The sequence below is a fragment of the Pantoea trifolii genome (assembly GCF_024506435.1).
Taxonomy (GTDB): Bacteria; Pseudomonadota; Gammaproteobacteria; order Enterobacterales; family Enterobacteriaceae; genus Pantoea; species Pantoea trifolii.
Genome location: NZ_JANIET010000002.1, coordinates 56,890 through 776,027, shown reverse-complemented (window position 1 = coordinate 776,027; position 719,138 = coordinate 56,890). Strand labels below are relative to the sequence as shown.

General features: G+C 54.1%; 647 protein-coding genes, 9 pseudogenes and 2 riboswitches. Of the genes and pseudogenes, 326 read left to right on the top strand and 330 right to left on the bottom strand.

Annotated elements, in window-relative coordinates:
• Together fusA and NQH49_RS22910 are read left to right on the top strand one after the other, a co-directional pair.
• On the top strand, window positions 1-1,486 hold a 1,486-nt coding region (gene fusA / locus NQH49_RS22915; RefSeq protein ID WP_256699422.1), incomplete at its 5' end, for an elongation factor G.
• Window positions 1,487-1,654: 168 nt separating this feature from the next.
• Complete coding sequence (locus tag NQH49_RS22910; RefSeq protein WP_256699032.1) at window positions 1,655-2,248, top strand: LuxR C-terminal-related transcriptional regulator; 594 nt, start codon at window positions 1,655-1,657, stop codon at window positions 2,246-2,248.
• Window positions 2,249-2,339: 91 nt separating this feature from the next.
• On the opposite strand, the gene NQH49_RS22905 is transcribed toward NQH49_RS22910, so the two are convergent.
• The 4 genes from NQH49_RS22905 to NQH49_RS22890 form a co-directional block, all read right to left on the bottom strand.
• Window positions 2,340-3,506, bottom strand: a complete 1,167-nt coding sequence (locus tag NQH49_RS22905; RefSeq protein WP_256699031.1) for a CblD like pilus biogenesis initiator family protein — start codon at window positions 3,504-3,506, stop codon at window positions 2,340-2,342.
• 9 nt (window positions 3,507-3,515) lie between these two features.
• A complete protein-coding gene (locus NQH49_RS22900) occupies window positions 3,516-6,254 on the bottom strand; it encodes a TcfC E-set like domain-containing protein (protein ID WP_256699030.1) in 2,739 nt (912 codons plus the stop codon).
• 77 nt (window positions 6,255-6,331) lie between these two features.
• On the bottom strand, window positions 6,332-6,835 hold the full coding sequence (locus tag NQH49_RS22895; protein ID WP_256699029.1) for a CS1 type fimbrial major subunit: 504 nt from the start codon (window positions 6,833-6,835) through the stop codon (window positions 6,332-6,334).
• A gap of 102 nt (window positions 6,836-6,937) precedes the next feature.
• Window positions 6,938-7,735, bottom strand: coding sequence for a fimbrial protein (locus tag NQH49_RS22890; protein ID WP_256699027.1), 798 nt, complete (start codon window positions 7,733-7,735; stop codon window positions 6,938-6,940).
• Window positions 7,736-8,325: 590 nt separating this feature from the next.
• On the opposite strand from NQH49_RS22890, the gene NQH49_RS22885 reads away from it, so the two are divergent.
• The 8 genes from NQH49_RS22885 to NQH49_RS22850 all read left to right on the top strand — a co-directional run bounded on the left by NQH49_RS22885 (window position 8,326) and on the right by NQH49_RS22850 (window position 18,045).
• Window positions 8,326-9,096 carry a hypothetical protein gene (locus tag NQH49_RS22885; RefSeq protein WP_256699026.1) on the top strand — a complete coding sequence of 257 codons (771 nt, stop codon included), beginning with the start codon at window positions 8,326-8,328 and terminating at the stop codon, window positions 9,094-9,096.
• A gap of 159 nt (window positions 9,097-9,255) precedes the next feature.
• Entirely contained in the window at window positions 9,256-10,869 is a 1,614-nt protein-coding gene (locus NQH49_RS22880; RefSeq protein ID WP_256699025.1) for an ABC transporter substrate-binding protein, read from the top strand.
• Window positions 10,870-11,079: 210 nt separating this feature from the next.
• On the top strand, window positions 11,080-11,604 hold the full coding sequence (locus tag NQH49_RS22875) for a GNAT family N-acetyltransferase (RefSeq protein WP_256699024.1): 525 nt from the start codon (window positions 11,080-11,082) through the stop codon (window positions 11,602-11,604).
• A gap of 36 nt (window positions 11,605-11,640) precedes the next feature.
• Window positions 11,641-13,254, top strand: a complete 1,614-nt coding sequence (locus NQH49_RS22870) for an ABC transporter substrate-binding protein (protein ID WP_256699023.1) — start codon at window positions 11,641-11,643, stop codon at window positions 13,252-13,254.
• A 13-nt stretch (window positions 13,255-13,267) separates the two neighbouring features.
• A complete protein-coding gene (locus tag NQH49_RS22865) occupies window positions 13,268-14,260 on the top strand; it encodes an ABC transporter permease (protein ID WP_256699022.1) in 993 nt (330 codons plus the stop codon).
• A complete protein-coding gene (locus tag NQH49_RS22860) occupies window positions 14,257-15,090 on the top strand; it encodes an ABC transporter permease (RefSeq protein WP_154190070.1) in 834 nt (277 codons plus the stop codon). The genes NQH49_RS22865 and NQH49_RS22860 overlap by 4 nt, the downstream gene beginning before the upstream one ends.
• Window positions 15,087-16,694 carry a dipeptide ABC transporter ATP-binding protein gene (locus NQH49_RS22855; RefSeq protein ID WP_256699021.1) on the top strand — a complete coding sequence of 536 codons (1,608 nt, stop codon included), beginning with the start codon at window positions 15,087-15,089 and terminating at the stop codon, window positions 16,692-16,694. The genes NQH49_RS22860 and NQH49_RS22855 overlap by 4 nt, the downstream gene beginning before the upstream one ends.
• A 10-nt stretch (window positions 16,695-16,704) precedes the next feature.
• Window positions 16,705-18,045, top strand: coding sequence for an LLM class flavin-dependent oxidoreductase (locus tag NQH49_RS22850; RefSeq protein WP_256699020.1), 1,341 nt, complete (start codon window positions 16,705-16,707; stop codon window positions 18,043-18,045).
• 35 nt (window positions 18,046-18,080) lie between these two features.
• Here NQH49_RS22850 and NQH49_RS22845 read toward each other — a convergent pair whose 3' ends face one another.
• The gene (locus NQH49_RS22845; protein WP_372340047.1) at window positions 18,081-18,866 is read right to left on the bottom strand and encodes a phosphate/phosphite/phosphonate ABC transporter substrate-binding protein; all 786 of its coding nucleotides are present in this window, start codon (window positions 18,864-18,866) and stop codon (window positions 18,081-18,083) included.
• A complete protein-coding gene (locus NQH49_RS22840) occupies window positions 18,763-19,830 on the bottom strand; it encodes a fatty acid desaturase (RefSeq protein WP_256699018.1) in 1,068 nt (355 codons plus the stop codon). The genes NQH49_RS22845 and NQH49_RS22840 overlap by 104 nt, the downstream gene beginning before the upstream one ends.
• A 204-nt stretch (window positions 19,831-20,034) precedes the next feature.
• Between NQH49_RS22840 and NQH49_RS22835 the strand changes: the two genes are divergently transcribed.
• Entirely contained in the window at window positions 20,035-21,057 is a 1,023-nt protein-coding gene (locus NQH49_RS22835) for an LLM class flavin-dependent oxidoreductase (RefSeq protein WP_008104762.1), read from the top strand.
• Window positions 21,058-21,129: 72 nt separating this feature from the next.
• Here the strand turns inward: NQH49_RS22835 and NQH49_RS22830 are convergent, their stop codons facing one another.
• The 6 genes from NQH49_RS22830 to NQH49_RS22805 all read right to left on the bottom strand — a co-directional run bounded on the left by NQH49_RS22830 (window position 21,130) and on the right by NQH49_RS22805 (window position 25,946).
• The gene (locus NQH49_RS22830) at window positions 21,130-22,401 is read right to left on the bottom strand and encodes an alanine racemase (RefSeq protein ID WP_256699017.1); all 1,272 of its coding nucleotides are present in this window, start codon (window positions 22,399-22,401) and stop codon (window positions 21,130-21,132) included.
• Window positions 22,402-22,412: 11 nt separating this feature from the next.
• Window positions 22,413-23,150, bottom strand: a complete 738-nt coding sequence (locus NQH49_RS22825) for an amino acid ABC transporter ATP-binding protein (RefSeq protein ID WP_256699016.1) — start codon at window positions 23,148-23,150, stop codon at window positions 22,413-22,415.
• A complete protein-coding gene (locus tag NQH49_RS22820; RefSeq protein WP_008109156.1) occupies window positions 23,147-23,791 on the bottom strand; it encodes an amino acid ABC transporter permease in 645 nt (214 codons plus the stop codon). Before NQH49_RS22820 ends, NQH49_RS22825 begins: the two co-directional genes overlap by 4 nt.
• Complete coding sequence (locus NQH49_RS22815; RefSeq protein ID WP_008109154.1) at window positions 23,788-24,525, bottom strand: amino acid ABC transporter permease; 738 nt, start codon at window positions 24,523-24,525, stop codon at window positions 23,788-23,790. Before NQH49_RS22815 ends, NQH49_RS22820 begins: the two co-directional genes overlap by 4 nt.
• Before the next feature lie 50 nt (window positions 24,526-24,575).
• Complete coding sequence (locus NQH49_RS22810; protein WP_256699014.1) at window positions 24,576-25,412, bottom strand: ABC transporter substrate-binding protein; 837 nt, start codon at window positions 25,410-25,412, stop codon at window positions 24,576-24,578.
• Between the two features lie 141 nt (window positions 25,413-25,553).
• A complete protein-coding gene (locus NQH49_RS22805; RefSeq protein ID WP_256699012.1) occupies window positions 25,554-25,946 on the bottom strand; it encodes a RidA family protein in 393 nt (130 codons plus the stop codon).
• 391 nt (window positions 25,947-26,337) lie between these two features.
• Here NQH49_RS22805 and NQH49_RS22800 point away from each other — a divergent pair, with 391 nt between their 5' ends.
• The 3 genes from NQH49_RS22800 (at window position 26,338) to zigA (ending at window position 29,692) form a co-directional block, all read left to right on the top strand.
• A complete protein-coding gene (locus NQH49_RS22800; RefSeq protein ID WP_256699011.1) occupies window positions 26,338-27,090 on the top strand; it encodes an IclR family transcriptional regulator in 753 nt (250 codons plus the stop codon).
• A 116-nt stretch (window positions 27,091-27,206) separates the two neighbouring features.
• On the top strand, window positions 27,207-28,313 hold the full coding sequence (locus NQH49_RS22795) for an ABC transporter substrate-binding protein (protein ID WP_256699010.1): 1,107 nt from the start codon (window positions 27,207-27,209) through the stop codon (window positions 28,311-28,313).
• A 158-nt stretch (window positions 28,314-28,471) separates the two neighbouring features.
• The gene (gene zigA, locus NQH49_RS22790) at window positions 28,472-29,692 is read left to right on the top strand and encodes a zinc metallochaperone GTPase ZigA (protein WP_256699009.1); all 1,221 of its coding nucleotides are present in this window, start codon (window positions 28,472-28,474) and stop codon (window positions 29,690-29,692) included.
• Window positions 29,693-29,726: 34 nt separating this feature from the next.
• Here the strand turns inward: zigA and NQH49_RS22785 are convergent, their stop codons facing one another.
• Window positions 29,727-30,395, bottom strand: a complete 669-nt coding sequence (locus tag NQH49_RS22785) for an O-methyltransferase (RefSeq protein ID WP_256699008.1) — start codon at window positions 30,393-30,395, stop codon at window positions 29,727-29,729.
• A 91-nt stretch (window positions 30,396-30,486) separates the two neighbouring features.
• Between NQH49_RS22785 and NQH49_RS22780 the strand changes: the two genes are divergently transcribed.
• Both NQH49_RS22780 and NQH49_RS22775 read left to right on the top strand, forming a co-directional pair.
• Window positions 30,487-31,125, top strand: a complete 639-nt coding sequence (locus NQH49_RS22780; protein ID WP_256699007.1) for a TetR/AcrR family transcriptional regulator — start codon at window positions 30,487-30,489, stop codon at window positions 31,123-31,125.
• A gap of 122 nt (window positions 31,126-31,247) precedes the next feature.
• On the top strand, window positions 31,248-32,069 hold the full coding sequence (locus tag NQH49_RS22775; RefSeq protein WP_256699006.1) for a Cof-type HAD-IIB family hydrolase: 822 nt from the start codon (window positions 31,248-31,250) through the stop codon (window positions 32,067-32,069).
• Between the two features lie 60 nt (window positions 32,070-32,129).
• On the opposite strand, the gene NQH49_RS22770 is transcribed toward NQH49_RS22775, so the two are convergent.
• Window positions 32,130-33,017 carry an SDR family oxidoreductase gene (locus tag NQH49_RS22770; protein ID WP_256699005.1) on the bottom strand — a complete coding sequence of 296 codons (888 nt, stop codon included), beginning with the start codon at window positions 33,015-33,017 and terminating at the stop codon, window positions 32,130-32,132.
• A gap of 103 nt (window positions 33,018-33,120) precedes the next feature.
• Here NQH49_RS22770 and NQH49_RS22765 point away from each other — a divergent pair, with 103 nt between their 5' ends.
• The gene (locus tag NQH49_RS22765; RefSeq protein WP_256699004.1) at window positions 33,121-33,945 is read left to right on the top strand and encodes a helix-turn-helix transcriptional regulator; all 825 of its coding nucleotides are present in this window, start codon (window positions 33,121-33,123) and stop codon (window positions 33,943-33,945) included.
• On the opposite strand, the gene NQH49_RS22760 is transcribed toward NQH49_RS22765, so the two are convergent.
• On the bottom strand, window positions 33,887-34,318 hold the full coding sequence (locus tag NQH49_RS22760; RefSeq protein ID WP_256699002.1) for a winged helix-turn-helix transcriptional regulator: 432 nt from the start codon (window positions 34,316-34,318) through the stop codon (window positions 33,887-33,889). The genes NQH49_RS22765 and NQH49_RS22760 overlap by 59 nt on opposite strands.
• 111 nt (window positions 34,319-34,429) lie before the next feature.
• On the opposite strand from NQH49_RS22760, the gene NQH49_RS22755 reads away from it, so the two are divergent.
• A complete protein-coding gene (locus NQH49_RS22755; protein ID WP_256699001.1) occupies window positions 34,430-35,479 on the top strand; it encodes an NAD(P)-dependent alcohol dehydrogenase in 1,050 nt (349 codons plus the stop codon).
• Window positions 35,480-35,781: 302 nt separating this feature from the next.
• Here the strand turns inward: NQH49_RS22755 and NQH49_RS22750 are convergent, their stop codons facing one another.
• Window positions 35,782-36,222, bottom strand: coding sequence for an ester cyclase (locus tag NQH49_RS22750; RefSeq protein ID WP_256699000.1), 441 nt, complete (start codon window positions 36,220-36,222; stop codon window positions 35,782-35,784).
• A 110-nt stretch (window positions 36,223-36,332) separates the two neighbouring features.
• Between NQH49_RS22750 and NQH49_RS22745 the strand changes: the two genes are divergently transcribed.
• From NQH49_RS22745 to NQH49_RS22735, 3 genes are all read left to right on the top strand, one after another.
• A complete protein-coding gene (locus tag NQH49_RS22745) occupies window positions 36,333-37,250 on the top strand; it encodes a LysR family transcriptional regulator (protein WP_256698999.1) in 918 nt (305 codons plus the stop codon).
• Window positions 37,251-37,400: 150 nt separating this feature from the next.
• Window positions 37,401-39,236, top strand: coding sequence for a methyl-accepting chemotaxis protein (locus tag NQH49_RS22740; RefSeq protein WP_256698998.1), 1,836 nt, complete (start codon window positions 37,401-37,403; stop codon window positions 39,234-39,236).
• Between the two features lie 172 nt (window positions 39,237-39,408).
• The gene (locus NQH49_RS22735; protein WP_256698997.1) at window positions 39,409-40,485 is read left to right on the top strand and encodes a diguanylate cyclase; all 1,077 of its coding nucleotides are present in this window, start codon (window positions 39,409-39,411) and stop codon (window positions 40,483-40,485) included.
• A gap of 1 nt (window position 40,486) precedes the next feature.
• Here the strand turns inward: NQH49_RS22735 and NQH49_RS22730 are convergent, their stop codons facing one another.
• Window positions 40,487-40,948 (bottom strand): OsmC family protein, encoded by a 462-nt coding sequence (locus tag NQH49_RS22730; protein ID WP_154156670.1) that lies wholly within the window; start codon window positions 40,946-40,948, stop codon window positions 40,487-40,489.
• Between the two features lie 175 nt (window positions 40,949-41,123).
• On the opposite strand from NQH49_RS22730, the gene NQH49_RS22725 reads away from it, so the two are divergent.
• Window positions 41,124-41,663 carry a GNAT family N-acetyltransferase gene (locus NQH49_RS22725; protein ID WP_256698996.1) on the top strand — a complete coding sequence of 180 codons (540 nt, stop codon included), beginning with the start codon at window positions 41,124-41,126 and terminating at the stop codon, window positions 41,661-41,663.
• Here the strand turns inward: NQH49_RS22725 and NQH49_RS22720 are convergent.
• The 6 genes from NQH49_RS22720 to NQH49_RS22695 form a co-directional block, all read right to left on the bottom strand.
• On the bottom strand, window positions 41,653-42,732 hold the full coding sequence (locus tag NQH49_RS22720; RefSeq protein WP_256699159.1) for a mechanosensitive ion channel family protein: 1,080 nt from the start codon (window positions 42,730-42,732) through the stop codon (window positions 41,653-41,655). The genes NQH49_RS22725 and NQH49_RS22720 overlap by 11 nt on opposite strands.
• A 248-nt stretch (window positions 42,733-42,980) precedes the next feature.
• Window positions 42,981-43,850 (bottom strand): ATP-grasp fold amidoligase family protein, encoded by an 870-nt coding sequence (locus NQH49_RS22715; RefSeq protein WP_256698995.1) that lies wholly within the window; start codon window positions 43,848-43,850, stop codon window positions 42,981-42,983.
• 5 nt (window positions 43,851-43,855) lie between these two features.
• Window positions 43,856-45,091 carry an oligosaccharide flippase family protein gene (locus NQH49_RS22710; protein WP_256698994.1) on the bottom strand — a complete coding sequence of 412 codons (1,236 nt, stop codon included), beginning with the start codon at window positions 45,089-45,091 and terminating at the stop codon, window positions 43,856-43,858.
• A gap of 416 nt (window positions 45,092-45,507) precedes the next feature.
• Window positions 45,508-48,741 (bottom strand): AIDA repeat-containing protein, encoded by a 3,234-nt coding sequence (locus NQH49_RS22705; protein WP_256698993.1) that lies wholly within the window; start codon window positions 48,739-48,741, stop codon window positions 45,508-45,510.
• 63 nt (window positions 48,742-48,804) lie between these two features.
• Complete coding sequence (locus tag NQH49_RS22700; protein WP_256699158.1) at window positions 48,805-49,953, bottom strand: autotransporter strand-loop-strand O-heptosyltransferase; 1,149 nt, start codon at window positions 49,951-49,953, stop codon at window positions 48,805-48,807.
• A 532-nt stretch (window positions 49,954-50,485) separates the two neighbouring features.
• Window positions 50,486-51,058, bottom strand: coding sequence for a TetR/AcrR family transcriptional regulator (locus tag NQH49_RS22695; protein WP_256698992.1), 573 nt, complete (start codon window positions 51,056-51,058; stop codon window positions 50,486-50,488).
• 59 nt (window positions 51,059-51,117) lie between these two features.
• Between NQH49_RS22695 and NQH49_RS22690 the strand changes: the two genes are divergently transcribed.
• The gene (locus NQH49_RS22690; protein WP_256698991.1) at window positions 51,118-52,011 is read left to right on the top strand and encodes an ABC transporter six-transmembrane domain-containing protein; all 894 of its coding nucleotides are present in this window, start codon (window positions 51,118-51,120) and stop codon (window positions 52,009-52,011) included.
• 72 nt (window positions 52,012-52,083) lie between these two features.
• On the opposite strand, the gene NQH49_RS22685 is transcribed toward NQH49_RS22690, so the two are convergent.
• Window positions 52,084-52,836 (bottom strand): FadR/GntR family transcriptional regulator, encoded by a 753-nt coding sequence (locus NQH49_RS22685; RefSeq protein ID WP_256698990.1) that lies wholly within the window; start codon window positions 52,834-52,836, stop codon window positions 52,084-52,086.
• Between the two features lie 195 nt (window positions 52,837-53,031).
• On the opposite strand from NQH49_RS22685, the gene NQH49_RS22680 reads away from it, so the two are divergent.
• The 10 genes from NQH49_RS22680 to NQH49_RS22635 all read left to right on the top strand — a co-directional run bounded on the left by NQH49_RS22680 (window position 53,032) and on the right by NQH49_RS22635 (window position 61,860).
• Window positions 53,032-53,772: an SDR family oxidoreductase gene (locus NQH49_RS22680; RefSeq protein WP_256698989.1), complete on the top strand. Its 741-nt coding sequence runs from the start codon at window positions 53,032-53,034 to the stop codon at window positions 53,770-53,772.
• A gap of 13 nt (window positions 53,773-53,785) precedes the next feature.
• A complete protein-coding gene (locus NQH49_RS22675) occupies window positions 53,786-54,631 on the top strand; it encodes a fumarylacetoacetate hydrolase family protein (RefSeq protein ID WP_256698987.1) in 846 nt (281 codons plus the stop codon).
• On the top strand, window positions 54,631-55,917 hold the full coding sequence (locus tag NQH49_RS22670) for an L-fuconate dehydratase (RefSeq protein ID WP_256698986.1): 1,287 nt from the start codon (window positions 54,631-54,633) through the stop codon (window positions 55,915-55,917). The genes NQH49_RS22675 and NQH49_RS22670 overlap by 1 nt, the downstream gene beginning before the upstream one ends.
• 1 nt (window position 55,918) lies before the next feature.
• Window positions 55,919-56,773 (top strand): amidohydrolase family protein, encoded by an 855-nt coding sequence (locus NQH49_RS22665; RefSeq protein WP_256698984.1) that lies wholly within the window; start codon window positions 55,919-55,921, stop codon window positions 56,771-56,773.
• Complete coding sequence (locus NQH49_RS22660) at window positions 56,751-57,527, top strand: L-fucose dehydrogenase (protein WP_256698983.1); 777 nt, start codon at window positions 56,751-56,753, stop codon at window positions 57,525-57,527. Before NQH49_RS22665 ends, NQH49_RS22660 begins: the two co-directional genes overlap by 23 nt.
• Complete coding sequence (locus tag NQH49_RS22655) at window positions 57,524-57,874, top strand: L-rhamnose mutarotase (RefSeq protein ID WP_256698982.1); 351 nt, start codon at window positions 57,524-57,526, stop codon at window positions 57,872-57,874. The genes NQH49_RS22660 and NQH49_RS22655 overlap by 4 nt, the downstream gene beginning before the upstream one ends.
• A gap of 36 nt (window positions 57,875-57,910) precedes the next feature.
• Window positions 57,911-59,137 carry an L-fucose:H+ symporter permease gene (gene fucP, locus NQH49_RS22650; RefSeq protein WP_256698981.1) on the top strand — a complete coding sequence of 409 codons (1,227 nt, stop codon included), beginning with the start codon at window positions 57,911-57,913 and terminating at the stop codon, window positions 59,135-59,137.
• A 91-nt stretch (window positions 59,138-59,228) separates the two neighbouring features.
• Window positions 59,229-59,417, top strand: coding sequence for a YjfB family protein (locus NQH49_RS22645; RefSeq protein ID WP_008110591.1), 189 nt, complete (start codon window positions 59,229-59,231; stop codon window positions 59,415-59,417).
• 325 nt (window positions 59,418-59,742) lie between these two features.
• On the top strand, window positions 59,743-61,038 hold the full coding sequence (gene tcuC / locus NQH49_RS22640) for an MFS transporter (protein WP_256698980.1): 1,296 nt from the start codon (window positions 59,743-59,745) through the stop codon (window positions 61,036-61,038).
• Window positions 61,039-61,053: 15 nt separating this feature from the next.
• Entirely contained in the window at window positions 61,054-61,860 is an 807-nt protein-coding gene (locus NQH49_RS22635; protein WP_256698979.1) for a substrate-binding domain-containing protein, read from the top strand.
• On the opposite strand, the gene NQH49_RS22630 is transcribed toward NQH49_RS22635, so the two are convergent.
• The gene (locus NQH49_RS22630) at window positions 61,823-62,734 is read right to left on the bottom strand and encodes an L-proline-binding transcription factor PsrA (RefSeq protein ID WP_256698978.1); all 912 of its coding nucleotides are present in this window, start codon (window positions 62,732-62,734) and stop codon (window positions 61,823-61,825) included. The two genes, NQH49_RS22635 and NQH49_RS22630, sit on opposite strands and share 38 nt — an antisense overlap.
• A gap of 373 nt (window positions 62,735-63,107) precedes the next feature.
• On the opposite strand from NQH49_RS22630, the gene NQH49_RS22625 reads away from it, so the two are divergent.
• The 6 genes from NQH49_RS22625 (at window position 63,108) to NQH49_RS22600 (ending at window position 70,244) form a co-directional block, all read left to right on the top strand.
• Window positions 63,108-63,632, top strand: a complete 525-nt coding sequence (locus NQH49_RS22625; protein ID WP_256698977.1) for a phenolic acid decarboxylase — start codon at window positions 63,108-63,110, stop codon at window positions 63,630-63,632.
• A gap of 416 nt (window positions 63,633-64,048) precedes the next feature.
• A complete protein-coding gene (locus NQH49_RS22620) occupies window positions 64,049-64,663 on the top strand; it encodes a TetR/AcrR family transcriptional regulator (protein ID WP_256698976.1) in 615 nt (204 codons plus the stop codon).
• Window positions 64,664-64,736: 73 nt separating this feature from the next.
• Complete coding sequence (locus NQH49_RS22615; RefSeq protein ID WP_256698975.1) at window positions 64,737-65,837, top strand: efflux RND transporter periplasmic adaptor subunit; 1,101 nt, start codon at window positions 64,737-64,739, stop codon at window positions 65,835-65,837.
• The gene (locus NQH49_RS22610; RefSeq protein ID WP_256698973.1) at window positions 65,834-68,884 is read left to right on the top strand and encodes an efflux RND transporter permease subunit; all 3,051 of its coding nucleotides are present in this window, start codon (window positions 65,834-65,836) and stop codon (window positions 68,882-68,884) included. The genes NQH49_RS22615 and NQH49_RS22610 overlap by 4 nt, the downstream gene beginning before the upstream one ends.
• Before the next feature lie 758 nt (window positions 68,885-69,642).
• Entirely contained in the window at window positions 69,643-69,927 is a 285-nt protein-coding gene (locus NQH49_RS22605) for a hypothetical protein (protein WP_256698972.1), read from the top strand.
• A gap of 65 nt (window positions 69,928-69,992) precedes the next feature.
• The gene (locus NQH49_RS22600; protein ID WP_256698970.1) at window positions 69,993-70,244 is read left to right on the top strand and encodes a biofilm development regulator YmgB/AriR family protein; all 252 of its coding nucleotides are present in this window, start codon (window positions 69,993-69,995) and stop codon (window positions 70,242-70,244) included.
• Between the two features lie 115 nt (window positions 70,245-70,359).
• On the opposite strand, the gene NQH49_RS22595 is transcribed toward NQH49_RS22600, so the two are convergent.
• The 7 genes from NQH49_RS22595 to NQH49_RS22565 all read right to left on the bottom strand — a co-directional run bounded on the left by NQH49_RS22595 (window position 70,360) and on the right by NQH49_RS22565 (window position 76,011).
• Window positions 70,360-70,644: a biofilm development regulator YmgB/AriR family protein gene (locus NQH49_RS22595; protein WP_256698968.1), complete on the bottom strand. Its 285-nt coding sequence runs from the start codon at window positions 70,642-70,644 to the stop codon at window positions 70,360-70,362.
• 250 nt (window positions 70,645-70,894) lie between these two features.
• Window positions 70,895-71,137: a regulatory protein YcgZ gene (ycgZ, locus tag NQH49_RS22590; protein WP_179452499.1), complete on the bottom strand. Its 243-nt coding sequence runs from the start codon at window positions 71,135-71,137 to the stop codon at window positions 70,895-70,897.
• Window positions 71,138-71,472: 335 nt separating this feature from the next.
• Window positions 71,473-71,742 carry a hypothetical protein gene (locus tag NQH49_RS22585; protein ID WP_256698966.1) on the bottom strand — a complete coding sequence of 90 codons (270 nt, stop codon included), beginning with the start codon at window positions 71,740-71,742 and terminating at the stop codon, window positions 71,473-71,475.
• A gap of 425 nt (window positions 71,743-72,167) precedes the next feature.
• Window positions 72,168-72,428 (bottom strand): hypothetical protein, encoded by a 261-nt coding sequence (locus NQH49_RS22580; protein ID WP_256698965.1) that lies wholly within the window; start codon window positions 72,426-72,428, stop codon window positions 72,168-72,170.
• A 394-nt stretch (window positions 72,429-72,822) separates the two neighbouring features.
• Complete coding sequence (locus NQH49_RS22575; RefSeq protein ID WP_256698963.1) at window positions 72,823-73,446, bottom strand: dTMP kinase; 624 nt, start codon at window positions 73,444-73,446, stop codon at window positions 72,823-72,825.
• A 189-nt stretch (window positions 73,447-73,635) separates the two neighbouring features.
• A complete protein-coding gene (cspE, locus tag NQH49_RS22570; protein WP_007885867.1) occupies window positions 73,636-73,848 on the bottom strand; it encodes a transcription antiterminator/RNA stability regulator CspE in 213 nt (70 codons plus the stop codon).
• 261 nt (window positions 73,849-74,109) lie between these two features.
• Window positions 74,110-76,011: an acyltransferase family protein gene (locus NQH49_RS22565; RefSeq protein ID WP_256698962.1), complete on the bottom strand. Its 1,902-nt coding sequence runs from the start codon at window positions 76,009-76,011 to the stop codon at window positions 74,110-74,112.
• Window positions 76,012-76,771: 760 nt separating this feature from the next.
• Here NQH49_RS22565 and pagP point away from each other — a divergent pair.
• Window positions 76,772-77,329: a lipid IV(A) palmitoyltransferase PagP gene (gene pagP / locus NQH49_RS22560; RefSeq protein ID WP_372340049.1), complete on the top strand. Its 558-nt coding sequence runs from the start codon at window positions 76,772-76,774 to the stop codon at window positions 77,327-77,329.
• Window positions 77,319-78,836: an alpha/beta hydrolase gene (locus NQH49_RS22555; RefSeq protein WP_256698960.1), complete on the top strand. Its 1,518-nt coding sequence runs from the start codon at window positions 77,319-77,321 to the stop codon at window positions 78,834-78,836. Before pagP ends, NQH49_RS22555 begins: the two co-directional genes overlap by 11 nt.
• On the opposite strand, the gene NQH49_RS22550 is transcribed toward NQH49_RS22555, so the two are convergent.
• From NQH49_RS22550 to NQH49_RS22540, 3 genes are read right to left on the bottom strand one after another with little or no spacing between them, the layout of a single operon-like run.
• Complete coding sequence (locus NQH49_RS22550; protein ID WP_256698959.1) at window positions 78,823-79,788, bottom strand: acyltransferase; 966 nt, start codon at window positions 79,786-79,788, stop codon at window positions 78,823-78,825. The genes NQH49_RS22555 and NQH49_RS22550 overlap by 14 nt on opposite strands.
• The gene (locus NQH49_RS22545) at window positions 79,785-82,847 is read right to left on the bottom strand and encodes an efflux RND transporter permease subunit (RefSeq protein ID WP_256698958.1); all 3,063 of its coding nucleotides are present in this window, start codon (window positions 82,845-82,847) and stop codon (window positions 79,785-79,787) included. Before NQH49_RS22545 ends, NQH49_RS22550 begins: the two co-directional genes overlap by 4 nt.
• Complete coding sequence (locus NQH49_RS22540; RefSeq protein WP_256698957.1) at window positions 82,847-83,932, bottom strand: efflux RND transporter periplasmic adaptor subunit; 1,086 nt, start codon at window positions 83,930-83,932, stop codon at window positions 82,847-82,849. Before NQH49_RS22540 ends, NQH49_RS22545 begins: the two co-directional genes overlap by 1 nt.
• A 760-nt stretch (window positions 83,933-84,692) precedes the next feature.
• Between NQH49_RS22540 and NQH49_RS22535 the strand changes: the two genes are divergently transcribed.
• Together NQH49_RS22535 and NQH49_RS22530 are read left to right on the top strand one after the other, a co-directional pair.
• Entirely contained in the window at window positions 84,693-87,380 is a 2,688-nt protein-coding gene (locus NQH49_RS22535; RefSeq protein WP_256698956.1) for a cation-transporting P-type ATPase, read from the top strand.
• Between the two features lie 117 nt (window positions 87,381-87,497).
• The gene (locus tag NQH49_RS22530) at window positions 87,498-88,538 is read left to right on the top strand and encodes an AI-2E family transporter (protein ID WP_256699156.1); all 1,041 of its coding nucleotides are present in this window, start codon (window positions 87,498-87,500) and stop codon (window positions 88,536-88,538) included.
• A gap of 69 nt (window positions 88,539-88,607) precedes the next feature.
• Here NQH49_RS22530 and NQH49_RS22525 read toward each other — a convergent pair whose 3' ends face one another.
• Both NQH49_RS22525 and NQH49_RS22520 read right to left on the bottom strand, forming a co-directional pair.
• Entirely contained in the window at window positions 88,608-91,652 is a 3,045-nt protein-coding gene (locus NQH49_RS22525; RefSeq protein WP_256698955.1) for an efflux RND transporter permease subunit, read from the bottom strand.
• Window positions 91,652-92,740 (bottom strand): efflux RND transporter periplasmic adaptor subunit, encoded by a 1,089-nt coding sequence (locus NQH49_RS22520; protein ID WP_256698954.1) that lies wholly within the window; start codon window positions 92,738-92,740, stop codon window positions 91,652-91,654. The genes NQH49_RS22525 and NQH49_RS22520 overlap by 1 nt, the downstream gene beginning before the upstream one ends.
• Window positions 92,741-93,247: 507 nt before the next feature.
• On the opposite strand from NQH49_RS22520, the gene NQH49_RS22515 reads away from it, so the two are divergent.
• The gene (locus NQH49_RS22515) at window positions 93,248-95,947 is read left to right on the top strand and encodes a cation-transporting P-type ATPase (protein WP_256698953.1); all 2,700 of its coding nucleotides are present in this window, start codon (window positions 93,248-93,250) and stop codon (window positions 95,945-95,947) included.
• Window positions 95,948-95,983: 36 nt separating this feature from the next.
• On the opposite strand, the gene NQH49_RS22510 is transcribed toward NQH49_RS22515, so the two are convergent.
• The 4 genes from NQH49_RS22510 to NQH49_RS22495 form a co-directional block, all read right to left on the bottom strand.
• Window positions 95,984-99,049: an efflux RND transporter permease subunit gene (locus tag NQH49_RS22510; protein ID WP_256698951.1), complete on the bottom strand. Its 3,066-nt coding sequence runs from the start codon at window positions 99,047-99,049 to the stop codon at window positions 95,984-95,986.
• Window positions 99,046-100,191 (bottom strand): efflux RND transporter periplasmic adaptor subunit, encoded by a 1,146-nt coding sequence (locus NQH49_RS22505; protein WP_256698950.1) that lies wholly within the window; start codon window positions 100,189-100,191, stop codon window positions 99,046-99,048. The genes NQH49_RS22510 and NQH49_RS22505 overlap by 4 nt, the downstream gene beginning before the upstream one ends.
• A 79-nt stretch (window positions 100,192-100,270) precedes the next feature.
• Window positions 100,271-101,464, bottom strand: a complete 1,194-nt coding sequence (locus tag NQH49_RS22500; protein ID WP_256698948.1) for a sensor histidine kinase — start codon at window positions 101,462-101,464, stop codon at window positions 100,271-100,273.
• Window positions 101,461-102,156, bottom strand: coding sequence for a response regulator transcription factor (locus NQH49_RS22495; protein ID WP_256698946.1), 696 nt, complete (start codon window positions 102,154-102,156; stop codon window positions 101,461-101,463). The genes NQH49_RS22500 and NQH49_RS22495 overlap by 4 nt, the downstream gene beginning before the upstream one ends.
• A 124-nt stretch (window positions 102,157-102,280) precedes the next feature.
• Here NQH49_RS22495 and NQH49_RS22490 point away from each other — a divergent pair, with 124 nt between their 5' ends.
• The 4 genes from NQH49_RS22490 (at window position 102,281) to NQH49_RS22475 (ending at window position 106,806) form a co-directional block, all read left to right on the top strand.
• A complete protein-coding gene (locus NQH49_RS22490) occupies window positions 102,281-103,066 on the top strand; it encodes a MipA/OmpV family protein (RefSeq protein ID WP_256698945.1) in 786 nt (261 codons plus the stop codon).
• A gap of 541 nt (window positions 103,067-103,607) precedes the next feature.
• Complete coding sequence (locus NQH49_RS22485; protein WP_256698944.1) at window positions 103,608-104,903, top strand: MFS transporter; 1,296 nt, start codon at window positions 103,608-103,610, stop codon at window positions 104,901-104,903.
• Window positions 104,904-104,913: 10 nt separating this feature from the next.
• Window positions 104,914-105,912 (top strand): 4-hydroxythreonine-4-phosphate dehydrogenase PdxA, encoded by a 999-nt coding sequence (locus NQH49_RS22480; protein ID WP_256698943.1) that lies wholly within the window; start codon window positions 104,914-104,916, stop codon window positions 105,910-105,912.
• Between the two features lie 45 nt (window positions 105,913-105,957).
• Entirely contained in the window at window positions 105,958-106,806 is an 849-nt protein-coding gene (locus NQH49_RS22475) for a sugar phosphate isomerase/epimerase family protein (RefSeq protein ID WP_256698942.1), read from the top strand.
• Between the two features lie 75 nt (window positions 106,807-106,881).
• On the opposite strand, the gene NQH49_RS22470 is transcribed toward NQH49_RS22475, so the two are convergent.
• From NQH49_RS22470 to NQH49_RS22460, 3 genes are all read right to left on the bottom strand, one after another.
• Entirely contained in the window at window positions 106,882-107,112 is a 231-nt protein-coding gene (locus NQH49_RS22470) for a YgdI/YgdR family lipoprotein (RefSeq protein WP_179452518.1), read from the bottom strand.
• A gap of 27 nt (window positions 107,113-107,139) precedes the next feature.
• Window positions 107,140-107,373 (bottom strand): YgdI/YgdR family lipoprotein, encoded by a 234-nt coding sequence (locus NQH49_RS22465; RefSeq protein WP_256699154.1) that lies wholly within the window; start codon window positions 107,371-107,373, stop codon window positions 107,140-107,142.
• 129 nt (window positions 107,374-107,502) lie between these two features.
• Window positions 107,503-108,273, bottom strand: a complete 771-nt coding sequence (locus NQH49_RS22460) for a GntR family transcriptional regulator (RefSeq protein ID WP_256698941.1) — start codon at window positions 108,271-108,273, stop codon at window positions 107,503-107,505.
• Window positions 108,274-108,352: 79 nt separating this feature from the next.
• Between NQH49_RS22460 and NQH49_RS22455 the strand changes: the two genes are divergently transcribed.
• From NQH49_RS22455 to ddpX, 8 genes are read left to right on the top strand one after another with little or no spacing between them, the layout of a single operon-like run.
• The gene (locus NQH49_RS22455) at window positions 108,353-109,633 is read left to right on the top strand and encodes a M20 family metallopeptidase (RefSeq protein ID WP_256698939.1); all 1,281 of its coding nucleotides are present in this window, start codon (window positions 108,353-108,355) and stop codon (window positions 109,631-109,633) included.
• Between the two features lie 21 nt (window positions 109,634-109,654).
• The gene (locus NQH49_RS22450) at window positions 109,655-111,253 is read left to right on the top strand and encodes an ABC transporter substrate-binding protein (RefSeq protein ID WP_256698937.1); all 1,599 of its coding nucleotides are present in this window, start codon (window positions 109,655-109,657) and stop codon (window positions 111,251-111,253) included.
• 9 nt (window positions 111,254-111,262) lie between these two features.
• Window positions 111,263-112,210 (top strand): ABC transporter permease, encoded by a 948-nt coding sequence (locus NQH49_RS22445; RefSeq protein WP_007885920.1) that lies wholly within the window; start codon window positions 111,263-111,265, stop codon window positions 112,208-112,210.
• Entirely contained in the window at window positions 112,203-113,030 is an 828-nt protein-coding gene (locus NQH49_RS22440) for an ABC transporter permease (RefSeq protein WP_256698935.1), read from the top strand. Before NQH49_RS22445 ends, NQH49_RS22440 begins: the two co-directional genes overlap by 8 nt.
• Window positions 113,030-114,667, top strand: coding sequence for a dipeptide ABC transporter ATP-binding protein (locus NQH49_RS22435; RefSeq protein ID WP_256698934.1), 1,638 nt, complete (start codon window positions 113,030-113,032; stop codon window positions 114,665-114,667). Before NQH49_RS22440 ends, NQH49_RS22435 begins: the two co-directional genes overlap by 1 nt.
• A gap of 10 nt (window positions 114,668-114,677) precedes the next feature.
• A complete protein-coding gene (locus NQH49_RS22430; RefSeq protein ID WP_256698933.1) occupies window positions 114,678-115,904 on the top strand; it encodes a M20 family metallopeptidase in 1,227 nt (408 codons plus the stop codon).
• Window positions 115,904-117,016 (top strand): M24 family metallopeptidase, encoded by a 1,113-nt coding sequence (locus NQH49_RS22425; RefSeq protein ID WP_256698932.1) that lies wholly within the window; start codon window positions 115,904-115,906, stop codon window positions 117,014-117,016. The genes NQH49_RS22430 and NQH49_RS22425 overlap by 1 nt, the downstream gene beginning before the upstream one ends.
• A 15-nt stretch (window positions 117,017-117,031) precedes the next feature.
• Window positions 117,032-117,592 (top strand): D-alanyl-D-alanine dipeptidase, encoded by a 561-nt coding sequence (ddpX, locus tag NQH49_RS22420; protein WP_256698930.1) that lies wholly within the window; start codon window positions 117,032-117,034, stop codon window positions 117,590-117,592.
• A 185-nt stretch (window positions 117,593-117,777) separates the two neighbouring features.
• On the opposite strand, the gene NQH49_RS22415 is transcribed toward ddpX, so the two are convergent.
• Complete coding sequence (locus tag NQH49_RS22415; RefSeq protein ID WP_154190633.1) at window positions 117,778-118,044, bottom strand: DksA/TraR family C4-type zinc finger protein; 267 nt, start codon at window positions 118,042-118,044, stop codon at window positions 117,778-117,780.
• Between the two features lie 112 nt (window positions 118,045-118,156).
• Window positions 118,157-118,284, top strand: a riboswitch (TPP riboswitch).
• A 99-nt stretch (window positions 118,285-118,383) separates the two neighbouring features.
• Here NQH49_RS22415 and NQH49_RS22410 point away from each other — a divergent pair.
• The 6 genes from NQH49_RS22410 (at window position 118,384) to NQH49_RS22385 (ending at window position 124,003) form a co-directional block, all read left to right on the top strand.
• Window positions 118,384-119,466 (top strand): LuxE/PaaK family acyltransferase, encoded by a 1,083-nt coding sequence (locus tag NQH49_RS22410; RefSeq protein ID WP_256698929.1) that lies wholly within the window; start codon window positions 118,384-118,386, stop codon window positions 119,464-119,466.
• Window positions 119,463-120,911 (top strand): acyl-CoA reductase, encoded by a 1,449-nt coding sequence (locus NQH49_RS22405; protein WP_256698928.1) that lies wholly within the window; start codon window positions 119,463-119,465, stop codon window positions 120,909-120,911. The genes NQH49_RS22410 and NQH49_RS22405 overlap by 4 nt, the downstream gene beginning before the upstream one ends.
• Window positions 120,912-121,010: 99 nt before the next feature.
• On the top strand, window positions 121,011-121,778 hold the full coding sequence (locus NQH49_RS22400) for a 3-oxoacyl-ACP reductase (RefSeq protein WP_256698927.1): 768 nt from the start codon (window positions 121,011-121,013) through the stop codon (window positions 121,776-121,778).
• 278 nt (window positions 121,779-122,056) lie between these two features.
• Window positions 122,057-122,755, top strand: a complete 699-nt coding sequence (locus NQH49_RS22395; RefSeq protein ID WP_256698925.1) for a hypothetical protein — start codon at window positions 122,057-122,059, stop codon at window positions 122,753-122,755.
• 197 nt (window positions 122,756-122,952) lie between these two features.
• Entirely contained in the window at window positions 122,953-123,432 is a 480-nt protein-coding gene (locus tag NQH49_RS22390) for an Hcp family type VI secretion system effector (protein ID WP_256698924.1), read from the top strand.
• A 40-nt stretch (window positions 123,433-123,472) separates the two neighbouring features.
• Window positions 123,473-124,003: an O-acetyl-ADP-ribose deacetylase gene (locus NQH49_RS22385; RefSeq protein WP_256698923.1), complete on the top strand. Its 531-nt coding sequence runs from the start codon at window positions 123,473-123,475 to the stop codon at window positions 124,001-124,003.
• An 84-nt stretch (window positions 124,004-124,087) separates the two neighbouring features.
• On the opposite strand, the gene malG is transcribed toward NQH49_RS22385, so the two are convergent.
• The 3 genes from malG to malE are packed head-to-tail and all read right to left on the bottom strand — an operon-like array spanning window position 124,088 to window position 127,759.
• Window positions 124,088-124,978 carry a maltose ABC transporter permease MalG gene (malG, locus tag NQH49_RS22380; RefSeq protein WP_061719673.1) on the bottom strand — a complete coding sequence of 297 codons (891 nt, stop codon included), beginning with the start codon at window positions 124,976-124,978 and terminating at the stop codon, window positions 124,088-124,090.
• Between the two features lie 9 nt (window positions 124,979-124,987).
• Window positions 124,988-126,508, bottom strand: a complete 1,521-nt coding sequence (gene malF, locus NQH49_RS22375; RefSeq protein WP_256698922.1) for a maltose ABC transporter permease MalF — start codon at window positions 126,506-126,508, stop codon at window positions 124,988-124,990.
• Between the two features lie 60 nt (window positions 126,509-126,568).
• Entirely contained in the window at window positions 126,569-127,759 is a 1,191-nt protein-coding gene (gene malE, locus NQH49_RS22370; protein ID WP_256698921.1) for a maltose/maltodextrin ABC transporter substrate-binding protein MalE, read from the bottom strand.
• A 363-nt stretch (window positions 127,760-128,122) separates the two neighbouring features.
• On the opposite strand from malE, the gene malK reads away from it, so the two are divergent.
• The 3 genes from malK to malM all read left to right on the top strand — a co-directional run bounded on the left by malK (window position 128,123) and on the right by malM (window position 131,596).
• A complete protein-coding gene (malK, locus tag NQH49_RS22365) occupies window positions 128,123-129,232 on the top strand; it encodes a maltose/maltodextrin ABC transporter ATP-binding protein MalK (RefSeq protein ID WP_061719670.1) in 1,110 nt (369 codons plus the stop codon).
• A 41-nt stretch (window positions 129,233-129,273) separates the two neighbouring features.
• Entirely contained in the window at window positions 129,274-130,575 is a 1,302-nt protein-coding gene (locus tag NQH49_RS22360; RefSeq protein WP_256698920.1) for a maltoporin, read from the top strand.
• Between the two features lie 97 nt (window positions 130,576-130,672).
• Entirely contained in the window at window positions 130,673-131,596 is a 924-nt protein-coding gene (gene malM, locus NQH49_RS22355) for a maltose operon protein MalM (RefSeq protein WP_256698919.1), read from the top strand.
• A gap of 368 nt (window positions 131,597-131,964) precedes the next feature.
• On the opposite strand, the gene malQ is transcribed toward malM, so the two are convergent.
• Together malQ and malP are read right to left on the bottom strand one after the other, a co-directional pair.
• Window positions 131,965-134,007, bottom strand: coding sequence for a 4-alpha-glucanotransferase (malQ, locus tag NQH49_RS22350; RefSeq protein ID WP_256698918.1), 2,043 nt, complete (start codon window positions 134,005-134,007; stop codon window positions 131,965-131,967).
• Complete coding sequence (gene malP, locus NQH49_RS22345) at window positions 134,004-136,397, bottom strand: maltodextrin phosphorylase (protein WP_256698917.1); 2,394 nt, start codon at window positions 136,395-136,397, stop codon at window positions 134,004-134,006. Before malP ends, malQ begins: the two co-directional genes overlap by 4 nt.
• A 274-nt stretch (window positions 136,398-136,671) precedes the next feature.
• On the opposite strand from malP, the gene malT reads away from it, so the two are divergent.
• On the top strand, window positions 136,672-139,374 hold the full coding sequence (gene malT / locus NQH49_RS22340) for an HTH-type transcriptional regulator MalT (RefSeq protein WP_256698915.1): 2,703 nt from the start codon (window positions 136,672-136,674) through the stop codon (window positions 139,372-139,374).
• Window positions 139,375-139,453: 79 nt separating this feature from the next.
• On the opposite strand, the gene NQH49_RS22335 is transcribed toward malT, so the two are convergent.
• Both NQH49_RS22335 and eptB read right to left on the bottom strand, forming a co-directional pair.
• Window positions 139,454-139,987 (bottom strand): GNAT family N-acetyltransferase, encoded by a 534-nt coding sequence (locus NQH49_RS22335; RefSeq protein WP_256698914.1) that lies wholly within the window; start codon window positions 139,985-139,987, stop codon window positions 139,454-139,456.
• 24 nt (window positions 139,988-140,011) lie between these two features.
• Window positions 140,012-141,679 carry a kdo(2)-lipid A phosphoethanolamine 7''-transferase gene (gene eptB / locus NQH49_RS22330; RefSeq protein WP_256698913.1) on the bottom strand — a complete coding sequence of 556 codons (1,668 nt, stop codon included), beginning with the start codon at window positions 141,677-141,679 and terminating at the stop codon, window positions 140,012-140,014.
• Between the two features lie 453 nt (window positions 141,680-142,132).
• Here eptB and NQH49_RS22325 point away from each other — a divergent pair, with 453 nt between their 5' ends.
• The 5 genes from NQH49_RS22325 to NQH49_RS22305 all read left to right on the top strand — a co-directional run bounded on the left by NQH49_RS22325 (window position 142,133) and on the right by NQH49_RS22305 (window position 155,597).
• On the top strand, window positions 142,133-143,797 hold the full coding sequence (locus NQH49_RS22325) for a ShlB/FhaC/HecB family hemolysin secretion/activation protein (protein ID WP_256698912.1): 1,665 nt from the start codon (window positions 142,133-142,135) through the stop codon (window positions 143,795-143,797).
• Between the two features lie 12 nt (window positions 143,798-143,809).
• Window positions 143,810-154,432, top strand: coding sequence for a hemagglutinin repeat-containing protein (locus NQH49_RS22320; RefSeq protein WP_256698911.1), 10,623 nt, complete (start codon window positions 143,810-143,812; stop codon window positions 154,430-154,432).
• 3 nt (window positions 154,433-154,435) lie between these two features.
• Entirely contained in the window at window positions 154,436-154,672 is a 237-nt protein-coding gene (locus tag NQH49_RS22315; protein WP_256698910.1) for a hypothetical protein, read from the top strand.
• 26 nt (window positions 154,673-154,698) lie between these two features.
• Window positions 154,699-155,103 (top strand): hypothetical protein, encoded by a 405-nt coding sequence (locus NQH49_RS22310; protein ID WP_256698909.1) that lies wholly within the window; start codon window positions 154,699-154,701, stop codon window positions 155,101-155,103.
• Window positions 155,104-155,222: 119 nt separating this feature from the next.
• Window positions 155,223-155,597, top strand: coding sequence for a hypothetical protein (locus NQH49_RS22305; RefSeq protein WP_256698900.1), 375 nt, complete (start codon window positions 155,223-155,225; stop codon window positions 155,595-155,597).
• A 127-nt stretch (window positions 155,598-155,724) separates the two neighbouring features.
• On the opposite strand, the pseudogene NQH49_RS22300 reads toward NQH49_RS22305, so the two are convergent.
• Window positions 155,725-156,324, bottom strand: a pseudogene (locus NQH49_RS22300) (tyrosine-type recombinase/integrase); the annotation flags it as partial.
• On the opposite strand from NQH49_RS22300, the pseudogene NQH49_RS22295 reads away from it, so the two are divergent.
• The 8 genes and pseudogenes from NQH49_RS22295 to NQH49_RS22260 form a co-directional block, all read left to right on the top strand.
• Window positions 156,315-160,142: pseudogene (locus NQH49_RS22295) on the top strand (hemagglutinin repeat-containing protein); the annotation flags it as partial. The pseudogenes NQH49_RS22300 and NQH49_RS22295 overlap by 10 nt on opposite strands.
• A gap of 561 nt (window positions 160,143-160,703) precedes the next feature.
• Window positions 160,704-160,988 carry a hypothetical protein gene (locus NQH49_RS22290; RefSeq protein ID WP_256698908.1) on the top strand — a complete coding sequence of 95 codons (285 nt, stop codon included), beginning with the start codon at window positions 160,704-160,706 and terminating at the stop codon, window positions 160,986-160,988.
• 326 nt (window positions 160,989-161,314) lie between these two features.
• Window positions 161,315-161,518, top strand: coding sequence for a DUF4926 domain-containing protein (locus tag NQH49_RS22285; protein WP_256698907.1), 204 nt, complete (start codon window positions 161,315-161,317; stop codon window positions 161,516-161,518).
• A gap of 92 nt (window positions 161,519-161,610) precedes the next feature.
• A complete protein-coding gene (locus tag NQH49_RS22280) occupies window positions 161,611-161,991 on the top strand; it encodes an Imm63 family immunity protein (RefSeq protein WP_256698906.1) in 381 nt (126 codons plus the stop codon).
• Window positions 161,992-162,049: 58 nt separating this feature from the next.
• The gene (locus tag NQH49_RS22275; protein ID WP_256698905.1) at window positions 162,050-162,367 is read left to right on the top strand and encodes a hypothetical protein; all 318 of its coding nucleotides are present in this window, start codon (window positions 162,050-162,052) and stop codon (window positions 162,365-162,367) included.
• Entirely contained in the window at window positions 162,364-162,825 is a 462-nt protein-coding gene (locus NQH49_RS22270; RefSeq protein ID WP_256698903.1) for a DUF6392 family protein, read from the top strand. The genes NQH49_RS22275 and NQH49_RS22270 overlap by 4 nt, the downstream gene beginning before the upstream one ends.
• A gap of 532 nt (window positions 162,826-163,357) precedes the next feature.
• The gene (locus tag NQH49_RS22265) at window positions 163,358-163,756 is read left to right on the top strand and encodes a hypothetical protein (RefSeq protein ID WP_256698901.1); all 399 of its coding nucleotides are present in this window, start codon (window positions 163,358-163,360) and stop codon (window positions 163,754-163,756) included.
• A 119-nt stretch (window positions 163,757-163,875) separates the two neighbouring features.
• A complete protein-coding gene (locus tag NQH49_RS22260; RefSeq protein ID WP_256698900.1) occupies window positions 163,876-164,250 on the top strand; it encodes a hypothetical protein in 375 nt (124 codons plus the stop codon).
• Between the two features lie 126 nt (window positions 164,251-164,376).
• Here the strand turns inward: NQH49_RS22260 and NQH49_RS22255 are convergent, their stop codons facing one another.
• Window positions 164,377-164,730, bottom strand: coding sequence for a site-specific integrase (locus NQH49_RS22255; protein ID WP_256698899.1), 354 nt, complete (start codon window positions 164,728-164,730; stop codon window positions 164,377-164,379).
• Window positions 164,731-164,739: 9 nt separating this feature from the next.
• Between NQH49_RS22255 and NQH49_RS23550 the strand changes: the two genes are divergently transcribed.
• The 7 genes and pseudogenes from NQH49_RS23550 (at window position 164,740) to NQH49_RS22225 (ending at window position 167,763) form a co-directional block, all read left to right on the top strand.
• A complete protein-coding gene (locus NQH49_RS23550) occupies window positions 164,740-164,898 on the top strand; it encodes a hypothetical protein (RefSeq protein WP_372340048.1) in 159 nt (52 codons plus the stop codon).
• Window positions 164,899-164,900: 2 nt separating this feature from the next.
• Window positions 164,901-165,251 (top strand): hypothetical protein, encoded by a 351-nt coding sequence (locus NQH49_RS22250; RefSeq protein ID WP_154156727.1) that lies wholly within the window; start codon window positions 164,901-164,903, stop codon window positions 165,249-165,251.
• 381 nt (window positions 165,252-165,632) lie between these two features.
• Window positions 165,633-166,094 (top strand): GNAT family N-acetyltransferase, encoded by a 462-nt coding sequence (locus NQH49_RS22245; RefSeq protein ID WP_256698898.1) that lies wholly within the window; start codon window positions 165,633-165,635, stop codon window positions 166,092-166,094.
• 150 nt (window positions 166,095-166,244) lie between these two features.
• Complete coding sequence (locus tag NQH49_RS22240) at window positions 166,245-166,553, top strand: hypothetical protein (protein ID WP_256698896.1); 309 nt, start codon at window positions 166,245-166,247, stop codon at window positions 166,551-166,553.
• Complete coding sequence (locus NQH49_RS22235; protein ID WP_256698895.1) at window positions 166,554-166,937, top strand: hypothetical protein; 384 nt, start codon at window positions 166,554-166,556, stop codon at window positions 166,935-166,937.
• 203 nt (window positions 166,938-167,140) lie between these two features.
• Window positions 167,141-167,380 (top strand): annotated as a pseudogene (locus NQH49_RS22230) (hypothetical protein); the annotation flags it as partial.
• Complete coding sequence (locus NQH49_RS22225; protein WP_256698892.1) at window positions 167,377-167,763, top strand: contact-dependent growth inhibition system immunity protein; 387 nt, start codon at window positions 167,377-167,379, stop codon at window positions 167,761-167,763. The pseudogene NQH49_RS22230 and the gene NQH49_RS22225, both read left to right, overlap by 4 nt.
• Before the next feature lie 265 nt (window positions 167,764-168,028).
• Here NQH49_RS22225 and NQH49_RS22220 read toward each other — a convergent pair whose 3' ends face one another.
• Window positions 168,029-168,949: a LysR family transcriptional regulator gene (locus tag NQH49_RS22220; RefSeq protein ID WP_256698891.1), complete on the bottom strand. Its 921-nt coding sequence runs from the start codon at window positions 168,947-168,949 to the stop codon at window positions 168,029-168,031.
• Window positions 168,950-169,060: 111 nt separating this feature from the next.
• Here NQH49_RS22220 and NQH49_RS22215 point away from each other — a divergent pair, with 111 nt between their 5' ends.
• From NQH49_RS22215 to NQH49_RS22190, 6 genes are all read left to right on the top strand, one after another.
• A complete protein-coding gene (locus tag NQH49_RS22215; RefSeq protein WP_256698890.1) occupies window positions 169,061-170,203 on the top strand; it encodes a M20 family metallopeptidase in 1,143 nt (380 codons plus the stop codon).
• The gene (locus tag NQH49_RS22210) at window positions 170,190-171,590 is read left to right on the top strand and encodes a YfcC family protein (RefSeq protein WP_256698889.1); all 1,401 of its coding nucleotides are present in this window, start codon (window positions 170,190-170,192) and stop codon (window positions 171,588-171,590) included. Before NQH49_RS22215 ends, NQH49_RS22210 begins: the two co-directional genes overlap by 14 nt.
• Before the next feature lie 302 nt (window positions 171,591-171,892).
• The gene (locus NQH49_RS22205) at window positions 171,893-176,458 is read left to right on the top strand and encodes an autotransporter outer membrane beta-barrel domain-containing protein (RefSeq protein WP_256698888.1); all 4,566 of its coding nucleotides are present in this window, start codon (window positions 171,893-171,895) and stop codon (window positions 176,456-176,458) included.
• 135 nt (window positions 176,459-176,593) lie between these two features.
• Window positions 176,594-177,187 carry an NAD(P)H-dependent oxidoreductase gene (locus tag NQH49_RS22200; RefSeq protein ID WP_256698886.1) on the top strand — a complete coding sequence of 198 codons (594 nt, stop codon included), beginning with the start codon at window positions 176,594-176,596 and terminating at the stop codon, window positions 177,185-177,187.
• Window positions 177,184-177,759, top strand: coding sequence for a TetR/AcrR family transcriptional regulator (locus NQH49_RS22195; RefSeq protein WP_256698885.1), 576 nt, complete (start codon window positions 177,184-177,186; stop codon window positions 177,757-177,759). Before NQH49_RS22200 ends, NQH49_RS22195 begins: the two co-directional genes overlap by 4 nt.
• Window positions 177,760-177,776: 17 nt before the next feature.
• Window positions 177,777-178,325 carry a pyridoxamine 5'-phosphate oxidase family protein gene (locus NQH49_RS22190; protein ID WP_256698883.1) on the top strand — a complete coding sequence of 183 codons (549 nt, stop codon included), beginning with the start codon at window positions 177,777-177,779 and terminating at the stop codon, window positions 178,323-178,325.
• Here NQH49_RS22190 and NQH49_RS22185 read toward each other — a convergent pair whose 3' ends face one another.
• Window positions 178,326-179,792 carry an MFS transporter gene (locus NQH49_RS22185; RefSeq protein WP_256698882.1) on the bottom strand — a complete coding sequence of 489 codons (1,467 nt, stop codon included), beginning with the start codon at window positions 179,790-179,792 and terminating at the stop codon, window positions 178,326-178,328. It lies immediately after the preceding gene.
• A gap of 116 nt (window positions 179,793-179,908) precedes the next feature.
• Here NQH49_RS22185 and NQH49_RS22180 point away from each other — a divergent pair, with 116 nt between their 5' ends.
• Window positions 179,909-180,913 (top strand): helix-turn-helix domain-containing protein, encoded by a 1,005-nt coding sequence (locus tag NQH49_RS22180; protein WP_256698881.1) that lies wholly within the window; start codon window positions 179,909-179,911, stop codon window positions 180,911-180,913.
• A gap of 57 nt (window positions 180,914-180,970) precedes the next feature.
• On the opposite strand, the gene uraH is transcribed toward NQH49_RS22180, so the two are convergent.
• Together uraH and NQH49_RS22170 are read right to left on the bottom strand one after the other, a co-directional pair.
• On the bottom strand, window positions 180,971-181,393 hold the full coding sequence (gene uraH / locus NQH49_RS22175; protein ID WP_110867159.1) for a hydroxyisourate hydrolase: 423 nt from the start codon (window positions 181,391-181,393) through the stop codon (window positions 180,971-180,973).
• Between the two features lie 548 nt (window positions 181,394-181,941).
• Window positions 181,942-182,145, bottom strand: a complete 204-nt coding sequence (locus tag NQH49_RS22170; protein WP_256698879.1) for a con-10 family general stress protein — start codon at window positions 182,143-182,145, stop codon at window positions 181,942-181,944.
• Window positions 182,146-182,569: 424 nt separating this feature from the next.
• Here NQH49_RS22170 and NQH49_RS22165 point away from each other — a divergent pair, with 424 nt between their 5' ends.
• Both NQH49_RS22165 and NQH49_RS22160 read left to right on the top strand, forming a co-directional pair.
• Window positions 182,570-183,064, top strand: a complete 495-nt coding sequence (locus NQH49_RS22165; protein ID WP_256698878.1) for a DUF892 family protein — start codon at window positions 182,570-182,572, stop codon at window positions 183,062-183,064.
• A gap of 420 nt (window positions 183,065-183,484) precedes the next feature.
• Window positions 183,485-185,050, top strand: a complete 1,566-nt coding sequence (locus NQH49_RS22160) for a methyl-accepting chemotaxis protein (RefSeq protein ID WP_256698876.1) — start codon at window positions 183,485-183,487, stop codon at window positions 185,048-185,050.
• Window positions 185,051-185,096: 46 nt separating this feature from the next.
• Here NQH49_RS22160 and map read toward each other — a convergent pair whose 3' ends face one another.
• The 3 genes from map to NQH49_RS22145 all read right to left on the bottom strand — a co-directional run bounded on the left by map (window position 185,097) and on the right by NQH49_RS22145 (window position 186,418).
• Window positions 185,097-185,879, bottom strand: a complete 783-nt coding sequence (gene map, locus NQH49_RS22155; protein ID WP_256698875.1) for a type I methionyl aminopeptidase — start codon at window positions 185,877-185,879, stop codon at window positions 185,097-185,099.
• Window positions 185,879-186,121 carry a ParD-like family protein gene (locus NQH49_RS22150; protein ID WP_008106304.1) on the bottom strand — a complete coding sequence of 81 codons (243 nt, stop codon included), beginning with the start codon at window positions 186,119-186,121 and terminating at the stop codon, window positions 185,879-185,881. The genes map and NQH49_RS22150 overlap by 1 nt, the downstream gene beginning before the upstream one ends.
• A gap of 111 nt (window positions 186,122-186,232) precedes the next feature.
• The gene (locus NQH49_RS22145) at window positions 186,233-186,418 is read right to left on the bottom strand and encodes a con-10 family general stress protein (protein WP_176972698.1); all 186 of its coding nucleotides are present in this window, start codon (window positions 186,416-186,418) and stop codon (window positions 186,233-186,235) included.
• A 246-nt stretch (window positions 186,419-186,664) separates the two neighbouring features.
• Here NQH49_RS22145 and NQH49_RS22140 point away from each other — a divergent pair, with 246 nt between their 5' ends.
• From NQH49_RS22140 to NQH49_RS22125, 4 genes are all read left to right on the top strand, one after another.
• The gene (locus NQH49_RS22140) at window positions 186,665-188,113 is read left to right on the top strand and encodes a sugar porter family MFS transporter (protein WP_256698874.1); all 1,449 of its coding nucleotides are present in this window, start codon (window positions 186,665-186,667) and stop codon (window positions 188,111-188,113) included.
• A gap of 64 nt (window positions 188,114-188,177) precedes the next feature.
• Window positions 188,178-188,882, top strand: a complete 705-nt coding sequence (locus NQH49_RS22135) for a YoaK family protein (protein WP_256699421.1) — start codon at window positions 188,178-188,180, stop codon at window positions 188,880-188,882.
• Between the two features lie 263 nt (window positions 188,883-189,145).
• Entirely contained in the window at window positions 189,146-191,014 is a 1,869-nt protein-coding gene (gene bglF / locus NQH49_RS22130; protein WP_256698873.1) for a PTS beta-glucoside transporter subunit IIABC, read from the top strand.
• Between the two features lie 15 nt (window positions 191,015-191,029).
• The gene (locus NQH49_RS22125) at window positions 191,030-192,424 is read left to right on the top strand and encodes a glycoside hydrolase family 1 protein (RefSeq protein ID WP_256698872.1); all 1,395 of its coding nucleotides are present in this window, start codon (window positions 191,030-191,032) and stop codon (window positions 192,422-192,424) included.
• 39 nt (window positions 192,425-192,463) lie between these two features.
• Here NQH49_RS22125 and licT read toward each other — a convergent pair whose 3' ends face one another.
• Window positions 192,464-193,327, bottom strand: coding sequence for a BglG family transcription antiterminator LicT (gene licT, locus NQH49_RS22120; protein ID WP_256698871.1), 864 nt, complete (start codon window positions 193,325-193,327; stop codon window positions 192,464-192,466).
• A gap of 303 nt (window positions 193,328-193,630) precedes the next feature.
• On the opposite strand from licT, the gene fliD reads away from it, so the two are divergent.
• Entirely contained in the window at window positions 193,631-195,043 is a 1,413-nt protein-coding gene (gene fliD / locus NQH49_RS22115) for a flagellar filament capping protein FliD (protein ID WP_256698870.1), read from the top strand.
• A 62-nt stretch (window positions 195,044-195,105) separates the two neighbouring features.
• On the opposite strand, the gene yajD is transcribed toward fliD, so the two are convergent.
• Entirely contained in the window at window positions 195,106-195,453 is a 348-nt protein-coding gene (yajD, locus tag NQH49_RS22110) for an HNH nuclease YajD (RefSeq protein ID WP_034460453.1), read from the bottom strand.
• A 209-nt stretch (window positions 195,454-195,662) separates the two neighbouring features.
• Between yajD and NQH49_RS22105 the strand changes: the two genes are divergently transcribed.
• Window positions 195,663-197,129: a glucosyltransferase domain-containing protein gene (locus NQH49_RS22105; RefSeq protein WP_256698869.1), complete on the top strand. Its 1,467-nt coding sequence runs from the start codon at window positions 195,663-195,665 to the stop codon at window positions 197,127-197,129.
• A 71-nt stretch (window positions 197,130-197,200) separates the two neighbouring features.
• Here NQH49_RS22105 and NQH49_RS22100 read toward each other — a convergent pair whose 3' ends face one another.
• Together NQH49_RS22100 and NQH49_RS22095 are read right to left on the bottom strand one after the other, a co-directional pair.
• Window positions 197,201-198,232 carry a methionine synthase gene (locus NQH49_RS22100; RefSeq protein WP_256698868.1) on the bottom strand — a complete coding sequence of 344 codons (1,032 nt, stop codon included), beginning with the start codon at window positions 198,230-198,232 and terminating at the stop codon, window positions 197,201-197,203.
• Window positions 198,233-198,261: 29 nt separating this feature from the next.
• Window positions 198,262-199,245 carry a DUF1852 domain-containing protein gene (locus NQH49_RS22095; RefSeq protein WP_256698867.1) on the bottom strand — a complete coding sequence of 328 codons (984 nt, stop codon included), beginning with the start codon at window positions 199,243-199,245 and terminating at the stop codon, window positions 198,262-198,264.
• Window positions 199,246-199,551: 306 nt separating this feature from the next.
• Between NQH49_RS22095 and NQH49_RS22090 the strand changes: the two genes are divergently transcribed.
• Window positions 199,552-200,091 carry a DUF2058 domain-containing protein gene (locus NQH49_RS22090; protein ID WP_256699151.1) on the top strand — a complete coding sequence of 180 codons (540 nt, stop codon included), beginning with the start codon at window positions 199,552-199,554 and terminating at the stop codon, window positions 200,089-200,091.
• Between the two features lie 20 nt (window positions 200,092-200,111).
• Here the strand turns inward: NQH49_RS22090 and NQH49_RS22085 are convergent, their stop codons facing one another.
• Complete coding sequence (locus NQH49_RS22085) at window positions 200,112-200,795, bottom strand: RluA family pseudouridine synthase (RefSeq protein WP_256698866.1); 684 nt, start codon at window positions 200,793-200,795, stop codon at window positions 200,112-200,114.
• Between the two features lie 189 nt (window positions 200,796-200,984).
• Here NQH49_RS22085 and NQH49_RS22080 point away from each other — a divergent pair, with 189 nt between their 5' ends.
• Window positions 200,985-201,467, top strand: a complete 483-nt coding sequence (locus tag NQH49_RS22080) for a cold-shock protein (protein WP_256698865.1) — start codon at window positions 200,985-200,987, stop codon at window positions 201,465-201,467.
• An 82-nt stretch (window positions 201,468-201,549) separates the two neighbouring features.
• Here the strand turns inward: NQH49_RS22080 and NQH49_RS22075 are convergent, their stop codons facing one another.
• From NQH49_RS22075 to NQH49_RS22040, 8 genes are all read right to left on the bottom strand, one after another.
• Window positions 201,550-203,193 carry a methyl-accepting chemotaxis protein gene (locus NQH49_RS22075; RefSeq protein WP_256698863.1) on the bottom strand — a complete coding sequence of 548 codons (1,644 nt, stop codon included), beginning with the start codon at window positions 203,191-203,193 and terminating at the stop codon, window positions 201,550-201,552.
• A 218-nt stretch (window positions 203,194-203,411) separates the two neighbouring features.
• Window positions 203,412-205,484 (bottom strand): glycogen debranching protein GlgX, encoded by a 2,073-nt coding sequence (gene glgX, locus NQH49_RS22070; protein ID WP_256698862.1) that lies wholly within the window; start codon window positions 205,482-205,484, stop codon window positions 203,412-203,414.
• Window positions 205,485-205,519: 35 nt separating this feature from the next.
• On the bottom strand, window positions 205,520-208,006 hold the full coding sequence (treY, locus tag NQH49_RS22065; RefSeq protein ID WP_256698861.1) for a malto-oligosyltrehalose synthase: 2,487 nt from the start codon (window positions 208,004-208,006) through the stop codon (window positions 205,520-205,522).
• Window positions 208,003-209,787 carry a malto-oligosyltrehalose trehalohydrolase gene (gene treZ / locus NQH49_RS22060; protein WP_256698860.1) on the bottom strand — a complete coding sequence of 595 codons (1,785 nt, stop codon included), beginning with the start codon at window positions 209,785-209,787 and terminating at the stop codon, window positions 208,003-208,005. Before treZ ends, treY begins: the two co-directional genes overlap by 4 nt.
• Window positions 209,788-210,101: 314 nt before the next feature.
• A complete protein-coding gene (locus NQH49_RS22055) occupies window positions 210,102-210,905 on the bottom strand; it encodes an acyltransferase (protein ID WP_256698859.1) in 804 nt (267 codons plus the stop codon).
• 126 nt (window positions 210,906-211,031) lie between these two features.
• Window positions 211,032-212,471, bottom strand: a complete 1,440-nt coding sequence (gene proP / locus NQH49_RS22050) for a glycine betaine/L-proline transporter ProP (protein ID WP_256698858.1) — start codon at window positions 212,469-212,471, stop codon at window positions 211,032-211,034.
• A gap of 216 nt (window positions 212,472-212,687) precedes the next feature.
• A complete protein-coding gene (locus NQH49_RS22045) occupies window positions 212,688-213,578 on the bottom strand; it encodes an oxidoreductase (protein WP_256698857.1) in 891 nt (296 codons plus the stop codon).
• A gap of 58 nt (window positions 213,579-213,636) precedes the next feature.
• Window positions 213,637-214,401, bottom strand: coding sequence for a DeoR/GlpR family DNA-binding transcription regulator (locus NQH49_RS22040; protein ID WP_372340046.1), 765 nt, complete (start codon window positions 214,399-214,401; stop codon window positions 213,637-213,639).
• 114 nt (window positions 214,402-214,515) lie between these two features.
• Here NQH49_RS22040 and NQH49_RS22035 point away from each other — a divergent pair, with 114 nt between their 5' ends.
• Window positions 214,516-214,875, top strand: a complete 360-nt coding sequence (locus NQH49_RS22035; RefSeq protein WP_256698855.1) for an NUDIX hydrolase — start codon at window positions 214,516-214,518, stop codon at window positions 214,873-214,875.
• Window positions 214,876-214,958: 83 nt separating this feature from the next.
• Here NQH49_RS22035 and NQH49_RS22030 read toward each other — a convergent pair whose 3' ends face one another.
• Complete coding sequence (locus NQH49_RS22030) at window positions 214,959-215,705, bottom strand: SDR family NAD(P)-dependent oxidoreductase (protein ID WP_008110186.1); 747 nt, start codon at window positions 215,703-215,705, stop codon at window positions 214,959-214,961.
• A gap of 147 nt (window positions 215,706-215,852) precedes the next feature.
• Here NQH49_RS22030 and NQH49_RS22025 point away from each other — a divergent pair, with 147 nt between their 5' ends.
• On the top strand, window positions 215,853-216,764 hold the full coding sequence (locus tag NQH49_RS22025; protein WP_256698854.1) for a LysR family transcriptional regulator: 912 nt from the start codon (window positions 215,853-215,855) through the stop codon (window positions 216,762-216,764).
• Window positions 216,765-216,794: 30 nt separating this feature from the next.
• Here NQH49_RS22025 and NQH49_RS22020 read toward each other — a convergent pair whose 3' ends face one another.
• The 4 genes from NQH49_RS22020 to NQH49_RS22005 form a co-directional block, all read right to left on the bottom strand.
• The gene (locus tag NQH49_RS22020) at window positions 216,795-217,691 is read right to left on the bottom strand and encodes an SDR family oxidoreductase (RefSeq protein WP_256698853.1); all 897 of its coding nucleotides are present in this window, start codon (window positions 217,689-217,691) and stop codon (window positions 216,795-216,797) included.
• Window positions 217,692-217,940: 249 nt separating this feature from the next.
• Window positions 217,941-218,093, bottom strand: coding sequence for a con-10 family general stress protein (locus NQH49_RS22015; RefSeq protein WP_101761338.1), 153 nt, complete (start codon window positions 218,091-218,093; stop codon window positions 217,941-217,943).
• 117 nt (window positions 218,094-218,210) lie between these two features.
• Entirely contained in the window at window positions 218,211-219,323 is a 1,113-nt protein-coding gene (locus tag NQH49_RS22010; protein WP_256698852.1) for an ABC transporter substrate-binding protein, read from the bottom strand.
• Window positions 219,324-219,360: 37 nt separating this feature from the next.
• Complete coding sequence (locus NQH49_RS22005; RefSeq protein WP_256698851.1) at window positions 219,361-221,490, bottom strand: TonB-dependent siderophore receptor; 2,130 nt, start codon at window positions 221,488-221,490, stop codon at window positions 219,361-219,363.
• 196 nt (window positions 221,491-221,686) lie between these two features.
• Here NQH49_RS22005 and NQH49_RS22000 point away from each other — a divergent pair, with 196 nt between their 5' ends.
• Entirely contained in the window at window positions 221,687-222,574 is an 888-nt protein-coding gene (locus NQH49_RS22000; RefSeq protein ID WP_256698850.1) for a MurR/RpiR family transcriptional regulator, read from the top strand.
• Between the two features lie 2 nt (window positions 222,575-222,576).
• Here the strand turns inward: NQH49_RS22000 and NQH49_RS21995 are convergent, their stop codons facing one another.
• The gene (locus tag NQH49_RS21995; RefSeq protein ID WP_256698849.1) at window positions 222,577-223,494 is read right to left on the bottom strand and encodes a DMT family transporter; all 918 of its coding nucleotides are present in this window, start codon (window positions 223,492-223,494) and stop codon (window positions 222,577-222,579) included.
• Between the two features lie 168 nt (window positions 223,495-223,662).
• On the opposite strand from NQH49_RS21995, the gene NQH49_RS21990 reads away from it, so the two are divergent.
• Window positions 223,663-224,577: an alpha/beta fold hydrolase gene (locus tag NQH49_RS21990; RefSeq protein WP_256698848.1), complete on the top strand. Its 915-nt coding sequence runs from the start codon at window positions 223,663-223,665 to the stop codon at window positions 224,575-224,577.
• Window positions 224,578-224,617: 40 nt separating this feature from the next.
• Here the strand turns inward: NQH49_RS21990 and NQH49_RS21985 are convergent, their stop codons facing one another.
• Entirely contained in the window at window positions 224,618-226,789 is a 2,172-nt protein-coding gene (locus NQH49_RS21985; RefSeq protein WP_256699149.1) for a TonB-dependent siderophore receptor, read from the bottom strand.
• A 532-nt stretch (window positions 226,790-227,321) separates the two neighbouring features.
• Between NQH49_RS21985 and NQH49_RS21980 the strand changes: the two genes are divergently transcribed.
• The 6 genes from NQH49_RS21980 (at window position 227,322) to NQH49_RS21955 (ending at window position 232,937) form a co-directional block, all read left to right on the top strand.
• A complete protein-coding gene (locus tag NQH49_RS21980) occupies window positions 227,322-228,218 on the top strand; it encodes an ABC transporter substrate-binding protein (protein WP_256698847.1) in 897 nt (298 codons plus the stop codon).
• Entirely contained in the window at window positions 228,215-229,138 is a 924-nt protein-coding gene (locus NQH49_RS21975; protein WP_256698846.1) for an amino acid ABC transporter permease, read from the top strand. Before NQH49_RS21980 ends, NQH49_RS21975 begins: the two co-directional genes overlap by 4 nt.
• Complete coding sequence (locus tag NQH49_RS21970; RefSeq protein ID WP_256698845.1) at window positions 229,131-229,892, top strand: amino acid ABC transporter ATP-binding protein; 762 nt, start codon at window positions 229,131-229,133, stop codon at window positions 229,890-229,892. Before NQH49_RS21975 ends, NQH49_RS21970 begins: the two co-directional genes overlap by 8 nt.
• Window positions 229,893-229,926: 34 nt before the next feature.
• A complete protein-coding gene (locus NQH49_RS21965; RefSeq protein ID WP_256698844.1) occupies window positions 229,927-232,212 on the top strand; it encodes a molybdopterin-dependent oxidoreductase in 2,286 nt (761 codons plus the stop codon).
• A gap of 87 nt (window positions 232,213-232,299) precedes the next feature.
• On the top strand, window positions 232,300-232,572 hold the full coding sequence (locus NQH49_RS21960; protein WP_110867195.1) for an AbrB/MazE/SpoVT family DNA-binding domain-containing protein: 273 nt from the start codon (window positions 232,300-232,302) through the stop codon (window positions 232,570-232,572).
• Window positions 232,572-232,937 carry a type II toxin-antitoxin system PemK/MazF family toxin gene (locus NQH49_RS21955; protein WP_256698843.1) on the top strand — a complete coding sequence of 122 codons (366 nt, stop codon included), beginning with the start codon at window positions 232,572-232,574 and terminating at the stop codon, window positions 232,935-232,937. Before NQH49_RS21960 ends, NQH49_RS21955 begins: the two co-directional genes overlap by 1 nt.
• Before the next feature lie 80 nt (window positions 232,938-233,017).
• On the opposite strand, the gene NQH49_RS21950 is transcribed toward NQH49_RS21955, so the two are convergent.
• Window positions 233,018-236,728 carry an FAD-dependent oxidoreductase gene (locus NQH49_RS21950; RefSeq protein ID WP_256698842.1) on the bottom strand — a complete coding sequence of 1,237 codons (3,711 nt, stop codon included), beginning with the start codon at window positions 236,726-236,728 and terminating at the stop codon, window positions 233,018-233,020.
• A gap of 328 nt (window positions 236,729-237,056) precedes the next feature.
• On the opposite strand from NQH49_RS21950, the gene NQH49_RS21945 reads away from it, so the two are divergent.
• Together NQH49_RS21945 and NQH49_RS21940 are read left to right on the top strand one after the other, a co-directional pair.
• Window positions 237,057-237,182, top strand: a complete 126-nt coding sequence (locus NQH49_RS21945; protein WP_008103156.1) for a hypothetical protein — start codon at window positions 237,057-237,059, stop codon at window positions 237,180-237,182.
• Window positions 237,183-237,296: 114 nt separating this feature from the next.
• Window positions 237,297-237,521 (top strand): hypothetical protein, encoded by a 225-nt coding sequence (locus NQH49_RS21940; protein WP_008103158.1) that lies wholly within the window; start codon window positions 237,297-237,299, stop codon window positions 237,519-237,521.
• On the opposite strand, the gene NQH49_RS21935 is transcribed toward NQH49_RS21940, so the two are convergent.
• From NQH49_RS21935 to NQH49_RS21925, 3 genes are read right to left on the bottom strand one after another with little or no spacing between them, the layout of a single operon-like run.
• Window positions 237,518-238,831 carry an MmgE/PrpD family protein gene (locus NQH49_RS21935; protein WP_256698841.1) on the bottom strand — a complete coding sequence of 438 codons (1,314 nt, stop codon included), beginning with the start codon at window positions 238,829-238,831 and terminating at the stop codon, window positions 237,518-237,520. The genes NQH49_RS21940 and NQH49_RS21935 overlap by 4 nt on opposite strands.
• The gene (locus NQH49_RS21930; protein WP_256698840.1) at window positions 238,831-239,973 is read right to left on the bottom strand and encodes an amidohydrolase; all 1,143 of its coding nucleotides are present in this window, start codon (window positions 239,971-239,973) and stop codon (window positions 238,831-238,833) included. The genes NQH49_RS21935 and NQH49_RS21930 overlap by 1 nt, the downstream gene beginning before the upstream one ends.
• The gene (locus NQH49_RS21925) at window positions 239,970-240,515 is read right to left on the bottom strand and encodes a GNAT family N-acetyltransferase (RefSeq protein ID WP_061719596.1); all 546 of its coding nucleotides are present in this window, start codon (window positions 240,513-240,515) and stop codon (window positions 239,970-239,972) included. Before NQH49_RS21925 ends, NQH49_RS21930 begins: the two co-directional genes overlap by 4 nt.
• Window positions 240,516-240,802: 287 nt before the next feature.
• On the opposite strand from NQH49_RS21925, the gene NQH49_RS21920 reads away from it, so the two are divergent.
• The 4 genes from NQH49_RS21920 (at window position 240,803) to NQH49_RS21905 (ending at window position 245,423) form a co-directional block, all read left to right on the top strand.
• Complete coding sequence (locus NQH49_RS21920; RefSeq protein WP_256698839.1) at window positions 240,803-241,873, top strand: iron-containing alcohol dehydrogenase family protein; 1,071 nt, start codon at window positions 240,803-240,805, stop codon at window positions 241,871-241,873.
• Between the two features lie 32 nt (window positions 241,874-241,905).
• On the top strand, window positions 241,906-243,207 hold the full coding sequence (locus NQH49_RS21915) for an LLM class flavin-dependent oxidoreductase (RefSeq protein WP_256698838.1): 1,302 nt from the start codon (window positions 241,906-241,908) through the stop codon (window positions 243,205-243,207).
• An 18-nt stretch (window positions 243,208-243,225) separates the two neighbouring features.
• Window positions 243,226-244,425, top strand: a complete 1,200-nt coding sequence (locus NQH49_RS21910) for an aminotransferase class I/II-fold pyridoxal phosphate-dependent enzyme (RefSeq protein ID WP_256698837.1) — start codon at window positions 243,226-243,228, stop codon at window positions 244,423-244,425.
• Between the two features lie 137 nt (window positions 244,426-244,562).
• The gene (locus NQH49_RS21905; protein WP_256698836.1) at window positions 244,563-245,423 is read left to right on the top strand and encodes a 5'-methylthioadenosine/S-adenosylhomocysteine nucleosidase; all 861 of its coding nucleotides are present in this window, start codon (window positions 244,563-244,565) and stop codon (window positions 245,421-245,423) included.
• A gap of 66 nt (window positions 245,424-245,489) precedes the next feature.
• Here the strand turns inward: NQH49_RS21905 and NQH49_RS21900 are convergent, their stop codons facing one another.
• Window positions 245,490-245,891: an H-NS family histone-like protein gene (locus NQH49_RS21900; RefSeq protein ID WP_256698835.1), complete on the bottom strand. Its 402-nt coding sequence runs from the start codon at window positions 245,889-245,891 to the stop codon at window positions 245,490-245,492.
• Window positions 245,892-246,430: 539 nt separating this feature from the next.
• On the opposite strand from NQH49_RS21900, the gene fhuE (NQH49_RS21895) reads away from it, so the two are divergent.
• On the top strand, window positions 246,431-248,629 hold the full coding sequence (fhuE, locus tag NQH49_RS21895) for a ferric-rhodotorulic acid/ferric-coprogen receptor FhuE (RefSeq protein ID WP_256698834.1): 2,199 nt from the start codon (window positions 246,431-246,433) through the stop codon (window positions 248,627-248,629).
• 104 nt (window positions 248,630-248,733) lie between these two features.
• Here the strand turns inward: fhuE (NQH49_RS21895) and NQH49_RS21890 are convergent, their stop codons facing one another.
• Window positions 248,734-249,882, bottom strand: coding sequence for an acyl-CoA dehydrogenase family protein (locus NQH49_RS21890; RefSeq protein ID WP_256698833.1), 1,149 nt, complete (start codon window positions 249,880-249,882; stop codon window positions 248,734-248,736).
• Between the two features lie 200 nt (window positions 249,883-250,082).
• On the opposite strand from NQH49_RS21890, the gene NQH49_RS21885 reads away from it, so the two are divergent.
• Window positions 250,083-251,141 carry an ABC transporter substrate-binding protein gene (locus NQH49_RS21885; protein WP_256698832.1) on the top strand — a complete coding sequence of 353 codons (1,059 nt, stop codon included), beginning with the start codon at window positions 250,083-250,085 and terminating at the stop codon, window positions 251,139-251,141.
• Between the two features lie 40 nt (window positions 251,142-251,181).
• Here the strand turns inward: NQH49_RS21885 and NQH49_RS21880 are convergent, their stop codons facing one another.
• Genes NQH49_RS21880 through NQH49_RS21870 form a run of 3 tightly spaced genes read right to left on the bottom strand, consistent with a single transcriptional unit; the run spans window position 251,182 to window position 254,372 of the window.
• The gene (locus tag NQH49_RS21880) at window positions 251,182-252,231 is read right to left on the bottom strand and encodes a PLP-dependent cysteine synthase family protein (protein ID WP_256698831.1); all 1,050 of its coding nucleotides are present in this window, start codon (window positions 252,229-252,231) and stop codon (window positions 251,182-251,184) included.
• Window positions 252,232-252,280: 49 nt separating this feature from the next.
• Complete coding sequence (locus tag NQH49_RS21875) at window positions 252,281-253,288, bottom strand: ABC transporter permease (RefSeq protein ID WP_256698830.1); 1,008 nt, start codon at window positions 253,286-253,288, stop codon at window positions 252,281-252,283.
• Window positions 253,289-253,298: 10 nt separating this feature from the next.
• A complete protein-coding gene (locus NQH49_RS21870) occupies window positions 253,299-254,372 on the bottom strand; it encodes an ABC transporter substrate-binding protein (RefSeq protein WP_256698829.1) in 1,074 nt (357 codons plus the stop codon).
• A gap of 194 nt (window positions 254,373-254,566) precedes the next feature.
• Between NQH49_RS21870 and NQH49_RS21865 the strand changes: the two genes are divergently transcribed.
• Window positions 254,567-255,343 carry an ABC transporter ATP-binding protein gene (locus NQH49_RS21865; RefSeq protein ID WP_256698828.1) on the top strand — a complete coding sequence of 259 codons (777 nt, stop codon included), beginning with the start codon at window positions 254,567-254,569 and terminating at the stop codon, window positions 255,341-255,343.
• Between the two features lie 39 nt (window positions 255,344-255,382).
• Here NQH49_RS21865 and eptA read toward each other — a convergent pair whose 3' ends face one another.
• Window positions 255,383-257,020 carry a phosphoethanolamine transferase EptA gene (eptA, locus tag NQH49_RS21860; RefSeq protein WP_256698827.1) on the bottom strand — a complete coding sequence of 546 codons (1,638 nt, stop codon included), beginning with the start codon at window positions 257,018-257,020 and terminating at the stop codon, window positions 255,383-255,385.
• 328 nt (window positions 257,021-257,348) lie between these two features.
• Between eptA and fetA the strand changes: the two genes are divergently transcribed.
• Window positions 257,349-258,017 carry an iron efflux ABC transporter ATP-binding subunit FetA gene (gene fetA / locus NQH49_RS21855; protein ID WP_256698826.1) on the top strand — a complete coding sequence of 223 codons (669 nt, stop codon included), beginning with the start codon at window positions 257,349-257,351 and terminating at the stop codon, window positions 258,015-258,017.
• On the top strand, window positions 258,004-258,765 hold the full coding sequence (gene fetB, locus NQH49_RS21850) for an iron efflux ABC transporter permease subunit FetB (protein WP_256698825.1): 762 nt from the start codon (window positions 258,004-258,006) through the stop codon (window positions 258,763-258,765). The genes fetA and fetB overlap by 14 nt, the downstream gene beginning before the upstream one ends.
• Before the next feature lies 1 nt (window position 258,766).
• Here the strand turns inward: fetB and NQH49_RS21845 are convergent, their stop codons facing one another.
• Window positions 258,767-259,666 (bottom strand): LysR family transcriptional regulator, encoded by a 900-nt coding sequence (locus tag NQH49_RS21845; RefSeq protein ID WP_256698824.1) that lies wholly within the window; start codon window positions 259,664-259,666, stop codon window positions 258,767-258,769.
• Window positions 259,667-259,830: 164 nt separating this feature from the next.
• Between NQH49_RS21845 and NQH49_RS21840 the strand changes: the two genes are divergently transcribed.
• On the top strand, window positions 259,831-260,337 hold the full coding sequence (locus NQH49_RS21840) for an SRPBCC family protein (protein WP_256699148.1): 507 nt from the start codon (window positions 259,831-259,833) through the stop codon (window positions 260,335-260,337).
• A 145-nt stretch (window positions 260,338-260,482) separates the two neighbouring features.
• Here NQH49_RS21840 and NQH49_RS21835 read toward each other — a convergent pair whose 3' ends face one another.
• Genes NQH49_RS21835 through NQH49_RS21825 form a run of 3 tightly spaced genes read right to left on the bottom strand, consistent with a single transcriptional unit; the run spans window position 260,483 to window position 262,235 of the window.
• Entirely contained in the window at window positions 260,483-260,791 is a 309-nt protein-coding gene (locus NQH49_RS21835) for a YciI family protein (RefSeq protein ID WP_256698823.1), read from the bottom strand.
• A gap of 3 nt (window positions 260,792-260,794) precedes the next feature.
• The gene (locus NQH49_RS21830; protein WP_256698822.1) at window positions 260,795-261,430 is read right to left on the bottom strand and encodes an FMN-dependent NADH-azoreductase; all 636 of its coding nucleotides are present in this window, start codon (window positions 261,428-261,430) and stop codon (window positions 260,795-260,797) included.
• 25 nt (window positions 261,431-261,455) lie between these two features.
• Window positions 261,456-262,235, bottom strand: a complete 780-nt coding sequence (locus NQH49_RS21825; protein WP_256698821.1) for an alpha/beta hydrolase — start codon at window positions 262,233-262,235, stop codon at window positions 261,456-261,458.
• Window positions 262,236-262,355: 120 nt separating this feature from the next.
• On the opposite strand from NQH49_RS21825, the gene NQH49_RS21820 reads away from it, so the two are divergent.
• The gene (locus tag NQH49_RS21820; RefSeq protein ID WP_256698820.1) at window positions 262,356-263,369 is read left to right on the top strand and encodes a GlxA family transcriptional regulator; all 1,014 of its coding nucleotides are present in this window, start codon (window positions 262,356-262,358) and stop codon (window positions 263,367-263,369) included.
• A 996-nt stretch (window positions 263,370-264,365) separates the two neighbouring features.
• On the opposite strand, the gene NQH49_RS21815 is transcribed toward NQH49_RS21820, so the two are convergent.
• The 4 genes from NQH49_RS21815 to NQH49_RS21800 all read right to left on the bottom strand — a co-directional run bounded on the left by NQH49_RS21815 (window position 264,366) and on the right by NQH49_RS21800 (window position 268,288).
• Complete coding sequence (locus NQH49_RS21815) at window positions 264,366-265,388, bottom strand: NADP-dependent oxidoreductase (protein ID WP_256698819.1); 1,023 nt, start codon at window positions 265,386-265,388, stop codon at window positions 264,366-264,368.
• Window positions 265,389-266,207, bottom strand: a complete 819-nt coding sequence (locus NQH49_RS21810) for an oxidoreductase (RefSeq protein WP_256699147.1) — start codon at window positions 266,205-266,207, stop codon at window positions 265,389-265,391.
• A gap of 132 nt (window positions 266,208-266,339) precedes the next feature.
• A complete protein-coding gene (locus tag NQH49_RS21805; protein ID WP_256698818.1) occupies window positions 266,340-267,122 on the bottom strand; it encodes an SDR family NAD(P)-dependent oxidoreductase in 783 nt (260 codons plus the stop codon).
• Between the two features lie 74 nt (window positions 267,123-267,196).
• The gene (locus NQH49_RS21800; RefSeq protein WP_256698817.1) at window positions 267,197-268,288 is read right to left on the bottom strand and encodes an alkene reductase; all 1,092 of its coding nucleotides are present in this window, start codon (window positions 268,286-268,288) and stop codon (window positions 267,197-267,199) included.
• A gap of 133 nt (window positions 268,289-268,421) precedes the next feature.
• On the opposite strand from NQH49_RS21800, the gene NQH49_RS21795 reads away from it, so the two are divergent.
• On the top strand, window positions 268,422-268,970 hold the full coding sequence (locus tag NQH49_RS21795; protein WP_256698816.1) for a TetR/AcrR family transcriptional regulator: 549 nt from the start codon (window positions 268,422-268,424) through the stop codon (window positions 268,968-268,970).
• Window positions 268,971-269,193: 223 nt separating this feature from the next.
• Complete coding sequence (locus tag NQH49_RS21790) at window positions 269,194-269,796, top strand: LysE family translocator (RefSeq protein WP_256698815.1); 603 nt, start codon at window positions 269,194-269,196, stop codon at window positions 269,794-269,796.
• Window positions 269,797-269,978: 182 nt separating this feature from the next.
• On the opposite strand, the gene NQH49_RS21785 is transcribed toward NQH49_RS21790, so the two are convergent.
• Window positions 269,979-271,181, bottom strand: a complete 1,203-nt coding sequence (locus NQH49_RS21785; protein WP_256698814.1) for an MFS transporter — start codon at window positions 271,179-271,181, stop codon at window positions 269,979-269,981.
• Window positions 271,182-271,245: 64 nt separating this feature from the next.
• Between NQH49_RS21785 and NQH49_RS21780 the strand changes: the two genes are divergently transcribed.
• From NQH49_RS21780 to NQH49_RS21770, 3 genes are all read left to right on the top strand, one after another.
• The gene (locus NQH49_RS21780) at window positions 271,246-272,280 is read left to right on the top strand and encodes an AraC family transcriptional regulator (protein ID WP_256698813.1); all 1,035 of its coding nucleotides are present in this window, start codon (window positions 271,246-271,248) and stop codon (window positions 272,278-272,280) included.
• A 164-nt stretch (window positions 272,281-272,444) separates the two neighbouring features.
• Window positions 272,445-273,698 (top strand): sensor domain-containing diguanylate cyclase, encoded by a 1,254-nt coding sequence (locus NQH49_RS21775; protein WP_256698812.1) that lies wholly within the window; start codon window positions 272,445-272,447, stop codon window positions 273,696-273,698.
• 470 nt (window positions 273,699-274,168) lie between these two features.
• Window positions 274,169-275,713, top strand: a complete 1,545-nt coding sequence (locus tag NQH49_RS21770) for a methyl-accepting chemotaxis protein (RefSeq protein WP_256698811.1) — start codon at window positions 274,169-274,171, stop codon at window positions 275,711-275,713.
• Between the two features lie 168 nt (window positions 275,714-275,881).
• Here the strand turns inward: NQH49_RS21770 and NQH49_RS21765 are convergent, their stop codons facing one another.
• The 13 genes from NQH49_RS21765 to NQH49_RS21705 all read right to left on the bottom strand — a co-directional run bounded on the left by NQH49_RS21765 (window position 275,882) and on the right by NQH49_RS21705 (window position 289,225).
• A complete protein-coding gene (locus NQH49_RS21765) occupies window positions 275,882-276,421 on the bottom strand; it encodes a GNAT family N-acetyltransferase (protein ID WP_256698810.1) in 540 nt (179 codons plus the stop codon).
• Between the two features lie 73 nt (window positions 276,422-276,494).
• Window positions 276,495-277,343, bottom strand: coding sequence for a VOC family protein (locus NQH49_RS21760; protein ID WP_256698809.1), 849 nt, complete (start codon window positions 277,341-277,343; stop codon window positions 276,495-276,497).
• 23 nt (window positions 277,344-277,366) lie between these two features.
• A complete protein-coding gene (locus NQH49_RS21755; protein ID WP_256698808.1) occupies window positions 277,367-278,518 on the bottom strand; it encodes an amidohydrolase in 1,152 nt (383 codons plus the stop codon).
• 2 nt (window positions 278,519-278,520) lie between these two features.
• Window positions 278,521-279,618 (bottom strand): alkylhydroperoxidase domain protein, encoded by a 1,098-nt coding sequence (locus tag NQH49_RS21750; protein WP_256698807.1) that lies wholly within the window; start codon window positions 279,616-279,618, stop codon window positions 278,521-278,523.
• A 91-nt stretch (window positions 279,619-279,709) separates the two neighbouring features.
• Window positions 279,710-280,699, bottom strand: coding sequence for a putative FMN-dependent luciferase-like monooxygenase (locus tag NQH49_RS21745; protein WP_256698806.1), 990 nt, complete (start codon window positions 280,697-280,699; stop codon window positions 279,710-279,712).
• Entirely contained in the window at window positions 280,696-282,306 is a 1,611-nt protein-coding gene (locus tag NQH49_RS21740) for a dipeptide ABC transporter ATP-binding protein (RefSeq protein ID WP_256698805.1), read from the bottom strand. Before NQH49_RS21740 ends, NQH49_RS21745 begins: the two co-directional genes overlap by 4 nt.
• Entirely contained in the window at window positions 282,303-283,151 is an 849-nt protein-coding gene (locus NQH49_RS21735; protein ID WP_256698804.1) for an ABC transporter permease, read from the bottom strand. The genes NQH49_RS21740 and NQH49_RS21735 overlap by 4 nt, the downstream gene beginning before the upstream one ends.
• Window positions 283,148-284,092: an ABC transporter permease gene (locus tag NQH49_RS21730; protein ID WP_256699146.1), complete on the bottom strand. Its 945-nt coding sequence runs from the start codon at window positions 284,090-284,092 to the stop codon at window positions 283,148-283,150. Before NQH49_RS21730 ends, NQH49_RS21735 begins: the two co-directional genes overlap by 4 nt.
• Window positions 284,093-284,104: 12 nt before the next feature.
• Window positions 284,105-285,727, bottom strand: a complete 1,623-nt coding sequence (locus NQH49_RS21725) for a TIGR04028 family ABC transporter substrate-binding protein (protein ID WP_256698803.1) — start codon at window positions 285,725-285,727, stop codon at window positions 284,105-284,107.
• A complete protein-coding gene (locus NQH49_RS21720; RefSeq protein WP_256698802.1) occupies window positions 285,720-285,920 on the bottom strand; it encodes a hypothetical protein in 201 nt (66 codons plus the stop codon). The genes NQH49_RS21725 and NQH49_RS21720 overlap by 8 nt, the downstream gene beginning before the upstream one ends.
• A gap of 473 nt (window positions 285,921-286,393) precedes the next feature.
• Window positions 286,394-287,680 carry a TRAP transporter large permease gene (locus NQH49_RS21715; protein WP_256698801.1) on the bottom strand — a complete coding sequence of 429 codons (1,287 nt, stop codon included), beginning with the start codon at window positions 287,678-287,680 and terminating at the stop codon, window positions 286,394-286,396.
• 12 nt (window positions 287,681-287,692) lie between these two features.
• Window positions 287,693-288,199, bottom strand: a complete 507-nt coding sequence (locus NQH49_RS21710) for a TRAP transporter small permease (RefSeq protein ID WP_256698800.1) — start codon at window positions 288,197-288,199, stop codon at window positions 287,693-287,695.
• Between the two features lie 48 nt (window positions 288,200-288,247).
• Window positions 288,248-289,225, bottom strand: a complete 978-nt coding sequence (locus NQH49_RS21705; protein WP_256698799.1) for a TRAP transporter substrate-binding protein — start codon at window positions 289,223-289,225, stop codon at window positions 288,248-288,250.
• A 370-nt stretch (window positions 289,226-289,595) separates the two neighbouring features.
• On the opposite strand from NQH49_RS21705, the gene NQH49_RS21700 reads away from it, so the two are divergent.
• From NQH49_RS21700 to NQH49_RS21660, 9 genes are all read left to right on the top strand, one after another.
• Window positions 289,596-290,591, top strand: coding sequence for an MsnO8 family LLM class oxidoreductase (locus NQH49_RS21700; RefSeq protein WP_256698798.1), 996 nt, complete (start codon window positions 289,596-289,598; stop codon window positions 290,589-290,591).
• A gap of 22 nt (window positions 290,592-290,613) precedes the next feature.
• Complete coding sequence (locus tag NQH49_RS21695; RefSeq protein WP_256698797.1) at window positions 290,614-291,771, top strand: amidohydrolase; 1,158 nt, start codon at window positions 290,614-290,616, stop codon at window positions 291,769-291,771.
• An 82-nt stretch (window positions 291,772-291,853) separates the two neighbouring features.
• Window positions 291,854-293,167, top strand: coding sequence for an LLM class flavin-dependent oxidoreductase (locus NQH49_RS21690; protein WP_256698796.1), 1,314 nt, complete (start codon window positions 291,854-291,856; stop codon window positions 293,165-293,167).
• Window positions 293,168-293,185: 18 nt separating this feature from the next.
• Window positions 293,186-294,118 carry an ABC transporter substrate-binding protein gene (locus NQH49_RS21685; protein WP_256698795.1) on the top strand — a complete coding sequence of 311 codons (933 nt, stop codon included), beginning with the start codon at window positions 293,186-293,188 and terminating at the stop codon, window positions 294,116-294,118.
• A gap of 9 nt (window positions 294,119-294,127) precedes the next feature.
• Window positions 294,128-294,640, top strand: a complete 513-nt coding sequence (locus tag NQH49_RS21680; protein ID WP_256698794.1) for a GNAT family N-acetyltransferase — start codon at window positions 294,128-294,130, stop codon at window positions 294,638-294,640.
• Between the two features lie 9 nt (window positions 294,641-294,649).
• Entirely contained in the window at window positions 294,650-295,576 is a 927-nt protein-coding gene (locus NQH49_RS21675; protein WP_256698793.1) for an amino acid ABC transporter permease, read from the top strand.
• A complete protein-coding gene (locus tag NQH49_RS21670; RefSeq protein ID WP_256698792.1) occupies window positions 295,560-296,354 on the top strand; it encodes an amino acid ABC transporter ATP-binding protein in 795 nt (264 codons plus the stop codon). Before NQH49_RS21675 ends, NQH49_RS21670 begins: the two co-directional genes overlap by 17 nt.
• Window positions 296,354-297,259 (top strand): ABC transporter substrate-binding protein, encoded by a 906-nt coding sequence (locus tag NQH49_RS21665; protein ID WP_256698791.1) that lies wholly within the window; start codon window positions 296,354-296,356, stop codon window positions 297,257-297,259. The genes NQH49_RS21670 and NQH49_RS21665 overlap by 1 nt, the downstream gene beginning before the upstream one ends.
• Before the next feature lie 245 nt (window positions 297,260-297,504).
• The gene (locus tag NQH49_RS21660) at window positions 297,505-297,735 is read left to right on the top strand and encodes a hypothetical protein (RefSeq protein WP_256698790.1); all 231 of its coding nucleotides are present in this window, start codon (window positions 297,505-297,507) and stop codon (window positions 297,733-297,735) included.
• A 50-nt stretch (window positions 297,736-297,785) separates the two neighbouring features.
• On the opposite strand, the gene NQH49_RS21655 is transcribed toward NQH49_RS21660, so the two are convergent.
• Window positions 297,786-299,147: a putative bifunctional diguanylate cyclase/phosphodiesterase gene (locus NQH49_RS21655; RefSeq protein WP_256698789.1), complete on the bottom strand. Its 1,362-nt coding sequence runs from the start codon at window positions 299,145-299,147 to the stop codon at window positions 297,786-297,788.
• A 199-nt stretch (window positions 299,148-299,346) separates the two neighbouring features.
• Between NQH49_RS21655 and NQH49_RS21650 the strand changes: the two genes are divergently transcribed.
• The 3 genes from NQH49_RS21650 to NQH49_RS21640 all read left to right on the top strand — a co-directional run bounded on the left by NQH49_RS21650 (window position 299,347) and on the right by NQH49_RS21640 (window position 301,116).
• Window positions 299,347-299,907 (top strand): non-canonical purine NTP pyrophosphatase, encoded by a 561-nt coding sequence (locus NQH49_RS21650; RefSeq protein ID WP_008108796.1) that lies wholly within the window; start codon window positions 299,347-299,349, stop codon window positions 299,905-299,907.
• Complete coding sequence (locus NQH49_RS21645) at window positions 299,904-300,698, top strand: SIR2 family protein (protein WP_008108794.1); 795 nt, start codon at window positions 299,904-299,906, stop codon at window positions 300,696-300,698. The genes NQH49_RS21650 and NQH49_RS21645 overlap by 4 nt, the downstream gene beginning before the upstream one ends.
• Window positions 300,699-300,771: 73 nt before the next feature.
• Window positions 300,772-301,116, top strand: coding sequence for a YebG family protein (locus NQH49_RS21640; RefSeq protein WP_256698788.1), 345 nt, complete (start codon window positions 300,772-300,774; stop codon window positions 301,114-301,116).
• A 50-nt stretch (window positions 301,117-301,166) separates the two neighbouring features.
• On the opposite strand, the gene NQH49_RS21635 is transcribed toward NQH49_RS21640, so the two are convergent.
• Window positions 301,167-302,273 (bottom strand): Fic family protein, encoded by a 1,107-nt coding sequence (locus tag NQH49_RS21635; protein WP_407947119.1) that lies wholly within the window; start codon window positions 302,271-302,273, stop codon window positions 301,167-301,169.
• Between the two features lie 264 nt (window positions 302,274-302,537).
• Here NQH49_RS21635 and NQH49_RS21630 point away from each other — a divergent pair, with 264 nt between their 5' ends.
• Entirely contained in the window at window positions 302,538-304,478 is a 1,941-nt protein-coding gene (locus NQH49_RS21630) for a methyl-accepting chemotaxis protein (protein ID WP_256698786.1), read from the top strand.
• An 11-nt stretch (window positions 304,479-304,489) separates the two neighbouring features.
• Here NQH49_RS21630 and NQH49_RS21625 read toward each other — a convergent pair whose 3' ends face one another.
• Both NQH49_RS21625 and NQH49_RS21620 read right to left on the bottom strand, forming a co-directional pair.
• Window positions 304,490-305,707 (bottom strand): MFS transporter, encoded by a 1,218-nt coding sequence (locus tag NQH49_RS21625; protein WP_256698785.1) that lies wholly within the window; start codon window positions 305,705-305,707, stop codon window positions 304,490-304,492.
• A gap of 79 nt (window positions 305,708-305,786) precedes the next feature.
• Window positions 305,787-306,785, bottom strand: a complete 999-nt coding sequence (locus tag NQH49_RS21620) for a GlxA family transcriptional regulator (protein ID WP_256698784.1) — start codon at window positions 306,783-306,785, stop codon at window positions 305,787-305,789.
• Window positions 306,786-306,893: 108 nt separating this feature from the next.
• Here NQH49_RS21620 and NQH49_RS21615 point away from each other — a divergent pair, with 108 nt between their 5' ends.
• On the top strand, window positions 306,894-307,730 hold the full coding sequence (locus NQH49_RS21615; RefSeq protein ID WP_256698783.1) for an alpha/beta fold hydrolase: 837 nt from the start codon (window positions 306,894-306,896) through the stop codon (window positions 307,728-307,730).
• A gap of 82 nt (window positions 307,731-307,812) precedes the next feature.
• Here NQH49_RS21615 and NQH49_RS21610 read toward each other — a convergent pair whose 3' ends face one another.
• Complete coding sequence (locus NQH49_RS21610; RefSeq protein WP_256698782.1) at window positions 307,813-309,021, bottom strand: MFS transporter; 1,209 nt, start codon at window positions 309,019-309,021, stop codon at window positions 307,813-307,815.
• 137 nt (window positions 309,022-309,158) lie between these two features.
• Here NQH49_RS21610 and NQH49_RS21605 point away from each other — a divergent pair, with 137 nt between their 5' ends.
• A complete protein-coding gene (locus NQH49_RS21605; protein ID WP_256698781.1) occupies window positions 309,159-309,782 on the top strand; it encodes a TetR/AcrR family transcriptional regulator in 624 nt (207 codons plus the stop codon).
• Window positions 309,783-309,790: 8 nt separating this feature from the next.
• On the opposite strand, the gene NQH49_RS21600 is transcribed toward NQH49_RS21605, so the two are convergent.
• Together NQH49_RS21600 and NQH49_RS21595 are read right to left on the bottom strand one after the other, a co-directional pair.
• Entirely contained in the window at window positions 309,791-310,906 is a 1,116-nt protein-coding gene (locus NQH49_RS21600; protein ID WP_256699145.1) for a metallophosphoesterase, read from the bottom strand.
• A gap of 88 nt (window positions 310,907-310,994) precedes the next feature.
• Window positions 310,995-311,351 carry a MerR family transcriptional regulator gene (locus tag NQH49_RS21595; RefSeq protein ID WP_110866970.1) on the bottom strand — a complete coding sequence of 119 codons (357 nt, stop codon included), beginning with the start codon at window positions 311,349-311,351 and terminating at the stop codon, window positions 310,995-310,997.
• 86 nt (window positions 311,352-311,437) lie between these two features.
• On the opposite strand from NQH49_RS21595, the gene NQH49_RS21590 reads away from it, so the two are divergent.
• Entirely contained in the window at window positions 311,438-312,322 is an 885-nt protein-coding gene (locus tag NQH49_RS21590; RefSeq protein ID WP_372340045.1) for an alpha/beta fold hydrolase, read from the top strand.
• Window positions 312,323-312,378: 56 nt separating this feature from the next.
• Entirely contained in the window at window positions 312,379-312,732 is a 354-nt protein-coding gene (locus tag NQH49_RS21585; RefSeq protein ID WP_256698780.1) for an MmcQ/YjbR family DNA-binding protein, read from the top strand.
• 16 nt (window positions 312,733-312,748) lie between these two features.
• On the opposite strand, the gene cybB is transcribed toward NQH49_RS21585, so the two are convergent.
• Together cybB and NQH49_RS21575 are read right to left on the bottom strand one after the other, a co-directional pair.
• A complete protein-coding gene (cybB, locus tag NQH49_RS21580) occupies window positions 312,749-313,288 on the bottom strand; it encodes a cytochrome b561 (RefSeq protein ID WP_256698779.1) in 540 nt (179 codons plus the stop codon).
• 92 nt (window positions 313,289-313,380) lie between these two features.
• Complete coding sequence (locus NQH49_RS21575) at window positions 313,381-313,875, bottom strand: MarR family winged helix-turn-helix transcriptional regulator (protein WP_256698778.1); 495 nt, start codon at window positions 313,873-313,875, stop codon at window positions 313,381-313,383.
• Between the two features lie 219 nt (window positions 313,876-314,094).
• Between NQH49_RS21575 and NQH49_RS21570 the strand changes: the two genes are divergently transcribed.
• A complete protein-coding gene (locus tag NQH49_RS21570; protein WP_256698777.1) occupies window positions 314,095-315,246 on the top strand; it encodes an MFS transporter in 1,152 nt (383 codons plus the stop codon).
• Between the two features lie 69 nt (window positions 315,247-315,315).
• Complete coding sequence (locus NQH49_RS21565; protein ID WP_256698776.1) at window positions 315,316-315,738, top strand: nucleotide triphosphate diphosphatase NUDT15; 423 nt, start codon at window positions 315,316-315,318, stop codon at window positions 315,736-315,738.
• On the opposite strand, the gene NQH49_RS21560 is transcribed toward NQH49_RS21565, so the two are convergent.
• The 3 genes from NQH49_RS21560 to NQH49_RS21550 are packed head-to-tail and all read right to left on the bottom strand — an operon-like array spanning window position 315,725 to window position 317,309.
• Window positions 315,725-316,096, bottom strand: coding sequence for a RidA family protein (locus NQH49_RS21560; protein ID WP_101761424.1), 372 nt, complete (start codon window positions 316,094-316,096; stop codon window positions 315,725-315,727). The genes NQH49_RS21565 and NQH49_RS21560 overlap by 14 nt on opposite strands.
• Before the next feature lie 10 nt (window positions 316,097-316,106).
• Entirely contained in the window at window positions 316,107-316,571 is a 465-nt protein-coding gene (locus NQH49_RS21555; RefSeq protein WP_256698775.1) for a GNAT family N-acetyltransferase, read from the bottom strand.
• A gap of 42 nt (window positions 316,572-316,613) precedes the next feature.
• Window positions 316,614-317,309 (bottom strand): B3/B4 domain-containing protein, encoded by a 696-nt coding sequence (locus tag NQH49_RS21550; protein WP_256698774.1) that lies wholly within the window; start codon window positions 317,307-317,309, stop codon window positions 316,614-316,616.
• Between the two features lie 43 nt (window positions 317,310-317,352).
• Here NQH49_RS21550 and NQH49_RS21545 point away from each other — a divergent pair, with 43 nt between their 5' ends.
• The 3 genes from NQH49_RS21545 to NQH49_RS21535 all read left to right on the top strand — a co-directional run bounded on the left by NQH49_RS21545 (window position 317,353) and on the right by NQH49_RS21535 (window position 319,487).
• Window positions 317,353-317,955: a helix-turn-helix domain-containing protein gene (locus NQH49_RS21545; protein WP_256698773.1), complete on the top strand. Its 603-nt coding sequence runs from the start codon at window positions 317,353-317,355 to the stop codon at window positions 317,953-317,955.
• A gap of 56 nt (window positions 317,956-318,011) precedes the next feature.
• The gene (locus NQH49_RS21540; protein ID WP_256698772.1) at window positions 318,012-318,146 is read left to right on the top strand and encodes a hypothetical protein; all 135 of its coding nucleotides are present in this window, start codon (window positions 318,012-318,014) and stop codon (window positions 318,144-318,146) included.
• Window positions 318,147-318,380: 234 nt separating this feature from the next.
• Complete coding sequence (locus NQH49_RS21535) at window positions 318,381-319,487, top strand: acyltransferase family protein (RefSeq protein ID WP_256698771.1); 1,107 nt, start codon at window positions 318,381-318,383, stop codon at window positions 319,485-319,487.
• Window positions 319,488-319,533: 46 nt separating this feature from the next.
• Here NQH49_RS21535 and NQH49_RS21530 read toward each other — a convergent pair whose 3' ends face one another.
• From NQH49_RS21530 to NQH49_RS21495, 8 genes are all read right to left on the bottom strand, one after another.
• On the bottom strand, window positions 319,534-319,680 hold the full coding sequence (locus NQH49_RS21530; RefSeq protein ID WP_256698770.1) for a hypothetical protein: 147 nt from the start codon (window positions 319,678-319,680) through the stop codon (window positions 319,534-319,536).
• Between the two features lie 73 nt (window positions 319,681-319,753).
• Window positions 319,754-320,590 (bottom strand): metal ABC transporter permease, encoded by an 837-nt coding sequence (locus tag NQH49_RS21525; protein ID WP_256698769.1) that lies wholly within the window; start codon window positions 320,588-320,590, stop codon window positions 319,754-319,756.
• Window positions 320,583-321,446, bottom strand: a complete 864-nt coding sequence (gene sitC, locus NQH49_RS21520) for an iron/manganese ABC transporter permease subunit SitC (RefSeq protein WP_256698768.1) — start codon at window positions 321,444-321,446, stop codon at window positions 320,583-320,585. The genes NQH49_RS21525 and sitC overlap by 8 nt, the downstream gene beginning before the upstream one ends.
• Complete coding sequence (locus NQH49_RS21515) at window positions 321,430-322,236, bottom strand: manganese/iron ABC transporter ATP-binding protein (protein ID WP_179452669.1); 807 nt, start codon at window positions 322,234-322,236, stop codon at window positions 321,430-321,432. Before NQH49_RS21515 ends, sitC begins: the two co-directional genes overlap by 17 nt.
• The gene (locus tag NQH49_RS21510) at window positions 322,233-323,135 is read right to left on the bottom strand and encodes a metal ABC transporter substrate-binding protein (protein WP_256698767.1); all 903 of its coding nucleotides are present in this window, start codon (window positions 323,133-323,135) and stop codon (window positions 322,233-322,235) included. Before NQH49_RS21510 ends, NQH49_RS21515 begins: the two co-directional genes overlap by 4 nt.
• 176 nt (window positions 323,136-323,311) lie before the next feature.
• Window positions 323,312-323,668 (bottom strand): cupin domain-containing protein, encoded by a 357-nt coding sequence (locus NQH49_RS21505; RefSeq protein WP_176972152.1) that lies wholly within the window; start codon window positions 323,666-323,668, stop codon window positions 323,312-323,314.
• Window positions 323,669-323,682: 14 nt separating this feature from the next.
• Window positions 323,683-324,486 carry an amino acid ABC transporter ATP-binding protein gene (locus NQH49_RS21500; protein ID WP_256698766.1) on the bottom strand — a complete coding sequence of 268 codons (804 nt, stop codon included), beginning with the start codon at window positions 324,484-324,486 and terminating at the stop codon, window positions 323,683-323,685.
• A gap of 1 nt (window position 324,487) precedes the next feature.
• Window positions 324,488-325,138, bottom strand: coding sequence for an amino acid ABC transporter permease (locus NQH49_RS21495; protein ID WP_008108724.1), 651 nt, complete (start codon window positions 325,136-325,138; stop codon window positions 324,488-324,490).
• A gap of 264 nt (window positions 325,139-325,402) precedes the next feature.
• On the opposite strand from NQH49_RS21495, the gene NQH49_RS21490 reads away from it, so the two are divergent.
• The 3 genes from NQH49_RS21490 to NQH49_RS21480 all read left to right on the top strand — a co-directional run bounded on the left by NQH49_RS21490 (window position 325,403) and on the right by NQH49_RS21480 (window position 328,250).
• Window positions 325,403-326,152, top strand: a complete 750-nt coding sequence (locus NQH49_RS21490; RefSeq protein WP_256698765.1) for an ABC transporter substrate-binding protein — start codon at window positions 325,403-325,405, stop codon at window positions 326,150-326,152.
• Window positions 326,153-326,280: 128 nt separating this feature from the next.
• Window positions 326,281-326,886, top strand: coding sequence for a cupin domain-containing protein (locus tag NQH49_RS21485; RefSeq protein ID WP_256698764.1), 606 nt, complete (start codon window positions 326,281-326,283; stop codon window positions 326,884-326,886).
• A gap of 35 nt (window positions 326,887-326,921) precedes the next feature.
• A complete protein-coding gene (locus NQH49_RS21480; protein WP_256698763.1) occupies window positions 326,922-328,250 on the top strand; it encodes an NAD(P)/FAD-dependent oxidoreductase in 1,329 nt (442 codons plus the stop codon).
• 94 nt (window positions 328,251-328,344) lie between these two features.
• On the opposite strand, the gene NQH49_RS21475 is transcribed toward NQH49_RS21480, so the two are convergent.
• A complete protein-coding gene (locus NQH49_RS21475) occupies window positions 328,345-329,631 on the bottom strand; it encodes a methyl-accepting chemotaxis protein (RefSeq protein WP_256698762.1) in 1,287 nt (428 codons plus the stop codon).
• 450 nt (window positions 329,632-330,081) lie between these two features.
• On the opposite strand from NQH49_RS21475, the gene NQH49_RS21470 reads away from it, so the two are divergent.
• Together NQH49_RS21470 and NQH49_RS21465 are read left to right on the top strand one after the other, a co-directional pair.
• Window positions 330,082-332,061, top strand: a complete 1,980-nt coding sequence (locus tag NQH49_RS21470) for an autotransporter outer membrane beta-barrel domain-containing protein (protein ID WP_256699143.1) — start codon at window positions 330,082-330,084, stop codon at window positions 332,059-332,061.
• 319 nt (window positions 332,062-332,380) lie between these two features.
• Entirely contained in the window at window positions 332,381-334,237 is a 1,857-nt protein-coding gene (locus NQH49_RS21465) for a putative phage tail protein (RefSeq protein ID WP_256698761.1), read from the top strand.
• A 55-nt stretch (window positions 334,238-334,292) separates the two neighbouring features.
• On the opposite strand, the gene NQH49_RS21460 is transcribed toward NQH49_RS21465, so the two are convergent.
• The 8 genes from NQH49_RS21460 to NQH49_RS21425 all read right to left on the bottom strand — a co-directional run bounded on the left by NQH49_RS21460 (window position 334,293) and on the right by NQH49_RS21425 (window position 341,860).
• A complete protein-coding gene (locus NQH49_RS21460) occupies window positions 334,293-335,681 on the bottom strand; it encodes an FAD-binding oxidoreductase (protein ID WP_256698760.1) in 1,389 nt (462 codons plus the stop codon).
• An 89-nt stretch (window positions 335,682-335,770) separates the two neighbouring features.
• A complete protein-coding gene (locus NQH49_RS21455) occupies window positions 335,771-336,571 on the bottom strand; it encodes an ABC transporter permease (protein ID WP_101761439.1) in 801 nt (266 codons plus the stop codon).
• Window positions 336,568-337,401 (bottom strand): ABC transporter ATP-binding protein, encoded by an 834-nt coding sequence (locus NQH49_RS21450; RefSeq protein ID WP_008110747.1) that lies wholly within the window; start codon window positions 337,399-337,401, stop codon window positions 336,568-336,570. Before NQH49_RS21450 ends, NQH49_RS21455 begins: the two co-directional genes overlap by 4 nt.
• Window positions 337,398-338,369, bottom strand: a complete 972-nt coding sequence (locus tag NQH49_RS21445; RefSeq protein ID WP_256698759.1) for an ABC transporter substrate-binding protein — start codon at window positions 338,367-338,369, stop codon at window positions 337,398-337,400. Before NQH49_RS21445 ends, NQH49_RS21450 begins: the two co-directional genes overlap by 4 nt.
• Before the next feature lie 9 nt (window positions 338,370-338,378).
• A complete protein-coding gene (locus NQH49_RS21440; RefSeq protein WP_256698758.1) occupies window positions 338,379-339,257 on the bottom strand; it encodes a creatininase family protein in 879 nt (292 codons plus the stop codon).
• 14 nt (window positions 339,258-339,271) lie between these two features.
• A complete protein-coding gene (locus tag NQH49_RS21435) occupies window positions 339,272-339,727 on the bottom strand; it encodes a RidA family protein (RefSeq protein ID WP_256699141.1) in 456 nt (151 codons plus the stop codon).
• Window positions 339,717-340,916, bottom strand: coding sequence for an amidohydrolase family protein (locus NQH49_RS21430; protein ID WP_256698757.1), 1,200 nt, complete (start codon window positions 340,914-340,916; stop codon window positions 339,717-339,719). The genes NQH49_RS21435 and NQH49_RS21430 overlap by 11 nt, the downstream gene beginning before the upstream one ends.
• Window positions 340,913-341,860: a PDR/VanB family oxidoreductase gene (locus NQH49_RS21425; RefSeq protein WP_256698756.1), complete on the bottom strand. Its 948-nt coding sequence runs from the start codon at window positions 341,858-341,860 to the stop codon at window positions 340,913-340,915. The genes NQH49_RS21430 and NQH49_RS21425 overlap by 4 nt, the downstream gene beginning before the upstream one ends.
• Before the next feature lie 144 nt (window positions 341,861-342,004).
• Here NQH49_RS21425 and NQH49_RS21420 point away from each other — a divergent pair, with 144 nt between their 5' ends.
• Window positions 342,005-342,925 carry a LysR family transcriptional regulator gene (locus NQH49_RS21420; protein ID WP_256698755.1) on the top strand — a complete coding sequence of 307 codons (921 nt, stop codon included), beginning with the start codon at window positions 342,005-342,007 and terminating at the stop codon, window positions 342,923-342,925.
• A gap of 333 nt (window positions 342,926-343,258) precedes the next feature.
• Here NQH49_RS21420 and NQH49_RS21415 read toward each other — a convergent pair whose 3' ends face one another.
• Window positions 343,259-344,593: a glycoside hydrolase family 10-like protein gene (locus NQH49_RS21415; protein WP_256699139.1), complete on the bottom strand. Its 1,335-nt coding sequence runs from the start codon at window positions 344,591-344,593 to the stop codon at window positions 343,259-343,261.
• A gap of 185 nt (window positions 344,594-344,778) precedes the next feature.
• Between NQH49_RS21415 and NQH49_RS21410 the strand changes: the two genes are divergently transcribed.
• Window positions 344,779-345,105: a hypothetical protein gene (locus tag NQH49_RS21410; RefSeq protein ID WP_256698754.1), complete on the top strand. Its 327-nt coding sequence runs from the start codon at window positions 344,779-344,781 to the stop codon at window positions 345,103-345,105.
• Between the two features lie 32 nt (window positions 345,106-345,137).
• Here the strand turns inward: NQH49_RS21410 and gabP are convergent, their stop codons facing one another.
• Window positions 345,138-346,532: a GABA permease gene (gene gabP, locus NQH49_RS21405; RefSeq protein WP_256698753.1), complete on the bottom strand. Its 1,395-nt coding sequence runs from the start codon at window positions 346,530-346,532 to the stop codon at window positions 345,138-345,140.
• A 94-nt stretch (window positions 346,533-346,626) separates the two neighbouring features.
• On the bottom strand, window positions 346,627-347,889 hold the full coding sequence (gene gabT, locus NQH49_RS21400; RefSeq protein WP_256698752.1) for a 4-aminobutyrate--2-oxoglutarate transaminase: 1,263 nt from the start codon (window positions 347,887-347,889) through the stop codon (window positions 346,627-346,629).
• Between the two features lie 109 nt (window positions 347,890-347,998).
• Here gabT and pdxR point away from each other — a divergent pair, with 109 nt between their 5' ends.
• Window positions 347,999-349,483 (top strand): MocR-like pyridoxine biosynthesis transcription factor PdxR, encoded by a 1,485-nt coding sequence (pdxR, locus tag NQH49_RS21395; protein WP_256698751.1) that lies wholly within the window; start codon window positions 347,999-348,001, stop codon window positions 349,481-349,483.
• Between the two features lie 80 nt (window positions 349,484-349,563).
• On the opposite strand, the gene NQH49_RS21390 is transcribed toward pdxR, so the two are convergent.
• On the bottom strand, window positions 349,564-350,427 hold the full coding sequence (locus NQH49_RS21390) for an aldo/keto reductase family oxidoreductase (protein WP_256698750.1): 864 nt from the start codon (window positions 350,425-350,427) through the stop codon (window positions 349,564-349,566).
• Window positions 350,428-350,524: 97 nt separating this feature from the next.
• On the opposite strand from NQH49_RS21390, the gene NQH49_RS21385 reads away from it, so the two are divergent.
• On the top strand, window positions 350,525-351,496 hold the full coding sequence (locus tag NQH49_RS21385; RefSeq protein WP_256698749.1) for a LysR family transcriptional regulator: 972 nt from the start codon (window positions 350,525-350,527) through the stop codon (window positions 351,494-351,496).
• Between the two features lie 88 nt (window positions 351,497-351,584).
• On the opposite strand, the gene NQH49_RS21380 is transcribed toward NQH49_RS21385, so the two are convergent.
• From NQH49_RS21380 to NQH49_RS21365, 4 genes are all read right to left on the bottom strand, one after another.
• Complete coding sequence (locus tag NQH49_RS21380; protein ID WP_256698748.1) at window positions 351,585-353,051, bottom strand: pyridoxal phosphate-dependent decarboxylase family protein; 1,467 nt, start codon at window positions 353,049-353,051, stop codon at window positions 351,585-351,587.
• 12 nt (window positions 353,052-353,063) lie between these two features.
• Window positions 353,064-354,449 (bottom strand): diaminobutyrate--2-oxoglutarate transaminase, encoded by a 1,386-nt coding sequence (locus tag NQH49_RS21375; protein WP_036649212.1) that lies wholly within the window; start codon window positions 354,447-354,449, stop codon window positions 353,064-353,066.
• Between the two features lie 206 nt (window positions 354,450-354,655).
• Window positions 354,656-355,423, bottom strand: coding sequence for a prepilin peptidase (locus tag NQH49_RS21370; RefSeq protein WP_256698747.1), 768 nt, complete (start codon window positions 355,421-355,423; stop codon window positions 354,656-354,658).
• 138 nt (window positions 355,424-355,561) lie between these two features.
• Window positions 355,562-355,771: a hypothetical protein gene (locus tag NQH49_RS21365; protein ID WP_256698746.1), complete on the bottom strand. Its 210-nt coding sequence runs from the start codon at window positions 355,769-355,771 to the stop codon at window positions 355,562-355,564.
• A 402-nt stretch (window positions 355,772-356,173) separates the two neighbouring features.
• Between NQH49_RS21365 and arnB the strand changes: the two genes are divergently transcribed.
• The 7 genes from arnB to arnF are packed head-to-tail and all read left to right on the top strand — an operon-like array spanning window position 356,174 to window position 363,514.
• Window positions 356,174-357,310, top strand: a complete 1,137-nt coding sequence (arnB, locus tag NQH49_RS21360) for a UDP-4-amino-4-deoxy-L-arabinose aminotransferase (RefSeq protein ID WP_256698745.1) — start codon at window positions 356,174-356,176, stop codon at window positions 357,308-357,310.
• A gap of 1 nt (window position 357,311) precedes the next feature.
• Window positions 357,312-358,298 (top strand): undecaprenyl-phosphate 4-deoxy-4-formamido-L-arabinose transferase, encoded by a 987-nt coding sequence (gene arnC, locus NQH49_RS21355; protein WP_256698744.1) that lies wholly within the window; start codon window positions 357,312-357,314, stop codon window positions 358,296-358,298.
• On the top strand, window positions 358,295-360,274 hold the full coding sequence (gene arnA, locus NQH49_RS21350) for a bifunctional UDP-4-amino-4-deoxy-L-arabinose formyltransferase/UDP-glucuronic acid oxidase ArnA (RefSeq protein ID WP_256698743.1): 1,980 nt from the start codon (window positions 358,295-358,297) through the stop codon (window positions 360,272-360,274). Before arnC ends, arnA begins: the two co-directional genes overlap by 4 nt.
• Window positions 360,271-361,155 (top strand): 4-deoxy-4-formamido-L-arabinose-phosphoundecaprenol deformylase, encoded by an 885-nt coding sequence (gene arnD / locus NQH49_RS21345; RefSeq protein ID WP_256698742.1) that lies wholly within the window; start codon window positions 360,271-360,273, stop codon window positions 361,153-361,155. The genes arnA and arnD overlap by 4 nt, the downstream gene beginning before the upstream one ends.
• Window positions 361,156-361,173: 18 nt before the next feature.
• Window positions 361,174-362,835 (top strand): lipid IV(A) 4-amino-4-deoxy-L-arabinosyltransferase, encoded by a 1,662-nt coding sequence (arnT, locus tag NQH49_RS21340; RefSeq protein ID WP_256698741.1) that lies wholly within the window; start codon window positions 361,174-361,176, stop codon window positions 362,833-362,835.
• A complete protein-coding gene (arnE, locus tag NQH49_RS21335; RefSeq protein ID WP_256698740.1) occupies window positions 362,832-363,152 on the top strand; it encodes a 4-amino-4-deoxy-L-arabinose-phosphoundecaprenol flippase subunit ArnE in 321 nt (106 codons plus the stop codon). Before arnT ends, arnE begins: the two co-directional genes overlap by 4 nt.
• On the top strand, window positions 363,149-363,514 hold the full coding sequence (arnF, locus tag NQH49_RS21330; protein ID WP_256698739.1) for a 4-amino-4-deoxy-L-arabinose-phosphoundecaprenol flippase subunit ArnF: 366 nt from the start codon (window positions 363,149-363,151) through the stop codon (window positions 363,512-363,514). The genes arnE and arnF overlap by 4 nt, the downstream gene beginning before the upstream one ends.
• Before the next feature lie 31 nt (window positions 363,515-363,545).
• Here the strand turns inward: arnF and NQH49_RS21325 are convergent, their stop codons facing one another.
• The gene (locus NQH49_RS21325) at window positions 363,546-363,785 is read right to left on the bottom strand and encodes an alpha-hydroxy-acid oxidizing protein (protein WP_256698738.1); all 240 of its coding nucleotides are present in this window, start codon (window positions 363,783-363,785) and stop codon (window positions 363,546-363,548) included.
• A gap of 211 nt (window positions 363,786-363,996) precedes the next feature.
• Between NQH49_RS21325 and NQH49_RS21320 the strand changes: the two genes are divergently transcribed.
• The 4 genes from NQH49_RS21320 to NQH49_RS21305 all read left to right on the top strand — a co-directional run bounded on the left by NQH49_RS21320 (window position 363,997) and on the right by NQH49_RS21305 (window position 368,855).
• Window positions 363,997-365,433 (top strand): sugar porter family MFS transporter, encoded by a 1,437-nt coding sequence (locus NQH49_RS21320; RefSeq protein ID WP_256698737.1) that lies wholly within the window; start codon window positions 363,997-363,999, stop codon window positions 365,431-365,433.
• Window positions 365,434-365,564: 131 nt separating this feature from the next.
• The gene (locus NQH49_RS21315) at window positions 365,565-366,386 is read left to right on the top strand and encodes a TIM barrel protein (protein ID WP_256698736.1); all 822 of its coding nucleotides are present in this window, start codon (window positions 365,565-365,567) and stop codon (window positions 366,384-366,386) included.
• 10 nt (window positions 366,387-366,396) lie between these two features.
• Entirely contained in the window at window positions 366,397-367,407 is a 1,011-nt protein-coding gene (locus tag NQH49_RS21310) for a bifunctional inositol 2-dehydrogenase/D-chiro-inositol 1-dehydrogenase (RefSeq protein ID WP_256698735.1), read from the top strand.
• Between the two features lie 227 nt (window positions 367,408-367,634).
• On the top strand, window positions 367,635-368,855 hold the full coding sequence (locus NQH49_RS21305) for an aromatic amino acid transporter (protein ID WP_256698734.1): 1,221 nt from the start codon (window positions 367,635-367,637) through the stop codon (window positions 368,853-368,855).
• 39 nt (window positions 368,856-368,894) lie between these two features.
• Here NQH49_RS21305 and otnK read toward each other — a convergent pair whose 3' ends face one another.
• Entirely contained in the window at window positions 368,895-370,175 is a 1,281-nt protein-coding gene (gene otnK / locus NQH49_RS21300) for a 3-oxo-tetronate kinase (protein WP_256698733.1), read from the bottom strand.
• A complete protein-coding gene (locus tag NQH49_RS21295; protein ID WP_331482749.1) occupies window positions 370,169-370,834 on the bottom strand; it encodes an aspartate/glutamate racemase family protein in 666 nt (221 codons plus the stop codon). Before NQH49_RS21295 ends, otnK begins: the two co-directional genes overlap by 7 nt.
• Window positions 370,835-371,039: 205 nt before the next feature.
• Here NQH49_RS21295 and NQH49_RS21290 point away from each other — a divergent pair, with 205 nt between their 5' ends.
• Window positions 371,040-372,287 (top strand): alpha-hydroxy acid oxidase, encoded by a 1,248-nt coding sequence (locus NQH49_RS21290; protein WP_256698731.1) that lies wholly within the window; start codon window positions 371,040-371,042, stop codon window positions 372,285-372,287.
• A gap of 2 nt (window positions 372,288-372,289) precedes the next feature.
• Window positions 372,290-372,979, top strand: a complete 690-nt coding sequence (locus NQH49_RS21285; RefSeq protein WP_256698730.1) for a molybdate ABC transporter substrate-binding protein — start codon at window positions 372,290-372,292, stop codon at window positions 372,977-372,979.
• Here the strand turns inward: NQH49_RS21285 and NQH49_RS21280 are convergent.
• Window positions 372,976-374,010, bottom strand: coding sequence for a LacI family DNA-binding transcriptional regulator (locus NQH49_RS21280; protein WP_256698729.1), 1,035 nt, complete (start codon window positions 374,008-374,010; stop codon window positions 372,976-372,978). The genes NQH49_RS21285 and NQH49_RS21280 overlap by 4 nt on opposite strands.
• A gap of 263 nt (window positions 374,011-374,273) precedes the next feature.
• Between NQH49_RS21280 and NQH49_RS21275 the strand changes: the two genes are divergently transcribed.
• The 7 genes from NQH49_RS21275 to NQH49_RS21245 all read left to right on the top strand — a co-directional run bounded on the left by NQH49_RS21275 (window position 374,274) and on the right by NQH49_RS21245 (window position 381,849).
• Entirely contained in the window at window positions 374,274-375,581 is a 1,308-nt protein-coding gene (locus NQH49_RS21275) for an MFS transporter (protein WP_256698728.1), read from the top strand.
• A 13-nt stretch (window positions 375,582-375,594) separates the two neighbouring features.
• Complete coding sequence (gene otnC, locus NQH49_RS21270) at window positions 375,595-376,233, top strand: 3-oxo-tetronate 4-phosphate decarboxylase (RefSeq protein WP_256698727.1); 639 nt, start codon at window positions 375,595-375,597, stop codon at window positions 376,231-376,233.
• A 35-nt stretch (window positions 376,234-376,268) separates the two neighbouring features.
• Window positions 376,269-377,417, top strand: a complete 1,149-nt coding sequence (locus tag NQH49_RS21265) for a lactonase family protein (protein WP_256698726.1) — start codon at window positions 376,269-376,271, stop codon at window positions 377,415-377,417.
• A 42-nt stretch (window positions 377,418-377,459) separates the two neighbouring features.
• A complete protein-coding gene (locus NQH49_RS21260; protein ID WP_256698725.1) occupies window positions 377,460-378,167 on the top strand; it encodes a hypothetical protein in 708 nt (235 codons plus the stop codon).
• A gap of 115 nt (window positions 378,168-378,282) precedes the next feature.
• Window positions 378,283-379,692, top strand: coding sequence for a c-type cytochrome (locus NQH49_RS21255; protein ID WP_256698724.1), 1,410 nt, complete (start codon window positions 378,283-378,285; stop codon window positions 379,690-379,692).
• Window positions 379,682-380,200, top strand: coding sequence for a sugar dehydrogenase complex small subunit (locus NQH49_RS21250; RefSeq protein ID WP_256698723.1), 519 nt, complete (start codon window positions 379,682-379,684; stop codon window positions 380,198-380,200). The genes NQH49_RS21255 and NQH49_RS21250 overlap by 11 nt, the downstream gene beginning before the upstream one ends.
• Window positions 380,197-381,849, top strand: coding sequence for a GMC family oxidoreductase (locus NQH49_RS21245; RefSeq protein WP_256698722.1), 1,653 nt, complete (start codon window positions 380,197-380,199; stop codon window positions 381,847-381,849). The genes NQH49_RS21250 and NQH49_RS21245 overlap by 4 nt, the downstream gene beginning before the upstream one ends.
• A gap of 72 nt (window positions 381,850-381,921) precedes the next feature.
• Here NQH49_RS21245 and NQH49_RS21240 read toward each other — a convergent pair whose 3' ends face one another.
• Together NQH49_RS21240 and NQH49_RS21235 are read right to left on the bottom strand one after the other, a co-directional pair.
• Complete coding sequence (locus tag NQH49_RS21240; protein ID WP_256698721.1) at window positions 381,922-383,025, bottom strand: NADH:flavin oxidoreductase/NADH oxidase; 1,104 nt, start codon at window positions 383,023-383,025, stop codon at window positions 381,922-381,924.
• A gap of 140 nt (window positions 383,026-383,165) precedes the next feature.
• A complete protein-coding gene (locus NQH49_RS21235; protein WP_256698720.1) occupies window positions 383,166-384,005 on the bottom strand; it encodes a glycosyltransferase family 17 protein in 840 nt (279 codons plus the stop codon).
• Window positions 384,006-384,364: 359 nt separating this feature from the next.
• On the opposite strand from NQH49_RS21235, the gene NQH49_RS23545 reads away from it, so the two are divergent.
• Window positions 384,365-384,574, top strand: a complete 210-nt coding sequence (locus NQH49_RS23545; RefSeq protein WP_372340044.1) for a hypothetical protein — start codon at window positions 384,365-384,367, stop codon at window positions 384,572-384,574.
• Here NQH49_RS23545 and NQH49_RS21225 read toward each other — a convergent pair.
• Window positions 384,552-385,475, bottom strand: coding sequence for a substrate-binding domain-containing protein (locus NQH49_RS21225; protein WP_256698719.1), 924 nt, complete (start codon window positions 385,473-385,475; stop codon window positions 384,552-384,554). The genes NQH49_RS23545 and NQH49_RS21225 overlap by 23 nt on opposite strands.
• A 310-nt stretch (window positions 385,476-385,785) precedes the next feature.
• On the opposite strand from NQH49_RS21225, the gene NQH49_RS21220 reads away from it, so the two are divergent.
• The gene (locus NQH49_RS21220; protein ID WP_256698718.1) at window positions 385,786-386,790 is read left to right on the top strand and encodes a LacI family DNA-binding transcriptional regulator; all 1,005 of its coding nucleotides are present in this window, start codon (window positions 385,786-385,788) and stop codon (window positions 386,788-386,790) included.
• A gap of 22 nt (window positions 386,791-386,812) precedes the next feature.
• Here the strand turns inward: NQH49_RS21220 and NQH49_RS21215 are convergent, their stop codons facing one another.
• Entirely contained in the window at window positions 386,813-387,805 is a 993-nt protein-coding gene (locus tag NQH49_RS21215) for a sugar phosphate isomerase/epimerase family protein (RefSeq protein WP_179452610.1), read from the bottom strand.
• A 229-nt stretch (window positions 387,806-388,034) separates the two neighbouring features.
• Window positions 388,035-388,223: pseudogene (locus NQH49_RS23540) on the bottom strand (LuxR C-terminal-related transcriptional regulator); the annotation flags it as partial.
• Window positions 388,224-388,437: 214 nt separating this feature from the next.
• Between NQH49_RS23540 and NQH49_RS21210 the strand changes: the two are divergent.
• The 8 genes from NQH49_RS21210 (at window position 388,438) to NQH49_RS21175 (ending at window position 394,563) form a co-directional block, all read left to right on the top strand.
• Window positions 388,438-388,863 (top strand): polysaccharide deacetylase family protein, encoded by a 426-nt coding sequence (locus NQH49_RS21210; protein ID WP_256698717.1) that lies wholly within the window; start codon window positions 388,438-388,440, stop codon window positions 388,861-388,863.
• A gap of 42 nt (window positions 388,864-388,905) precedes the next feature.
• Window positions 388,906-390,048 carry an amidohydrolase gene (locus NQH49_RS21205; protein WP_256698716.1) on the top strand — a complete coding sequence of 381 codons (1,143 nt, stop codon included), beginning with the start codon at window positions 388,906-388,908 and terminating at the stop codon, window positions 390,046-390,048.
• A 46-nt stretch (window positions 390,049-390,094) separates the two neighbouring features.
• Window positions 390,095-391,615 (top strand): chlorohydrolase family protein, encoded by a 1,521-nt coding sequence (locus NQH49_RS21200; protein WP_256698715.1) that lies wholly within the window; start codon window positions 390,095-390,097, stop codon window positions 391,613-391,615.
• Window positions 391,578-392,030, top strand: a complete 453-nt coding sequence (locus tag NQH49_RS21195) for an amidohydrolase family protein (RefSeq protein ID WP_256698714.1) — start codon at window positions 391,578-391,580, stop codon at window positions 392,028-392,030. The genes NQH49_RS21200 and NQH49_RS21195 overlap by 38 nt, the downstream gene beginning before the upstream one ends.
• A gap of 39 nt (window positions 392,031-392,069) precedes the next feature.
• Entirely contained in the window at window positions 392,070-392,801 is a 732-nt protein-coding gene (locus NQH49_RS21190) for an amidohydrolase family protein (protein ID WP_256698713.1), read from the top strand.
• Between the two features lie 46 nt (window positions 392,802-392,847).
• Window positions 392,848-393,546 (top strand): GntR family transcriptional regulator, encoded by a 699-nt coding sequence (locus NQH49_RS21185; RefSeq protein WP_256699138.1) that lies wholly within the window; start codon window positions 392,848-392,850, stop codon window positions 393,544-393,546.
• The gene (locus NQH49_RS21180) at window positions 393,546-394,049 is read left to right on the top strand and encodes a GNAT family N-acetyltransferase (protein ID WP_256698712.1); all 504 of its coding nucleotides are present in this window, start codon (window positions 393,546-393,548) and stop codon (window positions 394,047-394,049) included. Before NQH49_RS21185 ends, NQH49_RS21180 begins: the two co-directional genes overlap by 1 nt.
• Before the next feature lie 70 nt (window positions 394,050-394,119).
• Window positions 394,120-394,563 (top strand): VOC family protein, encoded by a 444-nt coding sequence (locus tag NQH49_RS21175; RefSeq protein WP_008106184.1) that lies wholly within the window; start codon window positions 394,120-394,122, stop codon window positions 394,561-394,563.
• Between the two features lie 142 nt (window positions 394,564-394,705).
• Here NQH49_RS21175 and NQH49_RS21170 read toward each other — a convergent pair whose 3' ends face one another.
• Genes NQH49_RS21170 through NQH49_RS21160 form a run of 3 tightly spaced genes read right to left on the bottom strand, consistent with a single transcriptional unit; the run spans window position 394,706 to window position 396,959 of the window.
• Window positions 394,706-395,149 carry an NUDIX hydrolase gene (locus NQH49_RS21170; protein ID WP_256698711.1) on the bottom strand — a complete coding sequence of 148 codons (444 nt, stop codon included), beginning with the start codon at window positions 395,147-395,149 and terminating at the stop codon, window positions 394,706-394,708.
• Between the two features lie 38 nt (window positions 395,150-395,187).
• A complete protein-coding gene (locus NQH49_RS21165; protein WP_256698710.1) occupies window positions 395,188-395,583 on the bottom strand; it encodes a DUF4440 domain-containing protein in 396 nt (131 codons plus the stop codon).
• Window positions 395,580-396,959, bottom strand: a complete 1,380-nt coding sequence (locus NQH49_RS21160; protein ID WP_256698709.1) for an MFS transporter — start codon at window positions 396,957-396,959, stop codon at window positions 395,580-395,582. The genes NQH49_RS21165 and NQH49_RS21160 overlap by 4 nt, the downstream gene beginning before the upstream one ends.
• 125 nt (window positions 396,960-397,084) lie before the next feature.
• Between NQH49_RS21160 and NQH49_RS21155 the strand changes: the two genes are divergently transcribed.
• Window positions 397,085-397,990, top strand: a complete 906-nt coding sequence (locus tag NQH49_RS21155; RefSeq protein WP_256698708.1) for a LysR family transcriptional regulator — start codon at window positions 397,085-397,087, stop codon at window positions 397,988-397,990.
• 28 nt (window positions 397,991-398,018) lie between these two features.
• Here NQH49_RS21155 and NQH49_RS21150 read toward each other — a convergent pair whose 3' ends face one another.
• The gene (locus NQH49_RS21150) at window positions 398,019-398,282 is read right to left on the bottom strand and encodes a DUF2798 domain-containing protein (protein ID WP_256698707.1); all 264 of its coding nucleotides are present in this window, start codon (window positions 398,280-398,282) and stop codon (window positions 398,019-398,021) included.
• Between the two features lie 128 nt (window positions 398,283-398,410).
• Here NQH49_RS21150 and NQH49_RS21145 point away from each other — a divergent pair, with 128 nt between their 5' ends.
• The 5 genes from NQH49_RS21145 to NQH49_RS21125 all read left to right on the top strand — a co-directional run bounded on the left by NQH49_RS21145 (window position 398,411) and on the right by NQH49_RS21125 (window position 404,228).
• Window positions 398,411-399,316: a LysR family transcriptional regulator gene (locus NQH49_RS21145; protein WP_256698706.1), complete on the top strand. Its 906-nt coding sequence runs from the start codon at window positions 398,411-398,413 to the stop codon at window positions 399,314-399,316.
• Window positions 399,317-399,589: 273 nt separating this feature from the next.
• Complete coding sequence (paoA, locus tag NQH49_RS21140; RefSeq protein ID WP_256698705.1) at window positions 399,590-400,138, top strand: aldehyde dehydrogenase iron-sulfur subunit PaoA; 549 nt, start codon at window positions 399,590-399,592, stop codon at window positions 400,136-400,138.
• Window positions 400,135-401,085, top strand: a complete 951-nt coding sequence (locus NQH49_RS21135; RefSeq protein WP_256698704.1) for an FAD binding domain-containing protein — start codon at window positions 400,135-400,137, stop codon at window positions 401,083-401,085. The genes paoA and NQH49_RS21135 overlap by 4 nt, the downstream gene beginning before the upstream one ends.
• A gap of 3 nt (window positions 401,086-401,088) precedes the next feature.
• Window positions 401,089-403,287 (top strand): aldehyde oxidoreductase molybdenum-binding subunit PaoC, encoded by a 2,199-nt coding sequence (gene paoC, locus NQH49_RS21130; protein ID WP_256698703.1) that lies wholly within the window; start codon window positions 401,089-401,091, stop codon window positions 403,285-403,287.
• 17 nt (window positions 403,288-403,304) lie between these two features.
• Complete coding sequence (locus NQH49_RS21125; protein WP_256698702.1) at window positions 403,305-404,228, top strand: XdhC family protein; 924 nt, start codon at window positions 403,305-403,307, stop codon at window positions 404,226-404,228.
• Here the strand turns inward: NQH49_RS21125 and NQH49_RS21120 are convergent.
• Complete coding sequence (locus tag NQH49_RS21120) at window positions 404,215-404,790, bottom strand: nucleotidyltransferase family protein (RefSeq protein ID WP_256698701.1); 576 nt, start codon at window positions 404,788-404,790, stop codon at window positions 404,215-404,217. The genes NQH49_RS21125 and NQH49_RS21120 overlap by 14 nt on opposite strands.
• A gap of 111 nt (window positions 404,791-404,901) precedes the next feature.
• Between NQH49_RS21120 and NQH49_RS21115 the strand changes: the two genes are divergently transcribed.
• Entirely contained in the window at window positions 404,902-405,123 is a 222-nt protein-coding gene (locus NQH49_RS21115) for a hypothetical protein (protein ID WP_008106155.1), read from the top strand.
• Between the two features lie 60 nt (window positions 405,124-405,183).
• On the opposite strand, the gene NQH49_RS21110 is transcribed toward NQH49_RS21115, so the two are convergent.
• The 9 genes from NQH49_RS21110 to NQH49_RS21070 form a co-directional block, all read right to left on the bottom strand.
• Window positions 405,184-405,324, bottom strand: coding sequence for a hypothetical protein (locus NQH49_RS21110; RefSeq protein ID WP_256698700.1), 141 nt, complete (start codon window positions 405,322-405,324; stop codon window positions 405,184-405,186).
• Between the two features lie 226 nt (window positions 405,325-405,550).
• A complete protein-coding gene (locus NQH49_RS21105; RefSeq protein ID WP_256698699.1) occupies window positions 405,551-406,015 on the bottom strand; it encodes a nucleoside deaminase in 465 nt (154 codons plus the stop codon).
• A 244-nt stretch (window positions 406,016-406,259) separates the two neighbouring features.
• Window positions 406,260-406,592, bottom strand: a complete 333-nt coding sequence (locus tag NQH49_RS21100; RefSeq protein WP_256698698.1) for a hypothetical protein — start codon at window positions 406,590-406,592, stop codon at window positions 406,260-406,262.
• Between the two features lie 132 nt (window positions 406,593-406,724).
• Entirely contained in the window at window positions 406,725-407,057 is a 333-nt protein-coding gene (locus NQH49_RS21095; protein ID WP_256698697.1) for a hypothetical protein, read from the bottom strand.
• Between the two features lie 160 nt (window positions 407,058-407,217).
• Window positions 407,218-407,478, bottom strand: coding sequence for a biofilm/acid-resistance regulator YmgB/AriR (locus NQH49_RS21090; protein ID WP_256698696.1), 261 nt, complete (start codon window positions 407,476-407,478; stop codon window positions 407,218-407,220).
• Between the two features lie 443 nt (window positions 407,479-407,921).
• Window positions 407,922-409,271 carry a PTS cellobiose transporter subunit IIC gene (gene celB, locus NQH49_RS21085; RefSeq protein WP_179453037.1) on the bottom strand — a complete coding sequence of 450 codons (1,350 nt, stop codon included), beginning with the start codon at window positions 409,269-409,271 and terminating at the stop codon, window positions 407,922-407,924.
• A 31-nt stretch (window positions 409,272-409,302) separates the two neighbouring features.
• Window positions 409,303-410,616 carry a 6-phospho-beta-glucosidase gene (locus NQH49_RS21080; RefSeq protein WP_256698695.1) on the bottom strand — a complete coding sequence of 438 codons (1,314 nt, stop codon included), beginning with the start codon at window positions 410,614-410,616 and terminating at the stop codon, window positions 409,303-409,305.
• Window positions 410,609-410,950, bottom strand: coding sequence for a PTS lactose/cellobiose transporter subunit IIA (locus NQH49_RS21075; protein WP_256698694.1), 342 nt, complete (start codon window positions 410,948-410,950; stop codon window positions 410,609-410,611). The genes NQH49_RS21080 and NQH49_RS21075 overlap by 8 nt, the downstream gene beginning before the upstream one ends.
• Before the next feature lie 58 nt (window positions 410,951-411,008).
• Entirely contained in the window at window positions 411,009-411,317 is a 309-nt protein-coding gene (locus NQH49_RS21070; protein WP_061719412.1) for a PTS sugar transporter subunit IIB, read from the bottom strand.
• Between the two features lie 288 nt (window positions 411,318-411,605).
• On the opposite strand from NQH49_RS21070, the gene NQH49_RS21065 reads away from it, so the two are divergent.
• Together NQH49_RS21065 and NQH49_RS21060 are read left to right on the top strand one after the other, a co-directional pair.
• The gene (locus NQH49_RS21065; protein ID WP_256698693.1) at window positions 411,606-412,553 is read left to right on the top strand and encodes a MurR/RpiR family transcriptional regulator; all 948 of its coding nucleotides are present in this window, start codon (window positions 411,606-411,608) and stop codon (window positions 412,551-412,553) included.
• A gap of 104 nt (window positions 412,554-412,657) precedes the next feature.
• The gene (locus NQH49_RS21060; RefSeq protein ID WP_256698692.1) at window positions 412,658-412,858 is read left to right on the top strand and encodes a hypothetical protein; all 201 of its coding nucleotides are present in this window, start codon (window positions 412,658-412,660) and stop codon (window positions 412,856-412,858) included.
• A 183-nt stretch (window positions 412,859-413,041) separates the two neighbouring features.
• Here NQH49_RS21060 and NQH49_RS21055 read toward each other — a convergent pair whose 3' ends face one another.
• The gene (locus NQH49_RS21055; protein WP_008106109.1) at window positions 413,042-413,182 is read right to left on the bottom strand and encodes a hypothetical protein; all 141 of its coding nucleotides are present in this window, start codon (window positions 413,180-413,182) and stop codon (window positions 413,042-413,044) included.
• A 71-nt stretch (window positions 413,183-413,253) separates the two neighbouring features.
• Window positions 413,254-414,387, bottom strand: a complete 1,134-nt coding sequence (blaPSZ, locus tag NQH49_RS21050; RefSeq protein ID WP_256699136.1) for a PSZ family class C beta-lactamase — start codon at window positions 414,385-414,387, stop codon at window positions 413,254-413,256.
• Between the two features lie 116 nt (window positions 414,388-414,503).
• Here blaPSZ and ampR point away from each other — a divergent pair, with 116 nt between their 5' ends.
• Entirely contained in the window at window positions 414,504-415,382 is an 879-nt protein-coding gene (gene ampR, locus NQH49_RS21045; protein ID WP_256698691.1) for a LysR family transcriptional regulator AmpR, read from the top strand.
• 27 nt (window positions 415,383-415,409) lie between these two features.
• Here the strand turns inward: ampR and clcA are convergent, their stop codons facing one another.
• Window positions 415,410-416,798 carry a H(+)/Cl(-) exchange transporter ClcA gene (gene clcA / locus NQH49_RS21040; protein WP_256698690.1) on the bottom strand — a complete coding sequence of 463 codons (1,389 nt, stop codon included), beginning with the start codon at window positions 416,796-416,798 and terminating at the stop codon, window positions 415,410-415,412.
• A 152-nt stretch (window positions 416,799-416,950) separates the two neighbouring features.
• Window positions 416,951-417,427: a YciE/YciF ferroxidase family protein gene (locus NQH49_RS21035; RefSeq protein ID WP_061719259.1), complete on the bottom strand. Its 477-nt coding sequence runs from the start codon at window positions 417,425-417,427 to the stop codon at window positions 416,951-416,953.
• 195 nt (window positions 417,428-417,622) lie between these two features.
• Between NQH49_RS21035 and NQH49_RS21030 the strand changes: the two genes are divergently transcribed.
• Entirely contained in the window at window positions 417,623-417,895 is a 273-nt protein-coding gene (locus NQH49_RS21030) for a hypothetical protein (protein ID WP_256698689.1), read from the top strand.
• A 16-nt stretch (window positions 417,896-417,911) separates the two neighbouring features.
• Here the strand turns inward: NQH49_RS21030 and NQH49_RS21025 are convergent, their stop codons facing one another.
• Together NQH49_RS21025 and NQH49_RS21020 are read right to left on the bottom strand one after the other, a co-directional pair.
• Entirely contained in the window at window positions 417,912-418,157 is a 246-nt protein-coding gene (locus NQH49_RS21025) for a hypothetical protein (RefSeq protein WP_256698688.1), read from the bottom strand.
• A 4-nt stretch (window positions 418,158-418,161) separates the two neighbouring features.
• Window positions 418,162-418,323 (bottom strand): YnfU family zinc-binding protein, encoded by a 162-nt coding sequence (locus tag NQH49_RS21020; protein WP_008102026.1) that lies wholly within the window; start codon window positions 418,321-418,323, stop codon window positions 418,162-418,164.
• 270 nt (window positions 418,324-418,593) lie between these two features.
• Between NQH49_RS21020 and NQH49_RS21015 the strand changes: the two genes are divergently transcribed.
• From NQH49_RS21015 to NQH49_RS20995, 5 genes are all read left to right on the top strand, one after another.
• On the top strand, window positions 418,594-427,191 hold the full coding sequence (locus NQH49_RS21015) for a glycoside hydrolase family 94 protein (protein ID WP_256698687.1): 8,598 nt from the start codon (window positions 418,594-418,596) through the stop codon (window positions 427,189-427,191).
• 106 nt (window positions 427,192-427,297) lie between these two features.
• Entirely contained in the window at window positions 427,298-428,668 is a 1,371-nt protein-coding gene (locus NQH49_RS21010; RefSeq protein WP_256698686.1) for an amidohydrolase, read from the top strand.
• 149 nt (window positions 428,669-428,817) lie between these two features.
• Entirely contained in the window at window positions 428,818-429,528 is a 711-nt protein-coding gene (locus tag NQH49_RS21005; RefSeq protein ID WP_256698685.1) for an SDR family oxidoreductase, read from the top strand.
• A 139-nt stretch (window positions 429,529-429,667) separates the two neighbouring features.
• Window positions 429,668-430,111: a hypothetical protein gene (locus NQH49_RS21000; RefSeq protein ID WP_256698684.1), complete on the top strand. Its 444-nt coding sequence runs from the start codon at window positions 429,668-429,670 to the stop codon at window positions 430,109-430,111.
• A 5-nt stretch (window positions 430,112-430,116) separates the two neighbouring features.
• Window positions 430,117-430,662: an RNA polymerase sigma factor gene (locus NQH49_RS20995; RefSeq protein WP_256698683.1), complete on the top strand. Its 546-nt coding sequence runs from the start codon at window positions 430,117-430,119 to the stop codon at window positions 430,660-430,662.
• A gap of 28 nt (window positions 430,663-430,690) precedes the next feature.
• Here NQH49_RS20995 and NQH49_RS20990 read toward each other — a convergent pair whose 3' ends face one another.
• Window positions 430,691-431,602: an MBL fold metallo-hydrolase gene (locus NQH49_RS20990; protein WP_256698682.1), complete on the bottom strand. Its 912-nt coding sequence runs from the start codon at window positions 431,600-431,602 to the stop codon at window positions 430,691-430,693.
• Window positions 431,603-431,844: 242 nt separating this feature from the next.
• On the opposite strand from NQH49_RS20990, the gene NQH49_RS20985 reads away from it, so the two are divergent.
• From NQH49_RS20985 to NQH49_RS20965, 5 genes are all read left to right on the top strand, one after another.
• On the top strand, window positions 431,845-432,174 hold the full coding sequence (locus NQH49_RS20985; RefSeq protein WP_256698681.1) for a gamma-glutamylcyclotransferase family protein: 330 nt from the start codon (window positions 431,845-431,847) through the stop codon (window positions 432,172-432,174).
• 194 nt (window positions 432,175-432,368) lie between these two features.
• The gene (locus tag NQH49_RS20980) at window positions 432,369-433,163 is read left to right on the top strand and encodes an MBL fold metallo-hydrolase (RefSeq protein WP_256699134.1); all 795 of its coding nucleotides are present in this window, start codon (window positions 432,369-432,371) and stop codon (window positions 433,161-433,163) included.
• A 91-nt stretch (window positions 433,164-433,254) separates the two neighbouring features.
• Window positions 433,255-434,055: a MetQ/NlpA family ABC transporter substrate-binding protein gene (locus tag NQH49_RS20975; protein ID WP_256698680.1), complete on the top strand. Its 801-nt coding sequence runs from the start codon at window positions 433,255-433,257 to the stop codon at window positions 434,053-434,055.
• Between the two features lie 303 nt (window positions 434,056-434,358).
• A complete protein-coding gene (gene kup / locus NQH49_RS20970; protein WP_256699420.1) occupies window positions 434,359-436,227 on the top strand; it encodes a low affinity potassium transporter Kup in 1,869 nt (622 codons plus the stop codon).
• 315 nt (window positions 436,228-436,542) lie between these two features.
• Window positions 436,543-436,848 carry a YdgH/BhsA/McbA family protein gene (locus tag NQH49_RS20965; protein WP_256698678.1) on the top strand — a complete coding sequence of 102 codons (306 nt, stop codon included), beginning with the start codon at window positions 436,543-436,545 and terminating at the stop codon, window positions 436,846-436,848.
• An 18-nt stretch (window positions 436,849-436,866) separates the two neighbouring features.
• Here the strand turns inward: NQH49_RS20965 and NQH49_RS20960 are convergent, their stop codons facing one another.
• From NQH49_RS20960 to leuC, 4 genes are read right to left on the bottom strand one after another with little or no spacing between them, the layout of a single operon-like run.
• Window positions 436,867-437,829: a LysR substrate-binding domain-containing protein gene (locus tag NQH49_RS20960; RefSeq protein ID WP_256698677.1), complete on the bottom strand. Its 963-nt coding sequence runs from the start codon at window positions 437,827-437,829 to the stop codon at window positions 436,867-436,869.
• Between the two features lie 31 nt (window positions 437,830-437,860).
• Window positions 437,861-438,775, bottom strand: coding sequence for an alpha/beta fold hydrolase (locus NQH49_RS20955; protein ID WP_256698676.1), 915 nt, complete (start codon window positions 438,773-438,775; stop codon window positions 437,861-437,863).
• On the bottom strand, window positions 438,772-439,407 hold the full coding sequence (gene leuD, locus NQH49_RS20950) for a 3-isopropylmalate dehydratase small subunit (protein ID WP_256698675.1): 636 nt from the start codon (window positions 439,405-439,407) through the stop codon (window positions 438,772-438,774). The genes NQH49_RS20955 and leuD overlap by 4 nt, the downstream gene beginning before the upstream one ends.
• A gap of 1 nt (window position 439,408) precedes the next feature.
• The gene (gene leuC / locus NQH49_RS20945) at window positions 439,409-440,830 is read right to left on the bottom strand and encodes a 3-isopropylmalate dehydratase large subunit (protein WP_256698674.1); all 1,422 of its coding nucleotides are present in this window, start codon (window positions 440,828-440,830) and stop codon (window positions 439,409-439,411) included.
• 361 nt (window positions 440,831-441,191) lie between these two features.
• Between leuC and mqo the strand changes: the two genes are divergently transcribed.
• Window positions 441,192-442,838 carry a malate dehydrogenase (quinone) gene (mqo, locus tag NQH49_RS20940; RefSeq protein WP_256698673.1) on the top strand — a complete coding sequence of 549 codons (1,647 nt, stop codon included), beginning with the start codon at window positions 441,192-441,194 and terminating at the stop codon, window positions 442,836-442,838.
• 171 nt (window positions 442,839-443,009) lie between these two features.
• Here mqo and NQH49_RS20935 read toward each other — a convergent pair whose 3' ends face one another.
• From NQH49_RS20935 to NQH49_RS20910, 6 genes are all read right to left on the bottom strand, one after another.
• Window positions 443,010-444,146 (bottom strand): alpha-hydroxy acid oxidase, encoded by a 1,137-nt coding sequence (locus NQH49_RS20935; protein WP_256698672.1) that lies wholly within the window; start codon window positions 444,144-444,146, stop codon window positions 443,010-443,012.
• A gap of 112 nt (window positions 444,147-444,258) precedes the next feature.
• Window positions 444,259-445,509 carry a flavin-containing monooxygenase gene (locus NQH49_RS20930; RefSeq protein WP_256698671.1) on the bottom strand — a complete coding sequence of 417 codons (1,251 nt, stop codon included), beginning with the start codon at window positions 445,507-445,509 and terminating at the stop codon, window positions 444,259-444,261.
• A gap of 126 nt (window positions 445,510-445,635) precedes the next feature.
• Window positions 445,636-446,454, bottom strand: coding sequence for an ABC transporter permease (locus NQH49_RS20925; RefSeq protein ID WP_256698670.1), 819 nt, complete (start codon window positions 446,452-446,454; stop codon window positions 445,636-445,638).
• Window position 446,455: 1 nt separating this feature from the next.
• Entirely contained in the window at window positions 446,456-447,310 is an 855-nt protein-coding gene (locus NQH49_RS20920) for an ABC transporter permease (RefSeq protein ID WP_256698669.1), read from the bottom strand.
• Window positions 447,311-447,373: 63 nt separating this feature from the next.
• Window positions 447,374-448,405, bottom strand: coding sequence for a polyamine ABC transporter substrate-binding protein (locus NQH49_RS20915; RefSeq protein ID WP_008106832.1), 1,032 nt, complete (start codon window positions 448,403-448,405; stop codon window positions 447,374-447,376).
• A complete protein-coding gene (locus tag NQH49_RS20910; protein ID WP_256698668.1) occupies window positions 448,395-448,694 on the bottom strand; it encodes a hypothetical protein in 300 nt (99 codons plus the stop codon). The genes NQH49_RS20915 and NQH49_RS20910 overlap by 11 nt, the downstream gene beginning before the upstream one ends.
• 79 nt (window positions 448,695-448,773) lie before the next feature.
• Here NQH49_RS20910 and NQH49_RS20905 point away from each other — a divergent pair, with 79 nt between their 5' ends.
• The gene (locus NQH49_RS20905) at window positions 448,774-449,736 is read left to right on the top strand and encodes a LysR family transcriptional regulator (RefSeq protein WP_008106834.1); all 963 of its coding nucleotides are present in this window, start codon (window positions 448,774-448,776) and stop codon (window positions 449,734-449,736) included.
• Between the two features lie 32 nt (window positions 449,737-449,768).
• Here NQH49_RS20905 and NQH49_RS20900 read toward each other — a convergent pair whose 3' ends face one another.
• From NQH49_RS20900 to NQH49_RS20865, 8 genes are all read right to left on the bottom strand, one after another.
• Window positions 449,769-450,698 (bottom strand): 2-hydroxyacid dehydrogenase, encoded by a 930-nt coding sequence (locus tag NQH49_RS20900; protein ID WP_256698667.1) that lies wholly within the window; start codon window positions 450,696-450,698, stop codon window positions 449,769-449,771.
• Window positions 450,695-451,144, bottom strand: a complete 450-nt coding sequence (locus tag NQH49_RS20895) for a type II 3-dehydroquinate dehydratase (RefSeq protein WP_154157044.1) — start codon at window positions 451,142-451,144, stop codon at window positions 450,695-450,697. The genes NQH49_RS20900 and NQH49_RS20895 overlap by 4 nt, the downstream gene beginning before the upstream one ends.
• 112 nt (window positions 451,145-451,256) lie before the next feature.
• Window positions 451,257-451,868, bottom strand: a complete 612-nt coding sequence (locus tag NQH49_RS20890) for a glutathione S-transferase (RefSeq protein ID WP_256698666.1) — start codon at window positions 451,866-451,868, stop codon at window positions 451,257-451,259.
• A complete protein-coding gene (locus NQH49_RS20885; RefSeq protein ID WP_256698665.1) occupies window positions 451,865-452,863 on the bottom strand; it encodes an NAD(P)H-quinone oxidoreductase in 999 nt (332 codons plus the stop codon). Before NQH49_RS20885 ends, NQH49_RS20890 begins: the two co-directional genes overlap by 4 nt.
• An 18-nt stretch (window positions 452,864-452,881) precedes the next feature.
• Window positions 452,882-454,030 (bottom strand): ABC transporter ATP-binding protein, encoded by a 1,149-nt coding sequence (locus NQH49_RS20880; protein WP_256698664.1) that lies wholly within the window; start codon window positions 454,028-454,030, stop codon window positions 452,882-452,884.
• Window positions 454,031-454,070: 40 nt separating this feature from the next.
• Window positions 454,071-455,216: an acetylornithine deacetylase gene (gene argE / locus NQH49_RS20875; protein ID WP_256698663.1), complete on the bottom strand. Its 1,146-nt coding sequence runs from the start codon at window positions 455,214-455,216 to the stop codon at window positions 454,071-454,073.
• Between the two features lie 8 nt (window positions 455,217-455,224).
• Window positions 455,225-455,899, bottom strand: coding sequence for a DUF1028 domain-containing protein (locus tag NQH49_RS20870; protein WP_256698662.1), 675 nt, complete (start codon window positions 455,897-455,899; stop codon window positions 455,225-455,227).
• Between the two features lie 13 nt (window positions 455,900-455,912).
• Entirely contained in the window at window positions 455,913-456,338 is a 426-nt protein-coding gene (locus tag NQH49_RS20865) for a RidA family protein (RefSeq protein ID WP_256698661.1), read from the bottom strand.
• Between the two features lie 231 nt (window positions 456,339-456,569).
• Here NQH49_RS20865 and NQH49_RS20860 point away from each other — a divergent pair, with 231 nt between their 5' ends.
• The gene (locus NQH49_RS20860) at window positions 456,570-456,959 is read left to right on the top strand and encodes an acyl-CoA thioesterase (protein ID WP_061719234.1); all 390 of its coding nucleotides are present in this window, start codon (window positions 456,570-456,572) and stop codon (window positions 456,957-456,959) included.
• Between the two features lie 45 nt (window positions 456,960-457,004).
• On the opposite strand, the gene NQH49_RS20855 is transcribed toward NQH49_RS20860, so the two are convergent.
• The 7 genes from NQH49_RS20855 to NQH49_RS20825 all read right to left on the bottom strand — a co-directional run bounded on the left by NQH49_RS20855 (window position 457,005) and on the right by NQH49_RS20825 (window position 463,978).
• Complete coding sequence (locus NQH49_RS20855; RefSeq protein WP_256699132.1) at window positions 457,005-457,865, bottom strand: ketose-bisphosphate aldolase; 861 nt, start codon at window positions 457,863-457,865, stop codon at window positions 457,005-457,007.
• A complete protein-coding gene (locus NQH49_RS20850; RefSeq protein WP_256698660.1) occupies window positions 457,828-459,279 on the bottom strand; it encodes a PTS fructose transporter subunit IIC in 1,452 nt (483 codons plus the stop codon). The genes NQH49_RS20855 and NQH49_RS20850 overlap by 38 nt, the downstream gene beginning before the upstream one ends.
• 21 nt (window positions 459,280-459,300) lie before the next feature.
• Complete coding sequence (locus tag NQH49_RS20845; protein ID WP_256698659.1) at window positions 459,301-459,774, bottom strand: PTS sugar transporter subunit IIA; 474 nt, start codon at window positions 459,772-459,774, stop codon at window positions 459,301-459,303.
• Window positions 459,764-461,146, bottom strand: a complete 1,383-nt coding sequence (locus NQH49_RS20840) for a BglG family transcription antiterminator (protein ID WP_256699419.1) — start codon at window positions 461,144-461,146, stop codon at window positions 459,764-459,766. The genes NQH49_RS20845 and NQH49_RS20840 overlap by 11 nt, the downstream gene beginning before the upstream one ends.
• Window positions 461,109-461,282 carry an HTH domain-containing protein gene (locus NQH49_RS20835; protein ID WP_256699418.1) on the bottom strand — a complete coding sequence of 58 codons (174 nt, stop codon included), beginning with the start codon at window positions 461,280-461,282 and terminating at the stop codon, window positions 461,109-461,111. The genes NQH49_RS20840 and NQH49_RS20835 overlap by 38 nt, the downstream gene beginning before the upstream one ends.
• A gap of 403 nt (window positions 461,283-461,685) precedes the next feature.
• The gene (locus tag NQH49_RS20830; RefSeq protein ID WP_256698657.1) at window positions 461,686-462,756 is read right to left on the bottom strand and encodes an acyltransferase family protein; all 1,071 of its coding nucleotides are present in this window, start codon (window positions 462,754-462,756) and stop codon (window positions 461,686-461,688) included.
• Window positions 462,757-462,958: 202 nt separating this feature from the next.
• Window positions 462,959-463,978, bottom strand: coding sequence for a LacI family DNA-binding transcriptional regulator (locus tag NQH49_RS20825; RefSeq protein WP_256698656.1), 1,020 nt, complete (start codon window positions 463,976-463,978; stop codon window positions 462,959-462,961).
• 250 nt (window positions 463,979-464,228) lie between these two features.
• On the opposite strand from NQH49_RS20825, the gene ascF reads away from it, so the two are divergent.
• Both ascF and NQH49_RS20815 read left to right on the top strand, forming a co-directional pair.
• Window positions 464,229-465,680 carry a PTS cellobiose/arbutin/salicin transporter subunit IIBC gene (gene ascF / locus NQH49_RS20820; RefSeq protein WP_256698655.1) on the top strand — a complete coding sequence of 484 codons (1,452 nt, stop codon included), beginning with the start codon at window positions 464,229-464,231 and terminating at the stop codon, window positions 465,678-465,680.
• A gap of 11 nt (window positions 465,681-465,691) precedes the next feature.
• Window positions 465,692-467,128 (top strand): 6-phospho-beta-glucosidase, encoded by a 1,437-nt coding sequence (locus tag NQH49_RS20815; protein ID WP_256698654.1) that lies wholly within the window; start codon window positions 465,692-465,694, stop codon window positions 467,126-467,128.
• Between the two features lie 546 nt (window positions 467,129-467,674).
• Here NQH49_RS20815 and NQH49_RS20810 read toward each other — a convergent pair.
• The gene (locus NQH49_RS20810) at window positions 467,675-469,723 is read right to left on the bottom strand and encodes an FUSC family protein (protein WP_256698653.1); all 2,049 of its coding nucleotides are present in this window, start codon (window positions 469,721-469,723) and stop codon (window positions 467,675-467,677) included.
• Between the two features lie 361 nt (window positions 469,724-470,084).
• On the opposite strand from NQH49_RS20810, the gene NQH49_RS20805 reads away from it, so the two are divergent.
• The 3 genes from NQH49_RS20805 to NQH49_RS20795 are packed head-to-tail and all read left to right on the top strand — an operon-like array spanning window position 470,085 to window position 472,442.
• Window positions 470,085-470,756: a regulatory sequestration protein YfiR gene (locus NQH49_RS20805; RefSeq protein WP_256698652.1), complete on the top strand. Its 672-nt coding sequence runs from the start codon at window positions 470,085-470,087 to the stop codon at window positions 470,754-470,756.
• A 1-nt stretch (window position 470,757) separates the two neighbouring features.
• Window positions 470,758-471,972 carry a diguanylate cyclase DgcN/YfiN gene (locus tag NQH49_RS20800; RefSeq protein WP_256698651.1) on the top strand — a complete coding sequence of 405 codons (1,215 nt, stop codon included), beginning with the start codon at window positions 470,758-470,760 and terminating at the stop codon, window positions 471,970-471,972.
• A complete protein-coding gene (locus NQH49_RS20795) occupies window positions 471,969-472,442 on the top strand; it encodes an outer membrane lipoprotein YfiB (RefSeq protein WP_256698650.1) in 474 nt (157 codons plus the stop codon). Before NQH49_RS20800 ends, NQH49_RS20795 begins: the two co-directional genes overlap by 4 nt.
• Here the strand turns inward: NQH49_RS20795 and uvsE are convergent.
• Both uvsE and NQH49_RS20785 read right to left on the bottom strand, forming a co-directional pair.
• Window positions 472,429-473,403, bottom strand: a complete 975-nt coding sequence (uvsE, locus tag NQH49_RS20790; RefSeq protein WP_256698649.1) for a UV DNA damage repair endonuclease UvsE — start codon at window positions 473,401-473,403, stop codon at window positions 472,429-472,431. The genes NQH49_RS20795 and uvsE overlap by 14 nt on opposite strands.
• Before the next feature lie 127 nt (window positions 473,404-473,530).
• Window positions 473,531-475,561 carry a choline transporter gene (locus NQH49_RS20785; protein WP_256698648.1) on the bottom strand — a complete coding sequence of 677 codons (2,031 nt, stop codon included), beginning with the start codon at window positions 475,559-475,561 and terminating at the stop codon, window positions 473,531-473,533.
• A gap of 255 nt (window positions 475,562-475,816) precedes the next feature.
• On the opposite strand from NQH49_RS20785, the gene betI reads away from it, so the two are divergent.
• The 4 genes from betI to NQH49_RS20765 all read left to right on the top strand — a co-directional run bounded on the left by betI (window position 475,817) and on the right by NQH49_RS20765 (window position 480,762).
• The gene (betI, locus tag NQH49_RS20780) at window positions 475,817-476,410 is read left to right on the top strand and encodes a transcriptional regulator BetI (protein WP_256698647.1); all 594 of its coding nucleotides are present in this window, start codon (window positions 475,817-475,819) and stop codon (window positions 476,408-476,410) included.
• Window positions 476,411-476,423: 13 nt separating this feature from the next.
• A complete protein-coding gene (gene betB / locus NQH49_RS20775; protein ID WP_256698646.1) occupies window positions 476,424-477,896 on the top strand; it encodes a betaine-aldehyde dehydrogenase in 1,473 nt (490 codons plus the stop codon).
• 28 nt (window positions 477,897-477,924) lie between these two features.
• On the top strand, window positions 477,925-479,604 hold the full coding sequence (gene betA, locus NQH49_RS20770; RefSeq protein WP_256698645.1) for a choline dehydrogenase: 1,680 nt from the start codon (window positions 477,925-477,927) through the stop codon (window positions 479,602-479,604).
• A 255-nt stretch (window positions 479,605-479,859) separates the two neighbouring features.
• The gene (locus NQH49_RS20765) at window positions 479,860-480,762 is read left to right on the top strand and encodes an alpha/beta hydrolase (protein ID WP_256698644.1); all 903 of its coding nucleotides are present in this window, start codon (window positions 479,860-479,862) and stop codon (window positions 480,760-480,762) included.
• On the opposite strand, the gene biuH is transcribed toward NQH49_RS20765, so the two are convergent.
• The 4 genes from biuH to NQH49_RS20745 all read right to left on the bottom strand — a co-directional run bounded on the left by biuH (window position 480,759) and on the right by NQH49_RS20745 (window position 485,309).
• Entirely contained in the window at window positions 480,759-481,466 is a 708-nt protein-coding gene (gene biuH / locus NQH49_RS20760) for a biuret amidohydrolase (protein ID WP_256698643.1), read from the bottom strand. The two genes, NQH49_RS20765 and biuH, sit on opposite strands and share 4 nt — an antisense overlap.
• Window positions 481,459-482,769: a purine-cytosine permease family protein gene (locus NQH49_RS20755; protein WP_256698642.1), complete on the bottom strand. Its 1,311-nt coding sequence runs from the start codon at window positions 482,767-482,769 to the stop codon at window positions 481,459-481,461. The genes biuH and NQH49_RS20755 overlap by 8 nt, the downstream gene beginning before the upstream one ends.
• Window positions 482,762-484,210, bottom strand: coding sequence for an amidase (locus NQH49_RS20750; RefSeq protein WP_256698641.1), 1,449 nt, complete (start codon window positions 484,208-484,210; stop codon window positions 482,762-482,764). The genes NQH49_RS20755 and NQH49_RS20750 overlap by 8 nt, the downstream gene beginning before the upstream one ends.
• Before the next feature lie 199 nt (window positions 484,211-484,409).
• Window positions 484,410-485,309 carry a LysR family transcriptional regulator gene (locus tag NQH49_RS20745; RefSeq protein ID WP_256698640.1) on the bottom strand — a complete coding sequence of 300 codons (900 nt, stop codon included), beginning with the start codon at window positions 485,307-485,309 and terminating at the stop codon, window positions 484,410-484,412.
• 97 nt (window positions 485,310-485,406) lie between these two features.
• Here NQH49_RS20745 and NQH49_RS20740 point away from each other — a divergent pair, with 97 nt between their 5' ends.
• On the top strand, window positions 485,407-486,459 hold the full coding sequence (locus NQH49_RS20740) for an SDR family oxidoreductase (RefSeq protein WP_256699131.1): 1,053 nt from the start codon (window positions 485,407-485,409) through the stop codon (window positions 486,457-486,459).
• Window positions 486,460-486,498: 39 nt separating this feature from the next.
• On the opposite strand, the gene NQH49_RS20735 is transcribed toward NQH49_RS20740, so the two are convergent.
• Complete coding sequence (locus NQH49_RS20735) at window positions 486,499-486,834, bottom strand: DMT family transporter (protein WP_256698639.1); 336 nt, start codon at window positions 486,832-486,834, stop codon at window positions 486,499-486,501.
• Between the two features lie 100 nt (window positions 486,835-486,934).
• On the opposite strand from NQH49_RS20735, the gene NQH49_RS20730 reads away from it, so the two are divergent.
• Window positions 486,935-488,005: an ABC transporter substrate-binding protein gene (locus NQH49_RS20730; RefSeq protein ID WP_293793634.1), complete on the top strand. Its 1,071-nt coding sequence runs from the start codon at window positions 486,935-486,937 to the stop codon at window positions 488,003-488,005.
• Window positions 487,974-488,312, top strand: a pseudogene (locus NQH49_RS20725) (substrate-binding domain-containing protein); the annotation flags it as partial. The gene NQH49_RS20730 and the pseudogene NQH49_RS20725, both read left to right, overlap by 32 nt.
• Before the next feature lie 72 nt (window positions 488,313-488,384).
• Here the strand turns inward: NQH49_RS20725 and NQH49_RS20720 are convergent.
• Together NQH49_RS20720 and NQH49_RS20715 are read right to left on the bottom strand one after the other, a co-directional pair.
• Window positions 488,385-489,710, bottom strand: coding sequence for an HdeD family acid-resistance protein (locus NQH49_RS20720; protein WP_256698638.1), 1,326 nt, complete (start codon window positions 489,708-489,710; stop codon window positions 488,385-488,387).
• Between the two features lie 168 nt (window positions 489,711-489,878).
• The gene (locus NQH49_RS20715; protein ID WP_256698637.1) at window positions 489,879-490,667 is read right to left on the bottom strand and encodes a sulfite exporter TauE/SafE family protein; all 789 of its coding nucleotides are present in this window, start codon (window positions 490,665-490,667) and stop codon (window positions 489,879-489,881) included.
• 117 nt (window positions 490,668-490,784) lie between these two features.
• On the opposite strand from NQH49_RS20715, the gene NQH49_RS20710 reads away from it, so the two are divergent.
• On the top strand, window positions 490,785-491,549 hold the full coding sequence (locus NQH49_RS20710) for an AraC family transcriptional regulator (RefSeq protein WP_256698636.1): 765 nt from the start codon (window positions 490,785-490,787) through the stop codon (window positions 491,547-491,549).
• A 121-nt stretch (window positions 491,550-491,670) separates the two neighbouring features.
• Here NQH49_RS20710 and NQH49_RS20705 read toward each other — a convergent pair whose 3' ends face one another.
• Window positions 491,671-492,549 carry a LysR family transcriptional regulator gene (locus NQH49_RS20705; RefSeq protein WP_256698635.1) on the bottom strand — a complete coding sequence of 293 codons (879 nt, stop codon included), beginning with the start codon at window positions 492,547-492,549 and terminating at the stop codon, window positions 491,671-491,673.
• A gap of 121 nt (window positions 492,550-492,670) precedes the next feature.
• Between NQH49_RS20705 and NQH49_RS20700 the strand changes: the two genes are divergently transcribed.
• Both NQH49_RS20700 and yddG read left to right on the top strand, forming a co-directional pair.
• Window positions 492,671-493,522, top strand: a complete 852-nt coding sequence (locus NQH49_RS20700; RefSeq protein ID WP_256698634.1) for a Vmh family MBL fold metallo-hydrolase — start codon at window positions 492,671-492,673, stop codon at window positions 493,520-493,522.
• A gap of 129 nt (window positions 493,523-493,651) precedes the next feature.
• On the top strand, window positions 493,652-494,539 hold the full coding sequence (gene yddG, locus NQH49_RS20695) for an aromatic amino acid DMT transporter YddG (protein ID WP_256698633.1): 888 nt from the start codon (window positions 493,652-493,654) through the stop codon (window positions 494,537-494,539).
• Between the two features lie 159 nt (window positions 494,540-494,698).
• Here yddG and NQH49_RS20690 read toward each other — a convergent pair whose 3' ends face one another.
• Window positions 494,699-495,901 (bottom strand): FAD-dependent oxidoreductase, encoded by a 1,203-nt coding sequence (locus tag NQH49_RS20690; protein ID WP_256698632.1) that lies wholly within the window; start codon window positions 495,899-495,901, stop codon window positions 494,699-494,701.
• Between the two features lie 54 nt (window positions 495,902-495,955).
• Window positions 495,956-496,891 carry an AraC family transcriptional regulator gene (locus tag NQH49_RS20685; RefSeq protein ID WP_256698631.1) on the bottom strand — a complete coding sequence of 312 codons (936 nt, stop codon included), beginning with the start codon at window positions 496,889-496,891 and terminating at the stop codon, window positions 495,956-495,958.
• A gap of 111 nt (window positions 496,892-497,002) precedes the next feature.
• Between NQH49_RS20685 and NQH49_RS20680 the strand changes: the two genes are divergently transcribed.
• The 4 genes from NQH49_RS20680 to NQH49_RS20665 all read left to right on the top strand — a co-directional run bounded on the left by NQH49_RS20680 (window position 497,003) and on the right by NQH49_RS20665 (window position 499,609).
• Window positions 497,003-497,836, top strand: coding sequence for an oxidoreductase (locus NQH49_RS20680; protein WP_256698630.1), 834 nt, complete (start codon window positions 497,003-497,005; stop codon window positions 497,834-497,836).
• A 285-nt stretch (window positions 497,837-498,121) separates the two neighbouring features.
• On the top strand, window positions 498,122-498,373 hold the full coding sequence (gene ycgZ / locus NQH49_RS20675; RefSeq protein WP_256698629.1) for a regulatory protein YcgZ: 252 nt from the start codon (window positions 498,122-498,124) through the stop codon (window positions 498,371-498,373).
• A 117-nt stretch (window positions 498,374-498,490) separates the two neighbouring features.
• The gene (locus NQH49_RS20670) at window positions 498,491-498,781 is read left to right on the top strand and encodes a hypothetical protein (protein WP_256698628.1); all 291 of its coding nucleotides are present in this window, start codon (window positions 498,491-498,493) and stop codon (window positions 498,779-498,781) included.
• Between the two features lie 288 nt (window positions 498,782-499,069).
• Window positions 499,070-499,609: a cysteine hydrolase family protein gene (locus NQH49_RS20665; RefSeq protein WP_256698627.1), complete on the top strand. Its 540-nt coding sequence runs from the start codon at window positions 499,070-499,072 to the stop codon at window positions 499,607-499,609.
• 44 nt (window positions 499,610-499,653) lie between these two features.
• On the opposite strand, the gene NQH49_RS20660 is transcribed toward NQH49_RS20665, so the two are convergent.
• Entirely contained in the window at window positions 499,654-500,517 is an 864-nt protein-coding gene (locus NQH49_RS20660; protein WP_256698626.1) for a substrate-binding domain-containing protein, read from the bottom strand.
• 205 nt (window positions 500,518-500,722) lie between these two features.
• A complete protein-coding gene (locus tag NQH49_RS20655; protein ID WP_256698625.1) occupies window positions 500,723-501,076 on the bottom strand; it encodes a DUF1428 domain-containing protein in 354 nt (117 codons plus the stop codon).
• A 178-nt stretch (window positions 501,077-501,254) separates the two neighbouring features.
• Here NQH49_RS20655 and NQH49_RS20650 point away from each other — a divergent pair, with 178 nt between their 5' ends.
• Complete coding sequence (locus NQH49_RS20650; protein ID WP_256699129.1) at window positions 501,255-501,941, top strand: RipA family octameric membrane protein; 687 nt, start codon at window positions 501,255-501,257, stop codon at window positions 501,939-501,941.
• A gap of 40 nt (window positions 501,942-501,981) precedes the next feature.
• Here the strand turns inward: NQH49_RS20650 and NQH49_RS20645 are convergent, their stop codons facing one another.
• The 5 genes from NQH49_RS20645 to NQH49_RS20625 form a co-directional block, all read right to left on the bottom strand.
• Window positions 501,982-503,415 (bottom strand): 6-phospho-beta-glucosidase, encoded by a 1,434-nt coding sequence (locus tag NQH49_RS20645; RefSeq protein WP_256698624.1) that lies wholly within the window; start codon window positions 503,413-503,415, stop codon window positions 501,982-501,984.
• 16 nt (window positions 503,416-503,431) lie between these two features.
• Window positions 503,432-504,940, bottom strand: a complete 1,509-nt coding sequence (locus NQH49_RS20640) for a PTS transporter subunit EIIC (RefSeq protein WP_256698623.1) — start codon at window positions 504,938-504,940, stop codon at window positions 503,432-503,434.
• 117 nt (window positions 504,941-505,057) lie between these two features.
• Window positions 505,058-505,816 (bottom strand): MurR/RpiR family transcriptional regulator, encoded by a 759-nt coding sequence (locus NQH49_RS20635; RefSeq protein WP_256698622.1) that lies wholly within the window; start codon window positions 505,814-505,816, stop codon window positions 505,058-505,060.
• A gap of 158 nt (window positions 505,817-505,974) precedes the next feature.
• Complete coding sequence (locus tag NQH49_RS20630) at window positions 505,975-506,457, bottom strand: glutathione peroxidase (protein ID WP_256698621.1); 483 nt, start codon at window positions 506,455-506,457, stop codon at window positions 505,975-505,977.
• 63 nt (window positions 506,458-506,520) lie between these two features.
• Window positions 506,521-507,534: a LacI family DNA-binding transcriptional regulator gene (locus NQH49_RS20625; RefSeq protein ID WP_256698620.1), complete on the bottom strand. Its 1,014-nt coding sequence runs from the start codon at window positions 507,532-507,534 to the stop codon at window positions 506,521-506,523.
• 114 nt (window positions 507,535-507,648) lie between these two features.
• On the opposite strand from NQH49_RS20625, the gene NQH49_RS20620 reads away from it, so the two are divergent.
• Both NQH49_RS20620 and NQH49_RS20615 read left to right on the top strand, forming a co-directional pair.
• On the top strand, window positions 507,649-508,479 hold the full coding sequence (locus NQH49_RS20620; RefSeq protein WP_256698619.1) for an SDR family oxidoreductase: 831 nt from the start codon (window positions 507,649-507,651) through the stop codon (window positions 508,477-508,479).
• Between the two features lie 9 nt (window positions 508,480-508,488).
• Complete coding sequence (locus tag NQH49_RS20615; protein WP_256698618.1) at window positions 508,489-509,631, top strand: phytanoyl-CoA dioxygenase family protein; 1,143 nt, start codon at window positions 508,489-508,491, stop codon at window positions 509,629-509,631.
• Between the two features lie 158 nt (window positions 509,632-509,789).
• Here NQH49_RS20615 and NQH49_RS20610 read toward each other — a convergent pair whose 3' ends face one another.
• Window positions 509,790-511,004, bottom strand: a complete 1,215-nt coding sequence (locus tag NQH49_RS20610) for an MFS transporter (protein ID WP_256698617.1) — start codon at window positions 511,002-511,004, stop codon at window positions 509,790-509,792.
• An 84-nt stretch (window positions 511,005-511,088) separates the two neighbouring features.
• Entirely contained in the window at window positions 511,089-512,225 is a 1,137-nt protein-coding gene (locus NQH49_RS20605) for an alpha/beta hydrolase (RefSeq protein WP_256698616.1), read from the bottom strand.
• A 172-nt stretch (window positions 512,226-512,397) separates the two neighbouring features.
• On the opposite strand from NQH49_RS20605, the gene NQH49_RS20600 reads away from it, so the two are divergent.
• Window positions 512,398-513,282 carry a LysR family transcriptional regulator gene (locus NQH49_RS20600; protein WP_256698615.1) on the top strand — a complete coding sequence of 295 codons (885 nt, stop codon included), beginning with the start codon at window positions 512,398-512,400 and terminating at the stop codon, window positions 513,280-513,282.
• 64 nt (window positions 513,283-513,346) lie between these two features.
• Here NQH49_RS20600 and NQH49_RS20595 read toward each other — a convergent pair whose 3' ends face one another.
• Entirely contained in the window at window positions 513,347-513,478 is a 132-nt protein-coding gene (locus NQH49_RS20595; RefSeq protein ID WP_256698614.1) for an ATP-binding protein, read from the bottom strand.
• A 294-nt stretch (window positions 513,479-513,772) separates the two neighbouring features.
• On the opposite strand from NQH49_RS20595, the gene NQH49_RS20590 reads away from it, so the two are divergent.
• Together NQH49_RS20590 and NQH49_RS20585 are read left to right on the top strand one after the other, a co-directional pair.
• A complete protein-coding gene (locus NQH49_RS20590; RefSeq protein ID WP_256698613.1) occupies window positions 513,773-514,948 on the top strand; it encodes a glycosyltransferase family 4 protein in 1,176 nt (391 codons plus the stop codon).
• A gap of 209 nt (window positions 514,949-515,157) precedes the next feature.
• Complete coding sequence (locus NQH49_RS20585; RefSeq protein WP_256698612.1) at window positions 515,158-516,063, top strand: alpha/beta fold hydrolase; 906 nt, start codon at window positions 515,158-515,160, stop codon at window positions 516,061-516,063.
• 44 nt (window positions 516,064-516,107) lie between these two features.
• On the opposite strand, the gene NQH49_RS20580 is transcribed toward NQH49_RS20585, so the two are convergent.
• The gene (locus NQH49_RS20580) at window positions 516,108-517,310 is read right to left on the bottom strand and encodes an MFS transporter (protein ID WP_256698611.1); all 1,203 of its coding nucleotides are present in this window, start codon (window positions 517,308-517,310) and stop codon (window positions 516,108-516,110) included.
• 64 nt (window positions 517,311-517,374) lie between these two features.
• Here NQH49_RS20580 and NQH49_RS20575 point away from each other — a divergent pair, with 64 nt between their 5' ends.
• The gene (locus NQH49_RS20575) at window positions 517,375-518,397 is read left to right on the top strand and encodes an AraC family transcriptional regulator (protein WP_256698610.1); all 1,023 of its coding nucleotides are present in this window, start codon (window positions 517,375-517,377) and stop codon (window positions 518,395-518,397) included.
• Window positions 518,398-518,639: 242 nt separating this feature from the next.
• Window positions 518,640-519,080 (top strand): GNAT family N-acetyltransferase, encoded by a 441-nt coding sequence (locus NQH49_RS20570; RefSeq protein WP_256698609.1) that lies wholly within the window; start codon window positions 518,640-518,642, stop codon window positions 519,078-519,080.
• A 133-nt stretch (window positions 519,081-519,213) separates the two neighbouring features.
• On the opposite strand, the gene NQH49_RS20565 is transcribed toward NQH49_RS20570, so the two are convergent.
• The gene (locus NQH49_RS20565; protein WP_256698608.1) at window positions 519,214-519,588 is read right to left on the bottom strand and encodes a VOC family protein; all 375 of its coding nucleotides are present in this window, start codon (window positions 519,586-519,588) and stop codon (window positions 519,214-519,216) included.
• 355 nt (window positions 519,589-519,943) lie between these two features.
• Here NQH49_RS20565 and NQH49_RS20560 point away from each other — a divergent pair.
• Window positions 519,944-520,126: pseudogene (locus NQH49_RS20560) on the top strand (cupin domain-containing protein); the annotation flags it as partial.
• A 4-nt stretch (window positions 520,127-520,130) separates the two neighbouring features.
• On the opposite strand, the gene NQH49_RS20555 reads toward NQH49_RS20560, so the two are convergent.
• Window positions 520,131-521,299 (bottom strand): IS3 family transposase gene (locus NQH49_RS20555; RefSeq protein WP_192415075.1). Its coding sequence is split into 2 segments (ribosomal slippage): window positions 520,131-521,050 and window positions 521,050-521,299, totalling 1,170 coding nucleotides; the frame shifts between segments, so codons are not numbered across the junction.
• Between the two features lie 73 nt (window positions 521,300-521,372).
• Here NQH49_RS20555 and NQH49_RS20550 point away from each other — a divergent pair.
• A pseudogene (locus NQH49_RS20550) lies at window positions 521,373-521,543 on the top strand (cupin domain-containing protein); the annotation flags it as partial.
• Between the two features lie 289 nt (window positions 521,544-521,832).
• The gene (locus NQH49_RS20545; protein ID WP_008102115.1) at window positions 521,833-522,048 is read left to right on the top strand and encodes a YdgH/BhsA/McbA-like domain containing protein; all 216 of its coding nucleotides are present in this window, start codon (window positions 521,833-521,835) and stop codon (window positions 522,046-522,048) included.
• 105 nt (window positions 522,049-522,153) lie between these two features.
• On the opposite strand, the gene NQH49_RS20540 is transcribed toward NQH49_RS20545, so the two are convergent.
• Window positions 522,154-522,510, bottom strand: a complete 357-nt coding sequence (locus tag NQH49_RS20540; RefSeq protein ID WP_256698607.1) for a nuclear transport factor 2 family protein — start codon at window positions 522,508-522,510, stop codon at window positions 522,154-522,156.
• Between the two features lie 146 nt (window positions 522,511-522,656).
• Here NQH49_RS20540 and NQH49_RS20535 point away from each other — a divergent pair, with 146 nt between their 5' ends.
• The 3 genes from NQH49_RS20535 to NQH49_RS20525 all read left to right on the top strand — a co-directional run bounded on the left by NQH49_RS20535 (window position 522,657) and on the right by NQH49_RS20525 (window position 524,714).
• A complete protein-coding gene (locus tag NQH49_RS20535; protein ID WP_256698606.1) occupies window positions 522,657-522,968 on the top strand; it encodes a hypothetical protein in 312 nt (103 codons plus the stop codon).
• A gap of 192 nt (window positions 522,969-523,160) precedes the next feature.
• A complete protein-coding gene (locus tag NQH49_RS20530) occupies window positions 523,161-524,321 on the top strand; it encodes an IS30 family transposase (RefSeq protein ID WP_256698605.1) in 1,161 nt (386 codons plus the stop codon).
• A 93-nt stretch (window positions 524,322-524,414) separates the two neighbouring features.
• On the top strand, window positions 524,415-524,714 hold the full coding sequence (locus NQH49_RS20525; RefSeq protein WP_256698604.1) for a DUF6678 family protein: 300 nt from the start codon (window positions 524,415-524,417) through the stop codon (window positions 524,712-524,714).
• Between the two features lie 448 nt (window positions 524,715-525,162).
• Here NQH49_RS20525 and NQH49_RS20520 read toward each other — a convergent pair whose 3' ends face one another.
• Together NQH49_RS20520 and NQH49_RS23535 are read right to left on the bottom strand one after the other, a co-directional pair.
• Window positions 525,163-525,540 (bottom strand): hypothetical protein, encoded by a 378-nt coding sequence (locus tag NQH49_RS20520; RefSeq protein ID WP_256698603.1) that lies wholly within the window; start codon window positions 525,538-525,540, stop codon window positions 525,163-525,165.
• A 49-nt stretch (window positions 525,541-525,589) separates the two neighbouring features.
• Window positions 525,590-525,771, bottom strand: a pseudogene (locus NQH49_RS23535) (IS110 family transposase); the annotation flags it as partial.
• Window positions 525,772-526,361: 590 nt separating this feature from the next.
• On the opposite strand from NQH49_RS23535, the gene NQH49_RS20515 reads away from it, so the two are divergent.
• The 3 genes and pseudogenes from NQH49_RS20515 to NQH49_RS20505 all read left to right on the top strand — a co-directional run bounded on the left by NQH49_RS20515 (window position 526,362) and on the right by NQH49_RS20505 (window position 528,605).
• On the top strand, window positions 526,362-526,895 hold the full coding sequence (locus NQH49_RS20515; RefSeq protein ID WP_256698602.1) for a P-loop NTPase family protein: 534 nt from the start codon (window positions 526,362-526,364) through the stop codon (window positions 526,893-526,895).
• A gap of 239 nt (window positions 526,896-527,134) precedes the next feature.
• Window positions 527,135-527,344, top strand: a pseudogene (locus NQH49_RS23485) (DUF6434 domain-containing protein).
• Window positions 527,345-527,469: 125 nt separating this feature from the next.
• Window positions 527,470-528,605, top strand: a protein-coding gene (locus tag NQH49_RS20505; RefSeq protein WP_256698600.1) for an IS3 family transposase whose coding sequence is annotated in 2 segments (ribosomal slippage) — window positions 527,470-527,725 and window positions 527,725-528,605 — 1,137 coding nt in all. Because the reading frame shifts where the segments join, the coding sequence is not laid out codon by codon here.
• Window positions 528,606-528,972: 367 nt separating this feature from the next.
• Here the strand turns inward: NQH49_RS20505 and NQH49_RS20500 are convergent.
• Window positions 528,973-529,593, bottom strand: a complete 621-nt coding sequence (locus NQH49_RS20500; protein ID WP_256698599.1) for a TetR/AcrR family transcriptional regulator — start codon at window positions 529,591-529,593, stop codon at window positions 528,973-528,975.
• Between the two features lie 139 nt (window positions 529,594-529,732).
• Between NQH49_RS20500 and NQH49_RS20495 the strand changes: the two genes are divergently transcribed.
• Window positions 529,733-530,662: an NmrA/HSCARG family protein gene (locus tag NQH49_RS20495; RefSeq protein ID WP_256698598.1), complete on the top strand. Its 930-nt coding sequence runs from the start codon at window positions 529,733-529,735 to the stop codon at window positions 530,660-530,662.
• A 120-nt stretch (window positions 530,663-530,782) separates the two neighbouring features.
• Here the strand turns inward: NQH49_RS20495 and NQH49_RS20490 are convergent, their stop codons facing one another.
• A complete protein-coding gene (locus NQH49_RS20490; RefSeq protein WP_256698597.1) occupies window positions 530,783-531,943 on the bottom strand; it encodes an IS30 family transposase in 1,161 nt (386 codons plus the stop codon).
• A gap of 525 nt (window positions 531,944-532,468) precedes the next feature.
• Between NQH49_RS20490 and NQH49_RS20485 the strand changes: the two genes are divergently transcribed.
• Complete coding sequence (locus NQH49_RS20485) at window positions 532,469-534,169, top strand: ATP-binding cassette domain-containing protein (protein WP_256698596.1); 1,701 nt, start codon at window positions 532,469-532,471, stop codon at window positions 534,167-534,169.
• A 26-nt stretch (window positions 534,170-534,195) separates the two neighbouring features.
• Here NQH49_RS20485 and NQH49_RS20480 read toward each other — a convergent pair whose 3' ends face one another.
• From NQH49_RS20480 to NQH49_RS20470, 3 genes are read right to left on the bottom strand one after another with little or no spacing between them, the layout of a single operon-like run.
• Window positions 534,196-534,987 (bottom strand): anti-sigma factor family protein, encoded by a 792-nt coding sequence (locus NQH49_RS20480; protein WP_256698595.1) that lies wholly within the window; start codon window positions 534,985-534,987, stop codon window positions 534,196-534,198.
• Entirely contained in the window at window positions 534,984-535,508 is a 525-nt protein-coding gene (locus NQH49_RS20475; protein WP_256699128.1) for a sigma-70 family RNA polymerase sigma factor, read from the bottom strand. Before NQH49_RS20475 ends, NQH49_RS20480 begins: the two co-directional genes overlap by 4 nt.
• A 19-nt stretch (window positions 535,509-535,527) precedes the next feature.
• Window positions 535,528-536,064 (bottom strand): tetratricopeptide repeat protein, encoded by a 537-nt coding sequence (locus NQH49_RS20470; RefSeq protein ID WP_256698594.1) that lies wholly within the window; start codon window positions 536,062-536,064, stop codon window positions 535,528-535,530.
• A gap of 207 nt (window positions 536,065-536,271) precedes the next feature.
• On the opposite strand from NQH49_RS20470, the gene NQH49_RS20465 reads away from it, so the two are divergent.
• Window positions 536,272-537,447, top strand: a complete 1,176-nt coding sequence (locus NQH49_RS20465) for an efflux RND transporter periplasmic adaptor subunit (RefSeq protein WP_256698593.1) — start codon at window positions 536,272-536,274, stop codon at window positions 537,445-537,447.
• Window positions 537,444-539,381: a MacB family efflux pump subunit gene (locus tag NQH49_RS20460; RefSeq protein WP_256698592.1), complete on the top strand. Its 1,938-nt coding sequence runs from the start codon at window positions 537,444-537,446 to the stop codon at window positions 539,379-539,381. The genes NQH49_RS20465 and NQH49_RS20460 overlap by 4 nt, the downstream gene beginning before the upstream one ends.
• A gap of 57 nt (window positions 539,382-539,438) precedes the next feature.
• Here NQH49_RS20460 and NQH49_RS20455 read toward each other — a convergent pair whose 3' ends face one another.
• Window positions 539,439-540,266, bottom strand: coding sequence for a MurR/RpiR family transcriptional regulator (locus NQH49_RS20455; RefSeq protein WP_256698591.1), 828 nt, complete (start codon window positions 540,264-540,266; stop codon window positions 539,439-539,441).
• A 154-nt stretch (window positions 540,267-540,420) separates the two neighbouring features.
• On the opposite strand from NQH49_RS20455, the gene NQH49_RS20450 reads away from it, so the two are divergent.
• Together NQH49_RS20450 and NQH49_RS20445 are read left to right on the top strand one after the other, a co-directional pair.
• Window positions 540,421-541,980, top strand: a complete 1,560-nt coding sequence (locus tag NQH49_RS20450; protein WP_256698590.1) for a PTS transporter subunit EIIC — start codon at window positions 540,421-540,423, stop codon at window positions 541,978-541,980.
• On the top strand, window positions 541,977-542,666 hold the full coding sequence (locus NQH49_RS20445) for an N-acetylmannosamine-6-phosphate 2-epimerase (RefSeq protein WP_256698589.1): 690 nt from the start codon (window positions 541,977-541,979) through the stop codon (window positions 542,664-542,666). Before NQH49_RS20450 ends, NQH49_RS20445 begins: the two co-directional genes overlap by 4 nt.
• A gap of 208 nt (window positions 542,667-542,874) precedes the next feature.
• Here NQH49_RS20445 and NQH49_RS20440 read toward each other — a convergent pair whose 3' ends face one another.
• The 5 genes from NQH49_RS20440 to NQH49_RS20420 all read right to left on the bottom strand — a co-directional run bounded on the left by NQH49_RS20440 (window position 542,875) and on the right by NQH49_RS20420 (window position 546,177).
• Window positions 542,875-543,186 (bottom strand): cupin domain-containing protein, encoded by a 312-nt coding sequence (locus NQH49_RS20440; RefSeq protein WP_256698588.1) that lies wholly within the window; start codon window positions 543,184-543,186, stop codon window positions 542,875-542,877.
• A 142-nt stretch (window positions 543,187-543,328) separates the two neighbouring features.
• Window positions 543,329-543,544 (bottom strand): YdgH/BhsA/McbA-like domain containing protein, encoded by a 216-nt coding sequence (locus NQH49_RS20435; protein ID WP_007890153.1) that lies wholly within the window; start codon window positions 543,542-543,544, stop codon window positions 543,329-543,331.
• Between the two features lie 195 nt (window positions 543,545-543,739).
• Window positions 543,740-543,955 (bottom strand): YdgH/BhsA/McbA-like domain containing protein, encoded by a 216-nt coding sequence (locus NQH49_RS20430; RefSeq protein WP_007890154.1) that lies wholly within the window; start codon window positions 543,953-543,955, stop codon window positions 543,740-543,742.
• 121 nt (window positions 543,956-544,076) lie between these two features.
• Entirely contained in the window at window positions 544,077-544,970 is an 894-nt protein-coding gene (locus NQH49_RS20425) for a dihydrodipicolinate synthase family protein (RefSeq protein WP_256698587.1), read from the bottom strand.
• 118 nt (window positions 544,971-545,088) lie between these two features.
• Window positions 545,089-546,177 (bottom strand): YncE family protein, encoded by a 1,089-nt coding sequence (locus NQH49_RS20420; RefSeq protein ID WP_256698586.1) that lies wholly within the window; start codon window positions 546,175-546,177, stop codon window positions 545,089-545,091.
• A gap of 450 nt (window positions 546,178-546,627) precedes the next feature.
• Between NQH49_RS20420 and fhuE (NQH49_RS20415) the strand changes: the two genes are divergently transcribed.
• Entirely contained in the window at window positions 546,628-548,781 is a 2,154-nt protein-coding gene (gene fhuE, locus NQH49_RS20415; protein WP_256698585.1) for a ferric-rhodotorulic acid/ferric-coprogen receptor FhuE, read from the top strand.
• 62 nt (window positions 548,782-548,843) lie between these two features.
• Here the strand turns inward: fhuE (NQH49_RS20415) and NQH49_RS20410 are convergent, their stop codons facing one another.
• Complete coding sequence (locus tag NQH49_RS20410) at window positions 548,844-549,395, bottom strand: C40 family peptidase (RefSeq protein ID WP_256698584.1); 552 nt, start codon at window positions 549,393-549,395, stop codon at window positions 548,844-548,846.
• 239 nt (window positions 549,396-549,634) lie between these two features.
• Window positions 549,635-550,612, bottom strand: a complete 978-nt coding sequence (locus NQH49_RS20405) for an isopenicillin N synthase family dioxygenase (RefSeq protein ID WP_256698583.1) — start codon at window positions 550,610-550,612, stop codon at window positions 549,635-549,637.
• Between the two features lie 507 nt (window positions 550,613-551,119).
• On the opposite strand from NQH49_RS20405, the gene NQH49_RS20400 reads away from it, so the two are divergent.
• The gene (locus NQH49_RS20400; protein ID WP_256698582.1) at window positions 551,120-552,088 is read left to right on the top strand and encodes an ABC transporter substrate-binding protein; all 969 of its coding nucleotides are present in this window, start codon (window positions 551,120-551,122) and stop codon (window positions 552,086-552,088) included.
• A 7-nt stretch (window positions 552,089-552,095) separates the two neighbouring features.
• A complete protein-coding gene (locus tag NQH49_RS20395) occupies window positions 552,096-553,514 on the top strand; it encodes an amidohydrolase family protein (RefSeq protein WP_256698581.1) in 1,419 nt (472 codons plus the stop codon).
• Between the two features lie 5 nt (window positions 553,515-553,519).
• On the opposite strand, the gene NQH49_RS20390 is transcribed toward NQH49_RS20395, so the two are convergent.
• Window positions 553,520-555,040 carry an MDR family MFS transporter gene (locus NQH49_RS20390; protein ID WP_256698580.1) on the bottom strand — a complete coding sequence of 507 codons (1,521 nt, stop codon included), beginning with the start codon at window positions 555,038-555,040 and terminating at the stop codon, window positions 553,520-553,522.
• Between the two features lie 79 nt (window positions 555,041-555,119).
• Between NQH49_RS20390 and NQH49_RS20385 the strand changes: the two genes are divergently transcribed.
• The 8 genes from NQH49_RS20385 to yahO all read left to right on the top strand — a co-directional run bounded on the left by NQH49_RS20385 (window position 555,120) and on the right by yahO (window position 560,952).
• Entirely contained in the window at window positions 555,120-555,785 is a 666-nt protein-coding gene (locus NQH49_RS20385; RefSeq protein WP_256698579.1) for a TetR/AcrR family transcriptional regulator, read from the top strand.
• Window positions 555,786-555,934: 149 nt separating this feature from the next.
• A complete protein-coding gene (gene hipB, locus NQH49_RS20380) occupies window positions 555,935-556,177 on the top strand; it encodes a type II toxin-antitoxin system antitoxin HipB (protein WP_256698578.1) in 243 nt (80 codons plus the stop codon).
• 20 nt (window positions 556,178-556,197) lie between these two features.
• Window positions 556,198-557,484, top strand: coding sequence for a type II toxin-antitoxin system HipA family toxin (locus NQH49_RS20375; RefSeq protein ID WP_256699126.1), 1,287 nt, complete (start codon window positions 556,198-556,200; stop codon window positions 557,482-557,484).
• A gap of 93 nt (window positions 557,485-557,577) precedes the next feature.
• Window positions 557,578-558,144: a peroxiredoxin gene (locus NQH49_RS20370; RefSeq protein WP_256698577.1), complete on the top strand. Its 567-nt coding sequence runs from the start codon at window positions 557,578-557,580 to the stop codon at window positions 558,142-558,144.
• A 15-nt stretch (window positions 558,145-558,159) separates the two neighbouring features.
• A complete protein-coding gene (locus NQH49_RS20365) occupies window positions 558,160-559,389 on the top strand; it encodes a protein-disulfide reductase DsbD family protein (RefSeq protein ID WP_256698576.1) in 1,230 nt (409 codons plus the stop codon).
• Between the two features lie 17 nt (window positions 559,390-559,406).
• A complete protein-coding gene (locus tag NQH49_RS20360; protein WP_256698575.1) occupies window positions 559,407-559,964 on the top strand; it encodes a sigma-70 family RNA polymerase sigma factor in 558 nt (185 codons plus the stop codon).
• A complete protein-coding gene (locus NQH49_RS20355; RefSeq protein ID WP_256698574.1) occupies window positions 559,951-560,583 on the top strand; it encodes an NrsF family protein in 633 nt (210 codons plus the stop codon). The genes NQH49_RS20360 and NQH49_RS20355 overlap by 14 nt, the downstream gene beginning before the upstream one ends.
• A 99-nt stretch (window positions 560,584-560,682) precedes the next feature.
• Window positions 560,683-560,952, top strand: coding sequence for a DUF1471 family periplasmic protein YahO (gene yahO, locus NQH49_RS20350; RefSeq protein WP_256698573.1), 270 nt, complete (start codon window positions 560,683-560,685; stop codon window positions 560,950-560,952).
• Window positions 560,953-561,107: 155 nt separating this feature from the next.
• Here the strand turns inward: yahO and NQH49_RS20345 are convergent, their stop codons facing one another.
• The 3 genes from NQH49_RS20345 to NQH49_RS20335 form a co-directional block, all read right to left on the bottom strand.
• Window positions 561,108-562,244, bottom strand: a complete 1,137-nt coding sequence (locus NQH49_RS20345; RefSeq protein ID WP_256698572.1) for an HlyD family secretion protein — start codon at window positions 562,242-562,244, stop codon at window positions 561,108-561,110.
• Between the two features lie 3 nt (window positions 562,245-562,247).
• On the bottom strand, window positions 562,248-562,562 hold the full coding sequence (locus NQH49_RS20340; RefSeq protein ID WP_222183561.1) for a DUF3302 domain-containing protein: 315 nt from the start codon (window positions 562,560-562,562) through the stop codon (window positions 562,248-562,250).
• A 471-nt stretch (window positions 562,563-563,033) separates the two neighbouring features.
• On the bottom strand, window positions 563,034-564,101 hold the full coding sequence (locus NQH49_RS20335; protein WP_256698571.1) for an SDR family oxidoreductase: 1,068 nt from the start codon (window positions 564,099-564,101) through the stop codon (window positions 563,034-563,036).
• Window positions 564,102-564,201: 100 nt separating this feature from the next.
• Between NQH49_RS20335 and NQH49_RS20330 the strand changes: the two genes are divergently transcribed.
• A complete protein-coding gene (locus tag NQH49_RS20330) occupies window positions 564,202-565,104 on the top strand; it encodes a LysR family transcriptional regulator (protein WP_256698570.1) in 903 nt (300 codons plus the stop codon).
• Window positions 565,105-565,158: 54 nt separating this feature from the next.
• On the opposite strand, the gene NQH49_RS20325 is transcribed toward NQH49_RS20330, so the two are convergent.
• The 7 genes from NQH49_RS20325 to NQH49_RS20295 form a co-directional block, all read right to left on the bottom strand.
• The gene (locus NQH49_RS20325) at window positions 565,159-565,809 is read right to left on the bottom strand and encodes a methionine ABC transporter permease (RefSeq protein WP_256698569.1); all 651 of its coding nucleotides are present in this window, start codon (window positions 565,807-565,809) and stop codon (window positions 565,159-565,161) included.
• The gene (locus NQH49_RS20320; RefSeq protein WP_256698568.1) at window positions 565,793-566,893 is read right to left on the bottom strand and encodes a methionine ABC transporter ATP-binding protein; all 1,101 of its coding nucleotides are present in this window, start codon (window positions 566,891-566,893) and stop codon (window positions 565,793-565,795) included. The genes NQH49_RS20325 and NQH49_RS20320 overlap by 17 nt, the downstream gene beginning before the upstream one ends.
• Window positions 566,894-566,895: 2 nt before the next feature.
• Window positions 566,896-567,702, bottom strand: a complete 807-nt coding sequence (locus NQH49_RS20315) for a MetQ/NlpA family ABC transporter substrate-binding protein (protein WP_179452337.1) — start codon at window positions 567,700-567,702, stop codon at window positions 566,896-566,898.
• 20 nt (window positions 567,703-567,722) lie between these two features.
• Window positions 567,723-569,084, bottom strand: a complete 1,362-nt coding sequence (locus NQH49_RS20310; RefSeq protein ID WP_256698567.1) for an LLM class flavin-dependent oxidoreductase — start codon at window positions 569,082-569,084, stop codon at window positions 567,723-567,725.
• Window positions 569,081-570,283: an SfnB family sulfur acquisition oxidoreductase gene (locus NQH49_RS20305; protein WP_256698566.1), complete on the bottom strand. Its 1,203-nt coding sequence runs from the start codon at window positions 570,281-570,283 to the stop codon at window positions 569,081-569,083. Before NQH49_RS20305 ends, NQH49_RS20310 begins: the two co-directional genes overlap by 4 nt.
• Before the next feature lie 9 nt (window positions 570,284-570,292).
• Window positions 570,293-571,498 carry an SfnB family sulfur acquisition oxidoreductase gene (locus NQH49_RS20300; RefSeq protein ID WP_256698565.1) on the bottom strand — a complete coding sequence of 402 codons (1,206 nt, stop codon included), beginning with the start codon at window positions 571,496-571,498 and terminating at the stop codon, window positions 570,293-570,295.
• Window positions 571,499-571,863: 365 nt separating this feature from the next.
• Complete coding sequence (locus NQH49_RS20295; RefSeq protein WP_256698564.1) at window positions 571,864-573,288, bottom strand: hypothetical protein; 1,425 nt, start codon at window positions 573,286-573,288, stop codon at window positions 571,864-571,866.
• A 276-nt stretch (window positions 573,289-573,564) separates the two neighbouring features.
• On the opposite strand from NQH49_RS20295, the gene NQH49_RS20290 reads away from it, so the two are divergent.
• Together NQH49_RS20290 and NQH49_RS20285 are read left to right on the top strand one after the other, a co-directional pair.
• Window positions 573,565-574,959 (top strand): amidase, encoded by a 1,395-nt coding sequence (locus NQH49_RS20290; RefSeq protein WP_256698563.1) that lies wholly within the window; start codon window positions 573,565-573,567, stop codon window positions 574,957-574,959.
• A 117-nt stretch (window positions 574,960-575,076) separates the two neighbouring features.
• Window positions 575,077-576,024 (top strand): helix-turn-helix domain-containing protein, encoded by a 948-nt coding sequence (locus NQH49_RS20285; RefSeq protein WP_256698562.1) that lies wholly within the window; start codon window positions 575,077-575,079, stop codon window positions 576,022-576,024.
• Here the strand turns inward: NQH49_RS20285 and NQH49_RS20280 are convergent.
• The 7 genes from NQH49_RS20280 to NQH49_RS20250 all read right to left on the bottom strand — a co-directional run bounded on the left by NQH49_RS20280 (window position 576,013) and on the right by NQH49_RS20250 (window position 582,827).
• Window positions 576,013-576,591 (bottom strand): ANTAR domain-containing response regulator, encoded by a 579-nt coding sequence (locus NQH49_RS20280; protein WP_256698561.1) that lies wholly within the window; start codon window positions 576,589-576,591, stop codon window positions 576,013-576,015. The genes NQH49_RS20285 and NQH49_RS20280 overlap by 12 nt on opposite strands.
• Window positions 576,592-576,809: 218 nt before the next feature.
• Window positions 576,810-577,514, bottom strand: a complete 705-nt coding sequence (locus tag NQH49_RS20275; protein ID WP_256698560.1) for an ABC transporter ATP-binding protein — start codon at window positions 577,512-577,514, stop codon at window positions 576,810-576,812.
• On the bottom strand, window positions 577,507-578,238 hold the full coding sequence (locus tag NQH49_RS20270; protein ID WP_256698559.1) for an ATP-binding cassette domain-containing protein: 732 nt from the start codon (window positions 578,236-578,238) through the stop codon (window positions 577,507-577,509). Before NQH49_RS20270 ends, NQH49_RS20275 begins: the two co-directional genes overlap by 8 nt.
• The gene (locus tag NQH49_RS20265; RefSeq protein ID WP_256698558.1) at window positions 578,235-579,266 is read right to left on the bottom strand and encodes a branched-chain amino acid ABC transporter permease; all 1,032 of its coding nucleotides are present in this window, start codon (window positions 579,264-579,266) and stop codon (window positions 578,235-578,237) included. Before NQH49_RS20265 ends, NQH49_RS20270 begins: the two co-directional genes overlap by 4 nt.
• On the bottom strand, window positions 579,266-580,135 hold the full coding sequence (locus NQH49_RS20260) for a branched-chain amino acid ABC transporter permease (protein WP_256698557.1): 870 nt from the start codon (window positions 580,133-580,135) through the stop codon (window positions 579,266-579,268). Before NQH49_RS20260 ends, NQH49_RS20265 begins: the two co-directional genes overlap by 1 nt.
• A gap of 11 nt (window positions 580,136-580,146) precedes the next feature.
• A complete protein-coding gene (locus NQH49_RS20255; protein ID WP_256698556.1) occupies window positions 580,147-581,388 on the bottom strand; it encodes an urea ABC transporter substrate-binding protein in 1,242 nt (413 codons plus the stop codon).
• A gap of 326 nt (window positions 581,389-581,714) precedes the next feature.
• Window positions 581,715-582,827 carry a lactonase family protein gene (locus NQH49_RS20250; RefSeq protein WP_256698555.1) on the bottom strand — a complete coding sequence of 371 codons (1,113 nt, stop codon included), beginning with the start codon at window positions 582,825-582,827 and terminating at the stop codon, window positions 581,715-581,717.
• Between the two features lie 389 nt (window positions 582,828-583,216).
• Between NQH49_RS20250 and NQH49_RS20245 the strand changes: the two genes are divergently transcribed.
• Window positions 583,217-583,855 (top strand): LysE family translocator, encoded by a 639-nt coding sequence (locus NQH49_RS20245; RefSeq protein ID WP_256698554.1) that lies wholly within the window; start codon window positions 583,217-583,219, stop codon window positions 583,853-583,855.
• Between the two features lie 34 nt (window positions 583,856-583,889).
• Here the strand turns inward: NQH49_RS20245 and NQH49_RS20240 are convergent, their stop codons facing one another.
• The 4 genes from NQH49_RS20240 to NQH49_RS20225 all read right to left on the bottom strand — a co-directional run bounded on the left by NQH49_RS20240 (window position 583,890) and on the right by NQH49_RS20225 (window position 589,140).
• The gene (locus tag NQH49_RS20240) at window positions 583,890-584,690 is read right to left on the bottom strand and encodes an inositol monophosphatase family protein (protein ID WP_256698553.1); all 801 of its coding nucleotides are present in this window, start codon (window positions 584,688-584,690) and stop codon (window positions 583,890-583,892) included.
• Between the two features lie 14 nt (window positions 584,691-584,704).
• Window positions 584,705-585,766: an ABC transporter ATP-binding protein gene (locus tag NQH49_RS20235; RefSeq protein ID WP_008109395.1), complete on the bottom strand. Its 1,062-nt coding sequence runs from the start codon at window positions 585,764-585,766 to the stop codon at window positions 584,705-584,707.
• The gene (locus NQH49_RS20230; RefSeq protein WP_256698552.1) at window positions 585,763-587,985 is read right to left on the bottom strand and encodes an ABC transporter permease; all 2,223 of its coding nucleotides are present in this window, start codon (window positions 587,983-587,985) and stop codon (window positions 585,763-585,765) included. The genes NQH49_RS20235 and NQH49_RS20230 overlap by 4 nt, the downstream gene beginning before the upstream one ends.
• Before the next feature lie 126 nt (window positions 587,986-588,111).
• Window positions 588,112-589,140, bottom strand: coding sequence for an ABC transporter substrate-binding protein (locus NQH49_RS20225; protein WP_256698551.1), 1,029 nt, complete (start codon window positions 589,138-589,140; stop codon window positions 588,112-588,114).
• Between the two features lie 217 nt (window positions 589,141-589,357).
• Here NQH49_RS20225 and NQH49_RS20220 point away from each other — a divergent pair, with 217 nt between their 5' ends.
• A complete protein-coding gene (locus tag NQH49_RS20220) occupies window positions 589,358-590,392 on the top strand; it encodes a LacI family DNA-binding transcriptional regulator (RefSeq protein ID WP_256698550.1) in 1,035 nt (344 codons plus the stop codon).
• On the opposite strand, the gene NQH49_RS20215 is transcribed toward NQH49_RS20220, so the two are convergent.
• On the bottom strand, window positions 590,350-591,285 hold the full coding sequence (locus NQH49_RS20215; protein WP_256698549.1) for a LysR family transcriptional regulator: 936 nt from the start codon (window positions 591,283-591,285) through the stop codon (window positions 590,350-590,352). The genes NQH49_RS20220 and NQH49_RS20215 overlap by 43 nt on opposite strands.
• A gap of 132 nt (window positions 591,286-591,417) precedes the next feature.
• Here NQH49_RS20215 and NQH49_RS20210 point away from each other — a divergent pair, with 132 nt between their 5' ends.
• From NQH49_RS20210 to NQH49_RS20195, 4 genes are all read left to right on the top strand, one after another.
• On the top strand, window positions 591,418-592,098 hold the full coding sequence (locus NQH49_RS20210; RefSeq protein WP_256698548.1) for an SDR family NAD(P)-dependent oxidoreductase: 681 nt from the start codon (window positions 591,418-591,420) through the stop codon (window positions 592,096-592,098).
• 83 nt (window positions 592,099-592,181) lie between these two features.
• Window positions 592,182-593,545 (top strand): IS3 family transposase gene (locus NQH49_RS20205; protein ID WP_256696421.1). Its coding sequence is split into 2 segments (ribosomal slippage): window positions 592,182-592,677 and window positions 592,677-593,545, totalling 1,365 coding nucleotides; the frame shifts between segments, so codons are not numbered across the junction.
• Window positions 593,546-593,903: 358 nt separating this feature from the next.
• Window positions 593,904-594,725, top strand: coding sequence for an MBL fold metallo-hydrolase (locus NQH49_RS20200; protein ID WP_256698547.1), 822 nt, complete (start codon window positions 593,904-593,906; stop codon window positions 594,723-594,725).
• A 4-nt stretch (window positions 594,726-594,729) separates the two neighbouring features.
• Entirely contained in the window at window positions 594,730-596,055 is a 1,326-nt protein-coding gene (locus NQH49_RS20195; RefSeq protein WP_256698546.1) for an amidase, read from the top strand.
• Window positions 596,056-596,170: 115 nt separating this feature from the next.
• On the opposite strand, the gene NQH49_RS20190 is transcribed toward NQH49_RS20195, so the two are convergent.
• From NQH49_RS20190 to NQH49_RS20175, 4 genes are read right to left on the bottom strand one after another with little or no spacing between them, the layout of a single operon-like run.
• Window positions 596,171-596,578: a DUF2000 family protein gene (locus NQH49_RS20190; RefSeq protein ID WP_061719118.1), complete on the bottom strand. Its 408-nt coding sequence runs from the start codon at window positions 596,576-596,578 to the stop codon at window positions 596,171-596,173.
• A gap of 34 nt (window positions 596,579-596,612) precedes the next feature.
• Window positions 596,613-597,470 (bottom strand): AraC family transcriptional regulator, encoded by an 858-nt coding sequence (locus tag NQH49_RS20185; RefSeq protein WP_256698545.1) that lies wholly within the window; start codon window positions 597,468-597,470, stop codon window positions 596,613-596,615.
• A gap of 21 nt (window positions 597,471-597,491) precedes the next feature.
• The gene (locus tag NQH49_RS20180) at window positions 597,492-598,790 is read right to left on the bottom strand and encodes an SLC13 family permease (protein ID WP_256698544.1); all 1,299 of its coding nucleotides are present in this window, start codon (window positions 598,788-598,790) and stop codon (window positions 597,492-597,494) included.
• A 58-nt stretch (window positions 598,791-598,848) separates the two neighbouring features.
• The gene (locus NQH49_RS20175) at window positions 598,849-599,748 is read right to left on the bottom strand and encodes a LysR substrate-binding domain-containing protein (RefSeq protein ID WP_256698543.1); all 900 of its coding nucleotides are present in this window, start codon (window positions 599,746-599,748) and stop codon (window positions 598,849-598,851) included.
• Window positions 599,749-599,847: 99 nt separating this feature from the next.
• On the opposite strand from NQH49_RS20175, the gene NQH49_RS20170 reads away from it, so the two are divergent.
• Window positions 599,848-600,618 (top strand): 2OG-Fe(II) oxygenase, encoded by a 771-nt coding sequence (locus tag NQH49_RS20170; protein ID WP_256698542.1) that lies wholly within the window; start codon window positions 599,848-599,850, stop codon window positions 600,616-600,618.
• Here the strand turns inward: NQH49_RS20170 and NQH49_RS20165 are convergent.
• Together NQH49_RS20165 and NQH49_RS20160 are read right to left on the bottom strand one after the other, a co-directional pair.
• On the bottom strand, window positions 600,613-601,686 hold the full coding sequence (locus tag NQH49_RS20165; RefSeq protein ID WP_256698541.1) for a DUF2817 domain-containing protein: 1,074 nt from the start codon (window positions 601,684-601,686) through the stop codon (window positions 600,613-600,615). The genes NQH49_RS20170 and NQH49_RS20165 overlap by 6 nt on opposite strands.
• 82 nt (window positions 601,687-601,768) lie before the next feature.
• The gene (locus NQH49_RS20160; RefSeq protein ID WP_256698540.1) at window positions 601,769-602,539 is read right to left on the bottom strand and encodes a transporter substrate-binding domain-containing protein; all 771 of its coding nucleotides are present in this window, start codon (window positions 602,537-602,539) and stop codon (window positions 601,769-601,771) included.
• A gap of 259 nt (window positions 602,540-602,798) precedes the next feature.
• On the opposite strand from NQH49_RS20160, the gene NQH49_RS20155 reads away from it, so the two are divergent.
• From NQH49_RS20155 to NQH49_RS20145, 3 genes are read left to right on the top strand one after another with little or no spacing between them, the layout of a single operon-like run.
• Entirely contained in the window at window positions 602,799-603,560 is a 762-nt protein-coding gene (locus NQH49_RS20155; protein WP_256698539.1) for an alpha/beta hydrolase, read from the top strand.
• Between the two features lie 23 nt (window positions 603,561-603,583).
• A complete protein-coding gene (locus tag NQH49_RS20150) occupies window positions 603,584-604,258 on the top strand; it encodes a heavy metal response regulator transcription factor (protein ID WP_256698538.1) in 675 nt (224 codons plus the stop codon).
• On the top strand, window positions 604,255-605,634 hold the full coding sequence (locus NQH49_RS20145) for a heavy metal sensor histidine kinase (RefSeq protein WP_256698537.1): 1,380 nt from the start codon (window positions 604,255-604,257) through the stop codon (window positions 605,632-605,634). Before NQH49_RS20150 ends, NQH49_RS20145 begins: the two co-directional genes overlap by 4 nt.
• A 46-nt stretch (window positions 605,635-605,680) precedes the next feature.
• On the opposite strand, the gene nfsB is transcribed toward NQH49_RS20145, so the two are convergent.
• Both nfsB and NQH49_RS20135 read right to left on the bottom strand, forming a co-directional pair.
• On the bottom strand, window positions 605,681-606,334 hold the full coding sequence (gene nfsB, locus NQH49_RS20140; protein ID WP_256698536.1) for an oxygen-insensitive NAD(P)H nitroreductase: 654 nt from the start codon (window positions 606,332-606,334) through the stop codon (window positions 605,681-605,683).
• 28 nt (window positions 606,335-606,362) lie between these two features.
• Window positions 606,363-607,364, bottom strand: a complete 1,002-nt coding sequence (locus NQH49_RS20135; RefSeq protein WP_256698535.1) for a zinc-binding alcohol dehydrogenase family protein — start codon at window positions 607,362-607,364, stop codon at window positions 606,363-606,365.
• A 142-nt stretch (window positions 607,365-607,506) separates the two neighbouring features.
• Between NQH49_RS20135 and NQH49_RS20130 the strand changes: the two genes are divergently transcribed.
• Entirely contained in the window at window positions 607,507-608,415 is a 909-nt protein-coding gene (locus NQH49_RS20130) for a LysR family transcriptional regulator (RefSeq protein ID WP_256698534.1), read from the top strand.
• A gap of 74 nt (window positions 608,416-608,489) precedes the next feature.
• Here NQH49_RS20130 and NQH49_RS20125 read toward each other — a convergent pair whose 3' ends face one another.
• The 11 genes from NQH49_RS20125 to NQH49_RS20075 form a co-directional block, all read right to left on the bottom strand.
• Window positions 608,490-609,110, bottom strand: coding sequence for a TetR/AcrR family transcriptional regulator (locus NQH49_RS20125; RefSeq protein WP_154156549.1), 621 nt, complete (start codon window positions 609,108-609,110; stop codon window positions 608,490-608,492).
• A 30-nt stretch (window positions 609,111-609,140) separates the two neighbouring features.
• Window positions 609,141-610,292, bottom strand: a complete 1,152-nt coding sequence (locus NQH49_RS20120) for a pyridoxal phosphate-dependent aminotransferase (RefSeq protein WP_256698533.1) — start codon at window positions 610,290-610,292, stop codon at window positions 609,141-609,143.
• A gap of 11 nt (window positions 610,293-610,303) precedes the next feature.
• Window positions 610,304-611,110, bottom strand: a complete 807-nt coding sequence (locus NQH49_RS20115) for an SDR family oxidoreductase (protein ID WP_256698532.1) — start codon at window positions 611,108-611,110, stop codon at window positions 610,304-610,306.
• Between the two features lie 3 nt (window positions 611,111-611,113).
• Window positions 611,114-612,796 carry a hydantoinase B/oxoprolinase family protein gene (locus NQH49_RS20110; RefSeq protein WP_256698531.1) on the bottom strand — a complete coding sequence of 561 codons (1,683 nt, stop codon included), beginning with the start codon at window positions 612,794-612,796 and terminating at the stop codon, window positions 611,114-611,116.
• On the bottom strand, window positions 612,796-614,883 hold the full coding sequence (locus tag NQH49_RS20105; protein WP_256698530.1) for a hydantoinase/oxoprolinase family protein: 2,088 nt from the start codon (window positions 614,881-614,883) through the stop codon (window positions 612,796-612,798). Before NQH49_RS20105 ends, NQH49_RS20110 begins: the two co-directional genes overlap by 1 nt.
• 42 nt (window positions 614,884-614,925) lie before the next feature.
• Window positions 614,926-616,266 carry an MFS transporter gene (locus NQH49_RS20100; RefSeq protein ID WP_256698529.1) on the bottom strand — a complete coding sequence of 447 codons (1,341 nt, stop codon included), beginning with the start codon at window positions 616,264-616,266 and terminating at the stop codon, window positions 614,926-614,928.
• 55 nt (window positions 616,267-616,321) lie between these two features.
• A complete protein-coding gene (locus NQH49_RS20095; protein WP_256698528.1) occupies window positions 616,322-616,954 on the bottom strand; it encodes an RraA family protein in 633 nt (210 codons plus the stop codon).
• A 506-nt stretch (window positions 616,955-617,460) separates the two neighbouring features.
• A complete protein-coding gene (locus NQH49_RS20090) occupies window positions 617,461-618,234 on the bottom strand; it encodes an FCD domain-containing protein (protein ID WP_061719402.1) in 774 nt (257 codons plus the stop codon).
• 78 nt (window positions 618,235-618,312) lie between these two features.
• Window positions 618,313-618,630, bottom strand: coding sequence for a PTS sugar transporter subunit IIB (locus NQH49_RS20085; protein WP_008110135.1), 318 nt, complete (start codon window positions 618,628-618,630; stop codon window positions 618,313-618,315).
• 9 nt (window positions 618,631-618,639) lie between these two features.
• Window positions 618,640-620,067: a glycoside hydrolase family 1 protein gene (locus tag NQH49_RS20080; protein WP_256698527.1), complete on the bottom strand. Its 1,428-nt coding sequence runs from the start codon at window positions 620,065-620,067 to the stop codon at window positions 618,640-618,642.
• 9 nt (window positions 620,068-620,076) lie between these two features.
• A complete protein-coding gene (locus NQH49_RS20075) occupies window positions 620,077-621,411 on the bottom strand; it encodes a PTS sugar transporter subunit IIC (protein ID WP_256698526.1) in 1,335 nt (444 codons plus the stop codon).
• 168 nt (window positions 621,412-621,579) lie between these two features.
• Here NQH49_RS20075 and NQH49_RS20070 point away from each other — a divergent pair, with 168 nt between their 5' ends.
• Together NQH49_RS20070 and NQH49_RS20065 are read left to right on the top strand one after the other, a co-directional pair.
• On the top strand, window positions 621,580-621,891 hold the full coding sequence (locus tag NQH49_RS20070; protein ID WP_256698525.1) for a PTS lactose/cellobiose transporter subunit IIA: 312 nt from the start codon (window positions 621,580-621,582) through the stop codon (window positions 621,889-621,891).
• A 93-nt stretch (window positions 621,892-621,984) separates the two neighbouring features.
• Window positions 621,985-622,614, top strand: coding sequence for a LysE family translocator (locus tag NQH49_RS20065; RefSeq protein WP_256698524.1), 630 nt, complete (start codon window positions 621,985-621,987; stop codon window positions 622,612-622,614).
• A 69-nt stretch (window positions 622,615-622,683) separates the two neighbouring features.
• On the opposite strand, the gene NQH49_RS20060 is transcribed toward NQH49_RS20065, so the two are convergent.
• Together NQH49_RS20060 and NQH49_RS20055 are read right to left on the bottom strand one after the other, a co-directional pair.
• Window positions 622,684-623,169: a hypothetical protein gene (locus NQH49_RS20060; protein ID WP_256698523.1), complete on the bottom strand. Its 486-nt coding sequence runs from the start codon at window positions 623,167-623,169 to the stop codon at window positions 622,684-622,686.
• A gap of 172 nt (window positions 623,170-623,341) precedes the next feature.
• Complete coding sequence (locus NQH49_RS20055) at window positions 623,342-625,528, bottom strand: TonB-dependent siderophore receptor (RefSeq protein ID WP_256698522.1); 2,187 nt, start codon at window positions 625,526-625,528, stop codon at window positions 623,342-623,344.
• A 278-nt stretch (window positions 625,529-625,806) separates the two neighbouring features.
• On the opposite strand from NQH49_RS20055, the gene fes reads away from it, so the two are divergent.
• The 4 genes from fes to entS all read left to right on the top strand — a co-directional run bounded on the left by fes (window position 625,807) and on the right by entS (window position 637,158).
• Window positions 625,807-627,165 carry an enterochelin esterase gene (gene fes / locus NQH49_RS20050; protein WP_256698521.1) on the top strand — a complete coding sequence of 453 codons (1,359 nt, stop codon included), beginning with the start codon at window positions 625,807-625,809 and terminating at the stop codon, window positions 627,163-627,165.
• Complete coding sequence (locus NQH49_RS20045; protein WP_256698520.1) at window positions 627,158-627,379, top strand: MbtH family protein; 222 nt, start codon at window positions 627,158-627,160, stop codon at window positions 627,377-627,379. The genes fes and NQH49_RS20045 overlap by 8 nt, the downstream gene beginning before the upstream one ends.
• 50 nt (window positions 627,380-627,429) lie before the next feature.
• Window positions 627,430-635,832 (top strand): non-ribosomal peptide synthetase, encoded by an 8,403-nt coding sequence (locus NQH49_RS20040; RefSeq protein ID WP_256698519.1) that lies wholly within the window; start codon window positions 627,430-627,432, stop codon window positions 635,830-635,832.
• A gap of 63 nt (window positions 635,833-635,895) precedes the next feature.
• A complete protein-coding gene (gene entS, locus NQH49_RS20035; protein ID WP_256698518.1) occupies window positions 635,896-637,158 on the top strand; it encodes an enterobactin transporter EntS in 1,263 nt (420 codons plus the stop codon).
• Here the strand turns inward: entS and fepB are convergent.
• The 8 genes from fepB to NQH49_RS19995 form a co-directional block, all read right to left on the bottom strand.
• Window positions 637,155-638,105: a Fe2+-enterobactin ABC transporter substrate-binding protein gene (fepB, locus tag NQH49_RS20030; RefSeq protein WP_256698517.1), complete on the bottom strand. Its 951-nt coding sequence runs from the start codon at window positions 638,103-638,105 to the stop codon at window positions 637,155-637,157. The genes entS and fepB overlap by 4 nt on opposite strands.
• A gap of 191 nt (window positions 638,106-638,296) precedes the next feature.
• Window positions 638,297-639,226 carry an ABC transporter substrate-binding protein gene (locus NQH49_RS20025; protein WP_256698516.1) on the bottom strand — a complete coding sequence of 310 codons (930 nt, stop codon included), beginning with the start codon at window positions 639,224-639,226 and terminating at the stop codon, window positions 638,297-638,299.
• Window positions 639,227-639,235: 9 nt separating this feature from the next.
• Complete coding sequence (locus tag NQH49_RS20020) at window positions 639,236-639,970, bottom strand: ABC transporter permease (RefSeq protein WP_256698515.1); 735 nt, start codon at window positions 639,968-639,970, stop codon at window positions 639,236-639,238.
• Window positions 639,954-640,670, bottom strand: coding sequence for an ABC transporter ATP-binding protein (locus tag NQH49_RS20015; RefSeq protein WP_256698514.1), 717 nt, complete (start codon window positions 640,668-640,670; stop codon window positions 639,954-639,956). Before NQH49_RS20015 ends, NQH49_RS20020 begins: the two co-directional genes overlap by 17 nt.
• The gene (locus tag NQH49_RS20010) at window positions 640,667-641,632 is read right to left on the bottom strand and encodes a HesA/MoeB/ThiF family protein (protein ID WP_256698513.1); all 966 of its coding nucleotides are present in this window, start codon (window positions 641,630-641,632) and stop codon (window positions 640,667-640,669) included. The genes NQH49_RS20015 and NQH49_RS20010 overlap by 4 nt, the downstream gene beginning before the upstream one ends.
• Before the next feature lie 11 nt (window positions 641,633-641,643).
• Window positions 641,644-642,402, bottom strand: a complete 759-nt coding sequence (locus tag NQH49_RS20005) for a thiazole synthase (protein WP_008110718.1) — start codon at window positions 642,400-642,402, stop codon at window positions 641,644-641,646.
• A 3-nt stretch (window positions 642,403-642,405) separates the two neighbouring features.
• Complete coding sequence (gene thiS, locus NQH49_RS20000) at window positions 642,406-642,603, bottom strand: sulfur carrier protein ThiS (protein ID WP_256698512.1); 198 nt, start codon at window positions 642,601-642,603, stop codon at window positions 642,406-642,408.
• The gene (locus NQH49_RS19995) at window positions 642,587-643,531 is read right to left on the bottom strand and encodes an FAD-dependent oxidoreductase (protein ID WP_256698511.1); all 945 of its coding nucleotides are present in this window, start codon (window positions 643,529-643,531) and stop codon (window positions 642,587-642,589) included. Before NQH49_RS19995 ends, thiS begins: the two co-directional genes overlap by 17 nt.
• Before the next feature lie 129 nt (window positions 643,532-643,660).
• Window positions 643,661-643,780: riboswitch (TPP riboswitch) on the bottom strand.
• Between the two features lie 175 nt (window positions 643,781-643,955).
• Between NQH49_RS19995 and NQH49_RS19990 the strand changes: the two genes are divergently transcribed.
• Window positions 643,956-644,393, top strand: a complete 438-nt coding sequence (locus NQH49_RS19990; protein WP_061719087.1) for a 6,7-dimethyl-8-ribityllumazine synthase — start codon at window positions 643,956-643,958, stop codon at window positions 644,391-644,393.
• A 94-nt stretch (window positions 644,394-644,487) separates the two neighbouring features.
• Here the strand turns inward: NQH49_RS19990 and NQH49_RS19985 are convergent, their stop codons facing one another.
• Both NQH49_RS19985 and NQH49_RS19980 read right to left on the bottom strand, forming a co-directional pair.
• Window positions 644,488-645,801 carry an MFS transporter gene (locus tag NQH49_RS19985; protein WP_256698510.1) on the bottom strand — a complete coding sequence of 438 codons (1,314 nt, stop codon included), beginning with the start codon at window positions 645,799-645,801 and terminating at the stop codon, window positions 644,488-644,490.
• Between the two features lie 187 nt (window positions 645,802-645,988).
• Window positions 645,989-646,714 carry a pirin family protein gene (locus tag NQH49_RS19980; protein WP_256698509.1) on the bottom strand — a complete coding sequence of 242 codons (726 nt, stop codon included), beginning with the start codon at window positions 646,712-646,714 and terminating at the stop codon, window positions 645,989-645,991.
• A gap of 123 nt (window positions 646,715-646,837) precedes the next feature.
• Between NQH49_RS19980 and NQH49_RS19975 the strand changes: the two genes are divergently transcribed.
• Window positions 646,838-647,713, top strand: a complete 876-nt coding sequence (locus tag NQH49_RS19975; RefSeq protein WP_256698508.1) for a LysR family transcriptional regulator — start codon at window positions 646,838-646,840, stop codon at window positions 647,711-647,713.
• 35 nt (window positions 647,714-647,748) lie between these two features.
• On the opposite strand, the gene NQH49_RS19970 is transcribed toward NQH49_RS19975, so the two are convergent.
• The 5 genes from NQH49_RS19970 to NQH49_RS19950 all read right to left on the bottom strand — a co-directional run bounded on the left by NQH49_RS19970 (window position 647,749) and on the right by NQH49_RS19950 (window position 653,447).
• Window positions 647,749-648,981: an MFS transporter gene (locus NQH49_RS19970; protein WP_256698507.1), complete on the bottom strand. Its 1,233-nt coding sequence runs from the start codon at window positions 648,979-648,981 to the stop codon at window positions 647,749-647,751.
• A gap of 184 nt (window positions 648,982-649,165) precedes the next feature.
• Complete coding sequence (locus NQH49_RS19965; protein WP_256698506.1) at window positions 649,166-650,110, bottom strand: ROK family protein; 945 nt, start codon at window positions 650,108-650,110, stop codon at window positions 649,166-649,168.
• Window positions 650,107-650,973, bottom strand: a complete 867-nt coding sequence (locus NQH49_RS19960; RefSeq protein ID WP_256698505.1) for an ABC transporter permease — start codon at window positions 650,971-650,973, stop codon at window positions 650,107-650,109. Before NQH49_RS19960 ends, NQH49_RS19965 begins: the two co-directional genes overlap by 4 nt.
• The gene (locus tag NQH49_RS19955) at window positions 650,973-651,893 is read right to left on the bottom strand and encodes an ABC transporter permease (RefSeq protein WP_256698504.1); all 921 of its coding nucleotides are present in this window, start codon (window positions 651,891-651,893) and stop codon (window positions 650,973-650,975) included. Before NQH49_RS19955 ends, NQH49_RS19960 begins: the two co-directional genes overlap by 1 nt.
• Window positions 651,894-651,911: 18 nt before the next feature.
• Complete coding sequence (locus tag NQH49_RS19950; RefSeq protein WP_256698503.1) at window positions 651,912-653,447, bottom strand: ABC transporter substrate-binding protein; 1,536 nt, start codon at window positions 653,445-653,447, stop codon at window positions 651,912-651,914.
• A 201-nt stretch (window positions 653,448-653,648) separates the two neighbouring features.
• Here NQH49_RS19950 and NQH49_RS19945 point away from each other — a divergent pair, with 201 nt between their 5' ends.
• The 3 genes from NQH49_RS19945 to NQH49_RS19935 are packed head-to-tail and all read left to right on the top strand — an operon-like array spanning window position 653,649 to window position 658,035.
• Window positions 653,649-654,782, top strand: coding sequence for an ROK family transcriptional regulator (locus tag NQH49_RS19945; protein ID WP_256698502.1), 1,134 nt, complete (start codon window positions 653,649-653,651; stop codon window positions 654,780-654,782).
• An 11-nt stretch (window positions 654,783-654,793) separates the two neighbouring features.
• Window positions 654,794-656,236 (top strand): M81 family metallopeptidase, encoded by a 1,443-nt coding sequence (locus tag NQH49_RS19940; protein ID WP_256698501.1) that lies wholly within the window; start codon window positions 654,794-654,796, stop codon window positions 656,234-656,236.
• Between the two features lie 2 nt (window positions 656,237-656,238).
• Window positions 656,239-658,035 (top strand): ABC transporter ATP-binding protein, encoded by a 1,797-nt coding sequence (locus NQH49_RS19935; protein ID WP_372340043.1) that lies wholly within the window; start codon window positions 656,239-656,241, stop codon window positions 658,033-658,035.
• 69 nt (window positions 658,036-658,104) lie between these two features.
• On the opposite strand, the gene NQH49_RS19930 is transcribed toward NQH49_RS19935, so the two are convergent.
• Together NQH49_RS19930 and NQH49_RS19925 are read right to left on the bottom strand one after the other, a co-directional pair.
• Window positions 658,105-658,485: a tautomerase family protein gene (locus NQH49_RS19930; protein WP_256698499.1), complete on the bottom strand. Its 381-nt coding sequence runs from the start codon at window positions 658,483-658,485 to the stop codon at window positions 658,105-658,107.
• The gene (locus NQH49_RS19925) at window positions 658,485-658,793 is read right to left on the bottom strand and encodes a carboxymuconolactone decarboxylase family protein (protein WP_256698498.1); all 309 of its coding nucleotides are present in this window, start codon (window positions 658,791-658,793) and stop codon (window positions 658,485-658,487) included. Before NQH49_RS19925 ends, NQH49_RS19930 begins: the two co-directional genes overlap by 1 nt.
• A gap of 99 nt (window positions 658,794-658,892) precedes the next feature.
• Between NQH49_RS19925 and NQH49_RS19920 the strand changes: the two genes are divergently transcribed.
• The gene (locus NQH49_RS19920; protein WP_256698497.1) at window positions 658,893-659,792 is read left to right on the top strand and encodes a LysR substrate-binding domain-containing protein; all 900 of its coding nucleotides are present in this window, start codon (window positions 658,893-658,895) and stop codon (window positions 659,790-659,792) included.
• 109 nt (window positions 659,793-659,901) lie between these two features.
• On the opposite strand, the gene NQH49_RS19915 is transcribed toward NQH49_RS19920, so the two are convergent.
• Window positions 659,902-660,114, bottom strand: a complete 213-nt coding sequence (locus NQH49_RS19915) for a hypothetical protein (protein WP_256698496.1) — start codon at window positions 660,112-660,114, stop codon at window positions 659,902-659,904.
• Window positions 660,115-660,480: 366 nt separating this feature from the next.
• Here NQH49_RS19915 and NQH49_RS19910 point away from each other — a divergent pair, with 366 nt between their 5' ends.
• Window positions 660,481-660,771 carry a hypothetical protein gene (locus tag NQH49_RS19910; RefSeq protein ID WP_256698495.1) on the top strand — a complete coding sequence of 97 codons (291 nt, stop codon included), beginning with the start codon at window positions 660,481-660,483 and terminating at the stop codon, window positions 660,769-660,771.
• Window positions 660,772-660,846: 75 nt separating this feature from the next.
• Here the strand turns inward: NQH49_RS19910 and NQH49_RS19905 are convergent, their stop codons facing one another.
• Complete coding sequence (locus NQH49_RS19905; protein WP_256698494.1) at window positions 660,847-662,121, bottom strand: Glu/Leu/Phe/Val family dehydrogenase; 1,275 nt, start codon at window positions 662,119-662,121, stop codon at window positions 660,847-660,849.
• 493 nt (window positions 662,122-662,614) lie between these two features.
• Here NQH49_RS19905 and NQH49_RS19900 point away from each other — a divergent pair, with 493 nt between their 5' ends.
• A complete protein-coding gene (locus NQH49_RS19900; RefSeq protein WP_372340042.1) occupies window positions 662,615-664,042 on the top strand; it encodes an amino acid permease in 1,428 nt (475 codons plus the stop codon).
• Between the two features lie 8 nt (window positions 664,043-664,050).
• Here NQH49_RS19900 and NQH49_RS19895 read toward each other — a convergent pair whose 3' ends face one another.
• From NQH49_RS19895 to NQH49_RS19875, 5 genes are all read right to left on the bottom strand, one after another.
• Window positions 664,051-665,220 (bottom strand): ROK family transcriptional regulator, encoded by a 1,170-nt coding sequence (locus NQH49_RS19895; RefSeq protein WP_256698493.1) that lies wholly within the window; start codon window positions 665,218-665,220, stop codon window positions 664,051-664,053.
• Window positions 665,221-665,370: 150 nt separating this feature from the next.
• The gene (locus tag NQH49_RS19890; RefSeq protein ID WP_256698492.1) at window positions 665,371-665,595 is read right to left on the bottom strand and encodes a tautomerase family protein; all 225 of its coding nucleotides are present in this window, start codon (window positions 665,593-665,595) and stop codon (window positions 665,371-665,373) included.
• A 20-nt stretch (window positions 665,596-665,615) separates the two neighbouring features.
• Entirely contained in the window at window positions 665,616-666,548 is a 933-nt protein-coding gene (locus NQH49_RS19885; RefSeq protein WP_256699124.1) for a pseudouridine-5'-phosphate glycosidase, read from the bottom strand.
• Window positions 666,541-670,434 (bottom strand): amino acid adenylation domain-containing protein, encoded by a 3,894-nt coding sequence (locus NQH49_RS19880; protein WP_256698491.1) that lies wholly within the window; start codon window positions 670,432-670,434, stop codon window positions 666,541-666,543. Before NQH49_RS19880 ends, NQH49_RS19885 begins: the two co-directional genes overlap by 8 nt.
• Window positions 670,435-670,594: 160 nt before the next feature.
• The gene (locus NQH49_RS19875) at window positions 670,595-671,080 is read right to left on the bottom strand and encodes a MarR family winged helix-turn-helix transcriptional regulator (RefSeq protein WP_256698490.1); all 486 of its coding nucleotides are present in this window, start codon (window positions 671,078-671,080) and stop codon (window positions 670,595-670,597) included.
• A gap of 151 nt (window positions 671,081-671,231) precedes the next feature.
• Here NQH49_RS19875 and upp point away from each other — a divergent pair, with 151 nt between their 5' ends.
• From upp to NQH49_RS19835, 8 genes are all read left to right on the top strand, one after another.
• Entirely contained in the window at window positions 671,232-671,897 is a 666-nt protein-coding gene (upp, locus tag NQH49_RS19870) for a uracil phosphoribosyltransferase (protein WP_256698489.1), read from the top strand.
• Window positions 671,890-672,795: an EamA family transporter gene (locus NQH49_RS19865; protein WP_256698488.1), complete on the top strand. Its 906-nt coding sequence runs from the start codon at window positions 671,890-671,892 to the stop codon at window positions 672,793-672,795. Before upp ends, NQH49_RS19865 begins: the two co-directional genes overlap by 8 nt.
• 34 nt (window positions 672,796-672,829) lie before the next feature.
• A complete protein-coding gene (locus NQH49_RS19860; RefSeq protein ID WP_256698487.1) occupies window positions 672,830-673,531 on the top strand; it encodes an HAD family hydrolase in 702 nt (233 codons plus the stop codon).
• A gap of 664 nt (window positions 673,532-674,195) precedes the next feature.
• On the top strand, window positions 674,196-675,443 hold the full coding sequence (locus NQH49_RS19855; protein ID WP_256698486.1) for an extracellular solute-binding protein: 1,248 nt from the start codon (window positions 674,196-674,198) through the stop codon (window positions 675,441-675,443).
• A gap of 9 nt (window positions 675,444-675,452) precedes the next feature.
• Window positions 675,453-676,361 (top strand): carbohydrate ABC transporter permease, encoded by a 909-nt coding sequence (locus NQH49_RS19850; RefSeq protein WP_256698485.1) that lies wholly within the window; start codon window positions 675,453-675,455, stop codon window positions 676,359-676,361.
• Window positions 676,351-677,190, top strand: a complete 840-nt coding sequence (locus tag NQH49_RS19845) for a carbohydrate ABC transporter permease (RefSeq protein WP_008108069.1) — start codon at window positions 676,351-676,353, stop codon at window positions 677,188-677,190. Before NQH49_RS19850 ends, NQH49_RS19845 begins: the two co-directional genes overlap by 11 nt.
• Window positions 677,190-678,134, top strand: a complete 945-nt coding sequence (locus NQH49_RS19840; protein WP_256699123.1) for a carbohydrate kinase family protein — start codon at window positions 677,190-677,192, stop codon at window positions 678,132-678,134. The genes NQH49_RS19845 and NQH49_RS19840 overlap by 1 nt, the downstream gene beginning before the upstream one ends.
• Window positions 678,135-678,137: 3 nt before the next feature.
• Window positions 678,138-679,223 (top strand): ABC transporter ATP-binding protein, encoded by a 1,086-nt coding sequence (locus NQH49_RS19835; RefSeq protein WP_256698484.1) that lies wholly within the window; start codon window positions 678,138-678,140, stop codon window positions 679,221-679,223.
• Between the two features lie 370 nt (window positions 679,224-679,593).
• Here NQH49_RS19835 and bamA read toward each other — a convergent pair whose 3' ends face one another.
• Complete coding sequence (bamA, locus tag NQH49_RS19830) at window positions 679,594-682,026, bottom strand: outer membrane protein assembly factor BamA (RefSeq protein WP_256698483.1); 2,433 nt, start codon at window positions 682,024-682,026, stop codon at window positions 679,594-679,596.
• Window positions 682,027-682,241: 215 nt separating this feature from the next.
• Window positions 682,242-683,651, bottom strand: a complete 1,410-nt coding sequence (locus tag NQH49_RS19825) for an MFS transporter (RefSeq protein ID WP_210080063.1) — start codon at window positions 683,649-683,651, stop codon at window positions 682,242-682,244.
• 115 nt (window positions 683,652-683,766) lie between these two features.
• Between NQH49_RS19825 and NQH49_RS19820 the strand changes: the two genes are divergently transcribed.
• Window positions 683,767-684,621, top strand: coding sequence for a helix-turn-helix transcriptional regulator (locus NQH49_RS19820; protein ID WP_256698482.1), 855 nt, complete (start codon window positions 683,767-683,769; stop codon window positions 684,619-684,621).
• A gap of 4 nt (window positions 684,622-684,625) precedes the next feature.
• Here NQH49_RS19820 and NQH49_RS19815 read toward each other — a convergent pair whose 3' ends face one another.
• A complete protein-coding gene (locus tag NQH49_RS19815) occupies window positions 684,626-685,609 on the bottom strand; it encodes a glycosyltransferase family 32 protein (protein ID WP_256698481.1) in 984 nt (327 codons plus the stop codon).
• Window positions 685,610-685,944: 335 nt separating this feature from the next.
• On the opposite strand from NQH49_RS19815, the gene NQH49_RS19810 reads away from it, so the two are divergent.
• Window positions 685,945-686,652 (top strand): phage antirepressor KilAC domain-containing protein, encoded by a 708-nt coding sequence (locus NQH49_RS19810; protein WP_256699423.1) that lies wholly within the window; start codon window positions 685,945-685,947, stop codon window positions 686,650-686,652.
• Between the two features lie 38 nt (window positions 686,653-686,690).
• Here the strand turns inward: NQH49_RS19810 and NQH49_RS19805 are convergent, their stop codons facing one another.
• Window positions 686,691-687,182, bottom strand: a complete 492-nt coding sequence (locus tag NQH49_RS19805; RefSeq protein WP_256699121.1) for a GNAT family N-acetyltransferase — start codon at window positions 687,180-687,182, stop codon at window positions 686,691-686,693.
• 287 nt (window positions 687,183-687,469) lie between these two features.
• On the opposite strand from NQH49_RS19805, the gene NQH49_RS19800 reads away from it, so the two are divergent.
• Complete coding sequence (locus NQH49_RS19800; protein ID WP_256699119.1) at window positions 687,470-688,897, top strand: alpha,alpha-trehalose-phosphate synthase (UDP-forming); 1,428 nt, start codon at window positions 687,470-687,472, stop codon at window positions 688,895-688,897.
• 46 nt (window positions 688,898-688,943) lie between these two features.
• Here the strand turns inward: NQH49_RS19800 and NQH49_RS19795 are convergent, their stop codons facing one another.
• Window positions 688,944-689,795, bottom strand: a complete 852-nt coding sequence (locus NQH49_RS19795; protein ID WP_256699168.1) for a DMT family transporter — start codon at window positions 689,793-689,795, stop codon at window positions 688,944-688,946.
• Window positions 689,796-689,938: 143 nt separating this feature from the next.
• Between NQH49_RS19795 and NQH49_RS19790 the strand changes: the two genes are divergently transcribed.
• The gene (locus NQH49_RS19790) at window positions 689,939-691,273 is read left to right on the top strand and encodes an aminotransferase-like domain-containing protein (protein WP_256699118.1); all 1,335 of its coding nucleotides are present in this window, start codon (window positions 689,939-689,941) and stop codon (window positions 691,271-691,273) included.
• A gap of 18 nt (window positions 691,274-691,291) precedes the next feature.
• Here the strand turns inward: NQH49_RS19790 and NQH49_RS19785 are convergent, their stop codons facing one another.
• Together NQH49_RS19785 and NQH49_RS19780 are read right to left on the bottom strand one after the other, a co-directional pair.
• Entirely contained in the window at window positions 691,292-692,473 is a 1,182-nt protein-coding gene (locus tag NQH49_RS19785) for an NAD(P)/FAD-dependent oxidoreductase (RefSeq protein ID WP_256699117.1), read from the bottom strand.
• A 118-nt stretch (window positions 692,474-692,591) separates the two neighbouring features.
• Complete coding sequence (locus tag NQH49_RS19780; RefSeq protein WP_256699116.1) at window positions 692,592-693,533, bottom strand: 2-hydroxyacid dehydrogenase; 942 nt, start codon at window positions 693,531-693,533, stop codon at window positions 692,592-692,594.
• A gap of 231 nt (window positions 693,534-693,764) precedes the next feature.
• Here NQH49_RS19780 and NQH49_RS19775 point away from each other — a divergent pair, with 231 nt between their 5' ends.
• From NQH49_RS19775 to crtB, 5 genes are read left to right on the top strand one after another with little or no spacing between them, the layout of a single operon-like run.
• The gene (locus NQH49_RS19775; RefSeq protein WP_256699114.1) at window positions 693,765-694,670 is read left to right on the top strand and encodes a polyprenyl synthetase family protein; all 906 of its coding nucleotides are present in this window, start codon (window positions 693,765-693,767) and stop codon (window positions 694,668-694,670) included.
• Between the two features lie 14 nt (window positions 694,671-694,684).
• Window positions 694,685-695,962 carry a glycosyltransferase gene (locus NQH49_RS19770; protein ID WP_256699113.1) on the top strand — a complete coding sequence of 426 codons (1,278 nt, stop codon included), beginning with the start codon at window positions 694,685-694,687 and terminating at the stop codon, window positions 695,960-695,962.
• Window positions 695,962-697,128 carry a lycopene beta-cyclase CrtY gene (crtY, locus tag NQH49_RS19765; protein WP_256699112.1) on the top strand — a complete coding sequence of 389 codons (1,167 nt, stop codon included), beginning with the start codon at window positions 695,962-695,964 and terminating at the stop codon, window positions 697,126-697,128. Before NQH49_RS19770 ends, crtY begins: the two co-directional genes overlap by 1 nt.
• Window positions 697,125-698,606, top strand: coding sequence for a phytoene desaturase (locus NQH49_RS19760; protein WP_154190851.1), 1,482 nt, complete (start codon window positions 697,125-697,127; stop codon window positions 698,604-698,606). The genes crtY and NQH49_RS19760 overlap by 4 nt, the downstream gene beginning before the upstream one ends.
• Window positions 698,603-699,532, top strand: coding sequence for a 15-cis-phytoene synthase CrtB (crtB, locus tag NQH49_RS19755; RefSeq protein ID WP_256699111.1), 930 nt, complete (start codon window positions 698,603-698,605; stop codon window positions 699,530-699,532). The genes NQH49_RS19760 and crtB overlap by 4 nt, the downstream gene beginning before the upstream one ends.
• On the opposite strand, the gene NQH49_RS19750 is transcribed toward crtB, so the two are convergent.
• Window positions 699,471-700,004, bottom strand: a complete 534-nt coding sequence (locus NQH49_RS19750; RefSeq protein ID WP_008108032.1) for a sterol desaturase family protein — start codon at window positions 700,002-700,004, stop codon at window positions 699,471-699,473. The two genes, crtB and NQH49_RS19750, sit on opposite strands and share 62 nt — an antisense overlap.
• A 229-nt stretch (window positions 700,005-700,233) precedes the next feature.
• On the opposite strand from NQH49_RS19750, the gene NQH49_RS19745 reads away from it, so the two are divergent.
• The gene (locus tag NQH49_RS19745; protein ID WP_256699110.1) at window positions 700,234-701,424 is read left to right on the top strand and encodes an MFS transporter; all 1,191 of its coding nucleotides are present in this window, start codon (window positions 700,234-700,236) and stop codon (window positions 701,422-701,424) included.
• Here the strand turns inward: NQH49_RS19745 and NQH49_RS19740 are convergent.
• The 3 genes from NQH49_RS19740 to NQH49_RS19730 all read right to left on the bottom strand — a co-directional run bounded on the left by NQH49_RS19740 (window position 701,417) and on the right by NQH49_RS19730 (window position 703,986).
• Window positions 701,417-701,761 (bottom strand): ArsR/SmtB family transcription factor, encoded by a 345-nt coding sequence (locus NQH49_RS19740; RefSeq protein WP_256699109.1) that lies wholly within the window; start codon window positions 701,759-701,761, stop codon window positions 701,417-701,419. The two genes, NQH49_RS19745 and NQH49_RS19740, sit on opposite strands and share 8 nt — an antisense overlap.
• A 96-nt stretch (window positions 701,762-701,857) precedes the next feature.
• Complete coding sequence (locus NQH49_RS19735; protein ID WP_256699108.1) at window positions 701,858-702,799, bottom strand: sugar phosphate isomerase/epimerase family protein; 942 nt, start codon at window positions 702,797-702,799, stop codon at window positions 701,858-701,860.
• Between the two features lie 8 nt (window positions 702,800-702,807).
• On the bottom strand, window positions 702,808-703,986 hold the full coding sequence (locus tag NQH49_RS19730; RefSeq protein WP_008108027.1) for a Gfo/Idh/MocA family protein: 1,179 nt from the start codon (window positions 703,984-703,986) through the stop codon (window positions 702,808-702,810).
• A gap of 405 nt (window positions 703,987-704,391) precedes the next feature.
• Here NQH49_RS19730 and NQH49_RS19725 point away from each other — a divergent pair, with 405 nt between their 5' ends.
• From NQH49_RS19725 to NQH49_RS19695, 7 genes are all read left to right on the top strand, one after another.
• Window positions 704,392-705,405 carry a LacI family DNA-binding transcriptional regulator gene (locus tag NQH49_RS19725; protein ID WP_256699107.1) on the top strand — a complete coding sequence of 338 codons (1,014 nt, stop codon included), beginning with the start codon at window positions 704,392-704,394 and terminating at the stop codon, window positions 705,403-705,405.
• 17 nt (window positions 705,406-705,422) lie between these two features.
• A complete protein-coding gene (locus NQH49_RS19720) occupies window positions 705,423-706,247 on the top strand; it encodes a sugar phosphate isomerase/epimerase family protein (RefSeq protein WP_256699105.1) in 825 nt (274 codons plus the stop codon).
• A 207-nt stretch (window positions 706,248-706,454) separates the two neighbouring features.
• Window positions 706,455-707,183 (top strand): gluconate 2-dehydrogenase subunit 3 family protein, encoded by a 729-nt coding sequence (locus NQH49_RS19715; protein WP_256699104.1) that lies wholly within the window; start codon window positions 706,455-706,457, stop codon window positions 707,181-707,183.
• An 18-nt stretch (window positions 707,184-707,201) separates the two neighbouring features.
• A complete protein-coding gene (locus NQH49_RS19710; RefSeq protein WP_256699103.1) occupies window positions 707,202-708,971 on the top strand; it encodes a GMC family oxidoreductase in 1,770 nt (589 codons plus the stop codon).
• A gap of 2 nt (window positions 708,972-708,973) precedes the next feature.
• Complete coding sequence (locus tag NQH49_RS19705; protein ID WP_256699102.1) at window positions 708,974-710,287, top strand: cytochrome c; 1,314 nt, start codon at window positions 708,974-708,976, stop codon at window positions 710,285-710,287.
• A 171-nt stretch (window positions 710,288-710,458) separates the two neighbouring features.
• Entirely contained in the window at window positions 710,459-710,779 is a 321-nt protein-coding gene (locus tag NQH49_RS19700; RefSeq protein WP_256699101.1) for a type II toxin-antitoxin system RelE/ParE family toxin, read from the top strand.
• Window positions 710,769-711,047 (top strand): helix-turn-helix domain-containing protein, encoded by a 279-nt coding sequence (locus NQH49_RS19695; protein WP_256699100.1) that lies wholly within the window; start codon window positions 710,769-710,771, stop codon window positions 711,045-711,047. The genes NQH49_RS19700 and NQH49_RS19695 overlap by 11 nt, the downstream gene beginning before the upstream one ends.
• Window positions 711,048-711,103: 56 nt before the next feature.
• On the opposite strand, the gene NQH49_RS19690 is transcribed toward NQH49_RS19695, so the two are convergent.
• Together NQH49_RS19690 and NQH49_RS19685 are read right to left on the bottom strand one after the other, a co-directional pair.
• Window positions 711,104-711,568, bottom strand: coding sequence for a heme-degrading domain-containing protein (locus NQH49_RS19690; RefSeq protein ID WP_256699099.1), 465 nt, complete (start codon window positions 711,566-711,568; stop codon window positions 711,104-711,106).
• 92 nt (window positions 711,569-711,660) lie between these two features.
• On the bottom strand, window positions 711,661-712,674 hold the full coding sequence (locus NQH49_RS19685) for a LacI family DNA-binding transcriptional regulator (protein WP_256699097.1): 1,014 nt from the start codon (window positions 712,672-712,674) through the stop codon (window positions 711,661-711,663).
• Window positions 712,675-712,871: 197 nt separating this feature from the next.
• Here NQH49_RS19685 and NQH49_RS19680 point away from each other — a divergent pair, with 197 nt between their 5' ends.
• Window positions 712,872-714,068 carry an L-talarate/galactarate dehydratase gene (locus NQH49_RS19680; RefSeq protein WP_256699167.1) on the top strand — a complete coding sequence of 399 codons (1,197 nt, stop codon included), beginning with the start codon at window positions 712,872-712,874 and terminating at the stop codon, window positions 714,066-714,068.
• On the opposite strand, the gene NQH49_RS19675 is transcribed toward NQH49_RS19680, so the two are convergent.
• Entirely contained in the window at window positions 714,065-714,415 is a 351-nt protein-coding gene (locus tag NQH49_RS19675; RefSeq protein ID WP_256699095.1) for a cupin domain-containing protein, read from the bottom strand. The two genes, NQH49_RS19680 and NQH49_RS19675, sit on opposite strands and share 4 nt — an antisense overlap.
• 145 nt (window positions 714,416-714,560) lie before the next feature.
• Here NQH49_RS19675 and glsB point away from each other — a divergent pair, with 145 nt between their 5' ends.
• From glsB to NQH49_RS19660, 3 genes are all read left to right on the top strand, one after another.
• On the top strand, window positions 714,561-715,484 hold the full coding sequence (gene glsB, locus NQH49_RS19670; protein WP_175501710.1) for a glutaminase B: 924 nt from the start codon (window positions 714,561-714,563) through the stop codon (window positions 715,482-715,484).
• Between the two features lie 219 nt (window positions 715,485-715,703).
• Window positions 715,704-716,120, top strand: a complete 417-nt coding sequence (locus NQH49_RS19665) for a DUF2946 domain-containing protein (RefSeq protein ID WP_256699094.1) — start codon at window positions 715,704-715,706, stop codon at window positions 716,118-716,120.
• A 73-nt stretch (window positions 716,121-716,193) separates the two neighbouring features.
• Window positions 716,194-717,924 carry a DUF2534 family protein gene (locus NQH49_RS19660; RefSeq protein ID WP_256699093.1) on the top strand — a complete coding sequence of 577 codons (1,731 nt, stop codon included), beginning with the start codon at window positions 716,194-716,196 and terminating at the stop codon, window positions 717,922-717,924.
• A gap of 50 nt (window positions 717,925-717,974) precedes the next feature.
• Here NQH49_RS19660 and ahr read toward each other — a convergent pair whose 3' ends face one another.
• Window positions 717,975-718,991 carry an NADPH-dependent aldehyde reductase Ahr gene (gene ahr, locus NQH49_RS19655; RefSeq protein WP_256699091.1) on the bottom strand — a complete coding sequence of 339 codons (1,017 nt, stop codon included), beginning with the start codon at window positions 718,989-718,991 and terminating at the stop codon, window positions 717,975-717,977.
• Between the last annotated feature and the right edge of the window lie 147 nt (window positions 718,992-719,138).

Genomic DNA, 719,138 nt, shown 5'->3' with positions numbered 1-719,138 from the left:
TGCGCCAATTCCTGCTGAGCTACAGGCACTTGCCGCCGAGTGGCGCGAGAACATGGTGGCAGCAGCGGCCGAAGCCAGCGAAGCGCTGATGGATCGCTATCTGGAGCAGGGCGATCTCAGTGAAGACGAGGTGATTGCCGGATTGCGTCAGCGCACGTTGCTCGGTGAAATCCAGCCGATGCTGTGCGGCAGCGCGTTCAAAAACAAAGGCGTGCAGCGCATGCTCGACGCGGTGATTGAACTGATGCCTTCGCCGCTCGACGTACCGGCGGTGAGCGGCGTCAATGAGCAGGGCGAACACGACGAACGTCATGCGGATGACAGCGAGCCGTTCTCGGCGCTGGCGTTCAAACTGATGAGCGATCCCTACGTCGGACAGCTGACTTTCGTGCGCGTCTATTCCGGCGTGCTGCGCAAAGGCGATAGCGTGTGGAATGCGGTGAAAGGGCGCAAGGAGCGCATCGGTCGCATCGTACAGATGCAGGCCAATGACCGTATCGAGATCGAAGAGATTCGTGCCGGTGATATCGCCGCCTGCGTGGGTTTGAAAGAGGTCACCACCGGCGAAACGCTTTGTGATCCTAATGCGGTGATCACGCTGGAGCGCATGGAGTTTCCCGATCCGGTAATTTCGCTGTCGATTGAGCCGAAAACCAAGAGCGATCAGGAGAAAATGGGCCTGGCGCTGCAGCGGCTGGCGGCCGAAGATCCGTCATTCCGTCTGCACACCGATGAGGAATCGGGCCAGACGATCATTTCCGGCATGGGCGAGCTACATTTGGAGATTATCGTGGATCGCATGAAGCGCGAGTTTGGCGTGGAAGCCAACATCGGTCGGCCGCAGGTTACCTATCGCGAAACTATCCGCAAAACGGTGCGCGAAGTGGAAGGCAAGTTTGTGCGCCAGTCGGGCGGTAAAGGTCAGTACGGTCATGTGGTGCTGACGCTGGAACCGCAGCAGGCGGGTGGCGGATTTGCCTTTGAAGACGCCACCAAAGGCGGCGTGGTACCGCGCGAGTTCATTCCTTCGGTGGAGAAGGGGATTCGTGAAGCGCTGAACAGCGGCGTGCTGGCCGGTTATCCGGTGGTGGATATCAAAGCCACGCTGACGTTTGGTTCGTACCACGATGTTGATTCATCGGAAATGGCATTCCGTATGGCGGCGATCTTTGGCTTTAAAGCCGCCGCGAAACGGGCCGATCCGGTGATCCTCGAACCGCTGATGCAGGTGGAAGTGGAAACGCCGGAAGAGTATGCCGGTGGCGTGATGGGCGATTTGTCGGCGCGGCGCGGTACGCTGCAAGGCATGGATGAACGCTTTGGTGCGCGCATTATTCGCGCCGAAGTGCCGCTGTCCGAGATGTTTGGCTACGCCACCACGCTGCGATCGATGTCGCAAGGCCGCGCCACCTACAGCATGGAGTTTGCACATTACGCGGAAGCTCCACGCAACGTGGCTGAAAGCATCATCGCCGCACGCGCCTAAGCTTTAGTGTGAAATCAGACCGGGCACAGGGGTAACACTTTGTGCCCGGCCTACTTATAAATCGACCGGTCGATAGCGTGAATTATTTAGCACCAAAAATGGACAGTTAATTTCCGCCAGGAAGCCGATAGTATTCGCAGAATCAGGGATATTTATCGGAAATTAATCATGGATGTCATTTATCTGGATCAGTCTTGCTATCACCAGCAGGGCTTAATTGCGCTGCTGGAACATTCAAGTATCACTTGCTGTAATACGCTTCGAGAAATGAAGACGCTGATGCGTGACAGGGAAAAAACCGCCACTCTTTCACCAATCATTATTTTTGATCTGCCAGAAAACTTCCGCACGGCGCTGGCTCAGATAGATTATCTGACCAGAATGAAAATCACCTTAAATGCGACGCTGATTTTCTTTTCAGATTCAGTAAAAAACAAAATTAATTACAGCACTCATGCCATCACAGCCGATTGTTTTATCGATAAAAGATCTCCAATCGGCACCATCAGTACCCAGCTGGCGATGATGCTGTGCCAGCATAAAAACGGCCAGCTGCTGGCTGCTCCCGCCATCAATGATCATTTAACCCGTAAAGAATTTAACTTCCTGCGTTGTTTATTCACGTACGAATCGATTGAAGGCGTGGCGAAGATAACCGGTATAAATAAAAAAACGCTCTATAGCCATCAGAATAAAATCGTTAAAAAACTTAATCTGAAAAACAGCCTGCATCTCTATCAGCGTTTCACCAATAATTTTTAAATCACCCCGTAGGGTCGCCATTCATGGCGACCTTATTCCCATACATGCCCATACTACAAAACATCGGATAATGTCATCACCGCCCGCGCCATTATTGCGTCGTCGGGGTATAAATAATCCTCAGCGTGCCCTGATAACGGCCCGCTGTTTTTGACGACAGGATGAAGGCTGGCGTAATAAGCTGCATCGGCGCGGGAACGCACAGCACCGAATTACTCTGGCCCGGCAACACCACCCGCCGCAACACACCTCTGTTGGTGCCACTCCAGATAATCTCACTGCCGTTCTCAACCACCTGACGCGCTTTGGTCAGCGGGTTGATTACTTCAATCGCATAATCGAGGCGATTTTGCGCCAGAGTTTTATCCGCGCCTGTGCGATATAGCGAAAACAACCCCGTTCCCCGGCCGGGCGCGGCTGCACCTTCGTCCTGAAACAACAGGCTAACCCGGTTGCTGTCAGAATTATTGCCGTCGTACAGGCACATATCCAGCGAACGACTGCCGCTGACGGTGGTGGTGGCGCGCGCGCCGGGGAAGGTTTTTAAACCAAGGTCAACGCTGGCGGCCGCATTGCCAAACTCCGGCAGATAGATTTGCTGATTACCGTAGTCGGTCACCTTGAAGGTCATGTTGGCGATCCAGTCACCCATTTTCGTCACATTGGTACATCCCACATTCACGTTCTGCGAATTTCCGGTGCAGGATGTGACTGGCCACTGCATCAGCGACATTTTCAACGTCGCGCTCCAGGTGCCCGCCGACGGGAATTTACTCAGCTCGGAGGAGGGAAGATAGGCCGAATAATCTGTGCCATCGCCACGCGGCGTGACGGCACCGCCAAAGGCATTCATCGGCACCAGATTGGTCGCCACCACCACATTATTCAGCGATCGCCTTTTGGTGAGATAGACATTCAGTACCAACGTCTGTTTGGTGCTACTTTCGGTGAACAACAGCGGCACGGGATAGGGTGACGGAGACGCTTCCAGCCAAACAGGTAATGTCAGGCAGGCACCATATTGATTGCTGGTGCGCGACTGGCAAACCAGCGTGTTGCGGCCCCATTTTGGCGCGTCATTGGTATCGTAACCGCCATTTTCATTGGTCCAGATCGGCAATTGCGCCGGCACTGACATACGGTCAAATGTTACGGCAACGCTGGTATTGCGCCCAGAAGGCGTCAGCATGGCGGCCTGCACCTGCATGGCCGCCAACATCCCTAATAGCGTCAGCGCGCTAAGCAATTTACTTTTCATCCAAACTTCCTATTGTTGTTGCGACGCAGAAGGCGCAGTACGTGCCAGCGGAACCTCATCTGCCTGGCGGGTGACAATCAGCATTTTTGCTCGTTGCTGCACATCCTGCGGCAATGAAGCCAGTTCGATAGGTTTGCAGTCGCTGTCGCCGACGTAACGCACCACGTCATGGATGCTTTTCACCTTAATTTCACAGCGGTACATCTGCATGCCGCGCACCATGTAAAGATTTTTTATGCGGTGATCGGTCTCAGCGCTGAATCCGCCCTGGCCTAAACCGGACCAGCTGGCGACATTCAGCGGCGTGGCGCCTTCCAGTGGACGCTGTGGATTGATCATCAGCCTGCCGAGCCAGGTGTAGCGCGAAACAATGTTCACCTTGCTGACCAGCATGCGACCCGGCGCGATGAACAGCGTGCGTCGTCCGGCACCTTGAGTAATTTCGCTGCGCATCCCGTCTTTGGATTCGATAGAATCATTGATGCTGATCGCGCTCTGGGTGTAAGCCGGAACGCTGAAAAGTGTGCGGCCGGTGCCATGCAGGCTGGCGCTGCCTGCGCCATCAACCGAGACATCTACCCGGGTATCGCGACTGTCATCGCTGCTCGCCACATGCAGACCGACCGCCGCACCGGGCAGGCCGTTGCCCCATTTGCCCCAATAGAGGCCGGAACGCGCTACCGCCAATGAGGAGTTGTAGCTGCCGCTGCTGCTGAAGCGCTGAGTGGATGAACCGGACGACGCAGAGCTGAATGCCAGGCTGCCGCTGCCGTATTCGCCCGCAGTTTTGCCGTAAACGGAAGCATTCAGAGTATTTTCCTGATTACCGTTGAGGTTCACGCCGATCTCCTGCTGATTCTGCGCATCGAAATACCAGTTTTGCGCCACGTTATAGCCAACCTGATCCTTGTTGTGGCGATCGGTTTGGTAGGTCATGCCGAGCGAACTGTAGCTCGAACGTGAATCAATGGTTGGCGTGCTGACGCGCGAGAGTGAGACGGAGAGGAAGCCACCGTTATCGCGCTGAGTTCCGCTGCTGCTGGTGCGGGTAAAGAGGTTGGCGCTGGTATTAATATTGAGTCCGTTGACGCTGAAGCCGCGCCCCAGGCCAGCCTGCCAGGTGGTGGTCTGCGTTTTACTGTAGATGTTGCGGCGCGCCCACTGCGGCACGACGCCGTTATCATCCCACTGCACCGGAAGCACATTGCGGCCCTCGTTCTTGCTGGCACTGTAACCGGCATTCAGATACCAGCTTTTCACCGGCACGCTGAACATTAGGCTGCTGCTCTGGTAGCACCCGCTAAAACCGTATTGCCCACCGTTGTTGCTGTAGCAATCCTGCGCATACAGGGCGCTGCGGTAGAAACTGAGGGAGAATCCGTCGTTATAAGCGACCTGCTGGATATTGCCGCGCGAACCTTCGCTGCCTTTCAGGTAGCTAAAGCGGGTGGTGAGGATGCCGTCGAGCAGCGGATTATCAAATCCGTGGCTCCAGTCGAGTGCGCTTTCAATAAAGCGGTTGCGGTTGGTCACGGCGACACCGCCGGTCAGCGCAGCGTCTTGCATCACAGGCACTTTGATGCCCGCCTGCATCACACGGCGATCGGCACCCGATGGCGACGCAGCGCCGTTGCCCTGCATCTCGCGATCGGGAATGGAGCCGCCTTGCACAAACCATTCAATGTTCTGGCTGGTGGCATTACCGGTGCGGCTAAAAGGAACCTGTTGGGTACGCGACAACTGATTATCTTCATAGATACGTAGCGTCACGCTGTAGCTACCATTGGGAAAGGCGCTGGTATCAAGATTTTGCGTGCCGGCATTCAGGTAAAAGGTGCCAAGCAGTTGCTGCCCGCGATAAGCATCAATACGCGACGGGCGCGTAATAAAGACAGTGACCGGCGTGCCTTGCGCCGCCTGTGCGCGGTTCATCCAGGCGAGCGTCGAACCGACGCGCGCACCTTCGATGGTGCTGAGCGGCAGTTGGCTTAAGGTAATGTTGCCGCCGGCGTTGCTGAAGATATCGCGCGAATCCATGCGTCCGGCCTGCACATAATAGCGTTTGCCGAGATCGCGGCGCAGAAACACGTTGTTAAAACGCACTTCCTGATGACTTTGCTGCCGGTATTTTTGCGCCAGATAGTCCCAGTCGATACCGGCATAGCTGTTTTCAGTAAATCCTAGCGCGCCCGCCCCCTGCAGCGATAACGTCTGGTCATCGCGGTTGGTGACGAAGTTAATATTCTGCTGATGAATAAACGCCGCTTCCGTTTCGGCGGTCTGCTGGTAATAGGGCGATGAATTGTCAGCCGCAAGCGGCACAAATTCCGGGCCGAGAAACAGCGCCACTCTGGCATTATTTTCGTCATAGATCAGCGCGAGGGAATCGGTCTCCAGATAGTCACAGCCCGCTGCGCCGCCGTTGCTGCTGCATGCCTTATTACCGTTGCGTGCCAAAGGTTCACTGATGAGATGGTCTAAGCGCTTTTCCTGCTGCGGATCCTTTTGATAATGCTGCATCACCGCCCGCGCAACCTGATGCGGTTTCAAGAACCTGACGCTATCCAGCGAAACAGAAGCTTCAAACAAGCCGAGCGATTGCCCGTAAACAGAAAGGTTGACCCACAGCGTCTGGCCGGTGACCAGCGATTCGAAACCAGGCGGAACCTGCGTGGCCGCCCGGGGTGCAAGAGAGGGGATCAGGGTAATGAAAGAGGCGATTAAAACGACGCGAATATTGACCTTCATTACAGCATCCTGCTGAAAAAGAATAATAAGGGGGGCGAGCGGCCCCCCGAAATAATTGATCAGTCAATGCCGACAAATTAGCTCTGCGTGGTGGCCTGAGTAATCAACAGGCTAATCACGCCGGAATAGGTGCCGGTTGCCAGCACGCCTTGCGTGGTCTGCGAGATTTTCAGTGGCAATACTGACGAACCATTGGCGGTGCCCGCCGGGAACAGCGAGGCGTAAGTCAGCGCCGTGTTGGTGGTGGTGATCGGTTTTAAATCCGCGCCCAGCGTGACGGTCAAAGGTACCGCTGTACCGGTAACGGTATTGTTAAGCTGCGCAGCGCTCACCAGCGCAACGTTAATATTGGCGGTTTGCGAGTTTGACCAGATTTTGGTGTCCAGTGAATAGGTAGACAAACCACGGCCCGGAATATATTGCATATTAATGGTACCCGGTAATGCGGTTCCGTCCGCCTGGGTCATATCGACCGTTGAATCGACATTCGCATTCACCGTAATATCTTTCTGCACCGCCTGTGCATTAAATACAGCCGTTAACGCAGCAGCGATGACAAGTGGTTTGATTAATTTTTGCATTTGTAGCTCCGTGAAAATCCTTGTACTGGCCGTAAATGACCGTCTCGTGGGTAGTAAACTGCTTTATAACAAACAGGTTGTTATTCCTTTAATAGGTGCTGATCATTGTCCGATGACGTACTCGGCTAGATTCCGCGTGTTGAGATCAACATATTTAATTCTGACTTCCTGAGCAGCGCTTAATTCTGCCGAACGCCAGGCTTTGAAGCGCAGTGTTTCATCCGGATAAACCGTGGCGTGTTCTTTTTTCCACTGGCAGCTGCTGCTGATATGTTGTTTTGAGCAAACCGCCACCTCACGAATCACTACGCGTACCGTACCTGAATTCTTGACTTCGCCCGATGCGGATGCTGTAAGCGATAACCTGGCATTGCGCGGCGGAATATGGACCAGCACGCCCCAGACTAAATTGATGCCGACCTGATTACTGATGTTATTATTTGGCAGCGATTTATCTTTCAATTCATCTGGGGCAGCCACGGCCTCAAAATAGACGCGCCAGGCGGTCTCTTTTTCCGGCAGTTGTAATGAAATCAGCCGAATGATGCGTTGAGAACCGGAAGCGAGCGCGAACTTATCCGGTGTGGCGATAAGCGAGCGCGAAACGGCATCTTCAACCAATATCTCTTTTTCAAACGGTGTTGCAGGACGCTCAATTCGCTTGATGCTGACGCGAATAAACTGCGCTTCACCGCTCTGTGATAATGTCTGCACCTGCGCCGCACCCTGATTATTCAGGCTGACTTCCATTGGATAGACACTCATATTTGCCGATGCTGATGGCATAGCAATAAAACCCATGAGGATCAGAGGGTAAGCGAGTTTTTTTAGCAGATGATTATTGGATGAAATACCCAATGAAAAGCCGTGATGCAGCATTTTTTGCGGTGAATCGTCCATGATAAATCCTTATGAAATCCATTAAAACCCTGTCGGATATTCCCTGTGAAAATCGGCATGGCTATAAGCCAGCATGGATTAATCAAGCGGAATAACCGTGCGTTAAGAAAGTTCTCATAAGGGCTTTGTTAAGTCACTGTCCATTTTTGTGGTTAATTTTTTTAAGCTGTGCTGCAAAGTGAATACTTGCCAAAATATCGCAGCCTAACTTAATGAAATAGTTATAAAAACAAAGGTTAATTTATAGGCCTAGAAATGGTCTTATCAGGCCAAAATAAAATCAGGCTTTACAAAAAATAGCGCATTGATGGTAAGATCGTACTCGGAAGGGCAAAAAGACCCTTGTTAATCTTAAAATGTTAACCTCAGAAATAATGCCTCCCAAAAGCATCATTAACCGCTTCTCAACAGGCCTTAAAATAACGCATGAGAAGGTAGGTGGTTTTTGAAATATTTATCATTGATAACCAGGCACACAACACAGCAATATGAAAAGCAAACAGCAACTCACAGCATTAATTTATCATCGCGCAGCAGAGATTAAGTCAAATAAAAACATCTCGTTAGTTATGCAGAAGCATTACAAGCTGTTGTTTAGACTGTATCTGACTAAGCCGCTCTATTTTAAAGTCATTTTTAAAGCCAATCGCTTTATTATTGGCTCGGCCATCATGGCGTACGCCTTCACTTCAGCAAACCCAACGCTGCGTGATGTAAAAGACTTTTGTAAGAAAACCGGCCTGATTAGCGACAACACTATTGACTCCTTTCTGCTGTTTATTCGGGTAGGCGGGCGTATGGAAGTTAAAAAGGACGCGCTGGATAAACGCAAGTTAACCTACACGGTGACCAGCAAAGCGCTGGATGAAACCCGCGCCTTAATTAATACCATGATGATCCCGTATGGCATGTTGTATGGAGATTTCGACGTTTCGGCATGCCTGAAAATGGAAAACTTCCATGCCGAATACTTCCAAAAATACGCTGAAATTACCCTCAAGCATGTCTACTTATTCGATATGGTGCCAGAGAGTAAAGCCTTCATTTTCAGGGATGCCGGGCATATGCTGCTGATGGATCTTTACATCGAAAGTTTGCAACAAAAAACCACCGTTATTGAGTACAACTACCTGAAAGCGTCACTGAAATGTGGGGTATCGCGTTCGCACATCAAACGCTGCCTGCAGGACGCCGAAGCGGCGGGATTGCTGACGCTGGATAAAGCCAGCAATACACTCATTTTGCATCTCTCCTTTATGCAAATGGCGCTGGATTATTTTGCGGTCTATATGGCCATGGTTGAGTACGGGTTACGCGGGTTATCCGGCGTGCCTCCGCTACCGGCAAGCCTGTCACGATAATCTGTTTTTTCGCTTATTCGTGAATTGCCAAATTCAACAAATCGATTGCCACTATTGTCGTTTTACATTTATTTGTCCGGGTTTTAATAATTCAGCGGGAATTAATACAGGCCAGATTAAGGTCATACATAATATTTACCTGCAATCACCAAGGACAATATGAAATTAACTTCAATAGCTTTGGCATTAGGTTTTAGCCTCCTGGGAAACGCGTTTAATGCTGTAGCCGCCGATCAACCGGTTAGCGGTGGCAGCTTAACGGTGGGTGTTGAAACCGAACCGACCACTTTTAACCCGCAGCTAAATGGTCAGGACAAAGCGGAAATCACGCTGCGTAACTTTTGGGAATCGCTGCTGGCGCGCCGTCCGGACGGCAGCTTTGTGCCGTGGCTGGCGCAGAGTTATGAAGCCAGCCAGGATGGCAAAGTGATTCGCTTTAATCTGCGTCAGGACGTCACCTTCTCCAACGGCGAGAAATTCGATGCCAACGCGGTAGCTGATAACTTCCGTCAAACTCAGGTCGCGCAATATTGCGCCGGCACCAGTTTGTGCCTGATGGGTTCGCACATCGAGAAGATTGAAACGCCGGACGATCACACCGTGGTGATCACCCTGAAAGAGGTTTATTCACCGTTCCTGTCCTTCGCAGCGGGCTTACAGATTCTGGCACCGGCCAGCTGGAAATCACCGCAGCTGAAATCGGGCGGCAAAGATCTGGCGGGCACCGGGCCGTTTATTCTCGAAAGCTATGAGAAAGGCCAGCAGGTGACCTACGTTAAAAACCCGAAATACAACTGGGCACCGGCAACCGCGAAGCATCAGGGACCGGCATATCTCGATCGCGTGACCTATCGCTTCCTGCCGGAATCGTCGGTACGCACCGGCGCGCTGCTGTCTGGTCAGGTTGATGCCATTGAAGGCATTTCCGGTAACGATGCCGGTGAGTTCAAAGACAATCCCGACTTTACCTATCAGCATGCGCTGAATACCGGTACGCCATATTCGCTGTTCCTCAACGTGGAATATGGCCCGACGCAGGATGTGAAAGTGCGCCAGGCGTTACTGCAAGGACTGGATATCGATCCGCTGCTGAAGTCGGTGTATCGCGGCGAGCGTACCCGCGCGTGGGGCATCACTTCGCCCATCGATCCGCTTTACAACAAAGAGCTGGAGGGCAAATACGGCAACAATCCTGATGCGGCCAACAAGCTGCTGGATGAAGCCGGCTGGAAAACCCGTGATGGCGAAGGTTTCCGCACTAAAGAGGGCCAGCGTCTGCGCATTGAGTTGATTCAGGCGCAGGCGACGGTGCGCGATCAGCGCGATGTGCTGCTGCAGGCAATTCAGGCGCAGGCGCGTCAGCGTCTTGGCGTCGATCTCAAGCTGAACTACGTTGATTCTGGTACTTATGCCGATGTGCGTAAAAGCGGCAAGTTTGGCACCATCGCCAACTCCAACACGCCAACCGATGGCGTGGATATCGAAAACCACTATCGTCCGATCGCTCAGGGCGGCGCAATTAACTACAGCCGCGTCAACGATGAGAAGATCAATGGCTTGCTGGATAAAGCCGCCAGCACGCTGGATCTTAAGCAGCGCCGCGATTTCTACAGCCAACTGCAGCAGATCGCGCTACCGCAGCTGGCGCTGGCAGTGCCGCTGTATGAACCGGAAGATCAGTTAGCCACCGCCAGCTACGTGCATGGCTACGGCTTCCGCAGCTATAAGCAGATGCCAGAAAGCGTTTACGATGTGTGGGTAACTAAACAGTAGGGGCGCCATTTATGGCGACCTGTCTTTCACATTTGCACCCAACGGTCGCCATTATGGCGACCCTACGCGCTGGTTATTTCCGTGGGCATTATTGCCTCGCAATAAAATACCATTTCCCATATTCAACAAATCGATTGCCGTTATTCTCGGTTTACTTTAATCCGCCGGATTTTAATACTTCCGGCAGGATTGAATAAGGAAACGGTCACCATGAGTCAGCTAATTGAAGTTGCCAGACCCGACGATGCGGAAGAAATATTTGCGTTATTACAGCGTGCCTACGCCGCGTTGGTGGCGCTGGATGTGCATTTCACCATTTCACAGGGCAACGTCGAGCAGGTGCGCCGCGTCATCGAGCAGGAAACCGTGCTGGTGCTGCGCAAATGGAAACGCGCGGTAGCGACCGTCACGGTGCGTTTTCCGTGGCAGCAGGATGAAAATGCACCTTCATCGCTCCCGTTTATCCACTGGTTTGCTGTCGATCCTGATTACAAAGGGCAGGGTTTTGGCCGCGACATCATCACCTACGCTGAAGAAACTCTGCTGAAAGAGACGTTGAAAGCGCCGGGCGTCTATCTCGCCACCGCCATCAAGCATCCATGGCTGAGCGAGCTCTATCTGCGCCGCGGTTATCAACCGTTTCATCACCGGACCAATCCATTAGGCGAAGCGCTGGTGTTTCTGAAAAAGGAATTCAATCCGCCAGCCGATCAACCCATCGCCAAAATCGCCTGAACAACTAAAAAAGCACCTGCAACCACCAAGGATCTTATGAAAGCGAATTCAATCACTCTCGCGCTGGGTGCCATCTGCCTGCTGGGAAGCGCATCACTTTTCGCCGCTGAGCAACCGCGCAGCGGTGGCAGCTTAACCTTTGGCGTCGAAACTGAACCTGTACCGTTTAACCCGCAGCTGAATGGGCAATCCAAGGCGGAAGTGACGTTGCGTAACGTGTGGGAATCGCTGCTGGCGCGCCGTACCGACGGCAGTTTCGTACCCTGGCTGGCAGAAAGTTATGAGGTCAGCCCGGACGGCAAAGCGTATCGCTTTAGCCTGCGTCGCGATGTCACCTTCTCCAACGGCGAGAAGCTGGATGCCAACGCGGTGGCGGATAATTTCCGCCATGTGCAGGATGCGAAGTATTGCGCCGGTAGCAGCATCTGTGCCTTGGGCGCGCGCATTGCCAGCGTGGCGACGCCGGACGATCACACCGTTACCATCACGCTGAAGCAGGGCTATTCGCCGTTCCTGTCGTTCGCCGCCAAATTGCAGATTCTGGCCCCGGCCAGCTGGAACTCACCGCAGCTGAAAGCCGGTGGCAAAGAGATCGCGGGCACCGGGCCATTTATTATCGAAAGCTACGAGAAAGGCCAGCAGGTGACATTCGTACGCAATCCCAATTACAACTGGGCACCCGCCACCGCTAAGCATCAAGGCCCGGCATATCTCGAACGCGTCACCTATCGCTTCCTGCCGGAATCCTCGGTGCGCACCGGCGCGCTGCTGTCCGGTCAGTTGGACGCGATTGAAGGCATCTCTGGCAATGACGCGGGTGAATTCAAAGACAACCCCGATTTTACCTATCAGCATGCGCTGAATACCGGCACGCCGTATTCGCTGTTCCTCAACGTGGAATACGGGCCGACGCAGGATGTGAAAGTGCGTCAGGCATTACTGCAAGGGCTGGACATCGATCCGCTACTCAAGTCGGTGTATCGCGGTGAACGTACCCGCGCGTGGGGTATTACCTCGCCTGTCGATCCGCTCTACAACAACGATCTCGAAGGGCAGTACGGTAACAATCCCGCCGCCGCCAATCAGCTGCTGGATGAAGCGGGCTGGCAAACGCGCGACAGCGACGGTTTTCGTATTAAAGACGGCCAGCGTTTGAGCATTGAGGTGATTCAGGCGCAGGCAACGGTGCGCGATCAGCGCGATGTGCTGTTGCAGGCGGTTCAGGCGCAGGCGCGTCAGCGTCTCGGCGTGGACCTCAAACTGCGCTACGTCGATTCCGGCACCTACACCGACGTGCGTAACACCGGCCATTTTGGCTCGATTGCTAACTCGAACACTGAAACCGACGGCATCGATATTGAAAACCACTATCGCCCGGTGAAAGCCGGCGGGCCGATTAACTACAGCCGCGTCAACAGCGCGCAAATCAACGGATGGCTCGACCAGGCGGCAGCGACGCTGGATATCAATCAGCGCCGTAAATTCTACAGCCAGCTGCAGCAATACGCGCTGCCACAGCAGGCGCTGGCGATCCCGCTGTATGAACCCGAAGACCAGATCGCCACCGCCAGCTACGTGCACGGTGCCGGTTTCCGCAGTTTTAAACAGATGCCGGAGAACGCGTACGACATCTGGCTCAGCGACCACTAATCAGGAGGCGAAGATGAGTCTGGAAAGCATTGTTACCCGCACGCCACGCGCGCGTCGGCCATCGGTGTGGCGCAGCGACCTGACGCGCCGCATCGTCAGCCGTCTGCTGGGCGGCGTACTGGTGCTGTGGGCGGCGGTATCGCTGGCCTTTCTCGGCGTGCATCTGGCGCCGGGCGATATCGTCAGCCTGCTGATCGGTGAGCAGCTGCGCACACCCGCTATTGAGGCAGCGATTCGCGCTGAATGGGGCCTGAACGAACCGCTGTGGTGGCAATATCTGCACTATATGTGGCGCGTGCTGCACGGCGATTTTGGCCGTTCTTACATGCTCAACACCGAAGTCAGCCATCTGCTGGCCACGCAGCTGTGGCCCACCATCAAACTGACGCTGGCGGCGCTGCTGGTCAGCATCATCTTTGCGCTGGTGATTGCCGTCGGCACCGCGCATCGTCGCATTGGTCGCCGCGTGGCTAACAGCGTGGAACTGCTGCTGGCGTCCACGCCCTCTTTCTGGATGGGCATCGTGCTGCTGTTTATTTTCAGCTTCACGCTGCGCTGGTTCCCGGTGGCGGGCGATCGCTCGCTGTCGTCGCTGGTGCTACCGGCGCTAGCGCTTGGTCTGGCGCAGGGCGCGGTGATCGCGCAACTGCTGCGCCGTGAACTGGAGCGCGCGCTGGATGCGCCATTCACCCTGACGTTGCGCGCGTGGGGCGTGGGGGAAACCACTATTCGTCTGCGCCACGCGTTGCGTCATGCGGCGTTGCCAGCGGTGACTTTGACCGGTTGGCTGGTGGGCGGATTGCTGAGTGGCGCGGTGATCACCGAACAGGTATTTGGTCGTCCCGGCCTCGGCAAACTCACCGTCGATGCGGTGTTGGCGCAGGATCTGCCGGTGGTGCTGGCGGTGGCGATTCTCTCGGCGCTGATCTACGTGGTGATGAGCACCCTGGTTGACATCCTGTCGCTGTGGATTGATCCGCGTCTGCGCGGGGAGAGCAAATCATGATTGCCGCGCTGCAACGTCTTCCGGTTGCGCTGCCTGCTGCGGTGTGGGCGGCGATTCTGTTTCTCATTGTATTGGCTATCGCGGTGATCGCCCCGCAGTGGCTGGCGCACAGCGATCCGCTGCTGGCCGATCCGGTTAACGCGCAGCTTCCGCCGTCGGCGCAGCACTGGCTGGGCACCGATCAGCTGGGACGCGATCTGCTGACGCGCGTGATCTACGGCAGCCGCTATTCGCTTTTGATCAGCGTGGCGGCGATGGCGCTGGCGGTGGTGTTTGGCACCTTGCTGGGATTGGTGGCGGCGCTAGCGCGTGGCGTGGTGGATGAGCTGCTGAGCCGCGCGGTAGATGTGATTTCCGCCTTTCCCGATCTGCTGCTGGCGCTAATGCTGATCGCCTTTACCGGGCCCGGCACTAACAACCTGATTATCGCGCTCGGCGTCGCGTCGGTGCCGCGTTTTGCCCGCGTGGTGCGGGCACAAACTTACAGCGTGATGACCTCCGGCTACGTTGAGCAGGCGCGCACCTTTGGCCTGTCGCGTTTCACGCTGATTACGCGCCACATCCTTCCGCACGCCATTGCGCAGGTGCCGGCGCTGGCCACGCTGGGGCTCGGCACCGCGATTATCGGCACCGCCGGATTGAGTTTCCTCGGCATGGGGCCGCAGCCGCCGACCGCCGAATGGGGCCTGATGCTGGCGGAAGGACGCAACTATCTGCGTAACGCGTGGTGGATCGCCGTGTGGCCGGGCGTGTTTATTACGCTGACGGTGATTGCGGTGAATACGCTCGGGCGTTACTGGCAGGCACGTTTTGAAGGACGATCTGCATGAGCCAGCCATTTATTGATATCCAGAATCTCTCAATCCGTTTCGGGCCGCAGCAGGTGGTGAAAAACCTCAACCTGCAAGTCGCGGCGGGCGAATCGGTGGCGCTGGTCGGGGAATCCGGTTCCGGCAAAACCCTGACCGCGCGCAGCCTGCTTGGTCTGCTGCCGGAAGGCGCGGTGTTAACCGCCGACCGCTTCACCCTCGACGGCCGCGATATGCGCCACGCCAGCCGCAGCGACTGGCGCGCGCTGCGCGGTCGTCGCATTGGCTATGTGTTACAGGACGCGCTGGTGTCGCTCGATCCGCTGCGCCGCATTGGTCAGCAGCTAAGTGATGCCTTAAGCGCCGCCGGTCATCGCGGCCATTTGCAGGACAAAAGCATTGAATTGCTGAAGGCGGCGGGCATTCACGATGCCGAAAGCCGCCTCGAACGTTATCCGCATCAACTTTCGGGCGGCCAGCGTCAGCGTGCGTTGATTGCTACCGCGCTGGCCGGCACGCCAACTTTATTGATTGCCGATGAACCGACCACCGCGCTGGACATGACGGTGCAGCGCCAGATCCTGCAACTGCTGGCGCAGCGCCGCCGCGACGGCCACGGTCTGCTGCTGATCAGCCACGATTTGGCGGTGGTAGCGGAACTGGCGGATCGCGTGCTGGTGATGCGCGATGGCGAAGTGGTGGAGCAGGGCAACAGCGGCCCGTTGCTCAATCGTCCGCAGCACGCCTGGACGCAGCGCCTGCTGCGCGCGGTGCCAACGCCCGCCACGCGCGGTTTGCGCCTCAGCGCCGCAGAACCGACGCCGCTGCCGCCGCGTCCGACACGCAGCAGCGCGCCGCTGCTGGAAGGGATCGGCCTGCATAAAGCTTACGGCGATCGTCTGGTGCTCAACGACATCAACTTTAGGCTGCACGCCGGGGAAACGCTTGGCGTGGTCGGCGAATCCGGCTCCGGTAAAACCTCGCTGGTGAAAGTGGTGATGGGCTTAACCGAACCGGACAGCGGCACGCTGCTGCTGGAAGGCGAGCGCTGGGATCGTCTGCCGGAGAAAGCACGTCGCGCCCGACGTGCGCGGCTACAGCTGATCGCGCAGGACCCGTTCAGCTCATTTGATCCGCGCTACACGGTGGAAAAAATTATCGGCGAAAGCCTCGATAGCGCCGGAATTTACGGCGATGCACGGCGTCAGCGCGTGCGCCAGCTGCTCGATGAAGTGCAGCTTGGTGACCGCTTCCTGCAGCGTTATCCGCAACAGCTTTCCGGCGGTCAGCGCCAGCGCGTGGCAATTGCGCGCGCCTTTGCGCCGAATCCGGCGCTGCTGGTGGCCGATGAACCGGTCAGCGCGCTCGACGTGTCGGTGCAGGCGCAGGTGCTGGATCTGCTGACCGATATGCAGGCCGAACACGGCACCGCGCTGCTGTTTATCTCTCACGATCTCGGCGTGATACAGCATCTGGCGGATCGCGTGCTGGTGATGCAGAACGGGCAAGTGGTGGAGAGCGGGGCGCTGCAGCAGGTGTTCGCCGCGCCGCAGCATCCGTGGACGCAAAAGCTGTTACAGGCGCTGCCGGTCATTCCCGACTGGCAGCCCGCGAACGCATACTAAGGAGAGCAGAATGAGTCAGACACAACGCCAGCTGCGGCTGGGCGCGATTATTCAGGGCGTATCCGGCAACATGTCGGCATGGCGTCATCCCGATGCGGTGGCGGATGCCAGCATTAACATCGATTACGTGCTGGATTTGGCGCGTAAAGCCGAGCAGGCGAAGATCGATTTTCTGTTTGTCGCCGACGGTTTGTACATCACGCCGCAGTCGATTCCGCACTTTCTTAACCGCTTTGAGCCGATCACCTTGCTGTCGGCGCTGTCGCTGGTGACTAAAAAAATCGGTCTGGTCGCCACGCTTTCAACCTCCTACAGCGAGCCGTTTACCGTGGCGCGCCAGTTCGCCAGCCTCGACCATCTGAGCGGCGGTCGCGTTGGCTGGAACGTGGTGACCTCGCCGCTGGAAGGCTCGGCAAAAAATTTCTCGCGCAGCACGCATCCCGAGCATGACGAGCGCTATCGCGTCGCCAGCGAATATTTGCAGGTGGTGAAAGGGCTGTGGGATTCGTGGGAAGGCGATGCCTTTGTGCGCAATAAACAGAGCGGGGAATTCTTCGCCGCCGACAAGCTGCATACGCTGAATCATCAAGGACAGTACTTCTCGGTGCAGGGACCGCTCAACGTCGGCCGCTCGCCGCAGGGACGTCCGATTGTGTTCCAGGCGGGCGCTTCAGAAGCGGGCAAAGCCTTCGCCGCCGAAGCCGCCGATGCCATTTACACGCGCCAGGAAACGCTGGAGCAGGCGCGTGAGTTCCGTGAAGATGTGCGTCGCCGGCTGGTGGCGCGCGGGCGCGATGCCGATGATATTCGTGTGTTCCAGGGCATCAGCGTGATTATTGGTGAAACCGAGGAAGACGCCGAGCGCCGCTATCAGCAAACCGCAGAACTGGTGACCATCGATAAAGCGCTGGAGTATCTTGGCCGCTACTTCGAGCATCATGATTTCAGTCAGTACACGCTGGATGCCCCTTTCCCGGATATTGGCGAACTCGGCAGCAACAGCTTCCGCAGCACCACCGACAAGATCAAACAGAACGCCCGCGAACGGGGCTTAACGCTACGTCAGGCGGCGCTGGAAGAAGCCACGCCGCGCCCGAGTTTCCTGGGTACGGCGGAGCAGGTAGCGGAAGGGCTGGCAAACTGGTTCCTGCAGGGCGCAACCGACGGTTTTATCGTGCGCGGCGGCACGCCAACCGCATTTGATGATTTCGTGGCGCAGGTGATTCCGCTGTTGCAGGCGCGGGGTATTTATCGCAAAGAGTATGAAGGCGAGACGCTGCGCGAGAACCTGGGATTGGACGAGCCGGCAAACCAGTTCGCGGTGCAGCGTAGTCGTGAGCAGGTAGCGTAATGTTGGCAAGGTCGCCATAAATGGCGACCATACGATTATAATGCCGTCACGCCGAGCGCGGCGGCGCGATCCTTCCACTCCCGCACTTCGTCATAAAACTCCCGATCGCTCACGCTGAACCCGCTGATCAAACTCTCCGCCAGCAGATCCTGATAACGCTTATCGCGGGTTAGCTCGCTCAACGCACTGCGCAGTTTCTCAAGGGTTTTCGCATCGGTTTTGGCCGAGGTAATCAGCGGCAGCGCGGCGCACAGCGGCGTTTCGCCGATGATCTCCAGCCCGGTCAACTCCTCCGGATAATTGCGGCGCAGCAGCGCCCAGGTGATGCAATCAATCGCCGCGATATCCGCATCGCCGGCCCGCAACGCCGTCAGCGACTGACGATGGCTGCCGCTAAAACGGGTGTTGCTGAAGAATTTCCCGTTCTGCGCCAGCGGGGCAATCACGTAGCGCAGCGCGTTGAAGCCGGAGTGCGAATCGTTGCTGTTGCACACCGCGCGCCGACCACAGAAATCGCTGAGCGTCAGGTTCTCATCTTCGCGGCGTGCCACCAGCCAACTGCGATAGCGCATGCCGTCGCAGCCCTGCGCGCTGGAGTGAAAGGTGCCGACCAGCTGCACATCGGGTAGCAGTTCCACCAGCGGATAACCGCAGGTTTGGCTCAGCAGCAATTGCTCATCGCGCCAGTGCGGCAGTAAATCCTGCGGCCAGCTAACCTCAGCCTGCACGCCGCGTTGTTGCAGCAGCGTCGTTAGCGCTGAGGTCAGGCCGAGAGTCGCCTGATGGTTGATGTCGTACATCGGTAACGAAAGAGTGGGCATTCTGTGCATCCTTTTGCGTACCCGGATGGGCATTAACCTCGACCGATTTGCGCCAGAAGCGAGTTATCCACTCGCCATAACCGGCGACGCGAAAACCGTGATTACGCTGATGATAGCTATCGCGATAGAGCAAATAGACTTTGCGTAATCCGTACCACGGCAAACCGGGCAGATCGTGATGTACAGAATGATAGTTGAGATTGAGGAATAGCAAGCGCCACGGCAGCGCGGCTTCATTATTGACCGAGCGCGCCAGCGGTTCTTCTTCGGCGCGATGCTCGTAGAACGATCGCACTTTGGTCAGCATCAGCGCCGGATAACTCACCGCCAGCACGAACCACAGCGGCGAGAAACCGTGCAGCGTCATCCAGTAAAACAGCCCGCTCAGCAAGCTGAGATGAATGATCCACATCGCCATCGCCGGTGTATCGCGTTGGATAAAGGCATGCAGCAAGGTTTTGAGAGTGGCGACCATATCCAGCAGGGGACCGATCAGCAAGCGGCCAGGAAAGGTGTTGCGCAGATGGATCACCTGCTGCTGCCACGGCTTGAGTTGCGCCCAGCGCTGCGGTGAAAGGTAGTAGGTTTCCGGATCTTCATCGGGATCGGTCAGCGTGTGATTGCGATGATGCGCCAGATGCGAATCGCGATATAAACCATATGGATACCACACCGCCAGCGGCAGCGTACCGAACAGCTGATTGAAACGGGGAAAACGCGTCGGGTGGCCGTGAATCATCTCGTGCTGCAGCGACATATACCAGGTGGTAAAAAGGATCAGCAGCAGCGTGCTCAAGGTTAATCCCAGCGTTTGCCAATAGACAACGCTGGCGAACCAGCCGCCGTACACCGCCACCATCAATAGCCACGTCGGCAATTCGCTGCGCCACAGCCAGCTGCGTGCCAGTTGATGCACCACCTCGCGCTGTTGCGCGCTGAGATAGGCGGATGTCCCTTTACTCATGGAGAAGCCGAACCTGTGAACAGTGATTAGGCCTCTGACGATGATTGAACACCGTGATGAACACAAAGAATCTCTTTTTCTTACTTATGCAAAAAAGTTGATGAAGCGCGCGAAATCTATTGGCTATCAGTCACCTCGTCTGTGGCGTAACCTTGCTGCATTGAAAACGTTTGAGCCTGCGTGGCTCACGAGGAGAATTTCAGCATGAAAAAAATTGGCTTCTTATCCTTTGGTCACTGGACCCCATCATCACAATCTGCCACCCGTTCGGCGCAGGACGTCCTGCTGCAATCAATTGATTTAGCGGTCGCGGCCGAAGAGTTGGGTGCCGATGGTGCCTACTTCCGCGTGCACCACTTTGCGCGTCAGTTGAGCTCGCCGTTCCCGCTCCTGGCGGCGGTGGGTGCGCGTACCAAAAAGATCGAAATTGGTACCGGCGTGATCGATATGCGTTACGAAAACCCGTTGTACATGGCGGAAGATGCCGGCGCGGCGGATCTGATTTCTAACGGTCGTCTGCAGCTCGGCCTGAGCCGTGGCTCACCAGAGCAAGTGATCGAAGGTTATCGCTACTTTGGTTTTGATCCGCAGAACGGCGAAAGCGATGCCGATATGGGCCGTCGTCATACCGAGGAATTGCTGGAAGTGCTTCGCGGTGAAGGTTTCGCGAAACCGAATCCGCAGCCGATGTTCCCGAATCCGCCGGGCTTGCTGCGTCTGGAGCCGTTCTCGGCTGGATTGCGTGAGCGTATCTGGTGGGGTTCTGGTTCCAACGCAACATCCATCTGGGCAGCGCAGCAGGGCATGAACCTGCAAAGCTCTACCCTGAAAGATGATGAAACCGGCGAGCCGTTCCACGTGCAGCAGGCGAAGCAGATTCGTGCCTATCGTCAGGCATGGGAAGCCGCGGGCCATCAGCGTACGCCGCGTGTTTCGGTGAGCCGCAGCATCTTTGCGCTGACCAACGACACCGACCGCGCCTACTTTGGTCGCAGTGGCCAGGATCAGGATTCGGTGGGTTTCCTCGACGAGAAAACCCGCGCCATCTTTGGTCGCAGCTACGCCGCCGAGCCGGATCAGTTGATCAAACAGCTGGCGCAGGACGAAGGGATTGCTGAAGCGGATACGCTGCTGCTGACCATCCCGAACCAGTTAGGCGTGGATTACTGTGCGCACGTGATTGAGAGCATTTTGACCCACGTTGCACCGGAGTTGGGTTGGCGTTAAGTATAAGGTGCGCAGCAATGCGCACCGTTTGTCATGGGGTCGCCATTCATGGCGACCTGGTTCAAAAACCCATCAAAACGCTGTTTCCAGTGAATCTGTGACGCAATAATCATCATCCACCAGCGGCAGATAGCGCCATTTATCAAAGGCAGTACAGGGATGCGAAATACCGCAGCCGACCCAATCGCCTACCTGCAGTGGCTCATCCTCCGGCAATAACAAATAAGCGTGCTGATCGTTCACATCATTTATACGCAGATGCGTTGCGGTGCGCGGGGCGCTGCCATCGGCGTTGCGGATCCACAACGGATTCGGCAGATCCTGATCGAAGGGGACATCGCGACGACCGAAATCCACGAACGCCAGGCCCGGTTGCGGGCGCGATAATACGCGGCCCCAAATCTCCAGCGCGGCGGCAAAATGATGTGTCGCACCCGGCTGAGCAAAGGGCGCGATGCGCGCATACAATCCGTTGTCGTGCGCCATATAAGCACCGGAACGGATCAGCGGCGTCATTGGCAGCGGCAGTTTTGCTGCGGTAAAGCAGGCTGTCACCACATCAAACCACGCACCGCCACCGGCGCTGAGGATAATGTGATCGCTGCTGAACAGCTGCTTTTCTGCCAGCAATTCAGCGGTAGCGATCATCATCTGGCAGTAATCTTTTACGCGTTGAATGCCGCTTTCATCACGGTTTGCACCCAGCGCACCTTCATAACCGGCCACGCCCACCAGCTTCAGCGCAGGGCAGGCGGCGATCGCTTCGGCAATCGCTACTGCGTCCTGCTGAGAACGACAGCCGGTGCGGCCACCGCTGACTGACATCTCCAGCAGCACCGAAATCTGGCTATCGCCGAGGTTCTGCGCCAACAGCTTCACGCCTTGCAGCGAATCGACATAACACAGGAAGCCGTGATCGGGATGTTGCTGTTGCCACTGCGCAATCCAGCGAATGCCCGCCGGATCGACCAGCTGATTGGCGAGAAACACATTGCGGATGCCGAACTGGCGCAGCGCACGTACTTGTGCGGGCGTGGCGGCACCCAAACCCCACGCGCCGCCTTCAGTAATTGCGCGGCGCAGAATGGCGGGCGACATCGAGGTTTTCCCGTGCGCGGCGAGCATCACGCCGTTTTCACGGCAGAAGTCCGCCAGCTGGCGCAGGTTATTCTCCAGCGCCGACTGTTTCATGATCATCAGCGGCGAAAACACCTGATCGCTGCTGAGTACTGCGGTGCCGACAGCCAGCGGCGCATCACCTGCACCCGCGACCGATTTAAAACGTGGTGCGGTTTGCTGCGCATCCAGTAATCCATCCGCCTGCAGCGGAAAGCGAATCGACATAGATCCTCCTGTTAATGCTCAAGTACGCGTGATAAGAACTGCTGAGTGCGCGGGTTCTGCGGGTTGACGAAGATTTGCTCGGGCGAACCTTGTTCGGCAATTACGCCCTGATCCATAAACACCACGCGGTCAGCGGTTTTGTGCGCAAAGCCCATCTCATGCGTCACCACCACCATGGTCATGCCTTCACGCGCCAGGCTGCGCATCACTTCCATCACTTCGCCCACCAATTCGGGATCCAGCGCTGAGGTGGCTTCATCGAAGAACATGATTTTCGGTTCTACCGCCAGCGCACGGGCAATCGCCACCCGCTGCTGCTGACCACCGGAAAGCTGCGCCGGATAGTGATGCGCGCGCTCGGCGAGTCCGACACGCGTCAGTGCCGCCATGCCGCGTTTAGTGGCTTCGGCCTCCGACAGCTTTTGCGCTTTGATCAGCGCCAGCGTCACGTTGCCGAGCGCGGTTTTGTGCGGGAACAGGTTGAACTGCTGAAATACCATGCCAACGTGGCCGCAAATTTCACTGGCGCGTTTGCGTTGATGCAGCGGCACGTCGTTGACCCACACTTCTCCGCCGTCGGCCACTTCCAGCCCGCTCATGATGCGCAATACAGTACTTTTGCCGGAGCCGGACGCGCCAATCAGCACCAGCACTTCCCCCGGTGAAACATCAAGGCTGATCTCTTTCAGCACCTGAGTTGCGCCAAACGATTTGGTTATCCGGCTTAAGGTAATGGCGGATTTGCTCATGAGATTTGGCTCCTGGTTTGATGATGTTGAACCCAACGGGAAAGCGGGAAGCAGACAGCGAAGTAGAGCAGGGCGACCAGGCCGTAAACAATGACCGGTTGACCGATGCGGTCGACAATTGCCTGGCCCTGATGCATCAGTTCGGACATGCCGATCATGCTGACGATCGAGGTATCTTTGATCAGGGAAAGATACTGGCCCGCCAGCGGCGGCAGCACGATGCCGCGCGTTTGCGGCAGGATCACGCTCATAAAAGTCTGGCGTTTGGACAGGCCCAAAATCCATGATACTTCCCACTGGCCTTTCGGCACCGCTTCGATACCGGCGCGGAACACCTCGGCGATATACGCGCCCTGATAGATGCTCAGACCCAGAATACCGGCGGCAAACAGGTTGATGTCATAGCCGAAATAGGCCACGCCGAAGTAAATGAACATCAGCGTGATCAGCACCGGCGTGCCGCGGAACAACTCGGTGTAGATCACCGCAATCTGCTTCAGAACCGGCAAGCGGCTGGTGCGCAACACCGCCGCCAGCAAGCCCAGCAGCGTACTGCCAATAATCGCAGCCACCGACAGCAGCAGCGTGATACCGAGCCCTTTCAGCAGAATCGGTAACGAACTGATGATTAACTCGTTCATAGCGCGTTCTCCCGTTTCACTGGATTAGTCAGCCATTTTCTTGCCCACCACCAGGCGGACTTTTTTATCGGGGTCACCAGCGGCGGGTGGAACATGCGCCGTCCTGCAATCGTGCCCAGCCAGGAGAACAGGTTGCTCAGCACCAGATACACCAAGGCCACCACGCTAAAGGTCTGGATATACAGCAGCGTACGCGCGTTGATCACCGTGGCGGTGCCGGTTAACTCAGGCAGCGCAATCGCTGACAGCAAAGAAGTGCCGAGCAGCAGTTGAATCAGGTTGTTGATAATGGCGGGCCACACCGCGCGCGCCGCTTGCGGCAGCACCACGGTGAGAAACACCTGACGACGCGGAATGCCAAGCACCCATGCGGCTTCAAGCTGGCCTTTCGGCACCGATTGAATCCCCGCGCGGAAGGTTTCGGACAGGTACGCACCAACGTTAATCCCCAGCGCCAGCACACCCGCCGTAAAGGCGCTCATGGTGATGCCGAGCGACGGCAGACCAAAGAAGATGATGAAGATCTGCAGCAGCACCGGCGTGTTGCGAATGAACTCAACGTAGCAGTGACTGATCCAGCGCAGCGGGGCCAGCGGCGATGCTTTCGCCAGCGCCGAGAGCAAACCGAGCGCCACCGCCAGCGCAAACGCCAGCAACGTCACCTGCAAGGTGAGCCACGCGGCGTCAAGAAAAGTGTCGGCGTAGCGCCACAGGGTTAGCCATTGATAACTCATGGTTCTGCTCCTTCGGGCGGCGCAGCATCTGCTGCCGCGCCGCGTGGGGATCAATATTGCGGATTCAGCGGGTAACGCGGTTTGTTGCCGAACCATTTCTGATACAGCTGGGCGTTTTCGCCGGAGGCGTTAATTTCAAACAGGAATTCGTTGAGGTAGTTGATCCAGGCCTGATCGCCCTGTTTCACGCCGAAGGCGTTGTATTCCAGCGGCACCAGCGCTTCGTTGGTCACGGTTAACGTTGGGTCAAGCTTGGCCTGATAGGCGAGGAAGTTGTTATCCTCGATCATCGCATCGGCCTGGCCCTGTTTCACCGCGAGGATGGCCGCTTGCGATGAGTCGTACTCCTGGATTTTTACGTCGATGCCCAGATTGCGCACTTCATCGCCGTTAGTAGAGCCTTTCACCGTGGCGATGGTTTTGCCGCCCATATCGTGTGCGGACTGAATGCCGCTATTTTTACGCACCAGCATCGCTTCACTCGCCACCACATACGGGTTGGTGAAGCCGATCTCTTTGGCGCGTTCCAGATTGCGGGTGAAGTTACAGAACACCACATCCACTTTATTGGTTTGCAGGTTAGGAATGCGGTTGGCGCTGGTGGTGTTGACCATTTCCAGCTTCACGCCCATCTCTTTGGCCAGCGCTTTGGCGAGATCAACATCGTAGCCATCCGGGTTACCGTCTTTATCGTAAAACCCAAACGGCGCAAAGCTCAGGCAGTCACCGACGCGCAGCGTGCCGCGTTGCAATACAGTTTGCAGCGCTGACTGCGGCGCGGCACCCGCCTCTTTTTTCTCTTCGGTTGGCGTACAGCCCGCCAGCGTCAGTAATACCAGCGCGCCGGCTAGCGCGTTGAGACTCACTTTTAGCGATGTTGTCTTCATTGTTATGCTCTCTTTAGAAATTTTGACGAGACGGTGTAATACCGTTATTTCACAGCAAAATAGAAAGGCATCAATTAATAACAGGCTGTCCTGGTGTGGGCGGAGAAAGTAAAATTCGCCAGCCTGTTTTAACCGTAATGTTTATTTACGATCGGCGCGGAAGCATTTCATATCGACTTCGACTTTGCAGTCGACCACTAAATCCTGCACGCTACAAATACGTGCCGGAGGATTTCCGCTGAATATCTCACTGAATACTTTATTAAATGAACTGAAATAACGCGCGTCGGTTAATACCGCCGTGACATGCACCACATCTTCCACGCTATAACCGGCTTCGCGCATGATGGTGAGACAGTTTTCGAACGCCAGCTGCGTCTGTTCAATGATACCGCCTTCCACCACTTCGCCGTCGCGCATCGGCGTCTGGCCGGAGATGTAGAGCCAGCCATCGGCTTCCACCGCGCGGGCAAACGGCAGTTTCTGCCCGCCGGTACCGGTTCCGCCTTCGACGCCATAACGTTTAATCGTCATCCGTTCCTGCTCCTGTTGCAGCGAAAAGCTGCTTACTATGTTGTCTGATATACCAGACTTCTATCTGCAATACTGGATAGGGCAAGATTTGCACAGGAATTTTTCTTTTGCAATATGTGCAGCGCTATTTAATTTTTTGTGATGTCGTCCGGATCGCAAAATAAATTTAAGTTGAGTGCTTATTTAAATTGGAGTGTGATCGCTATCGTAGTTTTATAAAAGTTCAGTGAGCGTAATGCGCCATAATGAGGCACCAAAATTGATCGGGTTAATAAATGGCGGGCGATTAATATTTATTTAATCCGGGATGGGTAAAAGTTGGTGCGCGGTGTATCATGCCTCTCTTTCATTGCCTATGCCTTTTATAGCTATGCCACCAAGGAGTGAGTTTATGCCGGATGAAAAAACCTCGCGGGCGCGCGGCGTTGACCGGGTTATTGATATCTTTCGGCAGTTGCACAGCGCACGCCAACCGATGTCGATGCGCGCGTTGATTGATGCAACCGGCGCACCGCGTTCCAGCATCTATGAATTAGTCAGCCTGTTGAGTGAAGCTGGTTTGGTGGAATCGGATGCCGAAGGCGCGGTGTTCTTTGGCCGTGAGATGCACTATTACGGTGCGGATTATATGGCGCACAACGATCTGATCCGTCGGGCGCATCAGCTGATGGTGGAGATTGTGGCGCGCCACGGCGAAACCGTGCAGCTCTGTATGCTGGAAGGCAATAAATACACCGTGGTGCTCTCTGAGAGTAATGCGCATCCGTTCAAAATCACCTCCGATATCGGCGTGCGTGTGCCAATTACCTGGACCGCGACCGGCCGCTTGCTGCTGAGTAACTGGTCGGATAGTGCGATTCTGGATCTGATCCCGGAAGAGGATTATCGCCTCGCCAGCGGGCAGATTCTCGATAAGCAGGCATTTCTTGATGAAATTCATCACGCCGGAAAACTCGGTTATTGCATGACGGAAGGCTTATCTGAAAGCTTTACCTGCTGCATGGCGGCGCCGATCCGTTCGCGCAGCGGTCAGGCCGTGGCGGCAATCTGCTTTATGGTTAGTCGCGATACGCCGCAGGAACGCCGTCAGATGTTGCTGCAGGAACTCATTACCTCCGGACAAAAACTGTCTGATTTCACCTGACAGCGCTCTCGTAAAACTCTGTTACACCTGATTCAAGTGGCGTTTATTCTCGCCATTTAAGGTTGTGTTAAGGTAATTGATAATAATAACTATTCTTTTTACCACGGAGTTATGGGATGAAAACGCGCCTGCTTTTGGCAATGGGATTACTGGCTTCAACGGCGGCTGCCGCCTCCACTTATCCGCTGACCATCACCGACATGGACGGCAACACGCAAACCATCAGTAAAGAGCCACAGCACATCATTCTGCAGGATGGCCGCGACATTTTGACGCTGGCGCTGCTGGATCGCGACGACCCGTTTAAGCGTGTGGTGGCGTGGAATAATCTGCCGAAAAAGCAGGACACGCAAACCTGGGATGTGCTGAAAGGGCGCTGGCCGGAAGCGACGAAAATCGTCGATATGGGCTTTAGCGATCAGGGCCAGGTCAATCTCGAAAGCGTGCTGGCGCAAAAACCGGATTTGATGATTGCGCAATTGCGCGCCAAACCGGCGTTGCAACAATCAGGCGTGCTCACGACCCTGAATAATCTACATATTCCGGTGGTGTTCGTGGATTACGAACTGCATCCGGCGCAGAACACTGCACCAAGTGTTACGCTGCTCGGCAAAGTGCTGAACCGCGAAACCCAGGCCAAGGCTTACACTGATTTTTATCAGCAGAAATTCGCGCGCATCACCCAAGGTGTTGCAGAAGTGAAAAATAAGCCGACAGTGTTTATCGAACCGATCGCCGGGAATAGCGACAACTGCTGCTTCACGCACAGCCACAATGGTTGGGGCGGATTGGTGGAAGCGGTGGGCGGAAAAAATATCGGCTCTGAACTGCTGCCGGGCAACGCCGGATTTGTTGCGCTGGAAAAAATCATCGCCATGAAACCGGATGTTTACATCATGACCGGTTCGAAGCGTCCGAACGCCAATGTGCTGCCATTTGGTTATGGCGTGCAGCCGCAGGAAGTGAAAGCCACCTTCCAGACGCTGTTGAAACGCACTGGCCTGGCGCAGATTGAGCCAGTGAAGCAAGGCCGCGTATACGGCGTTTATCACCACTTCTACAACCATCCGTACAACATCATCGGCATGGAAATCCTGGCGAAAGATCTCTATCCGCAACAGTTTGCCGATCTGAAGCCGAACGCAGATTTCCGCACCATCGTTAAAAACTTCACCACGTTACCGGATAACGCGATCGATTTAAGTTACCCGAACAACCAGTAACAACGGATTTTCTGTTACGCCCTAAGGTCGCCATTTATGGCGACCGATCCGCTCCATCAACATTCCTCAATGACAACGTTAATTGTTATGTTATAACATAACCAACACTATGCGTATGCCCATACGCCTTGTGAACGTTGTCATTCAGAGGAGTTGCTATGTCAGCATTAACCCAAAGCCATCATGATTTTAAAAAACTTCCCGTCACCGTGCTTTCTGGCTTTCTCGGCGCCGGTAAAACCACGCTGCTCAATCATATTCTTAATAACCGCGAAGGCCGTCGCGTGGCGGTGATCGTCAATGATATGTCGGAAGTGAATATCGATGCCGCGCTGGTGCGCGAGGGCGGGGCAGAGCTGTCGCGCACCGACGAAAAGCTGGTGGAAATGAGTAACGGCTGCATTTGCTGCACGCTGCGTGAAGATTTGCTGCTGGAGGTGAATCGCTTGGCAAAGGATGGCCGTTTCGATAACCTGGTGATCGAATCGACCGGCATTTCTGAACCGCTGCCGGTGGCGGAGACTTTCACTTTCGCCGATGAAGACGGGCAAAGTCTGTCTGAAGTCGCCTCGCTCGATACCATGGTGACGGTGGTCGATGGCTTTAACTTCCTGCGCGACTATGAATCGAACGAAAGCATTCAGTCGCGCGGAGAATCGTTGGGCGCTGAGGATGAGCGCACGGTGGTGGATTTGCTGGTCGATCAAATCGAGTTCTGCGATGTTATGATCCTCAACAAAACCGACCTGATTAACGAAACGGAAAAAGCGCGATTAATGGCGATTCTGACGTCGCTCAATCCGCGCGCCAACATCATCACCTCTGAATTCGGCAAAGTCGGGCTGGATCAGGTGCTCAATACCGGTTTGTTTAATTTTGATGCCGCCGCACAGGCGCCCGGCTGGCTGCAGGAGTTGCGGGGTGAACACACGCCAGAAACGGAAGAATATGGCATTCGTAACTTCGTGTTCCGCGCACGTCGCCCGTTCCATCCGATGCGATTTTTCCAGCTGATTGAAAACGAGATGCGCGGCGTGGTGCGTTCTAAAGGCTACTTCTGGCTCGCCAGCCGTCCGCGCCATGCCGGTTCATGGTCGCAGGCGGGCGGCGTGTCACGCCAGGGTTTAGCCGGGATGTGGTGGGCCAGCGTGCCCAAAGATCGCTGGCCGGAAGATGCGGAAAACCTTGGCTACATTTTAGAGAATTGGGTTGACGGTAGCGGCGACGCGCGTCAGGAACTGGTGTTTATCGGTATCGACATGGATGAAGCCGCGCTGCGTAACACACTGGAACAGGCGCTGTTAACCGATGAGGAGATGGCGCTCGGTCCCGATAATTGGGCAAAATTCCCCGATCCCTTCCAGCCATGGTTTAATTAATTCGTAGGGTCGCCATTCATGGCGACCTCCTCAATTACGCTGCTCCCAACCACATCGAAACCTCAACCCCATCATTAAACGGCAGTGACATAAACCCTCGGCTGTCGTGCACTAACGCCAGATATTCCGGGCTGAAGTCGGCATCGTCGGCAACAATTAGCGCGCCAGGACGCAAAAACGGCTGCACCAGCGTCACAATCTCTGGGTAAATCGCTTTTGCGCCGTCGAGCACCAGCATATCGATGGTGGCTGGTAAATCGCGGCTTAGTGTCTGCAACGCATCGCCAACGCGCACCTCAATCAAATCGCTGACGCCGGCATCGGCGAAATGGTTACGGGCTAACGCCACTTTCCCCGGCTCAAATTCGCAGGTGATGATGTTGCCGCCGCCGTTATCGCGCACCGCTGCTGCCAGATGCAGCGTGGAAATGCCGAACGAGGTACCAAACTCAACAATGGTTTTGGCATGGCTGCTGCGCGCCAGCATATACAGCAACTTGCCGGTTTCACGCGAGACCGCCAGCGGGACTTCCTTCAAATGTCCGTAAAGTTCCAGATAATCGGTTTTACTTTGCAGCAGGCGATGTTGTTCGGCGTCAGACATCGTTCTGAACGCATCGTTGGTTGGATGCGCCATATTATCGGCCAGCTCAAACAGGTAATTCAGCAGCGGCGCCAGTGGCGCAGAAGTTAAGGTGTTCATGTTGTTCTCCGGGCATACCGAGTGGATTTTGCTGTGCCAACAGAATACGATGAATTATTCGCATTTCTCTATTCGTGTTCAGAGGATGATGATGGCTGAGCCACGTAACACTAAGATTTCAGAGAGAAAAAGGCCCAAGCAGGCGCGCTCCAGCGAGCTGGTTTCCGCAATATTGCAAGCGGCTACTCAGGTTTTAGAGCTGGAAGGCGCCGCCCGTTTCACCACGGCGCGGGTGGCGGAACGCGCCGGCGTAAGTATTGGATCGCTGTATCAATATTTTCCCAATAAGGCGGCTATTCTTTTCAGATTGCAAAGCGAGGAATGGCAGCGCACCGGCAATTTGTTAGGCGCGATTCTGCGTAATACCGCCAACACACCGCGTCAGCGACTGCACGATCTCACGCTGGCGTTTTTACATTCCGAATGTGAAGAAGCGGCGATGCGCACCGCGCTGAATGACGCCGCACCTCTGTATCGTGATGCGCCGGAAGTGCAGGAAGCGCGCGCGGCAGGTGAAAACGTCATTGGTGATTTTCTGTGTGAAGTATTACCGCAGTCAGAGGAGAGCGAACGGGCGCGCGCCGCAGATTTATTGAACAGTACGCTGGGCAATGTTGGGAAACACTTTTCCGAATCGCCGCGCACGCCAGCGCAGATTCAGTCTTACGCGCAAGAGATGGCGGAGATGTTTTGTGCCTGGATCAGGGAAAAAGGCGCCAATTTACAGTAAAAGATGGACTGGAAATCTCTGAAAGCGGTTAACAAACTCATTATTCACATTCTCAATAATCCACACCGCGAGTAAGCTTAACAAAACCTTTATAGAGCCGAATGAGCAAACGGGAGAGCAAAATGGCAGTGAAGATGATTGCGGTGGATATGGATGGCACTTTTCTCGATGACAACAAACAGTACAACACGCAGCGCTTTGCGCGTCAGTATGCGTTGTTGAAAGAGAAGGGCATTCGTTTCGTGGTCGCCAGCGGCAATCAGTATTATCAGTTGCTGCGCTACTTTCCTGATATCAAAGATGAGATCGCTTTTGTCGCGGAAAACGGCGCCTGGGTTTCTGACAGCAATGAAGAGATCTTCTGTGGTGAACTGGCGCAGGAACGTGTGCATCAAATCCTCGATATTCTCGCTAAAGAACCGGACATCAGCACCGTAGTCTGTGGCCGCAACGGCGCGTACGTGCACACGTCAATGTCCGACGAAGTGATTGCCATGCTGGCGAATCACTACCATCGTCTGGAAAAGCGCGACAATCTCTACGACATCGACGATACCATCTTTAAGTTCTCGCTGAACCTGGCGCACGAAGGCGTTGATGCCTTGATGGAGCGTTTGCACGCGGAGCTGGGCGCGATTGAAAACATCATGCATCCGGTTTCCAGCGGTTTTGGTTTTGTTGATTTGATCATTCCCGGCTGCCACAAAGCGCACGGCATCGCGCTGCTGCAGGAAAAATGGGGCATCGATGATTGTGAAGTGGTGGCGGTAGGTGACAGCGCCAACGACATCGAAATGCTGCGTCAGGCGTGTTACAGCTTCTCAATGGCGAACGCCGCAGCGCCGGTCAGCGCGGTGTCGCGTTACAGAACTGAAAGCAACAATGACGAAGGCGCACTTAACGTAATTGCCCGCATTCTGGCGCGTGAAGTGCCGTTTGGTTGATGAATTTCCAGGTGCGCATAAATGCGCACCTGACTTCGTAGGCGCCATTCATGGCGACCATTAATTAAAATATCCCGCCTCACGCATATCCTGCAGTAATCCCGGCCCACGCGGCTGCCAGTTAAACTTCTCACGCGTCCACGCGCTGGAGGACGGATTATCGGTAGAGGCGAAGAACGCCATCCAGCCTAACCACGCTTTGGCTTCTTCCAGCGTCAGGCTTTTCACCGGCAGCGCTAATCCGGCGCCGATAGTTTCGGCGATCTGACGGAACGGTACACCTTCCTCTTGCACCGCATGCAGGATCGCACCCGGCTCAGCCTGCTCGGCCGCCAGGCAAAACAGTTCAGCTGCATCATCGCGATGTACCGCAGGCCAGCGATTCTCGCCATCGCCGACATATACCGCCGCACCTTTCTCCTTCGCCATATTGATGATCATCGGAATAAATCCGTGATCGCCTGCGCCATGCACGGTTGGCGGTAAGCGCACCAGCGCCACGCGCACGCCGCTGTCAGCCAACGCCAGCGCGGCGACGTTAGAGTTGGAGCGGGGATGTGCGCCCGCTGCCGGTCTGATTTGTTCGGTGGCGAGACGTCCTGGCGACACTAACGCGGTGCCGGTGGTGACAATTAGCGGGCGATCTGAACCTACCAATACGTCACCCATCGCCAGAATCGCACGCTGGTCGACCTCGGCGGCATGATCCATGTGGCTGAAATCGTGAATATAACCGGCATGGATCACGCCGTCGCTCTGTTCAACGGCCTTGCGCAGCCCGACGAGATCTTCAAGATCGCCGCGAATCACCTGCACACCTTGCTGCTGCAGTTTTTCGGCGGACGCCTCGCTACGCGCAAGACCTTGCACCTGATAACCGCGTGCCTGCAATTTTTTCACAATGGCGGAACCGATAAAGCCGCTCGCCCCGGTCACAAAAATTCGCATATTGGTGCTCCACTTTTTCAAAGTTGAAGCACTATCATAAAAGTCTGCGACGCGGCGAAAAGTCGTGAGCTTATACAGGTATACGCACTAACAGGATAAAGGCATGACTCAGCAAGATGACAACGTGCTCGGCAACTATCTGCGTGAACGCCGCCAGCGGCTGGATGCGGCGAAACTCGGTTACACCTTGCTGCGCCGCCGCACGCCGGGCCTGCGCCGGGAAGAAGTGGCGGTACGCGCGTGTGTCAGCACCACGTGGTATACGTGGCTGGAGCAGGGCAGAGGCGGCGCGCCCTCAGAAGAAGTGCTGGAACGTCTAGCTCGCGCATTGGAGCTGAGCGCCGCCGAGCGCGATCACCTGTTTTTGCTGGCGCAAAATCGTCTGCCGGGCGTGACATGGCAAGCGGGCGTGGATGTTTCGCCATCGCTACAGCGCGTACTCGACAGCATGGAGAACACGCCAGCGCTGGTGAAAACCGCAGAGTGGCAAGTGGTGGCATGGAACCGTGCGGCGACCAAAGTGTTTGTCGATTACGCCGAGCTGCCGCCTGCCCAGCGCAATATCCTGCTGATGATGTTCCGTAATGAGGAGATGAAAAAGCGTCTGCCGGACTGGCATAAAGTGACACGCGGCATGGTGGCCAACTTCCGCGCGGATGTGGCGCGAACCGGCGCCAGCGAGCATGTGCGCGCGCTGGTGGATGAGCTGTGCGAGATGAGCGACACCTTCCGCCAGCTGTGGCAATCGCAGGAAGTGAGTCAGCATGGCGAAGGCATCAAACAGCTGTGGCTGCCCGACGAAGGTGTGCTGGAGCTGGAATACAGCACCTTCGCGGTTGAAGGCAAACCGGGTTTAAGTCTGGTGGTGTTTAATCCGCGTCAGCAGCACGATCGGGATTGTGTAGCGCGGCTGATGGCGCGTCCGTAGCGGCGCGATAGTGGGCTTCCATCTCATCCAGCGCCGCCTGATTCTCCAGCCCCCATTGATACATCTGCTCAATCGGTGCCGCGAACGTCATCCCGAGCGGCGTTAAGCGGTAATCGACTTTCGGCGGCACCACATCATAAACGTGACGGGCAATCAGGCCGCGCTGCTCCAGCTCTTTCAGCGTTTGAAACAGCATCTTCTTCGAAATTCCCTGCAGGCTGCGCTGCAACTCGCCAGTGCGTGCGCGATGGTTCGGCCAGTGATACAGCGCGTGCAGAACCATGCTGCTCCATTTCACCGAAAACAGATCCATCAGCCGGCGCGGCGGCGAATCCGCATAAAAAAACAGCTTTCCGTCAACCATCGCGGGCATCGTTTTCGCCTCCTGTATGGTTACCAAAAGGTAACTACTATCAATTTTGCACCATGTTCACTATAGTCTGCCGCCTTCAGCTAGCCAAAGCCAGCTCATTTCGGAGGCACTATGAAAATCAATGCATTAGTCGCACACGACGCGGCCAAACCGCTCTCTTCCAGTCAGATTGCACTGCGCCCTCTGCAGCAGCAGGATGTCAAAATTGAAATTCTGTACTGCGGCGTGTGCCATTCGGATCTGCATATGGCACGTAACGAATGGGCGGTCAGCCGCTATCCGCTGGTACCGGGACATGAAATCGTCGGACGCGTGGTGGAAACCGGCGCGGACGTAACAAATTTCAAAGCGGGTGATGTCGTGGGTGTGGGCGTGATGGTCGATTCCTGCCGCGAATGCCATTTCTGCCAGCAGAAAGAAGAGCAATATTGTGAATCTGGCTTTGTTGCAACTTACAACGGCATCGATAAATACACCGGCGACAGCACGTGGGGCGGCTACGCACAGAACGTCGTGGTCGATCAGCACTTCGTGGTGTCCGTACCCCAAACTTTGCCGTTAGCGGGTGTTGCGCCGCTGTTGTGTGCGGGCGTCACGGTGTGGTCGCCGCTGCGTCACTTTAACGTGAAAGCGGGAGATAAAGTCGGCGTGGTCGGCTTGGGCGGATTAGGTCATATGGCGGTTAAACTGGCGAGTGCAATGGGCGCGGAAGTCACGCTGTTCACCACTTCCCCGGCCAAAGGTGAAGATGCGCTGCGCTTAGGTGCGTCGCGCGTGGTGGTTTCACGCGATGCGGCGCAGATGGCGGCCGCGCAAACTTCATTGGATTTCATTGTAGACTGCGTCTCAGCACCGCACGATCTCGATCCTTACCTTGCCACGCTGAAAACCAACGGTCGCTTAGTGCTTGTCGGTATTCCCGAGCAGCCGCACCAGTCTCCTAACGTCACACCGATGGTGAATCGCCGTTTGAGCATTAGCGGTTCATCGATTGGCAGCATTCAGGAAACCCAGGAGATGCTGGATTTCTGCGGTAAGCACAATATCACTGCCGATATCGAACTGATCGCCGGTGAAGCGATCGAAACCGCGTTCGCTCGTATGTTAAAAGGCGAAGTGAAGTACCGCTTCGTTATCGATATGCAAGCGACGCGCTGGTAAACGTTATTCGCCTGCACATGGTTGCAGGCGATTTCACCCTGAAATCGCCTGAGCCTGGCGCGATAAGATGCTGATGACGCTGAACTTTACCCGTCATTGTGGATAGAAATTCGCCGGTGCCCTAATGTTACGTGATATAGTTACAACATACTGTAATGATTTCTCCCGTAAATTCTGGCCTCGCTGCTGTGGTTTGGTTAATCAGGCACTAAGTTGGTTATAGCTACCTGCAATCACAGTTAAAACTCTACCTATTAACAAGGCCAGATTAGGAGCAAATTCAGTACGGAGAAGTCATCGTATTAAGCCGGTGGAAACTGACCCAACTGCTGGAACATCGCGAGCCAATCTTCCATATGCCAGGTTGTGGTAACGCGCTCACCATCCAGTAGATGAAATTCATGAAGACGCACGCTAATGCCACGTCCGGTTGGCGCAATGCCCATAAACTCGCCGAGATGCGTGCCTGTGATCTCGGCGCGCACCGCAATCTTCCCTGGCTCTTGCACCATATCGTGCACGATGATGTTGATATCAGGAAACGCCTTAATAAAACTAGCCAGAAGCGGCTTGAAACCTTCGGGTCCCGGACCTTGCCCCGGACTTAAAGGAATATCATTCCAGTCTTGGGTTACGGCTAAATCCAGTAAATCCGGTTTTTTATCACTAAAGGCGCGGTATAGCATTTCTACCGCCTTACGCTCTACTTTAAGACGGTGATTGAGTTCAGTTGTGACATTCATATTGGATCCCTTGCATCATGATTAACGGTGCATCTCACCGACTTGAGCAGTATTCCTGAATCTGTCACTATCAATCAAACAAATGGCCAATATACCGCATTATATAAAATATGAATTTTGATGGGTTCGACCTCAACCTGCTGGTGGCGTTTAATGCGTTGATGCTGGAGCGTAATGTCACTAAAGCCGCCGCCATTGTGGGTGTAAGCCAACCGGCGATGAGTGCAGCTTTATCTCGCTTACGGCGCGTATTTAACGATCCGCTGTTTATTCGTAGTGCCGAAGGCTTACTGCCGACAGCCAAAGCACAAGAGATAGCCGTGCCGGTTGCTGAAGCGTTAGGGCAGGTGAAAAACCTAATGAATCCAACTCAGATTTTCGATCCTGCCACAAAAGCGCGCAGCTTTACCTTGGGATTGACGGAATATCCACTTCACGTACTTTTGCCTTCTTTAACGCAGAAACTGGCTTTATTAGCGCCGAATTGCAGTATTCATGTGCGCTATTTTACCGATCGTGATGAAACCGTAGCCTTATTAGATGCCGGGAAAATTGATATTGCGATTGGCGTGCCACCGACCAAGGCTGAAAACCGGATACTTTCTCATCCGCTATTAACCGATGATTTTGTCACTATGATTGGACGCCACCATGACGTCGCAGAAAAGGGAATCGACCTAAAATCTTTTGTCGCAATGCGTCATATTCTGGTGTCGCCGGAAGGCAATCATTATGGATTGGTGGATCAAAAGTTGCGAGAACACAACCTGGTACGCGATATCGGCTTGACGTTACCCACAATGTTTTCTGTACCGGCGTTGTTACCTGGCACCGATTATATCGCCACCGTGCTAAGTCGTGTGGCAACTCTCACAGCAAATCAGACGCTTATCAACGTATTTACGCCACCCATTGAACTACCATCCATAACCTTCCATCTATTGTGGCATCGTCGCAATCAGCAAAATCCGGCTCATCAATGGTTGCGACAAGTGATCAACGATGTTGCTGCCACTTGTCAAACCTGACAATTTTATCGTGCACATCACGACAACATTTCCAGCGGCGCGTCACATCCTGCAATCACTTTTTGCACAATCCTGAATAAACATTTCCCGTACCGCTCCGATAACTCCCTTACAAACTTTACAAAAACAACAATCGCAGGAGCAGGGAACATGGGGCTGGTATCCCGATTACGTAATGTGCGCATCACGCGTAAACTGTCGGCAGGATTCGGCATCGTGCTGTTGTTAGTGGCACTGGCAACCGGATTGAGTGTGCAGCGCTTCAACGCTATCCATGACATCTATCAGAAAACGAATCTGATTTATGACATCAACATCGAAGTGTTCCAGGCCAAAATTAACCGCCTCAAATATCTGTATGGCGATGACAAATCCGGCCAGGTGATGGCGAACTACGTCACGCATGCGCAGCAGCTCACCGGGGAAGCGAAACAGCTTTCATGGTCGGATGGCGCCAGAGCGCGGGTGGATGAGTTGGGTATACACCTCGCCAGCTTCCAGAACAGCATTCGCGCCATGACGCAAGCCACGCAGCAACTCAGTAGCCTACGCTCACAGCTGGATTCCTTAAGCCAGCAAGACATGACCTCGCGCTACACTCAACTGATTCGCACCCCCGTTACCAATCCTGAACTCACCAACCAAATTTACGAGCAGCTGTTCGCCATTAGCAACGTGCGTGAAGAAGCCTGGGCGCTGCGTTTTAACGTTAGTGATGCGCTGCGTAAAACGTTGGAGAACCATTTTCAGCAGGCGGATCAGGGCATGAAAGCGCTCCTGGCGCAGTTGCCCCCGGAACAGCAGGGCGAATTTACCGCGTTGTGGCAGGACACCGAGAAATTCAAAAGCCTCAGCCTGCAAGCGGCGGATGCCTACGGTCAGCTGCGTACGGCGGAAGATACTGTCAAAGGGGCGGGCGATAAAAGCAGTGCGGCGATCAAACAGATCATCACCATCGTCAAAGCGCGCAACGATGAACTGGCGAACGGATCGGCGGCGATTTCACTGCTGATTGGTGGTCTGGCGATTCTGTTCGGCGTGCTGGTGGCGTGGTACATCATTCGTCAAATTACGCGTCCGGTATTCCATAACCTGGAATTGGCGGAGCGCATCGCCAATGGCGATCTCAGTTCGCAATTTGCCACCGATCGCCATGATGAACTCGGCAAGCTGACGTCGGCGATGGGACGCATGAACGAACGGCTGCGCAGCATGATTGGCGATGTGCTGAGCAGCGTCAGCAGCGTGTCGCAGGCGGCCAGCGCGATTAACCAGGGTAACCTCGATTTATCCTCACGCACCGAGCAACAAGCGGCGGCGGTGGTGGAAACCGCTGCCAGCATGGAGCAGCTCACTGCCACAGTGAAAAACAACGCCGCCAATGCGCGTCAGGCGAGTCAGATTGCGGCGGAAGCGTCACATAACGCCAACAAAGGCGGCATCGCGGTGCGTGATGTGGTGAACACCATGGGCGAAATTTCAGACAGCTCGAAAAAGATCGCCGATATCACCGCCGTCATTAATAGCATCGCCTTCCAGACCAATATCCTCGCGCTGAACGCGGCGGTGGAAGCGGCACGAGCCGGTGAGCAGGGACGTGGTTTCGCCGTGGTTGCCAGCGAAGTGCGCAATCTGGCACAGCGCAGTGCCGGTGCGGCCAAAGACATCGAGCAGTTGATCAGTGAATCGGTGGGACGTATTAGCAATGGCCATCAGCAGGTGGCGCGCGCCGGTGAAACCATGGATCAGATCCTCGGCAGCATCGCGCGCGTAAATGAAATTATGGAAGAGATTTCAGCAGCGTCGGATGAACAGAGCCGCGGCATCGAGCAAATTGCCCGTGCGGTGGGCGAGTTGGATACCACCACGCAGCAGAACGCCACGCTGGTCAGCGCCTCCTCGCATTCAGCGAATTCGCTGGAAGAGCAGGCGATGATGCTGGAGCGATTAGTGGCGCAGTTCCGCTTGCAGGGTACTGCACATTAGAAAACACAGTGGAAGTCGATCAACATCGGCTTCCATTTTCTCACTTTTCATCAGGGTGCGACATTTTTTGTGCGATTGCAGAAGCGCAAGGTAAATATTCTTAAAATATTCCACTCCACGGATAACGTTTCCCGTTAAAATGCAATTCTTGTCGTCCTGATACTTCCCGTGCATGAACTACTACTCACCTGACGATAGTCACCTGAAGCGGCGTTCCCAACGCTTCGTCCGTCGCATGTTTATCATGCGTCAGCTCGGCACGATTTTATGTTTTTTCCCAATCCTCTCAGTACTGATGGAGATGGATCGTGATCTGGCGTTTAGCGCCCTGTTATTTGTGAATGCGTTTCTCTGGCCGTGGTTGGCGTATCGCCGCGCATTGCGGGCCGAAGATTCCACCACCACCGAACGGCATAATTTAACCCTCGACGCCGCCTTCGGTGGTATTTGGGTGGCGCTAATGGCGCTGAGCCCGCTGCCTTCATTTGTCATCATGGCGGTGTTGGCCTCGGATCGTTATGCCGCTGGCGGTGCCGCGCAGTTAATTGCAGCGATGCAGGCATTTATTTGCGGCTTTGTCATGGTATGGCTGATGGATGGCGCAGGCGTAAACCTGACATTCAGTACGCAAACCGTCTGGCTGACCTTGCCGCTCGCGACCTGTTACATGCTGGTACTCAGCGTCACGTCGTACAATCTCACCTGGCAACTGCGCAAACGTAATCGTGAACTGGAACGTATAGCACTGATGGATCCCGGCCTGGAAATTCCCAATCGTCGCCTGTTTGAGCGTCGGCTGGAGAGCGAATTTCTCAGCACGCGTCGCGGCGATAGCACCGGTTATTTGCTGCTGATGGATCTCGATTATTTCAAAACAGTAAATGATACGTGGGGCCATGAGGCGGGGGATTTCCTGCTGGCAGAAATCTCCGCACTGCTGCGTAATCATGTGGGATTGCAGGATATTCCGGCACGTTTTGGCGGCGATGAGCTGGGCCTGATTGTGCATCGTGCCAGCGACGAATCGGTAGTGGCGCTGGCCCAACGATTGCAGGAAAAGATCGCGCAGGTGCGCTTACCGGCGTCGGCGGAGTTTCGTTGCTCGGTGAGTATTGGTATTGCATCGGCAGCGCATGCAGAATCCATTCGTCACTGGCTGCGGCATGCCGATGAAGCGCTGTATGAGGTGAAACGCGCCGGACGCAACGGCGTGCGCTTGTGGCAACCGTCGCTGGCCGGCGCGGCCTGAATCACACGAACTCGGGTTCGCAGTTCACCGGAAAGTTAAGCGAGTTAGCAATAAAGCAGGCTTCGTGAGCCTGATGATGCAATTCACGCGCGCGGTCCGCGTCCGCCGGATCGCGCAGCGCAATACGCGGTTTCAACGTGATATTGGTAAACCGGCCGCGCGTACCTTCAATCATTGTCCCTTCCGCCGCATCTTCATAGGCTTCGACCACTATGCCTGCGTCAGAACAGAGATGCAGATACCACAATTTGTGGCAAGCCGAGGCCGATGCCAGCAGTAACTCTTCCGGATTCCAGCGCGCCGCATCACCGCGAAACGCCGGATCGGCGCTCAGCGCTACAGTCTCTTTGCCAGCGGCAATCAGTTCCGCGTTGCGGTCATAAGCGGTATAAGATGCGGTGCCTTTACCACGGTTGCCGGTCCAGCGCACTGTGACCTGATAATGGTGCTCCTTTGCTGCCATATCTGATGCTCCTTATGAATAAACGTAACTTCAGCAGACTATCACGGAGCGCCGCTCCAATGTCTGCGGTCGGTGATATCGATTTCATGTAAGGAAATGGTCCGTGCAATGCGTTTACAGCGGAGGCTATCAGGTAAACTTAGGGAATTGGATAACGTTTTAGGGTGAATTAATAATGTTAGAGACAGACCGTTTAATCCTCCGACAATGGCAGGAAAAGGATTTACTACCCTTTGCCGAACTTAACGCCGATCCTGAGGTAATGAAGTATTTCCCAAAAGCATTGAGTCGCCGGGAAAGCGACAACGTCGTTTTAAGATTCAGAGCAATGATAGTTTTAAACCAAGGTTGGGGTTTCTGGGCCGTTGAGATGAAAGCCACCGGCGAATTTGTCGGGAGCGTGGGGTTAGCACATCAACCCGATCGCTTCGACTTTTCGCCCTGCACCGAAATTGGCTGGCGTATCAATAAAAATTTCTGGGGGCAGGGAATTGCCCAGGAAGCTGCCGAAGCATCACTAGATTATGCTTTTAATGTTTTGCATCTTCGTGAGATCGTTTCGTTCACCAGCATTCATAACACGCCATCTGAGAATTTGATGAAGCGATTGGGAATGCAGAAACAAGCAACATTTCTCCATCCCGCATTACCTGCTGAGCATGATCTTGCTGAGCATGTGCTGTATAAGATTTGTCACAACAGCCTCAGTGACTAGCTTCTCGAATCCCCGTCTCACTCAATGTCGCCCGCACATGAGGAAGACTCTGCGGATAATTTTGTTGAATAAACTCAATCATCTTTTCCCGCACATAACAGCGTAAATCCCAGGCGGTGGGGGAGTTTTGTGCCGTCATCAACATACGTATCGTCATGGTTTTGTCCGTCGTATCCGTAACCTGGAGCACCTGAGTTTGTTGATCCCAAAGTTTGGTTTCACTAAGGACTTTTTCAAAATGCTTGCGCAGAGGATCTAATGGCATGGAATAATCGAGGTAGAGAAAAACCGAGCCTAATATTTGGGCGTTATTGCGCGTCCAGTTCTGGAAGGCATTTTCGGTAAAGTAGGTAATGGGCAGAACCAGACGGCGCAGGTCCCAGATACGCACCACCACATACGTCAGGTTGATCTCTTCAATCCAGCCCCATTCATTTTCCACTACCACGGCATCATCAATTTTTATGGGTTGCGTAAAGGCAATCTGAATACCGGCAAACAAGTTAACCAGCGACTTCTGCAGCGCAAAGCCAATGATAATACCGGCAACGCCAGCACCGGCGAGAATGGTGGTGCCGAATTTTCGCACGCCAGGGAAACTAAGGAGAATCAGTGAAAGACACAACGTCACCAGTACGACGATTGCGACTTTTTTCACATACATTATCTGCGTGCGGATTTTTCGCGCGCGAAGGTTATTTGAGAGATTAATATCATAGCGAATGAACAGCATATCCTGCGCCACGTTAATCAATCGAATTATCACAGAGCAGAAGGATAGAATAATAAATATATTAATGGTGGTCGTGATAAAGCTCAGGGAGCCAGGCTGGATATTAACAGAATTAAGCCCTGTACTGATTAACAGCAAAGGTATAAACAGAAACATCGAACCACGCAGATGCTTTTCCAGTGATTTGAATAGTTTTCTGTCACGATTCTGCCAGTAGCGAATAAACCTGAGCAGGATAAATCGCGCCAGAAAACCCACTGCGAGTGAGAGCGTGACAAGTAACACAGCAGGCACCCAAGTTGGCGCACCCGATAACTCATCAAATAATAATGGCATTACTTTCCCTTTTATTAAGCCAACAACCAAGGTTGTCAGATAAGTTAAAAATTCAGTAACCATTCTTTAATCGGTTATCTGCAGATTATTTCTTTACGCTTATCAGTATAGACGCTGTGGCAGGCTTGGTTGTCAGGTGGGCATCGGTCGCCATTTATGGCGACCCTACGATGGATTGGCGGGGATTTTGTAGGGTGCGCATTCATGCGCACCTATTGTGAAAACTGGCAAATCAGTCACTTTCAACGCTATAACTTTAGCTGACTGCCCAAAATAGCATCGGCTTCCTGCAACGTAACATCGAGCCCGGCAGACGGTGTGAAGGTCAATTCACCAAAAATAACGTTACCATTGAGAAGGTAAAAATCAGCGCGGACAAATTTAAAATCCGATGCCAGTTTAACCGCATATTCTTTCATTTCAGGGAAACCTTCGGGCATTTCCGGATAACTGTTGGCATTGATTAATTCAACAGTATCTTCAAAGGGAAGCGGGTTCCAGTTCATGTCAAAATAATAGAACTTAGGTTTGCCGTTTTCTCGCTCCATGCAAACCATCACCGCATAAGGTTTTCCATTGAAACAGTAAAATTTGTAATCCTCTGGAAAACCTCCGCGCTCATTCTCAATATATTTTTCGCATAATATTTTTCGGTCTATTTTCTTATACTGCGGTTCAATGAAATGGGATGAGAAATCCTGCTTCAACCACTTATTGAGTTGCTTGTTGGTTTTATCAATGTCCAGTGAAGCTTTGTTGTCACAAATGATGTTATAGCCTGCGCCATGGTTACACTTGAGGGCAAACTTATCGGGTAATGCGCGGTAGTCAATGTCCTGCGGATCATCATACACGCCATAGAGTTGGTTAAGTATTTCACCACACCCTTTCGCTGTAACATACTCCCGCACCTTATACTTATCTGCGCACAACGTATAAATGTCACCTTTTAATTCATTAAATTTAAGCCACTGAATTTTTTCATTGAAATTGATTGGGTTGGTTAAGTTCAGCTTTTTCTTGAACTTAATGTAGTAGTGAGTTTTTGCGCAAAATTCTGGGTACATGTGAGCGCTGATTTTTAATGCGGATTTGACTGTGTGTTTTATCATTTTCATTAAAATTATCTCAGTTTGAAAATGTTAAGATGCATTTTGATGATTGTTTTATTTCTGAAAAAGTAATTGAGTAAAGTGCAAGACAAAATCTCAACGATCAAAAAACAGTATGCAGCCCCATTAATCCCGTAAGAATTAATCATTAGCCAGGATAGCGGTATGGTTAAGACACAGCATAAAAACATCTTTTTAGCCAAGTAACTGTATCCGGACTCTTTTATCATATAGCGATAACAAATTGTGCCTAATGCAGAGAACATCGTGCCAATGATAATAATGGGAATGATATTTACCGAATCCATATACTTATCGCCATACAATAAATGGATAAAGTAAGCACCAAAAATATAGAATCCACCTAAGGCAATAAGCGAAAACAGGATGACAATGCGATTGATTTTAATCAGCAGCATTTCAACGGTGATTTGATCTTTTTCGCTGTAGATCTTTGAGAAGAAGCTTGTTATTAATGCCAGCACGATAAATGACCAGGCACCTCCTATGGTTAACGCGACGCTATAAACGCCCAGGTTTGAGTAAGAGAGAATTTTTGCCAGAAAAATACTCGATATCTGCGTGTAGATGTCCGCAGATAGACTCGACAGAATCAGCGCTCCTCCGGTAAACAGCATATGCCGGTTATACACACCGGCGCCCTTACGATTGTTGTGTACTTTTGTGGTGTAGTTAAAATAGAGGAGACGCAAGATGTAAGGTATCAGCGGGATGAGAATAATCGGCAGGGTGAAGCAGTACACTGGCAGTTTAAAGTGTGAAATATAGAACCGAATCACCAGAGCAACAGATAAGCCAATCACATTAGTGATGGTGTTGATTTTTGATTTTAACTGGGTGTTATTGTAGATGGAAAAGAAGTCCATCACGATATAGTACGTAGCAATACCGTTGGCCACACCAAATAAAAACACAATGATGTCGGTGAAAAAATAGAGATAGATCAACACTGAGCTTGATGACAGCAGGAAGAAAATACGCCGTTGATTTTGCGTGTGCATCGCTAACGCAATTCCTGACTTAGTATTTTCACTCATGCGCTTAAACAGGATGTTCTGACCACCAAACCACGACAGCGTTTGCACAAATATAAATAGAGAAGTCGAAATGTTGATCTTACCAAAGTCTTCAGGGCCAATGTATTTTGCCATCAGTGCATTGATATAGATAAGCCCGATGATATTGACCGACTTTTCTAACATGATCCATATTGAGTTAGAGTACATTGCTCGTTTCTCATATCTATAGCAGTATTGATGATGTTCAACGCGTGTAATGAATCATCCCAATATGAAACTTTTTTGCTATATGCGTTAATGTTATGTTTTATTGCAGCATGGTCATATATAAGCCACACTCAATGTCATATTATTTATTTATACTTGATTAATTTGGTTGACAGTGTGGCTGATGAAATTGAATTAGTGAAGGGTTTTTTGATTAATCAGATTAATGACGTGCTTTCTCAAATAATGAGTCCATTATTTAATGCTATTCGACTATGGATAATGTGACGATGATCGTTTTTAATAGCGCCAATACTTCCTGATGAAGCCTGCAGACGATATTTACTAATATGGTGGAACTGCGGAGTATATAAACAAGAAGCGCCGGGCAGCTATGCCCGGCACTGTATTGCCGCTTAGCGGAATGAATAGCCCAGATTGACCAGACCGTAGAAGCCGCCAGACTCTCCACCGTGAAGCGCTTCGGAATATCCACCTTGTACGCCGAGCTTAACATTCTCACGTATTTGCGCGTTTACGCCACCGTTCAGGCCGATACTGGTGCCTGAAAGGTCAGTGCGGAATGAAGCCGTTGAATCTGAAACGCCCTGCACAGAGGCTGATACGTTGCTATGGCCACCAAAAGACTGTGTCAGTGAAGGTGTGACCCACCAGAGCACTTTCGCCGGGCTGTTCAGAGGAGCACCGATCCTCAATCCCGCCTGAACGGACTGGCGGCGACTGTCAGACCAGTCCAGTGATGCGGCATCGTCCTGTGCATTATCCAGTGAAATGCCCTGGATGGTGTATTGCAGTTGTGGCTCAAGCGACAGGGTAGGAGTCAGCATGAACGCCTGTCCAGCCTGTGCCGAAGCAAGCCAACCGGTGCCTGATGTCGACAACCGCGTGCCGTCATTGGAGGCCGTGGAAATGCTGTGATGGCTTACCTGCAACAGGCCATCCAAACGCAATCCTTCAAGGCTCTGACCTGAAAGATAGGCGCCACCCGTGTAGACGGTATCACGATCGGTGCCCGCTTCACTTTTCCCACCATCACGCCAGACGTCACTGCGCATCAACCCGGTTGCACCGTAAATACCGGCACGCCAGTCGGCAGTGGATCCCGAGAACTGCCAGAGGTCGCCGCCAATTTGCAGGAAGCTATAAGCGCCGCTGCTTTCCGGAACCCCGCCGCCAGTCAGGCTGCCATTATTGTCGTGACGCAACTGACCTGCCACCACGCGGCCCCACATACGGCTGTCCTGGGCATAATGGAAACGTGTATCGGCGGTGCCTGCAACCAGGCGGTCATAATCGAACGAAAGAGCAGGAAGTGCAGCATAGCTCCACATGCCATCACGGTAGTTGACTGTGTTACTGACCGGCGTACCTGTTCCGCTGTCCTGATCCGGTGTGCCCGGCGTTGCAGGCGTGGCAGGTGTTGAGGTACTGATTTGCTGGGAGGTCAGATACCAACTCTGATCGGCATTACGGTAAAGACTGTAGGAATAGGCGCCTGCTACCAGCGGCTGGTTAAGACTGAAGGCTCCTGAATCTGTTGTTGCACCGTTAATCGCACTGACCAGGTTGATCCCGTTTCCAGTGGTTTGTGCACCAAGTCCGCCGCGGTTTAGCACTCGCAGACTTGTGCTGCCCGTCGCCTGACCGCCATCAATGATCAATTTATCGGTAGGTGAACTGCTGTTGCCTGCAACGGTATTCAGGGTAATGGTCCCCCCATTGCCAACAAGATTGGTCACGGTGAGCGTGCGAGGAGTGAACGTACCCTGAGGTGCGGCAAAAACAATGCTGCCGGCATTGGTCAGCGTGTCAACCAACGAGTCGCCCGTAATATTCCAGGTACTGCTGCTGTCGATGTTGACATCGGTCGGGTCGATGATACCCGTCAGGCTGGCACTGTTCACCAGAGATAGTGATGTGCCGGAGATCGCCACTATGTCAGTGGTGGCCTGCAAACCATCCATAATCAGCGAACCGGCATTCAGATTCACCTGCGACTGAGCAAGGGTGCCACCGAGCGTCAGCGTGCCGCTTCCGTTCTTAGTCAACTGACCGGTACCAGACAGATTAGTATCCAGGGACATGTCGCTGGCTGTATCGTAAGCTGTCGTACCGTTGTTCACAAAATGATTGTCGGCAAGTGTCAGAATTCCTCCATCAGCTATATTCAGCAGTCCGCCAGCCTGAACGGTGGTATCTGTCGCGGTTCCTCCACTGTTGACCGACAAAGAACCGCCGCTATTAATCATCGCCTGTTTTGCGACGCCGCCGTCAAACACGGAAAGTGCGCCACCGGAGTTAACCGTCGTTGAAATAGCGGTACCGTAAACCTGCTGCTCACCACCGGCATTGGCAGTTGTACCATTGGCCGTGCCTCCAGCCATTACGCGTTGCACACCACCATTATTTACCACACTGCCGGAAGCGCTGCCGTTCACGTACTCGGCGCCGCCCTGATTAATAATGGTACTCTCTGAAGAATCCGTGGCGTCTACGGTTAATGAGCCGTTGTTCTCAAGCAGCACGTTTTTAGCATGGCCTGAGATGATCGAAAATTCGCCCAGCGCGTTTGTGCCGCTTAATGTAGCACCGGTGAAAGTATTGAGACGGCCGCCGGCATTAATGACCAGATCTGTCGCGTTAGCACCCTCGAAAGCATAAAGGGTGCCACCTGAATTAATGGTTGCCTGTGAGGCTGACCCACCAGTAAAAATTTGCATGTAAGCAGCGTCTTTAACGGTGGTGAGGCTTGCGCTGCCGCCACTGTAAACATACTCAGCACCGCCCGAGTTCACCTGAGTGGAGGTGGCGGTGCCGTAGATGCCCTGAGAAGCATTTGCTTCAATAATTGTACCGGTGGAGGAACCGCCGCTACTGACGTACTGGACCCCGCCTGACTTCACTGTGGTATCGATTGCCGAGCCGCTGACCCGCTGCGTCCCGCCTGCAATGACCGCTGACACCGCATTGGCTCCGGAGTAAATAGTCTGGTTCCCCCAAGCATCAATGAGCGCAGATTCACTTGTTCCACTGATAACGTACTCAAGACCACCGGATGTCACGTGGGTCGACTGTGTTGTCCCGCCAAGAACCAGAAGGGAGCCACCGTTATTAACGGTAGTCGATGTCACGTTGCCATAAACTTCCTGCTGTGCACGGCTATTAACAGTGGAGCCCGAAACATGCGCACCAACATAAATGATTTCAGAACCACCATTCAGGATGGTACCGGTGGCGCTGCCGCCGCTGTTTACGTACTGTCTGCCTGAAGAGTTGACAATAGTAGAAACTGCGCTGCCTCCGCTGGAAACAACAATGTTGGAAAGGTTTACGCCGTTACCTACGTTACTGCTGGTCACCAACCCGCCGTTGTTCACGTTCAGGTTTCCACCGCTGATCACCGAGATATTGTTGGCAATGTCTCCGTTATTCAGCGTTAAGCTACCCGAGCTCACTGTCGTGCCATCATAGGTCGTAGCGGCGGCAGTACCTGCCATTCCCATCAGGAGGAGTGTGCCGACGATGCGCTTCACGGCCATCGGTGGTCGCCCACCGCATCCAGCACGTTCTGACGCAACAACCCACGCCTGGCGCGTAGCGCTCCAGACAATTCTGTAAGCCTTATTCATGTCCCTGCCTCTTATAAGTTTTGTTCCCTGCGAGTAAATGTCGATTACGCATGGGTGGTTTAGTTACGTTTTTTGATTTCCACGGATTTGCGCGTCGAGACGGTCAATCACGCCATTTACTTGTCTACCGGTGATAAGCCGGGTGCACTCGAACTGTCGATCAGTTCCCTTGTGACGGGGACACCAGAAGTAGTCCTGGTGATCGAATTTTTCATGCATGCTGTCCCAGCATCCGCTGCAGCCATGGCTGCTGAACACCCGCCAGGGGGTGAAGAACTCAGCGCCTGGCAGCGTGAAGCCGCTGATCAGCACCACGGGAATCTGCGACGCCCAGGCAAGCCATGAGAGGCCGCTGGATAGGCCAATAAAGAAGCTCGCGTGTGTCAGCAGATCCACTCGGTCCTGCAGCGGAAGGTTGCCGGTGAAGTCTTCCGCACCGTAAGGGATGTGATTCCAGACAAAACCGTGGCCTGTCGTTGGGTCGCGATCAATGCAAAGGACGCGGTAGCCCAGCGTTTTAAGGTGTGTTACCACCTCGGCCCAGCCGCGGCCGTTGTTCCAGAATTTGGCCTGGCAGGTTGACTGCACACCAATACAGACGTAGGGCTCGGCGATCGTTCGCGGGGCGCTGAGATTAAGCCGAGGCGCTTCTTCCCGATGGTCGACGCCCAGAATGTGCCCGGCGATACGGTGAAAACCGGTCTGACGAAAATCGAGTGGTTGATGGGTATCGTTCCCGCCAAAAAATAAACCGATGCGGTAAGTGGCATAAGGCGCGCACGCCGCTTCTGCAGGAGTCGAAAAACGAATGTCGGGGTACTGGCCTTCCAGTAGTGTGATGATGTTGGGCGCCATACTGCACTCAAGTCTGCATCCATGTTGAGTGCGAAAGCGTTCGGCGTAATGGAACCACCCTAGCAGGTCACCCAGTGTGCCGACTGGAAATGAAATCAACACATGCTGATCCCTGAGCGAAAGCACTTCATCAAGCAGAGGTGAGGTCTCATCACCACGCCAGACCCGAATGCGAAAGCGGATGTAATACTTTTTAGCAGACGTTACCCAGCCTGCGCTGGATTCGCAGTGGAACAGAATATTGCCTGAATCCTCATCTATGAGCGCAACGCGCCAGCGGCCTTCCGGCAGCAAGACACGGGCACCATCGTTAAAGTCGTAACGAATGCCTGCCGGTCCCTCCCGGCTTGGAAGCATGGGTGCACTAACGAAAGGATATTGTGTCGTCTCCTGAACCTTTGAAAGTGCGTTATGGGCAGCGACCTGCAGAGGGGGATTTTGAGTCATGGCTCAGCCTCTGATTAAAATTGAGCGCACGGAGCGCACGGAGCGCACGGAGCGCACGGAGCGCACGGAGCGCATCGAGTGCAGGCCACAAGCCGGAGATGAGATGGTCTGATTCATAGATAACCCGCCCTGGGAAATAAGAATTTTCTTATTGGTGTTGTTCTTGAGGGTGGTTATCGGAACTGTTTAGTAATTATTTAGAGTGAAAAAAAACTAATCATCTGCACCTTTGTTTCGGGCATTGAAGCAGGCCTGCAATGATTTCTGTGCGCCAATGGAAAATGGTTTTTTGTTAACGGGAGTGATAACAATTTGAAAATTAGAGGGGTTAAAAAAACACACGTAGATGAGATGTTCAGAGAAGCTCAAGGACAATATAGGATCACTTTTGGCAGGCTAATAAGTATGCATCTGACCTGCCAATCCACTCACCTAAAACCCCTTAAAGCGTCAGTCGAATAAACGCCTGAATATCCTCAACAGCTTCACGATGTTTGGCCGGACTAGGACTGATCATCAGGCTGTCGGCATAGCCGTTAAGCATGGCGCCGAGCTGGCGTGTAAAACGTGCGCTTTTAACAGGCCGGTAAATACCTTGAGCAATCCCTTCCTCAACGATGGTGGTGATGAAATGGGTCCACTTATTAATAAACAACTCTGCTAGATCAGCAAAGGCTTTATCGCGCCCCGCCATCTGCCAGAGTGAGCCGTAAAGCTGCCAGACGGCGTCCGGGGCATCCGGCAAATAGTTTTCAATGGCAGTATTGAGTTTGTCAGCAGGTAGCGTTGATTCAATGGATCGCGAAAAGTCATCCAGCTCGTTCTGCAAATACCTTGTCAGAGCTTCGATGCATAGCGTGTGCCAGTCGCTGAAATAATAATAAATATGGCTACGGGAGATTGAGAGCCTTTCGGTGAGTTCGCGCGTTGAAACGTTCTCGATACCTTTCTCTATGAATAGCGCGGCAGCGCCCTCCAATATGCGCGCTTTTAACGCTTCCTTGGTTTCTTTCATATTGCGGCTCCGTTGACTTTGAGCAGTTGCTCAAATTAATATTAACAGAAATTGATCCTATGCAAACGCATGAAATTATTGAACCGGTCAACGTTACCGGCAGCGCGGTTAATACCCTTAAAAACATTGGACGCCGTCATTACAGAAAGCTTTTCTTTACCTTATTGCTGGTTATCGCCGAAAACGTGACCTATCTGCTTTATCCATTGCTGGCCGGTTTTGCCATCAATGCTATCGTCGCAGGTAAGGCATGGCATGCCGTATTTTATGCCCTGATGGTTTTTACCATGTGGGTGATTGGTGCCGCCAGGCGCAGCCTTGATACGCGCACTTTCGCGCGAATTTATGCTGAACTGGCGGTGCCGGTTATCGTGGCCCAGCGTCGGGAAAATCACAGTCATTCAACCATCGCCGCCCGTGTTGCGCTTTCAAGGGAGTTCGTCGACTTCTTTGAAAAACATCTGCCAGTGTTGATTACTTCCCTGGCTTCTATCACCGGGGCGGCGTTAATGTTGCTGGCGATTGAATTCTGGTCGGGCATCGCCTGCCTGGCCGTTTTAGTGTTCTTTTCGTTTTTTCTGCCTGGTTACACCAATAAAAATGAGGCCCTATTTTTCCGGCTTAATGGTCGACTTGAAAAAGAAGTGGGCTTTGTCAGCAGTGCGCCGGTGGCCTCTTTGAGCAGACATTATCGGGTGTTGGCGGGGCTGCGTATCCGCCTGTCCGATCGCGAAGCGATGGGATATCTTTCGATTGGCGCGGTCACCGCTGTATTATTTGCCATGACCATTTTCGCCATGGCTTTACGCGGTGGGACCGATGCCGGCCATATTTATTCCGTCATGACTTATCTCTGGATGTTCGCGATGAGCCTTGATGATGGGCCCCAACTGCTGGAGAAATATTCCCAGCTGAAAGATATAGGGAAAAGGGTGAAGACTGATCCTATCTGAAGCCGCTGAAGGACGGCAACCGCTCGATCCCGTAGGGTCGCCATTTATGGCGACCAGGCGCGCATAGTCCTTTCACTCCTGCACACGCTCAAAGGTCGCAATTACCCGATCAATATGCTTCTTCATCGCATTTCTCGCTGCTTTGGCATCACGTTTCTCCAGCGCGGAAAGAATCGCCATATGCTCGGATTCTGAAACAAACGGCATATCACTAGGCGTGTAGTGCGCCTGCAACATACGGAACATGCTGCCATAGCGATGGCCGAGCAGGTGGCCGATGATAAATCCATAGGCAGGATTGCCGCTCGCCTGGGCAATGCGGATATGGAACAGGCGGTCGCCGGGATGGGTGCGCGATTGCGCGCGGTTATCCTCGCAGTTTTGTTGATAAGCCGCGCGGATCAGCGCCAGTTCCTGCTCGCTGGCATGCACCGCAGCAAGCGCAGCGGCCTCTGGCTCAATCAGACGGCGGGCTTGCAGCAGCGAGAAGGGTGGCAGCTCGGTGGAGAAATCCAGGTTGATACCCAGTTCATCATCCGGCTCATTCCACTGATCGCGTCCGGCCTGCATCATCACCGGCTCCTGCGTACTGGAACGCGCTTTCACGATCACGCCATTGCCGACCTTCACATCCACCAGACCAATCACCTCGAGCGCGATCAGCGCTTCACGCACCGATGCACGACTGACCTGCAGCTGCTCAGCCAACTCACGCTCCGCTGGCAGGCGGCTGCCGGGTGGAAATTCGTTATTGTCGATAAGCGCAATCAATTGGTCTGCTATTTGTCTGTAAAGTCTAGGGTTTTCCATCTTTTTGATCGGCATTGCGCTGCTCCCTGTCTAAATAAATTAAGTGATCAGTTGCACAAATAATCGTCAGGATACTTGTCAATGTTACGTAATTGTCAATAAAACGTAATGCGTAAGCGAAAAAGTAGCCAGCGATATTTTGCTCTCCCGCTGGGAAGAAATCACCTTTCAATGGCCTGACCATTAGATCTTTGGACCAGAGGAAATGCAATGAATTTACATGGAAAACGCGTGCTGATTACCGCTGCCGGACAAGGCATTGGTTTGGCCAGCGCGCGCTACTTTGCTCAGCAAGGCGCAGATGTGATTGCCAGCGATATCAACATTGCCGCGCTGCATGATTTGCCCGGCATTCGCGCCTATCAGCTGGACGTCACCGATCGCCAGGCGATCAGCGCAGCGGCGCAGGAACTCGGTACGCTGGATGTGCTGTTCAACTGCGCCGGCGTGGTTCACAGCGGCAGCCTGCTGGAATGCAGCGAACAGGAGTGGCAGTTAGCGCTCGACCTCAACGTCACGGCGATGTTTCGCATGATTCAGGCGTTTCTGCCCACGATGCTGCAACAGCAGCATGGGTCGATCATCAACATGTCATCGGTGGCATCAAGTGTGAAAGGCGTGGTCAATCGCTTCGCCTACAGCGCCACCAAAGCGGCAGTAATTGGCCTGACGCGTTCGGTGGCAGCGGATTACATTGGTAATGGCATCCGCTGTAACGCCATTTGCCCCGGCACCATCGATTCACCCTCACTGCGTCAGCGCATTGCCGCGCAGGCGCAGGCGGAAGGGCGCAGCGAAACTGAGGTTTATAACGCCTTTGTCGCACGTCAGCCGATTGGCCGTATCGGCACCACAGAAGAGATCGCATATCTGGCGGCCTATCTGGCTTCCGATGCCAGCGCTTATACCACCGGCACCGCACAGATTATTGATGGCGGCTGGAGCAACTAACAGGAGTGGAAGAATGAAATTATTACGTGTCGGCGAACCGGGCAAAGAGCGTCCGGCAATGCTGGATGAGCAGGGCGAACTACGCGATTTGTCGCATTTCATCGATGATTTTGCGGGCGATGCGCTGCTGCCGTCCGCGCTGGAAAGACTGCGCCAGCTACCGCTCAGCGAACTGCCGAAAATCAGCTGTCAGCCGCGCATTGGTGCCTGCGTCGGACAGATTGGCAAGTTCATCTGTATCGGCCTGAACTACGCCGATCACGCCGCCGAAACCGGCGCCGCCATCCCGCAGGAGCCAGTGGTGTTTGGCAAATGGACCAGCGCGATAGTCGGGCCAAATGATGCGGTGCGCATTCCGCGCGGCTCGATGAAAACCGACTGGGAAGTGGAACTGGGCGTGGTGATCGGCAAAGGCGGCAGCTACATCGCCGAAGAGGATGCGCTGTCGCATGTCGCGGGCTACTGCGTGGTTAACGACGTCTCGGAGCGTGAATATCAGATCGAACGCGGTGGCACCTGGGACAAAGGCAAAGGCTGCGACACCTTTGGCCCGATCGGTCCCTGGCTGGTGACCGCCGATGAGATTGCCGATCCGCAGCAGCTCGATCTGTGGCTGGAGGTTGACGGCAAGCGCTATCAAAACGGTAACACGCGCACCATGATCTTTTCGGTCGCGCACATCATCAGCTACCTCAGCCGTTTTATGAGTTTGCAGCCAGGCGACATCATCTCAACCGGCACGCCGCCGGGCGTCGGCATGGGGCAGAAACCGCCGGTCTACTTGCGTGCAGGGCAAGTTATCCGATTGGGCATCGCCGGGCTGGGCGAGCAGCGTCAAATCACCGAGGGCAGCGAATAATGACCAAACTTACGGCACTGCGCGTGGAAGATATCCGTTTTCCCACGTCCCAACATCTCGACGGTTCGGATGCGATGAATCCCGACCCGGATTATTCCGCCGCTTACGTGATCATCGAGACCGATAACGCCGCAATCAGCGGTCACGGTTTGACCTTCACCATTGGGCGCGGCAATGAAATTTGCTGTGCGGCAATACGTGCGCTTGAGCACCTGATCGTCGGCCGTCAACTGGAGTCGATTGTCGCCGATATGGGGCAATTCTGGCGTGATATCACCGGCGACAGCCAGCTGCGCTGGATCGGCCCGGATAAAGGCGCAATTCATCTGGCGACCGGCGCGGTGGTCAACGCGGTATGGGATTTATGGGCGAAATCAGAAGAGAAGCCGCTGTGGCGGCTGGTGGCCGATATGTCGCCGCAGGAACTGGTGCGCTGCATCGATTTCCGTTATCTCACCGACTGCATCACGCCGGAAGAAGCCCTAGCATTGCTGACGGCGCAGCAGGCGGGCAAAGCGGAGCGCATCCGCCAGCTCGAGCAGCACGGATATCCTTGCTATACCACGTCGGCGGGCTGGCTTGGCTACGATGACGAGAAACTGCGCCGTCTTTGCCAGCAGGCAGTCGATGCCGGGTTCTCCCACATCAAGCTGAAAGTGGGGCGCGACCTCGAGGATGATATTCGCCGCGTGCGCATTGCGCGCGAAGTGTTGGGGCCGGATCGTCAACTGATGATCGATGCTAACCAGGTTTGGGAAGTGAATGATGCGGTGGAGTGGGTACAACAGCTGGCGTTCGCGCGTCCGTGGTTTATCGAAGAACCTACCAGCCCGGACGATATCGAAGGACATCGCAAAATTCGTCAGGGCGTTGCGCCGGTTAAGGTCGCTACCGGGGAAATGTGCCAGAACCGCATCATCTTTAAGCAGCTGATTATGCGTGAGGCGATTGATGTTGTGCAGATCGATGCCTGTCGTCTCGGCGGCGTGAACGAAGTGTTGGCGGTGATGCTGATGGCGGCGAAATACCAGCTGCCGGTGTGCCCGCATGCGGGCGGCGTTGGGCTGTGCGAATACGTTCAGCATCTGTCGATGATCGACTTTGTTTGTATTGCCGGCAGCCATGAAGGCCGGGTCATCGAGTACGTCGATCATCTGCACGAACATTTCCTTAATCCGTGCGAAATCCGCGGCGCGGCTTATATGCCGCCCACCGCGCCTGGCTTCTCAATCGAAATGTATCCCGCTTCGCGCGAGCAATATCGCTATCGCGCGCAGGGAGGCTGACGTGCGAATTGACGCTCATCAGCATTTCTGGCGTTACGACGCGGCGGACTTTCCGTGGATCACGGATTCCATGACGCGTCTGCAACAGGATTATCTGCCGGACGATCTCGCACCGCTGCTGACGCAACATGAGTTGCAGGGTTCGATTGCGGTACAGGCGCGGCAGTGTGTAGCGGAGACGCAGCAGCTGTTGCAATGGGCGCAGCAGCAACCGGCAACGCAGGTGATTGGCTGGATCGACGTCACCGCAGCGGATCTGGCTGAGCAGTTGACGGCATTGCAGCATCCGTTGCTGCGCGGTTTTCGTCATCAGGTGCAGGATGAACAGGATCCCGCCGCATGGTTGCGGCAACCGCGCGTGGCAACCGGCATCACGCAGATTCAGCGGCGAGATTACGTGTGGGAAATGCTGGTGACCTGGCGACATCTGGCCGATGCCACGCGCTTTGCCGCGCAGCACGATCGCCACTGGCTGGTGCTCGATCACCTGGGAAAACCGGATATTGCGCGCGGCGCGCAGGCATGGGGCGAGCAGGTTGCAGAACTGACCGCGATGCCGCACGTGGTGTGCAAATTATCCGGATTGGTCACTGAAGCACCGCACGGTCAGTGGAGCAGCGCGCAGCTGCGGCCCTTTATCGATGAGGCGCTGGCGCGTTTTGGTCCGCATCGCCTGATATTTGGTTCAGACTGGCCAGTTTGCCTGCTGGCAGCGGAATATCATGCGGTGGCGCAGTTAGTTGACGACGCGCTAGCGGAGCTGTCTGCCGATGAACAGGCCGCCATTTGGGGCAACACCGCCGCGCAGGTTTACAGCCTGACAGGAGAGAAGAATGAATCTGTTTTTGCAGGATAAAGTGATTATCGTCACCGGCGGCGGATCGGGCATTGGTGCCGCCATCTCACGTCTGCTGGCGGAAGAGGGCGCGATTCCCGTCATCGTCAGTAACGCACAACCAGATGAGATGTGGCTGGCTGCGCTGCGCGAATTGCAGCCACAAAGCGAAGTGCTGCTCGCCGATCTCTGCGACGAGCATAACTGCCAGCAAGCGGTGGAAGCCGTGCAGCAGCAGTTTGGCCGCATCGACGGGCTAGTAAATAATGCTGGCGTCAATGATGGCGTTGGGCTGGAAGCCGGGCGCAGCGCCTTTGTGGCCTCGCTGGAAAAGAACCTCATCCACTATTACCAGATGACGCATTTCTGCCAGCAGGCGCTGGAAAACAGCCGCGGATCGATCGTCAATATTGCGTCCAAAACCGCGCTGAGCGGGCAGGGCGGCACCAGCGGCTACTGCGCGGCGAAAGGAGCGATTCTGTCACTGACACGCGAATGGGCAGTATCACTGCGAAACAGCGGCGTGCGGGTCAACGCCGTAGTGCCCGCTGAAGTGATGACGCCGCTGTACGAACGCTGGATCGGCACCTTCGCCGATCCGCAATCCGAACTGGAGAAAATCACCCAGCGTATTCCGCTCGGCCAACGCATGACCACGCCGCAAGAGATCGCTAACACGGTGGTGTTTTTGCTGTCGTCGCGCGCTTCGCACACCACCGGCGAATGGCTAAGCGTCGATGGCGGCTATCTGCATCTCGATCGGGCGCTGTTATGAGTGGCGCATCCAGGCGTTATTGTCTGGCGCTGGATCTGGTGGACGATGCAGAGAAGATCGCCGAGTACCAGCGCCTGCATCAGCGCATCTGGCCGGAAGTGGCGCAGCATTTGCGCCAGCACGGCATCGAAAATATGGAGATTTACCGTCTTGGCACCCGACTTTTTATGCTGATGGAGGTGAACGATCGCTTTAACACGCAGGATTTTGCTCAGGCTTCTGAGCAGGATCCGCATATTCAGCGCTGGGAAGCGCTGATGTGGCAGTGCCAACAGCCAACGCCCTGGACGCCTGAAGGGGAAAAATGGGTGGCGATGGCGCGAATATTCTCTTTGCAGGACCAATAACAACACTTACCGACTGTACCCTACGAGGATAAAACCATGTCTACACAACGCGTCGAGACGCCTGAAAATATGGGCGTCAGGGGAACTATTAGCCTGCGCTGGGCGTTCATGCTAATTACCACCCTGTTTTTTATGTGGGGCGTGTCATACGGCCTGCTGGATGTGTTGAATAAACACTTTCAGGAAACGTTAAACGTCACCAAAGCCCAATCGGGATTATTACAGGCGGCTTATTTTGGTGCCTATTTTATTGTCGCGCTGCCGGCCGGTTATTTTATGCAGCGTCACGGTTATAAAGCCGGAATATTGGCGGGATTATCATTGTATGCGATTGGCGCGCTGCTGTTTGTGCCGGCGGCGATGGTCAATAACTTCTCGGTATTCCTGTTTGCGCTGTTCGTGCTGGCGTGCGGACTGGGCTGTCTTGAAACCGCCGCGAACCCGTTTGCTACGGTGTTGGGCGATCCCAACGGCGCTGAGCGTCGTCTCAATCTGGCGCAATCCTTTAATGGGTTAGGACAGTTTGTTGGACCTATGATTGGCGGCTCGCTGTTCTTCACGCACGCCAGCGCTAATGCAGCGCAAGAGAGCGTCAAAATCACCTATGTGGTGATTGCCTGTGTGGTTATCGCCATCGCGCTGTTATTTAAACGCACCGCGTTGCCTGATATTCGTGAATCCGCCAGCCAACATATTCAGCAGCCCGGCGCGACTTTATGGCAACAAAAACATTTTGTCGGCGGCGTAATTGCGCAGTTCTTTTATGTTGCCGCGCAGGTTGGCGTGGGCGCCTTCTTTATTAACTACGCCACCGAACACTGGCACGGTGTGACCAACCAAAGCGCGGCTTATATGCTTTCGGTTGCGATGATCTGCTTTATGCTCGGACGTTTCTTCTCAACCTGGTTATTGGGTCGGGTCAAACCGGCTGCAATGCTGGCGGCTTACGCGCTCATCAACATCGTGCTGTGCGCGATTGTGATGCTGGGCGCAGGCGATGTTTCCGTGGTTGCATTGATCGCCATCTTCTTCTTTATGTCCACCATGTTCCCAACCATCTTTGCCATGGGCGTTAAAAATCTTGGAGAATCCACCAAACAGGCTAGCTCGTTTATGATCATGGCGATTGTCGGCGGCGCGATCATGCCCTATTTCATGGGCCTGCTCTCTGACCACGTCGGTACCGCCGTGGCATACAGTTTGCCGCTGCTGTGCTTTGTGGTGGTGCTGGCCTATGCGTTGAGGCAGCGCAATCATGCGTGAGGGATGCCACATATAAAGTATTTCGCCAAATTGCCGATAACTGTTTCTGGCTTTTTAGCTACTCAATATTCGTAGTAATCAGGAGAGCATGATGGATGTATCACAAATTACATCACTGGCTACCGGCCTTGATAACATGGAACTGGCGAATAAAATCAGCACGCTGGTGCTGAAGAAGACGCTGGATAATCAGCAAACGATGGCGGCAGGTATTCTGGATTCAATTCCTCAGTTGCCGGCAAATCCGGCAATTGGGCGCAATATTAATACCACTGCCTGAAGTCAGCATTAACGGTTTTATGGAGTGATGTCGGTCTGGCATCACTCTACCCATCATTCCTCATTGCCCACTGCTCTATTTTTACTGCGCGCTCGTTATGAACCTTGTCACAAAATCGATATAACGTTTTTAGGCTTCAATGAACACCGTGTTGAACGGAGAAGCTGTTAATACACCGTTACAGCTTGTTAATGAAATTTTAAGCTCTAATTAATGCGTCAAACGCATCAACTCATGAGTTTATTGCGCTTATTAAGTTTGTTTCGCTCATCCAGTCTGCAGAAGCAGGCGCTGCAAAAGCGCCAATGACAAACTGGAGATAAACATGCATTCCTCTAACCTACCCATGACCACTCGAACCCGATGCAGCGCGATACTGCGGGTGACTTCAGGCAATTTTCTGGAACAATTCGACTTCTTTCTGTTCGGGTTTTATGCCACTTACATCGCCCATACTTTTTTTCCGGCCAGCAGTGAATTTGCTTCGCTGATGATGACCTTCGCGGTGTTTGGCGCGGGATTTTTAATGCGTCCGGTCGGTGCAATCGTGCTGGGCGCGTACATTGATAAAGTTGGCAGACGTAAAGGGCTCATTGTGACCTTGTCGATCATGGCGGCGGGGACTTTCCTGATTGTTCTGATTCCGTCCTATCAAACGATTGGGCTCTGGGCACCGTTACTGGTGCTATGCGGTCGTTTATTACAAGGCTTCTCAGCGGGCGCAGAGTTAGGCGGCGTATCCGTTTATCTGGCAGAGATTGCCACGCCAGGCCGTAAGGGCTTTTATACCAGCTGGCAATCTGGCAGCCAGCAAGTGGCCATTATGGTTGCAGCGGCCATGGGCTTCGCACTGAATGAGGTAATGGAAGAAAGCACCCTGCGCGAGTGGGGATGGCGTCTGCCTTTCCTGTTTGGCTGCCTGATTGTTCCTTTCATCTTTGTCTTGCGCCGTAAACTGGAAGAGACCGAAGAGTTCACCGCCCGTCGCAGTCATCTGGCAATGCGTGACGTGTTTAAAACGCTGTTAGCAAACTGGCAGGTTGTTGTCGCCGGTATGTTGATGGTCGCCATGACCACCACTGCGTTTTATCTGATCACCGTATATGCACCTACTTTTGGTAAAAAGGTGCTGATGCTGAGCGCTTCTGACAGCCTGCTGGTGACTCTGCTGGTTGCGATATCAAACTTTTTCTGGCTACCGGTTGGCGGTGCCCTGTCAGACCGTTTTGGCCGCAAGCCCGTTCTGGTGACCATGGCGATGCTGGCGCTGATCACTGCCTATCCGGCGCTTAGCCTGCTTGCTGAAGCGCCCAGCTTTTCCATGATGCTGACAGTGCTGTTATGGCTGTCCTTCCTTTACGGACTTTACAACGGCGCCATGATCCCAGCGTTAACCGAGATTATGCCGGTGGAAGTGCGGGTTGCGGGGTTCTCTCTGGCCTACAGTCTGGCAACCGCTATTTTTGGCGGATTCACGCCGGTTATTTCAACCGCATTGATTGAGTACACCGGCGATAAGGCCTCGCCCGGCTACTGGATGAGCTTTGCTGCCGTATGTGCACTGCTCGCAACCTTTTATTTATACCGTCGCAGCGCGTTATCACTTCAAACCGCGGGTTAGCTCAGGAATGACATCATGCAAAAAATACATCGTTCACTTGTCTCCACGCTGTTATTTATTTCCGTTAGTTTTTCAGTGTCAGCCAAAGACGTCACCGTCATGATTTCGGGTGGATTCAAAGCGGCGCTGGAAAAACTGGCCCCACAATTTGAAGCCAAAAGCGGCAACAAGATTATTTTGATATCCGGCCCCTCAATGGGGAAGACGCCTCAGGCTATTCCGGCGCGCCTGGCGCGCGGTGAGAATGCGGATGTGGTGATTATGGTGGGTGATGCGTTGAACAATCTGGAAAAGGATAACTGGCTTCAGCCGGGTTCGCGCGTGGAATTAGCCGACTCTTCAATTGGTATGGTGGTCAAACAAGGTGAGCCAAAACCGGTTATCAAAACGGATGCAGATCTGCGCAATACTCTCTTGCAAGCCCAATCTATTGCTTATTCTGACAGTGCCAGCGGCCGCTATGTCAGCAGTCATCTATTTAAAAAACTGGGCATTGAAGACAAGGTGGAATCAAAAGCGCATATGATAGAGCGCATTCCGGTCGCGTCCGAAGTGGCTAAAGGCCACTATGCTATCGGTTTCCAGCAAGTGAGTGAATTGCTGCCTGTGCCGGGCGTCGCCTTTATTGGTGAACTGCCTGAAGATGTGCAATACGTTACCCGTTTTGCCGGTGCGGTGACCGCCAAAGCAAAAAACGGGCAGGAGGGCAAAGCGTTACTGAACTTCCTCTCTTCGGCAGAGGCGCAAAATACCCTTCGCGCTACCGGGTTGCGATCTGTGACGACTAAACTGCCGGTAAAACAACATGATACTGTTCAGTAATCAACTTCTCTAACTCAGCTGCCACATAGGACTGCATACGGCCACTGCGCCTGATCAAGCCAACCGTACGCTTTACCACCGGCTCAGTCAGTGCAACCTGTGTTAACACTGAATGCTCTGACATCGGCATCGACATAGCGGGCACGGCAGCAATGCCGATACCCGCTTCAACCATACCCAGCATGGTGGTCACATGACGGGTTTCGCAGATACTGGGGCGCTCAGGAATGATGTGTTCCAGCAGCTTATCTAGCAGATTGCGGTTCCCGGAGGTCTTATCCAGCTCAATATAATCCTGCTGATAAAACTCTCGCCAGGTCAGGTTTTTTTTACTGGCTAGTGGATGATCACGCCTGCAGGCCGCTACGTAGGCATCGCCCGTCAAGGGTAGAAATTCGATATTAGCTTGCAGATCTCTCGCAAAACAGATGCCGAAGTCTGCCTGACCACTGGCTACCGCTTCAATGACATTACCTGCGCTGCTATCAATAATTTTCACGCGTACTCGTGGATAGCGTGTCTGGAAACGGCGGATGACACCGGGCATGAAATAGTAAGCTGCCGAGGGTACCGTAGCAACGGTGACCAGTCCCAACCGATCCTGACTGACCTTATCGATATCCGCTAATACCATTTCCACATTCGCCAGTAACTGATCTGAACGTTCAGCAAAAGTCTGACCATAAAGTGTTAGCGTGACACGCCGGGTGGTTCTGTCGAATAGCTTGATACCTAACGCCGATTCCAGCTTTTCAATTCTGCGGCTTAATGCTGATTGAGAAAGGCAGATGGACTCTGCCGCAAGCCGAAAATTACTGTATTCAACCAGTGCACGGAAGGCATAAAGATCGTTGAGATCAAAGTTTACAGGCATGTTAGCGGACAATCCTTAGAAGCCAGCAGTGATTCAAAAAAGAAATGATAACCACATAATCGATAACGACAACCTCGTGAACGCTCTGCCGCACTCAAGAGACTCGCATAGCTATGTTTTAAGCAGGATCACCTTATGATTTGGCCAGAATATTCTAGCAGACGATAATATCACTTTAGTGAACCGAAGAGGTATGTAACAGCCTATCCTACCGCAACATTGCACTGCATATTTCTAAGTGTAATAAGCACATTATAAGTAAATAATTAAATTGTAATAAATCAACTCATATGAAATTCTCATTTTTCTTGCAAGAAGAATATGAGCGTCTACTCTCTTATTACTCCCTTTAGCAACATAATATGAGGTGGTCATGGAATCGGGAACGTTAAACGATATATCCAAAGATTTGTCTGCGTTTGTAGGTACACACTTTGTATATACCTATGATAATGGATGGAAATACGAATGGTATGCAAGAAACGATCATACCTGTGATTACCGTATACATCAGGGACTCGTCGGTGGAAGATGGGTAACCAATCAGGAGATGAATGCGGTACAGTTCGCGCCTGGAATCTATAAAGTGGACTGGCATGAACCAACCGGAACCTGTGTGAGCTTACTGTTTGATATTGAAAGAAAAGTTATTCATGGAACCATCTTTTTTCCACAGTGGATCGCGGGGGAAGGTCAGCATCCTGAAAAAACGATCTGTTATCAGAATGAATTTATTGAAGATATGCATCGTTTTCGTGACGAGGGTCCAGCATATCCCTATGTTGTGATACCCGAATTTGCGCGGGTCACGTATATGAAAAATGAAGGAGCAGACAATAATAGTGTTATTAATATGCCACCTGGGCAACTCCCGGACGATTTCTTCGACGGTAAATGAGTAATAAAGCGCCATGGAAGGCGTTAATGTTAATATTGAAACTCCGCCTCCCCATACAGCGATATTATTTTTAATGTCGCCAAATGATTTTGAAAATAAGATGGCTATGCAGGGCGGGAAACCTAAAACAAAAACGTAAATAATCAGCTCCCCTAAACGCAATAATCCATTCAAAAGCAGGTTAAACGCGGTTTACCCCTTCAAAGAAATGATGCTGGATCAGAATCTGACGAGCCCGGTCCGTATCCGCAAGCGGTGTGCCCCGCAGGGCGAAAGGAATCATTGAAAGCGATTATCCATAGATTCCGCTAAGGTTTTGATGAAATCAATCTGGGCTTGAAGCGATCTGAAATTGTGACCAAAATAATCACTGGTCACTCATCGTTTTACATCAGCTCACCGAGCAAAGTTGAAATATGACAGAGAAAAAAAATGCCGCCGCCATCCGTGGGCCATCCGATCACACCATCCGCGATCAGATTGTGGCTGCTGCAATGGAATACTTTAGCCATTACGGCTTTGAGAAAACCACCGTATCCGACCTCGCACGATCCATAGGCTTCTCCAAAGCCTATATTTATAAGTTTTTCGGTTCTAAGCAGGAGATTGGTGAAGTCATCTGCGCCAGTTGCCTTGCAGATATTACTGAACGGCTAAACGCTGCGCTGGAGAAATCGCCTTCGGCTACGGAAAAAATAAGGCAATTGTTTCAGACGCTTGCTGTGGCGGGCTGTGAACTGTTTTTCCGCGAGCGTCGACTGTATGACATTGCCGCCGCCTCATCACGTGAGCACTGGCCTGCTGCGGTGCAATATGAAGCTGCACTGCGTGAAAGGGTGCTCGCCATCCTGCTTGAAGGACGCACGGCGGGGGAATTTGAGCGGAAAACACCGCTAGATGAAACCGCGATGGCCGTATATTTGGTACTCAGACCTCTTGCCGATCCATTACAGCTGCAAATCTCACTGGATACTGCCGGAGAAGATGCAAATCAATTAGCTGCATTGGTGCTGAGAAGTCTCACACCGTAGTTTGTGACCATTGACATAATTGGTCACTAGTCAGAGAATGGCGTTCTCATACTTTTCTTGAGTAAGGTAACCCATGCTCCGGCATCTTCCGTTGTTGTCAGTCGTCTGTCTGCTGCCGGTCATTCTGACTGGCTGCGGCGAACCTTCATCAGCCGCTGACGATCCGCGCTCGCGGCCGCCACTTATCAGAACGGCTAAAGTCGAGCCTGCTGCGGGGCAATCGCGCGCTTTTACCGGCATCGTGGCAGCACGTTTTCAGAGCGACCTGGGTTTTCGCGTGTCGGGTAAGGTACTTGAGCGGCTAATCGATAAGGGGCAAAGCGTTAAACGCGGCCAAGTGCTGTTGAGGCTCGATCCCGCCGATCTCGCGTTGCAGGTCCGTGCAGCAGAGGCAGCGGTAACCGCTGCTCAGGCAAGGGCGCGCCAGACCAGTGATGATGAGAAACGTTATCGAGGATTGGTGGGTTCTGGCGCGGTCTCTGCATCGTCTTACAGTCAAATTCGTGCAGCTGCAGATGCCGCGCGTGCCGAGCTGAGTGCGGCGCAGGCGCAGGCTCGCGTGGCGTTAAATGCCTCGCAATATGCCGTACTGAGCGCTGATGCAGATGGCGTGGTGGTCGATACGCTGGCCGATGCAGGCCAGGTGGTTAGCGCCGGCCAGACTGTGGTGCGCCTCGCCCGCGCCGGTCAGCGTGAAGCGATGGTTAGTCTGCCTGAGACGCTGCGGCCGCAGGTTGGATCATCCGCCACGGCGATCCTCTACGGCAGTGGGATCGAGAACGATGCCAGGCTGCGCGAATTGTCTGACTCGGCTGATGCGGCAACACGTACCTACGAAGCACGCTATGTGCTGAGCGGTGCCGCCGCCGGTGCTCCGCTGGGTTCAACCGTTACTTTGCGTATCCCGGAGTCTGCGGCGGCGCAAGAATCATGGTCAGTACCGCTCAGTGCGGTGTGGGATGCGGGACGCGGTGCTGGCGTCTGGCTGGTGGAGGGTAAGCCCGCCAAAGTCAGCTGGCGTGCCGTGACGCTACTCGGCATCAGCGACGACAGTGCGCGCGTGTCAGGTCAGCTGCAGAGTGGGGAACAGGTGGCTGCGCTAGGTGTGCATCTGCTGCATGAAGGCGAAGTCGTGCGCACCGCAATGCCTGGGTCGCAAGGAGCCACGCCATGAGTCGCAACCGCTTTAATCTGTCGGCGCTAGCAGTGCGAGAACGATCAGTAACGCTGTTCCTGATCATTCTTGTTACGGTCGCAGGCGTAATGGCCTTCCTCGGATTAGGACGCGCGGAAGATCCCCCGTTCACCGTCAAGCAGCTGACGGTCATCACCGCCTGGCCCGGCGCCACCGCGCAGGAGATGCAGGATCAAGTGGCCGAGCCGCTGGAGAAGCGGCTGCAGGAGCTGAAGTGGTACGACCGTACCGAGACCTATACCCGTCCCGGAATGGCCTACACCATGCTGTCCCTTCAGGACAGCACGCCGCCATCTGAAGTGCAGGAGCAGTTTTACCAGGCGCGCAAAAAAATCAGCGATGAGGCCCGCAACCTGCCGGCGGGTGTGATCGGGCCGATGGTGAACGATGAATTCTCGGATGTGGTTTTTGCCCTTTATGCATTGAAAGCAAAGGATGAACCGCAGCGATATCTGGCCCGCGATGCCGAAAAACTCCGCCAGCAGCTGCTGCACGTTGCGGGTGTAAAAAAAGTGACCATTACTGGTGAACAGGCAGAACGTATTTATGTCTCCTTTTCCAGCGATCGCCTCGCTACGCTGGGCATCACACCGGAACAGATATTTAACGCCCTGAACGGGCAGAATGCCCTGGCACCTGCCGGCTCGATACAAACGCGCGGGCCCGAGGTGTTTATCCGCCTTGACGGCGCGCTGGATACGCTCGAAAAAATCCGCAATACGCCGGTCGTCTCCGGTAACCACACGCTGCGGCTTGTCGACGTGGCCAAGGTCGAACGTGGCTATGTCGATCCGCCCGATTTCCTCATCCGTAATGAGGGTGAACCCGCGCTGATGCTGAGCGTGGTGATGAGAGAAGGCTGGAACGGACTTGAGCTGGGTAAGGCGCTGGAAAAAGAGGTCCGTGACATAAATAGCGACATGCCGCTGGGCATGACGCTTACCAACGTTTCCGATCAGGCGGTTAACATCCGTTCGGCTGTCGATGAGTTCATGGTGAAGTTCTTCGTGGCTCTGCTGGTGGTGATGGTGGTGTGTTTTGTGAGCATGGGCTGGCGCGTGGGTATCGTGGTTGCTGCCGCGGTTCCGCTGACGCTTGCCGTGGTGTTTGTGGTGATGGCCGCCACGGGAAAAAACTTTGACCGCATCACGCTGGGTTCACTCATCCTCGCACTGGGCTTACTGGTTGATGACGCCATCATTGCGATAGAGATGATGGTGGTGAAGATGGAAGAGGGCTATGACCGCATCAAAGCATCGGCTTACGCCTGGAGCCATACGGCCGCGCCGATGCTCGCCGGCACGCTGGTTACCGCGATTGGCTTCATGCCCAACGGCTTCGCACAATCCACCGCAGGTGAATACACCAGCAATATGTTCTGGATCGTGGGGATTGCCCTGATTGCCTCGTGGGGGGTGGCCGTGCTGTTTACGCCTTATCTGGGCGTGAAAATGCTGCCGGATATCAAGCCGGTGGCGGGTGGTCACGCGGCAATCTACAACACTCGCCACTACAATCGCTTCAGACGGCTGCTGACCAAAGTCATCGCGCAGAAGTGGTGGGTGGCAGGCGCGGTGATTGGCTGCTTTGTGCTGGCGATCATGGGCATGGGGCTGGTGAAAAAACAGTTCTTCCCAACATCCGATCGTCCTGAGGTGCTGGTTGAAGTGCAAATGCCTTACGGCACCTCCATAGGGCAGACTAGCCTGACCACGGCGCGGATTGAGCAATGGCTAAAAAAGCAAAAAGAAACCCGCACGGTAACCGCCTATATCGGGCAGGGCGCACCGCGTTTCTATCTGGCGATGGCGCCGGAGCTGCCGGATCCCTCATTTGCCAAAATCGTGGTGCTGACCAATGGCGAGCACGACCGCGATGCACTAAAACAGCGTCTGCGAGAAGCGGCGGCTGATGGGCTCGCGCCAGAAGCGCAGGTGCGCGTCACGCAGCTGGTTTTTGGTCCCTATTCGCCTTTTCCGGTCGCTTACCGGGTGATGGGGCCCGATCCAGACGTGCTGCGTCAGCTGGCCGCGAAGGTGAAAGTGCTGATGCAGACCAGCGCGATGATGCGCACCGTCAACACCGACTGGGGTTCACGTGTGCCGGTAATGCATTTCAGGCTGGATCAAGATCGACTGCAGGCCATGGGGCTGACGCCTGCTGGTGCGGCTCGTCAGCTGCAGTTCCTGCTGAGCGGTGCACCTATTACGGCGATTCGTGAAGATATCCGCTCAGTGGAAGTGACCGGCCGGGCAGCAGGAGAGGTGCGCCTCGATCCCGCGCGCCTTGACGCTTTGACGCTGGCCGGATCTGATGGCCAGCGCATTCCGCTATCCCAATTGGGTGAGACTGAAATCCGCATGGAAGATCCGTTGCTACGTCGCCGCGATAGGACGCCAACGATAACCGTGCGCGGCGATATTGCCGACGGATTGCAGCCACCGGATGTCTCTACCGCGTTGAGCCGGGAACTCCAGCCATTCATCGCATCATTGCCGCCGGGATACCGCATTGAACAGGCGGGCTCGATTGAGGAGTCGGGTAAAGCAACCCAAGCGATGCTCCCGTTGTTCCCGATCATGATTGCCCTGACGCTGCTAATCATCATCCTGCAGGTGCGTTCCATGGCAGCGATGGTGATGGTGTTTTTGACCGCACCGCTGGGGCTGGTTGGCGTTGTGCCCATGCTGCTGCTGTTCCAGCAGCCCTTCGGCATCAATGCGCTGGTCGGGCTGATCGCGCTGTCAGGAATTCTTATGCGCAACACGCTGATTCTGATCGGACAAATACATCAGAATCAGCGGGAAGGCCACGATCCCTTCACGGCTATCGTCGAGGCAACGGTGCAGCGTGCCCGGCCAGTTCTCCTGACAGCGCTAGCAGCGATTCTGGCATTTATTCCACTCACGCACTCTGTGTTCTGGGGCACGTTGGCTTACACGCTCATTGGTGGGACGTTGGGTGGCACCATCATGACGCTGGTGTTTTTACCGGCGATGTATGCCATCTGGTTCCGTATCAGGTAGGGTAGGACTGTAAAAAAAGCCCCGCCCGGAGCGGGGTAGGAAAAATGAACAAGGGGAAAGGCTCTCGCACGCTCAGCGTGCTGTGTGTGACGTCGTACAAAGTACGAAGCGAAAAAAGAGTAGTCACTGTATTTTACTGTTGCAAGTCAGGTCCACGCATAAAATGAAAGCGTCGGTAAAACCGTATCAATTAACCTTTTATCTTCGCGAGAAAAGCCGTAATGGTATCCACCAACTGAACAGCTGATTTCACTAAGACATCAATCATTGAATGGTACTTCCCGCAACGCCAATTAAAATGGTTTTTTTCAGTACTCAATTCCATAAATAACCGAAGCGGTTTCATTTTATAAAGATGTAATTTAAATGACTGTAATAGGTGAAAAATAAAAAAATATAACCCGTGCATTTTTTTAATTCTTCTATAAATTGACCCAGCGGTACTCTCCGCACGTAACGAATGATGCTTTGCATCGCCTCTGAAAGCGTTAGGGATTTCCACTTTCAGAGGTCATTTTTTCCTGCCATTAAAAAACGTTTTATTTACTTAACCTATCTCTTGAAAATTATTCATAAATTAATGCTAATAAAACTGTACAACTTACCAATCCTTGTATAACTTTATCTCATGGCGAGCTGGTTAAATTATGAACACGTGAGGTTTCTTTGCAACAAAACCTAGGTACATCCTATTCAGTGATCGTTAATGCTGAGTATTTCAGTCACGCCTCGCACTCCTATCAGCAGTAAAGGTTGATATGAAAAATCACGGTGAGGAAAAGCTGTGTGACCTGCTCATTGGGGAGGCAGTGTTAGCTTTGCTGCAGGAAAAAGCGGGAATTTCGCGACGAGCGCTCCTTGCGAAGCTTCAGTTCATGCTTGAAGCTGAACAGGATGAAGAACGGGCGCATGCGACAAAACTTGCTATACAGGACGTTATGAGTGAAATCGCAGAAAGTGACTCTCCTAAGGTTGGAGACAGAGAACAAATGGCGAATTTCGATATAGACAAATACGGTAATGACGACTCGACCCGACATTAACGCTGGTACAAGGCTTAAAGGCGTGGAAGAGAAACAAAAAATGCGTACCTCAGTAAGGACATTTTATGCAGCAGAATACAATCGAGTCAGACCTTCAAACCTATTTACAAAGCACTGGTGACCAGTATTCACAGGAAAAAGAAGTTATTGGTATCATTGTGAAGTCTTTGATCGCAGAGAGTGGAAGAGTGACGAATAAGGCTATTATTTTGAGCCTGATAGCGGAGCTGGAAAGCGCCACCGACATCGAGCAACTTGATGTGCTACGCAACTGCCTTGAAATTGTTGTGGGCCATACGCCTAATGAAGACGACTAATAAAGACTCTCTATCCTATACGCCTTTCAGCGGGGAGTGCTGTATTTATTCCCCGCTTCCCTGACCACTTCGTCCATGATGACAATATTGAAACCTCAATTCCCTGAGGCTTCACTCACCAATAGAAAAATGCCCAACGTTCTTCTTCATCAGGTGTAAAGCCCACCACAACTTTTAACGCGTTGAGTAACGCGTCAAGTTGCAGAAGATCAGTGGTACTTTCAATTTCCGAGATGAGGTGCAAAATGAGCGCGCTATTGGTGACACTCTTACCCTGGCTCACTAACTTTTGTACCGCAGAATCAATCAGGGCCGTCTCCGCAGAATGTTTATCACCTGCTTTCTGGAGATGGTAATTAATGTCTATTTCGCGGGACGTTTGCTGTGTGCTTTGTTGCATTTTCTCTCCTTGTTATCAGATATCTCTGCGGCTACGTTTAAAGGATTTTTTACGCTATTAAGCTTTAGATCCTGGCAAGGCCGGGCTCAACATTTCTGTGCCAATCACCCAGGCAAAACACATCCAGAACTAAATTTAGCGCATATTTCTGTTATGGCACGTCTTAAAATCGATGTAATCAACTGATGATCGGTTTTAATCCAAAATACGTTGACATGTTCATGTCAAGATCACTCCATAACACATAAAATTAGCGATCAAAAAGCATGCCGATCAAAGTCTGATAGTGGCGCTCTTCCTCCAATGTGGCAGCGACTTCGAGACGTCTTAACAGCTTAGTGCAGATAGCCTTACGATTGAGATTCTTACCAGCACGCAGAATTTCGACAACAATTTGCCCCAGCGTTTCTTGCTGAGTTGGAGCGGTCGCCTTGCTGAAATAATGTGCAATATCGCTGGCCGTATCGGGAAATTTTGAGACACTCTGACGCATGCGAACCTCATAGTAGATTGCTTTGTAGTTGATTCAGTCTGAACCTAAAGTTAGACAATATTTTCAAAATTGTACAGGTTTTACTAACTTGTACAGCTTTAATTTTTTAGTGAAAGAACTCTATTGATTGTATTCAAATGGTTATGTTTGATTTTGGGACAAACGATTGAACTTTGATAGTTCAGAACAAAGGAGAAGGGATATAGCAAATAGGAGAGTGATTGATTGGTGGGTAACAACACTAAAAAAGGGGAGCCGCTAAATTCAGTCAGTTATCAACAAACTACGGAGCGCCCTTAGGCGCATCCTTCAACAGAATCAGCGTTGGACACTGATTAGCTTTCTCTCCGTGTAATGCCCAAGTGCCTGGATGCCGAAAGCCAGCGTAGCTCTTCGCGATTTCGAGGAGACGTTTCTGCATATGCTTTTAGCCAACGTCTGGCGTCGGCTATCTGTGCCAGCCTGCTATCGCTGGCATCGCCTTCGGCCATGGTGCCCAGTTCAATAATGAGAGAATTAATGTTGATTTCTTTGTGACTCACAGCAAGATTAATCACTGCCTCGCCAATAATGATGTGGCCTTGTTCTTCATCATGAAATAACACTGCGTTTCCTCCAATATTTTCGGTTACCGATGATATTAGTGTAGTAAAAAAATGGATTAAGGTCCTCGAGATCGGCCAAAGACTTCTAATTATCAAGTAGAAAATGTGAGAGTAGCTACCCAACTGGCTGATAATTATCTTAAATAAAGATAAATGTAAACACATTGCTTAGTTATAAAGAAAAGTCTCAAATTGTAGATGATCTAAATGAAATCGTTTTCAAGAAAGCGCATGCTTTAATTAATGAAGATTTTGGTATGTGAACCAGAAATGGGAAATGAATATTGCCAAATAAAAGAGCGTTGATTAATAGTGTGGAGAGTGTCGTCCCTGACATTTTCTCCGGCCGGTACACGTTTAAACGCGACCGTTGAGGTCATCCTCGTCTTCGTCTTCCGGCCAGAGCCGGACTACGTCCTTAAGCGTCAGTTCGTTTCGTCGTTCAAGCCTGCAAGCGTCTGCAGGTAAGGCACGTTGCGGACAGCGCGATCGGGCTCTTCAAAACTCTTCAGCCAGCTTACGGCTTCAGAAATATCAGACAATCTTGCATTGCTGCCGCCTGCATTTGCCATATGGTCCAGTTCGTCAATCAACGATTGCAAGCTGACAACTCTCTGGCCTAAGGCGATGCTCAGTGCCGCTTCGCCAATAATGACGTAGCCTTTCCCGTCGTGTTGAAAAGACATATAACATCCTCCATTTCACGTTTATGACAACCTCAATGCAAACTGTAGGCGCTATATAGGATTTAGCTAAAGGTTAATTCCTAAAAGCCATGGGATTTTAAATTTTTTTTATATTTCTAAGGTGACTATTCATTGCCGTTATTAGCCGCTTAAGCGGGTGTCATTATTTATTCCGTCTGGATCAAGAGGGGGGACGGTTCTCAGTAAATTCTAATTATTGTGATTGACATAGTGAAATAATGATTAGGCATCATAAGATGAATCACATCCTTAAATGAAACGTAATTTATGAACGGCAGTTCTCTGATGAAAAGCTCAATGAATTATTAGATTAGCTTGCAGATAATCATTGAAAGGTTTAACGGGATGTGGCAGAAAATTTGTCTAACAGCACTCAAGCCAATGGGCATCCGAGCACGCTGTAAATCTCGGTAATAACCTGCTTCGTTGCGTGTTCAATTGTTCCTTCATTACGGCATAAAACCCAGCCGTGTTCTGCAACGGTCTGCTCGAACGCCTGGGTGCAAGCGACATGATCGTCCAGCTTATGAATCACGGTACTGCTTAACCCACGCGATCTCGCTGCAGCCCTTGCCCATGAAATATCGGGGGCAGTAACAACCCCAACATGCAGGTCCGGCGCTCGCACGTTTCGGTCAATGTTTAGCTGTAAAATCTCTGCAAAGGGAACCATCCGGCGAAACGCGGCTTCCGACGGGTACCATCGATCCATTAAAATTAGGCTGTCCGGTGGCTGTTTAGTCAGCACATGCTGGGAAATCCATGCACGGCTATCAGCAAAGCGCGCGCAAACTTCCAACTCTAAAGCCAGCGAAGGATTTCTGGCGAGCCGGTTCACAAGGGCCATTGTTTCTTTTCTGTAAGGATCGCTGTTTTTCTCGCTAAGTCGGATTACCTTGATGTTTTCTGCCCTGAGTACTTTCGCAATGGCTTCTAAAAGCGTGGTTTTACCGACGCCCTTGGGTCCATCAAGTGAAACAAATAACGGACGACTCATAGTCGAACTGACGGTTGATATAACGTTTGTTTAAAACTCAAATCTGGCAAAAGCATCTTATTTCCTTCTGATTTAAATTTTAGACAACAAAAAACCCGCACTAAGCGGGTTTTTTATTATCAGCGGTTCTTATCTGCTCAGACTATTGTCTTCATCGCTATTGTAAGCGTCGCGGATAATGAGCGCGGCTTACAGCGGAGTAACGTTGCCCGCTGCAGGGCCTTTGGCGCCATTTTCAATGGTGAAGGAAACTTGCTGACCTTCATCAAGCGTTTTGTAGTTGTCGCTCTGGATAGCAGAGAAATGGACGAATACATCCTTGCTGCCATCGTTTGGAGTGATAAAGCCAAAACCTTTATCAGAGTTAAACCATTTTACTAAACCAGTCATTTTGTTAGACATAGATAATTCCTTATTTGATGAGCCACTCAATTGCGGCGAATTTGGCCTGAAGTGAAAGATTTACTTATTGGGCACTTAGGAGGAGGCTCTCGAAGAAGGATATCTGTGGATAACACTTGAACTGAGGACTGCTTTACTAAAACTGCTTTCATAAGGTCTGTGTTCCAAACCGGTGATGCATTAAGACATAGCGATAATAATTTAGCAACGAATAAGTTTAATTATTTTAACCGTTTAAAGGCCTGGATGGCTGAACGGCTGCTAAATCCTGTCGATCATTTTCCACATGCCACCAAACACGCCATTCAGATTTTTATTCCCCACTTCGGAAAGATGATTATCGTCGCGATACAGCGGCACATCATCTTTGGAACCGTAGCAGAAGCTGTTGTCGCAGAATCCCTGGGTCGCATCAAGCAGGGCGACATTTGGCGATTGAGCCGCGATGTTGTTGAGCATCGCCAACGTCTCCTGATTGTGAGATTGATACTCGGCGCGCGTCTGCTGAACAGCCAATGCTTTGCCGCGCATGGCATCGCGCGACATGCGATAGATCACGTCGTAACCAAACTCGGGAACCGGCGTCATGATAAACACCCGACGATGCGTGGCGAGCCGTTTCACCGCCGCACCGAAATGCTGCTGATAGGCAGCAATTGAGCTGCCGTCATTGATGAATGAGTATTTAGGCGTATTGCTGCCGCTGCCATAATCGCCATGTAGATAGAAGGATAAGCGGTTAATAATCAGCACCGACGCATGGGGATATTTCCGTTCGATATCCGCGATGGCATTCTTCACAAAACCACCGCAATCGGGGCTAGCACTGCGATGGATATCCGGAACAGATGGGCATCCGGATTGCGCGATAAACACCACTGAATCCTCCGGTCTGGCGCTGCCGACAATCGAAGAGAGCATCGCGGCGGCGTGGCTGTCGCCTAATACCACCAGATTAACCTGGCTGGCATTGCCGAAGACGCATTGCGGAGACGTGGTGCCACTGAACACAAAACAGTTTTCGCCACGTACAAATCGCTCCAGTGAATACTGTTTGATGCTGGCGACCACTTGCGGCGCGCGCGAGGGAAATCCTGCCTTTGCCACGATCAGCACACCCAGCAGCAGCACCAACGCGGTTTGTCCCAGCGTCACGTAGGTTTTGCCACTCAGCCAGCCGTGTTTGTTTTCTACCAGCACATATGACGCCCAACCGGTGGCGAGTGACAGCAGAATCAGCATCGCCTGGCTAACTAGCGTGATCGGCCAATCGGCCAGATGCCAAAACACCCACAGCGGCCAGTGCCACAGATAGATCGAATACGAGGTTTTACCGATGTGCTGCACAATTCGGTTGTTGAACCAGATGCTGTTTTGCACGTTGGCATGGATGATCATCGCGGTCAGTAACACTGGAATCAGCGTCATGATGCCCGGCCAGGCCGAGCTTTCATCAAACAACAGCGCACAGACAATCAGCCCAATAATGCCCAGCAGCGGAACCGCGCGTTGACCGCTGAGCGCGGATTTCGGCGCCAGATAGACCAATCCGCCTGCCAGCATCTCCCATGCACGGGTTGGCAGCAGATAATAGGTCGCAGTGAGATGGAAGTTGGTCGCTACCATCACGAGCACCAGTCCGAATGAAAGCAGCGCGGCGATGCCCATCGCCCAGGCAAACTGCTGGCGTAGAAAACGTGCCGTGAACATCAGCGCCAGCGGTAACAGCAAATAGAACTGCCACTCAACGCTTAATGACCAGGTATGCAGCAACCATTTATACACCGAGCCGGTTTCGAAATAGCCGCCCTGTTTGAAATAGACCACATTCGAAATAAAACTCAGGCTAGATACGGCATGCTCCGCCATTTTCTTATATTCATCCGGCGGCATCAGGAAATAGCCCACCAGCATTAATATCAGGCACAGCACCATCAACGGCGGGATAATGCGGCGGCAGCGCGCAGCATAAAATCCCAATAAAGAGAAGTTCTGCTTATTTAAACGCGTCAGAATAATCCCCGTCATTAAATATCCGGAGATGACAAAGAACACATCCACACCGAGGAAACCCCCGCTGACGCTGGAAAACCCAAAGTGATAGAGGATAACCAGCATCACAGCATAGGCGCGTAGACCATTAATATCGGTGCGAAAATTCATAAGGCGTTATCCACGCAGAAGAATATAAGAAACAATGTAAGGATTGTGAAAATTTGAATCAACAGATGTGAAAGCCATCACTTTCGGTTGGTTGATATCGGGATGGAACTATCAGCTAGCTCATTAATCTTATTTTTGAATTAGCCGAATAACTATTTCAGCGGCTTATCAACACACTCTTATTTAAATAGCTGATTTTTAAAATCAGAAAACACACTGAATATTCAGAATAGGCCGCAAGCTTCTGTTTCTAAAGACGCAGAAATATACTGGCTCAGCCGTTGCCAATGGTAATGCCGCTCAGTTAAGCATTAATTTGCATACGTATGCAGGTGCGCATGAATGCGCACCCTACGAAAAGCGCGCCAGTCCTTTGTAGGGTCGCCATTTATGGTGACCGATAGGCGCTTAACTGATGAGCTTAGGCGATTAAGTGGATACCGTTCTGATAAAAAACGAAGAACTCCATACCGGGCTTCTTAGTCTCATCCGAAATGTTTAAAAAACGCATTTTATCGACATATGCGTTTAACGTGTCGATGGCGTAAACATGTTGAGGCCATATGTCGATAAAAGTCGATTTTATCGACATATCCCTTTCACGTGCTTTTGGTTGAAAACGCGATCACAGCTAATCCAGGTCATTTCCTATAGCAATAACAAGCAACTATAATCTAACCGGTTAAGTGGCTTGATCTGCTTTAGAGCACATCAGCTTTTCCACTCCTTTTCGTGGCGGTGAATTTCAGAGGCATACATGATGCGAACTCTTCAGGCGGCCTGGTTGCTCTCTCTGGCCCTGTTTGTCTGTCCGGCCACAGCGGCCAACTCAATCAGCGATGGCTGGGAGTGGCTAAAGCAGGACGTTTCACAAACCTGGCAGGAACCGCAGTATTACGATCTCTATCTGCCTTTCATCAGCTGGCATGCCCGCTTCGCCTACGATAAAGAGAAAACCGATAACTACAATGAAACGCCGTGGGGCGGCGGGTTTGGCGTCTCTCGCATTAACGAAGACGGCAACTGGAGCGCACTCTATGCCATGGCGTTTAAAGATTCGCATAACAAATGGCAACCTATTGTCGGATACGGCTGGGAGAAAGGCTGGTATCTGGATCAAGCGCAAGATTTTCGTCTTGGACTTGGGTTAACCGCCGGGATTACCGCGCGCGATGACTTCGCCAATTACGTGCCGCTGCCGATTGTTTTGCCGCTGTTCTCCGCCGGTTATAAACGTTTCAACGTGCAGTTCACCTACATTCCTGGCACGTACAACAATGGTAACGTGCTGTTCGCCTGGGTACGCTATGCCTTCTGATTCCGCCAACGCGTTGCACAAAGACCGCATCAGCAAAGTCCTTAAGCGCATCGCTTTGGGTTTGCTGGTTTTGCTGGTGATGTTCCTGGTGATCCGTGGTTACCAATCCGAGCAGGGACCGCCACTGCATCGCTGGCATACGTGGTCGGCGGATGAAATGTCGGTGGATGAGATCGATCGTGCCAGCTTCGCGGATTATCTGACGCGTGAAGCGGCGATTTTCCACGACATGAAAATCAACGTGACCGATCAACTCGGTGACGATGAGAAAACGGCACTCAATCGCTTCAACACACAAAGCCCGGTTTATCCGGCGCGATTCGACACCGACTGGAACCGTTCTTACATCCTTGAACCAGAGGGCGAAGTGAAAGGCGCGGTGGTGCTGCTGCATGGATTAACCGATTCGCCCTACAGCATGCGCTATCTGGCGCAGGCGTATCAGCAGAAGGGTTTTGTGGCGGTGGTGCCGCGCCTGCCGGGACATGGCACGGCGCCCGGTTCGCTTACCAAAGTTGACTGGCAAATGTGGATGGCGGCAACCCGCCTGGCGGTGCGGGAAGCGACGCGCCTGGCGGGCAGCAACGTGCCTTTGCATCTGGTTGGATACTCGAACGGCGGTGCGCTGGCGGTGAAATACAGCCTTGATACGCTGCAGAATAACGCGCTGCGGAAGCCGCAACAGTTGGTATTGCTGTCGCCGATGATTGGCGTCACCGCTTATGCACGCTTTGCCGGATTAGCCGGCTGGCCCGCCATCATTCCTGGCTTTGCCAAAGCGGCGTGGCTGAGTATCATCCCGGAATACAATCCCTTTAAATACAACTCGTTTCCGGTGCGCGCGGCGCGTCAATCGTGGTTGCTGACTCAGGCGATGCAGGATCAGCTGCTGCATGTGATTCGCGGCGGCAATATGACGGCGTTTCCGCCAGTGCTGACTTTCCAGTCGGTGCTGGATTCCACCGTCAGCACCCGCGCGGTGGTCAATGCGTTCTACCGCTATTTACCGGACAACGGCAGTGAACTGGTGATGTTCGATGTAAACCAGGCCGCGAACTTACGCGCGCTGTTTAGGCCAGCGCTCTATTCGGCGGTCAATGATTTGTTGCCGCCTGCGCCGCGCCGCTATGCCTCAACGGTGATCACTAACGCGTCACCGACCACCTATCAAACCGTGGCGCGCATGACGCCAGCGGATCAGACACAAGAGATCGTGCGTTCAATGCATGAAGCCTGGCCGCAGGATACCTATTCGTTATCGCATATTGCCGTGCCGTTCCCGCTCAGCGACTCGCTGTATGGTCGCGAGCCGACGGAGAAGAATCGCTATGGCATTAGCTTCGGTACCATCTCGCTGCGCGGTGAAACCGCCAGCCTGATCGTTGGGCTGGATACGCTAATGCGCAACACCTCTAATCCGTTTTTTGATTACATGATGCTGAAAATAAAAGAGCGCATTGATTGCAGCAGTCAGCCCAATCTGCCGGCGTGCTTTAAAGCATTATGACTTTTTTCAGCCAGCCGCTGGCGAGGATCAGTTTGGAGAGCAGCACCGAAGCAGCGAAGGTCACGGCAATCAGCGTCAGTTTGGTGGCCAGCGAGGTGATCGGAATCAGCGCGGTGAGCAGATGGAAAACCGAGTAGTGCAGGATATAAACGCCGGTCATGGTTTTACTGATGGCCGCCAGAATGGTCTCTTTGACTATCGCATTGCGTCGAAAGCGCACCTGGCTGGCGGCGATCACCAGCACCACCACCAGCAGATAGATCTGCGAGCCGGTGAGAATAAAGGCATTGCGATCGGCTTTGAATAGCGCAAAAAAGAAGTGCTGCTCATAAAACCAGGTAAACAGGTAGATAAAGGGCAGGGCGATCACCGCGCCGCGCGCCACCTTTTTACGCTCCATCCAGTCATTAATCAGCGGATCGCACAGCAACTGACCGGTTAAATAAAACAGCAGCCAGGTCCAGAGCCGATACTGCGGCTCAAGCCGGAACAGCGGATCCTCCGGATGCAGTACCGCCAGCAAATCGTAGCCATACGAAAAGGCTAACAGCGCAAACACCAGCCCAATGAACGCGCGCCGATGCTGGCTGAGCCACAGCATCAGCGGGTGAAAGCTGTAGATAATAATGAACGAAAAGACGAACCATGGCTGAATCAGGTAGCCGCGCTGATAGGGTTCCCACAGGTAATAAACCGTCATCCAGAACAGAAACACAATCACCAGATTGCGGATCTTGCCCATCTGCCAGTTAACATCCTGCTCGGAACGGGCATCCATAATCCCGGCGACGACAAAAAACAGCGGCGTGGCGATGGTGGAGATAAAGGTCAGAAACGCCAGAATCCAGTGATAATCGTAATCGTAGCGATCCCAGGTGTTGTACACGGTAAAAAACGTCACCGCCGTCATACATCCCAGCGTTTTAATCACGTTGAGGCCGGTCACATTCATGATGCGCTAGCTACCTGTTGACGATGGAAGCAGGCATAAATCACCGGCAGCACCAGCAGCGTCAGCACCGTAGCAAAGCCTAGGCCAAACATGATCACCACCGCCATGCTCTGGAAGAACACATCGCGCAGCAGCGGCGCCAGCCCGAGCACGGTGGTAAAGGCGGTGAGCAGAATTGGGCGCAGACGCGAAGTGGCGGCGTAGATGATCGCTTCAGCCTGCGGCTTTAACAGTTTCTGCTGTTCGATCTCTTCGACCAGCACAATGCCATTACGAATCAGCATGCCGCTCAGACTAAGCAGGCCGATTAGCGCCATAAAGCCGAACGGAATCCCGGTGATCAAAAAGCCCGGCGTCACGCCAATCAGCGCCAGCGGCACCGTCAGCCAGATGGCGACAGCGTTTTTCAGCGAGCTAAACATCAGCACGGTGATCACGAACATCACTAAATAGCCCAGCGGCAGCGAGGTAAACACGCCTTGCTGCGCTTCACTGGAGCTCTCCGCATCGCCGCCCCACTCAATGCTGTAGCCGTGCGGCAGCGGGATTTGCTCAATCTGCGGCTTCACGCGCGCCACAATATCCCCCGAAGTATCGTTGCTGAGCGGATTCGGGTCGGTTTGCACGGTGAGCACCCGGCTGCGATCGCGGCGCAGAATCAGCGGATCTTCCCATTGCAGCGTAAAGCCGCTTACCACGTTGCTGAGCGGGATGTACTGTTGCTGGCTCTGGCTCCACACCAACACGTTATTGAGATGATTAGCGTCCTGCCGTTCACTGGCCGGTGGCCGCACGATCACCGGCAGCAGGTCAGCGCCTTCACGGTACAGCCCGACGCGGCTGCCGGTAAAATTCATCTCCAGCGCGTTATCCACGTCTTGTTTATCGACGCCCAGCTCGCGGCCCAGCGCCAGATTGAACTGCGGACGAATAACCTTGCTGCGGTTTTGCCAGTCATTGCGCACGGTGTCAGTGGCGGGATCGGCGGTGAGGATGTCGCCAACCTGGCTGGCGATCAGGCGCATTCTGTCGGGATCGGGACCTTTAATCCGCACCTCAATTGCGCTGCCGCCCGAAGGACCAAACATCACCCGTTTGGTGCTGGAGTTGACCTGCGGATACTGGCGCGCAATATAGGCATCAATGCGGTGTGACAGCGCAGCGATATTGCGCTGATCGTCCATGCGCACCATGATCTGCGCGTAATTGCTGTACTGGCGTTGCCCGTTGTAGGTGAGGATAAAGCGCATGCTGCCCTGGCCGATGGTGGTGACGGTGGACACCACGCCTTTTTGACTGGTGATCGATTTTTCAATGTCGCTGGCCATCTGCTCGGTGGCGTTGATGTCGGTGCCGTACGGCAGCCAGAGATCGACGAAGAAGATCGGCGTATTGGCCGAAGGGAAAAAGTTTTGCCGTACCGATCCAAAGCCCCAAATCGCCAGCGCCAGCAGCACCGCCATCAGCGCAAGCGTGACAGTTTTTTGCCTGAGCAGCACCTTGAGCATGCGCTGATAGAGACGATAAAAACCGCCGTTGTAAGGCGAAACCTCGGCTGCCGCTTTGGTCGGTGCCTGCGCTTTGAACAGCCACCATTTGATCAGCACCGGCGTGATGGTCAGCGCCGAGAACCAGCTCAGCAGCAGGGAAATCAGCAGCACCTGGAACAGGGATTTACAGTACTCGCCGGTGGAATCCTGCGATAGACCAATCGGCGCAAACGCCAGGATGGCGATAATCGTCGCGCCCAGCAGCGGGAAGGCGGTGCGGCGAATGACAAAGTTGATGGTTGTCATTAGCGGTGAATTTTGCTGACGCGCGATCAGTACGCCTTCGACAATAACAATCGCATTATCCACTAGCATGCTCAGCGCAATAATCAGCGCACCCAGCGAGATGCGCTGCAACTCAATGCCGCACAGATACATGATCAGCAGCGTGCCCAGCACATTGAGCGCCAGCGACAGCGCGATGATAATGCCGCTGCGCACGCCCATAAAAATCAGCAATACGCCAACCACAATCGCCAGCGCCATCAGGAAGTTAGCAATAAAGCCGTTAACCGAATGCGCCACTTCCGCTGCCTGATCGTAAAACACATTGATCTGGATGCCCGCCGGTTTTTCTGCCGACATCTGCTGCAGTTTGGCCTCCAGCGCGCGCCCGACATCAATGACATTCACGCCGGGAACAAACGAAATTCCCATGGTGACCGCCGGACGTCCGCTGGCGAGGTAAATGCTGGAAGGCGATTCGCTCAGCCCGCGCGATAGCGAGGCGATATCGCGCAATCGGGTGGTGGCGTGATCGCCCGGCGGGCTGACCAGCAAGTCGCTCAACTCCTCGATGTTCTGAAACTCGCCGGTTGGATGCAGACGGATCGATTCCGTGCCGGCTTTGATGTCGCCCGCATTGGAGACCACGTTGAGCCGACTTAGCACGCTGGCGAGCTGCGGCAGCGTAATGCCACGCGCGGCCATCATCGTTAAGGAGACATCGATATTAATTTGCTGCGGGATCACGCCGCCCAGCGCCACTTTACCGACGCCCGGCACCAGCACCAGTTCACGACGCAGCTGTTCGGCGTATTGCACCAGTTCCGGGTTGCTGAAGTTGTCGCCAGAGATAGCGAAGAAGAAACCAAACACATCGCCAAAATCATCGTTAACGAACGGCGCGGCCACGCCGGGAGGAAAGAAACGCGCCGCATCGCCGACTCTGCGCCGCAGTTCATCCCAGATTTGCGGCAACTGGTTTGAGTGGTAACGCGAGTCAATGTTCACTGTAATCTGCGACAGTCCGTTGGAGGAGATGGAGCTGACATTGTCCAGATAAGGCAACTGCTGCAGCGCATTTTCCAGTGGTAAAGTGACTTCCTCTTCCACCTGCTGGGCAGACGCGCCGGGATAGTGGGTGACAACCACCGCCGTTTTAATGGTAAACGCCGGATCTTCGAGACGACCAATATTGAGCAGAGCAAAAATACCGCCGACGCCCAATAACAGAATCGCCAGCCAGACGCGGACCGGATTATCGATAAACTGCCGGGAAATATCCATCACAGCCCCCGCTCACGCGTCCAGATGCGAACCGGTTGTTGAGCATGCAGCTCATTGACGCCAGCAGCGACCACGCGCTCACCGGCATGCAGCCCGGCGGTGATCACCACGCCGCGATCGGTCACTTCACCCACGCTGACTTTACGATCCTCTAACGTCAGCTGATCGCCACTGCCTTGCACCACCCAGACGTGCGGCTCATTGCGCTGGCTGTTATCGGGATTGAACACCGCTTCCACCGGCACCACCAGCGATTCGCGGTTCACGTTGGCGGGCAGATTGGCGAGGTTAATCGTCACCGTGCCACTGACGCCGCCCACTGCGGGAAAATCGTCCGGACGCGGCATGGTTAAAATGATCTGCCAGGTCAGCGAGTTGGTGTTACTGCTGTTGGTGTGCTCTTTGTAATCGGCCTGGAATTCGCGGTCCGGCAGCGAGTTGATGCGCACCACCGGGCGATAGCTCAGATTGCGCATATCCAGCGTGGTAAACAGGTTTTCCGGCACGCTGAACACCACGTCGAGCAGATCGTTGCGGGTCAACGTGGCGATGGTCTGTCCGGCGGCGACCACCTGATGATTGCGAACGTTGACGGCGGCGGCCACGCCAGTGAACGGCGCAGTCAGCGTCATTTGGCTGAGCTCTTCACGGGCAATCTGTAGTGCAGCATTCGCCGCATCGCGGTTGGCACGCTGCACATCCATTTCTGCCTTTGAAATCGCCTGACGACCGGATAGCGTTTGGAAGCGGTCAAATTGCCGTTGGGCGAGAGTGGCGGCGGTTTGTCGTTCATTGACGCGCTGCTGTGCTTCACGCGCCGTTAACCTGGCGATGAGCTGGCCCTGCTCAATGCGATTGCCCTGACGAATATCCAGCGATTCAATTTGTCCAGCACGTTTAAACGACAAATCGGTGGAGTCGCCGGACTCAATGCGTGCCGGGAAGATGCGTTGTTGAGATTCGCCGGAAGCCATAACCTCAACGACTTTAACCATGCGCGGCGGTGGCGTGACTTCCTGTGTTTTTTGATCGCAACCAGTTGTTATCAATATAACAATGGCAACCAGCGTAATATAACGAGTCACTGTTTTATCCTCAGCAACAACGAATCCATTGTTGGCATTATTTGAGTGGATAATTTAATTACCAAGCATAGAAACAACCGCATAAGTGAATAGTCCTACGGCGGAGCAGGTAACGATTGCAATGACAACATAAAGACTCAGACGGAGCAGGCTATAACCATACATCGTTGCCTCCATTAACCATGACCACAGAAAAACTGCGCCATCGCCCTAAAAGGTGAGAAGTATTAACGGGATGTTTTTGTTATCGATGAGCATAGACGCAGATGTCAAAAAAAGTAAAGGCAGATAGCTTGTAATATTTTTGACGAAATAAACAGTATTTAAATTCGTTAAATATCTAATAAAAAGATTTAAAAACCACGAAAGCAGGATAAAACACTTGCTTAAAATAACCTCATTATTTGCTTAAAAACAGCCAGCCTTATGAATTATCACACTATATTTTTATTATTCTCCGCGATCGGATTAGTCTGATGAGATAAATGGCTTCCGCCTCGCGACTTTTATTGAGAAATGAATGTGTTGAATATCCCTGTGCTACGTTTATAGCGTTCATTTTCCAAAAGACTTTCAATTTCGTATAGAAAATACGGCTGCTCCACTGCCGCTGAGCAGCGATTAATTACATATATTTCAATCTGAAACGGACCGCTTCACTCGACGGGTAAGTCAGGTCTGATCTTTTCGTTCAATGGCGACTTGTTAATCACGGGATATCACCGCCTTGATTTCCGAAACAGGATTTGAGGAGAAAGCGATGAATACTGCTAAACCGGAAAGTACCTATTATCAACTTTCTGTCGATGAAACGCTGGCCAGTACGCAAAGTTCCAGCGAGGGAATCAGTAGTGCTGAAGCGGCGGCGCGCTTAACACAGTACGGGGAAAATGCTCTGCCACAGAAACCCGGCAAGCCGGTTTGGCTGCGTTTTCTCGCCCACTTTAACGATGTTCTCATCTATGTTCTGCTCGCCGCCGCACTGCTGACTGCCGTAATGGGACACTGGGTCGATACGCTGGTGATCCTTGGTGTCGCGGTGGTGAATGCCCTGATTGGACATATTCAGGAGAGCAACGCGGAAAAATCCCTGCAAAGTATTCGCAATATGCTCTCCAGCGAAACCGTGGTGATCCGCGCCGGCAATCACGAAACGCTGCCCACCACCGCGCTGGTGCCGGGTGATGTGGTGGTGATCCGCGCCGGCGACCGCATTCCGGCGGATCTGCGCGTGATTGAGGCGCATAACCTGCGCGTTGAAGAAGCGATTCTGACCGGCGAATCCACCGTGGTGGAGAAGGGCACGGACGCGCTGACCGGCGAGCTGCCGCTCGGCGACCGCACCAATCTGCTGTTCTCCGGTACCACCGTCAGTTCGGGCGGCGGAAAAGGGCTGGTGATCGCCACCGGCGGCGCCACGGAACTTGGCCACATCAACCAGATGATGTCCGACATCGAAAAGCACCGCACACCGCTATTGGTGCAAATGGATAAACTCGGTAAAGCGATTTTCCTGATCATCCTGGCAATGATGGCCGCGCTGTTTGTCTTCAGCTTGCTGTTCCGCGACATGCCGGTTTCCGAGCTGATGCTGTCACTGATCAGCCTCGCGGTGGCATCGGTTCCTGAAGGATTACCGGCGATTATTTCGATCATTCTGTCGCTTGGCGTGCAAACCATGGCGAAGCAGCAGGCGATCATTCGCAAGCTGCCGACCGTGGAAACGCTGGGCGCGATGACGGTGATCTGCTCGGATAAAACCGGCACGCTGACCATGAATGAAATGACGGTGAAGGCGATTATCACCGCCGATCAGATCTACCGCGTTGATGGCGTCAGCTATGAACCGGTGGGCGCCATCCATAAAGCCGATGACACCGTGCCGGTGAAAGTGGCACAGGGTTCGATACTGGAGCGCTATCTGCGCACCATCGATCTGTGTAACGACAGCCAGCTGATCAAAGATGAAAGCGGCCTGTGGAAAATCACCGGCGGCCCGACCGAAGGCGCGCTCAAAGTGCTGGCCGCCAAAGGACATCTGCCTTCAGTTACCACCGAACTGCGCAATAAAATCCCCTTCGATTCGCAATACAAATACATGTCGACGCACTATCTGATCGGCGATGAAGAGTGCGTATTGTTGACCGGCGCGCCGGACGTGCTGTTCAGGCATTGTCAGCAGCAGCAAACCGAAGCCGGGCTGCAACCGATCGATCTGGCGTGGTGGGAAGCCAAAATTGAAGAGTATGCGCGCGAGGGATTACGCATGGTGGCGGCGGCCTGGAAACCGGCCACGCCAGGGCAAAGTGAACTGACGCATCAGGATCTGCAGCAGGGTATGATTCTGCTCGGCATCGCTGGGATGATGGATCCGCCACGACCCGAAGCCATCACCGCGATTGGCGACTGCCTGCAAGCCGGGATTCGCGTCAAGATGATCACCGGCGACCATCCGCAAACGGCGATGAGTATTGGGCAGATGCTGGGGATCGGTAACGCCAGTACCGCCATTACCGGACGCGAATTGGAAGTAATGGACGATCACCAACTCGGCGAGGCGGCGCAGGCGTACGACATCTTTGCCCGCACCAGCCCGGAAGATAAGTTCCGCCTGGTGCAGGCGCTACAGAGCAAGAAAGAGGTGGTTGGGATGACCGGCGATGGCGTTAACGATGCGCCTGCGCTGAAGCAGGCCGATGTCGGTATCGCCATGGGGATTAAAGGCACCGAAGTGACCAAAGAAGCCGCCGATATGGTGTTAACCGACGACAACTTTGCCACCATTGCCAGCGCGGTGCGTGAAGGGCGGCGTGTCTATGACAACCTGAAAAAGACCATTTTGTTCATCATGCCAACCAACCTCGCGCAGGGCTTGCTGATCATCATTGCCCTGCTGGCCGGTAACTTAATTCCGCTGACGCCGGTATTGATTCTGTGGATGAACATGGCGACCTCCGCCACGCTCTCTTTTGGCCTGGCATTTGAAGCGGGTGAACCCAACATCATGCGTCGTCCGCCACGCGATCCCAAATTGCATGTGATGGATGGTTTCGCCATCTGGCGCGTGATTTTTGTTGGTTCGATGATTGCCATCAGCGCCTTCGTGCTGGAAGCCTGGCTGCAACCGCGCGGCTATTCGCCGGAATTTATCCGTACCGTGTTATTACAAACGCTGGTGACAGCGCAGTGGTTCTATATGTTGAACTGCCGTGTTTCCGACGGTTTCTCACTCAGCAAAGGCTTGCTGATGAATAAAGGCATCTGGATTGTGAGCGGCGTGCTGCTGGTTCTGCAATTGCTGATTATTTACGCGCCCTTTATGCAACTGCTGTTTGGCACCACCGCGCTACCGTTACGCTACTGGATTATTACTCTGATAATTGGCTTCGTGATGTTTTTAATTGTCGAAATTGAAAAACCATTAACGCGGAGATTCAGAATCAATTAATTGCGCGTGACATTCAGGCCGGAGCAATCACGGCCTGAATGTTTTTGACCTCAAACAAGGCCCAGCACACAGGTTTTTCTCTATAATACATTGTGTATAGGATGAAGGATCTTAATGATGGGATTGAACGAGTTTCCTTTATGGTCAAGACTTTTGCGCGTACTGTTAATTCTCGCCACGCTGACCATAATTCTGACCGGTATTTATTTGGCATCAGCGTTAATTAATCAGGTGATGCTGTCGCTGTTTCTGGCGATAATGCTCGACCCATTAATCAGTCGGCTGGAAACAAAACGCGTGCCGCGTTTACTCTCATCCTTGCTGGTGATTGTGCTGCTGTTACTGGTGATTGTGTTCACCATCATCAAGCTCACGGTATTAACCCCCGATTTAATTCAGCTCAGCCGCCAGGCACCCCAGCTACTGGCCGAACGCTTCGACCCGGTGACGCAGACGTTTAGTCATCTGGGCATTGTTTTGACGCCCAACGACATGCTGGCGTTTGTCGATGCGGGTGCGGTGGTGCGCTTTGTAACTGGTTTCCTCACGCAAATACCGAGCATTCTTTCCTGGTGGCTGATGGTATTTCTGATGCTGTTTTTCATGCTGTATGAAATGAAAAATTTGAAAACCCTGTTACGCAAGCAGGCTGAAGGGAAATATCAGCGCTATTACGTGGCGCTTGAAGAGGGCGTGCAAAGCGTTATCGTTTATGCCCAGGTAAAAACCCTGACCAGTATTGTCGGCGGCATTATTGTTTGGGCAGGCGCACATCTTCTTGGCCTGAAGTTCGCCTTTTTCTGGGGCGTATTGATGTTTGTCTTCAACTATATTCCGGTGCTGGGTTCATTTATGGCGGCCATCCCGCCCGTGCTGCAAAGTTATATGTTGTACGATATCCAAACTGCATTGGTGGTCGCGCTGTTCTTTGTGGCACTGAATTTAATCCTGAGTTCAGTGATTGAACCGCTATTATTGGGCAAACGATTAAATATGGCGCTTACCACACAGCTGTTGGCATTTCTTGTCTGGCAATCGCTGTTGGGCATCATCGGCGCAATTCTGGCGATTCCGCTGACGTTTATGTTGAAAAAGATATTGCTGGCGAGTGCAGGAAACGAAAAGCAGGGAGAGCATATTTCAAAAAGGTCGCCATAAATGGCGACCCTACGAACACCGATCTCGCTTTTGTAGGGTCGCCATTTATGGCGACCTCAACCCCAAGCATCAAACCTTCTTATCCGGATAAAAACTCTGATACAGCACTGGCAACACCAGCAGCGTTAGCACCGTAGCGAATCCCAGACCGAAAATAATCACTACCGCCATGCTCTGGAAAAACACATCGCGCAGCAGCGGTAACAGGCCGAGCACGGTGGTGAAGGCGGTGAGCAGAATCGGGCGCAGACGCGAGGTTGCGGCATCGAGAATCGCTTGCTGCAACGGCTGATGCCGCGCCAGCTGGCGCGTCTCCTCAACCAGCACGATGCCGTTACGAATCAACATGCCCGACAAACTCAGCAAACCGATCAACGCCATAAAACCAAAAGGAATGCCGGTGAGCAGGAAGCCGCAGGTGACGCCAATCAACGCCAGCGGCACGGTAATCCAGATCGCCAGCGCATCACGCAGCGAATTAAACATCAGCACGGTAATCACAAACATCGCGAGGAAACCTAACGGCAGCGATCCGAGCAGGCCGCTTTGGGCATCACGGGAACTCTCCAGCTCGCCGCCCCATTCCAGATGATAGCCAGCGGGCAAGCTCAACTGATCGATGGCCGGCTGCACGCGCGCCACAATCTCTGCGGCGGTGCGGCCGCTGGCGGGATCGGGATCGGTTTGCACCGTTAAGACGCGCATGCGGTCGCGACGCATAATCAGCGGGTCTTCCCATTCCAGCTGGAAATCACTCACCAGATTGGCCAGCGGCACATAGCGCTGCTGCGCCTGACTCCATACCTGAATATTGCCAAGATGATCGATATTCTGCCGCTCATGTTCTGAGGTTTGCAGCATGATCGGCATCATGCGTGAGCCTTCGCGCAGTAAGCCAACGCTATCGCCACTGAAGTTGATACGCAGCGCCCGGTCGATATCGCGCTTGTCCACGCCCAGCTCCTGACCGCGCAGCGGCGAATACTGCGGACGGATCACTTTACTGCGCGCCTGCCAGTCATTACGCGGGGGAAATGCGCTGCCTTCGGCGAGGAAAATGTCGTCTATCTGGCTGGCAATCTGCCGCAGCATAATGGGATCGGGGCCGGTGACGCGTAACGCAATCGCGCTGTCGCTGGCACTGCCGAAATTGATGCGTTTGATGCGCTCCGTTACGTGAGGGAAATGATCGCGGATGTGCTGCTCGGTCTGCTGCGCCAGCGTTTCCAGCTGCTTCGCGTCCTGCACGCGCACCATAATCTGTCCGTAATTACTATACTGACGTGTCGCATCGTAGGTCAGCGTAAACCGCATTGCGCCCTGACCGATGGTGGTCACGGTGCTGGTGACGCCTGGCTGCTGGTTGATCCAGCCTTCAATTTCGCGCGCGGTTTGCGCGGTGTAATGGATATCGGTGCCATACGGCAGCCACAGATCGGTAAATAAAATCGGCGTATTGGAGGCAGGGAAGAAGTTCTGCTTCACGTAACCGAAGCCATAGATCGAGGCGGCCAGACACGCGACCATCAGCACCAACGTGGTAATGCGGAAGCGCATCAGCGTGGTGAGCACACGGCGATACAGGCGGAACAGTACGCCCTGATACGGCTGCGTGGTATCCTTGCTGATCGCCTGACGACCATCCATCCACTGCACGAATACCGGCGTCAGCGTCAGCGCGGTGATCCAGCTGAGCAACAGAGAAATCAGCAGCACCTGGAACAGCGATTGACAGTATTCGCCGGTGGAATCCTGCGATAACCCAATCGGTGCGAAGGCAATGATGGCGATCACCGTAGCGCCGAGCAGCGGCAGCGCGCTGCGTTTTACCATCTGCATCATCGCCTGTTGCAGCGGCTTACCGCGCTGACGATCGACTTTAATGCCTTCCACCACCACGATGGCGTTATCCACTAGCATGCTGAGTGAGATAATCAGCGCACCCAGCGATACGCGCTGCAGCTCGAGCTTGAACAGATACATGATCAACAGCGTGCCCAGCACATTGAGCGCCAGCGAGGCGGCGATCACCATGCCGCTGCGGACACCCATAAACAGCAGCAGCGTGCCCACCACAATCGCCAATGCCATCAGGAAGTTATTGATGAAGCCATCCACCGACTGCTTCACTTCCTGCGCCTGGTTATAAAACACATTCAGATCGATGCCGAGCGGTTTGGCCTGCTGATGCTGCTGGATTTTGGCGCTTAACGCCTCGCCGACGTCGATGACGTTGACGCCAGGCGCAAAGGAAACGCCCATCGCCAGCGCGGCGTTGCCGTTCGCTTGATAGAGATTGCCCGGCTGGTCGGTCACGCCATAGCTGAGCGTGGCGATATCGCGCAGCAACACTTGCTGGCTGCTGCCGGGCGCAGAGATGGGTAGCGCGCCGATTTCGTCCAGCGACTGAAATTCGCCGGTGGGATGGAAACGGATGGCTTCATTACCGAGGCGAATCTGGCCCGCATCGGAAACGGCATTAACGCTATTGAGCAGGGCGGCCACGCGCTGCGGCGTCACACCCAGTGCCGCCATCTTCTGGCTGGAGAGCGTGATATTCACCTGCTCCTGCTCGATACCGGCAATCGCCACTTTCGCCACGCCGGGCACCAGATTCAGTTCACGCCGCAGCTGATCGGCGTAGGTACGCAGCTCGCTATTGGTGAAGTGCTCGCCCGACAGGGTAAAGAAGTAGCCGTACACATCGCCGAAGTCGTCATTCACCAGCGGTGCGCTGACGCCGGGCGGAAACTGGCGTGTGGCATCGTCAACGCGGCGACGCAGTTCATCCCACACCTGAGGCAAGTCATCGGCGCGATAGTGGCTGTGAATCGTAACGGTGATCTGCGACAAGCCGTTGCTGGAAATCGAACTGACGTTGTCGAGCGATGGCAAACGCTGCAAGGCGTTCTCCAGCGGCAGCGTGACTTCCTCTTCCACCTGCTGCGCCGATGCGCCGGGATAGTGCGTCACGATCACCGCCGATTTGATGGTGAAAAGCGGATCTTCCAGGCGGCCAATATTGAGTAGCGCAAAAATACCGCCCACGCCGAGCAGCAGGATCACCAGCCAGCTGCGAATCGGATATTTGAGAAACTGTTCCAGCAGTCGCATTACAGACCTCGCTCGCGTGTCCACAGGCGCACCGCCTGACCATCACGCAGATCGCTGACGCCCGCCACCACAATGCGATCGCCCACTTTCAAGCCGGAGAGAATTTCGATGCCCTGCGCGTTGAGTTTTCCCACCACCACCGGCTGCTGCTGAACGTTAAGCGCATCGCCTTCACCGCTCACCAGCCACACGTAAGGCTGATTCGGCAGGCTGTGATCCGGGTTAAACACCGCGTTGGCGGGCACGCGCAGCAGTGGCGTGCCACCGGAAGTGGGCAGATTATGCATTTGCACTTTCACCGTGCCGCTTAAGCCGCTGACCTGCGGTAAATCCGTCGGGCGCGGCATGGTCAGCACCACTTGCCAGGTTAGCGTGGCGGCATCAGCTTCTGCGCGATGCTCTTTATATGCTGCGCGAAACGTCCGGCCCGGCAGCGCATTCAGGCTGATCTCTGGCTGATAACTTACGTTCTGCACGTCGAGGCTGGTGAACAGGTTTTCCGGCACGCTAAAAATCACATCCAGCACATCGTTGCGGCTGATCACCGCCACCGTTTGTCCGGCGGCGACCACCTGATGATTTTGCGATGCCACGCTGGTGATGATGCCGTCAAAGGGGGCGCGCAAAGTGTGATAATCCAGCTCCTCTTTGGCGATGTTGAGCGCCACGGCGGCGGAGTCGCGATTCGCCTTTTGCACATCCCTATCCGCCTGCGAAACCGCACTGCGCGTGGCCAGCGCACTGAAGCGTTGATACTGGCGATCTGCCAGCAGGAATCTGTTCTGCTGATCGTTGACCCGCAGCTGCGCATCGGTATCGATCAGTCGGCCAATCACCTCGCCAGCCTTAACATGGCTGCCTTCACGTACCTGCAACTGTGCCAGTCGGCCGGTACGCTTAAAGGCCAGTTCGGTGTAGTCGCCCGCTGAAATACGCGCCGGGAATATCCTGACTTTTTCTGTGGTATTTTCCGTCAGCGTTAGCGCTTTAATTACGCGCGGTGCGCTGATTTCATCACCGCTTTTATTGTCACAACCGATCAAAACCAAACAAATTAGAAGTGCGCCCAGCACTGGCCAATTATTCATGCCCCAGCCTCAATAAGAGAGAAAGGGCGGGAATATGCCATTGTCTGAAGGAGGGAATAATGACCCTCAGCAAAATAAGGGCCATTAGAGGAAATGAATTTTGTGTGTTTAACCTTGGTTTAATTTAGCTGTGCATGGCGAAATCAATTATGCCACCATGCGCGAAACCACATGGTAAGAGAGTAAGCCGATGGCGGTAGCTGAGGATACCGCAATGATAATAAAGGAAATAATCATCGGTATTGTCAGGTTATGTATTTTATTCATAATAATTCTCCCTATGAATAATAGATTCCGTGATGAAACTAAAATTAATATGCGTTACGCACTCTTTCTATTTTCGTTTAAATAATAACGCTGCGAAATCAGTGCTATCACTATTAGCATCACATTTCTGAATCGATAAAAACATGACCACGGTCAGTATGCTTCGGGAAAATATAATTAAAATGTGTTTTTTATTTTCGTACGCTTTTTTATTTTCAATTCATTAGCACGGGGTTAATTATGACTGTTATTCCTATTCAGCCAAAACGTCCGGAGGCATCCGCGCGGCCCTATTATCAGCAGGATAACGCTGCGGTATTTAACGCAATAAACAGCTCACCAGCGGGGTTGAGCACCAACGATGCCCAGCAACGACTCGACGCCAACGGGCCGAACGTGCTGCCGCAGAAAGCGGAAAAATCACTGCTGATGCGTTTTCTGGCGCATTTCAAAGATGTGCTGATCTATATCCTGCTGGCTGCGGCGGTGATCACGGCGGTAATGGGCCACTGGGTGGATACCTTTGTGATTCTCGGCGTGGCGGTGATCAACGCGATGATCGGCTTCATTCAGGAGAGCAACGCCGAAAAGTCGCTTAAAAGCATCCAGAACATGATGTCGAGCGATGCCATGGTGCTGCGCGACGGCCAGCAGATCACCGTCGCCACGCAGGATCTGGTGGTGGGCGATGTGGTGATGCTGCGTCCTGGCGATAAGATCCCGGCGGATTTGCGTCTGTGCGAGGTGCATAACCTGCGCGTCGAAGAGGCAATCCTGACCGGCGAATCAACGGTGGTGTCAAAAAACACCGTGGCGCTTGAGGGCGAAAAAGCGCTCGGCGATCGCCTGAATCTGGCCTATTCCGGCACCACCGTCAGTTCAGGTACCGCGCTGGGCGTGGTGATCGCCACCGGCGGCGACACCGAGCTGGGTCACATCAATGCGATGATCTCCTCGATTGAGGAGGCGAAAACCCCGCTGCTGGTGCAGATCGACAAGCTCGGTAAAGCCATCTTCGCCATCATTATGCTGATGATGATTGCGCTGTTCGTGTTTGGTTATCTGCTGCGCGACATCGCGGTGACGGAGCTGCTGCTGTCGGTGATCAGCCTGGCGGTGGCGGCGGTGCCGGAAGGTTTACCGGCGATTATCTCGATCATTCTGTCGCTCGGCGTGCAGTCGATGGCGCGTAATCACGCCATCATTCGTAAGTTGCCGACCGTAGAAACGCTCGGTGCCATGACGGTGATCTGCTCGGATAAAACCGGCACGCTGACCATGAACGAGATGACGGTGAAAGCGGTGGTGCTGGCAAACAGCCAGTGGCGCATCAGTGGCAACAGTTATGAACCCAAAGGTGAGTTCACCCTTAAAGCCGGCCAGCAGAGCGATGCGCTGATGCAGGGCTTCTTGCAGGTGGTGGATATCTGTAACGAAAGCCAGCTGCGTCAGGATGCCAACGGCAACTGGGGCATTGTTGGTGGCCCAACCGAAGGGGCGCTGAAAGTGCTGGCGGCCAAGGCGGGCATTCAGAGTGACAAGGTGCAGATTCTGAGCAAGTTGCCGTTTGATTCTGCCTACAAATACATGGCGGTGAGCTGCCTGATTGATGGCAAACCGTGCCTGCTGATGACCGGTGCGCCCGATGTGTTGCTGTCGCTGTGTCAACAGCAGCAGGGTGCTACCGATGCGGAAGTGATTGATCGCGAGTATTGGGAAGCGGCGATCACCACCTACGCCAGCGAAGGGTTGCGCACCGTTGCCGCCGCGTGGCGCTGGCTGCCGGAAGCGCAGCACCACATCGATCATGAGGATTTACGCAACGGCATGAAGATGCTGGGCCTGGCTTGCATGATGGATCCGCCGCGTCCGGAAGCCATCACCGCGATTCGCGACTGTCAGCAGGCAGGGATTCGCGTGAAGATGATTACCGGCGATCACCCGGAAACCGCCATGGCGATTGGCCAGATGCTGGGCATCGGTAACAGCGATTCTGCGATTACCGGCTATCAGCTGGAGCACATGAATGATGCCGAGTTGGGCGTGGCGGCGCGTGAGTACGACATCTTTGCCCGTACCAGCCCCGAGCATAAGCTGCGTCTGGTGAAAGCGCTGGAGAGCAGCGGTGAGATCGTCGGTATGACCGGTGATGGCGTTAATGATGCGCCTGCACTGAAGCAGGCTAATGTCGGTATCGCGATGGGCATCAAAGGCACCGAAGTGACCAAAGAGGCGGCGGATATGATCCTCGCCGATGACAACTTCGCCACCATCGCGGCAGCGGTGAAAGAGGGCCGACGCGTCTACGATAACCTGAAGAAAACCATTCTGTTTATCATGCCGACCAACCTCGCGCAGGGATTGCTGATCATCATTGCGATTCTGATGGGCAACCTGCTGCCGCTAACGCCGGTGCAGATTCTGTGGATGAACATGGCGACCTCGGCGACGCTGTCATTTGGTCTGGCATTCGAACCGGCAGAGCGCAACATCATGCGCCGACCGCCGCGTAACGCACGCAGTCCGGTGATGGATGGTTACGCCATCTGGCGCGTGATTTTCGTCGGCCTGCTGATTTCGATTAGCGCCTTCGTGCTGGAAGCCTGGCTTCAGCCGCGCGGCTATACGCCGGAGTTCATCCGCACCGTGCTGCTGCAGATGCTGGTCACCGCGCAGTGGGTTTACATGCTGAACTGCCGCAACAGTAACGGATTCTCGCTGGATGCCGGCTTGCTGAAAAACCGTGGAATCTGGCTGGTCACCGTGGTGCTTATCGCGCTGCAGGCGATGATTATCTATGTACCATTGATGAACACGCTGTTTGGCACCGCGCCGCTGCCGTTTAAATACTGGCTGATTTCACTGGCGGTGAGTGTTGGGATCTTTGTGCTGGTGGAGATAGAGAAGCGCCTGACACGCGGCTGGCGTCTGGCACGTTAAGTCATGTTGGCTGGCGTAATGCCAGCCAACACTTTGTCATTTAGCTGAAGACGCTGATTCACGCTGCATCACCAGACTGAGCGCTGCGGGCAACACCGTCAGCGTCATCAGCGTTCCCACCAGCAACCCACCAATGATGGCGTAGGCCATCGGCCCCCAAAATACCTGATGAGAAATTGGAATCATGCCTAAAATCGCGGCGCAGGCGGTGAGAATAATCGGGCGGGCACGATGCTCTGCCGCTTTGCTTAACGCATCGTTGCGTGACATGCCAACGCGCAGATTGCTATCGGCTTCCATGATCAGGATTACCGCGTTGCGGATGATCATGCCAGCTAACGCAATCATCCCGAGCAGAGCGACAAATCCCATCGGCGTACCGCTGGGCAGCATCGCCAGAACAATGCCGGGAAGCCCAAAGGGCGCCATCGCCAAAGCCAGCAACATGCGCGATATTCGTTGCAGCTGCACCATCAGCAGAATCAGCATGACAAACAACGTCACCGGCAATACGGCAAACACCGAACCGTTACCTTTATCGGATTCGGCAACCGTGCCCTCTTCATCAAGCGTGTAACCCGGCGCTAATCCGGCGCGCAGCTGCTGAACAGCCGTACTGAGCTGCGCGGATGTGGCTTCCGCCTGCATGCCTGCCGCTACATCCGTTTGTACCACCACATAGGGAAAACCCTGTCGACGCCACATCACCGGATCCTGCAATCCCCACTGCAGCGTCGCCACCTGGCCGATGGCGATTTTTGTGCCTGCTGCGGTGGTCAGTTTGAGCGCAGCGAGGCTACTCAAATCCAGCCGGTCAGCATCGTCGGCGCGCAACACCACATCAACCAGCCGATTATGATCTCTCACGGTCGTCACGCTTTGACCGGACCACACGCGGTTCAGCAGCTGCGCGATATCCTGTGAAGAGACGCCAGCCGCACGGGCTGCAGTCTGGTTCACCACAAAAGTGATGACGCGTTCCGGCTCGCCCGCCGTCATGTTTACACTGCGCGTCGCGCGTGATTGCCCGAGGATGCCGGCCAGCTTTTCTGCATACTGTTTCACCACATCGTAATGCGGCCCGCTGATGCGATAGCGTATCGGCCAACCGACCGGTGGCCCCAGTTCCAGCGGCGATACGCGCGTCACCACATCGCTGAATTCACCTGCCAGCAGACGGTCGAGTTCGGCTTTGAGCCGATCTCTCGCCGTCAGATTTTTGGCCACCACCACCAACTGTGCAATGTTTTCATCATCGTTGAGCACGTCCATCGGCAGATAAAAACGCACGGCGCCGCTGCCGCTGTAGGAGGTGAAGTGGTCAATATTCGCGTTGCCGCTGAGTTTCGCTTCGAGCTGTTCCACCACACTTAGCGTGCGCGCCTGCGATGCGTTCGCGGGCAGCGTGAGGCTGACCAGCAGCTCCGGGCGATCGGAGGCGGGGAAAAACTCGCCCTGCATATGGCTCATGCCCCAGATGGCGACCATCAACGAAGCACCCGCCAGACCGAGCGTGAAACTTCGATGGCGCAGGACCTGTGAAATCAGATGGCGATAAAAACGCAGCAATAAACCGGGTTTAGCGTGCGATTTAACTGGCCTCGATGACAGGATCCAACTGCCGGTCAACGGAGAGAACAGCACCGCGACAACCCAGGAACTGAGCAGCGAGATCAGTACCACTACAAACAGCGAGTAGCAATATTCTCCCGCGCCGGATGCGGCGAAGCCGACGGGAATGAAACCGGCAATCATCACCAGCGTGCCGGTGAGCATCGGAAATGCGGTAGTTTCAAAGGCCACCGTGGCGGCGCGCCAGCGGGAATCACCGGCTTCCAGTCGGGCGACCATGGTTTCCACCGCGATCATCGCGTCATCAACCAACAAGCCCAGCGCAATGATCAGCGCGCCAAGGGAAATACGTTGCAGCCCAATGCCCGCCAGCATCATGCCGGTAAACGTCATCGCCAGCACTAATGGAATTGCCGCTGCCACCACTAAACCGGCGCGCAGTCCAAGCGACACGAAAGAGACGGCTAGCACGATAACGATAGCTTCACCGAGCACCCGCACAAATCCACTGACCGCATTGCTGACCACCCGCGACTGATCGGCCACTTTTGTAACCTCAATGCCGTGCGGCAATTGGCGGGCAATTTGCGACATCTTAGCCGTTAACGCGTTACCAAAGTCCAGCATATTGCCGGTCGGTGCCATGGAGATCGCCAGCCCAATCGCGGGCTTACCGTTGACGCGATAAAGCGGCGTTGGCGGTTCGGCAGGCACACGCGACAGCGTGACGATATCGGTCAGGGGAATGTAACGATCGTTGAGATGCAGCGTCACGTCGCGCAGGCTTTGTTCCGAGTTGAAGGCACCGCTGACGCGCAGCGCGATGTTATCGCTGTCGGTGCGAATGACGCCGGCGGGTGATAAGGCATTCTGTGCCTGCAAGGCATCGGTGATCTGTTGCAGGCTCAGGCCCATACCCGCGAGTTTGCGCGGTGAAAAGCTGGCAACAATCTGCTCCTCCTGCACACCGAGCAACGCAATTTTGCCGATATCCGGCACGCTCATCAGCCGATCGCGAATCGATTCGACGCGATCGCGCAATTCACGTGCACTGAATCCTTCAGCGGTAAAACCGTAAATCGTGCCAAAGGTATCATCAAAATCGTCATTGACCGCCGGGCCCGCAACGCCCGCAGGCAGCGTGCTGCTGACATCCTGCATTCTCTTGCGCACCTGATACCAGATGTCCTGCACTTTGGCGGGCGGCGTGCTATCGCGCAGATTCACAAAGATAACGGTTTTGCCGGGATGCGTTTCGCTCTGCACGTAATCCAGATAGGGCACTTCCTGCAGCTTTTTCTCCAGCGGCTCAGTCAGCAGTTGCACCGTATCGTTGAGATCGGCGCCGGGCCACTGCGCGGAGACCACGGCGGTTTTAATGGTAAAGGCGGGATCTTCATTGCGCGGCAGCGCCTGATAGCTGAGCATGCCAGCGCCAAGGATCATCAGCATCAGAAAAGCCATCAGCTGTTGATGAGTTAGCGCCCAGGCGGAAAGGTTGAATTTAGCGCGAGCTGAATGTTCACTCATGGGTGCTCATCTCCCAGCGAAACCGCTTCGCCATCGCGCAATGTGCTCACGCCTGCCGTGACCACGCTTTCGCCCGCCGTGAGACCACTCGCGATATAGACTTCGCTGGCGGTGAAGCGGGAAATCACCACTATGCGGCGCGCTACCTTGCCGCGCTGCGCATCCAGCACAAACACCGCCGGTTTGCCTGCCAAGCGGGTTAGAACGGATGCAGGAAGGATGAAGGTGCGCGGATCGCTTTCTGGCAGCGCAACGCTGACGCTTGCGCCCAGCAGCATCGCTGGCGGCGGGTCGTCCAACGTTAATCGAACCCGCCAGGTGCGCGTCTGTGGATCAGCCTGCGGGCTGATATCGCGCAGATGCGCCTGTGCGATAATCGCCGGTGAAGCGAGCAGGGATACATAAAAGGCGTCGCCAGGGAGCGAGGAAAATGCCGCCGGGAAAGGTACATCCATCACCACATCTCGCTGTGTACCGCTTGCCAGCGACATCACCGTTTGACCGGCGCTAACTACCTGTCCGGCAGATGCGCTGACGGCGGTGATCACACCGCTGAAAGGGGCCGTTAGCTGCGTCCAGCGCAGATTTTCTTTCGCGTTGTTAAGTGCGGCTTCGCTTCTCTGCAGACGCGCAGCGGCGGATTGCCAATCGGATTGCGCGCTGTCTAACTGCGCCCGCGCAATCGCACCGGAAGGCATCAACTGTTTCATGCGATGCAGATTCAGCGCCGCGACGCGTTCCGTTGCCCGTGCGCTGTCGGTGTCAGCCATCGCACTCTGTAACGCGTTTTGGGTCGTGCTGCTTTCTAACGTGGCCAGCACCTGGCCCGCGTTGACGTGGTCGCCCACTTCGGCAGATCGCGCCAGAATCCGCCCATCCAACCTGAAACCCAGCGATGTTTCATCGTGCGCATGAATATCACCGGTCATCTGCACCTGCCGCCCTTGCGTGGCAGGCTTCACGGTGATCAATTTTACCGGTCTTGGAGGCGCGGGTGGTAAGGGATCGCGTGGCCCGCAGGCAGTCAGCGACAAGGCGATGACCACCATGCAGGGCAACAATGGCAGCAACGCGATCAGGCGTTGTGCACCAATAAGATGATCGGCGGCCTGTTTGACCAGGCCGGTGAAAGAGTCTGTCATGGCGCCTCTCCGTACAAGGATTTGGCGCCATTAAAACGGCTTACTGTCGAGATTCTTTGTACGGCGAGTCAAGATCCTGTCAAGAGCGCGACAACGGCTCCGCACTGACGTTAGGCAAAAAAATTGCCAGGCTAAGGCCACCCTCTTTGGGGAGTTTGGCGCTAATACTGCCGCCGTGCGCCACGCAGATGGCACGGGCGATCGACAGGCCAAGTCCGCTGCCGCCGGAGTGTCGCGCGCGTGAGGATTCGCCGCGCGTGAAGCGTTCGAACATCTCTGGCAGAAACGCCGGTGTGACGCCGGGGCCATCATCCCTGAATTCAATACTGCAGCCTCCCGGTACCGCCCGTGCGATAATCTGCAACTGGCCCGCAGGTTTGCCATAGCGCAAGGCGTTTTCAATCAACACGCTAAAAACCTGACCCAACCGGAAGGGATCGGCGCGGCAGGTGAGCGTGCTGTCTGCTACCACGCTGATGATCATGCCGCTGGCTTCGGCTTGCGGTCGCACCCAGGCCACGCGCTCGCGTGCCAGTTCTCCCGGATTGATCACATGCAGATCCAGCTTGAGTTGTCCGGCGTCGGCCAGTGACAGCAGGTGGAGCTCATCAATGAGTCGGCTCATGTGACGCAACTGTTTCATGACCATTTCCAGCTGCTGCGGTTCAGGCTGAAACACACCATCCAGCAGACCTTGCATTCGACCAATGGCGGCCGTCAGCGGCGAGCGTAGTTCGTGTGCCAGCGCCACGTGCGAGGCGCGCAGCTCACGATCGTAGAGCGCCAGTTGCTGGCTCATGCGATTAAAGTCGTGCGCGAAGTGCAGCAGCTCCGCCGGGGCGCTTTTTACCATGGTGGCGGATGAGCCAAACTGCCCTTCGGATACCCGATCAGCGGTTTTTTTCAGGTGGCTGAATTGCAGCGCCAGCGGACGGGCGTAGCGCAGAACGGTGAAAGCAACAAACGGCGTAATGATGAAAATCAGGATGATCACCATCAGCCAGTCAGCGGCACCGACCGAAGGATCCGAGTAGCGCACACCCCAGCGTTCATCAACGATCTCGTGGAAGCGCGGCAGATTAGATTGCGGATGCGCGCGCAGCGTCAGAAATTCCTGGCGCATGTCCGGCGGCATATGGTGGATGATCCACAGGTTTTGCAGCGCAAAGCGCAGGAACATAATCCCGGCGACGGCAATAACCGTGACGATGGCCAGCGTCAAAATACGCACGCAGATCCAGCGCCACAGCGTTTGAGGAGGTGACTTTTTCATGGCTGTCTGAACCTGTAACCCACGCCGCGCACGTTGAGTAATATCTCTGACAACCCGGCGTTTTCGAGCTTCTTACGCAGGTTGTAGACGTGGGTATCGATCACCCTTTCCAGCGCCTCGCTTTCAGGCATACAGGTTTCGATCAGATATTGACGGCTAAGCGCGCGCACTGGCGCTCGCATCAGCGTCACCAACAGAGAAAATTCGGTTGGCGTGAGGTCAATGCGGATTGGATGCTGCTCTGGCTGCACGACAACGGCGGTCATCGCCGCAGTATTAACCTCCAGCGCTTGCCAGCGCAGCACTTCATCCTCGGCAACTGCCGCACGGCTGCGGCGCAGCACGGCCTGCACGCGCGCAACCACTTCACCCGGATGATAGGGTTTCACCACGTAGTCATCCGCGCCCAAGCGCAGCGCGCCGATTCTGTCGGGCGTGTCCGTCATCGCGGTAATCATAATCACTGGCGTGTCAGCGCGGCGTCGCACGGCAGCCAGCACCTCGGTGCCGTTCATGCCGGGTAACATGATGTCGAGCAGAATGAGATCGGGTTTCCACTTCTCTACGCGCTCAAGTCCGCTGAGCCCATTGCCGGCAATCTCCACGGCGTATCCTTCGCGCAGCAGATAGGCTTCCAGCACGTCTGCCGCGTCTGCATCATCCTCAATAACCAATACTCGTCTGTTGTTCATGGCTCACCTTGACAGTTTCTTCATAAATCCCTGGCACTTAATTGACATTGCTTCGGGATACTCCGACCTGTGACGCAACGCCCGGGCAAGGGGCTAAAAACAGATGGGTAACTGAGGTGACACGATGATAACCAGAAAAAAGGCGCTGTACAGTGGCTGTTTGTTACTGGTCAGTTTCAGTGCCAGCACGCGCGCCGATGACAGCGCAGCGCAGGATGGCGTGATGATGGGCGTGGGCGCGCAGACCACGCCGAAATACAGCGGCGCAGATAAGCAACGCTGGCAGGTGGTGCCGATGGTGCAGGCCCGAAAGGGCGCATTTTTCATCGATTCGCAAAAGGGTGTTGGCTACGATTTGCAAAGTGACAGCGCCCTATATCTGGAGCAGACATTGGGGTATGGCCTGGGCAGGGCGGACAAGGATTCCAACTGGCGCGATGGTTCTGACAAGCTGCGTGGCATGGGCACAATCAATGCCACGCTCAACACCGGAATTGCTGCCGGTTGGGCGATCTCGCCGTGGTTAATTTTTGAAGCGAAAGCCGTGCTGCCGCTGACAGCCAGCCAGGGCGTAAATTATCGCACTTCGGTTACGTTGATTCCGCTACAAAGCCAGGAGGATAACCTTTCCTTGCAGACCTCCGCGCTGTTTGGAGATGCGCGCTACATGCAAACCTGGTACGGCGTCAACGCGCGTCAAAGCGACAAAAGTGGCTATACGATTTACTCACCTGCAGCAGGATTTTATGGGGTAGAAACCGACCTGACATGGAGTCATCAGTTTACGCAGCAATGGGGCGGCGCACTGAGCACGGGTTACACGTGGCTGGACGATCACGCGGCGGACAGTCCCATTGTATTCAGGCAGAACCAACTGACCGCAACAGCGGCGGTGACGTATACATTCTAGGGACTCTACGCGTTGAATCCTGGCAAAAGCGTACTGACATTGCTGATGGTTATTAGCGTTTGCGCTATGGTGCATCTGGCTGTCTATCTTATCTACATCGCTTAAGAAAGTGTTTAGACGAAAAGCGACACGCACTGTAGCGGCACATTAATTTGTCTATTTATCCAGGTGCGCATGAATGCGCACCCTACAAAAACCTCGCCAAAAAACGGTAGGGTCGCCATTTATGGCGACCAATAAACCACCTTCACTCCGCATTATTCACTGCGCATATGTACGCATCAGGAACAGATCATAACGCTTATCCCATGAGCTTTTGTTTATGGCTTAGTGATTGATTGTGCATATGTTCATCGTCAGCTGGCAATGCTGAGATGACGATCACACCTTGAACGCTGAAAACTACTTAGCAGGCTTATTGTGATGGTGCTCACAATGAGCAGGCGAAAAATAAGCGATAAAATATAACAAATGAACAACAAGCGTTCATTTGAGCAAGGTGCAGCCTACAACCTCTGACCTAAACCCAAAAGGTTCATCCATGAAAAAACGATACAGTACGAAAGTACTGGCGCTTTTCTGCGCCCTGTCATTTCTGATGTATGTCGATCGCGTAAACCTTTCAACTGCGGCGGGGCTGATAAAGCAGGATCTTGGCCTCAATAACACCGATCTGGGCCTGATTTTTTCTGCCTTCGCTTACACCTACTTAGTGTTTCAGATTATCGGTGGCTGGTTTGTTGACCGCTTCGGCGCACGCAAAACCATTATCATCTGCGGCAGTATCTGGGTGGTCGCGACCATCTGTACCGGTTTTGCTGGTGGTTTCGCTTCGCTGTTCCTGTCACGCATGCTGCTTGGCGTAGGCGAAGGGGCGGCATTGCCGTCACAAGCACGCGCCATGACATTCTGGTTCTCCAGCGAGAAGCGTGGCTTTGTACAAGGTATCACCCACTCATTTTCACGCTTTGGTAATGCTGTTACGCCATCGCTGGTGGCGCTGTTAGTACTGATGCACTCCTGGCGCTTCTCATTTATCGCATTGGGCGTTATCACCGCCGTATGGCTCGGTTTCTGGATTGCAGGCTTCCGCGATAACCCGCATCACATTGCCGATATGAGTGAAGAAGAACGCAAGATTTTGCCAAAACTTGACGCCTACATGACGGACAAAGTGAAAGCCCCCACGCCATGGAAAGCGCTGCTCAAACGTATTGGACCAACCATGGGCGTCTATTTTTGCTACGGCTGGACCGGCTGGCTGTTCTTCACCTGGCTTCCGACTTTCTTTATGAACGGTCGCGGCATGGACCTGAAATCGTCCGCACTCTTCACCTCAGCAGTGTTTCTCTCGGGTGTGGTGGGGAATACCGTCGGCGGCATCGTGAGTGACAAAATCCTGAAACGCACCGGCAATGTAGTGGCGGCGCGACGTAACGTCATTATCTTTAGCTTTCTGAGCGCCGGTTTGCTGCTTATTCCGGTGATCAGCTCCACCAACATGACGGTCATTACCGCCTGTCTCGGTCTGGCTTTCTTCTGCCTGGAACTGACCATTGGGCCTATCTGGGCAGTGCCAATGGAGATCACGCCTAAGTTCGTTGGCGTCGCCAGTGGCCTGGTGAATTCCGGCTCAGCGGTGGCGGGCATCATTTCGCCGATTCTGTTTGGCATCATCATTGATAGAACCGGCAACTGGAGCTTGCCATTTTATGGCTCGGTTGTGCTGCTGATGGTCGGCATCGTGCTTACCTTCTTTATGCGCCCGGACATTCCGTTGTCTGAAGACTCCCCTTCTCGCGGTGAAGTACAGCCCGCAAATAATGCTTATCACTGAGGAAATCCTGATGAAAAAACCTTCTGTTGCACTGGTGCTGGGCGATCCAGCAGGTATTGGTCCAGAGCTGGTGGCCAAAGTTTTGTCGCAGCCGGCGCTACGTGAGTTGGCTAACGTGATTATCATTGCCGACCGCCAGGAGCTGGAAAAAGGCATGACTATTGCCGGTCAGCGTTTCGACTATGACGAAATCGCTGATACCGCAAATATCAGGTTCACGTCAGGTAAACCGTTGCTGCTCAATCATGACTGGTCTTCACGCACGCCTTTTGATTATGGCAATGCAAGCGAGCAGAGCGGCGTGTATATCCTGGAAACGCTGGCGCGTGCGGTCGAATTGACCCAGCAGGGCATTACGCAAGGCGTCTGTTTTGCGCCGCTGAATAAGCAAGCGATGCATATGGGAGGGCTGCAGCATCGCGATGAATTGCACTGGTTCGCCGAACTGCTGAAGTGGGATAGTTTCTGCTGTGAGGTGAATGTGGTGGATGACCTCTGGGCTGGACGCGCCACTTCGCATATTCCCTTCCGCGATATTGTGAAGAACCTCAGCGTTGGAGGCGTAGTCGATACCATTGCGCTGATGGATCGCACGCTGCGTCAGGCGGGCATCGCTAAGCCGAAAATTGCCGTGCAGGCCCTGAATCCACATGGTGGTGAGAATGGTCTGTTTGGTGATGAGGAACAAACCATCATTAAACCGGCGATGGCAAAAGCCAAAGATCAAGGTATTGATGTCTATGGCCCTTATCCAGCCGATACCACCTACAAAGCCGTAGAGACACAGCATCTGGATGCTGTGGTTTCGATGTACCACGATCAGTTCGCCACCGCGTTAAAAATGCTTGGCTTCGAACGCGGTATTACCGTACAGGGCGGGCTGCCGATTCCGATTGCGACCGCCAATCACGGCACCGCATACAACTTATATGGGCAAAATCTTGCAACGCCATCGGCGTTTGAGAACGCTTTCCGCTTGCTGGTGCGTATGGCAGCCGGCGCGATTTGATTCACAGTAATCGTTCGATGTCCGATTATCAGGAGAATCTTCGCTATGCCAAATTCGCTTAAACTCGGTGTTAACACCTCGATTTTCGATGGGCACGACATGGATGTCGCCTTCGGAATAATTAGCCGGTTAGGCTATGAGTACGTTGAGGTCGCTTATAACCAAGGTTATGTCGGTGACCTGGATGACAGCCTGTTTAGCCCGGCCAATGCGCAACGCATACGGACACTGCTGGATAAGCATCAGCTGAAAACGTTAGCGCTCGGTTGCACCTTTAATCTGGCGCGACCCGAAGCGGTTGCGTATCTGCAAACACGCATCGGTTTTGCTCAGGCGATAGGCGTTAAGCTGCTCAACGCCTGTACGGCAAAGCGTGAGGATTATGCGGCGCTGGTGAGTAATTTACGTCAGATCGCGCCATATCTTGAGCATGCTGGTTGTTGTTTACTGATCGAGAATGGCGGCGACCATAATTATGATGCTTTTGCGCTGGCAGCCGAGGGTGAAGAGTTGCTGCGAGAGGTGGGCAGTGCAGCTGTAGCGTTTAATGGCGATGCCGGCAATATGGTGTCGTTGCGACCTCAGGCGGATGCGATACAACAAATAATGCAACTGTTGCCGCAGATGCGTCATTGCCACATTAAAGATGTGTATAAACAGGGCGCAGAGTTTCACTTTCCGCCTATCGGACAGGGCATCTTAGATTATCAGCCGCTCATCAAGTCACTGGCTGCGCAAGATATTCCTTGTACGCTGGAAATTCCACTGCGTATGCATCGACTGGCTGACAGCACGCCGGTACGCAGTGATACGCCAGTGGGACTGGAACGAATTGTTGAAGTGCTGAGGGAGAGTAAAAAGTATATCGATGGATTGCAGAGCGACTTCGGTTGAAGCAAGTGCATCAGGTCATTACAAACGCCCGCTATGGCGAAAATCCACTATAGCGGGCGGCTTCAGGCAGAAAAGTTATTTCTTAGGAACTTCAGAGATCTCTTTTACGTCACTTTTATTGATTTGCTGCTTAACACCATTGGCATCGACGTAACCCAGCAGGCCGGTTTCGGCATCCTGTGGTTTGCCATCGGTCACGATGGTACGTCCATCATTGGTGTGGATGGCGTACGAGGTCCGTGTACAGCCGGTCAGAGCAGACAGGGCAATAAGCGCAGTAACAGAAAGCAAAATTGATTTTTTCATTAGTCTCTCCAGGCTAGTTAAAGGATATTAATTATCCAGTTCGCTCATGTTGGTAATCTTGTCGCGATTGATCTGCTCAGTTTTACCGCTTTGCGCATCCTTGTAAGAAACAAGGCCTGTGTCGCTGTCGATTTGCGGCTTACCCGACGTCACGATAGTGCGTCCGTCGGTGGTTTTAATCGCCTGATTAGAAGAGCAAGCGGTTAATGTCATTGCCATAATAGTGCCAAGAAATGCCGTTGCCAGTACTGTTTTATTCATCATGATGAGTTCCTTTCAGTGGAATACGTTTAACTACCTTCAAAGCGTAGAACATTTTCCCGAAACTTCCAGAAACCTGGCGCATCTGCGCTGTTTAACCTGACTCAAACGGCGGTTCATGCCGCGCGATCAGCGAATCTCATTCACATACATAAAGTGTTCGGTGCTAAAGCGGTGGTGCGCCAGAATCACCGGAAGGGCACTTTGATCAAACGACACTTCATCAATCACCATCACGGCGTACGGCAAACTCAATTCCAGCAACGCCGCATCCTCTTCATTCGCCAGCGCGGCGGTGATTTGCTCGCGCACCGCAGCGACGCGCAGATCGTAGCGTTCAAACAGATAGCGATAGAGCAGCGGCGGCAACTGATCGGCGGGAGGAAAATCGACCAACCGCGCCGACGGCAACACCAGCGTTTCATGCATCGCGGCGATGCCCTTCACACGACGCACACGCTTCAGGCGGATCACCTTATCACCCTGAGCAATTTGCAGTTTCTCTGCCTCGTCGGCGCTGGCATGACTGAGCTGATAATCGAGTAAACGGGTATCGGATTGCAGCAATCCGCCGGTTTTATCGTGCAGCCGGAAATACTGGAAAAAATGGCTGAGGTTGTGCAGCGGCGCCCAGCCGGTCACCACGGTGCCGGTTTTGCGACGGCGCATCAGCATGCCTTCCGTGGTCAGCGCGGCCAGTGCTTTTCGCACCGTGCCAACCGACACACCAAACTTCGCCGCCAGGCTATTTTCACTCGGCAAAATCGTGCCTGCGGGCAGTTCGCCTTGCAGGATCGATTCGCTGATATGGCGCTTGACCACTTCATAGAGCGGCGCACCTTCACCTTCGCTGAGCCTGGCGAAAGGTTGAGCATCGTTCGCGTCATAGTTTTTTTGCATGTTTCCGATTACCGATTGACCGCCGTGGTTGAATTGCATTATCTATAAACTATATAGAAATACAACAGACGATAATCCTATGATGAAAAATTCACGCTTTAACAGTGCATTAGCGATGATTGCTAATGACGGCGCGCAAATGACCGATGACCTCAAACAGATGCTTGAGGTCGATACCTGCTTCCCGCCGGGCAACGGTTATGGCGCTTTTGCTGACGTGATGACGCATCTGTTGCAGTCGCTGGATTTCCGCTTTGCGCGCGTCTCGGTGCCGGAACATTTGTGGCAGGCCCCGGACGGCAGCGCGTACGGTGAACGCGTTAATCTGCTGGCATCCCTTGATGCCGGTGCGGCTGAAAACTGCAATCTCTATTTCCATACCGATACCGTGCCCGCCGGTGATGGCTGGCGTTTTCCGGCGCTGACGCTGACTGCAGCGGAAGGCAAGCTGTTTGGGCGCGGCGCGGCAGACATGAAAGGCACCATTGTTGCGGCGATGGCGGCGGTACGCGCGGCGCAGGCGGCGGCGATTCCGCTGCGATTTAACCCGGTGTTTCTACTGTGTAGCGATGAAGAGGGCGGCTTGTATCCGGGTATCCGCTACCTGGCGGAACAACAGCTTTTCTCCGGTCATCTGCTCAGCTTCAACGGCGGGGCGGTGCCGCGCATCTGGGCCGGCTGCTTTGGCAGCATCGATCTCAAAGTGATTATCACCGGACGTTCGGCGCACTCCGGCGATCCGGTTAACGGCATCAATGCTATCGAAACGGCGCTGCCGCTGATGAACGCGCTTTACCAGCTGAAGCTCGAGGTGGAACAACGCACCTCGGCGATGCCTTCTCCGCCGCATTATCAGGGCAAACCGCTGACGTCACTGTTAACGCTGGCTGCCGCGCAGGGCGGCAGCAAAGGCTCGACCATCCCGGAACGTTTTGAGCTGCTGATTAATCGCCGTTACGCGCCGGAGGAGCGCTTTGACGCGGTGTGGCAAGAGCTGACGCACTGCGTGGAAAACGCGATGCGCGACAGCCCCGCGCTCGACGTCATGCTGCAAATGATTGGTCATCTGGCGCCAGTCGCTAATCCTGACGGCACGCACTGGCCGCGCTGGCAGGCGGCGCTGAGCCAGGGATTTGGTTTCCAACCCAGCGAGTTCAAACCCTGGGGATCGTCCACCAGTTCCGATATGGGCTGGGTCCAGCAAGCCGGGATTCAGGAGATTTTACTCGGCGGCCTCGCCCGTCCCGACAATCGCATTCATGCCGCCGATGAGTACACCACGCTGGCAGATTTGATCGCACTTTCGCAGTCCATTCTGGCGTATCTCGCCGATGATTTTCAGCCAACCCAGGGTAATTAACTATTTAACGAGGAAGAGAAGATGTGCGCAATGAAAGGGTTAAACCGCAGACAGTTTATCGCCAGTTCTACCGCTCTGACGGGCGCAGCGATGCTGCCCTGGTCGTTCTCGGCCCATGCCGCGCAGGTGATGAGCGCTACGCCGGGCGGCACCGCGCGTAAAGGCGGCGTGCTGCGCATCAGCGTTGACCAGGCCGTCAGCGTGCTCAATCCGCATCAGGTTCGCGTCAACCCGGAATATCTGGTGGCGGAACTGCTGTACAGCGGCTTAACGCGTCTGACGCAGGAGATGAAAGCCGAAGCCGATTTGGCGCAATCCTGGCAGGCGAGCGCCGATCTCAAGCAGTGGACATTTACCCTGCGCCCGAACCTGAAGTTCAGCGACGGTTCCGCGTTAACCTCAGCGGATGTGGTCGCCAGCCTGCAGGCGCTGCTCGATCCAAAAAATGCCTCACCGGCGCTGCATAACATTGGGCCGATTAAAGCCGTCAGCACGCCAGACACCAATACGGTATTGATTGAAACCGATGCGCCTTACGCCGATTTGCCGGTGATGCTGGCTTATCCGGACGCAAAAATTATCCCGGCCAGCATCGCGCAAGGCCAGTTTGACAAGTTGAGTAAAGCCTCGTTCGGCGCCGGGCCTTTCCAACTGGTGTCCTATGATCCAGAACGCAAAATTGTGGTGAAGCGCAATCCGCATTACTACGATCCGGCGCGTCCTTATCTGGATGGCGTGGAAGTGGTGGTTTATCCCGATGGCATCGCGGAAAGTTCTGCGCTGATCGCCGGTGACACCGATTTGATGCTGAGCGCGCAGTCGAGCGAGTTCGCGCGCCTGTCCAAATCTTCCGGTGTGCTGCCGCTGCGCGTGGCCTCCGGCCAGTTCCTTAATGTGAACATGGGCTGCGATCAAAAACCTTTCAACGATGTGCGAGTGCGTCAGGCGCTGGCGCTGTGTGTTGATCGTCAGGCGTCAGTGGATTTCGTGGCGGATGGCCTGGGTTCACCGGGCAATGACACGCCGATCAACGGCGCGTATCCATTCTTCGCCAACCTGGCGAAAAAAGCGGTGGATTACAGCAAAGCCAAGGCGCTGCTGGCGGATGCCGGTTATCCCAACGGTCTGGATTTAACGCTTATCGCCTCCGACAAACCGGCCACCCGCACCCAGCTAGGCATCGCGCTGCGCGAGATGGCGAAACAGGGCGGTTTCCGCATCAACGTGCAGACCATGGCGCACAGCACCTATCTCGATCAGGTGTGGAAGAAAGGCAATTTCTACGTCGGCTTCTACAACATGCAGCCGACGCCAGACGCAGTGTTTTCTCTGCTCTACACCTCAACCGCATCCTGGAATGAAACGCGCTGGAACAACGCGGAGTTTGATAAAGCGGTCGGTGCAGCGCGTGAAACCCGCGATGAAGCCCAGCGCGCCACGCTGTATGGCAAAGCGCAGCAACTGATGCATGACGAAGTGCCGTCGGTGATCCCAACCTTCTTCGATCTGCTTGCTGCCAGCCGCGATTATGTCGGCGGATATCACCTGCATCCGCGTGGTGCGGTGTTCCGTCTTGACCATATCTGGTTGACCGACAAAGCGCCGAAGCGCGCAGTGTAAGGAGCGAACGTGACAGCAAGTTATCTGCTCAAACGCCTTCTGCTGATGGTTTACACCTTGTTAGTGGTGTCGCTGCTGGTCTTTGGCATCACTCAACTGTTACCGGCCGATGCGGCTGTCACCTTGCTGGGACAAAACGCCACGCCGGAAGCATTGGCGGCGGTGCGTGAACGTCTGGGGCTGGATGCCCCGGCGTGGTTGCAATACTGGCATTGGCTGACGCAGGCACTGCAAGGCAACTTTGGCGTATCAATGCGCAATGGCCTCGAAGTGGCACCTACACTGCTAACGGCGTTATCGCGTTCGCTGCTATTGGCGGTGTGCGCCTTAATTCTGATGCTGATTATCGCCATTCCCCTCGGTATCTGGGCGGCGGTGCGTCGCGGCAAAACCGCCGATGTGCTGGTGAGCGTTATCTCCTATATCGGCATCTCGTTCCCGGAATTCGTCACCGCCACGCTGGTCTTGCTGCTGTTTGCCGATGTCTGGCAGATTTTGCCCGCCACCGGCTATGTGCCGCTCAGTGAGAACTTCGTCAGCGGCATTCAGCACCTGATTCTGCCGTCGGTCACCGTGGCGCTGATTCTGGTGGCGCACGTCTCGCGCATGGTGCGCTCAGAAATGGTCGATGTGCTGCATACCGATTACATCCGCGCCGCGTGGCTGAAAGGTTTATCGCGTCGTCGCATTCTCTGGCGACATGCGCTGCGAAACGGCTTGTTGCCGACCATCACCATTGTGGCGCTGGATGTTGGTTATCTGCTGGGCGGCATTGTGGTGGTGGAGGAGATTTTCGCCATTCCCGGCATTGGCCGCGAACTGATTGTCGCCGTGCAGGCGCGCGATCTGCCCACTATTCAGGCTGGCGTGATGATCCTCGCCGCAACCTATTCAGTGGTGAACTTCCTGGCTGATTTGGCCTACGTCACTCTCGATAAGCGGATCTCCTATGCCTGATATTTTGAAACGTTTGCTGCGTTCACCGCAGGGCGCCGCTGGCGTGCTGATTATCTTGCTGGCGCTGCTGATGGTGGTAGGCGGCGCGCACGTTGCGCCTTTTGATCCTGAATCGATTTCCATCCTGATGCGATACAAGCCGCCCAGCGCGGAACACTGGTTTGGTACCGATCAAATGGGCCGCGACATCTTCAGCCGCGTGATGGTGGGTGCGCGCTCAACCATTTTACTGTCGCTGCTGGCTACCGCGCTGGCGATGGTGATCGGTTCGGTGCTCGGCACTGCCAGCGCCTATCTGGGCGGCAAATTTGATGAGTTCATGATGCGCACCATGGATGCGATGATGGCGATTCCCAGCCTGCTGTTTGCGTTGCTGATTGTCAGCACGCTCGGGCAGAGCAGCATGAACGCGGTGCTGGCGATCACCATCGCCTTTGTGCCGGGCATGGTGCGCATCTCGCGCAGCGTGGCGTTAGCCGCCCGTCAGCAGGATTACATCAACGCTGCCATCGCGCGCGGCGAAGCCGGGCACTACATCATCCTGCGCGAAATGCTGCCGAATATTCTGGCGCCGATCATCGTTGAAGCCACCATTCGCGTTGCCTTCGCCATCATGCTGTTTGCCACCCTGAGTTTCCTGGGTTTAGGCGCACAGCCGCCAGAGCCGGAGTGGGGATTGATGGTCTCAGAAGCGCGCGCTTACTTCTTCAATGCGCCGTGGATGATGATGATTCCGGGCCTCGCCATCGCGCTGGTCGCCATTGGTTTTAATTTACTGGGTGACGGGCTGCGTGATGTGCTCAACCCAAGGAGCCACTGATGAGTGACAAGCTTGCACCGGTGCTGTCGGTGGAAAATTACAGCCTCGATTACGCGTTAGCCAAAGGACATGCGCTGCCGGTATTACGCGACATCAACCTGCAAGTGATGCCCGGCGAAGTACTCGGGCTGGTGGGCGAATCAGGCTCCGGTAAAACCACGCTCGGCTGGGCGATTATGCGCTGGCTGGCGGGTAACGCGCGTGAGCTGCAAGGCGATATCCGCCTGAACGGCGACAGCCTGCTGACCTTGCCAGCGGCCAAACTGACGGCACTGCGCGGGGCCAAACTCGGGATGATTTTTCAGGATCCCAGCGCCTCGCTCAATCCCACGCTGACGTTGGGTGAGCAGGTCACCGAAGTACTACGCCGCCATCGCGGTTTGTCCGCGCGCGAAGCGCAGGAGCTGGGCGAATCGCTGCTGCACGACGTTGAACTCAAAAATCCGGCGCGCATGATGCGCCGCTATCCGCATCAGGTTTCGGGGGGCGAGAAGCAGCGCATCCTGATCGCCACCGCGTTTGCCTGCCAGCCGGACTGCATGATTTTTGATGAGCCAACCACCGCGCTGGATGTAATCAGCTCGGCGCAAATCCTCGATCTCTACGAGCGATTGCGCGAAGAGACCGGCGTCGCGTCGTTGTATATCTCGCACGATCTGGCGTTAGTCGCCAAAGTCGCCAATCGCGTCTGTGTGCTGGAACAAGGGCGCATTGTCGAACAGGCCGACACGCGTAGCATGTTTAACGCGCCGCAAAATGCCTACACGCGCAAGCTGATTGAGGCGGTGCCTAATCCGCAACATCGGCTGGTGCAGGACGCGCCGGGCAATCAACCGTTACTCGGTTTGAAGCAGTTGACCATCGACTATGGCAAACAAGGTTTGCTCGACCGCCTGCTGAAGCGCGAAGCCAATACCACGCGCGCCGCCAATGCGGTTTCGCTCACTGTGCATCAGGGAGAAATTCTCGGCGTGGTCGGCGAATCGGGTTCCGGTAAATCCTCGCTGGGTAAAGCTATCACTGGACTGGTGCCGTTCAGTGGCGAGCTGGATTTTTGCGGCTACGCGCTGCATGGCCGTGCGCAGATGGATAAAGAGTATCGCCGCCGCGTGCAGATGATTTTTCAGCATCCCGATGCTTCGTTGAATCCGCGTATGACCATCGGCGAGATCATCGCGCGACCGCTGCGCTTGTACGGTTTGCCGCCGGGCGAAACCGAAGCGCAGGCGGTGGCGCGCCTGCTGCAGGAAGTGCGTTTGCCGGCGGAGTTTGCGCAGCGTTATCCGCATGCGCTGTCGGGCGGTCAGAAGCAGCGCGTCGCCATTGCCCGCGCCTTTGCTAATCCGCCGGATCTGGTGATTTGCGACGAGATCACCGCCGCGCTCGACGTCTCGGTGCAGGCCACCATCATCGAGCTGCTGCTGGAGCTGCGCCGCCGCTACGGCACCGCCTATCTGTTTATTACCCACGATCTGAACCTGATTCGCCAGATCGCCCATCGCGTGGCGGTGATGTATCGCGGTGACGTGGTGGAAGTGCTGCCCGGCGACAACATGACGGCGCTGGCGCAGCATCCTTATACCCGTGCATTGCTTGATGCGGTGCATATTCCCGACTTATCCAAGTCCGTTGCATGACGAGAAACACATGAATCCTGAACAGTTAATTCATCATATCGATCGCGACTTTTGCCTCTCTTTCCTGGCAAAAATGGTGCAGCACAAAAGCTACAGCGCCACCGATGGTGAGCGTGAACTGGCGAAATACATGGCCGCGCAGATGGCGCAGCTGGGCCTGGAAACCGAACTGCAAAACGTGCCTGGCGATCGACTGAACGCAATTGGACGACTAGCAGGCAGCGGCGGCGGCAAAAGCCTGCTGTTTAACGGACATCTGGATACCAATCCGGTCACCGAAGGCTGGACCGTCGATCCCTGGGAAGGAAAAATTGACGAGCAGTTCATCTACGGTATCGGCGTGTCGAACATGAAAGCGGGGGATGCCGCCTACTTTTGCGCCTTGAAAACCCTGATTGATGCCGGTGTGAAGCTGAAAGGCGATGTGATTCTGACCTACGTGGTGGGCGAGTTGCAGGGCGGCATTGGCACGCTGGCGGCGATTGAGCAAGGTGTGCGCGCCGACTACTTCATCAACGCCGAACCCACCGACCTGCAAGCGCTCACCATGCACGCCGGTTCGCTGATGTTTACCATCGAGCTCACCGGCGATACGCGCCATTTGTCAAAACGTGAAGAGGCGGTGGATGCGATCAGCGCCGCCGTCGAGCTGATTCCACAGATTAACGGCATGACCTTTAGCGGTGCCAAAACCGCTGAACATCGCAAGATTAACCGTGGTCATATCGGCACCGTGCATGGCGCGTTAGGCCGCGATCTGGAAGAGTGGCGACCGCCGCAGGTGGCTGACTTTGTGCGCTTAAAAGGCTCGGCACGCTTCGCGCCGGGGCAAACGGTGGAAGGCGTGCTCGCCGATCTGCAGGCATTGCTGAACACCTTGTGCCAGCGCCATCCGGGCCTGAAAGCTGAGCTTTACGATGATGGCATCCGCGATAAACCCACCATGTTGCCGTTCGAAGTGTCACCGGAATCGGCCATCGTTAAAGCGGTGAATCGCGGCTGGAAAACCGTGCGCGGAACCGAGCAGCCGACCGGCGTGATCACGCCTCCGGCATTCTTTGGCACTGACGCGGCGCATCTCTATCAGCATGCGGGCATGGAAGGGATCGTCTGTGGGCCGGGCGGCAAATACAACACCATGCCGGATGAACGGGTTGAAATCAGTGAATTCCTCGATATGGTGCGCATCTATTTGCTGGCCATTCTGGAGATTTGCCAGCCGGTTGAGGCCGCGTAATGCACGCCGAAGCGCTGATGCGTCTGCGCGCCGCCATGCAGCAGAACACGGTCGATATCATGCTGGTGGATCACGGTGAGCTGCTGGCGTGGCTCACCGGCTTTACCGTCTCCGAAACCTTGTATCGCGCCTGTCTGGTGCCGCTCAACGGCGAACCCTGGATGGTGCTGCGCCAACTGGATGAGGCGCCATGCCGCACGCAATCGCCGACGCTGGACGTGGAAAGCTATCGCGATGATCAGGATGCCTGGCACACGGTGGCGCAAAGCCTGATCCGTCGCGGATATCAACAGGCGCGCATCGGCGCGGACTTTTACTCTTACGGCATGACGGTACACAGCTGGCAGCAGCTTTCGCGCTATCTACCAGACGTGACGTGGCATGATTTAACCGGCTTGAGCGACCGGCTGCGTAGCGTCAAATTCCCGGCGGAAATCGCCGCGTTGCGTCAGGCTGCTGCCATCGCGGATGCCACAATGATGGCGATTGGCGCGGAAGTGGAGGGCGGCTGGCGCGTGCGCGATGTCGCCGCGCTGGCCGCCGGACAGTTTTTACAGCTTGGCGCGGATACCGGCGAAACCGGACCGATAGTGATCGCCAGCGGTGATAATGGTTTTCTGCATGCTAGTGGCCACGAGCAGCGGCTGGAAAAAGGCGATGTGCTGCATGTCGAGCTGATACCAAAAGTGAAACATTACAGCGCGCGCCTGATGCGGCCTTATATCGTCGGAGAGATTTCGGCGCAGCGTGCCGAAGTGGCAGCACAGCTGATCGCGATTCAGGATCAGCAATTTACCGCCATGAAACCGGGCATGACGGCGCACGACGTGGATGCCATCGTGCGCGATGCGGTTTTGAGTAGAGGATTGCGCGCGGATTATCCCAATATCACCGGTTATGCGCTGGGGCTTTATACACGCACGCCACGACCCAGTGATTTTTCCTGCAGTTTCTACCCTAACGCGCAGTGGCTGCTGGAAGAGAATATGGTGTTCCACATGTATATTTCGGCGCAAGGTTTGGCGTTCAGCGAAACGGTGCGCGTTACGCCCGCTGGTGCAGAGCGGCTGACAAATTTACCGCGTCAGTTATTATCATTGCCGGACCAGTAATGAGCAGGATGTATTATGACGCAGGACGTTGAACTGATTGATTTAGCCGTAACCTTTCCCGCTTTACGTTTCGATCTGAAATATGCCACGGCGGATAACATCGCGGGCTATGCCATTTACCAGGAGGCCAAAGCGCTGCTGCATCCGGCAGCCGCCGACGCACTGGCAAAAAGCATTGAGATCGCCCGGCTGGCGGGATTCAGTTTGTTGGTATTCGATGCCTATCGGCCGCAGCAAGCGCAGTGGCACTTGTGGGATGCCTGTCCGGATAAAGATTATGTGGTGCCGCCCGCGCAGGGTTCGAATCACAGTCGCGGCGTCGCAATTGACCTGACGTTACTTGATGCACAAGGCCAGCCGCTGGATATGGGCACCGCCTTTGATGCGATGGAAGCAGAATCACATCCGTATCATCCGAATGTCCCCGCCGAAGCGCAACGTAATCGCCTGCTGCTGAACGCGATTATGTTTGGCGGCGGCTTTGTCGCCATGCCAACGGAATGGTGGCACTTCGAACTTCCTGACGCGAAAAATTATCCGTTACTTGATGAGCGATTTGGCTGCTTTGCGCGTTAAATTATTTCATTTGGCCGATGGTACAAAACCCTGATTAATATTCAGCTGTAATCATGGGGTTTATCCTTCCTTAATATACGAAAAAACCGGCCTGAACCGGTTTTTTCACCCTAACGGCCAGCGAACTGAATCGCTGCGTACAGGGTTGAGTTGTGCGGCTATCTTATCAGCATAAATTTAAAAAACTACCGCAACTGACTATCCTTGCTTCCGCGGCGGTTATAACCGCTGGTCGCCGCCTGTTTTTTATCGATCTTGCTCTGGCAATTTACGCAGTAACGCACGCCAGCCAATGCTGCGCGACGCGCTTCCGGGATCGGTTCGCCGCACTCGTCGCAAAACTCGGCGCTTTCACCGTGGCCGAGATTCTCGCGCGCGCGGGCCACCGCGTCATCAACCGTGGCATCAATTTGTTTGTGCACTGCACCGTCTTCTGACCAACCGCCAGCCATACTTCACCTCCACAAATACTGATGCCCAAAGTATAAGACATGGCGTGATGAATGCCGGACAGGCCAGAATTTAACAAGGTTGACACATCATCGCGCGCCATCCTAGACTGCGGCTTGTTCCAAGGGGTGCTCTGTTAAGGGGCTGAGATTCTACCGGCTGGCGTGTATGCGCTGGCAACGTAGTGACCCTCCGAACCTGATCCGGCTAATACCGGCGTAGGGATGCGGAACCGCAGGGCTATATTGCGCCCTGATTCCCTCTTTGTGCTTTGTAGCGGACAGTTCGCGCTCTTCAGGCGTTGCCTGAGAGTCTCTGCGCAATCGCAAAGGTGGCGACACATGAACGAAACACACATCATCCAGGCTTTGCTGACATTCCTGCAGCATGAAGAGGCTTCAGACGACGATTTCAATCAGCTGGCCCTCGAAATCTTCGCTTATCAGTTCGCACACAACCCACCTTATCGCCGCTTCGCCATCCAGCGCGGACGCACGCCGCTGACGGTGAAAAGCTGGCGCAACATTCCCGCTATCCCAATTAACGCCTTCAAAGATCTGACGCTCAGCTGCCGTCCCACTGACCAGATTGCCGAGATCTTCATGACCAGCGGCACCACCGGCACGGTAAAAGGGCGCAGCTACCATCCGACGCTGGAGGTGTGGAAAAAATCGATGCTGCTTAACTTCCGCCGTCGCTTTATGGCGGGCCGCGAACGCATGCGCATGGGCATTTTGTTCCCGGATACCGCGGCGATGCCGAACTCCTCGCTGGCGACTTACCTTGACCTGGCAATGAAGGAGTGTGGCACGCCAGACAGTGAAGTAATGGTGGGCGAGCATGGCCTCGAAACAGATCGTCTGTTCAGTGCACTGGAGCAGGCCGAAGCAAGCGGCGAACCTTACGCGCTGCTGGGCGCCAGCTACAGCTTCGTGCCTCTGCTGGATGAAATGCAGCGCCAGCAACGCCGCTTCGCGCTGCCTGCCGGCAGTCGCATTCTCGATACCGGCGGTTTCAAAGGCCAGTCGCGCGAGATTGGCGAAGAGGATTTCTACGCTTCGCTCTCTCACGCCTTCGGCATTCCGCGTTCCCACTGCATCAACATGTACGGTATGACGGAAATCAGCACGCAGTTTTACGATGCGGGCAATGAACGCTGCCCGCCGGTGAAATCCGGGCCGCACTGGATCCGCACGCGCGTGGTCAATCCGCTTACCGGTGATGATGTGCCGGACGGCGAGATTGGCGTGCTAGTGCATCACGATCTGGCACATTTCAACTCGGTTTCCGCCTTGTTAACCGAAGATGCGGGCGTGATCGTGCCCGGCGGATTCCATCTGCTGGGACGCGCGACCGGCGCTGATGCCAAAGGCTGTTCGCTGACCATGGCAGCGTTTCTCGCCAGCGCGCAGGCACAGTTGTGAAGGAAGTTGCCGGACATCTGCCGGGCCTTTCCGCCGACGAAGTGCAGTGGCATACGCTGAGTTTCAATCATCGTGGCGCAAGCCTCGAGGTTAGCGTTCCGCAACTTGATGACGCGCAGATCACGGCGCTCGCAGCGCGCATCCGCAGCAACGCCCGCGCTTATCTCCACCAGCTGAGCGTTGCGCAGATCATCGCCATCATTGATGAAGCGGTGGCGCGACTGCTCGATCGCCATCATCCACTGCGTATCAAAGCCGAAAAGCTGCTGCCCATCGTCACCGGTTACGATGCCGACATGGTGCGGCTTGGCCTCACCGGCTACCTGAAAACCTTTCGTCAGCCGCAGCTGAAGCGCTTTCTGGCGGAGGGTTTCACCGATCCGCAGATGCTCGACGATTTCCAGCCACGCCCCAAAGGCGGCTTTGCACGCGCGTTTGGCCCGCAATTGTTGATGCATATCTGGGCGGGCAACGTGCCGGGTTTGCCGCTGTGGAGTTTGATTTGCGGCCTGCTGGTCAAGGCGGGCACCATCGGCAAACTGCCGGGCAATGAGCCGCTGATGGCAAGCTGGTTCACGCAGTTGCTGGCGGAAATCGATCCAAAACTCGGCGAGTGCATCGCGGTGGTGTGGTGGAAAGGCGGCGATGCGCAAACCGAGCCAACCTGGCTGCGCCAGCCCGATACACTGGTGGCTTATGGCAGCAACCCAACGCTGGCGGCGATCCAACAACGTTTGCCGGTTACCACGCGCTTTCTGCCGCACGGACACAAAATCAGTTTCGGAATGGTGGCGCGTTCGGCGTTAAATACTCGGCAGGGCGCGGAGCTGGCGCGCCGTGTGGCCTATGACGTGATGCGTTACGACCAGGCGGGTTGCTACTCGCCGCAGATGCTGTTTGTCGAGCGCGGCGGCAAGGTGTCGCCGGATGAGTTCGCCAGCTATATCGCCCATGAACTCGCCGTGCTGGCGCACAAACATCCGCGCCGTCCGCTGGCTAATGATGAGACGAACAGCATTGCCGCGTGGCGTAATGGCGAGGAGATCCGTGCGCTGGGCGGAGATCGTACGCTTTATGGCGAGGCGGCAGACAGTTGGGCGGTGGTGAGTGTTGATCTTGCAGAACCTTTATCGCCTGCTGCGCTGGGCCGCACCTTGAAAGTGGTGTCCGTGGATGCGCTGGAGGAAGTGGTCGATTTGGTGGCGCAGCAGCGGCATTTTCTGCAAACCGCAGGCGTGGCGGCCGCGCCGAATGAGTTGTTCCGCATCTCCGCTCTTCTTGGGCAAGTGGGTGTTACCCGCATCGCCGCGTTCGGCAACATGACCTCGCCGGAAGCGGGCTGGCATCACGACGGGCGTTTTAGTTTGCTCGATCTGGTGACCATCACGGAGATCGAGCAGGGCGCAGAAGCGGCGGCAGAAGGGTTTGCGCCTTATGCGGACTGACGCGGTCGCCATGAATGGCGACCCTACGACGCACCGGTTTTGTAGGGTGCGCATTAATGCGCACCTGGTTGAAACGTACCTTAATCCAAAGGATTAACAATGAAATTCTCCAACCAAACCGTTCTGGTAACCGGTGCAAGTCGCGGCATTGGTGCGGCAATCGCTAAAGCCTTCGCCGCTGAAGGCGCATTCGTGGTGGTGAACTATTTGCGCAATGAAGCTGCTGCAGCGGGCGTAGTTGCAGAGTGCCGCGCATTAGGCGGCGACGCATTGGCGATTGCCGCAGATGTCACCTGTGTGCAGCAGGTCAACGCGATGATGGAGCAGATCGTCAACGCCACCGGCCGCCTCGATGCGGTGATCAACAATGCTTTCGCACCATACGTTTTCGACACCGAAAATCGTTCACGCTTTTGGGAAACGCCATGGTCGGGCTATCAGTCGCAGTTCGATGGCGCGGTAAAAGCCGCGTATAACGTCTGCCAGGCGGCGCTGCCTTTAATGCGTGCGCGCGTGCGCGGCAGTATCGTCAATCTGACCAGCGATTTGGTAGCGCGTCCTTCGGTGCCGTATCACGATTACATCACCGCTAAAGCCGCATTGACCGGCTTTAGCCGCACGCTTGCGACGGAGCTTGGCCCGCTGGGGATTAGTGTTAACTGCGTCGCGCCTGGTTTGGTGTATCCCACCGATGCCAGCCAGTCTACACGCGAAGAGGTGCGCGATTTCCTCACCGCGCAAACGCCGCTGCGGCGCATTGCGCGCCCGGAAGATGTCACCGGCCCGGTGCTGTTCCTCGCCTCCGACTGGAGCGAATTTGTCACCGGGCAAACGTTATATGTCGATGGCGGATTAGTAATGAATTAACCCGGACGGTCACCATTTATGGCGACCGTATCGCATTAATAAGCTTAAGACAAATGATATATATCTGTACGCAACTACGTATTAAATAGTAGATATTTCACACGCTAACGCCTCTAAGTATTTTCTTTACTGAAACGAGTAAAACACACAATTAAGTGCGAATTTACACATCCTTATTTTTATGAATAAGGATCACATCTGGTCAAAATTTATCTTCACGGAGTAATATCATTACCCTATAGTTTTCATGGTTAACGGAATTAACTACAGGGATATATATGTACCACAGTGATGCGGTCATAAAGCAGCTTCAGGCGCAAAGGATTCTGGCAGAAAAGCTCGATAACGCCGTTTCCGGCGTTATTGATGCAGTTTCCGATCAGGTTAGTAAGATCAATAAAGGCGCGACCAGGCTTTCATTTTATGCATCGTGTTTTACTGATGAATATTATGATGTCTGTAAAAAACAGGCGATCGAAGATAATCGATTCCTGATGGGGGTAGCGCAGTTAGTTAAAGAGCGAAATATTGTTTTTTCGTTGCTAAAAATATACTTAGATTATCAATTGCAAAACAGAAATTTCCGGCAGATTGAAGTAATAAAAATGCATCTAATGCGGGCCAACATTCATATCGCTGCAAGTACACTCACTTCATCTTCATTTAGTCTGGGTGCGACTCTTGCAGTTGTAGCTGGACTTAATATTACATTACCTATTGGAAGAAATATTGGACGAGTCGTTGGGGTTGCGGCTGGAGGCTTGGGAATATATGGTGTAGTTCAGAATGCAGCAGACAGCGCGAAGCGCCTGCAGTTAATGCATCCGCATTATTATCATGCATTATATGTTCGTGAGCTTGAAATGATGTATTTCCTTGTTGAAAATTCAATAATGCGTGCAGGCGCACTTAAAAACGAATGGCTATCAGATTATGAGATCGCTGAAGTTTTAATGAAATTAATGGGCAAGGTATGAAGAGATTTTTAAAACAGTGGTTAATAACTGAAGGAAAGTTTTTGTTATGTATCTATGGCCCGATTATTACTACTTTAATATTTGGAGTGTTAAAGGTAATTTATTACCCAGATAGTGGAATGTTGAGCGTGGGAATATTTTATCTATGCGCTCTGACATTTTTTATTTATAAGTTTCGTTAATTTAAAGGATTAAATATGTCAACTCCAGCACATATCTGGTTAGAAGATGAAAGTGGTTCTCCGATTGTGGGTTCGTGCATGATGCCGACCCGCCTCGGTTCGATTGAACTGAACACGGTGATGCATAACATCACAATCCCGGTGGATCCGCACACAGGAAGGCTGACAGCCACGAGGATTCATGCACCGATATCCGTTCAAAAGGAGTTTGATAGAACAACACCGGTACTGTTTCGTGCATTGTGCCAGGCCCGTACGCTGAAATCAGCGACCATCAAGATGTACCGAATTAACGAAGCGGGCATTGAGGTTGAGTATTTCAATATTCTGTTGGAAAACGTCAAAATCTCCAGCATCTCTCCGGCCCTGTTGCCAAACGGCCAGACCAGCACGCATCTGGAAAATATTGAGCTACGATATGAAACGATCACATGGAAATACGTGGACGGCAATATTGTGTTTAAGGACGGATGGAATGAGAGGATGATTGCTTAACTTCTGGCTAAGACTGCTGACGCTGAGGATTATAAGTAACATGAACAAAATCGCCTTGCTCAAAGAAGATATAACCAAAGTTCCAGCTGATGCCATTGTTAACGCCGCCAACACATCCTTGCTGGGCGGCGGCGGAGTTGATGGCGCCATCCATCGTGCGGGTGGGCCAGCAATTTTGGCTGAGTGTCAGAAAATCAGGAATCGACAAGGTGGCTGTAAAGTCGGAGATGCAGTGATCACCACGGCGGGTAATTTGCCAGCAAAATACGTCATTCACACCGTTGGCCCACATTGGCATGACGGAAGACATGACGAAGAAACGCTGTTGAAAAATGCCTACCTGAGCTGTTTTAAACTGGTCGAAAAATATGGCATTCATACCGTTTCGTTTCCCAATATCAGCACCGGCATATACAGATTTCCGAAAGTGCTGGCGGCTGAAATCGCATTGGGTGTGATTAACCAATGTTTACGTGATAACCCAAATATCGAGCAAGTCAATTTAGTCTGCTTTGATCAGGAAAATTACGATCTGTATTTAAAAATAATGGATGAACAGCGTGCTAATTAACGCTCACCCCATAAAAAAAGCGGCCCGAAGGCCGCCAAAACCCTCAACTGCAGTGAACATTGAGGAAGGAGGATAATAAACGGGTTACCCTTTCACGCCGCCTGCCGTCAAGCCGCTGACCAGCCAACGCTGTGCCAGCAGGAACACCAGCGTAATTGGAATCGCAGAGAGCACCGCCGCCGCGGCAAAGTCGCCCCACAGATAGTTTTGCGGGTTCAAATATTGCTGCATGCCGACCGCCAGCGTGTAGCTATTTACATCGCGCAAAAGCAGCGACGCGACCGGCACTTCAGTAACCGCAGCGATAAACGCCAGAATAAATACCACCGCCAGAATCGGCACCGAGAGCGGCAGCAGCACCAGCCGGAACGCCTGCCACGGCGTAGCACCATCCAGTGCGGCGGCCTCTTCCAGTGAACCGTCGATGGTTTCGAAATAGCCTTTAATAGTCCAGACGTGCAGGGCAATGCCGCCGAGATAAGCAAAGATCACACCGCCATGCGTATTCAGGCCGATAAACGGCAGATATTGTCCCAGACGATCAAACAGCGCATACAGTGCCACCAGCGACAGCACGGCCGGGAACATCTGGAAAATCAGCATGCCTTTTAACAGCGTGGCGCGCCCGGCAAAACGCATACGTGCAAAGGCATATGCGCAGGTAGTGGAAAGCGCCACAATGCCAATCGCGCTGATGGCGGCGATTTTCACCGAGTTCCACAGCCAGAGCAGCACCGGGAAGGGCGGCGGCGTCACGCGGCCATCGGCGTGCTCCACGCTGAAACCTAACGCCAGCTGCCAGTGTTCCCAGGAAATCTGCTCCGGGATCAGCGAGCCGGTGGCGAAGTTACCGGCGCGCAGTGAGATGGCGAAGACCATCAGCAGCGGAAACAGGATTCCCGCAATAAATATCAGCAGCAGCAGATGCGTCATCAACAGACGCAGCTTTTGCGATTTGGGTTGCACCATAGCCATAACGCCTCCTTAATCGAATTTCATCCGCACGGCTTTAAGATTGATCACCGCCAGCGCGCCCACCAGCAGGAAGATCAGCGTGGCAATCGCCGCCGCCAGACCAAAGTCCTGCCCGCCGCCACCTTCAAACGCAATGCGCCAGGTGTAATTGACCAGCAAATCGGTGTAACCGGCTGGCGTGGTGGTGCCGATTCGATCCGGTCCGCCGTTGGTCAGCAGCTGTACCAGCACAAAGTTATTAAAGTTAAAGGCAAAACTGGCGATCATCAGCGGCATCAGCGGCTTCAACAGCAGCGGCAGGGTAATCAGGAAGAAGTTCTGCAGCGGCCCGGCACCGTCCATCGCCGAGGCTTCATAGAGATCGTCCGGAATCGCTTTCAGCAGCCCCATGCAGAGAATCATCATGTAGGGATAACCGAGCCAGGTATTCACAATAATCAGCATGGTGCGCGCCAGCGTTGGATCGCTGAACCACGCGGGCTGGAAGCCAAACAGCGCTTGCAGCATCACGTTGATTTCACCGAAGCTCTGGTTGAACAAGCCTTTGAAGATCAGTATCGAGATAAAGGCGGGCACGGCGTAAGGCAAAATCAGCATCACGCGATACACCGCTTTGCCTTTCAGCGCGTCCCACTGCACCAGACACGCCAGCACCATGCCGACCGCCACGGTGAGAATCACCGTTATGAAGGAAAACAGCAGCGTCCAGCCAAAGATCGCCAGAAACGGCTTTTGAATCCCTTCATCGGTAAACACGCGAATGAAATTCTTCCAGCCGGTATTCACCGTGAAGCCCGGGCTCAGCGCTTCGCCGCTGCTGTTCTGATAGAAACCACTCTCACGATTAGCCTGATATAGCGCGCCGCTTTGCTGATTTTTCAGATCGCCGTTGGCTTGCAGCACATACAACGGGCGCGTGCCGGAGAACTGGCGCAGCGAACTCATCACCACCTGGCGGCCATCCGGCAGTTCGGCCTGAATCTGGTTCAGCGCCTGACGATTAGTAGTGACGATGCGCAACGTGGCGCGTTCGCCCGGCGGTGGCGGGGCGCTGGTCAGTTTCAGCTTTTGCGCTCCGCCAAAAGCAAACGCAGGCGAAACGAAGGTTTGCCCGTTGGCCGCTTCGGTCAGTACCAGCTGCCAGCGATCGCCCGCCGGAATCAATGAGAAGTTCAGCGCCGAACCGTCCTGATATTGACGGCTCAGCAACACCTGTTGCGCGCGTTCCAGCGTCAGCTGATTGGTGCTGCTGTAGTTGGTAAAGGCAATCGCCACGGTGCAGGCGAGGGGAAACAGCACGAACAGCGCCATCCCCGCGAGGCCGGGATAGACATAGCGCCAGGCATAGGCGCGACGATTGGCATAAATCCAGATGCCGACGGCGCTGATAATCAGCGTCACCAGCGCAAACAGATATTCACCTTTTGCATACATCAGCACGAGCAGATAGCCGACCAGCAGACAGCAGATACCGAGAAAAAGAGCCTTCAGCACGGCGCTGAACCGTGCTGTTTTCGGTTTTCCTGACATGATGCGGTTTTCCTTAACAGCCAGTAACGAGCCGGATTGCGCCGGCTCTGGTAGAGAGGATTACTTGTTGAGTCGTGCCTGCGCATCTTTCAGCGCCGCATCAACGCTTTGACGTCCGCTCAGCGCATTCAGCGTGGCGGTGCGCATCGCGTACCAGAAGGCGGCCATCTGCGGGATGTTCGGCATGATGTCGCCGTTACGCGCGTTGGTCATGGTGGCGGCGATACGCTCATCCTTCTCCAGCGTCTGCTGGAACGACTTCAGCGCCACCGCGCCGAGCGGTTTGTCTTTGTTGACCGCATCAAGACCAGAATCGGTCAGCAGGTAGTTTTCCAGGAACTCTTTGGCCAGCTCTTTGTTCGGGCTGGCGGCATTGATGCCGGCACTCAGCACGCCGACGAAGGTTTTGGAGTTTTTGCCGTTCAGCGTTGGCAGCAGCGTGACGCCGTAATTGATTTTGCTCTTGTCGATGTTGCTCCACGCCCATGGCCCGTTGATGGTCATGGCGGTTTGCCCCTTGTTAAAGGCGGCTTCGGCGATGGAGTAATCGGTATCGGCATTCAGCGTTTTGGCCTTCACCTGATCAACGAGGAATTTCATGCCCGCTTTGGCGCCCGCGTTATCCACGCCGGTATCTTTCACGTCGTAGCGGCCATCGTTGAGCTTAAAGGCATAAGCGCCGCCCGCCGCTTGCAGCGGCCAGGTGAAATACGGCTCCTGCAGATTAAACATCATGGCGCTCTTGCCCTGCGCGCGCATTTTCTTATCAATGGCGGCGATCTCTTCCCAGGTTTTTGGCGGCTCAGGCAGCAAATCTTTGTTGTAGATGAGCGATAAGGATTCCACCGAGATCGGATAACCGATCAGCTTGCCGTTGAAGCGCACCGCGTCCCAGGTGAACGGGAAGATTTTCTCCTGGAAGCGCGCATCCGGCGAAATCTCCGCTAACAAGCCTGACTGCGCGTAACCGCCGAAACGATCGTGTGCCCAGAAGATGATGTCCGGGCCATCGCCGGTGGCGGCAACCTGCGGATACTTCTCTTCCATTTTGTCCGGATGCTCAACCGTCACTTTGATGCCGGTTTCCTGCTCAAACTTTTTACCCACTTCAGCCAGGCCATTGTAGCCCTTGTCGCCGTTGATCCAGATGACCAGCTTTCCCTCTTCAATCTTTGCAACGGCAGAAGCTGAAAACAGCACGGCCGTGAGGGCGGAAAGGGCAAGAATGCGTGCACCGGTTTTCATTGTCATAACTCCATCCTGTTAGCGGAAACGGAAATCGTTTTACCTGCCACATTGTGAGTATCTGCCGCCGCTTCTCATCCTCCCTGCTTCTACGCCTGCCTGACGCCTGATGTGATCTGTGTTGCAAAACCACCCGGTTATCACGGACTGGCGCACACAATCGTCGCTCTGCTCTGCGTCATAGCTCACAAAAATGGTTGCCTGCCGCGTTTTATCAGACGCGTCTGCACGATCTCCTCCTCCCGTCTCCTCCCCCACGCTGACGCGCTGCGGTGGAGGATGTCAGCGGTTATCTCCTTGCTCATAGTGGTCGCCGGGGTCTGTCCGCCGATTTGCGGACAAGGAATAGCAAGCTGAGAGGAAAGCATCATGTCGAGCGTTACGTTGCGCAGTGTCTCCAAGGTATGGGGCGAAACTGAGGTGTCGAAAAACATCAGCCTTGAGATCGCCGAAGGAGAGTTCGTGGTTTTTGTCGGACCTTCAGGCTGCGGCAAATCGACGCTGCTGCGCATGATTGCCGGACTGGAAACCATCACCAGCGGCGATCTGTTTATTGGCGACAAACGCATGAATGAGGTGCCGCCCGCCGAGCGCGGCATCGGCATGGTGTTTCAGTCCTACGCGCTGTATCCCCATCTTTCGGTGGCCGAGAACATGTCGTTCGGCCTGAAACTGGCGGGCACGCGCAAAGCGGAGATCCAGCAGCGCGTCAATCAGGTAGCGGAAGTGCTGCAGCTGGCACATCTGCTGGAGCGCCGTCCGAAAGCGCTGTCGGGCGGGCAGCGTCAGCGCGTAGCGATTGGCCGTACGCTGGTGGCGGAACCGCGCGTGTTTTTACTCGATGAGCCGCTTTCCAACCTCGATGCGGCGTTGCGTGTGCAGATGCGTATTGAGATTTCACGTCTGCATAAGCGCTTGAAGCGCACCATGATTTACGTCACCCACGATCAGACCGAAGCGATGACGCTAGCGGACAAGATCGTGGTGCTGGATGGCGGCCACGTTGCCCAGGTCGGCAAGCCACTCGAGCTGTATCACTATCCCGCCAATCGTTTCGTCGCCGGTTTTATCGGCTCACCGCGCATGAATTTCTTACCGGTAAAAGTCACCGCCACCGCCATCGATCAGGTGCAGGTGCGCCTACCCAACACCCAACTGGTGTGGCTACCGGTCGACAGCGCCGGTGTGCAGGTGGGCAGCAACATGTCGTTAGGCATTCGTCCCGAGCATCTGCTCTCCAGCGATATCGCTGACGTCACCCTCGAGGGCGAGGTGACGGTGGTCGAGCAGCTGGGACACGAAACGCAAATTCATATCCAGATTCCCGCTATTCGTCAAAGCCTGGTTTATCGCCAGGAGGACGTCGTGCTGGTAGAAGAGGGCGCCCTGATGGGCATCGGCCTGCCGCCGGAGCGTTGCCATCTTTTCCGTGAAGATGGCAGCGCCTGTCGCAGGCTGCATCAGGAACCCGGTGTTTAGCCCTGCAAAACAATAAAAGCAATGACCTCAGGAGATAGAAAATGTTAACTCTGCGCAAACTCCCTATCGCGGTTGCTATCGCGGCAGGTACGCTCGCTGCCCCGTCGATGGCAGTCGATTTTACCGGCTATGCCCGTTCCGGCATCGGCTGGACCGGCAGCGGCGGGGAACAGCAATGTTTTCAGGCCACCGGCGCACAAAGTAAATACCGTCTGGGCAACGAATGTGAAACCTACGCTGAGCTGAAGCTGGGCCAGGAAGTGTGGAAAGAGGGCGATAAGAGCTTCTATTTCGATACCAACGTCGCCTATTCGGTTTCCCAGCAGAATGACTGGGAAGCGACCTCCCCGGCGTTCCGTGAAGCCAACGTGAAGGGCAAAAACCTGATCGACGCGCTACCGGGTTCCACCATCTGGGCCGGTAAGCGTTTCTACCAGCGTCATGACGTACATATGATCGACTTCTACTACTGGGATATATCCGGTCCTGGTGCTGGTCTGGAAGATGTCGATCTCGGCTTCGGCAAACTCTCTTTTGCCGCCACGCGCTCCTCGGAAGCCGGCGGTTCTTACACCTTCTCCAGCGATCAGATTCGTGATTACGCCACCAGCACCGCCAACGACGTGTTTGATGTGCGTTTAGCGGGCCTCGAAACCAACCCGAACGGCGTGCTGGAACTGGGCGTTGATTATGGCCGCGCCAACGCGCGTGACGGTTATCGCCTCGAAGATAACGCCTCCAAAGATGGCTGGATGTTCACCGCCGAACATACGCAGAGCATGATGAAGGGCTACAACAAGTTCGTGCTGCAGTACGCCACCGATGCGTTGACCTCACAAGGCAAAGGCTTGCCGCAGGGCACCAACATCAACAACAGCGGCAGCATGTATCGCGTACTCGATCACGGTGCAATCAACCTCGCCGATCGCTGGGATTTGATGTACGTCGCCATGTACCAGAACACCGATCTGGATAACAACCGTGGTACCGAGTGGTACACCGTGGGCGTGCGCCCAATGTACAAATGGACGCCGATCATGAGCACGCTGCTTGAAGTGGGCTACGACAACGTGAAATCGCAGCAGGTGAGCGAGCGCAACGGCCAGTACAAAGTGACGCTGGCACAACAGTGGCAGGCGGGCGACAGCATCTGGTCGCGTCCGGCGCTGCGTCTGTTCGCGACCTACGCCAAGTGGGATGAGAAATGGGGCTACAGCAAAGACAGCTCAGGGGATTTGACCTCCTTTGCCTCTAACGACAGCAGCGGCAACGGCATTCTGACCAACAGCCGTGGCAACAACGATGAAGTGACATTCGGGGCGCAGATGGAGATTTGGTGGTAATGCTCCCGCTTGTGGCTTAACTGAGACCCTCTCTTTTCGGCGCGGCGCGCCATTGCCTGGTTCGCGCCGCCGCCTGACAGTTTTTTGAGGTTATACAATGAGAATGAAAAAAACGGTTTTTGCGCTCTGCCTGAGCGCCGCGTTGCTCGCCGGTCAAAGTTTACCGGCGCTTGCGGATGTCAATCTGGTGCCACAGGATCTCTCTGCCGCACCCACTTTCCCCGCCGCCAGCCTGCAAACGCTGAGCTGGTTGCCGGTAGATACCTCCCGCACGCAGGTCACCGCGCTGAGTGAAAACCATGCCAACCTGAACGCCGCGGGCGTGACGGGTTCGGTGGCGGCCTATAGCTTGCCAGCTAATATCGGTGAACTCACCATTACGCTGAGCAGTGAAGTAAAACAAAATCAGGTATTTGCGCCGAATGTGCTGGTGCTGGATGAGAACATGCGTCCAGCAGCCTGGTTCCCGGCGCGCTTTTTCACCTATCAGCAGTCGGGCGTGATGGCGGCGGATCGGCTGGAGGGTGTAATGAAACTGACGCCGGCGCTGGGTCAGCAAAAGATCTATCTGCTGGTGTTCACTACCGAGAAGGATTTGACCGAAACCACCACCTTACTCGATCCAGCTAAAGCCTACGCACGCGGCACCGGCAATGCGGTGCCGGATATTCCCGACCCAATTGCCCAGCACAGCCGCGATGGCACGTTGAAACTCAAAGTGAAAACCAGCTCAGGTTCATCAGTTCTGGTTGGGCCGCTGTTTGGATCATCCGGTCCTGCGCCGGTAACCGTCGGTAATACGCAGCCGGTTGCGCCTGCGACTTATCGTGCTGCCCCGGTTTCGGATGCAAAACCTAAACCGATCATGACGGATACCGAAGGTTACTTTAATCAGAACATCCGTGAAGCGGTTGAGAAGGGCAATATCGATAAGGCGTTGAAGCTGCTGGATGAGGCCGAGCGTTTAGGTTCCACCTCCGCCAGACACGTGTTTATCAGCAGTGTTAAAGGCAAGGGGTAAACCGCCCCGGCAGTGCTGATTTGTCCCATCTGGTGCGCTTCGGCGCACCTTTTTTATTGGTGTGGGCACGAGCGTATCTGTTTCGTCACGGGCCGTCCTCGCGCCGCTAGCGCGGTGCCTTCGGCTTTCACGTTGTGCCGACGGACCGTTCGGGGATCGGCCTTCCTAGCCGGCCCCGAACTGCCTCACGCATCCATGCGTGAGTCTCCTGGCCCAACGTAAAAGCCTCAGCGCTGCGGATAGCCCTTATGCCGAAGCAGATACGCCAGTGCCGGGAGCAATGTGCCCATTTAACTACACGCACTTAAGCTTATCTGCCGGACCGAAAGTGACCCCGGCCTGCAACCATGCAAGGCAACCAATAGCGACTAAGCATTACGCCTCCGTTGATCGATATCCGCCAGCAACGCATTAATCTGCGGATCTTCAAACATCTCCTCCAGCGAGGCGCTGAGTTTGCGGCGCCAGTTGGGATATTGGCTGGTGGTGCCGGGGATATTCACCGGTGAAGCCATATTCAGCCACTCTTCGGGTTGCAAGCCCAGCAGCGCGCTGTTGCTGTCCGCCAGATAACGCTGCATCGCGGCACTTAACGCCCGATCCATCACCTGCGGTTCGGCCTGTTCGGGCAAGCAATTGCTGCGTTGCAGGCTCTTAAACAGCGCGCGTCGTGCAGCCAAACGCGACTTGTTCAGCCCGGCAAGAATCTGCTTATCGGGATACAGCCTCAACTCGCTGCCCAGCCGTAAATCGTCGCTTTGCCACCAGCCGCGCAGGGTTGGCATATCGTGGGTGGTGGCGACCGCCATCGCCTGACGTGGCCAGCGGGCAGGGGCGCGGAAGGCCACTTTGGACGTCTGCTCAAAATAGAGCACTTTGTAGGAGTAGACGCCCGCCTGCTGCAGCTTGCCGATAATCTTCTCCGGCACCGTCCCCAAATCCTCGCCAATCACCATGCAGTGATAACGCTGACTCTCCAGCGCCAGAATCGCCAGCAGATCGTCGATGGGATAATGAACATAAGCACCTTCCGCCGCGCTTTCGCCCTGCGGGATCCACCACAATCGCAACAGCGCCATCACGTGATCGATACGCAATGCGCCGCAGTCGTGCATGTTGGCGCGCAGCAGATCAATCCACGGCTGGTAGGCGCGCGCCTGCATAATTTGTGGATCCATCGGCGGCAATCCCCAGTTCTGGCCCAGCGGGCCGAGAATGTCCGGCGGCGCGCCGACGCTGGCCTGTAAGCAGTAAAGCTCGCGATCGCTCCAGGTTTCCGCGCCGCCCTGCGCCACGCCCACCGCCAAATCGCGATATAAGCCAATCGGCATCGCCTGCTGCTGGCACACCGCCCAGCAGTCAGCGAGCTGGCGCGCGGCCAGCCATTGCAGCCACAGATAAAAGCGCACTTCATAGGTGTGTTCGATGCGGAATGCGCGCACCGCTGCGCTGTCGGGCGACTGCAATGCCGCAGGCCAGGTTGTCCAGTCGTAGCGCTGAGGATCCTCAGCGATCTGCGCGGCGTGCAGGGCATCGAAAACGCCCTGATGCAGCAAACTTTCACCGCCTTGCTGCATGAAATGTTCAAAGGCGATAACCAGATCATCGTCCGCGCCGCGCTTTCTGAACTGCTGCCAGGCGAGGCGCAACGCCTCGAGTTTCAATCGGGTAACCGCTGAGTAATCGACCCACTCAGCATCCCGCGCCGCCTGTAACGCCAGCTGCGTGCTGGCGGCTTGCCACCAGCGCTGCGCATCGTCGCTCAGCGTAAAATCCTCAACGGCGGCGACGTCGATATACAGCATATTGAGCCAGCGCCGCGACGACGGGCTGTACGGACTGGCGCTTTCCGGCGTCGCCGGGAACAGCGCATGCAGCGGGTTCAGCCCAATGCATGCACCGCCGCGTTGCGCGACCTCGACCAGCATCTGCTTTAAGTCGCTGAAGTCGCCGATTCCCCAGTTGGATGCCGATCGCAGCGTATAAAGCTGAATGCAGGCGCCCCACAACGATTGCCCTTGCTGGATGGCTGGCGGCTCGTAACAGCGAACCGGCGCGACAATAATCCGGCAGTGAAACACTTGCTGATGCGCGGTAAAGCTAAGCTGGTGATAACCCAAAGACAGCGCGGGTAAAACGATCGGCTGGTTGGCGATACCGTGCCCGTACCAGCTTTCGCCCTGTTCCGCGATCAGCTGCCACTTGCCTGCTATGCCGGGCGCAGGCAGCACAATCTCCGCGTGTTCTCCCTGCACGATCAGCACCGGCGGCAGCGGCGAAGCGTGCGGTTTCGCGGGATGCATCGCCGCCAGCAAACGCTGGCGGGTAACGGCAGAGACCGATTGCAGCTGACCGTGAGCGTCGATGTATTCGCTGGCGATTTCGGCGGTTGGTGTGATAGTGCTGTTCATCGTGCGGCCTGCCAGATGCGTTGCTGATAGTCGCGGATGGCGCGGTCGGCGCTGAACATGCCGCAGCGCGCGGTATTGAGAATGGCGGCGCGCGTCCAGCCGTGTTGATCGGCCCACAAGGTTTCAGCCTGCGCCTGCGCGTTGAGGTAGTGACGAAAATCGGCCAGCACCAGATAAGGATCGCCACCTTTAGCGCTCAGGCTGTGCAGCAGCGGCTCGAACGCGGTGACGTCGCCGTCGCTAAAGGTGCCGTCTTCTAACGCTTTCAATACCCGATCCAGCTGCGCATCTTTTTTGCGCCATGCGTCAGGCGAGTAGCCTTCCGCTTTCAACGCGCTGACCTGATCGACGGTGTGACCAAAGATAAAGATATTATCGGACCCGACCTGCTCGGCGATCTCCACATTAGCGCCATCCAGCGTGCCGATGGTTAAGGCACCGTTCAGCGCCAACTTCATGTTGCCGGTGCCGGATGCCTCTTTGCCGGCGGTAGAAATCTGCTCGGACAGATCCGCTGCCGGAATCAGCCGTTCGGCAACCGAAACGTTGTAATCAGGCACAAACACCACTTTCAGGCGATCGCCAATGCGCGGATCGTTGTTGATGGTGGCTGCGACTTTATTAATCGCGTAGATGATGTTCTTGGCCAGCACATATCCCGGCGCGGCCTTGGCACCAAACAGCACCACGCGCGGCGTCAGGTTGGCCTGCGGATCGCTCACCAGCGTTTGCCACAGCGCGATAATGTGCAGCAGCGCCAGATGCTGACGCTTGTACTCGTGCAGACGCTTAATCTGCACATCAAACATCGCCTCAGGATTCACCTTGATGCCGGTGCGTTCAGCGATCCATTGCGTCAGCGCCACCTTGTTCTGCTGTTTGATGGCGCGATACTGCGCCTGGAATGCGGCGTGATCGGCGTAGGTTTCTAACGCTTTCAGCTGATCGAGATCGGTAAGCCACGGCTGATCGAGAGTTTTAGTGATCAACACCGCCAACGCCGGATTGCACTGATTAATCCAGCGGCGCGGCGTGATGCCGTTGGTGACGTTATGGAATTTCTCCGGCCACAGCGCGTGATATTCCGGGAACAGATCTTTCACCACCAGCTGCGAGTGCAGCGCTGCCACACCGTTCACCGCAAAGCCGCTGGTGACGCAGAGATTGGCCATACGCAGCTGATTATTGTGTACCAGCGCCAGTTTCGCCCAGGTCGCGTCATCGCCCGGCCAGTGCGCTTCAACCTGCTTCTTCAGCTGCGCATTGAGTTGGGTGATAATCAGCATATGGCGCGGCAGCAGCGCGCGCACCATGCGCACATCCCAGCACTCCAGCGCTTCAGGCATTAAAGTGTGATTGGTATAGGCAAAGGTGCGCTGGGTGATGTGCCACGCCTCGTCCCAGCTTAGCGCGTGTTCATCCAGCAGCAGACGCATCAGCTCGGGGATCGCCAGCGTGGGATGGGTATCGTTAAGCTGAATCACCTCATAATCCGGCAAGCTGGCAATGCTGCGCCCGGCGCGCTGGTGACGGCGCAGAATGTCCGCCAGTGAACAGGCGCATTGGAAATATTGCTGCATCAGGCGCAGCTTTTTGCCGTTGTCGTGATGGTCGTTGGGGTAGAGCACTTTAGTGAGTTTTTCGGCCTCAATGCCCGGCTGCTCGGCGCGCAGGAAATCCCCGTTATTGAAGCGCTGCAGATTAAACGGCTGCGCATGTTTCGCCTGCCACAGACGCAGCGGTTGAGTAACACCATTCTGATAACCCACCACCGGCAGATCCCAGGCTTCGCCGAGAATTTGCACCGCCGGTTCCCAGCGCACAACGCTATTCTGCGTGATGACTTTGCCGCCGAGATGCACCGGCACGGTTAGCGCCGCGTTGTGGTTAAACCACGGATAGCTATCGCGCTGCCAGTTATCTGGCATCTCCTGCTGTGCGCCATCAACGAAGTGTTGGCGGAAAAGACCATATTGATAATTGAGTCCGTAGCCGGTAGCGGGTTGTCCAACCGTCGCCATTGAATCGAGAAAACAGGCGGCGAGCCGACCCAAACCACCGTTGCCCAGCGCTGGATCAGTTTCACACGCTTCCACGTCGCTTAGCGTGATATTCCACTCGGCCAGCGCCGCGTTGACCTCATCATACCAGCCAAGGTTGAGCAGATTGTTACCGGTCAGACGACCAATCAAAAACTCCATCGAGATGTAGTTAACGTGGCGCAGCGGCGTGGCGGATGGTGGCGCAGGCATCTCCGCCAACATGTCGGCGAGTGCGCCACTCAGCGCCTGCCACCATTGATTCGGCGTCATCTCTTGCGCATCGTGCAGACCAAAACGTCGCCATTGGCGGGTTAGCGCGTGTTTAAAACGGGTGCAATCAAATTTCATAATCAGTCCTGTAGGGGCGGAGGTGAATGTGCTTCATTCTGCGCGTCAGCCATTACGCGCTCCTCCTCCTGCACCAAATTCAGCGGGGAGGATGAGCGGGGAGGAGAGGCTGAGGGAAATCTTAAAGTGTGACAGGAATGTGATAACCGTCGCTTTTGTTAAGACTGCTTAATGGGTTCGCTTGCATTAGTTAAATGAATGTCTGAACGTATGTGACTATTAATTACGAAGCGTAAAATAATGATGCGCCACGTTTAGGGAGAAGCGTTTACCGATGTTAATACCCTCCAAACTTAGCCGACCTGTCCGCCTGGAGAACACCGTTGCGCGCGAGCGCCTGATGCAAAAATTGGGCGCGGCGGGCAATTACCGGTTGGTATTGGTGACCAGTCCGGCGGGATACGGCAAAACCACGCTGATCTCACAATGGGCGGCGGGGAAAGCCAATCTGGGCTGGTATTCACTGGATGAGGGCGACAATCAACCTGAACGCTTCGTCGATTACTTAATTGCCGCCCTGCAGCAGGCCACACAGGGCGGCTGCGCCTCCAGCGAAGCACTTGCGCAGAAACGGCAGTACATCAATCTGAATGCGCTGTTCACCCAGTTGTTCAGTGAGCTGGCGGCGTTGCAGCAACCGATTTGGCTGATCATTGATGATTACCATCACATCACCAATCCCGCGATTCATGACGCTATGCGCTTCTTTCTCCGTAACCAGCCGGAAAATGTGACGCTGATTTTGCTGTCGCGTAATTTGCCGCAGCTCGGCATTGCCAACCTGCGCGTGCGTGAACAGCTGATTGAATTGGGCAGCCAGCAACTGGCGTTTACCCATCACGAAGCCAAACAGTTTTTTGATTGCCGCCTGACGACCCCGCTGGAATCGGAAGAGAGCGGGCGTTTGTGTGATGACGTGGCGGGTTGGGCGACGGCATTACAACTGATCGCGCTCTCGACGCGTCAAGGCGCCAGTTCCGCCCAGGATTCCGCGCGCCGCCTTTCCGGCATTAACGCCAGCCATCTGGCGGATTATCTGGTTGAGGAAGTGCTGAATAACGTCGACAGCGCCACGCGACAGTTCTTGCTGAAAAGCGCGCTGCTGCGATCGATGAACGACACGCTGATTGCCTGCGTAACCGGTGAAGAGCAAGGGCAGATGCGGCTGGAAGAGATTGAGCGTCAGGGCCTGTTTTTGCAGCGCATGGATAACTCGGGCGAGTGGTTTAGCTATCATCCGCTGTTTGGCAGTTTCTTGCGTCAGCGCTGTCAGTGGGAACTGGCGGCGGAACTGCCGGCGCTGCATCGCGCGGCGGCTGAAAGCTGGATGCGCCTCGGTTTTCCTGGCGAAGCGATCCATCATGCGCTGGCCGCCGGTGATGCGCTAATGCTGCGCGACGTGCTGCTGCAATATGCCTGGACGCTGTTTAATCAGAGTGAGCTCACGCTGCTGGAAAATTCACTCAAGGCGCTGCCGTGGGAGATTCTGCTGGAAAATCCAAAACTGCTGCTGTTGCAGGCGTGGTTGATGCAGAGCCAGCACCGTTTTTCTGAAGTGAGCAGTTTGCTGACGCGCTTTGAGCACTCCTGCAGCCAAGAGATTGATGATGTGCTGCGCGGCGAATTTAACGCGCTGCTGGCGCAGGTTTCAATCAACGACGGTAACGCCGAGGAAGCCGAGCGGCTGGCGATGCTGGCGCTCGACGCGCTGCCGGAAAGCCGTCAATACAGCTGCATTGTGGCCACTTCGGTATTGGGCGAAGTGATGCATTGCAAAGGCGAGCTCAGCAGTTCGCTGAAGCTGATGCGTCAGACCGAGCAGATGGCGCGTCGCGAAGAAGCGTGGAATTACGCACTGTGGAGCCTAATCCAGCAGAGTGAAATTCTGTTCGCGCAGGGATTTTTACAGTCCGCTTATGAGATGCAGGATCGGGCGTTTGTATTGGTCAAAGAGCAGCATCTGACACAGTTCCCGATGCATGAATTCCTGCTGCGCATTCGCGCGCAACTGTTATGGGCGTGGGGCCGACTCGACGAAGCGGAACAGGCGGCGCGTGAAGGGATAAAAGTGCTGAAAGGTTATCAGCCACAGCAGCAGATTCAGTGCCTGGGTTTGCTGGTGCAGTGTTCACTGGCGCGCGGCAATCTCGATAACGCGCGTAGTCACCTGAGTCGGCTGGAAAATCTGCTTAACAACGGATCGCTGCACAGCGACTGGATCGCCAATGCCGATAAGGTGCGGGTGATTTTCTGGCAGATGACCGGCGACAGCCAAAGCGCCAGCAGCTGGATGCGCCAGACGGCGAAACCGGAGTTCGCCAATAATCATTTCCTGCAAGGGCAGTGGCGCAACGTGGCGCGCGCGCAGATTTTACTGGGAAATATGAGCCAGGCCGAAGTGGTGCTGGATGAGTTGAATGACAATGCCCGCGCGCTCAACCTGATGAGCGACATGAATCGCAATCTACTGCTGTTAAATCAGATTTACTGGCAAACCCAGCGTAAAGCAGAAGCACAGCAGGCGCTGACCGAAGCGCTGAAACTGGCGCGCAGCACCGGTTTCGTCAGCCATTTTGTGATTGAAGGCGAGGCGATGGCGCAGCAATTGCGCCAGCTGATTCAGCTCAACACGCTGGATGAACTCGATAACCATCGCGCCAGACGCATCCTCAGCGAGATTAATAAATATCATCGCCATAAGTTTGCCCATTTTGACGAAGGCTTTGTTAGCCGCCTGATTAATCATCCCGATGTGCCGGAGCTGATCCGCACCAGCCCGCTGACCCAACGCGAATGGCAGGTTTTGGGGCTGATCTATTCGGGATACAGCAACGATCAGATCGCTGGCGAGCTGGATGTTGCGGCCACCACTATCAAAACGCATATTCGCAATCTGTACCAAAAACTCGGCGTGACGCATCGCGCGGAAGCGATGAATCAGGCGCAGTCGATGCTGCGGATGATGGGGTATGTGTAGTGGATCGGTCGCCATTTATGGCGACCGTGACGAGCATTAAGATATAAACGGGCGGACCTACGTTGATTTGGCTGATTTTTTATGCGAGCCACTCTTCGCGAGTTAACTCCCATAATTCGTAATCGAGAACACCCGCGACATACTCTTTTTTCCCGGTTTCTATCAGACGCATGCCAGATTTACGTGAGATCATCACCGAGCCGGTGTTCACCGCCGCTTTTGGCACACGTAAAACTTCGCGGCCCAGCGTTTTAAACCAGAAGTCGTTCACGGCGTTGCAGGCTTCACTCATGAATCCGCGATGCTGCCACTCAGGTACCAGCCAGAATCCGCGGTTATCATTCTCTCCATCGCGCAGTTCAATCAACCCAATTAATTCCTCAGGTTTCTCCTGACGTCTGATACTCCAGCACCAGCATCGACCTTCCTTGACAGCGGGCAACACCACATTATCGACATAATCCTGCGCGGCACCTTCAGGATAAGGCCAAGGCACATTGGCATTGAGATAACGCACGATCTCCCAGCGCGGGAAAACGATTTGCATCGCCTGCCCATCGCGACTTTCCAGCGGATTAAGAATTAATCGTTCCGTTTTGATTTCTGGCGTCATATGTCCTCCCTTTGAAACGTCACCTTACTTCTGAATAGTAGAATGATCGCACCAGTTTCGCAGTGAATTAATTCCACCATCCGGTGAGGTAAAGCCAGCGCAGCCTAATATTGAGTCAAATAACTTCTCGTGGAATACCGGCGTTTTGTCATTCTGCAGTTGCTGAAGTTTGGCAAATGACGCTTTGTTATTACTGTCACTTAAAAACTTATCCGATGCCCAAACCATAATCGGCACCGTGCGTTGCGCCATCGGTGCATGATCGCGTGGTGTGCCGTGGAAATGCAGATTATCGGAGATCGATTCCCCATGATCTGAGGCATAAAACACGATGGCATTTTTATCTTTCAGGCTATCGAAAGTCTGTTTGAGAAAATAATCGGTATACAAAAGGCTATTGTCGTAGGAATTGATCATCTCCTGCGTGCTACAAGCATCATCAATGCCCTGACACTCCGGGGTATAACGGGCAAACGCGCGTGGATAGCGTTCGGTATACATATAATGAGAGCCTTTGGTGTGAAGAATCACAATATGTTTACCCTGTGGATGGCGCTGAATTGAGTCCTGCAATTCATTAATCAACGCCATATCATCCACCGGCTTACCGACATTACGCTTCTCCGCCTGAATAGATTCACGCATTGAATAACTGTCGGCCATAACTTTGTTATAGAACCAGGCTTCGCTCTGCATGGAATAGAGATCTTCCGAGAAACCTTGCTTCTTCATCACCGTGAAGACATTCATCTCTTTCAGCGTGCGCTGCGGGGCTTCTGAGGCGCCACCTTCTCTGACAAACATACAGCGCAGCGAGAGCTTGGTGGAGGTATCGCAGGAATAGCCCTGCAAGTGAACGAGGTTTTTTTCGTGATCGAGATAAGGCGTGTTGGCGCGATCGTAACCGTATAAACCCATATGATCGCGGCGGGCACTTTCACCAATCACAAACACGATGTACAAGTTATCCGCATTTTTTGGTGGAATGTATTTAAAGTGTTCTGCGGGATCGTAAAGATTACGGTTATCTTCAGCCTGGCTGAACGAACTATAAGCCAGCAAGCCAACGCCCGATAACCAGTTAGACGGTGAATAGGTCCCCGCAACAATGCCGCCGTAGCTGGCCATCATGCGATTATTTTTCTTATCCTGTTCATCCTGCACCTTGCCCATTAGCGTTAGCGGCAACCAGCAACCTAATGCGGCAATAACAATGGCGATAGTTTTATAAGACCAGTAACGCTTTTTACTGATATTTGTAACGGAATTACCGCGCATTCCGCGCCAGATTAGCCAAAGTGGAATGACGTTGATGATCACCATCCACAGCATAAAGTGCCAACCCACCGACTCCTTAGAAAGGTCTAATGAATCGGTGGCTAATACGGCGGCGATAATTCCATAACCAATATCAATATTAAAGAAAATCATGTAATAACTGGCCGCGCTGGAGAATAGCACCAGCATGGTCATTAATACGCGTGATAGATATTTCCCGGTTAATGAGGTTAACAACGTCAACAGCATTACCAGACAAAATGCAGCGATGATCTCCGTCACTAATGACAGGGTGTTATCAAACTGCAGTTGCGTATAGCGACGGATGAAAATCGGAATATTAAGAAGTACGCCGATATAGAGCGAAATAAACACCGGTATATAAAACTGCTTAACCCAACCCTTTTTAAACATGTATTCCCCGTTATTATAATGAACAACTCAATCACTTGCCTGTAAATTGACAACCCTAGGTAAGATGATGGATTTGGGGATCAGTTCAACCATTGCTGGGCCTAAAGTATGTTATAATGTAACAACCAAAGGTAGGCGCTTATGCCTCGATTAGGGCTCGCAACCACCACTTTCCCCGCAGGCTGCTAATCAATGCAGTGAAGATCCTCATTCTGTATATGCATTTTCCTCATCAATTCATTCAACATGCATGACCATGAAAGTAAACATTATCGGTTAAAATGATGGAATGACTGACTATTTGCGTTAAGGGGAAACTTCATGATTTATAAAATTGAATAAACAGGAAATTAAAGTTTTTATAAGGAGCCAGGAACTTTCTGATTGTTAAGGTGATATTCTTCACAAAAGTGCTTACACAAAACTTACAATCAATTTCCCTTAAGTCTTATTATGATGGCAAAAACATGGATGTCTCTGGCGCTGAGCGTCGGAATGCTCACAACTTCTGCATTTGCGGCACCGTTAAATCCCGGCGACCGTGATTATATTCAGAACCAACAACAGCAACGTTTGCAAAATGACCAGCAGCAGCGTGATGCATTGTGGAGTGCTACCGCGCCGCAGAGCACGCCAGCAGCGGATTCCGGTCAGGCCGGCCCCTGCTTCCCGGTGCAGCATATCGCTATTCGCAACGCCACGCTAATTTCTGCCGGCCAGCAGCAATCGCTGGCCGCACCATATATTCATCGCTGCCTGAACTTAACCGAAATTAATTCGCTGGTGCATGCCATTTCTGACTGGTATATGCAGCGCGGTTATATCACCAGCCGGGCATTTTTAATTGAACAGGATTTATCGCAGGGCGAGTTAATTATTCCGGTGCTGGAAGGGAAACTGGACGCCATTCGTCTCGACGGCCAGCATCCGCGTTCATTACAGATGGCGTTTCCCGGTCTGGAAGGAAAGGTGCTTAACCTGCGTGATATTGAGCAGGGCATGGAGCAGATTAACCGCGTGCGCACCACGCCGGTGCAGATTGAAATACAGCCGTCGCCTAAAACCGGTTATTCGGTGGTTAACCTTACGGCTACGCCGGAATTCCCGCTCAGCGCATCGCTGGGGTTTGATAACAGCGGACAGAAAAGCACCGGCGTTGGTCAGCTCAACGCCTCGCTGACGGGAAACAATCTGCTGGGACTGGCTGACCGCTGGTTTATCAGCGGCGGACGCAGCAGCGCCTTCAGCGACTGGCGTGATGCACAAAACCTGCAGGCGGGCGTCAGCGTGCCTTACGGTTACGGCCTGCTCGACTACAGCTACAGCTGGAGCAACTATCACAGCAGCTTCGTTAACAACGGCTTTACCTGGCTGAGCAACGGCGACAACGTGTCGCACCGGCTAAACGGTTCGTGGGTGCTGTTCCGCAACGGCGATATCAAAACCGGCGTTCAGCTCGGCCTGAATCACTACTCCAGCCACAACTATCTCAACAATACTTTGTTGCAGAGTAGCAGCCGAAAGATCACCAGCGCGCAGCTGGGACTTAACCACACGCAGAAAATCCTTGGTGGCGTCGCCACGCTCAACCCGACGTTCAGCCGCGGCATGCCGTGGTTCGATGCTGAAGATGACGCGGGAAAAACCGGCGATCTGCCCAAAGCACAGTTCCGCAAGTGGAGCATCAGCGGCAGCTTCCAGCGCCCGCTGGCCGACAAACTGTGGCTGCTCAGCAGCATTTACGGTCAGTGGTCGCCGGATCGGCTGTACGGCAGTGAACGCCTGACGCTGGGTGGCGAAAGCTCGGTGCGCGGTTTTAAGGAGCAGTATCTCTCCGGTGATGCCGGTGGCTATCTGCGCAACGAACTGAGTTACAGCCTGTTCACGCTGCCGGTTCTGGGCGACGTCAGCGCGCTGGCCGCCATCGACGGCGGCTGGTTAAAGAGCGACGCGCAGAACCGCGAGTCCACCGGCACCTTGTGGGGCAGCGCGCTAGGTCTCAGCACGCGTGGCCGCAACTTCTACACCCAGTACACCGTCGGCATTCCGCTTAGCTATCCCGGCCATCTCCAGCCGGATCACGTCAGCATTTACGCCCGCGTCGGGCTTGTTTTCTAAGAGGCAAAGATTATGGACGATCGTCAACCCGTTTCCCTCGCCCGTCGCGCGCTGAGTTACCTGATTTGCTATCTGGTGGCGGCACAGCCGATGCTGCCTGTTGTCGCCGCGCAAATTACGCCGGTAACGGCGGGCACAAAAATGGATGCCGCCGGCAACGGCGTGCCGGTGGTGAATATCACCACGCCCAACGGCGCCGGGATTTCGCATAACCAGTACCAGCAGTACAACGTAGGCAAAGAAGGTTTAATCCTCAATAACGCCACCGGTCAGCTTACCCAGACGCAGCTTGGCGGCCTGATCCAGAACAACCCTAATCTGAAAGCCGGGCATGAAGCGCAGGCGATCATCAACGAAGTGGTTGGCGCCAACCGTTCGCAGTTGCAGGGCTACACCGAAGTGGCGGGTAAAGCCGCTAACGTGATGGTGGCCAACCCGTACGGCATCACCTGTAACGGCTGCGGCTTTATCAACACACCGAACGTCACGCTGACCACCGGTAAACCGCAGCTGGATGCCAGAGGCAATCTGGCTGCGCTGGAGGTGACGAAAGGATCGGTGATCGTCGAAGGTCAGGGACTGGACGGAAGCAGCGCCGATGCAGTATCGATCGTCGCGCGCGCAACGGAGATCAACGCCGGGATCCATGCGAAAGATCTGTCTGTTACGGTCGGGGCAAACCGCGTGGGTACGGATGGTTCCGTCACGCCGATTGCCGGTGAAGGTGCGGCGCCGTCGGTAGCGGTCGATACCGGCACGCTTGGCGGCATGTATGCCAATCGCATTCATCTGGTATCGAGCGAGAAAGGTGTTGGGGTTAACCTCGGTAACCTGGTGGCGAAGCAGGGGGATATTCAGCTGGATGCCAGCGGCAAACTGACGCTCAACAACAGCCTGAGCAGCGGGGCGCTAACGGCGAATGCTGAATCAGTGACGCTTGGTGGGGAAAACAAAGCGTCCGGACAGGTCGTGCTCAGTGCACAGCAGTATGCAACGCTCAATAAAGGCACGCTGGTCAGCGACGCCGGAGTCAGCGTTACGGCGAAAGGAAATCTCACCACCAATGGCACCAGCATCACGGCAGGACATGATATTCAGCTTAATGGCACAACCGTTGTCACGGACAGCAATGCCGTCGCGAAAGCCGGTAACGATATCCGATTGCAGGCGCAGGATCGGCTCAGCAACAGCGGCCAGCTGACGGCGGGAAAAAATCTCAACATCTCGGCCAAACAACTCGATAATCGCGGCATGCTGGCCGGTAACACCACCGGCATCACCACAAGTAGCCTGCAGAATGGTAAGGGCGCGGCCATCTCCGGCGCAGAGAGTCTAAGCCTCAGCAGCGACAGCCTGCTGAATCAGGGCGTATTGTCCGCGCCGGTGCTCTCACTCAGCAGCGTGCAAACCGACAACAGCGGGCTGATTCAGGGCAGCAAAGCGCTGACCTACAGCGGCAACCGCCTGAACAATCTGGCGGGCGGCACCCTGAGTTCGGACAACAGTTTTGCACTCAATCTGCCGCAGCTGATTAACAGCGGGCTCATCACCAGCAAGGCAGGGCTGACGCTGAGTGGAGACGCGCTGACCAACAGCGGCGAAATCAACGCTGCCAGCCTGTTTGCCTCAAACGCGCAGCTGAATAATCAGCAGGGCGGCCTGCTGCTCGCGGATAACAACCTCAGTCTTCAAAACGCTGCGCTGACCAATGACGGTCAAATCGCCGCAGCGACAACCACTGTTGATGCCAGTACGCTGAACAACAGCGGCACGTTGCAGGGCAAACAATCGCTGCAGGCCAGCGGCAAGGCGATAACCAGCAGCGGTACGTTACTGAGTGACGGCAAATTAACTATCGCAGCAGACTCGCTCACTAACCGTGGCCTGTTGCAGGGACAGCAGCTGGCGGTGACGGCGGGCAGCTGGCATAACAGCGGCAATGCGTTAAGTGCGGGTGATGGCGTACTTAACGCCGCAGCGCTTGATAACAGTGGCAAAATTCTTGGTCAGCAGAACCTACAGCTTAAAACAGATTCGGTTGATAACAGCGGCTGGCTGCTGGCGCAGGCACTCAGGCTTCAGGGAGATTTAGTTAACAGCGGGCTGATTCAGGGCAGTGATGCACTGACCGTGACGGGCGATAAGCTCACAAATCAGGCCGGTGGTCAGATGCTCAGTGGCGGGGCCCTGACGGCGCAGGCTGACAGCCTGGATAACCACGGCAGCATTCAGGCCGACACGCTCGATATGCGGCTGCAAAGCTGGCAGAACGCCGGTAGTGCACAGGCGACCAGGCAGTTCCTTGGCACGCTGAGCGGCAGGCTGGATAACAGCGGCACACTGCTGAGCCAGAACGATTTTGCCCTCATCAGCAACGACATCATTAACAGCGGTACGCTGGCGGCTAACCGACTCAGCATCAGGGCACCTCAGCTGATCAACGCCGGACTGCTGCAGGGTAACAGCTCGCTATTACTGAACAGCGCGGATATCACCAACGCCGCCAGCGGTCAGCTTATCAGCGGCGGTTCGCTGACGCTTTCCCCGGTACAGCTGACCAATGCGGGCCTGCTACAGGTGGCTGATGACTTCAGCCTTAACGGCCGCAACCTCACCAATAGCGGCCGCATCACCGCCACCAATCTGAATGCAGACCTGAGCGGCACGCTGAACAACAGTGGTTCGATTGCGGCACAGCAGTTGAACGTTTCAGGTGATGTGCTGAAGAATCAAAGCCTGCTGCAGGGTTACAACGGACTTAACGCGAATTTCAGGCAGTTCAGCAACCTGAGCGCGGGGCAGCTACTGAGCAACGGTATTCTTGCACTTGAGGGCGCAACCGCTGATAACGCCGGCGTGTGGCAGGGAAACAGCATTGACTATCAGTTTGGCTCGCTGACCAACAGTGGCACGGTTTACGGTATTGACTCACTTAAAGGTCAGTCTGACGGGCTGCTGGATAACCGTGGCAGCCTGACGGCGGGCGGTAACGCCAGCCTGACGGCGGGTAACCTGCAAAACAGCGGTAAGGTGCTGGCCGATCGTCTGGTGTTACGCGGCAGCAGCCTCAGCAACGGTGGCTTATGGCAGGGAACATCCTCGCTGGATGCGCAGTCGGGCGGCGCTTTAATTCAGCTCGCTGGAGGAAAAACGCTGACCGGCGGTGGCCTGCTGCTGAACGCAACTGAGCTCAACACGGCGGGCACAATCCAGGGTAACAACGCGCAAATTATCGCAGGCCGCTGGCAGAATCAGGGCTCGCTGCTGGGCACCGCAGACGTCTCTGCGGACGTTGCGGGTGAGCTGCGCAACAGCGGTGAAATCCTGTCGCAGGGCACGGCACAGGTCAGCGCGCAGAACCTGAACAATAGCGGCTCGCTGCTGGCGGATAAAGCGATGACGCTGAGTGGCGGCGCGCTGAATAACAGCGGCAGCGTGCAGGGCGAAACGCTCGCAATTACCCCGGCCAGCGTGACTAATCAGGGCAGTCTGATTGGCCTGCAATCGCTGACTATCGGTCCGGCGCAGACCCGTGGTTTCCGCATGCTGGCGGTACAGTCGCAGCCCGCACGTGAATTAATCAACAATGCTGGCGGTCAGCTACTGACGCAGGGCGCGCTGAACATTAGCGGTGATGACATCACCAACAACGGCAGCTGGCAGGGACAGCAAATCCTGCTGAACGCCACCCGCCTTGCCAACAACGGCGCTATCCAGAGCGCGGGCGATCTGACGCTCAATATCAGCGATGCACTGACGTCCACCTCTGGCAGCAAAATCACGGCGAACGGCAACGCCGCGCTCAACGCACTCAGCCTCACTAATCAGGGGCAGTGGATTGCCGGAAACCTGACGCTGAAAGGCACGACGCTGACCAACGGTGGAGAAATCTCCGGCGTTAACGGACTGACGGCAGTGCTCGGCGGCACGCTGACGCAGCAGCAAAACGGTGCGCTGTTATCGGGTGGCAAACTGGATCTTCAGGCGGCGACGGTTAGCAATGATGGCCGCATTCAGGGTGGTGATCTGACGATCACCACTGGAACACTGACTAACAACGGGCGGTTGCAGGGTGATAAGAGCCTGTTGCTGACCACCCGTGGCCGCATCACCAACAACAATAGCGGGACGCTGATAAGCCAGAGCGGTCTGACGCTGACCACGCCTGAGTTGTATAACTACGGCCTGATTCAGGGGGCAACTAACCGCATCACCGCCAGCAGCAGCGCGACTAATAGCGGAAAAATGCTGTCTGCGGGCGAGCTCACGCTCACCACGCCTCAACTCGTCAATAGCGGCTGGTTGCAGGCAGCGCATCTGACGCTGAATGCTGCCACCGCCAGCAACAGCGGCACCTTGCTGGCCGATCAGCAGGGAACCTTCACCGGCTCGCAACTGCTGAATCAGGGAACTGCGCAGGGTGGCTCGCTGGCGGTTAATTATGGCCAGCTCAATAACAGCGGCACGCTGCTGGGTGTCAATCAGCTGAACGTTAAGGCCAGCCAGGTCACGCAACAGGCAGCGGGTAAACTGTTCAGCGGCGGCAATCTGCTGCTGGAGAGCAGCGGTTTTGATCAGCTGGGACAGGTGGTAGCGCTGGGCGATGCCACGCTGAAACTGATCAACAGTTTTACCGCACGCAATACGCTGGCTGCAGGTAATCGCCTGACTATCAGCAGTAACGGAGCGATTGAGAACCAGGGCACGTTACAGGGGCAGGCGCTGACGTTGAGTGCAGGCGGCGACCTGACGAACAACGGCCAGCTCACCACCGGAACCGGCGACAGCAGCCTGAGCGGTAACCGCATCAATATGAACAGCGCTGGCACGCTGCAGGGCGGCGGCAATGTTGCACTGATCAGCCGCAGCGACGTAGTACTTAATGGCTTTACCGGCACGCGCGGCAACTTCACCATTTCCTCGCCAGGCAGCATTGTGAATACGGCGCTGCTGTATGCCGGGCAGAATCTCTACCTGTACGCTAACAGCATTCAAAATCAGCGTGGCGATATGTTGGCAGGCAATAGCCTGTGGATGCAACGCGACGCGGCGGGGAATGCTAATGGTGAGGTGATCAATACCTCGGGAACCATTGAGTCGCAGAATGGTGATATCACCGTCAGAACTGGAAGCCTGCTAAATCAGCGCGATGGTCTGAGAGTTGAAGAAAAGAACCAACCTGTATCTGGTTTAGCAACAGGTATTGGCGGTCCATCTATAACTTACCGGCTCGACCAGCTGAAAATTTCTGATTTAGGCTATTACATTATTTCCGTCAGGACGGGCGGCAGCTTTGGTAAGGGGAATGGTTCAATTGACGATTATTCATACCTGGCTCCTAATGCGCAAGGTGCCGTTCAACGCTATCTCACAGAAACTACAACACTTAACGCCCAAGCTGATGGCAATGCTGGTCGCATAGCTGCAGGGCGAAATCTTGATGTCTCTGCCATCCAACTCAACAACCTTGCCAGCACGCTACTGGCGGGTAATTCCATGTCGCTTCAGGGAAATACCCTGAATAACCAGTCCTGGTTTAACGGTGTAAGCAACACTTATTTGACTTACACCTACAACGGCAGAATTGGGAACAACAAACTTAAAAGCGATCGCGACCTGGACGCTTTTCCTACTAATGCTCAATCAGCTACTGTGACCTATCTCTTAACTTCGACACCTGAAACTGAAACGATTTATAGCGGAGATGCATTACGTTCCGTAATTCAGGCTGGCGGCAACGTCAATGCCAGCTTCAACGGTGATATCAGCAATACCAGCTCAACACCCAATGCCGGCTGGGTTGGAACAATAATCCATGCGCCGGCATTAAATAACTTAGCTGCTGTTAGTCAGGTGAATGCACAGCAGCGTCAGCAACTCGCTGCCACAAGCAGCATAGCCATAAACTCCCCGGAGTGGCGCGACCAGCTGCAAAATGCCCTGCAGCAGGTCAACGGTGGCACGTCGCTGCAAAATGCACAGCCTGAAACCGTTGGGCTCTCAAATCACAATGGCAAACAACAGGGCAACGCGAACCTTGGTAAGGCCGCTGAACTGGCGTCAGGCAGCGCAGTAAAACCATCGGCTCTGGGCAGCTATGGTGCTTCAGCGGTGGATACCAGCGCCTATCCGCTCCCCACCAGTGACAATGGCTACTTCGTCCCGGGCGACAGCAGCAGTCCCTATCTCATCACCGTAAACCCGAAATTAAACGGTCTGGGGCATCTGGACGCCAGCCTGTTTGGCGATCTCAATCAGTTGCTGGGTAAACAGCCTGGCAGCGCACCACAGGAAAGCCGTCAGCAGTATACCGACGTAAATACTTTCCTTGGCTCGTCCTATCTGCTGGACAGGCTGAATCTCAAGCCTGACAACGATTACCGCTTCCTAGGCGATGCGGCATTTGATACGCGTTACGTCAGCAACATCGTTCTTAATCAGACCGGCAGCCGCTATCTGAACGGCGTGGGCTCCGATCTGGACCAGATGCGTTATCTGATGGATAACGCCGCCGCGTCACAGCAGGCTTTAGGCCTGCAGTTTGGCGTATCGCTTACTGCGGATCAGGTTGCTTCGCTGGATAAGAGCATCATCTGGTGGGAAGCCACCTCGGTGAATGGTCAGACGGTGATGGTGCCGAAAGTGTACCTGTCCGAAAAAGATGCGGCGATGAACAATGGCAGCGTGATTGCCGGGAACAATGTGACGCTCTCCGGCGGGAACATCACCAATAGCGCAAGCACTATCGTGGCGCAGAACGCTGTCAGCGCCGACAGCCAGAACAATATCGACAACCTTAAAGCCGGGCTGATTAAAGCCGGAGGCGAGCTGAATCTCAGTGCGCTGAATAGCATTAACAACGTCAGCTCGACAATCAGCGGTAAAAAGGTGGCGCTGGAAAGTGTCAACGGCGACATCAATAACATCACCGCAAGTTCGCAATGGACGATCGGCGGCAACGGACCAGTACAGGCGAGCAAAACGCTGCTTGGCCAGACGGCGGCGATTACGTCGCTGGATGCGCTCAGCCTGAAGTCCGGCAACGATATCAACATCACCGGTGCCTCACTGAACGCAGGTGGCGATTTGCTGCTCAGTGCCTGGCACGACCTCAGCCTCAACAGCATCGAGACCAGCGAAAGCCGTAAAACCGGTAACAAGGAAACGCATAGCTCCGGTGCCGAGCGCACAACACTTTCCAGCGGCGGCAACCTGACTCTGGTAGCCGGGCAGGATGTTACCAGCCAGGCGGCAGCGCTGGCAGCCGAGGGCGATATTAGTCTGCAGGCGGGACGCGATATCAATCTGAATGCAGTTGAAAGCCGCTCCGGAGACAGTGAACGGGGCAGTAAAAAAACGGTTATCAACGAAGCAGTGCGTCAGCAGGGCACTGAAATTGCAAGTGGCGGCAGTACAACCCTGATTGCCGGTCACGACATTATCAGCCATGCAAGTGATGTAACGGCTCAACAGGATATTACGTTGCACGCCGGGAATAACGTGGATCTGGGCACTGCGACTGAGAGCGATTATTACTACAAAGAAGAAACCAAAACCAAAAAAGGTCTATTAAGCAAAAAGACGACGCACACCATTCAGGAAGACAGCGCAACCAATGAAAAAGGCACGTTGCTGAGTGGGAATAATGTCTCCATTTCTGCCGGAAATGATTTGCTGGTTACCGGTTCGCAGGTGGTCGGTGATGGCAAAGTCGCTTTGAGTGCAGGCAATAATGTTGAAATAGCTGCCGCAACCAACACGGATTCAACCTGGCGTTTCTCGGAAACCAAAAAAAGCGGTTTGATGGGTACCGGTGGGCTAGGAATTAGTATTGGTAGTAGCAAAACGCTGCATGAGATTAAGGACAAAGGCACGACGCAGAGCCAAAGCATCAGCACGGTGGGCAGCACTGCTGGTGATGTGTCGATTACAGCAGGTAAGCAGCTACTGGTAAACGGAGCCGACCTGATTGCCGGTTCAAACATGGCACTGCAAGGCGATAGCGTGACGATCACGCCAGGCCATGATTTACGTTCGCGTGATGAACGATTCGAGCAACGTACTAGCGGGCTGACTCTGGCGCTTTCAGGGGCAGTGGCTGAAGCCGTGAACAGTACTATAGAAACTGTGCAATATGTGAAAAATGAAAGCGATGACAGGCTTCTTGCACTACAGGCAACCAAATCAGTACTTTCTGGTGTGCAGACCGGTCAGGCCAGTCAGCTTGCTCAGGCTAATGGCGATCCAAATAACGGCATTGGCATCAGTCTGTCGCTGACCACGCAACAATCCAAATCACAACAACACCAAAAATCAGACACCGTCAGCGGCTCGAGTATCAATGCCGGTAATAATTTGAGTATTGATGCAACGGGTAAAGGAAACGGCATCAACAGTGGAGACCTGTTAATTGCAGGCAGTCAGCTGAAAGCCGGCGGCGATACCTCTCTGCATGCTGCAAATGACATCACACTCGCCGCGACTGCCAACACGCAGCAAACCACTGGAAAGAACAGCAGTAGCGGTGGCGGTATAGGTATCAGCTTTGGCGTAGGGTCGGGAAGTGCGGGTCTCAGTATTTTTGCCAGCGTCAATGGCGCCAAAGGTCATGAAAAAGGCAACGGTACAGTCTGGACTGAGACCACGCTGGATAGTGGAGGTGAAGTATCCATTTCCAGCGGCCGCGATACCACGCTAAGCGGTGCGCAGGTGAATGGTAACAGTGTCACAGCTGATATTGGACGTGATTTGACGATAGCCAGCCTGCAGGATAGCGACAACTATGACTCGAAGCAGGTGAGCTTTGGTGCGGGAGGTAGTTTCACTTTCGGCTCCATGACGGGCTCAGGTTACATCAATGCCAGCCAGGACAAGATGCACAGCAATTACGACAGTGTTCTTGAGCAGAGCGGCATTTATGCCGGAAAAGGTGGCTTCGACATTACGGTTGGCAACCACACGCAACTTAATGGCGCGGTCATTGCCAGCCAGGCTGATGCCGACAAAAACCGTCTTGATACCGGCACGCTCGGGTTTACTGATATTCATAATGAGGCAGATTACAAAACACAGCATCAAGGGATTGGCATCAGCTCAGGCGCAAGTATGGGTGGGCAGTTTGTCGGTAATATGGCAAACACCATGTTGGCCGGCGCAGGAGGAAAGGGGCATGCTGAGGGCACCACACAGTCTGCAGTAGCTGACGGTACAATAGTTATTCGCGACACGGCAAACCAGCAGCAGGATGTGAGAGACCTTAGCCGCGACACTGAAAATGCCAATGACAGTATCGGTCAAATATTTAACAAAGAAAAAGAACAAAAACGACTTCAAACCGCACAGTTGATTGGCGAAATTGGAGCGCAGGCAGTCGACATAGCTGCGACTCAAGGCAAAATTATGGCGATTAATGCTGGTCGCGCGGAACTTGAAGCAAAAGGTATCAGTGCACCAGATGCTTATGCCACTCCAGAAGAACGGGCGGCGTATGACAAGTTATTGACCAACACTTCGTCTTATAAAACGACTCAGGCCCAGTGGGGAACCGGTAGTGCAATTCAGCAAGGCATTCAGGCCGCCACTGCGGCGATTCAGGGTCTGGCTGGCGGCAATATTGCTCAAGCGCTGTCTGGAGCAGCAGCACCCTATCTGGCTGAAATTATCAAAAAGACGGCACCTAATGAATCAAGCCGTATTATTGCCCACGCAGTCTTAGGGGCAGTGGTGGCTCAGGCCAGTGGTAATAGTGGCATGGCAGGTGCAGCTGGTGCCGCAGCAACAGCGCTTATCGGAGAAAGCCTGAAGAAATCTCTTTATGGTGATATACCGGTAAGTCAGTTGAACGAAGAGCAGAAACAAACGCTGGTTGCCCTAGGTAGCCTGGCAGCAGGTCTGACTGGCGGATTAGCAGGTGGCGATAGTGCTGGCTCGATGACCGGTGCACAAGCCGGAAAGAATGAGATCAGCAATAATATGGCAGGCGCAGGCATGTTGTCACAAATGCTGGCGCATGAAACGCTGAACTCTGCGGCGATGGCTGAAGCAGGAAAAGGTGGAGCCAATGAACAAGCAGCGTTAGCCCTAACTAACAAAGTGAAAGAAGGTTTAGACGAAACTTGCCGTAAGAGCGATGTATGCGTCCTCCTTGCTGTGATGTCTGCGCAAAATCAATCCGACTCAAACGACAGCCAGAAGCCAAATATTGGTAAAGATCTGTCCAATGAACAGAAAAATGAAATGGGTGGTACAGGATCTGGAACACCGGATGGCTGGGGCCCTGAGGATGAAGATAGCGCTCGAAACGAACAATTAAGTAGTAATTTTGACGAGAAATTCAATAAAAATGACCTTTTATCATCAGCAAGCGAACCAATTAATGATCAAGGGTTATCTGCTGCTGCACGTGCATGGGAAAAACATGCTGGAAGGCTTGGAGGATCTTTTGACCCCCTAAAAGGTAATGTTTCTCAGAAAAATGAAGCTGCAAAACAATTTGTAAATGAAGTGTTAGGTAACACCAATACCGTCAGAACAGATTTATCCCGAGGTGGTGTAGAATTTCGATTACCTGATGGAAAAGGAGTTCGTTATAATGCTGATGGCTCATTTTCTGGTTTTCTAGATCCAAAAAGGTAAAAAATGAATAATTATTTTGAAGTTGTTTTTTTTAGTGATTCTAAATACGAGAAACTCACTGCAGAAATTTCGTATGCAGGACAAATTCTTTGTCAAATTAATCAAGATAAAGGACCAAAAAATCTTGAAGTTGAATTTTTTCATGATAGTAGAATCATACATGAGGAAGAACCAGTCAAATTCCCTTTAGACGAGTTTGTAGCTCTGATGATTAAAACTAAAGATGACCTGATAACTTAACATGTTATAAAAAATGACATAATGATATGAAAATGAATGAAAATTTGAATCAAGTCACGTTGGAAGGCATAGATCTTAAGAATAGGTTCCTTGTGTCTATAGGATATTCCGGAGGAATCTTGGAGATACAACTTTCACCAAGCGAAGACGGAGGAACAGATGATGTAAAAATATCATTTGATTGGATCTATTCCTTCCGATTGACAGATGAAGGGGATTTACTTAAGTTACAAAATGATTTGTGTGGTAAATTAACTTTAGGAATATACACCTTGAATGACTCTGGTTATCTACGTTGGTTTAACGAACAAAGCTTCGAAATTCATAATGATGAGAAGCTAAACCACTATCTTATTGTTACAAGCACAGAGATAGTAGAAGTAATATCAATCGTGGATCCAAGTTATAAAGCAATGACTGAAGACCTTTAAACTGGATAACCAGTAAGAAATTGAAAATAAAGGATTTAAAATTAAAAATTGCAGATAAACAACTAAAAATGAAATTCTCGAAATTCATCAAGGATTCATCTTTTTGAAGACTGTTGACCATGAAAAAGAAAACTGATGAGTTCATAAGTTTTGTGATCGATAGAAATGAGTTTTTAAAGAATGACGTCAAGAAATGCCTTGAGTATTGGATGCCAGACGCACCAGCTCCGATCTTGTTGTTTTCATTAGTTGGTAAATCAATTGTTAAACATTTAAGTTTTTTTAATGAAAATGAGAAACTATCTCTTTTCCAGCACATTGAATTGGGTATGACTTCTGATAATGAGGAGCTAGCAATAGCAGTTGCTACGGGACTTGTTGAGGCATTAGTCACAGCGTCTGATGCAAATGAATCTGTTTGGAAAGAGATTGAGTATTACCTTCAGGTCGAGTCGAAGAAACATGCATTAGCATGGAAAAATTTTGGCCAGTAATTAGTGATATAAACTCCTCCATAGATTGATATGGATCTCAAGGAGTGGACATCATCATATAAGGCAGGATGACTACGCGCTTCGCGGTTAAGACGTGTAGTGCTAAAAGAATTCAGCACTAAAGCTTTTAACTTTGAGCGTAATTATCCATGAAGTCGACCATGGCGCCGGAATGAGCATCAACATGTCTGATATATCGCATTACCGTCTCTGGCTTCTTCCATGTACCCTCCTGCATAATCTGCGCAGTGCTGTATTTTTTCGAGGCCATATCGATAGCTGCTCCCACGCGAGTGCTGTGCCCCGACCATCCACGATAGCGATTTTTATTCGGCAGCGCGTCATGACCGGGGCCCGCTTCACGCCATGCTCGGGCAAAAATGTCCTCCAGCGCGCGGGTAGACAAAGGCTTTAGCGATACGGCTGTCGCGCAATTAGTACGGTGAACAGGACCGAAGATAAATGCATCCGGTTTGTGAATCAGCCCTGATTTATTTAGCCACTCCGTAAGTCTTTGCGAAGACAGATCGCCCAGCGCTTTTATCAGGCCACCGGTCATCACAATCGTTTTGGTCCAGGCCACATCAAGAATGATTCGGCCATCTTGTGCGCGAGAGAGATCCCGCACGCGCAGACGTCCAAGTTCGCTGACACGCAGCAACGTGGCATATGCCATATGCAGAAATGCCAAATCGCGGCGCTGCTGCATCTTGTTGTAGCCTGACCAGCAGCAGTCCCTATCTCATCACCGTTAACCCGAAATTAAACGGTCTGGGGCAGCTGGACGCCAGCCTGTTTGGCGATCTCAATCAGTTGCTGGGTAAACAGCCTGGCAGCGCACCACAGGAAAGCCGTCAGCAGTATACCGACGTGAACACTTTCCTCGGCTCGTCCTATCTGCTGGACAGGCTGAACCTCAAGCCTGACAACGATTACCGCTTCCTAGGCGATGCGGCATTTGATACGCGTTACGTCAGCAACACCGTTCTTAACCAGACCGGCAGCCGCTATCTGAACGGCGTGGGCTCCGATCTGGACCAGATGCGTTATCTGATGGATAACGCCGCCGCGTCACAGCAGGCTTTAGGCCTGCAGTTTGGCGTATCGCTTACTGCGGATCAGGTTGCTTCGCTGGATAAGAGCATCATCTGGTGGGAAGCCACCTCGGTGAATGGTCAGACGGTGATGGTGCCGAAAGTGTACCTGTCCGAAAAAGATGCGGCGATGAACAACGGCAGCGTGATTGCCGGGAACAACGTGACGCTTTCTGGCGGTAACATCACCAACAGCGCCAGCAGCATTGTGGCGCAGAACGCTGTCAACGCCGACAGCCAGAACAATATCGACAACCTTAAAGCCGGTCTGATTAAAGCCGGAGGCGAGCTGAATCTCACTGCGCTGAATAGCATTAACAACGTCAGCTCGACAATCAGCGGTAAAAAGGTGGCACTGGAAAGCGTCAACGGTGACATCAACAACACCACCGCAAGTTCACAGTGGACGATCGGCGGCAACGGGCCAGTGCAGGCAAGCAAAACACTGCTTGGCCAGACGGCGGCGATTACGTCGCTGGATGCGCTCAGCCTGAAGTCCGGCAACGATATCAACATCACCGGTGCCTCACTGAACTCAGGTGGCGATTTGCTGCTCAATGCCTGGCACGACCTCAGTCTCAACAGCATCGAAACCAGCGAAAGCCGTAAAACAGGTAACAAGGAAACGCATAGCTCCGGTGCCGAGCGCACGACCGTTTCCAGCGGCGGCAACCTGACGTTAAAAGCCGGGCAGGATATCACCAGCCAGGCGGCAGCGCTGGCAGCCGAAGGCGATATTGGTCTGCAGGCGGGGCGTGATATCAATCTGAATGCAGTTGAGAGCCGCTCCGGAGACAGTGAACGAGGCAGTAAAAAAACGGTTATCAACGAAACCGTGCGCCAGCAGGGCACTGAAATTGTCAGTGGCGGCAGCACGACGATGCTTGCCGGAAATGACATCACCACTCAGGCCGCAAGCATCACCGCAAACAAAGATATTGGATTACAGGCCGGCCACGACGTAAATATCACCACGGCGACGGAAAGTGATTATGCCTACAAGGAAGAAACTAAAACAAAAAAAGGCCTGTTCAGCAAGAAAACGACTCACACCATCAGCGAAGACAGCTCAACCACTGGAAAAGCTTCTCAGATAAATGGCGACCAGATTTCAATCGTCGCAGGTAATGATCTGACCCTAAAAGGCTCCACCGTTGTCGGTGAAAACAATGTTGGTCTTAAAGCTGGCAACGATCTCACTATTGCAGCGGCAACCGATACACAAAGCAGCTATCGGCTGAGTGAAACCAAGAAGAGCGGCATGTTCAGCGGTGGCGGAATTGGGGTCACTTTTGGCAGCGCATCCTCGAAACAGCAGCTTAAGCAGGACGGTACGACAGAAAGTCAGAGCGCCAGTACCGTTGGCAGCACGGGTGGCAACGTTACGCTGGTTGCGGGTCAGGACGCGCACGTAGCGGGATCGGATGTGATTGCTAAGCAGGACATAAGCCTGGTCGGCGGCTCGGTCACTATCGATCCGGGCAACGACACGTTAACGCGCCGTCAGAGCTTTGAGCAGAAACAAAGTGGTCTGACCTTAAGGCTAACCAGCCCGATTACTGACGCGTTACTGAGTTTGGGGTCACAGGCTAAAGAGGCCGGACAGGCAGGAGACGAACGTCTTAAAGCGCTTAACGCGGTAAAAATGCTGGAGAGTGGCTGGGCAATGTCAGGAGCGGCAGGACAGTCTGCGGCAGCCCTAGCTAAGGGTGATTTAAATAATGCCGGCATTAAGATTGAGCTGAGCGTCGGTGCCAGCAAAAGCAAGTCTTCTTCAGAATACAACGCCAATACGATTAGCGGCAGTTCGCTTAACGGCGGTGGTAATGTCACTGTGGTTGCCACGGGTGCAAACGGTGCCAGTGGTGACCTGAATTTGACCGGCAGCGGTATCACTGGAGGTAACGTCACTCTTGCCGCAGCGCATGACCTCAACCTGATCGCCGCCAGCAACAATAGCGATCAGAAGAGTAGCAATAAGTCATCTGGCTGGAGTGCGGGCGTACATATTGCTATTGGTCAGGAAACCGGTATTGGAGTGCAGGCCAGCGGGTTCATGGCCAGCGGCTCGGAGAATGGCAACACAACGTCTTACGTTAATAGCCGCGTCAACGCGAAAGATAATCTGACGTTGAGCAGTGGGAACAATACGCTACTCTCCGGAGCCCAGGCGCTGGGTAACCGTATCACCGTTGATGCAGGTAACAACCTCACACTGACCAGCCTGCAGGATATCGACAACTACCAAAGTAAGCAGCAGAGCGCCAGCGGTGGTTTCAGTTTCACCTTTGGCAGTATGACTGGCTCGGCTGGGCTGAGTATTAGCAAGAGCAAAGTTAAGAGTGAATACGCAAGCGTCGGGGATCAGAGCGGTTTGTTTGCGGGTGACGGTGGCTATGACATTTACGTTGGCAATCATACACAGCTAAATGGTGCTGTAATCGCCTCAACCGCCCAAGCGGCAGACAATCACCTGTCTACCGGCACACTGGGCTGGGGAAGCATAGATAATCATGCTTCTTACAGCGCCAGCAGTGCGGCAATGGGTATCAGTGGAGGATATAACAGCAACAATAAACCGGGAGAGCAATTTGCAGGCTCCGCGCTGCCAGCAGTAGTGAATTTGAATGGAAGTGCATCCGGCACAACACAATCTGCGATCTCAGCTGGCACCATTACGGTTCGAGATGAACGGAACCAGAAGCAGGATGTAGCGGATCTGAGCCGCGATACCGATAACGCGAACGGCAGTATTGGTAAGATTTTCGATAAGGAAAAAGTCGAAAACCAGATGGCTTTTGCACAAGGCGTACAGGAACTGGCGGGCAAGGTTGTCAGTGATGTCAAAGCCTACAAGCTGGATGAAGCTGCAAAAGAGACCTCAGACCGCCTCCTGAAGGAACATCCTGAATACGCCAGCTTATCTAATGAAGATTTCAACACATTGGTTCGAAACGATTCTGGATATAAGGACGTGGCGGATAAGTGGGGTACTGGTGGAACTTATTCGATGGTGGCCAGTGCAGTCGCGGGTGCGCTTGGCGGCTTAAGTGCCAACAACATGGGCGCGGCAGCCAGCGGCGCGATGGCACCATATATTGCTAATGCTATAAAGAAAGCCACCACATCATACAACGCTGACGGCACAGAAAAGACTAATCTGGTAGCAAACACCATGGCGCACGCCGTAGCGGGTGCCGTGCTGGCTCAGATGTCCGGCAGCAGTGCAGCAGCGGGTGCGGCAGGTGCAGCAGGTGGTGAGCTGACAGCGCGCGCGATTGTGAAAGTAATGTATCCGGACACCGACATCAGCAGCCTGACAGAAAATCAGAAGCAAATTGTCAGTAGCCTGAGCCAGCTTGCTGCAGGCCTTGCGGGCGGTATTGCGGCGGATTCGTCCATGGGGATTGGAGCTGGAGCGGGTGCCGGGAAGAATGCGGTGGAGAACAATATGTTTGGGCCTATTCCTGCTCCAGTCCCAGTCCCCGTCCCTGGGGCACCCGTAGGGCCTGGTGACAAAGTGAAACAGATTGCGGATAAGAATATTGCTTCAGGGCTCAAGGAAGGGCTTAATAATGTGACTGACTTGCTGGATAAGACAACAGCGTGCTCATTTGGCCGAGCCTGCTCGACAGATGATTCAGAAGAGGCTGATGGCCCGAGAGCTGGCGCTAATCTGACAGATGCTGAGAAGAATGAATATGGCGGCGTGGGATCTGGAACTCCTGGTGGATGGGAACCAGAGGATGAACAACAGGGCCGCGATAAAAATCTAAATGCTTCAGATCAGAGATCGATTAAATCACTTGAAGAACAAATTCGTATTCATGAAGATAAGCTTGAAGCATACAAAAATAACCCAGACTCTTTCGATAACAAAGGTTACCTTAAGAACGCACCAAATGAACAAGTGAGGTAAAGTATTATTGATGGTCGTATTCGTCATCTTGAGCAGGAGATAAAAACGTTCCATAAGAACATAAGTGAAATTAAAAATGGTAAGGAGTAAATTATGGAAGTTAATTTGGATGTAATTGAAAAAGCAATAACTAGAATTTTCTCAGACTTGAGGAGTCGAGGTGTTGATAGTTTTAAAGTAGATGCTGATTTTTACTGGAGTATTCCTAGTGAGAAAATCTATGACCCTTATACCTTACCAACAGAACTTGATATTGGTCAGTTAGAGGAAGATTACGATATTCTTGTTCAGATGAGCAATAAAGATCTTCTGATTGGTCATAATTTGAAAAATGTAGCCGTATTATTAAGGTATCTGTCAGAGAAATACCCTGCCTGACATGAGGTGCAGGCCAAATTAACCGAGTTTTAGTGTTTAAAGAAAGGCCCAAAAGTAAAAAGTTGCAATCATCATTAATGATCTAGACTGGTAACTACGGGCTTGAAGATAATTAATTGTGGTGCTTAATCACCTCTTTATTATATTATTAGCAATAAATACATTTTCCATTATCAAGAATGGCGGTGATGAAAAAAGAATTATTTAGTCAAGACGATGTAGATTCAGGCCTGAATGTAGTGGTCGTTTCATATTTTGATCGTATGTACGAAGATAATAAGTTTTTAAAAGGAAAGTGATTATTATCTAAGAGCTGGGTTTTATTTATGTTATTAAATGAGTTGATACATGCGAAATTTGACATTATCACTCTAATCATTGACATGCCGGAAAATAACCTAAAAAATGGTATGAAAGGAACAATAATAGATACTTATAGTCAACCATACGAGGCTTATGAAGTTGAATTTTGCGAGGGCGAAGGAAGAACAGTAGCGCAACTCGCACTAACATTAGATCAGTTCGAATAATTTCGTCGGAAGATGGCGGGTAGATATGGCGATGTAGGTATTAGTTAAATATCATTATATGATACTTGGGCGATCTGAAGGAGATTAAGTAAATGGAAGATATAAGAGTAATCCAGAATGAAGTTTTCCGGTTAGGTTCTAAAGTCAACGCTTCTCATAATTCATTGATTATTCTGACAAAGCCTTCAGATTACGGAAAGCCATACCTTCACATATCTGAGGATCGCTATGAATATATTTATTCGGAGAGAGGCTTTGAATTCTCAAGAAAATCTACCAAGGATTTAGATGAGTTGTTTTACTGGATTATCTATCCCGTAGTTCATCAAATGGCCGTGGAGTATGAATTATTACATCGAGTTGATGAGCATGAAGATTGCAGGAAAATAATTTTCCCCAAACTGCTAAAATACCTAGGAAAAATAAACCCACTTTGGGCTGAAATGGCTAAAAAAGAGTTACCTCCAATTTAGTTGAGAATAGCTCTCTGAGCCAGAAACAACAGGCTCAGAAGGATAAAGAAATCGCTGAATGCCAGAACATGGCCTGCAAAGCGGTGGGCTCTTGCCAAATGGACGTCCTTTGACTGATGCAGAATCAAAGAATTTGTATCAAAATGCGACGGCTGTGGAAGTACTCCAAGATGTTCACAGAGCTGGGCCTACATATGGCGGGAAAAACACAGCAGCTCAAGTTGAGCAAGATGCTTTAGATTTATGTGGAGCAGTCTGTCATGATACTGATGCCCTGAAGAACAATATGGTTGAATGTGGCTATAATTCAAAGCAAGTTGATGACGCTATTAAACAAATTATTAAGAGAAACCGTCAGTCAGGGGTTATAAAATGATAAGTGTGTGGGATGCTGGTATTTCAGCAATCAATAATGGGGAAAAATCTTCCGAATTTTTAGCATTTTGTAAGTTGCTGGGTGAAAGTACAGTATTGACATCTGACCCTGTTGAATATAATGAATCTATTGGTAAGGAAAAATACTATAAATTTTTAAAATCTGGAGCCGAGGCAGGATTTAGAAATGAAAAGCTAAATCACATTCATTTTTATCTTGAAAATGATGAAGGCTATTCAGCCTTTGATTACGAGTTATGTCACAACCTTAATAAATCATCTGTCGAAAAAAATGTGATGGAGTTTTTCGGTTTACCTGATGCATCCGGAGGAGGTAAATTAGATCTGTTGATTGGCTACGTGAATAAATGGATTAAATACAAAAATAGCGAGCAATCAATTAACTTTCAGTTTAATAAAAATGGCTTTTTATCAAGGGTTACGATTATTAATTTATAGTGTCCAATGGTAAAGCCCATCGGCTCCAGCAAGTGCCCGTTGATAGCCAGCTGTGGCGTAGGGTTAGGGCTGCCCCCATTGTGGCGATTAAAAGGGCGCTTGATATTTTACGAAAATACAACATCTACTAAAACTCAAGGCGAAATGGTAGAAGCTAAAATAGTAGTGCTGTAATAAGAGAGGAACAGTTTAATCCCTATAATTGGAAGAGAGTCAAACAACCGTAGATTTGACCGGAAATTATGATGGATTCCCTGATTTTGGTGAGTATGATTCGTTGATCAGAAAGAAACGATAGGTACACAAATCTTTAAAAGAGCCTCTCACAGACGCTTGTATGCGTTGTGAGGTTCAGTGCGCCGGTCTGTCCCTTTCAAACTGCCGTTATTCGGCGCAGCGCCCGGCTGCTGACGCGCAGCTATCTTGAAGGCTGTGAATGTGGTAGTTACTTAGGGAGCTGACCGAGTATGATTAAGACTAAAAAGGACCAGATGAATAGTCGTGTTAATTAATATTGCTAAGTGGTATGAAAATGAGTGAGAACTTGAATCAAGTCACGTTGGAAGGCATAGATCTTAAGAATAGGTTCCTTGTGTCTATAGGATATTCCGGAGGAATCTTGGAGATACAACTTTCACCAAGCGAAGACGGAGGAACAGATGATGTAAAAATATCATTTGATTGGATCTATTCCTTCCGATTGACGGATGAAGGGGATTTACTTAAGTTACAAAATGATTTGTGTGGTAAATTAACTTTAGGAATATACACCTTGAATGACTCTGGTTATCTACGTTGGTTTAACGAACAAAGCTTCGAAATTCATAATGATGAGAAGCTAAACCACTATCTTATTGTCACAAGCACAGAGATAGTAGAAGTAATATCAATCGTGGATCCAAGTTATAAAGCAATGACTGAAGACCTTTAAACTGGATAACCAGTAAGAAATTGAAAATAAAGGATTTAAAATTAAAAATTGCAGATAAACAACTAAAAATGAAATTCTCGAAATTCATTAAGGATTCATCTTTTTGAAGACTGTTGACCATGAAAAAGAAAACTGATGAGTTCATAAGTTTTGTGATCGATAGAAATGAGTTTTTAAAGAATGACGTCAAGAAATGCCTTGAGTATTGGATGCCAGACGCACCAGCTCCGATCTTGTTGTTTTCATTAGTTGGTAAATCAATTGTTAAACATTTAAGTTTTTTTAATGAAAATGAGAAACTATCTCTTTTCCAGCACATTGAATTGGGTATGACTTCTGATAATGAGGAGCTAGCAATAGCAGTTGCTACGGGACTTGTTGAGGCATTAGTCACAGCGTCTGATGCAAATGAATCTGTTTGGAAAGAGATTGAGTATTACCTTCAGGTTGAGTCGAAGAAACATGCATTAGCATGGAAAAATTTTGGCCAGTAATTAGTAACATAAACTCCTCCTTAGATTGATATGGATCTTGAGGAGTGGACTTCACTATGTAAGGCAGGATGACTACGCGCTTCGCGGTTAAGACGTGTAGTGCTAAAGAATTCAGCACTAAAGCTTTTAGCTTTGAGCGTATTTATCCATGAAGTCGACCATGGCGCCGGCATGAGCATCAACATGCCTGATATATCGCATTACCGTCTCTGGCTTCTTCCTGGTACCCTCCTGCATAATCTGCGCGGTACTGTATTTTTTTGTGGCCATATCGACTGCGGCGCCTACGCGAGTGCTGTGCCCCGAGCATCCACGATAGCGATTTTTATTCGGCAGTGCGTCATGACCGGGGCCCACTTCACGCCATGCTCGGGCAAAAATGTCCTCCAGCGCGCGGGTAGACAAAGGCTTTAGCGATACGGCTGTCGCGCAATTTGTTTGATAAACGGGACCGAAAATAAATGCATCCGATTCGACCATCAACCCTGAATTCTAACAGCTCAAAAGCAAATCCTCGATCACTTAGGAAAAGCAGACATAGTTCCTGTAGATTTTAGTGTATTAACATCGTCTAACCAGAAAGTGTTTATGGACTACATAAAAACGTTGCCAAAAAATCAACAAGATAAATTAATTATTATGAGGTAATCATGGGCTCTTTTTTCGATATAGGATGCAAGCCATATAACAACAACTATGGTGAAAGAGGGCTAACAGTAGGGCTTAACAGAACAGCTTCGAATGCTTTAGAAGCATTGTTCGACGATGCATTACAGGAGTGTCATCCTGACATACATGAAAAGATAATGATGTTTTTGCCCTTAGATCAGATAAGTTTTAGTGAGTTAAGTAAAGAAGAGTTCAATATGGCAGTAAAAACTATTAGACAATGTCTTTTTGCTCGAAAAGAACCCAATGAAGTTCAGCTATATCAACAAGACATCTGGAATACAGAAATTCTGCCTCTAATGATGCAGGATGAGCGCTATCAACCTGATTAAAATGTAGAATTTCGGCCGAATCCTTGATGTTACCTTTTTAACCAGTTAGTTAAGTATTATTAACTGCGGCGCAGCTATCACCGGGATAAACTCCGAATAGGTTGTATCCAGAAAACCATTTTCGTGAACAGGACGTTTAAAATGACACTTTGTGGCATAACTAATGACGGGTTAGCCTTCATTTTATCGGCAGACGAAAAAGTATTTTCCTCCCGTTTTGAGCCGTCGCGCACCACCAACTGGACGATTGTGCATCATATCGTTATATAACTGGCACGGTTTGTTACAGAGAAGACAGGCGCGACGAATTGGATAAACATCGATCGCCCAACGTTTCCCAATCAGTGTAAAAAATTCACCGCCCTGGAGGTTTTAATCAAGATGACTAACAGGAACATCAAAATCCAGCAATCCGCTCCCCACTCTGCAGAGTCCCAATTACTGGTAGAGAAGTTATCAGCCGAACTCGCCTTCATAACCGGCGACAACGGCAAAAGTCATTTCAACGCCCAGGAACTCAACAATGAGTGTTGTTTGTGGGTGCTAGCCAGAAATGAAGCCGGCAATGCCGTGGGTTGCGGGGCGTTGCGGTCGCTTGGGAACAATACCGCCGAAGTAAAACGCATGTACTCCGATCGTAGTGTGCCGGGCGTTGGCGCAGCGCTATTGGAGTATCTGGAAACGCGGGCCAAAAGTATGGGATACCGCGAAATTCGGCTATCGACCCGCGTTATCAATAGCCGTGCCGTGGCGTTTTATTACCGTTCCGGCTACGCGCAAATCCAGAACTACGAACCTTACATCGGCAGAAACGAATCGATCTGTTTTGCTAAAACGCTGTGAGTTTGACAGCCTAATAATGGTAAGTTGCCACTAGTCGTATAACGATTACGGAGGTTGTCGCTATGCGTGCTCTGATCGTTACTGCTCATCCGGACCAACATTTACACACGCACCACATCGTCTCTCAGGTGGGACAAGGAATTGCTGCTGGTGGCCACTGTCACCAACGGTGCAAAAGCGATCCACCCTAACGGTCAAAAAGTGTGGGTACATGGCAATGCTACAGAACACATGGCAGAATATGCGGCATCTAAAGCCGAAACTTATACGCCAGAGGCGGTAAGGCTTGCCAGCCAGACAGAACTTCGCAGTTTTCAAGCTGCATTAGATACCGCGACAAAGAACGGTATGTCATATGGGCGTATAACAGTCGATGGTTGGCAACTGGAAATCAAACCTCCGCGCGCTGCTGGTGAGTTGCCAACAGTCATTCATGCTCGTTATCTAGGGGCAAATTAAATGGATATCGAAATAAAAAGTCCGATCATTATCACATTGGACGTAATAGAACTTGATGAACATATTCCATCATTGAAGTTTAACTTGGCGATTCAAGTAGATAAATATAATTATAGCTTGAGTGTCAGCTCCCATGTATGGCTTGAATGTCAATGCTTTGATGAATTTGTCGACAAATTATTGAATGATGATATAGCCCATCTTAAAGATATGAATGGATGTTTTGAGTTGATTGTTAATCCAATTTTAGGATGGCTTGAATGTTCATATGCTAAAGAAGATCTGCATGGGTATATCACAGTATCAAAAGGCAGAGAACGATTAACGGACGATGCGAAATCTGCAATGTATGCAGCGTTTAATGATTATCCTAAATGGTGGTGACGATTAGATCAGCTCTAAGCTATTACAGCTGAAATTAGTAACCCCAGCTTTGGCCAGGCTGACTACCTTTAATCCCTAAACAGGCCCATTTCGCACCACTGTAACAGTATTATACCAATAGCGCCGGGGAATAGACGAGTAAGACGATGATTGGGCAGACTCTACAACTGACCCACCCTATCACCGACGCGCTGCTGAGTCTGAATACTCCGAAAGATCATGTTATATCCGGCACGCTTAAGGACATGGATGGAAATCCTGTACCTAAAGAAAGCGGAGGTTATTGGGATCATATGCAGGAAATACAAAATATTCTTAGGGGACTAAGAAATCATGCTGAAGGGCTGAAAAACGTAAATAATCCAGAGGCACAAGCTGCATATGGCAGGGCAACTGATGCCATCAACAAAATTGAATCAGCGCTGAAAGGGTATGGAATATGATTACCTTCCGCAAATTGGTGGGAAATATTAATACAACGAAAGATCCAGGACATCAGTCTTCTCTTGAGGCATGGTTCGAGAGTGTTCTTGATGTCCCGGTCGAAGGCATGGCAGTAGGGGATCTCTGCCGTGCTGTGCGACAAAAGATATGTGTTGATCAGCTGATGCCAGGAATATTAGCTGTTCTGAAGGAAGATCCCCTGACTGGTGATTTTTATGATGGCGAACTGATAGCAGCGCTGGCGACAATAAAAGGGAATGAGTTGCAGGATCATAAAGAGACGTTTATCAAAATAAAGCATCTTATAAACGGACTAGATCCTCAGGATATAAACGATGATCTAAAGAATGATATTTTAAAGATAAATCAGACAGGTGTATAAAATAATCCCGCCCTTATCGATGTTTTTACGAGTCTGCAAATAATTCTGTGTAATTGCCCGTCTCCGTGATGCCGGGAACATATCAAAAACAGGCAATTACACAATTTAAATTACAGGCTCCCAAATGATCAACTCGTTATTGATGTGTTTATTTCTGATTATTTGGATTTCTTTACTCAAGAATCTAAAATGTTCGTTCAGGAACATCATGCCTGGTTCAAAGCACCGCAAGCCATTATTAGATTTGTAATCAAATAAGCAGCGACTAAACCGCTCCCGCCGTACCTTCAAAAAACGCCACCAGCAATTGCCATAAATGCTGCGCGGCGGGCGTGAAGCGGTGATCGGCGCTGCGTAATAAGTGGCATTGGCTTTCGCGGGCGATGCGATGCTGAATCGGCACGGCGACTAAGTTCTTAGCGATGAGGTCGTCTTCAACCACTTTGGCGGTCATAAACGCGATGCCCATGCCGGCCTGGCTCAAGGCGATGGCGCTGGAAAACAGATTACAACTGTAAGCCGGGCTGAATATAAATCCTTCCTGACTGAACATGGCATTCATATAACTTTGAATGCCAAAATTTTTGTCCATACCAATCAACGAATAATTAACCAGTTCGGCCACTTCAATTTGCAGGAAATGCGCGATGGGGTGTTGGTTGTGCACTACCGCACAGATTGGTCCGCGGTGAAAACTCAAACACTTCAGGCCGGGAGGGCCAATCGGGCCAAAACCCACCGCCATATCAACGTCGCCTTTGGCAATCAACGACACGGTGGTTTGCATATCGCCCGACAGGATATCGATAAACACGTCGGGATAAGTTCGCGAAAATGGCTGCAATACATGCCTGACGACTTCATCCACCATGCCTTGACCGACGCGCAATTTGATCGAGCCGCCGCGTTTATGGCGCAGATCTTTTAACTGGCGATCCAACTGGCTGCGGCGCTGATGGGTGTGCGCGTAATCTTCAGCCAATAACTTGCCGGCTTCGGTCAGTACCACATTGCGGCCACGTCGCTCTAACAGCGGCAACTGCATCTCCCGCGCCAGTTGCGATAACTGACGGCTGATGGCGGCGGGATCAACATCTAAGGCTTCCGCCGCCCGACGAATACCGCCGTAATTGCCCACTTCATACAGATACCTTATGGATTTTTCGGGATAGAGCAGCATCGCCATAGGTTTTTCCTATCTGTTGATCTCAGGTCAACAATAATAGCCTTTTATCTCCATTTTTTAAGCGCATTTTTATCTCCATACTCGAAGATTCACTATGCGAGGGCAGTACAAATGAAAACTATAAAAAATTACCTGCAACAACATGCCGATGAAATTCTTTTGGATATCAGGGAATTGGTCGCAGCGGAATCACCATCAATGAACAAAGCCGCCGTGGATCGTTGTGGCGAAGTTTTACAAGCGCTGTTTGCCAAACGTTTGGGCGTGGTAGCAGAGATTGATGAGCAGCCGCACTACGGCAATCACTTGAAGTTCACGCTGGGAAGCGGTGACGAGCAAACCGTGTTACTCGGGCATTTCGATACCGTCTGGGATGAAGGCGAGTTGGTGATGCGTGAAGAAGAGGGCAAGCTTTACGGTCCTGGCGTGCTGGATATGAAGGCCGGTCTGGTGCAAGCCATCTGGGCGGTTCGCGCGTTGCAACAGCACGATTTACTGGCAGGCAAACGCATCGTGTTTCTCTGCGGCAGCGATGAGGAAGTGGGAAGCCCAAGCTCCAGCGCCTGGTTATCGCAGCACGCTTTGGGATCGGCGCAAGTGCTGGTGGTTGAGCCTGCGGTAGCGGGATCGGGCGCACTGAAAACAGCGCGCAAAGGTACCGGACAATATGAAATCACCCTCAACGGATTAGCGGCGCACGCCGGGAACAATCCCGAAGAGGGCATCAGCGCGGTACAAGAAATGGCGCATCAGATCATGTTCTTGCACAGTTTAAACGCGCCGGAGCGCGGCACCACCGTCAATGTGGGAATTGCGCGTGGCGGCAACCGCATCAATGTGGTGGCGGATAAAGCGGTGTTAGGCATTGATACGCGCGTTACCAGCGAAGCAGAAGCCGAGCGCATTCACGCCGAGATCAGCCAGATCACACCACATTTAGCCGGCATTACGTTGAACATTAGCGGCGCACAATCACGTCCGCCGATGCGTCAAACACCGGAATCGTTGCTGCTGATGGAGCGTGCGCAGCAGGTTGCCTTACAGCTTGGTTTCGAGGTGGAAGGCAAGGCGGTTGGCGGTGGCAGCGACGGCAATTTCACTGCCGCGTTGGGCATTCCAACTTTAGATGGTTTAGGCGCAACCGGCGCAGGTATTCATGCGCGCCATGAACATATCATCATTGCCGATATTGCTCCGCGCGCGGCGCTGGTGGCGGGTTTGATCCTCGGAGGTGATGCGCATGTCTCAGGTTAATGTGGAGAAAAATACGCTGCGCCAACCGCCAGCAGCGAAAACCGAGCAAAGTCCTTATCTGCTGCTGTTTATTATTTTGGTGCTGGCGGCAGTGGCGACCTGGATTATTCCGGCGGGGAAGTTTGATCATGAAACCCGCAATGGCATTACTTTCGCCATCAAGGGAAGCTTGCATGAAGTTGCGCGTTCGGGCGTTTATCCCGGCGAAATCTTTATGGCGATTGTGCAAGGTGTCATCAAAGCCGCGCCGATCATTTTCCTGATTCTGTTTACCGGCGGGTTATTAGCGGTGATCGAATCGACGGGTGCTATTGCTACGGCGCTTAATTCTCTGTCGCGCAGTACCAAAATTAGCGATACGCGTATTATCATTATTTTTGGTGTGATATTCGCCATTCTCGGCACCACTGGCGTGGTGCAAAACTCGGTAGTAGCGTTTGTGCCGATCGGTTTACTGGTGGCGCGATCGTTGGGTTTATCGCCAATGATTGGTATGGCGCTGGTGTATTTAACCTGCGCGGCGGGTTTTAACGTTGCGGTATTAGGTCCAGCCACCACCGGATTAACCCAACATCTGGCGCAGTTACCGCTGTTTTCCGGCATGTTGTTGCGCGGTATTACCTGTTTATTGTTCGTGTTAACGGTGATGACCTATTTGATTATCTCGGTGAAACGCGCGCGGAATAATGGTGAAGTGCGAATAGAACAAACTGCGCAATATGACGACTCACTGGCGATTACCGGTCGACATAAACTGATTCTGATGACCTGCGCCGCAACGCTGATTGTATTTATGATTGGCACGGTGCAATTGCATTGGGCCACCAATGAAATGTCGGCGATGTTTATTATTCTGTCGATTATGGTCGGCATGATGGGTCGCATGTCGGGTTCTGCCATTGCTAACACCTTCCTTACGGGTTGCTCGCAATTGGTCAAAGGCGGCTTCATTGTAGGTATGGCTGGCGCGATTTCCGTGGTGCTGCAACAGGGCAATATTCTTGATCCGATTGTTGGCTTCCTGTCTGATTTACTGGCGCCGGTTCATCCCGCCATTGCGGCGGTGGGCATGTTCATCAGCGCGGCGTTGATGCATTTCGGTATTTCATCCGGTTCCGGTGAATCCGCTTTGCTGATCCCGATCTTCTCGCCGCTCGGCGATAACCTCGGTTTAACCCGTCAGGTGACGGTGCAAACGGTGTTGCTGGGTGAAGGTATCGTCAACTCCATCAGCCCAACGTCTGGGGTGTTAATGGCCGCCTTGGCCACCGCCAATATCTCTTTCGGCAAATGGATTAAATTCGTTGCGCCGGTGGTGGCGATTTGGTTTGCCATTTGTGTCGTCACCTTATTAATTGGTGTGGCGATCAACTGGGGACCATTCTAATAAATCGTAAGAAGTCACTTAATGGTGGCTTCTTATTTTTATATTGTTGTTAACACGATCAACATCCTTTCCGCTATTTTAGTCCCACGAATAATTGTATTCAATCCCCGGCCTTTTCTTAAAGTTATCTAATCATCGCTATTTGGCTTAAGTCGCGCTGGAACTCTCTCGCGTAAAGTGATGATATTGCCGCGTCGCAGAATTCCCTTACGTTCAATTACACAAATTAATAGTGGCCAAACCCATTGCTGGCGATGTCTTTACGCATCGCGGCAGCGTTGCACGCTTCTCTGGAGTGAACGATGATGTTTCGATTGCATCCGCTGTTTATTAGCCTTATTGCCGCTTACGGGGTATTTAATCCGGCTTCGCCAGTTTGGGCGGCGACGCTTCAGCCTTTTACGCCGGAATTAAATGACAACCGCGCCGGGGTATTTTGTATTTGTAATGGCTCGACCCAAACATTAAGTGGCAATCAGCGGTTTGCGCCCGGTCAGGACGGCGGTGGCACAATATCCATCGGACAATTGCTCAGCAGCGGCAGAATAATTTCGTATTCCTGGCAAGATTCAGGTCGCGTCGATCTGGGCGCGCAGAATGATGTGATTAACGTGCCGGACGCTTATGGCAGCGGCAGTAATAGCGTGCAGGTATATAATTCTGCGGCGATTAGTGCCATTGAAACTACGACCTTGCCGAATTTTTATAACGTTAATAATGGGCAATATATTAACGCGCGCGTGGCGCAGGTCAGCAATGGCACCATCAATGTTGATATCGGGCAAAAGGGCGCAGCAACCACCGCCAGCACCAACGGCTGGTCGATGGCGGCAAAACAGAGCGAATTGTTTACTGCCAGCGGCAGCGGCACCATGAACTGGAACTCCGCTAATCGCATCTCCTTTTTTGGTTCCTACACGCCCTATACCTATCAACTGGGGCAATGGTTCGACAATGTGGTCTCGTGGCGCGGCGCGTTTAGCGTCACCACGCTGGATAACGCCACCACTTCATTCAACGTGTCCAACGTCAGCAGTTTGCAGAGCTACAACAATTGGCTGATTGAGCAATTGCAAAACGGCAACCTGGCCGCCGATAGCTACAGCAGCGAGTTCAATAAAGCGCTCTCCTTACGCAGCGATGTCATCGCCTATGTGATCGATGCCGACGAATACTACGACGAAGTGACGCAGCCGATTGGCGAACGCATTGTGTTAAGCGCCGATGGCCCCAATGCCAGGGCAACCATTGGCAGCAGCGGCATTCTGGAGGTGGTAAACGCCAACAGCGCGGCGATGCGTGCCAGCAATGGCGCGACGGCGGTGATTGACGGCAAACTGGCCAGCGTTGGCAGCAACGCACTGGAACTGTTAAACGGCAGCAACGGCATTAACAACGGCGTCATCAACAGCGGCTTTTTCAATAATGCCGATGGCAGCGGCGTTGATGCCTCGACGGTTGGCGCGGGCGGCACCGGCGTGTATGCCAGCGGTGGCAGCCGCTTCACCAATAATGGCGTGATCAATGCCGCGATTAACAGCACCGGCATCCGGCTTGAGGATGCCAGCGGTGAGAATAACGGCACCATTAATGTTAAAGGCAAGGGCGCGACGGGCGTTGCCGTTTCTGGCAGCCAGGCCAATTTTGCTCAGAACGGCAGAATCAATCTGTATGGCGAAAACGCGATTGGCGTTGATGTTCGCGATGACGCCAGATTAACCATCAGTGATGCCAGTTCACTGCATTTCTATGCGCCGAATCAAACCGGTTATCAAGCCACCAACTATGCGCACATCGATAGCAACGGCGGCAGTTATGATGTCTCCACGCCAGGTTCGGCGCTGTATCGCCTGAGTGACGGCGTGATCTTCAATCCGGTGGTGGCTGCCGATGTGACGTTGAGCGGTGCCAACACTCGCGGCATTGTCGCGTCAGGTGCCGGTTCACGACTTTACGGCACCACCTTGTACGGCACCGACAGCTATCACGTTAATGGCGAAGGGGCGATTGCGGTTCAGAGCTCGGAGGGTGCAGATGTGACCATCACCAACCCGATTGAGCTGAACGGCAACAATACCATTGCGGGCACCGGGCAAGGCGGATTCTTCGCCAACGTGGCGCCGATCACCGGCAACGGAACCAACGCCACTGCCTTTGATATCCGCGACGGCGTGATCTATCAGTCAACACCGCGCGGTACCATCAATCTCACCGGCCCTAACAGCATCGGCGTGCGTATTCGCGGCGGCGGAAATATCTTTGATGGATCCAGCACCAACATAGCGTCGGGCGTCGCGCTGGATACCGCTGAAGGTAATACCGTTTATTGGACCGATCACAGCGGATTGAGTGCGGGCGGCATCGCCGCGGTGCGCGTTGGCAATAACGGCGGGCTGACGATAAATGGCGATACTGCCGGGCCGAATTTTTACTACAGTACCATCAACGCCAATACGGGTGCAGACACTATCTTGCTGGATAAAGGCGCAGCGTCGTTAACCGCCAGTAACATCGGACTTTACAACTCCGGCGGCGGCACTGTGCTGAACAACCGCGCGGAAACCAGCAATATTTCGCTGCAAGATGTCGGGATGAACACCGATGGCGGCACGTTAATTCGCTCCGCGACCTCATTCGATCCCAACGGTTATATGCTGGGTACGGTGAGTGGCGCAGGCGCAACGGGCTATGTGTTCAGCAAAGAAGATGGTTCCACCACCAGCAACGATTTAGTTATTCCGCAGGGTTACAGCTTCTTTGTCTATGGCCCGGCAACCGGCGTGCGCGCCAACACCACCGGGCGGGTGATCGCCAACGGTAACATCATCGTTAACAGTTCCGATGGCGGTTCGGCGATTGTCACCAGCACCGCCAGCGAGGTGATCAACCGTGGCACCATCGTTTCGCTCAGCCTGGTGTCGCCAATTATCGATCTGCGTGGCGGCAACTCCGTATTTATCAATGAAGGCAACGTCACCGCCCCTTACCCGGAAACGGTAGTGGTCGCGGGTGGCGCTACGAATGATCAGATTGCATTGGTCGATGGCAACGTGGTGGGCGATGTGAACACCGGCAACGGCACCGACGTGGTCGAACTCACCGGCGGAACCATTGACGGCAGCGTGACGATGGGAACCGGTGCTAACAATGTGGCGACGATTGCTAACGTCAGCCTGGCAAACACCCGCCACATTACCACCGCAGGCGGCACCGGCAGCACGCTGAACTTTAGCGAGATCAACGCGCGCGGAGGTTCGTTCAACAACGATGATCTGGCGCGCGGCGTCAACCTCGGTGCGGGTTGGAGCACCATCAACTTCTACAACACGCAATTTACCCTTACCGACAATCTCAAGCTGGCGCACAGCACCATCAACGTGGATAGCGGCTCAACGCTGTTGGTTGGCGATCAGGTCAATCCGGTGTTGTCGGGCGAAACCGATGATTCGCTGGTGGTGAATAACGCCGGTACGTTGGATCTCACCAACGGCGGCGGCGCGGCGAGCAACACCTTGACCATCAACGGCGATTTGGCGTCGGCGGATGGCAAGCTGGCATTGCGTACGCAGGGCGCGCAAAGCGACACGTTACGCGTTAACGGCAACGTTACCGGCACGACCTTTATCAATGATGCGCTGAGTGCTGCCACGCTGGCGGATAGCAATCGAGATGGCGTGATCTCCGCCAATGAAGGCGTTTCTCTGGTACAGGTTGCTGGTAGCGCCCGCGCCAATAGCTTTGCGCTGCAACGGGGTTATGTCGCCGCAGGGCCGTGGCAATACGGGCTTTACAGCTTTGCTCCCGAGAATGGCAATACAACCTGGGATTATCGTCTGGCCAATAACTACGTTTGTGAAGAGGGTTCCGTTTGCCAGCCGCAGACAGCAGCCAGCGGTGCGGTGCGCCCAGCGCTGATTCCACAGCTTCCTTCGTACATTTCGGCGCCGGTCGGATTGGCTTATTACACCCTGGCAACCATGGGTGATTTGCATCAACGGCTGGGCGAATTGCGGCAGAATCCAGACAGATCAGCGGAAATGTTCATCCGTTATTCCGGCTCCAACCAGAAGTACAAAACTAACCTTGATACGGCGCATTACGGTTACGACTTTGACCTCGATTACAGCGCGGTGCAGTTCGGCGGCAATCTGCTGCGGTTGGACGGCGAGCAAGACAGCCTGCGCGGCGGCCTGGCTTACACGCGCGGCAATGCACGCATCCGACCGAATGCCGCTGATGGTTACAGTTCAACCGATTTCGACAGCGACAGCCTGGCGATTTACGGCACCTGGCAGCGCGCAAGTGGCTTCTATCTGGATGGCGCGTTTTCACTCGATTGGCATCGTGGCGACACCGATATCGCTCGACAGAAAGAGGTGGCGAAGTTGAAAGGCAAAGGCTGGACCGCATCGCTGGAGAGTGGTTATCCGTTCCAACTGGCTAACGGCATTCGTCTTGAGCCGCAAGCGCAACTGCTGCATCTGCATTTGAAGATGGATGACTTCACCGACGACGATCAAACCAAAGTCTCTTACGACGATTATGACCAAACCATTGGCCGCGTCGGCGCGCGTCTGGCGCGTACCTGGCAGGACAGCGGCAGCGGGCAATATACGCCGTATCTGCGCACTAACTACTATCGCGGCTGGGGCGGCACAGCGAAAGTGAATGTCGGTGCCAGCAACAGCGACGTCAGCGAAAGTTTCAACAGCGGCAAGTTCGGCCAGATGTGGGATGCCGGCATCGGCGGCAATGCGGCTTTCACCAATAATGTCTCGCTGTATGCCGAAGCCAATTATCGCAAAGAGATCGACGGCAACGGCGTGCAAGGCTGGAATTACAACGCGGGCGTACGCTGGGTGTTTTGATAAAACGGTTACCCTCACAAGCCTGCCGGTTTAGTTGACGGCAGGCTTTTTTCACGTGATGCGAGCGCGGTAAAGTTGACAACCTACCAATGGTAAGTTACTATTAGTAGATTATTCATGACGGAGGTTGTCGCTATGCATGCTCTGATTGTTACTGCTCATCCAGATCCCAACTCCTATACTCATCACCTTGTTTCGCAGGTAGCGCATGGTATTGCTGCGAGTGGCCACAGCTATGAAATTGCCGATCTGGCGGCGGAGCAGTTTGATCCGCGCTTCAATCAGGCCGATGTTGATCAGTTCAAAAGTGTCGCGCCGTCGCCTGCCGACGTTGTGGCTGAACAGCAGCGGCTGGACCGTGCGGATGCGCTGGTGCTGGTTTATCCCATCTATTGGTGGTCGTTCCCGGCGCAGCTGAAAGGCTGGATCGATCGCGTTTTCACTCAAGGTTGGGCGTACGATGATGATGGCCAAACCGTGGTGAAAAAGCTCGGCCATTTGCAGGTGCATTTGCTGGCGCTGGGCGCGGCAAGCCAGCGCACCTATGTGCGTCGCGGCTATTTCAGCAGCATGCGCACGCTGATCGATGAGGGAATTTTTGGCTACTGCGGCGCGCCGGTGGTGACCAGCGAATTGCTGCTGCCAACCGATGAACATTATCCCGACGCGCATTACACGCTGGCCCACCAACTTGGGCAGCGACTTTTTCACGTGAAGGAATCGGCATGAAGCAACCCACTCGCCAGCGCCTGTCGCATCAGGCACGTCGTCAGCAGCTGATCAGCGCGGCGTGGAATCTGGTGCGCGAGCAGGGCAGCGATGCGCTGACGTTAGGACGCGTGGCGGAAGAGGCGGGCGTCAGTAAACCGGTGGTCTACGATCACTTTGGTACGCGTCACGGATTGCTCGCGGCGCTGTATGAAGATTTCGACCTGCGTCAGAACGCGATTATCGAGGCGGCAATGAATGCTGCCGGTGCCAGCCTTGTTGAGCGCGCTAACGTGGTGGCGTCGAGTTACGTTGATTGCGTGTTGACGCAGGGACGTGAAATCCCCGATGTGCTGTCAGCACTTGATAGCTCGCCGGAGCTGGCGGAAGTGAAGCGCAAGTACCAGCTCGATTTTATTGAAAAATTCCGTGGCTGGTTTGCCGAGGCAACGTTGCCGCAAGCCAGCATGTGGGGAATGTTAGGCGCTGCCGATGCGATTTCTAATGCGGTGGTAGGTGGCGATATCAGCCAGCAGCAAGGATTAGCGGAACTTCAGGCGCTGATTCTGGCGCTGGTGGAGCGTCACCAGTAACCGAACAGGAGCAACAGATGTCATTGTGCGAGATTGATACCGCTTGCTGGCAACAACTGGAAACCGGCGCACGCGAGCCTGATTCCGGGTTTCACTTCTTAACGCTCGCATCCGTTGATCTACAAGGCAAGCCGCAGGCAAGAACGCTGGTGCTGCGCGCCGTTGACCGTGAAAAACGCACGCTGGAATTCCACACCGATATGCGCAGCCCGAAATGGCAGGCGCTGGCGGTGAATCCAGAGGTTACGGTTTTGGGTTACAGCGCGAAAACCCAGCTGCGGTTGCAGGGCACGGTCGAGCTGCACGCCGCATACAGCGCACTAGCTGCAGCGGCGTGGCAACGATTATCGCACCGGACGCAGCAAACCTATGCTGGCGCTGCGCCGGGAAGTGACATTGACAACCAATCCAACGATGTCAGTAACGCCGAGGATAATTTCGGCGTCTTGATCATCCAAATTACCCAACTGGATTGGTGCCTGCTGGCGCGCGAAAACAATCAAAGAGCGTTACTGAGTTACCGCTCAGACGGAGCGCTCACCAACAGCAAATGGGTTAATCCGTAGCTAAGGCGTACATTGTTCCTGCGCCTTGCGACGGAGGTTAAACAGCAGATAACTCGCCAGCGCCAATCCCCACACGCCTGCCGCGCCATACAACAGCACGCCGGAAAATCCGTCGGTTAGCACCTGCGCGGCAATAGCGTGGGTCAGTGAAACCTCGCCGCCGCCGGCGATGTGCTCGGCCAGCGCATACACACTACTTTGTCCCGGCATAAGGCGTTGCAGACTTGCCGCGATGCCCGCCACCAGCAAGCTGCCCATTAGCGCGATATTGATGGCAAGCGTAATCAGGCGCGCGCTGATATCGATGCCAGACGCCATGCCAACGCGATTTCCCGGCACCGATGCGGTTGTGGTGTTGGTGACGGGCGTGTTGGTCAACCCAAGCGCGATACCCGAGAGCAGTGCGCCCGGCAGTAAACTCATCTGCTGCGCGACGGCGAACTTCATTAGCATAAAGCCCGCGCCGATGGTGAATAATCCCAGCGGGATCATGCGCGCCGCGCCAAAGCGCACCACCAACTTCTCGCCAAGCGGCGGCATCAGTAAGGTCGGCAAGGTGTAAGCTAGTAGCGCCAAACCGGTTGCCATGCTGCTGTAGCCAAGCCCGCTCTGATAATAGACCGGCAGATAAATCATCAGCGGCCAGAAGCTGAAGTTCATGCCAATCGAGCCCATCAGCGCACCGGAAAAGGCGCGGATGCGGAACACCGAGAAATCAAACATCGGGTGTGAATGACGCTTCTCAACCCAGACAAACAGCAGCGCGCTGAGCAGCGTAACCAGCAAAATAAGCTGTGCTGCCAGGCTGCTCCAGCCGAGGCTGCTGCCCTGCGTGATGAGGTAGGTTGCGCCGACCACGCTGAGTGATAAGGTGATCAGGCCGCCGAGATCGAGCTTTTTGGCTTCAGAATCACGTGATTCCACCACATTTTTCAGCGCGAGGATCAGCGTCAGCAGGGCGATAAAGCCGTGCACCAAAAACACCCATTGCCAGCTAAACCAGGCGACCAGCATGCCGCCGATGATTGGCCCGAATCCCAGCCCAAAGCCAAAGGTAATGCCCCACGCGGCGAACGCTCGACTGCGCGCTTTTCCCTGTGGAAACTGGAATGACAAAATGGCGATCAGGCAGGTTAACATCGCGCCACCGCTTAATCCTTGCAGCAAACGTCCGACGATCAGCCACCATGCATTGCCCGCCAGCCCGCACATCACCGACGTCACGCCGAAGGCGATAATGCTGATGATGAAAATACGTTTGCGTCCATAAGTGTCTGCCAGCGTGCCGGTTGCCATTAACACGGCGGTGCAAGCCAGCGTGTAGGCGTTCATGATCCACTGCAGTTCGCGAAAACTGGTGTGCATCTCTTTTTCCAGCACTGGCAAAATCACCGGTACGCTGGATATCTCCAGGCCCGACATCAGTGCGGCCAGACAAACCGCCATCAGCGCCAACATGTTTTTCATACTCATTCCCTGCGATACGTTAAGAGCGTGCCAGCATGAAAGATTGGCGTGACAGTGGAAATCCGCCCGCATGCCATATATCGTCAAGATCGTGCCAAATTCTCCGGTGACCCTTAATGCAAATGATTGCTCCGTTACATGCCCGTTCGCCTGCACCGTTTAACCGCCGCATGGTTTTGCTGGCGTATGAATGCCTGTGTACCTTTGAATTCGGCACGGCAGTTGAGGCTTTTGGGCGCGTCGATGACGCGTTCGGCCAGCCTTTATATGATTTGAGCGTGGCGTCGGTGGAGGAGGGCGTATTCGGCGCGCAAGGCGGCGTGCGTTTGGTGGTCGACGGCGGACTTGAGCTGCTGGACGAGGCGGGCACCATCGTGATTCCCGGCTGGCGCAGCGTGCATGAACCGGCATCGGATGCGCTTATCGCTGCATTACAAAAAGTACACCGCAACGGCACGCGTATCGTTTCGATCTGCGCAGGCAGTTTCGTGTTGGGCGCTGCCGGTTTGCTGGATGGTAAACGCGCTACCGCACACTGGAACAGCACCGAAATACTGGCGCAGCGCTTCCCTCAGGTGCAGGTTGAACACGGCATGATTTATGTCGATGAGGGCAGCATTATTACGTCAGCGGGCGGCGCAGCGGGCGTGGATTTGTGTCTGCATCTGATTCGTCGCGATTATGGCATTGAAGTGGCAAACCGCACCGCGCGCCGTATGGTGACGCCGCCGCTACGTGAAGGGAATCAGGCGCAGCTGATCCAGCAGCCGGTGCCGCAGCGTGCGGCAAAAAATCTCTCGCCGCTGCTTGATGATTTACGCAATCACCTCAATACGCCGCTGGTGATTGATCAGCTCGCCAGGCAAGCCGGCATGAGCCGCCGCACATTTTTACGCCGCTTCCATGACGCCACCGGCACCACGCCGGGAGAGTGGATGTTGAGCGTGCGGCTGGAAAAAGCCTGCGCACTGCTGGAGAGCGGCAAGCTGAGCATTGACCAGGTTGCCGAGCAGGCGGGATTTGGATCGCCGGAAACCTTGCGGCATCACTTCAGACAGCGCTTGAATACCACGCCAACGCATTGGCGCAAGGCATTCAATGAAAGGGGGATGGCGCTTTAATTAAGCCAGGTGCGCCGAAAACCTGTAGGGTCGCCATTCATGGCGACCGTTTTGAACTTAATTTCCGCGATAAGTCGAATAACCAAACGGACTCAACAGCAGCGGAATATGGTAGTGCTCTCCGTTGCTTTCCATATTGAACTCCACCGGAATCTCCGGGAAGAAGGTCTTCTGATTGTTCATTTTGTAATAGTCACCGGTTTTGAACACCACGCGATAGCTGCCTGCGCTGGCGGTTTTATCTTCCGGGAACAGCGCGCTGATTCTGCCGTTGCTGTCGGTTTTGCCGCTGGCTAATTTCACCCAGTTATTATTTTGTTTCTGATCGAGTTCAACCTCAATACCCGCTGTTGGTGAGCCTGTCTGCAGGTTCAATACATGTACGCTGAGAGGATTTTTTGGTGCGGCGGGTTGTGCAGCTCCTGCTGACAGGCTGGTCGCAATCAGGATGGCACTGGCTGAGGTAAAAAGAGTCTTCATTAAGATATCCATATTTAGCAGGTGAATGTGCTGCAATCCTAGGTTCTGCGACAACAAAATAAAAATCGATACGACTAAATGTGAAATTTCTGAGATCAAAAAATGAGTTAAGTGCGTGCTGTCATCGAAGGAGCGCATTCATGCGCACCTGGTCACCATAAATGGCGACCTCCGGAACGATTGTGTGTTTCGGTTTCCTGTTTTACCGCTTCGATAACCTCTTCATGATTATTCTTAGTGACCTGTAAGAATAATCCTTCGAAAGTTGTACCAGCCTTTAGACAGTGTACAAATATAACGTTTAGTCCGTGATTTATTATTAGCCTGCAAATGTAATTTATTGGCTAATAAGCGAAGGGTAAAACCATGATAAGCGAAGCGGTAAATAAGTTGAGATTGATCAAGAAACAATCAAATATCCGTTTTTTTGCAAAAAATAACTCTCCTGAGATCGATGCAGCTGTAATTAAGCGAAGCGTAAATACAGTATCAGGAGAGTGTTGTGCAGAAGTGAATACCGTTAAAGGTTTATTCTTTTAAGAAGACTGTTATTTGCGTCGGCTGATCTTGCCTCCTTTTCTTCCTGCTTCAATGGCACGCTCCGGGTCATTCTTGAAGTTGCCGCCGCTCGCCTGACCACCCTTGCGTCCAGCCTCAGCTGCACGTTCCTTATTCTCTGCGAAGTTGCCTGCACCACCACGACGTTGCGTCTTTTTTTCTTCCTCATCGGGTTGCTGCTTAGCGTCCGTCATTGGTTCTCCTCTCTGTTAAATACCAATTTGATGCAAAATAAATGTAGTGCCATTTTTACCAGTTTCAAGCCTGGGTTTATCTTAAGTCTTAATTCTAAGAGGCTTGCTTGTGTAACTTCCAGCTAAATTTTTGATTGTCTCTAAATGTAACTATCATTAGTTATGATCTTGAGTTTTTTAAAGTCAAAAAGAAAGCTTCTTTGAGTCGTTAATAAGCGAAGCGGTAAGAGACTTTACTTGTAAAGTAAATCGCAATTCCTTTATGCAATACTTGCAGCTTCCCACTTGCTTGCTAGGTTTAATTAATCTCCTTATTTAGCCTAATTAACGCTTCGCTTATTTTATTTATTCACGCTAAATGAGCTGATGTCATACCCATCAGGCAGCTAACTGTCGATGTTCTTCTCACTACCGGAGCAAATTAATGACCAAGGAATTTGTGTATCTGGACTGGTTACGCGATGCGCACGCCATGGAAAAACACGCAGAGTCTTTGCTGCAGGCCGCGACGCTAAGGCTGGAGGATTTTCCCCTTTTGCAGGCGCGCATGAAGCAATACACGCAGCAAACCTGTGAACAGCAACAACAGGTGAAGGAGGTTTTGAAGCGCTATGATAGCAACTGGTCGGCGCTCAAAGAGGCGTTGGGACGCATGTCGGCGGTGGGGCAAGCCGCCAGTGATATGTTGCGTGATGAAGAGGGCGTGCGTATTGCAGTGAGCAGCTATGTGTTCTGTAACTATAAAGTAGCCACCTACACCGCATTGCTGGCCGCAGCGCAGCAGGCGGCGGACAGTAAAGGCATAAAGACTTTCCAGCTTATCCTGCAAGATGAAATCCAAATGGCGGATTGGCTACTGCATCAGTTGCCGGATGTAGCGAATGAAGCGATTTTGCAGAGCGCGGAAGCGGCAGTTTGACGAATGAGTGCGGACGGTCAGCAGCCTGTATCTGCTGACCACGTCATTTTGCATTTATGCGTATATATTGAAGATAAATGATCATTTTTCTTTGAGTCAAATTGCGGTAACTGGGAAAAATAAGAACATTTATTCACTATCCGTAAGGTCTGCGAAATCCTTTCTTGTAAATTAAGCAAAAAAATCAGCCTGGTGATTTTATGTATATCGCCATCATTAAATAAAACTGATCAATGAAATCGTTTTCAAATCAATAACTATCTGCACATAGCCAGTTTGATGTACCTGCGTCTCTAATGTTAATGAAATAGCTGACGATAACAGTAGGGATGCTGCCGATTAATTTTCGGAGCCTCTTCCATTTTTAAAACAACACCATTGTCTTCACACCTTTTCAATCAAAATCATTGAGGTTTCTAAATGGACGTAGTTCAAAGATTTTCGCGTAATGTAAAGTTGCGAACCAAACTTACCATATCCTCTGTGCTGAATATTGCGATGCTAATGTTGGTGGCGTTGCTCGGATTAAATTCGCTGTTCTTAGCGGAAACCGGCGTCAATGGCATGATGAAGGATGATTATCCGACCATCGCATTGGGCAACCAGTTGATTGATGAAATCAACGTGACGGTGCAGCAGCAAGCACTGCTGCTAAGTCCCATTGATGCGCAGCGCAGAGCGACCATTCAAAGCAATCTTCAGGAAGCATCGAAAAAGATCAGCGAAACCTATAAGCAATTAGGTGCGCTGGCAACGGATGAAGAATCTATTGCTTTTCTTAAGCGCGTTGAATTGAAGCGGGCTGACTTTCTGAAGGAGCGAAATGCTTTCTTCGCGTTAGTGAATAGTGATGTGACAAAAGCGGTGGATTTCTATTTTTCTACCCTTGCCACGGCGCAAAGAGATTATATCAATGAGGTTGAGGGTTTCATTAATCTGCAAGAGCAGCAAATGAATGGCTCTTACAATAATTTTATGGCGTCATACAGTAAGACCAAAATCTCCATGCTGATTATTTTTGTGGTGGCTATTTTGGTTTCTGCATTAATTGGCTGGATTATTATCCGTTCCATTACTGTGCCTTTGAAAAAAGTTATTGCGTTTCTAGGCCGCGTAGCGGATGGCGATCTCAGCTCCGATTTTTATGAACAGCGCAAAGATGAAATGGGGCAGTTAATTAATGCCATTCAGCAGATGCAGGAGAAAATGTCAGAGATTGTCAGCCATATTCGCATTAGCGCTGAACAGATATCTGGCGGCGCCAGCGAAATCATGTCGGGCACCAACGACCTTGCCGCCCGCACGGAAGAGCAGGCTAGCTCGGTGGAACAAACGGCGGCCTCGGTGGAGGAATTCAGCGCCACCATCAGCAACACGCGAAATAATACCCACGTTGCCGCCGATCTCTCCGCCAAAGCGGAAAGCACGGTGGGACGCAATGCCAGCATGATGGATAACGTTGCGACCAAAATGGCCGAGATCAACGATTCTGCCAGCCGCATGGCGGACATCATTAACCTGATCGATTCAATTGCTTTCCAGACCAATATTCTGGCGTTGAATGCTGCGGTGGAAGCCGCACGCGCCGGTGAACACGGTCGTGGTTTTGCCGTGGTGGCGCAAGAAGTGCGCGCGCTGGCACAGAAAACCGCCACCTCGTCGCATGAGATCCGCAATTTAATTGAGGAGTCCTCCACGCGCATTGCCGATGGTCGCGATATGGTGACGGATGCCAATAAGCTGATGAACGGCATGATGTCGAATGTCGCCGAGATGAAAGAGCTGCTGGTGCAGATTAATCAGGCCAGCACCGAGCAGGCCGACGGCATCAGCCAGATCAACACTGCGATTAGCCAGATTGATATCACCACACAGCAGAATGCGTCGCTGGTGGAGCAATCGCTGGCGGCATCGGCAATGCTGAGTGAGCAGGCGGCAAATATGGTGAATAGTGTGAGTGTGTTTACGCTGCGTCAAACCGCTTAAGGCGATGTGGATCCAGAACGTTCTTCACGTTCTGGATCTCCTATCATTAGATAGCCTGATATGCGCCGGTACCTTCTGGCCACGGCGTCAGCAAATCAAATCCGGTTTCGGTCACTGCGATGGTATGTTCCCACTGCGCCGACAGCGAGCGGTCCTTTGTGACTACCGTCCAGCCATCGGATAGCACGCTGGTGCCGGCTTTGCCCGCGTTGATCATCGGTTCGATGGTGAAAATCATACCCGCTTGCAATTCCAATCCCTCACCCGGCGTGCCGTAATGCAGAATCTGCGGATCGCCGTGATACACCTCGCCAACGCCGTGACCGCAATACTCACGCACTACCGAGAAACCGGCTTTTTCCGCCACTTGCTGAATTGCCGCGCCGATATCGCCTAATGTCGCGCCCGGTTTCACCACGTTGATACCCGCAACCATCGATTCGTAGGTGATATCCACTAAACGTTTGGCACGCACCGAAGGCTGACCGACGTAATACATGCGGCTGGTATCGCCGTACCAGCCATCTTTGATAATGCCGACATCAATATTAACGATGTCACCATCCCTGAGCTTTTTCTCGCCCGGAATGCCGTGACACACCACGTGGTTTACTGAGGTACAGGTCGTTTTGCTGTAGCCGTGATAACCGATATTCGCTGGGATCACTTTCAGCACGTTTACCACGTAATCATGACAAATCGCGTCCAGTTCATCGGTGGTAACGCCCGGTTTGACGTATGGCGTGATGATCTCCAGCACTTTAGCGGCGGCATGTCCGGCGGCACGCGCCAGTTCGATCTCTTCAGCGGTATGCAGTTTGATGCTCATTACGCGATTCCCTGCGAGGTGAATAAAGGATGGTCAAGCAGTTGCGCTAAATCCGCGCCGCTGTCGCGTTCAACGCGCATCAGCAAGCGCGTCAATTCCTGATGATTGAGTGACGGGTAAATCTCGGCCAGCATGCCGATCTTCATCCAGTGTTCTGCCTGCGCATTGATGGATCGGCTCATCGCCGTGCTGGCGATGCGCAGATTCTCATGCATCAGGTCGGAGATTTTTACGATGCCCATGATAAGCCTATATATGAAATGTATGCGATATGTATATAGGCTACCGTTTTGGGAGGTGATATGCAAAAGAGAAGTAAAGCCAATCCATGGCATGAAAAATCCTAAGGCGCCTTACTCAGACTTTGTTGGAGGACGACGGCTAATCTTGCCTCCTTTCCGTCCCGCTTCAACGGCTCTTTCAGGATCGTTTCTGAAATTGCCTCCACTGGCTTTGCCTCCCGCTCTGCCAGCTTCTTTCGCACGTTCTGGATCGTTGGCAAAATTCCCTGCGCCGCCTCTGTAGCTCTGTTTGTTCATAGGAAGACCTCTTATCAATGTTCCGTTAGATTTGAGGACTAGCTAGTCACGCTGAAATAGTAGTACGCCGTTGTGCGAAAGCCAGAGCGGCAATGACGATCATTGAAAGAGATCATGAAATAAATGTTTGAATGTTTGTCGATTTAACCGTGACCTCCGTCACATTTTACAATTCCTGACTATACTTCTGCCTTTTGGGTTTCAACCTTTGCGCTAGAGGGCGCGTTAAATATGCAGGGAACAGGAATGGACACATCGCAGCAAAACAGTGACGACGATTCAGCGCTAAGCAATCTCACCGTCAAACAGCGCATCTTCTTTGTGGTACTGGTGGCGACCATGGGCGCGTTGGCCTTTGGTTATGACACCGGGATTATCTCCGGTGCCTTGCCGTTTATGACTTTACCACCTGATCAGGGCGGTCTTGACCTCACACCGTTCACCGAAGGTTTAGTCACTTCATCCCTGATCTTCGGTGCCGCACTGGGTGCTTTTCTCAGTGGCTATTTCTCCGACCGCTTTGGTCGTCGTATCACGCTGCGTTCTCTGGCACTGATCTTTGTGCTGGGCGCGATTGGTACCGCGTTAGCGCCGAACCTGCACGTGATGGTGGCGATGCGTTTTCTGCTGGGGATTGCGGTAGGTGGTGGTTCCTCAACCGTGCCGGTGTTTATTGCCGAAATCGCCGGACCCAAACGTCGTGCGCCGCTGGTGAGCCGCAACGAGCTGATGATTGTTTCCGGTCAGCTGCTGGCGTATGTGGTCAGCGCGGTGATGAGTTTCACGCTTAACGATCCGCATCTATGGCGCTACATGCTGGCGATGGCAATGATTCCCGGCGCCTTGCTGTTTATCGGCACCTTCTTTGTGCCGGCCTCGCCGCATTGGATGGTGGCGGAAGGGCGCATCAAAGAAGCGAGTCGTATCCTGCACAAACTGCGTGAAACACCGCGTGAAGTAAAAAAGGAGATGACAGAGATGCGCCAGCACGCCAAGGCGGCGCGTCAGGGGCCTTCGGCACGTGAACTGCTGCAAGAGAAATGGATTCTTCGCTTGTTGCTGGTGGGCGCGGGGCTGGGCATTGTTATCCAGTTCACCGGCGTGAACGCCTTTATGTACTACACACCTGTGATCCTGAAAACCACCGGCATGGGCACCAACGCGTCGATTGCGGCGACCATCGGTAACGGCATTGTCTCGGTGCTGGCAACCATGGTGGGCATCAAAGCGGTGGGACGTTTTGGACGTCGCACCATGCTGATGACTGGTTTGGCGGTAGTAATAGCCATGCAACTGGTGCTCGGCTGCGTGCTGCTGCTGATGCCACAAGACATGACGCAAAGTATCTTCGCGCTGGCGGCGATTTTGATGTTCCTGTTCTTTATGCAGATGTGCATTTCGCCGGTGTATTGGCTGCTGATGTCCGAGCTGTTCCCGATGAAAGTGCGTGGCGTGCTGACCGGCGCTGCGGTTTCATTCCAGTGGATCTGTAACGCGGCGGTGGCGTTTGCTTTCCCGCCTCTGCTGTCCGCCACCGGCAATGGCGCATTCTTTATCTTTGCGGCCATCAACGTCGGCTCGCTGATCTTTGTGATCACCATGCTGCCTGAGACCAAAGGCAAATCGCTCGAGCAGATCGAAAACGAAATGCGTGAGCGGTTTAGCGAGCAGGAGCAGGATCAACAGACCGCCTGACGGCGCTTGAGAATTACTGGTTACGGGAGGAAGATACGCCTCTTTCCCCGGGCCAGGATTTCCCATGCTGATCACCGCCGAGAACACGCGCACCTTTAATACCGACATTCGCCTGGCCTGCACGCTGGCCGCCGTTGCGGGCGCACTCAACACCGCAGCGTTTGAAACCGTCGGTTTCTTCTCGGCAAACATGACCGGCAATGTCTCCTCACTTTCCGACCATCTGGCCAAAGCCAATCTGCACGTCGGCCTGTTTTTTCTGCTCATCGTATTGCTGTTTATTGCCGGATCGTCGGTCTCAACGCTGATTATCAACTCCGGCAGACGGCGCCAGATTCGCGGCATCTACGCCATTAATATCCTGATTGAAGGCATCGCGTTGCTGGTGCTGGGTGTGATTGAAAGCGGGTTCCGCTTTAGCGGATCCGGCGTGCTGCTGGTGCTTAGCCTGAGTTTTTTGATGGGATTGCAAAACGCGGTGGTGACGCGCATCTCCAACGCGCGTGTACGTACCACGCACGTTTCCGGCACCGCGACCGATATCGGTATTGAGCTGGCAATGCTGTTTGATGTGCTGCGCCGCAAAGAATCTCCTAAGGATGCGCCACTCTATATTGAGCGGCTAAAGCTGCATTTTTACACCGTGCTGGCGTTTTTGGGCGGTGGCGTGCTGGGGATTTTGCTGCTGCAGTGGATGAGTTATCTGCTGCTGATGGTGATTGGTGCGCTGCTTAGCGTGCTGGCGTTAACGGCACTCAAACGCCTCTAATCGGTGACCCGCTTCACACTTCTCAACGTTGTTCGCTAATACTGCTTGCCACTTTTTCCGCGCTGTAAGCATGATAGCGCCCGTTAAGGATTGTTACTGTTCGGCAGGCAAAACCTGAGACGCGCCCTTTTTCAGTTGAAGAGGGCGCGTCTCAGGTTTTTTTTTGCGCGAAAAACACGCCAATCCTTTGTAGGGTCGCCATTTATGGTGACCGATAGACGCTTAACTGGCGAGCATTAGGGCATTGTTCAGGAGAAAGAGTGATGCAATATCAGGAACTGGCGGATGACATCGTTAGCGGTGTTGGCGGCAAAGAGAACATCATCAGTGTGATGCACTGCGCCACGCGTTTGCGCTTCAAGCTGAAAAACAGTCAAAAAGCGCAGACCGCCGCGTTAAAGGACAATCCCGGCGTGATCATGGTGGTTGAGAGCGGTGGCCAATATCAGGTGGTGATTGGCAATCAGGTGGCGGAAGTGTATCGCGAACTCACCGCGCGCCATGCGCTGGATAATCAGAGCGAGGACGTAGATAACGCTGTACCGCAAGGCCTGTTTGCACGCTTTATCGATCTGGTGTCCGGCATCTTTACCCCGTTTATCGGCGTGATGATCGCTACCGGCATCATCAAAGGGTTGCTGGCGTTAGCGCTGGTGCTCGGCGTGATGAGCGCCGACAGCGGCAGTTACAAAGTGCTGTTTGTTGCCAGCGATGGATTGTTCTACTTCCTGCCCATTTTGCTCGGTTACAGCGCCGGTAAAAAATTCGGCGGTAATCCATTTGTCAGCATGGCGATTGCCGCTGCACTGGTGCATCCGATGATTCTTGAGGTGCTGCAACAGCAGCAGCAGGGCAATGCACTGACCTTCATCGGCATCCCGCTCGAGGTGCTGAACTACAGCTCATCAGTGATTCCGATTATCTTCGCGGCCTGGGTTTCCAGCCTGATTGAACGTTGGGTGCATCCGCGCTCGCCTGTCGCGGTGCGTAACTTCACTACGCCGTTGTGCTGCTTGTTGATCACTGTGCCGCTGACGTTCCTGGCGATTGGTCCGGCGGCGACCTGGCTGAGCCGCATGCTGGCCGAAGGCTATCTGTGGATTTACAGCCTGAGCCCAATGATTGCGGGCGCGGTGATGGGCGCGATTTGGCAAGTGTGCGTGATTTTCGGTCTGCACTGGGGATTGGTGCCGATCATGCTGAACAATCTCGCCAACTTTGGTCACGACACGCTGCTGCCATTGCTGATGCCAGCGGTGTTGGGTCAGGCGGGCGCGACGCTGGGCATCTTCCTGCGAACCCGCGAAGCGAAACTCAAAGCGATGGCGGGATCGGCGTTTACCGCCAGCATCTTCGGCATCACCGAACCGGCGGTGTATGGCGTGACGCTGCCGCGTCGACGTCCGTTTATCTTCGGTTGCGTCGGTGGTGCCTTGGGCGCGGCAATCCTCGGCTTCTGGCACACCACCATTTACTCTTTTGGTTTCCCGAGCGTGTTCACCTTTATTCAGGTGGTGCCGAACAGCGGCATTGATGCCAGCGTACTGGCGGCGTTTGCCGGTGCGGCGGTGGCACTGATTTTCGCCTGCGTCAGCACCTATCTGTTCGGTCTGACCGAGCCTGCAGCCGACGTGGTTGCGCCGCCCGCGCCGGTTTCGTCGCCCAGCAATCTGACGCGCCGCGAAAGTGTGGTCAGTCCGATAGCGGGAGACGTCATTCCGCTGGAACAAGTTAAAGATGAAACCTTTGCCAGCGGTTTGCTCGGCAAAGGGGCAGCGATTATCCCGCAGCAGGGCCGCGTGGTTTCGCCGATCGATGGCGTGGTGTCGTCAATGTTCCGTACCGGCCATGCGATTGGCCTGACATCGGCGCAGGGCGCGGAAGTGCTGATCCACGTTGGCCTCGATACCGTGAAGCTCGATGGACAATATTTTTCGTCTAAAGTCGCCAACGATCAGCCGGTCAAAGTGGGCGATCTGCTGCTGGAGTTCGATCTCGATGCGATTAAAGCCGCAGGATTTGACCTCACCACGCCGGTGCTGGTGAGTAATAGCGATGATTTTGTGGATGTGTTAACCCTGAGCCGCACGGCTGTGAGCGAAGGCGCTCCGTTGTTGGCCGTGCTGAAATAATTGAGGAGCAAACAGATGACTAAACGTTTCCCGGACGGATTTTTATGGGGCGGCGCCGTGGCCGCCAACCAGGTTGAAGGCGCGTATCAGGAAGGCGGCAAAGGTTTATCGACCTCCGACCTGCAACCCAAAGGCATTTTCGGTGCGCGCGTCGAGCGCAGCGGTGATGATTTTGGCATCAAAGATACCGCCATCGATTTCTATAACCGCTTCCCGGAGGACATCAAACTGTTCGCCGAAATGGGCTTTACCGTGCTGCGTACCTCAATTGCCTGGACGCGCATCTTCCCGCAGGGTGATGAAGCGGAACCTAACGAAGCGGGATTAGCCTATTACGATCGCCTGTTCGATGAGATGGCCAAATACAACATCACGCCGCTGGTGACGCTGTCGCATTATGAAATGCCGTATGGCTTGATCAAAAAGTACGGCGGCTGGGGCAATCGCATCACCATCGATTGCTTTGAACGCTATGCGCGCGCGGTGTTCACCCGCTTCCAGCACAAGGTGAAACTGTGGCTGACTTTTAATGAAATCAACATGTCGCTGCACGCGCCGTTTACCGGCGTGGGTCTGGCGGAAGAGAGCGATCAGCAGGCGATCTATCAGGCGATTCATCATCAGCTGGTGGCGAGCGGTCGCGCGGTGAAAGCCTGCCACGAAATCGTTCAGGACGGCAAAATCGGCAACATGCTGCTCGGCGCGCTGCTCTATCCGCTGAGCTGCCGTCCGGCAGACGTGTTGGAAACCTTGCAGCAGAACCGCGAATGGCTCTTCTTTGGCGATGTGCAGGTGCGCGGCGCGTATCCGGCCTATATGAAACGCTTCTTTGCCGATCGCGGCATCAGCATCGCAATGACCGAAGAAGATAAGCGCGACCTGCAAAACACTGTCGATTACATCTCCTTCAGCTACTACATGACCGGTTGCGTCACCACCAATGAAGAAGAGAACCAGAAAGCGCGCGGCAACATTCTTTCGATGGTGCCGAACCCGCATCTGCCGAGCTCCGATTGGGGTTGGCAGATCGATCCTGAAGGGCTGCGCATTCTGCTTAACATCCTGTATGACCGCTATCAGAAGCCGCTGTTTATCGTGGAAAACGGGCTTGGCGCCAAAGATGTGGTGGAAGAGGATGGGCAAATTAACGACGATTACCGTATTCAATATCTCAACGATCATCTGGTGCAGGTGCGTGAAGCGATTGAAGATGGCGTGGAGGTATTGGGTTATACCTGCTGGGGACCGATCGATTTGGTCAGCGCATCAAAAGCCGAGTTCTCCAAACGTTACGGCTTTATCTACGTGGATCGCGATGATGCGGGCAACGGTACGCTGGCGCGTTCACGCAAGAAAAGCTTCTTCTGGTATCAGGACGTGATTCGCAGCCATGGCGAAGCGTTGAAGTAAGTGGGTTGATTGAAGGGTGCGCAATCATGCGCACCTGGTTTACGCCTCGTCCGCATCATCCTGTAACGCCAGCGTCTCTTTGCGTACCCGCTCAATGTGAATGGTGAGGAACATGCGCTCCTCGCTGGAGAGCTCATACAGATATTTCTGCTGAATATGCTTATCGATCTTCTCTGCACATTGATAGGCGAGCGGATATTTGTCGCGCACCACATCATGCAGCGATTCATCCTCGCTCCACACGCCGCGTTTGCCCAACATGCGCTGTGCAAAGAACTTCAGGTGGTTGACGAAGCGGTTGTAACTCAAGCTCTCGGTGCGGTAATCCAGCTGAAGGCGATACTTCACGATATGCAGGATCTCTTGCATAAATTGCGTGATGTGCGATACATCGGCGAAATCGCTGCCGAGCTGCGCATTCACCAGATGCAGGGCGATAAATCCGGCCTCATCTTCGGGTAACTCCACGCCAAGCCGTTTGTGAATCAGCGCCAGCGCTTCGATACCGAGGGAAAACTCTTTCGGATAGAGCGTTTTGATTTCCCACTTCAATACGTTACGAATCGGGATGCCTTGCTGGTGGCGCTCAATCGCAAAATGGCAGTGATCGCACAGCGCGATAGAGAGACTTTCATGCAGCGGCTGACCCAGCTGCTGACGCGCATTGGCAATGATCAGTTCGCTGGTGGTGATCACCTCAAGCGGAATATCCGACAGCAATTCGCTGAGCCGGCCTGTCAAGGTATCACTTTGCAGCGCAAACACTTTTTCGATCTGCTGCGCATCCAGTTCGTCGCCGACGCGCTTCTGAAACGCCAAACCACGTCCCATCACAACCTGTTCTTTGCCGTTGTCGCCCAGCACTACCGCGACATTGTTGTTGAGGATTTTCGCGATTTTCATTTTTATCTGCCCTGAAAATAAAAAACCTGACCCACCGGGAGGACGGCGTGTCAGGTTTTGCCTGCGCTGAACGCAGTAACAATCTCGCAAGATCATAATCGGCTGTGCTTATCCGACAAGCACAGCGACAGTTAAATGTGAAATGCATCATATTTCCAGTGCGATTAATCAACAGTGATCGGGCGCTAACGACGTGGCTTTTTATGTTTGTAAGGATAACGTAAGGAAATGATCAGATTTTTATAAAGTTTGCGTTAAGGCTGCCGATAGTACCGTAACGTTAAATTAACAGGAGTTGCGTTCATGACTGGGATTTCAACATTAGGCGTCGGTTCAGGACTGGGTTTAAGCACCATCCTCGACAAACTGACTGCGGCAGAAAAGCAATCGCTGGCACCGATTTCCAAACAACAATCGGCGGCGACCGCCAAGTTGTCCGCCTACGGTACGCTCAAAACCGCGATTCAGACTTTCCAGACGGCTAACAACAAATTAAACGATGCCGCCCTGTATACCTCGACGACCACAGCATCCAGTTCAACAGCGTTTAGCGCCGATTCCAACGGCAATGCGTTGGCGGGCAAATACACCATAAGCGTGCAGAAACTGGCGCAATCGCAAACGCTAACCAGCGATGCCAAAACCGATATCAAAGCGGCGATTGGTAGCGATGCTGATTCCCGAACCCTGAAATTTGTCACCGCCGAAGGTAAAGAGAAGAGCATCACGCTGACCAAAGATCAGACCTCGCTTTCTGCCATTCGTGACACCATCAACAAGTCCGACGTTGGCGTCACCGCTAGCCTGATTAAGGTCTCGGCCACTGAATACCGCTTGTCACTGACTTCCTCTGCATCTGGCACCGGCAATGCAGTGAAATCGCTGAGCGTGACCGGCGATGATACCTTGCACGACTTTATCGGCTTTGATGCGACGAATGCTGTCAGCAGCGGCATGACGCAGAGCGTCGAGGCGCAGAACGCCAAGCTGACTGTTAATAATGTGGCGATTGAGAGCAGCAGCAACGTGATCACCGACGCGGTGGAAGGCATCACGCTGAAGCTTAACGATGAAACCAGCGGTAATCAGACGCTGACGGTGAGCAGCGATACCAACAAGGCGAAAACCGCCATTACTGATTGGGTAAATGCCTATAACTCGCTGCAGGATACGATGGCGAGTTTGACCAAATACACGCCGGTGGATGCGGGTAAAGATCCGGACGGGAAGAATGGGGCGCTGATTGGCGACGGCACGCTGCGCAACATTCAGGTGCAGATGAAGAGCATTCTGGCGAACACTTCCGGTTCCAGCGTTTACAAAACGTTATCGCAGGCGGGCATTACCACTGATCCCACCAATGGGCAACTTAAGTTGGATGCGACCAAACTGACCACCAGTTTGCAGGTGAAGCCAGAAGCGATTCGCGACATGTTTGTTGGCGATAGCAAGAAAACCGGCGTTTCGACCGTACTGAACAACACTTTCACCACGTTCCTCAGCAGCAAAGGCGTATTGCAGGGCGCAACGGATACCATCAGCAAGAAGCTGAATACATTGACCGATCAGTACAATACCGCCAGTAAACGTATCGATGACACTATTGCGCGCTATAAAAAGCAGTTCACCAATCTGGATAAAATGGTTAGCGTGCTGAATAACACCAGCAACTATCTCACCGAGCAGTTCAGTAATAGCACTAAGACTAATAAGTAAGGAATGATCTGTCGCCATCGTAGGGTCGCCATTTATGGCGACCTCTATTTCAAACAAAAACCTTACTTTTTCTTATTCAACATCGACTTCAAATCGGCAAAAGGATTATAGGTGGCTTCACCCACATCTTTTTGCGCATCTTCTCCTGCCACAACCGTTGTACCGTACTGATCCGCTTCGGTGTATTTCGAATGTTCATGGTCGTGACAATACAGGCACAACAACTCCCAGTTACTGCCATCTTCCGGATTATTGGTGTGATCGTGATCGATGTGATGAACGGTTAATTCGCGCAGATTGGAATAGACAAATTCGCGCGAGCAGCGGCCGCATACCCACGGATAGATTTTTAATGCTTTTTCACGATAGCCGCTTTCCAGCCGCGTGTAGTTTTTAGGGATCAGAGCCATTGCCGACGTTGCCTGTGAGAAAGAGATAAAGTGCCATGTTATCCGCACAGCCCTTGCCTGCCAATGATGTTTATCATCCCTGAGCATCCCTTCTAAAAAACCGCCTACACTTGCTTGTATCTACGCGGAAATAAAAGTCCGCCCGCCCCGATCGATGGAAATTCGCTAATAAAATGATGCCCGTAAATGATCCTCCGTCGGCAAGCCGGATGCAGCGTATCGCGTTGACCATGATGATGGGAATGCTCGCGACGATTCCTGTCTGGACCCACAAAATTTATTATCGGGATGACCTTTACCGGATCCTGGATGGGGATAGATCGACATGGCTGAGCAATGGAAGACCGGGCACCTGGTTATTACAGGCTTTGATCTCTTTTGGTAATACGCTCAGCGATGTTTCTCCGCTTAATTTACTGCTCGGATTGCTGGCGCTGAGTGTTGCGGCTGTGCTCTTCACTGAAAAGCTTAAAATTCCTCTGATTGGCTGCTGGTCATTTGTACCGCCAATTTTTATCGTGCTTAATCCCTTTCTGGCGCAGGGAATGCTGTATACCTTTGACAGTTTCACCATTCTTTTGTCATTCGCTGGCGCCATGCTGGCAAGCCTGGTGAACCGATCCAAGCCGTTTCAGGCGGTTATGTACACGGCGCTAATATTACTGCTGATTCAGACGCTCTATCAGCCAGGACTTAATGTCTATATTGCTTGCGTAGCGTTACTGGTTATTTCTCGGTTAAATAATGATCAATCAACATGGGCGTGGCTGGCTGGGAAAATAGTGGCGCTGGGCATTGCCATTGTGGTCTATAAACTGGCGATGAATTATCTGCTGCCGGTAAAGATCGACTGGTACAGCATGAAACACAGCAAGCTATTATTACCCAATTCAGAGTCTTTGCCAGTCATCATCGAGACGATTAAAACCTTCAGTCGCCTCTTTATTAGCGCTTATCCGCGCGGCATGATGATATTTTTATTGCTGCCTTTGTTGATGCTGCTTTCAGGCCTTATTGTGATGGCACTCAATTTAAAACAGCAGCGTAAATTCACGATAAGCGCAGCCATCTTGATGCTAAGTGCGGGATTAATTGTCATTATGGCGATTCCCGGTCTTTCTTTGGCATTAGCCACTCCCTTATTTGCACCACGCATGTTGGGCGCCAGCAGCATTACCTGCCTGTTCTGTTTCTACGTATCCGTGCACGCTTTACCTGCTATAAGAAACTGGCTGGCAGGATTCAGTGTTATCTTGCTGTTTTATCATCTGGTGGTGATGTTAATAAGTTTCAACACGGTGGTGAACGACCAACGTTACCAAATGGATGTAATGAATCAGATTAAAATCACGCTGTCGATTCCTGGCGCACAATCGATTGATTCCCTCGCTTTTGTTGGTCAGCTGAATGATGCTCCGGAAGTACAAACCAATATTCGTAACTACCCCATCATCGATCATATTCGGATGAAAATGCTGGGTGAGTCTGAGGGGTGGATTTGGCTGGCTTTGATTAAAAACGCTGGCTTGAGGTTGAAAGCGTTGAAAGCAACGGAAGAGATGAGAGTGATTAAACCACGCCAGTATCTTTCGCAAGGACCGGATTTTGACGCTTTTCAGGAGGGGCAAACGATGGTAATTGATTTCAGAAAGTCGGGCGGGCAGGTTAATCACTGATTCAGCTGCTCGGTCCGGGAATGATTGTCATATCCCGGACCGAGTTTTATATATGGTGCTATTTGGCGGCGTTATTTATTCATCAGCTCTTTACGTACGATCTCCGCACCGGCGCTTAACGCATCCAGTTTGCCTCTTGCCACGCCGCGCGGCAAAGGAATCATGCCGCAGTTGGTGCAAGGATAAAGCTTATCGGCGTCGACAAACTGCAGCGCTTTACGCAGCGTCGCGGCAACTTCTTCAGGCGTTTCAATGGTATTGCTTGCCACGTCGATGGCGCCAACCATCACTTTTTTGCCGCGAATCAGTTCCATCAATTCCATCGGCACATGTGAGTTTTGACATTCCAGTGAGATGATATCGATATTCGACTTTTGCAGCTTAGGGAAGATCTCTTCGTATTGACGCCACTCGGTGCCCAGCGTCTTTTTCCAGTCGGTATTGGCTTTGATGCCATAACCGTAGCAAATATGCACCGCGGTTTCACATTTCAGACCTTCGATGGCTCTTTCCAGGGTAGCGATACCCCAGTCATTCACTTCGTCAAAGAAGACGTTAAATGCAGGCTCATCAAACTGAATAATATCGACGCCCACCGCTTCTAACTCTTTGGCTTCTTCATTGAGAATTTTAGCGAATTCCCATGCCAGTTTTTCACGGCTTTTATAGTGGTTATCATAAAGCGTGTCGATCATGGTCATTGGACCCGGCAGCGCCCATTTAATGGGACGATCAGTTTGCTGACGCAAAAACTTAGCATCTTCAACAAACACGGATTTTTGACGGCTTACCGGGCCAACCACGGTCGGAACACTGGCATCATAACGATCGCGGATTTTTACGATCTCGCGCTTCTCAAAATCCACGCCGTTAAGGTGTTCAATAAAGGTGGTAACAAAGTGCTGACGCGTTTGCTCGCCATCACTGACGATATCAATGCCTGCTTGCTGTTGATCTTCCAGACACAAACGCAGCGCATCTTGCTTACCGTCGGTTAATTCCTGATCTTGTAATTTCCACGGCGACCACAATGTTTCGGGCTGAGCCAACCATGATGGTTTCGGCAAACTACCAGCAGTGGAAGTCGGTAATAATTTTTTCATAGCAGGTGACCTTCTATTTTTATGGGTGATCAAAGAACGGGAGTAGCAAACCATTGCTCAAGAATAGTTTGGTAAGGCTTAATAAAGCGCTCTTCCGTGAACTTCCCTTGTTCAACTGCCAAATGGCTACGTTCTTCTCGATCATAAACAATTCGCGTTAAAGAATAATCCTGATGATTTAAGCTTGGCTGATATTGATTACCGGCGGCCGAATTAGCATTGTAAATCTCAGGGCGGTAAATCTTCTGGAACGTCTCCATGGTGCTGATAGTACCGATCAGCTCAAGATTGGTGTAATCACGGAGTAAATCACCATGGAAATAGAAAGCCAATGGCGCAGCACTGTTTGCCGGCATGAAATAGCGCGCCCGCAGACCCATTTTTCCGAAATATTCATCCGTCAGTGAGAGTTCATCCTGCTGATATTCAATGCCCAATACCGGATGTACATTGCCGGTGCGGTAATAGGTATTTTTACTTGAAACGCTCAGGCAGATAACCGGTGCTTTATTGAAGTTAGCTTTGTAGGCATCTGAGTTAACGAAATTCTTGAAAATATTGCCATGCAGATCGCCAAAGTTATCAGGTGTACGGAATTCAGTGTGGCTCTTGTTATGCTCTGACAACACGACGCTGAAGTCATAATCACGTACGTAGGAAGAGAAGTTATTGCCCACAATCCCTTCGATGCGCTCATTGGTTTTTTTATCAACGATATTCGTTTTCAAAATTTCAATGACTGGGAAGGTATTGCCATTGCCTTCAGCACCTAGATTCAGCTCAGCCGTAATAATCTCCAGCTCAACCGCATAACGATCGCTTTTTGGGTTGTCCCAATGCGCCAGAGAATTAAAGCGGTTATCAATCATCACCAGCGCGTTGCGCAGATTCTCCTGACGCTTCTCACCGCGCGCCAGATTCGCAAAGTTGGTGGTGATGCGTGTATTGCTCGAAGGATTGTAATTTTCGTCGAAACGAAGGCTCTTAACCGTAAAAGTAAAGGCGTTGTTCATTTTAGTCTGCTGTCCTGATTATTAATATAAAGCCTTGCTGTGGCTGGATTTTTACGCTTTCCCCTTGTTCTTTTCGGGTACTCTCAATCAGCAGGCTTCATATTATTTTAAGTTATTAACGATGGTACTTTTATGCCTGAGTCGCTGGTTGAAAAAAAGTGATTTAATTTCATCGATCATGAAGGAATTTCATGATGAGAGGAATGATGAAGATCGTGCGCACAGCAGTCAGCCCGTGCGGTGTGGCACAGACTTCATCATTGCAGGTATACTCTCCCCAAATTTTTTAACGGGTCAGACACGAAAATGGCAAAACTCACCTTACAAGAGCAAATGCTGAAAGCAGGCTTAGTCAGCAGCAAAAAAATGGACAAGGTCCAACGAACCGCTAAAAAATCACGCGTTCAGGCTCGTGAGGCCAGAGAGGCGGTGGAAGAGAACAAAAAAGCGCAGCTGGAGCGCGATAAGCAGCTGAGTGAGCAGCAAAAACAGGCGACTTTAGCTAAAGAGTATAAAGCGCAGGTTAAGCAGTTGATCGAAATGAATAAAATCGATATTTCGAAAGGCAATATTGGTTTTAATTTCACCGACAATAATCTGATCAAAAAAATCGACGTGGATAAGCTGACCCAGACCCAACTGATTAATGGCCGCCTTGCCATCGCGCGACTGAGCGTGGATAGCAATGGTGAGAGTCAATACGCGATTATTCCTGCCAGCGTTGCGGATAAAATTGCCCAGCGAGATGCGAGCAGTGTCGTATTGAACAGTGCGCTGAGTCAGGAAGAGCAGGATGAAGACGATCCGTACGCTGATTTCAAAGTGCCAGATGATTTGATGTGGTAAGCAAAACGCCGGTTACGCTGTCAGAAAGGGCATATATTCCGGATGTTTATTGGCTCACCGCTTACCGGATGAATAAAATTCAACTCGCTGGCGTGTAACATCAAACGCGGCGTTTGTTCGCTTCCTGGCAGCAAGCGCCCGCCATACAGATCGCAACCCAAAATCGGATGGCCCAACTGCTGGCAGTGAATGCGCAGTTGATGCGTGCGTCCCGTTTCAGGTGTGAGTTCTACCCGCGTTAATGGCAGCATCCCGTCATGCGTACGCTCAATGACACGATAGCGTGAACGAGCAGGTTTGCCATTGACTGCGCAAATCGTCATCAGTGGAAACAGCGCCGCATCTTTAGCAATTGGCGCGTCGATCACACCTTCATTCTCAGCCAGATGCCCACACAACAGCGCGTGATAAATCTTGGTTACGCTGCGCTGGCTGAACTGCTGGCACAATGCGGCATTCATCGCCTTGTTGCGGGCAATCACCATTAACCCCGAAGTACCGAAATCCAGCCGATGCACCAGCGTGCAGCCGGGGAACAGCTTTACTAATCGATGATGCACCGAATCGAGATTGAGCGGATTTTTCCCCGACAGGCTGAGCAGGCCAGCAGGTTTATTGATCAGCAGCAGATGCTCATCCTGATAGAGAATCTCAATTTCGTCATCGCAAGGCGGGGCAATAAAGTGATCGATAATGGTAGACATCAAAACGCCCGGATTGTGAATGGAGGCGGATAATAACGAATTTTCAACTAGCTGGCGAATCTGGTGGATAAGCACTCGCCTGGCCAAAAATTATCGTCCAGACTTACAGCAAAGACGTGGTCTGCGCAGGCAATGTGCTTTACACTGCGCGCTGAAAAAACTGAGTAGATAACGATTAGGTAGGCGGCAATGGCGATGAACGGAACGATCACAACCTGGTTTCAGGATAAAGGTTTTGGATTTATCAAAGATGAAAATGGCGATAACCGCTATTTCCATGTGATTAAGGTCGCTAACCCTGAGCTGATCAAGAAAGATGCCGCGGTGACATTCGAGCCGACAACCAATAACAAGGGTTTGTCAGCCTATGCGGTGAAAGTCTTACCCGAAAGCAAATATATCTATATTGCCGGTGAGCGCCTTAAGCTTACGTCGATCAAGTCTTACGTGGTTTACAGCGAAGAAGTGCCGGTTGAGACGCGTATCGATAAAGAGAATACCGTGCTGTCAGTGGGTATTTTGATGAATAGCATCAAGCCGAAAACAGATATTAAGCCGGATGAAGTGCGCTCACTGAAAAAACTGGCGATTACCACTTTTCAGGGCACAACCTTGATTTTCACGGCAGATGAAATCGATATTGATGCCACGGTGAAAATGCTGAAGGTGTAATGCCAGTTAGTTAAGAGGTCGCCATGAATGGCGACCCTACGTTTTTGTAGGGTGCGCAATCATGCGCACCGGCTAAAACATCTTAAAAACTCTGCCAATCCGCATCATTCACCACCGCAACGCGCGAGGGTTTAACGAATGAAGCAGTACGCATCACAGCCTGCTTTTGATGAACCTCGCCCACACCCGCAACATGGAATTTACCCACCAGCTGATTCAGATTCCCGGCCTGCTCCTGCAGCGACCGCGAAGCGGCAGAAGCTTCTTCCACCAGCGCGGCGTTCTGCTGCGTGACATCGTCCATCTGATTCACCGCTTGCTGCACCTGTACAATGCCCTGGCTCTGCTCAACGGCGGCAGCGGCAATCTCTTCCATCAGCTGGCTCACCTGATGAATGGCATCATTCATTACGCTCATATTGCGGCCCACGTCGCTGGCCTGCGCGGCACCGGCTTCGGTCAAACGATGAGACTCTTCAATCAGCGTCTTAATTTCACGCGCGGCGGTGGTGGAACGCTGCGATAAGCTGCGAACTTCACCGGCGACCACGGCGAATCCTTTGCCATGCTCACCGGCACGTGCGGCTTCAACAGCCGCATTGAGCGCCAGGATATTGGTCTGGAAAGCAATGCCTTCAATGATCGAGACGATTTCGGTCACTTTGCGCGAGCTACCACGAATGTTATCCATGGTTGAAAGCATAGTGGTCAGTGATGTGCTGCTCTTCTCCGACAAGCCGCTGGCGTTAGCAGCAAGCTGACTCGCCTGGCGGGTGTTATCGGCAGTCTGGCGTACGGTTTCGCTCAGTTCGGTCATGCTGGCAGCAGTTTGTTCCAATGATGCCGCCTGCTGTTCGGTGCGTGACGAAAGATCTTCGTTGCCCGCGGTGATCTGTACCGATGCGCTGCTCACCGATTGTGACGCCTGCCGTACGGACGAAAGGGCAACTGATACGCGATCCATCAAGACGTTAAACGAGTGCGCCATATTGCCCACTTCATCACGACGACTTTCATCCGCCTTCAAGGTTAAATCGAGGTTCTCGCTGGCGGTCATCATCACTTTACCCGCCGCAGACAAGCTGCGACGAATACGCAGTACAGTGAACAGCGACAGCACACCAAAAATCAGTACAGTGGCGATAACGCCAGCAATGGTGGTCCAGAGCACCGAATGGAAGGTACTTCGGTTGGTGGCGCGCAGTTCATCACCGATGGCGATATTCAGTTGCAGCTGTTTTTGATAATCACTGATCAGCTGTCGGATGGCGGCACCGATGCCGGTTTGTCCGTTGATCAGATCCATACTGATGTCATTCTGATGGGCGCGTGATGCCGCTAAAAAGGGCGGAAGCGCGGCAATGACATGCTCAATATTGGCGTAAGCAACTTCCGTTAAACGCTTATCTTCATCATTGGAGATATCGTTTGCCATGTAGTAATCGGTTTGTGATTTCAAATCCGCCAGCTGTATTTGGATCTCATTCTCAATCACCGGCATTTTACTGTCGTCGGTCTGGCTTTTGTGTTTGTACAGCGTCAGCGCCAGTTGGTTACTGCCATCAATCAATTTGCCAAGATCCTTGATGGAGGGAATGGCATTGGCCTGTACATATTCAAAACGATCCTGAAAACCTGAAAGCAGAGAAATGGCGAGGACAGCTTGTAGGATGATGGCACCAAACAGGATGGAGAATGTGGCAAACAGACGTTGGGAGATGTTCATTTCATTATCCTTAATCTTAAAGCATCCCGGCTTTGGCAGCTCAGGGAAGAGGGCAAGTTAATAACCATCGGCAGATTAAGGAATTTAGTTAATTTAATTTATCCGGTGCGCATGAATGCGCACCCTACGAAAACCTCGCCAAACAGCTGTAGGGTCGCCATTCATGGCGACCGTTTAACGTTTACCCGATGTGCATTACGCCATCAATGACAACCCGGCTATGGCCTGCGGAACAGCGCCAGGCTGCGGCCTTCCAGCTCGAAATCCTTTTCTTTAGTAATCACCAAACCCTTCTCAACGCTGTCCGACGTCGAAAGCTCCAGTACCCAGCCGCCTTCACCAAACTGGGGAATACGGAACGGCACGTTGCCTTCGTACGGATTAAACAGCATCAACACGTCATGCCAAATCCCTTCCTCCGTCTCTAAATCCGGGCGACCGAGATACACCCCGAGCGTGGTGCCATCATCCCATTGATCGGCCTGCTGGAAACCGCCACCGGCGTTAAACCATTTGATTTCCATCCCATCGCGCCAGCTTTCACGCCGCAGCAGCGGCTGTTTGGCTCTTAACGCCAAAATATGCCGTGTAAAGTCGCGCAGCGCATCAGCGGAAGGCGGCAGGTTTTCCCAGTGCAGCCAGGAAATCTCGCTGTCCTGACAATAGCCGTTGTTGTTGCCAAGCTGACTGCGACCAAACTCATCGCCCGCCAGCAGCATCGGCGTGCCGTGCGAGAACAGCAGCGTGGCGAGGAAATTGCGTTTCTGCCGCTCGCGCACCGCATTGATGCCTTCATCGTCCGTCGGGCCTTCCGCGCCGTAGTTGTACGAACGGTTCTCGTTGTGGCCGTCGTTGTTATCTTCGCCGTTGGCTTCGTTGTGTTTCTCGTTATACGACACTAAATCGTTCAGCGTGAAGCCATCATGCGCGGTAAGGAAGTTGATGCTGGACCACGGACGGCGACCGCGCTGATCGTAGAGATCGCCGGAACCGAGCAGGCGCGCGGCGAAATCATTTGTGACCATGTCACCTTTCCAATATTCACGCACCGTATCGCGATACTTGTCGTTCCACTCCGCCCAGCCTGGCGGGAAACCACCAACCTGATAGCCGCCTGGCCCGATATCCCATGGCTCGCCAATCAACTTCAGTTTGGACAACACCGGATCCTGCATGATGGCGTCAAAGAAGCCACTACGTTCGTCAAAGCCTTCCGGTTCACGACCCAGCACGGTGCCGAGATCGAAGCGGAAGCCGTCGACGTGCATCGATTCGGCCCAATAACGCAGCGAATCCAGAATCATCTGCAACACGCGCGGATGCGAGGTATTCACCGTGTTGCCGGTACCGGTATCGTTGATGTAGTAGCGATGCTGATCCGGCAGCGTGCGGTAATAGGAGTAGTTATCGATGCCTTTAAACGACAAGGTTGGACCGAGTTCATTACCCTCGGCAGTGTGGTTATAGACCACATCAAGAATCACTTCGATGCCGGCATCGTGGAAGGCACGCACCATATCGCGGAAGCCCTGAATGCCGCGCGGACCAAAGTAGCGCGTGGCCGGCGCGAAGAACGCCAGCGTGTTGTAGCCCCAGAAGTTTTTCAGACCGCGATCCAGCAGATGCTGATCGTCCGGGAAACCGTGCACTGGCAGCAGTTCCACGGTAGTCACGCCGAGGCTTTTGATGTAATCGATCGAGGCCTGATTGCTCATCCCATCGTAAGTGCCGCGCATTTCTTCAGGCACCGCTGGATTAAGCTGGCTGAAGCCTTTTACATGGGCTTCATAAATCACCGTTTTCGACCATGGAATATTGGGGCGATTGGCATCCTGCCAATCGAATTCGTTGGGATCGATGACGACGCATTTCGGCGTAAATGGCGCGCTGTCGCGGGTATCAAAACTGAGGTCTTTGTCTTCATGCAGCAGGTCGTAAGCAAAGTGCGACTCGTCCCACTGCAATTCGCCCGCCAGTTCGCGCGCGTAAGGGTCGAGCAACAATTTATTGGGGTTAAAGCGATGGCCATTTTCCGGCTCGTACGGGCCATGCACGCGATAGCCATAAAGCGCGCCGGGCTGCAAACCGGGAATATAGCCGTGCCACACTTCATGGGTATATTCCGGCAAATCGAAGCGGGCGATTTCGTTTTCGCCGCTTTCATCGTACAAACACAGCTCAACTCGCTCAGCGCAGGCTGAAAACAGGGCAAAGTTCACGCCTTGGCCATCATAGTTAGCGCCAAGCACTTGTCCCGAACCTGCTGTAATTTCCAGATGCTTACTTGTCATCAATAATTCTCCTCACAGATTAATCGGGTAATGCATCAGCTGCTTAGCAGCACCAACGGCGCACTCGAGGCCGCCTCATCCAGCGCGATGTAATCGCCAATCGCCACGCTTGCGCCTGTCCATAAGTTGCGATAGTGGCGATGGGCGAGTGATTCGGTCAGAACCACTTCGGTTTGCGTCCACTGCGCGTTATCGAAACTCAGGCGCGGCAAGATCACCAGCAACGCGTGGTCGCTGTCCTGACGCGCAAAAGCGATGACTTTCTCCTGATGTTCGCCGCTAACCTGCAGCGGCTGATAATCACCCACGCGGAACAGCTGCGGATAATCGCGGCGCAGATGCAGAAGGCGGGCAATGACCTGTTGTTTCAGTTTGCCGCTCAGCCAGTTTTGCGCATCGTTGAAATCGGGAGATTCAGACTCTGCAAGCTGCTGCTCCAGCAGATCAAAGTCCGGCGTGCGGCGGTTGTCGGGATCGACCAGGCTGAAGTCCAGTGCTTCGCTGCCCTGATAGATATCCGGCACGCCCGGCGCGGTGAGTTTGATCACCGTTTGCGTCAGGCTGTTGATCAGTCCGGCCTGAATAAACGGCTGCAACGCGTGGCTGAAGTCGCTGAGAAACTGCTGATTGGCCGGTGAAAGCAGATGGCGTGCGTAATCCAGCACCGCCTTTTCGTAGGCTTCATTGCTCTCTGCCCAATCGGTGCGCAGCTTGGCTTCGCGTAACGCTTTCTCGACAAAGGGAATAAAGCGTTCTTCAAGTTGGCTGGCATCCTGCGGCTGCAAGGTGGTCGGCCACACGCCGGCTAACGCCTGATACAGCATCCATTCCACCGCCGGTTCCGGTGCGGCGCCATCTTCCAGCTCCACCACCTGCGCCTGATTAATCTGCCGCCAGCGCGTCACGTGTTCCGCCCACAACGCAGGCGCTTCGCTCAGTGTGTACAGCCGCGCACGCGCATCTTCGCCACGCTTGGTGTCGTGGGTTGAAGTGGAAGAGATGCCATCGGGTTGCTGCTGCAGCCGTGTTTGCATCTCGCTGTGGAAATGCGCCAGCGAGAAGGCATGCGGCAGCGGCTCTGCGCCCACTTCATTGATGGCTAACGCGACGTGATTGCGGAAGAACAGCGTGTCTTCCACCGACTTCGCCATCAGCGGTCCGGTCAGTTGCTGGAAGCGTACGCGGAATTCATGCGCCTCTTTTTCGCTCTCTTCGGAAACCGCGCCCAATAGCATCGCCTGCAGCAAACTCAGCACCGTCGGCGACGCGCTGTTTTTCACCCTTTCCAGCACCTGTTGCAGCAGCTCTTCGCCTTCAAGCGGCATGCCATCCTGCTGGCCGTAGGTACGATACACCGGGAAGGCGATGAGGATTTCCCGCAGCGCGACGTGCAGTTCCGCTTCACCGAGGTTGCGATGTTCGGAAACGGCAATCTGCGTCGCCAGCTTGAGTAAACGCGCAAATTCACCGGCGAAATTGCGATCGACCATCAATTCGCGCGCCACGCGCAGTCCACCCTCAACGTCGTTGGGTTGTCCGGTGGTGGCTTCATAGGCCAGATGCAGGGTATCGATCTGCGAATCATCGACCAGCGCGTGCGACAGCGCAGCAATAAATTCGTAGCCGGTGGTGCCAGAAATCGGCCAGTCGGCAGGAATCTGTTCCCCTTCGGCGAGGATCTTTTCCACCGTGATATAGCAATCCGGGCCGGTGGCCTGGCGCAGCTGACGCAAATAGCCTTGCGGATCGGCAAGGCCATCTACATGATCGACGCGCAGGCCGCTGACCGCGCCCGAGCGCACCAGCTCGAGAATCAGCTGATGGGAATCGGCAAACACCGCTTCATCCTCAACGCGCACGCCGACTAAACCGGTGATCTCAAAGAAACGGCGATAAGAGAGCTCGCTGCGTGCATCGCGCCAGCTCATCAAGCGCCACGGCTGCTGCTCATGCAGTTCGGCAATCGCGTTGGCATCGGTGATCGCCAGCACCTCGTCAGCGCGATCCTGCCAGCTGGCGGGCGTCAGCGGGTAAAAGCTGTCGTAATAGGCCAGCGCCGGATGGCCGGTTTCCGGATGCGCTTTAATGCTCAGCTCACCGTTTTCCAGCACGTTCTCGAAGCTGTCGCCGAGAAACGGCAGCGTCAGACGGCGCGTCCAGTCAATGTCAAAGTGATTGGCATAGCGGCTGCTCTCGCCATACTCAATCACATCGCGCCACCAGGCATTCTCCAGCGAGGCCGCCATATGGTTTGGCACGATATCGAGAATCAAGCCGATCTCCGCGTCCTGCAACGCTTCAACCAGCCGATTGAAGCCGTCACGCCCGCCAATTGCTGGTTCGATCTCATTGGCATCGGTCACATCGTAACCGTGAGTGGATTCGGCGGTGGCGCTGAAAATCGGCGACGCGTAAAGATGGCTGATGCCAAGGCGTTGCAGATAAGGCACCAGCGCCGCGGCGCGATCAAAGGTCATGCCGTTGCGAAACTGAATGCGGTACGTCGCGGTTGGAATACTCATTTTGTTGCTCCCTGATCCAAACGCACCACAATGGTGTGTTGGGGTAATGCTTCAGTTTCTTGCGGCCAGGCGAAAATCGTGCGGCCTGGCATGGTGGGTAAAGGTTGCGTCTGCTTGCCGATATTCAACGCCAGCGACAGCTCGCCCTGCGGAAAACGCCAGCTGACGGCAACAAAGCCTTCCGCCGTGGCGAGCACCTTGCCACTGTTGCCGCCCGCATCCGCCAGCAGCGGCACGATATGTTGCTGACGCAGCGCCAGCAACTCGCGCGTTAACGCCAGCCAGCTCTGACCCGCCGGCGTTTGCAGCGTATTCCAGTCAAGTTTCGAGCGGATGAAGGTCTGTTCCGCATTAGGATCCGGCACTTCTTGGTCATGCCCGGCGTGACCGGTGAACTCCTTCGCGCGGCCTTCACGTACTGCTTTGGCCAAATCGCCATGGAAATCGGTGAAGAACAGGAAGGGATTGGTTTCGCCATACTCTTCGCCCATAAACAGCAGCGGAATGTGTGGCGATAGCAGCAGCGTCGCCAGCAGCACTTTGGTACGATCGCTGCCCGCCAGGCTGATCAAACGATCGCCCTGCGCGCGGTTACCGACCTGATCATGGTTCTGGATGAAATCGACGAATGCCACTGGCGGCTGGCTGGCGCTCGGTACGCCGCGCCGCTGTCCACTCTGCGGCGACAGTTCACCCTGATAAGCAAAGCCTTCGGTCAGCACGCGCGCCACGCGTTTCTCTGGCACGTCGGCGAAATCCTCGTAATAAGCGTGGGTTTCACCGGTGGCGAATACGTGCACCGCATTGTGGAAATCATCGTTCCACTCGCCAGTAAACAGCGGCGCGTTGCCCTGTTTATCTCGCGGATGCAGGAAGATGACGTTGCGGCAATCTTCAGTGGTGAGATGGATAGGGCGCTCGGGAATGGCCTGACGGATGCGTTCGGCAATCTCAATCAGCGCATGCTTGCTGGAGCTATCTTCAATCTGATCGATGGCATCAAAACGCAGGCCATCCAGATTAAACTCCTGCAGCCAGTAGAGCGGCGCTTCGACGATGTAGCGACGCACCGCATCGACATCATAAGCAATGCCTGCGCCCCACGGCGTCATGCGCTCCTGGTGGAAAAACTCCGGCGCTAGTAGCGGCAGATAGTTGCCTTCCGGGCCAAAGTGGTTGAGCACGATATCCAGCACCACCGACAAACCGTGCGCGTGGGCGGCATCGATAAAGGCTTTGAAATCATCCGGCGATCCGTAAGCCGCATGCGGAGCGTAGAGCAACACGCCGTCGTAGCCCCAACCGCGATTGCCGCCGAACTGCGACACCGGCAGCACTTCCAGTTGCGTGATGCCTAACTCAGCCAGCCAAGGCAATTTGGCTATCGCCGCCTGGAATGTGCCTTCGGGCGTGAAGGTACCGATGTGCATTTCATACACCACCGTTTCATGCCACGGACGACCTTGCCATGCGGTGTGCTGCCAGCGATAGCTTTGCGGATCGATAACCAGTGAAGGGCCGTTGACGTCCGCCTTTTGCGCACGTGCGGCGGGATCGGGCACTACCGTGCCATCGTCCAGCACAAAGTTATACTCTGCGCCGGGCGCTACGCCGCTGACTTGCAGCGCAAACCAACCGTCACCTGCGTCGAGCATGGCTGCGTCGTTATCGGCAAGTCTTAAGGTGATGCGCTGCTGCCCAGGTGCCCAAACACGAAAACGGACGCTGTCATCAGCAAGAATTTCAGCGCCCCAGGATTTTTCAAATGATCTGAATTCCATTCAATTGCCTCGTTTAGCCCACGCAGGGGCAATGGACGACATCAAGCGATTCGCTACTGGCTGAAAACGATAAATAATTTGGGATGAAAGTTAGGTCGGACAACAAATCATAGTCGATATTTTGGCGTTTTCTGGCGTGAGGCAGTGGATTTCAGGCGGGTTTCGGAAATTATCTGTTTGAACGCTGATGTGTCACGCTTCGGTTATCCAGATGGTTGAGCGTATGAATGGCTGTTAGGGCTAAATGGCACCCGATTGCGGCGCGTCGTTTTGCACATTAAGCCGCGCCGTAATGGTATGTAAGTTCTAAAAAATCATCCGTAGAATCGATTTTTAGCATTATTTTTGAGCAGCATTTTAATCAATAATCTGACTTTGTCTGTCGCTTGGGAGGTGGCTTGTAACTGCCGTTCAAAATCGCTGATATCGACGACCTCACCCGTATTTGCAAATGTGTAATGATCGTGATGACAATTATCATTGTTTTTGGTCATTTCTTCTGTCCAGGAATGAACGCATTCGCCAGACCAAAAAATCTCATCTTTGAGTTTTGTCGCCGGGTTGCCGCCCCAACAGCTGTTTGAGGAGATGGTTTTACCCGCCACGAGGCTCATCGCACCCACAATACTACCCGAGTGGATAACCGAACCTTTCAAAATCATGGCGTTTTGACCGAGCCAGACATGGTCACCAATATAGATACTTTTGGAATGATTAATTCTGGCGTGATCTTCTTGATTAAAGACTAAATGTGGATCGGCGTTACGCATCCATATACCGAGCGAGATACAACAATCATGTCCTATAAAAATGTGCTTCTCTTCGGAAAGAATGAGTGTCAATTTATCATTGATATAGTTATTTCTTCCCAGATAACAGATGGAGTTCGAGTGAATAACGATCGTCACCGGATAGGGGAAATGGCTTGAGCTTAAATACACTATCGAGTTATTCGCATTAAATTCAATGCTTGAATTATGCAACTTAACGCCGGGTTCGCAGATGAAGATATTTCCTGAGCCAGAGAAAACGATTTTACTGTTGATCATTTCAGGGAGTTCACCGAGGAACATATTTCCCTCGAGCGTCGAAAGTGCTTCTTTTTCCGTAATAACCATCGATGATTAAGCCTAATCAAGCATTGTGAGATACCTGAAAAGCGGCGATCAAAGTTCGAAACTTAAGATGGCACATAAAAAAATGCCAGTCAGCGTTAACTGACTGGCATATCGGTTGCTGAGCCGTTAGGCCGATTTATGCTTAACCTTGCGTTTACGCAGCTTATCGAGCAAACGATGCGCTTCTGCTTCCGTCGCCACCGCAGGCGATGAACCTTTCAGCGGTTTACGTGCCGTTTCACTCAAGGTTAATACCGTCAGCAAACCAATAATCCCGGCACCGATCATGTAATACGCCGGCATCAGATTATTGTGCGTAGTATCCACCAGCCATGCAGTGATTAGAGGCGTGGTGCCACCAAACAGTGAAACCGATAAGTTAAAACCAATCGCCAGCGCGCTGTAACGAATGTCGGTGACAAACAGTGCCGGTAATGTTGCCGGCATGGTGCCGCTAAAGCAGGTATGCAACAAGCCCAGTATCGCCAATCCGGCAAACACCAGCAGCATGTTGCCAGAACCAATCAGCATGTAGCTCGGGATCGCCAACACAATTAAACCCAGCGCACCCAAACCAATCACCGGGCGGCGGCCAATGCGGTCGGTTAAATGTCCCCACATCAACGTCAGCGGCATCATGATAAACATAATCACCATCACCAACATCAGGCCGGATAATTCACTCATTCCCAGCACACCGGTTAAATAGCTCGGCATGTAGGCAGTCAACATATAGTTGGAGACGTTGAACAGCAGCACCAGACCGATACATTTCAGCAGCGGTTTACGCTGATCGCGCAGCATCTGCCACACGCTCAGGCGCGGTTTGTTGTGCTCCATCTCTTCGCGCTTATCCATGTGATCTTTAAACGCAGGCGTCTCTTCCAGCTTTAAGCGGATATACAAACCGAACAGACCCAACGGCGCAGCGAGGAAGAATGGCACACGCCAGCCCCAATCCATCATGGTTTGATGCGGTAAGAAAGCGATCATCGCGGTGACCAGGCTGGCACCCAGCAAATAGCCGCCCAGCGTCCCGAACTCAAGGAAACTACCCATAAAGCCGCGCCGCTTATCGGTGGAGTATTCCGCGATAAAGGTGGCGGCACCGCCATATTCACCGCCGGTAGAGAAACCCTGCAATAAGCGCGCGAGCAGCAGAAGAATTGGCGCGGCGATACCAATGCTGGCATAGCTCGGAATCAGACCGATACAGAAGGTACCGATCGACATCATGATCATGGTTAACGCCAACACCTTCTGACGGCCAATGCGATCGCCGAGCGGGCCAAACACCATGCCGCCAATCGGACGCACTAAAAATGCCGCAGCAAAGGTACCGAACGAAGCGATCAACTGCGCGGCAGCGCTGGCATCGGCAAAGAACACCTGACCAATGATCACGGCGAGATAGCTGTAGACGCCGAAATCAAACCACTCCATCGCATTACCCAACGCGGCGGCACTGACCGCGCGTTTGAGTAGTTTGTTGTCGATGACGGTGATGTCATCAACGGTTAAACCACTGGATGTGACTGAATTATTTGTATCTGTTCCTGTGCTCATATATTCCCCAGGTTAGAAAATGGTGCGATCTTATAGCTTTCGCAGCCGTAATTTCTTCAATGGAAAAGAAAGCTATAAGAGGCAGAAGAAGCGCAAACCCTAGTAAAGATTTCTATATCCCGCAAGTTGGCGGGATAAAACACTACTTCATCTGCAGAAATTAATGATTTTAGGCTGGTGGTCGCCCAAAAGGCGACCTGGAGAGTGTGGGGTAATTCAGCCTGGACCTTCACTACCGGCTGCCAGCAGCGGCACAATCACATCGCTGATCGGTGTGGGAATGCCGCGCGCCCGACCATAACGCTGCACCACGCCGTTGCGGATATCCCACTCCAGCGGACGATCGGCCTGGCGATCGGCAAGGATCGAAGTACCTAAATCGCTCGGCGCGCGGTGGAAACGTTCGACAATCTCTTGCGGCACCTCATCTTTTAACGCGGCACCTTCGGCGCGCGCCACCGTCAGGCACTCCTGTAAATAGGCCAGCGCTAGCGCGGTTATATCTTCGCGCTGGAACATGCCCGCACGACGATTCGACAGCACCATCAAACCGGCAACTGCGTTTTGCAGCAGCTTGCGCCAGGCGATGGTAAGAAAATCGGCAGAGAGATCGACTGCGCAGCGCGTGTCTTTTAAGGCCGTAACCACACGTTCAGCCTGCGGGGTTTCTGGCAGCGTCAGGCGCGGTTTTTCGCGCAGCCAAACCGAAGCATCCGGTTCGCGCTGGGCCGGGAACCATACCACCGACGGCAGCACGGTTGCGCCATTGACGTAGGGCGCGAGTTGGCTTTTCTGCTCAACGCCATTTTGCAGCGCGCACACCACGGTATTTTCATTGCACAGCGCTGCTAACCACGGCGCGGTGTCTTCAACCTGGGTGGTTTTCACCGCCACAAACACCAGATCGAACGGCTGCGCGATCTCGGCGGGATTGGTGAGCACCGGGCCGGGAACGATAATGTTGCCGCTGTCGTGACGCAGTTCCAGCTGCGGATGTGCGGTACGCCCGCAAATCGTTGGCGTGCGTCCAACTTCATGCAGCGCCGCCGCGATAGTGGTGCCAATCGCGCCCGGTCCAATAAGGGCAATGGTGGGATTCTCAGACATCTTTAAGCTCCTGATTATCAAGTGGCAGATCGTCTCTTCAGCAGCGAAGCATAGCCGGTTACAGCACGGTTATGTGCTTTTTCCGCAGCAGTTGGCACATTTCGTCATCGGGTTGAGTATCAACAATCAACGTACTCGCCAGAGACAGCTCGCCGATGGCAAACGCCGAGGCGGAATTCAGTTTCTCATTCGATACCATCACCACGGTTTCAGCCGCGCGTGCGGAAAGCGCGCGTTTCACACTGGCTTCTTCGTAATTGCCGGTGGTTAATCCTGCGGTTTTGTGTACGCCGGTCACGCCCATGAAGAACAGATCGGCATTGATCCGCGCAATCGCTTCCAGCACCGCCGCACCCACCGCAACCACCGAATGGCGATACAGCAAGCCGCCAATCATGATCACTTCAACCAGCGGATAATCCACCAGCGCCACGGCAATGCTTGGACTGTGCGTCACCACGGTAAAGGCAAGATCCGACGGCAGCAGCTTCACCATCTCGGCGGTGGTGGTACCGCCATCAATAATCACCACTTGTCCGGGCTGGATCAGCTTTACCGCTTTCTGCGCGATAAGACGCTTGGAGCTGATCTGCACGCTTTTGCGTGTTTCAAACGGTGCGATAGCCGCAGAAACCGGCAGCGCCCCGCCGTGCACCCGTTGCAGTAAACCTTCGGCGGCTAACTCACGCAGATCGCGGCGAATCGAGTCCTCCGATACCGCAAAACGCTGGCTCAGCTCGCTCGACATCACCTGTTTTTCCTCGAACAGAATGGCGAGGATTTGCTGTTTACGTTGACTGGAGAGCATTATTTTCTCATTCATGTTTTTGCTTGTATCTGCACGATTATGCATGCTAGCGTAGATTTTGTCATCAAACGTCGGGCGAAACGCGCAAAAAAACGCTTGCCCTAAACATCGAATCTCTGGAGAAGCCCAATGTTAATTCTTATCGCAGGACCGGTACGCAGCGGCACCAACGGCAATGAAGTGTTAATTCATGAAAATATTAAGAAATTAGATCAGATTGCTCTGCAGGTCTACCAGCGCGGACATACGCCGGTGATTGGTGAATGGCTGGCGTTGCCACTGGCAAGCGCGGCCGGTTCGCAGAAGATTGGCGATGAAATCAGTGAATCATTTCTCTATCCGGTAGCGCATCGCTTGATTCATTGTTGCGATGCGATCTTGCGCATTCCAGGTGCTTCACAGGGTGCGGATAACGATGTGCGGATTGGCAAGGAAAGGGGGATCGCGATCTTTACCCAGTTGGATGAGATTCCGGTGGTTGGGGCGTAGAAAAGGCGTGGTCGCCATGAATGGCGACCCTACAAAACCTGCAAATATTCTTAGGGTCGCCATTTATGGCGACCTGCTACGCGTTAAACCTGCGCCATACCGCCATCAACAAACAATTCTGCGGCGTTGATAAAGCTGGACGCATCGGACGCCAAAAACGCCACCACTTTACCAATCTCGCCGGGTTCGCCAAGACGACCTAACGGCACCTGAGCCGCGAGTGCATCAAACAATCCTTGCTGCTGATCTTCAGGCACCAAACCACCTAAACCTGGCGTGCGCACCGGGCCGGGGCTGACCACGTTGACGCGAATACCGCGATCTTTCACATCCAGCGCCCATGAGCGGGCAAAGTTACGCACTGCGGCTTTACTGGCGCTATATACGCTAAATCCGGCGGTGCCCTGAACCGATGTGGTTGAAGAAGTAAGAATCACCGATGCGTTGTCGCTCAGCAGCGGCAGCGCTTTCTGCACGGTGAACAGCACGCCGCGCACGTTGGTACCAAAGATACGGTCGAAATGCTCTTCGGTGATGGCGCCGAGCGGCAGCATGTCGCCGCCACCGGCGTTGGCGAACAGGATATCGAGGCGGCCGGCTTGTTTAGCGATTTCCGCATAGACGTTGTCGAGGTCGCTCAGCACCGAAGCATCAGCGCGAATACCGCTGGCGCTAGAACCGATGCTGGCAACTGCCGCATCAAGTTCCGCCTGACGACGACCGGTGATAAACACGCGTGCGCCTTGTGCCGCCAACTCCTGCGCGGATGCCAGCCCAATGCCGGTTGTGCCGCCGGTTACCAATGCGATTTTACCGTTGAGTGCGTTCATGTTTGCTTCTCCAATGTGTAATGAGGTTTTGATGACTGCGATGCAGTGCATGAGAAGCAATCTAACGTCACGGCGTTTACTGATAAATGGTGTAAAATCGAAATGACTATTCCTGTGTGTGGATAATTGAATGCAACGGAAAACAGCATGGATCAGTTAATGGCGATCAAGGCGTTTGCGCGCGTAGTCGAAGCGGGCAACTTTACGCGTGCGGCGGATTCACTCGACATGCCCAACGCCACGTTGAGCAAACTGGTGCAGGAACTGGAAGCGCATCTCGGCATTCGCTTGCTGCAACGCACCACGCGGCGCGTGACGGTGACGCCGGAAGGGCGCGATTACTATGAAAAAGCACTGCGCATCGTGCGGGATTTGGAAGATATCGATCACTCGTTCAATGCGGAAAGCGCCAAACCTGGCGGCTATCTGCGCATCGATATTGGCGGATCAACCGCGCGTGATGTGTTGATTCCGGCGCTGCCTGATTTCATCGCCCGCTATCCGGACATCCGTATCGATCTTGGCGTTGCGGACCGCGCGGTGGATTTGATCAGCGGTAATGTCGATTGCGTGATTCGCGGCGGTCCGCTCAGCGATTCGTCGCTAGTGGCGCGACATCTGGGGGATGCGGAGATGATTACCTGCGCCGCGCCGGGCTATCTGAAAACCTACGGCGTGCCAGCTTATCCGCAGGAGCTGAAAAATGGTCATCGCATGGTCAGCTATCTGTCGCCGCAAAGCGGCAGGGCGTTCCCGTTTCGTTTTACGCAAGGCGCCGAGCAGCTGGAGATTAAGAGCGAGCATCGGATCGGCGTTAACGAAAGTAACGCACATCTGGCGGCAGCGGTTGCGGGATTAGGGATTATTCAGACTTTCCGCTACGCAGCGGCGGCCGATTTACAGACGGGAAAATTGGTCGAGATTCTTGCGGCGTGGCGTCCGGCGAATTATCCGTTTCATGTGGTGTATCCGCAGAACCGCCATCTTACGCAGCGGTTGCGGGTGTTTATTGAGTGGCTGAGGGACGTGTTTCCAGAGCGGTTGAACGGGACAATGTAGGGTCACCATTCATGGCGACCCCACGGATAATTACAGCGTGCCGGTGCCGCCGTCGGAGCACCAAACCTGGCCGGAAGTGAAGCTGTTTTTCACATCGGCAAAGGTGACGTAGAGCGGGGCAATTTCAGCCGGTTGTCCCGGACGGCCCAGTGGGGCGGATGCACCAAACTTCTCCACTTTCTCTTGCGGCTGTCCGCCACTTACCTGCAGCGCGGTCCAGTAGGGACCAGGCGCAACGGCATTAACGCGAATCTGCTCTTTACCCAGCTGTTTTGCCAACGCTTTGGTGAAGGCGACAATCGAGGCTTTGGTCTGCGCATAATCCAGCAATATCGCACTCGGATCATAAGCCTGCACTGAAGAGGTATTGATGATGGAGGAACCCGCTGGCAGATATTTCAGCGCCGCTTTGGTAATCCAGAACATTGCATAGACGTTGGTTTTGAAGGTGGCGTCAAAGTCTTCAGTGGAAAGCGTGCGGATCGATTCGTTGAACTGCTGACGTCCGGCGTTATTCACCAGAATATCCAATCCGCCCAACTGGTCAGCGGCCTGATCGACCAGCTTCTGGCAGAACGCTTCGGAACGAATGTCGCCCGGAATCGCCACCGCTTTGCGGCCTTCAGCTTCAATCAGTTTCACCACTTCTGCCGCATCGGCTTCTTCTTCCGGCAGGAAGTTAATGGCTACATCGGCACCTTCACGGGCATAAGCAATGGCCACGGCGCGACCAATACCGGAATCGCCGCCGGTGATAAGCGCTTTACGGCCGGTCAATCTGCCGGTACCACGATAGCTGGTTTCACCATGATCGGGACGGGGATCCATTTTGCTCGCCAAACCCGGCATCGGTTGCGTCTGCTTTTTAAAAGGCGGAACCGGATACGCTTCAGTAATTAAGGTTTTATTGGTGGCTTGCGTTGTCATATATATCTCCTTGTCGCATGAAGTGAATAAATTAAGCCTGGCATAAATGTGATGTTTGTCACGTTAAAAAGTGAGCAATCAGATTTATTAAGACGAAACGGCAAGATCAGGGTGCTATTAATGGAAGGCAGTTACGTAAGGTTATTAACGGTATTTATTTCAGAAGGATAAAAGTGATGGGATAATTCTGAGGGCGTCCGTGCCCAGGCGGGTTTCCAGGGTGTTATGTACTATTTAAAACGTGGTTGGCTACTTCTTGCCGCCTTTCTTACCAGCTTCTGATGCTTTAGCGGGATCGTCTTTGAAACTCCCTCCGCTTTTTTCTCCGCCTTTTTTACCGGCTTCTGATGCTTTCTTTTTATCGTCAGCAAAATTGCCAGAACCGCCTCTATGCTCAGCCATAAAACATCCTCTCGTGAGTTGTTGTTGCATGGCGGAAATAACTGCTTCAACGCCATGCCCGTGCTGCAAATTTAAGATTAGCGAGCTTCAGATTAATCACAAGCGGAGCGGAAGTGATTATTTATCGTTCACCGGCGGGATGTTAATAAAATAAGTACCGCTATAGGGAATCGGTAAGAAATCATGGAAAATCTGCTTTAAGGTCTTTTCAGGTTCTACGTCCGCAAATAGCTGCGGATAGAGTGACTTAGCCATAAATTCTGTCGCCGCGATGTGCCACGGGCTGAGGTAAAAGTTCATCCAGATCACCGCCGAGTGACCATTTTTCAATGCAGATAATTCACGTAAACCCTTTTGCTGCGCCGTCAGCTGTTCAAAACTGCTGATCACGGTTTCTGGCGCCACGTCTGGCCCTAATTTCAGCAAGCCCTGCGAGGCATTATCGCCAAAACCGGTGGCAAAGTAGTACTGCGGCTGCGCGGCAATCACGCTTTCTTCACTCAGGCGACCAAACACGCCGTGCTGCGTTTTATTGGCGATGTTGTCGCCGCCCGCCGCGTTGAGTAATTCGCCGAGGCTGCCGTTGATTGCCGTCACGCAGCACTCGTTACGGCGTCCGAGATGCAGTTGCAGCAGCACCGAAGGCTTTGCACCCTGATACGTGGCTAAGCGTTCACGAATCACCTGCATATGCTGATTGTAAAATTGATTAAACGCCTGCGCGCGCGCTTGCTGATTCAGCACTTCACCAAAAATTTCCACGCTGCGGCGGGTGTTTTTCAGCAGATGCACACGCAAATCGATCTTCACCACCGGGATATGTGCCGCCTTCAGCATGGTGACCAAACGTAAGTCGGCATCATCGTAGCGCGCCAGGCTCGGTAAAATCACCACGTCCGGCTTCAGTGCCAGAATCTGCTCGGGATTGATGGCGTTGGGCCCGCCGGAACCGAGCGACGGGATTTTCAGCATCTGCGGAAACTGGCGGGCAAAACTGTTCCAGGTTTGGCTGTCGTACTTTTTCAGATCCTGCGGCCACGCCACAATATGCTGAAACGGATCGCCCGGTTCGAGCAACGCCAGCGTATACAGCATGCGGCTTTCGCCCAGCACGATACGCTGTGGACGATCGGGGATCTCAACGCGAGTGCCGTCAATATCGGTGATGGTTTTCGCCCACACCGCGCTACTTATTAGAACCAGGAAACCAGCCAAAATCCTGGCGAGCAAGGAAGGCGCACGTCGAGCGCCTGGGGTAAATATCGAATCAGAATTCAACGCTGGCCTCGAGCATCAGGTTGCGGGTTTCTCCTTCACGCACGCGCAGATTGCCGCCGCTGGAGGTGTAATAGTGCTTATTAAACAGGTTGTTCAGATTGAGTTTCAGTTGGGTTTTCTCACCGAACAAATGGTTGTTCCAGGCGATAAAGCTGTCCGCCACCACATAATCGGGCATGTTAAAACTGTTTTCCGGATCGCCTGCGCGCGTTCCCACATAACGCGCGCCGCCGCCCACACGGAAATCGCCCGGCACGCCGGAGATCGCCAGATTATGACTCAGATAGAGCGCGCCAGCGTGGCGGGGCGCGTTTTGCAAACGGTTACCGTTGTTAGCCGCGTTAACGCCATCATCAACAATCTCCGCTTTGTCATAGCTGTAGTTGGCGCTGAGATCCCAGCCCGGCAGCACTTCGCCATTTAACTCAAATTCCGCGCCGCTGGATCGGGCTTTATTGATGGCGCGCGTAGTGCCGTTAATGCTCAGCGACATATCGCGCTCGTCAATGCGATACAGCGCCACGCTGGCAAACAGCTTCGGTGAAATCTGCCATTTGCTGCCCACTTCCCATGTGGTGCCCTGTTCCGGTTTTCCGACGTTGCCGTCATCATCCACATCGGTCGATGGTGTGAAGGATTTACTCACGCTGGTGTAGAGCGAAACGTCTGGCGTCACTTTGTAGATCAAACCAGCCTGCGGCAGGAATTTGTTGCCATCGCTGTCCAACGTTTGCACCACCGGATCGAAGCCTTTCGATGCGCGCTGCTCGTAATGCTGATAGCGCCCGCCAAGCACCGCAATCCAGTTTTCCGTCAAACTGATGCTGTCTTTGGCATAGATGGAACGGCTGTGCGTGCGATTGAGGTTATTAGCGTTGGCGGTGTTTTCGGTGCTGCTGTTGGTGATTGGCGACAAAATATCGTACTGCGGATTGTTGAAGTTAAAACCGGTGTTGGCTTTGCCTTGATACTGATGCGCGCGATAGGTTTGGATCATCTCGTAATCGGTACCCAAAACCACATCGTGCGTCATGCCGAAAACTTGCTGTGAGCCGATCAAGTCCCAGGAAACGTATTTGGTTTTATGGTTAAAACCGCGATTGGCATCGGCGCGACGCGTCACCACGCCGGTGTTGGGATTGACTGCGGTAACGCGCACTTCATTGTTATCGTATTGGCGCTGGTTCCAGCCGAGGGTAACGCGCGTGCTCCAGTCGTCATTAAACTGCCAGTCATAATGGGCGTTGAGGGTTTTGTTGTGGCCCCACGCATGGTTGGCTTTGTCATCCAGACGATCTTTGTAGCCGATATCAATCGGTTTGCCGTCGATAAATGCGGTGCCGCGATCGTAAGGAATGTCGTATTGATAATCAGAATAGCTAATCAGGAAGCTGGCTTGCTCACCAAACCACTGCAGCGAAGGCGCGATCAGCGTGTGCTTTTCAGTGCCAAAATTGCGCCAGTAATCCTGATTCTGTTTTTCCGCAATCAGGCGGAAGGCGAAGCCGTTGCCGAGCGGCCCTGTGATATCCACGGTGCCCGCGCCGCCGCCTTCACTGGAGGTTCTGCCGCTGACTTTGGTGTGCCATACATACTGCGGCTTCTTGCTTATCACATTGATTACGCCACCCGGATTTTGAATGCCGTACAGCAACGATGCTGAGCCTTTCAGCACTTCCACGCGCTCGGTGGTGGCATCAAAGTTCAAACCCTGGCTGCTGCGCACCCCATCGCGATAGATCGAACCATCCGAATTGCTGCCAAAGCCGCGACGTACAAAGCCATCTTCGGTGCCGGCCAGCGTGTTGCCTTCCGTCACGCCGCTGACAAAGCGCATTGCATCGGTAAGACTCGACGCCTGAAAGTCTTCAAGTTGCTGCTGCGTCACCACGCTGACTGACTGCGCCTGGTTAATACGCGGCGTAGACGTTTTACTGCCGACCGAACTATTAGTGACGTTGTCACCTTGTGCGTTCTCTTCCTGCGCTGAAACGGTGAGCGTGCTGCTTTCCTCAGCGGCAAAACTGCTGGCGGAACTCCAGAGGCTAACGCCGTAAATCGCAGCAAGGATGGCTGGATGGCGTTGAGATTTAAAAGTGAAGGGCTTGTTGTTATTCATTCATCATTAACCTGGTGCAATGCAATTGAGAATCATTCAATCATGATGTAATGTAGTAGTAAATGGAAATAATTTCGAACCTATTACACTTTTATTGGTATAAATTCATTGTCTTACATATTTTAGTCTTGGTAGTAATTGCGTAATTCACTACAAACCTTCAGTAATAATCTCACTCTTAAAGAGCAACCAGCAGATGAACAGAAATAGCAGTAAAAGTCGTGTGGATGTTCTGGGTGAACGCTATCGATCGCGCGCGCCGACATTATCATCCAGCCTGCAAGCGGTGGCGCGTTACATCCATGACCACCGCGAAGTGGTTTTGGATGCCACGGCGATGGAAATTGCCGACGCCACCCACACCTCGGATGCCACTGTAGTTCGTGCGGTGCAGGCATTAGGTTTTGCCGGTTTGCGCGATTTGAAAACCACGCTGACCGCCTGGTTTGGCCCGGCGATGAATTCTGAAGAGAAGATGAGCGCCACCGTGGGCGAACTCTCGTGTGATATCAATTCGGGCATCGATTTTGTGCTGAGCGGCCATAAACGCGCCTGCGATGCGTTATCTGAACCGCACAATCGGGAAGCGGTCGCCAAAGCGGTAACACATCTTATAGATGCGCGTCAGGTAGCGCTGTTTGGCATCAATGCTTCGGGGATTTTGGCGGATTACAGTGCGCGTTTGTTCACGCGTATTGGGATTCCGGCGGTGACGCTCAATCGCTCCGGTATTGCGCTGGCGGAACAGTTGATTGGGCTGCAGCGTGGTGATGTGCTGATTATGATGGCGCAGAAGTCGGCGCACCGTGAAGGCATCACCGCACTGAAAGAGGCGAAACGTCTTGGCATGCCGGTGATTTTGCTGACTAATGCGCTGGATTCAGCTTTCGCTAAACAGGCGGATGTGATTATCAACGTGCCGCGCGGCGGCGAGAATGGTCGCATGCCGCTGCACGGAACGGTGCTGGTGTGTCTGGAGATGCTGATTTTGTCGGTGGCTTCCGCGACCTCATCGCGTACGGTGAAAACCATGAAGCGTATTCAGGACCTCAATCGATCGCTGAAGCCATCCGGCAAAAAGTAAGGCTATTTGCTGGCGCTGTTGTTTACAGCGGCGCGTTTGCCGAAGCCGTTGCTGGTGACCAGCCATACCGCGCAGACAATCAGCAGCGAACCGCTAATAAAGCCCTGATTGATCTCTTCACCCAGCACTAACCAGCCCCATAAAATGCCAAACGGCGGGATCATAAATGTCACGGTCAGCGTGCGCAGCGGACCAATATCGGCGAGCAGGCGAAAGTAGATGATGTAAGCCAGCGCGGTGCAGATAAACCCAATCGCCAGAATGCTGGCCCAGACTTCAGGAATTTGCCAACTTGCCGCTGACGTTTGCGGTGCGCTAAAAGCAAAGATCGGCAGCAGAAAGACTGACGCGCCAAGTTGGGAACCAAAGGCGACTTTGGTGGCATCAAGACCGCCACGTGCACCGATCCAGCGCTTGGTCAGGAAACCGGCAAAACCATAACAGGCGGTAGCGATCAAACAGGCTAATATTCCGCCAATTAACGTGCTGCTGAGATGCGCTTCTCCGGTGGTACTGATGACAATAATTCCACTGAATCCGGCGATCATGCCGATAACTTTATTAACTGTTAGCTTTTCGTCGAAGAAGGCCGCGCCAATAATCACACCCATCAACGGCGTAGTGGCGTTGAGAATCGCCGAATAACCCGCCGGCAACACGCGTGCCGCGAGGCAGTACATCAGGAATGGAATCGCCGAGTTGATAACGCCCAGCAACATCGCCCAGCCCAATTTGCCGTTAAAGCGGCGCGGAATGCGCATCACCGCCATGATGATCAGTAAACCCAACATGCCGCAGAATACGCGTAAAAATGCGGTATTCACCGCGCCCAGCGCCGGAACCGCAATGCGCATAAACAGAAAACTGGCACCCCAAATCGCCGCTAAAATTAACAGCCGCAACAGATCCGATGTTCGCATAGGTTTCACAATTGTTAAGAAAGAGTCGCGCACAGAATAGCAAACAACCCACTCCGTAGGGTCTCCATTAATGGCGACCGATGTCGCTGTGCAGAAAATTTTTCTTATGTTGTGATCATCAGGTAGTATTTAGGAATTGATCATTTCCTAAATATGCGGAGAGCGAAAATGCCAGCATCAGTTATCAAGCACGCGCCGGGCTGGACGCAGCCATTCAACGCGTTAGACGGATTTTCCCATCATTACGCCACCGTTGACGGCGTGCGTTTGCATTACGTCAGCGGCGGCAATGCCAACGGGGATTCATTACTTTTACTGGCAGGATTTCCACAAAGCTGGTTTGCCTGGCGGCAGGTGATGGCGCTGCTGAGCGATCGCTATTTCATTATCGCGCCAGATTTACCCGGCCAGGGCGACTCGGACAAACCGCTCAGCGGCTACGACACCACATCGCTGGCGCAGAAAGTGCAGGGCTTGATGCAGCAGTTAGGGCATACAAGCTATTACCTCGCTGCGCATGATGTCGGCGCGTGGGTTGCCTGGCCGTATGCCACGTTGTTTAGCGATCAGGTGAAAAAGCTGGCGCTGCTCGATGCCGGAATTCCTGGTGTCACTTTGCCAGAATCGCTGCCCGCCACGCCGGATAAAGCGTGGAAAACCTGGCATTTCGCGTTTCATCTCTTACCGGATTTGCCGGAAGCATTAATAGAAGGGCGCGAAGCAATCTACCTCGAGTGGTTCCTGAAACGCAAAGCGGCCAGCCCGATGGTGTTTGGCGATGAAGACATGGCGGAATATACCCGTTTGTTACAGCAGAAGGGCGCAATACGCGCCGGAATGGCCACTTATCGTGAAGTGACGATTTCGGCGGCGCAAAACCGAACGTTGCTTCGTGAACGCGGTAAATTAGCCTTGCCGTTACTGGCGATCAGCGCCGATCAGGGTTCGATTCCGGATATGGCGTTGCCGTTGCACGATTTCGCGGCGGATGTGACGGGAATTAAAATAGCGCACTGCGGTCACTTCATCCCGGATGAGCAACCGCAGGCGCTGGCCGATGCGCTGCACGAGTTTTTTAATTAAACGTAGGGTCGCCATTCATGGCGACCAAAACCCAGCTCAATCAAAACGACATCGTCACACCGGCATAATATGCTCGGCCCGGCTCGTTATAGGTCGACGCACCTGAATTCTCGCGGTAAATGCGTTTATCAAATAGGTTGTTGATACCGGCATTGGCGCGCAGGTTTTTGCTGATGTCGTAATTTAGGTTCAGACCAAACACCGAATACGGGCTGATTTCCTGCGTTGTCATGTTCGAGGTATCGATATTGGTCTCTGCATTTTGACGCGGTTTCTGGCGGCCATACTGCGTCCAGTTGATGTTGGCGCTGAGATCCTGCGTCGCCTGCCACTCCAGCTGCGAGTTGATGGTGAATTCCGGGATCACGGACAGCGGATTGCCGGTCTCCTTACTTTCGGAGCGGAACATGTAGGTAGCGTTGGAGCGCCATTCCAGCGTATCGGCAATTAAAGGAATGGTCAGATTACCTTCCAGGCCTTCCACAATTGCTTTTCCGCCGTTTTCCCAGCGCAATACGTTATAAACCGGGCGCGTGCTGGAATACACCGGCTCGGTGCCCGACACAATTTTGTTTTTGTAGTCATTGCGGAACCAGGTGATGCCCGCGACGTAGCCTTCGTTGCTGAATTCCAGACCAATCTCTTTGTTGACGCTGGTTTCGGCATCGAGATCGTCGTTACCCAGCAGATAACATTGGCTGAGACCAATCGGGCAGCCGTTGCCACGCGTCGAGAGCAGATAACCCGGCGTTGACTGATAGAGGTTCGGCGCTTTAAACACCCGCGCAATACCGGCTTTCAGGGTGAAGTAGTCGCCTAACCCTTGTGAAACGTTCAGGCTTGGGCTCCAGTTGGCACCAAACTGATCGTGATAATCAAAGCGCAGGCCTGGGATCACTTCGGTGGTATCGGTGGCAGCAATGTTGTCTTCGAAGAACAGAGAACTGATGGTAGCGCTGTTCTTACTGCTGCGCTGCGACGGATCGCCAGAGCTGCCTGGCAGATTGACGCCGCTCGCGTTGGACGCCAGCATTGATGCCGGATCGTTCAGCTCGTCGCGGTTCCACTCCGCGCCCAGCGTCACGGTTTGATCAACCAGCAGCTGCAACGGGAAGTTGATCTCTCCGCCCGCGCGATAGCTTTCCAAACGGCTGGTAGCGTACGTATCGCTGTTGATCATCCCTTCGGTACGACCAGCAGTGCCTTCCTGCAGACGCGTGTTATTGGTTTTCTCGTAGTTGAAGTTGAGCTTCGAGGTTCCCCAATCCCAGATTCCGTTGTGCGCAATGCCGTAGGTTTGGCGATACATGCGGTTCGTTTCATCGCCGTACAGCGATTCGACTAAACCGTCGGTGCTGGCGTTGCTGTTACTGTTTTGCGTATCACCGGCGTAAATGTTGCCCTGACGGCTGTAGCCGTAAGAGAAGTCGACAATTTGTAGCGGCGTGATTTTCCACGACAGCACGGTATTGATGTCTTTATTGCGCACGCCTTCACGGCCCGCCGCGTAAGAACCGTTTTCGGCGGTGTTGATATCGAACGCATCGGCATCGGTACGGTTAATATTGCCGTACAGACGCATGGTCAAGGCATCACCGGCCAGCGGGCCGCTGAGATTGAAGTTAGCGCGTCGCGTATCGCCTTCTTTATCGTTTTCCGGCTGGCTGGTGTAGAGCGACAGCGAGCCGTGCCAGTCATTGGTTGGACGCTTGGTAATGATATTCACCACGCCGCCTGCCGCGCCAGAACCGTAACGTGCAGCGGCTGGGCCACGAATCACTTCAATGCGCTCCACCATTTCCGCTGGCACCCAATTGGTATCGCCACGTGAATCACGCTCGCCGCGCCAGCTGTAACGCACTGAGTTACGTGAAGAAACCGGCACGCCGTCGATCATTATCAAGGTGTTTTCCGGGCCCATGCCACGGATATCAATTTGACGATTATTGCCGCGGCTGCCGCTGGCACCGTTACCGGTGAGGTTTACGCCGGGCATTTTGCGGATGATGTCGGAGAGATCGTTAACAGGGGGATTTTTCTTGATGTCTTCAGCCGTAATGGTGGACACGCCCGGTTGCTGTTTGAGCTCCTGCTCGGCGGTGACGATCATTGATTCATCGTCAGCCAGCTTTTCTGTGGTTTCAGCTGCAAAGGCTGGCGACGTTAGCATTCCCGCTAAAAAAAGCGCAATTGGACGCTTTTTGCCACGCATGGTTACATTCACTTAAGTTTTCTCCCTGTTAAGTTAACAATTGTAAGTAAATGCGCATGATAATGATAACGTTTCTCATTGTCTATTCAGCGAGACGGCAACAAGCCTGACAATACAAACCTTTACAAAGGATTTTCCGTTGCGGGGTACGCGTTGCGGGGAAGGGAACGCCTAAATTGCTTAGATGAATCCGTTATGAGTAAGAAGAAATGTATCGATGAATATTGGATAAGCAGGCTATTGATTCATTAGCAAATTCTGAATTCTGTTGAGTCTTGGATGCCAAACTGGTGCGGAAATCCCGCCTTGCAACCGTGCTTGCGGCTATTGCCATATTTCGGCAATAGATATGTTTTTTTCGCATTTGTGATTGTTATCTATCTTCCAGAGAATGTTCAGCGGGACGTTCTGAGGATGACAATTCCTTCCGCCACGCGCCTTTCGCGTGAGGTGAGTCAGGAGACAAAACCATCGCTACCTCAACGCCTTTTCCCTGTGGGGAAACTTTTTATAAATCAGGAGAAAGGTTCCAGTGAAATTCGCCAAAGGCATGACAATTCTTGCGCTCGCGCTGAGTGCACACACCGCGTTCGCCGCCGATGAATCCGTCCCAACTGACAGCTCAATCCACGTGCAGGCCGATCCCGCGCTGAAAAGTTTGCTGCCGGCGGATGTGGTGAAACGTGGCTACATTGTTGCCGGAACCAACCCCAACACGCCGCCAACCACCTTCTATAAAGAAGACAACAAAACCTTGGCCGGTCGTGAAATCGATATCATGAATGCCGTGGGCGAACGCTTGGGAATCCAGGTTCAGTGGCGCGACACCGGCGGATTCGACAACATCATTCCTGGCCTGAAAACCGGTCGTTACGATGTGGCGCTCTCCAACATCAATGCCACGCCAGCGCGTGCCAAAATCATCGACTTCGTCGGTTACTACGATGCCAGCCGCCTCGGCATTATCGCGCGTAAAGATGCCAACATCGCACCATTCAAAGAACTGGCTGACGTATGCGGTAAAGAAGTGGGTGCCGGTTCCGGTACCACGCAGGTCACGCGCCTTGAAGACGCCAGCAAAGCCTGTGAAGCGGCCGGTAAAAAGCCAATCAAAGTTTCAGTATTCCCGGATCGTCCAGCTGGTGTGCAGGCGGTGGTAAGCGGTCGCGTGCCGATGTTCCTTGGCCCGTATGAAGGCTTGCTGTGGCAGGTGAAAGTGATCAAACCGCTGACCATGAGCGGCGAAATCACCGTACACGATGCGCCAGTCTCCGTTGCGTTCCCGAAAGATTCTGCGCTGGAGCCCGCCGTACAAGCCGCGCTGAACTCGCTGATCAAAGATGGCAGCTATAACAAGATCCTCGACAACTGGGGCATCGGCTTTGGCGCTGTTAAAGAAGCCAAACGCAATCAGGAAATCTTTCAATGAGTGATTTTCACGACCACACCGGCGATTTGAAAATCGTCGGCAAACGTTACTACGGACGCTGGCTGAGTGCGCTGGTGGTGCTGTTGTGCGTGGTGGCGATGGCGAACTCGATGATTAACAATCCACGCTTCGAATGGAGCGTGATTGCGGAGAACTTTACCGGCGAATCGATCCTGCAAGGCGTATTAATGACGCTGCAGCTCACCGCAATCTCTGTGGTGCTGGGTTTTGCTTTTGGTACGGTGCTGGCCCTGATGCGCCTCTCCTCCAATCCGGTACTGGTGGGGGTGAGCTGGTTTTATACCTGGTTCTTCCGTGGTGTGCCGATGCTGGTGCAACTGTTCCTGTGGTACAACATCGCGGCGCTTTATCCCACCATCGCCTTGTCGATTCCGGGCCTCGGCGAAATCTGGAGCACGCAATCTAACGCGTTAGTCAGCCCATTCAGTGCGGCGGTGATCGCGCTGGTGATGCACCAATCCGCTTATGCCGCTGAAATTGTGCGTGCCGGTATCCAGAGCGTCGGCAACGGCCAACTGGAAGCCGCGCGTGCGCTTGGCTATCGCCCTTCACAGATTTTCCGTCACACCGTGCTACCGCAGGCGATGCGCGCCATCATGCCGCCAGCCGGCAACGAAATCATTGGTCAGCTGAAAACCACGGCGGTGGTGTCCGTGATCTCGCTGCAGGACGTACTGTTCTCGGCGCAGATTATTTACCAGCGCACCTATGAAGTGATTCCGCTGCTGCTGGTGGCAACCTTGTGGTATCTGCTGATGACCTCGGTGCTGTCAGTCGGTCAGTTCTATGTGGAACGCTATTTTGGGCGTGGCGTCACGCGCCGGGAAAAACGCAGTTTGCTGAAATCGCTGCCGGGTTTTTCAGCGGCGAAAGCAGAAAGGAGCGTCAGCAATGGGTGAGGCGATCGCATTACGTAAAGTCACCAAACGCTTCTCTGGCGTCACCATTCTGGATGAAGTGAACCTGGATATTCCTGCCGGTTCAGTCACGGTGATCCTTGGGCCATCCGGTTCCGGGAAATCCACGCTGCTGCGCTGCATTAACCATCTGGAAAAACTGGATGGCGGCACCATTCGCATCGGCGGCGAGATCATCGGCTACAAGCAGAAAGGCCAGGCGCTGCACGAGTTAAGCAGCAGTGAAGTTGCGCGTCAGCGTGCCGAAATCGGCATGGTGTTCCAGCAGTTCAACCTGTTCCCGCACCGCACCGTATTGCAGAACATTGTGGATGCGCCGATGCGCGTGAAGAAGCAGAGCCGTCAGCAGGCGACCAGCAAAGCGCTGTCGCTGCTGAAGCAAGTGGGTTTGTCAGGCCGCGAAGAAGAGTGGCCGCAGAATCTCTCCGGCGGACAGCAGCAGCGTGTGGCGATTGCCCGCGCGCTGGCGATGGATCCCGGCGTGATGCTGTTTGATGAACCGACGTCAGCGCTCGACCCCGAACTGGTTGGCGAAGTGCTGCAGGTGATTAAACAGCTGGCGCACTCTGGCATCACCATGGTGGTGGTCACCCACGAGATTGGTTTTGCGCGCGAGGTAGCCGACAACATTGTGTTTATGGAAAGCGGCAAAATCGTGGCGGCGGGGCCAACCCAGCAAGTGCTCGACGACCCGGAAAACGGGCGCGTAAGAAACTTTATTGCAACGGTGCTTTAGGCACCGTTTTTCTTTTTTGATGCCAGGAACAGTGATGACGCAAAAACCGGTAATGCACAGCGCCCATTGGGGCGCTTTTCATGCCCAGCAACAGGGCGATCGGCTCACCATCGAACCGTTTAAGGGCGATCCTGATCCCAGTCCGCTGCTGCAAAATTTCCGCACTGCATTAAACCATCCGGCGCGCGTTTCCCGTCCAATGGTGCGTCGTGGCTGGCTGGAGAACGGACCAGGCCCGGACGATCGTCGTGGCAACGATGAGTACGTCGCGGTGAGCTGGGATGACGCTTACGCGTTAGTAACGCGCGAACTGCAACGCGTCGGCGACACTTATGGCCCGGAAGGCATCTTCGGCGGCTCTTACGGATGGTCAAGCGCGGGGCGCTTCCACCACGCACAAAGTCAGGTGCATCGCTTCCTCAACACCACGCTCGGCGGCTACGTGCGCTCGGTTAACAGCTACAGCTCCGGCTCTGCGTCGGTGTTGCTGCCACATATCGTCGGCGACATGAATGAAATTGCCCGTCGCGGCGTCAGTTGGGAAGAGATCGCCCAGCACAGCGAAATCGTGCTGGCATTTGGCGGTTTAGCATTAAAAAACTCACAGGTCGCCAGCGGCGGCTTGAGCGAACACACCGAGCGCGGCTTTATGCAGCAGGCGGCGCAGCGTGGCACGCGCTTTATCTCGGTTAGCCCGCTGAAAAGCGATCTGCCTGAGGAAGCGCAGGGCGAATGGCTGGCGCTGCGACCGGGCACTGACGCGGCCTTCATCCTTGGCGTGTTATCGGTATTGATCGCAGAACAGCTGACCGACGAGGCTTTCCTCGCGCGCTACACCGTGGGCTGGCCAGAAATGGCGGCCTACATTCGTGGCGAAGAAGATGGCACGCCGCGCGATGCGGCGTGGGCAGCAGAAATTTGCGGCGTCAGCGCGGAGTTCATCAGGGATTTCGCCCGCCAGTTGCACGGCAAACGCGTGCTGGTGACGGTGGCGCATGCCTTGCAGCGCGCCGAAAACGGCGAACAACCGGTATGGCTGGGATTGGTGCTGGCGGCCGCGCTCGGTCAGCCGGGCTTGCCGGGCGGTGGCTACACCTATGCGCTTGGCGCGATAGGCCATTACGGCAAGCATCACAATCTGGTGAGTTTCCCGGCACTGCCGCAGGGCAAGAACGGCATCGATCGCCTGATTCCGGTAGCGCGTATCGCCGATATGCTGCTCAATCCCGGCAAACAATTTGACTACAATGGCCGCCGCTTAACCTATCCACACATCCGTCTGGCATATTGGGCGGGCGGCAATCCGTTCCACCATCATCAGGATCTCGCGCGCCTGCGTCAGGCTTTCTGCCAGCTGGATACGCTGATCGTCCATGAAATCGCCTGGACCGCCAGCGCGCGCCATGCCGATATCGTCTTGCCCGCCACCATGACGCTGGAGCGCGAAGACATTGGCGGCGCACCTACCGATCGCCATTTGTTTGCCATGCAGCCGGTGTCGCAGCCATTCGGCGAAGCCAAAGATGATTACGCGATTTTCACCGAGCTGGCACGCCGTTTAGGGCGGGAAGAAGCCTTCACCGAAGGACGCGATACGCGCGGCTGGTTGCAGCATCATTACGCTCAGCTGCAACAGAAGCTGGCGGCGCATCAGGTTGAGATCCCCGACTTCGAGAAGTTCTGGCAACAAGGCGTGCTGGAGCTGCCGCAGCTGAAAGATGGCGGCCGCATGATTAACGCGTTCCGCGCCGATCCAGAAGCGTCGCCGCTGCCGACGCCGAGTGGGAAAATCGAAATTTTCTCCGCCACCATCGCCAGCTTTAATTATGAAAACTGTCCCGGTCATCCGGTATGGCGCGAGCCGCAGCAGCAACCGAATGCCGATCATCCGTTCTGGCTGATTGCCAATCAGCCGGCGACGCGCTTGCACAGCCAGCTCGATTTTGGGGATTACAGCCTGAGCGGTAAACGCGATGGCCGCGAAGTGTGCAGTTTGCATCCGGCTGATGCGGCCGCGTTGGGTATTAACGATGGCGATATCATCGAGCTCTATAACGCGCGCGGCCACGTACTCGCCAGTGCGCGTTTGACCGAATCCATTATGCGCGGCGTGGTGCAGTTGCCGACCGGCGCCTGGTACGATCCGGTCGATCCCACCGCGCTGCGTCCGCTGTGTCGTCACGGCAATCCCAATGTGCTGACGCTGGATATCGGCACCTCGTCGCTGGCACAAGGCTGCAGCGGACAAATTACCGTGGTGCAAGTGCGTAAATATCGCGGCGAAGTGACGCCGGTACAGGCGTTTAATCCGCCAGTCTAAAAGCAGACGTATCTCAATAAAACAAAGTGTGACTTTGTCTCACTGGGTGATAGACTCAGTGTGACAAAGTTACACTTTGGAGGATGTATGGCATTAACCAAACTGCGTCAGCAAGGCGGAGCCGTCGTGCTAACAATTCCCAGTGATATTGCGACCAAAGCCGGTTGGCATGTGGGCATTGAGCTGGATGTGACTGCAACTGACGAGTCAATCAACATCAAACCTGTTAACCGGCTCGCACGCGGCAGGAAAACAATGGACCAACTGTTAGCTGGCATTGATCAGGAAGAGATTCGCCAGTTTAATGAAGCCGTCAGCGACGACTTGCAGGATAAACCGCAGGGCAAGGAGGCTATCTAATGATATCGCGCAGAGTTCCGCAGTTAGGTGAAATCTGGCACGTCAACGGCGATACCGTTGAAGGCAGGGAGTTTAAAGGGCCGCATTATTATCTGGTGATTTCACGGCGGGAACTCGTCGCCGCGCTTGGGACAGCGGTTTGTATTCCGGTAACCAGCGGTGGCGGCGCTTCGCGCTCGCAGGCTGTTGCGGTGTATCTGGATGGCAATAGCACGGATACCGGCAGCGTAACCGGCGTTGCCTTGTGTTATCAACTTCGTTCGCTTGATCTAACCGCGCGTAAGGCGAGCTTTGCCGCGAAAGTTGAACCACACATCATGGACGAAATCCTGTCGATGGTGGTGGATTTGATTGATCCGCGTTGAAACGCTGAAAACTCACTCAACATTCTTAGGGTCGCCATTCATGGCGACCAATTGCCGCTTAAATGACCCGCTTTTTCATCTCACGCCGTGGTTTTCCGGTTTTGCGTCAATTCTTTCACCGTTTCCGCTGCACGTTTTCCGGCGAGGAACGCGTGGTCCGAGTTGTAATATTCCCACTCGCTGTAGCGCCCGGAAAGATGGATGCCTTGCGTCACCAGCCAGCTGCGAATGAGTGTAACGTTAGCGGTGCGTTGATGGTCGTACACCACATAGGCGTACGGCATATCCACTTCACTGGCGGTCACGATTTCATCATCGGCATTGATGATGCCGACCCGAATGCAATCTGCGATACAGCGTTCAATCAACGCATCACCTTCACAAGGCAGCGGCTGATCGGCGCGATAGGTCATTTCGCAGGTCAGGCCAAAACCGCCTTGTGGATTACAGTGCGGGCTGGCGTTGCCCTGTAAAAAGATGCGATGGAACAGCGTGTTGCCGGGATAGTAAATCCAGTGCTTGTCGCTGATATCCGCGCGGCCAATGCCCAGATTGACGCAGCGCACCGAGATATGGCGCAACTGCTGCGCCGCTTTCTGCACCGCCTCGGGCGCAAAGCTGCCCATCAATCGCACCAGCTCCGGCAGCGGCAGGGTGCTGATCATCTGGTCATAATGGAACTGTCGACCATCACGCAACAGCACGCGCCGTTGCAGCGGCTGGATATCACTGACGTCCGCTTCCATCTCCAGCGCGCAATTCAGATGGGGCAGAAATCCTTCCATCAGTGCCTGAAAACCGCCGCGCAGCGGATAGCCAAAGCGCGCGTTGGGACCGACCGGCTTATCCAGCGGCGCCAGCGCGCCTGAAATGATCTGCTCCAAATCTGGTAGCGGCACGCGTCCGCCAAGCCATGAGGTCTCCATATTCACCAACGGGGTTTTCCACAGTTTCTGGTTATACGGCAGGGCGAAATGTCGCGCGATGCCTTTGCCCCAGGTACGGAAAATGAAGCTCTCAAAATCTTCGCTCTCCGGCGGACAGGCCAGGCTTTCACCGTCCGGGATGGCGCCATCGGCGCAGCAGTCGCGACGTGCTTCGGTGGCGACTGCCTGCAAAGCGGGAGGTGAAGCATAGCGCGCCTCAATCGCACCCAACACGCACTCGCCAATCACCTCGGCGGGCAAGCCGTGCAGTGCCGACTGGAACGGATAACGGGTGTAAACATCATGGCTGTAAACCCAGGCTTCACGCGTTTGCCAGTGCTGATTGTCGCCCAGCAGGATGTCGTACAAACGCAACACGTAAGGATCGTTGGAGAACATAATGTGGCCGGCGTGATCGAAGGTGAATCCCTGATCCTCGACCGAACGGCACCAGCCGCCCACGCTGGCATTTTTCTCCAGCACCACCGCGCCCGCGCCGTAGTGATAACCGGCGCTCAATCCGGTTGGTCCGGCGCCGAGAATCAAGCACTCAACAGTATTGTACGCCTGCGCTGGTGGACGGGCGGCGGCCACGTCGGGCTGGGAAATCGGGCGTTTCGTCAGCGCCACGATATGCGCCTGCATCTCTTCAGCGGTGCGATCCCACGAAGTTGCCGCAACGCGTGCCGCCATGTTTTTCGCCAGCTGATAGCGGGTTTCGAGCGGCATGTTGAGCGCGGCATCGCAGGCCTGAATAAAGCTCTGATGAGAATCGGCGATGCTCACCACCTCGGCGTAATGGCGCACCACATCGGCAATCGCGGTGCTGACGATCGGCAGCTGCGCCGCCATGTATTCCAGCACTTTGGTCGGGCTAATAAAACGCGTCGATGGATTGAGCGCGAACGGCATCAGGCACAGATCCCAGCCAGCGAGAAAGTGCGGCAAGGCGGCGTAAGGTTGCTGTCCAAACCAATGCAGATTGCTGCGCTGCGGTAGGCTGGCGACGTCAATTTTTACCACCGGGCCGACCATCACGATCTGCCAGTCAGGATGCGCATCTGCTAGCGCGGCAATCAGCGTCAGGTCGAGGCGTTCATCAATCACGCCGTAATAGCCGAGGCGCGGCTTGGGCAGGTTTTCCTGCAGCGGATGGCCGTTAGTGCGGTCCAGCGCTTGTTCAAAATGTCCCGCATCGACGCTGCTTGGATAGCAGTAAACCTGCGGATGGCGATGTTTCTTCGCTTCATACAGGCTGGTGCCGCCGGTAAACACCAAATCAGCACGGCTCAACAGCGCCGATTCACGCTGCTGCAGTTGACGCGGTGCCTGATTAAAGGCGGAAAGCTCATCCATGCAGTCATAGATAATCGCGCTCGGGGTGAAGCAGGCCAAAAGCGGCAGCGCCATCGGCGTGTAAAACCACACCAGCGGCGTTTCATCGTCATCCAGCAGCTCGGCCAGTAGCGGCTGCAGCACAGCGATTTGGCTGTCGTGGAAGCCGGGCGCGGCCACATCGGTATGCGGCTCGATCACCGTCACATTCGGTGCCGGTTGATAGTGGCGTAACGCGGCTTCACCGGGCTGATAAATTGGTTCTTCGATAAACACAATGCGGTGGAACTGGGCGAGGCGCGACAACAGATGCTGTGGACGTTGAAAAACAAATCCCCAACGTAAATGACTGAATACCACTAATACGGATTGTTGCATGGTGCTTTCCTCTGGCCTGCTGTTTGGGATGATAAGTCTCTGAAAACGGGCTAATACTCGTTGTGATTGCTGTAATGACGCGGCATAAACCGGGTTCAGCAGGCGCTTTTTGTGAGGATCGACATCCCACAATCCGCTGCGTGGCCAGTCCTGGAGATCTTCCCAAAGCGGGCGATCAATAATCGGGTAGAGGCAGATGCCGCGAATATCACTGCCGTTGAGTTGGGCTTGCGCGACATCGGCGGTCACTTGGGTAAGCCAGGCGGCGCGTCCGCTGCCGACGTGGCTGGTTTCCGCCAGCAAAATGGGCCGCTGGTAACGTTCGGTTAACTGCGTCAGCAGCGGATGCAGCGGCACGCGGCGCGCATCGCCCAGATGCCACTCCAGCCGACAGCCGGACCCGGTGAGCCACTGATTGCCGTGGTAATAATTGGCACCGACCACATCGAGATAGTGCGGTTTGCCGCCGAGTTCCGGCTCGCGCAAACCGGCGATCATGTCCCACGCCTGATATTGCGAAGCGTTGATATCGCGGGTGCGCTGTCGACACGCATCGCTGTCTTCATCCGGCACCACATGAATAATCGGGTCGCAGTGCAGGAAACGCGCACGCGGATCGGCGCGGCGAATGGCAGCGCAACCCGCCAGCGTGGCGCGAATTAATTGACGTTTAATCTCATCGGGATCGCTTTGTGCATTATTGCCAAACAAGCCGACAGAAATTCCCCATGCCATAAACGAGATTTCATTCATCGGTGAATAAATCGGTGCCTCTTCATAATATTCCGCGAGAAAAAGCGCCATGCGCTGACAAAAAGCGGCGAAGCGCGGCACAAATTGGCTGGAAAATAAGGTCAAATCGTCCGGCCAGCCGTAATGGCAAAAGGTCCAGTTAATTTGCACGCCAAATGAGCGCGCTGAATTCATGCGTTTTTTTAAACTTTCGAGCGTGGCGCGCGGTTCCATTTCCGCCAGTCGCCAGCCAATACTTTCACGGGCCGAGGTTATGCCAAACTGCTGCAGCGCGGCATAATCGTTGTGGTATTGCGATAAATGGTCGGTCAGCGCATTCATTGAAAGCCGTTCGCCGAAGGGATTGATATGATCCGCTCCCTCATAACCGGCTTGCCAAAAGCTGGAAAATGGCGGCATGGTGTTCCCCCGGAATAAAATTCAGGAAAGTTAAGTAAATAAAAGAAATTAACTACATTGTAGGGTCGCCATTAATGGCGGCCTATTAAATGAATATTAAAACTAATTAAAATTATAACCACGCTTTAGCTTAACGCAAATCACTGAGCTGAAAAGAAAATAAGCCTAGCGTGAGTTTTGCGTAATTAAGTGAAGCGGCAAAGTTAAAATAAAATGACATAGTTAAACTAATTCTTACGCTTAACTCACATATTGAAAAGAAGCACGAGTATTAATTTTTTTCATCACTACACTTTAATTAACCCACTTCGGGTTTACGGAGGGTCCTATGTCAGAACGTCCAGATGATGATGATGTAATTCCACTACCAGGTGATGATGAAACATTACCCGACGAAGATGATGATTTACCCCGCGATACTGAATTCCCTGAAGATCAGCAACCTAAAATCTGAAAATGGGTCGAGCCGCCGCTGGCGGCTCACTATTTAGAGTGCACTCTGCTGTAATTCCCCCATAATACCTCTCCAGGATTCATTTATTTTTTTAACACTTAAGGGAGAGATACGATGGTCAACGACTATTTCACACAGCCAGCGATTGGCGTCACGGTTGAGCAACATAAACGCACCGTTGCGGTTGCGGCGGCATTAGCGGTGGCAAAAGAGTCAGTTAGCGCCTCAACCTCTGCCAGCGGATCAAAGGCATCGTGGGATTTGCAGGCGGTTGCCAATGAGATCGCAAATCTGGCCGATGCCATTCAGGATGCGCTGGAGCCGGTCGAAACGCTCTAACCCAGCAGCTGGGTTAATTGCGCCAGATGCGCGCTGCTAGCCAGCTCGCTGCTGTTTAGCAGTTGTTGCTGGCGTTGCGGGGATTCCTGCTGCAGTGCCGCGCGCAGCTTGCCTGCGACATCCACCGCATCGGCCAGCGATTGCTGACGCGTGCGGTGATGCTGCAACTGCAAGCCATCGCGTAGCCTAATCGTCACCAGATGAAAACGCAGCGCCGGGTTAATCGCATCCGGTGGCGCACGTTCATCTGGCGTACGACGCACCTTAGCCGCCAGCGGCATTACGCCATGATTCAACTCGCCTTCGGCAAAATCCTGCAAGCGCAAATCGCCATAAATCAGCATCGCGGCGATGACGTATTCCAGACTGAAACGCGCTTCAATGCCGTTGGTTGGTACGTGCACCGATGCGGCAATATCGCCGCCTGGCGGAAACGCCACGCTGATCTCGCTAATGCTTTGCAGCAATGTTTCCAGTGATTTACCGCTCGCCAGCCATTCATTGCGCAAGATGCGCGTGGCTTCGGCGGCGCTGTGCGTACCAGCGCAGGTGGGGAAGGGTTTGAACTCCAGTCCAGGCGTAACGATACGCCACGGCTGCGCCCAGTTATCAATCAGCTTTTCCGGCTGCGCCTGGCCGTTGCTGGTGGCAGAGATAAATGCTTCTATCACGCCATCCTGCTTACCATCAAAACCCGCCAGCGTAAGCTGGGCGGCGGTCACCGCGCGTTCTGCCGCAAACCCCGCGTGCAGCGGCTTCACCGCCGAACCAAACTGCGCGCGTAAACCGCTGGCCTGCGTGGTGGCGATGCCGATCAGCGTCGCGATGGCAGAGACATCTAAAGCCAGCAACCGCGCCAGCGCGGCGGCGGCGGCAACCGTGCCGAGCGTCGCGGTATTGTGATTGCCTAAGGCGTAATGCTGTTGGCTGACGGCCAGACCTAAACGTCCGGCGACTTCAACGCCAATCGCGTAGGCATCAAGGAACTGATCCAGCTCAGAAGGCTGCAGCTGCTGCCAGGCAAACAGCGCGGGCAGAATCACCACGCTGGGATGTCCGCGAAAATCCGCGTGAAAATCATCGTAATCCAACGCGTGGCTGGCATAACCGAGCAGCAGCGCGTGAGATCGCGCGCTGCCGTCGCCATATACGCTGCGCAGCGCCGGTAAACCGCTATCCGGCACCTGGCCTTGCAATACCGGCCAGCTGACGGCGAGGAAATCACGCACGCCCTGGCGTGCGGCAGCACGTGCAAGGTCGTCAGGTTGGCTGTGAACAATGCGCTCAGCCAGCGCGGCAGTCAGGTTCATCAGCTCACGCTCCTCAGGGCCGCGACCGCCAGATTGGCGAGATAGCGCGACGTCGGCAGCAGCACATCATCATTAATGCGGAACGCCGGATGGTGCAGCGCATAAGGCTCGCCGGTGCCAATCATCATAAACGCGCCTGGCAGCTGTTGCTGATAGAACGCGAAGTCTTCGCCGATCGGGCTGGCTTCCACCACGCGCGCCTCAAAACCGCTGGCGCTGGCCTGCTGCAAGGCAAAATCGGCCCAGTGCGCGTCATTCACCACCGAAGGCGGGCCTGCATGCCAGTTGAATTTCACCTCGGCGGCAAAGGCAGCGCCAATACCTTGCACGATCTCACGGAAGCGCTGTTCAAGACGTTCGCGCGTCTTCTGTGAGAAGGAGCGCACCGTGCCTTCCAGCCAGGCGCTATCCGGAATCACGTTCCAGGTGCTGCCGCTATGAATCTGGGTGATCGAGACCACCGCGTTATCGCCGGATGGCGCATTGCGGCTGATCAGCGTTTGCGCCGCCGAGATAATTTGCGCAGCAATCACAATCGGATCGTTGCCCTGATGCGGTTTAGCGGCGTGGCTACCCATGCCGGTGATGCTGATATCAAAGCGATCAACCGCCGCCGTTAACGGACCGGCTTTGCTGCCAATCACGCCAGGCGGCAGCGACGGATCGTTGTGGATGCCGAAAATAGCCACCGCATCATCCAGCGCGCCAGTAGCGATCACATCGGGCGCGCCCTGGCCGGTCTCTTCCGCCGCCTGGAACAGAATGCGCACGCGACCTGGCAGCGTATCTTCCTGCTGTTTGAGCAGAATCGCCGCGCCCAGCGCCGCCGAACTGTGGAAGTCGTGGCCGCAGGCGTGCATCACGCCGGGACGTTCAGAACGGAAGCTCACATCCGACTGCTCTTCAATCGGCAGCGCATCGATATCGGAACGTAGCACCATCAGCGGTCCGTTTTCACGACCTATTTCCGCGACTAAACCGGTTTTGAGCGGCAGATCCAGCACGCGAATCTGGTGTTGCTCTAATTGCTGACGAATACGTGCGGTGGTTTCAAACTCTTGATTGGAGAGCTCAGGAAAACGGTGCAGTTCATGGCGGAAAGCGATCAGCTGTTCGCCTAAGGTGTCGAGTGATTGGCTCATGCTGTTACTCCTTGTTGCGCCGCCTGGCGTGTTAACCACGCATCGTGGGCGGCTTCATCCAATACTTTCTTCATATATTGCGTAATGTGGCCTTTGCCAAGATCGGTGGTGTGCATCAGCTGGAAACCGCGCTTTTTGTACATCTCGATCAGCCACGGATGGCTGGTGGCGGTGCCGAGCGACACCGCAGGCGCGCGTAATTGGCCCAGCAGAATCTCCTGCTCAAGGCGATCCTGCACCTGACGGCCATATTGCTTGCCGGGATAATCGGGATGCGCGCCAAACCAGCCGATGTGCGGCAGGCCAAACGGGCCGGGCAGCGGTCCCCACGGATAACGTACGGTAACGGATGAGACCATCACCTCATCGGCATACAGGGCATAAACGCCGTGGCTTTGCAGATGACGTAACGTTTTGGCAAGGTCGGCGGTAGCGGCATCAAACTTGATGCCCAGTGCCAGCGTAGGCGCATACGCGGCATGCATCAGCGCCTGATAGGTTTCCACCTCGTCTTCTCTGACCTGACGAAATTCAAGTGACATAGATATCCCCGGGAAAATATGCGCTTTTGTAGGGTCGCCATTAATGGCGACCTAACAGGCATTCATACAAAAGAGATCAGACTACCAGCAAAGCCATTCCCCGCTATATGTGAAAAATAACTAAGCTAATGCGAATTTGTGAAAATGAAATCACCCCTTTTGCATTGCTTAAATCGTTATTTACCGTAGTATGCAGAAAATACATAGCGCTATAACTATTCTGTATTAACCCTCTGAATTATCTTAATTTAATCCGTTATAGCCTTATTCTTAATCAGGGTGACGCCGTGTTAGCGATCAAATCTCCGCGTGCATATGCACATGAATCCGGTTTGCGTGCGCGCGCCGGTGAATTTATCAAACCTTACGCTTCCCATATTCGCATCTTTACTTCTCCTCGCGCCTGGCAGGCGGTTAATCCGGAATTAACCCACAGCCTTGAAGCCAATGCTATTCGCTGGGAAATAGAGTATCTGATCGGTGAATGCACCGATGCCGCGATTGCAACCCTGAAGCAAAATGTCGAGCAGCAGGGCGTTGAACTGCTGTTTGCGGTCGGTGGCGGACGCGTGCTGGATGCGGCGAAAGCGGTGGGTAGCCAATTGCCCGATCTCAACGTGATCAACTTCGCCACGGTTGCCGCAACCTGCGCGGCCTGGTCGCCGGTAGCGATTGTTTACAATGAGCAGGGCGGCCATGTGCGCAGCCAGCCGCTGGGTAAAATGCCGGATTTGGTGTTGGTGGATAGCGAGATTATCGCGCGCAGCGACGTGCGTTATCTGAAAGCCGGCATCGTTGATGCGCTGGCCAAATATTACGAGTTCTATCCTTATCAGCGTAACAATCCCCACGATCTGGCGCTGGATCTCAAAGTAATGACTGCCAAACGCGCACTGGATCTCTATCGCGAGCTGGGTGCAGCGGCGGTTGCGGCTAACGAACAGCAGATTGTCACGCCGGAGCTGGTGAAAATCATCGATGCCAACATCGTGTTGGCCGGATTAGCCAACAGCGTGCGCGATGTGTTGCCCACGCCGGGTTTTGCCCACGCCATTCACAATCGTCTGACGTATCAGCCGGAGCTGCACGAATGGCTGCACGGCGAAAAAGTGGGTTACAGCCTGCTGGTGCAATCGCTGATTGAACATAACGGCGTGCCGGATGCCGATTTGCTGGCGCTGCTGCGTGAGTACGACATGCCGCTGACCTTAGCACCGTTAACCGGCGACCGCGCGGCAACGATCCGCACTATCGCGGAACAAATTAAATTCCCGGCGTCCAGCGCCGAACGTCTGCCATTCCGCATCTCTGCTGATGCGCTGGAACAGGCGCTGCTGGCGACCGAGAACACTTTTTAATCGCACCACTTTTTATTGACCAGGACAAATTAATGGCTAACTCACAACAACAACGCCGCATCCGTTTAGGACTTTTCGTGCAGCCAGTAGGACAACACGTCAGCGGCTGGCGCCTGACGGAAAAACTCGGCGATCCGACTGACATTGACTGGCTGATCACTATCGCAAAAAAAGCCGAAGCCGGTAAATTCGATCTGTTCTTCGTCGGCGATGCGCTGGCCACCAGCATGTATCGCCTGCCATCGACCATGGCGCGCCTGGAGCCGCTGACCATGCTGTCGGCGCTGGCGGTCAACACTAAACGCATCGGTCTGGCGGCCACCGCGTCCACCACCTTCAGCGATCCGTTTACCATGGCGCGCAGCTTCTCCTCGCTGGATCACATCAGTCGTGGTCGCGCCGCATGGAACGTGGTGACCTCGTTCTCCGCAGATGTGGCACGCAACTTTAGCCGCAACGACATGCCGAACCACGCCGAGCGTTATGCGCGGGCGCGTGAATTCCTCGAAGTAGCGGAAAAACTGTGGGCCGGCTGGGAAGAGGGCGCGGTGCAGCCGAATAAAGAGACCGGCGCGTACTTTGTTGATGACAAAATCCAGCCGATTAACCACCAGGGCGAACACTTCCAGGTGCAAGGCCCGCTGAATATCACCCGCTCACCGCAAGGCCGTCCGGTGATCATCGAAGCCGGATCGTCCGCCGATGGCCAGAAACTGGCGGCGGAAACCGCTGAAGTGATCTTCACCGCTGCGGCCAGCCTCGAAGAAGCGCAAACCTTCTATCGTTCGCAGAAAGATCAAGTAATTGCCGCCGGACGTAATCCGGATCACGTGGTGATCATGCCGGGCGTGATGCCAATTGTTGGCCACACGCGCGAAGAAGCCAAAGCGCTGTGGAAAGAGCTCAACACGCTGGTGGATATCGAAAACGGTCTGCGTCAGCTGTCGCTGCGTTTCAGCATGGATCTCAGCCAGTTCCCGCTGGATGGTCCGGTGCCAGAAGTGCCGCTGGGCGAAGGTAACCAGAGCCGCGTCAAACTGATGACCGACATGGCGAAGCGTGAAAATCTGACGCTGCGCGAGCTGGCGGCGGTAGCGGCCGGTTCACGTGGACATCGCGTGATTGTCGGTACCGCCGAAGATATCGCCGATGATTTCGAGCTGTGGCTGAACGAGGGCGGCGCGGATGGGTTCAATATCATGCCGGCGATTATGTCCGAGCAGCTGGATCTGTTTGTTGAGCTGGTAATCCCGGAACTGCGCCGTCGCGGCCTGTTCCGGGATGATTACGAGTTCGCCACGCTGCGTGAAAACCTCGGCTTGCCGGTGGCTTAATCCCTGCAGGAGCACAACATGGTCACCTTATCAAAGCGTGTGCAGTCCGTGTCGCTCTCTGCCAATGCGGCGGCGCGTCAACTGACGCGCCAGCTAAAAGAGCAGGGCGTCGATATTCTCGATCTCACCACCGGTGAGCCAGATTTTGATACGCCTGCGCATATTCGTCAGGCGGCGGTGGCGGCGATGGAAGCCGGTGAAACGCGCTACACGCCAACCAACGGCACCACGCCGCTGCGCAAAGCGGTGATAGCCAAGCTGAAGAATGAGAACCAGCTCGATTATGAGCTGGGGCAAATCTGCATCGCTAACGGTGCCAAGCAGATCATCTTCAACGCCTTTGCCGCCACGCTGAATGAAGGCGATGAGGTGATTGTACCGGTGCCGTATTGGCCGACGTTCCCGGATAGCGTGCGTTTCAACGGCGGTGAAGCGGTGCTGTTGGAGTGTCCGCTTGAGCAGGAATACAAGTTGCAGCCGCAGCAGCTGGCGCAGGCAATTACCAGCAAAACCCGCTGGCTGGTGCTGAACAATCCCGGCAATCCTTCCGGCATGGTGTATAGCGCTGATGAGCTGACTGCGCTGGCGACGGTGCTACGCGATCATCCTGATGTGCTGATCATGCTGGATGAACTCTACGAACATATTCTGTTTGATGGCCGTGAACACGTCAGCTTGCTGCACGTCGCGCCGGATTTAGCCGAGCGCATTTTGCTGGTGGGCGGCGTGTCGAAAACCTACGCCATGACCGGCTGGCGCATTGGTTTTGGTGCCGGGCCAAAAGCCTTGATCGACGCGATGGTGGTGGTGCAGTCGCAAAACAGTTCCGGTGCCAGCGCGGTCAGCCAGGCTGCGGCGGTGGCGGCGTATAACGGTGGACTCGACTTCCTGCCGCCGCAACGCACGGCTTATCAGGATCGCCGCGATGCAATTATGGCGTTCTTACAGCCGGTGCAGGAAATTGACGTGCTCAACCCAGATGGCGCGTTCTTTATTTTCTGCCGCTGCGCCGGTTTATTGGGTAAAACGCGTCCCGATGGACAGAAGATTGAAACTGAGCAGGATGTAATAAATTATCTGCTGGAAAGCGGGGTATCGGGCGTGGCGGGCAGCGCGTATGGTTTGTCACCTTATTTCCGTTTATCCATTGCCACCGATATTGCGACGGTGCGTGAGGCGGGCCGCAGAATTGCGCAGGCCTGTGCGGCATTAAGCTAATTCCTGCCAGATGCGCCAGATAATTCTTAGGTTTTGTCTGGCGTCTTAATGCAATAACTTTATGAGTCAATTAACAACTTTCCAACCCGCGTTTCATCCCGCATAATGCGCCTTTCATTATTTCCGGTTATTATTTCATGTCTAAACCATCCTTAAGTCTCAATATCGCTTTAATTAGCGGCCTGGCTATTTTCGCGCCGCTGCAAGCTATGGCAAATACAGAAACTTCTCAGGCGCCGATCATTATTCAGGGTGCAATGCCGGTTGAAGCCGAGCATTTCGCCGCCAAACTGGAAAATGCTAAAGAGCGTCAGATTGGCGAATGGCGTTTCTGGCAGGGCACGGTTGAAGGTTATCCGGTGATCGTTTCTGAAACGCTGAAAGGCATGTCAAATGTCGCGGCGGCAACCTCGATTGCAGCAGTGGAATTCAAACCTAAAGCCATCATTAATCAGGGCACTGCAGGCGGTCACGATCCGGCATTACATGTCTATGACATTGTCGTGGGCAAATATTCGGTCAACCTCGGCGCGTTTAAAACGCCGCACAAGTTACAGGGCGCGGGCAGTAATTCCGTTGATTGGAAACCGATGGATTTGATGGCCTCAAAAGGCAGCGCAGGTGAAGATAAAAATGCCCACAGCATTCGTCAGTTTGCCGCCGATGCGCAGCTGATGAAAGCCGCTGAGCAGGCGATGCCGGCTTACACCCAAGGCAAAGTAGTGGAAGGCGTGATCGGATCGGCTGATGTGTGGAACAGCGAGTTGGACCGTATTCGCTTCTTCCATGAGAACTTCAACACCTCCGTTGAGGAGATGGAAACCGCGTCGGCTGCGCAGATCTCATCGCTGTTCAATATCCCGTTTATCGGTATTCGTGTGTTATCTAACAACATCACCAACAACGGTAAATACGACGCGCAAACCGGTATCGCTTGCCAGGATTATGTGTACGATGTTTTAAAAGCGTATATCAAACAGATTAATGCGCAGAAATAATAAGTAAAAAAAAACGCAGCACTTGCGCTGCGTTTTCATGTTCACACTTTGTACTGCATGCGCCGATTAAATCAGGAAATCATCCATCGAACCGCCAGCTTCCAGTGCGGCTTTAATCGGGGAAGGCGTGCGGCCCTGGCCGGTCCACAATTTCTCGTTACCCTGTTCGTCGATGAACTTATACTTTGCGGGACGCGGCGCGCGTTTCGACTTAGGTTTGCTTTCCTGGGTATTTAATTGCGACAGGTCACTAATATCGATACCGTCTTTCAACAACATCTCTTTGTACAGCGCCAGTTTTTCTTCTTTTTCGCGCTGGGCTGCAATTTCTGCTTCCGCTTCTTCACGGCGTTCTGCGACTACCACGGCGAATTTTTCCAGCATCTCTTCTAATGCTGTAACCTCAATATTACGTGCTTCGGCACGCAACGTGCGAAGATTGTTCAATGCGTTAAGTGCATCGCTCATGAATAAATCCTTATTACTTATTTGACTGGTGTAAAGGAGAGCATTCTACGAGATTTTTTGGCAAATTAAAATAATCTGTTCCAGACAGAATTGTCCGGAAAATATCCGGGTGATCAGATGTTTCTTTATATTGGCTGACGCGTTTTCAAGCTGTTTGGCTTATTCACGTTATGTTTTTGAGTAATGAGAATAATAGTTGCTGCATTATTCAGCATTTTAATGCGATGTATGTGAAGGTCGCCATGAATGGCGACCCTACAAATCTGATGCGTGCTGGAATCTGTTCAATTTCACATAGTTGACGAAAATCCCTGCATGAACCTTCCTGAAAATAACGCTTATCAACTATTACTCGTTGAAGAATAAGGCGTTTCACCAAGTGTAAAAGTGTCAGTAAACCGGTAACAATTTCTTGCATTGTAAACCTTAATGCGTATATTTCTCATTTGCTTTCTTAACGGCTTCCTTACTGTCGTTCCTCTTTCAGACGTCAGCAGCGGTGCCGCAAAAAAATAACGAAAAGTTGATTGAGGAATGGTATGTCTCTCGAAGATTTGCGCGTCAGGAAACCCGGCAATGCCCCGCAGCGTGCGTTGCGTCTCTCTTTACTGGCTATGATGGTTGCGTCGGGTATCGCGCAGGCAGCAGAGACCACCAACACCGAACAGACACTGAACGTTGATGCCAGCGCTAGCGCAGATCAGCAACAGCAGGCGGCACAGGATTACAGCGTGCCGGTGACGCGTGCCGGGACCAAAATGGCGCTCACCGCGCGCGATATTCCGCAATCGGTTTCGATCGTCAGCAAGCAGCGTATGGAAGACCAACAGCTGCAATCGCTGAACGATGTGCTGAAAAACACCACCGGCATCCACGGCGTCTCTTCCGATATGGATCGCACCAACTACTATTCGCGCGGTTTCCTGATCGACAACTATATGACCGATGGCATTCCCACCGCCTTCGCCTCACGCTGGAACCTCGGCGATGCGCAGAGTGATATGGCGCTGTATGAGCGCGTTGAAGTAGTGCGCGGTGCTACCGGCTTGCTGACTGGCCCAGGCAATCCCTCTGCTTCGATCAACATGGTGCGCAAGCACGCCGACAGCAAAGAGTTCACCGGCAGCGTTTCAGCCAGCTATGGCAGCTGGAACAAACAGCGTTATGTTGCCGATCTCTCTGCGCCGCTGTCCGCCGAAGGTAACGTGCGTGGTCGCCTGGTGGCGGGTTATGAAGATAGAAACAGCTTTATTGAACGCTACGGCGCAGATAAAAAGTTCGTCTATGGCGTGGTTGATGCCGACCTGACTGACTCCACCAAATTATCTGTTGGCTATGAGTTCTCGCAGGTCAATACCGATTCAACCATGTGGGGCGGTTCTCCGCGCTGGTACACCGACGGTTCACAAGTCAAGCTTCGTCGTGGTTACAACACCGCGCCAGATTGGGCTTACAACAACAAAGAAAACAAAAAAGTCTTTGTTAACCTGCAGCAGAACTTTGATAACGGCTGGAACGTCACGCTTAACGGCACACACAATGAGATGTTCCTCGACAGTAAGCAGCTGTATATCGATGGCTATATCAATAAAGACACCGGCATTGCGGTCAATCAGTATCCGGCGTTTTACAACTATGACGCAGTTGGCGGCACCGGCTACAACACCGGCAAGCGTAAAGTGGATGCGGTGGATGCCTTCGCCAGCGGTCCTTACGAGATGTTTGGCCGTCAGCATGAGCTGATGTTCGGCGTGAATTACAGCCGTCAGGACAACAAATATTACAGCGCCTGGACCAACATCTCTCCGGCGCAACTGGGCAACTTCTACGATTACAACGGTAATTTCCCGGAATCCGACTGGAGCCCGCGTGAACCGGCATCGGACACGCAGCTGGTGCGTCAGAAATCTGCCTATCTGGCAACGCGCATCTCGCTGGCCGATCCGCTGCATGTGATTCTGGGCGCGCGTTATACCAACTGGAATCGTCAAACGCTGAGCGAAGAGATGGAGAAGAACAACATCACGCCGTACGGTGGTGTGATTTGGGACTTCTACGACAACTGGTCCGCGTATGCCAGTTACACCTCGGTGTTCCAGCCGCAGGATTATCAGGATGCAACTGGAGCCTTCCTGGCACCGGTGATTGGCAAGAACTACGAAGCGGGTGTGAAATCAGACTGGTTTAACAGCCGCCTGACCACGTCTATTTCTGTGTTCCGCACCGAACTGGATAACGTCGGCGAAGCGACCGGCGAGACGATCAACAATATTACCGTCTACGAAGGTAAAAATGGCGTTGTCAGCCGTGGCGTAGAGTTCGAAGTGAACGGCGCGCTGACTGATAACTGGCAGATGACCTTTGGTGGCACCAGCTATGTGGCGGAAGATCGCGAAGGCGAGAATTACAATTCTCAGCTGCCGCGCACCTCGTTCAACTTGTTTACCAGCTATCGCTTGCCAATGCTGGATGAGTTGACTCTTGGCGGTGGCGTAACCTGGCAGTCGAAGACTTACACCGATGTTACCGGTCCGGAAGGCAATGGTACCTGGCGCGCACGTCAGGGCAGCTACTCGCTGGTTGATCTGTTCGCACGCTACGATGTCACTAAAAATGTCTCGCTGCAGGCCAACATCAACAACCTGTTTGACAAAGAGTACGACAACAACGTCGGTAACGGCGGCATCGTGTACGGCGAGCCACGTAATTTCTCAGTCTCGGCGACCTATCGTTTCTGATGAAAATGCTGGGTGTGCAGGATTGCGCATCCAGCGGAGAATCTCGCCAATCCTTCGGTCGCCATTTATGGCGACCTCCCCAACCAGATTCATGAATTTCAGCGTCATGATGAATTGCTCTCTGCAGACAGTGCCAATTTACCCACTGAAGTGAAAATGGCGTCGTCCTGTGGCGTATGAATGCGGCCGCATAGCACGTTACGCAGGTGACGTTGTAACGGAAGGTGGCGCGTCAGCGCGTGATTACCGATGCTCTCCACCATCAGCTGCACGCTGCGAATGGCGTTTTCGGTTACCACCTGTTTAACTTGCGCGGCATGCCCGCTGGCTACGTGGCCTTGTGCAGCGCTGCTCAGCAGGGTTTGATTAGTAAACAGCAGCGTATCGATGCGGCCAACCAGCTCCTGGAAGCGTGGCAATGATGCCAGCGGTGCGCCAAGATTGGCCGGCACGCGCTGCTGCAAAAAGGCGATAAACCAGTCGCGTGCGCTATGCGCAATGGCGTCGTACAACGAACCGAGCAGCACCGCCATCCACAGCGATTCCTCTTCGTTGAGGCCGGGTCGCGGCGTGCTCCACGGCGCGACGTTGACCGCGTGATCGAGCGGGATCAGCACCTCGTCCAGCACCACACGATGGCTACAGGTGCCGCGCATGCCGAGGTGATCCCACTCATCAATAATGTGGATGCCGGGCGCGTTGGCCGGCACCAGATAGCCGCCGACCAGCGGATCGGCATCGTCGCTGCTGGCCCACACCAGAAACCAGCTCAGTCCATAGCTGCCGGTGGAGTAAATCTTCTCGCCGCTGATGCGCCAGCCTTCAGAAGTGCGGCGTGCGCGGGTAGCGGGCAATCCGCCGCGCGCGGGCGTGCCTAATTCCGGTTCGACGCGCAGCGCATTGATCAGCGCACCGTCGCGAATCACACTCTCCGCCACCTTACGTCGCACCGCATCTGGCCAGTTTGAGCTGTCGTCGAGGCGGCGCGTGTTGAGATACTGCATGATGAGGATCAGCGCGGCAGAAGGTTCGCTGCGCGCCACGGCCTGGATAATCGCCTGGCTTGCCAGCAAATCGCCGCCGCTGCCGCCCGACGCAGTCGGCAATACGAAGTGCAGCAAGCCATGCTGCTGCAACACACGAAAAGCTGTTTTGGGAAATTCGCCGCTGCGATCAACCTCTTCAGCGTCTTTTTCTAAAGCCTGAATAATCACTGGCAATATTTCAGTCAGAATGGGCGGGTTATTTGCCATACGTTATTAATTCCCTGATCAAATCAGGCTTAATTGTTTCCATTTCTACCACCGCTGTAAAAGCAATAAACCGGCTATATACATGCGGAATCGGCATAATTCTGCCGCCGGTTGAAGTGTTAATTTGCAATGGCTGTTTCTACGTAACCCATTAAATAGGGTTAGCAACTTCACCTGCATTTATTTTTGGGAGTTATTTAATGCCAAATAATTATTTAGTTTCCCGTCGGCATTTTCTGGGATATTCAGCCGCCGCGGCGATGGCGGCAACCTTACCGGGCCGCGTGTTTGCCGAAGAGCATATGGCGGGCATGCAGATGCCTGGCGATTTACTGCAAGGGGGCCCAGGAAAATGGGCGCTGGCGAAGCCGACACATGTGCGTCTGGCAGTGAATCTCAACGCCATCTGTCTTGCACCGGTTGTGGTGGCCGATCAGCATAGCTTCTTCAAAGCTCACAACCTGGAAGTGGAGTTTGTTAACTTCGGCAACTCAACCGAATTGCTGCTGGAATCCATCGCCACCGGCAAAGCCGAAGCCGCCATCGGCATGGCGCTACGTTGGCTGAAAGCGCTGGAACAGGGCTTTGATGTGAAACTTACTGCGGGCACGCACGGCGGCTGTATGCGCCTGTTGGCGCGTGATGGCGGGCCAACCACGCTGGAACAGCTGAAAGGCAAAACCATCGGCGTTACTGACATGGCGGGCGCGGATAAAAACTTTTTTTCGCTGATGCTGAAAAAGCACGGCGTCGATCCCAATACCGATGTCGACTGGCGCGTGTTCCCGCAGGATTTGCTGCCGATGGTGCTGGAGAAGGGCGAAATTCAGGCCGCTAGCGGTTCCGATCCGGTGATGTGGCGCTTAACCCAGAAGCAGGGCTACCGTGAGATTGGCACCAATTTAATGGATGAGTACGCCAAACTGAGTTGCTGTGTGGTGGGCACGCGCGGCAGCTTGATTCGCGAACAGCCGGAAGTGGCGGCCGCGATCACCCACGCAATTTTGCAGGCACATGCCTATGCGGCCAAACATCCGGAAGCGATTGGCAGTGAGTTTAACGGCCAGGCGCTCAACACCACGCCGCAGGAGATCGCCAGCGTTTTGAAAACCCATACGCACGGACACTATTCGGTGGGGAATGCGTTTGTGAATGAGATCGACGTGTATGCGCGCGATTTGAAGGCGATCAACGTGTTACGACCGGAAACCGATTCGCTGCTGTTTGCCAAAGGGATTACCAGCAACGTGTTGGTTTAGAAGGAAAATTCAGGTCGCCATGAATGGCGACCCTACACGATTAGGCGATTTTCCTTGAGGTTTGCACGGCGCTCGCCAGCTTCAGCGATTCCGCTGGCACCTGATGCGCGAACAGCTGGGTGGTCAAATAACTGCTGCCGCCGTCGGCCAGCAACACCACAATACGCTTGCCGCGATTCTCCGGTCGCGCCGCGACCTGTTGTGCCGCCCACAACACCGCGCCGGACGAATCGCCCACCAGCACGCCTTCGCTCAGCGCCAGCTGCCGCGCCGCCGTGTATGCCTGCCAGGTTTCCACCGCGATCACCTCATCGTAAACGCGGTGATCAAGATTGGCAGGAATGCGCTCCGGCGTCTGGTTGCTAAACGCATGTACGCCGGTGATCTCCAGCGGATCGGGACGCAATTCGCTCGGCTGGGAACCCACGCCCGGCTCGACGGCGATCACCTGCAAACCCGGATGCTGCTGTTTGAGATAGCGTCCGCTGCCGGAGAGCGTGCCGCCGGTGCCGACGGCGGCGATGAAGATATCCAGCTCGCCGCCGCTGTCGCGCCAGATCTCTGGCCCGGTGGTGCGCTCATGCACCGCCGGATTGGCCGGATTATCCAGCTGCAGCAGAAAATGCACTTCCGGTTCCGCCGCAGTAACCTGCTCGGCCAGCCATTTAGTGGCGGCGACAAAATCGCCGTTGCTGGCGTCGTAGAATTCCTTAAATCCTTCTATGGTGCTGAACGGCACCACTTCGGCGCCGTACGCCTGAATAATCTGGCTGCGTTCGATGCTGACGAAATCATTGATGTAAACGCGGAACTTGTAACCTTTGGCCGCCGCAATCGCCGCTAACCCAATACCGGTATTGCCGCTGGTGGTTTCAACCAGCGTATCGCCGGGCTGGATAATGCCGTTGCGTTCGGCGGCTTCAATCATGCTGAGGGCGATGCGATCTTTGACGCTGTGATTGGGATTAAACAGTTCGAGTTTAGCGACCAAATCCGCCTGAATCTCTTGCTGCTGCGCGTAGCGAGACAGGCGCAGCAGCGGCGTGTTGCCAATCAGTTCAGTGATAGAAGCAGAAATTTTTGCAGCCATAATCGACCTCATGTGTGGGGGCGGTCGCCATGAGTGGCGACCCTACGAATTACCATTTCACCGCGCTGCGCTGCCATGACAGCAGGCGATCGCGCACCAGGAACAGCAGGGAGATCAGCGAAGAGAATAGCAGCGCCATCACAATCAGCGCGGCGTACATATTGGCGTAAGCAGCCCAGCCTTGCGCCCACTGCAAATACCAGCCGAGCCCGGATTTCACGCCCATCATCTCTGCTGCCACCAGCACCGAGAACGACGCGCCCAGGCCCATAAACAGGCCGACAAACAGGTGCGGCAGCGCTGCAGGTACCGCTACGCGCAACACAAGGAACAGTGAATTGGCACCCAGCGTGCGCGCCACATCGTAATAACGCGTATCAACGCTGGAAACGCCCGACCAGGTCAGCACCGTCACCGGGAACCAGGTCGCCAGCGCGATCAGGAATACCGCCGCCGAGAAGCTCGACGGGAAGAAGTAGAGCGACAGCGGCAGCAGCGCAGTTGAAGGCACCGGTCCGAGGAAACGCAGAATCGGATGCACCCAGTAACCCAAGCCGCGCGACCAGCCAATCGCCACGCCGGTAATAAAGCCGACCACGCTGCCGTAGATAAAGCCGAAAGCCAGCAGACGCAGCGAATTGAGCACGCTATCCAGCAGGCGCGGCCAGTCGGTGGCGTAGGCTTCCACCAGCGCGCGTGGCGGGGCGAAAAAGGGCGCGGGCAGCAGCGCCAGTTTGCCGGTGACGGTTTCCCACAGGCCAATCAGCAGCGCCAGCACAATCAGCCACGGACCGCTGCGCTTGAGCGGCGCGAGTAGCGTCAATCGCGGGAACAGACCTGAGGTAATCGCCAGTCCGCTGAGAATAAGCGCGATGGCGGCGAACAACTCATGCGTTTCATTCACAAAGCGCGGGGCGGCAAAACCCTGCGGCTTATCCGGTACAGCCACCATCAGCGCTACCAGCGCCCACCACAGCAGGAGCGCACCCCAAACCGCCGGTAGAATGCGGCGCGGCACGTCACGGTTGCGGGCAATCGTCAGGGTTTCACTGGCCATTATCGTCTCCTTAGCTGGACATGTTGCTCATGTGCGCCATGTTGCTGGCGTGCTGATGGGCAGATTCTGCCGGCAGCAGCTCCGGCACATAGTGCTCGGCGAAGCGTTGCGCATCGGTATCCGGGCGGATCACGTTGATTTTCTTCAGCTCATCGATATACACCGCCACCTCTTTGCGCAGCTGCACGCCGGTGGAGTGATGGCTGTGAGTGTGCTCTTTCAGCATCGCGGCAATGTCTTCCACCGCGACGGAGCCCGGCACAAAGGGTTGGAAGATTTTCGCCGTCTCTTCCGGATGTTCGGCGGTCCACTGCTGCGCATCAACAATCGCCTGGGTGATAGCGCGCGCGGTGGCGGGATCGTCACGCACCAGCGAGCCACGCAGGCCCAGCACGCAGCAAGTGAGGCTGGCGTATTCGCCTTTCAGGTTGTTATCCACTTCCACCAGATCGTGCTGCTTCTTCAGCAGCCAGCCCTGCGGATCGTCGGTGGCCAGCGCCTGCACTTCACCTTTGCGCAGTGCTTCGCCAAACAGGTCGGGTGGATATTGCAGCCAGTTGACCTGCTTATCAGGATCGATGCCCTGTTTCGCCAGCTGAATGGCGAAGAAGTTGCGAATTGGGCTGGCCTGATCGCTCACCGCCACCGATTTACCCACCAGATCTTTCACATCGCGGATGCCGCTGTTCTGCGGGGCGAGTAGACGCATACAGCCGCCGTGCGTGCCGACGGTGAGATCAACATCAAAACCCTGCTCCAGCGGCTTCAGCCAGCGCAGCGCCATGCCGATACCGCCATCGGCCTGGCCGGTGGCAATCGCCTGTAACAGCGCATCGGTTGGCCCGCTGAAGTTCACGGGCTCGACATTCAAACCGTACTTTTTAAAGAAGCCTTGCTTTAGCGCCACCGAAATCGGTGACTGACATACTGCGGTTTGTCCCCAGGCCAGCTTGATAGTTTTGAGGGATTTATCATCGGCAAACACCTTGCTGCCCAGCAACGGATTCACCGCCACGCCGGCACTAAAGAGACCCAGCCCGCGTAATAACGCGCGGCGGCTCAGAGAGAATTGTTGAAATGCCATCCTGTCTTCCTTGTAGATAAAGTTCACAGGCACTATGGCAAAGGCAATTAGCGCGACCAAATAACAATCCCGCATGACATCATGCAGTTTTTCATTATGAATATTTGCGGATAGGTTTGCCGGAATGGCTATTTCGTCGTGGGAAAGACGCGCCTTATGCTTTATTTCTTAGCATATCAAGCAGGAGCGAAAATATGGCCTTAACCTCGGCGGGCGTTAATATTGCGATTGAGAAAGTTAATCATCACTTCACCTTAGAAGGCGAAGATTTACCGGTGCTGGAGAATATTGATTTGCAGGTAGAGGCCGGTGAATTTGTTGCGCTGCTGGGACCATCCGGCTGCGGCAAATCGACGCTGCTGCGTTTGCTGGCCGGACTCGAACCGCCCGCCAGCGGGTTACTGGCGGAAGAGGGCAAAGCGATTACTGCGCCGGATCCGTCGCGCGTGGTGGTGTTTCAGGATCCCACGCTTTATCCGTGGCGCACTGTCTATGACAACGTTGGCCTCGGCTTGCAGATTCGCGGAGAGAGCCGAACGCTGCGCGAACAGCGGATTAACGCGATGCTGGATCGCGTCGGCCTCAGGCAGTTTGCCCGCGCCTGGCCGCATCAGCTCTCCGGCGGCATGGCGCAGCGTGCGGCACTGGCCCGTGCGCTGGTCAATGTGCCGCGTTTATTGATTCTGGATGAACCGCTCGGCAAGCTCGACTCACTGACGCGGTTGCGTATGCAGCAGGAAATTGTCGATCTGTGGCAGGAGCAGCAGTTCACCACGCTGATGGTGACGCACGACGTGGAAGAAGCGCTGGTGATGGCAAATCGCGTGGTGGTGTTCAGCCCAAGACCAGCAAAAGTGGTGGACGTAATCGAGGTTAATCTGCCGTGGCCGCGCCGCCGTGACGACCCGCAGCTGGTGGCGCTGCGCAGCCGGATACTGGATTTGTTGGGCGCGGACCGCGTGGCAGCGTGATGTTGGTCGCCATCAATGGCGACCTTTTAACATCTAATCCTACGTTCTCCGGCAAGCGGCCAAAATATCGTCCGCAGCCTGATATTCAGTGGTTTGAATCCCCGTTAATCCCAGCATGGTGGAGAACAGATTATCCTGCGAATATCCCTGATGCGCCGCTTCTTTATCAAGACAGCTTTTACTCACGCCATAGCGCTGTTGATAATCTGGAGATAACCAAATCAGCATTGGCACATGTTTCTGCACATCCGGCGCAATCGCATACGGCATACCGTGCAGATAAGCGCCATTTTCGCCTAACGACTCACCGTGATCCGATAAATAAACCAGGCTGGTGGTGTATTCATCCTGATGCGCTTTCAGCACATTAATTGCTTTATCTACGATGTAATCGATATACAGAATGGTGTTGTCGTAAGTATTGACCAGCTGTTCTTGCGAACAATCCTGAATTTGGCTGGTATCGCACGTTGGAGTGAATTTTTTAAACTGCGCAGGATAACGGTTGTAATAGGTTGGGCCGTGGCTACCAATGGTGTGCAACACGATAACACCATTGCCTTTCAGGTTTTTAATGTAGTCCTCAATACCGTGGAATAAAACGTCGTCATAACACTCTCCGTCATGGCACATATTTGCCAGATTCAGACTGCTCATATCCTGATGCGGGACGCGATCGCAGGCACCTTTACAGCCGCCATCATTGTCATTCCAGAGAACCTGCACACCGGCACGCTGGATAATATCGAGCATCCCTTCCTGATGGCTGGCAAGCTGATCGTCATAATGCGCGCGCGGCATATTTGAGAACATACAAGGTAATGAGACCGCCGTGGCTGTGCCGCAAGACTGCGTATTCGGGAAGTAGGTGACATCATCTTTCGCCAGCAACGGTGTGTTTTCGCGTCCATAACCATTCAACTGGAAATTCACCGCACGCGTGGTTTCACCCACCACCAAAATGGTCAGGTTACGCTTTGGACCCGCCAGCATCTCCGGCTTCTGTTTAGCATCTAAACCAATTTGCACCAGCGGTAAATTGGCGGTGCGGCTGTGGTTATACCAGGAAAGTGTTGCCACGATCGAGTTTGAAGGGCTGAGCGATTTAATCAGCTCTTTTTGGTTACGAAACAGCGAGGCGTAATCTTTATAAAAAAACGTCGCGACTAAGGCGATGCAGATTACCGACGCGACAATTGACGCCGTGCGTTTGGCGATGCTTTTCCAGATAGGTTTGCTGTTTTTAACGCGAATCCAGAAAACTAACAGGGCAGCCAGCAGCCCGCTACCACCCAGCGTAACAATCAACTTGGGTGATAATAGAGCAAAGGATTCAGACGGTGTGGTATCGATAATATTCACGATCATCGAGCGATCAATAACAATACCAAAGGTCCAGATAAAATATTGCGCAGCGGCGGAAACTAAAATGAAGAGCGCAAGAATTACGCGGTCGAGCCACAAAAAGGAGGCCAATGTGGCAATAATATTGATTACGCTGAATGCTACTAACGGCATTGAAGCGAATACCAAAATGGTGCGCACGCTATCGAGTGGCATGGCAGCAAGCACTTGTCGATAAAACGCAATGTTCAAAAAGACCGCGATATAAATAGAAACAAGCGAAATAAAAGAGAGCCGACTTAACGTCGGTCTTTTGCGTAGCGAAAACGTCATTGGTCCATCCGTCATAGTGAAGATGGCACCAGCTTAAGCAGTGAAGGTTAAGTGAACCTTAGTTTAGAACCAGACGGCAAGAAAACTGACTACGGCGAACACGCTGACAGCGACAGCCAGGTATTCACTGAATGGTCGGGTTTGTATCGATTGCATTAAAAATCTCCTCTTTAGTTGAGGATATTTTCATTGCTGAAGATTAAGCGAACCTTAGTGCGAGAAGAATTAATGACAACCTACGTCTTATTTTTGCTGCAACCTCATTTACCTTTTCGGAATGAGTTTTGCGGCCTTATACTTTGGCCGGTATTTATTAGGGGCACACATTATGACCACCGATTATCCCTTGCTGGATGTGCAGGGCGTAACCTTTTCGTTGCAGGGACGCATGCTGCTGGCGCCCGTTTCACTGCAACTCAACGCAGGAGAAAGGCTTTTGCTGACCGGTCCTTCGGGCAGCGGTAAAAGCACCTTGCTGAAGATTCTCGCCACGCTTCTGGAACCGAGCGGCGGGCAGATCCTGTTTAAGAACCAGAATATTGCCAGCTTGAAAACCGAACATTATCGGCAACAGGTTTCCTATTGTTTCCAGACGCCGCAACTGTTCGGCGACACTGTGTACGACAACCTGGCGCTGCCGTGGCACATCCGCCAGCAGAAACCGTCGCGCGACAAGCTAGTTGAATCACTTGCCGATGTGCATTTGGCTGCTGACATGCTCGATAAAAAAATCGAGCAGCTGTCGGGCGGTGAGAAGCAGCGCGTAGGCTTGCTGCGCAACCTGCAATTTCTGCCGCAGGTGCTGCTGCTGGATGAAGTCACCAGCGCATTAGATGAAGAGAATAAAGTGATCATCAACGCATTGATTGATTCGCTGGTGCGCGAGAAGCATCTCGCCGTGATCGGCATCAGCCACGATGGGCAAGAGATCCGCGAGGCACAACAGGTGCTGAAACTTGAGGCACCAGAGCAGGGAACAACCAATGAGCCAGCATAATATTACCGACAGCTCGCTATTACTCTCGCTGCTGCTGGTGGTGATTGCGCTGCTGATCAGCCAGAAAGAGAAGCTTGGCATGAGCAAAGACATTATCTGGAGCGTGTGTCGCGCCATTATCCAGCTGGTGATCGTTGGCTATGTGCTCAAGTCGATCTTTGACCTGAACAATGACTGGCTCACCGTGCTGATGGTGCTGTTTATCTGCGTCAATGCGGCGCTCAACGCGCGCAAGCGCAGCCTTAATATCAGCAACGGTTTCGTTATCTCGTTTGTGGCGATTACCACCGGCACCACGCTGACGTTGACCATTTTGCTGCTAAGCGGTGCCATCGAGTTTATCCCGATGCAGGTGATCCCGATCTCCGGGATGATCGCCGGCAACGCGATGGTGGCGGTGGGGCTCTGTTTCAGCAATCTCAACCAACGCTTCAGCGATAACCGGCAAAAAATTCAGGAGATGCTGAGTTTGGGCGCACCGGTAAAAATGGCGTCGGCGCGCTTTATTCGCGACAGCGTCCGCGCGGCGATGATTCCCACCGTTGATGGCGCCAAAACCGTGGGATTGGTGAGCTTGCCGGGCATGATGTCAGGGCTGATTTTTGCCGGTATCGATCCGGTCAAAGCGATCAAGTATCAGATTATGGTGACCTTTATGCTGATTGGCACGGCAAGTTTATCCACCATCATCGCCGCCTATTTAGCCTATCGGCGCCTGTATACCGCGCGGGCGCAGCTGAAGTTCTGACCTAAATTGCCGTGGCGAATAGCAAGTCGCGCAACCAGCGATGCCCGGCATCGCGGTGCGTTCTTTCGTGCCATGCTACGGTTTTAGTGAAACCCTGAATCTCCAGCGGCGGCGCGAAGACTTTCAATCCCGCGTGGTGCCGCGCCAGACGACGCGGCACCACGCTGATCAGATCGCTAACGCGCAAAATCTCCGGCAGCACCAGAAAACTGCACACCGAAAGCGTGACGCGGCGCGAGCGTCCCATCGCGTTCAACGCGGCATCGGTGGCGCCATGAAAATTCCCGCCAAGATAAGACACCAGCGCGTGATCCTGCGCGCAGAAGTCGTCGAGCGTGAGATTTTCAAGGTGGGCGAGCGGATGATCGTCGCGCATCAGACAAACATACTCTTCCGCGTACAACGCGCGAGCATGCAGTTCAGGCGGCGCGGTATCGGGCGTGATTAAGGCGATATCTACCGATCCGCGTTCGAACTGTAACGCCAGCTGCTCATTGTTCACTGGCAATACCGCCACGCGAATCCCCGGCGCCTGCTGACGCAACGCCGCCATAAACGGCACGATCACCGCGCGGAGTGCGTAATCGGTGGCGGCAATATTGATGGTCATCTCAGCGGTGGCCGAATCAAATTGTTTCGGCTGCAGCAGCGCACTCACTTCCGTCAGAATACTCTTCACCGGCACCGCCAGTTCCAGCGCGCGCAGCGTCGGCACAATGCCGCGCTGGGTGCGGGTGAACAGCGGATCGTCAAAGCATTCACGTAACCGCGTCAACATGCCGCTGACCGCCGGCTGCGTCAGCGATAAATGCTCCGCCGCTCGCGTCACGCTGCGCTCATCGAGTAGCGCATCAAGAGCTTTCAGTAAGTTGAGATCTAAGGTGCGGAGATCGGTTTTCATGGTTTTCATCTTCAGCGGGGATGCAGCAAGCATAGCGTGATGCAGGTATCACAGTAAGTGATATCACAAATAAAAAATGGCGATTGGCCTTATGTCTCTGCCAGCTGGATACTGCGACTGTCCTTTAGCAACCCACTTTTAACCCTGAGATTGACTCGATGAAAATGAACGCGATTAACTGGCCCGAAGGTTTTGTGCCGGGCTTTACGGATAACTATTGCTCGAATGAAGTGATCGTCGCTGGCCTGACAACCGCCGATATCTGGCCGCTGCTTAACACGCCAGCATTGTGGCCGAGCTACTATCAGAACTCCGCCAACGCGCGCTTTTATGACAACAAAGGCCCCGAGCTGGAGCAGGGCGCACGGTTCTACTTTGAAACCTTCGGCTTCCCGGTTGAGGCGCAGGTCACTGAATATGTGGCACCTGTAGCAGGTGAACCGGCGCGCGTTTCATGGCACGGCTGGGCGGGCGAACCGGGAAGTGTCGACCGTCTTGACGTTCTGCATGCGTGGCTGGTTGAAGATCTTCCTGATCATCGCGTGCGCATCCTGACGCAGGAAACGCAAAACGGCAAACCGGCGGTTGAGCTAGCAAAAGCGCAGCCTAACCCGATGATTAACGGCCATCAGGATTGGCTGAATGGCCTGATTGCTGCCGCCAAATCGTAGGCTCGCCATTCATGGCGACCCTCTCACAGATTACTGCTCAGCCAGCGCAGCGCTTGGTATTGAGATCGCAAACGGTTTACGTCGTCAAGGCGTTCATTTCTCCAAAACAAAAACCGCCCTAAGGCGGTACAAAGAGGAATACTGATCATATGAAGCGTGCTTTACCTGCCCATTGCGGAGAGAAATCCTGAGCACATAATGCTGGCTCAATGCTCACCACTTCTGCATCTGCAATATTGTGCAGAACAAAAGGATCATCCTGAAGAAAGTGATGAATGTCTCTGACATTATCCCCCTGAAAAAGTATATAACCTCCAGCACCACTATTGAGCGGGCCTGCGAAAATGACTTTTCCTTCAGTAAACCCCCTGACCAGCCATTTCTTATGAGCGTCCAGATGAGCAGAAATCGCATCGGCTTCTGCCAGGTAAGTCAACGTTACGGCGTGCAGCATGATTTATTCCTTGGTGGCAGAACGCGCCACAATGGTCTGAGGAATTAAGGACAAAGCGCGGGACATTTCTCTGCTTTTTACTTCTTCCCCTTTTGACACACCTTCTACCCGGACACACTCCACATCCGTTATGCCCAGGAAAGCCAGAAATTTACGCAGAAACTGCTCCTGAAAGTCCATACTCTCAAGCGCTGTCCCGGTATAAAAACCGCCGCGGGCTGAGGCTATAATGACTTTTTTCCCCCCAGCCAACCCGACAGGTCCCGCCGGGGTATAACTGAATGTCTTGCCCGGCTGGGCGATCCGGTCGATCCAGGCTTTTAGCTGACTGGGCACGGAGAAGTTGTACATGGGTGCTCCAATCACGATCACTTCGCTGTCCAGAAACTCGTTGACCAGTGCGTCTGATAAATGTCGCTCGGACTCCAGCTCAGTTGTCGTGGCTGGGCTCACTGCAACGGGCCTGAACCCTGCGGCAATGCCTCCGCTAAGATGCCCGATTTCATCCTTAACGAGGTCCCTGTAGACCAGCTGATGCTTTTGATCTGAAGCCATCAGCGTCTTTACTATTTCAGCCGACAGCTGACGGGTGACTGAAAATTCAAGATTAATACTGGAATCGAGATGAAGAATTTTCATTGCGTATTGTCCTGTGGTGTAAAGATCAGTGAGTAGTGCGAGCCGCCCTGGCAATGAACGCAGCGACCTCTTCGGGATGTGAAACCATGGAAAGATGGCCTGAGTGAATCCGCGAGATGTGGGCGCCGATTTCACGGGCAAAACTGGCCTGTACTGATGAGTTGAGAGCGTTGTCGTTTTCTGTAATCAGATACCATGCGGGTTTACTGCGCCAGGCTGCTGTCTCTACCTTTTCGATAAAAGCCGCCGCCGCTATAGGCTGCTGCACGGCAGCGAGGAGCTGACTCTGTTCAGCGCTGATGTCGTTCGCCATAACCCGATGAAACAAAGCCGGATCATCAAGCCAGACAAAGCCGTGTTTATCAGGTGCCATACCGTCCATAGGTGCATGAAATTGTGCCAGGGCTTCCGATACAGATTGATAGTTGTCAGGAACCAGTGCTGACAGATAAACCAGCCCCTTAACGTTCGCAGCATTGCCTGCCTGAGTGATCACTGCACCGGCCCAGGAATGACCAACGAGCAACACGTTACCTTCCTGACGGGCGAGTACGCGTTCAGTCGCTGCGACATCTTCACGCAAAGAAGTTAGGGGGGTCTGCACAGCTGTGACGTGATAGCCCCGGGCCTTCAGCCGGGATATGACAGCAGACCAGCTTGAGCCGTCCGTAAAAGCACCGTGTACCAGTACGATATTATTGACGCCTTTATCCTGAGCCATAAGCAGTGAAGAGTGTGCGAGCAGCAGGCTCAGGATGAGTGCGCCTTTTCGCATGGCGCCCGACAGTAAATTATTCATCCGCATTTCTCCTTATGAGGGCTGATCTGATTTCAGACAGTGTAATCACCCTGGCAGCCCCGTATGAAGTGTCTTTAAAGACAGGTATCATGCGAAATCAGACATTCAGATGAACGGGAAAAAATTATGCGTGTTGCGTTGCTGGCGCTCCCGGGTAGCATGCGATCGGCGATTGCCGGTCTGGCCGATATGTTCTGGCTGGCCAATCAGGTCATCATGCAAAACCCGTCAGTAAACAGTGAAGTCTCCCGGAGTACGCCTTTTTTTGACGTCAGTATTATTACCTCTGATGGTCAGCCGGTCAGGGACGTCCAGGGCAGATTCATTGAGAGTGATGGTGCATTCAGTGACACGGAGAACTTTGAACTTATTATTGCCAGCGGCATGCAACTCGATGAGCAAAGGTATCCAGCAGATAGAGCAGCAATGTGCAACGCGGCCAGTTGGCTGCGCATTAGCCATTCAAAGGGAAGCTGTATTGCCGGTGCCTGCGCGGGGGGATTTGTACTGGGAGAAGCGGGTTTACTCAATGGGCGGATCTGCACAACAACATGGTGGTTATACCCTACTTTTACGGAGCGTTATCCGCTGGCTAAGCCGGTATGGGGAAAGGCTCTGGCCGAACAGGACAATGTGATAACCACGGGCGGACCACTTTCGTGGGTCGATCTCGTGATACACCTCGTGCGCCGACATTTAGGTGATCAGCTGGCAAAACTGACCGCGGATATGGCCGTTGCAGACAGTCAGCCTTTATCTCAGCAAATTTATGCGCCCGCCGGCTTTCTTAACGCAACCCACCCGCTGCTAACCAAAGCTGAAAATCTTATACGTTATCGGAATCCGGCAATGACGGTAGAGCAGCTCGCTGAAGCGCTGAATATGACGACCCGAACGCTGAACCGTAAAATGAAATCACTCCTGCAGGAAAGCCCTAAAAGCTTTATTACCCGGGTTCGTATCGAAACGGCGACGCTCCTTCTGGAAAGTCCGGGTAAAACCATTTCTCAGATCGCAAATGCCTGCGGATATGGCGACGAAACGGCTTTCAGACGCGCCTTCACTACAGTGATGGGTATGTCCCCAGGCAGCTTTAGAGAGCGGCTAAAAACCACGCACTCTTCAAATGCAGGGATTTAATAATAGTGCTGCGCTTTAACGCTAACGCCTTTTGATCACCGCAGACTTACTCGCGAGATAGGGTCTGCTTTAGGCGAGGAGCGGATGTTACTTCACGTTTAGGGCAGGGCTGGGGGGGGACTAAAGACCTGATTATTCAATTTGCAATGTTGATAAAAAGTTCTTTGCTTTTGTGAATAAGTTTCCTCACATATTGATGTGTAGGACTCTTCTCTTTGCTATCGAGCTGGCCTCGCAACTAAAGTGAATAAATCAGCGATGCTGGTAAATCTTGACTCACCGTTAATGGATGTGACTTTAACCTGATGGCAGGATCACAGCTGTCTGGTTAGATGGATTTAGATGATTAATTGATTTGGTTCTATTTTATCCCGATGGTCTGTACAGACTTAAATTCAATCCATCATAAGTATTTTGATGGGTGGTTTGTAAAATAAAGATAAACATTGTTAATAACTCTATTCTTTTCATAACTAACTCTTCTTTCTCACTGATTGGGTTTAATTTAGGTTGATTTATGATCAATTTGGTTAATTTAACTGAATTGATTGGTTCAGGTGGTGATTTATATGTTGGCGGAATTCAAAAGCCCCGTAAACAGTGTGTTTTTTAAACGCTTCATTTCCTCAGTTTATAAACGCTGAAAAGCCTTTCATCAGCCAGTTCTGTATTCTTTCTATGATTTTTTGTGTGTTGGTGGTTATTATCCACTTCATATATGGTGCTTCGGCTAGTTCAGTGAAGAAAAAACTGGCTACGGGTAAAGCCTTTTCATATCTAAATAAGACTGGTGGTAGTGTGTTTATGGTTTTTGCTATTGGCCTAATAGTCTCTGTTATTACACCATATTTTCATTGAGTGCTAGTGTTGAATAAAGGTGGCCAAATTGGTTGTGGGCGCCTTTACTTTCTGAAGACATATGTTCGTTAAGCAGAGAACGTAACATTTTTATCTTAGCACGAGAAAATTCTTTTAATCAGATTCAAATTTCACTTGTTATGACTCCTGCATCCTAACGACTACTTTGCCCTTCGCGTGTCCCTGACCCAGATAGGCAAGAGCTTCCTTTGCTTCTATAAACGGGAATACCTTGTCGATCACAGGCCTGATTTGTTCTGCCTCAATGAGTTTGCCGATTTGGGCGAGCTGATCGCCATCAGGATGGACAAAAAGAAATGAATAGCTCAGGCCCCGTTTTTTCGTAAGACGCATGATCTTGCGGCTCATCAGCCCGAAAACTAAACGCAGCAGGACGTTTAGTCTCCGCGACCGGGCGAACGCAACATCTAATGGACCGATGAGAGAAACAATCTTTCCACCCGGCTTGAGAATTTGGGTGGATTTTTCAATTGAATCGCCTCTGATAGTGCCGAGAACCACATCGTAGCCGCTCAGCTCGTTTTCAAAATCCTGCTTTTTATAATCAATCACTTCGTCTGCGCCAAGATGACTCACCCACCCGGCGTTGTCTGTGCTGGTTGTCGTGGCCACCTGTGCGCCAAGGTGCTTCGCCAGTTGGATGGCAAAACTGCCAATCCCCCCGGAACCTGCCGGGATGAATACTTTCTGACCAGGCTGCAACCCGGCTCGCTCTGTCAGCGCCTGCCAGCATGTGAGGCTCACCATCGGGAGCGAAGCCGCCTGCACGAAATCCAGGTTCGTGGGTTTTATGGCTGCAGCGCGCTCTGGCACCACTGCAAACTCCGCAAGAGAACCTATTCCCGTGTCGAAAGTGCTGGCGAAAATTTCGTCACCTGGCTTGAAACGCGTCACGCGACTCCCCACGGCGATGACAACCCCGGCTAAGTCGCTTCCCAAAGTGGCGGGGAGTTTAAAATGCAAAACCGGTTTGAATATTCCGGTTGGGATCATGTTATCAATCGGGTTCAGACCCACAGCGAAAACTTTTACCAGGATTTTATTATCAGCGGGGGCAGGGCAATCGATGTTATCGAATCCCAGCTCAGGGGATTTACCATAGCGTTTAAACGTAAGTGCTTTCATCGTCTTATTCTTCATTTATTTTTTCGCATCAAGCTGAAGACGTTTGCGCACCACCTTATCCAGGAATGACGCAGGGGCGAATCTGAGAATAAAATTCAATTGACCTGCCAGCCTTCCCGCCGTGTAGCGCACCTTCGGGCGTAAGGTCTGAGCCGCTTTAACCACCACGTCAGCCACCACCTCCGGACTTTCCGCCTCAGCCATTGCTTTGCTCACCACTTTCGTCAGCTTAGCCCGGATCTGGTCATACTCCTGAAGCTTTGCATCCGCCTCGATATTATTGGCTTCAAACTGTGTTTTCATGTAGGCAGGTTCGATGACAAACACTCTGATGCCCTGTGTGCGCAGTTCATGATCCAGTGCTCCGGTATACCCTTCGACCGCATGTTTACTGGCAGCATAAAGTGCCACATACGGCAACGGAACGATGCCGAGTATCGAACCGATATTGATGATGCGCCCGCTGCCCTGACGGCGCATATGAGGGATCACTGCCCGGCTCAACCTGACGATGCCCAGAAAGTTGGTGTCGAAAATGTGTTTGGCCTGTTCGACAGAACTCTCTTCCGCCGCCGCTGGAGCAACCCCAAAGCCCGCATTATTAACCAGAACATCGATTCGCCCCTCCAGACGCAACAACTCCTCAATGGCGGCCTCGACAGAAGCGTCGTCCGTCACATCCAGCGCCAGTAAAGGAAATGGATGCTTTCCCGCCTGTGCGCCACGCCGGCTCGTACCATATACAATAAATCCAGCAGCTAAAAGTTTACGGGCAGACGCTTCGCCGATACCCGAGGACGCACCGGTAACCAGTGCTACACGTTTTTTTGTCATGCTGAATAAAGCCTTCATGATGCGTTTGAGGTTTCTCATCGCTGATGAGACGACAGGCTGTAAGGTATTTATGTCGGATTTACCGCTGTGCAGAATAGCCGGAAGAGCGTTCTGCACAGTGCACCTCATTGATTACAGCGCTTTATATCGTTCGGCGGCTTCGTCTTGTTTGACGTCTGAAAGCAGAGCCTGACGCGAAGCATCGAGGGTGTCCCAGCGGGCAGCATTATGTAAAGGCGGAATGGTGACCCGTTCACGGCGGTCAAAACCTACCAGTGCGGCATCCACTAATTCGCCCACTTCCATGAATTTTGCCGAGTTAGTGATGTCGATACCCGCACGGTCCCAGATTTCCGTGTAAGTGCCGGCAGGGAGCACCGCCTGGATATAAATGCCTTTAGATGACAGCTCGACATTCATTCCCTGAGACAGGAAGAGCACAAAGGCTTTGGTGGCGCCGTAAACCGTCATGGCAAATTCCGGAGCGAGTCCGACGATAGAACTGATGTTGACGATCGATCCCTCGCCCGCTTGCACAAAGCGTGGTGCCACGGCACTGGCAAGTCTCGTCAGCGCAGTAACATTAAGCGCGATAAGGCTTTCTATTGAATCAGGTGTCTGCGCTGTAAAACTGCCGGACTGCGCAATACCCGCGTTATTGATAAGAATGCTAATATGCGCGTCTTCACGCAGGCGAGCTTCGACCACAGCTAAATCGCTCGTTTGCGTAAGGTCAGCAGGCAAAACATCGACAGAAATGCCATTTTCCTGTCGCAGACGATCGGCCAGTATTTCTAACTTCGCTTTGTCGCGCGCAACCAATACCAGGTCGTGGCCCCGGCGGGCGAACCGTTCAGCGTAAACCGCACCAATACCCGTGGATGCGCCTGTAATGAGAACTGAAGCTTTAGTCATAAGTTGATCTTCTTTATTAAAGTGTAAACAGAATTCGCCATGTGCGATGTATGAAGAACCGTGACACCGGTGCTTTACTTACTGGTCTCAGTCAGCGACGGGTAATCGGTATATCCCGCTGCGCCACCGCCATAAAGTGTTTCAGGATTGATTGAGGCCAGAGGTGCGCCCGTCTTCAGCCTTTCGACCAAATCCGGATTGGAGATGAACGGGCGACCAAACGCGAACAGATTGGCTTTACCCTGCTCAAGCTGAGCGGACGCCAGTTCCAGGTCATAGCCATTGTTGCCGATGTAGGTGTTTTTAAAACGCCGGCGCAGGGAGTCGTAATCGAACGGGGATACATCACGCGGTCCGCCCGTCGCACCTTCAACCACATGGAGGTACACGATGCCCAATGCATCGAGTTGTTCAGCGACGTAGTCATATTGTGGCTGCGGATCACTGCATGAAATCGCATTAGCAGGTGACACCGGTGAAAGGCGTACGCCGGTGCGTTCTGCGCCAATCTCATTTTTTACAGCCGTCGTGACTTCCAGCAGCAGGCGCGCACGATTCTCGACAGAGCCGCCGTATTCATCAGTACGCTGATTTGCACCATCTTTGAGGAACTGTTCCAGCAGATAACCATTCGCGCCGTGGATCTCTACGCCGTCAAATCCGGCGGCAATGGCATTGGCCGATGCCTTTCTGAAATCGTCAATAATCCCCGTTATTTCCTGCAACTCCAGCGCACGTGGCTCAGAAACATCAGCGAAGCCATTGTTCACAAAGGTTTTCGTCACGGCGCGAATGGCAGACGGCGCGACCGGTGCAGCGCCACCCGGCTGTAAATCAACATGCGAAATTCGTCCTACGTGCCATAGCTGTACAAATATGCGCCCGCCTTTGGCATGCACCGCGTCAGTCACTTTGCGCCAGCCATCAATCTGAGCCTGCGTGTAAATCCCCGGCGTATCCTGATAGCCCTGCGCCTGTGCTGAGATCTGCGTGGCTTCAGTGATCAGCAATCCTGCTGTGGCACGCTGGGCGTAGTAGGTCGCCGCCAGTTCGCCCGGTACCAGCCCCGCTCCGGCCCGGTTACGTGTCAGCGGTGCCATCACGATGTGGTTGGCCAGAGTTAGTGAGCCAAGTTCATAGGGTTGAAATAATGTCTGATTCTTCATGCTTATTCGCCCGTTAATGGTGGTTCAAGGTGTCAATATAATGATGATGATCATAATCTATAAAGTCAACCCGTTTGATTACGGTCATCATCAATGTATACTTAAACTCTATTTTTAAGAGGGGCAGGAAAGCATGAAAGTGTCGAAAGAGCAGGTTCGGGAAAACCGGACACGGATTGTTGAAACGGCCTCAGAACTTTTTCGTGAGCGCGGTTATGATGGCGTGGGCGTGGCGGAACTGATGTCAGTGGCAGGCTTAACCCATGGCGGGTTTTACAAGCACTTTGGTTCCAAGGCAGACCTAATGTCAGAAGCGATGAGCTGCGGATTTACGCGTTCTGCAGAAATCACGGCAGGTGTGGACCGGGACAAATTTATTGAATACTACCTCTCCCGACAACATCGCGATGATATGGGGAAAGGGTGCGTGATGTCAGCACTGGGCACCGATACAGCCCGTCAGTCTGAGTCAATCAAGGCGACATTTGCCGCCGGAATTGAACGCCAACTCGCCGTTTTAGGAACTGAAAATGGCACACGCGCTGACCTGATAGATACCATCGCCCATCTTGTGGGTGCACTGGTGTTGTCTCGTGCCTGCCCGGATAATTCCGCTCTGGCTGATGAAATTCTGGATGTCTGCCGTGCGCGTCTTGTCAATCACGAAGCCAGTAAGGATTGAATGTGCCGGGCTGGGGGTACTTTTTGCAGCAGTGCATAAAAATAAATCACCAACGTCCGCTGTTGGTACGAAGCGGTTATCTGACAGACCTGAAGGTCCGCTGTGAGCGAGGAGCAGACTTTTGATTCATGACGATTCCCTGTTTCTGCCTGGCTGAACATAACCTATATGCGAAACGCTTGCCCTGGCAATTTCAGAAAGTGCCAATTACTATCCAGAATCTATGGATATGAACATTTTTGGCTTTTTGCCAGCATTACTCCCTGTTGCACTGTCCCCCGGAGCGAGCTTTACTCTCGTTATGAACAGTGCTCTGACAGGAGGTAACAAAGGTTTATTAAGAACCCTCACCGGAACAGCTCTGGGTATATATACCCATGCATTTTTTATAGGGCTTGGTATCACGGCAGTGCTCATCTCGTCGCCAGCAGCGTTTGCTGTGCTTAAAGTAACTGGAACTGTCTATCTGCTTTGGTTAGGCGCGATGCTTATCCGGAGTGGGATAACGGTAAATTCAGGCGGGCTTACTGGTGCAAAGCATTCCGTGACTTTAAAAGAGGCTTGGCTGGCTAATGTTTTGAACCCTAAAGCCATCCTTTTTTATCTGACAGTCGTTTCACAGTTCGCAGGCGCGAAGGGTGGCGTTTGCAACTACCTTATACTGGCATCAGTTCATATAGTGGTTATGAGCATCTGGCTTTTTGCAATCACTCAAACGCTCATATTCTCAGCCAAAAAAACTAACCCATTAATGCTGAAAAAATACGTCAACATTGTCGGCGGGATGATGCTCATTGCCTTTTCTCTACACAGCCTTATCTATTAACTCCTCAGCAAGAGCCATCACGTTCGCTCCTGGCACAAAGGGGACGCACGAGTAAGGTCAGCTAAGCGCTGACTTGGGGACAATAAATTGAGCGGGAGAGGTATGAAACCTCGCTGCATTTGTTAGGCCAGCCACCTGGTTCAGCTGGCCTTAATTTAAAATTTTTTTTGTAGGGCAAGTGGTCAGGTCAGCGCGACCCTGACCTTTAGTCCAATAACCAGCGCGGCAAAAAACATTATGCAACCAGCGGCGATGAAAACACCGGTTACGCCGCTGAGACCAAAAAGTAATCCTCCCAACGCAGCACCCGCAGCAATTGAGGACTGAACGGCTGCGACAACCATGCCGCCAGCGGTTTCAGCCTGATCGGGAACGGAACGCGCTACCCAGTTTGACCACGCAACGGGAACGCCACCAAATGCCATTCCCCACAACGCAACGAACAACATCAATCCTGTTTCCTTGAGTGGCAGCAAAATCATGCTTAATGCCGCCACACCAACAAGCGCTGGCATCAGTATCAGGGTAAGACGCAGGCTTTTCTCCATCAGCCACCCGGCAAGCAGCGTTCCGATAAAATTAGCGACGCCAAATCCAAGCAATATCAAAGACAAACGATCCACATCAAGTTGAATAATATTTTCAAGAGTCGGCCGAATATAGGTAAACAGCGCATACTGACCCGTATGGGCAATCACACACCCCGTCATTCCCACCGCAATGCCTGGGCGGCGGAGTAAATCCATGACAGATGCCGTTACCATCATTCGACGCGGAGCCATTGCGGGAAGGGTAAACAGCTGAAAGAGCAGAGTCAGTACGCCTACTGCGGTTGCAGCGATAAAAGCGCTACGCCAGCCATAAAGCCCACCTAAATAGCTTCCCAGCGGGATCGAAACTACGGTTCCGACAGCGATACCGCTAAAAATAACGGAGAGAGCACGCGGGACGCTTTGAGCAGGAACCAGCCGCATAGCTACAGCAGCTGCCATGCTCCAGAAGCCTCCCAGCGCGATGCCCAGCAAGATGCGCATGATTAACAAAACAGCCAGACTGGATGAAAGTGCGACAAGCAGGTTAGAGGCAATCATCAGCACGGTAAAACCCAGCAAAACAGTACGGCGATCATAATTACGCGTCAGGCGGGGAACCATCAGACCCGCAAACAGGGCCACCACAGCCGTTACTGTCACAGCCTGACCAGCGAGCGCTTCGGTCACACCGAGATCGGCGGCCATGGGTGTCAGCAGGCTGGCAGGAAGATATTCTGCTGTCAGTAAGCCAAACACCCCCATAGTCAGTGAAATCACGGCCATCCATGCGGATTCTTTGGGTTCAGAACAGGTTAAACTTGCGGATACAGCTTCAGTTGCTTCATTTCTCATAACACACTCTTTCTGGAGTAAAAAATCACAGCTCCAAGTCTAGAGTCGAGCAACTGGACGATCTATGATGCCTCACCCTGATTTTTTACCCGAAACTCCGAATATGCATGTGAATAAATATTTTGCCCTGTCATCCGAGCTCATCAGTGAATTGCTGCTGGAAATGCGGCTGCGTGGTGTGCAGTATCGTCGCTTGCAGACGGGTTCTGAGTTTGGCGTCGGTTTTAGCAACAGGCCGGGACACGCCTATTTTCATTACATCGCCGTGGGTACTGCGCTGCTTCGCACAAGTGAGGGTACGTTGCACGAACTGCACGCCGGCAGCATGGTGTTCATGCCGCAGGGTGAGGAGCATCAGCTTTTATCGGATGCCAGCTGTTCATTTCAACATATCGACACGTTCGGCTCTGCGCCATTAGGCGAGGCCGTCAGCGGAATTAACACCTGCCCGAGTTCGCATCCGACACCCAGCACGGTTCTGTTTTATGGCTGTATGGAGTTCGATCTTGGTGGAATGCAGGGCCTGGGTAAACTGATGCCGCAAGCCATCGTGGTTGAGGCAAACGAACAAATTTATCCGGGGCTGGTTCCCGTTCTGGGCGCGATGAAATCGGAAATCTGTTCCGGACGCGCGGGCTTTGCGGGCATTCTGGCACGCCTCGCAGAAGTGGCGGCGGCCATGATTGTGCGTGGATGGATCGAAAACGGTAGCGAGAACGCCGCAGGCCTGATCGCTGCGTTACGTGATCCACGACTTGCCCGCGCCATTCTGGCCATTCATCGTGATACAAGCCGGGAGTGGTCTGTTGCCGAGCTTGCTGCCCAGTCGCATGTGTCGCGTTCTGTTTTTGCTGAACGCTTCAAATCAATCATCGGCATACCTCCCCAGCGCTATGCAAGAGAAGTGCGAATGCGCATCGCGGGTCACTGGATTACTCACGATAAGATCTCAATTGACACCGTTGCTCTACGTCTTGGCTATGCCTCGCAGGCAGCGTTTAGCAGAGCGTTCAAGCGCATCAATGGCTATCCGCCGGGCGCTATGCGTCAGCGAACAGCGAGAGGCGTTATTAAAGATCCTGAGCTAATCAGCCGATAAGTCCGGATCAGCTCTTGTGGCCCGAAGATGCCGCATAACAGGCTCCAGCGGTGCCGCGATAGAAAGCCTGACGTTCTCATTATCAGGCATTTTTTAGCACCTAATGGGTTTAGAAGCAGAAATAAATGTGTTCAGCATCATCAGCAAACAACGGAATCACCAGCATGCATATCGCGTTCAAACCTACATTTTCTGCCGTTTGGTCCACGGATGCACAGGGCATTTGCATTGCCAGCCAGGAAAGCCCTGAAGGTCTGATGCCATTACTTAAAGGCATAACGCTTTGTGAGTGGCTTAGCCTCGCGCTGGTAGAGGAAGATGCAAAAATCGCATTGCAGTTGACAGCGGCATTAGAGTTTAGGACGCCTTTTAATATAGAAGTGCCGATCAAATGTCTGGATGGAAAGTTGCGCCATGTGATTGTTTCAGGTCTGCCGGCATGCCAATCAAATGATTCTCATGCACAGTTTAGTGGCTTCGTTTTAGATGTTACCGGACAGCGCAAAGCACTTCAGGACGCGCTGCGTACGGCGACAGAATATCGTCTGTTAATAGAAAACAGTACTGATCTGATCGCCCACTGCGATGCGGAAGGCCGGTACGTTTCGATCTCTCCTTCTTATAGCGAAATGATAGGCTGGTCATCCGATGAAATAGTTGGCCAACTGGTGGTGGACTTCCTGCATCCTGAAGATAGAACACCTGCTGAGGTCGTTCTGGCAAATATCTTCAACGGTGCTGAGTTACCAGACGTCGTTGAGGTGCGCAAGCGGCATCGTAACGGCCACTATATTACGCTTGGTACTAAGGCCTGCGGCGTTAGCGATCCCTCTTCAGGTAAAAATATCGGGGCAGTACTGGTTTCGCGCGATATCACCCGAGATAAAGAAAAGATGATGATGCTTGAGCGGCTCGCTACCCGCGACACGTTAACCGGACTGCCAAACCGAGCCTGGATCAACGACAAAGTGCAATCCATGCTGACGCACGTAGAAGATCCTTCGTATACGACTGTACTGTTTATCGATCTAAATGGATTCAAAGCCGTTAACGATTCGATGGGGCACGCAATGGGTGATATGTTGCTACAGCAGGTAAGCGAACGGCTACAAAGTTGCATGCGCCAAGGCGACTCGTTAGCACGCCAGGGAGGAGACGAGTTTGTCGTGGCAGCAAAGTGCAGTAGTCATGATGCTGCAGCCGGTATTGCACTGCGCCTCATAGACGGCCTCAAGGCTCCTTTTTCTATTAGTGGCGTGGAAGTAAAGATCGGAGCATCGATTGGTATCAGCCTTGCGCGTTTCGGGACGAAAACGGCCAAAACGTTATTCGACAATGCCGATAAAGCGATGTATCAGGCTAAAGCACGACGTGATGGGTCATATCAATTTTTCCAACCTGATACGCTGCCGTTGTAAGAAATTTGCCATAAGAGGCCATGGCGAACATCGTTGACACCGTTTGGGCATAAAAGGCCCGACTTCCAGTATGATTTTGACTTCTACTGGCATTACAGGTAGCAGTGGTGCCCTTTTGAAGCCAATCAGAGAAAGAATAAGAGCGCAATTTAAGGGAAATTGTTCTTATTTTACACCTGTTTTTAAGACGTTCTTCGTTTCTAAAATAATGTAACTAAAAAAAGAGAAAATATTTCCCCCCCAAAAATATTAATTTAAATTTAGTGATGGGTGAATTTAATTTAAATTAATGCTTTGAAAAGGCTTAATTTAACTTAAGTTATTCGTGGTAACTAAAGTGGTTCTTATAATTTCCGGGCGTGATAAATTTGAGTGAAGCCCTTGTTAATTTGCCGCGCAGGCAGGGTTAATTTCACTGTCTATAATTTCTGTTCTTCTGCAAATCATCTTGAACTTTTAGAGAATTATAAATGAAAATATCTACACGCCTGGCTGCGGGTTTCAGTCTGCTCATTATTCTTTTCGTATTGTGCACGGGGATTGCTCTGAACGCATTATGGCAGGCGCGGGATGGGATGGAAGATACGGTTAATAACAAGATGAAGCGCTTTACGCTGGTTCAGGATATGCGAGGAATTGCTCGAGATATGGCTATTGCTGTTCGCAACCTGGCGTTACTGAGCGATCCCGTAGAAATGCAGCCTGAATGGCAAAGATTAATCTCGCAGCAGAAAAATTATATTGATAAGCGTCGTGAGCTGGTGGAAAGCATGACGATCAATGTTTCATCTCAAGGGAAGGAGGCTCTTGATAAGGTCGTTTCCTCAGAGAGCGCCGCGATGGAGACCTTAATGATCGCAGGGAAGATGGGACTCGATAACCGTCAGCAGGAAGCAACGGTTTACCTCTTGAAAACTGCGCGACCGGCGCAGCAGGCATTAATGGGAGCGCTGGATGCGCTGACGAATATCGAAATGACACTCAGCAAGGAGACAATGGCTGAGAATAGTGCATCCACGACACGCACAGCGTTTATTTTATTAATAATGGCGGCACTCTCGGTGATTATTTCTGGGGTGACCGGTTATTTCATCGTACGCGTACTGATGCGTCAGCTAGGCGGCGAGCCCGCCCAGGCACAAGAACTTGCGGCAGCCATCGCCGCGGGGAATCTGACAACCTCAATAACCTTGCGCCGTAACGATAAGCACAGCCTACTGGCATCGTTAGATCGTATGCAGGAGAGTCTACGTGGGCTGGTATCACAAATTAAAGACTCGGCTGGATCTGTTGCTTTAGCCGCAGATGAGATATCGAAAGGCAACACAGAACTTTCATCACGTACTGAACAGCAGGCCGCTGCGCTTCAGGAAACGGCCGCAAGTATGGAGCAACTTACGGCAACGGTGAAAAGTAACACTGCAGGTGCGCAACAGACGGCACAAGTTGCACGTGGGACAGCAGATCTGGCGCGAGCAGGCGAGGCAGATGTGCAGAAAATGTCGGATACGATGAACGAGATTTCTCTAAGCGCGACAAAAGTGAGGGATATTACTTCAGTCATTGAAAGCATTGCCTTCCAGACCAATATTCTTGCACTCAATGCCGCCGTTGAAGCTGCTCGCGCCGGTGAGGAAGGAAGGGGATTTGCCGTTGTTGCCGGTGAAGTCAGAACGCTAGCACAACGAAGTGCGACTGCTGCGCGGGATATAAAACACCTTATTGAGCAGGCCGTAGGGCAGGTGGAAAGTGGGGTGAATGTGGCGACAGGAACCGGCCAGAGCATCATGAAAATCGTCAGCATGGTAGGTGAGCTCGCGGATGCGATGGACGAGATATCTCTGGCTTCTTCCGAACAAATGCAGGGGATTTCGCAGGTCAGCATTGCCGTTAGTCAAATGGACGGCGTAACACAGAACAATGCTGCATTGGTTGAAGAATCCTCCTCTGCGTCACAAGAGCTTTCTGCCCAGGCGCATGCTTTACGTGGCATGGTTGAAGCATTCCAGGTGTAATAAATCTCATTTACGTTGGGGCCCTAGTCTGGGCCCCGCATTATTTTATCTTTTGCCTACGACTCCGCGAGAATCAGCCTCAGGCATGCTTCTTCTGTGGCTCTTCCCGTTAGCCTATAGCTTAGTCGCTAACCAAATCCGATTACCGCAAAGTGGATAACACCTCCATTACAACCGATATTCCCCACGCAGCAGCCCAAACAGCCAATCGTTATGCCACGCATTTCTCAGCCAGTAACTTTCCCGCAGCTCACCTTCTAATACAAAACCAACTTTTTCCAGCAGTCGACGAGAGGGCGTATTGCCTGCGGTGACAGTGGCACTCAAACGTCGAATGCCGCCTTCGCCGAACGCATAGTCACAAATGGCGCGAAGCGATTCGTGTGCATAGCCTTTGCCTTGCGCTTCTGGTGCGAACAGAAAGCCAACTTCGGCACAGTCGCTATCGCGATGAATATAGCCGTTAACACCGATGCAATTGCCCGATTGTTTCTCCCGCACCACCAGACACAACCAATGCGCGCTGCGTGGCGACCAGAGCGGCAATCTTGCTGTGAAGTCGGCGTGAATTTTTTCTTCAGATTTTGCATCGGCAATGTAATGCATGACCTGTGGCGAGAGCTGGAGCTGACGAAAGAAATCCCTGTCGTCTTCGGTGATCTGCGAGCAGGTGAGTCTAAGGGTTTCGAGATGCAGCTTAGTGGTCAAATTTCACCTTCGTTTATCGGATGCGAAAGTGAATTAAGTTAAACCAGGTCGCCATAAATGGCGACCCTACAAATCACAACTGGAACCGTAACGCCACGCCAAACGCTTGCTCGGCACCGACAATAATCGCCGACGCTTCCTCGCGGAACGGCACGTCGCCGAGCAGCAGGCTGGCTTTCACTTTGCGCAGATCCGTGGTGCGTAAGCTCAATCCTGCCATGCGCGCGCTGCCGTCGTAATCAATCGGCAATCCGGCGAAGCGCTGTGTCACATATTCCGCAGAGGCAAAGCGCACCGTCGCCATGCCCGCTTTGAGCACAAACGCGCCTTCCTGACAGGCGGTGAGTTTATCGGCACCAAACAAGCGGCTGTAAGGCTGGGCGGCGGCGGCGGGATCCTGCGCCACCACCACGAACTCGACGATATCGCTCACGCCATTGGGATGGACGCGCCACGCGTCCTGCCATACCGAATCCGGTGTGTCATGCTGGCAAAAGAAGCTGCGACCGTTCGGCACCAGTGACGGGCGCAGCCGCACGGTGCGAAAACGCGCGTCCTGCTCGGTGCCGTCCGGCAACGTCACGGGGCGGAAAAAGCTCGCGGGCAGATCGCCGTCAATGTCCTGGCTCTCCAGATAGCGCCACACCGCGTCGGCATCCTCGGTTTTCCACACTAAACCGCTGAGGCCAATCGGCGACTGCCATAAATCCTGGCGCAGATTGCCGCGCCCAGCTTCAAACCCCAACAGCTCCAGATAGTTATCACCAAAAATTGCCAGATGATTACTGGAGCCGAGCGAGTGATGGCCGCGCTCGGTCAGCTGAAATCCCAGGCGACAAAATAGCGCGCTGGCGTCATCCAGCTGGCTGGCAACGTTGATCACCACGTGGTCGAGACGTGGAACAGGTACAGAAATCGTCATCGCTTTTCTCCTTGCTCTTAGGGTCACGATGCCAGCGCCTGTTGCTGGCGCAGCGTCAGCAGTGCGCGCTGGGCCAGTTCAGTGAAGTAATGCACCGCCGGTTCCAGCATCGCTTCATCCGGATCGAATCCGGCGTGATGCAGGCCAAATTCACTGGCGCTACCGATGCTGACGAACGCGCCCGGCAGCTGCTGCAGGTAGAAGGCGAAGTCTTCGCCACCCATCTGCGGCGTGCCGACCTGTGTTTGATAGCCTTGCTCTGCGGCCAAATCCAGCGCGAAATCGGCCCATTGCGGCGTGTTGACCAACGAAGGCGGGCCTTCCTGCCACACCAGATCCGCCTGCGCGCCAAACCCGGTGGCGATGCCATTGATCAGCGCTGTGATTTTCTGTGGGATCTGCGCGCGAATCGCCGCGTTGTGAGTGCGCACCGTGCCTTCCAGTTCCACCGTTTGTGGCAGCACGTTCCAGCTGTTGCCTGCGGTAAAGCGCGTCACGCTGACCACCACCGATTCCAGCGAACTGAATACGCGGCTCGGCAGCGTTTGCAGCGCGGTGACGATGTGACTGCCAATCATGATGCTATCAATGCCTTCATGCGGACGCGCGGCGTGCGCGCCTTTGCCGGTGATAGTGATTTGGAAGCGATCGACGTTGGCATAATAAGCGCCGCCGCGCGTGCGCAGCGCGCCGGTCGGCAGATCCGGCGCGTTGTGCAGCCCAAAAATCGCCTGTACCTCTTTTAGCGCGCCCGCTGCGATCAGCTGCTTCGCGCCGGTGAAAATCTCCTCGGCAGGCTGAAACAGAATGCGCACGCGGCCGGGCAGTTGGGATTCGATGCGTTTCAGCTGCTGCGCGACACCCAGCATCACGCTGCTGTGCAGATCGTGGCCGCAGGCGTGCATCACACCCGGCTGCTGCGATCGCCACGCGTGATCGCTTTGCTCGTCGATGGGCAGGGCGTCGATGTCGGCACGCAGCGCAATCAGCGGTTCGCCGTGACCAATTTCTGCCACAACACCGGTTTTCAGCTCCAGCGGCAGCAGCTTGACGTTCAGTTCCTGCAGCCAGCGGGTGAGGCGTTTAGTGGTGGCAAATTCCTGATCCGAAAGCTCGGGATGCTGATGCAGCTCGCGTCGCCAGCGCACCAGCTGTTGATGGGAAAGATCCGTCATGGTCATCCTTGTGTGTGTTCAGGTAAGAAAGGTTCGCCGAGCGTCAGCATCAGACGGTTCGCCCAGGCAAAGAAGGCGGCGGATTGAATCAGGTCCAGCAGCGCCAGCGTGCTGAATCCCTGATCGCGCAGCGCCTGCAGCTGTTTCAGGCTGGTGGCGGCAGGCGTGATCGATAAGGTGGCGACCAGATCGATCTGCGCCGCCCAGCGCGCCGATTGTCCGTGTGACAGCTCCGCGCCCGGCGCGACATTCAGCAGCTTCTGCACCGACGGTTCATCTTTCGACAGCTGGCTGGCTTTGCGCGCATGCACCGAGGCGCAGTAGATGCAGCCGTTGACCTTGCTCACCACCGTGGCGGCGAGTTCTCGCTCGGCGCGTGAAAGTCCGCCTGCGGTGTAGAAGATGCCTTTATCGGTTAGCGTGCGCTGCTCGAGCAGCGGCTGATTGCGGCCCAGCAGGCGGAAGTAATCAGAGTCGCTGTGGCCGAATTTCGCCAGCGTTGCCTGCTCTTCAGCGCTAAATTCATGCAGCGGTTTCGCCGCCAGCCACGGTTCCCAACCCAGTTCCTGTTGGGTAAAGGCGGTGAGGGCGGTTTTACCGCTGACGGTGAGCGGCGCATCGTGCCATTTACCGGCAACCGCATGTGGCTGCGACGCCGTCTCTTCGCCGTTGAGCAAACGCAAACCCGCGAGTAAGCGGCTCTGGAAGCTGACAAAGGCAATCAGTTGCGCCAGCGTGACGATACCGCGCGGCGACCAGCCGGCAGTTTGCAGTTTCTCGATGTGCTGCGGCGCGGCATCAATCGGATGCAGGCTCAGCAGTTCCGCAAACGCCAGACCCGCAGCGAAGCGCGCGTTTTGCGGCTGATCGTGCTGGCGGTAATGCGCTTCAAGACTTGACGCACTATGCCAGGCCGCAACCTGCGCGGCGAGGGCGAAGCGCTCTGCTAACGGCAAATCTTCATCATCTTGCGAAAACAGCACGTCGTAGCTGCCTTGGGTATGCTGGGTGGCGGCATGACGCTCGGCACGGGCCTGCGCCAGTTCAGACGCAGGATCGATATCCGCCAGCGCGGCCAGTAAATCTGTCGGTTGAGACATGAAATTCTCCAGTTTAACGTTAGAAGGTCACCATAAATGGCGACCCTACAAACCTTGCGTAGGGTCGCCATTCATGGCGACCGCTAATCACCTAGCCACGCAGCGCGGGCGCAATATGTTCCGCAATCAATTCGATGGAACGCAGAGTGTCGGCGTGTGGCGGATCGATCGAGTGCACCTGGAAGCTGATATCGGTGACGCGTTGCAGCGACGTATCGGCCAGCAGCGATTGCCGCACCTGGTCGGCATCGCCGAAGTGTGCATCCAGCTGACGCGCCTGTTCGTCCAGCGTGTGGCCAATCACATGTCCTGATTCGCGGAAATGCTGCGCCTGGCGCTGCAAGCCCGGTTCGGCAAGGCGGCGCGCGTAGTCACGGGAATCGGCGACAAAGGCGGTGCGCGATGCCAGAATGCGTGGTGCAATGCCCGCCGGTAATGCCGACAGATAGGCATCGATCATCGGGTTCTGCATCTGATCCAACGGCAAATCCGGCTGGCCCGCCGGACGCGGTTGGGTGCGCGACAGCATCAAACCGTGTCCGGCTTGTCCTGCGCGCGCGGCGCCTTCCGCCGAGAAGGTGGCGATCCACACGCGCTGCGCCAGCGTCGGCGCAGCGGGATAAAGATGGTTATCCGGATGGCCCAGCGTATCGCCGCGCCAGGCGCTCAGCAGCTGATGCAGATGATCGGCAAACACGCTAGCGCGCTGGTCGATAGTGATGCCGAACGGCAGAAACGAGGTCGCGGTGCCGCCCGATCCTAACCCGACCTCGAGGCGACCGTTGCTTAGCAGATCCAGCACCGCCGCATCTTCGGCGACGCGCAGCGCGTTCTCCATCGCCAGCGTGATGATGCCGGTACCAAGGCGAATGGTGCGGGTGTGCGCGGCAACGTGGGCCAGAAACAGCAGCGGAGACGGCAAGCCGCCTTCTTTCTCGTGAAAGTGGTGCTGCGCAATCCATACACTGTCAAAACCGTTGCGCTCGGCGTGCTGAATCTGTTCGGTTGCCAGGCGATAGCGCTGTTGTGCGCTGGTGTCATCCAGCAGACGGGTGAAAAATCCAATGCGTTTACGCGTCATGCAGACTCCTTAATCAGCGGACGGAAAGCGGGAATCGCGTCAATCAGCGATCGGGTATACGGATGCTGAGGCGCGTTAAATAGCGTGACGGTGTCACCTTGCTCCACCACTTCACCGGCGCGCAGCACGGTCACGCTGTGCGCAATGCGGCGCACGGTGGCGAGGTCGTGGGTAATAAGCAGATAAGTGAGGCCGAGCTCGCGTTGCAGTTGTTGCAGCAGTTGCAGAATTTGCGCCTGAACCGTGACATCCAGCGCCGAAGTCGCTTCATCCAGCACCAGAATCGCCGGTTGCAGAATCAGGGCGCGGGCGATGGCTACGCGCTGACGCTGGCCGCCAGATAACTCGCGCGGTTTGCGCGTCAGCAACTCCAGCGGTAACGCCACGCGCAGCGCCACGGCGGCGACGCGTTCACGGCGCTGCTCGCTGCTGAGCTTCTCAAAGTTACGCAGCGGCTCTTCGATGATGGCGAACAGCGTCTGGCGCGGATCGAGCGAGGCAAACGGGTTCTGATAAACAAACTGAATTTTGCGCCTCAGCTGGCGTTGCGCTTCACCGCGCAGTGCGGTGGCGTCGATACCATCGATCACCACACGACCGCTGTCGGCCTGCTCAAAGCCTAAGAGAATGCGCGCCAGCGTGGTTTTCCCCGAGCCGGATTCGCCGACTAGCGCGTGCGTGGTACCGCGCGCCACGGTGACGCATACCTCTTTCGCCACCTGTAACTGCTGCTGGCGACCCAGTGAAAACTGTTTATTGATGCCGGAGAGCTGAATCGCCGGTGACGAGAAGTTGGCTTGTGTCGGCACGGACAGCGCGCTGTTGCCTGGATCGGCATCCTTTAATAGCTGCCGCGTATAAGCATGTTTCGGCGCGTTGATCACCTGCGCCGCCGGGCCTTGTTCCTGCACTTCGCCATGACGAAATACCAGCAGGCGATCGGCGCGTTCTGCCGCTAGCGCCAAATCGTGCGTGACAAACAGCACTGCCGTGCCAGATTCACGGCGCAGCACATCCAGCAGATCGAGAATGCGTTTTTGCACCGTGACATCCAGCGCGCTGGTGGGTTCATCGGCAATGATAATCTGCGGACGCAGGGCGAGGGCGATGGCAATCAATACGCGCTGTTTCATGCCGCCGGAGAGCTGATGCGGATACTGCTTGAGGCGCTGTTCCGGATGGCTCAGCCCTACTTTTTGCAACAGCTCCAGCACGCGTTGCTGGCGTTCGGCCTTGCTGATTTTCACGTGCAGCTGCAGCATTTCACCGACCTGATCGCCAATGGTTTTCACCGGATTAAGCGAGTTGCCCGGATCCTGCGGCACCAAGCTGATGCTGACGCCGCGCAGGCTATCAAGACGTTTGGATGACCAGCCGGCGATATCGGTGCCGTTCAGCACAATCCTGCCGCTGTCACGGCGACCGTTTTCCGCCATCAAACCAATAATCGCCTGCGCGGTGGTGGTTTTGCCGGAGCCGGATTCCCCGACCAGCGCCACCATTTCACCGGGCTGCAACTCAAAGCTGACGTTGTGAACCACCGCGCGCCACTCGCCGCGCTGGCGATAGCTAAGGGTTAAATTTTCAATGGCTAATAACGCGCTCATGCGTCACCTCCGGCCAGTTGACGGCTAATGCGGTTAGCGGCCAGCACCACGGCGACCACCACAATGCCGGGGAAAGTTGTGAGCCACCACGCGGTCGCCAGATAGTTACGTCCTTCAGCGATCAATAATCCCCATTCGGGCGTTGGCGGCGGCGTGCCGTAGCCGAGAAAGCTCAGCGTCGACAGCGCCAGAATCGCCTGACCAAACTGCAAAGCGGCGAAGGCGATTACCGCCGTCAGCGAGTTGGGTAGAATGTGGCGCCACAACACGCGCCAGAAACTGCCGCCACTGCCGTAAGCCGCTTCGACGAATTCACTGCGGCGTACGCGCACCACTTCGCCGCGCGCCAGGCGGGCAAAACTGGCAATTGAGGCGATGCCCACCGCCAGCGCGGCGTGAACGGTGCCGAAACCCAGCAAAATCAGAATGCTGAGCGACAGCAGCAGCGAGGGAATTGACAGCAGCACATCGACTAAGCGCATCAGCCAGTTCTCGGTGCGCCCGCCCATCGCGCCTGCCAGCACGCCGAGCGTGGTGCCGCCAATCAGCCCCATCGCCACGGCTGCGACCGCCGCCGACAGCGACTGTGACGAACCATAGATAATGCGCGTGTAGAGATCGCGGCCTAGCTGATCGGTGCCGAGCCAGTACGCGGCCTGCGGCGGCAGACGCTGCGCCCCGGGCACGCCTTCAGTCGGGCTGAAATGGGTAAACAGGCCAGGCGCAAACGCCGCCAGCAGCGCCAGCAGCATTACGCCCCATGCCAGCCATAATCCGGGCTGGATATTGAACACGCGCGGGGTGCTGATTTTTTGCCTTGCAGTTGAGTAGTCGACCAGGCTCATCGTTGGCCTCCGGCAATGGATTGCAGACGCGGATCGAACAGTGGCATCAGCGCATCGACCAGTAGGTTAATCAGCACAAACGCCAGCGCCGAAATCATCACCACCGCCTGCAACACTGCGACGTCCTGATTGTTCACCGCCTGCTGCGTCAGCTGACCGACGCCGCTCAGGCCAAACACGGTTTCGGTAATCAGCGCCCCGGCGATCAGTTCACCGAGCAGCAAACCCGCCACGTTCAGCACCGGCAGCAGCGCATTGCGCATCACGTGATGCCACAGCACATGGCTTTCGCTGGCGCCTTTGGCGCGCGCCACCGCCACAAACGGCTGGGTTGACACCTGATCGATGCTGCGCAACAGAATCTGCGCCAGCGGCGCGGAGATCGGGATCGCCACGGTAATCACCGGCAGAATCAAACCCTGCAGCGCCGACGGATTGATCACCGGGATCCAGCGCAGCTGGAAGGAGAACAGCTGAATTAGCGCGATGCCGAGCCAGAAGGTTGGCAGCGAGATAAACAGCGCCGGTACCGATTGCAGCACGGAACGCAGGACTCGCAGCGCTGGCAAACGCGATAACGCCGCCAGCGCGAACGCGATAATCGTTGCCAGCGCAAAGCCGAGCAGCGCCAGTTGCAGCGTGGCGGGCAGGTTGCTAATCAGCTGTTCGCTGACCGGCACGCCCGCCTGCACCGAGTAACCAAAATCGCCGCGCAGCATCGCCAGCAGCGTGTGCACATACTGCTGCCAGAGCGGATTATCCGCGCCGTAAGCCAGTCGCATTTCGGCGATCTGATCCGGGCTGAGGCCCAGATCCGGATTCTGAAACTTGATCAGCACCGCATCGCCGGGCAGCACCTGCAGCAGAAAGAACGACAGGGTAAACGCGGCCCACAGCACCAAAACGCTTTGACCCACTCTTCGCAGCAGTGAACGTTGCATCATTAACCTGCCTTAGTGTTTTTCCAGCCACGCGCCGTAGAACGACGGACGACCCACAGCTTCAAAATTCACGCCTTTCAGCCAAGGCGCACCGGCAAACACCTGCGGTTCTTCAAAGATCGGAATCACATAGGCCTGATCGAGCAGATAGCGCTGCGCATCGCCGGTCACTGCCAGACGCTTCGCCGGATCGACTTCCGAGGAGATAGCCAGTAACAGCGTGTTGAGTTTGTCGTCGCGGAAGTTCTGCACCTTGTCGCTGGAGCCGCCTTTCTGCAGCAGCGCATCGCGGTTGGTTGGATAGAACTGGCTCTTCACCACGTCAGGATCGGCGCGGCCCACTTCGGATACCACTAGCGGGGTTTTTAGCGGATCGAGGTTATCCAGCACGCGGCTGCCGGCATCACCGGCTTTCACCGCCAGCGCAACGCCAACCTGACGCCACTGTTGTGCCACCAGCTGCAGCACCTCTTTGTTTTGCGGCTGCGGCAGCGATTCATAAATGGTCAGCGCCAGTTTCTTGCCATCCTTCTCGCGGATGCCGTCGCTGCCCGGTTTCCAGCCCGCTTCATCCAGCAGTTTTTTCGACAACGCCGGATCGAATTTCAGCTTGTCGGCCAGATTGACGTAACCGGCCGCCGAAGTGGCGATCACCGAGGTAGCCTGCGGATAGTTTGGTGAGAACAGGGTTTGCACCACTTGCTGCGCGTTGGTGGCGTGCAGCAGCGCCTGACGTACTTTCACATCACTGACCAGCGGGTTATCCGGGCGGAAGCTGATGCTGTCGTTGACGCCACGCGTGGGTGCAGCGTAAATCGGGAAGTTCTGTTGCTGCGCCTGCTTTTCGTCATAGGCTTGCACCTGACGAATAAAGTCGGCCTGACCCGCCAGCAGCGCGCCGATGCGCACGCTGTCTTCCGGCGTGACGATGAATTTAATGCCGTCGAGATTGGCTGGACCTTGCTGGGCGAGATTTTTCGGGCCCCATTGGTAATCTTTGCGCGCGGTTAAATCGACTTCGCGCCCGAGTTTTTCATCGCTGACCACAAATGGACCGGAACCGATAATATGACGCGCATCGCCGAGTTGATCGAAGCTACGTTGCAGCGTGCTGAGAGAAACCAGGCCCGAGCCAATCGTTGCGGTGCCCTGTAAAAAACCGGGAGACGGTTTTTTGAAATAGAATTTCACCGTCTGAGGATCAATAACTTCACTGCGGTCGTAATTGTTGATCACTTCGGAAACCGGCAGGCGCTGGGCTTTATTTCCCAGACCGTAAGTATCAAAGTTTTTGGCTACCGCATTGGCATCTAAGGGCGTGCCATCGGAGAAGGTGACGCCGGGACGAATTTTAAAGGTATATTCGGTTTTATCCGCGTTGCTGCTCCAGCTTTCGGCAATCCAGGGTTCAACTTGTAATGTTTTTGGATTCTGCCACGTCAGTTTATCGGTGATTTGATTCAGAATTCCGCCATTGGGATAAAAGCCACCGGCGGGGGGATAAAGGTTGGTATGCGCCTGTTGTTCGAGATAAACCAGCGTGCCGCCTTTAACCGGCGTGTCTGCCGCGTGGGCGCTAAAAATCCCTGAGAGCAGGGCCAAACTCAACGCCTGCAAGTGAAAATGCTTAGTCATGGTGTTTCCCTTTTTTATCAATAGCCCGACGGGCGGTTTTCATCATTGAATGCCGCACACGGGAGTTGAACCAAGGAATTGCACTAAGCTTTGCTAAAAAAAATAAATAGGCGTGCTGGTCATACGATGGGTTGCCATAAATGGCGTAATGCTTATTAGCTAAGCCAGCGGCGATGGCGCTGACCGGTGCCACTTTTGGTCCTGCGGTCCTCGCGCCGCTAGCGCGGTACCTTCACTTCGCTTGTCTGCCTGACGGAGCGGCGGAGACGGGACGTCCTTGTCCCGGCTCAGCCTTTCGCCCGCGTCCTGCGGGCTCTCCTGGCTTCCTCGCTTCGTTCAGCGCTGTGGATTGCCGGCCCAAAAGCGGCCCCGGCCTGCTCCAAACCTTCAGTGCGTGTTGTTGAAAAGGGCACATTTGCCAGAGGCGCTGGCGCGTCTGCTGCGGCAAAAGGGCTATCCGCAGCGCTGAGGCTTTTACGTTGGGCCAGGAGCCTCACGCATGGATGCGTGAGGCAATTCGGGGCCGGCCAGGATGGCCGATCCCCGAATGGTCCGTCGGCACAATGTGAGAGCCGAAGGTACCGCGCTAGCGGCGCGAGGACGGCCCGTGACGCAGTAGATGTGTCAGAGCCCGCAGCAGAATTAAAGCACTGATTTGACCGGTTGTTACATCACGCCCATTAAACGCGGTAGCCAAAGCGATATCGCCGGAATATAGGTAATCAGCATCAGCACAATAAACAACATGCCATAGAACGGCATCATGGCGCTGACCACTTGCTCAATCTTCTGCTTGCTCACTGCGCTGGCGACAAATAATACCGTGCCAACCGGTGGCGTAATTAAACCGATGCCGAGGTTGGTTAGCATGATCATGCCGAAATGCACCGGATCGACGCCCAGCGCGGTGGCTACCGGTAACAGTACCGGGGTCAGAATCAGGATCAGCGGCGCCATATCCATTAACGTTCCCACCACCAGCAACAGCAGGTTGATACACATCAAAATCACATACTTGTTGCTGGAGAATTGGGTAAAGGCTTCGGTAATGATGGTCGGTAATTGCATAAAGGTCATCACCGCACCGAAACCGGCAGCGAAGGCGATCAACACCATCACAATGGTTACCGTTTTGATGGTGCGGAATACCAGAATATGCAATTGCGTCCATTTGAAATCACGGTAAATAAACATGGTGACAAAGAACGCCCAGATGCAGGCGATGGCCGCCGATTCTGAGGCAGTGAAAACGCCCGAAAGAATCCCGCCGAGAATGATGAAGATGGTGAACAGTCCCCAAAACGCATCGAAGAAGATTTTCACCGCCTGCTTATAAGGGATGCGTTCGCCTTTTGGATATCCGCGTTTACGTGCAAAGCCAAGGCACATGACCATCAAACAGAAACCCAGCAGCAGGCCAGGAATAATCCCGGCGACAAACAGCGAAGAGATGGTGACAACGCCGCCGGTGGCGAGCGAATAAATCACCGAGTTATGGCTGGGCGGGGTTAAAACTGCCTGAACCGAGCCGCTGGCGGTCACCGCCGCAGCGAAATCACGTGGATAACCTTTCTCCTCCATCTGCGGAATCATCACCGACCCAATCGAGGCGGTATCCGCTACCGAAGATCCCGAAATCGCGCCAAAGAAGGTTGAGGCGACGATATTCACCAGCGACAAACCACCGCGAATAAAGCCAACGAAAATATAGGCGAAGTTAACCAACCGTCGCGCAATGCCGCCTTCCGCCATAATCGCGCCAGCCAAAATAAAGAAGGGAATGGTCAGCAGCGAAAACTTATTGATGCCGTTGGTAATCTGAATTACCACCGCTTCCAGCGGTAAGTCGATCCACCATGCGCCAATAAACGCGCTTAATCCAACGGCGAATGCCACGGGAAAACCCACCAGCAGCAACACCACCAAACTGCCTATCAAAATCAGTGCGTCCATTTTCTTCTCCGCTTAGTGGGTGCCGCCAAGAGTCACGATGGCGCGTTGGCTTTGATCGCCATTAACCAATCGCTCAATCACAAACAACAGCGTAAAGATCGCGCCAACCGGAATCGGCAAATACATTTCGCCGTAGGTCACCACCGGCAATGAGGCCAGCGTTTGCACCCACATCGCTTCGCACAGGTTGTAACTGGCGCGGAAAATCACCAGACAGGTGATGATCATCAGCGCATCAGACAACTTCAGCAGCCAGCGCTGATTGGCGGGCGAGAGCCGGTCGGTCATCATCGACACGCAAATATGCGTGCCGGCGCGGAACCCGACTGGCGCACCAATAAAGGTAAAGATGATCATGCAAATGATGGCGACCGGTTCGGGCCAGGATAACGCGTCGTTCAGCACATAGCGTGAGAAAATCCCGATGGGAATCACCGTCACCATGATTAACAAGGCAACGGCGGCAATCGCCATGCACAGCAAATAAAGCCCATCCATCAGACGAGAATATGCAGTCATAATGTTTACCTGATTAAAACGCCACGCAGGCACGTGGCGTGGGGAGGATTACTTCACATCAGCAATTTGTTTCATCAAATCCTGATAGTTGCCGCCAAACTGATCGCGCACCGGCTGCGTGGCTTTCATGAAGGTTTCACGATCGGTTTGCTGGAAGGTCACGCCACCGGCTTTCATCTTCTCGATGGATTGCTGGGTATAGGCTGCCCAAAGCTGGCGTTCTTCCTCCTGCGCCTCTTTGCCTAATTTCTTCAGCAACGCCTGGTCATCCGCTGAGAGACGATTCCACAACGGTTTGGAGTAGAGAATCATTTCAGGCTGAATAAAGTGCCCGCTCAGCGTGTAGTACTTGGCAACGGGCATATAGTTGTGGGCGACAAAAGTTGGCGGGTTGTTTTCAGTGCCATCCACCACGCCGGTTTGCATGGCGCTAAACACTTCGCTCACGCCCATCGCGACCGGATTCGCCCCCATCGCTTTCAAGGTCGCCAGCGAGATCGCACTGTTTTGCACGCGGATTTTCATGCCCTTGAGATCTTCGGGTTTGGCGATCGGCTTTTTGGTGATCATGTTGCGCACGCCGGCATCGGTCCAGCCGAGGAAAATCATGCGGGCGTTGGGATCGTTATCGAATTTCTCGACGATATTTTTTCCGATATCACCATCCAGCACCTTGTGCATATGGTCCTCATCGCGAAAAACATACGGCAAGGTTAATACGCTGGTTTCTGGCGCGATGCTGGTGACTGGTGCCAGCGACACGCGAATCATATCAATCGCGCCCAGTTGTACCTGCTGCAGGGTTTGGTCTTCATCACCCAATACGCCACCGGCGTAAACCTTCATCTCTAACCGCCCGTCAGTGGCTTTTTTCAGTTTCTCGCCCATGTGTTCAAGTGCCACCACGGTGGGATAACCCGCTGGTTGTACTTCGGCTACTTTGATGACTTTAGCGGACGCCACAGCAGGGCAAAACGCTGCCGCAGAGGATAACGAAACGACCAGAAGTAATTTTTTAAACGTCATGCTTTTTCTCCAGCTAAGGGGGAGGCAGGAAGGTGCGGCGCATTGATTTTGTCGAGAGGTGCCGCGTGGTGCCAGCATAGAGAAAATAGTGGCTGGAAAAATAAGGGAATGGCGATTGGATGAATTGCGTCACATTTTGAAACGATGTTTTAATAATTTTATATTGAATATCACATTTTCAAAACATCACCACAACAATCCCTATTCAGCGGGGATAATTGTGTGTTTTCAAAGGAGTTTACACCAAACGGACCAATCTATCTCCCTGATATGCATAAAGTAAATATAGATACGACAATATCATGTTTTACGAACCCGCCTTCTGCGCCACACACTACTCGCCATATTCATGACGATAAGGATAAGGCGCATGTCATACCGACTGAGTTTGCTGGATAAATCGCCGATTGCTGATGGAGAGACAGCCAGCCACGCGCTACACCGTACTTTACAGCTGGCGCAGCAGGCGGAAAGCTGGGGTTATCACCGCTTCTGGTTGGCGGAACACCACAACAGCGATCGTCTGGCGAGCCCGTCGCCGGAACTGCTGATCGCCTGGATCATCGGCCAGACACAACACATTCGCGTCGGCTCCGGCGGTGTGATGCTGCAACATTACAGCCCGTACAAAGTGGCGGAAAACTTCAACCTGCTGGCGTCATTAGCGCCGGGACGCATTGACGTCGGCGTCGGCAAAGCGCCAGGCGGCTTGCCGCTCTCGACGCGTGCGCTGCAGCTGGGCGTACATCTGCAGGAGAAAGGCAGCTTCGCCGAACAGTTGACGCTGCTCGATAGCTGGCTGCACGTGCCGCCGGTGGGCGACGAAGAAATTCTGCGCGCCACGCCGCAGCCGCCGCGTCCGGCCAATCGTTTCCTGCTGGGTGCCAGCGAAGAGAGCGCCAAACTGGCGGCGGAACTCGGCTGGCAGCTGGTGTTCGCTGCGCATCACAACGGCGATCCGCAATTAATGGAAAAAGTCCTTAACAGCTATCGCCAGCACAGCAACGGCCAGCGCGCGCTGGTGGCGGTACAAGTGGTGGTGGCAGATTCTCCGGCAGAAGCCGATCTGCTGGTGGATAACCTGCGCGTGTATCACGTCAGCGTGAAAGATGGCCCAAGCGTGAATGTCGGCAGCGTCGAGCAGGCCGAACGCTACGTGCGTCAGGGCGGTTACAGCGATTACGTGATTGAACCGCGCACGCCGTCGCTGCTGAAAGGCACCGCCGCGCAGGTGCATGCCAAGTTGGATGCGCTGCATCAGCATTTCGGCATTGAAGAGTTTGTGATTGATACGCCGGTGGCTGAAGAGCAGGCGCGCGTGAAATCACTTGAACTGCTGGCCACTCACCGTTTAGTCACGGCTTGATTTGCTGCTTACGGAGGCAGGTATGACGCAATTTAGCGAACATCAGCTGATTGACTGGCGACGTGAGCTGCACAGCTGGCCGGAGTTATCCGGTCGCGAAGTCGAAACCACCGCACGCCTGCGTCGCTGGTTACAGGACGCCGGTTTGCGTCTGCTGGATTATCCGCTGGAAACCGGCGTGATCGTGGAAGTGGGGCGCGGCGACACGCTGATTGCGCTGCGCGCCGATATCGATGCGCTACCGATTCACGAAGCCACCGGACTGGCATACCGTTCGCGCAACAGCGGCGTGATGCACGCCTGCGGTCATGACGTACACAGCGCGGTGATGCTGGGCGCAGCTTTGCAGTTGAAAGCCGTTGAAGATCAATTGCCGGGCCGCATTCGTATTCTGTTCCAACCGGCGGAAGAGAACGCCACTGGCGCACGCCAGTTGATCAATGCGGGCGTTTTGGACGGGGTGCAGGCGATTTTCGGCATGCACAATGAACCCGGTTTGCCGACCGGCACCTTCGCCACACGCGGCGGCGCGTTTTACGCCAATGCGGATAAATTTATCGTGCGCGTTTCCGGTAAAGGGGCGCACGCCGCGCATCCGGAAGAGGGCGTGGACAGCATTATGGTCGCCAGCCAGATCATTCAGGCGCTGCAATCGCTGACCAGCCGCAGCTTTAATACGCTGGACAGCTTAGTGCTCAGCGTGACGCGCATCGACGCTGGAAAAACCTGGAACGTGCTGCCCGGCGAGGCCGAATTTGGCGGTACGGTGCGCACCCATGACAAACAGGTGCGCGCCGAGCTGGAACAGCGCGCCCGCACGCTGGTCGAGAACATCGCCGCCGCCAACGGTGCCAGCGCCACTTTTAGCTGGCATCCCGGTCCGCCGGTGCTGGAAAACGATGCGCGTTGGGCGCAGTTTGCCAGCAACGTGGCGCAGCAGGCGGGTTACCGCGTGCAGACCGCTGAGCTGCACCTCGGCGGCGAAGATTTCGCTTACTACTTACAGCAGATCCCCGGCGCGTTTGTCAGCATTGGCAGCGCGAGCGAATTTGGTCTGCATCATGGCGGCTTCAATCCCGATGAAGCGCTGATTGCCCCCGCTGCACACTACTTTGCGCAACTGGCTCAGCAAGCGTTGCAGCACCTCAATGCGCGATGTCGTGACGCCATTCTGAACTAGCTCGATTCACTGATTTCATTTCGATTCTGTACGGCGACACGATGTCGCCGTCAGGCTGCGCTTTGGCAAAAGAGAGAACATTATGACTGCAAGACAACTGCGATTGGGCACCATTCTGCATGGCGCATCCGGCAATATGTCCGCGTGGCGTCATCCGGCGGCGCTGGCGGATGCCAGCATCAATTTTGATTACGCCAAACACATTGCACGCAAGGCGGAAGCGGGCAAGCTGGATTTCCTGTTTGTTGCCGATGGCCTGTTCATCAACGAAAAATCGATTCCTCACTTCCTCAATCGCTTCGAACCGCTGACCTTGCTGTCGGCGCTGGCGGGCGTCACCGAACATCTCGGTTTGGTTGGCACGGTTTCCACTTCGTACAGCGAGCCGTTCACCGTGGCGCGTCAGTTTGCCAGCCTCGATCATCTGAGCGGCGGTCGTGCGGGCTGGAACGTCGTGACCTCGCCGCTGGAAGGATCGGCCAAAAACTTCTCGCGCCAGCAGCATCCGGAACACGCGCTGCGCTACCGCATCGCTGATGAGTATCTGCAAGTGGTGAAAGGGCTGTGGGATTCGTGGGAAGGCGACGCTTTTGTGCGTAATAAGGAGAGCGGCCAGTTCTTTGATCCCGAAAAGCTGCACACGCTGAATCACCACGGCGATTTTTTCCAGGTGCAAGGACCGCTGAATATCGAACGCACGCCACAAGGACGTCCGGTGGTGTTCCAGGCGGGCGCATCGGAAGATGGCCGCCAGCTGGCCGCTAAACATGCTGACGCCATCTTCACCCACCAGCCGACGCGCGAAGAAGCGCAGGCATTCTACCGCGATGTGAAAAAACAGCTGGTGGCGAATGGCCGCGAGCCGGAAGATCTGCACATTTTCCAGGGCGTTGGCGTGATTGTGGGCGACAGTGCGGAAGATGTGGAGCAGCAGTATCAAACCACCGCCGCGTTGGTTTCCATCAAAGATGCGCTCAACTATCTCGGTCGCTTCTTTGATCATCACGACTTTTCACAATATCCGCTCGATGAGCCGTTCCCGGCACTCGGCGATATCGGGCAAAACAGCTTCCGCAGCACCACCGACGAAATCAAACGCAAGGCGCGCGAGCATGGCCACACGCTGCGTCAGGCGGCGCTGGAAGCCGCCACGCCGCGTCCGCTGTTTCACGGCACGCCAGAGCAGGTGGCCGAGGGTTTGCAGCTGTGGTTTGAGAGCGAAGCGACCGATGGTTTCATCATTCAGGGCGGCACGCCAGATACCTTCGAACGCTTTGTCGATCGCGTGGTACCGATTCTGCAAGCGCGCGGGTTAACCCGCAGTGAATATCCCGGCACCACGCTGCGCGCCAGCTTTGGTTTGAAAGATCCGGTTAATCAATACACACAAAAATAAAACACGAGAATAAACGCTATGCAGAAAAAATCCCTTATCGCGCTGCTGTTGCTGGGCATGAGCAGCGCCGTATTCGCCGAAGATGTGGCGGTGAACGGTCAGAACGTCAGTGTTGAGGCCAATAAAACGCCGATCAATACCGCGAAGAATGCTGCTGCCGTGGCGCAGATACCGGCTGGACATCGCTTCGCGGTGCCGGGTTCGTTCACCGTGGCGGTGGCCGCGCTGAATTCGCCGCCATTAACCGTATTCAGTGATGACAACAAAACCCTGCTCGGCAGCGAAGTGGATATCGCCCGCTTAGTCGCCGACAGCCTGGGTTTAAAACTCAACGTGGTGCCCACCTCGTGGGAAGACTGGCCGCTGGGCGTGGCATCGGGCAAATACGATGCGGCCATCAGTAACGTGACCGTCACCAAAGAGCGCAAAGAGCGCTTCGATTTCGCCACCTATCGCAAAGATTCACTCGGCTTTTACGTCAAATCCAGCAGCCCGATCAAGGCGATCACTAAAGCGGAAGATATCGCCGGACTGCGCATTATCGTCGGCTCTGGCACCAATCAGGAATCGATCCTGCTGGCGTGGGATAAAGCCAATCAGGCCAAAGGATTGAAGCCGTTTACGCCGGTGTATACCAAAGATGATGCGGCACAAACGCTGGCGCTGCAGTCCGGTCGCGCCGATGCCTTTTTCGGTCCGAACGTGATTGGCGCATGGAAAGCGGCGCTAACTAAGCAAACGCGTTTGGTTGGCAGCGTTGATGGTGGCTGGCCGAAAGCGGCGCATATCGCGGTGACGGTGAAGAAAAATGGCGGCCTGGTGCAGCCGATCAACACCGCGCTGAATGGCGTGATCAAAAACGGCGATTACGACAAGGTGCTGAAGCGTTGGGGTGAAGGCGTTGAGCGTATCGACAGTTCAGAGATCAATCCGGCCGGATTGGGCGATTAAGGAGGCCGCATGAGCGAGCAACTGTTCCGCGAAGTGTCACCGGAAGCGCCTGAGCTGCAGCCGATTTTGACCGGACTGTTTGGTGAATACGCCGCGCGTTACGGCGCGTTCTTCACCAGCCAAAAAGAGGTTGAGCTGACCGAATGGTATTTGCCGCCGCGCGGGCTGTTTATCGTGCTGGAGCGGGACGGCGAGATCATCGCGATGGGCGCGTATAAACCGTATGACGCGGTGACCACCGAGTTTAAACGCATCTGGACGCGCAGCGATCTGCGTCGTCAGGGATTGGCGCTGCTGATTCTGCAGGAACTGGAGCGCCGCGCGCTGCGTGCGGGCTACCAGCGCGTGTTTCTCACCACCGGTTTCCGCCAGCCGGAAGCGGTGAAGTTGTATATCGGCCACGGTTATCAGCCGCAGTTTGAGCTGCTGGAGGATATGGAAGTCTACAGCCAGCCGCCACACGATGGACGCTTGCGCTTCCTGAAAGTGATTGATGTGCATAGCGTGGCGCAGGCCAGCTAAGGAGTTGCCATGAGTAATGAACCACAACGTTTAACCGTGGTGCCGGCGCGTTATCCGGCACGTACCGTCGGCGCGATTGTCGCGCTGTTTATTCTGGCCAGCGTGATTGATTCTGTTGCCTTTAATCCGCGCTGGGAATGGGGCGTGTTCGCTAAATGGTTTTTTGATCCGGTGATCCTCAGCGGTTTGGGGCAAACGCTGCTGCTGACGCTGTTTGGCACCCTCCTCAGCCTGATTTTTGGCGGCTTGCTGGCGCTGGCGCGCCTCTCGTCATCCTGGCTGCTCAGCACGCTGGCGTTCGGCTATATCTGGCTGTTCCGCTCGCTGCCGCTGATTGTGGTACTGATCATCCTCTACAACTTCTCGTATTTGTACGACACGCTGTCGCTCGGCATTCCGTTTACCGCGCTGTCGTGGGGCCACTTCCAGACCATCAACGTGCTCGGCCAGTTCCCGGCGGCAGTGATTGGTTTGACGCTGGTGCAGAGCGCCTATAGCGCCGAAATCATTCGAGGCGGCTTTTTGGGTGTCGATCACGGGCAGTTTGAAGCAGCATCGGCGTTGGGATTATCCTCCACGCGCCGCACCTTCCGCATCATTCTGCCGCAGGCGCTGCGCGCGATTATTCCCACCACCTTTAATGAAATCATCAGCCTCGCCAAAGGCACCTCAATGGTGTACGTGCTGGCGATGCCGGAACTGTTTTACACCATCCAGATGATCTACAACCGCACGCAGCAGGTGATTCCGCTGCTGATGGTCGGCGCGGCCTGGTATCTGATTATCACCACCGTCTTGTCACTGCTGCAGCACAGCGTTGAGCGCTGGCTGGCGCGCAGTGTCACCCGTGAACCGCAGCCGTCGCGCTGGCGTCAATGGCGTAACCGCAGCGCCAAACCTGCTACCGAGGAGCTTTCCCATGTCCGAAGCCATTGATTACCGCAATCTGCATAGCGCTGGCGCCATCAGCATCACCGGCGTGAGCAAGTCGTTCGGCAAACTGAAAGCGCTGGATGATGTGTCGCTGGAGCTGGAACCGGGATCGGTGACGGTGATTCTCGGGCCATCCGGTTCGGGTAAATCGACGCTGCTGCGCGCCATTAACCATCTGGAGCGCGTCGATGAAGGCTATATCCAGATCGATGGCGACTACATTGGTTATCAGCGTCGCGGCGATAAGCTGTATGAGCTGAAAGAGCAGGCGATTCTGCGTCAGCGCATCAACGTTGGCTACGTGTTCCAGAACTTCAATCTGTTCCCGCATCTGACGGTGCTGGATAACCTGATTGAAGCGCCGATTGCGCATCGTCAGCTGTCACGCCGTGAAGCGATCGATCGCGCCGGTGAATTGCTGGATGTGGTGGGTTTACGCCATAAAGCCGATGCCTGGCCGCGCCATTTGTCGGGCGGCCAGCAGCAGCGTATCGCCATTGCGCGAGCCTTGATGCTTAACCCACGTGTGATGCTGTTTGATGAACCGACGTCGGCGCTCGATCCCGAACTGGTGGGCGAAGTACTGGATGTGATTAAAAAGCTGGCGCGTTCCGGCACCACGCTGGTGATTGTCACGCACGAAGTCGGTTTTGCGCGTGAAGTGGCGGATAACGTGGTGTTTATGGTCGATGGCCGCATTGTCGAGCAGGGCAGCAGCCATCAGGTATTGAATCAGCCGCGCCACGAGCGCACCAAACGTTTTCTGGCGCGGGTACTTTAATGGAACGCGTGATGATTACGGCGTTGCTGACAGTGATGTTAGGCGCGCCAGCCATCGCAGCAGAAACGCTGGATGCCAAAAACAACGAAACGCCAATTAACATTGCGGCGAATCCACAGGCTATCGCGAAAATTCCGGCGGGTTTTCACTTTGTTAATCCGGGTTATCTGACCGTTGCCACCACGTCGATGAATTCGCCGCCCATCGGGTTGTGGGCGTCGGATAATAAAACGCTGATTGGCAGCGATCCGGATATTGCACGTCTGCTGGCGGATAGTTTGGGCTTAAAACTGAAACTGGTGCCAGCCGCCTGGGAAGATTGGCCGCTGGGCATCACCGCCGGACGTTACGACGTGGCGATGTTCAATATTGCCGTTACCGAAGAGCGTAAAAAGAAGTTCGATTTCGCTACCTATCGCGCGGATAACCATGCATTTGCGGTGAAAACCAACAGCGCAATCACCGCGATTAAAGGCCGCGAAGATGTGGCGGGTAAGCGCATTATTGTTGGATCAGGCACCAATCAGGAGCGGATTTTACTCAGCTGGGATGAGAAGAACCGCGCGCAGGGCTTAGCGCCGGTGCAGCCGATCTATCTCAACGATGATGCGGCAGCCACGCTGGCACTGCTTTCCGGGCGTGCCGATGCCTCGTTTGGCCCGCAGGCGATGGCAGCATGGAAAGTCGCTTCGCGCGGGCAAACCAAAATCGTCGGCCACGGACCTTTTCGTGCGTGGGTGGCGGTGACCACTAAAAAAGGCAATGGATTGGATGTGGCGCTGCAGCAGGCGATCAACGGTGCGATTGCCAGCGGCGAATATAAACAAGTGTTGGCACGCTGGGGCGAACAGGAAGAGGCGGTGGAAACCTCGCAGGTCAATCCGCCGGGGATTGTTTATCAGTGATTTTCTAATCCGCTAAATTTTGCGAGAAAGCTCACGATGTAAAAGTTGTGAGCTTTTTTTATTTCATTGGGTTTTAGGTTGGCTCATATTTAATTTTCTGTTGTTTAGTATGTAATCTGCTGATTAAAAAATATTTTCCGTAAAACATCGTTTTATTATTCGAATCGCTAATGTTTTAAAAGCATTTCAATGTCAGGATGTTCGCGTTTATGTTTGGTTGACGTTCATTCAAAGGAGGTAAGGGAATGCAGGAAAGAGTTAGCAGACCTGAAGATCATGTTAGTATTCTTTTCACCGATGTGGCAGGAAACAAATCTAGCTATGCCACTAAGCAAGATATTGAGTCCGTGGGAGTTGAGGTGGGGTCGGTAAAGGTCGATGTATATAAAGCGATAATGACACAAACTAAATGGCTAATAACAATGCAATTCTTGACTCTTGGATTGGGGCTTTACCTCGCGAAACTGCTGTTTTAAATTGTATGTGCTGGAACGGTCGCCATAAATGGCGACCCTACAAAGCTGGGTTATATTTTCGCTTTTTTGATCCAGACCAGCGCATCAGCAACCGGCAGCGGGCGGGCGAAATGGTAGCCCTGAAACAGATGACAACCTCTATCACGCAGGTAGGTAAAATACTCCTCACTCTCAATGCCTTCGGCGAGCACATTCAGTCCCATTTCACGCGATAACTCGATGGTTTTCTGCACCACTATGGCGGATGATTCGTTTTTAAAAATCTGCATGATTAACGATTTATCAATCTTAATATCATTAATAGCAAAATCACTGATCGATTTAAGCGATGAATAGCCGACGCCAAAGTCATCAATCGCCCATCTAACACCCAGCTGACTAAAATGGCTGATCACCTCGCCAATGCGTTTTTGATCGTAAACAAAGGTGGTTTCAGTAATTTCAAACTTCAGGCGCTCTGGACGGATTTTATAATGTGACAGCGTCAGCAAGGTATCCTGGGTGAAATCCCGGTGTATCAACTGCAGCGGACTGATGTTAATCGAAAAGACCAAATCACCGAGATACTGACCGCGATCCCATTCGGCGATTTGCTGCAAGGCGCGTTCCATCACCCATTTGCCAATCTCTATTATCAAACCACTTTTCTCGGCCACGGGAATAAACACTTCTGGCGAGATAAAGCCTTTAGAAGGATGCTTCCAGCGTAGCAAGGCTTCAAAGCCGATCAGTTTTTTATGGTTATCCACCTGTGGCTGGTAATAGAGTTCCAGCTGGTTTTTTTCGATAGCTTGTGAAAGTTCGCGTTTGATTAAATCGGTTTCAGAGTAATTGCCACGCAGTGTGAATGCCGTCAACAAGAGTGCGATCATCGGCACAGCGCAGTTAACGATATAAAAGCCGGACTCATGCGGAATATTGAGCTCAAAGGCGCTATGTTGCCATGTTAATCCGGTAGAAATAAAAAAGAGATAAACCGCCAGGCAGATTAACGGGAATATTTTACTTAAGTAAGTGGTTTGCTGGCGTAATACCAATGCTGAACCCACGGTTAACGCCACCAAATAATTGTATTCGGAGTGTTTCTCTACCGCATGACCATTATCCAGCAGGAAAAGCAGCATTATGATCAGTAACAAAGCATGGACGATGATGTAGAGATGTTTGTTCAGCCGGTTACTGAAAGCCGCTACGACATTATAAAACCCTATCGCGGTACTCAGGCAATATAAGGCTGTGACACCAATTTCTCCCCTAATGAAATTAGTCGCTACCATATAAAAACCCGCCAGGATGCTGGAAAATCCAGCAATGAGCAGCGTTAAGCGCAATTTTTTCTCTGGATTATCACCCTGCAAAATGAAGGGCAAATCTCTTAACATGGAATATCTAGAATTAAAATAAGAGATCATCTGAGGTTCTCATTTTTCTTTGTCATATTTTTCAAATAGCGTCGCATAATTATTTTAGATTCATGCCTGGTGAAAGTCATAGTTTTGTTTACTTAAATAATGGATTGTTCCTACCCAGTTCCCGGTATGCACGTTAGAATCATCTACCAACGGAAAGGCTTTTACTGAGCTTAAACCCACTTTCAACGTACTGATTGCAATGAAAATACGATTCCTGTCTGCCAACGAGCTTAAGCTGGCCGAGGTGCGTACCATCCTTGAGCCGGTCGGTGTCGAAGTGCTGCCCATCGCACGCCGTATTGAAGAGATTCAGACTGAAAATGAGGTCGAACTGGTGCGCGACAAGCTCACCAAAGCGTTCTCGATTATTGGTCGTCCGCTGTTTGTCGAGCACACCGGGCTCTATCTGGATGGTCTCAACGGCTTACCTGCTGGGCTGACGCGCATCTTCTGGAGCCGCCTGAATGCCGAGCGCTTCACCAAACTGGTGAACGGGCTGGATAGTCCCTGCGTCACGGCGAAAACCGTGCTCGGCTATTGTGACGGGCAGAAAATGTATCAATTCGAAGGCGAATTGCGCGGCACCATCGCCACCGAGCCTGCCGGTCCACGCGAATTTCAGTGGGACTGCGTGTTTATCCCGGAAGGGCATACGCAAACCTTCGCCGAAATGGGCGAGCTAAAAAATGAGATTTCGATGCGTCGACTGGCGCTGGACCGCTTCGCTACCTTTTTGAAAACATCGCGGGGATTAGCATGAAACCCGAGCTTAAACGCGCCTACGATGCCGGTAAATTGATTCTGTTTGCCGGTGCGGGCATTTCGCGCAATCTGGGCTTACCAGAATGGCATGAGCTGATTGCGCATCTGGCTAAAGAACTGGGCTACGACCCGAAAATCTTCAACACCTACGGCACGCATTTGTCGTTGGCGGAGTATTACAAACAACGTAAAGGCTCGCTGGGACCGCTGCGCAGCTGGATGGATCGCGAATGGCATCGTCCGGATATTGATGTGCGCAGTTCTGAAATCCACACCATGATCACGCAAGGCAACTTCTCACGCATCTATACCACCAATTACGATCGCTGGCTGGAGATGGCGCATGAGGCGCACAACGTGCCTTACAGCAAAGTGGCGAATGCGGCGGATTTGGTATCGTTGACCGAAGATAAGCGCCATATCATTAAGTTGCATGGTGATTTCGACGACGATACTTCCATCGTGCTAGATGAAAGCAGCTACTTTGAACGGCTCTATTTTGATTCGCCGCTGGATATCAAACTCACGCACGACGTGATGGGCAACTCGGTGTTGTTTGTGGGCTACAGCATCAGCGATTTCAATATTCGTCTGTTATTCTACCGCCTGACAAAAATGTGGGGCCGAACCGGATTGGCCACCGCACGTCCCAAATCGTACCTGTTCACCAACCGCAATAATCCGGTGGCGAAAGAGGTGTTGGGGCAATGGGGCATTGAGATGATCGTCTCGGAAGAGGACGATCCGCGCAAAGCGTTGGCGCTGTTTCTGGAAGAATTACTGGCTTGAAGGCAGAAAGTCATTGCCTGGAAAAGTTTGTTCAGAATATACTGTATATAAATACAGTTAACCGAGGTGCATCATGGCAGTCGAAACCAAATATGTTGTAGTCAGAAAGGGTGAAGAAAAAATGACGTTTGCCAATAAAAAAGACGCGGATGCCTGGGATAAAATGCTGGATATGGCAGACGCTTTCACCGATTGGCTGCAGCAGCATCAGCCTGAACTGGGTGAAGCGCAGGCCGAAGCATTGGGCCTGCTGTTGGCTGAACAGAAAGACGCGGTGCAGCATATCCTGCGCACCAGCAAGCTGCCGGAAAGCGTAAAGGAAGAGGTTTCGCAAGCGCCTGAAGCTTCTGCGGAAACCGAGACCGAAGCGGAAACGGCAGCGCCGGAAAAGAAAGTTCGCGCCGTTAAAGCGGCGTAATTGGTTTCGTCGGGTGTGCATTGATGCGCACCTGATTATCTTCCGCACCCTCAATGTTTAATCTGATACCGCGTGCTGCGCCCGCCGCCGGGTAATTTCTCCAGACACCCTTTCGCCAGCAATTCAGTCAGATGTCGCGTCGCGGTAGCTTTACTCACTTTCGCCACTTTCTGGTACTGGCCTGCGCTGATGCCTTCACTGAACCCCTGTTCTCCGCCATCCAGTAAGCGATTCAGCACGCGGGTTTGCTCGGCACTCAATTCAGCTGCATTGTGCATCAACCAGAAGCGCGCTTTATTTTGCGTGCGCGTGACGGTTTCCAGTGCCTTTTCAAGACTTTCATTCAGCACATCACAAAACCACAGCAACCAATCGGTGACGTCCATTGCGCCGCGCTGCGTCTCCTGCAGGATGCGGTAATAATCGGCACGTCGCGCCAGAATCGATGCGGACATGGCATACAAACGGATGCTCTGGCTATCAGCCTGCGCCAGCGCCAAATCTGTGAGGGCGCGAGTGATACGTCCATTACCGTCATCAAACGGGTGCAGCGTAACAAACCACAAGTGGCACAACGCGGCGCGCAACAGCGGATCGAGCAGCGGATCCTCGCGGCTGTGATTAAACCAGGCAATAAATTGCTCTAGCTGCGCTTCCAGTCCGGCGCGTGCTGGCGCTTCGAAATGTACCGTCGGTCGATCGATACGGCCTGAAACCACCTGCATTGGCTCATCGCCGCGCAGCGTGCCGACATTTAACCGCTTAATGGTCCATTCACTTTCGGGAAACAGCCAGCGATGCCACTGACATATACGCGCCAACGTTAATTCCTGATCGCGTTGCGTAATGGCATCCATCATCATGGTGGCCAAACCTTCTGAACGTTCGGAAACCGGGTAAGGCTGATCGAGCGAAACGCCTAAACGGCGGGCAAGCGAAGATCGTACCGACTGCGCGTTGACGCGCTCATCTTCAATCGCTGAAGAAGAGAGGATATTGCTGAGCAGCGTATCCAGCGTTTGTTGTTCGCTATTGTCTTGTACGCTGGCGCGGCCCAGCAAGACGCCGCGTTGCTGCTGCAACTGGCGCAGGCGCGGCAGTATTTTTTCATCCTGCCAGCGAAACCGCGGCCAATCGGGCTGCTGCCAAATCCACATCATAAGCTCACTCCTGAATTGCATGAGCTGAATAGGGTTGATATTCGGCTCATATAGTGAGCTGAATAATAGCCTTTATTCGGCTCATTGACCAGAAGGGAGCGGGCGCTGGCCTAAAGCCGGTCGCCATTAATGGCGACCCTACGGAGTTTAGTGCGTCGCCATCAAGTTCCCCCGCCGCGCGCCGATAGAGTGTTCAAAAGGATGTACGCGCACAGGGAGTGGTTCTGATCACCGAAAAGTGTCAACTCCAGGAGCGCCATAATGGCCAAACACGCATCACCTAAGAAAAAAATGAGCACCCGCACGCAGATGCTGCTGACGGGCGCCTTAACCATCACGCTCGGCTTTGCCGTGACCATCGGCGTGCTTAGCTGGCAATCCAGTAATGAACAAAAGTCGCTGGCTGAAAACTACCTGCAGCAGATAGCGCAAAGCCAGGCGCTGCAAATTCAGCATCAGCTCAGCTATGCGCGCGATGTGGCACACAACCTCGGCCACAGCCTGATTGCGCTGCCAGCGGCGGGAATTCAGGATCGTAAAGTCGCCGATAAGCTGATGGAATCTGCGCTGCGCGATAATCCTGATTATCTGTCGATCTCTGTGATCTTTGAAGAGAACGCCTTCGACGGACGTGACGCGGAGTTTGCCACCCAACCCAACGCGGCACCCAAAGGGCGCTACGCCTTCTTCGTCGATCGCGATCAAGCCGGCAAATTCAACATGCATCCGCTGACCTCTATCTTCACGCCGGGTCAGGGCGATTACTATCTGCTGCCACAAAAAAGCCAGAAAGACATGCTGATCGAACCGTACAGCTACGCTTACAACGGCGTGCCGACGCTGCTAACCTCGGTGGCGGCGCCGATTGTCAGCCAGGGCAAATTGTGGGGCGTGGTGACGTCCGACATTTCGCTGGCGTCACTGCAGGAGAAGGTCAACAAAATCAAACCGTGGGAAGGCAGCGGCTATGCGATGTTGCTCTCCAGCGCGGGCAATGTGGTCTCTTATCCGGATAAAAGCCAGACCAGCAAGCCTTGGAAAGGCGATACCAATAACTTCAGTAGCAGCGTGATGGAGCATCATGATGCGTTGCTGGGTGAAGATGTGTTGGTGACGTGGCAGCCGGTGGTAATTGGTAACAGCGATCAGAAATGGTATCTCGGCGTGGTTGCGCCGGTCAGCCAGGTAATGGCTGCGGCACATCGTCAACTGATCAACGCGGTGATCCTGATGATCATCAGCATTCTGGTGGTGTGTACGCTGCTGGGTATCCTGTTCAGCCGCAAAGTGCTGAAGCCGATTGGTGGCGAACCGCTGGAAGCCGCGACCATCGCGCTGGCCGTCGCCGATGGCAAACTTGATAACGTCATCACGCTGAAAGGACGCGATAACAGCAGCTTGTTCTATGCGCTGCATACCATGCAAAACCAGCTGCGCGATATCGTGGGACAGATTCAGGATGCCAGTTCGTCGGTGCGTCAGGGCGCGGGGGAAATCGCCAGCGGCAACCTCAATCTGGCCTCGCGCACTGAGCAGCAAGCTGCCGCGCTGGAGCAAACGGCCGCCAGCATGGAGCAGATCACCGCCACGGTGAAACACAACGCCACCAACGCGCATCAGGCAACAACGTTGACCGACAATGCTACGCATATCGCCAGCCGCGGTGAAACGCTGGTGGGCGAAGTGGTGCAAACCATGGCGCAGATCGACGATAGCGCGAAGAAGATTGGTGACATCACCGCCATCATCAACAGCATCGCCTTCCAGACCAATATTCTGGCGCTGAACGCCGCAGTAGAAGCGGCACGCGCCGGGGAACAAGGGCGCGGCTTTGCTGTGGTGGCGTCGGAAGTGCGTAATCTGGCCCAGCGCAGCGCCAATGCGGTGAAAGATATCGGCGCGCTGATTGAAGAATCCACGCAGCGCGTCGGCAGCGGAGTGCAGCTGGTGCAGGATGCCGGTAGAACCATGCAGGAGATGACGCAGGCGGTGAATTCAGTGCGCACCATCATCGGTGAAATTGTGATTGCGTCCGATGAGCAGGCGCGCGGCATCAGCCAGGTGACCATCGCGGTGAACGAGATGGACAGCACCACGCAGCAAAACGCCGCGCTGGTGCAGGAGATGTCTGCCGCTGCCAGTTCGCTGGAAGATCAGGCTTCGCAGCTGGCGAACACGGTTGGGCGTTTCCAGCTGAGCTAATCGAGCCTTAGCTAAGAACGCGCTGAGCGTGGCACGCCGTTTTTCTCTGAATAACGGCTGCCTATCCACCAGGTGATCAGCGCCGCCAGGGCGATCGCGCCCAGCACGGCAAATGCACTGCGATAGGAATAGGCTGCGGCAATGTTTCCCGCCAACGCGGGACTCATTGCCGCGCCGATGCCCTGCATGAGCATGATAAAGCCCTGACCGGCATTGGTATGTCCGCTGCCCTCGAGCACCTTCACGATATAACCCGGCACCGCCACGCCCAGCAGACCCGCCGCTACGCCATCCAGAATCTGTACCGGAATCATGAAATAAGCGCCGTCAAAAGCGGAGGCAATCAACGCACGTAACGGCAGCACCAGCAGCGCCGCCGTGATCAGCACGGGATAGCCAAAACGCGGTGCGTGACGTGCAGCATACAGCGCCATGGGAATCATCACACATTGTGAAATAACCACCGTGGCGGCAGCATAAAGTCCGGGGCTGATGGCTGCATTGTGTGCTGCCGCCACCCGCAGGCTCAGCATAGGTAACAGCGCGGCATTGCCAAGATGGAAGAGTAACAGCGTAACACCCGTAATAATGACGGCAGGATTACGGGCAATCTGATAAAGACGTGGGACGTTGCTAACCGATTCGCTGCCAGAAAGCCCGCGCGCGGCAAGGTTATCGATGTCATTATGGCGAATAGCCAGCACGGCTGCACCTGCACACAGCGCCATCGTTGTCATGAGTACAAACACCGCACCCGTGCCCCACAACCACACTGAAGCACCCGCAATAATGGCGGCTGTCATATTACCGCCGTGGTTGAAGGCTTCATTTCTCCCCATTTGATGGCTGAATCCTTGCGGACCGGCCAGGCCAAGGGTAATACCCGTCAACATCGGCGCGATGAGCGCGGCGGAAAGGCCAGTCACAATCTGCGATAAAACCACGATCCATCCCTGATGGAAATACCACAGCAGTAAGGTGGATAGGGTGATCAGGAGTGAACCGATGAGCAGCAACGATCGTTTATGGCGAGTAGCGTCTGTGGCTAAACCCGCCGGCAGGGTGGCAACCAGCCCTGCAAGGCCACCGGCGGTCATCACCCAGCCAATATCTCCTGCATTCCAGTGGCGTTCTGTCAGAAATATGCCGAGAAAAGGCCCGAGACCATCTCGTACGTCAGCCATAAAAAAGTTAACCAGACACAGAGCCTGAAGCGAACGCAGTGGCATAGAAATCCTTAGCAAGTAATCGGAACGGGACGAACGTAATCATGGCAGGAAAACGGCAATTTTCCTGCTGTGATGGGCGTTAATTATGTTGCCGGGTACCAAACCGCTGCCGATACTGGCCGGGCGTGACGCCGGTGAGCTTGCGGAAAATTTTGCGGAAAGCGGAAGGGTCGCTGTAGCCGATCTCCCAGGCGATCTGATCGACCGAACGATTACTCAGCTCCAGCGCGTCGCGCGCTTTCATAATGCGTACCTGCTGCAAATAATCCGTTGGTCGCAGGCCGGTCGCTTTCTGGAAATGGCGCAGAAAAGTACGTGGCGTCATGCTTGCCAGCGCCGACATGCTCTCAATGCTGTGCTGCTCGGCAACATGGGCATGAAGATGATGCTGCGCGCGCAGAATCAGGCTATCACCGTGATCGAAATTGGGGATAAATGCCGAATAGGTGCTTTGCTCGCGTCGCGGCGGGTCGATCAGTAAAAAGCGTGAGGTCGCCAGCATGGTGCCGGTGCCGAGCACTTTTTCGATCAGCGTTAAACCCAAATCCGTCCACGCCAAAATCCCACCGGCGGTAATAATGTCGCCATCGTCAATCACCATATTTTCCACCGCGACGTCTACCGCAGGAAAACGCTCCGACAGCGTCTGTGCAAAGGCCCAGTGCGTGGTGGCGCGACGATGATCGATCAGTCCGGTTTCGGCCAGCACAAAGGCACCGGCGCACACCGAACAGAGTGTTACGCCTGCGTCATAAAGCATACTCATCCAGTTGGCGGGCACCTTCATGGGCACCATTTTCGCTGGCACCACCAGACTTGGCGGCGCAATCACGTGGCTCAGGCGATGTGTTGTATCGGGATGGCTATCCCAGACGCAAACCATGTGATCGCTGTGCGCATCAATCTGCCAATGTGAGACACGAATCGTCCGCTTGCGCTCTTCACCCGATATATTCTCGGCCCATTCCGCAGCAATCCTGAACATATCGGTTAAGCCATATATCGCCGCGAGTTGGCAATCGGGATAGATCACTAAGCCAATCTCCGCGACAACGCTGCTTTCATCAGTTTCTATCATTTGTCAGTTATGGCCCTTAAAGTGTCATATTTGACAATATTAGCCGTTGCCGCTTTCCATGACAATAAGCCCATCGAACGCAGACAATCACATACAGAGGACTTACTCATGAGCAACGGCATCATCACCACTCAAGACGGTACCAAAATCTTTTACAAAGACTGGGGCCCAGAAAACGCCCAACCGGTAGTGTTTCATCACGGCTGGCCGTTAAGCGCCGATGACTGGGATAACCAAATGTTGTTCTTCCTGGCGCAAGGTTATCGCGTTATCGCCCACGACCGTCGCGGCCATGGCCGTTCCGATCAGACCGATAGCGGCAACGATATGAACACTTACGCCGCCGACGTGGCAGAACTGGCTAAAGCGCTGGACCTGCGCAACGCTATCCATATCGGTCACTCAACCGGTGGCGGTGAAGTGGCGCGTTATGTAGCGCACGCTGAGCCAGGCCGCGTGGCGAAGGCGGTGTTGATGGGCGCAGTGCCGCCAATCATGCTGCAAACCGACGCCAATCCGGAAGGTTTACCGAAATCGGTGTTTGACGGTTTCCGCTCGGCGCTGGCAGCCAACCGCGCGCAGTTCTTTATCGATGTGCCAGCGGGTCCGTTCTATGGTTTCAACCGTCCGGGGGCGAAAGTCAGTCAGGGCTTGATCGATAACTGGTGGCGTCAGGGCATGGCGGGCGGCGCGAAGGCGCAATACGACTGTATCACTGCCTTCTCGGAAACTGATTTTACCGAGGATTTAAAAGCGATCACGGTGCCGGTGTTGCTGCTGCACGGGGAAGACGATCAGGTGGTGCCGATTGATGATTCGGCGCATAAGGCGATTAAGCTGCTCAAGCATGGCACGCTGAAAACCTATCCCGGTTTGTCGCACGGCATGTTCGCGACACATCCTGAGCAGATTAACTCCGATTTGTTAGCGTTTGCGAAAGCGTAAATTACCGAGTTCACGAATCGTAGCGGCGCAATTATTTGCGCGATAAATCGCGCCGCTACAGCATGTGCAATGTATGTTTACGCTAAGCCACCGGTGTCATGCCGGTTTGCCGGCTGTTCGCAGCCGGGAAACCCTGCTTAGCACGCAGCGCAATTCCCAACGCGACCAACAGCAATAGCAGAATCGCCCACGGAAAAGATTGGGAGCCGACATGTTCCAGCAACATTCCGCCGGTCAAACCGCCGAGGGCGATAGCGCTGTTCCAGGTGACGACATTCATGGAGAGCGCGACATCGGCATATTCGCCGGCGGCATCTGCCAGAGCCGTTTGCAGCAGCGTCGCGGCACCGCCGAAGGTGAGTCCCCAAACGGCTATGCCCGCATAGATCACGGCGGGTGTTGGCGTACTTAGACCAAAAATCACCGACACCGCAGCAAAGATGGTGAGTGACAGCAGCACCGCTTTGCGCAGATGCGTATCAATGATCTTACCGGTAATGAATATTCCCCCCAATGCCGCAATACCAAAGATCAGCAGCACCACATCCACGCGATCAGCCAGACCGGCTGAAGCAATGAACGGTGCAATGTAGGTGTAGAGAATGTTATGCGCCAGCATCCAGGTCAGCACCACGCCGAGCACGGCACTTACGCCGGGGAGGCGTAATACTGCGCCGAGCGGCATTTTTTGCGTGGCAGATTGGCCGGGATAGTTCGGCACGGCCAGCAAAATCCAGCCGATAAGAATGAGAGAGAGACCCGACATGGCGGCAAATGTCAGACGCCATCCCAGCAACGAACCCATCCATGTGCCTGCCGGAACACCGAGTGAAAGAGCGATTGGCGTGCCCACCATGGCGAGCGCCAATGCGCGTCCCTGCAGCGATGGAACCACCATTCTTCGCGCATAGCCCGCAATCAGACTCCACGCCAAACCGGCTGACGCACCAGCAAAAAATCGCGCTATTAAGATGATGACAACGTCAGAAGAGACGGCGGTAAGAGTGTTAAACAGCAGAAATCCACACACGGTGCTCAGCAGCACAACCCGGCGCGACCAGCTTCGGGTCAGCAATGTGAGCGGAATCGCGGCCAGTAGCGAACCGGCTGCATAGGAGGTAACCCATTGACCGGCCAGCGAGGGGGAAATATTAAGCCCCTGACTAATTTGTGGCAGCAATCCGGCGGGTATGGTTTCAGTCAGGATGCAGATAAAACCTGCCATTGCGAGCGCCAAAAGCGCCAGGATTGGCAGCCGTTGGGCTTCTTCGTGCTTAAACGTTGAATTCATTATTTAGCCTGCTCTTGATTTGCAAAAGCGCCGCGAAGCGCCATGAATATATGTATCGATCGGTATTTATATTGCGGAGGTGAGCTGTGCGTTGTCAATGAATTCTGTATCGATTAGTATAAATGGCGGAGGATGTGATGATGAGAACAGGCAGACCAAGACAATTTGACCGGGATGAAGCGGTGATCAAAGCGATGCACCTTTTCTGGGAGAACGGCTATGAATCAACCTCGCTGGCGCAGCTCAAAGCCTCTATAGGTAAAGGCATCACCGCGCCAAGCTTCTATGCCGCGTTTGGATCGAAAGAGGCACTCTTTGCTGAAACCGTGAACTGTTATTTGCAAACCCATGCTCAGGTCACGGAAGCTTTGTGGGATACCCGCGTGCCCGCTCGGCAGGCGCTGGAAACCGCGCTGCTCAACTCCGCCAGAATGCAGTACGATCCTTCGCATCCGCGCGGATGTATGGTTGCGCTAAGCGTGATGTCTTCCTGCTCCGATGAAAACCGCCACGTGTTAAAACCGCTTGAAGCATCGCGGATGCGTACTCGTGAAGGGATCAAGCATTGCGTTGAAAGAGGGATCAGCAGCGGTGAATTGAGAGATGAGGAAGAGACGCTTTCGCTGGCGGTCAGCTTCAACAGCTTTATGCTGGGCATCTCGACGCTGGCGCGGGATGACGTCCCTCTCGCCGAAATTGAGCGGGGAATCGCTCAGATGATGAGGTTATGGGATGCCTCGCGGACTATCCCACAACCTTAAACAGCGCGTTACGGTTTGCGCTTTAGCGTAATGCGGGTCAACTCCGATGGTCGGCCCAAACGCACCGCCATGCCAGGCCAGAGCGCGGTGCCATTGTTGACGTAGAGCTGCATGCCGTCGACCTGATACAAACCCGACACGAAGCCCGCGTTGGGTTTGGCAAACAGGCGATCAAAGCCAACAATCAGGCCGCCGTGCGTGTGGCCAGACAGCTGTAGATCGATGTTTTTCAGCGCATTTTGCCGGGCGTTGCGCGGCTGGTGGTCGAGCAAGATCACCGGAGCGTTTTCCGGCGCACCGGCCAGCGCCAATTCCAAATCGGGGCCAACTGCGCCACGTCGTGCTGCTGACGTATCCGGCATGCCGGCGATCACTAGCTCGGCGCTATCGCGCTTAATCACCGTATGGCGATTGAGTAACGGCTCAAGACCCAGCGATGCCAGATGCGCGGTCCAGCGCTCCTGCTCAAAGAAATATTCGTGATTGCCGGTGATAGCAAACACGCCATCGCGGGCATGCAATCCGCGCAACGGCTCGACGTCCGCGCGACGATTCTGCAGCGTGCCATCAATCACATCGCCGGTGACCAGAATCAGATCGACATCCAGCGTCATGGCTTTTTGCACCAGCGCGCGCGTCCATTTCTCGTTGAAGAGTTTGGTGATGTGCATATCGGTCAACTGCAACAGTTGATAGCCTTCGAATTCGCGCGGAAGGTTGTCGATCTCAATGGTCACATCTTTGATCGGCGGCACGCGGGTAGCCTGATAAACGCCAACGGTGGCCAGAATCAAGGCAAACGCCGCCGCCACATAACGCACCGCAGGCACAATTTCAAAAGGATGGCGGAACAACAGCGAAACCAGCGCCACCATATCAATCACAAACTGCGTCAGCGCGAGGAATAACACGGCACTGAAACCCCAGTTGAACAGGATGACGATGGCGCGCGGCATTTCCGGCGAGAACATGCTGCCAGAGGTAAAACGGCTCACCAGCAGATATTGCGAAGCCAGCAACACCAGCAGAGAAAGGATGATTTTTAACAGCAAGGGCATGGCTAACGGGAACAAAAATCGGGCGATCACATACCAGCTCGGTATGCTGAAAATCAGATGGAACATCATTCACTTCCCTGGTCTAAGAGCGCTGATTTAGCGCAAAAATTTATCCGCAAAGAACATTACTGACCGCACTGTTGATAAAACCGCATCATCGGGTGATGCCTTCAGCCAGCGTGGCCATCAGCAATGCCCGACGAGATTCGAGTTCACTAATTTGGCGTTCAATATCCGCCAGTCGCTTATATTGCACAGCCTGAGTTTCCGGGCAGAATGCTGCCCCTTCGATCATGCGCATACAATCCGGAAAAGAGCAGATTTCGGCAATGCTGAAACCGGTATTGATGAGCCGTTGAATCTGGCGCACCTGGGTGATCGCCTGTGGCGGGAAAAAACGGTATCCATTGCAGGCACGTGTTGAAGTTAGCAGATGATGGCGATCGTAATGACGAATGGCGCGCACGCTCACACCTGTCTCTCTTGCCAGCTCTCCAATTGATAACTGCATAAGTGACTCCCCATAAAGCGGCTTGACTCTGACATCAGTGTCAGGGTTCAGGATAGCCGGGAATCATTCATTTAAGGAGATTTTTTATGCTGTTACTTTTTAAACGCACAATGTTTATCGGCGTTCTCATGCTCTTTTCTGCCACGCTGTTTGCCGCTGAGAAGCAGTACTCCATTACCGCGCCAGATGGCGTGAAGCTGGCAGTACAGGAATCAGGTAATCCTGATGGTTTACCTATTGTGTTTATTCATGGTTTGCTTGGCAGCCACTTAAACTGGGAAAAACAGATCAGTGACGCGCAGTTACAGCAACGCTATCGGCTGATTACATTCGATATGCGTGGGCACGGTTTATCCGACAAGCCAGAACAAGAATCAGCTTACCGCGATGGGAAACGCTGGGCCGACGATCTCCGCGCAGTAATTAATCAAAGCCATGCCAATAAGCCATTATTAGTCGGATGGTCATTGGGCGGGGCGGTTATCACCAACTACCTGGCGGCCTATGGTGACGGTAATATCAGTGGCGCTATCTACGTCGACGGTGTGGTAGAGCTCAATCCCACATTGATTCCGGCGCATGACGTATATGGCGCAATGACGGCAAGTGATTTGAAAACACATCTGGATGGCGAGCGGGCCTTTCTGCAGCTATGTTTTTACCAGCAACCTGACCGCACCACCTTTGAACGCCTGCTGGCCAACGCCGCGCTGGCTGCGTGGCCCATGCAACGAGCGGTGCCCACCATGACCATTGCATTAGAAAAAGGAGTAAAAAATGTGCGTGTGCCGCTGCTGTTCATCTACGGTGAGCATGATGCATTGGTGAATCCTGCTGCATCTCTCGCCAGAGTAAAGCGTATCAATTCGCGCATTCAGACACAGATGTTTGCCGATTCTGGCCATGCGCCATTTATCGAAGAACCTGCGCGTTTTAATCGAACACTGGCAACGTTTGCTTCAGCTTTATAAAGTCTCAGGGCCGCCATCTTCGGCGGCCCTTATCCCGCGTTCACCACGGAGGATGCATGCAACGCCAGCAGCTGTTCGACTACATCATTCAGCACTATCAGGTAGAACCCGATTATCCGTGGAAAAAGCACAGTGAATATGCGGTGCTGCGTCATCCGCGGCACCGCAAATGGTTTGCGCTGGTGTTCCCGCTGGAGAGTCATAAACTCGGTTTGCCGGATGGGCCGGTGATTGACGTGATGAACATCAAAGCGCGCCCCGAACTCACTGGATCGCTGCGCCAGTTGCCCGGCGTTTATCCGGCTTACCACATGAACAAAGAACATTGGTTGAGTATCACGCTGGAGAAAGGCTTGCCGGACAGCGAAATTCTGGCGCTACTCGATGACAGCTTTAGCCTGACATTTTAGTGACGCTGTAACTTTTTTAACGTGAGCGACGCGACGGCATCATGCGCACTAAAGTGTTGTCTTTAAATAGATAATGATGTGCCAGCGCGGCAACGGCGTGAATGCCGATCAGCCAATAACCATATGGCGCGAGGGTCTCATGCCAGTCCGCAATCGTGTCGGCGAAATCCGGATCAGGATCGCCACTCACCGGCATCGGAATACCAAAAATCCACCAGGTTCGTCCCATATAGAAACGCGACAGAATCCCCAGCGTCGGTAAGACGATGAAAAACACGTAGATCGCCAGATGCATCAGATGCGCCAGCCCGGTTTGCCAGTGCGGTGGTTTGGGCACAATTGCCGGGCTGCGATGACGAAAACGCAGCAGGATGCGCGACAGCATAATCACCAGCACACAGCTTCCAGCGCTGAAGTGACCAATGATCATCGCAAAGCCTTGCCACGAACCGCGCGTCGCCAATCCACGAAATTCCATGGTGCAATACGCAGTGACGACTAACAGGAAGGTCAACCAATGAAGAAAAATCTGCGATGGGGCATATTTATTGCTCATCTCTAGTCCGTAAAAAATGCCTGGCGGGACGTCTACTTTAAGGGAAAATGCGCTGAATTAATTCATATTTTGACGCATCAGCAACAGCGTTTTTAATTTTCCGCTTCCGTTGCCACCAATAACTGACTCAGCAAGATTTTCAGTTGCGCTTGCTGCGCTGCATCCAGCGTTTCCAGCAGGCTATTTTGCGTTTGCGTATGTACCAGCAGGGCTTGCTCGATCTTCGCTAATCCTTCTTCAGTCAGCGCCACCAGCATGCTGCGCTTATCGCCGGGATCGGCAACGCGCACAATCGACCCCACTTCTTCCAGCCGATTGAGGCGATTGGTCATCGCGCCCGATGTCACCAGCAATGATTTATAAAGCTGGGTCGGCGACAAGCGATAGGGGGCGCCTGCGCGTCGCAGCGTCGCCAGCACATCAAATTCGCCGTCGCGAAAACCAAACGGTGCCAGCGCTTCAGCGCGGGTTTTCGCCAGATGTTGCATGATGCGCAGCATACGGCCAAAAACCGCCATTGATGACGCATCCAACTCCGGCATCGCGCTGGCCCATTGTTCAACTACAAAATCGACGTGATCGGTCAAGCGGCTAACTCCTGAGTTTGATGTAAGAAGGTGCGCATGAATGCGCACCCTACGAAAAACGCGCCAATCTTTATAGGGTTGCCATTTATGGCGACCGAAAAACGCGGCATTTATGGCGACCATATCTCATCACCATTTGTTGCTTTGTGCGCATGGGCTATTGCTGCTGCGAAAAGTATCTTAACGTTAAGATACTTTTAATGTGCAAGGAGATGCAAAGTGAATCGTACTTTACCTGCGGTTGGGATGTTTGCCTTACTGGTTTTTGTTATCGCACTGAATTTGCGGCCGATTATGGCGGCGATGGGGCCGCTGTTTCCGCTACTGCAGCGCGACGCGCAGCTTAGTGCCACGCAGCTTAGCCTACTCACCACGTTGCCGGTGATCATGATGGGATTAGTGGCGCTGGCGGGTCCGCTATTGTTGCGTCGGCTTGGCGAAGTGCGCGGTATCGCTGTTGGATTGTTGTTGCTGGCGCTGGCGAGTATCGCGCGTGGATTCGAGCAATCTGCCACAGCGTTGATTACCAGCGCGCTGGTGGCGGGGTGCGGTATCGGATTGATTCAGGCCTTAATGCCAGCGCAGATCAAACGTCACTTCGGTGCGAAAGCGGGCACGCTGATGGCGCTGTTCACCACCGGAATTATGGCGGGTGCAGCGATTGCCGCTGCCAGCGCTGCACCGTTGGCCAATGCGCAAGGTTTAGCGTTAACGCTGGCGATTCCGGTGGTGCCCGCAATCATCGCGCTGTTGCTGTGGCTGACGATTTCACGCGGCATCGCGCCGACACACAGCAATCAACCTCCACGCGCCGCTCGCTCAACGCGCGCCTGGCTGTTGATGATCTTCTTTGGTATTGGCACCGGTGCGTACACTCTAGTGCTGGCGTGGCTGCCGCCGTTTTATATGCAGCACGGATGGCGACCGGATCAGAGCGGTTACGTGTTGGGCGCGCTGACGCTGACGGAAGTGGCTGCGGGCTTTGTGCTGTCGGCGCTGATCCATCGCTTCCGCGATCGCCGCCGCCCGTTGCTGGTGGTGTTAACCCTGATTCTGCTGGGATTGATCAGTTTGCTAACGCTGGGCGGCGCGCAGGCGTGGCTGCCTACATTGCTGCTCGGATTAGGCATTGGCGCGCTGTTCCCGCTCTCGCTGATCGTCACGCTTGATCATGCGCACACGCCGGAAGAAGCGGGCGCATTGCTATCCTTCGTGCAGGGCGGCGGTTATTTGCTGGCGGCGTTGATGCCGCTGGTCGCTGGCATCGTGCGTGACCGCGCCGCCTCGCTCGATAGTGCGTGGATAATCATGAGCGTGGGCATTGTGTTGCTGATGGTGATGGCGCTGCGGTTTAAACCACAGAGAATGTGATAAAACGTGGGGGAAATTTTTTAACGTAGGGTCGTCATTTATGACGACCTGGCAAAACAAGGAGCAACAATGTCGCCACAAGTGGGAATCGGCGTTTTAATTTTCCGCGACGGGAAACTGTTATTGGGACAACGCAATGGCAGCCACGGCGCGGGCGACTGGTCTGCGCCGGGCGGGCATCTGGAGTTTGGCGAATCGCCGGAAGCCTGCGCGCGTCGAGAAGTGCTGGAAGAAACCGGCCTACAGCTTGGCGAACTGCAAAACGGCGCGTTCGTTAGCGATGTGTTTCCCGAGGTCAACAAGCACTACATTACGCTACTGATGGTGGCGCAGGATGCAATCGGTGAACCACAACTGATGGAGCCTGAAAAGTGCCACGGCTGGCAATGGTTCGCACCAGACAATCTGCCGCAACCGCTGTTTGCGCCACTGCGCACATGGATGGCACGCGACGGATTGGCGGCGCTGCAGGCGTTGGCTACAGGGCGATAATCGCCTCGATCTCAATCTTTAAATCCGGCGAGAAAAGTTGACTAATTTGTACCAGCGAACTCGCCGGCAGATGTTCGCCATAATGTTTAAACAGCACGCCGCGTAAAGCGTTGATCTCATCAAATGAGGTGATAAAAATCGTCACCTTGATTAGCTTTTCCAGCGAACTCTTTTCTTCAGCCGCGATGGTATGCAACTGCTGGAATATAGTTTCTGCTTGTGTAGCGATATCGGCCTGCTGCGCTGGCGTACCGAAAGCGGTCAAGCCAGAGACATATAAAGTTTCATTGTGCTTTACCGCGTGCACATAAGGCGCTTTGACTTCACCCAATTGCGGATAGTTTTTACGCATCAGCATCTGCTACTCCTTAAACAATGTTTAGAACCATCACAGTAACATCTTCATCAGCAATCTCGCGCTGCTCCACATCCTGCCAGCCGAAGCGGCGATAGAGCGCTTGTTGATCCGGCGTATACAGCCACAACGCGCTAATCCCACGCAGACGCGCTTCAGTAATCAAGCGCGTCACCAAAGTGCTCGCCAACCCTTTACCGCGATGTTCGGCAGCCGTAATCACTTCGCCAAGCCAAAACTCGCGCTCGGCGATATCGTGCAGTTCGTAATGGATAATGCTGGCGGTCGCCATCAATTCGCCATCGGATGTGGTGGCAACCAGCGTCAGCGTTTTTGCCTCCGCTTGATTCCGCGCCTGCAAACGCTGCTGAATCACCGCCGCATCACGCCAGTTGGGGAAATCCGACCATTCGCGATGCAGCATTTGCGTCACTGCATCCAATAACTGTGGCTGTTGCGCCAGCAGGTTGATGTGCATTCCGATTCCTAAAGGTGGCGGGCGAGAGTGACAACATAACGGTTAGCTACTGATATTGCCAAGCAAACGGCGATCGACAGTCGCGGCAGGCATCATCTGCAGAATACCGTGCTCCAGCATATCGCCCGCATGTTGCAATGCTTCGAGTGGCATCGCCGGTAATCGCTCCAGCACAAACCACATCTGCGTTTGCTCAATACTGAGACGCGTGCGCACACCTTGTCGCCAGTTCCAGCGCCGACAAGTTACGCCTGCGTTATCCCGCCATACCACTTCGCCAGGTTCTGGAGATTCATGGCTCAACACGCCTTCTTTATAGACATCGAAGGATTCGCTGCCATCGGCGCGTGTCAGTTGCGGGTTGCCCACGTAAGCGGCCACATTCTCACCGCCGACCGGAATGGCGAAACGAATGCTCACCGCATTGTAGAGATCAACGATCGGATCGATGGCCGCCATAGTTCCGTCGCGCTGCACGCGCTTGCGCAACGCATCTGCTGAACAGGGCGTGCGCTTCGGTTTAGCGCCAAAGCGTTTGAACATCTCAGCCCATTGCGTCAGATGTGCTTCCGCCCACGGAAAGTCATTCTGCAACATGTCGCGACACGCTTGCGCTAAGGCTTCTTCACCAACGTGCGGACGCTCCACTGGCGCAGCCTGAACTAAAATGCTGAGCGCGGTAAAGTCAGGCGCTAAGGCAGAAACGGAAGGATCGATTGACGGGCTAAAGGTGAACATAACATAATCCTGTAATGACTAATTTATTCCATGATAGTGACCGATGAAGAAGAAAGTCAATAAATTGACCGAAACAGGTTCTGATATCGACTGCGTGAGCGCCGCCGTATCAGCCAGTGTTAAAAGCTTCCGCCAACAGCAAAAACTGTCGCTGGATGAGTTGTCACGCCGCGCGGGCGTCAGTAAAGGCATGTTAGTTGAGATTGAGAAAGGCAGCGCAAATCCCAGCATCGCCATTCTGTGCAAAGTGGCGGCTGCGCTGGGAATATCGGTGGCCGATATTGTGAATGTCACCGCCGATCCGCTCGCGCATCTGGTTGCTGAAGAGGATATACCGGTGTTATGGCAAGGCGAAAAGGGCGGCACGGCGCGTTTGCTGGCGGGCACCCGAGGGCCGGATATGATCGAGCTGTGGCGTTGGGAGATGTTTCCCGGCGAACAATTTGCCTCGCCGGGTCATCCGCAGCGCACTTACGAACTACTGCATGTCGAGCAGGGCGAACTCACGCTGAAGGTTGATGAACAGCAGTTGCAGGTGCCGCGCGGCAGTTCAGCGGTGGCAAAAACCGCTGCGCCGCACAGTTATGCGAACCTCGGCGAACTGCCGCTGATTTTCACCATGGCTGTTGCCGAAATTCACAGTTAATCCACTTCGTTCGCCAGCGCCACCGCATCTTTACCGGCAGGAATGCGCATCGGAGCATGCGAATCGATAGCATAGCGGTGGCAGAAGTAGCGGAACGCGTCAGCTATCGCTCAGCCAGTGCTTACAGCGTGGCATTCAGTCGTTACGTTAGACAGCTACCGGCGTGGTTCGCCGCAGAAGAGGAAATTTAAATCTAATACTTCAGAAATTATTTCAGCATCAATTGATGGGGTATTGACCTATTTGGCTAATTTTTCTTATCGGCTAAAAGTTCTCATCGTTACTGGTTGTTAAGGTTTGTCTTATTAATTTTAATGAATTCCGCGAAAACCACTGTAAGAATTTAAGGACAAAGCTTAAGTTCTTTTAAATAATTAATGGTTAATGTTCTTGCGCATTTACGATCCCTTACACAGGTGTGAGACATGAAAACCAAATCTTTTTTATCCAGCCGAAATATTGGCCTGGATCTGCTGCGTGCAGGACTGATTATTGAAGGTGTTTTATTACACGCTTCCCGTAGTTTACCCGGAGAAAACAGTTGGATTTATAACTCTCAGCGCGACCCTTCAACACTCTTTACAGCCTTATTAAGTTTGATACATACGTTCAGAATGGAAGTTTTTTTCTTTTTATCGGGTATGTTTTCAGCACTCATTATTCTAAGGAAAGGGCGAGCGTTTTTTCATGATAATCGACGTAAACGCGTACTTCTGCCACTGCTATCTGCCTATATCATTATTCCTCCATTAATGTACTGCCTTGAAAAGCAAATGAGTACCTCTGTGATAACCTTAAAAGGCGTGCTAGAAAGTTATGCGACCCTGCATCATTTATGGTTTTTGGTTTCCTTAAGCATCATGTCATTACTGATCCCCAATCGATTTTATCAGTGGTGCGCCCGTTATTTCGCCAAAATGCCGCTGCCATTCCTGATTGCATTATTGATAGTATTGGGCAATCTATTCTTTGTTTTGAAGTTTCTGACAAAAGGTCAGGGCGATTTTATTAATTTAATTCCAGTCACTGCACGTTTCCTTGTGTATTATACTGCTGGCTATGCTCTGTATATCCATCGCGGCAATATTTCATGCTATAGCAACAGTATCGTTATGAATGGCGGGTTAATTGCTGCTCTGGCTATGGCAATATGGTTAGGTTTCTTTATGGTGGCAGAGTTTCATATTGAAGGCGCGATGAAGTACTTGCCTACGCTTGCAGGTAGCGTCTTTTCAGTTTTGTTATCCTATTGGTTAGTATTTAAGTTTGAAAAAATTCAGATTAAAGAAAACCGCATGCTGACTACTATTATCGATTCAGCGTTAGTGATTTACTTATTGCATTATCCAGTAGTTATTGCATTTTCCTGGTTGTTAGATACCTGGCTCCCGGCACAATTCTCAATCATTTATGTGTTGATAGATTTTGTCATTGGTATTGCAGTAAGTGTTGTGTGTTACTTTCTCATAAAACAATCGCATTACGCTTCCTTCATTTTTGGGGTAAAGCCAAAAATGAAGAAGTTTACATGACCGCTTGGGTGAAAATTGTTCGATATGCGCTTTATCGGACAATAAATTAATACTCTTCAAGCGGGCTATCAATCAGCGGAACAATTTTTTCAAAATTAATGCCGATACCGCTTGAAGCGTTCATCGCCAACCTGGCGGGAAGTTGCCGATCAATCACGAGGGTGCAGCGATGGGTGTTTGCGTCAAAATCCATGATTCAGGCTTCACTTCGAGTGTTTTCAAAGGTACGCACGACGTAGGGGTCGCCATCCATGGCGATCACTTCATCAGCCATGCACCTGCTGCGTGCGCCGATCCCTCACCGTGACATACAAAAACGCCAGCACAAACAGCGCCGCGTAGATCACCACAATGGTTGGACCCGGCGCGCTATCGAGGAAGAACGAGGCGTACACGCCGCTGAAACCCGTTACCATCGCAATGCCAATCGCCAGCAACATCACCTGCACAAAACGGCGCGCCAACAGCAAGGCGATAGCGCCGGGCGCGATCAGCATGGAAATCGACAGAATTACGCCCACCGATTTCAGCGCAGCGACGATGGTTAGCGAGATCAAACACAGCAAACCGTAATGCATTAATTTGCCGTTGATACCGCAGGCGCGCGCCTGATTGGGATCGAACGCGTGCAGCAGTAAATCGCGCCACTTAATGCCAATTAGCACACTGACAATCACTGCAATGGACGCGGTCTGGATGATATCCGCCAGGCTGATACCCAGCATATCGCCGAACAAAATGTGGTCGAGATGCACTTCAGGCTGCAGTTTCAGGTACAGCACCAAACCGGCGCCAAACATGCCGGAGAAGACGATGCCCATCACCGTATCGGGTTTGATGCGGCTGTTTTCGCTGATGTAGCCGGTTGCGACGGCGCACAGCATCCCGGCGACAAACGCGCCGATGGCGTACGGCAAGCCAATCAGCCAGGCGATCACCACGCCGGGAAATACCGCGTGGCTCATCGCATCACCGAGCAATGACCAACCTTTCAGCACCAGAAACGCCGACAGCATCGCGCACGGCAGCGACAGCACCAAGGTGGTGATCAGCGCCATGTTCATGAATTCGAACTGGAAAGGACTCAACAGTAATTCAGCCATTTACGCCGTCCTCCAGGGTATGACGCGCACGACGGCGCGCCGCCAGCACGCCATGTTTTGGCGCGAAGACAAAGGCCACTAAAAATACCAGCGTTTGTGCCACCACAATCACGCCGCCAGTCGCGCCGTCGAGGAAGTAGCTGCTCCACGCGCCGAGAAAACTGGTGACGCTGCCAATGGCGACGGCGATCATCAACAGACGTGGAAAACGATCGGTCAGCAGATAGGCGGTCGCGCCGGGCGTCACCACCAGACAAATCACCATAAAGGCGCCGACGGTTTGCAGCGCGGCGACGGTGGACGCAGAGAGCAGGGTAAAGAACAGGATCTTCAGCCGCAGCGTATTCAAACCGAGTGAACGTGCGTGGCTCTCGTCAAAGAAGGTCACCATCAGATCTTTCCACTTCAGCAGCAGAATGGTCAGGGTGATAAAGCCAATCGCGCCGAGCTGCCAGATATCAGCGGGCGCAACCGACAAAATATTGCCCAGAACGATGGTTTGAATGTTCACCGACGTGGGATTAAGCGACACCAGAAACAGGCCGGTGCCGAAAAACGACGAGAAAATCAGACCGATGATGGCATCTTCTTTTAAACGCGTGCGTTGATTAAGAAACAGCATGCTGCCAGCCGCCAGCCCGCCGGAGAGAAACGCGCCGATTGAAAAGGGCAGTCCGAGCATATACGCGCCCGCCACGCCGGGCACAATCGAGTGCGACAGCGCATCGCCAATCAGTGACCAGCCTTTCAGCATCAGGAAGCAGGAGAGAAATGCGCAAATCGCGCCGACCAGCGCCGCGATCCACATCGCATTCAGCATGTATTGATAGCCAAACGGTTCAATAATCCACGACATGGTTCGCTCCCCGGTCCGGATTTTTATCTTTCATCAGTTGCATCAACACCGCGTTACGCTCATGCAGCGCGCCATCAAAGGTCTGCGCCAGATTGTCGGCAGTGAAAGTGTCATGCAACAGGCCGCTCGCCAGCACGGTGTTTTTCACCAGTACGCAGCGATCGCAGAAATCGGGGATGGCGTTGAGATCGTGGGTGGAAACCAGCATGGTGCGGCCTTCGTCGCGCAGCTCTTTCAGCAGGGCGATAATCGCGGCTTCGGTTTTGACGTCAACGCCGGTAAACGGCTCGTCCAGCAGGATAATCTGGCCACTTTGCGCCAGCGCGCGCGCCAGAAACACGCGTTTCTTTTGCCCGCCCGACAGCTCGCCAATCTGACGATGACGATAGGCGCTCATTCCCACGCGTTCCAGCGCCTGATCTACGCTCAGTTTATCGGCGGCACGCGGAATACGCAGCATGCCCATGTAGCCGTAGCGGCCCATCATTACCACATCTTCCACCAGCACCGGGAAGCTCCAGTCGACTTCCTCCGCTTGCGGAACATAAGAAACAATATTGTGTTTCAGCGCCTTATTGGCCGGTAAACCGGCCAGCGTTACCGCGCCTGAGGAGAGCGGCACAAATCCCATGATCGCTTTAAACAGCGTGGATTTGCCAGAGCCGTTAACACCAATCAGCGCGGTAATGCTGCCTGCGGGCACGCTAAAAGAGGCTTTACGCAGCGCCGTGTGGCCGTTGCGGTAGGTAACGCCGACATTCTCGACGAGTAAACCTGCGGCTGGGTTCATTTCTGACTTCCTTCTGTGATGCCTTTCACCACGGTTTCAGTGGTGACGCGCAAGAGATCCAGATAGGTCGGCACCGGGCCATCGCTGTTGCTCAGCGAATCGACGTACAACACGCCGCCGTAATGAATACCGGCTTCACGCGCCACTTGTTGAGCAGGTTTGGCCGAGATGGTGCTTTCACTAAAGATGGCTGGAATTTGATGATCGCGCACCGCATCGATCACTTTACGCACCTGCTGCGGCGTGCCTTGCTGATCGGCGTTAATCGGCCATAAATAGAGTTCTTTCAAACCGAAATCGCGCGCCAGGTAAGAGAACGCACCTTCACTGGTCACCAACCACCGTTTATCGGTGGGCAGTTTGTCGATAGCGGCACGCATCGGCGCGATGGTCTGCTGAATCTGCGCTTTGTAACGCTCGGCGTTGGCCTGATAAATCGCGGCATTGGCGGGATCGTATTTTTGCAGCGCATTACGGATGTTATCGACGTAGATCAGCGCGTTATCCGGCGACATCCACGCATGCGGATTGGGTTTGCCGTTGTACGGGCCTTCGGTGATGCCCATTGGCTCAATGCCTTGCGTCACGGTAACCTGCGGCACATCCTTGAGGCGCTGGTAAAAACGGCTGAACCACAATTCCAGATTAAAGCCGTTTACCAGGATTAGATTGGCACCTTGCGCGCGACGAATATCGCCTGGCGTGGGTTGGTATTCGTGGATTTCTGCGCCGGTTTTGGTAATCGACGTCACCTCCGCCGCATCACCCGCAACGTTTTTCGCCATATCGGCGATCACCGTAAAAGTGGTTACCACTTTAAGTTTTTCAGCCGCGGACGCGGTAAACGCGCTGAGTGACAGCAGGACAGCAATCGCAGGCAAGAGGCGTTGAGTGAACATGATCATCTCCAGAGAAATATAGCCAATGCTATAATATATAGCTGATGCTATTTATATGAGTCATTTTTGTTCGCAATGCCAGTATCTAGACGAAAATTTACGAAAGGGGAACGGTATATAAAGGCGGGATTTTGTCGGGTGCGCATCTCTGCGCACCGGGGAAGTCAGCGCATTAATCAGCTGGCGTCAAAAATCACATACAACTTGCGCATGGTGTTTTCAATTACCCAGGTGCCTTCAGTATTGGCTTCAAAGAACAACGAATCGCCGGGTTTGAAGTGCAGCGTCTCTTCGCCATCCGGCGTGAAAGAGCCGTTTCCGTTGAGGAAGTGCATGATTTCGGCCTGTTTCACCGAGCGGCGATAGGAGCCGACACCGCATTCGAATATTCCCGTATCGATATCTTCTTTACCGGGAATCACTTTCTGAATGCCGGATAACGCGATGCTGCCGGTGCCAGGCAAACCTTCCACGCTGCCCCAATCTTCCATGACTGCGATGGCGGCGGGTTGGGTGATTTTTTGGACTTTCATTATTTTCCTCTGAATTAAGTGTTATACGGTTGAGATTCCAGGTCGCCATGAATGGCGACACTGCGGCAACAGTCGCAGGTGGTGGAGACCACGTTGCCCAGCACGCGGCGCAGAAAATCCTGGGTGCGGGGCTCCTGCGGTTTTAGCAGGATTTGATCGGCGGGACCTTGTTCGACAATTTGGCCGCTGTGCAGGAAACAGACGCGGTCAGCGACTTCGCGCGCAAACTGCATTTCATGCGTCACAACAATCATCGTCATGCCTTCACGCGCCAGATTGCGCATCACCTGCAGCACTTCGCCCACCAGTTCTGGATCGAGCGCTGAGGTTGGTTCATCAAACAATATCGCTTTTGGTTGCAGCGCCAGCGTGCGGGCAATCGCCACGCGCTGCTGTTGACCGCCGGAAAGCTGCGTTGGCCATGCGTTGATCTTCTCCGCCAGCCCAACCATAGCCAGCAATTCTTTGGCGCGCTTTTCCGCCACATGACGCGGTTCGCCATTAACGTGAATCGGGCCTTCCATCACGTTCTCTAACACGCTTCGATGCGGAAAGAGGTTGAAGCGCTGGAACACCATGCCGATCTTACGGCGCAGATCGTTGATGCTTTTATGTTTGTTATTGACGCGCTGGCCCAGCACGTTGATGTCGCCGCCTTCGTAAGTTTCCAGGCCATTGATGCAGCGCAAAATGGTTGATTTCCCGGAACCCGACGGGCCGATCAAACACACCACTTCGCCTTCGCTGACGTTGAAACTCACGCCTTTCAGCACTTCGACATGGCCGAATTTTTTGTGCACATCACGAATTTCAATCATCTCAGGCTCCTTTAATCTGGCGTTTTTCCAGCTGCTTGGTCAGCGCCAGCAACGGCAGGCACAGCACCAGATAGAGCAGCGCCACCAGCGTATACACCGTGGTGTTATCAAAGGTGGACGCGGCAATCAGCTGGCCCTGGCGCGTCATCTCGGTGACGGCGATGGTGGAAGCCAGCGCGGAATCTTTCAACATCATCACCAGCGTGTTGCTGTAAGGCGGCAGGGCGACATGAAACGCCTGCGGCAGCACCACGCGGCGCATCGCTTTCGGGAAACTCATGCCCATTGAGCGCGCGGCTTCGAGCTGGCCGCGATCCACCGATTCAATGCCGGCGCGGAAAATCTCAGCGATATAGGTTGAAAAGCAGAAGGCGATACCGATCACGCTGGCCTGAAATGACGACAGCGTGATGCCAATATCGGGGAAGACAAAATAGATATAAAACAGCACCACAATCATCGGCAGGCCGCGCGTAATATTAATGACGGTCGCAATCGGCCAGGAAATTATTTTCCACGGACACATCTTCGCCGCCGCAAAAATCAGTCCCAATGGTGTGCTGATTATCAGGGACAAAATGGTGATGTAAATCGTCATTTCGGCCCCTTTTAACAGGAAGGGCAGATAAACGTGAATACTACTCCAATCCATGATGATCCCCTGCAGAAAAATTTCATTTTAATGAATATCCCCGATGGCGAATCACTGTCAATCTTTACCCGCCGAACAGAGATAGTTTTTACTTATTGTCGTCATACGAATAGGCTATAGGTTAAATAATGCTTGTTATCAAAAGGGTTAATCCGGAATTGTGAATTCACGCAGTGTGATTAAATAAAACATTGACAGACACCTGACTAATTTCATTATAGTGAAAATGACGTTCGCCCTTTTCATTTGATTCAGGAGTGAGTTATGTCTGCTAATCGTTCCCGGTTATTATTCACGTGTATGGCGGCTGCATTTAGCCTCAATGCTCAAGCGGCGGCGCTGACCGCCGGTTCACCGCCTTCCAGTGCGCCAACCACTTTTCTCGATACCCAAAGCGGCAAAATCGAAGGCTTCATGCCGGATGTGGCAGCCGAAGTGGCGAAACGCCAGCACCTCGATATTAATTACACCGCCATCCCATTCTCTACGCTGATTCAATCGGTGATTGCCGGCAAAATCGACATGATTGTGGCCGGTATGACGCCCACCGAAGAACGTGCAAAACGCATTACGTTTTCGCAGCCGGTGACCGCGTTTGGCGCGGGTTTGGTGGTGCGTGACGACAACAAAAAGACCTATAACTCGTGGCAGGATGTGAAAGGTGACATCGTCGGCACCATGGCGGGCACCGATTACACCCAAAGCCTGATGGCGAGCGGCATCGCCAAAGAGGTGAAGGTGTATGACAGTCCGGCGGATATGACGCGCGATTTATCGCTCGGACGTATTGCGGCAGGCATGAATGATTATCCGATCCTGAAAGCGCAGGAAAAAGCCGGCGGCCTGAAAGGGATGCACGTTATTGACGGTTATAAACCCGAACATGTTTCGCCGATGGCGTTTGGCGTGAAAAAGGGCAACGACCCATTAATGGCGCAGATTAATAGCGCGCTGACTGCGATGAAAGAAGACGGCACTTTGCAAACCATTAAAACCAAATGGGGCATGCCATAACGTCGCTGCGGCATATTTTGCTGTCTCGCACCGGTAATTTCAGCGATAAACACAGTATCAGGGAAATAAACGCGGCGACTGCGCTGTGCGAAATTGGATAAAGTTATCCGCTGGAAGGGTAAAAACCGATGAAGAAAGTGAATATCAGTGACGAAGCAACGGATGCGCAGGACGCGGATATTGGATCGCGCCTGAAACGGATTCGTAAGGCGCGCAATATGACCATCACTGATTTGGCGCAGCTGGCGAATGTGTCTGCTGGCGCTATCAGCCAGATCGAGCGCAACCTGACCAATCCCACCGTGCGCGTGTTAGAGCAGCTGAGATTAGTGTTGAAAGTGCCACTTTCAGCCTTTCTTGAAGAGAATCAAACCAACCTGCGCGGCGCGGAACATTATGTGCGTCGCGCCGTTGAGCGGCCGCATTTCAATGTCGGCAAGCGCGGGATCTCCAAGGAGATGTTGTCGCCGTCAGGCGATCACGATTTGCAGTTTATGTTCATCAATGTGCCGCCGGGCGTGCGTTCCGATGAGATGTTAATGGGCAAGGGCGAGAAGGCCGGTTTGGTGATGGAAGGTGAGCTAACGCTGGAGATTGATGGCGACAGCGCCATCTTAACTGCGGGCGACAGCTTCCAGTTCCAGAGCCATTTACCGCACAACATTTTTAACCATAGCGCGAGTGAAGCCAGAGTATTGTGGATCATGCACATTCCCTCTGAACATCATTTGTGATTTCGTCACCGACGTGGCGTGCAGGACTTGAGACGATGCGTATAAAAATCAATGCAGTAGCAGACAGTGAACGCTTTCCCGAATCCGTTGATGTGATAGTCATTGGCGGCGGCATTATTGGCACGTCGGTGAGTTACGAACTGGCAAAACAGGGCGTTTCCGTGGCGCTGTTTGAAAAGGGCGTGATCGGCGGCGAGCAATCCGGTCGTAACTGGGGCTGGGTGCGCCAGCAAAACCGCGACCTGTATGAGCTGCCGATGGCGATGCGCAGTTTGCAGCGCTGGGACGAGTTGAGCAGCGAAATCGGCCTCGATCTCGGCTTCTCGCGTCAGGGCATTACTTACGGCACGCAGAGCGAAAGCGACCTGGCGCGCTGGGAAGCGTGGGGCAAACAGGCGAAGCAAATTGGTTTCGTTAGCCATCTGATGACTGCGCAAGAGACGCGCGAACGCATCGGCAACAATTCTCCGTGGATTGGCGGCGTGTGGTCGCCCAGCGATGGACGCGCGGAGCCGTCACTGGCGGCACCGGCAATTGCGACTGGCGCGAAAAACCTTGGCGCATCAATCCAGCAAAACTGCGCGGTGCGCGGCCTCGATGTTTCCGGCGGACGCGTGACCGGCGTCTGGACCGAGCGCGGCCTGGTGAAAGCCAATCGCGTGATCTGCTGCGGCGGCGCGTGGAGCTCACGCTTCTGCAAGCAATACGGCATCGAACTGCCGAGCGCCAACATTCTGGGTACCGCGTTCAAAACCACGGCGGCACCTGAAGTGATCAAAGGCTGTCTCAGCACCGGCGGGTTGTGCATCCGCCGTCGTCAGGATGGCAGCTACACCGTGGCGCTCTCCGGGCGCGGGCAGATTGACCTCGCACCGCAAAACATCCGTTACGCCACCAAGTTTTATCCGATGTTTCGCAGCAAGATCGCTAAGAAGCTGAAGATGCGCATCAATGGCTCGTTCTTCAACGGCCCGGAAGCCGCCGGTTCATGGTCTAACCAAGGTGTGTCGCCGTTTGAGAAGATTCGTACTCTCGATCCGGCACCGGATAACGGCATTGTGCAGGAAGCAATGCAGGCGCTGGTGCAGCTTTATCCGGAGTTGAACGGCATTAAAGTGGATCACGCGTGGGGCGGCTGGATTGATACCACGCCGGATCTGGTGCCGGTGATTGATGAGATGACCAGCATGCCGGGCTTGTTTATCGCCTCCGGCTTTAGCGGCCACGGTTTTGGTATTGGGCCGGGCGCAGGCTTGCTGTGCGCGCAGATGGTGAATAACAAACCGCTGTTCACCGATATGAAGCCGTACAGTCTGGCGCGTTTCGCCAAAGGTCAGGCGATCCGTGAACCGCAGATGATGTAATCACAACCCCGACACCGTAGGGTCGTCATTCATGACGACCTTGCCGCTGACCGCACGATACTTTCCAGGTCGCCATAAATGGCGACCCTACAAATTACACATCTAACCGATGAATCACGTTCACAAACTCATGTACGCCGCTGTTAATTTCCCGCAGGCTGCGTGACAGCACGCTGATTTTATCCTGCTCGGTCACCACAAACTGCTTCACCTCATTAAGCTGTTGCTCCATCTGCGCAATCAAACTGGCGTTGTGTTCCACCACCTGCGTAATCTGCTTGGTGGCGCTGGAGGTGGATGCCGCCAAACGCCGCACTTCGCCCGCCACCACGCTGAATCCACGGCCCGCTTCACCCGCGCGCGCCGACTCAATCGCCGCATTTAGCGCCAGAATATTGGTTTGTGAAGCAATCAGGTTGATGGTCTCGACTACCTCGCTAATGCTCTTCGCCGAGGCATTGAGCTCGGCACCAATTGCCGTCGCCGCATTCACCTGCACCGCCACCAGACCGGAATTGCGGATGGTTTCATCCAGCACTTCATTGGCGTTGTCGGTGATTTGTGAGGTCTCTTCAGACGTGGTCAGCGCGATGTCGGCCACACGCTTGGCAGCTTCCACGCGCGCGGTGATATCCGAGGCGATTTTGATCACCTTGTAGACCTTGCCATCCGCGTCATAAACCGGGTTGTAGCTGGCTTCAAGCCAGATGCGTTCACCGCTGGCGGTTTTGCGTTCGAAGCGGCCAACAAAGTGTTCACCTTTGGCCATCTTGCGCCAGAAGTCCGGATTTTCGCGGTAGAAGTTATCGAAGCAGAAAATACGATGATGTTGACCAATAACGGCAGCCAGCTCATATCCCATATGCTTTAGAAAGTTGCTATTCGCCGTGAGGATTTGTCCATCTGGCGTAAATTCAATGACCGCCATGGAAAGATCCAACGCGGTGATCACCGCTTCTTTATGCTCCAGCTCCTGGTGCCGTTCTGTAATATCTGACGCCACCTTGATCACTTTGTAAACATGGCCTTTGTCATCGCTCACCGGAAAATAGGTGGCGCTGAGATAGAAGCGCTGGCCTAGCTTATTGAAGCGTTCAAAGATGCCGGTCACCGATTCGCCCGACGCCAGCGTTTGCCAGAAAGCGAGGTAGCGTGAGGATTGGCTGTGTTGCCGGCTGCAGAAGATGCGGTGATGTTTCCCCTGAATCTCATTCAGCTGGTAGCCGGTGGTGGCAAGGAAGAGATGATTGGCAGTAAGAATCTCGCCGTTGGGCGTAAATTCGATCCATGCCACATGCTGTTTGATCGCATTGATATCTTTAACCACATCGCCACTTTTATAAAACGGCAAGGTAAGACTCGACTTTTTCACACCAAACATGGGAAGCCTCAGGCGATTATTGTGCTGTTGAACGTAAGGCGTGCAGCACCAATCTGCTCACGTTCAGGACGTGTCGCTTAGGCTGCCCGCAGATCCCCTTCGCCGTACACTTGAACGTGTCTCTGCGCGCCGCAGCGCCGCATGGGGGTATTTAATTAACCGACCTGATGTTTTCAAAGGTACCGATCAGAGCGTAGTCGAACTCTGCATCGTTAGTTATCGGCGGCCTTTTTTAAAGGTTTAATTTAAATGCATGTAAAAGAGTTGTTCATAAACTTCGGTTAATTTGCTGCTGCAAACTGGCATAACGCCACCTTCCTGACTAAACAGTTAAACGTCCTTGATATTTCCCTTACGCATTCCTGATGCGATGTTGCGGGTTCGCTTGATGCGCGGACCTAACCTTTTGCCGGTCAGACGACGTAACGCTGGCCCATCACGGAGTTGATGATGAACAACCACAAATCTGCGCTTTCTGCTGTCGCCATCGCTACCTTCAGCGCGTTGCTGACGCCAGCTCCGGCGCTGGCATGGGATAGCCTGACCGTGTTTGGCGATAGCCTGAGTGATAGCGGCAACGTGGGCCGCTTTACCTTCGACGGTGCACAACATCCTTTATATGACGAGATTCTTGCCGCGCATTTGGGCGAGGACTTGCAGCGATCTACACTGGGCGGCAGCAATTATGCGCAGGGCGGCGCGGTGTCGGTGCCGAAGCTCGATCCGGAATTAAATACTCAGGATCAACTGGCGGGATACCTCGCCTCAACCGGCGGCCGCGCTGACAACAACGGTTTGTACATCCATTGGGTCGGTGCCAACGACATCGCCGCTGCCGTCACCAATCCGTTAACCGCCAGTGAAACCATCAGCAACAGCGCCAATCAATCGGTTGCACAGATCAAAACGTTGCTGGATGCTGGCGCGGGAGCGGTAATTGTGCCAACCGTACCGCAACTCGGTTCAACGCCTTATATGATCCAAACGGTGCTGCGCGTGTTAGGCACCGCAGCCACGCCAGCGATGGTGGCGGCGTTTCAGTCGCTGGATAGCGTCACCACGCCAGATAAAGCCGCGCGGCAACAGGCGGTGCAGGATGCGTTTACGCAAGCCGCGGGCGAAGTCTCTTCTGTTCCGGCGGTGCGCGACGCGCTGGCGCAGCAGCTTTACAGCGCATGGCAAGAACTCAGCGAGCAGGTTACTGCGCTCTCCGACGGCTATAACCAGCAGGAAGAAGCGGGACTGGCGACTCTGAATGGCAACATCGTGCGTGTTGATATAGCCGGGCTGTTTGATGAAGTGATCGCTAATCCCACGCAATATGGCCTCACCAACACTATCGGCATCGCGTGTCCGATTGGGACGTCAGCGGATGAGTGTCAATCCAGCACGCCGGGTTTTTCCAGCGCGCAGGATTATCTGTTTGCCGATCGCCTGCATCCAAGTCCAGCGGTGCACGCGATGATCGCCGATTACATTCAGTCGATTCTGGATGCGCCAGCGCAAGTGGCGGCGCTGTCACAATCGCCACTGATGATGGCGCGCGATACGCAAAACACGTTGGATGGGCATTTGCAGCAACAGCGTCAGCAGCCTGCCAGCGCCGGAAAGTTCACGGTATTTGGCGGCTATGCCGGGCAACATGTCGATTATCAGGGCGACAGCTGGAGCGACGGAAATGCCAACACCACCAACTTAACGCTGGGTATCGGCTATCAGATCACCGACAACTGGCAAACGGGTGTGCTGTTCTCCAACACCAATCAGCGCCAGGAACCTTCGTCGAACTACGACTATAAACTGCGCGGCAATCTGGTGGCGCTTTATAGCCAGCTGACGGTGTTCGATCAGGGCTGGATTAACGCCGATCTGCATTATGCCGATCTCGATTTCGACAGCATCGAGCGTGATATCCACATCGGCCCGGCCAAACGTACCGAGCAGGGTAGCACCAGCGGTAAATTGCTCGGCATGCGCGTGCAGACTGGCTGGACGCTGCCAATTACTGAAAATCTCAGCACCGGGCCGGTTGCCAGTTACGCGCTGGATTACGGTCGCGTCGGCGGCTACAGCGAGAACAGTGATAGCAGCACCGCGATGCGCTACTCCGATCAAACCACCCATTCACAGATTGGCTCAGTGGGTTGGCGCATCGACAGCAAACAGTGGGTGGTTAATCCCTGGGCACAGGTGAGCTACAACCATCAGTTTGGCGATACCGATTCCACGGTGCGTGCCGGATTGAAATCGACGCGTACTTCGTTTGAACGCAGCGTTGAGGCGCGCGATAAAAACTGGCTGGATCTGTCGCTAGGTGCCAACGTGCCGCTCGGCGAAACGGTGAATGCGTTTGCCGGGGTTTCAACCGTCGGTGGGAATAGCGATTACCATCAGGTGACCTGGAATGTCGGTGTGAACGCCACGTTCTAAGCATGCAGGCCAGTAACTGTTAGTTGCTGGCCTGTTAATTTATAACGATCACAAATGCTTTCTCTGCTTAGCATCAACCTTGTAATTCCGCGTTACCACTCCTGTTTCGTGCCATGTAAATAAAGAAGTTGTCTGCGATTAATCTGTAAATCGCCTCGCTGCCGCTACGCTTTTTTCCATTAATCATATTGTTGTCTGGCCATGCAAAAATCACATAAGTCAAATGCCCCAGTTAGAGTGGTACGCATCAACACATTAATTTTCAGTTACTTATACTCGATGGTGCAGTTACTTTCTCTTAATAGTTAAGGGGTACACCATGGCGAATGCGTCCAGCAATACGAATACCACACCACAAAATAGTGTCACGGCGGCGGCACCGGTTATTCAGATCATAGATATCGAACAGCTCAAAGCCACCGAACCTACCACCGGCGGTGAACTCGCTACGGTGCTGGAGTATAAGCGCGGAACAAAAGCTGGCGGCGGCGTATTTGTTTATGACGCAACAGATACCACATCGCCAGACGATGGTGGGTTGGTGATTGTGACAGCGGGAAAGAAACGCTGGAAAAGGGTGATACTGGATTATAACTCGGTCACCGTGCTGGATTTTGGCGCGGTGCCTGACGGGAAAACCGACTGCATCGAGGCGGTGAAACGCATGTTTAACTGGTCGCAGCGCGTGCTGCCATCAGCAGGGATACGTTTTACAGCGGGCGAATTTAGTATGTCGACGTTTGATATCTCAGATAAAGAAATTAACCGTTTTAAGGTTACCGGTGCGGCGGTCAATTTCGGTTATTTTCCAACAACGACGTTGTTTTTCGACTGGGATACCAAACCTCGTGGTCAACATTTCTTTAAAGTGCAGGCACGCTATGCCGAAATTTCTGGGCTGGTTGTGAAAGGCAAGAGTTCGGACAGCGGTGGTGATGGCGGCACGGCGTTCAATAATGTCGGTTTTTACGCTAATACCATTATCGGCGGCCAGTTCTTGCGCGTCAGCAGTATGGAATTCCGCTATTTGGGCGGACGTGCGCTTGATCTTATCGATACGCTGGATTGTAAAATCGACCAGTTCTATTCCCGTGGTTGTCAGGACAGCATTGTTTATGCTCGTTGGTCCGATCGCCAACAAGGCGCGTGGGATCACTCTACGGCAATTGAACTCTCCAATTTTAATTTGCAGGGCGGCACTAAAAAGCCGGTGCTGGATTTACCGCGCTGTACGCAATCCTTTATTCGCAACGGCTGGATTGAACACTCCGAATTTGCCGGTGATCTTTCCAATGGCCAGTGGGTGATTGAGGGATTAGCGATTGAATCCACCGATAACCCATTAAAATTGGGTTATTGCCGCGCCACTATTATTCAAAAAAGTATCCATAATCAAAGTGCTGGATTCGATTACAGTACCGAAGGTATTGAGCCGTGGACGCTAATCGGTGAAGGCGATCGTGGGGTACTGGAGATGTCGGATTGGGGAATCGTTGCGCAAGGTTCATTGAGCTATGACTATATCTCCTCGCAGTATCACATGGATAATCAGGGGAAAGAGGCTGAACAGTGGTTTTATGTCGGGGAATTCGCTTTCTCTAATGCCAACTCGCAAATACATGTGCGCATTATTGGCACCGCACAATTCCTCTCACAAAGTGAAACCCAAACTGACTTTAGTAGCCGTACGCCGGAAGGCGTGGCAAATATCTATCTGCAGGCAAGAAATGGCGCTGAATCTATTGGCAGTTGGTATGGTGAAGGTTCCAGTCCGGTGACCAAAGTGCATATTTCGGGTAATGGTGCCCGAACCAAACTCTATGTGAAAATTGCGGGCTTTACCGCCTATTCCATTGCGCTAGTCGATACCAATGGCAAAGACCGATACCAGGCTGGAAATTGCTTTATTTTCCGTAAAAGCTTCACGGCCTGTAGCGCCGAAGAGAGCACCAGACTGAATGCGGAGAAAGTTGTTGCCTTTGAACAGCACTGGATTGGTAATAAACAAGTTGGCTTTGGGTACAACGACAATAAAGAGTTGTTATTGCATGGTCCGGTGTTCGAAAAGAGCGTGCAAAATCCCGATGGATCATGGAGAACGCGTCGTTTCTTAAAAGTTCGAGTCAATGGAACGGAGCGCAGTATTGAATTGCATAGTGCTACCGATCCCTATTAATTTTATCGAGCCAGCAATCGAGGTTGCTGGCTCGACAATAATAAAATCTACGTGGTTAATTGACGCCAGGGATATGCACATCCGGCAACGTATCGCGTACTTCCCAGCCGCGCAATTTGCCGGGATTTAATAAATTGTGGGGATCACAGGCGCGTTTCATCGCCACCACATCAGCACGCACCATGCCCTGTTTGCCATCTTCAATATGAATCACATGTGGATTATTAATATTCACGCCATTCGTGCGGTAAGTAGCCATAATCGCGTTGAGGCGATCTTCGTCCTGATAACGCACCAGCTGTAAACCGCTACAGGTAATGCTGCCGTTCATATCGCGTAAGAATTCAATGTGCGACATCACCTCATCGGATAATTGCGCTTCCAGCGTTAACGCCTGCTGCAAATAGTTATCCGTCGTGTAAGCAGTTTGCAGGTAAGTTAGCGTCTTATCGATTTTCAGCGCCTGCAGCGTGGTGTGATTCCAGCAATATTCAATCAGCGAATGCCCGCTATTTTCCCCTGCGGCAAAATGCAGCGCATTGCGGCCCGCATGCTGGCTCAGCAGCGCAGGTAACAGCCCGTCGCTTTCGCTGCCCACCACGGAAATCACCCCATGTTTGCCCGCCACATCGGCATCGGCCAGATCGCTGAAGTAATCAAGCACCGGCGCGGCGAACACGGCGATTTGGCGCTTCACCATGCCCGGCGAACGGGCCAGCGCATCGGCAAAGGCCATCGCCGTAGGGAAGTCGTTGAAAGTGTCGAGACGTTCGATCCAGTCGTGGCGCGGTGCCAGCGCCAGTTCAATCTCCAGCACGATGCCATTGCTGCCGTACGCGTGATGCAGCAGCAGCGCATCCGGCGCTTGCAGGGTGATAATGCGCGGCGTCTCTTCCATGGTCATCAGCCGCACCGACAACACATTGCCCGGCGCGGCCAGCGGACCGTAATTGATGGAGCCCACGCCGCCAAATCCGCCGCCAAACAGACCGCCAAGCGTCGCCACTTTCCAGGTGGAGGGCATGCAGCGCAGCTCCCAGCCAAGTGGACGCGTATGCGCTTCCAGATCGCCGAGCCGAATACCCGCCTGCGCACGCACCGTGCCGTGGCCGACGGCGGTCACCGCGTTAAGGCGCGTCATATCGACCATCAATCCGCCGTGCAGCGGAATCAGCTGCCCGTAATTGCCGGTGCCGCCGCCGCGCAGATTGAGCGGCACGCGCTGTTTCGTGCAGGCCGCGACGATCAGCGCCAGCTCCTGCTCATCACGCGGACGCACCGCTAGCTCGGCAAACTTCTCTTCCAGCTGCGGTTTCAGTACCGGGCTGAACCAGTGGAAATCGCGCGACAGACGTTTGACCTTCGGCGCTTCTTTAATCCAGTCAAGTTCAGGCAACGCCGCGACCAGCGCCGCCAGTGCAGACTGGCGATCAGAATCAGACATGTTTATTTCCTGTGGTAAAAGAGGGTTCCGTAGGGTCGCCATTCATGGCGACCTGGTAAGAAGGTCGCCATGAATGGCGACCCTACACGTCAGCTGGGGCTTAATTCACTCTCATGCCACGCCGCCAGCACGCGGCGCGTCAGCCACGACATCAGCGCGAACAGCAGAAAACCGGCCAGTGAAATCAGCAGCAGCGCGGCGAACATCAGCGGGATATTGAGCTGATAACCGGCCTGCAAAATCTGGTATGCCAGCCCGGTATCGGTGCCGCCGGTGCCGGCGACAAACTCTGCCACCACTGCGCCAATCAGCGACAAGCCACTGGAGATGCGCAGCGCGCCGAAGAAGTACGGCAGCGCCGAGGGAATACGCAGGCGCAGCAGAATCTGCATGCGCGATGCGTGATTGAGGCGGAAGTAGCTCAGCAATCCGGGCGACACGCTACGCAATCCTTGTGTGGTATTGGAAATGATTGGAAAGACCGCCATCAAAGTGGCACACACCACCAGCGACAGCGTGGTGTCTTTCACCCAGATGATGATCAACGGCGCGATGGCGACAATTGGCGTCACCTGCAGGAACACGATGTAGGGAAAAAGGGCGGTTTCAATGAAGCGATTTTGCACCAGCAGAAACGCCACAATCGAGCCGATGACAATCGCTACCGCGAAGGAAATCACGGTGATTTTCAGCGTGTAGAGCAACGACATAAACAGCGTTGGGAAGTTCTGCACCAGACTTTGTGCCACCACTAACGGCGACGGCACCAGAAACACCGGCACCTTGAAGGTGGTGACCAGAAACTGCCACAACAGCAGCATGGCGACTGCGACGATGGCGGGGAACAGCCACTGCTGAAATTGCCGATGGCTCGCTAACGGTTTCATCATTGACTCTCCTTGCTGGCCGCCAACAGGCCGCGTTGTAGCTGTTGCGCATAGTGCGTGAAATCCTGGCTGACGCGGAACTCATCGTCGCGCGGCAACGCCGTTTCAATGCGAATGTCATCCACCACGCGTCCGGGGCGAGCCGCCATCATGATCACGCGCTGCGAAAGGAATACCGCTTCCTGAATCGAGTGGGTGACAAACACCACCGTCAGCTTCTGCTCCTGCCACAAATCAAGCAGATCGCTGTCCAGCTTGTTGCGGGTGATTTCATCCAGCGCGCCAAACGGCTCATCCATCAGCAGCACTTTCGGGCGCGTGACCAGGCCGCGCGCAATGGATACGCGCATCTGCATGCCACCAGAAAGCTCGCGCGGCAACACGTGACCAAACTGGCCGAGGCCGACCAGCTCAAGGATTTCGCGCACGCGGGTGTCCGCTTCCGCACGCGGCACGCCCGCCAAATCGAGCGGCAGACGCACGTTTTTGTGCACGTTGCTCCACGGCATCAACGTTGCTTCCTGAAATACAAACGACAGCGGCAGATCGCGTTGATTTTCCCGCCGATCGCGGCGAAACAGCATCAACTTGCCATCGGTGGGCTCAATCAGTCCGGCGATCATTTTCAGCAAGGTGCTTTTGCCGCAGCCGGACGGGCCGAGCAGCGAGACAAATTCGCCCTGACGGATAGTGAGATCGACCGGCAGCAGTGCGCGCGTGCCATTGGGATAGATTTTTTCCGCTGATAGCACCTCAATCGCCGGTGGCGCCGCAGAACGCGGCACCGCTTGCGCATCGGGATGCAGCAGCGTCAGATGGCTGGCTGTATTCATGGCAGAACCTTGACGTCTTGAATGAATTTAAGCGTGTAGCTGCCGTCAAACGGCACTTTAGCGGGATCGATCAGCTTGGTATCGACCAGCAGCTGCCAGGTTTGCTTGAGGCGCGCTTCGGTCATGATGCCGATGCCGCCGGTTTGCGCATCGCCGCCGGTCAGCATCTGGTATTTCTTCATCTGCGCGATGCCGAAGGCGATCTGTTCATCGCTCATCTGCGGATTCTCTTTCTTGATCAGCACGTTGCCCGCACTCGGATCCTGCAAATAGTTTTTCCAGCCCTGCATCGATGCCTTCACAAACGCCGCCACCGCTGCCGGACGTTTCTCAATGGTCGATTTCATGCAAACGATGCTGTTGCCGTACGGCGGATAGCCCCAATCGCTGATCGGATAGACATTGGCCTGCGCATTGGCTTTCTGCACCGCAAACGGTTCGGAGGTGATGTAGCCTTGCTGCACCAGATTTTTATCGGCGAGGAATGGCTGAATGCTGAAAGTGTAAGGCCGCACGCGGGCATTTTTCAGGTTCAGCGCGCTCTGCGCCCACGGCCAATATGAGGTGTAAGCTTCTGCTGCCAGCAGGAAGGTTTTGCCCTGCAAATCGGCCTGATTTTTCACATCCGGATGAGTGAGAAAGGCAATCGCTGAGTGCTGGAAGGTAGTGGCAACCGGCATCGCTTCAACGCCTTGCTGCCAGATTTCCAGCGCCTGCATGTTATCGCTGATGATGCAGTCGGCCTGACCGGCCGCCATCAGCTGCATGGTATGCACCTGCGGACCGCCCATCTTGATGGTGACGTCGAGGCCGGCATCGCGATAGAGATTCTGCGCCTGCGCCTGGTAGAAACCGCCATGTTCGGCCTGCGCATACCAGTTGGTCATAAAGGTGAATTTCTCCGCCGCCATGCTCGGGGCCGAGAGTGCCAGCGCAAGCGCGGCCACAGTGCTCAATGTTTTTTTCATCGTTATTCCCTAGCGAGGTGTTAAAAAGGCGGCTGCGTCGTTGTGATCTAATACTTTGCCTTGCCACTGGCCGGTGCCCCACGCCGGTTCGGCGCGCGTTACCCACGTCATCTGATGCACTTCGGTGATCACCTGCGCCCAGCTTTCTGCCAGCGAATCGAGGATCGCTGCGCCTTGCTCGGGCGTAGACGGCAAAGGATCGCCAATCACGCCGCTTGGACCGAAATCGTAGGATGCCCACGCTGCCATCGGTTTGTTGGTCGATAGCGTCGGGCAGGGGAATTCTGGCGGATAGTTGGCAACGGCTTTGTCCATTTGGACGGTATCGGGCGCGAGCGCCAGCATCAGCGCAGTTTCCGCATGTCCCGCGTGCATCGCCATCTGCCGCTCTTTGTCATCCATAAAGCTTTCAGCGCAGTTCGGCACTTTGAAAGTGTCTTGCATGATGATGATCATGTCGCCGTGACGCAGACGCAGTTCGCGCGCCGCCATCTGCAACGGTTGCGGCTGGCCACCGTGGCCGTTAACCATCAGGAATTTGCGGAAACCAGCGCGATAAAGTGATTCGCCAATCTCCAGAATGGTGTGCAGCAAAGTTTCGCCGGTGAGCGTCAGCGTACCGGGAAAATGCAGGTGCTCATCCGATTTACCGTAGGTGATCGGCGGGATGGCGTAAGCGGGGATCGCTGCAGGTAAGCGCGCCAGCGCATGGCCGACCACGCCGGAGGAGATCACGCTATCCACCGCACACGGCAGATGCGGGCCGTGCTGCTCAATCGCGCCGGTCGGTAACACAATCACCGTGTTGGCTTTATTTTCCAGCGTGGCGATGTCGGTCCAGCTCAGGTACGGCAAAAAGCGGTTTGCCGGAATATAACCATGCAACATTTCAACTCCTCGTGTTATTGCGGCAACCACGCCGTGGCTTCAACTTCAATTAAGACGTCCGGACTAGGCAGCAATTCGCTGACCTGCACCACGGTGGAAACCGGCGGCGCATCGGGGAAAAATTGCTTACGCACCCGGCTGTAATGGGGAAAATGGTCGAGGTTGCGGAAGTACTGCACCAGTTTGAAGACATCGCTCATCTGACCGCCGGCGCTTTCGATGGTGGTGCGGATGCTCTCCAGCACGTACCAGCTCTGCGCCAGAATCGGCCCCTCTTTAATGTCGGTGGAGAACTCGCCGGTGCGGCCAAGCAGTTGTTGTGCCGCAGCGGGAATGTCGTCATAGCCGCGCACAATGGTGGCGGTTTGCGGGTTCACCGGAATAATGCCGGAGAGGAAAATGAAGTCGCCCGCGCGTCGCCACGCGGCATATTTCGCCAGCGGTTGTCCCGCTCCTGCATCAAGCGCCATCTGTTGTTTCTCCATAACGCACACCCATTTTCAGCCGATAGCGCTGACGTTGACGCAACGGCCAGCTCGCCACATCGGCATGCGGAAAAACCACTAAATCATTGGCCAGCAGCGCGCGGCGTTGGCAGATCAGCGCCGAGGCCCGATCAAATGGCGCGCCCAGTTGCAGGCTTAGCAAACCGCTAAACAGCGTATCGAGCGGGTCGTAACTGCCAAACGGGCAGAACGCGTCCTGCACGTTATCAGCGCCGAGCAGCAGCGGAATGCCAAGTGCCTGCGCCTCTTTCACCAGCGTTAACCCGCGCAGACGCGGCGTGCGGCCGGGCACCGCATCCTGCAGCAGCAGGTTGGTGAGCGGCAGCGCAATCAACGTCACATTGTGCTGCGCCAGCACGGCCAGAATCTGTTCCGCATCGTCCTGCTGCGACAGCGCACAGCTGTGGCTACAGGTGATGGCACCGCTAAACGGATGCTGCTGCAAATAGTGCGCCAGCCAGCGTAATCCCTGCGCCTCAACGTGAAGTTCTTCATCAATATGCAGATCGATATCCAGCTGCCACAGTTCGGCGGCCTGCATCAGATGCTGAAACGCCTGCGCATCCCAGTTGCTGCTGTGAATAAAACCGCCTAACAGCGCGCCGGGACCGCTGGTCGCGACCTGCGCAGCGATATGCTGCGCATCGCTGGCATCGGCGAAAAAGGTGAGTGGCGCGAGGGCCACGCGCTCGATGCTGCACAGCGGATGGTGCAAGTCGCCAATCACTTGCCACGCTAACGGTGCATCGATAGAGAACCAGTCGATGTGGGTGCGCAGCAAACCAACCCCGGCGTCCACCGCCCAGCGCAGCGCCTGGCTGGCGCGCTGCTGTAAATCCTCGGCGTTCCAGTGCGCGCGGTCCTGATGCATGGCGGCAATCGCTGCCAGCAAACCAGGCTGTTGCGCCGGGCTGCGCTGGATAGTGAAAGTTTTATCCAGATGCGCGTGCGGCTCGATAAACGCGGGTAGCACCAGCGCGCCGTTAAGCGGCAGATAATCAGCGGGTGCTGCTGCGCTGTCGGGTTCGAATTGCAGGCCTGCGGCGTGGAAATGTAAGGTCGCCAGCTGCGGTTGATTACTCGTTTCAGGCCAGTTTTCTGGCAGCAGCCAGCGGGGTAAACGTGCGCCGGTCGCACCCGCATAGCCGCTCATAGATCCAGTACCAGCAGCGGAGAATGGGCGCGCGAGCAGCACAATACGATGCAATTATTGGCGGCACGCTCTTGCTTACTCAGCACCTCATCGCGGTGATCCGGTTCGCCTGCCAGTACGCCGGTGATACAGGAACCACACATACCTTGCTCGCAGGAAAGCGGTAATTCGAGTCCTGCATTCTCAAGCACTTCAGCGATAGTTTGTTGCGCGCCCACGGCAAAGCGTGCGCCGGAGGAGGCGATCTCCACCTCGAACGCACCGCCCGCCGTCACCGTCGTTTTGGGTTGGAAGCGCTCGCTGTGCAACTGTGCTTCCGCCCAGCCGAATTGAAACGCGAGCTGCTGCAGATGATCCATAAAGCCTACCGGACCGCAGAACACTAACGCCGCGTTCTCTGGCTGGGTGAGATCGTCGGGAACGCGCTGACGAAGGCTATCGCCTTCGCTGCTGTAGTGAATGACGACGCGAGCGCCGAGTTTGCTCAGGCGTGGGCTGAAAGCCAGCTCGTCGGCGCGTTTCAGGTAAAGGTGCAGGGTGAAATCCGCCTGACGCGCGGCCAGCGTTTCGGCCATCACCAACAGCGGCGTCAAACCGATACCGGCGGCAAACAGTAGCGTGCGCGGCGCCTGTGGCAGCGGGAAGTGGTTGCGCGGGGCGGAAATCTGTAATTCATCGCCGACTGTCAGCTCGTTGTGCAGCCAGCGCGATCCGCCGGTTGAACGCAGATCCAGACGCACGCAGATTTCATAATGATCGGCTGGCGCAGAGCAGAGTGAATACTGGCGTTTGCCGCCGTCGGGAATAAGTACATCAATATGCGCCCCCGGCGTGAAGGCGGGCAGCGGCTGCCCGCTGCGACTCGCCAGCGTCAATGATACATTGCCTGCACCGTTGAACTGCTTTGCGATAACGGTGACGGCGAGAGAATTGGATTTCATCATCTTTCTGCCTGAGCAGGGATGTCGTCGGCTGCGAGGCCGCGCAAACCCTTGTTTTTATCATGGCAGCGATTATTATTTTGCCCTTGTGTAAGCGTCCATCTGTTTAATTCGCATGATGCGTTGCAAAAAAGAGAGCACCCCCATATGTTCGCCTTCTCCCGATTTCTGCTCTATTTCACTGAAGTGGCCCGCCAGGGTTCGCTGCGTAAGGCTTCTGAGGTGCTGCATGTCTCGGCATCGTCGATTGATCGGCAGATCCTGCGCGTCGAAGAACAGCTGGATATGCCGCTGTTCGAGCGCCATCCATCAGGATTACGTATGACCGCAGCGGGTGAGATCCTGCTGAATGCGGCCAAAAACTGGCAGCGGGATTTTGGCCGCGTCTGCACACAGTTGGATGATTTACGCGGATTGCGCCACGGTCATGTGCATATCGCCACCATCGATGCGATTAATCGCGGTTTCTTCTCTTCGATCCTGCAACGCATTCGCAGCGACTATCCCGGCATCTCCTTCACGCTGACCACCATGAGCAATATCCACATCGCCAATGCGTTGACGTCGGGCGATGCGGATTTCGGCATCATGCTCAATCCGCAGAGTTCACGCGAGCTGCTGGTGAAGTCATTTGCCGATTTACGTCTGGGTATTGTGGTGAGCAGCCAGCATCCGCTGGCCCAGCTGGAGTCGATCCGCTTTAGCCACTGCGAATCCTGGCCGTTTATCGTGCCCGCCGCGCCGCTGATGCTGGCCGATCCACTGGAGGCGCTGATCAACAGTTCGGGCATTAAGATCAATGAAGTGGCGCGCACCAATAACATTCATATGTTGCGTTCGCTGGTGCGCGATGACGTGGGAATTAGCCTGATGTGCTGGCTGGATATCGTCGATGAGTATCGGCGCGGCGAACTGAAGTTTATCCCGCTGATCGATACGGTGCTGAAGCCGTTTACTCTGTCGCTGTGTGTTGCGCCGCAGCGCCAGCTTTCGATCGCCGCTTCGATGATGCTGCGCGAGCTGGAGTCGTTTTTTGCGCTGATGCAGAGTGAGGAGCTGCTGGCGTAATCGGTCGCCATGAATGGCGTAATGCCGACCAGTTAAGAAAGCATGTTGCTTTAAACTAGTGAGGGCTCTGACACATCTGCTGCGTCACGGGCCGTCCTCGCGCCGCTAGCGCGGTACCTTCGGCTTTCACGTCGTGCCAACGGACCGTTCGCGGATCGGCCGTCCTGGCCGGCCCCGAACTGCCTCACGCATCCATGCGTGAGGCTCCTGGCACAACGTAAAAGCCTCAGCGCTGCGAATTGCCCTTTTGCCGCAGCAGACGCGCCAGCCTGCGCACTCTTCGTTGGCTTAACTGACAAGCATTACGCCTTGAATGGCGACCCTACGATAATGTTAATCGCCCCAACGGCTGCGTAAATAATTCACCGCATCCTGAGTTTGTGGCTGATTCAGGTAATTCTCGCGGAACAAAATGGTGCCGTTAATTTGCGGTACTGACTCGTTGAGATCGAGCTGCTTTTTCAACTCCGGCACGCCGCCATTCACCGTCCAGTCAGGTTCGCTTTTCGACGCTTCGCCGATTTTGTATAGCGCCACACCGATATAGAGCCGTGTATGCGTCGGCTTCACCACGTCCGCCCACCAGTTGGCTAACACGTCGTAGCGTGCGGCCTGGCGCGCAAACGGCCAGTAAAGCTGTGGCGCGATATAATCCAGCAGTCCCATTTGCACCCAGCGACGTGTATCGGCATAGGCTTCGTCGTAGGCGGCCGCGCCGCGCGTGTCGGAACCCGCCGCATCATGCGACAAATTGCGCCATACGCCCGCCGGGCTAACGCCAAATTCCACGTTCGGGTTCAACTGCTTGATGGTGCGTGACACCTGCTCAATTAACAGCAGCGTATTGTTGCGGCGCCAGTCGGCTTTTGAGGCAAAACCCTGACCATACTGGCGGAACGTGGCGTTGTCATTGAGAGCTGAACCGGGCGTTTCGGTGTAGAAATAGTCATCGAACTGCACGCCGTCGATTGGATAGTGCGACACCACTTCCGCAACGATGCTGGTGATCCAGTCACGCGCGGCGGGAATGCCGGGATCGAGTACAAAACGGTCGCTGGCGGTACGAATCCAGTCACGATGCAGCACAAATACGCTGGCCGGTTGCAGCGAAAGCGTATTATTCAGCGCGTTAACCGTGGACGGTTTGACGTTGGTTGAGACGCGATAAGGGTTGAACCACGCGTGCACCTTCATGCCGCGTTTGTGCGCCTCATCCAGCATGAACTTCAACGGATCGTAGCCGGGATCTTCGCCAATCTTGCCAGTGAGCATATCTGACCACGGCAAGATGCTGGAACGCCACAGCGCGGTGCCATCCGGCTTCACCTGGAAAAACACGGTATTGATGCCGAGGCTTTTCAGTTTATCCAGCTTGTCGGTCAACGCCTGTTGCTGCTGGTGGATGCGGTTGGCCGGGCTGGCATTGACTGAATTGATCGGCGGCCAGTCGAGGCGTGAAACGGTGGTTAGCCACACGCCGCGCACCGGCTCTTTGCTCAGCGCTGGTTTGGTGGGCATTGGCGGTTTGGTCACCGTCGGCAACGGCGTGACCAACGATTTTGGCGGCGGCGAGGAGCAACTGGCAAGAGAGAGGGCGACGGCAACGGCAATCAGCGCAGCGGATTTTTTGTAGGTGTTAACCCAGGGAAAACGATGTGAACAGGCTATGGTAAACTCCCTTTTTTGCAACTTTCTGTTCGAAGAGCCTCATTCTCTTATCATGCGAACTAAAGTCAATATAATCGAGAAACTGCAGGTCGCCATGAATGGCGACCCTACAAAGACATTCGCGTTCACGTAGGGTCGCCATTTATGTCGACCGCCACCAAACACCATTGAGGAACCCAAAACCTATGCAATACGAAGACCTTTATCGCCGTGTCGGCCAGATCATCTTTAGCTGTGGCCCCGAAGGTGCGCGGGAATTGATCGTTCAGGCTGAACTGTTTGCGGACGATGACGGCGGGCAGTTTCAGTTCGATTACATCGATGAAAACGGTGAACCGGATTGGTTTGAACCCGATGCGCGCGCGATTGGCGATCTCTCGGAGGCGCTGAAGGATTTTCAGCAGTACTTCGTGGATAACAACATGACCAACGGTTTGCCGGTGTGGCGCAAATGCGCGATTAACCTCAACGTGCTGGAAGAAGCCATCAGCATCGACGTGCAGTACGACTGAGTTCCGCGGCATCCTTGCCTGGAAGTCATGCGTTACGAACGTAACGCCACCATCTCCTCGTTTTTCCGCGCCACGCGTTTGCGCTGCACAATACGGCTGGCGGCGACCACACCCAGCGTCAACAGGCCGGTGGCGATAATCTCTGGACGGTGTTGTTGGTTAAACAGCATGGCAATCAACACGCCGACAATGAACACCATCGTCGCCCACGTCAGGCCAGGGAACAGCCACATGCGATAGCTGAGGATTTCGCCGCGCGCTTCGCGCTTTTTGCGCAGCACCAGATGAGACGCGGCGATCACCAGATACACCAGCAGCGCGATGGCACCGGAACTGGCCAGCAGGAACTCAAACACCGCGCTTGGCGCCAGATAGTTGGCGATCACCGCGAGGAAGGCGGCCGCCGTAGAAAGCAGTACCGCGACCCACGGCGTGCCGCTGCGGGTGGTGCGCGATGCGATGGCAGGCGCATCTTCACGGCGCGACAGCGAGTAGATCATGCGGGATGCGGTATACAGCGCGGAATTGAGGCAGCTACACACCGCAATCAACACCACCACATCAACAATCTGCTTCGCGTACGGCACGTTCATCATCTGCATCGCCGTCTGGTAAGAACCGGCTTTCATCAGCGACGGCGTATTCCACGGCACCAGCGCCACCACAATGAAAATCGACAGCAGATAGAACAGCGCAATACGCCAGATCACCGAGTTGGTCGCCTGGGTAATTTGCTTCTTCGGCTCGCGCGATTCAGCGGCGGCGATGGTGACGATCTCGGTGCCCATAAACGAGAACATGGTGGTCAGGATGGCGGCCAGCACCGCGCCAATGCCATTCGGCATAAAGCCTTGCGTGTCATACAGATGTGAAATCCCTTGCGTGCTGCTGCCCGGCATCAATCCGAACACCGCCAAACTACCCGCGCAGAGGAATGCCACAATCGCCACCACTTTCAGCAGGGCGAACCAGAATTCAAACTCGCCATAATTTTTCACGCTGAACAAGTTGCTGATGGTCAGAAATGAAGTGATCGCCAGCGTATATTCCCATACAGGAACCTGCGGAAACCATGAATGCAGGATGGTGCCAGCGGCGTTGGCTTCCAGCGGGATCACTAATACCCAGAACCACCAGTACAGCCAGCCGATGGTGAAGCCAGCCCAGCGGCCGAGCGATTTGTCGGCGTAAGTGGAGAAAGAGCCGGAATCCGGCGATGCCACCGCCATTTCCGCCAGCATGCGCATAATCAGCACCACCAACGCGCCCGCAGCGATGTAGGCCAGCAATACCGCCGGACCGGCTTCGGCGATCGCATGGCCTGAACCAACAAACAATCCGGCACCAATCACGCCACCAATCGATAACATCCGCACATGACGTGGCTTCAGGCCTTGCGCCAGTACATCGGCATTCTGTGAACTCATCAATATTTCTCCAAAGCGTCTCTCAGGCCGCGCCATGCGCAACCGGGTTACAACAGGTGAGAAGCCCAGCCCGCCGCACGGGCTGGGTAGCGTGTTACGAATCGGCGTGTTGACTCAGCACGCTGCTGAGGATTTCCAGCGCCTGACCGAACTGTGCATCAGGAATGGTGAGCGGATAGAGGAAGCGGATGACATTGCCCTGCGGGCCGCAGGTGAGCAGCAGCAGCCCACGCGCCATCGCCTGTTGCTGGATAGTTTGCGCGGTTTGCGCGCTGGCAAACTCCACCGCGATCATCGAGCCAAGGCCGCGGATATCGGTGATGGAGGAGCACTGACTGCGCGCGCTGTGCAGGAAGTCGGTTAACTGCGCGCCGAGTTGTGCAGAGCGTTCACACAGCTTCTCGTCGGCGATCACGTCCAGCACCGCATGCGCTGAGGCAATCGCCAGCGGGTTACCGGCGTAAGTACCGCCCAATCCACCCGGACCTGGCGCATCCATAATCTCGGCGCGGCCGCTGACCGCCGATAACGGCATGCCGCCCGCGAGGCTTTTCGCCATGGTGATGAGATCCGGTTTCACCGCATAGTGATCCATCGCAAACAGCTTGCCGGTACGGGCAAAGCCGGTTTGCACCTCATCGGCAATCAGCAGAATGCCGTGCTCATCGGCTAGCGCACGCAGACGGTTGAAGAATTCAGGCGGCGCGACGTGGAAGCCGCCTTCGCCCTGAATCGGCTCCAGCACAATAGCGGCAACATCCTGTGGTGCGATGTCCTGAGTGAAGATGTCCTGCAAACTGGATAGCGCATCATCAACGCTGATGCCGGTCACGCTGTTGGGATAGCGCGCGTGCCAAACCGACGCGGGCATCGGGCCGAAGTCGCGTTTGTAAGGTGCCACTTTGCCGGTCATCGCCATGGTCATAAAAGTACGACCGTGGAAAGAGTTGCCGAAGGTGATGATGCCGTGACGGCGCGTCGCCGCCCGTGCCACTTTCACCGCGTTTTCGACCGCTTCTGCGCCGGTGGAGAAGAAAGCAGTTTTGGCTTTACCGGCAATTGGTACCACGCGATTGAGGCGTTCAGCCAGCGCCACATAGCTCTCGTACGGCGTCACCTGGAATGCGGTATGGGTAAATTTCGCTAACTGATCGGCAATCGCCTGCACGATGCGCGGATGGCGGTGACCGGTGTTCAGCACCGCGATGCCGCCGGCGAAATCGATCCAGCTGTTACCTTCACCATCGCGCAGCGTGGCGTTCTCCGCGTGCTCGACATACCACTGACAAAGATTGCCGGTGCCGCGTGGCAGGGCATCATCTTTACGTTGCTGCAACTGGCTGTTTTTACCTTCCATAACCTTTCCTTAGCGATAAGCGTCTTTACAAATCACGATAAACACGCTTATTTATGCCTGCGCTGCGCTATCTTGCCAGAGCCACTTTCAGTGAAAAGAGGGGAGCCAATTGCGAAGTTTGTACGCCGATCATGTATTAGAGCGCATGCAGTTTATGCCGGAAGGAACATTGCAGCAGCGTTTGCTGAGCTGTATGCAAGCCGCTATCGCTGAAGGCATTTTTCCGCGTGCCACGCGCTTGCCCGCCACGCGCGATTTGGCGCGTGAGCTGTCGGTGTCGCGAAATACGGTGTTAAATGTGTACGAGAATTTGATGGCGCAAGGCTACGTCACGGCGCGCACCGGCAGCGGCACCTGGATTGCAGAAAACTTGCCGGAAGGATCGCTTAACACACCGCGCAATGAAGCAACTGTCGAAGCGTTGACCGCGAAACCGGCGGCGATTTCTAAACGCGGCGCCTCGCTGCTCGGCCATGCCAATGCCTCGCCGTATCAGTGGGGCGCTTTTGTGCCTGGCGCGCCGGATGTCACGCAGTTCCCGCATAAACTTTTCAGCCAGATCCAGGCGCGTTTGAATCGTGAACCGGATATTGAACGGCTGATCTACAGCAGCAACGGCGGCTGTCCGCAGCTGCGCGCCGCGCTGGCGGAGTATCTCAGCGTGGCGCGTTCGGTGCGTGCCGATGCCAATCAAATCATCATCACCGAAGGGATTCATCAGGCGGTGGATTTGGTTTCACGCGTGCTGTGCGATCCTGGCGATCAGGTGTGGATCGAAGAGCCCGGTTATTGGGGTACGCGCAATCTGCTGCGCATTAATGGCTTGAAAATCAATGCCATTGCGGTGGATGAGCATGGTTTAATTCCCGATTTGCCGCCACGCAGTCGCGCACCGAAGATGATTTTCGTGACACCGTCACACCAATATCCGCTGGGCGTGCATCTCAGCCTGGAACGCCGCAAGCAACTGCTCGATCTGGCGCGCAAACACAAAACCTGGCTGGTGGAAGATGATTACGACAGCGAGTTTCGCTTCTCCGGCCAGCCATTTCCCTCACTGCAAGGCTTCGAGCCGGATGCGCCGGTAATTTATATGGGCACTTTTAGCAAGACGCTCTATCCGGCGCTGCGCCTCGGTTATCTGGTGGTGCCAAAAGCGCTGGCGCAGCCGCTGCGTGTGGCGGCGGCGGAACTGTATCGCGGCGGCCATTTGCTGGTGCAGCGTGCGCTGGCGGAGTTCATCCAGAAAGGGCATTACATGTCGCACATTCGCCGCATGCGTAAGCTCTATAGTCAGCGGCGGCGCTTTATGGTTAGCCTGATTGAGCGTTATTTAGGGGCTGCTTTTTTGCCGGTGGTGAATCACGAGGCGGGATTGCATTTGGTGATGAATTTGCCAACCGGCTGTGACGATGTGGCGGTCGCCGCGCTGGCGCTGAGGCGCGGCGTGAAGGTGCGGCCGCTGTCGCAATATTATATGCATCCGCAGGAGCGGCGCGGGTTGCTGCTGGGTTTTGCCTGCGTCGATGAGCGGCAGTGTCAGGATGCGTTTGGTACCTTGAAAGGGTGTTTGGCGGAGATGGGGATAATTTGAAGCGGAGGTCGCCATAAATGGCGACCCTACAACGGCCGCATCGTCTTCGTAGGGTCGCCATTTATGGCGACCTGGTCAACTTATGGCTGCGCGATGCTATCCAAACGCTGCAAAACTTCAGGCGTAAGTTTCACCTCGGCACTCGCCATGTTCTGCTTCAGGTGCTCCGGCGATGAGGTGCCCGGAATCAGCAAAATGTTAGGCGAACGCTGCAGCAGCCAGGCCAGCGCCACCTGCAGTGGCGTGGCGTTCAGTTCTTTTGCCACCTCGCTGAGCCGATCCGATTGTAGCGGTGAAAAACCGCCGAGCGGGAAGAACGGCACGTAAGGAATGCCTTGTGCTGCCAACTGATCAACCAAGGCCTCATCCTGGCGATTGGCCAGATTGTAGAGGTTCTGCACGCAGGCGATCGGCGTCATCGCCTGGGCATCGGCCACCTGTTTGGCGGTAACGTTGCTCAGACCAATATGACGAATCAGCCCGCGCTCTTTCAGCTTGATCATCGCCTCAACCTGCGGCTCCAGCGAACCTTCCTTCGGCCCATGCACGTCCAACATCGAACGCAGATTCACCACTTCCATCACATCCAGTCCGAGATTACGCAGGTTATCTTCCACTGCTTGCGTCAACGCTTCTGGTGTAAACGCCGGTAACCAGCCGCCTTTCTCGTCACGACGCGCGCCCAGTTTGGTGACGATTACCAGATCGTCGGTGTAAGGATGAAGCGCCTTCTTGATCAGCTGATTGGTAATGTGCGGACCATAGAAGTCACTGGTATCAATGTGATTCACGCCTGCCGCGACGGCATCGCGCAGCACCTGCAAAGCACGCGCTTCGTCTTTCGGCGGACCAAACACGCCGGGACCGGCTAACTGCATGGCACCGTAACCGAGTCGTGCAACCTGGCGATCGCCAAGGGTGTAAGTCAATGCTGGATGAGACATGGAAAGCTCCTTCGTCAGTGTGTGGTTAGATTGTAATCGCCAAAGTGCTGTGCAACTATCCGTACAAATCGGGACACACTGTACGGAATGGCGAACAATGGCATTGGATATCGCGCTACTGCACGCGGTGGTGGCGGTGGCAAAAGCGGGTGGTTTTCGCGAGGCGGCGCGTATCACCGGCAGCAATCCGTCGCGTTTAAGTGATGCGGTGCGGCGCGCTGAAGAGCAGCTCGGCGTGCGGCTGTTTAATCGCACCACGCGCACCGTGGCGTTAACCGAAGCCGGCAGGGCACTGATGTCGCGCCTGCTTCCGGCGATGAATGAAGTGGATGCGGCGCTGGATGCGCTGAATACGTTCCGCGATACGCCGGGCGGCACCTTGCGCTTGAACGTGCCGGTGAGCGCCGCGCGCATCGTGTTACCGGCGATTGTGCCGGGATTTCTGCAGCGCTATCCCGATATCCAGCTCGAAGTGGTGGCGGAAAGTAATGTGCAGGACGTGTTCCGCGATAGCTGTGATGCTGGCATTCGTTACGACGATCATCTGGAGCAAGATATGGTGGCGCTGCCGATCGGCCCGCGTACCCAGCGCTTTGCGTTGGCGGCATCTCCAGCGTATCTGGCGCAGTTCGGCACGCCGCAGCATCCGCGCGACCTGGTGCGGCATCGCTGTTTGCACGGGCGCTATGCGACGGGTGTGATTGCCGAATGGGAATTCACCTGCGGCGAAGAAACCGTGCGTTTGCAGCCGAAAGGTCCGCTGATTTGCAGTATCGGCGCGGCGATGGATCTCACGGTGGAGGCCGCGATTGCTGGCTGCGGCGTGGTTTATCTTTTCGAGGATTGGATCAAAACGCCGCTGAGTGATGGCAGTCTGCAACCGATTCTGCCGGATTGGTGGCAAAGCTTCTCCGGCCTGTGGCTCTACTACAACGATCGTCGGTTAATTCCGGCACCGCTGCAGGCGTTTCTGGATTATGTGCGTGAGTTAAATTCAAGCGCAGAGGCGCAACGCGGCGATTCATCGCGTGGGTTTGACCATATGAGCTCATGTTGCCTGCTGTTGTAGGGTCGTCATTCATGACGACCACCCTCAAAAGCCAATAAAAAAAGCCGACAACCGCTGCCAGTTATCGGCTTTTCCGCAACACAGGTGTTTACACGCTCAGCAGCTGATTGGCGGTTTTCTCAACCAGCGCCAGAAGGACTTTAACATCTTCCAGCGTCACGGTTGGGTTCAGCAAGGTCAGCTTCAGGCAAGTCACGCCCTGATTCTCGGTCACGCCGACGTTGGCACGGCCTGAATCCAGCAGCGCATCGCCGATGCGCTGGTTGAACAGGGCAATCTGAGCGGTATCGGTCAGTTGCTCTGGACGATAGCGGAACAGCACGCTCGCCAGCTGAGGCTGCATTACCAGCTCGAGGCGCGGTTCAGAGGTGACAAACTTCGCCACTTCCTGCGCCAGCGTCACGCCGTGATCGATGATCGCCGCGTACTGTTTCTGACCCAGCGCTTCCAGGCCCATCCACAGTTTTAATGCATCGAAACGACGCGTGGTCTGCAGTGATTTGGAAACCAGATTCGGTACGCCGGCCTCTTCGTCAAACTCAGAGTTCAGATAAGCCGCCTGATAGCGCATCAGCTCGTAATGACGCTCATCTTTCAGCAGGAACGCACCGCAGCTGATGGTCTGGAAATACTGCTTGTGGAAGTCCAGCGTGACGGAATCCACCCGCTCCAGACCATCAAGGTAGTCGCGATACTTCTCGGACAGCAACAGCGCGCCGCCCCAGGCTGCATCAACGTGTACCCAGATGTTGTGCTCGGCAGCGATATCGGCAATTTCACGCAGCGGATCGATAGCACCGGCATCGGTGGTACCGGCGGTCGCAACGATCGCCAGGATCTGTTCCCCGTTGGCTTCGGCCTGCGCCAGTTTGGCTTTCAGGTCTGACACATCCATACGGGCGAACTCATCAGACTTCACCTGCACCACAGATTGATAGCCGTGGCCAAGCAGCGCCATGTTCTTCTGTACGGAGAAGTGCGCGTTTTCAGAGCACAGCACTTTGATCTTACGCAGATCGCCGGTGATACCGTGCTGCTGCACCGAGTGGCCCTGGCGCTGATAGAAGGCATCGCGCGCCAGCATCAGGCCCATCAGGTTGCTCTGGGTGCCGCCGCTGGTGAACACACCTGCGTCGCCGGCCGGATAACCCACTTGCGCACGTAGCCATTCGATCAGTTTGATCTCAATGATGGTGGCAGAAGGGCTCTGATCCCACGAATCCATACTCTGGTTGGTGGCGTTGATCAGCACTTCTGCTGCCTGGCTTACTACCAGGCTAGGGCAATGCAGATGCGCCACACATTGTGGGTGATGCACTGAAAGACTGTCTTTCAGGAAATATTCAATCGCGCGTTCAATCGCGGCCTGGTTACCCAGGCCGTTTGGATTGAAGTCGAGCGTGATACGCTCGCGCAGTTCGGCAACGGTTTTGCCTTGATACATCTCAGGCTGTTGCAGCCACTGCACAACCGCGGCGCTGCTCTGGGCAATCGCCTGCTGGTACGCCTCAATGCTCTGTGCAGAGGCGGCCAGAATCGGGTTTACTTCAGACATTTACTCTTCCAATCAAACAGGTTTGACGCCAGCGCCAATCAGCGCCTGCTCAAATTTATCCAGGAAAATCGCCAGCTCATCGTTGGTGATCAGCAGTGAAGGCAGCAGACGCAGAACTGCGCCATGGCGGCCACCGCGTTCCAGAATCAGACCTGCTTCGAAGCACTTCTTCTGCAGCAGCGCAGAGAGCTCGCCGTCAGCCGGGAAGCTACCCATGTGATCGGCCGCTTCGTTCGGTTTAACGATCTCAATACCGATCATCATGCCGAGACCACGAATGTGACCAATGACCGGGAAGCGTTTCTGCATCGCAGCCAGCTGCTGTTTCAGCCATTCACCCTGTGCGGCAACTTTGCCCGCGATATCCTGCTCTTTGAGGATTTTCAGCGTGGTCAGGCCGGTCGCCATCGCCAATTGGTTGCCACGGAAGGTACCGGTGTGATGACCCGGTGACCAAACGTCGAACTGCTTTTTGATGCCCAGCACGGCCAGTGGCAGACCGCCGCCCACCGCTTTAGACATCACGATGATGTCTGGCTCGATACCTGCGTGTTCGAAGGCGAAGAATTTACCGGTACGGGCAAAGCCAGCCTGAACTTCGTCGAGGATCAGCAGAATGCCGTGTTCCTGGGTCACTTTACGGATGCGCTGCAGCCACTCAGCCGGAGCTGGGTTTACGCCGCCTTCGCCCTGAACCGCTTCGAGGATGACTGCAGCTGGCTTACGCACGCCGCTTTCCACGTCGTTGATCAGGTTGTCGAAGTAGTAGGTCAACGCTTTCACGCCAGCTTCACCACCGATACCCAGCGGGCAACGATACTGATGAGGATAAGGCATGAACTGCACTTCTGGCATCATGCCATCAACCGCTTCTTTCGGTGCCAGGTTGCCGGTAACGGACAGCGCGCCGTGCGTCATACCGTGGTAACCGCCAGAGAAGCTGATCACGCCGCTACGGCCAGTGGCTTTCTTCGCCAGCTTCAGCGCGGCTTCTACTGCATCCGCACCTGAAGGGCCGGTGAACTGCAGACAATAATCTTTACCCTGGCCTGGCAGCAGCGAGAGTAAAGACTCAGAGAATTGATCTTTCAGTGGTGTAGTCAGATCAAGAGTATGTAACGGCAAGCCGCTGGTAATGACATTTTGTATGCTCTGGAGAACATCAGGATGGTTGTGACCCAGTGCCAGCGTCCCTGCGCCAGCCAGACAGTCAAGATATTGTTTATTCTCAACATCTGTGATCCACACGCCATGGGCTTTAGCGATGGCTAAAGGCAGTTTGCGCGGGTAACTCCTGACGTTAGATTCAAACTCGGCCTGACGGGCTAAGAATGCGTCGTTGTTTCCATTGAATGCATTGGCACCAAAACTATCAATACGGACTTTATCCGTCATCATATCTCTCCTTCAACCGGGGCACGTGAGGCTCGCCAATTGACTAATTGAACAAAAAAGTAACAGCTGTGAAAAAACGCGGCCAATATAGAGCCTTTTGACCTACATCACAATGATTAATTTTGTTTAGATTTGTTTACTCTTTCCATATATGAATCAGGGCGTTGGCCAGAAATTGGCCGCTTAAATTCGCACCGTAGATGAGGTGGTTAAAAAATAATCGAATGAATAAAGAGACTTATAGCCGCTAAGGCGATCCATGGACCAAAGGCAATGGCCTGATTGATATCTCGCTGCCAGCCAATTTTGGAAATCAATACACATAAAATAGCACCGCCTGAAGCCAGCAAAAGCACTGAAGGTATAAGAGGCCAGCCCAGCCAGGCACCCATCGCCGCCAGCAGTTTTGCATCCCCCATCCCAAGCGCCTCAATTCCTTTAATCCATTGATATAAAAAAGATAGTGTCCACAATAAGCTGTATCCCGCCATTGCACCGAAGACCGCTTCATGCAGCGAACCGGGCAGCCACTCCATCGCTTTGAAAAACAGCCCAGTCCACAGTAATGGCAATGTGATCGCGTCGGGTAAAAGGAAATGGTCGAGGTCGATAAAAGTTAGTGCTGTTAACGCCCAGAACAAAATGAGCGCACCCAACAAATGCAGATTTACCGGTATAAGCCACATCAGCAGCAAGGTGAAAAGTGCAGAAATTATCTCAACCTGTGGATAACGTACGCTGATGGAGCATTGGCAATAGCGACATTTACCGCGTAGCAACAGCCAACTCAGGACGGGAATATTGTCACGCCAAAGCACTCTTTTTTTACATCGTGGGCAGTGAGAAGAGGGAGAGAACAGATTAAGGGAAGATTGTGGATGCAATAATTGTATCGGCAATCGATATATCACTACATTGATGAAACTGCCCATCATCAAGCCAAATAATCCACCACTTAACCAATACAAGCATGCCATTGCCGATACCTCGCACCTTCCTGGTTTGTCATGGCGCGACAATATGCCGAAGCGAATATCGGTGCGAGAAGAAAAAGGGTATTACAGCGAGTTACATCAAAAGTGCAGAGCGGGATCCAGAATTAACGAGATTGGGAATTAAGACTGCTGCTTAAACATCTGAATCGCTTCCTGCACATTGCTGGTCGCCAGTGACATTACGTGTTCATTATTGAGGTAGACATCATATTGCCCGGCATTAAATCGAAACACATAGAGATCGCCACGATAGCGCAGCCCTTTGGTTTTAATCCCAATGTGATGACGGCGCAAAGCAGCCTGCGACAGTCGGTCATTATCGGTTCTCATTGCCACTCCTCCACTTAGCGTTTTTTAGCCAAAACCGGACACAGTCTCGGGTCCGAACCTTAATATAACCTTAAGAAGAGTATAGTTAATAATCCACACCTTTTTCATGCCTACTTTCTTCTACCAAACTTCAACATTTATTAAAAAAGCCGACTGGTTATCGCACCATTTAATGTTGAGTTAAGTATTCCTCCGTATGTTGTTTCCTCAGGCGATAAAAAAGCCCTACTTATGTTTTTTTAAAGCGCCCAGAGAAGTTAACAGTTTGTGCTGTCAAGTTTGTACGGTTTAACCTACGTTTAAACAGCAAGTTACTTAATGTTGTTGTGGTATCAATCGATTGCACATTTTTACATGGTCCTGATGCAGGAAACTCAAGGCGTTAAAAGTTAAGGTAAATTTATGAATTTCCTTCCATTTTCGCGCCCATCATTGGGCGAGGAAGAGTTGGCTGCGGTAAAAGCAGTATTTGAATCAGGCTGGATTACGACGGGTCCAAAGAATGCTGAACTGGAAGAGGCTTTTTGCCAGCTCACCGGTAATCAGCATGCGATTGCCGTCAGTTCCGCCACGGCAGGGATGCATGTCACGCTGCTGGCGCTGAATATTCAGCCCGGCGATGAAGTGATCACGCCGTCTCTGACCTGGGTTTCCACCATTAATATCATCACGCTGCTCGGTGCGACGCCGGTGATGATCGATATCGATCGCGACACCTTAATGGTGGCGCCAGAGCAGATTGAAGTAGCAATTACACCGCGCACGCGCGCCATCATTCCGGTGCATTACGCAGGTGCACCGGCCGATCTGGATGCCATCCGCGCCATCGGTGAGCGCCACGGCATTCCGGTGATTGAGGATGCCGCGCACGCTGCCGGCTGTTACTACAAAGGTAAGCACGTCGGCCAACAGGGCACGGCAATCTTCTCCTTCCACGCCATCAAAAACATGACCTGCGCCGAAGGTGGCTTGATTGTGACCGATGATGCGGCATTGGCCGACCGCATGCGCAGCCTAAAATTCCACGGCCTCGGTGTCGATGCTTACGATCGTCACACGCATGGCCGCAAGCCGCAGGCGGAAGTGATCATGCCGGGCTTCAAATACAACTTGCCGGATATCAGCGCCGCCATTGCCTTGGTGCAATTGAAAAAGCTGCCCGTCATCAATGAGCGCCGCGCGGCGATTGCGCAACGTTATCTCACCGAACTGGCAGATACGCCGTTTCTGCCGCTGACGCAGCCAGAATGGGCGCATCAGCATGCGTGGCATCTGTTCATTATTCGTGTCGATGAAGCGCAATGCGGCATTACCCGCGATGCATTAATGGAAACACTTAAAGCGCAGGATATCGGCACCGGGCTGCATTTCCGTGCTGCACACACGCACAAATATTACCGCGAACGCTATCCGCAACTCTCGCTGCCACACACCGAATGGAATAGCGATCGCATTTGCTCAATCCCGTTGTTCCCTGATATGCGCGACGAAGATGTCACGCGCGTCATTAGCGCATTGCGTCAGATCGCTGGAGTTTGACATGTTGGAAGAAAAAGCCATTCGTAAAGTCTCCGTGGTGATCCCGGTGTACAACGAAGAGGAGAGCTTGCCGGAGTTGGTGCGTCGTACCGACGCGGCCTGCGCGGAATTAGCTCTGGAGTACGAGATTCTGCTGGTTGATGACGGCAGCAGCGATCGCTCGGGCGAGATGATTGCTGACGCTGCGGATATGCCGGGCAGCCATGTGGTTGGCGTATTACTCAATCGTAATTACGGCCAGCACTCGGCGATCATGGCGGGCTTTAGCCACGTGAGCGGCGACTTGATCATCACGCTGGATGCCGATCTGCAAAACCCGCCGGAAGAGATCCCGAACCTGGTGAAAGCGGCGCAGCAGGGTTATGACGTGGTGGGCACCGTGCGTCAAAACCGGCAGGACAGCTGGTTCCGTCGTCGCGCCTCACGCACCATCAATCACCTGATTCAGCGCGTGACTGGCAAAGCGATGGGCGACTACGGCTGCATGTTGCGCGCTTATCGCCGCCATATTGTTGATGCGATGCTGAACTGCCACGAGCGCAGCACCTTTATTCCCATCCTCGCTAACACCTTTGCGCGCCGCACCATTGAGCTGCCGGTGGCGCATGCCGAGCGCGAGTTTGGCGATTCAAAATACAGCTTTATGCGGCTGATTAACCTGATGTATGACCTGGTGACTTGCCTCACCACCACGCCGCTGCGTCTGCTGAGTATCGTCGGCAGCCTGATTGCGCTGGCCGGGTTTGCCTTCTCGCTGATTCTGATTGTGCTGCGTCTGTTCCTCGGCGCCGCCTGGGCCGGCGATGGCGTGTTCCTGCTGTTCGCCGTGCTGTTTATTTTTGTCGGTGCGCAGTTTATCGGCATGGGATTACTCGGCGAATACATCGGCCGCATTTATAACGACGTACGCGCCCGACCGCGCTACTTCATCCAACGTGTGATTCACCCACAGCAAAAAGCCTCATCTGTACAGGAAATTGAGCAATGAAAACTGTCGTCTTCGCCTACGCCGAAATGGGCTGTGCGGGTATTTCTGCACTTCTGAACGCTGGCTATGAAATCAGCGCTATTTTTACCCACTCAGACACAGGAACTGAGAGCCACTTTTTTGACTCCGTTGCGCGTTTAGCCGCTGAGCAGGGCATTCCGGTCTATGCGCCGGAAGATGTGAATCATCCGCTGTGGGTCGATCGCATTAAAACCATGGCGCCGGATTACATCTTCTCCTTCTACTATCGTGCTTTGCTGAACGACAGCATTCTCAACTGCGCAAAACTGGGTGCCTTTAACCTGCACGGTTCGCTGCTGCCTAAATACCGTGGCCGCGCACCGCTGAATTGGGTGCTGGTCAATGGCGAAACCGAAACCGGCGTAACCTTGCACCGCATGGTGAAACGCGCCGATGCCGGTGACATTGTGGCGCAACAGCGCGTCGCGATTGACGAGCAGGACAACGCATTAACACTGCATCGCAAACTGGTGGCCTGCGCCACCGAAGTACTGAATGGCGCGTTACCGGCGGTAAAACGGGGTGATATCGTCACCACGCCACAAAACGAAAGTGAAGCCACAGTTGTTGGGCGTCGCACACCGGAAGATGGTCGCATTAAATGGGAAGCCCCGGCGCAGACGGTCAACAATCTGGTGCGTGCCGTAACTTATCCTTGGCCGGGCGCATTTGCTTTTGCTGGCACCGTGAAATTTGTGGTGTGGAAGAGCCGCGTGCACAACATTGGTCACCACGCCAAACCAGGCACCGTATTGTCCGTAGAGCCGTTCCTCATCGCTTGCGGTGAAGGTGCGCTGGAAGTGATGACCGGCCAAAGCGATAACGGCGTCTTCATGAACGGCAGCCAGCTGGCACAAAACCTCGGCATGGTGAAGGGCGCATTGCTCTACTCTCAGCCGGTGGCAGCGGTCAAACGTCGTACGCGCGTGCTGATCCTCGGCGTGAACGGCTTTATCGGTAACCACCTCACTGAGCGTCTGCTGCAGGATGATAACTTCGAAGTATTCGGTTTAGACATCGGTTCAGATGCCATCAGCCGTTTCCTCGATCAGCCGCGCTTCCACTTTGTCGAAGGCGACATCAGCATTCACTCAGAATGGATTGAGTATCACATTAAGAAGTGCGATGTGGTGCTGCCATTGGTGGCGATTGCCACGCCGATTGAGTACACGCGCAATCCGCTGCGTGTGTTTGAACTCGATTTTGAAGAGAACCTCAAAATCATTCGTGACTGCGTGAAATACAAAAAGCGCATCATTTTCCCATCGACCTCCGAAGTGTACGGCATGTGTACTGACAAACATTTCGATGAAGATCACTCGAATCTGGTTGTTGGGCCGATCAATAAACAGCGCTGGATCTACTCCGTTTCTAAGCAGCTGCTGGACCGCGTGATTTGGGCTTACGGTGAGAAAGAAGGGCTGCGCTTTACCTTGTTCCGTCCGTTTAACTGGATGGGACCGCGCCTCGATAACCTGAACGCCGCACGTATCGGCAGTTCGCGTGCTATTACGCAACTGATCTTGAATCTGGTGGAAGGTTCACCGATTAAGCTGATCGATGGCGGTGCACAGAAGCGTTGCTTCACCGATATTCGCGACGGTATTGAAGCGCTGTTCCGCATCATCGAGAACAAGCAGAACAACTGCGATGGTCAGATCGTCAATATCGGTAACCCGGATAACGAAGCCAGCATCAAAGAGTTGGCCGAGCGTCTGCTGGCGAGTTTTGAACGTCATCCGCTGCGCAGCAACTTCCCGCCATTTGCTGGATTCCGTGAGGTAGAAAGCAGCAGCTATTACGGTAAAGGTTATCAGGACGTGGAACACCGCAAGCCGTCGATCAAAAACGCGCGTCGTCTGCTGGACTGGACGCCAACCGTCGAGATGGATACCACCATTGATAACACGCTGGACTTCTTCCTGCGCACCGTTGAGCTGCAGGATAAGCCATGAAAAAAGTAGGTTTGCGCGTCGATGTAGATACCTGGCGCGGCACCCAATTCGGGGTGCCGGCGCTACTGGAGCAATTCAGTCTGCATCAGCTGCAGGCCAGTTTTTTCTTCAGTGTTGGACCGGATAATATGGGGCGCCACTTGTGGCGCCTGTTAAAACCGCGCTTCCTGTGGAAAATGCTGCGTTCGCGCGCAGCATCTCTTTACGGCTGGGATATCTTGCTGGCCGGCACCGCGTGGCCGGGACGGGAAATTGGTCGCGGTCTGGAGGAGATCATCAGCGCCACGTCCGATCATCACGAAGTCGGCTTGCATGCGTGGGATCACTTTGCCTGGCAGACCTGGGCGGGCGTGTGGCCGCAAGAAAAACTGGTTGAGCAGATTGCGCGGGGGAAACAAGCGCTTGAAGCGATTATTAATGACAACGTCACATGTTCAGCCGTGGCGGGTTGGCGGGCAGACGGTCGCGTCGTGGCCGCCAAGCAGCAGTTTGGCTTCAGCTATAACAGCGACTGCCGAGGTACTGGGCCATTTCTGCCCATTCTTAGTGATGGTAGTATCGGCACGGTACAAATTCCGGTGACCTTGCCCACCTGGGATGAAGTGGTGGGACAATCGGTAAGCGCGGAAGATTTTAACGACTTCATTCTCGAGCAGATCCATGCTGCAACGGGTTCACCGGTCTATACCATTCATGCCGAAGTGGAAGGGATTGTCGGACTTAAGGCGTTCGCCGATCTGCTGAAACGTGCGGAGCAGCAGGACATTGAATTTTGTCCACTCAGCGCCTTGTTACCCGACGATCTCACTACGCTGCCACAGGGCAACATCGTGCGCGGGCATATTCCCGGACGCGAAGGCTGGCTAGGCTGCCAGCGTTAATATTTACAGGAACCACGGATGCGTACAGGCACTAAAACCGCATTACTCATCGCGCTTTTCGCGCTTTTTTACCTGATCCCGATTGAGTTCCGCGCCTTATGGCAGCCGGACGAAACCCGTTACGCTGAAATCAGCCGTGAAATGCTGTTCAGCGGCAATTGGGTGGTGCCGCATTTCTTCGATCTCCGTTACTTCGAAAAACCAATTGCCGGATATTGGGTCAATAACATTGGCCAATGGTTGTTTGGTCACACAAACTTTGGCGTGCGCGCTGGATCGATTTTTAGCACCACGTTAAGCGCAGTATTGGTCTTCTGGCTCGGCACGCAGATGTTTGCCAGCCGCCAAGTCGCGCTGACTGGCAGCGTTATTTTCCTGACTTCACTACTGGTGTACGGCGTCGGCACTTACGCGGTACTCGATCCGATCCTGATGCTGTGGCTGGTTGCCGCGATGTGCAGTTACTGGCTGGCGTCGCAGGCTAGCACCACGCGGCAACGTTTGTGTGGCTATGTTTTGCTGGGCGCGGCCTGCGCGATGGGCTTTATGACCAAAGGGTTTCTCGCGCTGGCGGTGCCGGTGTTGGCGATTCTGCCGTGGGCCATTTGGCAGCGTCGCTTCGGTGAACTGCTGCGTTGGGGACCGCTGACGATTGTGGTTGCTGTGCTGCTCAGCACGCCGTGGGCGTTGGCGATTAATCAGCAGGAAGGGGATTTCTGGCACTACTTCTTCTGGGTCGAGCATATTCAGCGTTTCGCCGAGTCGGATGCACAGCACAAAGCGCCATTCTGGTATTACATTCCAGTGTTGCTGGCGGGCTGTTTGCCGTGGCTGGCGCTGCTGCCGGGATCGCTGCTCGGCGCGTGGCGTCAGCGCAGCCAGCATGCCGGGCCAATCTATTTGCTCAGCTGGGTGCTGCTGCCGCTGCTGTTTTTTAGCATCGCTAAAGGCAAATTGCCGACCTACATTTTGCCTTGCTTCGCGCCGCTGGCGCTGCTGATGGCGCACTACGCGCACAGCGCTTCACCGCAGGTGATGAAAGCGCTAAAAGTAAATGGCTGGATCAATCTGCTGTTCGGTGCGATTGCCGCAATCGTGTTGCTGGTAGTGCTAGCGCCGTGGGGCATTTCGCATCGTCCGGTGTACAGCAACGAAGAGATTGTTGGCGTGTTCTGTGCGGCGCTCTCCTTTATCGGATGGGGCGTGATGGGCTGGCTGAGCCGCAAACCGGAGAACGGTCGCTGGCAGTTAGCCGCGCTTTGTCCGCTGGCGCTGGCGTTGTTGGTCGGCTTTGCCATTCCGCAAAAGGTGCGCGACTCCAAGCAGCCGCAGAGTTTTGTCGGCGCGGTGCACGATGAGCTGGCGGAGAGTCGTTATCTGCTGGCCAACAATCCTGGCGTGGCATCGGCGGTGGCCTGGGAACTGCAGCGCAGCGACATCAATTTCTATGATGCCAAAGGCGAGTTGCAATACGGCCTGAGCTATCCGGATGCGCAGCCACACTATATTGATGCGGATAACTTTGCCGACTGGCTTCGCGTGCATCGTCGTCAGGGCAAGGTTTCATTGGTGCTGATGATGAATTCCAGCGACAAAACGCCGGATAAAAACCTGCCGGAACCGGATGATGTCTATCGTCAGGGCCGCCTGGTTTATTACGGCTACAATGCCACACCATGAATCTGCTGCTGATTTTACTGGTTAGCGTGCTGAGTTGCGCCGCCCAGCTGTGTCAGAAGCAGGCGGCTCATCTCGGCATCAAAAAGGGGATGCTTTGGCTGGCGCTCAGCATCCTGCTGCTGGGTATCGGCATGCTGCTGTGGCTGGCGGTACTGCGCGTGGTGCCGGTGAGCGTGGCATATCCGATGCTGAGTCTTAACTTTGTGTTGGTGGCCATCGCCGCGCGGCTGATCTGGCGCGAAAGCTACAGCTTACAGCAGTGGATTGGCACGCTGGCGATTGTTGCCGGTGTGGCGCTGATGGGAAGTCATCTATGAAAGGCGTAATGCTGGCGCTGTGCAGCGTATTGCTGGTATCGCTGGCGCAGCTGGTTTTGCGAATGGCGATGCTCGAATTCCCGCCTTTGAGCGCGCTGCTGAGCATGCAGCACATCAAACCGCTGCTGCTGTTGGCGATGGGCCTCGGCGCTTACGCGCTGTCGATGTTGTGCTGGATGCTGGCGCTGCGTCATCTGCCACTCAATCGGCTCTATCCGCTGCTCAGTTTGAGTTATGTGCTGGTCTGGTTAGCAGCGATTTCCTTGCCCATATTAGGGGAAACCTTTCGCTGGAGCAGCTTTGCCGGCGTGGTGCTGATTGTGTTTGGCTTGCTGCTGGTTTCGCTGCCGCGCCGCCGATAATTGTCCGTGGGGTCGCCATTCATGGCGACCATCAACCAACCCACCGCAAATGCTTCTCCCCTAAATCTGCCAGCGAAGCCGCGCCTAACATGCCTAAATCGCGGCTAACCTCGCTGGTAATCAAGTCGATAGCTAAATTGACGCCCGCTAAACCGCCTACCGCACACGCATAATTAAACGGCCGCCCGATAAAGCAGGCTTTTGCGCCCAGTGCGATAGCTTTATTTGGCAATGTTAATGCGAAATACACATATGGAAGGTCGCCATTCATGGCGACCTTTTAAATTACCGTTATAAATCCTGCCTAAATAAAATATCCTCCTGATGCAATTCCATCAAAATAAAAACACCAAAATGCTTGAACTCACATTTCGGAAAGCAAATTCCAAATAAAAATTAACATGAAATAAAAATACCTTTAGCGTGAGCCTTCTGTTTTGTTCTGCCTTATTTCCTTATTTATTTTTTTACCAGGAGGTATTATGGAAAGAGAACTTTATATATCCACCAACACGGCTTCCGGCCCGAATAGCACCACACGCACCGAGCCCTTTGTTAAAATAATTGCGCTGGTCGCCACGCTTGGTGGATTACTGTTTGGCTACGATACTGGCGTGGTATCGGGCGCTTTGCTGTTTATGCGTGACGATTTACATCTCACGCCATTTACCACCGGATTAGTCACCAGTTCACTGCTGTTTGGTGCCGCTTTTGGCGCGCTGCTCGCCGGTCACTTCGCCGACGCGCTGGGGCGTCGCAAAATCATTATTTCCCTCGCCTTTATTTTTGCCCTTGGCGCCATCGGTTCGGCATTTGCGCCGGATGTCATCTCCATGATCGCTTCACGTCTGTTCCTGGGGATTGCCGTGGGTGGCGCGGCGGCCACGGTGCCGGTGTATATCGCGGAAATCGCGCCGGCCAACAAGCGCGGCCAACTGGTCACTTTGCAGGAGCTGATGATTGTTTCGGGTCAGCTGCTGGCGTACGTGTCCAACGCCACTTTCAACGAAATCTGGGGCGGGGAGCACACCTGGCGCTGGATGATCGCCATCTCGACGGTGCCCGCCGTTTTGCTGTGGTTTGGCATGATCTTTATGCCAGAAAGCCCGCGCTGGCACGTGATGCGCGGTAACAACAACGAAGCGCGCAAAGTGCTGGAGAAAACCCGCGCGGCGGATGACGTCGATTGGGAGCTGGAAGAGATCGAAGAAACCATTGAAGAGAACCGGCAACAGGGCAAAGGCCGCCTGCGCGATCTGCGCACGCCGTGGCTGCGCAAAGTGTTCCTGCTAGGCATCGGCATTGCGGCAATTCAGCAACTCACCGGCGTCAACACCATTATGTATTACGCGCCGACCATGCTGACGGCAACCGGCTTGAGCAACGATGCCGCGCTGTTTGCCACCATCGCTAACGGCGTGATTTCAGTGCTGATGACGCTGGTCGGTATCTGGATGATCGGCAAAATCGGTCGTCGTCCGCTGGTGTTGGTGGGACAGATGGGCTGCACCGCGTGTCTGTTCTTTATCGCGGCGGTGTGCTTCTTGATGCCGGAATATCATTCTGCGGGTGACGTCAATCTGCTGCGCGCCTATCTGGTGCTGGCGGGGATGTTGATGTTCCTGTGCTTCCAGCAAGGCGCGCTGTCGCCGGTTACCTGGCTATTACTTTCTGAGATCTTTCCGGCGCGTATGCGCGGCATTTGTATGGGCGGCGCGGTGTTTGCGCTGTGGATGGCGAACTTTGCCATTTCGATGGCATTCCCTTTGCTGCTGGCGGCGTTTGGCCTCGCCGGAGCCTTCTTAACCTTTGCGGTGATTGGTATTGGTGGATCGATGTTCGTGTTGCGCACCATCCCGGAAACCAAAGGGCGCAGCCTGGAGCAGGTCGAGCACTACTTCCATGAGTTGTATAAATGATGTTGCGTTGATGTAAATCAATCAAAGTTCTGGCAGAGCAGCAAAACGACATCGCTTACTATCGCAAGATATCAACGCGTCACAACATAACAGAAAGTCAATACTATTACTCTTTCAGGATAGAACACACCATGACCTACAAAATAAGCCATGACCGACTGTGCGTTAATCGTAAAATTGCGCCCAACCTCAGCCTCGATCGTTTTTTCTCGCTGGTTGAAAAGTTAGGGTTAAATAAAGTCGAAATCCGCAATGATATGAAAAGTGGCAGCGTAACTGATCATTTATCCGGTGAGGCCGTGCGTGAGCTGGCTGAACAACATGCGTTCACCATCGAAACGATTAATGCGGTTTATCCGTTTAACCAATTAACTGATGAGGTGCTGGAGAAGACGCGCGCTTTATTAAACGCTGCGCGTGAAACCGGTGCCAAAGCGTTAGTACTCTGCCCACTGAATGACGGCACGGTTATTTCCCAGCAGCAAACCGTGGATGCGTTAAAAACACTGGCACCGCTGTTCGCTGAATATGGCATCGCCGGTCTGGTTGAGCCGCTCGGATTTCCACAAAGCTCGCTGCGTTCTGCCGCACTGGCACAACAGCTGATCAAGCAAGCGGGCGCGCCGTTCAAAATCGTACTCGATACTTTTCACCACCACTTGTACGAAGGCGCTGAGCAAGACTTTGCCGGCGGCGTCGACGTCAACAATATCGGACTGGTGCATCTTTCTGGCGTCACCGATGCGCGCCCAACGCATCAGCTAACTGACGAAGAGCGCATCATGCTCAGCGCCGACGATCTGCTGAAATCGAAACAGCAAGTGCAGCGTCTGGAAGAGATGGGCTATCGCGGCATCTACGCCTTTGAACCGTTTTCTTCCGTAATGGATGGCTGGAGCGAAGAACAGATTGCTCAGGAAATCCAATCCAGCATTGCTTACCTGAATAACTAAGGAACACGCTATGACGCTCAATATTGGTGTAATTGGCACGGGCGCGATTGGTCGCGAACACATCCGTCGTTGTAGCCAGGTGCTGCAACATTCGCGCGTAGTGGCGCTGAATGACATTAACCGCAGTAACTGCGAACAGATCATTCAAGATCTGGGAATCCAGGCGGAGATTTATGACAACGCGCATGACCTGATTAACGCGCCAGAAGTGCAGGCGATTCTGGTCACCTCGTGGGGCCCAACTCATGAAGAGTTCGTGCTGGCGGCAATCAAAGCGGGCAAAGCGGTGTTCTGTGAAAAACCGCTGGCGGTTACCGCGCAGGGTTGCATGAACATCGTTGAAGCGGAAATCGCCGCCGGTAAAAAGCTGGTGCAGGTCGGCTTTATGCGTCCTTACGACAGCGGCTATCGCGCCTTGAAAACGGTGATTGAGAACGGTGAGATCGGCGAACCGTTGATGCTGCACTGCGCGCACCGCAATCCCGAAGTCGGCGATGCCTACACCACCGATATGGCCATCACCGACACGCTGATTCATGAGCTCGATGTGCTGCGCTGGTTGCTGAAAGATGACTACGTCAGCGCGCAGGTGATCTATCCACGCTCAACCAGTAAAGCGTCTGCGCATCTGAAAGATCCGCAAATCGTGCTGCTGGAAACCGCCAAAGGCGTGCGCATCGATGTAGAAATCTTCGTTAACTGCGCTTACGGCTACGACATCCAGTGTGAAGTGGTGGGCGAAAGCGGTATCGCACGTTTGCCTGAACCGATGTCGGTACAAACGCGCAGCGCGGCCAAACTCTCCACCAGTATTCTCACCGACTGGAAAAAGCGTTTCATCGATGCCTATGACGTGGAGCTGCAGGACTTCATCAATAACGTGTTGGCGGGTGAGATGACCGGGCCATCCGCATGGGATGGTTATGCGGCGGCGGTCGCGGCTGATGCCTGCGTTGCGGCGCAAAACTCGGGTGACATCGTGCCGATCACCATGCCAGCGAAACCGACGTTCTATAACTAAGTTCTTTTCCCTTCCATATACGCGCGTTTTGATGGCGTAATGCTCGTCAGTAAACGTCTTTCGGTCACCATAAATGGCGACCCTACAAAGGATTGGCGCTTTTTTCGTAGGGTGCGCATTAATGCGCACCTGCATTATGGCGCGCGTTTTATCTCGTATCACACTCTCTTCTCAGCGTTTTCCCGTGTATCATCGCCGCTTTTAAGCAGTTTTGTAGGGAATAAGTGATGACGGAGATGACATTGTCCCGCCGGCAGCCTTCCGTATGGTGGGGCGCGATGATTATTTGCGGCACCGTAGTGGGCGCAGGGATGTTTACGTTGCCGGTGGTGATGGCGGGCGCGTGGTTTGGCTGGGCGATGGTGTTGTTGCTGATTAGCTGGGGCGGGATGTTGCTGTCCGGCTTGTTGTTTATGCGTGTTAGCTTGAAGTATCCGCCTGGCGCGGGTTACGACACCTTAACCAAAGATTTGCTCGGACGTGGCTGGGCGACGCTCAATGGTCTTAGCATCTTATTTGTCCTCGGCATTCTCACCTACGCCTACATTTCGGCCAGCGGCCCGGTTTATCAGCAATCGATCAGTCAGTTGGGATTACCGATCTCTACCGCAGAAGCCAAAATAGTGCTGACGCTGTGCGTTGCTTTGGTAGTGTGGCTCGGTACTACCGGCGTCAGCCGTTTGATGACTTTCTGCGTGCTGGCGAAAATTCTGCTGTTGATCGTACTGTTCGGCGGCTTAATGACGCAGGTGAATGTGCCGTCGTTACTGAGCGGGCCCGCAGCAGGGGAACATTACTGGCCTTATGCACTTGGCGTGCTGCCGTTTTGTCTCGCGTCGTTTGGTTACCACGGCAACATCACCGGTCTGGTGAGTTATTACGGCGGTAATAAGCAGAATATTACGCGCGCGTTGGTCTTGGGTACCTTGCTGTCGCTGGCGCTGTATCTGTTTTGGCTGACTAGCACCATGGGAAATCTTCCGCGCGATGCGTTTCCCGAGATTGTGCAGCAGGGCGGTGATATCGCGGCACTGATGGCAGCGTTGCGTGATCATCTGCACGTAAATGCGCTGGCGCTGATGATGTCGATCTTCTCGCATTTCGCGGTGATCGCTTCATTCCTCGGCGTCACCGCTGGTCTGTTTGATTTCATCGCCGATCGTCTGGGATTCGGAAATTCACCGGGCGCGCGTCTGAAAACCGCCAGCCTGACTTTCCTGCCGCCGTTACTCGCCTCGATTTGCTGGCCGAGTGGTTTTGTCGCCGCGATTGGTTTTGCAGGACTGTTCGCGACTTTATGGGCGGTGATCATCCCGGCCATGCTGGCGTGGAAATCTCAGCAACGCTGTTCACTGGCAGTGGTTTTACTGTTTGTATTTGGCGCGATGAATATACTGGCCTGGCTGCTGAGCTGGTTTGGGGTATTGCCGGAATTTGGTGGCCGATAAGAGAGAAAAGGACAACGTCGTGCAGACGTTGTCTTCGATTTAATGCATAGAACCGGCTAACACGTTAAGGGCATGCGAGAAGAAGTCGCGCCGACCAAAATTCCCCGATTTTAGCGCCAGCGCCAGCGGTCGCTCGCCTTGAGCAAACAGGGCGGGCACGCCAGGATCGATTTCACTTCCAACCTGCAGCGAACCTAAATTCAACGCGCTGACCACCGCGCCCGAGGTTTCTCCACCGCCAACCACTAAACGCTGAATGCCCGTTTCAAGCACCAACTTGCGTGCCGTATCACCAAACAGCCGATCAAGGCGTTGTGAGATATTGTGCTGGCCAAACTGCTGCTGCATTTGCTTTACGGTTGCGGGATCGCCTGAGGAATAGATCAGCGGGCAACGGTTCTGTTGGGTGAGGATAAAATCCACGAGATCGTCAGCATCAATTCGTTCCGCCATCACATCCTCAATCTCAATGGCCAGCACCGCATGCTGTTTTTGGTGTTCTTCTATTTGTCCGCGCGTCGCACCTGAACAACTGCCAACTAAAATGGCGCTGGAACCTTTAATGGCAGGAAACTCACTGTTGTTACCTTGTGCTTTACCGGCACTGATAAAATTGTGCGGCAGGGCAAGCGCGATGCCCGATCCACCACTGATAAGCTTCTCATCCGCAGCGGCGATGCCGATCAGCGTTAAATCGTGATCGCTGATGGCATCCACCACCACCAATTGGGGTTCCTCATCTGTCCGGGCTTGCAGAATCTCGCGCAGTGCTTCACTGCCTTGCACCACTTGCTGCCAGCCAATATGGCTGACGCGCGTTTTTGCCTGGCGCGCCAGCAAACGGCGGATATCCGCATCCTTCATGGGCGTCAAAGGATGATGCTCCATGCCAGATTCATTCAGCGGACGGGTGTGCACAAACAAATTGCCCTGATAAAGCGTACGGCCCATCGCGGGAAACGCCGGGCAGACAATCACATTGCGCGCCGCTAATCGCTGAGCCAGCGCGTCGAGTACAGGACCAATGTTGCCAGAGTCGGTCGAGTCAAAGGTCGAGCAATATTTAAATACGATCTGCGTACAGCCTTGCTGCAATAGCCATTCACAGGCAGCCAGCGATTGTTGAACAGCTTCCTCTGCGGGCAGAGAGCGCGATTTCAAGGCAATAACGCCAGCTTGCACCTGTTTGTCTGCAGATTGATGCGGTACGCCAAGATACTGGGTCGTGCGCAAACCGCCTTCGCCCACCAATCCTTTCGACAGCGTGACGGCAATATCGCTGGCACCGGTAAAATCATCGGCGATGACCCCAATCAGCATGATGATCCTCCAATCGCGGACTGCATTTTTTTCACCGCTGCATGCGGTGCCGTTAAAACCGGAATCGAGACTTTCTCACGCACGGCATCGGCGGCGCGCGAGGTAGAGAAGTGCGCCAGCATAATCACATCGCAGTGACTTAACTGCGGTGCGCACTCTGCGACCAGACGATTGTGGCTGGCGACATCACCTTTACGCAGCAGGTCGATGGCATCCGGAACCAGCACGGTTTCCAGCGTCGCGGATGAACCAATTTGTTCGGCATAGTGATAAAACTCATCGCACATCGTCACTAATGACGGACCAAAGGTCGCCAGCATGCCGATGCGTTCGCCTTGCTGCAGTGCAGCCTCGAACATCGCTTCATTCGGTTTAAGCACCGGCACCGGCAAAGCCGCAGAGAGTTCATCAATCGCTGGGCCAAAGGCTGAGCAGGTCACCAGAATACCTTGCGCATTCATCGCGTAACCGTAGCGGCCAAAAGCAACGAAGCGATCAATCAACTGCCGGGAAAGCTGTTCTTCTTTTGCGCGATCCACAGTCAAACCATCATCCAGCAAATTCACCACTTCAGCCTCTGGCCAAAGATCGTTAAAAGCGTCCTGAATAGGAGACATCGCCACCGGCGTGGCATGCAGTAAAACTATGCGTTGGCTCATCATTTTCTCCGACACCAGCGATACACAAGTGAATTACAGCACACCATATCTGAGTTAGAATGAAAATGTAAGGGCTTACATTTGTCTTCATATGGTGATGCCCGTCACATAAAAAAACTGCGCATCTGTCAGGATGTAAGTGAATGCATTCGTCTGAATGCCTAATTTGAAATCGCTTACTTTTAGCTAACTCTGAGAACGCACTATGACCATTCGTGGAGAAACCACCGCTATTAACGTTAACGTGACACCCGAAGCGCAGGTGCGCCCTGCGAATACGGTGCCACGCCATTTTCGTGACTTGCTGGCGTTAGATGATTTTGAACGCCATGCGCGTAAGCGATTGCCGAATATGATTTATCAGTATGTAAAAGGCGGCGTGGAAACCGGCAGAGGACTTGCTGCCGCGCATGAGGCTTATCAGCAATATGTCTTTGTGCCGCGTATGTTCCGCGATGTTTCTGGCCGGGATCAGCGTGTGAATTTATTGGGCCATGATTGGGCGCATCCATTCGGTGTTGCTCCGCTTGGCGGCGCGTCGTTTGTCAGTTACCGGGCTGACTTAATGCTGGCGAAGGCTGCACGCGCAATGAATGTGCCAATGATCCTCAGCGCCTCGTCGCTGATTTCGTTAGAAGAGGTGATCGCCGCTAATCCTGACGCCTGGTTTCAGGCCTATCTGGCGGGCGACCAACCGCGTATCGATCGCCTGGTCGACCGCGTTGAACACGCCGGTTATAAAACGCTGGTGGTGACCGGTGATACACCGATGCTGGGTAATCGGGAACATAACACCCGCAGTGGCTTCAGCATGCCGATAAAAATCACGCCGAAAGTGATGTGGCAAAGCGCCATGAGTCCGCGCTGGCTATTGGGCACGGTGGCGCAAACCTTTCTGCGTCATGGTGCGCCACACTTCGAAAATACCGATGCTGAACGCGGCCCGCCGATGATGTCGAGCAAAGTACGTAACACCAATGCACGCGACAAACTGAGCTGGAAGCACGTTGAAGCGATCCGTAAAAAATGGAAAGGCAATCTGGTGATTAAAGGGCTGATGTCGCCGGATGATGCCTTCATCGCGCGTGATCTTGGCGCCGATGCGGTGATTCTCTCCAACCACGGCGGCCGTCAGCTGGACTACACGGTGCCGCCGCTGCATACACTCGCTGAAATTGCGGCGGCGAAGGGCAATATGAAGGTAATTATTGATAGCGGCATCCGTCGCGGCACCGATGTGATGAAAGCGATGGCGCTGGGCGCGGACTTCGTGTTTCTTGGTCGTCCATTCCTGTATGGCGCGGTGATTGGCGCTCAGGCGGGCGTTGAACATGCCATGCATATCCTGCGGGATGAAATCGATCGCGATTTAGCACTGATCGGCGTGACGCGGCCTGAGCAACTTAATGCTGCGCTGCTGCGTCGCGCTCCCTTTTTCGCACGCGAGGATTAATCATGGCGTTAACGATTTATAGCGCGCTTGCACTGAGCGCGCCGTTTAACACGCTGGTTGCCCAATGGCAGTCGCAACATCCTGATGCACCGCTGGCGATACGCTGGCATCCCAGCACCCTCATCGAAAAAGAGCTCAACGCTGGCGCCGGTGCGGATGTGGTGATCGCTACGGTTGAGACGCTGGACCGCCTGACACAATCGGGTTTGGCGGATGCGGGCACGCGTATCGAACTGGTTGATTCTCCCATCGGTATTGCCGTGCGGGCGGGCGCTGCACAGCCCGATATCAGCAATCGCGAAACGTTGATTCAGACTTTGTTAGCTGCGCGTTCGGTGGCCTGGTCAGAAGCCGGAGCCAGCGGTGTCTGGTTTTCACAATTGTTGAAACAACTCAACATTGATACGGAACTGCGCGCGCGTGGCACGGTGATTCCTGCTGGTTTTACCGCCGAGCAACTGGTGCAGGGCAACGCTGACCTGGCAGTACAGCAGATCAGCGAACTGCTGATGGTGGAGGGCATTGATGTTGTTGGACCGCTGCCAGCGGGTACGCAGCAGGCGATTTCGCTTTCGGCTGCGGTGTTAAGCCGCGCCCAACAACCTGAACGGGCGCAAGCATTTCTGAGCTGGCTGAAAACGCCGTCAGTCACGGACGTGTTCAACCGTTTCGGCATGGATAGACGCGATTAGCGTTCCTGACGGGGCACCGAGCCGCTGCTGCCCCGGACAATCAACTCGGTACTTATCTGCGTCTGCATTGGTGCGGGTAAGTTATTCAGCGAGTTCAACAAATAGTGCGCGGCGTGTTCACCAATCGACGCTAAATCCACGCGCATGGTGGTCAGCGGATGCTCAAGATGCTCGGCGTATTCATAGTCGTTGAAGCCAACGATGGAGATATCATTTGGAATGCGCAGATAACGCTCGCTCGCCGCGCGCATAGCACCAAACGCCAGCAGATCGTTACCGCAGATGATGGCGGTGGGCGGCTGCGGCGCATCGAGTAGACGAAACACCGCTCTGCGCGCATCATTCATGGTGAAGGCGTTATCAATTAAATGCGTATCCGGCAGCGTCAATCCATACTGCTGCAGGGCGCGGCGCGTACCGTTCAGGCGTTCTGAAATACGATCGTTGGAAGGTGGCGTGCCAACAATCACCGCAAAGCGCTGATGCCCTAATCCCAGCAAATGCTGCGCCAGGGTTTCAGCCGCACCCTCGCTGTCATAACCGACACAGGGTCTTTCGCTGTCTTGCGAAAAGGTCTGCACGCAGGCGATATTCTGCTGAATAATGCGCTCCCACAGCTTTGGATGATGGGTATTGCCCACCAGCATCAAACCATCGATACCGTACTCAATCAGCTTATTAACTTCTTTCAGCTCGGTTTCCGGATCGAAGTTGGAGTTAGCCAATAGCAGCGTATAGCCGGCTTCATGAATCAGTTGCTGAAAAGCCGCCAGCGGGCGCGAAAAGGTTTCCGTCGCCAGCGTGGGTACTACCGCGCCAATCGTCATGCTGCGGCGTGAGGCGAGGGTGCGCGCGGCGCGGTTAATCACATATCCCAATTCCTCACAGGCCTTTTCCACCGCTTCACGGCGTGACGCTTTGACCGTGGTGCTGCCGTTTAATACGCGTGAAACCGTCGCCGTTGAAACGCCAGAGAGACGCGCAACATCATCCAGTGATACGCGGCCAGATCCATTTTGCTTATCACTCATCAAGTCACTCCTGCAGAAAGAGTGAGCTTGTCCACAAAAATTGCAGACACCTCACAGGTAATTTTGAAAGCGCTTACTTTTGGCTTGACTGAATTTTGTAATCGCTTACTTTTGACATCATGTTATCAGGTTGGGTGTGCCTGCTCACGTTTTTTAACACGATCATGAACTGTCACCCCCAAATTTAACCACAACGCTGACTGCAGCCGCCCTAAGGCCGCAGAACCTGTGTTAACCCTATATAAATCATAAAGGAATTCACCATGCGCAGATATCCACGAATTCGCTGGCTGATGATCGTGTTCTGCTTTTTCGCCATCGCAATCAATTACATCGATCGTATCAACCTCGCAATCGCCGCACCGCACATCAAAGCAGATTTAGGCCTTGATGACACCAGCATGGGGCTGATTCTGGGCGCCTTCTTCTGGACGTATGCGCTGATGCAAATTCCGGCTGGACGCTTACTCGATCGTCTCGGTGCACGTGCCGGGCTGGCCATCGCCGTTGGCTGGTGGTCGTTGTTTACGGTGTTTACTTCGTTTGGTAAAGGATTCACTTCTCTTTTTGCGGCACGCTTAGCATTAGGGTTGGGTGAGGCGGGGGGAAATCCGGGCTGTGTAAAAGTGGTTTACAGCTGGTTCCCGAAAAAACAGCGTGCAACGGCAAGCGGGATCTTTGATGCCGGTCCACGTGCCGGCAGCGCGCTGGCGCTGCCGCTGGTTGCATGGTTAATCAGCGTATGGGATTGGGAAACATCCTTCATCGTGACTGGCGCGTTAGGACTGATTTGGGTGGTGATCTGGTTAGTCTTCTATCGTGAGCCTGAAGAGATGAAAGGTCTCGATGAAACTGAGCGTAAAAATCTGCTGGAAGATCGTGCTCTGCCCACTACGCAGGCCGACGCAAAAGTTGAATTGTGGTCACTCTTCCGTCATCGCAACGTGTGGGGAATGATGATTGGCTTCTTCTGCATGAACTTCGCCACCTATTTCTTTGTGACCTGGTTCCCAACTTATCTGACGGTGGCGCATGGTTTTTCATTGAAAGAGCTGGGGACGCTCGGCGCGATCCCTGCACTGATGGGGATTCCGGGAAGTCTGCTCGGCGGGATTGTGTCAGATACCCTTTACCGCAAAGGATTTAGCCTGACCGCTGCGCGTAAAACCTGTCTTATCAGCGGGATGTTGCTCTCCAGCGTGATTGCTTTCGCCGCATTCACCGACAGCATTACGGTGATCCTCACCTTATTCTCCATCACTTACGCCGGTTTAGCCTTCACCGCCGCCAACATCTGGACGCTGCCAGCCGACGTTGCGCCTGCCAGTAATTACGTAGCCACGCTAGGCGGCATCCAGAATTTTGCGGGTAACCTGGCAGGGATAGTTACGGCCTCCTTCACTGGCCTGATGCTGAGCCTCAGTCACGGTTCATTTGTGGTGCCATTGTTGGTGGCGGGCGGAATCTGTGTGCTGGGTGCGCTGACCTTTATGTTTGTGCTCGGCAAACTGGAACCATTACCGATCAGCTCTAAACCGGATGCCAACGTCATTGCTACCGCCAATCAATAAGAGGAGAAACAGCATGCAAAACGAACAGTCCTTACGAGAAGAGATTTGTCAGGTGGGAGCCGATCTGTTTAACCGCGGCTATACCACCGGTACCGCGGGAAACATTAGCGCTCGCCTGGAAGATGGCTGGCTGATTACGCCAACTGATGCTTGTCTCGGACATCTGGAGCCCGGCCGGATTGCCAAGGTTAATCGCGCCGATGAATGGGTTTCGGGCGACAAGCCATCGAAGACATTACTGTTACATCGCCAGATTTATGATCGCAACCCGGAGGCGCACGGTGTGGTGCACACCCATTCCACGCATCTGGTGCAACTGACGTTAGCGGGTGTGTGGCAGCGCGACAGCATTTTACCGCCGCTGACGCCGTATCAGGTGATGAAAGTCGGGCGGATTCCGTTAATCGACTATCGCCGCCCAGGCCATGCCGATGTGGCTGCGCAGGTGGCTGAGCTGGCCAATGACGTGCGTGGCGTGATGCTGGAGAGACTTGGCCCGGTAATGTGGGGAAAATCCGTTTCAGCGGTAAGCTTTGCCCTTGAAGAGCTGGAAGAAACCGCGCGCCTTTGGCTGAACTGCGTGGATAAGCCCGCCGCGCTGCCAGAACAAGCCGTATTGGAGCTGTGCGAACACTTTAATACGCGCTGGTAATACCCGCATTGTTCCCTACAAAAACGAGATCCAAGATGAAAAAGACGGTAATAGCCGCAGGCATGATGCTTTTTGCATCAACGGTATTGGCGCAGGAAAAATCTTTTGTCTACGTATCCAACGGCGACAGCGGAACGGTGACGGCCTACGAGCTGCAAAAGGCGCAGCGCCAGCTGAAACCGATTGGCGAATACCCCAGCGGCCTGAAAAGTATGCCGATGGTGGTATCGCAGGATAACAAGACACTTTACGTCTCCGTTCGCAGTAAGCCTTACCATGTTTCGGCCTGGCATATTCAACCTGACGGCTCGCTGCAGCATTTTGCGGATACGCCGCTGCCAGAGGCGATGGCGTATGTCGCGCTGGATAAGAGCGGGAAATTCCTGCTTTCATCTTCTTACGGCGGCGATCTGTTTAGCATCAATCGCATTGCCGCGGATGGCAAAGTTGAGAGTGCGCCGGTGCAGGTGGTGCATACCGGAAAGCGTGCACATTCGATTCAGACCGATCCCAGCAACCAGTTTCTCTATGTACCGCTGCTGGGTGCCGATCAACTGCTGCAGTACCGTTTTGATAGCCACAGCGGAACCGTCACGGCGAACACGCCAGCGTTTATGAATATTCAACGTGAGGCGGCAACCGGACCGCGTCATTTCACCTTTGCACCGCAGCGGGATGAGAAGGGTGAGCAGAATCTCTATGTGCTGACCGAAATGGCCGGCAACATTTCCCGCCTGACGTTGAACAAAGATGGCACCCTGACGGAACATGAAGCGACACCATCACTCGATCCGGCCATTGCCGCCAACATGCAGCGTGGTGAAGCGCGACCACTGACCGGCGATGATGATTTGCCAAAATCCGCCAAACCGCGTTTATGGCAAGCCGATATTCACATCACGCCAAATGGACGTTTCCTTTATTCTACCGAACGCACCAGCAGTCATATTACTGCATTTCATGTTTCACCGAGCGATGGTCGATTGACGTTGATTAATAGCATGCCAACAGAAGCTCAGCCGCGTGGATTTGCTATTGATAATTCCGGGCGCTATTTAATTGAATCGGGTCAGAAGTCGACACAAATTTCGCTCTATTCCATAGATCAAACCACTGGCAAACTGACATTAATTGAGCGCGTCCCCACCGGCAAGGGCGCTAATTGGGTCACTATTGTTGAGTAAATTTCTGCTCTATTTAATTCATTCGTAAAAAAAGGAGTGTTTATGTCGACTGTTCGCAAAAGATTATTCAGCACATTATTGTGCTCGACGCTGTTAAGCGCAGGATTACCGACACAAGCGGCTGAAAAAGGGGTTGCCACCGATCTGGAACCACTGCACCACGTCATTCTGGAAAATAAATACGTCACGGTAATGCGCGTATTAATTCAACCCGGACAATCGACGCTATTTCATGAGCAGCATCTGGATTATGTTAATACGCACATTGAAGGGAGCCCGGTCAAAATAGAGTATCCCGACAAGCCGGTAAACATGACCGAAATGAAAAGTGGCAATGTTAAATTCGGTGAGCATCAAGGGAAATCAGATACGGATAAGGTCACCAATACCGGAAATAACGTCAATCATCAGGTGGCGTTCGAAATTAACATCCCAGGCCCGCAACATTTTGGTAACGCTTCGCGGCCTGATAATGCCGCATTTACTCAGGTGCTGGATAAGAAAACAGTGAGAGGCTGGAAGGTCACGCTGAAGCCTGGCGCCAGTACCGGCGAATATACGCAACATGGGCCTGGCGTGCGCGTGTTCTTTACTGAAGGGCGGGTACTGATTGCCGATCAAACTCATACCAATCGGGTAAAAGAAGTTTGGGTACATCCCGGCGATGCCTTTTTAACCGAGCCAGGTAAAGTCGATATAACGGCGGCAAGTGGCGGAAATATCATCTTCAATGATTATGAATTGTTATAGCACTGTTTGTATTTTGTGAATTGACGTTGTCTGATAATGTGCACTTCTGTGGGTTGCCACAGAAGTGCATTATTGTTTTTACAATACTAATAATTATTTACCGGAAGCAATTACAATGAAAGCAAGAAAGGTGAGACAGTGTTGTCTGCCTTTCGCGTTGAGCATTCTGATGTCTGCCACATTTTCAGCTCACGCTGAAGATGCGGCTGAGTCTGCGGCTCTTATTGCGAAAGGCAAGTATCTGGCTATTGCTGCGGACTGTGGAGCTTGCCACACCGCACCGAATCAGGGCAAGGAAATGTCGGGTGGCTATATTATCTCCTCGCCGTTGGGGAATATTGTTGCCAGTAATATCACGCCATCAAAAACCGCCGGCATTGGCGATTATAGCGAACAAGATTTTGTTAAAGCCGTGCGAAGTGGCATTAATAAACAGGGGCAGCATCTTTATCCGGCGATGCCTTACACCTCATACGCAAAAATTTCTGATGCCGATATGCACGCGCTGTATGTTTATTTTATGCACGGTGTAAAAGCAGACGATAATGTACCTCCCACCACGGATTTGCCTTTCCCGTTTAATATTCGTTCAAGTATGTTCTTCTGGAATATGCTGTTTGCCGATAATAAGCCATTTATTCCGGCAAAAGATAAATCGGATGTGGTTAATCGCGGTGATTATCTGGTCAATGCATTGGCGCACTGCGATACCTGCCATACGCCACGTAACGCGCTGATGGGGCAAAACAACGGTCAGGCTCTCAGCGGCGGCAGCCTGGGCAGTTGGTACGCGCCGAATATCACGCCCGATCAACAAGCCGGCATTGGCAACTGGAGCGATGCGCAAATCGCGCAATATCTCAAAACGGGCCATGTTGCAGGCAAAGCCCAGGCAGCAGGCCCGATGGCGGAAGCTGTTGAGCACAGCTTACAGCATCTGTCTGATGACGATATCAATGCGATAGTGGCTTATCTGCGGCAGATCCCCGCAGTGACTCAGGCCACCCATTCGCCACGCGACGTGCTTGGCAAACCCGCAACAGATGAAGCGGCGCTGCGAGCGGTTAAAAATCCCGATGCGGGCTGGCAGGTTTACGCCAGTTCTTGCGCTAACTGCCATCAGGCGGATGGTGCGGGCAATCACTTCTATCCTTCGCTGTTCCACAACACCGCCACCGGCGCACCGCAGGCCGATAACCTCATTGCCACTATTGTCTACGGCGTACATCGTCAGGTTGATGGAAAAGATGTCGTCATGCCCGCTTTTGGCCCGGATGGGTTATTTACCGATCGATTAAGCGACCAGCAAATTTCCGACGTCAGCAACTACGTGCTGAAAAACTTTGGTAATGCTCAGCTGAACGTAACGCCTGAACAGGTTAAAACCGTGCGTGAAGGCGGCAAGCGCCCACTGATTGCTCGCCTGGCGCAGCCTGCTGTGTGGGGCGGTGGCGCGGTAGTTATCATTATTTTACTGGTGCTGCTGGTTTCAATTTCGCGTAAGGGGAAAAAACATGGCGCATAACCTTTCCCGACGTCGTTTGTTGCAAGGCATGGGCATTTTGTCACTCGGCGCGATGTGTAATTCCCTGTTCCCGGCGCGCGCGCTGGCTGCAGATCAGATGGCTGAAAATGGTTTTCTGACCGTTTCGCAGTTTTTGGTCAGTCGCCCGGTCGGCCCGATGCTGGGACAGCGCTACTACGATGCCTTGAATCGCCATAATGCCGAATTCACGCACCAGCTCAGCAGCCTGCAGGCAGTGTTGCAGCAGCATAATTTTGCCCATGTCGACGATTTCCTTGCCGCATTTGGTGCAGATAATCCTGACTGGAAAACGGCAAAACGCATCATTTCAGCGTGGTACACCGGCGTTGTCGGCGACGGCAGCGATCTGGAGTTGATTGCTTATGCCGATGCGATGATGTACCTGCCCACCAAAGATATTCTGGTGGTCCCAACCTATGGCGGCGGGCCGTTCTACTGGGCAGTAACGCAAGATGGCAAAGTGGCAACCACAGGAGAAGGCGCATGAGTGCACAAAAAGTCGATGCCGATGTGATCATCATTGGCTCGGGCGTGATGGGCGGGTTGATCGCCTGCCAGATGGCAAAAGCGGGTAAATCGGTGATCATCCTTGAGGCGGGCCCGCGAGTTTCTCGTCAGGAAATCGTCGAACGTTTCCGTAATTCCCCGTTCAAGATGTCGTTAACCAATATCAAATTACAGGGCGTGGGTTCGCCTTATCCCAATCCGCCACATATTCCGTCCACCTACGGTGACTATTTGCAGCAGGTTGGGCCGGTTAAATATCCCACCAAATACCTGCGCGTTGTCGGTGGTACAACCTGGCACTTTGGCTCTGCACTGTGGCGTATGATCCCCAACGATTTCAAACTCAACACCCTTTATGGTCGGGGCCGCGACTGGCCCTTTGGCTACGAAGAGCTGGAAGCGTGGTATGGCAAAGCCGAGCATGAGCTGGGCGTTTCAGGCGTCGATGGACAAGACGAAAGTGGGCAGGGTGGCAAAGCCTGGCCACCGCGATCTACACCATTCCCGATGCCGGGTTTGCCAACCAGTTATCTGTTTGATCGCCTAACTGAGATGCTGGGTAAAGGCGGTTATAATCCGGTGCTGGAACCGAACGGTCGCGCGACTAAGCCGTGGGGCAAGCGCCCAATGTGTGGCGGCAATAATAACTGCAATCCGGTTTGCCCGATCGCCGCCAAATATGATGGCTCGATGCATATCGATGAAGCGGAGCGTTTGGGAGCAAAACTGCTGGATAACGCGGTGGTGTACCGTATAGAGGCAGCGGATGATGGCAAAATTACCGGCATTTGGTATAAAAAGCCGGATGGTTCCGAGCACCATTTAACCGCCGACTACTTTGTACTGGCGGCCTACGGCATTGAATCGCCCAAGCTACTGTTGATGTCGACGTCGGAGAAATATCCCAACGGCATTGCAAACTCTTCCGATCAGGTTGGCCGCAATTTGATGGGCCACACCGGCATCAGTATGAACGTGATGATGTCGGAAGATGTGTGGCCAGGTCAGGGGCCGACCGAATTGCTGGTGTATCTGAACAACCGCGATGGCGTATTCCGCAAGGATTTCCCCAGCTACAAGATCAAAGTGCGTAACACGGTGCCAACCGCCGATTATGCTGCATCGCTGATTGAGAAAGGTGTGCTGGGCTCCAAACTGGATGCTGAAATCCGGCGCCAGTCGGCACGCTCGCTGAACTTTGCTATCGATTTTGAAACCTTGCCGCTGGCGGAAAACCGCGTTACGCCAAGCAAGACGAAAAAAGATGCGATTGGTATTCCGTTGCCGGAGATTTACTACAGCGTGACGGATTACTGGCATGCCGGAAAAGAAGCGGGGCTCAAAGATTTTCACAAGTTTGCAGAACTACTGAATGCGGAAATATTGTCGATCGATACTAAGTTCCAGGATCGCCAGCACATCATGGGCACCACCATTATGGGCGATGATCCGCATAATTCGGTAGTAAATCGTGATTGCCGCACGCATGATCATCCCAATATGTGGATTGCCGGAACCAGCGTGATGCCGTCAGCATCTTGTATGAACCCGACCTTAACCGGCGCTGCGTTGAGCTTGCGCCTGGCTGAGCATATGTTGCAGACCATGAAGACGGAAGTAGCAGGTTAAGTGAGAATCGGTCGCCATAAATGGCGACCCTACGTTCAACCGGTGCGCATTGATGCGCACCGGGTCAAACTATCACTTTTTATTGGAAATCAGCGTGCCTTTCAGGCCGTGCGGCTCGGAACGCAGATACTGCGGCGGCGCTTTGGCCTGCGCACCCAATTCCGCCGCGGCATGCCACGGCCAGCGCGGGTCGTAAAGCACCGCGCGCGCCAGCGCGATCAAATCCGCATCACCTCCCTGCAAGGCCTGTTCTGCCTGCTTCGGTTCCGTAATCAAGCCAACGCCAATCACCGGAATCTTCACTTGTTTGCGGATGTCGCGGGCAAAAGGCAATTGATAGCCGGGGCCAACCGTAATTTTCTGCTGCGGTGACAGGCCGCCGCTGGAAACGTGCACGTAATCGCTGCCCGCCGCTTCAAGCTGCTGGCTAAATACAATCGACTGCTCAACATCCCAGCCACCTTCAACCCAATCCGTTGCCGAAAGGCGCACGCCAACCGCCACCGAGTCCGGCAGGGCGCTTCGCACCGCATGGAACACTTCCAGCGGGAAGCGCAGACGATTCTCCAGCGAACCGCCGTATTCATCCTCACGCTGGTTACTCAGCGGTGACAGGAACTGATGCAGCAAATAACCGTGTGCGGCGTGCAGTTCAATTAACTGGATACCGCGTTTGGCGGCACGCTGCGCGCTATCAACGAAGGCTTGTTTCAGGCGCTCAAGATCCTGTTTCGTCAGCGCCACCGGCGCGCGATCTTCAGGATTAAAGGCTTGCGCAGAAGGCGCGACGGTTTGCCAGCCGCCTTGTTCCAGTGATAGCTGATTGCCACCGAGCCACGGCGCGGCGCAGGACGCTTTACGTCCGGCGTGACCGAGTTGAATACCAAATGGAATGTCAGAATATTGACGGATATCCTGCAGAACGCTGGCCAGCGCCGCTTCCGTTGCATCGTCCCACAAGCCTAAATCACCGGGAGAAATACGTCCGGCCGCTTCGACAGCAGTCGCCTCAATGATCAGCAAACCGGCGCCGGAAAGCGCCAGTTGCCCGAGATGAATGCGGTGCCAGGCGCTGGCTTTGCCATTCTCAGCGGAGTATTGGCACATCGGCGCGATCACGATGCGATTATCGAGCGTTAACTTACCCAGTTGCGTCGCACTAAACAGTAAACTCATTGAAACCTCATCATCATTGGCTGAATGGCTTTAAGCTTAGGGCCAAAAGCGCATTTTGCAGAGGGCTATGAGTTTGAATGTTGTAGCAAAAAGTAAGTTAAGCGGAATGTGCCCCACAGGTGAAAACCTCAGGGCAATGACTACAGAATAAATTCGCTAAATCTTGTCTGATTCTTAACCAAATAATCGGGGAAATGTTCGGCAGTAAGTTCTTGTTTGCACATTTTTCTGTCACGGCCCCAAATATCTTTGCCATTTTTCAGTGCATCAATAATATGATCGCTATTGTTGAATTGTGGTAAGTCATATTCCGTGTGCGAAATAGAAGACATTTTTTCCGATATCCGCTCTGGTCGCATAATCCATGAAAAATGCCAGCCTGCAGATGTAATATTTTTATTACGTAGCTTGAAGAGCGTCCATTTCATAAAGCTGGATTTAATTGGGCTTTTTTTTATATTTCGGAAATCTTCTGGTTTACCGGCAAAGAAACCTTTAAGATTTTTAAGTGATGCCGCCCGGGGCAATGAACACACGCGCGGAACGCCATTAGTATTGAAAACCTGCAGATTGAACTGATAATTGTAGAAATTCATGTGCAGCGAGGTGCAAAGTCTGCGTTTATTAATTTTTACTATAACCTTGGGATTGGGTATTTCATCAACGTCGGAAACGATAATAATATCGTCGTCATTGGCGGATTCTAAACCTCTCATGATGGCATTTCGTGTATGGGCTTCGTTCTTCCATGCATTGACGACATTATTTGTGAAAAAGGGCGGCTCGTCATAAACGACATAAATAATCTTATGCTTAAATTTAGCGAATTTATTCACATTGAAATGCAAATTTCGCGGCTTACCGGTGAAAGTATGTGTGGATTCAACAATCACGAAGTAGTCGACGACGTCATTCAAAGTATGTAACCGAATGTCGAGTAACATATCTTCGTCATAGTATAAAAAGCAATCATAAATCATAGCGATTCCGCTTAAGCTATTCTGGGTTCATTTGCCCACCTCTGATTGTAAGTATTCTGTCATATATTTATCAATTAATGCTAATAACTGATAAAAAAAACAACTCCCTGTTTTCATTTATGTCGATAAAAACGTCACCGGTCGCCATCCGCAGGCTGTGTCACTACCGGTGCGCACAGCCAACGCATGCGCTGCACGTTGCCAGCGTGCCATCACCTTTTCAACGAAGGAAATTACTTTATGCCCACTATTTTGGGCTTAACCGATCGGCATTACCCATGAATGGCGACCCTTATATCTCGATCATTCTCCTCCGGGTGCTATGATCCCCGACTGATCATCGGGAAGTTGCGGGTGAGATGGCTGGAGCCGTTCGGCGACTGCCATATCTGCATGGCGCGTACAGCGAGCCGCTGGCCACCTTCCTGCACGATGAAGGCTATGACGTCAGCGTTGAAAACCCTGCCCGCATTAAGCGCTTCGGCCAGGCCGAACTGAACAATATGTCTTGCCAGGTACTGGCAAGACGGTATCTACAAAGCGGTGTTACTTCTGATTCTTACTGGTGAATTCCTGATAATTTTCTTTAGTCACCGTTTGATAAGGCACCCAGTTGTAGGCTTCGGTCTTTTTACCGCTCAGCATGTCGTAAGCCACATCGACTGCGCCGGTTGCCTGACCTTTCGCATCCTGGAAAATCGTTACCGCCATTTTGCCGTTCTTAATAAACTGCAAACCATCTGGCGTGCCATCGATACCGGCGACTAACACATTGCTTTTCTTCAGCTGATCGAGCGCCATAATTGCCCCGATCGCCATTTCATCGTTGTTGGCGATGATGGCATTGATATCGTTACCATCCTGCAACCATGACAAAGTTTTATCGACCGCTTCGTTGCGCTGCCAGTTGGCGCTCTGTTTCTGGATCACTTTCAGACCAGGATGATCCTTAACATAATCTTCAACCGCTTTGGTACGCTGACGCGCTTCCTCAGTGGAAAGGGCACCCATCAGAATGGCGATATTGCCTTTGTTATCCAGACGCTTGGCTAACGCTTCGATCTCCATCTTGCCGCTTAACGCAGAATCAGAACCGACATAGGCCATTTTGCCGGTCAATTTCACTTCGGGTTTACGGTTGACGAAGATCAACGGGATATTGGCTTTCTGCGCGGCGGCGATTACTGGCATCACGCCTTGCGTATCCACCGGGTTGATGATGATCGCGTCCGCACCCTGATTGATGAAATCATCCACCTGCTGAATTTGCAGGGACACATCACCTTTGGCATCGGCAAACTGGCTGTTGAGCCCTTTGTCTTTGAGCTGCTTCTCCATCTGACTACGCAGGATGGAAACGAAATTGAGATCGAGGTTAGCCAAAGCGACGCCAACCATGTAGGTTTTCGCTTGGGCAGTGAACACACTGAGCAAACAGCAGATAAGCATTACTACCTTGAATAATTTCATTTTTTTATCTCTGTAGGGGAGGTTTGTTTTATTTTGCATCCGGGTGCAAAGTTGGCCAGATTGCTGCCGCTGATTGACATCATGTTCATAAGGGCAACGTGATGTTCTGTCTTCACTCTCAAGTACGGTTGAAAAATAGTCAACGCAGCAAAAATTGATTTCATCACCACGATCACAAAATCATCACGATTTGCACCCGAGTGCATAATAGAAATGCAACCGGGTGCAAAGTTTGCGAAAGTCGCCTCTTGCTAACGTGAGGAATCGCTCTATGCTCACTTTTTGCCAGGCAATTAGCGGAAGGGAGCCGATGACGAGAACAGTGAAAAAGGCCACGGCCAGCGATGTGGCCATTCTTGCGGGCGTGTCGAAATGGACGGTATCGCGTGCTTTTATGCCCGGCGCTTCGATTTCCGAGAAGGCACGCGAGAAGGTGATGCGCATCGCTAAAGAGCTGGGATATCGCCCCAATTTGCTGGCGCGCAGCCTGGTGAAGAAGAGGACGCATATCATTGGCGTGGTGATCGACGAGCTAAAGAATCCGCATACGCTGATGATCCTCAATGAAGCCACGCAGCAGCTGCAACGGCGTGGTTACATGGCGCTGATCCTCAACATCACCGATGGCGAACCGTATCGATCGGTGATGACGCAGGCGGATCAATTGCAGATCGACGGCGTTCTGTTTCTCGGCACGGTGCTATCGGCGCAGCTGATTACGCTGGTGGAGGACATGTATAACATTCCGCTGGTGCAGCTGTGTCGCAATACGCATGCGCAGGGCATTGATGTGGTGGCGATTGATGGTTATGCCGCAGGGAAACAAATCGCCGAACTTTTGCTGGCGCAGGGCGCGCAACGTTTTGGCTTTATGCAAGGTCCGGATACACCGACGTCTCATCTACTGCGCAAAGAGGGATTTGAAGTTACGCTGCAACAAGCGGGATGCCAGATTAATGTACTGCTAAAAGCGGGCTGTTACGATCGCGCGCGTAGCTGGCAGGCGATGAGTGATTACCTGCAACAGCCGGACGCGCCTGTGATTGATGCGCTGTTCTGTGAAAACGATGTGCTGGCGCTCGGTGCGATGGAAGCAATGCGCGCCGCGCCAAATATGCCCAAGATTGCGGTGGTGGGATTTGATGATATCGAAGAAGCCAGCGCGCCAGGCTGCCAGCTCACCACCTTTAGTCAGCGGATAGATCTGCTGATCGCCGAAGCGTTGAACCGCTTGATTGATGGTCGCGAGGGTGCTGATGAGCGTTGGCGCCACGGTGAAATGCGTGTGCGCCGTTCGCATTTGCGGTCGCCATGAATGGCGACCCTACGGCGTAAAATTACTGCTCGATGCTGGTCAGCAGCGCATTCTGAATAATTCTTTGCGCTTTTAGTGGGTTTTGCTCGCGCTGTGCTTCCTGCAAGGCGGCGATATCCAGCTTATCCAGCGCGCGATAAATATGTTTGAGGAAGCGGATCGACAGATTTGCAGCTTCGACATGATCTTCGCGGAACGGGAACTGATCGAGTTGCCATACGCCGTCCCAGTTGTTGATCTTCAGTACATAGAAGAATTCGAAAATCTCGGTCATGTGCACGGTGCCGACCACCAGATCGTCATCCCAACCGCGCAGGTTGTCGTTGACGTCCATACCAAACAGGCGGCCGCGATCGATAATCAGCTGGGCGGAATCCGCCGGCGACTCCCCAGCAAACAGCGCATGACCGAAATCGAGCAATACGCCGACATTATCGAGGCCAATGTCCTCGATGCCAAGCAGCGTACGCGCCGCCGAATCCCAGGTCATTTTCACGCGCGGTTCACGCGGTTTGTACTCAATCGCAAATTTAACGTCAGGATTGGCGCTCGCCAGTTCGCGCATGCCATCCACCGCCATCTTCCACAAGTTTTTATGATCGACCTGGAACGGATAATCCCAACCGTCCTGACCTGGCCAGACTTTCACGTAGTTAGCGCCCAACTCACGCACCACGGTGGCGGCTTCATGCATCAAATCAAACGCCTGTTTGCGAATGGCAGCGTCCGGATTGGTAAAGGCACCGCGTGAGAAGCGACGCAGGTAAATTTCTGGCGTGACGCCGATGGCTTTCAATCCGGCATCGGCCAGCGCTTGTTTCACCTGCGCGACCGTGACGCCTTCAGTGAAGGGATAGGGCACATCAACGTAGGAAAGATCCTCGACGCTGCCAGCGAGTTTAATCTGATCAAGCGTACTGAGCGCCGGTCCGTAACCATCTACGGCGTAGCGATCGATATAGTTGGCAAAGTGCCACAAGCCGGCACCGAATTTCGGATACGTGTAGGAACTCATTCGACCTTCTCCTCAGATGATTGCATTTGTGAATATATATTCACATTGGATTATATATTCCATTCTGCACCTCGATGTGCGCACTTAACCAGCAATCAGTGGAGAAAATGCAACCACAATCACACAAAATCACTTAAACCGTAGGGTCGCCATTCATGGCGACCAGGTTTGTACAAGGTTGGTGGCGTAATGCTTGTGAATCGGTCGCCATGAATGGCGACCCTACGTTTTACATCTTTGCCTGATAACCCATTCGGCTTAACCGGCTGAATAACTCTTTATTATTGGCGCAGTTAAGTTTGCGAATAATACTTTGCCGGTGATGGCTAATGGTTTTACAACTGAGATGTAGCTTGTGCCCAATGTCGGTGAGATTGCTGGTTTGCCCCAACATGCGCAATAAACCAAATTCACGCGGTGAAAGGGTTTGTTTGGTGCGGCGAACACCAACAGCTCACCTTTTACTCTTTTTGCTACGTACTTGATCCCGCAAGTCTCAACCCAAAGAAATTTTCGATGAAAAACCCACCAATTCCTCGCGTTAAGAAATATTGCTAGCAATAAAGTTAGAGTGGCATATCCCTTGCTTTACTCCTGACATCGCAAGATGTGTGTTCAATCAGTAGGCCGTTATGTCATCGCCGCAGGTTATGTGGGATATCGCCAGCCATCAGCGTTACGCCTACAGCTCAATCGAACATCAGGTATTGCCCGTGTGGCCAAAAGGTAAAGGTCTGGCGCTGTATATCGCCATGAATCTGGAGCATTTCGCGTTTGGCTTGCCGGAAGGCGCGAAGCTGTCGCAAGGGGCGAATCGTCTCGACGTACTGAACTATGCGTGGCGCGACTACGGCAATCGGGTCGGCGGCTGGTATCTGGCCGATCTGTTTGCCGAACTGGGTATTCCGCCAGCGGTTATTGCCAACACCGCCATCATCGATTATTGCCCGCAGCTGCTCGATCGCTGGGTAAGCCTGCCCGGCAGTGAACTGGTCGGCCACGGTCATACCAACTCGCAGCGTCAGGGCGAACTGAGCCGTGAAATGAGTTTGCGCTGATCGCCCGCTGCCAGCAGCGACTCACCGAATAGGAGATCGCCGATGGAAAGTGTGTTAATTCAACATGTCATGACGTTTGATGAGAATCAGCGCGTAGACCTGTTGCTCGAAAATGGCGTTATCGCGACGCGTGGGCATAATTTGCCGATGCCCGCAGGCGCAAAAGTCATCGATGCCAGCGGCATGCAGGCATTTCCTGGCTTAGTGGATGGCCACGCTCATCTCGACAAAACCTTGCTGGGACGCGACTGGTATCGCAACGAAGTGCCACGCAATCTGGCGGCGATCATCGCCAATGAACGCGATTATCGCCGCAAGCAGCAGCCCGATCCGCAGGTGCAGTCAGAACGTATCACGCGTCGCGCCATCGCATCAGGCACCTCATTTATTCGCACCCATGTCGATATTGATAACGAAATCGGCCTGGCGAATCTGGAAGGCGTGCTGGAAACACGGCGTCGGCTGGCCGATCAGGTGGAAATTGAAATTGTGGCGTTTCCGCAAAGCGGCATTTTGCAAAGTCCCGGCACTGAAGTGCTGTTGGATCGCGCGCTGCAAATGGGCGCCGAGCTAGTGGGCGGTTTAGATCCCTGTTCATACGATAAAGATCCGGTACGCCATCTGCAGATCATCTTCGAGCTGGCGGTTCGTCACGGCAAAAAAGTGGATATTCATCTGCACGAACGCGGTGAACTGGGCGCGTTTAGCCTTGAGTTGCTGATTGATTTTACCCGCCGTTATCAGATGCATAATCGCGTCACGCTCAGCCACGGCTTCTGTCTCGGCATGGTCGAACCGGCGCGCCAACAACAGTTTGCCGAAGAGATGGCGGAGCTGGGAATGTCGGTTGCAACAACCGCGCCGGCGGATATCGCGGTTCCGCCTCATGAATTGCTCACCGACGCGGGCGTGGCATTTTGCGCCGGTAATGACGGCGTGCGCGATACCTGGAGCCCTTACGGCAGCGGCGATATGTTGCAACGCGCCGTCACCATGGGGCTGCGCTATCGCTGGCGTCAGGATCGCCAGATTATGCGCGCGGCGCACACCATTACCTTTGGCGGTGCCCGCGTGATGACGCTGGACAATTATGGTTTGCAGCCCGGCAATCGCGCCGATTTGGTGTTGATTCCCGGCCGTAGCATGGTGGAAGCGCTGGTGGAGTTGCCGCGCGACGTAAGGTGATCAAAGGCGGCAAACTGATCGCCGCTGACGGGTAGTGCCTGTTCTGATGAGCGAAAAAGTAACCCGACTGCGCGCCGCGTGGGTGGTGGGCTATCGCGATGGCGATCACTGCCTGCTGGCGGATGGCGAAGTGGTGTGGCAGGGCGAACGCATTCTGTTTGTGGGTTTTGATTATCCTGGCGAGGTGGATGAAGAGATTAACGCCGGGAATTGTCTGGTGGGGCCGGGATTTATTGACCTTGATGCACTCGGCGACCTCGATACCACCGTGCTGGCCTTCGACAACCAGCCCGGCTGGAAAAAAGGGCGCATCGTCGCCGCCGACTGGCAGCGCCGCGATCTTTACAGCCGCGAGCAGCTTAACTTCGCCAAGCATTATGCCTACAGCCATTTGCTGCTCAACGGCATCACCAGCTTTGCGCCCATCACCTCGATTCTCTACCGTGAATGGGCCGAGGACGTTGATGAATATCTGTATGCCGCAGATGTGGCCGAATCATTAGGCGCGCGCGCGTGGCTCGGCCCGGCTTTTATGGCGGGTTACTACGCCAGTGATGAGCAGGGAGAGTTCTCATGGATTGGCAATCGCGATCGCGCGAAGAAGGGGCTGGACGATGCGGTGAAGTTTTATCAACGTCTACAGCAGCGCGGCGTTTCAACCTTAAGCGGCATGCTGGCTCCTGACAGGATCGAGGGCGGCGATGCCGTTTGGCTTAAAGATTTAGGTGACATTGTCACATCACTCGCCTGTCCAACGCGGCTGCATTGTTGTCAGAGCGAGCTGGAAGTGCGGGAAATCGCCCGTCGCTATCAGGGGCGCAGTTCGCTGCAAGTACTGGCTGACAACGGTTTGCTCAACCGCCACATGCTGTTGCCACACGGCCAGCTTCTCGGTGGATTGAACGCCGACGCCGCGCGTGTAGCAGAGGACATCGCGCGGCTGGCGCAGTCAGGTGCCTCGGTGGTGGCTTGTCCGCTGGTATCTGGTCGCCACGGCAAATATCTTGAACATTATCCGGCGCTTAAAGCGGCTGGCGTTAATCTGGCGCTTGGCACCGATACGTTTCCCGCCGATATGTTCACCAATATGCAGATGGGCGTGGTGCTGACGCGCGTGGTCACCGGCGATATCTCAGCGGCCAGCGCCGCCGATTATTACCGCATGGCAACCCTGGGTGGCGCGCAAGCGTTAGGACGCGATGATCTTGGCCGACTCGCGCCCGGCTGTCAGGCCGATATGATGATGGTCAATCTTGATCAACCCGCGCTGGGACAAGTGTTCGATCCAATTACCACGCTGGTTTTGAATGGCAATGGCCGCGATGTCACTGGCGTGATTGTGGCTGGACGCAAAGTGGTGTGGGATCGCGAACTGGTCAACAGCGGGCAGAGCGCAGCAGCCTTACACGCCGCATCGCAACAGGTGTTTTCGCACATTATCTCAACTTATCCGGAACGAACCGTTGGGCATCCGCCGGTTGAGGAGATCATGTCCTCCTCATTTCCTCGCGGGAACAGAGGCGTAAACCATGACTTATCACTACTTGCTCACCAACGTCAGGCTTGAAACCGGGTTTAACGAAATTAACGGCCATATTCAGGGCACCCAATGCGATCTCTTCACGATAGAAATCAAACACGGGCGGATGGTGGCGATTCACGGGCAGAGCGAGGTGCAAAACGCGCTGCCACCGCGTGATGCTGGCGGCATGCTGATGCTGCCAGCGTTGCGCGATATGCATATCCATCTCGATAAAACCTTCTACGGCCGCGCATGGCGAGCGGCGAAACCGAATAACGAGCAGGATATTTTCCAGATGATCGCGCTGGAACAGCAGCTGTTGCCGACGCTGCTTGCCGATTCGGTCGAACATGCGCAGCAGTTGATCGCCTTGCTGATGAGTAAAGGCACCACGGTTATGCGTAGCCACTGCAATATCGATCCGGTCAGCGGGCTGCGCAGCCTTGAACATCTGTTGTAGGCGTTAGACGCGTTTGACGGGCAGATAGCGTGCGAAATCGTGGCGTTTCCGCAACACGGTTTATTGCGTTCTGGCGTGACTTCACTAATGCGCGAGGCGCTGGCGCTCGGCTGCCAGTGGACCGGCGGACTCGATCCTTCCAAGGTTGATGGCGATATGGCACGTTCACTCGACACCATGCTGAGTCTGGCGCATGAGAGCGGCACTGGCGTGGATATTCATCTGCATGAAGCCGCCAACACCGGCATTGCCTGCATTGATCATCTGCTAAACGCGCTGGAACACGCGCCTGAACTACAAGGACGAGTGACACTCAGCCACGCTTACTGTCTGGCGCAAATCAGTGATGTTGAGGTGAAGGCGCTGGGTGAACGCATGGCCGCGCTGGGCGTTAGCCTGGCGTCTGGTTTGCCGCTGGGCAAAAATGTGATGCCGCTTCCGCTGCTGAAACAATGCGGCGTCAAGCTGATGACCGGCACCGACAGCGTCATCGATCACTGGTCACCCTTCGGCACCGGCAGCATGCTGGAGAAAGCCAATTTGTGGGCGCAGCTTTACGGACGCGGCAGCGAATTTTCACTCAATCGAGCTTTGGCGATTGCCACCGGCGATATTTTGCCGCTGGATGAGCAGGGCGCACGCATCTGGCCGCTGGCTGGCGACGCGGCTGATTTTATCCTGGTTGACGCCAGTTGTTCCGCCGAAGTGGTGGCGCGTCAGCCAGCAATTTCAGCCAGTTACTTCCGTGGCCAGCAGGTTTACCGCGCATAAATGATGTATATTTCGGTGGACTATTATGACCGATACAGGATTGAGTATGGGCGCGAAGCAAACCCCCAGACAAAAAGAGATCGCTCGCATTTATGAGTCGCTGACAATGGCGAATGCCCAGCACAAGCTGCGCCCCGGCACGCGCTTAATTGAGGCGCAGATTGTCGATGCGCTGAAAGCCAATCGCAACCATGTGCAGGCGGCGCTGCAGCGCATGGCGTTGCAACACATCGTCACCATCGAACCTAATGTCGGCGCCATTGTTGCGCAGCCATCAGCCACCACCGCGCGTGAGATCTTCACCGCTCGCCATGCCATTGAATCGGCCATAATTGCCTGCATTACACCGCAAAAAATGGCGGCGTTTGCCGTGCAATTGCAGCAGCAGCAAAAAGAAGAACATGAAGCGATTCACAGCCAGGAACGACAGCGGGTGGTGTATCAGCTTGGCGCGTTTCATCTGCTGTTAGGCAAAATTGCCGACAACAAAGTGCTGGAAGATATTCTCAATAATTTGATGGTGTTAAGTTCGTTAATTGTGATGCTGTATCAGCGCAATGAGATGCCGGTTTGTCAGTGCGACGAGCATCAGCACATCATTGATGAACTGATTGCCGGCAATACCGCTAAAGCGCAGCAACTGATGCGCGATCATCTTATTGAGCTGGAGCAGCAGCTGGATATTTCTGAAGCGTCACCGTATGCCATGACGCTGGTGCAGGCTCTTCATAAAGCGGAGGAATAATGGAATTAGAAACAACCCGACTGCGGCTGGAACCCTTTGAACTCGCGCATTTTGACGGACTGCGGGCGATGGAAAACGACCCGGAAATTATGCGTTATATCAGTAATGGCGTGGTTAAAACGCCAGAAGAAACCCTGGCGAGTATTGAACGCGTTCAATCGCGCTGGCAGCAATATGGTTTTTCCTGGTGGGCGATGCGGGAAAAAGCGTCTGGCGAAATCGTTGGTGCGTGCTGCCTGCAGCATTTAGCCAATCAGGATGGCGCGCCGTTGGAAATAGGCTGGCGTCTTAATGCTAATTATCACGGTAAAGGTTTTGCCACAGAAGCCGCGCAGGCGATGGTTAAGTTTGCGGTCGAACATGTCGGGGTTAACTATCTGGTCGCGGTGGCCGATCCTGAAAATGCCGCATCGCAAAAGGTGATGCAGCGGCTGGGCATGACCTACAAAGCGATTGAGCAACACTACGATGTGCCTTGCGTGGTGTATGAGCTGCATATTTAGGCATTCATGAACAAGTGCCAGCAACAATTTATGACATATTCCTGTTTCGGTGATTTCACAGGAATGGAATATGGAACAGCACGATATTGGTTTTAGCCACATAGCGCTGCAAGTCAGAGATTTAGAACGCAGCATCGACTTTTATCAACGTTACGCAGGGATGCAGGTGATCCATGAGCGTGAACCCGGCATTGCAGAAGCGCAAAAAGTCGCATGGCTTTCTGATTTGACGCGTCCGTTTGCGCTGGTGCTGGTGCAATCTCAAACCACGGTGGATACTCCTTTAGGGCCGTTTGGTCACATTGGCGTTGCGTGCGACAGCAAAGAAGAGATTGATGCCAAAGTTATTTTGGCAGAACGCGAAGGCGTGTTACGCCGACCCGCGCAGCAATCATCCGCGCCAGTAGGCTATTGGGCATTTTTCGCCGATCCAGATGGCAACACGCTTGAGCTTTCATACGGCCAGCAGATTGGCCTTGAGATTATTACCAGCCGCCTTAATGCGGATGTTTGATCAGAAGCGTCACTCGAAAGGGTGACGGTTGATATCGGGATTAGGTGAGGTTTTAGTGCGCGTTCAGATACTTCATTTAACATAATCATGATTATGCGCACCTAATTGAGAATCCAATTTGATAATGTCACCTGATAGCTAGTTAACCCCGCATTAAGCAGATATCGGGAATATTTGAGGGGTAAACCACATCGTCATTATTCCGCAGTTCATTTAGATCCCACCAGTGATAATCATCAATGACTGTTTTTTCATTTTCAGTCCATCCGCTGGTACTGATTTCTTCATCAGCGACTTTAATTAAATAAAATCGCTCATTTGCCAGAACCACCTCACCGCTGGGTAGAGTCATTTCAAAAGTTCTCTCCGTTAACGGCTGCCCCACATCATCAACATAGATACCTGTTTCTTCTCTAAGCTCCCTGATGGCTGCCTGCTCAAAAGTCTCTCCTGATTTCACGCCTCCACCGGGGGTGGCCCAGTATGCTTTACCGGCCAGCGCATCATTTTCATGCCTGAACCTGAACAATAAAACCTGATTGAGAGAATTGATAATAAGCAAACGGGCCGAATCACGGGTACGCACTGGATAACTCCTTGATCATTTTAAATACAAAACAAAGCTTAATCGAGATGCATCGATGTTTCATGTAGATGTCGCCAGATCACCGATCCATCCTGATTTAGTTCAAACACAACTGTCGAAAAACGAAGTGTGGCCGCCAGCTCGCAAATTTTCTGCCGTTCTTTATAGGTTACGATTGCCCCCCCTTCACTCTCAGCAACAATCTGCAAATCAGTGATTTCAATATTAAGGCCCGGTCGTGCGCCACGCTGAGTGCGAAAGAAACTATTCAATTGGTTGAAGTTGAGTAATACACCCCCCGTCGTCATCATCGAATACGCTGGACTAAAGCGAGCGAGTAATTTCTCGCAAACCTCATCATCCGCTGCTGAATTTCCCAGCCAATTGCGGATGAGTTCATGCGCATCCATTACTTCCTTGAAATAACGATTCATTTTTGCTCCTGTTTTAAAGTAAATATAATGTCCTGATTAGCTATGCGGAAACAACATGCTATGGGTATAACGGCGCTGCATGCCGCTATGGCAAAACACAGATGATAGGCTTGGTATGTTGGAACCCCGGTGTCGGCTATAACGTTAAATAACAGACTGATGAGGGTAACGCCCAGACAGAAGCTGAGCTGACGATTGATATTCCAAATGGCGCTGGCATCAGCAAGTTCATTCTCTGCTATTTGAATGAAAGCAGAACTTTGTGCCGTGCTACTGCATAAGCTCCCACCGAATCCCATCAGTGTGAAGGCCGATATACATATCACAACATCAGCATCATGACCTGACATGGCCAGTAGCCCAATGCCTGTCGCCTGAATCAGACAACCCGAAATAAATAACGGGCTTGGCCCAAATGTATTGAATTTTTTGCCGGTCAACGTGATCGCCGCAAACGATGCTAGTGACCATGGTAGCATCATGGCTCCGACTAATGAGGCATGCATGCCAAGCTGGTTTTGCAGGTAGAGCATAGCGATCATACTCACTCCCATGAATAAACCTGGTATGAACTGGTAAATCAGCATCGCGGTCTGTAAGAGAGGATCTTTTACCAGGCGCAAGTTTAGGAGAGGATGCGTTTTATGCATGGCATTCCATACGTATCCGGCCATGATGAATGAGCCCAACAGTAGCAGTAGACCACCTTGCTGGAAATGCTGAGAGTCACCCAGATACGTCAGTCCAAAAAGTATCAGGGTCAATCCTGTACAACCGCCGATCAAACCTCCTACATCCAGGCTCTCATGATTTTCGCGACGTTGGTCTGATTTAAGCCAGCATGCGGCTAATGCAAGGGCGATAACTGACAGCGGTACACTTGCAAAAAATACCCAGCGCCAGCTGAGGCTTTCAACCAATATCCCTCCGATAACTGGCGAGAGTGCTGGCGCAAGTAACGCTACTAACATCACAGCAGAAGATAATCGTGCGCGTTCATGACTTTTAAACAACGCATAGGTCATTGTTTGCCCCAGAGGAATCAACATGCCACCGCCCATTCCCTGTATCCCTCGCCAGGTAATCAACTGTACTAGCGATGAAGACGACCCCACACCACAACTCCCAATAATGAAAATCATCAGGGAAACCATAAACAGGCGCTTAGTGCCAAAACGTTTAGCCAGGTAATTGCTAAGCGGTATTACCAGCGTAAGCGCCAGAATATAGCTGTTACTTATCCACGCCAGTTGATTCACCGGCGAGTCAAACTCACGAGCAATTTCAGGATAAGCAACATTGGCAATAAACATGTTTACCAGGTCGATAAAAAATCCTAGCAAATATACACAGCCCACACGCACACGATAAGTCATCTTTTTCTCATCAAAACAGCATAATGCGTGAACTATAGGAACATTAGTTACCATGATAAATGCGCATTCGGTTGTTACACTGTCAAAGATATTTTGACAGTCGGATTCTTTAATGGGAGTAACTGATGATTAATCTGCAGCGTCTTGAGATGTTTGTTGCAGTGGTAGAAGCCGGTAGTTTCACTAAAGCATCCGATACGCTGGGGCTGACTAAAGCGGTAGTCAGCTTCAATATTAAACAGCTTGAAGGTGAGCTGGGTGTCTCATTGCTGACTCGTAGCACGCGACGTGTGTCTGCTACGGACAGTGGAGAAAGGTTTTATCAGCGTTGCCGGCAACTTCTGCAGGATGCTGAACGCGTCCTTGATGAAGTACGACGCGATCATACCGGATTGATTGGATTATTACGCATTACCACTACACCCGAGTATGGATCGCGAGTGGTTGTGCCGGCTCTGGCAGAATTTTCATCCAGACATCCACAACTGCGTATTCAACACGTTTCATCATCAAAGAATGACGACCTTATTTCTGGACGTTTTGATGTGGCAATCCGGCTTGGCCAACTTGCCGATTCAAGTCACCATGCACGGCTCATCGATCGCTTCGATATTTATCCCGTAGCTTCCCCAGACTATCTCAACACTGTGAAAGACCATCCCATTACCACTCTGGAGCAACTTGCTGATGCGAGATGGATTGCACATAGCCGTCTGTCAGCACCATTGAGCTGGCAAGTTACAACACCATCATGTGAAAGCGTGATTTTCAACGTGCATAGTCCCGCCACAATCATGGCCGACAATGCGGCATCACTCCTGGCTTTTGCTCTAGGAGGGGCTGGCATTGCCCTCTTACCTGCGTGGCTTGTAAAGGAAGAGTTGCGCCTGGGGAAGTTAATCCAACTACTGCCAGATCATCATTTTCCCCGCCAGGGAATTTATGCGCTCTACCCCAACACTCGCCATGTACCTGAAAAAGTACGAGCGTTCATCGACTTTTTGCAAAACAGAGTTGTATGCGCTCAATGAGAACTGACACGAGCGAGTTGCAAACCCTTCAATGACCATGCACCGTCAACCCGACTAACCGGACCACAATCGGGCGTACCACGAGTATGCAAACGAAAGCTGCTGGCATCGCAACTTGATATGCATTCATCACATTTTCCATATAATGCGGGCCGATACCAAACTCGGCGAAGGTGATGACCAGGCTCATCAGAAACGCCATGATGGTCGCCATGTAAAGCGCAAAGATATAAGGTGAAACATGTTTTGGCAGGCGTCTGCGTGCGGTATTTTTCTCAATGGCTGCTGTCATAACGCTATCCTGTTTAGTCAGTTTAAGCAAAACAGCCGGTAACCTATCAAGCGAATCATGATGCGGGTAGAACACTGCTGCTTTAATCATTATTAAGTAAAAGCAACGAATCGCATATTGAGGGATGTATGGACTTACTGGGATTGATTAACACGTTTATCCGCGTAGTGGAAAACGGCAGCATTGCCGCCGCCGCGCGCGCGAAAGGAATGAGTCCAGCGGCGGTCAGCCAGAGCGTTGCGCGTCTGGAGACACATTTAGGCGTGCGATTGTTATCACGCACCACCCGCAGTATGACGTTAACCGAGAGCGGTAAACGCTACTTTGAAAAAGTCCGACATATTCCCCAGGACATTGACCTTGCCTCGCAGGCTGCGGCGATTGAAACCAAACCGCAGGGCTCACTTTGCATCGCCACTACGGCCGCTTTTGGCAGACACGTTCTTGCCCCGCTGATGCCCGCTTTTAAACAAACTTACCCCGATATTGATATCGAACTGATCAGTACCGACCGCAATGTCGATCACCGTTTAGAAGGCGTCGACGTCAGTATTCGTATTGAGGCGCAACTAAACGATCAACTCATCGCCCGCAAAATTGCCTCATTACCCTTTATCTTCTGCGCAGCACCCGCTTATCTGGCGCGCGCGGGCATTCCTAAAATGCCTGAAGAGCTGAGCCAGCACGCATGTTTAGTTTTCCGCTATCCAACCGATGGACGCTTTCTTCCGTGGACGTTTATGGTCAACGGCCAGCCGGTGAACGCAAAGCTCAATCCAGAGTTCATCAGTGACGATATTGATATCATTGCGAAAATCGCCGAAAACGGCGGTGGCATTGCCCGGCTGGCGAGTTTTATCGCTCAACCGTTGATTGAGCGGGGCCAACTCATAGCTTTGTTCCACTCAGATCAAGGAGATAAAAGCGATGTTGCGGCTTTGCCAATGAATATTTATGCCTGTGTTAACGAGCGTTCGGCGCTAAATTCCAAGGTAAGAGCGTTCATCGCCTTTTTGGAACAACAGCTCGTCTAAGACAAACTTAAATCCAACATATTGGGTGTAAAAGCCACTTGAGGCCAATAAAACACACTATGTTGGATTTATATCGATGTCATCGTGACCCCATTTTGTCATAGGCTTTTCACTCCCATTTAACCGCCCCTACCAGCTTTTATTACTCTCGCTCATAAACCCATTCAGTGATTGCCGATAGTGCTTTTGCAGATGCCGACTATGCTTACCCTTCTAAAACCATACAAAAATAAGTTGTACCTCAACATTTCACCCTTTTACTGGAGGTTTGGCATGAGCAGCCAACACTTAACAACACCCGCGCCTGCAATGTTGCCAATCAGCTTCAAAGTCAACGGCATACAGCAGCAATTAGATGTGGATACCCGCACCACTCTGCTGGACGCGTTGCGTGAGCACCTGCATCTGACCGGCACCAAAAAAGGCTGCGATCACGGTCAATGCGGCGCCTGTACGGTAATGGTCAACGGTCGTCGCATCAATTCGTGCCTGACGCTCGCCGTGATGCAGCAGGATGCGGAAATCACCACCATTGAAGGCTTAGGAAATCCTGACGAGCTGCATCCCTTGCAGGCGGCATTCATTAAGCATGATGGTTACCAGTGCGGCTACTGCACGCCGGGGCAAATCTGTTCCTCGATGGCGGTGCTGGAAGAGATCAAAGCGGGCATTCCCAGCCACGTCACCCACGATTTAGTCTCCGCACCGCAACTCACCGCGGATGAAATCCGCGAGCGTATGAGTGGCAATATCTGTCGTTGCGGGGCCTATTCCAACATTCTTGCGGCGATAGAAGAGTACGCGGAGGGCCTGGAATCATGAAAGCCTTCACCTATCAGCGGGTAAAAACCCCGGCCGAAGCCGCTACCAGCGCACAGCAACACACCAATGCCAAATTCATCGCGGGCGGCACCAATTTGCTCGACCTGATGAAGCTGGAGATTGAAACACCCGCACATCTTATTGATGTGAATGGCCTTGAGCTGGACAAAATTGAAGCCATGGCGGATGGCGGATTACGCATCGGCGCGTTGGTGCGTAACACCGATCTGGCGGCCGATGCGCGCGTTCGTCGTGATTATGGCGTGCTGTCGCGCGCGTTAGTGGCTGGCGCTTCCGGCCAGTTACGCAATCAGGCAACCACCGCAGGAAATTTGTTGCAGCGTACGCGTTGTCCCTACTTCTATGATACCAACCAACCGTGCAACAAGCGTTTGCCCGGCAGCGGCTGCGCGGCGCTGGACGGCTTTAGTCGCCAGCATGCGGTGGTCGGTACCAGTCAAGACTGTATCGCCACCCACCCGAGCGATATGGCAGTGGCGATGCGTTTGCTGGATGCGGTGGTAGAAACGGTCAGCCCGGATGGCAGTGAGCGCAACATCCCGATTGCTGAATTCTATCGCGCGCCTGGCAACACGCCGCATCTGGAAACCGTGCTCAATCCTGGCGAGCTGATTGTTGCGGTTTCACTGCCGGCACCGCTGGGCGGCACACACATTTACCGTAAGGTGCGCGATCGCGCGTCCTACGCTTTTGCGCTGGTCTCGGTCGCCGCCATCATTCAGCCGGATAACTCCGGTCGCGTGGCGCTCGGTGGCGTGGCACATCAGCCGTGGCGGCTGGAAGAGGCGGATAACGCGGTGATTCAGGGCGCTAAGGCGGTGAGCGATCGGCTATTTGCCACGGCACAACCCACCGCTGAAAACGAGTTCAAAATCATTCTGGCGCAGCGCACGCTCGCTTCCGTATTGGCAGAAGCGAGGGGATAACTGATGAAATTCGAAAAACCCGCAGGCAATAATCCGATTGATCAGCTCAAAGTGGTCGGTCAACCACTTAATCGTATCGACGGACCGCTGAAAACCTCCGGCCAGGCGCATTACGCTTACGAATGGCATAACGAAGCGCCCGATGCGGCGTACGGCTATGTGGTCGGCGCGCCGATCGCCAAAGGGAAAATCACCGCCATTGATGTGCAAGCCGCGCAAAATGCGCCGGGCGTCTTAACGGTGGTGACAGCTAACAACGCAGGAAAACTGGGTAAAGGCGATAAAAATACGGCCCGTTTGTTGGCTGAAGATACCATCGAACACTATCATCAGGCGGTCGCATTGGTGATTGCCGAGACGTTTGAGCAGGCGCGTGCCGCGGCGAGTTTAGTCAAGGTGGATTATCAGCGAGAGCACGGTGTTTATAATCTCGCGCAGCAAAAGCCGGAGGTCACTTCCTCTCCCGAAGACACGCCTGACAAGGCCGTGGGTGATTTCGCCGCTGCGTTTGCTGCGTCTGGCGTCAAGTTGGATGCGCACTACACCACGCCGGACCAGAGTCATACCGCGATGGAACCGCACGCCTCGATGGCAACATGGCAAGGTGACAAACTCACCGTCTGGACCTCGAATCAGATGATCGACTGGTGCCGCACCGATCTGGCCGCCACGCTCAACATGCCGATGGAAAAGATCCGCATCGTGTCGCCTTATATCGGCGGCGGCTTTGGCGGCAAGCTGTTCCTGCGCAGCGATGCGGTGTTAGCTGCGTTGGGCGCGCGCGCCGTTCAGCGTCCGGTCAAAGTGATGCTGCCTCGGCCACTCATCGCCAATAACACCACGCATCGACCGGCCACCATTCAGCACATCCGCATCGGCACCGATCAATCCGGTAAGATTCAGGCCATCGCGCATGAAAGCTGGTCCGGTAATTTGCCGGATGGCACACCGGAAACTGCCGTGCAGCAGACGGAACTGCTTTACGCCGGTGCTAACCGCTTTACCGGATTACGACTGGCCACGCTGGATCTACCTGAAGGTAACGCCATGCGCGCACCGGGCGAAGCGCCGGGATTGATGGCGCTGGAGATTGCCATCGATGAAATGGCGGAAAAAGTCGGGATCGATCCCATCGCTTTCCGCATTCTCAATGATACGCAGGTCGATCCGGCTAAACCCGAGCGCCCTTTCTCCCGCCGTCAGTTGGTTGAGTGTTTGAACACCGGCGCCGAGCGGTTTGGCTGGTCAGGTCGCAACGCTAAACCGGCGATGGTTAAGGATGGGCGCTGGTTGGTCGGCATGGGCGTTGCAGCGGGCTTTCGTAACAACATGGTGACGTCTTCCGGTGCGCGCGTGCATCTGGACGGTAAAGGCATCATCACCGTTGAAACCGACATGACCGACATCGGCACCGGCAGCTACACCATCCTCGCACAAACCGCGGCGGAGATGATGGGCGTGCCGATTGAGCGCGTGGTGGTTCGCTTAGGCGATTCTGACTTCCCGGTTTCTGCCGGTTCCGGCGGCCAATGGGGCGCGAACACCTCAACCTCCGGCGTTTACGCCGCCTGCGTGAAATTGCGTGAAGCGGTCGCCAGCAAACTGGGCTTTGACGCGCAACGCGCCACCTTCAGCGAGGGTCAGGTGCATGACGGCAACCAGAGCGCGACGCTCGCCCAGGCCGCCGCCGAAGCCATCATCACCGTGGAAGATACCATCGAGTTTGGCGATCTTGACGAGCAATATCAGCAATCCACTTTCGCCGGACACTTCATCGAAGTCGGCGTGGATGTCGCCACAGGCGAAGTGCGTGTGCGGCGCATGCTGGCAGTTTGTGCCGCCGGACGCATTCTCAATCCCAAAACCGCGCGCAGTCAGGTGATTGGCGCTATGACGATGGGCCTTGGCGGCGCGCTGATGGAGGAACTGTTCGTCGATGACCGCCTCGGGTATTTCGTCAACCACGATATGGCGGGCTACGAAGTGCCGGTTCACGCCGATATCCCGCAGCAGGAGGTGATTTTCCTTGATGACACCGATCCCATCTCATCACCGATGAAAGCCAAAGGCGTCGGTGAACTCGGCTTGTGCGGCGTCAGCGCGGCAATCGCCAATGCCATTTACAACGCCACCGGGGTGCGCGTGCGTGATTATCCGGTCACGCTGGATAAGTTACTTAAAGGCTTGCCCGCCCTTGTCTAACGCTGAGGAGAAGCGCAGTGCAGCAGCTACTGATTGATGACGATCTGCAACCGCAGATTAAGCCGCAGCAGGCTTTGCAGACCGATGACAGCGAAACCATTCTGCGCTTTGCATTAGAAGCAATGGAGGCGGATTTCGCCGTCGTGTTGATCACGCTGGTTGAAATCCGCGGCGGCGCGGCGCGCGCCTTGGGTGCGCAAATGGTGGTGAGGGAAGATGGCCGCTATTGCGGCTATGTTTCCGGCGGCTGCGTAGAAGCGGCGGCGGCTTACGAAGCCTTGCAGGTTATCGCCAGCGGAAAAGATCGCGTTGTACGCTATGGCGAAGGATCGGCTTATCTGGATATTGTGCTGCCCTGTGGTGGTGGGATCACGCTGGCTTTCCATCGGCTACGAGATGCGCAGCCGTTGAGAAACGTGCTGGATCTGCTGGCAAAGCGGCAACCCGCTGCGCTGTGCTATTTGCCGAAGTTTCAGCGGCTGGCTAGCGTGGATTACGCTGAGATATCCGGCTGGCAGGATGATGCCTTTATCACCCGCTATCTGCCAAAAACGCGTGTCACGGTATATGGACGTTCAGTCGAGGCGCTAGCGACCGCATCGATTGCGCATGCCGCCGGTTACGAGGTGCTCTCCGGCGAGGATGTGCAGGCGCATAGTATCGATCCCTTCACGGCGGTGATTTTGCTGTATCACGATCTGGATCGTGAACTGCAGGTGCTGCTGGCGGCGCTGCGTTCTGCGCCATTCTATATCGGTGCATTAGGCAGCCTACGCACGCATGCAACGCGCGTTGAGAAACTGCTGTCGCTGGGATTTAGTGAAGATGAGATTGCCCGCATCAAAGCGCCGATTGGCATCTTTGCGCAGGCGAGAGATGCTCACACGCTGGCATTATCAATTGTTGCCGATGTCGCGGCGGCCCGGCTCAACGTGGTTTAGCTAACACATCAATATCACGGTGCACATCGGCATCCGCTTCAAGGGTGACCAGTAAGCGCGCATCCAGCAGCGCTCTGGCGCCCTCATCGCCGTGCAAATGGCGTAACGCTTCAGCGTAGCGCCGATCAAACCCGACCGGATGGCCGGGTTTTCCTTTGTAAGTAAAACGAACCTGCGCCGCGCCCTGCTCCAGCGCCTGATTGACTCGCCGATGATGCGCCGCCGTTAGCCACGGCATATCTCCCAGCGTAATGATCCATCCATTCCAGCGATCGGTCATCGCTACGCCCGCCGCAATCGATTCACCGCTGCCGCCGCTTTCACACAGCACAAGCTGCACGCCCGCGCGTTCAGCATGTTCTCGCACCGCCAGATAATCTGGACGCGTCACCAGCGCTACCGGCAACTCGCTCAGCTTCGCCTGTTCGATGACGGTTTCAATCACCGACTTCGCCTCATCGCCCATGCTGGCAAGCAATTTATTACCGCTGCCGCCGCTGGCGATATAGCGCGAACCTTGACCTGCCGCGAGGATAAGAATGCCTGCTGATGATGTGATCATTTTTGTTAAAACCTTTATGGCATAAAGATATTTTTGCTTACAGTTTAATACGTTAAGTTCACCGAGGATAACTACAATCAGCATGTCGATAATGAATAAGGAAGTAAACCAATGCGTAAATTTTCTCTGATTGTATTGACTGCGGGCGTGTTGCTGTCGGTCACTTCTCAGGTTGAAGCCAAGGGCTGTATTAAAGGTGCGGTAGTCGGCGGTGTTGCGGGCCACATGGCGCATCACGGCGTGGCTGGCGCGGCCGCCGGTTGTGCCGTTGGTCATCATATGGCGAATAAAAAGCAGAAAGAAGAAGATAGTAAACAGCAGCAATCTAAGTAATAACCTGAGCTGCCTGCGCCAGCAGGCAGCTCAACTCACGCATTACAACCGCTTTGGCGATCAGCGATTGATGGTTTCCTGCATCTGCGCTAAGTAGCGGTGGCCGATCACCGGCATTTTTGCCAGTAATGTTTCAATCTCTGTAATATCCGCCGCACTAAGCGTTAACGCCGCGCCGCCAATATTTTCATCGAAATCCAATGCTGCGCCATATCCAAATTTTAGTCCTATGCAACCAAACTCCAGGATTGAGACTTCCAGACCGCCCGTTCCTAACTTCCTGATTTACGTTTTTGCATTTGTACTCTTGAGTGCTGAAATCAGCATCGACGAGTAGAGAAGGCGCATGTATATGCCGGTAGAGCGGTTTGAGCAGCGTTCATTACCGGGGCAACGCGCAGCACGGGCTGCGCGTGAATATCCTTTATTACTTATTTAATATTTGCCAACGTTTATACACATCTAATGCCTGAGGTCGTGGATCATATTTCATCGGCAAACGACGTTGTTCAATCGGTTTACTGTATTCGTCGTAGAAAGTGTCAAGTTCAAAGTATTTGCGGTCGTCGCGATAATAGGTTGAATACTCCTCGCGTTTAGTGATGTAAATAACTTGCTTTGGACTGCAATAATAAAGCGCGCCTAAGCACATTGGACATGGGCTGGCGAGAATATAAATGTCGCAGTCGGTGAGATTTTCGCTGCCTGTTTCGCGGCAGGCTTCGCGAATGGCCAGAATTTCAGCATGAGCGGTGGGATCGTTGGTCTGAGCTACGCGGTTCGCGCTTTCAGCGATCACCTTGCCATCACGGACAATGACCGTTGCAAACGGGCGACCGCCCTCTTCAACATTTTTCATGGCTAACTCGATGGTGCGTTGTACAAAATCCATTCCTTCCTCACTTATATCCAATAAACTGGCCCATTAATAACGATGGATTATTTAGCCTGGTTCAGTTTTTTAGAATGCGAAAGTAATGGTCTGGTTGAACGTATACGATTTAACCGTTGAGTGAGTAAGATTTTATTTCAGAGGACGGCGTTGCTGGATATCCTTACGTAATTCGGGCTGCCTGGATATTTCAGTGCGCCAGCCATTGGCCGGTGCGGTCTTCGCGCTTGGTGAGTAGATTGATTTACTGACAAGGCACCGACATTTCCGGCTGCAACGCCAAAATCAGAACCGGCTTGTTAAGGCTTTGCACCAGAGGAAGCACGGTAGAACTGAGCGCATAGGTGGTGATGTATAACACCACAACGTCAACATTCTCCTTAGAGAACAATTGCGTCGCCTGCTCGGTTTTCTCACTGTTATCGATCAGGCCGGCATCCACAGTCTCAGCGTTGTAAGTTCGTAGCTGCCGGGATACCACAGTAAGATAGTGCTCAAGTTGCTCCTTGAGCCCAGCAAACTGTGGCCAGTAGGTTTCAAGTCCGATACTAAAAAGTCCGATTTTAATGTTGTCCACAACCATTCCTCGCACTGGAAAGAGAAGCTTTCCATTGTGCGAATTTATCGTTGGGAAACCTGTGTCATGCTGACAAGCAAAAGCCATTCATGGTAGGAGACCATTAATCAGCCTGTAATGGCTCGCAGATTTTTACATCCCACGTTGGTTGTGCAAATAGCCCGGCAGAATTTCAAGTTCTGTTTGGTGGTTTATCCGCGAGGAAGCTGTGTTTCTGGCTAAAGGCGTAATTTCTCGCAGCTTCATTTCACGGTTTACTTTTGGCAGCCATTCTTCGAACTGTTTGGCGTAGGAATCTGCCAGATGTTGATCATGGGTACGCCCCACGAAAAGCTTACTTTTAGCGAGACGGGAAATATCCGTGGCATATATCTCATAGAGATCGCCGCACTGCTGAATTTCTATTGCGGTGAAATGCATATTTGGCCAGAAACTCACTTTTGCAGAAAAATTGCTGTAATTCATAAAATATCACTTGTTGATGGATTAATCTATATGCCAGATTATTCTGGTCGGTCCAGTCATTATAACGCTTTTATCAAGGTTTAATACTGTCAGATAATTCCTGAACTTTTGAAATTGAAAACCAGTTTAATACTGATAATCCTATTAATGGGAGAATATCTTAGCCTGAAAATCCATCATCGTCTGGCGTCTTTCCGAGCACGATTTGCAGGGTATTACGCAAGCAATCCTGGAAAATCACATCATTGGTGCTCTCAAGTTCTGCCAGCAGATAGGCGATAATGCTTTTATTAGTAACAGTTTTTTTGTCTTTTATGATCGCCGTAATGACTGAACCCAATATTTCGGCTTCAGATTTTAGCTGTGCAGAACCGCAATTAAAATAGGCGATAAAATCGGTACTGATATTCATTTTTTGCATGCATTTCCCCTGGCGACATTAGTGCCAGCATTTTATTTAGTGGTGTTAAGATTAATGGAATGTTCTGAAAAGAAAGACCAATAGTGATCTAACTAAACTGATTGAGTTTGATAAAAAGAGGTTGTTATTAATTTTGGAAAAAAAATCTATCAAGAGAGCCTGCTGAGGTTAATGATTGAATGCGTAAATTTCAGTGGGATAGTTGTCTCATCACTGCTTGCCGACAAAAATATACAAAGGTGTAATAAGAGTACAGAATTTTCTTTTAGGAAAAACGTTTTAAATTTAATCATTTGAAATAAAATCAGCAATAACAGTCAGTTGCGTGATAGTTAGACCTCAAAGAGAATTGTAAATTAGTCCTTTCCCGTGATTAATTTGCATTTCGGGCAACCACTTTCTGAGAGGCAGAAGCACACATTCATGCGCTTCTGCCTATTAATTCAAGGCGTTACCGCTTCGCTTACCACTTTCGCTTGCTGCAGGCTCGCTTCTTCCTCGCGGAACTTCAGTCGATCCCAGACGCGGAAGAACGGATAGTAAATCACCAGAGAAATCGTCAGATTGACCACCTGCAATACGGTGCCAGAAATGTGCCCGCCGGTTGCCAGATAACCGCTAACGAAAATTGGTGTGGTAAATGGCAGCGCAATGCCCGCTGGCGGTGCCACTAAACCGGTGCTCATCGCCGCCCATGACACAATCACCAACACCACCGGCGTCAGGATGAAAGGCAGAAACAAATACGGGTTCATCACCAGCGGGATGCCGAACACCAATGGTTCGCTGATGTTGAACAGCGCCGCTGGAGCGGCAATTTTACCGAGCTGCTTCATCTGACGACTGCGTGAGCGGATCAGCATAAAGATCACCAATCCCAGCAGCGCGCCGGTGCCGCCCGGCGCAATCCATAAATCGTAAAACTGCTGGGTAAATATGTGCGGGATCGGTTGGTTATGCTGGAACGCCTCAAGGTTTTCACTCATATTCGATAGCCAAACCGGCTGAATAAACACCAGCACTATTGCATCGCCGTGCAGCCCAAGCGTCCAGAGAATGCCAATCAGCAGCACTGAGAAAATCATGCCGGGGAGCGTGCCACCGACGTGATGCATCGGCAGACCAATCACAGTCGCAATCAGGTTATTGATATCGCCGAACGGTGAGGCTTCCACCGCCAGACGAAGCATCAACACCACTGCCAGCACACAGAAACCCGGCACCAGCGCGAGGAAGGATTTCGCCACCGCTGGCGGCACGCCTTCTGGCATCTTGATCACCAGATTACGGTTATGCACAAAGCGATAAATCTCAGTGGAAAGCAGTGCAATGACGATAGCCACGAACAAGCCCTGGCTGCCAATCAGCGAAATCGGCAACACGCCGGTGACCAACTGCGTCGGCGCGCCTTCCACCGGGGCAAACAGCGTCTGCTGAGGAATGGTCATCACAAATGCCACTAACGCCATCGCGCCGCTGGTGAGCGGATCGAGCGTGCGATACTTCTCCGCCAAACGGTAGGCAATACCGAAGCTGGAGATCAGTGCCATGATGTCGTAGGTGGCGCGCACCGGATAAAGCAGTTTGTTGCGCCACGTGTCGCCAAACAGATCCGCCATCAAATGGCCCCACGCTGGAATCGGCAGATAGGCGAAGATCAGGAAGAAGCTGCCAATCAGCATAAAAGGCATGTTGAGAATGATGCCGTCACGCACGGAGAGCACATGCTTCTGACCGGCGATTTTCAGTGCGACGGGCAAGACATAACGGTCTATAAAAGTACGATTAGACATAAGTGTTCCTCTGGCTCGGTGGCGCAACGGATTATGGCGTGGCGAACTGCGGTAGCCACGGCTTATTAAGGGTCAGCACTTCTTCCAGCAACGCTTCGGCGGTTGCGACATCACCGACTAACGGATTGCCGAGCAGCGCCAGCAGCGCTTGCTGACGATCGCCGTGCACGGCGGCTTCGATGGTCAAACGTTCAAACGCTTTGATCTGCTGCGTCAGGCCATTCATCAGCGGCGGCAACTCGCCAAATACCAGCGGATGCGCGCCTTGCGCATCTACCAGGCAGTTCACTTCCACCACCGCATCATCCGGCAGACCATGAATCGCGCCGTTGTTGCGGCAGTTCACCACCAGATTGTTGCCACTGTCGTTATGAATCGCGCTGATCAGCTCAACCGCCACTTCGGAGTAATACGCGCCGCCACGAAAACTCAGTTGTTCAGGTTTGTGCGCCAGATGCGGATCGGCGTACAGCTCGAACAGCTCGGCTTCCACTTTCATTACCTGCTCCGCGCGCGTGCCTTCGTGACCGTTTTGCGCTTTCTCCTGCTCTTCAGCCAGCATCTGCGGCGTTTGCCAGTAATAGCGATGATACGGGCACGGAATCGCCTTGAGCGCGCGCAGGAACTGCGGCGACCATGGCATATCTTTGATGTTATTCATGGTGAGCGATTGGCCATCGCACAGTTGTTCAATCACCTGTGAAGTGACATCTTCGCCGCGACAGGTCACCTGATGCACCCATACCAGATGATTGAGCCCGGCGAAGCGCAGTTGCACCTCATCCCAGGACGCGTCGAGCATACCGGCAATCATGTGGTGCATATTCACCGGCACATTACACAGGCCGATAATTTTCGCCTTGCTGTAGCGCGACACCGCTTCCGTCACCATCCCCGCCGGATTGGTGAAGTTGATGATGAAGGCATCCGGCGCCAGCTCTTCCACTTTGCGCGCCACTTTAAGCATCACCGGAATGGTGCGCAGCGCTTTGGCAAAACCGCCCACGCCGGTGGTTTCCTGGCCGAGTCGTCCATATTTCAGCCCGAGGCGCTCGTCTGCGGCACGCGCTGCGAGTTGACCCACACGCAGCTGCGTCAGCACAAATCGGGCGCCGCGAATCGCTTCATCGAGTTCAAAATGCACGCTGACTTTCACCTGCTCCAGCCCATTTTGCTGCAGCATACGGCGAGTGAGATCGGCGATGACATGTACCTTTTCACGCCCCTGCTCGACATCCACCAGCGCCAGTTCCGTCACCGGCAGCTGCGCATAACGATTGATGATCCCTTCTACCAACTCCGGAGAATAGCTGCTGCCACCACCAATAATGGCCATCTTAAGCATTCGTGCCTCCTGCCGCAGTGCGGCGGTAAAGTTCAATGATTTCGCCTGCCAGATCCTGAATCAGCATGGCGTTCATCAGATGATCCTGGGCATGGACCAGAATCAGCGTGACGGGCAACTTGCCGCTGCCTTCGTCCAGACCAATCAGCGCGGTTTGCTGCTGGTGCGCCGCACTAATGCTTTCACTCGCCGCCGCCAACTGCTGTTGCGCCTCGCTGAAGCGCCCTTCTCGTGCCAGCCGCAGCGCGCTGATTGCCGCGCTGCGCGCTGCGCCGGCTTGCACCAGCAGCAGCATAATTCCCTCTTCAAACTCGATAGCCACGATTTCAGACATGCAAAATCCCCCACAGCACAAGCCGTGTAATGTCGGTTAGATGGGTTAAAACGGACAGTTAGGCGGTGTGTAACGCCAGCGCTTTATCAAGCACCTGTTCGCCACGCATCATGCCGTAATCCATCATGTCGATGACGGCGACAGATTTGCCCTGCGGCGCGGCAATGGCGGTAAGACGGGCAGCTTCGAACTGCACCTGCGGGCCGAGCAGAACGACATCGGCATCCGGCAGAATACGTTCGAATTCCGCCACCGGCACAGCTTTGATATCGATCTCCAGACCGCGACCTAAAGCAGCGTGCTGCATTTTGCTCACCAGCATGCTGGTGGACATGCCTGCAGCACAGCAAAGTACGATGCGCATAATTTCTTCTCCTGTGATTTGTCCCGGCCATTTAAGACCCGTCTCAGAGAAGCTGTAAAGTGGCTGCGGGCAGATGATTTTCTGATGGTTTGATAATTTACTAATATAAATCATAGACATATAACAAAATACATCATGAAAATATTTTTCACGAGTGTGATCTTAACCGTAATTTAACAGTAACAACCCTGACAATCGGCGATGAAAAACGGTATTCCGATGAAAAAAAACTCAACATGAAAAATTATTTCATGCATGATGGACGCTCGCTAATGAGGATGTGATGAGCTGATGGATATTGTCTGGCAATTACGGCAGCAATCGGAGCGCGCAGATGCGCAGGAATCGATGCTGGCGCGTTTTTTTCTGGCTAAATTGGGTGCGACTGAGCAGACCACCATGGAAAGTCTCGCCACGCAGGCTGGCGTGAGTCCGGATGTGCTGCGACGCTTTGCCACGTCGGCGGGCTGTCAGGATCTCGATGATTTTCTACATCAGGTGCGTAAAGCCGGTCAGCAGAAGGATGTCGAATTTATTGATGTCATCCGTCAGCGTCAATCGTCGCTGAGCCAGCAGGAGAAACGTGTGGCCGAAGCGATTCTCAGCGATACCGCTTTTGCCGCATCCGCCACCATCGAACAACTTGCCGGACGTGCCGAAGTCAGCGCCGCCACCATCACCCGCTTTGCCCGTTCACTGGGTTGCGAAGATATCCGCGATTTGCGCATGCGGCTGGCGCGTGCGCCACAGGTGCGAACCCGTAACGCGATTGCGCCTATAGAGGCGATTATTCAAGCGCTAACCCAGCAATACGCGCAAGCGGAAACCGCAATCTGGCAACGTGCCGCAGAGATGTTACGTAAGGCCAGAAGCGTACTGCTGATTGGCGCGTCGGGCCTACAAACTGCGCTGTCTGCGGAAGTCCATCAACGCCTGCAAGGCGCTGGATTGCCCATCGCATGGATTCAGGATGACAACCTGCTGAGCATGACGCTGAGTCGTTTACAGCCGGATGATCTGTTGCTGATTCTCGCGCCTGACGCGGTTAACAGCCACGTGCTCAGCACGGTACACCATGCCCATATTCAAAAAACGCCGGTGATCGCGCTCTGTGCGCAGACCTTAGACCTGGCGAATCAGGCCGATATCTGGCTGCCGCTGCCAGAGGCAAAAAACGCACGGCGTTACGGCATTTTGTTTGCGCTGGATCGGTTGGAGTCAGCAATAACTATTCCTTAAGTAAAACTACAGCATCCTGAAATTTGCAAAAGTAAAACGATCCGCGGGCTGTTCAACAGGCGCTCGGCAAGCATCATCTGGCGTTAGCCGATGCCATTTGGCTGATGTTTGAAGGTGTTCTCACTTCAGCGTTAATTATTGGTGCTTCGCAGGCGTGCGAAGCCGGTAAAAACGCCGCTCTGCAGCTTTGCCGCTTACTGCGTGGCAGTGCTGCCTCGCCGTTCCCTTGCTGCTTCTGGCGTTCAGCCATCACTACTCAGTTTGGCTATTTCCCGCCGTGGCATTGGGTGGCGCCGCGTACGTGACGCTCTCGGGCGTATTGCTGGTGTGGGGCGCAGAATGCCCCCGCCATCGGCTTAGGCATGCTGTTCTCATATTGGCGACGGGCCAGGTCATTGGATCGCTACTGTTCGGACAACTCTATGCGCAGGCAGGCGCGTCAACCGTATTAATACTGTTTGCCGCCCTGCCGTTACTGGTGATGTTGATTATTCGTCGTTAAACGGATCTTTTTTGTCATCTTCGCTGTCATCGCGCGTTCTGGGAATCTCACCGTGTTCACTGGGATTGTCCTTAGCGGGATGTTTTTCATCATTCACGTCACGTTTATCTTTTGGGTGATGGCTCATTTGCAGCTCCTTGGTTAATCACCCATTAAGTGTAGTTGATCTAAATGGGGCGAAAAGTTCGCCCCACCCGCTTACTGCAACGCTTTCAGGATCTGCATCGCCGCTTTAACCCGCTCGGTATTGGGATAATTTTTGTTCGCCAGGATCACAATGCCGACCTGCTTCTCTGGAATAAAGGCGACATAAGCCCCGAATCCGCCCGTTGCGCCGGTTTTATGCACCCACGACGCTTTCACAAGCGGATGTGCTTTCGCATCCCGTACCGGCTGCGGACCGAGCGCGACCTTGTTATCTGCGCCCCTCACTGCCATCTCTGCCTGAGCGGGCCAATTCAGCATTTCCCACCCCAACCCCTGATATAACGCATCGGTACGATAGAAACGCGTTTGCGCGAAATCTAGCGCCTGCTGCAGCGTTTGGTCTTTTACCTGCTGCGGATCCATGTTGGCCTGCATCCAGCGCGCCATATCTTTAATTGACGACTTCACGCCATAGGCTTCGGCATCCAACATGCCCGGCGACACGCGCACCGGCTTGCCTTCGCGGTAACCCCATGCGTATGCGTTCTTCGCGCTGTCGGGCACGGTGATAAAGGTGTGCTTAAGCTGCAGCGGCGTAAACACGCGTTGCTGCATTGCTTGCTCAAATGTCAGCCCGCTGGGTTTCGTCGCCAGCCAGCCAAACAAGCCGATGCTGCTGTTCGCATACTGACGCGTGTTGCCCGGCGCCCATTGCGGTTGCCATTGTTGATAGAAGTTCGCCAGCGCCTTTTCATCGGTCACGACATCAGGAACCTGCAACGGCAAGCCGCCGGCGGTGTACGTCGCCAATTGCAGCAGCGTGATGTCACGCCACTGCGGCGTATTCAGCGCTGGCCAGTATTGGCTGGCGCGATCGCTCAGTGCGATCTCGCCTTTGTTCACCGCGACGCTACTCAACACGCCGGTGAAGGTTTTACTCACCGAACCCAGTTCAAACAGCGTATCTTGCGTGACCGGACGCTGCTGTTTTTCATCCGCCATACCCCAGGTGAAATAGTGCGGCTGGCCTTTAACCACCACCGCCACCGCCATGCCGGGAATGGCTTGCTGCTGCATCAGCGGTTTGATGGCCTGATCAACGATGGCGTCCACATCAGGCGTCGCAGCGAACGCCATTGAGCACGCCGATGTCAGTGCTGTTGCTATCAAAGTTTGAGAAATCAATTTCACTGTTATTAACCTTCCGGGTTGTTGTTCCGCGGGCAGTTTGCCCACTTTGACAGGCAGCAACAAACTGTTAATTTTAGCGTCAGACAATAGAAATTCTTACAGGTCACCGCATGACTCGCCCTTATATTCCACTTAACGCGCTCAGAGCCTTTGAAGCCGCCGCACGTCATCTAAGTTTTACTAACGCTGCTATTGAGCTGCACGTAACCCATGCAGCCGTAAGTCAGCAGGTGAAATCGCTGGAGCAGCAGCTCGGCTGCCAGCTGTTTGTGCGGGTATCGCGCGGATTGATGTTGACCACCGAAGGCGAAAGCCTGTTGCCGGTATTAAACGATTCATTCGATCGCATTGCCGATACGCTGGATCGCTTCTCATCGGGTCAGATGCGCGAGAAATTAAAGGTCGGCGCGGTAGGAAGCTTTGCTACCGGTTTGCTGTTGCCGCTTTTAGAAGATTTTAACCGCCGCTATCCGCACATAGAGCTGCAACTCTCCACCCACAACAATCGCGTCGATCCAGCCGCCGAGGGCCATGATTACACCATTCGCTTTGGCAGCGGCGCCTGGCACGGCACCGAAGCGCAGTTTATTTGTTCAGCCCCGTTATCGCCGCTGTGTAATCCCGCCATTGCCCGGCAGTTGCAGCAGCCTGCAGACGTGCACAAATTCACCCTATTGCGATCGTTCCGCCGTGATGAGTGGAGCCAATGGCTGCACAGCATTAATGAACATGCGCCATCACCTGCGCATCCGGTGATGATTTTTGACTCATCCCTAACGATGATCGAAGCGGCATTACTGGGCGCGGGGATTGCGCTGGCACCGGTGAAAATTTTCAATCACCTGCTGCAAAGCGAGAGGCTGGTGCGCCCTTTCGCCGCAGAAATCGATCTCGGCGGCTACTGGTTAACGCGTTTGCAGTCGCGACCTGAAAGCACCGCAATGACGGCGTTTTCAGATTGGTTGATGAATGCGCATCAGACGTCGTAGGGTCGCCATTCATGGCGACCGATTCACCTACTGCACATTTATCTGTTTCGCTTTCGCCAGTGTGCGCGCAAGAATTGAGGAGTACAGCGGTTTGCCGCCGAAGAATTGCGCGGCCAGCGTCGCGCCGAGACAGGTAATGATCATCGGCAAAATCAGCTGATAATTGTTGGTCATCTCCAGCACCAGCACAATGCCGGTCAGCGGCGCACGCACCGAGGCCGCAAACAGCGCGCCCATACCAGCCACGGCAAAGGTTGCTGGCTCCAGATGCAAACCCGGCAACCACTGCATGCAGAGTTGGCCGAAGCAGGTACCTAACAGCGTGCCCAACGTCAGCATCGGGGCAAAAATACCGCCCGGCGCGCCGGAGGAAAAACAGCAAATAGTTATCAACGTGCGCAGTGCGAAAATGGCAAAGAGCGCCAGCGCGCTGTAAGCTCCGCTGGAGAAATCAGGAATCAGGGAAATCCCGCCGTTGATCGCTTGTGGCAGAAACAGGCCAATCACGCCACACATCCCCGCCAGCAAACTTCCCCACAGCACCCAGGGTGCAACGCGGCCTTTATGCAAACGCTGAAACTGATCCTGCGCGAGGAAAATGAAGCGGTTAAACGCCACGCCGCAGCCACCAAATAACACGCCCAACACTAAATAAAGCCACAGCGTATTGGTTGGCGCATCCTGCAGCTGACCAATATTAATGATTGCTTCGTTGCCATTACACACGCGGAAAACAATGCTGGAAACGATAACGCCAACAAACACCGCTTTGATGGAAATCAGGCTGTAGCGAAACTGCGGACGCATCTCTTCGATAATAAACAGGATGCCGGCCAGCGGCGCGTTGAAAGCGGCCGACAAACCAGCTGCAGCGCCGGTTGCCAGCAACGTGTGGCGAGACTCAGAAGATTTTACGCGGAACAGATCAACACACATGCCGCCGATATTGCCGCCCAGTTGCACGGTCGGTCCTTCGCGACCCAGCACCATGCCTGATCCTAACGCACCCATGCCGCCGATAAATTTCACCGGCAGCACGCGCCACCAGCGCACCGGACGAAGTTCCTCCAGCGCGCCTTCAATTTCGGGAATGCCCGATCCGCCCGCTTCCGGCGCGAAACGTCGCACCAGCAAGTAGCCGACAGCGCCTAATAGCGCAGAGAGCATAAACGCGCCGGCGATTTTCACCAGCAGATTGTCACCCGCACCCTCAAGCCAGCTTAAGCGCATATGCACCACAAAATTGACGGCTTTATCAAAGGCCACGCCAACTAAACCGGTTAACACACCGACCAGCGCGGCCAGCAGCAACAGCGCGACGGGCGTTTTGTCGCGGCGTAGTAGTTTCTGCATCAGTAAGAAGCGCCCAGCACGTAAGGTCGTGTTGGGCTCTGCGGAGTGACCGTTGGCAGGCATGCAAATCCTCTGTTTTCATAACCGTGTTCAAACGTGAGTTTGAGAAAAGAGGCATTAGCATACTGAGAATGAAGTGATTTTTAACCCAGGAATTCGCAAGCGGATTTTTCAGGTTGGAAGAGGCTGGCTGCATTAGCCTCCTCCACGGTGGATTAGTCCTGCTCTTCAGCAATCAGCGTCAGTTTTTCGTCGGTGGCTTTTTCTTCTTCCAGCGTTTCACCCAACAACTTCGCGGCATCCTGATAATCCAGTTTTAAGGCTAACGCGCGCAAAGTACCGTAGGTGGCGATCTCATAGTGTTCAACCTTCTGCGCAGCACCGATCAGTCCGGCATCGCAAACCGGCCCTTTCTCCACTTCATCGATGATCTCCTGCGCTTCTTCAGCCAATCCTTCCAGCGCATGACACTTCATCCGTTTGATCTGCACACCTTCAGTGAGTTCAACCAGTTGATCGATACGTTCAATTTGTCCGCGTGTCTCTTCCAGATGCTGTTTAAAGGCTGCGACCAGATTAGGATCGGTGGCTGCACGAATCATTTTTGGTAACGCTTTAGTGATCTGTTTTTCTGCGCTGTAAATATCAGAGAGATCATGCACAAACAGATCGTGCAGTGTTTTAATCGTCATAATATTGCCTTTTGATAAAGTAGGATGTCAGGTAGGTAAAACGTGGGCGAGAAGGAATAATAAATTGCGCCGACACATAAGACTGACTTAATCCTGGCGGACATTACACAATTCACAAGCGAAGCCTTAAAAATAAACACCACGCATTGTTTAATTCATTGCCAGAATTAAAGCAGGTTAATCGGAGACATAATCATGAAAAAACCAAGACAACCCGAACTCAGCGGTGAAATTATTCACGAACGTACTTTACTCCCGCTCGGTTTAATTTCTCTTTACGAAGTCGTCTTCAATAACGGCAAATATGCCGTTATGCGCCTGGATAAAGATCAACCCTTTCATCAGGGTGACATTTTTAAACGCATAAATGATCGCTGGTATTGTGATGAAAAATTAATACATCCACTGGGGTTTCAGTTTGTCGATCGGGCTGAAGCGCAGCGGTCATTTATCGAATATGAGCGGTAATATTTATTTTTCATTTTCATATTATAGAGTGAACAGTGGCAAGATGGTTCGGTTGCGCGGGTGGCAATGACATCCAGAAATCAACCCCCATGCTGGTTTCATATTCTGCGTGTGACTCAAGAAAAATATGCTCACCGCTGCGCGACTGCCCGCCGTAAAGCCAGCCGCCCTGCACTTCGCCATTATCAAATTGCACGATGCACTCCTGCTTGTAGCCCGGCGCTTGTTCATTTAAATCAATCCATTCAAGAATATGGCGCATGTGTCTATACCTCAGCAATAAACAGTGATTTACAGTGCGGGCACAACATAGCCTGCCCGCGCGCTTGTTTTAAGGAAGATTGCGGGCAGAATTTTTTACACACTGGACACTGCGTTTTTATTTCCCGGCGCGATAAACCTTCTAAAAATTGATTTAACCAGCTCATGATTTTTCCTTTTTCAGTTAACTTATTCTAACACACCTCACTTTTTTCACTGCAACTAACACTTGACAACATTGTTAATGATCTTCAACCCCATCATTACACTCATTTAAATATTTTAAATTTACTTTAATTATATAAAGCCAACCGTCAAATAAATTCAACGCTATACTCAATAAAGACAGAACAGTTTCCTCGCCCACTCTTATACCGTCAATCTTCCTGTTGATAGTGCTGACTTTTATAATCCATTGGATTTTTTGCGACGCCATTATGAAAAATAAAATTCCCACCGGATCAATCATCGGCAGTAGTGCGCTTCCAGCAACCGCACGCGCCAGTCTTGAATTATTGCCTGACAGCGGCATCTATCAGGCGAACCGGCCAGACGTTTTTTCCGAACAGCAAATGGCAATATATGGCGAGCGACTGGCAAAAACGCATCATCTTTCTGACGCCAAAAAAAACTATAAGTTATTGCAGCGACTAAGTGAAAACGAACAGGCGCTGATAAAAAGTGCAGAAATATTAAGTACCGGTGATAAGCGTAATCTGACGCCGGCTGGCGAGTGGCTGTTAGATAATTTTTATATCATCGAAGAACAAATTCGCATGGTACGCCATCTGTTGCCGACCAAATTTGGTCAGGGTTTACCCGCGCTTGAAGAGCCCACCCACGCGTTACGTATTCAGGCGATTGCTGATGAGATGATCAGTCACAGCGACGGCCGCTTAGAATCGACGGTGCTGGCGACTTTTATTCATGCTTATCAGAGGATTACGCCGCTGCTGATGGGAGAACTTTGGGCGCTTCCCGCCATGCTGCGTTTTGCGCTGCTCGATAACCTCGCGCGTATTGCGCAAGGCGTCGCCGAGATCCATCAGGAGCGCAGCCAGGCCGAAGCGTGGATTAATGAGATCGTTCATCACTCCGCCAAAGACGCCACGCGGGTGATTCAGGTGATTGCCGATATGGCACACAAAAACAGCCAGCTTTCTGGCGCGTTTGTCGCCGAACTGGCGCGCAAGCTGAATGGTCAGAATCACTCGCTAGCGCTGACGTGGGTGGAGCAACATCTGCTGAACACCGGGCGTAATACCGCGGATGTGATTGAACAATTTAACCGTCAACTGGCATTGAGCCAGCTTTCGGTCAGCAATAGCATTGCCGGATTGCGCCAGCTCGGTGAAATCAACTGGCAGGATTTGGTGGAATCGCTGAGTCTGGTTGAGCAACTACTGCTCAAGGATCCTGCCGGCATTTATCCGCAGATGCATTTTGACAGCCGCGATCAGTACCGACACGTGGTGGAAGAGCTGGCGCGTCAGAGCGAATTCGACGAGCTTAGCGTGGCCAATCAGGTGCTGGCGCTGAGTCGTCAGCCCAAATTGCCGTCGCGCCAGCAGCATATTGGTTACTTTCTGCTGGATAAAGGACGCGCGCAGCTTGAGCAACAGTTAAAGCCGCGCCGTTCCTGGCTCAATCAGGCGCGTCATCATCTCAGCCAAACGCCGCTGCTCTCCTGGCTTGGCAGCCTCACCTTATTGACCACCGCCTTTAGCGCCGAAGCGCTGTTTTTCACCCATCAGGCCGGTATGTCGGTGGTGTTGTGGCTGTTGCTGGTACCGGCGGTGATCATTATCAGCAGCCAGCTCGCCTTACAACTGCTCAGCGAAGTGACAACCCGCACCCGCCATCCGGTTCCCCTTCCACGACTCGATTACGAGCTGGCGGTGCCGGATAGCGATCGCACCTTGGTGGTGATCCCTTGCTTAATCAGCAGCAAACAGGGCACCGACACGCTGCTGCGCTCGCTGGAAACCAGCTATCTCGGCAACGCGCTCGACAACATCACTTTTGCGCTGCTGGCCGACTTCACCGACAGCGTGGATGAACATCAGGTTGATGATGATGAAATCATCGGTTACGCAGTACTGAAAATTCAGGCGCTCAACCGCCGTTACAGCAGCAAGTCGCACCACGATGTGCTGTTTTCGCTGCTGCATCGCAACCGGGTTCACAATCCTTCACAGGGCGTTTGGATGGGTTATGAGCGCAAGCGCGGCAAACTGCATGCGCTCAATCGCTGGCTGCAAGGTGAAGCGGAGATGTTTAACGTGATCGTAGGTGCCAGCCAGGCGCAGATGCGCACGGTGAAATACGTCATCACCCTTGATGCCGACACCATTCTGCCGCGCGAAACCGCACACAAGCTGATTGGTATCATGGCGCATCCCCTCAATGCGCCGGTATTTGATGATCGCCTCAACCGCGTGGTGGAAGGTTACGCCATTCTGCAGCCGCGTCTGGCCGAAGAGATCCCGCCCTTAGGACAAGGCCGCTACGCGCGGCTCTCCAGCAGCGTGCCGGGCAACGATGCCTATTCATCGATGTCTTCCGATATCTATCAGGATCTATTTGGCGAAGGTTCGTTTGTCGGCAAAGGCATTTACGATGTGGCGGCTTTCACCCGCGCGACGCGCAATACCTGCCCGGAAAATCTGGTGCTGAGTCACGATCTGCTGGAGGGCTGTTACGCGCGTTCCGGCGTGGTCAGCAATGTGGTGCTGTATGAACACTATCCGGATAACTATCTCAGCGATGTCGCGCGGCGTTTCCGCTGGGTGCGCGGTGACTGGCAGCTGCTGAACTGGTTAAAACTGCGTGTACGTCTGGAGGATGGCGGCTATCAGGCCAATCCGCTGAGCGCGCTTTCGCGCTGGAAATTGTTCGATAACCTGCGTCGCAGTCTGGTGGCTCCTGCCTTGCTACTGCTGATGTTTCTGGCTTTCACTTGGGTAGCGAATCCGCCGTTTTGGCTCGGCTGCATTGCCTTGTTCCTGCTGCTGCCGAGCGTGCTCGCACTGAGCATGGAAGGTATGCGCAAAAGCAAGAAGCGCGCCTGGCAACATCATCTCACTATCTTGTACTCGGATGCGTTAATGCGTCTGGGACGTGCGGGACTGACGCTGGCAGCGTTGCCACATGAAAGCTACTGGTCGCTTAAAGCGATCATCGTCACGCTGTGGCGATTGAACGTCAGCGGGCAGTTTCTCCATGAATGGAAAAGCGCGTCGGCGGGCAGTTCCTCGCCCACGCCGTCACTGCACCATTTTTATCAGGCGATGTGGTTTAATCCGGCGGCAGGCGTTGCACTGTCACTTTTAACCGTGCTGATCAATCCACAACTGATCGCGTTAGCGCTGCCGCTTTCCTTGCTGTGGCTGCTCACGCCGTGGCTGTTATGGCAGTTGAGTAAACCTGCCCATGCGCGGCAGAAAAAGCTCTCCGTCGAGCAGCAGCAGTTTTTGCGCCAGACCGCGCGCCATACCTGGGCATGGTTTGAAGATTTTGTCATCGCCGAACATAACCACTTGCCGCCGGATAACTTCCAGGAAGTGTTGCAGCCGGTGGTGGCGCACCGTACTTCTCCGACCAATATCGGCCTGTCGCTGCTGGCTAATTTAACCGCGTGGGATTTCGGCTACATCACGCAGAAGCAGGTAATTAGCCGTTCGCTCGCCACGCTGGATAGCCTTGATCGCATGGAACATTTTCGTGGTCATCTCTATAACTGGTACGACACTTACACGCTAAAACCTTTAAATCCACGCTACGTTTCTACTGTCGATAGCGGCAACCTCGCTGCGCACCTCGCCACTTTGCAAGCGGGCCTTGTGCAGTGGAAGCATCTGCCAGTAATCGCTTTACCGGTGATCATGGCTGGTCTGAATGACACCTTGATGCTGGCCAAAGCGCAAATGGGCACGGAGCGTAACGATCGTTGGGATGAGTTAGCCGGGCAGTTTGCTGCGCTACAGCAGGCCGCACCCGCCGCAATTGCTAATCATCTTTCATCGCTGATCGCGCTGAGTGAGATTCTGCTGGCGCAGCTCAAACTGCCGCCGTCGCAGGTGAAATGGTTTGAACGCTTTATCCATCAGCTCAGCGATTTCCAGCAAGAGTGGATGCGTTATTTCAGCTGGATCGGGCCGGATGATGTGCTGCCGGACGCTTTGCCCTCGTTGCTGTGGCTGAGTGAATTAAAGCTTCATCGCCCCGGCCTTAATGCCCAGCTCGCCGCTTCCGTGATGTGGGCCGCGCGAGAACGCATGGCGACCTTGCTGGAGCTGGAAGGACGTCTGGAAGATCACGCTAAAATGGACTTCCGTTTTCTCTATGTTGAAAAAAACGCGCTGCTCAGCGTCGGTTACAACCTCGATAGCGGCCTACTCGACAAAGGCCATTACGATCTCTTCCCCTCCGAAGTGCGCCTGACGCACTATTACGCCATCTCCGCCAATCAGCTACCGGTAAAAAGCTGGTTCGTACTGGGACGCCTGTTTACCCAGCTGGATAACAAACCTGCAGTGATGTCGTGGAGCGGCTCAATGTTTGAGTATCTGATGCCGCATCTGGTGATGCCGGTTTATCCGGATACGCTGCTGGAGAAAATGGCGCTCTCAGCGGTGAAGCAGCAGATCGCTTCAGGCGACGCCGCGCAGATTCCGTGGGGCGTTTCCGAATCGGCGTATGCCGCTTTCGATGATAGCCAAAACTATCAATACAAAGCCTTCGGTACGCCCGAGTTAGGGCTGAAGCGTGGCCTCAACGATGATCATGTGGTCGCGCCCTACGCCTCGCTGCTCGCGTTGTTGGTGCTGCCGCATCAGGCTACCGATAACCTGATGAAGCTGAAGAAAATGGGTGCCTGCGGGAAATACGGTTTCTACGAAGCGCTTGATTTCACCGCGCATCGGCTGGCGCGCGGTCAGCAATTTGTCGCAGTGAAAACTTACATGGCGCATCACCAGGGAATGGGTTTTCTGGCGATTTCGCATCTGCTGCATGAAGCGCCGATGGTGGCGCGGTTTATGTCCAGCGCACGCTTCCAGTCTTCTTATTTACTGCTACAGGAGCGCATGCCGGACGACATTGAGCTGTATACGCCGCGTCGTCAGTTCGTTGATACCCGCGAGATCAAGCCACGTTCGGACACGCATGAACTGCGCGAATACAGCGGTTCGGCGGCTCACTTGCCACAGCTGCAGCTGCTGTCGAATGCCAACTATCATGTGATGGTGACGCAATCCGGCACCGGTTACAGCCAGTGGAAAGGATTGGCGTTAACCCGCTGGCGCGCCGATGGCACCAGCAATCAGCACGGCATCTTCTGCTATATCCGCGATCGTCAATCCGGCGAATTGATCAGCCCGACGTTCCAGCCGAGCGGCGATACGCGGCCACAACACATTGCGCGCTTCACCGATGCTGGCGCGGAGTTTGAGTCGCGCGCTGAAACCCTCAGCACCCACATGCAGGTGGTGGTGTCGCCAGAAGATGATGTGGAGATTCGCCGCATCGTCCTCACCAACCATTCACGCCAGCTGCGTGAGATGGATATCACCAGCTATGCGGAAGTGGTGCTCGCCTCCGCTGCCAGCGATATGGCGCATCCGGCGTTCAGCAATCTGTTTGTGCAAACCGAAATTGTTACCGAGCTGGAAGCCATTCTGGCGCATCGCCGCCCGCGTGATGAGAAAACCGAACCGGTGTGGATGTTCCACGCGCTGCTGATTCACGGCACCAGCGAGCGCGATACGCATTATGAAACCGACCGCGCGCAGTTTATTGGTCGCGGCAGGACCCGCGCCGATCCACAAGCCATTACAGCGGAAGGCATACTCAGCGGCAGCGCCGGTGCGGTGCTCGATCCGCTGATGTCGATCCGCCAGAAAATCGCGCTCAACCCGGGTAAATCCATCACCCTCGATCTGGTGTACGGCGTCACTACGCAGCGTGACGCCTGCCTTGGATTGATTGAGAAGTATCGCAACAATGTCTATGCCAATCGGGTATTTGAAATGACGGCGTCGCACAGTCAGGTGGCGCTGCGACAGCTGAATATCCTCGCCGAAGATGCCAGTTTGTATAACCAGCTCGCCAGCGCGGTGATTTTTGCCAGCCCTGAAATGCGCGGCGACAGCCAGCGTATGCAGCAGAATCGTCTCGGGCAAACCTCGCTATGGCGCTACTCCATTTCAGGCGATCTGCCTATCGTGCTGGTACGCATCGAAAACGGAACCCAGCTTAGCCTGGTGAGCAATCTGATCAAGGCACATCAATACTGGCGTCAGAAAGGATTGACGGCGGATTTGGTGATCCTTAACGGCGAGCAAGGCGGTTATCAGCAGCTATTGCAGAATCAACTGCTCAAGATGATTTCATCCGGCGAAACTCAGCTGCTGGCCGACAAGCCGGGCGGCATCTTCCTGCGCCAAAGCGATCACTTTGCCGCCGAGGACGTCACGCTGTTACTCAGCGTGGCAGCCGTGGTGCTGGAAGGCCGTAATGGCAGTTTGGCCGATCAGCTGACGGTGCTGTTAAAACCGCAGCCGGTTGCGCCGCCTTCCCGCTTCCTGCCGCATAAACAGGCCTTACCTACGCCCGCTCGCCTCGCCGCAGCGGAAACCTTGCAGCTGTTCAATGGCACCGGCGGCTACAGCGCCGATGGCACTGAATACCACATTCTGCTGTCCCCACATCTTCAGACGCCCGCGCCCTGGTGCAACGTGCTGGCAAATAAACAGTTTGGCAGCGTGATCTCGGAAAGTGGTCAGGCCTACACCTGGTTTGAAAATGCGCACGAATACCGCCTGACGCCGTGGCACAACGATCCGGTTAGCGATACGTCGGGCGAAGCCTTTTATCTGCGCGATGAGGAGAGCGGCGATGTCTGGTCGCCGATGCCGCTGCCAATGCGTGGCAACGGTGATTATCTGACGCAGCACGGTATGGGCTACAGCTGCTTTGTGCATCAGGAGCAAGGCATTCGCAGCACGCTCACCACCTTTGTCGCAGCCGAGCAGGCGGCGAAAATCACGCTAATCCAACTCAGCAATCTGTCGGGCAAAACGCGACATCTGTCGATCACCGGCTACGTCGAATGGGTGCTGGGTGAGCTGATGAGCCAATCTGCCCGCCACGTGCAAACCTCATCGGCGATCGTGGCCGATGGCAGCGCCATTCTGGCGATGAATCCGTATACCAGCGCCGGATCGACGCGCACCGCATTCTTCGCCGCATCAGGCAATCAGATTGCTTTCAGCGGTAATCGCCTTGAGTGTCTGGGCCGCAATGGTTCAACGCGTAAGCCCGCGATGATGCAAGCGCGTGGCTTATCGGGCAACACCGGCGCGGGGTTCGATCCCTGCGCCACCTTGCAAACGCTGACCAGCTTAATTGATGGCGACACGCGCACCTTGGTGTTCGTATTAGGCGCGGCGGAAGATACCACATCGGCGCTGACGCTGATGCAGCAATTTCTCCCCTCCGAACAGGCGGAAACCGAACTGGCAAAAGTGCAGCAGCAATGGCGCGGTCTGTTAGACAAAGTCGAGGTGCAAACACCGGATGCAGCGGTGAACCTGCTGGCGAACAACTGGCTGCTGTACCAAACGCTGGCCAGCCGTTTGCTGGCGCGCAGCGGTTATTATCAGTCGGGCGGCGCGTTTGGTTTCCGCGATCAGTTGCAGGACACGCTATCGCTGACCCACGCCGCGCCACACCTGCTGCGCGATCAGCTGGTGCTGTGCGCGTCCCGTCAGTTCCTCGAAGGCGATGTGCAGCATTGGTGGCATCCACCCGCCGGACGCGGCGTGCGCACCCGCTGCTCGGATGATTATCTCTGGCTGCCCTTTGCCCTTTGCCATTACATCACCGCCACCGAGGATATCGCGCTGTTAGAACAGCCAGTTAGCTATCTTGAAGCGCCGCTGCTTGCGGCCGAAGAAGAGTCGGTTTACAGCCTGCCCAACGTCAGTCAGCTGCAGGAAAACCTGTGGCAGCATGGCTTGCGCGCCATCCAGCATGGCCTGAGATTTGGCGAGCATGGTTTGCCGCTGATGGGTTCTGGCGACTGGAATGACGGCATGAGCGAAGTCGGCATTGCCGGTAAAGGCGAGAGCGTCTGGCTGGGCTTTTTCCTCTACAGCGTGCTCACGCGCTTTGCCGCGCTCTCCACACGTATCGGGCAAGCGGAAGCCGCTACGTTGTGCGAACAGCAGGCTGCAAAGCTGAAAACGGCACTGAATCAGCGCGCCTGGGATGGTGAATGGTTCCTGCGCGGCTACTTCGATAACGGTGAAACTCTCGGTTCACAGCGCAACGCCGAATGCCGCATTGATGCTATCGCGCAGAGCTGGTCGGTGCTTTCTGCTGCAGGCGATCACGATAAATGCGTCTCGGCGATGCAGGCGCTCGATCAGCAGTTAGTTGATAGCGATAACGGGCTGATCAAGCTGCTGATGCCGCCGTTTAATGGCATCGGTCCCAATCCGGGATACATTCGTGGTTACCTGCCCGGCATCCGCGAAAATGGCGGGCAATACACGCATGGCGCGCTGTGGGCGATTATGGCATTCGCCGAAATGGGCCAGGTTGATCGCGCCTGGGAATTGCTGGCGCTGATCAATCCGATCAATCACAGCCTTGATGCGCATGCTGTTGCAACCTACAAAGTCGAACCTTATGTGATGGCGGCGGATGTCTACAGCGCCGATAATCACCAAGGTCGCGGCGGCTGGACGTGGTACACCGGCTCGGCGGGCTGGACCTATCAGCTGATTATCGAGACCCTGCTCGGCATCACGCGCCACGGCGATAAATTGCAACTGCGTCCACGTCTGCCTCAGGCGTGGCCGGGCGCGAAGGTGATTTATCATGAAGGTGACGCGCGCTATGAAATTGAGATGCTACGTACGTCCGAAGGTTATCAGCTGTGGCTGGATGATGAGCTAAGTGCGGATGATGCCATCACGCTCAGCGGTGAAGCTGGGATTCATCAGGTACGAATTCATCTCGCGGAGTAGCAATCACTGCGGTCATTAGTTTTCACCATAGCCAGCAGTGGGAAATATCAAAGCGCCCTGCCAGCGTCTATTTTAGGGTAATTCTCCCCTACAAGGAGAATGACTCATGAGCCTCTTATCACCCGGCAATCGCCGGGATTTTCTTTGCGCCGGCATGAAACTCACCGCCGCAGGCACCTTACTCAGCGCGGGCATGAGCCGCAGCGCTCAGGCGGCGGCAACCTGCCAACCCGCCAATGCCAGCCGCGTGGATGCCACGCACTATCTGCTGCGTAACGTGCGACTGGAAGAAGCTTTTATCCGCAAACAGGACGTGATTACCGCCACGCGCACCGGTTTGTATGATGTCGAGGTGAATGCCGGCAACATCGCCGCAGTGCATCCTCCAGGCGTTAAACTTAATCTGCCCGCATGGGACGCCGCCGGTTATCTGCTGCTGCCCGCCACGCGCGATATGCACATCCATCTCGATAAAACCTTCTACGGCGAAGGCTGGCGTGCCCCGCTGCCGCGTCATAGCGTGATCGATATGATTCATCAGGAAGAGCAGATCCTGCCCGAACTGGTGCCGACTTCAGAAATCCGTGCCGAGAAACTGATTGGCCTGCTGCAATCCAAAGGCAGCAGTTCCGCACGCAGCCATTGCAACATCGATCCGGTCAGCAAGTTACAAGGTCTGGAACATCTTCAGCAGGCGATTGCCAACCATCGCGACGATTTTCACGCGGAGATTGTCGCCTTCCCGCAGCACGGATTACTGCGCTCAAACGTCGAAGGCATGATGCGCGAAGCGATGAAGATGGGCGCGAACTATGTCGGCGGGCTGGACCCGACCAACGTCGACGGCGCGATGGAGAAGTCGCTGGATACCATGTTCAGCATCGCGCTCGATTTCGCCGCACCGATCGATATTCACTTACATGAAACCGAGCCGCACGGCGTAGCAGCGATTCGCTACATGCTGAAAACGGTGCGCGATAATCCGCAGCTGAAAGGCAAAGTGACCATCAGCCACGCTTTTGCGCTGGGTACGTTACAGGGTAACGAATTGGCGGCAATGATTGAGGAACTGAAAGAGCAGCAGTTCAGCATCGCTACTACCGTGCCGATTGGCCGGGTGATCATGCCGTTGCCGCAGCTGCGCGCCGCGGGCGTGCCGGTGTGGTCGGGCACTGACACCATAGCCGATCACTGGCAGCCGTTTGGTAGCGGCAGCATGCTGGAAAAAGCCAACGTCTATTCGCAACTCTATCGTGGGCCGGATGAGTATTCGCTCAGCCGCGCGTTAGGTATCGCGACTAACGAAGTGTTGCCGCTGAATAGCCACGGCGAACAGCAATGGCCAAAAGCGCAGGATCGCGCCACCATGATGCTGGTTAACGCAAGTTGCTCTGCGGAAGCCGTTGCGCAAATCGCGCCGGTAATGGCGACGTTCTATAACGGTAAGCAGACGTTTGGTGGATTGGCGAAGATGTAGACACCCTGCAAATACCGAGGAGGGTCGCCATGAATGGCACCCCTACAACGTGTGCGCATTCATGCGCACCAGGTAAACATAGTCAGTTTAGGCATTTGCCTGCGGCTGTCCTTTTCCTTAGCTTGAAATCATCAACAGGAGAGGAACCTATGACAGCATCAGCATTACCGGTGGCGATTGTCACCGGCGGCAACAGCGGCATTGGCCTGGAAACCGTGAAGTTATTGGCGGCCGATCATCAGGTTTACGCCATTGGTCGCAATCAGCAAACTTTGCAGGCGTTGGAACAGGTCACCAATGTCATTCCGGTTGCGCTGGATATCACAGATTTTGCCGCCGTGGCCGCGTTCATCGCCACGCTGGAACGGATTGACGCGCTGGTGCATTCAGCGGCGATCTCGATACTCAGCACCACCTTCTCCGCCACGCCAGAACTGTGGCAACAGCACCTGAATATTAATGTCATTGCGCCGGCAGAACTCACGCGCTTAACCTTGCCCGCCCTGCGCGCCTCGCAGGGCAAAGTGGTATTTATCAATTCCGGTTCGGGAACGCTGGCGTTAGCAGGACACGTCATTTACTCCTCCTCGAAATTTGCTCTCACCGCGCTGGCGCATGCGCTGCGTAGCGAAGAGAGCGAACATGGCGTGCGGGTCGCGACAGTCGCGCCTGGCCCAACCGATACGCCGATGAACCAAGCCTCGCGTGCCCGCGCGGGCAACCATGCGCCGATCAATCCGCAGGAGTATCTCGACGCGACTTCAGTGGCACGCGCCGTACGCTTTATCGTTGACAGCCCGGAAGACACGCAAATCGCCGATATTGTAATCAGACCACGGAGGGATAAAGCAAAACGTTGATTCCTTAGCAAATAGCCCGCAATTCGAGGCTGCCATCCGGCGGCCTATTTCGCTTTTCAAATTTTTTAGCAATATTCTCACCTCTCATTCGTCTACCTCATCACCCGCACTTATCCGTTAATCTAATGAGGAAAAAACAATGAGAGATTTTGATATGCACAGACACGGTCATCGGGATCATTTTGGTGGGCATCGCCTGGCGAAACCGCTGCTGATGGGCGCGGTGATTATCGCCGCACTGGGCTTGTTGGTGATGTCGCTGTGGAATGCGTTGCTGCCGGGCATCATCGGCGTGAAAAGCATCGGTTTCTGGCAGGCGCTGGGCTTGCTGGCGTTGTGCCGCATCTTGTTTGGCGGTTTGGGATTCCGTCCGGGCATGTTCGGCATGGCGCGCCGCCGCATGCACGAGCGCTGGATGCAAATGACGCCGGAACAGCGCGAAGAATTTATGCAGCATCGCCGCAATCGCTTTGGTCATCGTGGCCACCGCGATCGTTGCGACTGGCATGGTCGTCGTGATGAGCGAGGCGAAGCGCGCCCACAGCCGGAGAATAACCCGCCTAAATCCAGCGACGCCGAGTAATCGAGATGCCGCAGAATTCCCTGCTGATGTCGGCAATCACCGCCTGTCGCACCAAGCTAAATGCATTTATTCGCGGACGAACCGCAGTGCGTGAAGATGCCGACGATATCTTGCAGGACGTCACGTATAAGCTGATGCAAGTGGAGCAGCCGGTGGAGAATGTCGCCGCCTGGCTGTTCCGGGCGGCACGCAATGAAATGACCGATCGGGCACGGAAAAAGCGTGAGCTGCCGCTGGCCGATTTTTTCGGCGGCAGTGAAGAGAATGATTTCCCGGAAGATGAGCTGGCTGAAACCTTATTTGGCGTGCCGCAAACGCCGGAAGATGAATATCTCAAAACGTTATTGTGGGAAGAACTGGAGGAGGCGTTAGCCGAATTACCGGACGCGCAGCGTGAGGTGTTCGAGAAAACCGAACTGCTCGGCTACAGCTATAACGAGCTGGCTGAAGAGAGCGGCAGCAGCGTGCAGACGTTATTATCGCGCAAGCACAAAGCGGTTTTATTTCTGCGTACGCGACTGCGCAACCTGTATGACGAAATAACCGGATAACCCAATTGCCTGGCAATCGGGCCTCTTTTTACCACCACTGTTTCTCTTGCTGCGGCTGTAAAAACTGCACGCCCTGCCCGATTTGCGGCATCGACAGGTTAATTTTCTGTTCCTGTGCCAGCGCCACGATTTGATTAAGCGGATCGTTCCATGGATGGAATGCTAAATCGAAAGCGGCATTGTGAATCGGGAACAACCATTTCGCGTTAAGATCGATAAAGGCTTTGATGGTGTCTTGCGGCAACATATGAATATCGGCCCAGCGACGGTCATACGCACCGTTTTCCAGAAAGGCCATATCGAATGGGCCGAATTTATTGCCGATCTGTTTGAAACCGTCGAAATAACCGGAATCACCGCCAAAAAACAGGCGGAAATCATCGCTGATAAGGCTCCATGAGCACCACAAACGTTTATTGCTATCGAAAATTCCACGGCCAGAGAAGTGCTGCGATGGCGTCGCAACAAAATGAATCCCGCCGATATTCTTTGATTCCCACCAATCCAGCTGGGTAATTTTTTCCTGCGCAACGCCCCAGGATACCAGCAAATCACCGACACCCAGCGGCGTCAGGAAATAGCGCACACGATCTTTGAGCTGCAAAATGGTGTGATAATCCAGATGATCGTAATGATCATGCGAAAGGATGATCCCTTCGATGGGCGGCAAATCTTCTAGCGCTATTGGCGCAGGCTGGAAGCGTTTGGGACCAAACCACTTAAACGGCGAGGCGCGCTGGGTAAATACCGGATCGGTCAGCCAATATTTGCCCTGCATTTTAAACAGCAATGACGAGTGACCCAGGCGAAATACGCTGTTATCCGCCGCCCCGGCAAGCTGCTGCGCGTCGAGTTGGATTAACGGCAGCGCAGCTTCAGGAGCGGTGTTTTTCGGTTTATTAAAGGCAAAATCCCAGAATAGTTTGGCGAATTCAGTCAATCCTAACTGCTGGCGTGGGATCTTATTGTTAAACCTTTTGCCATCGAACTGAGCGGATTGCGGGTAGCTTTTTATATTGCAGCGAGAAATGCTCGAACTATTCAACATTGATCTTTTACCTCTCATCGCGGGTCCTTCAGAATAGCCACTTTTAAGGCATCGCACATCGCATATTGGGCGATTGATGACATCGTCATCGCCAATAGGTAAAGTCACCCTTTTGCTTGATTTTATGAGGGAAAATGAAACGTTTATTTGTTTACGGGACGCTGCAGCCAGGCCATTCAAATGCGCATATTCTGGAAAATATCGGCGGAGAATGGCTGGCGGGATCGGTTCGCGGCACCTTCTATGCACGCGGCTGGGGCGCAGCGGCGGATTTCCCCGGCATTGTGTTGCAGGACAATGGCCCGCGCGTACCGGGTTATCTGTTTGTGTCTGACAAGCTCGAGCCACATTGGCCGATGCTGGATGAGTTCGAAGATGGCTACGATCGGGTGGAAGTGGATGTCACCACCAGCAATGGCGAGCTGATCACGGCGTGGATTTATCAGTTGCAGCCGCAACTTTAACTTCACAGCTCGATTTCGTAGGGTGCGCATTCATGCGCACCTGGTCACCATAAATGGCAACCCTACGGGAAATTTCACCCTTTCCTCTTCCACCCCAAATGAGGTGCAACGCCCTTAATACAATCGATGGTGATCTGCACACGTCTTGATTTCGGCTTCTAGAATGAATCTCACATAGACGAGAGGAATTCATGATGATCAAAATCTGCACGGCATGCGGCACATCGTACGATGAACAGCAGAGTAAAATCGAACACTGCAAAATCTGTGAAGACGAACGGCAATTTGTGCCGGCCAGCGGGCAAAAATGGACTTCACTGAAAAGCCTGCAATCCACGCACTGCAATAAATGGCAGCAGCATGCTGCCAACTTATTTAGCCTGCAAACCGTACCCAACTTCGCCATAAATCAACGCGCATTTCTGCTGCAAACGCCGCACGGCAATATTCTGTGGGATTGCATCGCTAATTTCGATGAAGCCACTAAAGCGATTATCACCGCTCTAGGCGGTGTTCACGCCATCGCTATTTCGCATCCGCACTATTACAGCACCATGCAGGATTGGGCGGCGGCGTTCGATGCGCCAATTTATCTGCACGCCAACGACAGTGAATGGATTATGCGCGAAAGCCCGCATATTAGGCTTTGGCAACATGATGAGCTGGAAATTGTGCCGAATGTGAAGCTGATTCGTCTTGGTGGACATTTTGCCGGCGGCTGCGTGTTGTATTGGGCGCAGGAGGGTGGCGTGTTGCTGAGCGGCGATATTGTGCAAGTTACGCCGGGCGCTAATGCGGTGTCATTTATGTGGAGCTATCCGAATATGCTCCCTTTATCAGTCACTTCGGTAAGAGATATTACACGTCGTCTGGCGGCGCTGAAATTTGCGCGGCTTTATGGCGCATTCGAGCAACGTGAAATTCTCGCTGATGCGCAGCAAATCGTAATGCAGTCGGGTGAGAAATATGTTGCCTGCTTGAACGCCTGAACGAATAGTGAGCAAACGCGCCGCATATGGATGTACAGACGTCTAAACATCCATTATAGTCCGTTCCCTACGTTAAGAGGGGATCTGCGCAATGAAGAAAATTTTACTCACGACTCTGCTGGCTGCTTCCGTGGCGCTGCTGAGTGGCTGTAATAAAGACGATGAAAATCACATCAAAGTGGCCATTAACACCGGACCTGATCAGGTGCTGTGGGATACCGTGAAGCAGGTTGCGCACGACAAATATCAGCTGGATGTCGATGTGGTAGCCTTTAATGATTACGTGCAGCCGAATGAAGCGCTGTTCAACAAAGATGTTGATGCCAACGCCTTCCAGAGCCTGCCTTATCTGGAGATGCAATCCAAAGAGCGCGGCTACCACTTCGCCGTGGTCACCAACACCTTCGTATTCCCGATTGCCGGTTACTCGCGCAAGATTAAATCGCTCAAAGAATTACCGGATGGCGCCACCGTGACCATCTCCAACGAAGCCACCACCCTTGGGCGCAGCCTGCTGCTGTTGCAGGCGCAAGGCTTAATCAAAGTGAAACCGGAAGCGGGCCTGCTGCCAACCACGCTGGATATCACCGATAATCCGAAGAAGCTGAAAATTGTTGAAGTCGATACGCCGCAGCTGGCGCGTACGCTGGACGATCCGCAGGTGTATATTTCGATCATCAACAACAACTTCGCCGCGCTGGTGAATCTCTCCGCCTCGCGTGACGGCATGTTTATGGAAGGCAAAGCTTCGCCTTACGTGAATGCGATTGTGGCGCGTGAAGACAATAAAGACAGCGCTAACGTGCAGAAGTTGAAACAAGCTTTCCAGTCGCAGGAAGTGCTGGATAAAGCTAACGAGATTTACAAAGGCGATATTATTAAAGGCTGGTAATTTACGGTTTAATTAAGCCTATGTATGCCGGTGCGCATCAATGCACACCCGCCAAACCACCGTAGGGTCGCCATTCATGGCGACCGATTTTCCGCTTAACTGACAACATCCATCCTTCCACGACTTCCCACGTTAATCAGCTAGGCTCAGTTCATAAAATAAGCGCCATATAAAAATGGTGTAAAAATATCGGTCATTGGCGTAAAAATGCTGTACGTAAATTCGCCTGCCACTGTTCGCATCGGTCGCAAACAGGTATGTTCGCCCTCATTAGCTTCAACCCTGATAAACCACAGGAAATCTATGAGTCAGAGTGAAAAACAATCCTTGCCTGCTGGCATGCTGGCGGCCGCAGGGATCGTGTTTGGGGATATCGGTACTAGCCCGCTGTATACCCTCAAAGAGTGCCTCTCCATTTTGCCTAACGGCGCGATCTCCACCACCGCAGTGATGGGATTTTTGTCGCTGATTTTCTGGGCGCTGACGCTGATTGTGACGCTGAAATATGTCTGCTTCGTGATGCGCGCCGATCATGATGGCGAAGGCGGCGTGTTAACGCTAATGTCGCTGGCGCGCCAGCATGTCGGACCCAAAGCGTCACATATTATTGTGTTAGCAGGCTTAATTGGTGGCGCGTTCTTCTATGGCGATGGCGTGATCACCCCGGCGATTTCGGTGCTGTCGGCAATTGAAGGTATCGAAGTGGTGTCGCCTGAGCTGGATAAATATGTGGTGCCGCTAGCGGTGGCGATCCTCACGCTGCTGTTCATCATTCAAAAACACGGTACCGAAAAGGTCAGTAAAGTGTTTGGGCCGGTGATGTTTGTCTGGTTCGTGTCGATTGCCCTGTTAGGTATTCGCGGCATCCTGCTCAATCCGGAGGTGCTGTATGCACTGAATCCTTCCTATGCGCTGACGTTCCTGCTTAGCCATAAAGCGTTGTCGTTTGCCGCGCTAGGCATGGTGGTGCTGGCGGTGACCGGTGCGGAAGCGCTGTACGCCGATATGGGACATCTGGGCAAAGCACCGATTCGCATGGCCTGGCTGGTTATCGCCATGCCCGCGCTAGTGCTCAACTACTTTGGTCAGGGCGCGCTGGTGATTGCCGATGCGCAAGCCATCAATAACCCGTTCTTTAATCTCGCGCCGGGCTGGGGACAAATTCCGCTGATTGTGCTGTCTACACTGGCGACGGTGATTGCGGCGCAGTCGGTGATTAGCGGCGTCTATACGCTGACGCATCAGGCGATTCGTCAGGGATTCCTGCCGCCGATGCGCGTCATATTCACCTCGCATACTGAGTCCGGTCAGATCTATATTCCGGTGGTGAACTGGCTGCTGTTTGTGGCAGTAACGGTGATTGTGCTGGCATTCCGTCAATCTTCGGCGCTCTCTTCCGCGTACGGCATTGTGGTGACCGGTACCATGGTGATTACCGCTTGTCTGGCGGGTGTGGTAGCGCTGCGTAACTGGAAGTGGCCGCTGCCGGTGGCGCTGGTTTTCCTGCTGTGTATGTTAAGCATTGATGTGCCGCTGTTCAGCGCCAACCTGATGAAGCTGCTCTCCGGCGGTTGGGTGCCGGTACTGCTGGCGCTGAGCATGATGGGATTGATGCTGATTTGGAGCAGCGAGCGTAATCGCCTGATCCGCAAACTGAATAACGATCCTGAAAGCTTGCAGGCGCTGGTGCGATCGCTGGAAACCAACCCGCCAAGCCGTGTGCCTGGCACCGCCATCTTCCTCTCACGTAAAGAGCATGAGATTCCGCAGGCACTGCTGCACAACCTCAAACACAACCGCGTGCTGCATAAGCGCGTGGTGCTGCTGCATATCCGCACCACCGATATCCCGCGCGTCTACAACCAGAAGCGCCTGAGCATCACCCAGTTGTCGCCGTCGTTCTGGCAAGTAACTGCCGCTTACGGCTGGCGCGAGACGCCTTCGATGGCGGAGATCCTGCATCTGTGCGGGCTGGAAGGATTGGGTTGTACCGTCAATGAAGCCTCGTTCTTCACCTCGCACGACACGCTGGTGATGAAGAAGAGAAAAGGTTTGATGCGGGTTAAAGGCGGTATTTTTCATTTCTGCCAGCGCAATGCACAGCGCGCACATGAGCAATTTAATATCCCGCCGAATCGGGTCATCGAGCTGGGCGGGCAGCGCGAGTTTTAGTCGGTCGCCATGAATGGCGCACCTACAAAATCCCGTGAAATAACCGTAGGGTCGCCATTCATGGCGACCTTATTTTTTCCGCCAAATGTAACCAGATGCAAAAATAGTCGCGTAAGTTTGAATGAGTTGTGGCTGAATCTTTCTTAACATCTAATTAGCAATTAAAGCTAAAACGCTTAACCTGAAAAGGTGTTTATTAACTTCACCGGCAATGATCACCTGTCGTGAACATTTAGGGTTTAAGCGCATTATCAACAATTGAAAGATTCGTAGCTGCGGCCATGGGTTCAGCGACTATTTGCGAGGAGTATCGCCATGAAACAATTAATTAATGACGTAATATCTATTTTCACACCGCAATCTGTTAAACCCGTTTTAATTCGCGCTGATTTAACTCATCGCGAACTTTCATCAATTCATCCGGTAGGATTTACTTCGGTAAGCTGGGCGACCTCAATGGAAGAGCTGAATGACGCCTTTGTGCAGAAAGCCGTTGCCGCCGGTGCGGTGGGTTATCACATTACCGAAGTGGAATCCCACGAGCCGGCGCACGATGGTCAGCACGTCATGGCCGCTACCGCCACCCTTTACCACATCAACAGTAAAGTGGCCTATGGCTAATGTTTAATTTATTGGAATTTACAGCCTGCCCTTCATCATCGGCAGGCTTTTTTCTGCAAAATAGTCAGCGAGAAAATCAATAAACACTTTAATGCGCGGCGATTCAGAAGCGCGTTGCGTGTAAACCGCCCAAACATTCGCTTCCTGGTACCATTGCGGTAAAACGTGCACCAATTTATTTTCGCTTAAATAGGGTGCGACATCCCAGGCCGAGCGCAATGCAATGCCGTGTGATTTTAAAGCCCAGTTCAAAATCACTTTTCCACTATTCGATGAGTAATGGCTATTCAGACGACAGACGATTTTATTTTCGCCATCGGTTAACGTCCAATGGCCAAACGTGTTGTTATTTTCATTAATAATAAGGCAGCTGTGATCGATTAAATCATCCAGCGTCTCCAGCGAACACGATCGGGCTAAATAATCTGCTGAAGCGCAAAGAATACGCCGATTGGCGGCTAATTTTCGCGCAATGTAGGAATGATTAACATCATTGCCAACGCGAATATCCACATCGGTTCCTGATTGCAATAAATCAATATCGCGATCGCTGAGCATCAGTTTGATTTTGAGTGACGGATGGCGCGTCATAAATTCTGCAATCGCATCGGACAAATAATCCTGACCAAAACCAAATGAACAAGCCACGGTAAGATCGCCAGTCAGTTCGCCGCGCCACTGCTGGAAGTTATTGAGGAAGGAATCCATCTCGTGCACCACTTGCAGCGCGCCTTCAAGCGCCTTTTCACCTTCTGGCGTCAGACGCATCACGCGGTTGGTGCGGAAAAACAGCCGGGTTTCCAGCTGCTTTTCAAGGATGGCAATACGCTTGCTGATGTAGGATGGCGACTGGCCGAGCTCAATGGCGGCGCGGCCAAAACCTTCATAGCGCGCCACGCTGATAAATACATACAGATCTTCAACCGACGGCCAGCCCTCAAGCGGTTTCTGATAACTTTTCCCGGCAAGCAGCATCTTCATAACCATCACAGCGTTAGAGAAATTTAGCCGGTTATAACACAGAATCCAGGAAGGGCTGAAGCTGGCTTAAAAACAGGTCGGGCACTTCCTCATGCGGTGAATGACCGCAAGGTAATGCGTGGCCTTGAATATGGCGCGCTTTATCCTGCCAGGTTTCCACCACGTTATATAACTGGCCAACCGTGCCCTTTTCGCCCCATAACAGCAGCAGCGGCGCTTCAATGCGTTTATCGCTGTCTTGCGCATCATCGTCTAAATCAATTGTCGCCGCGGCGCGATAATCCTCGCACACTGCGTGAATCATCTCTTTCTTTTGATAACAGCGCAGATAATCGTTGAATATTGCCGCTTCGGTGGCGCCCGGCGTTTTTAATTGCCCATCAATGTGTTTACGAAGGAATAATGCCGGATCGTGACCGATCATGGTTTCCGGTAAGGGATAAGGTTGAATCAGGAAGAACCACCAGAAATAGCGCGTGGCGAACTCTTTATTGGTTAACGCATACATGGTGGCGGTCGGCGCAATATCGACGAACACGCAGCAGGAGAGTTTTTCCGGATGATCGAGCGCCAGCCGATGGCCCACGCGTGCGCCGCGATCGTGACCGACAAACGCCACACGCTCCAGGCCTAACGCGTCGATCAACAGGCCGATATCGTCTGCCATCACGCGTTTCGAGTAAGCACGATGCGCCTCATCACTCGACGGCTTGTCGCTGTCGCCGTATCCGCGCAGATCCGGCAGGATCACGCGATATTTTTGCGCCAGTTGGGGCGCAATTTTGCGCCACGCCAGATGATTTTGTGGATGCCCGTGCAGCATTAGCAATGGCGGGCCTTCGCCGCCGATGGCGACGCGCAACGTCACGCCATTCGCCAAACGCACGTCACTCAGCCTAAAGCCGTTAATAAAAGGGGAATCACCGCGTGGCATTATCTCACTCATGCTTGGGCATCCTGTACGATTTGATCGCGTTTCAGCCACGGACGCTGGGCAAAATGCTGCGCTTCAAACTGGGTGATATCGGATTCGTATTGCAACGTCCAATCCACCGCGCTGCCGCCGCCCAATAACATCTCGCGCTTCAGGGCACTGACCGAAAAGGCAATGCGTTGATTATTGAAGAGGATCGCCTGCTGTTCCAGCGACACGGTAATGCGGTTGTTAGCGGCATCATTCGCCACTGCACACAGGCGCTGATAATCCTCTTCGCTTAACGTCAGCGTCAGCACACCATTGCGCTGGCAGTTATCGTCAAAGATGCCGGCAAAGCTGGTGCCGATAATGGCGCGGATGCCGAGCTGATTGAGTCCCCAAACTGCATGTTCGCGGCTGGAGCCACAGCCGAAATTGGCGCCGACCAGCAAGAAAACGGCGTTTTCCCAGCCCGGCTGATTCAGAATGAAATCGGGATTCGGGCTGCCGTCGGGCAAAAAGCGCAGGTCGAAGAACACCCCGCGATCCAAATCCCGGCGATCGATGCCTTTGAGAAACTGCTTGGGCATGATCACATCAGTATCCATATTGGCAGCCGGTAACGGCGCGAGCGTGCCAGTCATGTTGTTAAATGCTTCCATATTAAACCTCTGCAGTCATGAATTTGCGGACATCAACCAGATGACCGGCAATCGCGGCGGCGGCGACCATCGCCGGGCTCATTAAGTGCGTACGTGCACCCGCGCCCTGGCGGCCTGGGAAATTGCGGTTGGTGCCAGATGCACAGCGATCGCCGGGCGCTAACACATCTTCGTTCATCGCCAGGCACATTGAGCAGCCCGATTGACGCCATTCGAAACCGGCGTTAACGAAAAGCGCGGCTAAACCTTCCACTTCTGCCTGCTGACGCACCTGCGTCGATCCCGGCACGATAATGCCGCGTACGTGCGGCGCGATTTTGTGTCCATCGATAATCGCGGCGGCGGCGCGCAGATCCTCAATGCGGCCGTTGGTGCAGGAACCAATAAAGGCATGCGTGATGGCGATTTCCGCTAACGGCGTGCCGGGTTCAAGCCCCATATATTTCAGCGCGCTGCGCAACGTCTGCTGTTTTACCGCATCTTTTTCCTGTGCCGGATCGGGCACGCGACCGGTGATGGCGCTGGCCTGATCCGGGCTGATTCCCCAGGTCACTTTCGGTTCAAGATCGCTGCAATCGATGGCGATGCGGCTGTCAAAGCGCGCGTCCGCATCGCTACGCAAATCGCGCCACTCCGCAATGGCCTGCTGCCACAGCTCGCCGGTCGGCATTTGCGGTTTGCCGGCGATATAGGCAAACACTTTTTCATCTGGCGCGATAATCGCACCGCGCGCACCGGCTTCCACCGCCATGTTACACAGCGTCATGCGCCCTTCCATGCTCAGCGCGTCGATGGCTTCACCCGCAAATTCGATGGCAAAACCGGTCGCGCCCGATGCGCCAATCTGTTCGATCAGCGCCATGATGATGTCCTTCGCCGAACACCCAAACGGCAGCTCGCCGCTCACCGTCACCAGCATGGTTTTCAGCGTGCGATAGATCAGGGTTTGCGTCGCCAGCAGATGCTCGATTTCCGAGGTGCCGATACCAAAACCCAGCGCGCCAAACGCGCCATAAGTGGTGGTATGACTGTCGCCAGCGGCAATTACCATGCCGGGCATCACCAAACCTTGCTCGTGCGCCACCACGTGTTCAATGCCCTGACGCGGATCCAGCACATCAAACAGTTCGATGCCAAAATGCTCGGCGTTCTGGCGGAAGTAATCAACTTGTAACTGCCCGCCCGCGTCGGTCATCGCCTCATCGCGCTCGGGTCGCGTCGGGTTGACGTGATCGATATTCAGCAGAATAGTGCCCGGATTGCGCACCGGACGCTGGTGATCGCGCAGGGCGCTAAACGCCTGCGGGCTGGTGTATTCATTCAGAATCGAGCGATCGATGTAGAGCAGCACATGCCCTTCATCGTCTAACTTACGAACCACATGCTGATCGATCAGTTTTTCATACAGTGTTTTGTTAGTCATGCCGTTGCCCACGCGAAAGTAAAACAAGTCATTAGAGACGTTAGGGTAAACCAGTTTGTGCGCGGAGAATGAACACGCTTCGTGATGTGATGGTTTATGAATTGTGCAGGGAAAGATGCACGGGTTTCATTTGACCTAAGTCGCGTCTCCCGATATAAAGAATAACCGCGCTGCTTAAGCGGTTTATCCCCGATTTATTTCCTCTTCTGCTTATATTTCGCGCTATTTTCCGTTTCGTAAGTTAATTAATTAACACCAATACTTTCTTAACTAAAAACAAGTTAATCATTTAGTAACAATCTCTTAATGTGCAATCCGAATTTTTAACGTTCACCTGCATTGCATAATAAGTAGGACTGGAATGACTCACACCAAAAAGATTGTGTCTGCCCTCTCGCTGGCAGCGCTGCTTGTCTATTCAGCGGTACGCGCTGATGACGCACCGGAAAAAACTGACGTGCTGCTGATTGGCGGCGGCATCATGAGCGCCTCGCTCGGCACCTGGCTGCAAGAGCTGCAACCGGGCTGGAAACAGCTGATGGTTGAGAAGCTGGACGGCGTCGCGCTGGAATCGTCCAACGGCTGGAACAACGCCGGTACCGGTCACTCTGCTAACATGGAGCTGAACTACACGCCTGAGCGTGCAGACGGTTCAATCGACGTTAGCAAAGCGCTGGAAATCAACGAATCCTTCATGATTTCTCGTCAGTTCTGGACTGCTCAAGTGCAGCGCGGTGTGTTGCACGATCCGCACTCCTTCATTAACTCGACGCCGCACATGAGCTTCGTCTGGGGCGATAAAAACGTCGAGTACCTGACCAAGCGTTACGATGCGCTGCAGAAAACCACCCTGTTCCAGGGCATGAAGTTCTCCACCGATCATCAGCAGATCCAGCAATGGGCACCGCTGGTGATGGAAGGTCGCGACCCGAACCAGAAAGTCGCGGCAACCTGGACGCCAGTCGGCACCGATGTTAACTACGGTGAAATTACCCGTCAGTTGATCGGTAGCCTGAAAAAAGATCAGAACTTCAAGCTGGAAACTTCATCTGAAGTCACTGATTTCAAACGTAACGGCGACAATTCCTGGCACGTCACCATCAAAGATGTGAAGAGCGGCGATAAGCGTTCGGTTGATGCGAAATACGTGTTCATCGGTGCTGGCGGCGGCGCGATTAAGCTGCTGCAGAAAACCGGCATCCCGGAAGCAGACAACTACGGCGGCTTCCCGGTCGGCGGTTCGTTCCTGATGACCGAGAACCCAGAAATCGCTAACCGTCACCTGGAAAAAGTGTACGGTCAGGCTTCTGTGGGTGCACCACCGATGTCAGTTCCACACATCGATTCACGTACTCTTGACGGTAAGAAAGTGGTGCTGTTTGGACCGTTCGCCACCTTTTCTACCAAGTACCTGAAAAATGGTTCGCTGTTTGACCTGCTGAGCGCGACCACCACCAGCAACATCATGCCGATGACGCATGTGGGCATCGACAACTTCGATCTGGTGAAATACCTGATTGGGCAGGTGATGCTGAATGACGACGACCGCTTTGCTGCGCTGAAAGAGTACTATCCGAACGCGCGTAAAGAGGACTGGAAACTGATTCAGGCGGGTCAACGCGTACAGATCATCAAGAAAGATGCGGAAAAAGGTGGCTTGCTGAAACTGGGTACCGAAATCGTGACCGATCAGCAGAAAACCCTGGCTGCCCTGCTGGGCGCATCTCCGGGTGCTTCTACTGCTGCGCCAATCACACTCGACGTGATGAAGAAGCTGTTCCCAGAGCAGTTCGCTTCGCCAGAGTGGCAGCAGAAGATACGCGCTATCGTGCCAAGCTTCGGCCAGAAGCTGAACGGCAACACCGCACTGACCCAGCAAGTTTGGGACAACACCGCAGCGACGCTGCTGTTGACCAAGCCGCCGGTTATCAACATGGGTGATCAAGCGGTTGCCCCGACGCAGGCTAAGCCGCGTGCGGAATCAGGCAAACAGGATATGGCGCTGTAATCCACGCCAGAAGTGAATCAAGCCGGACAATGTCCGGCTTTTTTTATTATCTTTTGTAGGCCGCCATTATGGGCGTAATACTCTTCAGTTAAGCGTCTTTCGGTCACCATAAATGGCGACCCTACAAAGGATTGGCGCGTTTTTGTAGGGTCGCCATTTATGGCGACCGACTCACAAACGAAGAATATCTGCGCCAATCGACTCCACATTCGTTTTGCCACAAAACGCCATAGAAAGATCAAACTCATTACGGATGATATTCAACGCGGTCGTTACACCCTGTTCGCCTAGCGCGCCCAAACCATAAAGCATACTGCGGCCGATATAGGTTCCCTGAGCGCCAAGCGCGATGGCTTTCAGTACATCCTGCCCGGAACGAATACCGCCATCGAAATGCACTTCAACCTCTTTGTTCACCGCTGCCACAATCTCCGGCAGCAGTGAGATCGACGAAGAGACGCCATCCAGCTGGCGGCCTCCGTGATTCGAGACAATGATCGCATCGGCGCCCGCTTCCACCGCCAGACGCGCATCCTCAACATCCATAATGCCTTTGACGATCAACTTGCCGCCCCAGCGCTGCTTAATCCACTCAACATCGCGCCAGGAAAGGCAGGGATCAAACTGCTGCTGTGTCCACGCCATCATTGCATCAATGCTGTCTACGCCGCTGGCGTGTCCGATGATGTTGCCAAAGTTACGATGCGTTGTAGCAAGCATCCCTCTGCACCAGCGTGGTTTACCGGCGATATTGAGCAGATTACGCAGCGTCAATTTGGGCGGCGTCGATAAGCCATTTTTGATGTCTTTATGCCGCTGACCAAACACCTGCAAATCCATCGTTACCACCAAAGCGCTGCAGTTGGCGGCTTTGGCACGTTCAATCAGGTTGGCGACGAATTGCCGATCGCGCATCACATAAAGCTGAAACCAGAATGGATGATGGTCTGTGGCCTGCGCCACCGCTTCCAATGAGCAAATGCTCATGGTGGAAAGCGTAAACGGGATGCCGAAGGTTTTCGCCGCGCGGGCAGCAAGGATTTCGCCGTTGGGATGAATCATGCCGGTTAAGCCGGTGGGCGCAATCGCCATTGGCATCGCCACGGATTGCCCAACCATGCTGCTGGCAGTGCTGCGCTGTGAAATATCCACTGCTACGCGCTGGCGAAATTCGATGCGCTGAAAATCGGCTTCATTGGCGCGATAGCTGCTTTCCGTCCATGAACCAGCATCGACATAGTCATAAAACATTTTTGGTACGCGTTTACGGGCTAAATGGCGTAACTCTTCGATGCAGGTAATGACCATTGAGGATTTTCCAATAATATTTGGAAGAGGTCGCCATGAATGGCGACCCTACGACCGTGCTGCACATATTGTAAGGTGCGCATTTATGCGCACCGTGCAGAAGCAGATATTTTTACGACTTTTTATAATCAGTGTAGGCGTTTTGTAATACCACATGGTCGGCAATATATTTGGCATCGTGCCATACGCCGTAAATAAACGATGATGCCCGATTTACCAAATTAGGTAAGCCAAGGAAGTAAATACCACGCTCCGCTGAAATACCGCGCTTGTGGAACGGTATACCATTAGCGTCGAAGGCATCCACTTTCAGCCAGCTGAAATCAAATTTAAAACCGGTGGCCCAGATAATGCTGGTGATACCTGCAGCCTGCAGATCCAATTCTGATAATGGATTAATTAAACATTCTGGATCCGGCAGTAATTCCCATGCTTGCGGTTCGGGCGGTAAATCCAGGCCATTGCGTTCAATATAAGCATCGGCATCACGCAGCACGTCAAAATAGGCTTTGTCGCCCTCAGCAATATTCTCCACTAAACCATCGGCAAAGCTTAGCACGCCGTTATTCCAGGTTTTGGTGATACCAACCAGCGTAATTCCCATATGTGCCAGTCGGCGAAAATCGACCGTTTTTCCCCCTTCATAACCACTTACGGCAAAAGCAACGTGCTGTTTCTTTGGCTTGATTTTGACTTCATCCCACAAGCCCAGCGCGCCCAGCCACCAGCAATAATCGCGGTCGCGATACGAACGTGGCGGACGGTAATGTTCACCGATGGAAAGTGTCACTTCACGGCCAGATTTACGTAATTCCTCCGCAATTTGTGAGCCTGAAGCGCCTGCCCCCACCACCAGCACGCCGCCCTGCGGCAGCTGCTGCGGATTTTTATAGGCCGATGAGTGAATTTGATGCAGTGCAGCGGCTTCCGGCACGATCTGCGGGAAAGCGGGTTTCTGGAAAGGACCGGTTGCCGCCACCACATTGTCAGCTTCAAATTCACCGACCGAGGTCAGTACTTTAAAACCGCTACGTTCCGGCAGGCGCTCAACCGAATACACTTCCACGCCAGTACGCACCGGCGCATTGAGCATTTTTACGTAGTCTTCGAAATATTGCGCCATGCGCTCTTTCGGAGGAAAGGCTTCCTGGGAAATATTATCGAATTTCATTGAAGGAAAACGATCGTGCCAGGCTGGGCCATTGGCAACCAATGAATCCCAACGTTCTGAACGCCAACGTTCAGCAATACGGCTACGCTCGAAAACCACATGTGGCACGCCCATTAATGACAGATGTTCACTCATCGCAATACCTGCCTGACCCGCTCCGACCACCACGGTATTAATTTTTTCTACTGACATGTGAGATCCCTAAAGATGATCGCCCCCGCTCTTTTCATGGAAAAGAGTAATCAGGTGCCGTATGACTGATATTCAGGTTAATAAATGCTGCGCCATTAAATAAGCACAGCATTCAGTGTTAATACATCAATGCCCTGCTTCGACGTTTAATATTTTCCCTAAACCTAAAAACTTATTCGCGATAATTAACATCGTTGCCGTCACCGCAATATAAATAACCGACAGTGCAGCCAGCGTTGGGTCGGCAAACTCACGCACATAGTTGTACATCGCCACCGGCAAGGTTTGCGTGGCTTGCGTGGTAATAAACAGCGAAGCGGTAAATTCGTTGAAGGACAGGATGGCAGCAAATAACCAACCACCAAACAAGCCCGGCAAAATCAGCGGCACGGTAATGGTCCACACCACGCGCAGCGGCGAAGCACCGAGGCTTGCAGCAGCTAATTCAATACGCTGTTCGAGGTTTTTCAGCGACACATACACGCTGCGCAGCACAAACGGCAGCACCAGCACGATGTGGCAGAAGATCACCAGCGGATAACCGCGTCCAATGCCCAGTTGAGAGACCAGCATCAGTAAGCCGAGACCAATGGTGAAGTGCGGAATAAACAGCGGTGACAACAGCACACCTTCCAGCACCTGTTTACAAGGGAAACTGTAACGTTCAATGGCGATCGCCAGCGTGGCACCGATAATCACCGCCAGCGTTGACGCCCACGCCGTCACAATCAATCCCGAACAGAAACCGTGGCGGAAGTCATCGTAATTCACCGCACGTTCGAACCAGCGCAGCGACCAGCCTTTTGGCGGGAAGAACAACACTGAGGTATTGCTGAACGAGGAGATGAACACCACAATCGTTGGCAGTAATACGAACAGCAAAATCGCGATAACCAGCGCGCGTCCCGCCAGTGTGATCAATTTATCGTTGAGGGAGCGGGTCATATCAGTGCTCTCCCATCGCATGGATGAAGCGGCTCATACGTTTCAGCGCCATCAACAGCAGAATGGTCAGAATCAAACCGGCAATGCTGAGCGCAGCGGCAAACGGAAAATTCATTGAAGAGAAGCCCAGCTGATAAACCATGGTTGCCACGGTGCTAACGCGTCCGCCGCCAATCAGCTGCGGGGTTGCGAAAGCGCTGAACGTCCAGGCAAACGCCGTGGTCAGGCTGGAAACGATACCGGGAATCGACAGCGGAATGGTCACCGTCAGCAAGGTCCGAATCGGCCCTGCGCCCAGGCTGGTGGCGGCTTTCTCATAATCGGGATTGATGTGCGACAGCGCAGTCGCCAGCATCATCACCATGATTGGCATGGTTACATGCACCAGCGCGACCACCACGCCGGTTTGAGTAAACATGAACTGGATCGGCTTGTTAATCAGCCCCATTGCCAGCAGCAGGCTATTGAGGAAGCCGCTATTGCCCAGCACGATGATCCACGAATAAGTGCGTACCACTTCGCCAAGAAACAGCGGCGTAATGGCGATAATCAAAATGGTGGATTTGATCCAGGTGGTGCGCGTTCTCACCAGCGCATACGCCAGCGGATAACTCATCAGCAGGCCAAAAATCGCGGTTTTTGCGCTGAGCATCACCGTGTTGATAAAAGCATCGGCATAGATTTTCTTAAATAGCCCGTTAAAGTTCGCCAGCGTGAATCCACCCACATCAAGCGATCCGGGAATATAGGCCCGCACGCTAAACTGCATCACGGCAAACATGGCCACCACCAGCCCAAGCGCCGTAAACGTGGCGGGGATAATGAACCAGGGTAAGAATGTCGGTTTTTTCGTCATAGACGTTGCTGCCTGAATAAAGTGTTGCGACTAACCGGGCGACCAAACGGCCGCCCCTATTTATTAATGCGACATGATGTTTTCAGAGAACCACTGACGCCACTCGGCGGTTTTTTCCGCGCGCAGTTGTGGATCGGTGTTGATGGTGGCATTCCACTGTTCTGGCGTGGTCAGCATGCCAGGCAGTTTCGCCAGTTCCGGATCGATATGCGCATTGGTCACCGTTGGGCTGCCGCGATAGATCTTCGCCACTTCCTGCTGGATTTCCGGTTTCAGCGCGATATTCATGAACTTGTAGGCCAGTTCCGCGTGTTTGGTGCCTTTGTTGATACCGACGGTATCAACGCCCAAAATTGCACCCTCTTTTGGAATGGCCAGCTTAATGTTGACGCCTTCTGCAATCATGCTGTAGGCGTTCATCGACAGCATCACCTGCACCGGCGTTTCACCCGTGGAGATCAGCTGCTGGCTGTTGGCATCATCGGTATAGAAGGATTTGATGTTCGGGATCAGCGCTTTCAGTTTGGCCTGACCTTGTTCCCAGTGCGCGGCATCAGTGCCAGAGAGTTTGGCGGAGACCGCAATGATATGGCTCGGATCCCAGTCTGGCAGCGCAATCGAGCTTTTCAGTTCTGGACGCCACAGATCGTTCCAGCTGGTAAATTCTTCGCCCTTCGGTACTAAATCTGGACGATAGCCGATGGTGTAAACGTAGCCCCACACGCCAAGGTGATACGGGCTGACTTTGGCCTGCTGGACCAGATTCACCGCGTTAGGGATTTTGCTCATGTCGAGCTTTTCAAACAGGCCGCTGTTGGCATACAGATAACCGACATGCGCGGTGGTAAAGGTGACGTCGGTTTCCGGCGAGCCGCCCGCCAGCTTGGCTTTATTTAGGCGATCAATGGTGCCGCCAGTGACAAACTGCACTTCTACGCCGGTTTCTTTGGTGAACTCTTTGGCGATGGTTTGATCAATCAGATCTTTAAAGCTGCCGCCCCAGGTGCTGACAATCAGCTTATCTGCGGCCATCGCATTCCCTGCGCTCAATACACACGTGGTCAATAACGTTAAGGCACCAATCTTACGCAACATATTTTCGTCCCCAATGAATGAAATGGCTGTTATAGCTGCTTTGCACCACCGTCTGGTCCATCGCGTCGCAATGCACTAAAACAGTGCGAAGGCGGTTCTCGGGTGTTGAAGCGATAATGCCGTTGCGTTGAGATTGGGTAAAACAGCATTTCCCTCGCTGTTGCATCAGAATTTCTGAGGCTAAAAAAGCGGCCTGCTTAGCAAGGATTTTCTTAAGCAGTAGTGAGGCAGAAGCGAATGGGCGCTGGCGCATGAACAGGTGATTATGCTGTGAGTCGGAATTTGGCATGAGAAATGCTTGAGCTAAATCGACACTATTAGAATGACTGACGCGACATGAGCGTGTCAGCGATCTCAGGAGAACCTGTATGCTCAGTCGCATCACCCAGCGTCAGCTGGAATATTTTGTCGCTTCCGGTGAAGCGGGCAGCATTATTGGCGCCTCGGAGCGTATTCACGTCTCCTCACCGTCGATTTCCGCAGCCATCACCCATATTGAGTCTGAGCTTGGCGTGCAGCTGTTTGTGCGTCACCACGCCCAAGGCGTTTCACTCACCGCAATCGGCCATCAGGTATTGAAAGAGGCCAAACTGATCCTCGAACAGATGTCGAATCTCTACACCATCGCGTCGGAATCGATGAACAACGTGCGCGGCCCGCTGCGCGTTGGTTGCCTTGATACGCTAGCGCCGATGTTGACGCCGGAACTGGTGTTTGGTTTTGGCCGCGCCTTTCCCGGCGTGCGCATCTCGCTGGTGGAGGGCAATCATGAGTTGCTGTTAAAACAGCTGCGCTCAGCCGATATCGATATCGCCCTTACCTATGATTTGGTGCCCGCCAGCGATGTCACTTTCCAGTCGCTGGCGCAGCTGCCGCCCTATGTGATGGTGGGTGAGCATCATCCGTTCGCCACGCAATCTGCGGTATCGATCCAGGATCTGGCTGAAGTGCCTATGGTGCTGCTGGATATGCCGTGGAGTCGGGAATATTTTCTTGGCTTGTTCAGCGAAGCCGGTGTGACGCCAAATGTGGTGATGCGATCCAGCAGTATGGAAACGGTGCGCGCGATGGTGGCGAACGGTGTTGGCTTTGGTATCGCCAACGTGAGACCCAAAGCGCACTTGTCGCAGGATGGTAAACGCCTGATTCGCGTGCGGTTGGCGGGCGTTAACAAGGCGATGCAGTTGGGTTATGCCACCATGGCGCACGTACAGCAATCCATGGTGGTGAGCGCGTTTGCCGAGCGTTGCCGCATGTTTATTTCCGACCAATATATTCCCGGCATGGCGGCACCGAGTTATTTCGATCCACAAGTGGTGCGGGTGGCGTGATGATGTTGGTCGCCGTAAATGGCGACCACCGATTAATATCCCTGCTGCGGGAATACCTGATGCAACACCGGTTCACCACGCGCGGCGCGCTGGATATTTTCGGCAACCTGCGGTGCGGCGCTGGCGGGAATGGCGACCGACGCCAGATGCGGCGTAATCAACACATTATCCATCGCCCACAGCGCATCTTCCGGCGGCAACGGTTCGCGGTCGAATACATCCAGCGTGGCTTGACCAATATCCCCACGCTGCAGCGCTTGTGTTAACGCCACCTGATCGACAATCGCCCCGCGCGACACATTAATAAACGCGCTACCGGGCGGTAAGAGTGCTAACCGTTCAGCACTCAGCAATCCCTGAGTTTGCGGCGTGAGCGGCAGCATCACCACCAAAACATCGCTGCTGGCGAGGAAATCATCCAGCGCCTCTATTCCGCTGCTACAGGAAATGCCGTCGATGGTTTTTTGCGATCGCGACCAGCCACGCACATCCAATCCCTGACGCACCAACTCCTGCGCGGCGTGCGCGCCCAACTCACCCAATCCCAGCACGCCAACGCGCACGGTTTCCGGTGAACGCGGATGCACGTAATGCCAGCGCCGTTCACGTTGTGCCCGCTCAAACGCCGGAATATCGCGCACATAACGCAGCACGGCAAACAGCACGAAGCTGGCCATCATGCGCGCCATTTGCGGGTCAGACAAACGAACAATCGGGATATCCGGCAAATCATCGCGTCCGACCAGCGAATCAACGCCCGCACCCAGATTCACCAACAGTTTCAGGTTGCGGTATGCAGCGAAAAAGCCGTGCGGCGGTTTCCACACCAACGCGAAATGTACTTCCTCGACGTTTTGCACCTCTTCTGCGCGACAGATATTCACGCCCGGCAGATGCGGCGCGAGCAACGCTGACCACTGTTCAAAGCTGTCGAACTCGCTGTAAAACACCAAGGCACTCATGCCGCATGCGCCTTAATCAACTCGACCACCGCATCAATCGCAAGTTCGTAACCGATCACGCCCAAGCCGGCAATCACGCCGGTGGCGGCTTTTGATACCATTGAATGATGGCGGAACGGCTCGCGTTTCCAGATGTTGCTCATGTGCGCTTCGATGATCGGGCCATCAAACATCAGTAACGCATCAAGGATTGGCACCGAACTGTAGGTTAAACCAGCGGCGTTGATGATCAATCCGGCGGCCTGCTGTCGTGCTTCCTGAATCCAGTCAACCAACACGCCTTCGTGATTGCTCTGGCGAAATTGCAGCGTGATATTGTGCGAAGCCGCCCGGCGCTGGCAGCGTTCACCGATGCTGGCAAAGCTTTCTGTGCCGTAGGTGCCGCTTTTGTCCATGCCGTACAGGTTAGCATTCGGGCCGTTGAGGAAATAGATTTGCTGATTCATGTGAGTTCCTAAGTCGCTATGCGGTGGTCACCATAAATGGCGACCCTACGGTTAAAGGGCCTGTTATTCGTAGGGTCGCCATTTATGGTGACCGAATGACGATTTACAGGGATCAATGTGGGCGCGTGCTGGCCATCGCTGGATGGGCATCGAACAGGGCAAACCAGGCGGCAGTCAGCGGATGGTTTGTTCGCCAGTTAAGGTCGGCAAAGCGGAAATCGAGATAACCGAGCGCGCAGCCGATAGCAATCACACCAAGATTGTCAGGCTGAGTGCTAAAACCACTAACATGGCGTTCAATTTCCGCCAACGCGGCACTGACTTTCTTCAATTGTCCATCGGCCCAACCTTGCCACTGCTTTTCCGCTGGACGCGCGCTGAATTCATAACGCGCCAGCAAAGCGGCATCGACCAAACCATCGCCTAACGCCTGCCGCGATAAGGTGATCCAACGCGTGTCACCGTGCGATGGCAACAAATCGCCCTGCGCGCGAGTAATTAGGTATTCACAAATCACACGGCTGTCGTACAGGCACAACCCTTCTTCCGTGCGCAGCGCCGGCACTTTAGCTAACGGATTAAAGGTGGCAATGCGCTCGTCACGTTCAATCGGATGTGCCGCGGAATCTAACAGCTCAATCTCATGAGTCAGCCCAAGACAATGTGCAGTGACCATCACTTTGCGCACATAAGCGGATGTAGTGGCGTAAAACAGTCGCATCATGTCAGCGCTCCCGGCTGATCCACGCTGAGCAGCACTTTGCCAATGTTGGCGTTGGCTTCAAGGATGCGATGCGCATCGGCCGCCTGCGCCAGCGGCAAAACTTGATGCAGCGTGGGGACGATTTTGCCTGCGGCGATGAGCGGCAGCAGATGCTTGCGGATGCACTCAGCCAGGCGCGCCTTTTCAGCCGCGCTTTTGGGGCGCAGCGTGGAAGAAGTCAAACTCAATCCTTTTCGCATCACCAATTGCAGATCGAGTTCGATCTTCGCGCCCTGCATAAATGACAAACTCACATGACGTCCGCCCTGCGCTAATACGCTAAGATTACGCGCCACGTAATCACCGCCGACGTTATCCAGCACCACATCCACGCCACGACCTGCGGTTTCCGCTGCAATCGCCGCGACAAAATCCTCTTTATGACGATCAATGGCGCGCCAGACGCCAATCTGTTGCAGTGCTGCGATTTTGTCAGCACCGCCTGCGGTGGCAATCACACGCGCGCCACAGGCCTGCGCACATTGAATGGCAAAAGTGCCGACGCCGCTAGCAGCACCGTGAATCAGCACGGTTTCGCCGGGTGCTAAGCGCCCCAACTCAAACAGGTTGTGCCACACGGTAAACGCCGCTTCGGGTACGCCTGCGGCATGCGACAACGGCAGATTATCGGGCAGCGGCAAACACAACTCAGCGCGCGCCACGCAATATTCGGCATAACCGCCACCGTTGAGCAGCGCCATCACCGCGTCACCGATGGCGAAGCCAATAACGTCTGCACCCAACGCCACCACGTCACCTGCCACTTCCAGACCTAACACATCTGTCGATCCCGGCGGAATGGGCATACCGTTGCGCTGCATAATATCCGGACGATTAACACCCGCGCTGGCGACACGAATCAGCACTTCGCCCGCCGCAGGTTGTGGCACAGCACGCTCCACAACCGTTAAAACCTCTGCGCCACCCGGCTGGCTGGCTAATACTACTTTCATCATTTCAGGCAACATCGGAGCTTATCCCTGCTTAGCGGTGGTAAAAGCGCACACGCCTTCATCATCAAAGGTGATTCCCAGCACGCTGCCAACCGGCCAGCGCGTCAGGGAATCGAGCCCAGACTGACGCGCAAACAGCGATGCGCTGCCGAGCGCCGGCACATCAAGATGCACGTCAACGTGATCGCCCTGAAACACATGGGTGATCACCGTGGCGCTCAGGAAGGAGTGCGAAGACAGCGGCCCCAACTGAATGTTTTCCGGGCGCACATACACATCCAGACGCTCGCCAACATTCGCCTGAACACGCTCTGGTGGCAGACGCAGCGCGTTGCCCCCCAGCTCAAGCACCGCCGCGTGATCGCGTCCAGCATAACGTCCCGGCAGAATATTGACGTCACCGACAAAGCCCGCCACAAAAGGATCGCGCGGCTGGCGATAGATCTCATCTGGCGTACCGATTTGGCGCACGTGCCCCGCTGACATCACCACCACGCGATCGCTCATGCTCAGCGCTTCGCCCTGATCGTGAGTGACAAACACCGTGGTGACGCCCAATTTGCGCTGGATCGCTTTCAGTTCGACCTGCATTGATAAACGCAGATTTTTATCCAGCGCGGAAAACGGCTCATCCAGCAACAAGACTTTGGGCCGGATCACCAGCGCACGCGCCAGCGCCACGCGCTGCTGTTGTCCGCCGGAGAGTTCACGTGGCTTGCGATGGCCGTAACCTGCCAGCTTGACCAAGGCTAATGCTTGCTCAACCCGCTCGGCGATTTCGGCCTTAGGCACGCCGCGCATACGCAGGCCGTACCCGACGTTTTTCTCTACCGTCATATGCGGGAACAGCGCGTAGTTTTGGAATACGATGCCGATTTCACGCTGGTAAGGTGGAATTTCGGTCACCAACTCACCATCAATAAAAATCTCGCCGCCGTCGGCTTCCGCAAAACCAGCCATCAGGTTTAGCAGCGTGGTTTTGCCACAGCCCGACGGGCCGAGCAGCGTTATAAATTCCCCTTCTTCAATGGTCAGGGAAATTTTGTGCAGCGCGATAGCGTCGCCAAATCTTTTCAGCACGCCATCTAACTGCACGGCGACGTTACTGGCTTTCGCTGATAGATGCGGCATATCGGGCTGCGGGAATCGGGTAATTTCTGCACTGACCATGAACTCTCCAAAACTGTCTTGCGTGACAACGTCACGGAAATTATTGACTCATCCATGCGGCTAAGCGTTGCAACATGGCGTCACAGGCATCTAACTGCGCGATGCTGATGAATTCGTCGGGTTTATGACCTTGCGCCATGCTGCCTGGCCCACAAATCACGCTGGGAATACCGGCCTGATGGAATAAGCCGCCTTCGGTGCCAAATGCGACGGTACTGAAGTCGCTGGATTGAGTTAAATAGGCGATCAGTCGCGCGGCCTCACTTTGGGCATCAGTCAATAATCCTGGATAGCCGCTGATCGGATAAAAACGGATCGCGCTGTCCGCTGCGATGGCCTGCATGCGTGGCACCAACTCTGTTTGCGCAAACGCATCCAGCTCATCGGCGATGGCTTGCGCATCATCCTGCGGCAAGGTGCGCACTTCGAAATCAAAGGCGCATTCGGCGGGCACTATATTCAATGCGCGGCCGCCGCTGATGATGCCGGTTTGTACGGTGGTAAATGGCGGATCAAAACGAGAATCCTGATGTTGTGCCTTCCGCTCGCCAATCGCCGTTAACTGCTGGATCAATCTCGCGGCATATTCGATGGCATTGACGCCCTGCGGCGCATAGGCCGAATGGCAAGCCGCACCCTTCACTTCACAACGCACGCCCAATTTGCCCTTATGACCCAGCACCGGTTGCAGTTCAGTAGGTTCACCGATCAGGCAGATGGCCGGTTTTTCCGGGCGCTGCGCCAGCGCATCCAGCAAAGTGCGCACGCCAAGGCAGCCGACCTCTTCGTCGTAGGAGATCGCCAGATGCAGCGGCTGTGTAAGGGGTTGTGCCAGAAAATGGGGCACTGCCGCCAGCATGCAGGCGATGTAGCCTTTCATATCGGTGGTGCCGCGGCCGTATAACTTGCCATCACGTTCGGTCAGTACAAACGGCGGCACGCTCCAGTTTTGCCCATCCACCGGCACCACATCGCTGTGGCCGGACAGCATCACGCCGCCATCGCCAGCGGGCCCAAGGCGCGCATACAAATTGGCTTTACTGCGTTCTGCGTTGTGGATCAGCTCACAGCTCACACCCAGATCACTCAGGTATCGCCAGACGAAATCGATCAATGCCAGGTTGGATTCACGGCTGGTGGTGTCAAACGCCACCAGCTTTTCAAGCAGTTGTCGGCTGGTAAACATGGGAACTCCTACTCGTCGCCCGGCACGCCGTAACGGGGTGCCTTGGTTGGATCGATGGCGCGCGTCACGTAATCGTTCATTTGCGGTTGATAGGCCAGCCACAGTTGGTTGAGTTCGCCAATCGCATCGCCTTCCGTCCAGTCAACGCGCAGATCGACAATTGGCCACACCTGATCATCAACGATCGACAATGCCGAGGAGTGCACCGGCCCCGCTTCACCGCCGGCCTGCATGCCCGCCTGCATCGCCGCGATTAAGCGCTCAGCTAAATGGCCGGAATGCTGCTCGAAGGCGCCTACCATTGCCGGAATCACCTCAGGGTTAGCCAGCAAATTACCCGCCGCCACGCAGTGATGACCGGTTTGCGTGTTATTAATGCCAAGGGTTTTATCGCCGCTAAAGCAGGCGGTCCGGCCATTCGCGGCTAACACCGTCACCTGGCGATAATGGTGATATTCATCGCTGGCCAAACCGGCTTTAAGCGCGGCTTCTGCGCTATCGCCTTGTTGCAGGCGATCAAGAATGCGCGGACCTAACGCCGGTAAGGTGATGTTTTGAGTTGATACCGCGCCTACCGCTGAGCGTAGCCATGGGCAACGTGCACCCACCGCAATGCTGGATGAGCTAATGGCAATGCCGATTTGGCCGGTTTCGTCACAGCGTCCCACAATGGATAACGTCATCGTCTCCCGCCTCTTATTCCGCTTGCCAGTCGTCTGGGATTACCGCGATCACATCGATTTCCATCAACCATTGCGGCTGACCTAAACCGGAAATCACCAAGCCGGTGGAGATTGGGAACACACCTTTCAGCCATTTACCCACCACCTGATACACCGGCTCGCGATAACGTGGGTCGATGATGTAGGTGGTGGTTTTAACGATGTGCGACAAGTCGCTACCCGCTTCTTCCAGTAGCTGTTTAACGTTCTTCATCGCCTGATCGGCTTGCGCGGCGGGATCGCCTAATCCCACCAGATTGCCCGCAAAGTCAGTGCCAATCTGTCCACGGACATACACGGTGTTGCCCGCGCGCACCGCCTGACAGAGATCGTTATCCAGCGCCTGATTGGGATAGGTTTCTTTGGTGTTGAATTTACGGATGCGAGTATGTGTGGTCATGCTTGCCTGCTATGCGAAAAGGGTTTGCGCAAGGTATACCTTCCCACGCGTGGCAGCGAAAACAGCATTAACCGAGGTGTTGCTTTAAAAAATCCGAAGGAGCTCACGGTGATGATTTTTAGCATTAAATTGTGATCATCATCACCAGCCGCTTAACCGGCGTTTACCGGGCGCGCGTTCTGCGGTATACCACCCTCCTTCTTCAGCTAACTCTCAGATAAGGATATAAAAATGTTTACAAAGCAGTATGAGGTTGATGAAAAACATATCGATTTTCAGGGCGTGGTCGATGGCCTCTATTATCCGTTTTATATGGAGTGGACGCGCCATGCTTACATGCGTGAAGCCCTGGGTATCGATATGGAAGAAGAGTTTAAGCAGGGCAAAATTTACATGGTGCTGGAGTATTCCTTGCGCTTTCGTAAGAGCCTGGTGAAAGGTGACCAGGTTGAAGTGACCTGTGTGCTGGCGAAGAATGAGAAACGCAATCGCGTTAATTTTGTACAGCAGATTCTAGTCAATGGCGTGGTGTATGCCGATGCGACTTTTGTTGCCACCTGCCTGCAGAATGGACGCCCTTCCATGCCTGATGCAGTGATGAACGCGTTAGCGGATGCTTGATGCGGTTTTGGTAAGGGTCGCCATGAATGGCGACCCTACGTACATTTAGCCATAGAGTTCGGCTTTACCCACTGAAGAGAACAACCGCATCTTATGCGCGACCACCTCTTTTGCAGCGGCAATCGGTTTCAGGAACAATTCACTCGGTTCATGCCCACCGCGTTTAATCTCCTCTTCCAGCATGACAAAAAAGGCTTTCTTCATATCGCTGGAAATATTGATTTTACTGACGCCATGTTCAATAGCTTCGGCAACTTCGCTGTCTTTATTGCCGGAACCACCATGCAATACCAGCGGAATATCCACGCGTGCGGCAATCTCTTTCAAGCGGGGAATATCCAGCTTTGGTTGTTTACCGGCTGGATAAAGCCCGTGCGATGTACCAATAGCAACCGCTAAGGTATCCACGCCGGTCTCTTTGACAAAGCGTTCTGCCTGATCGGGATCGGTAAAGAGGATTTCGCTGTGGCCGCCTTCCGCACTCCCCTCCGCTACGCCGATGGTGCCCAATTCCGCTTCCACCGACACATCCGCAGCGTGAGCGATTTCCGTCATTTTACGCGTCAGCGCAATATTCTCTTCAAATGGCAGCAAAGAAGCATCAATCATCACCGAGGTGTAGCCGGTTTGAATGGCTTTAATATTGTGCTCAAGCGATTGACCGTGATCCTGATGAATCACCACCGGCACGCTGGCTTTAGCGCCTAACTCACGTAGATAAACAATAAAAGCATCACCCACGAAATCATGTTCTACCGGGTGTACTTCCAGAATAACCGGTGATTTAAGTTCTTCCGCCACTTCAATTACCAGACGAGCAAACTCAGCGGAGGCGATATTAAAAGCGCCGACACCAAACTTATTATTCTTAGCCACGCTCAAAAGATTCTTCATGTTGATTAACATCATTCACTCCTTCGGTAAGGGTTTCATTTACGTCTTTCTTAATAAATCGCAGGATTACCGCGGTGAAAACCGCACCCGCAGCAATCGCAAACATATAGGCCAATACATGTGTAATCACATTAGGGATAAACAGGACGAACACGCCGCCGTGCGGTGCGCGTGAAGCGCAACCTAACGCCATGGAGAGCGCACCCGCTAAACCTGAACCGGCACAAATTGCGGGAATCACGCGCAGCGGATCGGAAACCGCATAGGGAATTGCGCCTTCAGTGATAAATGACAGTCCTAATACATAGGTGACTTTGCCGGTTTCGCGCTCTTGAGCAGTGAATTTGCGGCCAAACAGCGTGGTAGCCAGCGCAATGCCTAATGGCGGAACCATGCCAGCCGCCATACAGGCGGCGATAGGTTCATAAATGCCGGTGGACATTAACCCGATGGCAAACATGCACACGGTTTTGTTTAACGGGCCGCCCATATCAAATGCGACCATTACGCCAATCATTAACCCCATAATGGCGGCATTCATGTTGCCCATGCTTTGCAGGAAAGCGGTCAGCGCTTCCAGCAACATTCTGATGGGCTGACCGATAACTAAAATCATTAATGCGCCGGTTAATAACACCGTCAGCAGTGGCACCATCAGAATCGGTTTTAAACCCGCAATCGCCTTAGGCAGATGAATATATTTCACTACCAGCAACGTGATATATCCGGCGAGGAAGCCGGCAAATAGCGCCCCAAGAAAGCCCGCACCGGTGTGCACTGCGAGCATGCCGCCGACCGCGCCAGACACAATACCCAGATTGCCACTGATTGATTTACTGATGCCGAGCGACAGAATCGGCAACATCAGCGCGAAAGCCGCACCGCCACCAATGTCAGACAGCATTTTTGCAATCGGACTGAAATTCGCATCGCCTGGCGTTGCTGCAGTAATACCAAAGGAAAAGCTGAGGGCAATTAATATGCCTCCGGCTATCACAAACGGAATCATCAGATTCACGCCGGTAATGAGATGAATATAGAGCTGCGACAAGGTGGATTTTCCGCTCTGCGTCTCGCTATCATCGCTGTTTAACGCTTCGCTATTGCTGTTCATCTCCGGCTTTAGCGCGCCGCTCATAATATTGCTTAATAATCCGCTGGCATCTTTCGCCGCGCGCGCCACCGGTACTTTAAATATGCGCTTTCCCTTAAATCGGCGTAAATCGATGACTTTATCGGCAGCGATCAATACTGCATCCGCCTGGCTAATATCATCCTGAGTGAAGTGATATTCACTCTCCACCGCGCCGTGGGTTTCAACTACAATGTCGATGCCCATCTTCGCTGCACTTTTTTTCAGATTGGCTTCTGCAATGTAAGTGTGCGCGACGCCTGTCGGACAGGCGGTAATAGCGATCAGTTTCATTATAAACTCCAGGTAAAAAGTTTATACTCCGGTATTATTGACGATTAGCCGATACAACTCTTCGTTGGTTTTGGCATTAATTAATCGTTCAACAATCTCATCATCACCCAATGCCACAGACACACGGGCTAATACTTTAATATGACCAATGCCGCTATCGGCATTGCGTACCGCAAATAAAATCACCAGTTTTACCGCTACGTCCTCTTCAGTTTCCCAGTCAACCGGCGTGCGTAAATTAGCCACCGCCATGCGGGTTTCATTCACTGCCACCGATTTACCGTGAGGTATCGCCACCTGATTATCAAACCCGGTTGGCCCCAGCGCTTCTCGCGCCATCACATCCTGAATAAATAAGGCTTTATCGTTAACAATATTTTCAGCATAAAGCAGTGAAGATAATGCCTCTATCACCTCAAATTTATTACTCGCCACTAAATCAGTAACCACGCATGAGCGGGTTAAAATATCTGACACGATCACTTTATCCAGCATGATGTTTCTCCTTCATATTTTCATCAGAAAAAAGTCTTTCTGAAACTCGCGCAATATCTTTCTTAGAGAAAATTGCCGAGACATAGGCAACCGGTAACTCAATATCCTCTAATTTGATGGTTGAGATAATTAAATCGCACGCCTTCATTTCCAGTGTGTTCGAGAGCTGACTGCCGGGAACGATGGCAATAATTTCCCATTCGGGAAACGCACGATTGATACGACTGGATAACAACTGCGATGTTCCTACACCACTGGAGCAAACTATAATGATCTTCTTAGCAGCACGGAATTTATCCAGCGCGGTTTGTAGGTAAATCGTCAGATAAGCCACTTCATCATCCGAGATATCCGCATAGCCATATTTTTGATTAATACGATCAGCTGCCTTTTTTACCGCATTAAAGGCGCTACCCAGCTCACTTTTAATTTCATCCAGCAATGGATTATGGATAGCGATGCCATAGGCAAGTCGATTGAGCATTGGCTTAATATGCTGAGCTAAATCGTGACGCAGTTTGTTATCCAGGCTAAGGTCGAGGCCTAAATCTTCTGATGATTCACGAATCAGCCCATCTGCGTAGCGATCGGCTTCGCTGTTGAGTGGTAACGGAAGGCTATCGCCTGACGTCAGCGTATGGCGGCCCGATGAAATCAGATATTGATAGATATAACTCACTTCAATCGCCGGTAAGATCATTCGGTACTCATCCTGCAACCAGCTCACGGCTTTCTCGGCAATCGTCCACTCCTTGCCCTCGTGTCGCGTATAGGTTTGTACGTCCGATTGCGCCGTAAGGCCCGCCGCACGTCGAATCGTCACCAGCAGATGTGAAAAGAGATTGGTGTAATAAGGCTCACTGATGGCACAGGTTAATTCATCTTCAATTAAACCAATGAGCGAGATGCAATTATCCACGTTCACCTTGCCAAACTGATCGACTAATTTGGTTCTGGAAAAACGGTCAATTCGGCTATCCGCTGTTTGATACTGACTTAATACACTTACGGTGATGATATCTTTTAACGCCATACGTATATTCAGATCGTTACCGTGGATATAGGTGCCTGAATGGTCGCGAATCAACGTCAAAGCGAATGTAGCCAGCCAGGCCTCGACCTTTTTCAAATCTTCCACAATTGAAGATCGGCTGACAAAAAATTTCTCCGACAGCGCGCTGAGTGATAATGGCGCGGGTGATTGCGTCAATAAATCAGTAGAAATGCCGACCAGGCGTTTAGTGCCCAATATTTCATGATGCTGTTCAGAGACAACTGATGTGCCGCGCGAGAAAACCGATCCGCCATCAAAGCGCAAACCTAATCCTGGCTTACTAATAATTGCGACGTTGATTGTCAGAACAAAATTCATTGATAACGTCAATATCTCTTCGCAGCGTACTGACAGAAATATCGAGAGATTCAGCAACCCGATTCGCCGGAACCCAATCATTCTCTGCGATCAGAAAATCAATAATTCCGTTTTGTCGTTGGTTCAGTGCTGTCATTCTTGACGCCCTTGGTTGTTTTTCACCGTTACCCACCATGGATACGTTTATACGAGAGATAAGCAACGAGGAAAATACTAAATGATGGGCAGAAGATGGACATATCGTTGAACACTTCATCACAACTGATAAGGCGAAAACAGATTTGAACTATGCGCGAGCTTAATTCGAAATAATATCTGAGGGATTATTTTGACGAGGTTATCATTTTTCAAAATAACTTATAAAAACGATCTGGGAAATGCAGGAAGTGTGATGGGCATCGACATGCTAATCGCAGATAGCGACTACTTTCTCCAGCAATTGATGTCTGGGTTTAATGAATTTAATGCTTTGCGCGAAAATTATTTAGGTCGCCATAAATGGCGACCCTACGATTTGATATGTATGGAAAGTAGTGAGATTACGCTCCTGCGCCGGATTGCGGCGCTGCGGGGATGCGTTTCCCCTTTAGCATATTTCGCAGTGCCGGTTCGGCATATTTTGTTATCAGGAAAGCAATGTAGTACAGCACGCAGGCCACCATGATAGGCATCAGCAGCATGACAACTTCACTCTTGATATAGACGTTAAGTTTAATCAGCGTGGCGATCATCTGGTTTTCATGAATCAGATAAAATGCGTAACTGGCAAATCCAACAGCCGTCAGGAAGCGTATCGAAAGCCAGCGCTCCATCTGCTTTGAGTAGAAACTGGCAACAAAGAACACCAGCACCATCAGCAACGGAATGACTGTCATTATGCCAGCATTTTTGACGAAATAGCCGAAGTTAATCAGCATCGCCACGGCGACAATCGCGTAATGGAACAGTTTATCGCGACCGTGCATACGTTCATAAACCAGGCAACCCACCATAAACCAGGAATAATGTATAAAACCAAACTTGGAAATTATATCGATAAGCATCGGATGCCCAAGCGATTTTAATACCGACGAAGCGGATAATAGCAACATTGGCACCAGTAAAGCAGGCAAGCAATATTTCCGGCCCAGAGTAAAGTAAACGGCACCAATAATCAGATAGAAAACCGCTTCGACATACAGTGACCAGAACGATCCCGCCATTGATTTAAATTCAATGCCGGTTAATTGTGTCAGGGTTTCCGGATTGGTAAACATCAATCCAGGCAGCAGATTCCTGACGTACGGCGTCATGGCTGACCATTCCGGGAAGAAACCGCCTAGTGCGAAAAGCAGCATGCTGGCAATAAACATCGCGGGAAACAGCCGCAGCCAGCGCTTTTTCAGGAAACTGATATAGCTGTTGGATTTATCCAGCGTCATAAAAATTACAAATCCTGAAATCATGAAAAATAGTTCTACGCCGAGCCAGCCAAAGCTGAAAAGTGGGATATGTTGTGTTTGCGCGACATAAGGCAATAATTCCGGCCATCGTGCGTAAGCGTGGTAACCGATAACTAACAGGATCGCCAGGCCGCGCATACCATCAAGGTGCGTTATACGTGCGTGCATAATTCCCTCAGGAAAGATGACTGGATGAGTAAAGTCAAATTAGCATTGACAGAGTTTTACAATCAATCAGGCTAATTCTGATTAAAGCAGATTGAAATCAGAGTCTCTTTAAAAAAGAAAGCCATTTATTAATGGAGAAACAATCCTATTTCCATCAAGTATCAATGACTAAATTAATGGAATTAGAAACTCAAATTTTCCATTACAGATTGTGATGCGGTCCCGGCCCAACAGATTCACGCAAAATTAATTCGCCAGAGAAGGTTTTGTCATTGCGCATTTCGCCGCCGTCCAGCATAGAAATCAAACGTTCGATGGTTTCCTTAATCATCTCTGTGACCGGCATTTTCACACTGGATAACGCCGGAATGGTAAACGGCGCCAGCGGGATATCATCGAACCCGATCACCGCCACTTGTGCAGGAACGGCAATCTGCGCTGCCGCAAGCGCTTTGAGCGCGCCCACCGCCATATCATCGTTGCTGGCCACCAGCGCTGAGAAATTCCTACCCTGCTTCAGCAACTGTTCCACCGCTGCCATGCCGTTTTGCGCCTGCCATTTTCCTTCGACCACCAGCGCATCATTAATTGGAATACCATGTTTGGTCAGCGCTGCCTGGTAGCCCGCCAAACGTTCACGCCCGGTCGGCGAATCCAGTGAACCGGTGATAAAGGCAATATCTCGATGACCCAGCGCAATCAGCTGCTCCACCGCAGCGCTGCTGCTGCGCTGTTGATCGGAATAGATGCAGTAACTGTCGTGCTGTCGTAGACGACGGTTAATCACCAATATCGGGTGTTTATGCTGCGCGATGATGTTGTCCATTTCATCGGTGGTGAGAAAACGCGGATAGATAATCACACCATCGCAACGCAAATCGAGCAGGAACTGAATGGCTGCGCGCTCCTCTTCGGCGCTGTGTTTACCATCCACTAACAGCAGCTGACGTCCCTGCTGTTCCATCAGGCGCGCGGAGTGCTGCATCAACTCGGTGAAGTAGCTGCCGGTATACAAAGTGTTGGTAATCACCAGCCCAATCGTCTGGCTGGATTTGGTTGCAAGATTGCGCGCCAGCAAGTTAGGGCGGAAATCGGTGGCAGCAATCGCCTGATACACCTTCTCGCGTTTTTCCTGGCTGACATAACCATTGCCAGACAACACGCGCGAAACGGTTGCTTTTGATACGCCGGCTACTTTTGCCACCTCGATTATGGTCGCCATGTTTCACTCTTTTTCGATGCTCATCGCATCAGTGTACCTAAGCGACGAAATGTACGGCAATTTTTCTGCCATCCCCTTATCAGCGCCCTTTCACTGACAGCGATCAACTTCACACTTTCAATCATTGAATTTTAAATTTCTTGCCTGGTTTGCATCACATCTTCATGATTTTGTGAAACCGGTTTCTTATGATTAAAAATCACCCAGAAAACCGCTGTACCTCTACCAAATAATCAGAGATCAAAAATCCATGGCTAAAAATTATGCGGACGTTTCGCGCGCCATCGTGGCTGCGCTAGGCGGCCTGAACAATATCGAAGCAGTGACGCACTGCATGACGCGCCTGCGCTTCGTGGTGAAAGACAGCGCGCACATTGATAACGCCGTGCTGAAAGCCATTCCCGGCGTGATGGGCGTCGTGCATACCGATACGCAATGTCAGGTGATCATTGGTAACAACGTGAACCTCGCCTATCAGGAAGTCCTGAAGCTCGGCACACCGAACAGCGACGGCGCGGCGCCTGTGAAACGCAAAATCACCCTGCGTAGCATCGGTGCCGGGATTCTGGATGCGCTGGTGGGCACCATGTCGCCGCTGATTCCGGCGATCATTGGTGGCTCAATGGTGAAGCTGCTGGCGATGGTACTGGAGATGAGCGGCGTGCTGGAGAAAGGCGCCTCCACTTTAATCATTCTCAATGTGATTGGTGACGGCGCGTTCTTCTTCCTGCCGATCATGGTGGCCGCTTCAGCCGCGCTGAAATTCAAAACCAACATGTCGCTGGCGATTGCCATCGCGGGCGTGCTGGTGCATCCCAACTTTGTCGATTTGATGGCCAAAGCGGCGCAAGGTCAGGCGGTGGAATTCGCCTATATCCCGGTGACGGCGGTGAAATACACCTACACGGTGATTCCGGCGTTGGTGATGACGTGGATTCTTTCGCACATCGAATACTGGATCGACCGCATTACGCCGGCGGTTACCAAGAACTTCCTGAAGCCGATGCTGATTGTGCTGGTGGCTGCGCCGATCGCTATTGTGCTGATCGGACCACTCGGCATCTGGATTGGTAGCGGTATTTCGGCGCTGGTTTACACCATTCACGGCTATCTTGGCTGGTTGTCGGTGGCGATCATGGGCGCGCTGTGGCCGCTGCTGGTGATGACCGGTATGCATCGCGTGTTTACGCCAACCATCATTCAAACCATTGCTGAAACCGGCAAAGAAGGCATGGTGATGCCGTCGGAAATTGGCGCCAATCTGTCGCTGGGTGGTTCTTCGCTGGCGGTGGCGTTCAAAACCAAAAACCCAGAACTGCGTCAAACCGCGTTTGCGGCGGCGGCATCGGCGATTGTCGCGGGCATTTCTGAACCGGCGTTGTATGGTGTGGCGGTCAGGTTGAAACGACCGCTAATCGCCAGCCTGATCAGCGGTTTTATCTGCGGCGCGGTAGCCGGTATTGGTGGGCTCGCCAGCCATTCGATGGCCTCGCCGGGCTTGTTCACCAGCGTGCAGTTTTTCGATCCCACCAATCCGATGAGCATCGTGTGGGTCGGCGGCGTGATGGTGCTGTCGGTGGTGCTCTCCTTCATTCTGACGTTGATTCTCGGCTTTGAAGATATTCCGGTTACCGAGCCCGCACAGCCAAAGCCGGTGACGGATGATGTCAAACCCGCCAACGTTAATTTATCCAAGGTGTAAAAGAGGTTTTTATGTCTGAAGTGACATTTCCAGAGGGATTTTTGTGGGGCGGCGCGTTAGCTGCCAATCAGTCAGAGGGGAGCTATCTGGCGGGCGGTAAAGGCTTAACCACGGTGGACATGATCCCGCACGGCGCGCATCGCATGCCGGTAAAGCTGGGTCAGGAGAAGCGCTTCGCACTGCGCAGCGATGAATATTACCCAAGCCATGACGCCATCGACTTTTACCGCCGCTACAAAGACGATATCGCGCTGATGGCGGAAATGGGCTTCACCGTGTTCCGCACCTCAATTGCCTGGAGCCGTATTTACCCGCAAGGTGATGAGCTGACGCCCAACGCGGAAGGCATCGCCTTCTACCGCAGCCTGTTTGAAGAGTGCCAGAAATATGGCATCACGCCGCTGGTGACGCTGTGCCACTTCGATGTGCCGATGCATCTGGTGACCGAATACGGTTCGTGGCGCAATCGTAAAATGATCGAATTTTTCAGCCGCTACGCGCGTACCTGCTTTGAAGAATTTAACGGTCTGGTGAAGTATTGGCTGACCTTTAACGAGATCAATATCCTGCTGCACAGCCCGTTTTCTGGCGCAGGTTTGGTGTTCGAACCGGGCGAAAATCCGGAGCAGGTGAAGTATCAGGCGGCACATCATGAATTGGTGGCAAGCGCGCTGGTGACCAAAATCGCCCATGAAATTAACCCGGAAAACCAGGTTGGCTGCATGCTGGCGGGCGGCAACTTCTATCCGTGGTCGTGCAAGCCGGAAGACGTGTGGGCGGCGCTGGAGAAGGATCGCGAAAACCTGTTCTTTATTGATGTGCAGGCGCGTGGCGCTTACCCTTCCTATGCCGCGCGGGTGTTCCGCGAGAAAGGCGTGGAGATTGCGATGGAACCGGAAGATGCCGCCACGCTGCGTCACACCGTCGATTTCGTCTCCTTCAGCTATTACGCCTCACGCTGCGCCTCGGCAGAGATGAACGAGCAAAACAGCAGCGCCGCCAACGTGGTGAAATCGCTGACCAATCCGCATGTCAAACGCAGCGATTGGGGCTGGGGCATCGATCCGCTCGGCCTGCGCATCACCATGAACATGATGTATGACCGCTACCAGAAGCCGCTGTTCCTGGTGGAAAACGGCCTCGGCGCGCGCGATGAAATCAACGCCGACGGCGAGATTAACGACGATTACCGCATCAGCTACCTGAAGGAACACATTCAGGCGATGGGCGAAGCGATTGCCGATGGCATTCCGCTGATGGGTTATACCACCTGGGGCTGCATCGATTTGGTGGCGGCATCGACCGGCGAGATGAGTAAGCGCTACGGATTTGTTTATGTCGATCGTGATGATAAAGGCAACGGCAGCCTTGAACGCATCCGCAAAAAATCGTTCTGGTGGTACAAGCAAGTGATCGCCAGCAACGGGCGGAATCTGGACGCGATTTAAATAGATGGTCGCCATGAATGGCGTAATGCTTTTCAGTTAAGAACGCATTTTGCTTTGAATAGGTAGCGGGCTCTGACACATCTGCTGCGTCACGGGCCGTCCTCGCGCCGCTAGCGCGGTGCCTTCGGCTTCCATGTCGTGCCAACGGACCGTTCGCGGATCGGCCGTCCTGGCCGACCCCGAACTGCCTCATGCATCCATGCATGAGGCTCCTGGCCCGACGTAAAGGCCTCAGCGCTGCGATTGGCCCTTTTGCCGCAGCAGACGCGCCAGCGCCTCTGGCAAATGTGCCCTTTTCAATAACGCGCACTGAAGCTTATGAGCAGGCCGGGGACACGTTTGGGCAGGCAATCCGCAGCGCTGAACGAAGCGAGGAAGCCAGGAGAGCCCGCAGGACGCGGGCGAAAGGCGGAGCCGGGACAAGGAAGTCCCGTCTCCGCCGGTCCGTCAGGCAGACGAGCGAAGTGAAGGGACCGCGTAAGCGGCGCGAGGACCGCCGGACCAAAAGTGCCCCCGGCCTGCGCACTCATGCCATGAATGGTGACCCTACTTAATGATCGGCCATGCTTGTTGCGGGAACAGATAGAGCCGAATACTGAACAGATGGAACAGCGGCGTCAGCACCTTTTCATCGTGTTTCGCCAGTTGTTCCAGCTTCAATAGCAGTAAATCCAGCTCCTCCTGCAAATCCGCATGCGGCGGCGTTTGCAGCGATTTCAGGCGGCGCTTAAGAAACAGCGCCAGCTCATGAAACATCTGTCCGCTATCCAGCTGATATTGCTGCAGCAACTCTTTGTGGCGCGCGTAATAGTCAAAGCTGTTGACGCCTAGCCACACTTCCTTGAGCAACATGCCAGCCGAACGCATATCGGGATGCGGATCGAGGCGTAAACGCGGCAGCACCACGTTCACTTTATCCAGCATCAGGCTGATAAAACGTTGACGTCCCAGCAGTGACGAACCATTGCGCTCGGTCTCTTTAATAAAGCGCAACAGCTCGCGCAGACCTTGTCGCACGGCGCGGCGCGCAGTCCATGAGGGACGTTTGTTGCGCATGATGGCGGTGATGATCACTGCAAACATTACGCCCGCCATAGTGGCAATCGCGTTGTTGATCAGCAGCACCAGATCGGGTTTTAAATGGTGGCCGAGGCCAATAAATCCCGGAATCTGAATCGCCACGCTCAGTCCAATCATGTTGGTGGTGGGACGCGCGATCATCAGTGCCAGCAGCAGCAGGCCGGGCGCGAGGCAAATCATCAGGGCTTCGAATGAGGTCGCTTGCGGGATCAAAAGCGCCACGTAAATCACGCTGATAATGATTGCCACGATCACGCCACGCACAAACAGCTTCATCGAGGTCAGCGGCGTATCCTGACTGGCGAGCAGTGAGCAGAGAATCGCTGCCATCACCGGTGCCGATGCGCCATCACGCCAGCCCGTTCCCATCCACAGTAAGCAGGAACCGAAGGTGGCACAAAAAGCGGTTAACGCTGACAGCCGGATTAACCCTTTATCGAAAAAGCGGTGCGTGCGTTTACCGCGCGCCAATGTGGTGTCGCCCGACAGATCGCTCACCAATCCGCCGACGCTTTGATAAGCACCCGCAATACGCACAAAATCCGCCAGACGTTCCATTAACCCGGTAAACAGCAGCCAGTTTTCGGTGGGTAATTCGCCGTTTTGCCAGGCGAGGTTGAGTTCAGCCTGACACGCGCTCAACGTCTGTTGAATGCCGCCGGTCTCCCCCACCGCTTCACCGTCGTTGAGCCACAGCAGAAACAGCTGAAAGGTCTGCGCCACGTTTTCCGGGAAGGCGACTTGCAGTGTTGAAAGCCGCTGCAGGCGCATCTCAATGGCCGTTAACGTCGGGATCAGATAGGAGAGATGTTGATACTGCACGCTTACCAGCCGAATCAGTCGCCGCGCGGCATCACCTTCATAGACGCAATGGGTGATCAGCACTTCCACCTGCTGCGGATGGGTCGCCATGCGAATCAGAATGTCGTCACGCTCGGGCGAGCTGTCGCTGGGAATACCCGAAAGCAAATCGCTGCACAGTTTACGCGCGTTGAGATACCAGTGGCTGACGCTCTGCTCCAGCAGGCTGCGCATTGATACCGGAAACAGCAGCGCATGCACCAGACTGCTACAGACGATGCCGAGTGTGATCTCTTCGATACGTGAAATCACCGTGCTGGTGATTGACAGCGGCGTGGTGACTTCCGGAAAACCCATGATCGCCGCGCTATAACCGGCCAGCATAAACACGTAACTTTTCGGCGTGCGGTCGTGCAGCGACAGATAAAGGCAAACGCTGACCCACAGCGAAATGCAGAAACAGAACAGCAGCGGATGCTGCACGGTTGGCGGAAAAATAAAGAAAACGAACACGCCACCTAATAAGGTGCCGAGCAGGCGGAACACCGATTTTGAAATGGTTGAGGCGGAATAGAGCTGCGACGCAAGCAAAACCGTGGTCACCGCCCAGGCCGGTTTATCCAGGTTCAATTCGAGTGCGAAATAGAGTGCCAGAAAGGCGGCCAGACAGGTTTTTACAGCAAAAAAAACGGCGTTTTTTGACAACCACTGCATGACACGGTGACCAGGATGTACTGAATGTTGCGTATCCTGCCAGAATGTGAAAAAGCCTCACCTCGATAAATATGTCGAATTGTTTCGCAATCGAAAATCATGTTCATGGCGCGATTTGCCTGCGATGGGAATGTGTAAGCTCTGCTAATGGAATCACAAGGGAAAGATGCGGTTTTGTCGCTAATTTACTCATCATCAGCGTTTTGAGCCGCTTTAACGCACATCAGTTATCAGGACAATAAATGTGTGTTGGATCACACTTTGGCCAAATACGCCCTTTTTGGCTTCTTATCCATAAAATAATTTCGCGCAGAGACAGGTACAAATATCGCGGGGATTTTCTCAGGGTGTGCATTTATGCATGCAAGGTCGCCATGAATGGCGACCCTACCGGGGAGATGTGTACTTTTTTAACCGCAGCGATGGTAATATTTGCGCGCTGAACAATGCGAAGAACTTTCGGGAACGCAGTATGTTACGTAAACATCACATTCTTCGGGAAGCCGACGTGCTGCTTTCCCTGCTCCACATCTGCAAAATCGTCATTACTGCCCTTTTTCTGCTGCTGTTTATTTCTCGCTCAGCTATTGCTGAAATAAAAGACGATAAAGCCAATCGCATTGTCAGCGGCATTATTAGTTTTACCCATTGGCCGGGATTAACCGGTGCGCCGCAGCTTTGCATATTTTCTTCTGCACAGCATCTTTCGCTGCCACAAAACAAAGTGCCTTCATCTGTACCGTTTAGCGTGGTTTATCTCTCCAGCGAGAGCGAACTGGCGACGCAGCATTGCGATGCGGTCTATTTTGGCGATCAGACTCCGCAACAACAGGTTGAACTGTTTGAACGTTTCAAGGGTAAAGCGGTATTGACCCTGGCTGAGAACAATGCGGAATGTACCATCGGCGCCGCCTTCTGCCTGATCTTTAAATCAGATCACACGCTGTTCTCAGTCAACCTTGATTCGCTTGCCAGGAGCGGCGTCAAGGTAAGTCCGGACGTGTTGTTGCTGTCCCGCAATGGAAGCAAATAAGATGAAATTAGAAAATTCAATTAATGATAAATCATCGATTCGCAACAAGTTGCGTAAGATCAGCACCATTAACTCGGCGGTAATTTTACTGCTGTGCTGGCTGTTGCTCTCCTCGACTTCCCTGCTGTTTATTAAAAGCTACGAGAAAAGAAACCTCGAATTAATTGCCGCCACGCTCAGCACCACGCTTACCGCCGCCACGGTTTTTGAAGACAGTTACGACGCGCATAATAAAATCGCGCGACTCGGCAATGAAGGCATGTTCGATTCGGCGAAATTAGTGACTGACGATCAAACCGTTTTAGTGGACTGGCATGATCAACAGGAACAAACCGGCTGGTATCCGCGTTTATTACGTGAGTGGATTTATCTCAAACCGTTTAGCGTCAATATTATCCACTCTGAAACCAATGTCGGTACGCTGACGTTGGAAGGTACGGTGACCGGCGCGGCGGATTTTATTCGTTATTCGCTGATGATTCTGACCAGCGGCATGCTGTGCGTATTAATCATCTCCTTCATGCTGAGTGAATTCCTCCATCGCGGCATTCTCGCCTCGTTGCGCAACATCACCAGCTCGATTCATTATGTCATCCATTCCGGTGATTTTTCCTTACGTATTCCAGAAAGTCCGACGCGCGAGTTTCAGCTGTTTTCGAATGACCTCAACTCGTTGCTGACAGAGATGCAGACGCTGCAGGCTTCTCTGATGCGCGATAACCGCACGCTGGCGGCTAAAGCGCTGGAAGATCCGTTGACCGGCCTCGCCAACCGCGCCGCCTTTGTGGCGCGCTTAACACAGTTGCTCGATCAGCAATTGGCGAAAGAGCGCTTCGTTTTGCTGTTTCTTGATGGCGATCGCTTTAAAAGCATCAACGATAATTGGGGCCATGCGGCCGGTGATGAGGTGCTGAAAGCCATTGGTTCACGCCTTTCAACATTGGCTTATAAGCAGGATTTGGTCGCCCGTCTAGGTGGCGATGAGTTTGCCATGTTGGTAAGCAGCCGCGCCAGCGACGCGCAACTGCAGTTGCTGATGCAGGATATTAGCGAGTCGATCAGCCAGAAAATCATTATTGCGGAAGGCACATCGATTTCTACCTCGGTGACCATTGGTTACGCCTGGTCGCAGCACGGTGATACCGTTGAGTCGATTCTGGAACGCGCAGATATGAACATGTACAAAAACAAGGGAATGAGTAAGGTGCGGATATGAAGATGAAAATTTTCCTGATGGTGTGTGTGTTAGCGCTGGTCGGTTGCCAGACAAAGGGACGTTTCAGTGACGAGCAGATTGCGGCGATGCGTAATGCCGGATTCAGCCAAAATAGCGAAGGCTGGGGATTAGGCTTGTCGGACAAAATCCTGTTTGGCGTCAATGAAGCGCAACTTACTCCCGCCAGTAAAGAGAATATTCAGTCGATGGCGAAAAATCTGGCGGCGACCGGTATTCACCATGTGCGTATCGACGGTCATACCGATAATTACGGCAAAGCGGATTACAACCAGCAGCTGTCATTGAAAAGAGCCAACGCCGTCGCAACACAATGGGCAACAGGCGCCGCGATTCCGCGCGAAAATATTATTACGCGCGGATTAGGCATGAGCGCACCGATTGCCAGCAACAACAATGCGCAGGACCGCGCGCAAAATCGCCGCGTGGCGATTGTAATTACGGCGCCGTAATTATCTGGCGCGCAATCGCATAATCATAAAGGCGGTCGCGCGCTAAATTCTTCATCTTTACTTCGCACATAATATCGAAGGCGTTAAACGACAGCGCCCAATCATTTAAGCTTTGATTGAAGTAATAATCGGCATGGGCGCGAAGTTTGCTTTTCGACACCGCCAAATCCTGCTGATCCGGGAAACCGTGATCGGGAATCAGACCTTCCTGCGCAATTGAATAGTGCAAAACGGGCCGCACACCACGCCACGACTCTTTAATCAGCGCGATGCGCGCATCGTCTGCCTGAATATAGTGGTTCTCTTTCACCCAATGATGGTGAATATCCAGCACTACCGGACACAACTCACGCGCCTGCAACACATCGTCCAGCGAACAGGATATTTCATCATTTTCCACCGTTAGCATATTGCGCGCTTCAGGACTCAGCCGCAGAAACGCGGCGCGAAATCCCTCATAGCCCTTTTTACCGTTCATATGGATGTTGATTTTGAAATCCTGAAACTGGCGGCCATAACCCATTAATACTGCGCAGGTGGTGTGATACTCCACGTCTTCAATTGCACGATCGACCACGCCATCGTTATCGGAAGCCAGCACCGTATATTGACCGGGATGGAACGAGAGCCGGATATTATTGGCACGCGCCAGCTCGCCGCAGCGGCGTAATAACGTTGTGAGATCGGGCAATAATTCGCCATATAACTGCGTGGCTTCCGGCACGGTATACAGCGGCAACAGATCGCTGCCGATGCGCATCATGCGCAGCGCATCCGGCTGAGTAGCAAGCTGTTCGAGCGTGAGAAGGAGATTGTGCAGATTGTTTTGCGCCAGCTGGTTCAGCAGCGTGATGCGTGAATCATCGTCAAGGCTGAGAAAACGCGTGCGCGTGGTGCTTTTGAAGGGATACGGCTGTTTAGCCTTTTGATCCAGATACTTACAAGCAAAGCCTAATTTCATTTCATCCCCCCGTTTAATCAGCCTGAAAGCTTAGCTGTTATTTGGGAATGTGCACGGTTGGTCGTCATAAAGGGCGATCAACCGTGCAGGGTTTTGAAGGGTCGCCATTTATGGCGACCGCAACAAATCACACGTCCGGGAACGTCATATTGCTGCCCGGCGCTTCACGATGCAGATGGATAAAGTTCAGGTGACGCTCGTACTGATCGAGAATATCGATAATCACCTGCTCTTTGTTGTAGTCCATCAAATCGTTGCCCTGGCTGCCTTCCAGCAGGAAGGTTTCCAGACGGTAATAGGTCGACTTACCGCTGCGTGCGCGATAGGTAAAGCCCGGAACCGAATACTGCTGCGGCCAGATTTGATAAACGAAATCCTGCTCATCACCCAGCAACACGCGCAGATCGAGGTGGCCCAGCGGCTGCCCCTCTTCTGGCTCGGCACGCTCCAGCGAGATACGTCCACCGCGCAGCTCCAGCTCTTTCGCCACATCCTGCATCGCCGGGAACAGCACCTCTTCCATCATCTTCTGCGTATAGCGCGTGCCCGGATAGTTCATCAGGCGCGACAGGCGTTTCTTCCAGCTCAGGCGATCGTTACTGGCCGGAATGTACGGCGCGGTGTCGCGGCTGGCGCTGGCGCGGCGATGATCCTCGACCTTCAGCGATTTATACAGCCCGGCCATCACAAAGAAGATCACAAAGCTAAACGGTAAGCCCATGATCACCGTGGCGTTCTGCAGGGCAGAAATCCCGTTGGTCATCAGCATACCCATCGTCAGCACACCAATCGCAATCGACCAGAAGATACGCAGCCAGTTCGGTGCATCGCTGTTGATGTCTTTCAGCTTCGAGGTGAAGTTACCCAACACCAGCGAACCGGAATCCGCCGACGTCACGTAGAACAGCATACCGGTGATGGTGGCCACCGAAGCACTGAACTTGAACGCCGGATACTGCGCCAGCAAGCTGTAGAAGCCGCGTTCAGCATGCGCCATCACTTCCTGGGCAAAGCCGGCGTCGCCATGAATAATTTCATACAGCGCCGCGTTACCAAACACCGACAACCACAGCAGCGTAAAGGTGAACGGGATAATCAGCGTACCCAGCACGAACTCACGAATAGTACGACCGCGCGAGATACGGGCAAGGAACAAGCCAACGAATGGCGACCAGGCAACCCACCACGCCCAGAAGAACAGCGTCCAGCTATTCATCCACTCGCGTGGCTGATCAAAGGCAAAGGTATTCAGCGTCATACCCATAAAGCGATTGACGTAGTCACCGACGTTCAACACCAGCGCGTTGAGCAGGAAATCGGTTTTGCCCATAAACAGCACGAACAGAATCAAGCCCAGCGCCAGCGCGACATTCAATTCAGAGAGAATACGGATGCCTTTATCTACGCCGGAGGTCACTGAGATGGTGGCGATGATCACCGACAGCACGATCAGCGCGGCCTGTGCCGTGAAACCTTCCGGCACATCAAACAGCACGTTGAGGCCGTAGTTCAGCTGCACCACCCCAATTCCCAGGGTAGTGGCGATACCAAAAATGGTGCCGATCACCGCAGCGATATCCACCGTGTGACCAATCGGGCCATTAATGCGTTTGCCAAAAATTGGATAAAGCGCTGAACGGATAGTGAGCGGCAGGTTGTAGCGATAGCTGAAATAGCCGAGCGCGATGCCCATCAAGGCGTACATCGACCAGCCGGTGACGCCATAGTGGAACAGCGTCCACACCATCGCCTGACGCGCGGCTTCCATGGTCTGCCCTGCACCTTCTGGCGGCTGCATATATTGCGTTACCGGTTCGGCAACCGAGAAGAACATCAGGTCAATACCGATACCGGCGGCAAACAGCATCGCCGACCAGCTCAGTAAACTGAACTCGGGTTTAGATTGCTCCGGCCCAAGCTTGATAGCGCCATAGCGCGAACACGCCATATAGATGACGAACACGATGTACAGCGTGGCAGCGAGCATGTAGTACCAGCCAAACGTGGACGTGACCCAATTGACGGCGGTCAGAAGCCAGCTGGCAGCGAGTTCGCTGTAAAAAATCGTGACAAGTGAAAATGTCAGAATCAGTCCGGCTGAGGTGTAAAACACCACAGGATTGATTCTGTCTTTTTCACTGGCAGGTGGATTAATCATCGATTACCTCTGGTTAATTTCCTGTAGTACGTGCCAATGAACCCTGATTCGGCCGCCATAAATGACGAGCCGACGAGGGAAGTGCGGTTTTCGTGGGGTGCGCGTGAGTACACACCTGATGAGATCCCTTCAACCCACCGCTTCGTTTTTGTAACAATCCAAGCACAGCATCCTAACAAATTTCTTTTTTATATTGAACGTGCAATCAAAAAAAGTTTTAATAGTGTTCTAAGATTGAAGTGGAGCTGGAGTGTTATGCCAAAGGTGGGAATGCAGCCGATACGTCGTCGGCAACTGATTGATGCGACCCTGAGCACCATTAACGAAGTCGGGATCAACGACGCCACCATTGCGCAGATTGCGCGACGTGCTGGCGTATCGACAGGCATCATCAGCCACTACTTCAAAGACAAGAACGGTCTACTGGAAGCCACGATGCGTGACGTAACCCGTCAACTGCGTGATGCGGTAGCTGCAAGGTTAAAACCGCTGGCCGGCGCCAGCACCGAAGCGCGCCTGCTGGCGATTGTGGAAGGCAACTTTGATGATTCGCAGGTGCACAGCGCCGCGATGAAAGCCTGGCTGGATTTCTGGGCCAGCAGCATGCATCAGCCACAGTTGGGGCGCTTAGAACGCGTAAGCAGCCGTCGTCTGTTTTCCACGCTGGCAGCCGAATTTCGTCGCGTTATTCCGCGCGAAAAGGCGCGCCTGGCGGCACATGGCCTTGCCTCGCTGATTGATGGCCTGTGGCTGCGCGCGGCGCTCAGTGGCAAACCGTTCGATTTGGCTATCGCCAGACAGCTCACCACCCAATTCATTCGTCAGCAATTGGCTGACCAGAATCACTGAGGAAGGAGAAATCATGTCCCGATTCACCGAGCAACACCTTTATATTGATGGCGCAGGGGTTCCCGCTGCGGCAGGCAACACATTCCAGACCATCAACCCGGCAAACGGCGAAGTGCTGGCCGACGTGCATGAAGCCGATCGCGCAGACGTTGATCGCGCCGTTGCCGCAGCGAAAAAAGGCCAGAAAGTTTGGGCGGCGATGACCGCCATGGAACGTTCGCGCATTCTGCGTCGTGCGGTCGATATCCTGCGTGAACGCAACGACGAGCTGGCCGCGCTGGAAACCCTCGATACCGGCAAACCGCTGAGCGAAACCCAATACGTGGATATTGTGACCGGTGCCGACGTGCTGGAGTACTACGCGGGCTTGATTCCTTCTCTGGAAGGCCAGCAAATCCCGCTGCGCGACACCTCTTTCGTGTATACCCGCCGCGAACCGCTGGGCGTGGTGGCCGGTATCGGCGCGTGGAACTATCCGATTCAGATCGCTTTGTGGAAATCCGCGCCTGCGCTGGCCGCCGGTAACGCGATGATCTTCAAACCGAGCGAAGTTACGCCGCTCACCGCGCTGAAGCTGGCAGAAATTTACACCGAAGCGGGCGTACCAAACGGCGTGTTCAACGTGTTGAACGGTCGCGGTGCGGTCACCGGCCAGCTGCTCACCGATCATCCGGGCATCGATAAAGTCTCCTTCACCGGCGGCGTCGCTAGCGGTAAGAAAGTGATGGCGAATGCGGCAGGCTCAACGCTGAAAGACGTCACCATGGAGTTGGGCGGTAAATCCCCGCTGATCATCTTCGATGACGCCGATCTCGACCTCGCCGCTGATATCGCCATGATGGCGAACTTCTACAGCTCGGGCCAGGTTTGCACCAACGGCACGCGCGTGTTTATCCCGGCTACGTTGCAAGCGGCGTTTGAAGCGAAAATCGCCGAGCGCGTGGCGCGCATCAAGGCGGGCGATCTTAACCATCCCGATACCAACTTCGGTCCGCTGGTGAGCTTCGCACATCGCGACAACGTGATGCGCTTTATCGAATCCGGTATCAGCGAAGGTGCGCGTCTGCTGTGCGGCGGTAAACGCCTGAGCGGCGCGGACTTCGATAACGGCGCGTGGGTTGAACCTACCGTGTTCACCGACTGCCGCGATGAGATGACCATTGTGCGCGAAGAGATCTTCGGGCCGGTAATGTCGATTCTGACCTACGAAAGCGAAGAAGAAGTGGTTCGCCGCGCCAACGCCACCGAATTTGGCCTAGCGGCGGGTGTGGTAACTCAGGATCTTAACCGCGCGCACCGCGTGATTCACCAGATTGAAGCGGGTATATGCTGGATCAATACCTGGGGCGAATCTGACGCCGCGATGCCTGTCGGCGGTTACAAGCATTCGGGTGTTGGCCGCGAAAATGGCTTGATGACGCTGCAAAACTACACGCAGGTGAAATCGGTGCAGCTCGAAATGACCCGTTTTCAGTCCGTATTTTAATTTTGGCTTTTAACCTGAGGAACGACTAATGGAATTTGATTACATCATTATCGGAGCCGGATCCGCAGGGAACGTTTTGGCAACAAGACTGACCGAAGATAGCAGCGTCAATGTGCTGCTTTTAGAAGCGGGCGGCCCAGATTACCGCTTCGACTTCCGCACGCAGATGCCTGCGGCGCTGGCTTTCCCGCTGCAGGGAAAACGCTACAACTGGGCGTACGAAACCGAACCTGAACCGTACATGAATAACCGCCGCATGGAGTGCGGACGCGGTAAAGGTTTGGGCGGATCGTCGCTGATCAACGGCATGTGCTACATCCGTGGTAACGCGATGGATCTCGATAACTGGGCCAATGAGCCAGGTCTGGAAAACTGGAGCTACCTGAACTGCCTGCCCTACTATCGCAAATCTGAAACGCGCGATATCGGTGCCAATGATTATCACGGCGGCGAAGGTCCGGTGAGTATCACCACCTGTAAACCAGGTAACAATCCGCTGTTCGCGGCAATGATTGAAGCCGGCGTGCAGGCGGGTTATCCGCGCACGGACGATCTGAACGGCTATCAGCAGGAAGGTTTTGGGCCAATGGATCGCTTTGTGACGCCGAAAGGTCGCCGCTCCAGCACCGCGCGCGGTTATCTCGATACCGCTAAGACGCGTCCGAACCTGAAAATCGTCACCCATGCGACCACTGACCGCATTCTGTTTGAAGGTAAACGCGCGGTTGGCGTGCAGTATCTGCTAGGCTCCAGCAATACCTCGCATCAGGCGCACGCGCGTCGTGAAGTATTGCTGTGCGCCGGTGCCATCGCCTCGCCGCAGATTCTGCAGCGTTCCGGTGTCGGTTCCGCTGAACTGCTGAAACAGTTTGATATCCCGCTGGTGCATGATTTGCCGGGCGTGGGCGAGAACTTGCAGGATCACCTCGAAATGTACCTGCAATATGAGTGCAAAGAGCCGGTATCACTCTATCCGGCACTGAAGTGGTGGAACCAGCCGAAAATCGGTGCGGAGTGGCTGTTTAACGGCACCGGCGTCGGCGCCAGCAACCACTTTGAAGGCGGCGGCTTTATTCGCAGCCGCGAAGAGTTCAGCTGGCCGAATATTCAGTATCACTTCCTGCCGGTAGCAATTAACTACAACGGCTCGAACGCAGTGGAAGCGCACGGTTTCCAGTGTCACGTTGGTTCGATGCGCTCACCGAGCCGCGGCCATGTGCGCCTGAAATCACGCGATCCACGCCGTCATCCGGCGATTCTGTTCAACTACATGTCACATGAACAGGATTGGCAGGAGTTCCGCGATGCGATTCGTATCACGCGCCAGATCATCAACCAGCCGGCGCTGGATAAATATCGCGGTAAAGAGATCAGCCCAGGCCTGGATTGCCAGACCGATGAGCAGCTGGATGAGTTTGTGCGTAATCATGGCGAAACGGCTTATCACCCGTGCGGCACCTGTAAAATGGGTACTGACGAGATGTCGGTCGTTGATGGCGAAGGCCGCGTGCATGGCGTCGAAGCGCTGCGCGTGGTGGATGCGTCAATCATGCCGTTAATCATCACCGGTAACCTGAATGCCACTACCATCATGATCGGCGAGAAAATCGCGGATAACATTCGTGGCCGCCAGCCGCTGCCGCGCAGCGAAGCGGATTACTTTGTTGCCGGTGATAAACCGGTGCGCGCTGAACCGATGCGTGGATGAGATTGATTTAAGGGCGACGTTAGTCGCCCTTTTCTTTTGTCGCAAATTCAAGCTGCAACTCGCGTCTTAATCATTGGACAAATTGAACACCGCACAATGGTTACATGTTACTATTAATAATCAATTAAAAGTATGTTGTAACTACAACCCTTAATTCTCGCCCCCGTCGCATTTGGTAATACAAAGCAACGCCCTCTTCATCTTCTCTGCTGATTTATCTGCTTCAATAAGCCTCTAATTTCATGAGGATTCGCCATGAACCGCCGCCACTTTTTATCGTATCTGACACTTTCCACGCTGGCCGTACGTAGCGGGCTAACCTTTGCTGCTTCAGCGAACGTAACAACCCAAGTTTTACCGCTGTGGCCTGATTTACCGCCGGGCGGCGGCGGTCCTGCTGGCGATTTGGTTATTTCAGCCAAAGGTGCGCAGCGTAATATCGTGCAGCCCACACTCACCGTATTAACGCCGCCCTCGCCCAACGGCCGCGCAGTATTGATCGCCGCAGGTGGCGGCTATACGCGCATTGAAATGGGCAAAGAAGCCTGGCCAGCCGCAGCCTGGTTGACGGCACGCGGATATACCGCTTATGTGCTGAGCTATCGTTTGCCGCATGAAGACTGGAACGATGGCGCGATGGTTTCACTGCAGGACGCACAACGCGCGCTGCGCCTGGTGCGGCAGCGTGAAAAGCATGTCAGCGTGCTGGGATTTTCCGCCGGTGGGCACCTGCTTGGAATGGCGGTCACGCGCGCGGATTTCCGCTCGTATAGGGCCACCGATGCACTGGATAACCTGCCCGCCACCGCCGATCGCGCCGCGCTGATCTATCCCATCATCACGCTGGAGCCGCCTTACACGCACACCTCAACCCACAAAATTCTGGTGGGCAAAAACGCGCCTGCCAGTGAAGACGCCGCATGGTCGGTGCAGGAGTTTGTTAATCCGCAATCGCCGCCTTTCTTTCTGGTGCAGGCGGAGGACGATCCGATTTCCGATCCAAATAACACGCTGATTATGGCTGACGCCTGCAAGCGCCAGCACGTGCCCGTGGAGATGCATCGCTACAGCAACGGCGGACATGGATTTGGTATGGGCAGGCCCGGCACGCCGACAATGGCGTGGCCTGAGCACTATCAAAGGTGGCTAGAGCGTTAACCGACTTCAGACATTTGTTTGCTAGCCAATCCCGCCAGCAAAGTCTGCGAACTGGCCACCGCACCAAAAATCCCGCCCTGCATATGGATCATGCTGAGCGCCGCTTCGTGGTGTTTCAGCTCGGTCGCCGCACAGCAATCAGATAAGACTAAACACTCGAAGCCGCGATCGTTGGCTTCGCGCAGCGTGGTATGCACGCAGACATCGGTGGTGATGCCGCTGATGATCACATTGCGAATGCCCCGGCTGCGCAGGATCAGTTCGAGATCGGTGGCATAAAACGAGCCTTTACCCGGTTTATCGATGATGACTTCACCCGGCAGCGGCGCCAGTTCCGGGATAATCTCCCAACCCGGTTCACCGCGCACCAGAATGCGCCCGCACGGACCGGGCGCGCCGATTTCTGCCTGCATGCGCTTCGAACGCCAGCGCTTGTTCGCAGGCAAATCACTTAAGTCGGGCCGATGCCCTTCGCGTGTATGGATGATCGGGAAGCCCAACTTGCGCATCGTTGCCAGCACCTGCTGCAGCGGCTTAATCGGCGCGCGCGTTAAAGCAATGTCGTAGCCCATGCTATCAACGTAACCGCCCTTGCCGCAGAAATCGGTTTGCATATCGATGACGATCAGCGCGGTATCCTGTTGGCTGCAGCGGCCGTCATACGGCCACGAGTAAGGGGTTGAATCAATGGCGTAATCAGGCATTTTTTTCCTCCATCACATTTACCGTACTTTCACGTTTCAGTTTCACAATCAGCGTGTAGCTAGCGGCGGCAGTGACCAGACCAATCACTGCTTCACCAAACTGTGGGAAAGCGATATGCGCAATCACCGCACACAAGCTGCCGATCGCCCAGGCGGCAAAGGCGCTGCCGCGCAGACGGCGCAATTTGCGCTGTTCGCTGATTTTGGCCATGAAGATCAAATCGACAATCATCACCGCGCCAAACGGCGGCACCACGATACCGAGCAAACTCAGCCATTCAAGGAAATAGGACCACACGCCAGCCAGCGCCAGCGCGCCGCCGATCACGCCGAGGATCACCGTCCATAAGCGCATTTTGCTGCTAAAAAGATGGCTAAAACCAACCGCGCCGTTATACAAGCAGTGCGTACACACTGAACCGAGGTTGATAAACACAAACAGGAAGGCAATCACCGAGAGCAGCATGCCGTGACCCATTAGCATTGGCAGGAAGTTGCCGCCGTTGCTCGCGGGATCGACTGCCGCGCCTACCGCCACAATCACCACGCCAAACAGATAAGAGATGACGTTCGCCACCGGGAACGCAGAGAACGCGGCAATCACCGCCGATTTACCGTCTTTTGACCAGCGGGTGAAATCTGCCGTCATGGTGCCGGAATCGGCAAAACCGGCCACCACCATGGTTACGGCGGTGCCCATGCTCATCGCGCCCACCGCGCTGCTGCTGCCGGTAAACTGCGTGATGGTGCTGAAATCATGATCCTTCCCAATCAGCCACAGCGCCACCAATCCCAACACCACGAACAGCGGTGCCGCGATCATGCCGAGCACTGACAAGGCGCGCACGCCGAGGAAGGTGATGGCGGTATACAGCACCATGGCAAACGCCGTCACCGCCAGCGCGTTCCAGCCAAAGGTCTGGTTGATCACCGTCCCGGTTAAGCCGGTCTGGAAGGCGTACCAGCCGATCACCACGATTGAGAGAAAGCCCGAAACAAAAATGTAGCCTTTGGTGCCGAAGGTGCGTTTCGCCTGCAGCGCAAAGTTCATGCCGGTGTTACCCGCGAACCAACTGAGCGCGCCAACATAGGCAAACAGCACCAGATTACCCAGCAGAATGGCAATCAGCGCCGGCCAGAAGCCAAGATGCCAGGTAATGATGCCGCCAAACAGCGCATTGGTGAGGATCATCGGGAAACCAAACCACACCGCCGACACCGAACCGGTCGAGTGGCGATGGCTGAGCGGAACCGGTTCGTGCTCGAACTCCTGCTCTAACGCCGGTGAATTTTTGTTAGTCATGGGCAACTCCGATTGAAACAGGTGTGATGTGATTCCAGGGTTGTATGCGCTCGAATGCGGCACTTGCCGCCAGCACCAGGCCATCGTCCAGATGACGACCCACGATTTGCATGCCAATCGGCAATCCGCTGGCGGTAAAGCCCGCGGGAACAGATGCCGCCGGTTGGCCGGTAAAATTGAACGGGAAGCAGAATGAGAGCCAGTGATCGCTACGCACCATGCGGCCATTGATAATCTCCGGTCCCTGCATGTTGAGCGGGAATGGCGGCACCGCCAGCGTCGGCGACAGCAGCAGATCGTAATGCTGCATAAAGCGCCACATCTGATTGCACAGCTTTTTACGCGTGGTGTTGGCGTCGGTAAAGGTTTCAGCCCGCCAGTCGTGTTGCAGCATGGCGCTGAGATGCGGTGACATACGTGAACCGAGTTCAGCTTGCATGTTACGCATGCCGGAAAGATCGCTCTCAAAGGCCACCAGCGCGGCAAAAGTGGCACCTTCATCGGCGATGCCGGGATCGACTTCATCCAATTCGGCGCCAAGTTCACGGGCAAAACGACGCGCAGCATGAGTGACAATGTCACGCACTTCAGGGTCGACGGCGATGTAGCCGAAATCCGCGCTGAAGGCGATGCGCATACCACCGAGTGGCTTATTCAGCGCGGCTAGCCAATCGACGTCATTGCAGGGAATCGAGTGGCGATCGCGCATATCGGGCCCCGCCATCACCGACATCATCAATGCGCTGTCGCGCACCGAACGCGTCATTGGGCCGATATGTTCCAGCGATTCCCAGCTGGAAACGCCGGGATACCGCTCGTCGCGACAACCCGGCCACAAAGGTACGCGCCCCATTGACGCTTTCAGGCCAAACACGCCGCAGTGCGCAGCAGGAATGCGCACCGAACCGCCGCCGTCGCTGCCTAAGGCAATCGGACACAGGCGCGCTGCCAGTGCCGCACCGGAACCGGCGCTGGATCCGCCCGGCGTTTTGCTGAGATCCCACGGATTGCGCGGTGATGGAAACAGCGGATTATGCCCGACACCGCTGTAACCAAATTCCGGCGCGGTGGTTTTCCCCAGCAGCACCGCATCAGCGGCCAGCAGGCGTTCAACGGTGATGTCATCCTCATCCGGAACGAAATCGGCGTAGGCATACGATCCCGAGGTGGTTTTCACGCCGGCGGTGCATATCAGGTCTTTCACCGCCAGCGGCACGCCCGCCAGCGCACCCAGCGATTCGCCGAGCGCGCGCTTTGCATCCACGGCAGCCGCCTGTTGCAGTGCCAACTGCGGTGTGGCGGTACAAAACGCCTGAATCTGCGGGTCACGCTGCTCCATACGATCGATTGCGGCTTGCGTCACTTCCTGCGCCGAGACGTCGCCGCTCCGGATTAACGCCGCCAGCGTGGTGGCATCCTCATCCAACAGTGCATCAAACATGCGAATACTCCCGATTTATGACTTATCGGGAACGTTGCAGTTTGCGTGCCAAAAAACACCAGAAATGAGGGTGCAGGCCGCCAGGCCAGATGGGATACGCTCTTGGATACAAGATCGAATACTTATGTTTCTTTACAATACAGATGTGGATACTAGAAGCACGAAAATGGCGCAGCCATGCGCCACGATGGAGAACGGCTTAATCAGCCGCAGGGATTAAATCCACCAGAACCTGTTCGAGCACCTCAACCACGCGTCTGACGCGCAGCGGGATGAAGCGCGCATCGGGAAACACCGCGTAGAGAAAACGGTCTGGCAGGCGATATTGCGGCAAGATGCGCACCAGCGATCCTGATTGCAACGCTTCGTGCACCAGCGGTAATTGCATGCCGCCGACGCCGATATTCGCCTGCAGCGCCTGCAATAACCCTTCGCTGCTGTTGGCACGAAACACGGTATTCACCGCCAGCGCCACGCTGTCCTGATGGGATATCAGGCGCAGCGGCGCCTCTTTATCGATGCCGCTGAAGCGGACATGCGGATGCTCCGCCAACTCTGCCAGCGTGGTGATCGGTGTTGCGCGTACCCGCTCAGGCGCAGCAAACAGCGGTGTTTCAATACGCGCCAGTAAGCGCGCCGGAAACATCTCAGGCGGCGTTTCACTCAGGCGCAACGCGATATCCACGCCTTCACTCACCAGTTCAGCCACACGATCGTCGAGCGCGATGGTCAGATGCAGTTCAGGGTTCGCGCGTTGCAGCGCCAGCAAATGCGGCAGAAACCGCTGGCCTAATCCGCTGGGTAACTGGATATGCACCCTACCTTGCAGCGCTTGCTGCGCCGGACGCAACTGGCTCTCTACTTCCTGCATCGCGGCAACCAGCGGCTGCATCTGCTGTAAATAACGCTCGCCCTGCTCGGTTAATTTCATGGCGCGCGTGGTGCGGTGCAGCAACACGATGCCGAGTTCCTCCTCCAGCGCGGCGATTTGCTGGCTCACGGCGGATTGTTTCATGCCGCACAGGCGTGCCGCCGCCGAAAAGGATCCGGCTTCCGCCACGCGCATGAAGGTGTTGATAGCATTGAGTTTGTTATTCATTTAATGATTTTTCTGATAAGTGACATCTGAATTATGGGATATCAGCAATAAAAATAATAGATAACACTACCGCTGTATTGTTCACAGGAGAATCATGATGTCGCAAACACATAACGTTGCATTGGTGGCAGGCGCAACTGGGATTGTGGGCAGTCAGCTGGTCACCGTACTGCGTCAGCAGGATTGGCAGGTGATCGGCCTGACGCGCCAGCCCGGAGCCTCAACGCACGATATCCCTTTCATCCATGTTGATCTGCTGGATGCGCAACAGAGCGCACAGGCACTGGCCCCGCTCAATCAGGTGACGCATATCTTCTACAGCGCGTGGCAGAATGCCGAAAGCTGGCGCGAGATGGTCGAGCCTAACGTGACGATGCTGCGCAATCTGGTGGTTAACATCGATAAGGTCGCGCCGCTGCGCAGCGTCAGTTTAATGCAGGGATACAAAGTGTATGGGGCACATTTGGGGCCTTTCAAAACGCCCGCGCGTGAGAGCGATGCTGGCGTGGCAGGAGCCGAATTCAATGCGGAACAGCTGCGCTGGCTCAGTGACTTTCAGCGCGGTAAAAGCTGGCACTGGCATGCCTTGCGTCCCGGCGTGGTCGGCAGCGCGCTGCCCGGCAATGCCATGAACCTGGCGCTGAGCATCGCGATCTATGCCTCGCTGTGTAAATCTCAGGGTTTGCCGCTGCGTTTTCCCGGCTCTTCACTCGCCTGGCACAGTATGGTCGATCACACCGATAGCGGATTGCTCGCGCAGGCCACGCTGTGGGCGGCCAATGCGCCTGGCGTCCACAATCAGGCATTCAACGTTAACAATGGCGACTTGTGGCGCTGGAGCGAACTGTGGCCGGCGATTGCCCGCTGGTTTGAACTGGAATGCGCGCCAGCGGTAAATCTGTCGTTTCATCAGCTTTTCCAGGATTACCGCGACCGATGGCAAAACATCGCTGAACAAAATCAGCTGATCGAGCCGGATATCTTGCAGCTGAATGATGGGCAATTTGCCGATTTTGTCTTTGGCTGGGATTACGACATGTTTGGAGACGGCAGCAAATTACGGCGCGCGGGTTTTAGCGGTTATCAGGCAACGGATGAGATGTTCTTTACGCTGTTTACGCAATTACGCGCAGCTCGGATTATCCCTTGACGCCAGCAGGGAAGCCTGCGCTTCCCTGTTGTTACTCGATTAATGCAGAATGGTTTTGGAGAAAAACTGAATCACCACAATGCCAAGACCGATTAACATCAGCCCGATAATCGCTGGCCAATCCAGCTTCTGGCCATAGAAGAAGTACGACATTACGGAGACAAGGAAGATGCCCATTCCGGCCCAGATAGAATAAGCGATGCCGACATTCATCTGCTTAACCACCTGCGAAAGGCCATAAAATGAGATTGCATAGCCCACCACCACCACGACGCTCGGAACCCACCGCGTAAATCCCTGCGAGGCTTTCATCATGGTTGTTGCAAGTGTTTCCGCCACGATTGAAATAGCGAGAATCAGGTAAACATTATTCATTTCAGCATCCTTTATCTGATGTTGGTGCCACATTAAACAATCATATCCCGTTCCACACAATCGCTATATACTCCGGTGCATATCGAATTCAGGAGCCTTTATGCCCATCTCATTTAAGCGGATTATTCTCGCGGGGTTTCTCACGTTTACCTCCCTGCACAGCTATGCCAGCCGCGTCGTCACCGATCAAATTGGCCGTCAGGTGGAGATTCCAGACAAGATTGATCGCGTTGTGGTGCTGCAGCATCAGACCCTGAACCTGCTGGTGCAGCTCAACGCCACCGATAAAATCGTCGGGATTTTGGCGAACTGGAAACAACAATTAGGTGAAGGTTATGCGCAATTGGTGCCAGAACTGACGCACAAAGCGATGCTCGGCGATTTGACGCATGTCGATTTGGAAAAGCTGGTGGCGCTGCATCCGCAGGTGGTGTTTGTCACCAACTATGCGCCGAAAGAGATGATCGACCAGATTTCTGCCTTAGGCATTCCGGTGCTGGCGATTTCACTGCGTCACGATGACGCCGGTCAGCAAGGCAAAATTAATCCCAGCATGCAGAATGAAGATCAGGCTTACGATCTCGGCATTAAGGAAGGCATCACGCTGATTGGCAATGTGGTTAACAAGCCAACACAGGCGCAGGAATTGATTGATGCCGCCTTTGCCGGACGCAAAATCGTCAGCGATCGTTTGAAGAATCTGCCAGAACAGCAACGCGTGCGCGCTTATATGGCGAATCCCGACCTCACCACTTACGGCTCTGGAAAGTACACCGGCTTGATGATGGCGCATGCGGGCGCATTCAATGTGGCGGCTGCGACGGTGCAAGGTTTCAAACAGGTCAGCATGGAACAGGTTGTGGCGTGGAATCCGCAGGTGATATTCGTGCAGGATCGCTATCCCAACGTGGTGCAGGCGATCCAGCAGGATGCGCGCTGGCAAACCATTGACGCGGTGAAAAATCATCGGGTGTGGCTGATGCCGGAATACGCCAAAGCCTGGGGCTATCCGATGCCAGAAGCGATTGGCCTCGGCGAACTGTGGATGGCGAAAAAGCTCTACCCGGAAAAATTCCGCGACATCGATATGCAACAACAAGCCGACCGCTGGTATCAGCGCTTCTACCGGACGCACTATCATGACCATGCTGAAGATTCTGGCCGCCGGTAGTTTACGCGCGGTGTGGCCGGATTTGGTGGCGGCATTTAGCGTGCTTTCCGGCCTCAAAGTCAACACCGATTTCGCTCCAGCGGGCCTGCTGCGCCAGCGCATTGAGGCCGGTGAACCGTGCGACTTGTTTGCTTCCGCCAATCGACAGCATCCTGAAGCGCTATTGCAGTCGGGACGCGCAGCAGAAGCAGGATTGTTTGCCGCTAATACGCTTTGCCTAACCATAAAGCGTGACATTGTCACGCAAGCGGATGATTGGCTATCGTTGCTGTGCCGGGATGATTTGCGCTTAGCGACCTCAACGCCGCGCAGGCTTTCGCGGCATTTCTCTCATCCGCTGCGGCGCAAAAGCTTCTGCAGCAGCACGGTTTTATGGCGTTTACGGATCGGTAGCCGAACGCTTATAACCAAGCTGCTGCTGTAGCCAACTCGCCGCTCTTTTATAGCGACTCAAGCGCTGTGCCGGTGCCAAAACCTGGCGCAACAGCAGGCAATAATCCATCACCAATCCCGGCGTCCAGGTCATGCCTTCGGCGCGGCTGCGCACCAGGCTCAACAGCCAGAAGTCAGGATTGAACAGCACCCATAGACCCTGTAAACCGCGCTCGCCAAGCAAACCTTCGGTGGCGACATCCAGCGCCTGAATCACGCTGGTGGAGCAGTTACGCGAGGTCAGATTATAGCGCGTGTCGCTGGCGTTGCTGAGCCAGAAATTTCGCAGCGCCTGCTGATTGTAGTGTGGCAACGTCAGGCGTTTGTCGGGCCGGCACCACGCCTTGATCTCTTTCTCCAGTGAAGGCAGGAAACACCCTTCCACATCAAACTCCTCTTTCGCCCGCAGCGTTTTCAGAAAGCCACGAAAATCGCGGGAAACGTCATCCGCAGGATAGAGGCTGATGTAAATCTCTTCGCCCATCTCCAGCGAGGTATGGCCGGTAGAGACTTCGCCGCGATGGTCAATCGCCGCCACCCAGCGATCAAACCATGGACGACGCCCCGCCACATCGCCGGAACCCACCGGCGTCCAGATGTAGACGTTAAGAGGCGTACTCGGCGCATGCTGCCCCATAGGTGGATGCACATAACCTAATCCGTGCGGCGCACGCAGACCGGCACGCGTAAACATTGGCAATGCAGTGACACTCGTGTTGACGGGCAAGGCGTGGATTTGTGCCGTCATCACCAGCAGATTGATGCCCCAACCCAACAGCAACAGCGCAAAACAGAGCGGCACAATCACATGCGGTGATAGCGGCCAGTGGGTGGCAATCAGCACGCTGAACACCAACTCGCTACAGCCGAGCGTTAACTTGCGCGTCCAGCGCCGACAGCGCATCAGACAACATGAGATGACGCGAAAACCGCCATCGAGTAAAAACACCGTAGCGAATGCCAGTGAAAGGCACACGCCGCTGTCGTGAGGAGCGAGAAACACCAGCGCGCCAAAGATCAGCAATACCGTCGATTTCATCAATGACGGCCAGGCGATACCGGCAGGTGCGTAAAACGCATTTAACGCTTCCGCTCCGCCCTCTAATGCCAAAAACATGCCTAAGAGCTGCAAGGGAAAGGAGACCGTTCCATGTTGCAGCAGATCCATCACGATCCCGGCACCGGCCCCCAGACAAATCACACCTAATGCGGCGAGATACGGCCAGCCGGATCTGAGTGCCGGCCCACCCATCAGCAGAAACAGTAATCGCAACAAATGAACACTCCAGCGCTTAACTCAAAGCTCAGTACGCTCTGTAGACGCGGGCAATCTGCAGGAGTTCGGCGATCGCCCTCTAATTCTGACTTCGTTTACTGATGGTTGTAACAATGAGGGCACTGTACGTGGCGAAGCTTAGAATTGGCTTAACGATTAACCGGTTTACACGGCGATAGCCACTAACACTATGCATAGCAGCAGAACATAGGTACGCGCATGCCAGACATCGGGCACCGCCGGAATACAGCGGCGGGCAAACACCATCCCGATAAAACCGGCGACCACCAGCAGCAGTAAAATTTTCAAGCTGATAAAGCCGAGATAACCGCTGGCAGGAATCTGCTGCCAGCCGCTGATGGCGTAAGTTATCGCGCCAAAAATGGCGACCGGCAGCGAAAGCGGATTAGCCGCGCTGACGCAATCGCGCATGGCATAACCATGACGACGCAGCAGCGGCACGGTCATTACGCTGCCACCAACGCCGAGCATGGCAGCGATCACGCCAATCATTGTGCCGCCCGCGCTGACGGTCAGCCGCGTCAACATTCGCGGTGCAGTGCGGCTAAAGAAGCCTTTCCGTAGCAGGCAATCAGCGATAGTCACCACCATGTAAAGCATAAACAGCCTGCGCACCCACATATCGCTCATCACACCCGCCAGCCACGATCCGATCACCGCACCGAGCGCGATAAACCAGATTAGCGGCAACAAAGGGACATCATGCAATTTGCCCGCTCGCCAGTTTTGATAGCTGGCCCAACCGGCGTTGAAAATCATCACGGCGGTCGAGGTTGCCACCGCGATATGCATCGCCTGCGACGCCAGTAGCAGCTGCTGCAACAGCAATTGATAGACAAACGGCACCACCACAAAACCGCCGCCAAAACCAAACAACACCGTGGTGATGCCGGTCGCAAATCCCGCCAACCCAATAATTAACAGCTCGTTCATCGCCTTTCTCTGCATCATGAAAAGAGTGATGCAGCTTACGCAGCAAGCAGCCCGCTTCCCATTTGCGCAGCGCTCATTTACCCTTGCAAATCAGTCAATTTGCGGTGGATGTCGGGGATGCGAAATAGTCACATTGATGAATACGACTATATTGATCGTGACGTGGTGGCGCTGGGCAATGACTACGCGCAGGGATTTGTACTGCCAGAGCATCGCCATCGCCGCGCGCAGCTGCTGTATGGTGCGACGGGTTTAATGCACGTCGCAACGCAGGCGGGCGAATGGGTGGTACCGCCACAGCATGCGGTGTGGATTCCGCCGAACACTGTGCACAGCGTGAAGTTTGTCGGCGTCTCGACGCGCAGCCTGTATATCGAGCCGATTTGCGCGGCAGCATTGCGCGATCGCTGTAGCGTCATCAGCGTCTCGCCGCTACTGCGGCAGTTGTTGATTGAAGCGGTTGATTTACCACTATTATATACATCCGATCGCGATCGATCGCTGGTGCAGTTGCTGCTGCTGGAGCTAGCGGCGATGCCTGCACGTGAATTCGATATTCCGCTGCCACAGCATCCGGCACTGTTGGCGCAATGTCAGAACTTCTTACTGGCGCCAACCATTCATGATGCGGCCGATGACTGGGCCAGCGCGATGTTTATGAGCCCCAGCACCTTCCGCCGCCATTTCCTGCAGCAAACCGGCTTGTCTTTCTCGGCCTGGCGACAGCGTGCCTGCGTGGTGACGGCGCTGGCGTGGCTGGTGGCGGGCAAATCGGTAAACGAGGTGGCGCTCTCGCTCGGCTATGACAGCAGCTCCGCTTTCTCCACTATGTTTCGTCGCGTCACCGGTCAGGTGCCATCATTTTATATCGACCACAATTGAACGAATTTTCGCCACAACTTTGGCGATTTCAGGCTGAAAACCGGCTTTTCGTAGCCAGAATTATTTGCCTAACACACTGATTATTTTGTCATTCCTTCAAGCCCAAATGCATGTCGAACTTTCAGGCGTTTAACTGCTGCTGCACCGCATCTAAAAACGCCCGCAGCGCTGCCGGCTGCCGTTCACGCGACATGTAAAGGCCAAAGATCGCCAGCGTTTTTGGCTGATAAGCCGGCAATACGGTTTGCAGCTGTCCATTGTCGATGGCATGACGCGCTTCCATTTCCGGCACCATCGCGAGTCCACAACCGGCAATCGCCGCATCACACAACACCGACGAGATGCCGGCGCTGAAATTACCGTGCACCGCTGCGGAGATTGTTTCGCCGTGCGCATCTAAAAATTGCCAGCTCTGCCCAGCGAAACGGCTGTAATGCAGGCAGTTATGCTGCGCGAGATCGGCTGGCGTGTGCGGCGAACCATGCGCCTGCAGATAGCCCGGTGACGCGCAAATCACCGAAACACACTCGCCTAAACGTCGGGCAATGGCGCCAGGTTCGGGATCGTCGGTAATGCGCACCGCCACATCAATGCGCTCACCGATCAAACTCACCGGCTGATTGTTGATCTCCAGCTCGATGCGCACCGCCGGGAAACGCGCCAGGAATGCCGGGATCATCGGCCCCAGAATATGCGTGGCGGTGGAGTGCGCACATGCGACGCGCAACGTGCCGTGCGGCTCGCTATCCGCGCCCTGATCGGCAATCTCTTCAGCCAATCTGGCTAGCGCGCGCGATTTTTCGAGGATCTTCTCGCCAGCGGGTGTGATGGTTAGCTTGCGCGATGATCGGTGCAGTAAACGCGCGCCAGCCCACTTCTCCATTTCATCCAGGTAGCGGCTGACCATCGGCCGCGAAATATCCAGTGCACGCGCCGCAGCACTTAAGCTGCCCAGTTCGCAAATGCGGTTAAACACTGTTGCCGCAGTGACTCTGTCCATGTTGGCTCCATCTGATCGTTTTATGAAACTGATCATATCCAGTTTCGGGAATTCTACCAGCCAGCGATTTCCCTACAATAGAGCCACAAATACGGCGAAGTGCCGGATAAAGGAAAATTCGATGAAAATGAAAACGCTGACACTGGCATTGGCCTTTGCCACCCTGCCTGCCTTCGCTGCACCACTCAATCTAGAAGTGTATAACCCGCAGGAGAATGGCATTTTCCCGGTCTCTTCCACGCTGGTTTCCGGTCCGCATGAAGCGATACTGTTTGATGCGCAATTCAGCACCAAAGACGGTGAAAAACTGGTGCAGATGATTAAAGCCAGCGGTAAAAAGCTGACGCAGATTGTTATCACCTCCGGCGATCCTGACTTCTATTTTGGTCTGGAACCGATTGTAAAAGCGTTCCCGCAGGTGAAGATTGTGGCGACGTCGGACGTGGTGAAACACATCGAAGCGACCAAAGCCGCCAAGCTGGCGTATTGGGGCCCGCAGATGAAGGACGGCGCACCAAAACAGCTGTATGTTCCGCAGGTTACGCATGCCACCAGCTTTAAAGTCGACGGTGAAACGCTGGAACTGCGTCACGCCAATGATTACGCCGCTTACGTGTGGATCCCTGCCAACAAAGCGATTCTCGGCGGCACCGGTGTGGCTTCCGGCATTCACGTCTGGACCGCCGATACGCAAACGCCAGCTGTTCGTCAGCAGTGGCGTAATGTGCTAAGCGAGATGCAAAAACTACAGCCTAAACAGGTGATTCCGGGCCATTATCTCGGCGAGCGCCCGGCGGGTGATGCGGCAATTACCTTTACCTTGAACTATCTGCAAACCTTTGAGAAAGCGTTACAGCAGCATAAAGGTTCAGCGCAGGTGATCGAGACCATGAAAGCGGCTTATCCGCATCTGCCGGAGGAGAGTTCGTTGGATCTGAGCGCCAAAGTGAATACCGGCGAGATGAAGTGGTAATGGATGTTTCCGTGAGTGAGGTCGCCATGAATGGCGACCTCTCGAAAGACCGCAGGTAATCCAGCAAATACAAAGCGCATTTGATTTGATAGGATTTTGGCCCGAATTTGCGAAATAAGGTTGCGGGTCATGCCCCAAAAGAAGGCGACGCTGATTGGTTTAATGGCCATTCTGCTGTGGAGCGCGATTGTAGGACTGATTAAAACTGTCAGCGAAGGATTTGGCCCGGTGGGCGGTGCGGCGCTGATCTACAGTGCCAGCGCGGTTTTGCTGATTTTCACTGTAGGCTTGCCAAAACTGCGTGCTTTTCCGCGCCGCTATTTGATTATCGGCAGCGTACTGTTCGTCTGTTATGAACTCTGCCTGTCGCTTTCACTAGGCTTTACCCACAGCGGACGCCAGGCGATTGAAGTTGGCATGGTCAATTATCTGTGGCCAAGTTTGACCATCCTTTTAGCGGTGATAGTGAATCGGCAAAAAACGCATCCGCTGATTATTCCGGGCATGTTGCTGGCGGTTGCAGGCATTTGTCGCGTTTTGGGCGGCGATCAGGGTTTTTCATTCAGCGAGATCGCCAATAATGTGATGGATAATCCGTTGAGTTATGGCCTGGCATTAAGCGGCGCGGTGATCTGGGCGGTATATTGTGTGGTAACAAAAAAAATTGCTAACGGCAGCAATGGCATAACCCTGTTCTTTATCCTGACAGCGCTGACGCTGTGGCTGAAGTTTTTGCTCTCGCCACAACCGCCGTTTGTGTTATCCGTTGGGGTTTGCATCAGTCTGGCGCTGGCTGCGATGGCGATGGGCTTTGGCTATGCTGCATGGAATGTTGGCATTCTGCATGGCAACGTCACCATTTTGGCCGCCGCGTCCTACTTCATTCCGATCATCTCATCGCTTCTCGCCGTCTTTATATTGCGCTCGCATCTGACCATCGCTTTCTGGCAAGGCACCGCGATGGTTAGCGTCGGATCGCTAATGTGCTGGTGGTCAACGCGCGTGCAGCAAGCGTAATGCTTATCCTTAGCACAAAATTTTCTCGCTGATCATTTCCTGCACAACCTGCGTTATGTTGCTATTATAGCGACGCAACACACAGCAATGCGTTGCTACGAGAATTTCAGATTGGTAACGTTTACCTGGCCCGCGCTTAGCGGGCTTTTTTTTTGCCGGTTATATATAACGCGGCTTTTCAGTACGGAATCCGAGGCCAATTAAGCGACCAAAGAGGTGGCGCAGGAACGGAAAGCGGCTGATCATCTGTGGCACTTTGCTCGGTGTGGTGCGTTTGCGTTTGTTGCTGCTCATTTTGATTTGCAGGAACTGGGTGGCGACCGTTGGAAACTGGCGGCGCCGCTGCACTTTTTGCAGATCCTGTAAGGCAACATTCCCCTGCTGCAGCGGTTTGGTCAGCATATTGGCTGCGGCCACCGCATCCTGAATCGCCAGGTTAACCCCAACCCCGCCAATCGGCGACATCGCATGAGCAGCATCGCCGATACAGAGCACGCCGGGTTTCATCCAGTGATCAAGGCGGTCGATGCGAATTGACAATAGCTTGAGTTTGTCCCACTCATCGACTTCCGCCATGCGCTCTGCACTGAACGGTGCCACCTGCGCCATGGTGCTTTTCAGCGCGTCCAAACCCGCCAGTTTTAACTCGTCGAACTGATTTTTCTGGATGGTGTAACCGCACTGCCAGTAATCACCGCGATCGATGACAATGAAGTTCTGCTTCGGCCCTTTATGTCCCATACCCAGCTGCGGATCGTCAGGATGTTTCTCCAGCCTAAACCACAATACATCGCGTGGCGCACCAAAGCTTTGACCGGTTAATCCGGCTTTAGCTTTGACCTGCGAATTGCGGCCATCTGCGCCTATCACTAATGAAGTACGAATAATGTGACGCTCGTTACCCTGTAACGTTTTAACGCCACTGATTGCGCCATCCTCATAAATAAAGTCATCAAATGCGGTGGATTGCAGCAGAGTAAACCCCGGAAATTCAAAAGCTTTTTTCGCAAGAAAGTTGAGAAAATCCCACTGCGGCATAAAGGCGATAAAGCGGCACTGAACCGGCAAACGTGAGAAATCGGCCATAGTGATCTCTTCACCAGCCACTTCCGCTTGCAGCTTCTCCGCGCGTTGATGCGGTAAGGTCAGCAGCTCATCCAGCAAGCCAAGCTGGCGCATGATCTCCAGCGTTGAAGGATGAATGGTGTCGCCGCGAAAATCGCGCAGGAAGTCGGGATGCTTCTCGATTACCACGGCGCGTAAACCCGAGCGCGCCAGTAAATAGCCCAGCATCAATCCCGCCGGACCGCCGCCAACGATACAACAATCCGCGCTTAGCGCGTTTACCTCAGCTGCCTGCATCCTGTGCCTCACGCCAAAAATGATAATGGTTATCATTTATAGCACAGGCTGGCATTAATGTGAGGAAACGAATCGCGATGGCTCGTGCGCCGGCGTCACGGCAAAGTGACGCTGCATGCGTTTGATCTCTTCAGCGGGCGGTAACCCAAACAGACGTTTGAACTCGCGATTAAATTGCGAAGCACTTTCATAGCCCACCGCGTGGCTGGCCGATGACGCCGTCATCTCCCTACGCACCATCAACATGCGCGCCTGATGCAATCGTACCGATTTCACATACTGCATCGGCGGCTGATGGGTGATGCTTTTGAAATGGGTGTGAAACGTGGGCACGCTCATGCCCGCCAGCGCCGCCAGTTGTCCGAGCGTTAGCGGCTGCGCATAGTGCGCGTGAATGTGGCTCAGCGCTTTGCCCACTTTGCCAAATTGCCCTTGTAAGGTGAGCGCCGCTCGCATCGCGCTGCCCTGCGCACCGGTCAGCACGCGATAATAGAGTTCACGTACCAGCGCGGGGCCAAGCATCTTTGCGTCCAGCGGATGATTTAGCGTGGTGAGGAAGCGCAACACCGTTTCGCGCAGCGTCTGATCCATCGGACTCGACATCATGCTCTGCGCTGCCTGGCTCTCAAACGTCACGTCCTGCTGCTCCAGCTGCAACAGCAATTCAGTCGCCACAGTGAAGTCGAGATGCAGATAAATCGCCAGCAGCGGATATTCCGCTGACGCCGCCGTTTCCATGGTAAAAGGCACTGGCACCGAAACCGCCAAATAATGTTGCTCATCGTACAGATAGACTTGATCGCCAAAGAAACCGCGCTTCGATCCCTGACACACAATCACGATGCCCGGATCGTACAGCACCGGCGTGCGCGCCAGCGGCCGATCGGAACGCAGGATGCGCACGTCCGGCAGCGCAGTCAGGTTGTAACCTTCCTGCGACGCTAGCGTTTTAAGCAGTTCTACCGTTTTCAGCTGGAGCGTTTCTTTCATCGAGAAACATCACCTTCATAAGATTAGGCAAGGAATATACAAAATAAGGTCTTATTGCCGTTTAATCGTCAGATTATTATGCATCCTCTACTTTTTGAGGAGAAACCGCAAATGTCCAGGACTAAAACATTATTCATTACCGGCGTCAGCAGCGGATTTGGTCGCGCATTGGCACAAGTTGCACTAAGTCGTGGCTATTGCGTGGTCGGTACGGTGCGCAATGCTGCCGCAAAGGCTGAGTTTGAAAGTTTGCATGCGGAAAATGCTTTCGCCTATGAGCTGGATGTCACCCATTTCGCCGCCATTGATGCGGTGATTGCCAATGTTGAATCCCACGTTGGCCCGATTGATGTGTTGGTGAACAACGCCGGGTACGGTCATGAAGGGGTGATGGAAGAGTCATCACTTGAAGAAATGCGCCGCCAGTTTGATGTCAACGTGTTTGGCGCGGTGGCGATGATTAAAGCCTTGCTGCCCTTTATGCGCCAGCGCCGTCACGGCCACATCATCAACATCACCTCAATGGGCGGTTTTATCACCATGCCCGGCATCAGCTATTACTGCGGCAGCAAGTTTGCGCTGGAAGGGATTTCGGACACTCTGAGCAAAGAGCTGGCGCCCTTCAACATCCACGTGACCGCCGTTGCTCCGGGATCGTTTCGCACCGATTGGGCCGGTCGTTCCATGGTGCGCAGTGAACGCAGCATCGCCGATTACGATGCGCTGTTTGACCCGATTCGCCAGGCACGAGAGGAGAAGAGCGGCAAGCAGTTGGGCGATCCGCTCAAAGCCGCCAGCGCGATGCTGGAGGTGATCGAAAGCAGCAATCCCCCGGCGCATATGTTGCTGGGCAGTGATGCTTTGGGGTTGGTACGGCAGAAGAATGAATCATTAAGCGCAGAGATAGATTGCTGGGAAACGCTGACGCGATCGACGGATGGCTGATGGAATCAAAACGTTGGTATGCAGGTGCGCATGAATGTGCCCCCTACAAAAAACGCGCCAAGCCTTTGTAGGGTCGCCATTCATGGCGACCTAAAGACGCTTAAGTGACGAGTATTGCGCGGAATACACTCAGCATTGCCTACCCTTTCCTTAAGTTATTGTTAATAATAAATTAGCACTTTTGGCCAAATCGCTGCGTAGTTGATTCGCCATATTCCTGTACATATTAATTAAACTTGTATAAGTTTGATGGCGAAAGTCATACGTTAACTTAAGGATGGAACCATGCGTCAGGATCGCAATCTTTCAACAGCGTCGGAAGCTATTGCGCGCTACTTCAAAGAAGCCTCTTTGCCTTCGCAGCAGGAAACGCTGGGACTAATTGTGGTTGAGATCTTACGTTCAGGACGGACGCTAAGCCGTAAAACGCTGTGTACTAAGTTGCTGTGCCGTATGGAACAAGCGCGCGGTACTGAAGCAGAAATTCACTATCAGCAGTTAATTGGACTGATGTTTTCTGTAGAACGAGAATCCTAAACCAGGCGCTGCTGTCCTGAGAATTAACCAAGTGGTTTCCGCCTCATTCGCGCCCGGTTAAGACTGAATCCACTTTGTTATTTGCCGCAGGTCTGCCGCGGTAACCAGAGAGAATCTATGTACAGAAGTGATGAAGAACGGCTCACCGACATCATCATGGGCGATGCAATTTTACAGTTGCTGAAAAAATCCGGCCCGCTTTCACCTCGCGCGTTGCTGGATAAATTGCGTGGGATGGCGTCGATTGAGCGCGATCCACCGCGCCAGCAAGCACTAAGTCGCGCGATGTCGGAAGTGATGAATCATATTGAAACACCGCAGTCGAACGGAGTGGCGATCAAGAATACCGACAACGTGACGCATATTTTCCGCAATCGTGACGGTTCAGGTAATGGCACCAAGCATTAAACATTGGGCGAACGCCGGTTAATCCGCGTTCGCCTTTTGGTTTCATAGCTGTTAACACTTCACCCTTGTTTTCTTCTGGCACTCTGTTAGATTCAACACTCACACCACATTCTGGCGAGCTTTTATGTCTATCTTCAACGCGTTAATCACAGAAACCACCACCACCACCGCATATGGCGGCGGCGTGTGTGCATCTGTAGCGAAGAGATAAGCTCCAGCATCCTCAGCCCCGTCAATCACTGGACGGGGAATGGTCTCCGTTCATAGCATGCAGAAAGGAGACACACCATGCAGCCACAACATAAAGCCTTGTTAGTCATTGATATGCAGAATGGGTTATTTCACGCTACGCCAGCGCCCTATGCGGCGGAATCTGTTTTAGCCAATATCAATCAGCTGATCGCGTTAGCCCATCTAGCGCATGCGCCGGTTTTCTTCGCTCGCCACTCCGGACCGGATGGATCGCCCTTCGCCGAAAGCGGTCCGCTGACTCAATTGATTCCTGAACTGCAGATGGATGCATCGCACGATCGGGTATTTGTGAAGCGCTATCCCAACTGTTTCCGCGAAACTGAATTACTGTCAGCCCTGAAAAGTGCCGATATTCAAGAGTTAGTGATTGTTGGAATGAAGAGCGAATACTGCGTGGATACCACTTGTCGTGCTGCCGCAGATTTAGGTTTTCGCGTTGTGCTGATTGAGGATGGACATACTTCGGTGGATAACGGCGTGCTGAGCGCTGAGCAGATTATTGCGCACCATAATCAAACCTTGGCTGGGCCCTTTGTGCAGCTATCAGCGTGTGTCGAATATTCATTTGCGGTGTAAATAGAGATTTGGTGCGCAGCAATGCGCACCGCTGGTTCTTGCTATCAATGCCGAATCGCACAGCCGCACTGCGACATTTCGCCCGGCACATGCTTGCCGTGATGCGAATGGCGCACCTGTAACTCGCCCTGCTGCCAGGCGTTACTGGTATCAGCGAGGTTCTCCAATAAACGATTCAACGCTTCAGCCACCAGCAAATCACGACGCTGCGCCCAACTGGTGAGATGCCAGGTTGACGCGCGCGCTTCATCGACATCATCAAAACCCACCACCGCAACATGAGCACCTTGTGCGAAGTCACGCACCGCTTGTAACGCACCAAACGCCAACACATCGCTTTCGCAGAACAGCGCATTGATGCGCTCGGCAGCACGCGTTTTCTTCAAATACGCCATCATCGCCTGATAAGCCAGCTCGCGATCGTTGCCACCGGCAGAGAGCTCGATTTTCAGTTCTTTCTGTTCTGCTTGCAGGCTGGCGACAAAACCATCCAGCTGGCGCGCAGTCGCGCTGTTTTGCTGGCTGTGCATAAAGCCGAACCGTTGATGACCTTGCGACAGCAGCAACAATCCCATCTCTGCACCTGCGTCATAACCATCGGCAATCACGACGTTGGCATCCGCGCTGGCGCTGTGGCTTAGATGGACGGTTTTGGCCTGCGGCAGGATATCGGCTGCCACACTCAACTCATCGCTGAACAGCGAGGTCAGAAACACTAAAGCGCTGACAGGAAGTTGCGCGGCGTTATGAAGCGCGCTTTGATAACTTTCACGGGAATTGGCATTGAGCAGCAGCGTAATCAAGCCGCGTGCATTCAGCTGGCGCGTAACTTCATTGAGCAGTTTTACGGTATTGGGATTGGTGAACTCATCGCTGACAATGCCGACGATGTTTGAATTTACGGCCATGGACTGACTCTCCTGCAACTTAGCGTGCGGTAATTATTTGTAGGTAACAAAGTTAAGCATTCCACGTTACCCGAATAATCTGCGAGCGCCAATCGCTTAGAGGTCAGTTCAGATTTTGAAGATCATAAATGATATCGGACGGAGATAGAGCGCCAAGTCGTAGGGTCGCCATTCATGGCGACCATCTCAACGCCTTAGCGCTCAACTACTCCTCCAGCAAAATCGCGAATCCGCCATAAATCATGCGTTTACCGTCGAACGGCATATTCTCGCCCATCTCTTTCATGCGCGGATCGGACATCATTTTGGCATTGGCGGCGTCACGCGCTTCTCGCGAGGGATATTCGATCCAGCTGAAAACCACCGTTTCGCCCTCTTCGGCTTTTACAGCGCGATAGAAATCGGTCTGCGTGCCTTCAGGCACATCGTCTGCCCAGCACTCGACGATACGCGTGGCGCCAAACTCTTTGAACAGCGGCGCGGCTTTGGCCGCCATGGCACGATAATCCTCCTTATTGGCTTCCGGCACCGCTACGACAAAACCATCAACATACGACATAGCTCATTACTCCGTCGTGATTTGCGCGGTCAGTAATAACCGCCCATCAATTGTACAAATAATGTGCGATGCGAACCGAAACATAGATGGAAAATTGCGCGCTTACTCGCAGATTCTGCGCGAGCCAGGCGATTTACGTTACACTGACGCCTTTGATCGTTACGTTACCGAGAAATCTATGCGCATCACCATTGAACCGGCCGATCAGCCGTTTATTCACCGCTTATTGGCTGAAGAGATTGAAAGTATTGACACCGCATCCACCAATGCCACGTTATTACAGCAGGCGCTGCACAGCGCGCGCCAGCAGAAGAATCACGAAGCCGATCTCGACTGGCGGCGCAACGCGCTGTTTCTGCTGCTGTTTGTGTTTTTATATGCCGCGCTGGGTGCGTCATTAACTTTGGATCTCACGCCGCAGGCATCCAGCCATAAAAGCCTCGCTTATGCGCTGGAAGCGGTGCCGGTACTGATCGCCTTCTCCGGTTTATTTGTCTCGCTGCTCTACGTATTTCTCACCCGCAGCGGCGCACGTCGTTTGCGTAATTGGGAACAGGGAATTTTTGTGCTGGAGAAATACAGCGGCGCGAATTTCAGTCGGCAAATTAATGAAATGGGATCACGCACCACCGATTATTCGCAGTCGGCAATTAACGTTGCGCTGGCGCTGTTTATTTGTGTGACCTGGGTGGTGATGTATAACTATTTCACCTTCACCACCAGCGGCGTGATTGGCAGCGTGATTTCGTTATTCATTACCACTATGACCTACGTGATTCTGGATATTCAGCTGCTGAAATCTAATTCATCCATCGCCATTGATGAACCGCTGATTCCGGCTGAAGAAGAGAAAGAGAAGCCTTAAAAATTTTGTAGGTGCGACATCCTTGTCGCACCTAATTTTGTTAGAGTTCTTCGCCGTTGCTGGCGATGACCCGGCGATACCAGTCAAAACTCTTCTTCTTCGAGCGGGCAAAATCTCCGCTACCATCATCGTTTTTATTTACGTAGATAAAGCCATAACGCTTGCTGTATTGGCCAGTGGTAAAGGATACACAGTCAATACATCCCCAAGGAGTATATCCCATAAGATCGACACCATCTTCGGTGACGGCTTTTTTCATCTGTTCAATATGCGCGCGCAGATAGTCGATGCGGTAGTCGTCATTGACCTCGCCCTTTTCATCCAATTTGTCGATGGCACCAAAACCGTTTTCAACCACGAAAAGCGGCTTTTCATAACGCTCATAGAGAATATTCAGCACATAACGCAGGCCTACCGGATCGATCTGCCAGCCCCAATCGGAGGCTTTAACGTGTGGATTCGGAACACTTCCTTCGAATCCTGATAGTGCGGTCCCGCTGCCGGCATTTTCTTTACTGACTGCATTACTCATGTAATAGCTCAGCCCGATATAATCGGCACATCCTTCGCGCAGGATCTGCGCATCATCGGGCTCCATCGCAATGTGGTATCCCTTGCGCTGCCATTCATTGAGGATATAAGCCGGATAATGACCGCGCATGTGAACATCACTAAAAAAGAATCGTTCCCTCATCGCTTCCTGGGCATACATCACGTCATCTGGGTGACAGGAAAACGGATACAGCGGCACCATGGCGATCATGCAGCCAATTTTCAGTTCAGGATTAATGTCGTGTCCTAACTTCACCACTTGAGCACTGGCAACAAATTGATGATGCAGAACCTGATACATGCACTCTTCAGGATTAGGCTCGTGGGTGAAAATAACACCGGAACAGCAATAACCGAAAAGCGGGGTTTTCCAGTTGCGCTGATTATTAATTTCATTGAAGGTCATCCAGTATTTTACTTTGTGCTGGAAGCGTTCAATAACCACTGCGCTGAAGTGGACAAAGAAGTCCAAAACCTTTCTATTTTTCCAGCCGCCATATTCGGTGACCAGGAAATTGGGCATTTCAAAATGGGACAGCGTAATAACGGGTTCAATCCCGTATTTCAACAGCTCATCAAATAATGCATCGTAAAAACGCAGCCCCTCTTGGTTCGGTAAAGCTTCATCGCCGCGCGGAAAAATACGCGACCATGCAATTGAGGTGCGGAAGCAGCGGAAGCCCATTTCGGCCAGCAGCGCGATGTCTTCAGGATAACGATGGTAAAAGTCGGATGCCTCGTGATTGGCATAAAAGCAGTCATCCTGAATGCCCGAGGTGATAACGCGATCAACGCCGTGCGCCCCGCTGGTCAGCACATCGACAATGCTCGGGCCTTTTCCGCCTTTATCCCACGCACCTTCGACCTGGTGAGCCGCAACCGCGCCGCCCCACATGAAATTTTTTGGGAATTGATTATTCATAATAAGTATCTCTTGATCAGATGGTGCCAGGCTGCGGCACAGGGCGAACGTCTGGCTGGCTGTCTTCTTTGAATCCCGCTACCCAGGAGAAGACCATGCCCAAAACGAATGCAACGAAAATGGATATCAGGAAGCCGAGGAATTGCGTCATGTGCCCTTCTTTAAAGAACACCGGCAGGACGGCAATACCTGGAATGCAGTAACTCCATGAAACCGCGTTGAATGCACCGGCAATCATGCCGCCTGCAGCACCCGCGAGGCAGCCACAGATCATTGGCCGTTTTAGGCGTAATGCCACACCGTAGATGGCGGGTTCAGTGATACCAAACAGCGCCGTCACACCTGCAGAGAGCGCCATACGCTTGAGCTCAGCATCTTTCGCCTTCAGGTAGACGCCAAGCACCGCACCCGCCATGCCAAATACCGCAGAAGCTTGTAAGCCGGTAAAGGTGTCGTAGCCCAAGGTTGCATAGTTGCCGACGGTCACGGGCGTGATGCCCCAATGCACGCCTAATGTAACCAGCGGCATCCACAAGGCACCGACCACAAATCCGGCAACGGAAGGACTGAGGTGATAGAGCGTGTTGTAAACGCCACCGATGGCGCCACCAATCATGTTACCGACCGGACCAAATGCCAGCAGCGTGAGTGGAACCATGATGGCGAGACAGAACATCGGCGTGAACAGGTTGCGTATCACCATCGGTAGCAGGCGCTCAAAGAACCGCTGAACATACGACATGCCCCAAACCATCAAAATAATCGGGATCACCGACGAGGTGTAACTCAGATACTGAACCGGCAAGCCCATAAAGGTCAGCGGCGCGGCATCCAGCGGAATGCCAGCAATCTCCACCAGCACTTTTGAAATAGCCGGGTTTTCAACCGCGCTCTGCATCAAAGCATGCACAGCTGGATCGGCTGAGTTGGCGGTGAGTATTTTGTTGGCCGTCAGCATATTCAGGTAATCCGGCGACACCAGCGCACAGGCGGCGATTACCGCTGTAAACGGATTTACGTTGAATTTTTTCGCGGCGGTAAAAGCCACCATGACGGGCAGGAAGGTAAAGCCGGTCCACGAAACAAAATTAAGAATGCGATAGGTGCCGCTTGCCGGATCCATCCAGCCGATGGCGGTCAGCAGCGAAATGATGCCCTGCAGCACACCGCAGGCTGCCAGCGGATAGAGGAAAGGCGCAAAGATGCTGGAGATGATATCCATAACGCGGCTAACAATACCGACATTAGGCGGTGTTACCGCAACACTTTCATCGATATTGAGTAGATTTTGCACTTCGCGGTAAGCATCACCGACGTGATTGCCGATAACCACCTGCATCTGGCCGCTGGCCTGCATCGCGGTAATCACCCCTTTCACCCGCTTGAGTGATTCAACCTCGACCAGAGCATAATCTTTAAGCACAAACCTCAGACGTGTGGCGCAATGCGTGACACTTATCACGTTATTATCGCTACCTATCAGCTTTACGATCTCTTTCGCAGAATCCGTATAATTTATTGCCATGGTTTTCTTCCATTGCCAGAGGGAATTCAGTCCGTCAGAGGCGAACTCATCGCGGCAATGTTAGAAAATCGCTTTGGCAATGTCACGAAGTCACAATATGTTATAACCGGTCGACAATTACAAAAATGTCACACCACGTGACATCTCACTGACATTATTCACCACCAGTTTTCTGCCTATTGATTCAAGAATAAAAATAACCGGAACCTGCGTGGTAATATCGTATTCGTTATCAATTAAAATGCGGGACACATGATAGGGAACAATAAAGTCAGCGAGTTTTGCCAGGGTTGAATCAGGATTACAGGTTATCGCAATCACTTTGCAATGGTGAATAACAAATTGTCTGGCGAGTTTCACTATTTCGGGGGTTTCGCCAGAGACAGAAAGCACGATAGCCACTGAACTCTGCACCATGTCCGAGCTCACCGGATAATAGGGATCGTCAATGTGATTGCTGAACTTGCCCATGTTAGAGAAGAAACGGGCGCCATACCTGCCAAGCGTGCCAGAGCTGCCAGCGCCGGCAAAGAACACCCGTTCTGCATCACGAATATACTCTGCTGCCTGCTTAATCATCTCATCAAACTCATCGTTTCTGATGCTTTTAAAAAAGGTTAATATTTCCTCAGCGCCATGAGGAATAAGTAATGTGCTATTTCTGTTCAGGTGTAACTTCATACTGGCTTTGAGTTCTGAGTAACCATTGAAATCCATTTTTTTACAGAATCGCAGAATCGTTGCGGTAGACACACCCGAATTATCGGCAAGCTCCCTTATCGTCATATAAATAACGGCATTAATGTTTTTGATAATATAATTGTGCACGCAGCTTTCGAGGGCGTTTAAAGTGGATAACTTTCTTGCGTCAAACATATATTTAAACATCCTGGCAGGTCATTTATGACGTTTATCATGTCACAAACCGTGACATGCAGGGGATGTTTAAGGTAGAAACAGGCTAATTGCTTAAAAAGAAATGTTGTTAATTGTGATAGCTCGCACATTTCGGACGTCGAGAGACGGAATCACTATTAGCTTTCTAGTGCAGCAAGGATTGCGGCTTCCATTTTCTCCGGAGTGGTGATTGGCGCAAAACGCTTGAGCGGTTTGCCATCACGTCCGATGAGAAACTTAGTGAAGTTCCACTTGATGCGCCCTCCCAGCACGCCGGGCAATTCGTCTTTTAGATAGCGAAAAACCGGATGCGTTGCGGCGCCGTTGACCTCAACTTTCTCAAACATCGGAAAGCTCACACCGTAGTTAATTTGGCAGGTCTGCGCGATATCATCGGCGCTGCCGGGTTCCTGCTTACCGAACTGGTTACAGGGGAACCCCAGGATCACCAGCCCCTGAGCGGCGTGCTTTTTGTAAAGTGCTTCGAGACCGGCATATTGTGGCGTGAATCCACAATGGCTGGCGGTGTTAACCACCAGAACCAGCTTGCCGGTGAAATCGGCCATTGAGATAGGCTGGCCACGCAGGCTGATGGCATTGAGTTGGTGAAAGGTGGTCATATCAAAATCCTCAGAGCAATAGCGGTTTGGCGTCGATATTGCCACTTAGCCATCGCTAGTGCCTCAAATATTGAACGGCGTGACGACAATAACGCGTGATGATGCCGTTTCATCTTCGGCTTCGGGCAAAAAGCCGTGAAAACGCAGGATTGCTTTAAACGCCGATCGCGCATCTTCATGAAGATCATGGTCAATCACCGCATCCATCTCTTCAGCAGCGAGTAGCCGGCGATTTTCTTCATCCAGATCATGGCCAATGAAAACGTTTACCTCGCGGTGCATCGCTGAAAAAGCCTGCAAAATGGCACCATTTCCGCCCCCCACGCTATAAATAGATTGGATCGAGGGATCCTGTTCCAGCGCTGTGCACATCTGGGTAAAAGTGAGTGAATCGATACCGTAACCTTCACTGACAGCTTTAATCTTCAAATACGGCGCTCGCTGACTCAACGCCTGAATGAAGCCCTCCATGCGCTGCTCTTCCCCGCGAAAGCCCGTGCTGCTGATCACAACGGCGACCGTTTGCACGGCAGCAGGCAGCCACCGCGACATCAGCCAGGCCGCCGTTCGACCGGCACCATCATTATCCATGCCGACATAGCTGATGCGCTCGCTTGACGGTAAATCAGTAACGAGCGTTACCACCGGCACGTTGAGGGCCGCCAGCTCCGCAATCGTATTCTTGAGCAAAGGGTGATCGCTTGCTTTGAGCAACACGCCATAACTGTCATTGCCACAGCGGCGCAGCTCACGCTGCAGATCTTCAGGCGAGATCTCTTCAAAAATGTGGCAACGCAACGTTAGTCGGAAAGGCGCGAAGCTGTTGATTTGACTAAGCAGCGCCGCTAGCACTAACGAACTGAATCGCTCTGGCGCGTGCATCACCAGATCGATCGGTAGCGTGCGACCGCTTGCCAGGCTGGCGCGCTGCTGTAATTCCAGGTCGCGGATCGCCTGAGCAATGCGTCGGGCAGTGCGTGGACTGACACTGCCGCGTTGATGCAATGCTCTGTCGACCGTGGCTTTGCTGACGCCAGACTGTGCCGCGATTTGCTTAATGGAGAATGACCTTGCCATAAGTTGAGGTCTTTTTGAGGTTATGTCGCCGTATTGTTAATCGAATGTAATTGCTAAGGTCACTGTGAGCAAGTGGACAGACCTTACCTCACCCAAAATAACAAAGGACATGAAATGAGCCTGAGTGACAGCAGCAGATTTAAAAACAAAGTGTTCGTCGTGACCGGCGGAACACAGGGATTAGGCGCAGCCGTTGCCAGTCTTCTGGCAATTCGCGGAGCCCGGGGCATTGTGATTTGCGGTCGTAATGTTAAAGCCGGACACGAACAGGTGGATATTCTCAGTCAAACCGGTTGTGAAGTGATATTTGTTGAAGCAGATATCAGCTCGCCAGAAGCCTGCGAAAAAGTAGTGGCGACCGCAGAAAAGGCGTTTGGAACCCTGCACGGGCTGGTGAATTGCGCAGGCATGTCCGATCGCGGCACCATCCTCAACACTTCCCCGGAATTATTTGATGCGATTATGGCCGTCAACGTTCGCGCGCCTTTTTTCCTGATGCAGGCAGCGATCAAACTGATGATTGCCAAAGGCATTGAAGGCAGCATCGTCAATATCATCACCATGACTTCTCATGGCGGTCAGAGCTTCTTAACGGCATACGCCGCATCCAAAGGTGCGCTGGTCACACTGACTAAAAACGTGGCCTTCAGCGCCATGCGCAATCGCATCCGGGTAAACGGTCTGAATATTGGCTGGATGGATACGCCACACGAGCACGACATCCAGCGGCAATATCATGACGCTGATGAAAACTGGCTTCGCAACGCTGAGCAGGCGCAGCCTTTTGGTCGTCTGCTCAAGCCAGCCGAAGTCGCGCGTGGCGTCGCATTTCTCCTTTCTGAGGAGTCAGGAATGATGACGGGTGCGGTGATCGATTTCGATCAAAGTGTGGTTGGTTGTGGTGATAACGGTGGCTTCCAGCCATCACAAGCTCTGACTCTGTGAGGCAAAAAAATGAAGAATATCTACATTAACGACAGTCATATTTCGCTCGACGATTTCGCCACGATTTGCGCGCAAACCCTGCGTAAAGACGATTTCCCGCTGGCACGTTCGGCTGATAAAAATGTGCTGATCTATCATCGTGACGACCTGCTGGCGGCTGCAACAGCAGACCGTCAAAACATGCTGGCTGAACTGCATCGTGCATTGTCCAGCGGCCCCGGTGTTCTGGTGGTTCAGGGGTTATATGGCGATGTCTCAGCCGTTGATCGCAGCAGTAACGTCTTTGAGGATATCCTCGCCAGTGAAGCGGCAAACGGCGGCGGCGGCGATCACTTTGCCAAAGCGGGCAGTAACGGGCGTATCTGGAATGCACTGCAAAAAGTGGCGGAGCGGGATGCTGATGCCTTCATCGATTACTACAGCAATCCTTTGCTGGCGCTGATTTGTGAAGCTTGGGTCGGGCCGGGATATGAAATTACGGCGCAGGTTAATCAGGTGCGTCCGGGCGGTAAAGCGCAACAGCCGCATCGGGATTACCATCTCGGTTTCCAGGTAAATGACGTGGTTGCTCGCTTCCCTCTGCCGTTGCAGATTCTGTCGCAATATCTGACGCTTCAGGGCGCGGTGGCTCACAGTGATATGCCGATTGAATCTGGTCCAACGCAACTTTTGCCCTGGTCGCAGCAGTATGCCGAGGGATATCTGGCATGGCGCGATCCGCGTTTTATTGAGTTCTTCCAGCAGCATGCCATTCAGTTGCCGCTGCAAAAAGGTGATGGGCTGTTCTTCAATCCGGCCCTGTTTCATGCCGCTGGCAATAATGTCACGCAGGATCACGTGCGTACGGCCAATTTGCTGCAGGTCTCTTCCGCATTTGGCAAAACCATGGAGAAGGTGAATCACGTTAAAGTGATGGAAGCGATTTATCCAACCCTGCTGAGTAAAGATCTGAGCGATGAAGAATTACAGGCAATTGTGGCGGCGAGCGGTGAAGGCTACTCCTTCCCGACCAATCTGGATACCGATCCACCACTGGGAGGACTGGTCCCCAAAACACAACAGCAGTTGTTACTGGAAGCTTTACAGCAACGCTGTTCAGCGGAAGAGTTCAGCCAGCAATTAGACAACCACGAGAGTAAGAGAAAAGCCTAGGCGTGTTTTGCAAATGATGTGGCGTAATGCCCTGACGTTAGTGTTACGCCATATCGATGAGTTTATATCTGATTTGATGAACCGGATTAGCAATAGATCCTGAGCCGCTAATCCGGTAATAAGCGTTGTGCAATAGTGCCTGACTCGCTGCTGTTCTCTCAGTCGCGTACGGTGACTTTCTTCAGTGACGTATAATCTTGACGAAATATCACAAACGTCATTGCGACCGCACCAAGCAGTAATAAACCACTCAAGCCGAAAGCACTTTGCCATCCCAGTCTGTCGAATATCAGACCTCCTGCTGTTGAACCCAGCGCAATGGAGAGTTGGATGACAGCAACCATTAAGCCACCACCCGCCTCTGCATCTTCGGGTAGCGTCCTTGCGATCCATGTCCACCATCCGGTTGGCGCGGCGGTCGCAAGCATTCCCCACAGGCTTAGCAAAACGGCAACAACCCACATGCTGTGACCGAACAAGAGTAACGTTCCCTCAATCGCTGCCATAACCAGAGGTATCATGATTAATGTCGGATAAAACCTTGCGTTCAGGAAGGTCGAAACAATCATGGTGCCGATAAAACCTGCTGCACCTATAGCAAGCAAAATCAACGACAAGCCAGAAGCACTCACTCTGGTCACGTTTTCCAAAAACGGCCGCACGTAGGTAAACAAGGCAAACTGCCCCATGAAGAACAGTCCGCAGGCCAGCAGCCCTGTTGCTACGGTTGAGACTCTAAATAGACGAAGTACCGATCCCTGTGGTTTGCGTTGATTATCGCTTTCCATTGAAGGCAGGCTGATGCATTGCCAGATGAACGCCGCTATCGCCAGCGGTACGAGAGATAAAAAGGCACCCCGCCATCCAACGGTCGCCCCGAGATAGCTACCCAACGGTACCGCGACAACCGTGGCCAATGCGTTCCCGCCGTTAAAAATCGCCAGCGCGCGGGGAACCTGATGCTGCGGCACCAGCCGAATGGCCGTCGCCGCCGACATTGACCAGAATCCACCAATCACGATACCAATCAGCGCCCGCCCCAACATATAAATCGGATAGCTGGCCGCCAGCGCGACAATCATTCCTGATACCGCCATCAGAATTGTCAGCCCCAGCAGAAGATATTTACGATTCAGATCCCCGGCAATGCGGGAAATTGTCAGGCTGGTCAGCACCGCCAGTGCGCCTGAAATGGCGATGCCCTGTCCTGCCAGCCCCTCCGTGACGAGCAAATCGCTGGCAATAGGCGTCAGTAGACTTACAGGCATAAACTCAGAAGCGATCAGCACAAAAACGCAGAGCGTCATGGCAAATACGCCGCCCCAATACGCATGGATTTTATTGTGTGGAGGTTGAAGACTTTCGGTAGACATTATCAATTCCCTGCGTTACATCAGACAGGTTAACGCCACCCGAGGATTACAGGTGGCATGGTAAAAATGCATTATTTCAGTAAGTTAGTTTAAATTTGATTTAAAAAATTGTTCAAATTTAGCAAACGGGATCTTTCCAGCAACGTTGTCATATAAGTCCACATGGTTTGCCCCTGGAATAATTACCAGCTCTTTCTCTTTGCTCCCGATCGCTTTAAAGGCATCTTCAGCAAAATAACGTGAATGGGCTTTTTCACCGGTCACAACAAGCACGGGGATAGTGATTTCATTTGCATAGCTCAGCAGCGGCATATTCATAAACGACAGCGGCATGGTTGCATTCCATGCGCCGGTTGAGTTAACCGAGCGCGCATGGAAACCACGCGGCATTCGGTAATAATCAAAAAACTCCTTCAAAACTGGATTTGGATTAGCGGGTAACGTTTCCGGCAGAATACGCTCAGAGGCGCTGGCTTTACCGTTTTCGTCGACATAGATGTTGTGACTGCCAGCCGTGAAAGTGCCGCTCTCCGCATCCTTCCAGCGCTGCGCGTTCAGATACTGCAACACAGCACGACGATCGGCGGTGGTGTAGCGGTCTTTGCCATCGCCCACACCATGACCCATCGCGCGGCTCATGTCATACATCACGCTGGTTGCCACGGCTTTAACGCGGGTATCCATAGCGGCGTCGTTTAACGCCATGCCGCCCAGGCCACAAATACCGAGCAGCCCGATTCGGTTGCGATCCACCTCTTTTTGCAGACCCAAGAGATCAACCGCTGCACTGAAATCCTCGGTATTGATATCTGGAGACGCCACATTACGCGGGTAGCCGCCACTTTCGCCCGTGTATGAAGGATCAAACGCGAGGGTAACAAATCCCTGTTCAGCCAGCGTCTGCGCGTACAGGCCGCTGGACTGTTCTTTGACCGCACCGAAAGGCCCGCTGACGGCCACGGCTGCCAGCTTTCGCTCACCGCGATCCTTCGGAAGATAGAGATCCCCGACTAAAGTGATGCCGTAGCGGTTCTGAAAGGTCACTTTACGATGATCAACGTTGGTACTTTCAGGAAAGGTTTTGTCCCACTTTTTGACCAGCGAAACGGGTGCGTTCGGGTTGTTTGTATCAGCATAACTCATGGTTGTAACTCCACTAAATGATGCGCATAGCAGCAATGCAGGTATCGCAGCTGTCAGTTTTTTGGTGAAAACATTCATCAAAATCCTCCTGAAAAACCTAAAAGAGGCAGGTTTCATACTGACAACGCTGCTGTGCTTTATTGCAATACGCACATTTTAGTCAGCAGTATGCGTTCTGATTAGAGGGCAATATTTGCTAAGATTGATATCAAATTGTTCTAAATGGCGATGCGGATACGAGGACGGGATAATGGCAAAACGGGAAAACTACAACGATCTCTATTTGTTCATGCTGGTGGTGCGCGAGGGAAGTTTTACCGCCGCAGCGCAACGCCTTGGCCTGGCGCAATCAGGAATCAGTCGTTCAGTACGTGAGCTTGAAGAAAGACTGGGCGTTCAACTCATTGTTCGTACCACGCGCAGATTATCGCTCACCCATGCCGGTGAGCAGCTCTATCAAACCGTTGAGTCAGGATTCGATGCTTTAGATACGGGACTCGCTACGCTGGCCCACTATCGCCAGACGCCATCCGGTACGGTACGCATCAATGCCAGCCAGCACGCGATTGATAAAGTGCTGCTGCCGAAGCTTGCGGTGTTCAAGCAACACTACCCGGATATCAGACTGGAACTCATCAGCGAAAGTCGGTTTGTCGATATTATTGCGAAAAGATTCGATGCGGGTATACGTCTGGGGCCAGAAGTGGGCAAGGGTATGATTGCTGTGCGCATTTCGCCCGACATGGAGATGGTCGTTGTCGGTACGCCCGAACACTTTCGTCGCTACGGCTTTCCGCAAGTTCCGGCAGATTTAGCCGTTCATCCCTGCATCGCTTACCAGTTTGGTGATGGCAGCCTGTACGCATGGGAACTCAATCAGGATGGAAAAAAAATCACCCATCGGCCGCAAGGCCAATGGGTTTTTGCTGACAGTTATATGGAAGCAAAAGCCGCCGCTCTGGGTCTGGGACTGGCTTATGTCCCGAAAGAGTTGGTATCTGAGGATCTGGAACAAGGGAAACTGATCAGAGTACTGCAACGTTACAGCCAACGTCTGGAAGGTTCATTTCTCTATTATCCACATCGCAATGTGTCGCCCGCTTTGCGCGCGGTGATTGATACGCTGAGAATTTAGGGGATAAGAGCCCTAAGCATCCGCAGACTCTTTTTTTGTGTAGATCAAAAGGATCGGACAATATTTAATTAGAGGCTTTCCCAGATTTCAGGCTTATTGCACTTTTCACATAATATTTTTCTATTACCTGATAAAACAGATTGGATTCTTGCTTAATGCAAGGCAGATATCCTGTTTCATCGGTTATCAGCCACATAACTTTTTAATTAGCATTGGTACTCTCTCTACCGAAGTATTCTGGAAAGCCAGTAAAAAGATGCAAATACACGTCTTTTGTCTGCATACCCGTGCATAATTAAGCGTGTCTGAAAGCAGCAGCATAGGGCGGATTTTTATTTGGTATCAACAACCTGTGCAATCATGACGCATTCAGACTTTTTCTTAAACATCATAACTACATATAGATCGCAAATACCTATTTACCATTTTTAATTGCAAGCATATTTCAATTAATCCTGTTAATTTTTTGCACTCGCCAGCAGGGGGAAAAATGAAGATTATCGTGGGGGGTAATGGCTACCCGGAAAAGAGAAATATCATTACAGACCCTTCACATCGCTACCTGGATTACCGTCCCAGAAACATCTGGACCTGGATCAACGTTATAAGGCAGCGCTTATTGCATAAAAACAAGCTCTTTATTTTCCGCCCACTGCCCCTGATGTCTTCCGTTGATGCGGACATTATCCACCTTTTCAATGAAGTCTCTTCGGGGCCGGGCGACTGGGTGGCGACCTTTGAAACCGAACTGCCTCGTGTTCTGCCCGTTGGCGGAATACAGAAATTTGCCAACCCCGAGCTGGCGCGGGAACTCAGGTACGTCTGCTCTCCGCGCTGTAAGGGCATCATCGCTATCTCAGAAGCCACACGGCAGATTCAGCTGCGGCTGCTGGAACATTTTCCTGAAGAGCAGGCCATCATTGGGCCCAAACTGCACGTACTCCATCCTCCGCAGCCGATACTGCATAAAAAAAGCGTGGTTGTTCAGGAAGGACCGGTGACATTCACCTTCGTGGGTAATGAGTTCTATCGCAAGGGAGGTGCAGAAGTAGTGCTGGCCTTTACCCAGCTTTTAAGGGAAAACCTGATAAGTGTGAACGACGTGCGCGTAAATCTGGTTGGTGATCCTGGCAAAACGCATAATGTGGCTCACCAGGCGTTCCAGGATGACGACGTTTTTAGAAAATGTGTGGAAGATAAGCTGCGTGATTGCCCGATATTCCGTCACCATACGTCGCTGACCAACGACGCGGTGCTGGCGTTAATTAAGACCTCTGATGTCGGGCTACTACCAACCTGGCAGGAGACGTACGGCTTTTCCGTTCTGGAGATGCAGGCATGCGGCTGCCCGGTTATAACGACGAATGTCAGGGCTCTGCCAGAAATCAACCCAGAAAATGCCGGCTGGCTGATCCGCTGCCCCCTGAATCCGATGTTAGAGCTAACGGTAGTCTCATTGAAGGACAAAACCGTTTTGAGAAATGCCATCGTATCTCAGTTGAAAACCTACATATTGCAAATCATCAGCGACAGAAAAATCGTATCAGAGCGCGCTAAAAATTCACTCGCGCGCATTTGCCTGGAACACGATCCCGTGTTGTTCAGAAAGCGACTCAATGCGATATATATGGGTTTTGAGACTGACAAAAATGAAACGTTCATTTGATCGTGTGCAGTCCATATTGCTGATGGCGGGTGAATTGTTCCCTTTTATTCAACTCAGAATACTGCCAGTAACCCACATTTTTGACACGAAACTGTAAGCGGAACATTAAAATCCTTTGTATCCATCCCTTAATAATTTTACCTTTTATGACACACTCTTATGTCAGCCAAACCCGGTTTATCAGGGATAAAATATAAAGGACTACATTCATGCCTGGCGCAAATATACGTGCCACGTTCGGAGGGGCGCTTCTATTGATGTCCGTCTTAGTTTCAGCGTCAGAAACTCAGCCGATACCTGCAGTGCATTCGAACTCGCAACGCATCTCTGTAGAGACGCAAGGCGCAGGACCGGATGTCATATTGATTCCGGGGCTGGCGTCGTCTCGCGAAGTTTGGACTGATTTAGCAGCAACTTTGCGTAAAAGCCACCGAGTTCATCTTGTTGAACTTGCCGGTTTTGCAAGCACACCTGCCCTCTCCAATCCAGATGGCAAGGTCATCGCTCCGGCAGTTGACGCCATCGCTGATTACATTCAAATCCAGCACATTGAAGCACCGGCGATCATTGGCCATTCGCTTGGGGGGGAGATTGCCCTGATGATCGGGGCCCGTCATCCTGACCAGGTCAGTCGTTTGATGATCGTCGACGCCTTGCCATTCTATACGTTGATGATTGATCCCGCGGCGACCACAGAGACTTCTGAACGGCATGCAACAGCGACGCGGGATTGGCTACTGGGACAGTCGCCGGAGCAATTCAAAGAGTTTCAGAAAACATCCCTCATCCGTTTAGTGAAGACTGAGGCGATGAGACCAGCTTTGGTGACTGCGGGACTCAATTCTGATCGTAAAACAGTTGCGGATGCCGTGTATGAATTGATGATTACCGATCTGCGCCCCGAACTCGCCCGCATCAAAGCGCCGATGGAGATCGTGTACGCGTATGACGCTTTATTCGGCGTTCCTGCAGCCAGCGTGGATGCCATGTATCGTCAAGCCTATGCATCTGCATCCGATGTCCATTTCACGCGCATCGATAACAGCTTTCACTTTGTCATGCTTGATCAGCCAAAACGGTTTTCCCAAGCGGTAACGTCATTCTTAAACCAATAAAGGATGTAGCTGGCCTTCATTTAAATCGTTGTTGTAGGAAATGGTCAGGTCAGCGTATCCCTCACCTTTAGTCCAATAACCAGCGCGGCAAAAAACATTATGCAACCAGCGGCGATGAAAACACCGGTTACGCCGCTGAGACCAAAAAGTAATCCTCCCAACGCAGCACCCGCAGCAATTGAGGACTGAACGGCTGCGACTACCATGCCGCCAGCGGTTTCAGCCTGATCGGGAACGGAACGCGCTACCCAGTTTGACCACGCAACGGGAACGCCACCAAATGCCATTCCCCACAACGCAACGAACAACATCAATCCTGTTTCCTTGAGTGGCAGCAAAATCATGCTTAATGCCGCCACACCAACAAGTGCTGGCATCAGTATCAGGGTAAGACGCAGGCTTTTCTCCATCAGCCACCCGGCAAGCAGCGTTCCGATAAAATTAGCGACGCCAAATCCAAGCAATATCAAAGACAAACGATCCACATCAAGTTGAATAATATTTTCAAGAGCCGGCCGAATATAGGTAAACAGCGCATACTGACCCGTATGGGCAATTACACACCCCGTCATTCCCACCGCAATGCCTGGGCGGCGGAGTAAATCCATGACAGATGCCGTTACCATCATTCGACGCGGAGCCATTGCGGGAAGGGTAAACAGCTGAAAGAGCAGAGTCAGTACGCCTACTGCGGTTGCAGCGATAAAAGCGCTACGCCAGCCATAAAGCCCACCTAAATAGCTTCCCAGCGGGATCGAAACTACGGTTCCGACAGCGATACCGCTAAAAATAACGGAGAGAGCACGCGGGACGCTTTGAGCAGGAACCAGCCGCATAGCTACAGCAGCTGCCATGCTCCAGAAGCCTCCCAGCGCGATGCCCAGCAAGATGCGCATGATTAACAAAACAGCCAGACTGGATGAAAGTGCGACAAGCAGGTTAGAGGCAATCATCAGCACGGTAAAACCCAGCAAAACAGTACGGCGATCATAATTACGCGTCAGGCGGGGAACCATCAGACCCGCAAACAGGGCCACCACAGCCGTTACTGTCACAGCCTGACCAGCGAGCGCTTCGGTCACACCGAGATCGGCGGCCATGGGTGTCAGCAGGCTGGCAGGAAGATATTCTGCTGTCAGTAAGCCAAACACCCCCATAGTCAGTGAAATCACGGCCATCCATGCGGATTCTTTGGGTTCAGAACAGGTTAAACTTGCGGATACAGCTTCAGTTGCTTCATTTCTCATAACACACTCTTTCTGGAGTAAAAAATCACAGCTCCAAGTCTAGAGTCGAGCAACTGGACGATCTATGATGCCTCACCCTGATTTTTTACCCGAAACTCCGAATATGCATGTGAATAAATATTTTGCCCTGTCATCCGAGCTCATCAGTGAATTGCTGCTGGAAATGCGGCTGCGTGGTGTGCAGTATCGTCGCTTGCAGACGGGTTCTGAGTTTGGCGTCGGTTTTAGCAACAGGCCGGGACACGCCTATTTTCATTACATCGCCGTGGGTACTGCGCTGCTTCGCACAAGTGAGGGTACGTTGCACGAACTGCACGCCGGCAGCATGGTGTTCATGCCGCAGGGTGAGGAGCATCAGCTTTTATCGGATGCCAGCTGTTCATTTCAACATATCGACACGTTCGGCTCTGCGCCATTAGGCGAGGCCGTCAGCGGAATTAACACCTGCCCGAGTTCGCATCCGACACCCAGCACGGTTCTGTTTTATGGCTGTATGGAGTTCGATCTTGGTGGAATGCAGGGCCTGGGTAAACTGATGCCGCAAGCCATCGTGGTTGAGGCAAACGAACAAATTTATCCGGGGCTGGTTCCCGTTCTGGGCGCGATGAAATCGGAAATCTGTTCCGGACGCGCGGGCTTTGCGGGCATTCTGGCACGCCTCGCAGAAGTGGCGGCGGCCATGATTGTGCGTGGATGGATCGAAAACGGTAGCGAGAACGCCGCAGGCCTGATCGCTGCGTTACGTGATCCACGACTTGCCCGCGCCATTCTGGCCATTCATCGTGATACAAGCCGGGAGTGGTCTGTTGCCGAGCTTGCTGCCCAGTCGCATGTGTCGCGTTCTGTTTTTGCTGAACGCTTCAAATCAATCATCGGCATACCTCCCCAGCGCTATGCAAGAGAAGTGCGAATGCGCATCGCGGGTCACTGGATTACTCACGATAAGATCTCAATTGACACCGTTGCTCTACGTCTTGGCTATGCCTCGCAGGCAGCGTTTAGCAGAGCGTTCAAGCGCATCAATGGCTATCCGCCGGGCGCTATGCGTCAGCGATCAGAGAGAGGCGCTAATACTGTAAATGAGTGAATGTTATTTTTATCATATGCAGGGTTAACTTTAGGAGGCCGTTCTCTACATTAAAAACTGAGCGGTTCAATAAGTGTGTTGCATCCATCGGTTGAATTCACATCACAAAGCGGCCAAGCCCGAGGAAAACGACGTCTGCTGTGAGCGAAAAGCTGACATAATTTGCCGCCTTAAAGTGTATATTCCGTTGTTTTTTTTGACATTATTATCAAAATTATTTCGTCATACATGGAGTAAGACTAATGAGTTTCCACATAAGAACAGCTCGACTTTCTGATATCGAGGGAACGTTCGACGTCAGAACATCGGTAATCGAGAATCACCTGAGCCGTGAAGAGATGCGGCAGATGGGTATTACCGAAAGCGTGGTAGGCGATATGGTTGAAAAAAGTCTTTGCGCATGGGTTGCGACTGAAAATAATAAAATCATTGGCTTCTCCATGATATTTCCGGATGAAGGATGTCTGTTTGCGGCCTTTGTTCTGCCTGAATATGAAGGCAAAGGAATAGGTCGCAGGCTTGTTATGCTCGCCGAGCAGGAGTTATTCCAACATCATGATATTGCCTGGTTGGAAACCGATAAGAATAGTCGCGCGGCGAAATTTTATATGCAGCTCGGTTGGGGTAATGAAACAGATCTCAATGGCACTGACATCAAATTAGAGAAATCTCGTGACGTTTAATTCACAGAATTTTCATCGATGTCCGCTCATGGCCCTAAGCGAACAACTAATTTGAACACCGTCCGCTGTGAGCGAGGAGCAGACCGTCAGGTTTGCAACTAGACGGCCAGTGGACTGGCAATAATAATTGAAATTATACCCATGCCTTATTTTGGATAACCACTCTGTATCCATCTGGGTCAACAAATGTCCTTCCGTTGATATCCCAGTAAGGGTTAAATGAGTTCGTCATGTTGAATCCGGCTTCTATCATCCTTGCACAGGCATCTATCCACGCATTTTCATCTGAATAATAAAGAACGAGTAAATCCTCCTGAGTTTGCAAAGGTTGAATGGGATGACTAAGGCAAAAGGTGAATTCAATGTGCCAGTCTAAGCCCTTCCGTCCTAACATCAGTCCATTGAAACCGTCATGATCATTGAATTCAGCTAATTTGTGTAAATCCAGTCCCTGACTATACATCAGAAAAGATCGTTCAAGATTGGAGACGGGTTTGGCAATACGCATATGAGTAAACAATTAGATGTTCTCCGCTGAAGTTTTTTTCTTGAGCGTTAAAATTCAGCTCAAGTTTACACATGATCATATTCTCAATTTATCCAGGAGAGCTTACAAAATGTCCGCTATTGACGCGAAGCTGACCTGTGCGCTGCACGGTCTGCAATGAGCGAAGAACGGACGTTACGGTCCTGCCTGGACACTGCTATAACATTTCATTCATGACGGCCAGATAGGTTGAATGATGCAGTTCGGGACTTAAAGGAATTAACAAAAAGCATAACCTATTGTGAATCTAAAGAATCTCTCGGTATAACCTTCTTAAGGTATAGAGAGACGCACACAGGTATAGAGGAGAAGGATAATGATTTCAAAGGATAATGCAGAGCATTATGTCTGGGGCGACGATTGCGACGGTTGGTATCTGTTAAACCGCCCGGACATGCTGGTTATTCATGAACAAATGCCGCCAGGCACTTTTGAAAAACGACACTTTCACTCCGTTTCAAGGCAGTTTTTCTTTGTTATTACTGGCATTCTTTCTGTAGTGGTCAACTAAAACTGGCCACCGCTTTAGAGTTTTTCCAGTATCGGTATTCCGATTCGTTCGGTGGTAATCCACCGTTATATTCATGCGGCCTGAGTGAGCTGTAATACCCGACGATATAGTCTGTGATCGCACGAGCTGCTTCGCTGAAGTTAATATAACCAGTCACCGGCACCCACTCGTTTTTTAGGCTTCTGAAAAACCGTTCCATTGGGCTATTATCCCAGCAGTTTCCACGACGGCTCATACTCTGTTTTATCCGGCATTTCCACAGCAACTGGCGGAACTCCGTGCTTGTATAATGACTGCCTTGATCACTATGGAACATCACACCAGATGGCCTTCCTCGCGTTTCCCATGCCATTTCCAGCGCTTTCATGGTCAGTTTGCTGTCGGGCGAGAATGACATTGCCCAGCCGATTGGTTTTCGGGAAAACAAGTCGAGGACAACGGCAAGATAAGCCCAGCGTTTGCCGCTCCAGATATAAGTGACATCGCCACACCAGATTTTGTTGGGTTCCGCTACAGCAAACTGGCGATCAAGCGCGTTTGGGATGGCAACATGTTCCTGGCCTCCTCGCTTATATCTGTGCTTTGGTTGCTGGCAACTGACTAAGCCTGCTTCCTTCATCAGCCGCCGGACAAGCCAGCGTCCCATCCTGCGACCACTGAGCGTTGCCATTGCCGCAATGCTTCTGGTGCCCGCCGAGCCGTGGCTGGCACTGTGTAGCTCCCGGACCAGACTGCGCAGCTGTACCCGCTCAGCATCGGGTTCAGCAGGACGACATCGCCAGTATTTAAAACTGCTTCGGTGGACTCCAAACACATGGCATAGCAGCGCCACAGGATAACGCGCCCTGAGTTCGCTGATTAGCGAGAATTGTTCAGGGAGTCTGACATCAAGAGCGCGGTAGCCTTTTTTAAAATATCGTTCTCCATTTCAATGCGTTGAAGCTTTTTCTTTAATTCACGTATTTCGATTTGTTCAGGTGTTATGGGGGAGGCTTTGGGTGTTTTACCCTGGCGTTCATCACGAAGCTGTTTTACCCAGCGCGTCATCGTGGAAAGGCCAATATCCATGGCTTTAGCGGCTTCAGCCACGGTGTAGTTCTGGTCGAGAACAAGCTGAGCGGATTCACGTTTGAACTCTGCACTGAAATTTCTTTTTTTCATTCGGACACCTGTGTTGTTCTGAGGTGAGCATATCACCTCTGTTCAGGTGGCCAAATTCAGTAAACCACTACATTCCATGGAGTTGGAAGGAGAAATTCATAATATTAAGGCTCTGCAGGGCCTGGAAATCCCACCGGGTTCAAAGCATCAAGCCAGAAATGACACTGGGTCTCCCGTAGAGTTTATTGTAATTTCGCATCCGACAACACGAGGGGATCGTTCTGACCTTCCTTCACCCTACTGACAGCTCGCGAGTATTTGCCAGTCCGCTTCTGGCACGAAGCGGTTATCTGACAGACCTGAAGGTCCACTGTGAGCGAATAGCAGACGTCAAAATGATAGCTACAGGGATGTTCTCCGCATTAAACATAATAACCCAGCGCCGAACCATTCATCGAGTACACCTATTGCCTTGATAGTTAGCACGATCACAATATCAGCACTTATTGTTAATGTGCTAATAGTAACCTTGGTTATCATTATCTCATCGAAAGCAAACACGCTTTCAACCATAAAAACCAAGGATAAAGACCATGAAAACTATCAAAGCTATGTCTATCGCCGCCGTTGCAGCTCTTTCACTGATGTCAGCAGCCAGCTTCGCGCAGAGCGTTACCGCAACGTCCCTGACTATGGACGGTGCCGAGGCCAAAATCGCCGCGCAGGCCCAGCAGCAGGGCGCGCAGTACAAAATCATTGAGGCCAGCAACGGCAACGTCGTTCACATGACCGCTGAGCTATACAAATAACGGATGGTCGCAAAAGGAAGTGCCAGGAAAGGTCGCCCACGGGCGGCCTTTTTTGTATCTGAACCCTTATACAGGCACATTGAACAGAACATCTCAGCAGCGAACCTAAGCAGTGTCTTCAGCTGGCGTTCCCTGGTGAAAAACCAGAGTCCAGTGTCCTTTATCCGAATACAGCCAGCAGGAAGAACGCAATGCAGGACGACTGCCGTCATCATAAGACGTCCGGTAGTGAAGCATGGCGCAGCCTACCCCCATTTCGGTGAGTCGGAAATTACTGCTGATAATAGGTGATGCAGTTTTCTCGTTTAATAGCGACGTGATCGTCTCTGCACGATCAACCATCACGCCTGACCTTGTGATTTCCAGGAGTTCAGGGTGGAGAAGCCGCTCAAGCCACTCCCGATCGTTTCGCCTGTCATCGTGAAGGCTGCATTCCAGCAACCTGAGCTTTTCCAGAAGCATTCTGCTTATCCTCAAGTGATCCTACCGGATGCTCTCTTCTAACATAAAAGTGCTTCAGTGAACCGCTGAAGATTCTCAGGATGCTTACTGCCTCACTAGAGATTTGCTATGTTTTATTTTCATAAAACAAAAGTGAGGTAAGAGAAATGATCGTCAGAACGTGGCATGGCTGTGTTCCGCTTAAACACGCTGAGGGTTTTGCAAAGCATCTTGAGAAAACCGGTGTGAGGCATTCAAGAAGTGTAGAGGGAAACAGAGGCGCATTCGTGAAAAGGGAAACACAGGACGGTTGGGAGCATTATTTCCTTGCCACCTACTGGCAGGATCTTGAGGCGGTAAAGGCCTTCGCGGGAGAAAATTATCATATTGCGGTCAAATACCATGATGACGCGAAGTTTGAACTACTTTCCGACCCTTACGTTTTCCAGCATGAGGTAGAAACTACTTCACAGCTCTAGCTATATCTTCGAGTAAAGCTATCTATCACCCTGATCGAATTTCACGTTCATTCTGTTCGGATTTGCTCAGACTTCTGCATGTCATGTCCGTCTTTAGCACCGAGCGGACATGTCTGCATAGTGAGTTCCGCTATGAGCTGTGAGTTCAATGGGTCGATGCAACGCTATCCTTAATCGAAGGGGGACGTTGCCATGAAACGAAGAACGCGTATTAACTACACGCCGGAACAGAAAGCGATTATCTGGGACAGATATAAGCAAGGGGATTCCTTGCATGATATCGCCAGAATGTTCGACAGATATCATTCTTCTATTATGCCCACTATCCACCAGACTGGTGGATACCGCCCCCCTGTCCGAAAGCGTCATCCGTTAGCGCTTTCACTTTATGAAAGAGAGGAAATATCCAGAGCGCTGGTAGCAAAAATCAGCATCAGGGCGATCGCAAACAAACTCTCGAGAGCCCCCTCAACGATTAGCCGGGAGATCAAGAGGCACGGTGGTGCAAAACAATACCGTGCATCAAAAGCGGATACTGCTGCGTGGGAAAATGCTCTGAGACTAAAACCTTGCAAGCTAATTGAAAGACCCACACTGTGTAAAATCATCGCAGAGAAGATGTATCAGGACTGGTCGCCGGAACAAATCACCGGTTGGCTGAAACGCTGTTATCCGGATAATCAGGAAATGCATGTGTCACACGAAACGATATATAAAACGCTTTTTATACAAACCCGGGGGGCATTAAAAAAAGAACTGCAGCAATGCCTCAGAAGCGGAAGAGTCGTGCGTAGATCCAGAACATCATCGCTTAAAGGGAAAGGATTAGGGTCAATCCCGAATACGATCTTTATCAGCGAAAGGCCACCTGAAGCCGCCGACAGAGCCATACCAGGTCACTGGGAAGGTGACCTGATCCAGGGCTCTAAAAACTCCTATATCGTCACCCTCGTAGAACGTCATTCCCGTTTTGTTATGCTGGCCAGGATCAGGGACAACAAGACCATAACGGTTATATCTGCACTCATCAAACAAGCCCGGGAATTACCTGCTGAGCTTTATAAAACATTAACATGGGACCAGGGTGCTGAAATGACTAACCACACCCGGTTTACTGTAGCCACAGATATCCAGGTTTACTTCTGCGATCCCCACTCCCCCTGGCAACGCGGCTCCAATGAAAATACAAACAGATTGCTTAGGCAGTATTTTCCAAAAGGAACTGACCTATCGGTTCACAGCCAAGAAAGACTAAACAGCGTTGCCAGACAGCTCAACGAAAGACCGAGAAAAACGCTAGACTATGAATCACCCGCAGAGCGTTTTAACCAATGTGTTGCGTCCATCAGTTGAACTCACAGCCAATAGCGGACGTTGTTAAAAGCAAGGTGTGCTAACTTGTACGAAGCTGCTCTTAGGAGGTTTAATTGAATGCGCTATAGCTGCATGAATAACACAAAATGGGATGAGATCAGGCTGGCAATGGTCACTATGAAATCGCCTCCTATATGGAAAATCACTTATATCAATGGCTATGAAACTGCAGTTGATGGCGAGTGGTTTTATCATTTCAGCGAGGGCGGCTATTTAGACATCTACTATCTTGATGTGATAACAAATTCAGCTGATCAGCACGCTTCAGTTGGCGCTATTCTTCGGACTATTCATCTACCTGGAATGGAGACTGCAACCGGTTATAGAATTTTTGGGTACGCAGATTCATTCAGTAATGTGAATTATCTTTAGCTGGACAAAATCGTTAAACGTCCAGCAGGATAACTTTGATCGTAGTATCGAATTGGCTTCCGCTTTTCGCTCATGACCGTCCCTTAGTCTCACTTGAACTATATAAACTTCCCCAGACATTAACTTTTTTGCCAGTAAGTCTCTCAATAGCCTCAATTGCGTCTGGATCACCATGGCGAGCCATGCAATAAAAACAATCGCCGCCACAGTCAAAATTCATAGTTTCTGGTGTTTTGCTCATCGGTTGGCCGCAGGTCTGGCAACTGTTTACATTCACTGGAATGACATCCTGTTTAGATTTTCACTAATATGTTGCTTAACATAACATGCCAAGATCGACCTGCTCCCTGATAATTCTCATAAAATGCTTCTGGCAATGTCCGCATTGCGCTCAAAGTTGCCTGTCATGTCTCTTTAAGAAACAGGCTTAACGTAGGAACATTAATCATCAAAAACATGCTTGTTGAGTTATGCGTTTTCCCACTAATACCACTTTGAAGCTTTGGGGGTCGGCATTGAGTACCGCATAGCGTATCTGCGGACAAATCAGTTCTAAGCTTCGTTTGCTACAATCAAGCTGTATTAAAGTGCGTGCGCCAGATTGGGTTTGCACCCTATTGGTCTCAGGATAATCGCTGCAATCAAATCCTTTTTTACTTAACTTTTCTTTCGCCGCAACCAAGCTCATTCCGATAACATTTAGGCTCTCAACTTCTCTGGCATGCGATTTTTCAGAAACTCGAGTCAGTGAGCACCCGCTCAGTAATTGAGCGAAGAGTAAGGGGAATATAAGGGTTAATATCTTTTTATTGTTTGTTCTCAGCATAACGCGACCCTTTAGGTTTATACCGTTGAGCGATACTGTTAAATTATGCGCCAGCTTCATGCAGCGAAAGAGCTAACCGTTCGTGATAAACACCGGTTGCTTCCATAATAAGGTGAACGTCCTCCAAGCCACAGTGCTGCATTCGAAGCCAGCGGATGATATTAGCTGCAGCACTACTGTCATTTTTTTCTTTTTGGTCCGTATACGACCCTTTATGCCATCATAGAGGATGCAAAGGTCGTATACCTACAGGAAACATTTTCCTTCTCCTCTCACATTGACCGTCACGCCTGTTCGCCTTGTACATTCGGAGTCATGCTCCCGGTAACCGTTCAACAAAATGTGCTGGCGTGTGAGGTGAAACGCAGGGCCGCAAGCTGTCAGGCAGGATCAGTAATTCAGACTGTCCTCAGGGAGGGGCCCGGCTCACTCCGCTTCGTGTGATGATAGCTAATCACCACATAATGTTAGATACAAGGGAGGGGGATGGACTGGCAGGCTTTATGGGTCATCAACCGGCTACGCCGGGCGTACGGCGCTGTTTACCATCGGAGTTATATATCGCGTCATCTGGCGCCTCCATGACGCTAGGGCGTCATTAAGAAGGCCGGCAGCGCACTGCTCGGCCGCCCTAATTGCTTTGAATCGGAATTATGATGAAACATTACGTCCGCAGTATGCCACAAGCGGACGTTGCTAATTCCGCGTAGTATTAATTACACAGTAGCGAACCACCGTTTTGCCAGGAAGCATTGTAGTTACATTAGATGTTAATGTATTTTTGTTATCTTCTGAATTAGTTGAACTTTTAGGTGATATGGGTGAATACTTTATCATTAGATGATCTTGGCCCACGCATATGCATCATGGGGCCATCAAATAGCGGTAAATCCACACTGGCAAAAGCAATTGCTTCTAAGACGTCATTCCCTTTAATTCATCTGGACCAGTTGCATCATTTACCTGATACAAAATGGGTTCCCCGTGTACCAGAAGATTTTTATCGGTTACATGAAGAGGCTGTTAGTGGAGAAAGATGGATAATAGAGGGCAATTACACAAAGTGTATTTCTTCCCGGCTTGAACGTGCTACAGGGTTGATACTGCTTGATGTGCCGGTAGCAATTGCATTGCAACGCTATATTCGGCGATGTTATTCGTCAAAGCCCAGGATCGGTGGTATCACTACCCGAAGGGAGAATGTGACATGGGAAATGCTTAAATACATTGTGCGTATTGCGCCTAAAAACCGCCTTCTCCACAGGAAAATTTTCGAGCAGGCAACCATTCCAAAGTTGATGTTGTCATTACCTCGCGATATTAATGCCTGCTATCGAAGCTGGGATATTTCATAGCATTTTCAATATATTATCATGCTTCCGACTAGAGCCTATCATTCATTAGAGCGGTAACTCGCAAAATTTCATAACCAGCTACCTTCAATTTACAGTGAAGATCATTAAACCTGTCTGCTAATCGCTCACAGCAGCCCTTTCGTCCATGCATTGGGCAGTTTTGTGTAGCTGCGGGTATTTCAAATTCAGTGTGTTAAATTTAAACGCTGCTATCGTTTGTTTAAAACAGGAGCCCATAAGTGAACATCGACTGGCATAGTTCTTCATTAACACGTTCTACAATCGTGGATAAAAATTATAAAAATACACAAAACGTTCGCCGTTTCATGATGGATGAGTGCGGTTCAGATTTCCGTTTTGATCGGGAGTTTTAGTCCTGGATACGAAATGACGTACCAAAAAATCTGGGTGAAGTGGTTGCTGAGTGGAAGCGCAGACATCCACTTTAGGCTAGGAACGTAGGGTCTTCGCTTATTGGAGTGACCCCGAGCCCATAGACAAATCTGCCCTATATTTGGAGTGACCCCGAGCCCATAGACAAATCTGCCCTATATTTTGAGCATAGGAGGAGTCTATGGGCACACCACGATTTACCCCTGAGTTTAAAGAAGAAGCAGTCCGCCAGATCACCGAGCGGGGCTATTCCGTCGCCGACGTATCTGAACGCCTGGGCGTCTCGCAACACAGCCTTTATAAATGGATCCGCTCTATAAAACCTGATGCCAGCGGGCACCAGGCGCAGGATCTGCTGGATGCCCGGACGGAGATCCTCCGGTTGAAAGCGCAACTCAAGCGAACTGAGGAGGAGCGGGATATCCTGAAAAAGGCGGCGCGGTACTTTGCAAGGGAGCCCGACTAAAGTACCGCTTCATCAACGATCACCGTCAGGTCTGGTCGATCACACTGATGTGTCGGGTTCTGAAGGTTGCCCGTTCCGGTTTTTACGTCTGGCTCCACTGCCCGGTATCAACTGGAGAGCAGGATAATCAGCGACTGCTGACGCTTATCCGCGACTCTTATACCCTGAGTGGCGGCGTTTATGGATACCGGCGGGTCCACAGTGACCTGCGAGAAATCGGGGAGGTATGCAGTAAAAACAGGGTAGCGAAAATTATGCGGCAGAACAGAATCAAGGCCGTACATGGCTATAAAATCCCGCGAGGAGCACGGGGACGTCCGTCAGTCATCGCGCCTAACCGGGTACAGCGGGAGTTCACAGTCGTTAAACCGAACCAGGTTTGGGTAACGGATATTACCTACATACGGACCTGGCAGGGCTGGCTGTATCTGGCCGTGGTCATAGACCTGTTTGCCCGCAATGTGGTGGGCTGGTCAATGAAACCCTCACTGTCGCGCGAACTGGCGCTGGATGCTCTTCTGATGGCCGTCTGGCGACGAAGGCCTGAGGAAACCGTTATCGTACACAGCGACCAGGGAAGCCAGTATGGCAGCGATGACTGGCGACGGTTCTGCCAGGCTAATAACCTGTCACCCAGCATGAGCCGGCGCGGCAACTGCTGGGATAATGCAGTGGCGGAATCCTTCTTCAGTTCGCTAAAAAAAGAGCGCATCAGAAAGCGGATCTATAGAACCCGGGACATGGCCCGGGCTGATATCTTTGATTATATCGAAGTGTTCTACAACCGGACCCGACGCCACAGCCACCTGGGAGGCGTCAGTCCAGAGGCCTTCGAAAAGGCCTCGTCGTGAGGACAGCGAATGTCTACGGGAATGGGGTCACTCCAATCCTGATGTAGCCATTGAGATGCAAGAGAGTATTGCAGGAACACTTCAGTCCCTTGATGAAGTTAACCGAAAAGATTTAGCGGATGTCTTTGAAAGTATCTCGGCTCTTTATAATGGAGAAATTGCAGATTACGTCAGGTCTCTACCTGATAATTATGGCATCAAGTAATGAGCTCATTAATTATTGCTAGGTCCGCTGTTCGCTCCTAGCAGACGTTAAGTTCCTCGGACTTGGCCGCTTCGTGCCAGAAGCGGACCTAAAATTCTGAATAAATGCAGCAAGCATGTGGCGAGAAAGCACCCAAAAAACTAAGCCCAAACTTGTCTTATTTTACGAGCGTTTCGCAATCATCAGTACCAAAACTACGTGATCGACAAACTTGATCAAGCTTTCTTGCGGAACAGGTGTGCCAGCAGGTCCCGCGTAATGGGCCAGCAGCGCGACCACCGTCTCCCCCAGGACATCGAGTTGGACCGAAGTTAAAGGTTCGTATCCCTCATCAGCGGCCTGTGCTGCTAGCTTAGCCAGTTCTGTGCGAACAAACAGGCTGAAACGCTCGGATAGAGTTCTGTATAAATCTGGCTGCGACCTTGCCATTTCCATCGTCGCGGTGACGATTTCAGAATTGTTGTCACAGTTTCCGGCCTGTTCCATCAATGCAATCAGATCGTCTCGTAAACCGGTGCCTGGGTAACGGGGCGGATTTAATGGATTTAGCGTCGCAACAGCATCGGCAACGAGATCCGCCTTAACCTTCCAGCGTCGATAAAGCGTTGCTTTTGACACTCCTGCACGCGCCGCTACATCGGTCATCGTCAGGCCGTGATATCCATTTTCACCGAGCAGTTCAAGCGTTGCACCAATAATCAGCTCGTCGCGGGTTTTGTCCTGAGCACGCCCTCGCACAGCTGGCGGCAGACGACGTGGATGTTGGTTAAGTTGGTCACTCATAGTGCCTCTAAAATTCATGAAAATGAAATAGGAAACGCAATATTACCGAAACTATTGCGTTTCGTATATATCTTACTCATAATGATTACAACATATCCCGGCGCCTGGTGCGCAATACTCTTCTAACGTGAGGTTTTCTATGTCTGACTTCAATGATCTTCCTGTTCTCGTCACCGGAGCTACCGGCAAACAAGGCGGTGCTGTAGTTCGTGCGCTGTTACAGACCGGACGCCCCGTGCGTGCGCTGACGCGTGATCCGCATTCAGCTGGCGCACAATCTTTGACAGCGCAAGGTGTAGAGGTATTTCAGGGAGACTTTAACGATCCTTCCAGCCTTGATGCAGCACTTGCAGGCGTGGACGGCGTTTTCTCTGTGCAAATGGGTTCTCAGCCCTCTGATCCTGAGACTGAAATTTTAACAGGTAAGGCACTTATAGAAGCTGCACACAGGGCTAAAGTGCGCGTAATTGTTCATACCTCTGTCGCTCGTGCTGGCGATCAAGAGAACTTTATCGGATGGGAAGAGGGGCGCTGGGAGCCGCTGTACTGGGACAACAAAGCGGCTGTAAATGAGATGGTTATGAAGCAGGGTTTTCCCTACTGGGTGATTCTGAAGCCTGCTTTAATTATGGAAGACATCATTCCTCCTATGGTCGATTTCATGTTCCCAACTCTTTCCGAACGCGGCGTTTTCGATACAGCTATTGAACTTGATATCCCTCTGGACTGGATCGCAGCAAAGGATATTGGGGCGTTTGCCGCCGCGGCCTTTAATGACCCTGCACGTTTTAACGGTCATGAAATAGATCTCGCCGCACAATCCGTCACTATTGAGGAGCTTGCCGCGAAGATTGCAGAGGCAACCGGGAAGCCTGTATCAGCTGTCACCTCATCTGAGGATGAGATGCTTGCACGTGGCGATCATCCGCTGCATGTCAGAAGTCAGGTATGGAACAATGTTGAGGGGTACAAAGTTGATCTTAATGCTGTGCGCAGCTGGGGCGTGCCTATGACAACTCTTGATGAGTTCATTAAGCAAAATCAGGATAAATTCGTAATCGGTAAATGATTAATCTGTTTTGAATTGCCTTTGAAATCTCTACTACTTTCTTTGACATCTCTTCGTCAAAATAAATTGGCTTTGAGATGTCAGCGTAATGAACAGTAATGTCCGCTCTTCACTGTGAGTTCAACTGATGGATGCAACACATTGGTTAAAACGCTCTGCGGGTGATTCATAGTCTAGCGTTTTTCTCGGTCTTTCGTTGAGCTGTCTGGCAACGCTGTTTAGTCTTTCTTGGCTGTGAACCGATAGGTCAGTTCCTTTTGGAAAATACTGCCTAAGCAATCTGTTTGTATTTTCATTGGAGCCGCGTTGCCAGGGGGAGTGGGGATCGCAGAAGTAAACCTGGATATCTGTGGCTACAGTAAACCGGGTGTGGTTAGTCATTTCAGCACCCCGGTCCCATGTTAATGTTTTATAAAGCTCAGCAGGTAATTCCCGGGCTTGTTTGATGAGTGCAGATATAACCGTTATGGTCTTGTTGTCCCTGATCCTGGCCAGCATAACAAAACGGGAATGACGTTCTACGAGGGTGACGATATAGGAGTTTTTAGAGCCCTGGATCAGGTCACCTTCCCAGTGACCTGGTATGGCTCTGTCGGCGGCTTCAGGTGGCCTTTCGCTGATAAAGATCGTATTCGGGATTGACCCTAATCCTTTCCCTTTAAGCGATGATGTTCTGGATCTACGCACGACTCTTCCGCTTCTGAGGCATTGCTGCAGTTCTTTTTTTAATGCCCCCCGGGTTTGTATAAAAAGCGTTTTATATATCGTTTCGTGTGACACATGCATTTCCTGATTATCCGGATAACAGCGTTTCAGCCAACCGGTGATTTGTTCCGGCGACCAGTCCTGATACATCTTCTCTGCGATGATTTTACACAGTGTGGGTCTTTCAATTAGCTTGCAAGGTTTTAGTCTCAGAGCATTTTCCCACGCAGCAGTATCCGCTTTTGATGCACGGTATTGTTTTGCACCACCGTGCCTCTTGATCTCCCGGCTAATCGTTGAGGGGGCTCTCGAGAGTTTGTTTGCGATCGCCCTGATGCTGATTTTTGCTACCAGCGCTCTGGATATTTCCTCTCTTTCATAAAGTGAAAGCGCTAACGGATGACGCTTTCGGACAGGGGGGCGGTATCCACCAGTCTGGTGGATAGTGGGCATAATAGAAGAATGATATCTGTCGAACATTCTGGCGATATCATGCAAGGAATCACCTTGCTTATATCTGTCCCAGATAATCGCTTTCTGTTCCGGCGTGTAGTTAATACGCGTTCTTCGTTTCATGGCAACGTCCCCCTTCGATTAAGGATAGCGTTGCATCGACCCATTGAACTCACAGCACTAAGCGGCCTCCCATACTTTATTTGATATGCCATCGAACAAGAACACCCGGGCTCAAAGGCAGCTTATTTTTTAACCAGTTTTGCTGGAGTTTTGCAGAAGACCTCTGACGTCCATTTTCACCGAGCTGGCTCATTATCGATGCCAGCACCCTGCCCGGCACGTCATAGCGATCGCCGCCACATCTCTGGCATTTTTCACTGGAAAGTGCCCCTTTTCGCCACTATTATCAGCTTACATATTCACCCACTGATAACTAAGGAGGATTACTATGCTGCTGTGTGAATTGTTTCTTTACTCACACTTTTATAGTAATTGGCCGCGTTCAGGCATTTCCGCACTCGTGCTGCGATAATCCGTCCTGAGCGAAGTTTACTGAAAATCTAATCCCTTCCTCCGGCTTACCGGGTTGTCGTCAGCGATTTCTGACGTCAGGCTTTTTTGCGCCTGCAACTTATGAGTAAGCACATGAGCACACTATTATCTGCCCACGCTGTTGGCTTTGATAACGCCTTCGGCACGCTGTTTCACGATATCCATTTCAGCCTGAAAAAAGGCGATCGCATCGGTTTACTGGGTGATAACGGCACCGGTAAAAGTACCTTATTGAAAATCCTCAGTGGCGATCTGGAACCCAGCCACGGCAGCGTGACATCGGCTAATCACTGTTTACTGGCGCGTATCGAGCAGCATCTGCCTGCAGAGCTGCATAATAATTCGCTGCTGAATAGCGTAATGGCGCGCCTGCCGGAACAAAGTGATCGCTGGCGTGCAGAAGCGCTGTTGGGCAGCCTGGGTTTCACGGCTGCACAACAAACGCAAACCGCCGCGACCTTAAGCGGCGGCCAGCATATGCGCCTGCTGCTGGCACGTGCGCTGATCCTGCAGCCTGATCTGCTGCTGCTCGATGAACCCAGCAACCACCTCGATCTGCCAACGCTGTTGTGGCTAGAGAATTTCCTTAACGGCTGGAGCGGCAGCTTTGTTCTGGTTTCCCATGACAGCACCTTGCTCGATCGGGTGACCAACTGCAGCTGGATTCTGCGCGATCGCGGTCTGCAATTCTTCCGTCTGCCCTGCAGCGCGGCGCGTCAGGCGCTGGAAGAGCAGGATGAAGCGGATGCGCAGCGTTATCAGGCTGAGCAAAGGGAGATTGAGCGCGTTGAGAAAAGCGCTAAACGTCTGGCGATGTGGGGCCGCGCTTACGATAACGAAGGGTTGTCGCGCAAGGCGCAGCAGATGGAGAAACGCGCCGGCTGGTTGAAAGAGGCACAAACCACGCTGAGCGAGGGAGCGCTGTGGCGGCTGCAACTGCAAGGTGAAGCGCTGGATGCCGATCGCGTTTTAGCGTTGCCGGAGATGTCGATTCATCCAGCCGATGACGCACCTGCGCTGTTTTCACTGCCGATGTTGCAGGTGAAAAGTGGCCATCGCGTAGCGATTGTTGGTCGCAACGGTTGCGGTAAATCGTCGCTACTACGGCATTTATGGGGGGAATATCAACACACAGATAGCCCGCTGTTTCATCCCCGCGCGCGCCTAGGCTATTACGATCAAAGTCTGCATCAGCTGCATGATGAGGAGACGCTGAGTAACGCGCTGGCGCATTTTGCTCCGCTCAGCGATGAGCACCGCAAGATGGCGCTGATTGGCGCGGGTTTTCCCTATCTGCGTCATCAGCAGTTGATTGGCTCACTCAGCGGCGGCGAGCGCTCGCGCTTGCTGTTTGTTGGGCTGACGCTGGCGCGTTATTCGCTGCTGCTACTCGATGAGCCCACCAACCATCTGGATATGGTGGGCAAAGAGGAGCTGGCAGAAGCGTTAAACCAGTTTGAGGGCGCGGTGTTGCTGGTGTCGCACGATCGTCAGTTAATCGCCAACAGCTGCAACCGGTTCTGGCTGATTGAGGATCAGCAACTCAGCGAATGGCACGATTTTGACGCGGTAACCGAGCGCATGCGTGCTGATCAGGCGACAACAACGTCAGACTTTGTCGCACCTGCTGCGACGGCAACAGCGTTGGATGAAGATGCGTTACTGCTGGCGTTACTGGAGGTGGAAAGCAAGCTGGATGAGGATCTGGCGCGCAAGCCGAAGCACCAGAAACCCGCGTTGCAGGCACAGTGGCGTGAGGAGATTGCGTTGCTGAAATCCCAACTGGCGCTGTAATGAAACGGTGGCCATCAATGGCCACCCTACGCCAGCATTGCCTGTATTAATGCCTGCGCGGTCTTTTTCAACTGCTGCGCAGGATTTCGGCCAATCAATACAAATTGATATCCCGCCTTATGCCACCACACCACATTCATCCCCTGTCGTTTCTCCTGCGCCACATCCGTGGTTTGCTGATGATCTTCGCGCGAAATACACAGCGCCATTGGGCCGTAGCTGCTGTGATTCCAGGCAATTTGCGTAATCAGCGCATCGTCATAACGCAGCATGCGCACACTCTTCAGCGTCGCTTCCGGCAGCGTTAACTGCGCTGGCGTGAAATGCAGATCGAGATCGCGCGCGGTACGCGCCAGCGATTGCTGCAACACCGGCGGTGAACTGTCAACGTCGGCCAGCGTTTCCGCGCTGTACAGCGACATATATTGTGCTTCCAGCTCGCGGATCTTTTCGCTTTCGCCCTGCTCAGCTTTTATTGTCGGTCGCACCAGAAAACCGATGCCGCTGCCCACCAGCAAAAAACTCACCGAAGCGGCGATCAGCGCACGGCGGCTGACCTGCGGCGCGGACGGTGTGGTTGCCAGCAGATGCGCCAAGCGCGGCGACATGCGTTCCAGCGGTGCGTCATCCAGCATTGGCGCAAAGGCCTCAGCAAAAGGTTGATTGCTTTTCATCAGCTCGGCAGTGCGCGCCGACAGCGCTTCGCTGCGCTTAAGTTCATTTTCAAACGCCAGCGCTTCATCCGCGCGCATCTCGCCATCCAGCCAGGCGACGATGGCCTCGTCCGCATAAGGCGAACTAAAACGTGCTGCCTTCACAAACGTTTCTCCTGTCCAGCCGGGCGCAACGTGGCTGCGCTGGCTAAGGTCGTGCGCGCCGCCGCGAGGCGACTCATGATGGTACCAATCGGCACCGCCAACGTATCGGCGGCTTCCTGATAGGTGAATCCTTCGACGTAAACCAGGAATACCGCATTGCGCTGCGCTTCTGGCAACTGACTCACTCGCTGCATCACTTTGGCGTATTGACGGCGTTGCTCATCATGCTGTTGCTGATCCGCAGCAACAAGCTCGTCGCTGTCGACAAAGCCTTGCCCGAGGCGCACCCGCTGCGCGCGCAGTTCATTGATCCACACCGAATGCAGCACGCTAAACAGCCAGCGATCGATACGCGTGCCGGGCGTGTACTGCGCGCTGCGCTCCAGCGCCCGGACACAGGTCGATTGCACCAGTTCCTCGGCGACATCGCGGTTGCGTGACAGCACCATGGCGTAGCGCCACAGGCGGGCCAAATGCGCCGCTAAATGCTGGCGGACTTCAGTACTGGTGATTTTTGATATCCTCTAAACGCGGCGTTCATCAGGCTTCCGGATGGCCCTGAATCGCGGCATTGAGATCGCGATACTCTTCGCAATCCACGCCACACAACGATTTGATGATAGTGAGCTGCTCTTTAGCCAGATCCGGCCGCCCTTTTATCATCCAGGCTTCGCCCAGATATTCGCGCACTTTGGCATATTTCGGATCGAGCGCGATCGATTTCTGATAATAAGCCATGCCTTCGTCGGTTTTACCCAGCTTACGCGTGGCATACCCGCGATAGTTCCACGCTTCTTTGGTGTTCTGATTATGCAGCGTATCCAGCAAGTTGATTGCCGCTTGATACTCGCCCTTTTTCGCCAGGTGATAAGCGTAATTGGTTTTGTCGCTGTCACTTAGCATGCTGGTTTTCTCCGGCACGCAGGATTTAGATTTACTGTCGTAAACCTGGCCTTTCGGACAATCCGGCGTCTTTTTGTCGCTGTCATCATCGCCCATTGCCAGGGCAGCGGGCGCATGCAGCGTCATCAGCAATACGGGCAGTGCTAACCAGCGTAATTTCATCATTGTATACATGGTTGATCCTCATGGCGTGTTATGGATGGAACTCAGTGCTGAGGCAACAAGTGACTCAGATACGCTGTCAACAACTCAGCCGCCATTTCTATTCGGAAAAATTTAATCATTTTTCAACCAACGCACGTTACTCAGATAAATCCGGCGAATTTTCTCCAGTTTGTTGCCTGAAGTGATTATGATTCTCACTTCATAAAAGGGACGCTTATGCTCAATATCTCGAAAAAGTGGCTATTCGCCACGCTGACTGTGGTCATTCTCCTGCTGTTGATCTGGCATTACGCCGGTTCACGCAATAAACCCAACGCGGTGGTCACCGCCGAAGTGCGCAAGGGCAATATCGAAAACGTAATTGCCGCCACCGGCAAAATGGATGCGATTGAACGCGTTAACGTCGGTGCGCAGGTTTCCGGGCAGGTTAAAAAACTCTATATCAAAGCGGGCGATAGCGTCAGCAAAGGCCAGCTGATCGCCGAAATTGACGATCAGCCACAACGCAGCGACTTGCGTAATGCGCAAGCGGCGCTGAGCGTGGCGCAGGCCGATCTGGAAACCCGCGAAGCCGCGCTGGTGCGACAGCAAGCGCAATATCAGCGTTTGCAGCAGATGATTAAAACCAATGCCATCTCGCGTCAGGATTTTGATACCGCCGAAGAAGATTGGCGCAGTGCACGCGCCGAGCTAACGGCGCAAAAAGCGCGCGTGATTCAGGCTCAGATTGAGGTGGATAAAAAGCAGCTCGATCTCGGCTATACCCGCATCATGGCGCCCATGGATGGCACGGTCATCGCCATTGTCACCAAGCAAGGCCAAACGGTGAACGCGGTGCAAACGGCGCCGACCATCGCTAAACTGGCGCAACTCGGTACCATGACGATCAAAGTGCAGATCTCCGAAGCCGACATCAATAATGTGCAGCCCGGTCAGCAAGCATGGTTCACCACCTTCTCCAATCCAGATAAACGCTACAACGCCACGCTACGCAGCCTCGAACTGGCACCCGAATCGGTGATGAAAGATGACGCGCTAATGGGCAATAGCGAGAGCACGTCGAGCAGCACCTCCAATGCGGCCGTCTATTATAACGCCCTGCTGGATGTGCCAAACCCGGACAACGCGCTGCGCATCTCCATGACCGCGCAGGTCAATCTCATTCGTGATGCGGTGAAAGATACGTTGCTGGTGCCGGTGCAGGCGACGAAGAAAGATGCCGACGGCAAAACCTATGTGGAAATCCCGGATCAGGATAACCAGCCGGTGAAACGCATTATCACCACCGGCATCACTGACAGCGTTGATATTCAGGTGCTGAGCGGCTTAAAAGCCGGCGAGAAAGTGATCCTTGCCACGCAGACGGCGGGCGCTGACAAGGTGGTGATGTGAATATTATCGAACTGAAAAACATTCAGCGCAGCTATGTTAACGGTTCACAATCTCTGCATGTGCTGAAAGACATCAATCTGAGTATCGCCAGCGGCGAGTTGGTGGCGATTATCGGGCCGTCCGGTTCGGGTAAATCGACGCTGCTGAACATTCTCGGCTGCCTTGATGCGCCGGATAGCGGTGACTATTTGATTAGTGGTCAGAACACCGCCACGCTGTCGCCGGATGCGCTGGCGAAAGTACGCCGCGAACACATCGGCTTTATCTTCCAGCGCTATCATCTGATGCCGGATCTCAGCGCCCTGAGCAACGTTGAAATCCCATCTATTTACGCCAATCTGCAGGGCAAAGCGCGGCTGCAGCGCGCGGCAGATCTGCTGGCACGTTTAGGTTTGCAGGGCCGCGAGCATCACAAGCCGGGCGAGTTGTCCGGCGGCCAGCAGCAGCGCGTCAGTATTGCGCGCGCGCTGATTAACGGTGCCGAAATCATTCTTGCCGATGAACCGACCGGCGCGCTGGATTCACACTCCGGCGAAGAGGTGCTGCGCATCCTGCACGATCTCAATCGCGAAGGTCACACGGTGATCATCGTGACGCATGACATGAAAGTGGCGCAGCACGCCGATCGCATTATTGAGATTCAGGACGGCGAGATTGTTGCCGACAGCGGCCGCAAACCGGATGCCACGCGTGCGCAATATGCTCCCGCAGCGCGTAAAAGTCAGAGCAAACTGCGCGGCTTTCTCGATCGCTTACGCGAATCGCTGCGCATGGCGCTGAATGCGATGAACGCGCATCGACTGCGCACCGCGCTGACCATGACCGGGATCATTTTTGGCATTGCGGCAGTGGTTACGGTGGTGGCGCTCGGCCAGGGCGCGCGGCAAAAAACGCTGGAGAGTATTTCCGGGCTCGGCACCAACGTGGTGTCAATCTATGCCGGTGGTGATTTCGTTGAGGATGAAGCGCATCCGGTGCTGACGCTGGTGATGGCGGATGCTGATGTGATTGGGCGCCAGCAGTTTGTTGCGGCGGTCAGTCCAGAAATGATCGCCAATCAGCCGATTCGTTATCTCTCCAACGCATCCAAAACCTCGGTTTATGGCGTCGGTAAAGAGTATTTCCAGATTCAGGGCATCAAACTGCTGGAAGGCAGCAACTTCAGCGATGAGCGTCACGCGCGTCAGGAGATCATCATTGATACCAACACGCGCAATAAACTGTTCGGCGAACAGGGTCAAAGCCCAATTGGCAAGATGATCGTGTTGGGTTCGGTGCCGGTGCGGGTGATTGGCGTGGCGGATAACAACGATGGCATGTCGCCCAATCGCCTCAGCGTGTGGCTGCCGTGGAGCACCGTGATGTATCGCATCAGCGGGCAAACCGCGTTGACCAGCATCAGCATTAAACTCAAGGATGATGTGGTGAGCGGCCCGGCGGTGGAATCGCTGACGCAATTATTGACCGCGCGTCACGGCACCAAAGATTTCCTGGTGTTCAACCGCGACAAATACCGTAAAGCGATTGAAGACGCCGCCGCAACCTTAACGTTGCTGATTCTGCTGGTCGCCTCGATTGCGCTGATGATTGGCAGCATCGGCGTGATGAACATCATGCTGGTGTCGGTAACCGAGCGTACCCATGAAATCGGTGTGCGTATGGCGGTGGGCGCGCGACGCGGCGACATCATGCAGCAGTTTATGATCGAAGCGGTTCTGGTCTGTCTGGTGGGCGGATCGCTCGGTGTCGCGTTAGCGCTGGTGATTGGACCGATTATCAGCCTGCTGGCGGGCGGCATGATTACGGCGATCTTCTCGTGGCAGTCGGCGGGCGCGGCGTTTGCTTGCTCCACCATCATCGGCATGATTTTTGGTTATCTTCCGGCGCGCAAAGCCGCGCGCATGGATCCGGTAGCGGCGTTAGCCAGCGAATAATCAAATCTCACGCCGTAGGGTCGCCATTCATGGCGACCTTCCCCCATCCCGCTCAAATCACATCAACATCGGCAATGTCGCCGTTGCCGTTTGCTGGCTCGCCGCCAGATAGCGTACATCGTGCGTCATCAATTCGTTAATCAGCACTTCCACCAGCAGCATCGCGCCCACTTTGCCGCTCAGCGCACCGGCGTTGAACGGGCCTTCCGGCCTTGCAGCCACCAGCAGCATATCGGCTAAGCTGCCCATCGGGCTGCGCAGTGTATTACTCAGCATCAGCACGCGCGCGTTTTGCTTCTTCGCCACCTTCACCACATGCATCACATCTTTGGTTGAACCGGATGCAGAGATGGCGATCACCAAATCGCCCTCTTTTAGCGTCGAGGCATTCATCGCCGCGCGATGCATATCACCAAACAGTTGCGCCGATTTGCCTAAGCGCAACAGGCGATAGTGCAGATACTCACCGGTAATCGCGCTGGCCGCCACGCCGTAGATCTGGATGGTGTTGGCCTGATGCAGCGCTTCCACCGCAAGCTGTAAAACCTCGCGGTTAATGAATTTCCCGGTATCCCGCAGCGCCTGCACCGTTTCCTCTACCAGCATGTCGATGCTGTCACCGCTGGTAAGTGCAGCGGGCTGATTGTGTTGCACATCCAGCGCCAGCGCCATTTTGAATTCGGTATAGCCTTTGCAGCCGAGATGACGACACAGCCGCGTCACGCTCGCTTCGCTGGTGTCGGTCTCACGCGCCAGTTCGGTGATGGTGAGATATAGCACTTTCTGCGGGTCGGTGAGGATGAAATCGCCCAGCTTTTGCAGCGTTGGACTGTAGCCCGGCAAACCCTGGCGCAGATGCAGCAAGATGTTTTCATTGTCCGTCATGGCGGTCTCTCTGATTCACGGCATTAATGGCGCACAGTGTGCAGCAGATTAGGGCATAAGTGAAAGCTATCACAATAATGATGGAAATTTTCACCTACTGAATTAAATTGTGGTAATAATTTTTACCACAATATCACTTCAGGAATAAAAATTTATGTCATCCATTTTCAGCGGTGCCTCATCCGGAGGTTGGTTCGAAAAAGCTCAGCGTTTTGGCAAGTCGTTCATGTTACCGATCGCCGTGCTACCGGCAGCCGGTTTGCTGCTGGGCATTGGCGGTGCACTCTCCAATCCCAATACCATCAAAGCCTATCCGTTCCTCGATGTCACCTGGCTACAAGGCGTGTTTACCATTATGGCCAGCGCCGGCTCAGTGGTGTTCGCCAACCTCGCGGTGCTGTTTGCGGTTGGCGTAGCGGTGGGATTAGCAAAAAGTGACAAAGGCACCGCCGGATTGGCCTCGCTGCTGGCTTATCTGGTGATGAACGCCACCATCAATGCGCTGCTGACGCTAACCGGCGTGCTGGCGCAGGACAACCTTAGCGCGGTGGGACAAGGCATGGCGCTTGGCATTCAAACGCTGGAAACTGGCGTATTTGGTGGCGTGGTGATCGGGCTGGTCACGGCCATGCTGCATAATCGCTACAACAAAATTGCTCTGCCGCAGTTCCTTGGTTTCTTCGGTGGCTCGCGCTTTGTGCCGATTATCAGCTCCCTGGTCGCCATTCTGGTGGGCGCGGCGATGACCCTTGTCTGGCCGCATTTCCAGAAGCTGATTTTTGGCTTGGGCGGATTAGTCGATGCCACCGGCTATTTCGGCACCTTTATCTACGGCTTCGTGCTGCGCATGCTTGGCCCGTTCGGCCTGCATCACATCTTCTATCTGCCATTCTGGACCACCGCGCTCGGCGGCAGCGAAGTGGTTAACGGACATCTGGTGGAAGGCACGCAGCGCATCTTCTTTGCCCAGCTTGCCGATCCCAATACCCAGCAATTCTATGTTGGCACCGCGCGCTTTATGTCTGGTCGCTTCATTACTATGATGTTTGGCCTGATCGGCGCGTGTCTGGCGATGTATCACACCACCAAACCGGAAAACCGCCAACGCGTGGCCGGATTGCTGCTGTCGGCAGCGCTGACCTCTTTCCTTACCGGTATCACCGAACCGATTGAGTTCTCGTTCCTGTTTGTTGCACCGGTGCTGTATGTCATCCACGCGCTGTTTGATGGGCTGGCATTTATGATCGCCCACATCCTGCACATCACCATTGGCCAAACCTTCTCTGGCGGCCTGATCGATTTCATTCTGTTCGGCGTATTACAGGGCGAAGCGAAAACCCATTGGTGGTATGTCCCGCTGGTTGGCGTGCCGTGGTTCCTGCTCTATTACTTTACTTTCCGCCTGCTGATCACCCGCTTCAATTTCAAAACGCCGGGCCGTGAAGATGCCAGCATTGAAACAGCGCCGATGGTCGCCGGAGAACGTCCACTGCAGGTCATCGCGGCTTTAGGTGGCAAACAGAACATCGCCGAACTGGATTGCTGCGCCACGCGTCTGCGCATCACGCTGATCGACAGCAGCAAGCTCGATGAAAACGCATTGAAAGCCACCGGCGCACGCGCCGTGATCCAACGTGGCAAAGGCGTGCAGGTAATTTATGGCCCGCACGTCACCATTATCAAAAATGAAGTAGAGGAGTTACTCGCGCTATGAAAGCACCGATGCTGGCCCAGATTCAGGGAAAACTGGTGGTCTCGTGTCAGGCTCTGGAAGATGAGCCGTTACACAGCCCGTTTATTATGTCGCGCATGGCGTTGGCGGCAATGGAAGGTGGTGCGGCAGCGATTCGCGCCAACAGCCTGCTCGACGTGCAGCAGATTATGCAAACGGTGGATTTGCCGATTATCGCCATTATTAAACGCGACTATCCCGGCAGCGATGTGTACATCACCGCGACGCTGCGGGAAGTGGATGAGTTGATGGTGGCGAATCCGGCGATGATTGCGCTGGATGCCACGCTACACACGCGTCCTGGCGATTTGCAGCTGCCGGCATTGGTGGCGGCGATTCGCCAGCGCTATCCGCATTTGCTGCTGATGGCTGATATCGCCACAGTGGAAGAAGCGCGCAATGCGTCAGAATTAGGTTTCGATTGCGTTGGTACCACGCTGCACGGGTACACCGCAGAAACGCAAGGTTGTTATCTGGCTGCCGATGATTGCCGCTTCCTGCGTGACGTTTTAGCTGCGGTAGAAGTGCCGGTCATCGCCGAAGGGAATGTCGAAACGCCGGAAATGGCGGCGCACTGTCTGGCGCTGGGCGCGCATGCAGTGGTGGTCGGCGGCGCGATTACGCGTCCACAGCAGATAACGCGCCGCTTTGTGAATGCCATCAATTAATTTTTGAGGTCCACATTAAGGGCACCTTGCTGAAGGTTATCCACAATCCCCGTGTGTAGAGTCGCCGTTAACCTGTGGATAAAACTCGCCTCTCACCACACAGCGCCCGATGCGCGCAGACGGTTACTTTTCGCACGATTGTGAATTTCCAACGACCGGTTTGACACACTTGATGCGTTAGCGTGTTTAGGTGCGTCAGTATCAGGCTTTAAACCGAACCCTCTTTTTCGATCACTAATACGCGCGCTTCGCCTTGCGGGTGCGCAACATGCTCGGTGCCAATGCTGGCGTAAAAAATGTCGCCAGTATTGAGCAGCACTTTTTTCACCTCGCCCGCATCGCGGTAATGCATCTCTACCGCGCCGTTCAGCACCACAAATACTTCTTCGCCATCATTGATGTGCCATTTGTAAGGTTGATTGGTCCAGTGCAGACGCACGCTAGTGCCGCCAAAGTTGGCGATGTCTAGCGCATCCCAGGCTTTAGCAGGTGAGAAGTTTTTGCTGACGTAGGTTTTCATGCGATATCCGTGTGGAGGAGAACTGCGTTGATGATACACAGAGCGCGAGCGGACGGCGGGACATGCGCAGGCCATTTACGGACATGCAGATACAACAAAGCCGCCCGGAGGCGGCCTTAATACAACGTCTTGTGCGATTAACTTATTTGTACAGTTCCGCAGTCATGTGTACGCGGTTATTCGTGTTGGCTTCAGTAATTTTGTACTGTGCACCCTGCTCTTGTGCCTGTGCAGCGATTTTTGCTTCTGCGCCATCAAGAGTAGAAGACTCAACAGAGACGCTCTGCGCAAAGCTAGCTGCAGACATCATTGAAAGAGCAGCAACAGCGGCGATAGACAATGTTTTGATAGTTTTCATGGTCATAATCCTTAGTGGTTTAATTAGAAGACTGTGTGCCTTCGATGAGAATAATAATAACTGATGTTATCGTTTCAATATTAACCATTAGTGCGATCACGATAACTTACGTAACTATACAGTTCCCGATGCTTTATCGACAAAAAAGGCCGCCCGTAGGCGACCTGTTCTGGCACATCCGTATGCAACCATCCGTTATTTGTAAAGTTCTGCGGTCATATGTACGACGTTACCGTTGCTTGCTTCCAGAATTTTATATTGCTCACCATTCTGTTTAGCCTGTGCAGCGATTTTGGCTTCAGCACCATCCAGCGTCAGAGAAGTAGCTGAAACGGTTTGAGCGAAGCTAGCAGCAGACATCAGTGAAAGAGCGGCAGCAGCGGCGATAGTCAGAGTTTTGATAGTTTTCATGGTCGTATTCCTTTAGTTGTTTGATGTGAAGGCTGTGCGCCTTCTATGGAAATAATAATAACCATTGAAACTATTATCAGATTAACTATTAGTGCGATCGCAGTTAATCAACTCATTATCACTACGCCAACTCGAGATCTGTAATCACCCTCTTCACCTCCACCACATCCGCCGCCGACAGCGAACGCAGTGGGCGCGGCAGGCAATCATACTCAGCGAGGCCCAGCGCACTGGCCGCTGCAGCGATGACGCGGATACTGCCGCCGTGTTGCGTAAACAGCGCCCAAAGCGGTGCGAGCCGCTGTCCCTGTTCGGCTACCGCCGCAAAATCTCCCGCCATCGCCGCATCCGTCATTGCTTTAGCGGTGTGCGGGAACAGTCCGCCGCACACTGAATACCACACTTCACAACCAGCGATTAGGCCTGCTGCGGCAAAGGCATCGCCGCTAACACCAATCGTGACGTCTTGCGGTAATTGATCGCGCAAAGCGTTTACCCGTTGCGTCGCCGCCGCAATTTCGGCTGGCACGCCGGGAATTTTGATGGAAGCGATGTGCGGCAGCGTGGCGATACGCGCATGCAGCGCATCGGAGAAGACAAAGTGGCTGGTGCCGGGATTGTCATAAATGCACACCGGCAGCGAAACGTGGCGCGTGACATCCTGATACAGGCCAAACACCTCGTCATCAGTGAGTTTCTGATAGGAAACGGCGGGCAGCAGCAACGCGCTGGCGCCGGCTTGTTGCGCATCCTCGGCAAGTCGCAGCACTTCATCGGTGCTCACCGCGCCAATGCTGACCATCACCGGAATAGCGTCCGCATGCTGCACCGCCAGCGTCGCAATGCGCTTGCGCTGTTCGCGCGTGAAATAGGCGTAGCTGCCAGTGGAACCCAGCACGCCAAGTGAATCGACTTTTGCTGCCGTGAGTCGCGCAAGGATATGAAGAAAAGCTTTCTCATCAATTCCAGAAGCATTCAGCGGAGTCAGGGGAAACGCACTCAATCCTTTAAACATAGCCAGCGCCTTATTCGTCATTAACAGGGGAAAACAGCTTAACCTGCACAGTTATAAGTCATTGGAAACAAAAATGCCCTCTTACGAGGGCAGGAATTATCGTTACCGCTTGAGGGGATTATTTCAGTGCGATGCGCGCAATCTGATCCTGGCCTTTGGTTGAGGAGTCTTTGTTGAACTCTGCTTTCAACGTTACATACAACGTGTTGTTGTCTGGGCCAATCAGCAGGCTGTTTGGATTGTTATCAAACGACCAGCTGTTTTTCACCGCGTACGTAGTGGCATCCAGTTGCAGCACTTTCTTCGATTCGCGCTGGCTGATGTAGATCTCATTACGCTTAGCATTGAATTTGATAGCCAGCGCATCGCCTTCAATACGTTTGATCACTTTGCCGGTACGCTCATCAAACACCAGCGTGGCTTTGCCTTTCGAATCGTCGGTAACGAACAGGCGACCGGTTGCCGGATCTTCCGCCATATTCAGGAACAAGTACTCTTTACCGTCGCCCGCCGTCCAGCGCTTCTCAATTATGTGCGTGCGTGGATTGATGACCAGAATCTCGCCCGCGCCGTTAGTCGCATAAATGCGCTCAGTCAGCGGAGAATAGATGATGCCGGTTACCCATTTTCCTGCATTCTTGATGGTGGCTTTCAGCTTGAAGGTTTTCACGTCAACCACCGAGATGTACCCCGGATCGGCCACGCGACCGACATACAACTCGTTGCCGTGCCACAGCACTTCACGCGCGCCCGCCGGATAACCTTCTTTATCTTTCTTACCTGGGAAGACTAAACGTTCCAGCACTTTGCCGCTTTGCGCATCCACTTTCGAGATGGCGCCATCCAGCGAGTTGGTGGTGTAGAACACGCTACCCGCTTCATCGATCGCCGTACCAAAGTTTTTCAGATCGGTATGCGTCACGCCTTTAGTTTCCAGCGTGGTTGGGTCGAGACGATAAATCACACCGCCGTTCACGTCTTTAAAGCTCTGCGCGCTGGCAACGTATAACGCTTTCGCCGCAGGCGAGTACGCCATTTCATACAGGCCATCGCCCAGGGTGCGCTGGGTCAGAGAAGTATCAACTGGCTTGGCAGCAGCGGCTGGCGCTTCGGCTTTTTTAGCCGGAGCCTGGCAAGCGGTCAGGCTGAAAGCAGCGACGATCGCTGCAGCTAAGGCGGCTTTGCGCGGGCTAAATAACGATTTCATGCTCAACTCCATTAATGGATGAACGGCTCCGTTGCGCGCGTGCGCGTACGGAAAATACAAGAAGAATGAGAATCATACGCATTAGCATAAAGTTAGCAACTTTCTCGACGATCTTCTTTACTTTGCCGTGAATTCTGTCTTGCTAGCCGCACACCTTTCTTTGCCTAAAACGTCCAGATATCGCTTTAAAAACACGAAAACATTAGCAATTAACAGGTTATTTTCACCTGTAAACCATTGATTAATAGCCCGCTTACACATTATTACAATTGCAGTTGAAACCTTCCGCAGATTCTTTAAAGCAAATGATTATCATTGGCTTTCTCAATAAATGCGCAGTGGCAGTTTGCGTGCCTGCTCTTCTGCCCTTTTCGGCGGATAAGTCACACCGTAAACGATAAAAAACGAAGCAAAACAGCTTCCTATAACACGATTTTTACAGGAAATTTTATGTCTGGCATCAGGAAAACCTTTAACGTCTCACTGCTGGCGGTGACGATTCATGCGCTGCTTACGCCAAACATGGCGCAGGCGGCCAGCGACACGCAGCAGGATTTGGTGGTCGATGCATCCGCAACCGGCGACAGCGATAATAACGAAAAGCAGGATTACGCGGTGAAAACCACGCGGGCGGGCACCAAATTGTTGCTAACGCCACGCGATGTGCCGCAGTCGATGAGTGTGGTGACGCAGCAGCGCATGCAGGATCAGAACCTGCAATCGGTGAACGATGTGCTGACCAACGCCACCGGCATCTCCACCAACCTGATGGACAGTGAGCGCTCGGAATACTATTCGCGCGGCTTTAAAGTCACCAACTTCTCCTTTGATGGTATCCCCACGTCGGTTAATGACAGCTGGAACTACGGCGATGCCGCCTCGGATACCGCCATTTACGATCGTATTGAGATCGTACGCGGTGCCACCGGATTGATGACTGGCGCGGGCAGCCCGTCAGCGTCGATCAATATGGTACGCAAACACGCCGACAGCAAAACCTTCACCGGCTCGGTCAGCGCCAGCTACGGCAGCTGGAACAAACAGCGTTATGTTGCCGATCTCTCTGCGCCGTTGAATCAGGATGGCAGCCTGCGCGGCCGCGTAGTGACCGGGTACAGCGATGAAGACAGCTGGCTCGATCGTTACCACAAAACCAAAAAGTTCCTTTACGGCGTGATCGATGCCGATATCACCGAGCACACCACGCTGTCGCTGGGCTACGACTACGAAGATGCCAACACCGGCAATCCAACGTGGGGCGGTTTGCCGATGTTCTACAGCAACAACGCCACCACGCATTACGATCGCAGCCTCAACTCCGCCGCCAACTGGGCACGCTACAACACCAATTCGCGCAAAGTGTTCGCCGACATCGATCATAACTTCGATAACGGCTGGAACATCCACGTCAACGGCACGCACGCGGAGAATACCTTCAACGATAAGTTGCTGTATGTCACGGGCAGCCCTGATCAGGACAGCGGCGAAGGCACCACCGGCTACGGCAGCATGGATCGCGGTAAACGCCAGATGGATTCGTTCGATGGCTACGCCAGCGGCCCGTTTGAGCTGTTAGGGCGTCAGCATCAGTTGATGGCGGGCGTGAGCTACAGCCGCCAGCACAATGCGACTTACAGCCAGGATGGCGTTACCGATCTGGAAAACTACGATATCGCCTCAGCCGATATGGGCATTTTCAACAACAGCTGGAACGGCAACATCGCCGAGCCGCAGTGGCAAGGTTGGTATCAGAATGCTGACGATACCATCCGCCAGAAATCCGCTTACACCGCCGCGCGCTTCTCGCTGGCCGATCCGCTGTCGCTGATTATTGGTGCGCGCTACACGCAGTGGAGCACCAACGGCAGCAGCGGCGACATGACGAAAAATAACACCACGCCTTACGCCGGTTTGGTGTACGACATCAACGATACATGGTCAGCATACGGCAGCTATACCTCGATCTTCCTGCCGCAAACCTACCGCGATACCAGCGGCAAATACCTGTCGCCGATTACCGGCAAAAGCTATGAAACCGGCCTGAAGTCCGCCTGGTATGATGGTCGATTAACCGCGACGGTTGCGGTATTCCGCATTGAGCAGGATAACGTGGGTCAGGCGATTGCTGGCGTCTACTTGAGCGGTAACGAGCAGGCTTATGCGCCCGCTAAAGGTGCAGTCAGCAAAGGTGCGGAGTTTGAGCTGAACGGTGCGCTAACGGATAATCTGCAGCTGACGTTCGGTGCCACACGCTACGTGGCGCGGGATAAAGATGGACGCTTCAACAGCTATCAGCCGCAAACTTCCTTCAAACTGTTCACCCGTTATCAGCTACCAATGTTGCCGGATCTGACGGTTGGCGGCGGCATCAACTGGCAGAACCGCGTGTTTGAAGATGCCACCAATGCCAGCGGCGATACCGTGCGCGTTTATCAGGGCAGCATACCACTGGCATCGCTGTTTGCGCGTTATCAGGTGACAAAGCAGGTGGCGGTGCAGGCGAACATCGATAACCTGTTTGATCGCGAATATTACAGCTACATGAACAGCTATGTTTATGGCGCGCCGCGCAGTGTTTCGATGAGCGTTTCGTATCAGTTTTAATTAACCGTAGGGTCGCCATTCATGGCGATCCTTTCGAACATTCGCGCATTAATGCGCACTCATCAAACCTTGTTTTTATAATTGAAACTGATCTGCGAATTCTGTTCTTTCGGCAAACGTCGTGCCTCTAAATAAACCGATTTCCAGTACGGATTATTGAGCGAAGAGCGCATCACGCCCTGACTCACCGACGCGTGTAGGAATTGATGATCGGTGTCATAAAAGCCGACGTGCAGCTCGCGCTTAATGCGGAAGAACACTAAATCACCGGGTTGCAGATGCGCCTGATCCACCGGTTTGCCCATGGCGATTAACTCTTTGGTGGTGACGCGGTCCATCGGAATATTGAAGCGATCTTTCAGCGTGCGCCAGACAAATCCCGAGCAATCGACGCCGGTTAATTGCGTACCGCCCCACTGATATTTGGTCCCTTCCCACGAATGCATCTGATCGTGCAGCGCAGCAATCACCGGAATTAAATCGGGCTGCTTGCCACCGTCAGCCGAGGTATCCACGTTGTCCTCTGCAGGCGCATGCGAAGACTTAGAAGAACAGCCGGCCAGAGTAAAAAGAAACAGGCAGGCGATAACTTTGCTGGCGGCAGAATTGATCATGTGTTGGTGTTTTCGCTGAGGGAGACAGTGGTTAGAGATTTATACCGTAAAAAAGTTGCAGAAATAAATAGGCGCGCGGTGAAATCTTTTATTTGCCGGTTGTTTTTACCTAAGTTTACGCAACGGTAACATCTTGTATTTGAGTTAAAAATCTATTTCCCGCGCTGCGCTTTTTCTGTGCAGGAGAATATTTGCGCTCCTGCACAGAATGACATCAATTTCGACTTACAGCTGTACGTTTAATACTTGCCGGAGAAATTAGCGCTAATACGCTGTGCCAGATAATCCTTCGCGGAAATAGGCGGATATTTTTTCTCTGGTCCTTCAATAATCACGTCTTCGTTCGCCTGGCAGAAAAACGCCAGGCTGTAGCGTGCCGGCACCGATTCACCCGGCAGCGGATTGCTGACGCGATGGAAATTCGACGGCAACTTGTCATCACTCCAGCGCATCAACATATCGCCGATATTACAGTTAATTAAGCCTTCCAGCGGCGCGATCGGCGTCCAGATTTGCTCCTCCATCTCTTTGCCCGGACACACCTGCAAACCGCCCTGCCCATCACGCTGGAACAGCAAGGTCAGGCAATCGAAATCGGTATGCGCACCCGCACGCCACGGGCCATCTGGCTCACCGCTAATAGCAAAGTAGTGCAGCATCCGCAGAGTGCTTTGATAGGTTTCGCGCGAGGGCTCATGCGCTTTGGCAAAGAAATCATCGGGAAATCCCAGCTTCAGGGCAAAACAGGAGAGCAAACGCATGCCCACTTCCCAACACTGACGCTCAAACTTCAATACATCATGTTGGAAGCCGGGCAAAGTGGCATCATCCGGCCACAAGCCTTCCATGCGCGGACGCGTCACCTGATACGACTCTTTTTGATCGGGTTTGCCGGTCGAGGGTCGAATCTGCGCGCGGTATTCCCAGCCAGCATTGCGACTGAGTGGATGACGCCCTTTGTCACTTTGTGGCAGCGCGAAAAAGCGCTCGGCGTTGGCAAACGCCGCATTGATGTCGTCGAGGGGAATACCGTGGCCGGAAACCTGGAAGAAGCCAATTTCAGTGGCGGCTTGCCACAGCTGATCGGCTATTTCGGCTTTACGTTGGTCGAAATCGGAGAGATCGATGATGCGCACATCACGCGCTGCTTCCACGCCGCGCGCGCCCATCCGCGATTCTTTTGCCAGTTCATGCATGTCATAAGTGGTCTTTTCCATTGGTGCACCTCGTTATTGAGCGATAACGGATGACCCACCCGCTGTGTGGCAGTCATCCCCGCGCCTGCTTTACGTGCAGGCGATCGAGCAATGACCCACCGGGTGAAACCACGGTTGACAGCTTCTACTCATTTTAAGTCAAGCAAAGCCTGTGCCATCTCACGGTGCTACCTAAAATCAACAAGTTAAGCCATCTTGCGCATCATGCCTGCACAACGGCGGTGCAAAATTGGGCGCCTTGCATCATCAACGATCAGTGGATGATACAAAATCTCATCACATTTCAGATTAAAGCTAATAATTTCATTGTGTTACATACATGGCATGCGCATTGCTAAATCCTTATTGAGTATAAGCGGTCAGCGTGACAGCAGATTCACGCAGGACATTGCTCTACAGCATTAGCTGTACCTCGTCAGGGGACGATGCGAATTATGCATCGTGAGCACGCCATGCGCCGCAACGCCCCTGATGACGACAACAAACTCAACGTTTATTGGGGGTTTTATGACAATGTCGCGTTTCCGTTTCTCGTTATTCGCTGCTCTGCTGAGCACCTCTGCCCTGTCGCACGCCGCCGACAAACTGGTATTACAAACCACCTGGGTCGCACAGGCTGAACAAGGCGGCTATTACCAGGCGCTCGCCACCGGCATCTATAAAAAATACGGGCTGGATGTTGAGGTGCGCTCCGGCGGGCCGCAGCTGAATAACATGACGCTGCTGCTGGCGAATCGTGCTGATGTCATCGTCAGCTATGACCTGCAAGTGCTGCAGGGCGTTGAGCGCAACTTCCCACTGAAAGCCATCGCCGCGCCGTTTCAGTTTGATCCGCAAGGCATTGTCACCCACGGTGATGTGAAGTCGCTGGATCAGCTGAAAGGGAAAACCGTGCTGGTATCGGCCAGCGGACAAGCCAGCTGGTGGCCGTGGTTGAAAGGCAAATATCAGCTGCAGGATGGTCAGGCGCGCCCTTACACCTTCAACATGCAACCCTTCCTCGCCGACAAAAATACCGCGCAGCAAGCTTACGCCACCTCCGAAGTGCAGCAAATCAAACAGGTGCAGCCGGACAGTAAATTCTATCTGTTTGCCGATTATGGCTATCCGGCATACGGCGGCATTCTGGTGACGCGTGACGATTTACTGCAAAAAGAGCCGGACGTCATGAAGCGTTTTGTTGCGGCATCGATGGAAGGCTGGCAATCCTACCTCGCCAATCCGGCTGCCGGTAATGCACTGATCAAAAAAGAGAACCCGCAAATGACCGACGCAATTCTCGCCTTCGGCGTGTCGCAAATGAAAGCGCTGCACCTGATTGACGGCGGTGATTCAGCGAAACAAGGTCTGGGCGTGATGACGGATAAGCGCTGGCAGGCAACGCGTGACTTTATGGTCAACGCCGGTCTGCTCAAAGCGTCCACCGACTGGCAGAGCGCGTTTAGCACGCAGTTTGTCGCGGCCAAAGCGGAGTGAATTGCTCATGAGCCAACTGTTAATCAAACACTGCGCCGCGATCCTGACCGGCGACAAACAGCAACCGCGCAGCAGTGCGCGCGATATCCGCATCCGCGATGGCCTGATTGCGGAGATGGGCGAGCTCGATACCTCTGCCGCTGATGAAACCGTGATCGACGCCCGCGATTGCGTGGTCTATCCCGGCTGGGTTAATACGCATCATCATCTGTTTCAATCGCTGCTCAAAGGCGAGCCGCAAGGTCTGAACCTGAGCTTGGGTAGCTGGCTGGCCGCGACGCCGTACCGCTTTCGCGGCGCTTTCGACGAACAGACGTTTCGCATCGCCGCGCGTGTCGGCCTGGTCGAGCTGGTGCGTTCCGGCTGCACCACCATCGCCGACCATCACTATCTCTACTGGCCTGATATGCCGTTTGATGGCGCAGAAATCCTGTTCGATGAAGCTGACAAGCTGGGCGTGCGCTTCGTACTGTGTCGCGGCGGTGCGACGCAAAGTCGCGGCTTAGAGAGCGACTTGCCCACCGCGCTGCGCCCGGAGAGCTTTGACAGCATGATGGCAGATGTCGAGCGACTGGTGGCGCGCTATCACCAACCGCAGGAAAGCGCGATGCGCCGCATCGTGATGGCGCCGACCACCACGCTGCACTCCACCACGCCGCAGGAATTGCGCGAAAGCGCGCGCCTGGCACGTCAACTCGGCATTCGTCTGCACAGCCACCTGTCGGAAACCGTTGATTACCTTGACGCCGCACGCGCGAAGTTTGGTATGACGCCGCTGCAGTTTTGCGCCGAACACGACTGGATCGGCGACGACGTATGGTTTGCGCATCTGGTGAAACTGCTGCCGGAAGAGATCGCCATGCTGGGCGCGGCGGGCAGCGGTATCGCGCACTGCCCGCAAAGTAACGCGCGTCTCGGCAGCGGCATTGCTGATTTGGTGGCGATGGAGCACGCGGGCGTGAAGATCTCGATTGGCGTTGATGGCGCGGCCTCGAATGAGGCGGCGGATATGCAAAGCGAAACCCACGCCGCCTGGCAGCTTCAGCGCGCACGCAAAGGCATGCTGGCGCAGCCGCGCTATGCCGGTGGCACCTTTGAAGGCGGTGGAGATGCCGCCAGCATCGAAGATGTGGTGCGCTGGGGCACATCCGGCGGCGCGCAGGTCTTAGGCTTGAACACCGGCCGCCTTGCACCCGGCATGGCCGCCGATCTTGCCGTCTATCGCCTTGACGATCCGCGCTATTTTGGCCTGCACGATCCCGCCATTGGCCCGGTGGCCAGCGGCGGACGCGCCAGTTTAAAAGCGCTCGTCTGCGCAGGAAAAGTGCTGATGCAGGAGGATGTGATAGCCGGAGTGGATTTGGCGGAACTGGGCCGCGACGCTGCGCAAGCGGTAAAAACCTTGCAGCAGCGCGCGGCGGTGTAACAGCGTTAAGCCGCTGCGTCTTTCTTGCGCAGCGGTGATTCTGGCAGGAACAGCGACAGCACAAAGGCCAGCAGCATCACGCCCGTCGCCATTTGAAAGGCTGAGTGCACCGCATCGCCAAACACCTGCAAATAGGCTTGTTGTACATCATGCGGCAAACGATGCACCGCTTGCGGATCGAGCGCGCGCGGCAGCTCTTTGCCCTGCTCCACCAGCGTGGTTAAACCCGATTTCAGCACCTGACTGAACACCGCGCCAAACAGCGCCACGCCAATCGAACCACCCACCGAGCGGAACAGTGTAACCGACGACGTCGCGACACCGATGCGATCGGGCGTTACAGTGTTCTGCACCGCCAGCACCAGCACCTGCATCACCATGCCCATTCCCATCCCTAGCACGCAGGCAAACAGGTAGATATGCCACAGCGGCGCATCGATGGTCAGCGTGGTGAGCAGCGCCATACCGAGGGTCGCCAGTAAGGTGCCAAAAATCGGGAACAGCCGATATTTACCGGTGCGGCTAATAATGCGTCCGCTGACGATGGAGGTGATCAGCAATCCGCCCATTAGCGGCAGCAGTTGCAAACCGGCTTCAGTGGGCGTGGAGCCTTTGACCACCTGCAGATAAAGCGGTAAAAACGTCACGCTGCCAAACAGCGACATGCCGACAATAAACGCCATTAAACTGGCGAGCGAGAAGCTGCGATTGTGGAACAGCGACAGCGGAATAATTGGTTCCCAGGCGCGACGCTCCTCATAAATAAAGCCGATCACGCCAATCACACCAAATGCCAGAATGCACCACAGCAGCGGATCGGACCATTCACGTAACGTGCCGCCTTCGCTGGTGAACAGCGTAATGCCCACCAGCGCCAGGCTAAGAAACACCGCGCCCGGATAGTCGATTTCATGCGGCTTACGCTTGTTATCGGTCTTGAACACCGCATTGATGATCACCAGCGCAAACAAACCGAGCGGCAGATTGATGTAGAAAATCCAGCGCCACGATGCATGCTGCACGATAAAGCCGCCCAGCAGCGGACCAATCACAGTCGCCAGACCAAATACGCCGCCGAACAGGCCCTGATATTTACCGCGATCTTGCGGTGGAATCACATCGGCGACCGCCGCCATGCTCACCACCATCAAACCGCCGCCGCCTAAGCCTTGCAGCGCGCGGGTGAAAATCAGCTGCTCCATGTTCTGCGCCAGACCGCACAGCGCCGAGCCGATCAGGAATAGAATCACCGAGATTTGCAGCACGGTTTTACGGCCAAACAGATCGCCAAATTTGCCGTACAGCGGCACGACAAGGGTGGAAGCCAGCATATAGGCGGTGACGATCCACGACAGGCGATCGAGCCCGCCCAGTTCGCCGACGATGGTTGGCAACGCGGTAGAGACGATGGTCTGATCCAGCGCCGCCAGCAGCATCACCAGTAATAAAGCGCTCATCAGCAGGCGGACGGAAGGAGGATTCTCCTGCCCGCTGCCCGACTGCGGCGCGAGTATTTGAGGTTTCATAACAGACACCAATTGAAATTAATTAAATACCCAATTAATATTGATCGCAGTCTGACACGAATCAAGTGAGCGAGTAAAGATGACCGCACGAAAAGTCCCTGCTGACGAAATAGCCAACGCCGCCAAACCTCGCCGTCCTGGCCGACCACGCGGTGGCGCCATCAACGTGCAGCAGCGCGAACTACTGCTCGACATCACCTTAGCGCTGTATGCCGAAAACGGCATCGGCGAAACCTCGCTCAACGCGATTGCGCGCAAAGCGGGCGTCAGTCCGGCGATGCTCAATTACTATTTTCAGTCGCGCGAATTGCTGCTGGATATCGTGATTGAGGAGCGGTTTTTGCCCTTACGCCAGCGCCTGGTGGCGCACTTTATGGAGGATCCGCGTGACCCTGTCACCACCTTCAGTGCCTTCATCCGTGAAGTGGCGGATATTGTTACCACGCACAATTGGTTCGCACCGCTGTGGATGCAGGAAGTGATGCAAGGTGAAGGCGGTTTAGGGCAGCACATTAAAAAACGCTTTGGTCACGGCGAACGCGATCAGGTGAAAAAACTGATTGAAGGCTGGCAACAGCAAGGATTACTCAACCCCGATCTGGAGCCGCAACTGCTGATGACCTCGATTCTCAGCCTGGTGCTGGTGCCCTTCACCCGCTTTGCCAACGATCCCGCTTATCACCGCGAAATCATTGTGCAGCATACGTTGAGTTTATTTTGCAAAGGCATTCAGCCCACCCCGTAGGGCCGCCATTCATGGCGACCTTGAGTCATGCAGCATTTATCCCCCACAAAGGATAAACTTGACATTATCCCCCCTAAGGGATAACGTCACAAATATCCGCATTAAAGGATAATCCTGGCTTTCACATCGACTCCAAATGAGAATAAGCGATGATTTACAGTCCGCGCCAACTTGCAAATCACGTCAGACTGATTCGTCAAAAAAACCAATGGACGCAAAGTGAATTGGCGAAAAAAGTCGGCCTCAAGCAATCCACCATATCTCACTTTGAAAACAATCCCGATCTCACCACTCTCGCAACTTTGTTCAAAATTTTGCAGTCACTTGAGCTAAAAATGGACGTGCAGGAAAAAGCCCCCTCTGCGATTACAGGTCAGGAGAATGACTGGTGAAGCAGGAATTAATCGCCTGGATGAACTGCGAGCGCGTAGGCATCCTCACGCGCAACACTAACGGTGCGCATACTTTCCAATATGATCCGAGCTGGTTAAACAATCGTCTGGCCAGGCCGCTATCTATTTCACTGCCATTACAGTTGCCGGTGATCTCATCCGCCGCAGTGCTCAACTATTTTGATAATTTACTGCCTGACAGCCCATTAGTACGCGATCGCATTGTTGCGCGCTATCAGGCGAAATCACGCCAGCCTTTCGATCTGCTGCGTGAAATCGGCAAAGATAGCGTCGGTGCCGTCATGCTATTGCCACCAGATAGCACACCCGCCGATTTAGGATTGAACTTCGAACGGTTGGATGAACATAAGCTGGAACGTGTCCTGTCGGCTTATCAGGCGGATATTCCGCTGGGCATGATCAGTGAAGAACACGATTTCCGCATCTCCGTTGCGGGTGCTCAGGAGAAAACCGCGTTGCTGGCAACGGACGATGGCTGGGCCATTCCGCATGGTGCAACGCCAACATCGCACATCATTAAATTACCCATCGGTGAAATAAAACAACCCTTTGCCACTTTGGATATGCGTGAAAGTGTCGAGAATGAGTACCTTTGCTTGGCATTGGCAAGAGCGTTGGGATTTGCTGTGCCCGATGCCAGCATCATTCACGCTGGCAAAATGAAGGCTTTGGCCGTGCAACGCTTTGACCGGCGCTGGAATCACCAGCAAACACAATTGCTACGTTTGCCTCAGGAAGACATGTGTCAGGCATTCGGCTTACCATCAGCACTCAAATATGAATCTGACGGTGGATCTGGCATCGCCGACATTATGCAGTTCCTGATGGGCTCCAGTAATGCGTTAGAAGATCGCTATGCGTTTATGAAATTTCAGGTATTCCAGTGGTTGATTGGCGCAACCGACGGCCATGCCAAAAATTTCTCGGTCTTTATCGAACGCGGCGGAAGTTATCGGCTCACGCCTTTCTACGACATCATTTCTGTCTTCACCTCCATGGGCGGAAATGGCCTGAATATTCGCGACCTGAAACTGGCCATGAGCTTGAAAGCCAGTAAAGGCAGAAAAAATCAAATTGATAAAATTTTCCCTCGTCATTTTTTAGCCACGGCAAAGCAGGTTAATTTTGATCAGAATAGTATGATCGCGATCATCGATTTCTTTATTGCTGAAATGGGAGCCGCGATTGAGCGTGTAAGCAAAACATTGCCGCCGGGTTTTCCTGAACGTATCGCTGAACACCTGTTTGAAAACAGCTTGCGCATGTTGGCACGCCTGCAAAAATAATTTTCCACCTCACCGAAACTTTCCTCCCTGCTTCAGCGAACTGAATTACTGAGACATCCAAATCGGAACTCCCATTCATCGCAGGAGCAGAAAATGAAACGCATCAAATCCCTCGTTTGTACCCTGACCATGACCGCCGCATTGGGTCTGTCCGCCTTTAACGCCGGTGCCGCACTGCCGGTAGGCGCGAAAGCACCGAACTTCGAACTGCAGGGCGCGTTAGCTGGTAAGCCGTTGACCTTTTCACTGCAAAACGCCTTAAAGAAAGGCCCGGTGGTGCTCTATTTCTTCCCGGCGGCGTTCAGCGCAGGCTGCACCATTGAAGCGCACGATTTCGCTGAAGCCACCGATAGCTTCGCCAAAATGGGCGCAACGGTGGTGGGGGTAACTGCCGGTAATACCGATCAGGTCAGTGATTTCTCCAAACTGGAGTGCCGCGATAAATTCACCGTCGCCGCCGATCCAGGCGCGAAAGTGGCGGCACAGTATCAAACCACCATGCAGATGAAAGGCAAAACGCTGTCCGATCGTACCTCTTACGTGATCGCGCCCGATGGCAACATTCTGCTGAGTTACACTGACAGAAACCCGGACACGCACATTGAAAAAGCGATGGCCGCCGTTAAGCAATACGACGCTTCTCACCCGCAAACTCACTAAATAAAGAGGCCAGCGATGTTAACCGCCATGCTGGCCGCCTTCATCGGCGGCATCATTCTGAACTTAATGCCCTGCGTGTTTCCGGTGATCTCGCTGAAAGCGCTCGGCCTGTTGCGCCATACCGATAACGCCGCCAGTGCGCGTCGTGAAGGGATAGGCTTTTTACTTGGCGTTGTGGTGACCATGATGGCGCTGGCGGGCATCCTGCTGGCGGCTCGCGCCGGTGGCGCGGCGGTTGGCTGGGGTTTCCAGCTGCAATCACCGCTGGTGATCGCCTTGCTGTCGTTAGTGATCCTCGCCGCCGCGCTCAATCTGCTCGGTGTGTTTGAAGTGGGCTTATCGGTACAACGCGTCGGATCGGTTGACGTTGGTCGCGGTGCGTTTACGCGTTCCGCCTTAACCGGTGCGCTGGCGATTATCGTCGCCACGCCGTGCGCCGCACCCTTTATGGCGAGCGCCATCGGTTATGCATTGGTGCAGCCGCCCGCCGTCGCCTTAGTGATCTTCTTTGCGCTGGCCATCGGCTTCGCCGCGCCGTTCACGCTGGTATCACTGTTCCCGGCGCTGGCTAAATTCCTGCCACGTCCCGGCGCATGGATGGACGTGTTAAAACGCGGCCTAGCGTTCCCGATGTTTGGTGCTTACGCCTGGCTGGTTTGGGTGCTGGCGCAGCAAGCGGGAAGCGCGGCGCTGGCAACCTTACTGGCCGCCTCGGTGATAGTGGCCTTCGCCGGCTGGCTGTACGGCATGGCGCAACATCGCCACTTTGCCGGCAAAAGTCACAAGGTGCTGTATGCCGTTACGGCGGTGCTGATCATCGCCGTCATCGCCCCGCTTCCTGGACTTATGAAACCCGGCGCAGGTCTGGCAGGCGATCAGCTGACGGCGGAAGTGACCAAAGCCAAATGGACGCCGCAAGCGGTTGAAGCGCAGCGCGGCCACGGTAAAGCGATCTTTGTCGACTTCACCGCGTCCTGGTGCATCACCTGTCAGGTGAATGAGAAAACCTCGCTTTCAACCCAGGCGGTGAAAGAGGCCATCGCCAAAACCGGCACGCTGTACATGGTGGCAGATTCCACTAAATTTAATCCGGACGTGGATGACACCATGAGCGAGTTCGGTCAGGGCGGATTACCGATGTATCTGGTTTACCCTGCCGACGGCGGACCGCCGAAAGTGCTGCCGCAGGTGCTGACACCGAATATTGTGGTGAACGCGCTGAACCAGGCGAGCAAGAAGGCGTAAGAACAACAAGGCGGATTATGCAAACAAGCGATAGCGCGCGCGAAAGTTGGCCCGCGCTAATGGAACAGGCGCAGGCGGGCGATCAGCTCGCCTACACCCGACTGCTGAAAGCGCTGGTGCCAGTGATTCGTGCGCAAACACGCAAACAAATTACCGATAACGCACTGGTAGAAGATGTGATTCAGGATGTGCTACTCACGGTGCATCGGGTGCGTCACACCTATGATCCTGCCTACCCTTTTTTACCCTGGCTGATGGCGATTATTTCGGCGCGCGCGATTGATGCGCTGCGGCGACGTGGCCGTCATCAGCAGTGGGAAATTAATGACGACGCGATGCCGGAAGTGGCTAGCCCGCCCGACGCTCCGCAGCAGGAGACGCAGGAAGAGCTGGCTGGCTACCTGCGCCAGCTGCCCTCGCGTCAGCGCGACATTGTCGAACATGTGCATCTGCGCGAAATGAGCCTGACGGAAGCCGCCGCGCATAACAATCTGAGTGTTGCAGCGGTGAAATCGCTGTTGCACCGCGCGCTGACGAATCTGCGCCGTTTTGGAGCCAATCATGACCGATCATGACCTGTTAATTGAAAAACTCGGGCGCGAGATGCAGCCCGTTAAACCGCTGCGATCCACTGGCAGGCGTGTCTTCACCTGGCTGCTGCTGGCGTTACCTTGTGGCATCGCCGCCAGCTTTTTGGTGCAGCGCAGTTTCACCGACTGGGCGCAGCCCGGCGCGTTGCAGGCAATCTTACAACTGGTGCTGGCGTTTATCCTCGGCACGCTGGCGATTCGTAGCGCCTTCAACATGAGCATCGCCGGACGCCGCAGTATCAGCTGGAAAGCGCTGCTGCCGATTGGCTTGTTGTGGCTCGGTATGAGCATCAGCCAGATTCCCGGTGAGGTGCCGATCGAACATGACAACGACAGCGCGCGCTGCTTTACCTTTCTGTTGGTGGTGAGCACACCGATGATGGCGCTGATGATCGCCAGCCTGCGCCGCACTCGCGCACTGCATCCAGTGCGCAGTTTGGCGATGGCGGGCTTGGGCGTTTCCTGCATGGCAGTGACGTTGCTGGCGTTTTGCCATCCGGTGCATCTGCATCCGCTGGATTTTGTCATGCATCTGGCAGCAATAGTAACGATAGTGGCGTTAACCGTGCTGGTGGGGAAACGTTGGGTGACTTTCGATTCATAAGCTTATAAAAACGTAATGACTTGCTTCAGGTTGTAAATGTTTCGCTTCTAAACTATACAATAATAGCAACTCATCTTTTTCTCTAACCCAAGGAACAGTATGAAAAAGTTAATTTTAGGCTTAGTTGTAAGCGCTTTATCATTCAGCTCATTTGCCGCGCAACTGATGACCAAGGTCGAGTTTGAAAAAGTAAAAGATCAGTATGTCGAGGTCGGCAATATTTCCACATCAGGCGAAACGGATGCCGCCAGTGCAAAAGAAGAGCTGTCCAAACTGGCAGATGAAAAAGGCGGCGACATCTATATCGTGACGTCCGCGAATACCAATAACAAAATTTATGGTACTGCAATCGTCTACAAGAAAAAGTAATTTCAAAACTGCCTCAGCATGAATATGACTTATACTGAGGCAGTCCTTTTCAAATGAAATAATCTTACCTACGCCCTCCGCCAAATCACGTAGGGTCGCCATTCATGGCGACCAATGCAAGCTTGACTAACAAGCATTAAATAATATCTTTTTTATTAATGGTCAAGATAGAGATAATGAACCCAACTGGTCATGCGTAACAAAACCTTACGCATTACTGAAACATGCGAAAAGTGATCGGAATAAACAGCAACCTGCGCAAAAATACCATCCGGCAATGCATCGACTGCCACATCAGGATCCAATTCAACCACTGCCAGCACGCCATCCGAACCGGCATCAATCGTCAAAGATTGCAAGGTTCCCTGAGCCTGATATGTACCGCCCGACACCACCGGAATAATTCTCAGCAGTTTTGCGCTGAATACTTGCCCCGGTAGCGCATTAAATACCACTTCCGCTTCATCACCGGGCGCTAAACGCAACAATGAATTTTGTCGGAATTGCGCAATAACCTGACGCTTCTGTTCGGGTATAAAAATCATCACTGGCCGCAGTGGCAATGATGAGGCGAAAGAACCGGGACGAATTAATACCTGCGTTACGTATCCATCACTCGGCGCACGAATAATTGTTTGATCAAGGTTATATTGCGCCTCAGCTAACTGGGCTCTCAGGCTAACAATCTGCGATTGCTCGCCGCCGACCATGCTATCCAACTGGCTTTTTATCTGCCGTTGTTCAGCAACCGAGCCTTTTACCAAAGCATCCTGCGCGAGATAGTTTTGCCTTGCGTCATCAATATCCTGTTCAGAAAACGGATTTACGCGGGCTTTACTGCCGGAAAGATAACGTTGGTAATTTTTATATAACCGGTCTCTTTCCGCACTCACATTTGAGGTATTCGCCAGGGATTCCTCTAATTGTCCACGTAATACCTGAATATTATGGATGGCAGTGACGAGGTCAGCATTCAACCTGTCGACGCGCGCTTTAAACAAGGTTTGATCAAGGCGGAAAAGCATATCCCCCTTTTTAATCCGCATATTTTGTTTGTCAGTGACTTCGGTGACAATACCGGTCACTTGCGGTGTCACAGGGATGGCGATAACGGCTTTTTGTGCCAGCGAAGTATAGGGATGATTATAATTCATTAACAATATCAAGCCGCTGACCAGCACGATACCGCCCAATGCTGCTGTTGGGACTGTCCATTTATTTACCGGTATTCTGAATATTTTGAAAACGGCCCAAGCCAGGGCGACATAGGTCAATATAATCAGTAAGTCCATATGTCACTCCTTTGGAGAATTCTGGTTTACCGTCACTTTTTGTTCCAGCGCCGTTATGCGTTGTTCCAGTGACGCGTTCCTACCTTCCATTCCCCAACCCCGATCTGGCCGGTAAAGCGTGGCCCAAATCCATAAGAACGGCCATAAGACGTGAAGTGTAAACAGGCTTACCCAGCCGGCGACGTGTATTGCATCTGCGTGCGGATGATTACGGGATTTTGCAATGAGATAAGGGATATCGTGCAGCACAATTATCCCGTAAAAGATGACAAGAAAAACAAACACTAAAACCCCAAGCGCAAAGTAGTTAAGAAACATACCAGCCTCGAATTTAAGAAATGCGTAGGATCAATATAGACTGCATTATTTTTCCTGAACATTTAATTGGAAAAATAATTTATTCAGCGACCATAATAAATAGCAGGCTATGAATTTAATATGTACAAGGTGATTTATATTGTACAACTTAAACTGCAAAAGTGAGGATCGTAACGATAGGAATAAAATTAGTTGAATGAGCATGTTAATGAATAAAAAATCATTAATTACTTACAGGAATATAAAACTAATCATAGGCAGGATGTGACTTAGGTGATTATATTTTTCACCTCAACGCGTTTAATGCAGGTTTTGCGCTCAATGCCTGATTTTATGTATATAGGTGCGCATGATTGCGCACCCTACGAAAAACGCGCCAAACCTTTGTAGGGTCGCCATTCATGGCGACCATTTTACGCTTTACTGGCGTGCATCAGCCCCGGCAAGCCGCCCTTTTCAATCAGCAGAACGTTACTGCGGAATCACCTTCTCCGCTTTCAAGCGATCAAACAGCTGGGTAAATGAATCCAGCGTTGAACGATAACCGGTGAAGCCCGCTTTGCGGCTCTTGCTCATGTCGGTGAACGCTTCCATCGGACGGCCCAAATCTGCGTCGGTGTGCCACCATGATGCCAGTTTAGTGATATCAGCCTCACGCAACTGATAACGCGCCGCCACTTCGCGCCATGCTTCAGCGGCATCCTGCATGCGCCCTTCCAGCGGCATCATCTGCGCCGGATACGCTGCCGCTTCCACGCCAAAATAGGCCGCCAGTCGAGGCCACAGCCAGTTCCAGCGGAACACATCGCCGTTTACCGCGTTGAAATCCTGATTGGCCGCTTCTGCCGCAGTCGCGGCCCACAGCAACTGTTCCGCCAGTAAACCGGCATCGGTGACATCGGACACACCATTCCACTGCTCGGGCGAACCTGGGAAAATAAACGGCAAGCCTTGCTCGCGGCACAGCGTGGCATACACCGCCAGCGTCTGGCCCATATTCATCGCGTTACCCAGTGCAAATCCAACGATCGAATGCGGACGATGCACGCTCCAGCGATAGCCATATTTCTCGGCACCGGCAAACACTTCGTCTTCCTGCGCGTAATAGAAGTTATCGACCGGCTGACGTCCCTGCTCTTCGCGGAATGGCGTAACCGGCACTGCGCCTTTGCCATAGGCTTCGAATGGGCCGAGATAATGTTTCAGGCCGGTCACCAGCGCCACATGCGAGCCATTCAGACGCTCGCCCAGCGCTTCAACCACATTACGCACCATCGCACCATTCACGCGGATATTCTCTTTCTCATTTTCCTGGCGCGACCAGACACTAAAGAACAATGCATCCGGCTGCTCTTCAGCCAGCGCAGCACGCACTGCGTCGGCATCTGTCAGATCGGCGGTCAGGCTGCGGCAACCTTCCGGCACCGCGCCACGCCCGCGTGATAAACCGCTCACCTGCCAACCTTCGCGCTGTAATTTTTCTGCCAGCGCACGTCCAATTACGCCGCTGATGCCAACAATCAATGCCTGCTTTTGCATTTCAATTCTCCTCAGTTTCAGTAATGATGAGTTTAATAGAGAATTTAATTCCCATCCCTGGCATTAATTCACGGCATTCACAACCTGAGTTCACGAATATATGCACGATCAGCGCCTGAAAGATATCGTTCCCTTTGTTGCCAGCGTCGAGAGCGGCAGCTTTGCCGCCGCTGCTGAGCGCTTGCATCTCACCGGTTCGGCAGTGAGCAAAAGCGTCACGCGGCTGGAAACCCGTCTCGGTTCACGGCTGCTGGAGCGCACCACCCGCAGCCTGAAACTCACCGATGCCGGTAACGCCTATTACCAAACCTGTTTACGCATTATGGAGGAGCTGGCAGAAGCCGAAGCGGTGCTGGCGGCGCAGCGCACCATTCCTTCCGGGCGATTACGCTTGGCGGTGCCAAACACCTATGGTCGCCTTGGCGTGATGCCGCTGCTGATTCCGTTTTGCCGTCAGCATCCGGATGTGGAGCTCAATCTGACGTTCTCGGATCGCTTTATTGATCTGTTTGATGAAGGGATTGATGTTGCGGTGCGCATTGGTGGCTCGCCGGATCTGCCCGCCTCGCTGGGCTGTCGTCAGATGGGCCGCGAACGCATGGTGTTTTGCGCGGCACCGGATTATCTGGCGCGCGTGGGGCGACCCAACAGCGAAGCCGAATTGTTGCAGCATCAGGCGATCATGTATGAACGCGTCGATGGCAGCACCAAGCCGTGGCTGTTCACTACGGAAGATGGCTATCCGCACTGGCGCAACCTGCCACACCGCATGGCGTTGGGTGATGTGGATGCGCAGATGCAGGCGCTGTGTGCCGGATTGGGCGTGGCGCAGATGCCATCGTGGCTGGTACGTGAACCGCTGGCGCGCGGCGAGCTGGAGATTATTCTGCCCGAGCAACAGCCGGACGGTTTAGCCTTAACGCTGATTTGGCCGCGCCGCAAACAGCTGCTTCCCAAAGTGGATGCGCTGCTGGCAGCGTTGGAAGGATTACAGATCCGGTAAAATCCAAACGCGCCGTAGGGTCGCCATTTATGGCGACCTGGCCAAACACCGCACCTAACGATGATTCAACCTGCGCGACAACCTGTCGCCAAAAAACTGCAGCATCGTCACCAACGCCACCAGCACCACAATCACCGTCAGCATCACCTGCATATCAAAACGCTGATAACCGTAGCGATAGGCCAAATCCCCCAACCCACCCGCGCCAATCGCGCCCGCCATTGCCGAAGCATTAATCATCGTCACCAGCGTAATGGTAAACCCGCTAACAATGCCGGGCCGCGCTTCGGGCAGCAATACATGCCAGATAATATGCCAGCGATGAAACCCCATCGCCTGCGCCGCTTCGGTCAGCCCTTTATCCACTTCGCGCAGGCTTACCTCGGCGATGCGCGCAAAGAACGGCGTTGCCGCCAATGTCAGCGGTACCACTGCCGCCCACACGCCATAGGTGGTGCCGACGATCCAGCGGGTGAACGGAATCAGCGCCACCATCAGAATCAAAAACGGGATCGAGCGGAACAGGTTCACCACCCAACCCAGCACGCGATTCAGCAGCGGGCTCGGGAACAGATCGCCGCGTCCGGTTACCACCAGAATCACCGCCATCGGCAAACCCAGCGCCAGCGCCAACAGCGACGACACGCCGACCATCAGCAGCGTATCCAGCAGCCCAATCCATAAACGATCAATAGCCAGTGACATAGCCCGGAATCTCCAGTTGGTCCGCAATCAGGGTTAACCGCGTCCGCGCGGCGTCCGCGTCATGCTGTGCATCGAGCAGCAACAACATTTGCCCGGTCGGTTTGCTATCCACCCACTCCACCGCGCTATAAATAAGCGTCAGCTCCCCGCCCACCCGCGCACTCAGGGCCGCCAAATCCGGCTGCGCGCCTTGTCCGGTGTAGCGCAAGCGCACCAGCAAGCGTGAATCGCCATGCTGACGCATCGGCGTCAGCAGCGGTTGAATGGCGTCCGGCAACGCGCTGAACTGCGGATTGAGCAGCTGGCGCGTGGTCTCTTGCTGTGGATCGCTATACACCTGCCACACCGGTCCGCGCTCAATGATTTCGCCCTGATCAATCACCGCCACCTGATGACAGAGGTCGTGCACCACATCCATTTCATGGGTGATCAGCACGATAGTGATGTGCCGCTGTTGATTAATCTTTTTCAGCAGCGCCAGAATCGAACGCGTGGTTTCCGGATCGAGCGCCGAGGTGGCTTCATCACACAGCAGCAGCTCAGGATCGTGCACCAGCGCGCGCGCAATGCCGACGCGCTGCTTCTGCCCGCCGGATAGCTGCGCAGGCCACGCGTGCTGGCGCTGCTCAAGGCCCACCAACGCCAGCAGTTCATCCACTTTGCGCCGCCGCTCCGCCGCAGGCACGCCAGCCACTTTCATCGGCAGCTCGATGTTTTCCCGCACCGTTTTTGCCGACAGCAAATTGAAGTGCTGAAAAATCATGCCGGTACCGCGTCGCCAATCCACCAACTGACGATCGCTCAGCGTGCTGAGATCGATACCGTCAATCACCACCTGACCGCGAGTGGGATTTTCCAGCCGATTGAGGCAGCGAATCAGCGTCGATTTACCGGCACCGCTGCGCCCAATGATGCCAAAAATCTCGCCGCGCTTAACCTGCAAATCGACCTCCTTCAGCGCGTCCTGAGTTTGGCCGGGATAGCGCTTACTCAGGCCACGAATCTGCACGTGGATTTTCCCTGCCGTCTCAGCCGTCGGTGACAGCAACGCATCGCGCTCGCCAGGTAGCGTCAGGCTCACCATATTTACTGGCTCCAGCCCGGCTGATACAGCTTGCCGTAGAAGTCATCAAGTTTGGCGCGCACCACCGGCGAATGCTGGTAGATATCAACGAACTTCGCCAGGCGCGGATCGTTCTGATGACCGTCGCGGATCACGAACTGAATCACGTATTCCGGATGCTCCAGTCCATCGAACAGCAGCGCGTTATTGGGATCGATGGTTTTCGACAGACGCAGATAGTGCGGATAACCCTGCGCTAAATCGACTTCATCCAGCGAACGCGACAGCTGCACCGCTTCCACTTCAATAATCTTCAGATGCTTCGGATTGCTGACAATGTCATCCACGGTAGACTTGAGGCCCGCACCCGGTTTTAAGGTAATCAGCTTGGCTTTTTGCAGCAGCAGCAGGCCGCGCGCACCGTTGATCGGATCGTTGGCAATCGCCACCGTGCCGCCATCGGGAATTTGGTCAATCGCGGTATGTTTCTTCGAATAGAGCCCGATGTTATTGATGATCGCTGGCGCGAACGGCACCAGATGGAATCCGCCCTGCTGATTGGCGTTCTCCAGGAACGGTTTGTGCTGGAATAGGTTCACGTCGATATCGCCGTTTTCAACGCTGACGTTCGGCGCGGTCCAGTCGGTGAACTCCACCAGCTCGACGTTCAAGCCTTGTTTCTTCGCCTCGGCAACTGCGGTTTCCAGCGGCGGTGCAAAGGCGGCGGTGGTACCGACTTTCAGCGGGCCGCTGTAGTTTTCGGCGGCGACGGCGCTAAACGCCAGCAGTGCGACGCTGGCAGCCAGTGCAAAATGACGTGCAATGTTCATATCAGATCCCTGAGGTTAAATTAACGAAGGTTAACGCCGTCGCGCCAGCGCGCCGCCGGATGGCGATCGGGCAAGCGGTCCTGCTGTTGAAAAATTTTGTGGCGAAGCGAACCGGGCTGATACGCGGTCTTGAAGCGGCCGCGCTGCTGTAATTCCGGCACCACCAGATCGATAAAATCGCGGTAGCTCTGCGGATTGAGGATGCGCGTCAGGTTAAAGCCGTCGATATCGCCTTCATCGATCCACGTAATCAATGCATCCGCGACCTGGCTCGGATTGCCGACGATCAGCGGATAGCGGCTGCCCATCGCGTGCTGCTCCAGCAAACGGCGGCGCGTCCAGCCGCTGAAAGCTTTGCTCACTGATTCAATGGCGCGCGTGTCGCCGGTCTGAATCGGCTCATCAAGTTCGAACGCCGCCAGATCCAGGCCAATCGAGCTGGAGAAGTGCGCGATACCCGCTTCCGGGCTGGCGTATTCGAGGTAGCTTTTATGCTTCTCCTGCGCTTCGCGTTCGGTTGGCGCGACAATCACGCTGACGCCCATAAAGATACGCAGATCGTCAGGATGGCGTCCGGCCTCCACCGCCGCCTGGCGCAGGCGCGTCGATTGCTCGCGCATCGCGGCGGGTGACGCGGCATTGACAAAGCTGCACTCGGCGTGACGTCCGGCGAACTGCACGCCGCGCGCCGAGGAACCGGCCTGAAATAGCAGCGGCGTGCGCTGCGGTGACGGGCTGCTCAGGTGATAACCCTGCACCTGATAAAACTCGCCCTGATGATTGATTTGATGGATTTTGCTGGCATCGGCGTAGCGCCGATGGGCTTTATCCTGCACCAGCGCATCATCCTGCCAACTGCCTTCCCATAACTTGTAGGTGACATCGAGAAACTCATCGGCCTGATCGTAGCGGCGGTCGTGCGCCAGCAGCTGTTGCTGCCCCATGGCACGCGCGGCGCTATCGAGATAACCGGTGACGATGTTCCAGCCGATGCGCCCTTTGGTCAGGTGATCGAGCGTGGAGAGGCGGCGCGCGAACGGATACGGCGCTTCATAACTCAGGTTGGCGGTCACACCAAAGCCCAGATGCTGCGTGACGCTGGCCATGCCGGAAATCAGCATCAGCGGGTCGTTGACCGGCAGCTGAATCGACTCTTTAGCGGTCAGGCCAATACCTTGCTGATAGACGTCATACACGCCGAGAATGTCGGCGATAAACAGCCCATCAAACAGTCCGCGCTCCAGCAAGCGCGCCAGATCCAGCCAGTAATCCAGCGAGTTGAAATCAACAGAACGATCCTGCGGATGGGTCCACATGCCGTGATGAATGTGCCCAACGCAGTTCATATTGAAGGCGTTAAGCAGAATCTGTTTTTGACTCATATCGTCCCCCGACGCGGCGGCAACACGCCATTCAGCAGGTAGTTGCCGATTGCCGGATATTTCCAGCGCACCGGATCGTGCAAGGTATGGGTACGCGCATTGCGCCAGTGGCGGTCGAAGTTGTGTTCGCGCAGGCTGGAACGCGATCCGCCGAGTTCAAACAGCAGATTGCTGGCTTCCAGCGACACTTCTGTGGTCCAGGCGCGCGCCTTCGCCACTTCCACCGACGCCAGCGCCACGTTTTCGGCACTGGGATCGCGCTGCGCGACGTCAACCGCATCACCGGCAATCGCCAGCAGCGCATCGCCCGCACTTAGACGTGCGGCCAGAAGACCGGTACGATCGAGCGTCAGCGGATCGTCGCTGGCACGATCCACGCCGCTGTCCGGCCACGGACGCGCGCGCAGACGCAGGAAATCGAGCATGTCTTCAAACGCCGCCCGCGCAATGCCCTGATCGATAGCCGCATGCATAATCTGCGCAAAGGGCCCAACGGTGCTCGGACGCTCGAACGCGGTCTGGAATGGCACCACATCTTCCGGCGCAATCGCCACATCGCGGAACTGCACGCTGCCGCTGCCGGTGGTGCGCTGACCAAAGCCGCTCCAGTCATCAATCACGTTGACGCCGGACTGATGGCGCGGCACAAACACCAGCTGCTCTTTGCCGTCATCGGCAATCGCCAGCGTCGGAATACGGTCGGCATACAGCGCGCCGGTGCAGTAAAACTTGTTGCCGTTGAGGCGCAATCCTTCGGCCTGTTGCGAAACCGCCGTGGAACGCTGATGCGCGGCAGGAGAACTGAATTCCGCCAGCGCATTACCGTGATGCACCCCTGCCAGCACTTCGGCGTAGAGCCGCTGTTTCTGCGCCTGGCTACCGTTGATGCGCAGCACTTCCAGCGCGTAAAAATGGTTCTGCGGCACCTGACCAATCGATCCGTCGGCGGCGCTCAATATCACGAAAATCCCGGCCAGTTCGGCGGTAGAAATCTCAATGCCGCCAAAGTCACGCGGCACGGTGATGGCACCGAGCCCGGATTGAAACAGCTGCTGCAATTCAGCGTGCGGCAGTTCACGTTCGCGGTCGCGCTGGGCGGAACCGGCACGAAAACGTTCCGCCAGTTCCTGCGCCACCTGCAAGGCCTGTTGGGCGTGGGTGATGCGCGATGCGCGCTGTTTAGGCGATACCTGCGTCATGGTTGCTCCTTAAATCCACGCATGACGCGCAGGCAGCGCATCATTGAGGTAATAGTTGCCGATGGCGTGGGTTTTCCAGCGCACCGGATCGTGCAAAGTGTGAGTGCGCGCATTGCGCCAGTGACGATCGAGTCCGTGGCGCAGCAAAGTGCCGCGACTACCGCCCCATTCCAGCAGTTTCTCGCTGGCACGCAGCGCCACTTCGGTGGTGAGTACTTTGGCTTCCGCTACCGCAATCGAGGCGCGCGCGCAGTTTTCGGCGGTCAGCGCCTGCTGATCGATGCTGTCGAGCACGCGGGCGGCCCGCGTCAGGAGTGCGTTGGCGGCGCTCAGTTCGGTGCTGATGCGGCCAACATCGGCGAGGATGTAAGGATCGTCGGCATTGCGGCTGACATTGGCATCGACCCAAGGTCGCGAGCTGCTGCGCACAAACTCCAGCGCCTCATCCAGCGCGCCTTGCGCAATGCCTGCATCAATCGCCGCCTGAATCAGTTGGGAAACCGCACCGCGCAGCGTCGGTTTTTCGGCTGCGGGCAGCGAGATTAATAACGCCGGATCCACCGCAACCTGCTGCAGTTTCACCGTGCCGCTGGCGGTGGTGCGCTGGCCAATACCGGACCAGTCATCAACAATCTCCACGCCCGATGCTGGCAGCGGAATAAAGGCCATCTTCGGCTGCTGATCGTGCATCGCGGTGGTGACCAAAATGTCGGCGAACAACGCGCCAGTGGAGTAGAACTTCTCGCCGGTAAGCGTTAAGCCCTGTGACGTTGTCACCAGCTGCGCCTGCACATCGCGCGTGTGTTTGGTGTTTTTCTCCGGCCCGCCGTTGCCCAGTCGTTTGCCCTGCACCACCGCGCTCAACAGTTGCTGCTGCTGCGCCGCCGAACCTTCGCCGAGGATGAACTGAATCAGACCAAAGTGGTTTTGCGGGATTTGCCCCAGCGAGGGATCGCTGGCGGAGATCAGACGAAACACCTCGGCCAGGGTTTGGTACGACAAACCTGCGCCGCCAAATTCGCATGGCACACTGATGCTGCCAAGGCCCAGCGCGGTGAACTGGTTGAGCAGCGCGATAGGATAGATGCGTTGCTGATCGCGCTCGACTGCGCCGCCTTTCGCCTGCTCGGCCAAATGGCGTGCGGCGGCGATGGCTTGTTCATCGCTATTTAATACCGCCGCGCGGTTAATAATCTCGTCACTGTTTTGCGTCATAGCTGATTTCACTTTTACTGCACAGCGAAGGGTAAGCCTGCACTGAAAAAGTCAGCAGGCCGTGGAATGAATAACGGATTGAAAGCGATGATAATCAGCGGGGTTAAAACAAGTAAATAGCGCGGTTATGCTATATCCGGCAATGCGTTGCCATTATTAAGCTATGGATTTAATTAAGCTCAACAATAGGCTAGCGGCGGTGCTGCGGGCAATTGACGAATATAAAAAAGCGGCGTGTAATTCTTAAGATCAAATAACGCAATCAAAATTTAAATAATGCATATAACGTAGGGTCGCCATTTATGGCGACCTTGTGGAATTGTGCGGGATTTTATAAGGTCGCCATTAATGGCGACCCTACGATTTTATATTTGCGCATCAAACTGCGCGGCGGCGAAACTGCGGGTGAATTCGTTTTTCACGCTGTGCGGGATCTGTACGCTATCAATCAACTTCGCCAGCTGATAGGTTTGCACCGTCTCATTTTGCGTCAGCTGCTGGGAATAATTCGCGGTCAAATCGCCTTTCTTATTCTGCGTCACCGATGTCTGGCTTCGCTCTTCGTCATCAATCAAATGGTACTTATAATTTTGTGACGACTTCTGTTCGGTCAATTTCACCGCCGAGGCAGAATCCAGCGCGGTGTGGAAGCTGGCCTTGAGTTTAAACAGCGTTTGCTGGGTCAAATCCTGGGTATCGCCATGCGTCTGGGCAGCGGTTTTTTGCGCCACGTTAAGTGAGAAGGTGTCTTGCTCTTCCGGCTTATACGGATTACCGGAAACCGGCGTCTGCTGATACGTAGCCGAGAAATCTGCCAGTCCGCTGATCGCACCGTTCTTCGCTGCATTGGCATCAATCGACTTCACACGCTGCGTGTTGATGCTTTCCGCCGCTTTACCTTCGGTGGTGTTCAGCGCGCGGAAACTGTCCTTAAACAGCGCCAGCATGTCACTATCGCCATGGCCGCGCGAAGCCGCCTGATCGAATTTGCTGCTCCACTGATCCAGTGCCGCCGCCTGCTGCCCCGCGCTGCCCACCTGCGTCAGTTTCGACATATCAGTATCAAGTTTGATGCTGACATCGCCGTTATGGAAACCAAGCCAGCGCTCCTGATCGTCGGCATGCAAGTTCAGCGACTGCGTGACGTTATTGCCATTCCGCAGATCGGTCTTCAAATCGACGCTTTTCAACACGGAACTGTCGAATTTCATCAGATCGCTGATATCGAGCTTGGTGGTGCTGCCATCCAGGCCATCCAGCGCTTTTTGCAAGCCTGCTGACAGTTGCCCCATTGCCGCCGCTTCATCGTTGCTCAGCTGGCCGCCGCTGGTTTTCAACTCCACCACCATGCCGCCCTGTTGGCGCGTCATCTGCAAACTCACCTGCACGCCCGATTGGGTGGTGATGGTCAGTGCCAGCGCGCTTTGGCTGCTGCTCTTTGCGCCGCTCACCGCTTCGGTGGCTGGCACGCTCAAGGTCACGTCGCCGCGATGGCTGGCCAGATTACTCAGTAAGGTGCTGCCGAGACCGTTCATGCCGACGCCGCTGGCATGTGCGGCACCGTTGAGCTGCGCTTGCAGGCTGCTGGTGACATCGACGGAACTCTTAACCTGCGCGGGTTCGATTTTATAGATAGCGGCGATGGCATCGCTCGCCTCACTGAAGGTGACTTTGGTGGACGCTTCCGCCGTCAGGGCGTTTTGTGCGGATTTGTTGTTTACCGCTGGCGTCACCACCGCATTCGATGCGATTAAATTTCTCAGTACGCTGCTGCCAATCCCATTTAGCATGAAAATAATCCTCGTTGTGTACTATTCCTGAGAGTTATCGGCGAAATGTTCAGCAGCTTTAATGGTTTTTGCCCTCACCCTAACCCTCTCCCATAAACGGGAGAGGGAACCGATTGTGCACCGTCTGCTCCCTCTCCCGCCTGCGGGAGAGGGCTGGGGTAAGGGAAATTCATTGGCAGTTCTGACATACCATCTGTCCGCCTAAACACAGCCGCACTTCACGCGGTGACTTACGTTATTCATCAACACATCTCTCACTCACGAGGTAAGGTCACGATGAATAACCTGCATTACAAAAGCTTGCTGGAAATTGGCCGCTTGATTCAGTCGGGCGAAATCTCTTCGGTGGAGGTCACACAAACCCTGCTGACGCGCATCGATACGCTCGATCGCGACTTACACAGCTACTTCTACGTGATGCGCGACAGTGCGCTGCAACAGGCGGCTGAAGCCGATGCCGAAATTGCGCAGGGAAAAATGCGCGGTCCACTACACGGCGTACCGATTGCGCTGAAAGATCTGATCTGGACCAAAGACGCGCCCACCAGCCACGGCATGATCATCCACAAAGATCGTTACCCAACCGAAGACTCCACCGTGGTGGAGCGCTTCCGCGCGGCGGGTGCGGTGATTCTCGGCAAACTGACGCAAACCGAAAGCGCCTTCGCCGATCACCATCCCGATATCACCCGCCCGAATAATCCGTGGGGCAATGCGCTGTGGACCGGCGTCTCCTCCAGCGGATCCGGCGTCGCCACCGCCGCAGGTTTATGCTTCGGCTCGATTGGCACCGATACCGGCGGTTCAATTCGTTTTCCCTCCAACGCCAACGGTCTGACCGGTATTAAACCGACGTGGAGCCGCGTCACGCGTCACGGTGCCTGTGAACTGGCGGCATCACTGGATCATATTGGTCCGATGGCGCGTAACGCCGCCGATGCCGCCGCCATGTTGCAGGCGATTGCCGGTCGCGATGACAAAGATCCCACCTCCAGCAGCGAGCCGGTGCCGGATTATCTGGCGCTGATGACGCGCGGCATTAGCAAGATGCGCATCGGCGTAGATAAAAGCTGGGCGCTGGAGAAAGTTGACGAGGAAACCTGCGCCGCGCTGCAATCGGCGATCGCCACCTTGAGCTCGCTCGGCGCGACCATGGTGGATATCACCTTGCCTGATACCGAAAAAGCCGCCGCCGAGTGGAGCGCACTCTGCGCCGTGGAAACTGCGCTGGCGCATGAAGAGACCTATCCAGCGCAGAAAGATCAATACGGTCCCGGCTTGGCTGGCCTGTTGGATCTTGGCCACAGCGTCACCGCGCTGGCGTATCAGCGCTTGCTGCTCAGCCGTGCGGCGCTGCGCGGCGATATCTCCGCACTGTTCACCCAGGTTGATCTGATTCTGGCACCGGCCACCGCGTATGCCGGATTGACCTGGGACACCATGACCCGTTTTGGTACCGATCAGGCACTGTTTAACGGCGTACTGCGCTATACCAGTGCATTCGATGCCAGCGGACATCCCACCATCACCTTGCCGTGCGGCAAAACCACCAGCGGTGCACCGATTGGCTTCCAGCTGGTGGCGGCACATTTCGCCGAAACCACCATGATTCAGGGCGCGTGGGCCTTCCAGCAGGTCACCGACTGGCACAAACAGCATCCTGCGTTGTAATTCCGCCGCCTTTACCGCCCCGACCGCAACGGGGCGGTCATTTCACCCGCTCATGGCCTGAAACTTGCTTTAACTCCCTGACTTCCGCCCTTTTCGCCATGTTTAGGGGATGCTGATATGAAAGAGCTTTTCACCACCGACGATCTCGATAACCGTCATCGCTTCGATGCCTGGCGTGATGCGGTGTGCTCGCGTCTGATCAAAGCCGAAGCGCGCCAGATGCACTCAGGCACCTTTTCCGGCAGCTTTGCCTATTCGATGCTCGGTCACATGGATATTGCCAATCACGTATCGCATACCGCGCTGATGTGGCAACGCACGCCGGAGTGCATCCGCCGCCATCCTAATCACGATTTCTATCTGGGTTATGTTTGCGCTGGCAGCGGCACGCTGCGGCAGAATGGCCATCAATCACGCGTCAGCGCGGGCGACGTGGTGATCTACGATGCCGCGACGCCGTTTGATTTTGCCATGGAGAAGGTGGCGATCAATATCGTGCATCTGCCGCGCCACATCATGGAGAAGGAAGCGCCTGCCACCGCCAAACTGGCGGGCAAAACGCTGGATCTTATGCGCCCCGGCATGGCATCGCTTAAGCTGCTTTTACAGGAAGCCTTTGTGTTTAATCCCGACCGCGAGAATCCGTTTCTGGCGGAGCAGTTTGCCAACACGCTGCTGAATATGATTTCGGTGAGCGTCAATTTGCAGCACAGCGAAGAGGCGCTGAAACCGGATCTGTATTCGCGCGTGGTGAGTTTTCTGCGTCACAATCTGCAGGAGCCGGAGCTGTCGGTGGCGCAGATCGCCAATGCGCATCACGTCTCGCCGCGCACCATCAGCCGGGTGTTTGCCGCCCACGGCACCACGCCGATGAACTTCCTCTGGCAGGAGCGTTTGCAGGCGTGCCATCGCGTTCTGGCCGAAGGCAAAGCGCGCAATATCACTCAGGTGGCGCTGGATCACGGTTTCAGCGATATGTCGCACTTCAGCCTGGCGTTTCGCAAAGCCTTTGGTTATACGCCCAGCAGCCTGTTACGGCAGCCGGACGCGCCGTTACTTTTGTAGCGTGGTGATCACGCGCTCGGCGGTGTATTCCATGCTGCTGCGCGTGTTCATCGCTTCGCTGCGCATCAAGCGATACGCCCCCGATTCATCCAGCCCGAAGGTTTGCATTAGCACGCCTTTGGCCTGCGACAACCTTTCCCCACGCGCTTTACGCGCCTGCTGCACCGCACGCAACCGCTGGTGATGACGCACGGTTTGTAGCGTGCCGATCATCTGCACAATCATGGCAAACGGATTGAGCTCACGCTCGGCGATGGCGTTCGGCTGGAATTGCAGCAGTAGCGGAAACAGCCGCGCGTTATGGCTATCCGCCAGCGCGATAATGGGAATATCCTTTTCGCGCGCGCTGTTGAACAGAGTGGATAAAGGCTGCTGCTGATGCACATCAATCGCCACCAGCAGCAGCTGTGTATCCACAGGGATTGATGCAGCAGGCGGCCAGCTGTGCTGCGCGTGACAACCTAACTGCGTCAGCGAAGCGCAAAACGCGCGCACGCTCTGTGAATCAGGATGGAAAATATGCAGCCGGACACCAGAAAGCGTTGCCAGTAATGTTTGTTCAGTCATGGTTCACCCTATGCGCATCCCGAATGAGGAAGCCTCACGGTAAGCGAGCGGCTGAATCCGTGCTTTGCTGATGCTGCCGGGTGCTGTGTCAGGGCGGACAACGTCCTCTGCGCGCTGATGCCCTCACCCCGGCCCTCTCCCACAGGGAGAGGGAGACGCTGCCACATGCTCCATCGGTGCCCTCTCCCGCCTGCGAGAGAGGGCAATGGCAGTACAACTCAAACATGAAACCCCAAAAACTGCTCTGCCACGCTGGCACTCGACTGGGTTTTCGGATTGATCCGCTGCACAATCTGCCCCTTTTCAATCACATGAATCTGGTCAGACAGCGCATAGAGAAACTCGATATCCTGCTCCACCAGAATGATCGAAATATCCATCTCGTGGCGCAGCCGCCGCAACGTCTCAATGATCTCCTCGCAGATATTCGGTTGAATCCCTTCCGTTGGCTCATCCAGCAGCACCAGCTGCGGCTGGCCGCACAGGCAACGCGCCAATGCCAGCAACTGCTGCTCACCGCCCGATAGCGCACCGCCCGGCTGCGCCAGCAGGCGCTTCAGGCGCGGAAAATATTCCAGCATCTGCTCGATAATCTGCCCGGCGCGGGAGAAGTGTTTCACGCAGCCCATACGCAGATTCTCCTCCACCGTCAGCTGCGGGAAAATCTGTCGTCCTTGCGGGACAAAACCGATGCCCGCCACCGCACGCTGATGCGCCTGATAACCGGTAATATCGATGCCGTTCAGCGCAATGCGGCCTTGCCAGGCTGGCAGTTCGCCCATAATGGTGCGCAGCAGCGTGGTTTTGCCCATGCCGTTGCGGCCCAGCACGCCGGTGAACGACTTCGCGCCGACAAACAGCTCGGATAAGTTCAGCACCGGAATCTTGTTGTAGCCCGAAACCATCTCTTTTATTTCAAGCATGTTTAATCTCCAGATTGCCGAGATACGCCTCTTTCACCAACGGATTTTGCGTCACCTCGCGGAAACTGCCTTCCGCCAGCACCGCTCCCTGGTTAAATACCGTCACCTGCTGCGCAATCATGCTGATGAACTCCATGTCGTGTTCCACCACCACCACCGTGCTCTGCTGATTAATCGCCTTGATCAGTTGCGCGGTTTTACGCACTTCCTGATGCGTCATGCCCGCCGCCGGTTCATCCAGCAGCACCAGCTGCGGTTTGGAGATCAGGATCATCCCCAGTTCTACCCACTGCCGCTGACCATGTGCCAGTTCCGAGAGCACCGCGTGTTGCAGATCAACCAGACCGATATCCCCCAGCACCTGTTCAATCGCCGCTGGCAGCGCCGCTTTCGCCAGCTTATTGGCTGCCGCCTGCCACAAGTTTTCCCGCACGCTTAACCCCTCGAACACACTCGGCACCTGGGTTTTGATGCCAATTCCCAAACGCGCGATCTCCCAAGGTCGTTTGCCGGAGATCACCTGTTCGCGATAGCGACACTCGCCGCGCGTCGGCGTCACCTGGCCGCTCAACATCTTGAAGAAGGTGCTTTTGCCTGCGCCGTTGGGGCCAATCAGGCAGCGCAATTCACCTTCACGTAAGGTGAAATCCACCTCTTTCACCGCATGTACGCCGCCAAAACTGACGCCCATTTTGCGGGTTTCCAGTAACACGTTGGTCGTCATGGTTTCACCTCTCTGACCTGCGCGCGGCTGGCGGGCGCGGCGGCGGGACGCTTGCGCCGCCACAGACGCTGCAACGTCGGTAAAATGCCGCCCGGAATCAGCAACACAAACACCGCCAGGATTACGCCGAGCACTAAATTGACATCCACGGTTTGCTGCGCGCCCAGCCGCGTCACCATCCACTGCAACAGCACGCAGCTGATCACCGGCCCAAGTAGCGTGCCACGTCCACCGACAATCACCCAGATGATGATCTGCGCCGACTGGCTGATGCTGAACACGCCGGGACTGACAAACGCGCCCCAGTTGACATACAAGCAGCCCGCCAGTCCGGCAATGGCTGCGCCGATGGCAAAGGTCGCCAGCTTATGCGCCGGCACGTTGTAGCCGAGCAATCCGGCGCGCTGCTCGTTCTCACGAATCGCCACCACGGTTTTGCCAAAGCGGCTTAGCAGCACGAACTTCAGCAAGGCGTAGCAAAGTGCCAGACATCCGGCGGTGACCATAAAGATCGCCTCGGGCGATAAAAAGGCATCCGGCTGGAACGGCAGGTTGAGCGTCGGAACTGAGGGAATACCGTTAAAGCCGCCCAGCAGCGCTTCGCCGATGTGATATTCGCTGCCGGAGGTGGAGTTAACCCAGTTAAACAGCACCAGACTCACTGCCAACGTGATCGCGCCGAGATAGACATCGCTGACGCCGCCATAAAAAATCACGTAGCCGAGCAGCAGCGAGAACAGCGTTGGCAGCAGCACCGCCATCACCACTGCCCAGGTCGAATCGCCCCAGTTGATGGCGCAAATCGCATAGGTATAAGCGCCTAAACCAAAAAACGCCGCCTGACCGAAGCACAGGATGCCGCCGTAACCCCAGATAAATGCCAGGCTGAGCGACAACAAGCCCATCACCAGAAACACCGTCAGTGACAGCAAGGTGTAGAGCTCGATCGCGCCTGACAGCCACAGCGCTACCAGCACCATCGCCAGAGAAGTGACGACAATCTGGATCTTTTCCGAGAACAGTTTCATTACAGCGATCTCCTGAAGAAGCGTCCGGTGATGCCCTGCGGCAGCAAGCGCAGCAGCACAATGGCGCTCAGCAACAGCGCAACCGCACCAAATACCGGCGTGGAGAAGTAGGTCACCAACTGCGAGATGGTGCCGAACAGCGTGGAGGCGGAGAGCGTACCGGCGATGATGGCGCTGCCACCGCCAATCACCGTGATAAAGGCTTTGGCGATAAAACTGACGCCAATGGTTGGGATCACGCCGGTAATCGGCGCTAACAGCGCGCCGCCCAAACCCGACAGCGCCGCGCCGAGGCCAAACGTCAGGCTGTAGATCTTGCCCGGATTACTGCCGAGCGCTGCCGCCATGCGCGCATTCTGCATGGTGGCGCGCGCGCACAGACCTAAGGTGGTAAAGCGCAGCAGCAGCCACAGCGCGCCGAGCAAGCCGACGGCAAACACAATCATGAACAGCGAATAACCGCTGGTGCTGAAATGGCCGATGCTTACGCTGGGCAGCGGCGAACTGATGCCCAGCGTGGTGTTGCCGAACAGCATGGTGGCGGCACCGATCAACGCCAGACTCAGCCCCCAAGTCGCCAGCATGGTATCGATCATCCGCCCATACAGATGGCGGATAATCACGCGCTCAATCACCGCGCCAAACACGCCCACGGTGAGCGGCGCGATCACCAACATGGAGATCCAGATCGGCACGCCCCACTGATTGGTGGCCAGAATGGCGCTGTAACCGCCCAGCATCATGAATTCGCCGTGCGCCATATTGACGATTTTCATCATGCCGAACACCACCGCCAGCCCAACGCTCATGATCACCAGCACGGCGATGGCATTGAGCACTTCAATGGCGTAGATAATGAACAGATCCATAGCGGCTCCTGTTACAGCTCAATTTGATACTGTTTGGTATCGCGCGGATTTTTCTTCAGATCGCACACCATCGCGGTATCCACTGGCGCTTGATCGGTGAAGGTTTCCAGAATTTTCATCTGATGGTTTTCCACTTCAGCGATATGCACATCCAGCGAACAGTGATGCGTGGCCGGATCAACGCTCAGCTTGCCGCTCGGCGAGGTCAGCGTGACGCCGGACTCCAGCGCCTCAATCACTTTCATGCGATCGATATCGCCCGCTTTGCGCACCCCTTCCGCCCAGATCAACATGCCCTGATAAGCGCCCATCGCGAGGTCGCTGATGTACGGCGTATTCGCGCCGTAACGCGCATGGAATCGTTCGACGAACGCTTTGTTTTCCGGCGAGGGGATTTCCTGCATATAGTTGGCGGCCACCAGAATGCCGTTGCTCTCTTCCGGTGACAGAATGATGTGTTCGTTGCCGCCACCAAACACCGTGGAGGCAATCGGGATCTTGCCGCTCATACCGGCCGCATGCCACTGGCGATAGAAGGAGATGTGCGCGCCACCGACCAGCGCTGACCACACCATGTCGGGTTTGGCGCTCTGGATTTTGGAGATGGCCGCACCAAAATCGGTGACATCCAGCGGGAAGAATTCAACCGCCATCACTTCGCCGCCGTTATCGTGCACCGACTTTTTCACCCACGCCGAGACGATCTGCCCGTAGTTATAATCCGCCGCCAGCACGTAGACTTTTTTGCCCCACTTCTTCACCGCATAAGGCACCAGTTTTTCCACGGTTTGCGCCGGAGTAGAACCGGAAGAGAAATAGTTGCGATCGCACACGCCGCCTTCATATTGCGCCGGGTAGAAATAGAGCGAACGAAAACGATCCAGCATCGGACGAATAACCTCGCGCGAAGCCGAGGTAATGCCGCCGTGCACCACCGCCACTTTATCTTTCAGCGCCGCCTGCTGCGCATATTGCGCATAAAGCTGCATGTTGGATTGCGCATCGTAATTAATCACCTGCAACGGGCGACCTAATAAACCGCCCGCTGCGTTGATCTCTTCTGCCGCCAAATTAATCGCGTTCGACATCGGCTTGCCGTAGATATCGAGCCCGCCGGATAAGTCGAGAATACTGGCGATTTTAATCGCGTCTTTGCTGTCGGCGGCGAAAGAAAACTTAGGCGCAACGCCCGCCGCCAAACCTAATGCCGAAACTGCTGAACCCTGGATAAATGAACGACGACTAATAGCCATAGCAACCTCTTGAAAGGGAATGGTCAAATTGGATTGTTTCCGGGAGGCCGGAGAGAATAAAAGCGATCGGCAGACGGCGCTGTCTGCGTTAACAAGAGGGTTGCCACATCGTTGGGGCGTTATTTTGTATAAAGCAAGAAGTGGGCCAAATAATTAACAGGCCGCAGATTGGCGTAATGGGGAGATTAATTGCGCTGCTATGGGAATGTGCGCACTGCTAAATAGCATTGAGCACTAATAAGGTGCAGGTCGCCATAAATGGCGCCCCTACGAATGATTATCACCGATTTGTAGGGGCGCCATTTATGGCGACCTCAATTAACCACTCAATTAAAAAACTTAATATCCGTAGGCGTGGCAATCTTCGCCACTTCGCCTGCGGCTTTTAACACACCGCTTTCAGCATCGAAATGGAACATCGTAATGTTATTGGTGAACACGTTCGCCACATACAGGTATTTACCGCTGGCATCAAAGGCGAAAGCACGCGGTTCAATGCCATCCGCTCTGTAGCGCACCGGCGTTCCCAGTGAACCATCCTGCTCAATTTTAAACACCACTAAGCTGTTATCCGATCCGCGATTAGCCGCAATCACAAACTTGCCGTTCGGGCTAAGGATAATGCCGCCGCCGCTGCGATACTCGGCGCTGCTGTTTTCCGTGTTCAGTTTGACCTTAGCCTGCTGCTCCAGACGATTGTCCTTCACCGCAAACACCACCACTTCACCGGCCATTTCGGTAATGACATACGCGTGTTTGCCATCCGGGGAAAACACCATGTGGCGCGGGCCAGAACCGGCTGGGAAGGAGACATCGCGCGAAGTATCGGCTGCCAGCGGCTGAGTTTTGCCCGCGTGATAGGCATAAGCGTGCAGTTTGTCGCCGCCGAGATCTGCGGCGTAAAGGTATTTGCCATCATGCGTAAAGGTGGTGGAGTGCGCGTGGCCGCTATCCTGACGATCTTTTACCGCACCGCTGCCGCTGGCAAATGGGAAATTCTGCGCCTGCTCGCCGAGCGAACCGTCATGATGTATCGGGAACACCGCCACGCTGGCGCCGCCTTTGGCAACCGAATAGTTGGCGACAAACAGGAATTTACCGTCCGGGCTGATGGTGGCATGCGTTGGCTGCTGGCCGTGGCTATCCACCGCGTTAATCACCCGCACCTTGCCGCTGTGATCGATCGCCAGTGCAGTGACCGCACCGGCGTTTTCTTCATTGGTGGTGTAGGCAAAACGACCATCGTGCGATTTCACAATCCACGATGGGCTTTTCATTTTGATGAAATCGAGCGGCGTCAGCGTGCCGTCGCTATTGACCTTCAAACGGTACAAGCCTTCGCTGGGATGACCTGGTTTTTGCACTAACGGCGCATCCGGGATGCTGGTCCATGTGCCCACTAAGGCCGTTTGGTTGTGATGTTCCGCTGCAGTTGCCATTGCACTTCCCGCTAATGTGAAAACAGCTAGCGATAATGCCACGCTTAGACGTGAAGCCAAACCGCCAGACACGGATTTATTGTGATTTTTCATTGTGGTACCCACCATAATCGGAATGTTCTTTATAGAAAGCGTTAGTCGCGTTGGATTTTTTATTGTGCTTGCGGTCGATGATGCAGGCCGCTTTACGAATATAGTGGGATTGCTTTGATTCGCGCCGAACGGGCGTGATCGTGTTCACATTATCGGGGATTTATCCACCGTTAGAGCACGATTACCTCCAAACCTGACAGCCGAAAGACCTCAAATGCGTAATTCTTATTATTACTGGGTTTTACCGGCATGCTTTAATGAAGCCCTCTTAACATGCCAGGGATGCTGACGTTGCTATGCTGCAGTTTTCAAATGGTTTTCTGCTGAGTTTGTCTTTGTGCCTTGATATCGGTCTCGCCAATATCGCCATGATCACGCTGGCGATGCAACGCGGCTATTTTCACGGTTTTTGGTTGGGGATTGGCACCTGCATTGGTGACTTAATCTATGCGCTGCTGGCGCTGGCGGGCATGGCGATTGTGTTGCAGTTCACCGCCGTGCGCTGGGTTTTATGGATTGGCGGCGGCGTGATGTTGCTGTGGTTTGCCGGAAAAATGCTGTATGCAGCGTTGCAGAAGCAGGCTGCACTGCCGGAAACCGAACAACAGCCATATCGATCGCTGCTGCGCGAGTTCAGTCGTGGCGTGATGCTGGCGATGTCGTCGCCGACCGCGATTTTGTGGTTTGCCAGCGTCGGCGGTGCCTTGATTTCCCGCATGGGACACGGCAGCGCGGCGGCAACGTCATCCTTCCTCGGCGGTTTCTTTATTGCGGGCGTGGTATGGACCTGCGTAATGTGCATGGTTGGCAGCATGGGCGGCAAGCTGCTGGGGCAGCGTTTGTTGAAGTATTCCTATCTCGCTTCCGCGTTGATTTTTGTCTATTTCGCGATTTATGTGATTTGGTCGGGTTATCGGGAATTTATTCTGGTTTGATAGGAGGTCGCCATTTATGGCGACCGCAACAATTTCACAACCCGGCAATCCGCTTCAAATCCGCTTCCGCACCTGGCGCAACCGCCAGTACCTGCGCGCCTTTCAGCAAACGTTCGCCTTCGGTGTTAAACGGGTGATACCAGCCGCCCGCCTCTTTTACCAGGCAATAACCGGCCAGACAATCCCACGCATGCATATACGGCTCGTAATAACCGACCACACGCCCAGCTGCGACCCACGCCAGCATCAAGGCACCCGATCCAATGCGAATAAAATTCCCGCCCGCCGCCAGCAGCGATGCGAGGATTTTCCCCACTTCATCCGGGCTAACGTGGCTGTTGGCACCAAATCCGGTGACATGATTTTGCAGCGTGCGACTGGCATCCACCTGCAAGCGCTTGCCGTTGAGCGTCGCACCCTGTCCGAGAGCGGCGACGTAACATTCCTGATAAGTGGGCGCGAAAATCACGCCAATCACCGGCACGCCGTCGTGCAGCACCGCGACCGACACGCACCAGTTCGGCATGCCGTTAAGGAATGGACTGGTACCGTCGATTGGATCGACCACCCACGTATAACCCGATGAACCGTCCTGCAATCCGTACTCTTCGCCAAGAAAACCGTCGTCGGCAAACTGTGCGCGAATTTGCTGGTCGATCATCTGTTCCACTTCGCGGTCAGCGCGAGATACCACATCCTGCAAATCGAATTTGGTCTCCACCACTAAGGTGTCGCGCTGATGGAAATACTCCAGCGCCTTCGCGCCACCGGCGCGTGCCACCTTCTCCGCTAAAATCAGGCGTGATAACAGCGGGTCATTGTCTAATTCACTCATCATCCATCCTTAAATTAACCGGCAATCAGGGCCAAACCCTGAGGTTTAAAATCAATCGCGACGTTCGATGCCAGCGGCAGCTGCTGCTCCATCTCGGCATCGACAATAAACAGCGAACCCAATTCGGTAGCGACTTCATATTCGATATGGTCGCCAAGCCACGTGCTGTGCGTCACTTCGCCGCGCAGTGCGCCTGCGCCTTCTCCGCGCAGCGTAATAAACTGCGGTCGCACCGACAGCTGTGCCGCGCCGGTTTTCAAACCGTTGCCGCGCACGCGATAACGCTGGCTGCCGAGTCGCACCAGCGCTTCACTGCCATCAAGCTGCTCGACTTCGCACGGCAGAATATTCGCCTCGCCCATAAAGTCGGCGATAAACACCGAGTTCGGCGCGTGATAGAGACTTTCCGGCGCGCCCTGCTGGGCAATATCACCCTCTTTCATGACAATAATCTTATCGGACACCGCCAGCGCTTCTTCCTGATCGTGCGTGACGTATACCGCCGTGAAGCCGAGCCGCTGTTGCAAGTCGCGGATATCGGTACGCACCCGGCGGCGCAAACGCTCATCAAGATTCGAGAGCGGCTCATCCAGTAGCAGCACCTGCGGCTCCAGCACCAGCGCGCGTGCCACCGCAATGCGCTGTTGCTGCCCGCCGGAAAGCTCCGAAGGCAGGCGCTGGCCCTGATGTTCGAGGCCAACCAACTTGAGCCCTTCACGGGCGCGGTCCTGCGCTTCACGCTTATTCATGCCCGACGACTGCAAGCCATACATGATGTTGTCGAGCGCGCTCATGTGCGGGAACAGCGCGTAAGACTGAAACACCATCGCCACGTCGCGCTCGTTAGCGGGCAAGTTGGTGACATCTTTGCCGCCAATCAAAATGCGTCCAGCGGTGGGATGCTCCAACCCGGCCAGCAGCCGCAGCGTGGTGGTTTTGCCGCAGCCGGATGGACCTAGCAGCGTCACCAGCGTGCCGGGTTCCACCGTCAGCGAGAGATCGGGAATTGCATCAAAACCGGCAAAGCGTTTCGAGACGTGTTCAAACACCACAGATCCAGCGGTTACGCGTGTCATACGGCTCTCTCCTGGGTTAAGGACGTTGAAGCTGGCGGAATTGCCATGTCGACCGGACGGGCCACGCGGCGCAGACGCCGTTCGCCCACCAGCCACTGGAACATGCCAATGATCAGCAGCATCACCACAATCAAGACGGTTGAGTAAGCAATCGCCACACCGTATTCGCCGTTTTCCACCAGCCCGACGATGTAAGAGGTTGCCATGTTGTACTGCGCGCTCACGAGGAAGATCACCGCACTGATCGAGGTGATGGCGCGTACGAAGGCGTAGACCAGCGCGGCGCTGATCGCCGGTTTCAGCAGCGGCAGCACCACTTTGCGCAGCGTGCGGAAGCTGTTAGCCCCGAGCGTCAGTGACGCTTCATCCAGACTTTTATCCAGCTGACTCATCGCCGCGATCCCGCCGCGCACGCCAACCGGCATGTTGCGGAACACAAAGCAGGCCACGAGGATCATCGCGGTGCCGGTGATCTCCAGCGGCGGCAGGTTATACGCCATTACATAACTTACGCCGATCACCGTTCCGGGAATGGCGAAGCTCAGCATCAGCAGGAACTCGAAGGTCTGACGACCGGCAAACTTCTGTCGCACAATCAGCCAGGCGGTGAGCAGCCCAACTATTGCGGTGAGCGGTGCGGCAATCAGCGCGATCTCCAGCGTGGTCCAGAACGAGTTCCACGCCACGCCGCTCCACAGCAGATGCCCGTCGCTGAAACTCACGCCAAAGGCGCGCACGTAATGTTCGATGGTCAGCGCATCATTCAATCCCCACGACTGTACAAAGCCGCCGACCACAATCATGCCGTAGATCACCAGCGTGAACAGGCCCCACGGAATCACCATGCCGTACACGCCAAAGCGCAGCACGCGTGGCAGCTGCACATGTTTGCCGCCGTCGCCTTTGCCGGTGACGGTGGCGAAGTTTTTGCCGCCGAGCCACCAGCGCTGCAGCACAAAGGCCGTCAGCGTGAAGCACAGCAGAATCATCGCCAGCACCGCTGCGCGGCTCGGATCGTTTTGCGCGCCGACCACCGAGAAGAAGATCTCAGTGGAGAGCACGCCGTGGCTACCGCCCAGCACCATCGGGTTACCGAAATCGGCCATGCTTTCGATAAAACTAATCAGAAAAGCATTGGCTAAACCCGGTGCCATCAACGGCAGCGAGACGCGCGTGAAGGTGCGCCAGCGATTGGCGCGCAGCGTTTGTGACGCCTCCTCCAGCGACGGGCTAACGCCTTCCACCACGCCAATCAGCACCAGAAACGCAATCGGCGTGAACGATAAAACCTGCGCGATCCAGATGCCGGTTAAGCCATACAGCCAGCGGCCCGGTTCGATGCCAAACAGCGCCGCCAGATGTTCCGTCACCACGCCGGAGCGGCCAAACAGCAGGATCAGCGCCAGACCAATCACAAACGGTGGCGTGATGATCGGCAGAATCGTCAACATGCGCAGCGCTTTCTTAAACGGCAGCGGCGTGCGCGTGGCGGCTAAGGCAAACGCTAAACCCAGCAGCGTTGAGCCGGCGGCGGTCATCAGCGCCAGCCACAAGGTGCGCCACGCGGTGCCGCAGGTGCCACCCGACAAACAGGACAGGCTCCAGATCGACGGGTCCTGAATGTTGCTGATCAAGCCATCCGGTTTGAAGCTGCCGTCCACATCCTGCACCGATACCACAAACATGCTGAGGACCGGATAGAGTACGAAGATGCTGACCAGCGCGGTGAGCAGCACCAGCGACGCCACCACAAAGGCATCACCTTTCATTACGCCGCGTTCGGCCAGCGCAAAGGAGAACAGCAGCAGGAAAGTGGTCAGCAACAGCAGCGCACCCGCGCCCATCGCCGGTTGCCCCGATGCGAGCGCGCCGAAGCGATTTTCCAGCCACAGCCAGCTCCAGCCGCTGTAGCCAATGGCGTGGCCTTCAATCACCAGAAACAGCACGCCAAGTGCGCTGAACAGCAGCAGCAAACGGCTGCGCGCCGCGCCCGGCAGGATGCCGCAACCGGCACACAGCACGAACAGCGCGATGGCGATAAGCAGCCACGGATGTTCACCCACTTGCCACAGCGCGGGCGCGTTGGCGCTGTCGCTCCACAGGCTGGTTAGCCAGCCGCTGCTGAAGAAACCGGCTTCCAGGCTGAACCACGGCAGCAGCAGTAACGCCACTGCGCCGATGATCAGCGCGCCTGCCAGACGGCGATTATTTGCATTCATCACATACCTCGAATTCGGGTTTTTGTGCGGTGCTTAACCAGGTCGCCATAAATGGCGACCCTACGGAATTCATTGGGTTTTGTAGGGTCGCCATTTATGGCGACCTTCCCACAAACCACACCGATCTCACTGCGCGCTGGCACCGATCTCTTTGTCCCAACGTCCCAGCAACGCTTTACGTTTGGCCGAATCGCCGTAAGTTTTGAAGTCGTAATCGATCAGTTTGATGTTCTCAAAGCGCGGCGCGTACTCAGAAATCTCCGCGTTACGGTTCGACGGCAGCTGGAAAGATTTGGCCTCTTTCATATGTGATTGCGCTTCAGCGCTTAGCGCCCAGTCGTACCAGACTTTAGCGTTAGCGAGGTTGCGCGCCCCTTTGACAATCGACATCGAGCCAATCTCATAGCCGGTGCCTTCGCACGGCGCGACGGTCTTGATCGGGAAACCGTCCACTTCCATCGCCACCGCATCATGCATAAACACGATGCCGACGGTGGTTTCACCGCGCGCTGCGGATTTCACCGGCGCCGAGCCCGATTTGGTGTACTGCGAAATATTGGCATTAAGCTTTTTCAGGTAATCAAAGGCCTCATCCTCACCCATGATCTGCACCAGCGTCGCCAGCGTGTTGTAGGCGGTACCCGACGAATTCGGGTTGGCTATCTGAATTTCTCCTTTGAAGCTTGGGTCCAGCAGATCGGCCCAGCATTTCGGCTCTTTCAGCTTTTTCGATTCCAGCAGTTTGGTGTTATAACCCCAACCAAGCGCGCCAGCATAAATGCCCACCGTACGGTAATTGGAGTTTTCCGCCTGCTTCTGCGCCCAATCCTGTTGCTGATCGAGCAGCGGCGATTTGTATGGCTGCGTCAGCCCCTCTTCCGCCGCCTGCATATGCGGATCGCCGGTGCCCGCCCACCATATATCGGTGCGCGGATTGCGTGCTTCGCTGCGCAGACGTGCATAGGCTTCGCCCGCTGAGAGGCGCACCATACTGACTTTGATATCCGGATGCGCCTTGCTGAAGATGTTGGTCATGTGCTCGCACACCACCACATCGGCGGAGCAAACCATATTCAGATTGCCCGCTGCAGAGGCGGCAAACGGCAGTGCAGTGCAACAGAGGGATAGCGCGATGGCCATTGAGGTGACTCGCATAGTGTTCTCCTGGATTGTAGGGTGGGTGCTTCATTGGCACCTTTTATTGCACGTGTGTGCAAAGTAGTAATGAACAAGAAATGTCCTGTCAAACACCATACTGCGCAATTGTTAGGCGATGTCACAAAAATGCAACAAATGAGATCTAAAGCGGTTTGCACAGCTTTGCAATCTGAGGCAGACTCAGTGGCAGCCAGATTGTGAAGAGGTGTTGAGCATGCAGCATGAGAAAGCGGTGGTCAGTGCGCAGGATGTCGCCGAGCGCGCGGGCGTTTCGCGCTCGGCGGTGTCGCGCGCCTTTACGCCGGGCGCCAGCGTGTCACCGGCAACGCGTGAACGGGTAATGAAAGCGGCGGAAGAGTTGGGTTATCACGTCAATCATCTGGCGCGCGGTCTGGTAAGCAATCGCAGCAGCATTGTCTGCCTGATCGTCTCGGAGATCGCCACGCCCTATCGCGCCAGCCTGGTGCGCTGGCTGACGCAGTTTTTGCAGGAAGCGGGCAAAGTGGCGATGCTGATCAACACCGATCGCTCGGATAACAGCGTTTCAGCGGCACTGCAGCAGGCAATCAATTTCCGCGCCGATGCCTCGATCATTCTCTCCGGCATGCCGGATCGCACCATCACTCGCCAGTGTTATAAGCACGGCCAGCGCATCATTTTGATCAACCGCGATGAAGCGCTGCCGGGTTCGCTTAGCATTAATCTCGATGCAGAGAGCGCTGCACAAACGGCGGTGATGGCGTTTCAGCGCGCCGGTTGTCAGCATCTGGCGTTTGCCAATTCGCTGGCGGGCACGCCGAGCCTAAAAAAGCGTGAAGACACCTTTGTCGCGACTGCGGAACGTGCGGGATTACGCGTGACGGTGGAACGCTTTGGCACCACATCGTATGAGAGCGGCCAGATTCTGGCGCACCGCTTGCTGACGCGTCATCAGCGGCCAGACGGCGTGTTTTGCGTCACCGATTTGGTGGCCTGCGGCTTTATGGATGAAGCGCGTCACCGCTTTGCCCTGCGCGTGCCGGAAGATCTCTGTTTGATCGGCTACGACAACATCGCGCAGGCTGGCTGGTCTTCCTATAATCTCACCACCTTTTCCCAGCCGGTTGAGCAGTTCGCGCAGGATGCAGTGAAGTGGCTGATACAAACCGAGCAGGAGGAAACCGGCTTCACGCCGCAAGGTGAACAGCAGCACGACAGTCTGCTGTATCAGGCCGATGTGGTGTGGCGCGGTTCGGTGCGCGGCGGCTGACAAACGTCTTTTACCATGCCACGCAGCCAGCGGTGCGCGGCGTCGTTTTCCAGTCGCGGATGCCACAGCTGTGACACGGTCATTTCCGGCGTGGCGAACGGCAATTCAAACATCGCTAAGGTGGTGCTGTTTTTGATCAGCGGATGGTGCAGAAACAGCGAACGCGGCACTAAGGCGACAAGATCTGAATCCTGCGCCAGCGCCACCGCGCTGGAAAATGCCGGTACCAGCGCCGCGACCTTGCGCGTTAATCCGGCCTGCCGCAGCGCATCATGAACCGGCCCACCCAGCTCACCGCGCCGTGACGCCACGATATGACCAAAAGCGGCAAACTGTGCGATATCCAGCTGCTGCATGAGCGGATGTCCGGCGCGCACCACGCCGACAAAGTCATCGCGAAACAGCGCCTGCAAACGAATCTCCGGGCCCATATTGCCCAGCACGCCAATCTCCAAATCGATGTTGCCTTCGCGCAAATCGCGCGCGCTTTTCTCTGGCTTGGGCACAAAACTGAGCCACGCGTGCGGCGCTTGTTCCGCCACGGCAGCGATCAGTGCGCTGCCAAACGCTTCGATGAATCCTTCATTGGTGCGCAGGGTAAAGCAGCGATCCAGCTGACGCAAATCCAGCGATTGCGCCGTCGGGCTTAACACCGCACGCGCTTCACTTACCGTGTGATGCGTGCGCTCGCGGATCGCTTCGGCATAAGGTGTCAGTACCATTTGGCGCCCGGCGCGCACTAACAGCGCATCGCCGGTGGTGGCGCGTAAGCGTCCCAGCGTGCGGCTCATCGCCGATTCGCTTAAGCCTAAGCGACGCGCAGCGCCAATCACGCTGCCTTCAATCAGCAGCGCATCCAAAGCAATTAACAGGTTGAGATCGGCATCATTCATGCGGTTTATCCTCGCCGATTCGACGCATCGAGACAAGGCGTTTGGCGCAGGTTAATACTGTCAATGCTGCGCGTTCCGCCTGCCCTCACCCGGCGCTACACTCTATCCATCGCAAACACCGAGGAGAACAACGTGAACATTTTACTGATTGGCGCATCGCGTGGATTGGGTTTGGCACTGGCGGAAACCATGCTGCAGCGGGGTAATCAGGTGGTCGCCACCGGACGTGAAAATTCGACAGGGAATTTACAGCAACTGGCCGATCGCTTCCCCGCACAACTTACGGTAGAAAGCGTGGATATCAATGAACCCGAACAGGTCAAGGCGCTACATGCGCGACTGGCAGATCGCCAATTCGACATGCTGTTTGTTAACGCGGGCGTGAAAAATGACGATCGCGAAACCATCGCCGATGTCTCAACCAGTGAGTTTACTCGTGTGATGGTGACCAACGCGCTGAGTCCGCTGCGGGTGATCGAGACCTTCAAGGATTGCGTCACGCCCAGCGGCACCATCGCCGTAATGTCTTCCGGCCAGGGCAGTTTGACCAACAACACCAACGGTAATTACGAGGTGTATCGCGGCAGCAAAGCGGCGCTGAATATGTTTATGCGTAGCTTCGCCGCGCGCAGTAGCGGCGAGCGCACATTGTTGCTGATGGCGCCCGGCTGGGTGCGCACCGATATGGGCGGCCCGGAAGCGCGCCTGACCATAGAGGAGAGCATCCCGAATCTGCTGAATACCATGGAAAGTTACGCCGGACGGCGCGGGATCCATTATCTGGATTATTTAGGGCGCGTGGTGCCGTGGTAAGCGAGCAGGTCTGCATAACGGTCGCCATAAATGAACTGCACCCCAAATGTTGGACCATAATCTGACATTGAAGGTGCAGCTCTATGACAACAAAATATCCCATCGAATTTAAACTCTCGGCCATTCACTATTTTCTTAGCGGCCATGCCGGTATTGATGGAACGGCTAAGCACTTCAGCATTGCCCCTACTAACCTCCGCCGCTGGGTTGCGCGCTATCAGCATCACGGTGAGCAGGCTTTGCTTCCCCGCGGGCACCGGCGTTATTCTTCTGACTTCAGGGTCCAGGTGGCGCATTATGCTCTGGCTCATACCGGTGAGTCATACGCTGCGGTTGCGGCGCGTTTTAATATCAGCTCACACAAAACGGTTGAATCCTGGGTCCGCCAGTACAGCCTTAAAGGTCACTATGCTTTCCCGCCCGAAAACAGCACGCGGAGAACACCAATGTCAGGCAAAGAAAAATCACCAAAACCAGTCGGGTCAATGACGCCGGAAGAGCTGCTTAAGGAGCTCGAATACCTGCGTGCCGAAAACGACTATCTGAAGGTCATGCAGGAGATTATCCTGGAAAAAAAGCGCCGGGAGCGGGAGAAAAAGCCGCAGCCGTGACGCTGCTGCGCACGCGGCATCGCCTGCCGGTGCTGCTGAGCGTATCGCGGCTGCCAAAAAGCACTTTTTTTTATCAGCTTGCCCGCCAGCAGGCAGCGGATAAGTACGCAGAGGTGAAGACGCTTATCGTCAGGCTGTCAGAGGAGCATCGCAGTGTTTATGGCTACCGGCGCATGGGCTGCCTGCTCAGGCAGCACGGCTGGGCGCTGAGCGGGAAAACCGTGCTGAAGCTGATGTCGGCGCTGGGTCTGCAGTCGCCGGTAAGAAAGAAGAGATACCGGTCCTGTCGCGGGCCCGAGGGGCGGACAGCCGGCAACGTGCTGCAGCGCAACTTCCGGGCACAGGCACCGAACGAGAAGTGGGTAACGGACGTAACGGAGTTCAGCGTTGCGGGTGAAAAATGCTACCTGTCCCCGGTTCTGGACCTGTATAACGGCGAAATCGTGGGCTGGGAAACGGCGCGTAAGCCGCTGATGCCGATGATAAACGGTATGCTGAGCAGAGCCTTACAGCATCTGACGGGCGAGCAGCGTCCGCTTCTTCACAGCGATCAGGGCTGGCAGTATCAGATGCCGGAGTATCAGCGGCGCCTGGCGGAAAACGGGATAAAACAGAGCATGTCGCGCAGAGGAAACTGCCTGGACAACGCGGTGATGGAAAACTTCTTCGGTCATCTGAAGTCGGAAATGTTTTACCTGAAGAAATACCGTGACGTAGAGGAGCTGGAGAAGGACATCGGAGACTATATCCACTTCTGGAATACTAAGCGGATAAAAATGGGGCTGGGTGGGCTGAGTCCGGTAGCGTACAGGACTCAGCATTACGCAGCGCTTTAACTAAACGGTCCAGGTTATGGGGTTCAGTTCATAAATGGCGACCCTACGGAATTCCCGCCGCCCTGTCGTAGGGTCGCCATTCATGGCGACCTTATCCAATCGGCTTATTCATTATCAACCCGCGCAGCACATCCCGCAGCCAGCGGCATCTTCTCTGCGCGCGTTATGCCACAGCAGCGACACTTCATAATCCGGCATGCTGATTGGTACGGGCGCGGCACTCAGGCAGTAAATTCAGGTCGATGCGGGCAAAATCATTTTCGTTGATGCTTTGCATAATTTTAATCGATTTAAATAATGATCGTGCCGCCAGTATAGTGAGGCTTCTTCGCTGCAACCAGGCAATAAGGAGCACCTCATGATGACTCGCGTCGGCGATTGCCTGATTACCAAAGTGAGCGAACAAACCGCCATCTTCCCAATCGGCGTGCTGTTTACGCCGCATCGCGGGGAAATGAGTGACGAATTAGCTAATCAACCCGCTGAAATGTCGATTCATAGCTGGGTAATACGCACCGGCGAAAACACCATCATCATCGATACCGCCACCGGCAACGGCCGCAATCGCGATAACAAACCGCTGTTTCATCAGCTGAATACGCCGTATGCCGAAAATCTAGCGCGCGCGGGCGTTGATCCGGCAGAAGTGACGCTGGTGCTGATGACACATATTCATACCGACCACGTTGGCTGGAATACGCATCAACAAGACGGTGAATGGCAACCGATGTTCCCGAATGCACGCTATATCTGCTCGGCGCGGGAACTGGCGCATTGCCAGCAGAATCCAGCGGCGCAGGAACTCTATCGCGATAGCATTCTGCCGCTGATGGAGAGCGGACAGCTTGAGACCATCAACGTGCAGGATTCCCCGCTGTTTGCGGGCGTGCTGCGCTATCTCTCCACGCCGGGTCACAGTGGCGATCATGCCTCAATCGTGCTGGAAAGCGCCGGTGAATCGGCCATCTTTGCCGGCGACGTGATGCACAATGCCATCCAGTTTCAGTATCCGCACTGGAACTCACTGTTTTGCGAGGATAAAGCGCTGGCGGCAACGTCGCGGCAACGCGTGGTGGACTGGTGCGCACAACATCAGGCAATCTGGTTCAGCACCCACTTTAATGGCAGCTCGTGCGGACGCGTCACGCGCGACGGGCAATGGATTCCGCTGGAGGTTTAACCTGATGCAATACGCCGATTATCTCACCGCGTCGATTAACGATTTACAGCAGGCGCTGACGCAGCGCACGGTGAGCGCTCGCCAGTTAGCCACCTACGCGCTGCAGCGCATTGGCGAGGTGGATCAACCGCGCTACAACGCCATTACCTGGCTGTTTGCCGAACAAGCCCTGGCAGCGGCGGACGCCAGCGATGCGCGTCGTCAGCACGGAGAAGTGGCGGGACCTTTGGAAGGGATTCCGGTGCTGATCAAAGACAATATCGAAGTGCAAGGCTGGCCGACCAGCGCCGGTTCGGTGCTGCTACGTGAGGTTATCGCCAGCGACGATGCGGCGCTGGTGACCCGACTAAGAAAGGCAGGCGCGGTTCTGATCGGCAAAACCGCCATGCATGAGCTGGCGGCGGGCATTACCGGCGCGTCGTCGTTGAGCGGTTTTACCCACAATGCGTGGGTTGAAGGCCGCTCGCCGGGTGGATCGAGCAGCGGTTCCGCCGTAGCGGTCTCGGCCGGTTATGTGCCGCTGGCGATCGGCAGCGATACCGCCGGTTCAGTGCGCATTCCGGCGGCGTTTAATAATCTGTTCGGACTGCGCATGACGCGCGGCGCCATCAGCACCAACGGTATTGTGCCGCTGTCGCCAACTCAGGATATTCCCGGCCCGCTGGCGCGTTCGGCGGCGGATCTGCGTTTAGCCTCTGAGATTTTGAGCGGGCAACAGTTTGCGAAGAGCGATGAGCCGCTGCGCATCGGCATCTGGCAGGAAGGTTTTGCTGCCGATGAAGCCGAGATTAATCAGACGGTGCGCGCGGCGCTGGCGGATTTCGCGCCGCGTGAGGTGAGTTATCCGCAGCTGGAGACGTTGGCGGCTGACGCCAATATCATCGGCTACGAATTTGCCGGAGCGCTGGCGGCATATCTGGAAGATAAACCGCAGGCACAGAGTCGCACGCTGGCAGAAGTGGTGGCGTCAAAGCGCTACCATCCTCAGCTGGAAACGGTGTTTACCACGCGGGCGCAGCATCCGGGCGTAGCGAGTGAAGGTTATCAGCAGGTACAGCAGCGTCAGCGCGATCTGTATCAGCAGCTGGCTGAATTTTTCGCTGCGCACCAGATCAATCTGCTGGCTTATCCAGTAGTGCGTCGTGCGCCGGTTAAGCACGGTGAGATGCAGGAAGGCAGCAACGCGCTGATTTCAGCGGTGACCGGTGCGCCAGCGATCAGCATTCCAGCAGGATTTAGCAATGAGGGTTTGCCGATTGGGCTGGAGCTGCTGGCGCTGCGAGGACGGGAAGATTTGTTGCTGAGCGCGGCGGATAGGTTTGTTTGCTAGCGCCGCCCTCACCCTGGCCCTCTCCGAGAGGGAGAGGGGATGATTAGCCGCTAAACTGCACATTCGGTTCCCTCTCCCGCATGCGGGAGAGGGTTAGGGTGAGGGAAAACCCGCACTACCCGTGCAACGCCAATCCCTTGATCGCCTTATCCACCGCTTTCTTTGGACCGCGCAGCGCAATGCCGACCAGATTCAAATTATCGGCATCCTCCGCCATAAACACTTCGCGGTTCGCCGCGTCGTGGCCGGTGGAGAACATCGCTTCCACATAAGGAATAATGGTTAACTCTCGCTCTAATCCCTGACGATGCGCGCGCTGCAAACCGGCTAAATCCCCGGCGAACACCAGCATCGGCTGGCCCGCCATGTTGCCGTAGTGACGCGCTTTGGCATCAACATAGGGTTCGCCCATCATCTCGGGCGCGGCGGACGCTACGCCAGTGGCGAGAAACGCCACCACATTCAGGCGCTGCCAGGTGGCTAAATCATCACGTACGATCAGGGCGATTTTGGTATCAAACATCTGCAACAACTCTCCAATGACAACGAAAACCTCATCATCTAAGAGCGGACGGGGAAGCGTATAGAACGTTTGTGCACTGACGTTGATAAGCGGCGGGCGTCATGCGATAGGCACGCTGGAACCAGCGGCCGAGATGGCTTTGATCGGCAAATCCTACCTGCGCTGCAACGTTTACCGGTTCAATGCCCTGCGCCAGCAAGGTGCGTGCGCTGCGTAAGCGTAAACGAACCAGATAAGCATGCGGCGATTGACCGAACGCCTGTTTGAACTGGCGCGTCAGGCGGAAACGATCGATGCCGGAAAGGCGCGAAAGCTCATCCAGTCCAATATCCTGCGCCATAAAATCGTGCAGATAGTCGCGCAGCAGCTGCATCTGACGCATCGCTTCGCTGTGCTGCACGCTGGGTTTGGTATCCAGATGGCGCGATAGCATGGTAAGCAAGTGATCGAGACTTTGATCGCGCGCCAACCGCCCTTCGCCCTGATGCACCGCAAACCAGGCTTGCTGAATGGCGCTGGCTAACAGCGCATCGTCCGTCAATGTGTGGCGAAAAGCGCCTTCGATATTCGACACATCGCCCAATCCGCGACGCTGCATCATCTCCGCCACCCAACTCTGCGGCAGATAAAGCATCACGTAGGTGAAACCCTCGGCGTCCGGCGCGTGTCCATCGTGAACCGCGCCCGGCTCGATCAAAATCGCCCGACCCGGTGTGCTGGTGTGCAGCGAACGGTGGCAGTTGAAGCGTTGTAAACCTTGCTGCGTCACGCCCACCAGCAGTTCGTTGTGATCGTGCGGATCGTAAGCATGTCCGCGAAAATGCGCGTTGACGCTTTCTATTCCGGTCTCATCGTCACGACGAAAATCAACCCAATCGTTATTGGCTGGCATAAGCATTCTCACGCAGAGATATCAGGCATAGCCTAGCAGCCGAAACCACAGGTAATCCAGCGGTAACAGCAACACCACGCTAAGCAGAAAAATCAGCGCGCACAGCTGCAAACCGGCCTTCGCCGGAACATTGCCGAGCCCCATCGCCACCACCACCGGCGATGCCTGATACGGCAGCAGCGGCGTAGCGTAGGCAAACACCTGCAACATGATCACGGTGAGCAGCGGAAAACCGGACGCGTTCGCCAGCTCTTGCGCCATCGGCGTCACCATCGCCGGCACGCCGTTGGCGGTGAGCACAAAATTTAGCAGCGATACCAGCGCATTAAGCACCGCGAAATTGCTAAAGGAGGGATGATCCTGCAGCGGCAATACGCTAAGCAGCGCGTTGGCGATCATCCGTCCCAGACCGGAATCCACCACCAGCGTGGCGACGCCGAGAATCCCGGCAATGTAGATGCAGGTGCGGAAATTCACCCCGCTGGCGAAGTCCTCGCTGGAGATAAACCCCACGCGCGGCAGCAAACAGATGCAGGCGGCGGCCAATCCTACCCATGCAGCCGGTAAGCCGTGCACGCTGTCGGTCATCCACAGCAGCAAGGTGACCGCCAGCAGGCCAATCAAGCGCCACTCGCTGCGGCTGAGCGCGCTTAAGCTATCGCGCTGTAGCACCGCTTTGGGTTGAGCACGAAACAGCAACAGCAGGCAAGCAATCAACAACAATCCTTTAGCGATGCCCACCACCGGCATGTGCAGCAACCACCATGGCAGCCATTGCAGATGTAGCTGATACGCGCTCTCCGCCGCGCCGCTCAGCACCAGATTAGGCACGTTGGCGGGCAAAATACTGGCGGAGAGCTGGAAGGTGCCAAATCCCACCGCCAGCGCCAGGCCAATACTGCCGCGACTGCCCGCTTTGATTCCCGCGCGTTCGCCCATCGCCAGCACCACCGGCATCAGCAGCGCGATACGTCCCATATTTGAGGGCATGACGAACGCCAGCAAATACGTCAGCAGCACGGTGCCTGCAATCATACGCGGCCAGCTTTGGCTGAGCGGCACCACCAGCCAGTTGGCCCAGCGCTGTGCAAGGCCGACTTTGCGGATCGCTGCGCCCAGCACAAAACCGCTGAGCACCAGCCAGAACGCCGATGAGGCAAAGCCGCTGAATACGCTGCTGGCGGGCGCCAGCTGTAGCAACATCGCCGCCGCGAAAAACAGCAGCGCGGTGACGTATTCCGGCAAACGCGCGCTGGCCCACAGCAAAATGGTGATGCCGACCACCAGCGCGGTAAGCCAGAAGTTGAGATCTGTGGTCATTGGTGAACTCCCTTTCTTTTCCAGGTCGCCATGAATGGCGACCCTACGAGTGGTTGCGTTAACCCGCTAGCTGCGTGAGCCAGCGGATCAGCGCGTCGCTGCCCGGCTGGCTGAGCGAACGCTGCGGCCAGGCAAGGAAATAGGGTTTGCTGAGCGGCAGGCTAAGTGGATCGACGATGACTAAATCGCCACACGCCAGTTCGTTGGCAATCAAACGCCGCTGACCGAGCAGCAAGCCCGCGCCTGCCACGGCGGCATCAATCGCCAGCGAGGTGAGATTGAAACTGAACGACGGCTGCGGTGGCGGATCGTCAATGCCCTTCGCCTGAAACCAGCTGCGCCAGTCGGGTAAAAAGCGCCCTTCGTTGCCCCAGTCAAGGTGGATCAGCGGCGCATGCTGCAACACATCCTGATCAGCAAAACGTTGCAGTAGCGCCGGACTCGCCACCGGCAACACTTCATCCAGGAACAGCAACTGCTTATCCAACTGCGGATAACGATCTTCGCCGAAACAGATAACAAAATCGGCGGGCGTGGCGTTGAAATCCACCTGCGTATGCGTGCCGTGCAACGCTAAATCGATATCAGGACATTGCTCGCGCCACTGCGCAATATTCGGCAGCAGCCATTTTGAGGCCAGCGCCGGCAGCGAATAGAGCGTTAAACGCGGTGTTGATGCCGCATGACGCAGGTTTTGCTGACCGAGATGCAGAATGTCAAACGCTTCGGTGACATAACGCAGATACTCTTTGCCCATCTCCGTCAGCATCACACCGCTTTGCGTGCGCACAAACAGCGCGCTGCCTAATTGTTCTTCCAACTGGCGAATTTGCTGGCTCACCGCAGCGGGCGTTAACGCCAGTTGCGCAGCCGCTTTCGCCAGGCTGCCGAGTTCCGCCGCCACTTTGAACGATTGAATAACGCTGATTTTGGGCAAACGCGGTGATGGCGCGGGCATTAAGGTTTCCTTAGCAAGGTGTTAAATTTTTATCATTACGTATTAACATATCAGCGAGTTACAGTCTTTACACACCTGTAACACATGAGAAGTGAAACTATGTCTGCCTTGATTCGTTTCGAACTGCATCCGCTGGCCGATGCCGACTGGCGTCGCGCCTGCCGTGAGCAACTTAATCAGCACGGCGCGTTAGTTTTGCGTCAGTTTCTGCAGCCCGCCGCGCTGCAAGCCATCATTGCCGAAGGTGAGGCGCAGCGCCATCTGGCGTATCATACCGCCAGCAAACACAATGTTTATCTGATGAAGAAAGATGAGGCTTTTAGCGCCGATCATCCGCGCAATCGCGATGTCATCAGCACCAAAGGCTGCATCACCGATGATGTGATTGCCGCCGATTCGCCGCTGCGCCAGCTCTATAACGATGAACTGTTTAAAAGCTTCCTGTGCGATGTGTTGGGTGAAGAGGCGCTCTATCCGTATGCCGATCCGCTGTCGTCGATCAATCTGCACTACGCGCCCGACGGTCAGGAACTGGGCTGGCACTTTGATAACTCGTCGTTCGCCATCACGCTGCTGGTGCAGAAGCCGCGCGCCGGCGCGGTGTTCCAGTACGTGAAGGATCTGCGCGATGCCGATGCCGGCGAGATGAATTTCGACGGCGTGGCAGCGGTGCTGGATCAGCGCCAGCCAGTGGAAGCGCTGGCGATTGATGCCGGGGATTTGGTGCTATTCCGTGGCCGCAATTCGCTGCATCGCGTCACGCCAACCGAAGGCGATATCACGCGCATGCTGGCGGTGCTGGCGTACAACACCGAGCCGGGCATTGCGCTGTCGGAAACCGCCCGCATGACGTTTTACGGACGCTTATAAATCGATTAATGCCCGCCAGCCGCGCACGAAGATTTGCTGAGTGCGAAAGGCCACCAGCGCCCGCCAGTCAGCGTCGGCGGGCCAGAATCCTTCCACCAGTTCCTGCTTAATCGCCTGCCCGCTTTCACTGGCTGGATCGCCTTGCAGATGCAGCCAGTGATCGTCGCGCACGCGGCGATGCATCTCCTCGCCGGGATAAGTACCGCACTCCACCACCAGCGGCAAAATCTGCGTGTTCGGAAGCGAGGTCAGCAGGAATTGCGAGACATAGCCGGTGGCCGTCGCGGTGACGCCGGTTTCGCTGTCGCGTCCCGCGCCGGTGAACAGCAGCGTTAACCATTCGCCGTAAATCGCTTTGCCCCAGTCATGCGCAGCGAAGCGCTGCTCGGCAATCGACAGCAGCATCGGATGTCCCCATGCGCCCGCGCCGGTATGCAAATCGAAACTGATGATGGTTTTGGCCTGCGATAAATGATGGGCGATGATGGTTTCCAGCGTGCGATACGACCAGCTTGGCTGTTGGCCGCCGTAAAAGAAACCGTCCGCCGCACCATATTGCCCCGCTTCCACCACGCGTTTTACCGCTGGCCAACCGGCGCTGTTGAGCGTTTCCGTTAACAGCTTATCGGCGCTGGCGCGATCGCCATGATAAATGCCATGCCACGCGGCGTAATCCGGATTGGCGGGTGCGGGCTGTGAAAAATCGATGAAGTTGCGATTGAGATCGATGTTGTCTTCATTGACGCGGCGTAAATGCGCTGCGCCCCACGGATTGAGCAGATGCAGCATCACGATGGCGGTGTCAGCGGGCAGCGCCGTGAGGTTGAAGGTATCCAGCCAGGCGATTTGGCAATCGGAGCCGTAATAGCCTTCCACGCCGTGCGTACCGGAAATCACCAGCATCAGACGGGATGCCTTAGCATCGCCGATCACCGCCACATCGGTGAAAAGTTCCTCTCCTTGCGGACCGGGTAACGGATGCGCGTAAGACGTTAATGCGCCGTTTTGTCGTTTAACGGCAGCGAGAAAACGGGCGCGTTGAGTTGGGTAGTGAGGTAGAGCTGACATGTTGATTCCTGACGATGATAGCGCCCTCACCCCAACCCTCTCCCGCGCGGGAGAGGGAGCAGTCAGGTGCGACGCGGGTAGATTATGGATAAACCTTAAATTTGAAGTACTTCTTCGCCAGTTGATCGTAAGTGCCGTTGCTGTGCAGTTCCGCCAGCGCGGTGTTGATCAACTTCAGATTGGCCGCATCGTCTTTCCGCAATCCAATGCCCACGCCATTGCCCAACACTTCTTTATCCACCAGCGTGGCGCTGATGACGTAGTCTTTGCCTGCTGGCGTGTTAAGGAAACCTTGTTCTGCCGAAACCGCATTTGCCAGGCTGGCGTCGAGACGTCCTGCCACCAAGTCCGGATAGATCTCCATCTGATTGGGGTAAGAAACCACACTCACGCCTTTGGTTGCCCATTGCGCTTTGGCGTAAGTTTCCTGAATGGTGCCCTGCGCGACGCCAATTCTTTTGCCACGCAGCGCGTTAATGTCTCCGGTTAGCGGCGCGTTGGCCGGTGTGAGTAACGCGCTCGGCGTGACATAAAGCATGTCGCTGAAGGCCACCTGCTCGCGACGTTTTTCGGTCATCGACATCGCCGAGAGAATGGCATCAAACTTTCTCGCCTGCAGTGCCGGAATGCTGCCATCAAAACCAATCTGCACCCATTGGCACTTCACTTTCGCCTGGGCACAAATGGCGTTACCCAGATCGATATCAAAGCCCTGCAGCGAACCGTCGCTGGCTTTGGATTCAAACGGCGGGAACGTGGGATCGACGCCGAAACGCAAGGTTTCCTGAGCAAAAGAAGCGTGGCTAAACGCGCTCAGTGAAAGCAGTAAGGCAAAGGACAAACTTTTCTTCATTGTTCTCTCCGGCAGGTAGCTAAATTCACAACGTCATACAGAGTTAATAACATGGTGGACATGATCCCACTACAGAAATTACGGATTTAATGCAGAGTAAATACTTATAATTGTTAGTAGGTTAGCTTTTATTGATGCCCCATTAAGTTTTACTTAATGCTCGCCAGTTGCATGTCATTCTTTTGTCATAACTCGCTCACGCTGATGTCAGAGCCGATTGCATATCCTGATGGCCTACCTTCCCATCAGGAGCATTACGATGAAATTGAACAAACTTACTTTTGCAGCGGGCATGCTGTTGGCTATCGCAGGCGGCGCGGCACAGGTTCAGGCGCAGCCGGTGAAGAATATTGTGCTGGTGCATGGCGCGTTCGTCGGCGGTGCGGGATGGCGTCCGGTGTATGACCGTTTGACGCATGACGGCTACAACGTGACGCTGGTACAAGAACCGCTGACCGGCTTCCCGGAAGATGTGACGGCGACGCGCCGCATTATCGATCAGCAAAATGGCCCGGTGATTCTGGTCGGCCACAGTTACGGCGGTGCGATCATCACTGAAGCCGGTAACGACGCGAAAGTGGCTGGGCTGGTTTATATCGCAGCGCATGCGCTGGATAACGGCGAAACCGAAGCCAGCAACGGCAAAAAATTCCCCAACAGCGCGCATCCGTTTGCTAAATCCAGCGACGGTTATCTAACCATCGCGCCGGAAAATTACCACAGTGATTTCGCTGCCGATTTACCGGCGGCGCAGGTTGATTTTGAAGCGCACGCGCAGATGCCAACCAACTCAGCCGTGTTCACCGCCAACATTCCTGACCCGGCGTGGAAGACCAAGCCTAGCTGGTACATGGTGGCGAAAGCTGACAAAATCATCAGTCCCGATCTGGAGCGCATGTACGCCAAACGCGCGCACAGCCACACGGTGGAGATTGCCGGAGCCAGCCATTCGGTGTATCAATCGCATCCTGATGACGTCGCGAAGTTGATCGAGCAAGCCGCGTTACACGCCCAGCCCTGAAACCCTATCCCGCGGAGAAGCGCATGAAAATTTTGGTGATTGAAGATGAAGCCAAAGCGCGCGATTACATGCGCAAAGGATTGACCGAAGCGGGATTTATCGTCGATGTGGCGGAAAACGGTCAGGATGGTTTGTTCTATGCGCAGGAGCATCATTACGATTTGATTCTGCTGGACGTAATGATGCCCGGCATGGACGGCTGGCAAGTGATGGCGGCGCTGGATAAGCAGATCCATACGCCAGTGATTTTCCTCACCGCCAAAGGCACGCTGGAGGATCGCATCAAAGGGCTGGAGCTGGGCGCCGATGATTATCTGGTGAAGCCCTTTTCATTCGCCGAGCTGCTGGCGCGCGTGCGTACCCAATTGCGGCGCGGCGGGCAGCAGAAGTTGCCGGATGTGCTGCAACTGGCCGATCTGCAACTGGATATCCTGAAACGTCGCGTTGAGCGCGGCGGCCAGCGTATCGATCTCACCAATAAAGAGTTCAACCTGCTGCACTTGTTCCTACTGCATCCCGGCGAAGTGCTGACGCGCACCCTGATTGCCTCACGCGTGTGGGACATGAATTTTGACAGCGACACCAACGTGGTGGATGTAGCGGTGAAACGTCTGCGACAGAAAATTGATGGCCCGTTTGTCCAGCCGCTGATTCACACCGTGTACGGCGTGGGATATCGCTGCGAAGCCGAATCATGAAGACCCGTTCGCTCGCCGCCCGCCTGTCGCTGCTGCTCAGCGCCACAGTGATCGTCATCTTTTCCCTCAGCGGTATTGCGCTTTATCACTCGCTGGCGACACAAATTGGCGTGCGCGATGACGCGGCGCTGCTGACGCGTATCGATCAGATTCGCACGCTGCTGCGCGATGAAGATGCGATTACGTTGATTCAGCAAAAACCGCGTCTGTTCGCCAACATGCTCGGTAATACCGAATCGTTATTGGTGCTGCGTTTTCCCGGCCAGCCGCCGCTGATTGTGGTCAATCCTGGCCAGCGCCCGATTCCTGCGATTACGCCGGTTCCAGCCGATCAACCGCTGGCGCTGTCCTCGGTACATCATCTCGCCGCCGCAGACGGCACGCCGTTTATCTCGGCAGCCGCGCTGGCGCCAACGCGCGATGGCAACGGCCAGATTGAGATCATCACCGGTCGCCTGATGAGCGACCGCACGCAAACGCTCAACAGTTATCGCGATCAAATCATCCTCGCCACCGCGCTGGCGGCGTTGCTGGTGGCGGCGATCAGCGTCTGGCTGGTGCGGCGCGCTTTAACACCGCTGCGTCGGTTGGCGGCGCAGGCGGATGCCATTGACGTGCGCCATTTGGCGCAGCGCATGCCTGAACAGGCAGCTGCGGAACTGCAGCCGCTGGTGGCGGCTTTTAATCAGATGCTGAGCCGCCTTGAAATGGGTTATCACCAGCTGAGCCAGGTTTCTGCCGATATGGCGCACGATCTGCGTACGCCGATTAGCACGCTGATCGGCCAAACCGAAGTGGCGCTGAGTCAGACGCGCAGCGTCGGCGATTATCAGGCGCTGCTCGGCTCCAATTACGAGGAGCTGGACCGGCTGGCGAAGATGATCGACAACATGCTGTTTCTCGCCAAAGCGGAAGATGCCAGCCAGGCAATGGATCTGCAGGACATCGATCTGGCGCAGCTTGGCGAGAAGTTGCAGGACTACTTTGACGGCATGGCAGAAGAGCAGTCGATGCGGCTGGAGATGACGCTGCACGGCGAACTTCGCGCCGATCCGCAACTGCTGCAACGCGCGCTGGCGAATCTGATGGCGAATGCCTTGCGCTATGGCGATCGAGATTCCACCGTACGAGTTTTCAATCAGGGCAACAGTTTGATGGTGGAAAATCAGGGTTCGCCGCTGAGTGCCGAACAGCAGGCGCGCATCTTTGATCGCTTCTGGCGCGCCGACGCGTCACGGCATCAGGGCAGCAGCGGTTTGGGATTATCGATTGTACGCAGCATTATGCGGCTGCATCAGGGACGTTGTGAGGTGCACAGCGAAGATGGCGTGAATCGTTTTACCTTGCGGTTTCCATCGGTTGGGTGCGGCCATTGAAACGGTGCGCATAAATGCGCACCCTACGAAATCGCGACCGCAAATTTTAAATAAAGGTAAAAATCTCTTCACGCGGCAAGCGTGATTTCGGCAATGCAGCGTTGAAATCCGCCTCGCTGCGATAGCCCAGCGACACCAGCACCACGCTGGTAAAGCCCTTCTCGCGCAGGCCCAGCGCCTGATCCAGCGCACGCTGGTCAAAACCTTCCATCGGCGTGGCATCAATGCCCAACATCGCCGCACCCAGCAACAATCCACCTAACGCCAGGTAAACCTGTTTTTCCATCCACTGCGGCACATCGCGCTGCTCGTAACGGTGCATATCCACGTAGCTGCGACGGCTCTTATCCTGCCCCGCTTTGCCTTCTGGTTTGGCGAAACGACCATCTTTCTCTTCCTGCGCCAGCACATTCTGTAAATGCGCTTCATCGAGATCGGTACGCATGCACAGCGCGATAACGTGCGAGGCGTTCAACACTTTCGGGCTGTTGTAGACAAAGGCGCCCTCGGTGGATTTGGCCATCTGCTCGCGACCGGCGGCGGTGGACGCCACCACAAAATGCCACGGCTGCGAGTTCACCGATGACGGGCTGTTGCGCAGCACGTTTAGCAAGGTGTCGATTTCATCCTGCGGCAGGCTTTTACCGCCCTCAAACGCTTTGACGGTGTGACGACGAGCGACTGCATCATTGAGTGTCATGTGAGATCTCCTGATTTATTTAAAATACTTAAAACCCGCTCAACACAATCTTACCGCGTGCGCGACCGCTCTCGATCAACGCATGCGCCTTGCGCAGATTGGCGGCACTGATGACGCCATGATGTTCACCCGCGGTGGTTTGCAGGGTTTGGTCATCAATCAACTGGCTCACGCGCTGAAGAATCTCATGCTGGCGCTGCATATCGGCGGTATGGAACAACGAGCGGGTAAACATCAATTCCCAGTGCAGCGAAATCGCTTTGCGCTTCAGCGGCACCGCATCCAGCGTCTCGGGATCGTCGATCAACGCCAGCTTGCCCTGTGGCGCAAGGGCATCAATCAGCTGATCGTAATAGCTGTCGGTGTGCGTCAGCGAGGCGACATAGCGCACCTCTTTATGCCCAATTGCCGCCAGCTGTTCGCCCAGCGGTTGAGAATGATCAATCACGTGATGCGCGCCGAGTGAACGCACCCAATCTGCCGTTTCCAGGCGGGATGCGGTACCGATCACCGTCAACCTGGTCAATTTGCTGGCAAGCTGCGTCAGCATGGAGCCAACGCCGCCGCCTGCGCCAATAATCAGTAGCGCGGCGTTGTCATCGGCCTGCACCTCCAGACGATCAAACAGCAGTTCCCACGCGGTGAGTGAGGTCAGCGGCAGCGCGGCGGCATCGGCGTCATTCAGCGAACGCGGTTTGTGCCCGGCGATGCGTTCATCCACCAGACCATATTCGGCATAGCTGCCGGCGCGAGTGATATCACCGGCGTAGAACACTTCGTCGCCCGGCTGGAATAGCGTGACCTCTGCGCCCACCGCTTCCACCACGCCTACCGCATCCCAACCCAGAATGCGCGGCTTATCGGTTGGCGCACCGGCGCGCACTTTGGTGTCGACCGGATTCACCGCGATGGCGTGAATTTTTACCAACAGATCGCGCGCGCCCGGCGTTGGCTTATCAACCTCCAGCTCAAACAGCGCATTTTCATCGGAAATCGGTAAACCGTTTTGGCTATAAACAATGGCTTTCATCAGGCAGATCCTTATTCATCAGCAGGTTTCGTGAAGTGAATTCAGCATAGCGGGCCGCAGCGCAATGAAAAATGCCAGTTGCAGGTGAACACTTTCACTCTTAGAGTGAAAATCCCTGCCGACTACCACGATGTATAAGAAGATGATCCGACTGGAAGATGTCACCCTGTTTGTGCGTTCCGCCGCACTCGGCAGCTTTTCACGCGCGGCGCGCGAGGTGAATTTGCTGCCCGGACAGGTCAGCGCGGCGATCCAGCGGCTGGAACGGGAACTGGACCGGCGCTTGTTTGCCCGTTCCACCCGCAGCCTGCGCTTAACCGCCGAAGGGGAAAAGTATCTGCCCTATGCGCAGGAGATGCTGGCGCTGATGCATGCCGGTGCCGACAGCTTGCAGAGCGATGAAGATGCGCTGAGCGGCGAGCTTAAAATCGCGCTGCCATCAGACATTGGCCGCAATATTCTCCTGCCGCTGATCACCGATTTTTGCCGCGAGCATCCAGCGCTGGCGGTGCGTCTCTCGTTTTCCGACCAGATCAGCGACGTGTTCCGCGATCCCGTGGATATTGCCATTCGCTACGGCAAGCTGGAAGACAGCAGCTACGTGGCGTTGCCGCTGGCAGAAGACAATCGCCGCGTGATGGTGGCGTCGCCGGATTACCTCGATCGTCACGGTCGCCCACAGATGCTGGAGGAGATCGCGCAGCATCATCATGGCCTGCTGTTTATTATGGGCGGCCACGTTTACGACAAATGGACATTTCCGCAGGATGGCATGCGCCGCCAGATCACGGTGAAAAGCCGCATGCTATGTGATGACGCCGAAGTGGCGCGGCGCTGGGCCATTGCCGGTATGGGCATCGCCTATAAATCGTGGATTGATGTGTGTGACGACGTGCTGGCCGGCAGGCTGGAGCGCGTAATGCCGGAGATGCCGGGAGAAAGCACGCCACTGCACCTTATCTGCCCGCATCGCAAACAGTTTTCCCCGGCGATCCGCGCGCTGCATGAGGTTTTGCGGCCCCCTCTGCGGGCGTTAACCGCGAAGCTTTAAGGCAGGTCGCCATGAATGGCGACCCTACGAGCGGGTTTTGTAGGGTCGCCATTCATGGCGACCTGGCACATAAACTATTTACTGCGGCTGGCTTCGGCGATGAATTCATTCGCGGTAGCGAAGCCGCGTAAACCGCCGACCAGAACCGACATCAGCTGGGTGCCGACCTGTTTTTCCGTCAGCCCTACCGTGTCGAGCAAATCAAAGATTTCGCGCGGATCGAACAGGATATTCCACAGGAACACCGCCTTATCGCCAATATCCGGCAGCTCCATCTCCTCCATCGCTTCACGCAACGCCGGGCGCAGCGCGTCGGCCTGCACTAACAGGTATTCCGCGCCTTCCCATAAACGTTCCAGATAGCCGCGGCGGTTACGCATCGGCACCATCGCCGCGCCGCGCTCACGCACCAGTTTGATCCAGTAACGGCTGACTTTTTCCAGCTTCAGTAAGCCGCTGCAGCTTTGCTCGAGACTGTAATCCAGCAGCAGTTGCCCCACGTCCTGACGATAAGCATTCAGCACTTCTTCAACCGACGTAAACTGACGATAGGCGGTGGCCACGGAGACGCCAGCTTCCGCGGCGATTTCCGTCATGCTTATCGGGGTTTCGGAGCGCTCGAACAAGCGGGCAGCTGCCTGAATCAGGTTCTTGCGGTTTCTTTCGGTATCACTGCGCATCGGTTTTCCCGTCATTGTGGGTATGCTTCCTTAAACGTGCTGATGTTACTTGAAACTGGCCAGGCCGCGCTTCAAACGGCGCACACCTTCAGTAATGGCTTCACTGCTGGCAGCGTAAGAGAGGCGCAAATGCCCTTCGCCCGCCGCGCCAAATTCACTGCCAGGCCGCACCGCGATGCCCTGTTCGCGCAGCAACGACACCATATCAATCGCCGGAATCGGCAACGAATAGGCCGGGAAGCAGTAAAACGCGCCTTCGGGTTCATTCAGTTTCAACTCTGGAATCGCCGACAATCCTTCCATCATCAGCACGCGACGCTGGCGGTAGACATCATACATACGTTTTACGTCATCTTTACACTGCGTCAGCGCCATCAGCGCCGCACGCTGCACCGCGCTGTTCACCGATCCGTTCACCGTATTGTGTACGCGCGCGGCGGCGGCGATCATCTCCGCCGGTCCCGCCAGATAACCCACGCGCCAGCCGGTCATGGCGTAACTTTTAGAGAAAGTCTGACAGAACAGCGTGCGTCCGGCAAAGGCGGGAATGTGCAGCACCGAGGTAAAGGGACGATCGGTAAATACCAGATCGCTATAAGCTTCATCAGCGATCACCAGCGTATCGTGCTGGTTCACCAGTTGGCCTAGCGCTTCAATTTCGGCGCGGCTGTGCACAATGCCGGTGGGATTGCCGGGATTGCAGAACACAAACAGTTTGGCGCCGTCGAGCGCACGATCCAGACGTTCCAGATCCCAGTGCAGATCCGCGCGGCACGGCATCGGCACGCAGATGCCGCCGGCCATATTGACCAAATCCGCGTACAGCGAATAGGTTGGATCGGGGATCACCACGCGATCGCCTGGATTGACGATGGAGAGAATCGCCGCCGCAAGACCGGCGGTGCCGCCGTGCGTGACCAGAATTTCACCGGCTTTCACCGCGTTGCCGCTTTGCGCGGATACCTCGTCCGCCAGCGCGCTGCACAAGGCTTTGTCACCGAGCAGCGGCGCGTAATGGGTGTAACCGGCTTGCAGTGCTTCAACCGCGGCTTGCACGATGCGCGGCGGGGTATCGAAATCCGGTTCGCCCATCGCCAGAGAAACCATATCGCCGCTCGACGCAGGTTGCTGCACACGCAGCGAGGTGCGCTCTACACGTAATACCGCCTCGGCGGCTTTAAAATTTTGGCTCGACATAAGGATTCCTATTACGATTTTTCACGTTCGGCCTGGCACGCTGCCGGGGCATTTTTCCAGCGGCTGATCTCCAGATCGCCGGAGAGATCGCGCAGCACCGTCGGCGCGACAATCAGTTCTTCCACCACGGTGCGCGCCGGTAAGCTGGCGCACAGCAGAATGGCTTCAGCCACATCTTCCGGCTGCACCATGCCATCACGAATCGCCTGATCCGGCGGATTGGCGCGGTTATCCATGATCGGCGTGTTCACTTCACCCGGTAAAATGCAGGTTGAGCGGATGCCGTCGTTGCGGAAGGTGTTGTGCAGATAGGTCATAAAGTTGCGCACCGCGGCTTTCGCTGCGCCGTAGGCCGCGCCACCCAGCAGATTTGGCCGCAGCGCCGCCAGTGAGGATACGGTGATGATGGTGCCGTTTTTGCGCGCCAGCATGTCCGGCAGCAGCGCTTGCGTCAGCAGGAATACCGCTTTCATGTTGACGTCCTGTACCTGATCCCACTCCTCTTCGGCAATCCAGCGCGCATTCAGCGTCTTGCTGGCGCTGCCGGCGTTGTTAACCAGAATATCGACCTGGCCCCGTTCGGCTATCGCCCACGCCACCAGCGCCTCAACCTCGGTTTTTTGCGCGATATCTGCCGCATAAGCCGACACTTTACCGCCCTGCGCGATCAGGCTCGCCGCCACCTCATCCAGCACCGCCTGACGTCGTCCTACCAAAATCACCTGCGCCCCGCGCGCGGCAAAACCGGCTGCCGCCGCTTTACCAATTCCGCTGCCCGCGCCGGTAATCAGCACCACCTTTCCTGTTAATCTGTCCATGTTTTAGCCTCTTTTAAGGTCATGCAGGTTCACGCCGTAATCACGCAACGCGCCCGCTTCAGTGATGTAACCTTCCTGCACATCCCACAGGATGGCGTTGAGATCGCGTTCGGCCACCGGCATCTTGCCGCCGCCGCCCGGCATTTGAATGGTGACTTCGTCGCCGGGTAACACATCATGGCGTCCCACCGGTTTCGCCAGCGATGCGCCATTAATCGCCACAACGTTCGGTGCACCCGCCGCCGCGCCTAACACGCCCTCTGCCGCGTGTTTTTGCCGCGAATAGAACATGCTGTGCGAGAGCGGATATTTGCTGGTGTTGCGAATCACCATGCGCTGCGCCACGCCGCCGCGATAACGCCCGGCACCGCCCGAATCGGGCACGATGGATTTCTGCAGGAACAGCAGCGGCGTGGCGGATTCAATCAGCTCAACCGGCGTGGAGGACATGTTGCCGGGGAAGCCGGTGACGATACCGTCGGCGGCAGGACGCGCGCCGGTGCCGCCGTTGACGCACAGGCTTTCGACAAAGCGGCGTCCGTCATCAAATTGTCCGGCGAACACGTCGCAGGTGACCGGCGCGCTGCCCGAGTGGCCCATTACGCGATCCGGCATGATATCGGCCAGCGCAGTGAAAATGGCGGCGTGCGCCATGTGTCCGACGCGGTTACGCATCTCCACCGCACAAGGCGGCCGCGCATTGGCAATCGAGCCTTCGGGCGCGGTGACGGTGATGGATTTAAAGCAGCCTTCGTTATTCGGCAGATGCGGCTCAAGCAGGCATTTCAGCGGATAGACGCTGTAGGCATAGGTGAATGACATTGGGCAGTTGCTGCCAAACAGCGACTCCGCCGACGAACCGGCATAATCAATGGTGATGTTGCTGCCATCAACAATCACCGCCACATTGAGATGGATATCGCCTTCGTAATCGCCAATATCCACCGCCGCTTCATAGCGACCATCCGGCACCGCCTCAATGGCTTTGCGCATGGCGATTTCGGTCAGCGAGTGAATCTTCTCCGCCAGCGGCGTTACCGATTCCAACTGCAAATCCTCCATCAAGCCGAGTAAGCCGTTAGCGCCAATTTGGTTAGCCGCCAGCATGGCGTGTAGATCGCCTTCCACCTGATCCGGCGAGCGCACGTTGGCAAGGAACAGATCCAGCAACTGCTGGTTCACCTCGCCCGCGATCATCAGTTTGCTCGGCGGGATGAGGAATCCCTCTTCAAACATGTCGCGCGATGAGCCCATATTCAGCGAGCCGCCGATATCGGACATGTGCGCCGCCGCGCCGGTAAACGCCACCAGCTTGCCAGCGCGGAACACTGGCGTCACCACCGTCACGTCATTGAGGTGGCCGGTGCCGAGCCAGGGATCGTTAGTGATCAGCGCATCGCCGGGTTTCAGCGTCTCCGCCGGGAATTTCGCCAGCAGATGGCGCACCGTGGCGGGCAAGGTGCCAATAAACACCGGTACGCTGGTTTTCGGTTGTGCCAGCGAGCTGCCGCTGGCATCCATCAGCAGGCACGAGTAATCGCCCACTTCGCGGATAATGCTGGAGAACGCCATGTTAACCAGCGTGGCTGCCGCCTCTTCCGAGATGCTGACCAGCCGATCCCAGGTGATGCGCAGGCTAATCGGATCGTCGAGAAAACGCAGATGATCGTGGGTTGTCGCACTCATCAGTTCAGCTCCATCAAAATATTACCTTGCGCGTCCAGCTGCGCGGATGCGCCGGGACCGACATAAATCGCGCACTCTTTCTCCTGCAGCAGCGCCGGGCCGTGAATAGCTTCGCCGGTGATCAGTAAGCTGCGCGGGATGACGCGGCAGCTGCTGAAGCCCTGCTCGCGGCCCAGATAGACTTGCAAGCTCTTCTCGCGCGCGTCGGGTTCAGGATGGCTGAGTTGATCGGTGGTATTCAGCGCGGGTGGCGTGGTCTGCACGCGACCGCGCCAGTTAACCACTTCCACGCCTTGTCCCGGCAAGGTGCGACCAAAGCGCGCCAGATGGGCGGCTTCAAAACTGTCGATCAGGGCTTGCACATCGCCCTGCGCAAGGAAGCTTTCCGGCAGCGTGACGGTGAGCTCCGATCCCTGGCCGACATAGCGCACGCCCGCAAGCTTCTGCTGAATCGCGGTATTCGGATCGGCGTTGGCCGCCGCCAGCGTGGTGATCGCTTCGTCAAAGCCTTCGGCGAACAGCGCCGCAATGCGTTTTACATCAATGCCAGGCTGCAGGCGGCAGCGATCGCTGCGTACAAAGTCAGCGCTGGGCGGCGCGGTCAATAAGCCGAAGGCCGAGTAAACGCCCGCTCCGTTCGGGAAGTAAACGCGCTTAACGCTTAGCTGCTTCGCCAGCGACCAGGCGTGGCTTGGGCCCGCGCCACCAAACGCCAGCATAGTCATTTGCGCTGGGCTGACGTTTTTCTCCACCGAATGGGTGCGCAGCGCTTCAGACATTTTGCTGTTGGCTACTTCGTGAATGCCCCACGCGGCGTCTTCAATGCTCAGCCCCAGCGGTTCGGCGATGCGGCGAATCGCCTGGCGCGCGGCTTCTACGTCGAGCGGCATGCGGCCACCAAGGAAGGCATCGGGATCGAGCAAGCCCAGCACCAGATTGGCGTCGGTGACGGTTGGCTGCTCGCCGCCGCGTGCGTAGCAGGCTGGACCCGGCCAGGCGCTGGCACTTTCCGGGCCGATTTCCAGCAGGCCGAGGGAATCGACGCGCGCAATACTGCCGCCGCCCGCGCCAATCTCAATCATGTCCACCACCGGCAACTTCACCGGCAAGCCGCTGCCTTTCAGCAGGCGATCCGCGCGCCCCACTTCGTAATCGATGGTGATGGAGGGTTCGCCATCGCGCACTACGCACGCTTTTGCGGTGGTGCCGCCCATATCAAACGCCAGCACCTGACGTTCGGCATTTTTCCGCGCAAAGGCGGCGGTGGCGACGATGCCGCCTGCCGGGCCGGATTCAATGATGCGCGTGGGATAATCCGCCGCCACTTGCGGTGCCATCAGGCCGCCGTTCGATCCCATCACCAGCCAGTCGCAGGTGAAGCCGCCCTCGCGCAATTTGGTCTCAAGTCGTGCCATATAGCGGCGCGCTTTCGGCTGCACAAAGGCGTTCATGGCGGTTAGCACGCCGCGATCGTATTCGCGGATTTCCCGCGACACTTTGTGCGACACCGAGATGGATACGCCCGGCAGTTCGCGGCTCAAAATCGCTTCGATGCGATTCTCATGTTCCGGCCACGCATAGGCATGCATACAGAGCACGGCGACGGCTTCATAGCCTTGGTCGCGCAGCTCAGCGGCCAGCCGCACCACTTCGGCTTCGTCGAGCGGCGTTATCACCTCGCCGCGCGCCGTCACGCGTTCGCTGATTTCGTACGACTGTGAACGCGGCAGCAGCGGCTGCGCCGGTGCGCCATTCAGATCGTAGATGTCATAACGGTATTCACGCCCCAGCACCAAGACGTCACGGAAGCCGCGCGTCACCACGAAGGCGGTTTTCGCGCCGCGCCGCTCCAGCAGCGCGTTGATGGCCAGCGTCGTGCCGTGCGTGATGGTGTGAATGTCGCTGGCTTTGAGCCCGGCCAGCTCCACCAATTGGGTTAAGCCGGTGTACGCCCCTTCCGAAGGATCCTCCGGCGTGGTCAGGGTTTTATGCCGAATCGCCTCGCCAGAGATGTCATTTAACAGCACCAGATCGGTAAAGGTGCCGCCAATATCAAACCCTATCCGCCAGGGTGACGCGTTTTTCATAATGACCTCGAAATCCAGAATGTGGGCAGATTGCTACGGCGTTCACTCGGCAGCGAGTGGCTTACCGGCGGTTTCTTTCAGATACAGCGTGCTGATGAGCGTTAACGCGGCGGTGAAAATCACCATATAGCTGGGAATGCTGGCGATGCCGGTCAGGCCAATCAGCCACGTCATCAGTAATGGCGCGGAGCCGCCAAAGATCACCGTTGAGAGGTTGAAGCCGATGCTGTAGGCGCTGTAACGCACGTTGGTGGGGAACATTTCGGCCAGCGTCGCCTGAATCACACCGGCATGTCCGGCGAAGGCAAACGCCAGCAGAACGGCCGCCATGCACGCCAGCGGGAACATGCCGAGCGTCAGCAGCCAGAAACAGGGCCACGCCAGCAGCGCCATCGCAATCGCCGACGCCACCAGCAGCGGCTTGCGTCCCAGACGATCCGACAGCCACGCCATCATCGGAATGGTGGCGATAATGGTGATCAACCCGCAGGCGGTGACCATCAGGCTTTGAATCTGCTGAAAGTGCATCACTTTGTTCAGGTAGGTCGGCATGTAGACAAACAGAATGTAATAGCCCGGACCGTTGACCGCTGGCAGCGTGATCGCCAGTCCAATCGCTTTCAGATGGCGCTTAGAGGAAAGCACTTCACGCAATGGATTGCGTACCACGCGCTTGTTGGCTTTTACCATCTGAAAATGGGGCGTGTCCTCAATACGGGTGCGGATGTAGACACCAATCAAGGCCATTGGAATCGCCAGCAGGAACGGCACGCGCCACACCCAAGCGGTCATCGCCTCCGTGCCGAATACGTTGATCAATCCGCTGATCAGCAGGCTGCCGAACAGCAACGCGATAAACGATCCCATCACCAGCGGCGACATCACCACCGCGCGGCGATGATCTTCGGCATATTCCGCCACGAACGAACCGGCGCCCGAAACTTCGCCACCAGCAGAGAACCCCTGGACGATGCGCAGCAAAATCAGCAGCGCCGGTGCCGCCCAGCCAATGCTGGCGTAACTTGGCAGCAGGCCAATCGCCGCCGTCGCCAGCGAGATCATCAGCAAAAGAATCGCCAGCAGCTTCTGACGGCCCATTTTGTCGCCAAGATAGCCGCAAATGACGCCGCCGAACGGGCGCACAAAGAAGCTTACGGTGAAGCCGAGGTAGGTCAACATCAGGCCGGAATCGGTGGTGCTCATGTCACTGGCGGAAAACACCAGCACCAGTGAACTGACCAATAAGCCGTAAATGCCGTAGTCATACCACTCGACAAAGGATCCGACGCCGCCCGCCAGCGAGGCGCGGCGGACGACGTTATTCTTGGTTGTTCCGTCCTTCGGCAAAGCGTAATCCAAAGTTACCGCATGTGATTTCGTCATTGGTTTGCCCTGAAAGTGTGGTGAAAACATCCCCGGAATGCGCTAAGCCAGCGGCTTATTTATACTGACGCGTCACTTCTGCCGTCATTTCTGCTTCACGGCGCGCCACTTCCTGTACCGCCGTTAATACCGCTTCGGCGCGCCAGAAGGGAATGATGATCACGCCATCATCGTCGCCGACCACGATGTCACCCGCGCAGCACACTACGCCGCCAATCGCCACCGGTTCACCAATCACGCCCGGACCGTTTTTGAATGGACCCGCCGGTGTGGTGCCGCGACAGAACGTGGGTAAACCGGTGGATTCAATCACGCTACGATCGCGAACTGCGCCGTCGATCACCTGTGCCACCGCACCGGCATGCTGAAAACGCTGCGTCAGCTGCTCACCCACTAGCGCCCGATCGATGTGACCCTGGCCGTTAATCATCATCACGTCGCCCGGTTGGATGTGATCCAGCGCGCGGATCACCGCCGCGTTGTCGCCAGCCGTGACCTGAACCGGAAAGGCAAAGCCGACAAATGCCGTGTTGGAGGAGACCGGAACAATGCCGCCATCGCACATATTGAGCCTTTCCATCGCATCGCCAATGTTGGCAACCGGAAATTCGGCAAATGCCGCCAGCCATTTATTTTCCGGGCGCTGCCAGGATGTCGAAATACGCACTTCAGCCGTTTCAAGAGCCATTATTGGTCACCTTTTAAAATGAAAAAGTATTATCAAGTGAGAAACTTTTATCATTTTAAAAATTGGGTGTGCAACGTCTTTTTTACATGAATATGACAGGTGCGAGGTTTTAAATTAACGAAAAAATGGGGGTTTTATACGGAAGATGGCGAATTAAACATATGATTAATAACCACAATATCAACTTAATTATTAATACATGGATCAGTTAAATGCTGCAATAAATCGGATTTCACGCTGATATAGTGTTTTCTTATATCTGTTTTATGAGAAGAGGCACAAATTAAGTGCATTAATGATTAAATAGAGCGATGCGCGTCACAATTTGGTGCAGTAATTAATGCGGAGCCATAAGAAAATAAATAAAGGCTTCAGTTTTCAGCGGTTAAATAATTGGGGGCAATGTTACATTGCACCGTGGCGGTGCGCATAAATGCGCACCTGGTCGCCATGAATGGCGACCCTACGACAGCGGGTTTGTAGGGGCGCCATTTATGGCGACCTCATCACATCAATTTACCCTGAAAAATCGGTACCGATTCGAACAGATAGCCATCAAAGTCCGGCGCATCGGCATCGGATAACTCCAGCAGCGTGTTCTTGACGTTTTCCAGGTGCTGCCACATCGCCTGCCAGGAACCCATCACATCACGACGTCGTAGCGCGGCCAGAATGGTTTGATGATCGCCCAGCCACTTCAGGCGATAGGCGCGGGTCTCATACTGCGGCCGCAGCTGCTGCCACAGCGGGCTGGCTTCATGGTGGCGCCAGACGCTGGTGACCGTATCGAGCAGCATCTGATTTTGCGTCGCGCCCGCCAGCAGCAAATGAAATAACTTGTCATTATCCTGGCTGCTGTCGTTGAGCGCGATGGCGCGCTGCTCCTGTTCCAGCGTGCGGCGCAGGTTTTCGATATCGGCTTTGGTGGCCATTTTCGCAGCAAAGGCGGCGATATTGCTCTCCAGCAATTGACGCGCCTGCAACATCTCAAACGGGCCGACATCGCTGCGGAAAAACGCCTCTTCCGCATCCTCGCTTTCCGAAGGAATGCGCATCACGTAAACGCCGGAACTTTGACGTATATCCACAGTGCCTTCCAGCTCCAGCATCAGCAACGCTTCACGCACAATGGTGCGGCTCACGCCCCAGGTTTCCGCCAACTGGCGCTCTGGCGGCAGTCGTGAGCCAACCGGGTAATTGCCATCGAGGATTTGCTGACGCAGATGCTGACCAATTTCCTGATACTGCTTTTTCTCTTGTGGCGCTTCGGCTTTTTCCACGCTCTCACCCTTTTGCATCATGGTGCATTCGGCCCGGCCGCGTCCTGTGCGAGCCGGAACCTGACTGCTATCTGGGCGCTAGTGTACCAAAGCCAGCGCCTGATCGAGTACCTTTGCACCATTCAACGTACCGTAAGCCACGGTATCGATCACCGCAATCGGCAGTTGATAGCTGTCGGTCAGCTTTTTATTCTCCTCAAGCTTAAAGCGCACCTGCGGTCCCAGCAGCACCACTACCACGTCCTGACCGTAATTTTGTAACTCTTCACGCAGGTTCTGTTCCGGGATGGCGTAGATCTGGTATTCAAGACCGCGTGCTACCGCCTCTTTCTCAATGCGGGTAACTAACATCGAAGTCGACATGCCTGCTGCGCAGGCCAAAATAATGCGTTTCATCGGTGGTCCTTATTTGGCTTCATCGTCAATGTTGAGGGTCAATTGCTGAGTGTCACGCAACTGACGGAACCAGTGCGCGGATTTCTTCATGCGCCGCTGCCGCTGGTTGTCGAGGTCGATCTCGATCAGTCCGTAACGATTTTTGAAGGCGTTCATTGGCGAAACATTGTCGGTAAACGCCCACAACATGTAGCCCAGACAGTTGCTGCCCGCTTCACGCGCACGCACCGCCTGGTAAAGGTGTTCAGCAATAAAGTTGATGCGGTAGTCGTCCTGGATTTCCCCCTGTGCATTCTTAAATTGCGCTTCGTTTTCGATGCCCATGCCGCTCTCGGCCACAAACCACGGCAGATTGCCATACTCCTCTTTCATGCGCTGCGCCATGTCGAAGACAATGCGCGGTTGAATTTCCCAGCCACGCGAGCTGTTCATGCGGCGGCCCGGCAGCTCAAAATGTTCGTAGTAAAAGGCCGGATGGAACGGCGTCTCCGGATGCCACGCACGAGACGGCGCTTTTACGCGATGCGGATAGTAAAGATTTAGCCCCACTTCATCGACGGTGTTGGCGGCAATGATCGCCAGCTCTTCCTCGGTGACGTCCCACTGCACTTCATGTTTATCCAGCAGCTGCAACAATTCAGCTGGATAAACGCCTTTGATCGCCGGGTCGAGGAATACCCGGTTGTAGAACAGATCGTAGATTTTCGCGGCTTTCACATCGTGCGCCGCCGACGAGCGCGGATAGGTCACCTCAGGATTAAGAATGGTGCCCACCGTGCCAGCATAACCCTGCTGGCGGAACAGTTTCACCACCTTCGCCGTGGCGAGATTTTTATGATGATTCCACTGCATCCACTTATGCGTGTTCTGCTCATACGGCCAGCGCAGCGCATCAAGATAGACGCGCGTCTGCACCACAATCGGCTCATTGAAAACAAACCAGCGCGTCACTTTTCCGGCGTAGCGGGCAAACACTTTTTCGACATAGCGGATAAACAACTCCACCACATGTTTTGATTGCCAGCCGCCGTACTCTTCCAGCAACTGCAGCGGCAGTTCGTAATGTTCGAGGCACAACATCAGTTCAATGCCCTGACGTTGCATCTCATCAATCAACTGGTCGTAATAGGCCGCGTACCCTTCATCAACCACCGCGTTTTCATAGTCGGTGAGAAAACGAGACCAGTTGATTGAGGTGCGATAGTGCGTCAGCCCTGCCGCTTTCATCAGCGCCACGTCTTCGCGGAAGCGGTTGATAAAATCGGTCGCCACCGCCGGTCCATAACCGTTGTGCCAGACATGACGATCCTGCTGGTACCAGGCATCCAGATAGGAATCCTGCCCGGCTTTTTTGCCGCTCCAGCCTTCGGTTTGCCAGGCCGATGCCGCCGCGCCGAGGATAAAGCCCTGCGGCAGCGCAATGGTGTGCTTACTCATCGAATCTCCTTAATTTTGTGCCAGCTCGGCTTGCAGATTTTTTGCTTCCGCCGCTTCGGCGCGACGTGCCGCCACTTTGACAAACGGCAGATAAATCAATACCGAAACCACGATGCAGATAATTTGCGTCACTACCGCGCCCATCGAACCGGCGGTAGAAAGCCACGCGTTGATAATTGGCGGCGTGGTCCAGGGAACCATCACCACCGCTTTACCGGCGAAGCCCATCACCGTGGCGAAATAGCCAATTGAACCGGTGACTAACGGCGTAATAATGAAAGGAATGGCGAGAATAGGATTCAGCATGATCGGCATACCAAAAATTACCGGCTCATTGATGTTGAATAAGCCAGGTCCAAACGACAGCTTGGCGATTTCCCGCATCTCTTTGCGTTTGGTGGCAATCATCACCGCGGTTAACAATCCAATCGTCAGGCCGGAACCGCCGATGCTCATGTACACATCCCAGAACGGCATGGTGATGATGTTCGGCGCTTCCTTGCCCTGCTCGAAGGCGTTCATGTTGACCAGAATCGCCCCCAGCAGCAGCGGCTCACGAATCGGTTTCACCATCTGGTTGCCGTGAATACCAATCACCCAAAAAAGCTGGGCAACAAACATCAGCAACAGAATGCCCCACAAGCTCTGCACCACCGATTCCAGTGGCTGCTGCACCACTTTGTACACCGCGTCGTACAGGTACATGCCGGTGATCTGATGGAAGATAAAGCCAAACGTAGCGACCAGCGAGACGGTGATGATCGACGGGATCAGCGCGGAAAATGACGCAGCAACGTTCGGCGGCACGGTATCCGGCATTTTGATTTTTAGCCGTTCAACCTGCTCCAGCCGGCAGTAAATCTCTACCGACAGAATGGCGATAAACATGCCGAGGAACAGACTTTTGGTATCGGAGAACTGTTTCGCCAGCACATCGGTGACCACATGCATCTGGCCATCCACCAGCATTTGCAGCGTGGTGGGCGTCACCGAGATGAAGCAGATGATCGCCAACAGGCCGGGAAACAACGTTTTGATACCGTTGATGCGGCCCAGTTCGATACCAATCAGAAACACCGCGCCAATATTCAGAAAACTCAGCGTGGCGTAGTTAATGCTGCTGGTGATCGGTTTTAAATCGGCGAGAAACGACAGCGCAGAGAAACTGGCGAGTCCATTTTTCGGGTCCAGCACCATGTTGGAAATCAGCACCGAAAACGCGCCGACAATGATCACCGGCATCAGCGTGATGAACGAGGCTTTTATCGCCATGATGTAGCGGTAGCTATTGAATCGCGTGGCAAAGCTACCCAGCGAATCGATAAGACGTTCCTGTAGAGACATTGGTCAACCCTCAGCGGTTTTAGGTGTTATGCATCAGCTTGATAGTTCGTGGCATACCAAAATGGCGATATTCGCGCTTAATTTCTGTGATCATGCTCGCGTAACTCCTTTTTGGTATTCCGGTAGCATCGTTACCACCATTTTGGCATACCAATAAGTGAGGCGAATATGGATTTTGAACAAACGATGATGGAGTTGCTGATTAATGCTGGTGAGGCAAGATCGCAAGCCATGATGGCGATTCAGCAGGCGCGCAAAGCTGACTGGCAAGGTGCCGATGAGGCGTTGGCGGCGTCAGATGAGGCCGCCAAAGCGGCGCATAAAATCCAGACCGCATTGATTGGCGCCGATGAAGGCTGCGGCAAAGTGCCGGTCACGCTGATTTTAGTGCATGCGCAGGATCATCTGATGACGGCGATGCTGTGCCGCGACCTGGCGGGCGAGTTGGTGCTGTTACGGAAGGAGTTGCACGGGAATTAATCGTGCAGCAGAGATAAATCGCTAAACCATTCTGGAAGAATCCAGTTTCAGGCGATATAACGTGAGTTCCCTTCCGCCATCGTAGAGGAACCTATGGCGCTGTCACATGAACTGATTCTGATCTACACCACCTATTTCGTCGCCACCGCCAGTCCTGGCCCGAGCAACATGGCGATTATGGGTACGGCGATGAAACAGGGACGCGGCGCGGCGCTGGCATTAGCCAGCGGCGTGATTGGCGGTTCGATGATGTGGGCGCTGCTGGCGGCCTGCGGCGTGCTCACCGTGCTGGCCACTTTCGCACAACTGCTGATTGTGCTGAAGATTGGCGGCGGATTGTATCTGCTGTGGCTGGCGTTTAAGGCGGGGAAATCGGCGCTGCGTAAGCCAGATGCCAGCGAATTCGCGCCGGGCAGCGAAAAAGCGCACTTCGGCAAAATGTTTCGTCAGGGCATGTTGATGCACGTCGGCAATCCTAAAGCGATTTTGACGTGGGTGGCGATTATGTCGGTGGCGTTAAAACCGGGTGCAGCGGCATCAACCTTGCCGATGATTATTGCAGGCTGCGCGGCGATTTGCGTGCTGGTGTTTGGCGGTTATGCGGTGTTGTTTTCCACTGCGGTGATGGCGACATTTTATCGCCGCATCCGTCGTGGGCTGGATGCGCTGCTGGCTTGTTGCTTTACAGTTGCCGGATTGAAGTTGGTGTTTAGCCGGAGTTGATGTTTAGAGGTCGCCATGAATGGCGACCCTACAAAACCTTGCTGGTGCGCATATTTACGCACCCAAACATCACGAATTATTTGGCGGCGTGGCGTCGGTTTCGCTGAACGCGGGCTTCTGGCGCGTCACAGAATAGACCACGTTTTTCGGGCTTTTGGGATCGGTGGTGACATCCACAGAGGCGATGGTCACTTTGCCAAAACCAAACAGCGTCTGCACGTAACCTCCAATCTGGTGTTTACCAGGCGAAACGCGAATTTCTCTCTTCTCACCCTTCTTCAGCAGACCTGCATCCTGGCCATCTACCGTCACATAAATAGTAGAACCGTCATCGGTACGCGTCACCACATGCGAAATGTTGATTACCGTTGGGCCGGTTTCGAACGGTGAAGGCGAATCGTTGTTGTCGATTGGCGCGCCGGTTGCAGGCTGAGCGGCGGACGCATCCGCAGTCGCAGTGCTGTCATGTGATGTACCTGTTACGGCGGCAAGGCGGGCGCAGCCGGTAAGCATGATTGTTGCCATCAAAGTGGCTAATGTGAAGCGCGATAACATCGTGACGAAAAACCCCTGCTAAATGAGAAGCGTTCATTTTAACGCGCCTTGCAGAGTGATGACAGTCACACAAATACAGTATTTTCCGAAAACCGGCTAAGAAGTGTCTTAGTGGCAAGCGAGCCGCACGGAATGCGAAAGAAATGGCGGCCAGAGAGGCCGCCAGTGGGAATTACCAGCTGTAGCTGACGGACGCTACGATGGTGCGACCGCTGCCGTAGAAGCAGGCGCTTTCGTTACTGCATGACGCTACGTAATGCTTATCCGCGATATTGTTGACGTTCAGTTGCAGCGTGGTGCCGCGCAGCGAATTCGCCGCTTCGCCCAGCTCATACTTGGCCATCGCATCATACAAGGTGTAATGCGGGACTTTGTCGACGCCAATTTCGTCCGCTGGCGCGGTGCCGGTGTAACGCACGCCGCTGCCCAGCGTAAAGCCGCTCAGCACGCCATCGAGGAAGGTGTAGCTGCCCCACGCCGACGCCGCATGACGCGGAATGCTCGATGGTGAATGACCGATACGCTCCGTAATGCTGCTCTCTTTGGTCACCGCATCCGTATAGGTATAAGCCGCTAACAGTTTGATCTCCGGCGTAATCTGCGCATGCGCTTCGGTTTCGATACCCTTCGAACGCACTTTACCAATCTGTTCGTTGTAGCCGGTCACGCTGTTATACGCCGTGATGTTTTTTTGCGTGATATCAAATGCCGACACGGTGAACACCGCATCCCAACCGACCGGCTGATACTTCACGCCCACTTCGGTCTGTTCGCCGGTAGTCGGTTTGAACGGATCGGTGCCTGGCGCGCCGCTGTTGAGGTTGGGCTCGAACGAGGTGCTGTAGCTGACGTACGGTGAAATGCCGTTATCGAAGGCATACAGCAGACCTGCACGGCCGGTGAACTTGTTGTCATTCTGCTGGGTTTGGCTGTTATCGGTGCGATCCTGAGTGCGCACTTCGCTCCAGTCGTGACGTCCGGAGAGCAGCAGGTTCCACTGATTCCACTCCAGCTGATCCTGCAAATACACGCCCACCTGATCGAGCTTCTTGCGCGTGCTGGTAGTCAACGTCAAATCACTCTCGTTGATGCTGATACGCGTTGGATTGGCCCAATCGAGAATGTATTGATCGCCTCTGTCGAGCCACAGTTTGTTATCCACGTCGCTCCACTTGTAATCGAGCCCGCCGAGCACGGTGTGCGCGATGTTGCCGGTTTCAAAAGTGGCTTTCAGCTGGTTATCCAGGCCCAACTCTTTCGACTTGATCTTGTCATGCTGCGGACGACGGTTGATTGAGTGATCGTTATCCGCATCAAAGGTATACACCAGATATTTGTACGATTCGTCCATGTTGCTGTAGCGCAGATTCTGCGTGAAGCTCAGGTTGTCGTTGAGATTGTGCTCGAAGATATAGCCGATCGAGGTCTGTTCGCGTTTGGCTTCGTTGAAGCTCGGATCGCTGACGTTGAAATCGTAAGGAATGTAACCCGCGCTGCTCTCTTTCAACGTACCGCTGGCCGGCAGGAAGTTACGATAACCCGCTTTCGGCTCGTTCTGGTACATGGTCAGCAGCGTAAAGCTGGTATCCGCGTTTGGCAGCCAGGTCATCGCTGGCGCAATCGCCATACGCTGCTGTTTATTGTCCTTCACGAACTCATGTTTGGTGCTGGCGATACCGTTCAGGCGGTAGAACAGCGTGTTGTCATCATTCAGCTTGCCGCCGAAATCAAACGCCGCTTCACCCAAATGCTGGTTGCCGGTGCTGAGCTGTACTTTGTGAATGCTCTGCGCGGTTGGGCGCTTGCTGGTCATCGCCACAATGCCGCCTGGATTCACCTGGCCATACAGCACAGATGCTGGGCCGTGGATCATCTCTACGCGCTCCAGCAACCAAGGATCGATCTGCCCCGCTGCGCCCGCCTGGCCGGATAAACCGTAGCTCAGGCCATCGAGGAATTTCGGCGCATAGCGGAAACCGCGCGCGATGATCTCATCGTTTCGGTTGGAGTTACCGCGATAGTTGGTCAGCACGCCGCTGCTGTAGCTCAACGCATCGGCAACAGAAGCCGCGGCTTGATCGTCCATCTGCTCACGGGTAATCACCGAAATGGATTGCGGGGTTTTGCGCAGAGGCGTGGACGTTTTGGTGCCCGCCGCGCTCTCTTTCGCCACATAACCTTGCAGCGGCGAGGTCACGCTTTCACGCGTGTCGGCGTTTACGGTAAGGGTCTCTTCGGCGGCCACGCTGAAGGCAGCCGGTGCCACCAACAGAATTGAGGCCAGAGAAAGGTACAGAGGATTAAGTCTGAATTGACGTGCCACAGCAGGTATTGCTGAATTTCTTGCTTTAACGGACATAGTTGCCATCTCTATTTCAAACTGCCTTGTAGATGAAATAATCCGTTCAGTCGCCCTCGCCCAACGACAATGGCTGTAACGGATTGAAATATTACTCGCTTGCGTTATTTACGGTCCTAATCTCCCTGCGTGACGTCCTTCACAAAATAATCCACTGATAATCCGAAGGTTTATTAGGCGCGAAAAATCATATTGCAAATGTAAATCGTTATCAATAGCATTTGCATTAGCTTTGGTTAAGTAAAGACAGTGAACAAAATGTGGAGATGGGTTGCAGGATGTTTCTAACAAGCGCAGAAAAAACGACGCAGACGTGGTTGCCCGCCGGGACAGTTGCGCAATGGTTGCAGCAGGCGGATTTGGGTAGCGAAGGCTGGTGGCAGCGGCTTTATGCGGTCGGTACGCCGCTGGTTGAGCGTGACGAAAATGGCCAAACGACCATGCACTTCTTCTGGCGCGATCCCGAAGGACATTCCGCAGTTTCTTCCACCGAACGGGTTTACGTCGATATTAACGGCGTCACCGATCACCACAGCGAAGCGCCAGAAAGTCTGGTTCGCGTGGGCGACAGCAACGTCTGGCATTGGTTGACCGCCATTGAATCTGATTGGCGCGGCAGTTACAGCCTGATTCCCGCCACCGCACAGCAGTTGCCGCCGCAGTTTTGTGGCGACGATGCCGCCTGTCGCGCGCTACAGCGCAAGTGGTGGATCTCGCTGATGCCGCTGGCGATCCCCGACAAATTCAATCCCACGCCGCCGTTTCTCAGCAGCCGCCGTTTTGCCTTAAGCAATGCGCACATGCCGGATGCGCCGGATCAATCCGCCTGGCGCGCGCTGGATGCCGGCATGGCGGAAACCTGGCCAGATACGCTGCAAACCCTGCAGTGGCACAGCACGTTGCTCAACGTCACGCGTAACGTCTGGCTCTACAGCACCGGCACAACAACTCAGCCCGAACAGCGTCCGCTGGCGATCCTACTCGACGGACAAAACTGGGTGTACGGCCAACCGATTTTCAGCGCGCTGGATCAGGTCACCGCCGATGGCGAACTTCCGCCCGCCTGTTGGCTGTTTATCGATGTCATCGATAGCCAGCATCGCGAAGCCGAATTGCCGTGCAATGAAACCTTCTGGCAGGCGGTGCAGCAGGAACTGTTACCGCTGGCACGCCAGCACGCAGCGTTCAGCGGCGACGCCGATCGCACGCTGGTGGCCGGACAAAGCTATGGCGGACTTGCCGCGTTGTATGCGGGTTTGCACTGGCCGCAGCGTTTTGGCCGCATTCTCACGCAATCCGGCTCCTTCTGGTGGCCGCATCTGCAATACATCCGCGACTACGCCAACCGCGAGCAGCACGCGCCGGGTTTGATACTGGAACGGCTGCAACAGGGCGATTTACCGCCGGGCAAGCTGAAGATTTTCCAGGAAGTGGGCGATCGCGAGGCAGACATGGTGTACGTCAACCAGCAGATCGTCCCGGCGCTGCAAGCCGCAGGCCATGAATTACATTTTCGCCGCTTCGCCGGAGGGCACGATGCGTTGTGCTGGCGCGGCGGTCTGATCGACGGCTGCCGCTGGCTGCTGGCCGATTTTCTCCCTACAACCTCACCTTCTGAAGGTAATAACCATGTCTGAACAACAGAATCCGTTTGATAACGACACGCTCGATTTTCTGGTGCTGCTCAACGCGCGTCAGCAATACAGCCTGTGGCCGGCTTTTGCTCCGGTTCCGGCAGGCTGGCACAACGTGGCGGGACCGCTGACGCGCAGCGCCGCCATTGAGTTTATCGAAGCAAACTGGCACGACATGCGGCCAGCGACGCAACAGACGTCGTCTACCGCGCATTAATTTTTTAACTTTCTCTTTTTTTAATCGTTTTTCTCGACAGGAATTGTCCTTTGGCAACGTTTAATCCGGCCCCTTCAGCGGCCTATCCTTTAGTCGCGGCGCAGCCCGGCATCTGGATCGCTGACAGCATTGCGCAGCCGCGCAACCAATTTACCGTGGCGCACTACAGCGTGCTGCACGGCAACATCAATCGGGCGGCGCTGGACAGCGCCATTCAGCAAGCGATGGCGGAAGCCGATACTGTGCAGGCGCGCTTCGGCCTTGACGATAATGGCAATCCGGCGCAGTGGTTTGATGCGCAAGCGCCGGTCGCGCCGGAATGGCACGATTTCAGCCAGCGTGCCGATGCGAGCAGCCAGGCGCACAAACTAATGCAGGCCGATCTCGCCGCCGAGCTGCCCGCCGACGGCGACAAACCGCTTTATCGTCACGCGCTGATGCGCATCGGCGACGGCAGCTGGCTGTGGTATCAGCGCTATCACCATTTGCTGGTGGATGGTTTCAGTTTTGAAGCGCTGACCCAACGCGTCGCGGCGATCTATGCCGCCCTTTGCGCCGGAGCAACGCCCGCGCCCTCGCCGTTTACCCCGTTCACCACGGTGATTGAAGAGATTCAGCAGTGGCAGGATTCACCTGCATATGCGCGCTCCGCTAGCCACTGGCAAAGCTACGCAGCGGATCTGCCAGAGACGCTGACGCTGTCCAGCGAAAATGTGAGCGATCATGGCGATCGTCCGATCAGCTGTCAGGTCACGCTGCCGCAACTGGCCACGCTGCGTCAGCAACAACAACTGGCCGACAGTAGCGAAGGCGATATCGTCAGCGCGCTGTTGGTGGCTTATCTGGCCCGCTTCAGCAACAGCCAACGTTTGTCGATTGGCTTCCCGTTTATGCGCCGCATGGGTTCGGCGGCGATTTCCACGCTCGGCCCGGTGGTCAACGTGTTGCCGCTGATTTTCACCGTTAGCGATGAGATGACGTTGCCGATGCTGGTGCAGCAGGTGCAAGGCGAAATCCGCAAAGCGCGCCGTCATCAGCGCTATGAAGCAGAACAGCTGCGCCGCGATCTCGGCCTGGTCGGCAGCAGCCAGACGCTGTATGGCCCGGTGATTAACGTCAAGGTTTACCACGACGATCTGCAATTCGACGGCCATGCTGCCCCAACCCACACGCTGGCGATGGGCCCGGTAGACGATCTGGAGTTTGAAGTCGGCTTCCGCGATGGCGTATTACAGCTCACACTGGTGGCTAACCCGCGCCGCTACGATGCGCAAACGCTACAACGTCACGCCGAGCGTATCAGCCATCTGCTCACGCAGTTCGCGGCGGATGCCAACATGAGCCTGGGCGCGCTGTCATTGCTGGCGCCGCAGGAGCAGATCGATCTGCAACGCTGGTCGACCGGCCCCACCATCGTGCCGCCTGCCGATACCTGCACCATCGTCGATATCCTGTTGCAAGCTGCGGAGCAATACGGCGCGCAAACTGCGGTGGTGTGCGCCGAGCGCAGCCTCAGCTATCGCCAGCTCGCCGATCGCGCGATGCAACTGGCGCACCTGCTGATCGCACGCGGTTTACAAGCGGACGACGTAGTGGCGATTGGTATTCCACGTTCAGTGGATTCTCTGGTGGCGATATTCGGCGTGCTGGCGAGCGGCGCGGCCTATATGCCGCTCGATCTCGATTATCCACGCGAACGCCTGGCGCTGATGTGTGATGACGCGCAGCCTAAGCTGCTGCTGACGCACTCCAGCACGCTGGCGCAAATGCCTGAGTTGCCGCATCTGCGCATTGACCAGCTTGTATTGAGCGATTATTCCACCGCACGACCTGATACCCAACTGTGCGGCGACGATCTGGCCTACATGATTTACACCTCAGGTTCGACCGGCCGCCCGAAAGGCGTGATGAGCACCCATCAAGGTTTGCTCAATCTGTACCTGTCGCACCGCGAGCATTTGTTCGGCCCGGCGATTGCGCGCTTCACTGCCAACAGCCCGCGCCGCATGCGCGCCGGTCACACCGCCTCCTTCTCGTTCGATTCTTCATGGGAACCGCTGTTCTGCATGCTGATGGGCTGCGAGCTGAATATCTTCGACGAAGAGCTGCGCCGCGATGCGTGGGGGCTGATTCAGCAGATGAACGCGGTGCCGGTTGACTTGCTGGATATCACCCCGTCGTTCTTCTCGCAGATGATCGACAGCGGTCTGCTGGAAGCCGATAACCATCGTCCCTCCTTCGTGATGATTGGCGGGGAAGCCGCCACGCCAACGCTGTGGAAGCTGATGCAGCAACAGCAGCAGATGGAGATCCACAACTATTATGGCCCGTCGGAATACACCATCGATACGCTGGGCGCCAGCGTCATGGCGTCACCGCAGCCGATAATTGGTCGTCCGGTGGGCAACAGCGACGTCTATCTGCTGGATAACCAGCTGCGTCAGGTTCCGATTGGCTGCGCTGGCGAGCTGTATATCGCCGGAACCGGCATCGCGCGCGGTTATCTGCGCCGTCCCGATCTCACCAGCGGACGCTTCGTCGCCAACCCCTTCCGCGACGGCGATGTGATGTACCGCAGCGGCGACCTGATGCGCTGGCGGCAGGATGGTCAGCTGGCGTTTATTGGCCGTACCGATCACCAGATTAAAGTGCGCGGCTTCCGCGTTGAACTCGGTGAAGTGGAAAACGCGCTGGTGGCGCTGCCGGAAGTCAGCACCGCCGTGGTGATCGCCGAAGTGATAGGTGCCACGCATCGCCTGATTGGTTACTGCTCGGTGCAGGATGACGCGTTGCGCGCCGATGCCGATCTCAGCGCCCGTTTGCTGGCGCAACTGGCCACGCAGCTGCCGGATTACATGGTGCCTGCGGTATTGATGGTGATGGACGAATTGCCACTCAACGTTAACGGCAAGATTGATCGCCAGGCGCTGCCGAAGCCACAACAGGCGCAGCAGAGCCAGAGTCGCGCCGCCAGCACGCCGCAGGAGCAGCTGATTTGCCACGCGATTGCCAGCCTGCTGGGGCTGGAGAGCGTTGGTGCAGAAGATGATTTCTTCGCACTCGGCGGCGACAGCATCTCAGCGATGGGGCTCAGCACCGCCGCACGTCGCGCCGGTTATCTGCTGCGTCCACGCGAAATCTTTGCCGAACGCACCGCCGCACGCATGGCGCGGGATTTGCAGCCGCTGGCGCAGCACCACACTGGCGTGCGCGTAGCGCAACAGGGCGCGATTGGCGGCTTGCCGATTCTGCACTGGTTCAACGCCCAGGCGGGCATCAATGCGCGCTTTGCGCACGGCGTGCTGCTGTCGGTGCCGCCGCAGTTGCAACTCGCACAGCTGGAACAGTTGATCGATCAGCTGGCGCAGGCGCATCCGGCGCTCAACGCCTTCACGCGCGGCGATCAGCTATTTGTTGGCGAAGCGCTGGCGTCGCGCCCTGCCCGCGTGCGTGTGCTTGAGGTGCAGGATCGCGACCGCGCAGCGGAACAGGCGTTTAGCGAAGATGCGGAGGCGCTCGATCCGGCAAACGGCGCGCTGCTTCGCGCCACGCTGCTTCAGCAAGACGGTATCAGCTGTGGTTTGGTGCTGACGCTGCATCACCTGATTGTTGATGGCGTATCGTGGCGCGTATTGCTGGATGAGCTGCAACAGGCCGGTGACGCGCTGATCAATAACACGCCGCTGGTGATCCCCTCCGAGGAAACCTCGCTACATGACTGGTCAGCGGCGCTGCTGGCAAATCTCTCGGCGCGCGCCTCGGAATTACCGTTCTGGCAACAGATGCTGGCAGAACCGCTGCCACTTGTCGGTGAACGACCAATTAAGCCCAGCAATCGCCACCAGCATCAACGCACGCTGCTGGATGCCTCGACTACCCACGCGCTACTCAACACGCTGCCGCAACACTATCGCGCCACCAGCGAAGAGCTGCTGCTGACGCTGCTGACGATGGCATTGCGCCAACTCAACGGCAGCGCACAGCAGCGCGTCACGCTGGAGTCGCATGGTCGTGCCGAACTGCATGCACAGCAGGATCTGGCGCGCACCGTCGGCTGGCTGACGGCGGAATTCCCGCTGCTGCTGCCGTTACCCGAAAATCCCCACGCGCCGCTCAATGAGTGCGTACGCGCAGTGAAAGCGGTGCTGCGTGCGGTGCCGGATCGCGGTATTGGCTACGGTCAGCTGCGCTGGCTTGATGCGCATCGCGGCGTGACGATGGAAAAACTGGCAGCACAACACGCGCCGCAGGTGCTGTTTAACTACCTTGGACGCTTCACGCAGCGCAGCGGTGACTGGTCGCCACAGCGCACCGCGCGGCAGTTCCGCGACACCTTTGCGGTGTTGCAGGATCAGGCGCTGCCGCTGCAGCACGCGCTGGAACTCAACGTTTTCGTTGAGGAGCAGCCAAACGCGGCGCAGCTGGCGCTGAACTGGAGCTGGGCGGAAGGCGTACTCAACGCCGAGGCGATTGCCGATTTACATCAGGCAATGGCCGCTGCCGCGCAGGCGCTGATCACGCTAGCACAACAGCAGCCGCAGCACGCCGCCAATACGCTGGTGGCCGCCGAGGTGGCGCTGGAAGGCGTTGATGATGCGCTGCTGCAACAACTGCTTGCGCGTCACGGCACGTTCAGCCATGTGCTGCCGCTGTTGCCCTTGCAGAAAGGTCTGCTGTTCCACGCGCAAACCACCGCGCAGCAAGGCAGCTATAACTCGTTAACCCGCCTGACAATCAGCGGCGATATCAGCCCCGCAGCGGTACAAACCGCGCTCGACGCGGTGTTACAGCGCCATCCACAGCTGGCGGCGCGCTTCGACGCTGAACTCAGCCTGCAGCCGCTACAGCTGATACCTGAAACGCAATTGCACTGGCCGCTAACACTGCATCAGCTAGCCGACGACGATGACATTGTGGCGCTGGAACATCAGGCGCTGGCGCAGGATCTGTTTAGCCAGCCGATCATGCTGCACGCCACGCTGATCGCCCATCGCGATGGCATGCGCTGGACGCTGCTGCTCAACGCGCATCATCTGGTGGTGGACGGCTGGTCAACGCCAGTGATCCTCAACGATCTGCTCAGCGCACTGCGTCAGCAAACCTTGCCCGCACACAGCAGCAGCTACGCCGACATTGTGCGTCAGCTCAGCCAGCGCGACAGCGATGAAGCGCGGCAGCAGTGGCAGGAATGCCTGCAAGAGGTGCGTCCGACGCTGCTCTATCCGCAGGCCGCCGACAGCGCGGTCAACGAAAAGCGCATTACGCTGGATGTCACGCTGGAGCGGGAGCTCTACGCGCTGTGCCGGACGCGCGGCTTAACCCTGAACACCGTGATGCAGGGATTGTGGGGCTTAATGTTGTCGGTCGCCAGCGGCCAGCAAGACGTGGTGTTTGGTGCGCCGGTTTCTGGCCGTTTTGGCCAGATTGACGGCATCGATCAGCACGTTGGCCTGTTCAGCAACACGTTGCCGGTGCGCCTGCGCTTCGATCATCAACGTCCTTTGCTGGCACAGCTCGCCGATCATCAGGCGCAGCAAATCCAGCTGATTGAGCAGGATTGCCTCGGTCTCGCCGAGATCCAGCAGCTGGTCGGCGTGGGTACGCTGTTCGATACCTTGCTGGTGGTGGAGAACTATCCGGACAACCAAATGCTGCTGGATGCCAACGCCGCCGTACGCTGCGAAGCGATTCACAATCGTGGTTACACGCACTATCCGCTGACGCTGCTGGTGCTGCCGGGCGAACAGCTGACGTTGCTGATGGAGTATCGCGACTGCGTCAGCGAGCCGGAACGTCTGGCCGAGCGGCTGCAATTGCTACTGCAACAGCTGGTCAGCACGCCGGATCTGCCGCTGACGCAGTGGAAGTTGCAAACGCTGGCCGAGCAATCGCTGCTCGCCTGGGTCAACAACACCGGCGTGCAGTTGGAAAATGAAACCCTGCAACAGGCGATTGCTCAGCAGGCAGCCCGCACGCCAGACGCGCTGGCGCTAATGGATATGGAGCATCGTCTGCGCTACGGCGAAATGCAGCGTCAGGCCATGCTGCTGGCGGATCGCCTGATTGAAGCGGGCGTGATGCCGGGCGATATCGTTGCCGTGGCGCTGCCGCGCTCGGTGCGTCTCAGCATTGCGCTCACTGCCATCCTGCAGGCGGGCGCGGCGTACTTGCCGCTGGATATCGGTTATCCCGATGAACGTCTGGCTTACATGGTAGAAGATGCGCGGCCTTGGGTGTTGATCACCGAATCCGCGCTGGAAACCCGCTTCGCTGCGTTTGGCACGCTGATGATGTTTGATGGCTTAGCCGCTGAACACATTCAGCCGCGCCACGCTTTGCCGCAGGCGGATGCCAGTCGCCCGGCTTACGTGCTTTATACCTCCGGCTCAACCGGCAAACCGAAAGGCGTGGTGGTGAATCAACGCGCCATCGTCAACCGCCTGCGCTGGATGCAGGCCAGCTATCCGCTGCGCGCTGACGACGTTGTGTTGCAGAAGACGCCGTGCAGCTTTGATGTTTCGGTGTGGGAATTCTTCTGGCCGCTGATGACCGGCGCGCAGCTGATGATGGCACCGCCGGAAGCGCATCGCGATCCGCAGGCGCTGTGGCAGCTGATCGACGATTATCGTGTGACCACCATGCACTTCGTGCCGTCGATGCTGGCGGCCTTTGTCGGCCATCTCGCCGCGCAAACCGATCGGGCTTGCCCGACGCTGCGCCGCGTATTCTGCAGCGGTGAAGCGTTGGCGTGCGATTTGGCGCGCAGCTATGAGGCGGTTATCGCCGCGCCGCTGCACAATCTGTATGGCCCAACCGAAGCCGCCGTCGATGTCACCTGGCAACCGGCCAGCGGCAGCGCGCTGGACGGCCTCAACGGGCCGGGCGTGCCGATTGGCCGTCCAGTGTGGAACACGCAGCTGCATATTCTCGATAGCCTGCTGCGTCCGGTGCCAGTTGGCGTGCCAGGCGATCTCTATCTCAGCGGCGTGCAGCTGGCCGATGGCTATTTGCATCGCGCCGACCTCACGTCACAGCGCTTTGTCGCCGCGCCGTTTGCCGAAGGCGAGCGCATGTATCGCACCGGTGATATCGCCAGCTGGCGCGCTGACGGTGCGGTGGAGTATCTCGGCCGCAGCGACGATCAGCTGAAGATGCGCGGACAGCGTATCGAGCCAGGTGAAATCGAACAGGCGTTAGTGGCGCTGCCGGGCGTAGCACAGGCAGTGGTCGCGGCGCGTACGCTGACGCAGCACGCCACGCCGGGCGTCGATAACCGTCAGCTGCTCGGCTGGCTGGTGGCCGAAGCGGGCGCAGCGCTGGATATCGAAACGGTGAAGCAGCAGCTGGGTGAACGTCTGCCGGCGCATATGCAGCCGGTCAGCTATCTGCTGCTCGACCATCTGCCACTCAGCGCCAACGGCAAGCTGGATCGTAAAGCGCTGCCGATGCCGCAGCTCAGCGCGCGCAGCGGTCGCCTGCCGCACAGCGCCAACGAGCGTCTGCTGGCGGATCTGTTCCAGCAGCTGCTCGGTTGCGACAGCGTATTTGCCGACGATGATTTCTTCGCGCTCGGTGGTCATTCGCTGCTGGCAATGCGTCTGGCGGCGGAACTGCGTCGTCGCGAGGTGCCGCCGCTCAGCGTCGGGCAGATCATCGCCGCGCGCAGCGTGGAGAAACTGGCGGCGCTGCTCGACGGCGGTGCCAACAGTGAAAGCGGTGGTAACGGCGAACTGCTGCCGCTGCGCGCTGGTCACGGCCCGACGCTGTTCTGCATCCATCCGGCATCCGGCTTCGCCTGGCAGTACAGCGCCCTGCTGCATTATCTCGACGGCGACTTCCCGATTGTCGGCCTGCAATCGCCGCGTCCACATGGCGTGATTGCCGCGTGTCACAGCGTGGAAGCGATGTGCGATCACCATCTGCAGGCGATTCGCCAGCAGCAGCCGAGCGGCCCTTATTTCCTGCTCGGCTATTCACTCGGCGGCACGCTGGCGCAAGGCATCGCGGCACGTTTGCAGGCGCAGGGTGAAACGGTGGCATTCCTTGGCCTGTTGGATACCTATCCGGCAGAAGGTCAGGACTGGCGCACGCCAGATGCCGATGAGGCGGAACAGGAAGTGGCGCGAGAGCAGGCTGAATTTATGGCTGCGACCGAGGATGAGCGCGATCCGCTGCTGCGTGAAGAGAAGGCGGCGATGTTTAGCACCATCGTCGCCAACTACAAAGACGCCGTGGCGCGCCTCGCCGAAGCGCGCACCCCGCGTTATGCCGGCAACGCCACGCTGTTTATGGCGGAAAAAACGCTGCCGCCGGATATGGATGTGCGCGCCAGTTGGGCACCGTTCGTTGATGAATTAACCATTTTCCCGCTGGATTGCGAGCACGCCGATATTCTTTCGGCGGATTCGTTGAAGGTGTTGGGACCGTTGATTAATCGTTTGTTGGCGGGTTGAGGTTAGATACCTTTTTGTAGGGTCGCCATTTATGGCGACCTCGTTCACATACACTGGAGAATCATGGCTAAGCCCTCGATATTCTTAGATTTCAGTTTGCTCAAAAACAACGCATCGTTCCGCGCGATATTCTGCGCGCGCATGCTCTCGGTATTCGCCCTTGGCATGCTGGCGGTTGGCGTGCCGGTGCAAATTCAGGCGATGACCGGATCCACGCTGCAGGTCGGCGTGGCGGTCATGCTCGACGGCATCGGCATGTTTATCGGCCTGCTGCTCGGCGGCGTGCTGGCCGATCGCTACGATCGCCGCAAGCTAATCCTGTTCGCACGCGGCACCTGCGGCATCGGCTTTGTGCTGCTCAGCCTCAACGCCTTCAGCCCAGCGCCGTCGTTACTGGCGCTCTACTTCCTCGCCTTTTGGGATGGCTTCTTTGGCGCGCTCGGCATGACTGCGCTGATGGCGGTGATCCCATTAATCGTTGGACGTGAACATCTGGCAGAAGCCGGTGCGCTCAGCATGCTAACGGTGCGCCTCGGCGCGATTTTGTCACCCGCGCTCGGCGGTATGATCATCGTCGCGGCAGGTGTCGGCTGGGCCTTTGCGGTCGCCGCGATGGGCACGCTGGCGACGCTGATTCCGCTGGTGCGTTTACCGTCGATGAAGCCCGAACAGCAGGAACCGGAGCATCCGCTGCGTGCGCTGGCAAGCGGCATGCAGTTTGTCTGCCAGCATAAAGTGGTTGGCGCGGTAGTGCTGGTTGGCTTGCTGCTCAGCATGGTTGGCGCGGTGCGTATTCTGTTCCCGGCGCTGGCGCTGACCTATCACGCCGATGCGTCCGCATTAGGATTGATGTACTCGGCGGTGCCGCTGGGCGCGATGATCGGTGCCTTTACCAGCGGCTGGGTGCGGCAGTTGGCGCGTCCGGGATTCGTGCTGATTGGCTGTGCGCTGCTGGCGTTTGCCTGCATCGCCTCGCTCGGCCTTTTTAGCCATCTTCTGCCCGCGCTGCTGGCGCTGGTGTGTTACGGCTACAGCAACGCCATCGCCTCGCTGTTGCAGTTTATGCTGACGCAGCATCACACGCCGGATGCGCTGCTGGGACGCGTCAACAGCCTCGGTACCGCGCAGGATGTCACCGGCGATTCCGTTGGTGCATTAGGTTTAGGTGCGCTGGCTCGCGCGCTGGCACCGCTGAGCAGCGTACTGTGGTTTGGCGGATTGGCGGCGGGATTGCTGGTGCTGCTGTCGCTGGCGGCGCGCGGTCTGCGCTCGGCGCGCCTCGGTGAACAACCGGACGCGCCACAACCCGCCACCGCCGATGCTTAACGGCTAAACTGCCGCTCGATGCTGCTGAGCATATTGCTGGCGCTGTAGTAATCGAGGCGGAAGGTGTCGTTACCTACGGCAAAGATGTCGTGCTGCTGTACTGCAGGCAGATGGGCGAGGAACGGATTCTTCGCCACCTGCGGCACGGTTTTTTCATCGGCGGCGAACAGTAACAGCGTGTTGCCGGTAATACCATCGGCCATGTTTTCGCCGTTCAGCTGAATAATGTCATTGCGCTTGCCCATGCTGGTGCTGCCCTGAAAACTGGCGGGCGGCGCGGCCAGCGTGAAGCCCAAATCCTGCAACAGCTCGCCCTGCGCCGATGCTGGCGTCCACAAGTTCATTCCGCGTCCATCTTCGTAATAGACCAGCGCAGAGGTCGGCTGCGGCGGCAGCGTGATCTTGTGACGCACCGCGTCTACCCGTTGGTCGAACGCTGCAATCACCTTTTTAGCATCGGCTTCATGGCCGGTAATCTCGCCCAGCTGCAAGGTCAATGCCTGCCAGCTCTTGTCGCCGTAGTCGATCACTAACACCGGAGCGATGGTTTGCAGCTGATCGTACAAGCGTAGCGCCGAATCGCCGCCGGTGGCAGCCATCACGATCAAATCTGGCGCTTCGGCGGCAATCGCTTCGGCATTCGGCTGCGAGATATAGAGCGGCTTAACCTGTCGCGCTTTTGCCACTGCGCTCCATTGCGTGAAAAAACCCTGCGCATCCGACACGCTGCTGCTGCGACTGGTAGCCCCGGATCCCACCAGCGGCGCGTTAATCGCCAGCAAAGTGCCACTCAACGTCACGCTGGTAGAGACAATACGCTGCGGCGGCTGTTGGAGAGTGAACGGGCCTTTAGGTGTGGCGAGAGTGCGCGGCCAGGCGGCGTCGGCATGTACATGGGTGCAAATGAAAAACAGGCTAAGTAGCAGAGAAAGAGCGGGGAAACGCATCAGGTTGTCCATCACTTGATAGTTGAGAATAAATATCATTATCAAAAATAAGTGCGGGTGCAAGGGAATTGTGCGTGGTTTCCCTCACCCTGGCCCTCTCCCGCAGGCGGGAGAGGGAATGTGGAGGTGGGCGCGGTCAGCTCCCTCTCCCGCGCGCGGGAGAGGGTTGGGGTGAGGGACAACGCACCAACCTACAACGAATATCGCGCCATAGGTGCCACAACTTTAATCACGCCATTGGCCTTCATATATTCACCAAACGCCTGATAGCGCGCCTGATCAAACTCCGCACTGTGCGCGGCGAAATACGGCAGCGTTGCCTGCCACGCCTCGTGATTGAGCGGCGTATTCAGCTCGGGATATTGCTTAATAAACGCCTGCCACGCTTCCTGCGGATGTGCACGCAGCCACGCCACACCGGCATCCAGACCACTTAAAAACGCCGGAATGCGTCTATCCTGCGCGGCAGTTTTCTGGTTTGCCACAATGATCAGCTCATCATAAGCAGGCACGCCATAATCTTCCGGTTTAAACACCGTTGGCTTGGCACCTTTGTCTTTCAGGTCCAGCAGCTCGTAGTTGCGGAAGATGGTCATCGCGCCATCAATCTTGTGCGTAAGGAGCGCGGAGGTGCCATCCATATTCAGGTTGATAAGCTTCACCGAGTCAGCATCAACGCCCTGTGATTTCAGCATATTGCGAATCGCCACATCTTCGGTGCCCGGCACCGCATAACCGATGGTTTTGCCCGCGAAATCTTTCAGCGAGTGGATATCGCCTGACACCGTGGTCAGCGTATTCAGCGGCTGATTAATCAACGTGCCGACGCGGATCACCGGCACCTCTTTATCCACCAGCGTGTAGAGCTGCGGCTGGTAGCTGATGGCGAGATCGACTTTACCCGCCGCCAGCAGCAACGGCACCGAAGCAGAATCGGCCGGCGCGATCATCTCCACATCCAGCCCCTCTTTCTTAAACGCGCCGCTGTGCTGGGCAGCAAAAATCGCCGCGTGGTTGGGGTTAATAAACCAGTCGAGCAGCAGACGAACTTTCTCCGCCGCCTGGACGTTAGCGGTCGCCAGCAGCAGCAACGCGGTCAATGCGATTCGTAGGGTATTCACGGTACTTCCTTATGTAGATTGCCAGAGGAGTTTCTTACGCATCAGCGCCACGCTGCCCGAAAGCAGCAGCGCCAGAATCAGTAACAGCAGCAGTGCTGCGAAGCTGGTGGCGGTTTCCAGGCGCGCGTTGGATTGCATCATCAGATAGCCAAGCCCTTCGCTGGCACCGACCCATTCACCAATCACCACGCCAATCGGCGCCAGCACCACCGCCATCTGCAGGCCAGAGAAAAATTGCGGTAACGCGGCGGGCCAGCGCACGCGCCAGAAGATGCGAAAGCGCGATGACGTGCTGGTTTGCGCCAGTTCCAGCCAGCCGCTGGGCGTGCGACACAGCCCATCGAACAGCGATAAGCACAGCGGGAAGAACAGGATCAAGGCCGCCACCACTACTTTCGAGGCGATACCAAAGCCGAGCCACAGCACCAGCAGCGGCGCGAGGGCAAACACCGGAATCGCCTGGCTGGCGGTGACCAGCGGAAACAGCACGCGACGCAGCAGCGGACTGGCCGCCATCAGCACCGCCAACGTCACGCCCGCGCCGATGCCCAGCAGCAGCGCCAGCACAATTTCCGCCAGCGTATAGAGCGCGTGATGCCACAGCAGTTGACGATGCAACCACAGCGCTTCAAGCACTGCCTGCGGCGCGGGCAGCAGGAAAGTTGGCACGCCGCTGTGACGCGCCAGCAGCCAACCGCACAGCAGCACCACGATCAGGTAAATCGCGCTAAACAGTGTTTTCATGGGTATTCAGTCGGGAGAAGAGTTGAGCCTGCGCCTGCAGCACGTCGGGATGATCAAACGCACGCGGCGCGTCACCGCCGGGAACCGGCCAGCTTTCGATGGCCAGCGGCTGGCCTTGCAGCAGCAGAATGTCATCGGCCATGCGGCACGCTTCCAGCGGATCGTGCGTCACCAGCAGCACGGTTTTGCCTTGCAGTAATTCGGCAGTCAGCGTTTGCAGGCTGAGTTTGGTCATCACATCCAGCGTGGCGAAAGGTTCATCCATCAGCACTACGTCGCGCTGCGCATAGAGCGTGCGTGCCAGCGCCACGCGTTGCCGCATGCCGCCCGAAAGTTGCTGCGGCGGCGCATGCGCCACGTCGCTGAGTTTCACCTGCTCCAGCAGTGCCAGCGCGCGCGGACGATCCGGCTTTTCGCCGCTGAGCCGCGCCGACAGCATCACGTTGTCGAGCACCGTCAGCCATGGATAAAGCAGATCCTGCTGGCCCATCCACGCCACGTTGCCGCTTAAGCCCTGCACCGCGCCCTGCTGCGGCTTGAGTAATCCGGCCACCAGCCGCAGCAGCGTACTTTTGCCGATGCCGCTGCGTCCCAGCATCACCGTGGTTTTGCCGCCGCGCAGTTGCAGATTCAGCCGCTGACACAGCGGTTTATCGCCCCAGCTAAAGCTTACATGGTTGAAGAGAATGTCCTGATTCATGGGCGATTGGCCGCCAGAATCGCCAGCTGAAGAAATCCGCGCTGCGCCAGCGCGCTAGCGGCCTGCGCGGCGCGGATGCCGCTGGCGCACACCAGCACGATGCGCTGCTGGGCGGGCGGCTGCCATGCCGCAATCGCCTGCGGCAAGATGCGCTCAACGCCATCCGCCACGCTGACCGGCGCTTCCTCACAACTGCGCAACTCGACAATGCAGTCATCGGCGGCAAGCATTGACGGGTCGATAAACGGCACTGCATGTTCCGGCTCTTCCGCATCATCAAAGCGGAACGGGCGAAAATGCCAGTTCACGAAGTCGCAGTTCACCAGACAACCGAGCGGTGATGGCTGCAATTCCAGCAGCACGCTGAGCGCCATCTGCGCCTGCATCGCGCCAAGCGTCGCCACCGCTGGGCCCATCACGCCCGCGGTGTTGCAGTTCGCCGCCGATGACGGCAAACGCGGGAACACGGCGCGGTAGCTCGGCGCGCCGCCACAGAATCCGCCAATGTAACCTTGCCGTCCCAGCACCGAGGCGCTGATCAGCGGCATGCCCGCCTTCATGCAAGCATCCGAAAGTTGGTAGGTGACGGCAAAGTTATCGGCGGCGTCGATCACCAGATCGCATCCCGCCAGCGCCTGCTGCACGTTGCTGGCGCTCAGCGACTGCTGCAATGCTTCAATCTGCACTTGCGAATTACGCTGATGCAACGCCTGTTGCGCGCGCAGCACTTTGGGCTGGTCGATATCCTGCTCAGTAAACAGCGTTTGCCGATGCAGGTTATGCAGCGCCACCACATCGTCGTCATACAGCCGAATATGGCCGACGCCCGCGCCCACCAGCTGCGGCAGTAGCGTGGCACCTAATCCACCCGCGCCCGCCACCAGCACGCGCGCGTCGAGCAGCTTCTGCTGCCCTGCTTCGCCGATTTCCGCCAGCATCATCTGGCGTTGATAACGTTGCATATTTGCCTGCCTCAACTCAGATTTGCCAGGCCAAAAATCGGCGTGGACGCAGCGGCCATATCGCGCTTCTCCATCAGTCCGGCAGCGCGAGCGGCTTGCCCGGCTTCAATCGCCAGACGGAAGGCGTTGGCCATGCCGATCGGATCGCCCGCTTTGGCGACGGCGGTGTTGAGCAGAATGCCATCAAAGCCCATCTCCATCGCCTGCGCCGCCTGCGACGGCGCGCCAATGCCGGCATCAATGATCAGCGGAATGTCGCTGAACCACGCGCGCATGGCACGCAGGCCGTCGATGTTACGTAAACCCTGACCGGAACCAATCGGCGCGCCCCACGGCATCAACAGTTCGCAGCCCGCCGCCAGCAGTTTTTCGCCGACGATCAGATCTTCAGTGGTGTAAGGAAACACCTGAAAACCCTCTGCGCTGAGGATGCGCGCGGCTTCCACCAGCGCGAAAGGATCGGGCTGCAGCGTGTCGGCGTGACCAATCACTTCCAGCTTGATCCACGCGGTGTTGAACAGTTCGCGCGCCATGTGCGCGGTGGTGACGGCTTCTTTCACCGTGTGACAACCGGCGGTATTGGGTAACACGCGGATGTTGAGGCCGGTCAGCAGTTCACGGAAAGCCGCGCCCGCCGCGCCTTCGCGCCGTAAACTGACGGTGATGATGTCGGTGCCGGAGGCGGCAATCGCCTGCTGCAAAATGGCGGGCGAAGGATAACCGGCGGTGCCGAGCAGGAAGCGCGATTGCGGGTCAAAATCGTAAAACATCGCTTAACCTCCCTGCATCGGTGACAGCACTTCAAGCTGGCAACCTTCATCCAGCAGCTGCGTGTAGTACTGGCTTTTTGGCACAAACGCACCGTTGTAGGCGGTGGCGACGCAGGCCGCGTCAATTTGCTGCTCGATCAGCAATTCGCTCAGGCTGTTTGCCTGCGTGCTGATGAGGCGGCCGTTAAGCTGAATGTTCATTTTTAAGTTCCCCAGAAAGACGCTGCATCAGCTGCTCTGCCAGCATCGGTGCCAGCAGAAAACCGTGGCGATACATGCCGTTGAGATAAAAGGTGTGGTTGTGATAGTGGATTTCCGGCAGATTCGCCGGATAAGCCGGACGCAGCCCGCTGCCGCTCTCAATGACGCGCGCTTCGGCTAAAGCCGGATGAATGGCGTAGGCGGCGCTGAGCAACTCCATCATGGCGCGCGCGCTGATGGCGCTGGCGTCGTCGCTCTCGATCATGGTGGCGCCGAGCATAAAGTGGCCGCCGCGTCGCGGCACCAGATAGCAGGGAAAACGCGGATGCAGCAGACGAATCGGGCGGGAAAACTGCACGTCTTCGCTGTGCAGAATCAGCATTTCGCCGCGCACCGCACGCAGGCGCGGCAGTTGTGGCGCGGCGTGGATGCCGCGACAATCGATAATCTGGCCGCTCGGCGCACGATTGTTGAATGGTACGCCGCGTGCGATCAGCGTGTCTCGCATCTCCTGCAACGCCAGACGCGGATCGAGATGCGCTTCCCCGGCGAAAAACAGACCGCGTGCAAAGCGCCCTTCCAGCGCCGGTTCGATGTCGGCGGGATCGACCCATTGGTGCTGCTCGGTCATACGGGCGAAACGGTTGAGTTCCTGGCTATCGCGCGGCGGCGCAACCACCAACGTGCCCTGATGCTTTACGCTGCTGACGCGCTGTTGCCACCATGCGGCGGCGTGTTGTCCAAGGGTGATGACGTCGCGCGGCGCACTTTCGGCTTCACACCAGGGTGCCAGCATGCCGCCAGCAAACCACGATGCCGGGCGGCGCGCGTCATCGCCAATCACCTCGACGTCTTCGCCGCGTTCCGCCAGCAACGTAGCCACGCACAAGCCCGCCACGCCGCAGCCGAGCACGCTCCAGCGGCTCACAGCGCCGGTTCCGGGATGTTCAAAAAGGGGGAATTCACATCGGCCTCTCAGTGTTAGCTGAGACCCGCAGATACAGGAGAAGGGAAATGGCGCAACCATCAAGCTAGCCTGAGCGCCAGACAGCCCAATGAACAAGACTGTCAGTCTTCCTACGCCAGTATCAACTGGGTCAGGTTCAAAGGGTCGCTAAGCCGCGCAGTGCGCTATTAGCCTCTCAGTCTCTTTGGCGAGACTCCCCCGACGCGTCTATTTGTATTGCAGGCGATGGTCGCCGTCAAGCGCGGAATAACCAGATGGTTTACAGGGAAATAAGCAGCAAGGCATTTATCGCTACCTGGGCTTTGTGGATCACAAACGTAACATATGGTATACAAACACATTATTTTATGCGCAAGAACCAATTACAGGTGATGTCGGAATATCCATGAAGAATATTAAAATTGCATTTATTAAAGCCGGCTGGCACAAAGAAATTGTCCATAATGCCCTGGTGGGATTTGAAAAAGAATTAGCCGATCAATCCGTTGAAGCGGAATTAAAAGTGCTGGAAGTGCCTGGCGCATTTGAAATGCCGCTGCTGGCTAAGCGTCTGGCTGAAACCGGTAAATACGATGCGATTGTCTGCGCGGCGCTGGTGGTTGACGGCGGTATCTATCGCCATGATTTCGTTGCCGCTGCGGTGGTTGATGGCTTGATGAATGTGCAGCTGACCACCAACGTGCCGGTGTTCTCCGTGTCATTAACGCCGCATAATTTCCAGCCGGTTGATGTTATCGAAAACTTCTATACCGAGCATTTCATTAAGAAAGGTAAAGAAGCCGCGCGCGCTGCGCTGGCTATTCACAATCTGTCGATTGATTAATGCATTAAAAAGGGAGCACCTCATCAGGCGCTCCCTTTTTATTTAATCTGACTTTCTACTATTAATATTCAGAATAGTGCCAGCCTCGCTTCACTTAATGTTTCACACTCATCAAATGATTACTTTTCATATGTCGGCGCGTTTCAGATGGATTGATATCGCACGCTTTCGGCAGTAACAGCGTAAAGATTCCCGCAATCACCAGTGAACCCGCCAGCCAGCAGATCGCCACGTTTTGGCTATACAGCAGTGTCATGATCCCTACTAAGTACGGTCCGCAGAATCCACCCAGATTACCCAAGCCATTGATCACGCCACGCGCGCTACCCGCCACTTCCGGCGCAGCGATACGTCCGGGAATCGACCAGAACGGGCTGGTTGCCGCTTTGAGGAAGAAGCCGCACACCACCAGCGCGATATAGGCGGCGACGACGTTATTATGCAGCACCACCGATGCCAGCAAGGCAGCGGCAAAACAGAACAGCGACACCATCACCCACAAACGGCGCTTGCCGGTGCGATCGCTTAACCACGAAATAGCGTAGATGCCGAGTACCGTCGCGACAAAAGGAATCGCCGCCAGCAGACCAACGCCCGCCATGTTGGTACCGGTGAGATTTTTCAGGATACTCGGCAGCCACAGCGTGTAACCGTAATCGCCGGTTTGATAGAAGAAGTTGAGCGCCACTAACTTCATCAGGCCCGAGTTGCGAAACACCGCTTTCAACGGCGCTTTGCTGACCGGTTCCTTTTGCAGATGCTGAGCCTTTTCGCGCGCCAGTTCGCGCAGCAAATACTCCTTTTCTCGCGCCGGTAACCAGCGCGCCTCTTCAGGACGATCGGCGATCACCAGCCACCACACCAGCAGCACCACCGCTGAAAGCAGGCCTTCGATTATGAACAGCCAGCGCCAGTCCAGCACATTGATGATGTAACCCGATATCGGCGCAGTAAACATGCCACCTAACGGCGCGAACATCATGACAAAGGCGTTGGCGCGACCCAGCTCTTTTTCCGGGAACCAGTTGCTGACCATGGTTAACACCACCGGCAGCATGCCGCCTTCGGAAATCCCCAGCACAAAACGCAGCGCCAGCAGCTGATAGTGATTGGTGACAAAACCGGTGGCGATCGACACCACCATCCACGCTACCAACGACCAGGCGATAAAGCGTTTGCCGCTGCCATTCACCGCGATACGTCCGCCCGGCACCTGTAAAAACAGATAACCAATAAAGAAGATACCGCTTACTACGCCAGCCATTTGGCTGGTGATCGCCAAATCCTGATCCATACCGCCAGGCAGCGCAAAGCTGATATTGACGCGATCCATGAATGAGACAATGCAGGTGATGAGAATCGGGGCGATGACGCGATACCAGCGCGTTCCGGGGATTTTTTCTTGCATGCTGCCCTCTTCATGTTAAGCCGTGATGCTTAGGTTCATTGGCTAACTATTAAAGAGAGTATGGAAATAATTATTGCGATCTTAATCACTGCAATTAATGTTAAGAAAAAGTGTTACAACCGCTGTGATCGCGCATAAAAAAAAGCAGCGCGATGGCTCGCACTGCTCTTTGACCGCTTTTTAATCATTAACGCTGCGGATGATTCACTTCCAGCGGACGCAAATCAAACACCAGCACTTCCGCATCTTCGCCGTTAGCAAACTCCAGCACGCTTTCGTTGCGTACACGTGCGCCGTCGCCCTCTTTAAACTTCACGCCGTTCACTTCGATGCTGCCGCGTGCCACGTGAATATAGGCGTAACGATCGGCATCCAGCGCGAGGGTTTGCTGCTCAACACCGTCGAACAGTCCGGCATAAATGCGGATATCCTGACGCACGCTAAGCGATCCGTTTTCCCCTTCCGGCGAAATAATCAGACGCAGCTGACCGCGTTTGTCACTTTCCGCCACCGAAATCTGCTGATAACCCGGAGGCGAATTGCGTTCGCCAGGCACGATCCAGATCTGCAGGAAGTGCACATTGTCGGTTTTCGAGTGGTTAAACTCGCTGTGCGTAACGCCGCTACCGGCGCTCATCAGCTGCACATCACCCGGCACAATCACCGAACCGGTGCCCATAGAATCTTTATGCTCCAGCGCGCCTTCCAGCACATAGGAGATGATCTCCATGTTGTTGTGCGGATGCGCACCAAAGCCGCGACCCGGTGCAACGCGGTCATCATTGATCACCAGCAAGTCTGAGAAGCCGGTTTGTTTTGGATCCCAATAACTGGCGAAAGAGAACGTATGATGCGAATTCAACCAACCGTGGTCACCCACTCCGCGTTGTTCTGACAGGCGTTGTTCAATCATGGTCTGCTCCTCAAATTTGCTGTTGGGGGGCGATTGCCCTTCCCGTTGCAGATAAGTATACGTAAACTGATCTGCCTAACAATGCGTGATAATGACAATGACTGTCACCGATAAGTGGACAATATGCAGATTGAAGATCTCCGCATTTATGTAGCCGTGATCAAAGCCGGTAACTTCACCGCCGCCGCTGAACAGCTGATGCTGTCGAAGCAGTATGTCAGTCGCCGCATCGCCGCGCTGGAGGAGTCGCTCGGCGCGCGGCTGCTGAATCGCAACACGCGTAAGCTTTCGGTGACCGATAACGGTCAGCTGTTTTCGCAGCACGCGCAGCGCATTCTGGATGATGTGCAGGAAGCCGAACTGGCGGTATCGGGGCGTCGGCAAGTGCTGCAAGGCAGCTTCCGCCTGAGCGTGCCGATGTCGTTTGGTATCAGCCATCTGTCGCCGTTTATCGCCGAGTTTCTTAGCCTGCATCCGGGCTTGCAGTTTCAGGTTGAGCTGGCGGATCGGCATGTCGATATGGTCGGCGAAGGATTTGATATGGCGATCCGCATCGGTACGCTGCCCGATTCGAGCCTGATCGCTAAGCGGCTGGGCGAGTTTCGCCGCGTGATTTGCGGCAGCCCATCATACCTGCAAGGCGCAGGAGCGCCGCGTACGCCAGAAGAATTGAGCGAGCATTTGTGTTTACGCTACGGACGCGAAAGCCAAACCGGCTGGGAACTGTTTAACGGCGACCAGCGCAAAGTGATTAGCGTGCATGGGCCGATGGTGAGTAATAACGGGGAAATGTTACGTGACGCGGCGGTGGCCGGATTGGGGCTGATTCTGTTGCCGGAGTTTATCGTGGCACCGGCGCTGGCAAGCGGTGAGCTGGTGACGGTGTTAGAAGAGTGGCAACCGACCTCGCTGCATCTCAATGCGCTCTATCCGCAGCATCGCCAACGCAGTGAGATCAATCGGGTGTTTATGGCGTTTTTGCAGCAGAAGTTGGCGTGATTTGTTGGGTCGCCATCCATGGCGACCTTAACGTGTTAATGGCTTTCGTGCGCAAAGGTAATCGATTTACGGCGTGCATCGCGCATCGCCACCGTATGAATCAGCAGACCCAACACCGCAAGAATCGCGCCCACCCAACCGGTGGATTGCCATCCTAAACCAGCGGAAATGGTCACGCCGCCCAGCCACGCGCCCAGTGCGTTGGCGAGGTTAAACGCCGAATGGTTCATCGCCGCCGCCATGGTTTGCGCATCACCGGCGACATCCATCAAACGGATCTGCAGCACCGCTGCCAGCGCCACCATGGTGCCCACCAGCATCACGTTGATGGCGCCTGCCAGCGCACAGTGCGCGGCAAACACGAAGGCGCTGAGCACCAGAAATGACCAAATCAGCAAAATGCGAATGGTCTTTTCAATGCCGCGATCGGCCAGACGACCACCGGCGATGTTGCCGATGATCATGCCCAAACCAAACAGCGCCAGCACCGCCGGAATCCAGCTTACCGGCATCTGCGCCAGTTCGGTCATGGTCGGTTTCACGTAGCTAAACACCGAGAACAAACCGCCGCTGCCTACCGCGCCAATCGCCAGCGTCAGCAATACCTGTTTGCGCGTCAGCGCCGACAATTCGCGCAGCGGGCTGGCATTTTTGTCGCCCGCCACGTTTGGCACCCACAACCAAATCAGCAGTAAGGTCACCAACGCCAGACCGCCGACAATGGCGAAGGCATCGCGCCAGCCAAACCATTGGCCGATCGCCGTCACGGCGGGCACGCCGAGTAAGTTGGCGATGGTCAGGCCAAACAGCACCATCGATACCGCTTGCGCGCGTTTGCGCCGTTCCACCAAACCCGCTGCGACTAAAGCCGCCACGCCAAAGAAAGTGCCGTGCGGGAAACCGGCGAGGAAACGCGCCAGCAGCATTGAGTAGTAACCCGGCGCAATGGCGCTCAGCAGGTTGCCCGCAGCAAACAGGCCCATCAGCGTCATCAGGAAATTACGGCGTGAGGCGCGTGCGCCCAGCACTGCCAGCAGCGGCGCACCAATCACCACGCCAAGCGCATAGATACTGATGAGATGCCCGGCTGAGGGGATCGATACGTTGAGGCCCTTGGCTGCATCGGGCAGCAGGCCCATGATGACGAATTCGCCGGTACCAATGGCAAAGCCGCCGGTGCCGAGCGCGAACAAGGCTTTTAGCACGCTCTGACGCGGCAGCGATGCCTCATCCGGCAGCTGAGTAAGTTGAGGTTGTACTGATGACATGAGTTTTCCGAACCGCAAGTGAAGAACTCAGTCAGGATCGTGATTGCCTGAAACAATCATCGTCAGGACTGAGAAGAGTGAGCGGCATATGATAGCGCAAATATGGGTGAAGGGTTGGCGTTACGGTGCGGCAGCGCTTTGGCAGAGGTCGCCATGAATGGCGACCCTACAAGGATTGGTGCGTTTATGCGCGCCTGGTTAAATCACGCGCCAACAGGGCCGCGCCCATCATGCCGCCGTGATGCGCGAACTCGCCTGGCACCACTAAGCGATGCGCGGTGCGGCTAAGCACGCAGCCCTGCACCACCTCATCTAACGCCGCGATCAACGGAGCCACCGATGCCAATCCGCCGCCAACCGCCACGCGTGACGCGCCGGTGATGTTGATGCTGTACGCCAGCGGCTGCCCGACAATTTGCAGCCATGCCTGAATGGTTTGCTGCGCCTGCGCCTCCTGCTGCTGCCAGCTTTCAATGATTTCTACGCTGCTTGCCGTGCGGTCATGCAGCGTTTGATGCAGATTTTCCAGCCCACGTGCGCCACCGTAGCTGTCAAGACAGCCTTTTTGGCCGCACGGACAGGCCTTGCGCGGCAATCGACGCGTGACGCCATCGATCTCCACTTCGGTTAGCGTGATCGGCCCATGTCCCCATTCGCCGGTCAAACCGTTCTGCCCGGTGATGATGCGGCCATCCGCCACCAATCCGCCGCCAACGCCCGAACCGAGAATCGCGCCAAACACCACTTTGTGCCCTTTGCCCGCTCCCGCCAGCGCTTCCGCCAGCGTGAAACAGTCGGCATCGTTATGCACAATCACCTCGCGTTGCAGGATCGCGCCAAGCTCTTTTGCCAAACTGCGCTGATGAAACGCGGGAATATTGCTGGCAAACATCTCGCCGGAATCGGGTGCCACAATGCCGGCGGTAGAGATCGCCACCGGACTGCTGGTAGTAAAATGCAGGTGATGTTGGGCAATCATACGGCTCACCAGCGCGGTGAACTCGTCCCAGCTTGTCGCCGGGATTTTTTGCTGATCGAGAAGAGTTAATTCACCCTGCGCGTTCATCACGCCTAGCTTAATAAAAGAACCACCCAGATCGAGGCAAATCACCGCAGATTGTTTACTCATAAACGTTTATCCATCACATCGCGCAAACCGTCGCCCAGCACATTGAAGCCCAGCACGGTAATCAAAATCGCCAATCCGGGGAAGAGTGACACATAAATATTCAGGCCGAGGAAGTTGCGCCCATCGCTCATCATGGTGCCCCACTCTGGCATCGGTGGCTGCACGCCTAAACCGAGGAATGACAGGCTGGCGGCAGACAACACCACCGCGCCCGCCGTCAGCGTCGATTGCACAATCAGCGGGCCAATCGAGTTGCGCAGAATATAATGGGTAATGATGCGCGGATAGCGCACGCCGAGCATGTGCGCCGCTTCGATGTACTCCATGTTCTTCAGGCCCAGCGTCAGGTTACGGCTCAAACGCGCATAGACAGGAATCGAGAACAACGAGATGGCGATCAGCATATTGGTCAGTCCTTCGCCGAGCACGCTAACAATCAAAATCGCCAGCACGATGCCGGGAAAGGCGAAGATGATATCCATCACCCACATGATCAGCGCATCAATTTTGCGTCCGGCTAAGCCAGAAATGATGCCAAGCGGAATGCCGATAACCATTGAAATTGCTACGCTCAAGCTCACTTCAAACAACGTAATGCGCGCGCCGAAAATCACGCGCGAGAAAATGTCGCGGCCATAATCGTCGGTGCCAAACCAGTGCGCGGCCGACGGCGCTTGCAAGGTATTAAGCAAATCCTGCTCCACCGGATCCCAATGCGTAATCAGCGGAGCCAGCGCGGCGGCGAGCACCACCAGCAGCACCAGCGCACCGCCGATGGCAATGGATGGATTGGCTATCAGGATGCTGAGCAGGTGTCGGCTGCGCGAACGCGGCGGCAGCACAGAAGTTTCAATGCTGTTCATCAGTCGAACCTTATTTTTGGATTGAGCAGGCCAATCAGGATTTCGCCGGCCAGATTCATCAGCACCACGCCGGTAACCGCCACCAGCGTCACGCCCTGAATCACCGGATAATCGCGGTAGCGCACCGAATCCACCAACAAGCGGCCAATGCCAGGCCAGTTGAACACCGATTCGGTCACCACCGCGCCGCCAATCAGGCTGCCGAAGTTGAGCGCCACGATGGTCACAATCGGGATCAGCGCATTACGCAGCGCGTGCTTCCAGTTAATGCTGGCAGAGGATAATCCCTTGGCTTTGGCGGTGCGGATGTAATCCTGGCTCAGCACATCCAGCATGCTGGAACGCGTCATGCGCGCAATCATCGCCATCGGCAAAATCGCCAGCGTGACAGTCGGCATGATGTAGTTTTTCCACGAATCAGCACCTAACAGCGGTAACCAGCCCAGCTCAACGGCGAAGTAATTCAACGCCAGCAGCGCCAGCCAGAAGTTGGCAATCGACGCACCGGCAATGGTCAGCACCATCACAATTTGATCGGGAATGCGCTGGCGATAGATGGCGCCGGTCATGCCTGCCGGCACACCAATCGCAATCGCCAACAGATACGCCAGTGCAGCCAGCGATAAGGTGTACGGCAACCGCTCGCTGATCTCGGTCATCACCGGACGCTGCGACTGCAACGACAAGCCAAGGTTGCCGTGCAGTGCTTCCGCCGCGAATTTGACATATTGCAGCGGCAGCGGCCGATCCAGCCCCAGCCGCACGCGCATATGGTCCACCGCTTCCTGCGGCGCTTCTGGTCCCGCCATCAGCCGCGCCGGATCGCCCGGCAGCGCGCGGATGGCGATAAACACGATAATCGACACGCCGAAAATGATTAACGGCAGCGAAAGCACCTTTTTTGCGACGTACGCTTTCATATCACATCAACCATTGGGTTATTGCTTCACCGCGTCGCGTACGACGATTTGTCCGCCGGGCTGCATCACTACGCCGCTGATATTTTTACGTGCGGCATAGAGATCATCCTGATAGAACAACAGCACCTGCGGCGCTAATCCGCTGATCTGTTTTTGCGCCTGGAAGTAGAGATCTTTGCGTTTAGCATCGTCGAGCGTCGATGCAGCGGTGTCGATCAGATCATCGGTTTGCTTGTCGCTAAAGAAGCCGAGATTGGCCCCGCCCGGCGCAAAGCTACTGGTGTGATAGAGCGGACGCAGCTGCAGATCCGAACCATACAAACCAGAAGACCAGGACGCCAGCACCGCATCGGTGCTCTGCGCAGCTTTCTCTTTGCCATCGGCAAACGCCGCTTTGGTCCACACGCCGCTCTCCATCTGGCGCACGTTGAGTTTCACGCCGATTTTGCTCCACATGCCCTGCAGCACTTGTGCGGTACGCGCATCTGGAGCCTGCACCGCGATCGACATTGGGAAACCGTCGGCGTAGCCCGCCGCTTTCAGCAGATCTTTGGCTTTTTGCAGATCATACGGATAGTCATGCAGCGCTTTGTCGTAGTTCGGATCGACCGGTGCCAGCGCGGAGTTCGCCGGTTGTGCATAACCAAACATGATGGCTTTCACCAGCGCCTGCTGGTCGGTGGCGAGATTCAGCGCCTGACGTACGCGCACATCACTCAGCGCTTTGCTTTGGGTGTTGAGATCGACCCAGAACACCGCCGCACCCGGCGACTGTTTGAGATTAACGTTAGCGTTGTTTTTCAACATGCCAGCAAACTGCGGCGGCACCGGGTTAATAATATCGACCTGCCCCGATTGCAGCGCCATATTCATCACTGAAGGCTCGCTGCTCCACATCCATTTAATTTCATCCGGACCGGAAGATTTCCCCCAATAGTCGGGATTCTTTTGTTCAAGCACATATTCGCCGGATTTGTACTGCACCAGTTTATAAGGACCGGTGCCGTCGGCTTTATTGTTAATACTGCCCGCTTTATCCGCCGTTGGACTCACCATTAATCCCGGACCGGAGGCTAAAACAGTTAAAAAGGCCGGGTTAATTTTTTTTAGCTGAAACGTGACAGTGAGATCGTCTTTTTTCTTCACGTCCTGAATAAAGGTACGAATTTTCCCGCTACCGGCTAAACCGCGCTGCGAATTTAAATGACGCTGGAAGTTTTCTACCACCGCATCGGCATTAAATGGCGTGCCGTCGTGGAATTTCACATTTGGCCGCAGGGTAAAGGTCCAGTTAAGTCCGCTGTCATCGGATGTCCAGGATAATGCCAGCGCCGGAATGATTTTGCCGTCATCACCGAGACGCGTCAGGCCTTCGTACATCGGGTCCAGCACCGTGCCGGTGAAGGTCGCGGTTTGGTTGCCGGGGTCCATGCTGCGCGGTGGTTCGTTTTGCATGATCACCAGTTGGCTGGCAAATACGGAGGCGCTTGCCATCGACGCAATTAAACAACCGGCCAGCGTCAGTACCTTGAAATGCTTGTGTTTGCTTTCCATGAAGACCCTCAATGAATCATTGAAACGATCGGTGAAATATCCACGCTATATAAGCCACACTCGCTAAACAAAAGCCAATAGGTTGGTTCATATAATTTACTTATAATCAGATCTGCATTCAGAAATTTAACTAAATATCGTTGTATTTGTTTTCTGTCCTTATTATTGTCAGCGCATAGTGCTAACGCCGTGAGAACCTCAATGCTCAATGCCCACCAGCAACAAATTCTGCGCTTACTTATTGCGTCGCATGGCATGAGCCGCACCGCGCTTGCGGAAAAAATGAAATTAAGCAAAGCCGCAATTAGCCCGCTGGTGAAAGAGATGCTGCAGGCTGGATTGCTGGAAGAGAGCGTTCCGGAATCCAGCGGTCAGGGTCGTCCATCGGTGTTATTAAAAATGCGTGCCGATAGCGCCTATTTTCTTGGTGCCTCGCTGCTTGGCGAGCGCGTGGTGTTAGTGCTGATTGATATGCACGGCCGCACGCTGGCCGCCACGCAAATGCCGTTGAATCTCGATCCGCCGCAGCTGGCAAAAATGATTGCGGCGGCGATTCCCGAACTGATTGCGCAGAAATCGATTTCGCAAGATCAGCTGATCGGGTTGGGCGTGACGCTGTCCGGATTTGTCGATGAACATCAGGCGATTTGCGTGCAGTCGGCGCTGCTGGGCTGGAAAAACGTGCCGCTGGCGGAACTGTTGAAACAGCAAACCGGGCTGGAAGTGTCGTTAGAAAACGATGCCAAGGCGTTAGCGGTGAGCGAGAAGATTTTCGGCGTGGCGAAAAAGGCGCGCAACTTCACCCTGATTTCACACGGTGACGGCATTGGATCGGCGCACTTCTTTCAGGGCCAGCTGCACCGTGGCGCACACGGCGCTGCCGGTGAAATCGCCCACTGCACCATCGAACCTGGCGGACGTCCGTGCCGCTGCGGCAAACGCGGCTGCCTCGATACGCTGGCCTCGTTAACCGCCATCCGCGAAAGCGTGCGTGACAAAGCGCTGGCGAGTGAATCGATCGCCGAGCTGGAAGCGCTGGCGGTGAAAGGTAACAGTGCGGCGATTGCCATCTTGCATCAGGCCGGTCATGCGCTGGGCTTGTCGATCGCCAATATCATCCAGATGAACGACCCCGAATTAATTGTGATTGCACATCAGCCCGATTCGTTTGATGGCTTGCTGAAAACCGTGGTGATGCAGGCAATCGACAGCCATGTGCTGCCGTCGATCATCGGCAAAACGCCGATCGCCAGCATGGCAATCAACGAAGAGAGCTGGGCCAGAGCCGCAGCCAGTGTGGCGGCGTATCGTTTTATCATTCACTTACCCGACTAGCGGAGGCTGCTATGCGCATTGCTTTTGGTGGAATTCATACTGAGTGCAGTACTTATAATCCGGTGCTGAATTATGCCGACGACTTCCGCATCGTGCGCGGGGATGAACTCACCACCAACCCTTACTTCGCCTTTCTGCAGGATTATGATGCCGCGTTTCTGCCGACCTTCCACGCGCGCGCCATCGCCGGGGGTCCGGTAGCGCGCATCACCTACGACGATTTTAAGCAGGAATTCCTGACGCGCCTCGCAGCACATTTGCCGGTGGATGGCGTCTATCTCGCCATGCACGGCGCGGTCTATGTTGAAGGCATGGAAGATGCCGAAGGCGACTGGATCAGCGCCACGCGCGAGTTGGTCGGCGCGGATTGCCCGATCACCGTGAGCTACGATCTGCACGGCAATGTCACGCAGCGCATCATTGATGCCATCGATATGTTCTCGACTTACCGCACCGCGCCACACATTGATGTCGAAGAAACCATGCGCCGCTCGGTATCGATGCTGGTCAAAAGCCTGCAAACCGGCATCAAACCCGGCGTGGTGTGGGCACCGATTCCGGTGGTATTACCTGGCGAGCGCACCAGTACCGAAGATGAACCGGCTAAGAGTTTGTACGCCCGTTTGCCCGCGATAAACCAGCTGGAGCATATCTGGGACGCCTCGCTGATGGTCGGCTACGTCTGGGCCGATGAACCGCGCGCCACCGCCGCTGCGATCATGACCGGCACCGATGCCGATGTGCTGGCGGAACAGGCGGCAAAACTGGCGCTGGCTTACTGGCAGGCGCGCGATGAATTCAGCTTTGGCTGCGTCACCGGCAGCATTGAAGAGTGCGTCAGCATGGCTATCGCCAGCGAAACCGCGCCGGTGATTCTGGCCGATTCCGGTGATAATCCTACCGGCGGCGGCGTTGGCGATCGCGCGGATGTGTTGGCGGAGCTAATTCGCCGGGATGCACAGGGCGTTATCGTCGCCGGTATTACCGATAAACCCGCCACCGATGCAGCATTTGCTGCCAGCGTTGGCGCAACCTTAACACTGACCGTTGGCGCGTCGCTCGATCCGGCCGGTGGCAAAGTGCAGGCCGAATTTGTGGTGAAGCATCTCAGCGACGATCCGCGTTCGCTGGCGAAACAGGCGCTGCTGCAAACCGGCGGCATTACGTTGGTGGTCGCCGATCGTCGCCGTCCATATCACAACCTGGCGGATTTCGCCCTGCTCGGCCTCGATCCTGCCACCGCTAAAATTGTGGTGGTGAAGTCGGGTTATCTGTCGCCGGAACTGGCTCCGCTGGCGAATCCAAACCTGATGGCGCTGTCGGAAGGCGTGGTCGATCAATATGTGGAACGCCTAACCCGCAAACGCAAATTGCAGCCCGCCTATCCGTTTGATACGGATTTCAGCTTCCTGCCGGTGAGCAGTTTGTCTGCACGCTTTGTGAAAGCAAAATGAATATGTCAGCCTCAGCAGTCGCACCGGTGCTGCGCATCGAAAATCTGACCGTCGCCTTCCGCGTCGACGATCAATGGCGCGAAGTGGTGAAAAACCTGTCCTTAACCGTTAACGCCGGTGAAACGCTGGCGATTGTGGGTGAATCCGGTTCGGGGAAAAGCGTCACCTCAATGGCGATCATGCGCTTACTCAACATGCGCCACGCGCGCGTCAGCGGCAAAGTGCTGCTGAACGGCGTTGATCTGCTGACGCTGAGCGAATCCGCCATGCGTGATATTCGCGGCAATGCGGTGGCGATGATTTTTCAGGAACCGATGACTAGCCTGAATCCGTCGTTCACCATCGGCAATCAAATTGCTGAGGCGCTGATCAATCACCGCAAAATCAGCAAACGCGCCGCGCGTGAAGAGACCATTCGACTGCTGGAGAAAGTGCGCATTCCCAATGCGGCGAAACGCTTTAATGATTATCCGCACCATTTTTCCGGCGGCATGCGCCAGCGCGTGATGATAGCGATGGCGCTGGCGCTGCGTCCCAAACTGCTGATTGCCGATGAACCGACCACCGCACTGGACGTCACCATTCAGGGGCAAATTCTTGACCTGATTAAGACCTTGCAGGAAGAGGAAGGCACGGCAGTGCTGTTTATTACCCACGATATGGGCGTGGTAGCGGAAGTGTCAGATCGCACGCTGGTGATGTATCAAGGTGATGTGATGGAAACCGGCACCACTGCCGCGATCTTCTCCGCGCCCGCCGCCGATTACACCCGCACGCTGATTGCCACCGTGCCGCAGCTTGGCGCAATGCGCGGCATTGCTGGGCCGCGTAAGTTTTCCTTTGATGAGCACGACGCGCCTGATGCTAGCCGCGTATCCATATCGCAGCAGCCGCTGCTGTCGGTGAAAAATCTCAGCACCCGCTTCAGCATCCACGAAGGCGTGTTCAGCCGTAAAACCGGCGCGGTACATGCGGTGGAAAACATCTCATTTGATTTGATGCCGGGCGAAACCTTGTCGCTGGTCGGTGAATCCGGCTGCGGAAAATCCACCACCGGACGTTCGCTGACGCGCCTGGTTACGCCCGACGCGGGCGAAGTGGCTTTTGATGGTTACGACGTGCTGAATCTTTCTGCTCACGAGCTGCGCACCTTGCGCCGCGCCATGCAGATGATTTTTCAGGATCCGTTTGCCAGCCTTAATCCGCGCATGTCGGTGCTGGAAGCGCTCACCGAACCTTTTCTTCAACACCGTTTAGGCAGCAAAGCCGAGGCGCGTGCGAAAGCCGCTTCACTGATGGAGCGCGTCGGATTATCCGCCAGCATGATGAAACGCTATCCGCATGAGTTTTCCGGCGGACAGCGCCAGCGTATCTGCATCGCCCGTGCGTTGATGCTCGATCCGAAAATGATCATCGCCGATGAATCGGTGTCGGCGCTGGATGTCACGGTAAAAGCGCAAATCATCAATCTGCTGCTCGACCTGCAGCAGAGCCTCGGCTTGTCATATCTGTTTATTTCACACGATATGGCGGTGGTCGAGCGCATCAGCCATCGCGTGGCGGTGATGCTGCTCGGTGAGATCGTCGAAATCGGCCCGCGCGCGGCAATTTTTGAAAATCCGCAGCATGATTACACGCGCAAACTGTTGTCGTCGGTGCCGGTGCCCGATCCGGCGCGCCGCCATGTGAAGCGCCAGATTGACATCAGCGAACTGAAAAGCCCGGTGCGTGCGTTGGGATTTGTGCCTGAAGCGCGGCGTTATCGCGAAGTGAGTGACGGGCATTGGGTGATGGAATAAGCGCTTTTGTAGGGTGCGCATTCATGCGCACCTGGTAGAAGGTCGCCATGAATGGCGACCCTACGGCGCTTACAACTCAAACATCTTTCCGCCGCTGAAACTCCAGTCTCCGAGCTTGGTTTGCTGAATAATGATCATCAAATCATGGGGATCAAGATTGAGCCGCTGCTGCAGGCGTTCGCTCAGCACACGATAAGTTGCGCGCTTCTGTTCCGCACTGCGCGGTTTTCCTGCCACGATGTTCAGCAACACATAGCGCTCGCTACGACCGCCGCTGAGATAGTGGCGATCATAAATAAAACGCGGCGCCGCCAGCGATTCAATTACCTGGAAACGATCGTCGGGCGGTACGTTGAACTCGGCGACCAGCACCTCATGCAACGTGTCCGATAAGATTTGCAGATCGGCATCGCTCCAACCGTCGCGCACGGTGATTCGGGTCAATGGCATCAGTTGTTCTCCTGTTGCAGCAAAGCCAGTGCGGTGACCGCAACGGGCCATCCGGCGTAGAACGCCTGATGAGTAAATAACTCCACCAGCTCTTCACGACTCAGTCCATTCTGCTGCGCAAATTCAAGATGCCACGGCAGTTGCTGCTCGCGGCCCAAAGCGCTGAGCGTGGCGAGCGTGATCAAACTGCGCTCACGCGGTGACAGCACCGGCCGCTGCCAGATATCACCAAACAACACCTGCTGGGTTAACTCGGCTAACTTCGGTGCGACCTGCTGTAACGAATCGCGATCCAGTGGCTTACTCATGATTTTCTCCGGCATTGAATAGGCAGCGATTGTGGCGCGCTGCTACAATCCTGAAAATCATATTATTCAGGACTCATAGTCCCGCTTTGAAGGATGGTTATGGAGAAGATTCCGGTCTCGCTTGATAGCGATGCGCTGCGCAGTTTTGTGTTGGGAATCGAGTGCGGCAGCTTCGCGCTGGCGGCGCAGCAGCTGTGCCGCTCGACGTCAGCGGTTAGCGCCCAGTTAAAAAAGCTGGAACAGCAATGCGGTATGGCGCTGGTGACCAAACGCGGTCGTCATCTGGCGCCCACGCCCGGCGGCGAAATCTTGCTGAGCTATGCGCGCCGTCTGCTCAGCCTGAATGATGAAGCCTGGCGCGCGGTGCGCGGCGAGTTGTTGCAGGGTGATGTGCGTATTGGCATGCAGGAAGATTTCGGTGAGTCGCTGATGCCCGGCATTCTTGGCCCATTTAGCCGCCAGCATCCGAGTGTGCGTATCAGCGCACGCGTCGATCGCAATCAGCCGTTGTTACAGGCGATGGCCGAGCAAAGTCTAGATATGGTGCTACTGTGGCAAGGCGATAATTTACCCGCACAAAGTGAGTTGCTGGGCCAGACGCCGCTGGCATGGATTGGCGCGCAAGAGTTTGATATCCGCGCCCTGCTCGCACGCAATGAACCCCTACCGCTGGTGATGTTTGAAGCGCCATGCCTGATGCGTACACGTGCGCTGAACGTGCTGGAACAGGCTGGACTCGACTGGCGCGTGGTGTTTACCAGCCACAGTTTGAGCGGCGTCTGGGCAGCGGTGCGGGCTGGATTAGGGATCACCTTGCGCAGCCAGATCGGTTTACCTGCTGGATTGCATGCCCTGAACGCTCAACTGCCCGCCGTGGGAAGTATGGGTATCGCACTGTGGCAACATAATGCTAACGATGCCGCCCAGCAAATGCTGGCGCAGCTTACGCGACATGGGGTGGCGGGATATCTTCCGCTTATCAAACCGACATTAACGTGAAGCTGGGATAAAGCGGAGAGGTGCGGCCCATTCCTGCTAGTTTCCGCCCGGCACGCTTCAGTTAAATCAAACCTTCCGCTGCTATTTTACAGGTAAAATGTTTCCCGCATTATTCTTTCATACACAACAGACAAAATACCGCTCGGCTATTAGGATGATGAGTGTGGAAATATTGCCAGGCGTGTTCCGGTGAATAAAAAGATCCCATAAAAACACGATTATCGTAGGCCGGTGCCATACGACAGCTTTCACGGTGCAAGTCGCAGCAACCCTCGCTATCTGCCTGAGCAAAGACGTAAAAATCCGTTGTAGGTAATTTCATCCGCGACACCTCGTGGGCAGAGATAAATATTAATGAATAAAAATCTTTAAAATCGCCCGTTGCGGATACTATTTTTGAACTTTTTAGCAACCAGCTCACAGTGAGCTGAAATTAATTATAGCCTGCGAGAAACCTGCTGTCTTTAATAAAATAAAAAGAGATTATTTAACCAGAGCGCAATAAAATTGAAATTTAAATAATTATATTTAATTCCCCCTTTGTCGTTACGCTTAACAGGGCCAACATTTACTGTTAATGGCGGTGATTATTTATGAATATCCACTAAGATTTATCTTAAAAAAAAGATCTCCATTTTCGATCATTTAAACTTAAGTAAACTTAAATTTAAACACCGGAGATAATACTATGTTCAGTTACACTATCCGTGTCGAATTAAAAGACCCCACCGCTGGCACGCAAATAGAACTGCTGTATGCGATGCTTGAGAATGGTTTTGCGCGCAGTTTAGTCTGTGAGAAAGGTTATGCGTATGTGTTACCCACCAATGAATACGTTTATGTAGGTAGCGAGAATATAAGGAGTTTAACTGACAGAATTGTCACTTTGGTGAGTGAATTTAGCGAAAATCCTTCGGTGATGATTACCCAATCAGCCGCGAGGTGCTGGTCAGGGCTGCGTGGCGTAAACCTCGCATGAAAGATAAGATAAACGCCCTCTCATGGCAAAGACGGCGTTTATCAAACAATTTAAACAAACTTAAAATTTAATTAATTAGCCCGGATAAATACCGCGATCTTTACGTGCCAGCAGAATGCGCTCGCAGGCAACAATATAAGCAGCAGTACGCAATGAGCAGCGCTTTTCAGCGGCCTTATCCCAAACGTGCACCATCGCTTCCGTCATGATGCGATCCATACGCTGGTTAATCTCATCTTCACTCCAGAAGAAGCTCGCCATATCCTGAACCCATTCGAAGTAACTTACCGTTACCCCGCCTGCGTTGCAGATTACATCTGGCACCACCTGCACCCCACGACTCGCCAGCATGTCATCCGCATCCGGATACGTTGGACCGTTAGCCCCTTCCAGCACCAGTTTGGCACTGATGATTTCGGCGCGCTCGCGGGTAATTTGCCCTTCCAGCGCAGCCGGGATCAGGATATCCATGGCGGTGGTCCAGAACTGCTCTCTGTCGATCTCACGCGCACCTGGGAAACCGGCAATCTGTTTATGTTCGATTTGCCACGCAGTCAGCGCGGCTAAATCGATGCCGCCTTCGTTGAGTAAGGTTGCGGTGTGATCCTGAATCACGACCACGCGCGCACCGGCTTCGGCGAACAGCCGCGCTGCTTCGCTACCTACATTACCAAAGCCCTGCAACGCCACGCGTGCGCCTTCAATGGTAATGTTGGAGCGTTTTGCCACTTCACGACCGGTTATAAATACGCCACGGCCCGTGGCTTTCTCACGGCCTAACGAGCCGCCAAGATGAATCGGTTTACCGGTGACAACGCCGGTAATGGTGGTGCCGTGGTTCATCGAGTAGGTATCCATCATCCAGGCCATGACTTTGCCATTGGTGCCGACGTCGGGTGCGGGAATATCTTTCTGCGGACCAATAATCAAGCCGATTTCACTGGTGTAGCGGCGGGTTAAGCGCTCCAGTTCACCTTCAGACAGCGAGTGCGGATCGACGCGAATACCGCCTTTTGCGCCGCCATAAGGCAGGTTAACCGCCGCACATTTGATGGTCATCCAGGCTGACAGCGCCATCACTTCATTCAGGTCAACTGCAGGATGGTAACGTACGCCCCCTTTGCCCGGTCCGCGCGAGAGATTGTGCTGTACGCGATAGCCCTCAAAGTGGCGAATCGAGCCGTCATCCATCTGCACCGGGATGTCGACAATCAGCGTTCTTTTGGGATGACGCAGGGTTTCGATCCAGCGAGACAATTCACCAAGATGAGGCGCAACGCGGTCAATTTGGCTCAGGTAGGTAGTCCAGGGAGATGTACTGCTTTCAGAAGCGTAAGATAACTTTTCCATGAGAAGCCTGTAGGTTCAGAGTTATTTATATTGAAAAGACGTGGAAAGGTGATGCATTGCACTAGACGGAAAGTAATTTAACACCTTTTAAGAAAAGCGGGTTGCGTTGAATAAGGAGGATTTAACTTTTTAGATACAAAAATTCGTGAAAGAGTGAATAACTAAGCATTAAAAAAGCCCCTCATATGACGCATATTTATGCGAATACTATTCACTAAATTGCATAAAATTGGATTTTATTCCTATTTTTCAGTTCTTTGATGGCTATCAAAAAGTGAATAAACTGTTATTTTTCCGCATTGACTTTGTTAACTCACGCCACCACGATGAGTAAAACCTAGCCGGAAACCTCCATCATGAATTAGCGTTTCATTAATTTCGTTTTTCTTTCATCTATTTAAGCGTGTCTCTTTAAGGTTCAACTCCTTATTTGCCATTGATGCTTGCGGGCAGGCATCGTCATGTGTCTTTTTGCCAGACTGAAGGAATCAGTGTGTCTAACAAACCTACACAAGAGCAGATTCAGCCTGCTCGGACTCACGACGCCTCGCAAAAACTGCAGCGAGGACTGAGCGAACGTCATATTCAGATGATCGCGCTGGGCGGATCGATCGGTACCGGGCTGTTTATGGGCGCGGGACGTAATATTGCGGTGGCCGGAACCTCGATATTAATCATCTATATTCTGGTCGGCTTCTTCAGCTATATGGTGATGCGGGCGATGGGCGAAGTGCTGCTTAGCCGGCTCGACTATCGCTCATTTGCCGATTTTGTTGGTGATTATCTTGGGCCGAAAGCCAGCTTCTTTCTGGGATGGTCGTACTGGCTAAGTTGGGTGGTGACCTGTATTGCGGATGTGGTGGTGTGTGGCGCGTATATGCAATATTGGTTCCCGGAAATGTCAGCGTGGATACCCGCGTTGTTCACCCTCGGCATTCTGTGTCTGTTTAACATGTTGTCGGTGAAGGCTTTTGGTGAAGCTGAATTCTGGTTTGCGCTGATCAAAGTGATTACCATCATCGCGCTGATTATCACCGGCGGATGGATGGTGTTTAGCGGCTGGACCTCGCCGGATGGCGTTAAAGCTTCAGTGCATAACCTCACCGATCCCGCCGTGTTTATGCCGCATGGCATCACCGGTTTTCTTGCTGGTTTCCAAATCGCGATTTTCTCTTACACCGGCATTGAGCTGCTCGGCACCATGACGGCAGAAACCCGCGATCCCGAGAAAATTCTGCCGCGTGCAATTAACTCTCTGCCGCTGCGGATTGTGATTTTCTACATGCTCTCGATGATGGTGATCATCGCGGTGACGTCATGGCAAGGCGTGTCGCCGGATACCAGCCCATTCGTGACGCTGTTTGCCAAAGCCGGATTGCCCGCGGCGGCGGCGATCATCAACTTCGTGGCGCTCACCTCGGCAATGTCTTCCGCCAACAGCGGCGTCTACTCCAGCACCCGCATGTTATATGGCTTGTCCGTCGAGAAGCATGCGCACTGGCAGTTCCGTATTTTGTCGCGCACCACACGTATTCCGCTGCGCAGCCTGCTGTTCTCCTGCTTCTGCATGCTAAGCGGCACCTTGCTGCTGTTCCTGGTGCCGAATGTGACAACGCTGTTCACCATCGTTTCAACGCTGGCCGCGATTCTGGTGATCTATTGTTGGGGCATGATTCTGGTCTCATATCTTGTATACCGCAGACAACGTCCGGATCTGCATCAGAAATCCAAATTCAAGATGCCCGGCGGCAAAGTGACGGCCTGGGGAACACTGATTTTCTTCCTGTTCTCGGTGGTGATCATGATATTTGATCCCGACACGCTCGCTGCATTAGCTGCTTCACCGGCGTGGTTTATTGCGCTGTGGCTGTGTTGGAAGATGAAGGAGAAGCGGAAAACGGCAGTGAAGGTAGCGGCCTGATCGGGCCGTTACTTCATCAGCACCTGAAACTGCGGATTAAACTCGTCGAAAATCGGCAGCGCGGCGGCACCTAACGCGGCAGTATCGCTGCCGGTCATACCTACTTTAACGCGTGTTCCGGTGAGGTAGCGGCCGCGCACCGATTGATAGAGCGGCGGCAGGCGACGAATGATTTTATCCAGCAGCACCGCCGGCATCATGCCGCCGATGATCACGCTTTCACCATCGAAGATGCACTCCAGCAGGTTAATCGCCTGACGCAGTGGCGTTAACACGGTATCGATCCATTTATCAAACAGCGCCGGATCGACTTCCAGCAAATCTTCCGGCAAAGCGGTCATCGGATCGAGCCCGCAAAACTCGTACGCCGCCTGCAATGAAACATAGCGTTCTAAACAACCCTGATTACCGCAATAACATTCGCGTCCGCCCGGCTCCACCACCACATGACCCACTTCACCGGCGTTATGCGCATGCCCGCTATACACATGGCCATCCATGATAATGCCCGCGCCCAAACCGGTGCCGATGTAGAGATAGACAAACGAGTTGAGCTGTCGCGCCACGCCATGAAAACGTTCGCCAATTGCCGCCACCGTGGCATCGTTTTCCAGCGTTACTGGCACGCCGCTCATCGCAGCAAGTTTGGCTTCGATATTCACCTGTTCCCAGCCGTGCAGCGTGGTTGGCCCCATCGAGGAGATGCCCTCAACGCCAAACGGACCGGGCATCACCACGCCAATGCCCAGCACTTTCTGCCAGCGATCGCCCAGCTGCGTTTTGATCTCGCTGAGCACCTCGGCGATGCGCGCTAACGTGGCATCCGGTTGCGGCTTTTGTACCAGAATAAGGCGGCGGAAGTGAATTTCACCGGTAAGATCCACCAGCACAATCAGCAGCGTTTGGTGATCAAGATGGATGCCGATCGAAAAGGCGCTGGCGGGATTAAGCGTCACCGGAATCGCCGGTTGCCCGCGTCCTTGCTTGCGCGGCGCACGGCTGGTGAGCAGTTCGGCCTGCTCCAACTCCGCCACAATATTCGACACGGTTTGCGGCGTCAGCGCGGTTAGACGAGCCAGCTCGGCGCGGGTCAGTTCACCATGCAGGCGAATGGCTTCAATGATCACGCGGCGATTGTGCGCCCGTGCATGTTCCAGATTGGTTCCCGACGTTTTCACCTTGCTCCCTTCCCTTTAATTCCACACGCTGCGGATAGCCGCATCAATATCTATGATCGGCCACACATTTTACAACCTTTTCGGGAAGGGAAAGAGGATTGGCCTGGCGCATGAATCACTGCGCCAGGCTTGCGCGAGCGCTAAATCAGCTTAATAGCTCACCGGCTTAATCACCTGATAGCCGGGTTGGTTAATATATTTTTCCAACACCTGTTCTGACCAATGTTGTTTGGCGACTGGTTGAATCGTCATCGAAACATACTGACTTTTCACACCCAATTTTTCGGTGATAATTTCAGTCAGCGCCTGAGATAGCGCGTCGAGATCGAGACTCTCTTCTGGACCTTGATGAAAGCTCACATTGAGATGCGGCATCGTTTGGGTTCTCCTTATAGTCAGTGATTACGGCAATAGGTGTAATGCGCCATGGCAATCTCGCCAGCCACGCGTGCCGTATTGATTAGTACCGCTTTGTTGGCTTCTGCTGAACGCCCCGCCGTCATCTCTTCCACGGCTTTCATAATGAATTTCGTTACACCATTACCGTTAATACCCTGCAGCTTCGCCTGGGAGATAGCGTTGTCAATGGCTTGCTGAACCTCCTCGCTGTTGATGGCATCCTCTTCAAGGGTTGGGGTAGCAATCACCATTCCGGCGGCCCCTGGCAGCGCCCGGTTGATTTCAATCGCACGCGCAAGTTGCGGTGCTGAATCCAGGCGCACTGGACTTTTAAAGCCGCTGTTACGGCAATAGAACGCCGGAAACTCATCGGTTTGCCAGCTGACAAGCGGTACACAATGGGTTTCGAGATACTCCAACGTGAGACCCACATCAAGGATGTTTTTAACGCCGGCACAGATTACCGTCACTTTTGAACGCGTTAACTGGATGAGATCGGCGGAAATATCCATTGATGTTTCCGCACCACGATGAACACCGCCCAATCCGGCAGAGGAGAAGAAAGGAATGCCCGCTAATTCAGCAATCACCAACGACGACGCTACGCTGGTGGCTCCCATCGCACCGGTCGCCAGAATAAACGGCAACTCGCGACTGGAGACTTTGGCTATATTTTTTTGAGTGGCGAAACGTTCTATTTGTTGGTAATCCATACCCACCAAAATTTTACCGTTATCGATACCAATAGTGGCAGGAATCGCGCCGCTTATCCGCACAGCCGCCTCGACCTTTAATGCCGTTTCAATATTATCGGGATAATTAAGCCCGTGGGTAATCACATTGGATTCCAGCGCAACAACGGGATGTCCTGATTCAAGTGCTTGCTTCACTTCGGGTTGAAATTCGAGTTTAAATTCGCTGTTACGCATGCGCCTGTTCCTTACACGGTTGAGTAGTAAATAAGGTGTGAACCAGTTCATGGATGCCGTGCTGTTTAAGCACCGCATAGTGATCGACTGATAACTCAATAATGGTTGGCGGTTGTCGACTAAAAGCTGGCGCATGCTCTAAAAATGAGTAATGGTCGCCTTGCGCTTTTACAATGGTAACAGACGCGTTGAGTTGGCGATTTTGCAACTCCGTGAATTGATAACTAAACGCATAAGTGGTTTCGACGATGTGAATAATGCGCTCAACCATTTCACGTTGTAACAACGGAAACCGCTGGCAAATAAAGCCAATAAACTCTGCTTTAGTTTTGCAACTACTCAGGCAGCGATCCAGTAACGGCCCCTCAACCTGATGGGCAAATACCGAGAACAGAATGGCCAGAAATACCGGATTATCAAAAGCGGCTTTATGCTCGTATCGTTGTTCTCGCTCCATTTGCGTGATGGGCGCGCCCGGCGCTAATAGAGACAGTGACTCAACAACATCACCTTGCGCTTCGAGTTGCGCTGCGGTTTCAAAAGCCACGCGCGCGCCAAAAGAGTATCCCCAAAGTGTGTAAGGACCGGTTGGCTGTATCGCTTTTATCTGGCAAATATCTTCCAGTGCCATTTGCTGAATGGTTGGAAGTGGTATTTCACCTTCATTTATACCTCTCGCCTGAATGCCATAAAATGCACGCTGATCAGGAATATGCTGCGCCAGTAATTTGAGATTTAACGGATATCCTCCCAAACCTGGCCAGCAGAAAATCGGTTTTTCCGCAAAATCATTCAGTTTGATCAGACGGGAATATTCAACGTCGGATTGAATACAATTTTCTACCGCAGTCGCTAAACCTGCGATATGAGGCGTATGAAATATCACCTGCAGCGGAAGTTTAATATTAAAGGTTTTATTGATGCGATTAACCAGCGCAACCGCAGTTAACGAGTTGCCGCCACCGGTAAAGAAATCGTCCGTGGCAAATACCGCTTCCCATTTCATTACCGCGCACCAAATTTCGGCAATTTTCTTTTCGGTCGCGGATTTAAGCGGCACCCTCTCTTGCCCATCGTCTGTATGCGTTAATTCTGGAAGCGCTTTCAGTGCCTGATGGTCAACTTTGCCACTGGCCGTCTGCGGGAGATTATCCAGGATGATCACTTTATTCGGGATCATATATTTTGGCAGCTGTGCCGCCAGGTCTTCCTTGAGTAATTCAACTGGACCCTGCATATGAATGCGATCCTCATTCATTCCCTGATGCAGAAACTGCGCCTGGCTGATTGGCCCTCCCACGCAAAAATAGAGGCTTTCCATAGGCAGTTGCTGTTCCGCCAAAATTGCACGCATGCTTATCGCGGCAGGCAAGTCGTTATTACTTTTCGAGCTGTAGCCGGATGACATCAGGCCCAACCGTTGTTTATTCGCTTGTAAACGATGCATTTCACGACCCGCAAGGATGTAATGTTCTTCACGATCGCCGCCATTACACACCACACTAATTCCGAACTGCGCACGGTCAAACACCCTTTGATTAATCGCGATGACATCCCTTTTCTGCAACATGCTGGTCGAAAGGAAATGCAATTCACCTGCCTGGTACTGATAAAGTCCGGCATCTAAGTCCGGGAGCGGCTGCTGCATTTGTAAATAGAGTTCAGGTTGCACGCGGCTCGCTGCAACCGGTTGATGATCAACGACGTAGCAACCCAGATAATCGTCATCGTGGCTGCCTTGATACCACTCAGGTAATGCGCCGCGTAACAGTGCGGCCTGATGTACATGAAGCCCCAATTCGGGCAGCAACTCGTCAAAAAGACCGAGCATGTGACCAGTTTCCATCTCCAGTACTTCACGCAGATTATTTTTATAAACCGGCTCAATCGCCTGTCGATTACCGACAAAATGCAGCCGGAAAACGGGATCCTTTGTCGGTTGCAATGAGGCAATAGGCAGCAAGCAGTGATGAACAGGATGGTAGTAATAGATCGCGGGGGGTAATCCGGCACAACCCTTTAATTCCAGGTAAAGTTGTGTGGCGTAGAGTGCGCCCGGCGATGCATAGGCGTATTTGGGTAATAACCGCTCATCACTAACAAATTGCCCAAAATTGCGTAACAGCTTGCCCAGTTTATCCAGCGTGAGCGTCGCGAGATTTTCATCTGTGCAGCTCTCTATGGGCTGACGTTGTAAAAGATCGATTAAATCCTGGCGCGTCAGCGACGGTTCGCCGTCAAAAAAACGATAGGTTTTACGACCAAACGCCGTCGTGCGCTGTTGATGGTCTGAAGCGATATAAGGCAGCGTGATGCTACTGGATAATTGGGCCGTTGATAACATTCGGCAACCCGCATTGGACAACTGCGCTTTCACCTGCAACTTACTCGATTTAGAGAGATGGTGACGATCGTGATTGCCTTGATCCATCAGCGCCGCCTGGCGTTTGTCCAGCTCAACACAGGCGACCAACGTCTGATAACCCGAGCGCGGATCTTGTTGAACCACAACCGCCGCTGTTTTTACCCAGTGATGATTTTCAATTGCCAGGCGAATCTCATCCAGTTCTACCCGATAACCGCGTAGCTTGATCTGATTATCCACGCGCGCCACAAAGTGGGTATTACCATTCGGATCCTGACGAACTAAATCGCCAGTTTTGTATAAGCGATCGTGACCTGCCATTATTTTTCTGGGATTCGGCAGGAATTTTTCATCGGTGAGTTCAGGTCGCTGATAGTAGCCTTTAGCGACCTGCAAACCAGAAATATAGAGTTCACCCGTTTCACCCGGCACGACAGGTTCACCCGCGGGATTAAGCACATGATAAAGCGTATTGGCCGCAGGTTTACCAATGGCGATGGCATCGGGATAAGCAGCGATCAACTCAGGATCCAGCGTAAAACTCGACGCGTTGATGGTGCATTCGGTTGGACCATACAAATTGGTCAATGCAGCGTGCGGTAAACGCTGGAAAAACGCCTGCGCCAGATTGCGAGTCAGAATCTCACCGCCACTAAATACGTGCTTTAACGCACAGCAGTCCTGGAAAAGGGGGTGTTCGACCAGTGCCTGCAACAACGTGGGTACAGATTGCAACACTGTCACCTGCTCGCTAATGAGGGTGTTGATCAATGCATCCGGATCCCGATAGCAATCCTTTGGACCCATAATCACCTGGCTACCAAAGGCCGGTGCCAGAATTTCCCACTGTGCGGCATCAAAACTGGCCGGGGTTTTCTGCAAAATGCGGTCATTGTGGTCAAAACCAAACTGACTTTTTAGCCAGGCCATCTGGTGAGAAATATTCGCATAGCTCACCATCACGCCTTTTGGTTTACCGGTGCTACCCGATGTATAGATCATATAGGCTAGCCGCTCCCGGTGGTGGCACGGGTGGCGAGGAACAGTGGCTGCGGCACTGGCCTGAAGGTCATCCAGCGTGATGATAGTAATCTCTTCTGTCACCATCGTAGCGAGTTGCGCCTTAAGATGCGGCTGGGTAAGTACCATCTTGATGCCCGAATCCTCGATCATATAGCGCAGACGATCGGCAGGATAATCCGGTGCCAGCGGCAGGTAGGCGCGCTCAGCCGCGAGAATGCTCCATGCGCCGCAAATCATCTCAACCGAAGGTTCACAATAAAGTCCGATGTACTGCAATTCGGTATCAATCAACGCGTTGAGTTTCTTTCCATTGCTCCAAATCTGCTGAAAAAAATGACGATAACTCAATGAGTTTTGCGCATCTTTGACCGCAATTTGCTCAGGGAAATGGCGCGCATGGGTTTCAAGCATGGCGAATAAACTTACTGAGTGACTGCTATGACTACGTTCTAAAAAGGATTCTGAAACAGCAGGCGATATTGGGGCTTTGACCGTCATGATAATGTAATATTCCCAGCAGTTATAGTTCACACAAAAGATACTTTTGCAGTTAGCAAAGTCAAGTATCTTTTTGGAAAGATATTTCTTAAAGAGGAATTATGCCGGGAAAAAGGTCAATGAAGGGATTAACCGGCCTGGAGTCAGGCCGGTATCGGAACTACTTTTCGTTAGCTAATAACCAGCTACGTAACAGCGATGCCAATTGTTCTCGCTGCTCTTGACTTAACGGATTCAGAATCTCATCTTCATTGGCGACATGTTCTGATATAGCTTTATCTATCAATGACTTCCCTTTTTTTGTCAGGCTCAAGTTACAGCTCCGACGATCTTCTTCGCTGTAAATCCTTTCAATTAAATCACGCTGAACCAACTGCTCAACCCTTGTACTCATCGCCCCAGAGGACAACATCAATGTTTGGTAGAGTTCTGTAGGTGTCGTCAGCGAATTGAACCGCCTGAGCGCCGCCAGAATATCAAACTCGATAGCGCTCAGATCGTTGTTTTTAAATGTTTTATCGAGCTTTTTATCAACAATTCTGCTCATGCGGCTGATGCGGCCAAGCACGCCCATGGGTGAACAATCCAAATCGGGGCGTTGTTGCAGCCACTGGACGAGTAATCTGTCTACATGGTCATACTGCATGGTGTTCCTCATAAAAGAAAAAGAGACTTGAAAATGAATTATAGTTGTGTTTATCTTTTTAATGAGTATCTTTTTAAAAAGATACTATCGTGAAAGATATATTCATCTTATCACTCTATTACTGTTTCTCAAGGATCAATAGGACTGACCTATGTCAACACTGCCCAACGTTCACGTGTTACCCGATTCTGCCTGGCTATCCCATTTACATCTCAGTATGCGTAATCGTTCGGCCAACCTGAACACCTTCACACACCATGCAAATCAGGTGATACGTTTGCTGCTGCAAAGCGCCGCACAGCACTTGCCCTACTCTGATGAGACAGTGACCACGCCAATAGGTGATCCTTTTACGGGTAAGGCACTTGTCCGTGATGTCTGTGGGGTATCCGTGATTAGAGCGGGTGAAAGCATGGAGAGTGAGTTCCGCGCCATGTTTCCGCATCAACCTATCGGTAAGATCCTTATTCAGCGCGATAAAGAGTCGAAACTTCCGCACTATCTTTATTCACATTTACCTGCAGGTATTGCTGGCATGAGCGTCATGCTTTTCGAGCCGATGCTGGCTACCGGCGGTTCGCTCCTGAAAGCGATTGATATTCTCAAAGAGAGTGGCGTTGCCATTGAGAATATGATCGTAGTCAACGTGCTTGCTTCCCCTGCGGGTATTCAGCGCCTGGTCGAAACCTGGCCCGATTTGACCATCATCACATCATCGATTGAAAAAGGGATGACGGATTCTGCCTTTATGCGGCCTGGTATTGGTGATTTTGGCGATCGCTACTTTGGCACTTATCCGGGCGTGCATCATGAATAAGTTTGCCACGCTAATAAACATTATGATCACTGCGCTGGCGCCGATCATTTGGGGCAGTACCTATATTGTGACGACGCAGACCTTACCGGCCAATATGCCCTTACTGGCCTCGGTTATCAGGGCGTTATTAGCCGGCATTATTTTATTGCTGTTTTGCCGCGTGCGACCTTACGGCGTTTGGTGGCTAAAAATGGCGGCGTTAGGATTTCTTAATATTGGCCTGTTTTTTTACTGCCTGTTTGCCGCCGCTTATTTTTTGCCTGGTGGTCTGGCATCACTGGTGATGTCCTGCCAGCCAATCATTGTTATGGTTATTGGCGCATTGGTGTTCCGGCATAAGCTCAGCATTATGCATGTGTTTTCCGCGCTGGTTGGTGTGGCTGGCATTGGGCTACTGGTGTTAAACAGCGCCGTTCAGCTTAATACGCAGGGAATTATGGTTGGATTAGTTGGCACCACCAGCATGGCGATGGGCATTTTGCTCACCAAGCATTGGGGACGACCAGCCAATATGTCTTTACTGGCATTTACCGGCTGGCAATTGACGCTAGGCGGTTTAATGTTATTGCCTGCAGCGCTTTGGCTGGAAACGTTCCCTTCTCAACTTACGCTAACCAATATTATTGGCTACGGCTGGTTAAGTCTGGCGGGCGGCGTGTTTGGCTACTTTGTCTGGTTCCGTGGCATTGAAAAACTACCGCCGGTTACCACTTCTTTCCTGGGTTTTATGAGCTCTTTGTCGGCTTGTGTGCTGGGCTATTTAATCCTCGGCCAAACATTCACCCATTTACAGCTGGTGGGATGTGTAGCGATTGTTACGGCTATTTATCTGGCTCGTCCGCGTCATGATAAATCCCAATCACCTGTCGCTTTACCACAAAGAAAGCTGGGCCATTAATTTTCAGTTAGCTTTTTGTATTGAGAGACAATCAATGAATACGCCTCAAACTATTATTATGTTTGACCTCGACGGAACACTTTTTGATACCGCTCAGGCCATCCCTTTAACATTTAATGCAGCTTTTCGCGCATTGGATTTAAAAGAATTACCGCAAGCGTTAATCAGACAGACGATAGGCTTACCATTGGAACAAGCCTTTGCCCAACTAATGCAACTGCCCGTGAACAATTATCTGGTTGAATTAGCTGTTGAAGAGTATCAGCGTCAATTTAAACTCATCATTATTCCCGCTGCCCAATCTTTACTCTTCCCCGGTGTGATTAACGGACTGGAGACACTTAAGCGCCTGGGAATGCGCTTATCGGTGACAACCAATAAATTTTCTCACAGTGCCAATACCTTACTATCTGCGGCGCACATCGCCTCACTGTTTAATATTGTTGTCTGTGCGGATGAAGTGCAGCAAAAAAAACCGCATCCAGAATCCGGGGAAAAAATCCTCGATTTTTTCAACGCCAGCAATGCACAAGCCATTATGGTGGGTGATACCACACATGACATTCTCATGGCGAACCATTTGGGATGTAAATCAATTGCAGTGACCTATGGTATTCACGATGAAAAAACCTTGCTTACTGCTTCGCCAAATTCATTAGCACATGACTTTACTCAAGTGGTGCAACTTTGCCAACAATACCATCAACAGCAAAATGCTCTCGTCAGTCTTGTGTGACTACCAATAGACAACACCGAGGTTATTATGCAGACATTGATCTCAAATTTTCTTTCAGCCTATTTTCTGGTGGGATATATCGTCACGGCCTATGTGGTTATCCTTTTTTTTATTACTGGGAAACATATTTTTTATGGTGTAAAAGGACGCCTTTCCGCGAAATATAAATTTGGCTATGTGATAGCGATGATATTAATCATGCCTGCCCTCTATCTCTTCCTGTTACGAGAAATTGGCATGCTGCATCGCAAATCACTTTCTGATCGATCTCACAGTCTCAGCAAATAGCAAAGATGATGGCCGCGCAGGCCACCATAAGAGACCGAATCCCAGCGCAGTGCACGCTAAAGTCGCAGTGCTGCGCTGTTTTGCACCAGAATAATGCAACTAAAAAAGAAATGGCCCCCCAATCTCTGGCTGCTATGCAAATTCGACGTCACAGCAACTTCTATGATCAGCCACACAATTTACAACCTGTTTACATGACAGCGGTAAAAATCCGTGCAAAGTAGTGTTCAGTGGCAAATGAGATTTATGCCCTGGCACATCAATTGCATAAGCAAACCGATGTCAGCCGCAGCAATCTGACAACTTGTGCGCGTTATTAAATCCATCAAATTGATTTAATAAAACACCCTCTTTTTGCATCAAGGCGGAAAACACCATGAAAATCCGATTCAACCCAGTCATAAAAGGATGTTTTGCAGCGGTTCTGTTAGCCAGCGTGGGCAACGCAGCGGCAGCAACCACGTTGAATGCGCTGTTTATGACGCAGGCGGCGTATAGCGAAAATGATATCCGCGCCATGACGCAGGAGTTTCAGAAAGCGCACCCGGACGTGCAGGTTAATCTTGAGTTTGTACCGTACGAAGCGCTGCACGACAAAATTGTTGCGGCGCGTGGCGCGGGCGGCAACGGCTACGATGTGGTGCTGTTCGATGCCATCTGGCCGGCAGAATTCACCAAGTTCGATCTGTTGCAGGACGTCAGCAGCCGCATCAGCGCCGACGAAAAGGGGCAGATTTTCCCGGGCGCAATGAACACCGTTGAGTTCAAAGGCAAAACCCTCGGCATGCCGTGGATCCTCGACACCAAATATCTCTATTACAACAAAGCGATGCTGGAGAAAGCCGGTATCACCACCCCGCCGCAAACCTGGCAGCAGGTGATGGATGACGCGCGCATCATCAAGCAGAAGAACATCGTGAAATATCCGCTGGTATGGAGCTGGTCGCAGGCCGAAGCGCTGGTGTGCGATTACACCACGCTGGTGTCGGGTTTTGGCGGCAAATTCTATAACAATGACAAACTCGATTTCTCCTCACCGGCCTCGCTGCAAGCGGTGAAGCTGATGAAAAGCTCATTGGATGAAGGCTTGAGCAATCCGGCTTCCCGCGAATATCTGGAAGAAGATGTGCGTAAAGCCTTCTCCAACGGCGATGCGGCATTCGCGCTCAACTGGACCTATATGTACAACATGGCCAACGATCCGAAGCAAAGTAAGGTCGCCGGTCAGGTGGGCATTGTTCCTGCGCCAGGCGATGCGCCGGGTAAATTCGGTGCGGTAAATGGTTCAATGGGCCTTGGCATCACCAAAGGCAGCACGCACGCGGATCAGGCATGGCAATACATTCGCTACATGACTTCACAGCCGGTACAGAACCAATACGCCACGCTGAGTCTGCCGATCTGGAAAAGCTCGTATCAGGATCCGGCGGTGCTGAAAAACCAGGAAAGCCTGATCGCGGCGGCGGATAAGTCGCTTAACGTGATGCTGTCGCGTCCGGAAACCGCCGACTATTCGCGTCTCTCCAACACGCTGCAGCAGCAGTTGCAGCAGGTGCTGGTGGGCAGCGCAACGCCAGATGCCGCGCTGCAAGCGGTAGATAAGAGTGCGGCGCGTCTGCGCTAAGGGGCAACAATGCTGAGTTTGCGTCAACGCGAACAACGGCAGGCATGGGTGCTGCTGGCACCCATGTTGTTGGTGATGCTATTGCTCACCGCATGGCCGCTGTTACGCACCATCTGGCTGAGTTTCACCGATGCCGCCCTGATCGGCAGCGGTGAAGCGCCGGGCTGGATTGGCTTTGAAAATTATCTGTTCGCCATCACCGATGCGGATTTCCGCAGTTCGCTGTGGCGCACGCTCTATTTCACCGTGGTGTCGGTGGCAATTGAAGGCGTGATCGGCGTGCTGATAGCGCTGTTGCTAAACCAGAAATTCGCCGGTCGCAACCTGCTGCGCGTGCTGGTGATTCTGCCATGGGCGCTGCCAACCATCGTTAACGCCATGATGTGGCGTCTCAATTTCAACCCGGATTACGGCAGCATCAACGCCCTGCTCACGCAGTTAGGCATCATTGATGGCTATCGCAGCTGGCTGGGTTCGCCGGATTCGGCGCTCAACGCGGTGATGTTTGCCGATATCTGGAAAAACTATCCGCTGGTGACCTTGCTGGTGCTGGCGGCACTGCAATCGATTCCCGACGATCTGTTTGAAGCCGCACGGCTGGATGGCGCGTCGGCGTGGCGGCGTTTTCGTGCCATCACTTTCCCGGCGATTGTTGGCCCACTCAGCGTGGCGCTGGTTCTGCGCACCATCGACGCCTTCAAAATCTTCGACATCATCTACGTGATGACACGCGGCGGGCCGGTCGATAGCACCAAAACCCTGAGTTTCTACGTTTATCAGGAGTCGTTTAGCTACTTGCGGGCCGGCAGCGGCGCGGCTTACGCCATGTTGATGACCTTGCTGTGCGCGGTGCTGATCACGCTATACATGTTGTTACTGTGGCGGCAGCGCCGCAAAGGAAGCGCTCATGAAGGTTAAAATGCGCCATGTTGGCAAATACGCCGCCGCGCTGCTGGTGGCGTTCTCGGTGCTAGCGCCGATGGGCTGGCTGTTTTTGATGAGCGTCAGCGCCGCCAGCGATCTCACCCGCGTGCCGCTCGAGTGGCTGCCGCGCCAGTGGGATTTCACCCGCTACGGCAAGCTGTTGTCGCTGGAGCCAGGCCAGCCGGGCGTGCTGTTCCTGCATGCGCTCGGCAACAGTTTGTTAGTCGCCACAGGCGCGACAATCATCTGCTTGCTGCTGGCGATTCCGGCGGCGTTCAGCTTCTCGCGCTATCGCGGTCGCGACGGCTGGCTATTCGCCTCACTCGCTATCTATATGGTGCCGCCGGTGGCGTTCGTGCTGCCGCTCTACTTCCTGTTGCAGCAGTTCGATCTGCTCAACACGCGGCCCGGATTGATTATCGTGTATTGCTCGCTGATTCTCCCATTCCTCACCTGGATGCTGAAAAACCAGTTCGATACGCTGCCGCAGGATATTGAACAGGCGGCGCGCCTTGATGGGCTGCGTGTCTGGCAAGTGCTGCTGCGCATTACGCTGCCGCTGGCGAAGCCGGTGTTGGGGGCCGCCGCGCTGTTTGGCTGGCTGCTGGCGTGGGACGAGTTTTTCTATGCGCTGCTGTTTACCAGCAACATCGCCGCACAAACCTTGCCGGTCACCATTGCCGGATTCACCGCCGGGCGCGCCACCGATGATGGCTTGATCGCTGCCGTCGGCATTCTGGCGTCGGTGCCACCGCTGTTTATTGCCATCTGGCTGCAAAAGACGCTGGTCAGCGGCCTTGCCAGTGGCGGGAGTAAAGGATGATGGAACAGAAACTCACCGCCACGCTGTATGTGGTGGGCAATATCAATGTCGATTTGATCATGGGCACGTTGGATAACTGGCCGCAGCGCGGTACCGAAGTGATGCTGAATCACAGCGAACTGCGTCCGGGCGGATCGGCAGGCAACTGCGCGCTGGCGCTGGAAGCGATGCAGGTGCGCCATCGCGCGGTGGCTAATCAGGGCAACGATGGCCTGAGTGCCTGGCTGGCGAGTCATTTTCCGCACAGCGCCGCGCACTGGACGCGCTACAGCTGCGAAACCTCACTTACGGTTGGCGTGACGCATTCGGATCACGAGCGATCCTTCCTGAGTAATCTCGGCCACATCGTGCAACTCACCGCGCAGGATGTGCTGGATCAGCTGCCTGCTCAAGCGGCTAACGGCGATATCGTGCTGCTGTGCGGCACCTTTTTGTGTCTGCATCTGTATGACGAATATCCGGCGCTGCTTTCAGAGTTACAGCAGCGCGGTTTTATCACCGCCGTCGATACCGGCTGGCCGCCGCAGGGCTGGACGGACGAGGTGCGCCAGCAAGTCACGCAATGGCTGCCGCTGTGCGACTGGCTGCTGCTCAATGAAGTGGAAACGCTGGGATTGGCGGCGAAAGACGAGTTGCCTGCCAGCGCGCACATGCTGGCGCAACAGCTGAGCGGACGCGGCGGCTGCGTGGTGAAATGCGGCCCCAAGGGCGCGCGTTGCTGGCAGGCCGAGCATGCAGTGAGTCAGCCAGCGCGTCCGGTCACGGTGGTGGATACCATCGGCGCGGGCGACAGTTTTAACGCTGGATTCCTCACCGCCCTGCTGCATCAGCAAGATCTCACCACAGCTTTGCAATGGGGTATTTCGGTGGCGTCACTGGCTATCAGCACCTTGCCGCGTCGTTATCCTGACTGGCATCAACTGCAACTTTCCCAGGAGTTTTAAATTATGGCCAGTGTTGAACTCGTAAAAGTGGCCAAACGCTACGCAAAACAGTCGGTGCTGCATCCGCTCGATCTCACCATTCCTGACGGCAGTTTTACCGTGCTGGTGGGCCCATCCGGCTGCGGGAAGTCGACGTTGCTGCGTTTGCTGGCCGGGCTGGAGAGCCTGTCGGATGGCGCGATCCTGATGGATAAAGTACAGATCAACGATCGCGATCCCGCCGACCGCGATATCGCCATGGTGTTTCAGAGCTATGCGCTCTATCCGCACTTAACGGTGGCGGAGAATCTGGCGTTTCACATGCAGGTGAAAAAGGTGAAGCGCGAGGAGCAGCAAACTAAAATTGCGCGCATCGCCGGGATTCTCGGCATCGATAAGCTGCTGCAACGCTATCCGCGCGCGTTGTCGGGCGGACAGCGTCAACGTGTGGCGATGGGCCGCGCGATGGTGCGAAATCCCAAAGTGTTTCTGTTCGATGAGCCGCTGTCGAACCTTGATGCGCAGTTGCGCATGGAATTGCGTGCCGAGATCAAATCGCTGCATCAGCGTTTCAAAACCACCATGGTTTATGTGACGCACGATCAGGTTGAGGCGATGACGTTGGCCGATCAAATTGTGGTGATGAAAGATGGCCGCATCGTGCAGCAAGGCGCGCCGCTGGCGATTTACGATCGTCCGGCGGATACCTTTGTCGCGCGTTTTATCGGCTCACCGCCAATGAATCTGTTACCGGCACACTTGATCGCCCGTGATGGCGTGCCCGGCGTGCAGTGCCAGGATCTGTGGCAGCCGCTGCCCGCGCGCTGGCAAGCGGCAGCGCGCGAGCGTGCAGGCGCAGCCGTGACGCTCGGCGTACGCCCGCACGATCTGCTGGAGACCAACAGCAATGCCGCAGCGTTGGTGAAAGTGGTGGAGATCACTGGCGAATCAACTTTGCTGCATCTCGAGTGGCACGGTCAGCCGTTGCATATGCAGATTTCTGGCCGTCACGCGGCGGTGAGCGGCGACAGCATAATGCTTGGCTTCAACGCTGAGAAGATTCATCTGTTTGATGCTGAAACGGGATTAAGATTGGTTGAGTCGCTTTAAGTTGGTGCTTAGGCCAGAAAAGGCCCGCCCGATCGCAAAGAAACCCTGCATCCATGCAGATCGGCCTCGCCATCCATGGCTCGGACGCTTTGCTCTTCGGGCTGGCCTTTCCTGACCTCATCGCTGCGATCGCACGTATTTGCACATTCCGTAGGGTCGCCACTTATGGCGACCTCTCTTACAAATAAAAAAAACCACCCAACATTGGGTGGCGAAATAAAATTCATCATATGCATAACAACGATATTTGCGAACACTCATTCCTTAAGAATTTCACGACTACTATTTTACCCTGCTGGCTATTTTATTCTGTCTTCACCGTTTAAAGATAATGTAAAACTCATCTCATCATTTAACGCTTTAAATACAGCTACCAGGTTTTACCGATATTAAACTGGAACTGCTCCGACTTATCGCCCTCATATTTCTTTATCGGCAAGGCATAAGAAAACACCAGCGGACCCAACGGTGATTGCCATTGCAAAGCCACGCCACTCGACACGCGAATCTGGCTGGGATCGCCATAATCAGGAATCCCCGCCGCTTTGGTGGCCGCGGTGTTCTGCCAGCTGGTATCCCACACGGTGCCGGCATCGACGAAGAAAGAGGTGCGCAACGAATCGGCATAGCGCTCGCTGATAAACGGCGTTGGCACAATCAGCTCTGCGCTCACCACCGCCATCGCATTACCGCCCACCGCATCATCTGATTTCTCTACCGGGCAAGCCCCGTAACTGCTTTCGCTACCGCTGCAGCGGTAATAGGCGGCTTTTGGCCCGATGGTGTTGGAGGAGAATCCGCGTACTGAGCTAGAGCCGCCCGCATAAAAGTTATCGTAGAACGGCACTTCTTTGCCGCCTAAGCCGTCGGCGTAACCGGCTTTACTGCGACCCATTAACACCCAGCGATGATCGCTGCTCAGCGGCAAATAGCCGTTGGCGGTCAGCGTGCTTTTGTAATAGCTGTTAGTGGAACCTGGAATCGTCACTTTGGTATTGAAACCGGCGCTCACGCCCGAGGTGGGGAAGAAGCCGCGATCCAGTGAGTTGTAGCTCCAGCCAATATTCCAGAAGAAATCGTTGGCGGTAAATTTGTCGGCAACGGTGGCATCGTCATCGTCGTCATCGCTGGTGATGACTTTTGGATGCATGCCCTGCGAACCCAGATAGCGCCACATTGCTACCTGCGGCGCCATATTGCTGACGCGGTTGTAGACGTAATCCAGCCCGCTGTTCACGCTGCTGTTTTCACCGATCGGGAAACTTAAGGTGCTGCCCGCGCCAAAGCTTTTCAGCGTGTATTCAGAAAGATCGTTATCTTCCGCGCTGTAATCGTTATAGAACAGCTTGCCGCCCAGACTGACGCCATTCACGGTGAAATAGGGATCGGTGGCGGCGATTTCGACATAGGTTTGATAACTGTTTTTGGTGCCGCTAAAACTCACAGTGTTGCCGGTGCCCATCCAGTTATCCTGGCTGACGCCAAGCTGATAGCTGATGCCGCTGTCGGTGCCGTAGCCCAATCCGACATTAAAGGTGCCGGTATTGCGCTCCTTCACTTTATACACCACGTCCACCTGATCCGGGCTGCCCGGCACGCGCTGTGTATCCACATCTACGCTTTCAAAATAGCCGGTACGATTAAGCCTTGCCTTGCCCTGCTCCACCTGATTACTCGCCAGCCATGCGCCTTCCATCTGACGCATTTCACGACGCAGCACCGCATCTTTCGAAGTGTCGTTGCCTGAAAAACGCACCTGCCGCACCGAGAAGCGTCGCCCAGCATCGACATTCACGTGTAACTGTACGGTTTTATCGCTGTCGTTAATTTCCGATTGGGTATTCACCTGCGGGAACGCATAGCCGTAACGACCGAGCAGGCTTTTAATCGCCTCTTCGTTTTCAGTGATTTTTGCCCCGCTGTATAAGGTGCCCGCTGGCAACTGCACCAGTTTTTCAATCTCGGCGGAATAGCCAGCCATATTTCCCGTCAGTGTTACGCCGCTAACATGGTAAACATCGCCTTCATGAATATTTATCGTAACGTAAATATGTTTTTTATCCGGCGTTAAAATGACTTGTGTGGAATCAAGATTGAATCGCGCGTAACCACGATCAAGATAATAACTGCGCAGCGTCTCTAAATCGCCCGAGAGTTTCTGCTTCTGATATTTCTGGTCGGCGATGATATTCCACCACGGCACATCGTCGCGCAGCTGGAAATGCGAAATCAGTTCATCCGATGAAAAAGCCTGGTTGCCTACAATATTGATCTGCTGAATTTTTGCTGACACGCCTTCAGTGAAAATGAACTTCAGATCGACGCGATTGCGCGGCAACGGCGTGACGACTGCCTTGACGCTGGCAGTGTATTTTCCGGCGCTGTAGTAGAAATCTTCCAGCCCTTTTTCCATTTCCGATAGCGTGGTGCGATCCAGCGCTTCTCCCACGCGCACGCCCGAGGCATCGAGATTCTGCTTGAGCTGATCCTCTTTAATCGCTTTGTTGCCAGAGAACGAGATGCTGGCAATCGCCGGGCGCTCTTTGACTTTAATCAGCAGCGCATCGCCATCTCGCAGCACCTGCACATCGTCAAAATTGCCGGTGGCGAACAGCGCACGGATGGTGTTGCGAATATCATCATCATTGACGCGATCGCCAATACGCAGCGGCATATGCAGCAGCGCCGCGCCGGGTGCAACGCGCTGGAGCCCAGCAAAGTGAATATCCTTTAGGGTGAAATCATCTGCACCAAAGGCGGTGGTGGTTACCATAAAAAGTAACCCGGTTAACATCTTCTTCATCTGTTGTGAGCCTGCCGTTTTTCCTGTGCCTGATTCAAGCGCCCTGCTTCCGCACCACATAAAAAACGGGCTGAACACGCGGTTCAGCCCGTTAACTGCGGCGATATGTTCCGGAAAAAAGACCGCTGAGCCAAAGGTAAATTCAGCGCGACTCACGGATTTTCGGTTGTTTTACAATAAGGTGGAACGCTCCTGCTGAAATCTGCTCACAAGAATTACCCTTCCGCCGTTACCGGCTGAAACGTACGGCGATTGAGGCTGGTGAAAATCACCAGTAATGCCATCATCACCAACTCAACGCCAAGCGTACCGGTGATCGCCGCCAGATGATTACCGTGCGTGTAGATCTGTGTGAATACGCCGCCCAGCAGCATCGGGCCTAATCCCAGCGCCGATTGCTGCACCGTTGAAAGCACCGCGCTGCCCGCGCCCGCCTGATGATGCGGCACGCCGCTCATGCCAATGCGGTAGAAGGTGCTGACAATAAACGACTGACCAAAACCAATCAGTACCGTCGCGGGGATCAGCGTGAAGATGCCGACCTGCGGCCAGGCGAGTTGCAGCGTGGCGATCAGCGCCAGCAAACCCACCATCTGAATGCCGCAGCCCATCAGCAAGGCACCGCGCTTACCTAAACGCTCGACGATGCGCGTCGATTGCATCGCCCCGATAAAATAGGCCACGCCCAGCGCGATAAACGCATTGCCGGACTGGAACGCCGTCAGCCCCAAACCGGCTTGCAGCGTTAGCGCGACCGAGAACATAAAGCCGCTCCAGCAGGAGAAGAACAGCACCGCCAGCGTCAGGCCAAATCGCACGCTTGGCAGACGCAGCAGTGAAGGCGGCAGCAGCGGCGCGCCGTTGGCCGCTTCCAGACGCAGCGAACTCTGGCGCAGACGATGCAGAAACAGCGGAAACAGCACCAGCAGCAAGATGCACGGCCACGACCAATGCAGCAGCGGACCGAGCGCCAGTGCCAGCATCAGGCAGCCAATCGCGCCTGCCAGCAGCAAGGTGCCGCTGACATCCACCGGCACGCGTTGGGTGTTCTGCGTTTCCGGCACAAAGCGGCGCGCGGTGATCAGCACAAACAGGCAAATCGGCAGGTTGATCAGGAATACGCTGCGCCAGCCGTAGCCGCCGATATCCGCTTTGATAAGAAAACCGCCCAGTACCTGACCGATGATAAACGCCAGCCCGCCAATGCCGCCGTACAAACCGATGGCGCGTGCATGCGCTCTGCCCTTCAACGTAATGTGCAGCGTGGCGAGAATTTGCGGCACGATAAAGGCCGCGCCCACGCCTTGCAGCGCGCGGGCAAACATCAACAGGCCAACGCTGTTGGCGATGCCGCATAATAAAGATGCAATACCGAAGATCCCTACTCCAGCGAGGAATACGCGGCGGCGGCCATAATTGTCACCGAGCCGCCCGCCCATCGCCAGGCAGATGGCAAAGGCGATGCCATAGACCGCGACGATCAGCGCCAGCTCGATCGCCGTGGCCTGCAGCGTGTGGGCCATCGCGTCTAACGCTACGTTAACGATAGAAAAATCAATCATGGGCAGCAGTTGCCCGGCAAGCAGGACCATCAATCCTGTGCGTTGAAGTTGCGATGTCTGCATCGGTTTTACCTTGTTTTTGCTGTCAGTACGGCATAGCATCACCTAACCGTTAAACGGGTACCAGTTCTTGTTTATCATGGTATAAATACTACCCGTCTTGTCGAAGTATCTGCTTATGAGCCTGGCATCCGCGCCTGTAACCACCGAACAAAACAACCGCAAATTACTTGGCACTTTTCTGCGCACGCGCCGCGAAAACCTCGATCCTAATCGGCTCGGTTTGCCGCGCATGCGCCATCGCCGCACGCCAGGTTTACGCCGTGAAGAAGTCGCGCAGTTAGCGGATGTTGGCGTGACCTGGTATACGTGGCTGGAACAGGGGCGTGATATCAAAGCCTCGCCGAAAACCCTGACGGCGATTGCCAGCGCGTTGCAGTGCAACGATGTGGAAACGCAGCACCTGTTTTCGCTTGCCGGACATGCGTTGCCTTCGGTGCGCGTAGTGGCAGCCTGCTGCAAAATTGCCGCGCACAATCAGCAGATGCTTGACGCTATCCAGTTACCGGCGATTATCGAGACGCCGCGCTTTGATATCCTCGGTTACAACGCTGCGTGGTGTGCCCTGATGGGCGTGGATTTAGCCGAGATCGCACTGGAAGATCGCAACTGCATCTGGCTGGCCTTCAATCATCCCGCATGGCGCAAAGCCATCAGTGACTGGGATGAAGTGATGCCGCAGATGGTAGCGATGTTTCGCGGGCAGATGGGCGAGCACCTTGGCGATCCGCACTGGGAAAGCTTTCTTGCCCGCCTGATGAACAGTTCAGATGAGTTTGCGCACACCTGGCAGCGCTATGAATTGGGCCAGGTGGAGAATCGCGTGAAACGCTTTTACCGCGACGAAGTGGGTGAACTGACGCTGCGGCAAAATAATTGGTGGTCAGCGTCCCGTAACGGCGATCGCCTGCTGGTGTATGTGCCGGACGATGAAACCAGCGCCGCAGCACTGCAACAGCTGATCAATCCTTAATGCGTTATGCCTTGCTGGTCAGCGCCGGAAGCGGCGTCTGCGGGCGGGCACTAGTCAACAGAATCTGACCCAACAAGCTGTCTTTGTTCACCACGCCATATTTCAGATTGGTGTCGAGATATTTGCGATCAAATCCCGTCAGTTTGGTCAGCGGCGGCAACACTGCTGGCAGACGATCTACCATTAGCATGCGGCTCAGCTTCACCGGACGCCACTCCACCAGACTTTGATACAGCAACGCGCTGGCCTCACATTTACGCAGGTAGAAATTGTACTGATTGTTCTCACGCAACGCTTGCTGCTGCGCGATATACACCACCAGATAATCCGGTGGCGTGATGCCTTGAACAATGGTTTCGTAATCAGGCAGCGCGAGCAAACGACGGAAAAATTCGTCGGCGCCCACTTCGACAATCGGGCGGAAAAAGTGCAGCCAGCGCGCAATAAAGGCGTTATTTTTCGGCGCGGCCAGGAACCAGGACTCAATCACCGGATAGGCTTTGTCCAGCGTCGAACTGTCGCGATAAAAGGCGATCAGGTCATAACGATCGTCCACATTCACCGCCAGCAATTCGTCCATTGTGCGGTTGAGAATGATGGTGGCATCCATCCAGATTCCGCCATAGCGATGCAGCAACTCCAGCCGGATGACGTCACTTTTATGCGAAGGACGCATATCCTGATGTACGAAGTGCAGATCGGGCAGATAGTGCTGGATGTTCAGGTTATTGATGACCGTTACCAGATAACCGGGATTTTCACGCACGATCTTGTCGACAAAAATCTGCACTTCTTGCGGCAGCGTTTCGCTTTCCCAATACATCCAAATCTGACGCGGAATGGCCGCAGGTGCGGTCTGGCGTGCAACCAAATTAATATCCTGCTCTGCGGCGGGATTGTAATCGGGCAGCGTTTGGCGTTTGGTCAGCTTTTTTTCCGCCAGTAAACCTAATGAGACCAGATGGGTTTTAAATTTATTCTTTTTCATCGTTTCTCCAGCAGCATAGCCGCCAGTTAACTACTTATTGCTGTTAAAAAGGCACACATCAACCCTGCACGTAATGCTGCAGAAAGCCGATAAAAGCCCGGAAAATTGGCTCAAAACTATCAAACAGCCCTCATCGCGACAATTTAATAAGCCGTGAAAACCTCACTTTAAGAGAATACGCAGGGATTGCGTGAAACTGAGCTGGCTTTGTGAAACGTTACGCAAAGCTGAACATCTTGCGTGAACGGTTAAAAATAATACTGGATATATAAACAGTGCTACGTATACTTATTCAACAGCTACAAGGCTGAGTAAGTCTGCAAGAGGTGATAATGATGATGATCTCAACGGAAAGTCTGTCTGCTTTGAATGCATCGATGATGATGAGCAGCCGCGAAATTGCCCATGTCACGGGCATTACACACAGTGAAGTGAAGCGCCTGGTGAAAAGCCTGGAAACCGCACAGCGGCTTTCCCAACCTTTGACGGTGAATCTGTATGAGCATCAGGGTGAAGTGCGTCAGGAGTTTCATCTCAACAAACGCGATTCATTACTTGCCGTTGCCCGGCTTTCGCCTGGCTTCACTGCGGAATTACTCGATCTTTGGCAGCAGCGCGAACAATTTACTCATCTGCCTGATTTCACCAATCCGGCGGTAGCGGCCCGCGCCTGGGCTGAGCAGTTTGAGCAGCGCCGGGCGGCTGAGCAGCAACTTGCATTGTCTGCACCCAAAGCTGAATTTTTTGATCGCTTTGTTGAGATCGAAGATTCACTCGGCTTTCGTCAGCTGTGCAAGATGTTGAAGGTCAAGGAAACCGAGTTTCGTGAGTTCCTGTTAGAACGCAATATCATGTATCGCGAAAAAGGTACGCTGGCACCACAACACCATCATATGCAGGCGGGTTATTTCACCTTGCGCTCTGGGCGTGGCGAGAATCAGCATGCTTTCTCACAAGCGCGTTTTACCGCCAAAGGCGTGAAATGGGTGGCCAGTTTATGGGCGGGACATCTGTCAGCTCAGCCGAAAAGTGTGGCTGCGTGAGGTGAGATTCGGGCCGCCATGAATGGCGCCCCGACGAATTACAGCGTCATCAGCATCTCATGCCACGCCATGCCGCCGTGGTCTGACTCGGACGGTTTGACGTACTGATAGCCCCATTTTTTATACAATTCAACGTGCTGGGTTTTGCACATCAGATGAATGGTTCGCTTATCCATTTTCTTCATCAGGTCGATAAACTGGCGCATCAGCAGCGACGCATAACCTTTGCCCTGATAAGCAGGATCAAGCACCACCGACATAATGACGGCGTTGGGTGCTGCGGGATCGTGGCCGATTAACTCTTTGAACGCTTCATCCGACATCACTACATCCCACGCGCAACCGGCGTTGATAAAGCCAATCACCTTGCCCTCGGTTTCCAGACATAAAAATCCCTGCGGATACTGCGTGATGCGGGTAGCAATCTTTTCACGCGTGGCGGCTTCATCACCTTCGTAAGCCTCAATCTCAATCGCGTAACAACGATCCACATCGGCCAGCCTGGCTTCTCTAAATACTAACGTCGACACAACTAACCTCTTCAAGTCACTTCTGAACGGCGGTCATTCTAACAGGCCGAATGTCCCGGTGCGTATAAATGCGCACCCTACGAAAAACGCACCGACCCTTATGATATCGACTACAGCCTTTTCCCAAACTCGAAATTAAATCTATTACATTTTTATAATTTCCAGCGCCTTTTTTACGACATTTTTACGGGTTGGTCGGCTAGATTAGTTTCATCGACAGCCCTGAAGGATTCGCAGGAGTAGCTAAAATTGAAAAATAGTAAACGCACTGACAAAAGGCTAATGCTATGTCAGGCCTAATATTGGTATCACACAATCAAAATAATTACTCAACGCTTTCAAGTATTTATGAAAGTATATTGACGCGTCGTGGTGGCATGTGGGTGAAATGGAGTGGCGAGTTTGAGTCTTTTACCACTGAACCTCATCGGGAGCTAAATTTTACTAGTGGTAAACAATTCGACACGCTGACATTCCGCTTAACTAAATCAGAATATGAAGAAGGTTATCATCAATATATCCATCAGGGATTATGGCCGGTATTTCATCAGCGTCCCGATATGGCGCGCTTTTCTACCAGTAGCCAAATCGGTTATATGAAAATGAATGAAACCTATACGCGCGCCATTAGTGAATATGCCATGCCTGATGATGATATTTGGTTGCAGGATTATCACCTGATCCCTGGCATTAAAATGCTGCGCGATGTCGGCCTGATAAATCGCATTGGTTTCTTTTTCCATCAACCTTTCCCGGCGGGACAATCCTTTGAATCAGTGCCCAACTGGCGCTATCTGGCTGATTCCTTATTGTGCGCCGATCTGATTGGCTTCCAGACCACCCACGACATGAACAATTTCACCGCCTGGGTTGAATCCCGATTCCGTTGCGAACGCCAAACGCCTTACACGCTGCGCATTCATGGCCGCCAGATTCGCGTCGGCGTATTCCCGGTGGGCATTGATACCGCCGAAACCAGCGCGCTGGCGGAAAGTAACAGCTGCCAGTTTATGGAACAGCAATGTCGCGACACCTTACCGGAGAATCTTATCCTCAGCGGCGGGCATTTTGACGACAGCACCGGCACGCCCTACCGCATCAGCGCGATAGAAGTTTTGCTGCGTCAACACGAGGAGTATCACCACAAGTTTTCGTTGGTGCAGCTGGCTTCAACGGCGTCAGGTTACAGCCATCGCATCAAAGCATTGTCGCGTGATCTAGAAACCCGCTGCGGCGAAATGAACGGCGTGCATGGCGAGCTGAACTGGTATCCGGTGAGTTATTTGAGCAATCACTATTCGCGTGAAGAGCTGTGCGGATTTTATCGTGCGGCACGCGTGGCGCTGGTCACACCGCTAATAGCCGGGATGAGTTTGATGGCGAAAACCTATGTCGCCGTGCAGGATCATGCCAATCCCGGCGTGCTGATTCTGTCGCAGTTTGCTGGCGCCGCTGAACAGATGCAGGGCGCGCTATTGGTGAATCCTTACGATCCCGATGCTATCGCCGATGCCATTCACACCGCGCTCATCATGCCGCTTTCGGTGCGTCGCGAACGTCATGCCAGCCTGCTAAAAAACCTGCATCTGCATGATTGCCACAAATGGGCTGAAAGCTTCATTAACGCGCTGCAGCCGCGAGAACAGGATTTCGATTTAACACTTAAGTCGGGTGCGCTGATTTCCAATGGTTTTAGCGGGCGACTGCGTTATTAATCCAAAATGGATGAGGCCGCCTGCGGGCGGCCAACATGCATGAAGATTAACGCACACATTTTCGCGAACCGATGACGCAGAGAATGACGCCAAGCGTGACAGCTATCATCAGCGGGCTGACGCTCTCGTGCAGCAACGAAGCCGACAGACCCAGTCCAAAAAATGGCTGGAGCAACTGCAGTTGCCCGACAGCGGCAATTCCACCGATAGCGAGCCCTTTGTACCAGAAAATAAAACCAATCAGCATGCTGAAAAGCGAGACATAACCCAGCGCAAGCCAGGCTGAAGTGCTGATGTGGCTTAGGGATTCAGGTACGGTAAAATATGACGCGATCAACATGAAAGGCAGTGAAATAATCAGCGCCCAACTAATAACTTGCCAGCCTCCCAGCTCACGCGAAAGTTTTGCCCCTTCGGCATAGCCCAGGCCGCAGACGATCACTGACGCGAGCATCAGCAGATCGCCTTTAAGTGATACGGCAGCGAGATGAGAAAGCGCAAAGCCCACAACCAGCAAACTGCCGCAGAGGGAAAAGAGCCAGAAAGCGCGTCGCGGACGTTCACCACCACGAATGACGCCAAAGACGGCGGTTGCTAGCGGAAGCAACCCGAGGAAAACGATCGAATGTGACGAAGTTACGTGCTGCAATGCCATGGCGGTCAGCAACGGAAAACCAATCACCACGCCCATAGCGACGATGAAGAGCGAGAATAGTTGGCTTGGATCAGGTCTTTTGACCTTAAACAAGCAGATCAACATGAGCGCCAGCACACCCGCTATCGATGCGCGGATGAAAGTCAGAAAAAACGGGTCGATGTCCTGAACGGCAATACGCGTTGCCGGCAGCGATCCACTGAAAATAATCATGCCCGCCAGGCCGTTCAGCCAGCCTGACATTGACTCAGGACGCGTCTTTTGTATCACCACGTTAAACCTCTTTCAGTAGCTGAGTGAAGGTGACTATTTCCTTCATGAATTGACGCTACGGAGGATAAACGCCATGATCCAGAACAATCAAAATATTGTCATGGATACATTCGGTGAAAGCACGTTATAAGGATGTGGTTGACGAATATGCAGCGGCTATACGCAGCGGAGAATTGTCGGCAGGCACACGCCTGCCAACCCATCGCGCGCTGGCGGCGGAAAGACGGATCTCACTAGCAACCGCTACACGTGTCTACGCTGAACTTGAGGCAATCGGGCTGGTCAGCGGTGAAACCGGACGCGGGACTTTTGTCCGGGAAATTTCTTTGCCTCTGGGTCTCGGTGTCGATCAGCATGTGGTCGCAACCGATGTGGTGGACCTCAATTTCAATTATCCCGCATTGCCCGATCAGGCCGATCGCCTGCGCGATGCCCTGCGCAATCTCTCCAATGTAGGGGATATTGAATCGCTGCTGCGTTATCAGCCGCATGCCGGGAAAGAGAGCGACCGGCATACCATTGCATCATGGCTTAGCTCAACTGGGATCACGCCTTCGGCTGATGACGTTCTGATTGTCAATGGCGCACAGCACGGCCTTACCATCGCGGTGATGGGATTGCTGAAACCCGGCGATGTTGTGGCGGTAGACGCGTTGATTTATCCCGGCTTTAAGGCGCTGGCTGCGCTTTATCATCTTGAACTTGCCGCCATACCTGCTGGACCCGACGGTCCTGATTTCAATGCATTAAAACAGATTTGTCAGCGCAGGCGCGTGCGTGCGATTTATACCATGCCTACATTGCATAACCCGCTTGGCTGGGTACTGAGTGCTGCGCAACGCAGAGAGCTCGCCCTGATTGCCCGAACGTTTGATCTTCTGGTGATTGAGGATGCCGCCTATGCTTATCTGGTGCCTCGTCCGCCGCCGCCGATGGCTTTTTATGCCCCTGAAAGAACCCTTTATGTGACCGGTTTTGCGAAAAATATCGCCACCGGATTGCGCGTCGGCGCCGTCGTCTGCCCCGCTGGCATGCGTGCAGCGCTTGAGCGGGCTATTCGTGCTACTACGTGGAATACCCCTTCTCTGATGGTCTCGTTAGTGTGTGGCTGGATTAAGGATGGGACGATCAAACGCCTGGAAACACTGAAAAGACGGGATGCCCGTGAGCGCCAGTCGATCGCCCGCCAGATTCTTGCGCCCGAAGATTTTATCAGCCATCCCAACTCTTATTTTCTCTGGCTACCGTTGCCGTGCGAAGTCAGGGCTGAACGCGTGGTACAGCGTTTAATGCAGCAGCAAATCTCGGTAGCTTCAGCTGAGCCCTTCAGCACCTCAATCAATGTGCCGCATGCCATTCGTCTTGCATTGGGATCGGTTAGCAAGGATAAACTGCGGCTTGCCGTGGCGGCAGTGAAAGAGACCATCGATTATGAAAGAGACCTGTAAAAACCGTGTCTCATTGCGTTATTGCGCCGCCGGGAAATTACGCTTTATCGGCGCAAACTCTTCCACGCTTTTACCCATCAACCGTTGCGGGCGGAAATCGCTAAGCAGGTCACTTGCTACATCGCTAACGAGCTCTTCAGCCACCAGCTTGCCTATCAATGGCGAAAGCGTAATGCCGCTGTGCGTCACCGCCACATACACGCGCTGGTGCGCTGTGACATAACCGATTGCCGGTAAACCATCGGCAGGTCGGGCACGTTGGCCTACGACGATTTGTTCAATGTGCAACTCGCCCGCATCCGCAAACAGCGCATGATAACGCGCGCGGAACTGCGCGGCGATATCGCTGGTGATCGATGGGGGCGCAGCAGAATCGGCCAGGTGATCCAGCTCTAACGCTTGTAGCAGCAAACGTCCGCCGCCGTCCGGGCGCACGTTGAGTTGCGGAGAGATGAGATTGGCACTGAGCGACAGCGGCTGCGGCGCGGTGTGCACCAGAAAACTGCAGGCCACCGCATTCGGTTTGCTGGTATCCAGCAACGCCAGATTGAGTTCGAGTGAATTGAGCAACTGATTGGCCCAGCGTCCGGTGGCTAACACGATACGATCGCCCTGCCACTGCTCGCCGTTTTCCAGATCCAGCGTAACGCGATCGGCACTTTCGCTGATGCTGTTGATGCGTTGATGCTGATACAGCAGCGCGCCGTGCGCTTTCGCTTCGGACCACAAGCGCGCCAGATAGAGCGCAGGATGCAGCACCGATTCTGTCGGGAAGTGCCATACGCTGCCGCTAATGGCCTGCGCCCGCAGCTCCGGGATATCGCGCAGCACATCTGCGGGCGACGCTTCACGCGCCGCATAACCTGCCGATTGCAGCGACGTCGCACGCTGCAGCAAACGTTGCTGCGCATCACCCTCGGCGGCCCATTCCCAGGTTCCGCCGGTTTCCAGCCAGCGCAACCCGTTCGGCTGCGCGTGCTGCAGTTTGAGATGCTCTTCCATCGAGAGCACATTAAGCAGGTGATAACTTTGCGGCTGTTTACCGTTGGAGTTCACCCAGGCAAACGTGGTGCTGCTGGTGCCTGCACCAAGGTGTTGTTGTTCGAAAACGGTGACTTCAACGCCCTGCAACGCTAAGGCGCGCGCCACCGCTAATCCGATAACGCCGCCGCCAATAATGGCAATTTTCTGTGCTGTCATAATGGGCTCCTGAATTAAGTGCCGCTATTATAACAGCCTGGCTGAGTGAAAATTGCTATGACTAAACAGGGATAATTTATCTGGATATAAGAATTTCATCTTAATCCGGACACTTAAATTATACCGATGTCAGAATCTTCCCATCGGCGAAATAGGCCAGCAAATTCTCCAACACATTATTGGTCATTTGCGCGCGCGTTTCATGAGTTGCACTGGCAATATGCGGCGTTAACAGCACATTATCCAGTTCACGTAGCGCGGGATGAATTTTCGGTTCATCCGGATAAACATCCAGCGCGGCACCTTTAATGGTTCCCTGTTGCAATGCCGCTATCAGATCGGGTTCATGGATCACCGTGCCACGCGCGATGTTGATCACTACACCGTCTTTGCCGAGCGCCGCCAGCACCTTAGCGTTGACCAACTGGAAATTCTCTTTGCTGCCCGGCAGGGCCAGCACCAGAAAATCACTGAAAGCAGCCAGTTGCTCAATGGTGTCGCAGCGCTTATAGCTGACGTTTTTCGCCGAACGCGCTGTATACGCCACCTCCATGCCAAACGCTTCGGCACGGCGCGCAATCGCTAAGCCAATCGCGCCCAACCCGGCGATACCGATTCTTTTTCCGCTGGCGCGACTGGAGAGCTCAACGCCGTTATTTTCCCATGCACCGGATTTTGCAAACTGATGGTAAGCCACCAAATTACGCGAGAACGCCAGCGTTAACGTTAGCGCCAAATCAGCGACATCATCGGTCAGAATATCGCGGGTGATGCTGACCTGAATATCGTGTGCGGCAGCGTATTGAAGGTCGATACGATCGGTGCCGACGCCGAATACGGCAATCGCTTTACACTCGGGTAATTGTTCCAGCAGTGCAGTTTCAACCCCGACATCGCCACGCGTAACAATGGCTTTTATCGCTTTATCATGCTGCTGAATAAATTGCGTCGCGTCTTGCTGCTCATATAAGCGATGACAGTGGAAATGTCGCGTGAGCTTTTCATCTAACTGAGGCATGACCGGCTGAATAATCAGTACGGCAGGTTTGGTATTCGTCATTTTATTGTCCATTAGCGGTATTTATTTCCACCAGCCTAACGGAGTTATTTATGTTACGGCGTTGCTGTTACTTTTTTCGCTGATAAGATCACGCATAGTATTATTACGATGTTTACCTGTTGCGCATGAAGGCGCACGCTACAAAGTCAAGGCCCTCGCTGGCGAACTCACCTTAGGCAGTCTACGGTTAATCAAAAAGCATAAGAAATTCACCAACCATGGATAGCCATTATGACCACCCATGTCGACACCACAGCACATCAGACAAGCGAACTCCTTCAGCTGCAGCACATTTTACAGGCGCATCTTGAACATTTACTGCCTGCGGGACAGCAAAGCGATCGCGTGCGTGCCGCAATGCGTGCCGGAACGCTAGCGGAGGGTAAGCGCATCCGTCCTTTATTACTGCTGCTGGCAGCGCGCGATATGGGTTGCGAGCTGACGCAAAATGGCGTTCTCGATCTCGCCTGTGCAGTGGAAATGGTGCATGCGGCATCGCTGATTCTGGATGACATTCCCTCGATGGATAACGCGCAGATGCGTCGTGGTCGCCCTACCGTACACCGCGAGTTTGGTGAAAACGTGGCGATTCTCGCCGCCATCGCACTGCTGAGCCGTGCATTTGAAGTGATTGCTATTGCACCCGGTTTGCCTGCCATGCAAAAGTCTGAAGCGATTGCCGAACTCTCTGCGGCCGTCGGCCTGCAGGGCTTGGTACAAGGTCAGTTCCAGGATCTGCATGACGGTGCGCAAAGCCGCAGTCCAGAAGCGATCGCCCTGACCAACGAACTGAAAACCAGCGTGCTGTTTCGCGCCACGCTGCAAATGGCAGCGATAGCCGCTGATGCTTCACCGCAGGTGCGGCAACGTCTTAGCTTCTTCGCCCAGGATCTGGGCCAGGCGTTTCAGCTGCTCGACGACCTCGCCGACGGTTGCAAACACACCGGTAAAGATGTGCATCAGGATCAGGGCAAATCCACGCTGGTACAGATGCTCGGTGCTGACGGCGCGGAACGTCGCCTGCGCGATCACCTGCGCAGCGCCGATGCACACCTTGCCTGCGCTTGCCATCGCGGCATCGCCACGCGCCAATATATGCACGCGCTGTTTAATCAACAGCTAGCGATGTTCAACTGAGCGCGTCTCAGCCGGTGGGCCACTTTGCGGTGATCGCGCCGCCGCTTTACAGCCACTTTCACGCGTTGCAGGCGTTAGCACAAACGCTGCTGGCGCGTGGCCATCGCATCACGTTCATCCAGCAAGCCGACGCACGCACCTTGCTCAGCGACGAACGCATCGATTTTGTTGCCGTCGGTCAGCAGACGCATCTTGCTGGTTCGCTGGCGCCCGTGTTGCATCGGCTGGCTTCGCCGGGTGGCCTGTCGCTGTTTCGTGTGATCAACGATCTGGCGTCCTGCACCGATATGCTGTGCCGCGAACTGCCTGCGGTACTGAAAGCGTTGAAGATTGATGGCGTGATCGCCGATGAGATGGAAGCGGCGGGCGGATTGGTCGCTGAAGCACTGCATCTGCCCTTTGTTTCGGTGGCCTGCGCCTTGCCGGTCAATCGTGAAGCCGGGATTCCGCTGGCGGTGATGCCCTTCCGTTTTGCTCAGGATGAAAAAGCGCTAAAACGTTTTCAGGCCAGCAGCGATATGTATGATCGCATTATGCGTCGTCACGGCGAGGTGATCCTCAAACATGCGCGGGCGTTTAATTTGACGGCGCGGCGCGGATTACATCAGTGCCTGTCGCCACTGGCACAAATCAGCCAGATGGTGCCGGCCTTTGATTTTCCGCGTCAGCAACTGCCGGCCTGCTATCACGCCGTCGGACAACTGCGCGCGCCGGTTGCGGCAGCGCCGCTCAATGCGCCCTGGCCGGCGCTGCGCCAGCCGGTGGTTTACGCCTCGCTGGGTACGCTGCAAGGCCATCGCTTCCGCCTGTTTTTGCATCTGGCACAGGCGTGCCGCCGCCAGCAACTTTCGCTGGTGATCGCCCATTGCGGAGGATTGAACACCGAACAGGCGCACCAGCTGGAGCTCGCTGGTGCGGCGTGGGTGACGGATTTTGTCGATCAACGCGCCGCCCTACAGCACGCCCAACTGTTTATCACCCATGCCGGATTAAACAGCGCGTTGGAAGCACTGGAATGCGGCACACCGATGCTGGCGCTGCCGATTGCTTTTGATCAGCCCGGCGTGGCGGCGCGCATTGAGTGGCATGGCGTCGGTAGGCGCGCATCGCGCTTCAGCCGCGTTCATCAACTGGAGCAACATCTGCAACAGCTACTGACCGACGATCGTTACGCGCTACGGATGTCAGCGATACAGGCACAACTGCAGCGTGCAGGCGGTTGCCAGCGCGCGGCTGACATCGTCGAGCAGGCGCTGTGCCAGCAGCAAGTTGTGCTGGCGGAGGCGACCTAATGCGCACGCAATACGATGTGATTTTGGTCGGTGCCGGACTGGCGAATGGCTTGATTGCACTGCGCCTGCGTCAGTTGCAGCCGCAGCTGAAATGCCTGCTGCTGGAGAGCGACGCACATCCGGCAGGCAATCATACCTGGTCATTTCATCAGAGCGACCTCAGCGCTGAACAGCTGCGTTGGCTGCACCCGCTGATGACGGCACGTTGGTCCGGTTATCAGGTACGTTTTCCCGCGCTGCGCCGCGATCTGCACGGGGATTATTGTTCCATCGCATCAGACGATTTTGCCCGGCATCTCTACGCGGCGATGGGTGACGATCTGTGGACAAACACAGCCGTACAACAGGTAAAACCCACGCAGGTGACGCTGGCGGATGGCCGTGAGCTTGCTGCGCAAGTGGTGATTGATGGTCGCGGCTTACAACCCACGCCGCATCTGCAACTGGGTTATCAGGTGTTTCTCGGACAAGAGTGGCAGCTGGCGCAGCCGCACGGCCTGCAACAGCCAATCCTGATGGATGCCACCGTCGATCAGCAAGCGGGCTATCGGTTTGTTTACACGCTGCCGCTCAGCGCCGATCGGTTGCTGATTGAAGATACCCATTACGTTAATCAGCCCACGCTGGCGGAGAATACCGCTCGTCATCACATCGCCGACTATGCCAAACAGCAAGGCTGGCGGCTTGGCACGCTGCGGCGTGAAGAGCACGGCATTTTACCAATTACCCTGAGCGGCGATATCGATCGATTCTGGCAACAACAGCGCGGCCAAGCGTGCAGCGGCCTGCGCGCCGGGCTGTTTCATGCCACCACCGGTTACTCCTTGCCGTCCGCCGTGGCGCTGGCGGAACGGGTGGCCACGCTGTTGCCAACCGATGCCAATACGCTCAGCCAACACATCGAACGCTTTGCCCGTCAGCAGTGGCGCGAGCAGCGTTTTTTCCGCCTGCTGAACCGCATGCTGTTTTTGGCCGGCGAGCCGCAGCAGCGCTGGCGCGTGATGCAACGTTTTTACCGGCTCGATGCCGGGTTAATTAGCCGCTTTTACGCCGGGCAACTGCGCCTGCGCGATAAAGCGCGAATTCTGTGCGGCAAACCGCCGGTGCCCATCGGTGAAGCGCTGCGTGCGCTGTTGAATTCTGTCGAACCAGGGAAGAAAAAATGAAACGCACTTATGTGATTGGCGCAGGCTTTGGCGGCCTGGCGCTGGCGATTCGCCTGCAAGCAGCGGGCATACCAACCACCTTACTCGAGCAGCGCGACAAACCGGGCGGACGCGCCTATGTGTTTGAAGATAGCGGCTTTACCTTTGATGCCGGACCTACGGTGATCACCGATCCCAGCGCCATCGAAGAGTTGTTTACCTTGGCGGGAAAATCGCTCAGCGATTACGTCGAGCTGATGCCGGTAACGCCCTTCTATCGCCTGTGCTGGGAAGATGGCAAACAGCTCGATTACGACAACAATCAGCCGCTGCTGGAGCAGCAGATCGCCACGTTCAATCCGCAGGATGTTGCAGGCTATCGTCAGTTTCTCGCCTATTCCCGTGAAGTATTTAAAGAAGGTTATCTGAAACTCGGTACGGTGCCGTTTCTGCAAGTGCGTGACATGCTGCGCGTCGCGCCGCAGCTGGGACGTTTGCAAGCCTGGCGCAGCGTCTACAGCATGGTGGCGAAATTTATTCAGGACGATCATCTGCGTCAGGCGTTTTCCTTTCACTCATTGCTGGTGGGCGGTAATCCTTTTGCAACGTCATCGATCTATACCTTAATTCATGCGCTGGAACGTGAATGGGGCGTATGGTTTCCGCGCGGCGGCACCGGTGCGCTGGTACAAGGCATGGCGCGGCTGTTTGAGGATCTTGGCGGCGAGCTGTTACTGAATGCCGAAGTGAGTCAGCTGGAAACCAGCGGCAACCGCATTAGCGGCGTTCAGTTAGAAGACGGACGACGCTTCGATGCCGCTGCTGTGGCCTCCAATGCCGACGTGGTGCATACCTACGACAAACTGCTGCGCCATCATCCGCTGGCAATCAAACGTGCAACATCGCTGAAGCGTAAGCGCATGAGCAACTCGCTGTTTGTGCTCTATTTTGGCCTTAATCAGCCACATGAACAGCTCGCGCATCACACTGTCTGTTTTGGCCCGCGTTACCGCGAATTGATTGATGAGATTTTTAACAGCAGCCAGCTAGCTGAGGACTTTTCACTCTACCTGCACGCGCCCTGCAGCAGCGATCCGTCGCTGGCACCGCCCGGCTGCGGCAGCTTTTATGTGTTAGCGCCGGTGCCGCATCTCGGCACCGCTGACATCGACTGGCAACAGGAAGGACCGCGCTTGCGCGATCGAATTTTTGCTTATCTGGAGCAGCACTACATGCCGGGATTACGTCAGCAATTAGTGACACACAGAATGTTTACGCCGTTTGATTTTCGCGACACGCTGCATGCCCATCACGGCTCGGCGTTTTCGCTGGAGCCGATTTTGACGCAAAGCGCCTGGTTCCGCCCGCATAATCGTGATGCCGATATCAGCAATCTCTATCTGGTGGGTGCCGGTACGCATCCGGGCGCGGGCGTGCCCGGTGTAATCGGTTCGGCTAAGGCCACCGCCAGGCTGATGCTGGAGGATCGCGCCGAATGAATCGACAGCCTTTACTTGAGCAAGTGACGCAAACCATGGCGGTCGGCTCGAAGAGTTTCGCCACCGCCGCCAAGCTGTTTGATGCACCGACGCGCCGTAGCACGTTGATGCTGTATGCCTGGTGTCGTCACTGCGACGATGTGATTGATGGGCAAACGCTGGGCGAAGGCGGCACACAGCATGCTGTCGAAGACGCGCAGGCACGTATGCAGCATCTGCAGATTGAAACCCGTCGCGCCTACAGCGGTGCGCACATGGATGAACCGGCCTTTAGGGCGTTTCAGGAAGTGGCGATCATTCACCAACTGCCTCAGCAACTGGCGTTTGATCATCTGGAAGGCTTCGCCATGGATGCACGTGACGAACACTATGCCAGCTTCGACGACACACTGCGTTACTGCTATCACGTTGCGGGCGTGGTCGGTTTGATGATGGCGCGCGTAATGGGCGTGCGTGACGAAGCGGTACTCGATCACGCCTGCGATTTAGGTCTGGCGTTCCAGCTCACTAACATTGCGCGCGACATTGTCGAAGATGCCACAAATGGTCGCTGCTATCTGCCGCAAACCTGGCTCGATCAGGCGGGATTACGCGCCGATACGCTGACGGCGCCGCAACATCGTGCAGCGCTCGCCACACTGGCAGCGCGTTTAGTGACGGAAGCGGAAGCCTATTATCACTCGGCGCGATCCGGTTTACCGGGTTTACCGCTGCGCTCGGCGTGGGCCATCGCTACGGCACGCGGCGTTTATCGCGAAATTGGCGTCAAAGTTCAACACGCCGGTGTGCACGCCTGGGATTCACGTCAGCGCACCAGTAAAGGTGAAAAACTGGCGCTGCTGGTGAAAGGGGCTGGTTTGGCGATTACTTCGCGTGTGGCTCGTCCTGAACCGCGTCCGGCTGGTCTGTGGCAGCGTCCTCGTTGATTTTTCGCCCGTGGCGCTGGCGCAGCGTGGCTTGCAGCTTATTCAGCGGTGGCGCATAGAGAAAACCAAATGATACGCAGCCTTCACGTCCGCGCACCGCATGATGCATGCGGTGCGCCATGTATAAGCGCTTGAGATAGCCTTTGCGTGGGATATAGCGGAACGGCCAGCGTTGATGCACCAGACCATCGTGCACCATGAAGTAGAGCGCACCGTACGTCGTCATTCCGGCACCAATCCACTGCAGCGGCCACATGCCTTGCACACCGACATAAATCAGCACAATCGCCAGTACCGCAAACACCACCGCATACAGATCGTTGAGCTCAAACTTACCGCTGTGCGGTTCATGGTGCGACAAATGCCAGCCCCAACCCCAGCCGTGCATGATGTATTTATGCGACAGCGCCGCGACGATTTCCATCACCACCACGGTTGCCAACAAGATAAGCACGTTCCATAACCAGAGCATTGTTCGTCCATTTGTGGAAAAGGGAAATACTAAAGGTGGACGCGGATGAGCGATGGCGCAAGCGACAAATTTAATATGACCGCACTCGATAATCCGTCGACTTTACATCTCCCCACTCACTCGTTAGTATTGCCCTCCTTTCAGCGGTCAATCGCCGCTGCGTAAGCGTTAACGTCAACCAACGCACCATAAGCAGACTCGGTCTGCCTCATTGCTATGGTGCGAAAATATGACCCATACCGCGTTATCTGCGAATCCTGTTCTGCGTCGTTCTGGTTTTTTCCTGTTCTTACTGCTGCTGACGGCGGCCAACTTGCGCACGCCTATTACCGCGGTCGGCCCGGTGCTGGAAAACATCCGGCTGACGTTTGGCCTGAGCGCCAGTGCCGCGGGCGTGATTAACTTCTTGCCGCTGTTGATGTTCGCTACCTTAGCGCCACCTGCAGCCTGGTTCGGCAACCGTTTTGGTCTTGAGCGCAGTTTGTGGGGCGCATTACTGCTCATCACGCTGGGATCGATGCTGCGTATCAGCGGCAGTGAATCTGCGTTGTGGGCGGGAACCATCATCCTGAGCTCGGGGATTGCGGCGGCCAACGTGCTCCTGCCGCCGCTGATTAAACGTGATTTCACCGAACACACCGCCCGATATGTTGGCTTGTACGCGATGACCATGGCAATCACCGCCAGCATTGCGTCGGGCGTGGTGGTGCCGCTGGCAGAGCTAAGTAGCGCGGGCTGGCGACTCTCATTAGCAGTGTGGCTGGTTCCGGCGATCGTCGCGCTGTTAGCCTGGCTGCCGTATCTGAAGAAGCCTGCGTCTCAGGCAAAAAACAGCGCCAACAGCACTTCAACGCGCTCACCGTGGCGCGCGGCCTTAGGCTGGCAGGTTACACTGTTTATGGCCTGCCAGTCTCTGGTGTTTTACACCTTGATTGGCTGGTTTACGCCTTTTGCGCAAGACAGCGGCATTAGCCAACTGGAAGCGGGTGGCATGCTGTTTGTCTATCAGATTGTGGCCATCGTTTCGAATCTGGCTTGCATGAGTGCGCTGAAGAAAATGCGCGATCAGCGAGCGATTGGTTTTCTCGCCTCGCTGTCGATTTTTATCGCCGTTGCGGGTCTGCTAATAGCACCTAATCACGCGCTGCTGTGGCTGATTCTGGCGGGATTAGGCGCTGGCGCATCGATGGTGATTTGCCTGTCGCTGTTTAATCTGCGCACCCATGATCATCTTCAGGCGTCGAAATTATCGGGCATGGCGCAGTGCGTCGGTTACGGATTAGCGGCGCTGGGCCCGCTCTGTTTTGGCCTGCTGCATGATGTCAGCGGCAACTGGCAGTGGCCGCTGATGCTGCTGTTGGTGATAGCCGGATTGCAGATGGTTGTGGCAACGCTGGCTGGGCGTGCGCGGGTTATTTAACCTGGAAGTCATCCAGCGTGGTGCGGGTCAAGGGATCTTGCTGAGTGGCGTTTAACAGCGAATCAAGTAAACCCGGAAAACGGGCATCGAGATCGTCGCGGCGCAGCGACAGCAGATTTTCACGGCCAGAGGGTTTCTGCCAGATAATGCCGCCCTCGCGCAGCACGCGCCAGTGATGGGTTAAGGTGGATTTGGAAACGCCTTTCAGCAGCGATCCGCAAGTGTGTTCACCGCCGTCCGCCAGAATGCTGATCACCGTCATACGCATCGGATTGCCCAACGCCGCCAGCACATTCTCCAGCCTGATTTCATCGCGCTGTGGGTGGTTTTCCAGCATGGCGTGCCTCTTAATTATGGGTGAACCACGAATTATCAGGCAGGCAAGGCTCGATGTACAGAACACGGCGAGCGCTTGCCCGCCGTGGGTTTGACATTACTGGCTAATGGTTTGCTTAAGCGCCGCAATCGAGGAGGTCACGCCCGCTTCCACCGACATGGTGAGATCTTCCATCTCCAGCGATACCCAATCGTTGTAGCCCATCATGCGTACCACCGAGAAGAACTCTTTCCACCACTGCAGATCCTGGCCGCAACCGACGGCAACATAGTTCCACGCGCGATTGGCGACATCTTCCACCGGTTTGGTTTCCAGCAGACCGTTGATGTCCACCAGCCCGCGCTCCAGACGCACATCTTTGCCGTGGCAGTGATGAATCGCCGGGCCAAGCGCGCGCGCAGCGGCAATCGGGTCCGCGCCCATCCACAGCAGATGGCTGGGATCGAGGTTCAGACCAACCATATCACCCACCGCGTCGCGCAGGCGGAACAAGGTTTCCGGATTCCACACCAGCATCGAACTGAAGTTCTCCAGCGCAAACTTCTCCACGCCGCCCTCTTTAGCGCGCTGCACCAGCCCTTGCCAGTATGGGATTGCCACTTCATTCCACTGATAATCGAGGCAGTTTTTCAGCGTCGCCGGCCAGCTCACGGTGTAAGTGATCCAGTTTGGAGTGGTGTCGTGCGAACTGGCGGGCGGCAGGCCGCTCATCATCACGATTTTTTTCACGCCCAATTCACCGGCCAGCGCCAGCGCGTTTTCCGTATCGCGTTTATGCTTGTTGCCCAGTTCGCCCGGATCGAGCGGATTACCCGACACGTTCAGCGCCGCAATCGACATGCCGCGACTCTCCAGCGCCTGGAGTAGCTGTTGACGCTGCGTGGCACTCGCCAGCAACGCTTCGGTACGCAGATGCGGTGCCGGTGACCAGCCGCCGGTCGTCATTTCAACGCCGTAAACACCCAGTTCCAGCAATTTATCCAGCATCTGTTCAAACGGCAGATGACCGAGGCTATCGGTACAAAACGAGAGTTTCATGGCAGTCCTTATTCGTAGTTAACCCAGCTCGCGCCGTTGTCCGCAGAACGCACGCAGTTTTCGATCCAGCGCACACCTTCAATCCCGGCGTTGATATCGGGATAGATCAGGTTATCGAGAGTTTTTTGGTCGCCCTGTTGGGTGGCGTGAATGGCGATGGCAAATTTCAAATAGATGTTGGCCCAGGATTCCGCCAGACCTTCGGTATGCAGTGCGCCCAGACGTTCATCTGCCAAAGCACTTTCATGCAGGTACGGCATGCCGTGATGCATGATCTGATTCGGCTGGCCCTGCACTTCATATTTCAGCTCACCAGGGTTGTAGTCGCTCCACTCCAGACTGGCGCGCGAACCAATCACACGAATGCTTTGGCTGTCCATCGAACCGGCGTTAATGGATGAGGCCCACATGCGCCCTACCGCGCCGTTGTCGTAATGCATCAGCACCATGGCGTTATCTTCCAGCGGCGCACGCGACGGAATAAAACTCTGACGATCGCACAGCAGCGATTTCACTTTCAGCTCTGGCAGCACCAGCTGTGAGATGTAGAAGGTGTGCGTAGAGATATCGCCGAGTACAAACGACGGACCGGCAATTTTAGGATCGACGCGCCATTTTTGCGCTTCGCTGAATTTGTCGGCGCTGTCATTGGCGCTGAAGCCGTGGGTGTATTGCAGCTCCACCATGCGCACATCACCAATTTCGCCATTGGCGATCATCGCCCGCATCTGCATTAGCAGCGGATGGCCAGAGAAACCGTAAGTTACGCCGACAATCAGCCCTTTCGCCGCCGCCAGCGCTTTGATTTCCAGCGCTTCGGCAGTGGTGAAGAACAGTGGCTTTTCACAAATCACGTGAATACCGGCATTCAGCGCCGCTTTAGTGATCTCGAAATGGGTGCCGTTTGGTGTGGCGATAGATACCACTTCAACGCCATCCTCACGCTTTGCCTCTTCGGCCAGCAGCTGCTGATAAGTGGCGTAGCAGCGATCCGCATCGAGTCCTAAGTTGACGCCGAAATCGCGGCCGCGCTCGGCATCGATATCAAAGGCGCTGGCAACCATCTGATACGCCGTGTTATCACGCAGCGCACCACAACGGTGTTTATAACCAACCTGGCTGAGACGACCGCCGCCGATCATCGCCCAGCGCAGTGGGCGTGGAATACTCTTTTCACCGATGAGCATAACAACTCCTGTTTATTTTGCACTCGGGTGCAAAATGGGTTGAGGTAAGATGTTGGGTATTGTTTTTCAAGTATTATACTTTTTGCTACCGGGTGCAAAATGAGCCACTTAGGTGAGCCTTTAATGATGTTTCTTGCTTTGTGGTGAGCAAAATGTCGGCGAAGACGACTTTTTAGTCAATCTGGCAAAGTGCAAATCAGCGAAAGCGATCACAAAAAGTGAATGAAATGCACCCGATTGCAAAAAACATTGCAATCGGGTGCAAAGATCAAACATAATCGCAACATCATAAAAACAGGGTTAATTGTCGCGCTTTACACCAAATGCGTGCGCTTAGGTGTTTATTTTCCGTTGGGTTTCACGTTCAATGCTGGGGGTCTCCGCTATTTCCCCTATGCAGGTGCTATGAGTAAACCAACCGCAAAATCCCACAAAGCCACCGCCAGCGATGTGGCAAGACTGGCTGGCGTCTCGAAATGGACGGTGTCGCGAGCCTTTACGCCCGGCGCGTCCATTTCCGAGAAAGCGCGCGAACGCGTAATCACTATTGCTACCGAGCTGGGTTACCGCCCTAACCTGCTGGCGCGCAGCCTTTCGCAGAAAAAGACTCAGATTATTGGCGTGGTGATCGACGAGCTAAAAAATCCGCACTCGATGCTGATGCTCGACACCGTCACCCGCCAGCTCCAGCAGCGCGGCTACATGGCGCTGCTGCTGAATATTGGTAGCGGTGAAAACTACCGTGCGGTGCTGTCGCTGGCCGATCAGCTGCAGGTCGATGGCATGCTGTTTCTCGGCACGGTGCTGAGTGATGAACTGATCGCCGTGGCGCGTGAAATGCACCACATTCCGCTGGTGCAGGTGTGCCGTAACAACGACGAACCCGGCATTGAAGTGGTCAATGTCGATGGATTGCAGGCGGGCAAACAGCTGGGCGAACTGCTGCTGGCGCAAGGCTATACGCGCATCGGTTACATGATGGGACCGGCCACCAGCAGCCATCACACGCTGCGTTTAGAAGGCTTGCAACTGGCGCTCAACGAAGCTGGCTTAGCGCTGGAAGTGCTGCTCACCGCCGGTGAATACGCCCGCGAACGCAGCTACGACGTGTTGACCGAGTATCTCAACGCGCACGCGCCCGATCAGCGGGTAGAAGCGCTGTTTTGCGAAAACGATGTGCTGGCGCTCGGCGCGCTGGCGGCACTGCGCGAAGGTGCAGGCAACAAATTTATGGCGGTGGTGGGTTTCGATGACATCGACGAAGCCAGCTTGCCCGGCTGGCAGCTCACCACTTTCAGCCAACGTATTGATTTGATCGTCACTGAAGCCCTGAACCGGCTGATTGATGAACGTGCCACTCCGGGTGGCGTTTGGTCTCAGGGAGAATTGCGTATTCGACGCTCTCACCTGAAGCCGTGAGGTAACAAGGAGGAGAGATGAAGTTGTCGTTGCATGGCGTGTCTGTTTGGTACAGCAATGCCGTCACTCAGTTACGCATCGCCCATGAGACAGGCTTTAGCGGGCTGGAAATCCTGCCAGAACACCTGTATCGCTATCTGGAAAACGGTGGCAGCTATGCTGCCTACCGCGATCTGATGGCGAAATACAGCGTCAATATTACCTGCATCAATGCGCTGAAACGCATTGGTCGACATGAACCGCAAGCGCGAGCTGAACTGCTGCGCGAAGCGGAAAAAATCTGCCAGGCCGCGGTAGAATTGCGTTGCCCGGTAGTGCAAATCATGGCGCTGACCGAACTCGATCACCTTTCCGCTAACGAGCGTGATGCCATCCTGCTGGAGAATATCTCCGCCATCGCCGATATCGGCGCACCGCACGGCATCAAATTCCAGGTTGAAGTCGTCGCCTTCACCGCGTTCAATTCGCTGCAACACGCGCTTGATGTGATTAAACAGAGCGGCAAAGACAACCTCGGTGTGGTGGTGGATTTCTGGCACCTGCATGCCGGTGGCGGCACCACGCCTGCCGAAGTGGCGCGCATGGATAAAGATCTGATTTACGGCGTGCATTTCTGCGATGGTCGCGCGGCGAAACCGGGCGAAGCCTGGGATGAGTGGGTACAACGCGACTATGCGCCGGGCGAAGGCGATGTCGATATTGCCGCCTGGGTAGCGGCGGTGAAAGCAACCGGCTACGACGGCGTTTGGTCGCCGGAACTGTTAAGTCCGCAGAATTGGGAAGACGATCTGTGGGATATTTCCCGTCACTGCTATGAAGATATGAATAAATATATTCATTAACATAAAGGACGCCCGATAAACGGGTTTCCCGCGAATACGGTCACCATAAATGGAGACCGAATATTAACCCACCTCTGAAAAAATAATAACGAACGCAGATTCGTTGCTAGCGCCTGCGCGCTATTTAGCGCGATGTCATTGCGTCTGAAATATCTGAACGTCGTGCTCTGTCAATATTCATGTCTTGAAGATTAAGGGATAAGAAGTATGAACCGAAGAGAAGCGCTCTTTTCGCTCAGTGGAATTGTGGCATCCCTCGCCGTCGCGCCGCAACTGCGGGCGAAAGAGCTGCACAATGTCCCGCTGGAAACCAAACTCAGCCCCGATCACCTGCCGCAACCCGCATGGCAAGACGGTTACCAGGTGCTCACTAATCCGCTGGATCGCCAGAATCTGGCCGCTATTTTTGATCGCCTGATCCCCGCCGATGATCTTGGTCCATCCGCCACTGAAGCAGGCGCAATTGAGTTCCTCGATAACCAGTTAGCCGGAGATTATGGCTCCGGCGCGGCGCTCTATTTGCAGGCGCCGCTGCATCCGGAAAATGAAGCGGCGTTGATGGGCAGCCCGCAATTTCTCACGCCGCCGAAAGCGCGCTATTTAACCGGCTTAGCCGCGCTGGAAAAGTGGGCGCAGCAACAGCATCAGGCTTCATTGCATACCTTATCAGCTGAACAGATCGATATATTCCTGACGGCAATGGAAGACGGCAAGATCGATTTAGGAAAAGACGTGAATAGCCAGGCGCTGTTTGAATTAATGCTACAAAACGCGCGCGAAAGCTATTTAGCGGATCCGATTTATGGCGGAAATAAAAATATGGTGGGCTGGAAAATGATCGGTTTTCCTGGCGCACGCTATGACTATCGCCCTTATATCGAACGCCGCAACGAAAATCTGGCGCTTATTCCCGTCAGTCTGATTCCTAACGATTAAATAGCCGGAGCTGAGTCAATGTCATTAGTTAGAAATAAAGCTGACGTGGTCATCGTCGGCTTAGGTTGGGCCGGTTCGGTGATGGCGGAAGAGCTAACCCGCGCGGGACTTAACGTGGTCGCCATCGAACGCGGTGCCTGGCGCGATACCTCGACCGATTTCCCGGTCGCCATTGATGCCGATGAACTGCGTTTCCACACGCGCCGCAAAATCCTGCAACCAATGAGCGTGGAAACCACCACCTTCCGCAACCGCAGCGATCAGCTGGCGGCGCCGGTGCGTAACTGGTCCGCGTTTCAGTTTGGCTGGAACGTGGGCGGTGCCGGCACACACTGGGCGGGCATGTCATGGCGCTTTACGCCGTGGGATTTTGAAGTGGCGAAGCAAACCCGTGAACGCTACGGCGCGAAGAAGATGCAGGGTTTGCAACTGCAGGATTGGGGCGTGACCTACGACGAAATGGCACCGTTCTACGATCGCTTCGAGCGTATTGCGGGTACCTCCGGTATCGCGGGCAATCTCAACGGCCAGCCGCAAAAAGGCGGCAATATCTTCGAAGGCCCGCGTTCGCGCGACTATCCTACCCCGCCGCTGAAAGATACGCACTGGATGAGCAAGTACCGCAAAACCACCGAGAATATGGGTTATCACCCGTTCACGGTGCCTGCCGGTAACCTGTCGCAAGCCTATGTGAATCCGCTCGGCGTCAGCATGGGTCCGTGTACGTATTGCGGCTTCTGCGACTTCCACGGCTGCGGCAACTTCTCCAAATCATCGCCGCAAGCCTGCATTCTGCCGGTGCTGATGCGCCGTCCAAACTTCACGCTGCTGACCGAAACCGAAGTGCTGCATGCCGTGAAACATGACGACGGTAAAACGGTGAAAGGTGTGAAATTCATTACTCAGGATGGCGTGGAAGGCTTCCAACCGGCGGATATCGTCTGCATCACCGCTTATCAGATGGATAACGTGCGCCTGATGCTGCTCTCCGGCGTGGGCGAGCAATACAATCCGCTGACCGGGCGCGGCACCATTGGCCGTAACTACAACTATCAAACCTGCTCCAGCGTCACCGGCTTCTTTGATAACGAATACATGAATCCGTTCATCGGCGGCGGCGCATTGGCGGTGCAGATTGATGACTTCAATGGCGATAACTTCGACCACAGCGATCTCGATTTTATCGGCGGCGCGGGCATCATGGGCTTCTCCACCAACGGCCGTCCGATTCAGAACATGAACGGCCTGCGTCCGGGCACCAAACGCTGGGGCAGCGAGTGGAAAGCGGGCTACAAGCGCGATTACCAAACCGCCGGCACCATCTTCTGCCAGGGTACCTCGATGCCGATGCGCGAAGCCTATCTCGATCTCGATCCCAACTACAAAGATCGTCACGGCCAGCCGCTGATCCGCACCACGTTCGACTGGAACCAGAACGATGTGCGCATGGCGAAGTACGTCACCGATCGCGCCATCAACATCATGAAAGAGACCGGCGGCCAGCACATCGTGGTGGATAACCAGGCGGAGAAGAGCTGGAATCCGTATCAGCAGCACAGCTCGCACACTATTGGTGGCGCGGTGATGGGCGCCGATCCCAGCACTTCTGCACTCAATCCGTATCTGCAAAGTTGGGATGCGCACAACCTGTTTGTGGTCGGCGCATCCGCCTTCCCGAACAACGGCGGTTATAACCCCACCATTACCATTGGTGCGCTGGCGGTGCGCGCCGCGCAGGCGATCCACCAGAAGTACATCCATAATCCGGCACCGCTGGTGGGGGCGTAATCATGGCGAAAGCAAAGAAAGTGACCTACACGCTCGCCGCACTGGCGGTGATTGCAGGCATCGCGGCGTCGGGCAGTTTGTGGGTAGTGTTAGACAGCGCGCGCTCCAACGTTGCCGACGACAAGGTGCAGCTGGCCGATTTCCACAGTAACGATGATGCCGCCATCAAACGCGGTGAGTACGTGATGCGCCTTGCCGACTGCGCCGCCTGCCACAATGCGGACTTCTCGGGCGGCTACAAAATTGATACGCCCTTTGGCATGCTGCAAACCTCGAACATATCGCCGGATCGTGAAACCGGCATCGGTAACATGACCGAACGTGATTTCTTCAACGCGGTGCGTCAGGGACGCGGCGAACACGGCTTCCTCTATCCCGCGATGCCGTACACCGCTTACACCCAAATGAGCGATGGCGATATGCACGATCTTTGGGCCTACTTCTCGGCGCAAAAACCGGTGCACAACGCCATCGATGAGAATGCGGGCATGAATTTCCCGTATAACATTCGTCTGGCGATGGCGGGCTGGAACCTGTTGTTCTTCGATAACAACGCGTTCAAGCCGCAAACTGCGCAGAATGACGAGTGGAATCGCGGCAAATACATCGTTGATGGTCCGGCGCACTGTAGCGTTTGTCACACCGCGCGCAACGCATTGGGCGGCGAAATCAGCAGCCAATATCTGCAAGGCGGCAATCTGGGCAGCTGGTACGCGCCGGATATCACGCCAAATCCTCACGCTGGCATTGGCAAGTGGAGCGATGCACAGATCGCTGACTATCTAAAAACCGGCTCTAACGGCGAAAGCGTGGCGGCGGGTCCAATGGCGGAAGCGGTTGAGCACTCGACGCAGTATTTTAACGATCGCGATTTGCACGCTATCGCCACTTATCTGCGCAGCTTACCGGCCTCTTCCACGCCGAAATCCGCCGGGTTTGTGATGGATAAAACGCGTCACGATCAGGCGGCACTGCGCTATGAAGTGGATTGTTCGGCGTGTCACGGGTTGTCGGGTGAAGGTATCACCGGCATGGTACCCGCCTTTGCCGGCAATGGCGCAATGCAGAACGATCCCACCAACATGATTCACTCGCTGCTGGACGGTGCCCGCGCACCGCACACCGAAGGTCGCCCCACATCCGCAGGCATGCCGGCGTTCTCCTGGAAACTTAACGATCAGGAGATGGCGGATGTGCTGAACTACGTGAGGAATTCGTGGGGAAATCAGGCTGCAGAAGTGAAGGCCAGCCAGGTCGCCGATCTGCGCAAAATCACCGGCGCAGGGGATAAGTTGAAAGTCCCGGCAATGAAATAGCGTTTGTTGTGCATTAAAACGCCCGATGTGTTGATCGCATCGGGCGTTTTTGTTTTTTGAATACTTTTAAAATTCCGTTCGATTAAGCATGAATCATTAGCTCAAAGGCTAATATTAGCTGTTGAGCTAATAACGAATCATCGTTAGAATTATCGCACGGAGGCCCTGCCAGTGTTCGAGGTTATCTACCATGAAGCAGCTGAGGATGAACTTAGGTCATTACCGCCAATCATTCGCGTGAAGTTTGTAAAACTCGTCAATCGACTGCAAACCGATCCATGTAGTCTCCGTGAACCTCATACCAAACCATTGGGAAATGGGCTGTATGAGATTAGAACGTCTGGTAGCGATATCTCACGCGGACTTTGGGTGTATCAGCGAGGACAGAAAATTTACATGCTGCGTATTTTCATTAAGAAGAGTCAAAAAATACCATCATCAGAAATAGAGAAAGCCCTACGAAGGCTGGAGGAAATGCAGAATGAAATATAAAACTCATAATCAAATTCATGAAGAGATGCTGCAAGATCCCGAATATCGTGCAGCATGGGAAGCTGAGGAGCGTAAATCGCGGATGCAATCGCTACTCAAACAGTGGCGTCAAAATGCGGGTTTAACCAGCGCTCAGGTAGCTGAGCGAATGGGAGTAAAACCGCCAACCGTTTCGCGCATGGAAAAAAACATCACCTCTGCCAGCCTGGATACTATCGCGCGATACGCCAAAGCGTGCGGCGTTGGCTCAGCAACGCTGTTATTTTGAGAATTAATACGCCGGAGGCCATTTTTTGATTTCCGGCGTTCTTTATTCGACCAGACTCAACGCAGCAGTTGGGCAATCCCCCACAACGCCAACGCATGATCGTCTTCGGAGGGTAAACCACTGATGGTGACTGCGCCGATGATCGCGCCTTGAGCAGTAAGCAGCGGGAAAGAGCCACCGTGATCGGTGTAATCTTCCTGGCGAGTATAAGCCTGCTGCGCCATACGCTCGCCTTTCTGCTCGTTAAAAAGCCCCACATACATCGAAGAATGGCCGGTCAGCAGCACGGTATTGCGCTTGCGACGCATCCATTCCAGATTTTCTGGGGCGGATCCTGGCAACGCAGTCAGAAACAGCACCTGTCCAAACGCATAGACTTCGATAGCCACAGGCGCATTGTCTTCACGGGCTCGCTGCTGGATGCTTTGGCCGATTTGCCACGCTAAATCGAAATCAAACTGCGGTAAACGATGCTCAGCTTCCTGCTGTAGCAAGGTTTCAAGGGACGGCAGCGATGACATGATAGGAACCTCTCAATTTGAAATAAATTTTCCATATTTTATAACATGGAAGATATTTTTCGCATGTGATGAGCTTCTCACTTCAGATTTCGCTAACCGGAATCGCGTGGCACCATCTCAAAACCAAGATCGATAATGGGATGTTCAACAGCATTGCCTCGCAGCCGGTTCAGCAGTTGTTCAGCCGCTAATTGTCCCATGTGATGCCGATCAACGCGCACCGTCGAGATAGCGGGGAAATTAGCAGCAGCAAAATCCAGATCGCCAAAACCAATCACCGCCAGCCGATTTGGCACATCTATTCCGCGTGCCTGCGCTTCCATTAATGCGCCTTGTGCTAAGGTATCGGAACTGCACACCAGCACATCGACATCATGATGCGCATCCAGCAGTTGAGCGCAGGCTTCGCGCCCGCGCTGCATTAGAGCTGGCAGCGCTATCGGCGCATCCACTTGCGGTGAAATGCCTTGAGCGGCTAACGCATCGAGTAATCCCTGCTTGCGCTGCAGCGCGCGGCGGTCATCGGTCCAAATCAAACCTGGTCGCTGATAACCGCGTTCTGCGAGGTACGCTGCCACACGCGCGCCGACCTTTTCGTGGGAAAAACCCACCAGCATGTCGATCGGTGTTGGCGTCATGTCCCAGATCTCCACCACCGGCACTTCGGCCTGCAACAACACTTTTTTCAACTGGCTGCTGTGATGAATGCCGGTCAGCACGATGCCATCCGGACGCCGCGACAACAGCGTCGCCACGGTTTCTGCCTCGGTTTCAGTCTCATAGCCGGTGACGCACAACAGCATGTGATAGCCGTGCGCGCTGAGCGTGTCATTCAGCGTCTGAATGGTATCAACGAACATATTGTTATTAATTTGCGGCACTACCACCGCGATTAAGCGGCTGCGATTGCTCGCCAGGCTGCCGGCCTGGGCGTTAGGAATATAGCCGGTGGCGCTGATGGCAGCTTTCACTTTGGCTACCGTCGCCAGCCGCACCTGCTGCGGCGAATTTAACGCCCGGCTGACCGTCATCGGCGAAATCCCCGCGACGCGGGCAACATCTTCCAGCGTTGGCGCGCCTTTGCGCACCAGTTTGGTTGGTTTCATGGCAGCTCACGGTTCATGCAGATGCCGCTAGCATAGCAGTCTGGTGAGACGCGACAACAGCTTAACGCAAAATGTTAGCGCTATCATTATTATTGCAGAATGGTAAAAGTGTGATCATCAAGACATAACTAAACCTAACTCCTGGCACATAGTGCAATGCGGACCAAAAATGTTATCGCAATCATTTACCGGAGAACATCATGTCGAGTGTGAATTCTAACGCCGTGAGCTACGCCAAAACGCAGGCTACAGGCAACGCCACGGACAGCGGCGATCGTATTGTGTGGATCCATTTGTCGCTGGCATTTTTGCCGCTGGCAACGCCGGTCAGCGATGCCAAAGTACTGACCGGACGTCAAAAGCCATTAACCGAAGTGGCAATAATCGTTGCGGAAATTGAAACGCGCGATGGCTATCAAGGCATCGGCTTTAGCTATTCAAAACGCGCCGGCGGTCAGGGCATTTATGCGCATGCCTGTGAAATTGCTGACGCGCTGCTGGGTGAAGATCCTAATGATATCGACAAGATCTACACCAAACTGCTGTGGGCAGGCGCGTCAGTCGGCCGCAGCGGCATGGCAGTGCAGGCGATTTCGCCGTTTGATATCGCGCTGTGGGATATGAAAGCGCGTCGCGCCAGGCTGCCGCTGGCTAAGCTGTTGGGTGCACATCGCGATTCTGTGCAGTGCTACAACACCTCCGGCGGATTCCTGCACACGCCTCTCGATCAGGTGATCAAAAACGTGGCGATTTCACGCGAAAGTGGCATTGGCGGCATCAAGCTTAAGGTCGGTCAGCCCAACACCGCTGAAGATCTGCGTCGATTAACCGCGGTGCGCCAAACGCTGGGTGATGATTTCCCGCTGATGGTTGACGCCAATCAGCAATGGGATCGCGAAACGGCGATCCGCATGGGCCGCAAGATGGAGCAGTTTAATCTGGTGTGGATTGAGGAGCCGCTGGATGCTTACGATGTCGAGGGCCACGCCGCGCTGACTGCCGCGCTGGATACGCCCATCGCCACCGGGGAAATGCTCACCAGCTTCCGCGAGCATGAACAGCTGATTCTGGGTAATGCTAGCGACGTCGTGCAGCCCGACGCGCCGCGCGTTGGCGGCATCACGCCTTTCCTGAAGATCATGGATCTGGCAGCGCGGCATGGCCGCAAACTGGCACCGCATTTCGCGATGGAGATCCACATTCACCTGGCGGCAACCTACCCGATTGAACCCTGGCTGGAGCACTTCGAATGGCTCAATCCGCTGTTCAATGAGCAGCTGGAACTGCGCGATGGCCGCATGCTGATTTCCGATCGTCACGGCCTTGGCTTTAGCCTGAGCGAGCAGGCGCGGCGCTGGACCACGCTGACGCACAGCGTCGGCAAGCGACCTTAGGCCAAATCAGGCGGAATCGCGCCGTAATGCACCGCGAGCCACACCGTTGGGCCGCTGCTGTCCGTCCAGTTGACGCGATGGCGGCAGCCTGCGGGAATCTCCACAAAATCGCCAACCTGCAAATGACGCTCCTGCGCTTCCCCTTCCAGCTGCAATCCTGCCGATCCCTGTAAAATTATCACCCATTCACCTTGCGTCTGGCAGTACCAGAAATCCGGTGGACTGGCTTGCCCGGTGGAAACGATGCGTTCGATGTGTAGATTGGGCTGCGTTAGCAGCGCTTCGAACGTCTCTGCGCTGCCGTTCTGTGCGGCGGCGGGAAAATCGCGAAACAGGTTGGTTATCATCGCGCGAGCTCGACATTTGAAGAAATCAGCTCGCACTGTAACGCAGGCTTCACCCAGAAGGCTCACAGAATTTCGCGCCGCCGATTGACGCGCTGCACGCAAATCACCATCATCCTGGCCACGAATGGCTACATGGAGCGTGAAGGTGTCGGAACTCAGTAATGCATTGCTAGAAGAGATTGTCAGCGAAGTTCGCCCGCTCACCCAACAGGGGAAAGTGGCGGATTATATTCCGGCGCTGGCCGACGTGGATGCCGACCAGCTCGGCATCGCCATTTGCACGCCTGACGGACGCTGTTTTCAGGCCGGCGATGCCGCGACACGTTTCTCCATCCAATCAATTTCCAAAGTGTTGTCACTCAGCGTGGCGCTCACCTTGTATGAGGATGGTGAAATCTGGCAACGCGTCGGCAAAGAGCCGTCCGGCCAGGCGTTCAATTCGCTAGTGCAGCTGGAGCTGGAACAAGGCAAACCGCGCAATCCGTTTATCAATGCCGGTGCGCTGGTGATGTGCGATCTGCTTGAAAGCCGCCTGACAGCACCACGTCAGCGCATGCTGGAAATTGTGCGTCGTCTGGCGCAGCAAAACGACATCAATTACGATCGCGTCGTCGCGCGCTCTGAATACGAACATTCGGCACGCAATGCCGCCATTGCCTGGCTGATGAAATCCTTCGGCAACTTCCATAACGATGTCAGCAAAGTGATGGAAACCTATTTTCACTACTGCTCGTTAGCGATGAGTTGTGAAGAACTGGCGCGCACCTTTCTCTATCTCGCCAATCAGGGCCGCACTCAGGATGATGAATCAGCGGTGATCTCACCGCGCCAGGCACGTCAGGTGAACGCCTTGATGATGACCAGCGGCATGTACGATGGTGCCGGGGAATTCGCCTGGCGCGTGGGTATGCCAGCGAAGTCGGGCGTCGGCGGCGGCATTGTCGCGGTGATCCCCGGCGACATGAGTATCGCAGTCTGGTCGCCCGCGCTGGATCATTCGGGTAACTCCTTAGCAGGCACCGCGCTGCTGGAGAAACTTACCGAACGACTGGGAAGATCGATTTTTTAAGGCGTCTTGAATCACCGTAGGGTCGCCATTCATGGCGACCACATCATATTGTTTCCACTCTGTATTTAACAGGTTGCATTAACGTTAACGGCCACATCTCTTTAAGTGATTATTTTCAAAAGGTGCGAATTTTTACTTAAATAACCTCTATTTTTTTAACCCACCAGGGGCATTCGCGTTACACTTCCGCCTCATTTACGGAATCATCCACTAGCAACCATGACGTTTACACATCACTTCCGCCAGCGTTTCACTGCCTGCGTCGCCATTGTGGCGGTGCTGCTGCTGTTCGTCGCGCCGATTGTGTCGAAAACGTTGATGGAGCGTCAAAGCCAGCTGCGGTCAATGCCGCAGCACAGCATGATGGTTAGCTCAATGAGCCATCATGAAATGATGATGGCGGATATGCCGATGCCCGGCATGAGCCATCACATGATGGACGACGGCGAGTTTGCCTGCGGCTACTGTGATCTGCTGGTGCATGTCCCGCTATTGATGTGGGTGTTTATTCCGTTCATCTGGCTGATCATGGTGATCTCACGCGCCCCGCCGCTGCCCCGCGTGGTTGCGCCGATTGTGCGTCGCTTTAGCAGCATTCATCGTCCGCGCGCCCCGCCTGCACCGCTTTCCTGCTGACCTCATTTTATTGCAGCGCACGCTCGGCTTGAGCGATGTGCTAAGACAATTTCTTTTTGGAAGGAAGACGGCTTTGTCTGCTGCTCACTCTGCAGCACCGCGCGGCGCGGTGCTTAATTTGCTACGTCGCTTACATTTTTATATTGGTCTGTTTGTCGCCCCGTTCATCTTCGTTGCGGCGCTCAGCGGCACGCTTTATGTGTTAACGCCTCAGCTGGAAAACCTGATTTATGCCGATGCGCTAACTGCTGAACCACATGGCAACGCGCAGCCGCTGTCCGCGCAAATCAGCGCGGCCCGCGCTTATGCGGGAGAAAATCAACACATTTACGCGGTGCGTCCTGCGCCGCACGCAACGGACACCACGTGGGTGCAATTCAGCGACGCCACGCTTGGTGCATCGCTGTCGCGTGCGGTATTTATCGATCCTTATAGCCTGAAAGTGAAAGGCGATATGCCGGTTTACGGCACCAGCGGCGTATTGCCGTTGCGCACCACCATTGACTTACTGCACAGCAGCCTGCTGCTGGGCGATTTCGGTCGCAACTACAGCGAACTGGCGGCGTCCTGGCTGTGGGTGGCGGCGCTGGGTGGCGTGGTGCTGTGGCTGGGAACACGTCCGAAACGGAAGCTGAAACAGCCGCGCAGTGGCTTCGCCTTCAGCCGACACTGGCACGTCACGCTCGGACTGACGCTGGCAATCGGTTTGGTGTTCTTCTCAGTGACCGGCCTGACGTGGTCGCAGTGGGCGGGCGGCAATATCGATCGCATGCGTACTGAACTGAACTGGCTGACGCCACAAGTCAATACCTCGCTGAATAGCGATGCGCCTGCTGCACCAGCCGATCCGCACGCCGAGCATAGGGCGGATATGTCGGGCATGAGCATGCCGATGTCATCCATGACCAAACCGGCGGCGGCGCCCGCCAAACCGGTGCGTAATAACGCTGCCGATGCCGACTGGGATCGCGTTCTGAACGCGGCGCGTCAGGATGGGCTGAGCGCAGCGAAGCTCGAATTGCGTCAGCCGAAAAGCGCCGACAAAGCGTGGGCGGTGACGGAAATTGACCGCAGCTGGCCAACGCAAGTGGATGCGGTGACGGTGAATCCGCAGGACTTTAGCGTGGTGGATCACGTCTACTTTGCCAATTTCCCGCTGGTGGCGAAGCTGACGCGCTGGGGTGTGGATGCGCACATGGGCGTGCTGTTTGGATTGCCCAATCAGCTGCTGCTGGCGTTCTTTGGCCTTGGTTTATGCAGCATGATTGTGCTCGGTTATCGCATGTGGTGGATTCGCCGGCCAAAAGATGTCGAAGCGAATCCAGCACAAACCCTGACCGAAACCTGGATGGCGTTGCCGCATTACGCCAAAGGTGCGTGGTTAATGTTGGCGCTGGCGTTGGGTTACGCGCTGCCGGTGATGGGCGCGAGTTTGCTGGCGTTCCTGCTGCTGGATATTCTGCGCTGGCGTAAACAGCAACGCGCGCCGCTTGATGAAGCCGCGCTGCTGGCCTCACAGCAATCTCCGCTGGGCATTATTCGCGCACGCTTTGCCGTGAAGCGTAAAGAGATGCGCTATTTCCTGCGCGGTTTGTTCATCCTGGCGCTGATTGTCGGCACGGTGATGAGCAATGCGATTATCGGCGGCGTTATCGATCAATATGGCATTCCGTTCAGCCACTGGTCGCTGACCATGTACATCACGCAGGGCTTTATGATTGCGTTGTACACCACGGTGTTTACCGCACTGACGTCAATCCCGCTGTGGTATTTCTTCCTCGGCGAAAAGGATGACCGAGGCTAATTTCGTAGGGTCGCCATCCATGGCGACCTTTTTTACCACCTGCACCGCCCTTAAAAATCCGCTTTCAACACCACGCGATAGTTCGCTTTCCCGGCACGCAGATGTTCCAGCGCTTCATTCACCTGCGACATCGGGAACGCTTCAACCTGCGGCGCGATGTCAGTACGCGATGCCAATTTCAGCAACGCCCGCAATTGGCCCGGTGAACCGGTTGACGATCCGGTTAACGCACGGTCACCAACAATCAAACTGAACGCCGGCACTTCAAACGGCTTCATCACCGCGCCCACAGTATGGAACGCGCCACGGCGCGCCAGCGCCTGATAGTACGGCTTCCAGTCCAGATCCACCGCCACGGTGCTGATAATCAGATCAAACTGCCCGGCCAGCGCGCTCAACGCCTGCGGATCACGGCTGTTCACTACCCGATCGGCGCCCATCGCTTTAATCGAATCGTTTTTCGCGGCAGAGGAACTGAACGCCGTAACGTGCGCACCCATCGCCCGCAGCAGTTTGATCGCCATATGCCCCAGACCGCCAATGCCGATCACGCCGACGCGGCTGGTGGCGGAGATGTTGTGCATTAACAGCGGTTTAAACACGGTAATACCGCCGCAGAGTAACGGCCCAGCGGTGGCGATATCCAGCGCGTCCGGCAGTGGGATCACCCATTGCCAGTTAGCGCGCAGATGACTGGCAAAGCCGCCGTGATTATTGATGGTAGAGGTTTTACCGTTTTCGCAGTTCACCTGATCGCCTTCGATACAGGCATCGCAGTGCTGGCAGCTTTTCGCTGTCCAGCCAATGCCCACGCGCTGGCCGATGTGCAGCCCTTTGTTTTGCGCCGCATCACCCAAAGCCACCACACGACCAATCACTTCGTGACCCGCAATCAGCGGATAGCGCGAGCCGCCCCATTCGTTATCGATCATTGACAAATCAGAGTGGCAGACGCCGCAATAATCTACCGCAACCTGCACATCCTCAGCGGCCAGTGGACCGGCATCGTATTCGTAAGGCACCAACGCCTCACCCGCTTGCAGAGCGGCATAGCTGGAAATTTTCATTGCTGTCCTCGAGTTGAGTTGGGTGACAGCAGTTTATCAAAGCGATGCGTCATTATATGCCGAACAATCAGGGGATTAAGGCTGAGGATGCTGTTTGGGAGGGAGGTGCGATAGGTAAATCGGTGCGCAGTAATGCGCACCGTTTGA

Coding starts and splice junctions, on each gene's coding strand:
- NQH49_RS22910 (WP_256699032.1), top strand. CDS start 1,655: ATGGATGTCATTTATCTGGATCAGTCTTGCTATCACCAGCAGGGCTTA.
- NQH49_RS22905 (WP_256699031.1), bottom strand. CDS start 3,506: ATGAAAAGTAAATTGCTTAGCGCGCTGACGCTATTAGGGATGTTGGCG.
- NQH49_RS22900 (WP_256699030.1), bottom strand. CDS start 6,254: ATGAAGGTCAATATTCGCGTCGTTTTAATCGCCTCTTTCATTACCCTG.
- NQH49_RS22895 (WP_256699029.1), bottom strand. CDS start 6,835: ATGCAAAAATTAATCAAACCACTTGTCATCGCTGCTGCGTTAACGGCT.
- NQH49_RS22890 (WP_256699027.1), bottom strand. CDS start 7,735: ATGGACGATTCACCGCAAAAAATGCTGCATCACGGCTTTTCATTGGGT.
- NQH49_RS22880 (WP_256699025.1), top strand. CDS start 9,256: ATGAAATTAACTTCAATAGCTTTGGCATTAGGTTTTAGCCTCCTGGGA.
- NQH49_RS22875 (WP_256699024.1), top strand. CDS start 11,080: ATGAGTCAGCTAATTGAAGTTGCCAGACCCGACGATGCGGAAGAAATA.
- NQH49_RS22870 (WP_256699023.1), top strand. CDS start 11,641: ATGAAAGCGAATTCAATCACTCTCGCGCTGGGTGCCATCTGCCTGCTG.
- NQH49_RS22865 (WP_256699022.1), top strand. CDS start 13,268: ATGAGTCTGGAAAGCATTGTTACCCGCACGCCACGCGCGCGTCGGCCA.
- NQH49_RS22860 (WP_154190070.1), top strand. CDS start 14,257: ATGATTGCCGCGCTGCAACGTCTTCCGGTTGCGCTGCCTGCTGCGGTG.
- NQH49_RS22855 (WP_256699021.1), top strand. CDS start 15,087: ATGAGCCAGCCATTTATTGATATCCAGAATCTCTCAATCCGTTTCGGG.
- NQH49_RS22850 (WP_256699020.1), top strand. CDS start 16,705: ATGAGTCAGACACAACGCCAGCTGCGGCTGGGCGCGATTATTCAGGGC.
- NQH49_RS22845 (WP_372340047.1), bottom strand. CDS start 18,866: ATGCCCACTCTTTCGTTACCGATGTACGACATCAACCATCAGGCGACT.
- NQH49_RS22840 (WP_256699018.1), bottom strand. CDS start 19,830: ATGAGTAAAGGGACATCCGCCTATCTCAGCGCGCAACAGCGCGAGGTG.
- NQH49_RS22835 (WP_008104762.1), top strand. CDS start 20,035: ATGAAAAAAATTGGCTTCTTATCCTTTGGTCACTGGACCCCATCATCA.
- NQH49_RS22830 (WP_256699017.1), bottom strand. CDS start 22,401: ATGTCGATTCGCTTTCCGCTGCAGGCGGATGGATTACTGGATGCGCAG.
- NQH49_RS22825 (WP_256699016.1), bottom strand. CDS start 23,150: ATGAGCAAATCCGCCATTACCTTAAGCCGGATAACCAAATCGTTTGGC.
- NQH49_RS22820 (WP_008109156.1), bottom strand. CDS start 23,791: ATGAACGAGTTAATCATCAGTTCGTTACCGATTCTGCTGAAAGGGCTC.
- NQH49_RS22815 (WP_008109154.1), bottom strand. CDS start 24,525: ATGAGTTATCAATGGCTAACCCTGTGGCGCTACGCCGACACTTTTCTT.
- NQH49_RS22810 (WP_256699014.1), bottom strand. CDS start 25,412: ATGAAGACAACATCGCTAAAAGTGAGTCTCAACGCGCTAGCCGGCGCG.
- NQH49_RS22805 (WP_256699012.1), bottom strand. CDS start 25,946: ATGACGATTAAACGTTATGGCGTCGAAGGCGGAACCGGTACCGGCGGG.
- NQH49_RS22800 (WP_256699011.1), top strand. CDS start 26,338: ATGCCGGATGAAAAAACCTCGCGGGCGCGCGGCGTTGACCGGGTTATT.
- NQH49_RS22795 (WP_256699010.1), top strand. CDS start 27,207: ATGAAAACGCGCCTGCTTTTGGCAATGGGATTACTGGCTTCAACGGCG.
- zigA (WP_256699009.1), top strand. CDS start 28,472: ATGTCAGCATTAACCCAAAGCCATCATGATTTTAAAAAACTTCCCGTC.
- NQH49_RS22785 (WP_256699008.1), bottom strand. CDS start 30,395: ATGAACACCTTAACTTCTGCGCCACTGGCGCCGCTGCTGAATTACCTG.
- NQH49_RS22780 (WP_256699007.1), top strand. CDS start 30,487: ATGGCTGAGCCACGTAACACTAAGATTTCAGAGAGAAAAAGGCCCAAG.
- NQH49_RS22775 (WP_256699006.1), top strand. CDS start 31,248: ATGGCAGTGAAGATGATTGCGGTGGATATGGATGGCACTTTTCTCGAT.
- NQH49_RS22770 (WP_256699005.1), bottom strand. CDS start 33,017: ATGCGAATTTTTGTGACCGGGGCGAGCGGCTTTATCGGTTCCGCCATT.
- NQH49_RS22765 (WP_256699004.1), top strand. CDS start 33,121: ATGACTCAGCAAGATGACAACGTGCTCGGCAACTATCTGCGTGAACGC.
- NQH49_RS22760 (WP_256699002.1), bottom strand. CDS start 34,318: ATGCCCGCGATGGTTGACGGAAAGCTGTTTTTTTATGCGGATTCGCCG.
- NQH49_RS22755 (WP_256699001.1), top strand. CDS start 34,430: ATGAAAATCAATGCATTAGTCGCACACGACGCGGCCAAACCGCTCTCT.
- NQH49_RS22750 (WP_256699000.1), bottom strand. CDS start 36,222: ATGAATGTCACAACTGAACTCAATCACCGTCTTAAAGTAGAGCGTAAG.
- NQH49_RS22745 (WP_256698999.1), top strand. CDS start 36,333: ATGAATTTTGATGGGTTCGACCTCAACCTGCTGGTGGCGTTTAATGCG.
- NQH49_RS22740 (WP_256698998.1), top strand. CDS start 37,401: ATGGGGCTGGTATCCCGATTACGTAATGTGCGCATCACGCGTAAACTG.
- NQH49_RS22735 (WP_256698997.1), top strand. CDS start 39,409: ATGAACTACTACTCACCTGACGATAGTCACCTGAAGCGGCGTTCCCAA.
- NQH49_RS22730 (WP_154156670.1), bottom strand. CDS start 40,948: ATGGCAGCAAAGGAGCACCATTATCAGGTCACAGTGCGCTGGACCGGC.
- NQH49_RS22725 (WP_256698996.1), top strand. CDS start 41,124: ATGTTAGAGACAGACCGTTTAATCCTCCGACAATGGCAGGAAAAGGAT.
- NQH49_RS22720 (WP_256699159.1), bottom strand. CDS start 42,732: ATGCCATTATTATTTGATGAGTTATCGGGTGCGCCAACTTGGGTGCCT.
- NQH49_RS22715 (WP_256698995.1), bottom strand. CDS start 43,850: ATGAAAATGATAAAACACACAGTCAAATCCGCATTAAAAATCAGCGCT.
- NQH49_RS22710 (WP_256698994.1), bottom strand. CDS start 45,091: ATGTACTCTAACTCAATATGGATCATGTTAGAAAAGTCGGTCAATATC.
- NQH49_RS22705 (WP_256698993.1), bottom strand. CDS start 48,741: ATGAATAAGGCTTACAGAATTGTCTGGAGCGCTACGCGCCAGGCGTGG.
- NQH49_RS22700 (WP_256699158.1), bottom strand. CDS start 49,953: ATGCTTCCAAGCCGGGAGGGACCGGCAGGCATTCGTTACGACTTTAAC.
- NQH49_RS22695 (WP_256698992.1), bottom strand. CDS start 51,058: ATGAAAGAAACCAAGGAAGCGTTAAAAGCGCGCATATTGGAGGGCGCT.
- NQH49_RS22690 (WP_256698991.1), top strand. CDS start 51,118: ATGCAAACGCATGAAATTATTGAACCGGTCAACGTTACCGGCAGCGCG.
- NQH49_RS22685 (WP_256698990.1), bottom strand. CDS start 52,836: ATGCCGATCAAAAAGATGGAAAACCCTAGACTTTACAGACAAATAGCA.
- NQH49_RS22680 (WP_256698989.1), top strand. CDS start 53,032: ATGAATTTACATGGAAAACGCGTGCTGATTACCGCTGCCGGACAAGGC.
- NQH49_RS22675 (WP_256698987.1), top strand. CDS start 53,786: ATGAAATTATTACGTGTCGGCGAACCGGGCAAAGAGCGTCCGGCAATG.
- NQH49_RS22670 (WP_256698986.1), top strand. CDS start 54,631: ATGACCAAACTTACGGCACTGCGCGTGGAAGATATCCGTTTTCCCACG.
- NQH49_RS22660 (WP_256698983.1), top strand. CDS start 56,751: ATGAATCTGTTTTTGCAGGATAAAGTGATTATCGTCACCGGCGGCGGA.
- NQH49_RS22655 (WP_256698982.1), top strand. CDS start 57,524: ATGAGTGGCGCATCCAGGCGTTATTGTCTGGCGCTGGATCTGGTGGAC.
- fucP (WP_256698981.1), top strand. CDS start 57,911: ATGTCTACACAACGCGTCGAGACGCCTGAAAATATGGGCGTCAGGGGA.
- NQH49_RS22645 (WP_008110591.1), top strand. CDS start 59,229: ATGGATGTATCACAAATTACATCACTGGCTACCGGCCTTGATAACATG.
- tcuC (WP_256698980.1), top strand. CDS start 59,743: ATGCATTCCTCTAACCTACCCATGACCACTCGAACCCGATGCAGCGCG.
- NQH49_RS22635 (WP_256698979.1), top strand. CDS start 61,054: ATGCAAAAAATACATCGTTCACTTGTCTCCACGCTGTTATTTATTTCC.
- NQH49_RS22630 (WP_256698978.1), bottom strand. CDS start 62,734: ATGCCTGTAAACTTTGATCTCAACGATCTTTATGCCTTCCGTGCACTG.
- NQH49_RS22625 (WP_256698977.1), top strand. CDS start 63,108: ATGGAATCGGGAACGTTAAACGATATATCCAAAGATTTGTCTGCGTTT.
- NQH49_RS22620 (WP_256698976.1), top strand. CDS start 64,049: ATGACAGAGAAAAAAAATGCCGCCGCCATCCGTGGGCCATCCGATCAC.
- NQH49_RS22615 (WP_256698975.1), top strand. CDS start 64,737: ATGCTCCGGCATCTTCCGTTGTTGTCAGTCGTCTGTCTGCTGCCGGTC.
- NQH49_RS22610 (WP_256698973.1), top strand. CDS start 65,834: ATGAGTCGCAACCGCTTTAATCTGTCGGCGCTAGCAGTGCGAGAACGA.
- NQH49_RS22605 (WP_256698972.1), top strand. CDS start 69,643: ATGAAAAATCACGGTGAGGAAAAGCTGTGTGACCTGCTCATTGGGGAG.
- NQH49_RS22600 (WP_256698970.1), top strand. CDS start 69,993: ATGCAGCAGAATACAATCGAGTCAGACCTTCAAACCTATTTACAAAGC.
- NQH49_RS22595 (WP_256698968.1), bottom strand. CDS start 70,644: ATGCAACAAAGCACACAGCAAACGTCCCGCGAAATAGACATTAATTAC.
- ycgZ (WP_179452499.1), bottom strand. CDS start 71,137: ATGCGTCAGAGTGTCTCAAAATTTCCCGATACGGCCAGCGATATTGCA.
- NQH49_RS22580 (WP_256698965.1), bottom strand. CDS start 72,428: ATGTCTTTTCAACACGACGGGAAAGGCTACGTCATTATTGGCGAAGCG.
- NQH49_RS22575 (WP_256698963.1), bottom strand. CDS start 73,446: ATGAGTCGTCCGTTATTTGTTTCACTTGATGGACCCAAGGGCGTCGGT.
- cspE (WP_007885867.1), bottom strand. CDS start 73,848: ATGTCTAACAAAATGACTGGTTTAGTAAAATGGTTTAACTCTGATAAA.
- NQH49_RS22565 (WP_256698962.1), bottom strand. CDS start 76,011: ATGAATTTTCGCACCGATATTAATGGTCTACGCGCCTATGCTGTGATG.
- pagP (WP_372340049.1), top strand. CDS start 76,772: ATGCGAACTCTTCAGGCGGCCTGGTTGCTCTCTCTGGCCCTGTTTGTC.
- NQH49_RS22555 (WP_256698960.1), top strand. CDS start 77,319: ATGCCTTCTGATTCCGCCAACGCGTTGCACAAAGACCGCATCAGCAAA.
- NQH49_RS22550 (WP_256698959.1), bottom strand. CDS start 79,788: ATGAATGTGACCGGCCTCAACGTGATTAAAACGCTGGGATGTATGACG.
- NQH49_RS22545 (WP_256698958.1), bottom strand. CDS start 82,847: ATGGATATTTCCCGGCAGTTTATCGATAATCCGGTCCGCGTCTGGCTG.
- NQH49_RS22535 (WP_256698956.1), top strand. CDS start 84,693: ATGAATACTGCTAAACCGGAAAGTACCTATTATCAACTTTCTGTCGAT.
- NQH49_RS22530 (WP_256699156.1), top strand. CDS start 87,498: ATGGGATTGAACGAGTTTCCTTTATGGTCAAGACTTTTGCGCGTACTG.
- NQH49_RS22525 (WP_256698955.1), bottom strand. CDS start 91,652: ATGCGACTGCTGGAACAGTTTCTCAAATATCCGATTCGCAGCTGGCTG.
- NQH49_RS22520 (WP_256698954.1), bottom strand. CDS start 92,740: ATGAATAATTGGCCAGTGCTGGGCGCACTTCTAATTTGTTTGGTTTTG.
- NQH49_RS22515 (WP_256698953.1), top strand. CDS start 93,248: ATGACTGTTATTCCTATTCAGCCAAAACGTCCGGAGGCATCCGCGCGG.
- NQH49_RS22510 (WP_256698951.1), bottom strand. CDS start 99,049: ATGAGTGAACATTCAGCTCGCGCTAAATTCAACCTTTCCGCCTGGGCG.
- NQH49_RS22505 (WP_256698950.1), bottom strand. CDS start 100,191: ATGACAGACTCTTTCACCGGCCTGGTCAAACAGGCCGCCGATCATCTT.
- NQH49_RS22500 (WP_256698948.1), bottom strand. CDS start 101,464: ATGAAAAAGTCACCTCCTCAAACGCTGTGGCGCTGGATCTGCGTGCGT.
- NQH49_RS22495 (WP_256698946.1), bottom strand. CDS start 102,156: ATGAACAACAGACGAGTATTGGTTATTGAGGATGATGCAGACGCGGCA.
- NQH49_RS22490 (WP_256698945.1), top strand. CDS start 102,281: ATGATAACCAGAAAAAAGGCGCTGTACAGTGGCTGTTTGTTACTGGTC.
- NQH49_RS22485 (WP_256698944.1), top strand. CDS start 103,608: ATGAAAAAACGATACAGTACGAAAGTACTGGCGCTTTTCTGCGCCCTG.
- NQH49_RS22480 (WP_256698943.1), top strand. CDS start 104,914: ATGAAAAAACCTTCTGTTGCACTGGTGCTGGGCGATCCAGCAGGTATT.
- NQH49_RS22475 (WP_256698942.1), top strand. CDS start 105,958: ATGCCAAATTCGCTTAAACTCGGTGTTAACACCTCGATTTTCGATGGG.
- NQH49_RS22470 (WP_179452518.1), bottom strand. CDS start 107,112: ATGAAAAAATCAATTTTGCTTTCTGTTACTGCGCTTATTGCCCTGTCT.
- NQH49_RS22465 (WP_256699154.1), bottom strand. CDS start 107,373: ATGAATAAAACAGTACTGGCAACGGCATTTCTTGGCACTATTATGGCA.
- NQH49_RS22460 (WP_256698941.1), bottom strand. CDS start 108,273: ATGCAAAAAAACTATGACGCGAACGATGCTCAACCTTTCGCCAGGCTC.
- NQH49_RS22455 (WP_256698939.1), top strand. CDS start 108,353: ATGATGAAAAATTCACGCTTTAACAGTGCATTAGCGATGATTGCTAAT.
- NQH49_RS22450 (WP_256698937.1), top strand. CDS start 109,655: ATGTGCGCAATGAAAGGGTTAAACCGCAGACAGTTTATCGCCAGTTCT.
- NQH49_RS22440 (WP_256698935.1), top strand. CDS start 112,203: ATGCCTGATATTTTGAAACGTTTGCTGCGTTCACCGCAGGGCGCCGCT.
- NQH49_RS22435 (WP_256698934.1), top strand. CDS start 113,030: ATGAGTGACAAGCTTGCACCGGTGCTGTCGGTGGAAAATTACAGCCTC.
- NQH49_RS22430 (WP_256698933.1), top strand. CDS start 114,678: ATGAATCCTGAACAGTTAATTCATCATATCGATCGCGACTTTTGCCTC.
- NQH49_RS22425 (WP_256698932.1), top strand. CDS start 115,904: ATGCACGCCGAAGCGCTGATGCGTCTGCGCGCCGCCATGCAGCAGAAC.
- ddpX (WP_256698930.1), top strand. CDS start 117,032: ATGACGCAGGACGTTGAACTGATTGATTTAGCCGTAACCTTTCCCGCT.
- NQH49_RS22415 (WP_154190633.1), bottom strand. CDS start 118,044: ATGGCTGGCGGTTGGTCAGAAGACGGTGCAGTGCACAAACAAATTGAT.
- NQH49_RS22410 (WP_256698929.1), top strand. CDS start 118,384: ATGAACGAAACACACATCATCCAGGCTTTGCTGACATTCCTGCAGCAT.
- NQH49_RS22400 (WP_256698927.1), top strand. CDS start 121,011: ATGAAATTCTCCAACCAAACCGTTCTGGTAACCGGTGCAAGTCGCGGC.
- NQH49_RS22395 (WP_256698925.1), top strand. CDS start 122,057: ATGTACCACAGTGATGCGGTCATAAAGCAGCTTCAGGCGCAAAGGATT.
- NQH49_RS22390 (WP_256698924.1), top strand. CDS start 122,953: ATGTCAACTCCAGCACATATCTGGTTAGAAGATGAAAGTGGTTCTCCG.
- NQH49_RS22385 (WP_256698923.1), top strand. CDS start 123,473: ATGAACAAAATCGCCTTGCTCAAAGAAGATATAACCAAAGTTCCAGCT.
- malG (WP_061719673.1), bottom strand. CDS start 124,978: ATGGCTATGGTGCAACCCAAATCGCAAAAGCTGCGTCTGTTGATGACG.
- malF (WP_256698922.1), bottom strand. CDS start 126,508: ATGTCAGGAAAACCGAAAACAGCACGGTTCAGCGCCGTGCTGAAGGCT.
- malE (WP_256698921.1), bottom strand. CDS start 127,759: ATGACAATGAAAACCGGTGCACGCATTCTTGCCCTTTCCGCCCTCACG.
- malK (WP_061719670.1), top strand. CDS start 128,123: ATGTCGAGCGTTACGTTGCGCAGTGTCTCCAAGGTATGGGGCGAAACT.
- NQH49_RS22360 (WP_256698920.1), top strand. CDS start 129,274: ATGTTAACTCTGCGCAAACTCCCTATCGCGGTTGCTATCGCGGCAGGT.
- malM (WP_256698919.1), top strand. CDS start 130,673: ATGAGAATGAAAAAAACGGTTTTTGCGCTCTGCCTGAGCGCCGCGTTG.
- malQ (WP_256698918.1), bottom strand. CDS start 134,007: ATGAACAGCACTATCACACCAACCGCCGAAATCGCCAGCGAATACATC.
- malP (WP_256698917.1), bottom strand. CDS start 136,397: ATGAAATTTGATTGCACCCGTTTTAAACACGCGCTAACCCGCCAATGG.
- malT (WP_256698915.1), top strand. CDS start 136,672: ATGTTAATACCCTCCAAACTTAGCCGACCTGTCCGCCTGGAGAACACC.
- NQH49_RS22335 (WP_256698914.1), bottom strand. CDS start 139,987: ATGACGCCAGAAATCAAAACGGAACGATTAATTCTTAATCCGCTGGAA.
- eptB (WP_256698913.1), bottom strand. CDS start 141,679: ATGTTTAAAAAGGGTTGGGTTAAGCAGTTTTATATACCGGTGTTTATT.
- NQH49_RS22325 (WP_256698912.1), top strand. CDS start 142,133: ATGATGGCAAAAACATGGATGTCTCTGGCGCTGAGCGTCGGAATGCTC.
- NQH49_RS22320 (WP_256698911.1), top strand. CDS start 143,810: ATGGACGATCGTCAACCCGTTTCCCTCGCCCGTCGCGCGCTGAGTTAC.
- NQH49_RS22315 (WP_256698910.1), top strand. CDS start 154,436: ATGAATAATTATTTTGAAGTTGTTTTTTTTAGTGATTCTAAATACGAG.
- NQH49_RS22310 (WP_256698909.1), top strand. CDS start 154,699: ATGAAAATGAATGAAAATTTGAATCAAGTCACGTTGGAAGGCATAGAT.
- NQH49_RS22305 (WP_256698900.1), top strand. CDS start 155,223: ATGAAAAAGAAAACTGATGAGTTCATAAGTTTTGTGATCGATAGAAAT.
- NQH49_RS22290 (WP_256698908.1), top strand. CDS start 160,704: ATGGAAGTTAATTTGGATGTAATTGAAAAAGCAATAACTAGAATTTTC.
- NQH49_RS22285 (WP_256698907.1), top strand. CDS start 161,315: ATGTTATTAAATGAGTTGATACATGCGAAATTTGACATTATCACTCTA.
- NQH49_RS22280 (WP_256698906.1), top strand. CDS start 161,611: ATGGAAGATATAAGAGTAATCCAGAATGAAGTTTTCCGGTTAGGTTCT.
- NQH49_RS22275 (WP_256698905.1), top strand. CDS start 162,050: ATGCCAGAACATGGCCTGCAAAGCGGTGGGCTCTTGCCAAATGGACGT.
- NQH49_RS22270 (WP_256698903.1), top strand. CDS start 162,364: ATGATAAGTGTGTGGGATGCTGGTATTTCAGCAATCAATAATGGGGAA.
- NQH49_RS22265 (WP_256698901.1), top strand. CDS start 163,358: ATGAGTGAGAACTTGAATCAAGTCACGTTGGAAGGCATAGATCTTAAG.
- NQH49_RS22260 (WP_256698900.1), top strand. CDS start 163,876: ATGAAAAAGAAAACTGATGAGTTCATAAGTTTTGTGATCGATAGAAAT.
- NQH49_RS22255 (WP_256698899.1), bottom strand. CDS start 164,730: ATGGTCGAATCGGATGCATTTATTTTCGGTCCCGTTTATCAAACAAAT.
- NQH49_RS22250 (WP_154156727.1), top strand. CDS start 164,901: ATGGGCTCTTTTTTCGATATAGGATGCAAGCCATATAACAACAACTAT.
- NQH49_RS22245 (WP_256698898.1), top strand. CDS start 165,633: ATGACTAACAGGAACATCAAAATCCAGCAATCCGCTCCCCACTCTGCA.
- NQH49_RS22235 (WP_256698895.1), top strand. CDS start 166,554: ATGGATATCGAAATAAAAAGTCCGATCATTATCACATTGGACGTAATA.
- NQH49_RS22225 (WP_256698892.1), top strand. CDS start 167,377: ATGATTACCTTCCGCAAATTGGTGGGAAATATTAATACAACGAAAGAT.
- NQH49_RS22220 (WP_256698891.1), bottom strand. CDS start 168,949: ATGGCGATGCTGCTCTATCCCGAAAAATCCATAAGGTATCTGTATGAA.
- NQH49_RS22215 (WP_256698890.1), top strand. CDS start 169,061: ATGAAAACTATAAAAAATTACCTGCAACAACATGCCGATGAAATTCTT.
- NQH49_RS22210 (WP_256698889.1), top strand. CDS start 170,190: ATGTCTCAGGTTAATGTGGAGAAAAATACGCTGCGCCAACCGCCAGCA.
- NQH49_RS22205 (WP_256698888.1), top strand. CDS start 171,893: ATGATGTTTCGATTGCATCCGCTGTTTATTAGCCTTATTGCCGCTTAC.
- NQH49_RS22200 (WP_256698886.1), top strand. CDS start 176,594: ATGCATGCTCTGATTGTTACTGCTCATCCAGATCCCAACTCCTATACT.
- NQH49_RS22195 (WP_256698885.1), top strand. CDS start 177,184: ATGAAGCAACCCACTCGCCAGCGCCTGTCGCATCAGGCACGTCGTCAG.
- NQH49_RS22190 (WP_256698883.1), top strand. CDS start 177,777: ATGTCATTGTGCGAGATTGATACCGCTTGCTGGCAACAACTGGAAACC.
- NQH49_RS22185 (WP_256698882.1), bottom strand. CDS start 179,792: ATGAAAAACATGTTGGCGCTGATGGCGGTTTGTCTGGCCGCACTGATG.
- NQH49_RS22180 (WP_256698881.1), top strand. CDS start 179,909: ATGCAAATGATTGCTCCGTTACATGCCCGTTCGCCTGCACCGTTTAAC.
- uraH (WP_110867159.1), bottom strand. CDS start 181,393: ATGAAGACTCTTTTTACCTCAGCCAGTGCCATCCTGATTGCGACCAGC.
- NQH49_RS22170 (WP_256698879.1), bottom strand. CDS start 182,145: ATGACGGACGCTAAGCAGCAACCCGATGAGGAAGAAAAAAAGACGCAA.
- NQH49_RS22165 (WP_256698878.1), top strand. CDS start 182,570: ATGACCAAGGAATTTGTGTATCTGGACTGGTTACGCGATGCGCACGCC.
- NQH49_RS22160 (WP_256698876.1), top strand. CDS start 183,485: ATGGACGTAGTTCAAAGATTTTCGCGTAATGTAAAGTTGCGAACCAAA.
- map (WP_256698875.1), bottom strand. CDS start 185,879: ATGAGCATCAAACTGCATACCGCTGAAGAGATCGAACTGGCGCGTGCC.
- NQH49_RS22150 (WP_008106304.1), bottom strand. CDS start 186,121: ATGGGCATCGTAAAAATCTCCGACCTGATGCATGAGAATCTGCGCATC.
- NQH49_RS22145 (WP_176972698.1), bottom strand. CDS start 186,418: ATGAACAAACAGAGCTACAGAGGCGGCGCAGGGAATTTTGCCAACGAT.
- NQH49_RS22140 (WP_256698874.1), top strand. CDS start 186,665: ATGGACACATCGCAGCAAAACAGTGACGACGATTCAGCGCTAAGCAAT.
- NQH49_RS22135 (WP_256699421.1), top strand. CDS start 188,178: ATGCTGATCACCGCCGAGAACACGCGCACCTTTAATACCGACATTCGC.
- bglF (WP_256698873.1), top strand. CDS start 189,146: ATGCAATATCAGGAACTGGCGGATGACATCGTTAGCGGTGTTGGCGGC.
- NQH49_RS22125 (WP_256698872.1), top strand. CDS start 191,030: ATGACTAAACGTTTCCCGGACGGATTTTTATGGGGCGGCGCCGTGGCC.
- licT (WP_256698871.1), bottom strand. CDS start 193,327: ATGAAAATCGCGAAAATCCTCAACAACAATGTCGCGGTAGTGCTGGGC.
- fliD (WP_256698870.1), top strand. CDS start 193,631: ATGACTGGGATTTCAACATTAGGCGTCGGTTCAGGACTGGGTTTAAGC.
- yajD (WP_034460453.1), bottom strand. CDS start 195,453: ATGGCTCTGATCCCTAAAAACTACACGCGGCTGGAAAGCGGCTATCGT.
- NQH49_RS22105 (WP_256698869.1), top strand. CDS start 195,663: ATGCAGCGTATCGCGTTGACCATGATGATGGGAATGCTCGCGACGATT.
- NQH49_RS22100 (WP_256698868.1), bottom strand. CDS start 198,232: ATGAAAAAATTATTACCGACTTCCACTGCTGGTAGTTTGCCGAAACCA.
- NQH49_RS22095 (WP_256698867.1), bottom strand. CDS start 199,245: ATGAACAACGCCTTTACTTTTACGGTTAAGAGCCTTCGTTTCGACGAA.
- NQH49_RS22090 (WP_256699151.1), top strand. CDS start 199,552: ATGGCAAAACTCACCTTACAAGAGCAAATGCTGAAAGCAGGCTTAGTC.
- NQH49_RS22085 (WP_256698866.1), bottom strand. CDS start 200,795: ATGTCTACCATTATCGATCACTTTATTGCCCCGCCTTGCGATGACGAA.
- NQH49_RS22080 (WP_256698865.1), top strand. CDS start 200,985: ATGGCGATGAACGGAACGATCACAACCTGGTTTCAGGATAAAGGTTTT.
- NQH49_RS22075 (WP_256698863.1), bottom strand. CDS start 203,193: ATGAACATCTCCCAACGTCTGTTTGCCACATTCTCCATCCTGTTTGGT.
- glgX (WP_256698862.1), bottom strand. CDS start 205,484: ATGACAAGTAAGCATCTGGAAATTACAGCAGGTTCGGGACAAGTGCTT.
- treY (WP_256698861.1), bottom strand. CDS start 208,006: ATGAGTATTCCAACCGCGACGTACCGCATTCAGTTTCGCAACGGCATG.
- treZ (WP_256698860.1), bottom strand. CDS start 209,787: ATGGAATTCAGATCATTTGAAAAATCCTGGGGCGCTGAAATTCTTGCT.
- NQH49_RS22055 (WP_256698859.1), bottom strand. CDS start 210,905: ATGGTTATTACGGAAAAAGAAGCACTTTCGACGCTCGAGGGAAATATG.
- proP (WP_256698858.1), bottom strand. CDS start 212,471: ATGAGCACAGGAACAGATACAAATAATTCAGTCACATCCAGTGGTTTA.
- NQH49_RS22045 (WP_256698857.1), bottom strand. CDS start 213,578: ATGTCTGAGAATCCCACCATTGCCCTTATTGGACCGGGCGCGATTGGC.
- NQH49_RS22040 (WP_372340046.1), bottom strand. CDS start 214,401: ATGAATGAGAAAATAATGCTCTCCAGTCAACGTAAACAGCAAATCCTC.
- NQH49_RS22035 (WP_256698855.1), top strand. CDS start 214,516: ATGTTAATTCTTATCGCAGGACCGGTACGCAGCGGCACCAACGGCAAT.
- NQH49_RS22030 (WP_008110186.1), bottom strand. CDS start 215,705: ATGAACGCACTCAACGGTAAAATCGCATTGGTAACCGGCGGCACAACC.
- NQH49_RS22025 (WP_256698854.1), top strand. CDS start 215,853: ATGGATCAGTTAATGGCGATCAAGGCGTTTGCGCGCGTAGTCGAAGCG.
- NQH49_RS22020 (WP_256698853.1), bottom strand. CDS start 217,691: ATGACAACGCAAGCCACCAATAAAACCTTAATTACTGAAGCGTATCCG.
- NQH49_RS22015 (WP_101761338.1), bottom strand. CDS start 218,093: ATGGCTGAGCATAGAGGCGGTTCTGGCAATTTTGCTGACGATAAAAAG.
- NQH49_RS22005 (WP_256698851.1), bottom strand. CDS start 221,490: ATGAATAACAACAAGCCCTTCACTTTTAAATCTCAACGCCATCCAGCC.
- NQH49_RS22000 (WP_256698850.1), top strand. CDS start 221,687: ATGAACAGAAATAGCAGTAAAAGTCGTGTGGATGTTCTGGGTGAACGC.
- NQH49_RS21995 (WP_256698849.1), bottom strand. CDS start 223,494: ATGCGAACATCGGATCTGTTGCGGCTGTTAATTTTAGCGGCGATTTGG.
- NQH49_RS21990 (WP_256698848.1), top strand. CDS start 223,663: ATGCCAGCATCAGTTATCAAGCACGCGCCGGGCTGGACGCAGCCATTC.
- NQH49_RS21985 (WP_256699149.1), bottom strand. CDS start 226,789: ATGCGTGGCAAAAAGCGTCCAATTGCGCTTTTTTTAGCGGGAATGCTA.
- NQH49_RS21975 (WP_256698846.1), top strand. CDS start 228,215: ATGAGTGATTTTCACGACCACACCGGCGATTTGAAAATCGTCGGCAAA.
- NQH49_RS21970 (WP_256698845.1), top strand. CDS start 229,131: ATGGGTGAGGCGATCGCATTACGTAAAGTCACCAAACGCTTCTCTGGC.
- NQH49_RS21965 (WP_256698844.1), top strand. CDS start 229,927: ATGACGCAAAAACCGGTAATGCACAGCGCCCATTGGGGCGCTTTTCAT.
- NQH49_RS21960 (WP_110867195.1), top strand. CDS start 232,300: ATGGCATTAACCAAACTGCGTCAGCAAGGCGGAGCCGTCGTGCTAACA.
- NQH49_RS21955 (WP_256698843.1), top strand. CDS start 232,572: ATGATATCGCGCAGAGTTCCGCAGTTAGGTGAAATCTGGCACGTCAAC.
- NQH49_RS21950 (WP_256698842.1), bottom strand. CDS start 236,728: ATGCCGCCATTTTCCAGCTTTTGGCAAGCCGGTTATGAGGGAGCGGAT.
- NQH49_RS21945 (WP_008103156.1), top strand. CDS start 237,057: ATGTCAGAACGTCCAGATGATGATGATGTAATTCCACTACCAGGTGAT.
- NQH49_RS21940 (WP_008103158.1), top strand. CDS start 237,297: ATGGTCAACGACTATTTCACACAGCCAGCGATTGGCGTCACGGTTGAG.
- NQH49_RS21935 (WP_256698841.1), bottom strand. CDS start 238,831: ATGAACCTGACTGCCGCGCTGGCTGAGCGCATTGTTCACAGCCAACCT.
- NQH49_RS21930 (WP_256698840.1), bottom strand. CDS start 239,973: ATGAGCCAATCACTCGACACCTTAGGCGAACAGCTGATCGCTTTCCGC.
- NQH49_RS21925 (WP_061719596.1), bottom strand. CDS start 240,515: ATGTCACTTGAATTTCGTCAGGTCAGAGAAGACGAGGTGGAAACCTAT.
- NQH49_RS21915 (WP_256698838.1), top strand. CDS start 241,906: ATGGCTAACTCACAACAACAACGCCGCATCCGTTTAGGACTTTTCGTG.
- NQH49_RS21910 (WP_256698837.1), top strand. CDS start 243,226: ATGGTCACCTTATCAAAGCGTGTGCAGTCCGTGTCGCTCTCTGCCAAT.
- NQH49_RS21905 (WP_256698836.1), top strand. CDS start 244,563: ATGTCTAAACCATCCTTAAGTCTCAATATCGCTTTAATTAGCGGCCTG.
- NQH49_RS21900 (WP_256698835.1), bottom strand. CDS start 245,891: ATGAGCGATGCACTTAACGCATTGAACAATCTTCGCACGTTGCGTGCC.
- fhuE (WP_256698834.1), top strand. CDS start 246,431: ATGTCTCTCGAAGATTTGCGCGTCAGGAAACCCGGCAATGCCCCGCAG.
- NQH49_RS21890 (WP_256698833.1), bottom strand. CDS start 249,882: ATGGCAAATAACCCGCCCATTCTGACTGAAATATTGCCAGTGATTATT.
- NQH49_RS21885 (WP_256698832.1), top strand. CDS start 250,083: ATGCCAAATAATTATTTAGTTTCCCGTCGGCATTTTCTGGGATATTCA.
- NQH49_RS21880 (WP_256698831.1), bottom strand. CDS start 252,231: ATGGCTGCAAAAATTTCTGCTTCTATCACTGAACTGATTGGCAACACG.
- NQH49_RS21875 (WP_256698830.1), bottom strand. CDS start 253,288: ATGGCCAGTGAAACCCTGACGATTGCCCGCAACCGTGACGTGCCGCGC.
- NQH49_RS21870 (WP_256698829.1), bottom strand. CDS start 254,372: ATGGCATTTCAACAATTCTCTCTGAGCCGCCGCGCGTTATTACGCGGG.
- NQH49_RS21865 (WP_256698828.1), top strand. CDS start 254,567: ATGGCCTTAACCTCGGCGGGCGTTAATATTGCGATTGAGAAAGTTAAT.
- eptA (WP_256698827.1), bottom strand. CDS start 257,020: ATGACGTTTTCGCTACGCAAAAGACCGACGTTAAGTCGGCTCTCTTTT.
- fetA (WP_256698826.1), top strand. CDS start 257,349: ATGACCACCGATTATCCCTTGCTGGATGTGCAGGGCGTAACCTTTTCG.
- fetB (WP_256698825.1), top strand. CDS start 258,004: ATGAGCCAGCATAATATTACCGACAGCTCGCTATTACTCTCGCTGCTG.
- NQH49_RS21845 (WP_256698824.1), bottom strand. CDS start 259,666: ATGAAAACCGATCTCCGCACCTTAGATCTCAACTTACTGAAAGCTCTT.
- NQH49_RS21840 (WP_256699148.1), top strand. CDS start 259,831: ATGAACGCGATTAACTGGCCCGAAGGTTTTGTGCCGGGCTTTACGGAT.
- NQH49_RS21835 (WP_256698823.1), bottom strand. CDS start 260,791: ATGCTGCACGCCGTAACGTTGACTTACCTGGCAGAAGCCGATGCGATT.
- NQH49_RS21830 (WP_256698822.1), bottom strand. CDS start 261,430: ATGAAAATTCTTCATCTCGATTCCAGTATTAATCTTGAATTTTCAGTC.
- NQH49_RS21825 (WP_256698821.1), bottom strand. CDS start 262,235: ATGCGGATGAATAATTTACTGTCGGGCGCCATGCGAAAAGGCGCACTC.
- NQH49_RS21820 (WP_256698820.1), top strand. CDS start 262,356: ATGCGTGTTGCGTTGCTGGCGCTCCCGGGTAGCATGCGATCGGCGATT.
- NQH49_RS21815 (WP_256698819.1), bottom strand. CDS start 265,388: ATGAAGAATAAGACGATGAAAGCACTTACGTTTAAACGCTATGGTAAA.
- NQH49_RS21810 (WP_256699147.1), bottom strand. CDS start 266,207: ATGACAAAAAAACGTGTAGCACTGGTTACCGGTGCGTCCTCGGGTATC.
- NQH49_RS21805 (WP_256698818.1), bottom strand. CDS start 267,122: ATGACTAAAGCTTCAGTTCTCATTACAGGCGCATCCACGGGTATTGGT.
- NQH49_RS21800 (WP_256698817.1), bottom strand. CDS start 268,288: ATGAAGAATCAGACATTATTTCAACCCTATGAACTTGGCTCACTAACT.
- NQH49_RS21795 (WP_256698816.1), top strand. CDS start 268,422: ATGAAAGTGTCGAAAGAGCAGGTTCGGGAAAACCGGACACGGATTGTT.
- NQH49_RS21790 (WP_256698815.1), top strand. CDS start 269,194: ATGGATATGAACATTTTTGGCTTTTTGCCAGCATTACTCCCTGTTGCA.
- NQH49_RS21785 (WP_256698814.1), bottom strand. CDS start 271,181: ATGAGAAATGAAGCAACTGAAGCTGTATCCGCAAGTTTAACCTGTTCT.
- NQH49_RS21780 (WP_256698813.1), top strand. CDS start 271,246: ATGATGCCTCACCCTGATTTTTTACCCGAAACTCCGAATATGCATGTG.
- NQH49_RS21775 (WP_256698812.1), top strand. CDS start 272,445: ATGCATATCGCGTTCAAACCTACATTTTCTGCCGTTTGGTCCACGGAT.
- NQH49_RS21770 (WP_256698811.1), top strand. CDS start 274,169: ATGAAAATATCTACACGCCTGGCTGCGGGTTTCAGTCTGCTCATTATT.
- NQH49_RS21760 (WP_256698809.1), bottom strand. CDS start 277,343: ATGACGATTTCTGTACCTGTTCCACGTCTCGACCACGTGGTGATCAAC.
- NQH49_RS21755 (WP_256698808.1), bottom strand. CDS start 278,518: ATGACGGATCTTTCCCATCAACAGCTGGTGCGCTGGCGACGCGAGCTG.
- NQH49_RS21750 (WP_256698807.1), bottom strand. CDS start 279,618: ATGTCTCAACCGACAGATTTACTGGCCGCGCTGGCGGATATCGATCCT.
- NQH49_RS21745 (WP_256698806.1), bottom strand. CDS start 280,699: ATGACGCGTAAACGCATTGGATTTTTCACCCGTCTGCTGGATGACACC.
- NQH49_RS21740 (WP_256698805.1), bottom strand. CDS start 282,306: ATGAGCGCGTTATTAGCCATTGAAAATTTAACCCTTAGCTATCGCCAG.
- NQH49_RS21735 (WP_256698804.1), bottom strand. CDS start 283,151: ATGAGCCTGGTCGACTACTCAACTGCAAGGCAAAAAATCAGCACCCCG.
- NQH49_RS21730 (WP_256699146.1), bottom strand. CDS start 284,092: ATGCAACGTTCACTGCTGCGAAGAGTGGGTCAAAGCGTTTTGGTGCTG.
- NQH49_RS21725 (WP_256698803.1), bottom strand. CDS start 285,727: ATGACTAAGCATTTTCACTTGCAGGCGTTGAGTTTGGCCCTGCTCTCA.
- NQH49_RS21715 (WP_256698801.1), bottom strand. CDS start 287,680: ATGGACGCACTGATTTTGATAGGCAGTTTGGTGGTGTTGCTGCTGGTG.
- NQH49_RS21710 (WP_256698800.1), bottom strand. CDS start 288,199: ATGACTGCATATTCTCGTCTGATGGATGGGCTTTATTTGCTGTGCATG.
- NQH49_RS21705 (WP_256698799.1), bottom strand. CDS start 289,225: ATGACGTTTAAAAAATTACTTCTGGTCGTTTCGTTATCCTCTGCGGCA.
- NQH49_RS21700 (WP_256698798.1), top strand. CDS start 289,596: ATGTCATACCGACTGAGTTTGCTGGATAAATCGCCGATTGCTGATGGA.
- NQH49_RS21695 (WP_256698797.1), top strand. CDS start 290,614: ATGACGCAATTTAGCGAACATCAGCTGATTGACTGGCGACGTGAGCTG.
- NQH49_RS21690 (WP_256698796.1), top strand. CDS start 291,854: ATGACTGCAAGACAACTGCGATTGGGCACCATTCTGCATGGCGCATCC.
- NQH49_RS21685 (WP_256698795.1), top strand. CDS start 293,186: ATGCAGAAAAAATCCCTTATCGCGCTGCTGTTGCTGGGCATGAGCAGC.
- NQH49_RS21680 (WP_256698794.1), top strand. CDS start 294,128: ATGAGCGAGCAACTGTTCCGCGAAGTGTCACCGGAAGCGCCTGAGCTG.
- NQH49_RS21675 (WP_256698793.1), top strand. CDS start 294,650: ATGAGTAATGAACCACAACGTTTAACCGTGGTGCCGGCGCGTTATCCG.
- NQH49_RS21670 (WP_256698792.1), top strand. CDS start 295,560: ATGTCCGAAGCCATTGATTACCGCAATCTGCATAGCGCTGGCGCCATC.
- NQH49_RS21665 (WP_256698791.1), top strand. CDS start 296,354: ATGGAACGCGTGATGATTACGGCGTTGCTGACAGTGATGTTAGGCGCG.
- NQH49_RS21660 (WP_256698790.1), top strand. CDS start 297,505: ATGCAGGAAAGAGTTAGCAGACCTGAAGATCATGTTAGTATTCTTTTC.
- NQH49_RS21655 (WP_256698789.1), bottom strand. CDS start 299,147: ATGATCTCTTATTTTAATTCTAGATATTCCATGTTAAGAGATTTGCCC.
- NQH49_RS21650 (WP_008108796.1), top strand. CDS start 299,347: ATGAAAATACGATTCCTGTCTGCCAACGAGCTTAAGCTGGCCGAGGTG.
- NQH49_RS21645 (WP_008108794.1), top strand. CDS start 299,904: ATGAAACCCGAGCTTAAACGCGCCTACGATGCCGGTAAATTGATTCTG.
- NQH49_RS21640 (WP_256698788.1), top strand. CDS start 300,772: ATGGCAGTCGAAACCAAATATGTTGTAGTCAGAAAGGGTGAAGAAAAA.
- NQH49_RS21635 (WP_407947119.1), bottom strand. CDS start 302,273: ATGTGGATTTGGCAGCAGCCCGATTGGCCGCGGTTTCGCTGGCAGGAT.
- NQH49_RS21630 (WP_256698786.1), top strand. CDS start 302,538: ATGGCCAAACACGCATCACCTAAGAAAAAAATGAGCACCCGCACGCAG.
- NQH49_RS21625 (WP_256698785.1), bottom strand. CDS start 305,707: ATGCCACTGCGTTCGCTTCAGGCTCTGTGTCTGGTTAACTTTTTTATG.
- NQH49_RS21620 (WP_256698784.1), bottom strand. CDS start 306,785: ATGATAGAAACTGATGAAAGCAGCGTTGTCGCGGAGATTGGCTTAGTG.
- NQH49_RS21615 (WP_256698783.1), top strand. CDS start 306,894: ATGAGCAACGGCATCATCACCACTCAAGACGGTACCAAAATCTTTTAC.
- NQH49_RS21610 (WP_256698782.1), bottom strand. CDS start 309,021: ATGAATTCAACGTTTAAGCACGAAGAAGCCCAACGGCTGCCAATCCTG.
- NQH49_RS21605 (WP_256698781.1), top strand. CDS start 309,159: ATGATGAGAACAGGCAGACCAAGACAATTTGACCGGGATGAAGCGGTG.
- NQH49_RS21600 (WP_256699145.1), bottom strand. CDS start 310,906: ATGTTCCATCTGATTTTCAGCATACCGAGCTGGTATGTGATCGCCCGA.
- NQH49_RS21595 (WP_110866970.1), bottom strand. CDS start 311,351: ATGCAGTTATCAATTGGAGAGCTGGCAAGAGAGACAGGTGTGAGCGTG.
- NQH49_RS21590 (WP_372340045.1), top strand. CDS start 311,438: ATGCTGTTACTTTTTAAACGCACAATGTTTATCGGCGTTCTCATGCTC.
- NQH49_RS21585 (WP_256698780.1), top strand. CDS start 312,379: ATGCAACGCCAGCAGCTGTTCGACTACATCATTCAGCACTATCAGGTA.
- cybB (WP_256698779.1), bottom strand. CDS start 313,288: ATGAGCAATAAATATGCCCCATCGCAGATTTTTCTTCATTGGTTGACC.
- NQH49_RS21565 (WP_256698776.1), top strand. CDS start 315,316: ATGTCGCCACAAGTGGGAATCGGCGTTTTAATTTTCCGCGACGGGAAA.
- NQH49_RS21560 (WP_101761424.1), bottom strand. CDS start 316,096: ATGCTGATGCGTAAAAACTATCCGCAATTGGGTGAAGTCAAAGCGCCT.
- NQH49_RS21555 (WP_256698775.1), bottom strand. CDS start 316,571: ATGCACATCAACCTGCTGGCGCAACAGCCACAGTTATTGGATGCAGTG.
- NQH49_RS21550 (WP_256698774.1), bottom strand. CDS start 317,309: ATGTTCACCTTTAGCCCGTCAATCGATCCTTCCGTTTCTGCCTTAGCG.
- NQH49_RS21545 (WP_256698773.1), top strand. CDS start 317,353: ATGAAGAAGAAAGTCAATAAATTGACCGAAACAGGTTCTGATATCGAC.
- NQH49_RS21540 (WP_256698772.1), top strand. CDS start 318,012: ATGCGAATCGATAGCATAGCGGTGGCAGAAGTAGCGGAACGCGTCAGC.
- NQH49_RS21535 (WP_256698771.1), top strand. CDS start 318,381: ATGAAAACCAAATCTTTTTTATCCAGCCGAAATATTGGCCTGGATCTG.
- NQH49_RS21530 (WP_256698770.1), bottom strand. CDS start 319,680: ATGGATTTTGACGCAAACACCCATCGCTGCACCCTCGTGATTGATCGG.
- NQH49_RS21525 (WP_256698769.1), bottom strand. CDS start 320,590: ATGGCTGAATTACTGTTGAGTCCTTTCCAGTTCGAATTCATGAACATG.
- sitC (WP_256698768.1), bottom strand. CDS start 321,446: ATGTCGTGGATTATTGAACCGTTTGGCTATCAATACATGCTGAATGCG.
- NQH49_RS21515 (WP_179452669.1), bottom strand. CDS start 322,236: ATGAACCCAGCCGCAGGTTTACTCGTCGAGAATGTCGGCGTTACCTAC.
- NQH49_RS21510 (WP_256698767.1), bottom strand. CDS start 323,135: ATGTTCACTCAACGCCTCTTGCCTGCGATTGCTGTCCTGCTGTCACTC.
- NQH49_RS21505 (WP_176972152.1), bottom strand. CDS start 323,668: ATGAAAGTCCAAAAAATCACCCAACCCGCCGCCATCGCAGTCATGGAA.
- NQH49_RS21500 (WP_256698766.1), bottom strand. CDS start 324,486: ATGATTGAAATTCGTGATGTGCACAAAAAATTCGGCCATGTCGAAGTG.
- NQH49_RS21495 (WP_008108724.1), bottom strand. CDS start 325,138: ATGGATTGGAGTAGTATTCACGTTTATCTGCCCTTCCTGTTAAAAGGG.
- NQH49_RS21490 (WP_256698765.1), top strand. CDS start 325,403: ATGTCTGCTAATCGTTCCCGGTTATTATTCACGTGTATGGCGGCTGCA.
- NQH49_RS21485 (WP_256698764.1), top strand. CDS start 326,281: ATGAAGAAAGTGAATATCAGTGACGAAGCAACGGATGCGCAGGACGCG.
- NQH49_RS21480 (WP_256698763.1), top strand. CDS start 326,922: ATGCGTATAAAAATCAATGCAGTAGCAGACAGTGAACGCTTTCCCGAA.
- NQH49_RS21475 (WP_256698762.1), bottom strand. CDS start 329,631: ATGTTTGGTGTGAAAAAGTCGAGTCTTACCTTGCCGTTTTATAAAAGT.
- NQH49_RS21470 (WP_256699143.1), top strand. CDS start 330,082: ATGAACAACCACAAATCTGCGCTTTCTGCTGTCGCCATCGCTACCTTC.
- NQH49_RS21465 (WP_256698761.1), top strand. CDS start 332,381: ATGGCGAATGCGTCCAGCAATACGAATACCACACCACAAAATAGTGTC.
- NQH49_RS21460 (WP_256698760.1), bottom strand. CDS start 335,681: ATGTCTGATTCTGATCGCCAGTCTGCACTGGCGGCGCTGGTCGCGGCG.
- NQH49_RS21455 (WP_101761439.1), bottom strand. CDS start 336,571: ATGATGAAACCGTTAGCGAGCCATCGGCAATTTCAGCAGTGGCTGTTC.
- NQH49_RS21450 (WP_008110747.1), bottom strand. CDS start 337,401: ATGAATACAGCCAGCCATCTGACGCTGCTGCATCCCGATGCGCAAGCG.
- NQH49_RS21445 (WP_256698759.1), bottom strand. CDS start 338,369: ATGAAAAAAACATTGAGCACTGTGGCCGCGCTTGCGCTGGCACTCTCG.
- NQH49_RS21440 (WP_256698758.1), bottom strand. CDS start 339,257: ATGTTGCATGGTTATATTCCGGCAAACCGCTTTTTGCCGTACCTGAGC.
- NQH49_RS21435 (WP_256699141.1), bottom strand. CDS start 339,727: ATGGCGCTTGATGCAGGAGCGGGACAACCGCTGGCGAAATATGCCGCG.
- NQH49_RS21430 (WP_256698757.1), bottom strand. CDS start 340,916: ATGAGCGGCTATGCGGGTGCGACCGGCGCACGTTTACCCCGCTGGCTG.
- NQH49_RS21425 (WP_256698756.1), bottom strand. CDS start 341,860: ATGATGAAATCCAATTCTCTCGCCGTCACCGTTATCGCAAAGCAGTTC.
- NQH49_RS21420 (WP_256698755.1), top strand. CDS start 342,005: ATGTTCGCCTTCTCCCGATTTCTGCTCTATTTCACTGAAGTGGCCCGC.
- NQH49_RS21410 (WP_256698754.1), top strand. CDS start 344,779: ATGCAATACGAAGACCTTTATCGCCGTGTCGGCCAGATCATCTTTAGC.
- gabP (WP_256698753.1), bottom strand. CDS start 346,532: ATGAGTTCACAGAATGCCGATGTACTGGCGCAAGGCCTGAAGCCACGT.
- gabT (WP_256698752.1), bottom strand. CDS start 347,889: ATGGAAGGTAAAAACAGCCAGTTGCAGCAACGTAAAGATGATGCCCTG.
- NQH49_RS21390 (WP_256698750.1), bottom strand. CDS start 350,427: ATGTCTCATCCAGCATTGACTTACACCCTTGGCGATCGCCAGGTTGCA.
- NQH49_RS21385 (WP_256698749.1), top strand. CDS start 350,525: ATGGCATTGGATATCGCGCTACTGCACGCGGTGGTGGCGGTGGCAAAA.
- NQH49_RS21380 (WP_256698748.1), bottom strand. CDS start 353,051: ATGTCTGAAGTAAACCCGATTCTGGCCGCCTCTGCACAGAGCATTGAG.
- NQH49_RS21375 (WP_036649212.1), bottom strand. CDS start 354,449: ATGATGACGGATAAAGTCCGTATTGATAGTTTTGGTGCCAATGCATTC.
- NQH49_RS21370 (WP_256698747.1), bottom strand. CDS start 355,423: ATGGCATGCTTGTATTGGTTAAGTGGTGGATTATTTGGCTTGATGATG.
- NQH49_RS21365 (WP_256698746.1), bottom strand. CDS start 355,771: ATGAGAACCGATAATGACCGACTGTCGCAGGCTGCTTTGCGCCGTCAT.
- arnB (WP_256698745.1), top strand. CDS start 356,174: ATGAATTTCCTTCCATTTTCGCGCCCATCATTGGGCGAGGAAGAGTTG.
- arnC (WP_256698744.1), top strand. CDS start 357,312: ATGTTGGAAGAAAAAGCCATTCGTAAAGTCTCCGTGGTGATCCCGGTG.
- arnA (WP_256698743.1), top strand. CDS start 358,295: ATGAAAACTGTCGTCTTCGCCTACGCCGAAATGGGCTGTGCGGGTATT.
- arnD (WP_256698742.1), top strand. CDS start 360,271: ATGAAAAAAGTAGGTTTGCGCGTCGATGTAGATACCTGGCGCGGCACC.
- arnT (WP_256698741.1), top strand. CDS start 361,174: ATGCGTACAGGCACTAAAACCGCATTACTCATCGCGCTTTTCGCGCTT.
- arnE (WP_256698740.1), top strand. CDS start 362,832: ATGAATCTGCTGCTGATTTTACTGGTTAGCGTGCTGAGTTGCGCCGCC.
- arnF (WP_256698739.1), top strand. CDS start 363,149: ATGAAAGGCGTAATGCTGGCGCTGTGCAGCGTATTGCTGGTATCGCTG.
- NQH49_RS21325 (WP_256698738.1), bottom strand. CDS start 363,785: ATGAATGGCGACCTTCCATATGTGTATTTCGCATTAACATTGCCAAAT.
- NQH49_RS21320 (WP_256698737.1), top strand. CDS start 363,997: ATGGAAAGAGAACTTTATATATCCACCAACACGGCTTCCGGCCCGAAT.
- NQH49_RS21315 (WP_256698736.1), top strand. CDS start 365,565: ATGACCTACAAAATAAGCCATGACCGACTGTGCGTTAATCGTAAAATT.
- NQH49_RS21310 (WP_256698735.1), top strand. CDS start 366,397: ATGACGCTCAATATTGGTGTAATTGGCACGGGCGCGATTGGTCGCGAA.
- NQH49_RS21305 (WP_256698734.1), top strand. CDS start 367,635: ATGACGGAGATGACATTGTCCCGCCGGCAGCCTTCCGTATGGTGGGGC.
- otnK (WP_256698733.1), bottom strand. CDS start 370,175: ATGCTGATTGGGGTCATCGCCGATGATTTTACCGGTGCCAGCGATATT.
- NQH49_RS21295 (WP_331482749.1), bottom strand. CDS start 370,834: ATGAGCCAACGCATAGTTTTACTGCATGCCACGCCGGTGGCGATGTCT.
- NQH49_RS21290 (WP_256698731.1), top strand. CDS start 371,040: ATGACCATTCGTGGAGAAACCACCGCTATTAACGTTAACGTGACACCC.
- NQH49_RS21285 (WP_256698730.1), top strand. CDS start 372,290: ATGGCGTTAACGATTTATAGCGCGCTTGCACTGAGCGCGCCGTTTAAC.
- NQH49_RS21280 (WP_256698729.1), bottom strand. CDS start 374,010: ATGAGTGATAAGCAAAATGGATCTGGCCGCGTATCACTGGATGATGTT.
- NQH49_RS21275 (WP_256698728.1), top strand. CDS start 374,274: ATGCGCAGATATCCACGAATTCGCTGGCTGATGATCGTGTTCTGCTTT.
- otnC (WP_256698727.1), top strand. CDS start 375,595: ATGCAAAACGAACAGTCCTTACGAGAAGAGATTTGTCAGGTGGGAGCC.
- NQH49_RS21265 (WP_256698726.1), top strand. CDS start 376,269: ATGAAAAAGACGGTAATAGCCGCAGGCATGATGCTTTTTGCATCAACG.
- NQH49_RS21260 (WP_256698725.1), top strand. CDS start 377,460: ATGTCGACTGTTCGCAAAAGATTATTCAGCACATTATTGTGCTCGACG.
- NQH49_RS21255 (WP_256698724.1), top strand. CDS start 378,283: ATGAAAGCAAGAAAGGTGAGACAGTGTTGTCTGCCTTTCGCGTTGAGC.
- NQH49_RS21250 (WP_256698723.1), top strand. CDS start 379,682: ATGGCGCATAACCTTTCCCGACGTCGTTTGTTGCAAGGCATGGGCATT.
- NQH49_RS21245 (WP_256698722.1), top strand. CDS start 380,197: ATGAGTGCACAAAAAGTCGATGCCGATGTGATCATCATTGGCTCGGGC.
- NQH49_RS21240 (WP_256698721.1), bottom strand. CDS start 383,025: ATGAGTTTACTGTTTAGTGCGACGCAACTGGGTAAGTTAACGCTCGAT.
- NQH49_RS21235 (WP_256698720.1), bottom strand. CDS start 384,005: ATGATTTATGATTGCTTTTTATACTATGACGAAGATATGTTACTCGAC.
- NQH49_RS23545 (WP_372340044.1), top strand. CDS start 384,365: ATGGCTGGAGCCGTTCGGCGACTGCCATATCTGCATGGCGCGTACAGC.
- NQH49_RS21225 (WP_256698719.1), bottom strand. CDS start 385,475: ATGAAATTATTCAAGGTAGTAATGCTTATCTGCTGTTTGCTCAGTGTG.
- NQH49_RS21220 (WP_256698718.1), top strand. CDS start 385,786: ATGACGAGAACAGTGAAAAAGGCCACGGCCAGCGATGTGGCCATTCTT.
- NQH49_RS21215 (WP_179452610.1), bottom strand. CDS start 387,805: ATGAGTTCCTACACGTATCCGAAATTCGGTGCCGGCTTGTGGCACTTT.
- NQH49_RS21210 (WP_256698717.1), top strand. CDS start 388,438: ATGTCATCGCCGCAGGTTATGTGGGATATCGCCAGCCATCAGCGTTAC.
- NQH49_RS21205 (WP_256698716.1), top strand. CDS start 388,906: ATGGAAAGTGTGTTAATTCAACATGTCATGACGTTTGATGAGAATCAG.
- NQH49_RS21200 (WP_256698715.1), top strand. CDS start 390,095: ATGAGCGAAAAAGTAACCCGACTGCGCGCCGCGTGGGTGGTGGGCTAT.
- NQH49_RS21195 (WP_256698714.1), top strand. CDS start 391,578: ATGACTTATCACTACTTGCTCACCAACGTCAGGCTTGAAACCGGGTTT.
- NQH49_RS21185 (WP_256699138.1), top strand. CDS start 392,848: ATGGGCGCGAAGCAAACCCCCAGACAAAAAGAGATCGCTCGCATTTAT.
- NQH49_RS21180 (WP_256698712.1), top strand. CDS start 393,546: ATGGAATTAGAAACAACCCGACTGCGGCTGGAACCCTTTGAACTCGCG.
- NQH49_RS21175 (WP_008106184.1), top strand. CDS start 394,120: ATGGAACAGCACGATATTGGTTTTAGCCACATAGCGCTGCAAGTCAGA.
- NQH49_RS21165 (WP_256698710.1), bottom strand. CDS start 395,583: ATGAATCGTTATTTCAAGGAAGTAATGGATGCGCATGAACTCATCCGC.
- NQH49_RS21160 (WP_256698709.1), bottom strand. CDS start 396,959: ATGACTTATCGTGTGCGTGTGGGCTGTGTATATTTGCTAGGATTTTTT.
- NQH49_RS21155 (WP_256698708.1), top strand. CDS start 397,085: ATGATTAATCTGCAGCGTCTTGAGATGTTTGTTGCAGTGGTAGAAGCC.
- NQH49_RS21150 (WP_256698707.1), bottom strand. CDS start 398,282: ATGACAGCAGCCATTGAGAAAAATACCGCACGCAGACGCCTGCCAAAA.
- NQH49_RS21145 (WP_256698706.1), top strand. CDS start 398,411: ATGGACTTACTGGGATTGATTAACACGTTTATCCGCGTAGTGGAAAAC.
- paoA (WP_256698705.1), top strand. CDS start 399,590: ATGAGCAGCCAACACTTAACAACACCCGCGCCTGCAATGTTGCCAATC.
- NQH49_RS21135 (WP_256698704.1), top strand. CDS start 400,135: ATGAAAGCCTTCACCTATCAGCGGGTAAAAACCCCGGCCGAAGCCGCT.
- paoC (WP_256698703.1), top strand. CDS start 401,089: ATGAAATTCGAAAAACCCGCAGGCAATAATCCGATTGATCAGCTCAAA.
- NQH49_RS21120 (WP_256698701.1), bottom strand. CDS start 404,790: ATGATCACATCATCAGCAGGCATTCTTATCCTCGCGGCAGGTCAAGGT.
- NQH49_RS21115 (WP_008106155.1), top strand. CDS start 404,902: ATGCGTAAATTTTCTCTGATTGTATTGACTGCGGGCGTGTTGCTGTCG.
- NQH49_RS21105 (WP_256698699.1), bottom strand. CDS start 406,015: ATGGATTTTGTACAACGCACCATCGAGTTAGCCATGAAAAATGTTGAA.
- NQH49_RS21095 (WP_256698697.1), bottom strand. CDS start 407,057: ATGAATTACAGCAATTTTTCTGCAAAAGTGAGTTTCTGGCCAAATATG.
- NQH49_RS21090 (WP_256698696.1), bottom strand. CDS start 407,478: ATGCAAAAAATGAATATCAGTACCGATTTTATCGCCTATTTTAATTGC.
- celB (WP_179453037.1), bottom strand. CDS start 409,271: ATGTCTAATCGTACTTTTATAGACCGTTATGTCTTGCCCGTCGCACTG.
- NQH49_RS21080 (WP_256698695.1), bottom strand. CDS start 410,616: ATGCTTAAGATGGCCATTATTGGTGGTGGCAGCAGCTATTCTCCGGAG.
- NQH49_RS21075 (WP_256698694.1), bottom strand. CDS start 410,950: ATGTCTGAAATCGTGGCTATCGAGTTTGAAGAGGGAATTATGCTGCTG.
- NQH49_RS21065 (WP_256698693.1), top strand. CDS start 411,606: ATGGATATTGTCTGGCAATTACGGCAGCAATCGGAGCGCGCAGATGCG.
- NQH49_RS21060 (WP_256698692.1), top strand. CDS start 412,658: ATGTTTGAAGGTGTTCTCACTTCAGCGTTAATTATTGGTGCTTCGCAG.
- NQH49_RS21055 (WP_008106109.1), bottom strand. CDS start 413,182: ATGAGCCATCACCCAAAAGATAAACGTGACGTGAATGATGAAAAACAT.
- ampR (WP_256698691.1), top strand. CDS start 414,504: ATGACTCGCCCTTATATTCCACTTAACGCGCTCAGAGCCTTTGAAGCC.
- clcA (WP_256698690.1), bottom strand. CDS start 416,798: ATGCCTGCCAACGGTCACTCCGCAGAGCCCAACACGACCTTACGTGCT.
- NQH49_RS21035 (WP_061719259.1), bottom strand. CDS start 417,427: ATGACGATTAAAACACTGCACGATCTGTTTGTGCATGATCTCTCTGAT.
- NQH49_RS21030 (WP_256698689.1), top strand. CDS start 417,623: ATGAAAAAACCAAGACAACCCGAACTCAGCGGTGAAATTATTCACGAA.
- NQH49_RS21025 (WP_256698688.1), bottom strand. CDS start 418,157: ATGCGCCATATTCTTGAATGGATTGATTTAAATGAACAAGCGCCGGGC.
- NQH49_RS21020 (WP_008102026.1), bottom strand. CDS start 418,323: ATGAGCTGGTTAAATCAATTTTTAGAAGGTTTATCGCGCCGGGAAATA.
- NQH49_RS21015 (WP_256698687.1), top strand. CDS start 418,594: ATGAAAAATAAAATTCCCACCGGATCAATCATCGGCAGTAGTGCGCTT.
- NQH49_RS21010 (WP_256698686.1), top strand. CDS start 427,298: ATGAGCCTCTTATCACCCGGCAATCGCCGGGATTTTCTTTGCGCCGGC.
- NQH49_RS21005 (WP_256698685.1), top strand. CDS start 428,818: ATGACAGCATCAGCATTACCGGTGGCGATTGTCACCGGCGGCAACAGC.
- NQH49_RS21000 (WP_256698684.1), top strand. CDS start 429,668: ATGAGAGATTTTGATATGCACAGACACGGTCATCGGGATCATTTTGGT.
- NQH49_RS20995 (WP_256698683.1), top strand. CDS start 430,117: ATGCCGCAGAATTCCCTGCTGATGTCGGCAATCACCGCCTGTCGCACC.
- NQH49_RS20985 (WP_256698681.1), top strand. CDS start 431,845: ATGAAACGTTTATTTGTTTACGGGACGCTGCAGCCAGGCCATTCAAAT.
- NQH49_RS20980 (WP_256699134.1), top strand. CDS start 432,369: ATGATCAAAATCTGCACGGCATGCGGCACATCGTACGATGAACAGCAG.
- NQH49_RS20975 (WP_256698680.1), top strand. CDS start 433,255: ATGAAGAAAATTTTACTCACGACTCTGCTGGCTGCTTCCGTGGCGCTG.
- kup (WP_256699420.1), top strand. CDS start 434,359: ATGAGTCAGAGTGAAAAACAATCCTTGCCTGCTGGCATGCTGGCGGCC.
- NQH49_RS20965 (WP_256698678.1), top strand. CDS start 436,543: ATGAAACAATTAATTAATGACGTAATATCTATTTTCACACCGCAATCT.
- NQH49_RS20960 (WP_256698677.1), bottom strand. CDS start 437,829: ATGAAGATGCTGCTTGCCGGGAAAAGTTATCAGAAACCGCTTGAGGGC.
- NQH49_RS20955 (WP_256698676.1), bottom strand. CDS start 438,775: ATGAGTGAGATAATGCCACGCGGTGATTCCCCTTTTATTAACGGCTTT.
- leuD (WP_256698675.1), bottom strand. CDS start 439,407: ATGGAAGCATTTAACAACATGACTGGCACGCTCGCGCCGTTACCGGCT.
- leuC (WP_256698674.1), bottom strand. CDS start 440,830: ATGACTAACAAAACACTGTATGAAAAACTGATCGATCAGCATGTGGTT.
- mqo (WP_256698673.1), top strand. CDS start 441,192: ATGACTCACACCAAAAAGATTGTGTCTGCCCTCTCGCTGGCAGCGCTG.
- NQH49_RS20935 (WP_256698672.1), bottom strand. CDS start 444,146: ATGGTCATTACCTGCATCGAAGAGTTACGCCATTTAGCCCGTAAACGC.
- NQH49_RS20930 (WP_256698671.1), bottom strand. CDS start 445,509: ATGTCAGTAGAAAAAATTAATACCGTGGTGGTCGGAGCGGGTCAGGCA.
- NQH49_RS20925 (WP_256698670.1), bottom strand. CDS start 446,454: ATGACCCGCTCCCTCAACGATAAATTGATCACACTGGCGGGACGCGCG.
- NQH49_RS20920 (WP_256698669.1), bottom strand. CDS start 447,310: ATGACGAAAAAACCGACATTCTTACCCTGGTTCATTATCCCCGCCACG.
- NQH49_RS20915 (WP_008106832.1), bottom strand. CDS start 448,405: ATGTTGCGTAAGATTGGTGCCTTAACGTTATTGACCACGTGTGTATTG.
- NQH49_RS20910 (WP_256698668.1), bottom strand. CDS start 448,694: ATGCCAAATTCCGACTCACAGCATAATCACCTGTTCATGCGCCAGCGC.
- NQH49_RS20905 (WP_008106834.1), top strand. CDS start 448,774: ATGCTCAGTCGCATCACCCAGCGTCAGCTGGAATATTTTGTCGCTTCC.
- NQH49_RS20900 (WP_256698667.1), bottom strand. CDS start 450,698: ATGAGTGCCTTGGTGTTTTACAGCGAGTTCGACAGCTTTGAACAGTGG.
- NQH49_RS20895 (WP_154157044.1), bottom strand. CDS start 451,144: ATGAATCAGCAAATCTATTTCCTCAACGGCCCGAATGCTAACCTGTAC.
- NQH49_RS20890 (WP_256698666.1), bottom strand. CDS start 451,868: ATGATGCGACTGTTTTACGCCACTACATCCGCTTATGTGCGCAAAGTG.
- NQH49_RS20885 (WP_256698665.1), bottom strand. CDS start 452,863: ATGATGAAAGTAGTATTAGCCAGCCAGCCGGGTGGCGCAGAGGTTTTA.
- NQH49_RS20880 (WP_256698664.1), bottom strand. CDS start 454,030: ATGGTCAGTGCAGAAATTACCCGATTCCCGCAGCCCGATATGCCGCAT.
- argE (WP_256698663.1), bottom strand. CDS start 455,216: ATGTTTACCAGCCGACAACTGCTTGAAAAGCTGGTGGCGTTTGACACC.
- NQH49_RS20870 (WP_256698662.1), bottom strand. CDS start 455,899: ATGACGTTATCCATTGTGGGACGCTGTGACGAAACCGGCCAAATCGGC.
- NQH49_RS20865 (WP_256698661.1), bottom strand. CDS start 456,338: ATGACCACACATACTCGCATCCGTAAATTCAACACCAAAGAAACCTAT.
- NQH49_RS20860 (WP_061719234.1), top strand. CDS start 456,570: ATGTTTACAAAGCAGTATGAGGTTGATGAAAAACATATCGATTTTCAG.
- NQH49_RS20855 (WP_256699132.1), bottom strand. CDS start 457,865: ATGTTAATCAACATGAAGAATCTTTTGAGCGTGGCTAAGAATAATAAG.
- NQH49_RS20850 (WP_256698660.1), bottom strand. CDS start 459,279: ATGAAACTGATCGCTATTACCGCCTGTCCGACAGGCGTCGCGCACACT.
- NQH49_RS20845 (WP_256698659.1), bottom strand. CDS start 459,774: ATGCTGGATAAAGTGATCGTGTCAGATATTTTAACCCGCTCATGCGTG.
- NQH49_RS20840 (WP_256699419.1), bottom strand. CDS start 461,146: ATGAATTTTGTTCTGACAATCAACGTCGCAATTATTAGTAAGCCAGGA.
- NQH49_RS20835 (WP_256699418.1), bottom strand. CDS start 461,282: ATGACAGCACTGAACCAACGACAAAACGGAATTATTGATTTTCTGATC.
- NQH49_RS20830 (WP_256698657.1), bottom strand. CDS start 462,756: ATGCACGCACGTATAACGCACCTTGATGGTATGCGCGGCCTGGCGATC.
- NQH49_RS20825 (WP_256698656.1), bottom strand. CDS start 463,978: ATGGCGACCATAATCGAGGTGGCAAAAGTAGCCGGCGTATCAAAAGCA.
- ascF (WP_256698655.1), top strand. CDS start 464,229: ATGGCTAAAAATTATGCGGACGTTTCGCGCGCCATCGTGGCTGCGCTA.
- NQH49_RS20815 (WP_256698654.1), top strand. CDS start 465,692: ATGTCTGAAGTGACATTTCCAGAGGGATTTTTGTGGGGCGGCGCGTTA.
- NQH49_RS20810 (WP_256698653.1), bottom strand. CDS start 469,723: ATGCAGTGGTTGTCAAAAAACGCCGTTTTTTTTGCTGTAAAAACCTGT.
- NQH49_RS20805 (WP_256698652.1), top strand. CDS start 470,085: ATGCAAGGTCGCCATGAATGGCGACCCTACCGGGGAGATGTGTACTTT.
- NQH49_RS20800 (WP_256698651.1), top strand. CDS start 470,758: ATGAAATTAGAAAATTCAATTAATGATAAATCATCGATTCGCAACAAG.
- NQH49_RS20795 (WP_256698650.1), top strand. CDS start 471,969: ATGAAGATGAAAATTTTCCTGATGGTGTGTGTGTTAGCGCTGGTCGGT.
- uvsE (WP_256698649.1), bottom strand. CDS start 473,403: ATGAAATTAGGCTTTGCTTGTAAGTATCTGGATCAAAAGGCTAAACAG.
- NQH49_RS20785 (WP_256698648.1), bottom strand. CDS start 475,561: ATGATTAATCCACCTGCCAGTGAAAAAGACAGAATCAATCCTGTGGTG.
- betI (WP_256698647.1), top strand. CDS start 475,817: ATGCCAAAGGTGGGAATGCAGCCGATACGTCGTCGGCAACTGATTGAT.
- betB (WP_256698646.1), top strand. CDS start 476,424: ATGTCCCGATTCACCGAGCAACACCTTTATATTGATGGCGCAGGGGTT.
- betA (WP_256698645.1), top strand. CDS start 477,925: ATGGAATTTGATTACATCATTATCGGAGCCGGATCCGCAGGGAACGTT.
- NQH49_RS20765 (WP_256698644.1), top strand. CDS start 479,860: ATGAACCGCCGCCACTTTTTATCGTATCTGACACTTTCCACGCTGGCC.
- biuH (WP_256698643.1), bottom strand. CDS start 481,466: ATGCCTGATTACGCCATTGATTCAACCCCTTACTCGTGGCCGTATGAC.
- NQH49_RS20755 (WP_256698642.1), bottom strand. CDS start 482,769: ATGACTAACAAAAATTCACCGGCGTTAGAGCAGGAGTTCGAGCACGAA.
- NQH49_RS20750 (WP_256698641.1), bottom strand. CDS start 484,210: ATGTTTGATGCACTGTTGGATGAGGATGCCACCACGCTGGCGGCGTTA.
- NQH49_RS20745 (WP_256698640.1), bottom strand. CDS start 485,309: ATGAATAACAAACTCAATGCTATCAACACCTTCATGCGCGTGGCGGAA.
- NQH49_RS20740 (WP_256699131.1), top strand. CDS start 485,407: ATGTCGCAAACACATAACGTTGCATTGGTGGCAGGCGCAACTGGGATT.
- NQH49_RS20735 (WP_256698639.1), bottom strand. CDS start 486,834: ATGAATAATGTTTACCTGATTCTCGCTATTTCAATCGTGGCGGAAACA.
- NQH49_RS20730 (WP_293793634.1), top strand. CDS start 486,935: ATGCCCATCTCATTTAAGCGGATTATTCTCGCGGGGTTTCTCACGTTT.
- NQH49_RS20715 (WP_256698637.1), bottom strand. CDS start 490,667: ATGAACGAGCTGTTAATTATTGGGTTGGCGGGATTTGCGACCGGCATC.
- NQH49_RS20710 (WP_256698636.1), top strand. CDS start 490,785: ATGCGAAATAGTCACATTGATGAATACGACTATATTGATCGTGACGTG.
- NQH49_RS20705 (WP_256698635.1), bottom strand. CDS start 492,549: ATGGACAGAGTCACTGCGGCAACAGTGTTTAACCGCATTTGCGAACTG.
- NQH49_RS20700 (WP_256698634.1), top strand. CDS start 492,671: ATGAAAATGAAAACGCTGACACTGGCATTGGCCTTTGCCACCCTGCCT.
- yddG (WP_256698633.1), top strand. CDS start 493,652: ATGCCCCAAAAGAAGGCGACGCTGATTGGTTTAATGGCCATTCTGCTG.
- NQH49_RS20690 (WP_256698632.1), bottom strand. CDS start 495,901: ATGCAGGCAGCTGAGGTAAACGCGCTAAGCGCGGATTGTTGTATCGTT.
- NQH49_RS20685 (WP_256698631.1), bottom strand. CDS start 496,891: ATGAAAGAAACGCTCCAGCTGAAAACGGTAGAACTGCTTAAAACGCTA.
- NQH49_RS20680 (WP_256698630.1), top strand. CDS start 497,003: ATGTCCAGGACTAAAACATTATTCATTACCGGCGTCAGCAGCGGATTT.
- ycgZ (WP_256698629.1), top strand. CDS start 498,122: ATGCGTCAGGATCGCAATCTTTCAACAGCGTCGGAAGCTATTGCGCGC.
- NQH49_RS20670 (WP_256698628.1), top strand. CDS start 498,491: ATGTACAGAAGTGATGAAGAACGGCTCACCGACATCATCATGGGCGAT.
- NQH49_RS20665 (WP_256698627.1), top strand. CDS start 499,070: ATGCAGCCACAACATAAAGCCTTGTTAGTCATTGATATGCAGAATGGG.
- NQH49_RS20660 (WP_256698626.1), bottom strand. CDS start 500,517: ATGGCCGTAAATTCAAACATCGTCGGCATTGTCAGCGATGAGTTCACC.
- NQH49_RS20655 (WP_256698625.1), bottom strand. CDS start 501,076: ATGTCGTATGTTGATGGTTTTGTCGTAGCGGTGCCGGAAGCCAATAAG.
- NQH49_RS20650 (WP_256699129.1), top strand. CDS start 501,255: ATGCGCATCACCATTGAACCGGCCGATCAGCCGTTTATTCACCGCTTA.
- NQH49_RS20645 (WP_256698624.1), bottom strand. CDS start 503,415: ATGAATAATCAATTCCCAAAAAATTTCATGTGGGGCGGCGCGGTTGCG.
- NQH49_RS20640 (WP_256698623.1), bottom strand. CDS start 504,940: ATGGCAATAAATTATACGGATTCTGCGAAAGAGATCGTAAAGCTGATA.
- NQH49_RS20635 (WP_256698622.1), bottom strand. CDS start 505,816: ATGTTTGACGCAAGAAAGTTATCCACTTTAAACGCCCTCGAAAGCTGC.
- NQH49_RS20630 (WP_256698621.1), bottom strand. CDS start 506,457: ATGACCACCTTTCACCAACTCAATGCCATCAGCCTGCGTGGCCAGCCT.
- NQH49_RS20625 (WP_256698620.1), bottom strand. CDS start 507,534: ATGGCAAGGTCATTCTCCATTAAGCAAATCGCGGCACAGTCTGGCGTC.
- NQH49_RS20620 (WP_256698619.1), top strand. CDS start 507,649: ATGAGCCTGAGTGACAGCAGCAGATTTAAAAACAAAGTGTTCGTCGTG.
- NQH49_RS20615 (WP_256698618.1), top strand. CDS start 508,489: ATGAAGAATATCTACATTAACGACAGTCATATTTCGCTCGACGATTTC.
- NQH49_RS20610 (WP_256698617.1), bottom strand. CDS start 511,004: ATGTCTACCGAAAGTCTTCAACCTCCACACAATAAAATCCATGCGTAT.
- NQH49_RS20605 (WP_256698616.1), bottom strand. CDS start 512,225: ATGAATGTTTTCACCAAAAAACTGACAGCTGCGATACCTGCATTGCTG.
- NQH49_RS20600 (WP_256698615.1), top strand. CDS start 512,398: ATGGCAAAACGGGAAAACTACAACGATCTCTATTTGTTCATGCTGGTG.
- NQH49_RS20595 (WP_256698614.1), bottom strand. CDS start 513,478: ATGTGGCTGATAACCGATGAAACAGGATATCTGCCTTGCATTAAGCAA.
- NQH49_RS20590 (WP_256698613.1), top strand. CDS start 513,773: ATGAAGATTATCGTGGGGGGTAATGGCTACCCGGAAAAGAGAAATATC.
- NQH49_RS20585 (WP_256698612.1), top strand. CDS start 515,158: ATGCCTGGCGCAAATATACGTGCCACGTTCGGAGGGGCGCTTCTATTG.
- NQH49_RS20580 (WP_256698611.1), bottom strand. CDS start 517,310: ATGAGAAATGAAGCAACTGAAGCTGTATCCGCAAGTTTAACCTGTTCT.
- NQH49_RS20575 (WP_256698610.1), top strand. CDS start 517,375: ATGATGCCTCACCCTGATTTTTTACCCGAAACTCCGAATATGCATGTG.
- NQH49_RS20570 (WP_256698609.1), top strand. CDS start 518,640: ATGAGTTTCCACATAAGAACAGCTCGACTTTCTGATATCGAGGGAACG.
- NQH49_RS20565 (WP_256698608.1), bottom strand. CDS start 519,588: ATGCGTATTGCCAAACCCGTCTCCAATCTTGAACGATCTTTTCTGATG.
- NQH49_RS20545 (WP_008102115.1), top strand. CDS start 521,833: ATGAAAACTATCAAAGCTATGTCTATCGCCGCCGTTGCAGCTCTTTCA.
- NQH49_RS20540 (WP_256698607.1), bottom strand. CDS start 522,510: ATGCTTCTGGAAAAGCTCAGGTTGCTGGAATGCAGCCTTCACGATGAC.
- NQH49_RS20535 (WP_256698606.1), top strand. CDS start 522,657: ATGATCGTCAGAACGTGGCATGGCTGTGTTCCGCTTAAACACGCTGAG.
- NQH49_RS20530 (WP_256698605.1), top strand. CDS start 523,161: ATGAAACGAAGAACGCGTATTAACTACACGCCGGAACAGAAAGCGATT.
- NQH49_RS20525 (WP_256698604.1), top strand. CDS start 524,415: ATGAATAACACAAAATGGGATGAGATCAGGCTGGCAATGGTCACTATG.
- NQH49_RS20520 (WP_256698603.1), bottom strand. CDS start 525,540: ATGCTGAGAACAAACAATAAAAAGATATTAACCCTTATATTCCCCTTA.
- NQH49_RS20500 (WP_256698599.1), bottom strand. CDS start 529,593: ATGAGTGACCAACTTAACCAACATCCACGTCGTCTGCCGCCAGCTGTG.
- NQH49_RS20495 (WP_256698598.1), top strand. CDS start 529,733: ATGTCTGACTTCAATGATCTTCCTGTTCTCGTCACCGGAGCTACCGGC.
- NQH49_RS20490 (WP_256698597.1), bottom strand. CDS start 531,943: ATGAAACGAAGAACGCGTATTAACTACACGCCGGAACAGAAAGCGATT.
- NQH49_RS20485 (WP_256698596.1), top strand. CDS start 532,469: ATGAGCACACTATTATCTGCCCACGCTGTTGGCTTTGATAACGCCTTC.
- NQH49_RS20470 (WP_256698594.1), bottom strand. CDS start 536,064: ATGTATACAATGATGAAATTACGCTGGTTAGCACTGCCCGTATTGCTG.
- NQH49_RS20465 (WP_256698593.1), top strand. CDS start 536,272: ATGCTCAATATCTCGAAAAAGTGGCTATTCGCCACGCTGACTGTGGTC.
- NQH49_RS20455 (WP_256698591.1), bottom strand. CDS start 540,266: ATGACGGACAATGAAAACATCTTGCTGCATCTGCGCCAGGGTTTGCCG.
- NQH49_RS20450 (WP_256698590.1), top strand. CDS start 540,421: ATGTCATCCATTTTCAGCGGTGCCTCATCCGGAGGTTGGTTCGAAAAA.
- NQH49_RS20445 (WP_256698589.1), top strand. CDS start 541,977: ATGAAAGCACCGATGCTGGCCCAGATTCAGGGAAAACTGGTGGTCTCG.
- NQH49_RS20440 (WP_256698588.1), bottom strand. CDS start 543,186: ATGAAAACCTACGTCAGCAAAAACTTCTCACCTGCTAAAGCCTGGGAT.
- NQH49_RS20435 (WP_007890153.1), bottom strand. CDS start 543,544: ATGAAAACTATCAAAACATTGTCTATCGCCGCTGTTGCTGCTCTTTCA.
- NQH49_RS20430 (WP_007890154.1), bottom strand. CDS start 543,955: ATGAAAACTATCAAAACTCTGACTATCGCCGCTGCTGCCGCTCTTTCA.
- NQH49_RS20425 (WP_256698587.1), bottom strand. CDS start 544,970: ATGTTTAAAGGATTGAGTGCGTTTCCCCTGACTCCGCTGAATGCTTCT.
- NQH49_RS20420 (WP_256698586.1), bottom strand. CDS start 546,177: ATGAAATCGTTATTTAGCCCGCGCAAAGCCGCCTTAGCTGCAGCGATC.
- fhuE (WP_256698585.1), top strand. CDS start 546,628: ATGTCTGGCATCAGGAAAACCTTTAACGTCTCACTGCTGGCGGTGACG.
- NQH49_RS20410 (WP_256698584.1), bottom strand. CDS start 549,395: ATGATCAATTCTGCCGCCAGCAAAGTTATCGCCTGCCTGTTTCTTTTT.
- NQH49_RS20405 (WP_256698583.1), bottom strand. CDS start 550,612: ATGGAAAAGACCACTTATGACATGCATGAACTGGCAAAAGAATCGCGG.
- NQH49_RS20400 (WP_256698582.1), top strand. CDS start 551,120: ATGACAATGTCGCGTTTCCGTTTCTCGTTATTCGCTGCTCTGCTGAGC.
- NQH49_RS20395 (WP_256698581.1), top strand. CDS start 552,096: ATGAGCCAACTGTTAATCAAACACTGCGCCGCGATCCTGACCGGCGAC.
- NQH49_RS20390 (WP_256698580.1), bottom strand. CDS start 555,040: ATGAAACCTCAAATACTCGCGCCGCAGTCGGGCAGCGGGCAGGAGAAT.
- NQH49_RS20385 (WP_256698579.1), top strand. CDS start 555,120: ATGACCGCACGAAAAGTCCCTGCTGACGAAATAGCCAACGCCGCCAAA.
- hipB (WP_256698578.1), top strand. CDS start 555,935: ATGATTTACAGTCCGCGCCAACTTGCAAATCACGTCAGACTGATTCGT.
- NQH49_RS20375 (WP_256699126.1), top strand. CDS start 556,198: ATGAACTGCGAGCGCGTAGGCATCCTCACGCGCAACACTAACGGTGCG.
- NQH49_RS20370 (WP_256698577.1), top strand. CDS start 557,578: ATGAAACGCATCAAATCCCTCGTTTGTACCCTGACCATGACCGCCGCA.
- NQH49_RS20365 (WP_256698576.1), top strand. CDS start 558,160: ATGTTAACCGCCATGCTGGCCGCCTTCATCGGCGGCATCATTCTGAAC.
- NQH49_RS20360 (WP_256698575.1), top strand. CDS start 559,407: ATGCAAACAAGCGATAGCGCGCGCGAAAGTTGGCCCGCGCTAATGGAA.
- NQH49_RS20355 (WP_256698574.1), top strand. CDS start 559,951: ATGACCGATCATGACCTGTTAATTGAAAAACTCGGGCGCGAGATGCAG.
- yahO (WP_256698573.1), top strand. CDS start 560,683: ATGAAAAAGTTAATTTTAGGCTTAGTTGTAAGCGCTTTATCATTCAGC.
- NQH49_RS20345 (WP_256698572.1), bottom strand. CDS start 562,244: ATGGACTTACTGATTATATTGACCTATGTCGCCCTGGCTTGGGCCGTT.
- NQH49_RS20340 (WP_222183561.1), bottom strand. CDS start 562,562: ATGTTTCTTAACTACTTTGCGCTTGGGGTTTTAGTGTTTGTTTTTCTT.
- NQH49_RS20335 (WP_256698571.1), bottom strand. CDS start 564,101: ATGCAAAAGCAGGCATTGATTGTTGGCATCAGCGGCGTAATTGGACGT.
- NQH49_RS20330 (WP_256698570.1), top strand. CDS start 564,202: ATGCACGATCAGCGCCTGAAAGATATCGTTCCCTTTGTTGCCAGCGTC.
- NQH49_RS20325 (WP_256698569.1), bottom strand. CDS start 565,809: ATGTCACTGGCTATTGATCGTTTATGGATTGGGCTGCTGGATACGCTG.
- NQH49_RS20320 (WP_256698568.1), bottom strand. CDS start 566,893: ATGGTGAGCCTGACGCTACCTGGCGAGCGCGATGCGTTGCTGTCACCG.
- NQH49_RS20315 (WP_179452337.1), bottom strand. CDS start 567,702: ATGAACATTGCACGTCATTTTGCACTGGCTGCCAGCGTCGCACTGCTG.
- NQH49_RS20310 (WP_256698567.1), bottom strand. CDS start 569,084: ATGAGTCAAAAACAGATTCTGCTTAACGCCTTCAATATGAACTGCGTT.
- NQH49_RS20305 (WP_256698566.1), bottom strand. CDS start 570,283: ATGACGCAGGTATCGCCTAAACAGCGCGCATCGCGCATCACCCACGCC.
- NQH49_RS20300 (WP_256698565.1), bottom strand. CDS start 571,498: ATGACGCAAAACAGTGACGAGATTATTAACCGCGCGGCGGTATTAAAT.
- NQH49_RS20295 (WP_256698564.1), bottom strand. CDS start 573,288: ATGCTAAATGGGATTGGCAGCAGCGTACTGAGAAATTTAATCGCATCG.
- NQH49_RS20290 (WP_256698563.1), top strand. CDS start 573,565: ATGAATAACCTGCATTACAAAAGCTTGCTGGAAATTGGCCGCTTGATT.
- NQH49_RS20285 (WP_256698562.1), top strand. CDS start 575,077: ATGAAAGAGCTTTTCACCACCGACGATCTCGATAACCGTCATCGCTTC.
- NQH49_RS20280 (WP_256698561.1), bottom strand. CDS start 576,591: ATGACTGAACAAACATTACTGGCAACGCTTTCTGGTGTCCGGCTGCAT.
- NQH49_RS20275 (WP_256698560.1), bottom strand. CDS start 577,514: ATGCTTGAAATAAAAGAGATGGTTTCGGGCTACAACAAGATTCCGGTG.
- NQH49_RS20270 (WP_256698559.1), bottom strand. CDS start 578,238: ATGACGACCAACGTGTTACTGGAAACCCGCAAAATGGGCGTCAGTTTT.
- NQH49_RS20265 (WP_256698558.1), bottom strand. CDS start 579,266: ATGAAACTGTTCTCGGAAAAGATCCAGATTGTCGTCACTTCTCTGGCG.
- NQH49_RS20260 (WP_256698557.1), bottom strand. CDS start 580,135: ATGGATCTGTTCATTATCTACGCCATTGAAGTGCTCAATGCCATCGCC.
- NQH49_RS20255 (WP_256698556.1), bottom strand. CDS start 581,388: ATGGCTATTAGTCGTCGTTCATTTATCCAGGGTTCAGCAGTTTCGGCA.
- NQH49_RS20250 (WP_256698555.1), bottom strand. CDS start 582,827: ATGGCAACTGCAGCGGAACATCACAACCAAACGGCCTTAGTGGGCACA.
- NQH49_RS20245 (WP_256698554.1), top strand. CDS start 583,217: ATGCTGCAGTTTTCAAATGGTTTTCTGCTGAGTTTGTCTTTGTGCCTT.
- NQH49_RS20240 (WP_256698553.1), bottom strand. CDS start 584,690: ATGAGTGAATTAGACAATGACCCGCTGTTATCACGCCTGATTTTAGCG.
- NQH49_RS20235 (WP_008109395.1), bottom strand. CDS start 585,766: ATGACACGCGTAACCGCTGGATCTGTGGTGTTTGAACACGTCTCGAAA.
- NQH49_RS20230 (WP_256698552.1), bottom strand. CDS start 587,985: ATGAATGCAAATAATCGCCGTCTGGCAGGCGCGCTGATCATCGGCGCA.
- NQH49_RS20225 (WP_256698551.1), bottom strand. CDS start 589,140: ATGCGAGTCACCTCAATGGCCATCGCGCTATCCCTCTGTTGCACTGCA.
- NQH49_RS20220 (WP_256698550.1), top strand. CDS start 589,358: ATGCAGCATGAGAAAGCGGTGGTCAGTGCGCAGGATGTCGCCGAGCGC.
- NQH49_RS20215 (WP_256698549.1), bottom strand. CDS start 591,285: ATGAATGATGCCGATCTCAACCTGTTAATTGCTTTGGATGCGCTGCTG.
- NQH49_RS20200 (WP_256698547.1), top strand. CDS start 593,904: ATGATGACTCGCGTCGGCGATTGCCTGATTACCAAAGTGAGCGAACAA.
- NQH49_RS20195 (WP_256698546.1), top strand. CDS start 594,730: ATGCAATACGCCGATTATCTCACCGCGTCGATTAACGATTTACAGCAG.
- NQH49_RS20190 (WP_061719118.1), bottom strand. CDS start 596,578: ATGTTTGATACCAAAATCGCCCTGATCGTACGTGATGATTTAGCCACC.
- NQH49_RS20185 (WP_256698545.1), bottom strand. CDS start 597,470: ATGCCAGCCAATAACGATTGGGTTGATTTTCGTCGTGACGATGAGACC.
- NQH49_RS20180 (WP_256698544.1), bottom strand. CDS start 598,790: ATGACCACAGATCTCAACTTCTGGCTTACCGCGCTGGTGGTCGGCATC.
- NQH49_RS20175 (WP_256698543.1), bottom strand. CDS start 599,748: ATGCCCGCGCCATCACCGCGTTTGCCCAAAATCAGCGTTATTCAATCG.
- NQH49_RS20170 (WP_256698542.1), top strand. CDS start 599,848: ATGTCTGCCTTGATTCGTTTCGAACTGCATCCGCTGGCCGATGCCGAC.
- NQH49_RS20165 (WP_256698541.1), bottom strand. CDS start 601,686: ATGTCAGCTCTACCTCACTACCCAACTCAACGCGCCCGTTTTCTCGCT.
- NQH49_RS20160 (WP_256698540.1), bottom strand. CDS start 602,539: ATGAAGAAAAGTTTGTCCTTTGCCTTACTGCTTTCACTGAGCGCGTTT.
- NQH49_RS20155 (WP_256698539.1), top strand. CDS start 602,799: ATGAAATTGAACAAACTTACTTTTGCAGCGGGCATGCTGTTGGCTATC.
- NQH49_RS20150 (WP_256698538.1), top strand. CDS start 603,584: ATGAAAATTTTGGTGATTGAAGATGAAGCCAAAGCGCGCGATTACATG.
- NQH49_RS20145 (WP_256698537.1), top strand. CDS start 604,255: ATGAAGACCCGTTCGCTCGCCGCCCGCCTGTCGCTGCTGCTCAGCGCC.
- nfsB (WP_256698536.1), bottom strand. CDS start 606,334: ATGACACTCAATGATGCAGTCGCTCGTCGTCACACCGTCAAAGCGTTT.
- NQH49_RS20135 (WP_256698535.1), bottom strand. CDS start 607,364: ATGAAAGCCATTGTTTATAGCCAAAACGGTTTACCGATTTCCGATGAA.
- NQH49_RS20130 (WP_256698534.1), top strand. CDS start 607,507: ATGATCCGACTGGAAGATGTCACCCTGTTTGTGCGTTCCGCCGCACTC.
- NQH49_RS20125 (WP_154156549.1), bottom strand. CDS start 609,110: ATGACGGGAAAACCGATGCGCAGTGATACCGAAAGAAACCGCAAGAAC.
- NQH49_RS20120 (WP_256698533.1), bottom strand. CDS start 610,292: ATGTCGAGCCAAAATTTTAAAGCCGCCGAGGCGGTATTACGTGTAGAG.
- NQH49_RS20115 (WP_256698532.1), bottom strand. CDS start 611,110: ATGGACAGATTAACAGGAAAGGTGGTGCTGATTACCGGCGCGGGCAGC.
- NQH49_RS20110 (WP_256698531.1), bottom strand. CDS start 612,796: ATGAGTGCGACAACCCACGATCATCTGCGTTTTCTCGACGATCCGATT.
- NQH49_RS20105 (WP_256698530.1), bottom strand. CDS start 614,883: ATGAAAAACGCGTCACCCTGGCGGATAGGGTTTGATATTGGCGGCACC.
- NQH49_RS20100 (WP_256698529.1), bottom strand. CDS start 616,266: ATGACGAAATCACATGCGGTAACTTTGGATTACGCTTTGCCGAAGGAC.
- NQH49_RS20095 (WP_256698528.1), bottom strand. CDS start 616,954: ATGGCTCTTGAAACGGCTGAAGTGCGTATTTCGACATCCTGGCAGCGC.
- NQH49_RS20085 (WP_008110135.1), bottom strand. CDS start 618,630: ATGAAACGCATTATTTTGGCCTGCGCAGCAGGCATGTCGACTTCGATG.
- NQH49_RS20080 (WP_256698527.1), bottom strand. CDS start 620,067: ATGAGTAAGCACACCATTGCGCTGCCGCAGGGCTTTATCCTCGGCGCG.
- NQH49_RS20075 (WP_256698526.1), bottom strand. CDS start 621,411: ATGTCTCTACAGGAACGTCTTATCGATTCGCTGGGTAGCTTTGCCACG.
- NQH49_RS20070 (WP_256698525.1), top strand. CDS start 621,580: ATGGATTTTGAACAAACGATGATGGAGTTGCTGATTAATGCTGGTGAG.
- NQH49_RS20065 (WP_256698524.1), top strand. CDS start 621,985: ATGGCGCTGTCACATGAACTGATTCTGATCTACACCACCTATTTCGTC.
- NQH49_RS20060 (WP_256698523.1), bottom strand. CDS start 623,169: ATGTTATCGCGCTTCACATTAGCCACTTTGATGGCAACAATCATGCTT.
- NQH49_RS20055 (WP_256698522.1), bottom strand. CDS start 625,528: ATGTCCGTTAAAGCAAGAAATTCAGCAATACCTGCTGTGGCACGTCAA.
- fes (WP_256698521.1), top strand. CDS start 625,807: ATGTTTCTAACAAGCGCAGAAAAAACGACGCAGACGTGGTTGCCCGCC.
- NQH49_RS20045 (WP_256698520.1), top strand. CDS start 627,158: ATGTCTGAACAACAGAATCCGTTTGATAACGACACGCTCGATTTTCTG.
- entS (WP_256698518.1), top strand. CDS start 635,896: ATGGCTAAGCCCTCGATATTCTTAGATTTCAGTTTGCTCAAAAACAAC.
- fepB (WP_256698517.1), bottom strand. CDS start 638,105: ATGCGTTTCCCCGCTCTTTCTCTGCTACTTAGCCTGTTTTTCATTTGC.
- NQH49_RS20020 (WP_256698515.1), bottom strand. CDS start 639,970: ATGAAAACACTGTTTAGCGCGATTTACCTGATCGTGGTGCTGCTGTGC.
- NQH49_RS20015 (WP_256698514.1), bottom strand. CDS start 640,670: ATGAATCAGGACATTCTCTTCAACCATGTAAGCTTTAGCTGGGGCGAT.
- NQH49_RS20010 (WP_256698513.1), bottom strand. CDS start 641,632: ATGCAACGTTATCAACGCCAGATGATGCTGGCGGAAATCGGCGAAGCA.
- NQH49_RS20005 (WP_008110718.1), bottom strand. CDS start 642,402: ATGTTTTACGATTTTGACCCGCAATCGCGCTTCCTGCTCGGCACCGCC.
- thiS (WP_256698512.1), bottom strand. CDS start 642,603: ATGAACATTCAGCTTAACGGCCGCCTCATCAGCACGCAGGCAAACAGC.
- NQH49_RS19990 (WP_061719087.1), top strand. CDS start 643,956: ATGAAGAATATTAAAATTGCATTTATTAAAGCCGGCTGGCACAAAGAA.
- NQH49_RS19985 (WP_256698510.1), bottom strand. CDS start 645,801: ATGCAAGAAAAAATCCCCGGAACGCGCTGGTATCGCGTCATCGCCCCG.
- NQH49_RS19980 (WP_256698509.1), bottom strand. CDS start 646,714: ATGATTGAACAACGCCTGTCAGAACAACGCGGAGTGGGTGACCACGGT.
- NQH49_RS19975 (WP_256698508.1), top strand. CDS start 646,838: ATGCAGATTGAAGATCTCCGCATTTATGTAGCCGTGATCAAAGCCGGT.
- NQH49_RS19970 (WP_256698507.1), bottom strand. CDS start 648,981: ATGTCATCAGTACAACCTCAACTTACTCAGCTGCCGGATGAGGCATCG.
- NQH49_RS19965 (WP_256698506.1), bottom strand. CDS start 650,110: ATGAGTAAACAATCTGCGGTGATTTGCCTCGATCTGGGTGGTTCTTTT.
- NQH49_RS19960 (WP_256698505.1), bottom strand. CDS start 650,973: ATGAACAGCATTGAAACTTCTGTGCTGCCGCCGCGTTCGCGCAGCCGA.
- NQH49_RS19955 (WP_256698504.1), bottom strand. CDS start 651,893: ATGAAAGCGTACGTCGCAAAAAAGGTGCTTTCGCTGCCGTTAATCATT.
- NQH49_RS19950 (WP_256698503.1), bottom strand. CDS start 653,447: ATGGAAAGCAAACACAAGCATTTCAAGGTACTGACGCTGGCCGGTTGT.
- NQH49_RS19945 (WP_256698502.1), top strand. CDS start 653,649: ATGCTCAATGCCCACCAGCAACAAATTCTGCGCTTACTTATTGCGTCG.
- NQH49_RS19940 (WP_256698501.1), top strand. CDS start 654,794: ATGCGCATTGCTTTTGGTGGAATTCATACTGAGTGCAGTACTTATAAT.
- NQH49_RS19935 (WP_372340043.1), top strand. CDS start 656,239: ATGTCAGCCTCAGCAGTCGCACCGGTGCTGCGCATCGAAAATCTGACC.
- NQH49_RS19930 (WP_256698499.1), bottom strand. CDS start 658,485: ATGCCATTGACCCGAATCACCGTGCGCGACGGTTGGAGCGATGCCGAT.
- NQH49_RS19925 (WP_256698498.1), bottom strand. CDS start 658,793: ATGAGTAAGCCACTGGATCGCGATTCGTTACAGCAGGTCGCACCGAAG.
- NQH49_RS19920 (WP_256698497.1), top strand. CDS start 658,893: ATGGAGAAGATTCCGGTCTCGCTTGATAGCGATGCGCTGCGCAGTTTT.
- NQH49_RS19915 (WP_256698496.1), bottom strand. CDS start 660,114: ATGAAATTACCTACAACGGATTTTTACGTCTTTGCTCAGGCAGATAGC.
- NQH49_RS19910 (WP_256698495.1), top strand. CDS start 660,481: ATGTTCAGTTACACTATCCGTGTCGAATTAAAAGACCCCACCGCTGGC.
- NQH49_RS19905 (WP_256698494.1), bottom strand. CDS start 662,121: ATGGAAAAGTTATCTTACGCTTCTGAAAGCAGTACATCTCCCTGGACT.
- NQH49_RS19890 (WP_256698492.1), bottom strand. CDS start 665,595: ATGCCGCATCTCAATGTGAGCTTTCATCAAGGTCCAGAAGAGAGTCTC.
- NQH49_RS19885 (WP_256699124.1), bottom strand. CDS start 666,548: ATGCGTAACAGCGAATTTAAACTCGAATTTCAACCCGAAGTGAAGCAA.
- NQH49_RS19880 (WP_256698491.1), bottom strand. CDS start 670,434: ATGACGGTCAAAGCCCCAATATCGCCTGCTGTTTCAGAATCCTTTTTA.
- NQH49_RS19875 (WP_256698490.1), bottom strand. CDS start 671,080: ATGCAGTATGACCATGTAGACAGATTACTCGTCCAGTGGCTGCAACAA.
- upp (WP_256698489.1), top strand. CDS start 671,232: ATGTCAACACTGCCCAACGTTCACGTGTTACCCGATTCTGCCTGGCTA.
- NQH49_RS19865 (WP_256698488.1), top strand. CDS start 671,890: ATGAATAAGTTTGCCACGCTAATAAACATTATGATCACTGCGCTGGCG.
- NQH49_RS19860 (WP_256698487.1), top strand. CDS start 672,830: ATGAATACGCCTCAAACTATTATTATGTTTGACCTCGACGGAACACTT.
- NQH49_RS19855 (WP_256698486.1), top strand. CDS start 674,196: ATGAAAATCCGATTCAACCCAGTCATAAAAGGATGTTTTGCAGCGGTT.
- NQH49_RS19850 (WP_256698485.1), top strand. CDS start 675,453: ATGCTGAGTTTGCGTCAACGCGAACAACGGCAGGCATGGGTGCTGCTG.
- NQH49_RS19845 (WP_008108069.1), top strand. CDS start 676,351: ATGAAGGTTAAAATGCGCCATGTTGGCAAATACGCCGCCGCGCTGCTG.
- NQH49_RS19840 (WP_256699123.1), top strand. CDS start 677,190: ATGGAACAGAAACTCACCGCCACGCTGTATGTGGTGGGCAATATCAAT.
- NQH49_RS19835 (WP_256698484.1), top strand. CDS start 678,138: ATGGCCAGTGTTGAACTCGTAAAAGTGGCCAAACGCTACGCAAAACAG.
- bamA (WP_256698483.1), bottom strand. CDS start 682,026: ATGAAGAAGATGTTAACCGGGTTACTTTTTATGGTAACCACCACCGCC.
- NQH49_RS19825 (WP_210080063.1), bottom strand. CDS start 683,651: ATGCAGACATCGCAACTTCAACGCACAGGATTGATGGTCCTGCTTGCC.
- NQH49_RS19820 (WP_256698482.1), top strand. CDS start 683,767: ATGAGCCTGGCATCCGCGCCTGTAACCACCGAACAAAACAACCGCAAA.
- NQH49_RS19815 (WP_256698481.1), bottom strand. CDS start 685,609: ATGAAAAAGAATAAATTTAAAACCCATCTGGTCTCATTAGGTTTACTG.
- NQH49_RS19810 (WP_256699423.1), top strand. CDS start 685,945: ATGATGATCTCAACGGAAAGTCTGTCTGCTTTGAATGCATCGATGATG.
- NQH49_RS19800 (WP_256699119.1), top strand. CDS start 687,470: ATGTCAGGCCTAATATTGGTATCACACAATCAAAATAATTACTCAACG.
- NQH49_RS19795 (WP_256699168.1), bottom strand. CDS start 689,795: ATGTCAGGCTGGCTGAACGGCCTGGCGGGCATGATTATTTTCAGTGGA.
- NQH49_RS19785 (WP_256699117.1), bottom strand. CDS start 692,473: ATGACAGCACAGAAAATTGCCATTATTGGCGGCGGCGTTATCGGATTA.
- NQH49_RS19780 (WP_256699116.1), bottom strand. CDS start 693,533: ATGACGAATACCAAACCTGCCGTACTGATTATTCAGCCGGTCATGCCT.
- NQH49_RS19775 (WP_256699114.1), top strand. CDS start 693,765: ATGACCACCCATGTCGACACCACAGCACATCAGACAAGCGAACTCCTT.
- crtY (WP_256699112.1), top strand. CDS start 695,962: ATGCGCACGCAATACGATGTGATTTTGGTCGGTGCCGGACTGGCGAAT.
- NQH49_RS19760 (WP_154190851.1), top strand. CDS start 697,125: ATGAAACGCACTTATGTGATTGGCGCAGGCTTTGGCGGCCTGGCGCTG.
- crtB (WP_256699111.1), top strand. CDS start 698,603: ATGAATCGACAGCCTTTACTTGAGCAAGTGACGCAAACCATGGCGGTC.
- NQH49_RS19750 (WP_008108032.1), bottom strand. CDS start 700,004: ATGCTCTGGTTATGGAACGTGCTTATCTTGTTGGCAACCGTGGTGGTG.
- NQH49_RS19745 (WP_256699110.1), top strand. CDS start 700,234: ATGACCCATACCGCGTTATCTGCGAATCCTGTTCTGCGTCGTTCTGGT.
- NQH49_RS19740 (WP_256699109.1), bottom strand. CDS start 701,761: ATGCTGGAAAACCACCCACAGCGCGATGAAATCAGGCTGGAGAATGTG.
- NQH49_RS19735 (WP_256699108.1), bottom strand. CDS start 702,799: ATGAAACTCTCGTTTTGTACCGATAGCCTCGGTCATCTGCCGTTTGAA.
- NQH49_RS19730 (WP_008108027.1), bottom strand. CDS start 703,986: ATGCTCATCGGTGAAAAGAGTATTCCACGCCCACTGCGCTGGGCGATG.
- NQH49_RS19725 (WP_256699107.1), top strand. CDS start 704,392: ATGAGTAAACCAACCGCAAAATCCCACAAAGCCACCGCCAGCGATGTG.
- NQH49_RS19720 (WP_256699105.1), top strand. CDS start 705,423: ATGAAGTTGTCGTTGCATGGCGTGTCTGTTTGGTACAGCAATGCCGTC.
- NQH49_RS19715 (WP_256699104.1), top strand. CDS start 706,455: ATGAACCGAAGAGAAGCGCTCTTTTCGCTCAGTGGAATTGTGGCATCC.
- NQH49_RS19710 (WP_256699103.1), top strand. CDS start 707,202: ATGTCATTAGTTAGAAATAAAGCTGACGTGGTCATCGTCGGCTTAGGT.
- NQH49_RS19705 (WP_256699102.1), top strand. CDS start 708,974: ATGGCGAAAGCAAAGAAAGTGACCTACACGCTCGCCGCACTGGCGGTG.
- NQH49_RS19695 (WP_256699100.1), top strand. CDS start 710,769: ATGAAATATAAAACTCATAATCAAATTCATGAAGAGATGCTGCAAGAT.
- NQH49_RS19690 (WP_256699099.1), bottom strand. CDS start 711,568: ATGTCATCGCTGCCGTCCCTTGAAACCTTGCTACAGCAGGAAGCTGAG.
- NQH49_RS19685 (WP_256699097.1), bottom strand. CDS start 712,674: ATGAAACCAACCAAACTGGTGCGCAAAGGCGCGCCAACGCTGGAAGAT.
- NQH49_RS19675 (WP_256699095.1), bottom strand. CDS start 714,415: ATGATAACCAACCTGTTTCGCGATTTTCCCGCCGCCGCACAGAACGGC.
- NQH49_RS19665 (WP_256699094.1), top strand. CDS start 715,704: ATGACGTTTACACATCACTTCCGCCAGCGTTTCACTGCCTGCGTCGCC.
- ahr (WP_256699091.1), bottom strand. CDS start 718,991: ATGAAAATTTCCAGCTATGCCGCTCTGCAAGCGGGTGAGGCGTTGGTG.